General features: G+C 55.4%; 860 protein-coding genes, 15 tRNA genes, 4 rRNA genes, 2 other RNA genes, 15 pseudogenes and 4 riboswitches (2 of these 900 cut by a window edge). Of the genes and pseudogenes, 348 read left to right on the top strand and 548 right to left on the bottom strand.

Translation table 11 applies throughout. The features are described from left to right. Positions 1 to 362, top strand: the 3' end of a protein-coding gene (gene emrB, locus H7R76_RS05820; RefSeq protein WP_106928323.1) for a multidrug efflux MFS transporter permease subunit EmrB. Its footprint begins 1,177 nt before the window's first position; only the last 362 of its 1,539 coding nucleotides appear in the window; the start codon falls outside the window, past its left edge; its stop codon occupies positions 360 to 362. Positions 363 to 423: 61 nt separating this feature from the next. Here the strand turns inward: emrB and H7R76_RS05815 are convergent, their stop codons facing one another. The 20 genes from H7R76_RS05815 to mltB form a co-directional block, all read right to left on the bottom strand. Continuing rightward, complete coding sequence (locus H7R76_RS05815) at positions 424 to 1,788, bottom strand: glycoside-pentoside-hexuronide (GPH):cation symporter (RefSeq protein WP_182930145.1); 1,365 nt, start codon at positions 1,786 to 1,788, stop codon at positions 424 to 426. Between the two features lie 303 nt (positions 1,789 to 2,091). Beyond that, positions 2,092 to 2,607 (bottom strand): S-ribosylhomocysteine lyase, encoded by a 516-nt coding sequence (gene luxS / locus H7R76_RS05810; RefSeq protein ID WP_106928319.1) that lies wholly within the window; start codon positions 2,605 to 2,607, stop codon positions 2,092 to 2,094. A 258-nt stretch (positions 2,608 to 2,865) separates the two neighbouring features. Then, entirely contained in the window at positions 2,866 to 4,410 is a 1,545-nt protein-coding gene (gene gshA / locus H7R76_RS05805) for a glutamate--cysteine ligase (protein WP_106928317.1), read from the bottom strand. Between the two features lie 81 nt (positions 4,411 to 4,491). Next, positions 4,492 to 4,920 (bottom strand): YqaA family protein, encoded by a 429-nt coding sequence (locus H7R76_RS05800; RefSeq protein ID WP_106928315.1) that lies wholly within the window; start codon positions 4,918 to 4,920, stop codon positions 4,492 to 4,494. Then, positions 4,917 to 5,483 carry a fructose-1-phosphate/6-phosphogluconate phosphatase gene (gene yqaB, locus H7R76_RS05795; protein ID WP_106928313.1) on the bottom strand — a complete coding sequence of 189 codons (567 nt, stop codon included), beginning with the start codon at positions 5,481 to 5,483 and terminating at the stop codon, positions 4,917 to 4,919. The genes H7R76_RS05800 and yqaB overlap by 4 nt, the downstream gene beginning before the upstream one ends. Positions 5,484 to 5,604: 121 nt before the next feature. Then, positions 5,605 to 5,919: a BON domain-containing protein gene (locus H7R76_RS05790; protein WP_106928311.1), complete on the bottom strand. Its 315-nt coding sequence runs from the start codon at positions 5,917 to 5,919 to the stop codon at positions 5,605 to 5,607. Between the two features lie 272 nt (positions 5,920 to 6,191). Continuing rightward, positions 6,192 to 6,268: transfer RNA gene (locus tag H7R76_RS05785), tRNA-Arg, on the bottom strand. A gap of 32 nt (positions 6,269 to 6,300) precedes the next feature. Further along, positions 6,301 to 6,377: transfer RNA gene (locus H7R76_RS05780), tRNA-Arg, on the bottom strand. Positions 6,378 to 6,571: 194 nt separating this feature from the next. After that, a tRNA-Arg gene (locus H7R76_RS05775) sits at positions 6,572 to 6,648 on the bottom strand. Between the two features lie 91 nt (positions 6,649 to 6,739). Then, positions 6,740 to 6,816, bottom strand: a tRNA-Arg gene (locus tag H7R76_RS05770). A 3-nt stretch (positions 6,817 to 6,819) separates the two neighbouring features. Beyond that, a tRNA-Ser gene (locus H7R76_RS05765) sits at positions 6,820 to 6,912 on the bottom strand. 318 nt (positions 6,913 to 7,230) lie between these two features. Next, positions 7,231 to 7,416 (bottom strand): carbon storage regulator CsrA, encoded by a 186-nt coding sequence (gene csrA / locus H7R76_RS05760; protein WP_063660649.1) that lies wholly within the window; start codon positions 7,414 to 7,416, stop codon positions 7,231 to 7,233. 240 nt (positions 7,417 to 7,656) lie between these two features. Then, positions 7,657 to 10,284 (bottom strand): alanine--tRNA ligase, encoded by a 2,628-nt coding sequence (alaS, locus tag H7R76_RS05755; RefSeq protein ID WP_182967204.1) that lies wholly within the window; start codon positions 10,282 to 10,284, stop codon positions 7,657 to 7,659. A 255-nt stretch (positions 10,285 to 10,539) separates the two neighbouring features. Further along, complete coding sequence (gene recX / locus H7R76_RS05750) at positions 10,540 to 11,040, bottom strand: recombination regulator RecX (RefSeq protein ID WP_106928307.1); 501 nt, start codon at positions 11,038 to 11,040, stop codon at positions 10,540 to 10,542. A gap of 70 nt (positions 11,041 to 11,110) precedes the next feature. Continuing rightward, on the bottom strand, positions 11,111 to 12,169 hold the full coding sequence (gene recA / locus H7R76_RS05745) for a recombinase RecA (protein ID WP_182930144.1): 1,059 nt from the start codon (positions 12,167 to 12,169) through the stop codon (positions 11,111 to 11,113). 80 nt (positions 12,170 to 12,249) lie between these two features. Beyond that, entirely contained in the window at positions 12,250 to 12,747 is a 498-nt protein-coding gene (pncC, locus tag H7R76_RS05740) for a nicotinamide-nucleotide amidase (protein ID WP_106928303.1), read from the bottom strand. A 139-nt stretch (positions 12,748 to 12,886) separates the two neighbouring features. After that, positions 12,887 to 13,765 carry a metal ABC transporter substrate-binding protein gene (locus tag H7R76_RS05735; protein ID WP_106928301.1) on the bottom strand — a complete coding sequence of 293 codons (879 nt, stop codon included), beginning with the start codon at positions 13,763 to 13,765 and terminating at the stop codon, positions 12,887 to 12,889. An 18-nt stretch (positions 13,766 to 13,783) separates the two neighbouring features. Next, on the bottom strand, positions 13,784 to 14,638 hold the full coding sequence (locus tag H7R76_RS05730) for a metal ABC transporter permease (RefSeq protein WP_182967202.1): 855 nt from the start codon (positions 14,636 to 14,638) through the stop codon (positions 13,784 to 13,786). Further along, a complete protein-coding gene (locus H7R76_RS05725; protein ID WP_420258461.1) occupies positions 14,635 to 15,333 on the bottom strand; it encodes a metal ABC transporter ATP-binding protein in 699 nt (232 codons plus the stop codon). The genes H7R76_RS05730 and H7R76_RS05725 overlap by 4 nt, the downstream gene beginning before the upstream one ends. A gap of 207 nt (positions 15,334 to 15,540) precedes the next feature. Then, a complete protein-coding gene (mltB, locus tag H7R76_RS05720) occupies positions 15,541 to 16,611 on the bottom strand; it encodes a lytic murein transglycosylase B (RefSeq protein WP_106928295.1) in 1,071 nt (356 codons plus the stop codon). A gap of 201 nt (positions 16,612 to 16,812) precedes the next feature. Here mltB and gutQ point away from each other — a divergent pair, with 201 nt between their 5' ends. Next, a complete protein-coding gene (gene gutQ / locus H7R76_RS05715) occupies positions 16,813 to 17,778 on the top strand; it encodes an arabinose-5-phosphate isomerase GutQ (protein ID WP_106928293.1) in 966 nt (321 codons plus the stop codon). Here the strand turns inward: gutQ and norR are convergent. Further along, a complete protein-coding gene (gene norR / locus H7R76_RS05710) occupies positions 17,775 to 19,292 on the bottom strand; it encodes a nitric oxide reductase transcriptional regulator NorR (RefSeq protein WP_182930140.1) in 1,518 nt (505 codons plus the stop codon). The genes gutQ and norR overlap by 4 nt on opposite strands. A 187-nt stretch (positions 19,293 to 19,479) precedes the next feature. Here norR and norV point away from each other — a divergent pair, with 187 nt between their 5' ends. Together norV and norW are read left to right on the top strand one after the other, a co-directional pair. Next, positions 19,480 to 20,928, top strand: a complete 1,449-nt coding sequence (norV, locus tag H7R76_RS05705; protein WP_106928289.1) for an anaerobic nitric oxide reductase flavorubredoxin — start codon at positions 19,480 to 19,482, stop codon at positions 20,926 to 20,928. Beyond that, positions 20,925 to 22,058, top strand: a complete 1,134-nt coding sequence (gene norW, locus H7R76_RS05700) for an NADH:flavorubredoxin reductase NorW (RefSeq protein ID WP_182967199.1) — start codon at positions 20,925 to 20,927, stop codon at positions 22,056 to 22,058. The genes norV and norW overlap by 4 nt, the downstream gene beginning before the upstream one ends. A 212-nt stretch (positions 22,059 to 22,270) precedes the next feature. Here norW and H7R76_RS05695 read toward each other — a convergent pair whose 3' ends face one another. The 5 genes from H7R76_RS05695 to H7R76_RS05675 all read right to left on the bottom strand — a co-directional run bounded on the left by H7R76_RS05695 (position 22,271) and on the right by H7R76_RS05675 (position 29,422). Beyond that, complete coding sequence (locus tag H7R76_RS05695) at positions 22,271 to 23,287, bottom strand: HoxN/HupN/NixA family nickel/cobalt transporter (RefSeq protein ID WP_106928285.1); 1,017 nt, start codon at positions 23,285 to 23,287, stop codon at positions 22,271 to 22,273. Between the two features lie 11 nt (positions 23,288 to 23,298). Further along, the gene (gene hypF / locus H7R76_RS05690) at positions 23,299 to 25,524 is read right to left on the bottom strand and encodes a carbamoyltransferase HypF (protein WP_182967196.1); all 2,226 of its coding nucleotides are present in this window, start codon (positions 25,522 to 25,524) and stop codon (positions 23,299 to 23,301) included. Positions 25,525 to 25,530: 6 nt separating this feature from the next. Beyond that, a complete protein-coding gene (gene fdhF / locus H7R76_RS05685; protein ID WP_106928281.1) occupies positions 25,531 to 27,681 on the bottom strand; it encodes a formate dehydrogenase subunit alpha in 2,151 nt (716 codons plus the stop codon). A 37-nt stretch (positions 27,682 to 27,718) separates the two neighbouring features. Then, positions 27,719 to 28,264, bottom strand: coding sequence for an electron transport protein HydN (hydN, locus tag H7R76_RS05680; protein ID WP_106928279.1), 546 nt, complete (start codon positions 28,262 to 28,264; stop codon positions 27,719 to 27,721). 144 nt (positions 28,265 to 28,408) lie between these two features. Further along, entirely contained in the window at positions 28,409 to 29,422 is a 1,014-nt protein-coding gene (locus tag H7R76_RS05675; protein ID WP_106928277.1) for a LacI family DNA-binding transcriptional regulator, read from the bottom strand. 262 nt (positions 29,423 to 29,684) lie between these two features. Between H7R76_RS05675 and ascF the strand changes: the two genes are divergently transcribed. Further along, on the top strand, positions 29,685 to 31,136 hold the full coding sequence (gene ascF / locus H7R76_RS05670) for a PTS cellobiose/arbutin/salicin transporter subunit IIBC (protein WP_106928276.1): 1,452 nt from the start codon (positions 29,685 to 29,687) through the stop codon (positions 31,134 to 31,136). Between the two features lie 21 nt (positions 31,137 to 31,157). Then, complete coding sequence (locus H7R76_RS05665) at positions 31,158 to 32,582, top strand: 6-phospho-beta-glucosidase (protein ID WP_182967194.1); 1,425 nt, start codon at positions 31,158 to 31,160, stop codon at positions 32,580 to 32,582. Positions 32,583 to 32,681: 99 nt separating this feature from the next. Here the strand turns inward: H7R76_RS05665 and hycI are convergent, their stop codons facing one another. The 9 genes from hycI to hycA form a co-directional block, all read right to left on the bottom strand. After that, the gene (gene hycI, locus H7R76_RS05660) at positions 32,682 to 33,161 is read right to left on the bottom strand and encodes a hydrogenase maturation peptidase HycI (protein WP_106928272.1); all 480 of its coding nucleotides are present in this window, start codon (positions 33,159 to 33,161) and stop codon (positions 32,682 to 32,684) included. After that, complete coding sequence (locus H7R76_RS05655; RefSeq protein ID WP_106928271.1) at positions 33,154 to 33,564, bottom strand: formate hydrogenlyase maturation HycH family protein; 411 nt, start codon at positions 33,562 to 33,564, stop codon at positions 33,154 to 33,156. Before H7R76_RS05655 ends, hycI begins: the two co-directional genes overlap by 8 nt. Further along, on the bottom strand, positions 33,561 to 34,328 hold the full coding sequence (locus tag H7R76_RS05650) for an NADH-quinone oxidoreductase subunit B family protein (RefSeq protein WP_106928269.1): 768 nt from the start codon (positions 34,326 to 34,328) through the stop codon (positions 33,561 to 33,563). The genes H7R76_RS05655 and H7R76_RS05650 overlap by 4 nt, the downstream gene beginning before the upstream one ends. Next, positions 34,328 to 34,870, bottom strand: a complete 543-nt coding sequence (locus H7R76_RS05645) for a formate hydrogenlyase complex iron-sulfur subunit (RefSeq protein WP_106928267.1) — start codon at positions 34,868 to 34,870, stop codon at positions 34,328 to 34,330. Before H7R76_RS05645 ends, H7R76_RS05650 begins: the two co-directional genes overlap by 1 nt. 164 nt (positions 34,871 to 35,034) lie before the next feature. Next, positions 35,035 to 36,744: a formate hydrogenlyase subunit HycE gene (gene hycE, locus H7R76_RS05640; protein ID WP_182930134.1), complete on the bottom strand. Its 1,710-nt coding sequence runs from the start codon at positions 36,742 to 36,744 to the stop codon at positions 35,035 to 35,037. 16 nt (positions 36,745 to 36,760) lie between these two features. Continuing rightward, entirely contained in the window at positions 36,761 to 37,684 is a 924-nt protein-coding gene (locus H7R76_RS05635) for a respiratory chain complex I subunit 1 family protein (protein WP_106928263.1), read from the bottom strand. A 2-nt stretch (positions 37,685 to 37,686) separates the two neighbouring features. Further along, positions 37,687 to 39,513, bottom strand: a complete 1,827-nt coding sequence (gene hycC, locus H7R76_RS05630; protein ID WP_182967192.1) for a formate hydrogenlyase subunit 3 — start codon at positions 39,511 to 39,513, stop codon at positions 37,687 to 37,689. Continuing rightward, the gene (locus H7R76_RS05625; RefSeq protein WP_106928259.1) at positions 39,510 to 40,118 is read right to left on the bottom strand and encodes a 4Fe-4S dicluster domain-containing protein; all 609 of its coding nucleotides are present in this window, start codon (positions 40,116 to 40,118) and stop codon (positions 39,510 to 39,512) included. Before H7R76_RS05625 ends, hycC begins: the two co-directional genes overlap by 4 nt. A gap of 83 nt (positions 40,119 to 40,201) precedes the next feature. After that, complete coding sequence (gene hycA / locus H7R76_RS05620) at positions 40,202 to 40,669, bottom strand: formate hydrogenlyase regulator HycA (protein ID WP_182967190.1); 468 nt, start codon at positions 40,667 to 40,669, stop codon at positions 40,202 to 40,204. 215 nt (positions 40,670 to 40,884) lie between these two features. Here hycA and hypA point away from each other — a divergent pair, with 215 nt between their 5' ends. The 10 genes from hypA (at position 40,885) to H7R76_RS05570 (ending at position 51,653) form a co-directional block, all read left to right on the top strand. Then, a complete protein-coding gene (hypA, locus tag H7R76_RS05615; protein WP_106928255.1) occupies positions 40,885 to 41,235 on the top strand; it encodes a hydrogenase maturation nickel metallochaperone HypA in 351 nt (116 codons plus the stop codon). Positions 41,236 to 41,238: 3 nt separating this feature from the next. After that, the gene (hypB, locus tag H7R76_RS05610; protein ID WP_106928253.1) at positions 41,239 to 42,111 is read left to right on the top strand and encodes a hydrogenase nickel incorporation protein HypB; all 873 of its coding nucleotides are present in this window, start codon (positions 41,239 to 41,241) and stop codon (positions 42,109 to 42,111) included. Beyond that, entirely contained in the window at positions 42,102 to 42,374 is a 273-nt protein-coding gene (locus tag H7R76_RS05605) for a HypC/HybG/HupF family hydrogenase formation chaperone (RefSeq protein ID WP_106928251.1), read from the top strand. Before hypB ends, H7R76_RS05605 begins: the two co-directional genes overlap by 10 nt. Next, entirely contained in the window at positions 42,374 to 43,495 is a 1,122-nt protein-coding gene (gene hypD / locus H7R76_RS05600; protein WP_182930132.1) for a hydrogenase formation protein HypD, read from the top strand. Before H7R76_RS05605 ends, hypD begins: the two co-directional genes overlap by 1 nt. Next, complete coding sequence (gene hypE / locus H7R76_RS05595; RefSeq protein WP_106928246.1) at positions 43,492 to 44,502, top strand: hydrogenase expression/formation protein HypE; 1,011 nt, start codon at positions 43,492 to 43,494, stop codon at positions 44,500 to 44,502. Before hypD ends, hypE begins: the two co-directional genes overlap by 4 nt. A 70-nt stretch (positions 44,503 to 44,572) precedes the next feature. Then, entirely contained in the window at positions 44,573 to 46,654 is a 2,082-nt protein-coding gene (flhA, locus tag H7R76_RS05590; RefSeq protein ID WP_182967188.1) for a formate hydrogenlyase transcriptional activator FlhA, read from the top strand. A gap of 56 nt (positions 46,655 to 46,710) precedes the next feature. Next, positions 46,711 to 47,139 (top strand): TOBE domain-containing protein, encoded by a 429-nt coding sequence (locus H7R76_RS05585; protein WP_106928242.1) that lies wholly within the window; start codon positions 46,711 to 46,713, stop codon positions 47,137 to 47,139. A gap of 194 nt (positions 47,140 to 47,333) precedes the next feature. Then, complete coding sequence (locus tag H7R76_RS05580) at positions 47,334 to 48,266, top strand: alpha/beta hydrolase (protein WP_182930129.1); 933 nt, start codon at positions 47,334 to 47,336, stop codon at positions 48,264 to 48,266. A 248-nt stretch (positions 48,267 to 48,514) separates the two neighbouring features. Further along, complete coding sequence (locus H7R76_RS05575) at positions 48,515 to 50,812, top strand: formate C-acetyltransferase (RefSeq protein WP_182967186.1); 2,298 nt, start codon at positions 48,515 to 48,517, stop codon at positions 50,810 to 50,812. Then, a complete protein-coding gene (locus H7R76_RS05570) occupies positions 50,778 to 51,653 on the top strand; it encodes a [formate-C-acetyltransferase]-activating enzyme (RefSeq protein WP_182967184.1) in 876 nt (291 codons plus the stop codon). The genes H7R76_RS05575 and H7R76_RS05570 overlap by 35 nt, the downstream gene beginning before the upstream one ends. Before the next feature lie 116 nt (positions 51,654 to 51,769). Here H7R76_RS05570 and H7R76_RS05565 read toward each other — a convergent pair whose 3' ends face one another. Next, positions 51,770 to 52,537 carry a phytanoyl-CoA dioxygenase family protein gene (locus H7R76_RS05565; protein ID WP_106928234.1) on the bottom strand — a complete coding sequence of 256 codons (768 nt, stop codon included), beginning with the start codon at positions 52,535 to 52,537 and terminating at the stop codon, positions 51,770 to 51,772. Between the two features lie 160 nt (positions 52,538 to 52,697). Between H7R76_RS05565 and H7R76_RS05560 the strand changes: the two genes are divergently transcribed. Beyond that, positions 52,698 to 53,519 (top strand): helix-turn-helix transcriptional regulator, encoded by an 822-nt coding sequence (locus H7R76_RS05560; RefSeq protein WP_106928232.1) that lies wholly within the window; start codon positions 52,698 to 52,700, stop codon positions 53,517 to 53,519. 3 nt (positions 53,520 to 53,522) lie between these two features. Here the strand turns inward: H7R76_RS05560 and H7R76_RS05555 are convergent, their stop codons facing one another. Beyond that, positions 53,523 to 53,867, bottom strand: a complete 345-nt coding sequence (locus tag H7R76_RS05555) for a nitrous oxide-stimulated promoter family protein (RefSeq protein ID WP_106928230.1) — start codon at positions 53,865 to 53,867, stop codon at positions 53,523 to 53,525. Between the two features lie 64 nt (positions 53,868 to 53,931). Then, positions 53,932 to 54,219: an Rdx family protein gene (locus tag H7R76_RS05550; protein WP_106928228.1), complete on the bottom strand. Its 288-nt coding sequence runs from the start codon at positions 54,217 to 54,219 to the stop codon at positions 53,932 to 53,934. 205 nt (positions 54,220 to 54,424) lie between these two features. Between H7R76_RS05550 and H7R76_RS05545 the strand changes: the two genes are divergently transcribed. From H7R76_RS05545 to tnaB, 8 genes and pseudogenes are all read left to right on the top strand, one after another. Next, entirely contained in the window at positions 54,425 to 56,782 is a 2,358-nt protein-coding gene (locus H7R76_RS05545) for a TonB-dependent receptor domain-containing protein (protein ID WP_182967182.1), read from the top strand. A 62-nt stretch (positions 56,783 to 56,844) separates the two neighbouring features. Continuing rightward, positions 56,845 to 57,876 (top strand): hemin-degrading factor, encoded by a 1,032-nt coding sequence (locus tag H7R76_RS05540; protein ID WP_106928224.1) that lies wholly within the window; start codon positions 56,845 to 56,847, stop codon positions 57,874 to 57,876. Continuing rightward, complete coding sequence (locus tag H7R76_RS05535; protein WP_182967180.1) at positions 57,873 to 58,688, top strand: heme/hemin ABC transporter substrate-binding protein; 816 nt, start codon at positions 57,873 to 57,875, stop codon at positions 58,686 to 58,688. The genes H7R76_RS05540 and H7R76_RS05535 overlap by 4 nt, the downstream gene beginning before the upstream one ends. Then, positions 58,688 to 59,683 carry a FecCD family ABC transporter permease gene (locus H7R76_RS05530; protein ID WP_182930124.1) on the top strand — a complete coding sequence of 332 codons (996 nt, stop codon included), beginning with the start codon at positions 58,688 to 58,690 and terminating at the stop codon, positions 59,681 to 59,683. The genes H7R76_RS05535 and H7R76_RS05530 overlap by 1 nt, the downstream gene beginning before the upstream one ends. Further along, complete coding sequence (locus H7R76_RS05525; RefSeq protein WP_182967178.1) at positions 59,676 to 60,455, top strand: heme ABC transporter ATP-binding protein; 780 nt, start codon at positions 59,676 to 59,678, stop codon at positions 60,453 to 60,455. Before H7R76_RS05530 ends, H7R76_RS05525 begins: the two co-directional genes overlap by 8 nt. Before the next feature lie 119 nt (positions 60,456 to 60,574). Continuing rightward, complete coding sequence (gene tnaC / locus H7R76_RS25105) at positions 60,575 to 60,652, top strand: tryptophanase leader peptide (protein WP_106928434.1); 78 nt, start codon at positions 60,575 to 60,577, stop codon at positions 60,650 to 60,652. A 248-nt stretch (positions 60,653 to 60,900) separates the two neighbouring features. Next, the gene (gene tnaA / locus H7R76_RS05515; protein ID WP_106928216.1) at positions 60,901 to 62,316 is read left to right on the top strand and encodes a tryptophanase; all 1,416 of its coding nucleotides are present in this window, start codon (positions 60,901 to 60,903) and stop codon (positions 62,314 to 62,316) included. 117 nt (positions 62,317 to 62,433) lie between these two features. Beyond that, a pseudogene (gene tnaB / locus H7R76_RS05510) lies at positions 62,434 to 63,444 on the top strand (low affinity tryptophan permease TnaB); the annotation flags it as partial. Here the strand turns inward: tnaB and H7R76_RS05505 are convergent. Beyond that, a protein-coding gene (locus H7R76_RS05505) for an IS3-like element ISEc27 family transposase (protein WP_148116659.1) occupies positions 63,402 to 64,630 on the bottom strand; the annotation gives its coding sequence in 2 pieces (ribosomal slippage) (positions 63,402 to 64,315 and positions 64,315 to 64,630; 1,230 coding nt in all). The pseudogene tnaB and the gene H7R76_RS05505 overlap by 43 nt on opposite strands. A 90-nt stretch (positions 64,631 to 64,720) precedes the next feature. Here H7R76_RS05505 and H7R76_RS05500 point away from each other — a divergent pair. Both H7R76_RS05500 and mutS read left to right on the top strand, forming a co-directional pair. Further along, positions 64,721 to 65,017 (top strand): annotated as a pseudogene (locus H7R76_RS05500) (aromatic amino acid transport family protein); the annotation flags it as partial. A 200-nt stretch (positions 65,018 to 65,217) separates the two neighbouring features. Further along, positions 65,218 to 67,779, top strand: a complete 2,562-nt coding sequence (gene mutS / locus H7R76_RS05495) for a DNA mismatch repair protein MutS (RefSeq protein WP_182967175.1) — start codon at positions 65,218 to 65,220, stop codon at positions 67,777 to 67,779. Positions 67,780 to 67,898: 119 nt separating this feature from the next. Here the strand turns inward: mutS and H7R76_RS05490 are convergent, their stop codons facing one another. From H7R76_RS05490 to H7R76_RS05475, 4 genes are all read right to left on the bottom strand, one after another. After that, positions 67,899 to 68,051: a Hok/Gef family protein gene (locus H7R76_RS05490; protein WP_106926090.1), complete on the bottom strand. Its 153-nt coding sequence runs from the start codon at positions 68,049 to 68,051 to the stop codon at positions 67,899 to 67,901. Positions 68,052 to 68,358: 307 nt separating this feature from the next. Next, the gene (locus H7R76_RS05485; protein WP_106926088.1) at positions 68,359 to 68,595 is read right to left on the bottom strand and encodes a non-oxidative hydroxyarylic acid decarboxylases subunit D; all 237 of its coding nucleotides are present in this window, start codon (positions 68,593 to 68,595) and stop codon (positions 68,359 to 68,361) included. Between the two features lie 10 nt (positions 68,596 to 68,605). Next, positions 68,606 to 70,033: a non-oxidative hydroxyarylic acid decarboxylases subunit C gene (locus H7R76_RS05480; protein WP_182967172.1), complete on the bottom strand. Its 1,428-nt coding sequence runs from the start codon at positions 70,031 to 70,033 to the stop codon at positions 68,606 to 68,608. Then, entirely contained in the window at positions 70,033 to 70,626 is a 594-nt protein-coding gene (locus H7R76_RS05475; protein ID WP_106926084.1) for a non-oxidative hydroxyarylic acid decarboxylases subunit B, read from the bottom strand. Before H7R76_RS05475 ends, H7R76_RS05480 begins: the two co-directional genes overlap by 1 nt. 141 nt (positions 70,627 to 70,767) lie before the next feature. On the opposite strand from H7R76_RS05475, the gene H7R76_RS05470 reads away from it, so the two are divergent. After that, positions 70,768 to 71,172: a MarR family winged helix-turn-helix transcriptional regulator gene (locus tag H7R76_RS05470; protein ID WP_182967170.1), complete on the top strand. Its 405-nt coding sequence runs from the start codon at positions 70,768 to 70,770 to the stop codon at positions 71,170 to 71,172. Positions 71,173 to 71,233: 61 nt separating this feature from the next. Here the strand turns inward: H7R76_RS05470 and rpoS are convergent, their stop codons facing one another. The 12 genes from rpoS to cysD form a co-directional block, all read right to left on the bottom strand. Then, positions 71,234 to 72,226, bottom strand: a complete 993-nt coding sequence (gene rpoS / locus H7R76_RS05465; protein WP_106926080.1) for an RNA polymerase sigma factor RpoS — start codon at positions 72,224 to 72,226, stop codon at positions 71,234 to 71,236. Positions 72,227 to 72,343: 117 nt separating this feature from the next. Next, entirely contained in the window at positions 72,344 to 73,489 is a 1,146-nt protein-coding gene (gene nlpD / locus H7R76_RS05460) for a murein hydrolase activator NlpD (protein ID WP_106926078.1), read from the bottom strand. Between the two features lie 122 nt (positions 73,490 to 73,611). After that, complete coding sequence (locus H7R76_RS05455; RefSeq protein WP_106926076.1) at positions 73,612 to 74,241, bottom strand: protein-L-isoaspartate(D-aspartate) O-methyltransferase; 630 nt, start codon at positions 74,239 to 74,241, stop codon at positions 73,612 to 73,614. Then, positions 74,235 to 74,996 carry a 5'/3'-nucleotidase SurE gene (surE, locus tag H7R76_RS05450; RefSeq protein WP_182930115.1) on the bottom strand — a complete coding sequence of 254 codons (762 nt, stop codon included), beginning with the start codon at positions 74,994 to 74,996 and terminating at the stop codon, positions 74,235 to 74,237. The genes H7R76_RS05455 and surE overlap by 7 nt, the downstream gene beginning before the upstream one ends. Further along, positions 74,977 to 76,026, bottom strand: a complete 1,050-nt coding sequence (gene truD / locus H7R76_RS05445; protein WP_182930114.1) for a tRNA pseudouridine(13) synthase TruD — start codon at positions 76,024 to 76,026, stop codon at positions 74,977 to 74,979. The genes surE and truD overlap by 20 nt, the downstream gene beginning before the upstream one ends. After that, entirely contained in the window at positions 76,023 to 76,502 is a 480-nt protein-coding gene (gene ispF, locus H7R76_RS05440; protein WP_106926070.1) for a 2-C-methyl-D-erythritol 2,4-cyclodiphosphate synthase, read from the bottom strand. The genes truD and ispF overlap by 4 nt, the downstream gene beginning before the upstream one ends. Further along, positions 76,502 to 77,212: a 2-C-methyl-D-erythritol 4-phosphate cytidylyltransferase gene (ispD, locus tag H7R76_RS05435; protein ID WP_106926068.1), complete on the bottom strand. Its 711-nt coding sequence runs from the start codon at positions 77,210 to 77,212 to the stop codon at positions 76,502 to 76,504. Before ispD ends, ispF begins: the two co-directional genes overlap by 1 nt. 19 nt (positions 77,213 to 77,231) lie before the next feature. Beyond that, complete coding sequence (ftsB, locus tag H7R76_RS05430) at positions 77,232 to 77,549, bottom strand: cell division protein FtsB (RefSeq protein WP_106926066.1); 318 nt, start codon at positions 77,547 to 77,549, stop codon at positions 77,232 to 77,234. Between the two features lie 151 nt (positions 77,550 to 77,700). Beyond that, positions 77,701 to 78,027, bottom strand: a complete 327-nt coding sequence (locus H7R76_RS05425) for a DUF3561 family protein (protein WP_106926064.1) — start codon at positions 78,025 to 78,027, stop codon at positions 77,701 to 77,703. A gap of 43 nt (positions 78,028 to 78,070) precedes the next feature. Continuing rightward, on the bottom strand, positions 78,071 to 78,676 hold the full coding sequence (gene cysC / locus H7R76_RS05420; RefSeq protein ID WP_106926062.1) for an adenylyl-sulfate kinase: 606 nt from the start codon (positions 78,674 to 78,676) through the stop codon (positions 78,071 to 78,073). Continuing rightward, positions 78,676 to 80,103, bottom strand: a complete 1,428-nt coding sequence (gene cysN / locus H7R76_RS05415) for a sulfate adenylyltransferase subunit CysN (RefSeq protein ID WP_106926059.1) — start codon at positions 80,101 to 80,103, stop codon at positions 78,676 to 78,678. Before cysN ends, cysC begins: the two co-directional genes overlap by 1 nt. A 9-nt stretch (positions 80,104 to 80,112) precedes the next feature. Continuing rightward, entirely contained in the window at positions 80,113 to 81,021 is a 909-nt protein-coding gene (cysD, locus tag H7R76_RS05410; protein WP_106926057.1) for a sulfate adenylyltransferase subunit CysD, read from the bottom strand. 312 nt (positions 81,022 to 81,333) lie between these two features. Here cysD and H7R76_RS05405 point away from each other — a divergent pair, with 312 nt between their 5' ends. Beyond that, positions 81,334 to 82,380 carry an aminopeptidase gene (locus tag H7R76_RS05405; RefSeq protein ID WP_182930113.1) on the top strand — a complete coding sequence of 349 codons (1,047 nt, stop codon included), beginning with the start codon at positions 81,334 to 81,336 and terminating at the stop codon, positions 82,378 to 82,380. Between the two features lie 63 nt (positions 82,381 to 82,443). On the opposite strand, the gene cysH is transcribed toward H7R76_RS05405, so the two are convergent. The 3 genes from cysH to cysJ all read right to left on the bottom strand — a co-directional run bounded on the left by cysH (position 82,444) and on the right by cysJ (position 86,794). Next, positions 82,444 to 83,178: a phosphoadenosine phosphosulfate reductase gene (gene cysH / locus H7R76_RS05400; RefSeq protein WP_106926053.1), complete on the bottom strand. Its 735-nt coding sequence runs from the start codon at positions 83,176 to 83,178 to the stop codon at positions 82,444 to 82,446. A gap of 101 nt (positions 83,179 to 83,279) precedes the next feature. Further along, complete coding sequence (gene cysI, locus H7R76_RS05395) at positions 83,280 to 84,992, bottom strand: assimilatory sulfite reductase (NADPH) hemoprotein subunit (RefSeq protein WP_106926051.1); 1,713 nt, start codon at positions 84,990 to 84,992, stop codon at positions 83,280 to 83,282. After that, the gene (gene cysJ, locus H7R76_RS05390) at positions 84,992 to 86,794 is read right to left on the bottom strand and encodes an NADPH-dependent assimilatory sulfite reductase flavoprotein subunit (RefSeq protein WP_106926049.1); all 1,803 of its coding nucleotides are present in this window, start codon (positions 86,792 to 86,794) and stop codon (positions 84,992 to 84,994) included. The genes cysI and cysJ overlap by 1 nt, the downstream gene beginning before the upstream one ends. A gap of 304 nt (positions 86,795 to 87,098) precedes the next feature. Between cysJ and queD the strand changes: the two genes are divergently transcribed. Continuing rightward, positions 87,099 to 87,464 carry a 6-carboxytetrahydropterin synthase QueD gene (queD, locus tag H7R76_RS05385; protein WP_181357981.1) on the top strand — a complete coding sequence of 122 codons (366 nt, stop codon included), beginning with the start codon at positions 87,099 to 87,101 and terminating at the stop codon, positions 87,462 to 87,464. Positions 87,465 to 87,629: 165 nt separating this feature from the next. Beyond that, positions 87,630 to 88,871 carry a bifunctional glucose-1-phosphatase/inositol phosphatase gene (agp, locus tag H7R76_RS05380; RefSeq protein ID WP_182967168.1) on the top strand — a complete coding sequence of 414 codons (1,242 nt, stop codon included), beginning with the start codon at positions 87,630 to 87,632 and terminating at the stop codon, positions 88,869 to 88,871. A gap of 137 nt (positions 88,872 to 89,008) precedes the next feature. Here the strand turns inward: agp and queE are convergent, their stop codons facing one another. Further along, positions 89,009 to 89,680, bottom strand: a complete 672-nt coding sequence (gene queE / locus H7R76_RS05375; RefSeq protein WP_106926045.1) for a 7-carboxy-7-deazaguanine synthase QueE — start codon at positions 89,678 to 89,680, stop codon at positions 89,009 to 89,011. Between the two features lie 528 nt (positions 89,681 to 90,208). Between queE and H7R76_RS05370 the strand changes: the two genes are divergently transcribed. Further along, complete coding sequence (locus H7R76_RS05370) at positions 90,209 to 91,318, top strand: SDR family oxidoreductase (RefSeq protein WP_106926043.1); 1,110 nt, start codon at positions 90,209 to 90,211, stop codon at positions 91,316 to 91,318. A 50-nt stretch (positions 91,319 to 91,368) separates the two neighbouring features. Here the strand turns inward: H7R76_RS05370 and eno are convergent, their stop codons facing one another. From eno to rlmD, 5 genes are all read right to left on the bottom strand, one after another. Further along, a complete protein-coding gene (gene eno, locus H7R76_RS05365; protein ID WP_106926041.1) occupies positions 91,369 to 92,667 on the bottom strand; it encodes a phosphopyruvate hydratase in 1,299 nt (432 codons plus the stop codon). 79 nt (positions 92,668 to 92,746) lie between these two features. Further along, on the bottom strand, positions 92,747 to 94,384 hold the full coding sequence (pyrG, locus tag H7R76_RS05360; protein WP_106926039.1) for a glutamine hydrolyzing CTP synthase: 1,638 nt from the start codon (positions 94,382 to 94,384) through the stop codon (positions 92,747 to 92,749). Between the two features lie 223 nt (positions 94,385 to 94,607). Further along, entirely contained in the window at positions 94,608 to 95,399 is a 792-nt protein-coding gene (gene mazG / locus H7R76_RS05355) for a nucleoside triphosphate pyrophosphohydrolase (RefSeq protein WP_182930110.1), read from the bottom strand. Between the two features lie 111 nt (positions 95,400 to 95,510). Next, a complete protein-coding gene (gene relA / locus H7R76_RS05350; RefSeq protein ID WP_106926035.1) occupies positions 95,511 to 97,742 on the bottom strand; it encodes a GTP diphosphokinase in 2,232 nt (743 codons plus the stop codon). Between the two features lie 50 nt (positions 97,743 to 97,792). Continuing rightward, positions 97,793 to 99,091: a 23S rRNA (uracil(1939)-C(5))-methyltransferase RlmD gene (rlmD, locus tag H7R76_RS05345; protein WP_182967166.1), complete on the bottom strand. Its 1,299-nt coding sequence runs from the start codon at positions 99,089 to 99,091 to the stop codon at positions 97,793 to 97,795. 56 nt (positions 99,092 to 99,147) lie between these two features. Between rlmD and barA the strand changes: the two genes are divergently transcribed. Beyond that, positions 99,148 to 101,901, top strand: coding sequence for a two-component sensor histidine kinase BarA (gene barA / locus H7R76_RS05340; protein ID WP_182967164.1), 2,754 nt, complete (start codon positions 99,148 to 99,150; stop codon positions 101,899 to 101,901). Between the two features lie 82 nt (positions 101,902 to 101,983). On the opposite strand, the gene H7R76_RS05335 is transcribed toward barA, so the two are convergent. From H7R76_RS05335 to syd, 6 genes are all read right to left on the bottom strand, one after another. Next, a complete protein-coding gene (locus tag H7R76_RS05335) occupies positions 101,984 to 103,123 on the bottom strand; it encodes a glycerate kinase (RefSeq protein ID WP_106926029.1) in 1,140 nt (379 codons plus the stop codon). A gap of 33 nt (positions 103,124 to 103,156) precedes the next feature. Then, positions 103,157 to 104,497 carry a glucarate dehydratase gene (gudD, locus tag H7R76_RS05330; protein ID WP_106926027.1) on the bottom strand — a complete coding sequence of 447 codons (1,341 nt, stop codon included), beginning with the start codon at positions 104,495 to 104,497 and terminating at the stop codon, positions 103,157 to 103,159. A gap of 237 nt (positions 104,498 to 104,734) precedes the next feature. Beyond that, a complete protein-coding gene (locus H7R76_RS05325) occupies positions 104,735 to 105,178 on the bottom strand; it encodes a flavodoxin (protein ID WP_106926025.1) in 444 nt (147 codons plus the stop codon). A 15-nt stretch (positions 105,179 to 105,193) separates the two neighbouring features. Next, a complete protein-coding gene (gene truC, locus H7R76_RS05320) occupies positions 105,194 to 105,976 on the bottom strand; it encodes a tRNA pseudouridine(65) synthase TruC (RefSeq protein WP_106926023.1) in 783 nt (260 codons plus the stop codon). Then, positions 105,976 to 106,305, bottom strand: coding sequence for a YqcC family protein (locus H7R76_RS05315; protein ID WP_182967162.1), 330 nt, complete (start codon positions 106,303 to 106,305; stop codon positions 105,976 to 105,978). The genes truC and H7R76_RS05315 overlap by 1 nt, the downstream gene beginning before the upstream one ends. 634 nt (positions 106,306 to 106,939) lie before the next feature. After that, positions 106,940 to 107,485 (bottom strand): SecY-interacting protein, encoded by a 546-nt coding sequence (gene syd / locus H7R76_RS05310; protein WP_106926019.1) that lies wholly within the window; start codon positions 107,483 to 107,485, stop codon positions 106,940 to 106,942. A gap of 69 nt (positions 107,486 to 107,554) precedes the next feature. On the opposite strand from syd, the gene queF reads away from it, so the two are divergent. The 5 genes from queF (at position 107,555) to xni (ending at position 113,964) form a co-directional block, all read left to right on the top strand. Beyond that, positions 107,555 to 108,400, top strand: coding sequence for an NADPH-dependent 7-cyano-7-deazaguanine reductase QueF (queF, locus tag H7R76_RS05305; protein WP_182967160.1), 846 nt, complete (start codon positions 107,555 to 107,557; stop codon positions 108,398 to 108,400). A gap of 117 nt (positions 108,401 to 108,517) precedes the next feature. Continuing rightward, on the top strand, positions 108,518 to 109,882 hold the full coding sequence (gene ppnN / locus H7R76_RS05300) for a nucleotide 5'-monophosphate nucleosidase PpnN (protein ID WP_106926014.1): 1,365 nt from the start codon (positions 108,518 to 108,520) through the stop codon (positions 109,880 to 109,882). A gap of 501 nt (positions 109,883 to 110,383) precedes the next feature. Beyond that, on the top strand, positions 110,384 to 111,673 hold the full coding sequence (locus H7R76_RS05295; RefSeq protein WP_182967158.1) for an HAAAP family serine/threonine permease: 1,290 nt from the start codon (positions 110,384 to 110,386) through the stop codon (positions 111,671 to 111,673). A gap of 53 nt (positions 111,674 to 111,726) precedes the next feature. Further along, the gene (locus H7R76_RS05290; RefSeq protein ID WP_182967156.1) at positions 111,727 to 113,094 is read left to right on the top strand and encodes an L-serine ammonia-lyase; all 1,368 of its coding nucleotides are present in this window, start codon (positions 111,727 to 111,729) and stop codon (positions 113,092 to 113,094) included. Positions 113,095 to 113,208: 114 nt separating this feature from the next. Beyond that, a complete protein-coding gene (gene xni, locus H7R76_RS05285; protein WP_106926008.1) occupies positions 113,209 to 113,964 on the top strand; it encodes a flap endonuclease Xni in 756 nt (251 codons plus the stop codon). Positions 113,965 to 114,055: 91 nt separating this feature from the next. Here xni and fucO read toward each other — a convergent pair whose 3' ends face one another. Both fucO and fucA read right to left on the bottom strand, forming a co-directional pair. Continuing rightward, the gene (fucO, locus tag H7R76_RS05280; RefSeq protein WP_182967154.1) at positions 114,056 to 115,204 is read right to left on the bottom strand and encodes a lactaldehyde reductase; all 1,149 of its coding nucleotides are present in this window, start codon (positions 115,202 to 115,204) and stop codon (positions 114,056 to 114,058) included. Positions 115,205 to 115,231: 27 nt separating this feature from the next. Then, positions 115,232 to 115,879: an L-fuculose-phosphate aldolase gene (fucA, locus tag H7R76_RS05275; protein ID WP_106926004.1), complete on the bottom strand. Its 648-nt coding sequence runs from the start codon at positions 115,877 to 115,879 to the stop codon at positions 115,232 to 115,234. A 546-nt stretch (positions 115,880 to 116,425) separates the two neighbouring features. Between fucA and fucP the strand changes: the two genes are divergently transcribed. The 5 genes from fucP to fucR all read left to right on the top strand — a co-directional run bounded on the left by fucP (position 116,426) and on the right by fucR (position 122,285). After that, the gene (fucP, locus tag H7R76_RS05270) at positions 116,426 to 117,736 is read left to right on the top strand and encodes an L-fucose:H+ symporter permease (RefSeq protein ID WP_106926002.1); all 1,311 of its coding nucleotides are present in this window, start codon (positions 116,426 to 116,428) and stop codon (positions 117,734 to 117,736) included. A gap of 31 nt (positions 117,737 to 117,767) precedes the next feature. After that, positions 117,768 to 119,543 carry an L-fucose isomerase gene (gene fucI / locus H7R76_RS05265; RefSeq protein WP_182930102.1) on the top strand — a complete coding sequence of 592 codons (1,776 nt, stop codon included), beginning with the start codon at positions 117,768 to 117,770 and terminating at the stop codon, positions 119,541 to 119,543. 100 nt (positions 119,544 to 119,643) lie between these two features. Continuing rightward, positions 119,644 to 121,062, top strand: a complete 1,419-nt coding sequence (gene fucK, locus H7R76_RS05260) for an L-fuculokinase (protein WP_182967152.1) — start codon at positions 119,644 to 119,646, stop codon at positions 121,060 to 121,062. Between the two features lies 1 nt (position 121,063). Next, positions 121,064 to 121,486 (top strand): L-fucose mutarotase, encoded by a 423-nt coding sequence (gene fucU / locus H7R76_RS05255; protein WP_106925996.1) that lies wholly within the window; start codon positions 121,064 to 121,066, stop codon positions 121,484 to 121,486. 58 nt (positions 121,487 to 121,544) lie between these two features. Beyond that, positions 121,545 to 122,285: an L-fucose operon activator gene (fucR, locus tag H7R76_RS05250; RefSeq protein WP_106925994.1), complete on the top strand. Its 741-nt coding sequence runs from the start codon at positions 121,545 to 121,547 to the stop codon at positions 122,283 to 122,285. 63 nt (positions 122,286 to 122,348) lie between these two features. Here fucR and rlmM read toward each other — a convergent pair whose 3' ends face one another. The 4 genes from rlmM to H7R76_RS05230 form a co-directional block, all read right to left on the bottom strand. Next, entirely contained in the window at positions 122,349 to 123,449 is a 1,101-nt protein-coding gene (rlmM, locus tag H7R76_RS05245) for a 23S rRNA (cytidine(2498)-2'-O)-methyltransferase RlmM (protein ID WP_182967150.1), read from the bottom strand. After that, positions 123,442 to 123,837, bottom strand: a complete 396-nt coding sequence (locus tag H7R76_RS05240) for a DUF423 domain-containing protein (protein WP_049850475.1) — start codon at positions 123,835 to 123,837, stop codon at positions 123,442 to 123,444. The genes rlmM and H7R76_RS05240 overlap by 8 nt, the downstream gene beginning before the upstream one ends. Before the next feature lie 22 nt (positions 123,838 to 123,859). Continuing rightward, a complete protein-coding gene (gene gcvA / locus H7R76_RS05235; protein ID WP_106925990.1) occupies positions 123,860 to 124,777 on the bottom strand; it encodes a glycine cleavage system transcriptional regulator GcvA in 918 nt (305 codons plus the stop codon). A gap of 352 nt (positions 124,778 to 125,129) precedes the next feature. Next, positions 125,130 to 125,357, bottom strand: a complete 228-nt coding sequence (locus tag H7R76_RS05230; RefSeq protein WP_106925988.1) for a YgdI/YgdR family lipoprotein — start codon at positions 125,355 to 125,357, stop codon at positions 125,130 to 125,132. Between the two features lie 191 nt (positions 125,358 to 125,548). Here H7R76_RS05230 and csdA point away from each other — a divergent pair, with 191 nt between their 5' ends. Continuing rightward, positions 125,549 to 126,754, top strand: a complete 1,206-nt coding sequence (gene csdA, locus H7R76_RS05225) for a cysteine desulfurase CsdA (protein ID WP_182967148.1) — start codon at positions 125,549 to 125,551, stop codon at positions 126,752 to 126,754. Beyond that, positions 126,754 to 127,203, top strand: a complete 450-nt coding sequence (gene csdE / locus H7R76_RS05220; RefSeq protein ID WP_182930100.1) for a cysteine desulfurase sulfur acceptor subunit CsdE — start codon at positions 126,754 to 126,756, stop codon at positions 127,201 to 127,203. The genes csdA and csdE overlap by 1 nt, the downstream gene beginning before the upstream one ends. Here the strand turns inward: csdE and tcdA are convergent. Together tcdA and mltA are read right to left on the bottom strand one after the other, a co-directional pair. Continuing rightward, entirely contained in the window at positions 127,188 to 128,000 is an 813-nt protein-coding gene (gene tcdA / locus H7R76_RS05215; RefSeq protein ID WP_182967146.1) for a tRNA cyclic N6-threonylcarbamoyladenosine(37) synthase TcdA, read from the bottom strand. The two genes, csdE and tcdA, sit on opposite strands and share 16 nt — an antisense overlap. A gap of 107 nt (positions 128,001 to 128,107) precedes the next feature. After that, a complete protein-coding gene (gene mltA / locus H7R76_RS05210) occupies positions 128,108 to 129,205 on the bottom strand; it encodes a murein transglycosylase A (protein ID WP_106925980.1) in 1,098 nt (365 codons plus the stop codon). Positions 129,206 to 129,413: 208 nt separating this feature from the next. Between mltA and H7R76_RS05205 the strand changes: the two genes are divergently transcribed. The 3 genes from H7R76_RS05205 (at position 129,414) to H7R76_RS05195 (ending at position 129,736) form a co-directional block, all read left to right on the top strand. Further along, positions 129,414 to 129,490, top strand: a tRNA-Met gene (locus H7R76_RS05205). A gap of 48 nt (positions 129,491 to 129,538) precedes the next feature. Then, positions 129,539 to 129,615 (top strand) — tRNA-Met (locus H7R76_RS05200). Between the two features lie 44 nt (positions 129,616 to 129,659). Further along, positions 129,660 to 129,736, top strand: a tRNA-Met gene (locus H7R76_RS05195). A gap of 84 nt (positions 129,737 to 129,820) precedes the next feature. On the opposite strand, the gene H7R76_RS05190 is transcribed toward H7R76_RS05195, so the two are convergent. From H7R76_RS05190 to H7R76_RS05110, 17 genes are read right to left on the bottom strand one after another with little or no spacing between them, the layout of a single operon-like run. Continuing rightward, positions 129,821 to 131,338, bottom strand: coding sequence for a cobyric acid synthase (locus H7R76_RS05190; protein WP_182930099.1), 1,518 nt, complete (start codon positions 131,336 to 131,338; stop codon positions 129,821 to 129,823). After that, positions 131,335 to 132,141 (bottom strand): energy-coupling factor ABC transporter ATP-binding protein, encoded by an 807-nt coding sequence (locus H7R76_RS05185; protein WP_106925976.1) that lies wholly within the window; start codon positions 132,139 to 132,141, stop codon positions 131,335 to 131,337. The genes H7R76_RS05190 and H7R76_RS05185 overlap by 4 nt, the downstream gene beginning before the upstream one ends. 8 nt (positions 132,142 to 132,149) lie before the next feature. Next, entirely contained in the window at positions 132,150 to 132,827 is a 678-nt protein-coding gene (locus H7R76_RS05180; protein ID WP_106926119.1) for an energy-coupling factor ABC transporter transmembrane protein, read from the bottom strand. Continuing rightward, positions 132,814 to 133,095, bottom strand: coding sequence for an energy-coupling factor ABC transporter substrate-binding protein (locus H7R76_RS05175; RefSeq protein WP_106925974.1), 282 nt, complete (start codon positions 133,093 to 133,095; stop codon positions 132,814 to 132,816). The genes H7R76_RS05180 and H7R76_RS05175 overlap by 14 nt, the downstream gene beginning before the upstream one ends. 1 nt (position 133,096) lies before the next feature. Further along, a complete protein-coding gene (gene cbiM, locus H7R76_RS05170; RefSeq protein ID WP_106925972.1) occupies positions 133,097 to 133,834 on the bottom strand; it encodes a cobalt ECF transporter S component CbiM in 738 nt (245 codons plus the stop codon). Continuing rightward, on the bottom strand, positions 133,831 to 134,544 hold the full coding sequence (locus H7R76_RS05165) for a cobalt-factor II C(20)-methyltransferase (RefSeq protein WP_182967144.1): 714 nt from the start codon (positions 134,542 to 134,544) through the stop codon (positions 133,831 to 133,833). Before H7R76_RS05165 ends, cbiM begins: the two co-directional genes overlap by 4 nt. Then, a complete protein-coding gene (gene cbiK / locus H7R76_RS05160) occupies positions 134,541 to 135,320 on the bottom strand; it encodes a sirohydrochlorin cobaltochelatase (protein WP_106925968.1) in 780 nt (259 codons plus the stop codon). Before cbiK ends, H7R76_RS05165 begins: the two co-directional genes overlap by 4 nt. Then, positions 135,317 to 136,117: a cobalt-precorrin-6A reductase gene (locus H7R76_RS05155; protein WP_182967142.1), complete on the bottom strand. Its 801-nt coding sequence runs from the start codon at positions 136,115 to 136,117 to the stop codon at positions 135,317 to 135,319. The genes cbiK and H7R76_RS05155 overlap by 4 nt, the downstream gene beginning before the upstream one ends. Next, positions 136,114 to 136,839 (bottom strand): precorrin-3B C(17)-methyltransferase, encoded by a 726-nt coding sequence (locus tag H7R76_RS05150; RefSeq protein WP_182967140.1) that lies wholly within the window; start codon positions 136,837 to 136,839, stop codon positions 136,114 to 136,116. Before H7R76_RS05150 ends, H7R76_RS05155 begins: the two co-directional genes overlap by 4 nt. Beyond that, entirely contained in the window at positions 136,839 to 137,894 is a 1,056-nt protein-coding gene (gene cbiG, locus H7R76_RS05145) for a cobalt-precorrin 5A hydrolase (protein WP_106925964.1), read from the bottom strand. Before cbiG ends, H7R76_RS05150 begins: the two co-directional genes overlap by 1 nt. Next, positions 137,875 to 138,648, bottom strand: coding sequence for a cobalt-precorrin-4 methyltransferase (locus H7R76_RS05140; protein ID WP_182967138.1), 774 nt, complete (start codon positions 138,646 to 138,648; stop codon positions 137,875 to 137,877). The genes cbiG and H7R76_RS05140 overlap by 20 nt, the downstream gene beginning before the upstream one ends. Next, positions 138,641 to 139,210, bottom strand: a complete 570-nt coding sequence (locus H7R76_RS05135) for a decarboxylating cobalt-precorrin-6B (C(15))-methyltransferase (RefSeq protein ID WP_106925960.1) — start codon at positions 139,208 to 139,210, stop codon at positions 138,641 to 138,643. The genes H7R76_RS05140 and H7R76_RS05135 overlap by 8 nt, the downstream gene beginning before the upstream one ends. Continuing rightward, the gene (locus H7R76_RS05130; RefSeq protein WP_106925958.1) at positions 139,200 to 139,805 is read right to left on the bottom strand and encodes a cobalt-precorrin-7 (C(5))-methyltransferase; all 606 of its coding nucleotides are present in this window, start codon (positions 139,803 to 139,805) and stop codon (positions 139,200 to 139,202) included. Before H7R76_RS05130 ends, H7R76_RS05135 begins: the two co-directional genes overlap by 11 nt. Next, a complete protein-coding gene (gene cbiD, locus H7R76_RS05125; RefSeq protein WP_106925956.1) occupies positions 139,799 to 140,938 on the bottom strand; it encodes a cobalt-precorrin-5B (C(1))-methyltransferase CbiD in 1,140 nt (379 codons plus the stop codon). Before cbiD ends, H7R76_RS05130 begins: the two co-directional genes overlap by 7 nt. Next, a complete protein-coding gene (locus H7R76_RS05120; protein ID WP_182930093.1) occupies positions 140,935 to 141,570 on the bottom strand; it encodes a cobalt-precorrin-8 methylmutase in 636 nt (211 codons plus the stop codon). Before H7R76_RS05120 ends, cbiD begins: the two co-directional genes overlap by 4 nt. Positions 141,571 to 141,580: 10 nt before the next feature. Continuing rightward, positions 141,581 to 142,540 carry an adenosylcobinamide-phosphate synthase CbiB gene (gene cbiB, locus H7R76_RS05115; protein WP_182967136.1) on the bottom strand — a complete coding sequence of 320 codons (960 nt, stop codon included), beginning with the start codon at positions 142,538 to 142,540 and terminating at the stop codon, positions 141,581 to 141,583. Then, positions 142,537 to 143,910 (bottom strand): cobyrinic acid a,c-diamide synthase CobB, encoded by a 1,374-nt coding sequence (locus H7R76_RS05110; protein WP_106925950.1) that lies wholly within the window; start codon positions 143,908 to 143,910, stop codon positions 142,537 to 142,539. The genes cbiB and H7R76_RS05110 overlap by 4 nt, the downstream gene beginning before the upstream one ends. Positions 143,911 to 144,006: 96 nt before the next feature. After that, a riboswitch (cobalamin riboswitch) is annotated at positions 144,007 to 144,184 on the bottom strand. A 133-nt stretch (positions 144,185 to 144,317) separates the two neighbouring features. Between H7R76_RS05110 and H7R76_RS05105 the strand changes: the two genes are divergently transcribed. Then, entirely contained in the window at positions 144,318 to 145,187 is an 870-nt protein-coding gene (locus H7R76_RS05105; protein WP_182967134.1) for an L-threonine kinase, read from the top strand. Here the strand turns inward: H7R76_RS05105 and cobD are convergent. Both cobD and amiC read right to left on the bottom strand, forming a co-directional pair. Further along, a complete protein-coding gene (gene cobD / locus H7R76_RS05100; RefSeq protein ID WP_182967132.1) occupies positions 145,172 to 146,248 on the bottom strand; it encodes a threonine-phosphate decarboxylase CobD in 1,077 nt (358 codons plus the stop codon). The genes H7R76_RS05105 and cobD overlap by 16 nt on opposite strands. 6 nt (positions 146,249 to 146,254) lie before the next feature. Further along, positions 146,255 to 147,505 (bottom strand): N-acetylmuramoyl-L-alanine amidase AmiC, encoded by a 1,251-nt coding sequence (amiC, locus tag H7R76_RS05095; RefSeq protein ID WP_106925944.1) that lies wholly within the window; start codon positions 147,503 to 147,505, stop codon positions 146,255 to 146,257. Positions 147,506 to 147,734: 229 nt separating this feature from the next. Here amiC and argA point away from each other — a divergent pair, with 229 nt between their 5' ends. Next, positions 147,735 to 149,066 carry an amino-acid N-acetyltransferase gene (gene argA, locus H7R76_RS05090; protein ID WP_106925942.1) on the top strand — a complete coding sequence of 444 codons (1,332 nt, stop codon included), beginning with the start codon at positions 147,735 to 147,737 and terminating at the stop codon, positions 149,064 to 149,066. Positions 149,067 to 149,202: 136 nt separating this feature from the next. Here argA and recD read toward each other — a convergent pair whose 3' ends face one another. The 12 genes from recD to rppH form a co-directional block, all read right to left on the bottom strand. Next, positions 149,203 to 151,041, bottom strand: coding sequence for an exodeoxyribonuclease V subunit alpha (gene recD, locus H7R76_RS05085; RefSeq protein WP_106925940.1), 1,839 nt, complete (start codon positions 151,039 to 151,041; stop codon positions 149,203 to 149,205). Continuing rightward, complete coding sequence (gene recB, locus H7R76_RS05080) at positions 151,038 to 154,583, bottom strand: exodeoxyribonuclease V subunit beta (protein WP_106925938.1); 3,546 nt, start codon at positions 154,581 to 154,583, stop codon at positions 151,038 to 151,040. The genes recD and recB overlap by 4 nt, the downstream gene beginning before the upstream one ends. Continuing rightward, positions 154,580 to 157,462 carry a pitrilysin gene (ptrA, locus tag H7R76_RS05075; RefSeq protein ID WP_182967129.1) on the bottom strand — a complete coding sequence of 961 codons (2,883 nt, stop codon included), beginning with the start codon at positions 157,460 to 157,462 and terminating at the stop codon, positions 154,580 to 154,582. Before ptrA ends, recB begins: the two co-directional genes overlap by 4 nt. A gap of 154 nt (positions 157,463 to 157,616) precedes the next feature. Then, positions 157,617 to 160,988 carry an exodeoxyribonuclease V subunit gamma gene (gene recC, locus H7R76_RS05070; RefSeq protein WP_182967127.1) on the bottom strand — a complete coding sequence of 1,124 codons (3,372 nt, stop codon included), beginning with the start codon at positions 160,986 to 160,988 and terminating at the stop codon, positions 157,617 to 157,619. 12 nt (positions 160,989 to 161,000) lie between these two features. Next, entirely contained in the window at positions 161,001 to 161,321 is a 321-nt protein-coding gene (locus H7R76_RS05065) for a prepilin-type N-terminal cleavage/methylation domain-containing protein (protein ID WP_106925932.1), read from the bottom strand. Next, the gene (locus H7R76_RS05060) at positions 161,306 to 161,707 is read right to left on the bottom strand and encodes a DUF2509 family protein (protein ID WP_106925930.1); all 402 of its coding nucleotides are present in this window, start codon (positions 161,705 to 161,707) and stop codon (positions 161,306 to 161,308) included. Before H7R76_RS05060 ends, H7R76_RS05065 begins: the two co-directional genes overlap by 16 nt. Then, positions 161,704 to 162,258 carry a prepilin peptidase-dependent protein gene (locus tag H7R76_RS05055; RefSeq protein WP_106925928.1) on the bottom strand — a complete coding sequence of 185 codons (555 nt, stop codon included), beginning with the start codon at positions 162,256 to 162,258 and terminating at the stop codon, positions 161,704 to 161,706. Before H7R76_RS05055 ends, H7R76_RS05060 begins: the two co-directional genes overlap by 4 nt. Further along, complete coding sequence (locus H7R76_RS05050) at positions 162,252 to 162,710, bottom strand: prepilin peptidase-dependent protein (RefSeq protein ID WP_106926117.1); 459 nt, start codon at positions 162,708 to 162,710, stop codon at positions 162,252 to 162,254. Before H7R76_RS05050 ends, H7R76_RS05055 begins: the two co-directional genes overlap by 7 nt. Positions 162,711 to 162,882: 172 nt before the next feature. Next, complete coding sequence (gene thyA / locus H7R76_RS05045; RefSeq protein WP_106925926.1) at positions 162,883 to 163,677, bottom strand: thymidylate synthase; 795 nt, start codon at positions 163,675 to 163,677, stop codon at positions 162,883 to 162,885. Positions 163,678 to 163,683: 6 nt separating this feature from the next. Beyond that, entirely contained in the window at positions 163,684 to 164,556 is an 873-nt protein-coding gene (gene lgt, locus H7R76_RS05040) for a prolipoprotein diacylglyceryl transferase (protein ID WP_106925924.1), read from the bottom strand. Between the two features lie 267 nt (positions 164,557 to 164,823). Beyond that, positions 164,824 to 167,070 carry a phosphoenolpyruvate--protein phosphotransferase gene (ptsP, locus tag H7R76_RS05035; RefSeq protein WP_106925922.1) on the bottom strand — a complete coding sequence of 749 codons (2,247 nt, stop codon included), beginning with the start codon at positions 167,068 to 167,070 and terminating at the stop codon, positions 164,824 to 164,826. 12 nt (positions 167,071 to 167,082) lie between these two features. Then, positions 167,083 to 167,613, bottom strand: coding sequence for an RNA pyrophosphohydrolase (gene rppH / locus H7R76_RS05030; protein WP_035893962.1), 531 nt, complete (start codon positions 167,611 to 167,613; stop codon positions 167,083 to 167,085). A gap of 453 nt (positions 167,614 to 168,066) precedes the next feature. On the opposite strand from rppH, the gene H7R76_RS25225 reads away from it, so the two are divergent. From H7R76_RS25225 to H7R76_RS05010, 5 genes are all read left to right on the top strand, one after another. After that, positions 168,067 to 168,210: a hypothetical protein gene (locus H7R76_RS25225; RefSeq protein ID WP_420258416.1), complete on the top strand. Its 144-nt coding sequence runs from the start codon at positions 168,067 to 168,069 to the stop codon at positions 168,208 to 168,210. An 86-nt stretch (positions 168,211 to 168,296) separates the two neighbouring features. Next, entirely contained in the window at positions 168,297 to 168,992 is a 696-nt protein-coding gene (gene mutH / locus H7R76_RS05025) for a DNA mismatch repair endonuclease MutH (protein ID WP_182967125.1), read from the top strand. Between the two features lie 122 nt (positions 168,993 to 169,114). Further along, positions 169,115 to 169,828 carry a TerC family protein gene (locus H7R76_RS05020; RefSeq protein ID WP_106925916.1) on the top strand — a complete coding sequence of 238 codons (714 nt, stop codon included), beginning with the start codon at positions 169,115 to 169,117 and terminating at the stop codon, positions 169,826 to 169,828. A gap of 123 nt (positions 169,829 to 169,951) precedes the next feature. Continuing rightward, entirely contained in the window at positions 169,952 to 170,170 is a 219-nt protein-coding gene (locus H7R76_RS05015) for a YgdI/YgdR family lipoprotein (protein ID WP_035893968.1), read from the top strand. Between the two features lie 126 nt (positions 170,171 to 170,296). Then, the gene (locus H7R76_RS05010; protein WP_182967123.1) at positions 170,297 to 171,337 is read left to right on the top strand and encodes an NADP(H)-dependent aldo-keto reductase; all 1,041 of its coding nucleotides are present in this window, start codon (positions 170,297 to 170,299) and stop codon (positions 171,335 to 171,337) included. Positions 171,338 to 171,491: 154 nt separating this feature from the next. Here H7R76_RS05010 and lplT read toward each other — a convergent pair whose 3' ends face one another. Beyond that, positions 171,492 to 172,685, bottom strand: a complete 1,194-nt coding sequence (gene lplT, locus H7R76_RS05005) for a lysophospholipid transporter LplT (RefSeq protein WP_182967121.1) — start codon at positions 172,683 to 172,685, stop codon at positions 171,492 to 171,494. Then, entirely contained in the window at positions 172,678 to 174,837 is a 2,160-nt protein-coding gene (aas, locus tag H7R76_RS05000) for a bifunctional acyl-ACP--phospholipid O-acyltransferase/long-chain-fatty-acid--ACP ligase (protein ID WP_106925910.1), read from the bottom strand. The genes lplT and aas overlap by 8 nt, the downstream gene beginning before the upstream one ends. Before the next feature lie 413 nt (positions 174,838 to 175,250). Here aas and galR point away from each other — a divergent pair, with 413 nt between their 5' ends. Beyond that, positions 175,251 to 176,267, top strand: coding sequence for an HTH-type transcriptional regulator GalR (gene galR, locus H7R76_RS04995; protein WP_106925906.1), 1,017 nt, complete (start codon positions 175,251 to 175,253; stop codon positions 176,265 to 176,267). Here the strand turns inward: galR and H7R76_RS04990 are convergent. The 4 genes from H7R76_RS04990 to H7R76_RS04975 are packed head-to-tail and all read right to left on the bottom strand — an operon-like array spanning position 176,228 to position 180,297. Continuing rightward, the gene (locus tag H7R76_RS04990; RefSeq protein ID WP_182967119.1) at positions 176,228 to 176,707 is read right to left on the bottom strand and encodes a GNAT family N-acetyltransferase; all 480 of its coding nucleotides are present in this window, start codon (positions 176,705 to 176,707) and stop codon (positions 176,228 to 176,230) included. The genes galR and H7R76_RS04990 overlap by 40 nt on opposite strands. Next, on the bottom strand, positions 176,704 to 177,477 hold the full coding sequence (locus tag H7R76_RS04985) for a GntR family transcriptional regulator (RefSeq protein ID WP_106925902.1): 774 nt from the start codon (positions 177,475 to 177,477) through the stop codon (positions 176,704 to 176,706). The genes H7R76_RS04990 and H7R76_RS04985 overlap by 4 nt, the downstream gene beginning before the upstream one ends. Positions 177,478 to 177,524: 47 nt before the next feature. Next, positions 177,525 to 178,952: a glycoside hydrolase family 1 protein gene (locus H7R76_RS04980; RefSeq protein WP_182967117.1), complete on the bottom strand. Its 1,428-nt coding sequence runs from the start codon at positions 178,950 to 178,952 to the stop codon at positions 177,525 to 177,527. 7 nt (positions 178,953 to 178,959) lie between these two features. Continuing rightward, positions 178,960 to 180,297, bottom strand: coding sequence for a PTS sugar transporter subunit IIC (locus tag H7R76_RS04975; protein ID WP_106926115.1), 1,338 nt, complete (start codon positions 180,295 to 180,297; stop codon positions 178,960 to 178,962). A 310-nt stretch (positions 180,298 to 180,607) separates the two neighbouring features. Between H7R76_RS04975 and H7R76_RS04970 the strand changes: the two genes are divergently transcribed. Continuing rightward, a complete protein-coding gene (locus H7R76_RS04970; RefSeq protein ID WP_182967903.1) occupies positions 180,608 to 181,609 on the top strand; it encodes a LacI family DNA-binding transcriptional regulator in 1,002 nt (333 codons plus the stop codon). 152 nt (positions 181,610 to 181,761) lie between these two features. Here H7R76_RS04970 and lysA read toward each other — a convergent pair whose 3' ends face one another. After that, on the bottom strand, positions 181,762 to 183,024 hold the full coding sequence (gene lysA / locus H7R76_RS04965) for a diaminopimelate decarboxylase (protein ID WP_106925898.1): 1,263 nt from the start codon (positions 183,022 to 183,024) through the stop codon (positions 181,762 to 181,764). Between the two features lie 119 nt (positions 183,025 to 183,143). Between lysA and H7R76_RS04960 the strand changes: the two genes are divergently transcribed. Further along, the gene (locus H7R76_RS04960; protein ID WP_106925896.1) at positions 183,144 to 184,079 is read left to right on the top strand and encodes a LysR family transcriptional regulator; all 936 of its coding nucleotides are present in this window, start codon (positions 183,144 to 183,146) and stop codon (positions 184,077 to 184,079) included. On the opposite strand, the gene H7R76_RS04955 is transcribed toward H7R76_RS04960, so the two are convergent. Beyond that, positions 184,066 to 184,758, bottom strand: a complete 693-nt coding sequence (locus H7R76_RS04955) for an aspartate/glutamate racemase (RefSeq protein WP_182967115.1) — start codon at positions 184,756 to 184,758, stop codon at positions 184,066 to 184,068. The two genes, H7R76_RS04960 and H7R76_RS04955, sit on opposite strands and share 14 nt — an antisense overlap. Before the next feature lie 141 nt (positions 184,759 to 184,899). Here H7R76_RS04955 and H7R76_RS04950 point away from each other — a divergent pair, with 141 nt between their 5' ends. From H7R76_RS04950 to H7R76_RS04920, 7 genes are all read left to right on the top strand, one after another. Beyond that, the gene (locus H7R76_RS04950; RefSeq protein ID WP_106925892.1) at positions 184,900 to 185,226 is read left to right on the top strand and encodes a cupin domain-containing protein; all 327 of its coding nucleotides are present in this window, start codon (positions 184,900 to 184,902) and stop codon (positions 185,224 to 185,226) included. Positions 185,227 to 185,428: 202 nt separating this feature from the next. Continuing rightward, positions 185,429 to 186,337 (top strand): hypothetical protein, encoded by a 909-nt coding sequence (locus H7R76_RS04945; RefSeq protein ID WP_182967112.1) that lies wholly within the window; start codon positions 185,429 to 185,431, stop codon positions 186,335 to 186,337. A 536-nt stretch (positions 186,338 to 186,873) separates the two neighbouring features. Next, positions 186,874 to 187,764, top strand: a complete 891-nt coding sequence (locus H7R76_RS04940; RefSeq protein WP_035893990.1) for a carbohydrate ABC transporter permease — start codon at positions 186,874 to 186,876, stop codon at positions 187,762 to 187,764. Further along, the gene (locus H7R76_RS04935; RefSeq protein ID WP_106925888.1) at positions 187,757 to 188,659 is read left to right on the top strand and encodes a carbohydrate ABC transporter permease; all 903 of its coding nucleotides are present in this window, start codon (positions 187,757 to 187,759) and stop codon (positions 188,657 to 188,659) included. The genes H7R76_RS04940 and H7R76_RS04935 overlap by 8 nt, the downstream gene beginning before the upstream one ends. A 12-nt stretch (positions 188,660 to 188,671) precedes the next feature. Then, positions 188,672 to 189,799 carry an ABC transporter ATP-binding protein gene (locus H7R76_RS04930; protein ID WP_106925887.1) on the top strand — a complete coding sequence of 376 codons (1,128 nt, stop codon included), beginning with the start codon at positions 188,672 to 188,674 and terminating at the stop codon, positions 189,797 to 189,799. A gap of 14 nt (positions 189,800 to 189,813) precedes the next feature. Continuing rightward, positions 189,814 to 191,100 (top strand): ABC transporter substrate-binding protein, encoded by a 1,287-nt coding sequence (locus H7R76_RS04925; protein ID WP_106925885.1) that lies wholly within the window; start codon positions 189,814 to 189,816, stop codon positions 191,098 to 191,100. Between the two features lie 69 nt (positions 191,101 to 191,169). Then, positions 191,170 to 192,297, top strand: a complete 1,128-nt coding sequence (locus tag H7R76_RS04920) for an oligogalacturonate lyase family protein (protein WP_182967110.1) — start codon at positions 191,170 to 191,172, stop codon at positions 192,295 to 192,297. An 88-nt stretch (positions 192,298 to 192,385) separates the two neighbouring features. Here the strand turns inward: H7R76_RS04920 and araE are convergent, their stop codons facing one another. From araE to kduI, 3 genes are all read right to left on the bottom strand, one after another. Beyond that, positions 192,386 to 193,804, bottom strand: coding sequence for an arabinose-proton symporter AraE (gene araE / locus H7R76_RS04915; protein ID WP_182967108.1), 1,419 nt, complete (start codon positions 193,802 to 193,804; stop codon positions 192,386 to 192,388). A gap of 327 nt (positions 193,805 to 194,131) precedes the next feature. Beyond that, positions 194,132 to 194,893 carry a 2-dehydro-3-deoxy-D-gluconate 5-dehydrogenase KduD gene (gene kduD / locus H7R76_RS04910; RefSeq protein WP_052282041.1) on the bottom strand — a complete coding sequence of 254 codons (762 nt, stop codon included), beginning with the start codon at positions 194,891 to 194,893 and terminating at the stop codon, positions 194,132 to 194,134. Between the two features lie 113 nt (positions 194,894 to 195,006). Beyond that, complete coding sequence (gene kduI / locus H7R76_RS04905) at positions 195,007 to 195,843, bottom strand: 5-dehydro-4-deoxy-D-glucuronate isomerase (RefSeq protein ID WP_106925879.1); 837 nt, start codon at positions 195,841 to 195,843, stop codon at positions 195,007 to 195,009. A gap of 470 nt (positions 195,844 to 196,313) precedes the next feature. On the opposite strand from kduI, the gene H7R76_RS04900 reads away from it, so the two are divergent. Next, positions 196,314 to 197,489: an oligogalacturonate lyase family protein gene (locus H7R76_RS04900; RefSeq protein ID WP_182967106.1), complete on the top strand. Its 1,176-nt coding sequence runs from the start codon at positions 196,314 to 196,316 to the stop codon at positions 197,487 to 197,489. 200 nt (positions 197,490 to 197,689) lie between these two features. Here the strand turns inward: H7R76_RS04900 and H7R76_RS04895 are convergent, their stop codons facing one another. The 3 genes from H7R76_RS04895 to H7R76_RS04885 all read right to left on the bottom strand — a co-directional run bounded on the left by H7R76_RS04895 (position 197,690) and on the right by H7R76_RS04885 (position 201,049). Further along, the gene (locus H7R76_RS04895) at positions 197,690 to 198,403 is read right to left on the bottom strand and encodes an oligogalacturonate-specific porin KdgM family protein (RefSeq protein ID WP_106925875.1); all 714 of its coding nucleotides are present in this window, start codon (positions 198,401 to 198,403) and stop codon (positions 197,690 to 197,692) included. Between the two features lie 477 nt (positions 198,404 to 198,880). After that, positions 198,881 to 200,068, bottom strand: a complete 1,188-nt coding sequence (locus H7R76_RS04890; RefSeq protein WP_106925873.1) for an acetyl-CoA C-acetyltransferase — start codon at positions 200,066 to 200,068, stop codon at positions 198,881 to 198,883. A gap of 111 nt (positions 200,069 to 200,179) precedes the next feature. Then, positions 200,180 to 201,049 carry a LysR family transcriptional regulator gene (locus tag H7R76_RS04885; RefSeq protein WP_182967105.1) on the bottom strand — a complete coding sequence of 290 codons (870 nt, stop codon included), beginning with the start codon at positions 201,047 to 201,049 and terminating at the stop codon, positions 200,180 to 200,182. 94 nt (positions 201,050 to 201,143) lie between these two features. On the opposite strand from H7R76_RS04885, the gene H7R76_RS04880 reads away from it, so the two are divergent. Together H7R76_RS04880 and H7R76_RS04875 are read left to right on the top strand one after the other, a co-directional pair. Then, a complete protein-coding gene (locus tag H7R76_RS04880; RefSeq protein WP_106925869.1) occupies positions 201,144 to 201,605 on the top strand; it encodes a multidrug/biocide efflux PACE transporter in 462 nt (153 codons plus the stop codon). 111 nt (positions 201,606 to 201,716) lie between these two features. Next, positions 201,717 to 202,946 (top strand): amino acid permease, encoded by a 1,230-nt coding sequence (locus tag H7R76_RS04875; RefSeq protein WP_182930077.1) that lies wholly within the window; start codon positions 201,717 to 201,719, stop codon positions 202,944 to 202,946. 39 nt (positions 202,947 to 202,985) lie between these two features. On the opposite strand, the gene H7R76_RS04870 is transcribed toward H7R76_RS04875, so the two are convergent. From H7R76_RS04870 to H7R76_RS04830, 9 genes are all read right to left on the bottom strand, one after another. Next, positions 202,986 to 204,509: an alpha-N-arabinofuranosidase gene (locus tag H7R76_RS04870; RefSeq protein WP_182967103.1), complete on the bottom strand. Its 1,524-nt coding sequence runs from the start codon at positions 204,507 to 204,509 to the stop codon at positions 202,986 to 202,988. A gap of 11 nt (positions 204,510 to 204,520) precedes the next feature. Next, on the bottom strand, positions 204,521 to 205,876 hold the full coding sequence (locus H7R76_RS04865) for an MFS transporter (protein ID WP_182967101.1): 1,356 nt from the start codon (positions 205,874 to 205,876) through the stop codon (positions 204,521 to 204,523). Between the two features lie 295 nt (positions 205,877 to 206,171). Next, on the bottom strand, positions 206,172 to 207,827 hold the full coding sequence (mqo, locus tag H7R76_RS04860; RefSeq protein WP_106925865.1) for a malate dehydrogenase (quinone): 1,656 nt from the start codon (positions 207,825 to 207,827) through the stop codon (positions 206,172 to 206,174). Positions 207,828 to 208,019: 192 nt separating this feature from the next. After that, the gene (locus H7R76_RS04855; RefSeq protein ID WP_182967099.1) at positions 208,020 to 208,793 is read right to left on the bottom strand and encodes an ABC transporter ATP-binding protein; all 774 of its coding nucleotides are present in this window, start codon (positions 208,791 to 208,793) and stop codon (positions 208,020 to 208,022) included. After that, a complete protein-coding gene (locus tag H7R76_RS04850; protein WP_106925863.1) occupies positions 208,790 to 209,761 on the bottom strand; it encodes an ABC transporter substrate-binding protein in 972 nt (323 codons plus the stop codon). The genes H7R76_RS04855 and H7R76_RS04850 overlap by 4 nt, the downstream gene beginning before the upstream one ends. 51 nt (positions 209,762 to 209,812) lie before the next feature. Continuing rightward, positions 209,813 to 210,643 (bottom strand): ABC transporter permease, encoded by an 831-nt coding sequence (locus tag H7R76_RS04845; RefSeq protein WP_106925861.1) that lies wholly within the window; start codon positions 210,641 to 210,643, stop codon positions 209,813 to 209,815. A gap of 9 nt (positions 210,644 to 210,652) precedes the next feature. Beyond that, positions 210,653 to 211,999, bottom strand: coding sequence for an LLM class flavin-dependent oxidoreductase (locus tag H7R76_RS04840; protein ID WP_182928536.1), 1,347 nt, complete (start codon positions 211,997 to 211,999; stop codon positions 210,653 to 210,655). 142 nt (positions 212,000 to 212,141) lie between these two features. Next, positions 212,142 to 213,461, bottom strand: coding sequence for a voltage-gated chloride channel family protein (locus tag H7R76_RS04835; RefSeq protein WP_106925857.1), 1,320 nt, complete (start codon positions 213,459 to 213,461; stop codon positions 212,142 to 212,144). Positions 213,462 to 213,531: 70 nt separating this feature from the next. Next, a riboswitch (Fluoride riboswitch) is annotated at positions 213,532 to 213,593 on the bottom strand. Between the two features lie 45 nt (positions 213,594 to 213,638). Continuing rightward, on the bottom strand, positions 213,639 to 214,103 hold the full coding sequence (locus H7R76_RS04830) for an Lrp/AsnC family transcriptional regulator (RefSeq protein ID WP_106925855.1): 465 nt from the start codon (positions 214,101 to 214,103) through the stop codon (positions 213,639 to 213,641). 138 nt (positions 214,104 to 214,241) lie between these two features. On the opposite strand from H7R76_RS04830, the gene H7R76_RS04825 reads away from it, so the two are divergent. Beyond that, positions 214,242 to 214,853 (top strand): LysE family translocator, encoded by a 612-nt coding sequence (locus H7R76_RS04825; RefSeq protein ID WP_182967097.1) that lies wholly within the window; start codon positions 214,242 to 214,244, stop codon positions 214,851 to 214,853. A gap of 37 nt (positions 214,854 to 214,890) precedes the next feature. Here the strand turns inward: H7R76_RS04825 and H7R76_RS04820 are convergent, their stop codons facing one another. From H7R76_RS04820 to H7R76_RS04805, 4 genes are all read right to left on the bottom strand, one after another. Continuing rightward, entirely contained in the window at positions 214,891 to 215,163 is a 273-nt protein-coding gene (locus H7R76_RS04820; RefSeq protein ID WP_106925851.1) for a GNAT family N-acetyltransferase, read from the bottom strand. Between the two features lie 11 nt (positions 215,164 to 215,174). Continuing rightward, positions 215,175 to 215,408, bottom strand: coding sequence for a 4Fe-4S mono-cluster protein YjdI (gene yjdI, locus H7R76_RS04815; RefSeq protein ID WP_182930071.1), 234 nt, complete (start codon positions 215,406 to 215,408; stop codon positions 215,175 to 215,177). Positions 215,409 to 215,475: 67 nt separating this feature from the next. Then, positions 215,476 to 216,009, bottom strand: coding sequence for a hypothetical protein (locus tag H7R76_RS04810; RefSeq protein WP_182930070.1), 534 nt, complete (start codon positions 216,007 to 216,009; stop codon positions 215,476 to 215,478). Positions 216,010 to 216,177: 168 nt separating this feature from the next. Next, a complete protein-coding gene (locus H7R76_RS04805; protein WP_106925845.1) occupies positions 216,178 to 216,873 on the bottom strand; it encodes a porin in 696 nt (231 codons plus the stop codon). A gap of 713 nt (positions 216,874 to 217,586) precedes the next feature. Between H7R76_RS04805 and H7R76_RS04800 the strand changes: the two genes are divergently transcribed. Together H7R76_RS04800 and H7R76_RS04795 are read left to right on the top strand one after the other, a co-directional pair. Continuing rightward, entirely contained in the window at positions 217,587 to 218,339 is a 753-nt protein-coding gene (locus H7R76_RS04800) for a DeoR/GlpR family DNA-binding transcription regulator (protein ID WP_182967095.1), read from the top strand. A 210-nt stretch (positions 218,340 to 218,549) separates the two neighbouring features. Then, positions 218,550 to 219,122 (top strand): hypothetical protein, encoded by a 573-nt coding sequence (locus tag H7R76_RS04795; protein ID WP_182967093.1) that lies wholly within the window; start codon positions 218,550 to 218,552, stop codon positions 219,120 to 219,122. 251 nt (positions 219,123 to 219,373) lie between these two features. Here H7R76_RS04795 and puuE read toward each other — a convergent pair whose 3' ends face one another. The 5 genes from puuE to puuD form a co-directional block, all read right to left on the bottom strand. Next, positions 219,374 to 220,639, bottom strand: a complete 1,266-nt coding sequence (gene puuE / locus H7R76_RS04790) for a 4-aminobutyrate transaminase (protein WP_106925837.1) — start codon at positions 220,637 to 220,639, stop codon at positions 219,374 to 219,376. A gap of 40 nt (positions 220,640 to 220,679) precedes the next feature. Beyond that, positions 220,680 to 221,960 carry a gamma-glutamylputrescine oxidase gene (puuB, locus tag H7R76_RS04785; protein WP_182967091.1) on the bottom strand — a complete coding sequence of 427 codons (1,281 nt, stop codon included), beginning with the start codon at positions 221,958 to 221,960 and terminating at the stop codon, positions 220,680 to 220,682. A gap of 2 nt (positions 221,961 to 221,962) precedes the next feature. Then, positions 221,963 to 223,450, bottom strand: coding sequence for an aldehyde dehydrogenase PuuC (gene puuC / locus H7R76_RS04780; protein ID WP_182967089.1), 1,488 nt, complete (start codon positions 223,448 to 223,450; stop codon positions 221,963 to 221,965). A gap of 223 nt (positions 223,451 to 223,673) precedes the next feature. Next, positions 223,674 to 224,231: an HTH-type transcriptional regulator PuuR gene (gene puuR, locus H7R76_RS04775; RefSeq protein WP_106925831.1), complete on the bottom strand. Its 558-nt coding sequence runs from the start codon at positions 224,229 to 224,231 to the stop codon at positions 223,674 to 223,676. Between the two features lie 26 nt (positions 224,232 to 224,257). Then, positions 224,258 to 225,010, bottom strand: a complete 753-nt coding sequence (gene puuD, locus H7R76_RS04770) for a gamma-glutamyl-gamma-aminobutyrate hydrolase (RefSeq protein ID WP_182928676.1) — start codon at positions 225,008 to 225,010, stop codon at positions 224,258 to 224,260. A gap of 223 nt (positions 225,011 to 225,233) precedes the next feature. Between puuD and puuA the strand changes: the two genes are divergently transcribed. From puuA to puuP, 3 genes are all read left to right on the top strand, one after another. Further along, entirely contained in the window at positions 225,234 to 226,652 is a 1,419-nt protein-coding gene (puuA, locus tag H7R76_RS04765; protein WP_182967087.1) for a glutamate-putrescine ligase, read from the top strand. A gap of 145 nt (positions 226,653 to 226,797) precedes the next feature. Then, positions 226,798 to 226,974 carry a YmjE family protein gene (locus tag H7R76_RS25220; RefSeq protein ID WP_420259184.1) on the top strand — a complete coding sequence of 59 codons (177 nt, stop codon included), beginning with the start codon at positions 226,798 to 226,800 and terminating at the stop codon, positions 226,972 to 226,974. Further along, a complete protein-coding gene (gene puuP / locus H7R76_RS04760; RefSeq protein WP_182967085.1) occupies positions 226,964 to 228,355 on the top strand; it encodes a putrescine/proton symporter PuuP in 1,392 nt (463 codons plus the stop codon). The genes H7R76_RS25220 and puuP overlap by 11 nt, the downstream gene beginning before the upstream one ends. Positions 228,356 to 228,498: 143 nt before the next feature. Here puuP and uca read toward each other — a convergent pair whose 3' ends face one another. The 8 genes from uca to ompC form a co-directional block, all read right to left on the bottom strand. Further along, positions 228,499 to 232,101, bottom strand: coding sequence for an urea carboxylase (uca, locus tag H7R76_RS04755; protein ID WP_182967083.1), 3,603 nt, complete (start codon positions 232,099 to 232,101; stop codon positions 228,499 to 228,501). Between the two features lie 153 nt (positions 232,102 to 232,254). Next, the gene (locus tag H7R76_RS04750; RefSeq protein WP_106925821.1) at positions 232,255 to 232,887 is read right to left on the bottom strand and encodes an urea amidolyase associated protein UAAP2; all 633 of its coding nucleotides are present in this window, start codon (positions 232,885 to 232,887) and stop codon (positions 232,255 to 232,257) included. A gap of 12 nt (positions 232,888 to 232,899) precedes the next feature. Continuing rightward, entirely contained in the window at positions 232,900 to 233,607 is a 708-nt protein-coding gene (locus H7R76_RS04745; RefSeq protein WP_182967081.1) for an urea amidolyase associated protein UAAP1, read from the bottom strand. Between the two features lie 11 nt (positions 233,608 to 233,618). Continuing rightward, positions 233,619 to 234,395, bottom strand: a complete 777-nt coding sequence (locus H7R76_RS04740) for an ABC transporter ATP-binding protein (protein WP_182967079.1) — start codon at positions 234,393 to 234,395, stop codon at positions 233,619 to 233,621. After that, a complete protein-coding gene (locus H7R76_RS04735) occupies positions 234,392 to 235,207 on the bottom strand; it encodes an ABC transporter permease (protein WP_106925815.1) in 816 nt (271 codons plus the stop codon). The genes H7R76_RS04740 and H7R76_RS04735 overlap by 4 nt, the downstream gene beginning before the upstream one ends. A gap of 17 nt (positions 235,208 to 235,224) precedes the next feature. Then, a complete protein-coding gene (locus H7R76_RS04730) occupies positions 235,225 to 236,283 on the bottom strand; it encodes a putative urea ABC transporter substrate-binding protein (protein ID WP_182930063.1) in 1,059 nt (352 codons plus the stop codon). A gap of 55 nt (positions 236,284 to 236,338) precedes the next feature. Then, positions 236,339 to 236,437: riboswitch (guanidine-I (ykkC/yxkD leader) on the bottom strand. A gap of 227 nt (positions 236,438 to 236,664) precedes the next feature. Next, positions 236,665 to 237,111, bottom strand: a complete 447-nt coding sequence (locus H7R76_RS04725) for a hypothetical protein (protein WP_182967077.1) — start codon at positions 237,109 to 237,111, stop codon at positions 236,665 to 236,667. 76 nt (positions 237,112 to 237,187) lie between these two features. Beyond that, positions 237,188 to 238,279 carry a porin OmpC gene (gene ompC / locus H7R76_RS04720; protein WP_182930588.1) on the bottom strand — a complete coding sequence of 364 codons (1,092 nt, stop codon included), beginning with the start codon at positions 238,277 to 238,279 and terminating at the stop codon, positions 237,188 to 237,190. Between the two features lie 994 nt (positions 238,280 to 239,273). On the opposite strand from ompC, the gene H7R76_RS04715 reads away from it, so the two are divergent. Beyond that, positions 239,274 to 239,834: a hypothetical protein gene (locus H7R76_RS04715; protein ID WP_146145705.1), complete on the top strand. Its 561-nt coding sequence runs from the start codon at positions 239,274 to 239,276 to the stop codon at positions 239,832 to 239,834. Positions 239,835 to 239,993: 159 nt separating this feature from the next. Here H7R76_RS04715 and H7R76_RS04710 read toward each other — a convergent pair. The 3 genes from H7R76_RS04710 to H7R76_RS04700 all read right to left on the bottom strand — a co-directional run bounded on the left by H7R76_RS04710 (position 239,994) and on the right by H7R76_RS04700 (position 241,852). After that, a tRNA-Gly gene (locus H7R76_RS04710) sits at positions 239,994 to 240,067 on the bottom strand. A gap of 80 nt (positions 240,068 to 240,147) precedes the next feature. Next, positions 240,148 to 240,840, bottom strand: coding sequence for an amidase activator ActS (actS, locus tag H7R76_RS04705; protein ID WP_182967901.1), 693 nt, complete (start codon positions 240,838 to 240,840; stop codon positions 240,148 to 240,150). Between the two features lie 109 nt (positions 240,841 to 240,949). After that, positions 240,950 to 241,852, bottom strand: coding sequence for a LysR family transcriptional regulator (locus tag H7R76_RS04700; protein WP_106925804.1), 903 nt, complete (start codon positions 241,850 to 241,852; stop codon positions 240,950 to 240,952). Between the two features lie 169 nt (positions 241,853 to 242,021). Here H7R76_RS04700 and H7R76_RS04695 point away from each other — a divergent pair, with 169 nt between their 5' ends. From H7R76_RS04695 to idi, 4 genes are read left to right on the top strand one after another with little or no spacing between them, the layout of a single operon-like run. Then, on the top strand, positions 242,022 to 243,500 hold the full coding sequence (locus tag H7R76_RS04695; protein WP_106926109.1) for a UbiD family decarboxylase: 1,479 nt from the start codon (positions 242,022 to 242,024) through the stop codon (positions 243,498 to 243,500). Positions 243,501 to 243,512: 12 nt separating this feature from the next. Continuing rightward, positions 243,513 to 244,094, top strand: a complete 582-nt coding sequence (locus tag H7R76_RS04690; protein WP_182967075.1) for a UbiX family flavin prenyltransferase — start codon at positions 243,513 to 243,515, stop codon at positions 244,092 to 244,094. A gap of 22 nt (positions 244,095 to 244,116) precedes the next feature. Next, positions 244,117 to 244,833, top strand: a complete 717-nt coding sequence (locus H7R76_RS04685) for a DUF554 domain-containing protein (RefSeq protein ID WP_106925800.1) — start codon at positions 244,117 to 244,119, stop codon at positions 244,831 to 244,833. Positions 244,834 to 244,886: 53 nt separating this feature from the next. Beyond that, complete coding sequence (gene idi, locus H7R76_RS04680; protein ID WP_106925798.1) at positions 244,887 to 245,432, top strand: isopentenyl-diphosphate Delta-isomerase; 546 nt, start codon at positions 244,887 to 244,889, stop codon at positions 245,430 to 245,432. A gap of 161 nt (positions 245,433 to 245,593) precedes the next feature. On the opposite strand, the gene lysS is transcribed toward idi, so the two are convergent. The 5 genes from lysS to xerD form a co-directional block, all read right to left on the bottom strand. Continuing rightward, positions 245,594 to 247,111, bottom strand: a complete 1,518-nt coding sequence (gene lysS / locus H7R76_RS04675) for a lysine--tRNA ligase (protein WP_182930058.1) — start codon at positions 247,109 to 247,111, stop codon at positions 245,594 to 245,596. A 9-nt stretch (positions 247,112 to 247,120) separates the two neighbouring features. Further along, positions 247,121 to 248,219 (bottom strand): peptide chain release factor 2 gene (gene prfB, locus H7R76_RS04670; protein ID WP_106925794.1). Its coding sequence is split into 2 segments (ribosomal slippage): positions 247,121 to 248,143 and positions 248,145 to 248,219, totalling 1,098 coding nucleotides; the frame shifts between segments, so codons are not numbered across the junction. An 89-nt stretch (positions 248,220 to 248,308) separates the two neighbouring features. Then, the gene (gene recJ / locus H7R76_RS04665; RefSeq protein WP_182967073.1) at positions 248,309 to 250,042 is read right to left on the bottom strand and encodes a single-stranded-DNA-specific exonuclease RecJ; all 1,734 of its coding nucleotides are present in this window, start codon (positions 250,040 to 250,042) and stop codon (positions 248,309 to 248,311) included. A 5-nt stretch (positions 250,043 to 250,047) separates the two neighbouring features. Then, a complete protein-coding gene (gene dsbC / locus H7R76_RS04660) occupies positions 250,048 to 250,761 on the bottom strand; it encodes a bifunctional protein-disulfide isomerase/oxidoreductase DsbC (RefSeq protein WP_106925789.1) in 714 nt (237 codons plus the stop codon). 22 nt (positions 250,762 to 250,783) lie between these two features. Further along, positions 250,784 to 251,680, bottom strand: a complete 897-nt coding sequence (gene xerD / locus H7R76_RS04655) for a site-specific tyrosine recombinase XerD (RefSeq protein ID WP_106925787.1) — start codon at positions 251,678 to 251,680, stop codon at positions 250,784 to 250,786. 102 nt (positions 251,681 to 251,782) lie between these two features. Here xerD and fldB point away from each other — a divergent pair, with 102 nt between their 5' ends. Further along, complete coding sequence (gene fldB / locus H7R76_RS04650; RefSeq protein ID WP_106925785.1) at positions 251,783 to 252,304, top strand: flavodoxin FldB; 522 nt, start codon at positions 251,783 to 251,785, stop codon at positions 252,302 to 252,304. 2 nt (positions 252,305 to 252,306) lie between these two features. Here the strand turns inward: fldB and H7R76_RS04645 are convergent, their stop codons facing one another. Further along, a complete protein-coding gene (locus tag H7R76_RS04645; RefSeq protein WP_106925783.1) occupies positions 252,307 to 252,720 on the bottom strand; it encodes a protein YgfX in 414 nt (137 codons plus the stop codon). Then, on the bottom strand, positions 252,701 to 252,967 hold the full coding sequence (gene sdhE / locus H7R76_RS04640) for an FAD assembly factor SdhE (RefSeq protein WP_106925781.1): 267 nt from the start codon (positions 252,965 to 252,967) through the stop codon (positions 252,701 to 252,703). The genes H7R76_RS04645 and sdhE overlap by 20 nt, the downstream gene beginning before the upstream one ends. Before the next feature lie 244 nt (positions 252,968 to 253,211). Between sdhE and ygfZ the strand changes: the two genes are divergently transcribed. Further along, positions 253,212 to 254,195, top strand: coding sequence for a tRNA-modifying protein YgfZ (ygfZ, locus tag H7R76_RS04635; protein ID WP_182967071.1), 984 nt, complete (start codon positions 253,212 to 253,214; stop codon positions 254,193 to 254,195). 159 nt (positions 254,196 to 254,354) lie between these two features. On the opposite strand, the gene trhA is transcribed toward ygfZ, so the two are convergent. Further along, positions 254,355 to 255,017: a PAQR family membrane homeostasis protein TrhA gene (trhA, locus tag H7R76_RS04630; protein WP_182967070.1), complete on the bottom strand. Its 663-nt coding sequence runs from the start codon at positions 255,015 to 255,017 to the stop codon at positions 254,355 to 254,357. A 158-nt stretch (positions 255,018 to 255,175) separates the two neighbouring features. Beyond that, positions 255,176 to 255,490, bottom strand: coding sequence for a N(4)-acetylcytidine aminohydrolase (gene yqfB, locus H7R76_RS04625; protein ID WP_106925775.1), 315 nt, complete (start codon positions 255,488 to 255,490; stop codon positions 255,176 to 255,178). Between the two features lie 51 nt (positions 255,491 to 255,541). On the opposite strand from yqfB, the gene H7R76_RS04620 reads away from it, so the two are divergent. Then, the gene (locus H7R76_RS04620) at positions 255,542 to 256,270 is read left to right on the top strand and encodes a MurR/RpiR family transcriptional regulator (RefSeq protein WP_106925773.1); all 729 of its coding nucleotides are present in this window, start codon (positions 255,542 to 255,544) and stop codon (positions 256,268 to 256,270) included. 120 nt (positions 256,271 to 256,390) lie between these two features. Next, the gene (gene bglA, locus H7R76_RS04615) at positions 256,391 to 257,824 is read left to right on the top strand and encodes a 6-phospho-beta-glucosidase BglA (protein ID WP_106925771.1); all 1,434 of its coding nucleotides are present in this window, start codon (positions 256,391 to 256,393) and stop codon (positions 257,822 to 257,824) included. Positions 257,825 to 257,938: 114 nt separating this feature from the next. Here bglA and H7R76_RS04610 read toward each other — a convergent pair whose 3' ends face one another. From H7R76_RS04610 to H7R76_RS04575, 8 genes are all read right to left on the bottom strand, one after another. Beyond that, positions 257,939 to 258,682 (bottom strand): SDR family oxidoreductase, encoded by a 744-nt coding sequence (locus H7R76_RS04610; protein WP_182967068.1) that lies wholly within the window; start codon positions 258,680 to 258,682, stop codon positions 257,939 to 257,941. A gap of 60 nt (positions 258,683 to 258,742) precedes the next feature. Then, positions 258,743 to 261,616: an aminomethyl-transferring glycine dehydrogenase gene (gcvP, locus tag H7R76_RS04605; protein ID WP_182967066.1), complete on the bottom strand. Its 2,874-nt coding sequence runs from the start codon at positions 261,614 to 261,616 to the stop codon at positions 258,743 to 258,745. Between the two features lie 120 nt (positions 261,617 to 261,736). Beyond that, complete coding sequence (gcvH, locus tag H7R76_RS04600) at positions 261,737 to 262,126, bottom strand: glycine cleavage system protein GcvH (protein ID WP_052281990.1); 390 nt, start codon at positions 262,124 to 262,126, stop codon at positions 261,737 to 261,739. Between the two features lie 26 nt (positions 262,127 to 262,152). Then, a complete protein-coding gene (gene gcvT, locus H7R76_RS04595) occupies positions 262,153 to 263,247 on the bottom strand; it encodes a glycine cleavage system aminomethyltransferase GcvT (RefSeq protein ID WP_106925765.1) in 1,095 nt (364 codons plus the stop codon). A gap of 392 nt (positions 263,248 to 263,639) precedes the next feature. Beyond that, positions 263,640 to 264,842 (bottom strand): FAD-dependent 2-octaprenylphenol hydroxylase, encoded by a 1,203-nt coding sequence (gene ubiI / locus H7R76_RS04590; protein ID WP_182930053.1) that lies wholly within the window; start codon positions 264,840 to 264,842, stop codon positions 263,640 to 263,642. An 18-nt stretch (positions 264,843 to 264,860) separates the two neighbouring features. After that, on the bottom strand, positions 264,861 to 266,039 hold the full coding sequence (gene ubiH, locus H7R76_RS04585) for a 2-octaprenyl-6-methoxyphenyl hydroxylase (protein ID WP_182967064.1): 1,179 nt from the start codon (positions 266,037 to 266,039) through the stop codon (positions 264,861 to 264,863). After that, positions 266,036 to 267,352 (bottom strand): Xaa-Pro aminopeptidase, encoded by a 1,317-nt coding sequence (pepP, locus tag H7R76_RS04580; RefSeq protein ID WP_106925759.1) that lies wholly within the window; start codon positions 267,350 to 267,352, stop codon positions 266,036 to 266,038. The genes ubiH and pepP overlap by 4 nt, the downstream gene beginning before the upstream one ends. Positions 267,353 to 267,404: 52 nt before the next feature. Then, positions 267,405 to 267,983 (bottom strand): YecA/YgfB family protein, encoded by a 579-nt coding sequence (locus tag H7R76_RS04575; RefSeq protein WP_106925757.1) that lies wholly within the window; start codon positions 267,981 to 267,983, stop codon positions 267,405 to 267,407. 158 nt (positions 267,984 to 268,141) lie between these two features. Here H7R76_RS04575 and zapA point away from each other — a divergent pair, with 158 nt between their 5' ends. From zapA to H7R76_RS04560, 3 genes are all read left to right on the top strand, one after another. Next, positions 268,142 to 268,471: a cell division protein ZapA gene (gene zapA / locus H7R76_RS04570; protein ID WP_064542733.1), complete on the top strand. Its 330-nt coding sequence runs from the start codon at positions 268,142 to 268,144 to the stop codon at positions 268,469 to 268,471. A 41-nt stretch (positions 268,472 to 268,512) separates the two neighbouring features. Continuing rightward, a non-coding RNA gene (gene ssrS, locus H7R76_RS04565) (6S RNA) lies at positions 268,513 to 268,696 on the top strand. Positions 268,697 to 268,716: 20 nt separating this feature from the next. Beyond that, positions 268,717 to 269,313 (top strand): 5-formyltetrahydrofolate cyclo-ligase, encoded by a 597-nt coding sequence (locus tag H7R76_RS04560; protein ID WP_106925755.1) that lies wholly within the window; start codon positions 268,717 to 268,719, stop codon positions 269,311 to 269,313. Between the two features lie 91 nt (positions 269,314 to 269,404). Here H7R76_RS04560 and H7R76_RS25100 read toward each other — a convergent pair whose 3' ends face one another. The 3 genes from H7R76_RS25100 to rpiA form a co-directional block, all read right to left on the bottom strand. After that, the gene (locus tag H7R76_RS25100; protein WP_353654619.1) at positions 269,405 to 269,464 is read right to left on the bottom strand and encodes a type I toxin-antitoxin system Ibs family toxin; all 60 of its coding nucleotides are present in this window, start codon (positions 269,462 to 269,464) and stop codon (positions 269,405 to 269,407) included. A 220-nt stretch (positions 269,465 to 269,684) separates the two neighbouring features. After that, positions 269,685 to 270,917 (bottom strand): phosphoglycerate dehydrogenase, encoded by a 1,233-nt coding sequence (gene serA, locus H7R76_RS04550; RefSeq protein WP_182967062.1) that lies wholly within the window; start codon positions 270,915 to 270,917, stop codon positions 269,685 to 269,687. 264 nt (positions 270,918 to 271,181) lie between these two features. Beyond that, positions 271,182 to 271,841 carry a ribose-5-phosphate isomerase RpiA gene (gene rpiA / locus H7R76_RS04545; RefSeq protein ID WP_106926107.1) on the bottom strand — a complete coding sequence of 220 codons (660 nt, stop codon included), beginning with the start codon at positions 271,839 to 271,841 and terminating at the stop codon, positions 271,182 to 271,184. A 214-nt stretch (positions 271,842 to 272,055) separates the two neighbouring features. Here rpiA and argP point away from each other — a divergent pair, with 214 nt between their 5' ends. Further along, on the top strand, positions 272,056 to 272,949 hold the full coding sequence (gene argP / locus H7R76_RS04540; protein WP_106925749.1) for a DNA-binding transcriptional regulator ArgP: 894 nt from the start codon (positions 272,056 to 272,058) through the stop codon (positions 272,947 to 272,949). A 41-nt stretch (positions 272,950 to 272,990) separates the two neighbouring features. On the opposite strand, the gene H7R76_RS04535 is transcribed toward argP, so the two are convergent. The 6 genes from H7R76_RS04535 to epd all read right to left on the bottom strand — a co-directional run bounded on the left by H7R76_RS04535 (position 272,991) and on the right by epd (position 279,185). Next, positions 272,991 to 273,743: an oxidative stress defense protein gene (locus H7R76_RS04535; RefSeq protein ID WP_106925747.1), complete on the bottom strand. Its 753-nt coding sequence runs from the start codon at positions 273,741 to 273,743 to the stop codon at positions 272,991 to 272,993. Between the two features lie 85 nt (positions 273,744 to 273,828). Continuing rightward, positions 273,829 to 274,464 carry an arginine exporter ArgO gene (gene argO, locus H7R76_RS04530; protein WP_182967060.1) on the bottom strand — a complete coding sequence of 212 codons (636 nt, stop codon included), beginning with the start codon at positions 274,462 to 274,464 and terminating at the stop codon, positions 273,829 to 273,831. A 270-nt stretch (positions 274,465 to 274,734) separates the two neighbouring features. Beyond that, complete coding sequence (gene mscS, locus H7R76_RS04525; RefSeq protein ID WP_106925743.1) at positions 274,735 to 275,592, bottom strand: small-conductance mechanosensitive channel MscS; 858 nt, start codon at positions 275,590 to 275,592, stop codon at positions 274,735 to 274,737. Positions 275,593 to 275,781: 189 nt separating this feature from the next. Then, positions 275,782 to 276,861 carry a class II fructose-bisphosphate aldolase gene (gene fbaA / locus H7R76_RS04520; protein ID WP_106925741.1) on the bottom strand — a complete coding sequence of 360 codons (1,080 nt, stop codon included), beginning with the start codon at positions 276,859 to 276,861 and terminating at the stop codon, positions 275,782 to 275,784. Positions 276,862 to 276,953: 92 nt separating this feature from the next. After that, positions 276,954 to 278,117, bottom strand: a complete 1,164-nt coding sequence (gene pgk / locus H7R76_RS04515; protein WP_106925739.1) for a phosphoglycerate kinase — start codon at positions 278,115 to 278,117, stop codon at positions 276,954 to 276,956. A 39-nt stretch (positions 278,118 to 278,156) separates the two neighbouring features. Beyond that, on the bottom strand, positions 278,157 to 279,185 hold the full coding sequence (gene epd, locus H7R76_RS04510) for an erythrose-4-phosphate dehydrogenase (protein WP_106925737.1): 1,029 nt from the start codon (positions 279,183 to 279,185) through the stop codon (positions 278,157 to 278,159). Between the two features lie 556 nt (positions 279,186 to 279,741). Here epd and H7R76_RS04505 point away from each other — a divergent pair. From H7R76_RS04505 to H7R76_RS04490, 4 genes are read left to right on the top strand one after another with little or no spacing between them, the layout of a single operon-like run. Then, a complete protein-coding gene (locus H7R76_RS04505) occupies positions 279,742 to 281,379 on the top strand; it encodes a PTS transporter subunit EIIC (RefSeq protein WP_182967058.1) in 1,638 nt (545 codons plus the stop codon). Continuing rightward, complete coding sequence (locus H7R76_RS04500) at positions 281,379 to 282,593, top strand: CehA/McbA family metallohydrolase (protein WP_182967057.1); 1,215 nt, start codon at positions 281,379 to 281,381, stop codon at positions 282,591 to 282,593. Before H7R76_RS04505 ends, H7R76_RS04500 begins: the two co-directional genes overlap by 1 nt. Before the next feature lie 2 nt (positions 282,594 to 282,595). Further along, the gene (locus H7R76_RS04495; RefSeq protein WP_182967055.1) at positions 282,596 to 284,587 is read left to right on the top strand and encodes a DUF5054 domain-containing protein; all 1,992 of its coding nucleotides are present in this window, start codon (positions 282,596 to 282,598) and stop codon (positions 284,585 to 284,587) included. Beyond that, the gene (locus H7R76_RS04490; RefSeq protein WP_182967053.1) at positions 284,584 to 287,181 is read left to right on the top strand and encodes a glycoside hydrolase family 38 N-terminal domain-containing protein; all 2,598 of its coding nucleotides are present in this window, start codon (positions 284,584 to 284,586) and stop codon (positions 287,179 to 287,181) included. The genes H7R76_RS04495 and H7R76_RS04490 overlap by 4 nt, the downstream gene beginning before the upstream one ends. 58 nt (positions 287,182 to 287,239) lie before the next feature. Here the strand turns inward: H7R76_RS04490 and tkt are convergent, their stop codons facing one another. Then, on the bottom strand, positions 287,240 to 289,231 hold the full coding sequence (gene tkt / locus H7R76_RS04485; RefSeq protein WP_106925725.1) for a transketolase: 1,992 nt from the start codon (positions 289,229 to 289,231) through the stop codon (positions 287,240 to 287,242). A gap of 268 nt (positions 289,232 to 289,499) precedes the next feature. Here tkt and loiP point away from each other — a divergent pair, with 268 nt between their 5' ends. Together loiP and H7R76_RS04475 are read left to right on the top strand one after the other, a co-directional pair. Continuing rightward, positions 289,500 to 290,258: a metalloprotease LoiP gene (gene loiP / locus H7R76_RS04480; protein ID WP_182967051.1), complete on the top strand. Its 759-nt coding sequence runs from the start codon at positions 289,500 to 289,502 to the stop codon at positions 290,256 to 290,258. Between the two features lie 387 nt (positions 290,259 to 290,645). After that, the gene (locus tag H7R76_RS04475; RefSeq protein ID WP_106925721.1) at positions 290,646 to 291,914 is read left to right on the top strand and encodes an OprD family porin; all 1,269 of its coding nucleotides are present in this window, start codon (positions 290,646 to 290,648) and stop codon (positions 291,912 to 291,914) included. A gap of 104 nt (positions 291,915 to 292,018) precedes the next feature. Here the strand turns inward: H7R76_RS04475 and speB are convergent, their stop codons facing one another. The 4 genes from speB to yqgG all read right to left on the bottom strand — a co-directional run bounded on the left by speB (position 292,019) and on the right by yqgG (position 295,457). Next, complete coding sequence (speB, locus tag H7R76_RS04470) at positions 292,019 to 292,939, bottom strand: agmatinase (protein WP_062772945.1); 921 nt, start codon at positions 292,937 to 292,939, stop codon at positions 292,019 to 292,021. A gap of 215 nt (positions 292,940 to 293,154) precedes the next feature. Then, on the bottom strand, positions 293,155 to 295,131 hold the full coding sequence (gene speA, locus H7R76_RS04465; protein ID WP_106925719.1) for a biosynthetic arginine decarboxylase: 1,977 nt from the start codon (positions 295,129 to 295,131) through the stop codon (positions 293,155 to 293,157). An 8-nt stretch (positions 295,132 to 295,139) separates the two neighbouring features. Continuing rightward, complete coding sequence (gene yqgB, locus H7R76_RS04460; protein ID WP_146145709.1) at positions 295,140 to 295,271, bottom strand: acid stress response protein YqgB; 132 nt, start codon at positions 295,269 to 295,271, stop codon at positions 295,140 to 295,142. Between the two features lie 96 nt (positions 295,272 to 295,367). Next, positions 295,368 to 295,457: a small protein YqgG gene (gene yqgG / locus H7R76_RS25215; RefSeq protein WP_445624543.1), complete on the bottom strand. Its 90-nt coding sequence runs from the start codon at positions 295,455 to 295,457 to the stop codon at positions 295,368 to 295,370. Between the two features lie 464 nt (positions 295,458 to 295,921). Here yqgG and metK point away from each other — a divergent pair, with 464 nt between their 5' ends. From metK to ruvX, 8 genes are all read left to right on the top strand, one after another. Then, entirely contained in the window at positions 295,922 to 297,076 is a 1,155-nt protein-coding gene (gene metK / locus H7R76_RS04445) for a methionine adenosyltransferase (RefSeq protein ID WP_106925716.1), read from the top strand. A 379-nt stretch (positions 297,077 to 297,455) separates the two neighbouring features. Continuing rightward, positions 297,456 to 298,850 carry a sugar porter family MFS transporter gene (locus tag H7R76_RS04440; protein WP_106925714.1) on the top strand — a complete coding sequence of 465 codons (1,395 nt, stop codon included), beginning with the start codon at positions 297,456 to 297,458 and terminating at the stop codon, positions 298,848 to 298,850. Between the two features lie 77 nt (positions 298,851 to 298,927). Beyond that, positions 298,928 to 299,428 carry a SprT family zinc-dependent metalloprotease gene (locus H7R76_RS04435; RefSeq protein ID WP_106925712.1) on the top strand — a complete coding sequence of 167 codons (501 nt, stop codon included), beginning with the start codon at positions 298,928 to 298,930 and terminating at the stop codon, positions 299,426 to 299,428. A 94-nt stretch (positions 299,429 to 299,522) separates the two neighbouring features. Continuing rightward, complete coding sequence (gene endA, locus H7R76_RS04430) at positions 299,523 to 300,230, top strand: deoxyribonuclease I (protein WP_182930044.1); 708 nt, start codon at positions 299,523 to 299,525, stop codon at positions 300,228 to 300,230. 81 nt (positions 300,231 to 300,311) lie between these two features. Further along, the gene (gene rsmE / locus H7R76_RS04425) at positions 300,312 to 301,043 is read left to right on the top strand and encodes a 16S rRNA (uracil(1498)-N(3))-methyltransferase (RefSeq protein WP_182967049.1); all 732 of its coding nucleotides are present in this window, start codon (positions 300,312 to 300,314) and stop codon (positions 301,041 to 301,043) included. A 12-nt stretch (positions 301,044 to 301,055) separates the two neighbouring features. After that, complete coding sequence (gene gshB, locus H7R76_RS04420) at positions 301,056 to 302,003, top strand: glutathione synthase (protein ID WP_106925706.1); 948 nt, start codon at positions 301,056 to 301,058, stop codon at positions 302,001 to 302,003. 146 nt (positions 302,004 to 302,149) lie between these two features. Next, a complete protein-coding gene (locus H7R76_RS04415; RefSeq protein WP_106925704.1) occupies positions 302,150 to 302,713 on the top strand; it encodes a YqgE/AlgH family protein in 564 nt (187 codons plus the stop codon). Then, positions 302,713 to 303,129: a Holliday junction resolvase RuvX gene (ruvX, locus tag H7R76_RS04410; RefSeq protein WP_064542651.1), complete on the top strand. Its 417-nt coding sequence runs from the start codon at positions 302,713 to 302,715 to the stop codon at positions 303,127 to 303,129. Before H7R76_RS04415 ends, ruvX begins: the two co-directional genes overlap by 1 nt. 58 nt (positions 303,130 to 303,187) lie before the next feature. On the opposite strand, the gene H7R76_RS04405 is transcribed toward ruvX, so the two are convergent. Both H7R76_RS04405 and H7R76_RS04400 read right to left on the bottom strand, forming a co-directional pair. After that, positions 303,188 to 303,841, bottom strand: coding sequence for a LuxR C-terminal-related transcriptional regulator (locus tag H7R76_RS04405; RefSeq protein ID WP_106925702.1), 654 nt, complete (start codon positions 303,839 to 303,841; stop codon positions 303,188 to 303,190). Positions 303,842 to 304,371: 530 nt separating this feature from the next. After that, complete coding sequence (locus H7R76_RS04400; protein WP_182967047.1) at positions 304,372 to 305,355, bottom strand: type IV pilus twitching motility protein PilT; 984 nt, start codon at positions 305,353 to 305,355, stop codon at positions 304,372 to 304,374. A 16-nt stretch (positions 305,356 to 305,371) separates the two neighbouring features. Between H7R76_RS04400 and H7R76_RS04395 the strand changes: the two genes are divergently transcribed. The 8 genes from H7R76_RS04395 (at position 305,372) to H7R76_RS04360 (ending at position 311,823) form a co-directional block, all read left to right on the top strand. Further along, a complete protein-coding gene (locus H7R76_RS04395; protein WP_106925698.1) occupies positions 305,372 to 306,076 on the top strand; it encodes a YggS family pyridoxal phosphate-dependent enzyme in 705 nt (234 codons plus the stop codon). An 18-nt stretch (positions 306,077 to 306,094) separates the two neighbouring features. Further along, positions 306,095 to 306,661, top strand: coding sequence for a YggT family protein (locus H7R76_RS04390; protein WP_106925696.1), 567 nt, complete (start codon positions 306,095 to 306,097; stop codon positions 306,659 to 306,661). Continuing rightward, positions 306,658 to 306,948 (top strand): DUF167 family protein YggU, encoded by a 291-nt coding sequence (yggU, locus tag H7R76_RS04385; RefSeq protein ID WP_106925694.1) that lies wholly within the window; start codon positions 306,658 to 306,660, stop codon positions 306,946 to 306,948. The genes H7R76_RS04390 and yggU overlap by 4 nt, the downstream gene beginning before the upstream one ends. Positions 306,949 to 306,956: 8 nt before the next feature. Continuing rightward, the gene (locus tag H7R76_RS04380) at positions 306,957 to 307,550 is read left to right on the top strand and encodes an XTP/dITP diphosphatase (RefSeq protein WP_182967045.1); all 594 of its coding nucleotides are present in this window, start codon (positions 306,957 to 306,959) and stop codon (positions 307,548 to 307,550) included. Then, a complete protein-coding gene (gene hemW, locus H7R76_RS04375; protein WP_182967043.1) occupies positions 307,543 to 308,679 on the top strand; it encodes a radical SAM family heme chaperone HemW in 1,137 nt (378 codons plus the stop codon). The genes H7R76_RS04380 and hemW overlap by 8 nt, the downstream gene beginning before the upstream one ends. Before the next feature lie 304 nt (positions 308,680 to 308,983). After that, positions 308,984 to 309,970 (top strand): TRAP transporter substrate-binding protein, encoded by a 987-nt coding sequence (locus H7R76_RS04370; RefSeq protein ID WP_182967041.1) that lies wholly within the window; start codon positions 308,984 to 308,986, stop codon positions 309,968 to 309,970. Between the two features lie 48 nt (positions 309,971 to 310,018). After that, positions 310,019 to 310,522 carry a TRAP transporter small permease gene (locus H7R76_RS04365; protein ID WP_106925686.1) on the top strand — a complete coding sequence of 168 codons (504 nt, stop codon included), beginning with the start codon at positions 310,019 to 310,021 and terminating at the stop codon, positions 310,520 to 310,522. Beyond that, a complete protein-coding gene (locus H7R76_RS04360) occupies positions 310,522 to 311,823 on the top strand; it encodes a TRAP transporter large permease (protein ID WP_106925684.1) in 1,302 nt (433 codons plus the stop codon). The genes H7R76_RS04365 and H7R76_RS04360 overlap by 1 nt, the downstream gene beginning before the upstream one ends. Before the next feature lie 62 nt (positions 311,824 to 311,885). On the opposite strand, the gene H7R76_RS04355 is transcribed toward H7R76_RS04360, so the two are convergent. The 4 genes from H7R76_RS04355 to trmB form a co-directional block, all read right to left on the bottom strand. Further along, positions 311,886 to 312,890, bottom strand: a complete 1,005-nt coding sequence (locus H7R76_RS04355) for a DUF1202 family protein (RefSeq protein WP_182967039.1) — start codon at positions 312,888 to 312,890, stop codon at positions 311,886 to 311,888. Positions 312,891 to 313,002: 112 nt separating this feature from the next. Next, a complete protein-coding gene (locus H7R76_RS04350) occupies positions 313,003 to 313,722 on the bottom strand; it encodes a YggN family protein (protein WP_106925680.1) in 720 nt (239 codons plus the stop codon). A 110-nt stretch (positions 313,723 to 313,832) separates the two neighbouring features. Continuing rightward, the gene (locus H7R76_RS04345) at positions 313,833 to 314,159 is read right to left on the bottom strand and encodes a YggL family protein (RefSeq protein ID WP_065356020.1); all 327 of its coding nucleotides are present in this window, start codon (positions 314,157 to 314,159) and stop codon (positions 313,833 to 313,835) included. Next, positions 314,160 to 314,879, bottom strand: a complete 720-nt coding sequence (gene trmB, locus H7R76_RS04340; RefSeq protein ID WP_106925678.1) for a tRNA (guanosine(46)-N7)-methyltransferase TrmB — start codon at positions 314,877 to 314,879, stop codon at positions 314,160 to 314,162. It abuts the gene before it with no gap. Positions 314,880 to 315,034: 155 nt separating this feature from the next. Here trmB and mutY point away from each other — a divergent pair, with 155 nt between their 5' ends. The 4 genes from mutY to H7R76_RS04320 all read left to right on the top strand — a co-directional run bounded on the left by mutY (position 315,035) and on the right by H7R76_RS04320 (position 319,018). Then, complete coding sequence (mutY, locus tag H7R76_RS04335) at positions 315,035 to 316,087, top strand: A/G-specific adenine glycosylase (protein ID WP_182930039.1); 1,053 nt, start codon at positions 315,035 to 315,037, stop codon at positions 316,085 to 316,087. A gap of 26 nt (positions 316,088 to 316,113) precedes the next feature. Then, complete coding sequence (locus H7R76_RS04330; protein ID WP_106925674.1) at positions 316,114 to 316,389, top strand: oxidative damage protection protein; 276 nt, start codon at positions 316,114 to 316,116, stop codon at positions 316,387 to 316,389. 47 nt (positions 316,390 to 316,436) lie between these two features. Then, positions 316,437 to 317,519, top strand: a complete 1,083-nt coding sequence (mltC, locus tag H7R76_RS04325; protein ID WP_106925672.1) for a membrane-bound lytic murein transglycosylase MltC — start codon at positions 316,437 to 316,439, stop codon at positions 317,517 to 317,519. Positions 317,520 to 317,761: 242 nt separating this feature from the next. Next, complete coding sequence (locus tag H7R76_RS04320) at positions 317,762 to 319,018, top strand: nucleoside permease (protein WP_106925670.1); 1,257 nt, start codon at positions 317,762 to 317,764, stop codon at positions 319,016 to 319,018. Between the two features lie 118 nt (positions 319,019 to 319,136). On the opposite strand, the gene citG is transcribed toward H7R76_RS04320, so the two are convergent. Genes citG through H7R76_RS04280 form a run of 8 tightly spaced genes read right to left on the bottom strand, consistent with a single transcriptional unit; the run spans position 319,137 to position 326,449 of the window. After that, entirely contained in the window at positions 319,137 to 319,943 is an 807-nt protein-coding gene (gene citG, locus H7R76_RS04315; RefSeq protein WP_106925668.1) for a triphosphoribosyl-dephospho-CoA synthase CitG, read from the bottom strand. Continuing rightward, positions 319,921 to 320,460, bottom strand: a complete 540-nt coding sequence (gene citX, locus H7R76_RS04310) for a citrate lyase holo-[acyl-carrier protein] synthase (protein WP_182967899.1) — start codon at positions 320,458 to 320,460, stop codon at positions 319,921 to 319,923. Before citX ends, citG begins: the two co-directional genes overlap by 23 nt. Before the next feature lie 4 nt (positions 320,461 to 320,464). Further along, positions 320,465 to 321,982, bottom strand: a complete 1,518-nt coding sequence (gene citF / locus H7R76_RS04305) for a citrate lyase subunit alpha (RefSeq protein ID WP_182967037.1) — start codon at positions 321,980 to 321,982, stop codon at positions 320,465 to 320,467. Positions 321,983 to 321,992: 10 nt separating this feature from the next. Beyond that, positions 321,993 to 322,868 carry a citrate (pro-3S)-lyase subunit beta gene (gene citE, locus H7R76_RS04300; RefSeq protein ID WP_106925664.1) on the bottom strand — a complete coding sequence of 292 codons (876 nt, stop codon included), beginning with the start codon at positions 322,866 to 322,868 and terminating at the stop codon, positions 321,993 to 321,995. Beyond that, on the bottom strand, positions 322,865 to 323,158 hold the full coding sequence (citD, locus tag H7R76_RS04295) for a citrate lyase acyl carrier protein (RefSeq protein WP_106925662.1): 294 nt from the start codon (positions 323,156 to 323,158) through the stop codon (positions 322,865 to 322,867). The genes citE and citD overlap by 4 nt, the downstream gene beginning before the upstream one ends. A 16-nt stretch (positions 323,159 to 323,174) precedes the next feature. Further along, the gene (citC, locus tag H7R76_RS04290; protein ID WP_106925660.1) at positions 323,175 to 324,194 is read right to left on the bottom strand and encodes a [citrate (pro-3S)-lyase] ligase; all 1,020 of its coding nucleotides are present in this window, start codon (positions 324,192 to 324,194) and stop codon (positions 323,175 to 323,177) included. Positions 324,195 to 324,211: 17 nt separating this feature from the next. Then, positions 324,212 to 325,075, bottom strand: a complete 864-nt coding sequence (locus tag H7R76_RS04285) for a fumarylacetoacetate hydrolase family protein (RefSeq protein WP_106925658.1) — start codon at positions 325,073 to 325,075, stop codon at positions 324,212 to 324,214. 12 nt (positions 325,076 to 325,087) lie between these two features. Next, positions 325,088 to 326,449, bottom strand: a complete 1,362-nt coding sequence (locus H7R76_RS04280) for a 2-hydroxycarboxylate transporter family protein (protein ID WP_106925656.1) — start codon at positions 326,447 to 326,449, stop codon at positions 325,088 to 325,090. 348 nt (positions 326,450 to 326,797) lie between these two features. Here H7R76_RS04280 and H7R76_RS04275 point away from each other — a divergent pair, with 348 nt between their 5' ends. Both H7R76_RS04275 and H7R76_RS04270 read left to right on the top strand, forming a co-directional pair. Further along, on the top strand, positions 326,798 to 328,435 hold the full coding sequence (locus H7R76_RS04275) for an ATP-binding protein (RefSeq protein ID WP_182967035.1): 1,638 nt from the start codon (positions 326,798 to 326,800) through the stop codon (positions 328,433 to 328,435). Then, positions 328,425 to 329,117, top strand: coding sequence for a response regulator (locus H7R76_RS04270; RefSeq protein WP_106925652.1), 693 nt, complete (start codon positions 328,425 to 328,427; stop codon positions 329,115 to 329,117). Before H7R76_RS04275 ends, H7R76_RS04270 begins: the two co-directional genes overlap by 11 nt. 32 nt (positions 329,118 to 329,149) lie before the next feature. Here H7R76_RS04270 and H7R76_RS04265 read toward each other — a convergent pair whose 3' ends face one another. Further along, the gene (locus H7R76_RS04265) at positions 329,150 to 331,285 is read right to left on the bottom strand and encodes an ornithine decarboxylase (protein ID WP_106925650.1); all 2,136 of its coding nucleotides are present in this window, start codon (positions 331,283 to 331,285) and stop codon (positions 329,150 to 329,152) included. A 418-nt stretch (positions 331,286 to 331,703) separates the two neighbouring features. Between H7R76_RS04265 and H7R76_RS04260 the strand changes: the two genes are divergently transcribed. The 4 genes from H7R76_RS04260 (at position 331,704) to H7R76_RS04245 (ending at position 335,450) form a co-directional block, all read left to right on the top strand. Further along, positions 331,704 to 332,411, top strand: coding sequence for a DUF554 domain-containing protein (locus H7R76_RS04260; RefSeq protein WP_106925648.1), 708 nt, complete (start codon positions 331,704 to 331,706; stop codon positions 332,409 to 332,411). Between the two features lie 105 nt (positions 332,412 to 332,516). Beyond that, a tRNA-Phe gene (locus H7R76_RS04255) sits at positions 332,517 to 332,592 on the top strand. Positions 332,593 to 333,241: 649 nt separating this feature from the next. After that, a complete protein-coding gene (locus H7R76_RS04250; protein WP_130715227.1) occupies positions 333,242 to 333,700 on the top strand; it encodes a hypothetical protein in 459 nt (152 codons plus the stop codon). Positions 333,701 to 334,265: 565 nt separating this feature from the next. After that, positions 334,266 to 335,450 (top strand): tyrosine-type recombinase/integrase, encoded by a 1,185-nt coding sequence (locus tag H7R76_RS04245; RefSeq protein ID WP_017382944.1) that lies wholly within the window; start codon positions 334,266 to 334,268, stop codon positions 335,448 to 335,450. 55 nt (positions 335,451 to 335,505) lie between these two features. On the opposite strand, the gene H7R76_RS04240 is transcribed toward H7R76_RS04245, so the two are convergent. From H7R76_RS04240 to H7R76_RS04230, 3 genes are all read right to left on the bottom strand, one after another. Beyond that, positions 335,506 to 335,862 carry an Arm DNA-binding domain-containing protein gene (locus H7R76_RS04240; protein WP_032165636.1) on the bottom strand — a complete coding sequence of 119 codons (357 nt, stop codon included), beginning with the start codon at positions 335,860 to 335,862 and terminating at the stop codon, positions 335,506 to 335,508. 120 nt (positions 335,863 to 335,982) lie between these two features. Next, complete coding sequence (locus H7R76_RS04235; protein WP_182967033.1) at positions 335,983 to 337,824, bottom strand: DUF927 domain-containing protein; 1,842 nt, start codon at positions 337,822 to 337,824, stop codon at positions 335,983 to 335,985. Positions 337,825 to 337,908: 84 nt separating this feature from the next. Next, a complete protein-coding gene (locus H7R76_RS04230) occupies positions 337,909 to 339,219 on the bottom strand; it encodes a site-specific integrase (protein WP_053520774.1) in 1,311 nt (436 codons plus the stop codon). 518 nt (positions 339,220 to 339,737) lie between these two features. Here H7R76_RS04230 and H7R76_RS04225 point away from each other — a divergent pair. The 15 genes from H7R76_RS04225 to H7R76_RS04155 all read left to right on the top strand — a co-directional run bounded on the left by H7R76_RS04225 (position 339,738) and on the right by H7R76_RS04155 (position 353,855). Further along, positions 339,738 to 340,091: a hypothetical protein gene (locus H7R76_RS04225; protein WP_182966427.1), complete on the top strand. Its 354-nt coding sequence runs from the start codon at positions 339,738 to 339,740 to the stop codon at positions 340,089 to 340,091. Next, positions 340,084 to 340,515: a hypothetical protein gene (locus H7R76_RS04220; RefSeq protein WP_017382949.1), complete on the top strand. Its 432-nt coding sequence runs from the start codon at positions 340,084 to 340,086 to the stop codon at positions 340,513 to 340,515. The genes H7R76_RS04225 and H7R76_RS04220 overlap by 8 nt, the downstream gene beginning before the upstream one ends. Before the next feature lie 47 nt (positions 340,516 to 340,562). Then, positions 340,563 to 340,991, top strand: a complete 429-nt coding sequence (locus H7R76_RS04215; RefSeq protein ID WP_026080582.1) for a DUF2787 family protein — start codon at positions 340,563 to 340,565, stop codon at positions 340,989 to 340,991. A 58-nt stretch (positions 340,992 to 341,049) separates the two neighbouring features. Further along, on the top strand, positions 341,050 to 341,514 hold the full coding sequence (locus H7R76_RS04210; RefSeq protein ID WP_023293479.1) for a lecithin retinol acyltransferase family protein: 465 nt from the start codon (positions 341,050 to 341,052) through the stop codon (positions 341,512 to 341,514). Beyond that, on the top strand, positions 341,493 to 341,732 hold the full coding sequence (locus H7R76_RS25095) for a DeoR family transcriptional regulator (RefSeq protein ID WP_042080396.1): 240 nt from the start codon (positions 341,493 to 341,495) through the stop codon (positions 341,730 to 341,732). The genes H7R76_RS04210 and H7R76_RS25095 overlap by 22 nt, the downstream gene beginning before the upstream one ends. A 74-nt stretch (positions 341,733 to 341,806) precedes the next feature. Beyond that, positions 341,807 to 342,193 carry a hypothetical protein gene (locus tag H7R76_RS04200; RefSeq protein ID WP_225088728.1) on the top strand — a complete coding sequence of 129 codons (387 nt, stop codon included), beginning with the start codon at positions 341,807 to 341,809 and terminating at the stop codon, positions 342,191 to 342,193. A gap of 142 nt (positions 342,194 to 342,335) precedes the next feature. Next, positions 342,336 to 343,085: a YaaW family protein gene (locus tag H7R76_RS04195; protein ID WP_000257250.1), complete on the top strand. Its 750-nt coding sequence runs from the start codon at positions 342,336 to 342,338 to the stop codon at positions 343,083 to 343,085. A 102-nt stretch (positions 343,086 to 343,187) separates the two neighbouring features. After that, the gene (locus tag H7R76_RS04190) at positions 343,188 to 343,901 is read left to right on the top strand and encodes a helix-turn-helix transcriptional regulator (protein ID WP_182966429.1); all 714 of its coding nucleotides are present in this window, start codon (positions 343,188 to 343,190) and stop codon (positions 343,899 to 343,901) included. A gap of 58 nt (positions 343,902 to 343,959) precedes the next feature. Further along, positions 343,960 to 344,271: a hypothetical protein gene (locus H7R76_RS04185; RefSeq protein WP_000582609.1), complete on the top strand. Its 312-nt coding sequence runs from the start codon at positions 343,960 to 343,962 to the stop codon at positions 344,269 to 344,271. 70 nt (positions 344,272 to 344,341) lie between these two features. Next, a complete protein-coding gene (locus H7R76_RS04180) occupies positions 344,342 to 346,210 on the top strand; it encodes a DUF262 domain-containing protein (RefSeq protein WP_227673928.1) in 1,869 nt (622 codons plus the stop codon). A gap of 203 nt (positions 346,211 to 346,413) precedes the next feature. Further along, on the top strand, positions 346,414 to 347,970 hold the full coding sequence (locus tag H7R76_RS04175) for a type I restriction-modification system subunit M (RefSeq protein WP_182966431.1): 1,557 nt from the start codon (positions 346,414 to 346,416) through the stop codon (positions 347,968 to 347,970). Then, a complete protein-coding gene (locus tag H7R76_RS04170) occupies positions 347,967 to 349,148 on the top strand; it encodes a restriction endonuclease subunit S (protein WP_182967031.1) in 1,182 nt (393 codons plus the stop codon). The genes H7R76_RS04175 and H7R76_RS04170 overlap by 4 nt, the downstream gene beginning before the upstream one ends. Before the next feature lie 116 nt (positions 349,149 to 349,264). Then, the gene (locus tag H7R76_RS04165) at positions 349,265 to 352,381 is read left to right on the top strand and encodes an HsdR family type I site-specific deoxyribonuclease (RefSeq protein WP_182966433.1); all 3,117 of its coding nucleotides are present in this window, start codon (positions 349,265 to 349,267) and stop codon (positions 352,379 to 352,381) included. Positions 352,382 to 352,602: 221 nt separating this feature from the next. Further along, positions 352,603 to 352,869 (top strand): hypothetical protein, encoded by a 267-nt coding sequence (locus H7R76_RS04160; RefSeq protein WP_227673930.1) that lies wholly within the window; start codon positions 352,603 to 352,605, stop codon positions 352,867 to 352,869. A 17-nt stretch (positions 352,870 to 352,886) separates the two neighbouring features. Further along, a complete protein-coding gene (locus H7R76_RS04155; RefSeq protein WP_000654812.1) occupies positions 352,887 to 353,855 on the top strand; it encodes an IS5-like element IS903B family transposase in 969 nt (322 codons plus the stop codon). A gap of 335 nt (positions 353,856 to 354,190) precedes the next feature. Here the strand turns inward: H7R76_RS04155 and H7R76_RS04150 are convergent, their stop codons facing one another. The 11 genes and pseudogenes from H7R76_RS04150 to H7R76_RS04100 form a co-directional block, all read right to left on the bottom strand. Next, positions 354,191 to 355,168, bottom strand: coding sequence for a 5'-nucleotidase (locus tag H7R76_RS04150; RefSeq protein WP_021544648.1), 978 nt, complete (start codon positions 355,166 to 355,168; stop codon positions 354,191 to 354,193). Between the two features lie 56 nt (positions 355,169 to 355,224). Further along, on the bottom strand, positions 355,225 to 356,202 hold the full coding sequence (locus H7R76_RS04145) for a hypothetical protein (RefSeq protein ID WP_001033549.1): 978 nt from the start codon (positions 356,200 to 356,202) through the stop codon (positions 355,225 to 355,227). Between the two features lie 855 nt (positions 356,203 to 357,057). After that, positions 357,058 to 357,963 (bottom strand): annotated as a pseudogene (locus H7R76_RS04140) (fimbrial protein). A gap of 16 nt (positions 357,964 to 357,979) precedes the next feature. After that, positions 357,980 to 358,483, bottom strand: a complete 504-nt coding sequence (fimG, locus tag H7R76_RS04135) for a type 1 fimbrial minor subunit FimG (protein WP_106929749.1) — start codon at positions 358,481 to 358,483, stop codon at positions 357,980 to 357,982. Between the two features lie 12 nt (positions 358,484 to 358,495). Then, on the bottom strand, positions 358,496 to 359,023 hold the full coding sequence (gene fimF / locus H7R76_RS04130; RefSeq protein ID WP_182967029.1) for a type 1 fimbrial adaptor subunit FimF: 528 nt from the start codon (positions 359,021 to 359,023) through the stop codon (positions 358,496 to 358,498). Positions 359,024 to 359,033: 10 nt separating this feature from the next. Beyond that, the gene (locus tag H7R76_RS04125; protein WP_182930027.1) at positions 359,034 to 361,670 is read right to left on the bottom strand and encodes a fimbrial biogenesis usher protein; all 2,637 of its coding nucleotides are present in this window, start codon (positions 361,668 to 361,670) and stop codon (positions 359,034 to 359,036) included. A gap of 73 nt (positions 361,671 to 361,743) precedes the next feature. Then, the gene (locus tag H7R76_RS04120) at positions 361,744 to 362,445 is read right to left on the bottom strand and encodes a fimbria/pilus periplasmic chaperone (RefSeq protein WP_413774305.1); all 702 of its coding nucleotides are present in this window, start codon (positions 362,443 to 362,445) and stop codon (positions 361,744 to 361,746) included. 44 nt (positions 362,446 to 362,489) lie between these two features. Further along, positions 362,490 to 363,029, bottom strand: coding sequence for a type 1 fimbrial minor subunit FimI (gene fimI, locus H7R76_RS04115; RefSeq protein ID WP_106929743.1), 540 nt, complete (start codon positions 363,027 to 363,029; stop codon positions 362,490 to 362,492). A 68-nt stretch (positions 363,030 to 363,097) separates the two neighbouring features. After that, the gene (fimA, locus tag H7R76_RS04110) at positions 363,098 to 363,649 is read right to left on the bottom strand and encodes a type 1 fimbrial major subunit FimA (protein ID WP_106929741.1); all 552 of its coding nucleotides are present in this window, start codon (positions 363,647 to 363,649) and stop codon (positions 363,098 to 363,100) included. Between the two features lie 1,342 nt (positions 363,650 to 364,991). Then, a complete protein-coding gene (locus tag H7R76_RS04105) occupies positions 364,992 to 365,621 on the bottom strand; it encodes a deoxynucleoside kinase (protein WP_106929737.1) in 630 nt (209 codons plus the stop codon). A 48-nt stretch (positions 365,622 to 365,669) separates the two neighbouring features. Continuing rightward, on the bottom strand, positions 365,670 to 366,011 hold the full coding sequence (locus tag H7R76_RS04100; RefSeq protein WP_106929735.1) for a TehB family protein: 342 nt from the start codon (positions 366,009 to 366,011) through the stop codon (positions 365,670 to 365,672). Between the two features lie 191 nt (positions 366,012 to 366,202). On the opposite strand from H7R76_RS04100, the gene murQ reads away from it, so the two are divergent. Genes murQ through H7R76_RS04075 form a run of 5 tightly spaced genes read left to right on the top strand, consistent with a single transcriptional unit; the run spans position 366,203 to position 370,000 of the window. Continuing rightward, positions 366,203 to 367,117 (top strand): N-acetylmuramic acid 6-phosphate etherase, encoded by a 915-nt coding sequence (gene murQ / locus H7R76_RS04095; RefSeq protein WP_106929733.1) that lies wholly within the window; start codon positions 366,203 to 366,205, stop codon positions 367,115 to 367,117. Then, positions 367,107 to 368,462 carry a PTS transporter subunit EIIC gene (locus H7R76_RS04090; RefSeq protein ID WP_182967027.1) on the top strand — a complete coding sequence of 452 codons (1,356 nt, stop codon included), beginning with the start codon at positions 367,107 to 367,109 and terminating at the stop codon, positions 368,460 to 368,462. The genes murQ and H7R76_RS04090 overlap by 11 nt, the downstream gene beginning before the upstream one ends. A 58-nt stretch (positions 368,463 to 368,520) precedes the next feature. Then, entirely contained in the window at positions 368,521 to 369,381 is an 861-nt protein-coding gene (locus tag H7R76_RS04085; protein ID WP_182967025.1) for a MurR/RpiR family transcriptional regulator, read from the top strand. Further along, positions 369,378 to 369,713 carry a YidH family protein gene (locus H7R76_RS04080; RefSeq protein ID WP_106929727.1) on the top strand — a complete coding sequence of 112 codons (336 nt, stop codon included), beginning with the start codon at positions 369,378 to 369,380 and terminating at the stop codon, positions 369,711 to 369,713. Before H7R76_RS04085 ends, H7R76_RS04080 begins: the two co-directional genes overlap by 4 nt. Then, a complete protein-coding gene (locus H7R76_RS04075; RefSeq protein WP_106929725.1) occupies positions 369,710 to 370,000 on the top strand; it encodes a DUF202 domain-containing protein in 291 nt (96 codons plus the stop codon). The genes H7R76_RS04080 and H7R76_RS04075 overlap by 4 nt, the downstream gene beginning before the upstream one ends. Here H7R76_RS04075 and H7R76_RS04070 read toward each other — a convergent pair. From H7R76_RS04070 to gss, 3 genes are all read right to left on the bottom strand, one after another. After that, complete coding sequence (locus H7R76_RS04070; protein ID WP_182967023.1) at positions 369,997 to 372,294, bottom strand: FdhF/YdeP family oxidoreductase; 2,298 nt, start codon at positions 372,292 to 372,294, stop codon at positions 369,997 to 369,999. The genes H7R76_RS04075 and H7R76_RS04070 overlap by 4 nt on opposite strands. Before the next feature lie 464 nt (positions 372,295 to 372,758). Then, positions 372,759 to 373,940, bottom strand: a complete 1,182-nt coding sequence (locus H7R76_RS04065; RefSeq protein ID WP_182967021.1) for an aminotransferase-like domain-containing protein — start codon at positions 373,938 to 373,940, stop codon at positions 372,759 to 372,761. A gap of 134 nt (positions 373,941 to 374,074) precedes the next feature. Next, positions 374,075 to 375,940, bottom strand: coding sequence for a bifunctional glutathionylspermidine amidase/synthase (gss, locus tag H7R76_RS04060; protein WP_106929719.1), 1,866 nt, complete (start codon positions 375,938 to 375,940; stop codon positions 374,075 to 374,077). 252 nt (positions 375,941 to 376,192) lie between these two features. Here gss and yghU point away from each other — a divergent pair, with 252 nt between their 5' ends. Beyond that, positions 376,193 to 377,059 carry a glutathione-dependent disulfide-bond oxidoreductase gene (gene yghU, locus H7R76_RS04055; protein ID WP_106929717.1) on the top strand — a complete coding sequence of 289 codons (867 nt, stop codon included), beginning with the start codon at positions 376,193 to 376,195 and terminating at the stop codon, positions 377,057 to 377,059. Positions 377,060 to 377,089: 30 nt separating this feature from the next. On the opposite strand, the gene H7R76_RS04050 is transcribed toward yghU, so the two are convergent. Further along, complete coding sequence (locus H7R76_RS04050; RefSeq protein WP_106929715.1) at positions 377,090 to 377,380, bottom strand: DUF2623 family protein; 291 nt, start codon at positions 377,378 to 377,380, stop codon at positions 377,090 to 377,092. Positions 377,381 to 377,578: 198 nt separating this feature from the next. Here H7R76_RS04050 and H7R76_RS04045 point away from each other — a divergent pair, with 198 nt between their 5' ends. Then, positions 377,579 to 378,619 (top strand): aldo/keto reductase, encoded by a 1,041-nt coding sequence (locus H7R76_RS04045; RefSeq protein ID WP_182930021.1) that lies wholly within the window; start codon positions 377,579 to 377,581, stop codon positions 378,617 to 378,619. 217 nt (positions 378,620 to 378,836) lie between these two features. On the opposite strand, the gene H7R76_RS04040 is transcribed toward H7R76_RS04045, so the two are convergent. Together H7R76_RS04040 and H7R76_RS04035 are read right to left on the bottom strand one after the other, a co-directional pair. Beyond that, positions 378,837 to 379,334: a TIGR00645 family protein gene (locus H7R76_RS04040; RefSeq protein WP_106929711.1), complete on the bottom strand. Its 498-nt coding sequence runs from the start codon at positions 379,332 to 379,334 to the stop codon at positions 378,837 to 378,839. Positions 379,335 to 379,404: 70 nt separating this feature from the next. Further along, the gene (locus H7R76_RS04035; RefSeq protein WP_182928514.1) at positions 379,405 to 379,914 is read right to left on the bottom strand and encodes an ESA_00282 family adhesion-associated protein; all 510 of its coding nucleotides are present in this window, start codon (positions 379,912 to 379,914) and stop codon (positions 379,405 to 379,407) included. 103 nt (positions 379,915 to 380,017) lie between these two features. On the opposite strand from H7R76_RS04035, the gene H7R76_RS04030 reads away from it, so the two are divergent. After that, positions 380,018 to 380,413, top strand: coding sequence for a hypothetical protein (locus tag H7R76_RS04030; protein WP_106929707.1), 396 nt, complete (start codon positions 380,018 to 380,020; stop codon positions 380,411 to 380,413). 2 nt (positions 380,414 to 380,415) lie between these two features. Next, the gene (locus H7R76_RS04025) at positions 380,416 to 380,859 is read left to right on the top strand and encodes a cytoplasmic protein (protein WP_182930020.1); all 444 of its coding nucleotides are present in this window, start codon (positions 380,416 to 380,418) and stop codon (positions 380,857 to 380,859) included. Here the strand turns inward: H7R76_RS04025 and H7R76_RS04020 are convergent. From H7R76_RS04020 to exbB, 5 genes are all read right to left on the bottom strand, one after another. Beyond that, complete coding sequence (locus H7R76_RS04020; RefSeq protein ID WP_182967019.1) at positions 380,832 to 382,364, bottom strand: glycoside hydrolase family 43 protein; 1,533 nt, start codon at positions 382,362 to 382,364, stop codon at positions 380,832 to 380,834. The genes H7R76_RS04025 and H7R76_RS04020 overlap by 28 nt on opposite strands. 10 nt (positions 382,365 to 382,374) lie before the next feature. After that, complete coding sequence (locus tag H7R76_RS04015) at positions 382,375 to 383,793, bottom strand: glycoside-pentoside-hexuronide (GPH):cation symporter (protein ID WP_182930018.1); 1,419 nt, start codon at positions 383,791 to 383,793, stop codon at positions 382,375 to 382,377. A 153-nt stretch (positions 383,794 to 383,946) separates the two neighbouring features. Further along, positions 383,947 to 385,398, bottom strand: coding sequence for a methyl-accepting chemotaxis protein (locus tag H7R76_RS04010; protein WP_182930017.1), 1,452 nt, complete (start codon positions 385,396 to 385,398; stop codon positions 383,947 to 383,949). A 232-nt stretch (positions 385,399 to 385,630) separates the two neighbouring features. Continuing rightward, positions 385,631 to 386,056, bottom strand: coding sequence for a TonB system transport protein ExbD (gene exbD / locus H7R76_RS04005; RefSeq protein ID WP_106929701.1), 426 nt, complete (start codon positions 386,054 to 386,056; stop codon positions 385,631 to 385,633). A gap of 6 nt (positions 386,057 to 386,062) precedes the next feature. Then, positions 386,063 to 386,794 (bottom strand): tol-pal system-associated acyl-CoA thioesterase, encoded by a 732-nt coding sequence (gene exbB / locus H7R76_RS04000; protein WP_106929699.1) that lies wholly within the window; start codon positions 386,792 to 386,794, stop codon positions 386,063 to 386,065. A 251-nt stretch (positions 386,795 to 387,045) separates the two neighbouring features. On the opposite strand from exbB, the gene metC reads away from it, so the two are divergent. Next, positions 387,046 to 388,233, top strand: a complete 1,188-nt coding sequence (metC, locus tag H7R76_RS03995; protein ID WP_182928513.1) for a cystathionine beta-lyase — start codon at positions 387,046 to 387,048, stop codon at positions 388,231 to 388,233. Positions 388,234 to 388,476: 243 nt separating this feature from the next. Beyond that, entirely contained in the window at positions 388,477 to 389,136 is a 660-nt protein-coding gene (gene yghB / locus H7R76_RS03990; RefSeq protein WP_106929693.1) for a DedA family general envelope maintenance protein YghB, read from the top strand. 113 nt (positions 389,137 to 389,249) lie between these two features. On the opposite strand, the gene H7R76_RS03985 is transcribed toward yghB, so the two are convergent. Beyond that, on the bottom strand, positions 389,250 to 390,140 hold the full coding sequence (locus H7R76_RS03985) for an AraC family transcriptional regulator (RefSeq protein WP_106929691.1): 891 nt from the start codon (positions 390,138 to 390,140) through the stop codon (positions 389,250 to 389,252). Between the two features lie 196 nt (positions 390,141 to 390,336). On the opposite strand from H7R76_RS03985, the gene yqhD reads away from it, so the two are divergent. The 4 genes from yqhD (at position 390,337) to H7R76_RS03965 (ending at position 393,995) form a co-directional block, all read left to right on the top strand. Beyond that, positions 390,337 to 391,500, top strand: a complete 1,164-nt coding sequence (gene yqhD / locus H7R76_RS03980; RefSeq protein WP_182967017.1) for an alcohol dehydrogenase — start codon at positions 390,337 to 390,339, stop codon at positions 391,498 to 391,500. Positions 391,501 to 391,602: 102 nt separating this feature from the next. Further along, positions 391,603 to 392,430 carry a 2,5-didehydrogluconate reductase DkgA gene (gene dkgA, locus H7R76_RS03975; protein ID WP_182930014.1) on the top strand — a complete coding sequence of 276 codons (828 nt, stop codon included), beginning with the start codon at positions 391,603 to 391,605 and terminating at the stop codon, positions 392,428 to 392,430. Positions 392,431 to 392,511: 81 nt separating this feature from the next. Then, positions 392,512 to 392,988 carry an HIT family protein gene (locus H7R76_RS03970; protein ID WP_106929683.1) on the top strand — a complete coding sequence of 159 codons (477 nt, stop codon included), beginning with the start codon at positions 392,512 to 392,514 and terminating at the stop codon, positions 392,986 to 392,988. 47 nt (positions 392,989 to 393,035) lie between these two features. Then, entirely contained in the window at positions 393,036 to 393,995 is a 960-nt protein-coding gene (locus H7R76_RS03965; RefSeq protein WP_182967015.1) for a DUF3828 domain-containing protein, read from the top strand. Positions 393,996 to 394,019: 24 nt separating this feature from the next. Here H7R76_RS03965 and H7R76_RS03960 read toward each other — a convergent pair whose 3' ends face one another. The 6 genes from H7R76_RS03960 to H7R76_RS03935 all read right to left on the bottom strand — a co-directional run bounded on the left by H7R76_RS03960 (position 394,020) and on the right by H7R76_RS03935 (position 402,542). Then, positions 394,020 to 396,236: a YgiQ family radical SAM protein gene (locus H7R76_RS03960; protein WP_182967013.1), complete on the bottom strand. Its 2,217-nt coding sequence runs from the start codon at positions 396,234 to 396,236 to the stop codon at positions 394,020 to 394,022. 136 nt (positions 396,237 to 396,372) lie between these two features. Next, positions 396,373 to 397,785, bottom strand: a complete 1,413-nt coding sequence (gene ftsP, locus H7R76_RS03955) for a cell division protein FtsP (protein ID WP_106929677.1) — start codon at positions 397,783 to 397,785, stop codon at positions 396,373 to 396,375. Positions 397,786 to 397,882: 97 nt separating this feature from the next. Beyond that, the gene (locus tag H7R76_RS03950; RefSeq protein ID WP_106929675.1) at positions 397,883 to 398,620 is read right to left on the bottom strand and encodes a 1-acylglycerol-3-phosphate O-acyltransferase; all 738 of its coding nucleotides are present in this window, start codon (positions 398,618 to 398,620) and stop codon (positions 397,883 to 397,885) included. Between the two features lie 217 nt (positions 398,621 to 398,837). Further along, a complete protein-coding gene (gene parC, locus H7R76_RS03945; protein WP_106929673.1) occupies positions 398,838 to 401,096 on the bottom strand; it encodes a DNA topoisomerase IV subunit A in 2,259 nt (752 codons plus the stop codon). 110 nt (positions 401,097 to 401,206) lie between these two features. Further along, positions 401,207 to 402,073, bottom strand: coding sequence for an AraC family transcriptional regulator (locus H7R76_RS03940; protein WP_182967011.1), 867 nt, complete (start codon positions 402,071 to 402,073; stop codon positions 401,207 to 401,209). 73 nt (positions 402,074 to 402,146) lie between these two features. Next, positions 402,147 to 402,542: a YgiW/YdeI family stress tolerance OB fold protein gene (locus tag H7R76_RS03935; RefSeq protein WP_182967009.1), complete on the bottom strand. Its 396-nt coding sequence runs from the start codon at positions 402,540 to 402,542 to the stop codon at positions 402,147 to 402,149. A 149-nt stretch (positions 402,543 to 402,691) separates the two neighbouring features. On the opposite strand from H7R76_RS03935, the gene qseB reads away from it, so the two are divergent. The 4 genes from qseB (at position 402,692) to H7R76_RS03915 (ending at position 405,730) form a co-directional block, all read left to right on the top strand. Further along, the gene (gene qseB, locus H7R76_RS03930) at positions 402,692 to 403,351 is read left to right on the top strand and encodes a quorum sensing response regulator transcription factor QseB (RefSeq protein ID WP_106929669.1); all 660 of its coding nucleotides are present in this window, start codon (positions 402,692 to 402,694) and stop codon (positions 403,349 to 403,351) included. Next, the gene (gene qseC / locus H7R76_RS03925) at positions 403,348 to 404,697 is read left to right on the top strand and encodes a quorum sensing histidine kinase QseC (RefSeq protein ID WP_106929667.1); all 1,350 of its coding nucleotides are present in this window, start codon (positions 403,348 to 403,350) and stop codon (positions 404,695 to 404,697) included. The genes qseB and qseC overlap by 4 nt, the downstream gene beginning before the upstream one ends. A gap of 106 nt (positions 404,698 to 404,803) precedes the next feature. Next, complete coding sequence (locus H7R76_RS03920) at positions 404,804 to 405,385, top strand: NAD(P)H-dependent oxidoreductase (protein ID WP_106929666.1); 582 nt, start codon at positions 404,804 to 404,806, stop codon at positions 405,383 to 405,385. Between the two features lie 30 nt (positions 405,386 to 405,415). Continuing rightward, complete coding sequence (locus H7R76_RS03915; RefSeq protein WP_035896943.1) at positions 405,416 to 405,730, top strand: putative quinol monooxygenase; 315 nt, start codon at positions 405,416 to 405,418, stop codon at positions 405,728 to 405,730. A gap of 64 nt (positions 405,731 to 405,794) precedes the next feature. On the opposite strand, the gene H7R76_RS03910 is transcribed toward H7R76_RS03915, so the two are convergent. Then, entirely contained in the window at positions 405,795 to 406,487 is a 693-nt protein-coding gene (locus H7R76_RS03910; RefSeq protein ID WP_182930009.1) for an HAD family hydrolase, read from the bottom strand. Positions 406,488 to 406,617: 130 nt separating this feature from the next. Between H7R76_RS03910 and H7R76_RS03905 the strand changes: the two genes are divergently transcribed. Next, entirely contained in the window at positions 406,618 to 407,502 is an 885-nt protein-coding gene (locus H7R76_RS03905) for a LysR family transcriptional regulator (protein ID WP_182967007.1), read from the top strand. A 54-nt stretch (positions 407,503 to 407,556) separates the two neighbouring features. Here the strand turns inward: H7R76_RS03905 and H7R76_RS03900 are convergent, their stop codons facing one another. The 3 genes from H7R76_RS03900 to H7R76_RS03890 form a co-directional block, all read right to left on the bottom strand. Continuing rightward, positions 407,557 to 408,747, bottom strand: a complete 1,191-nt coding sequence (locus H7R76_RS03900; protein ID WP_182967005.1) for a glycoside hydrolase family 88 protein — start codon at positions 408,745 to 408,747, stop codon at positions 407,557 to 407,559. A gap of 25 nt (positions 408,748 to 408,772) precedes the next feature. After that, entirely contained in the window at positions 408,773 to 410,041 is a 1,269-nt protein-coding gene (locus tag H7R76_RS03895) for an oligosaccharide MFS transporter (RefSeq protein WP_106929661.1), read from the bottom strand. A gap of 96 nt (positions 410,042 to 410,137) precedes the next feature. Next, positions 410,138 to 411,976, bottom strand: coding sequence for a DUF2264 domain-containing protein (locus tag H7R76_RS03890; protein ID WP_182967003.1), 1,839 nt, complete (start codon positions 411,974 to 411,976; stop codon positions 410,138 to 410,140). A 152-nt stretch (positions 411,977 to 412,128) separates the two neighbouring features. Here H7R76_RS03890 and H7R76_RS03885 point away from each other — a divergent pair, with 152 nt between their 5' ends. Further along, positions 412,129 to 413,037: an AraC family transcriptional regulator gene (locus H7R76_RS03885; protein ID WP_182930006.1), complete on the top strand. Its 909-nt coding sequence runs from the start codon at positions 412,129 to 412,131 to the stop codon at positions 413,035 to 413,037. Here the strand turns inward: H7R76_RS03885 and H7R76_RS03880 are convergent. The 8 genes from H7R76_RS03880 to nudF all read right to left on the bottom strand — a co-directional run bounded on the left by H7R76_RS03880 (position 412,988) and on the right by nudF (position 420,637). Next, positions 412,988 to 414,277 (bottom strand): TRAP transporter large permease, encoded by a 1,290-nt coding sequence (locus tag H7R76_RS03880; protein ID WP_106929656.1) that lies wholly within the window; start codon positions 414,275 to 414,277, stop codon positions 412,988 to 412,990. The genes H7R76_RS03885 and H7R76_RS03880 overlap by 50 nt on opposite strands. A gap of 12 nt (positions 414,278 to 414,289) precedes the next feature. Next, positions 414,290 to 414,838: a TRAP transporter small permease gene (locus H7R76_RS03875; RefSeq protein WP_106929655.1), complete on the bottom strand. Its 549-nt coding sequence runs from the start codon at positions 414,836 to 414,838 to the stop codon at positions 414,290 to 414,292. 57 nt (positions 414,839 to 414,895) lie between these two features. Further along, positions 414,896 to 415,873: a TRAP transporter substrate-binding protein gene (locus H7R76_RS03870; protein WP_106929653.1), complete on the bottom strand. Its 978-nt coding sequence runs from the start codon at positions 415,871 to 415,873 to the stop codon at positions 414,896 to 414,898. 291 nt (positions 415,874 to 416,164) lie between these two features. Beyond that, on the bottom strand, positions 416,165 to 418,060 hold the full coding sequence (gene parE, locus H7R76_RS03865; protein ID WP_106929651.1) for a DNA topoisomerase IV subunit B: 1,896 nt from the start codon (positions 418,058 to 418,060) through the stop codon (positions 416,165 to 416,167). 27 nt (positions 418,061 to 418,087) lie between these two features. Further along, positions 418,088 to 418,663: an esterase YqiA gene (yqiA, locus tag H7R76_RS03860; protein WP_106929649.1), complete on the bottom strand. Its 576-nt coding sequence runs from the start codon at positions 418,661 to 418,663 to the stop codon at positions 418,088 to 418,090. After that, on the bottom strand, positions 418,663 to 419,490 hold the full coding sequence (gene cpdA / locus H7R76_RS03855) for a 3',5'-cyclic-AMP phosphodiesterase (RefSeq protein WP_182930005.1): 828 nt from the start codon (positions 419,488 to 419,490) through the stop codon (positions 418,663 to 418,665). The genes yqiA and cpdA overlap by 1 nt, the downstream gene beginning before the upstream one ends. A 92-nt stretch (positions 419,491 to 419,582) precedes the next feature. Further along, positions 419,583 to 420,008: a DUF1249 family protein gene (locus H7R76_RS03850; protein WP_106929646.1), complete on the bottom strand. Its 426-nt coding sequence runs from the start codon at positions 420,006 to 420,008 to the stop codon at positions 419,583 to 419,585. After that, positions 420,005 to 420,637 (bottom strand): ADP-ribose diphosphatase, encoded by a 633-nt coding sequence (gene nudF / locus H7R76_RS03845; protein ID WP_106929644.1) that lies wholly within the window; start codon positions 420,635 to 420,637, stop codon positions 420,005 to 420,007. The genes H7R76_RS03850 and nudF overlap by 4 nt, the downstream gene beginning before the upstream one ends. Positions 420,638 to 420,847: 210 nt before the next feature. On the opposite strand from nudF, the gene tolC reads away from it, so the two are divergent. The 3 genes from tolC (at position 420,848) to H7R76_RS03830 (ending at position 424,294) form a co-directional block, all read left to right on the top strand. Continuing rightward, entirely contained in the window at positions 420,848 to 422,272 is a 1,425-nt protein-coding gene (tolC, locus tag H7R76_RS03840) for an outer membrane channel protein TolC (RefSeq protein ID WP_106929759.1), read from the top strand. 172 nt (positions 422,273 to 422,444) lie between these two features. Next, on the top strand, positions 422,445 to 423,128 hold the full coding sequence (locus tag H7R76_RS03835; RefSeq protein ID WP_182930004.1) for a DUF1190 family protein: 684 nt from the start codon (positions 422,445 to 422,447) through the stop codon (positions 423,126 to 423,128). Between the two features lie 5 nt (positions 423,129 to 423,133). Then, a complete protein-coding gene (locus tag H7R76_RS03830; RefSeq protein WP_182967001.1) occupies positions 423,134 to 424,294 on the top strand; it encodes a glutathionylspermidine synthase family protein in 1,161 nt (386 codons plus the stop codon). A gap of 3 nt (positions 424,295 to 424,297) precedes the next feature. On the opposite strand, the gene ygiD is transcribed toward H7R76_RS03830, so the two are convergent. Further along, the gene (gene ygiD, locus H7R76_RS03825) at positions 424,298 to 425,086 is read right to left on the bottom strand and encodes a 4,5-DOPA-extradiol-dioxygenase (protein WP_106929639.1); all 789 of its coding nucleotides are present in this window, start codon (positions 425,084 to 425,086) and stop codon (positions 424,298 to 424,300) included. Positions 425,087 to 425,281: 195 nt separating this feature from the next. Here ygiD and zupT point away from each other — a divergent pair, with 195 nt between their 5' ends. From zupT to H7R76_RS03800, 5 genes are all read left to right on the top strand, one after another. Next, positions 425,282 to 426,055 carry a zinc transporter ZupT gene (gene zupT, locus H7R76_RS03820; RefSeq protein WP_106929637.1) on the top strand — a complete coding sequence of 258 codons (774 nt, stop codon included), beginning with the start codon at positions 425,282 to 425,284 and terminating at the stop codon, positions 426,053 to 426,055. A gap of 362 nt (positions 426,056 to 426,417) precedes the next feature. Beyond that, positions 426,418 to 426,990, top strand: a complete 573-nt coding sequence (locus tag H7R76_RS03815) for a fimbrial protein (protein ID WP_182930001.1) — start codon at positions 426,418 to 426,420, stop codon at positions 426,988 to 426,990. Between the two features lie 53 nt (positions 426,991 to 427,043). Beyond that, positions 427,044 to 429,488 (top strand): fimbria/pilus outer membrane usher protein, encoded by a 2,445-nt coding sequence (locus H7R76_RS03810; protein WP_182966999.1) that lies wholly within the window; start codon positions 427,044 to 427,046, stop codon positions 429,486 to 429,488. A 14-nt stretch (positions 429,489 to 429,502) separates the two neighbouring features. Then, positions 429,503 to 430,237 carry a fimbrial biogenesis chaperone gene (locus tag H7R76_RS03805; protein WP_182966997.1) on the top strand — a complete coding sequence of 245 codons (735 nt, stop codon included), beginning with the start codon at positions 429,503 to 429,505 and terminating at the stop codon, positions 430,235 to 430,237. Continuing rightward, positions 430,234 to 431,307, top strand: coding sequence for a fimbrial protein (locus H7R76_RS03800; RefSeq protein WP_182929999.1), 1,074 nt, complete (start codon positions 430,234 to 430,236; stop codon positions 431,305 to 431,307). The genes H7R76_RS03805 and H7R76_RS03800 overlap by 4 nt, the downstream gene beginning before the upstream one ends. Before the next feature lie 55 nt (positions 431,308 to 431,362). Here the strand turns inward: H7R76_RS03800 and ribB are convergent, their stop codons facing one another. Further along, complete coding sequence (ribB, locus tag H7R76_RS03795) at positions 431,363 to 432,016, bottom strand: 3,4-dihydroxy-2-butanone-4-phosphate synthase (RefSeq protein ID WP_035893704.1); 654 nt, start codon at positions 432,014 to 432,016, stop codon at positions 431,363 to 431,365. Between the two features lie 105 nt (positions 432,017 to 432,121). Beyond that, a riboswitch (FMN riboswitch) is annotated at positions 432,122 to 432,272 on the bottom strand. 121 nt (positions 432,273 to 432,393) lie between these two features. Here ribB and ubiK point away from each other — a divergent pair. Further along, positions 432,394 to 432,672 (top strand): ubiquinone biosynthesis accessory factor UbiK, encoded by a 279-nt coding sequence (ubiK, locus tag H7R76_RS03790; protein ID WP_106929629.1) that lies wholly within the window; start codon positions 432,394 to 432,396, stop codon positions 432,670 to 432,672. A gap of 199 nt (positions 432,673 to 432,871) precedes the next feature. Then, positions 432,872 to 432,988 (top strand): type I toxin-antitoxin system Ibs family toxin, encoded by a 117-nt coding sequence (locus H7R76_RS25090; RefSeq protein ID WP_353654618.1) that lies wholly within the window; start codon positions 432,872 to 432,874, stop codon positions 432,986 to 432,988. A 121-nt stretch (positions 432,989 to 433,109) separates the two neighbouring features. Here H7R76_RS25090 and hldE read toward each other — a convergent pair whose 3' ends face one another. From hldE to H7R76_RS03770, 3 genes are read right to left on the bottom strand one after another with little or no spacing between them, the layout of a single operon-like run. Next, entirely contained in the window at positions 433,110 to 434,546 is a 1,437-nt protein-coding gene (gene hldE, locus H7R76_RS03780) for a bifunctional D-glycero-beta-D-manno-heptose-7-phosphate kinase/D-glycero-beta-D-manno-heptose 1-phosphate adenylyltransferase HldE (RefSeq protein WP_106929625.1), read from the bottom strand. A gap of 47 nt (positions 434,547 to 434,593) precedes the next feature. Beyond that, positions 434,594 to 437,434 carry a bifunctional [glutamate--ammonia ligase]-adenylyl-L-tyrosine phosphorylase/[glutamate--ammonia-ligase] adenylyltransferase gene (gene glnE, locus H7R76_RS03775; protein WP_182966995.1) on the bottom strand — a complete coding sequence of 947 codons (2,841 nt, stop codon included), beginning with the start codon at positions 437,432 to 437,434 and terminating at the stop codon, positions 434,594 to 434,596. A gap of 21 nt (positions 437,435 to 437,455) precedes the next feature. After that, on the bottom strand, positions 437,456 to 438,757 hold the full coding sequence (locus H7R76_RS03770; RefSeq protein ID WP_182966993.1) for a CYTH domain-containing protein: 1,302 nt from the start codon (positions 438,755 to 438,757) through the stop codon (positions 437,456 to 437,458). Positions 438,758 to 438,991: 234 nt separating this feature from the next. On the opposite strand from H7R76_RS03770, the gene H7R76_RS03765 reads away from it, so the two are divergent. Then, positions 438,992 to 439,612, top strand: a complete 621-nt coding sequence (locus H7R76_RS03765) for a TIGR04211 family SH3 domain-containing protein (protein WP_182929997.1) — start codon at positions 438,992 to 438,994, stop codon at positions 439,610 to 439,612. Between the two features lie 65 nt (positions 439,613 to 439,677). Beyond that, a complete protein-coding gene (locus tag H7R76_RS03760; RefSeq protein WP_106929619.1) occupies positions 439,678 to 440,919 on the top strand; it encodes a multifunctional CCA addition/repair protein in 1,242 nt (413 codons plus the stop codon). A 10-nt stretch (positions 440,920 to 440,929) separates the two neighbouring features. On the opposite strand, the gene bacA is transcribed toward H7R76_RS03760, so the two are convergent. Together bacA and folB are read right to left on the bottom strand one after the other, a co-directional pair. Continuing rightward, positions 440,930 to 441,751 (bottom strand): undecaprenyl-diphosphate phosphatase, encoded by an 822-nt coding sequence (gene bacA / locus H7R76_RS03755; protein WP_106929617.1) that lies wholly within the window; start codon positions 441,749 to 441,751, stop codon positions 440,930 to 440,932. 93 nt (positions 441,752 to 441,844) lie between these two features. Next, a complete protein-coding gene (gene folB / locus H7R76_RS03750) occupies positions 441,845 to 442,204 on the bottom strand; it encodes a bifunctional dihydroneopterin aldolase/7,8-dihydroneopterin epimerase (protein ID WP_182966991.1) in 360 nt (119 codons plus the stop codon). Between the two features lie 107 nt (positions 442,205 to 442,311). Here folB and plsY point away from each other — a divergent pair, with 107 nt between their 5' ends. Next, entirely contained in the window at positions 442,312 to 442,929 is a 618-nt protein-coding gene (gene plsY / locus H7R76_RS03745; RefSeq protein WP_106929614.1) for a glycerol-3-phosphate 1-O-acyltransferase PlsY, read from the top strand. A 58-nt stretch (positions 442,930 to 442,987) separates the two neighbouring features. On the opposite strand, the gene tsaD is transcribed toward plsY, so the two are convergent. Continuing rightward, the gene (tsaD, locus tag H7R76_RS03740) at positions 442,988 to 444,001 is read right to left on the bottom strand and encodes a tRNA (adenosine(37)-N6)-threonylcarbamoyltransferase complex transferase subunit TsaD (RefSeq protein WP_106929612.1); all 1,014 of its coding nucleotides are present in this window, start codon (positions 443,999 to 444,001) and stop codon (positions 442,988 to 442,990) included. A 236-nt stretch (positions 444,002 to 444,237) separates the two neighbouring features. Between tsaD and rpsU the strand changes: the two genes are divergently transcribed. From rpsU to rpoD, 3 genes are all read left to right on the top strand, one after another. Further along, positions 444,238 to 444,453 carry a 30S ribosomal protein S21 gene (rpsU, locus tag H7R76_RS03735; protein WP_001144069.1) on the top strand — a complete coding sequence of 72 codons (216 nt, stop codon included), beginning with the start codon at positions 444,238 to 444,240 and terminating at the stop codon, positions 444,451 to 444,453. 114 nt (positions 444,454 to 444,567) lie between these two features. Next, the gene (gene dnaG, locus H7R76_RS03730) at positions 444,568 to 446,310 is read left to right on the top strand and encodes a DNA primase (protein ID WP_182966989.1); all 1,743 of its coding nucleotides are present in this window, start codon (positions 444,568 to 444,570) and stop codon (positions 446,308 to 446,310) included. A 153-nt stretch (positions 446,311 to 446,463) separates the two neighbouring features. Continuing rightward, complete coding sequence (gene rpoD, locus H7R76_RS03725) at positions 446,464 to 448,308, top strand: RNA polymerase sigma factor RpoD (RefSeq protein ID WP_106929608.1); 1,845 nt, start codon at positions 446,464 to 446,466, stop codon at positions 448,306 to 448,308. Positions 448,309 to 448,473: 165 nt separating this feature from the next. On the opposite strand, the gene mug is transcribed toward rpoD, so the two are convergent. Next, positions 448,474 to 448,980, bottom strand: a complete 507-nt coding sequence (gene mug / locus H7R76_RS03720) for a G/U mismatch-specific DNA glycosylase (protein ID WP_182966987.1) — start codon at positions 448,978 to 448,980, stop codon at positions 448,474 to 448,476. 126 nt (positions 448,981 to 449,106) lie between these two features. Here mug and H7R76_RS03715 point away from each other — a divergent pair. Next, positions 449,107 to 449,182: transfer RNA gene (locus H7R76_RS03715), tRNA-Ile, on the top strand. A 101-nt stretch (positions 449,183 to 449,283) separates the two neighbouring features. Here H7R76_RS03715 and H7R76_RS03710 read toward each other — a convergent pair. From H7R76_RS03710 to H7R76_RS03670, 9 genes and pseudogenes are all read right to left on the bottom strand, one after another. After that, positions 449,284 to 450,129 carry a DUF4942 domain-containing protein gene (locus H7R76_RS03710; protein WP_049016442.1) on the bottom strand — a complete coding sequence of 282 codons (846 nt, stop codon included), beginning with the start codon at positions 450,127 to 450,129 and terminating at the stop codon, positions 449,284 to 449,286. Between the two features lie 81 nt (positions 450,130 to 450,210). Then, positions 450,211 to 450,414, bottom strand: a complete 204-nt coding sequence (locus H7R76_RS03705; protein WP_025799007.1) for a DUF957 domain-containing protein — start codon at positions 450,412 to 450,414, stop codon at positions 450,211 to 450,213. Positions 450,415 to 450,442: 28 nt separating this feature from the next. Continuing rightward, positions 450,443 to 450,934: a DUF5983 family protein gene (locus H7R76_RS03700; RefSeq protein ID WP_045888216.1), complete on the bottom strand. Its 492-nt coding sequence runs from the start codon at positions 450,932 to 450,934 to the stop codon at positions 450,443 to 450,445. Further along, entirely contained in the window at positions 450,931 to 451,308 is a 378-nt protein-coding gene (locus H7R76_RS03695) for a TA system toxin CbtA family protein (RefSeq protein WP_025799003.1), read from the bottom strand. The genes H7R76_RS03700 and H7R76_RS03695 overlap by 4 nt, the downstream gene beginning before the upstream one ends. A 49-nt stretch (positions 451,309 to 451,357) precedes the next feature. Then, positions 451,358 to 451,717 carry a type IV toxin-antitoxin system YeeU family antitoxin gene (locus H7R76_RS03690; RefSeq protein WP_025799001.1) on the bottom strand — a complete coding sequence of 120 codons (360 nt, stop codon included), beginning with the start codon at positions 451,715 to 451,717 and terminating at the stop codon, positions 451,358 to 451,360. Positions 451,718 to 451,740: 23 nt separating this feature from the next. Then, on the bottom strand, positions 451,741 to 451,962 hold the full coding sequence (locus tag H7R76_RS03685) for a DUF987 domain-containing protein (RefSeq protein ID WP_045888217.1): 222 nt from the start codon (positions 451,960 to 451,962) through the stop codon (positions 451,741 to 451,743). Positions 451,963 to 451,975: 13 nt separating this feature from the next. After that, positions 451,976 to 452,455, bottom strand: a complete 480-nt coding sequence (gene radC, locus H7R76_RS03680) for a RadC family protein (RefSeq protein ID WP_025798999.1) — start codon at positions 452,453 to 452,455, stop codon at positions 451,976 to 451,978. A gap of 11 nt (positions 452,456 to 452,466) precedes the next feature. Next, positions 452,467 to 452,931, bottom strand: a complete 465-nt coding sequence (locus tag H7R76_RS03675; protein ID WP_025798997.1) for an antirestriction protein — start codon at positions 452,929 to 452,931, stop codon at positions 452,467 to 452,469. A 189-nt stretch (positions 452,932 to 453,120) separates the two neighbouring features. Beyond that, a pseudogene (locus H7R76_RS03670) lies at positions 453,121 to 454,545 on the bottom strand (autotransporter domain-containing protein); the annotation flags it as partial. A 74-nt stretch (positions 454,546 to 454,619) separates the two neighbouring features. Here H7R76_RS03670 and tnpA (H7R76_RS03665) point away from each other — a divergent pair. The 3 genes and pseudogenes from tnpA (H7R76_RS03665) (at position 454,620) to tnpC (H7R76_RS03655) (ending at position 456,992) form a co-directional block, all read left to right on the top strand. After that, positions 454,620 to 455,027: an IS66-like element accessory protein TnpA gene (gene tnpA / locus H7R76_RS03665; RefSeq protein ID WP_015632445.1), complete on the top strand. Its 408-nt coding sequence runs from the start codon at positions 454,620 to 454,622 to the stop codon at positions 455,025 to 455,027. Next, complete coding sequence (gene tnpB / locus H7R76_RS03660; RefSeq protein ID WP_032414478.1) at positions 455,024 to 455,374, top strand: IS66 family insertion sequence element accessory protein TnpB; 351 nt, start codon at positions 455,024 to 455,026, stop codon at positions 455,372 to 455,374. The genes tnpA (H7R76_RS03665) and tnpB (H7R76_RS03660) overlap by 4 nt, the downstream gene beginning before the upstream one ends. Before the next feature lie 29 nt (positions 455,375 to 455,403). After that, positions 455,404 to 456,992 (top strand): annotated as a pseudogene (tnpC, locus tag H7R76_RS03655) (IS66 family transposase). A gap of 32 nt (positions 456,993 to 457,024) precedes the next feature. Here the strand turns inward: tnpC (H7R76_RS03655) and H7R76_RS03650 are convergent. The 9 genes and pseudogenes from H7R76_RS03650 to zorA1 form a co-directional block, all read right to left on the bottom strand. Further along, a pseudogene (locus H7R76_RS03650) lies at positions 457,025 to 458,776 on the bottom strand (AIDA repeat-containing protein); the annotation flags it as partial. 67 nt (positions 458,777 to 458,843) lie between these two features. Next, entirely contained in the window at positions 458,844 to 459,527 is a 684-nt protein-coding gene (locus tag H7R76_RS03645) for a helix-turn-helix transcriptional regulator (protein ID WP_045888219.1), read from the bottom strand. A gap of 226 nt (positions 459,528 to 459,753) precedes the next feature. Continuing rightward, positions 459,754 to 460,581: a DUF932 domain-containing protein gene (locus H7R76_RS03640; protein ID WP_045888220.1), complete on the bottom strand. Its 828-nt coding sequence runs from the start codon at positions 460,579 to 460,581 to the stop codon at positions 459,754 to 459,756. A 92-nt stretch (positions 460,582 to 460,673) separates the two neighbouring features. Beyond that, on the bottom strand, positions 460,674 to 461,537 hold the full coding sequence (locus tag H7R76_RS03635; RefSeq protein ID WP_101742990.1) for a GTPase family protein: 864 nt from the start codon (positions 461,535 to 461,537) through the stop codon (positions 460,674 to 460,676). A gap of 165 nt (positions 461,538 to 461,702) precedes the next feature. Next, positions 461,703 to 462,650 (bottom strand): ankyrin repeat domain-containing protein, encoded by a 948-nt coding sequence (locus tag H7R76_RS03630; protein WP_052697492.1) that lies wholly within the window; start codon positions 462,648 to 462,650, stop codon positions 461,703 to 461,705. A gap of 475 nt (positions 462,651 to 463,125) precedes the next feature. Then, positions 463,126 to 466,365: a type I Zorya anti-phage system protein ZorD gene (gene zorD, locus H7R76_RS03625; RefSeq protein ID WP_045889233.1), complete on the bottom strand. Its 3,240-nt coding sequence runs from the start codon at positions 466,363 to 466,365 to the stop codon at positions 463,126 to 463,128. Next, the gene (gene zorC, locus H7R76_RS03620) at positions 466,365 to 468,158 is read right to left on the bottom strand and encodes a type I Zorya anti-phage system protein ZorC (protein WP_045889234.1); all 1,794 of its coding nucleotides are present in this window, start codon (positions 468,156 to 468,158) and stop codon (positions 466,365 to 466,367) included. Before zorC ends, zorD begins: the two co-directional genes overlap by 1 nt. Further along, positions 468,155 to 468,892: a type I Zorya anti-phage system protein ZorB1 gene (zorB1, locus tag H7R76_RS03615; protein WP_045889235.1), complete on the bottom strand. Its 738-nt coding sequence runs from the start codon at positions 468,890 to 468,892 to the stop codon at positions 468,155 to 468,157. Before zorB1 ends, zorC begins: the two co-directional genes overlap by 4 nt. Positions 468,893 to 468,903: 11 nt before the next feature. Further along, positions 468,904 to 471,459 carry a type I Zorya anti-phage system protein ZorA1 gene (zorA1, locus tag H7R76_RS03610; RefSeq protein ID WP_045889236.1) on the bottom strand — a complete coding sequence of 852 codons (2,556 nt, stop codon included), beginning with the start codon at positions 471,457 to 471,459 and terminating at the stop codon, positions 468,904 to 468,906. A gap of 237 nt (positions 471,460 to 471,696) precedes the next feature. Here zorA1 and H7R76_RS03605 point away from each other — a divergent pair, with 237 nt between their 5' ends. Then, positions 471,697 to 472,269 carry a restriction endonuclease subunit S domain-containing protein gene (locus tag H7R76_RS03605; protein WP_045889237.1) on the top strand — a complete coding sequence of 191 codons (573 nt, stop codon included), beginning with the start codon at positions 471,697 to 471,699 and terminating at the stop codon, positions 472,267 to 472,269. A gap of 47 nt (positions 472,270 to 472,316) precedes the next feature. After that, positions 472,317 to 473,924, top strand: a complete 1,608-nt coding sequence (locus H7R76_RS03600) for a type I restriction-modification system subunit M (RefSeq protein ID WP_045889238.1) — start codon at positions 472,317 to 472,319, stop codon at positions 473,922 to 473,924. A gap of 163 nt (positions 473,925 to 474,087) precedes the next feature. Here H7R76_RS03600 and H7R76_RS03595 read toward each other — a convergent pair whose 3' ends face one another. After that, entirely contained in the window at positions 474,088 to 475,068 is a 981-nt protein-coding gene (locus H7R76_RS03595) for an IS5-like element ISKpn26 family transposase (protein ID WP_182930037.1), read from the bottom strand. Between the two features lie 53 nt (positions 475,069 to 475,121). On the opposite strand from H7R76_RS03595, the gene H7R76_RS03590 reads away from it, so the two are divergent. The 3 genes from H7R76_RS03590 to H7R76_RS03580 all read left to right on the top strand — a co-directional run bounded on the left by H7R76_RS03590 (position 475,122) and on the right by H7R76_RS03580 (position 477,524). Next, the gene (locus tag H7R76_RS03590) at positions 475,122 to 476,291 is read left to right on the top strand and encodes a restriction endonuclease subunit S (protein ID WP_197975073.1); all 1,170 of its coding nucleotides are present in this window, start codon (positions 475,122 to 475,124) and stop codon (positions 476,289 to 476,291) included. Between the two features lie 58 nt (positions 476,292 to 476,349). Beyond that, positions 476,350 to 476,976: a type I restriction endonuclease gene (locus H7R76_RS03585; protein WP_227673943.1), complete on the top strand. Its 627-nt coding sequence runs from the start codon at positions 476,350 to 476,352 to the stop codon at positions 476,974 to 476,976. Between the two features lie 188 nt (positions 476,977 to 477,164). Then, complete coding sequence (locus H7R76_RS03580; RefSeq protein WP_021313899.1) at positions 477,165 to 477,524, top strand: hypothetical protein; 360 nt, start codon at positions 477,165 to 477,167, stop codon at positions 477,522 to 477,524. A 155-nt stretch (positions 477,525 to 477,679) separates the two neighbouring features. On the opposite strand, the gene H7R76_RS03575 is transcribed toward H7R76_RS03580, so the two are convergent. From H7R76_RS03575 to H7R76_RS03495, 17 genes are all read right to left on the bottom strand, one after another. Beyond that, positions 477,680 to 478,057 (bottom strand): hypothetical protein, encoded by a 378-nt coding sequence (locus H7R76_RS03575; protein ID WP_071600550.1) that lies wholly within the window; start codon positions 478,055 to 478,057, stop codon positions 477,680 to 477,682. Positions 478,058 to 478,459: 402 nt separating this feature from the next. Next, positions 478,460 to 478,810 carry a hypothetical protein gene (locus H7R76_RS03570; protein ID WP_182966985.1) on the bottom strand — a complete coding sequence of 117 codons (351 nt, stop codon included), beginning with the start codon at positions 478,808 to 478,810 and terminating at the stop codon, positions 478,460 to 478,462. Next, the gene (locus H7R76_RS03565) at positions 478,807 to 479,448 is read right to left on the bottom strand and encodes a hypothetical protein (protein ID WP_182966983.1); all 642 of its coding nucleotides are present in this window, start codon (positions 479,446 to 479,448) and stop codon (positions 478,807 to 478,809) included. The genes H7R76_RS03570 and H7R76_RS03565 overlap by 4 nt, the downstream gene beginning before the upstream one ends. Positions 479,449 to 479,458: 10 nt before the next feature. Further along, the gene (locus H7R76_RS03560; protein ID WP_016244018.1) at positions 479,459 to 479,920 is read right to left on the bottom strand and encodes a single-stranded DNA-binding protein; all 462 of its coding nucleotides are present in this window, start codon (positions 479,918 to 479,920) and stop codon (positions 479,459 to 479,461) included. Next, positions 479,920 to 480,129, bottom strand: a complete 210-nt coding sequence (locus H7R76_RS03555) for a hypothetical protein (RefSeq protein WP_020801608.1) — start codon at positions 480,127 to 480,129, stop codon at positions 479,920 to 479,922. Before H7R76_RS03555 ends, H7R76_RS03560 begins: the two co-directional genes overlap by 1 nt. Before the next feature lie 293 nt (positions 480,130 to 480,422). Beyond that, on the bottom strand, positions 480,423 to 482,867 hold the full coding sequence (locus H7R76_RS03550; protein WP_182966981.1) for a phage/plasmid primase, P4 family: 2,445 nt from the start codon (positions 482,865 to 482,867) through the stop codon (positions 480,423 to 480,425). 14 nt (positions 482,868 to 482,881) lie between these two features. Further along, positions 482,882 to 483,478: a ubiquitin family protein gene (locus tag H7R76_RS03545; RefSeq protein WP_182966979.1), complete on the bottom strand. Its 597-nt coding sequence runs from the start codon at positions 483,476 to 483,478 to the stop codon at positions 482,882 to 482,884. Beyond that, positions 483,475 to 483,669, bottom strand: a complete 195-nt coding sequence (locus tag H7R76_RS03540; protein WP_080917015.1) for a hypothetical protein — start codon at positions 483,667 to 483,669, stop codon at positions 483,475 to 483,477. Before H7R76_RS03540 ends, H7R76_RS03545 begins: the two co-directional genes overlap by 4 nt. After that, positions 483,666 to 483,980, bottom strand: coding sequence for a ubiquinol-cytochrome C reductase (locus H7R76_RS03535; RefSeq protein WP_137910544.1), 315 nt, complete (start codon positions 483,978 to 483,980; stop codon positions 483,666 to 483,668). The genes H7R76_RS03540 and H7R76_RS03535 overlap by 4 nt, the downstream gene beginning before the upstream one ends. Then, a complete protein-coding gene (locus H7R76_RS03530) occupies positions 483,977 to 484,156 on the bottom strand; it encodes a hypothetical protein (RefSeq protein ID WP_182966977.1) in 180 nt (59 codons plus the stop codon). The genes H7R76_RS03535 and H7R76_RS03530 overlap by 4 nt, the downstream gene beginning before the upstream one ends. Next, positions 484,149 to 484,862, bottom strand: a complete 714-nt coding sequence (locus H7R76_RS24815; protein ID WP_227673942.1) for a host cell division inhibitor Icd-like protein — start codon at positions 484,860 to 484,862, stop codon at positions 484,149 to 484,151. Before H7R76_RS24815 ends, H7R76_RS03530 begins: the two co-directional genes overlap by 8 nt. Next, a complete protein-coding gene (locus H7R76_RS03520; RefSeq protein WP_080901415.1) occupies positions 484,859 to 485,032 on the bottom strand; it encodes a DUF4222 domain-containing protein in 174 nt (57 codons plus the stop codon). The genes H7R76_RS24815 and H7R76_RS03520 overlap by 4 nt, the downstream gene beginning before the upstream one ends. Further along, positions 485,025 to 485,834: an antA/AntB antirepressor family protein gene (locus tag H7R76_RS03515; RefSeq protein ID WP_182966975.1), complete on the bottom strand. Its 810-nt coding sequence runs from the start codon at positions 485,832 to 485,834 to the stop codon at positions 485,025 to 485,027. The genes H7R76_RS03520 and H7R76_RS03515 overlap by 8 nt, the downstream gene beginning before the upstream one ends. Positions 485,835 to 485,847: 13 nt before the next feature. Next, positions 485,848 to 486,036 carry a hypothetical protein gene (locus tag H7R76_RS03510; protein ID WP_117250707.1) on the bottom strand — a complete coding sequence of 63 codons (189 nt, stop codon included), beginning with the start codon at positions 486,034 to 486,036 and terminating at the stop codon, positions 485,848 to 485,850. Continuing rightward, positions 486,036 to 486,254 (bottom strand): helix-turn-helix transcriptional regulator, encoded by a 219-nt coding sequence (locus H7R76_RS03505; RefSeq protein WP_060568610.1) that lies wholly within the window; start codon positions 486,252 to 486,254, stop codon positions 486,036 to 486,038. Before H7R76_RS03505 ends, H7R76_RS03510 begins: the two co-directional genes overlap by 1 nt. A gap of 115 nt (positions 486,255 to 486,369) precedes the next feature. Then, a complete protein-coding gene (locus tag H7R76_RS03500) occupies positions 486,370 to 487,014 on the bottom strand; it encodes a hypothetical protein (RefSeq protein ID WP_182966973.1) in 645 nt (214 codons plus the stop codon). Positions 487,015 to 487,127: 113 nt separating this feature from the next. After that, positions 487,128 to 488,447, bottom strand: coding sequence for a tyrosine-type recombinase/integrase (locus H7R76_RS03495; RefSeq protein WP_182966971.1), 1,320 nt, complete (start codon positions 488,445 to 488,447; stop codon positions 487,128 to 487,130). 116 nt (positions 488,448 to 488,563) lie between these two features. Between H7R76_RS03495 and H7R76_RS03490 the strand changes: the two genes are divergently transcribed. The 4 genes from H7R76_RS03490 to H7R76_RS03475 are packed head-to-tail and all read left to right on the top strand — an operon-like array spanning position 488,564 to position 494,227. Next, the gene (locus tag H7R76_RS03490; RefSeq protein ID WP_227673941.1) at positions 488,564 to 490,903 is read left to right on the top strand and encodes a type I restriction endonuclease subunit R; all 2,340 of its coding nucleotides are present in this window, start codon (positions 488,564 to 488,566) and stop codon (positions 490,901 to 490,903) included. Positions 490,904 to 490,938: 35 nt separating this feature from the next. Further along, complete coding sequence (locus H7R76_RS03485) at positions 490,939 to 492,786, top strand: hypothetical protein (protein WP_182289208.1); 1,848 nt, start codon at positions 490,939 to 490,941, stop codon at positions 492,784 to 492,786. Positions 492,787 to 492,817: 31 nt separating this feature from the next. Next, positions 492,818 to 493,573 (top strand): PDDEXK-like family protein, encoded by a 756-nt coding sequence (locus H7R76_RS03480; RefSeq protein ID WP_182289209.1) that lies wholly within the window; start codon positions 492,818 to 492,820, stop codon positions 493,571 to 493,573. A 15-nt stretch (positions 493,574 to 493,588) separates the two neighbouring features. After that, positions 493,589 to 494,227: a hypothetical protein gene (locus tag H7R76_RS03475; protein WP_182289210.1), complete on the top strand. Its 639-nt coding sequence runs from the start codon at positions 493,589 to 493,591 to the stop codon at positions 494,225 to 494,227. Between the two features lie 333 nt (positions 494,228 to 494,560). On the opposite strand, the gene H7R76_RS03470 is transcribed toward H7R76_RS03475, so the two are convergent. The 5 genes from H7R76_RS03470 to H7R76_RS03450 all read right to left on the bottom strand — a co-directional run bounded on the left by H7R76_RS03470 (position 494,561) and on the right by H7R76_RS03450 (position 499,767). Further along, positions 494,561 to 495,259, bottom strand: a complete 699-nt coding sequence (locus H7R76_RS03470; protein WP_181561953.1) for an inovirus Gp2 family protein — start codon at positions 495,257 to 495,259, stop codon at positions 494,561 to 494,563. Positions 495,260 to 495,507: 248 nt separating this feature from the next. Beyond that, a complete protein-coding gene (locus H7R76_RS03465; protein WP_182289211.1) occupies positions 495,508 to 497,022 on the bottom strand; it encodes a YfjI family protein in 1,515 nt (504 codons plus the stop codon). A 64-nt stretch (positions 497,023 to 497,086) separates the two neighbouring features. Further along, positions 497,087 to 497,323: a helix-turn-helix transcriptional regulator gene (locus H7R76_RS03460; RefSeq protein WP_181561951.1), complete on the bottom strand. Its 237-nt coding sequence runs from the start codon at positions 497,321 to 497,323 to the stop codon at positions 497,087 to 497,089. Between the two features lie 108 nt (positions 497,324 to 497,431). Then, positions 497,432 to 498,445, bottom strand: a complete 1,014-nt coding sequence (locus H7R76_RS03455) for a hypothetical protein (protein ID WP_181561950.1) — start codon at positions 498,443 to 498,445, stop codon at positions 497,432 to 497,434. Between the two features lie 290 nt (positions 498,446 to 498,735). Then, complete coding sequence (locus H7R76_RS03450) at positions 498,736 to 499,767, bottom strand: IS630-like element ISEc33 family transposase (RefSeq protein WP_003033020.1); 1,032 nt, start codon at positions 499,765 to 499,767, stop codon at positions 498,736 to 498,738. 152 nt (positions 499,768 to 499,919) lie between these two features. Between H7R76_RS03450 and H7R76_RS03445 the strand changes: the two genes are divergently transcribed. Beyond that, positions 499,920 to 500,078 carry a hypothetical protein gene (locus tag H7R76_RS03445; RefSeq protein WP_181212931.1) on the top strand — a complete coding sequence of 53 codons (159 nt, stop codon included), beginning with the start codon at positions 499,920 to 499,922 and terminating at the stop codon, positions 500,076 to 500,078. On the opposite strand, the gene H7R76_RS03440 is transcribed toward H7R76_RS03445, so the two are convergent. Beyond that, positions 500,075 to 500,689 carry a Fic/DOC family protein gene (locus tag H7R76_RS03440; RefSeq protein WP_181561949.1) on the bottom strand — a complete coding sequence of 205 codons (615 nt, stop codon included), beginning with the start codon at positions 500,687 to 500,689 and terminating at the stop codon, positions 500,075 to 500,077. The genes H7R76_RS03445 and H7R76_RS03440 overlap by 4 nt on opposite strands. Positions 500,690 to 500,693: 4 nt before the next feature. Continuing rightward, positions 500,694 to 502,010: a tyrosine-type recombinase/integrase gene (locus H7R76_RS03435; RefSeq protein ID WP_181561948.1), complete on the bottom strand. Its 1,317-nt coding sequence runs from the start codon at positions 502,008 to 502,010 to the stop codon at positions 500,694 to 500,696. 453 nt (positions 502,011 to 502,463) lie between these two features. Here H7R76_RS03435 and H7R76_RS03430 point away from each other — a divergent pair, with 453 nt between their 5' ends. The 5 genes from H7R76_RS03430 to H7R76_RS03410 all read left to right on the top strand — a co-directional run bounded on the left by H7R76_RS03430 (position 502,464) and on the right by H7R76_RS03410 (position 508,961). Beyond that, positions 502,464 to 504,116 (top strand): ATP-binding protein, encoded by a 1,653-nt coding sequence (locus H7R76_RS03430; protein ID WP_106927072.1) that lies wholly within the window; start codon positions 502,464 to 502,466, stop codon positions 504,114 to 504,116. Further along, the gene (locus tag H7R76_RS03425) at positions 504,109 to 504,810 is read left to right on the top strand and encodes a response regulator (protein WP_182929994.1); all 702 of its coding nucleotides are present in this window, start codon (positions 504,109 to 504,111) and stop codon (positions 504,808 to 504,810) included. The genes H7R76_RS03430 and H7R76_RS03425 overlap by 8 nt, the downstream gene beginning before the upstream one ends. Positions 504,811 to 505,006: 196 nt before the next feature. Further along, complete coding sequence (locus H7R76_RS03420; RefSeq protein ID WP_502711066.1) at positions 505,007 to 506,050, top strand: ABC transporter substrate-binding protein; 1,044 nt, start codon at positions 505,007 to 505,009, stop codon at positions 506,048 to 506,050. A 78-nt stretch (positions 506,051 to 506,128) separates the two neighbouring features. After that, positions 506,129 to 507,898, top strand: a complete 1,770-nt coding sequence (locus H7R76_RS03415) for an ABC transporter permease (protein WP_182929992.1) — start codon at positions 506,129 to 506,131, stop codon at positions 507,896 to 507,898. Next, positions 507,891 to 508,961 (top strand): ABC transporter ATP-binding protein, encoded by a 1,071-nt coding sequence (locus H7R76_RS03410; RefSeq protein WP_106927079.1) that lies wholly within the window; start codon positions 507,891 to 507,893, stop codon positions 508,959 to 508,961. The genes H7R76_RS03415 and H7R76_RS03410 overlap by 8 nt, the downstream gene beginning before the upstream one ends. A gap of 64 nt (positions 508,962 to 509,025) precedes the next feature. Here H7R76_RS03410 and H7R76_RS03405 read toward each other — a convergent pair whose 3' ends face one another. The 4 genes from H7R76_RS03405 to H7R76_RS03390 form a co-directional block, all read right to left on the bottom strand. Then, positions 509,026 to 509,412, bottom strand: coding sequence for a hypothetical protein (locus H7R76_RS03405; protein WP_106927081.1), 387 nt, complete (start codon positions 509,410 to 509,412; stop codon positions 509,026 to 509,028). Between the two features lie 784 nt (positions 509,413 to 510,196). Further along, positions 510,197 to 510,496 carry a DUF1889 family protein gene (locus tag H7R76_RS03400; RefSeq protein ID WP_106927083.1) on the bottom strand — a complete coding sequence of 100 codons (300 nt, stop codon included), beginning with the start codon at positions 510,494 to 510,496 and terminating at the stop codon, positions 510,197 to 510,199. 180 nt (positions 510,497 to 510,676) lie between these two features. After that, positions 510,677 to 512,230, bottom strand: coding sequence for a peptide MFS transporter (locus H7R76_RS03395; RefSeq protein WP_182929991.1), 1,554 nt, complete (start codon positions 512,228 to 512,230; stop codon positions 510,677 to 510,679). Between the two features lie 491 nt (positions 512,231 to 512,721). Beyond that, positions 512,722 to 513,486, bottom strand: a complete 765-nt coding sequence (locus tag H7R76_RS03390) for a siderophore-interacting protein (RefSeq protein WP_182929990.1) — start codon at positions 513,484 to 513,486, stop codon at positions 512,722 to 512,724. Positions 513,487 to 513,722: 236 nt separating this feature from the next. Here H7R76_RS03390 and H7R76_RS03385 point away from each other — a divergent pair, with 236 nt between their 5' ends. Next, positions 513,723 to 514,292: a PadR family transcriptional regulator gene (locus H7R76_RS03385; protein ID WP_106927089.1), complete on the top strand. Its 570-nt coding sequence runs from the start codon at positions 513,723 to 513,725 to the stop codon at positions 514,290 to 514,292. Here the strand turns inward: H7R76_RS03385 and H7R76_RS03380 are convergent. Beyond that, positions 514,289 to 515,809 (bottom strand): methyl-accepting chemotaxis protein, encoded by a 1,521-nt coding sequence (locus tag H7R76_RS03380; RefSeq protein WP_182966967.1) that lies wholly within the window; start codon positions 515,807 to 515,809, stop codon positions 514,289 to 514,291. The two genes, H7R76_RS03385 and H7R76_RS03380, sit on opposite strands and share 4 nt — an antisense overlap. Before the next feature lie 346 nt (positions 515,810 to 516,155). Between H7R76_RS03380 and ygjG the strand changes: the two genes are divergently transcribed. After that, positions 516,156 to 517,547 (top strand): putrescine aminotransferase, encoded by a 1,392-nt coding sequence (ygjG, locus tag H7R76_RS03375; protein WP_182929989.1) that lies wholly within the window; start codon positions 516,156 to 516,158, stop codon positions 517,545 to 517,547. 38 nt (positions 517,548 to 517,585) lie between these two features. Here ygjG and H7R76_RS03370 read toward each other — a convergent pair whose 3' ends face one another. The 6 genes from H7R76_RS03370 to H7R76_RS03345 are packed head-to-tail and all read right to left on the bottom strand — an operon-like array spanning position 517,586 to position 524,128. Next, positions 517,586 to 518,521 (bottom strand): DUF1861 family protein, encoded by a 936-nt coding sequence (locus H7R76_RS03370; RefSeq protein WP_227673940.1) that lies wholly within the window; start codon positions 518,519 to 518,521, stop codon positions 517,586 to 517,588. Next, positions 518,497 to 519,555, bottom strand: a complete 1,059-nt coding sequence (locus H7R76_RS03365; protein WP_182929988.1) for a glycoside hydrolase family 130 protein — start codon at positions 519,553 to 519,555, stop codon at positions 518,497 to 518,499. Before H7R76_RS03365 ends, H7R76_RS03370 begins: the two co-directional genes overlap by 25 nt. Next, the gene (locus tag H7R76_RS03360; protein ID WP_182929987.1) at positions 519,536 to 521,122 is read right to left on the bottom strand and encodes an alpha-amylase family glycosyl hydrolase; all 1,587 of its coding nucleotides are present in this window, start codon (positions 521,120 to 521,122) and stop codon (positions 519,536 to 519,538) included. The genes H7R76_RS03365 and H7R76_RS03360 overlap by 20 nt, the downstream gene beginning before the upstream one ends. Before the next feature lie 11 nt (positions 521,123 to 521,133). Further along, positions 521,134 to 521,961 (bottom strand): carbohydrate ABC transporter permease, encoded by an 828-nt coding sequence (locus H7R76_RS03355; protein WP_182929986.1) that lies wholly within the window; start codon positions 521,959 to 521,961, stop codon positions 521,134 to 521,136. Beyond that, positions 521,962 to 522,828 carry a carbohydrate ABC transporter permease gene (locus H7R76_RS03350; RefSeq protein ID WP_182929985.1) on the bottom strand — a complete coding sequence of 289 codons (867 nt, stop codon included), beginning with the start codon at positions 522,826 to 522,828 and terminating at the stop codon, positions 521,962 to 521,964. Between the two features lie 10 nt (positions 522,829 to 522,838). Beyond that, entirely contained in the window at positions 522,839 to 524,128 is a 1,290-nt protein-coding gene (locus tag H7R76_RS03345) for an ABC transporter substrate-binding protein (RefSeq protein WP_182929984.1), read from the bottom strand. Positions 524,129 to 524,394: 266 nt separating this feature from the next. Here H7R76_RS03345 and H7R76_RS03340 point away from each other — a divergent pair, with 266 nt between their 5' ends. From H7R76_RS03340 to H7R76_RS03325, 4 genes are all read left to right on the top strand, one after another. Then, positions 524,395 to 525,384, top strand: a complete 990-nt coding sequence (locus tag H7R76_RS03340) for a LacI family DNA-binding transcriptional regulator (protein WP_353654612.1) — start codon at positions 524,395 to 524,397, stop codon at positions 525,382 to 525,384. Between the two features lie 29 nt (positions 525,385 to 525,413). After that, positions 525,414 to 526,802 carry a phosphohexomutase domain-containing protein gene (locus H7R76_RS03335; protein WP_182966963.1) on the top strand — a complete coding sequence of 463 codons (1,389 nt, stop codon included), beginning with the start codon at positions 525,414 to 525,416 and terminating at the stop codon, positions 526,800 to 526,802. Next, positions 526,799 to 527,881 (top strand): ABC transporter ATP-binding protein, encoded by a 1,083-nt coding sequence (locus tag H7R76_RS03330; RefSeq protein ID WP_182966961.1) that lies wholly within the window; start codon positions 526,799 to 526,801, stop codon positions 527,879 to 527,881. The genes H7R76_RS03335 and H7R76_RS03330 overlap by 4 nt, the downstream gene beginning before the upstream one ends. A 137-nt stretch (positions 527,882 to 528,018) precedes the next feature. Beyond that, entirely contained in the window at positions 528,019 to 530,037 is a 2,019-nt protein-coding gene (locus H7R76_RS03325) for an NADPH-dependent 2,4-dienoyl-CoA reductase (RefSeq protein WP_182966959.1), read from the top strand. Positions 530,038 to 530,040: 3 nt separating this feature from the next. On the opposite strand, the gene H7R76_RS03320 is transcribed toward H7R76_RS03325, so the two are convergent. From H7R76_RS03320 to rlmG, 3 genes are all read right to left on the bottom strand, one after another. Continuing rightward, positions 530,041 to 530,457 carry a helix-turn-helix domain-containing protein gene (locus H7R76_RS03320; RefSeq protein ID WP_181358007.1) on the bottom strand — a complete coding sequence of 139 codons (417 nt, stop codon included), beginning with the start codon at positions 530,455 to 530,457 and terminating at the stop codon, positions 530,041 to 530,043. Between the two features lie 2 nt (positions 530,458 to 530,459). Beyond that, positions 530,460 to 530,777 (bottom strand): type II toxin-antitoxin system HigB family toxin, encoded by a 318-nt coding sequence (locus H7R76_RS03315; RefSeq protein ID WP_106927099.1) that lies wholly within the window; start codon positions 530,775 to 530,777, stop codon positions 530,460 to 530,462. 211 nt (positions 530,778 to 530,988) lie between these two features. Beyond that, positions 530,989 to 532,125, bottom strand: coding sequence for a 23S rRNA (guanine(1835)-N(2))-methyltransferase RlmG (rlmG, locus tag H7R76_RS03310; RefSeq protein ID WP_106927101.1), 1,137 nt, complete (start codon positions 532,123 to 532,125; stop codon positions 530,989 to 530,991). 83 nt (positions 532,126 to 532,208) lie between these two features. Between rlmG and H7R76_RS03305 the strand changes: the two genes are divergently transcribed. The 4 genes from H7R76_RS03305 to sstT all read left to right on the top strand — a co-directional run bounded on the left by H7R76_RS03305 (position 532,209) and on the right by sstT (position 536,539). Next, the gene (locus tag H7R76_RS03305) at positions 532,209 to 532,709 is read left to right on the top strand and encodes a M48 metallopeptidase family protein (RefSeq protein WP_106927103.1); all 501 of its coding nucleotides are present in this window, start codon (positions 532,209 to 532,211) and stop codon (positions 532,707 to 532,709) included. Between the two features lie 72 nt (positions 532,710 to 532,781). Further along, complete coding sequence (locus tag H7R76_RS03300) at positions 532,782 to 533,768, top strand: Gfo/Idh/MocA family protein (RefSeq protein WP_106927105.1); 987 nt, start codon at positions 532,782 to 532,784, stop codon at positions 533,766 to 533,768. A gap of 272 nt (positions 533,769 to 534,040) precedes the next feature. Then, positions 534,041 to 535,009 carry a TerC family protein gene (locus H7R76_RS03295; protein WP_106927107.1) on the top strand — a complete coding sequence of 323 codons (969 nt, stop codon included), beginning with the start codon at positions 534,041 to 534,043 and terminating at the stop codon, positions 535,007 to 535,009. Positions 535,010 to 535,291: 282 nt separating this feature from the next. Beyond that, positions 535,292 to 536,539 carry a serine/threonine transporter SstT gene (sstT, locus tag H7R76_RS03290; protein WP_106927109.1) on the top strand — a complete coding sequence of 416 codons (1,248 nt, stop codon included), beginning with the start codon at positions 535,292 to 535,294 and terminating at the stop codon, positions 536,537 to 536,539. 20 nt (positions 536,540 to 536,559) lie between these two features. Here sstT and H7R76_RS03285 read toward each other — a convergent pair whose 3' ends face one another. From H7R76_RS03285 to uxaC, 3 genes are all read right to left on the bottom strand, one after another. Then, the gene (locus tag H7R76_RS03285; RefSeq protein WP_106927111.1) at positions 536,560 to 537,111 is read right to left on the bottom strand and encodes a YgjV family protein; all 552 of its coding nucleotides are present in this window, start codon (positions 537,109 to 537,111) and stop codon (positions 536,560 to 536,562) included. A gap of 84 nt (positions 537,112 to 537,195) precedes the next feature. After that, a complete protein-coding gene (locus H7R76_RS03280) occupies positions 537,196 to 538,683 on the bottom strand; it encodes a UxaA family hydrolase (protein ID WP_182966957.1) in 1,488 nt (495 codons plus the stop codon). A gap of 15 nt (positions 538,684 to 538,698) precedes the next feature. Further along, positions 538,699 to 540,111: a glucuronate isomerase gene (gene uxaC, locus H7R76_RS03275; protein ID WP_106927115.1), complete on the bottom strand. Its 1,413-nt coding sequence runs from the start codon at positions 540,109 to 540,111 to the stop codon at positions 538,699 to 538,701. A 475-nt stretch (positions 540,112 to 540,586) separates the two neighbouring features. On the opposite strand from uxaC, the gene H7R76_RS03270 reads away from it, so the two are divergent. The 8 genes from H7R76_RS03270 (at position 540,587) to H7R76_RS03235 (ending at position 545,683) form a co-directional block, all read left to right on the top strand. After that, entirely contained in the window at positions 540,587 to 541,891 is a 1,305-nt protein-coding gene (locus tag H7R76_RS03270) for an MFS transporter (RefSeq protein WP_106927117.1), read from the top strand. A 130-nt stretch (positions 541,892 to 542,021) separates the two neighbouring features. Continuing rightward, on the top strand, positions 542,022 to 542,798 hold the full coding sequence (exuR, locus tag H7R76_RS03265) for a transcriptional regulator ExuR (RefSeq protein WP_182929973.1): 777 nt from the start codon (positions 542,022 to 542,024) through the stop codon (positions 542,796 to 542,798). 303 nt (positions 542,799 to 543,101) lie between these two features. Next, a complete protein-coding gene (gene yqjA / locus H7R76_RS03260) occupies positions 543,102 to 543,764 on the top strand; it encodes a DedA family general envelope maintenance protein YqjA (protein WP_106927121.1) in 663 nt (220 codons plus the stop codon). A gap of 2 nt (positions 543,765 to 543,766) precedes the next feature. Next, positions 543,767 to 544,147, top strand: a complete 381-nt coding sequence (gene mzrA, locus H7R76_RS03255) for an EnvZ/OmpR regulon moderator MzrA (RefSeq protein ID WP_182966955.1) — start codon at positions 543,767 to 543,769, stop codon at positions 544,145 to 544,147. 144 nt (positions 544,148 to 544,291) lie between these two features. Then, positions 544,292 to 544,660 carry a DUF1090 domain-containing protein gene (locus H7R76_RS03250; protein ID WP_106927125.1) on the top strand — a complete coding sequence of 123 codons (369 nt, stop codon included), beginning with the start codon at positions 544,292 to 544,294 and terminating at the stop codon, positions 544,658 to 544,660. Positions 544,661 to 544,689: 29 nt separating this feature from the next. Further along, positions 544,690 to 544,995 (top strand): ElaB/YgaM/YqjD family protein, encoded by a 306-nt coding sequence (locus H7R76_RS03245; protein ID WP_182966953.1) that lies wholly within the window; start codon positions 544,690 to 544,692, stop codon positions 544,993 to 544,995. A 2-nt stretch (positions 544,996 to 544,997) separates the two neighbouring features. Next, positions 544,998 to 545,396: a phage holin family protein gene (locus tag H7R76_RS03240; protein ID WP_106927129.1), complete on the top strand. Its 399-nt coding sequence runs from the start codon at positions 544,998 to 545,000 to the stop codon at positions 545,394 to 545,396. Beyond that, entirely contained in the window at positions 545,393 to 545,683 is a 291-nt protein-coding gene (locus H7R76_RS03235; RefSeq protein ID WP_182966951.1) for a YqjK-like family protein, read from the top strand. Before H7R76_RS03240 ends, H7R76_RS03235 begins: the two co-directional genes overlap by 4 nt. 6 nt (positions 545,684 to 545,689) lie before the next feature. Here the strand turns inward: H7R76_RS03235 and H7R76_RS03230 are convergent, their stop codons facing one another. After that, the gene (locus H7R76_RS03230; protein WP_182967896.1) at positions 545,690 to 546,589 is read right to left on the bottom strand and encodes an Rpn family recombination-promoting nuclease/putative transposase; all 900 of its coding nucleotides are present in this window, start codon (positions 546,587 to 546,589) and stop codon (positions 545,690 to 545,692) included. Between the two features lie 273 nt (positions 546,590 to 546,862). On the opposite strand from H7R76_RS03230, the gene H7R76_RS03225 reads away from it, so the two are divergent. The 3 genes from H7R76_RS03225 (at position 546,863) to H7R76_RS03215 (ending at position 548,805) form a co-directional block, all read left to right on the top strand. Next, complete coding sequence (locus H7R76_RS03225; protein ID WP_106927133.1) at positions 546,863 to 547,255, top strand: DoxX family protein; 393 nt, start codon at positions 546,863 to 546,865, stop codon at positions 547,253 to 547,255. Positions 547,256 to 547,322: 67 nt separating this feature from the next. Next, positions 547,323 to 548,309 (top strand): glutathione S-transferase family protein, encoded by a 987-nt coding sequence (locus H7R76_RS03220; RefSeq protein ID WP_106927134.1) that lies wholly within the window; start codon positions 547,323 to 547,325, stop codon positions 548,307 to 548,309. A 130-nt stretch (positions 548,310 to 548,439) separates the two neighbouring features. Beyond that, entirely contained in the window at positions 548,440 to 548,805 is a 366-nt protein-coding gene (locus H7R76_RS03215) for a DUF805 domain-containing protein (RefSeq protein WP_106927135.1), read from the top strand. Positions 548,806 to 548,914: 109 nt separating this feature from the next. On the opposite strand, the gene H7R76_RS03210 is transcribed toward H7R76_RS03215, so the two are convergent. After that, positions 548,915 to 549,811: a LysR family transcriptional regulator gene (locus H7R76_RS03210; RefSeq protein ID WP_106927136.1), complete on the bottom strand. Its 897-nt coding sequence runs from the start codon at positions 549,809 to 549,811 to the stop codon at positions 548,915 to 548,917. 104 nt (positions 549,812 to 549,915) lie between these two features. Between H7R76_RS03210 and H7R76_RS03205 the strand changes: the two genes are divergently transcribed. Both H7R76_RS03205 and H7R76_RS03200 read left to right on the top strand, forming a co-directional pair. Then, a complete protein-coding gene (locus tag H7R76_RS03205) occupies positions 549,916 to 550,617 on the top strand; it encodes a pirin family protein (protein WP_106927137.1) in 702 nt (233 codons plus the stop codon). Between the two features lie 26 nt (positions 550,618 to 550,643). Continuing rightward, positions 550,644 to 550,805, top strand: coding sequence for a protein YhaL (locus H7R76_RS03200; RefSeq protein ID WP_181358003.1), 162 nt, complete (start codon positions 550,644 to 550,646; stop codon positions 550,803 to 550,805). 115 nt (positions 550,806 to 550,920) lie between these two features. On the opposite strand, the gene rnpB is transcribed toward H7R76_RS03200, so the two are convergent. From rnpB to H7R76_RS03175, 5 genes are all read right to left on the bottom strand, one after another. Next, positions 550,921 to 551,301: RNase P RNA component class A (rnpB, locus tag H7R76_RS03195), an RNA gene on the bottom strand. A gap of 32 nt (positions 551,302 to 551,333) precedes the next feature. Continuing rightward, complete coding sequence (gene garK, locus H7R76_RS03190; RefSeq protein ID WP_106927138.1) at positions 551,334 to 552,479, bottom strand: glycerate 2-kinase; 1,146 nt, start codon at positions 552,477 to 552,479, stop codon at positions 551,334 to 551,336. Between the two features lie 94 nt (positions 552,480 to 552,573). Beyond that, a complete protein-coding gene (garR, locus tag H7R76_RS03185) occupies positions 552,574 to 553,464 on the bottom strand; it encodes a 2-hydroxy-3-oxopropionate reductase (RefSeq protein ID WP_182966949.1) in 891 nt (296 codons plus the stop codon). 29 nt (positions 553,465 to 553,493) lie between these two features. Beyond that, positions 553,494 to 554,264: a 2-dehydro-3-deoxyglucarate aldolase gene (gene garL, locus H7R76_RS03180; protein WP_182966947.1), complete on the bottom strand. Its 771-nt coding sequence runs from the start codon at positions 554,262 to 554,264 to the stop codon at positions 553,494 to 553,496. A gap of 27 nt (positions 554,265 to 554,291) precedes the next feature. After that, positions 554,292 to 555,632, bottom strand: coding sequence for an MFS transporter (locus H7R76_RS03175; RefSeq protein ID WP_182966945.1), 1,341 nt, complete (start codon positions 555,630 to 555,632; stop codon positions 554,292 to 554,294). A gap of 413 nt (positions 555,633 to 556,045) precedes the next feature. Here H7R76_RS03175 and garD point away from each other — a divergent pair, with 413 nt between their 5' ends. Next, positions 556,046 to 557,617, top strand: coding sequence for a galactarate dehydratase (gene garD / locus H7R76_RS03170; protein WP_106927146.1), 1,572 nt, complete (start codon positions 556,046 to 556,048; stop codon positions 557,615 to 557,617). Positions 557,618 to 557,734: 117 nt separating this feature from the next. Here garD and H7R76_RS03165 read toward each other — a convergent pair whose 3' ends face one another. Beyond that, positions 557,735 to 558,550: a DeoR family transcriptional regulator gene (locus H7R76_RS03165; RefSeq protein ID WP_106927148.1), complete on the bottom strand. Its 816-nt coding sequence runs from the start codon at positions 558,548 to 558,550 to the stop codon at positions 557,735 to 557,737. A 269-nt stretch (positions 558,551 to 558,819) separates the two neighbouring features. On the opposite strand from H7R76_RS03165, the gene kbaZ reads away from it, so the two are divergent. From kbaZ to H7R76_RS03110, 11 genes are all read left to right on the top strand, one after another. Then, positions 558,820 to 560,097 (top strand): tagatose-bisphosphate aldolase subunit KbaZ, encoded by a 1,278-nt coding sequence (gene kbaZ, locus H7R76_RS03160; RefSeq protein WP_286187644.1) that lies wholly within the window; start codon positions 558,820 to 558,822, stop codon positions 560,095 to 560,097. Between the two features lie 19 nt (positions 560,098 to 560,116). Beyond that, a complete protein-coding gene (gene agaV, locus H7R76_RS03155) occupies positions 560,117 to 560,590 on the top strand; it encodes a PTS N-acetylgalactosamine transporter subunit IIB (protein WP_106927152.1) in 474 nt (157 codons plus the stop codon). A gap of 10 nt (positions 560,591 to 560,600) precedes the next feature. Further along, the gene (gene agaW, locus H7R76_RS03150) at positions 560,601 to 561,380 is read left to right on the top strand and encodes a PTS N-acetylgalactosamine transporter subunit IIC (protein WP_106927154.1); all 780 of its coding nucleotides are present in this window, start codon (positions 560,601 to 560,603) and stop codon (positions 561,378 to 561,380) included. Then, a complete protein-coding gene (gene agaE / locus H7R76_RS03145) occupies positions 561,370 to 562,248 on the top strand; it encodes a PTS N-acetylgalactosamine transporter subunit IID (protein WP_182966941.1) in 879 nt (292 codons plus the stop codon). The genes agaW and agaE overlap by 11 nt, the downstream gene beginning before the upstream one ends. Positions 562,249 to 562,265: 17 nt before the next feature. Beyond that, on the top strand, positions 562,266 to 562,700 hold the full coding sequence (agaF, locus tag H7R76_RS03140) for a PTS galactosamine/N-acetylgalactosamine transporter subunit IIA (protein ID WP_182966939.1): 435 nt from the start codon (positions 562,266 to 562,268) through the stop codon (positions 562,698 to 562,700). Further along, positions 562,697 to 563,830: an N-acetylglucosamine-6-phosphate deacetylase gene (nagA, locus tag H7R76_RS03135; protein ID WP_182966937.1), complete on the top strand. Its 1,134-nt coding sequence runs from the start codon at positions 562,697 to 562,699 to the stop codon at positions 563,828 to 563,830. Before agaF ends, nagA begins: the two co-directional genes overlap by 4 nt. Positions 563,831 to 564,128: 298 nt before the next feature. Further along, positions 564,129 to 565,283, top strand: coding sequence for an AgaS family sugar isomerase (locus tag H7R76_RS03130; RefSeq protein WP_106927160.1), 1,155 nt, complete (start codon positions 564,129 to 564,131; stop codon positions 565,281 to 565,283). 12 nt (positions 565,284 to 565,295) lie between these two features. After that, entirely contained in the window at positions 565,296 to 566,168 is an 873-nt protein-coding gene (gene kbaY, locus H7R76_RS03125) for a tagatose-bisphosphate aldolase subunit KbaY (RefSeq protein WP_106927162.1), read from the top strand. A 114-nt stretch (positions 566,169 to 566,282) separates the two neighbouring features. Next, complete coding sequence (gene malX / locus H7R76_RS03120) at positions 566,283 to 567,854, top strand: maltose/glucose-specific PTS transporter subunit IIBC (RefSeq protein WP_106927164.1); 1,572 nt, start codon at positions 566,283 to 566,285, stop codon at positions 567,852 to 567,854. An 11-nt stretch (positions 567,855 to 567,865) separates the two neighbouring features. Beyond that, positions 567,866 to 569,041 carry a MalY/PatB family protein gene (locus H7R76_RS03115; RefSeq protein ID WP_182966935.1) on the top strand — a complete coding sequence of 392 codons (1,176 nt, stop codon included), beginning with the start codon at positions 567,866 to 567,868 and terminating at the stop codon, positions 569,039 to 569,041. A 14-nt stretch (positions 569,042 to 569,055) separates the two neighbouring features. Continuing rightward, positions 569,056 to 570,945 (top strand): alpha-galactosidase, encoded by a 1,890-nt coding sequence (locus H7R76_RS03110; RefSeq protein WP_182966933.1) that lies wholly within the window; start codon positions 569,056 to 569,058, stop codon positions 570,943 to 570,945. Positions 570,946 to 571,013: 68 nt separating this feature from the next. Here H7R76_RS03110 and rsmI read toward each other — a convergent pair whose 3' ends face one another. Beyond that, the gene (gene rsmI, locus H7R76_RS03105) at positions 571,014 to 571,877 is read right to left on the bottom strand and encodes a 16S rRNA (cytidine(1402)-2'-O)-methyltransferase (RefSeq protein ID WP_106927170.1); all 864 of its coding nucleotides are present in this window, start codon (positions 571,875 to 571,877) and stop codon (positions 571,014 to 571,016) included. Positions 571,878 to 571,939: 62 nt separating this feature from the next. On the opposite strand from rsmI, the gene H7R76_RS03100 reads away from it, so the two are divergent. The 4 genes from H7R76_RS03100 to dolP are packed head-to-tail and all read left to right on the top strand — an operon-like array spanning position 571,940 to position 575,569. Further along, positions 571,940 to 574,030, top strand: coding sequence for a penicillin-binding protein activator (locus H7R76_RS03100; RefSeq protein WP_182966930.1), 2,091 nt, complete (start codon positions 571,940 to 571,942; stop codon positions 574,028 to 574,030). Further along, a complete protein-coding gene (locus tag H7R76_RS03095; RefSeq protein WP_106927174.1) occupies positions 573,988 to 574,377 on the top strand; it encodes a YraN family protein in 390 nt (129 codons plus the stop codon). Before H7R76_RS03100 ends, H7R76_RS03095 begins: the two co-directional genes overlap by 43 nt. A 16-nt stretch (positions 574,378 to 574,393) precedes the next feature. Further along, the gene (gene diaA / locus H7R76_RS03090; protein WP_064542037.1) at positions 574,394 to 574,984 is read left to right on the top strand and encodes a DnaA initiator-associating protein DiaA; all 591 of its coding nucleotides are present in this window, start codon (positions 574,394 to 574,396) and stop codon (positions 574,982 to 574,984) included. A 9-nt stretch (positions 574,985 to 574,993) separates the two neighbouring features. Further along, positions 574,994 to 575,569 carry a division/outer membrane stress-associated lipid-binding lipoprotein gene (gene dolP, locus H7R76_RS03085; RefSeq protein ID WP_106927175.1) on the top strand — a complete coding sequence of 192 codons (576 nt, stop codon included), beginning with the start codon at positions 574,994 to 574,996 and terminating at the stop codon, positions 575,567 to 575,569. A 22-nt stretch (positions 575,570 to 575,591) separates the two neighbouring features. Here dolP and H7R76_RS03080 read toward each other — a convergent pair whose 3' ends face one another. The 5 genes from H7R76_RS03080 to H7R76_RS03060 form a co-directional block, all read right to left on the bottom strand. Next, complete coding sequence (locus H7R76_RS03080) at positions 575,592 to 576,230, bottom strand: NAD(P)H-binding protein (RefSeq protein ID WP_182966929.1); 639 nt, start codon at positions 576,228 to 576,230, stop codon at positions 575,592 to 575,594. A 125-nt stretch (positions 576,231 to 576,355) separates the two neighbouring features. Beyond that, entirely contained in the window at positions 576,356 to 579,499 is a 3,144-nt protein-coding gene (locus tag H7R76_RS03075; RefSeq protein ID WP_106927180.1) for a CusA/CzcA family heavy metal efflux RND transporter, read from the bottom strand. After that, positions 579,492 to 580,751 (bottom strand): efflux RND transporter periplasmic adaptor subunit, encoded by a 1,260-nt coding sequence (locus H7R76_RS03070; RefSeq protein WP_182966927.1) that lies wholly within the window; start codon positions 580,749 to 580,751, stop codon positions 579,492 to 579,494. Before H7R76_RS03070 ends, H7R76_RS03075 begins: the two co-directional genes overlap by 8 nt. A 5-nt stretch (positions 580,752 to 580,756) precedes the next feature. After that, positions 580,757 to 581,101 carry a copper-binding protein gene (locus H7R76_RS03065; protein ID WP_106927183.1) on the bottom strand — a complete coding sequence of 115 codons (345 nt, stop codon included), beginning with the start codon at positions 581,099 to 581,101 and terminating at the stop codon, positions 580,757 to 580,759. Positions 581,102 to 581,123: 22 nt separating this feature from the next. Beyond that, the gene (locus H7R76_RS03060) at positions 581,124 to 582,506 is read right to left on the bottom strand and encodes a Cu(I)/Ag(I) efflux RND transporter outer membrane protein (protein ID WP_182966925.1); all 1,383 of its coding nucleotides are present in this window, start codon (positions 582,504 to 582,506) and stop codon (positions 581,124 to 581,126) included. Between the two features lie 507 nt (positions 582,507 to 583,013). On the opposite strand from H7R76_RS03060, the gene H7R76_RS03055 reads away from it, so the two are divergent. The 3 genes from H7R76_RS03055 (at position 583,014) to H7R76_RS03045 (ending at position 586,585) form a co-directional block, all read left to right on the top strand. Beyond that, complete coding sequence (locus H7R76_RS03055) at positions 583,014 to 584,300, top strand: ABC transporter substrate-binding protein (RefSeq protein ID WP_106927187.1); 1,287 nt, start codon at positions 583,014 to 583,016, stop codon at positions 584,298 to 584,300. Positions 584,301 to 584,475: 175 nt separating this feature from the next. Then, positions 584,476 to 585,159 carry a copper/silver response regulator transcription factor gene (locus tag H7R76_RS03050; protein ID WP_106927189.1) on the top strand — a complete coding sequence of 228 codons (684 nt, stop codon included), beginning with the start codon at positions 584,476 to 584,478 and terminating at the stop codon, positions 585,157 to 585,159. Next, positions 585,149 to 586,585: a Cu(+)/Ag(+) sensor histidine kinase gene (locus H7R76_RS03045; RefSeq protein ID WP_106927191.1), complete on the top strand. Its 1,437-nt coding sequence runs from the start codon at positions 585,149 to 585,151 to the stop codon at positions 586,583 to 586,585. The genes H7R76_RS03050 and H7R76_RS03045 overlap by 11 nt, the downstream gene beginning before the upstream one ends. Here H7R76_RS03045 and H7R76_RS03040 read toward each other — a convergent pair. Continuing rightward, a complete protein-coding gene (locus tag H7R76_RS03040) occupies positions 586,582 to 587,007 on the bottom strand; it encodes a YhbP family protein (RefSeq protein ID WP_106927193.1) in 426 nt (141 codons plus the stop codon). The genes H7R76_RS03045 and H7R76_RS03040 overlap by 4 nt on opposite strands. Positions 587,008 to 587,061: 54 nt before the next feature. Between H7R76_RS03040 and H7R76_RS03035 the strand changes: the two genes are divergently transcribed. After that, positions 587,062 to 587,346 (top strand): GIY-YIG nuclease family protein, encoded by a 285-nt coding sequence (locus H7R76_RS03035; RefSeq protein ID WP_106927195.1) that lies wholly within the window; start codon positions 587,062 to 587,064, stop codon positions 587,344 to 587,346. On the opposite strand, the gene H7R76_RS03030 is transcribed toward H7R76_RS03035, so the two are convergent. Together H7R76_RS03030 and ubiT are read right to left on the bottom strand one after the other, a co-directional pair. Then, positions 587,333 to 587,836 carry a GNAT family N-acetyltransferase gene (locus tag H7R76_RS03030; protein ID WP_106927197.1) on the bottom strand — a complete coding sequence of 168 codons (504 nt, stop codon included), beginning with the start codon at positions 587,834 to 587,836 and terminating at the stop codon, positions 587,333 to 587,335. The two genes, H7R76_RS03035 and H7R76_RS03030, sit on opposite strands and share 14 nt — an antisense overlap. Continuing rightward, positions 587,830 to 588,354 carry a ubiquinone anaerobic biosynthesis accessory factor UbiT gene (gene ubiT / locus H7R76_RS03025; protein ID WP_106927200.1) on the bottom strand — a complete coding sequence of 175 codons (525 nt, stop codon included), beginning with the start codon at positions 588,352 to 588,354 and terminating at the stop codon, positions 587,830 to 587,832. Before ubiT ends, H7R76_RS03030 begins: the two co-directional genes overlap by 7 nt. A 219-nt stretch (positions 588,355 to 588,573) precedes the next feature. Here ubiT and ubiU point away from each other — a divergent pair, with 219 nt between their 5' ends. From ubiU to H7R76_RS03010, 3 genes are all read left to right on the top strand, one after another. Continuing rightward, entirely contained in the window at positions 588,574 to 589,569 is a 996-nt protein-coding gene (gene ubiU / locus H7R76_RS03020) for a ubiquinone anaerobic biosynthesis protein UbiU (protein ID WP_106927202.1), read from the top strand. An 8-nt stretch (positions 589,570 to 589,577) separates the two neighbouring features. Further along, complete coding sequence (locus H7R76_RS03015) at positions 589,578 to 590,456, top strand: U32 family peptidase (protein WP_106927204.1); 879 nt, start codon at positions 589,578 to 589,580, stop codon at positions 590,454 to 590,456. Positions 590,457 to 590,590: 134 nt separating this feature from the next. Then, a complete protein-coding gene (locus H7R76_RS03010; protein WP_106927206.1) occupies positions 590,591 to 591,598 on the top strand; it encodes a luciferase-like monooxygenase in 1,008 nt (335 codons plus the stop codon). An 87-nt stretch (positions 591,599 to 591,685) separates the two neighbouring features. Here H7R76_RS03010 and mtr read toward each other — a convergent pair whose 3' ends face one another. The 12 genes from mtr to H7R76_RS02950 all read right to left on the bottom strand — a co-directional run bounded on the left by mtr (position 591,686) and on the right by H7R76_RS02950 (position 605,548). Continuing rightward, the gene (gene mtr, locus H7R76_RS03005; protein ID WP_182966923.1) at positions 591,686 to 592,930 is read right to left on the bottom strand and encodes a tryptophan permease; all 1,245 of its coding nucleotides are present in this window, start codon (positions 592,928 to 592,930) and stop codon (positions 591,686 to 591,688) included. Positions 592,931 to 593,075: 145 nt separating this feature from the next. Continuing rightward, the gene (locus tag H7R76_RS03000) at positions 593,076 to 595,028 is read right to left on the bottom strand and encodes a DEAD/DEAH family ATP-dependent RNA helicase (protein ID WP_182928506.1); all 1,953 of its coding nucleotides are present in this window, start codon (positions 595,026 to 595,028) and stop codon (positions 593,076 to 593,078) included. Beyond that, positions 595,021 to 595,101 (bottom strand): protein YrbN, encoded by an 81-nt coding sequence (yrbN, locus tag H7R76_RS02995; protein ID WP_100249910.1) that lies wholly within the window; start codon positions 595,099 to 595,101, stop codon positions 595,021 to 595,023. Before yrbN ends, H7R76_RS03000 begins: the two co-directional genes overlap by 8 nt. 106 nt (positions 595,102 to 595,207) lie before the next feature. Next, positions 595,208 to 596,092: a lipoprotein NlpI gene (nlpI, locus tag H7R76_RS02990; protein WP_106927212.1), complete on the bottom strand. Its 885-nt coding sequence runs from the start codon at positions 596,090 to 596,092 to the stop codon at positions 595,208 to 595,210. A 111-nt stretch (positions 596,093 to 596,203) separates the two neighbouring features. Next, positions 596,204 to 598,339, bottom strand: coding sequence for a polyribonucleotide nucleotidyltransferase (gene pnp, locus H7R76_RS02985; protein WP_106927214.1), 2,136 nt, complete (start codon positions 598,337 to 598,339; stop codon positions 596,204 to 596,206). Positions 598,340 to 598,696: 357 nt separating this feature from the next. Further along, entirely contained in the window at positions 598,697 to 598,966 is a 270-nt protein-coding gene (gene rpsO, locus H7R76_RS02980; RefSeq protein ID WP_035891092.1) for a 30S ribosomal protein S15, read from the bottom strand. A gap of 152 nt (positions 598,967 to 599,118) precedes the next feature. Beyond that, the gene (gene truB, locus H7R76_RS02975) at positions 599,119 to 600,063 is read right to left on the bottom strand and encodes a tRNA pseudouridine(55) synthase TruB (protein ID WP_182966921.1); all 945 of its coding nucleotides are present in this window, start codon (positions 600,061 to 600,063) and stop codon (positions 599,119 to 599,121) included. Then, entirely contained in the window at positions 600,063 to 600,464 is a 402-nt protein-coding gene (gene rbfA / locus H7R76_RS02970) for a 30S ribosome-binding factor RbfA (RefSeq protein WP_106927218.1), read from the bottom strand. Before rbfA ends, truB begins: the two co-directional genes overlap by 1 nt. Positions 600,465 to 600,565: 101 nt before the next feature. After that, complete coding sequence (gene infB, locus H7R76_RS02965; protein WP_106927220.1) at positions 600,566 to 603,256, bottom strand: translation initiation factor IF-2; 2,691 nt, start codon at positions 603,254 to 603,256, stop codon at positions 600,566 to 600,568. Between the two features lie 24 nt (positions 603,257 to 603,280). Further along, positions 603,281 to 604,783, bottom strand: a complete 1,503-nt coding sequence (gene nusA / locus H7R76_RS02960) for a transcription termination factor NusA (protein WP_106927222.1) — start codon at positions 604,781 to 604,783, stop codon at positions 603,281 to 603,283. Between the two features lie 27 nt (positions 604,784 to 604,810). Beyond that, positions 604,811 to 605,263, bottom strand: a complete 453-nt coding sequence (rimP, locus tag H7R76_RS02955) for a ribosome maturation factor RimP (protein ID WP_064541967.1) — start codon at positions 605,261 to 605,263, stop codon at positions 604,811 to 604,813. Between the two features lie 208 nt (positions 605,264 to 605,471). Beyond that, a tRNA-Met gene (locus H7R76_RS02950) sits at positions 605,472 to 605,548 on the bottom strand. 335 nt (positions 605,549 to 605,883) lie between these two features. On the opposite strand from H7R76_RS02950, the gene argG reads away from it, so the two are divergent. After that, complete coding sequence (gene argG / locus H7R76_RS02945) at positions 605,884 to 607,227, top strand: argininosuccinate synthase (protein WP_106927224.1); 1,344 nt, start codon at positions 605,884 to 605,886, stop codon at positions 607,225 to 607,227. A 47-nt stretch (positions 607,228 to 607,274) separates the two neighbouring features. Here argG and H7R76_RS02940 read toward each other — a convergent pair whose 3' ends face one another. Continuing rightward, positions 607,275 to 608,180: an AraC family transcriptional regulator gene (locus tag H7R76_RS02940; protein WP_182929955.1), complete on the bottom strand. Its 906-nt coding sequence runs from the start codon at positions 608,178 to 608,180 to the stop codon at positions 607,275 to 607,277. Between the two features lie 116 nt (positions 608,181 to 608,296). On the opposite strand from H7R76_RS02940, the gene H7R76_RS02935 reads away from it, so the two are divergent. Further along, a complete protein-coding gene (locus H7R76_RS02935) occupies positions 608,297 to 608,833 on the top strand; it encodes a carboxymuconolactone decarboxylase family protein (RefSeq protein WP_182929954.1) in 537 nt (178 codons plus the stop codon). Between the two features lie 108 nt (positions 608,834 to 608,941). Here H7R76_RS02935 and H7R76_RS02930 read toward each other — a convergent pair. The 6 genes from H7R76_RS02930 to rlmE all read right to left on the bottom strand — a co-directional run bounded on the left by H7R76_RS02930 (position 608,942) and on the right by rlmE (position 614,534). After that, positions 608,942 to 609,028, bottom strand: a tRNA-Leu gene (locus H7R76_RS02930). Between the two features lie 9 nt (positions 609,029 to 609,037). Then, entirely contained in the window at positions 609,038 to 609,370 is a 333-nt protein-coding gene (gene secG, locus H7R76_RS02925) for a preprotein translocase subunit SecG (RefSeq protein ID WP_106927230.1), read from the bottom strand. A gap of 225 nt (positions 609,371 to 609,595) precedes the next feature. Beyond that, positions 609,596 to 610,933 carry a phosphoglucosamine mutase gene (gene glmM / locus H7R76_RS02920; protein WP_106927232.1) on the bottom strand — a complete coding sequence of 446 codons (1,338 nt, stop codon included), beginning with the start codon at positions 610,931 to 610,933 and terminating at the stop codon, positions 609,596 to 609,598. Continuing rightward, positions 610,926 to 611,774, bottom strand: coding sequence for a dihydropteroate synthase (gene folP / locus H7R76_RS02915; protein WP_106927234.1), 849 nt, complete (start codon positions 611,772 to 611,774; stop codon positions 610,926 to 610,928). Before folP ends, glmM begins: the two co-directional genes overlap by 8 nt. A gap of 94 nt (positions 611,775 to 611,868) precedes the next feature. Further along, on the bottom strand, positions 611,869 to 613,803 hold the full coding sequence (ftsH, locus tag H7R76_RS02910) for an ATP-dependent zinc metalloprotease FtsH (RefSeq protein ID WP_106927236.1): 1,935 nt from the start codon (positions 613,801 to 613,803) through the stop codon (positions 611,869 to 611,871). Positions 613,804 to 613,904: 101 nt separating this feature from the next. Then, positions 613,905 to 614,534, bottom strand: coding sequence for a 23S rRNA (uridine(2552)-2'-O)-methyltransferase RlmE (gene rlmE, locus H7R76_RS02905; RefSeq protein WP_064541917.1), 630 nt, complete (start codon positions 614,532 to 614,534; stop codon positions 613,905 to 613,907). A gap of 126 nt (positions 614,535 to 614,660) precedes the next feature. Here rlmE and yhbY point away from each other — a divergent pair, with 126 nt between their 5' ends. Further along, a complete protein-coding gene (gene yhbY / locus H7R76_RS02900; protein WP_024133059.1) occupies positions 614,661 to 614,954 on the top strand; it encodes a ribosome assembly RNA-binding protein YhbY in 294 nt (97 codons plus the stop codon). Positions 614,955 to 615,108: 154 nt separating this feature from the next. Here yhbY and greA read toward each other — a convergent pair whose 3' ends face one another. Continuing rightward, positions 615,109 to 615,585 carry a transcription elongation factor GreA gene (gene greA / locus H7R76_RS02895; RefSeq protein ID WP_106927240.1) on the bottom strand — a complete coding sequence of 159 codons (477 nt, stop codon included), beginning with the start codon at positions 615,583 to 615,585 and terminating at the stop codon, positions 615,109 to 615,111. Positions 615,586 to 615,831: 246 nt separating this feature from the next. On the opposite strand from greA, the gene dacB reads away from it, so the two are divergent. After that, positions 615,832 to 617,265, top strand: a complete 1,434-nt coding sequence (dacB, locus tag H7R76_RS02890) for a serine-type D-Ala-D-Ala carboxypeptidase (RefSeq protein ID WP_182966919.1) — start codon at positions 615,832 to 615,834, stop codon at positions 617,263 to 617,265. A gap of 132 nt (positions 617,266 to 617,397) precedes the next feature. Here the strand turns inward: dacB and cgtA are convergent, their stop codons facing one another. The 4 genes from cgtA to rplU form a co-directional block, all read right to left on the bottom strand. Beyond that, positions 617,398 to 618,573 carry an Obg family GTPase CgtA gene (gene cgtA, locus H7R76_RS02885; RefSeq protein ID WP_182966917.1) on the bottom strand — a complete coding sequence of 392 codons (1,176 nt, stop codon included), beginning with the start codon at positions 618,571 to 618,573 and terminating at the stop codon, positions 617,398 to 617,400. Between the two features lie 15 nt (positions 618,574 to 618,588). After that, entirely contained in the window at positions 618,589 to 619,554 is a 966-nt protein-coding gene (locus H7R76_RS02880; RefSeq protein WP_106927246.1) for a DMT family transporter, read from the bottom strand. A 103-nt stretch (positions 619,555 to 619,657) separates the two neighbouring features. Beyond that, a complete protein-coding gene (rpmA, locus tag H7R76_RS02875) occupies positions 619,658 to 619,915 on the bottom strand; it encodes a 50S ribosomal protein L27 (RefSeq protein WP_064541895.1) in 258 nt (85 codons plus the stop codon). A gap of 19 nt (positions 619,916 to 619,934) precedes the next feature. After that, positions 619,935 to 620,246, bottom strand: a complete 312-nt coding sequence (gene rplU / locus H7R76_RS02870; protein WP_106927248.1) for a 50S ribosomal protein L21 — start codon at positions 620,244 to 620,246, stop codon at positions 619,935 to 619,937. A gap of 256 nt (positions 620,247 to 620,502) precedes the next feature. Between rplU and ispB the strand changes: the two genes are divergently transcribed. Continuing rightward, a complete protein-coding gene (gene ispB, locus H7R76_RS02865) occupies positions 620,503 to 621,474 on the top strand; it encodes an octaprenyl diphosphate synthase (RefSeq protein ID WP_106927250.1) in 972 nt (323 codons plus the stop codon). A 186-nt stretch (positions 621,475 to 621,660) separates the two neighbouring features. Then, a complete protein-coding gene (gene sfsB / locus H7R76_RS02860; RefSeq protein ID WP_106927252.1) occupies positions 621,661 to 621,936 on the top strand; it encodes a DNA-binding transcriptional regulator SfsB in 276 nt (91 codons plus the stop codon). 50 nt (positions 621,937 to 621,986) lie between these two features. Here sfsB and murA read toward each other — a convergent pair whose 3' ends face one another. From murA to mlaF, 7 genes are all read right to left on the bottom strand, one after another. Further along, positions 621,987 to 623,246, bottom strand: a complete 1,260-nt coding sequence (gene murA, locus H7R76_RS02855) for a UDP-N-acetylglucosamine 1-carboxyvinyltransferase (RefSeq protein ID WP_182966915.1) — start codon at positions 623,244 to 623,246, stop codon at positions 621,987 to 621,989. Positions 623,247 to 623,311: 65 nt separating this feature from the next. Beyond that, a complete protein-coding gene (gene ibaG / locus H7R76_RS02850; protein WP_035891140.1) occupies positions 623,312 to 623,566 on the bottom strand; it encodes a BolA family iron metabolism protein IbaG in 255 nt (84 codons plus the stop codon). 137 nt (positions 623,567 to 623,703) lie between these two features. Beyond that, a complete protein-coding gene (mlaB, locus tag H7R76_RS02845; RefSeq protein WP_106927258.1) occupies positions 623,704 to 623,994 on the bottom strand; it encodes a lipid asymmetry maintenance protein MlaB in 291 nt (96 codons plus the stop codon). After that, positions 623,994 to 624,629 (bottom strand): phospholipid-binding protein MlaC, encoded by a 636-nt coding sequence (gene mlaC / locus H7R76_RS02840; protein WP_106927260.1) that lies wholly within the window; start codon positions 624,627 to 624,629, stop codon positions 623,994 to 623,996. Before mlaC ends, mlaB begins: the two co-directional genes overlap by 1 nt. A gap of 18 nt (positions 624,630 to 624,647) precedes the next feature. Next, on the bottom strand, positions 624,648 to 625,202 hold the full coding sequence (gene mlaD, locus H7R76_RS02835) for an outer membrane lipid asymmetry maintenance protein MlaD (RefSeq protein ID WP_182966913.1): 555 nt from the start codon (positions 625,200 to 625,202) through the stop codon (positions 624,648 to 624,650). 4 nt (positions 625,203 to 625,206) lie between these two features. Then, positions 625,207 to 625,989, bottom strand: coding sequence for a lipid asymmetry maintenance ABC transporter permease subunit MlaE (gene mlaE / locus H7R76_RS02830; protein ID WP_106927265.1), 783 nt, complete (start codon positions 625,987 to 625,989; stop codon positions 625,207 to 625,209). A 7-nt stretch (positions 625,990 to 625,996) separates the two neighbouring features. Beyond that, a complete protein-coding gene (mlaF, locus tag H7R76_RS02825) occupies positions 625,997 to 626,809 on the bottom strand; it encodes a phospholipid ABC transporter ATP-binding protein MlaF (protein WP_106927267.1) in 813 nt (270 codons plus the stop codon). Between the two features lie 188 nt (positions 626,810 to 626,997). On the opposite strand from mlaF, the gene H7R76_RS02820 reads away from it, so the two are divergent. Genes H7R76_RS02820 through npr form a run of 11 tightly spaced genes read left to right on the top strand, consistent with a single transcriptional unit; the run spans position 626,998 to position 634,873 of the window. Next, on the top strand, positions 626,998 to 627,972 hold the full coding sequence (locus tag H7R76_RS02820) for a calcium/sodium antiporter (protein ID WP_106927269.1): 975 nt from the start codon (positions 626,998 to 627,000) through the stop codon (positions 627,970 to 627,972). A 14-nt stretch (positions 627,973 to 627,986) separates the two neighbouring features. Further along, positions 627,987 to 628,973, top strand: a complete 987-nt coding sequence (gene kdsD / locus H7R76_RS02815; protein ID WP_182934588.1) for an arabinose-5-phosphate isomerase KdsD — start codon at positions 627,987 to 627,989, stop codon at positions 628,971 to 628,973. Between the two features lie 15 nt (positions 628,974 to 628,988). Then, entirely contained in the window at positions 628,989 to 629,555 is a 567-nt protein-coding gene (gene kdsC, locus H7R76_RS02810; RefSeq protein WP_106927273.1) for a 3-deoxy-manno-octulosonate-8-phosphatase KdsC, read from the top strand. After that, positions 629,552 to 630,127, top strand: coding sequence for an LPS export ABC transporter periplasmic protein LptC (lptC, locus tag H7R76_RS02805; RefSeq protein ID WP_106927275.1), 576 nt, complete (start codon positions 629,552 to 629,554; stop codon positions 630,125 to 630,127). The genes kdsC and lptC overlap by 4 nt, the downstream gene beginning before the upstream one ends. Then, positions 630,096 to 630,650 (top strand): lipopolysaccharide ABC transporter substrate-binding protein LptA, encoded by a 555-nt coding sequence (gene lptA, locus H7R76_RS02800; RefSeq protein ID WP_106927277.1) that lies wholly within the window; start codon positions 630,096 to 630,098, stop codon positions 630,648 to 630,650. Before lptC ends, lptA begins: the two co-directional genes overlap by 32 nt. 6 nt (positions 630,651 to 630,656) lie before the next feature. Then, a complete protein-coding gene (gene lptB / locus H7R76_RS02795) occupies positions 630,657 to 631,382 on the top strand; it encodes an LPS export ABC transporter ATP-binding protein (protein WP_035891167.1) in 726 nt (241 codons plus the stop codon). Between the two features lie 45 nt (positions 631,383 to 631,427). Beyond that, positions 631,428 to 632,861 (top strand): RNA polymerase factor sigma-54, encoded by a 1,434-nt coding sequence (gene rpoN / locus H7R76_RS02790; protein ID WP_106927279.1) that lies wholly within the window; start codon positions 631,428 to 631,430, stop codon positions 632,859 to 632,861. Positions 632,862 to 632,883: 22 nt separating this feature from the next. After that, positions 632,884 to 633,171: a ribosome hibernation promoting factor gene (gene hpf, locus H7R76_RS02785; RefSeq protein ID WP_106927280.1), complete on the top strand. Its 288-nt coding sequence runs from the start codon at positions 632,884 to 632,886 to the stop codon at positions 633,169 to 633,171. A gap of 56 nt (positions 633,172 to 633,227) precedes the next feature. After that, positions 633,228 to 633,716 carry a PTS IIA-like nitrogen regulatory protein PtsN gene (ptsN, locus tag H7R76_RS02780; RefSeq protein ID WP_035891171.1) on the top strand — a complete coding sequence of 163 codons (489 nt, stop codon included), beginning with the start codon at positions 633,228 to 633,230 and terminating at the stop codon, positions 633,714 to 633,716. 33 nt (positions 633,717 to 633,749) lie between these two features. After that, on the top strand, positions 633,750 to 634,604 hold the full coding sequence (gene rapZ, locus H7R76_RS02775; RefSeq protein WP_106927282.1) for an RNase adapter RapZ: 855 nt from the start codon (positions 633,750 to 633,752) through the stop codon (positions 634,602 to 634,604). Next, positions 634,601 to 634,873, top strand: coding sequence for a PTS phosphocarrier protein NPr (npr, locus tag H7R76_RS02770; RefSeq protein ID WP_052283608.1), 273 nt, complete (start codon positions 634,601 to 634,603; stop codon positions 634,871 to 634,873). Before rapZ ends, npr begins: the two co-directional genes overlap by 4 nt. Positions 634,874 to 634,986: 113 nt before the next feature. Here npr and mtgA read toward each other — a convergent pair whose 3' ends face one another. From mtgA to mnmL, 3 genes are all read right to left on the bottom strand, one after another. Then, positions 634,987 to 635,706: a monofunctional biosynthetic peptidoglycan transglycosylase gene (gene mtgA / locus H7R76_RS02765; protein ID WP_106927284.1), complete on the bottom strand. Its 720-nt coding sequence runs from the start codon at positions 635,704 to 635,706 to the stop codon at positions 634,987 to 634,989. A 224-nt stretch (positions 635,707 to 635,930) separates the two neighbouring features. Beyond that, positions 635,931 to 638,270, bottom strand: a complete 2,340-nt coding sequence (gene arcB / locus H7R76_RS02760; protein ID WP_106927286.1) for an aerobic respiration two-component sensor histidine kinase ArcB — start codon at positions 638,268 to 638,270, stop codon at positions 635,931 to 635,933. 198 nt (positions 638,271 to 638,468) lie between these two features. Then, positions 638,469 to 639,392 (bottom strand): tRNA modification radical SAM protein MnmL/YtqA, encoded by a 924-nt coding sequence (gene mnmL, locus H7R76_RS02755; protein WP_182929947.1) that lies wholly within the window; start codon positions 639,390 to 639,392, stop codon positions 638,469 to 638,471. 684 nt (positions 639,393 to 640,076) lie between these two features. Here mnmL and gltB point away from each other — a divergent pair. The 3 genes from gltB to H7R76_RS02740 all read left to right on the top strand — a co-directional run bounded on the left by gltB (position 640,077) and on the right by H7R76_RS02740 (position 647,250). Then, positions 640,077 to 644,537 carry a glutamate synthase large subunit gene (gene gltB, locus H7R76_RS02750; RefSeq protein WP_106927289.1) on the top strand — a complete coding sequence of 1,487 codons (4,461 nt, stop codon included), beginning with the start codon at positions 640,077 to 640,079 and terminating at the stop codon, positions 644,535 to 644,537. A 9-nt stretch (positions 644,538 to 644,546) separates the two neighbouring features. Further along, a complete protein-coding gene (locus tag H7R76_RS02745) occupies positions 644,547 to 645,965 on the top strand; it encodes a glutamate synthase small subunit (RefSeq protein ID WP_106927291.1) in 1,419 nt (472 codons plus the stop codon). 199 nt (positions 645,966 to 646,164) lie between these two features. Continuing rightward, positions 646,165 to 647,250, top strand: coding sequence for a PDDEXK nuclease domain-containing protein (locus tag H7R76_RS02740; RefSeq protein WP_182966910.1), 1,086 nt, complete (start codon positions 646,165 to 646,167; stop codon positions 647,248 to 647,250). Positions 647,251 to 647,282: 32 nt separating this feature from the next. Here H7R76_RS02740 and sspB read toward each other — a convergent pair whose 3' ends face one another. The 5 genes from sspB to zapE form a co-directional block, all read right to left on the bottom strand. Continuing rightward, entirely contained in the window at positions 647,283 to 647,783 is a 501-nt protein-coding gene (gene sspB, locus H7R76_RS02735; protein WP_106927295.1) for a ClpXP protease specificity-enhancing factor, read from the bottom strand. Positions 647,784 to 647,787: 4 nt separating this feature from the next. Continuing rightward, positions 647,788 to 648,426 carry a stringent starvation protein SspA gene (gene sspA / locus H7R76_RS02730; protein WP_106927297.1) on the bottom strand — a complete coding sequence of 213 codons (639 nt, stop codon included), beginning with the start codon at positions 648,424 to 648,426 and terminating at the stop codon, positions 647,788 to 647,790. Between the two features lie 295 nt (positions 648,427 to 648,721). After that, positions 648,722 to 649,114 (bottom strand): 30S ribosomal protein S9, encoded by a 393-nt coding sequence (gene rpsI / locus H7R76_RS02725; protein ID WP_000829815.1) that lies wholly within the window; start codon positions 649,112 to 649,114, stop codon positions 648,722 to 648,724. Positions 649,115 to 649,129: 15 nt separating this feature from the next. Further along, the gene (gene rplM, locus H7R76_RS02720; RefSeq protein ID WP_000847556.1) at positions 649,130 to 649,558 is read right to left on the bottom strand and encodes a 50S ribosomal protein L13; all 429 of its coding nucleotides are present in this window, start codon (positions 649,556 to 649,558) and stop codon (positions 649,130 to 649,132) included. A 290-nt stretch (positions 649,559 to 649,848) separates the two neighbouring features. Then, entirely contained in the window at positions 649,849 to 650,973 is a 1,125-nt protein-coding gene (gene zapE / locus H7R76_RS02715) for a cell division protein ZapE (RefSeq protein ID WP_106927299.1), read from the bottom strand. A 197-nt stretch (positions 650,974 to 651,170) separates the two neighbouring features. Here zapE and zapG point away from each other — a divergent pair, with 197 nt between their 5' ends. The 3 genes from zapG to degS all read left to right on the top strand — a co-directional run bounded on the left by zapG (position 651,171) and on the right by degS (position 654,339). Continuing rightward, positions 651,171 to 651,569, top strand: coding sequence for a Z-ring associated protein ZapG (zapG, locus tag H7R76_RS02710; protein ID WP_106927360.1), 399 nt, complete (start codon positions 651,171 to 651,173; stop codon positions 651,567 to 651,569). A gap of 138 nt (positions 651,570 to 651,707) precedes the next feature. Further along, positions 651,708 to 653,084 (top strand): serine endoprotease DegQ, encoded by a 1,377-nt coding sequence (degQ, locus tag H7R76_RS02705; protein ID WP_106927301.1) that lies wholly within the window; start codon positions 651,708 to 651,710, stop codon positions 653,082 to 653,084. Positions 653,085 to 653,271: 187 nt separating this feature from the next. Continuing rightward, on the top strand, positions 653,272 to 654,339 hold the full coding sequence (gene degS / locus H7R76_RS02700; RefSeq protein WP_182929944.1) for an outer membrane-stress sensor serine endopeptidase DegS: 1,068 nt from the start codon (positions 653,272 to 653,274) through the stop codon (positions 654,337 to 654,339). 60 nt (positions 654,340 to 654,399) lie between these two features. Here the strand turns inward: degS and mdh are convergent, their stop codons facing one another. Then, a complete protein-coding gene (mdh, locus tag H7R76_RS02695; RefSeq protein WP_182966908.1) occupies positions 654,400 to 655,338 on the bottom strand; it encodes a malate dehydrogenase in 939 nt (312 codons plus the stop codon). Positions 655,339 to 655,782: 444 nt separating this feature from the next. On the opposite strand from mdh, the gene argR reads away from it, so the two are divergent. The 3 genes from argR (at position 655,783) to yhcN-B (ending at position 657,275) form a co-directional block, all read left to right on the top strand. Further along, positions 655,783 to 656,253: a transcriptional regulator ArgR gene (gene argR / locus H7R76_RS02690; protein WP_035891195.1), complete on the top strand. Its 471-nt coding sequence runs from the start codon at positions 655,783 to 655,785 to the stop codon at positions 656,251 to 656,253. A gap of 375 nt (positions 656,254 to 656,628) precedes the next feature. Further along, positions 656,629 to 656,892, top strand: coding sequence for a peroxide/acid stress response protein YhcN (gene yhcN / locus H7R76_RS02685; RefSeq protein WP_106927309.1), 264 nt, complete (start codon positions 656,629 to 656,631; stop codon positions 656,890 to 656,892). A 116-nt stretch (positions 656,893 to 657,008) separates the two neighbouring features. Continuing rightward, positions 657,009 to 657,275 (top strand): DUF1471 family stress response protein YhcN-B, encoded by a 267-nt coding sequence (gene yhcN-B / locus H7R76_RS02680; RefSeq protein ID WP_106927311.1) that lies wholly within the window; start codon positions 657,009 to 657,011, stop codon positions 657,273 to 657,275. 53 nt (positions 657,276 to 657,328) lie between these two features. Here the strand turns inward: yhcN-B and H7R76_RS02675 are convergent, their stop codons facing one another. From H7R76_RS02675 to aaeX, 5 genes are all read right to left on the bottom strand, one after another. Then, on the bottom strand, positions 657,329 to 657,604 hold the full coding sequence (locus H7R76_RS02675) for a barstar family protein (RefSeq protein WP_106927313.1): 276 nt from the start codon (positions 657,602 to 657,604) through the stop codon (positions 657,329 to 657,331). Between the two features lie 27 nt (positions 657,605 to 657,631). Continuing rightward, entirely contained in the window at positions 657,632 to 659,086 is a 1,455-nt protein-coding gene (locus H7R76_RS02670; protein ID WP_106927315.1) for an NAD-dependent succinate-semialdehyde dehydrogenase, read from the bottom strand. A gap of 105 nt (positions 659,087 to 659,191) precedes the next feature. Beyond that, entirely contained in the window at positions 659,192 to 661,159 is a 1,968-nt protein-coding gene (gene aaeB / locus H7R76_RS02665; protein WP_106927318.1) for a p-hydroxybenzoic acid efflux pump subunit AaeB, read from the bottom strand. Positions 661,160 to 661,164: 5 nt separating this feature from the next. Beyond that, positions 661,165 to 662,097, bottom strand: a complete 933-nt coding sequence (gene aaeA, locus H7R76_RS02660; protein ID WP_106927321.1) for a p-hydroxybenzoic acid efflux pump subunit AaeA — start codon at positions 662,095 to 662,097, stop codon at positions 661,165 to 661,167. Between the two features lie 7 nt (positions 662,098 to 662,104). Then, on the bottom strand, positions 662,105 to 662,308 hold the full coding sequence (gene aaeX, locus H7R76_RS02655) for a p-hydroxybenzoic acid efflux pump operon protein AaeX (protein ID WP_035891204.1): 204 nt from the start codon (positions 662,306 to 662,308) through the stop codon (positions 662,105 to 662,107). A 129-nt stretch (positions 662,309 to 662,437) separates the two neighbouring features. Here aaeX and aaeR point away from each other — a divergent pair, with 129 nt between their 5' ends. After that, positions 662,438 to 663,364: an HTH-type transcriptional activator AaeR gene (gene aaeR / locus H7R76_RS02650; protein ID WP_182966906.1), complete on the top strand. Its 927-nt coding sequence runs from the start codon at positions 662,438 to 662,440 to the stop codon at positions 663,362 to 663,364. Between the two features lie 89 nt (positions 663,365 to 663,453). Here the strand turns inward: aaeR and tldD are convergent, their stop codons facing one another. From tldD to csrD, 8 genes are all read right to left on the bottom strand, one after another. After that, positions 663,454 to 664,899: a metalloprotease TldD gene (gene tldD, locus H7R76_RS02645; RefSeq protein WP_182966904.1), complete on the bottom strand. Its 1,446-nt coding sequence runs from the start codon at positions 664,897 to 664,899 to the stop codon at positions 663,454 to 663,456. A 100-nt stretch (positions 664,900 to 664,999) separates the two neighbouring features. After that, positions 665,000 to 668,806, bottom strand: a complete 3,807-nt coding sequence (yhdP, locus tag H7R76_RS02640) for an AsmA2 domain-containing protein YhdP (protein ID WP_182966902.1) — start codon at positions 668,804 to 668,806, stop codon at positions 665,000 to 665,002. A gap of 33 nt (positions 668,807 to 668,839) precedes the next feature. Continuing rightward, positions 668,840 to 670,309 carry a ribonuclease G gene (rng, locus tag H7R76_RS02635; RefSeq protein WP_106927329.1) on the bottom strand — a complete coding sequence of 490 codons (1,470 nt, stop codon included), beginning with the start codon at positions 670,307 to 670,309 and terminating at the stop codon, positions 668,840 to 668,842. Next, complete coding sequence (locus H7R76_RS02630; protein WP_106927362.1) at positions 670,299 to 670,892, bottom strand: Maf family protein; 594 nt, start codon at positions 670,890 to 670,892, stop codon at positions 670,299 to 670,301. The genes rng and H7R76_RS02630 overlap by 11 nt, the downstream gene beginning before the upstream one ends. A gap of 7 nt (positions 670,893 to 670,899) precedes the next feature. After that, a complete protein-coding gene (gene mreD / locus H7R76_RS02625) occupies positions 670,900 to 671,388 on the bottom strand; it encodes a rod shape-determining protein MreD (RefSeq protein ID WP_064541739.1) in 489 nt (162 codons plus the stop codon). Continuing rightward, positions 671,388 to 672,395, bottom strand: coding sequence for a rod shape-determining protein MreC (gene mreC / locus H7R76_RS02620; protein WP_182966900.1), 1,008 nt, complete (start codon positions 672,393 to 672,395; stop codon positions 671,388 to 671,390). Before mreC ends, mreD begins: the two co-directional genes overlap by 1 nt. A 68-nt stretch (positions 672,396 to 672,463) precedes the next feature. Further along, positions 672,464 to 673,507 carry a rod shape-determining protein MreB gene (mreB, locus tag H7R76_RS02615; RefSeq protein WP_000913396.1) on the bottom strand — a complete coding sequence of 348 codons (1,044 nt, stop codon included), beginning with the start codon at positions 673,505 to 673,507 and terminating at the stop codon, positions 672,464 to 672,466. Positions 673,508 to 673,811: 304 nt separating this feature from the next. Continuing rightward, positions 673,812 to 675,752: an RNase E specificity factor CsrD gene (csrD, locus tag H7R76_RS02610; RefSeq protein WP_106927333.1), complete on the bottom strand. Its 1,941-nt coding sequence runs from the start codon at positions 675,750 to 675,752 to the stop codon at positions 673,812 to 673,814. 223 nt (positions 675,753 to 675,975) lie between these two features. Between csrD and acuI the strand changes: the two genes are divergently transcribed. The 11 genes from acuI to fis all read left to right on the top strand — a co-directional run bounded on the left by acuI (position 675,976) and on the right by fis (position 685,488). After that, complete coding sequence (gene acuI, locus H7R76_RS02605) at positions 675,976 to 676,950, top strand: acrylyl-CoA reductase (NADPH) (protein ID WP_182966898.1); 975 nt, start codon at positions 675,976 to 675,978, stop codon at positions 676,948 to 676,950. A 78-nt stretch (positions 676,951 to 677,028) separates the two neighbouring features. Beyond that, positions 677,029 to 678,027, top strand: coding sequence for a protein-methionine-sulfoxide reductase catalytic subunit MsrP (msrP, locus tag H7R76_RS02600; RefSeq protein ID WP_106927337.1), 999 nt, complete (start codon positions 677,029 to 677,031; stop codon positions 678,025 to 678,027). Next, a complete protein-coding gene (msrQ, locus tag H7R76_RS02595) occupies positions 678,027 to 678,626 on the top strand; it encodes a protein-methionine-sulfoxide reductase heme-binding subunit MsrQ (RefSeq protein ID WP_106927339.1) in 600 nt (199 codons plus the stop codon). Before msrP ends, msrQ begins: the two co-directional genes overlap by 1 nt. 234 nt (positions 678,627 to 678,860) lie before the next feature. Further along, on the top strand, positions 678,861 to 679,313 hold the full coding sequence (aroQ, locus tag H7R76_RS02590; RefSeq protein ID WP_106927341.1) for a type II 3-dehydroquinate dehydratase: 453 nt from the start codon (positions 678,861 to 678,863) through the stop codon (positions 679,311 to 679,313). Positions 679,314 to 679,335: 22 nt separating this feature from the next. Next, positions 679,336 to 679,794 carry an acetyl-CoA carboxylase biotin carboxyl carrier protein gene (gene accB, locus H7R76_RS02585; protein ID WP_106927343.1) on the top strand — a complete coding sequence of 153 codons (459 nt, stop codon included), beginning with the start codon at positions 679,336 to 679,338 and terminating at the stop codon, positions 679,792 to 679,794. A gap of 10 nt (positions 679,795 to 679,804) precedes the next feature. Then, a complete protein-coding gene (gene accC, locus H7R76_RS02580) occupies positions 679,805 to 681,154 on the top strand; it encodes an acetyl-CoA carboxylase biotin carboxylase subunit (protein WP_106927345.1) in 1,350 nt (449 codons plus the stop codon). Positions 681,155 to 681,264: 110 nt separating this feature from the next. Further along, entirely contained in the window at positions 681,265 to 681,507 is a 243-nt protein-coding gene (locus H7R76_RS02575; RefSeq protein WP_106927347.1) for a YhdT family protein, read from the top strand. After that, complete coding sequence (panF, locus tag H7R76_RS02570; protein WP_106927349.1) at positions 681,497 to 682,948, top strand: sodium/pantothenate symporter; 1,452 nt, start codon at positions 681,497 to 681,499, stop codon at positions 682,946 to 682,948. Before H7R76_RS02575 ends, panF begins: the two co-directional genes overlap by 11 nt. An 11-nt stretch (positions 682,949 to 682,959) precedes the next feature. Beyond that, a complete protein-coding gene (gene prmA / locus H7R76_RS02565; RefSeq protein WP_106927351.1) occupies positions 682,960 to 683,841 on the top strand; it encodes a 50S ribosomal protein L11 methyltransferase in 882 nt (293 codons plus the stop codon). 360 nt (positions 683,842 to 684,201) lie between these two features. Next, a complete protein-coding gene (gene dusB / locus H7R76_RS02560; RefSeq protein WP_106927353.1) occupies positions 684,202 to 685,167 on the top strand; it encodes a tRNA dihydrouridine synthase DusB in 966 nt (321 codons plus the stop codon). Positions 685,168 to 685,191: 24 nt separating this feature from the next. Then, positions 685,192 to 685,488, top strand: a complete 297-nt coding sequence (gene fis, locus H7R76_RS02555; RefSeq protein ID WP_000462905.1) for a DNA-binding transcriptional regulator Fis — start codon at positions 685,192 to 685,194, stop codon at positions 685,486 to 685,488. Between the two features lie 70 nt (positions 685,489 to 685,558). On the opposite strand, the gene H7R76_RS02550 is transcribed toward fis, so the two are convergent. Then, the gene (locus H7R76_RS02550) at positions 685,559 to 686,392 is read right to left on the bottom strand and encodes an MBL fold metallo-hydrolase (protein WP_106931001.1); all 834 of its coding nucleotides are present in this window, start codon (positions 686,390 to 686,392) and stop codon (positions 685,559 to 685,561) included. A 114-nt stretch (positions 686,393 to 686,506) separates the two neighbouring features. Next, positions 686,507 to 687,160, bottom strand: a complete 654-nt coding sequence (envR, locus tag H7R76_RS02545; RefSeq protein WP_106931003.1) for an acrEF/envCD operon transcriptional regulator — start codon at positions 687,158 to 687,160, stop codon at positions 686,507 to 686,509. A gap of 351 nt (positions 687,161 to 687,511) precedes the next feature. Here envR and H7R76_RS02540 point away from each other — a divergent pair, with 351 nt between their 5' ends. From H7R76_RS02540 to H7R76_RS02530, 3 genes are all read left to right on the top strand, one after another. After that, positions 687,512 to 688,651, top strand: a complete 1,140-nt coding sequence (locus H7R76_RS02540; protein ID WP_182966896.1) for an efflux RND transporter periplasmic adaptor subunit — start codon at positions 687,512 to 687,514, stop codon at positions 688,649 to 688,651. A 12-nt stretch (positions 688,652 to 688,663) separates the two neighbouring features. Next, on the top strand, positions 688,664 to 691,774 hold the full coding sequence (locus H7R76_RS02535) for an efflux RND transporter permease subunit (protein ID WP_182929922.1): 3,111 nt from the start codon (positions 688,664 to 688,666) through the stop codon (positions 691,772 to 691,774). Between the two features lie 313 nt (positions 691,775 to 692,087). Then, positions 692,088 to 692,309: a lipoprotein gene (locus H7R76_RS02530; protein WP_035891258.1), complete on the top strand. Its 222-nt coding sequence runs from the start codon at positions 692,088 to 692,090 to the stop codon at positions 692,307 to 692,309. Positions 692,310 to 692,700: 391 nt separating this feature from the next. Here the strand turns inward: H7R76_RS02530 and rrf (H7R76_RS02525) are convergent. The 6 genes from rrf (H7R76_RS02525) to H7R76_RS02500 form a co-directional block, all read right to left on the bottom strand. Then, positions 692,701 to 692,816 (bottom strand): 5S ribosomal RNA (rrf, locus tag H7R76_RS02525). Between the two features lie 39 nt (positions 692,817 to 692,855). Continuing rightward, positions 692,856 to 692,931, bottom strand: a tRNA-Thr gene (locus H7R76_RS02520). Positions 692,932 to 692,945: 14 nt separating this feature from the next. Further along, positions 692,946 to 693,061, bottom strand: a 5S ribosomal RNA gene (gene rrf / locus H7R76_RS02515). A gap of 94 nt (positions 693,062 to 693,155) precedes the next feature. Continuing rightward, positions 693,156 to 696,062, bottom strand: a 23S ribosomal RNA gene (locus H7R76_RS02510). Positions 696,063 to 696,281: 219 nt separating this feature from the next. After that, positions 696,282 to 696,357: transfer RNA gene (locus tag H7R76_RS02505), tRNA-Glu, on the bottom strand. Positions 696,358 to 696,442: 85 nt separating this feature from the next. After that, positions 696,443 to 697,982: ribosomal RNA gene (locus H7R76_RS02500) — 16S ribosomal RNA — on the bottom strand. The 16S, 23S and 5S rRNA genes sit together here with 2 tRNA genes alongside, the layout of an rRNA operon. A gap of 469 nt (positions 697,983 to 698,451) precedes the next feature. Here H7R76_RS02500 and H7R76_RS02495 point away from each other — a divergent pair. Next, positions 698,452 to 699,006 (top strand): gamma carbonic anhydrase family protein, encoded by a 555-nt coding sequence (locus tag H7R76_RS02495; protein ID WP_106930870.1) that lies wholly within the window; start codon positions 698,452 to 698,454, stop codon positions 699,004 to 699,006. On the opposite strand, the gene H7R76_RS02490 is transcribed toward H7R76_RS02495, so the two are convergent. Genes H7R76_RS02490 through dprA form a run of 6 tightly spaced genes read right to left on the bottom strand, consistent with a single transcriptional unit; the run spans position 698,982 to position 702,773 of the window. Further along, positions 698,982 to 699,239: a DUF1488 family protein gene (locus tag H7R76_RS02490; RefSeq protein WP_106930868.1), complete on the bottom strand. Its 258-nt coding sequence runs from the start codon at positions 699,237 to 699,239 to the stop codon at positions 698,982 to 698,984. The genes H7R76_RS02495 and H7R76_RS02490 overlap by 25 nt on opposite strands. Beyond that, a complete protein-coding gene (gene aroE, locus H7R76_RS02485; RefSeq protein ID WP_182966894.1) occupies positions 699,236 to 700,054 on the bottom strand; it encodes a shikimate dehydrogenase in 819 nt (272 codons plus the stop codon). The genes H7R76_RS02490 and aroE overlap by 4 nt, the downstream gene beginning before the upstream one ends. A gap of 3 nt (positions 700,055 to 700,057) precedes the next feature. Next, entirely contained in the window at positions 700,058 to 700,630 is a 573-nt protein-coding gene (gene tsaC / locus H7R76_RS02480) for an L-threonylcarbamoyladenylate synthase type 1 TsaC (protein WP_106930864.1), read from the bottom strand. Continuing rightward, positions 700,623 to 701,177, bottom strand: a complete 555-nt coding sequence (locus H7R76_RS02475) for a DNA topoisomerase family protein (RefSeq protein WP_106930862.1) — start codon at positions 701,175 to 701,177, stop codon at positions 700,623 to 700,625. The genes tsaC and H7R76_RS02475 overlap by 8 nt, the downstream gene beginning before the upstream one ends. A gap of 26 nt (positions 701,178 to 701,203) precedes the next feature. After that, complete coding sequence (smg, locus tag H7R76_RS02470; RefSeq protein WP_106930860.1) at positions 701,204 to 701,677, bottom strand: DUF494 family protein Smg; 474 nt, start codon at positions 701,675 to 701,677, stop codon at positions 701,204 to 701,206. Then, positions 701,649 to 702,773: a DNA-protecting protein DprA gene (gene dprA, locus H7R76_RS02465; RefSeq protein ID WP_182929921.1), complete on the bottom strand. Its 1,125-nt coding sequence runs from the start codon at positions 702,771 to 702,773 to the stop codon at positions 701,649 to 701,651. The genes smg and dprA overlap by 29 nt, the downstream gene beginning before the upstream one ends. Before the next feature lie 129 nt (positions 702,774 to 702,902). On the opposite strand from dprA, the gene def reads away from it, so the two are divergent. The 5 genes from def to mscL all read left to right on the top strand — a co-directional run bounded on the left by def (position 702,903) and on the right by mscL (position 707,674). Beyond that, positions 702,903 to 703,412 (top strand): peptide deformylase, encoded by a 510-nt coding sequence (gene def / locus H7R76_RS02460; protein ID WP_106930856.1) that lies wholly within the window; start codon positions 702,903 to 702,905, stop codon positions 703,410 to 703,412. A gap of 14 nt (positions 703,413 to 703,426) precedes the next feature. Further along, positions 703,427 to 704,374: a methionyl-tRNA formyltransferase gene (gene fmt, locus H7R76_RS02455; RefSeq protein WP_106930854.1), complete on the top strand. Its 948-nt coding sequence runs from the start codon at positions 703,427 to 703,429 to the stop codon at positions 704,372 to 704,374. Between the two features lie 54 nt (positions 704,375 to 704,428). Continuing rightward, a complete protein-coding gene (rsmB, locus tag H7R76_RS02450; RefSeq protein WP_182929920.1) occupies positions 704,429 to 705,718 on the top strand; it encodes a 16S rRNA (cytosine(967)-C(5))-methyltransferase RsmB in 1,290 nt (429 codons plus the stop codon). A 21-nt stretch (positions 705,719 to 705,739) separates the two neighbouring features. Continuing rightward, positions 705,740 to 707,116 carry a Trk system potassium transporter TrkA gene (gene trkA, locus H7R76_RS02445; RefSeq protein WP_106930850.1) on the top strand — a complete coding sequence of 459 codons (1,377 nt, stop codon included), beginning with the start codon at positions 705,740 to 705,742 and terminating at the stop codon, positions 707,114 to 707,116. A gap of 147 nt (positions 707,117 to 707,263) precedes the next feature. Then, on the top strand, positions 707,264 to 707,674 hold the full coding sequence (gene mscL / locus H7R76_RS02440; RefSeq protein ID WP_064541658.1) for a large-conductance mechanosensitive channel protein MscL: 411 nt from the start codon (positions 707,264 to 707,266) through the stop codon (positions 707,672 to 707,674). Here the strand turns inward: mscL and H7R76_RS02435 are convergent, their stop codons facing one another. The 31 genes from H7R76_RS02435 to rpsJ all read right to left on the bottom strand — a co-directional run bounded on the left by H7R76_RS02435 (position 707,675) and on the right by rpsJ (position 722,508). Continuing rightward, positions 707,675 to 707,890, bottom strand: coding sequence for an alternative ribosome-rescue factor A (locus H7R76_RS02435; protein ID WP_106930846.1), 216 nt, complete (start codon positions 707,888 to 707,890; stop codon positions 707,675 to 707,677). It lies immediately after the preceding gene. Positions 707,891 to 707,962: 72 nt separating this feature from the next. Then, positions 707,963 to 708,376 carry a Zn(2+)-responsive transcriptional regulator gene (gene zntR / locus H7R76_RS02430; protein WP_182966892.1) on the bottom strand — a complete coding sequence of 138 codons (414 nt, stop codon included), beginning with the start codon at positions 708,374 to 708,376 and terminating at the stop codon, positions 707,963 to 707,965. A gap of 2 nt (positions 708,377 to 708,378) precedes the next feature. Further along, entirely contained in the window at positions 708,379 to 708,747 is a 369-nt protein-coding gene (locus H7R76_RS02425; RefSeq protein WP_182967894.1) for a DnaJ family domain-containing protein, read from the bottom strand. A 110-nt stretch (positions 708,748 to 708,857) separates the two neighbouring features. Further along, positions 708,858 to 709,244: a 50S ribosomal protein L17 gene (gene rplQ / locus H7R76_RS02420; RefSeq protein WP_064541646.1), complete on the bottom strand. Its 387-nt coding sequence runs from the start codon at positions 709,242 to 709,244 to the stop codon at positions 708,858 to 708,860. Between the two features lie 40 nt (positions 709,245 to 709,284). Then, positions 709,285 to 710,274 (bottom strand): DNA-directed RNA polymerase subunit alpha, encoded by a 990-nt coding sequence (locus H7R76_RS02415; protein ID WP_002919219.1) that lies wholly within the window; start codon positions 710,272 to 710,274, stop codon positions 709,285 to 709,287. Between the two features lie 25 nt (positions 710,275 to 710,299). After that, on the bottom strand, positions 710,300 to 710,920 hold the full coding sequence (gene rpsD, locus H7R76_RS02410; RefSeq protein WP_038158499.1) for a 30S ribosomal protein S4: 621 nt from the start codon (positions 710,918 to 710,920) through the stop codon (positions 710,300 to 710,302). A gap of 33 nt (positions 710,921 to 710,953) precedes the next feature. Further along, positions 710,954 to 711,343 (bottom strand): 30S ribosomal protein S11, encoded by a 390-nt coding sequence (rpsK, locus tag H7R76_RS02405; protein WP_001029684.1) that lies wholly within the window; start codon positions 711,341 to 711,343, stop codon positions 710,954 to 710,956. Between the two features lie 16 nt (positions 711,344 to 711,359). Continuing rightward, a complete protein-coding gene (gene rpsM / locus H7R76_RS02400; protein WP_013364454.1) occupies positions 711,360 to 711,716 on the bottom strand; it encodes a 30S ribosomal protein S13 in 357 nt (118 codons plus the stop codon). Between the two features lie 146 nt (positions 711,717 to 711,862). Beyond that, a complete protein-coding gene (gene rpmJ / locus H7R76_RS02395; protein WP_000868187.1) occupies positions 711,863 to 711,979 on the bottom strand; it encodes a 50S ribosomal protein L36 in 117 nt (38 codons plus the stop codon). 31 nt (positions 711,980 to 712,010) lie between these two features. Then, positions 712,011 to 713,342, bottom strand: coding sequence for a preprotein translocase subunit SecY (secY, locus tag H7R76_RS02390; RefSeq protein WP_015962746.1), 1,332 nt, complete (start codon positions 713,340 to 713,342; stop codon positions 712,011 to 712,013). Positions 713,343 to 713,349: 7 nt separating this feature from the next. Further along, positions 713,350 to 713,784 carry a 50S ribosomal protein L15 gene (gene rplO, locus H7R76_RS02385; RefSeq protein WP_106930840.1) on the bottom strand — a complete coding sequence of 145 codons (435 nt, stop codon included), beginning with the start codon at positions 713,782 to 713,784 and terminating at the stop codon, positions 713,350 to 713,352. A 3-nt stretch (positions 713,785 to 713,787) separates the two neighbouring features. Next, a complete protein-coding gene (gene rpmD / locus H7R76_RS02380; RefSeq protein WP_003863301.1) occupies positions 713,788 to 713,967 on the bottom strand; it encodes a 50S ribosomal protein L30 in 180 nt (59 codons plus the stop codon). Between the two features lie 3 nt (positions 713,968 to 713,970). Then, a complete protein-coding gene (rpsE, locus tag H7R76_RS02375) occupies positions 713,971 to 714,474 on the bottom strand; it encodes a 30S ribosomal protein S5 (protein WP_015962744.1) in 504 nt (167 codons plus the stop codon). Between the two features lie 14 nt (positions 714,475 to 714,488). Next, positions 714,489 to 714,842, bottom strand: coding sequence for a 50S ribosomal protein L18 (gene rplR / locus H7R76_RS02370; protein ID WP_000358960.1), 354 nt, complete (start codon positions 714,840 to 714,842; stop codon positions 714,489 to 714,491). 9 nt (positions 714,843 to 714,851) lie between these two features. Next, a complete protein-coding gene (gene rplF, locus H7R76_RS02365; RefSeq protein ID WP_182966890.1) occupies positions 714,852 to 715,385 on the bottom strand; it encodes a 50S ribosomal protein L6 in 534 nt (177 codons plus the stop codon). 12 nt (positions 715,386 to 715,397) lie between these two features. Beyond that, positions 715,398 to 715,790 carry a 30S ribosomal protein S8 gene (rpsH, locus tag H7R76_RS02360; RefSeq protein ID WP_003031127.1) on the bottom strand — a complete coding sequence of 131 codons (393 nt, stop codon included), beginning with the start codon at positions 715,788 to 715,790 and terminating at the stop codon, positions 715,398 to 715,400. Positions 715,791 to 715,820: 30 nt separating this feature from the next. After that, positions 715,821 to 716,126: a 30S ribosomal protein S14 gene (gene rpsN, locus H7R76_RS02355; RefSeq protein ID WP_064541637.1), complete on the bottom strand. Its 306-nt coding sequence runs from the start codon at positions 716,124 to 716,126 to the stop codon at positions 715,821 to 715,823. Positions 716,127 to 716,140: 14 nt separating this feature from the next. Then, positions 716,141 to 716,680 (bottom strand): 50S ribosomal protein L5, encoded by a 540-nt coding sequence (gene rplE, locus H7R76_RS02350; RefSeq protein WP_106930836.1) that lies wholly within the window; start codon positions 716,678 to 716,680, stop codon positions 716,141 to 716,143. 14 nt (positions 716,681 to 716,694) lie between these two features. After that, entirely contained in the window at positions 716,695 to 717,009 is a 315-nt protein-coding gene (gene rplX, locus H7R76_RS02345) for a 50S ribosomal protein L24 (RefSeq protein WP_003863287.1), read from the bottom strand. A 10-nt stretch (positions 717,010 to 717,019) separates the two neighbouring features. Further along, the gene (gene rplN, locus H7R76_RS02340; protein WP_000613954.1) at positions 717,020 to 717,391 is read right to left on the bottom strand and encodes a 50S ribosomal protein L14; all 372 of its coding nucleotides are present in this window, start codon (positions 717,389 to 717,391) and stop codon (positions 717,020 to 717,022) included. Between the two features lie 163 nt (positions 717,392 to 717,554). Then, positions 717,555 to 717,809 carry a 30S ribosomal protein S17 gene (gene rpsQ / locus H7R76_RS02335; protein ID WP_035894980.1) on the bottom strand — a complete coding sequence of 85 codons (255 nt, stop codon included), beginning with the start codon at positions 717,807 to 717,809 and terminating at the stop codon, positions 717,555 to 717,557. Further along, positions 717,809 to 718,000: a 50S ribosomal protein L29 gene (gene rpmC, locus H7R76_RS02330; RefSeq protein WP_002919754.1), complete on the bottom strand. Its 192-nt coding sequence runs from the start codon at positions 717,998 to 718,000 to the stop codon at positions 717,809 to 717,811. The genes rpsQ and rpmC overlap by 1 nt, the downstream gene beginning before the upstream one ends. Continuing rightward, on the bottom strand, positions 718,000 to 718,410 hold the full coding sequence (rplP, locus tag H7R76_RS02325) for a 50S ribosomal protein L16 (protein WP_035894979.1): 411 nt from the start codon (positions 718,408 to 718,410) through the stop codon (positions 718,000 to 718,002). Before rplP ends, rpmC begins: the two co-directional genes overlap by 1 nt. 12 nt (positions 718,411 to 718,422) lie before the next feature. Further along, on the bottom strand, positions 718,423 to 719,121 hold the full coding sequence (gene rpsC / locus H7R76_RS02320) for a 30S ribosomal protein S3 (protein WP_006817277.1): 699 nt from the start codon (positions 719,119 to 719,121) through the stop codon (positions 718,423 to 718,425). Between the two features lie 17 nt (positions 719,122 to 719,138). After that, positions 719,139 to 719,471 carry a 50S ribosomal protein L22 gene (rplV, locus tag H7R76_RS02315; RefSeq protein WP_035894978.1) on the bottom strand — a complete coding sequence of 111 codons (333 nt, stop codon included), beginning with the start codon at positions 719,469 to 719,471 and terminating at the stop codon, positions 719,139 to 719,141. Between the two features lie 14 nt (positions 719,472 to 719,485). Next, positions 719,486 to 719,764 carry a 30S ribosomal protein S19 gene (rpsS, locus tag H7R76_RS02310; protein ID WP_001138117.1) on the bottom strand — a complete coding sequence of 93 codons (279 nt, stop codon included), beginning with the start codon at positions 719,762 to 719,764 and terminating at the stop codon, positions 719,486 to 719,488. Between the two features lie 16 nt (positions 719,765 to 719,780). Then, entirely contained in the window at positions 719,781 to 720,602 is an 822-nt protein-coding gene (gene rplB, locus H7R76_RS02305; protein WP_008457150.1) for a 50S ribosomal protein L2, read from the bottom strand. Between the two features lie 17 nt (positions 720,603 to 720,619). Beyond that, the gene (gene rplW / locus H7R76_RS02300; RefSeq protein ID WP_000617546.1) at positions 720,620 to 720,922 is read right to left on the bottom strand and encodes a 50S ribosomal protein L23; all 303 of its coding nucleotides are present in this window, start codon (positions 720,920 to 720,922) and stop codon (positions 720,620 to 720,622) included. Beyond that, positions 720,919 to 721,524, bottom strand: coding sequence for a 50S ribosomal protein L4 (gene rplD, locus H7R76_RS02295; protein WP_000424395.1), 606 nt, complete (start codon positions 721,522 to 721,524; stop codon positions 720,919 to 720,921). The genes rplW and rplD overlap by 4 nt, the downstream gene beginning before the upstream one ends. A 10-nt stretch (positions 721,525 to 721,534) precedes the next feature. Beyond that, a complete protein-coding gene (rplC, locus tag H7R76_RS02290) occupies positions 721,535 to 722,164 on the bottom strand; it encodes a 50S ribosomal protein L3 (RefSeq protein WP_064541630.1) in 630 nt (209 codons plus the stop codon). Between the two features lie 32 nt (positions 722,165 to 722,196). Beyond that, on the bottom strand, positions 722,197 to 722,508 hold the full coding sequence (gene rpsJ / locus H7R76_RS02285; protein ID WP_001181005.1) for a 30S ribosomal protein S10: 312 nt from the start codon (positions 722,506 to 722,508) through the stop codon (positions 722,197 to 722,199). 377 nt (positions 722,509 to 722,885) lie between these two features. Here rpsJ and H7R76_RS02280 point away from each other — a divergent pair, with 377 nt between their 5' ends. Continuing rightward, positions 722,886 to 723,362 (top strand): prepilin peptidase, encoded by a 477-nt coding sequence (locus H7R76_RS02280; RefSeq protein ID WP_106930834.1) that lies wholly within the window; start codon positions 722,886 to 722,888, stop codon positions 723,360 to 723,362. Here the strand turns inward: H7R76_RS02280 and bfr are convergent. The 11 genes from bfr to fkpA all read right to left on the bottom strand — a co-directional run bounded on the left by bfr (position 723,346) and on the right by fkpA (position 731,551). Next, positions 723,346 to 723,822 carry a bacterioferritin gene (gene bfr, locus H7R76_RS02275; RefSeq protein WP_106930832.1) on the bottom strand — a complete coding sequence of 159 codons (477 nt, stop codon included), beginning with the start codon at positions 723,820 to 723,822 and terminating at the stop codon, positions 723,346 to 723,348. The two genes, H7R76_RS02280 and bfr, sit on opposite strands and share 17 nt — an antisense overlap. A gap of 72 nt (positions 723,823 to 723,894) precedes the next feature. Continuing rightward, positions 723,895 to 724,089 carry a bacterioferritin-associated ferredoxin gene (gene bfd, locus H7R76_RS02270; protein ID WP_035894970.1) on the bottom strand — a complete coding sequence of 65 codons (195 nt, stop codon included), beginning with the start codon at positions 724,087 to 724,089 and terminating at the stop codon, positions 723,895 to 723,897. Positions 724,090 to 724,272: 183 nt separating this feature from the next. After that, entirely contained in the window at positions 724,273 to 725,457 is a 1,185-nt protein-coding gene (gene tuf, locus H7R76_RS02265) for an elongation factor Tu (RefSeq protein ID WP_003031109.1), read from the bottom strand. A gap of 69 nt (positions 725,458 to 725,526) precedes the next feature. After that, positions 725,527 to 727,641 (bottom strand): elongation factor G, encoded by a 2,115-nt coding sequence (gene fusA / locus H7R76_RS02260; RefSeq protein WP_106925172.1) that lies wholly within the window; start codon positions 727,639 to 727,641, stop codon positions 725,527 to 725,529. Between the two features lie 96 nt (positions 727,642 to 727,737). Further along, entirely contained in the window at positions 727,738 to 728,208 is a 471-nt protein-coding gene (gene rpsG / locus H7R76_RS02255; protein WP_035894363.1) for a 30S ribosomal protein S7, read from the bottom strand. 95 nt (positions 728,209 to 728,303) lie between these two features. After that, a complete protein-coding gene (gene rpsL / locus H7R76_RS02250; RefSeq protein ID WP_000246815.1) occupies positions 728,304 to 728,678 on the bottom strand; it encodes a 30S ribosomal protein S12 in 375 nt (124 codons plus the stop codon). A gap of 123 nt (positions 728,679 to 728,801) precedes the next feature. Further along, on the bottom strand, positions 728,802 to 729,089 hold the full coding sequence (gene tusB, locus H7R76_RS02245) for a sulfurtransferase complex subunit TusB (protein WP_106925171.1): 288 nt from the start codon (positions 729,087 to 729,089) through the stop codon (positions 728,802 to 728,804). Positions 729,090 to 729,096: 7 nt separating this feature from the next. After that, entirely contained in the window at positions 729,097 to 729,456 is a 360-nt protein-coding gene (tusC, locus tag H7R76_RS02240) for a sulfurtransferase complex subunit TusC (protein ID WP_106925170.1), read from the bottom strand. Continuing rightward, positions 729,456 to 729,842 (bottom strand): sulfurtransferase complex subunit TusD, encoded by a 387-nt coding sequence (tusD, locus tag H7R76_RS02235; protein WP_182966888.1) that lies wholly within the window; start codon positions 729,840 to 729,842, stop codon positions 729,456 to 729,458. The genes tusC and tusD overlap by 1 nt, the downstream gene beginning before the upstream one ends. Then, positions 729,842 to 730,564 carry a helix-turn-helix transcriptional regulator gene (locus H7R76_RS02230; RefSeq protein WP_064541597.1) on the bottom strand — a complete coding sequence of 241 codons (723 nt, stop codon included), beginning with the start codon at positions 730,562 to 730,564 and terminating at the stop codon, positions 729,842 to 729,844. The genes tusD and H7R76_RS02230 overlap by 1 nt, the downstream gene beginning before the upstream one ends. Before the next feature lie 165 nt (positions 730,565 to 730,729). After that, positions 730,730 to 731,551 carry an FKBP-type peptidyl-prolyl cis-trans isomerase gene (gene fkpA / locus H7R76_RS02225; RefSeq protein WP_182966886.1) on the bottom strand — a complete coding sequence of 274 codons (822 nt, stop codon included), beginning with the start codon at positions 731,549 to 731,551 and terminating at the stop codon, positions 730,730 to 730,732. Positions 731,552 to 731,782: 231 nt separating this feature from the next. On the opposite strand from fkpA, the gene H7R76_RS02220 reads away from it, so the two are divergent. Then, positions 731,783 to 732,001, top strand: a complete 219-nt coding sequence (locus tag H7R76_RS02220) for a protein SlyX (RefSeq protein WP_106925167.1) — start codon at positions 731,783 to 731,785, stop codon at positions 731,999 to 732,001. Between the two features lie 112 nt (positions 732,002 to 732,113). Here the strand turns inward: H7R76_RS02220 and slyD are convergent, their stop codons facing one another. The 4 genes from slyD to kefG form a co-directional block, all read right to left on the bottom strand. Beyond that, positions 732,114 to 732,710, bottom strand: a complete 597-nt coding sequence (slyD, locus tag H7R76_RS02215) for a peptidylprolyl isomerase (RefSeq protein WP_106925166.1) — start codon at positions 732,708 to 732,710, stop codon at positions 732,114 to 732,116. 96 nt (positions 732,711 to 732,806) lie between these two features. Beyond that, entirely contained in the window at positions 732,807 to 733,007 is a 201-nt protein-coding gene (locus tag H7R76_RS02210) for a YheV family putative zinc ribbon protein (RefSeq protein WP_106925165.1), read from the bottom strand. Between the two features lie 10 nt (positions 733,008 to 733,017). Further along, positions 733,018 to 734,823 carry a glutathione-regulated potassium-efflux system protein KefB gene (kefB, locus tag H7R76_RS02205; protein WP_106925164.1) on the bottom strand — a complete coding sequence of 602 codons (1,806 nt, stop codon included), beginning with the start codon at positions 734,821 to 734,823 and terminating at the stop codon, positions 733,018 to 733,020. Then, on the bottom strand, positions 734,823 to 735,374 hold the full coding sequence (gene kefG / locus H7R76_RS02200; protein ID WP_146145698.1) for a glutathione-regulated potassium-efflux system ancillary protein KefG: 552 nt from the start codon (positions 735,372 to 735,374) through the stop codon (positions 734,823 to 734,825). Before kefG ends, kefB begins: the two co-directional genes overlap by 1 nt. Positions 735,375 to 735,546: 172 nt before the next feature. Here kefG and H7R76_RS02195 point away from each other — a divergent pair, with 172 nt between their 5' ends. Further along, a complete protein-coding gene (locus tag H7R76_RS02195) occupies positions 735,547 to 737,454 on the top strand; it encodes an ABC transporter ATP-binding protein (RefSeq protein ID WP_106925163.1) in 1,908 nt (635 codons plus the stop codon). 15 nt (positions 737,455 to 737,469) lie between these two features. After that, positions 737,470 to 738,402 (top strand): LysR family transcriptional regulator, encoded by a 933-nt coding sequence (locus H7R76_RS02190; protein WP_106925162.1) that lies wholly within the window; start codon positions 737,470 to 737,472, stop codon positions 738,400 to 738,402. Positions 738,403 to 738,481: 79 nt separating this feature from the next. Here H7R76_RS02190 and mdcH read toward each other — a convergent pair whose 3' ends face one another. The 8 genes from mdcH to mdcA all read right to left on the bottom strand — a co-directional run bounded on the left by mdcH (position 738,482) and on the right by mdcA (position 745,528). Then, positions 738,482 to 739,378, bottom strand: a complete 897-nt coding sequence (mdcH, locus tag H7R76_RS02185) for a malonate decarboxylase subunit epsilon (RefSeq protein WP_182929917.1) — start codon at positions 739,376 to 739,378, stop codon at positions 738,482 to 738,484. After that, positions 739,378 to 739,995: a malonate decarboxylase holo-ACP synthase gene (locus tag H7R76_RS02180; RefSeq protein WP_182966884.1), complete on the bottom strand. Its 618-nt coding sequence runs from the start codon at positions 739,993 to 739,995 to the stop codon at positions 739,378 to 739,380. The genes mdcH and H7R76_RS02180 overlap by 1 nt, the downstream gene beginning before the upstream one ends. Before the next feature lie 3 nt (positions 739,996 to 739,998). After that, positions 739,999 to 740,958, bottom strand: a complete 960-nt coding sequence (locus tag H7R76_RS02175; RefSeq protein ID WP_106925160.1) for an AEC family transporter — start codon at positions 740,956 to 740,958, stop codon at positions 739,999 to 740,001. A gap of 122 nt (positions 740,959 to 741,080) precedes the next feature. Beyond that, the gene (gene mdcE, locus H7R76_RS02170; RefSeq protein WP_106925159.1) at positions 741,081 to 741,881 is read right to left on the bottom strand and encodes a biotin-independent malonate decarboxylase subunit gamma; all 801 of its coding nucleotides are present in this window, start codon (positions 741,879 to 741,881) and stop codon (positions 741,081 to 741,083) included. After that, on the bottom strand, positions 741,881 to 742,714 hold the full coding sequence (locus H7R76_RS02165) for a biotin-independent malonate decarboxylase subunit beta (RefSeq protein WP_106925158.1): 834 nt from the start codon (positions 742,712 to 742,714) through the stop codon (positions 741,881 to 741,883). Before H7R76_RS02165 ends, mdcE begins: the two co-directional genes overlap by 1 nt. Beyond that, positions 742,707 to 743,006 (bottom strand): malonate decarboxylase acyl carrier protein, encoded by a 300-nt coding sequence (gene mdcC / locus H7R76_RS02160; protein WP_106925157.1) that lies wholly within the window; start codon positions 743,004 to 743,006, stop codon positions 742,707 to 742,709. The genes H7R76_RS02165 and mdcC overlap by 8 nt, the downstream gene beginning before the upstream one ends. Positions 743,007 to 743,015: 9 nt before the next feature. After that, the gene (locus H7R76_RS02155; protein ID WP_182966882.1) at positions 743,016 to 743,873 is read right to left on the bottom strand and encodes a triphosphoribosyl-dephospho-CoA synthase; all 858 of its coding nucleotides are present in this window, start codon (positions 743,871 to 743,873) and stop codon (positions 743,016 to 743,018) included. Next, positions 743,873 to 745,528 (bottom strand): malonate decarboxylase subunit alpha, encoded by a 1,656-nt coding sequence (mdcA, locus tag H7R76_RS02150; RefSeq protein ID WP_182929915.1) that lies wholly within the window; start codon positions 745,526 to 745,528, stop codon positions 743,873 to 743,875. Before mdcA ends, H7R76_RS02155 begins: the two co-directional genes overlap by 1 nt. 250 nt (positions 745,529 to 745,778) lie before the next feature. Between mdcA and H7R76_RS02145 the strand changes: the two genes are divergently transcribed. The 3 genes from H7R76_RS02145 to H7R76_RS02135 are packed head-to-tail and all read left to right on the top strand — an operon-like array spanning position 745,779 to position 747,937. Beyond that, positions 745,779 to 746,801 (top strand): hydrolase, encoded by a 1,023-nt coding sequence (locus tag H7R76_RS02145; protein WP_182966880.1) that lies wholly within the window; start codon positions 745,779 to 745,781, stop codon positions 746,799 to 746,801. Further along, the gene (locus H7R76_RS02140; protein ID WP_106925153.1) at positions 746,798 to 747,016 is read left to right on the top strand and encodes a YheU family protein; all 219 of its coding nucleotides are present in this window, start codon (positions 746,798 to 746,800) and stop codon (positions 747,014 to 747,016) included. Before H7R76_RS02145 ends, H7R76_RS02140 begins: the two co-directional genes overlap by 4 nt. Positions 747,017 to 747,073: 57 nt before the next feature. Beyond that, a complete protein-coding gene (locus tag H7R76_RS02135; protein WP_182966878.1) occupies positions 747,074 to 747,937 on the top strand; it encodes a phosphoribulokinase in 864 nt (287 codons plus the stop codon). A 116-nt stretch (positions 747,938 to 748,053) separates the two neighbouring features. Here the strand turns inward: H7R76_RS02135 and H7R76_RS02130 are convergent, their stop codons facing one another. Next, complete coding sequence (locus H7R76_RS02130) at positions 748,054 to 748,458, bottom strand: OsmC family protein (RefSeq protein ID WP_035894387.1); 405 nt, start codon at positions 748,456 to 748,458, stop codon at positions 748,054 to 748,056. Between the two features lie 304 nt (positions 748,459 to 748,762). Here H7R76_RS02130 and crp point away from each other — a divergent pair, with 304 nt between their 5' ends. Together crp and H7R76_RS02120 are read left to right on the top strand one after the other, a co-directional pair. Further along, positions 748,763 to 749,395, top strand: a complete 633-nt coding sequence (gene crp / locus H7R76_RS02125; RefSeq protein WP_000242758.1) for a cAMP-activated global transcriptional regulator CRP — start codon at positions 748,763 to 748,765, stop codon at positions 749,393 to 749,395. Positions 749,396 to 749,446: 51 nt separating this feature from the next. Continuing rightward, on the top strand, positions 749,447 to 751,522 hold the full coding sequence (locus H7R76_RS02120) for a YccS/YhfK family putative transporter (RefSeq protein WP_106925151.1): 2,076 nt from the start codon (positions 749,447 to 749,449) through the stop codon (positions 751,520 to 751,522). Here H7R76_RS02120 and argD read toward each other — a convergent pair. The 3 genes from argD to ppiA all read right to left on the bottom strand — a co-directional run bounded on the left by argD (position 751,515) and on the right by ppiA (position 754,048). Next, positions 751,515 to 752,732, bottom strand: coding sequence for a bifunctional acetylornithine/succinyldiaminopimelate transaminase (gene argD / locus H7R76_RS02115; RefSeq protein ID WP_106925150.1), 1,218 nt, complete (start codon positions 752,730 to 752,732; stop codon positions 751,515 to 751,517). The genes H7R76_RS02120 and argD overlap by 8 nt on opposite strands. 83 nt (positions 752,733 to 752,815) lie before the next feature. Then, the gene (gene pabA / locus H7R76_RS02110; RefSeq protein WP_182929914.1) at positions 752,816 to 753,379 is read right to left on the bottom strand and encodes an aminodeoxychorismate synthase component 2; all 564 of its coding nucleotides are present in this window, start codon (positions 753,377 to 753,379) and stop codon (positions 752,816 to 752,818) included. A 96-nt stretch (positions 753,380 to 753,475) separates the two neighbouring features. Further along, on the bottom strand, positions 753,476 to 754,048 hold the full coding sequence (gene ppiA / locus H7R76_RS02105) for a peptidylprolyl isomerase A (protein ID WP_182966876.1): 573 nt from the start codon (positions 754,046 to 754,048) through the stop codon (positions 753,476 to 753,478). Between the two features lie 278 nt (positions 754,049 to 754,326). Here ppiA and tsgA point away from each other — a divergent pair, with 278 nt between their 5' ends. From tsgA to cysG, 4 genes are all read left to right on the top strand, one after another. Continuing rightward, the gene (gene tsgA / locus H7R76_RS02100) at positions 754,327 to 755,508 is read left to right on the top strand and encodes an MFS transporter TsgA (RefSeq protein WP_182966874.1); all 1,182 of its coding nucleotides are present in this window, start codon (positions 754,327 to 754,329) and stop codon (positions 755,506 to 755,508) included. A 249-nt stretch (positions 755,509 to 755,757) separates the two neighbouring features. Continuing rightward, on the top strand, positions 755,758 to 758,301 hold the full coding sequence (gene nirB, locus H7R76_RS02095) for a nitrite reductase large subunit NirB (RefSeq protein WP_182929913.1): 2,544 nt from the start codon (positions 755,758 to 755,760) through the stop codon (positions 758,299 to 758,301). Continuing rightward, positions 758,298 to 758,624, top strand: a complete 327-nt coding sequence (gene nirD, locus H7R76_RS02090; protein ID WP_106925144.1) for a nitrite reductase small subunit NirD — start codon at positions 758,298 to 758,300, stop codon at positions 758,622 to 758,624. The genes nirB and nirD overlap by 4 nt, the downstream gene beginning before the upstream one ends. A gap of 147 nt (positions 758,625 to 758,771) precedes the next feature. Then, entirely contained in the window at positions 758,772 to 760,145 is a 1,374-nt protein-coding gene (gene cysG, locus H7R76_RS02085; protein ID WP_106925143.1) for a siroheme synthase CysG, read from the top strand. Positions 760,146 to 760,307: 162 nt separating this feature from the next. On the opposite strand, the gene trpS is transcribed toward cysG, so the two are convergent. From trpS to H7R76_RS02030, 12 genes are all read right to left on the bottom strand, one after another. Continuing rightward, a complete protein-coding gene (trpS, locus tag H7R76_RS02080) occupies positions 760,308 to 761,312 on the bottom strand; it encodes a tryptophan--tRNA ligase (RefSeq protein ID WP_106925142.1) in 1,005 nt (334 codons plus the stop codon). Further along, positions 761,305 to 762,066, bottom strand: coding sequence for a phosphoglycolate phosphatase (gene gph / locus H7R76_RS02075; RefSeq protein WP_182929912.1), 762 nt, complete (start codon positions 762,064 to 762,066; stop codon positions 761,305 to 761,307). Before gph ends, trpS begins: the two co-directional genes overlap by 8 nt. Further along, positions 762,059 to 762,736, bottom strand: coding sequence for a ribulose-phosphate 3-epimerase (gene rpe / locus H7R76_RS02070; protein ID WP_182966872.1), 678 nt, complete (start codon positions 762,734 to 762,736; stop codon positions 762,059 to 762,061). Before rpe ends, gph begins: the two co-directional genes overlap by 8 nt. A gap of 33 nt (positions 762,737 to 762,769) precedes the next feature. Beyond that, positions 762,770 to 763,603, bottom strand: coding sequence for an adenine-specific DNA-methyltransferase (gene dam, locus H7R76_RS02065; protein ID WP_106925139.1), 834 nt, complete (start codon positions 763,601 to 763,603; stop codon positions 762,770 to 762,772). A 117-nt stretch (positions 763,604 to 763,720) separates the two neighbouring features. Next, a complete protein-coding gene (gene damX / locus H7R76_RS02060; protein ID WP_182966869.1) occupies positions 763,721 to 765,019 on the bottom strand; it encodes a cell division protein DamX in 1,299 nt (432 codons plus the stop codon). Between the two features lie 84 nt (positions 765,020 to 765,103). Continuing rightward, on the bottom strand, positions 765,104 to 766,198 hold the full coding sequence (aroB, locus tag H7R76_RS02055) for a 3-dehydroquinate synthase (RefSeq protein WP_106925137.1): 1,095 nt from the start codon (positions 766,196 to 766,198) through the stop codon (positions 765,104 to 765,106). A gap of 58 nt (positions 766,199 to 766,256) precedes the next feature. Beyond that, positions 766,257 to 766,778: a shikimate kinase AroK gene (gene aroK, locus H7R76_RS02050; RefSeq protein WP_035892101.1), complete on the bottom strand. Its 522-nt coding sequence runs from the start codon at positions 766,776 to 766,778 to the stop codon at positions 766,257 to 766,259. A gap of 280 nt (positions 766,779 to 767,058) precedes the next feature. After that, positions 767,059 to 768,279: a DNA uptake porin HofQ gene (hofQ, locus tag H7R76_RS02045; RefSeq protein ID WP_227673968.1), complete on the bottom strand. Its 1,221-nt coding sequence runs from the start codon at positions 768,277 to 768,279 to the stop codon at positions 767,059 to 767,061. Then, positions 768,167 to 768,607 (bottom strand): HofP DNA utilization family protein, encoded by a 441-nt coding sequence (locus tag H7R76_RS24810; RefSeq protein WP_227673939.1) that lies wholly within the window; start codon positions 768,605 to 768,607, stop codon positions 768,167 to 768,169. Before H7R76_RS24810 ends, hofQ begins: the two co-directional genes overlap by 113 nt. Continuing rightward, entirely contained in the window at positions 768,597 to 769,055 is a 459-nt protein-coding gene (locus tag H7R76_RS02040) for a HofO family protein (RefSeq protein WP_182929908.1), read from the bottom strand. Before H7R76_RS02040 ends, H7R76_RS24810 begins: the two co-directional genes overlap by 11 nt. Next, positions 769,042 to 769,584, bottom strand: coding sequence for a PilN domain-containing protein (locus tag H7R76_RS02035; RefSeq protein ID WP_182929907.1), 543 nt, complete (start codon positions 769,582 to 769,584; stop codon positions 769,042 to 769,044). Before H7R76_RS02035 ends, H7R76_RS02040 begins: the two co-directional genes overlap by 14 nt. Beyond that, positions 769,575 to 770,363: a pilus assembly protein gene (locus tag H7R76_RS02030; RefSeq protein WP_106925132.1), complete on the bottom strand. Its 789-nt coding sequence runs from the start codon at positions 770,361 to 770,363 to the stop codon at positions 769,575 to 769,577. The genes H7R76_RS02035 and H7R76_RS02030 overlap by 10 nt, the downstream gene beginning before the upstream one ends. A 120-nt stretch (positions 770,364 to 770,483) precedes the next feature. Between H7R76_RS02030 and mrcA the strand changes: the two genes are divergently transcribed. Next, positions 770,484 to 773,036 carry a peptidoglycan glycosyltransferase/peptidoglycan DD-transpeptidase MrcA gene (gene mrcA, locus H7R76_RS02025; protein ID WP_182966867.1) on the top strand — a complete coding sequence of 851 codons (2,553 nt, stop codon included), beginning with the start codon at positions 770,484 to 770,486 and terminating at the stop codon, positions 773,034 to 773,036. A gap of 77 nt (positions 773,037 to 773,113) precedes the next feature. Here mrcA and nudE read toward each other — a convergent pair whose 3' ends face one another. Continuing rightward, positions 773,114 to 773,677, bottom strand: a complete 564-nt coding sequence (gene nudE, locus H7R76_RS02020; protein ID WP_106925130.1) for an ADP compounds hydrolase NudE — start codon at positions 773,675 to 773,677, stop codon at positions 773,114 to 773,116. A gap of 308 nt (positions 773,678 to 773,985) precedes the next feature. Here nudE and H7R76_RS02015 point away from each other — a divergent pair, with 308 nt between their 5' ends. The 4 genes from H7R76_RS02015 to hslO all read left to right on the top strand — a co-directional run bounded on the left by H7R76_RS02015 (position 773,986) and on the right by hslO (position 778,183). Beyond that, entirely contained in the window at positions 773,986 to 776,133 is a 2,148-nt protein-coding gene (locus tag H7R76_RS02015; protein WP_182929904.1) for an intracellular growth attenuator family protein, read from the top strand. Between the two features lie 66 nt (positions 776,134 to 776,199). After that, positions 776,200 to 776,877 carry a GMP/IMP nucleotidase gene (yrfG, locus tag H7R76_RS02010; protein WP_106925128.1) on the top strand — a complete coding sequence of 226 codons (678 nt, stop codon included), beginning with the start codon at positions 776,200 to 776,202 and terminating at the stop codon, positions 776,875 to 776,877. Positions 776,878 to 776,879: 2 nt separating this feature from the next. After that, positions 776,880 to 777,281 (top strand): ribosome-associated heat shock protein Hsp15, encoded by a 402-nt coding sequence (gene hslR, locus H7R76_RS02005; protein ID WP_106925127.1) that lies wholly within the window; start codon positions 776,880 to 776,882, stop codon positions 777,279 to 777,281. Between the two features lie 23 nt (positions 777,282 to 777,304). After that, complete coding sequence (gene hslO, locus H7R76_RS02000) at positions 777,305 to 778,183, top strand: Hsp33 family molecular chaperone HslO (RefSeq protein ID WP_182966865.1); 879 nt, start codon at positions 777,305 to 777,307, stop codon at positions 778,181 to 778,183. Between the two features lie 94 nt (positions 778,184 to 778,277). Here hslO and H7R76_RS01995 read toward each other — a convergent pair whose 3' ends face one another. Next, positions 778,278 to 779,993 (bottom strand): DUF4153 domain-containing protein, encoded by a 1,716-nt coding sequence (locus H7R76_RS01995; protein WP_182966863.1) that lies wholly within the window; start codon positions 779,991 to 779,993, stop codon positions 778,278 to 778,280. Positions 779,994 to 780,371: 378 nt separating this feature from the next. On the opposite strand from H7R76_RS01995, the gene pckA reads away from it, so the two are divergent. Continuing rightward, positions 780,372 to 781,988: a phosphoenolpyruvate carboxykinase (ATP) gene (gene pckA, locus H7R76_RS01990; RefSeq protein WP_106925125.1), complete on the top strand. Its 1,617-nt coding sequence runs from the start codon at positions 780,372 to 780,374 to the stop codon at positions 781,986 to 781,988. Positions 781,989 to 782,140: 152 nt separating this feature from the next. Here pckA and envZ read toward each other — a convergent pair whose 3' ends face one another. Both envZ and ompR read right to left on the bottom strand, forming a co-directional pair. After that, on the bottom strand, positions 782,141 to 783,493 hold the full coding sequence (gene envZ, locus H7R76_RS01985) for a two-component system sensor histidine kinase EnvZ (protein ID WP_106925124.1): 1,353 nt from the start codon (positions 783,491 to 783,493) through the stop codon (positions 782,141 to 782,143). Further along, positions 783,490 to 784,209, bottom strand: a complete 720-nt coding sequence (ompR, locus tag H7R76_RS01980) for an osmolarity response regulator transcription factor OmpR (protein WP_182966860.1) — start codon at positions 784,207 to 784,209, stop codon at positions 783,490 to 783,492. Before ompR ends, envZ begins: the two co-directional genes overlap by 4 nt. A 228-nt stretch (positions 784,210 to 784,437) precedes the next feature. Between ompR and greB the strand changes: the two genes are divergently transcribed. From greB to feoC, 5 genes are all read left to right on the top strand, one after another. After that, positions 784,438 to 784,911 (top strand): transcription elongation factor GreB, encoded by a 474-nt coding sequence (gene greB, locus H7R76_RS01975; RefSeq protein ID WP_106925123.1) that lies wholly within the window; start codon positions 784,438 to 784,440, stop codon positions 784,909 to 784,911. 99 nt (positions 784,912 to 785,010) lie between these two features. Beyond that, on the top strand, positions 785,011 to 787,341 hold the full coding sequence (locus H7R76_RS01970) for a Tex family protein (protein WP_182966858.1): 2,331 nt from the start codon (positions 785,011 to 785,013) through the stop codon (positions 787,339 to 787,341). Positions 787,342 to 787,800: 459 nt separating this feature from the next. After that, complete coding sequence (gene feoA / locus H7R76_RS01965; protein WP_106925193.1) at positions 787,801 to 788,025, top strand: ferrous iron transporter A; 225 nt, start codon at positions 787,801 to 787,803, stop codon at positions 788,023 to 788,025. A 31-nt stretch (positions 788,026 to 788,056) separates the two neighbouring features. Further along, on the top strand, positions 788,057 to 790,375 hold the full coding sequence (gene feoB, locus H7R76_RS01960) for a Fe(2+) transporter permease subunit FeoB (protein WP_182966856.1): 2,319 nt from the start codon (positions 788,057 to 788,059) through the stop codon (positions 790,373 to 790,375). A gap of 9 nt (positions 790,376 to 790,384) precedes the next feature. Beyond that, positions 790,385 to 790,621 carry a [Fe-S]-dependent transcriptional repressor FeoC gene (gene feoC, locus H7R76_RS01955; RefSeq protein WP_106925120.1) on the top strand — a complete coding sequence of 79 codons (237 nt, stop codon included), beginning with the start codon at positions 790,385 to 790,387 and terminating at the stop codon, positions 790,619 to 790,621. Between the two features lie 49 nt (positions 790,622 to 790,670). On the opposite strand, the gene H7R76_RS01950 is transcribed toward feoC, so the two are convergent. Continuing rightward, positions 790,671 to 790,940, bottom strand: a complete 270-nt coding sequence (locus H7R76_RS01950; RefSeq protein WP_106925119.1) for a YdgH/BhsA/McbA-like domain containing protein — start codon at positions 790,938 to 790,940, stop codon at positions 790,671 to 790,673. Positions 790,941 to 791,053: 113 nt separating this feature from the next. Further along, a complete protein-coding gene (bioH, locus tag H7R76_RS01945; RefSeq protein ID WP_182966854.1) occupies positions 791,054 to 791,830 on the bottom strand; it encodes a pimeloyl-ACP methyl ester esterase BioH in 777 nt (258 codons plus the stop codon). A gap of 38 nt (positions 791,831 to 791,868) precedes the next feature. On the opposite strand from bioH, the gene gntX reads away from it, so the two are divergent. From gntX to gntT, 3 genes are all read left to right on the top strand, one after another. Further along, positions 791,869 to 792,543, top strand: a complete 675-nt coding sequence (gene gntX / locus H7R76_RS01940; protein WP_182966852.1) for a DNA utilization protein GntX — start codon at positions 791,869 to 791,871, stop codon at positions 792,541 to 792,543. A gap of 58 nt (positions 792,544 to 792,601) precedes the next feature. Continuing rightward, complete coding sequence (gene nfuA, locus H7R76_RS01935; RefSeq protein ID WP_106925116.1) at positions 792,602 to 793,177, top strand: Fe-S biogenesis protein NfuA; 576 nt, start codon at positions 792,602 to 792,604, stop codon at positions 793,175 to 793,177. Between the two features lie 466 nt (positions 793,178 to 793,643). Beyond that, positions 793,644 to 794,960, top strand: coding sequence for a gluconate transporter (gntT, locus tag H7R76_RS01930; protein WP_106925114.1), 1,317 nt, complete (start codon positions 793,644 to 793,646; stop codon positions 794,958 to 794,960). 136 nt (positions 794,961 to 795,096) lie between these two features. Here gntT and malQ read toward each other — a convergent pair whose 3' ends face one another. Together malQ and malP are read right to left on the bottom strand one after the other, a co-directional pair. After that, the gene (gene malQ, locus H7R76_RS01925; RefSeq protein ID WP_182966850.1) at positions 795,097 to 797,178 is read right to left on the bottom strand and encodes a 4-alpha-glucanotransferase; all 2,082 of its coding nucleotides are present in this window, start codon (positions 797,176 to 797,178) and stop codon (positions 795,097 to 795,099) included. Positions 797,179 to 797,188: 10 nt separating this feature from the next. Beyond that, a complete protein-coding gene (gene malP, locus H7R76_RS01920) occupies positions 797,189 to 799,579 on the bottom strand; it encodes a maltodextrin phosphorylase (protein ID WP_182966848.1) in 2,391 nt (796 codons plus the stop codon). A gap of 498 nt (positions 799,580 to 800,077) precedes the next feature. Between malP and H7R76_RS01915 the strand changes: the two genes are divergently transcribed. From H7R76_RS01915 to H7R76_RS01905, 3 genes are all read left to right on the top strand, one after another. Beyond that, positions 800,078 to 801,058: an IS5-like element ISKpn26 family transposase gene (locus tag H7R76_RS01915; protein WP_182930037.1), complete on the top strand. Its 981-nt coding sequence runs from the start codon at positions 800,078 to 800,080 to the stop codon at positions 801,056 to 801,058. Positions 801,059 to 801,401: 343 nt separating this feature from the next. Continuing rightward, a complete protein-coding gene (gene malT, locus H7R76_RS01910; RefSeq protein ID WP_182966846.1) occupies positions 801,402 to 804,107 on the top strand; it encodes an HTH-type transcriptional regulator MalT in 2,706 nt (901 codons plus the stop codon). 248 nt (positions 804,108 to 804,355) lie between these two features. Next, the gene (locus H7R76_RS01905) at positions 804,356 to 805,723 is read left to right on the top strand and encodes a glycoside-pentoside-hexuronide (GPH):cation symporter (RefSeq protein WP_106925192.1); all 1,368 of its coding nucleotides are present in this window, start codon (positions 804,356 to 804,358) and stop codon (positions 805,721 to 805,723) included. 96 nt (positions 805,724 to 805,819) lie between these two features. Here the strand turns inward: H7R76_RS01905 and H7R76_RS01900 are convergent, their stop codons facing one another. From H7R76_RS01900 to glpE, 3 genes are all read right to left on the bottom strand, one after another. Then, entirely contained in the window at positions 805,820 to 806,578 is a 759-nt protein-coding gene (locus H7R76_RS01900; RefSeq protein WP_106925109.1) for a DeoR/GlpR family transcriptional regulator, read from the bottom strand. An 18-nt stretch (positions 806,579 to 806,596) separates the two neighbouring features. Further along, entirely contained in the window at positions 806,597 to 807,427 is an 831-nt protein-coding gene (gene glpG, locus H7R76_RS01895; protein WP_106925191.1) for a rhomboid family intramembrane serine protease GlpG, read from the bottom strand. 121 nt (positions 807,428 to 807,548) lie between these two features. Then, complete coding sequence (gene glpE / locus H7R76_RS01890; protein WP_106925108.1) at positions 807,549 to 807,878, bottom strand: thiosulfate sulfurtransferase GlpE; 330 nt, start codon at positions 807,876 to 807,878, stop codon at positions 807,549 to 807,551. A gap of 202 nt (positions 807,879 to 808,080) precedes the next feature. On the opposite strand from glpE, the gene glpD reads away from it, so the two are divergent. Then, positions 808,081 to 809,589, top strand: coding sequence for a glycerol-3-phosphate dehydrogenase (gene glpD / locus H7R76_RS01885; protein ID WP_182929894.1), 1,509 nt, complete (start codon positions 808,081 to 808,083; stop codon positions 809,587 to 809,589). A 93-nt stretch (positions 809,590 to 809,682) separates the two neighbouring features. Here the strand turns inward: glpD and glgP are convergent, their stop codons facing one another. The 6 genes from glgP to asd all read right to left on the bottom strand — a co-directional run bounded on the left by glgP (position 809,683) and on the right by asd (position 820,479). Next, positions 809,683 to 812,130, bottom strand: a complete 2,448-nt coding sequence (gene glgP / locus H7R76_RS01880) for a glycogen phosphorylase (protein ID WP_182934580.1) — start codon at positions 812,128 to 812,130, stop codon at positions 809,683 to 809,685. Positions 812,131 to 812,147: 17 nt separating this feature from the next. Then, positions 812,148 to 813,581 (bottom strand): glycogen synthase GlgA, encoded by a 1,434-nt coding sequence (glgA, locus tag H7R76_RS01875; protein ID WP_106925105.1) that lies wholly within the window; start codon positions 813,579 to 813,581, stop codon positions 812,148 to 812,150. Beyond that, positions 813,581 to 814,876 carry a glucose-1-phosphate adenylyltransferase gene (glgC, locus tag H7R76_RS01870; protein WP_182966844.1) on the bottom strand — a complete coding sequence of 432 codons (1,296 nt, stop codon included), beginning with the start codon at positions 814,874 to 814,876 and terminating at the stop codon, positions 813,581 to 813,583. The genes glgA and glgC overlap by 1 nt, the downstream gene beginning before the upstream one ends. Positions 814,877 to 814,955: 79 nt before the next feature. Next, on the bottom strand, positions 814,956 to 816,932 hold the full coding sequence (gene glgX / locus H7R76_RS01865; protein WP_182966842.1) for a glycogen debranching protein GlgX: 1,977 nt from the start codon (positions 816,930 to 816,932) through the stop codon (positions 814,956 to 814,958). A gap of 2 nt (positions 816,933 to 816,934) precedes the next feature. Beyond that, positions 816,935 to 819,121 (bottom strand): 1,4-alpha-glucan branching enzyme, encoded by a 2,187-nt coding sequence (glgB, locus tag H7R76_RS01860; protein WP_106925102.1) that lies wholly within the window; start codon positions 819,119 to 819,121, stop codon positions 816,935 to 816,937. 251 nt (positions 819,122 to 819,372) lie between these two features. Further along, positions 819,373 to 820,479: an aspartate-semialdehyde dehydrogenase gene (gene asd, locus H7R76_RS01855; RefSeq protein WP_106925101.1), complete on the bottom strand. Its 1,107-nt coding sequence runs from the start codon at positions 820,477 to 820,479 to the stop codon at positions 819,373 to 819,375. Between the two features lie 232 nt (positions 820,480 to 820,711). On the opposite strand from asd, the gene H7R76_RS01850 reads away from it, so the two are divergent. After that, on the top strand, positions 820,712 to 821,305 hold the full coding sequence (locus H7R76_RS01850; RefSeq protein ID WP_106925100.1) for a YhgN family NAAT transporter: 594 nt from the start codon (positions 820,712 to 820,714) through the stop codon (positions 821,303 to 821,305). Positions 821,306 to 821,434: 129 nt separating this feature from the next. Here H7R76_RS01850 and gntU read toward each other — a convergent pair whose 3' ends face one another. From gntU to H7R76_RS01825, 5 genes are all read right to left on the bottom strand, one after another. Continuing rightward, positions 821,435 to 822,775, bottom strand: coding sequence for a gluconate transporter (gene gntU / locus H7R76_RS01845; protein ID WP_106925099.1), 1,341 nt, complete (start codon positions 822,773 to 822,775; stop codon positions 821,435 to 821,437). Then, a complete protein-coding gene (gene gntK, locus H7R76_RS01840) occupies positions 822,772 to 823,305 on the bottom strand; it encodes a gluconokinase (RefSeq protein WP_106925098.1) in 534 nt (177 codons plus the stop codon). The genes gntU and gntK overlap by 4 nt, the downstream gene beginning before the upstream one ends. A 160-nt stretch (positions 823,306 to 823,465) precedes the next feature. Next, entirely contained in the window at positions 823,466 to 824,461 is a 996-nt protein-coding gene (gene gntR / locus H7R76_RS01835) for a gluconate operon transcriptional repressor GntR (RefSeq protein WP_106925097.1), read from the bottom strand. A gap of 102 nt (positions 824,462 to 824,563) precedes the next feature. Further along, a complete protein-coding gene (locus tag H7R76_RS01830) occupies positions 824,564 to 825,259 on the bottom strand; it encodes a pirin family protein (RefSeq protein WP_182966840.1) in 696 nt (231 codons plus the stop codon). A 126-nt stretch (positions 825,260 to 825,385) separates the two neighbouring features. Continuing rightward, positions 825,386 to 826,417, bottom strand: coding sequence for an oxidoreductase (locus H7R76_RS01825; protein WP_182966838.1), 1,032 nt, complete (start codon positions 826,415 to 826,417; stop codon positions 825,386 to 825,388). 266 nt (positions 826,418 to 826,683) lie between these two features. Here H7R76_RS01825 and yhhY point away from each other — a divergent pair, with 266 nt between their 5' ends. Beyond that, entirely contained in the window at positions 826,684 to 827,181 is a 498-nt protein-coding gene (gene yhhY / locus H7R76_RS01820) for an N-acetyltransferase (RefSeq protein ID WP_182929889.1), read from the top strand. Between the two features lie 45 nt (positions 827,182 to 827,226). On the opposite strand, the gene ggt is transcribed toward yhhY, so the two are convergent. Continuing rightward, complete coding sequence (gene ggt / locus H7R76_RS01815; protein WP_182967892.1) at positions 827,227 to 828,969, bottom strand: gamma-glutamyltransferase; 1,743 nt, start codon at positions 828,967 to 828,969, stop codon at positions 827,227 to 827,229. Between the two features lie 122 nt (positions 828,970 to 829,091). On the opposite strand from ggt, the pseudogene H7R76_RS01810 reads away from it, so the two are divergent. Continuing rightward, positions 829,092 to 829,403 (top strand): annotated as a pseudogene (locus H7R76_RS01810) (DUF2756 family protein); the annotation flags it as partial. A 2-nt stretch (positions 829,404 to 829,405) separates the two neighbouring features. Here H7R76_RS01810 and ugpQ read toward each other — a convergent pair. The 12 genes from ugpQ to livK all read right to left on the bottom strand — a co-directional run bounded on the left by ugpQ (position 829,406) and on the right by livK (position 840,126). After that, a complete protein-coding gene (ugpQ, locus tag H7R76_RS01805; protein ID WP_106925094.1) occupies positions 829,406 to 830,146 on the bottom strand; it encodes a glycerophosphodiester phosphodiesterase in 741 nt (246 codons plus the stop codon). Continuing rightward, a complete protein-coding gene (locus tag H7R76_RS01800) occupies positions 830,143 to 831,213 on the bottom strand; it encodes a sn-glycerol-3-phosphate import ATP-binding protein UgpC (protein WP_182929888.1) in 1,071 nt (356 codons plus the stop codon). Before H7R76_RS01800 ends, ugpQ begins: the two co-directional genes overlap by 4 nt. Before the next feature lie 2 nt (positions 831,214 to 831,215). Further along, positions 831,216 to 832,061, bottom strand: a complete 846-nt coding sequence (ugpE, locus tag H7R76_RS01795; RefSeq protein ID WP_106925092.1) for a sn-glycerol-3-phosphate ABC transporter permease UgpE — start codon at positions 832,059 to 832,061, stop codon at positions 831,216 to 831,218. Then, on the bottom strand, positions 832,058 to 832,945 hold the full coding sequence (gene ugpA / locus H7R76_RS01790) for a sn-glycerol-3-phosphate ABC transporter permease UgpA (protein WP_106925091.1): 888 nt from the start codon (positions 832,943 to 832,945) through the stop codon (positions 832,058 to 832,060). The genes ugpE and ugpA overlap by 4 nt, the downstream gene beginning before the upstream one ends. A gap of 100 nt (positions 832,946 to 833,045) precedes the next feature. Beyond that, positions 833,046 to 834,362: a sn-glycerol-3-phosphate ABC transporter substrate-binding protein UgpB gene (ugpB, locus tag H7R76_RS01785; protein ID WP_182966836.1), complete on the bottom strand. Its 1,317-nt coding sequence runs from the start codon at positions 834,360 to 834,362 to the stop codon at positions 833,046 to 833,048. Between the two features lie 232 nt (positions 834,363 to 834,594). Further along, positions 834,595 to 834,963: a type II toxin-antitoxin system death-on-curing family toxin gene (locus tag H7R76_RS01780; RefSeq protein WP_182966834.1), complete on the bottom strand. Its 369-nt coding sequence runs from the start codon at positions 834,961 to 834,963 to the stop codon at positions 834,595 to 834,597. Then, positions 834,960 to 835,181: a type II toxin-antitoxin system Phd/YefM family antitoxin gene (locus H7R76_RS01775; protein ID WP_181357971.1), complete on the bottom strand. Its 222-nt coding sequence runs from the start codon at positions 835,179 to 835,181 to the stop codon at positions 834,960 to 834,962. Before H7R76_RS01775 ends, H7R76_RS01780 begins: the two co-directional genes overlap by 4 nt. Positions 835,182 to 835,279: 98 nt before the next feature. Further along, a complete protein-coding gene (gene livF / locus H7R76_RS01770; protein ID WP_106925088.1) occupies positions 835,280 to 835,993 on the bottom strand; it encodes a high-affinity branched-chain amino acid ABC transporter ATP-binding protein LivF in 714 nt (237 codons plus the stop codon). Between the two features lies 1 nt (position 835,994). Continuing rightward, entirely contained in the window at positions 835,995 to 836,762 is a 768-nt protein-coding gene (gene livG, locus H7R76_RS01765; RefSeq protein ID WP_182929886.1) for a high-affinity branched-chain amino acid ABC transporter ATP-binding protein LivG, read from the bottom strand. Beyond that, positions 836,759 to 838,039 (bottom strand): branched chain amino acid ABC transporter permease LivM, encoded by a 1,281-nt coding sequence (livM, locus tag H7R76_RS01760; RefSeq protein ID WP_106925086.1) that lies wholly within the window; start codon positions 838,037 to 838,039, stop codon positions 836,759 to 836,761. Before livM ends, livG begins: the two co-directional genes overlap by 4 nt. Further along, on the bottom strand, positions 838,036 to 838,962 hold the full coding sequence (gene livH, locus H7R76_RS01755) for a high-affinity branched-chain amino acid ABC transporter permease LivH (RefSeq protein ID WP_106925085.1): 927 nt from the start codon (positions 838,960 to 838,962) through the stop codon (positions 838,036 to 838,038). The genes livM and livH overlap by 4 nt, the downstream gene beginning before the upstream one ends. A gap of 54 nt (positions 838,963 to 839,016) precedes the next feature. Next, positions 839,017 to 840,126 carry a high-affinity branched-chain amino acid ABC transporter substrate-binding protein LivK gene (gene livK / locus H7R76_RS01750; RefSeq protein WP_106925084.1) on the bottom strand — a complete coding sequence of 370 codons (1,110 nt, stop codon included), beginning with the start codon at positions 840,124 to 840,126 and terminating at the stop codon, positions 839,017 to 839,019. Between the two features lie 444 nt (positions 840,127 to 840,570). On the opposite strand from livK, the gene panM reads away from it, so the two are divergent. Then, positions 840,571 to 840,954 (top strand): aspartate 1-decarboxylase autocleavage activator PanM, encoded by a 384-nt coding sequence (gene panM, locus H7R76_RS01745; RefSeq protein ID WP_106925083.1) that lies wholly within the window; start codon positions 840,571 to 840,573, stop codon positions 840,952 to 840,954. A gap of 155 nt (positions 840,955 to 841,109) precedes the next feature. Here panM and livJ read toward each other — a convergent pair whose 3' ends face one another. The 6 genes from livJ to ftsY form a co-directional block, all read right to left on the bottom strand. Continuing rightward, complete coding sequence (gene livJ, locus H7R76_RS01740; protein ID WP_182929885.1) at positions 841,110 to 842,213, bottom strand: branched chain amino acid ABC transporter substrate-binding protein LivJ; 1,104 nt, start codon at positions 842,211 to 842,213, stop codon at positions 841,110 to 841,112. Between the two features lie 307 nt (positions 842,214 to 842,520). Next, entirely contained in the window at positions 842,521 to 843,786 is a 1,266-nt protein-coding gene (locus H7R76_RS01735) for a 4-aminobutyrate--2-oxoglutarate transaminase (RefSeq protein ID WP_106925081.1), read from the bottom strand. Between the two features lie 243 nt (positions 843,787 to 844,029). Beyond that, entirely contained in the window at positions 844,030 to 844,884 is an 855-nt protein-coding gene (gene rpoH / locus H7R76_RS01730; RefSeq protein ID WP_106925080.1) for an RNA polymerase sigma factor RpoH, read from the bottom strand. Positions 844,885 to 845,140: 256 nt separating this feature from the next. Then, on the bottom strand, positions 845,141 to 846,199 hold the full coding sequence (gene ftsX, locus H7R76_RS01725; RefSeq protein ID WP_106925079.1) for a permease-like cell division protein FtsX: 1,059 nt from the start codon (positions 846,197 to 846,199) through the stop codon (positions 845,141 to 845,143). After that, on the bottom strand, positions 846,192 to 846,860 hold the full coding sequence (gene ftsE, locus H7R76_RS01720) for a cell division ATP-binding protein FtsE (RefSeq protein ID WP_106925078.1): 669 nt from the start codon (positions 846,858 to 846,860) through the stop codon (positions 846,192 to 846,194). The genes ftsX and ftsE overlap by 8 nt, the downstream gene beginning before the upstream one ends. Positions 846,861 to 846,862: 2 nt before the next feature. Next, complete coding sequence (ftsY, locus tag H7R76_RS01715) at positions 846,863 to 848,452, bottom strand: signal recognition particle-docking protein FtsY (RefSeq protein ID WP_182966832.1); 1,590 nt, start codon at positions 848,450 to 848,452, stop codon at positions 846,863 to 846,865. 179 nt (positions 848,453 to 848,631) lie between these two features. Between ftsY and rsmD the strand changes: the two genes are divergently transcribed. Continuing rightward, the gene (gene rsmD / locus H7R76_RS01710) at positions 848,632 to 849,228 is read left to right on the top strand and encodes a 16S rRNA (guanine(966)-N(2))-methyltransferase (RefSeq protein WP_182929883.1); all 597 of its coding nucleotides are present in this window, start codon (positions 848,632 to 848,634) and stop codon (positions 849,226 to 849,228) included. Further along, positions 849,218 to 849,496, top strand: a complete 279-nt coding sequence (locus tag H7R76_RS01705) for a DUF1145 family protein (RefSeq protein WP_106925075.1) — start codon at positions 849,218 to 849,220, stop codon at positions 849,494 to 849,496. Before rsmD ends, H7R76_RS01705 begins: the two co-directional genes overlap by 11 nt. 35 nt (positions 849,497 to 849,531) lie before the next feature. Here H7R76_RS01705 and H7R76_RS01700 read toward each other — a convergent pair whose 3' ends face one another. Continuing rightward, the gene (locus H7R76_RS01700) at positions 849,532 to 849,879 is read right to left on the bottom strand and encodes a DUF2500 domain-containing protein (protein ID WP_182929882.1); all 348 of its coding nucleotides are present in this window, start codon (positions 849,877 to 849,879) and stop codon (positions 849,532 to 849,534) included. A gap of 144 nt (positions 849,880 to 850,023) precedes the next feature. On the opposite strand from H7R76_RS01700, the gene H7R76_RS01695 reads away from it, so the two are divergent. Both H7R76_RS01695 and zntA read left to right on the top strand, forming a co-directional pair. Next, on the top strand, positions 850,024 to 850,650 hold the full coding sequence (locus tag H7R76_RS01695; protein WP_106925073.1) for a lysoplasmalogenase: 627 nt from the start codon (positions 850,024 to 850,026) through the stop codon (positions 850,648 to 850,650). A 78-nt stretch (positions 850,651 to 850,728) separates the two neighbouring features. Next, the gene (gene zntA / locus H7R76_RS01690; RefSeq protein WP_106925072.1) at positions 850,729 to 852,924 is read left to right on the top strand and encodes a Zn(II)/Cd(II)/Pb(II) translocating P-type ATPase ZntA; all 2,196 of its coding nucleotides are present in this window, start codon (positions 850,729 to 850,731) and stop codon (positions 852,922 to 852,924) included. A 127-nt stretch (positions 852,925 to 853,051) separates the two neighbouring features. On the opposite strand, the gene H7R76_RS01685 is transcribed toward zntA, so the two are convergent. Together H7R76_RS01685 and tusA are read right to left on the bottom strand one after the other, a co-directional pair. Further along, the gene (locus H7R76_RS01685) at positions 853,052 to 854,947 is read right to left on the bottom strand and encodes a bifunctional metallophosphatase/5'-nucleotidase (RefSeq protein ID WP_182966830.1); all 1,896 of its coding nucleotides are present in this window, start codon (positions 854,945 to 854,947) and stop codon (positions 853,052 to 853,054) included. Positions 854,948 to 855,082: 135 nt separating this feature from the next. Beyond that, positions 855,083 to 855,328 carry a sulfurtransferase TusA gene (tusA, locus tag H7R76_RS01680; RefSeq protein ID WP_106925187.1) on the bottom strand — a complete coding sequence of 82 codons (246 nt, stop codon included), beginning with the start codon at positions 855,326 to 855,328 and terminating at the stop codon, positions 855,083 to 855,085. A gap of 181 nt (positions 855,329 to 855,509) precedes the next feature. Here tusA and H7R76_RS01675 point away from each other — a divergent pair, with 181 nt between their 5' ends. Together H7R76_RS01675 and H7R76_RS01670 are read left to right on the top strand one after the other, a co-directional pair. After that, positions 855,510 to 856,175 (top strand): 7-cyano-7-deazaguanine/7-aminomethyl-7-deazaguanine transporter, encoded by a 666-nt coding sequence (locus H7R76_RS01675; protein WP_182929880.1) that lies wholly within the window; start codon positions 855,510 to 855,512, stop codon positions 856,173 to 856,175. Positions 856,176 to 856,248: 73 nt separating this feature from the next. Then, entirely contained in the window at positions 856,249 to 856,806 is a 558-nt protein-coding gene (locus H7R76_RS01670) for a DcrB family lipoprotein (RefSeq protein ID WP_106925069.1), read from the top strand. A 33-nt stretch (positions 856,807 to 856,839) separates the two neighbouring features. On the opposite strand, the gene H7R76_RS01665 is transcribed toward H7R76_RS01670, so the two are convergent. From H7R76_RS01665 to H7R76_RS01625, 9 genes are all read right to left on the bottom strand, one after another. Then, complete coding sequence (locus H7R76_RS01665) at positions 856,840 to 858,030, bottom strand: MFS transporter (RefSeq protein ID WP_182929879.1); 1,191 nt, start codon at positions 858,028 to 858,030, stop codon at positions 856,840 to 856,842. Between the two features lie 146 nt (positions 858,031 to 858,176). After that, complete coding sequence (gene arnF, locus H7R76_RS01660) at positions 858,177 to 858,566, bottom strand: 4-amino-4-deoxy-L-arabinose-phosphoundecaprenol flippase subunit ArnF (RefSeq protein WP_106925067.1); 390 nt, start codon at positions 858,564 to 858,566, stop codon at positions 858,177 to 858,179. After that, entirely contained in the window at positions 858,566 to 858,904 is a 339-nt protein-coding gene (gene arnE / locus H7R76_RS01655) for a 4-amino-4-deoxy-L-arabinose-phosphoundecaprenol flippase subunit ArnE (protein WP_106925066.1), read from the bottom strand. Before arnE ends, arnF begins: the two co-directional genes overlap by 1 nt. Beyond that, the gene (arnT, locus tag H7R76_RS01650) at positions 858,901 to 860,556 is read right to left on the bottom strand and encodes a lipid IV(A) 4-amino-4-deoxy-L-arabinosyltransferase (protein WP_106925065.1); all 1,656 of its coding nucleotides are present in this window, start codon (positions 860,554 to 860,556) and stop codon (positions 858,901 to 858,903) included. The genes arnE and arnT overlap by 4 nt, the downstream gene beginning before the upstream one ends. Then, a complete protein-coding gene (arnD, locus tag H7R76_RS01645; protein ID WP_106925064.1) occupies positions 860,553 to 861,455 on the bottom strand; it encodes a 4-deoxy-4-formamido-L-arabinose-phosphoundecaprenol deformylase in 903 nt (300 codons plus the stop codon). The genes arnT and arnD overlap by 4 nt, the downstream gene beginning before the upstream one ends. Then, positions 861,452 to 863,437 (bottom strand): bifunctional UDP-4-amino-4-deoxy-L-arabinose formyltransferase/UDP-glucuronic acid oxidase ArnA, encoded by a 1,986-nt coding sequence (arnA, locus tag H7R76_RS01640; protein WP_182966828.1) that lies wholly within the window; start codon positions 863,435 to 863,437, stop codon positions 861,452 to 861,454. Before arnA ends, arnD begins: the two co-directional genes overlap by 4 nt. Next, positions 863,437 to 864,417: an undecaprenyl-phosphate 4-deoxy-4-formamido-L-arabinose transferase gene (arnC, locus tag H7R76_RS01635; RefSeq protein WP_106925062.1), complete on the bottom strand. Its 981-nt coding sequence runs from the start codon at positions 864,415 to 864,417 to the stop codon at positions 863,437 to 863,439. The genes arnA and arnC overlap by 1 nt, the downstream gene beginning before the upstream one ends. Position 864,418: 1 nt before the next feature. Continuing rightward, positions 864,419 to 865,558, bottom strand: coding sequence for a UDP-4-amino-4-deoxy-L-arabinose aminotransferase (gene arnB / locus H7R76_RS01630; RefSeq protein WP_106925061.1), 1,140 nt, complete (start codon positions 865,556 to 865,558; stop codon positions 864,419 to 864,421). 384 nt (positions 865,559 to 865,942) lie between these two features. Continuing rightward, positions 865,943 to 866,449 (bottom strand): phenolic acid decarboxylase, encoded by a 507-nt coding sequence (locus tag H7R76_RS01625; RefSeq protein ID WP_106925060.1) that lies wholly within the window; start codon positions 866,447 to 866,449, stop codon positions 865,943 to 865,945. A 99-nt stretch (positions 866,450 to 866,548) separates the two neighbouring features. Between H7R76_RS01625 and H7R76_RS01620 the strand changes: the two genes are divergently transcribed. Next, positions 866,549 to 867,415, top strand: coding sequence for a LysR family transcriptional regulator (locus H7R76_RS01620; protein ID WP_182966826.1), 867 nt, complete (start codon positions 866,549 to 866,551; stop codon positions 867,413 to 867,415). A 335-nt stretch (positions 867,416 to 867,750) separates the two neighbouring features. Here H7R76_RS01620 and pcoE read toward each other — a convergent pair whose 3' ends face one another. Together pcoE and H7R76_RS01610 are read right to left on the bottom strand one after the other, a co-directional pair. Further along, complete coding sequence (pcoE, locus tag H7R76_RS01615) at positions 867,751 to 868,185, bottom strand: copper resistance system metallochaperone PcoE (RefSeq protein WP_000723069.1); 435 nt, start codon at positions 868,183 to 868,185, stop codon at positions 867,751 to 867,753. A 217-nt stretch (positions 868,186 to 868,402) separates the two neighbouring features. Beyond that, complete coding sequence (locus H7R76_RS01610) at positions 868,403 to 868,753, bottom strand: ATP-binding protein (protein WP_286187641.1); 351 nt, start codon at positions 868,751 to 868,753, stop codon at positions 868,403 to 868,405. Between H7R76_RS01610 and H7R76_RS01605 the strand changes: the two genes are divergently transcribed. After that, a protein-coding gene (locus H7R76_RS01605; protein ID WP_148116659.1) for an IS3-like element ISEc27 family transposase occupies positions 868,752 to 869,980 on the top strand; the annotation gives its coding sequence in 2 pieces (ribosomal slippage) (positions 868,752 to 869,067 and positions 869,067 to 869,980; 1,230 coding nt in all). The two genes, H7R76_RS01610 and H7R76_RS01605, sit on opposite strands and share 2 nt — an antisense overlap. 10 nt (positions 869,981 to 869,990) lie before the next feature. On the opposite strand, the pseudogene pcoS (H7R76_RS01600) reads toward H7R76_RS01605, so the two are convergent. The 3 genes and pseudogenes from pcoS (H7R76_RS01600) to pcoS (H7R76_RS01590) form a co-directional block, all read right to left on the bottom strand. Next, positions 869,991 to 870,419, bottom strand: a pseudogene (gene pcoS / locus H7R76_RS01600) (copper resistance membrane spanning protein PcoS); the annotation flags it as partial. 19 nt (positions 870,420 to 870,438) lie between these two features. After that, complete coding sequence (locus H7R76_RS01595) at positions 870,439 to 871,470, bottom strand: IS630-like element ISEc33 family transposase (protein WP_003033020.1); 1,032 nt, start codon at positions 871,468 to 871,470, stop codon at positions 870,439 to 870,441. 101 nt (positions 871,471 to 871,571) lie between these two features. Continuing rightward, positions 871,572 to 872,009: pseudogene (gene pcoS, locus H7R76_RS01590) on the bottom strand (copper resistance membrane spanning protein PcoS); the annotation flags it as partial. Positions 872,010 to 872,095: 86 nt separating this feature from the next. Between pcoS (H7R76_RS01590) and tnpA (H7R76_RS01585) the strand changes: the two are divergent. The 3 genes and pseudogenes from tnpA (H7R76_RS01585) (at position 872,096) to tnpC (H7R76_RS01575) (ending at position 874,468) form a co-directional block, all read left to right on the top strand. Next, on the top strand, positions 872,096 to 872,503 hold the full coding sequence (tnpA, locus tag H7R76_RS01585) for an IS66-like element accessory protein TnpA (protein WP_015632445.1): 408 nt from the start codon (positions 872,096 to 872,098) through the stop codon (positions 872,501 to 872,503). Beyond that, positions 872,500 to 872,850 carry an IS66 family insertion sequence element accessory protein TnpB gene (gene tnpB / locus H7R76_RS01580; protein WP_032414478.1) on the top strand — a complete coding sequence of 117 codons (351 nt, stop codon included), beginning with the start codon at positions 872,500 to 872,502 and terminating at the stop codon, positions 872,848 to 872,850. Before tnpA (H7R76_RS01585) ends, tnpB (H7R76_RS01580) begins: the two co-directional genes overlap by 4 nt. A gap of 29 nt (positions 872,851 to 872,879) precedes the next feature. Next, positions 872,880 to 874,468: pseudogene (gene tnpC, locus H7R76_RS01575) on the top strand (IS66 family transposase). A gap of 32 nt (positions 874,469 to 874,500) precedes the next feature. Here the strand turns inward: tnpC (H7R76_RS01575) and H7R76_RS01570 are convergent. The 6 genes and pseudogenes from H7R76_RS01570 to pcoA all read right to left on the bottom strand — a co-directional run. Next, a pseudogene (locus tag H7R76_RS01570) lies at positions 874,501 to 874,794 on the bottom strand (hypothetical protein); the annotation flags it as partial. Next, on the bottom strand, positions 874,791 to 875,471 hold the full coding sequence (gene pcoR, locus H7R76_RS01565) for a copper response regulator transcription factor PcoR (protein ID WP_001188930.1): 681 nt from the start codon (positions 875,469 to 875,471) through the stop codon (positions 874,791 to 874,793). The pseudogene H7R76_RS01570 and the gene pcoR, both read right to left, overlap by 4 nt. A 54-nt stretch (positions 875,472 to 875,525) precedes the next feature. Next, on the bottom strand, positions 875,526 to 876,404 hold the full coding sequence (pcoD, locus tag H7R76_RS01560) for a copper resistance inner membrane protein PcoD (protein ID WP_229692861.1): 879 nt from the start codon (positions 876,402 to 876,404) through the stop codon (positions 875,526 to 875,528). 55 nt (positions 876,405 to 876,459) lie between these two features. Next, positions 876,460 to 876,840, bottom strand: a complete 381-nt coding sequence (gene pcoC / locus H7R76_RS01555) for a copper resistance system metallochaperone PcoC (protein ID WP_000025662.1) — start codon at positions 876,838 to 876,840, stop codon at positions 876,460 to 876,462. A 39-nt stretch (positions 876,841 to 876,879) separates the two neighbouring features. Further along, complete coding sequence (gene pcoB, locus H7R76_RS01550; RefSeq protein ID WP_001378118.1) at positions 876,880 to 877,770, bottom strand: copper resistance outer membrane transporter PcoB; 891 nt, start codon at positions 877,768 to 877,770, stop codon at positions 876,880 to 876,882. A 5-nt stretch (positions 877,771 to 877,775) separates the two neighbouring features. Continuing rightward, positions 877,776 to 879,215: pseudogene (gene pcoA, locus H7R76_RS01545) on the bottom strand (multicopper oxidase PcoA); the annotation flags it as partial. A gap of 69 nt (positions 879,216 to 879,284) precedes the next feature. Between pcoA and H7R76_RS01540 the strand changes: the two are divergent. Continuing rightward, the gene (locus tag H7R76_RS01540; protein ID WP_182918900.1) at positions 879,285 to 880,265 is read left to right on the top strand and encodes an IS5-like element ISKpn26 family transposase; all 981 of its coding nucleotides are present in this window, start codon (positions 879,285 to 879,287) and stop codon (positions 880,263 to 880,265) included. Positions 880,266 to 880,412: 147 nt separating this feature from the next. Here the strand turns inward: H7R76_RS01540 and H7R76_RS01535 are convergent. Beyond that, positions 880,413 to 880,778 (bottom strand): annotated as a pseudogene (locus H7R76_RS01535) (multicopper oxidase domain-containing protein); the annotation flags it as partial. 69 nt (positions 880,779 to 880,847) lie between these two features. Between H7R76_RS01535 and H7R76_RS01530 the strand changes: the two are divergent. Continuing rightward, positions 880,848 to 881,828, top strand: a complete 981-nt coding sequence (locus tag H7R76_RS01530; protein WP_182930037.1) for an IS5-like element ISKpn26 family transposase — start codon at positions 880,848 to 880,850, stop codon at positions 881,826 to 881,828. Positions 881,829 to 882,013: 185 nt separating this feature from the next. Here the strand turns inward: H7R76_RS01530 and H7R76_RS01525 are convergent, their stop codons facing one another. Then, on the bottom strand, positions 882,014 to 882,856 hold the full coding sequence (locus tag H7R76_RS01525) for a TnsA endonuclease N-terminal domain-containing protein (protein WP_182966824.1): 843 nt from the start codon (positions 882,854 to 882,856) through the stop codon (positions 882,014 to 882,016). Between the two features lie 142 nt (positions 882,857 to 882,998). Then, the gene (locus H7R76_RS01520) at positions 882,999 to 884,201 is read right to left on the bottom strand and encodes a BaiN/RdsA family NAD(P)/FAD-dependent oxidoreductase (protein WP_182966822.1); all 1,203 of its coding nucleotides are present in this window, start codon (positions 884,199 to 884,201) and stop codon (positions 882,999 to 883,001) included. A 230-nt stretch (positions 884,202 to 884,431) separates the two neighbouring features. Here H7R76_RS01520 and pitA point away from each other — a divergent pair, with 230 nt between their 5' ends. Beyond that, the gene (gene pitA, locus H7R76_RS01515; protein WP_106925058.1) at positions 884,432 to 885,919 is read left to right on the top strand and encodes an inorganic phosphate transporter PitA; all 1,488 of its coding nucleotides are present in this window, start codon (positions 884,432 to 884,434) and stop codon (positions 885,917 to 885,919) included. A gap of 61 nt (positions 885,920 to 885,980) precedes the next feature. Here pitA and uspB read toward each other — a convergent pair whose 3' ends face one another. Continuing rightward, positions 885,981 to 886,316, bottom strand: a complete 336-nt coding sequence (uspB, locus tag H7R76_RS01510; protein WP_035894834.1) for a universal stress protein UspB — start codon at positions 886,314 to 886,316, stop codon at positions 885,981 to 885,983. Positions 886,317 to 886,696: 380 nt separating this feature from the next. Between uspB and uspA the strand changes: the two genes are divergently transcribed. Beyond that, entirely contained in the window at positions 886,697 to 887,134 is a 438-nt protein-coding gene (uspA, locus tag H7R76_RS01505; protein WP_106925057.1) for a universal stress protein UspA, read from the top strand. 44 nt (positions 887,135 to 887,178) lie between these two features. On the opposite strand, the gene H7R76_RS01500 is transcribed toward uspA, so the two are convergent. After that, entirely contained in the window at positions 887,179 to 887,688 is a 510-nt protein-coding gene (locus H7R76_RS01500) for an RrF2 family transcriptional regulator (protein WP_106925056.1), read from the bottom strand. A 232-nt stretch (positions 887,689 to 887,920) separates the two neighbouring features. Here H7R76_RS01500 and H7R76_RS01495 point away from each other — a divergent pair, with 232 nt between their 5' ends. Next, on the top strand, positions 887,921 to 889,120 hold the full coding sequence (locus H7R76_RS01495; RefSeq protein ID WP_182966820.1) for an NAD(P)/FAD-dependent oxidoreductase: 1,200 nt from the start codon (positions 887,921 to 887,923) through the stop codon (positions 889,118 to 889,120). 106 nt (positions 889,121 to 889,226) lie between these two features. On the opposite strand, the gene rsmJ is transcribed toward H7R76_RS01495, so the two are convergent. Further along, positions 889,227 to 889,976 carry a 16S rRNA (guanine(1516)-N(2))-methyltransferase RsmJ gene (gene rsmJ, locus H7R76_RS01490; protein WP_106925054.1) on the bottom strand — a complete coding sequence of 250 codons (750 nt, stop codon included), beginning with the start codon at positions 889,974 to 889,976 and terminating at the stop codon, positions 889,227 to 889,229. 8 nt (positions 889,977 to 889,984) lie between these two features. Beyond that, positions 889,985 to 892,027 carry an oligopeptidase A gene (gene prlC / locus H7R76_RS01485; RefSeq protein ID WP_106925053.1) on the bottom strand — a complete coding sequence of 681 codons (2,043 nt, stop codon included), beginning with the start codon at positions 892,025 to 892,027 and terminating at the stop codon, positions 889,985 to 889,987. 193 nt (positions 892,028 to 892,220) lie between these two features. Between prlC and H7R76_RS01480 the strand changes: the two genes are divergently transcribed. Both H7R76_RS01480 and gorA read left to right on the top strand, forming a co-directional pair. After that, the gene (locus tag H7R76_RS01480; protein ID WP_106925052.1) at positions 892,221 to 893,063 is read left to right on the top strand and encodes a 23S rRNA (adenine(2030)-N(6))-methyltransferase RlmJ; all 843 of its coding nucleotides are present in this window, start codon (positions 892,221 to 892,223) and stop codon (positions 893,061 to 893,063) included. A 105-nt stretch (positions 893,064 to 893,168) separates the two neighbouring features. Beyond that, a complete protein-coding gene (gene gorA / locus H7R76_RS01475) occupies positions 893,169 to 894,521 on the top strand; it encodes a glutathione-disulfide reductase (protein ID WP_106925051.1) in 1,353 nt (450 codons plus the stop codon). A gap of 106 nt (positions 894,522 to 894,627) precedes the next feature. Here the strand turns inward: gorA and H7R76_RS01470 are convergent, their stop codons facing one another. After that, complete coding sequence (locus H7R76_RS01470; RefSeq protein WP_106925050.1) at positions 894,628 to 895,368, bottom strand: MipA/OmpV family protein; 741 nt, start codon at positions 895,366 to 895,368, stop codon at positions 894,628 to 894,630. Between the two features lie 118 nt (positions 895,369 to 895,486). On the opposite strand from H7R76_RS01470, the gene H7R76_RS01465 reads away from it, so the two are divergent. From H7R76_RS01465 to H7R76_RS01445, 5 genes are all read left to right on the top strand, one after another. Then, positions 895,487 to 896,431, top strand: coding sequence for a LysR family transcriptional regulator (locus H7R76_RS01465; RefSeq protein ID WP_106925049.1), 945 nt, complete (start codon positions 895,487 to 895,489; stop codon positions 896,429 to 896,431). Positions 896,432 to 896,564: 133 nt separating this feature from the next. Next, on the top strand, positions 896,565 to 897,650 hold the full coding sequence (locus H7R76_RS01460) for a YncE family protein (RefSeq protein ID WP_182966818.1): 1,086 nt from the start codon (positions 896,565 to 896,567) through the stop codon (positions 897,648 to 897,650). Between the two features lie 399 nt (positions 897,651 to 898,049). Then, positions 898,050 to 898,937, top strand: a complete 888-nt coding sequence (locus H7R76_RS01455; protein WP_182929866.1) for a LysR family transcriptional regulator — start codon at positions 898,050 to 898,052, stop codon at positions 898,935 to 898,937. A gap of 55 nt (positions 898,938 to 898,992) precedes the next feature. After that, the gene (locus tag H7R76_RS01450) at positions 898,993 to 899,412 is read left to right on the top strand and encodes a hypothetical protein (RefSeq protein WP_182966816.1); all 420 of its coding nucleotides are present in this window, start codon (positions 898,993 to 898,995) and stop codon (positions 899,410 to 899,412) included. Between the two features lie 4 nt (positions 899,413 to 899,416). Then, entirely contained in the window at positions 899,417 to 900,304 is an 888-nt protein-coding gene (locus H7R76_RS01445; protein ID WP_106925045.1) for a bestrophin family protein, read from the top strand. A gap of 32 nt (positions 900,305 to 900,336) precedes the next feature. Here H7R76_RS01445 and H7R76_RS01440 read toward each other — a convergent pair whose 3' ends face one another. Next, positions 900,337 to 901,929, bottom strand: a complete 1,593-nt coding sequence (locus H7R76_RS01440) for an STY4199 family HEPN domain-containing protein (RefSeq protein ID WP_182966814.1) — start codon at positions 901,927 to 901,929, stop codon at positions 900,337 to 900,339. A gap of 136 nt (positions 901,930 to 902,065) precedes the next feature. Between H7R76_RS01440 and H7R76_RS01435 the strand changes: the two genes are divergently transcribed. Both H7R76_RS01435 and H7R76_RS01430 read left to right on the top strand, forming a co-directional pair. After that, complete coding sequence (locus H7R76_RS01435; protein WP_106925043.1) at positions 902,066 to 902,611, top strand: GNAT family N-acetyltransferase; 546 nt, start codon at positions 902,066 to 902,068, stop codon at positions 902,609 to 902,611. A gap of 53 nt (positions 902,612 to 902,664) precedes the next feature. Further along, the gene (locus H7R76_RS01430; protein WP_106925042.1) at positions 902,665 to 903,108 is read left to right on the top strand and encodes a lysozyme; all 444 of its coding nucleotides are present in this window, start codon (positions 902,665 to 902,667) and stop codon (positions 903,106 to 903,108) included. On the opposite strand, the gene H7R76_RS01425 is transcribed toward H7R76_RS01430, so the two are convergent. Continuing rightward, complete coding sequence (locus H7R76_RS01425; RefSeq protein WP_227673938.1) at positions 903,085 to 903,555, bottom strand: response regulator transcription factor; 471 nt, start codon at positions 903,553 to 903,555, stop codon at positions 903,085 to 903,087. The two genes, H7R76_RS01430 and H7R76_RS01425, sit on opposite strands and share 24 nt — an antisense overlap. A gap of 53 nt (positions 903,556 to 903,608) precedes the next feature. Between H7R76_RS01425 and H7R76_RS01420 the strand changes: the two genes are divergently transcribed. Further along, the gene (locus H7R76_RS01420) at positions 903,609 to 904,589 is read left to right on the top strand and encodes an IS5-like element ISKpn26 family transposase (protein WP_068815383.1); all 981 of its coding nucleotides are present in this window, start codon (positions 903,609 to 903,611) and stop codon (positions 904,587 to 904,589) included. Between the two features lie 100 nt (positions 904,590 to 904,689). Here H7R76_RS01420 and H7R76_RS25210 read toward each other — a convergent pair. Together H7R76_RS25210 and H7R76_RS01415 are read right to left on the bottom strand one after the other, a co-directional pair. Continuing rightward, positions 904,690 to 904,791: pseudogene (locus H7R76_RS25210) on the bottom strand (DNA-binding response regulator); the annotation flags it as partial. A 348-nt stretch (positions 904,792 to 905,139) separates the two neighbouring features. After that, positions 905,140 to 905,898 carry an SDR family NAD(P)-dependent oxidoreductase gene (locus tag H7R76_RS01415; RefSeq protein ID WP_182966812.1) on the bottom strand — a complete coding sequence of 253 codons (759 nt, stop codon included), beginning with the start codon at positions 905,896 to 905,898 and terminating at the stop codon, positions 905,140 to 905,142. Between the two features lie 119 nt (positions 905,899 to 906,017). On the opposite strand from H7R76_RS01415, the gene H7R76_RS01410 reads away from it, so the two are divergent. From H7R76_RS01410 to H7R76_RS01400, 3 genes and pseudogenes are all read left to right on the top strand, one after another. Beyond that, entirely contained in the window at positions 906,018 to 906,917 is a 900-nt protein-coding gene (locus H7R76_RS01410; protein ID WP_106925039.1) for a LysR family transcriptional regulator, read from the top strand. 185 nt (positions 906,918 to 907,102) lie between these two features. Continuing rightward, positions 907,103 to 908,050: pseudogene (gene yhjD / locus H7R76_RS01405) on the top strand (inner membrane protein YhjD); the annotation flags it as partial. A gap of 257 nt (positions 908,051 to 908,307) precedes the next feature. Then, positions 908,308 to 909,630: an MFS transporter gene (locus tag H7R76_RS01400; protein ID WP_106925038.1), complete on the top strand. Its 1,323-nt coding sequence runs from the start codon at positions 908,308 to 908,310 to the stop codon at positions 909,628 to 909,630. 37 nt (positions 909,631 to 909,667) lie between these two features. Here the strand turns inward: H7R76_RS01400 and pdeH are convergent, their stop codons facing one another. Continuing rightward, positions 909,668 to 910,441 (bottom strand): cyclic-guanylate-specific phosphodiesterase, encoded by a 774-nt coding sequence (pdeH, locus tag H7R76_RS01395; RefSeq protein WP_182966810.1) that lies wholly within the window; start codon positions 910,439 to 910,441, stop codon positions 909,668 to 909,670. Between the two features lie 227 nt (positions 910,442 to 910,668). On the opposite strand from pdeH, the gene kdgK reads away from it, so the two are divergent. Next, positions 910,669 to 911,598, top strand: a complete 930-nt coding sequence (gene kdgK, locus H7R76_RS01390) for a 2-dehydro-3-deoxygluconokinase (RefSeq protein ID WP_106925036.1) — start codon at positions 910,669 to 910,671, stop codon at positions 911,596 to 911,598. A gap of 131 nt (positions 911,599 to 911,729) precedes the next feature. Here kdgK and H7R76_RS01385 read toward each other — a convergent pair whose 3' ends face one another. The 6 genes from H7R76_RS01385 to bcsB all read right to left on the bottom strand — a co-directional run. Beyond that, a complete protein-coding gene (locus H7R76_RS01385; RefSeq protein ID WP_106925035.1) occupies positions 911,730 to 913,220 on the bottom strand; it encodes a M16 family metallopeptidase in 1,491 nt (496 codons plus the stop codon). A 227-nt stretch (positions 913,221 to 913,447) separates the two neighbouring features. After that, a complete protein-coding gene (locus tag H7R76_RS01380; protein WP_106925034.1) occupies positions 913,448 to 914,734 on the bottom strand; it encodes a dicarboxylate/amino acid:cation symporter in 1,287 nt (428 codons plus the stop codon). Between the two features lie 151 nt (positions 914,735 to 914,885). After that, complete coding sequence (gene hmsP, locus H7R76_RS01375) at positions 914,886 to 916,895, bottom strand: biofilm formation regulator HmsP (RefSeq protein ID WP_182934575.1); 2,010 nt, start codon at positions 916,893 to 916,895, stop codon at positions 914,886 to 914,888. A gap of 146 nt (positions 916,896 to 917,041) precedes the next feature. Further along, entirely contained in the window at positions 917,042 to 920,338 is a 3,297-nt protein-coding gene (gene bcsC, locus H7R76_RS01370) for a cellulose synthase complex outer membrane protein BcsC (RefSeq protein ID WP_182966807.1), read from the bottom strand. Beyond that, positions 920,320 to 921,417 carry a cellulose synthase complex periplasmic endoglucanase BcsZ gene (gene bcsZ / locus H7R76_RS01365; protein WP_106925031.1) on the bottom strand — a complete coding sequence of 366 codons (1,098 nt, stop codon included), beginning with the start codon at positions 921,415 to 921,417 and terminating at the stop codon, positions 920,320 to 920,322. The genes bcsC and bcsZ overlap by 19 nt, the downstream gene beginning before the upstream one ends. A 6-nt stretch (positions 921,418 to 921,423) precedes the next feature. Beyond that, on the bottom strand, positions 921,424 to 922,746 hold the 3' portion of the coding sequence (bcsB, locus tag H7R76_RS01360; RefSeq protein ID WP_182966805.1) for a cellulose biosynthesis cyclic di-GMP-binding regulatory protein BcsB. The gene runs 981 nt beyond the window's last position; 1,323 of the gene's 2,304 nt are visible here — the last part of the coding sequence; its start codon lies off the right edge, out of view; it ends in the stop codon at positions 921,424 to 921,426.

The raw sequence follows: 922,746 nt of genomic DNA, 5'->3' as shown, positions 1-922,746 counted from the left end.
AGCGTCTGGCGGCCGCCTCGAGCCTGTCGAACTTCACGCGTACGCTGGCGGGCTCCATCGGGACGTCAATTACCACAACGCTTTGGACCAACCGCGAAGCCATGCACCATGCGCAGCTAACGGAGTCGGTAACGCCGTTTAACCCTAACGCCCAGCAGATGTACGATCAGCTACAGGGTATGGGGATGACGCAGCAGCAGGCTTCCGGCTGGATAGCCCAGCAGATCACCAACCAGGGGCTGATTGTTTCGGCCAACGAAATCTTCTGGATTTCAGCGGGGATCTTCCTCGTGCTCCTGGGGCTGGTGTGGTTTGCCAGGCCGCCGTTTGGCGCCGGGGGCGGGGGCGGAGGCGCTCACTAGTTAAAAAGCCAGCTCGGTTGAGCTGGCTTTTTTTTGCCCTGTCGCGTCAGGCGACGGAAGATTAATGCGATGAGTTCGCGAATGCCCCTTGTTTAAGGTCGTCCACAATATGATTCATTCGGCTTTCATTGAGCCCATAGAATTTAATGGAAAATGCCGTGAGGACATAAAAGAGAGCCGGTACCAGCGTAAATAGCAGCATGACACCTTGCGCCGCCGACGCCGACTGTACGGCAACGTTAGATTCATAATGGAAATAAGCCAGTACCCAACCTAATACCGCTCCGCCAACGGCGACGCCCAGCTTAATCACAAATATATTGGCTGCCACATTCATACCTGTAATTCGTCGCTGCGTTTTCCATTCACCATAATTATTTGCATCAGTAATCATTGACCACTGCAGCGCGCCGTTTCCGCCCTGAATCAGCATAATAATCAAATGAATTAACAGCACGACAATCCATAACTCCGGCGGCATAAAGAAGCATAGTACGCCGAATACCGCAATCAGCAGGTTGATCCAGAAAGACAGTTTTACCTTGCAGAAGCGGGTGCCAAAGGGTTTAGCAAGAACGGAGCCAGCCATTGATGCGAACATACCGCCCAGCATAAACAGCGTGATGATATCCGAGCCTTTATTCAGCACCGTATTAATGTAGTACACCACCGCGCCGCCGCGCAGCACCACGGCTACCAGCATCATGAAGTTGTAGACCGACAGAATCAGCCACTGATCGTTTTTGAACAGAATCTTCACGTCGCGCACGATGTTCAGGTTCTCCTCTTTCACCGGCTGCACGCGCTCTTTGGTTGTAAAGAAACAGACGATGAACATCAGGCAGCCTATCACCCCGAACAGCGCCATCGACACCTGAATACCGGTAGCGCGGTCACCCGGATAGAGGAAATCCGCCAGCGGTAGAATCAGCGCAGTCCCTAGCGCGCCGCCAATAGGCGTTATCGCAAAGCGCCACGACTGCAGCGACAGGTTTTCACGCGGATCGGCAGTAATCGCTGCGCCCAACGAGCAGTAAGGGATATTAATGGCGGTGTACATCAGCGTCATAAAGATATACGCCGCCACCGCATAAACCACCTTTCCGGTGTCGGAGAATGACGGAATGGAGTAAACCAGTACGCAGCTGACCGCAAACGGGATGCAGATAGCCAGCAGCCACGGGCGGAAGCGCCCCCAGCGCGTCGAGGTGGCATCGGCAATCGCCCCCATGATGGGATCGGTTATCGCATCCAGCAGGCGCACCAGCAGGAACATGGTGCCCATCACCGCCGGCGGCAGACCATAAATATCGGTGTAGAAATAAGCCAGAATAGCAACCGATGAGTCAAACACGATATGACTGGCGGCATCTCCCAGGCTATAGCCAATTTTTTCCTTAATAGAGATCCTATCCCCTGAAGACATATAAACTCCTGTATTTTTAGCGAATGCAACCGGTTTCAATAGGCGCTATTTTTTACGCATTCAGGGACAGGATCTATTATGTTTTTCGGCTAACTGATTATGTTTTTCATTTTATGTGATCGATAATTATCTTAACTCCCCTATTAAAGAGAGATTTTATTTTTCTGCGTGCGTCTTTCTCCTCAGATAAATACATAAAATAAATATATTCTATTTTTATTATTTTATTTATGAATATACTTTCGCGCATAAAAAAGCCCCTGCGCTCGCGCAGGGGCTCGATATTATCGATACCAACAGAAACTAGATGTGCAGTTCCTGCAGTTTTTCTTTCGGCAGCGCCAGTTCATCATTGCTGTTGATACGAACGTCGCGTTCGATAATATGACGAGCAATGTCCTGCGCTTCGCTCAGGGAGTGCATTTCGTAGGTACCGCACTGATACACGTTCAGCTCTGGGATCTGGTTTTGATCCTTCACCTTCAGCACGTCAGCCATCGCCGCTTTCCAGGCATCCGCAACGCGCTGCTCGTCCGGCGTACCGATCAGGCTCATGTAGAAACCGGTACGGCAGCCCATCGGAGAAATGTCGATAATCTCAACGCCGTTACCGTTCAGATGATCGCGCATAAAGCCCGCAAACAGGTGCTCCAGGGTATGGATCCCTCTTTCCGGCATCACTTCTTTGTTCGGCACACAAAAACGCAGATCAAAAACGGTGATCGCATCGCCGTGCGGCGTGTTCATTTTCTTCGCAACGCGAACGGCTGGGGCTTCCATACGGGTATGATCGACTGTGAAGCTATCTAACAACGGCATTTCGTAACCTCCGATATCACCTTCATGCTCCCGGGCGTGCAATTTTTTCTATCCGATTAACAACATAACCATTTGAATAGAATCAATTTTCTGTAATACGCCGCGTTCTGCTTCAGGTTAATGTGATTTTTTTTAAAATAAACTGAACTCTTTGTTCCCATGCCAGTCTTAGTATATGAAAGACGCGCATTTGTTATCATCATCCCTGATTCAGAGATGTATATTTTGGCCACAGTGATGTGGCCTTTTTCTTTTGTATCAGGCGTGTCTTGCCAGCAGCGCTTCAAACGATTCGTTATCCGCAGCTTCAATCTGACGCTGACGCGCTCTTGAAGCATCCCGCTCGTTGGCAAAATCCTCTTCGCTGAGAATCTCCAGCGGCTCTTCACGCAGCATCGTGCGGTACTGTTCCGCCAGAGCCTTACCGGTCCCCCCAATGCCCTGATCAAGCATAGAACGCAGAATGCGCGCCGAGAAGGTTAAATCCGGATTATCAAAGCAGGCCACCAGTTCATCGCATACTTTCTGATACGCCGTCCCGCCATTCATACCGTCCATAGTCTGGGCTACGCGTTTCAGATCGTGGAACAAATCTTTACCCACTTTGGTCAGCGGGAACTGCGCCGTTTCACAGCCAATCCCCAGCGTCAGCCCCGGCTTACGCCCTTCCAGAATCACGCGATTCCAGTTAGTGCGAGTGCACAGCAGCTCATCGCTGCTCATCTCCGGCGCATCGGCCAGCACGCACCAGACCATAAACAGGTCGAGGAAGCGAATCTGCTGCTCGTCCACGCCAATCGGTGAGAACGGGTTGATGTCCAGCGAGCGTACTTCGATATATTCGATACCGCCGCGCAGCAGCGCATCGGATGGGGTTTCGCCATCGCGGGTCACGCGTTTTGGGCGAATCGGTGCATACAGTTCGTTTTCAATCTGCAAAATGTTGCTGTTGATTTGCAGATGCTTGCCGTCTTTCTCCAGACCAATACGCGCATATTCTTCAGACGGTGTTTTAATCGCGCGCTTCAATCCTGCCACATACTCGTGCAATTCGTTAAACGTAATTCCGAGATTGCTTTGCGATTTATTGGTATAGCCAAGATCGCTCAGACGCAGCGAGGTTGCATACGGCAGGTAGTACATGCCGCAGTCGGTTTTCTCAAACGGCAGCGTCGTCGGCTTGCCCTGCAGGAAAGAGGAACAGATTGCCGGAGACGCCCCGAACAGGTACGGAATCACCCAGCCAAAACGGTAGTAGTTACGAATCAGACGGAAATAGCCGGCGGAAATGGCCTCTTTATCGTGTACGCCGCATTTCGCCTGCCAGAATGCCATCGGTAGCGAGAAATTGTAGTGTACCCCGGAGATGGTCTGCATCAGCGCGCCGTAGCGGTTTTTCAGCCCTTCACGGTACAGCGTTTTCAGACGGCCGATGTTAGACGTACCGTACTGTGCCAGCTCAATATCCTGACCCGGTGCGATGTAGCACGGCATGCTCAGCGGCCACATGCGCTCGTCGCCCAGCTGGCGTGCAGTATGACGATGCACGTCGCGCAGGAACGTCAGCATGTGATTGATATCGCCGTCGACCGGAGTAATAAACTCCAGCAGCGCTTCAGCGAAGTCGGTAGTGATCCATTTGTGGGTCAGCGTGGCGCCCAGCGCCTCCGGATGACCGGTTGTTGCCAGAGAACCGTCTGCATTAACGCGTAGGGTTTCGCGCTCAAGACCGCGCTGGATCCCTTCAAGAGCCTGAGGGTGTTTTTCCAGCCAGGTCAGCGCCTGTGATACGTCCGGGATCAAATTGACCTCCCGCCTGTCGAATTCATGTTATTAAGCATAATTGTCATCGTGGAGATGAGGACTGCTCCACAAGCCATCCAATTAGTGCCACCACGTCATGCCTTGCAGCGTCAGCGCCGCCACTGCGATATAGCGCAGCGCCTTACCCAGGCATAAAAAAAAGAGTACCGGTCCCCAGGATATGCGCATCCAGCCTGCGAGCAGGCACAGCAAATCACCGATAACGGGCATCCAGCTCAGCAGCAACGTAGCCGCGCCGTAGCGGCGCAGCCATCCCACTGCTTTTTCCTGCCAACGCGATGTTTTGCGTAATGGAAAAAAACGACCAAGAATAACGTTAGTAGCCCCGCCAAGGCTATTACCCATTGTTGCTATTACTACCAGAAGCCATGGTTTACTCGCGCCCGCAAGCAGCAGCCCGACCAACACGGCTTCAGAGTTCCCCGGCAGCAGCGTCGCGCTGAGGAAGCTGCTTGCCAGCAGCGATCCCAGCGCCAGAAGTTCATTCACAGCAGGCGTACGTCGACGGCGTCCATCCCCGCAGCGGCAGCAGCCTGAAGGCCAAAATCGGCGTCTTCAAACACAATGCAGCGTTCCGGCGCCACGCCCATCCGCTCCGCGCACAGTAAGAACGTGTCCGGTGCGGGCTTATGCAGCTTAACGTGATCGGCGGCGACAACGGCATCGAAATAGTGACGCAGCCCGAGGTGCGCGAGCAGCGCCTCGGCCACCGCGCTTTCGCTGCCGGTACCAACGGCCATAGGCCGACGGCCGTGCCACGCTTTCACGACTTCAATAAGCGGCAGCGGCGTCACAGAATCGAGCAGCATGGATTTCACCGCATCGGTTTTTTCGCGAGCGAGAAGATGGGGATCCAGATCGGCCTGATGACTGTCAATAATCGCCTGCGCAATCCGCCATGTTGGCGAACCGTTAAGCGCGACCATCGCCTGTTCGTCAAAACGCATTCCATAACGACCCAAAACCTCACGCCAGGCCTTACGATGCGTGGGCTCTGTATCCAGAATGGTGCCGTCCATATCAAAAATCAATCCAGCATAGCGTTCGTACATCGTCTTCTCACCCGTCGGATAATGTGACGTTACTTTATCGTAAATAGGGATGGTTGTCGCTGTTAGCCGCAGGAACAACAAAGGCGCCCTCCGGCGCCTTATCGCTACCGCTCGCTGCGGATTATTTAATTTGCATATCGTTTTCAACTACCCGTACGCCCTGAACCCGTCGGGTAACTTCGACCGCACGTTTGGCATCCGCAGAGGATGACACAAAGCCGCTTAGCTGTACGCGACCTTTAAAGGTCTGCACGTTGATCTCACTCGATTTGATGTTTTTATCGCTGAACAGCGCCGTTTTAACCTTTGTGGTGATCACCGTATCGTCAATATAGCCACCGGTGCTTTCTTTCGTTGACGAGCCAGCACAGCCGGACAACGAGATAGCCACCAAAAGCGCAGCGCAAAACGCTGACGTTGCCTTGAACCATTTCATGGATTTCTCTCCTTGCAGTCATGTCACCAGGATAAAGGCGTATACAAGGATAAATTATAGAGGAAAGAATGGGTTGCCAATGGGAAAAGCGTGAAGAAGATTTTACGATGAAAAAAAAGAGAGGGAACTACGGAGAAGATGGTGCATCCGGGAGGATTACTCGGCTGCGCCTTGCCCTAACGGGCCGTTGCTGAAGCAACGTTATTCTCCCTGGTGCTTGCGAAAAACTCACAGACCTTGAAGCAACAGCGTAGCTGTTATCTCGGAGAAGATGGTGCATCCGGGAGGATTCGAACCTCCGACCGCTCGGTTCGTAGCCGAGTACTCTATCCAGCTGAGCTACGGATGCATCGGTAAAACCAGATTGGAGAAAACAAGAGATGGTGCATCCGGGAGGATTCGAACCTCCGACCGCTCGGTTCGTAGCCGAGTACTCTATCCAGCTGAGCTACGGATGCATCGGGAAACTTGCTTTACTGCCGATATTGATACCGCTAAGAAAGCGACATCAAGTAAGAGATGGTGCATCCGGGAGGATTACTCGGCTGCGCCTCGCCCTACGGGTCGTTGCTAAAGCAACGCTATTCTCCCTGGTGCTGGCGATCATCTCGCAGACCTTGAAACAACAGCGTTGCTGCTATTCCGGAGAATATGGTGCATCCGGGAGGATTCGAACCTCCGACCGCTCGGTTCGTAGCCGAGTACTCTATCCAGCTGAGCTACGGATGCATCGGGAAACTTACTTTACTGCAGATTCGATACCGCTGCTAAAGCGCTATCTGTTTTCTGTTACAACACTAATGCGTTATCTCAGAGAAGATGGTGCATCCGGGAGGATTCGAACCTCCGACCGCTCGGTTCGTAGCCGAGTACTCTATCCAGCTGAGCTACGGATGCAAATGGCGGTGAGGCGGGGATTCGAACCCCGGATGCAGCTTTTGACCGCATACTCCCTTAGCAGGGGAGCGCCTTCAGCCTCTCGGCCACCTCACCAACAACACCTCTTGCGAGTGCTTCGAAGAACTTGTTTCTGCTCATCGTCGCTGTGTGGCGCACATATTACTTTCTGGGACTTATAAGTCAAACAATTTTCCGCAGATTTTTTTCGTTTGCACATTTCACAGACAATCAGGCGTTAAAAAAAGCAGAACGGGCGTTTTATCAACAGATAAAACGCGATTACGGCCGCAAAACGGCAATACGAAAAAATGGCGCTAAGGGAGAGAACAGAAGAAAAAAGGGCTGACGCAGAAGATAAAACGGGAAAAACGGCGGGAGTTGCGTCTCACCCGCTGGGTGAGACGCGAGAACTTAGTAACTGGACTGCTGGGATTTTTCAGCCTGGATACGCTGGTAGATCTCTTCACGGTGGACAGAGACTTCTTTCGGGGCATTTACGCCGATGCGCACCTGGTTACCCTTCACTCCTAAAACTGTCACAGTGACCTCATCTCCGATCTTGAGGGTCTCACCAACTCGACGAGTCAGAATCAGCATTCTTTGCTCCTTGAAAGATTAAATGAGTCGGGTCTCTCTGTATCCCGGCATTCTCCATCATATAACGCCAAAAGGTCAGCGATGACAAACACCTTATGTGTAAGCAGTCACGGCATCACATTCTGTTAAATGTAAGTCTAGCCGATTTACATGACTTCAACCTGACTTTATCGTTATCAGTACCGCATATGCAAGACGCCTGAACAGATAACGTTAGGCGTCTGCATGCGTTTATTGTTATTACAGTTTAGCGCTTACCCAGCCCTTCACGCTGGCCAGTGCAGCCGGGAGAGCCGCAGCGTCGGTACCGCCAGCTTGCGCCATATCCGGACGACCGCCCCCTTTGCCGCCCACCTGCTGAGCGACCATACCAATCAGTTCCCCTGCTTTCACACGGTCGGTCACGTCCTTAGACACGCCCGCAATCAGAGAAACCTTACCTTCTGCAACCGTCGCCAGCACGATAACCGCCGAACCCAGCTGGTTCTTCAGATCGTCGACCATGGTACGCAGCATTTTCGGCTCAACGCCGGCAAGTTCGCTCACCAGCAGATTAACGCCGTTAATCGTCTCAGCTTTGCTGGAAAGATTCGCGCTTTCCTGGGCTGCGGCCTGCTCTTTCAGCTGCTGCAGCTCTTTTTCCAGCTGGCGGGTACGTTCGATAACGGTACGTACTTTCTCCGTCAGGTTGTGGCTATCACCTTTCAGCAGCTGAGCAATGTCGTTTAAGCGATCGCTTTCAGCATGCAGAGAGGCTATTGCACCCTCACCGGTAACGGCTTCAATACGACGCACGCCTGCCGCTGTGCCAGATTCCGACACAATACGGAACAGACCGATATCACCGGTACGAGAAGCGTGGGTACCGCCACACAGTTCGGTAGAGAAGTCGCCCATGCTCAATACACGCACGTGGTCGTCATATTTCTCACCAAACAGCGCCATTGCGCCCTTCGCTTTCGCCGCATCCAGATCCATGATGTTGGTTTCGATCGGCAGGTTGCGACGAATCTGGGCATTGACCAGATCTTCAACCGCGCGGATCTCTTCCGGCTTCATGGCTTCAAAGTGGGAGAAGTCGAAACGCAGCACTTTATCGTTAACCAACGAGCCTTTCTGCGCCACATGCGTGCCCAGAACCTGACGCAGCGCCGCGTGCATCAGGTGCGTAGCAGAGTGGTTCAGACGGATGCGAGCACGACGTGCGTCATCCACGTCAGCCTGCACTGCATCGCCTACTTTCAGCGTGCCGGTCGCCAGCTTGCCAAGATGGCCAATAGCCTGACCGTATTTCTGGGTATCGCTAACGGCGAAGCTAAAGCCCGCGCCTTTCAGCTCACCCTTGTCGCCAACCTGGCCGCCGGATTCCGCATAGAACGGAGTCTGGTCCAGAACGACAACGGCTTCCTGGCCCGCAGCAATAGACTCTACCGCTTTACCGTCAACGAACAGGGCGGTGACTTTACCGTTCAGTTCCAGATGGTCGTAGCCTTTAAACTCAGATGCGCCGTCAACGCGGATCATGGCGTTGTAATCCGCGCCAAAACCGCTGGATTCACGGGCACGACGGCGCTGTTCTTCCATTGCGGCTTCAAAGCCAGCTTCGTCAACCTTGATATTACGTTCACGGCAAACGTCTGCCGTCAGGTCAACCGGGAAACCGTAGGTGTCGTACAGGCGGAAAGCGGTTTCGCCATCCAGCGTATCGCCGGTCAGCTTCGCCAGCTCTTCGTCGAGCAGGGCCAGGCCGCGCTCCAGCGTACGAGCAAACTGCTCTTCTTCGGTTTTCAGAACCTGTTCAACCTGCGCCTGCTGGCGTTTCAGCTCTTCGCCTGCGGCACCCATCACGTCCACCAGCGGGCCAACCAGCTTGTAGAAGAAGGTGTCTTTCGCGCCCAGCATGTTGCCGTGGCGGATTGCGCGACGAATGATACGACGCAGCACATAGCCACGGCTTTCGTTGGACGGCATCACGCCATCGGCAATCAGGAACGCACAGGAACGAATGTGGTCCGCGATGACGCGCAGCGACTTGTTGCTCAGGTCGGTTGCGCCAGTGACTTTAGCCACGGCATCAATCAAGGTGCGGAACAGGTCGATTTCGTAGTTGGAGTTCACGTGCTGCAGAACGGCAGTTATACGCTCCAGACCCATACCGGTGTCCACGGACGGCTTCGGCAGCGGTTCCATGGTGCCGTCAGCCTGACGGTTGAACTGCATGAAGACGATGTTCCAGATTTCGATATAGCGGTCGCCGTCTTCTTCTGCGGATCCCGGAGGCCCACCCCAGATGTGGTCACCGTGGTCGTAGAAAATCTCGGTGCACGGACCGCAAGGACCGGTGTCACCCATCTGCCAGAAGTTATCGGATGCATACGGCGCGCCTTTGTTGTCGCCGATGCGAATAATGCGCTCACGCGGAATACCGACTTCTTTTTCCCAGATTTCGTAAGCTTCGTCATCGCTCTCATACACGGTAACCCACAGGCGCTCTTTCGGCAGCGCAAACCAGTTTTCACCGGTCAGCAGCTCCCAGGCGTACTGGATAGCATCGTGTTTGAAGTAGTCGCCGAAGCTGAAGTTACCCAGCATTTCGAAGAAGGTGTGGTGACGTGCGGTGTAGCCGACGTTTTCCAGGTCATTATGTTTACCGCCCGCACGCACGCAACGCTGCGCGGTGGTCGCGCGCGAATAATTACGTTTGTCGAGACCGAGGAACACGTCCTTGAACTGGTTCATCCCGGCGTTGGTAAACAACAGAGTGGGGTCGTTATTCGGCACAAGGGAGCTGCTGGCAACTACCTGATGGCCTTTACTATGGAAAAAGTCGAGAAACGCCTGACGGATCTCAGCGGTGCTCTTGCTCATAATTATCCTGAAATCAAGCTACACTTCATCCTTCAAACCGCCTCTTCGTTGGCTGCGCTCGTTCACCCCAGTCACGTACTTATGTACGCTCCTGGGGATTCACTCACTTGCCGCCTTGATGCGGCTTGAATGATTTCGTGTATTTAAGGAATATTCGTCGCAGACGCGGGCCACCGTAAAAGCAACCCGCATCCAAACGGAAAAAGTGGGAATAAGATAAGTTTTCTTTAAAGGGAAGTAAAATCCCGAGTGCGGTCAATCAGCAAAATTTCGCCATATTTCCTGGATATCTTCCATAAGGTAGCCGCGGTAGAGCAAAAAACGCTGGATTTTAACCTTCTCGGCAAACAGCGTCGGCAACGGATCGCCGTATTTTCGCTGCGCCTGTTCGCGCGCAAGCATCCCCCAGTCGATCTCGCATTCCCGCATCGCCTGTTCGATATCGTGACGGTTTATCCCTTTTTGCCCCAGCTCCTGGCGAATGCGCGCCGGGCCATAGCCTTTACGGCTACGGCTGGCGAGAAACTGCCGCACAAACCGGAGATCGTCCAGATAGCGGTTTTCAAAGCACCAGGCAATCACCTTTTCAACATCTTCCGGCGGCGCGTCAACGGCTTCCGGGCCATTTTTGGTCATCACCGGAGCGGTCAGCTTGCGCCGCAGCTCCTGCTCACTGTGGTCACGCATCGCCAGAATGCGGATTGCGCGGTCCAGCAGACGGGCATAGGCGGAGCGGCGCGGTGAGTTTTCGGTCATCGTTTTTCTGCCATTGTGATAAATGCAAAAAGGGCTGCATCAGCAGCCCTTCGTCTTCGTTCTGAGGTTATCAGAAGTCTTCGTTGGTTTCTTCAACGTTGTTGTTATCAACAACGAAGTCAGGTTTATCGTCCTGGTTATTGAGCAGCAGTTCGCGTACCTTCTTCTCAATTTCTTTCGCCGCAGCCGGGTTTTCTTTCAGCCAGGAGATCGCGTTCGCTTTGCCCTGACCGATTTTATCGCCGTTGTAGCTATACCAGGCACCTGCTTTTTCAATCAGCTTCTCTTTCACGCCGAGATCGACCAGTTCGCCGAAGAAGTTGATGCCTTCGCCGTAGAGGATCTGGAATTCAGCCTGTTTGAACGGCGCCGCAATTTTGTTCTTCACAACCTTCACGCGGGTTTCGCTGCCGACAACGTTGTCGCCCTCTTTCACCGCGCCGATACGACGGATATCAAGACGTACGGAAGCGTAGAACTTCAGCGCGTTACCACCGGTGGTGGTTTCTGGGTTACCGAACATCACGCCGATTTTCATACGGATCTGGTTGATGAAGATAAGCAGGGTGTTGGACTGCTTCAGGTTACCCGCCAGCTTACGCATCGCCTGGCTCATCATACGTGCCGCGAGGCCCATGTGAGAGTCGCCGATTTCGCCTTCGATTTCCGCTTTCGGCGTCAGCGCCGCGACGGAGTCGACCACGATAACGTCTACTGCACCGGAACGTGCCAGCGCGTCACAGATCTCCAGCGCCTGTTCGCCGGTATCCGGCTGGGAGCACAGCAGGTTGTCGATATCGACGCCCAGCTTGCGCGCATAAACCGGGTCCAGCGCGTGTTCAGCATCGATGAACGCACAGGTTTTACCTTCACGCTGAGCTGCGGCGATAACCTGCAGCGTCAGGGTCGTTTTACCGGAGGATTCAGGACCGTAGATTTCGACGATACGGCCCATTGGCAGGCCGCCTGCGCCCAGCGCGATATCCAGTGACAGCGAACCGGTGGAGATGGTTTCCACATCCATGGTACGGTCTTCACCCAGACGCATGATGGAGCCTTTACCGAATTGCTTTTCGATCTGGCCCAGCGCTGCCGCCAACGCTTTCTGTTTGTTTTCGTCGATAGCCATTATTACTCCTGTCATACCGGATGAAACCGGATAGTGAATTCTGTTCTGTTGAGGCAATTATACTGTATGGTCATACAGTATCAAGTATTTTGTAGAAATTGTTGCCAGAGGAGTTTTAGCGCGAAAGCCGTCGCCTGTCGGCGCACTGATTCACGGTCGCCGGAGAAACATTCACACTGGGTCACCCCCTGCCCGCTGGCGCTGGCAACGCCAAACCACACGGTGCCTACCGGTTTTTCCGCGCTGCCGCCGTCCGGCCCGGCAATGCCGCTAACCGAGACCGCAAAGTCTGCTCGTGCCGCGCGCAGCGCGCCAATTGCCATTTCGACGACCACGGGCTCGCTAACCGCACCGTTCTGTTCCAGCGTCACTTCCCGCACGCCGATCATCTGCGATTTAGCCTCATTGCTGTAGGTGACAAAACCGCGTTCAAACCATGCGGAACTGCCCGCTACGTCGGTGATGGTTTTGGCAATCCAGCCGCCGGTGCAGGACTCGGCGGTGGTCATCGTCGCGCCGCGCGCTTTCAGCGCCAGGCCGACCTGCTCGCTCAGCTGCAGTAATTCTGAATCTGTCATTGTCGCTCCGCTTAAGCCAGATAAAGAGGCCATCAAAGATAGCACTTTCAGCACAGATATGGGGATGGGGTGGCGATTTTACGAGGGGCATTCCGAAATTGCATCGCCCCGACGACGTCGGGGCGAAACGGCGAGAAATTTAGCGCATGCTGGCGGCAATCAACTGGACATTATGACGCAACATTTTCACGTAGCTGTCTGCCACGCCGCCGGGCTTTGACAGCGCTTCGGGATAAAGTTCGCCACCCGGCTGCGACCCCGTGGCCGTGGCGATCTGTTGCACCAGACGCGGATCGAGCTGGTTTTCCATAAACCAGGTGTGCACGCCGTCGGCCTGAATCTGCTTAATCAGCGCCGCAACCTGCGCCGCGCTGGCCTCGCTTTCCGACGACAGCCCCTGCGGAGCCAGGAAGGTCACGCCGTAGGCGCGGGAGAAATAACCGAAAGCATCGTGGCTGGTTAAGACTTTACGTTTCGCCTGCGGAATGCCGTCGAACTGTTTTTTCGCCCAATCATGCACTTCGTTCAGTTGCCCGATATAACGCTCGCCGGAGGCTTTTAGCGCCGCGCTATCCTGGGGGTCGGCCTTGATCAACCCGTTCATGATGTTTTGCGCATACAGCGCGCCGTTAGCCGCGCTGTTCCAGGCATGCGGGTCGGTCACTATTTTTCCATCCTCATCCAGCGTGTGCGTCTTCACGCCGGTTGATGCAACCACCAGCTCCCCTTTAAAGCCAGAGGCTTTAATTAACCGGTCGATCCACCCCTCGAGCCCCAGCCCGTTCACCACCACCACATCCGCCTTGCTGAGCAGCGCGCTGTCTTTCGGCGACGGCTCAAAGGTATGCGGGTCGCCGTCCGGACCAACCAGCGTGTCGACATGTACGTGCTCGCCGCCAATTTGCTGCACCATATCACCCAGCACGGAAAAACTGCTGACCACGTTCAGCGTTTTCGCCATTACCCCCTGCGCCGTTAGCCCGAGCGCCAGCGCCAGAATCACCCCAATACGCTTCATGTTTTCCCCTTATCGTCTTCAATTTCGCCAGCTGACGGTCAGCCGACTACGCTTGCCAAAAAATACCGAAACCAAAAAAACGCCGCTGGCGGTCAGCACAATCGACGGTCCAGCGGGGAGATTAGCCGCCCACGACAGGCTCAATCCCATCCACGCACAGACGCTGCCCATCAGCGCCGCCAGCAGTAAAATCCCCGGCAGCGTTTGCGCCCAACAGCATGCAGCCACGGCAGGCAGCATCATCACGCCCACGGCCATCAGCGTACCGAGTACCTGAAAACCGGCGACCAGGTTAAGCACCAGCAGCGCCAGGAACAGCCCATGAAGCACAATCGGCAGCCAGCGTGCATTGACCTGTAGCCAGGCGCTGTCAAAGGCTTCGCTCACCAGCCCACGATAAAACAGCGCGATACAGATAAGCGTCAGGCTGGCAACGCCCGCCACAAACAGGGCTGCGTTGCTGTCCACCGCCAGTATTGAGCCAAAAAGCAGGTGCAGCAGGTCGACGTTAGAACCGCGCAGCGAGACCAGCGTGACGCCCAGCGCCAGCGAGCCAAGATAGAACCCGGCAAAACTGGCGTCCTCCTTTAACGGCGTTCGGCGGCTCGCCCAGCCGGCAATCAGCGCCACCGCTATTCCGGCGATAAAACCGCCGACGGTCATCGCCAGCAGCGACATGCCGTTCACCAAATACCCCACCGCCACGCCCGGCAGAATGGCATGCGACAGCGCATCGCCCATTAAGCTCATGCGCCTTAGCAGCAGAAAAACGCCGAGCACGGTGGTACTCAACGACAGCGCCAGGCAGACCACCAGCGCACGGCGCATAAAGCCAAACTCAATAAAGGGTTGAAAAAAGGTATGCCAGATCATGCGCGCCTCACCGATTCAAACGCGGGCAATACATCATGGGTATGCCCCCAGCAGGCGTTGTTTTCCGCCAGCAGCAGCGTTTGCGGGAAGTAATCAGCCACCCGCTGGTTATCGTGCAGCACCGCCAGCACGGTCTGCCCCTGCTGATGCATTTCCTCAATCACCCCCATCAAATCAAACGTGGTCGCTTCATCAATGCCGGTAAACGGCTCGTCCAGCATGACCAGCGGCGCGCGTTGCACCAGTACGCGGGCGAACAGCATGCGCTGAAACTGACCGCCGGAGAGGGACTCAATCGGTGCGGTGGCCATGGCCGCCAGCCCAACCCGCGCCAGCGCGGCCTGGATGCGGCGCCGTACGTCGCGGCCAATTCCGCGCAGCAGCGAAATCCGCGGCCAGGCTCCCTGGCTGACGACATCAATCACCGTCAGCGGGAACTGCGACTCCAGCGCGTGACGCTGCGCCAGCCAGCCGATCGTTGGCCGCGACGGCGTCCAGCGCATAACGCCGCTGACCGGCGGAATAAATCCGGCCAGCGTTTTTAACAGGGTAGATTTGCCGCAGCCGTTCAGACCGACAATGGCCGTCATGCTGCCCTTGTGAATCATGCCGCTGAGAGCAGGCGTCATCGCCCGCCCTTCATAGCCGACAACGAGGTTATCGAGTTCAATCATGGCAGCGCGACCGCCCACCATACCGCCAGCCACAGCGCAGCCAGCAGCATCCCCGCCAGCCAAAGCCGCGCGCCGGCGGAAGCCATAAAAACAGGAGTCAAAATCTTCGCCTCATAATTTGATGTTATAACATAACAATATAGAATGAGCGCTACGATGTAAACGGCTGGAAATGATGCAAGATGTAACTGACACCTCTCCGGACGGAGAGGTGCAGGAGAGGAAAGATTACTGCGCGCGAGCCTGAGACACCGCCAGGCCTAGCTGCCACACCGCCATAGCGTAGTGGGTGCTGTGGTTATAGCGCGTGATGGTGTAGAAGTTCGGTAAGCCGTACCAGTACTGATAGCCAGTACCGATATCCAACCGCAGCAGGCTGGCCTGCTGGTGGTTACCTAAAGGCTGCATCGGCGTCAGGCCAGCCGCCGCCAGCTGCGATACGCTGTATTTGGTTTTAAAGCCGTTGTCCAGGCCCGGCGCCTGACCCATCGCCTGTACGGCCACCGCATCGCCGCTCACCCAGCCATGCTGCTTGAAGTAGTTTGCCACGCTACCGATGGCATCTTCAGGGTCCCACAGGTTGATATGGCCATCACCGTTGAAGTCGACGGCGAACTCCTTATAGGACGACGGCATAAACTGTCCGTAGCCCATCGCACCAGCGAACGAGCCTTTCAGATCCAGCGGATCGTCTTGTTCATCACGCGCCATCAGCAGGAAGGTTTCCAGCTCGCCGGAGAAGTACGCCGCGCGGCGCGGGTAGTTGAAGGAGAGCGTCGCCAGCGCATCAAGAATGCGGGTTTTACCCATTACACGGCCCCAGCGGGTTTCAACGCCAATGATACCGACGATGATCTCAGGCGGCACGCCGTACACCTGCTGCGCGCGCTGTAACGCGCCTTGATACTGGTTCCAGAACGCCACGCCGTTCTGCACGTTATCCGGGGTAATAAACTGTTTGCGATAGCGCAACCACGCACCGTTCGGCCCGGTCGGCGGCAGACCGGTCGGCGCCTGTCGGTCCATCAGGCGCAGAACATAGTCCAGACGTTTCGCCTGAGAGAGAATTTCGTGCAGCTGCTGTCGGTCAAAGCCGTGCTTGCTCACCATCTTGTCGATGAACTGCTCCGCCGCCGGATTATTGGCAAAGTCGCCGCTCGGCATCATGGCATTATGCTGGGGTTCAAGAAGGAAACCGCCGGAGGTTTGTGCCGGTGATTCAGCCGTTTTCGGTTTGCTGCTACAGGCAGCGAGCAGGACACACAGGGGGAGTAAAGCCAGAACGCGACGCTTCAACATGGGACTTCCATTTAACAATATCAGCAAGAGTTAAATATGGTAAAGCATCCGCCGCGCTGCAAGGAAGCGCCTTCGCATCCGGCGGGGAAAAAAATCGCCGCCGTCGAACAATCATGATGCAATCGATGATCTCAACGGCCGGAATGTTTTATCATCGCCGCGCAAAACGGACCGTGTACGCGCTAATTATCGGAGAAAGTCATGAGTGATTTTTTGTTAGACGCCGGGCGTAAGGCCCTGTTACTGGAACTACAGGAAGCCAGCCGCCTGCCCGATCGCCTCGACGATACCTTTGTTCAGGCGGCAAAAGCCATTCTCGGCTGCCAGGGTAAACTGATCGTTTCCGGAATGGGCAAATCCGGCCATATTGGCAAAAAGCTGGCCGCCACCTTTGCCAGCACCGGCACCCCGGCTTTCTTCGTCCACCCTGCAGAAGCACTGCACGGCGACCTGGGTATGGTTGAAAGTCGCGACGTCATGCTGTTTATCTCCTACTCCGGCAGCGCCAAAGAACTCGACTACATTATTCCGCGCCTCAAAGAGAAAGCCGTTACGCTGCTGGCGATGACCGGCAAAGCCAATTCACCACTGGCGCTAGCCGCCGACGCGGTGCTGGATATCTCCGTCGAACGCGAAGCCTGTCCAATGCACCTGGCGCCGACGTCCAGCACCGTCAACACCCTGATGATGGGCGATGCGCTGGCGATTGCCGTTATGCAGGCGCGCGGCTTTAGTGAAGAAGATTTTGCCCGCTCGCATCCGGCCGGCGCGCTCGGCGCGCGTCTGCTTAATCGCGTGCACCACCTGATGCGCAAAGAGGCTGATATTCCCCAGGTCAACGTGCATGCCAGCGTGATGGACGCCATGCTTGAACTGAGCCGCACCGGTATGGGGATGGTGGCGGTGTGCGATGATGTTTTGCAGGTTCACGGCGTGTTTACCGACGGCGACCTGCGCCGCTGGCTGGTGGGCGGCGGTTCACTGGCCGATAGCGTCAACGAGGCGATGACCAAAGGCGGCGTAACGATTCACGACCAGGCGCGCGCGATCGACGCCAAAGAAAAGCTGATGAAACTGAAAATCAGCGCCGCCCCGGTGGTGGACGAAGAACACCGTCTGGTCGGCGCAATTAACCTGCAAAACTTCTATCAGGCCGGGATCCTTTAATCCTTCAGGCCCAGACGCTTCGCCAGCCGATGCAGGTTGGCGACGTCTGTCTCCAGCGCTCTGGCGCTGGCCGCCCAGTTATTCTGATGCGCCGACAGCGCCTGGCGAATCATCTGCCGCTGAAAATGCTCGGTCGCATCGCGCAGGTTTTGCACCGTTGGCGCAACCGGCATTGTTTCAACAACCGACGTATGCGCGCCTTCCTGTAAGGCAAAATGCGGCGCCTCCAGCACCACTTCACCGCTGCTGCGGGTCGCCCGCGCCAGCACCACCGCGCGATGTACCGCATGTTCCAGCTCGCGTACGTTTCCTGGCCAACCATAGTTTTGCAGATGCGCACGCGCTCCGTCGCTCAACACTACGCGGGAAAGGCCCAGCCGCAATCGGCACTGTTCGCAAAAATAGCCCGCCAGCAGCAGCACATCGTCGCCACGCTCGCGCAGCGGCGGTACGGAAAGCGGAAACACGCTCAAACGATGGAACAGGTCGGCGCGGAAGTGACCGGCCAGCACCTCTTCACGCAGATCGCGGTTGGTCGCCGCCAGCACGCGCACGTCAACCCGCAGGCTTCGGTCATCGCCCACTCGCTGAATATCGCCATACTGCAACACGCGCAGCAGCTTGGCCTGTAGCGCCAGCGACAGCTCGCCAATTTCATCTAAAAACAGCGTGCCGTTATCGGCCATTTCAAACTTGCCGCTGCGGTTGCTGATGGCGCCGGTAAACGCGCCTTTAACATGACCAAACAGCTCGCTTTCGGCCACGCTCTCCGGCAGCGCGGCGCAGTTGAGGTACACCAGTGGGCTGACCGCGCGCGGTGAACCTTCATGAATCGCTTTCGCTACCAGCTCCTTCCCGGTGCCGGTCTCACCGCTGATCAGCACGTTAAGATCAGAGGCAGCAACAATCTCAATCTCTTTTTTGAGCTGCATCATGCCCGGCGACAGGCCAATCATCTGCGTCTCTTTTACCTGCTCAAAATCGCCCGGCGTACCCGGTAACATGTTCTGGCTTTCGAGCTGTTCAATCAGCAGCGCGTTACTCAGCGCACCGGCCGCCAGCGCAGCAATCAGCCTGAGCTCTTCATCGCTGAAGATGTCGAACTGATCCGGTGACATACCGTCGAGCGTCAGCGCACCAATCAGGTTCTGCCCGGCAAATAGCGGCAGACCAACGCAGGCGTGCACTTTGAGGCTCTCCTGGCCGGGGATCAGCCCGTCGTAGGGATCGGGCAGCGAGCTGTCCGCCGGGAAACGCACGACGTCCCCCGCACGAGCAATCGCCTCTAACCGCGGGTGGCCCTCCAGCGTAAAGCGCCTGCCCAGCACATCTTTGGCCAGGCCATCAATGGCCAGAGGAATAAACTGCCGCGCTTCATAGCGCAGCAGCGCCGATGCATCGCACTCCAGCACCTGGCGCAGCGTGGTAATCAGCCGCTGGAAGCGATCCTGATGGCCAACACCGCGCTGCAGTTCAATGGCAATACCGGCCAGTACGTCAACGGAAAAACTCATCGCTACCTCACTGTCATTTTGACAATGCATCATGTCATATTGACAATTTAATGCATAGTCATTTTGACTAACAAAAAAGAGGTATAAATAAATTAAACCATAAAAATCAATAAATTAAAAAGTTGGCACGCAACCTGCAATTAGCAATACATCTTTTTTGAAAAACGCTGAATTAATTGAGGTTGCTATGTCTATTCTGGTTAAAAATAACATTCATTGGGTTGGCCAACGTGACTGGGAAGTGCGCGATTTCCACGGGACGGAATACAAAACGCTGCGCGGCAGCAGCTACAACAGCTACCTGATTCGCGAAGGCAAAAACGTCCTGATCGATACCGTTGACCATAAATTCAGCCGTGAATTCGTCCAGAACCTGCGCAGCGAAATCGACCTTGCCGATATCGACTACATCATTATTAACCACGCGGAAGAGGACCACGCCGGTGCGCTGACCGAGCTGATGTCGCAAATCCCGGACACCCCCATTTACTGCACCGCCAACGCCATTGACTCCATCAACGGTCACCACCATCATCCGGAATGGAACTTCAACGTGGTCAAAACCGGTGACAGCCTGGACATCGGCAACGGTAAACAGCTGATCTTCGTCGAAACCCCGATGCTGCACTGGCCGGACAGCATGATGACCTACATGACCGGCGACGCCGTGCTGTTCAGTAACGACGCCTTCGGCCAGCACTACTGCGACGAACGCCTGTTCAACGACGAAGTTGACCAGACCGAGCTGTTCGAACAGTGCCAGCGCTACTACGCCAATATCCTGACGCCGTTCAGCCGTCTGGTGACGCCAAAAATCACCGAGATCCTCGGCTTCAACCTGCCGGTCGATATGATTGCCACCTCCCACGGCGTGGTATGGCGCGACAACCCGACGCAGATCGTTGAGCTGTACCTGAAATGGGCGGCGGATTATCAGGAAGACCGCATCACCATCTTCTATGACACCATGTCCAATAACACCCGCATGATGGCGGATGCGATTGCCCAAGGGATCAACGAAGTCGACCCGAACGTGGCGGTAAAAATCTTTAACGTCGCCCGCAGTGATAAAAATGAAATTCTGACCAACGTTTTCCGTTCTAAAGGGGTTCTGGTCGGCACCTCCACCATGAACAACGTGATGATGCCGAAAATTGCCGGCCTGGTGGAAGAGATGACCGGTCTGCGCTTCCGTAACAAACGCGCCAGCGCCTTTGGGTCTCACGGCTGGAGCGGTGGTGCGGTCGACCGTCTGTCCACCCGTTTGCAGGATGCCGGTTTCGAGATGTCGCTGAGCCTGAAGGCGAAATGGCGACCGGACCTGGATGCGCTGGAGCTGTGCCGCCAGCACGGTCGTGAAATCGCCCGTCAATGGGCGCTGGGTCCGCTGCCGGAAATGACCGCCGCTTCCACCAGCGCAAAAGAAGCGTGCGCCTGTGCCGCAGCAGCAGCAGCCGACCTCGGCCCAAGCATGCAGTGCAGCGTGTGTCAGTGGATCTACGACCCAGCCAAAGGCGAACCGAATCAGGACGTCCAGCCTGGCACCCCGTGGAGCGACGTTCCGGATAACTTCCTGTGCCCGGAATGTTCATTAGGCAAAGACGTCTTCGACGTACTGGCAACGGAGGCAAAATGACTCATGGCATTGTGATCGTTGGCTCGGGCTTCGCCGCCCGCCAACTGGTGAAAAACATCCGTAAACAGGATGCGAGCGTCAGACTGACGCTCATCGCCGCCGACAGCATCGACGAGTACAACAAACCGGATCTGAGCCACGTGGTCAGCCGGGGGCAAACGGCCGCCGACCTCACGCTGCAAACCGCCGGCGAGTTTGCCGAGCAGTACAACCTGAATCTGTTTCCGCAGACCTGGGTGAGCGGAATTGATGCCGAGGCCCATACGGTGAAGAGCCAGAATCAGGTCTGGCAGTACGATAAACTGGTCCTCGCCACCGGCGCCTCGGCAATGGTACCGCCGGTACCGGGCAAAGAGCTGATGCTGACCCTTAACAGCCAGCAGGAGTTCGGGGCCGCACAGAGCACCCTGCGCGATGCACAGCGGGTGCTGATTATTGGCGGCGGTTTGATCGGCAGCGAGCTGGCGATGGATTTCTGCCGCGCCGGTAAAGCCGTTACCGTCGTCGACAGCTCAGCCAGCATTCTGGCGTCGCTGATGCCGCCGGAAGTCAGCAGCCGCCTGCAGCATCGCCTGACCGACATGGGGATCCATCTGCTGCTGAAAACCCAGCTACAGTCGCTGGAACAAACCGCCACCGGCATTCGTGCCAGCTTCGATCGCGATCGCCACATTGAAGTCGATGCCGTTGTGGCCGCCGCCGGCCTGCGCCCGGAAACGGCGCTGGCCCGCATGGCGGGTCTGGAGATTAACCGCGGCGTGAAGGTCGACGGTACGCTGCGCACCAGCAATCCGGATATCTACGCGCTGGGCGACTGCGCCGAGATTAACGGGGCGGTAATGCCATTCCTGCAGCCGATTTTAATGAGCGCCATGTGCCTGGCGAAAAACCTGCTCGGTCAGTCCGGGGAGCTGAAGCTGCCAAACATGTTGGTAAAGGTGAAAACGCCGGATCTGCCGCTGCATCTGGCCGGTGAAACCCGCCGTCAGGATTTGAACTGGCAGATCGAAACCCGCGCCGACGGTATGCTGGCGCAGGGCTACGATGCCGACCAAAAATTACGAGCGTTCGTGGTCAGTGAAGAGAGAATGAAGGAAGCGTTTGGGTTGTTGAAGCTGCTCGCCAGCTAAGCACGAGCAGCTTGCCGGATGACGGCGTAAACGCCTTATCCGGCCTACCAGCCCAGCACCTGTAGGCCTGATAAGCGTAGCGCCATCAGGCACCTCGCGGCAAATTGCCGGATGGCGGCGTAAACGCCTTATCCGGCCTACCAACCCCGCACCTGTAGGCCTGATAAGCGTAGCGCCATCAGGCACCACGTGGCAGATTGCCGGATGGCGCCCTACCGCACCACCAGCGCGTCATAGTTGCGCCAGCGATAGTTCACCATCGACACCAGCCAGCACAGGGCGAACAGCCCAATCACCACAAACCCCGCATTACCGAGGTTATCGCTCAGCACGGCAACGTCATTCCACAGGCCGCCGGTCAGCCCGAACTTATCCATAATCAGCCCCAGCGCTTCCAGCCCGCCAATAAACAGCGCCACCACCACAGAAGCACCGGTAATGGTCATATTGTAGTAAAGCTTACGCTGCGGCTTATTGAAGGCCCAACCATAGGCGCCGACCATCAGAATATTGTCCAGCGTATCCACCAGCGCCATACCGCTGGCAAACAGTGCCGGGAATACCATAATCGACCACATCGACATCCCGCTGGAGGCGCTGGCGGCAGAGATACCCAGTACGCCAATTTCGGTCGCTGTATCAAAGCCCAGGCCAAACAGGAAGCCGACCAGGTACATATGCCAGCTTTTGCCAATCAGCCGGAAGGTACGGCTGAATAGCGCGTTCATCAACCCACCGGAGATCGGCGCGTCAGCGGAAACCGATTCCCCTTTCTTCAGCGCCTGGAAGCTGCGCCACACGCCGCGCAAAATCACCAGGTTCACCAGCGCCATCGCCAGCAGGAACACGGCGGAGACGGCGGTACCAATAATGCTGCCGGTGTCGTGGAACCAGCCCATCTTATGCTGGAAGGCCGTCGCCGTCGCGGCAATCGCCACTGACGCTAACACCACAATCGAGGAGTGCCCCAGCGAGAACCAGGCGCCGACGCCAAACGGACGTTTGCCCTGCTGCATCATTTTGCGGGTGACGTTATCAATGGCCGCAATATGGTCTGCATCGACCGCATGGCGCAGGCCGTAGCCCCACGCCAGCAGGCTGGCGGCCATCAGCGCGCCGTTATGACCAAATGCTTGCCATGCCCAACCCCAGGCCAGTAAGTTCGCCATCACCAAAGCCAGCACCAGCAGCGACGCACGCGGCTGTTGACGAAGAACATTCCACAACATGAATTACTCCTTTAAATCAGATGACGAGCCGCCGCAATCACGGCCTGTCCGTATGAAATTGCTCCGTCCCCGGCGGGTAACCGCTTCGGAAAAAGCAAAGTGAAATCGTGTAAATAGTGCATCAGCCGCGCACGCAGCAGCGCGTTGTGCAGCACGCCGCCGCCGAAGGCCAGGGTGGAGACGCCTGCCTGCCGCGCGTGATGGCGCATCAGCTCGGCGATGCCCTGCGCCAGCGCGTCGTGAAAGGCCCACGCTTTTTGTGCAGGCGTCGCCTGCCAGCGCAGCCAGGTTTCCCAGAACGACGCAAGATCGAGATAGCGCTCGCGTACCGGCATCGTGACCGGGTGGCGAATACCGTCACAGACCGCGGCCAGCGCTTCAAGCCGGCATGCTGCTTCGCCTTCATAGCTCAGCGTCTGCGGCGCACAGCCCAGCGCGCAGGCCACGGCGTCAAACAGTCGACCACAGGAAGAGGCCTGCGGGCTATTGATCCCGCGCGCCATAGCCTGCTTCAGCAGCGGCCAGTTTTGTTGCTGTAAAGTCCGGGTTTCGCTGAAAGACAACCAGTCAGGCACAAACGCCAGGCATTGAGCCAGCAGGTTACGCCACGGCTGCTTCGCCGCCAGATCGCCCCCCGGCAGCGCTACCGGCGGCAGACCGCCGAGATGTTCGCATTCCCGGTAGCTCACGCGCAGGCACTCGCCGCCCCACAGCGCGCCGTTTTCCCCCATGCCGATGCCATCGAGCGCCATCGCAATCACTTCTCCGCCGTCAAGCGGCCAGTCGTGCTCCGCCAGGCAGGCGGCAATATGCGCGTGATGATGCAACACGCGCTGTACCGGTAGCGGGCTGTGTTCGGCCCAGTGTGACGAGCGGTAGCCATCATGCGCGTCAGCCACAACCGCCTGCGGCGTAAAATCATAGATGGCCTGCATCAGGCCCAGCGCCTGCCGCCACTGGCTTTCTACGCCGTCGTCTGTCAGATCGCCAAAGTGCTGGCTCACCACCGCCTGGTCACCGCGCACCAGGCAGAAAGTATTTTTCATGTCTGCGCCAAGACACAGCATGGGCGGCACGTCGCGAAAGCCCGGCGGCAGCGGCAGCGCGTCCGGCACAAAGCCACGTGAACGGCGCAGCATTTCGCCGCTCTGACGCACCACGGAGTCATCCATACGCTGCACGATATCGCGGTTGTGCAGCAGAAAACCGTCGGCAATGTCCGCCAGATCCGCCAGCGCCTGCGCGTTACTCAGCGCCGGTGGTTTGCCGCTCAGATTGCCGGAGGTCATCACCAGCGGGCGATCCGCGCCCTGTATCAGCAGGTGCTGAAGTGGGTTGGCGGGCAGCATCACACCCACCTCGGCAAGCGCTGGCGCAATGGCCTCGCAAAGCTGCGCCACGCGGGCTTTATCGACCAGCACAATCGGCGCGGCGGGCGTTTGCAGCAGCGAGCGGGCATCCATCGGCAGCGCATCGGCGTTTGCTAGCATCACCGCCAGCGGTTTCGCCGGGCGACGTTTTCGTTCGCGCAGTCGGGCTACGGCCTCGCCGTTTGTGGCATCACAGGCCAGATGAAAACCGCCAATGCCCTTTACCGCCACGATGCCGCCGGCCTTCAGCAGCGCGATGGCGGCGGTCAGCGCGGCCTCTTTCTGCTCGCGCTGGTTGCCGCTGTGCCACGTCAGCCAAGGCCCGCATTCCGCGCAGGCCACCGGCTGGGCGTGAAAGCGCCGATCGTAAGGGTTGCGATACTCCGCCGCGCACTGCGGGCAAAGCGGAAATGCCGCCATCACCGTGAAAGGTCGGTCATATGGCATGGCGTTGATAATGGTAAAGCGCGGCCCGCAGTGGGTGCAGTTAATAAACGGATAGCGGTAGCGCCGCTGCTGCGGGTCGTTCATTTCCGCCAGACAGGCTGGACAGGTTGCGGCATCCGGCACGATTTGCGTGCTCATCGCCCCCGCGCCGCTCTGACGGATAGTAAATTCGCTGGGTAAGGTCGGCCACGCAAAGGGCTCGACCTGGGTACTGTCGATGCGTGCAAGCGGCGGACAGTGCTGGTACAGCGCGGCGATAAAATCGACTTCATCGCCGTACAGGCGCAGCAGTACGCCCGCGCCGTCATTACAGACATCGCCCAGGCAGCCGCGCTGCTGCGCCAGCTGCCACACAAAGGGCCGGAAGCCCACGCCCTGTACTTTTCCGCAAATGCGGATCTGCACACCGTTCGCACGCATAGTGATTTACCCGTGTACCGCCGCTTTCAGACGCATTTTCATCGACTGATAGCTTTGTAACGCATGATTTTCAGCCCAGTGTTGATCCTCAATCGCTTCCACTTTTACCGCGCAGTACTTGGTTTCCGGCGTTTTGGAAATCGGGTCGAGATTGTCCTGGGTCAGTTCGTTGCAGGCGCCAATCCACCATTGGTAGGTCATGTATACGCTGCCTTGGTTGATACGTTCGCTGACGTTAGCGCGGGTGATAACTTTGCCACGGCGTGAAGAAACCCAGACCAGCTGTTTGTCCTGCACGTTCAGCAGTGCGGCATCCTGCGGGTTAATCTGCACGAAGCCAGGTTCATCGGCCAGCGACTGCAGCGCTGCGCAGTTACCGGTCATCGAGCGGCAAGAGTAGTGCCCCACCTCACGCACCGTACACAGCACCAGCGGGAATTCGGCGTCCGGGCTTTCCGCAGGCGCACGCCACGGCGCGGCAAACAGATGGCCCTTACCGTCCGGCGTGGCAAACGCGTTGCCTTCATAGAGGTATGGCGTACCGGGATGGTCCAGCGTCGGGCAAGGCCACTGCACGTGGCCCATGTCACCCATTTTTTCGTAGGTCACACCGTAGAACAGCGGGCACAGCTCGCGCATTTCGTCCCAAATCTGCTGGTTATTGTCATAGTGCATCGGATAGCCCATTTCGGTGGCGATCAGGCTGATAATGTCCCAGTCACGCTTCACGTTATAGGTCGGTTCGATGGCTTTTTCGAAACGCTGGAAGCCGCGGTCAGCACAGGTAAAGACGCCGCCGTGTTCGCCCCAGGAGGTCGCTGGCAGCAGCACGTCCGCCTGTTCGGCGGTTTTGGTCATAAAGATGTCCTGCACCACCACGAAATCGAGCGCCTCAAACCCTTTGCGCACCAGGCCCAGATCGGCCTCCGTTTGCAGCGGATCTTCGCCCATGATGTAGTAGGCTTTGACCTTCCCTTCGAGCGCCAGGTGCGGGACTTCGGTAATGCGTACGCCGACTTTGTCATCCATTACGCTGGCATCAATGCCCCACGCCTTGGCGAACTTCGCGCGTACCTGCGGGTCAACCACATCCTGATAGCCGGGGAACTGGTTTGGCAGCACGCCCATATCACAGGCGCCCTGTACGTTGTTCTGTCCACGCACCGGGCCCACGCCAACGGCTTCGCGCCCGAGGTTACCGGTCAGCAGCGCCAGGCTTGCCAGCCCTTTCACCACGTCAACCGCCTGACCAAACTGGGTCACGCCCATCCCCCACATAATGGTCGCCGACGGTGCCGCCGCATAGGTGCGCATCGCCTGACGTACCTGTGCAGCAGGAATGCCGGTCAGCGATTCCACCGCTTCCGGCGCGTAGTCTTTCACCACTTCACGCATCTCTTCCAACCCGGTGGTGTAGCGGGCGACGTATTCTTTGTCGTACAGCTCTTCTTCCAGCAGCACGTGGGCAAACGCGTTCACCAGCGCCATGTTGCTGCCGTTACGCATCTGTAAGTGCTGATCGGCAATGCGCGCGGTTTCAATTTTGCGCGGATCGCAGACGATAATTTTGGCCCCTTTCTCTTTGGCCTTAATAACCCGACGCGCCACGATCGGGTGCGAGTCAGCGCAGTTGTAGCCAAAGACCAGCAGGCAGCGGGAGTTTTCAATATCGCCGATGCTGTTACTCATCGCGCCGTTGCCCAGTACGTCCTGTAAACCTGCGACGGATGGGCCGTGGCACACGCGGGCGCAGCAGTCGACGTTATTGGTATGCAGCACGCCGCGGGCGAATTTTTGCATCACATAGTTGGTTTCATTGCCGGTACCGCGCGATGACCCGGTAGTCATAATGGCGCGCGGGCCGAATTCAGCTTTAATGTCGCCAAGGCGCTTCGCGGTGTAACGAATCGCTTCATCCCAGCTCACGGGGGTCAATTTGCCGCCCTTCTCATAGCGGATCATCGGCTGCGTTAAGCGAGGCGTCAGCAGCTGGGTGTCGTTAAGGAAGTCCCAGCCGTAGTAGCCTTTCAGGCACAGCTCGTTCTGGTTGGTTTGGCCGTTGGCGGCTTCGGCACGAATAATTTTACCGTTGTCGACAACCAGTTTCAGTTTGCAACCCGCGCCACAATAAGGGCATACGCTCGTGATTTTTTTCATCAGTAACAGACCTGTTAAAAGAGAAATCTAAGGATGATTAAAGAGAGATAGACGCGGCGCTTTCCAGCGCGGCGCGACGGCGTTTTTCCGCGCTCAGCTGTTCCAGCTTGTCGCGGTCAACGCAAAACAGCGCGTGTGTCGGGCACGCTTCCATACAGGCAGGGCCGGCTTCACGATGGAAACAGAGGTCGCATTTATTGGCTTCCGCTTTTTCCGCGCGTACCTTCAGGCCCGCGCCGCTGTCGCGAACGACCGGACGCACCACCACTTCCATGGCGCCGTACGGGCAGGCCACCACACAGGTTTTACAGCCGATGCAGCGCTCCTGCATGACGTGAATAAACCCTTTGTCGCGAATGATAGCGCCGTTCGGACAGACGTTGGCGCACGGCGCGTCTTCGCACTGACGGCAGGCGGTGGCGGTCGATACATCCACGCCTTTGATAACGTGAATACGGGGCAGGAAAGACTGTGGCGTCAGTGCGGCGCAGTCCTGGTCCTGCTGGTGAGAAACAACGCAGGCGACTTCGCACGTACGACAGCCAATACATTTACTCGCATCAGCGATGATGAAACGGTTCATCAACTTCTCCAGCTATGACAGTGATTGCGCGGGAGGATGCATTATTCGAGCCAACTTTTACAAAGTTGATTTTTAAGGATATTTTTTAGATTAACCGTGAAGATTCGCTGTCATCGTCACTAATGACGATGACAGCTGACGACGCTAGCGGTGGGGACCCGCCGCGATGGAGTCACGGGCGATCAGTTCACCGGGGAAGGTTTGCTGGTATTTAAAATCGCCGCCGTCGAGCATAAAAATAAGCCGGTGGATGGTCTCTTTAATCATCTCCGTCACCGGAATACGTACGCTTGAAAGTGACGGAACCATATAGGGTGCCAATGTGATATCGTCGAAGCCAATCACCGACACCTGCTGTGGCACCGCGATATCGCGATCGTGGAGGCGCTTGATTGCTCCCACAGCCATATCATCGTTACTTGCCACCAGCGCACTAAACGGCACCTGCCGCGTCAGCAGCGTGTCAACGCCCGCGGCACCGGTGGCCGGCGTCCATTTACCTTCAACAATCAGCGCGTCACGCACCGCAATGCCGTGCTGAGCCAACGCGTCTTTGTAACCCGAGAGGCGCTCAATGCCGGTTGGCGAATCGAGCGAGCCGGTAATAAACGCAATATCGCGATGGCCCAGCGCGATTAAGCGCTCCACCGCCATCTGGCTGGCATTTTTTTGATCGCAATAGACACAGTGGCTGCTGTTGCGCCGCAGCCGACGGTTAATCACCAGCACCGGCTGGGGCTGCTGCTCAATCATGTCGTCAATTTCGTCGACGCTTAAAAAACGCGGATAAATAATAATGCCGTCGCAGCGCAGGTCGAGCAGATACTGAATGGCCTCCCGCTCTTCCTCCGCGCTGTGCTTGCCGTCCGCCAGCACCAGCCGTCGCCCCTGATCTTCCGTCATGCTTGCCGCGTGGTACAACAGTTCACTGAAGTACACGCCGTGATAAAGGGTATTGGTGACCACCAGCCCCAGCGTCTGCGTCTTTTTCGTCGCCAGGTTACGCGCCAGCAGATTCGGCCGGTAGCCGCTCTCTTCAATGGCCAGAAACACCCGATCTTTTGTTTCCTGGCTGACGTAACCGTTGCCCGATAGCACCCGCGATACGGTGGCTTTCGATACGCCCGCCCGTCGTGCCACCTCTAGCATCGTCGTCATCGTTGTTCCTTTAAGAAATGATCTGTCAGCAGTGTACTTCACCGTCTGAGGATTTTCAGCAACGGCAAAACCGCGGCAAAAGGGGTCTTCGCGCTTTCATGTGATCGGTTTCACGAATTAATTAAAAACAAAAATTAGATCTTGCTGCAACAAAATAAACACAAGATGATTATGTGGAACCGGTTTCCTATACAACGTTTCATCGCCGACCAGCCTCGGCCGATGCGCGACAAGTACCCTACTGATAAAACAGGATTTTCCGATGGCTAAAAATTATGCGGCTCTGGCGCAATCCGTGGTGAACGCGCTGGGCGGCGTGGATAATATCGCCGCCGTCACGCACTGCATGACCCGTCTGCGCTTCGTGCTCAAAGACGATTCGCAGGTTGATAGCGCCACGCTTAAAGGCATCAGCGGCGTGATGGGCGTGGTACGTACCGACAGCCAGTGCCAGGTGATCATTGGCAACACCGTCTCGCAGGCCTACCGCGAAGTGGTCAGCCTGCTGCCCGGCGATCTTCAGCCAGCCGTTCCGGTCGGGAAGCCCAAACTCACCTTCAAGCGCGTCGGCGCGGGAATACTCGACGCGCTGATCGGCACCATGTCTCCGCTGATCCCGGCGATTATCGGTGGATCGATGGTCAAACTGCTGGCCATGATCCTCGAAATGACCGGCGTGCTGTCGAAAGGTGCGCCAACGCTGACCATTCTGACCGCGATCGGCGACGGCGCGTTCTTCTTCCTTCCGCTGATGGTCGCCGCCTCGGCGGCGGTAAAATTCAAAACCAATATGTCGCTGGCAATTGCTATCGCCGGGGTGCTGGTGCATCCCAGCTTTATTGAGCTGATGGCAAAGGCCGCCCAGGGCGAGCACGTTGAGTTCGCTTTTATTCCGGTGACGGCGGTGAAATACACCTACACAGTGATACCGGCGCTGGTGATGACCTGGTGCCTGTCTTATATCGAACGCTGGGTCGATCGGATCACACCGGCAGTCACCAAAAACTTCCTGAAACCCATGCTGATCGTGCTGATTGCCGCCCCGCTGGCGATCGTCCTGATCGGCCCGATTGGCATCTGGATCGGTAGCGCTATCTCCGCGCTGGTGTACACCATTCACGGCTATCTGGGCTGGCTGTCTGTCGCCATTATGGGCGCCCTGTGGCCGCTGCTGGTGATGACCGGGATGCACCGCGTGTTTACCCCCACCATAATTCAGACCATCGCCGAAACCGGCAAAGAAGGGATGGTGATGCCGTCAGAAATCGGCGCTAACCTGTCGCTCGGCGGCTCGTCACTGGCGGTCGCATGGAAAACAAAAAACCCGGAGCTGCGCCAGACCGCGCTGGCGGCAGCGGCTTCGGCGATTCTTGCCGGTATCTCTGAACCGGCGCTGTACGGGGTGGCGGTTCGCCTGAAACGCCCATTAATCGCCAGCCTGATTAGCGGCTTTATCTGCGGCGCCGTCGCCGGTATCGCCGGTCTGGCGAGCCATTCAATGGCCGCACCGGGTCTGTTCACCAGCGTACAGTTCTTCGATCCCGCCAATCCGATGACTATCGTATGGGTGTTTGGCGTCATGGCGCTGGCGGTGGTGCTGTCGTTCGTGCTGACGCTGATCCTCGGCTTTGAGGATATTCCGGTAGAGGATGCCGCCGCCGATGCGCGTCAACGCCAGGCAACCGCCCCGGCCGCCGCGGCCCGCGTGGCATAATTTTTAATAGCGAGGTAACGCATGTCGACATTTCCGCAAGGATTTCTCTGGGGCGGCGCCATTGCCGCCAACCAGGCCGAAGGGGCCTATCTGGAAGGCGGTAAAGGCCTGACAACCGTGGATATGATTCCGCACGGCGCCAACCGTCTGCCGGTCAAACTCGGCCAGGAAAAACGCTTTGCGTTGCGCGATGACGAGTTCTATCCAAGCCATCAGGCCATCGATTTCTATCATCGCTACAAAGAAGATATTGCCCTCATGGCAGAGATGGGCTTTGGCGTATTCCGTACCTCCATTGCCTGGAGCCGTCTGTACCCCAACGGCGATGAACTGACGCCAAATGAGGAAGGTATCGCCTTTTACCGCGACCTGTTCCGCGAGTGCAAAAAATACGGTATCGAGCCGCTGGTCACCCTGTGCCACTTTGATGTTCCGATGCATCTGGTGACCGAATACGGTTCGTGGCGTAATCGCAAAATGGTGGCGTTTTTCACCCGCTATGCGCGCACCTGCTTTGAGGCGTTCGACGGGCTGGTGAAATACTGGCTGACCTTCAATGAAATCAACATCATGCTCCACAGCCCGTTCTCCGGCGCCGGGCTGGTGTTTGAAGAGGGGGAAAACCAGGATCAGGTGAAATACCAGGCCGCGCATCACGAACTGGTGGCCAGCGCATTGGCCACCCAAATTGCCCACGAGGTCAACCCGCAAAACCAGGTCGGCTGTATGCTGGCGGGCGGTAACTTCTACCCGTACTCCTGTAAGCCTGAAGACGTGTGGGCAGCGCTGGAGAAAGATCGCGAGAACCTGTTCTTTATCGATGTACAGGCGCGCGGCGCGTACCCGGCCTATTCCGCCCGCGTTTTCCGCGAGAAAGGCGTCACCATCGCGAAAGAAGCGGGAGACGACGAGGCGCTGAAGCACACCGTCGATTTCGTGTCGTTTAGCTACTACGCCTCGCGCTGCGCCTCGGCGGAGATGAACGCCAACAACACCAACGCGGCAAACATAGTCAAGTCACTGAAAAACCCGTACGTCGAGGCCAGTGAATGGGGCTGGGGCATCGACCCGCTCGGCCTGCGAATTACCATGAACATGATGTATGACCGCTACCAGAAGCCGCTGTTCCTGGTGGAAAACGGCCTGGGCGCCAAGGACGTGGTCAACGCCGACGGGCAGATCGACGACGATTACCGCATCAGCTATCTGCGCGAACATATCCGCGCAATGGGTGACGCCATTGAAGACGGCGTACCGCTGATGGGCTACACCACCTGGGGCTGTATTGACCTGGTGGCAGCCTCTACGGGGGAGATGAGCAAGCGCTATGGGTTTGTCTACGTTGACCGCGACGATGCGGGGAACGGCACGCTGGCGCGGACGCGTAAAAAGTCGTTCTGGTGGTATAAGAAGGTGATTGCCAGCAACGGGGAAGATTTGGCGTAAAAATAGGGTGCCGGATGGCGGCGTTGCCTTATCCGGCCTACCAGAAACGTGCCGTACGTAGGCCGGATAAGCGAAGCGCCACCCGGCATCACAAACGGATCAACACGACTCGTCGTCCTCAGCCTCTAACTGCGCAAACCCGCCGTTCTCCTGCCAGTTTTCCAGCCGCTGATACACCACCTCAACCGCGTCTTTAATGGCCTGAGTCATTGGGTAATAAAAGCCCACGATATCCGGCTGAATGCCGAGGAAAATCACCTCGCCCACGTCGTCTTTCAGCTGATCGACCAGATAGTTCAGCGGCATATTGTGGGTGGTCATCATAAACATCTCGGCGATGTCGTCCGGATCGATAATACGTATTTCGCCCGGATTCAGCCCCATATCGGTAGCGTCAACAATCAGCAGACGTGCAGGGTTCAGCTCGCGAATCGCCACGATGTCATTTTCCGGCGCACTGCCGCCGTCAATCACGACCCACGCCCCTTTCGGCTGGGCGGCGCACATTTCAGCGAGCAGCGGACCGGCGCCGTCATCGCCCATCATGCTATTGCCAACACAGAGTAAAACGTCAGTCACGGAGCCTCCTGACCATCAGGTAGATGGCGCTTTCTTGATAAATGGCATGCAGCATATTGAGCATCGCTTCGCTCCACGCCTGCTGTTCCGGCGTCTGGCGTGCGCGCGCTTTGTCAAACGCGTTGGCCAGCATCGACACGTGGTTACTGTCGATAACAATTTCGCCGTATTTCGGCACCCCTTCCATTTTCCGCCGCGCCGTACTGCCCTCTTCCAGCGTAGCTATCCACGCCCGATAGTCATCCCACGGGCAGGTCAGCGCGGCTTCCAGGCAATCGATGACCCCAAGGTGGTGGCCAATCGCCAGGCTGTAATAGACAACCTGCTGCGCCTCGGAAGGCGTTGCATCGTTCTCATCAATGAATTTACGGCTCAGTTGACTGAACACCACCTGTTCGCTCATCGAATTCGCGCTCCTTCTACCACATGGCCCAGCTGCGTGACGATTTCCGTCAGACGCGGATCGTTTTCTGCCTCCAGCCACTGCTGAACCCGCTCGTCACCCTGCCCCAAATGCAGCATATAGTCGTCCGCAATCTGACGACCGTAGCGGTAGCCCGCCAGGCGACGCGCGGCGCGGTCAACCTGAACGCGCAGCGGCTGCACCATATCCGGATGGAGGATTTCGGCAGGCTGGGCATCCAGCTCGCCCGGCGCGCGGGCATGGATTTTCTGCTCCAGCAGACCCAGCGCCATGGCAAAGCCGTACAGCGTAGCGGCAGGCGTTGGCGGGCAGCCGGGGATGTACACGTCGACCGGCACGATTTTGTCGGTGCCGCCCCAGACGCAGTACAAGTCGTGGAAGATACCGCCGCTGTTACCGCAGGCTCCGTAAGAGATACAGATTTTCGGGTCCGGCGCAGACTGCCAGGCGCGCAGCGCCGGTGAGCGCATAGCGCGCGTCACCGCACCGGTAAACAGCAGAATGTCGGCGTGGCGCGGCGATGGCACCACTTTAATGCCAAAACGTTCAGCATCAAACAGCGGTGACAGCGTGGCGAAAATTTCGATTTCGCAGCCGTTGCAGCCGCCGCAGTCGACGCGGTAAACGTAGGCGGAACGCTTAATGTTTTTTAGCAGCGACGCTTTCATGCTGGCGATAGATTCGTCTACCGTCATCGGCACTGGCATGCCGTTATCGTCGCGTGGCCCGATTAAGTTGCTCATCAGATGGCCTCTTTCATGTGGCGAGTCAGGTCAATACGATCGGAGGGCACCAGACATTTCTGACGCTTACATTCCGGGCAGGTTTCAAAGCTTTCACGGTGGTGTTCCGCGCGGCTGTCACCGTTGTGCTTGAGAATTTCAATCGCGTAATCAATCTCTTTTTGCACCGCAAACGGACGCTGACACACGCGGCAGTTGCAGATATCGAAGCGAGACTGCTGGAGGAAATCTTCTTTTTTCCACACCGCCAGCTCATATTCCTGAGACAGCTTGATCGCCGCGGTCGGGCACACTTCCTCACAGCGACCGCAGAAAATGCAGCGACCGAGGTTGAACTGCCACGCCAGCTGATTGGCGGCGAGATCGGTTTCCACCGTCAGCGCGTTCGACGGGCAGGCGTTGACGCACGCCGCGCAGCCGACGCACTGCTGCGGGTTGTGTTCCGGTTTGCCGCGGAAGTTTTTATCCACCGGCATCGCTTCCAGCGGATAAGACGAGGTGGTCACGCCGGTTTTAATGGCTTTTTTAATAAAGGTAAACATAGTTGCTCCCGGATGCGTGCGGGGTTTTACCCTCACCCTAGCCCTCTCCCTGAAAGGGAGAGGGAACAGATCGGCGTTGTCAGTGAATACGCACGCGATCTGTCCTTCCCCCTCGCTCCTTTGGGGAGAGGGTCGGGGTGAGGGGCCCCCACGCAATGCCCCAATTATTTCAGCGGCGAGTTCTTACGCTCGATGCTGTAGCGCTCAAGCTCTTTATACGGCACGACCTTGCTTTTCTTCTTACGCACGTCGACCACGGTCATGCGGTCGGTACAGGAGTAGCAAGGATCGAGGCTACCGATAATCAGCGGCGCATCGGAAACGGTGTTACCACGCAGCATATAGCGCAGGGTCGGCCAGTTGGCGTAGGTCGCCGCACGGCAGCGCCAGCGGTACAGCTTCTGGTTGTCGCCGGTCATGCTCCAGTGGATATCATCGCCGCGCGGCGCTTCCGAGAAGCCCAGCGCAAAGCGATGCGGAATGTAGGTGAAACCTTCCACCGCCAGCGGGCCGCCCGGCAGGTTATCAAGGCCGTAGTCAATCATGTTCAGCGCGGTGAACACTTCGTTGATACGCACTTTCAGACGGGAAATCACGTCGCAGCCCTGTTCGCTGTGCACTTCCATCGGCAGCAGACCGTAACCGACAAACGGGTGATCGGCGCGGGTGTCGCGGGCGTGGCCGCTGGCGCGGACCATCGGGCCGACGTTACTGAAGTCACGGGCGATTTCCGGGTCCAGACGACCGATACCGACGGTACGCTGTTCCATGTTCGGCGTGCTCAGCAGAATATCCACCAGATCCTGCACGTCGCGGCGCATCTGCTGCGCCAGCTGACGGGTCTGGATCATGTCGTCTTTCAGGAAGTCACGACGAATACCGCCAATCAGGTTCAGGCCGTAGGTTTTACGCGCGCCGGTGAGGATTTCTGCCATTTTCATAGAGGCTTCACGCACGCGGAAGAACTGCATAAAGCCAGAGTCAAAGCCGGTGAAGTGACACGCCAGGCCGAGGTTCAGCAGGTGCGAGTGCAGGCGCTCAACTTCCAGCAGGATGGCGCGAATCATCTGTGCGCGTTCCGGTACCACGATGCCCATCGCATTCTCGACGGAGGTGGTGTAGGCGGTGCTGTGGGCAAAGCCACAGATGCCGCACACGCGGTCAGACAAGAAGGTGACTTCGTTGTAGCCCATACGGGTTTCCGCCAGTTTCTCCATGCCGCGGTGGACATAGAACAGACGGTAGTCGGCGTCGATAATGTTCTCGCCGTCAACGAACAGACGGAAGTGTCCCGGTTCGTCGGACGTCACGTGCAGCGGGCCAATCGGCACCACGTTGTTTTTCTTGGTGCCCAGCTCGTTGATGAACTCGTAGGTTTCCGCATCGGTGGTCGGTGCCGGGCGCTGGCGGTAGTCCATGCTGTCTTTACGCAACGGGTACAGCTCGTCCGGCCAATCGTCCGGCAGCACCAGACGACGCTCGTCCGGCAGGCCGACCGGGCGCAGACCGTACATGTCACGCACTTCGCGTTCGCCCCATACGGCGGCAGGTACGCGCGGCGTAACGGACGGATACTCCAGGGTGTTGGCGTCCACTTCGACGCGCACGGTGATCCAGCACTTAGTGCCCTTCTCCATCGACAACACGTAGTAAACGGCGTAATGACCGTTCAGCTTACGTTCATCGTTGCCAAACAGCACCGACAGCCAGCCGCCCTGCTGGTAGTAAAGAAACTCGACGACTTCCGGCAGGTAGTTCACCTTCACGGTAATCGTTAACTGGTCTTTGGTCTGCCAGGCTTCGTCCAGCACCACGCCCGGGTAGGCCTGGTGCAGCGCGGCGAGGTAGTGTTGACCCACTTTTTCTTCAGACATGCTCACAACTCTCTTATCACGCCACCAGCAAGGAGACGAAGGCTAAAAAGGCTAAACCGAACCCGGTCCAGGTAATGCGGCCGGTGATATCCAGACGCAGACGCGCCATGCTGTTTTCGAACAGGGCAATAATCAGCACCCCGACCACCAGCTTGACTATGGCGGCAATCACCGCAAGAACCAGGCCGCCGACGCTAAAGCTGGTCATCTGTCCCCACGGGATGAAGACGCCAACAAACATCTGCAGCACCACCAGCTGTTTGAGGCTGATGCCCCACTTCAGCACGCCAAAGCCGCTACCGCTGTACTCGGACAGCGGGCCTTCCTGCAACTCTTGCTCTGCTTCCGCGAGATCGAACGGCAGTTTGCCCATTTCGATAAAGGTGGCGAAGGCGCAGGCGCAGAAGGCCAGCACCAGCGGAATGCTGCGGCTGACCGGCCAGTGGTACAGGGTGTTGGTGATATTGCTGATATGAGTAGAGCCCGCAACCAGCGCGGCGACCCACAGTCCGAGCAGCAGGATAGGTTCCACCAGCACGCCGAGCATCGCTTCACGGCTGGCGCCGATGGCGGTGAACGGGCTACCGGTGTCCAGACCGGCAATGGCGAAGAAGAAACGCGCCACGGCGAACAGGTAAATAAGGGTGATAAGGTCGCCCAGACCCGGCATCGGGGAAGCTACCGTCACCACCGGCAGCGCGGTCGCGATCGTCAGCATCACGCCGACCATCACAAACGGCGTCAGGCGGAACACCCAGCCGGAGGCATCCGGGCCAACGCTCTGACGGCCCAGCAGTTTGATGATGTCGCGATACTCCTGCATCACGCCCGGGCCGCGACGGTTATGCAACCGTGCGCGCAGCACGCGGGTGATACCGGAAAGCAGCGGCGCGACGGCGAATAGCACCAGCGCCTGCAGTACAGCAAATAGGAACGTCATGTTCAGGCTCCTCGAGAGATGACAATCACGACCAGCACCGCCAGTTCAACCAGCGCCAGACGTTGCAGCAGCAGCGGCGCCGCCGCGTTCTGCCAGCCCGGAACCCACGACACCGGATTCAGCCATTGACGCAGCTTCAGCACCGGTGCAAACGCCTGTTTCACCGGCATCGCGAAGCCGTGTGCGGTAATGACCATTGATTTTTCATGGTCGTAGCCGCACACCCACGCCGCGCCGCGCGAACGGCTCGGCAGACGGTTGCCTTTAAGCAGCGCCAGAATAATGAACGGCAGCAGTGGGCAAGCAATCAGCAGCAGGGTAATCATCGGCTGGGAGACCACGGTATGTGCGGTTGCCATCGGCAGCGGCACGGCGGTACTCAGCATGGGCAACAGCCACGGTGCAGCAACACCGCCGACGATACACAGCAGCGCCATCGCGACGGTGCTCGCCGACATCAGCAGCGGCGCGCAGCAGGCGTTTTCCGCTTCTTGCGTCCGCGGCGCGCCCAGGAAGGTGACGCCGTAGACTTTCGCCATACACATCACCGCCAGCGCACCGGTGATCGCCAGGCCAACCGCCAGCAGCGGGCCAAGCAGACGGCCGATAAACGCGCCGCTGGTGCTCAGTTTGAAGAACGACTGATAGATAACCCACTCACCGGCAAAACCGTTCAGCGGCGGCAGCGCGGCCATCGCCATCAGCCCTACCAGCATCGCCAGCGAAATCATCGGCATACGCTTGCCGATGCCGCCCAGTTTTTCGATATCGCGGTGGCCGGTACGGAACCAGACCGCACCCGCGCCGAGGAACAGCGTGGTTTTAAACAGACTGTGATTGAGCAGATGGTACAGGCCACCGACCAGCCCCAGCGCCACCATCACCGGCTGTTGCAGCGCCAGGCCGGTGATGCCCACACCTAAACCGAGCAGAATAATGCCGATATTTTCCAGCGTGTGGTACGCCAGCAGACGCTGGATATTGTGTTCCATTAACGCGTACAGGCCGCCCACGAAGGCGGTGATCATCCCCAGCACCAGCAGGGCTATCCCCCACCACAACGGCTGTGCGTTACCCAGCAAAGACACGGTGAGAATGCCGAGCAGTCCCACTTTCATCACCACGGTAGAGAACAGCGCGGCGGCCGGTGCGCTGGCGTTGGCATGCGCCTGTGGCACCCAGCCGTGCAGCGGGATAATCCCGGCCAGCAGGCCAAAGCCGATAACGCACAGCAGCCAGATGTCGGAGCCAATGGGCAGCTGCTGCGCGCGTTCATTCAGCAACAGCAGGTCCAGCGTGCCGTAGCGCTGCCACAGCAGCAGGCAGGCAATCGCCAGCAGAATCGTGCCCAGTCGACCTAGCGCGAACCACAGCTTGCCGGATGAAGCACAGCCGGTAAGAAATGCGCCGCACAGCGCCATAATTTCGGCCATCACCACCAGTGAGCCTACGCTGCTGGCGACAATCGCGCACACGGCGGCGGCCAGCAGGACGTTAATCAGCAGGCCGTTATTACGCACCTTCGGATGACGATGCCAGTCAATGTTGTACAGGCTGACAAACAGACCACACAGGCCCAGCGCTATCAGCCAGACCGCATTCAGCGGGGTGACCAGTACGCTGTAGTGCACCAGCCGTAGGCTGCCCATCGCCGGGAAGCCACGAACCAGCACCTGCACGCCAGCCAGCAGCGCGCACAGGCTACCCAGTGCGCCACCGATACCGGCAATCACACCGCTCAGCGATTTTTTCAGCGACAGTAAAAAGGCGAATACCGCGGCAAAAGCAAACCACGCCACCGCGCTATTAATTAAGGTCATCACGCTCATTTCACCTCTCCTTGTTGCGCCTGAAACAGCGAAAGATCGCCCAAATCAGTGTGGAAGGTCAGCTCACGCTTGCGTTTGCTGGCGCGGGCGATGTCCATGTTATTGACCAGATGCAGCGCTTTCGTTGGGCAGGTGCGTACGCAGGCCGGGCCCTGTTCATCGAACTGGCACAGATCGCACTTCACCGCGATGGCGCGAACGCCCGGCACCCAGTCCAGTAACGTACTGACGCGAGCCGGCGCCGGCGGAGCCGGTAGCGCTTTTGGCGTATTGGCGTTGGCCGGGATATCCAGCGGACGGCTGCCGGAAAATTCAATGGCGCCAAACGGGCAGGCAATACCACACAGTTTGCAGCTCACGCAGAGGCTTTCATTCAGCTGAACGGCTCCGTCTACGCGGGTAATAGCATTCACCGGACAAACGCCAGCGCACGGCGCGTCTTCGCAGTGGTGACACATCTGCGGCGCGGATTCTTTTTCATTGAGCATGACTCTGAGCCGCGGCATGGATTGCAGGCCGTGCTGGCGGTGCGTTTCCGCACAGGCCGCTTCACAGGTGCGGCAACCAATACAAACGGTAGAGTCAGCAATTACAAAACGATTCACCAGGTCTTCCTCAGGTGACAGTCATTTTTGACGAAATCATGCAGAGCAGGTGTCATTTCGACACCCGTCGACACACCAAATATTCAGGCGATGGATGCCCGATGAGAGTCCTGCGCCAGTTTGTCGAAACTCACCGGGCTGTCGCTCTCCAGCGCGGCATACAGGGTGTCGTATACCGGCGAGATTTTGTCCAGATAGTGTTCCAGCACCTGCTCGCGATCGCGGATGTTGACCGTACCGTCGATAAAGCCGCTGTCGCTCAGCTCAGCGCGCGCAACGCATTCTTTATTCAGGCCATCTCGCGTTTCCACGTAGTACTCAACGGTGTGGCTGTTAAAGTTGTCAGCCAGCGTAACGGAGACGATGAAATGCTCGAACAGCACGAAGCTCAGCTCTTTATCCGGTGCGCAGTTCATTGCATGATGCAGACGCGCTTTTGACAACGTGATCCCTTGAACCAGAGCGTTACAGTACACACGCCATTGATCCTGATGGCGGCGGTGACGATCGGCGATGTAATCGGCCTTCTCGCTAATTTCCCAAATAGTCATGTCGGTTACCCGGTTAATAGAAACAAGCCTCCTAAGCAGATTTCATGCCATGTTTTTAACCAATTGATTTTTATTATATTTATATAAATGACATGCCGTAGACGACATGTCATTTCGTCAGCATGACATCGTCATCGACAGTCTTTTACGACGCCATTCCATCTCTGGCATCGTTATTGCATTACATCTGCGAGTCATCAAAAACGAGAGGCGATATGCACGAAATCACGCTCTGCCAGCGCGCGCTGGAAATTGTCGAACAGCAGGCGAGACAGAACGGCGCTAAGCGCGTGACTGGCGTTTGGATCAAGGTCGGGGCGTTTTCTTGCGTAGAGACCAGCGCGATGACCTTTTGTTTTGATCTGGTGTGCCGCGGCACGCTGGCTGAAGGCTGTACACTCCACGTCGAAGAGCAGGAGGCAGAATGCTGGTGTGAAGCCTGCCAGCAGTATGTCCAGCTCGTGTCGGTACACGTCCGCCGCTGCCCACAGTGCAACAGCGACAACCTGCGTATCGTCGCCGACGACGGTTTACAGATTCAGCGAATTGAAATTGATCAGGAGTAATGTATGTGTAGCACCTGTGGTTGTGCTGAAGGCAACCTCTATATAGAGGGCGATGAACGTAACCCGCATTCGCTGTTCCGCAGCGCCCCCTTCGCACCGGCAGGCCGTCCGGCTCTGTCGATTACCGGCGTCAGAACACAAGAATTTCAGCCGCAGGCCGCGGACAACGGCGACCTGCACTATGGCCACGGCGAGGCGGGCACCCACGCGCCGGGCATGAGCCAGCGCCGGATGCTGGAAGTGGAAATTGACGTGCTGGATAAAAACAATCAGATTGCCGCACGTAACCGCGCGCGTTTTGCCGCCCGCGAACAGCTGGTGCTGAATCTGGTTTCCAGCCCGGGATCCGGTAAAACCACCCTGCTCACCGAAACCCTAATGCGCCTGAAAGACCGCGTCTCCTGCGCCGTTATCGAAGGCGACCAGCAAACGGTTAACGATGCCGCGCGCATTCGCGCAACCGGTACGCCGGCCATTCAGGTCAACACCGGTAAAGGCTGTCACCTTGATGCGCAGATGATTGCCGATGCCGCCCCGCGCCTGCCGCTCGAGAGCAACGGGATTCTGTTTATCGAAAACGTCGGCAACCTGGTTTGCCCGGCGAGCTTTGATTTAGGCGAACGCCACAAAGTCGCCGTGCTGTCGGTCACCGAAGGTGAAGACAAGCCCCTCAAGTACCCGCATATGTTTGCCGCCGCGTCGGTCATGCTGCTCAACAAAGTTGACCTGCTGCCGTACCTCAATTTCGACGTTGAGAAGTGCCTCGCCTGCGCGCGTGAAGTGAACCCGAATATTGAAATCATCCTGCTCTCCGCTACCAGCGGTGAAGGCATGGAGACCTGGTTAAACTGGCTGGAGGCGCAGCGATGTGCATAGGCATTCCGGGACAAATTGCCGCCATTGACGGCGTGCAGGCGAAGGTTGACGTTTGTGGTATCAAGCGTGATGTCGACCTGACGCTGGTCGGCGCAACCGATGAACACGGCCAGCCGCGTATCGGTCAGTGGGTACTGGTGCACGTAGGCTTTGCTATGAGCATTATTAACGAAGACGAGGCTCGCGATACCCTCGCGGCGCTGGAAAACATGTTTGAAGTCGAGCCGGACGTCGGCGCCCTGCTCTTTGGCGAGGAACGGTAATGCGCTTTGTTGATGAGTACCGTGCGCCGGAACAGGTGATGCAGCTCATCGCCCACCTGAAAAACCGGGCACAGCGTCTGGCCTACACCGCCGAACGCCCACTGCGTATTATGGAAGTGTGCGGCGGCCACACGCACGCGATTTTTAAATTCGGTCTCGACCAACTCCTGCCAGAGAATATCGAATTTATTCACGGACCGGGCTGCCCGGTATGCGTGCTGCCTATGGGGCGAATTGACGCCTGCATCGAGATTGCCAGCCACCCCGACGTCATTTTCTGTACCTTCGGCGATGCCATGCGCGTGCCGGGGAAAAACGGCTCGCTGATGCAGGCGAAATCACGCGGCGCGGATATCCGCATCGTGTATTCGCCAATGGACGCCCTCAAACTGGCGCAGCACAATCCGGATCGTAAAGTGGTGTTTTTCGGCCTCGGTTTTGAAACCACCATGCCGACAACGGCAATTACCCTCCAGCAGGCCAAAGCGCAGAACGTGGGTAACTTCTTCTTTTTCTGTCAGCACATTACGCTGATTCCAACCCTGCGCAGCCTGCTCGATCAGCCGGACAACGGCATCGATGCTTTTCTCGCACCGGGCCACGTCAGCATGGTGATAGGCACTCACGCCTACGGTTTTATCGCCAGCGACTACCATCGCCCGCTGGTGGTCGCCGGGTTTGAACCGGTCGATCTGCTCCAGGGGGTGAACATGCTGGTGGAGCAGAAGATTGCCGAAGCGCCTTGCGTGGAAAATCAGTATCGCCGCGTGGTGCCGGACGACGGTAATCGGCTTGCGCAAGAGGCCATTGCTGCCGTGTTTGCCGTGAAAGGCGACAGCGAATGGCGCGGCCTGGGGTTAATTAACGACTCTGGCGTGCAGCTGACGCCCGACTATCAGCGCTTCGACGCCGAAGCCCACTTTAAGCCACAGCCGCAGCGCGTCTGCGACGACCCGCGCGCCCGCTGTGGCGACGTATTGACCGGCCGCTGTAAGCCGCATCAATGCCCGCTGTTCGGTGCCACCTGTAACCCACAGAGCGCGTTCGGCGCGCTGATGGTGTCATCCGAAGGGGCGTGTGCCGCCTGGTATCAATATCGCAGTCAGGAGTCCGAAGCATGAAGACAATCCAGTTAGCCCACGGCAGCGGCGGCCTGGCGATGCAGCAGCTGATCGACAGTCTGTTTATGAAGGCGTTCGCCAACCCCTGGCTGGCGGAGCAGGAGGACCAGGCGCGTCTGTCGCTGGCTTCTCTGACCGCCCACGGTGACCGTCTGGCCTTTTCTACCGACAGCTACGTGATAGACCCCCTGTTCTTCCCCGGAGGCAATATCGGCAAGCTGGCGGTCTGCGGCACGGCGAACGACGTGGCGGTCAGCGGTGCGGTACCGCGCTATCTTTCCTGCGGTTTTATTATTGAGGAAGGGCTAGCGATGGAGACGCTGGAGGCCGTGGTCAACAGCATGGCGGCGACCGCCCAGGCGGCGGAAATCGCCATCGTCACCGGCGACACCAAAGTGGTCGGTCGCGGCGCGGCGGACAAGCTTTTTATCAACACCGCCGGAATGGGCGCCATTCCGGCGGATATCCACTGGGGCGCGGCAACGCTGACGCCAGGTGACGTGCTCATCGTCAGCGGTACGCTAGGCGATCACGGTGCGACCATTCTCAACCTGCGTGAACAGCTCGGCCTCGACGGTGAACTGCAAAGCGACTGCGCGGTATTAACGCCGCTGATTCAAAGCCTGCGGCCCATCGACGGCGTCAAAGCGCTGCGTGATGCCACTCGCGGCGGGGTCAATGCGGTCGCCCACGAGTTTGCCGCGACCTGCGGCTACGGCGTTGAAATCCAGGAACAATACCTGCCGTTAAAAGATGCCGTACGCGGCGTGTGCGAATTATTGGGGCTGGACGCGCTTAACTTTGCTAATGAAGGTAAACTGGTTATCGGCGTCAGCCGGGAGGCCGCCGATACGGTACTCGCCGCACTGCGCGCGCACCCACTGGGCGCGGATGCCGCCATCATCGGCGAAGTGACCGAACGTCGAGGCGTTCGCGTGGCCGGGCTCTACGGCGTGAAGCGCACGCTGGATCTCCCCCACGCCGAACCGCTGCCGCGAATTTGTTAACCGGCCGCTCAAGGTCAGCATTTTATTATTATTTATCGCACCCAACGCGGTGCATTTATGGGCAAGTTACATGTCGTATACACCGATGGGCGATCTCGGGCAGCAAGGGCTGTTCGATATTACCCGGACTCTTCTTCAACAGCCGGATCTGGCTGCGCTAAGCGAAACGCTGGCGCATCTGGCTAAACAGGCGGCGCTGGCCGACAGCGCAGCAATTATCCTGCTCCAGCCGGGCAACCTGCGTGCGGGCTATCATACCTCGCGCGGCGCGGGCCAACCGCTGGCCTACGAGGACGATAATATCCTGGCCAACGGCCCGGTCAGACGTCTGCTCTCGCGCCCCGACGCGCTGCACTGCAGCTACAGCGAGTTCAACGAAGCCTGGCCACAGCTGGCCGCCAGCGAGCTGTATTCGCCTTTCGGTCACTACTGCCTGCTGCCGCTGGCGGCGGAAGGGCGCATTTTCGGCGGCTGCGAGTTTATCCGTAAAGACGATAGCCCGTGGACGGAAAAAGAGTACCAGCGTCTGCATACCTTTACGCAGATCGTCGCCGTGGTCACCGAGCAGATCCAAAGCCGGGTCACCAACAACGTTGATTACGATCTGCTGTGCCGCGAGCGCGATAACTTCCGTATTCTGGTGGCTATCACCAACGCCGTGCTATCGCGTCTGGATATGGATGAGTTAGTCAGCGCGGTCGCCAAAGAGATCCACTACTACTTCAATATTGACGCCATTAGCGTGGTGCTGCGCGGCAACCGCAAAGGCAAACTGAATATCTATTCGACGCACTACATCGACGTTAACGATCCGGTGCACGATCAAAGCGAAGTTAACGAATCCGGCACGCTGACGGAGCAGGTATTTAAGAGCAAGGAGATGCTCAAGCTCAACCTCGACGAGCGCGATAAGCTGGCGCCGTACGAGCGCCATCTGTTTGAAATGTGGGACGACAAAATCCAGACGCTGTGCCTGCTGCCGCTGATGTCGGGCGACAAAATGCTCGGCGTGCTTAAGCTTGCCCAGTGCGACGAAAAGGTCTTTTGTGCCGCCAACCTGAAGCTGCTCAAGCAGATAGCGGAGCGCGTCTCCATCGCCGTTGATAACGCCCTCGCCTATCAGGAAATCCACCGTCTGAAAGAGCGCCTGGTGGATGAAAACCTGGCGTTGACCGAACAGCTGAACAACGTCGACGGCGAATTTGGCGAAATCATCGGCCGCAGCGAAGCGATGTTCAACGTGCTTAAGCAGGTTGAGATGGTTGCCCCAAGCGACAGCACGGTGCTGATCCTCGGGGAAACCGGCACAGGGAAAGAGCTGATCGCCCGCGCCATCCATAATCTCAGCGGCCGCAACACCCGCCGAATGGTGAAAATGAACTGTGCCGCGATGCCAGCCGGCCTGCTGGAAAGCGACCTGTTTGGCCACGAGCGCGGCGCGTTTATCGGCGCCAGCACCCAGCGAATCGGCCGCTTTGAGCTGGCGGATAAAAGCTCGCTGTTCCTCGACGAAGTGGGCGATATGCCGCTGGAGCTACAGCCTAAGCTGCTGCGCGTACTACAAGAACAGGAGTTTGAACGCCTGGGCAGCAATAAGCTGATCCAGACCGACGTACGCCTGATCGCCGCCACCAACCGCGATCTCAAGCAAATGGTGCTCGATCGCGAGTTCCGTAGCGATCTTTACTATCGTCTTAATGTGTTCCCGATCCACCTGCCACCGCTGCGCGAACGCCCGGAAGACATTCCGCTACTGGTGAAGGCGTTTACCTTCAAAATCGCCCGTCGGCTGGGCCGCAATATCGACAGTATTCCGGCGGAAACGCTGCGCATCCTTAGCCAGATGGAATGGCCAGGCAACGTGCGCGAGCTGGAAAACGTGATTGAACGCGCGGTGCTGCTGACGCGCGGCAGCGTGCTGCAGCTGTCCATGCCGGAGCTGGCGTTTGCCTCAGATAACGCGGAGCCCGTTCCGGCCGCCGAAGCGCCGAAAGAAGGCGAAGACGAATATCAGCTGATCGTTCGGGTGCTGAAAGAGACGAACGGCGTGGTCGCCGGGGCGAAAGGCGCGGCGCAGCGTTTGGGGCTTAAGCGCACCACATTGCTCTCAAGAATGAAACGTCTGGGTATTGATAAAGATTCGTTAATGTAAAAACTGTGGCTATACTGACCTCTGATTCGATAACGAGTGAATGGAGGCAGTATCGTATGGCAGTTTCAGCACGTAACCAATTAACAGGCACCATCAGCGCAGTCTCAACCGGCGCGGTCAACGACGAAATCGAACTGACCCTGCCGGGCGGCGCAAAGCTGGTGGCTATCGTCACCCACAGCAGCAAAGAAGCGCTGGGCCTGGTCAATGGGAAGGAAGCCATTGCCCTGATTAAAGCCCCGTGGGTAACGCTGGCAACCGAAGACTGCGGTCTGAAGTTCTCTGCCCGCAACCAGTTTGCCGGTGAAGTGACCCAGGTCACCGAAGGCGCGGTAAACGCGACCGTGCATATCAAAACCGACGCAGGCTTTGAGATTGTTGCGGTCATCACCAACGAAAGTCAGAGCGAGATGAAGCTGGCGAAAGGCAGCCGCGCTATTGCGCTGATCAAGGCTTCTGCAATCCTTATCGCCACACGCGCGTAAGTTTTCCCCGGCGTCGCTGCGCTCGGCCGGGCTACACTCGTTTCGTAGCCTGGCCGAGCAACGCGACGCCGGGAATAACACCCACCTCACACCGTCTCGTTTCTCTATTTATGAAACACCATTTTGTGAATACATTCCCGTTCTCACAATTTAATGGATGATAAATAAGCGTTTTCCCCGTGGAGACGTTTACGATGCGCTTACCTCTGTCCGCTGCTCTTGTTCTGGCATTTTCCGCGCAGGCGGCTTTTGCTGCCCTGCCTGTCCTTTCCGTCTGGCCCAATGGCGAAGCGCCGGGGGCTAAAAACAGCCCGGTAACCTACGCGCTGGTGGAACGTAGCAAAGATCCCAAACTGCCGGATCGCGCCGTGACCGGCATCCGCGCGCCACAAATCACCGTCTACGCTCCGGCACATCCGAACGGCGTGGCGCTGCTGGTGACGCCGGGGGGCTCCTATCAGCGGGTGGTGCTGGATAAAGAAGGCAGCGATTTAGCCGCGCCGTTTAACGCCAAAGGCTACACGCTGTTTGTGATGACCTACCGCATGCCCGCCGACGGTCATGCCGAAGGGGCCAATGCGCCACTGGCTGACGCCCAGCGAGCGCTGCGCACCGTGCGCGCTAATGCCACAAAGTGGCATATTAACCCGCAAAAAATCGGCGTGATGGGCTTCTCTGCGGGCGGGCACGTGGCGGCAAGCCTTGAGACGCGCTACGACGAAGCGGTTTACTCGCCGCTCGACGATGTCGATAAACAGAGCGCACGTCCTGATTTTGTGGTGCTCGGCTACCCGGTTATTTCGATGGATAAAGCCATTGCTCACCCCGGTTCACGCACCGCATTAATTGGCGACACGCCATCCGCCGAGCAGATTAAGCGCTACTCTCCTGAGCTGAATATCACCGCTCAAACACCGCCAACCTTCCTGATGCACGCGGTGGATGACCCGTCAGTACCGGTCGAAAATTCGCTGGTGATGTTCAACGCCCTGCGCGCGCATAACGTGCCGACGGAGTTGCATCTGTTTGCCGAAGGTAAACACGGGTTTGGCATTCGCGGAACCAAAGGCCTGCCCGCCGCCGCATGGCCGGAGCTGGCGATGAATTGGGTTGCTTCGCTGCATTAGTCGCGCCTGATGGCGCTGCGCTTATCAGGCCTACAAACCCAATAACGGCACGGATCTGTAGGCCGGATAAGGCGAAGCCGCCATCCGGCAATCTGGTTTACCACCCAGACAAAATTGAGATCTCATTTTTCCCTTTCGATCACAATAATCCAGTAAATCACCTCATTCTCTTCTGTCTCCCCGCCCCGTATTTGCCTAACGTAGAAGCCATAAGGAATGTCAGGTTAATCTCCCGAGGAGCCCGCAAAATGACTAATCGTATCCAGCGCCTGAAAGACGCCCTCTTTGCCAACCCGCGCGAAATCTCCCTTGAGCGCGCCGTCCTCTACACTGAAAGTCACCGTCAGACCGACGGCGAGCCGGTCATCATTCGCCGCGCCAAAGCCACCGCTCATATTCTCGATAACGTCGCCATCAGCATTCGCGACGATGAACTGATTGCCGGCAACCGCACCATCAAACCGCGCGCCGGGATTATGTCGCCGGAGATGGACCCGTACTGGCTGCTAAAAGAGCTGGACCAGTTCCCAACCCGCCCGCAGGACCGTTTTAATATCAGCGACGACGACAAGCGCCTGTACCGCGACGAGCTGTTCCCGTACTGGGAAAAGCGCTCGATGAAGGACTTCATCAACGCGCAGATGACCGACGAAGTGAAAGCTGCCGTCAGCACGCAGATATTCAGCGTCAACCAGACCGACAAAGGCCAGGGCCATATCATCATCGACTATCCGCGCCTGCTGAATAACGGCCTGGACGCGCTGGTTAATGAGATGCACGCCCATCTGCGCGAACAGCCGGATAACGCCTTTTACCAGGCGGTGCTGATTCTGCTGGAAGCCTCCCAGCGCCACATCCTGCGCTACGCCGCGCTGGCCGATGAGATGGCGAGCCGTTGCCCTGACCCGCATCGTCGTCAGGAACTGGAGACCATTGCTAGCGTCTCGCGCCATAACGCCGGGAAGAAGCCGGAAAACTTCTGGCAGGCCTGCCAGCTGTTCTGGTACATGAACATCATTTTGCAGTATGAGTCGAACGCCAGCTCCATCTCGCTCGGCCGCTTTGACCAGTACATGCTGCCGTTCTGGCAGGCATCGCTGAACCACGGCGAGGACCCGGCGTTCATGCAGGAGCTGCTGGAGTCATTGTGGGTGAAATGCAACGACATCGTGCTGCTGCGATCCACCAGCAGTGCCCGCTATTTCGCCGGTTTCCCGACCGGCTACACCGCCCTGCTCGGCGGCCTGACCGAAAACGGCCGCAGCGCGGTGAATATCCTCTCCTTTACCTGCCTGGATGCCTACCAGAACGTGCGTCTGCCGCAGCCGAACCTCGGCGTGCGGGTCAACGAACTGATTGACCGCCCGTTCCTGCGCAAAACCGCCGAAACCGTGCGCCTCGGCACCGGCATTCCGCAAATCTTCAACGATGAGGTCGTGGTGCCCGCGTTCCTCAACCGTGGCGTGTCGCTGGAAGATGCCCGCGACTACGCGGTGGTGGGCTGCGTCGAGCTATCGATTCCTGGTCGCACCTACGGTTTGCACGACATCGCGATGTTCAACCTGCTGAAGGTCATGGAGATCGTTATGCTGGAGCACGAAGGCGATGAGCACCTTACCTACGACGGCCTGCTGGCCAGCATTCGCGATAAAATTCGCCACTACATCAAGCTGATGGTGGAAGGGAGCAATATTTGCGATATCGGCCACCGCGACTGGGCGCCGGTGCCGCTGCTCTCTTCGTTTGTTGAAGACTGTATCGCCAACGGCAAAGACATTACCGACGGCGGCGCGCGCTATAACTTCTCCGGCGTGCAGGGCATCGGTATCGCCAATCTGAGCGACTCGCTGCATGCGTTGAAAGGCATGGTGTTCGATCAGCAGCGCATGAGCTTCGATGAACTGCTGACGGTGCTGAAGGCCAACTTCGCCACGCCGGAGGGGGAAAAAGTCCGCGCGCGGCTGATTAACCGCTTTGAGAAGTACGGTAACGACATCGATGATGTTGATAACATCAGCGCCGATTTGCTGCGTTTTTACTGTAAAGAGGTCGAAAAATACAGTAACCCGCGCGGCGGTCAGTTTACCCCTGGATCTTATACCGTTTCCGCGCACGTGCCGCTTGGTTCGGTCGTCGGCGCGACGCCAGATGGTCGTCTGGCCGGCGAACAGTTGGCGGACGGCGGGCTGTCACCAATGGTCGGCCAGGACGGTCAGGGACCCACGGCGGTGCTGAAGTCGGTGAGCAAGCTGGATAACTATCTGCTTTCAAACGGTACGCTGCTGAACGTTAAGTTCACCCCGGCGACGCTGGAAGGGGAAAGCGGGCTCAACAAGCTGGCGGATTTCCTGCACGCCTTTACCAAGCTCAAGCTCCAGCATATTCAGTTCAACGTGGTAAACGCCGAGACCCTGCGCGAAGCCCAGCAACGACCGCAGGATTTCGCCGGTCTGGTGGTGCGCGTCGCGGGCTACAGCGCCTTCTTTGTTGAGCTGTCGAAGGAGATTCAGGATGACATTATCCGCCGCACCGCGCATCAGCTGTGAGGTGATTGGGACGCGCGCCGACACGGCGCGCATTTTCAATATCCAGCGCTATTCGTTAAACGATGGTCAGGGCATCCGCACCGTGGTGTTCTTCAAAGGCTGCCCACATACCTGCCCGTGGTGCGCCAACCCGGAGTCGATGTCGCCAAAAATTGAGACCGTCCGCCGGGAAAGCAAGTGTCTGCACTGCGCCACCTGTTTGCAGGATGCCGACGAATGTCCGTCAGGCGCGTGGGAGCATATTGGCCGCGACGTGACGCTGGAGTCTCTCGAACGGGAAGTGCTCAAAGATGAGGTGTTCTTCCGCGCGTCCGGCGGCGGCGTAACGCTCTCCGGCGGCGAAGTGCTGCTGCAGGCCGAGTTCGCCACCCGCTTTTTGCAGCGCCTCAAACAGTGGGGTATTCGCACCGCCATTGAAACTGCGGGCGATACCTCCCCTCGCCGCCTGCTGCCGCTGGCACAGGCCTGCGATGAAGTGCTGTTTGATCTCAAAATCATGGACTGCGCGCAGGCGCGCCAGGTGCTGAGCATGAACCAGCCGCGGGTGCTGGAGAACTTTCGCCTGCTGGTCGCGGAAGGTATTAAGGTGATTCCACGGCTGCCGCTGATCCCCGGTTACACCCTCAGCACCGATAACGTCGCACAGATTCTGGCGTTTCTGGCACCGCTACCGGTTGAGGAAGTGCATCTTCTGCCGTTCCATCAGTACGGCGAGCCGAAGTATTCCCTGCTGGCGCGTGAGTGGGCAATGGCGGGGATAAAAGCGCCGCAGGCCTACGAGATTGCGCCAATTCGGGCGAGGGTGGAACAGGCGGGGTATCGGGTGGTGATGGGGGGCTAGTCCTGCACAAAACCTGGAGGCCGGATACGGCGTTTACGCCGCCATCCGGCACGGCACAACAAATTGCCCGATGGCGCTACGCTTATCGGGCCTATAAAAAACGCTAATGCATGGCGTTATTCCACATCCAACAGCCACTTCTGCGCCGGGGTTAACCGGCTCGCCGTTTCCGGCGTTAACCAGCGGCGCTGATCCTGCTGCGCGGTATCCGCCCGGTCGATATACAGCCCGTGCAGCACGCGGCGGCGCGAGCCTTCGCGGTTCGTGGTGCCACCGTGCCACGCGTGGGCGTTGTAAATCATCACGCTGCCCGCTGGCGCAGCAAAAATCACCTCATCCGGATGCGGTGCTCCTACGTCTTTCAATACATCTTCCGGCAGCTCCGGGCGCAGGTGCGTAGCGGGGATGATACGCGGCGCGCCGTTGGCGGCGTACAGGTCATCAATCGCCCAGATAGTATTCACCAGATGCACCTTCGGGAAGTCGGGACGCGGTTTTTTCCAGTCGGCATGCAGCGGCTGATGACCGCCGTTATACAGCGCCTCACGGGCGTTGAGGCTGGACACTTTAAATCCTCCGTCAAAGATATAGCGACACGCTGACAGAATCAGCGGATGCGACCAGACCTTTTCCCAAACCACGCCCTTGTTAATCAGATTCGCCACGCGCGTCGCCGTCTCTTCCTGATGGTGTTCCACCGCCAGGTTCTCGCCTTCCAGCTCCACCAGATAGTCAATACGCTCGCGCATCGCATGTAGCCAGTCGGCATCCGCCACGCCGTGCACAATCGTATAGCCCTGGGTATCCAGCTCATGTTTCATCGTGGCCGACAGTTCGCCGTTGGCGCCCAGTGCATCCAGCCAGAATGCCGCTTGCTTGTCCATATCGCCTCTCTTTTGTTAACTATTTCACAACATGTATGAAAAGTTACTGCACGAGCGGTCGGCATTCTGTATGAGATAGCTACACAACGCTGGATTTTTGTGTACAGCAAAATAAAGTGTGATGAGATTCAAAATCCAGAATAATAACCAGGACATGAGCATGTCAGAGCAATCCCTCGTCCCCGTGCTGGAGCAGTTGCTTGCCCGCCAGGGTGAACTGGTCGTGCGTTTTCCGCAAACGTTGCAGCCCGCACCGGAGCTGGCCATGAGCGTATCATTCCCGCGGCTGGAGATCGTATTGGACGGTGAACTGGTAGACGGCTGCCTACAGGAACCGCTTGGCCCGATGCAGGCACTGTATATACCAGGCAATCGCTGGAATGCCCCGCGGTGGCACGGCCCTGCCACCACGCTGAGCGTTCTGTTCAGTAAGCAGAAGCTGGGCTTTAGCCTGCAACGCTTCGACGGCAAAAAATTCGTTGAGATTCGCAAACAGCACGTCGCCAGGCTAGGCCCGCGAGTGGGGTCGTACCTGCTACTGGCGTTAAACGAGCTGGCCATTCGGCCGGTGGTGCCAACGGCACAGATTGTCCTCAGCGGGCTGCTGAGCCACTGTATCGATCAGCTTACGCATCTGGCCGATACGGTCAGTAAAAGCAAAGAGCTGTTTCTGGCGATTCAGGAGTACATCGACGAACACGCCGCCGAAGCACTCAGCCGTGAAACCGTCGCGCGGAAGTTCCACATTACGCCAAACTACCTGTCGCACCTGTTCCAGAAATCCAGCACCGTTGGTTTTAATGAATACCTCACCGCCGTACGTCTGGAGCTGGCGAAGAAATTACTGCGCGGGTATGAACTGAAAATTAAAGAGATTGCCCACCACTGCGGCTTTGAGGACAGCAACTATTTCTGCCGGATTTTTCGCAAGCACACGGCGCGATCGCCGACGGAGTATCGCCGTCACTGCCGCACCCTGTGAGGGCTATTTTTTCGGCCGGTATTTCTCCGGCAGTTCGGGCACCGGACGCCGGTCATCAAGCAGATGAAGAATCGTGAGGATCGGATGGCGCCAGAGCATGCGCGGCCCGGCCCAGCGCATAATCTGCTTCATCTCTTCACGCTTGGCCGGCTGATAGCAGTGCACCGGACACTGTTTACAAGCCGGTTTCTCCTCGCCGAACACGCACTTATCCAGCCGCTTATCGGCATAATCGTTGAGCGCCTGATAGTGCCCGGCGTCATCCAGCGCCTGCGGGCAGCGGCGCTGATACAGCGTAATCATGCTGCTGATGGTCTGTTTTTCACGACGAATGCGATTGCCTGGCATAGTCCGTTCCTCACCATTAAAGATGCATTAATAATACACATTTAGTGATGCGTTGGCAGCCGCTTTATCCGTCGTGCTTGTCCACGTGGCCCAGCGGTTTCTCCGGGAAGCAGACGTCGCGTACCCGGCGCTTAAGCTCGGCGGCATCCGGGAAGCCCTCGTCCCGCTTGCGATCCCACACCAGCATCTCGTTCACGGTAATCGTAAAAATTCCGCCGGTTCCCGGCACCAGCGTAACGGCGGCGATATCGGTACTGAAGGTGTGCAGCAACTCCTGCGCCATCCAGCTGGCGCGCAGCATCCAGTTGCACTGAGAGCAGTAGGTAATCGTAATGGCGGCTTTCTGCGTCATAACGTTCTCACAAAAGATTAAAGCTTAAAGTGTAAATAAATTGTTGCATAGAGACAGAATTATTTGCAAACATTATTGCAAATGATAATACCTATCATTACTATTCGCGTTGATAAAAATAGGACAACGTCATAACGCTTAAGGAAAAGCCGACGCTGGGAGCGTCGCGTGAGCCAATACTAATAACGATGAAGGCATGGCAACTATGTACAAATCTATTCAATCAGAGGCGTGGCACAAGAAAAACCTACTGGTGACCTCATTGCTCGCAGCACTCTATCAGACGTCCGCGGGCGCGGCTGAAACACAGGATAAAACCGCCGCCGTAGATAGCGCGGAACAGATGACCGTTACCGCGCCCGCGCCGCTTCTCAAACCGGGTAGCCAACATGCGGTCAGCGCGCAGGAGCTGCAGGATAAAGGGGCCAACGATTTTGGTTCTATCATGCGTTACGAACCGCTGATCGGCGCAACCGGCGCCAGCGGCGGTTCAGGTAACGGCAAGAGCGGTTTCGACCGCGGCGGCTACACGGGTTATAACATCCGCGGTCTGGAGAGCAACCGCGTCGGCATCGATGTTGACGGTATCGCCCAACCGAACGCAACCGGACGCAGCTATGTCAGCCGCGCCGGGCTGAATACTTTTGGCATCGGTCGTGACTACATCGATCCGTATATGTACGGCAGCGTGGATATTCAGTCCGGCGCAACCGACACCGAAACCGCCAACACGTCCATCGGCGGTAACGTCTCCTTCAAGCCAAAATCGGCAGATGACTACCTGCATCCCGGCAAAACCAGCGCCTTCAGCTACCGCAGTGAGTATGACTCTTCGGACCGCAGCTGGCACAACGGCCTGACCGCCGCAGGCGGCGACGATACCCTGCGCGGGATTTTCGTCTACAGCCGTCGTGACGGCCAGCAGACAACCACCAACAGCACCCGTGTTGATGCTTATCCGGCAAACTGGCACTCCGACGCCTTTATGACTTCCGGGATCTGGCAACCGAACGATGAACACAAGCTGACCGGTACCCTCGACTACTACCATAAAACGAATCACACCCATTACGATGTGTGGAACGACAGCGGCAGCAAAACTATCGGCGATGCGCAGCAGACCAGCCAGACCCGCCGCTGGGGCCTGAGCCTCAAAGACGACTGGACGCCGATGAATGACGTTATCGACAGCGTCTCAACCAAAGTGTACTACCAGCACACCGAGGCACATGACCGCACCTGGATGCCAGACAGCAGCAGCGGAACGATGGAGACGGTGTACTCCAACTACGACACCGATACCTGGGGTATGCAGACGGCGCTGGCGAAAACCCTTGGCCGCCATGACCTGAGCGCGGGCTTCAATGCCAGCACCACGAAAACTCAGCGTCCGTTCAGCCAGTCGCCGATCCCGAGCGTCTACAGTGAGATCATGCAGCCGGAAGCGGACAGCCGCGATTACACGATCGCCGGTTTCTTACAGGATCAGATCAACTTCGATCTCGACAGTCACAACTTTGCGGTGATCCCCGGCATTCGCGTCGTGCATCAGTCAACCAAGCCGGAGAATCTCTCCAGCCTGACCACCAACAGCACGGTGCTGACCGAATCCTCGGTTGCCACGCTGTACGGGAAAAATGCGGATACCCAGGCGCTGCCGTCGCTGACCTTCCAGTACGACATCACGCCGCGCATGATGACCTACCTGCAGTACAAACGCGGCGCGGAATTCCCGAACACCAGCCAGTTGTACGGTTCATGGAATCTCGGTTCCAGCTATGCGGGCCGCGGCCAGTATGCGCTGATCGGCAATACCGATCTGAAAACCGAGACCAGCGACAACCTCGAATGGGGAATGAAGGGCGAAGTCACTGAAGGGATCACCCTGCGTACCGCCCTGTTCTACAACAGCTATAAAAACTTTATTGCCTACACCCGCTACACCCGCTCGAATAACCCGAGTCAGTTCACTAACGTACCGTCAAACATTTACACCATTTATCAGGCGGAAAACCGCGATAAAGCCTATATCTACGGCGGGGAGATCAGCACGAAGTTCAACTTCGGCACCTGGTTTGAACAGGTCGACGGGCTGAGCGCAACGCTGGCCTACGGCTACAGCGAAGGGAAATCGAAGTCCAGCTACTACGGCGATAAGTACGTTGATCTCGACAGCGTAGCGCCAATGAAGGCCATCGTTGGCGTCGCGTGGGATGACCCGGCGAAACGCTACGGTACTGCCCTGACCGCCACCTTTGTGAAGGGTAAGCGTGCGACTGCCACCAACCGCGAAACCTATACCAATACCGGCAGCGCAATCACCGATTCCACCAGCCAATACATGCGCGTACCGGGTTACGGCATGCTCGACTGGACGGCCTACTGGCGCGTGGCGAAGAACGTCCGTATCAACGGCGGCGTGTATAACCTGACCGACCGGAAATACTGGGACTATCTGAGCAGCCGCAATATTGAAACGTCAACAAATCAGGATGCCAACGATAAGTCGCTGGCGGTCATGCCGGGCCGCACCTGGCAGCTGGGCGTTAACGTCGACTTCTGATAACAACATTCCCTAAACCTGCACCCCGGCCGCTGGCCGGGGAAATTATAAGGAAGAGAGCCATGCAAAACACACCCGCCGAACTGTGGCAGCGCTATCAGGCCGTGAAAGCCAACGGCACCGCCAAATACGCCCGCGACATCGCCGCGGAAATGGGTATCAGCGAAGCCGAGCTAACCGCAGCCCGTGTCGGCCACGACGCCGTACGCCTGCACGATAACGCCCGCGCGCTCCTCGCCGCGCTGGAGAGCGTCGGCGAAACAAAATGCATCTGCCGTAATGAGTATGCGGTCCACGAGCAGGTGGGAGCCTTTACCCACCAGCATCTCGACGGCCACGCGGGCCTGGTGCTGAACCCGCGCGCGCTCGATCTGCGTCTGTTCCTGAGCCAATGGGCCAGCGCGTTTTACCTCAACGAGGCGGGACGAGAGAGCATCCAGTTCTTCGATCCGCACGGTGATGCCGTACTGAAGGTTTACACCACCGATGCCACGGACCACACAGCCTGGCAGGCGCTGATTGCCGAGCATACCCAGAATACCCCAACGCCGCTGGCTATCCGCCCTGCGGAAAGCGCCCGCTACGCCGACACAGCCGACGGCGCGGCGCTGGAAAAAGCGTGGCGCGCGATGACCGACGTTCATCAGTTCTTCGTGCTGCTGCGCAAATACAACCTCTCGCGCCAGCAGGCCTTCCGCCTGGTAAGTGACGATCTCGCCTGCCGTATTGATACGGATGCACTGCCCCGCCTGCTGGAGACCCTTCAACAGGACGGCAACGAATTTATGATCTTCGTCGGCAACCGCGGCTGCGTACAGATCTTCACCGGCACGCTGGAAAAGCTGACGCCAATGCGTGGCTGGATCAACATCTTCAACCGTACGTTTACGCTGCATCTGCGCGAAGAAACGATTGACGAAATCTGGGTGACACGTAAACCGACCGTCGACGGCCACGTCACCAGCGTGGAGCTGTTTGCTAAAGACGGCACACAGATTGCTCAACTGTACGGCCAGCGCAGCGAAGGTCATCCGGAACAGGCACAGTGGCGCGCGCAGGTCGACAGTCTGACCGCGGAAGGCCAGACCGTATGAAACGGCTAGTGATTCTGCTGGCGGCCCTGCCGCTGTTCGCCAACGCCGCCGAGCGCATTATCACCCTCGGCGGCGACGTCACGGAAATCGTCTATGCGCTGGATGCACAGCCTCAGTTGGTGGCGCGCGACAGCACCAGCACCTGGCCCACGGCAGCACAATCGCTGCCGGACGTAGGATACCTACGCCAGCTCAACGCGGAAGGTATTCTCTCGCAGCGCCCGACATTAGTTCTGGCAAGCAGCCAGGCGCAGCCGTCGCTGGTACTGCAAAAGGTAGAAGGCAGCAAGGTGAAGGTGGTTAACGTGCCTGGCGGCTACGACACCGCGGCGATGGAACGCAAAATCAGCGTTATCGCCGACGCGCTCGACAAACGGCCGCAGGGCGAGGCGCTGCGTAAAACGCTCGATGAGCAGATGGCAAAAATCCCGCCTCAGGCGCTGAACAAACGGGTGCTATTCATCCTCAGCCACGGTGGTTCCGGGGCGCTGGTCGCCGGCCAGCAAACGGCCGCAGACGGAGCGATAAAACTCGCCGGTTTGCAAAACGCCATGCAGGGCTTTGACCACTATCGCACGATGTCGCAGGAGGGGGTGATTGCCAGCCGTCCGGATCTGGTGGTGATTTCCGCCGACGGGCTGAAGGGCATGGGCGGCGAAGCCTCGTTGTGGAAGCTGCCGGGCCTGGCGCAAACGCCCGCCGGTCGTCATCAGCAGGTGCTGGTGATTGACGACATGGCGCTGCTGGGCTTCGGCCCCCGTACGCCGCAGGCGCTGCAACAGCTGCGGCAAAAAGCGGAGCAGCTGCCCTGATGCGCATCACCGTCTCCCGCCAGCTGTGGCTCATGGTACTGCTATTGCTGGCCCTGACGATGCTGGCTACCACGCTTGGTGCCATGCGGCTGCCGTTAACCAGCCTGTGGCCGTCCGGCGATGAAGTGCTGCGTCATATCTGGCTCACCATCCGTCTGCCGCGGGTGCTGCTGGCGCTGGTAGTGGGCAGCGCGCTGGCGCTCTCTGGCTGCGTGATGCAGGGCCTCTTTCGCAACCCGTTAGCCGACCCGGGGTTACTCGGTATCAGCAGCGGCGCGGCGCTAGCGGTTGCCTTCTGGCTGATACTGCCGATTTCAGTCCCGATGCTGGTGGCGCTGTATGCCCCGATGCTGGCAGCGTTTATCGGCAGCCTGGCGGTGATGGCGGTGATTTTTATCCTCAGTAAAACCGGCGGCGGTTCGCTCTCCCGGCTACTGTTGGTTGGCATTGCCATCAACGCGCTATGCGGCGCGCTGGTTGGCATGCTGTCGTGGATCAGCAACGACACGCAGCTGCGCCAGCTTTCACTCTGGGGAATGGGCAGCCTCGGGCAGGCCGAGTGGCCGACGCTGCTGGTCGCCGCGACGCTGATTATTCCGTCATCCCTCGCGGTGTGGTGGATGGCCTCGCGCCTCAACCTGCTGCAATTGGGTGATGAAGAGGCCCACTACCTCGGCGTTAACGTCCGCATGGTGCAGCGTCTGATGCTGCTGTGCAGCGCCGTGCTGGTCGCCGCCTCGGTCGCCATCAGCGGCGTGATTGGATTTATCGGTCTGGTGGTTCCGCACCTGATGCGTATGTGGCTGGGGCCAGATCACCGCGGTCTGGTGCCAGGCTCGCTGCTGGCGGGCGCTATCCTGCTGCTGATTGCCGATACGCTGGCCCGCACCGTCGCCGCGCCCGCCGAAATGCCGGTGGGGCTACTCACCAGCCTGCTTGGCGCGCCGTGGTTCCTATGGTTGATATTCCGCCAGGAGAGATCCGCTCATGGATAAACACTATATTGCCCGCGCGCTGTCGCTACGCCTGGGGAAACGGCGGGTGATTGATAGCGTTTCACTCACGCTGCGGCCCGGTGAAGTCACCGCGCTGATCGGCCCTAATGGCGCAGGAAAATCGACTCTGCTGCGGCTGCTGACCGGTTTTTTAGCCGCCGACAGCGGCGAACAGCGCATAGAAGGCAAGCCGCTTAGCGAATGGTCCGCTGCCGCCCTCTCCCGCCGTCGCGCGGTGATGTTGCAACGCACTCAGCTGAACGCCAACTGGCCGGTTGAAACGGTCATCGCCATGGGGCGCGCACCGTGGGGGGCGCAGGACGATCCCGCGCTCATTCAACGCGTCATGGCGGAAACAGGCTGCACTCATCTGGCGGGACGCCCTTACCCGGCGCTTTCCGGCGGCGAGCAGCAGCGCGTTCAGCTGGCACGCAGCCTGGCACAGCTGTGGCACGGCGATGGGCCAAAGGGCTGGCTGTTTCTCGACGAGCCCACCTCAGCGCTGGATCTCTTTTATCAACAGCATTTGCTGCGGCTGCTAAAAAGACTTACCCGTCGCAACGAGCTGCACGTCTGTGCTGTGCTTCACGACCTCAACCTTGCCGCACTGTGGGCCGATACCATTCTCTTACTGCATCAGGGTAAGCTGGTGGCGCAAGGCACGCCGCATGAGGTCATCCAGCAGTCGATCATCCATCGCTGGTACGGGGCGGATATCAGCATGAATACGCACCCGGACGCGGCGGTTCCGCAGGTTTATCTGGCGCCCTGACGGGCGTTAGATTCATCTACTGAATCAATCGTGACCAGATTCACAATTGAATAGGTTGGGAATAGACAAAAATATTAAATCTAATAATGTATGCCTGTGTCTAATGGAGAACATACATTATGAACATCCGCACGCTAACCTATAACACGTCAAAGTGGTTTAATATTGACAGCATTATTGTCAATCACCGCCCTTAACGCCTCTCACGCCTCCTGATAAATATTTCTGACAACAGATTTATCATTATCTGTTTCGGATACCTATACCTATTTCATGATTTCTGATTAAGGTCAGCAATATTGTTGCGCCGGTTATTATACGCGCCGTATTTATTGCAACCAAAATACAGAAAGCGGAAGCGGGCATGCTTATTACGTTAAAAATGACGTATTGATTTTTATCGACGTCAGCGGAATACGCTTGCCAAAAAATTGAGGATAACACCATGAATAACTTTAAACATCTGCCAGAGCCTTTCCGTATTCGCGTTATTGAGCCGGTAAAACGCACCACCCGTGAGCACCGCGACAACGCCATTATTCAGGCTGGAATGAACCCGTTCCTGCTCGATAGTGAAGACGTCTTTATTGACCTGCTGACCGACAGCGGCACCGGTGCGGTGACGCAAAATATGCAGGCGGCAATGTTACGCGGCGATGAAGCCTACAGCGGCAGCCGCAGCTACTATGCGTTATGCAACGCGGTAAAAGAGATTTTTGGTTACCAGCACACTATCCCCACCCACCAGGGGCGCGGCGCCGAGCAAATTTATATTCCGGTACTGATTAAAAAACGCGAGCAGGAAAAAGGCCTCGACCGCAGCAAAATGGTGGCGTTCTCCAACTATTTCTTCGACACCACCCAGGGCCACAGCCAGATTAACGGCTGTACCGTACGCAACGTGTATACCAAAGAAGCGTTCGACACCGCCGTACGTAATGATTTTAAAGGCGATTTTGACCTTCAGGGCTTAGAGCACGGCATTGAAACCGTTGGCCCGAATAACGTGCCGTATATTGTTGCCACCATTACCTGTAACTCTGCGGGCGGCCAGCCGGTTTCACTGGCAAACCTCAAGGCAATGTACGCGATTGCTAAAAAATACGATATTCCGGTGGTGATGGACTCCGCGCGCTTTGCGGAAAACGCCTACTTTATTCAACAGCGCGAGCCGGGCTATCAGGACTGGAGCATTGAAGAGATTACCCGCGAGACGTACAAATATGCGGATATGCTGGCCATGTCGGCGAAGAAAGACGCCATGGTGCCCATGGGCGGCCTGCTGTGTATTAAAGACGACAGCTTCTTCGATGTTTATACCGAATGCCGAACCCTTTGCGTCGTACAGGAAGGCTTCCCGACTTACGGCGGTCTGGAAGGCGGTGCGATGGAGCGTCTGGCCGTAGGCCTGTACGACGGTATGAATCAGGACTGGCTGGCCTATCGTATTGCGCAGATTCAGTACCTGGTCGACGGCCTGGAGGCGATTGGCGTGACCTGCCAGCAGGCGGGCGGCCACGCGGCGTTTGTCGATGCGGGCAAGCTGCTGCCGCACATCCCGGCCGAGCAGTTCCCGGCCCAGGCGCTGGCCTGCGAGCTGTATAAAGTGGCGGGGATTCGCGCCGTCGAAATCGGCTCTTTCCTGCTGGGCCGCGACCCGAAAACCGGCAAACAGCTGCCGTGTCCGGCTGAGCTGCTGCGCTTAACTATTCCGCGCGCCACCTACACCCAAACGCATATGGACTTTATTATCGAAGCGTTCGGCCACGTTAAAGAGAATGCGGCCAATATTAAAGGTTTAACCTTCACCTACGAGCCGAAAGTACTGCGTCACTTTACGGCAAAATTAAAAGAAGTCTAATTAACCACTGACCCGAATGGCCCTGCTGATAGCGGGTCATTCGGGTTCTTGTTACCTGGCGTCATAGTTTGTTCCTGACGAAAGCATTGACTTAAACGTTATCAACAAGGGAAAGCCATGGACGAAGATTCAAATACAAAACATTCCTCATTCTGGGGAATTATGGTCATTGCCGGCACCGTCATCGGCGGCGGAATGTTTGCTTTACCGGTTGACCTTGCCGGAGCCTGGTTTTTTTGGGGCGCATTTATTTTAATTATTGCCTGGTTTTCAATGCTTCATTCCGGCCTGCTTTTATTAGAAGCTAATCTTAATTACCCCGTTGGCTCAAGCTTTAATACCATAACGAAAGATCTGATTGGCAATAAATGGAATGTGCTTAGCGGTATTACCGTGGCCTTTGTGCTGTATATATTGACCTACGCCTATATTTCAGCCAACGGCGCGATTATCAGTGAAACCATCGCCATCAACGCCGGGACGCACGTCAACCCGCGTATTGTCGGCATCGGCAGCGCCATTTTTGTCGCGGCAGTACTGTGGTTCAGCTCGCTCGCCGCCAGCCGCATTACCTCTTTTTTCCTCGGCATCAAAATTATCGCCTTTATCGTGGTATTTGGTTCGTTTTTCTTCCAGGTCGACTACTCCATTCTGCGGGACATTGCCGCGCCGGAAGGCCATAGCAGCTACTTCCCGTACATACTCATGGCGGTGCCGGTTTGCCTTGCCTCGTTTGGCTTCCATGGCAACATTCCCAGCCTGATCATCTGTTACGGCAAGCGCAAAGATAAGCTAATCAAAAGTATCGTATTCGGTTCGCTGCTGGCGCTGGTGATTTATCTGTTCTGGCTATACTGCACCATGGGCAATATCCACCGCAGCAACTTTAAGGAAATTATTGCCTCGGGTGGCAACGTTGACTCGCTGGTGAAATCGTTTTTAGGCACCAATCAGCGCGGCGTCATCGAATTCTTCCTGCTGATATTCTCTAACCTGGCGGTTGCCAGCTCGTTCTTTGGCGTCACACTGGGGCTGTTTGACTATCTGGCAGACCTGTTCAAAATGGACAACACCTGGATTGGCCCCTATATTTCCATACACTTTTTATCACTTAACCCATTACTGGTTCGCCGCCGCAGATATTCCCGTGGCGAACGATACCCCAGTGCACTATGCGGATGCCATTCGTTGTAATGTTCGAAGGCCTCCGCAAGGTTCTTTACCGCTGTTAACCCGTCGGGTTTCGGCATGATGCTGATGTAATCGCGCTTCATCGTTTTCACGAAGCTCTCTGCCATCCCGTTGCTTTCCGGGCTACGTACCGCCGTATGTTTAGGCTCCAGTCCTACCATTCTGGCGAACTGACGCGTCTGATAAGAACGGTAGGCTGAACCGTTGTCTGTCAGCCACTCAACTGGGGATGTCGGCAGGCTGTTACCGAAACGACGCTCCACGGCACCCAGCATGACGTCCTGCACGGTTTCACTGTCATATCCACCGTTACTGGCCGCCCAGTAAAGTGCCTCGCGATCGCAACAGTCCAGAGCGAACGTGACCCGCAGTTTTTCACCGTTATCACAGCTGAACTCGAAGCCGTCAGAGCACCACCGCTGGTTACTTTCTCCAACGGCCACTTTCCCTGTATGCGCCCGCTTCGATGGCGGTATTTCCGGTTTACGCTCAAGCAGCAGCGCATTCTGACGCATGATGCGGTATACGCGTTTGGCATTGATCACCGCCATGTCGTCAGTTTCTGATTGTCTGCGCAGCAGTGCCCATACCCGACGATAACCATAGGTGGGCAGATCGCCGATAACGGTATGGATACGGGCCAGCGCGTCAGTATCATCAGGCTTGCGCTTGCACCGACGATCCTGCCAGTCCTTTGACCGACGGGCCATGGCATGCAGTTGCGCACGTGAGACCCGGAGGCAACGACTGACAAGGCTTATTCGCCATCCTCCGGCAACAAGGGCACGTGCGCTATCCACTTTTTTTGTCGGCCATATTCAACGGCTTCTTTTAGCAGCTCGTTTTCCATGGTTTTCTTGCCCAACAGGCGTTGCAGCTCTTTAATTTGCTTCATCGCAGATGCCAGCTCCGACGCGGGCACAACCTGTTCTCCTGCGGCAACGGCTGTAAGGCTGCCTTCCTGATACTGCTTACGCCACAGGAACAGCTGACTGGCAGCAACGCCATGCTGACGGGCGACCAGCGACACGGTCATTCCGGGCTCAAAACTCTGCTGAACAATGGCGATTTTTTCCTGAACACTTCGCCGTCTGCGCTTCTCTGGACCTAAAACATCAATCATTCGGACTCCAACGACTAGTCTAAAAACTAGTATTAAGACTATCACTAACTTAAGTGATACCAACTGTCTGGAGATTCAGGGGGCCAGTCTAACACCCCCGTCGGCCGCTTCAAAACGCTGCTACTGACCTTTTTACCGCCCGCCGCACTGTATCTGATTTTCCCCAACGGCTTTATTTACGCCATCGGCGGCGCCGGGCTGTGCGCGACAATCTGGGCAGTCATCGTCCCGGCCTTCCTCGCCCTGAAATCGCGCGAGCGTTTTCCGGATAAAATATTTACCGTCTGGGGCGGTAAAGCGATTCCTGCCGTGGTGATTCTGTTTGGTGTGACGGTCATTCTGTGCTGGTTTGGCAGCACTTTTAACCTGCTTCCGCGCTTTGGCTAACACCATCCGGCGGCGCGCCGTTTTGGCGCGTCGCCGGACATATGCCCAGGGGCGCATCCCCGTTAAACGGCGATCCCGACTTTCGATTTCGCCGCTTTCCCTGAAATAGCTATCTCCGTTATCATAGCCACCCCTTGCGACAAAAACGAAAATGAAAAAGTTCGCTTTACACTATTAATCAGGGATCTGGATAACACCCCATGAGTAAAATCGACAATCTCGACGCCCACACCCCCATGATGCAGCAGTATCTGAAGCTAAAAGCACAGCACCCGGAAATTCTGCTGTTCTACCGCATGGGCGACTTCTATGAACTGTTCTACGATGACGCAAAGCGCGCATCGCAGCTGCTGGACATCTCGCTGACCAAGCGCGGCGCCTCCGCCGGGGAGCCGATTCCAATGGCGGGTATTCCGCATCACGCGGTAGAAAACTACCTCGCCAAGCTGGTGAATCAGGGGGAGTCGGTCGCGATTTGTGAACAAATTGGCGACCCGGCCACCAGCAAAGGGCCGGTTGAACGTAAAGTGGTGCGTATCGTAACCCCCGGCACCATCAGCGATGAAGCGCTGTTGCAGGAGCGTCAGGACAATCTGCTGGCGGCTATCTGGCAGGATAACAAAGGCTACGGCTACGCGACGCTGGACATCAGCTCCGGGCGTTTCCGCCTGAGCGAACCCACCGACCGCGAAACCATGGCGGCAGAGCTGCAGCGTACCAATCCCGCCGAGCTGCTGTATGCCGAAGACTTCGCCGAGATGTCGCTGATTGAAGGCCGTCGCGGCCTGCGCCGCCGCCCGCTGTGGGAATTTGAAATCGACACCGCGCGCCAGCAGCTGAATATGCAGTTTGGCACTCGCGATCTGGTTGGCTTTGGCGTCGAAGGCGCCCCCCGGGGTCTGTGCGCCGCTGGCTGTCTGTTACAGTACGTAAAAGATACCCAGCGCACCTCGCTACCGCACATTCGATCCATCACCATGGACCGCCAGCAGGACAGCATTATTATGGACGCCGCCACCCGCCGGAATCTGGAAATTACCCAGAACCTGGCCGGGGGCGTAGAAAATACGCTGGCAGCCGTGCTGGACTGCACGGTAACCCCAATGGGCAGCCGCATGCTCAAACGCTGGCTGCATATGCCGGTGCGCGACACAAAAATCCTTACCGAGCGTCAACAAACCATCGGCGCCCTGCAGGATGCCACCGCCGAGCTGCAGCCGGTGCTGCGCCAGGTAGGCGATCTGGAACGTATTCTCGCCCGTCTGGCGCTGCGTACCGCGCGCCCGCGCGACCTTGCCCGTATGCGCCATGCTTTTCAGCAGTTGCCAGAGCTGCGCGCTCAGTTGGCTAGCGTCGACAGCGCGCCGGTGCAGATGCTGCGTGAAAAAATGGGTGAATTTCGCGAACTGCGCGAGCTGCTGGAACGGGCGATCGTTGATGCGCCGCCGGTGCTGGTCCGCGACGGCGGGGTTATTGCCCCCGGCTATCACGCCGAGCTGGACGAGTGGCGCGCGCTGGCCGATGGCGCGACCGACTACCTTGACCGCCTGGAAATTCGCGAGCGTGAACGTACCGGTCTGGACACGCTGAAGGTGGGCTATAACGCCGTCCACGGCTATTACATTCAGATCAGCCGCGGCCAAAGCCATCTGGCGCCCATCAACTACGTACGCCGCCAGACGCTGAAAAACGCCGAGCGCTATATCATCCCCGAGCTGAAAGAGTACGAGGACAAAGTGCTGACCTCAAAAGGCAAGGCGCTGGCGCTGGAAAAACAGCTGTATGACGAGCTGTTTGAGCTGCTGCTGCCGCATCTGGCCGATCTTCAGCAGAGTGCTAGCGCGTTAGCCGAGCTGGACGTGCTCATCAACCTCGCCGAGCGCGCATATACGCTGAACTACACCTGCCCTACCTTTACCGACAGGCCCGGCATTCGCATTACCGAAGGCCGCCATCCGGTAGTGGAACAGGTGCTTAACGAGCCGTTTATTGCCAACCCGCTAAACCTGTCGCCACAGCGCCGGATGTTAATCATCACCGGCCCCAATATGGGCGGTAAAAGTACCTATATGCGGCAAACGGCGCTGATTGCGCTGCTGGCCTATATCGGCAGCTACGTGCCGGCGCAAAGCGTCGAAATTGGCCCCATCGATCGTATTTTCACCCGCGTGGGCGCGGCGGACGATCTGGCATCCGGCCGCTCGACCTTTATGGTCGAGATGACTGAAACGGCCAACATTCTGCATAACGCCACCGAGCACAGCCTGGTCCTGATGGACGAAATTGGCCGCGGAACCTCAACCTATGACGGCCTGTCGCTGGCGTGGGCCTGCGCCGAGAGTCTGGCAAATAAAATCAAAGCGTTAACGCTGTTTGCCACCCATTACTTTGAGCTGACCCAACTGCCGGAAAAAATGGAAGGCGTAGCTAACGTGCACCTCGATGCGCTTGAGCACGGCGACACGATTGCCTTTATGCATAGCGTGCAGGACGGTGCGGCGAGTAAAAGCTACGGGCTGGCGGTCGCCCAGTTGGCTGGCGTGCCGAAAGACGTGATTAAGCGCGCGCGGCAGAAGCTGCGCGAGCTGGAAAGCCTCTCGCCAAATGCGGCTGCGACCCAGGTTGATGGTACGCAGATGTCGCTGCTGTCGGTACCAGAAGAGGTGTCGCCGGCGGTAGAAGCGCTGGAAGGTCTGGATCCGGATGCGTTAACCCCGCGGCAGGCGCTGGAGTGGATTTATCGGTTGAAAGGCATGGTGTAAATCGTTCCCGATCCCGCAGCGCGCGGCCGGGCTACGCCTGTAGCCCGGCAGGTGGAAATAAATGGGTGCTGGAGGGTAAACCCAGGCAGTCAATACGCGGGGTTGCCCCCGCGTCGTCGCTACTTCTTCGGTTCGTAAGCGAGAATAGCTTTAAACTCCATACCACGCTCCCGGATACTCAACTCACACAGCGAATCGCGCACCATTAGCGTGAACCCTAATGCTGTGGCACACAGCACGATGATTGCCACCAGGGCATACTTCGTCAGCATATCTTGCCTCCCTGCAAAGAAGAGACTAACATTCAAACTGTTCGGGTTTGTACGCTAGCCTCAGGTTGATAGAAATATCGTCTGGGGCTTTCGTCTTTCTGGAACCCTGAAAATGCTCAAAGCCCACAAAGCCTCAAGCACCCGCCGCTATTCTATGTCCGCTTGCCGCATCGCGAATAAATTCAGTCCGTTGCTACGAGGCTGCTCGCAAAATAAAAAAGCCCGGAGAGTCCGAGCTTTAGAGAGAGCGGGATGGCCTGATGGCGCTTCGCTTATCAGGCCTACCGACAGTTTGCCGACCCGTTTATCAGCGCTTATCTTCCGCCAGCAGCGGCGGAATGCTCGGCACCATCGGCGCGTCGTCGATATCCTTCTGCGTCATGCGGAACGCTTCCGGGTAATGTTCGCGATGGGTGCGGCGTAGCGGCTCGGTATCGCGCCAGGTGTACAGACAGTGCTGGCACTGGTATACGGTCCAGACATCTTTGACCGGCGATTTTGCCATGATTTCAATATGTTCATCGGCGCAACGTGGGCAAATCATCATTTTCTCCTTACTTGCGGTTAGCCAACATAGCGGTCAGTTTTTCAGCCCATGCTTTCGTTTCAGGCAGATCCTGTACGGGCTGGCTGTAATGACCGCGGTTGTCCGGCGCAACCGGGGTCGTCGCGTCGATAATCAGTTTGTCGGTAATTCCCGCCGGGCTTGATCCCGGATCGAGTTCCAGTACCGACATGTTCGGCAGTTGCACCAGATCGCCCGCCGGATTGACCTTCGAGGAGAGCGCCCACATCACCTGCGGCAGGTTGAACGGGTCAACGTCTTCGTCAACCATAATCACCATCTTCACGTACCCCAGGCCGTGCGGCGTCGTCATTGCACGCAGCCCGACCGCGCGGGCGAAGCCGCCGTAGCGTTTTTTAGTGGAGATAATCGCCAGCAGGCCGTGGGTGTACATCGCATTCACCGCCTGCACTTCCGGGAATTCAGCCTTCAGCTGCTGGTACAGCGGCACGCAGGTCGCCGGCCCCATCAGGTAGTCGATTTCGGTCCACGGCATGCCGAGGTAGAGCGATTCAAAAATCGGTTTTGTACGGTAGGAAACTTTGTCGATGCGCACCACGGTCATGTTGCGACCGCCGGAGTAGTGACCGGTGAATTCACCGAACGGACCTTCAATTTCACGCTTACGGCCTTCGATTACCCCTTCGATAATCACTTCCGAGCCCCACGGTACGTCGAAACCGGTCAGCGGCGCGGTGGCAATGGGGTACGGGCTTTCACGCAGCGCGCCGGCCATTTCATATTCGGACTGATCGTACTTCAGCGGCGTGGCGCCCATCAGGGTGATGATCGGGTCGTTGCCCAGGGTAATGGCGATCGGTAAATCCTCACCGCGCTCTTCCGCTTTATGCAGGTGCAGCGCAATGTCGTGCATCGGCACCGGCTGCAGGCCAAGCTTGCGCTTGCCCTTCACTTCCATACGGTAAATACCGACGTTCTGCTTGCCGAAGTTATCCGGGTCCAGCGGGTCACGCGAGACAACGCACGCTTTGTCGAGGTAGAAGCCCCCGTCGCCGTCATTCAGGCGGAACAGCGGCAGGATGTCGAACAGGTTAATGTCGTCACCGTCGACGGTGTTTTCCGCCCATGCCGGGTTAGCACGGCGTTCCGGGGCAATCGGGAAGTTGTCCCAGCGGCGAATAAATTCATCAATCTGCTTTTTAACCGGCGTGTTGATTGGCAATCCCAGCGAGATGGCATGGTTCTGCCATGAGCCAATCGTGTTCATCACCACACGCGCATCGGTAAAGCCGCGAATATTGTCAAACCACAGCGCAGGTGCGCCGTCGCCAATGCGCCCGGTCGCATTGGCCGCCGCCGCCAGATCCGGCTCGGCGTTAACCTCTTCGCTTATTTTGAGCAGCTGACCCTGGTCCTCCAGCGCCTGCAAGAACCCGCGTAAATCATCAAAAGCCATTATGCATTCTCCTGTGAAAGTGGTGTCGCCGTCGACAGCCCCTGCCAGCGGCGCGCCTTATCATGTTTGAGGCCGAACTGATCGAGCACGCGGGTCACCACGTGCTGCACGATGTCGTCCACCGTTTCCGGATGGTTATAAAACGCCGGCATAGGTGGCACCATGGCAACGCCCATGCGCGAGAGCGCCAGCATGTTTTCCAGATGAATGGTGCTAAGCGGCATTTCGCGCGGCACCAGCACCAGCTTGCGCCCTTCTTTCAATACGACGTCGGCCGCACGGCCAACGAGACCATCGGCATATCCCGCGCGAATACCGGCAAGCGTTTTCATACTGCAGGGGATCACAATCATGCCGTCGGTCTGGAATGAGCCGGAAGAGATGGTCGCAGCCTGATCGGCCGGGCTATGGCTGAAGTCGGCCATTGCCGCCACTTCGCGCACAGTCCACGGGGTTTCCAGTTCGATGGTGGTTTTGGCCCATTTCGACATCACCAGATGCGTTTCCACCTCCGGCATGTCGCGCAGCGCCTGCAGAAGCGCAACGCCCAACGGTGCGCCGGTTGCGCCGGTCATGCCAATAATCAGTCTCATCGTTCACCTCAAATTCGTTCGTGTACGAACAATGTACTTAACCTACTCCTGTCGACGGTATCTGACAAGGTCGTTCGCATTTTTTGTTCAATGACACGTGAGCGGCTATCATAGTCGCAGGGTTATCGTCGGAGAGCGTTCGTGGAAATTAAAAATGAAGCCTTTCACCTGCTTCGCCATCTTTTTCAGCAACATACATCACGCTGGCAGCAAGAGCTGCCCGAGCTGACGAAACCGCAATACGCGGTGATGCGCTCCATTGCCGAATGCCCCGGTATTGAGCAGGTGGCGTTGACCAGCGTGGCGGTCAGCACGAAAGCCACGCTGGCTGAGATGTTGAGCAGGATGGAAACGCGCGGATGGGTCAAACGCGAGCACGATCCCGACGATAAGCGCCGTCGGTTCGTCTTTTTAACGCCGGAAGGTGAAGCGCTGCTGGCGGCCAGTCAGCCGGTGGGGAATCGCGTCGATAATGAATTTTTACAGCGCTTAACCGCCGAAGAGCGACAGCAGTTTACGCAGTTAATTCGTAAAATGATGGACTAGCGCGAAAAAATGGCAAAGAAAAAGGCCAGTCTCTCGACTGACCTCTTTGAATAAAACAGGCTTATTCGCGGAACAGCGCTTCGATATTCAGCCCCTGCGTCTGCAGGATTTCACGCAGACGGCGCAGACCTTCAACCTGAATCTGACGCACGCGTTCGCGGGTCAGGCCAATCTCGCGGCCGACATCTTCCAGCGTCGCTGCTTCATACCCCAACAGACCAAAACGACGCGCCAGCACTTCTCGTTGTTTGGCGTTCAGTTCGAACAGCCATTTCACGATGCTTTGCTTCATGTCATCGTCCTGCGTGGTGTCTTCCGGACCGTTTTCATTTTCATCGGCCAGGATATCCAGCAGCGCTTTCTCAGAATCGCCCCCCAGAGGGGTATCAACTGAGGTAATGCGTTCATTGAGACGCAGCATACGGCTAACGTCATCAACCGGCTTATCCAGCTGTTCAGCTATCTCTTCTGCGCTCGGTTCATGGTCCAATTTATGGGACAGCTCGCGCGCGGTACGCAGATAGACGTTCAGCTCTTTAACGATATGGATAGGCAGACGGATGGTACGGGTTTGGTTCATGATAGCCCGTTCAATCGTCTGACGAATCCACCAGGTGGCATAGGTTGAGAAACGGAACCCACGCTCCGGGTCAAACTTCTCTACGGCACGAATCAGCCCCAGGTTGCCCTCTTCGATCAGATCCAGCAGCGCCAGACCACGATTGCCATAACGGCGGGCAATTTTCACCACCAGACGGAGGTTGCTTTCAATCATCCGACGGCGTGAGGCCACATCGCCACGCAGAGCACGGCGTGCAAAATAGACTTCTTCTTCAGCGGTCAATAACGGAGAATAGCCGATCTCGCCTAAGTACAGCTGGGTCGCATCGAGTACACGTTGAGTAGCACCCTGCGATAAGAGCTCTTCTTCTGCGAGTTCGTTGTCACTGGGTTCCTCTTCATTTAAGGCCTTCTCATCGAACGCCTCTACTCCATTCTCATCAAATTCCGCGTCTTCATTTAAATCATGAACTTTCAGCGTATTCTGACTCATTTTAAGGTGGCTCCTACCCGTGATCCCCAGGCAATGCACCTTATCATGTCACTCTTCAGGCGACCTCTGCGGCTGCCGATGCCGCCTGAAAGCGTTCATGTGAAGGACTTTGCCGACTTATCGCTGCGGTAAGTACTGCAGCGGGTTGACGGATTTCCCCTTGTAACGAATTTCAAAATGCAAACGTGTTGAACTGGTTCCGGTGCTACCCATGGTAGCGATTTTCTGCCCCGCCTTGACGTCCTGTTGTTCCCGGACCAGCATTGTATCGTTATGAGCGTAGGCACTCAGGTAATCATCGTTGTGTTTGATGATAATAAGATTACCGTAACCGCGCAGTGCGTTACCGGCATAGACGACGCGCCCATCGGCGGTTGCGACGATTGCCTGTCCTTTACTGCCCGCAATATCGATACCTTTATTGCCACCGTCGGTGCCGCTAAAGTTTTCGATGATCTTGCCGTCAGTCGGCCAGCGCCATGAAGAAATTGGCGAACTGGTTGAAGTACTGCTGGCAGTCGGTACGGTCGTGCTCGCAGTCGGTGCCGTTACAGGCGCTGTGACAGTCGTCGCAGGCTTGTTGTTAGGCAACATTTTGTTAGCACTTTGTTCACCTGAATCCTCAGAATACGTAATTGTCGGAGTCGACGCAACAACCGCGGTTGATTTTTGTGCAGGTTTTGAGACTAATCCGGTATTTCCACCGCTGGCCTGCGCGCTGGCCACAGCGACCGGGTTATTGCCGGTAATCGGCTGGCCGGAAGCGTTGCCGACCTGCAGTACCTGACCCACGTTCAACGCGTACGGGGCCGCCACGTTATTACGCTGCGCCAGGTCACGGAAGTCGTTGCCGGTCACCCAGGCAATGTAGAACAGCGTGTCGCCGTGTTTGACCGTATAGGTGCTGCCACCGGTGTAGCTGCCTTTTGGAATATCGCCGTATTTACGGTTGTAGACGATATGGCCGTTCTGCATCTGCACCGGCTGCTCGGCAACGGGCTGAGACACGCGAGGCTGGGTTTGAACGGGCTGGGTCTGCACCGGCTGTACCGGCTGAATCTGAGGCGTTGACTGCGCCGTGCTGCCCATTTTTGGCGGCGGCGTAATCAGCATGCCGGAGTTGGTGCTGCTGGTGCCACCGCTGTTCACGGAGCTCACTGGCGCTGGCGCATTATTTGAAGAAGAACAGCCGGCCAGCCAAAGTGAAACCAGTGATAATGCCACAACACGATTGACGGTAAATTTAGGGCTTCCCGCGCTCATTTATCCCCCAGGAATAGGTTAACTGCCAGTGACTTAATACCGTGCAACGCAGGTGATGAACACTGGAAAATATGCTCACCATACGCTGAATTGGGCTGAAAACCCTCAGAAAAATCCGGGTCTCAGGCCAGTTCCCCCTTAACAAGAGGAACGAAGCGAACGGCCTCAACGGTATCAATAATAAATTCGTCTCCCCGCCGATGAACGCGCTTTAGATACTGCTGATCATCGCCCACGGGTAAAACGAGAATTCCGCCTTCATCCAGCTGCGACATCAGCGCAACCGGGATCTCCAGCGGAGCTGCCGTCACGATGATGGCGTCAAACGGGGCACGTGCCTGCCACCCCTGCCAGCCATCGCCGTGGCGGGTAGATACATTATGCAAATCAAGCTGCTTCAGGCGACGCCTGGCGTGCCATTGCAGACTTTTGATGCGCTCAACCGAGCAGACGTGATGCACCAGATGCGCCAGAATGGCCGTCTGATAGCCTGAACCGGTGCCGATTTCCAGCACCCGGGACTCCGGCGTCAGCTCCAGCAGCTCGGTCATCCGCGCCACCATATACGGCTGCGAAATCGTCTGCCCCTGACCTATCGGTAGCGCAACGTTCTCCCACGCATTGTGTTCGAACGCTTCATCAATAAATTTATCGCGCGGCACCTGCGCCATTGCCTCAAGCACGCGCTCATCGCGTATGCCCAGCTGACGAAGCTGATTAAGCAGGCTCTGGATACGTTTACTGACTACCATTGTGTATCGACCCTCGCCTGCTCAAGCCAGCCGGTGACCACGTCGTGGGCGCTGTGTGCCGTGAGATCGACATGCAGCGGCGTAACCGACACGTAGCCGGCATCAACGGCAGCAAAATCGGTATCCGGGCCGGCATCGCATTTGTCGCCCGGCGGGCCAATCCAGTAGAGCGTATTACCGCGCGGATCCTGCTGCGGGATGACTTTATCCGCCGGATGGCGGCTGCCACAGCGGGTAACGCGAATCCCTTTGATTTGATCGAGCGGCAGATCCGGAACGTTCACGTTCAGGATACGCCCGGTACGCAGCGGTTCGCGAGAAAGCGCCCGCAGCAGCGAGCAGGTCACGGCGGCAGCAGTATCGTAGTGCTGATGACCGTTCAACGACACCGCCAGCGCGGGAAAGCCTAAATGGCGGCCTTCCATCGCGGCCGCCACCGTGCCGGAGTAAATGACGTCATCGCCCAGATTGGGCCCGGCATTGATGCCGGAGACCACGATATCAGGGCGCGGGCGCATCAGCGCATTGACGCCCAGATAGACGCAGTCCGTCGGTGTGCCCATTTGTACGGCGATGTCGCCATTATCGAAAGTGAAGGTACGAAGCGAGGATTCCAGCGTCAGTGAGTTCGATGCGCCGCTGCGGTTACGATCGGGTGCAACTACCTGAACCTCGGCAAACTCCCGCAAGGCTCTGGCCAGCGTCTGAATACCTGGCGCATGGATCCCGTCATCGTTACTCAGCAATATTCGCATAATCACCTGTTGTATTGATAAGTTCCCTTACCACGCTGGTTGCAAAGCTGCCCGCCGGAAGCCAGAAACGCAGTTCGACGGTAACGTCGTCCCACCAGTTCCAGCTTAGCTGCTGTGGATACAGCAGCATCGCGCGACGCGCGGCCTCGACTTTTTCGCGCAGCAGCAGCGACTGCAACGCCGTCTCGTCGGCCAGCACGGTCTGTTCAAATTCCAGGGCGCTACGCTGTGGCCCCCAGTCGCCGCTCCCGGGCAGCGCTGCGGTAATCATCAATTCACGCGCGTCGACGCGAGCCTGCAATTCGGCCCGCTCTTCTTCGCTGGCAACAAACCAGCTGCCGCGTCCCGCTAATTGTAGCGCATCGCCGTCAACAACTTGATTAAAGTCCAGTTTTTTTAGGCGCTCGCTCACTAGCTGATTAAACAACGCGCTGCGGGCCGCCGACAACCAAAAACTGCGTTTATTCCGATCGCGTACCGGCGCGCCGCTTTCTGCCCAGCGCAGTGCGCCCTGCAGGTTGCTGCCGCCGATGCCGAAACGCTGGGCCCCGAAGTAATTTGGCACGCCGCGCTCGGCGATGGCCTGCAGGCGCGCCTCAACGTCGTCACGCCCGCGAACCTCGCGTAGCACCAGCGTAAACTGGTTGCCCTTCAGCGCCCCTAAACGCAGCTTACGCTTATGGCGGGCATATTCCAGCACCTGACAACCTTCAAGCTGAAACTGGCTTAAATCCGGCATGGTATTGCCCGGCACGCGTGCGCATAGCCACTGTTCGGTCACCGCATGCTTATCTTTCTGCCCGGCAAAGCTCACTTCGCGGGCGTGGATTTTCAAAAACTTCGCCAGCGCGTCGGCCACAAATCGGGTGTTGCAGCCATTTTTCAGGATGCGTACCAGAATATGCTCGCCTTCGCCGTCAGGCTCAAAGCCTAAATCTTCGACCACCAGAAAATCTTCCGGATTGGCCTTTAACTGCCCCGTCCCCTGCGGTTTACCGTGCAGCCAGGTGAGTTCATCAAACTGAATCATGACGTTGCCTTATGCAGCAGTGCGACCGCCTCACAGGCGATACCCTCGCCGCGCCCGGTAAAGCCGAGCTTCTCGGTGGTGGTCGCTTTGACGTTAACATCGTCCATATGACAGCCGAGGTCTTCGGCAATAAAAACGCGCATCTGCGGAATGTGCGGCAGCATTTTCGGCGCCTGGGCGATAATCGTGACGTCGACGTTTCCCAGCGTGTAGCCTTTGGCCTGAACCCGTTTCCACGCTTCGCGCAGCAGCGCGCGGCTGTCGGCGCCTTTAAACGCCGGATCGGTGTCCGGGAACAGCTTGCCAATATCACCCAGCGCCGCAGCGCCCAGCAGCGCGTCGGTCAGCGCGTGCAGCGCAACGTCGCCATCAGAGTGCGCCAGCAGCCCTTTTTCGTAAGGGATACGCACGCCGCCAATGATAATCGGGCCAACGCCCCCAAAGGCGTGTACGTCAAAACCGTGTCCAATTCGCATTATGCATTCTCCGGGTTACCCGAGCGGGTGAGGTAAAATTCAGCGAGCGCCAGGTCTTCCGGGCGAGTCACTTTAATATTATCAGCGCGTCCGGCGATCAACTCGGGGTGAAAGCCACAATATTCTAATGCCGATGCTTCATCGGTGATCGACGCACCGTCGTTCAGCGCGCGGGTCAGGCACGCTAACAGCAGCTCGCGCGGGAAAAATTGCGGCGTCAATGCGTGCCACAGATCGTTACGATCGACGGTATGCGCAATGGCCACTTTCCCCGGTTCGGCGCGCTTCATGGTATCGCGCACCGGTGCGGCCAGAATGCCGCCCACGCGGCTACGTTCGCTGAGCGCGAGCAGACGAGCAAGGTCGTCCTGATGCAGACACGGGCGTGCGGCATCATGCACCAGCACCCATTCGGCATCATCAATCGCACGCAGGCCCGCCAGCACGGAATCGGCACGTTCGGCACCGCCTTCTACGACGGTAATCTGAGGATGTTGCGCAAGAGGAAGCTGCGCGAAGCGTTCGTCTCCGGCAGAGACGGCGATAATCACCCGCTGGACGCGGGCGTTAGCCAGCAGCGCATCCACCGAGTGTTCAAGAATCGTTTTGTTACCGATTGAGAGATATTGCTTTGGGCAGTCCGTTTGCATGCGGCGGCCAAATCCGGCTGCCGGCACCACGGCGCATACGCCCGGAAAAGTCACGGCCATGTCGTCATCCTGGGACTGGTTATCGATTAGTTTGCGTTTGCCCCGCGCTCTGCGTGCGCTTAGACGCATCCGGAACCAGACGATAAAACGTTTCGCCCGGACGGGTCATGCTGAGTTCGTTACGCGCGCGTTCCTCGATCGCTTCCTGACCGCCGTTGAGATCGTCAATTTCAGCGAAAAGCTGATCGTTACGCGCTTTTAATTTTGCGTTCGTTGATTGTTGTACGGATACATCATCACGGACCCTGCTAAAGTCATGCAGGCCGTTTTTTCCAAACCACAACGAATATTGTAGCCAGACCAGCAAAGCCAGTAATAGCAGCGTTAATTTACCCATCCTGCCCCCTGAAAAACGGCACTATCATCCCATAACTCGCCGTCATACTCCACTCCGGCCGCGGGCAATACCGTATATCGCCGGAAATGTACCACATTTCACCCGCACAGGGGACCGGCTAACGCGCTGGACCAGGCCGACTGCGCAAGGATTAACTCATAATCCACATAAATAACAAGCTGCACAGCACGGCAACGGTCAGCAGCGTGGCAACAATAGTGTAGGCAAGTTTGCCTTTCATCAGCGAATGAAAAGCCACGCCAACGACAACCGATACCGGCATCAGGGCAAGGAAAAAAGGCCAGGTGTAGAGGAAGAAGAACAGCGTGTTATTGCCGTAGTGCAGGTAGGGAATTCCCAGCGCCATCAACCACGCCGCAAAGCCAACAAAGGCCCCTGACAAAGACCAGGTGGTTTCGTCATAAGCAGGGGCGAGTGACTCGGGCGGGGCCACGTTGATGTTCTGAGTATTACGCATAAATAATCCTGTTAGGTCGGAGCAGGCACACGCCGACACGTTTTCAGGATCTGATAATATCGCTCTGCCTCAGTAGATCTAATAATTGAGCCACCAAATTTGTTACTAATTGTTCACCGTCGAGATGGATTGCTGGTCGCTCGGGAGATTCATATGATGAATCAATCCCGGTAAAATTACGCAGCTCGCCGGCGCGCGCTTTTTTGTACAACCCTTTTGGGTCGCGCGCTTCGCAAATGGCCAGCGGCGTATCAACGAACACTTCAAAAAAGCGTCCCTCGCCGACGCGTTCACGCACCATCTGACGCTCAGCGCGGTGTGGCGAGATAAAGGCCGTTAATACCACCAGCCCGGCATCCACCATCAGCTTTGCCACTTCGCCAACGCGACGGATGTTCTCTTTACGAGAGTCATCAGTAAAGCCCAGATCGTTGCACAAGCCGTGACGTACGTTATCGCCGTCCAGCAAATAGGTGCTGACGCCCAGCTCGTGCAATGCCTCTTCCAGCGCTCCGGCTACGGTTGATTTGCCCGATCCCGACAGACCGGTAAACCACAGCACAACGCCACGGTGACCGTGGAGTTGTTCGCGCTGCTGGGCGGTGACGGGATGCGCGTGCCAGACCACGTTCTCGTCGTGTGCCGCCATTATTTGCCTCCCAGCAAATCGCGCGCGCCCCAGTGCGGGAAGTGCTTACGCACCAGCGCATTCAGCTCCAGCTCAAAGGCACTGTAGTCAGTATTGACCACCGCCTGCTGGGTATTGGGCTCGCGAACCATACCGGCACCCACGGTAACGTTGCTTAACCGATCGATAAAGATAAGCCCGCCGGTCACCGGGTTTTCCTGGTATTTATCCAGCACCAACGGCTCGTCAAAGGTCAGATCCACCAGACCTATCCCGTTCAGCGGCAGCGCTTCCACTTCACGCTGGGTCAGGTTGTTGATGTCCACCTGGTACTGAATGCCGTCGACACGTGCGCGCGTCTTCTTGCCGGCAACCTTAATGTCATAGCTCTGCCCCGCCGCAAGCGGCTGTTCGGCCATCCACACCACATCAACGCTGGCGCGCTGTACCGACGGCAGCGCGTCCTTTGCGTCAAGCAGCAGGTCACCGCGGCTGATGTCGATTTCATCTTTCAGCACCAGCGTAATGGCTTCACCGGCGGCCGCTTCCTGCAGGTCACCGTCGAAGGTGACGATACGCGCAACGGTTGACTCAACGCCTGACGGCAGCACCTTGATGCGCTGGCCGACCTTCACGGTGCCGGAAGCCAGCGTGCCGGAGAAGCCGCGGAAGTCCAGGTTCGGGCGGTTAACATACTGTACGGGGAAACGCATCGGCTGGCTGTCGACCGTGCGGCGAATCGCTACAGTTTCCAGTACTTCCAGCAGCGTCGGGCCGCTGTACCACGGCAGCTTTTCGCTGCTGTTGGCCACGTTATCGCCTTCCAGCGCGGAGAGAGGCACAAAGCGAATATCCAGATTGCCCGGCAGCTGCTCAGCAAAGGTCAAATATTCTTCGCGAATGCGGTTAAAGGTCTCTTCGCTATAGTCGACGAGATCCATTTTGTTGACTGCCACGACCAGGTGTTTGATACCCAGCAGCGTTGAAATAAAGCTGTGACGACGAGTCTGATCGAGCACACCTTTACGCGCGTCAATCAGCAGGATCGCCAGGTCGCAGGTGGATGCACCGGTGGCCATATTTCGGGTGTACTGCTCGTGCCCCGGGGTGTCGGCGATGATGAATTTGCGCTTCTCAGTCGAAAAATAGCGGTAGGCCACGTCAATGGTGATGCCTTGCTCACGCTCGGCCTGCAGGCCATCCACCAGCAGCGCCAGATCAAGCTTCTCGCCCTGGGTACCGTGGCGTTTGCTGTCATTGTGCAGCGAGGACAGCTGGTCTTCGTAAATCTGGCGCGTGTCGTGCAGCAGGCGGCCAATCAGCGTACTTTTACCGTCATCCACGCTGCCGCAGGTCAGAAAGCGCAGCAGGCTTTTATGCTGCTGAGCGTGCAGGTATGCTTCCACGCCGCCTTCGTCGGCAATTTGTTGTGCAATAGTGGTGTTCATGGCGGCTCCTTAGAAATAACCCTGACGTTTTTTAAGCTCCATGGAGCCGGCCTGGTCGCGGTCAATCACGCGCCCCTGGCGTTCACTGGTGGTTGAGACCAGCATCTCTTCGATGATTTCCGGCAGCGACTGCGCGTCGGACTCTACCGCGCCGGTCAGCGGCCAGCATCCCAGGGTACGGAAACGCACCATGCGTTTTTTGATCACTTCGCCTGGCTGCAAATCAATCCTATCGTCGTCGATCATCATCAGCATGCCGTCACGCTCCAGCACCGGACGCTCGGCGGCCAGGTACAGCGGAACAATCTCGATGTTTTCCAGATAGATATACTGCCAGATATCCAGCTCGGTCCAGTTAGAGAGCGGGAACACGCGAATGCTTTCACCTTTGTTGATCTGGCCGTTGTAGTTGTGCCACAGCTCCGGGCGCTGGTTTTTCGGGTCCCAGCGGTGGAAGCGGTCGCGGAAGGAGTAAATGCGCTCTTTAGCGCGCGACTTTTCTTCATCGCGACGCGCGCCGCCGAATGCGGCATCAAAGCCGTATTTATTCAGCGCCTGCTTAAGGCCTTCGGTTTTCATAATGTCAGTATGCTTGGCGCTACCGTGGACAAACGGGTTAATGCCCATCGCCACCCCTTCCGGGTTTTTATGCACCAGCAGCTCGCAGCCGTAGGCCTTGGCGGTACGATCGCGAAACTCGTACATTTCACGGAATTTCCAGCCGGTATCGACGTGCAGCAGCGGGAACGGCAGCGTACCGGGGTAAAACGCCTTGCGCGCCAGATGCAGCATCACGCTGGAATCTTTACCGATGGAGTACATCATCACCGGATTGGAAAATTCGGCGGCCACCTCACGGATAATATGGATGCTTTCCGCCTCCAGTTGCCGCAGGTGAGTAAGTCGTTTTTGGTCCATAACCGTTCCTTAAGCCTGATTCATTGCACGTCTGTTGTGTTGAGGGCCGATCTTGTCGTTGGCGCTTATTGGGTCGTGCTACAACTCGCTAACAATCAGCAATAGAGGGACTATAGGGGTAGGTTTAGACCAAATGAAATTACGAAAAGGAATGAGTAGTTACTCAAAGGAATAACGCCCTGGAAAAGCAAATATCAAAAAGTGCTTAACATGCTATTTTTCGGGCATTTAAGCGTATTGGAAATTGTGTAATGAAAACCTTGGTTTCATACTAGGCGCGTCTATTTTTTTGCACTGTTGTAAGGACGTCCTATGTTCTCCGCACTGCGCCACTGCATGGCAGCCCTGGCGCTCGGCGTATGTCTTACCCTCCCGGCGCACGCGGCATCCGCTTCGCTGGGCGCTATCGCCAATACGCAGGCTCGCTATATCGCCACTTATTTTCCCGGCCGCATTACCGGCACACCGGCGGAAATGCTCTCCGCAGACTACATTCGCCAGCAGTTTGCGCAAATGGGCTACCAGAGCGATATCCGCACGTTTCACAGCCGCTATATCTACACCAGCAAAGATAACCGTAAGAACTGGCATAACGTGGTCGGCAGCACCGTCATTGCCGCGCATGAAGGTCAATCCAGTCAGCAAATTATCATCATGGCACATCTGGATACCTACGCCCCGCGCAGCGACAGCGACGTTGAGCAGAATTTTGGCGGCCTGACGCTACAGGGCATTGATGATAACGCGCTGGGCCTGGGCGTGATGCTGGAGCTGGCTGAGCGCTTTAAAGATATTCCCACCCAGTACGGTATTCGTTTTATTGCCACCAGCGGCGAAGAGGAAGGCAAACTCGGCGCAGAGAATTTACTTAAACGCATGAGCAGCGCGGAGAAGAAAAATACTCTGCTGGTCATTAACCTCGATAACCTCGTCGTTGGCGATAAACTCTATTTTAACAGCGGCGTAAAAACGCCTGCCTCGGTGCGCAAACTCACCCGCGATCGCGCGCTGACGCTGGCCCGCAGCCACGGCATTGCCGCCGCGACGAATCCGGGCCTTAATCCTCAGTATCCGCAGGGCACCGGCTGCTGTAACGACGCAGAAGTGTTTGATAAAGCAGGTATTCCTGTCCTGTCTATTGAGGCGACTAACTGGTCGCTCGGCAAAAAAGACGGTTACCAGCAGCGCGCCAAAAGCGCCAGCTTCCCGGACGGCACCAGCTGGCATAATGCGCAGCTCGATAACCAGCAGCATATTGATAAAGCGCTACCGGGGCGCATTGAGCACCGCAGCCGCGATGTGGTGAAAGTGATGATGCCGCTGATGAAAGAGCTGGCGAAGGCGGGAAAGCACAGCTAACCCGTCTCCCTTAAAAAAGCCCCCGGTACGGAGCCGGGGGCGTGAAATGTGCAGAAAAAGACCTTAGCCTTCGTGCAGCCCGCACTCGCGCTTGAGCCCAAAGAATCGCGTCTCTTCTTCCGCCATCCCAGGTTCCCACTTACGGGTGGTATGCGTATCGCCCACCGACAGATAGCCCTGATCCCACAGCGGATGGTATTTCAGGCCGTGCTTTTGCAGGTACTGATACACCGTGCGGTTATCCCAGTCGATGATCGGCAGCACCTTAAAGACCCCGCGCTGAATCGCCAGCACCGGTAGCGTGGCGCGGCTACCGGACTGTTCGCGGCGCAGACCGGCAAACCAGGTTTGCGCGTTGAGCTCTTTCAGCGCCCGGTTCATCGGCTCAACCTTGTTGATGTCATTGTATTTCTCAATGCCTTCGACGCCCTGCTCCCACAGCTTACCGTAGCGTGCTTCCTGCCAGGCCGCGCTCTCTTTCGCGCGATAAACCTGCAGATTCAGCTTGAGTTTGTCCGTTAACTCATCAATAAACTGGTAGGTTTCCGGGAACAGGTAGCCGGTATCGGTCAGGATCACCGGGATATCCGGGCGAATCTGATTCACCAGATGCAGGCTTACTGCGGCCTGAATACCGAAGCTTGATGACAGCACATATTCACCTGGCAGGTTTTCCAGCGCCCACGCCACGCGTTCCTCGGCGCTCAGCTTTTCCAGTTCGGCGTTGGTTTCAGCCAGCGCCAGCACGCGATCGACTTTTGGCAGGTCGTTCAGCGCGTTGAGATCGAGTTTGGACATAAGTTCCTCGCTGTTTGCCTTGCCTGATGGCGCTGCGCTTATCAGGCCTACGCGGTTGGTAGGCCGGATAAAGCATTTATGCCGCCATCCGGCAGTTCAGGTTATTCCCAGAAATCACGCGCGGGATCGAGCACCGGGCGAATGATGCCCGCACGCACCGTAAAGTCACCGAAGCCTTCACCCGCTTCGCGCTCTTTCGCCCAGCGCCCGACCAGTTCGTCAACGGCGTCGAGAATTTCCGATTCCGTAATATTTTCGCGATACATACGCGGGATGCGCGTGCCCATGCGGTTACCGCCCAGATGTACGTTGTAGCGACCCGGTGCTTTACCCACCAGCCCCAGTTCCGCCAGCATCGCGCGGCCACAGCCGTTCGGGCAGCCGGTGACGCGCATCACGATATGCTCGTCAGGAATGCCATGCTTTTCCAGGATCGCTTCCACTTTGTCAGTGAATGACGGCAGGAAACGTTCGGCTTCGGCCATCGCCAGCGGACAGGTCGGGAACGACACGCAGGCCATCGAGTTTTCACGCTGCGGCTTCACTGCATTCATCAGCCCATGATCGCGCGCCAGCTTCTCTACCTTCGCTTTCTGGCTTTCCGGTACACCGGCAATAATCAGGTTCTGGTTAGCGGTAATGCGGAAATCGCCTTTGTGGATCTTCGCGATCTCCAGCAGCCCGGTTTTCAGCGGACGGCCCGGATAATCCAGAATACGGCCGTTTTCAATAAACAGCGTCAGGTGCCAGTTATTGTCGATCCCTTTCACCCAACCAATGCGATCGCCACGACCGGTGAACTCGTACGGGCGGATCGGCTCAAACTTGATCCCCGCACGGCGCTCCACTTCCTCTTTGAACGTGTCGATACCAACGCGTTCAAGGGTGTATTTGGTTTTGGCATTTTTACGATCGGTACGGTTACCCCAGTCGCGCTGGGTCGTGACCACCGCTTCCGCCACCGCCAGGGTGTGCTCCAGCGGCAGGAAGCCGAATTCGCTCGCGGTACGGGCATAGGTTTTCTTGTTGCCGTGTTCGATTGAGAGACCGCCGCCGACCAGCAGGTTAAAACCGACCAGCTTGCCGTTTTCGGCAATCGCCACGAAGTTCATGTCGTTGGCGTGCAGATCGATATCGTTCTGCGGCGGGATCACCACCGTAGTTTTAAACTTACGCGGCAGATAAGTTGAACCGAGGATCGGCTCTTCGTCCGTCGTCGCGACTTTTTCCTGATCGAGCCAGATCTCTGCATAGGCGCGAGTACGCGGCAGCAGATGTTCGGAGATCTTTTTCGCCCACTCATAGGCTTGCGCGTGCAGCTCGGACTCATATGGGTTCGAGGTGCACAGCACGTTACGGTTCATGTCGTTGGCGGTCGCCAGTGCGTCCAGGCCAACGGAGTGCAGCATCTGGTGCACCGGCTTCACGTTCTTCTTCAGAATACCGTGGAACTGGAAGGTCTGACGGTTAGTCAGACGGATGCTGCCGTAAATGGTGTTATCCGCGGCAAATTTGTCGATGGCCTTCCACTGGGTTGGGGTGATCACCCCGCCCGGCAAACGGCAGCGCAGCAGCATGGCGTGACGCGGCTCCAGCTTCTGCTCTGCACGTTCGGCGCGGATATCGCGGTCGTCCTGCTGGTACATGCCGTGGAAACGGATCAGCAGGAAGTTATCGCCGTGGAAGCCGCCGGTCAGGCCGTCGTTCAGGTCTTCCGCGATGGTGCCACGCAGGAAATTACTTTCACGCTTCATGCGCTCGGCGTCAGTCAGTTTGCCTTCGACCACTAAAGGCCCTGGGTATTTTTCGCTCATTAGTAGACATCTCGCTGATAACGGCGCTCAATGCGCAGCTCACTTAAAAATTCATCCGCCGCTTCGATGTCCATTGCACCGAATTCAGCAATCACTTCCAGCAATGCCTGCTCAACGTCTTTCGCCATGCGATTAGCGTCGCCGCAGACATAAATGTGGGCACCGTCATTGATCCAGCGCCACAGCTCTGCGCCCTGTTCGCGCAGTTTGTCTTGGACGTAGATTTTTTCTTTTTGATCGCGAGACCAGGCCAGATCGATTCGGCTCAGCACGCCCTCTTTTACATAGCGCTGCCATTCCACCTGATACAGGAAATCTTCGGTGAAATGCGGGTTGCCGAAGAACAACCAGTTCTTGCCTTCGGCGCCATCGGCAGCACGCTGCTGCATAAAGGCGCGAAACGGGGCAATACCGGTGCCCGGGCCAATCATAATCACCGGCGTCTGCGGGTTTGCCGGCAGGCGGAAGTTATCGTTGTGTTCAATGAACACGCGAACTTCACCTTCTTCTTCCACGCGATCGGCGAGGAAGCTGGACGCGCCGCCTGCGCGGGCGCGCCCTTCAATGTCATAACGCACGACGCCGACGGTCACGTGCACTTCACTTTCGACTTCCGCCTGTGCCGAGGCGATGGAGTAAAGGCGCGGGGTCAGCGGACGCAGCAGGCCGATTAACGCTTCGGCGTCGAGCTGTGCCGGGGAGAAGCGCACCATATCGACGATTGGCGTGGTCGCCGCATATTGCTGAAGCTGGGCTTTATCACCGACCAGCGGCAGCAGCGATTCACTGCGCGTTAAGGTGGCATAGTTTTCCACGATATTGGCAGTGTTGACCGTCAGCTCAAAGTGCCACTGCAGGGCTTCCGCCAGCGGCAGCGTTTTGCCATTAACCGTGACCGGTTCATCGCCCTTCAGCCACAGCAGTTCAACCAGCTCTTTGACCAGCGAGGGATCGTTCTGATACCACACGCCCAGCGCGTCGCCCGGCTGATAGCGCAGGCCGGAGTCACCGAGATCGATTTCGATATGACGGACATCTTTTTGCGAATCACGGCCGGTGATTTTCTGGTTCACCGAGAGCGATGCCGATAGCGGCGCTTCTTTGGTGTACGGGCTGGAGTGAACCTCATTGACCGCACCGCTTGCCACGGCCGCGACGGAAGACGCTGCTGGCGCACGGGCTTTTAGCACCTCAACCAGACGCTCGCGCCACTGCGCAGCCGCGGTCTGGTATTCGACGTCGGCATCGACGCGATCGAGCAGACGCTCGCCGCCCAGTTCAGCCAGCTTGCTGTCGAAGTCTTTCCCCGCCTGGCAGAAGAACTCATAAGAGGTATCGCCCAGACCCAGCACCGCAAAGGCGGTATCGGTCAGCTTCGGCGCTTTTTTCGAGAACAGGAACTTATGCAGCGCAACGGCCTCTTCCGGCGTTTCCCCTTCACCCTGCGTAGAGGTCACTATCACCAACAGCTTTTCTGACGCGATTTGTTTGAATTTATAATCCCCGGCGTTCACCAGGTTCACGTTCAGTTTGGCGGCCAGCAGATCGTCACGCAGCGCTTCGGCAACACGGCGCGCGTTGCCGGTTTGCGAGGCGGAAATCAGCGTGATGCTCGGGACTTCAGCGGCTACCGGCGCGGCTGTTGCGACCGCTGCGCCTGGCTGCTGGTTAAGCACGCCCCAAAAATAGCCGGAAACCCAGGCAAGCTGGGTCGGTGTTAAATCGGTAGTGGCGGCCTGTAAGCGCGCCAACTGCTCCGGATTAAGCGGGAGCAAAGCTGAAGGGGGAGACTGTGTTGTCATGCGTCGTTATGTTCCAGTAGCAAAGCTGTTTCTAATCAGGAAAAACAAAACTGAATGTAAGGTTAACGACGACGATAATAACAATTAAAGAAGTGATAGAAATATCAAATAACCAAATGGACTAACCTGTTTTCCTGGTAGTTAATAGCGATAAAACAGATTTAATAACTAATTGATATGATTGAAAAATAATTATCACCATGACCAATATTTGCACGCATTGCCCGTTTAGCCGTTTTAGTTAATGCAGAAAAATGTGCATTCGGGTACTATGCGGCGTTTTTTTCCGCAAGACTGAGAGTTCATGATGTCCACCACACTGTTTAAAGATTTCACCTTCGAAGCCGCCCACCACCTGCCACATGTGCCAAAAGGGCATAAGTGCGGTCGCCTGCACGGCCATTCGTTTATGGTGCGTCTTGAGATTACCGGTGAAGTCGATCCCCATACTGGTTGGATCATGGATTTTGCCGAACTGAAAGCGGCGTTCAAACCGACCTACGATCGTCTGGATCACTACTATCTGAACGATATCCCTGGCCTGGAGAACCCGACCAGTGAAGTGCTGTCCCGCTGGATCTGGGAACAGGTTAAACCGGTTGTGCCGCTGCTGAGCGCGGTCATGGTTAAAGAAACCTGCACCGCTGGCTGCGTTTATCGCGGCGAGTAATTTCTCCCGCACGCGGGGAGCCGGTACACGACTCCCCCGCCTCGTTCACCATTTCCGCTATCGTCCTCATTTCACTGATTTTTCATTCTGCGGCCTGCCGCGCGGAAAAATTGCCCGCATCTGCCAGACTCATTAGGTTGGTAAATACATAATGAGGAAATAGGGATGAAGAAAACGTTTCTTGCGGTAGCGCTCTCTGCGCTGTGCATTGCCTCTGGCGCGAGCGCCGCGACAACGACCGAGGATGGGTATCAGCTTCAACAGGTGCTGGTGATGAGCCGTCACAACCTTCGTGCACCGCTTGCCACTAACGGCAGCGTGCTGCAACAGTCGACGCCAAACGCGTGGCCTACGTGGGAAGTTCCTGGCGGCCAGCTCACCACCAAGGGCGGCATTCTGGAAGTGTATATGGGGCACTATATGCGCGAGTGGCTGGCGCAGCAGGGTCTGGTCACCAGCGGAGAATGCCCGCCGCCGAACAGCGTTTACGCCTATGCCAATAGCCTGCAACGTACCGTCGCCACCGCTCAGTTCTTTATCAACGGCGCCTTCCCCGGCTGCGATATTGTGGTCCACCATCAAGAAAAAATGGGCACAATGGACCCTACGTTTAACCCGGTGATCACCAATGATTCTGACGCCTTCCGCGAAAAAGCGGTGCAGGCGATGGAAAAAGAGCGCCAGGGTAAACATCTGGACGAAAGCTTTAAACTGCTGTCGCAAATCATTCGCTATCAGGACTCTCCGTCCTGCAAAGAAAAACAGCAGTGCTCTCTGAGCGAAGCAAAAGACAGCTTTAGCGCTAACTACCAAAAAGAGCCGAGCGTGAAAGGCCCGCTGGCGGTGGGTAACTCGCTCGTCGATGCGTTTACGCTGCAATATTACGAAGGTTTCCCGCTGGATCAGGTGGCATGGGGTGAAATTAAAACGGATAAGCAGTGGCAACTGCTGTCGCAGCTGAAAAACGGCTACCAGGATAGCCTGTTTACCTCAACGGAAGTGGCGCAGAACGTCGCAAAACCGCTGGTAAAATATATCGATAATGCGCTGGTGACCGAGGCGGCAAAAGCGCCAAAAGTGACCATATTAGTCGGCCATGATTCCAACATTGCTTCGCTGTTAACCGCGCTCGATTTCGACGCCTACACGCTTCCTGGCCAATATGAGCGTACGCCCATTGGCGGAAAAATCGTTTTCCAGCGCTGGCATGACGCAAAAGAAAATCGGGACTTAATGAAAATTGAGTACGTTTATCAGAGCACCGAACAGTTGCGTAATGCCGATAAGCTGACGCTGGAAACACCGCCACAGCGCGTCACGCTGGCGTTGAAAGGCTGCCCGGTGGATGCCAACGGTTTCTGTCCGATGGACCGTTTCTCGAAGCTGATGAATGAGGCCGCCAGGTAATAATCAGCAGGCCTGCTAAGCGCAGCGCCATCAGGCACTACGGTGCAAATTGACCAGTGCCGGCGTCGCCTTATCCAGCCGACGAAAAAACCACGGGCGAGGCGGATTGCCCCTCGCCCTGGGTTAAGAACAGCGTCTTAGGCGATATTCAGATACTTATGCGTCTGCATCGATAAACGCCAGTTACGTGCGATACAGGTTTCAATGCACAGGCGCGTAGCGTCTTCTTTCTGGCTGATAGGCTGCAGGGCAATAATGCGGGGCTTATCGTCGGAGAGCGTCTCAAGCAGTTCGTCCAGCGCTTCGATGTCGCGCACGCGGCCTACCGGGTGCTTGATTTCATCGGCGCGGGCCAGCGCCTGCGACAGCACGTCGAAGCCGCCGCGCATATTCACTTTTGGTGAGACGGTAACCCAGGTACTGTGTGAACAGCGCACTTCATGCGTGCCGCTGGTTTCAATCTGGCAGCTGAAGCCATTCTGCTCGAGCATTGTGGTAAGCGGGGTCAGATCGTGAATACACGGTTCACCGCCGGTAATAACCACGTGGCGCGCCGTCCAGCCCTGGCGGCCAATAATCGCCAGCAGGTCTTCGCTACTTGCCGCGCCCCATTTATCGCTCTCTTTGGTTTTTGCCAGGATACTGAACAGAGAAACTTCCCGATCCTCGAGCTTCTCCCAGGTATGTTTAGTGTCACACCAGGCACAGCCTACCGGGCATCCCTGTAAACGAATAAAAATGGCGGGAACGCCAGTAAAATAACCTTCGCCCTGCAGGGTCTGGAACATCTCGTTAATCGGGTACTGCATCGTCAACTCTTCAATAGTGGTAAACCGTTATTATTGCATACTTCGCCCCAACGATCCCGCGCACTTCTTGCGCAACCGCGAGTACACGCCGCACGCCGCGCTTCTGATTAAAGATATCTTTTAAAACGACACGCCGCGAAAATGAATTAACTCCGTTGTCGAAACGTTGATTGTATTATTATTCAATTTAACCATACCAACCATTATAAAACTTAGCCTGCAAACATTTCGCCACTAAAACCGGATAATTCATTTATTTCACAAAGAAAAAATGCCACTTTTGATGTAACAAATAATGTTTTAATTTACAACTCAGAAATAAATAAAATTACAATAAAATCAACAATATATAATTATAATTAATTTTTATTGAATTTTTACAAAGCGCGACTTGTCGAATGTAATCCACATTAATGCCGAGTCTTAAAATAAGCTTAAGACACGCCATAAAGAGGCCATTCTTTATTTAATCACCGTTTACTTTTCTCATCCTAGAATCCGCAAACCAACCCTGATGAGACAGTACTCATGAATACATTATTAGTGACGGGCGTTACCGGTTTTTTGGGTGGAGCGGCGCTGGAAGCGATCCTCAATGGCAATAACCATCCTCAATTACTGCTTTTAGTACGTGCTGAAAACGGTGCAGAGGCTGTCGCACGGGTGAAAGCAAACCTGCGCAAGTTCAATCTCAGCGAGGAGCAGCTCGCGGGTTTAAGCGAACGCAATATCCTGCTGGGCGATTTAGCCACACCGGAAGGGTTTCTTAATGACCCACGTCTGGCGCAGGTTACCCACGTGCTGAACTGTGCCGCCGTAGCGTCATTCGGTAACAACCCGCTGATCTGGAAGGTCAACGTGGAAGGTACGCTGAAGTTTGCCCAGCGCATGGCACAGGTAGAAGGCCTGCAGCGTTTTCTCCACGTTGGCACAGCGATGTCCTGCTCGCCGGAACCAGACTCTCTGGTAGCCGAGAGCGCCGCATTTCGCGAGCGCGCGGAACACCTCGTCGAGTACACCCATTCTAAATCGACCATTGAACAGCTGATGCAACAACAGTGCCCTGCGCTGCCGTTAGTTATTGCTCGCCCCTCAATCGTGGTGGGTCATACTCACCACGGCTGCCAGCCGTCCAGCAGCATCTTCTGGGTGTTTAGCATGGGGCTGATGCTGCAAAAATTTATGTGTTCAATGGAAGACCGCATCGACGTGATTCCGGTGGACTATTGCGCCAGCGCGCTGCTGATGCTGCTTCATTCACCGCTCGCACAGGGGGAAGTGGTGCACATCTCCGCCGGGGAAGAGAACAGCGTTCGTTTTGCCGACATTGACAGTGCGATGGCGACAGCGCTGGAGCAGGCACCGGTTGGCGACCGCTATGCGCAGGTAAGCTATGAGACGCTGGTGAAAATGCGCCGCGAGCTTAAAGGCATCTTCGGGCCCTGTAACGAGCGGCTGATGTTGAAAGCCATGCGGCTGTACGGCGCGTTCGCCACGCTGAACGTGCGCTTCAGCAACGATAAGCTGCTGAGCATGGGCATGCCCAAACCCCCTCGTTTTACCGACTATATCGATCGCTGCGTGCAGACAACCCGCGGGCTATCGATCCCTCAGCAGATGGCGGTCGATTTCAAATAAAAAAAATGCCAGCCCGAAGGCTGGCATTTTTATATCAGATAAAGACAGGATTACGCCTGGCCTTTGATCTCTTTACGACCGTTGTACGGAGCCTGTGCACCCAGCGCTTCTTCGATGCGAATCAGCTGGTTGTATTTAGCAACGCGGTCAGAACGGCTCATAGAACCCGTTTTGATCTGGCCAGCAGCGGTACCAACAGCCAGGTCAGCGATGGTAGCGTCTTCAGTTTCGCCAGAACGGTGAGAGATGACAGCGGTGTAGCCAGCGTCTTTCGCCATTTTGATCGCAGCCAGAGTTTCGGTCAGAGAACCGATCTGGTTGAATTTGATCAGGATGGAGTTAACGATGCCTTTTTCGATGCCTTCTTTCAGGATCTTGGTGTTGGTTACGAACAGGTCGTCACCAACCAGCTGGATTTTGTCGCCCAGTACTTTAGTCTGGTATGCGAAACCATCCCAGTCAGACTCGTCCAGACCATCTTCGATGGACACGATCGGGTACTGTTTGGTCAGTTCTTCCAGGAAGTGAGTGAATTCTTCGGAGGTGAATGCTTTGTTGCCTTCGCCAGCCAGAACGTATTTACCGTCTTTGTAGAATTCAGACGCTGCACAGTCCATCGCCAGAGTGATGTCTTTGCCCAGCTCGTAGCCAGCTGCTTTAACCGCTTCAGCGATAACAGCCAGAGCTTCAGCGTTGGAGCCCAGGTTAGGAGCGTAGCCGCCTTCGTCACCAACAGCAGTGTTCATACCTTTAGCTTTCAGAACTTTAGCCAGGTTGTGGAACACTTCGGAACCCATACGTACGGCTTCTTTCAGGGATTTCGCGCCAACTGGCTGAATCATGAATTCCTGAATGTCGACGTTGTTGTCAGCGTGCTCGCCGCCGTTGATGATGTTCATCATCGGAACCGGCATGGAGTATTTGCCCGGAGTACCGTTCAGCTCAGCGATGTGAGCGTACAGCGGCAGGCCTTTAGCGGCAGCTGCTGCTTTGGCGTTTGCCAGAGAAACGGCCAGGATTGCGTTCGCGCCAAAGTTGGATTTGTTTTCAGTACCGTCCAGATCGATCATGATCTTGTCGATGCCAGCCTGATCTTTAGCATCTTTACCCAGCAGAGCCTGAGCAATCGGACCGTTAACAGCGGCAACCGCTTTCAGTACGCCTTTACCCATGAAACGGGATTTGTCGCCATCGCGCAGTTCCAGTGCTTCGCGGGAACCAGTAGAAGCACCTGACGGGGCAGCTGCCATACCGACGAAACCACCTTCCAGGTGTACTTCTGCTTCAACAGTCGGGTTACCACGGGAGTCGATGATTTCACGACCGATGATTTTAACGATTTTGGACATTAGGTTTTCCTCAGTACAAGTTAAACTAAAACTCCAGACAAACAACGCCCCTCGTGGGGCGCTGCCGTTCTAACTTTTTTTACTTCGCCTGGCGCTTCTGGTACTCGCCTGCGGCTTTCACAAAGCCAGCAAACAGCGGGTGCCCATCACGCGGCGTGGAAGTAAACTCCGGATGGAACTGACAAGCAACGAACCACGGGTGATTCGGTACTTCGATGATCTCGACCAACTGATCATCACCGGAACGGCCCGCAACGCGCAGACCTGCAGCTTCAATCTGTTTCAACAACATGTTGTTGACTTCATAGCGGTGACGGTGACGTTCAACGATAGTGGGTTCGCCGTACATCTGACGTACCAGGCTGTCATCGCTAAGCTGGCACTGCTGCGCGCCAAGGCGCATGGTGCCGCCGAGGTCGCTCTTTTCAGTACGAACTTCGACATTGCCTTCTTCATCACGCCATTCGGTAATGAGCGCCACAACCGGGTACTTACAGTCTGGCACAAATTCCGTGGAGTTGGCGTTGTCCATCCCCGCAACGTTGCGCGCAAACTCAATCAGCGCAACCTGCATACCCAGGCAGATGCCCAGATAAGGAATATTATTTTCACGCGCATAGCGCGCGGTCGCGATCTTACCTTCTACACCACGGTAGCCGAAGCCGCCAGGGATCAGGATAGCATCCAAATCTTTCAGAATTTCGACGCCGCGCGTTTCCACATCCTGCGAGTCAATCAGCTTGATGTTGACGCTAACGCGGTTTTTCAGACCACCGTGCTTCAGCGCTTCAATCACGGATTTGTAGGCGTCCGGCAGTTCAATGTACTTGCCGACCATACCAATCGTGACTTCGCCTGCCGGGTTCGCTTCTTCGTAGATAACCTGTTCCCATTCGGCCAGGTTTGCTTCCGGGCAGTTTAAGCTGAATCGTTTACAAATATAATCGTCCAGCCCCTGAGATTTCAACAGGCCTGGAATTTTATAAATGGAATCGACGTCTTTCATCGAAATAACCGCTTTTTCTGGCACATTACAGAACAATGCAATTTTTGCACGTTCGTTGGCCGGAACCGCGCGATCGGAGCGGCAGATCAGAATATCTGGCTGAATACCGATAGAAAGCAGTTCTTTGACGGAGTGCTGAGTCGGTTTAGTTTTCACTTCACCGGCAGCCGCCAGGTAAGGCACCAGAGTCAGGTGCATGAACAGCGCGTGTTCACGACCAATATCAACCGCCAGCTGACGAATCGCTTCCAGGAACGGCAGGGATTCGATATCACCTACGGTACCGCCGATTTCGACCAGTACCACGTCGTGACCTTCGCCACCGGCAAGGACACGCTCTTTAATGGCGTTGGTAATGTGAGGAATGACCTGTACGGTCGCGCCCAGATAGTCACCGCGGCGTTCTTTACGCAGAACGTCGGAGTAGATACGACCGGTCGTGAAGTTATTGCGGCGCGTCATTTTGGTGCGGATGAAACGCTCGTAGTGACCCAGGTCCAGGTCGGTTTCAGCGCCGTCTTCGGTAACGAACACTTCCCCGTGTTGGATCGGGCTCATGGTGCCTGGATCGACGTTGATGTACGGATCCAATTTCATCATGGTCACGTTGAGGCCACGGGCTTCAAGAATGGCTGCCAGGGAGGCTGCGGCAATGCCTTTACCCAGAGAGGATACGACCCCGCCGGTCACAAAAATATAGTTCGTTGTCATGCTGAACCTGAGAAGTTAGGGTGAAACGATGGAATAACCAAGACGGGAAAGTAGTATACCCGAACATGGCGAGCGCCACAAACTTTCATTCTCGCTCCTCAATCGCCGCAGAAACAAACATGGGGAGTGAGAAAATAGCCCCTTTTGGGTAAATGTTTTTGACGCAAATCAAGCGCTTGTCATTTAAGATTTCGCACTTTTCGCCCTTCCCCGCAAAAATTCTTTAGAGATCATGTTCCTGCTGCTTTACCTGCTGCCAAACTTCTTCCATCACATCGAGGTCTACGCCGGTCATTTCCAGGCCGCGCGCCGCGACAATTCGCTCCACTTCGCGGAAACGGCGTTCAAATTTTTCGTTGGCTTTTTGAAGCGCGGTCTCGGCTTTTACCCCTAAATGGCGAGACAGATTAACGGTCGCGAACAGCAGATCGCCCATCTCCTCTTCCAGTTTAGCCTCATCAACCACCGCCTGCCTGGCTTCGTCCATGACTTCGTCGATCTCTTCGTACACTTTGTCCAGCACCGGGCCCAGCGTCGTCCAGTCAAAGCCGACAGCCGAGCAGCGCTTCTGGATTTTGTGCGCTCGCATCAGGGCCGGGAAAGCGCGTGGAATGTCGTCCAGCGCAGAATGCTGCGCCTTTTCCGCGCGTTCGGCGGTTTTGATTTGCTCCCAGCGGGCCAGCACTTCCTGGCTGTTGCTGGCGCGCGCGTCGCCAAAAATATGCGGATGGCGGCGTTCCAGCTTGTCGCTGATGGCTGCGCAAATATCGTTGAAATCAAAGCGCCCTTCTTCCTGGGCCATCTGGGCGTAAAACACGACCTGGAATAGCAGGTCACCCAGCTCGCCGCGCAGGTCGTCAAAGTCTTCGCGCGCAATCGCATCGAGCACTTCGTATGTCTCTTCGAGGGTGTAAGGGGCAATAGAGCTGAACGTCTGCTCTTTGTCCCACGGGCAGCCGTTTTCCGGGTCGCGCAGGCGCTGCATGATGCCGAGCAGTCGGTCGATTTGAGTCATGTGACAATCCTGGAAATTTAAAAATAGCAGGCCGGATAAGGCATTTATGCCGCCATCCGGCGTGGTGAAATTGCCGGATGGCGGCTTCGCCTTATCCGGCCTACAGAAAGATTACCCGCCGTGCAGGCGGCGCGCGTCGATCACGTCCGGCACCTGATTGAGCTTGCCAAGCACGCGGCCCAACACCTGCAGGTTATAGATTTCAATCGTCATATCGATAGTTGCCATCTGCTGTTTGGTGTCACTGCGGCTGGCAACGCCCAGCACGTTAACCTTCTCGTTGGCGAGAATCGTGGTGATATCACGCAGCAGGCCGCTGCGATCGTTGGCCTGCACGCGAACCACCAGCGAGTAGCCCGCCGAGTAGCTTTCGCCCCAGACGGCATCAACGATACGCTCAGGGGCATGCGACTGCAGCTCCGCCAGCTGTTCACAGTCGGCGCGGTGTACGGAAATCCCGCGTCCCTGAGTAATAAAGCCAACAATCTCGTCGCCGGGAATCGGCTGGCAGCAGCGGGCAATGTGGTGCATCAGATTACCCACGCCTTCTACCACCACGCGGCCGTTATCTTTGCTGCGATTCTGCGGCGTATAGGTTTTCTGCTGCAGCTGCTTGAGCGCTGCCGCGTCCTGCTCGGCGGCGCTTGGTTTATTGAACTGCGCCTGCAGGAAGTTGACCATCTGGTTGAGGCGAATGTCGCCGCCGCCAATGGCCGCCAGCAGCTCTTCAACGTCGTTAAAGTTGTAGCGCGGCAGCAGGTGTTTTTCGGCTTCCTTGAGGCTGATCCCCAGCTGCGCCAGCTCGTCGTCGAGGATTTGTCGACCGGCCAGCACGTTCTTGTCTTTGTCCTGTTTGCGGAACCAGGCGTGGATTTTTGAACGCCCGCGGCTGGTCGTTACGTAGCCCAGGTTCGGGTTCAGCCAGTCGCGGCTCGGGTTCGGCTGCTTCTGGGTGATGATTTCAATCTGATCGCCCATCTGTAGCTGGTAGGTAAACGGCACAATACGCCCGCCAATTTTCGCGCCAATGCAGCGGTGACCGACGTCGCTGTGAATGTGGTAGGCAAAGTCCAGCGGCGTTGATCCCGCCGGCAGATCCACCACGTCACCTTTTGGCGTAAACACGTAAACGCGGTCATCAAAGACCTGGCTGCGCACTTCGTCGAGCATTTCGCCCGAGTCAGCCATTTCTTCCTGCCACGCAATCAGCTTACGCAGCCAGGCAATACGATCTTCATGGCCGGAGCGTGGCCCGCTGGCAGTACCTTCTTTGTACTTCCAGTGCGCGGCGACACCCAGCTCGGCATCTTCATGCATCTGTTTAGTACGAATCTGGATCTCAACCGTTTTGCCACCCGGCCCCAGTACTACGGTATGGATAGACTGATAACCGTTGGGTTTTGGGTTAGCCACGTAGTCGTCGAACTCATCAGGGAGGTGGCGATAGTGAGTGTGCACTATCCCCAACGCGGCGTAGCAGTCCTGTAAACGCTCGGCGACGATGCGCACCGCGCGCACGTCAAACAGCTCGTCGAAGGCGAGGTGTTTTTTCTGCATTTTGCGCCAGATGCTGTAGATATGCTTCGGACGGCCATAAACCTCGGCCTTCACCCCTTCGGTTTTCATTTCGCTGCGCAGGTGGCCGACAAACTCATTGATGTAATGTTCGCGGTCGATGCGGCGCTCGTGCAGCAGTTTGGCAATGCGCTTGTACTCGGCCGGGTGCAGGTAGCGGAAGCAGTAATCCTCCAGCTCCCATTTGAGCTGGCCAATGCCGAGACGGTTGGCGAGCGGAGCGTAGATGTTGGTACACTCTTTCGCCGCCAGCACGCGTTCATCTTCCGGCGCGTCTTTCACTTCGCGCAGGTGGGCAATGCGCTCGGCGAGCTTAATCACCACGCAGCGGAAATCATCGACCATGGCCAGCAGCATGCGGCGCACGTTGTCGACCTGTTCGGAGGATACCGCGTCGGTATGCGTCGCCTTCAGCTGACGAATCGCCGCCATATCGCGCACGCCGTGAATCAGGGTAACGACCGATTTTCCGGCGCTCTCGCTGAGCACTTCTTCACTCACCACGTTAGCGTCGACTAACGGGAACAGCAGCGCCGCACGCAGCGTGTCGTTATCCATACTCAGCGTGGAGAGGATCTCGACCATCTCAACCCCGCGCCAAAGCATCAGCTCGGCGTCATCGCGCCCTACGGTCTGTCGGCGACAATAATCCCAGGTCTCGGCTAAGCGTTCACACGACTGCTGGCTGGAAATTCCCAGACTTGCGATCCATTTCTGTGGGTCAAACTCACCAGCTTTATTGAGATGTGCACTTCTTACCGCAACCATTGTCCTCTCCTTTCAGGGACCGGCCTGTCGAAGTCGACAAGCCACCGTTATTACCGACGCTCAAACAGCACCATAGATTCCTGGTGCCCAGTGTGCGGGAACATATCAAGCATTGCCAGACGCTGAATTTGGTAACCCGCACTCAGCAACGCCTCGCTATCGCGCGCAAGCGTAGCCGGGTTGCAGGACACGTACACCACCCGCGTCGGCGCTAATTTTATAACATGCTGCATCACGCCCGGTGCGCCAGCACGGGCAGGATCGAGTAAAACTTTGTCAAAACCATGCTTCGCCCAGCTCTGACGGGTGACGTCGTCCTCCAGATTCTCATGGAAGAAAGTGACATTTTCGAGATGATTCTGCGCGGCGTTCTCACGCCCCTTCGCCACCAGCGCCGGAACGCCTTCTACCCCGACGACGCTCGCCGCACGCTTCGCCAGCGGCAGCGTAAAGTTACCCATACCGCAGAACAGATCCAGCACTCGGTCTGTGGGCTGTACATCCAGCCATGCTAATGCCGTGGCCACCATCTGCTGGTTTACGCCGTCGTTCACCTGAATAAAATCACGCGGGCTGAAGGTTAAGCGTAGACCGTCTGAAGAATACCAGGGGGCTTCACCGGTAACGCGTTCAAGTATCTCGCTTTCCGGCGCCAGATACAGCGCCACGCCGGAAGAATGCGAAAAGCGTTCCAGTTTTTCTTTATCGTCGTCGCTCAGCGCCGCGGTGTGGCGCAGCACCATCAACGGGCCGTTGTCAGCGCCCACCAGCTCCACATGTCCGAGCTGACGTTGCCCCTTCAGGCTACTCAGGCATTCACGCACCGCCGGCAGCAGCGCCTCAAGAGCGGGCACCAAAACGGGGCATTGCACCACATCGATAATATCGTTCGAATTCGCCTTGCGAAAACCCATCTGCAACTGTTGGGTCTTCGGCTGATAATTCAAGCTCAGACGCGCACGGCGGCGGTATCCCCAGGCGTCACCGGCGATAACCTCATCAACCTCATGCTTCATTAAACGATTAAGCGCCGCGCGCTTGCTGCGCTGTTGTAGTGCAACCGCAGCATGCTGCTGCTGGCAGCCGCCACAGACGCCAAAGTGCGGGCAGCGCGGCAAAACGCGCTCCGGGCTGTCGTTCAGACGACGTTTGACCTGGCCGCGCGCATACTGTTTTTTATCTTCCGTGAGGGTAATTTCAGCCCGTTCTTCTGGAAGTAAGCCATTGATGAATAATGCTTTACCGTTGTGGCGCGCCACACCTTGCCCAAAGGGATCAAGATCGCTGACTGTCACGGTTATGATCTGACGCGTCGTCACGCGCCGTTTTGCAGAGTAGAATTGCGCCATCGTAGAGATTTTTCTCAATCAAATATATTGCCCTGATTCTCCCACAACGGACCTCCATGACCAACTACAGCCTGCGTGCAAGAATGATGATTTTGATCCTGGCGCCGACCGTACTTATCGGTTTACTGCTCAGCATCTTCTTCGTCGTACACCGCTATAACGACCTGCAGCGTCAACTGGAAGACGCCGGCGCGAGTATTATCGAGCCGCTTGCCGTCTCCAGTGAATACGGTATGAACTTACAAAACCGTGAATCGATCGGTCAGTTGATAAGCGTACTTCACCGCCGCCATTCCGATATCGTGCGGGCCATTTCAGTTTATGATGAACACAACAAGCTGTTTGTCACCTCGAACTATCAGTTGGACCCCGGCGAGCTTCAGCTGCCGCGCGGTATGCCTTTCCCGCGAAGGCTAAGCGTGACGCGCCACGGCGATATCATGATTCTGCGAACGCCGATTATTTCCGAGCACTACTCGCCGGATGAGTCGCCGCAGTCAGATGCGAAAACCCCGGTCAATATGCTGGGCTACGTCGCGCTGGAGCTGGACCTCAAATCCGTGCGTCTCCAGCAGTACAAAGAGATCTTCATCTCCAGCGTGATGATGTTGTTCTGTATCGGCATTGCGTTAATCTTCGGCTGGCGATTGATGCAGGACGTGACCGGGCCGATTCGCAACATGGTGAATACCGTTGACCGTATCCGTCGTGGGCAGCTCGACAGCCGCGTTGAAGGCTTTATGCTCGGCGAACTGGATATGCTGAAAAACGGCATCAACTCGATGGCCATGTCGCTGGCGGCCTACCATGAGGAGATGCAGCACAACGTCGACCAGGCCACCTCGGACCTGCGCGAAACGCTGGAGCAGATGGAGATTCAGAACGTCGAGCTGGATCTGGCCAAGAAACGCGCCCAGGAAGCGGCGCGCATCAAGTCTGAATTCCTGGCGAACATGTCGCATGAGCTGCGCACGCCGCTGAACGGCGTGATTGGCTTTACTCGCCTGACGCTCAAAACCGAGCTGAACCCGACCCAGCGCGATCACCTCAATACCATTGAACGATCGGCCAACAACCTGCTGGCGATCATCAACGACGTGCTGGACTTCTCGAAGCTCGAGGCCGGTAAACTGCTGCTGGAAAGCATCCCGTTCCCGCTGCGCAATTCGCTGGATGAAGTGGTCACGCTGCTGGCGCACTCGGCGCACGATAAAGGTCTGGAGCTGACGCTAAACATTAAAAATGACGTGCCGGACAACGTCATCGGCGATCCGCTGCGTCTTCAGCAGGTGATCACCAACCTGGTCGGCAACGCCATCAAGTTCACCGAGAACGGCAATATTGACGTGCTGGTCGAACAGCGCGCCGTCAGCAATAACAAAGTGCAGATTGAAGTCCAAATCCGCGATACCGGCATCGGCATTCCGGAGCGCGATCAATCGCGGCTGTTCCAGGCCTTCCGCCAGGCCGATGCCAGCATCTCCCGCCGCCACGGCGGCACCGGGCTGGGGCTGGTTATCACCCAGAAGCTGGTGCGCGAGATGGGCGGTGATATCTCCTTCCACAGCCAGCCAAACCGCGGTTCGACCTTCTGGTTTAACATCAATCTCGATCTCAACCCGAACGTGATCGCCGACGGGCCCGATACCCGCAGCCTGGCAGGCAAACGTATCGCCTACGTCGAGGCTAACGCCGCCGCCGCGCAGGCGACGCTGGATATTCTGGCCTCAACGCCGCTGGAGGTGGTGTACGCGGTGAGCATTGCCGCCCTGCCCGCCGAGTTCTACGATATTCTGCTGGTTGCCGTACCGGTGTCGGTACGCGACCTCGCAATCCACCGCGATAAGCTGAACGCCGCGCTGGGGATGACCGATCATCTGGTGCTGGCGCTACCGTGCCACGCACAGGTCGACGCCGAGTCGCTTAAACAGAACGGTGCGGCGGCCTGCCTGCTGAAACCGCTGACCTCAACCCGCCTGCTGCCGGTGCTGCTGGAGTTCAACCACGTCACGTCGTCAACGATAGCGCTGCCAACCAGCGAACATCGCCTGCCAATGACGGTGATGGCCGTAGACGATAACCCGGCGAACCTGAAGCTCATCGGCGCGCTGCTTGACGATCAGGTGCAGCACGTCGAGCTGTGTGAAAGCGGTCAGCAGGCGGTTGAGTGCGCCAGACAGATGAAGTTCGATCTGATTCTGATGGATATTCAGATGCCGGATATCGACGGTATTCGCGCCTGTGAGCTGATTCGCCAGCTTCCGCACCAGCAGCAGACGCCGGTGATTGCCGTCACCGCCCACGCGCTGGCTGGGCAAAAAGAGAAGCTCATGGCCGCTGGCATGAATGACTATCTGGCCAAACCGATTGAAGAAAACCGGCTGCACGACCTGCTGCTACGCTACAAACCCGGCCTGAACACTCCGCCGCGCCCGCTGCAAATGGAGCCGATAGAACCGCCGGTGGATCTTAACGCCACGCTGGACTGGCAGCTGGCGCTGCGTCAGGCAGCCTACAAGCCAGACCTGGCGCGCGAAATGCTGCACATGCTGATCGCCTTCCTGCCGGAAGTCCGTAACAAAGTTGAGGAACAGCTGGTCGGTGAAGAGCCGGAAAATCTGGTCGATACCATTCATAAACTGCACGGCAGCTGCGGCTATAGCGGCGTGCCGCGTCTGAAGCATCTGTGTTATCTGATTGAAAGCCAGCTGCGCGGCGGCACCCCGGCAGAGGAGCTGGAGCCTGAACTGCTGGAGCTGCTTGATGAAATGGATAACGTCACGCGCGAGACAAAGAAAATGCTGGGTTAGCGCAAAAAGGGCGGCCTGATAAGCACCGCGCCATCAGGCCGCCCGGCGCACATTGCCGGATGGCGGCGTTGCCTTATCCGGCCTACAGAGACTGCCCAATCTTGATGACTGCGGCAATATTCCTCGCCGCCATCCGTACGTTTGCTCCCGCTTCCGCCAGCGCGTCGTCCAGCGAACAAATGCGATACAGCACGCTAAACACGGCATCAAGACCATGCTGATGTACCACGCCAACGTCTGCCGTCAGGCTGCCCGCAATACCAATCACCGGGATCCGGTGGCGCTTAGCCACCCGCGCAACCCCCACAGGGACTTTGCCGTGGATGGTCTGGCTGTCGATACGCCCTTCACCGGTAATGACCAGATCCGCATCCGCCAGCAGCGCATCAAGGTGCAGCGCTTCGGTGACAATATCAATCCCCGGACGCAGCTGTGCGCCGCAAAAAGCGTACAGCGCGGCGCCCATTCCCCCCGCGGCACCACCGCCTTCCAGAGTCAGCACGTCGAGCCCTAAGTCGTCGGCAATATGCCGGGCATAATGTGCCAGCGCGTGGTCAAGCTGGGCGACCATCTCCGGCGTGGCGCCCTTCTGTGGGCCAAAGATGGCCGATGCGCCCTCTTCACCAATCAGCGGGTTCGTCACATCACAGGCTACGTCAATCCGACAGCGCGCCAGGCGTTTATCCAGCCCGCTGATATCGATTTTCGCTAACGTCGCCAGCGCCGCGCCGCCGGGGGCGAGCGGCTGACCGTCGGCGGTCAACAGTTTCGCTCCCAGCGCCTGAACCATGCCAGCTCCACCGTCGTTGGTCGCGCTACCGCCGATGCCGATAATGATCCACGTCACGCCAAGATCCAGCGCATGGCGGATCAGCTCACCGGTTCCCCATGAGGTGGTCTTAAGCGGATTACGTGCTGCGGGCGGAAGCAGCGCCAGCCCGCTGGCGGCGGCCATCTCGATAAATGCACAGCGCTCATCGCCGGAGATACCGTAAAAGCCCGCCACCGGCTCGCCAAGCGGGCCGGTCACCGTCACCTGCACCACGCGGCCTTGGGTGGCAGCCACCATCGCTTCCACCGTGCCTTCACCGCCGTCGGCAACCGGCACCTTGATATACTCGGCATCGGGGTATATCGCCCGAAATCCGTCCTCAATGGCGCTGGCCACCTCAAGGGCGCTCAGGCTTTCCTTGTACGAATCAGGGGCAATCACAATCTTCATAAGCAGTCCTTGTACGAAGTAGCGGCTGTAAGCTTAGCGCACCATGCAGGGACGTTTATTATCAAACGTCCAGTTTGGGATCAGATACTGCATGCCTATCGCATCGTCGCGAGCCCCCAGGCCGTGCTTTTGATACAGCGCGTTGGCCTGCATCACCCGGTCCATGTCCAGCTCAACGCCCAGCCCTGGCTTATCGGGCACCTGCACTTTGCCGCCCGCAATGACCAGCGGCTGTTTCGTCAGACGCTGGTTGCCCTCTTGCCAGATCCAGTGAGTATCAATGGCGGTAATGTTTCCCGGCGCAGCGGCGGCCACGTGGGTGAACATCGCCAGAGAAATATCAAAGTGGTTGTTTGAGTGAGAACCCCAGGTAAGACCAAACTCATGGCACAGCTGCGCCACGCGCACCGAGCCCTGCATCGTCCAGAAGTGCGGGTCCGCCAGCGGGATATCGACCGACTGAAGTGCCAGCGTGTGCCCCATCTGCCGCCAGTCGGTGGCAATCATATTGGTGGCGGTCGGCAGGCCGGTTGCCCGACGGAACTCGGCCATCACCTCACGGCCGGAAAAACCCTGTTCAGCGCCGCACGGATCTTCCGCATACGCCAGCGTCCCCTTCAGATATTTGCCGATCCGAATCGCTTCATCCAGCGACCACGCGCCGTTCGGATCCAGCGTCACGCGCGCCTGCGGGAAACGCCTGGCCAGCGCCACGATAGACTCGGCCTCTTCCTCCCCGGCCATTACGCCACCCTTCAGCTTGAAGTCATTGAAACCGTATTTTTCATAGGCCGCTTCCGCCAGGCGCACCACCGCATCGGGAGTCATCGCCTCCTCATGACGCAGCCGGTACCACGCGCAGTCGTCGTCAGGTTGGCTCTGGTACGGCAGCGGCGTTGCCTTACGATCGCCGATAAAGAACAGGTAGCCCAACATCTGCACTTCGCTACGCTGCTGCCCGTCGCCCAATAGCGTCGCGACGTTCACGCCCAGATGCTGCCCAAGGAGGTCCAGCATGGCCGCTTCAATAGCGGTCACAACGTGGATCGTGGTGCGTAAATCAAAGGTTTGCAGGCCCCGACCGCTGGCATCACGGTCAGCAAAAACGGCGCGCACGCGGTTAAGGACGTTTTTGTATTCCCCGAGCGTCTTCCCGACCACCAGCGGCACGGCCTCTTCCAGCGTGGAGCGAATCTTCTCGCCGCCGGGAATTTCCCCCACGCCCGTATGCCCTGCGTTATCCTGAATAATCACAATATTGCGGGTAAAGAACGGCGCATGGGCGCCGCTCAGGTTCATCAGCATGCTGTCATGCCCGGCTACCGGAATGACCTGCATGGCCGTTACCACGGGCGTGGAAGAGTGAATCGTCATGGTTAAATCCTTGTCTACTGAAATGACGGCCGAAAGCAGGACATCGTCCGGCCCGACGCGTCGGAGCGAGAAATCTCGCGATCGTCAAAATGATGCTAAACGCAGTATAGGAACAGGCGAGCGACAGCTCATCGTGCATATGCACAATATTAGAGGGGAAATTTCTTCAATAGTGTGGCCGATCAACAAATAGCAACCGGTACGACGCCGTCGTACCGGTGTGGAAAGGAGAAAGGGCTATTTCAACAGCGCCGCCCACTGCGTGACCCACGGATTAGAGACACTTTCCGGCTCCGGGTCTTCCGAGGCATCAATCATCAACATCTCGCCAATGCGCTGCGCGCCCTGCTCCTGCAACAGCGCGTCGAATCGCTTGCCGCCGCCGCAGAAGTTCGCATAGGTGCTATCGCCGAGGGCGATAATGCCGTAACGCAAATGAGGCTGGTACATATCCTGGAGATCGTTAAACAACGGCACGATACTGTCAGGCAGATCGCCCTGGCCGGTCGTCGACGTGACGACCAGCGCATATTTCCCGGTGTAGCTTTCCCAATCCGCGACCGTCGGATCTTCAAAGACCGCCGCCTGATGGCCCAGCCCTTCGAGAATCGTCTGCGCTTCTTCCGCCACCAACAGCGAATTGCCGTACATGGTGCCGACAAAAATCCCTACTTCAGCCATGATTTAACTCCCTGTTTACTTCTGGATAGCTTCATCCTGACCGCAGTCGGCAACAAACTCAACCCTTTCATTATCGGGGAGAAGCCCGCGCCAGCCGAAATGTGATAAAGCCTGCATCCAGACCTCGTCCAGCCCGGCGCGAAGGGTCAGCGGCTCGCCGGTGAACGGGTGCGTCAACGACAGCTGGCTGGCGTGCAGCATCAGGCGGTGACAGCCGAAGTGTTCAGCGGCGCTGCGATTCTGGCGCAGATCGCCGTGCTTGCTGTCGCCAATGATCGGGTGACGCAGGTGTGCCAGGTGGCGGCGTAGCTGATGCTTACGGCCGGTCTGCGGGTCCAGCTCGACCAGCCCATAGCGGGTCGTTGGGTAGCGGCCGGTCGCGACCGGCATTTCCACCGTTGCCATACCGCGATAGTGCGTCACCGCAGGCTGCGGGTCTTTATTCTCGCGGGCAAACTTATCGGCGATTTTATCCAGCTCTTCTACCAGCGGGTAGTCCAGCGTCGCCTCATCGGTCAGCCAGCCGCGCACGATAGCGTGATAGCGCTTGCGAATTTGGTGCTGCTCAAACTGCTGGGACAGCAAACGCCCGGCTTCGCTGGAGAGCCCCATCAGCAATACGCCGGAGGTTGGGCGATCGAGGCGATGGGCGGTAAAGACGTGCTGGCCAATCTGGTCGCGTACCGTCTGCATCACCACCACCTTCTCGTCGCGATCGAGCCAGCTACGGTGCACCAGCCAGCCGGACGGTTTATTGACCGCCACCAGCCATTCATCCTGGTAGATAATTTCCAGCATCAGTGAGGGTCACTCGTAAAGAAGGCATCCAGCTGTTCAAGCGGCGGCAGAATGATGGCGCGCAACGGATGCGCGGCGTCAAGCGCCATCTCGTAGTAAGGCGCGATGGCGAAATCTTTTGGCAGCGGCATTCCGCTGTCCAGCAGCTGATGCATACGTGGAATCAACACCCATTGCAGCCACTCAAGCGGCTCCAGGGTATCCATGCAGAACGGCTGGTCGCTGGCAAAGGCGCTTTCGTGCGGCACATCATCCTGCCAGTGCTGATGCTGGCGAAGCAGCGTTTCAATAAGCAGGAGCTGGTCGCGAAGGCTATCGTGGCGTGTCATGGAAAACCTCTGAGGAAACAAAATCGCGCGCAGGATACCACTAGTTGGTGGGAAACAAAAAAAAGGGAGCACTGTAAAAACAGTGCTCCCGGTTCGTTTCGCAGCAATCCAGCTACTTTTAGTGCTCCCTGCTCATCCGTGACAACTTTTCCTGTGGTCTCCTGACCAGTTCATCCTTAAACGGTTGCTTCCTGCATCACACCACCCCGATGCGATTTCACCCAATCCTTGAGTGTGTCCCGATCTTCCTGATCCACCAGATATCCTGTCTGGCTCTCATTCTCCGTCCTGGAGGTGTCCTTTAACGCGCTCCTGCGCTATCCTCTTGCTTCTTCCTGAAGCCTTTCCTTGAATCACCTTCCCGGTGTGTCCTATGAAGCGTCATCATCCTGATGTTCACTTCATTGTGCGACTCCCTGTCGACGTAGATAGAATCCGCTATTTCCCTTCGTCTTACAAGCGTCTTACAGGCAAATCCTTAAGGCTTACAGACGTAAAAATTGCCTGACGAAATTAATAACATGTTGAAATAAAAAAGAATTACTAAAATGATGGGATAAGTGTCTTACTGATATTCTGGCGATCTCTCACAGAGCGTGTAAGAGATCTCTCACAAAGGGATGGGGACATTTTCCTACAGAATTGGCTCAAGTTGAGTCAGAAAGCTCGCAAGAGAGGAAGCAAGAGGCAGGCGATTGCGCGTTCCGAGCGTCTCTTTAACCACTTCACCGGTCACGTTGCAGACGGAAATCACGTCGAGCTCGCTGTCCAGCGTGGCAATAAATAGCGTCGGCGAAAGCTTCAGGCGCTTTTGCGTGACCAAGTGACCAATCAGGTTTTCCTGCACGCGCCGAAAGTCTTCGGGGCTCCACACCTGCAGCAGCATCAGGGGTTCCCCCATGAAAAGCGCTTGCATATCACCCGCATACTGAGTGGTATAATATGTGTGAATGGGTTGTTGTACCACAATATCCATAGCCCGTTCAACGCCATTTACATTCTGCTCGCCGTCAAACGCCTGCGGCTGCCAGTACACCGCCTCGCCGGTGGTAGACACCTGACACGGTGAGGGAATACCGTACAGCTCTTCGCTGCGCGGCAGGCTGCCATAGGTGCGCTGCCAGGCATCGCAATAGCGTTGGGTAAATGCGTGTAATGCGTCTGCGGTCTGCTGATCCACGAATTTCTCTCTTCAGGTTAGCCAGGGTACACTTAAAACCATAGTGTACCTGCTTTATAACGGTGAAACATGTCTTCTTATGATAACCATCAGGCGCTTGCCGGCCTGACGCTCGGTAAAACCACAGATTACCGTGATACCTACGACGCCACCCTGCTGCAGGGCGTCCCGCGTAGCCTGAACCGCGATCCGCTGGGGCTGCATGCCGATTCCCTGCCGTTTCATGGCGCGGACATCTGGACGTTGTACGAACTCTCCTGGCTCAATGCCAAAGGCTTGCCGCAGGTGGCCGTCGGCCACGTTGAGCTCAGTCATGAGACGGGGAATCTGGTCGAATCGAAAAGCTTTAAACTCTATTTGAACAGTTTTAACCAAACGCGTTTTGCCTGCTGGCAGGACGTGCAGGAAACGCTTGAGCGCGATCTGAGTGCCTGCGCGCAGGGTAAAGTCACCGTAGCCCTGTACCGCCTCGACGAAATCGAAGGTCAGCCTATCGCCCATTTCCACGGCAGCTGCATTGACGATCAGGATATTGAGATTGATAGCTACCAGTTCAACGCCGACTACCTCGACGGCGCCGCCGGTGAAAAGGTGGTGGAAGAAACGCTGGTCAGCCATCTGCTGAAATCAAACTGTCTGATTACCCATCAGCCAGACTGGGGCTCGGTGCAAATTCAGTATCGTGGCCCCAAAATCGACCGCGAAAAGCTACTGCGCTATCTGGTCTCTTTCCGTCACCATAATGAATTCCACGAGCAGTGCGTCGAGCGTATCTTCAACGATATTCTCCGCTTCTGCGCGCCGGAAAGCCTGAGCGTTTATGCCCGCTACACCCGTCGCGGCGGGCTGGATATCAACCCATGGCGCTCAAATGCGGAATTCGTGCCGGCTATTGGCCGCCTGGTACGTCAGTAACGTGAACAATGTCTCAATGTGTTGCACATTGTTCCGCATCTAAGGTTGTCGTTCCCGCGCCAGCAAGGCTATTGTAATCACTAAGGAAGACGATTTTCGTCCCGTTAAGGAGTTCACTTGATTACACATATTAGCCCGCTTGGCGCAATGGATATGTTGTCGCAGCTGGAAGTCGACATGCTTAAACGCACGGCCAGCACCGACCTGTATCAATTGTTTCGCAACTGCTCATTGGCCGTACTGAACTCAGGCAGCCTGACCGATAACAGTAAAGAACTGCTGTCCCGCTTCGAAAGCTTTGACATCAACGTACTGCGCCGCGAACGCGGCGTGAAGCTGGAGCTTATTAATCCGCCGGAAGAGGCGTTCGTTGACGGGCGTATTATCCGTTCGCTGCAGGCCAACCTGTTTGCAGTGCTGCGCGATATTCTGTTCGTCTACGGGCAGATCCATAACACCGTGCGTTTCCCGAATCTGGATCTGGAAAGCTCAACCCATATTACCAACCTGGTGTTCTCCATCCTGCGTAACGCGCGTGCGCTGCACGTCGGCGAAGCGCCAAGCATGGTGGTGTGCTGGGGCGGCCACTCTATCAATGAAAACGAGTACCTGTACGCGCGCCGCGTAGGTAACCAGCTTGGCCTGCGCGAGCTGAACATCTGCACCGGCTGTGGGCCAGGCGCGATGGAAGCGCCGATGAAAGGCGCCGCGGTCGGCCATGCGCAGCAGCGCTACAAAGAAGGCCGCTTTATCGGTATGACCGAACCGTCCATCATTGCCGCCGAGCCGCCTAACCCGCTGGTTAACGAGCTGATCATCATGCCCGATATCGAAAAACGCCTTGAGGCGTTTGTCCGTATCGCCCACGGCATCATTATCTTCCCGGGCGGCGTGGGAACGGCGGAAGAGCTGCTGTATCTGCTGGGTATTCTGATGAACCCGGCAAACAAAGACCAGGTGCTGCCGCTGATCCTGACCGGCCCGAAAGAGAGCGCTGACTACTTCCGCGTGCTCGACGAGTTCGTCGTGCACACGCTGGGTGAAGGCGCGCGTCGCCACTATAAGATCATCATTGACGATGAAGTCGAAGTGGCGCGTCAGATGAAAAAAGCGATGCCGCTGGTCAAAGAAAACCGCCGTGACACCGGCGATGCCTACAGCTTCAACTGGTCAATGCGCATTGCGCCCGATCTACAGATGCCGTTTGAGCCGTCGCACGAGAATATGGCTAACCTCAAGCTCTATCCGGACCAGCCGGTGGAAGTGCTGGCCGCCGACCTGCGCCGCGCCTTCTCTGGCATCGTTGCCGGAAACGTGAAGGAGGTGGGCATTCGGGCAATTGAAGAGTTCGGGCCGTACAAAATTCATGGCGATAAAGAAATGATGCGCCGTATGGACGAACTGCTACAGGGTTTTGTGGCGCAGCACCGTATGAAGCTTCCCGGCTCTGCCTATATTCCTTGCTACGAAATCTGCGCCTGACCGTCAGCCACAGCGCATTTCACTTCTCACCGGCGGATTTTCCGCCGGTTTTTTTTTCGCTAAAACATCGCTAAAACTGTGTTACAGCTCTCATGCCAATCGTTTGCGTACAAATGCCAACCGCATTTTATTAGCAATAATTATGATTGGGCGCTAAAAAACGCCATTTTCATCATTTTTATCAGCAAAAACATCGTATTTACCCCTCTCCCCATTTACCACACATACTGCCAATGCTAGCCTTCGCGCCCATAAATATCCGCTTAAAGAGTTATCACAGGAAAATTACCTGCCATATCCCGCACTAAAAGTGGATTATTACATTTGAGATCATGATCACTGATACATTCACCAGTTAAATGTACATTTGCGCTCGTCAAAACGGCGTTGGGTAAAAATCACAAAAACACCGACACTTATAAAATTTAATATTACTTTTATCTTTTTTTTCACTTTATTTGACTAAAAAATTAGCATTTTTCCTTCCTCCAGGAGATACAGATGGAAAACACTCAAACCAGCACTATCGTCACAGCAGAATCTGCTAGCGGATGGCGCAAAACAGATACAATGTGGATGCTGGGTCTTTACGGCACCGCAATCGGTGCAGGCGTACTGTTCCTGCCAATCAACGCCGGCGTAGGCGGTATGATTCCGCTGATCATCATGGCAATCCTCGCCTTCCCAATGACCTTCTTCGCACACCGCGGCCTGACCCGCTTCGTGCTCTCCGGTAAAAATCCGGGTGAAGACATTACGGAAGTGGTTGAAGAACACTTCGGTGTCGGCGCAGGTAAACTGATTACCCTGCTCTACTTCTTCGCCATCTACCCTATCCTGCTGGTTTACAGTGTGGCCATTACCAACACCGTAGAAAGCTTCCTGGCACACCAGCTGCACATCACGCCGCCGCCGCGCGCTATCCTGTCGCTGATTCTGATCGTCGGTATGATGACTATCGTTCGCTTCGGTGAGCAGATGATCGTTAAAGCGATGAGCATCCTGGTGTTCCCGTTCGTTGCGGCACTGATGGTGCTGGCTCTGTACCTGATTCCTCAGTGGAGCGGTGCGGCGCTGGAAACGCTGTCCTTTAGCAGCGCTGCCTCTACCGGTAACGGCCTGTGGATGACCCTGTGGCTGGCAATTCCGGTCATGGTGTTCTCCTTTAACCACTCACCGATCATCTCCTCCTTCGCGGTCGCGAAGCGTGAAGAGTACGGCCAGGGCGCAGAGAAAAAATGCTCCTCTATCCTGGCACGTGCCCACATCATGATGGTGCTGACCGTAATGTTCTTCGTCTTCAGCTGCGTACTGAGCCTGTCCCCGGCGGACCTGGCGGCGGCAAAAGAGCAGAACATCTCCATTCTGTCTTACCTGGCGAACCACTTTAACGCGCCGGTCATTGCCTGGATGGCGCCGATTATCGCGATTATCGCTATCACCAAATCTTTCCTGGGCCACTATCTGGGCGCACGTGAAGGTTTCAACGGGATGGTTATCAAGTCTCTGCGTAGCAAAGGCAAATCCATCGAAATCAACAAACTGAACAAAATCACTGCGCTGTTCATGCTGGTTACCACCTGGATCGTGGCAACCCTGAACCCGAGCATCCTGGGTATGATTGAAACCCTGGGCGGCCCAATCATCGCGATGATTCTGTTCCTGATGCCGATGTATGCGATTCAGAAAGTACCGGCAATGCGTAAATATAGCGGTCACATCAGCAACGTCTTCGTTGTCCTGATGGGTCTGATTGCTATCTCCGCCATTTCCTACTCTCTGTTTAGTTAATCCCCCTGCGCCGCCTCTCGGGGCGGCGCACCTCGATACACAATGGACGCCTCATGATTAGCGTATTCGATATTTTCAAAATCGGCATTGGTCCTTCCAGCTCGCACACCGTCGGGCCAATGAAAGCAGGCAAACAATTCACGGACGACTTGATTGCGCGTGGGATCCTGACTGATATCACTCGCGTGGTCGTCGATGTTTACGGTTCACTTTCTCTGACCGGTAAAGGTCACCATACGGATATCGCCATTATTATGGGTCTGGCAGGAAATCTGCCGGATACGGTTGATATCGACGCCATTCCGGCGTTTATTCAGGACGTGAATACTCACGGCCGACTGATGCTGGCTAACGGCCAACACGAAGTGGAGTTCCCGGTTGACCAGTGCATGAACTTCCATGCGGACAATCTCTCTCTGCACGAAAACGGCATGCGCATTACCGCACTGGCGGGCGACAAAGCCGTGTACAGCAAAACCTACTACTCCATCGGCGGCGGTTTTATCGTCGACGAAGAACACTTTGGCCAGCAGTCCGAAGCGCCGGTCGCGGTGCCATACCCGTACAGCAGCGCCGCCGACCTGCAGCGTCACTGCAGCGAAACCGGCCTGTCGCTGTCCGGCCTGATGATGCAGAACGAACTCGCGCTGCACAGCAAAGAAGAGCTGGAAAAGCACTTCGCCGACGTCTGGGCAGTGATGAAGGGCGGCATCGAGCACGGCACCACCACCGAAGGCGTACTGCCGGGCAAACTGCGCGTACCGCGCCGTGCCGCCGCGCTGCGCCGAATGCTGGTCAGCCAGGACAAAATCAGCAGCGACCCGATGGCGGTGGTTGACTGGATTAACATGTTCGCACTGGCGGTAAACGAAGAAAACGCCGCCGGTGGCCGCGTTGTCACCGCACCTACCAACGGCGCCTGCGGTATCGTTCCGGCGGTGCTGGCCTACTATGACAAGTTTATCCGCGAAGTGAACGCCAACTCGCTGGCCCGCTATATGCTGGTTGCCAGCGCCATTGGCTCGCTCTACAAGATGAATGCCTCTATCTCCGGCGCCGAAGTGGGTTGCCAGGGTGAAGTGGGCGTCGCCTGCTCCATGGCAGCGGCCGGTCTGGCTGAACTGCTGGGCGGCAGCCCGGCGCAGGTCTGCATCGCGGCGGAAATCGGTATGGAACACAACCTCGGTCTGACCTGCGATCCGGTCGCCGGACAGGTTCAGGTGCCGTGTATTGAGCGTAACGCCATTGCCTCAGTGAAGGCGGTCAACGCCGCGCGTATGGCTCTACGCCGTACCAGCGTACCGCGCGTGTGTCTCGATAAAGTGATCGAGACCATGTACGAAACCGGCAAAGACATGAACGCCAAATACCGCGAAACCTCACGCGGCGGCCTGGCGATGAAAGTGGTTGCCTGCGACTAACGCACTCCCCAGAGGCCTCGTTTTGCGAGGCCTCTTCCCGTTTTACCCCCCACCAATAGCCTCTCCTGCCCTTGAATGTTACCCTTAGCGCCCTGTCTGTTAGGGAGAACGCCCGTGGCCGTCCATTTGCTTATCGTTGACGCACTCAACTTAATTCGCCGTATTCATGCCGTTCAGGGTTCGCCCTGCGTCACGACCTGTCAGCACGCGCTGGACCAGCTGATTGCGCACAGCCAGCCCACTCATGCGGTGGCGGTATTTGACGATGAGGCCCGCAGCAGCGGCTGGCGGCACCAGCGCCTGCCGGATTACAAAGCCGGGCGCCCGCCAATGCCGGAAGATCTCCACGCCGAGATGCCCGCCCTGCGTGCCGCCTTTGAGCTGCGCGGCGTGCGCTGCTGGGAGTCGAGCGGCAACGAAGCCGACGATTTAGCGGCAACGCTGGCCGTTAAGGTCGCCGGTTCAGGGCATCAGGCCACTATCGTGTCGACCGATAAAGGCTACTGTCAGCTGCTCTCCCCGACGCTGCGCATCCGCGATTATTTCCAGAAGCGCTGGCTGGATGTCCCGTTTATCGAAAAGGAGTTTGGCGTCCAGCCGCAGCAGCTACCGGACTATTGGGGATTAGCCGGTATTAGCAGTTCGAAAGTCCCGGGCGTCGCCGGTATTGGTCCGAAGAGCGCCACGCAGCTGTTGACGCAGTTCCCTACCCTGGAGGCGCTGTATGCGCATCTCGATGAAGTGCCAGAGAAGTGGCGTAAGAAGTTGGTAGAGCACCAGGAAATGGCGTTTTTATGCCGCGATATCGCGCGGCTACACACGGATTTGCACATTGATGGCAATTTGCAGCAGCTGCGGCTGGCGCGTTAGTGGCGTTGCCGGATGACGGCGTGAACGCCTTATCCGGCCTACAGGATGGTGTAGCATGTAGGCCGGATAAGCGCAGCATCATCCGGCAAAATCACCATGCCGCCTGATACAACTCGACGATATCCGCAATACTCGCCTCGCGGGGGTTCCCTCCCGTACAGACATCGTCAAAGGCGGCTTGCGCCAGCGCCGGAATATCCTCTTTACGCACGCCAACATCGCGTAAATACAGCGGGATCCCAACATCGCGGTTAAGCGCAAATACCGCATCAACGGCAGCATTACGCGCCTGCGCCAGGTTCAGCGATTCAACCTTCTCCCCCATCGCTCGCGCAATATCACGAAACTTCTCGCCGGTATGCTCGGCGTTATAGCGCATGACATGGGGGAGCAAAATAGCATTGGCCACACCGTGCGGCGTGTTGTAGAAAGCCCCCAGCGGATGAGCCATCCCGTGAACCAGCCCCAGCCCCACGTTGGAAAACCCCATTCCGGCTACGTACTGCCCCAGCGCCATCGTTTCCCCGGCGCTGCGTTCACCGGCAACAGAGCCCCGCAGCGCGCCCGCAATCATCTCGATGGCTTTAATATGCAGTGCATCGGTTAACGCCCACGCGCCGCGGGTGATATACCCCTCAATGGCATGCGTCAACGCATCAACGCCGGTTGCTGCCTTCAGCGCTGGCGGCATGCCGTCCATCATATCGGCATCAATAAACGCAACCTGCGGAATATCGTGCGGATCGACACAGACAAATTTCCGCCGTTTCTCCTCATCGGTGATGACGTAGTTAATGGTCACTTCCGCCGCCGTGCCTGCCGTCGTTGGAATGGCCATCACCGGAACGCTGGGCTGACGCGTTGGTGACAATCCTTCAAGGCTGCGAACATCCGCAAACTCCGGGTTATTGCTGATGATACCGATGGCTTTACAGGTGTCCTGAGGTGAGCCCCCGCCAATCGCAACCAGATAATCAGCCCCACTCTGTTCAAAGGCCTTCAGCCCCTCCTTTACGACGCGGATCGTCGGGTTAGGGATCACGCCATCGTATATTTCCCACGCCAGCCCCGCTGCCGTCATTTTGCCCGTCACATTTGCCACCACGCCGCATTCCACCAGCGTTTTGTCAGTGACAATCAATGCCTTATGATAGCCGCGACGCGCCACCTCATCGGTTAACGCCGCTACCGCGCCACGACCAAACCAGGCCGTTTCGTTCAAAATCATTCTGTTTGCCATTGCCCTTCTCCTGTTCGCGCGCCACGATCACTCTTCAATACGCAAGCCATAGGTTTTGAATTTTTCCAGCACAATGGCGATGGCTTCATCATCCAGCACCGGCACCGGATCGGTAATAGCCAGCGTGCTGAGGTACAGCTGAGCCAGAACCTCAACCTCATGGGCCAGCCACAGCGCTTTTTCCAGATTCTCTTCGCAGGCGATCAGGCCATGATGCTGCAATAGCGTCGCTTTGCGATTTTTAAGCGCAACGGCCACATACTCGGACAGTTCACGCGTGCCAAACGTGGCATACGGCGCACAGGGAATAGAATTCCCCCCGGCAGCCGCAATCATGTAATGGATGGCCGGGATAGGACGGTTGAGGATAGAAACGGCGGTACAGTGCACCGCATGGTTATGGACCACCGCATGGGCATCCGGGCGCGTCTGATAGGCGGCCATATGAAAACGCCATTCGCTGGAGGGCAGTTTTCCCTGTTCATGCTGACCGTTGGCATCAATGTAAACAATGTGCGACTCGGTCAATTTTTCATAGGGAATTCCCGTTGGCGTAATCAGCATACCGCCCTGATAGCGGACGCTAACGTTGCCAGCCGTACCCTGATTCAACCCCAGGCGAGTCATTTCCAGGCAGGTATCAATAATCTGCCGTGCCAGTTTATTTCGTTCCATTTATTACCTCTCTTGATGATTCAAACCACCAACAGAACAATCATATTTATTCTGTTGCACTAACCGTGAATTTGTTCACCATCATCATATTGAAAAGCACCAATGGAATTTTCATGGCTTTATTTTGTGACCCCCATCAATTAACACCGTTAAAACCAGCCATTATTGATACAACATCAGCCATGTGAAATGACCGCAATTAATAATATTTATCAAAACGGGCATTTTATTTTTCCCGAAGGCAATAAATGCCCGTTTTTTGCGTAATAAAATAAATCGGTAATCCGCCCTGTGGTTTTTAAGATTTATTTTCTCAAACGGGCATTACTTTTAACAAATTAAAGTGACAACTATCACATAAAGACAGTGCATTATCATTAAATGTGACCATCATCATATTAAACAACCTTTTTTACTCGAAAATGAATTCATGAGTTCACTCCTGGCAACCGTTTTATACCGGCGAGCAAAAAGAACTCTTCAGTTTTTACGGTCTGATAAGCAAGAACGACCACACTCTGACGCTTCTGAACCAATGAGGATGTTATGGGAAACACAACAATACAAACGCAGAGTTTTCGTGCGGCTGATGCCGGACAAACTCAGCGCTACATTATTCCATTCGCTCTGCTTTGCTCACTCTTTTTTCTTTGGGCTGTCGCTAACAATCTGAATGACATTTTATTACCCCAGTTTCAGCAAGCCTTTACCCTAACCAATTTTCAAGCGGGGCTAATCCAATCCGCGTTCTATTTTGGCTATTTCGTCATTCCAATCCCGGCAGGGATACTGATGAAAAAACTGAGTTATAAAGCAGGTATTATTACCGGATTGTTCTTATATGCTTTCGGTGCCGCTTTATTCTGGCCTGCTGCTGAAATCATGAACTATACCTTATTCCTGATCGGTCTGTTTATTATTGCCGCTGGATTAGGTTGTCTTGAAACTGCGGCCAATCCATTTGTTACGGTATTAGGCCCGGAAAGCGGCGGTCATTTTCGCCTTAACCTGGCGCAAACATTTAACTCTTTCGGTGCCATTATTGCCGTTGTGTTTGGGCAAAGTCTTATTTTGTCTAACGTGCCACATCAATCTCAAGATGTGCTCGATAAAATGTCGCCCGAGCAGTTGAGCACCTACAAACACAGCCTGGTGTTATCCGTACAAACGCCTTACATGATCATCGTGGCCATTGTGTTACTGGTCGCCCTGCTGATCATGTTGACAAAATTTCCGGCCCTGCAGAGTGACGATCATACCGATACCACGCAGAGTTCATTCTCGGCCTCCCTTTCCCGTCTGGTACGCATTCGCCACTGGCGCTGGGCGGTGTTGGCGCAGTTCTGCTACGTCGGGGCGCAAACCGCCTGCTGGAGCTATTTGATTCGTTACGCTATTGAAGAAATCCCCGGTATGACGCCCGGTTTCGCCGCCAACTACCTGACCGGCACCATGGTGTGCTTCTTTATCGGCCGCTTTACCGGCACCTGGCTTATCAGCCGCATCGCGCCGCACAAAGTCCTGGCAGCCTATGCTCTGCTGGCGATGGTGCTGTGCCTGATATCCGCATTCAGCGGCGGTCATATTGGCCTGCTGGCGCTGACGCTGTGTAGCGCATTCATGTCCATTCAGTACCCAACCATCTTCTCTCTCGGGATCAAGAATCTGGGCCAGGACACAAAATACGGCTCGTCATTCATCGTCATGACCATTATTGGCGGCGGTATCGTCACCCCGGTCATGGGCTTCGTCAGCGATGCCGCAGGCAATATTCCGACAGCAGAGCTGGTTCCAGCGGTGTGCTTTGCCGTCATCTTTATCTTCGCTCGTTTCCGTTCACAAATGGCAACGCGCTGAGCATCTTTCCGAATAACGTGAGGAATCTGTCATGAAAAAAATCAGCTTACCGAAAATTGGTATCCGCCCAGTGATTGATGGTCGTCGCATGGGAGTGCGCGAGTCGCTGGAAGAACAAACCATGAATATGGCCCGCGCCACCGCCGCGCTGCTGACGGAAAAACTCCGCCACGCCTGCGGCGCGCAAATTGAATGCGTGATTGCCGACAGCTGTATTGCCGGAATGGCTGAATCAGCCGCCTGCGAAGAAAAATTCAGCAGCCAGAACGTGGGCGTCACCATTACCGTCACGCCGTGCTGGTGCTACGGCAGTGAAACCATCGATATGGACCCGATGCGTCCGAAGGCCATCTGGGGCTTTAACGGCACCGAACGCCCGGGGGCCGTTTATCTCGCCGCGGCGCTGGCCGCACACAGCCAGAAAGGCATTCCCGCCTTCTCCATTTACGGCCACGACGTGCAGGACGCCGACGATACGTCCATTCCTGCGGATGTCGAAGAAAAGCTGCTGCGCTTTACCCGCGCGGGCTTAGCGGTGGCCACCCTGAAAGGCAAAAGCTACCTCTCCGTCGGTGGCGTATCGATGGGGATTGCGGGTTCCATCGTCGACCATAACTTCTTCGAGTCCTGGCTGGGGATGAAAGTCCAGGCGGTCGACATGACCGAACTGCGTCGTCGCATTGATCAGAAAATTTATGATGAAACCGAGCTGGAAATGGCGCTGGCCTGGGCGGATAAAAACTTCCGCTATGGCGAAGATCAGAACGCCCAACAGTACAAGCGCAACGAAGAGCAAAGCCGCGCGGTGCTTAAAGAAAGTCTGCTGATGGCCATGTGCATCCGCGACATGATGCAGGGTAATGAAAAGCTGGCTGAAAAAGGGCTGGTTGAGGAGTCGCTCGGCTATAACGCCATTGCGGCGGGCTTCCAGGGGCAGCGCCACTGGACCGATCAATACCCGAACGGCGATACCGCCGAAGCGCTGCTCAACAGTTCCTTTGACTGGAACGGGGTGCGTGAACCCTTTGTTGTCGCCACCGAAAACGACAGCCTGAACGGCGTTGCGATGCTGATGGGGCATCAGCTAACCGGCACCGCTCAGGTGTTCGCCGACGTCCGTACCTACTGGTCCCCTGAGGCCGTAGAACGCGTGACCGGGCAAGCGCTTAGCGGGCTGGCCGAACACGGTATCATCCACCTGATTAACTCCGGCTCTGCGGCGCTGGACGGTTCGTGTAAACAGCGCGGCAGCGACGGAAAACCGACGATGAAGCCACACTGGGAAATCAGCCAACAGGAGGCCGATGCTTGCCTGGCCGCCACCGAGTGGTGCCCGGCGATCCACGAATATTTCCGTGGCGGCGGATTCTCTTCCCGTTTCCTGACCGAAGGCGGCGTACCGTTTACCATGACCCGCGTGAATATCATTAAAGGCCTTGGCCCGGTACTGCAAATCGCCGAAGGCTGGAGCGTCGAGCTGCCAAAAGAGATGCACGACCAGCTTGATGCACGCACCAACTCCACCTGGCCAACCACCTGGTTTGCCCCACGGTTAACCGGCAAGGGGCCATTTACCGATGTCTATTCCGTGATGGCTAACTGGGGCGCAAACCACGGCGTACTCACCATCGGTCACGTCGGTGCCGACTTTATTACCCTTGCATCCATGCTGCGTATTCCGGTCTGTATGCATAACGTGGAAGAGTCGGCTATCTATCGCCCTTCCTCCTGGGCCGCGCACGGCATGGACAGCGAAGGCCAGGATTATCGTGCCTGCCAGAACTACGGCCCGCTGTATAAACGTTAATGCGGCTTTGCCCGGTGGCGCAAGCTTACCGGGCCTGCGGGTGTGTGAGCCGTAGGCCGGATAAGCGCAGCGCCATCCGGCGACGTTTATGGAGTTATATATGAAACAAGACGTTATCCTGGTCCTCGACTGCGGTGCTACCAACGTCCGGGTGATTGCCGTCAACCGGCAGGGGAAAATTGTCGCCCGTGCCGCCACCGCAAACGCCAGCGAGATCGCCGTCGAGAATAGCGCCTGGCACCAGTGGTCGCTTGAGGCTATTTTGCAACGCTTTGCGGACTGCAGCCGAAAGCTGACGGCTGAGCTCTCATCCTGCCAGATTCGGGGAGTGACGGTGACGACCTTCGGCGTGGACGGTGCGCTGGTTGATGAACACGGTAAGCTGCTCTACCCGGTTATCAGTTGGAAATGCCCACGAACCGCAGCCGTCATGGAAAATATCAGCCGTTTAATACCCGAGCAGCGGCTTCAGGCCATCTCAGGCGTCGGCGCGTTTGCGTTCAACACGCTCTATAAAATGGTGTGGATAAAAGAGAATCATCCGCAGCTTCTTGAACAGGCGCACGCCTGGCTGTTTATTTCATCGTTGATAAATCATCGCCTGACGGGCGAGTTCACCACCGATATCACCATGGCGGGTACCAGCCAGATGCTGGATATCCACCAGCGAGATTTCAGTGCAGACATTATCCAGGCCACCGGCCTGCCGCGTCGTCTGTTCCCACGGCTGGTTGAAGCGGGAGAGTACATTGGCACGCTGCAATCCGATGCCGCAAACTTGCTCGGTCTTCCCGCCGGTATTCCGGTTATCTCTGCCGGCCACGACACCCAGTTTGCCCTCTTTGGTGCAGGTGCCGGCCAGGATGAACCGGTCCTCTCGTCCGGTACGTGGGAGATCCTGATGGTGCGTAGCGCCAGGGTTGATACGCCGCTGCTGAGCCACTACGCCGGCTCAACCTGCGAGCTCGATAGCCTGCCAGGGCTGTATAACCCCGGGATGCAGTGGCTGGCGTCGGGCGTACTGGAGTGGGTACGCAAACTGCTGTGGACGGAAGAGACGCCGTGGCAAACGCTGATTGAGGCCGCTCGCCTCGTTCCCGCGGGAGCAGAAGGGGTAAAAATGCACTGCGACCTCCTCGCCTGCCAGAACGCAGGCTGGCAGGGTGTCACCCTCAACACCACGCGCGGCCATTTTTACCGCGCAGCACTTGAGGGGCTAACCGAACAGCTGGCCCTGAACCTTCGGACGCTGGAAAAAATTGGTCATTTCAACGCCACTGAACTGCTGCTGGTCGGCGGTGGCAGCCGCAATGCGCTATGGAACCAGATCAAAGCCAATATGCTCGACATCCCTATCAAGGTGCTCGACGACGCAGAAACCACGGTGGCGGGCGCTGCAATGTTCGGCTGGTTCGGCGTCGGCGAATTTACCAGCCCCGAGCAGGCACGAGCGCAGGTGCACTATCAATACCGCTACTTCTATCCGCAAACTGAACCCGAACTTATTGACGGAGTGTGAGATGCTAAAAACGATTTCCCCTTTAATCTCGCCCGAACTGCTGAAAGTGCTGGCTGAAATGGGCCACGGCGATGAAATTATTTTTTCTGATGCCCATTTCCCCGCCCACAGCATGGGGCCACAGGTTATTCGTGCCGATGGGCTGAAGGTCAGCGACCTGCTGCAGGCTATTATTCCGCTGTTCGAACTCGACAGTTACGCGCCGCCGCTGGTGATGATGGCAGCGGTCGAGGGGGATGCGCTCGATCCCGCCGTCGAGACTCGCTATCGCGAGGCGCTATCCTGCCCGTCCCCTTGCCCGGAGATCAGCCGTATTGACCGCTATGCGTTTTATGAACGTGCGCAAAAAGCCTTTGCGATCGTTATCACAGGTGAGCGCGCTAAGTACGGGAATATTCTTTTAAAAAAAGGAGTAACGCCGTAATCTCTTGCCGGTGCGCCCGCCCAATGCGGGCGCGTATCGAATGATGGGGTGAGAAAAGATGAAAGCGGCACGCCAGCAAGCGATAGTAGATCTGTTAATTCAGCATCAAAGCCTGACGACGGAAGCGTTATCCGCTCAGCTTAACGTCAGCAAAGAGACTATTCGCCGCGATCTCAGCGAGCTCCAGGCGCAGGGCAAAGTGCTGCGCAATCACGGTCGCGCCAAATACCTCCACCGGGAAAACCAGGACAGCGGCGATCCTTTCCATATGCGCCTGAAGAGCCACTTCGCGCACAAAGCCGATATTGCCAGAGAGGCACTCAGCTGGATCGAGGCAGGCATGGTGATCGCACTGGACGCCAGCTCCACCTGTTGGTATCTGGCGCGGCAGCTTCCCGATATTGATATTCAGGTCTTTACCAACAGCCAGCCGATTTGTCTGGAGCTGGGCAAGCGCGAACAGATTCAGCTTATTAGCTCCGGCGGTAAGCTTGAGCGTAAGTACGGCTGCTACGTTAACCCTTCGCTTATTTCACAATTAAAGCCATTGGAAATCGACCTGTTTATCTTTTCCTGCGAAGGGATAGACGGCCACGGCGCGCTGTGGGATTCCAACGCCATCAACGCCGACTTTAAGTCCACGCTGCTCAAGCGCGCGTCACAGTCTTTACTGTTGATTGATAAGAGTAAATTTAATCGCTCGGGGGAAGCGCGGATTGGGCATCTGGATGACGTGACGCATATTGTGTCTGACGAAGTAGGCCTGATAAGCGCAGCGCCATCAGGCAATTCGCCATAACTTCACGGTATCGCTGCGCTTGTTATTGCCGGATGGCGGCTTCGCCTTATCCGGCCTACCTTATTAACGTTCGTCGCGACGCCCGCCAACCGCAGCCCACAGGCGGCGCACGTGGACGGTCACTTCTTCACGGTCATGGTACAGCTGTCGCGCCTGAATCTGCGCATTAATGCCGTGTTCGTCCAGTTTGGCCTGGATGTGCGCCAGGTTCTGCGACAGCTCCTCATAGCGCTTTTTCATCGGCAGCTTCAGGTTGAAGATGGTCTCGCGGCACCAGCCGTTGGCCAGCCATTCAGCCATCAGCGCGGCGACTTTCGCCGGCTTCTCTACCATGTCGCACACCATCCACGAGATGTTGTTGCGCGTCGGGCGGTAGCGGAAGCCATCTTCACGCAGCCAGGTCACCTGGCCGGTGTCCATCAGGCTTTGCGCCATCGGGCCGTTATCCACGGAGGAGACCCACATGTTGCGCTTCACCAGTTGATAGGTCCAACCGCCAGGGCAGGCACCCAGATCGACCGCGTACATGCCGTTTGCCAGACGTTCATCCCACTCATCGGCCGGGATAAAGACGTGGAACGCCTCTTCCAGCTTCAGGGTTGAGCGGCTTGGCGCATCGGCCGGGAACTTCAGGCGTGGAATACCCATGTAGAACGGCGAGTTATTGTTGCTATAGGAGTACCCGGTATAGCAGCAGCCCGGCGCGATAAAGAACACGTGCACCACCGGACGCTTAGTGGTTTCGTACGGCGCCAGCACGTTAGCTTCGCGTAGCGCAGCACGCAGCGGCACGGTGAATTTACGGCAGAACTTCATCAGCTCTTTGCTTTCGTTGGTGTCTGCCACTTCCACGCGCAGATCGCCACCTTTCTCCACCACGCCTTGCAGCATGCCGACAACCGGCGTTACGCGGTCTTCGGCAGGTAAATCTTTCAGCAGTTCGCCAACCACAATCATCTGGCGGGCAAACACCAGCGAGCTAAACGGCAGCTCTCGCGCCAGCTTGTCGGCGTCCCCTTCCTGATAACATTCGAAAATCACATAGCCGGAGTTATCTTTGACGCGCGCAAAGCCATATACCTCGCGGCGACCGGCTTTATCGGTAATTTCCGCAGCACACTCTTTCTCAAACCCAGGGCGGCAATACAGCACAACCTTATTCATGAACAACACCCTTACGCTTAAGTCGAATAGCACCAATTAACATCAAAACCCAGCCGGCAAGGAAACTGACGCCGCCGACCGGGGTAACAAACGCCCACAGGCGTAAATGCGAGAGCGCAAGGCAGTACAGGCTGCCGCTGAACAGCACGGTTCCCAGCGCCAGGAACACGCTGCTCCAGTAGAACCAGATACTGATCCGACGCTGCATGGCAACCGCCAGGCCAAAGATGGCCAGCGTGTGAAACGCCTGGTATTCCAGACCGGTCTGGATCCACCCCATTTCAACAACGCCGAGTGATTTACTCAGCACATGTGCGCCAAACGCGCCCAGTGCCACAAAGATGAAGCCGCTGATGGCGGCAAAAATCAGCATAAAACGGCTGGTCATGATGGTCTTACCCTAAATTCATTTATTGTTCGTAACGGAAACGAAAAGTTTCTTGCTCATGGGCCGCTTTCGCCAGAATCCACTGACGAAAGGCCGCTATTTTACCCAGTTCTGCCTGACTGTCATGACAAACCAGATAAAAAGCGTTCTTACTGACCAGAACATCATTAAACGGGCACACCAGACGGCCTGCCTCTATCTCTGACTGCGCCATGACGTTATTGGCCAGCGCAATCCCCTGTCCGTGGATAGCAGCCTGAAGCACCATGGCGCTGTGGCTGAAGATCGGTCCCTGTTGTACGTTAATATGGGTGAGCCCCAGCTGGCGCGTATACGTTTGCCAGTCGCGGCGGGAGGCGTCGTGCAGCAGCGTGTGCTTGGCCAGGTCGGCAGGCGTTTTTAACGCCTTTTCGCCGGTGAGCAGCAAAGGGGAACAAACCGGGAGCAGATACTCAGCGTACAGTTTTTCTACCCGCAGCCCCGGCCAGTTGCCGCGACCGTAAAAAATTGCCACGTCGACATCGTCCGCCAGCTTGTCTTCCTGACGGTCTACCGCCTGGATTCTGACGTCGATTCCCGGATAAGCTGAGTTAAAGCTTGAGAGGCGCGGCACCAGCCATTGAATGGCGAAACTGGGCAATAAACTCACGGTTAACGCCCCTTTAGCGCTTCGTGCCTGTAGTTTACGCGTTGCCTCTGTTAATTGCGAAAAGATCTCTTTGATATCCTGAAAATAGCTCTGTCCCTCTTCGGTCAACAGCAGTGAGCGATTGCGGCGGCGAAACAGTTTCAGCCCCAGAAAATCCTCGAGAGACTTGATTTGGTGGCTTACTGCGGCCTGCGTCACAAAAAGCTCATCGGCCGCGCGGGTGAAGCTTAAATGACGCGCGGCTGCATCAAATACACGTAATGCATTAAGAGGTGGCAAACGCTTTGACATGGTCCCAGAACCCAATTGTTAATTGAATTTAACAAATAGGAAACAACAGTTAACCTATTAGTTTTTTTTATCTGAGCCATTATAATTTGTCCGTTGAGCTTCTACCAGCAAATACCTATCATGGCGGCACTTCCTGAGCCGGAACGAGAAGCTTTTTTCGGAATGCGTGTTCTGAAGGGCTTTTGGCTTACGGTTGTGATGTTGTGTTGTTGTGTTTGCAATTGGTCTGCAATTCAGATCACGGTAGCAAAGCTACCCTTTTTCACTTCCTGTACATTTACCCTGTCTGTCCATAGTGATTAATGTAGCACCGCCTGATTGCGGTGCTTTTTTTTGCCCGGACGATCGCCCCTTATTTCTCCAGTGCGACCATCTCTTTCACTTCGCTGTGATTAATCTGCTGTTTCACACCGTTCGCATCTTTATACGAAATCAAACCGGTATCATTATCCGTCTGCGGTTTCCCTTCAGACACGATGCTTCGACCATCATTAGTGTGTATCACGTAGTTCGGCCCAGCGCAGGCGCTCAGCGCGAAAGTCAGCATACAGGCAGAGATAATGGCGGCAGTCTTTTTCATTTTTTCTCCTTACAGCGACTTATGCTATTCAATATTAGATTAACAACAGGGATTAATTTTTCCCCAACACTAAACAGCATAAGACACTGACGCGGCTGCGTATGCAGTTCCGGATAATTCCGACGATGAGCACAAGCCTTGTATCAACGCGCATTTTGCGCGACGATCTCCTTATTGATATGAGGAATTCCATGAACGCCTTCTCCCCAGCACAGTTTCGCTCCCAGTTTCCCGCCCTGCATGATGCCGGGGTGTACCTTGATAGCGCCGCCACCGCGTTAAAGCCACTGGCGGTGATCGAGGCGACACATCATTTTTATTCGCTCAGCGCGGGTAACGTGCACCGCAGCCAGTTTGCCGAAGCCCAGCGCTTAACCGCGCGCTATGAGGCTGCTCGCGAGCAGGTAGCCCGCTGGCTGAACGCCCCGAGCGGCAAAGACATTGTCTGGACGCGCGGCACCACCGAGGCCATCAATATGGTGGCCCAGTGCTACGCCCGCCCGCGTCTGCAGCCGGGCGATGAGATTATTGTGAGCGTGGCCGAGCACCACGCTAACCTGGTGCCATGGCTGATGGTTGCCGAGCAGACCGGCGCAAAGATTGTGCAGCTGCCTCTCGGCACCGATCGTCTGCCGGATGTCGAGCAACTGACGACGCTCATCACCCCGCGCAGCCGCATTCTGGCGCTGGGGCAAATGTCGAACGTGACCGGTGGCTGTCCGAATTTATCGCGCGCCATTGCCCTCGCCCATCGGGCAGGCATGGTGGTGATGGTGGACGGAGCCCAGGGGGCGGTGCACTTCCCCGCCGACGTTCAGGCGCTGGATATCGACTTCTACGCTTTTTCCGGCCATAAGCTCTACGGGCCCACCGGCATCGGCGTGCTATACGGTAAAAGCGAACTGCTGAATGCCATGAACCCATGGCTCGGCGGCGGCAAAATGATTAGCGAAGTGACCTTCGACGGTTTCACCACTCAGCCGGTGCCTTATCGTCTGGAGGCCGGTACGCCAAACGTTGCCGGAGTGATTGGTCTCAGCGCGGCGCTGGAGTGGCTGTCCGATATCGACATGGTACAGGCCGAATCCTGGAGCCGGGGTCTGGCGACGCTTGCGGAGGAAGAACTGGCAAAACGCCCGGGCTTCCGCGCTTTCCGCTGCCAGGACTCCAGCCTGCTGGCCTTTGATTTTGCTGGCGTTCACCACAGCGATATGGTGACGCTGCTGGCCGAATACGGCATCGCCCTGCGCGCCGGTCAGCACTGCGCTCAACCGCTGCTGGCGGCGCTGGGCGTGAGCGGTACGCTGCGCGCCTCGTTTGCCCCTTACAATACGCAGGACGACGTACAGGCGCTGGTCAGCGCCGTCGACCGTGCGCTCGAACTTCTGGTGGACTAATGACGACGTCTTCACTCGCCGGGCACCCGTTCGGCACCACCGTAACCCCAGATACGTTACGAAAACAGTTTGCGGCGCTTTCGCAGTGGGAAGAGAAATACCGCCAACTGATCCTATTAGGAAAACAGCTTCCAGCGCTGTCGGAAGATCTAAAAGCGCAAGCGCGCGAGATCCCCGGCTGCGAAAACCGCGTCTGGCTGGGTTATACCCAGGCGCCAGACGGCACGCTGCACTTCTTTGGCGATAGCGAAGGAAGGATTGTACGTGGGCTGCTGGCGGTGCTACTGACGGCGGCAGAAGGCAAACAGCCAGCGGAGATTCTGGCAGACGATCCGCTCAACCTGTTTGATGAACTGGGGCTACGTGGTCAACTGAGCGCCTCTCGCTCTCAGGGCCTGATGGCCCTGAGCGAGGCCATGATAGAAGCCGCGCGTCAGACGCTAGCCTGACGCTCCGCTTTCGCCAGCATCTTTTTCAGCGCATGGGACACCGCGACAAAACCAAAGGTTGCGGTCACCATGGTCGCCGCGCCAAAGCCCGAGGCGCAGTCCATGCGTTTAGGGCCCTCAGCGGTGCTTTTCATGGCACACACTGACCCGTCAGACTGCGGGTAGACCAGCGCTTCGGTGGAAAACACGCAGTCCACACCCAGCTTACCTTTGCTGTTCTTCACCACGCCAAATTCGCTTTTCAGCCGCTCACGCAGCTTGGCCGCCAGCGGGTCCTGAATGGTTTTCGCCAGATCGCTGACCTGAATCTGCGTCGGGTCGATTTGCCCGCCCGCCCCGCCGGTTGTGATCAGCGGCACTTTATAGCGACGGCAGTAAGCAATCAGCGCCGCCTTCGGCCGCACGCTGTCGATAGCGTCCACCACGTAGCTGTAGCCTGCGCCCATGTACTCGGCGACGTTATCCGGCGTGACGAAATCATCCACCACGGTGACGCGGCACTCAGGGTTTATCAGGCGAATACGCTCGGCCATCACTTCCGCTTTCGCCAGCCCGACGTTGCCACCAAGGGCGTGGATCTGACGGTTAGTGTTGGTAACGCACACGTCATCCATGTCGATAAGCGTGATCGCACCGATGCCGGTACGCGCCAGCGCTTCCGCCGCCCAGCTGCCTACGCCACCAATACCGACCACGCACACATGCGCGTCAGCAAAGACCTGTAGCGCTTTTTCACCGTACAAACGTGCCGTGCCGCCAAAACGCTGGCGCCAGGCGTCACTGATAACCACAGACATAAAACCTCAAATTCATAAATTTCGCGCGATATTACCGCCTGATGGCGGCTACGCCTTATCAGGCCTACTCAATCATGTAGGCCGGATAAGCGAAGCGCCATCCGGCACTAGCCGCTAAACACATTCCCGCCGTTAGACGCTGTCTTCAGCACCCACACGCGTCCGTAGTGATTATACCAGCCTGCGCGATGCCCGGCATCCGGGCCGATGCCCTGGTAGATATCGAAGTGCTGGCCTTTAATCGCGCCGCCGACGTCCAGCGCCACCATCAGACGCAGCTCATACTGGCCGTTAAACTTGCCGTTGTTATCCAGTTGCGGAACTTCAGCCAGCAGCGTCGTGCCCGGCGGAATCACGTTGCGGTCGGCGGCGACCGACGCTCGGCCCACCAGCGGTACGGCGCTGGCGCCTTTTACCGGCGCAAAGGACTGCGGTTTAAAGAAGACGAACGACGGGTTTTGCTCCAGCAGCTCGCGCACTTCCGCTTCGCTGTGGGTTTCACCCCAATGGCGAATCGCCTGCATCGACATGTCTTCGCGCTTCACTTCGCCGCGGTCGATCAGCACTTTGCCAATGCTTTTATATGCCCAGCCGTTTTTCCCTGCGTAGCTAAAGAAGTTCAGCGGCGAGCCGTCGCCGAAATCAATATAGCCGCTGCCCTGTACGTCCATGATGAAGTTATCCATCAGCGAGTTGCTGTAGGCAAGAATGTAGTCATCACTCAGCTGTCCGGCGTAAATGCCGGCGCGGGAAGGCAGCTTACCGCGCTTAGGCGGCATGCGGTAAATCGGGTACTGGAATTCGCCCTGTCGCGTATGGCGCGCCTCAACCACCGGCGTGTAGTAACCGGTAAACTGGACGTTACCGTAGTTATCTGTCCCTTCCATCTGCCAGGCATCAAGACCGTACTGGCGCAGGGTGCGGGTATCGCCGCCGGCGAGCAGCCACTGCTGCACGGCGCTATAAACGTTGCTCTGGTTGCCGTAAAGGCGCGGAGAGGCGTTTCGGATATGGCCGACCTGCTGCGCAAAGTCGCCGGCATTAATCGGCGCGCCCACGGCATCAGGCTGGTTGACTAAAGAGAAAGGCTGGGTGAATTTCCCGTCTTTATACTGTTGACCGCGATCGGTCGGTTTTGACGAACAGGCGGCCAGCATTGCCAGCATTGCGCCCGTTGCCACATATTTAACCCAACGTCCTTTCATGGTGTCTTGTATTCCGCATAATCGTAAGTGCCCGCTGAAGATAACAAACCGCCAGGGGTATTGAAATGCGATCGCGCATGCTTGTCATAATTACGTACAAAAAACAGGCAAATTGTGTCGTATACGTACAAGTCATAAAAAAATGAGTGATTTATCTCAAAAATGGGTTGCAACAAATGCTCAGCAGAGTATAGTGCGCATCCACGGACGCGGGGTGGAGCAGCCTGGTAGCTCGTCGGGCTCATAACCCGAAGGTCGTCAGTTCAAATCTGGCCCCCGCAACCAATTAAAATCAGAAGCAGTAACGTTACTCGATGGAAGAGTAATGACGGACGCGGGGTGGAGCAGCCTGGTAGCTCGTCGGGCTCATAACCCGAAGGTCGTCGGTTCAAATCCGGCCCCCGCAACCAATTAAAATCTGATGCAAGTTTACTCGATGAAGAGTAAAGACGGACGCGGGGTGGAGCAGCCTGGTAGCTCGTCGGGCTCATAACCCGAAGGTCGTCGGTTCAAATCCGGCCCCCGCAACCAATTAAAATGACACCCTTAAGGGTGTTTTTTTTTGCCCGTCGTTCAGCCAACGCAGCGCCACCCGGTTGAATGGCGCCCCCTTCCCTAGGCTTCTCGATACTCGCGCATAATCGTATAAATCTTTTCAATATCAATATGCTGACGCATCGATGCTGCCAGGATATCAAACTGCTGCGCCTTATATTCTGCATAGTGAAAATCGTGGTTGAGCGCCGCCAGCCCTTTGCGCTCACGTAAGCCGTTAACCAGCGCGCGGGTAAACGCATCGCTGTCGAACAGGCCGTGCAAATAGGTGCCAAAGACCAGCCCATCTTCGCTGACCGCGCCATCCGCGCTGTACTGACCGTTTTTACACAGCTGCATCAGCGCACGACCGTCTCCTGACGGCGTGGTTTCACCCATATGAATTTCATAGCCGCGCAGCGGCAGACCAGAGACCGGCGCCAGCCAGCCCGGCAGCGCATCGCCGAGTGTCGCGGTAGCCTGCGTGGTGGTTTTCGTCGGCGCAAAGCGCGTCACCACGTTTAGCAGCCCTAAGCCGGGCAGCGAGCCCAACCCTGACTCCACGTCATCGATGAGCGTATCGCCCAACATCTGATAACCGCCGCAAATACCCAGCACCGGCACGCCCTGACGCTGCGCCAGTAAAACGCCGTGCGCCAGCCCGTTATCCTGCAACCACAGCAAGTCGCCCAGCGTATTTTTACTGCCGGGCAGGATAATCAGGTCAGCGCCGGACAAATCTTCCGCATGCCGGACATAGCGCACCCGCACGTCCGGCTGCGCCGCCAGCGCGTTGAAGTCGGTAAAGTTAGAGATATGCGGCAGTTGCACCACCGCCACGTCAATCTCATACGCTGCCGCGTGACGGTATTTGCCCTTTTGCAGCGCCACGCCGTCTTCATCTTCCAGGTCAACTTCCAGCCACGGCATCACGCCCAGCACCGGCACATGAGTCAGCGCTTCAATCTGTTCAATACCAGAGTGCAGCAGCGCAACGTCGCCGCGAAACTTATTGATAATCACCCCTTTCACCCGCGCCCGTTCGTGCTCGCGCAGCAGCGCCAGGGTACCGTAGATAGCGGCAAACACGCCGCCCCGGTCTATATCGGCCACCAGAATCACCGGGCACTGCGCCATCTCGGCCATGCCCATATTGACGATATCGCGGTCACGCAGGTTAATCTCCGCCGGGCTGCCCGCCCCTTCCAGTACCAGCACCTCATACTCGCTCGCCAGACTCCGGTAGACGCTGAGAATCTGCTCGCGCAGGCGCGGCTTGTAGTCGTGATAGCTGACAGCGTCCATATCGCTCGCCACTTCGCCCATCAGTACAATCTGCGCTTTGCGGTCGCTGGTTGGCTTGAGCAGAATCGGGTTCATCCGCACATCCGGCGCAATGCCCGCCGCTTCCGCCTGAAAAATCTGTGCGCGCCCCATCTCTTTGCCATCTGGGGTAATGCCGGAATTGAGCGCCATATTCTGCGATTTAAACGGCGCGCAGCGCAGGCCATCCTGATAAAAAATCCGGCATAGCCCCGCCACCAGCATACTTTTCCCAACATCGGAGGCGGTGCCCTGCAACATAATGGCCTGTGTCATACGGTTCCTTTTTCACGCATCCGGCGGAAAAATTCCGCCTCGGTTTTACACAGCGGCAGCCCCAGCTCCGCATGCAGCTTCACCAGCCATGGCTGGCTCAACCCCGCTTGTTCAATCAGTGCTGTACGGGCAAACACCTCGCCCGGCTCGCCCTCAGCCAGCACTTCGCCGTGGCGCAGCACGTATACTGCGTCGCTAACTTCATAAATTAAATCAATATCGTGGCTGGAAATCACCACATGATTTCCCTGCGCCACGATGCGTTTGATGATATCGATCATCTGCGCGCGCCCGGAGGGGTCCAGCCCGGCGGTCGGTTCATCCAGCAGCAGGTAGCGCGCCTGTAATACCAGCGCACCGGCAATCGCCACCCGTTTTTTCTGCCCGTGGCTCAGGCATTGAATCGGCTGCTGACGGAAGTGCTGGGCATCAACCAGCGTCAGCGCGTCGTCTACCCGGCGGGCAATTTCCGTTTCCGGAACGCCCAGATTACGCAGGCTAAAGGCGATATCGCTATCAATATCGGTGTAGAAAATCTGCTGCTCCGGGTCCTGGAATACGGTCGCTACCTGCTGGCGCAGCGCCAGCAGCCCGCGCTTACTGTAGTCCAGCGGCTTGCCCTGCCACAGCACTGCCCCCTGCTGTGGGCGCAGCAGCCCGCTGAGGTTCATAAACAGCGTCGATTTTCCGCAGCCGTTCGCCCCAACGAGGCCGGTGACGGCCTGGCGCGAGAAGTCCAGCGTCAGCCCTTTGAGCGTCGGTTCCTGCTGGTAGCGAAACCAAAGGTCAGTGGTAGCCAGCATGGCGTTCCTTAGAGGTGAAAATCACCTTGATACAGTTTGATATCCAGTACGGTGCTCATCTGCTGATAGCGGATTAAAACACGCGTAAACAGCAGGCTGACCAGCATCGCCAGCGAGCGGTAGCCCAGACGAACGTTGCGATAACCAAAGCGCAGCGTCTGCGCCCGGTGGATCGCCATCGCCTCGTCCAGCAGGATAAAGATAAAGCGCCAGGTCAGCAGGATCTGCTCGATCAGCAGACGCGGCACTCGTCCGCGTTTGAGCAGCACGATAAGCTGCGGGAACGGCAGATTCAACACCAGCCAGAAGGTCGCGGACAATGCGGCCAGGCTGCGCCAGAAGGTCGCGTTGGCGGTGGCAAGCCCGGCGGTGGTGATGCCGAGCGAGAACGAACCCAGCGGCACGCTCACCAGCAGCGCGTGCGGGTCGCGGCTGACGCTAAAAACAATCGTCACCACGCCTACCAGCAGAAAGCCCAGCGGCAGCGCCATCCAGCGAAGCCAGCGCCACAGCGAGATACGCAGCAGCCAGCAGGTAAAACCCGCCGTCAGTGCCATCAGCAGCGCCTGTCCGAGCGGCGGCAGGCTAAAGGCCAGCACCATCATCAGCAGCCAGAGCAGAAACTTTCGCTCTGGCTGCACGTGAAACCAGCGGCTTTGGTAACTCAGCCTATCAAGCCCGGTCATCATGGCGCTGGCGGCCCTTGTAGTAGCCGAGAATGTAGAAAATCACCGCCGCGCCGAGGGAGCCCTGCAGGGTAAACAGCAGGCTCTCAATTTCGCCGCTTGCCGGTTCATAGAGCGGCTGGAACCACGGCTTATAGCCTGGATCAACGGCGCTAATCACGCCTTCAGCCTGATCGTCAGAACCACCGTATTCGCCGCCATGGTTGATAAAGAACGGCAGGATAACCAGCGCAATCACCATCGCCAGCAGGATTAATGTCTTTTTCATTTTAGCGCCCCTCAGTGGCGATCAGCTGTCGCTTGGTTAACTGGTCGTAGATCATCACCGTCAGCAAGCCTTCGGCAATGGCGATAGGAACCTGAGTCAGGCAAAAGATCCCCATAAACTTCAGGCTCGATCCAACAAAGCCCGCCTGCGGATCCGGAAAGGCCACGCCCAACTGGAGAGAGGTGACAAAGTAGGTCGCCAGGTCCGCCAGCATGGCGCACAGGAACACCGACACATCGCGGCGGAACCCGGCCTTACAGGCCATCTTCCACACCAGATAGCCGACGATTGGCCCAATTACCGCCATCGACATGCCGTTAGCGCCAAGCGTCGTCAGGCCGCCGTGAGCCAGCAGCAGCGCCTGGAACAACAGTACGATCGCCCCCAGAATAGCCACTACGCCCGGCCCGAACAAAATGACTGCCAGCCCCACGCCGGTCGGGTGCGAGCAGCTCCCGGTGACGGACGGGATCTTCAATGCCGAGAGGACAAAAATAAACGCCCCGCACAGCGCCAGCAGCACCTTCTGGTTGCTGTCTTCCTGCACGATGCGGCGCAGGCGAACCAGCCCGTACCACAGGCACGGCAGGAACAGCAGCCACCAGGCCAGCGCCCACATCGGCGGCAGGAAGCCTTCCATGATGTGCATCGCAAAGGCTTCTTGCGGTACCACCAGCAGCAGTATCGCCGCCGCGAATCCACTGAGCGATAACTGCTTCAGCTGTTGTTCCAGTTTCATTTTCCTTGCTCCCACTGTTTATTCACCAGAATGGTGGAGAAATACGGCAGCGGCAGGTCGTCAGCGACCTCGCCTAAATGCCGCCAGCACTGTTCACCCGGCAGCGTCGCCTCGGCCATCAGCAGTGCGTTATCCAGCAGTCCTGCTTTTGCCAGCAGCGCTTTAATACGCGGAAAACGGCCATAGACTTTCATCAGCACCAGGCTGTCGTGCTGCGCCAGCGCGCGTTCAATCTCGTCTTCCGGCGCGGTGCAGGCGACTACCGCCAGCGACTGCTGTTCCATTGCCAGCGGCGTTTTGCTGCGCGCGGCAATGGCAGCGAACGAGGTCACGCCGGGCACAATCTCCAGCCACTCAGGGCTGCCAATGCGCTGGAGTAAAAAGACCCAGGTGCTGAACAGCATCGCGTCACCGAGGGTGATAAAGCCCACGCGCTTCCCGGCTTCCACTTCGCGTACCAGCGCCGCCGAAACGTCATCCCAGACGGCCTCTTTTTCAGCGCTGTCGGCGCTCATCGGGAAGTGGCAGCAGCGTACTTCGGTCTGTTCGCCGAGGTATTCGCGCACGATGGAGAGCGCCAGGCTGTCGCCGCCTTTGCGGCCAGCCGGGGCGTAAAGAATATCCAGCGAGCCCAGAATGCGCGCCGCGCGAACGGTAATCAGGTCAGACGCACCCGGCCCGGTGCTCAGGGCATACAGTTTGCCGCTCATGCTGCCTCCAGAGACTGCTGCAAATGGTCAACAAACATGGCGCGCACCACCGGGTTTTCGCCCAGCCCGCACAGCCACGGCGTAGCCGGAATGCCCGCCGCGTTAAACAGCGTCTTCCACGAATCTTCTTCGTCGGAGGCCATGTCGTTGATAGCGTGGTCGCCCGCCACCAGCATCAGCGGCATCAGATGTACGGCGCTGACGCCCTCTCTGCTCATGCTCTCAATCAGCACCTCCACTTCCGGGTAGCTCTCCACCGCGCCAACCCGCGCCGGGAAGCGCTGGGCGGTCATCATATGGTCGAGGCAGGCGTAGGCAGCAAAGGCGTGGTGGCTGGCGCCGTGGCCCATAAACACCACCTTTTCGTTGGCGTTCAGCGCAGGCATTTGTTGGGTGAGCGCCTCCATCAGACGCACATAGTCGTCGTGGCCGCTCAGCAGCGGCGTGCCGAGGGTCAGGCGTTTAAACAGCGGGCGCAGGCTCTGTACTTCGCGGGCAATTTTCTCGTACTCGTCGCCATTGATAATGTGCAGCGACTGAACCGCCACATCGTCATAGCCGAGGTCCGCAAGCTTTTGCAGCGCCTCAAGCGGCGTATCGGTTTCAATGCCGTCGCGGGCTTTCAGCTTGCGGATAATCATGCCCGAGGTAAAGGCGCGGAACAGGTCACGATCGGGGCAACTGGCCGCCAGTTCGCGTTCGCAGGCGACAATATTCTTCTCGCAGGTATCGTGGTAGCTGGTGCCGAAGCTCACCACCAGTAGGGCTTTTTTCATGCTTGATTCCTTTTGTCGTCGGCCAACCAGCGCGCTAAGCGCTCGGCAAAGGCGGACTGACTTTGCAGTAGTTCATCGCCGGACACCAGCGGTGCCGGACGGGTAATCACGATGCAGGGAAGTCCGGCGTCCAGGCAGGGTTGTACCTTCTCCAGATAGCCGCCTTCCGCGCCGGAGGCTTTGGTCACCACCACGTCGGCGCGGCAGTGACGATAAAACGCGGCGTTAAATTCCGCGCTGAACGGCGCGCAGATAGCAAAAATCTCGCCCACGCCAAAGCCGAGGTCGGCGCACTGCTGCACCACGTTCGGCACCGGCAGCACGCGGGCCAGCAGCGTTTTTTCCGGCAGCCCGGCGCGCCACCGCGCCAGATCTTTGCTGCCGGTGGTCAGCAGCACGCGCTGGCCTAACGGTTTGATCCGTTCACAGGCTTCATCAATGCCGGTGACGTAGTGCAGCAGCGGGTGCGTCAGTTCATCCAGTTTGTCCGGGCGCTGGTAGCGGCTCAACAGGACACCCGCTTGCGCACAGGCGTCCAGCACGTTGCGGCTGACCGCTTCGGCATACGGGTGCGACGCATCAATCACCCAGCGCGTGTTGTGTTCACGAAGCCAGGCGACCATCTCTTCCCGCTCCAGACGACCGCAGCGCACCTGCCCCTGAATATCGCCCGCCAGCGCTTCGCCGGTGGGTGTCGCCACCGACACGGTGTAGCGCACCTGCGCGGCATCCAGCTGCAGGCAAAGCGCGCGCGCATCGCTGGTGCCGCCCACCACCAGCACGTCACCGAAACTCACAGCACGTAGCCTCTAGGCGTGATCATCAGGCCGTCCTGCACATAGGTGGTTTTATTGCCGACGATGACCAGGCTGGTCATGTCCACCGGTTCAAAGTCCATCGCGCCGAGCGTAGTGAGCCATTTTCCCTGCTTTTTGCGCCCGGCCGACTTCACCACGCCCACCGGCGTATCGGCGCTTTTAACCGCGGAAAGCAGTTCAAAGGCGCGCGCCAGATGCCCTTCGCGACCCCGGCTGCGCGGGTTGTAGAAGCAGATAACGAAGTCGGCTTCCCCGGCGGCGATAATACGTTTCTCGATCACCGGCCACGGGGTGAGCAGGTCGCTCAGGCTGATATGGCAGAAGTCGTGCATCAGCGGCGCGCCCAGCAGTGAGGCCGCCGCAATGCTGGCGGTCATGCCCGGGATCAGGCGCACTTCCACGTCCAGCTTCTGTTTGCTGACCAGTTCCAGCACCAGCCCCGCCATGCCGTAAATGCCCGCATCACCGCTGCTAATCAGCGCCACGTTGTGCCCGGCCTGCGCCAGTTCAATCGCCGCCTGACAGCGTTCAATCTCTTTGCACATCCCGGTTTTGATCACCTGCTTATCGCCGGTAAAGGCTTTCACCAGGTGGGTATAGGTTTTGTAGCCGACGACGATTTCCGCCGCCTGCAGCGCCTCGACGGCCTCCATGGTCATCATGGCCTGCGAGCCAGGGCCGATCCCAATTACGCTTAACATCAGTATGTGACTCCCAAAGTAATGGTGATCCCCTGTTCACGCAGGGTTCCACCGAGTAAGTGCCCATCGCTTAACAGCCATGCCGACGGGCCGGAAACGCTGCCAACGCCGACCGTTTGTTTGACAAACAGCGATGAGGGAAAACGGTGCTCATGCTCGCGCAGAGCGGACACGCTAAACACCTCAAACGGTACGTCGAGGTCGCTTGCCAACTGAATCAGCCCCAGTTCATCCTGCTTAAGGACAATGCTGCCGATAGCCTTCAGCGCCAGCGGGTCCAACTGCTGAAGTGCCAACTGGCGCATCAGCAGCGCGCTAATCAGCTCGCGCGGGGTGCCGCGACGGCAGCCAATGCCCGCAACGATGCGCCGCGGGACCAGCTTCCAATGGGGCACCGGCAGATCGGGTAACGTTTTACGCAAGGTGATACACACCAGCCCATCGAGGTCGGGCAGCGTATGAAGATCGGTAACCGGAATAAAACCGCGTAGGTCGCAGCGGCGAATATCAGCGCTAAAACGGTCGTCCCACCACAGCCCAACCCGCTGCTGGCTGACGAGCATTTGGTTAACCGCCTTTACCGCGGCGCGAAAGTCGTGCATCCGCGCGTTGAGCTGACAGGCCAGCGTATCCAGCGCCGCCACCTCATTCACGTCGGTGGCGGTGGTGATGACCGGCTCCACGTCGAGAATGCCCGCCAACCGTCGTGCCAGGTCGTTCGCGCCGCCTACGTGGCCGGAAAGCAGGCTAATCACGTGCTGGCCGCGTTCATCAATCACCACCACCGCCGGGTCGCGGAGCTTATCAACCAGCAGCGGCGCCAGCACGCGTACCGCGATGCCGGTCGCGCCGATAAACACCAGCGCTGAATAGTGCGTAAATGCCCGCTGCACGGTACGGGAAAAGCTGCCGTCAAAAGGCAGGAATCCCTCCACCACCAGCCCTTCGCGGGTAAAGCAGGTCATCGGCAGCGCCGAGTGTAGCCGCCTGGCCAGCGCGACGCCGCCGGGGGTCAGGCAGAACAGCGCAATGCGCTCAGGCTTTGCGGTATTCATGGCTAAAATCTGCGGCGTAGAGGCGCGAGTAGTGGTATTCCTCGCCGAGAAAATCCCCGACCAGGATCAGCGCCGTTTTACGGATGTCGGCATCGCGCACTTTATCGGCGATATCCAAAAGCGTACCGCGTACGGTCTGGCTCTCGGGCCAGGTAGCCTTGTAAATCACCGCCACCGGCGTGGTCGCCGGGTAGCCGCCGTCAATCAGCCGCTCGGCGACTTTGTTGATGCGCTGTACGGAGAGGTAAATCGCCATTGAGGTGCGATGCTGGGCAAAGGATTCCAGCTGTTCGCGCTCTGGCACCGGCGTACGCCCTTCCAGGCGAGTGATGATCAGGCTTTGCGAGACTTCCGGTACCGTGTACTCGACGCCCAGCTCCGCCGCCGCGCCGAGAAACGCGCTGACGCCCGGCACCACCTGCCAGTCAATGCCGCGACGGGTCAGCTCTTCGCCCTGCTCGCGCACCGAACCGTACAGCGACACGTCGCCGGTTTGCAGGCGCACCACCGTTTTTCCGGCCTTCACGCCCGCTTCCATCAGGTCGAGGATTTGCTCAAGATGCAGCTCGGCGCTGTCGTGGCACTCGGCTTCCGCCGGACAGTAGCTCAGCAGTTCGGGGTTAATCAGCGAACCGGCGTAAATCACCACCTGCGCCTGTTGCAGCAGGCGGTAGCCTTTCAGAGTAATCAGTTCGCGGTCGCCCGGCCCGGCGCCGACGAACCAAACGCAGCGTGTATCCAAAGCCTCAGCCATGGTGTCGCTCCTTGTGACAAGCAAGCACAAAAACGGGATTGTGCGGTTTAAAATAGTGACCGGTACCCAGCGCCGTCAGCGTTGAAACATTCAACTGCTGGCAGTCAACCGCCGGGACTCCGACGCGCTGGAGATGCTCGAGAGCACAGTGCAGGTTCTCCTGCAAAATAAAGGTCATCACCAGACGCCCGCCCGGGCGAAGCTGGCGCAGAGACCAGTCGATAAGCGCGCAGAGATGGCCGCCGCTGCCGCCCATAAAGACCGCGTCGGCGAGCGCATCAACCGTCAGCGGCGCTTCGCCTTCTACGATGTGAATATTCCGGCACTCAAAGCGCTGACAGTTTTCCGCCAGCAGATGCAGCGCCGCCGGATTGCGCTCAATCGCCGTCACCGTCAGCGCCGGATTTTGCAGCGCGGCTTCAATCGACACGCTGCCGGTGCCTGCGCCAATATCAATCAGGTGACTCGCACCGTGCAGCTCAAGTTTTGAGAGCGCCAGCGCGCGCACTGCCTCTTTGGTCATCGGCACCTTTTCGCCGCGTAAAAACAGCTCATCTTTCATCGAGGATCACCACCGTGTTCATCTCATAATCGCGCTCCACGGCGCTAACCGGCAGCCAGTGGATGCGTTCGTTGTCCTGCGCCAGGTTTTCGCCAATCACCATCCAGCGGTGTCCCTTACCGCGCGCCACCAGTTCAGCGGCGATGGCTTTCGGGCCGCAGCGTTTGTCGGTGACCATCGCCACCTTGCGGTGGCTCGCCAGCCTGTCGAAATCCACCTCGCGCCCGTGGCTGCTGGTCAGCCACATGTCGTTCATATCAATGCCCGCCTGCGCGCACAGGTATTGCACGGCGCTGACGCCGGGGATCACCCGCACGTTTTCACGGCCAAAATGGGCAATAAGCCGCGTGCCGATGCCGTAAAACAGCGGGTCGCCGGAGGCCAGCACCACCACGTTTTGCGCCTGTCGCGCCTCAATCCACGCCAGCACCTGGGGAATATTGGCGCCCAGCGGGCAGCGTTCACCATCAAACGCCGGAAACTGCGCCAGATGGCGCACGCCGCCAACCAGCGCATCAGCTTGTTTCACCGCCTCCACGGCCTGCGGCGTCATCAGCTGTACGCCCGCCGGGCCCATTCCGACGACGGTTAACATTGCATGTCCTTGACAATCTCGTTGACCGGGCGATTGCTGCCGAGGATCTGGTTATCAAAGGCAAACATGATGGCATCGCAGATGGGCGGATTTTGCGTGAAGCGCAGCCGCTCCAGCACGCGCTGGCAGATGCGCTTGGCCAGATGGTTGTAGATTTTCTGGAAGCCGTGAGCGTCAATGTGTTCCATTGCCGCTTCGGTGGTGTCGCACTCGCTCACCAGAGTGAGCAGTTCAAGGGGCGCGCCGAGCAGCGCCAGATGGGCCACCAACGTCTCCATGCGCCCGTCGGCGATATGGCTGTGGGTGTGGAAAATCCCGGCGGCGATTTTGACCAGCTTGCCGGGGTGGCCAATCAGCACAATCTGGCGGAAGCCAAGGCGCACCGACTCTTCAATCATGTAGCCGACAAAGTTGCTCATGGTGACCACCACCTGCGAGTCAATGCCCATCTGCTCGCGTACGAAGCGTTCGCCGTGGTTGCCCGGTACCAGCACCACGCGCGCCAACCCGGCGGCACGTTTCATCTCCAGTTCCAACGCCAGCGAGCGTTTCCAGCTCTCTTCCGACATCGGCGTCACGATACCGGTGGTGCCAATAATCGAAATGCCGCCCAGAATGCCCAGCCGCGCGTTATAGGTTTTCTTCGCCCGCTCTTCGCCCTCTGGGGCAAAAATCTCCACCTCTGCGCCGCGCGCCGGGCCGATGGCCTCACGAACGGCGGTCTCAATGGTGTGTCGTGGGGTGCGATTAATCGCCGCGCTGCCGATGGGCAGCCCGATGCCTTTGCGGGTAACGGTGCCAACACCTTCGCCGCCACGCAGGATAATCTCGCCGCTGTCGTTGACGGTGACGCGAGCAAAAATCAGCATCCCGTGGGTAGCGTCGATATCATCGCCGCCATCTTTGCGGATGGCGGCAATACCCTGCTGGCCTTCGACGTGCGGGGATTCGACATTCAGGTTTAGCGTCACGCCCGACGGCGTGACAATCGAGATCTGGTGAATCAGGTGCTGGCGCATCACCATCAGCGCGGCGACTTTCGCCGCCGCCGTGGCGCTGGAGCCGGTGGTGTAGCCTTTGCGCAGCGCTTTGCCGTTATGCCACACCGGGGCATCAAAGGCGGGCTCGCTCATCGCACCCCCTGCAGATGGTAGAGAATGGCGTTGACGATCGCCGCCGCAACGTTGCTGCCACCTTTACGCCCCAGCGCGGCAATGCCCGGCAGGCTGCTTTTGCTCAGCGCCTCTTTGGATTCCGCCGCGCCGACGAATCCGACCGGCACGCCAATCACCCCGCCGACTTCCAGCGCGTTATGCTCCATCAGGCGGAATAGCGCGGTTGGCGCATTGCCGAAGACAAACACTTTGTCGCCCTCTTCTTTGGCGGCAATGTCCACCGCCGCCATCGAGCGGGTAATGCCCTGCGCTTTGGCCTCGCGCACCACGCGCGGGTCGCTGATGTAGCAGCGGCACTCGCCGCCGAAGGTGGCCAGCAGGTTTTTGTTGATGCCGGAAAGCGCCATGGTGGTGTCGGTGTAGAGCGTGCACGGGCGGCTCAGCGCCTCGCACAGGCGGGTTAATGCATCCGGCGAGAACCACAAAATATCCAGCCACTCGAAGTCGGCGGTGGTGTGGATCACCCGTTTGATAATCGCTTCGTGCAAGGGGCTGGCGAAGCGATACTCCGGGCGCGTTTGCGCGATAATCTCGCTGATAATCTCGAAGCTTTTGCGCTCAATCGCTTGCGGTTGCTGGATATAGTTCATGCAGTGCTCCTCAGGCCACGCCGATAAGCCAGAACCTGACCGCCATAAACAGCAGCAGGGCCAGCGTTGACGCTACCCACATCAGTCGAATCGTTCGGGAAATATCATCAATGGCAATCGGGCGATGCGCGTCGCCAATCCACGGCTTGTTCACCCGCTCGCCAAAATAGTCGTTAGGGCCGCCAAGACGGATGCCCAGCGCCCCGGCGACGGTCGCTTCAGACCAGGCGCAGTTGGGGCTGCTGTGGTTTTTACGGTCGCGCCAGCCGATACGCAGCGCGCGCGCGCCATTATCGCGGCAGAGAAAGGCGGCAAGGCCAATCAGCAGCCAGCTCAGACGCGCGGGAATGAAGTTCGCCACGTCGTCGAGGCGTGCGCTGACCATGCCAATTGCCCGGTATTTTTCGTGCTTGTAACCCACCATCGAGTCGAGGGTGTTCACCGCTTTGTAGGCCATCGCCAGCGGCGCGCCGCCGAGCAACAGGAAGAAGAGCGGCGCGATAATGCCGTCGACGGTGTTTTCCGCCACCGTCTCCACCACCGCGCGGTTGATCTGTTCCGGCTGTAGCTGTGAGGTATCGCGCCCGACAATCCACGACAGCTTGATACGGCTTTCGGCAAGATCGCCTGCCCGCAGCGGACGTTCGACCGCCTGCGCCGACTGCGCCAGGCAGCGCCCGGCCAGCACCGTGAAAATCATCCACACCTCAACGCCAAAACCCAGCCACGGATGCACGCTCGCGGCGAGGTGCAGCACGCCCCAGGCAACGGCGTAACTCAGCCCCACTACCACCAACCACATCACCCCGCCGCCAATACGCAGCGCAAGGTCGGTATGACACATCCTGCGCACCGCGCGCTGCACGGCGTTAATCAGGTTGCCTATCCAGCGCACTGGATGCGGCCAGCTGTGCGGGTCGCCGATGATGAAATCAAGCCCCCAGGCCAGGCACCAGGCCAGCAGCGTCATTGGGCACTCCTTGCGGCGGCAAACCAGTGGTTCAGCATCGACGGGTTCTGAGCAAAATGGAGATGCAGGTAGCTGGCAAAAGTATTGCCACGTTGCCAGCCACCGGCCCACTGCTGGAGCACCGCGCCGTCGCGGGTTTTACGGCACGCCATCACCGCAGGCGTCTGGGCGGTAAAATCGGAATAGTGGAATTCGTGGCCGCGCAGCACGTCGCCGGGAGCAGCGAGCAGCGTTGGCTGCTGCGCCTGCGCTTCGCAGTAGCCAAAGCGGGTCAGCCGGGAGCCCATTTTGCTGTGGCCGGGCAGAATATCGGCCATTGCGTAGGTATCACCGTTCTTATCTTCCAGCGTGGTGCCAAGGTACATCAGGCCGCCGCATTCGGCGTAAATCGCCACGCCGCGCTCGTGCGCCGCGCGCAGCTGCGTCAGCATTGGCTGGTTATCTGCAAGGGCACGGGCGTGCAGTTCCGGGTAACCGCCGCCGAGCCAGATCATCTGGCAATCGGGCAGCACCGCGTCATGCAGCGGGCTAAAGCGCACAATCTTCACGCCAGCACGCAGCAGCAGTGCCAGATTGTCCGGGTAGTAGAAGTTGAAGGCTTCATCATCGGCAAGGGCGAGCGTCAGCCCCGCGCCGGAGTCCGGCATGGGCGGCCATTGGCCGGAAGGTAAAGTGCGCAATGCGCTCAGTTCAAGCAGACGATCGGCATCCAGCGTTCGCTCCAGCACGGTAGCAAAGTCTTGCCATGGCCCATTGTCGAGCGCCGATTCTCGGGCAGTGACCAGCCCAAGATGGCGCTCCGGCAACGATACGCCGTCCACGTGCGGCACATAGCCCAGCACAGGAAGGCCGCAGTAGCGTTCAATGGCGTGCTTAAGCAGCTGGAAGTGGCCCTCGCTGTTGACGCGATTCACGATGACGCCAGCGATATTCAAGCGGGGATCGAAGTGCTGAAACCCCATCACCGTCGCGGCAATAGAAGTCGAAACCGCCTTACCATCCACCAGCAGAATCACCGGACAGCCCAGCTGTTTCGCCATCGCCGCGCTGCTGCAATAATCAGGGTCGGTGCCGTAGCCATCGTAAAGGCCCATGACGCCTTCAATGACGGCAACATCGGCCTGCTGCATATGTTCGCAGAACAGCGCATTAAGCGTGGGGGCAGGCAGCATATAGCTGTCGAGATTATGGGAGGTAACGCCGCTAAGGGCGCTGTGCCAGCCGGTATCAAGGTAGTCCGGCCCGACTTTGTAAGGCTGAACCCGCAGGCCGCGTCGCTGTAACAGCGTAAGCAGACCCAGCGTTACCGTGGTTTTACCACAGCCGCTGCCGGTCCCGGCGAGAACAAATGCGTGCTGTCTGGCTGCCATACCCTGACCCTATGCAGGGTGGTCATCGGGTATAGCCGTGCGTGCGCCCGGTCCGGAGACCGTTCGACTCAAAGCAACCCACTTCCCACCGAAGTTGTTGTTAATGGCCAACAGGCAGGTCTTCTGGCTTAGCGTCATCCTCGCCCGTCCTTCCCGATCTGTCGATCAGTGGTGTGTACGGGGTTGTCAGCATCACAGCAGCGGGGGCTGCGGAGGGTTTACACCTCCTTCCCTGGCACATAATCTATGCCAAACCTGTTGGTTGCAGATTTATACCGGCACGTCGGCCCGCATAAAATAAAAACAGGTTACTCTAGCGCCGCAAAAGAAGGATTTCGTTGCGCTATGACAATACCGGCAGATTTATTTACGGTAGTTATATTTCGTTCGGCAAAGCAAGGAAAATCATGAGCGTGGCGCGCTGTCCCGCCTCCTGTGGGGAACTTATTCAGGGCTGGATTCTCGGCAGTGAGAAGCTGGTTTCTTGCCCGATTGACTGGTACAGCACGGTGGAAGTGCGCGACGGAACGCCGCTTGCCGACGAGCGCCCCCTGGCGCGGGCGATGCTCAACCGGCTGCTAGCCCAGTTGGGCTATCCACAGGCGCTAAGCCGTTCGCTGCGCATAGAGATTCACTCAACGATTCCGTTGGCTAAGGGAATGGCCAGCAGCACCGCCGATATCGCCGCTACCGCCGTTGCCGCCGCGCATCATCTGGGCCAGACGCTCAGCGAATCGGCGCTCGCCGCGCTATGCGTTTCGCTGGAGCCGACGGACAGCACGCTATTTTGTGCCCCCACCCTGTTCGATCATCATCACGCGCGCACGCAAATTGCCTGCCAGCCCGCGCCGCATTTCGACCTTCTGGTACTGGAAAGCCCGCTACGGCTTCGCACCGTCGACTATCACCGATTACCCCGCCAGGCGGTGCTGGAGGCAAACGCCGGGGTGCTCGATCTGGCATGGGAAAAAGTGCAAAGCGCCTGCAGACGTCAGGATGCTGGCCTGCTGGGCGAAGCGGCGACGCTCAGCGCCACCGCCAGCCAGACTCTGCTGCCCAAGCGGGGGTTTGCGGCGCTGCTGGCACTGGTTGAATCATGCGGCCTGTATGGCCTGAACGTAGCGCACAGCGGCAGCGTTGTCGGGTTGATGCTCGACCGCCGCCGTCACGATGTAGAGTATCTGCGCTGGGCGCTGGGGCAACGTTCGTTAGCGGCGCACTGGCCGCAGCTGCATCTGCGAAAGTCGGTATCGGGTGGCGTTCAGCTCAGTACCTGACTCAGCGCCGCCAGCAGCCGCTGGTTTTCTTCGGCGCTGCGGATGGCCACCCTGAAGTAGCGCCCGTCGAGCCCCGGGTAGTTAGCGCAGCTGCGAATTAAAATCTGCTGTTCCAGCAGCGCGTATTGCAGCTCAAGGTCGGGGCGCTCGCAGCGCAGAAACAGGTAATTGGCTCGCCCGGGGTAAACCGTGATCCCGTCAATCTTACTGAGCGCACGGTAAAAGCGCGCCCCTTCATCGGCCAACCAGCGGCGAGTGGCCTGCTGGTAGGCGCTATCGTTGAGAATCACCTCGCCGGCCAGCGCGGCGAACGCATTGATTGACCACGGCATCTGCCGCTGGCGCAGCCTTGCGACCGCCCGTTCATCGCCGTTGAGCAGGTAGCCAAGGCGCAGGCCGGGAATAGCATAGAATTTGGTCAGTGAACGCAGCACCCAGACGTGGGGATACTCCGCCAGTAGAGGAATAAATCCCGGCGCATCGGGGATAAAATCAAGGAAGGCTTCGTCGAGAATCAGCGCGATGTCCAGCGCTCGGCAGCGTTCAGCAATGGCCGTCAATAGCGTGTGCTCCGGCATCAGCCCGGTTGGATTGTTAGGCGTGCAGAGAAACAGGCAGTCGAGTTCAGCCGTCAGCGCCGGGAGAATCGCCTCGCTCAGCTGCCAGCCGTCCTCTTCGCGCAGGTAAAACGTGTCGATAACGCAACCCTGCGTTTCCAGCGCGCGACGATATTCGGCGAACCCAGGCGCAACCACCATCGCCCGGCGCGGCTGCAGACCGTTGACGAGGGTAAAAATAGATTCCGTCTCGCCGTTACCTGCGAGAATCCACGTTGCCGGAACCCCGTGATGTGCCGCTAGCGCCTGATGCAGCTGCTGATACTCAACGTCGGGATAGCGTTCCGTACAGCTTAGCTGAGCCACAATGGCCTGTTTTAAGCTCTCGGGCATACCCAGCGGATTAATGTTGGCACTGAAATCCAGCAGCTGGTCAGCGGCGACACCCATCAGCGCAGCCGCTTCACGCGTATTCCCGCCGTGGGCGCATTTCAGACGCGACATGGCAAGTTACCCGCGCCGCGCAAGGGTCGCGCCGTCGGCGAAGTAGGCTTTGATCCCGGCAAGGATGGATTCGGCCACTTCCTGCTGGAATTTGGCGGTCTTCAGCTTGCGCTCCTCTTCAACGTTACTGATAAATGCAGTTTCGACGAGGATCGATGGAATATCCGGTGCTTTCAGCACCGCAAAGCCTGCCTGCTCAACCTGGTTTTTATGCAGATTGTTAATCTGCCCCATCTTCTTGAGCACCGCTTTACCGAATTTCAGGCTGTCGGCAATGGTCAGCGACTGCACCATATCAAACATGGTGTGGTCAACGTAACGGTCGCCGCTCTTGCTCACCCCGCCGATCAAATCCGAGGCGTTCTGGGTCTGCGCGAGATATTTCGCCGCCGTACTGGTGGCCCCCTTAGTGGAGAGCGCAAACACCGACGAGCCGCTCGGCTGACGGCTGGTGAAGGCATCCGCATGAATCGACACGAACAGGTCGGCGCGCTGCTTTTGCGCCTTCGCCACCCGCACCCTCAGCGGAATAAAGATATCTTCATTGCGCGTCATGTAGGCTTTCATATTGCCTTCTTTCTCAATCAGCGCGCGCAGGCGACGGGCAATTTGCAGCACCACGTCCTTTTCCCGCGTTTTATACAGCCCCACCGCACCCGAGTCTTCGCCGCCGTGACCCGGGTCAAGCATGATAACGATTGGCCGGTCGCGTCCGGCTTTCCCCGGCTGAGGCCCGCTCTGCGCAGGCGGTACCTGCTTTTCGAGGCCGTCTTTATTGTACTCTTCCAGCAGCGCCAGCAGCGGATCCTGCACATCGTTGCTGTTGGCCGGGTAAAGATCCATCACCAGACGCTCTTTGAAGCTGGCGACCGGCGCCAGGGCAAACAGCTGCGGTTTGACGTCCTGCTTAAGCTCAAACACCATGCGCACCGTCTGCGGGTCAAACTGCCCCACGCGCGCGGATTTAATAAACGGATCGTCGCCGCGGATCTGCGCGGCCATCCCTTTCAGCACCGAGTTAAGATTCACCCCTTCGAGATCGACCACCAGGCGATCCGGGTTGCTTAACGCAAACTGCCGGTACTTGAGCACGCGGTTGGATTCCACCGTAACGCGCGTGTAGCTGGACGCAGGCCAGATGCGGACCGCCACCACCTGACTGACGGCAGCAAAACCAACCTGACTGACACTTAGCAACCACATGGCGCCCGCCCCTTTTAACAGGCGGCGACGACTCAAAGACTGACTTCCGGACATGCTCCATCCCAGGCAAAAAAAGACGATTGTAATTTACGCATAATACGATTGACCGAAAACTCTAACCAATGAGGGATAAACTGTCATCTATAAAAGGGTAAACATTCGTTGGTTAAGCGAAATTCGACGCGAATTTTTGCCATCCTGAGGTAAATTCCGGCTTGCGTTTAGCGGCAAAACAGAATAAAAATACACTTATTACGAATATTCATGCATTGAGGGTTGCGCCGTGGTGAAGGAACGTAGAACCGAACTGGTCGAGGGGTTTCGTCATTCAGTCCCCTATATTAACGCTCACCGAGGGAAGACGTTTGTCATCATGCTCGGCGGCGAAGCCATTGAGCATGAGAACTTTTCCAGCATTGTCAATGATATAGGTCTACTTCACAGTCTGGGTATTCGCCTGGTGTTGGTGTACGGCGCGCGCCCGCAGATTGATGCGAACCTGGAAGAGCATCACCATCAGCCCACGTATCATAAACATATTCGCGTGACGGATAGCAAAACCCTTGAACTGGTTAAGCAGGCGGCCGGTCAGCTGCAGCTGGATATCACCGCGCGTCTGTCGATGAGCCTGAATAACACCCCGCTGCAGGGGGCACACATCAACGTGGTGAGCGGTAACTTTATTATCGCGCAGCCGCTTGGCGTGGACGACGGCATTGATTACTGCCACAGCGGGCGTATTCGTCGTATTGATGAAGAAGCCATTCACCGCCAGCTCGATAGCGGCGCGATTGTGCTGATGGGGCCGGTGGCCGTCTCCGTGACCGGCGAAAGCTTTAACCTGACTTCGGAAGAAATTGCCACCCAGCTGGCGATTAAGCTGAAGGCTGAAAAAATGATCGGCTTCTGCTCGTCGCAGGGCGTGTATAACGAAGCGGGCGAAATTGTTCCCGAGCTGTTCCCGAACGAAGCGCAGGCGCGCATCGAAGAGCTGGAGCAGGAAGGCGATTACCTTTCCGGTACCGCGCGCTTCCTGCGCGGCGCGGTGAAAGCCTGCCGCAGCGGCGTACGCCGTAGCCACCTGATAAGCTATCAGGAAGACGGCGCCCTGCTGCAAGAGCTGTTCTCCCGCGACGGTATTGGTACGCAAATCGTGATGGAGAGCGCCGAGCAAATTCGCCGCGCCACCATTAACGACATCGGCGGTATTCTCGATCTTATCGCCCCGCTGGAGCAGCAGGGTATTCTGGTGCGCCGCTCCCGCGAACAGCTGGAAATGGAGATCGATAAATTCACGATCATTCAGCGTGATAACACCACCATTGCCTGCGCCGCGCTGTATCCGTTCCCGGAAGAAAAAATTGGCGAAATGGCCTGCGTGGCGGTACATCCGGACTACCGCAGTTCATCGCGTGGCGAGGTGCTGCTGGAGCGGATAGCCGCTCAGGCGAAGCAAATGGGGCTGAATCACCTGTTTGTACTGACCACGCGCAGCATTCACTGGTTCCAGGAGCGCGGGTTTAAGCCGGTAGACGTGGAATTGCTGCCGGAAAGTAAGAAACAGCTTTATAACTATCAGCGACGGTCGAAGGTGCTGATGACGGACTTAGCATAGCGGCGCCGAACTGTCCCCTCGCCCCTTTGGGGAGAAGGTTAGGGTGAGGGGAAATTCTGGATCGGCGTTAAACCCTCACCCCAGCCCTCTCCCTTAAAAAGAGAGAGGGGGCACGCCGCGCCCCCTCTTCACCACCCTATTCCATCTCTGCAAAAATCGCCGACAGGCCGCTACGCCGTTCCGTGCGCGTGGCAATCGCCTGCGCCAGCAGGTTTTCATCGGCATACATCGACAGCCGCGATTTTGCGCGGGTAATGGCGGTATACACCAGTTCGCGACTCACCACCGGAACCAGCTGTGTCGGCAGAACCAGCGCCGCGTGCGTGAATTCAGACCCCTGAGATTTATGCACCGTCATCGCCCACGCGGTGTCGTGCTCCGGCAGGCGGCTTGGCTGTACCGACTTAATCGTACCATCCGGCATCGGGAACCAGACGCGCATCCCCTGCCCGCGGTCCAGTGCGATACCTATATCACCGTTGAACAACCCCAGGGCGCTGTCGTTACGGCTGATCATGACCGGGCGACCTTCATACCAGCGCGAATGGCGCTGCGGCACGATCTGACGATGACGGGCCAGCAGTTGCTCAAACTGGGCGTTTAGCCCGCCCACGCCCCACGGCCCTTCGCGTAGCGCGCACAGCAGCTGGTACTCACCAAAGGCCGCCAGCACTTCTGCCGGGTCGGCCTGCTCGCGCAGTCGCTGTAAATAGTGACCGTAGCCGGCGCGTGCATCATCGAGCATCGCGGCATAATCATCCGTCGAGCGCAGCGGTTTCAGTTCGATATCGTGAAAACCACGGGCGAAGACTTCACCGACGGCGTTCTTGTCGCCTCGGTTCACCGCGCCGGCCAGTTGCCCGATACCTGAATCACTGCCAAAACGGTAGCTGGTTCGCAGCAGGCACAGGCTGTCACGCAGTGCGCCGGCGACCGGACCGTCGCCCGCCGGGACCGTCGCCCCCACCAGACGGCTCAGCTGTGCCGCTCGTTCGGCGGTATACCCCGCGCTGACCCAGCTACAGATATCGCCCAGCACGGCCCCCGCCTCAACCGATGCCAGCTGGTCGCGGTCGCCGAGGAAAATCACCCGCCCATGCGACGGCAGCGCGTCAATCAGCCGCGCCATCATCGGCAGGTCAATCATCGACGCTTCGTCGACAACCAGCACGTCAAGGTGCAGCGGGTTACCCGCGTGATAGCGCATCTTCTGGCTGCCGGGCTGCGCGCCCAGCAGACGGTGCAGCGTACTGGCTTCCGTCGGTAGCATCGCCTTTTGCGCCTCATTCAGGGCGAGCTTGCGCAGCGCCGCGCCAAGGGACTCGGTTAATCTTGCCGCCGCTTTACCGGTTGGCGCCGCTAAGCGGATACGGCATTTTTCGCCCCCAGCCATCTGCACCAGCGCCGCCAGCAATTTGGCTACCGTCGTGGTTTTACCGGTGCCCGGCCCGCCGGAAATCACCGAAATACGCCGCGTCAGCGCCACGGCGGCAGCGACTTTTTGCCAGTCGACGCTTTCGCTCGCGGGAAATAGCGCGTTCAGCGTTGCGTTAAGCTGCGCGTCGTCCACTGCGAACGGCAGTTGGGTATCGTTGAAGAAGCGCGCGACCGTCAGCTCATTACGCCACATGCGGTTAAGGTACAGGCGATCGCGGCTGAGGATCAGCGGCGACGGGCGTTCGCCAGCGCTCACCGCCGCCGAGGCCAGCAGCAGCGTGGCCCAATCGTCCGGCGCATCGGCTTCGGCAAACAGCCGTTGCCAGAGTTCGCGCACGCGGCCTTTCGGCTGCGCGACAGGCGTCAGGTGCGACAGCGGCAGGCAAACATGCCCTTCGCCGGTATCACGGCTGAGCATCGCCGCCGCCAGCATCACCGCCGGGTGTTCATCTTGTGCGACCATCAGCGCAAACTGTACGTCCAGCGGGCGAAGCAGCCGTAGTTCCACGGCTTCCAGCAAACGTTGTTCCAGCGTCATGCGTCCATCTCCTCGCCTTCTCCGGCGAACAGCGCATCCATTGCTGCGATCAGCGCCGGGTCAGGTCGGGTGGTAAAAATCCCCTGCTGCCCCGCGTCGCCGTTAACGCCGCGCAGGAACAGGTAAATAACGCCGCCAAAGTGGCGTTCATAGTCATAGTCGGCAAGGCGGTGGCGCAGATAGCGGTGCAGCGCCAGGCTATAGAGCTGATACTGCAAATCGTAGCGATGCGATTGCATGGCCTCCGCCATCGCCTGCTGGGTGTAGGCTTCGCCGCTTTCCCCGAGCCAGTTGGATTTGTAGTCCAGCAGGTAATAGCGCCCGTCGTGGCGGAAAACCAGGTCGATAAAGCCTTTCAGCATGCCGCGTACCTGGCGGAAGTCCAGCGTTGGGCAGCCTGCCGAGAGAGGATCATAGCGGCGGGTTAAGGCATCCAGCGCCAGCGGATCAAGCGGGCGGCTTATCGGCAGATAGAACTCCATTTCAACCTGTTTTTGCTTTGCACTCAATTGATTGAGCGCAATGCCCGTATCCGCCAGCGGAGCGGCCAGCACCTGAGAAATCCACGCCGTCAGTACCGGCTCCCACTCTTCGCCAAAACCGTTGCTTTGCAGTTTTTCCGCCATCCATTCCGCTGAAATGGGCTGAGTGAAGTCGAGGTCTTCAAACAGACTGTGCAGGAAGGTGCCCGGCGATGCACCCCGCGGGAAATTATGCGGCGTCAGCAGCTGCTCCGGCGGCGTTTCTGCCGTGCCCGCAGCATCAATATCCAGCCTCGGCAGCAGATCCTGCGCCACGCTGTGACCACGCTGCTGAAGGCCGGAATAGCTGGTCACCCGCCAGTCGTCCACGACGCGACGCAGCACCTGCCGCGCCGCCAGTTCAGGTGCGGGTGCTTGTGTCGCCTGCCAGCGCTCGCCGTTCGGCGGCGTCGCGAGCGTCAGCGCAATATGTTCATCGCACAGCGCGCGCAGACACGCCTCCAGGCCAGCGGCATCCCGCACTTCACCTTTCTGCATCAGCCTTCCCGGCGCGCTGTGGTGTAATTCGGAATCCGTGGGTTTATCGCTGCGTCGCGCGGTCAGCGGCGCGAGCCCCAGGCTGCAGTGCCAGACCGCTCGGGTTAAGGCGACGTACAGCAAACGCAGATCTTCAGCCAGACGCTCGGCCTCCGCCAGTTCAAGGCTTTCATCGCTTTCGTTGAGATCCAGCACCGCCGCGAACGATTCCCGGTCGTGATAAAACGCCTGCTTCTCTTTACGGAAGCGAGCGATAAACGGCAGCCACACCAGGGGATATTCCAGCCCTTTCGATTTGTGGATAGTGACTATCTGCACCAGGTGCTTGTCGCTCTCCAGACGCATCTGCTGACTGGACGCATTGGTATCCGGTTCCGCAATCTGCTGGTTCAGCCAGCGCACCAGCGCGTGCTCGCTCTCCAGTGCGCTCGCCGCCTCCTGCAGTAATTCACTCAGGTGCAGAATATCCGTTAAGCGCCGCTCACCGCCGTGGGTCGCCAGCAGATTTTCTGCCAGCGAACGCGCGCTCATCAACGCGCGAATCATCGGCATCACGCCGCGCCGCTGCCAGATAAGCCGGTAATCGCTGAACTCTTCAACCAGCGCATCCCAGGCCTGTTCATCCTGATTTAACCGTTCGATATCCCGCGCGTTGAGGCCAAACATTGCCGTCGCCAGCGCGCTGCGCAGCGTATTTTCACGCTCCGGCGTCAGCACCGCCTGCAGCACCCACAGCAGCTCCTGGGCTTCCGGGGTTTCAAACACGCTGTCGCGGTTGGAGAGATAGACCGACGGGATCGCCAGCGCGTTGAGCGCATCGCGAACCAGCGATGCCTCCTGGCGGTTACGCACCAGCACCGTAATATCCGAAGCCTGCACCGGGCGGGCGCTGTCACCGCGCCACAGCAGGGCCGTGCCGCGCTGGCCACCGTCCAGCCAGTCGCGAATCTGCGCCGCGCACTGCTGAGCCATAAAGTTCTGGTAGTCCCCCGCGCTAACGCCTTCGCCGGGCATCAGCCATAGGTTCATGGCCGGCTGATTTTCGCCGTCAAACTCAAAGCGCAGCGAGGCATTTTTCGCCGCCGACTTCACCGGCTGAAACGGAATATCACGGAACATGAAGGGGTTATCAACCAGCCCGAACAGGCGGTTGACGCTCGCCACCATGCCCGGCGCGGAACGCCAGTTGGTGTCGAGCGTGTAATGGGCGGCCACGTCGCTGCGTGCCCGCATGTAGGTAAAGATGTCCGCGCCGCGGAAGGCGTAAATCGCCTGCTTCGGGTCACCGATCAGCAGCAGCGCGGTGTCCGGCTGCTGACGCCAGATACGGCGAAAAATACGGTACTGCTGCGGGTCGGTATCCTGGAATTCATCGATCATTGCTACCGGGAAACGCTGACGGATAGCGGCAGCCAGCGCCTCGCCGCTTTCACTCTCCAGCGCTTCATCCAGGCGGCTTAGCATGTCGTCAAAGCCCAGTTCACCGCGGCGGCGTTTCTCACGAGCGACCGCTTCACGAATCTCTTTCATCGCCTGGGCGATGACCAAATCGTTCAGCGTCAGCGGCGACTCAAGCAGGCGCTCAATAGCACTGAACAGGGGGTGGACGGGAACCTTGCCGCCGGCTTTGGTGCGCTCGGCGAGGAACGACTGGCTGAATTTTTCCAGCGCGTCGGGCAATTGGTAGGTTTTGCTCTCTTCCTGCGCCCAGTTGCTGATCTTATCGATCCACTTTCCCTGGTTGCCACGGTTGAACTTGCGGCGATCGAGATCCGATCCTTCCAGCAGCGGCTCCAGCTCACCTACCGCCGCCAGCCACTGCTGTTTGATAGCGTTGATGTGCTCGAGGATCTGCTGATGCCGTGATGCCAGCGTTTCTGTCGTACTCAGCGGCATCTTCAGCTGCGGCGCTTCCCCTTGCAGGTAGCGGTCAATCGATTTCAGCAGATCCTGCGGCCCTTTCCACGACTCGACAATCACCTGTGCAATATCGCGGTTCAGCGGGTAGCAATGACGTCGCCAGAAGTCGGCGCAGGCCTGATAGCGTAGCTGGGATTCATCCTCAATCAGCTGCTGCTCGAACAGCATGCCCGATTCAAACGCGTTGAGACTGAGCATTCGCTGGCAGAAACCGTGGATGGTAAACACCGCTGCGTCGTCCATCTGCCGCTCGGCCAGCAGCAGCACGTTGGCCGCCTGCTGGCGGTCATCGATTTCCGCCAGCAGGCTGGCGTAGAGCGGGTTATCGGTGGCGTTGCGCAGGCAGGCGACGCGCAGCTCGTGAATATTGCTGCGAATGCGCCCACGCAGTTCTTCGGTTGCCGCTTCGGTAAAGGTGACGACCAGCAGCTCTTCGACGTTAACCTGCCGGGGAAAGGCGGCTTCTCCGCCCAGCCCCAGCAGCAGCCGCAGATAGAGTGCGGCGATGGTGAAGGTTTTTCCAGTGCCCGCTGAGGCTTCAATCAGGCGCTCACCGTAGAGGGGCAAACGCAGGGGATCAAGGGACTCGGCGGTTTCGGTCATTCGTTCTCTCGTATCGGTAAAGTTTGCTGCAACGCGCTGATGCTTTCCCATGCCTTCCAGCCCTTAGGACGCGCATAGTCCGCTTTGCCGTTCTGGCTACCGGAAACCTGCGAAAGTACCGTCATGCCCTGCGGCGCAACGACCGTCTGGTGGAAGAAATCGGCCAGCTTTTGCGGCGTTAACCGTTTAATCTGGGCCACTACTTTAGCACGTGAATCAAAGGCCATATTACCGCGATCGAAATCTTTGCTCAGTTGCGAGGCTTCATCGCCCAGCGTTTGCGGTGCCTGAAGCATGTCGGCAATCACTGCCTGCTGAATTTGCGCGAACTCTTCCGGCTTCATCACCCTCAGCTTTTGCTCAGCGGTCGGGAAGAAAGCCTTAAAGCGCTGCCATAAAAACGCAGGCTGCTTCTCGTTGCTTTGCAGCAGGAAGCCCATGCCCCACTGGCGACCTATGTTCATTGAGAAAGCAAAGACGGCGTAGCCAAGCTGCTCTTCAGTGCGCAGCTGGTTATAGAACCAGGGCTGAACAATCTGCGCCAGCATCGCGCTGGCAGCCGAGCTGGAGAACTCGTCGACGTTAGGCGGTACAAACACCGCCGCCAGCGCGGAGTCGGTGCTATTACCCGCTTTCTCGATGATAACGTTCTGCTTTTTATCAACCAGTACGTCTTTGTTGCGGCACCACTCGCTGCCGTTAGCACCAAGCTGAGACTGGACCGCACGCGCCAGCGTCGTCGACTGCTCGGCGCTGAGGTTGCCAATCACCATAAACTCCGGCCGGCCGCCGGTTTTCAGGCGATCGCGGTAGGCCACAATATCCTGCAGCGTAATCGACGGTAGCAGCGCTTTACGCTCTTCACGCTGGAAGTACGGCACCTGTGAAATCATCTGTACCGGCATAATCGCCTGTTCATAGGCTTTGCCTTTGTCAGCAGAGTCGAGCATCTGCTTATACCAGGACTTCGCCTGCTCAAGCTGCTCTTCTGTTGCTGCATAGCTGAAGTAGCCCTGCAACAGCGCTTCGAAAAGCTGCGGCAAGCGCTGGGTGTAACCATTGGCATTCAGCATCAGGCCATTATTCGCACCGGTAGAGAAGCTGATGCCGCCCACCGCCGCCTGGTTGCTTAACTGGTCAAGCGCAATGCCCGCCAGATAGTCGTTCAGGGCAAACATCACCTGATTTTTCGCGCTGTCCATCGCCTGCGGGTTACGCAGGATCATGGTGATATCAGCCTTCGGCTCGCTGGCAAAATAGCGGCTCGGCATATAGACCAGGCGCAGGTTGGGCTCATCGACAATAAGCGTTGGGTGCGTAGCGGTCTTTTCGTTTTTAATCAGCGCGAAATCATCCGGAATATACGGGTTCAGCTGCGGTAAATTGAGGGTAATGCCCTCGCCCGCCTTCTGCCATCTGGCAAACGTCTCCGGCGTAATTTTATCCACCTGATAAGGCGCATCAACAAAGTAGGCCACCTTGTTATGCGGCTCTTTCTGGCTGATGTACCAGACTCGCGCATTCTGCGGCGTCATCATCGCCAGACGATCTTTGATTGCCTGTGCGTCGTAGCGATCGGCAATATTGACCGCATCCAGCGTGTGCTGCACCGGCACGCGGATCATGGTATCCGCCAGCCATTCGACATAGTCCATGTCGCGGTTGATTGACGGGTAGCGGAAGTCGAGGTCCAGCACGTGCGCCAGCTCGTCGAAATAGCGTTTATCCACGCCCTTCTGGCGCAGCATCTCAAGGTAGCTAAAGATAGCCGCTACGACTTCATCGCGGTGGGCAAGGCCTTTGTCGGTTAAGGTGGCGGAAATTGCCAGTACGCCGCTGTTGCCGTTCACTACCGGGTCAGAGTCGGCGCGGATCCCTTCCACCAGCCCCTGTTTTTGCAGCCAGTCGGATAGCGTGCCCGGCGTGCGGTTGCCGATAAGATAGGTGATCAGTTCGTCGGTTTTGCTACGGAACTGCGCAGAGTTGTTATCAATACGAAACTCAACGCGCAGCACTTTTCGCGGCAGCGCCGGCACGTAGTGGATAACAATCCCTTTCTGCGCATCGGTGACGACCGGGACGGTAATTTCCGGACGCTCAATCGCTTTATCAGGGACGCGGCCATAGGTCTGCGCGGCGATCTGCGCCAGCTCCGGCAGCGGTTTGTTGCTGTAGATAACCGCCTTCATCAGATTGGCAGAATAGTATTTGTCGCGGAATGCCAGCAGCGATTCGTAAACCGGGCTGCCGGGCTTATCGCTCAGCGTTTCAAGGTTGCCGCCGGAGAAACGCGCCCCCGGATGCGCCGGGTTAATGGTTTCTGCGCTGACTTGCGCCATGCGCATCCCGTCTCGGGTACGCGCCATGGTCAACTCGGCATTCACCGCATTGCGTTCTCGATCGGCGTATTTTTTCTCCAGTAGCGGCGAGGCTATGGCGTCCGCCAGGCGGTCAACGGCTCCCTGGAGTGCATCATTTTCCACTTCAAGATAGAACGCCGTCCGGTACGGCGCGGTGCTGGCATTATGGCTGCCACCGTGCAGCTTGAGAAATTCCGAGAGGCTATCGGGCTGCGGGTAATGCTTTGAGCCCATCAACGTCATATGTTCAAGGAAATGCGCGAGGCCGGGGTGTGCGTCAGGATCTTCCAGCGAACCGACCGGCACCACCAGCGCCGAGAGCGATTTTACCGCCTGAGGATCGGACACCAGCAGCACCACCATGTGGTTATCCAGCGTAATCGCCTGATACTGACGGGTGTCTTTATCACTTTTGCGGATGGTTTCCTGAATCGGCTGCCATCCGGTGTCTGCCTGACCTACGGTCGCCCAAAGGGCGGTAACAAAAACAACGATACTCAACCAGATACTGCGGGGCATTCACGGACCTCACCATTAACAAATACAGCTGAATCTTAATGCTTATGCGGGCAGTTCCTGGCCTGGGCGCTGGCTTTGGCTGGCTGCCACTCATCGGTCCGTGACGCGTTATGCATACTAAATGAACAACTCAGATTGCGCAATTTTTATACAGTCACTGCGATTGATGAAACCGAAACAGCGGCAGCAGATACGGCGTCGTCTGTTCAACTATTGCCTCATACTGCGCGGGTTCCAGGGTACGCCACAGGCGTTGATACCAGACATCGGCCCCTTCGCCGCTCACCACCATATTGCCTTCATACGCCTGCATAAACTTGCTGCGCGCTTTTTGCTGCGTGTCCTCGTCCCTTAAGATGGCACCTTTTTCGGCATCGTAACAGGCTTTTATCCATGCCCCGCCGCTTTCGGGTAAGAACAGCAGCGGCTGGCACATTCCCTGTCGATAACCTTCCACCAGCTGCGAGAGATAGGTTTTCGCCTCATCAATCGCCAACGGTGGGAAGCACCATTCACCTTCTTTACGCAGCAGCAGCCGGCTTTCACCGTTGCCGCCGCTAGCACAGTAGACAAGGTGTTCCAGCCAAAGTTGCATTCCTTGTGCCACGCTAAGCAAAGATGGCCGCCAACGCAACAATCCATTCTCCTGAACCTGTGGTAACCATCCCGTTATGTTAACCCCGTCGCAATCAAGGTCTATTTCCATGCTTTTTCCCACCCGGCGATATTCAATAACCCGCGCAGCCAGTGCGGCCATCTCCTGGCGCTGAGCTTCCCAGGCAATTTCACCGAACGGCCCGTAGGGGAGCTCGCCCGCTGCGCGATAGCGGCGATACATCGGTTCTGCCTCCTGCTCTTCAATCAGGGTATTGAGCAGTTGCTGGTTAAGCTGGTAGCGCGTCAACCCTTCCAGCGTGAACGGCTCGGTATCCGGGATATCGTTCTCCTCGCTGCGGAAATTAACCTGCAGACGCAGTTGGAAGAAGGCGCGAACGGGGTGCTTCCAGAAGCGCTGGAGCTGCTCCAGCGGCAACGTGGTCAGTGCGAGAGGCTCCAGCGGCTGGATAAATTCACCGTGGGCTTCTCCCTGTCGGCCAGCTGCCGCCAGCCACTCACGGGCATAGCTTTGCCGCTCGTTAGCCTGGTAGTTTTCGGCATCAAACGGCATTCGGCTATGCAGGTGCATAATATGCTGCTTCACCCGCCGCTCGCTTTCGTCGCAGTTGAGCGCCTCGTCACCTTCCAGACAGTGGCTCTGGCCGACGTAGTCCAGCAGCTCCTGCACCAGCACCGACGGATAGCGCTCGCTGTTATCCTGAATAGAACGGCCGATATAGCTGATATAGAGCGCTTTTTCCGCCGACATCATCGCTTCAAGGAACAGATATCGGTCATCATCGCGGCGGCTACGGTCACCACGAACCGGTTTCTGACTCATGAGATCAAAGCCCAAAGGAGCCAGCGCGCGTGGATAGATACCGTCATTCATCCCCAGCAGACACACCACCTTGAACGGGATGGAGCGCATCGGCATAAGGGTACAAATATTAATAGGGCCCGCCAGGAATCGCTGGCTGATACGTTCCTGATCGAGGCGCTGCGCCAGTTCGTCTCGCAGCAGCGTCAGCGGCACATCGCCCGCATACTGTGACTGCACGCCTTGGGCAATAATCGCCTGCCACTGCTGTTCAATCAGGGTCAGCGCCGCTTCGGTATCCTGGTCCGGCAGGAAGAAATCATTAAGCATGTCGCGGCATACCGGCAGCCATTCCTCCAGCGAACGCGCCTGCGTCAGCACCTGACGCCAGCGGTTCAGTTGCATCAACAGCGAGGCCAGATGCCCCACCAGCTCGGCAATCAGCCCGCTGGATTCATCGTACGGCAGCACCTCCTGCCACTCCCCCTGGCTGCTCTCCATGGCATAGCCCAGCAGCATGCGCGTCAGACCAAATCGCCACGTGTGCTGCCCGGTTGCCGGCAGGTCCAGCTCGCGTACGTTGTCGTCGTCCATCCCCCAGCGCACGCCGGATTCACTCACCCATTGGCGCAGATGCTGTAGCCCCGCTTCATCAATATTAAAACGCGCCGCCAGCACCGGCACGTCGAGCAGCGCCAGCACGTCTTCGCTGGTAAAGCGGCTGTCCGGTAAGGAGAGCAGCGTAATAAACGCCTGCATCGCCGGATGCGCCTGACGGGCGCGGCGGTCGGAAATAGCGTACGGCAGAAAGCGTTCACCGGTTGCGCTGCCGAACACCGCCTGAATAAATGGGCTGTAGCTGTCGATGTCTGCCACCATCACGATAATGTCGCGCGGCGTCAGCGTCGGGTCGGCCTCAAGCATCGCCAGCAGACGGTCATGCAGCACTTCCACTTCGCGCTGCGGGCTGTGGCAGACGTGGACGGTCAGGCTGCGGTCATCATGGGCCAGCGCGCGCTTGTGACCACTCCACGCAAACTCTTCGGCGGTGCGCCCGGCTACGGCGCTATTTTTGAGTTCCAGCACATCGTACTGAAGGTTGTGCAGCAGGTTATCCGGCTCAATGTCAACGAAGGCGTCCAGCTCCTGATAACGCTCCAGCCCCGCCAGCAGATAAATATAGTCGCGCCCCAGCTTGCCCCAGGAGGCCAGCATCGGGTTGCCGACGTCCTGTTCCCCGTCATCGTTAAACAGCCCCGGTGCGCGGCTGGCATCCTGGAACAACGGCAGCTCGCGCTGTTCGCGGTAATGCCGACGCTGGCGCGCCATCAGGCGGGCAAGAAACGCGGGGTCTTTAATATCGCCCCAGTAGTAACGGCACGGGTTGGTAAACAGAACGTAGATATCAACATGTTTGCCCAACGCCTGTAGCGCATGCAGGTACACCGGCGGCAGCGCGGAGATACCACAGATAAACACCCGTGACGGCAGCCCGGCAGGTGCTTCAGCACTGTTTTCCAGCGTGTCGATAAAGCGCTGATAGAGATTGGCTCGATGCCACTGCGGCTGCCCCAGCGCAGCAGTATGTTCAACCAATGCTTTCCACAGCGGAGCCTGCCACTGCTGCGCCTCGCCGACGCCGTCAACGAATTCACCAGCCTCCCATTGGGTCAGCCACTGCGGTCGATACACCAGATACTGGTCGTAAAGGTCCGCCACGCGGGAAGCCAGCTGGAACAGCTTGCGTTTATCCGCGTCGTCGGTCAGATAGTGGCGCAGCGGCATAAAGGCTTCCTCATCCAGCATGCCCGGCAACAGCGTCATCAGCTTCCAGCTCATGCTCTGTTTGTTAAAGGCGCTTTCGCCTGGAATATCGGGCAACACGCGGGTAAACATGTCCCAGATAAAGCTCGCGGGCAGCGGGAAATCGATGTTGGCGGCAATGCCAAATCGCTGAGAAAGCGTCATCTGGAGCCACTGCGCCATACCGGTGCTCTGCACGAGGATCATTTCAGGCTCGAAGGGGTCAGCCAGCCGGTCCTGCTCAACGATAAATTCCATTAGCGCTTCCAGCACGTCCAGACGGTTGGAGTGGTAGACCCTTAACATATTCGCTCCTGACTACTGACTGACCGGGCAATGCAGACGCGTCATGCGTCCCTGCCTGCCCATGGGGGTGGTAATAGTAGCACTGATGCTGACACAACGTTGTGACGTTGTCTGTACCCGCTGGCTGCGCCAGCCTTCCGGCAGCACCGTAGGCTGCGGCTGCGTCTGCTCCCAGGCATAGCGCCACAGCTGGCGATACTGGCTAAGCTGAGCGCTAGCGGTAGCCAACGCCCGGTAATAACCGCCAAGGGCCGTGACGACCAGCACCATCAACGCCATCGCCAGTATGACCTCCGGCAGGCTAAAACCGCGTGTTCTCAGGGTATCTGACATAGCACCGCCTCTTTTAACGGGCAAAAATCACTCCAGCCGTGGGTCGAAAACTGCAGGCCGCTTGCGGCCCAGCGCCCGGATTGCCACAGCTGAAGATCGCCATTTTGCGCAATCAGCAACAGCCTGCCGTCGTTCTGCAGACGCGCGCAGACGCGGCTTTCGCCCAGCGACAGGCACTGGATGCCCGCCTCCACCCGCCAGGGTTGGCCTATTCCCCACTGCAACGCGGAATGCACCTGTGACGTGCGCTGCAATGCCCTGCTTTCGTCGGTGACCGTCGCCAGCTGGCGGCGCTGCGCCTGATTCAGCCCTTGTAGCATCAGGCTACCCAGTACCAATAGCATCAGTACCATGGCAAGCGCAGAGGCGCCGCGCTCGCGGTTCACAGGTTGTATCCCGTCACGCTGTACTGCGCGCTCACCGTATTGCCGCGCGTATCGCGAGCGGAAAGGACGATAGCAAGCTGTGGCATTAAGCTAACCCGCGCGCTACGCGTGACCTGAAAGTCGGTAACCGTGAGGGCCGCGGGGTCCGTCATTTTATCCCATCCGCCCCCTTCACAGGCGGTCGCACCGCGCCGCGTTTCCAGCACGCCGGTCTGTAAGCGAAAACCAATGCTGTCAGCCTCATCGGCGGGCGCGGTTTGCCAGGCACCGTTGCTGTCGCCATCCCAGCGAATAATCACGCACTGCCCCTGACGCGCAATGTACAGCGCATCATCACCGCAGCGCTCGCCGCCGCAGTACCCCGCTCGCTGTAAATGCTTCGCGAGGGTAAACAGCCGCTGCCAGACCTCCTCCTCCAGCGTTTGCTGCTGTATTTGCGCCAGCACGCCGCGCTGCAGGGCAGGCAAAAAGCGTGATGCGCCCAACAGCAGTATGCTGCTGATTGCCATCGCAACCAGCACTTCCAGCAGTGAGAACCCTCGCATCAGCATGCCCCCTCTTCACACAGACGTATTCGCCCCCAGTTTGAAACAACCACGGTCCAGCGTCCCGCCTCGCTGGCTATCGCAAGGCTACCGGCCCATGCGGTATTGCGCAGGCCAAAGAAGGCCAGATTTGGCGTCATTTTGCTGAGCGAGACTTCTTCCCACTCGGGCTGAAATACCGCAGGATTCCCCGCCGGGCAGCCTTCCAGCACCGCGTCATCTGCCGTAAGACACCAGCGCTGAGCGGTACGGTTTACCCGTAGCCGACGATCGCGGTTGTGCCAGTTGGCATCGTTACGCAGGTAAATCAGATAGTCCCGGAGCGCCGACGCCGTTTGCCATAGCCGTTGCTCCTGCTGCCAGCTGCGCCAGCCGTACAGGCCGGTAGCGCTGAGGATCAGCACCAGCGCCACGGCGGCTAAGGTTTCGATAAGGGTGTAGCCTCGTTCTCTGTTCATGCCGACAGTGTGCGGCGGTGCCAAGGGGATGACGAGAGGCGGTCGCGCATTTTTGCGGGGCGCGATGAGGTAAATATGAGGGCGTTACAACCCGCGACAAAAAAATCGGAAGCAGCCTTCAAAGAATAAAAAAACGGCGCTGAAATCAGCGCCGTTTGTCATGCCCGGAAGCTTAGATGGCAACCGGCGCTTTGATACCCGGATGCGGGTCGTAGCCTTCGATTTCAAAGTCTTCAAAGCGATAGTCGAAAATCGAGGCCGGTTTGCGTTTAATCACCAGCTTCGGCAACGCGCGCGGTTCGCGAGTGAGCTGCAGCGCAGTCTGTTCCATGTGATTGTTGTACAGGTGAGTGTCACCACCGGTCCAGACGAAATCACCCACTTCCAGGTCGCACTGCTGTGCCATCATATGCACCAGCAGCGCGTAGCTGGCGATGTTGAACGGCAGGCCGAGGAACACGTCGCAGGAGCGCTGGTACAGCTGGCAGGAGAGCTTGCCGTCCGCCACGTAGAACTGGAAGAACGCGTGGCACGGCGCCAGCGCCATTTTGTCCAGCTCGCCGACGTTCCAGGCCGAAACGATGATACGGCGCGAGTCCGGGTCGTTTTTCAGTTGGTTCATCACGGTGGTGATCTGGTCGATATGACGGCCGTCCGGCGTCGGCCAGGCGCGCCACTGTTTACCGTAGACCGGGCCAAGATCGCCGTTCTCATCGGCCCATTCGTCCCAGATGCTGACGTTGTTTTCATGCAGATAGGCCACGTTGGTGTCGCCCTGCAGGAACCACAGCAGCTCGTGGATAATCGAGCGCAGGTGGCAACGTTTGGTCGTCACCAGCGGGAAACCTTCTTGCAGGTTAAAGCGCATCTGGTGGCCAAAAATGGAGACGGTACCGGTGCCGGTGCGGTCATTTTTCGGGGTGCCCTCATCGAGCACCTTCTGCATCAGTTCAAGATACTGTTTCATGCTTCCTCAGGAGATCTGTTGCTGCGGACGGCGAAACGCCCAGACCATCATAATGATACCCGCAAGCACCATCGGAATCGAAAGAATCTGCCCCATGCTGATGTACTGCACCCACTCGCCGGTGAACTGCGCATCCGGCTGGCGGAAGAGTTCGCAGATGATACGGAACAGACCGTAGCCAATCAGGAACAGGCCTGAGACCGAGCCCGCCGGACGCGGTTTACGGATAAAGAAGTTCAGGATCAGGAACAGCACCACGCCTTCCAGCGCCATCTCGTACAGCTGTGACGCGTGACGCGGCAGCGAGCCGTAGGTATCAAACAGCGTTTGCCATTCCGGGTGCGACGGCAGCAGCGCCAGGTCTTCCGCACGGGAGCCAGGGAACAGCATGGTGTAGTGGAAGCTTGGGTCCACGCGGCCCCACAGCTCGCCGTTGATAAAGTTACCCAGACGACCGCAGCCCAGGCCAAATGGAATCAGCGGCGCAATGAAGTCGGAAACCTGGAAGAAGGTACGCTTGGTGCGGCGGGCGAAGATAATCATCACCACGATCACGCCAATCAGGCCGCCGTGGAAGGACATACCTCCGTCCCAGACGCGGAACAGATACAGCGGGTCCTGCAGGAAGGAATCGAAGTTGTAGAACATCACGTAGCCGATGCGCCCGCCGAGGAACACCCCGAGGAAGCCCGCATACAGCAGGTTTTCAACTTCGTTTTTTGTCCAGCCGCTGTTCGGGCGATTCGCGCGACGCGTCGCCAGCCACATCGCGAAGATAAAGCCCACCAGGTACATCATGCCGTACCAATGTAGGGAGACCGGTCCGATGGAGAAAATTACCGGATCGAAGTCCGGGAAACGCAGATAACCACTATTCATCTGTCACCACAAATGCTTGTTATTCCGCCGAAAGTGGACAGCGGTAGAGATGCGCGCCGTAGGCTTCAGGCGCTCCAAAGGTGCGAATGATAGCATAAGGCGGATGAGAGGTGATGCGCCGAAGATGTAAAAGATATGTATAAGCAAGCAGCTTCGCTCGACCAGGTGACGCAATGGTGCTGCATGTAGACCGGATAGAGCAACGCGCCATCCGGCAAAGGACGCAGGAGCAAGATGGCGCTGCGCTTATCAGGCCGACAAAGGCAATCAGAGACCGCCGCGAATCAGGCCGCCAAGGCCACGACGTTCCATAAAGGCCGCCACCTGATGACGCACTTCAGTCGCCATCTGCGCTTCGAGGCTGCGCTGGGCCAGAGTCTGGGCATCTTCGAGTTCGATATTGCGCAGCAGATACTTCACGCGCGGTACCGAGCGGCCGTTCATCGACAGGTGGCGGAAACCCAGGCCAATCAGGATAGTCACGCACATCGGATCGCCGGCCATTTCGCCGCACAGACGTAAATCGATACCGTAGCGTTCGGCTTCCTGCACGATCATCGACAGCACGCGGATCATGCCCGGATGCAGGCTATCGTAGATACTCGCCACGCGAGTGTTGTTGCGATCTACCGCCAGCACGTACTGGGTAAGATCGTTAGTGCCTACCGAGATAAAGTCGATACGGCTGGCCAGATGCGGCAGCATAAAGACCATCGACGGAACTTCCAGCATGATACCAATGCGCGGTTTCGGAATCGCGTAGCCGATCATCTCTTCCACTTCGCGACCGGCGCGGTCGATCAGACGACGCGCTTCGTCCACCTCTTCAAGACTGGTGACCATTGGCAACAGAATACTCAGGTTGCCGGTGGCGGCATTGGCGCGCAGCATGGCGCGAACCTGAACGAGGAAGATTTCCGGCTGATCGAGCGTAATGCGGATCCCGCGCCAGCCCAGGCATGGATTCTCTTCGCTAATCGGCATATAAGGCAGCTGCTTATCTGCGCCAACGTCCAGCGTACGCAGCGTCACCGGCTTGTCGTTGAACATTTGCAGCATCCCCTGATACTGCGCCACCTGCTCCTCTTCGGACGGGAAGCCGCTTTGCAGCATAAAGGGAATTTCAGTCCGGTACAGGCCAATACCGTCAATGCGACGGCCCAGCTTTTGTTCATGTTCCGGGCTCAGGCCGGCATTGAGCATCACCTTCACGCGTTCGCCGCTTTTCAGCTCCGCCGGGCGTTCAACGTCCCCTTCCGCCAGGCGGCTGAGCTCGTTCTCTTCGCTGATAAGGCGCTGGTATTCCTGTAACAGGATCGGTTCAGGATCGACCAACAGCTCGCCGCGGTAGCCGTCTACCACCAGCGTGCGGCCGTGCAGTACCGATGGCTGAATATCGGCGCCCATCACCGTTGGGATCCCCAGCGCACGCACCATGATCGCCGCGTGGGAGTTGGCTGCGCCGTCGCGAACGACCACCCCCGCCAAACGATCCTGCGGCACTTCCGCCAGCGTGGTGGCAGAAAGCTCATCCGCGACCAGCACAAAACGCTGCGGCCAGCCGTTGGCCCCTTGGGTTGTGTCATCGAGATGGAACAGCAGACGCTGCCCCAGCGCGCGCAGATCGCCCGCCCGTTCTTTCAGGTAGCCGTCGCTGAGCGCAGCAAACTGCTCGGCAAATTTTTCAACAACCGTTTTGACCGCCCATTCGGCTACCGAACCTTTATCTACCGCGGTAAACAGCGCGCGGCGCAGGCTGGCGTCGGACAACAGGTGAGAGTAAAGGTCAAAAATCGCCGCCGTCTCGGTTTGTGCCCCGGCGGCATAGCGCTTGCTGTAGCGACGAAATTCGTTGGCCGCCTCTTCCAGCGCGCCGGTCAAACGCTCACGCTCTAGCTGGACATCCAGCGATGAGGCTTCATAAACCTGCTCCATCAGCGGCAGGGTGGCATCCATCCAGCCTTCGGCAATCGCCACGCCCGGCGACGCGGGCAGCGCGCGAATACGCGTTTGTCGATACTGCCCGAACAGCGCCGTCAGCTGCGACTGCGACAGAATGGCCGCCATTTGAGTGGCCAGCGTCACCAGGAAGGATTCTTCGCTTTCGTCGAACTGCCTTAGCTCACGCTGCTGCACCACCAGCACGCCCAGCAGTTGGCGGCGCTGAATGATCGGCACGCCAAGAAACGCGCGGAAGCGTTCTTCTTTGACTGAGGGGATGTATTTATAGCTGGGGTGTTTTTGCGCATCGGCAAGGTTGATAGGTTCGGCCAGGCGGCCAACCAGCCCGACGATACCTTCATCGAAGGCGAGCGTAATGGTACGACCGCGCGGTTTTTTCAGGCCGCGGGTCGCCATCAGGTAGAAGCAGCGTCGATCGTTGTCGGCAAGATAGACGGAACAGACCTCGGTCTCCATGGCCAGGCAGACGTCGGTGACCAGAATATCCAGCGCCTCGTTCAGCCGAGGCGCGCTTGCGACCTTCTCAACAATTTCGCGTAAGCGCGTGAGCATAATATGCGTGGCTTAACCTCTTTTACGTCGATAAGCAGGCGCGCTTTGCGGTTTTGGCGCGCTCTCCGCAAGCGCCATCACAACGCTGGCGAACTCTTTCATTACCCGGCGGTAGACGTCGCGTTTAAACGACACGACCTGGCGCACCGGATACCAGTAACTCACCCAGCGCCAGCCGTCGAACTCCGGCGTGCTGCTGGTTTGCATATTGATATCCGCGTCATTGCCGATCAACTGCAAGAGAAACCACTTTTGTTTCTGGCCGATACAAACCGGCTTTGTGTCCCAACGCACCAAACGTTTAGGCAACTTGTAACGCAACCAGTTTCGGGTCGAAGCGAGGATCCGTACATCCTTACGGCTTAATCCTACTTCTTCGAACAGTTCCCGATACATCGCCTGTTCTGCTGTCTCACCGGGGTTTATGCCCCCTTGCGGGAATTGCCAGGAGTGCTGACCATAGCGCCGGGCCCACATAACCTGGCCCTGACGATTGCAAATTACAATACCAACATTTGGGCGGTAGCCATCGTCATCAATCACCGGACTACCTCAAAATAAGCTTCAATGTGAATGATTGTTTCACACTCGCTGGAAACGGTAAACCACTCTATTACAGCACGACCACCGAATAACATTTGAATAACTCACAGTAATCATCAGAGTTATAAACAGCGAACGCGGCTGACCGTCGATTTTATTCACTTTTTCTGTGGATAGAGTTGTGAAGAAGTATGGAATTACCCAGGGAAAACCCAGAGTACTCTGAATAATCGCACGCAACCACCGCACAGTAAAACGATATTTTTCATTATGTTACTATAGTTCATCTTGATGCATTAGCGCATAACGTGATGATCATCACATAGGCGATCCTCCAACTGATGAAAGATCGAGCAACGTTGGTTTTATCCACAGAATGTGCCAACAAGTTAGGCATCTTTTGTGCGAAAATTCGATTTTCATCGCACGTCAAGGCTGTAAATTGAAACAGTAGTGGGGCTTTTCCCCAGTTATCCCATTTTTCTGTGGATAACATGGTGTAAGATCCTGTTCATTGTCAGTGACCAGAATTGGAAAACCTTTTTTCACGCCGTTTTTTTAGCGTATGGCATTCATAAAAATGCAATACAATCATAGCGTTGTTATATTTACCCAGAAAAAGTTAAACTCTATCCACACCCGGTAAAACTGTCGTTCATTTTTTGACCAAAAGGCACATTGTCATGTCAACGCTCGCTCCACTTTGCGAATCACCGAAAACCCAGGCCGATCTGCTCGCGCAGGCACAGCGGCTGGCGGGCTATTCGCTGGGTGAGCTGGCGGCGATGGCCGGTATCGTGGCACCCAACGATTTAAAGCGGGATAAAGGCTGGATTGGAGTGCTGCTGGAAATCTGGCTTGGCGCCAGCGCGGGCAGCAAACCGGAGCAGGATTTCGCGGCGCTCGGGGTCGAGCTGAAAACCATCCCCATCGACCGCCTGGGGCGGCCGCTGGAGACCACCTTCGTTTGCGTTGCACCGCTGACCGGCAACTCCGGCGTGACCTGGGAAAACAGCCACGTGCGTCACAAGCTCAAACGAGTATTGTGGATCCCGGTCGAAGGCGAACGGACAATCCCGCTGGCGGAGCGCCGCGTCGGCGCGCCGCTGTTGTGGACGCCCAGTCCGGAAGAAGAACGCCAGCTGCAAATGGACTGGGAAGAACTGATGGACCTCATCGTATTGGGTCAGGTCGAACGCATTACCGCGCGCCACGGCGAAGTGCTACAGCTGCGGCCAAAAGCCGCCAACAGTAAAGCGCTGACCGAAGCCATCGGCGCCCACGGCGAGCCAATCATGACGCTACCGCGCGGCTTTTACCTCAAGAAAAACTTCACCGCCGCCCTGCTGGCGCGCCACTTTATGCTGCAACCGCATTAATCTTTTTGTCCTACCGCGCGGCGGGATTATACTCCTCATGCTGCTGGCAACGGAGTTGCCGAACGGCGGCACCTACAACGTACTTCAATTGAATCTTTCGTTTTTTTGGCAGGACTTACCTAATGTTATTTGCATGGATCACCGACCCCAACGCCTGGCTTGCGCTCGGAACGCTGACGCTGCTGGAGATCGTTCTGGGGATCGATAATATTATTTTTCTCTCTCTGGTTGTTGCCAAACTCCCCACCGCGCAACGAGCCCATGCCCGCCGCTTAGGCTTAATGGGGGCCATGATCATGCGCCTGGGGCTGCTGGCCTCGATCGCCTGGGTGGTCAAACTCACCAACCCGCTGTTTACGGTGTTCGATCAGGCGATTTCGCTGCGCGATCTTATCCTGCTGCTTGGCGGGCTGTTCCTTATCTGGAAGGCCAGTAAAGAGATCCACGAATCCATTGAGGGCGATGAAGAAAGCCTGAAAACCAACGTGCATTCGTTCCTCGGCGCCATCGTGCAGATTATGCTGTTGGATATCATCTTCAGCCTCGACTCGGTGATTACCGCCGTCGGTCTGTCCGATCATCTGTTTATCATGATGGCGGCCGTGGTCATCGCCGTAGGCGTGATGATGTTTGCCGCACGCAGCATCGGCGAGTTTGTCGATCGCCACCCATCGGTGAAGATGCTGGCGCTGTCGTTCCTGATTCTGGTTGGTTTTACGCTGATTCTCGAAAGCTTTGACGTGCACGTGCCGAAAGGCTACATCTATTTTGCGATGTTCTTCTCTATTGCGGTGGAAAGTCTCAATCTGCTGAGAAATAAAAAAAATCCGCTTTAATCTGTTGCCCATAGCCCTCTTTTGAGGGCTATGTCTGATTTTTTTAAGATTTTCCTGCTTTATGCTAACCCTAAGGTCGGTTATTACTAGACTGTTAAGAGTGCGGCGATGAAGGGGAAAACGATGACAAAATGGGCAGTTTTGATTTCCGCAGTAGGTTTAGCGTTTGCTGTTTCCGGCTGTAGCAGCGATTACGTCATGGCGACGAAAGATGGCCGGATGATCCTGACCGACGGTAAACCGGAAGTCGACGACGACACCGGGCTTATCAGCTATGAGGATCAGCAGGGCAATAAGATGCAGATCAACCGCGATGACGTATCGCAAATCATTAAACGATAACGACGAAGGTCAGCCGCCTGCTGGCCTTTTTTCATTTTCTGCTTTCCCTTTTTCTTCCCCTCTGCCATTTTTATATTCCTTTGTCGGGACTCTTTCCCGACGTTGTTGATAAAAGGAAGCCGGCTTATGCAGTACCACCGTATCCCCCACAGCTCGCTTGAGATAAGCACCCTTGGGCTTGGCACAATGACGTTTGGTGAACAGAACAGCGAAGCCGACGCCCATGCACAGCTCGATTATGCCGTCAGCCAGGGCATTAATCTGATCGATGTCGCCGAAATGTACCCCGTACCGCCGCGGCCGGAGACTCAGGGCCTGACCGAGACCTACGTCGGCAACTGGCTGGCGAAGCACGGCAACCGTGAAAAGCTGGTTATCGCCTCTAAGGTCAGCGGCCCGTCGCGCAATAACGACAGCGGCATTCGCCCGAATCAGGCGCTGGACCGCAAGAACATTCGCGATGCGCTGCATAATAGCCTGACGCGCCTGCAAACCGACTATCTTGATTTGTACCAGGTACACTGGCCGCAGCGCCCCACCAACTGCTTTGGCAAGCTCGGCTATACCTGGGCTGATTCCGCACCGGTGGTCACGCTATTGGAAACGCTGGAAGCGCTCACCGAATATCAGCGGGCCGGTAAAATTCGCTATATCGGCGTCTCTAACGAAACCGCGTTTGGCGTGATGCGCTATCTGCATCTGGCGGATAAACACGATCTGCCGCGCATTGTCACCATCCAGAACCCGTACAGTCTGGTTAACCGCAGCTATGAAGTGGCGCTCGCAGAAGTGGGCCAGTTTGAAGGCGTAGAGCTGCTGGCCTATTCCTGCCTGGCGTTCGGCACCCTCACCGGTAAGTATCTGAACGGCGCAAAACCGGCCGGCGCGCGCAACACGCTGTTTAGCCGCTTTACCCGCTACAGCGGCGAGCAAACGCAAAAAGCGGTAGCCGCCTACGTGGATATCGCCAAACGTCACGGCCTCGACCCGGCGCAGATGGCGCTGGCATTTGTTCGTCGTCAGCCGTTTGTCGCCAGCACGCTGCTCGGCGCAACCACGATGGAACAGTTGAAAACCAACGTTGAGAGCTTACATCTGGAATTGAGTGAAGAAGTGCTCGCGGAGATTGAGGCGGTGCATCAGGTTTATACCTACCCTGCACCGTAATTTATCGGCCGGATAAGTCGGTTACGCCGCTATCCGGCAATGTGCGCCGGGATGCCTGATGGCGTTACGCTTATCAGGCCTACAGAACGGGTGTAGGCCGGATAAGGCGGTCACGCCGCCATCCGGCAATTTGAGCGCTGCGCTTGCCGCTCTGTCAACGGTGCTTACCCCACAGCCACAGCGCGATAATCGCCAGCGCAAACAGCACGCCAAAGCCCACGCCCACGCCGACAACCGGCACGTCGACCGCCACCGCCAGCGAGTAAAGCCCCAGCATAATCAGCATCGCGCTGTTTTCACCGAGGTTCTGTACCGCAATGGCGTTGCCTGAGCCCACGGTATGTTTACCGCGATCCTGCAACAGCGCATTCAATGGCACGATAAAGAAGCCGCCGCAGATACCGATGATAAACAGCAACACGTAAGCGGGTAGAATGGCATGCTGAAGAGCGAAAATCGCCACCACGACGCCAATCAACACCCCGGCAGGCAAGCAACGAGCCACCGTTTCCAGCGTCACCATCTTCGCCGCTGCCGCCGCGCCCACCACGATACCCACTGCCACCATGGCGTTAAGATAGGTTGGCGTCGCGTTATCGGTCACGCCTAGCGCCACCGGCACCCACAGCACCAGCAGAAAACGCAGCGTCACACCCGCGCCCCAGAACATGCTGGTACCGAGCAGCGAGAAACGCGTTTCGCCGTTATGCCACAGAACGCGACAAGCGTTGAAAAAGCTGGCGGTCATCGAACGAAAACGCCAGGACTGGCCCGGGCGCGCCGCCGGCAGCTTCGGGATAAAGATATTCGCCACCACCGCGCCGCCGTAAACCATCGCGCACAGCGCCAGCGCCCCGACCACGCTCCAGTCGGCCACCACGCCGCCCGCCACGGAGCCGATAAGAATAGCCGCGATGGTGGAGGCTTCCATCAGACCGTTGGCTTTCACCAGCTTATCGCCGGTGGTCATTTCGCCCAGAATGCCGTACTTGGCAGGCGAGTAAGCCGCCGCACCGATGCCCACCAGCGTATAGCCAATAAATGGATTAAACCCGATGCAAATCATCGCCGCGCCCGCCAGTTTCAGACCGTTGGCGAACATCATCACCCGGCCTTTACCGTAGCTGTCCGCCACCTGGCCGACAAACGGTGCGAAGAGAATGTAAGCGCCCACAAACACCATCTGCAGCACCGGCTGGCTCCAGTCCGGATAGTACTGCTGTTTCATGAGTGCCAGCGTGGCAAACAGCAGCGCGTTGTCGCCAAAGGCCGAAAGGAACTGGGCGGCAATGACCGCCATCATGCCTTTTGACCAGATTGAGGTGTTAGTGTGTACTGACTCACTCATGCGGCTGTTCCGTTTCTGCAACCATGCTTTTAAGGGTGACGAAATCCGGTTTACCACTGCCCAGCAGCGGCAGCTGTTTCAGCCAGCGAATGTCGCGAGGGACCGCCAGCTCCGGCACGCCGTGAGCCCGCGCGTACTGTAAGAGACCGTCACGGGTCAGTTCATTATCGGTGGTAAACAGCACCAGCGCCTCGCCTTTGCTGGCGTCGGTTTTCACCGCGGTCGCGTGCATCTTATCGGGCGACACGGCCAGCGCCATCAGTTCGACCGTTTCCAGCGACACCATTTCGCCCGCAATTTTGGCGAAGCGTTTGGCACGCCCCTGAATCTGTACGTAGCCCTGGGCGTCGAAAGCAACAATATCGCCGGTGTCATACCAGCCGGTTTCCCGCTCACCATGCTGATTTTCCGCCGTTGGCGCTTCCAGTACGCCCGGATTTTCTACACGCAGATAGCCGCACATCACGTTCGGCCCTTTCACCTGCAGACGACCGCCCTGCTCAATGCCCGGAACGGCCAGCAGACGAGCGTCCATCCCCGGCAGAATTCGCCCTACCGTACCCGGCTTCGCCGCCATCGGCACGTTGATCGACACCACCGGCGCGCACTCGGTTACGCCGTAGCCTTCAAGAATGCGCAGGCCGAATTTGTCCTGCCATAAATCTTTGGTGCTTTGCTGAAGCTTTTCCGCCCCGGCTACGACATAGCGTAGACGATAGAAATCGTACGGGTTGGCGAAGCGCGCATAGTGACCTAAAAACGTCGAGGTGCCGAACAGCACGGTGCAGTTACGGTCGTATACCAGCTCCGGCACCATACGGTAGTGCAGCGGGCTCGGGTAAAGGAACACTTCCGCGCCGGTCAGCAGCGGCGTAAACAGACCCACCGTCAGGCCGAACGAGTGAAACAGCGGCAGCGCCGACATAAAGCGGTCGTTGGCGGTAAAGTCGGCGATGGTTTTAATTTGCTCGACGTTAGCCAGAATGCTTTTGTGGCTGTGCACCACGCCTTTAGGGTGACCTTCCGAGCCTGAGGTAAAGAGCACCATTGCCGGGTCTTCCGGCTTTTGCGGCACCTGCGCCAGATGCGGCATCAGCACGCGCGAGAAGATCCACAGCTTGTCGGCGGTGGTGACGTCGCCTTTTAAATCTTCCAGAAATACCCAGCGCACTTGGGTGAGCTGCTCGGTGAGATGCCAGAGCTTGCCTTTATCGAGGAACGTACGCGAAGTGAAAATAGTGCCGATTTGCGCCGCGGTAATGGCGCTGGACAGCCCTTTGACGCCCGCGGTGTAGTTCATCATCGCCGGAATGCGACCCCGCGCGATGGCGCCGAAAATCACCGCGGCGCTGATACCGGCATTGGGCAGCATCAGACCGATCTTTTCACCCTTCTGGCTGTATTTTTCGAGAATACGTGCCACAAACAGCGTTTTGGTGAGCAATTTGCGGTAGCTATCGGGCTGGAAGTTAATGTCTTCAACACAGTGCTTTTTCTCACCAAAGCGGTAGATTGCGCTCAACAGCGATTCATACAACGTTTCGCGCGGTCGCACCGCCATTCGAGCTTCCATCATGATCTGATGCAGCATTTCGCCAGCAATGCGGCGGCGGTCACGCGCGCGCGGCGCCTCAGGCATCGGCAAGGTGGTCGGTGGCAGCAGGTGCAGCTGAATGCGCGGGAACATCCGGCGCTTAACCAGCCCTTTCAGGCGGCTGAAGTAGCTCAGCTCGGCCCCTTCAATGCGCACCGGGATAATCGTCGCCCCTGATTTTGCCGCCACAAAGGCTGCGCCATCGTAAATTTTCATCAACGATCCCGACACCGAAATGCGCCCCTCCGGGAAAATCACCACCGGACGGCCCTGTTCAATCAGCCTGACCAGATGTTTGATAGACATCGGTTTTGTCGGGTCCAGCGGGACAAAATCGATGATCGGCGTCAGCCAACGCATGAACCATTTTTGCGAAATAGAGGTGTAGACGGCGAAAACCGGGCGAACGGGGAGAAACAGCGCCAGCAGAATGCCGTCGATAAACGAAACGTGGTTAGGCGTAATCAGCACCTTTGGCTGGCTGAGCGCCTCGGTGTTACCGGTCATCCGTACCCTGAATAACACCTTGAAAAGCTGTCGGAAGAAACAGAGAAGCATACCAACTCCTTTTGCCGTAGTTTTGTCTTTGCAAGGGTACACGAGAAAACCGGGGAAAAGCAGCAGACTGGCGGGTAGAGGCAAAAAAAAACCTGCGCATCTGCGCAGGTTGGTGTAATTAAGCGGTCAACCTTGTGGGCGACTTCACCTATCAATACCTCTGGGATAATCAGATTAGCAATTCCCGTAATGCGTTCTCCAGCGGACATTCGCAACAGCGTCTCGCAAAGTGTAAGCAAACGTTTGAAAGTTCCTGTTTGCTTGCACAAAGCCGGTGTAACTCTTCCACAAAACGCAATCTGGCCCTTATTATTGTGCAATCCACCACAGACTCAGCCTTGAATCACACCGGGATTTCCGTAAAACTGATAGGGTGTAAGCGTTTACCCACCGAATCTTCTTTAAGGCATATTATGGCGACAATTAAAGATGTGGCCCGGATGGCAGGCGTCTCTGTCGCCACCGTGTCCCGCGTCATCAACAACTCCCCTAAAGCCAGCGATGCCTCGCGTCAGGCCGTTCAATCCGCCATGGAGACGCTCAACTATCACCCGAACGCCAACGCGCGCGCGCTGGCGCAGCAGTCGACGGAGACCGTCGGCCTGGTCGTCGGCGACGTCTCCGATCCGTTCTTTGGCGCCATGGTGAAAGCCGTGGAACAGGTTGCCTATCACACCGGTAATTTCCTGCTGATTGGTAACGGCTACCACAATGAAATGAAAGAACGCCAGGCCATTGAGCAGCTGATTCGCCACCGCTGCGCTGCGCTAGTGGTGCACGCGAAGCTGATCCCCGATGCTGAACTGGCGGAACTCATGAAACAGATTCCCGGCATGGTGCTGATCAACCGCATTCTGCCCGGTTTTGAAAAGCGCTGCGTAGCGCTGGACGACCGCTACGGCGCATGGCTGGCCACCCGCCACCTCATTCAGCAGGGCCATACGCGAATTGGCTATATCTGTTCCAACCACGCCATTTCCGATGCGGAAGACCGCCTGCAGGGTTATTACGATGCGCTGAAAGAACACGGTCTGCCGTGCAACGACCGGCTGGTGACCTTCGCCGAGCCGGACGAAAGCGGCGGCGAGCAGGCGATGACCGAGCTGCTGGGTCGCGGTAAGCAGTTCACCGCCGTGGCCTGCTATAACGACTCCATGGCCGCAGGCGCGATGGGCGTACTAAACGATAACGGCATCGAGGTGCCGCAGGCGATTTCGCTGATTGGTTTCGATGACGTGCTGGTGTCGCGCTACGTGCGCCCGCGGCTGACAACCATCCGTTATCCCATCGTCACCATGGCGACCCAGGCCGCCGAGCTGGCGCTGGCGCTGGCAGAGAAGAAACCGCTGCCGGATATTACCCATCTGTTCAGCCCGACGCTGGTGCGCCGTCACTCGGTGATTGCGCCACCGGAAGAGCTTAAAGCGTAACGATAGAGATGCACGGCGGTGTCCGGGTAATCCAGGCCATCGCCGATATACTGCCAGCCAAAACGTTCGTAAAAATCCCGGCAGGCGGAATAGAGATACAGCTCGTCAAATCCCTGCTGCGCGGCATAGTCGATGACGTGCTGTTGCAACTGCCCGGCCAGGCCGCGCCCGCGCGCTTCTGGCGCAACGTACAGCGCCGCCATCCACGGCCACAGATCCTGACGACTAATGAGATCGCAGCGCCATAGCCCCACGGTACCGATAAGCCGATCGTCTTCGACGGCAATGAACGTGAGCGGCAGCGCATTCGGCCGCTGGCTATGCTCGACGATGCTGGCAAAAAACGCGCGCGGCAGGCCGTCGCCGCCGAAGGCCTGCCACAGCCAGTCGGTCACCGCTTCGGCATACTGCGGCCTGGCGTAAAGCGGTAAAATCGTCACATCAGTTTTCCCTGAAAAATAGGCACTGATTCAAACAGATAACCGTCAAAGTCCGGCGCGTCCTCGTCAGACAGCTCCATCAGGCTATTTTTGACGTTCTCAAGATGCTGCCACATCGCCTGCCACGCCCCCATCACATCGCGGCGGCGCAGCGCGGCCAGAATCGTTTGCCGATCGCCCAGCCACTTCAAGCGATAGGTACGGCTGGCAATGTGCGCGTTAAACTGCTGCCATAGCGGGCTGCTGTCCATTTGCAGCCATACCCGCTCAATGGTCGCCAGCAGCATCTGGTTTTGCGTCGCACCGGCTAGCACCAGGTGAAACAGTCGACTGTTATCCTGGCTGGTGTCGTTTAGCGCAATCGCCCGCTGTTCTTGTTCAATTATCTGCTTGAGGTTGTCGATATCTGCGCGGGTCGCCATTTTTGCGGCAAAGGCGGCAATATTGCTTTCCAGCAGCTGGCGCGCCTGGAGGATCTCAAACGGCCCCACGTCGCTACTCAGCATCTGCTCTTCCTCACCGTCGTCTTCGTGCGGAATGCGCATCACGTACACGCCGGAGCCCTGGCGAATATCCACCGTCCCCTGTAATTCCAGCATCAGCAGCGCCTCGCGCACAATGGTGCGGCTGACGCCGTAGGTTTCGGCAATATTGCGTTCAGGCGGCAGGCGCGAGCCAACGGCATAGCGGCCCTGCATAATCTGCGCACGCAAATCGTCGCCAATCTCCTGGTAGGGTTTCTTTTCCGGCGGCACGGTAGCCTTCTCCACAATATCACCTGTACGTTATGCCAACACCGGCGCTATCTTAGCAAAAATTAACGCCATTCATCATCGATATCCATCGTTAACACGCGGCTATCGCGCAGTTGACGAAACCAACTGGCCGAGGCTTTTGGCCGCCGCGCGCGGTCGGCTTCAAGATCGATTTCAATCAGGCCGTAGCGATTCTTAAAGGCGTTCATTGGCGAAACGTTGTCGGTGAACGCCCACAGCATATAGCCGTGGCAGTTGGCGCCGTCTTCACGCGCGCGCAGCGTTTGCCATAGATGATCGCGAATAAACCGGATCCGGTAATCGTCGGCAATCACGCCGTCGGCGTTACGGAACTGAGCCTCATTTTCCACGCCCATGCCGCTTTCAGCGACAAACCACGGAATATTGCGATAGTCGTTTTTGATGCGCATCGCCATGTCATAAACAATCTGCGGATAAATTTCCCAGCCGCGCGAGGGGTTCATCTTTCTGCCCGGCAGGTCGAATGGCTCGTAATACCAGGCCGGATGGAACGGCGTATCGGGATGCCAGGCGCGAGATGGGGCTTTGACCCGATGCGGGTAATAGAGGTTAATGCCCAGCTCATCAACGGTATTGTCACGGATCATCGCCAGCTCTTCGACACTGTAATCCCAGTTTACGCCGTGTTTTTCCAACAGCGCGAACAGCTCTGCCGGGTAAACGCCGTGCACCAGCGGATCGAGAAACACCCGATTGTAGAACAGGTCGTACACCTCGGCCGCACGCCTATCGTGGGCCGCGCTGGAGCGTGGATAGGTGACCTCCGGATTAAGAATGCAGCCAACCGTTCCCCGATAGCCTTTCTCACGGAACAGCTGCACCACTTTCGCCGTCGCCAGCACCTTATGGTGGTTCCACTGCATCCATTTGCCGGTGTTCTGCTCATACGGCCAGCGCAGCGCGTCCAGGTAGACGCGGGTCTGCACCACAATCGGCTCGTTAAAGGTGAACCAGCGCGCCACCTTATGGTGGTAGCGGGCGAACACCTGCTCAACGTAGCGCACGTACAGTTCGACTACCTTTTTCGCGCCCCAGCCGCCGTACTGCTCCAACAGGTATCCCGGCAGCTCGTAGTGCTCAAGGCAGATCATCGGTTCGATGCCGTTGGCCAGCAGTTCGTCAAATAGCTGGTCGTAATAGGCGGCATACTCTTCGTCTACCGTGACGGCCTCGTAGTCGGTCAAAAAACGCGACCAGTTGATCGAGGTGCGATAATGGGTGAGCCCCGCCAGCTTCATCAATTGGACATCTTCACGAAAGCGGTTGATAAAGTCAGTGGCGATTGCCGGACCATAGCCGTTGTGCCAGACATGGCGATCGTTCTTGTACCAGAGATCGGGCCAGGAATCCTGCCCCGCTTTCTTTCCACTCCAGCCTTCCGTCTGCCAGGCCGAAGCCGCGGCCCCGAGGATAAAATCATCGGGGATAGTCATCCGTTGTGTACTCATAGCGTCCTCAAAGGTTATCGGTAGCGGGCGTTTTGGTCGCCTGGCGCTCGGAGAGCTCTGCGCGGCGGGAAGCAATCTTGACGAACGGCAGGTAAATCAGCACCGCCACCACAATGCAAATAAGCTGGGTGACCACCGCGCCCATCGAACCGGCGGTAGAAAGCCAGGCGTTAATCAGCGGCGGCGTCGTCCAGGGCACCATCACCACCGCCTTCCCGGCAAACCCGGTGACGGTAGCGAAGTAGCCGATGCTGCCGGTGACCAGCGGCGTAATGATGAACGGAATCGCCAGGATCGGGTTCAGCATGATCGGCATACCGAAGATCACCGGCTCGTTGATGTTAAAGATCCCCGGGCCGATCGACAGCTTGGCGATCTCTTTCATCTCTTTGCGCTTGGTGGCAATCATCACCGCGATCAGCAGGCCGATCGTCAGCCCCGATCCGCCAATGCTCATATACACATCCCAGAACGGCATGGTGATGATATTCGGCACCTCTTTACCCTGCTCAAAGGCGCTCATATTGACGGTAATCGCCCCCAGCAGCAGCGGTTCGCGGATGGGCTTAATCATCTGGTTGCCGTGAATGCCAATCACCCAGAAAATCTGCGCAACGAACATCAGCAGCAGAATCCCCGGCAGGCTCTGCATCACCCGCTCCAGCGGCTGCTGTACCACTTGATAGACCGCGTCGTACAGATACATCCCGGTGAGTTGATGGAAGATAAACCCGAAGGTGGCGATCGCCGTGACGGTAATGATCGCCGGGATCAGCGCGGAAAACGAGGCGGCGACGTTCGGCGGCACGGTGTCCGGCATTTTGATCTTCAGCCCGTTGCGCGTTTCCAGCCAGCAGTAGATCTCGACCGACAGAATGGCGATAAACATGCCAAGGAACAGGCTACGGGTATCGGAGAACTGACGCAGCAGCACATCCTTGACCTCATGCATCTGGCCATCGACCATCATCTGTACGGTTGTCGGCGTGACGCAGATAAAGCAAATGACCGCCAGCAGGCCGGGAAACAGCGTCTTGATGCCGTTAATACGCCCCAGTTCGATACCTATCAGAAACACCGCGCCAATGTTGAGGAAGTTCAGCGTGGCGTAGTTGATAGCGCCGGTAATCGGCTTGAGCGCCGCCAGAAACGACAGCGACTGGAAGCTGGCGAGGCCGTTTTTAGGATCCAGCACCATGTTGGAGATCAGTACGGAGAAAGCGCCGACGATGATCACCGGCATCAGCGTAATAAAGGCGTGTTTGATCGCCATAATATAGCGATAGCTGTTGAATTTCGTGGCGAAACTCCCCAGCGAATCAATCAATTTTTCCTGCAATGCCATAGAAAGTACCTCAAGTTTAAGGGCTTTATCGCGCATCCGGTGTACAGCCAAACACCTTTTGGTATACCAAAAATAATCACCCTTGCTAAAAAGTTCTGTGATTGAGCTCGCAACCTCCATTTTGGTATTCCAAAACAAAAAATGTAGGGTTATTGGTATGCCGCATGTGGCCGGCGCATTTTTTGCCACGAATAACTACAAAAGCGTGATCGCGATGGGTTTTTTAGCCGCAGCGGAGTTCATATCACCGATGAATGTCTGTGATAAACTGCGTGCCATCACGGAGTTTCAGGGATTAACAATGGCAACAATGCTGGATGTCTCAATACGCGCGGGCGTGTCGAAAGCAACGGTCTCCCGCGTACTGAACGGTACGGGTCAGGTCAAAGAGAGCACGCGTAAGCAGGTGTTTAAAGCAATGGAGGAGCTAGGCTACCGGCCTAACTTTCTGGCGCGCTCGCTGGCCAACCGCACCAGCAACAGCATTGGCCTGGTGGTTTCAACCTTCGATGGCTTCTACTTTGGCCGCCTGTTACAGCAGGCGTCTCGCCAGACCGAGGCCTGGGGCAAGCAGCTGATCGTCACCGACGGCCACGATACGCCGGAGCGCGAAGAACAGGCGGTCCAGATGCTGGCCGATCGCCAGTGCGACGCCATCGTGCTCTATACCCGTCATATGAGCGAAAAAGCCATTATGGCTCTGGTGAACAGTACCCCGATGCCGCTCGTCGTGATTAACCGTGACGTAAGCCAGGCGCGCGAACGCTGCGTCTTCTTCGAACAGCAGGACGCCGCGTTTCAGGCGGTCGAGTATCTGATTTCCCAGGGGCACCGTGACATCGCCTGCATTACCGTACCGATTCACACCCCGACGGGCAAAGCGCGTTTGCAGGGCTACCGTCGCGCGCTGGAACAAAACGGCATCAAATGGGATCCGGCAAAGGTGAAGCACGGTGATTCCACCATGAACTGCGGCTATGACATGTGCAACGCGCTGCTGAATGAGAAAGTCACGTTTAGCGCCCTGTTCGCCTGTAACGACGATATGGCGCTGGGCGCATCGAAAGCGCTGCATCAGGCGGGGCTGCGGATCCCGCAGGATATTTCATTATTTGGTTTTGATGATGCCCCTAGCGCCAAATGGCTGGAGCCGGGGCTGTCGACGGTCTATCTGCCGATCGACAATATGATCGTCACCGCCATCGACCAGGCGATTAAGCTGGCCGCTGGCGAAGAGATTGAAACCATTCCACCGTTTACCGGCACGCTGGTATTACGTGATTCCGTCACCACCGGGCCCTATTTTAAGTAACCCGCCGAAACGAATTTACCGGTTCGGCGCAAGCGCCTGTAGGCCTGATAAGCGCAGCGCCATCAGGCATCCTGATACACATTGCCGGATGGCGGCACAAGCGCCTTATCCGGCCTACAGGGCCATGGCGCCATCGGGCGTTTTTCTCTGACTCAAATCAATTCCAGCGCCAGCAGTTCTTCTATCGTCTGTCGACGACGAATCAGCCGCGCCACGCCGTTATCAAACAGCACTTCCGGCAGCAGCGGACGGCTGTTGTAGTTTGACGACATTGACGCACCGTACGCGCCGGTATCATGCAGCACCAGGTAATCACCCGGAACCACCGCTGGCAGCAAACGGGTTTCGACTTTGCCACCTTCCTGCTGGGTAAAGACATCGCCGGATTCACACAGCGGCCCGGCCACAACGGTTTCGATCTGCGCGGCCCGCTCCAGCGAGCGTCCGTCGCCCGCCAGCGCTGAAATATGGTGATAGCTGCCGTACATTGCCGGACGCATAAGATCGTTAAAGCCCGCATCGATCAGCACGAAATGACGGCTGCCCATCGCTTTGACGCTGCGCACCTGTGCCACCAGCACGCCAGACTCGGCCACCAGGAAACGCCCCGGCTCAATCTCAAGCGCGACTGGGTGCCCCAGATGCTGTGCGATCTGCTGGCGCGCCGCGTTCCACAGACCAAAGTAATGATCGGTATTGATCGCCTCTTCCCCTTCACGATACGGGATAGACAGCCCGCCGCCCGCGGAGATCGCTTCAAGATCCTGACCAAATTCAATAACCTGACGCACCATCGCGCCGCAAACCTGCTCGAGGTGGCCGTAGTCTACGCCGGAGCCAATGTGCATATGAATGCCCACCAGCTTCAGCTGATAGCGCTGAATAACCGCCAGCGCAGCAGGCAGGTCGCTATACCAGATACCGTGCTTGCTGTTTTCACCACCGGTGTTGGTTTTCTGGCTATGGCCGTGGCCAAAGCCCGGGTTAACGCGCAGCCATACGCGATGGCCCGGGGAAACGCCGCCCAGCTGCTCCAGCATATCCACCGATCCGGCGTTCACCGGAATGTGCAGCTCGCGCACGCGGTCGAGCGTCGCCTCGTCAATCATGTCGGCGGTGAAGACAATGTCATCACGCCCTTCCCCCGGCACAAAGCCCGCCGCCAGCGCGCGCTCAATCTCGCCGAGTGACACGGAGTCCACCTTCACGCCCTGTTCGCGCATCAGGCGCAGAATGTGAATGTTTGAACATGCCTTCTGGGCAAAACGCACCACGTCAAACTGGTTGAGTTTGGCAATCTGCGTGCGAATGATTTGCGCATCGTAAACCCACACCGGACAGCCGAATTCGGCAGGCAGGCGCAGCAGGTTATCAGCGGTCAGGTCGGTGTCAGTGTTGTTGAGCGGGCGTGGCATAGCAAACTCCGGTATGGGTCTTTTTCATGATTACGCCACAGCCCGAAGAGAATAAAAAATATCGTTTTATCGCGAGTCTATGCAAAAATGATATGGACTATTGCCTGTGAGGATCGCCGATGCCCGCCGTAAACCTACGCCACATTGAAATTTTTCACGCCATCATGACGGCGGGGAATCTAACGGAAGCTGCGCGAATGCTACACACCTCTCAGCCAACGGTCAGCCGTGAACTGGCGCGCTTTGAACAGGTTCTCGGCCTGAAGCTGTTTGAACGCAGCCGCGGGCGCCTGCACCCTACGGTACAGGGGCTGCGGTTATTTGAAGAGGTCCAGCGCTCCTGGTACGGGCTGGACCGCATCGTCAGCGCCGCCGAGAGTCTGCGCGAATTTCGCCAGGGCGAGCTGTCGATTGTCTGCCTGCCGGTTTTCTCACAATCTTTTTTACCGCTGCTGCTGCAGCCGTTCCTGGCGCGCTATCCGCAGGTCAATATTCAGATCGTGCCCCAGGAGTCGCCGCTGCTGGAAGAGTGGCTGTCAGCGCAGCGCCACGACCTCGGTCTGACCGAGACGCTGCACACGCCAGCCGGTACCGAACGTACGCCGCTGCTGACGCTCAATGAAGTGTGCGTCCTGCCGCAAGGGCATGCGCTGGCAGCCAAAACGGTGTTGACGCCCGCAGATTTCCAGGGCGAGAACTACATCAGCCTGTCGCGCACCGACAGCTATCGCCAGCTGCTGGATGCCCTGTTTAATGAACATCAGGTGAAACGACGTATGGTTGTCGAGACCCACAGCGCCGCATCGATTTGCGCGATGGTCAGAGCGGGCGTGGGGATTTCGGTGGTTAACCCGCTGACGGCACTGGATTACGCTAACAGCGGCGTGGCGATTCGCCGTTTTAGCGTCGACGTACCGTTCACGGTCAGTCTGATTCGCCCGCTGCATCGCCCGGCATCAGCGCTGCTGGATACCTTTACCGCGCATCTTCAGGCCCATCTCTCGCGCATTACCGACCCGCTGGAGTCGGTGCTTAGCGAGACTAAGACAGCATAAACGCCACCGCATCTTGCGCATGGATCGCCGCCGTATCAAATACCGGCAGCGGGCTGAGCTCTGCGGGCACCAGCAGACCAATTTCGGTACAGCCGAAGATAACGCCTTCCGCGCCCTGCTTTGCCAGCGCGTCAATCACGCCGAGGTAATAGTCGCGCGATGTCGCGCTGAATTCTCCCAGGCACAGCTCGTCAAAAATAATCTGGTTAATTTTCTGCCTTTCATCCGCCTGCGGTATCAGCGTGCTGATGCCAAACGCCTGCTGCAAACGTCCGCGGTAAAAATCCTGCTCCATGGTGTAGCGCGTGCCCAACAGCGCAACGTGGCGCATCTGTCGTTGCTGAATGGCACGGCCCGTGGCATCCGCGATATGCAGGAAAGGTACATCGCAGGCGGTTTCAATCGCTTCAGCCACCTTATGCATCGTGTTCGTACACAGGACGATGCCTTCCGCTCCCGCCTGCTGGAGGCCGATCGCCGCCTGCGCGAGGATGTCGCCCGCGCGCTGCCAGTCGCCCTGTGACTGACAGCGTTCTATGTCGTGAAAATCTACGCTGTGCAGCAAAATCTGCGCCGAATGCAGGCCGCCAAGACGCTGCTTTACGCCTTCATTAATCAGGCGGTAGTAGGGAATCGTAGACTCCCAGCTCATGCCGCCCAACAAACCGATCGTTTTCATAGTGATTCCTTGTTCGTTACCGTCGCTCCAGTGAAGCAAAGTTGTGATCAACTTTCCACATCTGCGGCTCGCGTTTTCTTTTTGATCGTTTCTGATATAAATTTAATGAAACACAGTTTCAACATACAACAGGACTGCCGGATGTTTATTTTTCATAAAGAAACCACTCTTGAAGATCTGGGCAATGGAGTTACCCGCCGCATTCTCGCACACGATGGCAAGATGATGGCGGTTGAGGTGAACTTCGAACAGGGCGCTATCGGCCCGATGCACAACCACCCGCACGAGCAGCTAACCTACGTACTGTCCGGCGAGTTTGAGTTCACCATCGGCGACGAAAAACACGTCGTGGCCGCCGGCGATACGCTGTACAAACAGCCGAACATTATGCACGGCTGCGTGTGCCTGAAAGCCGGGACCCTGCTCGATACATTCACCCCTATGCGTCAGGATTTCCTGAAAGCATAATCCCCTGCACCTCGGCCGCTTTTTCTGACAAAAAGCGGCTGTTGTTGCCATCATGTTCTTTTCTCATCACTGAAGCCTCAGCCGAAAAATTCACCCTTTCATATGAGATCTAACGTCGATTTTCATCACAGCCCTCTGTAATTAAATCACGCTATTCTGGCAAGTCACTGCCGTACCAGCATATTTAATAAAAGGGACTGTTATGAAATTGCTAACGCTTGATGAGCTACATCCAGCGGACGTACTGCTTTTCTCTGCCGAAAAGAAAAGTTTTATTTCCTGGGCAATGACCTTTCTGACGGGCGCACCGGTGAGCCATACAGCGCTGTATTACGACACGCTGCCGCCCACCATTATTGAAAAAATGCCGCCGCAGGTGGCCACTACCCCTGCAGCACCTCGCTTTAGCGGGCGCACCGTTCATGTCTATCGCCATACCGGCCAAGGAGCGCTGACTCCGGTGATTGATGCCGCACGTCAGTACCTGAATAATCAGGAACCCTATGATCATGCCGGGTTGTATATGGTTGGCCTGTTACTGATGTATAAAAAATTCTCGATTACCCGCGCCAGGCAGCAGGTCGTGATTCGGATTTTGCAAAAGCTGACCGCCACCCTCACCCGCTTTATTCAACAACATCAGACTCCACACCAACACCCGATGGTCTGTTCACAGTTTGTTGCCCAGTGTTTTGACGATGCCGGCAGCACCTTTCGTCTGCAGTTCCGCCATGCTACGCAGGTCGATTCGGCGATTGGCGAAACGCTGCTTGATAAAGCCATAGAGTGGACAGCGCAGCGCCGGCGCGCCGTGGGTGCATATGATCTGACAGAAGAAGTAGAAAAGGCCAGCGATGAAGCACTGTGCGAAGCACTACACAATGCGTTTATGGAAAACGTGTCACGGCCAACACCACCGATGACCGACGCGTTAGCCGAATCCATTTACCACTTTGCGCAAGCGCATGCGGCGTTATTAAACCTCGATACGACGGCTAAGAAATATCATCCGCTTACAGCCCTGAGGGCGCATAACAATATGTTTATCGCTCCCGGCGATCTGATGCGGAGCTGTAATAATTTAATGCCAATGGGCATTGTGATGATTTAGCGATCATCATCACAAAAACCTCATTATATAAATTTCCACCGCTTACCCAAGATAAAGCCTCATCGGGTTTACTGAGGTTTTATTTTTAATTAACCAACACATTAGTTAGCGAATTAATGATTAAATCAGTAAATTATATCGTTTATTCCAATCTAAATACCCCCTGTCAACTTCCATACCAGAAGCCCCTAACGGTGCCGCCTGAGCGGTAAAAACGCCATCGCCGTCACTATAATGAAACATCGTTTCGACTCCGATCACATTTTCATGATTAATCGAATGACGTGGAAACAAATCGCAATAAAATAAATTTAAAACGGTGTTTTATAAAATGATTGTCGCAAAGCATGAGATTTTAAAACGCAACAACACCGACCAAAGGATTACGTTAAATTTTATTGAATTACATTCACTTACAGGGAAAGGCTGCATGACTGACACCAAGTTAACGCTTTAAACGCTCTGGCGCCAGAAGGCGCGAGGGATGTAACCAACACCCAATCCGTTTGACACACTTGTTCGCCAGGTAGGTATGTATGAATGAAAACAGAATGCTGGGTTTGGCCTGGATTTCACCCTATATAATCGGGTTGATAATCTTCACGGCCTTCCCGTTCGTTTCATCTTTCTTCCTCAGTTTTACTGAGTATGACTTGATGAGTCCACCGGTGTTTAATGGCATCGAAAACTATCGCTACATGTTTACCGAAGATACCCTCTTCTGGAAATCCATGGGCGTGACCTTTGCCTACGTATTTTTGACCATCCCCTTAAAACTCGCTTTTGCTTTAGGGATTGCGTTTGTTCTTAACTTTAAATTACGCGGTATCGGCTTCTTCCGTACGGCTTACTATATTCCGTCCATCCTCGGTAGCTCCGTGGCTATCGCCGTTCTGTGGCGCGCCCTGTTCGCCATCGACGGCCTGCTGAATAGCTTTATCGGCGTTCTCGGTTTCGATCCGGTCAACTGGCTGGGCGAGCCGTCTCTGGCGCTGATGTCCGTTACCCTGCTGCGCGTATGGCAGTTCGGCTCTGCGATGGTTATCTTCCTGGCCGCGCTGCAAAACGTCCCACAGTCTCAGTACGAAGCGGCGATGATCGACGGCGCCTCTAAATGGCAGATGTTCATGAAAGTGACCGTGCCACTGATTACGCCGGTTATCTTCTTCAACTTCATCATGCAGACCACCCAGGCGTTCCAGGAGTTCACCGGTCCGTACGTCATCACCGGCGGTGGCCCAACCTACTCAACGTACCTGTTCTCGCTGTACATCTACGACACGGCGTTCAAGTACTTCGATATGGGTTATGGCGCTGCGCTGGCATGGGTACTGTTCCTGGTCGTTGCGGTCTTCGCCGGCATCGCCTTTAAGTCTTCAAAATACTGGGTGTTCTACTCCGCCGATAAGGGAGGCAAAAATGGCTGATATCCAACAAATCTCCGACGCTCAAAGCATCGCTGAACGTGAGGTTGCCCGCACCCTTCGTCGTGAGAAGATCAACGCATGGGTTCGCTATACCATCCTGCTGATCGTCGGTTTGTTAATGCTTTACCCGCTGGCGTGGATGTTCTCGGCGTCGTTCAAACCGAACCACGAGATCTTTACCACCCTGAGCCTGTGGCCGGCACACGCGACCTGGGACGGCTTTATTAACGGCTGGAAAACCGGTACCGAGTACACCTTCGGTCATTACATGCTGAACACCTTCAAGTATGTCATTCCTAAGGTGATCCTGACCATTATCTCCTCCACCATCGTGGCGTACGGCTTTGCCCGCTTCGAGATTCCGTGGAAGAAATTCTGGTTCGCCACGCTCATCACCACCATGCTGCTGCCGAGCACCGTACTGCTGATTCCTCAGTACCTGATGTTCCGCGAAATGGGCATGCTGAACAGCTACATGCCGCTGTACCTGCCGCTGGCCTTCGCCACGCAAGGGTTCTTCGTCTTCATGCTGATTCAGTTCCTGCGCGGCGTACCGCGTGACATGGAAGAAGCAGCGCAGATTGACGGCTGTAACTCCATCCAGGTGCTGTGGTATGTGGTCGTACCGATTCTGAAGCCGGCGATTATCTCCGTCGCCCTGTTCCAGTTCATGTGGTCCATGAACGACTTTATCGGCCCGCTGATCTACGTCTACAGCGTTGATAAGTACCCGATTGCACTGGCACTGAAAATGTCCATCGACGTCACCGAAGGGGCGCCGTGGAACGAAATTCTGGCAATGGCGAGCATCTCCATTCTGCCATCCATCATTGTGTTCTTCCTGGCACAGCGCTACTTCGTACAGGGCGTGACCAGCAGCGGAATTAAAGGTTAAGAGGGATATATCATGGCTGAAGTTATTTTCAACAAACTGGAAAAAGTGTACTCCAACGGCTTCAAAGCGGTACATGGTATCGACCTGAAAATCGCAGAAGGTGAGTTTATGGTTATCGTCGGTCCGTCCGGCTGCGCCAAATCCACCACCCTGCGTATGCTGGCAGGACTTGAAACCATCAGCGGCGGCGAAGTCCGCATCGGCGAAAAAATCGTCAACAACCTCGCGCCGAAAGAGCGCGGGATTGCGATGGTGTTCCAGAACTATGCGCTGTACCCGCACATGACCGTGCGTGAAAACCTGGCGTTCGGCCTGAAGCTGAGCAAAATGCCGAAAGATCAGATCGACGCCCAGGTCAATGAAGCGGCGAAAATCCTCGAGCTGGAAGAGCTGCTGGACCGTCTGCCGCGTCAGCTCTCCGGTGGTCAGGCACAGCGTGTGGCCGTAGGCCGCGCGATTGTGAAAAAGCCGGACGTGTTCCTGTTCGATGAACCGCTGTCTAACCTTGACGCTAAGCTGCGTGCATCAATGCGTATCCGTATTTCCGACCTGCACAAGCAGCTGAAGAAATCCGGCAAGCCGGCGACCACCGTTTACGTTACCCACGATCAGACCGAAGCGATGACCATGGGCGACCGTATCTGCGTGATGAAGCTGGGCCACATCATGCAGGTCGATACCCCGGACAACCTGTACCACAAGCCGAAGAACATGTTCGTTGCTGGCTTTATCGGCGCGCCGGAAATGAACATTCGTTCCTGCAAACTGGTGAATAAAGAAGGCCGCCTGAACCTGAGCATCGGCGACGAGTTCATGCCGCTGAGCGAAGATCTGCACCAGAAATTGAGCGGCCACGATAACGAAGAAGTGTTCTACGGCATTCGCCCGGAGTTCGTTTCCCTTTCCGATGAGCCGTTCGCTGAAGGCGGCTGCAGCGGTGAGATGGTTCGCGTCGAAAACATGGGTCACGAGTTCTTCGTTTACCTGAAAGTCGCGAACTACGAGCTGACGGCACGCATCCCTTCAGATGAGGCTAAGCCAATGATTGATAAGGGGCTTCATCGTAAGGTGTACTTTAAGTTTGACATGAACAAATGTCATATCTTTGACGCTAAAACTGAACAGAACCTCTCTCTCTAATCTGGAGTATTACAATGAAAAAAGTGCTTTTAAGCGCAGCAATCTCCGCTACCCTGGGCCTCACGGCCCTCCCTTCTATGGCAAAGGATGTCGACCTTCGCATGTCCTGGTGGGGCGGTAACGGCCGCCACCAGGTCACCCTGAAGGCGCTGGAAGAGTTCCATAAGCAGAACCCGGACATTAACGTCAAAGCAGAATACACCGGTTGGGACGGCCACTTATCCCGTCTGACCACCCAGATCGCAGGCGGCACCGAGCCTGACGTCATGCAGACTAACTGGAACTGGCTGCCGATTTTCTCTAAAACCGGCGACGGCTTCTACGACCTGAACAAAATGAAGGATGTCATCGACTTAAGCCAGTTCGATGCCAAAGAGCTGCAGTCCACCACGGTGAACGGCAAGCTGAACGGGATCCCAATCTCCGTGACCGCGCGCGTGTTCTACTTCAACGATGAAACCTGGAAGCAAGCGGGCGTTGAATACCCGAAAACCTGGGATGATTTGATGGCGGCGGGCAAAACCTTCGAGAGCAAACTGGGTAAACAGTACTATCCAGTGGTTCTTGAGCACCAGGATACCCTGGCGCTGCTGAACTCGTACATGACGCAGAAATACAATATTCCAGCCATCGACCAGGAAGCGAAGAAATTCTCCTACAGCAAAGAGCAGTGGGTTGAATTCTTCCAGATGTACAAAAAACTGGTCGACAGCCACGTGATGCCGGACACCAAATACTATGCGTCATTTGGTAAGAGCAACATGTACGAAATGAAGCCGTGGATCCAGGGCGAATGGGGCGGTACTTACATGTGGAACTCCACCATTAACAAGTACTCCGATAACCTGAAGCCGCCAGCCAAGCTGGAACTGGGTAGCTACCCAATGCTGCCAGGCGCCACCGACGCGGGTCTGTTCTTCAAACCAGCGCAGATGCTGTCTATCGGCAAATCCACCAAGAACCCAGAAGCGGCAGCGAAAGTGATCAACTTCCTGCTGAACAGCAAAGAAGGCGTGGATACGCTGGGCCTGGAGCGCGGCGTGCCGCTGAGCAAGGTTGCGGTGAAATACCTGACCGAAGACGGCATTCTGAAAGAAGACGATCCGTCAGTATCCGGCCTGCGTCTGGCGCAGTCTCTGCCGGCTAAACTGAGCGTGTCTCCGTACTTTGACGATCCGCAGATCGTGGCGCAGTTCGGTACCACGCTGCAGTACATCGACTACGGCCAGAAAACCGTTGAAGAAGCCGCGGCCGACTTCCAGCGTCAGGGTGAACGTATCCTGAGACGCGCCATGCGTTAATTGCTGTTAATGCGTTAATACCCTGCAACTTCCGGTTGCGGGGTATTTTTTTATTCAAGGAGAAAGGACATGAAAGGCAAAATCATCCCGCTGAATTTCCGTCACCAGAAGGACAGCGAAACCGGTCACGAAGTGATCCGGATGACGCCACCGCATATCATTTGCCATCGTAACTACTTCTACCAAAAATGCTTCACCCGCGACGGCGGCAAGCTGATTTTTGGCGGTGCGTTCGAGGGGCACTGGAACTACTACTTGCTGGATATTGCCGCGCAACAGGCAACCCAACTGACCGACGGCGCCGGGGATAACACCTTCGGTGGTTTTCTTTCCGATGACGACCAATCGCTGTGGTATGTAAAAGATACGCGCCAGCTTAGACGCGTCGATCTGACCACGCTGGAAGAGTACGTGGTCTACGAGGTGGATGACGAGTGGGTTGCCTACGGCACCTGGGTAGCAAACTCAGACTGCACAAAGCTGGTTGGCATTGAGATTAAAAAAAGCGACTGGCAGCCGCTGACCGACTGGTCGAAATTCCGCGCGTTCTACTTTACCAACCCGGAATGCCGCTTAATCAATATCGATCTAAAAACCGGCGAGCAGCGCACCATTTTGCAGGAAAAACGCTGGCTGGGGCACCCGATCTACCGCCCGTTTGACGACGCGACGGTGGCGTTTTGCCATGAAGGTCCGCGTGATGCGATCGACGCGCGTATGTGGCTGGTGAACGAAGACGGCAGCAACGTTCGCTGCGTGCGTCAGCAGCAGCCAGGAGAAAGCTTTACCCATGAATTCTGGGTTCCGGACGGTTCGGCGCTGTATTACGTCGCCCATCAGGAGAATAACCCGCACCGCTATCTCTACAGCGCCGATCCCGCAACGCTGGAAAACCGCCAGTTGATGGAGATCCCGCCCTGCTCTCACCTGATGAGCAACCACGATGGCTCGCTGATTGTAGGCGACGGCGCACCGCATAACACCGGTGATATTAGCCTGAACGATCCGTTTATCTGGGTGTTCGATCTGCAAACCGGCGGCAAGAAAGCCATTTGCCAACACAACAGCAGCTGGAAAGTGCTGGACGGCGACCGCCAGGTGACGCACCCGCATCCGTCGTTCTCACCGGACGGTAAGTGGGTGCTGTATACGTCCGACGCGGAGGGGATGCCGGCGCTGTATTTAGCGAAGGTATAAAAAAAGCCGGGTGGCGGCTACGCCTTACCCGGCCTACGTTTGGCGCTACCTTGTAGGCCCGGTAAGCGTAGCGCCACCGGGCATTCCATCAGACGCCGATATTGCGCAATTTCTCGCCTTTCATCAGCTTGCGTTCAATGTGCTCCAGCGTAACCCCTTTGGTTTCCGGAATCAGCCAGAACGTCACGCCGATAAAGGCGATATTCAGCACGGTGTACAGCCAGAACGTCCCTGCCGCACCAATCGAATCCAGCAGCGTCAGGAAGGTCGCGCCGATAATCATATTCGATACCCAGTTCGTCGTGGTTGAACAGGTGATACCAAAGTCGCGACATTTCAGCGGCTGAATTTCGGAACACAGGATCCACACCACCGGCGCAGCGCTCATCGCATAGCCTGCAATGCACATCATGGTCATGCCCACCGACAGCCAGGACAGCCCGCTTGAGGCGGTGCCGTTATCAAACTGCATCAGGCAGTAGCCCAGCACCAGCGTACCGAGCGCCATCACGGTAAAGCCGATTTTCAGCGCCGGTTTACGCCCCGCTTTGTCCACGGTAAACACGGCAATAAAGGTGGCGAACATGAAGGTCAGCCCAACCACCAGCGTGGCAATCATCTGCTGTTCGGTGGTGGTGAAGCCCGCCATTTTAAAAATACGCGGCGCGTAGTACATGATGATATTCATGCCGGTGAATTGCTGCATCGCCTGCAGCAGCATGCCAAGAAATACGGCGCGGCGGACGTTGCGATTGATCTTAAACAGCGCCCAGCCGCCCTGCTTCAGCTTCAGGCTTTCACGAATTTCGTTCAGCTCATCGCGCGCTTTCTCAGAGGTGTCGCGCAGCATCCGCAGTACCTCTTCGGCCTCAATATGGCGGCCCTTTTCCGCCAGCCAGCGCGGGCTGTTAGGCAGGAAGACAACCAATACAATCAGGACAACCGCCGGTAGCGCCAGCACGGCAAGCATCGCACGCCAGTTGCCGCTGTAGCTGAACGCGGTATCGGACAGGAACGCCATCACGATCCCCAGCGTCACCATCAACTGGTACATACTGATCATCTTACCGCGAACGTTCTCGCTGGCCATTTCCGACAGATACAGCGGCGCGGTGTAGGAAGCGATCCCTACGGCCACGCCGAGAACCACCCTGGCAACCAGCAACATTTCCACATTGACGGCAAAACCCGATCCCAGCGACCCCGCCACAAAAAGCACGGCCCCCACCATCAGGCTGTATTTCCGTCCCAGGCGGAAAGAGAGCCAGCCGTTAAACAGGGCACCAATTGCTGCGCCCAGCATCATGCTGCTGACCACCCATTCCTGCAGACGATTAGACAAGACGAAGTGGTCGGTAATAAAGGGCAGCGCACCCGCAATCACCCCGATATCCAATCCAAAGAGCAGCCCGGCCACCGCGGCGGCGAATGAGACAAACCAATTCATGCGCCGGGTATCGCGCTGTGCGCTCGGCATTACCGTAGAGTCGTTACTGATTGAAGTCATTTTTTTCCTGCCAGACAGAGTAAGACATACGCATAAAGTACGGGGAGGACGCGTAACGTTGTCAGGTAAGAAAGGTCAAGGATATGGACTATATTGCTGGGTAGAGTGATTTTGTGATGGATATTTGACTTTCAATGATGCGCGACATTTGTTACATCACCTCTGCGCGTCAATAAAATTAGCCTTTATCCGATATGACAATCTGGGCAGCATGGATAATTCATGCATTTCGATATGGATAAATACAATACTACGCGGGAGGCCTTCCGCCGCCGTGCGGGAATAAAAAAACCTGCCGTAGCAGGTTTTTTTATCGCGAGCGAACGCTTAGCGCGCCAGCCAGCCGCCGTCTACCGCAACGGTATAGCCGTTGATGTAGTCAGATGCCGGAGAAGCCAGGAAGACGATCGGCCCCATCAGGTCGCTCGGCAGACCCCAACGCCCCGCCGGGATACGGTCAAGGATTGCAGCGCTACGCTCTTCGTCAGCACGCAGCTGCTGGGTGTTGTTGGTCGCCATATAGCCCGGAGCAATCGCGTTGACGTTGATGCCGTGCTTCGCCCACTCGTTCGCCATCAGGCGGGTTACGCCCATTACGCCGCTTTTAGACGCGGTGTAAGACGGAACGCGGATGCCGCCCTGGAAGGAGAGCATGGAAGCGATGTTGATGATTTTGCCGCCTTTGCCCTGCGCGATGAAGTGCTTCGCCGCAGCCTGGGACATGAAGAACACGCTCTTGATATTCAGGTTCATGACGTCGTCCCAGTCTTTTTCGCTGAAGTCGATCGCATCTTCACGGCGAATCAGACCCGCGTTGTTAACCAGAATATCGATATGGCCGAATTCAGCTACCGCGCGCTCCAGCAGTGCCGGGATGCCATCAATCTGACGCAGGTCAGCGGTCAGGCTCAGGAAGCGACGGCCCAGCGCGGTAACGCGCTCGATGGTTTCAGTCGGCTCAACGATGTTGATACCCACGATGTCGCAGCCCGCTTCCGCCAGACCCAGCGCCATACCTTGACCCAGACCCGTATCACAACCGGTGACAACGGCAACTTTGCCCTGCAGAGAGAATGAATCCAAAATCATTTTTTTATTCCTTGTCATTAGCGCCTGTACCGGACAGGCATTGTTAATCTATACACATCGTCATTCGGCGCTTGATGTCGCCCGAAAGGTTCTGTGTACAATGCTGTCCGCGACTAGCGCAGATCCTTAACGGCCACGTGATCCATGTCATCAAAGACCTGGTTCTCGCCCACCATCCCCCAGATGAAGGTATACGCCTTAGTACCTACGCCCGAGTGGATTGACCAGCTCGGTGAGATCACCGCCTGTTCGTTATGCATCACAATGTGACGCGTTTCCTGTGGCTGCCCCATCATGTGGAATACGCAGCTGTCTTCATCCATGTTGAAATAGAAATAGACTTCCATGCGGCGCTCGTGAGTGTGGCACGGCATGGTGTTCCACAGGTTGCCCGGCGCCAGTTCGGTCAGCCCCATGCTGAGCTGACAGGTTTCCAGCACATCCGGAACAAAGTATTTGTTGATGGTACGACGGTTGCTGGTGAGGTTATCGCCCAGCGTGACCGGCGCAACGTCGGCCGGAGTGACTTTTTTCGTCGGGTACGTGGTGTGTGCTGGCGCACAGTTGTAGTAAAACTTAGCCGGTTTCGCCGCGTCGACGCTGGCGAACACCACTTCTTTTGCCCCTTTACCCACGTAAAGCGCGTCGCGATGACCTATCTCGAAGCACTGGCCGTCAACGGTAATCGTGCCCGCGCCGCCAATGTTAATGACGCCCAGCTCGCGGCGTTCCAGGAAGTAGCTCACGCCAAGCTGCTTACCCACTTCACCGCCGACGGATACGGTTTTCGCTACCGGCATGATGCCGCCAACGATAATGCGATCGATGTGGCTGTACACCATGGTGTACTCATCAGCGACAAATACCTGCTCAACTAAAAACTCTTCGCGAAGACCCTGCGTATCCAGCGTTTTAGCATGAGCGCTATGAATGCTCTGTCGTACTTCCACCTGAACCTCCAGGAAAATGTGGTGTGATGCTCTTTATAAGAACGAAACTTCGTTCCGCTTTGTTAATGCTCGTATCTTATCTCTGATGAAATGGGTTTTCAATTGCAAATAAAACATCGTTTCATTTTTTCTGTGAATTAATATCAAAAATGCAAATGAGATCACGAATACGCCATGCAGCGGCATGCAGGAAAAATAAAAAACAATATTATTCATTTAGTTACATGTTTCTTTGAAAAATACTCTCTATGGAGTAAAGGAGGGTGCAAAAACAAAGATGCGCTTGACTGGGGGGCAAAAGCCTTACCAAAAAAGTCGCAGAAATGATGATTTTTCGTATAAACTGCGTCTGACATCACAAACATTGAAACAGTGTTTTGATAAATTAACACCTAATTTTTAAAATGACATCCATATCGGCTAGCGGGGTTGATAGCACCTCGTGACCGCATCAGTAAAAGGAGAGCATCATGGCTAAAGGCATGCGGGTAAAATTGAATTATGAGGTCAGCCGCGACCCGGACACCGGCGCGGAAATCACCCGCTTAACACCACCAGAAGTCACCTGTCATCGTAACTACTTCTATCAAAAGTGCTTCTTTAATGATGGCAGCCATCTGCTGTTTGCTGGTGAGTTCGACGGCCATTGGAACTACTACCTGCTGGATGTGGCGAACGCCGAAGCCGTACAGCTGACCGAAGGCGCAGGCGATAACACCTTCGGCGGCTTCCTGTCTCCGGATGACCAATCCCTTTATTATGTGAAGAACGACCGCACACTGCTGGAAGTGAACCTGAAAACGCTGGCCGAGCGCGAAGTGTACCGCGTGCCGGAAGAGTGGGTAGGTTACGGCACCTGGGTCTCTAACAGCGATTGCACCAAACTGGTCGGCATTGAAATCGCAAAAAGCGACTGGACGCCGCTGAACGACTGGCAGCTGTTCCACGATTTCTTCCACAAAGGCCCGCACTGCCGTCTGCTGCGCGTCGATCTGCAAACCGGCGAAAGCGCGGTGATCCACGAAGAGAAAAACTGGCTTGGCCACCCGATTTACCGCCCGTTTGACGACAATACCGTCGCGTTCTGCCACGAAGGTCCGCACGATCTGGTTGATGCACGTATGTGGCTGGTTAATGAAGACGGCAGCAACGTGCGTAAAGTGAAAGAGCATGCGGAAGGCGAAAGCTGCACGCACGAGTTCTGGGTACCCAACGGTTCGGCACTGGTTTACGTCTCCTACCTGAAAGGCAAGCAGGGTCGTACCATTTACCGCTTCAACCCGGATACCAACGTAAACGAAGCGCTGATGCAGATGCCGGCCTGCTCGCACCTGATGAGCAACTTCGACGGCACCATGCTGGTCGGCGATGGCTCCGGTACCCCGGTCGACGTTAAGGACACCAGCGGCTACACCATCGACAACGATCCGTATCTGTATGGCTTTGATGTCGCGAAAAAAGCCTACTTCCCGATTGCGCGCCACGACACCTCGTGGGCAACGGTACAAAACAGTCGTCAGGTGACTCACCCGCATCCGTCCTTTACCCCGGACGACAGCGCGGTGCTGTTCAGCTCTGACAAAGACGGCAAACCGGCGCTGTATATCGCCAAACTGCCGACCGAACGTAAGTTAGTACAAGCTTAAAATTCTGAGTTTAGTGTTTCTGTAACTGGCCTTGCCCTCCTTCTGGAGGGCCTTTTTTTGCCTGTCATATTATGCCCGATAAGCGAAGCGCCATCGGGCAAGACATTACGCGCACAATACTGGCGCACGGACACGAAAAACGAAAACCCCCGGCCAAATGCTCCGGGGGGAAAACGGATGAGGGTCCGATTTTGTTAATGTCAGAAGGAGTACGCTACCCCAACGCGCAGACGGGTCTGGCGTTCATCGGTAGATTTGACGCCCACGTTCCCCACTTCAAAATACGGTGACCAGTTTTTATCCCACTTGTAGGCCATCTTGGCGTTGTATTCGTTGCTGTACGGTTTGTTATTGTTGCGGTACAGGCTCTTATGCTGAGCATCAGCCTCAGTACTGCGCGCATAAACGTAGTTCAGCTCGACGCGCCAGTCACCCATCGCCCAACCCACCCAGGTATCGAGTTTGTTGACTTTATCATCCACGCCGCCGTTGCTTGACGTTGCCGGAACGCGCGTATATTCGTAGCGGTAACGCGCAGCGACATAGAAACCACTGTCGAAGCTGTACTGCGCATGCAGATAAGGTTTGTAGATAGAGAAGCTATCTTTACTTTCGATGTTAAAGCCCGGGTTCAGGGCAAAATTATTGGTCACTTTCCAGCGCCAGTTAATGGACTCTTCGTGACCATTACCCACGATTTCGTTGAACGGGCGGTCCTGTTTATCAGTATCACCACCGGTCTTCCACTTCGCTTCTACGCCAAAACCAAGACCGTTATCAAAGCGATGAGATACCGCAACGCGGTCGGCGTTGGAACCGCTGTCAATATATTCATGACGCAGGTCAACGGTGACCGCCGATGCGGCGAAAGACATACCGGATAATACAGCCAGGGCCAGAGTTTTCTTAAGCATTTGCCATCCCTCAATTGAAATTATGTTTCTTTTTTATGGAATTGGATTTTATTTTTTCCAAATATCTATTTTAGTGATCAAGATCGTAATTATTTGTTTCAGAAAAACTGGCACAAAGAGGACGTGATAAAGCTCAATAAAAAACCTACATAACCCTTAAAAAATAAAACTTAGATCACAAAGATTTATTTAAACTGAATTAAATTTTCAATATTTTACTTAAATAACAGATGGTTATCACAAAACAAATAACGTGAGTTATTTTTAGCAGGCGAAATATTCAATTTTCTACTTATATCCATGCTAAGGATGAACTGATTCACAATGCTTACATCTGAAACAAATATGAATAAAACGCCAAAGAAGAGAACTAGACAAAAACACGTTTATTGTCTGGCAGTTCGGCGGGAATAAACAAAAAAGACCTCAAATGAGGTCTTTCTGAAAAGAAAAAATATGAGGGAAACTAAAGATAACTTACTGAATATCGCGCTCAACGGCGAGCGCCACACCCTGACCGCCACCGATACACAGCGTCGCCAGCCCTTTACGGGCATCACGCTTAATCATCTCATGCACCAGAGAAACAAGAATACGGCAGCCAGATGCACCGATAGGATGCCCGAGCGCAATTGCCCCACCATTCACATTGACCTTCTGCGCGTTCCATTCCAGCATTTTACCCACCGAAATCGCCTGGGCGGCAAACGCCTCGTTAGCCTCAATCAGGTCGACATCATTCAACTGCCACCCGACGCGCTCCAGACAACGGCGCGTGGCATACACCGGAGCAATCCCCATCAGCGCCGGATCGACGCCCACGCTGGCAAAGGCGCGGATGCGCGCCAGAATCGGCAGCCCCAGTTCAAGCGCTTTGCTTTCGCTCATCATCAGCACTGCCGCCGCGCCGTCATTAATGGATGACGCGTTCCCCGCTGTAACCGAACCGGCGTGGTCGAAGGAAGGGCTTAAACGCGCCAACGCTTCGGCGCTGGCATCCGTTTGCGGCTGTTCATCGGTATCGACAACCTGCCTGCCGCCGTCCGGCAGCGGGTTAATCACCGGCACAATTTCATCACGAAAGCGGCCTGAATCAATGGCCTTACGCGCTTTGTGCTGCGAGCTAAGCGCCCATGCATCCTGCTGCTCGCGGCTAATACCGTATTCACGCGCCAGATTTTCCGCCGTGACCCCCATGTGGTAATCGTTAAAAGCGTCCCACAGGCCGTCGTGAACCAGGCTATCAATCAGTTGACTGTTGCCAAGCTGCGCGCCAGTGCGGCTGTCGGTCAGCACGTGCGGCGCGCGGCTCATGTTCTCCTGTCCGCCGGCAATCACCACATCCGCTTCACCGCACTGAATCGCCTGGGTCGCCAGATGCAGCGCCTTCAGCCCAGAACCGCAGACGTCGTTGATGGTAATGGCCGAGACGGTATTCGGCAGACCGCCTTTTATCGCAGACTGTCGCGCCGGATTTTGCCCGGTTCCTGCGGTCAAAACCTGACCAATAATCACCTCATCGATCGACGCGGCGGAAATACCGCTGCGTTCCACCAACGCGTTGATCACCAGGCTACCCAGTTCGACGGCAGAATGGCGAGCAAGCGCCCCCTGAAAACAGCCGATGGGCGTACGGACTGCACCTACGATAACGACATCTTTCATCTTGACCTCAGCGCAAAATAACCTGCGTATAGTAGATGATTGTTATCAAATATTTTCGCAATTGTTTAAAAAAAGTGAGTTTTATCACAAAGGAAATTCATCTCATCCGCGTTACGCCGACACCTGCTGTAGATACTGCCGCAGCCAGCTTCCGGCAGCGCCCAGCGGGGCTTCTTTATGCCACAGCAGATCGATAGAAACCGCCATCGGCCAGCCCGCAATATCCAGCATCTTCAGCTCCGCCGATCGAGAAAACTCCTCTACCAGCGCGCAGGGCAGCGCACACCAGCCTAACCCCTGTGCCGCCATGCTCAGCAGCATCAGGTAGTTTGGTGCCGACCACACCGGGCCGCGCGCGGGCGTGGCGCGATTTTCCAGATAAGTATTCAGCCGGAGCTCGCGCCAGGTTCGCAGCTGCTCCCATTCCACTTTCGACTGCGCGGCCAGCGGGTGCCCCGGCGCAACGTAAATCGCCATATGCGTGCGCATCGGCAGGCGAGTATGGCCAATGTCGGTGGGATAGTCGTCGCGCGCCTCAATCAGCCCCACCTGTGCGCGGCCTTTTTGCAACAGATCGACCACATCGTCGTCTTCACCCACCAGGCACTCAAACTCCGTATGCGGAAACCGCCGGTCGAACTGCGCCAGAAGATCTTCCAGCACGTCAGGATGCAGCGTATCGGAGAGCACAAACGCCAGCCGTGCCTCGGTTTCACCACTCAGCGACACGGCCAGCTCATCGAGCCGTTCGCTGGCAGCCAGAATGGCCTGAACATAGCTCAATACCCGCTGGCCTTCCGCCGTCAGTACCGGCTGACGCGCGGAGCGATCGAAAAGCGTGACGCCAAGATCCACCTCCAGGTGGGCGATGGCCGTACTGACCGTCGATTGGCTCTTGCGCAGTCGACGGGCTGCGGCCGAAAACGAGCCACAGGAAACGGTTTCAACAAACGCGGTCAGGGCTTCGGGGGAATAGCGCATGAAGTATCTACTTTATCGATGGATTCTATCTTTTACTTATCACATTTCCCCATAAAATGCGCACAACCGTATTCCATAAAACAAAGGTCATCACATGCAGCAAGATTTATTACATCGCAGAAAGCTCCCGGAGCGTATTTTTCATGCCGTTTGCTTTGAAGGCATCGCCACCGCGATCCTTGCGCCCACCGCCGCATGGCTGATGCAGCGTTCGGTGCTGGAAATGGGCGGGCTGACGATTATTCTCGCCACCACCGCCATGGTGTGGAACATCATTTATAACGCCGTCTTCGATCGCCTGTGGCCCGTCACCCGCGTGAAGCGCACGGCAAAAGTCCGAGCCCTGCACGCTTTAGGCTTCGAGTGTGGGTTTATTGTTATCGGCGTCAGCATTGTCTCGTTCGTGCTCGGCGTCACGCTGCTCCAGGCGCTGACGCTGGAGATCGGTTTCTTCCTGTTCTTCCTGCCCTACACCATGCTCTACAACTGGGCGTACGACACCCTGCGCGATCGCATCATGAAGCGTCGCCAGCAGAATCTCTACGCACAAAATTAATCCTCTTTTCAGGCCGATAGCCGTCGGCCTGGAAATGTTCAGCCACACGAAAAGCTAATTATGGTAAATTATCCGCCATTTTTTTGGTTTTATGGTTGATACATTCGAATAATGTCTAAAATCTGGTCTAAAGAAGAGACTCTATGGAGCTTTGCCTTATATGGCACTGCCGTCGGGGCGGGAACCCTTTTCCTGCCCATCCAGCTGGGCGCCGCCGGCGCGGTTGTGCTGTTCATCACCGCGCTGGTTGCCTGGCCATTAACGTACTGGCCGCATCGCGCTTTATGCCAGTTCATCCTCTCCGCTAACACGCCGGCTAGCGTGGGTATCACCGGTGCCGTCACCCATTACTATGGGAAAAAGATCGGCAGCCTGATCACCGCGCTCTACTTTATTGCGTTCTTCGTGGTGGTGTTGATCTATGCGGTTGCCATTACCAACTCACTAGCGGAACAGCTCTCCCGCTATCGGCCGGTTGATTTGCCGCTGCGCGCGCTCATCAGCCTGGGCGTGGTCGTGCTGCTGAACCTGATTTTCCTGACCGGTCGCCAGACCACCATCAAGGTGATGGGAATGCTGGTATTCCCGCTGATCGCCTACTTCCTGTTCCTGTCCGTATACCTGACCGGCAGCTGGCAGCCTTCGCTGCTGACGACGCAGATGGAGGTCAACACCCATACGTTACACCAGGTGTGGCTTTCCATTCCCGTGATGGTTTTCGCTTTTAGCCATACGCCGATTATTTCGACCTTCGCCATCGACAGGCGAGAGAAATACGGCGAGCAGGCCATGGGTAAATGCAAAAAAATCATGAAGGTGGCGTATCTGATTATCTGCCTGAGCGTGCTGTTCTTCGTCTTCAGCTGCCTGTTGTCGATTCCGCCGTCATACATTAATACAGCGAAAGAGGAAGGCGTGACCATCCTTTCTGCGCTGTCGATGATGCCCAACTCGCCTGGCTGGCTGTCGATTTCCGGCATTATTGTCGCGGTCGTGGCGATGTCGAAATCGTTCCTCGGCACCTACTTTGGCGTGATTGAAGGCGCAAGCGAGATGGTAAAATCGTCGCTCAACCAGGTGGGCGTACGCAAAAGCCGCTCGTTCAACCGCGGCCTGTCGATCCTGCTGGTGTCCACGGTGACGTTTATCGTCTGCTGCATCAATCCGAACGCGATATCCATGATTTATGCTATCAGCGGCCCGCTGATTGCCATGATTCTGTTTATCATGCCAACGCTGTCGACCTACCTGATTCCCACGCTGAAACCCTACCGCTCTATCGGCAGCCTGATTACGCTGATTGTCGGCGTGATGTGCGTGTCGGTGATGTTTTTGGGTTAAATCCCCAGCGGGCAGCCTGGGCTGCCCGCTGTTCTTCTGCTATATCAGCTCAAAAATCAACATATTCCACGAATGCCGTAGGACCACCAGCGTCAGTTGACCGTTATCCGGCGCCGCCAGCGTAAGCGACACCGGCACCACATTATCGGGTCGTTCAAAACTGTTCACCTGTCGATAATCGTCACTCTGCAACTGTGTGTGCGACACGGGCTTGAGCACCATAAAACCGTTCAGTTGGAGCCGCAGACAGTAATCATCATTAAGATCGTGATTGGCGATAAATACCGCCAGACGGCCGCTGTCAGCATCAAACGTCGCGGCGGTTTCCAGCGCAACATGCTGACCATGGTGCCCCGTCTCGCATAAATCAATCTCGCAAACCGCTTTTAACGCGACGCCTTTGGCGTGGTGGGCCACATCACGGAACGGGTAAAACGTGGTCTGACGAATCGCAGCTCCACCGGGCTGAGTCGAGATCATCCCGCCTTCGTTCACCAGTAGCGACTGACAGGCAATTTTCACCCGGTCGGCGTAATTGAGAAAGGTACACAGCACACCGCCATACACCACGGCGTCGAGCTGTGAAAAGCTGGCATAGCCATAATCTTGCTGCTGGCCGCCCGGTATCGCACCGGACTCGGTAACGACGCCCCATTCGTCGAAGCTGATCGCCATGCTTTTATCTGAACCGCGACGACCTTTCACAAAATCGCAGGCGGCAATCACCGTATCCAGGTAGCGACGCAGATCGCTGAACAACCAGGGGATATCGCGTTCATCTTCATGAGCCGCGTAGACCAGCTGTTTATCCGGGCGATAGTTCAGATAGCGGTGCAGGGAGAGATAGTCAATATCGTCGTAGCATGCTTCGAGTACGATACGATCCCACTCGCCAAATGTCAGATGCCCTGCTTCATTGGTGCAGGAGCCGCAGGCGATAGTCTGAGATTGGGGGTCCATCCATTTGATAATTTTGGCCGCCTCCCGCGCCTTGCGCGCATACTCCTCTGCGGTCAGCGCGCTAATCTGCCATTTTCCGTCCATCTCATTGCCCAGGCACCATAGACGAATATCGTGGGGCTCCTCAACGCCGTGCGCGCGGCGCAGCTCGGCCCATGCCGTTCCGGAATACGTATTGCAATAGTCCACCAGCTCACCGGCTTCCATCGGCGTCCCGGTCCCCAGATTACAGGCCATGATTAATTCAATGCCCGCATCGCGGGTAAAGGCGGCAAATTCGTTGGTCCCGACCGCATTGGTTTCCAGCGCTCGCCACGCCATCTCTTTTCTCACCGGACGCTGCGCCTGCGGCCCAACGCCGTCCAGCCAGCGGTAGCCTGACACAAAGTTTCCACCAGGATAACGTAGACCACTGATGCCCGCCTCCGCCATCAGGGCCTTAACGTCCTGGCGAAAGCCGTGAGCATCAGCCTGCGGGTGCTCCGGTTCATACAAACCGTTATATAAGCAGCGCCCCAGGTGCTCGACGAAAGAGCCCATCAGCCGGGGAGAAACGTCACCAATAACATAGTGCCTATCAAACAAAATATGGGCATTTTTCATCGTGTCTCTCCTTAGCGCGAAAACAGTTCATGTTCGATGCGTCCCATCGTCCGGCGATCGAGCTTGTAAAACAGCTGAAACAACAACCAGCTGGCGGCGTATCCGCCCGCCGGAATACCGGCCATCAGCAGGTAAATACCGGAAATCGCCGTATCGCTTTGCTGCGCCGCATCCGGAACATAACCGTAAAGGGAGAGAATTCCGCCCACCAGCGCTCCGCTAACCGCCAGCGAAACCTTCAGCGTAAAGAGATTGCTGGAAGCGCACAGCCCTGCCATTCTTTTTTTCAGCTTCCATGCACCGTAATCATCCGCATCGCCAACAAAACTCCATAAAATCGGCGCACTGGTCAGATGAACAACCGACAGCACAAAATAAAAGATAAACATCAGCGTCAAATTGTCAGGATCAATAAGATAGAACGCCAAAGACAATACCACGAGACACAGCTTGACATATTTATATACCGCCACTTTACAGAAATAGCGCGTAAACAAAGGCGTAATCAAACAGCCAATAATTCCAGCAACGATACCCAGACTCATAAATAAAGTACTCAACCAATCATTGAGATGCAGAATATATTTAGCAAAATAGATCGCTACCGCGCCGCGAACAAACGAAGGGAAGCAGTCCAGAAACATCCCTAATGAACAGACAATAAGCTGATCGTTCTTTAATGCGTGCCCAATATTCTTTAATACCCCGTCGCTGTTTTCACTCTCTGGCTCCACTCTTTCGGTGGTGGTACGGAAACAAAAAACAAACAGCGCCAGCGCCAGCACCGCATACAGCGTCACCACCCAGAAAAATCCGGTCTGCCGATTGCCGCCGCCGAAATACTGCACCAGAGGCAGCAGCGTAAACGTACAGAACAATCCGGCAACCGCGCCAGCAATGCAGCGATACTGCTGGCAGGAGACCCTTTCCGTCGCATTTCCCGTAATCACACAGCCAAGCGAGCAGAACGGAATATTTACTGCGGAATAGAGCAGCGAGAGCAGCAGATAGGTAAAAAAAGCGTAGATAATCTTGGCATTGGCCCCCAAGTCCGGCGTGTAGAACATCATCATACAGCTCAGGGTAAAGGGCACCGCGCACCAGAGCATCCAGGGACGATAGCGCCCCCAGCGGCTTTTCGTTTTATCAATCATGGCGCCATAAAAAGGATCAAAAAAAGCGTCCACAATACGTACCAGCAAAAAAATCGTGGCCACCACCCCGGCATCAATGCCATAAATATCGGTGTAAAAAAAGGCCAGAAACATGGTAATCGGATTAAACAATAAATTGCAGGCGGCATCGCCCGAACTAAACCCTATTTTTTCAAATACACTCAACTTCTCCACGGCCCTGTTAGGCGTCATATTTATATCCTTATGGCGAATAATTAATAGACATTTATTAATAAAGCAGCGGATGAAGTTTAATAAAAGCGGGTGACGGTTTCATGCTATGCACATGGACAATATAGCTGGTAAAATAAATATGTGAACTGCATTCCGTATATCGATAGGGAAATAAGAGAAACGTTAATATAGACATGTAATAGCAGGAAAATTATTCAATAGTCCAAATTAACGATTCATCGCTAAACGCAAGAATAATACCGGGGATATGTCCCGGGGAAGGCAGTAGCCGCCCCCGGGAAAGACGCGAGGCTTACAGCGCCATATCATGCTGCGGCGAGGCGGTCGCCGGCTGTTCTACCGGTTTAGCCTGCGCGACCGGTGCGGCGGGCATCTGAATAACCGGCGGTTTGGTCAGTTGCAAGGTGGCGGCCGTGTCATCCCATACCTGCTGGGTGAGCGCGGTATTACCATTCAGATTCTGGCCAAAGCTCGGCACGATGCTGCGGATTTTGCTCTGCCATTCCGGCGAGTTAAACTGCTCAGGGAACAGCTTTTTAATCACGTTCAGCGTAATCGGCGCAGCCGTTGACGCACCGGGCGATGCGCCCAGCAGTGCAGAAATCGTGCGCTGCTGGTCAACCACAACTTCAGTCCCCAGCTTCAGCACACCGCCTTTGTCGGCGTCTTTCTTAATAATCTGCACACGCTGACCGGCCTGGATCAGCGTCCAGTCTTCCTTACGTGCTGCAGGGTAATACTCTTTCAGTGCCGCAAAACGATCGTCGTCGCTTAACATCACCTGGCTGATAAGATATTTCACGAGATCAAAGTTATCCAGGCCAACGTGGGTCATCGGCATTACGTTGCTGGTCGTGGTGGTGCTTAGCAGATCGAAGAACGATCCCTGCTTCAGGAACTTGGTGGAGAAGGTCGCAAACGGCCCGAACAGCACCACGCGCTTACCGTCGATAAAGCGCGCATCAATATGCGGTACCGACATCGGCGGCGCACCCACGGACGCCTGCCCGTAGACTTTTTCCAGATGCTGGCGAGTGACATCCGGGTTCTCAGTCATCAGGAAGGAACCGCCCACCGGGAAGCCCGCGTAATTATCCGCTTCCGGAATACCGGTTTTCTGCAACAGCTTCAGCGCGCCGCCACCAGCGCCAATAAACACGTACTTCGCGTCAATCGCGTGCTGTTTACCGCTACTCACATCTTCAATGGTCACATGCCAGGAGTTATCGCCGTTGCGCTTAAATTCGGTCACTTCAGAGGAGGTTTGCAGCGTGAAGTGCGGGTTCTTTTGCAGGCTGCCGATCAGCTGGCGAGTAATTTCACCGTAGTTAACGTCCGTCCCCACCGGCGTCCAGGTCGCGGCCACCTTCTGCTGTGGGTCACGGCCAGCCATAACCAGCGGCGCCCATTCGGCAATTTGCTGATGATTGGTTGAGAATTTCATGCCCTGGAACAGCGTGGTTTTTTGCAGCGCATCGTAGCGTTTGCCGAGGTATTCCACGTTTTTATCGCCCCACACGAAACTCATGTGCGGCGTCGAGTTAATAAACGCATGCGGATTATTCAGCACGCCGCGCTTAACCTGTGCCGACCAGAACTGGCGGGAAATCATAAACTGTTCGTTAATTTCCAGCGCTTTGCTCACGTCGATAGTGCCGTCCGGGCGCTCCGGCGTGTAGTTTAATTCCATGTTGGCCGAGTGGCCGGTTCCGGCATTATTCCAACCGTTAGAAGATTCCAGGGCCACCTTGTCGAGTTTTTCGACCATGACCTGTTTCCAGTCAGGCTGTAATTCCTGCAGCCAGGTGCCCAGTGAGGCGCTCATGATGCCGCCGCCGATCAGCAGAACATCGGTTTTTTCCGGCGTATCGGTATTGGCGTAAGCGGTTGAATTCACCAGCAGCGCAAGCGCGGCCAGCGAGAATAGTTTTTTATTAATTGCAGGCATAATGATGATATTCGCATAGCAGAATGTATTGAGTGCGACAATAGTAGCGCACTTTTACATTATTTTAAAATATCACCCATATTTAATTAAAAACATTAACAATATGCCCCTACCCGCTTTTTTTAATTAAAAAAAGCAGCCGCATTCTTTGCAAGGAAATAAAGTTAATATTCTCCTTTATTCGAGTATCAATTAATGCAGGCCAAATTCTGCCATTAACTGTTGGCGAAGACGGACAAATTCGCTGCTGCTGCGCTCACGCGGACGCGGCAGCGTGACCTCAATGGTACGAATCGGATCGCCCTTGATTTTTGGTAATATCAACACCCGATCGGCCAGATAAATCGCCTCTTCGAGATCGTGCGTCACCAGCACCATCGTCATTTTTTCCGCGTCACGGATGCGCACCAGCTCTTCCTGCATGGTGATTTTAGTCATCGCATCCAGCGCCCCCAGCGGTTCATCCAGCAGCAGGATCTCTGGCTGAATCGTCAGCGCTCGCGCAATCCCCACGCGCTGCGCCATGCCGCCGGAAAGCTGGTTCGGCAAGGCCTGCTCACAGTGGCTCAGCCCCACCAGTTCAATCGCCTCTTTCGCCCGCGCCCTGGCCTGCTTGCGCGCAACGCCTTGCACATCCAGGCTGAAGCTGACGTTTTCCAGCACCGTCAGCCATGGCAACAGGCGCGGCTCTTGAAATATGACCGCCCGCTCGCGGCTCATACCGTGCACCGCCTGACCGTCGATAATCACATCGCCGGCGTCAGGTGTTTCCAGCCCCGCCAGAATACGCAGCAGCGTGGTTTTCCCGCAACCGCTCGGCCCGACGATAGCAATACTCTGGCCGCTTTCAATCTGTAAATTGAGGTCGCGGAAGACATCAAACGGCTTGCCTTCAAGGGAGAAGGTCTTACGCAAGCTGCGAATTGAGATATCGCCGCGCGGGGTTTGTATCGTCGCCGTCATCATACACCTTCCGTTTTGAGCAAAATGTTTGAGGCTTTTAACTGGCCTTTTTTCAGCACGCCGTCGCGCTCAAGAATATCCAGCCAGAACTGCACGTCGTGCGGCTCAGACTGCCCGCCCTTACGCACGCCGTAGCCGGTGAAGTACTTCGCCACTTCCGGGTTTTCACCGCGTTCTTTGAGGATGTTAGCCATAATTTCGCGCACTTTTTCCGGGTTATCACGGGCAAAGTCCAGCGCACGCGCAGATTCCACAACGAAGACGCGCGCTGCGTCAGGATGCTGCTTCACGAAATCCGCACGCAGCACCGTAAAGCCGCCGGCAATCGGGCCGAGCACATCAGCATCGTTGAAAATAGGACGCAGGCCGCCGTGGCTACGCGCCGCGCCTTCAAAGGTGGTTTGCCAGTAGCCAAACGCCGCCACGTCCACCTGCCCGGAACGCAAGGTCTGCTCGAGCTGTGGGCCCGGCACCGCAACCGGCTTCGCCGCGTTTTCCGGCAGGTTCGCCTGGTGCAACGCTTCACGCAGGGTGTAGTCCAGATGCGCACCCAGGGTATTCACAGCGACGCTTTTTCCGACTAAATCTTTGATGGACTTAATCGGGCTATCTTCCTTCACGTAGAAGATAGATTTGGTGGTCTCATTGATGCCGTTGGTCGGGTATGCCGCCACGAAGTCGTTGCCGTTGGCGATGGCGTTAATCACCGCAGGCGTCGCCGCCGAGCCAATATCAATGCTGTTAGAAGCCAGCGCAAATAACGACTCCGGGCCACCGCTGGCGTAGCCGGCATTTTTGATCGCTACGCCGGTGCCTTTAAAATACCCCAGCGCTTCCGCTAATTCGTGCGCGGAAATACCGCCGTAGCTCGCCATATAGCGCATCGTGACCTCTTCCTGCGCCCGTACGGAGGCACTCATGCCAACGAGAAAAAGGACCGCTACCCACACAAAATAGATCTGTTTTTTCATTATTTATATTCCCGTCAGGCTAGATGTAAAAACGCAAAATAACGTGCAAAATTAATGGTTACGAGAGTTCCAGCGACACAGTCGGCGTTGCAAAATGACCAGAATGGCATTCGCTAATAACCCGGCAAAAGCCAGCAGAAATATTGCCGCGAACATCATGGGAATTTGGAAGTTATATTGCGCATTCATCACCCGAAAACCGATGCCCTGATTAGCGCCAATCATCTCAGCGGCAATCAGCAACAGCAGCGCAGTGGTCGCTGACAGGCGCAGGCCGACAAAAATAGAAGGAACGGAAGCCGGGACAATCACCCGGTAAAACAGCGTCAGACGGCCTGCGCCGAAAGTGCGCGCCATTTCCAGCAGCTTACCGTCCACCTCTTTCACGCCGCTAATGGTCGACAGCAGAATCGGGAACAGCGCCGCCCAGAAGATGACGAATACTTTTGAGGTTTCCCCCAGCCCCAGCAGCAGGATAAAGATCGGGTACAGCGCCAGCGCAGAAGTCTGACGGAAGAGCTGTAAGATGGGGTCCAGCGCCTGTTCGAGCGGGCGAATTTGCCCCATAAACAGTCCCAGCGGAATGCCCACCACAATGGCAGCGGCAAAGGCCAGACCGGCTCGCTGCAGGCTAATGGTGATGTCCCCCAGCAGCGCCCCTTCGGTTATGCCGTTCCACAGCGCGACGAAGATTTTATCCAGCGGCGGGATCACCGCGGCGTTCAACCAGCCCGCGGTGCTGGCGATTTGCCAGCCGGCGAAAAACAGCGCCAGCAGGCCATAACGGGCAATCAGCGACAAACTGCGCTGATACCACAGACCGTAGGCCGGCGCGGCGGCGCGGCGGGCCTTCAGACGAATACGCGTAGCGGAATAAAACATAGCTCCTCCTCAGGCCACTTTGGCGTTGCGCGCAGCGCTGTAGCGGTTTTCGGCAAACGGCAGCCCCAGATTTTCGCGCAGCGTTGTGCCTTCATAGCGAGTGCGGAACACCCCGCGCTTTTGCAAAATAGGCACCACCAGCTCGATAAAGTCATCCAGCCCGCCCGGCAGCCAGGGCGGCAGCACGTTGAAACCGTCGGCCGCTTCGTTCTCAAACCATTCCTGCAGCGTATCGGCCACCTGCTCAGCGCTGCCGACCACGGTAAAGTGCCCGCGCGCGGTCGCCACCCATTGGTACAGCTGGCGGATAGTGAAATTGTTGTCATCGGCGATCTGGCGGATCAGCTCAGGACGCGACTTCATGCCTTCCGTCACCGGCAGCGGCGGCAGCGGGCCATCAGGATCGAATTTCCCCAGATCGATCCCGCCACCGGCCAGACCGTTCAGTAGCGCAATGCCATCGGCTTCGACGATAAGCGAAGTCAGCTTGTGGTATTTTTCTTTGGCTTCTTCCTCGGTACGCCCGATAAACGGCGCAACGCCGGGCATGATCAGCACGTGATCCGGATTACGGCCGACCGCCCTGGCGCGAGATTTGATGTCACGATAAAAAGCCTGCGCCGTCTCGAGATGTTGGTGGGAGGTAAAGATCACTTCCGCCGTGGCTGCCGCCAGCGCCCGACCGCTCTCCGATTGCCCGGCCTGTACGATAACCGGTTGACCTTGCGCCGAGCGCGCGACGTTCAGCGGGCCGCGTACTTTAAAGAATTTGCCGACGTGGTTGGTGTCGTGCACCTTTTGACGATCAAAGAACTGCCCGGAGGCCTTATCGCGCAGGAACGCATCATCTTCAAAGCTATCCCACAGTTTTTTCACCACCTCAACGTGCTCTTTCGCCCGCTGATAGCGGTATTCATGCGGATGCTGGGTATCGAGGTTGAAATTGTGCGCTGCCGCTTCCGTCGCCGTGGTCACCACGTTCCAACCCGCGCGGCCGCCGGAGATCAAATCCAGCGAGGCGAACTTTCGCGCCAGATTATAGGGTTCTTCATAGGTGGTGGATGCGGTGGCGATAAAGCCGATATTTTTGGTCAGCGGCGCCAGCGCGGAGAACAGCGTGAGCGGCTCAAAACCGGCTACCTTCGCCGTGCCGCCGTCGGTTACGCCAGAGGCCGGGATCGCCAGACCATCGGCCAGAAAGTAGGCATCAAACAAGCCGCGCTCGGCGGTCTGCGCCAGCTGCTTATGAAATTCGAAACTGGTTGCGCCGTCGGCAGGCTGATCCGGATGCCGCCACGCCGCAATGTGTTGACCGCCGCCGGGAAGAAAAGCGCCTAATTTGATTTGTCTGCTCATTCTGGTTTTCTCCTGATTCATTGCCGGGGAGTGGGCTGAAATCAAGATAGCCAGAATGAGCCGCCATTCTGAAATAACAAATATTGAGTTCGTTATTTACATTTTTGCAATAAGAAATCCATGCCGTTACAACAATACGTTATTAGCTATCCGCTTTTGCTTCTTCGGTCCGGGCATGTTCGCGAGCATTTTTACGCTGCCAGGCAGGCAGTTCCGACAGCGCAATCCCTTCCGGTACCACCTGATGCTTCAGGCAGGCAACCCGCTGAGCCCGATAAATGCCGGTATAGCCAGAGACCAGATAAGCCATCACGCAGGCCATCGCCGCGTACACGCCAACGTCGGCGCCGAACAGCTCAATAGCCATCAGGGTAGAAGCCAGCGGCGTGTTGGCGGCACCGGCAAAGACCGCGACAAAGCCCAGCCCTGCCAGGAAGGCAAACGGCAGATGCAACAGCGGCGCCAGCGCATTACCCAGCGTCGCGCCGACATAAAATAGCGGCGTCACCTCGCCGCCTTTAAAGCCGCTACCCAGCGACACGACGGTAAAGACCAGCTTGCCGAGAAAATCCCACGGTGCCAGCGGGTGCTGGAAGGCATCAACGATGGTCGGTATGCCAAGGCCGATATAACGATCCGCGTGCAGCAGGTAAACCGCCAGCGCTACCATTATCCCGCCAATAAACGGGCGCAGCGGCGCATAGGCCACGTATTTCTTCATGATGCCGCCAATCAGGTGCGTGGCATCCGCGAACGCGCGCGCCGCCAGGCCAAAACAGCCGCCGGCGATAATCACCGCACCCAGCGTCCAGAGCGACATCGGCGGGATCAGCGACATTGCATAGTGCGTATGGTGCACGCCCCACATCAGGCCAACCTGGTCGGCAATCACCGCCGCCAGCAGGCAGGGGAAGATGGCGGTGTAGTGCATCCGGCCAATCGCCATCACCTCCATCCCAAATATCGCCCCGGCCAGCGGCGTACCAAAGACGGAAGAAAAACCGGCGCTCACCCCGGCCATCAGCACCATTCGCCGCGCATCGTTATCAAGATTCAACAACGGCGTAAAACGGTCGGCGATAGAGGCGCCCATTTGCACGGCGGTGCCTTCGCGGCCGACCGAAGCACCAAACAGATGCGAAACCACGGTGCCGATAAACACCAGCGGTGCCATTCGCAGCGGGATCGTATTCGCCGGATTATGCACTTCTTCGAGGATCAGATTGTTTCCCGCCTCTACCGAACGGCCAAAGCGCAGGTACAGCCAACCGACGGCAAACCCGGCGAACGGCAACAGTCCGATCAGCCAACGATGGCCGATGCGTGTGGCGGTGGCCCAATCAAGCGAAAAGAGAAACAGTGCGGAAGCCGAGCCGACAAGCACGGCAATCACCGTAGCCACAAGCAGCCACTGCACAAGAAAGAAAAGCGTATTTTTACGTGCGAAACGTTCAGAGATCATTGACGCATCCTTAGATGAATTGATCATCCTGGACGCGGTAGAGGTGTGCCTGTTCATTCCCGGTCCAGGAATAAAAACAGGCATCATCAGCCACACGGCGGTTCAAGGGGGAATGCCATCCCCTGTCGCGCTATATTAGCACACGAATCGTTTCAGCCAAGCACTTTGCGCACGAAACTATTTCAGCGTTTCCAGCGGAAACGGCCGGTCCTGCACCACGGTTTTCATCACCAGCGTCGAACGCAGGTGCTGTACTCCCGGCATCGCCGAGAGCTTCTGATCGTAGAGCTGCTGGAACGAAGAGAGGTCGCGCGTCACGACCTGCATTAAATAGTCCGGGTCGCCAAATAAACGCTGCGCCAGCACAATCTGTGGGATATCTTCGACCGCTTCTTCAAAGGCGCTCACCGCGTTACGATCGCCCTCTCTCAGCGTGGCAAACACCAGCGCGACAAAATTAAAGCCCATCTTGCCCGGATCGAGATTGGCGCGATAGCCGGTAATCACCCCTTCCTGCTCCAGCGCACGCAGGCGCCGATGGCACGGCGACAGGCTCAGATTCACCCGTTCGGCGAGTTCGGTAATCGATAAACGACCATCGGCCTGGAGCTCAGCAAGAATTTTTCGATCGATACTGTCCATTTAGAAGATTCTCTCTCTTACCATCCATTTCAAGCATAACATTGAAAGCTCATTGCGCGGCAATACCGTTATTCTTTCTCGACCACGACTCAAGTGATTCGAGAATAACGCAATGACAAATCATGAAGGATGTCCACCATGGCAATGAGCTTCGTCGCCGGCTTCTGGCTGGTGTCGTTTCTGCTGATCGTGACGCCGGGGGCCGACTGGGCCTATACCATCAGCGCGGGTATTCACGGACAGCGCATCGTACCGGCCGTCGCGGGGCTTATCTCAGGGCATCTGCTGGCGACCCTCGTGGTGGTGGCCGGCGTGGGCGTACTGATTGCCGGGCACCCGATGGCGCTAACGGCAATAACCCTGCTGGGAGCAGCCTATCTGCTGTGGCTCGGCATCGCGCTACTGCGTCGCCCGGCAACGATATCCACCGCCCGCCAGCTAAGCGGCGGCTGGAATCAGTGGGCGCTGAAGGGACTGTGTATCAGCGGCCTGAATCCAAAGGTTTTTCTGCTGTTCCTTGCGCTGCTGCCGCAGTTTACCGACCCTCACGGCCAATGGCCGGTGGCGCTGCAGATGTCGGCGCTGGGGTTGATGCACCTGATCACCTGTACACTCATCTATTTACTGGTGGGCTACGGTTCGCGCGCGCTGTTGGCCAGCCGCCCGCAGGCGGCGCGGGTCGTCAGCCGGCTCTCCGGGGGATTGATGGTGATTATCGCGGCAATTCTGCTCGTTGAGCCGCTGCGCTAATGGGTGAGAGCTGCGCCAGCCGGGCTGGCGCAGGGGTTCAGGCGCGAATATCGTCGTATTCGCGAGTGTTATCAAATTCATGTTTCGCAAACGGGCACAGCGGAATCACTTTACGCTGCTCCTGGCGCATTTTCGCCACCACTTTTGCCACCAGCTGTTTGCCAACGCCCTGCCCTTTAAGGCTAGGATCAACGTCGGTATGCTCAATAATGCTCAGATGCTCGCCCGTTGGTACAAAGACGATTTCGGCGACCTGATTACCTTGCGCATCGTTCACATAAAACTTGTTATGCCCTTCCAGTATTTCCATCGCACCCTCGTTTAGTCATGATGACGGTATTTCAGCGCCCCGCTTGGGCAGGTATCAATCACCCGCACCACCGTAGCCACATCCACTTCGTCCGGGATAATCCACGGTTTACGCTTCAGGTTAAACAGTTTGCTGCTGCCCCTGACACAGTTACCGGAATGCTGACAAATGCCAGTATTGAAATAGACATCGATTTTTTCCCCGGTATAGACGCGATACCCCGCATCCAGTAGTTCCTTATCCATGACATTGCCTCTATTTATTTATATGGTTCGAGGCTAAGCATAGACCTGAGGCAATGGGGATCGCCACTCATTTCACCGTCACTTCATTGCGGATGCGGTTCTGGAACTCGGTCGACAGGGCGGCAAACTTCTGCATTTTGTCCGAGAGCTCGCGGATCACCCGCGCGCTGTCGTTAGATCGTCCGTAGACATAGTCAAAATAGACCGTGCAGTCTGCCAGTTTGCAGAGCTTGGCGTAATCATCCTGTAAATGAGGGAAGTAGATAAAGATCAGTGCCTTGATTCTGGAATGCAGCTGGGTGTTATCACCGTTAATGCTGGGGTGGGTACTACGGTATTCTGCATCCTGTTTTTTCTTTATTTTGGCGAGAAAAAAATGAATGCTTGCCAGCCGCTGAGTATGCCATTCGATTTCCATTGCCAGCAGCTCCTCATATTTTTGCAGCATCTTCTGCTGCTTTTCCTCTTCTCTTTTTAGTTCGAACTCATCTCGCATCTTTTGTTCAATTTTCAGTTCGGTGCGCATGATAAGAAACCATCCACCTCCTAAAACTAAAAAACTCACGATGAGCAGTAATACTACGGCAATAGCGTTGTCCATACACAAACCTCTTCGATGATGTGAATACGAAAGACGTGGGGTAAGAGCGACACAACGGCGTAGTAACATTAATTAATTTGTTCACGCGATACGCGGTGGACGTTTTGCGGCGAGGAAAAAGAGAACCCCGGCATGCTTCGCCGGGGGTTTCACTGATGCTGGTAAGCGTTAGAAGGAGTAAGCGACGCCTACGCGGAAGCGGGTCTGGCGGTCGCTACGGTCGTTAACGCCCACGTTGCCCACTTCACCGTATGGCGCCCAGTTTTTGTCAATTTTGTACGCCACTTTCACGTTGTATTCCTGGGAGTACGGCTTGTTGTTGTTACGCGCATTGCCTTCAGAGCTACGTGCATATACGTAGTTCAGCTCGGTACGCCAGTCGCCAAACACATAGCCAGCCCATGCGTCACCACGGTTTACCTTATCGTCGTCTTTATTCGCATTTGACGGGTAGCGGGTATAGTCATAACGGTAGCGTGCCGCTACATAGAAGCCGTTGTCAAAGCTGTATTGCACTCGCAGGTTTGGCTTATAAATAGAACGGCTGTCGTTACTTTCAATATTAAAGCCCGGCTGAATAGAGAAGTTTTTATTAAATTTGTATTGATAGCTAATAGACTCTTCATGACCATTACCGACAAAGTCGGCAAACGGCTGATTAGTATTATCACCACCCGATTTCCATTTTGCTTCTACCGAGAAACCAAAGCCATTTGCGAAACGATGAGAAACCGAAACACGGTCGGCGTTAGTTTTATCTGTTTTGCCACCATCAATAAACTCATGACGCAAATCGACCGTTACCGCAGAGGCTGCGAAGGATGCACCACATAATGCCATCAGGACCAGAGATTTTTTAAACATGCAATAACCCTCAATTGGAATTGTGTTTCATTTTTATGGAATTGCATTTTATTTTTTTGCGAAAGATATTTTAGTGATCGAGATCGTAAAGATTTATTTCATAACTGCACGAAATGAAAGGACGTGACAGGTGTCAAGAAAATAGGGATTGACGAACAAAAAACACCGCCACAGATCACACCAAAGATTAATTTACATTGAGCTTACATAACTTTAGATAAGATATTTATTCATTTATTTTCAATGGCTTAAATTACAATAATTTCATGCGTTATTTTTTTATTATCAATAATTCACCTTCCCAACAATATAAATATTAAGAATTAACCAAATAACATTGCAGCATTTGACACACTTTCAGGCGATATCTAACGGCATCGATTGAACTTTTCTGGATCACATTTCTCAGCTTCTCTCATTCTCACTTTTTCCATCTCTGCCATGTTTATTCGGTTATTCCTTATCATCTCACGCCGAGGCCTGCATGCTGGAGAATGTCATCATCAGATAATCAGCTTCCCGCTCTTTCAGACCAGGCTGGTTATCGCTGCGCTTAAACCCCTCTCCCGTTCGTTCTCTCTGTCGCGAGAGCGAACGCGACGCGCTTTCTTGCGTGCCAGCTGACTCACAATGTGAATGCCGTGGGTGAGAGATGACAGCATGCGCACCATTATGCATAATCGTGCAAATTCAACGATAAACAGGCAAAAGACATGTTAGCCAGCCAACGAAAACAGCAGATCCTGGCCATACTGGCACGAGATAAACAGGTGCAGTCGACCGGGCTTAGCCAGCACTTTAATGTTTCTGAAGATTCCATTCGCCGGGATTTACGTGAACTTGCCGCCGCCGGGTTACTCCAGCGCGTCCACGGCGGCGCACTGCCGGTTTCCGCCGCGATCGCGCCGTTCGAAACAAGAAAAAATGTGCAAATAAACGCGAAGAAAACCATTGCCCGGGAGGCCGTCGCGTTAATCAACCCAGGGCAAGTCGTCATTATCGACGGTGGCACCACCACCTCAGAGATGATCGCACTGCTGCCAAAGGCGCTGCCTCTCACCGTTGTGACCCATAGCCCACATATCGCCGTTGGATTGGTTGACTACCCGGAAGTAGAGGTCATTCTGCTCGGTGGTACGCTGTTTAAACACTCGGTGGTTACCACCGGAGCGGCAATGGCTGAAGCCGCCAGTAGAATCAACGCCGATCTGTTCTTTATGGGCGTGACGGGCGTGCACCACCGCGCGGGCTTTACCACCGGCAGTTTCGAAGAAGCGAGCGTAAAACGACTGCTTAGTGAGAGGGCTTCAGAGACGGTCGTGATGGCCTCCCACGAAAAAATCAACGCCGCCTCCGCCTTCGCCATTGGCGAACTTAGTCTGGCCAGCACGCTTATCGTCGACGGGGAGCTGGACGCATCGCTGTCCGAGGCGCTGGTTCGCAGCAACGTCGCGCTTATTAACTAACCAGGGCTAACCACGTCCTCTCCAGGCTTATCCTTAGAATGGCCTCTGCGCTGGCGAGCGGCGTTATGATCGACGCCACCTTTGCCACTCTGGCAGGCCGGTGACAAAACTATCCCTATATATGCTAGCCATGAGGCCATTGATAAATAACCTCTCGCATAGTTCAATGAATGCATAAGAACTTACGCATTGATTGTTTTAAGGAAGCTTATGTCCGTATCCCATTATTACCAGACTAAGCCGGATGGTTATGTTCGCTTCGAACAATCAGGAAAGTCTATGGAGGGCGAGTTCTACCGTTATGAGTCATTTGGTCAAGATAGTGATCCAACGTGGGGTTATATCAGGCCGTTTAATCGGGTCATCAGGCAACAGCTCATCGACAATTTACAGGCGCAACATGGCATCGACCTTCAGACGTTCACCTCTCAAGGTGACCTGATCACCTGTGATGCATTTGTGACCCACAAAGATTTGCAAGCAAGACACCAGGTGGTGCTTGATGCCTTCGAATTTATTGATCAATCGGAGCTGACAACTGAACAAGAACTCATTGCTCACTGCCGGGTCGATTTACTCCGACGCCAATACATTGTTGGTCGTCAGCTAAACGAGCCCAAAGAGACGTTAGATAACCTCAATGCCGAGTTTCTAAAATGGGTCACCCCTTTCTACACGCCGCTGCGCTATGAGCGGAAATGGCTAACCCGGCATCGTGAAGGACTGTTTCGTTTGGCGATAGTGGTTACTGCCGCTGTTCTCGCCTATTTTCACTTTAGCTAGCCAGGACATTCACAACATTAGCGCCACCATCGGCCATGGCGATATTCCCGGCGCTAGCCACGAGGGTATTTTGCCCCACAAACACCGAGACGACACCGCCATTGCTGCCGGTGACGTCATCGCGCTGATGCGCTTTTCGTATCGAAAAGCGCCATCCCTGAAGGCAGGTAAATATCTTTCGAAAAACAGCGGCCCGGCTTAAAGTGCCGGGCCGCTATCGACGGACAAACATCCCTATCAAAACACGAACATTACTCAGCCAACGTGCCCTGCAAAATAGCCAGCGCGGCGGTAAATTGTTTTTCCGTAATGGTCAGCGGATAAAGGAAACGAATGACGTTGCCATAAGTCCCGCAGGTCAGCAGCAGTAAGCCTTTTTCCAGCGCACGCTGCTGGACTTTTTGCGCCAGCGCGGCGGAAGGCTCGCCGCTTTTAGGGTCGACAAACTCTGCCGCCACCATCGACCCCAGGCCACGCACCGCGGCAATGCTCGGGTTACTTTCTTTTGCCGTAACCAGCGCCTGGGTCAGCCGTTCACCCAGCCGACGCGCGCGATCGCAGAGCGACTCTTTCTCAATGATATCCAGCACCGCGTGTGCGGCAGCGACCGCCAGCGGGTTACCTGCGTAGGTGCCGCCCAACCCGCCCGGCGCGGGCGCATCCATGATTTTTGCATTGCCCACTACGCCGGACAGCGGCATACCGCCCGCCAGGCTCTTGGCCATGGTCATCAAATCAGGTTTATCGGCATAATGATCCATGGCAAACAGTTTCCCGGTACGGGCAAAACCACTCTGCACTTCATCGGCGATCATCACGATCCCGTGCTCATCGCACAGACGACGAATCGCGCTGACCAGCTCTTTCGGCGCGACGTTAAAGCCACCTTCCCCCTGTACCGGCTCAAAAATAATCGCCGCGACTTGTTTAGCGTCGATATCCGCTTTAAACAGACGTTCGATGGCTTTCAGCGAATCTTCAACGGTGATGCCCTGCAGTTCAGAAGGATACGGTGCATGATAGACCGACCCCGGGAACGGGCCAAAGCCCAGCTTGTAAGGGGCCACTTTACCGGTCAGCGCCATGGTCATATAGGTGCGTCCGTGGAAACCGCCGCTAAACGCAATCACGCCGGGACGGCCCGTATAGGCGCGGGCGATTTTTACCGCGTTCTCTACCGCTTCGGCGCCGGTGGTGAAAAAGGCCGTTTTTGCCGGGCCGCTCACCGGTGCCAGCGTATTGAGCTTTTCGGCCAGGCTGACATAGCTTTCATAAGGCACGATCTGGTAGGCCGTATGGGTAAACTGCTGGAGCTGCTTTTCAACCGCCGCGACCAGATCCGGATGGCGATGTCCGGTGTTCAACACCGCGATACCGGCGGCGAAATCGATGTACTCTTTACCTTCGACGTCGGTGAGCGTCGCGTTTTCCGCCGACTGCGCGAAGAAGTTGCACATCACGCCAACGCCGCGCGGCGTGGCAGAAAGACGACGTTGATGAAGTTCGTTATTGCTCATGTTTTCAGACCTTTTGGTTATTCATCGTTAATCGAATTAATCACACGCCCAGACGATCGCGCAGGCTGTAATAGGCCGCGCCCATCGCGGTAAACGGTACGCGCAGCGTCCGCCCGCCCGGGAACGGGTAGTGCGGCAGATTGGCGAACGCATCAAAACGCTCCGCGTCCCCGCGCAGCAGTTCCGAAATCAGCCGTCCGGCCAGGTGGGTACAGGTCACACCATGGCCGCTGTAGCCCTGCATGTAATAAATATTTTTATCCAGTCGACCGAACTGCGGCATGCGCGAAAGCGTCAGCAGGAAGTTACCGGTCCAGCGATAGTCGATTTTGACCCCTTTCAACTGCGGGAAGGTTTTCAACAGTTTCGGGACCACCAGTCGCTCAACGTCATCAGGATCGCGCGCCCCGTAAACCACCCCGCCGCCGTAAAGCAGACGGTTGTCGGCGGTCAGGCGGTAGTAATCAAGCAGATAGTTACAGTCTTCGACGCAATAGTTATTCGGCAGCAATGAACGCGCCAGCTCATCGGACAGCGGCTCGGTGGTAATCACCTGGGTGCCGCAAGGCATGCTGCGTTTGGCTAGCTCAGGTTCCACTTTGTCACCCAGATACGCGTTACCCGCGACGATCACGAACTTCGCCGTCACCTGTCCTTTGGCGGTCGTGACCACCGCCGGCGAGGTGTGCTGAATGCCGGTGACTGCCGACTGTTCATAAACGCGGCCGCCGTTCAGGCGAATAGCGTCGGCTTCCCCGATGGCAAGATTCAGCGGATGAATATGCCCGCCGCTGTGATCCAGCAGCGCGCCGGTGTAGCGCTCGCTATCCACTTCACGGCGGATCGCCTTTTCATCCAGCAGCTCCAGCTGCGTATTACCGTAGCGCTCCCAGTTCTCTTTTTGCTCTTCCAGCGTCGCCAGCTGCTTGTGATTCATCGCCACAAACAGCCCGCCCGGACGGTAGTCGCAGTCGATCTGATAACGCTGAATGCGTTCACGGATAATCTCACCGCCTTCAAACATCATGCTGCCGAGCATTCTCGCCGTGTCCATACCGTAGCTTTTTTCGATAACATCAATATCGCGACTGTAGGAGTTAACCAGCTGCCCGCCGTTACGCCCGCTGGCGCCGAAGCCAATCCGCGCGGCCTCCAGCACAACCACGTCGTACCCCGCTTCGGCCAGATGCAGCGCCGACGACAGGCCGGTATAGCCGCCGCCCACCACGCAGACGTCGCAATGAATGGACTCATCAAGGGTCGGGAATGGCGCATATTTATTGGCGCTGGCGGCGTAATAACTGGTGGTATGTTCGGTCATGATTAAGCCTCCAGGCTGATCCAAATGGTTTTAAGTTCAGTGAATTTTTCAAGGGCGTGCAGCGATTTATCGCGACCATTACCGCTCTGCTTGTAGCCGCCGAACGGCACCGTCATATCGCCATCGTTATAGTTGTTCACGAAGACCGAGCCGGCCTTCAGGCGGCGGCTCATGCGGTGAGCGCGGGACAGGTCGCGCGTCCATACCGCCGCGCCCAGTCCGTATTGGCTATCGTTGGCCAGCGCAAGCGCCTGCGCTTCGGTTTTAAAGCGAGTGACCACCAGCACCGGGCCAAAAATTTCTTCCCGGCTGAGGGAATCTGTAGGGTCAACGTCAACGAAAATGGTCGGGCCGATTGCCGCAGGCCACGGCGTCTGACGACCGTCCACCAGCAGTTGTCCCTTGCGCTCGCCTTCACGAATAAAGGTGTGCACGGTGTCAGCATGGGCGCAATCGATCAGTGTCCCCATGGTGGTGGCCGGGTCGAGAGGATGGCCAGGCTGCCAGTTGCGCGCCTGCGCTTGTAAAAGGTCTAAAAACGCATCGGCAATGCTGTCTTCAAGCAGCAAGCGCGTACCGGCAATGCACACCTGCCCCTGGTTGTAGAAAATACCGCCCGCCGTGGCGTTGACGGCCTGCTGTAAATCAGGGCAGTCGGCGAAGACGATATTGGCGCTTTTACCGCCCGCTTCCAGCCAGACGCGTTTCATATTGCTGTCGCCGGCATCTTTCAGCAGCTGTTTGCCGGTGCGGGTGGAGCCGGTAAAGGCGATCGCATCGATATCCGCATGCAAGGACAGCGCCTGCCCGGCTTCATGCCCGAAGCCGCTTACCACGTTCAGCACGCCGTCAGGAATGCCCGCCTCTTTTGCCAGCCCGGCCAGGCGCAGTGCCGTCAGCGGGGATTTTTCCGACGGTTTCAGGATGACGCTGTTGCCCGCTGCCAGCGCGGGGCCTAATTTCCAGCAGGTCAGCAGCAGCGGGAAGTTCCACGGGACAATGGCAGCAATCACGCCAACCGGCTCGCGCACAATCATCGCCAGCTCATTACTGCTCGTGGTGGCGACTTCGCCATACACTTTATCCAGCGCCTCGGCGTACCAGCGAATCGCGCGCGCCGCGCCGGGAATATCATCGCGCAGGCTATGACGAATCGGCTTTCCGGTATCCAGCGTTTCCAGCAGCGCCAGCTCTTCCGCATGGGCTTCTATTAAGTCGGCGAGTTTGTTCAGCACCGCCTTACGTTTCGCCGACGCCGCCTGCGACCAGTCGCCGCGTTCAAATGCATCGCGAGCGCCTTGTACCGCGCGATCCACGTCGGCGTGTTGACCACGGGCAATGTTTGCCAGCGGAGCCTGGGTAAGCGGGTCAAGGGTTTCAAAGGTCGTATTGTCGGCGGCAGCACAATATTCGCCGTTAATAAATAACCGGTTTTCAATGGCGAGACTTAACGCTTTATCCTGCCAGTAAGCCAGATGATGGAAATTCATTTTGACTCCTGATTTTCGTATTCAAATACGCTTGATGGGTGAACGCCGGGCAACAGCAGGCCGCAAAGCGCCCCGGGTCAATAACCCGTATTTGCGCTTATGACGTTCTTTTTAATTACGTGTACTTTTTTACCCCGCCGGGAAATACATCCCGGCGGCGAAAAATAATCCGTTATGACGGCGATAGAACAGCCATTGCATCAGCCAGAGCGGCCAGGGGAGATTAAAACGTGGTGGGGGTATGGGCGCTGATAATCCGGCAAATTCCTGCCGATGTATTACTGAAGCTGTGCGGTATGCCGGTATTAATGGCATAGCTCTGCCCAGCGACCAGGTGATATGTCTGACCGTTAATCGTCAGAACCACTTCACCTTCCAGTACAGTGCCTATTTCCTCACCCTGATGCTTTATTCTTTCCCCGGTGGTGGTGCCCGGTTGATACGTTTCAAAAATCATTGCCAGCGTGCGATTAGGGTTACCGTTATGAACCAGCTTCATCGACACCCCCTGACTGCCCATTTCAATCAGGTCATCCTGATTAATAACGACCTGCGGCTCATCAGGTTTTTCCGGCTCGGAAAAGAATTCCGAGAGTGACAGACCATAAACTTTCAGCAGCTTTTGCAGCGTACTGATAGCAGGGCTGACTTTATCTTGCTCAATCGTGCTGATAGCACTGTGCGTCAGTCCAGAGAGTTCGGCGGCACGACGTTGTGAAAGTCCCTGCTTCTGGCGGATTTCCGACAAACGTTTTCCTGGCGCCAGTCCGTCATCACTCATAATATGCATTTCCTTAAGTGTAGGGGTCAGAGTCGCGGTTTTTCCGCGATATGGTTCTGACAAGCGGTGATAAAGCCCTCAAACAATATACGCGAAAGCGCGTACTCGCTACTGTTCCATTCCGGGTGCCACTGTACGCCCAGCGCGAAAGGATGGTCATTCACGCTGACCGCTTCCACCAGCCCATCCGGCGCACGCGCCTCAACACGCAGCCGAGGGCTGACCACTTTAGCTCCCTGACCGTGCAATGAATTGACCCAAAAGCTACTGCAATCCGGTAACAGGCGGGATAACAACCCGCCCGCCACCACCTGAACTTCATGCGACGGCGCGTATTGCTGCTCAATGGGCAGCTCCGGATCTTCCCGGTGCTCCAGCAGCTCCGGCTGTTCACACAGCTTGCGATGCAACGACCCACCGGTCGCCACCACCATTTCCTGGAGTCCACGGCAAATGGCGAAAATGGGGATGCGCCTTTCGAGCGCTGCGTTGATTAACGCCATGCTCAGAAGATCTCGCCCGGGATCGGCGTCAGGCTCATCGCCGTTTTCACCATAAAGGTGCGGCTGCACATTGCTGGGGCTTCCTGGCAGGTAGATACCGTCCAGTCTGGGAAGGAGTGCGTTCAGGTATTCAGGCTCTGCCAGCGCATGCGGCAGCGCAATGGGCAACCCGCCCGCACGAATAATGGCATTCAGGTACTTTTCTTGCAGGGTTTGGGTCTCATGACCCTTAAGCCTGTTCCTGCACATCACGATACCGATAACCGGCTTGTACATTATATTTTCCATGATCGCCCTCACAAAGTGGACTAAATTATAGCCATTACTGCCGTTAAATTGACCTTTATGTTCAATATTTTTTCAATCTAGCAGTGAGATTTCGTATTTGCAAACTTAATTTAACATTTGACAAACATTTCGTTTGCATACAAATTCGAGTAATGGTCATTATATTTTACACCTGAACGCAGGTGGGCAACAAAACCAAAGGCGAAGAATCATGGAAACTAATATCGTTGAAGTAGAGAGCTATGTTCAGCAGTCAGAAGAGAGGCGGGGCAGCGCGTTTGCGCAGGAAGTAAAACGCTACCTTGAACGCTATCCCAACACGCAGTCCGTCGATGTCTTACTGACCGATCTGAACGGCTGTTTCCGCGGTAAGCGCGTGCCGGTCTCCAGCCTGAAAAAACTCGAAAAAGGCTGCTATTTCCCGGCGTCCGTGTTTGCCATGGATATTCTGGGCAACGTGGTTGAAGAAGCGGGGCTCGGACAGGAGATGGGTGAGCCTGACCGCACGTGCGTGCCGGTGCTGGGGACCTTAACGCCTTCGGCGGCAGATCCTGAATACGTTGGGCAGATGTTACTGACCATGGTCGATGAAGATGGCGCTCCCTTTGACGTTGAGCCGCGGAACGTACTCAACCGCCTGTGGCAGCAGCTACGCCAGCGCGGACTGTTCCCGGTAGTAGCGGTAGAGCTGGAGTTCTATTTACTCGACCGTCAACGCGACGCCGAAGGTTATCTGCAGCCACCGTGCGCGCCGGGAACCGATGACCGCAACACCCAGAGCCAGGTCTACTCCGTCGATAACCTCAACCACTTTGCCGACGTACTCAACGACATCGATGAACTGGCACAGCTGCAGCTGATCCCCGCCGATGGCGCGGTCGCCGAAGCCTCTCCGGGCCAGTTTGAAATCAACCTTTATCACACCGATAACGTGCTCGACGCCTGCGATGATGCGCTCGCCCTGAAACGCCTGGTGCGCCTGATGGCGGAAAAGCATAAGATGCACGCCACTTTTATGGCCAAGCCTTATGAAGAGCACGCGGGCAGCGGTATGCACATCCATATCAGCCTGATGAATAACCGCGGTGAAAACGTGCTGGCCGATGCCGATGGCGAAGATTCTGTGCTGCTGAAAAAGGCGCTGGCGGGCATGATCGACCTGATGCCGTCTTCCATGGCGCTGCTGGCACCGAACGTGAACTCGTATCGTCGCTTCCAGCCGGGCATGTACGTGCCGACCCAGGCATCATGGGGCCACAACAACCGTACGGTTGCGCTGCGCATTCCGTGCGGCGATCGCCATAACCATCGCGTGGAGTATCGCGTGGCGGGGGCCGACGCCAACCCATATCTGGTGATGGCGACCATTTTTGCCGGTATTTTGCACGGCCTCGATAACGATCTGCCGTTGCAGGAAGAAGTGGAAGGTAACGGGCTGGAGCAGGAAGGGCTGCCTTTCCCCATCCGCCAGAGCGATGCGCTGTGGGAATTTATGCAAAACGCCCCGCTGCGTCACTATCTGGGCGAACGTTTTTGCCACGTTTACCACGCCTGTAAGAACGATGAACTGCTGCAATTTGAGCGGCTCATCACCGAAACAGAAATTGAGTGGATGTTGAAAAACGCATGACGCCCCTTCACGGGGCGGTAATACCGGCCTGAGTGGAACCTGGCCTGAATCTTCTGGTAATCCAGACATTTCCCGTATGTCGCGTTATGGAACGCAGGCGGCAACGGGCTTCCGTTAACGATTAAGACTGTGACGAGGAAATGAGATGATGCCGATGTTTACGTCCCCACAGGGGGAGGGAGGTTGCGAACATGAAACCGCCCTCACCGACTGCATGTTATCCCCACCGACGCCATTACTTCCCCTGCTAAACAGGTTTGATTTCAGGTCGACGCGACCGCAAACCCCGTTACGCAGTGGAGGTAACGCGCATGGCAACTAACACTTCGCTGAATATCCCTATGCAGCCGGGAAAAACCCGTCTGCGTAAATCGCTGAAGCTGTGGCAAGTGGTGATGATGGGCCTGGCCTATCTCACGCCGATGACCGTGTTCGATACCTTCGGTATTGTGTCCGGCATCAGTAATGGCCACGTGCCGGCGTCCTACCTGTTAGCGCTGGCCGGGGTGCTGTTTACCGCCATCAGCTACGGCAAACTGGTGCGTCAGTTTCCCGAGGCAGGCTCTGCCTATACCTACGCGCAAAAATCAATTAGCCCCCACGTGGGCTTTATGGTCGGCTGGTCATCGCTGCTGGATTACCTGTTCCTGCCGATGATTAACGTCCTGCTGGCGAAGATTTATCTTTCGGCCCTCTTTCCCGGCGTGCCGCCATGGGTGTGGGTGGTCACGTTCGTGGCAATCCTGACCGCCGCGAACCTGAAAAGCGTTAACCTGGTGGCGAACTTCAATACCCTGTTCGTGCTGGTACAGATAGCCATTATGGTGGTCTTTATCGTACTGGTTGTGCAGGGGCTGCACAAAGGCGAAGGCGTGGGGACCGTATGGTCACTACAGCCGTTTGTCAGTGAAAATGCGCACCTGATCCCTATCATTACCGGGGCGACGATAGTCTGCTTCTCGTTCCTCGGCTTTGATGCGGTGACCACGCTTTCAGAAGAGACGCCGGACGCCGCGCGCGTGATCCCCAAAGCCATCTTCCTGACCGCGGTGTACGGTGGGTTAATCTTCATTGCCGCGTCGTTCTTTATGCAGCTTTTCTTCCCGGATATCAGCCGCTTTAAAGACCCTGACGCCGCGCTGCCGGAGATTGCCCTGTACGTGGGCGGCAAGCTGTTCCAGTCCATCTTCCTGTGCACCACCTTCGTTAACACGCTGGCTTCAGGCCTGGCGTCGCACGCCAGCGTTTCGCGTTTGCTGTACGTGATGGGCCGTGACAACGTCTTTCCGGAACGCGTGTTTGGCTACGTGCATCCGAAATGGCGGACGCCAGCGCTGAACGTGATCATGGTCGGGGTTGTGGCGCTGTCGGCGCTGTTCTTCGACTTAGTCACCGCCACAGCGTTGATTAACTTCGGCGCGCTGGTGGCGTTTACCTTCGTCAACCTGTCGGTGTTCAACCATTTCTGGCGACGCAAAGGCTACAACAAAAGCTGGAAAGATCACTTCCATTACCTGCTGATGCCGCTTATTGGCGCGTTGACGGTCGGCGTGCTGTGGATCAACCTGGAAGTCACATCGTTAACGCTGGGTTTGGTCTGGGCAATGCTGGGGGGAATGTATCTTTGGTATCTGATCCGACGCTATCGCAAAGTACCGCTGTATGACGGCGAGCAGCGGATAAGCACTGTTGGGGAAAGCTAACCGAAATGCCCGATGGCGCTACGCTTATCGGGCCTACGGGGATTGAGATCGACATTCTTTGTAGGCCGGATAAGTCGCTTACGACGCCATCCGGCACTCCGCTATCTGAGCGGCGCAGCATCACTGCGCCGCTGTATTCAGGGCTACGCCGTTTTATCCAGCACCACCACACACTGCCCCGCGCGTACCGATGATCCCGGCTGTACGCGGACCTGGCTGACCACCCCGTCCTGCGAGGCCAGCAGCGGGATTTCCATTTTCATCGACTCCAGAATGACCAGCACATCGCCTTCACGAACGGTGCTGCCCACGTCGACGTTGACCTGCCAGAGGTTACCGGAGATCGGGCTTTCAATCCCCTCCTGCCCCGGCTTAAGCGGCGCATCCTCACCTTCCGCCTCCCGCGCATCGCTGCTGTCAAAATGTGCCTGGCCGTTGGCAATCCAGCGCTCGCGCTCTGCGTCGAATGCGCCTTGTTGATGATGACGGAACGCCTCAATGCCCGCCGCTTCCGTCGCGAGGAATTGCTGATACTCCGCGAGTTTCAGGGTGGTATGTTCAATACGCAGCGGATAACGACCTAAGGGAAAATCACGACGAATCGTCAGCAGTTCGTCGGCAGAAACCGGGTAGAAACGGATCTGGTCGAAGAAGCGCAGCAGCCACGGCTTACCGCCGAAATCGTCCACCGCATGATAGCGATTCCACATTTGTAGCGTGCGACCAACGAACTGATAGCCGCCCGGGCCCTCCATGCCGTAGACGCAAAGATACGCCCCGCCGATACCGACCGAGTTTTCCGCCGTCCAGGTTCGTGCCGGATTGTACTTGGTAGTGACCAGCCGATGGCGCGGATCGAGCGGCGTGGCCACCGGCGCGCCGAGGTAAACATCCCCCAGCCCCATCACCAGGTAGCTGGCATCGAATACCGTTTTATACACCGCATCGACGTTAGCCAGATCGTTGATACGGCGAATAAACTCCAGATTGCTCGGGCACCACGGCGCATCACGGCGCACCGTGGTCATGTACTTGTCGATAGCTTTCTGACACGCCGGATCGTCCCATGATAGCGGCAGCCAGACAACGCGCGACGGCACCTCCAGAGAGCCCTGTTCACAGACCGACTGCCATAGCCCGGTCACCACATCCAGCAACGTCGCCAGGCTCAGCGCCTCCGGCTGATAGTGAATCTGTAGCGAACGGATACCCGGCGTCAGATCGATAACCCCCGTTAACGCCCGCGCCTCCAACGCCTGCATCAGCGCATGCGCGCGAAAGCGCAGTACCAAATCCAGTTCCGGATCGCCAATCTCCAGCAGCAAATGGGTATCACCGGAGAGCCGCGCCACCAGCCGTTTATCGCGCTCGCCGCAGTCCAGCACCACCGGCGATGGCAGGCCCGCAGGCTGCCAGGGTGTAATCTGTGAGGTCAGGCTGGCGATTTCCCGCTCCTGGGCCTGCGCCAGCCGCCGGGCGGTGGCGATATCAACCGGCACAAAGCGCACTTTGTCACCGGCTTTAAGCTGCCCCATGGCGTGCAGATCGGCCTCAATAATCGTCGCCGGGCAGACAAAGCCGCCCAGGCTCGGCCCGTCTGGCCCGAGGATCACCGGCATATCGCCGGTAAAATCAATCGCCCCGATGGCGTACGGGTTGTCATGAATATTTGAAGGATGCAGCCCCGCCTCACCGCCGCTATCGCGAACCCATTCGGGTTTCGGGCCAATCAACCGCACGCCGGTACGGCTGGAGTTGAAGTGGACTTCCCAGTCGGTCGCAAAGAAGGTCGCCATATAGCGCAGTGTAAAATACTCCGGCGCCGCGTGCGGGCCATAAATCACCCGCAGTTCGCGCACAGGGGCCAGCGCGGTGCCAAGCGATGGCGGCAGCACCGCGTCCGGACACGGTGCGGTGAGCGGCGCCAGATGCAGCACGTCGCCGGTGCGCAACGCCCGCCCGCCGTGGCCGCCAAACTGACCCAGCGTAAAGGTACTTTTGCTGCCGAGATAATCCGGCACCTGAAAACCGCCGCGCAGGCACAGATAGCTGCGCACGCCACCACCCTGGATATCGCCCATCCGCAGCGTCATACCGGCGCGCACGAGGAAGGTGCGGTTGTTGGCCTGCGGGACGCCGTCCAGCGTCAACGCAATCGCCGCGCCGGTCACCACCACCTGCGCATCACAGTTAAATTTTAGCGTTGGGCCGCTGAGGGTAATTTCCAGCGCGGCCGCGTCGGCGGCATTTCCCAGCAGGCGGTTGCCAAGACGCAGCGCCCTGCTGTCCATCGGCCCGGACGGCGGCACGCCCACCGCCCAGTAGCCTACGCGGCCGGGGTAATCCTGTACCGTGGTTTGCGTACCGGCGCTCAACACTTCCAGCGTAGCGGCCTGATAATTCAGCCCTTCCAGGCAACGGGTCCACGGCTCGCCGCAGGCAAACGGCGTAAAGGTCAAAATTTGCTGCAAATAGCTGCGGTTAGTCTCCACGCCGTACAGACGGGTTTCGCCCAGCGCGGTATGCAGCGCGTGGATTGCCGCTTCACGCGTCGGCTGCCAGGCGATAATTTTCGCCAGCATCGGGTCAAAAAACGGCGGCACCTCGCAGCCAGATTCCACCCAGCTGTCGATGCGCAGCGTCACGCGGTCGTCGGTTGGGAACACCACTTCGGTGAGCAGACCGGGCGATGGCTGGAACTGACGGCCCGGATCTTCAGCGTAAACACGCGCCTGAATCGCATGCCCCTGAGGCTCAAGGCGGTCACGCAGCTCGCCCAGCGGCGGTAATTCACCGGCGGCAAGGGCAATCATCCAGCGCACCAGATCGACGCCCCACACCTGCTCCGTCACCCCGTGCTCGACCTGTAGCCGCGTGTTCACCTCGAGGAAGTAGAAGTGGGCGGCATCGCTGTCGTAGACAAATTCCACGGTACCAGCGCTACGGTAGTTTACCGCTTTACCCAGCTTGATTGCCGCCTCGCATAACGCTTGCGCCATGCCTGCGGGCAGGTTGGGCGCGGGCGTCTCTTCCAGTACTTTCTGGTTACGGCGCTGTACCGAGCAGTCGCGCACGCCCAGGGCAATAACCTCACCGTTGCCGTCGCCAAAGAGCTGTACTTCCAGGTGGCGCGCGCGTTCGATGTATTTCTCAATAAACACGCCCGCGTTGCTGAAGTTATTTTTCCCCAGCCGCACCACCGCGTCGAAGGCCTCGCTGAGCTCAGCAGCGCTATAGCAGACGCGCATCCCAATGCCGCCACCGCCCGCCGTGCTTTTGAGCATCACGGGGTAGCCTACGCGTTCGGCGGCCTGAAGCGCGTCGGTGACATCCGCCAGCAGTTCGGTGCCTTCGAGCATCGGCACGCCGTGCGCTTTTGCCAGCGCCCGGGCGGTATGCTTAAGGCCAAACAGGCGCAACTGTTCCGCCGTGGGGCCGACAAAGGCGATACCGGCCTGTTCACAGGCGTCGGCAAAGTCGGCGTTTTCCGAGAGAAAACCATAGCCCGGATGAATCGCCTGTGCGCCGTTGGCCTTCGCCGCCGCGATGATCTTGTCACTGACCAGATAGGTGTTGGCGGCCGGGCCATCGCCCAGGCTTATCGCCTCGTCGGCTTCACGAATATGCAGGCTGCTGATATCAGCGTCGGAATAAACCGCCACGCTGCCAATGTCCATAGCACGCAGCGTGCGAATAATGCGGCAGGCAATCGCCCCGCGATTCGCAATCAGGAGTTTCGTTAACATAGGTCAGACTCAATCGTGGCGGGTCGTCCCGCCCAAAAATCGGCTCACCGCATGGTCGTCCATGGGGAACAAGCGTTTAAGGCAGGAGGCGTCCGGCACGCACTTCAAACAGGCGATAGATCATTTTTCGCAGGCGCTGCCAGCGGGTTGGCGTCAGTTCCATACCAGCACCTCCGCTGGCGTGGGGTTCCAGCCGTTGCAGGGATTATTCAACTGCGGGCAGTTGGAAATCAGCACAATGACGTTGCACTCGGCGCGCAGCTCGACGTATTTCCCCGGTGCGGAAATACCGTCTTCAAAGGTCAGGCCACCCTGCGGCGTCACCGGGACGTTCATAAAGAAATTGATGTTCGCGCCAATATCGCGTTTTTGCAGGCGACCATCGTGCAGGCAGGCGCACAGGAAGTTATCGCGGCAGCTGTGCATATGACGCTTATCGAGCGCATAGCGCACGGTGTTGCTCTCCTGCGCGCAGGCGCCGCCGAGCGTATCGTGGCGACCGCAGGTATCGGCCACAATCGTCAGCAGCGGGTTGCCCAGATTGGAATAAAGCACGCTGTCGCAGGTCAGGTAGGCGTTGTTCTGGCGGCGCAGCGTGCGCTGGGCATCGTAGCGTTCACGAGGGTTATCGGCATTATAGAACAGCGTGTCGATAGCCTGATTACCTTCCAGATCGAGCAGACGCAGGGTTTGCCCTTTTTTCACCTCAAACAGGTAGGGTTCTCCCGCCGGGATCACGTGGCGGAAGGCGGCATACTGAGCATGTTTTTCGCTGGCAGCGGTCATTTTTTCGGCTCCTTACAGGGCAAAAAGTTGCGTATTGGTGAAGGCGCGCTGGTTTTCCGGGCGGGTTAAAAGCGCGTTAACCGCGGCCTCTTCATCCTCGGCCCGACGCCAGCTGAGCGCGACCGGGCGCGGCGTATATTCGCGCGAAGGGTCCATCGGGTGCGGCAGCGCGGTCATCACCATCAGGGCGTCCATGGGCGCATACAGTTCCACGTAGCTGCCCGGCTGCGAGTGGCCGCTGTGGAAGCTGAACTGCCCGTTTTCATCCACGGTCACTTTGCTAAAGAAGTTGACCACCATCAGCAGATCTTCAAGATTCAGATCCCATTTTCCCATCTCCACCAACAGGTTATCCGTGCCGTTGCGGTAGAAGGCATTGCGCAGTTCCTGATAGCGCCCCTGCCCGTATTTCTCCGCCGCTTCGGCGGCATTGAGTACGCCGCCAAACGGGTCGTGCCAGCCGCTGGTGTCGGCGGTAATGCCAGCGAGCACGCGGCCCATATCCGAGTAGAAGCAGTGCCCGGCGGTCAGGCGCGCGGTGTGCTGGCCTTTGAGCGTGTCCGGCAGATTCAAGCGTTCGCTTTTCTCATGCGGGTTTAACATCATCAGGCTGACGTTAGCGCCGCCGTCGATGTCGGTCATCCGCAGGATCTGCCCGCGCTTGAGAATAAAGGAGAGATGCCCACCGGCGGGGAGCGTCTCTTCGCGTAATGTTGTCATGGTATTCACTGTTAACCCCTTAATGCATAAACGTTATCGGGAGCCGTACCGCCGAGCGCGGAAAGCCGCGTCTCGTTGAGCGGGATATCGTAGGTAATACGCGCGCCGAAGGCGTTCGGCGCCTGTGGGTCAATGCGCACTTTGTCGAACACCAGCAGGCGGGTGCCGAGGTTGAAGCCTTCCGACAGATCGTGCGTCACCATAAAGACGGTCATGCGGGTTTCGCTCCACAGCTGCAACAGCAGCGCGTGCATGTCTTTACGGATCCCCGGGTCAAGCGCGCCAAACGGTTCGTCCAGCAACAGGACGCGCGGTTGCATAATAAATGCCTGGGCGATGGCTAAACGCTGCTGCATACCGCCCGAGAGCTGAGCCGGATATTTATCGAGCGCGTGGCTTAGCCCGACCTTTTCCAGCATTTCAGCGGCCCGCGCGCGCGCCGCGCGTTTTTTGCTGCCAAACAGCCGCCCGCACAGCGGCGATTGCGGCAGTTCCAGGCCAATCGTGACGTTGTCCAGCACGTTCAGGTGCGGGAAAACGGAGTAGCGCTGAAACACCACGCCACGGCTGCTGTCCGGCTCGGCGTTGAGCGGTTTTCCTTCCAGCGTAATGGAACCGCGGCTTGGCGCCTCCTGGCCGAGCAGCAGGCGCAAGAAGGTGGATTTTCCGCAGCCGGATGCGCCCACCATGGAGCAAAACTCCCCTTCTTTAACCTGCAAATTCAGGCGTTCCAGCACCACGTGGTCGCCGTATTCCTGCCAGATATTGTTGATACTGATAAAGCTCATGCCTTCCCTCCTTCCGCCCAGGGAAAACAGGTTTTGTGTAGCTGACGGAGCGCCAGATCCATCAGCCATGCCAGCAGCGTGATCCACAGGACGTAAGGAATAATGACGTCCATCGCCATGTAGCGGCGCACGAGGAAAATGCGGTAGCCCAGCCCGGCGGTTGAGGAGATAGCCTCGGCTGAAATCAGGAACAGCCACGCCGACCCCAGCAGCAGCCGCAGCGAGGTCAGAAGCCGCGACAGCAGCTGCGGCAGCACCACCCGTAGCACCAGCGTCCAGCTATTCGCGCCTAAGGTCTGCGCTTTAATCAGGATCTCCTGCGGAATGTCGCCCGCGCGCTGTTCCAGGTCGCGAGCCAGCATCGGGGTGATGCCAATGACAATCAGCATCACTTTCGACAGTTCATCCAGGCCGAAGACGATAAACAGCACCGGTAAAATCGCCAGCGGCGGGATCATCGACAGCACGGTCATCAGCGGCGACAACGACGCCCGCCACAGCGGGAATACGCCGGACATCACGCCGATGCATAGCCCCACCAGCGACGCAATAGCCAGACCGGTCAGCAAACGGGCCAGGCTGACCAGGGTATCAACCCATAGCAGGTACTCACCGCTGCGTTTATCCGGGGTAAACGCCATCCGCGATATGGCATCCAGCATCTGCTGGAAACCGGGCAGCAGTTTGTCGTGCGGGTTGGCGTCCAGCCGTACCGCCGAACCGAAGAAATAGGCCATCAGCAGCAGGATGAACGGCAACATCACAAGCATCAGACGCATGCCGGGTTTGGGATGACGATTAATGTGTCGCATGGAAACTCCGTCAGTCATCACAGCGTGCCGGCAGCGGCCATTTTCACGAAGCTGTCGTCAAAGCGCAGCTTCACGTTATTGGCATCGCCCCAGCTCACCTTGCCGGGGAAGGTCATACCGATAAAATCCGCGCTCTGGGCGCCCTCGCCCAACAGCCCTTTATCAAATGAGAACGAGGCCACGCGCTGCATGGTTTTCGCCAGCTCCGCCGAGGTGATAAACGCGATGTTGTCCTGCGGGGTGTAGAACAGGTGGGTGGTTTTTAACTGCGCCTGATAACCGGCCAGATCGGTGCCGGAGGCGGCGGCCATCGACGTTAACGCGTGGGTATCCTGCGCCTTCATCAGGCCCATCATCTCGTACCATGCGCCGGTCAGCGCTTTGCCAAGCGCAGGGTTATCCTTCAGGGTTTCGCTATTGACGACCATCATGTCAATAAGCTCGCCGGGGACCTGCGAGGAGCTAAAGACTTCGGTGGTTTTTGGCGTCCCTTTGATAACGGAGAGCTGCGGGTTCCAGGCCACGGCAGCCTGTACGTTTGCCGTGCCGAACGCCGACACGATATCCGCATCGGAGGTGTTCACGACGGTGACATCTTTTTCCGCCAGGCCCGCTTTTTCCAGCCCGCGCACCAGCAGGTAATGGGAAACAGAAAGCTCCGGCAGGTAGACTTTCATCCCTTTCAGATCGTTAAGGGTTTTGCCCTCACCTTTCATCACCACGCCGTCGTTGCCTTCCGAATAGCTGCCGAGGATCAGCGCAGTGGAGTCCACGCCGCCCGCTGCCGGGATCGTCAGCGCGTCCATGTTGGTCATGGTGCAGCCATCAAACTGACCGGCGGTGTACTGGTTAATCGACTCGATATAATCATTAAGCTGGACGACGTTGATTTTAATGCCGTATTTATCCGCCCATTTATCGATGATTTTGCTACTGCTGATGGTGCCCCAGGGCATCCATCCGGCGTAGATGGTCCAGCAGACGTTAAACTCTTTCTTTACGGCAGCAAAAGTGGGAAGACTGACCAGCATCGCCAGCGACAGGACAAGAGCGCGGTATAATGACGTTTTCTTCATGTCTAACCTCTGATAGGCAAAAATTAGGGGCAGCGCGACACCATCAGGTGCTGCTGTCTCCCGGGTTTTTGTCCCGCCGTGTAACCTCTCAGAGGTCGCCAGCTCTTGGACCAGCCGTTCACCGCGGTGAACCGGAACCCTAGCCAGCTATTTTTCAGATTGTGTGTTGCACTGCGAAGTGAGATTTGCAAAGGCTATGCCAGGTTTATTTTTGCTTATTATCAGTGCATTAGGCGTTGGTTCGTGAGCCACATCCCTTTTGTGGTGCGCGAAAAGAAGGCAGTGCTCCACAATGGTGCTGGTGGGGATGGGCGTGGTTTTATCAGCAAGGGGAAAGCATTCAATATGTTTACCGTGGCGTTATCAATATCGCAGCGTTTTCTATCCTTTTCGCTGCGCGCCAGAATAGTGCTGAGTAAACAGCAAATCGAACTGCTGCTTTTTTTTCTGTAGGCAAGGAAACATTTTACTGTAGCTGGTGATAAATTCCGGGGTGATCAGGCTATGCAGATCCTCATTCGCCAGCCACTGGCTGCGGATAAACTGCGCGGGCGTCACGTGCCACTCGGCTTTCGGCTCGCAATATGTATAGCAATGACCACGATGATTAAACTCAAAAAACTCCTGGCCATTATTCAACGAAAAATAGCAGTTCTGCAGGCCGTCAATCGTGAGATTCATAAAGTAAGCATCTTTGATAAAGCGGGCAATATCGTGAGAAATGACGAATACCGCCGTCGGTATGTCATGGCTAAGGAGATCGTTAAAGTCTTTCAGCGTGGTGATTTCAGGAGTCAGTTCATCAGACTCCAGGAATACACAAAACATGGTGGTAACCCTCTGCATACTGCTACCCGGGCGATGAAATCTGGAGAGGCCGTGAGAGCCTCTCCAGCAGAGTGGTTTAGAACTGATATACCGCACCGATACCGACGACGTTATCCGTGCTCAGACCCAGGTTCTTCACGGCCGCGTTGTCTTTATCCAATAGGTTGATTTTATAATCGACGTAGGTGGCCATATTTTTATTGAAGTAGTATGACGCGCCCACTTCCATGTATTTCACGACATCCGCGTTTCCTTTGATGCCCTGGTTGTCGTTGCTCGCTCGCGATTGCAGATAAGCAATGGATGGACGCAGGCCGAAATCGAACTGATACTGAGCAACCAGTTCAATATTTTTGGTTTTGTCGGTAACGAAATCCCCGACCTTTGTCATATTACGGGTTTCGGCGTAAGTCGCGGCCAGGTAGATATTGTTAGCATCGTATTTCAGGCCGCTGGCCCATGCTTCCGCATTTTCAGCATCGTTATAGGTCAGGCGCTGCTGATCGTCAGTACGCTTAGCGCCGGAATAGGCCGCCGTCGCGCTGACGCCCGCACCAATCTCATACGCCACGGAAGCGCCCCAGCCTTCACCATTCTGCGCGAAGGCATCGTCACGGCCGTTAACGTTTTCACTTCCCCCACCGTTTTTGCCCTGGTACTGAATCGCGAAGTCCAGACCATCCACCAGGCCAAAGAAACCGCTATTACGGTAGGTTGCCAGGCCGTTTGCACGGTTATTCATAAAGTTATCGGTGGTTGAATAAGAGTCCCCACCAAAGACAGGGAGCATATCCGTCCAGGCTTCAACGTCATAGATGACGCCATAGTTACGGCCATAATCAAACATACCGTAATCGCCCGCTTTTAATCCGGCATAGCCCAGACGGGTCGCGGTTTTCGCGCCATCTTCTGTACCGTTACCCTGAATGTTGTATTCCCACTGACCATAGCCGGTCAGCACATCATTAATTTGTGTCTCACCTTTAAAGCCCAGACGAATATACGTTGCATCACCATCGCTTCCCTTTGCATCAGAGAAGGTGCGACGGGCATCAACTTTCCCATATAAATCCAGCTTGTTACCGTCTTTATTATACATTTCGGCTGAATGCGCTGCACCCGCAGCCAGTAATGCTGGAATAATCACTGCAAGAATTTTTTTCATAATGGCTTCATCATTTGTTAGTTATGTTGAAATCAATAGACCGCCTGGCTATTACATGTAGACAGGCGCTCTCAAACACTGCCTGTAAACATTTAAGGAAAAGTTCATAAAACAAAACTAATAACATGTAATAATATGTAAAACACCCTGTCACATCTCTTTTTCTGAGATGCAAAATAAATTCATTCACAATAAAACTACATTTAAAGAAAAACCTCATAATACAAACAGACGATTTCTGATTTTTTTTGCAAATACATCAAAAAGACTAACCCATTACCATAAAAACTATTAGCCTGCGTGCATTTGTTATGTATAAAAAGAATCATTCCATCAAGTCATTTCCACACCGACAGCAGACTTTGACGCCATAAAAATCAATTATCATAGTCAAATAAATTGATAAATAGCTTATGTTTCAAATTATTATCTTGTGTAATGTTGCTTTGTCGGGATTGAAAGAATTCATCAATCTGCTATCAATAGAATGCCCCCTATAACTATCACCTTCATTGGTTATCGGGAACGGCAGCAAACGCGACTATGATGCCTTTATATTGCCTTAGTTGATTCTTATCGCTCTACAGGAAGCGTATTACTTCCCCCTTTTCCCTGATGCGCAAAGTGGCGCGCGGAGAAGATATTTATGCACCAACTCGGCGCACCATGCGTGGCGGTTAAGCTGAACGCCGGGGAAATATTAAACTAAATGAGATGCCTGACGGCAGACAAATATATTGAATGTAAACAAAAATGATAAAACAGGTAAAGATAAGGAACATTCACCCAACATATAGCACGTTACTTTCGTCAAACATCAACCAGACAAATAAATTGGAATCAATAACAAATAAATTGTTAATCACGACATGCGTGATTAATAAATAAAAGACTAATCACTCCAACATTAATTTTATATAGGTTTTTTATGCCGATAGCCCCTGGTAATAATGAAGTTCAGAGCGTAAAAAGACAGCGCCTCTCGCGCCTGCAAAAAATGCTGCTGGTAGAGACGGTAAAACAGCCGTCAGGAAAACCCCTCACGCGTGATATCGAGCGGGCATTACAGCTAAAGTCATCAATCAGGACATACAGCAGCAATGTCCGTAAGACCTTTCATCTGATGGAAAAAAAGGGCCTGGTGCGGATCTATCGCAGGAACGATCTCCAGCTTATGGTTCTGCTGACGGCGGAAGGCCAGAGTCTGGCGAATCAATTGATTAAAGAGGAAAACCGCACCGATTGTCTGAACGATGTCGCGGGTGAAGAGCATCTCCCGTATCGCAAAACGCCTAAGGATGGCACGAAACTGGTATCGATTTCGTTGCTAGGGCAGGAATACATCACCCGCCAGGCGGCGCTGGTGATCTACGCCCAGGGGAATACCGGTTTGAAACTGTGGCTCGAAGAAAATGAGACCGTGACGATTCATGGCAGCCTGTCGACCACCGTGGAACTGTACAGAATGTGCTATCAGACCGGCCTCCCCGTTCATACGGTTGCGCTCGTCGCGGATGACATGCCAACGACTGCGGCTGAGGAAGCGGGGCGAGCGTAAGCCCTGCATACGGAGTGGCTCATTCCTGGCCCCATTTCTATGCCACACAGGCTGTTGATTGGGGGTAAGGCAGGTTGAACTCGGTTGACAGGAAAATGCCAAAAAGCCGAATTAAATCATGGCGTCGTTGAATTCAGTGGAGAGATAGAGACTTAAGATTGGAGCGGGCGAAGGGAATCGAACCCTCGTATAGAGCTTGGGAAGCTCTCGTTCTACCATTGAACTACGCCCGCAAAGGTGTGCGAGGAGCATTATAAACGTTACTCCTCGTCTGGCAAGCTATCATGTTGCTAAGTGACGATAAAATAACCGCTTAGCACTTCGGCGGGCTGCCCTGTGGCGGCAAATAGCGTAGCGGATCGATAGCCGTCGCCCGGTAGCGAATCTGGAAATGCAGCCGCACCGAGTCCGCATCCGAACTGCCCATCGTGGCAATTTTCTGCCCTATCTTCACGCTCTGACCGTTATTCACCAGCAGCTTATCGTTGTGTGCGTAGGCGGTGATGTAATCCTCGTTATGCTTGATCATCACCAGGTTGCCGTAGCCGCGCAGCTGATTGCCAACGTACACGACCTTCCCGGCTCCGGCAGCATAGACCGGCTGACCGCGGCTGCCGGCGATATCAATACCTTTGTTTCCGCCTTCCGAAGTGGTATAGGTCATCACGACCTTACCGCTAGCAGGCCAGCGCCAGCAGCGTTGCCCCACCGGCGGCCATGAAGACTGGGGCACTGCGGAGGAGGGAACCACTTTCGCCGTTTTGCTGGCGGTCGATTTTTTCGCCGAGGAAGCCGCGCCGCTCACCTTCAGCTTTTGCCCGACTTCAATGGTGTACGGCGGAGAAATACCGTTCATTCGCGCCAAATCTCGCACGCTGGTGCCCGTCATACGCGAAATACGCGACAGCGTATCGCCGCGCTTTACGGTATAAACCGAACCGCTGTAGCTGCCTTCTGACGAGTTTCCGGCGCAGCCGGACAGCGCCAGGCCGATAGCCAGGCACATTGACAGTCGTAATGGGGAAGAGATTTGGCTTCCTGCTCGCAAAACGTATCCTCAGGTCATCAACGATCGGGACACCTATGATAGCAGGCTCACGCAGGATGCCAAACCATCAGGAAAGTGAATGATTGCCAAATGGGAAACCTTCCGCCACCAGCTCCATGACCTGTGGGCACCAGTTGGCTGCGGGTATTTTTACCATGGCCGGATAAAAAATCTGCGGCGCAGGGAAGACGTCTACCACGTAGCATTCATGCAGCTTCTCTGCACACACCTCGGACGACGGCAGCAGCGTCGCCGCCGCCAGCCCCGACTCCAGCCAGTCGATAATCACCCCCGGCTGGGTGATGTGCATAATCACCTTCGGGTTCACGCCCGCTTTGCGGAATAGGTCGATCAGCATCTCGTAAGTGCCAGAGTCTTTCGCGCGGTGCAGCAGTACCAACGGCAGCTCGCCCAGTGCATTGTAGTCAAACGGGTTAGCCGGCGCTTGCGGCAGGCATTTTTTGTTGATCACGGCCACCAGCTTCACCGGATCAAACGACACATAGTCGAAGCCTTCGCTGCGATAGGGGCGCTGGATAAATGCCAGATCGATCGCGCCCTCATTAAGCAACATCTCCAGGTGGCTGGAATCGGTGACGGAGATATTCACCTCGATTTCGGGGTAGCGCTGATACAGCGCCAGCAGCAGCGGTTTGAAATAGGACTGAAACAGATGGCTCATCCCAAAACGAAACTGCAGGCGATCTTTCTGAGCGATCTCCATGGTTTCACGGGCCGTATCTTCGACCTGCCGCAGAATCTCACAGGCCTTACGGTAAAGGAAAAAGCCCGCTTCCGTTGGCTCTATGCGGTTGCCGTGGCGCAAAAACAGCGGCGTTTGCAGCTCGTCTTCCAGCTCCTGAATACGTTTGCTCAGCGGCGGCTGAGCCATGTTCAGAACCTTTGCCGCCTGGCTTATTGATCCCTGTTCTACCACCCGACAGAAATAGCGTAACCGTTTTAAATCCATATCGCCCCCGCGCCTGAAATGACTTGCCCTAGTGTACGCACGATGCCGCGCCGGGTGTAGCCACATCTTTTTGATCTACCGAGACCAGGCTAAACGGTATTTGCCCCTTCCCGGTGTAGGGAATAGGGTGATCGCAGCAATTCTTACCGATGATAAACAGGAATACACCGTGAAAAATAACACGACCGTACGCGATCTGCGCTCCGCGCTCGCGCTACTAAAAACGCTGCCTGGTGAATACGTTGAAACCGACACCGAGGTTGATCCACACGCTGAACTGTCCGGCGTTTACCGTTACGTTGGGGCCGGCGGCACCTGCCAGCGCCCGACGCGTAAAAACGGCCCGGTAATGATGTTCAACAAAATTAAGGGATTCGATGATATCAGCGTCGCAATTGGTATCAACGGTTCTCGTAAACGCGTCAGCCACTTCCTGAACTGCCCGCCGGAAAAACTGGGCCACCTGCTGAAAGACTCCGTCCAGAGCCCGATTCCACCGGTGCTGACCACGCAGAAAGCGGTCGCTCAGGAAGTGGTTCACCTGGCCACCGATGCCGATTTCGACCTGCGCAAACTGCTGCCTGCACCGACCAACACCGAAGAAGATGCCGGTCCTTACATCACCATGGGCCTGTGCTACGCGTCCGATCCGGAAACGCACGAATCCGATATTACCATTCACCGCCTGTGCGTACAGAGCCGCGATGAGCTCTCCATGTGGCTGACCCCGGGCCGCCACATTGACGCATTCCGCATGAAGGCCGAAGAACTTGGTCAACCGTTGCCTATTTCAATTAGCATCGGCGTTGATCCGGCAATTGAAATTGCCGCCTGCTTTGAACCACCAACCACGCCGCTGGGTTTTGATGAGCTGAGCATTGCCGGTTCCCTGCGCGGCCAGGCCGTTGAAATGGTGAAATGCCTGACCATCAATGAAAAAGCCATCGCGCATGCCGAAATCATCATTGAAGGTGAGCTGCTGCCTGACGTCCGCGTCCGCGAAGACCAGAACACCAATACCGGCCGCGCGATGCCGGAATTCCCGGGCTATACCGGCGAATCAAAAGATGCGCTGCCGGTGATTAAAGTCAAAGCGGTCACCCATCGCCACAGCCCAATCTGGCGCACTACCGTAGGTCCAGGTGAGGAACACGTCAACATGGCGGGTATCCCAACGGAAGCCAGCATTCTGGATATGGTGGGCCGTGCAATGCCGGGCAAATTGCTGAACGTCTTTGCCCACTCTGCGGGCGGCGGCAAACTGCTGGCGGTGATGCAGTTCAAAAAATTCTCACCGGCTGATGAAGGCCGCCAGCGCCAGGCCGCGCTGCTGGCATTCTCCGCCTTCCCGGAACTGAAACACGTGATTCTGGTGGATGAGGACGTGGATATTTTCGATAGCGACGATGTGCTGTGGGCAATGCAGACCCGCTACCAGGGCGATGTCGATACCATTACTATCCCTGGCGTACGCTGCCACCCGCTGGACCCGTCTCAGGTACCGGAATACAGCCCAAGTATTCTGCAGCAGGGCATGTCCTGCAAAACGATTTTCGACTGCACCGTACCGTTCCACCTGAAACATCACTTTGAACGTTCTAAATTCAAAGAAGTTGACGTGAAACGCTTCCTGCCGGACTTCGAGTAAGAGGAACAGACAATGACACCACGCATCATCATCGGCATTAGCGGCGCTTCCGGTTTTCAGTATGGCGTGAAGGCGCTGGAACTGCTTCAGCCCCTTCCGCTGGAGGTTCATCTGGTCGTCTCTAAAGGCGCGGAAAAAACCTGCGAGCTGGAAACGGACTACCGTCTGGACGAGGTGATGGCGATGGCTGACGTCGTGCACCCAATTGGCAATCTGGGGGCGGCTATCTCCAGCGGCTCCTTCAAAACGCTGGGCATGCTGGTCGCGCCCTGCTCCATGCGCACACTGGGCGCGATAGCGCATTGTCTGACCGATAACCTGCTGACACGCGCGGCCGACGTGGTGCTCAAAGAGCGCCGCCGTCTGGTACTGCTGGCACGTGAAACACCGTTAAACCTCGGCCATATTCGCAATATGACCGCCGTGACGGAAATGGGCGGGATTATCTTCCCGCCGGTTCCGGCTCTCTATCAACGTCCGCAAACTGCGGACGACATTATTACGCATAGCGTCAACCGCGCGCTCGACCTGTTCGACATCGACGTGGATAACATCCCGCGCTGGGGCGAAGGTTCGCTGCGCCACGACGGCTAGAGCGACAAAGGAAATTCTCACCATGTTAATCGGTCCTTATGTAAACGGGTCCGCCGTGATTATCGGCGGGCTGATTGGTGCCCTTGCCGGCGGTAAGCTACCGGATCGGGTCAAAACGGCGCTGCCGATGACCTTCGGTCTGTGCTCCGTAGGCCTGGGTATTACGCTGGTACTGAAAGTGAAATACATGCCGGCGGTTGTGCTGGCCATGATCGTCGGCGCCCTCCTGGGCGAACTGATGCATCTGGAGAGCGGCATTGGTAAAGCCGCGGGGTCAACCCGAGGGCTTATCAATAAAGTCTTTCCCCCGGTTCAGGGCCTCAGCCATGAAGAGTTCACTGAGAAATTCGTCGCGATTCTGGTGCTGTTCTGCGCCAGCGGCACCGGCGTATTCGGGGCGATGACGGAGGGGATGAGCGGCGATCCGTCGATTCTGTACATCAAGACCATTCTCGATCTATTCACCGCCGGGATTTTTGCCACCCTGCTCGGCTTTGCGGTCATCACCATTGCGATTCCGCAGTTGATTATCCAGCTGGCGCTGGCGATGCTGGCGGTGTTCCTGATGCCAATGATTACGCCGTCGATGATGGCCGATTTTTCCTGCGCAGGCGGGCTGCTGATGGTTGCAACGGGGCTGCGTATTTGTAACATCAAGCTCTTCCCGGTTGCCAACATGTTACCAGGGCTTGTTTTGGTAATGCCTTTTTCCCATTTATGGGCTACGCTGGTTGCCTGAGTATATGACCCGGTGGGTTTATGCCGGGTCATCTTTTATTTTCAGGAGTTGTCATGGCAGGCGAACACGTCATTTTGCTCGATGAGCACGATAAACCTTCCGGTATTCTGGAGAAGTACGCCGCTCACACCCTTTCCACTCCGCTGCACCTTGCCTTCTCCTGCTGGTTATTCAACGAACGCGGCCAACTGCTGGTCACCCGCCGCTCTTTAAGCAAAGTCGCCTGGCCCGGCGTATGGACCAACTCGGTATGTGGCCATCCGCAGCAGGGCGAGACCTTTGAGCAGGCGATTATTCGCCGCTGCCGCTTTGAGGTGGGCGTTGACATTGCCGATATCACTGCTGTTGCTACCGAGTTTCGCTATCGCGCCGTCGCACCCAATGGCATCGTGGAAAACGAGGTGTGTCCGGTGTTCGCGGCGCGCGTCACCAGCCCCGTTCAGGCAAACCATGACGAAGTTATCGAATATCAGTGGGGCGAACTCGACGCTATTTTTGAGGCGCTGAAGCTGACGCCATGGGCCTTTAGCCCATGGATGGTGATGGAAGCGGCCGATGACAACGCGCGTCAGGCGCTTATTGCCTTCGCAGGCCGCTGAGTCGTTTCACAACCGTAGGCCGGACAACGCCATCCGGAAATCTGAGATGGTTCGCCTGATGGCGGCTTTGCCTTATCAGGCCTACGCAATACCGTTCATTTCGTTTCGCGCAGACATAAAAAAACCCGGCCAGGCCGGGTTTTTGCTTTTCGCTATTGCGATTATTTCACCGGACGCATCGCCGGGAACAGGATAACGTCGCGGATGGTGTGGCTGTTAGTAAACAGCATGACCATACGGTCGATACCAATACCTAAGCCCGCGGTCGGCGGCAGACCATGTTCCAGCGCGGTAACGTAGTCTTCGTCGTAGAACATCGCTTCGTCATCGCCCGCTTCTTTGGCGTTAACCTGATCCTGGAAGCGCTGCGCCTGGTCTTCGGCATCGTTCAGCTCGCTGAAACCGTTACCGATTTCGCGGCCGCCGATGAAGAATTCAAAGCGGTCGGTGATTTCCGGGTTCACGTCGTTACGGCGCGCCAGCGGAGAAACCTCTGCCGGATACTCGGTGATGAAGGTTGGCTGAATCAGGTGCGCTTCGGCAACTTCTTCGAAGATCTCGGTCACGATGCGGCCCAGGCCCCAGCTCTTCTCAACGTGAACGCCGATGCTTTCAGCAATGGCTTTCGCAGAGTCGAAGTTATCAAGATCAGCCATGTCAGTTTCCGGACGGTATTTCTTGATCGCTTCGCGCATGGTCAGTTTTTCAAACGGCTTGCCGAAGTCGAAGGTCTGATCGCCGTAAGGCACTTCAGTGTGGCCCAGAATATCCTGCGCCAGGGTGCGGAACAGCGATTCGGTCAGTTCGATCAGATCTTTGTAGTCCGCATACGCCATGTAGAGTTCCATCATAGTGAACTCAGGGTTATGACGAACGGAGATACCTTCGTTACGGAAGTTACGGTTGATTTCGAACACGCGTTCGAAGCCGCCAACCACCAGACGTTTCAGATACAGTTCCGGCGCAATACGCAGGTACATATCCAGATCCAGCGCATTGTGGTGGGTGATGAACGGACGGGCTGATGCGCCGCCAGGGATCACCTGCATCATTGGGGTTTCAACTTCCATAAAGCCGCGGCCAACCATGAACTGGCGAATACCGGCCAGGATACGGGAACGGACTTTAAAGGTATGGCGGGATTCATCGTTAGAGATGAGATCCAGGTAACGCTGACGATAGCGCGCTTCCTGATCCTGCAGACCGTGGAATTTGTCCGGCAGCGGGCGCAGCGCTTTGGTCAGCAGACGCAGCTCGGTGCAGTGAATAGACAGCTCGCCGGTTTTGGTTTTGAACAGCTTACCTTTAGCGCCCAGAATGTCGCCAAGGTCCCATTTTTTAAACTGTTCGTTGTACACGCCTTCCGGCAGATCGTCACGCGCAACGTACAGCTGAATGCGACCGCCGACGTCTTGCAGCGTAACAAAGGAGGCTTTACCCATAATACGGCGAGTCATCATACGACCCGCAACGGAGACTTCGATATTCAGCGCTTCGAGCTCTTCGCCTTCCTTACCATCGAATTCAGCGTGCAGTTGGTCAGAGGTACGGTCGCGACGGAAATCGTTCGGGAACGGGATGCCCTGCTGACGCAGTGCAGCCAGCTTCTCGCGGCGTGCCTTCATTTCGTTGTTAAGATCGACTACCTCGTCAGCGCCTTGTGCGTTTTGTTCAGACATGTTGGTTCCTCATAACCCTGCTTTCAAACTTGCTTCGATAAATTGATCCAGACTTCCGTCCAGTACCGCCTGCGTATTGCGGGTTTCAACCCCGGTGCGCAGGTCTTTAATGCGGGAATCGTCCAGGACATAAGAACGAATCTGGCTACCCCAGCCGATATCAGATTTGGTGTCTTCCATCGCCTGTTTTTCTGCGTTCTTTTTCTGCATTTCCAGTTCATAAAGCTTTGCTTTCATCTGCTTCATGGCCTGGTCTTTGTTTTTATGCTGGGAACGGTCGTTCTGGCACTGCGTCACAATCCCGGTCGGGATGTGGGTAATACGCACCGCAGATTCAGTACGGTTAACGTGCTGACCGCCCGCGCCGGAGGCACGGTAAACGTCGATACGCAGATCCGCCGGGTTGATGTCGATATCGATATCGTCATCCACTTCCGGGTAAACAAACGCGGAGCTAAAAGAGGTGTGGCGACGGCCGCCGGAATCGAACGGGCTCTTACGCACCAGACGGTGAACGCCGGTTTCGGTACGCAGCCAGCCGTAGGCGTAATCGCCGGAGATTTTAATGGTCACGGATTTAATCCCGGCCACTTCACCTTCGGACTCTTCGATAATTTCAGTTTTAAAGCCGCGCGCTTCTGCCCAACGCAGATACATGCGCTCAAGCATGCTTGCCCAGTCCTGCGCTTCAGTACCGCCGGAACCGGCCTGGATATCAAGGTAGCAATCGGCGTTGTCGTACTCGCCGGAGAACATACGACGGAATTCCAGCTGTGCCAGCTTATCTTCCAGCGTATCCAGCTCGGCAACGGCTTCGTTGAAGGTCTCTTCGTCGTCGGCTTCTACAGCCAGTTCCAGCAGGCCGGAAACGTCTTCCAGACCCTGCGTCATTTGATCGAGGGTATCGACAATCGCTTCAAGGGAGGAACGCTCTTTACCCAGCGCCTGCGCGCGTTCGGGTTCGTTCCAGACATCCGGCTGTTCCAGCTCGGCGTTTACTTCTTCCAGACGCTCTTTCTTAGCATCATAGTCAAAGATACCCCCTAAGAACGTTGGCACGCTCCGTGAGGTCCTGAATGCGATTATTTACCGGGTTTATTTCAAACATGGTCTATTTTCTTTTAATGGACGAGAAAAATGCGGTTATAAGAGCGGAATCTTAGCGGATTCCGGCCCTTAATTACAGTATAAGAGATGCTAAATTGGCCACAGATGTTCGATGATCAGCTGTAAGCTGCGGTTGCCACGAAACTCGTTGATGTCCAGCCTGTAGGCCAGCGTCACTTCGCGCACGCCGTTATCCGGCCAGGCGGCGGTGTCAACGTTAAAAGCAATACCGTCCAACAGCGGGCCGCCGCCGACCGGTTCAACCATTACCTTCAGGTGACGTTCACCCACCAGCCGCTGTTGCAGCAGGCGGAAACGGCCGTCAAACAGCGGTTCCGGGAACATTTGCCCCCATGGCCCAGCTTCGCGCAGCGCCTGCGCCGTCTCCAGCGTCATCTCTTGCGGGCTGAGTTCTCCGTCAGAAAGAATCTCGCCTTGCAGCAGCGCCGGATCCAGCCATTCGGTTACCAGCTCGCCAAAGCAGCGCTGAAACTCGTCAAATCGCGCTTCTTCCAGCGAGAGCCCGGCCGCCATCGCGTGACCGCCAAACTTCAGCATCAGCCCCGGGTATAGCGTATCCAGACGCTCCAGCGCATCGCGCATGTGCAGCCCCTGAATGGAACGCCCGGAGCCCTTAAGCTGGCCGTTGCCAGCCGGTGCAAAGGCGATCACCGGGCGGTGGAAACGTTCTTTAATGCGCGAGGCCAGAATACCCACAACCCCCTGATGCCACTCGGGATGATACATCGCCAGCCCGCCCGGCAACTCGGTGCGGCTGCGCTCAAGCTGCTCGCACAGGGTCAGCGCTTCCGCCTGCATCCCCTGTTCAATCTCTTTACGAGTCTGGTTTAAGGCGTCCAGTTCGTTCGCCAGTACGCGCGCTTCACCGAGGTTATCGCACAGCAGCAGCGCGACCCCAACCGACATATCGTCGAGGCGCCCGGCCGCGTTCAAACGCGGCCCAAGCGCAAAGCCCAGATCGCTGGCCACCAGCTTGGCCGCGTCGCGGTTGGCTATCTCCAGCAGCGCCTTAATGCCCGGGCGACACACGCCCGCCCGAATGCGGCTCAGGCCCTGCCAGGTCAGAATACGGTTATTGACGTCCAGTGGCACCACGTCGGCCACGGTGCCCAGCGCCACCAGATCGAGAAACTCAACGATTTTCGGTACAGCAATACCGCGAGACTCAAACCACCCTTTCTCTTTCAGATGGTTGCACAGCACCAGCATCAGATAAAAAGCAACGCCTACGCCCGCCAGCGATTTAGACGGGAACGGGCAGTCCACCAGATTTGGGTTAACCATCGCATCGGCGTTGGGTAATGTTTCACCCGGCAGGTGATGATCGGTAACCAGCACGGAGATCCCCAGCTCATGGGCACGATCGACCCCCGCATGGGAAGAGATCCCGTTATCGACCGTCATGATCATTTGCGCGCCGCGCGCGTGGGCCTGATCGACCACTTCCGGGCTCAGACCGTAGCCGTCTTCAAAACGGTTCGGCACCAGATACTCGACGGCGCGACAGCCCATGGCGCGCAGCGACAGCACGCTCAGCGCGGTGCTGGTGGCGCCATCGGCATCGAAGTCGCCCACGACCATAATGCGCAGGTTGTTCTCAAACGCATCATGCAGCATTTCGACGGCCTTCTCGACGCCGGTGAGCGTACGCCAGTGCAGCATACCCTTCAGCCCGCGTTCGAGTTCGTCCGGCGATTTTACGCCACGGCTGGCGTACAGCCGACGCAGCAGCGGCGAAAGCGCGTCGGGCAACGTGATGGCATCATCCACCACCCGACGGCGAAGTTGAGTCTGTTTTTTCACGCGAATTATTTACCGCTGGTCTGTTTCTGATGTTCGTCGAGGAACGCTTTCATCTCTTTCGGACCCTGATAGCCCGGCACCATGAAGCCATCGCTCAGCACGATTGCCGGGGTACCGGTTACGCCAAACTGCACGCCCAGCGCATAGTGGTTGGCGAGGTCGATATCACAGCTTGCCGCCTGGACGCCTTTGCCGTTCATCGCGTCATCGAACGCTTTATTCCGGTCTTTGGCGCACCAGATAGATTTCATGTCCTGCTCGGCCTGGCTTTGCACACCCTGGCGCGGGAAGGCCAGATAGCGCACGGTGATCCCCAGCGCATTGTAGTCTTTCATCTCTTCATGCAGCTTGTGACAGTAGCCGCAGGTGATGTCGGTAAAGACCGTAATGACATGTTTTTGCTGCGGCGCTTTGTACACAATCATCTCTTTTTCCAGCGCCTTCAGGTGAGTCATCAGTAGGGCATTGGTCACGTTAACCGGCTGGGCGCCGCTGACGTCGTACATCGGCCCCTGGATAATATGTTTGCCGTCATCGGTGACGTACAGCACGCCACTGTTGGTCAGCACGGTTTTCATTCCTGCCACCGGCGCAGGCTGAATGTCGGTGCTCTGCACGCCAAGCTTCGCCAGCGACTGCTTGATAGCGGCATCGTCAGCGTGCGCCAGACCGGAGAACGCCGCGGCCAGCAGGGTAAACATCATTAAACCTTTTTTCATATCCAATCCTTTTAAATCAGCATCATGCACGCGGATGGTGCTGTTGATGAAGTTGACGCAGCCGCTCGGTGGCGACGTGCGTATAAATTTGAGTGGTCGATAAATCGCTGTGCCCTAATAGCATTTGCACCACGCGCAGGTCCGCGCCGTGGTTGAGCAGATGCGTGGCAAATGCATGGCGTAACACGTGCGGCGAGAGCTTTTCGCTGTCGATTCCCGCCAGTTGAGCATAGTGCTTAATACGGTGCCAGAACGTCTGTCGGGTCATCTGCTGGGCCCGCTGGCTGGGAAACAACACGTCAATCGCCACGCCGTTCAGCAGCCACGGGCGGCCATGCTCCAGCCATTGTTCAACCCAGTAAATCGCCTCTTCGCCCAGCGGTACCAGCCGTTCTTTATTGCCCTTACCAATAACCCGCACCACGCCCTGACGTAGGCTGATATCGCTCATCGTCAGGCCTACCAGCTCCGACACGCGTAGCCCGGTGGCATACAGTACCTCAAGCATAGCTTTATCGCGCAGCTCCAGCGGCTGATCGACCAGCGGTGCCTGTAGCAGGCGCTCGACCTGTGCTTCGCTCAGATCTTTTGGCAGCCGCTGGGGTAGCTTGGGCGAGGCCAGCAGCGCGCTGGGGTCGTCCGGGCGAATTTTCTCACGGTAGAGATGCTGGAAGAAACGACGCATCGCGCTTAGCAAACGCGCTGAACTGGTCGCTTTGTAGCCGCCCTGCTGCCGCTCGGCGAGAAGGTTTTGCAGATCGTCGCTTTGTGCATTCTCCAGCGTCAGGCTGCGGTGCGCTAGCCATTCTACAACCATCGTCAGATCACGACGGTAGGCGCTAAGGGTGTTTTCCGCCAGATTTCGCTCCAGCCACAGCGCATCGAGAAACTGTTCGATTCGTGCAAGATCCTTATCCACTTCGAGCCCTCTGCGTGTTAAATCAGCACCATTATGCCTGAAACAAGCCCCTTTCTGGTACACTGACGGCATCGTCATCGCAAGAATCGAGAGCAGTACGTCATGAATATCGGTCTTTTTTATGGTTCCAGCACCTGCTACACCGAGATGGCCGCGGAAAAAATTCGCGACATTATCGGCCCGGAACTGATCACATTACACAATTTGAAAGATGACTCTCCGGCCTTAATGGAGCAGTACGACGTGCTCATTTTAGGCATCCCAACGTGGGATTTCGGTGAGATTCAGGAAGACTGGGAAGCGGTCTGGGCGCAGCTTGATACGCTGAATCTGACAGGCAAAATCGTCGCGCTTTACGGCATGGGCGACCAGCTTGGCTATGGCGAGTGGTTCCTCGATGCGCTGGGCATGCTGCACGACAAGCTGGCCACGAAAGGAGTGAAGTTCGTGGGCTACTGGCCGACCGAAGGCTATGAGTTTACCAGCCCGAAACCGGTTATCGCCGACGGCCAGCTGTTCGTAGGCCTCGCGCTGGACGAAACGAACCAGTACGATCTTAGCGACGAACGCATTCAAAGCTGGTGCGAGCAGATACTCGGCGAAATGGCCGAGCAGTTCTCCTGAAGCTAGTCTTTGGTGGCCGCGGGCTGCTGCATAAGTATCCGCCGCAGGTCGCGCCACTCTTCCGGATTCATGCTGTCCGCCGCGAGCCATAAATGCTGACGCCGCCCGCCAGGACGGCGAATCCGCAACATCATGCCGGAATTCAGCATCCACGGAGCCCCCTGAATATCCCACTCCTGATTACGCCAGCGCAGCCGGGAATCCATCAGTAGCTTAATTTCCCCCTGGTGGGAATGAATGCGCCGCTGGCTGCGAACGCAGTCAAACACCACCAGCGACAGCAAAATAAGCCACAGAGGGGTATAGCTCAACGGCCAGGGCATCAGCAGCACAAAAGCCGCCACCAGGCCGTGGAGCAATAAAGAGAGCCACTGTGAGCGCCAGGAGACGCGTAAATCAGATTGCCACAGGACCACGTTCCCGATTCCGTGTCTGAATAAGTTGCACCATGCGCTGGAGGTTAGCGTCAGCCGGTTTGCCGTGATTCATCAGCCAGTTAAAGAGATCAGGATCGTCGCATTCCAGCAGACGAATAAAGAGTGCTTTATCTTCGTCGCTCAGCGTGTCGTACTCGTGCTCAAAGAACGGCATGATGGAGATATCGAGTTCGCGCATACCGCGGCGGCATGCCCAGTGGATACGGGCTTTATTATTGATGTCCATAATTTCCTTCCAGCATTACGTTGAGTCTAGTTTAACGTGTTTTTTGCAGTTACTTTACTGGAATCTCACGTTCCGCGCGCCATATTCATAAAAAAAACCATGATAAATGAAAGGGATTCATATTATTACGAGCGGCTTCGCAGAACGCGCGGACGGCACAAAACGGCCATTAAAAGCGCTTGCAATGGCGGGCATCTCTTTTACCATGAGGCAATAAGCGCGTTACTCAATTCAGGATATCAATATGGCTTTTACTCCTTTTCCTCCGCGTCAGCCTGCCGCCTCCGCGCGTTTACCGCTGACGTTAATGACGCTTGATGATTGGGCGCTGGCGACCATTTCCGGCACCGACAGCGAAAAGTACCTGCAAGGCCAGGTGACGGCGGACGTCGCGCAAATGGATGCGCATCAGCACCTGTTGGTCGCCCACTGCGACGCCAAAGGTAAAATGTGGAGCAACCTGCGCCTGTTCTATTATCAGGACGGTTTTGCCTGGATTGAGCGCCGCAGCGTACGTGAAGCGCAGCTGACTCAGCTGAAGAAATACGCCGTTTTCTCGAAGGTGACCATCGCCGCCGCTGACGATCGGGTGCTGCTGGGCGTCGCCGGTTTCCAGGCGCGCGCCGCGCTGGCCAATCTTTTTGCCGAACTGCCGAGCGCCGAAAAGCCGTGTCTCCAGCAAAATGAAACTGCCCTGCTGTGGTTTGATCACCCGCAGGAACGTTTCCTTCTGGTCACCGATGCCGCCACCGCTGAGCGCGTAACCGATGCCCTGCGCGGCGAAGCTCAGCTCAATAACAGCCAGCAGTGGCTGGCGCTGGACATCGAAGCTGGTCTGCCGGTTATTGATGAAGCCAACAGCGCGCAGTTTATTCCGCAGGCCACTAACCTGCAGGCGCTGGGCGGCATCAGCTTTAAGAAAGGCTGTTATACCGGGCAGGAAATGGTCGCTCGTGCGAAATTCCGCGGTGCCAATAAGCGCGCGCTGTGGACGCTAACAGGAAAAGCCAGCCGCGTACCGCAGGCCGGTGAAGATTTAGAAATGCAGATGGGCGACAACTGGCGTCGTACCGGTACCGTGTTGGCCGCCGCACAGCTTGAAGACGGCCAGTTGCTGGTGCAGGTAGTGATGAATAACGATATGGAAGCCGATAGCGTGTTCCGCGTGCGCGACGATGCGTTTACGCTGAGCATCAAACCGCTGCCGTATTCGTTAGACGAAGAGTAACACAGGAATATGTCATAGGCCTGATAAGCATAGCGCCATCAGGCCATTCGGCGCAGGTTGCCGGATGGCGGCGTTGCCTTATCCGGCCTACACGACCCCGCGCGTCCGGATATCCCGTAGGCCAAGCGCAGCGCCATCAGGCAATTCGGCGCACATTGCCTATGCGTGTTGCCCCACATACAAATAAATCGCCAGGAAATGGCAGGCACTACCGCCCAGCACAAACGCGTGCCAGATGGCGTGGTTGTATGGAATGCGTTTGCAGACGTAGAAAATCACGCCCAGCGAGTACACCACCCCGCCTACCGCCAGCAGCGTGACGCCGCCAATCGCCAGCTTCACCGCCAACTGATACACCACAATCAGCGACAGCCAGCCCATCGTCAGGTAGGTCACCAAAGACAGCACCTTAAAGCGGTGCGCAATGGTCAGCTTAAACAGGATCCCCAGCAGCGCCAGGCTCCAGATAACAATCATCAAACCTCGCGCCAGCGGCGAGTCCAGGCCCACCAACAGGAACGGCGTATAGGTACCGGCAATCAGCAGATAAATGGCGCAGTGGTCAAATTTTTTGAGCCAGACTTTCGCCCGCTGCGAAGGAATGGCGTGATACAAGGTTGACGCCAGAAATAGCAGAATCATACTGCCGCCATACAGGCTATAGCTGGCTATCGCCGTGGCGCTGGCGTTGGCGTCAACCGCCTGAACCAACAGCAAAACCAGCCCGACGATCCCCAGGACCAGGCCGACACCATGACTAATGCTATTAGCAACTTCCTCAGCCAGAGAGTAACCCTGCTGAATGAGTGGTTTCTTATCCATTACGCGCTCCGGGCGAACGATAAATCAAGCAACGGCACTAGCGTAACTGAGAATAGTTCCAGTGAACACCTGTAAGCTAAAATAAAAAGATGATTTTTTGTAAATCCAATATAATCAATACGTTGTATATTTTATTCACCTAACAGATGTACATAATTTTACTCAATGCATTTAAATTCAATGACATAAAAAGTGTCTTCGCCGGGATAGATATCGGCAATAACCTGTTTCAGCTGCGGTAGCGTCATATTTTCCTGCTCAGCGTGGCGCTCGGTCAGCGTGTCCATGGTAACGGTCGACGTGGCCAGAACTTCAATCGTGCAGAAATAGCCGTCGTCTTCATAGCGCCCGACGCGCAAAATATCACCGGTTTTAAAATGAGATTCGGCCGCATCGCGCAGCGTGATGGTCTTGCGCCCGGCAACAATGTCATTCTGAAAGCGCTGAAAAAAAGTGATGTCGTTAGGCTGCATGGTATTATTCCCTATAGGTTTTCAAATTAACGAGTATCCGCCACCGTGAGCATGTTCTCCCACGCCGCTATTGCCAGCCTCAATAATCTTGAGATGATGGTCTACCAGTACGTGATCAAAAATCGCGACACGGTGATGTACATGACCATACGCGAACTGGCCGACGCAGCGGGCGTCTCCACCACCACGGTCATGCGCTTTTGCCGCAAGCTTCACTGTGAAGGCTACTCGGAGTTTCGCGTACGCTTCAAGCTCTATCTGGAGCAAGATGAGCCCCAGCAGGCTAATTTCGGTGCCAGTGAAATTATCAGTTTTTTCAAAGGCGTCAATAATGATGAGTTTGATAAACTGCTCGATCGCGCAGTCGAGGTTATTCTCGCCTCTGAACGTATTATATTCGTCGGAGCAGGCACTTCCGGTTCACTGGCAAAATATGGTGCACGTTTCTTTTCTAATATCGGGAAATTCAGCAACCATATCGACGATCCTTATTTTCCGGTGACTAACGACATGGCTAAAAACGCACTGGCGATCGTCCTTTCCGTTTCTGGTGAAACCGAAGAAATCCTGCGTTTCGCCAGCCAGTTCAGCCTGCATCGCTGCAAGGTTATGTCGATTACCAGCCATGAACACTCGCGCCTGGCGAAACTTGCTGACTTCAATATCTCCTGGCACGTACCGCAAACGCGTATTGGCGGTGTTTACGATATTACGACACAGATTCCGGTTATTTATATTCTGGAATCATTAGGCCGCAAACTGGCGAAGAAATTAGCATAAAAATACAGGGTGTTTTTTTGATGTAACATATACCCTACAGGGTAATTTGTTATATCGTGACATTTAATATTGCTTTGTTAGACTCAGATTTATTAAACACAATCAATGAGCATAGCAAAGATGAAAAAACTGACCTTACCGAAAGACTTTTTATGGGGCGGCGCAGTGGCAGCGCACCAGGTTGAAGGTGGCTGGAATAAAGGCGGCAAAGGCCCCAGCATCTGTGACGTGCTTACCGGCGGCGCTCACGGCGTTCCGCGCGAAATCACTCAGGAAGTGGTGCCGGGTAAATACTACCCTAACCATGAAGCCATCGACTTCCACGGTCATTACAAAGAAGACATCAAGCTGTTCGCGGAAATGGGTTTCAAGTGCTTCCGCACCTCTATCGCCTGGACGCGGATCTTCCCGAACGGCGATGAAACGCAGCCGAACGAAGAAGGGCTGAAGTTCTACGACGACATGTTCGATGAACTGCTGAAATACCATATCGAACCGGTTATCACCCTCTCCCACTTTGAAATGCCGCTGCATCTGGTTCAGCAATACGGCGGGTGGACCAACCGTAAAGTGGTCGATTTCTTTGTCCGTTTTGCCGAAGTCGTCTTCGAGCGCTATAAGCATAAGGTCAAATACTGGATGACCTTCAACGAAATCAACAACCAGCGCAACTGGCGAGCACCGCTGTTCGGCTACTGCTGCTCCGGCGTGGTTTATACCGAACATGAAAACCCGGAAGAAACGATGTACCAGGTGCTGCACCACCAGTTTGTGGCCAGCGCTCTGGCGGTTAAAGCCGCACGCCGTATTAATCCGGAAATGAAGGTGGGCTGCATGCTGGCGATGGTCGCGCTCTATCCGTTCTCCTGTAAACCGGAAGACGTAATGTTTGCCCAGGAATCCATGCGCGAACGCTATGTCTTCACTGACGTCCAGCTGCGCGGCTATTACCCAAGCTACGTGCTTAATGAGTGGGAGCGTCGCGGATTCAACATCAAAATGGAAGCGGGCGATGACGTTATTCTGCGTGAAGGTACCTGCGACTACCTCGGCTTTAGCTACTACATGACCAACGCCGTGAAGGCTGAAGGCGGCAGCGGCGATGCGATTTCCGGCTTTGAAGGCAGCGTACCGAACCCGCACGTCAAGGCGTCAGACTGGGGCTGGCAGATCGATCCGGTAGGTCTGCGCTACTCGCTGTGCGAACTGTATGAGCGCTATCAGAAGCCGCTGTTTATCGTGGAAAACGGCTTCGGTGCCTACGATAAAGTAGAAGAAGATGGCAGCATCAACGATGACTACCGCATCGACTACCTGCGCGCGCACGTTGAAGAGATGATCAAGGCGGTAACCTACGATGGCGTTGACCTGATGGGCTATACCCCGTGGGGCTGTATCGACTGCGTCTCGTTCACCACCGGGCAGTACAGCAAGCGTTATGGCTTTATCTATGTCAATAAGCATGATGACGGCACGGGCGATATGTCGCGTTCCCGGAAGAAGAGCTTTGAGTGGTATAAAGCAGTGATTGCCAGCAACGGCGAGAATCTGTAAGCAGGTTTCCCCTCACCCTAACCCTCTCCCCAAAGGGGAGAGGGGACCGATAGTGCAAATGCTGACGTTCGGTTTTCTCCCTCGCCCCTTTGGGGTGAGGGAAACGGCACCACACTACTTCCCGCCCGCCAGCTCAATAAAACTTCCCGTCACGTACGACGCCTTCTCACTCAACAGCCAGACAATCGCCTGCGCCACCTCTTCCGGCTGGCCACCGCGCTGCATTGGCAGCACCGACTTCACACGGTCAACGCGCCCCGGTTCCCCACCATCGGCATGCATTTCGGTGTAAATAAATCCAGGGCGCACACCGTTCACGCGGATTCCCTGCGCCGCCACCTCCAGTGATAACCCTGTGGTCAGCGTATCAATCGCGCCTTTCGACGCAGCATAATCCACGTACTCCCCCGGAGAACCAAGGCGCGCAGCCGCCGATGAGACGTTCACAATCGCCCCGCCCTTTCCGCCGTGGGGTATCGCCATGCGCTTTACCGCTTCCCGACAGAACAGGAAATAGCCGGTGACGTTGGTGGTTAACACCCGATTAATGCGTTCAGCGGTTAACGCCTCTACGCGGCTTTGCGTAAACAATATCCCGGCATTATTAACCAGTGCCGTCAGCGGCTCCGGCTGCGCGTCGAGCTGGGCAAACATCGCCTCCACCTGCGCTTCATCGCCAATATCCGCCTGAACGACAAAGGCCTTGCCACCCTGCGCAATAATCGCCGCCACCACCTCGCTGGCGGCGGCTTCGTTGCGATGATAATTCACCGCTACCGTATACCCTTCCTGCGCCAGCTGTAATGCCGTCGCCTTGCCGATTCCCCGGCTAGCGCCGGTGACCAATGCCAGTGCCATACGTTTCTCCCAAAAAATAAAGGCGCCGCAGCGCCTTTAAAAGATAGTGCAATCAAATGATTACTGGTATTCAGTCATGGGTACACAGGAGCAGAACAGGTTACGGTCGCCGTAAACGTCATCAAGGCGTTTCACCGTCGGCCAGTACTTGTTCGCCGCGCCCGCCGGGAAGACCGCCAGTTCACGGCTGTAGCCGTGGTTCCACTCCGCCACCAGCTCATTCTGCGTGTGCGGCGCGTTGACCAGCGGGTTATCTTCCAGCGTCCATTCACCCGCTTTTACGCGGTCAATTTCACCACGAATCGCCAGCATCGCGTCAATAAAGCGGTCGAGCTCGGCTTTGCTTTCCGATTCAGTCGGTTCGACCATCAGCGTGCCCGCTACCGGGAAGGACATGGTCGGCGCATGGAAACCGTAGTCAATCAGGCGCTTAGCAATATCCAGCTCGCTGATGCCGGTTTCTTCTTTCAGCGGGCGGATATCCAGAATACATTCGTGCGCCACGTGGCCCTGGCTGCCGGTATACAGCACCGGGTAGGCGTCTTTCAGGCGCGTAGCAATGTAGTTGGCGTTAAGGATCGCCACCTGGCTTGCCTGTTTCAGCCCTTCCGCACCCATCATGCGGATGTACATCCAACTGATGGGCAGAATGGACGCGCTGCCGAACGGTGCAGCGGATACCGCGCCCTGACGGGTCAACATACCTTCAATATGCACCACGCTGTGGCCCGGCACGAACGGCGCCAGATGCGCTTTCACGCCGATAGGGCCCATACCCGGGCCGCCGCCACCGTGCGGAATGCAGAAGGTTTTGTGCAGGTTGAGGTGCGAGACGTCCGCGCCAATAAAGCCCGGAGAGGTGATACCGACCTGGGCGTTCATGTTCGCCCCATCGAGATAAACCTGGCCGCCGAACTGGTGCACAATTTCGCACACTTCACGGATCGTTTCTTCATAGACGCCGTGGGTGGACGGATAGGTCACCATAATGCAGGACAGGTTTGCCGCGTGCTGCTCTGCTTTCGCGCGCAAATCCGCCAGATCGATGTTACCGTTTTTATCACAGGCCACGACCACCACCTGCATCCCCGCCATCTGCGCGGAGGCCGGGTTAGTACCATGCGCCGAACTTGGAATCAGGCAGATATCACGATGACCGTCGTTGCGGCTTTCGTGGTAGTGACGAATCGCCAGCAGGCCCGCATACTCGCCCTGAGCACCGGAGTTCGGCTGCATGCACAGCGCGTCGTAGCCGGTCAGTTTCACCAGCCACTCGGAAAGCTGACCGATCATCTGATGGTAACCTTCGGCCTGATCAATTGGGCAGAATGGGTGCAGCTCGGCAAATTCAGGCCAGGTGATCGGGATCATTTCCGCCGCGGCGTTCAGCTTCATCGTGCAGGAACCCAGCGGGATCATCGCCTGGTTCAGCGCCAGATCTTTACGCTCCAGAGAGTGCATATAGCGCATCATCTCAGTTTCGCTATGGTAGCGGTTAAAGACCGGGTGGCCGAGGATCGCATCGTCACGCAGCATCGCCTGCGGAATTGAGCGACTATCCAGCGCCACGTCTTTATCGAGGGTGTCGATATCCAGACCATGGTTGTCGCCAAGGATCACGCTAAACAGCGCCAGTACGTCTTCGCGGGTGGTCGTTTCATTCAGCGTGATGCCCACTGCGTTATGAATATCGCTACGCAGGTTGATTTCCGCAGCCTGCGCACGCGCCAGGACCGCGGCTTTGTCTGCCACTTCCACACACAGCGTGTCAAAGAAGTGCGCATAGCGCAGCTTCTGCCCTTTTTGCTGCAGGCCGGTGGCTAGAATATCGGTCAGACGATGAATACGGTTCGCGATACGCTTCAGGCCCACCGGGCCGTGATAGACCGCGTACAGGCTGGCAATGTTAGCCAGCAGTACCTGCGAGGTGCAGATGTTGGAGTTCGCTTTCTCGCGGCGAATATGCTGCTCACGGGTCTGCATCGCCATGCGCAGCGCGGTATTGCCCGCCGCATCTTTCGATACGCCGATAATACGGCCCGGCATGGCGCGTTTGAATTCATCTTTCGCGGCAAAGAATGCCGCGTGCGGGCCGCCGTAGCCCATCGGGACGCCGAAGCGCTGAGCAGAGCCGAAGACAATGTCTGCGCCCTGTTTGCCCGGTGCGGTTAACAGCACCAGCGCCATAAAGTCAGCCGCGACGCTGACCACCACCTTGCGGGATTTCAGTTCGGCAATCAGCGCGCTGTAATCATGCACTTCACCGGTCGTACCAACCTGTTGCAGCAGCACGCCGAAGACATCCTGATGTTCCAGCGCCTTGTCGGCATCGTCGACAATCACATCAAAACCGAAGGTTTCCGCACGGGTGCGCACCACGTCCAACGTTTGCGGATGAACGTCTGCCGCCACAAAGAAACGGTTGGCGTTTTTCAGCTTGCTCACACGTTTAGCCATTGCCATCGCTTCAGCTGCGGCGGTCGCTTCATCCAGCAGGGAGGCAGAAGCCATGTCCAGACCGGTGAGATCCAACGTTACCTGCTGGAAGTTCAGCAGCGCTTCCAGACGGCCCTGCGACACTTCCGGCTGATACGGCGTATAGGCGGTGTACCAGCCCGGGTTTTCCAGCATATTACGCAGGATCACCGGCGGCAGCTGTACAGGCGCATAGCCCATGCCAATGTACGACTTAAAGCGCTTGTTACGACCGGCAATCGCCTTCAGCTCCGCAAGCGCGGCAAATTCTGTGGTGGCGTCACCTACCTGAGGCGGCGTAGCAAGCTGGATATCTTTCGGCACGATCTGTCCAATCAGTGCGTTTAATGAATCCGCGCCAACCGTTTTGAGCATCTCTTGCTGCTGCTGGGCATCCGGCCCGATGTGACGTTCAATAAACGCGCCACGGTTTTCAAGCTGGCTTAAAGTCTGTGTCATGTGCGATGTTCCTGAAACGTGCGGTGAATCGTGATTGTCTAACTGACCTGCCCGGTGGCGCTTCGCTTACCGGGCCTACACGATGCAGGCCGGATAAACGCAGTGCCATCCGGCACAACCTTACTCGTCTTCTAATAATGCTTCGTATGCGGTCGCATCCAGCAGCGCGGCCACTTCCGCTTCGTCGCTGGCTTTGATCTTGAAGATCCAGCCGCCCGCATACGGTTCACTGTTGACCAGCTCCGGCGAGTCACCCAGTTCGTCGTTCACGGCAACGATCTCACCGCTGATTGGCGCATAGATGTCGGATGCCGCTTTAACGGACTCCGCTACCGCACAGTCGTCGCCCGCGCTAACGGTCGCGCCCACTTCCGGCAGGTCAACGAAGACCATATCGCCCAGTAATTCCTGCGCGTGCTCGGTAATGCCAACGGTATAGCTGCCGTCCGCTTCTTTGCGCAGCCACTCGTGTTCTTTACTGTATTTCAGTTCTGCTGGTACGTTGCTCATCAAAAAATCTCCAGAATAAAAAGGGCTTACGCGACGGCCTTGCCGTTACGCACAAAAATAGGTTTTGTCACTTTGACCGGCATTTCGCGGTTGCGGATCTGCACGATCGCCGTCTCGCCGATCCCTGCCGGGACGCGAGCCAACGCAATACTATGGCCTAAGGTTGGCGAGAAAGTCCCGCTGGTGATCACACCTTCGCGCGCATTGCCGTTCGCATCGGTAAAACGTACCGGCAGTTCGCCGCGCAGTACGCCTTTCTCGGTCATCACCAGACCAACCAGCTGCTCGGTGCCTTTTTCGCGCTCCAGTTCCAGCACGTCGCGACCAATAAAGTTGCGGTCAGCGGGCTCCCAGGCAATGGTCCAGCCCATGTTAGCCGCCAGCGGGGAAACGCTTTCATCCATTTCCTGACCGTAGAGGTTCATACCCGCTTCCAGACGCAGCGTATCGCGCGCGCCCAGCCCGCATGGCTTCACGCCCGCCTGAACCAGCTGCTGCCAGAAATCTGCCGCCTGTTCTTTCGGCAGCGCAATTTCATAGCCAGCTTCGCCGGTATAGCCGGTCGTCGCGATAAAGAAGTCACCGGCCTGCACGCCAAAGAACGGCTTCATGCCTTCAACCGCATGGCGCTGCGCGTCGCTAAACAGCGTGCCCGCTTTTTCCTGCGCGTGCGGCCCCTGCACCGCGATCAGCGACAGGTCGTCACGAACGGTGATATCAATGGCATAGGGTTCAGCGTGTTGGGTAATCCAGGAGAGGTCTTTTTCGCGAGTGGCAGAGTTAACAACAAGGCGGAAGAAATCATCGGTGAGGTAGTAAACGATAAGGTCATCTATCACGCCGCCTGACGCATTTAGCATGCCGCTGTAGAGCGCTTTGCCCGGCTTAGTCAGCTTCGCGACGTCGTTTGCCAACAGATAGCGAAGGAACTCGCGGGTGCGCGGGCCGTGTAGGTCAACGATGGTCATATGCGACACATCGAACATCCCGGCATCGGTACGCACCGCGTGATGCTCATCAATCTGCGATCCATAGTGCAGCGGCATCATCCAGCCGTGGAAATCTACCATGCGCGCGCCACATAACACGTGCTGGTCATACAAAGGCGTTTGTTGAGCCATCATGTCCTCGTTGAATATATCGCACCACAAAACCCAACGCCGACGCCTGTCCAGGCACCGACGCAAACGTTCTCTTTTCCCTGAACTTACCACCGAACACCGTGGTAAACCATCATGAAAAAAGGGGCATCACATTAGCTTATGGCTAAAAGGCGAGAAAAAGCATACAGAGGAATCAACTGGTAAAAAGCGAATTCCACCACATTTAATTAACAACAATGGTTAACAATTCAGCATAAGATAATATTTCCTGCGAAAAACAGGGCGACTTTCCCGTAACATAAAAAATGACGGATTAATAAATCTAATGCGAAAAAAGAGGTGAAATTAGAATTTTTCAAATGAGGGGAAAGGCTCCCGGTAGAACCACCGGGAGTAAAAGTGTGAGCGACTTAACGAAGCCACTCCGGCAGGTCATTCAGGCCCATCGCTTGACGAATAAGCTGCGGTTTGACGCCGGGTAGCGTATCCGCGAGCTTCAGGCCAATATCACGCAGCAGCTTCTTCGCGGGGTTTTCACCGGCAAACAGTTCGCGGAAGCCCTGCATTCCCGCCAGCATCAGCGCAGCGCTGTGCTTACGGCTGCGCTCATAGCGACGCAAATAGAAATGCTGGCCGATATCTTTCCCCTGCGTATGCAGGCGCTTGAGCTCGTCAATCAGCTCGGCGGCATCCATAAAGCCGAGGTTCACCCCCTGCCCGGCCAGCGGATGAATGGTGTGCGCGGCGTCACCCACCAGCGCCAGACGGTGCGCGGCAAACTGCCGCGCGTAGCGACCGGTAAGCGGATAGACCTGACGCTCGCTTTCCACGCGGCACAGCCCTAAACGGTTATCGAAGGCGATATTCAACGCTTTGTTAAACTCAGCTTCGTCAGCCTGCTGCATCCGCTGCGCCTCTTCCGGCGACAGCGACCAGACAATCGAGCAAAGATGGGGATCGCTGAGCGGTAAGAAGGCCAGAATACCATCACCGTGGAAGCTCTGGCGCGCAACGGCTTCATGGGGGGCATCTGTACGAACGGTGGCGACCAGCGCATGATGGCGATAATCCCAGAAGGTCAGCGGAATATCGGCTTTACTACGCAGCCAGGAGTTGGCGCCATCGGCTCCCACCACCAGACGCGCGGTCAACATTCCGCCGTCTTTCAACGTCAAAAACGCTTCGTTTTCGCCCCAGACCACTTGCTGCAGTTCCGCGGGGGCCATCAGCGTGATATCCGCGCTGCGCTCGGCTTTCTGCCACAGCGCGTGATGGATAACCGCATTTTCAACGATATGTCCCAGATGGCTGTAGCCCATGCTGCGATCGTCAAACGCAATGCGGCCAAAGCTGTCTTTGTCCCACACTTCCATGCCGTGATAACGGCTGGCACGCTGCGCGACAATCGCCTGCCAGACATCGAGCTTTGACAACAGCTTTTCGCTGCCGGCATTAATAGCGGACACGCGAAGCGCAGGCGGCGCATCGGCGGCGAGCGCCTGCGGCAGCGATTGCTCCAGCACCGCCACCCGCAGGCCGCTGCCCTGTAAACCGCAGGCTACCGCCAGCCCAACCATACCACCGCCTACGATGGCAACATCAACACTTTGCACATTAACTCCTTACAGCTCTTAACGGGCGACCCAGCCCAGCGTCCGCTGCGCCAGCACATCGCGTGCAGGGGTAAATAATTCCATCGCCATCAGCCCCGCATTGCGCCCCGCAACCAGCGGCGCCCAGCGGTTAGCAAACAGGTGCACCAGCCCATCGGTTACGCCAATGGTAGCGGCTTTATCTTCTGCCCGCTGGCGCTGATACTGGCAGAGCAGCGCATAATCGCCGATATCTGCGTGAGCAGCGTTGGCCTGCGCCAGATTCTCCGCCAGCGTCATCACATCGCGCAGACCAAGGTTAAAGCCCTGCCCGGCGATCGGATGCAGCGTCTGCGCGGCGTTCCCCACCAGCGCCAGACGATGGGACACCGTGCGTGTAGCGGTGGTCAACGATAGCGGATAAACGCTGCGTGCCCCCGCGTGGGTAATACGGCCTAAGCGCCAGCCAAACGCGCGCTGCAGCTCGTCGCAGAAGCGCGCGTCGGACCAGCCCAATACCTCATCATGTTTCGAGCGGGGGTGGCACCACACCAGCGAACAGCGGTTTTGCGACATCGGTAGCATCGCCAGCGGCCCGTATTCAGTAAAGCGTTCGAATGCGCGCCCCTGATGCGCAACAGCGGTGGTGACGTTAGCAATCACCGCCAGTTGGTTATACGGCTCTTGCTGCCAGTGAATGCCGCAACGTTCGCCCAGCATAGAGCGTGAACCGTCAGCGGCCACCAGCAGCTTACCGTGTAGCGTGTCACCATTATCGAGCGTAACGTTTACGCCGTCGGCCCGGCGCTCAACCTGCGTCACCCGCGAGGGGCAATGTAGCGTGACGCCGCGCGCCTTGCGTAGCAGGCTAAACAATCGCAGCCCGACTTCGTGCAACTCGACCACGTTGCCCAGCGCAGCCAGCCGATAATCGGCCGCGTCCAGCGTGACGAACCCGGCATGGCCACGGTCGCTCACATGAACGGTGGTTATCGGCGTGGCGCAGTCGGCAATCGCCTGCCAGAGATCGATCTTCGACAGTTGCTGGCAGGTTCCCGCCGCCAGCGCGATGGCCCGAGCGTCAAAGCCCGGATGCCGCGCGGCGTTGATATCTGCCGCTTCAATCACGTGCACCGGCAGACGGCCCGACGTCAGATGCGATACCGCCAGCGCCAGCGTCGCGCCGGTCATCCCGCCGCCGACAATAATCAGGCTCATGGCTGGCGCGCCGCCGCCATCAGCGCTTCGATAGCATCGGCGTCCTTCACCACGCTGGCCGTGAGGTTTTCATTGCCGTTTTCGGTAATCAGAATGTCGTCTTCGATACGAATACCAATGCCGCGATACTCCGCCGGGACGTCCGCATCCGGCGCGATATACAAACCCGGTTCAACGGTCAGTACCATGCCCGGCTCCAGCACGCGGGAACGCTCTGCGCCGTACGCACCTACATCATGCACATCCAGCCCCAGCCAATGGCTCAGACCGTGCATAAAGTACGGGCGGTGGGCATTGTCGGCAATCAGTTGGTCGACTTCACCGTGGAGAATCCCCAGTTTCTGCAGACCGGTAATCATGATACGTACCACTTCCGTGGTTACTTCCTGAATGGACGTACCGGGGCGATACAGCTCCAGCGATTTGTACAGCGATGCGAGCACGATATCGTAGATAGCGCGCTGGGCAGGCGTAAACTTACCGTTTACCGGGAAGGTCCGGGTGATATCGCCGGCATAGCCTTTGTACTCACAGCCAGCATCAATCAGCACCAGATCGCCATCACGCAGCTCCGATTCATTTTCGGTGTAGTGCAGAATGCAGCCGTTTTCACCGCCGCCCACGATAGTGTTGTAGGACGGATAGCGCGCGCCATGACGCGTAAACTCGTGCAGGATCTCGCCTTCGAGCTGGTATTCAAACATCCCTGGGCGACATTTTTCCATCGCGCGGGTATGCGCCAGCGCGCTGATTTCCCCGGCGCGACGCAGGATGTCAATTTCTTCGCCGTCTTTGAACAGGCGCATTTCATGCACCATCGGACGCCAGTCAATCATCGAGTCCGGCGCGGTCAGGTTCTGGCGCGAACCTTTGCGCAGCTTATCCAGCGCGGTGAAGACTATCTCATCCGCCCAGGCGTATTCGCCCTGCGCGTGATAAATCACGTCGAGGCCGTTCAACAGCTGGAACAGCTGCTGGTTGACTTCGCTGAACGCCAGCGCGCGGTCTACGCCCAGTTTTTCCGGCGCGGCATCCTGCCCAAGGCGACGGCCGAACCAGATTTCTGCCGTCAGATCGCGAACACGGTTGAACAACACGCTGTGATTGTGGGTGTCATCGCTTTTAATCAGCACCAGCAAGGCTTCCGGCTCATTGAAGCCCGTGAAGTACCAGAAATCGCTGTTCTGGCGATAAGGATACTCAGAATCCGCACTACGCGTGACTTCTGGCGCGGCAAAAATCAGCGCCGCGCTGCCAGGCTTCATTTGCGCCAGCAGTTGCTGACGGCGGCGGAGAAACGCTTGCTGTGTCATGACATCTCCTTTCAATCCCTTCGCGCTCCGACATGCAGAGCAGGTGTTGTGATTAGTGTAATGTTGGCTTCTGGACTTCCGGGGCCGTCGGCTGCGGATGCGTGAAGGTATCGTGGCACAGCAGCGCCGCTACGCGAACGTATTCGATAATTTCTTCCAGCGACATTTCCAGCTCTTCCTGATCTTCATCTTCTTCATAGCCAAGCTGTGCAATATTACGCAGATCGTCAATCGCTTCGCCCGTCTCACCTTTCACTTTATCCAGCTTCGGCTGCACCATGCCCAGCCCCAGAAGGAAGTGATTCACCCAGCCAGAGAGCGCATCGGCGCGGTCAAAGACGCTGACGTCATCGCCGTCAGGCAGATAAAGCTGAAAAAGGAAGCCATCATCTTCCAGCGAGTCGCTGGTCGCTGAATGCATGGAACGCAGCGATTCGGCCAGCTCGTGGCCAAACGCCAGTCCTTCGTTAGTCAGGTCGTGAACCAGCGGCTGCCATGAGCTATCTTTGTTTCCGCCGCAGAGCAGACCGCTGATCAGACCGTGCATTTCCGCAGGCGTCAGGCCTACCCCTTGTTGGTTTAACAGCTGGTTCAGTAGGGTGTAACCAGGCATTTCGTTCTGTATAGACATGCGCATTCGTCATTGTTGGGTGGAATTCATGGTATGCTACCACTTTGGACCCTGGAGACACCAGAAAAGGGCTTGTATCTTCTTACCAGGGTAGCTATAGTGTCGCCCCTTCACATCCTGAGAGTGAAGGACGCGCAGTCAATCAGCAGGAAGGTGGCATGTCTGCACAACCCGTCGATATCCAAATTTTTGGCCGTTCACTACGTGTGAATTGCCCGCCTGAACAAAGAGATGCTTTGAATCAGGCCGCGGACGATCTGAATCAGCGGTTGCAAGATCTGAAAGAACGCACTAGAGTCACAAATACTGAGCAGCTGGTTTTCATCGCCGCGTTGAACATCAGCTACGAGTTAACTCAGGAAAGGGCAAAGACGCGTGACTATGCTTCAAGCATGGAACAGCGCATTCGGATGCTTCAACAGACCATTGAACAGGCATTGCTTGACCAGGGTCGCATATCCGATAAGTCTGCACCCAACTTTGAATAACACTTTGCAGTTTACTGTGGTAGAGTGACTGTGAAGACAAAATTTCTCTGAGATGTTCGCAAGCGGGCCAGTCCCCTGAGCCGATATTTCATACCACAAGAATGTGGCGCTCCACGGTTGGTGAGCATGCTCGGTCCGTCCGAGAAGCCTTAAAACTGTGACGACGCATTCACCTTGAACCAAGGGTTCAAGGGTTACAGCCTGCGGCGGCATCTCGGAGATTCCCCTTCTACCTACCCGGTCTTATGACGCACTCATCTGAGCAACAAAACTCCCGACAACATATTCGCCAGGTCATCCGGCAACGTCGTCGTGCGCTCACGCTCCAGCAACAAATTTTGTACGGCGAACAGGCCGCCGATCGCATGATGGCATGGCCTCCCGTTGTGATGGCAAAAACCGTGGCGCTGTTTCTGTCTTTTGATGGCGAACTCGACACACAGCCGCTTATTGAGCAGCTGTGGCGCGCGGGTAAACGGGTCTACCTTCCAGTGCTTCATCCGTTCAGCCCCGGTAACCTGCTGTTTCTGCATTATCATCCGCACAGCGAACTGGTGGTCAACCGCCTGAAAATTCGGGAACCAAAGCTCGACGTGCGCGATGTGCTACCGCTCGATCAACTGAATGTGCTGATTACGCCGCTGGTCGCCTTTGATCAACAAGGACAGCGCCTGGGGATGGGCGGTGGCTTTTACGACCGTACGCTGCAAAACTGGCGTCAGCATGGTATCCAGCCCGTCGGCTATGCCCACGATTGTCAGTTAGTTGACGCATTGCCGATTGAAGAGTGGGATATTCCCCTACCCGCCGTGGTCACACCGTCGAAAGTGTGGCAGTGGTAAGCATTTTCTGCCGATTGACATCGATTCTTTTTTGACCTAAATTCCTCGGTAAAGGGTGAGGGAGGCGAACCTCCCTCCTGCGTTCATACTGTTAATATGCTGGGTGAGCGATGATTAACAGAATCAGCAGTATGATGACGAGTCTCATCATTGTCCCTTTCCTTTCAAGGCCCCTGCTTCGGTAGGGGCTTTGCCGTTTCAGCCCCATGCTGAGCCCCCATCGTAAATCCCTTTTTCCGGTACACAATATGAGGCAGGGCCTTTAATCACCGCTTGCGGCGAGGCTCGTAAATGGGATGTATACGTTGCAGGAAAGAGAAACGAAAACGGGCAGGCCAATGGCCTGCCCGTTTGGCTGGAAAAGATAAAAATTAGTACAGCAGACGCGCGCGAACGGTGCCCGGAATCGCCTTCATGCTCTGCAGCGCTTTCTGCGCCACGTCCTCTTCGGCTTCAATATCGATAACCACGTAACCCATCTGCGGAGTCGTTTGCAGGTACTGTGCCGCGATGTTAACCCCCTGCTCCGCGAAAATCTGGTTCAGCGCGGTCAGCACGCCCGGGCGGTTTTCGTGAATATGCAGCAGACGGCGACCACCGTGCAGCGGCAGCGACACCTCCGGGAAGTTAACGGCAGACAGCGTCGAGCCGTTATCGGAGTACTTAATCAGTTTACCCGCCACTTCCAGACCGATGTTCTCCTGCGCTTCCTGGGTTGAACCGCCAATGTGCGGAGTCAGGATAACGTTGTCGAACTCGCACAGCGGCGAGGTAAACGGCTCGCTGTTGGTCGCCGGCTCGGTCGGGAAGACGTCAATGGCCGCCCCAGCCAGGTGCTTACGCGCCAGCGCGTCACACAGCGCAGGGATCTCAACCACGGTTCCGCGAGAGGCGTTGATCAGCAGCGAACCCGGTTTCATCAGCGCCAGTTCTTCTGCGCCCATCATATTTTTAGTCGAGGCGTTTTCCGGCACGTGCAGGCTCACCACATCGCTCATGTTCAGCAGGTCAGAAAGGTGCTGCACCTGGGTGGCGTTGCCCAGCGGCAGTTTGCTTTCGATATCGTAAAAATAGACGTGCATCCCCAGCGATTCTGCCAGAATACCCAGCTGGGTGCCGATATGGCCGTAGCCGATGATCCCCAGCTTTTTACCGCGCGCTTCATAGGAGCCCGCAGCCAGTTTGTTCCATACGCCGCGATGCGCTTTGGCGTTCGCTTCCGGAATGCCGCGCAGCAGCAGCAGCAGCTCGCCGATGACCAGCTCCGCCACGGAACGGGTATTTGAGAACGGCGCGTTAAATACCGGCACGCCGCGCTGAGCGGCCGCCTTCAGGTCAACCTGGTTGGTGCCGATGCAGAAACACCCTACCGCCACCAGCTTCTCAGCGGCGGCAAAAATTTCTTCTGTCAGATGAGTACGGGATCGCAGACCAATGAAATGGGCATCACGGGCAGATTCCTTCAGCTGCTCGCTGTCCAGCGCGCCTTTGTGGAATTCGATATTGGTGTAACCTGCTACGCGAAGGCTATCCAGCGCTTTCTGGTGCACGCCTTCAACCAGCAGAAATTTAATTTTGTCTTTTTCCAGTGATACCTTAGCCATTTTCCCGTCCCGTCTTTGTTTTACTGATGTTGTGGTGAACGAAAGTTCACCTAAGCAACATATCAAAAAAAATTATTGCGGCAATATGAACGTTTGCGTCGGCGTCATGAAGAAGGCTCACGCAGAGGAAAAAGCCAGCATAAAATGCTGAACGACTGGATAAACGTGGGATGTTAATCAGGCAGGAGAGTGAAATGTGACACAAGTCACCGAATACAGCCTCAATAAAAAAAATAGGGGAATTTATGCTTCCCCTATATCAGATCATTTAGTAATGGTTTTCACACCATCAGCCGTACCAATCAGTGCCACATCCGCACCGCGGTTCGCAAACAACCCGACGGTCACGACGCCCGGGATACCGTTAATGGCATTTTCCAGCGCGATAGCGTCCAGAATTTCCAGACCGTGGACATCAAGGATCACGTTACCGTTATCGGTGACCACGCCCTGACGGTATTCCGGACGGCCACCAAGCTTCACCAGTTCGCGCGCGACGGCACTGCGCGCCATCGGAATCACTTCCACCGGCAGCGGGAAGTTACCCAGAATATCAACCTGCTTAGAGGCATCGGCAATACAGATAAATTTATCGGCTACTGATGCAATAATTTTCTCACGCGTAAGGGCCGCGCCGCCGCCTTTGATCATCTGCATGTGGCCGTTGATTTCGTCTGCGCCGTCCACATAGATGCCCAGACGGTCAACTTCGTTCAGGTCGAAAACGGTGATGCCGAGGCTTTTCAGCTTCTCGGTAGAGGCATCAGAGCTTGAGACCGCGCCCTCGATTTGTCCTTTCATCGTGCCCAGCGCGTCAATAAAGTGCGCCGCGGTAGATCCCGTGCCTACACCGACAATCGTACCCGGCTGTACGTATTGAAGTGCCGCCCAGCCTACTGCTTTTTTCAGTTCATCCTGCGTCATGATCGTTTTCGCCTGTGGTGTCATCAACTGCCGCGCATTATAGAACATATCTCAATCATAATTCGACCTGCGGGTAAACCTCTGCGTACGCCCGCCGGACAACAGCTCCAGCCTGTGACAGGTATCACAGCAAAGTGCAAAACAATTTCGTCTGTATCCAGGGTAAATTTATGTCATAGTGCAGGATATACCGACAGGGGGGTACCGCAGATCAATGAAACGTCCGGACTACAGAACACTACAGGCGCTGGATGCCGTTATCAGGGAACGAGGGTTTGAGCGCGCCGCGCAGAAACTGTGCATCACTCAGTCCGCCGTCTCTCAGCGCATTAAGCAGCTTGAGAATATGTTCGGACAGCCGCTGCTGGTGCGTACCGTACCGCCGCGCCCTACCGAGCAGGGGCAGAAACTGCTGGCGCTGCTGCGCCAGGTTGAGCTACTGGAAGAAGAGTGGCTGGGTGATGAGCAAACCGGCTCGACTCCGCTGCTGCTGTCGCTGGCGGTCAACGCCGACAGTCTGGCGACCTGGCTGCTGCCTGCGCTAGCCGATGTGCTGGCCAACTCCCCTATTCGCCTGAATCTTCAGGTTGAGGACGAAACCCGCACCCAGGAACGCCTGCGTCGTGGCGAAGTGGTCGGCGCGGTAAGTATTCAGCCACAGGCGCTGCCAAGCTGCCTGGTGGATCAGCTCGGCGCGCTGGACTACCTGTTTGTGGGCTCCAAAGCCTTTGCTGAACGCTACTTCCCTAATGGCGTGACCCGTTCAGCGCTGCTTAAAGCCCCCGCCGTTGCCTTCGACCATCTGGACGATATGCACCAGGCGTTTTTACAGCAAAACTTCGATCTGCCGCCGGGTAGCGTTCCCTGTCATATTGTGAACTCATCGGAAGCATTCGTGCAGTTGGCTCGCCAGGGCACGACCTGCTGTATGATTCCGCACCTGCAAATTGAAAAAGAGATTGCCAGCGGTGAGCTGATCGATCTGACCCCTGGCCTGTTCCAGCGGCGGATGCTCTACTGGCACCGCTTTGCGCCGGAAAGCCGCATGATGCGCAAAGTCACCGATGCCCTGCTCGCGTACGGGCATAAGGTACTGCGACAAGATTAAGCACAACGAAAAACCCCTCGCCGGGCGAGGGGTTAGGGAAATTACTTCGCGGCTGCGGGCGCTGCTGCCGGAGCCGGAGTGGAAGCCTGTTCAGGCTGAAGCTGGAATACCACATCTACCTGGTCGTCAAACTGAATGGTCGTTTGCTCGTAGGTTTCCTGAGCGGATACCGGTGCCGCATCGGCCTTCATCATGCGCACCATCGGGCTCGGCTGGTAGTTAGAGACGTGATAGCGCACGCTGTACACAGGCCCCAGCTTGCTGTGGAAGCCTGCTGCCAGCGACTGAGCCTGATGAATCGCATCATCAATCGCCGCTTTACGCGCCTTATCTTTATACGCATCCGGCTTCGCCACGCCCAGCGATACGGAGCGGATCTCGTTCAGACCCGCCTTCAGTGCGCCGTCCAGCAGCGAATTCAGCTTATCGAGCTGACGTAACGTGACTTCTACCGTGCGCACCGCGCGGTAGCCCTTAAGCACGCTTTTACCGTTTTGATAATCGTAATCCGGCTGAGTACGCAGGTTGGCGGAGCTAATGTCGTTTTTGGCGACGCCATTCTGCTCAAGGAAAGAGAGGTATTGCGCAACGCGCTGATCGGCCTGTTTCTTGGCGCTTGCTGCATCTTTAGCCGCAATATTAACTTCAATCGCCAGCGTCGCGATATCCGGTACTGCCGCCACGCTTGCTGTCCCCGACGTGACGATATGCGGGCCATCAGGCAACTCATTTGCCTGTACGGACATTGCGCTAAACCCGATTGCAGCGGCCAGAGCCATCACTTTAAACTTCACTGTTGTATCTCCTTGGTTATCACCCGACAACGGGGTCTTGCCTGCAAGCTTAGCCATTGCCGGGAGAAAGTCCATCAGATGAGGCCTAGTTCATAAGCGCGTGCAGGTGGCCAATCCCCTCTTTTGCCAGCTGAAAAGCGATAAACCACATCACGATCCCAACGACGAGGTTGATAATGCGCTGCGCCTTCGCGGTGCGCAAACGCGGTGCCAGCCAGGCCGCCAGTAGCGCAAGCGCGAAAAACCACAGGAACGAGGCGCTGATGGTGCCCAGAGCGAACCAGCGCTTAGGCACGGCCTCCAACTGGCCCCCCAGACTGCCCAGCACCACAAAGGTGTCAAGGTAGACGTGCGGGTTAAGCCAGGTCACCGCCAGCATAGTCACGATGATTTTCCAGCGCCCCTGCTTCATCACTTCCGCGGTGGCCAGTTCAATGTTGCTGCCCATCGCGGTTTTCAGCGCGCCGAAGCCGTACCACAACAGGAACGCAACGCCGCCCCAGGTGACCAGTGCCAACAGCCACGGAGAGGCCATAAGCAGCGCGCTACCGCCGAATACACCCGCGCAGATAAGTAACATGTCGCTGACGGCACACAGCAAGGCAATCATCAGATGATACTGGCGGCGAATACCCTGGTTCATCACAAAAGCATTCTGCGGGCCGAGCGGAAGTATCATGGCTGCACCAAGTGCAAGACCTTGAAAATAATAAGATATCACGATAGTTTTCTTTAAGTAGTTCAGGAATGGCGCTGACTATAACGCGATAGAATCATTAGCGGAAATTGATATTTTTAATCAATAATAAGTTTAGCTAATTATAAATTGAAAATACGCGCACCGATGCAGGCCGGATACGACGTTTACGCCGCATCCGGCATTAATGCGCTCGATCAGTGCCTGATGGCGCTACGCTTATCAGGCCTACCTTGGTTGGTCGCCCATAAAAAAACCGGGCATCAGCCCGGCCTTATTACTGCTTAGAAGCGGTTACTGCTGGGCAGAACTGCCAGGCTGCATATGCACGTCTAGCTGTGGATAAGGGAAGCTAATGCCGTTGGCATCGAACTCGCGCTTAATTTGCTCCAGCACGTCCCAGTAGACGTTTTGCAGGTCGCCGCTCAGGCTCCAGGCACGCACGACAAAATTTACTGACGACGGCGCCAGTTCATTTAAACGCACGGTAATATCGCGGTCTTTGAGAATACGGTTATCCGCTTCAAGAATACGGGTGAGGATCTGCTTAACTTTATCAATATCCGCATCGTAAGAAACGCCAATAATAAATTCATTACGGCGCGCAGGTTCGCGCGAGAAGTTAATGATATTGCCAGCGATAATTTTGCCGTTAGGGATAACGACAATTTTGCCATCAACGGTACGCATGGTAGTGGAGAAAATCTGCACGCTCAGCACGGTACCGGCCACGCCGCCCAGGTCAACGTATTCACCCGCACGGAACGGGCGGAACATCACCAGCAGCACGCCTGCGGCCAGGTTAGACAGCGAGCCTTGCAGCGCTAGACCTACGGCTAAACCCGCGGCACCCAATACGGCAATAACGGAGGCTGTTTGTACGCCCACGCGCCCCAGCGCAGCGATCAGCGTGAAGGCAATCACCGCATAGCGCACCAGCGCTGAGAGGAAATCAGCCACGGTGGCATCAATTTTACGCGCCAGCATCAGGCGGTTGACGGTGTTCGAAACGATGCGCGCCGCAATCATCCCCACAATGATTATCGCGATTGCCGCAACGATATTGACCGCGTAGCTCAGCAGCAATTCCTGGTTGCGCACCAGCCATGAACCGGCGTCATTTATGCTATCGACAACGTTTAAATCTTCCATTCAATATTCCTTATGGATACCCGGATGGGAAACGAAAAACGGCCTGCAACAGTACAGGCAGGTATAAAGGGTAACCAAAAAAGGCGACTTTTGCCAAGTTGATCACGTTTTTATACCGTTCCATCACTTTGAAAAGACAATAAAAAAAGCCCACCTTTCGGCGGGCTTTCAGGCAAAAATCAGGTTTTCTTACAGAACGTCTTTCGCGTTCAGTTCAGCAAAAGCCTGTTCCAGACGCGTAATCATAGACGTCTGAGCAGCACGCAGCCATACGCGCGGATCGTAGTATTTCTTGTTCGGCTGGTCTTCGCCTTTCGGGTTGCCCAACTGGCCCTGCAGGTAAGCTTCGTTAGTTTTGTAGTACTGCAGGATACCGTCCCAGGTTGCCCATTGGGTGTCGGTATCGATGTTCATTTTCACTACGCCGTAGCTAACGGAGTCTTTGATTTCCTGAGCAGAAGAACCGGAACCGCCGTGGAAGACGAAGTTCAGGCTGTTGTGCGGCAGGTTGTGTTTCTTAGAAACGTATTCCTGAGAATCACGCAGGATAGTCGGGGTCAGAACCACGTTACCTGGTTTGTACACGCCGTGTACGTTACCGAAGGAAGCTGCGATGGTGAAACGCGGGCTGATTTTGCTCAGTTCAGTGAACGCGTAATCAACGTCTTCTGGCTGAGTGTACAGTGCAGAAGCGTCCATGTGGCTGTTGTCCACGCCGTCTTCTTCACCGCCGGTGCAACCCAGTTCGATTTCCAGAGTCATGCCCATTTTGGACATACGCGCCAGGTATTTGGAGCAGATTTCGATGTTTTCGTGCAGGGACTCTTCGGACAGGTCGATCATGTGAGAAGAGAACAGCGGCTTACCGGTAGCAGCAAAGTGTTTTTCACCCGCGTCCAGCAGACCGTCGATCCACGGCAGCAGTTTTTTAGCGCAGTGGTCAGTGTGCAGGATAACCGGAACACCGTAGTGTTCAGCCATCTGGTGAACGTGATGCGCGCCAGAGATCGCACCCAGGATAGCCGCGCCCTGAGGAACGTCGGTTTTCACGCCTTTACCCGCGATGAACGCAGCGCCGCCGTTAGAGAACTGAACGATAACCGGAGCTTTAACTTTTGCAGCGGTTTCCAGTACGGCGTTGATGGAGTCAGTGCCCACGCAGTTAACTGCTGGCAGAGCGAAATTGTTTTCTTTTGCTACCTGGAAAACTTTCTGTACGTCATCACCGGTGATAACACCTGGTTTTACGAAATCAAAAATTTTAGACATGTTACGTAGTCCTGTATCTTCGGCCGTTAGAAAAGGTGCGAGCTCTATAAAGCGCGCTGAAAATTGGGCAGGTTTCCCTGCCCTTGAATGACTTACTTCTTAGCGCGCTCTTCGAGCATTGCTACTGCTGGCAGTACTTTACCTTCCACGAATTCGAGGAATGCGCCGCCACCAGTGGAGATGTAGGAAATTTTGTCAGCGATACCGAACAGGTCGATTGCAGCCAGGGTGTCGCCGCCGCCTGCGATGGAGAACGCGTCGCTGTCTGCGATTGCGTTAGCCACGATTTCAGTCCCTTTGCGGAAGTTCGGGAATTCGAACACGCCTACCGGGCCATTCCACAGGATAGTTTTCGCGTTTTTCAGGATTTCAGCCAGTTTCTCAGCGGACGCGTCGCCCAGGTCCAGAATCTGCTCGTCATCTTTGATGTCGTTGACAGATTTCAGGGTTGCGGTCGCGGTTTCAGAGAACTCGGTCGCTACGCGAACGTCGGTCGGAACCGGGATGTCACAGGTGGTCAGCAGACGCTTAGCTTCATCAACCAGGTCAGCTTCGTACAGGGATTTACCGACGTTGTGGCCTTGCGCAGCAACGAAGGTGTTCGCGATACCACCGCCCACGATCAGCTGGTCAGCGATTTTAGACAGAGAGTCCAGAACGGTCAGTTTGGTAGAAACTTTAGAACCACCAACGATAGCCACCATCGGGCGAGCTGGTTCTTTCAGTGCTTTACCCAGCGCGTCCAGTTCTGCTGCCAGCAGCGGGCCTGCGCACGCAACGTCAGCAAATTTGCCGATACCGTGGGTGGAAGCCTGTGCACGGTGTGCAGTACCGAATGCATCCATTACAAACACGTCGCACAGTGCAGCGTATTTTTTGGACAGCGCTTCGTCGTCTTTCTTCTCGCCTTTGTTGAAGCGAACGTTTTCCAGAACAACCAGCTCACCGGCAGCAACTTCAACGCCGTCCAGATAATCTTTAACCAGACGAACCGGAGCAGACAGTTTGTCTTTCAGGTAATTAACAACCGGCAGCAGAGAGAATTCTTCGTTGTACTCGCCTTCGGTCGGACGACCCAGGTGAGAAGTCACCATCACTTTCGCACCCTGTTTCAGCGCCAGCTCGATAGTTGGCAGTGAAGCACGGATACGTGCGTCGCTGGTTACTTTCCCTTCTTTAACTGGTACGTTCAGGTCCGCACGGATGAAAACGCGTTTACCAGCCAGATCCAGATCGGTCATCTTAATTACAGACATGGTGAATCCTCTCGTTGATACTTAAAGTTTTGTCGACGCTCAAGCGTCGAGCCTGAAACCAATAGCGGCCATTGCTAACGTGGTGTCGAGCATTCGGTTAGCAAAGCCCCATTCGTTATCACACCAGACCAGCGTTTTGATCAGATGCGCTCCACTCACCCGCGTCTGCGTGCCATCGACGATGGCGCTGTGCGGATCGTGGTTAAAATCAGTTGAGACCAACGGTAATTCCGTATAGTCAACTATACCATGAAATGCACCCTGTGCTGCTTTTTGCAGCAACTGGTTGACTTCACTTGCTTTTACAGGTTTTTTCACCGTCACGCTCAGGTCAATTGCCGTCACGTTAATGGTCGGTACGCGCACCGCAATCGCCTCAAATCGGTCACTGAACTGCGGAAAAATACGGGCGATGCCCGCTGCAAGTTTGGTATCAACCGGAATGATAGACTGGCTCGCCGCGCGCGTGCGACGGAGGTCGGGATGATAAGCATCAATCACCTGCTGGTCGTGCATCGCAGAATGAATGGTTGTCACCGTTCCGGACTCAATGCCGTAGGCATCATCCAGCAATTTGATGACGGGAATGATGCAGTTCGTGGTACAGGAGGCGTTGGACACAATACGATGTTCCGCACGCAGCTCATGCTGATTGACCCCATAGACGACGGTTGCGTCGAGATCGTTGCTGCCAGGATGTGAAAAGAGCACCTTCTTTGCGCCTGCGGCGATATGCGCTTCACCGTCTGCACGGCTACCGTATACGCCGGTACAGTCGAGCACCACATCAACCGACAGTTCACGCCAGGGGAGCGCGTCAATAGAGCGCTCGTGCAAAAGACGGATAGCATCATCGCCGACAAACAGCTGCTCGCGCTCCTGGCGAACATCCCAGGCGAAGCGCCCGTGGCTGGTGTCATATTTCAACAAATGCGCGATGCCAGCGGCATCGGCCAGTTCGTTGATGGCCACCACGGTGATTTCCGCACGGCGTCCGGATTCATACAAAGCACGAACCACATTACGTCCAATGCGGCCGAAGCCGTTAATCGCTACGCGTACGCTCATAGGTCTCCTGCAAGGTTGTCCCGACGCTAAGTGGCAAACAGAGTAATGCAGCCGCACGTTCAGGGAAACCTTACCCGCCACAAACCGTGACTGAATGGTTAAATGTCGAACAATTCATCGACTGAAACGCTTCAGCTAGAATAAGCGAAATATGGAATAAAAGGAATGTTTGTCCAGACAAACGCGCCAGTAATCTGACATACATCACATTTTTACAGGAATAATCTGCGGAGAAATTCCATGCCGCCCTTCGCTTATCCCCCTTCTCTGTAACCGGCGTCGGCAATCAACCTCAACCGCACCAGGCTAATATTATTAGCTAAAGATGACTTTATCGCTGTGCGAGTCACAGAATCCTCTTTTCGTAATGATACACTCACCAGCCAATATAAAAACGCCCGAAAAATAAGCATACGCTTTAATTAATAAATATCACAAAAATATATCAACCGAAAATATATGCATTAAAGAAATATTTCTGACGCTAATGACGAATTTCATTATTCACCCACAATTATCGCCATCATTCCGGTTTAAATATTCACAAGGATGATTTATGAAGCAGCAAATGCAAATGATTGGGCAAGCAATGCTGGTCCCCATATCAATTATTACTATTGGTTCCATGTTTATGGGATTCGGCAGTGCATTGACGAATAAAGAAACGCTGGAGGCATTACATCTCGGCGCTTTATTTAATCAAGAATCACTATGGTTTATCACGTTCAGCGTAATGAAGGCGACGGGGGACGTGGTATTTCGCAATTTACCGCTGTTCTTCTCGATCGGCGTCGCCTTTGGTCTGGCAAAAAAAGAGAAAGGCTGGGCCGCCTTTTCCGGCGCCGTTTGCTTTATGTCGATGCATTTCATCCTCAGCACATTACTTACGCTTCATGGTCTTAGTGAACAAACGACGACGGCCAGTTGGTTTATCAATCAGCGCCACCTCGACCCGGTCGCCGCGGTGCAAGAAGCCTCTATCTATACCACCGAATTAGGCATGTTCACCTACCGCATGAGCGTCTTTGGCGGCATGGCGGTCGGTCTTGTGACTGCCTGGCTGCATAACCGACTTTACAACGTAAAGCTACCGATGGTGCTCTCCTTCTTCGCCGGTACGCGCACCGTGCCTATCGTCACGCTCGTCGTCGGTGCGCTGATGGGGTCAGCGCTCTATCTCATCTGGCCGCCTATCGGCTGGATGCTGGCGCAGTTCAGTAAGCTCATCGGTGATTCCGGTTTATTTGGCACCTTCCTCTGGGCAGTGGCCGATAAATCGCTGCTGCCGGTAGGCCTGCACCACCTGATCACAACCCCCATTCGCCTGACCGAGCTCGGCGGTTCAATGGAAGTGTGCGGCAATCTGGTCAGCGGTACCACCAACATCTATATGGCCCAGTTGGGCTGTAGCGACACGCAAGAGCTGCTGGTGCGCGGCTTCCAGTCCGGACGCGTCGTCACCCACTTCGGCGCGTTGCCGGGAGCCGCGCTTGCCATGTACCACTGCTCCCGCTCTCAGCATAAAAAGGTCGTTGCGGGCCTTCTGCTGCCGGTGGTGGCAACGATGATACTATTTGGCGTAACGGAACCTATCGAATATACCTTCCTGTTTGTCGCCCCCTGGCTTTTTTATCTGGTCCACGTACCGCTCACTGGTTTAATTTTCGTTTTAACGGAAATGGCTAACGTTTCTGTCTACGGCGGCTGCCTGAAAGATATTCTGCCGGTATTGCTTCAGCCCAATAAATTAAACCTGTGGGGATATCTCTGGTTAACCCCTCTCTTTTTTGTCGTCTACTATGCGCTATTCCGTTATTTAATTACTCGTTTTAACGTGATGACCCCGGGCCGTGAAGAAGAAGTTACCAGCGGTGATAACGTGAAGCTTTTCAGCAAACAGGATTTTAAAAGTAAAAGCGCAGCATCCCCGGTTAAAGCACCGAGCGATGAATTTTCCATGCAAATTATTGCCGCTTTCGGCGGCAAAGAAAATATTGCTCAGTTCGATAACTGTATTTCCCGGCTACGCGTCGAGGTGATCGATCCTTCACGCGTCGCAGACGATGACGTGTGGAAGAAAACCCTGCGCGCCAAAGGCGTCGTGCGCGTCGGCGAAACCGGCTGGCAAATTATCTACGGCACCGAAGTGGTGATGATTGCCGGTGACTGTAAAGAACTGCTTGAGGAGGACTAATGGATAACCTCTCAACGGAGCATATTGAGTACGTCGCACATCCCTACGAACAAAAACGGCTTATCGCGCTGCCGTTCGATCCCGGGCTCGACGTTGAACGACTGGAAATCAGCTACCGCGTCAACGACGGTAACGTGGTCGATTTAGGACTAAAAATCGGTGAAGAAACCCTCGGCTGGAGTGGCGGAGCGCGGCAACACATTGCGGTCAGCGAAAACTTCGCCACGCCCGGCTACCGGCGAGGCGCGTTGCCCCGAGGTAAAGGATACGTGCTGCTGGGGCTGCATAAAATCACGACCGTGTGCCGCATTCAGGTCGAGATCGTGCGCTACAACAAGGCGCTACGCTGGCTGCGCGGGGATACACATATGCACTCCGAGCACAGCGACGGCAAGCTAAGCATAGCAGCGCTGATCGCCAGAGCTCGCTCACTTAATCACGATTTTCTCTGCTTTACCGACCATAACACCATGACGCAAAACCGGGAGATCGACGGCATCAACGTACCACAATGCCTGATTCCCGGTATGGAGCTCACCACCCAGCTCGGGCACGTCAACTTTCTCGGCGTTGCTCAGCCTGTGCACAGTTTTCTGCCCAGCTTCAGCGCAGCGGAGATCGCACAGAAGATGGCCGAAGCTCGCAGCAACGGCGCCTGGATTGGCATTAATCATCCGTTCTGCCAGCACTGCCCATGGCTGCTGCCCTTTATCAATTTCGACTGGCTTGAATTGTGGAACGGCCCCTGGGAGGCAACGACCCATAACGAAGCCACGTTTCAGTACTGGCTACAGCAGCTGCGCCTGGGGCAGAACATTGCCGTTACTGCCGGCAGCGATTTCCACAAAGAAAAATCGCTGACGCTGCCTACTCTTGCCGTGCACAGCCGCAGCGCTGAACGCCGCGACATTCTGCATGCCATCGCCAGCGGTCGCAGCTATATGCAGAGCCACGATGATATTCGGCTGCGGCGTTTTGCCGCCGGAGACGCCGGGGCCGGGGACACGACCGTAAGCCCGGCACTGCATGTCGATCTCAACGTGCCAGCCCACCACCAGGTGCTGCTCTATACCGAGAAGCAGGTGATTGAATTGCCGCACCGCAGCGGCGTAGTACAACGGGACATTCACTGGGCCAACAGCCGCTTTGCCTTTTTACGGGTGAACGATGGCTCCCGCGCCCAACTGATTAGCAACCCCATTTTCAGGGAGTGAACATGCAGCGCGTGCATATTATTTATAAAACGCATCTCGATATCGGCTTCACCGATTATGCCCAGACAATTGAAGATAAATACCTGACGGAGTTTATTCCGGCAGTGATAGCGCTTGCCCGCGAGGTGAACGTCGGAGCAGAGAAAAATTTTATCTGGACCTGCGGTTCCTGGCTTATCCACCGCTACCTGCAGCGCGCGGCTCCCGAGGATCAGGCCAGGCTTTGCGAGGCAATAGCGGCTGGCAACATCGTCTGGCACGGTCTGCCGTTTACCACCCACAGCGAGCTGTTGACGCCCACGCTGATGCGCCACGCGCTCTCCTATAGCCAGGCGCTGGACGCGCGTTTCCAGCGCCGGACGATTGCCGCGAAAATGACCGACGTCCCGGGTCACCCGCAGGCTATCGTGCCATGGCTAGCCGACGCCGGGCTGCGCTACCTGCATATTGGCGTGAATGCGGCCTCCTGCCCACCGGATGTCCCGTCGCTGTTTATCTGGAAATACGGCCAGCGCGACATCGTCGTCAACTACTCTTTCGGCGGCTACGGCAACGAAACCTGGTGTGAAGCGCTGGACGAGCTGCTGGTCTTTTGTCACGCCGAAGATAACTGTTCACCGCCGACGGCAGCCGACGTCATGCAGCTCATTGAACGCTACCGCCAGCGTTATCCCGAAGCACAGGTCAGTGCTTCAACGCTGGACGCGTTCGCCGCCCGCGTGGAAACCCTCCGCCCGACTCTGCCGATCATCGATGCTGAAATCGGCGATACCTGGAACCACGGGCTGGCCAGCGACCCGGGGAAAGTCAGCCGCTATCGCCGTTTAAGCCGCCGTCTGCAGCAGGAAATTGCCTGCCCGCCTGAGGCCCTTGATGCCCTTCTGATGGTGCCGGAACATACCTGGGGAATGGATCTCAAACTGCATCTTCCCGATTACTGTCATTACCTGCCAGAAGCGTTCAGCGCCGCGCGCGCCGCGGACAGCATTCACGCCCCGGTGCCGGAAAAATATGCATCGCTGAGTCAGTTTATTGCGCAGTCTCCCCACCAGGCCACCCGCAGCTATGGTCACTTTGCACGGTCGTGGGAAGAACAGCGACGCTATCTCGATAGCGCCTGCGCACATCTCCCCGCGCCGCTGTGTGACATCGCCGGAGCAGGCCCTATCGTCGCCAAAGGGATGGCAACCGAACTGCGTCAGTTCACCTTCGGTGACTACGACTTTGCCCTGGCGAATGACGGCAGCCTGTCGTCGCTCAACGTTGACGGCAAGCCGATGCTCGACGCCCCGTTTGCCCGCCTGATCTATCGGCAGGTCGGGCCGCAGGAGTATGACCATTTTCGCGACCGCTACCTGCAAAATCTCGATACCACCGCCCCATGGGCGCTCTCTGACTTCACCCGACCCGGTCTGGAGCTCACCCCACGTCCGGTCACCACTCAACAGGTCAACTTTGCACTTAAGCAGGTGCGCTTTCGCGGCGAGCTGAATGCCTGGTACGTGCAGGCCACCGTCCGGCCCGACGACGCGCCCGGCATTGAATTACGGCTGCCTGAAGAGATCGTTCTGGAATACGGCTTTAGCAAGGTCCGCCGCGCACTGTCGCTGCGGGTCAGCATCCGCGGGAAACAGGCCAACCGCCTGGCGGAGGAAATCTGGCTACAGCTGGGGCTGGCCAACGTGGGCCAGAGCATGTGCCAGAAACTGGGCTACCCCACCGACTGGTTTAACGTGGTCAGAAACGGCAACGCCAACCTGCACGCGGTAGAGTTTGCGCGCACCGAACAGTGGACGCTGGAGCCTCTCGACGCGCCGCTGCTGGCGCTATACCAGCCGAAGATTCTTTGCTTTGGCGAGCCGACCGCTTCACGCGTCAGCCTCTACGGGCAGCTCTATAACAACATCTGGGGCACCAACTTCCCGATGTGGTACGACGACGATATTCACGCGGAGTACCGCGTCTATTTTAAAGACAAAGGGGAGGCGCAATGAACGACGTCCGCACCATCCACGCCGTCTCGCATACCCATTGGGATCGCGAATGGTATTTCTCCACGCTCGACACCCAGCTTTTCGCGCTCAAAGCCTTCAGCGAGCTCATTGAAGCGCTGGAAAACAACCCCCGCTTCGTTTTCCATCTTGATGGCCAGAGCTCAATCTTTGATGATTTTATTCGCCTTAAACCCAAAATGGCCGAGCGAGCGGGCAGGCTCGTTCAGCAAAAACGGCTGCTGATCGGCCCGTGGTACACCCAGCCGGATCTGTTTAACATCGCCACGGAATCGATGTTTCGTAACCTGCGCATCGGCATCCACCACGCGCGTGAAGCAGGCTACTGCATGTCGGTGCTGTACCTGCCGGACACCTTTGGCAGCCACGCCCAGTTGCCGCAGATTGCCCGCGCGTTCGGGCTGCGGCATATCCTGCTGCGCCGCGGTTACGATCCGCAACTGATGGGGCCAACGGAGCTGTGCTGGGAGGCGCTGAACGGTGATTGCGCCACCACCGTGATAACGCCCTTTGGCTACTCGCTTGCCCACCCCGAACGCGGTGGCCGCTGGCGCAACTTCCGCCCCGCGCATTTCGACGAAGAAACGTTCCCACTCATTACCCGCATGAAGGCGCTGTCGGCGTCGCCGGATCTCCTCTGCCCGATCGGCGGCGATCAGGTCAGCTGCGATGCTGACTTCGACCGGCTTATCGCCGCCGTTAACGCGCTTAGCGAAGACCGCTGGGAGGTCAGCAGCTATGAACGTTACTTCGCCACGCTGGCCAGTCAGACGCTGCCACGCTGGCGCGGTGAGTTTCGTACGCCGCGCCTTTCCCGGGTACACAAAAGCATTGGTTCTTCGCGTTACGACATTAAAAAAGCCAATGCAGATGCGGAAAGGTGCCTCACCCGGCTGGCAGAGCCCATGCTGGCGCTGGCACGGCGTAACGGCTTTAGCGAAGGTGAAGAGATGCTGGAGCAGGCGTGGCGCTGGCTACTCGAGTCGCACGCCCACGACAGCATGGGCGGCTGCAACAGCGATGAAACCAACCGCGACGTGCTGCACCGTTGCCGTCAGGCACAGCAAATCGGCGAGGCAATATTCAGCCTCCACGCTCGTCAGCTTCTGGCGAATCTTGAGATCCAAACGCCCTATCGCTTTCTGGTACTCAACGGGACCAGCAGCCCCGCCATCGACGTCCGCCAACAGACGCTTATTACCCCCACGGCCCAATTTGCGCTCATCGGTGAGAATGGCGAACCGATACGCGTCGTGGTTCATCGACAGCGCCAGGTTCAACTACCGCGCCATGTTCTGCTGACGCCGGATGGCGAGGTCGAGACAGAACAACAGTGCTGGTACTACGAAAACATCGTCGACCTGCTCAACGTACCGGTGCCACCGCTGGGCTTCGCGCTCTTTTACGTCGCCCCCAGCCAGCGGCCGATGCTCTTTCCCCTCTCCTGCCCTGAAGCGCTGGCGATCGAAAATGCGCACTATCACCTGAGCCTGCGGGACAACCAGCTACAGCTGTTGGAGAAAAACACCGGCCGCAGGCTAACGCCGCTGCTGCAACTGCGCGATATCAGCGACGATGGCGATCTCTACGACTTTTCGCCCCTGCCCGGCGATAGCGGGCTGCTCTTCTCGCACTTCACCCTCAGCGAGGTTCAGCAGCATCCGTGGCAACAGTCTCTGCGCCTGCACGCCGCGCTGCGGCTGCCGGAAGGGATTAATGACGACCGACGGGCGCGTAGCGATCGCCTGCGCGTCGTTAACGTCGCACTGACGCTGACCCTTGAAGACGATATGCTGCACGGCGAGCTGACTATCGAAAACACGGTACGCGAGCACCGTATGCAGCTGCTGTTCAATACCGGGCAAACCATCGCCGCGGTGTGCGCCGACGTGCCGTTTGGCACGCTCACGCGCACCAATCAGCAGATTGCCGATAGCACAGGCTATGCGGAGCGCCCGGTTGATAGCGAACCCTTTATGCACCGGCTGAGCCCACACGCCGATTTTCACGTTTTCGCCCGCGGCCTGAAAGAGTACGCCTATCAGGGGCAACAGCTTCGCCTGACGCTGTTTCGCGGCGTCGGCCAGCTTGGTAAAGACGATCTGCTGTATCGCCCTGGGCGCGCCTCCGGGCAGCGCCAGGCTACACCGGAAGGTCATCTCCCCGGCGAGCTGAGCTTTCACTTTGCGCTGTGTCTCGGCACGCATTCCCCGGCGCAGCTGGCGGTACGCGAACAGCGCTTCAGCGCGCCGGGGCGACTGTGGCAATGGCAGCACGATCGAACGGGTCTTCAGCGCTTAGATAATTTTGATGTATTTATTCCCGAACGGGACATTGCCCACCGCCAGCTGCTGAGCCATTTGCCCCAGGGCTGGGTAATCAGCGGCGTTGACGTGCTGTACGGCAAAACGTTGGTGCGGCTGTATAACCCATCGTCAGAAGCCCTGACCATACCGGAAGACTGGCGCGGTTATGTCTGTAACGCGCTGGGAGAAAAAATAGAGAAAGCGGTTTTACGGGGCAACGATCATCTGACGCTTGACCTCAGCCAGCTGGCTCACGATAGGCCGGTCTGATATCCCCACGCCATAAAAAAAGGCCGCTTTCGCGGCCTTTTTACTCAGGAGCAACGGATTACAGCAGGCCTTTCGCCTTCGCAACCACGTTATCCACGGTGAAGCCAAACTCTTCGAACAGCTGCTCTGCTGGCGCAGACTCACCGAAGGTGGTCATGCCCACGATAGCGCCGTTCAGGCCCACGTATTTAAACCAGTAGTCGGCGATGCCCGCTTCGATAGCGACGCGTGCACTCACGGCTTTCGGCAGCACGGATTCACGGTAAGCCGCATCCTGCTTGTCGAACGCGTCGGTAGACGGCATGGAAACCACGCGCGCCTTCACGCCTTCAGCGGTCAGTTTTTCATACGCCGCAACCGCCAGCTCAACTTCAGAACCGGTCGCGATGAAGATCAGTTCAGGCTGACCGTCACAATCTTTCAGCACGTAGCCGCCGCGCGCCACGTTAGCCAGCTGCGCTTCAGTACGTTCCTGCTGCGCCAGGTTCTGACGGGAGAGGATCAGCGCGGTCGGGCCGTCATGACGCTCAACGCCGTATTTCCACGCAATCGCGGACTCAACCTGGTCACACGGACGCCATGTGCTCATGTTCGGCGTCACGCGCAGGGAAGCAATCTGCTCTACCGGCTGGTGCGTCGGGCCGTCTTCGCCCAGACCGATAGAGTCGTGGGTGTAGACCATAACCTGACGCTGTTTCATCAGCGCTGCCATACGCACGGCGTTACGCGCGTACTCAACGAACATCAGGAAGGTAGAGGTGTACGGCAGGAAACCACCGTGCAGCGCGATACCGTTCGCGATTGCGGTCATACCAAACTCACGCACGCCGTAGTGAATGTAGTTGCCTGCGGTATCTTCGTTGATCGCTTTTGAACCAGACCAGATGGTCAGGTTAGACGGTGCCAGGTCAGCAGAGCCGCCGAGGAATTCAGGCAGCAGATGGCCAAAGGCTTCGATTGCGTTCTGAGAAGCTTTACGGCTGGCGATTTTCGCCGGGTTAGCCTGCAGCTTAGCGATGAACTCATTCGCTTTCGCATCGAAATCAGACGGCATATCGCCTTTCATACGACGGGTGAACTCAGCCGCTTCCTGAGGGAATGCTTTCGCATAGGCAGCAAACTTGTCGTTCCAGGCGGCTTCTTTCGCTTTGCCTGCTTCTTTGGCATCCCACTGCGCGTAGATGTCAGCCGGGATTTCAAACGGCGCGTATTTCCAACCCAGCGCTTCACGGGTCAGCGCCACTTCGGCTTCGCCCAGCGGGGCACCGTGAGAGTCGTGCGTACCTGCTTTGTTCGGTGAACCGAAGCCGATAACGGTTTTGCACATCAGCAGCGACGGTTTGTCGGTGACTTTACGCGCTTCTTCTACCGCACGTTTAATCGCTTCAGCATCGTGACCGTCGATATCGCGGATCACGTGCCAGTGGTAGGCTTCGAAACGCTTCGCGGTGTCATCGGTGAACCAGCCTTCAACGTGGCCGTCGATGGAGATACCGTTGTCATCATAGAAGGCAATCAGTTTACCCAGCTTCAGGGTACCGGCCAGGGAGCACACTTCGTGAGAAATGCCTTCCATCATGCAGCCATCGCCCATGAATGCATAGGTGAAGTGGTCAACGATGTCGTGACCCGGGCGGTTGAACTGCGCCGCCAGCGTTTTTTCTGCAATAGCCATACCTACGGCGTTTGCAATACCCTGCCCCAGCGGACCGGTGGTGGTCTCAACGCCAGCGGTGTAGCCAACTTCCGGGTGACCCGGCGTTTTGGAGTGCAGCTGACGGAAGTTTTTCAGCTCTTCCATCGGCAGATCGTAACCGGTGAGGTGCAGCAGGCTGTAGATCAGCATGGAGCCGTGGCCGTTAGACAGCACAAAGCGGTCACGGTCAGCCCAGGACGGATTTTGTGGGTTATGGTTCATAAAATCACGCCACAGGACTTCGGCAATGTCAGCCATACCCATCGGGGCACCCGGGTGACCGGATTTGGCTTTCTGTACTGCGTCCATGCTCAGCGCACGAATAGCATTAGCAAGCTCTTTACGTGAGGACATTTTGACTCCAGTTCGGACTGTTGAAGGCCAACCCTAACGCCACGAGGCGCGCACGTTACGGGCTATGCCAGAAAAAAGTGCCAACAATGTAACCTATGCGACAAAGCATGTACATGGAGCATCCTTTTGCGTATTCAGAAATCTCTGGAAGCGGGGTTAAGAAGATGTAATCTCCTCGCCCACAACTCGCGATATTCTTTATACTTAGCCTCACTCTGGCGTCGCAATTCCAGGGCATTTTCCGATAAACGACTTTGGAAGCAATCTTATGAAAAAACGGGCGATGGTTCTGGCTTTTGGCGCAACCTTACTGCTTAGCGGCTGCCAGAATATGGATTCTAATGGCTTATTAAACTCCGGCTCCGGCGCACTGCAGGCGTTCACCCTGAGCGATCAACAGGTACAAGCCTTGAGTGACCAGGCCTGTAAAGATATGGACAGTAAAGCGACCATTGCCCCGGCCGATAGCGCTTATACCCAACGGTTGAATAAAATCGCCGCGGCGCTGGGCGATAACATTAACGGCCAGCCGGTGAACTACAAAGTCTACGTCGCGAAAGACGTCAACGCCTTTGCCATGGCTAACGGCTGTATTCGCGTCTATAGCGGCCTGATGGACTTAATGAACGACAACGAAGTCGAAGCGGTGATCGGCCATGAAATGGGCCACGTTGCGCTCGGCCACGTTAAGAAAGGCATGCAGGTTGCCATTGGCACCAACGCGCTACGCGCGGCGGCGGCCTCAGCGGGCGGTATCGTCGGCAGCCTGTCGCAATCGCAGCTGGGCGATCTCGGCGAGAAGCTGGTGAACTCGCAGTTCTCACAGCGTCAGGAGTCAGAGGCAGACGACTACTCCTATGATTTGCTGCGCAAACGCGGCATTAACCCCACCGGGCTAGCGACCAGCTTCGACAAGCTGTCTAAGCTGGAAGACGGCCGCCAAAGCTCGATGTTCGATGATCACCCGGCAACCCAGGAACGCGCGCAGCACATCCGCGACCGTCTCCAGGCTGACGGCATTAAATAATCATTTTTCCGGGGGGTAATTTTGCCTCCCGGAATAAATAAGATAAAAATAGAATAACTGACTTAACGGCACCAATTGATAACTTAAGCGCACAAACTGTTAAATATGTTCAGATGTCAACCAGGATGAATATATAACGCATCGCGCAACAGACCAAACATTTATACTAGAAACAAACACGGCGATATATTATTTATCTTTCACAAAGGCCATTTGCCGTATTTTTAATTAGTCTATACCTTGCCCACCAGCCCAGCCGCGACGGCTGCCGCTCAACAAAAAAGACCCAAAACCTATTAATACAATGATTGCTTTTGCGGCTTATTCAGGCGACTATAAAATTGTAACAATACAATTTGACAGTTTATAAACAGAGAAGTTCCCTCCGTGAAAAAGAAATTAACATTAGTTGCCTTAAGTATTATTGCCTCTGCGCCGGCTTTCGCTAGCCAGCAATCTGACAGCCAGGGTTTTATTGACGACAGTCATCTGGATATCTTTTTACGTAACGCCTATATCAAACGCGATTACCGCGATGGCCTGCACGATAAAAGCGAATGGGGTCAGGGCGTTATTGCGACCTTCCAGTCCGGCTTTACCCAGGGCCCAATCGGCTTTGGCGTAGACGGCATCGCCCAGTACGGCGTGCGTCTTGACGGCGGGCGTGGCAACAGCGGCGCGGGTGGTATTGACTTCTTTGCGCAGGATAACGACGGTCGCGCGAAATCCGATCTGGCCAAATTTGGCGCAACCGCCAAAATGCGTTTTTCTAACACCGTGCTGAGCTACGGTAACCAGCGCCCGACGCTGCCCATTCTCTACGCCGACGACTCGCGCCTGCTGTATGAAACCTACACCGGGACGATGCTGACCTCAAAAGAGATCGCCGGTCTGGAAGTTAACGCCGGTTACTTTACCGACGAACAGCGTAAAAGCGACGACAGCCACAACAGCGGTCTGAAAAGCATCACCTTCGGCGGTGCCAGCTATCAGTTCAACGACCAACTGAGCGGCGCGCTGTACGCGTCTCACGTGGAAGATGTCCTGAACAAGCAGTATCTCGGCCTGAACTACGCGCAGCCGTTGAGCGAAAAACAAAAACTGGTCTTCGACTTTAACGGCTATAACTCACGCCTGGAGCAGGAATACGCCGACTCGCTGAACACCGGACGCAGCAACAGCATCTGGAGCCTGGCGACCAGCTACATCTGGGATATTCATACCTTCAAGATCGCCTACCAGCAGAGCAGCGGCAGCACCGGCTATAACTACGGCGGCTATCAGAACCGTGGCGGCGTCGGCGATGGCGGCAACACCATCTGGCTGGCGAACTCCTACTGGTCTGATTTTAACGGCGAAGATGAGCGCTCATGGCAGGCATCCTACGGCCTGGACTTCGGCGGCCTCGGCCTGCCGGGTCTGAGCTGGACCACCGCTTACGTTCGCGGCGATAACATCAAGACGGCTGAGACCAATAACGGTAAAGAGCACGAGTGGTTTAACCAGGTGCAGTACCAGGTTCAGGACGGCCCGGCAAAAGATCTGAAGTTTAAAGTGCGCTACTCGGTGCTGCGTGTGTCCAGCAACGCCAGCGACTATAACGTCAGCGGGAATGAAGTGCGCGTGTACGTCGAGTATCCGTTTAACGCATTCTAACTATTGTAAGACCGCCGGATGGCGGCTAACGCCTTATCCGGCCTACCGTGAAGGGTTCCGTAGGCCGGATAAGGCGTTAGCCGCCATCCGGCACAAACACCGCCTTACTCGCCTTTTTTCGCCGCCTGGATATAGAGCATTTCCAGCGCCAGCGTCGCCGCGGCCAGCGCGGTAATCTCGGACTGGTCATAGGCCGGAGCCACTTCCACCACGTCCATGCCAACGATGTTCAGATCTTTCAGTCCGCGTACCAGTTTAATCGCACGATCGGAGGTCAGACCGCCGATAACCGGCGTGCCGGTACCCGGTGCAAACGCCGGATCCAGGCAGTCGATATCGAAGGTCAGGTAGACCGGCATATCGCCAACAATCTGCTTCACCTGCGCGATGATATCGTCCACGCTGCGATCGTTCACCTGGCCCGCATCCAGCACGGTGAAGCCGTTGTCTTTGTCGAACTCGGTACGAATACCAATCTGTACAGAGTGGTTCGGGTCGATCAGACCTTCGTTCGGCGCGGTGAAGAACATGGTGCCGTGGTCAAACTCGCAGCCGTTAGCGTAGGTGTCGGTGTGGGCATCAAAGTGCACCAACGCCATTTTGCCAAAGTGCTTCGCATGTGCGCGCAGCAGCGGCAACGTCACGAAGTGATCGCCGCCGAAGGAGAGCATACGCTTACCGGCCGCCAGCAGTTTTTCCGCGTGCGCCTGCAGCTTCTCACTCATTTCACGAGCGTCACCGAAGGCATAAACCAGGTCGCCGCAGTCCACCACGTTCAGGCGCTCGCGCATGTCGAAGTTCCACGGGAAGCGGTTATGCTCCCAAGCCAGGTTAGTCGAAACCTGACGAATCGCCGCCGGGCCGTGACGGCCGCCGGCACGACCCGACGTGGCCATATCAAACGGCACGCCGGTGATGACCCAATCCGCATCGCTGTCGTACGGCATGAAGTTCATCGGCAGGCGAAGAAAACCGAACGCGTTGGAAACCAGGGAGTTATCGTACTGATGCCCTAAGGTGCTCATGTGCTGACCTCTTTTAAAATCACTGTAAAAAAAATCCCCTCCGCGTCGTTAGGCCCGACGAGGAAGGGATTGATTTGGTATCTGCATATTTGCGGCAAATTATCGCCGTTATTTTGTACGGATTCAAGCTAGCATCGTCAATGCCGGATGGCGGCTTCGCCTTATCCGGCCTACATCGTAGGCCCGGTAAGCGCAGCGCCACCGGGCCATTACCGTTACTCGTCTTCCAGATAAGTATAGCCGTACAGCCCCGCTTCAAACTCTTCGAGGAACTGCTGTTGCAGCTCAGCGTCGAGATCGGTGTTTTTCACCTGATCGCGGAACTGGGTCAGCAGCGTGTTCGGATCCAGCTGCACGTACTGCAGCATATCCGCCACGGTATCGCCCTCATCGGACAGCTCAACTTCGACGCTGCCGTCAGGGAAGACGAACACGTCCACCGCTTCGGTATCGCCGAACAGGTTGTGCATGTTGCCGAGGATCTCCTGATACGCGCCAACCATGAAGAAGCCCAGCATCGGCGGGTTCTCCGGGTCGTATTCCGGCATCGGCATAGTAGTGGCAATCCCGTCGCCGTCGACGTAGTGGTCGATGGCACCGTCGGAGTCACAGGTAATATCCAGCAGCACCGCGCGGCGCTCCGGCGCCTGGTTCAGCCCTTCCAGCGGCAGCACCGGGAACAGCTGATCGATACCCCACGCATCCGGCATTGACTGGAACAGGGAGAAGTTGACGTAGATCTTATCCGCCATACGTTCCTGCAGCTCGTCGATAATCGGACGGTGCGCACGGTTGCTCGGGTCGAGCTGCTTCTGCACTTCATGACACATGTTCAGGTAAAGCTGTTCGGCCCAGGCACGTTCGTGCAGGCTGAAGGTGCCAGAAGAGTAACCGACGTGCACATCATGCAGATCCATCTGGCTGTCGTGCAGCCATTCACGCAGCGAGCGGCGGTTATCCGGCTCGTGCATCTCTTGCCAGGTTTCCCACATGCTTTGCAGCGCGCGCGGCGCATCGTCAGCCGGCGGCGTGGCTTCGGTGTGTTCGCTACGCTCAACGCCGATAATGTTCGACACCAGCACCGTGTGGTGCGCGGTCACCGCGCGGCCCGACTCGGTGATCACCGTCGGGTGCGGCAGCCCGTGCTCTTCACAGGCATCGCCAATCGCCCAGATGATATTGTTGGCGTATTCGTTCAGGCCGTAGTTCACGGAGCAATCTGACTGTGAGCGGGTCCCTTCGTAGTCCACGCCCAGGCCGCCGCCCACGTCGAAGCACTGAATGTTCACGCCCAACTTGTGCAGCTCAACGTAGAAACGGGCGGATTCACGCACGCCGGTGGCGATATCACGGATGTTCGCCATCTGCGAGCCCAGGTGGAAGTGTAACAGCTGGATGCTGTCCAGACGGCCACGCTCGCGCAGAATTTCCACCAGCTGTAGTACCTGGTTTGCCGCCAGGCCAAATTTAGATTTTTCGCCGCCGGAGGACTGCCATTTACCAGAGCCCTGAGAGGCCAGACGCGCACGCACGCCAAGGCGCGGCACCACGTTCAGACGCTCAGCTTCTTCCAGCACGATGGCAATTTCAGACATCTTCTCGATGACCAGATAGACTTTGTGGCCCATCTTCTCGCCCACCAGCGCCAGACGAATGTATTCACGGTCTTTATAGCCGTTACAGACGATCACGCTGCGGGTCATGCCAGCATGCGCCAGTACCGCCATCAGCTCGGCTTTTGAACCCGCTTCCAGACCCAGCGGCTCACCGGAGTGGATCAGCGACTCAATCACGCGGCGGTGCTGGTTCACCTTAATCGGGTAGACCAGGAAGTAGTCGCCGTTATAGCCGTAAGATTCGCGCGCGCGTTTGAACGCGGCGTTAATCGAACGCAGACGATGCTGCAGGATCTGCGGGAAGCAGAACAGTGCAGGCAGACGCTGCCCCTGCGCTTCACGGGCTTTTACCAACTCGGCGAGGTCAACGCGCGCTTCTGGTACATCCGGGTCCGGGCAGACGCTGATGTGCCCCAGTTCGTTGACGTCGTAGTAGTTATTGCCCCACCAGGCAATGTTGTATGTGCGTAGCATTTTGCTGGCTTCCTGGGAGCTCATCGCAACCTCCTGCATGGAACGTAGTACACCGCGTTCGCCTGCTGACGAAGGCGAATCCAATGAAATGTCGTCAGACATAGCGAACCTCAATTATTTATACCAAGTGTAAAACAGTTAACTACTATCGCAGCGTAACGTTGCGATAACAACCCATAAACAGCCCGCCGAGACAGCAGAACATGCTGACGCGCCGACTGTGCGACCGGTTTCTTATTCATATCATTGTAAAACACGCACCTGAACCCGGTATGACGGTTCAGCGAAACCACGAGAAAACCCTTGCCGTAACAAGAGCGCCCTTGTTCAGTCTTCCGTTACCTACCGGCTCTGGAGTCCTGAGAAGCGCCGAAATGGGTATAACATCGGCTGGTATGCAAAGTAGAAATGGGGGTTGCGGGGAACATGCTCGCGCCAGGACGGCACGATAGAATCAGCAGAATACAACGGTTCATTATCTCGTATCACCTCCACGGCCGCCTCGTAAGACGAACCTTTAAGCCAAAGCAGTGTTTTAGCCCGGCTGGAAGTGGCGACACGAGGAAAACGTCGTGTGCTTTTTGGTATGAGCCGCGCGCGGCGTTTTATACCGAGAACCCACCCAAAAAGCAAAATATAAATGTGGGCATTGCCAACACTGTCAGGAAAAATTTCCATCTCATTGAGCAGCAGAATGGGAGCCCAATCAAAAAAAACTGGCAAAGAGGTGAAGAAGTAACCTAGAATAGCCATCCAGATGTTAATCCATCTATACCGATTAACACTCAGACTGCCAGTGACAGTCATCTATTCGTCTGTGGTATAATCCGCCACCGTGACTATGCAGCACAACAGTTTGAGCTAACCAAATTCCTATTGGGTGAAATTTAATATGGCAAAACACCTTTTTACGTCCGAGTCTGTATCTGAAGGGCATCCTGACAAAATCGCAGACCAAATTTCCGACGCCGTGCTGGACGCCATCCTCGAGCAGGATCCGAAAGCCCGCGTAGCGTGTGAAACCTACGTCAAAACCGGTATGGTGCTGGTCGGCGGTGAAATCACCACCAGCGCATGGGTTGATATCGAAGAGATCACCCGTAACACCGTTCGCGAAATTGGCTATGTGCATTCTGATATGGGCTTTGATGCCAACTCTTGTGCCGTACTGAGCGCGATTGGCAAGCAGTCTCCAGACATCAACCAGGGCGTTGACCGTGCCGATCCGCTGGAACAGGGCGCGGGCGACCAGGGCCTGATGTTTGGCTATGCCACCAACGAAACCGACGTGCTGATGCCAGCGCCAATCACCTACGCCCACCGTCTGGTGCAGCGTCAGGCAGAAGTGCGTAAAAACGGCACCCTGCCGTGGCTGCGCCCGGACGCGAAAAGCCAGGTTACCTTCCAGTACGACGACGGTAAAGTGGTCGGTATTGATGCGGTAGTCCTGTCAACCCAGCACGCTGAAAGCATTGATCAAAAATCACTGCAGGAAGCGGTGATGGAAGAGATCATCAAGCCGGTTCTGCCGACCGAATGGCTGAATGCGTCAACCAAATTCTTTATCAACCCGACCGGCCGTTTTGTTATCGGTGGCCCAATGGGCGACTGCGGCCTGACCGGTCGTAAAATTATCGTTGATACCTACGGCGGCATGGCTCGCCACGGCGGCGGCGCGTTCTCCGGTAAAGATCCATCAAAAGTGGACCGTTCCGCAGCCTATGCCGCACGCTATGTGGCAAAAAACATCGTTGCGGCTGGCCTGGCTGATCGCTGTGAGATTCAGGTTTCTTACGCTATCGGCGTAGCAGAACCGACCTCCATTATGGTGGAAACCTTCGGTACCGAGAAAGTGCCTGCAGAACAGCTGATTGGGCTGGTACGCGAGTTCTTCGACCTGCGTCCATACGGCCTGATTCAGATGCTGGACCTGCTGCACCCGATCTACAAAGAGACGGCTGCGTACGGTCACTTCGGTCGCGAAACCTTCCCGTGGGAAAAAACCGACAAAGCCGCGCAGCTGCGCGAAGCAGCCGGTCTGAAATAATCCCAGCCCCCCTTTTCCAGAAGCCAGCCTCGCGCTGGCTTTTTTTATGTCTGTAACCTGCATACCGTACGCTCGGTTACATTCTCAGACAATTTAATGAAAGCGATTACACACACATACCCATGGCTAGCAAAGCCCTCAATACCCTCAATGAAACAGTCTTTCATTTTATTGTGCTGTGTTTCAGTAAAATCTTATTATCGTGATTTTCGCCTCAACCAAACCAAATATATCGTTATGATTTTATTTAAATTTAACCATTAAATAACACAAACACCAGTGTAACCGATTACACAGTCGTGATTGTTATCACATTTTTTTACCTCACAGTCTCCTACCCTAAGCATCGATAGAATCAATGACTCATTTGGAGAGCATCATGCCTAACAATAAAAAACAGGGTCGCTCGAACAAGACAATGACCTTCTTTGTCTGCTTCCTGGCGGCGCTGGCCGGACTGCTGTTCGGCCTTGATATCGGCGTTATTGCCGGTGCCCTACCGTTTATTACGACCGATTTTCAGCTGAGCTCGCATACGCAGGAATGGGTTGTCAGCTCCATGATGTTCGGCGCCGCCGTCGGCGCCGTCGGCAGCGGCTGGCTCTCCTTCAAGCTGGGCCGTAAAAAAAGCCTGATGATCGGGGCGATCCTGTTCGTTGCCGGTTCGCTATTCTCCGCCGCCGCGCCAAACGTTGAAGTACTGCTGATTTCCCGCGTTCTGCTGGGGCTGGCGGTGGGCGTGGCCTCTTACACCGCGCCGCTGTACCTGTCTGAAATTGCACCGGAAAAAATCCGCGGCAGCATGATTTCCATGTACCAACTGATGATCACCATCGGGATTCTCGGCGCGTACCTGTCGGATACCGCATTCAGCTACAGCGGCGCATGGCGCTGGATGCTAGGCGTTATCATCATTCCGGCGATTCTGCTGCTGATCGGCGTGATCTTCCTGCCGGACAGCCCGCGTTGGTTCGCCGCGAAACGACGCTTTAACGACGCTGAACGTGTGCTGATGCGTCTGCGTGATACCAGCGCCGAGGCCAAACGTGAGCTTGATGAAATTCGTGAAAGCCTGAAGGTAAAACAGAGCGGTTGGGCGTTATTCAAAGAAAACAGCAACTTCCGTCGCGCGGTGTTCCTCGGCGTACTGCTGCAGGTGATGCAGCAGTTCACCGGTATGAACGTCATCATGTACTACGCGCCGAAAATCTTTGAACTGGCGGGCTACACCAACACCACCGAACAGATGTGGGGGACGGTCATCGTCGGCCTGACCAACGTGCTGGCCACCTTTATCGCCATCGGTCTGGTTGATCGCTGGGGTCGTAAGCCAACCCTTATTCTGGGCTTTATCGTTATGGCCGTCGGTATGGGCGTACTGGGCTCAATGATGCACGTCGGCATCCACTCAGCAGTGGCGCAGTACGTCGCCGTCCTGATGCTGTTGATGTTCATCGTCGGCTTTGCGATGAGCGCCGGTCCGCTGATTTGGGTACTGTGTTCTGAAATCCAGCCGCTGAAAGGCCGTGATTTCGGTATCACCTGCTCTACCGCCACCAACTGGATTGCGAACATGATCGTCGGGGCCACCTTCCTGACCATGCTGAACTCACTCGGCAGCGCCAACACCTTCTGGGTTTACGGCGGTCTGAACGTGCTGTTCATCTTCCTGACCCTGTGGCTGATTCCGGAAACCAAAAACGTCTCTCTGGAACACATTGAACGTAACCTGATGCAGGGCCGTCCGCTGCGCGAAATTGGCGCTCGCGACTAACCTGAACAACGCTTCCTCCCGCCAGGGAGGAAGCTTCTTCTTGCGCCCCCCCGCTTCTCGCTCTATTCTCAGCCGTTATGAAAACCCCTCGAATTCCTATCGCAATCCAGCAAAACATCATGCGCAGCCTGCGAGAAAAACTCGCTCAGGCCAACCAGGCGCTGGGCCGCAATTACCCGGAGCCAAAGCTGGTTTACCAACAGCGCGGTACGTCGGCGGGCACCGCCTGGCTTCAGCAGTATGAAATTCGCCTCAATCCGGTGTTGTTACAGGAAAACCAGCAGGCGTTTATTGATGAAGTGGTGCCGCACGAGCTGGCGCACCTGCTGGTCTGGAAACACTTTGGCCGCGTCGCACCGCACGGCAAAGAGTGGAAGTGGATGATGGAAAGCGTGCTCGGCGTACCGGCGCGTCGTACCCATCAGTTCGAGCTGGAGTCCGTGCGCAAAAATACCTTCCCCTACCGCTGCCGCTGCCAGCAGCACCAGCTCACCGTGCGTCGGCATAACCGCGTGCTGCGTGGTGAAGCCACCTACCGCTGTGTACACTGCGGCGAGCCATTAGTTGCGGAAATGTAACCACCGGAAATAACAGGAAGTTTTCCGTTCTAACTGATTGCATCTGACAACCACATTCGTTACGTTGCGGGCTCGTTTTGAGATGGAGTTCGTGATGTACCGTAATGTATCTTTAGCCGCCGCGTTTCTGGCAGCGGCACTCTCCGGCCAGGCTATGGCCGAAGGGATCAACAGTTTCTCCCAGGCGAAAAGCGCCGGCGTTAAGATCAATAACGATGTCCCCGGCGACTTCTACTGCGGCTGCAAAATTAACTGGCAGGGGAAAAAAGGCGTTATCGATCTGGAATCGTGTGGCTACAAAGTGCGTAAAAATGAGAACCGCGCCAGCCGCGTCGAATGGGAGCACGTCGTTCCTGCATGGCAGTTTGGCCATCAGCGCCAGTGCTGGCAGGACGGCGGCAGAAAAAACTGCGCCAAAGATCCGGAATATCGCAAGATGGAAAGCGATATGCATAACCTGCAGCCCGCCGTGGGCGAGGTGAACGGCGACCGCGGTAACTTTATGTACGGACAGTGGAACGGCGGCGAGGGCCAGTACGGTCAGTGCGCGATGAAAGTCGATTTCAAAGAAAAAGTGGCCGAGCCGCCGGAGCGCTCACGCGGTGCGATTGCGCGTATCTACTTCTATATGCGCGATCAATATCATCTGACGCTTTCCCGTCAACAGACCCAGCTGTTCAACGCGTGGGATAAAATGTATCCGGTCAGCGCCTGGGAGTGCGAACGCGACCAGCGCATCGCCAAAGTACAGGGCAATCATAATCCTTATGTGCTGCAGGCTTGCCAGGCGCAAAAGAGCTAACCTACACTAGCGACAATCGTTAATTTGCTCCAGCCCTCTCCCGGCGGAGGGGGCATACAGCCACAGATGGAAGTCAGACTTATGCGTATCCCTCGCATCTACCACCCGGAACCTCTTACCATCGGCGCGCAGATTGCGCTTTGCGAAGATGCCGCCAACCACGTTGGCCGCGTCCTGCGGATGGGTAAAGGCCAGGCCGTACAGCTGTTTGACGGCAGTAACCAGCTGTTTGAGGCCGTCATTACCGACGCCAGCAAGAAAAATGTGATGGTGGATGTCCAGAGCGCGACGATGGACAATCGTGAATCACCTATCCATATTCACCTGGGCCAGGTGATGTCGCGAGGCGATAAAATGGAATTCACCATCCAGAAATCGATTGAACTGGGTGTAAGCCTCATTACGCCACTTTTTTCCGAGCGCTGCGGCGTTAAACTGGACGCCGAACGCCTGAATAAAAAAATTCAGCAGTGGCAGAAGATCGCCATCGCCGCCTGCGAGCAGTGCGGCCGTAACGTCGTGCCGGAAATTCGCCCGGCAATGGACGTTGAAGACTGGTGCGCCGAGCAGGATGATGCGCTGAAGCTCAACCTGCACCCGCGCGCGAGCGCCAGCATCAATACGCTGCCGCTGCCGGTGGAGCGCGTACGCCTGTTGATTGGCCCGGAAGGCGGCCTGTCCGCCGATGAAATTGCCATGACCGCTCGCTACCAGTTTACTGATATTCTGTTAGGGCCTCGCGTTCTGCGCACAGAGACTACCGCACTCACCGCCATTACCGCACTGCAGGTGCGCTTTGGCGACCTGGGTTAAAGGAGAACAATAATGATCAAGCTCGGCATCGTGATGGATCCCATCGCAAGCATTAACATCAAGAAAGACACCAGCTTCGCTATGCTGCTGGAGGCACAACGTCGCGGCTACGAACTCCACTATATGGAGATGAACGATCTGTATCTGATCAACGGCGAGTCGCACGCCCGTACGCGTCTGCTGAGCGTCGAGCAGAACTACGACAAATGGTACGAATTCGGTCATGAGCAGGAAATTAAGCTCGCCGATCTCGACGTGATTCTGATGCGTAAGGATCCGCCATTCGACACCGAATTCATCTATGCCACCTATATTCTTGAGCGCGCTGAAGAGAAAGGTACGCTGATCGTCAACAAGCCGCAGAGCCTGCGCGACTGTAACGAGAAGCTGTTCACCGCGTGGTTCGCCGACCTGACGCCGGAAACGCTGGTCACCCGTAATAAAGCCCAGCTGAAAGCGTTCTGGGAAAAACACGGTGACATCATCATGAAGCCGCTGGACGGCATGGGCGGCGCCTCAATCTTCCGCGTGAAGGAAGGCGATCCGAACATTGGCGTCATTGCCGAAACCCTGACCGAGCTTGGCAGCCGCTACTGCATGGCGCAGAACTACCTGCCGGCAATTAAAGACGGCGACAAACGCGTGCTGGTGATCGACGGTGAGCCGGTACCGTACTGCCTCGCACGTATTCCGCAGGGTGGCGAAACCCGCGGTAACCTGGCCGCCGGCGGCCGCGGCGAGCCGCGCCCGTTAAGCGAGAGCGACTGGGCTATCGCCCGTAAAGTCGGCCCGACGCTGAAGGAGAAAGGGCTTATCTTCGTTGGTCTGGATATTATCGGCGATCGTCTGACGGAAATTAACGTCACCAGCCCAACCTGCGTGCGGGAAATTGAAGCGGAATATCCGATTTCTATCACCGGTATGCTGATGGACGCCATCGAAAAACGTCTGCAAAAATAAGACGTTGTTTGAAGACGGCGGGAGGGATCCCGCCGCCAGCCGGGCGTTGTGCCCTGCGTATACGCAGGCTAGCCTGGTGACAGCGGTCCGCTTTCCCCTCATACTGGGCGCTGCTGCTTTTTGAAACAGGACAAGAACCTCTGATAATGAATTTACAGCATCATTTTCTTATTGCTATGCCATCCCTTCAGGATCCTATCTTCCGCCGTTCCGTAGTCTACATCTGCGAATACAACGACGACGGTGCGATGGGCATCATCATTAACAAGCCGCTGGAAAATTTACAGGTCGAAGGCATCCTCGAAAAGCTGAAGATCGCTCCGGAGCCCCGCGATCCGTCCATTCGTCTGGATAAGCCCGTTATGCTCGGAGGCCCGCTGGCGGAAGATCGTGGTTTTATCCTGCATACGCCGCCGGACTCGTTCTCATCCAGTATCCGTATTTCCGACAATACAATTGTCACCACCTCACGTGACGTACTGGAAACCCTTGGCACTGAACGCCAGCCGTCTGAAGTGCTGGTTGCCTTAGGCTACGCCTCGTGGGAAAAAGGCCAGCTGGAGCAGGAGATCCTCGATAACGCCTGGCTAACCGCTCCGGCCGATTTCAATATCCTGTTTAAAACTCCGATTAGCGAGCGCTGGAAAGAAGCAGCGAAGCTGATTGGCATTAATATCCTGACCATGTCAGGCGCTGCGGGGCACGCGTAATGAGTGGCACACTGCTGGCTTTTGATTTTGGTACGCGCAGCATCGGCGTGGCGATTGGCCAACGTATTACCGGCACGGCCCGTCCGCTCGCCGCCATCAAGGCGCAGGACGGTACGCCCGACTGGAATATCATTGCTCGCCTGCTTAAGGAATGGCAGCCTGAAACGGTTATCGTCGGACTGCCGCTGAATATGGACGGCACCGAACAGCCGCTGACCGCTCGCGCACGTAATTTTGCCAATAAAATTCACGGCCGCTTTGGCGTGCCAATTACGCTGCACGATGAACGTCTGAGCACCGTCGAGGCGCGTGCCGGGCTGTTTGAACACGGGGGATTTAGGGCGTTGAATAAAGGCAGCGTAGATTCCGCCTCCGCCGTGGTGATTCTGGAAAGTTATTTCGAGCAGGGTTACTAACAAACAGGCAGCCCCGGGAATGATTCCCGGGAGCACACCAGAATAGCTATCTCGCCAATCAGTGACGCAGATTTTCGTTCGCCCAGCTCACTGCCTGGGTTCTGTTCTTCACGCTTAATTTGCGGAAAACATTATACAGATGCGTACGTACTGTATTTTCACTAATAAACAATGCACGCGCGATATCCATATTGGTCGCACCGTGACGTAATTCATTAAGAATTTCACATTCACGCTCGGTCAGCGGTACGCTATCGTGATTTTCCGGAGTATGTTCAACGGCATACATTGCCGGATGCATCACGCTCAATTCAGCCGTCTGCTCGCCATTCAGCACCGCTTTGACGCCCTCAATTAAGCGCGATTCTTCGTCGTCATGACGGAATACGCCATACAGCGCTGGCCATTGTGCCATTTCGTACAATTCATACTTCTGCGCGCTATTAATAATCAACAGACGTGGGGCATCAAACTGGGTGCGGATAATATCGCGCCAGATGCCATTCAGCTTTTTGTTGGAAACAGCAATATCAAACAATACCACGGCACCTTTACTCAGGCGCTGAACCAGCGGCTTGTTGATATTATGAACATCAACAGAAACTGACAGTAATTCAGTAAGATAGTTTGCAAACGCGTTTGCTTGTACTGACGGGTGGGTGATTAAGATAATCTTGCGGGAATTAGATACACTCTCAGTTACTTCAAACATTTCGAAACTCTCCATAGTCTATATCCACCATCATGGTGATTTAATAAGTCAAAGCAAAGGCAAACCTAATACCATTAGCAATTAAAACCAACCAGTCCAGGAAAACCTATTTCATAAGATTAGTCCTAATTACATAAACAGGATAGAACGAAGACCTTAGAAGTGTCAAAAGAATATCAACCTTTTTTTGTAAGCCTACGCAACATAATGTAATCGACAAATTACAAACAAAACATACCGATGGCTTACGCGCAAAAATCGTATTAGAATAAATGTCGTAGGAAGTTTTTCTTCCGCCTTATAAAACATCACCCGATAATCACAAAAAAATACATTCCGGCAACAACGAAAAAAGTAATATTTACAAATTTAAAAAACTGACGGTTGAATAATTAATCAGTTAGCCAGAAATAAAACAGCCATCACATTATTTAATATTCCAATGTGATAGCTGAAAATAAATATTTCCGAATTCATCTGTACAAAAATAACCAGAAGATCGTGCTACGCAGGACTATACGCGCTTTCTCTCACGATAACATCCCCGCCTTAACTCGCTGTTGATAGCTTTGGCTGAAGGTCTGCATGCCGCTTTGCAACCCGGTCTGCATCACGCCTGCTATCTGGTGCGTTTTCCCTTCGCGAATGAGATTACCCACCGCCGGCGTGTTAATCAGCATTTCAAACAGCGCGACGCGCCCGCCGCGATTGTCCGGCTGCAGCTTTTGCGCCAGCACCGCGCAGAGGCTGCTGGCCAGCTGATTGCGCACGGGCTCTTTTTCCTGTGCGGGGAACACGTCCACCAGCCGCTCTATGGCCTGTGCCGCGCCGCGCGTATGCAGCGTTGCCAGCACCAGGTGCCCGGTTTCCGCCGCCGTCAGCGCCAGACGAATGGTTTCGCTATCGCGCAGCTCACCCAGCAGAATCACATCCGGATCCCGACGTAGTGCGACTCGCAGCGCATCGGCAAAAGACGCGGCGTGCTCACCGACCTCGCGCTGGTGAATCAGACACCCCTCGCTGGTATGCAGAAACTCAACCGGGTCTTCCAGCGTCAAAATATGCCCGGCCAGGTGATGATTAAGGTAATCCACCATCGCCGCCAGCGTGGTGGATTTTCCGCTGCCCGTCGCCCCGGTCACCAGAATCAGCCCGCTCTCCTCCTGTAGCATCTCCGCTAACGCCACCGGCGGATGCAGTTCGTCAAGCGTAGGGCAGCGCGTCGGCAGTATGCGCAGCACCAGCGAGACACCGCCGCTGTGGGCAAACGCACTGGCACGCAGGCGCGGGCAGCCGGTCAGCGACAGTGAAAAATCAAGCTGTCGCTGCCGCAGCCACGTCTGTTGCTGGCTTTCACTTAGCCAGCCGTCCATTAGCACGCCGAGATGCGGGGCGCTAAACGGCGCTATTTCCAGCTTACCCGCCCTACGCCAGCGCGCGTTTCCACTGCTACATAGGTGTAGATCGGACACGTTATGCTTTACACTAAGCGTCACGATTTCTTGTATATCCATAGACCCACCAGCCCATATGAACGATATTGCGCATAACCTGGCACAGGTCAGGGAGAAAATCTCAGCGGCAGCAGCGCGCTGCGGCCGGGATTCAGAAGAAGTAACGCTGCTTGCAGTCAGTAAAACGAAACCTGCGAGCGCCGTCGAAGAAGCCGTTGCCGCGGGCCAGACCGCGTTCGGCGAAAACTATGTTCAGGAAGGGGTAGAAAAAATCCTCCACTTCCGCGAGCAGGGAATCACCTCGCTGCAATGGCACTTTATCGGCCCGCTGCAGTCCAACAAAAGTCGCCTGGTTGCCGAGCACTTCGACTGGTGCCATACCGTGGACCGGCTGAAGATTGCCGTGCGTTTAAGCGAGCAGCGCCCGGCCGACCTGCCGCCGCTCAACGTGCTGATTCAAATCAACATCAGCGATGAGCAAAGTAAATCCGGTATTGCGCTGGAATCGCTGGACGCGCTGGCAGCCGACATCGCCGCGTTGCCGAATGTTCGTCTGCGCGGCCTGATGGCCATTCCCGCGCCGGAAAAAGAGTACGACCGGCAGTTTGCCGTCGCTCGCCAAATGGCGGTAGCATTTGCGCGACTGAAAGCAGACTACCCGACCGTAGACACCCTCTCTCTGGGCATGTCTGACGACATGGAAGCCGCTGTTGCGGCAGGTAGTACAATGGTACGCATTGGCACCGCGATTTTTGGTGCGCGTGATTACACAAAAAAATAAGGAACCCCAAGGAACGCCATGAAGACGTTGACCTTCCTGCTCTCTACAGTGATTGAACTGTACACAATGGTGCTGCTGCTCCGCGTCTGGATGCAGTGGGCGCGCTGTGACTTTTACAACCCGTTCTCGCAGTTCGTGGTGAAGATCACGCAGCCCATTGTTGGTCCGCTGCGCCGTATCATTCCGCCGATGGGGCCGCTGGACAGCGCCTCTGTGCTGCTGGCATTTATCCTGTGCGTAATAAAAGCTATCGTGCTGTTTATGGTCATCACCTTCCAGCCGATCATCTGGATCTCTGCGGTGCTCATTCTGCTCAAGACCATCGGTCTGCTGATCTTCTGGGTTCTGCTGCTGATGGCCATCATGAGCTGGGTCAGCCAGGGACGTAGCCCGGTTGAGTTCGTGCTGATGCAGCTTGCTGAACCGCTGCTGCGTCCGATTCGCCGTCTGCTGCCGTCGATGGGGGGCATTGATTTCTCGCCGATGGTGCTGGTGCTGCTGCTGTACGTTATCAATATGGGCATTGCTGAAGTCCTGCAAGCCACCGGCAACATGCTGCTGCCAGGACTGTGGATGGCGCTATGAGTGCCGTGACACTTTGCGATGACGGGCTGGTGCTGCGGCTGTACATTCAGCCAAAGGCCAGCCGAGACGCAATTGTTGGGGTTCATGGCGACGAATTAAAAGTCGCCATTACCGCCCCGCCCGTGGATGGGCAGGCCAATGCCCATCTGGTGAAGTACCTCGCCAAACAGTTTAAGGTCGCCAAAAGCCAGGTCATCATTGAGAAAGGTGAACTGGGGCGGCATAAACAGGTTAAAATTATTCATCCGCAACAAATCCCATCGGGCGTCGACGCCCTGACACATTAGGATATCCCATGCAAAAAGTTGTCCTCGCGACCGGTAACGCCGGTAAAGTGCGCGAGCTTGCCGCGCTGCTCGGCGATTTTGGTCTTGATATCGTCGCTCAGACCGAGCTTGGCGTGGAGTCCGCCGAGGAAACCGGGCTGACCTTTATTGAAAACGCCATTCTCAAGGCGCGTCACGCTGCGCAGGTGACCGGCTTACCGGCCATTGCCGATGATTCCGGGCTGGCGGTCGATGCGCTCGGCGGCGCACCGGGCATTTACTCCGCACGCTATTCCGGCATCGACGCCAGCGACCAGCAGAACCTGGAAAAGCTGCTGGAAACGCTCAAAGACGTGCCGGACGAGCAGCGTCAGGCGCAGTTCCACTGCGTGCTGGTGTATCTGCGCCACGCGGAAGATCCCACGCCGCTGGTGTGCCACGGCCGCTGGCCGGGCGTCATTACCCGTTCGCCGGCGGGTCAGGGTGGCTTCGGCTACGATCCGATTTTCTTCGTCCCGTCGGAAGGTAAAACCGCCGCCGAGCTCACCCGTGAAGAGAAAATCACCATCTCCCACCGCGGTCAGGCGCTGAAACAGTTACTGGAAGCGATGCGCAATGGTTAATCTGCCGCCGCTGAGTCTTTACATTCATATCCCGTGGTGCGTGCAGAAATGCCCGTACTGCGACTTCAATTCGCACGCGCTCAAGGGCGAAGTGCCGCACGATGACTATGTGCAGCATCTGCTCAACGATTTAGACGCTGACGTCGCCTATGCGCAGGGACGTGAAGTGAAGACCATTTTCATCGGCGGCGGGACGCCGAGCCTGCTCTCCGGCCCGGCGATGCAGGCCCTGCTGGACGGCGTTCGCGCACGTCTGCCGCTGGCCGCTGACGTGGAGATTACCATGGAAGCCAACCCGGGCACCGTCGAAGCCGACCGCTTTGTCGAATACCAACGGGCGGGCGTGAACCGTATCTCCATCGGCGTTCAAAGCTTTAGCGAAACCAAGCTCCAGCGTCTGGGCCGAATTCATGGGCCGGAAGAAGCCAAACGCGCCGCGCATCTGGCGAGCGGGCTTGGGCTACGCAGTTTTAACCTCGACCTGATGCACGGCTTGCCGGAGCAGTCGCTGGAAGAAGCGCTCAGCGACCTGCGCCAGGCCATCGAGCTGTCGCCACCGCACCTTTCCTGGTATCAGTTGACCATCGAGCCGAACACTCTGTTCGGTTCACGCCCGCCGGTGCTGCCGGACGATGACGACCTGTGGGATATCTTCGAGCAGGGGCATCGCCTGCTGACCGCCGCAGGTTATCAGCAGTATGAAACCTCGGCCTACGCGAAGCCGGGCTATCAGTGCCAGCACAATCTCAACTACTGGCGTTTTGGCGACTATCTGGGCATTGGCTGCGGCGCGCACGGCAAAGTGACATTCCCGGACGGCCGTATTCTGCGCACGGCGAAAACCCGCCATCCGCGCGGCTATATGGAAGGGCGCTACCTTGAACGCCAGCACGATGTTGAAAATGCCGATAAACCGTTCGAGTTCTTTATGAACCGCTTCCGTCTGCTGGAGCCGGCTCCGCGTGCAGAGTTCAAGGCCTACACGGGCCTTAACGAGCAGGTGATTCGCCCGCAGCTTGATGAGGCGCTCGCGCAAGGCTATCTGACCGAGTGCAACCAGTACTGGCAGATTACTGAACACGGCAAGCTCTTCCTCAACTCGCTGCTGGAACTGTTCCTCAACGAATAAGTTCAAATATATTTCGCCATTAATTCATAATGGCGAAATATATAACATCGTCTTTTCCGAGTAATAACCAAAATACTTCCCGAACAATTCTAACGCTAATATTTAATAGAAATATTAATAGCTAATCACACATACTCCATAAATATAATGCAGCGCACAAAAACCGCATTTAATGCGTAGATAATTTAAAAGTGTGAGAGGGATAGCGTAAAGATGTCTGACAACCAGGATAATATGTCATACAGAAAATACAGCTATACCCATAGATATAAACCACCATAATAAATGTGCATGGAGCCTATTAATGAAATCTCTTACCTTTCGCAAAACGCTGATCTGTGCCTCACTTTTTGCCTTACTCTCTGCCGGAGTCAGCGCCGCTGAAAAAGTCACGCTGAAGCTGGCGCATAACCTCGAGCGCAGCCACGTCGTTCACCAGGCATTTGAGGAAATGGCCAAAGATGTCAAGCAGTTATCAGACGGCAAAATGACCATTCGTATTTATCCCAGCAGCCAGATGGGCAGCGCTCGTGAAACCATGGAACTGCTACAAAACGGCGCACTCGATTTAACCAAGGGGTCAGCCAGCGATCTTGAATCCTTCGATAACGTCTATGCCATTTATAACCTGCCTTTCTTATTTAAAGACCAGGCGCATTTTAATAAAGTGGTATTTGGCGACGTTGGCAAAGAAATAATGGAGTCGACAAAAGATAAAGGATTCTTTGCGCTTTCCGCCTATGTTGCCGGCACCCGCAGCTTTTATGCGAAAAAACCGATTACCAAACCAGAAGATTTAAAAGGCTTAAAAATTCGCGTCCAGGCCAGCCCAACGACGCTGAAAATGATTGAATTAATGGGCGGCTCGCCGACGCCAATTTCTTTCGGTGAAGTCTATACCGCAATGCAGCAGGGGGTGGTTGACGGCGCGGAAAATAACGTCCCGTCCTGGGTGCAAACGCGTCATATTGAAATAGCCAAGGTCTTCTCTGAAGACGAGCACGCCTCTATTCCCGACTTCCTGGTCATCTCGACCAAAACGTGGGACAAGCTGACCCCGGAGCAACAGCAGATTCTGATGAAGGCCGCCAAAGCCTCAGAAACCTACCAGCAGAAGCTGTGGGACAAAATTGACGCCGATACCCGTGCACAGGCGAAAGCCATGGGCGGTGAAATCGTGAAGGTCGACAAAGCGCCGTTCCGCGCCGCCGTTCAGCCGCTGTTCGACGATTTCAAGAAAGATCCAAAACAGGCCGCGCTGCTGGCCAAATTTGAAGCCGCCGCAGAATAACCGCCCTGCGGGCCAGCCTCTGGCCCGCGTTCACCAGGATACTAAACGATGATTTTTACCCGCACTAAACAGGCGGTGGACCGCGCGATCGCCGCGTTTTCCATCGCGGTCATGGTGGCGCTGGTCGTCTGCGTCGTCTGGCAGGTGTTCAGCCGCTACGTGTTAAACCAGCCCAGTACCCTCACCGACGAGCTGGCGCGTTTTCTGATGATTTGGGTCGGCCTGCTCGGCGCAGCCTATACCGTTGGCGCCCAGCGCCATCTGGCCATCGACCTGCTGGCCATGACGCTCAAGCCGCGTAAGCAAACGCTGCTGGGCGTGGTGATTAACCTGCTGATTTTTATCTTCTCTGGTTCGGTGATCGTCACCGGCGGCCTGAAGCTAATCGCGAAAACGCTGGCCACCGCGCAGGTCTCTGCGGCGATGCAAATTCCGATGGGCTACGTCTATCTGATCCTGCCGCTGTCCGGCCTCATTATGATGTTCTACGCCCTTTGGTTTATCGCCAATGGCCTGCTTAGCCTGAAACAAACCGCGGAAGGAGCGTGTTAATGGACGGGTATATCGCACTCACGCTGTTCGGCGCCTTCTTCGTACTGGTGTTTATTGGCGTGCCTATTTCATTTTCTATCGGGATCGCGACCGTAGCCTCGATGCTGCTGATGTTCCCCTGGGATATCGCCGTCATCACCGTTTCCCAGCGCCTGGCCAACGGCCTGGACAACTTTGCCCTGCTGGCGATTCCATTCTTCATTTTTGCCGGTACACTGATGAACAGCGGGGGGATCGCCATACGCTTGATTAACCTCGCGCAGGTGATGGTCGGCCGCGTGCCCGGTTCGCTGGGCCACGTTAACGTGCTGGCCAATATGATGTTCGGCTCGATTTCAGGGTCTGCGGTTGCAGCGGCGGCGGCCGTCGGTGGCACCCTGCATCCTATCCAGACCAAGAAGGGCTATGACCCGGCGTTCTCCACTGCGGTGAACGTTTCATCGTGCATTACCGGGCTGCTTATCCCGCCCTCCAACGTGCTGATCGTCTTCTCCCTTACCGCAGGCGGCGTTTCGGTCGCATCGCTGTTTATGGCGGGCTACCTGCCGGGCATTCTGATGGGCCTGTCGATCATGGTGGTTTGCGCCATCATCGCCAAACGTCGCGGCTATCCCGTGTCGGAACGCCCGACCTGCGCCCAGGCGGCAAAAGCATTCCTTGATGCGCTGCCGAGCCTGCTGCTGGTGCTTATCGTAATGGGTGGCATTCTGGGGGGGATCTTTACCGCCACGGAAGCCTCGGCTATTGCCGTGGTCTACACCTTTATCCTGTCGGTCATCATCTACCGTGAGGTTAAATGGCGCGATCTGCCGAAGCTGATTTTAGAGTCGGTGGTCACAACCTCAATCGTGCTGCTGCTGATTGGTTTCTCCGTCGGCATGTCGTGGGCGATGACCAACGCGGATATTCCCTACATGATCAGCGACACGCTGATGGGGATCTCCGAGAATCCGCTGGTGATCCTTCTGCTTATTAATATCGTGCTGTTGATCGTCGGTATTTTTATGGACATGACGCCGGCGGTGCTGATCTTTACGCCGATCTTCCTGCCGATTGCCCAGGACCTGGGGATGGACCCGGTACATTTCGGCATCATGATGGTGGCTAACCTGTGTATCGGCCTGCTCACGCCGCCGGTCGGCAGCGCGCTGTTTGTCGGCTGCTCGATCTCCGGTGTGAAAATTCAGCAGCTGATTAAACCGCTGCTGCCGTTCTACGCCGCCCTGCTGGTTGCGCTGATGATGATTGCCTATATCCCGCAGATTTCGCTGTTCATTCCGCAGCTGCTGGGGCTGATGTAATTCCAGGAAATAACCCGGCCGAGCGCAGCGAAGCCGGGTTATTTCCGCTCGCGCAGGGCGCCTTATGGAATCACCCCCTTCTCACGCATTCTCTCGACCCCTTCCTGCCAGCGCTTTGCCTCATATTGCAATTCGTCATTACTCGACTCCAGCACCACCATTTGCCCGCGCAGCGCTTCACGTTTCTTGCGCAGCGGCTCAACCTTTTCCTCCATCACCGCCATGCGCGCATTGACCTTGTCGCCGATCGCCTTATGCTGGCGATAATATTCCTGCTTCTGTTCCTCCAGCGCCTTATCGCGGGCGGCACGAATGGGCTCTGCATCACACACCGCTTTCTTCTGGCAGGCCACCAGCGCGGGCTCATACACGTTGATATAGTATTGATTACTAAACTTCGCCATATCGTTTCGGCGGTCAACGGCGTAGATTTCGGCGTTCATCGCCTGCTGTACCGCGCTGCGGTCCAGCGGCTTGCCGTTGGCGTCCGTTCCCCACGAGCGCGCCATCTGTTCATCTAACTCGACCACCTGTGTTTTCAATACATCATACTGTTTTTTCTGCTTTTCTATCGTTGTGCGGCTGTCGGCAAACTGGGCGTCAAGCCTGGCGAACTGCGCCATAAAACCGCTATCGTTCACCACCAGCAATTTGCTTAAATCCTCTCTTTCACTGAACGGTCTTCCCGCATTTTTGGCGGCCATCTGCATCGAAAAGAAGGTCGTCGTCCAGCCGGAAGCCGGGGTTCCCACGGCGGTCATCATCGCCGAAAATTTGACCGGACGCCCTTTAGTCCAGGTTTTTTCATAGAAAAGATAATCCCCGGCCATGCCAACCGGCGTGTAGAGATTATCGTCAGAAGCCATATCGCCTTCGAGGGTGTATGTCGCCTGGTTTCCTGTCGCCTCCAGCTGGCGCAGGCTGATACTGACAAGGTGCATCATGCCGCCAGACTGTTTCGCGAACTGCTGTTTGATAACGTCGTCGGTGGGGGTATTGCTGTCGGCGATAACCGACGGGGAAAAACTACACAGCAGGAGCATCCCGCATTTCCAGGCGAGCTTCATCGGCAAATTCCTTTTAGGTATGAAAAGCGCATCATACGGAAATTGCGGCGGAGTGAAGGATAAACGAAATCTGATTCTGGCTACCCGTAGAACACAGGTAGCCGATAACCACTTACTTGAGGGTGCCCACCAGCGCCTTGCGGCTATCTTCCAGCGACACCACGCGGCTGCACACGTCTTTACCGAACGCCTGGAAATCAGCTTCCTGGTTTTTCCACTCGTTCTGAATCGCAGTTTGCAGGCCGCCCAGGCTGCCCAGCACGCCCTGCAGCGGGTTACCGCCGCCTTTCAGTACGGCTTTGGCGCCCATCTCGTTGATGCTGTCCTGCAGGATGCCGCCCATCGCCTGATTCACCAACTGCTGGCCGTCGGCACGCACCTGGTCAATCGCTTTGTAGTGGAAGGTCAGGCCGTCACTGCGGCGCTCAATAATGCGGTTCATCTGCGTTTTCAGCTGCGCGTCGAGTTTGGTCAGACGACCGCGCATATTGCTGTCCTCGCCGACTTCTTTGGCAATAATTTTGTCCAGCGCCACGCGGCCTTTTTCAACCCGGTTACGCGCGCCTTCGTCAATCCACGGCAGCGCGCTACGCAGTTCCGTTTGATAATCTTTGGCCTGCTCGCGCTGGGCCGCGGTGAGCGTGTACGCCTTGCCGTTGTAGGTGACGTCGCCGTTGGGGGTAATAATAAGATTGCCGTTTTCCCCTTTCACCTGCACGGTTTGCGGGTTGAGCACCACGTCATCACGCGGGGTGACGCTGCACTGGTAGTCAGCGTGGGCGGCGGTCGCCGTGAACGTAAGAACTGCCGTCAGCAGCGTTTTGCGCATCATAACTTTCCCTCAAGATAAATCGGGCCAGCAAATGCTGGCCCCGTACACGCGTCATCGTTCAAGCGGCCTCTGCGTTGGCTGCGTCTGAACGATGTTGTGTATATAAGATCTTAGTCCCACCAAACGTCAAAAAGTTCGCTGGTGCGCACCTCTTCAAACTTACGGTCTTCCAGCCACTTACGAACCAGCGCCTGATGTTCTTCAGTACACTTGCCCACTTCCTGGGTGCAAATCAGACCTTCCCAGGCCAGATAGCCGCTGCCGTCAAACGCCAGCTTGTTCGGCTCGATCACTTCATCGATAAACTGGTCGACGGTTTGATCGATCTGTTCTTCGCTGGTGCCTTCCGGGAAACGCCACGCGACGGAGAAGCCGATTTCCTGAAATTCATCGATATGCATTTTTTTACGCAAACGACGGCTACGATTCTTTGCCATTTATTTCACCCTCTCGAACATTAAGTCCCATACGCCGTGACCAAGACGATGGCCACGCTGTTCAAATTTGGTTACCGGGCGCGATTCCGGGCGCGGTACGTAATCTTTTGTTTCGGACAGGTTCTGGTATCCACCAATGGAGGACATCACTTCCAGCATATGCTCAGCATAGGCTTCCCAGTCGGTCGCCATGTGGAAAACGCCGCCCAGCTTTAATTTCGTCTTCACCAGCTCAGCGAACGGTACCTGCACGATACGGCGTTTATTATGACGCGCTTTGTGCCACGGGTCAGGGAAAAAGAGCTGAACCATGTTCAGAGAGTTGTCCGGGATCATCTTGTGCAGCACTTCGACCGCGTCGTGGCACATGACGCGCAGGTTATCAACGCCCTCTTCGTGCGCCGAAGCCAGACAGGCGCCAACGCCAGGTGAGTGTACCTCAATACCGAGGAAATTCTGGTGCGGACGTGCTTTCGCCATCGTCACCAGCGAGGCCCCCATGCCAAAACCAATTTCCAGCGTCACCGGCGCTTCGCGACCGAACAGCGCGGCGAAATCGACAGGCTCTTCGCTGAACTCAACGCCCATCACCGGCCAGTAGTTTTCCAGCGCGTGTTCCTGCCCTTTGGTCAGTCGCCCCTGGCGACGCACAAAACTACGAATGCGGCGCAGCGGGCGGCCGTTTTCATCAAAATCCGGTGAAATGACGTCGTTCTTCATAAAAATATGTCTGCTTGTGAGAGTGTTCGGGAAACGGGCATTATCCAAAGTTAGTTGCCGGATGCAAGCACCGGAAAGTTCCTGTTTACAGCATAGTACCGCTGTGCTGCAATCTGGCCCCCTAATCGCACGATAACGGAAGCACTGCTTTGACCATGCAAGCGTCTCAATTTTCAGCCCAGGTGCTGGACTGGTACGACAAATACGGGCGTAAAACCCTGCCCTGGCAAATCGAAAAAACGCCTTACAAAGTATGGCTGTCAGAGGTGATGTTGCAACAGACGCAGGTTGCCACCGTTATCCCCTATTTCGAACGCTTTATGTCGCGCTTCCCGACGGTCACCGATCTCGCGAATGCCCCCCTCGACGACGTGCTGCACCTGTGGACGGGGCTCGGTTACTATGCGCGCGCGCGCAATCTACACAAAGCGGCCCAGCAGGTGGCGACGCTGCACCACGGCCGTTTTCCGGAAACCTTCGATGAAGTCGCGGCGCTGCCCGGCGTAGGACGCTCAACCGCAGGCGCGATACTGTCGCTGTCGCTGGGCAAACATTTCGCGATTCTCGATGGCAACGTTAAGCGCGTGCTGGCCCGTTGCTATGCCGTCGGCGGCTGGCCGGGTAAAAAAGACGTTGAGAAGCGGCTGTGGGACATCAGCGAGCAGGTTACGCCCGCCGAAGGCGTTTCGCGCTTTAACCAGGCCATGATGGATCTTGGTGCGATGGTCTGCACCCGCTCGAAGCCCAAATGTTCGCTTTGTCCGTTGGAAAAGGGCTGTATCGCCACCGCCAACGGCAGTTGGGCACAGTATCCCGGTAAAAAACCGAAGCAGACGATCCCCGAACGTACCGGCTATTTCCTGATGATGCAGCACGAGCGCGACGTGTTTCTTCAGCAGCGCCCGCCCAGCGGTCTGTGGGGCGGTCTATACTGTTTCCCGCAGTTTGCAGATGAAACGGCGCTGCGCGAGTGGCTGGCCGAGCGGCATATTCCGGCCGAAAACCTGACCCAGCTTACCGCCTTCCGCCATACTTTCAGCCATTTCCATCTGGACATTGTGCCTATGTGGCTTAGTGTGTCCTCATTCGCCTCATGCATGGATGAAGGCAGCGCTCTCTGGTATAACTTAGCCCAGCCGCCCGTCGTCGGGTTGGCCGCACCGGTTGAGCGCCTGTTGCAGCAGTTACGCGCCGATTCACTCGTCTAGCGAGCGGCGAACTAAGAGGATTTATTATGAGCAGAACCATTTTTTGTACTTTCCTGCAGCGCGACGCCGAAGGACAGGATTTCCAGCTCTACCCTGGCGAGCTGGGAAAGCGCATCTATAACGAGATTTCGAAAGAGGCCTGGAAGCAGTGGCAGCAAAAGCAGACCATGCTCATCAATGAAAAGAAACTCAATATGATGAACGTGGAGCACCGTAAGCTTCTGGAAGAAGAAATGGTTAATTTCCTGTTTGAAGGCAAAGATGTGCACATTGAAGGCTACACGCCGCCAGAAAAACAGTAAGGGCCCTGCGGGCCTTTAAGACAACAACAACACGCGCTCCCGGAATGATGAAAAAAAGAATTTATGCACTGGCGTTGATAGCACCGCTGCTGGTTTCCTGTTCCTCAAATAAAAAGGGCGATGCCTACAATGAGGCGTGGGTCAAAGACACCAACGGCTTTGATATCCTGATGGGGCAATTCGCCCATAACATTGAAAACATCTGGGGTTTTAACGAAGTCCTGATCGCCGGACCGAAAGACTACGTAAAATACACCGACGGCTACCAGACCCGTAGCCATATCAACTTCGATGAAGGCACCATCACCGTCGAGACCATTGCCGGTACAGATCCCGCCGCCCGCCTGCGTCAGGCGATTATCACCACGCTGCTGATGGGCGACGATCCCGGTTCGGTCGATCTCTACTCCGACGCCGACGATATTCAAATTTCTAAAGAGCCGTTCCTGTACGGCCAGGTGGTAGACAACACCGGCGAGGCCATTCGCTGGGAATGGCGCGCGGCGCGCTTTGCCGACTATCTGCTGCAAACGCGGATGAAAAAACGCAGTAACGGCCTGCATATCATCTACAGCATCACCATTAACCTTGTTCCAAACCACCTCGACAAACGTGCGCATAAATACCTCGGCATGGTACGCCAGGCTTCGCGTAAATACGGCGTCGACGAATCGCTTATTCTGGCGATTATGCAGACCGAATCATCCTTTAACCCCTACGCCGTCAGCCGCTCCGATGCGCTGGGGCTGATGCAGGTGGTGCAGCATACCGCCGGTAAAGACGTGTTCCGTTCACAGGGTAAATCCGGTACGCCAAGCCGCAGCTTCCTGTTCGACCCGGCCAGCAACATTGATACCGGGACCGCCTATCTGGCAATTCTCAGCAATATTTATCTCGGCGGCATCGACAACCCAACCTCGCGCCGTTATGCGGTCATCACCGCCTATAACGGCGGTGCGGGCAGCGTGCTGCGCGTGTTCTCCAACGATAAAGTGCAGGCGGCGAATATTATCAACAGCATGACGCCGGGCGATGTCTACCAGACGCTGACCAGCCGCCATCCGTCCGCCGAGTCGCGGCGCTATCTCTACAAAGTGAATACCGCGCAGAAAGGCTATCGTCGTAAGTAACAATTCTCACAAATATGGCCGTCACAAGCGCTGATGTTCACCGCGCGTGGCGGCCTCTCCGCCTGAACCTCATACAAAAATGTTAGTTTTGTCACTATTTCGTTATGCAAAGTAAAAATAATTGCAATTTTTTGCGGCGCTTAACAATGTCACATCTATGCCGTTGATAGAATCAGCACAAATAATGCTTTCGGATGTTATTAAACGAACGCGTATCCGGCCATTTTTGTGAGGAAAATAACATGAATTTAAAGCTGCAGCTTAAGATACTGTCCTTCCTGCAGTTCTGCCTGTGGGGGAGTTGGCTGACCACACTCGGTTCCTACATGTTTGTGACGCTGAAATTTGACGGCGCGTCTATTGGCGCGGTGTACAGCTCGCTGGGTATTGCCGCCGTCTTTATGCCGACGCTGCTGGGCATCGTGGCAGATAAGTGGATTAGCGCCAAATGGGTCTACGCCTTCTGCCATCTGGTGGGCGCAGGCACGCTGTTTATGGCCGCCCAGGTCACCACGCCGGGAGAAATGTTCTTCGTTATCTTGCTCAACTCGCTGGCCTATATGCCAACGCTGGGTCTGATCAACACCATCTCCTACTATCGTCTCAAAACGGCAGGCATGGATATCGTGACCGACTTCCCGCCAATCCGTATCTGGGGCACCATCGGCTTTATTCTGGCGATGTGGGCGGTGAGCTTCTCCGGGTTCGAGCTGAGCCATATGCAGCTCTACATCGGCGCCGCGCTGTCAGTCGTCCTGGTGCTGTTTACCCTGACCCTGCCGCATATTCCGGTCTCTAACCAGCAGCAAAAGCAGAGCTGGAGCAGCATGCTGGGGCTGGACGCGTTTGCGCTGTTTAAAAACAAACGCATGGCGATCTTCTTTATTTTCTCCATGATGCTGGGCGCCGAGCTGCAGATCACCAACATGTTTGGCAACACCTTCCTGCACAGTTTCGATAAAGATCCGCTGTTTGCCAGCAGCTTTATCGTGCAGCACGCCTCGGTAATGATGTCGATTTCACAAATCTCCGAAACGCTGTTCATCCTCACCATTCCGTTCTTCTTAAGCCGCTACGGCATCAAGAACGTGATGCTGATTAGTATCTTCGCATGGATGCTGCGCTTTGGCCTGTTCGCCTACGGCGACCCAACGCCGTTCGGCACCGTGCTGCTGGTTCTGTCGATGATTGTTTACGGCTGCGCCTTCGACTTCTTTAACATCTCCGGCTCGGTATTTGTGGAAAAAGAAGTGAAGCCGGAAATCCGCGCCAGCGCGCAGGGGATGTTCCTGATGATGACCAACGGCTTTGGCTGCATTCTCGGCGGTATGGCCAGCGGCAAGGTTGTTGAGATGTACACCGTGGACGGCATTACCGACTGGCAGAGCGTGTGGCTGATTTTCGCCGCGTACTCTCTGGTTCTGGCGGTGGCATTTGTGGGGCTGTTTAAATACAAACATGAACGTACGCCAGCTGGCGTACAGACGGTTGCCCACTAAGTTTCCTACCCACGTAACCCGGCCGAGCAAAGCGACGCCGGGTTCAAAATAGTAGGCCGGATAAGGCTACGCCGCCATCCGGCAATCTGTTCCATTCTGCCTGATGGCACTGCGCTTATCAGGCCGACACCTTCGATAGCACCCATCCTACTGACAACAAATCTGCGCTGCCGCCGGGGCTTAAATTCCGCGTAATCAGCGCGTTATCCATTGCTATCAGCGCACCTTCATCCCAACCGTTTTCCAGTAAATCGTGGGCGTAATCCTGTACGTAGCGCAGACCGTTCATTCCGCCGCGCGAGACCAGATTACTGTCCGGGTTCACCGCCATTAAACGCAGCAGCAGCGCGTGCAGATGGCGACGATTCCAGCCTGAAAGCGCCTTGCGAACCGTGGCGAATCCGCTCTCTGCTTCCCCCCGCGCCCCGGTCAGGCCAAACTGATGAAACTGGCGCTCGCCCGCGGTCGCCAGCGATGAGCGGGAAGCCAGCTCCCGTTCAACCAGACCGCGGCAGATATCGCTCACTTCACGGCACAGCCGCTGCGGGTTTACCTCACCCAACCGGCCCGCGGCAAAGCAAAGCAGCCCCAGCGCGAAAATACCGCCTTTATGCGTATTCACGCCACCGGTTGCTGCATACATCGCCTGTTCGCAAGCGATACCCATCGGGCGAATCATTCGCAGCTGTTCGCCAGCAGGGCGATGCGCATGTTTATCGCCCAGTTCGGCAAACCGGGTGAACCACGGCGTAATGGCCGCAATGCTGCGAACAAACAGCGCATGGTCCATGTCCCGGTGCGCGCCGTTGTTGTATTTATCCACCAGCCCTGGCTTCGGCGTCAGATCCAGTTCCTGCCACAGCGCCTCTTCGGCCAGCGCCGGCACATCGACGTTGCGGGTATTAATCGCGAATAAACCAGCCATCGATCAGCGCCTCCACGCGGCCAATAACCTGCTCAAGCGGATGCTGGCGCGAACGAGAGCAGACGTGCGCTGGCTCATCGCAGATCAGACAGCGGCGCATATGGCGGCCTAATGCCAGCCGGCCAATATGCCCGGCGTGCGGACAGATGACGTCCAGATCCCAGAGCCTTCCCAGCGGATGGGACTGTTCCAGCGCCGCGCAGTGGGCTTTGATCTCCGGCGCCTGATGCCCCACGCACCAGAGGGCTTCCGGGCCGGTAGGCAGCCACAGCACCTGCCTGTCCAGAACCTGCCAGCCGTTTTGCCACAGCATCTGATCGCACATCTGTAGCGCTACACCCATGGTATTGCGATAGCGCAGATTATTTTTTACCGCGCCCGGCGTCACCAGCGTGAGCGAGATAACCGGTTGTCCATAATGGGTTAGCCAGTCAGCCTGACGCGCCGCGCGGCTCTCTTTTGCCGCCAACAGCGCTTCGAGGCTGACACCCGGGCTAACGGGTGTCACCGTCGTCATCATGCTACTCCTTAACCTGACGCACGGTATCAATCACGCTACCGTCGCGATAGCGAATCACACCGACAATTTTATCTGTGAACTCAATCGGTTTCGGCTGGCCGGTCAGCGAGATAGCCCGCGCATATAGCGCCTCAATCTCAACCACTTTCAGCCCTGCGGCGATAAGCCGTTCGCGAATTTCCGGACGCGCCGGGTTTACCGCAATACCGTGGTCGGTCACCAGCACATCGATGCTTTCCCCCGGGGTCAATCGGGTTGTCACCCGCTTGACGACCGTCGGAATACGGCTGCGCAGAAGCGGTGCCACGACGATAGTCAGGTTAGCCGCTGCCGCCACGTCGCAGTGGCCGCCCGATGCGCCGCGCATCACGCCGTCGGAACCGGTAATCACGTTGACGTTAAAATCAACGTCAATCTCCAGCGCGCTGAGGATGACCACATCAAGCCGATCGCAGCAGGCAGCCTTACTGCCCGGATTGGCGTAGACGTTGGTGGAAATCTCTACGTGATTGGGGTTACGCGCCAGCGACGTCGCCGCCTGCCCGTCAAAACACTGGGTATCGAGCAGCTTTTCAATCAGCCCTTTTTCATGCAGGTCGACCAGGCTGCCGGTAATGCCGCCCAGCGCAAAGCGCGCCTTCACGCCGCTGCGCTCCATCTTCTCTTCCATAAAGCGCGTGCAGGCGGTGGCGGCCGCGCCGGAACCGGTCTGCATCGAGAAGCCCGGCGTAAAGTAGCCCGAGTGTTCAATCACATCCGCCGCATAGCGGGCAATCATCAGTTCACGCGGGTTGCTGGTCACGCGCGCCGCACCGACGCTGATTTTCGCCGGGTCACCCACACTGTCCACCGGCACAATGAAGTCAACCTGGTCCTGCACAATGCTGGCGGGCATATTCGGGAACGGCACCAGCGCTTCGGTCAGCAGCACCACGTGGCGAGCAAATTGCGCATCAACCATGGCGTACCCCAGCGAACCGCAGCATGACTTACCGTGGGTGCCGTTAGCATTACCAAACTCATCGCTGCACGGCACGCCGAGAAACGCCACGTCGATTTTCAGCTCGCCGTCCTGCAGCAGCTTCACGCGCCCGCCGTGGGAGTGGATTTGTACCGGTTCATCCATCAAACCGTGAGAGATAGCGTCCGCCAGCTTACCTCGCATACCGGAGGTATAAATACGCGTAATCACGCCGCTTTCAATATGCTCGATCAGCGCATCGTTGCAGGTCATCAGCGAGCTTGAAGCCAGCGTCAGGTTCTTGAAGCCCATCTTCGCCAGCAGCGCGACGACGTGATTAATGACCCGATCGCCTTCGCGGAATGCGTGGTGGAACGAAATGGTCATGCCATCTTTTAAGCCGCTGCGCGCCACCGCGTCTTCAATCGAGGCGCACAGTTTTCGGGTGCGTTTCTCCTGCGGAGAGTTCAGCCACGGCGTTGTGCTGTGGGCCGAATCAAAGGGTTTTAGCGCCCGCAGGTGGGGGAAATGAAGGTGGAGAAGTTCTGTCTGATTCATTATCAAGTCCTTAACGACGCACGCCGGAGGCGGCTGCACGTTCCAGTACCATTTGCGCGTGGTTAATAATCGGGGCATCGACCATTTTGCCGTTGAGTGATACCACGCCCAGGCCGTTGCGTTCACCCTCTTCTGCCGCTTCAATCACCCGTCTGGCGTGATCCACTTCCTGCTGCGTTGGCGCATAGGCATTGTGGAGCAGGTCAATCTGACGCGGGTTAATCAGCGATTTACCGTTAAAGCCCATCTTGCGAATCAGTTCCACCTCACGCAGGAAGCCGGCTTCATCGTTGACGTCAGACCACACGACGTCAAAGGCATCAATACCGGCGGCACGCGCCGCGTGCAGTACCGCACAGCGGGCATAAAACAGCTCGGTGCCATCGCCGCGTTCGGTCTGCATATCCATGACATAGTCGAATGCCGCCAGCGCGATGCCGATCAGGCGCGGCGAGCTGCGCGCAATCGCCACGGCGTTAATCACGCCAACCGCTGATTCAATTGCCGCCATCACGCGGGTCGAGCCCACCTCACGCCCACAGGCGCGCTCAATACGTTCAAGATGGCCTTCCAGCTCAAAGATATCTTCAGGCGTGTCGGTTTTCGGCAGGCGAATCACGTCCACACCGGCATACACGGCGGCTTCCAGGTCAAGCAAGCCGAACGGCGTGCTAAGCGGGTTAATGCGTACGACGGTCTCAATATCCTGATACATCGGATGCTGAAGCGCGTGGAAGACCAGCAGGCGGGCGGTATCTTTCTCACGCAGCGCGACCGCGTCCTCCAGATCGAACATGATCGAGTCCGGGCGGTAAATAAAGGCGGTGGAGAGCATGGCGGCGTTGGCCCCGGGCAGGAACAGCATACTGCGACGAAGTTGACTCATTGCAGCGCCCCCCAGACGATCGTCTGCTCTTCTGCGGCACGCAGAATCGCGCTTTGCAAACGGGCGCGAATCACACAGTCCAGCGCCCCTTTATCTTCCACGATAATCAGCCCCTGCTGCACGTCCAGCGCGCGCAGTGTCTGCTCAACAACCTGGCGAATCTGTTCGCCAAACTGCTTCATCACCTCACTGTGGATGACAATCTCCAGCTCGCCGTCGGCGGGGGCGATTTTCACCATCAGGTCGCTGGACTCCTGCGTTCCGGCCAGCGCCTCCCTTATGATTTTCATGATAATGTCCTGATAGTTATGCAACTTCCGCGCTGTAATGCGCTTCGAGATGCGCGAAAGTGGATGCCGGAACAATGTCCCGGATACGAGAAAACTGCTGCAATGTTAATAAACGGCGGACTTCCGAAGCTGAAATCGCGCTCCCGGTGGCTTTCATGCGCGGCATCTCTACCACGGTCATGTTGTCGCCAAGCAGCATATGCAGCGTCTGGTTGTACTGGCGGGTCACGTCGCAGAACGGCTCCGAACCGATAAAGCGATGCGTGATCCCCAGCGCGGGCGCAATGTAGTTGCGGAACAACAGCACGTCGATTTCACTCCACGCCTGCTGCACCTTGCCGGTTTCCTTTAAGAAATAGGCCGGGAAGGTGGCGCGCGAGATGATGTACTGCGATCCCTCGTGCACCGTGACGTTCGCCAGATGCGCGACGCCGGCACGCACCATCTCCAGACGAGCGCGAAACGGAAAGAACGACGCATCTTCACGCACCACGAAAAGATGCAGCCAGCCGCACTGTGCCGCCGCCTGTTCCACCAGATAACGGTGTCCCAGGGTGAAGGGATTTGCATTCATCACAATGGCCCCAACCTGGGTAGCCGGTTGGCGCTGGAGGCTCAGCGTACGGCAGTAGCGTTCAATCCCCTGCGGCGTATTTTCCATCAGCACCGCATTGTTGCCGCTCTGGGCAATCGGCCAGAAGCCGCTGCGGGCGAAGCGCGCAATGTTGCAGGGGCGAGTACAAAGAAAAAGATGGAAATAACCCTGCGCTAACGCTACGTTCTCCACCTCGGCCAGCAGCCGAGCGCTCAGATTCGCGCCGCGCTGTTGTTCATCGACCGCCACGCACTTAATCACGTTTGCCGCCAGACCTGCGCAGCCCACCAGCTTTGTGCCGTCCCAGGCTTCAACGAACAGCGTAATATCGCTATCCAGCCCGAGGCCGCTGTCCACCAGCAGCGCACGAATAGGGCTTAAACGTTCCGGGTGTTTTGCCACCATGCTGACCCGAAAATCGAGAGTGGGTTGCGTGTACATCGTGCCGCCTGCCTTACTTAGTGCGCCGCCGTCAGCGTATTCGCTGGCGCTTCCATGATGATGTTGCTGAGATGGCCAATATGTTCAATCTCCACCTCGATACGGTCCCCCTCCTTCATAAACAGCGGCGGGTTGCGTTTCTTGCCGACGCCGCCCGGCGAGCCGGTGATGATGACGTCGCCAGGGCTTAAGCGGGTGAAGGTACTGATGTACTCAATCAGCTCGGCCACTTTATGAATCATGCTGCTGGTGTTGTCCTCCTGCACCATCCGCCCGTTCAACCAGGTACGGATAGCCAGGCTATGCGGGTCGGGGATCTCATCGGCGGTCGCCATCCACGGCCCAAAAGCGCCGGTCTGTCGCCAGTTTTTCCCGGCGGTAAACCAGGTGTGCTGCCAATCGCGAGCGGAGCCGTCCATATAGCAGCTGTAGCCGGCCACGTGGCGCAGCGCATCCTCACGCGAAATGTTCTCGCCGCCCTTGCCAATGATCACCGCCAGCTCGCCCTCATAGTCAAATTCGCGAGAGTGGCGCGGCTTCAGCACCGGTGCGTTGTGCGCGGTCTGCGAGTCGGGGAAGCGGACAAACAGCGTCGGTGCCGGGTTATGCTGGTCAAATTCTTTGCGTTTCTCGGCATAGTTCATGCCCACGCAGAGAATCTTTTCCGGATGCTCAATCACCGGTAAGAAGGTCACGGCCTCCATGGGCACATCGACGGCATCGTGAAGATAGCGGGTCGCATCGGCCAACCCGTTGCCATCAAGCAGCGCCTTGAGGTCGCCGTAGCGGTCGCCAAGACGGCGTCCCAGATCAATCATTCCTTCTGCATTCACGATGCCGTAGCTGCGAACGCCCTGATAGATAAAGCTTGCGAGTTTCATTGTTCTATTCCATTAAACGAGGAAGTTGCCCAGCACCAGCAGCGACACGGAGACGTTAATTGCACCGCCGATACGGGTCGCAATCTGCGCGAACGGCATCAGGCTCATGCGGTTACCGGCGGTCAGAATCGCGACGTCGCCGGTGCCGCCCTGGCCGCTCTGGCAGCAAGAGACGATGGCGACATCAATCGGGTGCATGCCGATTTTTTTGCCGACGAAGAAACCGGTCGCAACCAGCGCAGACACGGTGCTGACGATCACCAGCAGATTGCTGAGGGTGAAAGCGTTAACCAGCTCCTGCCACGGGGTGATAGCCACGCCGACGGCAAACAGCACCGGATACGTCACTGAGGTCTGGAAGAATTTATAAACCACCTGCGAACCTTCGAGCAGGCGTGGAGAGGCGCCGTGGCACAGCTTGACCAGCACCGCCATAAACAGCATGCCAACCGGTGCCGGCAAGCCAATCAGCTTGTGACCTAACATACCGAGCATGTACAGCAGCACCGCCAGCAGCGCGCCTGAAGCAATGGTGGTCACGTCAGTTTTGCCCGACAGCGCCGGCTGTGCGGATGCGGTATCGGCGTTGGCGCGGTTAGGCATCAACTGGCCCTCACCGGTCAGGTGCGGGTAGCGTTTGCCCAGTTGGTTCAGGCAACCGGAGATAATGATGGCCGTCAGCCCGCCCAGCATCACCATCGGCAGCACGCGGCCCAGCGCTACGCCCTGATCCATATGCAGCAGCGTGGCATAGCCGATGGACAACGGGATCGCTCCCTCGCCGACGCCGCCCGCCATGATCGGCAGAATGATAAAGAAGAAGATCTGGAACGGCTCAAGGCCCAGCGCCATGCCGACGCCCATCCCAACGATCATGCCGACGATTTCGCCACACAGCATGGGGAAGAAGATCCGCAGGAAGCCCTGAATCAGCACCGTACGGTTCATGCTCATGATGCTGCCGACGATGATGCAGCAGATATAGAGGTACAGAATATTGGTCGATTTGTAGAATTTCGTCGTCGACTCCACCACCACGTCCGGCAGCAGCCCGTAGTAGACCAGCGCGGAAGGGATAAAGGTGGCACAAATTGCCGCCGCCCCTAGCTTGCCGACGATCGGCAGACGCTTACCGAACTCACCGCAGGCAAAACCAAAAAATGCCAGCGTCGCAACCATCACCACGATATCGCTTGGTAGCTTACCGCCCAGGCAATCAATGGCGATAAGCGCCCCGGCCAACAGGAACAGGGGCAGCGGAATAATGCCGACTTTCCAGGTGTCCATAATATGCCACCAGCGCTCCTTGAGGGCCGGTCGCTGAATTTCTATCGGGTCGTGGGTAACAGAGAATGAATCATCAGTAGTGCTCATAATGAAGCCCTTTGGTTATTTTGTGAGGCTAGCTTAAGGGCCAAAAGGCTTACTTTATGTGAGTGATAGCATATTAAAACCGAAGTTTTAATGGCGCCTATGGTTTTAATGGTTTCTTTTATTTAATGTGATTAGCGCCTTATTTAAAGGCGTGGTTTTTATGGTTTCTATTCTGCGCTGAATGCCACAGGCGGATTTATTAATTTAGCCTTAATAAAGAGTACTTTTCAGATAACTCTCGTTCTGCGCCAGGCTGTGCAAGGGATCACAAGTTTCTGGCAAAGCCCGGCAGCGGCGATAAAAAAGATGATATATTGTCGGCTTCCGTCGCTGCCGTGCGTGAGTCTGATGAAAGTATCGTTCCAGATAAAACTGTTTATTTCCCTGGTTGCCTTTTTCTCGGTGCTGTTTGCGCTACTGGGTAGCTATTATTATATTGACGTCGGCCAGCAGCTATATCAGGAAATGAGCGGGCGGGCAAAAATACAGGCAGAAGAAATAGCTGTGATTCCCAGTTTGCGTAAACAGGTTACCGAGAAAAACGTTCCAGCCATCCGTGACTTTATGCAAAAAATAGCCGCCCGTAGTGACGCTAGTTTTATTGTCATTGGTGATAATAAAGGCCTGCATCTGTTCCACTCGGTATTTGCCGACAGGATAGGTAAAACTCTGGTCGGCGGCGATAATGAAGAAGTGCTCCAGGGCAAAAGCACCACCACCATTCGGCAGGGCGGTTTAGGCATTTCCCTGCGCAGCAAGGCGCCTATTTTCGACGACCACGGCAAGGTTATCGGTATTGTTTCCGTGGGCTACCTTACCAGCTACCTCGACAGCATTACCGTCAACAAAGTGGTCAATATCCTGATCGCCGCAGTGCTTCTGCTGATGGCGCTGTTTGTTTTCTCCTGGTTCTTTACCCGCAGCATCAAGAAACAAATCTTCTCTCTTGAACCGCGCGAGATTGGCCTGCTGGTTCGCCAGCAGAAAGCGATGATGGAGTCTATCTATGAAGGCGTTATCGCTATCGACGACAACCTGCGCATTGAGGTCATTAACCAAGCGGCGCGTAAGCTGCTTGGCCTGAGCCTGCCGGCGCGCCAGCTGCGCGGAAAGCCTATCGGCGACGTCATCGCCCTCGTGCCCTTTTTCGAGCGCAGCGCCATGCTCAGGCAGGATACGCACGACGAAATCTGTCACTTTAACGACCTGACGGTCATCGCCAGCCGCGTGCGAATCATGCTGGAAAATGCGCTTCAGGGCTGGGTGATTACCTTTCGCGATCGTAACGAGATCGATTCGCTTAGCGCTCAGCTAAGCCAGGTAAAACGCTACGCCGATAACCTGCGCATTATGCGCCATGAGCAGCTTAACCGTATGACCACCCTCTCCGGTCTGCTGCATATGGGGCGCTACGACGAAGCAATTGGCTATATTCAGGCCCAGTCGGAACACGCGCAGGAGCTACTGGATTTCATCTCCTCACGCTTCAGTTCCCCCACGTTATGCGGGCTGCTGCTGGGGAAAGCCGCGCGCGCCCGTGAAAAAGGCGTGGTGCTGGAGTTCGACCCGGCCTGCGAGATGCGACGTCCCTTCCCGCCGCTGAGCGAGTCGGAGACGATCTCGATTATTGGTAATCTGATTGATAACGCCATCGAAGCGACCCAGCGATCGCCGCTGCCGCACGCGCCGGTCGAGATCTTGATTAAGCTCAGCGAACAGGAGCTGATTATCGAAGTCGCAGATCGGGGAATTGGCATTACGCCGGCGATCCGCGAACATATTTTTGAGCGCGGCATTACCACCAAAACCCGAGGCGACCACGGTATCGGACTCTACCTTATCGACAGCTATGTCACCCAGGCGGGCGGCCTGATCGAAGTGTCTGATAACGCGCCCAACGGCACGATTTTCTCTTTATTCATTCCCGCCGCAGGGCCTGCCCGGCGTACCGCACAGCAACTGGAAGATACCGACTATGCAACATGAACTTATCGATGTACTGATTGTGGAAGATGAGAATGAGCTGGCGCAGCTGCACGCGGAGCTCATCGACAAGCACCCGCGTCTGCGGCTGGTCGGTATTGCCTCTTCGCTGGCCGACGCGCAACAACAGCTACAGAGCAAGCAGCCGCAGCTACTGCTGCTGGATAACTACCTGCCGGACGGTAAGGGCATTACGCTTATCAGCGACCCGATGCTGGCCCGCGCCAACTGCTCGGTTATCTTCATCACCGCCGCCAGCGATATGGACACCTGTAGTCAGGCCATTCGTAACGGCGCCTTTGACTACATCCTTAAGCCGGTATCGTGGAAACGTCTGAGCCAGTCGCTTGAACGCTTCGTGCAGTTTGCCGAACAGCAGCGGGTGTGGAAAATCGTCGACCAGCAAAACGTGGACTCACTCTATTTACTGCAGGCGAAAAACTACCGTCAGGACAACGGCAGCAAGGGCATTGAGGAAAATACGCTGGCCAGGGTACAAACGCTGTTTAACGCCCGGGAAAACCACTGTTTCTCGGTTGACGAAGTGGTCAGCGAAACCGGGCTCAGTAAAACCACTGCCCGTCGCTATCTTGAGCACTGCGTGGAATCCGGGTATTTAAGCGTTGAAATGCTGTATGGCAAGATTGGCCACCCGCGCCGCATGTACCGCCGCAGTGCGGCCTAGCCCCTCACCACGCGATGAGGGGCTAGCGCCCATTATTTCAACACGTAGCCGTACAGTCGGCTAATGCCGTCGGCGTCTTTCTCGCTGTACACCCCCTGAAGCTCCGGCGAGAAACCGGGCAGCAGGTTAACGCCCTCTTCCAGCGCCAGGAAATAGCGCTGCACCGCCCCGCCCCACACTTCTCCCGGCACCACGCACAGCACGCCCGGTGGGTATGGCAGCGCCCCTTCGGCGGCAATTCGCCCTTCCGCGTCACGAATGCGCACCAGCTCGACGTTGCCGCGAATAAACTCACCGTTAGCGTCCTGCGGGTTCATCACCACTTTCGGCAGGCTCTCCTTACGGAACATCGCTTTTTGCAGATCTTTCACCTCAAAGCTGACGTACAGATCGTGCATCTCCTGGCACAGTTCGCGCAGCGTATAGTCGCGGTAGCGCAGCGGATGCTTGCTGTAAACGCTCGGCAGTACCTCCGCCAGCGGCGTGTCATCTTCGATATGCTGCTCAAAGCGGGCCAGCATCGCCACCAGTTGGGCCATTTTCTCCGGCGTTTCCGCCGGGGTCAGCAAGAAGAGGATCGAGTTCAGATCGCACTTCTCCGGGACGATCCCGTTCTCGCGCAGGTAGTGGGCCAGAATGGTCGCCGGAATACCAAACTCGGTGTATTTTCCGGTTTCGGCATCGATCCCAGGCGTCGTCAGCAGCAGCTTGCACGGATCGACAAAGTACTGATCCTGGGCGTAGCCCTCAAAACCATGCCAGCGCGCGCCCGGCGCGAAGCTGAAGAAACGTCTATCGCTGGCGAGGGTTTGGGTGGAATGCTCTTGCCACGGGCGTCCGTCAACCATCGGCGGGATAAACGGCTGGATCAGCTTACAGCTGGCAATAATTGCTTTGCGCGCTTCAATACCCAGCTCGACGCACTCGGCCCACAGGCGGCGACCGCTCTCCCCTTCGTGAATTTTGGCATTAATGTCCAGCGCCGCGAACAGCGGATAAAACGGGCTGGTTGAGGCGTGCAGCATAAAGGCGTTGTTCAACCGCTTGTGCGGGCAAAAGCGCGCCTGACCACGAATATGGTTGTCTTTTTTGTGGATCTGCGAGGTTTGCGAGAAGCCCGCCTGCTGTTTATGCACCGACTGCGTCACAAAAATGCCCGGATCGTTTTCGTTTAACGCCAGCAGCAGCGGCGAGGTATCCGCCATCATATCGATAAACTGCTCATAGCCTACCCATGCGGAGTCAAACAGGATGTAGTCGCACAGATGGCCAATTTTATCCACTACCTGACGGGCGTTATAGATGGTGCCGTCGTAAGTGCCCAGTTGGATCACCGCCAGACGGAACGGACGCGGCGCGTCGGCCTTCTCCGGCGCCGCTTCACGAATCAGCTCGCGCAGGTAGCGTTCGTCAAAACAGTGCTCGTCAATACCGCCAATGAAACCAAACGGGTTACGCGCCGCTTCCAGGTAAACCGGCGTCGCCCCGGCCTGGATCAGCGCACCGTGGTGGTTTGATTTGTGGTTGTTACGGTCAAACAGCACCAGATCGCCACGCGTCAGCAGCGCATTAGTCACCACTTTGTTGGCCGCCGAAGTGCCGTTCAGCACGAAATAGGTTTTATCCGCGTGGAATACTTTAGCGGCAAATTTCTGCGCGTGCTTGGCGGATCCCTCATGGATTAAGAGATCGCCCAGCTTCACGTCAGCGTTGCACATGTCGGCGCGGAAAACATTTTCGCCGAAGAAGTCGTAGAACTGACGCCCCGCCGGATGCTTTTTAAAGAATGCGCCGTGCTGGTGCCCAGGACAGGCGAAGGTGCTATTGCCCATCTCAACGTACTGGGTCAGGGTGTTGAAGAACGGCGGCAGCAAATTCTCTTCATAGCGACAGGCGGCCGCTTCCAGCGCCAGCCACTCCTGCTCTTTGCCGCTGATGACCGCTTCCACGCCGTCCGGCGCGCGAAGGTCGTCCGTCGAGAACACAAACACCGGCAGATGAAAACCGGTGCGCTTGAGCAACGCAAGAATACCGCTATGGCTGTCGGCCACGGTAATGACGACTGCTGCCACATCGGTAAAGTCGGTACTATCCAGCGCCACCACGCCACGGGGGCTGGACAGGCGAGAGACCAGTTCACGACTGGCAGCAATGTTCATTGATTTCATAAGCGCAACGACCCACTCAGGGAGAGTAAAAGCCCCGGACAAAGCCACTGGCCTTGCCCCACAAAGCGTCTGGGTGCAACTGGGTTACAGCTCCGACCGCCAGACATCAGTAAAAGCAGACGGCGTCTAATCTTACTGTTGTCCTGCAGTGAGCATGCGTTGACCTCACCGCATGGTGAGCAAAACGGAACGGGCAGGCTTTCGCAAGCAAGCGAAGCGGCATTGGCGATGTAATGGCAATAATGTCATTGCAGGCTGCCCCCGTGGAGGAAAGGAGAAATTTCGCGCAATCATGGCACCATTGGCCAGAGGGCGCAAGACGAAATTTTTATGCACTAACCCTACGAAGAAACAAATACTGAACCGATTAATCGGTCCATAATAATGCAGGAGTTAGCGATAATTAACAGGAGTTAACGTGGTAATAGGTCCTTTTATTAACGCCAGCGCGGTGCTCGTCGGCGGGCTGATCGGCGCATTGCTCAGCCAGCGTCTGCCGGAACGCATTCGCGTTTCGATGACCTCTATTTTCGGCCTTGCTTCGCTGGGCATTGGGCTGCTGCTGGTCATCAAGTGCGTCAATATGCCGGTAATGGTGCTGGCGACGCTGATTGGCGCGCTGATCGGCGAGTTTTGTCATCTGGAAAAAGGCATTAACAACGCGGTGGCGCGGGCGCAAAAGCGGCTGATCAAACCGGGGAAAAACCCCGAACACGAGACGTTTATTCAGAGCTTCGTGGCGATCATCGTACTGTTTTGCGCCAGCGGTACCGGGATTTTTGGTTCGATGCACGAAGGGATGACCGGCGATCCCACCATTCTTATCGCCAAGTCGTTTCTCGACTTCTTCACCGCCATGATTTTCGCCTGCTCGCTGGGTTTTGCGGTCTGCATCATCAGCGTGCCGATGCTGGTCATTCAGCTGTCGCTGGCGTTTTGCGCGTTTATGATCCTGCCGCTGACCACTCCGGCGATGATGGCCGACTTTACCGCCGTCGGTGGCCTGCTGCTGCTGGCAACCGGCCTGCGCATCTGCGGCATTAAGATGTTTGCGGTGGTGAATATGCTGCCCGCACTGCTGCTGGCAATGCCGATTTCCGCCGCCTGGACGGCATTTTTTGCCTGATGCAGCGTGCAAAACAGGAAAAGCGGTGATATGTTGTGCAACTCGCCGCAAATTTTATAAATTTCATTGACGAGGCGCGGCGATTACGGTTTAATGCGCCCCGTTGCCCGGATAGCTCAGTCGGTAGAGCAGGGGATTGAAAATCCCCGTGTCCTTGGTTCGATTCCGAGTCCGGGCACCAATATTCATAAGGCCTCGCTGCAAAGCGGGGCTTTTTCCTTTCTTGGCTACGGTAGATTTCTGGTCGTTGCAACACGTTATTTGTTTGCTGGATTTCTCGCCATTTTCGCAGATGTTCGTTACTTTTAGACACCTCAACATCTTCTGATGTATTTTTTTCTTACCTCACAGCTACGGTCTCTCTACGGTCCTCTACGGTTCCTTTCTCTCAGATCATTCATAATGAAGTAGAAAACACGGGGGAAACGGGGAATTATCATTCTGCCTTAATCCGCTGTCCTTAACGTGATTTTGTCGCGGGGAATAAGGTGGGGAAATCCCCAATAGCAAGCGGGGAAACTTGGCAGCATACACTCTCCACCATTCTCATGGGGATCTTCACCAGTCCGTCCACCTGCAACAAGCTCTTTTTTCCCTTTCACTTCTTACCTTTTCAGAATCCCCCGTTCTCCACGCCATCATAAAATGATTTATCCGTAAGCTAAACGTACTGGACTGTTAAACCTGAGTGTCCGCTGTGAGCGAAGAGGGGAAATTTGACAAACGGATGTACGAATTGAGGAAAGATAAGGTTTTTACCACAACACTTTTGCCGAACGATGTTATGGTTGAGACTACTCACGCAACCTTAACCACGGTGGTGCCTATAAATGAGATGGCGTCTACTCAGTACAACTCTACTTCTATCCTGCGCCATCTATCCAGGCAAAGGTATCGCTGATCAGTGCGAAAAGCTGGATAAGGAGGGGCTTCTAATATATCAGCAGTTTAAGAAATCCAAGATGTGTAAGGATTCGACTATCAACGCTGGATGGACCGACTGTTTATTTAAAGCCTACGGCACTAATATTCTTCTTTCTGGTGCAATAGGAACAACCATCGACGAACGCACCACGGGAATGTTGGGTAGCGGATTCTATGTCCTCTCTGTTGATGAACGTGCCAAGGTTAGAACGTTTATTGATCGGAAATTGGGTCTTCTATTGAGGGTGGACGGGAAAGACAACGTTGAAAAGTCTGGATGCATTTACAACGAGGTGTTCATAACACTTGATGCTCGGGTATTGGCTCCAGGTGAATTTAATAAGTTGACCATGGGGATTGAGTAGCATTAAGAGGCATCAGGTAAGATTGGGGTGATGACTGCTATTTTGCACTCCATCATTTTCTTAATATCCGCTTCTGGCACGGAGCGGACAAGCTAACTGAGTCAAAGGTCAGCTGTGAGCGAACTGCGGACATCGACAATGCTCCCCACAACTAACGGAAGCATTACTAACATTACGATGTGTTCATTAGTGGGGGTAGGTTTGACTGTGGGCCAAATGACCTGCTCCCCGTTGACTAAGAAAAACTCCGGTAACAACTTCCGCTTCTGGCACATAGCCGACACCAAAACCAGCCACATATGGGCAACGGTCCTTGCCCTGATGACAGGTAATTGTATCCGACTTAAACACATATTATTTCTGTGAACTCTTCCCTAACGGCAATCTTTCCCCTTAAGACCAGAATCAGACCGTAAAGCCTGCTCTTCTGCATTTCCCGTCTTCATTCATACCATGTGGCACCAGCATTCCCTTCGCCACGCCAGAAAATCAACTCAGCCATTAGCAACGCCGTGCCGGGGATGGGTCAACCCTGACGTTCTTTACACCAGTCACAGGAGGTTATATGTCCACCCCCAAACGCTTCCGTTTTACTAATCAGCTCATTAAATCCCTGCCCCCTAACACATCCGATGCACGCAGTACCGATGCCGAATACAGCGACACCGAGATTTCCGGCCTCAAGTGTCTGGTCAGCAGAAGAGAAGGTCGTAAAAAGTTTTTGCTACGCTACCTTTATCATGGACGAAAACGCGCCATCGCCATTGGTCACTGGCCTGAAGTGGACGTCAATCTTGCTCGTCAGATTGCCATAGAACACAAACGTTCCCTTGCCACCGGCACTGACCCTAAGCAGGAGCGTGAAAACAAGAGAATGGAGCTGACGTTCGATGAACTCTTTAATCAGCATTATCTGCCATGGGCAAAATCCGCTAAACGCAGTTGGGGAAAGGATGTTCAGCGCTACCGCGATCATATCCGTCCCGCCATTGGTCAGAGGCTGCTGAGCGATATCACACCAGCGAGCATTCTGCGCCTTCAGCAGACGTTAAGTACTTCCCTGTCAGCGGCTACCTGTAACCGTGTCATCGTACTCATTAAAGCCGTCTTTACATGGGCCGGAAGGCAAAGCATGACCTCTGTTCATCCGGCAAGGGTGGTACAGCTACTCAGGGAGAACAACGCCCGACAGCGTTATTTTACCGAGGACGAAATTCGTCGTATTTTTCTCTCCGCCGATAACGATACCAGCCCCGTCGCGGCCCGCTATGTCAAACTGCTGTTACTGACCGGCCTTCGTCGTGATGAGCTGCGTCTGGCTAAGTGGGAGCATGTTGACCCGGTTAAACGCACCCTGTGGCTCCCTGAAACCAAGAATGGCTATGGACGGATTGTTCACCTTAACTCACTGGCGATGGACGTAATCAGAACGCTGCCAACGCAGCGGGGAAATCCGTGGTTGTTTATTGGTAAAAAACAGGGAATGCCGCTGAGTAACCCGGTTAAAGCCTTTCAGCGTATCGTGCGTCGGGCGGGAATTTTCGACAAGGAAGTGTGTATTCATACCTGCCGCCATTCGGTTGCCGCCCTCATCGTGTCCTACGGCGGAACACTGTATGACGTTCAGGCTCAACTGGGGCACCGCAGCAGTCAGTCTTCACAACGGTATGCGCATCTTCATCCTCAGCGCTTACAGAACACCAGTCAGTTACTGGCGGAAAGGATAACGGCTCAGCTACCGTCCTTGTGATAACAGAAAAGCAGAGGCAAGTGCCCCTGCTTTTTTTTTACTGTTCAGCCATCAGTCAGAACGGGATGGCCCCATATTCTTCATCCGGCACCCGGTTATCATCATATCTGTTATAGAGTTCACGAGCACACTCGCGCGCGTCTTTAATAGACATACGAGGGAACCTGCCGAGGGGTTCATAATAGCAGGCCCCTCTAAGCGTATAACGAGCCAGGAATTTAATCTGACCGTTGGCAATGACGGCCCGGAGCGCCGGCTCACTGCCATCGAAGATTTCACGAGAAATGTCGTGATACAGGCACTCCGCCAGTGTGTTAACCAGAGCGTAATCATTGAATGAGGTTTTTTCTTCATTTTCGCTGCTGATAGCGTGAGGAAAACCGTCATAGTACTGGTCTGATTCAAAAATCATACATCACCTTCTATTCGTTGTTATTCAGTCAAAATGGTTTTATTCAGGGTTAAAATTCGGTCATCACATTGCATTTCAGAAACGCTTTTTTGACCTGGTAGTAAGACTGCGCCATCGTCTTCAGCGCTCTTTTTTATAGTGTCCGGCACTTTCGCCAAGCAGATAACCGGAATGCTCTAACGGTCTGGCCACATCAACGGTCTTAAGTCCCTTTTCAGAACAGAGCTTTTCAAACACCGATTCATAAATCAGGAAGTCGCCGGTTTTGTAATGGACGAATCCCCACATATCTCCCGGGCATCGGGCATGTTCGTCACGCAGGGTGATAAAGTGCCTGCTGCTTTTTGTCACCAGCGTCAGCTGAAGCTCCTCCAGCATGTTACGCACCGGGTTATACTGATTCTGGTTATCATCCAGCCAGCGTCGTGCAGCGGACATAACGGATTCAGCCACCGCATCGCTTTCGAAAGGTAAAAGGCCATATTTCAGCGCCTTCTCTCCTGCCAGCCATACCAGCGCAAATCTTTTCAGTCCGCGCCGCTGAACGCGGGTAATATCACGCCCCTCATCCCTCAGGGCCTCTTCCAGTGCGTTACAGCAATCATCTGTCTGTTCCTGGAGCCAGGATGAAAACTCTGCGTAGGTGCGAAGACCGCCAGCCGTATTTTTCCCGGATAACAGTTTGCCGATAAATGCAGGCCCGGCATGACCATAAGCCTCTGCCAGCCCCGTCTTCAGTGCATCTGCACGGGCACGTGTTTCTGATACCGGTTCATCCGGTTTTTGAGCATCCTCAGGCAACAGTTCCATACTGATGGCCCTGTGCTCCTGCCCTCCCTGTAACACGGCTTTCTGTTCAGCCAGCTTTTCGGAGATTGACATCTCACCGGTGGAGAGAATAAACATGCGCCATTTAAACGGCTCATCTGCCGTCAGGCCACGGTTCAGGCGCTCTTTTGCCGTACCTGACGTAATGTTGTAAAGCAGTGAGGAAAGTTGCTTATGATTACTCGCACCCAGTTCATCGACGCAGGCGACCAGACCGGAATAGTCAGCGAGAAGGCGCTCCATCGCGTTAGGCGTGGTATTCCAGCGAATAATATTTACATTCCCCCCACTACCCGGCTCGCTGCCATCACCATGGACCGATGCAGCCAGCATCAGGAGAAGCGTTTTACCGGTGGTGGATACGCCGTGAAAATGAAACATGCCCACATCCATACCGGCAGGAACCAGAAGCATCGAAGCAAAGGACGCACTCAGCGCAAAGGTCTGCGCCCAGCCATGGACATTTTCCCGGATGAGGTTAATCCACTCCTCCAGAGCCCCACCTTTGTGCAGTCCGGGACGCACGCGGAATCCCGGCAGCAGATAATCAAACCCGGTCAGAGAGGTCACAACGGGCTCATAACCATGTAAAAAGGCCATATCCTCCGAAACGAATCCCATCGCATCTGCCATCAGATAGACAGGCAGCGGTAAACTCCGGCAGCGCTGAAGAAAACGGTCAAAAAGGGCAAACTGCTGTGGAGAGGAGCCAACACAAAATCCACGATCTGCCAGTTTGCCTACTACCTGAGCACCGCTCTGAACAATATCCTCAAAGCGTACCAGGGCCTTAACATACTTACCCAGCCCGTTACCGGTCATCAGGCTGATCCCAAGACCGGACTCCTTATCTTTTCCACAAAACAGGGCGACAGGCACAACTGGCGTGGTGCAAACCTGCACAGGTTTCTGTCCACCGATGTAGAAAAGGCCATTAGCCGTATTCACATAATGCCGTGGCAGCCCATCACCAATACCGAGTGAAGCGATATCATCTTCACCGACCTCAGTGTTTTCAGCACGCCTGATAATTGCTTCCGACATTTTGTTGAAATTTTTATCGCGGTCAGCAAAAGCGCGAATACGCTTAATCCCGGAAACCTTAGGAACATTAGTTGTCACTTTTTTATTCATGTGTATTACCATCAAATTACGCCACCGTCAGAAAACGGGTGCATCAGAACCATAGTTAAAAACCATACCGTTGAGTGAAGGTTGTTACCCCATCGCCCGATTAACGACTTCGTGATAACGCGCCGGGGAAGCGTGCAAGTAAAGTTCCGTTACTTTTATCGTGCTGTGACCCAGTAAGTCTTTGACGGTGTGAATGTCGGCCCCGCTCTCAATGAGCTTTGTCGCAAAGGTATGTCGCATCTCATGGATGGTGAACGGTGGAATACCCGCAGCCTCACAAAGCCGTTTTTGCAGGCGACGCGGCTCAGAAACCGGATTGTCGGTCCCCTTGCCCGGAAATACCCAGCCTTCATCACCCAGATGCTGACGCTGTTCTGTCAGAAGAACGAAAGCCTTATCACATACCGGTACACGGCGGAGTTTGCCGTTTTTGGTGTGGCGAAGGGTGATAACTTTGCGGCTCCAGTCCACATCTTCAAGACGAAGGTGACGGGTTTCCCCCAGACGCAGCCCCGTCAGGGCAAGGAACATGAGAAGAGCAAGGGCTTCATGATCGGGTTTACCATTACGCCAGCACTCACAGACTTCCATCCAGCGCTGAAGCTGGGAGTCATCCATGGCGCGGCGATCTGACGTCACTTCAGGCAGCGCTTTGATATAAAGCGCCGGAGAGCGGCTGATGTATCCCATGCGTATAGCCCAGGTAAACACCGCTTTAATGAGCGCCAGATGGCGGTTGCGGGTGGCAGGCTTGAGATCGAGATTATGCAGATAGCTCAGAATATCTGCCTCCGTCATACCTGCCAGCTTTTTGGCACCGAGAAGAGGGCGCAGGTATTTACGGATCTTAGAAAGATCGGTGTTAGCTGAACGCTTAACGCCCGTGCTGAGTACGCTTTTCTCATACTCATCCACAAGCTCATTAAACGTCATTTTACTGTGAGTAAGAAAACGCTCACCATAAGTCTCAACGGAAGCCTTAAGCTCCTGAATTATTTTAAAGGCATGCTCCCTTGCGTTATTAATGGAAAATTCAGGGTAACTTCCTACGGAAACGTAAACATTCTTTCCGCGAATACTTTTGCGGACAATAAACTTAATGCGTCCGGATGAGTGGAATATAGCCTTAAGCCCGGTACATTTTGTATCGCTGGCTTCGATAGTCCGGCCAGTTTGTATTGCACGGGTTTTACACTCATCAAAAAAAGCTTTAGTGAATGCCTCTCTTTGATTCTTTGGGCTGCGATGTCGGGCCATTGGTTCAACACAGCAATCATCAACGTCAACGCTGGTTTTGATGTTTTGCGCTGACTTACAAAAGCGACCATCCACAGAATCAACATCATTCTGTTTCATTGTCAGCGTTATTAGGTTTAAAGAACTATCGGGTTTCATAATGCATACATCTCGCTCAATTAATACAAATTAAGGGTATTGAGTTAGATGCTGGCCAGCACATGAAGCGAATAGTATTGGCAGAAATACTGAAGTGCAAATCACCGACTCTGACATTTTGGTGAGAAAAGCACGCGTTAAAGAGGCCTGTTTGCCCCCTTAATCTCCTGAAAGTGCCACTCCCCCACTTTCAGGCCTGAACGTCGTTTCTCCCCATAAATAATATCGATTATGGGGTGTTGCTTGTTTTTTGAACTATTTAAGGCGTTTTGTGATTGAGAAAATAAGTAAGAAAATCAATAGCAATTGTGCGCAAGCGTTCTCTCATTTTCAGTTAAAACAGCTCATGCTAATTTGCTTACAAAATGCTGCAAATCGGAAAAAAACGGGATTTAACGCCAGCCCACCACTAAATTTAAGGACATAATCCAAAATAAGCAAACAACGTAAAAAAAATGTAACTAAAAGTCATTTGAAAACATATTATCAATATGAATCAATTACTTATGGAGATAATCATGTTTAAACTCACGACCCCCACCAGTCTTCCCCTTCTCAACCTGCCCGCCTCCGCACTGGCGTCCCTCAGCAATGAAATTCTTGGACCCGTCGATGATATCGACCTGTTTACCGCCTTCTGGAACGAAACGGAAACCCTGCTCTGGCATCTCAACCATGATGACACGCTGCCCGAAGACCCGCTGCTGGCAGTTGCACTGGCTAACCCGGAATACGTCACCGCACTTGATGATGGCTGGTATCTGCTTCTCGGTATCGTCTGTGATAACGGACAGGGTATCTATCTGGTATTCCCGGACACAACCGTTATCACTCAACTCCAGAACCTGATTGAGGCGCTGAACCATGAGTAAGAAAAAAATCGCTACCGAAGCCGCCGTCATCGAAAGCTATACCGTGTTCTACAGCGGGGAAGCAGAGAAAATCAGCCCCCATAGCAAGGGACTGCTGACGTATGAGCTGGGTAAAGAGGGTGAAACCGGAAGCCTTGCCCTGCGCTTAACCGCCAATGGCGAAGGAGGCCTGTTCTCCCGTGAATGGGTAGCGCTTGATGCGATTCACGCCATTCTGGAACAGCAGCAGGACAGCTTTCCGTCCCGTGTATTTCGCCCACTGTTTGGTCAGGGCAGCACCAATAACGCAGGTTTTCTTGCTGCTGTGCTCAGAAGTCCGGATATCTGCCTTATCGAAGCGGACAGCAGCAGACTCTTTATGCACCGCTGCTACGCCGACTGGCAGCACCGTCTGACGCAGCTTGCCGCAATCAGCCAGGACTAATCCCCCGCTTTTTCTGTGTTCCATACCCCTTAAAAAGGAAATTCACTATGTCATCACCCGCTATATTGCAGGGCGGCTATGTGCTGCCACTCTCCCGGTCGTTCACTCAACTGCTTCTGGGTATCGTTGCGCAAAAACCGCCTCATCGTCACCCCATCACCGGATTAACCATTAACTTCCGTGACCCTGAATACTCACCGGAAAAGGGCGGCTGGCATCCGGTCGAAATACGCCTCATCCCTGCCGGAGAAGACTGGCAGCTCGATTACGTCACCGATTTTCACTATGCAGGACATCCATGGCCTGAGCTTGAAAAAGATGTCGATGTGAGCTGGACGCAACAATACACGTGGCTTTCCCGTTGTGGCGATATCTCTCATGTCGACGCCCGTGAGTTCTGGTCGCTATGGGAAAGTAACTTTATGGCTTACCACGATATGGGGGTTTTCACGGTCCGTACGTTGTGGGAAAGCTGAGTGTTCACTACGTTTCCCCCGCATCCCCCCTCTCCCCCATAGTAAGGAACTGAATGTTATGTACCGGCTTCTGCTGCTTAACTTCGTGGATTCATTTATCGATAACTGCATTCTGTCCTGCGTCGATGAACCGGCTTACGGCGGTATCGTGCAGTGCGAACTGCTTTTTGGCCTTGCCGCACACAGCGGTATCTATGTGGGTAACGGCGATATTGTTCATCTTGATGGCGATGGAACCGTTATCAAAAGTAAGGCTAAAGGTTTTCTTGACCGGCTCGATGGCTGGAACTCCGCTATCTCGGTGTATACCGACTGTATGGATTTGACGCCTCAGGGTTGTGCGCAGGCCGCTGAACGGGCAAAGGCGGCAGTGGGTCAGCGCTATCCTTATAGCCTGCTCGACTTTAACTGCCACCGGTTTACTGCCCGCTGCGTTACCGGCGATTCGTGCCCTGATATCTGGCTTGCCAGACACCTTGATTCTTTTCAGAAAGGGGACCGATGGCGCGTATGGCAACGATGAAAGCCAGCCGTTGCAGGCAACGTGTCACCGGACAGGGAGAACGGCTTATCCGGCTGACCATGGTGCTGTTTTACGGTCAGACAATATCTGTTCGCTACATCATCCGGCAGTTTGACGTGTCTCCCCGCACAGCAAGACGGGACCTCGCTCAACTGGCCTTTGTGCTGGAATCCGCTGGCCCTCACCGCTGGCGACTGGCTCCCTCGCTGAAACCCTGACTTTTTTCTCTGTCGGACATCTCCTGACCACTCCGTATGGCAGGCTGTCTCCGCTTTTCAATCCATAAGGGAACATGATGAAAATTTTAAAACTGTTAACCGCCGCAATTCTGCTTTCCGCCTTCAGCCACAGCGCGTTCGCCGACGAGCAGGCTGACGCTCAGATGATAACCAACTCGACCTTCTGCGCGATGTACTCCACCCGCCTGACCCAGACCAGTGACAGCGGCCTTCAGGTAAAAGGCGTTAATCTCAATGCCCGCTTCAACGGACCGGTATTCAACCGGGTACTTCAGGTGATGAACAAAACCTATGGCAGAACCTGGCTCGAATCAAATGCCCGTAACGGCAGCATGACCGCCATGCAACTTTCGCAGTCGGAGCTTCTGTATAACCCGGAATATGCCCGGCAGTGCGATGCCTTTGCGGATAAAGTGGAAAAGGAATGGCGCGGAAAGTAATCCCGACGCGTTATACCTCTATCCGGTGAACAGAAACCTGCTTTCGGGCAGGTTTTTTTTACTTTTTTGTTTTTCAGGCGGACAAGCCCTGTCCGGTGGCTTCCTTAAACTGTCAGGTCCAATATCTGCAATGAGGTGAAATATGGCTACCTACCGACACGACCCCGACCTTGAGTTTCTGCGCCACTGCCATCGTGACGATCTGGATTTACTGGTTTCTGTGCTTATCTGCGATCCGAAAGACGGACTGGCACGCATCACGGAAACGCTGACCTATGATCCTCAGTATAAAAAACACAAGCCCAACCACCCGCGCTACTGGGATGCCATTGCCGCCGAGGTTCAGACGTTTGGGGCGAACAGCTTTGCCACGCTGCTCCGCTGGGGTAAAGGGGTGCTGTACCGGGAAATTCTCACCGATGCCTGCGATAAAATGAAGGTGAACTACAACAACAAATCCAGTGTTGAAACCATTGAAATGAATCTGCTGATGAAGATCCTGGAGAAAAGTCTTGAGAAGATGACGCCTGACCAGCTAAAGACCGTGGCGGAAGAATTGCAGACAGGCTACAGCAACCCCACGCCGGAGTTGCTGACCATGGCAATCCAGGCGGGGATAAAAACATCCGGGTTTGCGGCCTATCAGATGGCACTTGTTGTCACAAATGGTGTGGCGAAAGCCCTGTTAGGCAGAGGGCTGACCGTTGCAGGAAATGCCATGCTGACGCGTACCATGGGCGCTTTTGCCGGTCCCGTGGGCTGGGTGCTCAGTTCTCTCTGGCTGCTGATTGATTTAGCCGGTCCCGCATACCGGGTGACGCTACCATCCTGCATTTTTATTGCCTACATGCGCCAGAAGCATCTTTATTCACCTGAGAATACTGACGTTTAGCACTTACATTTAAGGTATTCAGACTTTAAAAAACTTCAGAGGGCGGACAAATCCTGTCCGCTACTGCTGGCATTATTTCCCGGCTAAATTCGGAAATGATGTATGACGCTGATAACACAAGAAAACGAACATGACAGACTGGCAACCCGCCTTTCCATCATCCTGAGCCGTTTGTTTCAGGGTGAAAAGCTGCATATCGGGACGCTGGCAGAAGAATTTGGAGTGACGACGCGAACGCTGCGACGGGATTTCAACGTCCGTCTGACGTACCTTGATATTGAACAGAGCAACGGCGTGTATCAGCTTGCTTCGCATTACTTTCGTCGCCGCACGGAACGGGATATGAAGATACTGGCGAGACTGCTGCATCTTGACCGTCTGTTACCCGCGATGGACGCCAAACTGCTGAGCCTGATGCTTGACGGGGAACGCCCCTCGCCCTACAGGATTATGCTACCGGAGCCGCGCCAGAAACCCACGCTGTTCGGTGATTTCAGCAGACTGACGCTCGCCATACTTAACCAGACCCGGGTGCGTATCAGAACCGACGAAAACGTCAGCCATACCGTTCATCCCTACCGTCTGCTTTGCAGCCATGCGGAGTGGTTTCTTGCCGGATGTACGTCATCGGGCGTGTTCGTTATTTCCCTGTCCCGAATCAGGCTGGTTGAGGTATTACCGGATACAACGTTTGAGATCGATAACACACTCATTTCGCTGATTGAACAGTCTGACTTTATGGAAGCCTTACCCCACATGAACATTATTCATCAGATAATGCATTACGGGAGTAAACAGACGAATAATCGTAATTAAAATCACAACATATTATTAGTGATGATTAAATCACATTAACATGATAAGTGAGAAAGTTATGATTATCGATAAAGAATACGCACTTGTAGATGCGACCGCAAGACTTAACACTGACCTGAGGGATTATGAACATGAAATAAACAACGCCGCCATTATAACATTTGGCAATGACCTCATTGAGGTAATCGTATATCAGTTCAGCTTTATCATCAGCATCAGGGCAGAGGGTGAAAAAATAAAGCACGGCCTTCTTGTTAACTTCGGTAAAAATATAGCAAGACAGGTTTCATCACTTTGTGCATCCGCAATGCGAGTCTACCCGAATGAAAAACACAAACCGAGCCGTCAGCTTTTCCACTGCATAAATTAGTTTGTGCAAAGACTGTACTACCGACACGCTTTAAATTAAAATAGGCCAGCTAATATAACATATGAGGTTTATGATGGCTGGCCAGTATGAAAAAGCAATAACGATAAAACAAGCGATAGATTCAATTAATTTACGCCACTATCTTCTGCCTGCAATTCAGAGGAAGTTCGTCTGGAGCAGCAGGCAGATATGTCTGCTGTTTGATTCCATCATGCGAGACTACCCGATAAACTCTTTCATGATGTGGGATATCCGTAGTGCCAGTATTAAAAATGATTACAAATTCTATGAATTCCTGAAAGAATACTGTCAGCGATTTAATGAAGAAAACCCCTGCGTAGCAACAAATGCTGGATTTCATGATTTCAAGGCGGTGATTGATGGTCAGCAGCGTCTCACATCATTATATATTGGATTGTGTGGAACGTATGCGTATAAACAGCCCCGGGTGTGGTGGCCTTCGGCACAGGATGATCGCATCCTGCCGCCAAGAAAGCTTTACGTCGATTTAACAGCGCCACTTAATTCAGACGATGAGCTCATGATGAAGTATAACTTCAGGTTCCTGACCGACAAGCAATACGCTGATTCACTTACAGACAACAAGCATCACTGGTTCTGCCTGCACGAAATATTCAAATACGAGCAACATGATTCGCCTGATGATATTTTATTTAACGTTGTCGTACCAGAACTCGAAAAAAGAGGACTCATTTCCAGTGAATTTTCCAGAAAAACATTACTGAGACTTTATACAAAAATAAGAACTGAGAACATCATCCACTACTTCAATGAGAGCAGTCAGGACATTGATCATGTGCTGGATGTTTTCATCCGCACGAACAGCGGGGGGACAAAACTTGAGTTCTCCGACTTACTGATGTCAATAGCGGTAGCGCACTGGCAGGGGGATTTCAGAAGAGAACTGGATGAACTGACAAAAAATATTTATCAGAATAATGAAATGGGTTTTTATATTGAAAGAGACTGGTTCTTAAAAACCAGCCTGATGCTTATTGACTCTGACGTCCGGTTCAAAGTAAAAAACTTCACTTCAGAGGAGGTCGGTAAGATACAACAACAATGGTCTGAAATAAAATCCTGTATCAAGGAGACTTTTATTCTTATCAGGCGATTCGGCATCAATCCACAGTCTTTGATATCTAAAAATGCAGTCATTCCTGTGGTCTACTGGCTTTACAAAAAGCAAACCAGTGGACATCCATTATATACAACGATTAACCTCCTGAATAAAAACCACAATGAACGCTCAGTAATTAGCCAGTGGTTTTACATGGTACTTCTGAAAGGGATCTTTGGAAGCCAGGCCGATGCGCTACTCACGAGCATCAGAGATGTAATGAAAAATAGTCTTTCAGATATTCACTTTCCTCTTGAGAAGATTATTGACAGATATAAAGGCTCGAATAAGGACCTCAGATTTGACGACGAATACATCGAAAGCCTTCTCGATATCAGATATGGCGAAGGTCGTTGCCGCGCACTATTGCATCTTCTGTTCCCTGAAATGAATCCGACCGAGGTGTTTCATATTGATCACCTTCACCCAAGAAATCATTTTTCAAAGAAATATCTTGAAAAACTAGATTATATTGCGAATTCACCGGAGAAGCTCAGCTTTTATGAAAATCCGGAACACTGGGACACCATACCGAATCTTCATTTACTGAATCACTCTCAGAATATAAGTAAACAGGATACATCCCTGAAACAATGGCTATCTCATTCATCAAACAACTATACGCCATCAATGCTGTTAGTTTCAGATGACAATATTGAGTTCAGTCGCTTCCCGGAGTTCTACAATGAGCGAAGAAACGCCCTGAAGCAAAGACTACTGAATCGGGTATTTCTTACAACAAAAATAGATTCATCACCATCCACAATGGATACGGATGAAGAAATTCTCACCGACTGAACGTTCAGCCCCGATAGTATTGGGGCTTCAGTATTTATCGTCAGCACGACGTTTCTACTGGCCTGACTGAAAGAGTGTTGGCTACACAACCGGGCAAACGAACTCTCAGTGCAACGTATGACATACAAAGCCTGTCATCCATATGAAATTGCGATAAAATCGGGCCAATAGCAGTACTTAAGAATCATACAACAGGATACAAAATGACAAGCCTTCAGCAGCGTGCAGAGCTACACCGTCAAATCTGGGCCATTGCCAATGATGTCAGAGGCTCCGTAGATGGATGGGATTTTAAACAGTATGTACTCGGTGCACTTTTCTACCGCTTCATCAGTGAGAATTTTTCCAGCTACATGGAAGCAGGGGATGAGAGCATACATTATGCAGCGCTTGATGACAGCATCATTACCGATGACATCAAAGACGATGCCATCAGGACTAAAGGCTATTTCATTTACCCGAGCCAGCTGTTCTGCAACGTTGCCGCTAAAGCGAACACCAACGACAGGCTGAATGCTGATTTAAACAGTATCTTCGTCGCTATTGAAAGCTCTGCCTACGGCTATCCGTCCGAGGCCGACATCAAAGGCCTCTTTGCCGATTTCGATACGACCAGCAATCGACTGGGTAACACCGTCAAAGACAAAAACAGCCGTCTTGCTGCCGTTCTGAAAGGCGTTGAAGGGCTTAACCTGGGGAATTTTAACGAGCACCAGATTGACCTGTTTGGTGATGCCTACGAGTTCCTGATTTCTAACTATGCGGCAAATGCCGGTAAGTCTGGAGGGGAGTTCTTCACACCTCAGCACGTCTCTAAGCTGATTGCTCAGCTTGCGATGCACGGTCAGACTCACGTCAACAAAATCTATGACCCTGCCGCAGGTTCTGGCTCACTACTGCTTCAGGCGAAGAAGCACTTTGATAACCATATCATTGAAGAAGGTTTTTATGGTCAGGAGATAAATCATACAACCTTTAACCTGGCGCGTATGAACATGTTCCTGCACAACATCAACTACGACAAATTTGATATCAGACTGGGAAATACTCTGACTGAGCCTCACTTTGGCGATGAAAAACCGTTTGACGCGATCGTCTCTAACCCACCGTACTCAGTTAAGTGGATTGGCAGCGATGACCCTACACTGATTAACGATGAACGTTTTGCTCCTGCTGGCGTACTGGCCCCGAAATCAAAAGCTGACTTTGCGTTTGTGCTACATGCACTAAACTACCTTTCTGCAAAAGGTCGTGCAGCGATTGTCTGTTTCCCTGGCATTTTTTACCGTGGCGGTGCGGAGCAGAAAATCCGTAAATATCTGGTTGACAGTAATTATGTTGAAACGGTGATTTCACTCGCTCCAAACCTGTTCTTTGGCACCACCATTGCCGTTAACATTCTGGTGCTGTCCAAGCACAAAACAGATACCCGCGTTCAGTTTATTGACGCCAGCGGGTTGTTTAAGAAAGAAACCAATAACAATATCCTGACTGATGCGCACATTAAACAGGTTATGCAAGTATTCGACAGCAAGGCAGACACTGACCATCTGGCGAAAACGGTGCCGCTTGAGGCCGTTGCCGCCAATGACTACAACCTGTCTGTCAGCAGCTATGTCGAAGCGAAAGATACCCGTGAAATAGTTGATATCACCGAACTGAATGCTCAGCTGAAAACTACCGTCAGCAAAATCGACCAGTTGCGTCAGGATATTGATGCGATTGTGGCAGAAATCGAAGGCAGAGAGGCGAAGGCATGAGCGAACTGAGATATCTGGAAAAGCTGCTGGATGGGGCCGAGGTTGAGTGGAGGGCGCTGGGGGATATTGCTGAGTACTCAACGACAAGAATTGATGCGGATAAACTTGATGCAACGTCGTTCACAGGTGTTGATAATCTAGTTGCTGATAAAGGGGGCCGTATTGATGCAAGCTATCTACCCAATACAACTCGTTTAACAGGGTACAAACAAGGAGATATTCTTCTTGGGAACATCCGTCCATACCTAAAGAAAGTATGGCTGGCTACCAATTCTGGTGGGTGTAGTGGTGATGTTCTAGCCGTTTGTATTGCTGAGGACTATAGAAAGCGTATTTGTTCAGAATATCTGTACTATCTGTTGTCGTCGAATTCATTTTTCTCTTACAACATGCAACATGCCAAAGGTGCAAAAATGCCTCGGGGCAGTAAGTCCGCTATTCTGGATTTTCAAGTTCCCATTCCCTGCCCATCCAACCCAGAAAAGTCTCTTGCCATCCAGTCTGAAATCGTCCGGATTCTGGATAAGTTTACTGCACTTACAGCTGAGCTTACAGCTGAGCTTACCATGCGAAAAAAACAGTACAACTACTATCGTGATAAATTGCTGAGTTTTGAAGAGGGTGGGGTTGAGTGGAAGACATTGGGTGAGATTGTGAAGATGCGTGCAGGGCAGCATATTTCGGCGAGAAATATAGTAGATGGGAAAGAAGGAGATTTTGTATATCCTTGTTTTGGCGGAAACGGTATTCGTGGTTACGTTAAAGAAAAAAGTCATGATGGGGAACATCTATTAATAGGGCGACAAGGTGCTCTGTGTGGCAATGTCCAAAGAATGAAAGGTCAGTTCTACGCTACAGAACATGCAGTTGTAGTCTCAGCCATGCAGGGGATTGATATTGACTGGGCATTTCATATGTTAACAACAATGAATCTAAATCAATATGCGTCGAAATCTGCACAGCCGGGTCTTGCTGTGGGGAAATTGCAGGAATTGAAATTATTAGTGCCTTCCATAGAGCGTCAGAAATATATTGCTAAAATGCTGGACAAATTTGACACATTGACGGGTTCAATCACAGAAGGCCTCCCGCGCGAAATCGAGCTGCGCCAGAAACAGTACGAGTACTATCGTGATTTACTGTTTAGCTTCCCGAAACCAGAAACCGCCAGCAACTGACGGACCATTGATACCGGCAGGGTTTGTTCTCACCCGCCCGGTATCAGGCTTTACGAATGCCGGAAGACGCTTCTGATATCCTTCCGGACTTTGCCAGATGACGCACAGGATGCACCATGATACAACAGACACACACCATTGCTGAATCAAATAACTTTATCGTCCTTGATAAATACTCCAAAGTTCAGAATGCTGGCGACAGCTACCAGAGCGAATCGGACCTTGAGCGGGAACTGATTCAGAACCTTCTTAATCAGGGCTATGAGTTTATATCCGTTAAGTCACCGACTGCGATGCTGGCGAATGTGCGGGACCAGCTTCAGCGTCTTAATGGTGTGGTGTTTAACGAAAGTGAATGGCGGCGTTTCGCAGAGCAGTATCTCGACAGCCCCATTGACAGTAGCCTGGACAAAACCCGTAAAATTCATATCGACTATATCTGTGATTTTACGTTTGATGATGGTCGTCTGGAAAACATCTATCTGATAGATAAAAAGAACCTGCTGCGCAATAAGGTGCAGGTCATTCAGCAGTTTGAACAGACCGGCTCACACGCTAACCGTTATGACGTCACCATTCTGGTTAACGGCCTTCCGCTGGTGCAAATCGAACTCAAAAAGCGTGGCGTGGCGATTCGTGAAGCCTTTAACCAGATACACCGTTACAGCAAGGAAAGCTTTAACAGCGATAACTCCCTGTTTAAATACCTGCAACTCTTCGTGATTTCCAACGGGACTGATACCCGGTACTTTGCCAGTACCACTAAACGGGATAAAAATAGCTTTGATTTCACCATGAACTGGGCAAAATCGGATAACACTCTGATTAAGGACCTGAAGGACTTTACCGCCACTTTCTTCCAGAAGCATACTCTGCTGAATGTTCTGTTTAATTACAGCGTGTTTGACAGCAGCCAGACGCTGCTCGTCATGCGCCCCTATCAGATTGCCGCCACCGAGCGCATTCTCTGGAAAATCAACAGCTCTTTTAAAGCGAAGAACTGGTCAAAACCCGAAAGCGGTGGATTTATCTGGCATACCACAGGGTCAGGAAAAACCCTGACCAGCTTTAAGGCCGCACGTCTGGCTACTGAGCTGGACTTTATCGATAAAGTCTTCTTCGTGGTCGACAGGAAAGACCTCGATTACCAGACCATGAAGGAGTATCAGCGCTTCTCTCCGGACAGTGTGAATGGTTCGGATAATACAGCTGGCCTCAGAAGAAACCTGGATAAGGACGATAACAAAATTATCGTCACAACCATTCAGAAACTCAATAACCTGATGAAATCTGAAGCTGACCTGCCCGTCTACCAACAGCAGGTGGTGTTTATCTTTGATGAGTGTCACCGCAGCCAGTTTGGTGAGGCCCAGAAAAACCTCAAAAAGAAATTCAGACGCTTTTATCAGTTTGGTTTTACCGGTACGCCTATTTTCCCCGAAAACGCACTGGGAGCAGAAACCACAACCAGCGTGTTCGGGCGTGAGTTACATTCTTACGTCATTACTGATGCGATTCGTGATGAAAAAGTGCTGAAGTTTAAGGTGGACTATAACGATGTCCGCCCACAGTTTAAGTCTCTTGAAACGGAAACTGATGAGAAAAAACTCAGCGCGGCTGAAAACCACCAGGCCTTTCTGCACCCACTACGTATCCAGGAAATAACGCAATACATTATCAATAACTTCCGTCAGAAAACACACCGAACCTTCCCGGGAGCTAAGGGCTTTAACGCCATGTTAGCAGTTAGCAGCGTGGAAGCGGCAAAAGCTTATTACACGACGTTTAAAATGCTACAGGAAGAAGCGGAGAAGAAATCTGGCAGCTATAAACGCCTTCGGGTTGCAACCATCTTCTCCTTTGCTGCAAATGAAGAGCAAAGCGCCATTGGTGATATTACTGACGAAAGCTTTGATACCAGCGCAATGAACAGCAGCGCAAAGGAATTCCTGGATTCAGCCATTGATGACTATAACAACCACTTTAAAACCAATTTCAGTACCGACAGTAACGGCTTCCAGAACTACTACCGCGATTTAGCTCAACGAGTGAAAAATCAGGATATCGACCTTCTCATCGTGGTGGGAATGTTCTTAACCGGCTTTGATGCCCCGACGCTTAACACTCTTTTCGTTGACAAAAACCTCCGTTATCACGGCCTGATGCAGGCATTTTCCCGCACAAACCGTATCTATGATGCCACCAAAACCTTCGGCAATATCGTGACTTTCAGGGACCTGGAGCGTCCGACCATTGATGCCATCACACTATTTGGCGACAAAAACACCAAGAATGTGGTGCTGGAAAAAAGCTACGAAGAGTACATGCAGGGCTTTACCGATGCGGCAACCGGTGAGGCTAAACGAGGTTTTATGGCTGTTGTTTCGGAGCTGGAGCAGCGCTTCCCTGACCCTGCCAGTATCGACAGTGAAAAAGAGAAAAAAGCCTTCGTCAAACTGTTTGGTGAATATTTGCGGGCAGAAAACATCCTGCAAAACTATGATGAATTTGCCACGCTGAAAGCCCTGCAGAAGGTTGATATTAGTGACCCGGAAGCGGTAGAAACCTTTAAAGCAGAGCACTATGTGGATGATGAAAAATTTGCTGAATTACAAACCATTCGTCTCCCGGCAGAACGTAAAGTTCAGGACTATCGCTCAGCATACAATGATATCCGGGACTGGCAGCGACGCGAAAAAGCAGCAAACGACAGGGATACATCAACCACAGACTGGGATGACGTGGTGTTTGAAATTGACCTGCTTAAGTCGCAGGAGATTAACCTGGACTACATCCTTGGTCTGATTTTCGACCACAATCGTCAGAAAAAAGGTAAAGAAGCCCTGACTGAAGAGGTCAGACGCTTAATCCGCTCAAGTCTGGGCAACCGTGCCAAAGAAGGTCTGATTGTTGACTTTATTCAGCAAACTAACCTTGATGACATGCCGGACAAGGCCAGTATCATTGATGCATTCTTTACCTATGCTCAGCGTGAACAGCAGCGGGAAGCGGAAGCGTTGATTAAGGAAGAAAACCTCAATGAAGAGGCTGCAAGGCGTTACATCCGCACATCACTCAAACGGGAGTATGCTACCGAAAATGGCACTGAGCTAAATGAGACGCTACCAAAGCTCAGTCCGCTGAATCCTCAGTACAAAACGAAAAAGCAGACTGTATTCCAGAAAATTGGGGCGTTTATCGAAAAATTTAAAGGGGTTGGAGGACACCTCTAGTTGCCAGATAAAAGAACAATGCGCCACCGCAATTTATAGGTAAGATTGTATCCTTTAAACTGCGTCAGACCTGTTATGATCGATGAAGCGCTGGTTAATGTTAATGCTAACTGGATGAATTTTTAACGCACATTCAGACAATTAGCGTCCAGAACTTACAGAAACCAGTGCTTGATTTTGGATGGTAAAGTACTGAATGGATGTATCACAGGAGAATACTTATGAGCGTAACTATAAAAGACGATCGACTCAGGACTATCGCGACCTTTGATGGCAAGACCTTGAAAGATGATCGACTGAGGACCATCGCGACGTTTGATGGTAAAGCCCTGAAAGACGACCGACTCCGCACCATCGCTACCTTTGACGGTAAAACCCTTAAAGACGACCGACTCCGCACCATCGCAACATTTGATGGGAAGACCTTGAAAGACGATCGACTCCGCACCATCGCAACTTTTGATGGTAAAACAGGCTTTGTTGAATAAATCGAACTTTTGCTGAGTTGAAGGATCAGATCACGTATCTTCCCGACAACGCAGACCGTTCCGTGGCAAAGCAAAAGTTCAAAATCACCAACTGGCCCACCTACAATAAAGCCCTCATCAACCGTGGCTCCATAACTTTCTGGCTGGATGATGAAGCTATTCAGGCCTGGTATGAGTCAGCAACACCTTCTTCACGAGGCAGACCTCAGCGCTATTCTGACCTTGCCATCACGACTGTGCTGGTCATTAAACGCGTATTCAGGCTGACCCTGCGGGCTGCGCAGGGCTTTATTGATTCCATTTTTTCTCTGATGAACGTTCCGCTACGCTGCCCGGATTACAGCTGTGTCAGCAGGCGGGCAAAGTCGGTTAATGTCAGTTTCAAAACGCCCACCCGGGGTGAAATCGCACACCTGGTAATTGATTCCACCGGGCTGAAGGTCTTCGGTGAAGGCGAGTGGAAAGTCAAAAAGCATGGCCAGGAACGCCGCCGTATCTGGCGTAAGCTGCATCTGGCCGTTGACAGTAAAACACATGAAATCATCTGCGCTGACCTGTCGCTGAACAACGTTACGGACTCAGAGGCCTTCCCCGGGTTAATCCGGCAAACCCACCGGAAAATCAGGTCAGCCGCCGCCGATGGCGCTTACGATACCCGGCTATGTCACGATGAACTGCGGCGTAAGAAAATCAGCGCGCTTATCCCTCCCCGAAAAGGTGCGGGTTACTGGCCCGGTGAATATGCAGACCGTAACCGTGCAGTGGCTAATCAGCGAATGACCGGGAGTAATGCGCGGTGGAAATGGACAACAGATTACAACCGTCGCTCGATAGCGGAAACGGCGATGTACCGGGTAAAACAGCTGTTCGGGGGTTCACTGACACTGCGTGACTACGATGGTCAGGTTGCAGAGGCTATGGCCCTGGTACGAGCGCTGAACAAAATGACGAAAGCAGGTATGCCTGAAAGCGTGCGTATTGCCTGAAAACACAACCCGCTACGGGGGAGACTTACCCGAAATCTGATTTATTCAACAAAGCCGGTAAAACACTTAAAGACGACCGACTCAGAACCATCGCGACAGTTAATGGTAATGTCAGTATTATTGTTTTGGCGTTTGCTGCTCGGCTATTTTGAGGTTTAACATTTATGATATTGTCTTTTTATTTTTACATCAAAAAAATACCGAAGCCCATAGTTTATTTAAACGATAGATTTTATTGCAAGACTATCTTCGGCAGATAACTGTCATCTGAGAAAAATTCGTGACCATGATGATAGTTCCGCCCCGACTCATCGGGGCAATGACATTGACATAAATTAAGCTGGCTTGATTGACAATATTTGCTGATATAATGGTGAGCGAGAAGCATAAGGTACTCGGCCTGAAGGGACATATACTGATGCTGGCTCAAGGTGGACATCTTGATCATCAAAAAATATATGAGGATTGAAAGCTTTAAGTATTTTTGTTTTCTCGACCCCACCTAGAAAGAATGCCTCATCAACATTTATCCCCCAAGCTCTTAATGTTTTTATAACTCGTAGCTCGGATGGGCTATTTCTTGCTGTAACAAGAGCAATTCTTATCGGTGAATAATCAACTCTTGCAGGTAATCGGTCTTGTAATCTCGCTATTTTTTTTAGCAGCATTGCATAAGGACCTTCCGCCAAAGGTTCATTTTGCTTGGCATTTTCTTGTGCATGGAAACTGTTAATTCCTTTCGTTTTATAGACAATCTCACTCGACTCATCGAATAAGACAGCATCACCATCAAAGGCAATTCTTACCTGATCTTGCGGATATTTTATAGATTCTTTTGGCGGTTCCTTTAAAATAGCAACTGCACAGGCATTAGAGTCGATAACGCGCTGTGCATCATCAATACTGGTTGTAAGAAAGAGATCCACATTGAAAGCCTCGAGATAGTCAACCACCGTTTCACCACCTGTGAATACTGACCTTGTTATATCTACTCCTTTTTTTCTTATATTGTTCAGTATCATAAGTCCTGTATCAGGACTATTTCTTGACATAACCACTACTTCAACAAGAGGAGATTTATCAGCTTCTTTTTTATACTTATTTAGCCCCAGCAAAGCCTCTACCAAGGGAAATCCAGTTCCAGGAAGCAACTCATCATTCTCATGCAAAAGCATGTAGTCTCTGTATTGCTCAATTGCTTTTTCTGGATTGCTGGAACAGAATTCCTTAAAAAGATTATCTGATTCCTGCATATTGAAAAGTGCTGTTGAACTTATACCAATGACCAGAGTATTAGTCAAATCATAAGCCATAACTATCTCCTAAGACCTTTATTAGTTAACGTTTACAATTGATTAAGAGAAAAAACCTATTCATATTCAATACCCCATTCGTTTATTTTAAGTTTTTTATTTAACGAGAATTGGTTTATCAAATCAATATATTCTTTAAAGTCTGGATTCAATTCAATAAGACGATTAATAGTTTGCCAATCTAAACTTATTTTTTCTTTTGCTTGAAGAAGAATCTGACTTTCAGACGGATTATGTACATCGAGGAGGATAACGCCAATACCATGTGCCGCATTCAGAACAGTTAACTCATCAATACAGTTATTCTCAATGCTTGCAGCTACAAGATAGCCATAGTGAGACCATGATGAGTTAGAAACGGTCTGAAAGTATGCCTCTCTAACGTTCGAAATAACTAAAGATTTTTTTACTTCAAAAGACCAAAGAAAAGCACGTTTACCACCAAGAATTGAAACCGCATCCTTAGTCAAGGACGACCAATTATGACCAATATCCTGGACCCCTATAACATCTGGATGTACCCACTTATTACTCTTGAAGGCTCCCTTTTTGGATTTCTTTTCATCTACACGACGAACAAGCACATTTAATGAACTCGAAGTATACTCGCTTAGAAGAGGATATAATTCATGCTCAGAATAAAATTCGCCATGGGGATCAGAAACGTCAGCATCATCCGTGACAAAGATATCTTTATTTAATTGTATGCCCTTTGCCTCATCATCTGACCAAAGATACTTTCTAGGTTTTCCTGCCGTCACATTAATATGAGCATTTCTCTTAACCAGCGAAGGTCTTTGGGCGCCTATCTCTGCCGCTACCTGGGAGATTAGGTCTTCAACACTCGAAAGATGTTCTGATGAAGCAAGTTTCTTTTCTGCGTATTCAGGAAAGCTTTCGCAAACTTTGATTGCCAATTGCCTGGCGGTAAACGGAACATTAGGGCTTGCCTTAAGTACGAACAAAGTCATACCAATCAATGTTTTAGTTTTATGACTAACAAGAAAATCTGAGTCAGCTTTTATTTTGTTCACACCCTATCCTTTTGTGCTTCAACGAGACCAAGAGCCTGGAACAACAGAACTCTTCTTTATTCTCTCCAACTATATCAAAATTGCTCCACGTAGTAGTAACCTTAGTTACTGTAATTGCTTTAAGTGAGGTTTACCGTGACTATCTCGAACTTTCAATATGTTCACGATCTAGCCAATGTCATGAAACATCAAGAGCTTTCGAAGAAAACAAACTTATCTTAGTAAACCTTAACCTGAGGACGTCAGCTGTTGCAGCTCATAACAACCAGAATCAGCCCAGAAATCTCTGAAGAGCTAATTGCTTTAGCTTGCTCATTATGAAGTTCTCTCACCTAATGCAATATAGTTGAGAACTGGGATACGAAGATGGGCCATCTTAAACCAAGGCAATTTGATGGTAGGATTATGGTAGCTTCGAAACGCCGTATTTAAGCAATACTTAAGTCATGAAGAACCAAACTTAAACATTTTTCTCAAGGTAAACCAGTAAAAAACTGTTAGTGCTGATGGATCGTTTGGTCTTTTTTGAAGGGATTGAAAATCCCCGTGTCCTTGGTTCGATTCCGAGTCCGGGCACCACTATTTAAAGAACCCAGCCTATGGCTGGGTTTTTGCTTTTCAGGGTTTAATCCCCCAAATGACCTGCACAATAACGGCACTATTTGAGGTCGTCTGAACGCTGGCTTTCGCCCAGCAACCGCGCATGGGCATACTCACCGCTCGCAAACGCACGGTATTCATCTTTCTTTACAGGCACAAACAGCGCGTATATCAAAAAGGGAACACGATCCCATCACGATCGTGTTCCCTCGCCGCCCAAACCTTCCCGCCCCTTGCCAGGGAAGTTACCCTAATCTACTGATAAACAAACGTCACCCCAATAATTGACTGCACGTTGCCCGCCGTCACCTGGCCGCTGGTTCGCGCGTAGTTAGCCGTCAGGCCCAGGCTGACCGCCGACGTGCTGACCGTACCAAGCGACACCGTGCTATTGGTTGGAACAATGTTACCGTTGCGGGTGAGCTGCACGCCAATGCCCTGCGCCGGAGAGGCGGTCGCGGTATTGGTAAAAATCGAGTTGGCGGAGTCCGCCGTTGTCCCCGTGAGGTAATAGGCCAGCTTCTGGCTCTGCGCACAGTACACCGTCAGCGGAATCGCCGTTGAGCCCGGGTAGTCGGGCAGCGTAACCGTCACGTTACGCGCAGAAACGTCGCAGCCGCCCGTGGGCACCACCACATTATTTTTGGCGTAAATGTTCTAGACGAACTGGAAGTCATCGCCGTTTTTGTTGTTGGTCTGACGCAGGATCAGAATCGCGATCAGCGTCCCGGAGGTGATCGCCACGCCGCCCGCAGAGCTAATCGGCGTCAGGTACAGAACGGTTGGCCACGGCTGATCGGTTCTCGAGTTGTAGATAATGCGCGAGGTTTCACTGGTGGTCGGAAACGGATAGTTGCTGCCGTTGTACTTCACGGTGCCAGAGAAGCTCGACAACACGCCGCCGTAGGCCGATCCGCGCTGGAGGGTGACGTAGTCAGTGATGGTCTCCGGGTAGTCGTTATGGCAAAAGATCTGCGTGGAGAGATCGACCACCAGGTTTTGCCCGACGTTCACCGCGGGCGCAAGGTCGACGTAAACGTCAGCGCTGCCGCCACCGATAGGGATCGTCGCCCCGCTGGCGGTCTTACAGGCAAACGACCAGGCATTCACAGACCAAACGGCCAGCAGCAGCGTCGTCAGCAGGGTTATCGCTTTTTTCATGACTCTCTTCTCCTGGTCAGGCGTAGGTATAGGTAACGTTAATCACCGCCTGGATAGTTCCCTGGGTGGCACCGCCGTTTACCGACAGCGCCCTCACCTGCAGCGGAAAACGCGCGGACTGTGATGACTCATCCACCTGCACTGCCGTACTGGTCCCGGTATTCAACGTATTGCCTCCGTTATCCTGTAGCTCAAGCTGGATGTTACGGGCGGTACCCTGATTCTGGTAATAGCCGGTGGCATCAGCGGTGCCGCTGAAACTGGCGGTTACCCGCGACGTTCCCACCGGACAGTTGCTCAGCTCCAGCGCGACGCTGTGCCAGGCGGAGGACGATCCCGCCGACATTAAACTGAAGGTATACAAATCGCCGAGCTCAACGGCCGCATTGCTGGTTGAAACCGTACACGGTTTCGCCACCACTTTACCGTTGACGGTAATGGTCACATCGGCGGCCAACAGCGTTGGAGAAGCCGTCACCAGCGATACCGCCAGCAGCCAGCTGTAACAGGTGCGTTTCATCAGCGCCTCCGCTTACTGAAATTCAAGAGTGAACGTCGCCGTGGCATTCACGTGGCCCGGCGTAATCGGGAGCTGCGTGGCCATCAGGCGGGCATAAAAGTTCAGCGTATTGGTCTGGCCGGGGGTCAGCGTGGTCCAGGCAATCGCAGAAGACGCCGCATTAAGCGGCAGCGTGGTCTGCTGCCCATCGAGGATTTCAATCCCCATCCCCGCCGCGGCTGATGTTCCACCATCCACCTTCAACAACCGGGTGTTTTCAGCGTCGGCTACCCCAACAAAACCCACCTTCACCGCGCTCACCGCGCCGCCGCAGGGGGAAAGCACAATGCGAAACGGAACGGCTGGCGTGGTCGCACCTAGCGTGCTGAACTGCTTAGCCGCGTTGTTCATCAGGTCGACGGTAAAGTCTTTGGATTCACCGGCGACGGCGCAGCCGTTATCCCTGACGTTGCCGCTGATGGTGATCGTGCTATCGGCGGCATACGCGTTCGCAGCGGCCAGCGCGAAAATGGCGCTCAGCCAGTACTGGGGTTTCCTCATCTTCCTTTCCTTAGCGGCACACGGCCGATAGCTGAACCAACGGCTGCTGCTGACTATCGGCCGGCAGGCGGTAGTCCGCCGTGCAGCTGCCGTTCGCACCGTCACCCCATTTGACCCGTACCTTTCCGGCAAGCGGCATCCCGCTCAGGTACACAAGGCCGTTATCGGCGACGATGCTACCGTTCTGGTTGCTGTCTGAAGTCACCATCGCGCCAAACGGCACGGCTTTACCGTCGTAGGTGAGCGTCATCAGCAGCTTCATACCGACATGGGTTTTAAATTCCGCGCGGACAATCGCGCCATGAGTCGGCACAACGCTGACCACCGCATCGTCCAGATCGACGTTATCCGCCAGCGAGTTGGTATCCAGCGCCACGCGGTTTTCCCGGTATTCAGTGGCGTACGGCAGCACCGCATAGCCACGCCAGTCGGTACGTACCCCGGTCTGATTTTCCACTTTTGTGCCTTCCGCACCCGGGGCGCGAATCAGCACGACGGTGTCGTTCAGCGGCTGGCTCAGCGTAATCCCATTGGCGTGAGCCAGTACGCCGCCACTCATGCCGTAATAGAGCTGTTTGATGCCGTCGCTGCGGCTGTAGCCGACGTTGGCGTTGCCGTAGCCGCCGCGATAGTTCAACGAGGCGTAGCCGGTGCTGCCGCTGCTGCTATCCCCGCCGCCCGCATAGCCGGTCTGCACGCTGTAGCTCAGGTTATTCCCCTCCAGCATCGTGCCGTACAGCCCAGCGAGGTTGCTCATTCGCCCATTAAGATCGTCCGACATGCTGTAGCTAGCGCTGGCGTGCCGCCAGGCGGACTGGCTGTCTGAACGCAGCCAGTGGCTGAACGGAATATTGACGTTAATCGCCAGCATCTGATCCCGGCCTTCCTGCCAGGCGTTTTTAGTGAGGCTGTAGCTCAGCGTCCAGTTGATGTCGTTAACCGCCGTGTTCAGGCCAACCTGAAACTGTTCATCCGCATTGCCGGTTCCCCAGTAGGTCTGGTGGCTGCCGCTCACATAAAGCGTGGAGGTACGCCCCAACTGCTGGGTGATGCTCGCCTGTAACCTGCCGCGTTTGCTGTAGGCCAGGTTGTAATAGTCGGTGAATTTTGGCTTCACGTAGACCGGACCATCTTCGGTTTCAACGCTGTGGCCGCTCATCCGCTGATAGGTGGTATCCGCGAAGCTATAGTAGCCACGGGTGGAATAACGGTAGCCCACCAGCTGGATATTGGTGCCCAGATCGCTGAGCGATTTGTTGTACAGAAAACGAATCGATTGACCCTGCTGTCGGCTGTCGTCGGGCAGCGTGGCGTTCGCCTGGGTGATATCCACCGACAGCGCGCCCAGATCGCCCATGTTTTTACCGACCCCGACGTTAACGGCGCGATAGCGGTCCGCCAGCTGGGTGCCGCCATACAGCGTCCATCCTGCCGCCATCCCGTGCAGTATCGTGCTTTGAAAAAACGTCGGCTCTTCCTGCTGATCGTTGCCGCTGCGATATTCCCCGGCGGTCAGGGCATAGCGCGTGTGGCCTTCACGCTGTAGCACCGGCACCGAAGAGTACGGCACGCTGAAATTCTGGCTGCTGCCATCCGCTTCCTTAATGGTGACCTGCAGGTCACCGCCGTTGCCTGCGGCATAGAGATCGTTAATGGTGAAAGGGCCAGGCGGCACCGTGCTGTGGTAAATCTCATAGCCGTTTTGTTTGATAGACACCTGCGCCGTGCCGCGGGCAATACCGTGGATAACCGGCGCAAAGCCTTTCTGGCTATCCGGCAGCATATTGTCATCAGAAGCCAGCTGTGCACCGCGGAAGTTAATGCCGTCGAAAATGTCGCCGTTGGTATAGCTGTCGCCAAGCGTCAAACGCGAGCGCAGCGCTCGAATATCGCGCTCAACCCAGGTGTTAATGTGCTGCCATTTGTTCTGGTTGCTCGAACCGCTGCCGCCGCTGCTGTAGCTCCAGGTACTGTTGTCGCGCAGCCGCCACGCGCCCGCGTTAAGCCCGCTTTGCAGGTTTAAATAGGCGTACTGGCTGCTGCCACCAACCGTGTTATGCACGTTATTGCCGGTAAAGTTGTAGTTCAACAACCCGGCGGTAATCCCGTCATCCCACTGCTCCGGCGGAATATAGCCGCGCGCACGGTTGCCCATAAAGGCCTGCGGAATGGTCAGATACAGCCGCTGCTGGCCTACGTCCAGGCGCTGAGTCGCATCTTTAATCGTTTCGGCCAGCGGCACGCAGGCATCGGGCGCCAGCGCGCTCATGCCGCCGACCGCCGCGGTATTCAGCCCCATAGCGGCCAGTTGGCTGCGCGTCAGGCAGGCAAGCAGCCCCTGGCCGTGTTCGCCGGCGTTGAACGTCACATCACGGGTCGTAATGTAGCCATCGTTCAGGTAGATATCGACGCGGTAGGTCCCCGGCGGCAGTTCCTGCCCCTTCTCAAAACCGGAGAGATCCGCTACTGCGGCAGGATCGTCGGCCAGAAAACGGGGGTTAAAATACAGCTCCGCCTGGGCGAAAAAAGTCGGTGACGCCAGCATAATAGCCACCGGAAGCCGCGCAAGCGCGCTGACCGAGCGTGACGCCAGCTGTCGCAAGCGACGGGCCTCCAAATGGTCGAGGCCAAATTTCAGATATGGCATAGTCCCTCCGGTTCGACATCGCCCGGCCGTCAGTTATTATTCTGTTCTGGGAAAACGAAGACGCTCTCGCGGCTTATCGCATCGCGCCGATCATGCGCGGCGTCAGTGCGCCATAGTCATTAATAGTTCGGTAGGTAATCTCACCACCTGCATCTGCCGGTATTTTGACCCGTGTTTCCCCCATTGGCGGCACCAGCGCATTTTCCAGCACCCGCGTTCCGGCATTCAAATCGGTCACCGTCAGGTAGTAAGGCGTGGGGTTGATAAGCGTCAGCGTGCCGGCATCGCGGCGAAACGTCAGTTTTTCCGCAGCCTGCTCCGGCGGCATAGCCAGTTTGGCCGGTCGGTAATAGAGCTTTATACGGCTGATAATCGCCAGCTGCAGCGTGTTATCGCTGAGTTTTGATTTATCCATCGCCGGAATGGCCTTCACGTTCATCCAGAACAGGCTCTCACGGTCCTGCGGTAGCTGATTATTCGTGGCATCAAGAATGCGCAGGGTGTTCTCTTTTTTACCCTGCATGGCAAACAGCGGCGGCGTAACGACAAAGCGTCCGTCTTTCGCGCCAGCGGCGTTTTCCACCCATGACTGGATCAGATACGTGCTGCTATCGTCGGTGTTGGTTACCGCCAGCGGCACCTGCTTCTGCCCCGCCGGGTAGATGACCCGAGTGGCGCCCAGCGCAACGCCGGCCTGCGCACGGGAAACCAGCCCGTTTGCGGCCATCAGCAGCGCCGCCACCAGCAGGCCACGCATCATCAACGTTATTTTCATGTTTACCCTTGTTGTACTCACCGTCATATCCTGTATTCGGTTAATTACTCGTAGGTCAGAGCGAACCAGGCCTGTGCGTTGGCCGTGCCCCCCACAACCTGACGATCGGTCGAGCGATATTTCGCCACAAAATGCAGCGTCGTCGGTCCGTCGTTGAGTTTGGTCCAGCGAACCGGAGCCTGATTGAGCGGGATGGAGCCGCCCTGGTCATCAAACAGCGCAATGCCAATACCGGTGGCGATCCCCGCGCCCTCACCTACCGAGAGAATGTTGGGATCTTTACCGTCGGCGACGCCCTGAAACGACACGCCCACGCGCTGGCTGACTTCCGTACTGCAATCTTCCAGATGAATATCAAACGCAATCGGCCTGGATTCTTCACCTACGGCGTGAAAACGATGACTGCTGATTTGCCCCATGGTCACCGTCATCATGCGGTCACTTGCCGCGACGCTACAGGCTTCGGCGATAACAACGCCCTGAAACCGCATACTTCCGCCAGGCAGCGTGACGTTCCAGCGATTCCCGGCCAGGGTGACGGTAGGCAGCAGAAAAATCAGCAGTCCCCATTTCATCCATTGCATGGTTATCACCTCTGTTCCTTTACCAATAGCGAGCCATCCTGGCCCGGTCAGCATCCCTGCTTTAGGGATTACTCGTACTGCACTTTGAAGGTTGCGTCGGCGTTCGCGGTACCGGCCGTTGCCGCACCGGTCGCGTAGTAGCGCGCCTGGAACGGAATGACGTTGGTGCCGTCGTTCAGCGTGGTCGCGTTGCTGAAGGTTGCGCCATCCAGCGCCAGCGGCGTACCTTTGTTATCCAGGATCTGCACGCCTACGTTGGTCGCGCCGCCGGAAGCGGAGCCCTGCAGAGCCAGCACGGTGGTATTGGTGGTATCAATCGCCGTACCGGAGAAGGCAACGGACGCCTTGGTCGATACGTTGGTATCACAGTCGTTCAACTGGATGTTGAAACCGACCGCCGAGCTGGTGCTGCCCGCCGTTGCCAGTTTTGCTGAACGCACCTGACCCATCTGTACGGTCTGATCAACAGAGCCCGCATCGACGGCGCAGGCCGCGTTAACCACTTCCCCTTTAAAATGAACGGTGCCGCCGTTAACGGTGGTAGTATCTGCCGCCAGCGCAGCCGCTGAACTCAGAGACAGCGCAGAAATAATTACCAGCGCAACTTTATGAAAGCCCATAAAACCTACTCCTTATTAATTGAGAATATTATTCTCAGCGTGTTACAAACAACGATGAAGGCGGGCACCAAAGGCTCCACCTGACGTACTAAATTTATTTATGTAAAAACGACTCGTTCCCAACAATAGGCATGATTATCCGGATGGCTGCAATAGCGCTACCATCGAGGGTTTAGCTTTGATATATCCAGATAAAACGAGATTGTCGCGGCACTATTCCCACGCAGACCAAACATCTTTTTGGTCTTCTGCCTCAAATAATAAATATGCTTTTCGCTGAGCCCTGCCAGTTTATTTATTTGTGAGACGGAATACCCTTCGCAGAGATAGCGAAAGACAATCATCTCTTGTTCAGAGAAACCTCTCTGGTCAAAAATAGTTTTACTCGCCTTATACAGACATGAGTAAAGCTATGAAAAGCTAATCTTTTCAGAGACTAGCCAAGGAAACGGCCCCTGAAAAGCATAGCTGGAGGAAACATCCATCTTGTATAACAGTATAATTCGGCAATGAGACGTAGACGAAGCCAATAAGCCGAGTATCCGATGTCGCTCAACGATATCAGAAATATAAACAATAAAAATGTCGCTGATCGAGGTGCGTAAATAGCACTTCGACCGCAGCTGCCAGGAGTGGATTGTCGAAACGTTACCATCCTGAATAACTTCGTCGTCTTGCAATGCCAAAAGAAAAAAACTGTTATCCGAGATAATACACTGCCTCATATATTACCCCAACGACCATGTCCGAATTTTTTATTTAGTATCCATAATTCCTGATTCTAAAACTGAGTTACCTAAACTTCGGTTTAATTATATACACAGCCAATATATATCGTCAAAAACGATCAATTCATTATTATTGATAGATATCATCAATTGATTTTATGAATATAGATCGCCCTAATCGATCAATTGCTTAATAAAAACAAGAAGATCAATGAAATAGAGAATTTGTTTTTAGGATTTTTCTAAGAATAAGAAGTTATACGTATTGATATACGCCACGCACAAATTGTAATTTTATGTAAAATTTATATCCTGATGCGCAATTTAACTTAATTTTTACAAACATATAAATTGATCTAGATCAATTAACGCCATTTAAACAAAAATACCATAATTGATTCGCAAGGGATTCGCGCTGCAGAATTTACCCCTGAAAGCGTATCTATTACGACAGCTAACTACCTGATAAAGAGTATAGACGTCGTTTTACGACCTGGATAAACGCGTGCAGGCTCGCGTGGCGATGCGGGAATAACAAAGAGGGGGGTTACAATCTAATAACAGAAATGACCAGGCATAGCGTCCCATGATAAACGCCACGCCTGAAGAAACGATTAGCGCAGTTGTTGCAGCACCTCGCCGGCCAGCGATTCCGGGTTGGCAAATCCTGCGCCTACCCGATGCGTCAGCAGTTTCGAACCGTACTGGCGGGTGATTTGCGGCAGACAGGCATCATGAAACGCCTTAAGATCGGCAAAGTAGTCCAGCGAATACTGGCTTTCTCCGGGTCGACCTCTTGCCCGGCAGGCATCAAAGCAGGCCCTTGCATCACGGTCGATGTACACCACCAGATCGATCGGCGGGTAACACTTAAGATAATGCTTAATTTGATAAAAGTAGGACATATAGCGGGCCGACGGTTGCTCGGTGGTCAGAAAATTCGCGTGGCAGAACACAATATCGCTAAATAGCGAACGCTCAATCACATAATTTCCCTCCGCAATATTGCTCAACAGCGCCTGGCGGCTGCGAGTGATATATAGCTGAAAAGCCACCCGGGCATCCGCATCATTGGGGCTTTCCACAAAAAGCTGAAGCAGTTCCAGAAATACCGGGTCTTCATCGACAGGCTCCCGAACAACCGTCCAGACGCTACCCGTCTGTTTCGACAGCGCCTGGGCCAGCGGTTCAAGCAGCGTGGTTTTTCCTGCGGCGATATTCGCCTCAATGGCAACAATCTGCATTGCACTATCCTTAGGCAGGCTCCCCCTCTTTACAGGGGGAGCGTCGGGCTATGATTTTTTCGCGCTGTATACGTCTTCGCCGGAGAATGTCGGCTCGGCCCAGAAGTTGATATTAAACTGCGCATCGTCGGTCATCTCGATACGGTGCCAGTACTGCGGAGGACTGGTTGCGAAGCTGCCAGCGTTGATGACCACTTTCACTTCCGGCTCGGTTGCCTGCTCGTCGGCGAAACCATAGTAGGTCACGGTCCCTTCCATCACGCACAGCTGACCAAAAATGCCGGCGGCAGTATTGTGGTGGCTCAGCAGCGCCGCAGGAACATTATCTTTGGTAAAAAACGGGGTTGAACGTTTGATGGTCCAGTTTTTCGGGATTCTGCGATGGCTCATATTCACCTCCAGCTCTATAAGATGCATTTAAAATACATCTTATAATTTTACCTGTAAAGCCATTTTGATAATAAATCTCATTATCAAATGAACAACATTCTTCGTCAGCCATCACACTTTTGCACATCGCCATTTGTCGACAATCGACATTTATATACAATTTAAATGTCGAAAAACAACAGAGGCTACGCATGAATCCGCTCGCTTTTACCATCTCGCAAGAACAGAACGTCGATACCTGCCACCTGGCTGACCTGCCGCTGGCCGAAATGCTGTCGCTGCTGAACGAACACGACGCTCGCGTACCGCAGGCCATTAGCCGCGTGCTCCCGCAGGTTGAACAGGCTGTACGGCTGATTGTCGCGCAGATGAAAAGCGGTGGCCGGCTGTTTTACGTCGGCGCCGGTACCAGCGGTCGCCTGGGCGTACTGGACTCCGCCGAATGCCCGCCAACCTTTGGCACCGACCCGGATCGGGTACAGTCGGTCATTGCCGGTGGGCTGGACGCCATGCTGCGCGCCGTGGAAAACGTCGAAGATGACACCGAAGCATCGGTAGCCGAACTACGCGCTCGCGGGCTGAACGCGCAGGATGTTGTTCTCGGTATTGCCGCCAGCGGGCGCACGCCGTTCGTGATGTCGGCGCTCGACTACGCGCGCCAGATTGGCGCAAAAACCATTGCCCTCACTACCCGTGGCCCAGGTCTCATCTCGCAGCAGGCAGATGTCGCGGTAGCCCCGGACGTCGGAGCCGAAGCGCTGGCCGGTTCAACACGGATGAAAAGCGGTTCCGCGCAAAAAATGCTGCTCGGAATGATCAGCACCGCCACCATGATTCAGCTGGGACGCGTTCACGGCAACCTGATGATTGACGTTAAAGCCTCCAACGAAAAGCTGCTGCGCCGGGCTGAACATATGGTGGCGCAGATTTGCGATGTCGATAATGCCGAGGCGCAATCGCTACTACGCCCGGTGAACTACAACGTACGTGCGGCGGTGCTGAGCAACCTGCTGAATCTCTCCCCGCAGGCAGCGCTGGCGTTAGCCGCTCAACCCTTTGTCGCCCTAAAAGATCAGCTATTATCAGGAGCCGCTCATGGCCAATAAAATAGAACATCTGGAGCATATCGCTGACGCCATTGAGGAACATATTGGCGGCTTCGACAACGTCGTCACGCTGACCCACTGTATGACCCGCGTGCGCGTGGTGCTGCGCGATCGCGGCCGGTTTAACGCCGAAGCGCTGCGTAAAACCGACGGCGTGAAGGGCGTGGTAGACGCCGGGGAGCAATTCCAGATTATTGTCGGTGCGGGTACCGCCTCGAAAGTGACCGGCATCCTGACCAAACGCCTGAATCACGCCGGCGTCACGCCAGCGGTAGACGACAATGTGCGTAAACCCTTCTCCATTCGCCGCAGCCTGAATATCCTGGCCGCCATTTTTGTCCCCACGATCCCCGCGCTGATCGGCTGCGGGCTGATCCTTGGGCTGGTCAACGTCTGCCGCTTGATTGGCCCCGAGTTTGTCGCCAGCCATCAGGATCTGTTTGCGCTACTGACGGTGATGGGTAAAGCGGTCTTTACCGTACTGGCGGTGATGATCGGCATGAATACGGCGAAAGAATTGCAGGCCTCCCCCGCTATCGGCGCGGTGATGGCGGCAGTGCTTGCCGCGCCGGATCTGGCCAATATTAAACTCTTCGGCAGTGCGTTGACGCCGGGCGGCGGCGGGATTTTCGCCGTGCTGCTGGTCTGCGTCTTTGCGGCAAAATTTGAGCTGTGGTTCCGTCGTTACTGCAAAGAGAGTCTCGATCTGATTTTAACGCCGATGGTCACGATCCTTGTGTCATCGCTCGCCGCGCTGTTGATTCTCCAGCCGCTGGCGCACGCGGTAAACCAGTGGCTGGGCGATCTGGTGGCGCTGTCTTTGCTGAATAACTCCGCGGGCTCGGTCGCCGTTGGCGCGCTGCTCGGCGGCGGCTTCCTGTTCCTGCTGTTGACCGGCTTACACCAGGGGCTGATTCCGATTCATGCGCAGATCCTCGACACGTTCGGGCTCAACTATCTGTTCCCGATTCTGGCGATGGGCGGCATGGGTCAGGTTGGCGCAGCGGCCTACGTTTATTTGAAAACGAAAAATCCGCGCCTGAAAAAAACCATCTCCGGCGCGTTACCGGTCGGCATCATCGGCGTCGGCGAGCCGCTGCTGTTCGGCGTCTCTCTGCCGCTGGGTAAACCGTTTATCGCCGGCTGCATCGGCGGCGCGGCGGGCGGCGCAGTGATGGCGGCCTGCAAAGTGGGCATTATCATTCCCTTCGGCACCGCCGGGCTGTCGCTGCTGCCGCTGGTTGGCGCCGGACAAATTCTGCCTTTCCTGCTGGCGGTACTCAGCGCATGGATTGTAGGTTTCATCGCCGCCATGATCCTGGGCTTTACCGATCCGCAAGAATAGTCATAATCAGGCACTGGGCGCACCGCGCCCTTTCCCACGACGAGAGATAAGGTACGTAATGGAATCGATCATCAGCAAAATTCAGGCCCTGGCAAATGCCAAAACCAGCGGCGATCGTCGTATCTCGACATTCCTGATTGCACGAAATTTTGATATTTCCGATCTCAGCGCTACCCGTATGGGGCAAGAATTGGGCATCAGCGACTCGTCGGTTATTCGCTATGCCAAGGCGCTGGGCTGTAGCGGTTTCCCCGAGCTGAAGCTGCGGCTTGCCGCCGCCAGCCGCCCCCAGCAAACCGCTGGCCGGCAGGAAATCTATGAGGGTATTGAGGCGGACGATCCCACCGATCTGATGATTGAGAAGGCCAGAGTACTGTTCGCCAGTAAGATCGAACGGTCGCTGGATCTTCTCGACGCGCCCATTATCGACACCTGCGCCCGGAGACTGATCGACAGCCGTAAGATCGTGCTGGTCGGTATTGGCACCTCGGCGCTGATCGCACTGGATATCAACCACAAGCTGATCCGCTGCGGTCTGAACGTCCAGTTCAACTACGATTACCATACGCAGATTGTGCAGGCTTCTCTGCTACAGCCCGGCGACGTCCTGCTGGCGGTATCCGCGCGCGGCGAAACGGCGGAAGTGGTTGAGGCGCTAAGCCTGGCCCGCGAGCGCGGGGCGCACACGATGGCGATTACCCGCTACGGTAAAAACAAAGTTAGCCAGCTTGCTGAATATGTGATCCCCTATTGCTATAGCGAGGCGCACGAGAAGCTCGGTATGGTCACGCCGCAAATCTTACAGATGATCGCCTTCGATATTCTGTTCTTCCGCATCAACAGCCTGGTCTCGCCGGACAGCATGTCCACCGCGCTGCGCACCATCGATCGACGCCAGCAAAAAGGCGGCACGTCATGAAAATGGGCAAAGATCCCGACTACCGATTTTCGCTCGCCAATGAGCGCACGTTCCTCGCATGGATACGGACAGCGCTGGCGTTTCTCGCCACCGCAATCGGCGTCGATATCTTGCTGCGCGAGCATCATCTGGGGGTCATGCGTCACGGCCAGTGGCTGGTTATTCTGCTCGCGCTGGTCGCCATTTTCGCCGGTGGCTGGGCGTTTTTGCGCTGGTATCAAAACGAAAAAGCAATGCGGCTGGAACAGGCTTTTTGCTATAGCCGCAGCCTATCGCTATTGACTGGCGTACTGATGCTGCTGGGCGCGCTGGTGATTGGCCTGGCGCTATGATCTCGCGCGACCCAGGGTTACAAAAAGAGCGCACCCAGCTTTCCTGGGGGCGCAGCTCGTTGGTACTGGCGGCGATGGTGATGATGCTGGTCAAGCTCGGCGCGTTTTCTGCCTTTCAACTGGCGCTGGTCCTGATAGGGCTACGGCTGATTCTGGGTGCCGTCAGCGCCCGCAAAAAGGAGCTGGCCCAACCGGAAATCTGCGTCAACGCGCGAGTGATTGGCCGACATTTATGGCTGTCCCTGAGCGTGGTACTCGCCGGTATCTGGTTCCTGTTGCACCGCTAGCGAGCCGACGCTTTAGCAATCACCACCGGTACGCTTTTATACGCTGGCGTCAGGCTTTGGCTGTCTACCGCGTCCAGCGAGAGCAATACATTGGCTTCCGGCAGATAGGCGCCGAGCGATCCCGCTGCCATACTGTAAATCACCACGGTCAGACCGTACATCGCGCGATCGACGCTCGGCGTTCCGCTCTCATCCAGCGCCTGGATGTTAATCACGTCGCCTTCCGCCAGCCCGCGCGCGTCGGCTTCCTGCTGGCTTAAAAACGCCACATCGCGGCGGCCGCTAATACCCCGATAGCGATCGTTCATACCATAAATGGTGGTGTTGTACTGATCGTGGCTGCGCAGCGTTGCCAGCACTAAGGCTTCGGCGGGCTGCTGCTCGCGCTCGACGGCGCGCCGCTGGCTGACCACAAAATTGGCCTTGCCCGTCGACGTATGCCATTCGCGGCGCGATGCCGGCGTATCCATACGGAAACCACCCGGCGCGACAATGCGGGCATTGTAATCGGCGAACGCCGGAATCACGTCGGCAATCGCTTCGCGAATCAGGTCGTAGTTGCCCACCAGCGCTTCCCAGTTGACCGGCGAGTCCGGCAGCGTGGCCCGCGCCAGCCCGGCGACAATGGCCGGTTCCGACTTCAACCAGCGCGAGGCCGGTTTGAGCGCACCGCAAGAGGCGTGCACCATCGACATGGCGTCCTCCACGGTGACAGACTGAATGCCGCCTGCCTGTATATCGCGCTCGGTGCGGCCCAGCGCCGGTAGCAGATAGTTGTGCTGTGCCATCAGCAGATGCGAGCGGTTCAGCTTGGTCGCCACATGAACCTGGAGATCCAGCTTTTTCATCGCCTCAAAAGTACGCTGCGGCTGCGGCATCGCCACCGCCAGGTTACCGCCCAAGCAGATCAGCGCCTTCGCCTCGCCGCGTTCAATCGCGCGAATGCTCTCTACGCTGGCGCGCCCGTGCTCACGCGATACCTGAATACCAAAGCGTGCTTCCAGACGCTGAAGGAAATCCTCTGAGGCGGCTTCGTTGATGCCTACCGAACGATCGCCCTGCACGTTTGAGTGGCCGCGCAGCGGGCAAATTCCCGCGCCGGGTTTGCCAATATTTCCCTTCAGCAGCAGCAGATTGATCAGCTGCTGAACGTTTTCGGTGCCGTTCTTATGCTGCGTGATCCCTAAGCCATAGCAAATGATGGTGGCGTTAGATTTATCATAGCGGTAGGCAAGATCCTCCATCTGGCTGCGGGTCAGGCCGGAATCCTGCTCCAGATCCGCCCACTGGCAGCGGTGCAGATCATCATACAGCGCCTGATAGCCGTGGGTATGCTCAACCAGAAACGCGCGGTCGAGGCACGGTTCCTGGCCAAGCAAAATACGGGCTTCATCCATTTCAATCAGCGCTTTCATCACCCCTTTTAGCAGCGAGGCATCGCCGCCCATTTTGACCTGATAATAGTCATGGCTGAGCGCCGTGAAATGGCCTTTGAACATGTCGGTCGGGCTTTGCGGGAAACTAAAGCGTTCCAGGCCACGCTCTGCCAGCGGGTTGATCGCGATGATGCGTGCGCCGCGCTGCGCAACTTCCCGTAAGGTGCTCAGCATACGCGGGTGGTTAGTCCCCGGGTTATGACCAATACAAATGACCAGCTCGCAATGTTCAAAATCCGCCAGCTCAACGGTGCCTTTGCCCAGGCCAATCGCCTGCGTCAGCCCGACGCTGGTCGGCCCATGGCACATGTTGGAGCAGTCAGGGAAGTTGCTGCTGCCGTATTCCCGGGCAAAAAGCTGGTACAGAAACGCCGCTTCGTTGGAGGTACGACCGGAGGTATAAAACTCGACCTGCTGCGCAGAGGCATAGCTGCGCAGGCGCGCGCCGATTTCCGCGAAGGCCACCTGCCAGTCAACCGGCTGCCAGGTATCGCTTTCACGATCGTACTTCATCGGATGGGTTAACCGGCCGCTGTTTTCCAGCTCATAGTCACTGTATTGCCACAGTTCAGCGACGGTATGCTGGCGAAAAAATTCCGCCGAGGCTTTCTTGCTGGTCGTTTCCCAGGAAACGGCTTTTACGCCGTTCTCGCACAGCTCCATCGGCGAACGATGGCCCGGGTCAGGCCAGGCGCAGCCGGGGCAATCAAAGCCCTTCACCTGGTTCATGCGGAACATGGCGATAATATCGCGCGCAACGGCCTTTTGTGAAAATACCGAAGCGGCGACCGCTTTCACCGCCCCCCATCCCCCTGCCGGCCCTTGATAACCGCTTACACCCGGAACGCCGTTGTTCATTTTTACCGCTTATTTTGTACGCCCTTTCAATAGCGAATACGGTAGCAAGTTCCCTTGCCTAATGATTTCCTCTTCACGGGGTACGGTGGGCGTACGCTCAACGGGTTAGTGCGCTGCCCCCAACGGGTGGCATAGCGCGCGCGTTTTTGCCTGGTCATGACGTAAAACACGCACGGACTCCACATGAAAAAAGGGGTTGATCTGATACGAACAACCTCTTATTTTCTTGTCTCTTTTTTCACTGGGCCCTGTGATGTCGACGATGACAAAATCGAACGCGTTGGTAAGCAGCAGAATAATAATAAAAATAAGCTGAGGAATTTCTTATGTTGTTATTTATTGGCACCGCCGCCGTCGCCTTTCTGGCATCGCTGATGCTGATCTGGCTTGACGACAGAATTGCCGAACCGGAATAAATTCGGGGAGGGGGTTCCGCGCCAGCCATTGGCGCGGAATATCAAATACTACAGTGACTTAGCCAGACGTTCTACGGCGGTCATCAGCCCGTCTTGCGACACCGTTGAGTAGGATAAACGCAGCGTGCGGGTATCCGGATTGTCGTTATAGAACGCTTCACCCGGCACATACACCACGCCATTTTCCAGCGTTTTTTCCAGCCATTTCATGGTATCAAACGGATAGCGAAAACGCGCCCACAGGAACATCCCGCCTTTCGGACGACTGAATTCCAGATGCTCGCCCAGACGACTTTCCAGCGCGTCGGCCAGCGCATCGCACTTCTTACGGTAATCTTCACGAATCAGCGCGATCTGGCTTTCCAGGCGATTCATGGTGAGATACTCCGCGGTAATCACCTGTGACAGCATGTTGGTATGCAGATCCGCCGCCTGCTTCACGATCACCGTTTGCTGTGCCAGCCAGTCCGGCATCACGATCCAGCCGATACGCATTCCTGGCGCAAGAATTTTCGAGAAGGTTGAGGTGTAAACCACGCTATCTTCACAGCCCAATTCCAGCGCGTGCTGGTACAACGGGCGTTGCACTTCGTCCGTAAAGCTGATTTCACCGTACGGATCGTCTTCAATAATGACAAAGTCATACTGCTTCGCCAGCTCAACCAGACGGCGGCGGCGATCGTCACTCAGGGTTTTGCCGCCCGGGTTGCCGAAAGTGGGCACCAGGTACACGGCTTTAACCCGCGTGGCCGCCAGCCGTTCGGCGAGCTGTTCTACCAGCATTCCGTTGTCGTCGGTATCAACGCTCAGAATATTGGCCTGCGCCAGCTGGAACACCTGTAGCGCCGCCAGATAGGTCGGGCGTTCAACAACAATCGTGTCGCCCGGATCGAGCAGGGTGCGCGCCACGATATCGAGCGACTGCTGCGAACCGGAAGTGATGTAAACATGGCTTGCCTGACAGGCCACGCCGCGCGCCTGACACAGTTCGCTGACGGCCTGACGCAGCGGCGGATAGCCTTCGGTCAGCCCATACTGGAACGCATCGTTGAAGCGTTCGCGCATCACCTTCTGCACCGCCAGCTCCAGCCCTTCGGTATCAAAAAGCTCCGGTGCCGGAATGCCGCCGCCGAGCGAAATAACGCCGGGCAGTTTACTGTGTTTGAGGAGTTCGCGGACGGCGGAGGGTTTAAGCTCCCGCGCGCGGGCGGCGAGTCGCCTGTCGTGCATACTATGTTCCTTTTCTGTCTTGTTGTTGTGTTGATTGCAGGCTTTCTTTACGTCGGCCTGATAAGCGAAGCGCCATCAGGCAACCCAACACAGATTGCCGGATGGCGGCTCCGCCTTATCCGGCCTGCTTGCCTTTATTCGTTATCTTTAATGACCACCAGCGGTTCGATATCACTCTCTTTTTTTATCACCAGAGAATCATCGCCGCGCAGGCAGGTGCCGCCGTAGTTACCGCCGACGGTAAAGGTACATACCTGAATATATTTTCCGGCCACGTTTGGCAAGCACCAAAGTTGCTGGTAAATATTTTTCCGATCGACGAATTTCCCGCTGGTCTGATCCAGCAGCTGGTCGTGGCCGCTGACCAGATCGATATTGCTGCCGCAGCGCCCGGAAATCGGCTTAATGGCGTAGCCCGTTTTCGCCAGATGCTCGCTGACTTCAAAGTCGGTATCCAGCAGGTATGGGTGGTTCGGGAACAGTGACCACAGCACCGGGAGGATCGCTTTGTTGCCGGGGATCACCGTCCATAGCGGTTCAAAGACCATCACTTCCGGGCGTAGCAGCACGTCGATCAGGCGGACTTCGCCATCAGGGCTGCCGGTACGAATCGGCACCGCCGCGTACTCGTCTTCGCTGACCTCGCGCACCTGCTCAATGGCCGTTTCCCATGCCCAGGTTTTCCACACGCAGTTCACCAGCCGTCCGTCGCCGTCAATCAGTTGGCCGGCAGCATCCCAGTGCAGTTCATCAAGACCGTGAAGAATTTTGCTCTCAAAGCCCGCCTGCTCCAGCGCACGCTGCATAAACTGCGCGTGGTAGTTCTCTTCCAGATCCTTGTCCTGCATGATGTGCACGAACGGTCGTGCCAGGCTGTGCTTCCACGCGCCGACCAGCTCACCCAGCAGATCTTCCGCTGGGTTATGACCGTTGCCGCGATAGCCGGTTTTCAGCCACTGTTCGAGGATCAGCCCGCCTTCGGTATGACAAGAGGCGGAGTCGGCGTTGTACTCGTACACCTTCAACCCGCGCTCATCCATGCAGAAGTCCATGCGCCCGGTAATCATGTCGTGGCGGCGGCGCTGCCACGAAAGGCGCAGACGCGGCCAAAGAATTTTCGGAATATCAAACAGCGCCAGCAGGTTATCGTCGCGCATGACTTTATCGGTGGCGTGGAGATACATCAGATGCATCTCATTAGTCGCCTTGATGAGCTCCTGCTCCGCGCTCTCGGTCATGGTGAAGTACTGGTACGGATCGCGGTTAATCACGTGGCCGTTTGCCGCGATATAGGCCTGCTGGAGCGAGTCTTTTTCGTTCAACCATTCACCGTCGAACTGACCGTGGTTGTCGAGGCGTGCGCCGCCCAGCTTCAGCGCTTCACCGGCAATGGCCGGCTGGGGCAGGCTGTAACGCGCATCGTCGGTCTGGATCATCCAGCCCAGAATCGTCGTGTCGTCGAAGGTATCATGCAGCGTGTAGTGCCCGTCTTTTACTTCCAGCGTCAGCTCGCGCGTCCACTGCTGCCCTGCCGGCAGCGGCGAATGCAGCACGTTCTGTTCGGCGATACGCACCTTATTTCCCAGCAACTGGGTAATCACCGCCACGTGGCCGGTTTCGTTAAACTCGCCGCCTTTCTGCCAGATAAGCAGCGAGCCGACGAGCGGCGGGCGACGGGAGCCGTTGGCAAAAGCCTGTAGCGGCAGGATGGCGTCGTTCACCACCTGGCGCAGATAGCGCAGGGAGAAGATTTCATAGGCCATGCTGACGTCGGTGAAGACAAAACCGTAGGTGATAAACAGGAAGCGGCGGGCAAACTCAACGCACTGCCATTTGTGGCCCATGTATTCGTTATCAATGTAGCTACGAAACGAGGCGTCGTCAGGCATGTCGCCCGGTTTTAAGCTGCTGTAATTCGAAGAGTAAATCGCTACGCCACCCGGCGCATACCCCAACAACGTGCCAAATGGGGCGTCACTATTGGTACTTCCCGTGCTCATGAACCTTCCTCAAACGCGCGTCGCGATTTTTATCGCCCCGCACGTTGAAATTAATCCAACAAAAGTGGATTAATCATACACCCGTGCAGGCGAGGATGGCCGCTACGGAGGAAAAATATTCATCTGAAAAATGGGCATCCACAATACCTGGCGGTTTCAGTACGCGGGATGCGCGGCAGGTTAGCGCGGATTTTTGCCTGAGGCTGCTAAACTTGATTGTCCAAACACATCATCAATATAAGGCGAGCGATTATGTCAGAGAACACCTATCAGCCACCCAAAGTCTGGGAGTGGACGCAAAACAGCGGCGGCGCATTCGCCAATATTAACCGCCCCGTCTCCGGCGCAACGCATGAACAGACGCTGCCGGTTGGCCATCATCCGTTACAGCTATACTCCCTCGGCACGCCGAACGGTCAGAAAGTCACTATTATGCTTGAGGAACTGCTGGCACTGGGCGTTACGGAGGCTGAGTACGATGCGTGGTTAATCCGTATTGGTGAGGGCGACCAGTTCTCCAGCGGTTTTGTCGAGGTGAACCCGAACTCGAAAATCCCGGCGCTGCGCGACCACTCGACCACCCCGCCAACCCGCGTGTTTGAGTCCGGCAATATTCTGTTGTATCTGGCGGAAAAGTTTGGCCACTTCCTGCCAAAAGATCCGGCAGGGCGTACTGAAACCCTTAACTGGCTGTTCTGGCTTCAGGGCTCTGCGCCGTTCCTCGGCGGCGGCTTTGGCCACTTCTACAACTATGCGCCGGTGAAAATTGAGTACGCAATCAACCGCTTCACGATGGAAGCCAAACGCCAGCTCGACGTGCTGGATAAACAGCTGGCACGCGGTCGCTACGTGGCGGGCGAAGAGTACACGATCGCCGACATCGCCATCTGGCCATGGTACGGTAACGTGGTGCTGGGCAACGTGTACGGCGCGGCGGAGTTCCTCGATGCCGAAAGCTACAAGAACGTAATGCGCTGGGCGAAAGATATCGCCAGCCGCCCGGGCGTGCAGCGCGGCCGCATGGTGAACCGCACCAGCGGCCCGTTGAATGAACAGCTGCACGAGCGGCATGACGCTAGCGATTTTGACACCAACACGGAAGATAAGCGTCAGCAGTAGCGGCGTTAATCGGGCGCTCTGCGCCCGGTTTTATTGCCCTTCCAGACGGTATCCCGCCATAAAATAACGCACGGTAGTACTGGAATCGTGCTCTCTGAAAAAATCCATGACCATCTCTTTGTCGAGGCCATAGCGCCGCGTCAGAATTCCCGCTTCCCAGGCGCTCAGCTGGCGGTCCCCCGTCTTCTCAAACATCCGGTGCGAAAATCCCAGCACAAACCCGCGTTTATAATCGGTGCAAAAACCAATCACTTTTTGCGCGCTGTCGGCATAAGGCGCCTTCAGACCCGCGATCAACCCTTTGCCAAAATGGTTATCCATCGACGTCTCCTCAATCGTTATATATAAAATTATATAGCGATTTTTTAAGCGATGCCTAGCGCTATTTCGGCGCTACCCCCAAAGGGGAAAGCCGCGCCTTTTCGTGCGCCAATTCGCGGCAGTGTGATCGCGACGACGGGCGGCCTGGCGTAAAGCCAGTATTCTGGAAACAGCGTTTCAAAAAAAGAAGGAGAAACTATGGCCTGGCAAGCAAACCCAGCCCGTTATGAAGACATGCAGTATCGCTACTGCGGCCGCAGCGGTTTACAGCTCCCTGCACTGTCCCTTGGCCTATGGCACAGTTTTGGCCACATCCACGCGTTAGAAGGCCAGCGCGCGCTGCTGCGTAAAGCCTTTGACTGCGGGATCACCCATTTCGATCTGGCGAATAACTATGGCCCGCCGCCGGGCAGCGCCGAAGAGAACTTTGGCCGCCTGCTGAAGGAGGACTTCGCCAGCTACCGCGACGAGCTGATCGTCTCCACCAAAGCCGGATACGATATGTGGCCGGGGCCTTATGGTTCCGGCGGCTCGCGCAAGTATCTGCTGGCAAGCCTCGACCAGAGCCTCCAGCGGATGGGGCTGGACTACGTCGATATTTTCTATTCTCATCGCGTTGATGAGAAAACGCCGATGGAAGAGACCGCCAGCGCGCTGGCTCAGGCGGTACAGAGCGGTAAGGCGCTGTACGTCGGCATATCCTCTTACTCATCTGAGCGTACGCAGGCGATGGTCGCGCTGCTGCGCGAGTGGAAAATCCCCCTGTTGATTCACCAACCTTCTTATAACCTGCTCAACCGCTGGGTCGATAAGAGCGGTCTGCTGGATACGCTAGCGGACAACGGCGTCGGCTGCATCGCGTTTACCCCGCTAGCGCAGGGGCTATTGACCGGCAAATACCTTAACGGCATTCCGGACGGTTCGCGCATGCAAACGGAAGGCAAAAAGGCGCGCGGCCTGACGGAAAATATGCTGAGCGAAAGCAACCTCAGCAGCCTGCGCCTGCTCAACGAAATGGCGCAACGGCGCGGGCAGTCGATGGCGCAGATGGCTCTAAGTTGGCTGCTGAAGGACAGCCGCGTGACATCCGTGCTGATTGGTGCCAGCCGGCCGGAACAAATCGAAGAGAACGTGAAGGCGCTGGCGAACCTGAGCTTCTCAGCAGAGGAACTGGCGCAGATTGACAAGCATGTCGCCGATGGGCAGTTGAATTTGTGGCAGGCGTCGTCGGATAAGTAAGCGCGCCCGGGAGTATCTGTAGGCCTGATAAGCATAGCGCCATCAGGCATTTCGGCGCACGCTGCCGGATGGCGGCGTGAACGCCTTATCCGGCCTACATGTCGTGCATATCGCCACAGCCGCACCGGGAGTATCTGTAGGCCTGATAAGCGTAGCGCCATCAGGCATTTCGGCGCACATTGCCGGATGGCGGCGTGAACGCCTTATCCGGCCTACATCACGACTTTTTCCCGCGGGTCAGGCTATCGAGATAGCCCATCACAAAGGCCGACAGAACAAAGGTCAGGTGAATAATCACGTACCACATCAGTTTGTTATCCGGTACGTTTTTAGCGTCCATAAACACCCGCAGCAGGTGAATAGACGAGATAGCAACAATCGACGCCGCCACTTTATTCTTCAGCGAAGTGGCATCCATTTTGCCCAGCCAGCTCAGCTTCTCTTTGTGCTCGCTGATATCCAGCTGCGAGACAAAGTTTTCATAGCCAGAAAACATCACCATCACCAGCAGGCCACCCACCAGCGTCATATCCACCAGCGACAGCAGCGTCAGGATCAGATCGGCTTCCGCCATGCTGAAAATGTTCGGCAGTACATGCAGAATCTCCTGAAAGAACTTCAGGGTCAGGGCCAGCAGCGCCAGAGAAAGACCGAAATAAACCGGGGCCAGAAGCCAGCGCGATGCGTACATCGCATTTTCCAGAAAGCGTTCCATAATGTCCTGTTTTTGAGTCAGATTCGCCCTAGTATATCTCAATCAGGCAACATCACATCAACACTTCAGATCACACATCATGTGTGCGGACAAACGGTCGCTGTAAGTCCGGCCACACCAGCGCCACCAGCTCGGGATAGGCCTCCTCGGCAAACTCCTCGTAGCACTGCTGCAGGCCAAGCACCACCGGGTCAACGTCGGTGACCCGCTCGCCTTTCAGGCAGCGGCGCTTAATCTCATCGTAATATTCATAAACTGCGCCGTTGAGATTGCGACAGCGTTCCTGCGCTTCAAACAGGCCAGGGGTCTCTTTCAACCGTTCGGTGGACATACGCTTAATCGTCGACTGGACAAAATCGATATATTCATGATTAATACGCCAGTACCAGGCAGGCGTGATCCGACTCATCAGCGCGGCAAAATGGTTTTCGCCTTCGTCTTTGTCCAGCGGTGCCGCCGCCGGGGAGGGAACGGTTTCATTATTGGTTTCAGATGTTTCGTTATTTTGGCCATACATAAAAATTAAAATAACGACGGTAAGTAACAGCAACAGCATCACAAAATAAATAATACCGCTCATGGCTTTCTCCACTTTTTTTGATTTTAAAAGTGCACCATGTTAATGTCAACGAACCTCACTATAATAAAAAACACGCCCCAGCCATTCGACAAACGACGCCTATATGATTGCTGAAACCCTTATCCCAGCCCGTTTCTGCATACCGGCATTGGACGCAGAAAACAAGGATGCACAGGCCAGCCAGGGGGGCGAGCCTGAGAAAGTCTCGCTCGCGTTCTGGCAGGACGACGTCTTGATTGGCGGCGGCCAGTCACGTAACCCGCTGCTGGAAGAGCGCGATCGTCATATAAAAGACAGGTTATATCGTATTGCAAAAATTGAAGCTTTTGCACTTATGCTAAATAACCTGGTGGTTCAGGGGGAGATCTCCGCGCTGGAGCTAAGCCAAATTATGGAGATAAAAACCCAGGAGATAAATGAAGACGGTAATAAAATCTGGCTTAATTTAATGACCCAGGAAAGAACCGTTCCCTTATTTTATAATCTGACGGATAAGTGAACATGAAACTTGTCGATGTTAGTGCGGCTAATATACCGTTAAGCCCACAGATCAGTGATGAGACTATCCTTCAGCGTAATCTCCAGACGTTACGCGAGGAAAAAAACTCCGAAGGACGGCGTATTTCCGGCCTCTCTGAGCCTATCCCCGCGGCGCTGGTCAAGATGAAGTGGCAGCATCGCCACGAAATATACGCCTACCAGGTAAAAGAAGAGATTCTGGGCGCCGCGCTGTGTGAAGTGATGGCCCGCTACCCGCACCTGCGCGACAAAATTCTGGCACATACCGAATCCTGCTATCAGCACGTGCTGAACCGCGAGGCCGCGACCCTTGAGATCAGCCGCGGCCTTGCAGATGGTGATTACCGCACTTCAAACGTGATCCTGAAGACCGAAAAAGAGGGCGAAAAACGCCCGGATCAGCCGATTATCTCCATGGCGAAGTGATCGAACGCGCAGTGACCCCGACGCTCGTGTTCCTCCAGCGACACCGCCAGCAGCCCCACTTTTGCCCCCACCCATTTGCCCTTACCGGCGGCGAAAGGCTGAGACAGCGTCTGCCACGGGGAGCTTTCCTCACGCCAGGCAAAGCGACAAATGCCGCCGTAAGATACGTCGACTTTTAGCGCGCAGGCCGCAACCTCAAGCTGGGCCACCGTCTGACGATGCTCACGGACAACGCCCGCATCGCTCATCCAGCCCGTCACCCATAGCAACTGATACGCTGCACCGCGTTTTTCCAGCAGCAGCGCGGCATAGCGCTCACCGTAAACGATCAATCCACCGGCATCACCGCTGGCACCATCGCACAGCTTCAGCGAGGTTTCAGCGCTGAACCGCCAGGCCGGGAACTTTTGCAGCAGCAAATTGGGCTGCCAGTAGATGCTGCGTTTCGTTTCCGGCTGCGGCAGCGAGACGCAGCGGAGATTCAGCGTATTCGTCCCCGGCAGCAGCCAATGCGAGTTTGGGTTCGCCTGCCACTGCCACTGTAACCCGGGTAAACCAGCGGTAAAGTTATCGCTGGTTTGCGGCCTTATCGTCGGCGACGGCGACAGGCTGGCCGGGCGCGGCCAGCGTAGTACCGGCTGCCCTTCTCCATCGTCCCCCAGCGGTTCTCCCAGACGCGGCCAACCGTCAGCCGCCCAGCGCATCGGCTGTAAATGCACAACACGGCCATAAAGATGCGCGTCCTGGAAATGAACAAACCAGCACTCGCCGTCGTCGAGTTCAACCCAACCGCCCTGGTGCGGACCGTTAACCGACGTATTGCCCTGGAACAGCACATTCTTCACCACCCAGGGACCGGTCATACTGCGAGCGCGCAGCACCGTCTGCCAGCCGGTTTCCACGCTGCCCGCCGGAGCGAAAATATAGTACCACTCGCCGCGCTTGTAGACCTTTGGCCCTTCCAGCGTCGGCTGGTCGCAGCAACCGTCGTAGATAATTTGCCCTTCGCCGCGCAGCGTTGTGCCGTCTGGCGCCATGGCAAAAAGTTGAAGCTGATGCTTGATTCCGCTGCGGCTATGGGCGAAAGCATGCACCAGCCAGGCGTCGCCGTTGTCGTCCCAGAACGGACAGGGGTCAATCCAGCCTTTGGCGGGCTGCACGCAGTGCGGCGCGCTCCACTGGCCCCACGGGTCATCGGTGTGACACATAAAAATGCCTTCATCCGGCGTGCTGAAAAAGACCCACAGCTTATGGTCATGCCAGCGAAGAGAAGGGGCCCATACCCCTTTTCCCGGCTGGTATTCATCATATCCGGCCAGCGGTAACGCCTGGAAAACGTGGTTGATAATCTGCCAGTTGATCAGGTCAGTCGAGTGCAGTATCGGCAGCGCAGGCATATGGTTAAAGCTGGATGAGACCATAAAGAAGTCATCGCCAACCCGTACAATGTCCGGGTCTGAATAATCAGCGCAGAGAATGGGGTTCTGGTAGTCATTCGGTATCATTTCATCTTCCTCAGGCTTTATGCAAAACGCCGCTGACGGTTTCAGGCTCAGCGACGGTCGCCGCCTGTTGGCGCGCGGAAAGATCGCGCTGGATGGTCGCCATTGCGCGGTCGTCCAGCGTATAGAAGCGCGACAGCCACCACAGCACCAGATAGGAAAGCGATGGCCCCAGCGTTAGCAGGCCAACAATGCCCATGGTCGCCATCGGCGTTTGTTCAGCCACGCCAGCCTGATAGCCAAACAGCCCCAGCGAAAAGCCGACCACCGCGCCCGCGACCGCCATGCCCATTTTGAGCGCAAACAGGTTGCCCGAGTACGAAAGGCCGGTGATGCGACGACCAAACTTCCACTCGCCGTAGTCGGCGGCGTTGGCCATCATGTTCCACTTAAACGGTTGATACATTTGATGGAAGAAGCCCACCAGGAAATACAGCGGGAACACCACCGGCAGCCAGGTCGGCGGCACAAAGAACATCACGACGCCCACCGCCACCAGCAGCAGGTTGATGTTTTTAAACAGCGACACCGCACGATAGCGCTTCGCCAGCCAGCCCGCCGCGAGGCTGCCGACAATGGTGCCGACCACGCTGGTTGACACAAACGCCGATTTCATCGCCGTACCGGCGGCAGACTCAACGCCGCCCATCATCAGGTAGGTGGCGTAATACAGCGTCGCCGCGCTGCGCATCACCCCAGCCATACTGGAAAAGAAGGTAATGATTGCCACGATCCGCCACTGATCGTTCGCCAACAGCGAGCGCAGATCTTCACGAATACTCCCCTGCTGTTCCACCGCAGGCGCCACGCGCTCGTTGGTGGAAAAGAAACAGAACGCCAGCATCACAATGGCGATCGCCCCCATAATGCCCATGGTGGCCTGAAAGCCGAACTGTTTGTCTTCTTTGCCCAGATAGTCCACCAGGAACAGCGTGGCGACTGAAACCATCAGCCCGGCGATCGACGAAATGGTAAAGCGGTAGGACTGCGCCGACAGGCGATCTTTTTCATCGCGGGTGATAACACCGCCTAACGCGCAGTACGGAATATTGATAAAGGTGTAACACAGCATGAGTAAGGTGTAAGTCAGGTAGGCGTAAACCAGCTTACCCGATGCGCCAAAGGCGGGGGTGGTGAAGGTCATCACCGCCAGCACGGCGTAGGGAATAGCGAACCAGATAAGCCAAGGGCGGAAGTGGCCCCAGCGGGTTTTCACCCGGTCGGCAACGATGCCGGTGAGCGGGTCGGTAATCGCGTCCAGCACGCGCGTTACCAGGAACATCACCCCCACCGCCGCCGCGGAGAGGCCGTAAATATCGGTGTAAAACCAGGTTAAAAACATCGTGACCGATGAATAGACGATGCCGCAAGCAGCATCGCCCATGCCGTATCCCAGCTTTTCGGTGAAAGACAATTTCCTCTCGTTTACCATGCGTAATTCCTCCTGAATTGAAGAGGCTTCAATGTAGGAGGATGAAAATGGCAATCCTATTGTCATTTTTCATACTGGCATTACGTTTTCTGGCAACTGCGAAAGTTGTCACATAACTGGACGATTTGTCATACACCTTTCGATTTTGTGAGCCTACACCAGCCTGAATACCGAAATCGCCGACTTCAGTTCCCCGGTTTGCTGCTGCTGCTGATGCGCCACCTGAATAGTTTGCGCCACGTGCTGTGCGTTCTCCTGCACGCTGGCATCAATGTGGGCAATACTGCCCTTCATCTGGAGAACGCTGGCGCGCTGCTGGTCGCTCATGGATGAAAGCACGTCGACGCAGGATTGCAGACTATCAATGTTGCTGATGATCGCCGCCATGGTTTTCCCGGCCCGCTCAACCTGCTCACTCCCCTGATGCGTACGCTCGACTGAGGCGGAAATGAGCTGGCGGATATCGCGTGCAGCGCCTTCACAGCGGAGCGCCAGCGTGCGCACTTCGGCAGCCACGACGGCAAACCCTTTGCCGTGCGCGCCGGCTCTGGCCGCTTCAACGGAAGCATTGAGCGACAGAATATTCGTCTGGAAGGCGATGCCGTCAATCATCTCCAGAATGCCGCTGATCTTTTGCGATTCATCACGGATGTGCGTCATGGACGCCATCGCCGCGCGGATATTCTCTCCCCCTTCTCGCGCTACGCCGCTGGCCTGCTCTGCCAGCGATCGCGCTTCGCTGGCCTTCTCGCTGGTGAGCGAGGCGGCGGCGGCGAGCTGTTCCATGGCGCTGGCGGTGACTGCCAACGAACGCGCCTGGCTGTCCGTACGTTCAGACAGCGCCGTATTGCGCTGCAGCAGCGTTTGCGATGCATCCAGCAGTTGAGAAACGTTGCCGCTGACCTGCTCCAGCGTCGTTCGCATGGCGTCGAGCGTCAGGCTAAAGGTACGGGCAAAAGGCGAACGGCTGGTTTTGCTGTCGCGCTCAAGCGTCAGGTAACCCGACTCGCGGTTAATCACCGCCGCCAGCTTCGCCACCTCGCTAGCCGAGCGAGCATCCTGCTCCATGCGTACTGCCAGAAAGACCAGGAATACCGTCTGCACGACCACAAACAGGCCGTGCATAATCACCATATGCAGGCCGGGGTGCATAAAGACGGCAATATGAAATAAGCCATATTGCTGTAAATAATTAAACACCAGATGATGCAGCGCAATCACCGCCGCGCCCATAATTAACGGCCGCCAATCACGCCAGGCCAGCAGCGCAGAGAGCAGTACAAATACCGAAAAATGATATTCAGTTTCCCCTTCACCAAGCTGAATAAGTAGCGCAGAGTAGGCCATCAAAATAACAGCATAAACCAGCCGGGCGATCAGTCTGCCGGAGAAAAGCAGCGTCATGATGGTGCCAAGGACAGTCAGACAGCTTGCCACCAGCAACGCCAGAGCAGGATTATCATGGCGCCATCCCACCGCGAGCGAAATAAACCACATAACCCAAACCAGCACCAACAGCAGGCGGTCCGCCCTCTGACGAATTGTCGATAACGAGATGAGGTCACGATGCGTACCTTCAGCTTGTCGCAAAGATATTATGGCCATGATAATGTCCGTCCGCTGCAGGTTTATATATTATTGTTAGCGTTCAGAATTAAGCGTAGAAAGGTTATTTCAGGCTAGCCACTCTAACGTTAAAAATATATAACGCGAATGAAGCACTGCTAAATAACATTTAAATATCAGCAGAAATGCCGTGCAGAAAATAAGACTTAAGATAAATATGATATTACCAGGGAGATATAACGGATGGCGCAGAGCGCGCCATCCGGTGTGATTATTTTTTCGCGACGGTCTCTTCGCCAACCAGGCCAATCTTCAGATAGCCCGCCTGATGAAGCGTATCCATAACCTTCATCATCGTTTCATAGTCCACCGTTTTATCGGCGCGGAAGAAGATGGTGGTGTCTTTCTTGCCTTCCGTCAGCGCTTCCAGCGCCGTGACCATGTTGTCATCGGTGATGGGATCATTACCGAGGAACATCGATTTATCCGCTTTCACCGACAGGTAGACCGGTTTTTCCGGGCGTGGCTGCGGTTGGCTAGAAGACGCCGGCAGATTCACTTTGACATCGACGGTCGCCAGCGGTGCGGCAACCATGAAGATAATCAAGAGCACCAGCATGACGTCGATAAACGGCGTCACGTTGATTTCATGCATTTCGCCGGTGTCGTCCAGATTTTCATTAAGACGCATTGCCATGGGGCATTAACCTACTCGTAATTTCTGGGCGGTACGGACCGGATGCACGCCGCTGGCGCTGAGATCCAGATCGCGACTCTGCAGCAGCAGAACCTGGGCGGCCACATCGCTAAGGTTGGCCTTGAAGCCGCCGATGAGACGCGCGAAGACGTTATAAATCACCACCGCCGGAATCGCGGCAAACAGGCCAATCGCAGTCGCCAGCAGGGCTTCTGCGATACCCGGTGCCACCACCGCCAGGTTAGTGGTTTGGGTCTGGGCGATACCGATAAAGCTGTTCATGATGCCCCATACGGTGCCGAACAGGCCGACGAACGGAGAGATAGCACCGATGGTCGCGAGGAAGCCGTTACCGCGTCCCATGTGACGGCCTACCGCCGCAACGCGACGTTCAAGGCGGAAACCGGTACGTTCTTTAATGCCTTCGTTGTCTTGCGAACCGGCCGAAAGCTCGAGTTCGTTCTGCGCTTCATTAATCAGCTGGCTGCTCAGGCTGCGGGCGTCGAATGCGGCGGCCGTTTCGTGCGCCTGATTGAGTGAACGCGCATCGGCTAACAGCTTCTGTTCGCGCTTGAGGCGGCGCTTATGAGAAATGAGCTCGGCGCCCTTGCTGAAGAAAATAGCCCAGGTGACGACGGATGCCAGTATCAAGCCAATCATGACCACTTTAACCACGATGTCGGCATGATGATACATACCCCAAACGGAGAGATCCGCCTGCATCAAATTATTACCCACTGTGTATCTCCAGGACATAAATCACAAAATCTGAGACCAATAATATCAAAACAACGTCGAATTGATAGTAGTTCTCATTAGTATTTACATATTGACTCAAATCACACTTATTTTCCTTGCGCTTACGCAGTAAAAAAGTTTTCTGCGCGCTTTTTGGCAAAATTTTCTCCTGTATGCGTTTGCAACGCGCCATCGCATGAACAATCGTGATAGTTTAGACGTCCAGACGTATAAAAACAGGTAGACCCAAGATGGCAGACAAGCACCTTGATACCGCGCTGGTTAACGCCGGACGCAGCAAAAAATACACCCAGGGATCGGTAAACAGCGTGATTCAGCGCGCCTCTTCGCTGGTTTTCGAGACCGTTGCCGCCAAGAAACAGGCAACCCGTAACCGCGCCAACGGCGAGCTGTTTTATGGCCGTCGCGGGACGCTCACGCATTTCTCACTCCAGGAGGCCATGTGCGAGCTGGAAGGCGGCGCCGGCTGCGCGCTCTTCCCCTGCGGTGCGGCGGCGGTCGCCAACACCATTCTGGCCTTCGTCGAGCAGGGCGATCACGTCCTGCTGACCAACACCGCCTATGAGCCGACGCAGGATTTTTGCACCAAAATTCTTGGCAAGCTGGGCGTAAGCACCGGCTGGTTCGACCCGTTGATTGGCGCCGACATTGCTGGCCTGATCCAGCCCAACACCAAAGTGGTGTTCCTGGAATCACCGGGTTCGATCACCATGGAAGTGCATGACGTACCGGCGATTGTTGCCGCCGTGCGCAGCGTTGCGCCCGAGGCGATCATCATGATCGACAACACCTGGGCGGCGGGGATTCTGTTCAAAGCGCTCGATTTCGATATCGATATTTCCATTCAGGCCGGCACCAAATATTTAATTGGTCACTCAGACGCCATGGTCGGTACGGCGGTAGCCAATGAACGCTGCTGGGCGCAGCTGCGCGAAAATGCCTACCTGATGGGTCAGATGCTCGACGCGGATACCGCCTATATGACCAGCCGCGGCCTGCGCACGCTGGGCGTGCGCCTGCGCCAGCACCATGAAAGCAGCCTGAAAATTGCCGAATGGCTGGCACAGCAGCCGCAGGTGGCGCGCGTTAACCACCCGGCGCTGCCGGGCAGCAAAGGCCATGAGTTCTGGCAGCGCGACTTCACCGGCAGCAGCGGCCTGTTCTCCTTCGTTTTGAATAAACGTCTGAATAACGATGAGCTGGCGCAGTATCTCGATAACTTTTCGCTGTTCAGCATGGCGTACTCGTGGGGCGGCTTTGAATCGCTCATTCTGGCCAACCAACCGGAAGAGCTCGCCAGCATCCGCCCTGAAGGTAAGATTGATTTTGAGGGCACGCTCATCCGCGTTCACATCGGCCTGGAGAACGTTGACGATCTGATTGAGGATTTAGCGGCAGGATTCGCCCGCATCGTGTAACATAGCCGGGCCCGGCATGGTCAGTGCCGGGCGGGTTAGCAATGTTTTTGGCGCAGCCTACGGCGGCGTCACCGATGTTGAGAACAGTCGGTTCCCGAGTGCCCTCGTCGCCAGGCGTAAACAAATTTCACGTGATTGTCAGCCAGGCTGAACAATACGGCTTCATTTGTTGCGTCCGGGATCAAGGTGTTCTTAAGAATTCGGGCGTACAATAAGTGAAAACGCTGTTCCACAGGAATGTCCATGGTCGTTATTCAAGATATAGTCGCCGCGCTTTGGCAGCACGATTTTGCTGCCCTGGCGAATCCGCACGTCGTGGGGGTTGTTTATCTGGTCATGTTTGCCACTCTGTTTCTGGAAAACGGCCTGCTCCCCGCCTCCTTCCTCCCCGGCGATAGCCTATTGCTATTGGCGGGCGCGCTCATCGCCAAGGGCGTGATGGGCTACGTCCCTACCCTCGTCATCCTGACCACCGCCGCCAGCCTCGGCTGCTGGCTGAGCTATATTCAGGGCCGCTGGCTGGGCAACACCCGAGTGGTAAAAGGCTGGCTCGCACAGCTGCCGGAAAAATACCATCAGCGCGCAACCTGTATGTTCGACCGCCACGGCCTGCTGGCGCTGCTCGCCGGGCGCTTCCTGGCATTCGTGCGCACCCTGCTGCCAACAATGGCGGGCATTTCCGGCCTGCCGAATCGTCGCTTCCAGCTGTTTAACTGGCTAAGCGCGCTGCTGTGGGTGGGCGTGGTCACCAGTCTGGGCTATGCCATCAGCATGATTCCGTTCGTGAAGCGCCATGAAGATCAGGTGATGACCTTCCTGATGATTCTGCCGATTTTCCTGCTGGTTGTCGGGCTGCTCGGCACGGTGATTGTGGTTATCAAGAAAAAGTATTGCGACGCCTGATCGCATAGCACACATAGGCCGGATAAGGCATTTACGCCGCCATCCGGCAACGTGCGCCGGGTTTGCCTGATGGCGCTGCGCTTATCAGGCAAACCTCTTTATCCGGCTCCTGATTACATGCCACGCAGTCGTGCCGCATCCTCCCCCGGCGTGAGCCCGAAGTACCGCTTAAACTCCCTGCTAAACTGCGATGCGCTTTCGTAACCCACCTGCATGGCCGCTGCGCTGGCCTTCAGCCCATCGTGCGCCATCATCATCCGTGCTTTATGCAGCCGATAGGTTTTCAGATATTGCAGCGGCGAAGTGCTGGTGACTGACTTAAAATTATGGTGGAACGCTGACAGGCTCATGTTTGCTTCGGCGGCCAGCTGATCGACGCTCAGCGATTCGGTGTACTGGCTTTCAATGCGCTTCAGTACCCGGCCTATCTGGCTAAAGTGCGTCTGGCGGCTGACCAGCGCCATCAGCGCGCCGCCGCGCGGCCCGGTCAGCACGTGGTACAGCATCTCACGAATAATCTGTTTGCCGAGAATACGAGCGTCCAGCGGGCGTTCCATCACGTCCAGCAGGCGCTCAGCGGCGCAGAGGATCTCCTCAGACAGCGTCGCCGAGTTGATGCCGCTTTCCGCCACCGAGGGGCGAAACAGTGGGTCTTCGCCAATGTCCATCAGCAGCGCCTGAAGCTGAAACAGATCGACATCAAGCCGCAGACCGGCCAGCGGCGCATCTTCAGTCGCAAAAGTTTCACATTCGAAGGGTAAAGGTACCGTCAGCAGCAGGTATTCGTTCGCATCGTAGCGGAAGGTACGGTCGTTGATATAACCGATTTTATAGCCGGAAAAGAGAAAAACGATGCCCGGCCGGTACATCACCGGCGTGCGCCCGTTTGGCCGGGTGCCGTAGATAAGCTGAATCTCCGGCAGCAGCGCCTGAAGATTTTGTTCGTTATTTTTCAGCTGCTTAATTTTCTCTGTTAGCAGCGCACAGATTTCGTCACGGTTCATCAGCGGGGGCTCCAGATGCCTTTTCCAACGCAATCATTGTGACCATCATTAACGTAATTCTCCAGCCATATGGAGAAATGGGCAAGACAAACGCAGAAATGTGCATTGAGAGGTACGGCGACGAGGACCACAATGATGTCATTCGGCGGCGACCTTTCGCCACCTTGTTTTTCACCCACCAAGAAGGGAACGAGCAATGTTTAATTTTGATCTTCACACCCCGACCCGCATCCTGTTCGGTAAAGGCGCTATCGAAAATCTGCGCGCTCAGATCCCAGCAGACGCCCGCGTACTGATTACCTACGGCGGCGGCAGCGTGAAAAAAACCGGCGTCCTGGATCAGGTTCTGGCCGCGCTGAAAGGCCTGGATGTGCTGGAATTCGGCGGCATCGAGCCAAACCCGTCCTATGAAACGCTTATGAACGCGGTGAAGATTGCCCGCGAGCAAAAGGTGACTTTCCTGCTGGCAGTCGGCGGCGGTTCCGTACTCGACGGCACTAAATTTATCGCCGCTGCGGCGCACTACGATGAAAGCATCGATCCGTGGGAAATTCTCGAAACCTACGGCAGCAATGTAAAAAGCGCTATCCCGATGGGCTCCGTCCTGACCCTGCCGGCGACCGGTTCTGAGTCAAATAAAGGCGCGGTCATCTCCCGTAAAACCACCGGCGACAAACGTGCCTTTATGTCTGCGCACGTCCAGCCGCAGTTCGCCATTCTGGACCCGGTTTACACCTACACCCTGCCGCCGCGCCAGGTCGCTAACGGTGTTGTCGACGCCTTCGTTCACACCGTTGAACAGTACGTGACCTACCCGGTTGACGGTAAAATTCAGGACCGCTTTGCCGAAGGCATTCTGCTGACCCTGGTCGAAGATGGCCCGAAAGCGCTTCAGGAACCGGAAAACTACGCCGTGCGCGCCAACATTATGTGGGCCGCCACCCAGGCGCTTAACGGTCTGATCGGCGCGGGTGTGCCGCAGGACTGGGCAACCCATATGCTGGGGCATGAGCTGACCGCAATGCACGGTCTGGATCACGCGCAGACGCTGGCTATCGTGCTGCCGGCACTGTGGAATGAAAAACGCGACACCAAGCGCGCTAAGCTGCTGCAATATGCCGAACGCGTATGGAACATTACCGAAGGCACAGACGATGCGCGTATCGATGCCGCCATCGCCGCAACCCGCAGCTTCTTTGAAAAAATGGGCGTACCAACCCGCCTGTCTGACTACGGTCTGGACGGCAGCTCCATCCCGGCACTGCTGAAAAAACTCGAAGAGCACGGTATGACTAAACTGGGTGAAAATCAGGATATTACCCTCGACGTGAGCCGTCGTATTTACGAAGCCGCTCGCTAATCCATCCTCGCTTTACCTTTCGTTTTGGCATATTTAGACCAGACTTAATCCTACAAACCTTATCGGGGCACGCCCCGATAAGCTGATGAAAAGGAGAAATGCATGACACAACCAACCGTGATTAAACTGCACGATGGCAATGTAATGCCGCAGCTGGGCCTGGGCGTATGGCAGGCCAGTAATGAAGAAGTCGTGACCGCAATCCACAAAGCGATTGAGGTCGGTTACCGTTCCATTGATACTGCCGCCGCCTACAAAAATGAGTCAGGCGTGGGTAAAGCGATTAAGAGCGCAGGCATTGCGCGTGAAGATCTGTTTATCACCACCAAGCTGTGGAATGACTCCCATCTGCGCGCCGCCGACGCGCTGCAGGAAAGCCTGGAACATTTGCAGCTCGACTATCTCGATCTGTACCTGATCCACTGGCCAGTGCCCGCATCGGATCACTATATCGACGCATGGAAAGCGTTGATTGCGCTGCAACAACAGGGGCTGGTCAAGAGCATTGGCGTGTGTAACTTCCAGGTTCCGCATCTGCAGCGGCTGATTGACGAAACCGGCGTTGCGCCGGTGATTAACCAGATTGAACTGCATCCGCTGATGCAGCAACGCCAGCTGAATGCGTGGAACGCCACCCACAAAATTCAGACCGAATCGTGGAGCCCGCTGGCACAGGGGGGCGAAGGCGTGTTCGATCAGAAAGTGATTCGTCATCTTGCCGACAAGTACGGTAAAACCCCGGCGCAGATCGTCATTCGCTGGCATCTCGACAGCGGTCTGGTGGTGATTCCAAAATCAGTGACGCCGTCGCGCATCGCCGAAAACTTCGACGTCTGGGACTTCCGCCTGGATAAAGACGAGCTCACCGCTATCGCCGCGCTGGATCAACGCAAGCGTTTAGGGCCGGATCCTGACCAGTTCGGCGGTTAATCTCTCAAGCCCGGCTCACGCCGGGTTTTTTATTGTCTGCGTCTGCTACAGTAACGATTCTACGTTAACGGAGAGGATGCCATGAGCTGCATTTTTTGCCAGATAGTTGAAGGTAAAGCCCCCTGCCATAAGGTCTGGGAAGACGAACATCATCTCGCCTTTTTATCGATTTTCCCCAATACCGAAGGCTTCACCGTCGTGATCCCTAAAAAACACTACCCCAGCTACGCATTCGATATGCCGCCGCAGGCGCTGGCAGATTTAGTGCTGGCGACGCAGAAGGTCGCCAAATTACTGGATAACACCTTCGATGACGTAGGGCGCACGGGGATGTTCTTTGAAGGCTTCGGCGTCGATCATGTGCACAGTAAGCTCAGCCCGATGCACGGCACCGGCGATATGCGCCAGTGGCGGCCGATCGAAAACCGGCAGACAAAATTCTTCACGCAGTATGAAGGGTATTTATCCTCACACGATCATGAACGCGCGGATGACGAACAGCTGGCGGCGCTGGCAAAAAGAATCAGAGATATGCAGGAAAAATCGGAGAGCCGGTAACATTAAGGCGCGTCGGGATAACATGCATCATGCAAAGGAAATGCAGAATGGGAAAAATGATCCGTGGGTTGTTTTTACTGCCGCTCTTGTGGCTGAGCACCAGCGCCATGGCGCAGCCGACGCTTTCACCACAACAAACCGTTGAACAGCTTTACCACGCCTATCTGAACGATGAGCAGTTCGTCTACTTTGGTGAAACGGGCGAAACGCGAATTATCTCTCAGCGCCTGGTCGAAGAATTAAACGAAAACGATCGCTATATCCTGCCGGGTGATGAAGGCTTTCTGGATTACGACCCGATGTGCGGCTGCCAGGATTTTGAATCCCCCTTTGTGGAAAGCATCCAGGCCACGCAAAGTGATGCCACGCACGCCGAGGTCACGGTGCGCTTTCATCCGCTAAAAAGCGATAGCGCGGTCCTCACGCTCATTACGCTGACGCTGATTGCCGAAGGCGATCGCTGGAGGATTGATGACGTAATCGATAGCGACAGCAATGGCGTTACGCTCTACCAAAGACTCCATGCCGAAAACCAACGGATGCGCGCCAGTCTCGTGGGATTACAGCATCCGCAGCCGCAGATTTTTGTCCAGCGCGTCTATGCGCAGCTTGCTCATTCTCCCGTCCCCTGGACGGCGATGGCGACTCCAACGCTGCTTCAGGCGCTCATCGATTATGAACATGCGGAAGGCAATAGCGGTAAAACGTTTGAAGATCCCCACACGCTGGAATATATCAATAGCAACCCATTATGCGGATGCAGCGAGGGCGACTTTCAAAAAATCATCGCCATGAACGTGGTGGAGCAAAATACCGGGCAGGCCAAAATTCACGTTGCGTATTGGCTCAACGAAAATACACCCGGCGAGCGCGATATCGTGCTAAGCAAAATAGAGAATAATTGGGTGATAGAAGATGTGATTCTTCCCGGGGAAGGCAGCCTTTTACAGCGGCTGCGCAGCGTGGCCGCTGAGGACAGAGCAACCCGCGGCACGCCATCAACCTGATGACACACCGCGGGTCTCAGCGCATTAACGCGCCGGTTTGGCCCGTTTTTTCATCGCGTCGGCCGATGGCCTACGCGGCTGTGCGGCAGGAGCTCTTTTCGCCGCTGTCGGCGTCTGGCGCTGATGTGCCACCGGCGTATGCTTGGTCAGCGCCGGGCGCGTATTGCGATTCTGGCGGCGCGCTTCGCGCATCTCATCCAGCGTTGGCGCCGGGACCAGGCAATCGCGACGGCTGCCGATCAGATGCTTTTTCCCCATCGCCTCTAGCGCGGTACGGATCAGCGGCCAGTTAGCCGGATCGTGATAGCGCAGCAACGCTTTATGCAGACGGCGCTGTTTATCGCCCTTCGGCACCACCACGTCTTCACTCTTATAGCCAATTTTACCCAGCGGGTTCTTGCCGGTGTAATACATGGTGGTCGAGTTCGCCAGCGGCGACGGATAGAAGTTTTGTACCTGATCGAGGCGGAAACGGTGCTGCTTGAGCCACAGCGCCAGGTTCACCATATCTTCATCACGCGTGCCTGGGTGCGCGGAGATAAAGTAAGGGATCAGATACTGTTCTTTGCCCGCCTGCTTCGAATAGGTGTCAAACAGCTCTTTAAAGCGGTGATAGCTGCCCATCCCCGGCTTCATCATTTTCGACAACGGCCCTTCTTCAGTGTGCTCCGGCGCAATCTTCAGGTAGCCGCCGACGTGGTGCGTCGCCAGCTCTTTAATGTAGCGCGGGTCTTCCACGGCCAGGTCATAACGCACGCCGGAAGCGATCAGGATCTTTTTGATGCCTTTCAGGTCGCGGGCGCGGCGATACAGGTTGATGGTCGGCGTATGGTCGGTATCCATATGCGGGCAAATTTCCGGGTACACGCAGGAGAGACGACGGCAGGTCTGCTCGGCGCGCGGCGACTTACAGCGCAGCATGTACATGTTGGCCGTCGGGCCACCAAGGTCGGAGATAATGCCGGTAAAACCGGGCACCGTGTCGCGAATGGCTTCGATTTCGTTGATGATCGAATCTTCAGAACGGCTTTGAATAATGCGCCCTTCGTGCTCGGTAATCGAGCAGAACGAGCATCCGCCAAAGCAGCCGCGCATGATGTTGATAGAGAAGCGAATCATCTCATACGCCGGAATACGCGCCTTGCCGTATGCAGGATGCGGCACACGCTTATACGGCAGCGCAAATACGCTGTCCATCTCTTCGGTCGACAGCGGGATAGCCGGCGGGTTAATCCAGATATAGCGGTCGCCCTGCTTCTGCATCAGCGCACGGGCGCTGCCCGGGTTGGTTTCATGGTGCAGAATGCGCGAAGCGTGAGCGTACAGCACCTTATCGTTTTTCACTTTTTCAAACGACGGCAGCAGCACGTAGGTTTTTTCCCACGGTTTCGGACGCGGCGGCTGTACGGTAACCACTTTTGCTTCCTGCTTTTTCGGCGCTACCGGCTTGTTGTCGGCGCACGGCAGGTCTTCCCCGTACGGGTGCGGAATGGGGTCGATTTTCCCCGGGGTGTCGATACGGGTGGAGTCGACGCCGGACCAGCCCGGCAGCGCTTCTTTAACGATAATCGCGGTGTTGCGCACATCGCGAATTTCAGTGATTTTTTCGCCCAGCGCCAGGCGGTGAGCCACTTCCACCAGCGGGCGTTCGCCGTTGCCGAACATCAGCATATCGGCCTTGGCGTCGATCAGCACCGAGCGGCGCACGGTATCAGACCAGTAGTCATAGTGCGCGGTACGACGCAGGCTGGCTTCAATACCGCCGAGGATCACCGGCACATCTTTCCACGCTTCTTTACAGCGTTGGGTATACACCAGCGTCGCGCGGTCCGGGCGCTTGCCCGCCACGTTGTCCGGGGTGTAGGCGTCGTCATGACGCAGCTTCCGGTCGGCGGTGTAGCGGTTGATCATCGAGTCCATGTTACCGGCGGTAACCCCGAAGAACAGATTGGGTTTGCCCAGACGCATAAAGTCGTCTTTGCTGTTCCAGTCCGGCTGGGCGATGATCCCCACACGGAAGCCCTGCGCTTCCAGCATACGGCCGCAAATTGCCATCCCGAAGCTCGGGTGGTCGACGTAGGCGTCGCCGGTTACCAGAATGATGTCGCAGCTATCCCAGCCAAGTTGATCCATCTCTTCACGTGACATCGGCAAAAACGGCGCCGGCCCAAAGCAGGCGGCCCAGTACTGCGGCCAGGAGAAAAGGTCGCGATCCGGTTGGATCAGGGAGATAGCGCTCATGTTGCTTCCAAAAAATGGTAAAAAAATAATCAAAGGTCGGGGATTATAAGCCCGATTGACGTTCTATGAAACGGGATTTTTTAACGCGTTGATAACCCCGGCGTCGCGACGCTCGGCCGGGTTGTTTAGCGATGTCTTACGGCGCGGGGTTCACCAGAATCTGGCCAATGGAGCCGCGATCGGCCAGCTCTAGCGTCTGGCTGGCGAACTGGAACGGGAAGTGCGGCCACGACGGCTGACCGTAGTAGACCAGCAGCTCGACCTGGCCGTCAATCCAGACGGTGTCTTTCCAGCCGCGATCTTCCGGCAACGGCATCGCGCCGTTGACGTTACGAATCTGGAACATCACACCTTCAATATGGAACGACTGCGGCGCGTCCGCGCGCACCGTCCAGCGCTCCCAGGTGCCCTGCTGCGCGGTAATATCAATACGCTGCGGGTCCCACAGCTGACCGTTGATACCAGGATCGTCGCCCAGTCGAATATCACGGCTGCGCAGCGGCGTACCGCTGAGTATTTCCGTCGGCAGGATACGCATCGGTAAGTTATCGGTCACTAACGGCAACAGGCCCGTCGGGCGTAGGGTTAGCACCAGCGTGGAAACCAGTATGCTCGATGGCTCAAAGAAGCCGCGGATGCGATCCATAATGCTGGCAGACTCGCCGCAGGTGATGGACACTTCATCACCGTTGGTCATATCGACCAGCACTTCGCGGCGCTCGCCCGGCGCCAGCGACAGCTGGGTCGTCGAAACCGGTGCCGGCAGGAAGCCCTGATCGCTGGAAATCACGTGCAGCGCGCGCCCGTCGCTCATACGCAGCATATAGCGGCGTGAGTTTGAAGCGTTGAGCAGGCGCAGGCGCACCCAGCCGCGAGAAACCTCGACGTAGGGGCCCTGCACGCCGTTCACCAGCAGCGTGTCACCCACAAAACCGCCGCTGCCCGGTTCGCTATAAACGGGCGTACCGAAGTTATCCAGCCGTTTGTCCTGAATGATGATCGGAAAGTCGTCCACGCCGTAGTGGCTGGGGAATGGTAAGGACTTACTTACTTCATCTTCCACGAGCCACATGCCCGCCAGGCCGTTATAGACCTGCTGCGCCATATGGTTCGGCGTGTTGGCCTGATACCACAGGGTCGCCGCACTTTGGCGGATCGGCAGCACCGGCGCCCAGTCGGCATTAGGCGTCATCATGCGCGCCGCGCCGCCAATCAGCGGCCCCGGCACCTGCAGGCCGCGCACGGTCATGGCGACATTTTCGGTGAGGCGGTTACTGTAAATGAGCTTAACGTCATCGCCGTTCCAGACGCGGATAGTCGGCCCAAGGTAGCGGCCGTTGACGCCCCATACCTGCGCGCGGGTGCCCTGGCTAAAAGACCAGTGCGCACGCTGTAGCGTTAAGAAAAGGGGCTGTCCGCGACGAGACTCCAGCAGCGGAGGTACCGGCAGCGCGGGCTGCTGCCCTGCGGCCTGCGCCTTCAGCGGCACCGCGCCTGCGCAAAGCGCAACGCCCGAAGCCTGAATAAACTGACGCCGACTGAGTGACATATAAGCTCCATCAAAACTGACAAATCAAACGTGGGAAATCACTTTCCCAACAGCAAAACGGCATACGGCAAGCGCGTTTGCGCGCCGCCGACGGTCATTATTTTTTAGCGGCAGACTCGCGCGCGGCCACTTCCTGGTCCAGCTCGTCAATTTTCGCCTTCATCACTTCGCGGCAGTGTTTCGCCAGCTCGCGTACCTGATCTTTGCCCCACGCGCTGGTGTCGATCGGGTCCAGCATTTCCACAATCACCAGGCCATTGTTCCAGCGGTTGAGCTTGATTTTGTTCGAGGTGTTCGACACGCAGACCGGAATAATCGGTACGCCGGAGGCGATAGCCGCGTGGAACGCGCCGGTTTTAAACGGCAGCAGGCCACGGCCGCGGCTGCGGGTGCCTTCCGGGAACATCCAGAAGGAGATTTTGCGTGTCTGAAAACTGTTCACCACTTCAGAGATCGTACCGTGCGCTTTCGCGCGGTTGTTACGGTCAATCAGCAGGTTACCCGTTAGCCAGTACAGCAGGCCGAAGAACGGAACCCATACCAGACTTTTCTTCCCAACCGTAACGGTAGGCGGCAGCACGATATTGGCCGCAGTCACCATGTCGTAGTTGTTCTGGTGGTTAGCGATGTAGATAGCGTTGCCAAAGCTGTCGGCATTGGCCGGCTTGCGGGTTTCCACTTTTAAACCGAAGACCGGTGCCAGTCGGCCGAACATGTGGCCAAAGGTGGCAACGTGTTTTGGGTTACGCGGGCTGAACAGACAGTAGATACAGCCAAAGATGCATACCAGAATGCAGTAAATGACAACAATAATGACACGTAAAATAAATAGCATAGCGTCCTCTGAACCCTGAACCGCTTAGAATTATACCCGTCGATGCACCGCTGATATGTACGTAAAACGCACATTTTCAGCCCGCCTGACGGGGCACGTATACCGGACAGGGCTTGGTTACTTGCAGACCCCTGCAAAGGGGTATTGTTAATCGCAATGGTTGAATTAACAACGGTTTTGCAGCAATTTTTCCCCCGCCCGATGACGGGGGAAACGCTTACTCTTCGCTGTCGGCCGCCTGCGCGCGCTGCGGCGAATCAATGTCGACACGGTCGATTTTCTGCAGGCCGCGCATCAGCGTCCCACGGCGGCCGCGCTCGCCGGTCACTTTTTGCAGCTCTTCCGGGCGCAGTTTGATCTTACGCTTGCCGACGTGGAAGGTCAGCGTGCTCTGCGGCGGCAGGATGTACAGGTGCGCCAGACTATCGGTACCGCTGGCGGCTTCCGCCGACGGAATATTGATAATCTTGTTGCCCTTACCTTTCGACAGCTGCGGCAGATCGCTCAGCGGGAACATCAGCATACGGCCCGCGGCGGTAATGGCCAGCAGCATATCCGACTCGTCTTCAATCACCAGTGGCGGCATCACGTGCGCGTTATCCGGCAGTGAAATCAGCGCCTTACCGGCACGGTTACGCGCGACAAGGTCATTGAAGGTGCAGATGAAACCGTAGCCCGCGTCGGAAGCCATCAGCAGCTTCGTGTCGTCGCCTTCCATCAGCATATGCTCAACGGTCGCTCCCGGCGGCAGCGTTAGCTTGCCGGTGAGCGGCTCGCCCTGCCCGCGCGCGGACGGCAGCGTGATCGGGTCGATGGCGTAGCTGCGCCCGGTAGTATCAACAAACACTACCGGCTGGTTGCTCTTGCCTTTCACCGACGCCTTCCAGCTGTCGCCGGATTTGTAGCTCAGGCCCTGCGCGTCGATATCGTGGCCTTTGGCGCTGCGCACCCAGCCCATTTGCGACAGCACGATGGTGACCGGCTCAGACGGCAGCATGTCGTGCTCACTCATCGCCTTCGCCTCTTCACGCTCGCGCAGCGGTGAACGACGGTCGTCGCCGAAGGCTTCGGCGTCGGCCTGCAGCTCTTTCTTCAGCAGATTGCTCATCTTACGCTCGGAGGCAAGGATGGCCTGCAGATGATCGCGCTCTTTAGCCAGTTCGTCCTGCTCGCCGCGAATCTTGATCTCTTCGAGTTTGGCGAGATGGCGCAGCTTCAGCTCAAGGATCGCTTCCGCCTGGGTTTCGCTGATGCCAAAGCGCGACATCAGCGCGGGCTTCGGCTCATCTTCGTGGCGGATAATCTCGATAACTTCATCGATGTTGAGAAACGCCACCAGCAAGCCTTCGAGGATATGCAGGCGCTTGAGCACTTTCTCCAGACGGTAGTTCAGACGACGGCGCACCGTGTCGCGGCGGAACGCCAGCCACTCGGTGAGGATTTCCAGCAGATTTTTCACCGCTGGGCGGCCGTCAAGGCCGATCATGTTCAGGTTAATGCGGTAGCTTTTTTCCAGATCGGTGGTGGCGAACAGGTGATGCATCACCGGCTCCATGTCCACGCGGTTGGAGCGCGGTACGATCACCAGACGGGTCGGGTTCTCGTGGTCAGATTCATCGCGCAGGTCATCTACCATCGGCAGCTTTTTATTGCGCATCTGGGCGGCAATTTGCTCCAGCACCTTCGCGCCGGACACCTGGTGCGGCAGCGCGGTAATCACCACCGCGCCGTCTTCTTTCGTCCACACCGCGCGCATACGCACGGAGCCGCGACCGTTCTGGTAAATTTTGCGGATTTCCGCACGGGAGGTGATGATTTCCGCTTCAGTCGGGTAGTCCGGCCCCTGGACGATATCCAGCACCTCGTCGAGGGTGGTTTGCGGTTTTTCAATCAACGTAATCGCCGCTTTCGCCACTTCACGCAGGTTGTGCGGCGGGATATCCGTCGCCATGCCCACGGCAATACCGGTGGTGCCGTTCAGCAGGATGTTTGGCAGACGCGCAGGCAGCATTTTCGGCTCCTGCATCGTGCCGTCAAAGTTCGGCACCCAGTCCGCCGTGCCCTGGCCCAGCTCGCTGAGCAGCAGTTCGGAGTACTTCGACAGGCGCGATTCGGTGTAACGCATCGCGGCGAAGGATTTCGGGTCATCCGGCGCCCCCCAGTTCCCCTGACCATCAACCAGCGGGTAACGGTAGGAGAACGGCTGCGCCATCAGCACCATCGCTTCATAGCACGCGCTGTCGCCGTGCGGGTGATATTTACCCAGCACGTCGCCGACGGTACGGGCGGATTTTTTGAATTTGGCGCTGGCGTTCAGGCCCAGCTCCGACATCGCGTAAACGATGCGGCGCTGAACCGGCTTCAGGCCGTCGCCAATAAACGGCAACGCGCGGTCCATGATGACGTACATGGAGTAATTTAAGTAGGCGTTTTCCGTAAATTCATGTAGCGCAAGGCGCTCTGCCATATCGCTCATTAACAGTGGATCCTCAATCTGCATGCTGACCGTTCGGACGGCAATATTGCCGCAGATAATACCCTATCTCACGGTCTGAGTCACAAACCGTGAGATAGGTTGCGAGGAAGTTAACGCAGCGGCAGATAGATGTCCGTTATCAGCGCGTGCTCGGGGACTTCATGGACGAAATTGCGGTACTGGAAGAAGACCGGGAAATCGCGCGGCGTTTCACCGCTGCCCGGTAGCCATTCGCGGAACAAGTACCAGACGCTGTCAGACAGTGAATCCAGCGAGCCCTGATGACGCACCACCGCGCAGCGCCCGCCGGGGATTTCAGCGTTAACCACGCCAAACGCGTTCTCCGGTATCGGTGCTGCGACGCTGCCGCAGATATCAAAGCGAAACTGCTCCGGCGGCGTCGTTTGTGGGTCGTGCCAGGCAATGCCGTAAGTTTGGCTACTTTTCACCGGAGAAAACCCGGTGCTGCGTCGCCATTCAATAAAGGTTGCCGCGCTGTCGTTTACCCGATCCGGATGCCCTTGATGGATCAACATGGCGACGTTGGTATGCGGAAATTCAACGATTTTCACGTCCATTACGTTCTGCTCCTGTAATGCCAGTTTAGGTACGCGTTGGTGCCAGGCCGCCCAGTTCGGTTTTTGACGGAACTGGCGCGGGCTCTGGCCAAACGCGGTTTTAAAGGCACGAGTGAACGACTCCGGATTCTGAAACCCGGCATCCAGCGCAATATCGATAACCTTATCCTGCGGGTTAAACGCCAGCCGCCAGGAAGCGCGGCGCAGACGTAACCACTGGATATAGCGATACAGCGGCAGGCCGCACCAGGCGGTAAACTGCCGGTGGAAATGAAACGGCGAGCTGTGCGCCATCCGACTTAACGCCTCAATCGATAGAGGCTCATCCAGATGACGCTCAATGTGGTCGCAAACGCGCCGCAGGCGTTTGGCATAAGCCGCGCTAATCAGGTCATTCATCACTGCCTCCATGTGGCCCATTTTGCCCTCCGGGCGGCAGCGAATCCTGACCGATCTTGCGCAGTATTGTCGATTATGGATTCACTTTACGAATCTGCTTCACATCAATTTCCACGGAGTTCCAGTCTTTGTCCACTTCACCCTGGATTTCAACAAGATCCTGAGGAGAGATGGTCTGGCCGTTCCAGCGCTTGTGGTCGATATCCACGTTGATGGTGCCGCTGGCATCTTTAAAAATATACAGGTCGTCGGAAATACGCTCGGTAATATTGCCGCGCAGCGTTACCCAGGTATCGTCACGCATTGATTTGGCGTTTGCCGCCGTGGTTACCGTCCCGGTAGGCCCGGTAAAACCGCCGGTTTGCGCGCTAGAAGTGCTGGTGGGGCCGGAAAAACCACCCTGGTTGGCCGCGAAGGCCGGTGCGGATGCCAGTGCCAGAATGGCAGCGAAAGCAGCAAGTTTCTTCATGATGATGTCTCCTTTTTATTGTCTGTGCTCGCTATTACACCGTGCAATTCTTAACAACTTCTTAAGCGAAAAAAAGAATTATTTTTGCTGTACAGCAGCAGCAAAGGCGCGGTTTACTTGGCATTCACGGTGTCGGCAAGGAGCAAAAGATGCGCATTTTGTTGGTAGAAGATGACAAGCTTATCGGCGATGGTATCAAAGCCGGGTTGGGGAAAATGGGCTTTACGCTCGACTGGTTTACCCGCGGTGAAGAAGGGAAAATTGCGCTCTATAACGCCCCCTATGACGCGGTCATCCTCGACCTGACGCTCCCCGGCATCGACGGGCTGGATATCCTGCGCGAATGGCGCGAAAAAACCCGCCGTGAGCCGGTGCTAATCCTCACCGCCCGCGATGCGCTCAGCCAGCGCGTAGAGGGGCTGCGCCTCGGGGCTGATGATTACCTGTGCAAACCGTTCGCCCTGATCGAGCTGGCCGCCAGGCTGGAAGCGCTGATTCGCCGCGCCCACGGCCAGCCCAGCAGCACGCTGCGTCACGGCGATGTCGAACTGGACCCCGGTAGCCTCACCGCGACGTTAAACGGTGAACCGCTGGCCCTCAAACCTAAAGAGTTCGCCCTGCTGGAGCTGCTGCTGCGTAACGTCGGGCGCGTACTGCCGCGTAAGCTTATCGAAGAGAAGCTCTATAGCTGGGATGAAGACGTTTCCAGTAACGCCATTGAAGTGCATGTCCATCATCTGCGCCGCAAGCTCGGCAGCACGTTTATACGCACCGTTCACGGTATCGGCTACACCCTGGGTGACCAATGAATCTATTCCGCCGCCTCAGTCTGCGCGTTCGTCTGACGCTCCTGTTTATGCTGCTTTCCGCCATCACCTGGTGTTTTGCCAGCGCGATTGCCTGGAAGCAAACCACCCATAAGCTGGATAAACTCTTCGATACCCAGCAGATGCTGTTTGCCAAGCGCATCAGCGCCATGGATTTTGCCGATTTAACCACCTCACGCCAGTGGGTACGCGCGCCGAAAAAGGTCAAGCACGGCCATCTCGACGAAGATGCCATCGCCTTCGCCATCTACACGACCGATGGGAAAATGGTGCTGCACGACGGCGAGAACGGGCCGTATATTCCTTATCACTACCGGCGCGAAGGCTTTGACGACGGCCAGCTTAGCAATGATGACGACAGCTGGCGCTTTCTGTGGCTGACGACCGCCGATAAAAAGTACCGTATCGTGGTCGGCCAGGAGTGGGATTATCGCCGGGAGATGGCGCTGGATATCATCACCGGTCAGCTGACGCCATGGCTTATCGCCCTACCGATCATGTTTTTGCTGCTGATTGTCCTGCTCAGCCGCGAGCTGGCACCGCTGAAAAAATTGACCCGGACGCTGCGCCAGCGCGACCCGGACGCCGGTGAAGCGCTCAGCACCGACGGCGTGCCTAGCGAAGTTCGTCCGCTGCTGGACGCGCTTAATCAGCTGTTCCGCCGCACCCATGACATGATGACCCGCGAGCGACGCTTTACCTCTGACGCCGCGCACGAGCTACGTAGCCCACTGACCGCGCTGCGGGTACAGGCCGAAGTGGCAGAACTCTCGCAGGGCGATCCGTCGGGCCAGCGTCGGGCGCTGGCACAGCTGCACGCGGGCATCGACCGGGCGACCCGCTTAGTCGAACAGCTGTTGACCCTTTCACGCCTGGATTCGCTGGAACAGCTGGCGGACGTGCAGACCGTGGTGCTCGACGATCTGCTGCAATCTTCGGTCATGGACATCTACCACACCGCACAAAAAGCGGGCATTGAAGTCCGCCTGCATACCGGCGAGCCACCGGTATCGCGCACCGCGCAGCCGCTGCTGCTTGGGCTGCTGGTGCGTAATCTACTCGATAACGCGGTGCGCTACAGCCCGGCCGGCAGCGTGGTCGACGTCACGCTGACGCCTGAGGGTTTTAGCGTGCGCGACAACGGCCCCGGCATCAGCCCGGAGGCGCTGGCGCGCGTCGGTGAACGGTTCTATCGCCCACCGGGACAGGATGAAACCGGCAGCGGCCTGGGGCTGTCTATCGTGCAGCGCATCGCCGCGCTGCATCAGATGTCGGCCACATTTCACAATGCCCCCGGAGGCGGATTCCAGGCTGATATTCGCTGGTAGACCGATTATTGCTCTTTTAGCAAAAGACTTTGCACATTTTGCACATTTAACCTCTTCGGCACGCCGAGTATCATGGCTGACAAAAGCATTTTATTGAGGATAAATAATGAGCAACATTCTGATTGTTAACGGCGCGAAAAAATTCGGCCACTCCAACGGCCAGCTGAATGACACCCTGACCGAAGTCGCGGAAACCTTCCTGCGCGACCTCGGGCATGATGTTAGAGTGGTTCGCGCCGACGGCGACTACGATGTCAAAGCCGAAGTGCAGAACTTCCTGTGGGCCGATTCCGTTATCTGGCAGATGCCGGGCTGGTGGATGGGCGCACCGTGGACCGTCAAAAAATATATCGATGATGTCTTCACCGAAGGTCACGGCACGCTGTATGCCAGCGATGGCCGTACCCGTTCCGATGCCAGCAAAAAATACGGCTCCGGCGGTCTGATTCAGGGCAAGACCTATATGCTGTCTCTGACCTGGAATGCCCCAATGGAAGCCTTTACCGATAAAGACCAGTTCTTCCACGGCGTGGGCGTTGACGGCGTTTACCTGCCGTTCCACAAAGCCAACCAGTTCCTGGGAATGGAAGCGCTGCCGACCTTTATTGCCAACGACGTGATTAAAATGCCTGACATTCCACGTTATGTTGCAGAATACCGCGAGCATCTTGCGAAGATTTTTGGTTAACTGGTCACCTGGAATTAGAAGGAGTTAATCATGTTGACAGTTATTGCTGAAATCCGTACTCGTCCGGGCCAACATCATCGTCAGGCGGTACTGGAACAGTTCACCAAAATTATCCCAACCGTACTGAAAGAAGACGGCTGCCACGGCTACGCGCCGATGGTGGACCACGCCGCAGGCGTTAGCTTCCAGACCACCGCGCCGGACTCTATCGTGATGGTTGAAGTGTGGGAAAGCGTCGCGCACCTTGAAGCGCACCTGCAAACCCCGCACATGAAAGCCTGGAGCGAAGCGGTGAAAGGCGACGTGCTGGATACGACCATTCGTATTCTGGAAGCGGGCGTTTAAACGCACAGCTTTTGAGCCGGGTGCTTTACTTGCCCGGCTCTGCCTCAGGCCTTGTGCATGATGCTCATGGCCTGCTGGTCGCTATACTCAGCGCATATTCAGCGCCAAATGACATCACCACCTCATCCTCCCCTCTTGCGGCTACCGCCACGCCGGTAAAGTCAGCGATGGCGATCGTGGTGCCAAATTCTGTTAATGCTTTCCCGCCAATACCAATGCAACACGCCCCTGCGGAAACGGCTGCGCTAATACCGCTCGGCGAATCCTCAAAGACCACGGTTTGTTCGGCAGGCACCGCCAGCCGCCGTGCCGCCAGCAGATAAGGGTCCGGATGCGGTTTGCCACGCGCCACATCATCGCGTTCAACAATAACCGAGATACAGTGCGCTACCTGTAGCATGGCGGTGACGCGATCGATTTTCTGCCGCCAGCCGCTGGTGACAATGCCCACGGGCACGCCGGCGGCGTGTAACGCGCTAATCAGTTTCCCCACGCCGGGAATGGGATCGTAGTCAGCCGTATTTTCAGCATCAATAATATATTGCTGAACCCGTTGCCGATCGGCCAACGGCAGATCGCCGAACAGCGCCTTAATCGTATGCGGGCCGGGCTGACCGTGAATATGCTTCGCCATCTCGTCATCGGAAATGGTCTTGCCATACAGGCCCGCCGCCTCGCGCCACGCTCGCTCAATCACCGCATTTGAATCAATAAGCACACCGTCCATATCAAACAGTACCGCGACAGCCTTTACCATAGAGATTCCCTCACTGAATGTGTCTTGCGCTGCGGCCTGAAAAGGCTGGCTCAGCGCTCTTTTAGCCGTTACAGTGATCGTGGCCTTGTTGGCGGGGAATGTATAATTCCATTGTGTTCAGGTGCGATAAATGAAAGGAATCGATGTCAAGCTGCTGCGCGCGTTCGTCGTGCTTGCGGAAAAGGGAAGCTATCACCAGGCGGCGGATGCGTTGTACCTCACGCAACCCGCATTATCCAAGCAAATAAAAGCGTTAGAGTCTCTTGTTGGCAACCCGCTATTTCACCGTGGTCGCCACGGGGCGCAGTTAACCGAGACCGGAAATAAACTGCTCGACAGAGCCCATCAGCTCTTACACTCACACGCTGATTTTATTCATTACGCGAAAAGTATTAATAAAGAAGCCGAAAACACATTAACGCTGGGCGTTGGCATATCCTCATTCCAGTGCGTTCCCCGGTGGATAAATGCGTTCCGGCAAAAACACCCTGACTGCCATGTGACGCTGCGCCACCTTCCTTCGAGTACCCAGATAAACATGCTGCATGAGGGCCAACTGGACGCGGGCTTTCTGCGGCTACCGGTACCTGATACGCTCGCGTTCACGCTTATCGATGAGGAGCAACTCATTCTGGCGCTGCCGGATGACAGGTCTCAGGATGATCTTCAGCGGCTTCTTTCGTCATCGCCGCTGTTACAAATTCATCCCGATGCCAGCCAATGCCTGGCACAGCAAACCCGTGACGTTTTGCAAAACATATATCCAGAGGCCAGCCCCATATCTGCGGCCGATGATATCCCGTCGCTGCTGGCGCTGATTGCCGGAGGGAACGGCGTGGCGATTCTGCCCGCCAGCGTCCGGCACTTTCTTCCTGCCGGGGTCACGACGCGCAGCCTGCCAGGGACTCAGACAAATTGGCAGATTGGAACGGCATGGAACCCACGCCGTGATAATACGTTTAGAGATGCCTTCTTGCAGATAGTCGCCCTGAATCCATACGACAAGGGCGTTTAAAACAGCAGACCGGATAGCGTTTTTCAGCGCTATCCGGTGGGATCTCACCCTGAACTACCAGTACAGCTTCCAGCTCTGCGTCATGCGCACCAGCGCTTCCACATAGAAGTAATCCCCCCAGCTACAGCATTCATCCACGCCCTTATCGCTGGCGAAGTGATAGACCGAATGCTTCAGCACGCCGGTACCCGGCTCATCAATGCCCATCAGATAATGTTTCGACAGCGAGGACATAATGCCCATCGCCCACTGCTGATAGCGCTCACGATCCGGATCGGTGGTCGGCAGATGCTTCACCAGCTCCAGCAAGCCGCACACCGCAATCGCCGCCGAGGATGAATCCCGCAGCGCGTCGGTGCCCACCAGCGCCAGATCCCAGTGGCATACGTGGTCTTCCGGCAGGCGGTTGAGGAAGTAGTTGGCCAGTTTTTTCGACAGGCTAATCAGTTCTTTATCGCCGGTATAGAGGAAGCTCAACATAAAGCCGTAAATGCCCCACGCCTGCCCGCGCGACCAGCAGGAATCATCCGCATAGCCCTGCTGCGTTTTGCCAAAGCGCGGCGCACCGGTCTGCACGTCCATGTAGTAGGTGTGGTAGGTCGAGGCGTCTTCACGCACCAGATACTTCGCCGACTGGCGTACGTGAGCGCGTGCGGCGTCGGCGAATCTTGGATCGCCGGTTTGTTCAGTCGCCCAGTAGAGCAACGGCAGGTTCATGGTGCAGTCGATAATCATGCGCCCCGCCTGCTCCGGGTCGGTCAGTACGCCCCAGGCCTGGATAATTTCCGCTTTACGATGGAAGCGCTCCAGCAGCGCTTCCGCTGCCTGCAAAGAGAAGCCGCGCGCATCGCGATTGCCGGTCAAGCGCCACGCTGACACGCAGGAAAGCGTGTACAGGAAGCCCAGGTCATGCGTGTTGGTGTCGCAGCGGCCCGCAATACGCAGGCCGAACGAGCGCACGTGTTTTTCCGCCAGCGCCCGGTATTTCTCCTCACCGGTCATCTCCCAGGCCAGCCACAGTTGACCGGTCCAGAAGCTGGTGGTCCACTCAACGTTTTCGGTGAGCGGATAGTAGCCGTTCACGCAGGCCTCGCCCGGGAATTTATCACCGAAATCCGTTAAATGACGGCTAATCAGCTTAAGGACATGGCTACGCGCCGAGCACAGCTCATCGTCAAACGTCTGAAGATTAACGGGTGCACCCGGAAATTCGCGCAGGGTTTCCTCAACGATAGGGTTTAACATATTCGGTTCCTTCATTCAGTCATACTTATTTAGAAATACCATTCTCAGCAACATCAAGCGCAGGCTGACGATGATTCTGACGTTTACAGGCAGATAAGGTAAATGCGGATATCAACGTAAAGAACAGCGCAATACCCCCCATGATCATATAAGTCTTTTCAAAGCCGATGCGGTCGTACAATAATCCTGCCGGAGAAGACACCACCACGTTGCCGATATACAACATGGCCTGATAACCCAATAAATACATGGTCGCATTGACGCGTTTATCGAAATGCTCGGCAATATATTTAAAGACCGATACCAGCAGCAGGCAAATTTCCAGACCGTACAGCGGTTTAATCACCGAAATAAGCAGATGCGAGTCGCACAGGCCGGAAATCACCAGGCGAGCACCAACGAGCGCCCCGACAATGATCAGGCCGCGTTTTGCGCCAATATAGTTAACGAACATCGGCATAAAGATGTACATCACAAACTCGGTGCCGGACTGTACGGTTCCCAGTAAACCAAAGATAGTGTTGCCTTCGTGCACATCGCTAAAGAAGGTGACGAAGTAGCGGGAGAACTGCTGCTCAGCCACAAACATCATCCACGCTACGCCTGCCACATACAGGCAGAAAGCCCAGAACTTGCCGCTTTTCAGCAGGTCGAATACGTCTTTCAGGACAATCTTATCCTTCGAGATAACCGCGCTGGCGTTGCTGGTTTCAGTATCCACTTTCAGGCTGATTAACACCGCCAGCATGACCAGCGATGCCACGCTGCCGAGAATAAAGTTGTAGGCCGGAGAGATATTAAACAGCAGGCCGGAGAACGACGACGCCACCGCCCAGCCGAGCGAGCCCCACATACGAATCTGGCCAAACTCCATGTTGTTCAGACGGCTGTAGCGATCGGCATAGGATTCACAGGCTGCCACGCCGGCATACCACGCAAAGCTCAGATAAATAGCACCAACAATAATCCCCACGGTGGTGTAGGAGAGCAGCAGCGGTTGGTAGACATAAATAAAGAACGGCGCCATCAGGGCGGACATCACGACCACAAAATAGAGCAGATATTTACTCATCCCTATTTTATCGAGAATGTAGCCGTAAATCGGTTTAAGGATAACGGAGAAGATGCCGTTTACGGCAAACACGGTACCAATTACCGCACCGCTGAGTTCTGCTTTTTGCCCAAGCCAGATAGCAAATAAACCAATACTGGCAGACCAGGTAAAGAAATATAAAAAGATAAATGAGCTTATTTTGTAATATTCCAGCCTGTTTGTTGACGATAGTTTTTCCATACGGTCCTCGACAAGACGATGTAGGGGTACAAACTCTGCATCATGGTGAGGCAGAGTTTGTCAGGAGGTATTCCGGTTTAATTTTTATCCGGGTATTTAAAAATTCAGCGTTGTTATTTTTCCGCTGATGTTATCCGTCACGTTCAGCGTATTATTTTGAATATGCAGCGTGGGCAATGCGGGCAACAGCATATTGTGGTTAGCGCTTGCCACCACGGCGCAGCATAGCCAGTGTTCACCGGGTGCTATCTCACCCGTTAACGTTGGGATCGCCGCGCACTCAGCAAACATCACGCTGCTGTTCGGCGGGGTAATGACGCTATCGGCAACGCGAACGGCCAACGGCGAGAGATCCACCACCGCGCTCACGCCGTTGGCCGCGTTCACCAGGCTCTGGCACACGGTCAGCTCCGCCTCGGCTTTCATCACCGCAAAACCCCCTTCCACCGTCTGCAGGCGACGCGCCGTATTCAGGCGGTGAACGCGCACGTGCCAGTCGCCGCATGGAATAAGCCAGGTATCCACCTGCACGTCGTGCCACGGCAGCCAGCGTGAGTAAATCGCGCCGTCCAGCATCTCAACGCTCTCGCATTCGCGGCGGCCGCGCCAGTAGTTGTCGTTATCCGACAGCAGCAGCATCGAGTCACAGGCCGCGTGCTTAATACCGTAACGCCCCCGCTCGATGGTGAAGCCAAAGCGCGTGGAGTAGGCAAATTTAGTGTACTTGGCCTCGGTGTTGACGTAGTTGTTCAGCTCGAGCTGACCGGAAGTGAGCATCACCACATGCTGCGAGTTGTCGCTGTGCTGCAAAATTTGCTGGGCAGGTACAATCGCATGCACCGGCGCCAGGCTCGGCAGCGGCAGCGCTTCCGCCTGCCAGAAAGCATGGGTTTCCGGCAGCGCCATGATCAGGAATACCTTCAGCGCCCAGTACGGCGAGCCCGGCGAGTTGTAGTCTTCGCACATCGCCAGATTCGGGTAGGCAAAGCCCAGCGTCAGGATGCCGTCGCGGTCGAAAATCGGCTGTTCAAGCCACCAGCGCAGGTGACGCAAGATAATGCCTTTCACCACACCAGGCGAGAACACGTCGAGCCCGGCGAAGGCCACGCCGCTCCAGAAAGCGACCATCGCAAAGCGGTAGGTCAGGCTGCGGCCAAACGGTACAGATGCCCCGTCGGCGGCGGAAAAATAGATAAAATCTTTGGCAAACAGGCAGGCACGTTCACGCAGCGTCGCGGCGCGCGTTGGGTCATCTTCCGCGTTCAGCGTGGCGTAAATCAGGCCGTAAAAGTGGAACGCCATCGAGATGTAATAATCCTTCGGACGCCCCGGGCCATCGGAGTACCAGCCACCGCCAAGATAGTAGGCTTCCATCATCGTAAAGCGGCGGTCGATAGCGGCCTGGTCATACGGTAGCCCGGCACGCTTAAAGCCCAGCTGCACGATAATCGCGAAGTAGTTCCAGTTGCTGTCCGGCATCTGGGCATCGGTGATTTGGTTCAACCAACGGTGCAGGTTTTCAAGCTCGGTGGCGCTAAAGTGACGGGTCAGCTTGTCCTGCAACAGCGCCAGACCGAGTCCGTAGGCCGCCATCTCAACCAGACGCTGGTCGTACGGCCCGGTTTCGCCCCAGTAAGCTGGGCTGTGCGGGTCGGTGCCGAGCTTAATGGCGGTGATGTACTTCTCGCTGAATGGTACCTGCGCGCCGCCCGCCAGCAGCGGGAACAGCCCCCAAAGCGCTCTCGATAAGCCCTCCATCTCCGCGATATCCTGGGTGTAGTGCGCGCAGGTATTACCCAGCGAGAACTGCGCCGCATGGGCGGGAAATTGTTTATCGAGAGCGCTCAGCATCGTCACCAGCGTCGCCGTAACGTCTTCACGTGATGACAATATTTTTGATATTTCAGTCACTGTCCTGACCCCTAATTTAACCATCCTCGAAAGTGGCTAAAGCATAGAGAATCCGGGTAATGCAGAAATGTTAACCAGGTCACAACTGATTGTATTATCTGAACCCACGCTTGATAAAATTTAAAACAGTGGTTTAGTAGTAAGATTAAACCGGTAAAAATTTAAAAATATTGCACATGTCGTCGTCCTGGAATGCCGAACATCTGGAGCTCATCACGCTGAATGACGCCGTAGCGTCATTCAGTCGTCTGTTTGCTAACACCGTGCGCTATCACCACTGGCACCAGTGTCTGGAGATCCTCTACGTTGAGGAAGGTTTTGGCGTGGTCATTGTCGATAATCGGCAGTACACCATGCGCCCCGGCCGGCTGTTTTTCTTCCCACCGTTTACGCTGCATAAAGTCATGGTCGATGAGAAAGCCCAGGACCGTTATCGCCGGACGATTATTCATGTCGATCAGCACGCAATTGCTAAACTTCTCCGCCATTTCCCGGAAAATTACCGCCGTTTGCTGGCGCTTTCTGCCCGTGGCCGCCCGGCATTTGTTGCCGATCTGGCCGAAATACACCCGCATATCGATCATCTGTTCAGCCTGTACGCACGCGCGGCGCAGGTTTCAGCATTGAGCAGCGAGCAGATTGCCTGCATGTTGATGACCTTATTCAATATGCTGCCGCCGGTGCAGGAGGAGATGACCGATACATCACGCGGCATTGCCAGCCCGGTGATGTTCTGGATTGAAGAAAACTATCAACACAAATTCAGCCTCGATGCGCTGGCGGCCGAGCTGGGAAAATCGCGCAGCTACCTGTCGCGCCGCTTTCGCGCCGAGACCGGTGAACATATTCACGACTACCTGAATACCCTGCGCCTGCGCCGCGCCTGTGAACTGTTGCTGCACAGCACGCTGCCGGTGAATGAGATTGCCGGACAGGTCGGGTTTGCCGAAGTGACCTACTTTATTAGTTCATTTAAAAAGGGGATCGGCGAGACCCCCTTGCAGTATCGAAAAAATCACGCCTCGCGTCGGCAGGCTAGCGGAAATGCGCCGGCAGCCACAGCGAAATCATCGGAATATAGGTGATGATCACCAGCACGAGGAACAGCACGCAGTAGAACGGGACCATCGCTTTCACCACGGTTTCGATCTTCTGCCCGCTGACGGCGCTGGCCACGAACAGCACCGATCCCACCGGCGGAGTAATAAGACCAATCCCTAAGTTCATCATCATAATGATGCCAAAATGCACCGGATCGATGCCCAGTTCCACCACCACCGGCAGTAGAATAGGCGTCAGGATCAGGATCAGCGGCGCCATGTCCATCAGGCAGCCCAATAGCAGCAGCATAATGTTGATAATCAACAAGATGACGTACTTGTTGTCCGACAACGACAGCAGTGCAGCGGAGATCTCCTGCGGCAGCCCCACCAGCGTCATCACCGAGCCAAACGCAGCGGCGAACGCGATCAGCACCATCACCATGGTGACGGTTTTGATAGTACGGTGAATCAGCTTCGGGAAATCCTTCAGCTTGTATTCGCGATAGATAAAGAACGTGACGAACATCGCCCAGATGCAGGCAATTGCCCCCGACTCGGTTGGCGTAAAGAAGCCGGAAAGGATACCGCCGGAGATGATCACAATGGTAATCAGCCCCCAGATGGCGTCCGAGGCAATCTTGATCTTGCGCTTAAGTTCAACTCGCTCTTCTTTGGGATAGTTGTTTTTACGCGCGGCAATCAGACACATCACGATAAGCGTCAGACATAGCACCAGCGTTGGAATGATCCCTGCGAGGAACATCGCTGGGATGGTCACCGCCGCGGTGTTGGCCACGATCGCAAACAGCACCGAGTTATGGCTTGGCGGCACGAGGATCGCCTGCACCGAGGCGCTGGCGGTGAGCACCGCACCAAACGAACGTGGATACCCCTTGCGCTCCATCTCCGGGATCAGCACCGATCCGATCGACGCGGTATCGGCGACCGACGATCCGGAAATGGCCCCGAACAGCGTAGACGCCAGAATGTTAACCAGCGACAGCCCACCGCGGATCCATCCCACGAACAGCCCGGCAAAATCCACCAATCTTCGCGCCATTCCCCCTTCGGCCATAATGGCCCCCGCAAACACAAAAAACGGGATGGTCAGCAGGTTGACGTTATCGGTACTGTGGAAAATGGTGATGATCAGCCCGTCGAGAGAAAAGTCGGCAAATGCCGTCACCACCACCGCAGTCAGACCCACGGCGTAGGCAACCGGCATACCGATAGCCATCAGCACCACGAAGGTCGTCACAAAAATAATCAGCGTTAAATCCATTGCGTTCGCTCCTCAGTGACCGACTTTCGGCGAGCCAAACTGCACCAGCTCGCGGTGCGTTTGCGGGCCGCACAGCAGTTTTTCCACCACAAACAGCAGCGTAAAGAACGAGCCCAGCGGAATAGGCAGATGGGTGATCCCTGACGTCAGGAACGGCAGCGACGGCACCACGTCTTCCCAGGCATCCATGCAGCCAACGATCCCCCAGTGGATGATAAACAGGCAGGTCGCGAGCATCGCCAGATCGACAAACACCGCCAGCCCTTTTTTCATCACCGGGTTGATGCGATCCACCAGCATCGTGATAGCAATGTGGCTGCCCGCACGATAGGCCGCTGCCGCTCCCACGAATGAGAAGGTGATCATACAGATCTGCGACAGCGGCTCCGGCCAGCTGGTTGACGCATGCGGCAGAAAGCCAAGCCATTCGGGAAAATCAGGGCGAAAACGCGCGTAAATCCCCACCAGATAAATAAACGTCATAAATAACAGGCTGATCCCTGACAGCCAGATGCAGATCCGATACACGCCATCCATGACCAGGACATAGATATTTTTCATTGTGATCTCCAGATCAAAACGGACAGGCCAGCCCGTGCCAGCCTGCCGCTATGCGTCTTACTTGGTGTCCTGAATTTCCTGCATTAACTCGCTGAACTGCTTACCGTATTTCTCACGGACCGGCGCGGTAGCATCAACAAACGGTTTCTTGTCGACCGGAAGGAATTTCACGCCCTGGCTTTGCAGGCGCTGTTTGGATTTCTCGACATATTCAGCCCACAGTACGCGCTCTTCGGCCTGAGCTTCCTGCGCCAATTTCGTAATCAGCGCCTGATCTTCGGCAGACAGCTTGCTCCATTTGCGCTTTGAGAAAGCGAGCACTTCCGGGATCATAAAGTGTTCGGTGAGATCAAAATACTTCGTACCTGCCACGACGTAGTTTTCGGTGTCAAAGGTCGGCTCGTTGTTTTCCGCGGCATCGATCACCCCAGTTTGCAGACTGGCAAAAACGTCGCCAACCGGCAGCACGATGGGGTTCGCGCCCAGCGCTTTGAAGGTATCAAGGCCAATCGGGTTATTTTGCAGTCGGATCTTCACCCCTTTCAGATCCTCAAGCGTGGTAATCGGTTTTTTGGTGATCAAGCTGCGCGAGCCCGCATCCATCCAGCCAAGGAAGACCAGCCCGAGCTTACTGTCGGTGATCTCTTTCGCCAGCTTGCTGCCAACATCGCCATCCAGCACCTTATGCTGATGATCGGTATCGCGGAATACGAACGGCATGTTAAAGACGCTCACCTGCGGCAGGATGCCGCCAACCGGTGACATAGAGACGCGAAGAATATCAATAGCGCCCGCGCGGGTCTTTTCCAGCGTGGTGCTTTCATCCCCCATCTGGCCGCTCGGGAACATACGAATGGACAGCCGCCCGTCGGTCTGTTGACTGAGCTTTTCCCCCATATGAATAACCGCTGCGGTAGTCGGGTAATCCGCCGGATGCACATCTGAAGCAATAAACACCGTTTTGGCCATTGCCGCCGCGGACCCCATCAGTAACGAGAAAGTTAAAGCGCTTACTGCCAGTTTTCTTCTTAACATAGACGATTCTCTTTTGATTAAAGATAAATTTCCCTATGCGAATCACTTGCCAGCATAGATTGACGTCCATGTTCAAAAGTGTGTGTTATATCCAGCGGAAGAATATGGTAGAAGTCATACAACTAAAGTGTGACCTGTCATACCAAATTTTAAAATGGCATTTCAGAAAGTGCAGAAGTTAGAATTGAATCGATTAATTGACCCATTCAAAGGGTCGGTGAGGCGCGCGGCGGGTCATAAAAAAAGAGACGCAAGCGTCTCTTTTTTATTATCGCGGGTAGAGGCTGAGCATCAGGCTTCCAGATCGGCCATGTCACCTTTTTCCTGCAGCCAGTTACGACGATCTTCCGAACGCTTCTTGGCCAGCAGCATATCCATAGTGGCATCGGTTTGCTGTTCATCTTCATCGTTGATGATCAGCTGCACCAGGCGACGGGTGTTGGGATCCAGCGTAGTTTCGCGCAGCTGCATCGGGTTCATTTCCCCCAAACCTTTAAAGCGTTGCACGTTTGGCTTGCCCTTCTTACGCTTCAGCTGTTCCAGCACGCCCGCTTTTTCCTCTTCGGTCAGGGCGTAGTAAACCTCTTTCCCCAGATCGATACGGTACAGCGGCGGCAGCGCCACGTACACGTGGCCTTCTTTGACCAGCGCGCGGAAGTGCTTCACAAACAGCGCGCACAGCAGCGTGGCGATGTGCAGACCATCGGAGTCCGCATCCGCGAGGATACAGATTTTGCCATAGCGCAGCTGGCTGAGATCCGAACTGTCCGGGTCGATGCCAATGGCCACGGAAATATCGTGCACTTCCTGCGAAGCCAGCACTTCATCGGATGACACTTCCCAGGTGTTGAGGATCTTACCCTTCAGCGGCATGATCGCCTGATATTCGCGGTCACGAGCCTGTTTAGCAGAGCCGCCCGCCGAGTCACCTTCCACAAGGAACAGTTCGGTGCGGGCCAGATCCTGCGCGGTACAGTCAGCCAGTTTACCCGGCAGCGCCGGGCCGCTGGTGAGCTTTTTACGCACGACTTTTTTCGCCGCGCGCAGACGACGCTGGGCGCTGGAAATGGCCATTTCGGCCAGCAGCTCGGCGGCCTGCACGTTCTGGTTCAGCCACAGGCTGAAGGCATCTTTCACCACGCCGGACACGAAGGCCGCGCACTGACGTGAGGAAAGGCGTTCTTTCGTCTGCCCCGCAAACTGCGGATCCTGCATTTTTACCGACAGCACGTAGGCGCAGCGATCCCAGATATCTTCCGCCGACAGCTTCACGCCGCGCGGCAGAATATTGCGGTATTCGCAGAACTCACGCATCGCATCCAGCAGTCCCTGACGCAGGCCGTTTACATGAGTACCGCCCTGCATGGTCGGAATCAGGTTGACGTAGCTTTCGGTCAGCAGCTCGCCGCCTTCCGGCAGCCACAGCAGCGCCCAGTCGACCGCTTCGCTGTCGCCGGAGAAGTTACCGACAAACGGTTTTTCCGGCAGCAGCGGCAGGCCGTTTACGGCCTCGCACAGATAGTCGTTCAGGCCGTCGGCGTAGCACCAGGTCTGTTCGGTGTCGTTAACCTTGTCTTTAAACACAATTTCAACGCCCGGGCACAGCACCGCTTTCGCCTTCAGCAGATGGCTGAGGCGGGAGACGGAAAAGCGCGGGCTGTCGAAGAAGCTTTCGTCCGGCCAGAAGTGGACGCTGGTCCCGGTATTGCGTTTACCGCAGGTGCCGGAAACGTGCAGCTCTTCAACCTTGTCGCCATTTTCAAAAGCGATAGTGTAGATCTGACCATCGCGGCGAACGTTTACCTCAACGCGCTTCGACAGGGCGTTAACCACCGAGATCCCCACGCCGTGCAGGCCGCCGGAGAACTGGTAGTTTTTGTTGGAGAACTTGCCGCCCGCGTGCAGGCGACAAAGGATCAGTTCTACCGCCGGTACGCCCTCTTCCGGGTGAATGTCGACGGGCATGCCGCGACCGTCGTCGATAACTTCCAGCGACTGATCGGCATGAAGGATAACCTCAACACGCTTTGCGTGCCCGGCCAGCGCTTCATCCACACTGTTATCAATAACTTCCTGACCCAGGTGGTTTGGACGTGTGGTATCTGTGTACATCCCCGGACGGCGGCGAACCGGCTCAAGCCCGGTGAGTACCTCAATGGCATCAGCGTTATAAGAAGATTGCGTCATGATCTATTCGTAGGTAGTTGGCGCTGCTTAATGCAACCCCAGAAAATCGATAATCTGTGTGAAGTGATCTTCAAAGCCGGTAAATGCGTGATTACCGCCCTCCTCTACCGTTTGCCGGCAGGAGGCGAAATAGTCCACGGCCTGGCGGTAATCAAGCACTTCGTCGCCGGTTTGCTGAAGCAGCCAGATGAGATCGGGCGCCTCAAGGGGGTCGACTTGCATCACTTTGAGATCGTAAATATGGCGAGACTCTAGCACATATTGCTGCCCGGTGTAGGGATTCTCGTTCGGGCCGAGGAAATTCACCAGCAGCTCAAACGGGCGTACCGCCGGGTTCACCACCACTGCGGGCAGCATAAAGCACTGCGACAGCCAGGTGGCGTAATAGCCCCCTAGCGATGAGCCCACAATGCCGAGCGTCTCGCCGCCATGCTCAAGCACCAGCGCTTCGAGCATTTCCGCCGCTTCCGCCGGGTAGGCCGGCAGCTGCGGGATCAGCATGTTGACGTCAGGATAGTGCTCTGCCAGCCACTGCTTAAGCGCCGTGGCCTTAGCCGACCACGGTGAGCTGTTAAACCCATGCAGATAAAGAAGCGTCGACATCAATAGCCTTCAGATGCGGTATCAGGGTGGAATTTCACCCCGGCAAGACGGCACACGTCGGTGGTTAATGAACCATCGGCATGTAGCTCAAGCCAGCGCCAGCCGGGAGAAACGGTGTCCAGCGTAAAGTTAGCGCAGTGCGGTTTAAACTGCACGCAGGTTGACGGTGTCGCCATAATGCGGCGGCCGTTCCACTCGACGTCCAGCTCCTGATGAATATGGCCGCAGAGCAGATGTTTCACCCGCGGATAGCGCACCAGCACGGTATCAAGCGACGCGGCGTTACGCAGGCTGTGCTGATCGAGCCAGCTACAGCCAGCCGGCAGAGGATGATGGTGCAGTAGCAGCAGCGTATGACGCTCCGGTGCTTCCGCCAGCCGTTTTTCTAACCATTCCAGCTGAAAGTCGCTCAGCTCGCCGTGCGGCACGCCAAAAACCTGGCTGTCGAGCAGCAGGATCTGCCAGTGTTCGCCGACCAGTACGCGCTTCGCCGGCGAGATACCCGCATCCTGCAAGGTGCTGTACATGGAGGGCTGGAAATCGTGATTACCCGGAAGCCAGACGCAGGGCGCAGTAAAGCTCGCGATGCCCTCAGCGAAGTGCTGATAGGCCGCGGCGGAGTGATCCTGTGCTAAATCGCCCGTCGCAACGACAAGGTCAACGTCACGCGCCGAGGCATGGATGGCCTGCAGTACAGCGTGGTAGCTTTCCCAGGTATTGACGCCCAACAGCGTTTCATTTTTTTCAGCAAACAGGTGAGTATCAGTAATTTGCAGTACCCTGACACTGGCCCCACCAGCCAGAGGAAGGTTTAAAAGGCTTTCCAAATGGTGTCCTTAGGTTTCACGATGCAAACATACACATCATCCTTTCAGGCAGCATCGTCGCTGGCAGCGCCTCAGTGGCAGCCTGAACGGTTCTATGTACAAACCGGAATCGCCATCGCTCCATGTGCTAAACAGAATCTAAGCCAGTCGGCCAGAAACTGATTAATTTGATGCTTTTCGTCGCGTTGATGCAACTTTTTATTTGGATAATCATATCGTGCTTTGAAGCGAAAGATCTGCTGAGTCGAACACACTTCAGCCACCATCGCGTCATGATACAGCCGCACGGTCATCGTTGGCAGGCTCCAGTAGCTCACCGCCGGGTGCGTTTGCTCAACCGTTACCAGCGTAGTGTAACGAGTCGATTCAACTATCGTTAAGCGATATTGCGCGTTGGCCACCTGATAGTTCACCGTTTCGCCGGCTTCGTCTACGCGCGGTAGCAAGCGGCGTAATTGTGCGAAGTTGGTTTCGCACAGACGCATCATTTCTGGGAAGTCAGGTGTATAGCGCTTCATTTTGCCCACTCTTTTCGTAAGTCCTGATAATGCAGCTGTAGCCATTGCAAAGCGATGACAGAAGCGGCGTTGTCAATTTTTCCCTCTTCTACACATTGATAAGCGTACTCCCGGCTTACCACATGAACGCGAATGTCTTCGTGTTCTTCCGCCAGGCCATGAATCCCCGTGGCCGTTGTTGCATCCACTTCGCCCACCATAATGGTCAGACGCTCGCTGGTGCCACCGGGGCTTGCCAGATAGCTCAGGCACGGTTTGATGCGGCCCACGGAGAGGCCCGCCTCTTCCTGCGATTCGCGACGGGCGACGTCTTCCACGCTTTCGCCCTCTTCAATCATGCCAGCGACCATTTCCAGTAAATAGGGTGTCTCACTGGTGTCGTAAGCCGCAATGCGAATTTGCTCAATGAGCACAACTTCATCACGCACTGGGTCAAAGGGTAGCAAGACTGCGGCGTGACCGCGCTCAAAAATTTCGCGACGAACTTCGCCGCTCATCTCACCGTTGAAAAGGCGATGGCGAAAACGATACACATCAAGCGAAAAAAAACCGCGATATACCGTTTCTCGTGCAATAATTTCTACATCGTTTTTCGCAAGTGTGACCACTGGGTTATGTGATTGAGTCATGGACTGGCCTATGCAGTGATGGTGGTGAAATTGTCGATTTAAACTCTGTTTACCTTAGGATTCACTAACTCTATGGTAGATTGGTGCAAATTAACGCCGGATGGCACGTTACGCCAACTTTTTAACGTGGCGGACTCTGGTACAATCGGTGAATATTTTTTCTGTGAATGAGATCAGCGCTAAGCTTCACAACAAGGAATGCAAATGCAAATGAAGAAATTGCTCCCTATTCTTATTGGCCTGAGCCTTACCGGTTTCAGTACAATGAGCCAGGCAGAGAACCTGTTACAGGTTTATCAGCAGGCACGTACCAGTAACCCGGACCTCCGTAAATCGGCAGCAGACCGTGATGCGGCATTCGAGAAGATCAACGAAGCGCGTAGCCCACTGTTACCGCAGCTTGGTCTGGGGGCCGATTATACCTATACCAACGGCTTCCGCGACAGTAACGGCGTGAACTCCAACGTCACCAGCGGCTCTTTGCAATTAACGCAAACGCTGTTCGATATGTCCAAATGGCGTGCGCTGACTCTGCAAGAAAAAGCGGCAGGCATCCAGGATGTGACCTACCAGACCGACCAGCAAACGCTGATCCTCAACACCGCGACCGCTTACTTTAACGTGCTGAGCGCCATCGATTCGCTTTCCTACACCGAAGCGCAAAAACAGGCGATTTATCGTCAGTTAGACCAAACCACCCAGCGCTTTAACGTGGGCCTGGTTGCGATTACCGACGTGCAGAACGCCCGTTCTCAGTACGATACCGTGCTGGCAAACGAAGTCACCGCGCGTAACAATCTTGACAACGCCGTCGAAGCGCTGCGTCAGGTGACCGGTAACTACTACCCAGAGCTGGCGTCGCTGAACGTCGACAGCTTTAAAACCGACAAGCCGCTGGGCGTTAACGCGCTGCTGAAAGAAGCGGAAAACCGTAACCTCTCCCTGCTGCAGGCTCGCCTGAACCAGGACCTGGCGCGTGAACAAATTCGTCAGGCGCAGGACGGCCACCTGCCAACGCTGGATTTAACCGCGTCTACCGGGGTGTCTAATACGTCTTACAGCGGTTCTAAAACCAACGGTTCCCAGTACAACGACAACGACGCCGGCCAGAACAAAGTGGGCCTGAGCTTCTCCCTGCCGCTGTACCAGGGCGGGATGGTGAACTCGCAGGTGAAACAGGCGCAGTACAACTTCGTCGGCGCCAGCGAGCAGCTGGAAAGCGCGCACCGTTCCGTAGTGCAGACCGTGCGTTCCTCCTTCAACAACGTCAACGCGTCTATCAGCAGCATCAACGCCTACAAACAGGCCGTTGTCTCTGCGCAGAGTTCGTTAGACGCCATGGAAGCGGGCTACTCCGTCGGTACGCGTACGATCGTTGACGTACTGGACGCCACCACCACGCTGTACAACGCCAAACAGCAGCTCTCCAGCGCGCGTTACAACTACCTGATCAACCAGCTGAATATCAAAAATGCGCTGGGCACGCTGAACGAACAGGATCTGCTGGCGCTGAACAACACCCTGGGCAAGCCGGTTTCGACCGCCAATGCCACCATCGCGCCTGAAAATGCGCAGCAGGATGCCAGCGCCGACGGCTACACCTCTCCGGCCACCAGCAAAGCACGTCTCCGCTAAGATTCGCCTTTGCCGATCGTAGGGCCCGCCACGTGCGGGCCTTTTTATTGTGCCAACGTAAGGCAACGTAAAGATCGCCCGCTTTATCCCCTTCTTCGCTTCATTTTCAACCACTCATCCACTATCCTGAGCGCTAATGCAATACCATTCCACTGGGTCCAGGAAGAATAAAATGAAACGGACAAACAACATTCAGCACGCCGCTTTTCGTAAAAGCTGGGGCGCGCGCCACTTAACGCCGGTAGCCCTGGCCGTGACGGCCGTCTTTATGCTCGCGGGCTGTGAGAAAACCGACGAAACCGTCACCCTGTACCAGAACGCGGACGACTGCTCTGCCGCTAACCCGGGCAAGAGCGCCGAGTGTACAACCACCTTTAATAACGCGCTCAAAGAAGCCGAGCGCACCGCGCCGAAATATGCCAGCCGTGAAGACTGCGTAGCCGAGTTTGGCGAAGGCCAGTGTCAGCAGGCACCGGCTCAGGCGGGCATGGCGCCAACTGGCGAAGGTCAGGCACAGGCACAAAATCAGAGCAGCGGCAGCTTCTGGATGCCGCTGATGGCAGGCTACATGATGGGCCGCATGATGAGCGGCGGCATGGGCGGCTATCAACAGCAGCCGGTCTTCACCTCGAAGAACCCGTCCAGCCCGGCCTATGGTCAATACACCGATGCCAGCGGCAAAAACTATGGCGCCGCGCAGCCGGGCCGCTCGATGAACGTACCCAAAACCGCGATGGCGCCGAAGCCGGCCACCACCAGCACCGTCACCCGCGGCGGCTTTGGTGAGTCGGTGGCGAAGCAGTCCACCATGCAGCGTAGCGCAACGGGGACCACCTCCCGTTCAATGGGCGGCTAACGATCATGGAAAGAGTCAGTATCGTTGAACGCCCGGACTGGCGTGAAAAGGCGACCGAGTACGGTTTTAACTTCCACACCATGTACGGCGAGCCGTACTGGAGCGAAGAGGCTTATTACAAGCTCTCGCTCGCGCAGGTGGAAAAACTGGAGGACGTCACCGCCGAGATTCACCAGATGTGCCTGAAGGTGGTCGAGCGCGTTATCGCCAGCGATGAGCTGATGACGAAATTCCGTATACCCAAGCATACCTGGGGCTTTGTGCGCCAGTCGTGGCAGACCCATCAACCCTCGCTGTACTCGCGCCTCGATCTGGCCTGGGACGGTACCGGTGAGCCGAAGCTACTCGAAAATAACGCCGACACGCCGACCTCGCTGTATGAAGCAGCCTTCTTCCAGTGGATCTGGCTGGAAGATCAACTCAACGCGGGCAATCTGCCTGCGGGTAGCGATCAGTTCAACAGCCTGCAGGAAAAGCTCATTGAGCGCTTTAACGAGCTGCGCGAGCAGCACGGCTTCCAGCTGCTGCACATGACCTGCTGTCGCGATACCGTTGAAGATCGCGGCACGGTGCAATATTTGCAGGACTGCGCCACAGAAGCTGGCGTCGCAACCGAATTCCTCTATATCGACGATATCGGGCTCGGTGAAAAAGGCCAGTTTACCGATCTTCAGGATCAGGTTATCGGCAACCTGTTTAAGCTTTATCCGTGGGAGTATATGCTGCGCGAGATGTTCTCTACCAAGCTTGAGGATGCCGGCGTACGCTGGCTGGAACCTGCCTGGAAGAGCATTATTTCGAACAAAGCGCTGCTGCCGCTGCTGTGGGAAATGTTCCCGGATCACCCTAACCTGCTGCCAGCCTACTTTGCCGAAGACGATCATCCGCAGATGGACAAGTTTGTGGTGAAACCGATCTTCTCCCGCGAAGGGGCAAATATCTCGATCGTAGAAAATGGCAAAACCATTGAGCAGGTAGAAGGGCCTTACGGCGAAGAGGGTATGATCGTCCAGCAGTTCCATCCGCTGCCGAAATTTGACGATAGCTATATGCTGATTGGCAGCTGGCTGATTAACGATCAGCCAGCCGGAATCGGTATTCGTGAGGATAGAGCGCTGATCACTCAGGATCTGTCACGCTTCTATCCGCACATTTTCGTCGAGTAACCGTCAGCCTATCTGTACCGACAGCATGCTCAGGGAGCCCATTTCGATGCCATCAACCGGGATCGTGATGGGCTCTTCACCGTCCCACGCGCCCAGAACGTACAGCAGCGGCAGGTAGTGATCCGGCGTCGGGTTAGACAGCGAGCCGCCCTCATGCGCCAGATAGTTCACCAGCGGATGCTGCTCCGTTGGCCCTTTCCAGCCCAGGTTGGCTTTCACGTAGTCGTTAAACGACGTCGCCCACGGATAAGGCGCGGAATCGCCATGCCATTTCGCCGTACGCAGGTTGTGCACCACGTTACCGCTCGCCACCAGCATAATGCCTTCGTCGCGCAGGCTGGCCAGCTTTCGGCCCATCTCAAAATGCCAGGCCGCCGGTTTGGTGCTGTCAATGCTTAGCTGCACCATCGGAATATCGGCATTCGGGTACATTTTAATCAGCACGCCCCATGAACCGTGGTCAAAACCCCACGCTTCTTTATCCAGCGTCACCGGAACCGGGGCCAGCAGCTCAAGCAGCTGCTGCGCCAGCGCCGGAGAGCCCGGAGCCGGATAGTGCGTATCATAAAGCGCCTGCGGGAAACCGCCGAAATCATGAATGGTTTTTGGCGCTTCCATTGCCGTCACGCCCGTACCGCGGGTGAACCAGTGTGCGGACACCACGACGATCGCTTTCGGGCGCGGCAGCGTTTCGCCAAGGTGCTGCCAGGCGCGCGTATAAAGGTTATCTTCGAGCACGTTCATCGGGCTACCGTGACCTAAAAACAGTGCTGGCATTCGGCTACGAGACATGGTGTTATCCTTCCAGAGGTGTTGATTTAATAACACCACATTAACCTGTTTTCAGTGAGGATAAACTCAGATAAGCGTGATGATGATCTTCAGAAAATTTGAATGTAAGGATGACGTAAAGAATGCGTTCAGCCCTCGCAAGGGAAAACGATTTTCAATATCATGAATGATAATCATTATCATAAGGAGTGAGCGATGTCGGTACCCCTGATTCTGACATTATTGGCCGGCGCAGCGACGTTTATTGGCGCTTTTCTCGGGGTGATTGGTCAGAAACCGTCTAACCGCGTGCTGGCGTTTTCCCTCGGCTTTGCCGCCGGGATTATGCTGCTGATCTCCCTGATGGAGATGCTGCCCGCAGCGCTTGATGCGCCGGGCATGTCACCGGTGCTGGGCTACGGCATGTTTGTCTTCGGGCTGCTCGGCTACTTCGCGCTGGACCGCGTATTGCCGCACGCCCATCCGCAGGACCTGGTGCAAAAAAATACTCCACCGCTGCCGCGTAATATTCGCCGTACCGCCGTTTTGCTGACCCTGGGCATCAGCCTGCACAACTTCCCGGAAGGTATCGCCACCTTTGTGACTGCCAGCAATAATCTTGAACTCGGTTTTGGTATCGCGCTGGCCGTTGCGCTACACAATATTCCTGAAGGGCTGGCGGTCGCCGGGCCGGTGTACGCCGCGACGGGATCGAAACGCAAGGCCGTATTCTGGGCCGGTATTTCCGGTATGGCAGAGATCCTGGGCGGCGTGCTGGCATGGGCAATTCTCGGCAGCATGGTATCACCGGTGGTGATGGCATCAATCATGGCAGCGGTGGCCGGTATTATGGTCGCACTGTCCGTCGATGAGCTTATGCCGCTGGCAAAAGAGATCGACCCCAACAACAATCCAAGCTACGGCGTGCTGTGCGGAATGTCGGTAATGGGGTTAAGCCTGGTGATACTGCAATCCATGGGAATCGGCTAACCTGCTGATATCTCCCTTAAATAAGCCAAAATATTTAACAGGAGCGCACGCTGCGCTCCTATTCATTTATTGAATATATTTATATAAATAATTTATTATTCAAAAAGCGCGCACAATAATTATATAAATAAATTCCCATTTTCTCTGTTTACATTCCTTCATAGCGATAAAATCCTTTATTATCCGCAACAACGTTTATTTAATATGAAATTAGTTACTACCGTAACGCGTTCAATTAACGATAAAACACGCTTAAACAATAAACGGAAATTATCATTTTGATTTCGAATTTTATTTCCCAGAAATAAAATATGAGAAATAAATGAATTAACCTGGCAATACTACAAATGAAGGATCTTGATATGAATATGGGAAAAACAGCGCTGTTTGCACTGATTACGGCAGCCTTATCATCAACCGCAGCGCTGGCTGACGTGGACGGCGGCTCCGGCAAAATCACCTTTACCGGTGACGTTATCGCCGCACCTTGCGCCATCAAAGCGGAAGACGTCGACAAGCAGGTTGACCTCGGCGAAGTCCCGGCTAGCTATATCAACTCAAAGGGCCACTCTGACGCCGTGGATTCCAGCATTCATCTGGTCGATTGCGACCTGCCGAGCTCAGACAACGGCCAGGGCTCCCCGATCACGAAAGTGGATGTGACCTTCACCAGCACCGCGGTGACGACTGAAGGCGAAAGCCTGCTGTCCAACACCATGACCGGTGGCGCAACCGGCGTGGGCGTACGTCTGCTGGACGGCACCGGCCAGAATATCACCCTTGGCACCGCCAAAGAGATCACGCTGGTTCAGGCCTCTTCAGAACAAACGCTGCCGTTCCAGGCCTATATGGAGCTGGTTGACGGTACGAAAGCCACCCCTGCCACCCCTGGCGCGGTGAATGCGAACGCCACCTACGTCCTGTCTTACAAATAAGATACCGGGCGGCCGCCAGGCCGCCTTTTTCCAGATAATCAGGTAGGGACACCGTGAATATCGACAAAATTACTGCATCAGGCTGCGGTTTATTATTCGCCTGCTCGGCTAGCGCGACGGAATTCAACCTTAACGTGCTGGATAAATCTATGCGTAATAGCGTTGATGTCTCCCTTTTAAAAGATAAACCAGCGGTGCTGCCCGGCGATTATTTCGTCTCGATTGCCGTGAATAAAAATAAAATATCCTCTGGCCGGTTACTCACCTGGCGACAAGAAGAACAAAACGTAGAACCCTGTATTCCGGTCGATTTGGCCGACAGTTTAGGGTTGAAAGACGAATTTCTCCGCACGCTGCCGGTCGATAAGGGCTGCGTCAGTTTTCGCTCACATCCGGAAATGACGCTGAAGCTCGACTTAGCGCAACAGCAGCTCGATATTGCTATTCCACAGGCCTGGATGAACCGGAAGGTCAATGGCTGGATGCCGCCCGCAACGTGGAACGATGGCGTCGCCGGTTTTCTGCTCGACTATAATCTTTTCGCCAGCCGCTATCGTCCGCACGACGGCGGCCACAGCGAAAACCTTAATGCCTACGGCACCAGCGGCATAAACGCTGGCGCGTGGCGGCTGCGCAGCGACTATCAGCTTAGCCAGACCCGCAGCGACGATAGCAGCGAAAGCGCACACACCATTTCCAGAACCTACTTATTCCGCCCGCTCACCGCATTAGGCGCGAAATTAACGCTTGGCGAAACGGACTTTAGCTCCGATATTTTCGACGGTTTCTCCTATGCGGGCGCATCGCTGGTTAGCGACGATCGTATGCTCCCCTGGGAACTGCGCGGCTATGCGCCGCAAATCAGCGGGGTCGCGCAAACCAACGCCACCGTCGCGGTAAAACACGATGGCAGGATCATTTATCAAACCAAAGTCGCGCCGGGGCCGTTTATCATCAGCGACCTCAACCAGTCGGTACAAGGTACGCTGGACGTCGAAGTCACCGAAGAGGACGGCCGCGTCAATACCTTTCAGGTTTCTGCCGCTTCCACGCCATTCTTAACCCGTCAGGGCCAGATTCGTTATAAAGTCACCACCGGGCGTATGCGCCCCGACCTTTCACACAGCGTGGTAGACGACACCTTTATCAGCGGGGAGGCGTCCTGGGGGGCGCTCTCAAATACGTCGCTGTATGGCGGCCTGCTGGCAGCTGGCAGCGACTATCGTTCCGCCGCGCTTGGCGTGGGGCAAAATATGCTCTGGCTGGGCGCGGTTTCCTTTGATGTCACGCACGCCGTCAGCCAGTTTGATAACGGCCAGCAAGATAAAGGCTCCAGCTACCGGCTGAACTACAGTAAACGCTTCGACGCCACCGACAGCCAGGTTTCGCTGGCCGCCTATCGGTTTTCCGAACGGACGTTTCACAGCTACGCCAATTTTGTCGACCACCAGATCGATAGCGACAATACGCAGGACGAAAAGCAAACCATCAGTATTTCCGCCAGCCAGCCTATTGATGCAGTGAACATGAATCTCTACGTCACCGCGCTGCGCCAGCTGTGGTGGGACGGCGATGCCTCCACGTCAGCCAGCGTGACCGCCGGTTTTAATTTCGATGCCGGTAGCTGGAAGAATATCTCACTGACCACCACGTTCAGCACCACGCACTATGAAGAGAGTGACAACGATAATCAGATCTACGTCTCTGTTTCCGTGCCATTCGGTTTCGCCCAGCGCTTAAGCTACGATATGCGCAACGGCGACAATACCAGCCATACGGTCTCATGGAACGATTCGTCCGATGCGCACAATACCTGGGGCGTTTCCGCCGGCGCGGCAACCGATAGGCCGGATAATGGCGCCCAGTTCCGCGGTAATTATCAGCATCGCTCTACCGTCGGCGACCTACAGCTTTCCGGCAGCTATGCCGCCAGCGATTACACCTCCGCCAGCGCCAGCTGGAACGGCTCTTTCACCGCCACTCGCCACGGGGCGGCGTTCCACCGTCGCAGTATCAGTAATGAACCACGGCTGATGGTCAGCACCGACGGGGTTGCCGATATTCCGGTACAGGGCGATTTTAATGCCACCAACCTGTTCGGCTACGCCGTCGTTCCAATGATCGCCAGCTACCAACCGACCACCGTCGCCGTCAATATGGACGCCCTGCCGGACGGCGTGACGGTAAGTGAAAACGCGCTGAGAGAAACATGGACCGAAGGCGCGATTGGCTATAAAACGCTGGCTTCACGCGCGGGGATGGACGTTAACGCGCTCATTCGCGCCGTCGACGGTAGCTACCCGCCGCTGGGGGCCGTCGTTCACGGCGAGGAAGGGAAAAGCGATGTCGGCATGGTCAGCGAAGAAGGCCACGTCTGGCTAAGCGGCGTCAACGCTGGCCAGCAATTTACCGTTCAATGGGCCGAGACTCGCTGTCGTATTACGCTGCCTGACTCACTCACCGCTATTCCGCAGCCATTAATGCTGCCCTGTCATTGATTAAGGATGAAGAAATGACGCCCATCGTAAAAAATCTGTTTTGTCTGGCGCTTGTCGCGCCGCTCATCGCTCAGGCGGCGGTGTCTCCCGATCGCACCAGAGTGATTTTTAATGGTGCCAACAAAGCCGCCAGCCTGAAGTTGACCAACGCCAGCCAGGAGCTCCCCTATCTGGCGTACTCGTGGATTGAAGATGATAAGGGAAAGAAGAGCGACGCTTTTTTTGCCGCCCTGCCGCCGATGCAGCGGCTGGAACCCGGTGCGATTAGCCAGGTACGCATCGTCAAGCAGGGCCGCGCCGCCGAGCTGCCGACGGATCGTGAATCGTTGTTTTACTACAACATTCGCGAAATCCCACCCACCCCAGAGAATGCTGATAACCACGCCGTCGTTCAGGTGGCGATGCAGTCCAGAATCAAGCTGTTCTGGCGGCCCGCTTCGCTGAAGAAAAAACCGGGCGACGCCACAGAGCAGCGCATGACATATCGCCTGAATGGCAAAACGTTGCAGGTGAACAACCCCACGCCTTACTACATTACGCTGGCCTATTTTGGTAAAGATCTCAACGGCGTGTTCCCCAGTTTTAAAACCACCATGCTGGCGCCGTTCACCGCCGCCAGCCTGAACGCGGGAGCGAACAGCGGGTCAGGATTCTATCTTGGCTATATGGATGATTATGGCGCCTTACGTATGCTGCGCCTGAACTGCCAGGGTAGCTGCAGCGCCACCGTGCCAGAGGCCAAAAAATGATCCGCCGATTAGCTTCGCTGCTGTTCTTGATGCTACTGCTGGCTCCCTTTGAGAACGCATGGGCCGTTCACTGCTACCTTGGCGCCTCCGGCGGTCCCACCGACAAATATCAAACCCTGGAAGAATTCGCCGTGCCGAATAACGCCCAGGTGGGGGATAAAATCTGGGAAAGCGGTGATATCAAAGTGCCGGTCTACTGCGACAACGGCGACCGGGAGGAGAGCGGTAAGCGCGTCGGAGAAAACGTGTTTGCCTGGGTAAACCCCTATTCCAGCGTGGATGACCCCCATTATCAATTGGGTGTGACCTATGCGGGCGTCGATTATGACGCGACACAGGGCGCGGTCGGCATTGATACCAACACCTGCATCGATAACGCTTATTATCAAAAATTCACCGCCGATCAAATCAGAGCATCGGGATGGGAAGATCGTCTCTGCAGCAAAAACGCTGACGATCCGCACTACTCGCGCACCTTTATGGCCCGCATGCGGCTGTACGTGAAAATAAAAACCATGCCGCCACACGGCTATCAAAGTACGCTTGGCGACTTCACGCTGGTACAGTTTGACGGCGCCAACGGCTGGAACCAAAGCCCGGACGCCTATAACCTCAAATATCACGTTAACGGCCTGGAAAACATCCGCGTGCTCGACTGTAACGTCAACTTCAACATCGAGCCGGCCAACCAGGTGATTGATTTCGGTACGTTCAACCCCTACGACATCGACAGCGGCACGATGAACCGCACCTTTTCCATCACCACCACCAAAACCCAGGACGGCATGTGCAACGACGGGTTTAAGGTTTCGTCATCCTTCTATACCACCGAAACGCTCGTCGATGAGGATACCGCGCTGCTGATAGGCAACGGCCTGCGGCTGCAAATCCGCAACAGCGCGGATGATACGCTCAACACCTTTAACCAGTACGCGGAATATGCCGATTTCACCGGCTCGCTGCTGACGGTCACGCAGGACTATCAGGCTGAACTGTCAAAGGTCGCAGGGGAAGAGGTCAAGGTGGGCCACTTTGAATCCGTGGTGATCTTTAAGATTAACTACAATTAGAGACACAAAGGCCGGGATAACCCCGGCCTTCACGTTGACGGCACAAACCACGAAATTAGCTGGCTTTACGCTCGTGCTCGCGACGGTACGCCACCAGATCTTCAATGGTCACCAGCGCCATATTGTGTTCTTTCGCAAACTTGATGCACTCCGGCGCGCGCGCCATGGTGCCGTCGTCGTTGGTCAGTTCGCACAGTACGCCAGCCGGTTTAAAGCCCGCCAGGCTCACCAGATCGATGGTCGCTTCAGTGTGGCCGCCGCGGGTCAGAACGCCGCCCGGCTGCGCGCGCAGCGGGAAGACGTGGCCCGGACGGTTCAGGTCTGACGGCTTCGCGTTATCGGCAATCGCCGCACGCACGGTAGTCAGACGGTCAGCGGCAGAAACGCCGGTGGTCACGCCGTGTGCCGCTTCGATGGTGACGGTAAAACCGGTACCGTAGGCGCTGGTATTATTTTCGACCATCATCGGCAGATCGAGCTGTTTACGACGTTCGTCGGTCAGGCACAGACAAACGATGCCGCTACCGTGACGGATAGTCAGCGCCATTTGTTCAACGGTCATGTTTTCGGCGGCAAAGATCATGTCGCCTTCGTTCTCACGATCTTCGTCGTCCAGCACCATCGCGCCACGGCCTTCGCGCAGAGCAATCAGTGCGTTTTCAACGCGTTCAAACGGAGTACCAAAAGAGGAAAGTAGCGTCTGATTCATGGTAAAAAAACCTCATTAAAATTATGGTTACCAGAATCAGGGCAGTCTTAGGAGTGCCGACCAGCGGCAAATGGATAACGCGAGCGGGGTTTAACCCGACTGAATCGTTACTCTCTCCCATCCGGACTTTAACCGTCGGCCCCGGAATTACACCGGATCTGCTGACCCTCCCATTGGACATGGGAAGCGCTCGCGGGCTTTCAGCCGTAGCTGATTTACCGCCGGTGGGGAATTTCGCCCCGCCCTGAGAATAAGCGTACTTACTATAACGCTATTGATTATCTTCGGCAATGCATAAGCTTCGCACAATTCTGGTTTATCGCATCGGGAGAAGACACTACAATAACCGCAATGCCGACAGAATCAGGGAAACAGAGATGATCGACCCGAAAAAAATTGAACAAATCGCCCGCCAGGTCCACGAGTCCATGCCGAAAGGCCTGCGTGAATTCGGGGATGACGTAGAAAAGAAAGTTCGCCAGGTGATCCAGTCACAGCTGACGCGCCTTGACGTGGTAAGCCGCGAAGAGTTTGACGTGCAAACGCAGGTTCTGCTGCGCACCCGCGAAAAGCTGGCGCTGCTGGAACAGCGGATTAGCGAGCTGGAAGCCCGCCAGACCCCGGCGACCAAAGACGAATCGGCCGCCGAACAGTAACAGCGTCGGCTTCGCCTCTTCGCGCGAGCAGCACAGAAACACCGCATCCCTGGCAGATAACGCCGGGGATTTTTTTAGCCAAAATTCGTCGGTCTGGAGCCACGCAAACCGTTTTTGCGTGCACGATTCCGCATTGAGAACGTGGAGAGAGAAAGGGCTTGTCGCTGGCAGTGCGTTCACCAACAATCGCGTTGTCAGCATGGGGCTGAAACGGGAAAGCCCCTACCGAAGAAGGGGCTTTGATAAGGAAAGGGTTATGATGAAGCAACTCATCATACTGGTTGTTCTGTTACTGATAAGTTTCGCCGCTTACTAACAGTCAATCAGAGGGGGGAGAAATCCCCTCTCACCCTTATTCCTTTAATCTAGGTCGAAAAGAGAACAGCGTCAACCGCAAGAGACGCAGCGCAGCAAAATGTTCGATGCGTCTCGCGCAATCACGACTTATCGCTGTCTTTTTGGATCTTCTTGATAATATTGGTGGTGGAACAGCCGTCTTCAAAGTTCAGCACCAGCACTTCACCGCCGTTGGCCCACACTTCTTCGCTGCCGGCAATCTGCTCTGGCTTATAGTCGCCGCCTTTAACCAGGCGATCCGGCAAGATCCCGGCAATCAGGCGCTGTGGCGTGTCTTCTTCAAAAGAGACCACCCAGTCGACGGATTCCAGCGCGCCCAGCACGATCATACGTTGATCCAGCGGGTTCACCGGGCGAGTCGGGCCTTTCAGACGTGCGGTCGACGCATCGCTATTAACTGCCACGATCAAACGATCGCCAAGCTTGCGGGCGTTCGCCAGGTAAGAAACGTGGCCCGCGTGCAGAATGTCGAAAACGCCGTTGGTCATCACCACTTTTTCACCACGACGGCGCGCGGCAGCGACGGCCAGCTTCAGCTCTTCTTCGCTCATCACGCCAAAACCGGTATCGGCGCGACCACGCACGGCGTTTTCCAGCTCAATAGGCGAAACGGTCGAGGTGCCCAGTTTACCGACCACCACGCCCGCCGCCGCGTTGGCGAAGAAGCAGGCTTCTTCCAGCGTTTTGCCCGACGCCAGCGTGGCCGCCAGTACGCCGATCACCGTATCACCGGCGCCGGTTACATCGTACACCTCCTGCGCCTGAGTCGGCTGATGCAGCGGCGCTTTGCCCGGCTGTAGCAGCGTCATCCCCTGCTCGGAGCGGGTCACCAGCAGCGCAGCCAAATCAAAATCGGCAATCAGCTTCATACCGCGCTCGACGATCTCTTCTTCAGTTTTGCACTTGCCAACCACCGCTTCGAACTCAGAGAGATTCGGCGTCAGCAGCGTTGCGCCGCGATAGCGTTCAAAATCGGTGCCTTTCGGGTCAATCAGTACCGGTACTTTCGCCTGACGCGCCAGCGAAATCATCTGCTGCACGCTTTCCAGCGCGCCCTTGGCATAGTCGGACAGCACCAGCGCACCGACGGTCGGCAGCGCGCTCTGAATGCGATCGTGCAGCGGCTGCGGATCGACGCCCGCGAAGCCCTCTTCAAAATCGAGACGAATCAGCTGCTGGTTACGCGACAGTACACGCAGCTTGGTGATCGTCGGGTGCGTCGGCACGGAGACGAAATCACATTTGACGTTCACGTCAGCCAGCGCCTTATTCAGCGCGCGTGCCGCATCGTCGATGCCGGTCAGGCCCACGAGGCGCGAATTCGCCCCCAGAGACGCAATGTTCATCGCCACGTTCGCCGCGCCGCCGGGACGTTCTTCGATCGTTTCAACTTTGACCACGGGCACCGGGGCTTCCGGGGAAATTCGGCTGGTTGGGCCATACCAGTAGCGATCCAGCATCACATCGCCAACCACCATCACTCCTGCACGTTCAAATTCCGGCAGCGTCACTTTCATTCGTGTCTCCTGAGAGAATCAAAATTTTCGCGCGATAATAGCATACTTCACGGTTGGACCAGCCACTTCTGCCAGCTGGCGCTAACCAGCTCGCGCTCATGAGCGAAGCTCGCCAGATCGACATTGCTCGGCAGCTCTTGCAGCGCCAGGTGATGCAGCGCATCACGCAGCGTGGTGTAAGCGCGGGTCAACGCCAGCGCTTCCTGCTCGTCCATAATGTCATTTTGCGCCAGCAGTTCGAGAATGCGCACGTTATCCGACCAGCGCGTCAGCTTCGGTTTCTCGTGCGCGTAGCGCAGCACCAGATACTGGGTAATAAATTCAATATCGGTGATCCCGCCCGCGTCAGTTTTGATGTCGAAACGGTCGCGCTGTTTGCCCCCGAGGTGGGCGCGCATTTTTTCCCGCATCTCGCGCACTTCGGTTTGCAGCGCCCCGCCGTCGCGCACGTTGGTCAGGATCTGGCGACGGATGGCATCAAACTGCTGCTGAAGCTGCGGATCGCCGTAGACCACGCGGGCGCGCACCAGCGCCTGATGCTCCCAGGTCCACGCTTCGTTTTGCTGATAGTCGGCAAACGCTTCGGCGGTGGTCACCAGCATTCCCGCCGCACCGGAAGGGCGCAAGCGCGCATCCACTTCATACAGAATACCGGACGACGTTCGGGTGCTGAACAGATGCATAATGCGCTGCGCCAGACGCAGATAGAACTGACGACCGTCGATTTCGCGCTCGCCGTCGGTCATCGCATCCATCGGGCAATCGTGCAGGAACACCAGATCCAGATCCGAGCTGTAGCCCAGTTCCCATCCCCCCAGCTTGCCGTAGCCGATGACCGCAAAACCGCGCCCGTGACGCTCGCGCAGATGCGTCGGCTGGCCGTAGCGAGCCACCATCTGCACCCACGCCTGCTGTACGACCGCATCGATCATCGCTTCCGCCAGCCAGGTTAAGTGGTCGCTCACCTTCATGACCGGCAGCGTACCGGCGATATCAGCCGCCGCAATGTGCAGCAGCTGTGCCTGTTTAAATTGCCGCAGCGCTTCCAGCTGCTGCTCTTCGTCCTCTTCCGGCACGCGCAGAAGATACTGGCGCAGCTCGTCACGGTAGGCATCGGTCGCCGTCGGCTGGTACAGCGTGTTCGGATCCAACAGCTCGTCCAGCAGCAGCGGGTAGCGCGCCAGCTGGCTGGCCACCATCGGTGACGCGGCGCATAGACGAATCAGGTGTTTTAGGGTTCCGGGGTATTCGCTTAACAGCTCAAGATAGGTGGTTCGGGTGACGATACCGCTCAGCAACGGCGTAATACGCGACAGCAGCACCAGCGCATCTTCACGGGCGCATACTTCGCTGAGCAGGTGCGGCATCAACGAGTCCAGCACCTGGCGCCCGCGCGGGCCAATGGTGCGCTTATCCAGCTCTTTACGGAAATCGGTAATTTGCGCCAGCACGCGTTGGCCATCATCATGACTGAGGTGCATCAATACCGCTGGCGAATCTTCTTCCTGTAGCGCATCTTGCCACAGCTCGCGCCAGGCTTCTGACAGCTGTTCTTCCTGCGAGTTTTCTTCGTCATCGCCGATAAGTTCATTAAACACACGGCGTACCTGCGCCATCAGCGCATCCAGCCGTTCGGTGAGCGTCTGCCACTCGGCAAAGCCCATCCCCCACGCCAGTCGGGCGCGATTGAGCTCATCGCCCGGCAGCGTTTGCGTCTGCTCGTCGTTGATGCTTTGCAGCAGGTTTTCCAGGCGGCGTAAAAACAGGTATGCCTCGCGCAGCGCGCGCGCATCATCTTCCGAGAGCAGGTGTAATGCCTCAATCGCCGTCAGGGTCGGCAGCAATGAGCGACTTTGCAGCGAAGGTTCGCGGCCACCGCGAATCAGCTGAAAGACCTGCACGATAAACTCAATTTCGCGGATCCCGCCTGCGCCGAGCTTGATGTTGTCTTTCAGGCCGCGGCGGCGGACTTCGCGGGTGATCATGCCTTTCATATTGCGTAAAGACTGGATCACGCTGAAATCAATATAGCGGCGGAAAACGAACGGGCGCAGCATCGCACGCAGCTCGCTGGTATACACGCCGTCATCATCGCCCATGATGCGGGCTTTAACCATCGCATAGCGCTCCCAGTCGCGCCCCTGCTCCTGGTAATAATCTTCCAGCGCCGCAAAGCTCAGCACCAGCGGACCGCTATCGCCGAACGGGCGCAGACGCATATCAACGCGGTAGACAAAACCGTCCTGCGTTGGTTGGTCGAGGACTTTAATCAGGCGCTGGCCCAGGCGGGTAAAGAACTGGGCGTTATCCAGCTCACGACGACCGCCCTGGGTGCTGCCGTGCTCCGGCCAGGCAAAAATCAGATCGATATCAGAAGAGAAATTCAGCTCGCCGCCGCCCAGCTTACCCATCCCGAGGATCAGCAGCGGCTGCGGAACACCGTCGGCGCTGCACGGCGTCCCCCAATCGCGGCAGCAGGCGTCATACAGCCAGTCGCGGGCGCTGACAATCAGCGTTTCCGCCAGATGGCTGAGCTGCTGAAGCGTCTCTTCTTCAGAAACCTGCGACAGCGCCTGCGCCCAGGCGATGCGTACCATCATCCGACGGCGGAACAGACGCAGCGCGCGCATCAGCGCCGCCTCGTCGTACACCTCTGCCAACTCGGCCTGCAGCCAGCCCGCGTATTGCCGCCATTCGTCCGCCTGTGGCGGTTCGCTTTCCAGCGACGCCAGCCACGCTGGGTACGCCGTTAAACTTTGCTGAACAAAATCACTGAAGGTGAAAACAGCCTGCGCCTCAGAACTCAACGACCGGATGGGAAAATCGTCCGGAGCGCGATCCACAAGCGTTTGCCAGTGCTGCTGTAACTGCGAAGAAAGCGGCGTCATACGCGGGTTCCCTGAAGTTAATTAACGTTTTCCGCTGTGTAGCCAGAACGGCTCAACCGACAGTGCCTCATTGCGGAAATGTTCAATTTCAATATGCTGGCGCGTTTCGATAGCGTGACGCAGGCCCTGCCAGTTTGCCAGCCAGTTAGCCGCCTGTTCGAGGGGATAATACCCAGCCAGCAGTTGAACGGTGTTGATGCCGCGCGTCAGACGCGGCAGCTGGTCGCCATAGGCATCACCCAGCGGGTAAGCGAAGGTGGTGCGCAACTCGGCGGCCTGACGTGAAAGGTGGATATCGGCAAAACGTTTAAAGGAGTCGGCCAGTTTGGCTTCGGCTTTTGCGTCGAGGAACGCCTGCCAGCCACGGGTCACCAACCACTCGGTGTAGGCCAGCTTGGTCAACGCAGTTTCACAGCTGAAAGCGACATCCTTCGCGGAGGCATTGCTTGCCATCAGCGCATCAACTTGGGTCAGCCCGTCGCGCAGGCTCGCGCTGGCTTTGCGCGGCACGATGCCGCCAAACAGCGTCAGAATATGACGCACCAGCCCTAAAGCGTTAACCACCTCGATCTTCGCTTTCTTATTGCCCCGCAGCCACAGCTCTTCGTGGTACTGCCAGTGGGCCAGCGCATTTTCCAGCGCGGCCTCCATCGCCTGCCCTACCGTCGATTTCGGCGGCAGGGTTAAAATCGCCAGCGGCTGAATCGGACGCTCCAGGTTGCCCTGCGCCAGGTGGTAGCCACGCGCGGCTTTGCTCAGGCTGCCCTGACGCAGCAGGCCGGTCTCAGCCAGCTGTTTCGCCAGCGCCAGCACGTCGGCAGTTTCACCGCTCAGCAGTTCCAGCTCCAGCTCGCAAATCGCTTCCTGGTGCTCGCCCGCTTTCACTTCCCCCTGATCCAGCGCGATCTCAATCCGGCTTCCGCCCTGCATAACCACCCACTTTTCACGATAAAAATCTGTGCTAAACAGCGGGTTAACCTGCGCGGCCAGCCCTTCAGGCATTTCACCGTTCGGCCAGACTTCCGCCGGCAGCTTATCAAGCGCCAGCTCAGGGGTGTCGATAGCGATATTGTATTCCGGACGCTGATGCAGCCCGCCGACGGTACGCCCGGCGATTTTCAGCGTCATTTCATAACGGCCGTTATCGCCGCGAATGCGCAGCCCCATATCATGGCGACGCAGCCAGTTATCCGCAGTTTCGTAATAAATATTCAGCAGTTGCCCCGGCGGGGTGTGCTCTGCGTTAAGGGTATGAAGGTGGTTGCGCAGCGTTTCAACGCCAGCGTCATCGACGATAAATTTGAGTTCGATTTCTTGAGCCATGACTGAATTCTTATGGTTTCGTTGCCGGAAAATACCTTTAGGGCGAACTTACAGGTATTCTTTTTGTCAGTAGATAGTATTTTGCGACAAATTGCCATGCAATGCGCAATTTGTCAGGCCAGCTGCTGATGACATTTTTTCCTCCTGGAGGATTCTGATTGCCGCAGAATGCTTTGCGTCGTCAGACTGTTGCCACTACTATCGTTCCACTTTTATGACAAAAACGATGATCTGATGCCAAAATTACGCTTAATTGCCATTACTTTACTTGCACTTACCGCTTCAACCGTCGCTCACGCCGATGAAAAGCGTTACGTTTCTGATGAACTGAACACCTGGGTTCGCAGCGGCCCGGGCGATAACTATCGCCTGGCGGGGACCGTCAACGCGGGTGAAGAAGTGACCCTGCTACAGACCAACGAAAACACCCAATATGGCCAGGTGCGCGACAGCAACGGCCGCACCGCATGGATTCCCCTCAAAGAGCTGACCGCGACGCCGAGCCTGCGCACCCGCGTGCCGGATCTGGAAAATCAGGTAAAAACCCTGACCGACAAGCTGAACAACATCGACACCACCTGGAACCAGCGTACGGCAGAAATGCAGAAAAAGGTCGCTGAGAGCGATGGTGTGATTAACGGCCTGAAAAACGAAAATCAGAAGCTGAAAAACGAGCTTATCGTGGCGCAGAAAAAAGTGAATGCCGCCAATCTGCAGCTTGACGATAAGCAGCGCACCATCATCATGCAGTGGTTTATGTATGGCGGCGGCGTGCTAGGTATCGGCCTGCTTCTTGGCCTGGTGCTGCCGCACATCATTCCAAGCCGCAAGCGTAAAGATCGCTGGATGAACTAAGCCAACTCGCCTTAAGTCGACTTCTTTCGTATTATCAGAAGGAAATTGACGAGGAGAAGCGTGGCGTGAAGAGTTATCTGGTCGGCGGAGCGGTTCGGGATGGGTTATTAGGCCTACCGATCAAAGATAAAGATTGGGTCGTGGTCGGTGCCACGCCGCAGCAAATGCTGGATGCAGGCTATCAACAGGTAGGCCGTGATTTCCCTGTTTTCTTGCATCCCGAAAGCCACGAAGAGTATGCGCTGGCGCGCACCGAGCGTAAATCCGGCTCCGGCTATACGGGTTTTACCTGCTACGCTGCACCGGACGTTACGCTTGAACAGGATCTGCTGCGTCGCGACCTCACCGTTAACGCACTCGCTCAGGATGCCGACGGCACGATCATCGATCCGTACGGCGGCCAGCGCGATCTTCAGCAGCGCATTCTGCGCCACGTTTCACCCGCCTTCTCTGAAGACCCGCTGCGCGTCCTGCGCGTGGCGCGTTTTGCCGCACGCTATGCACATCTGAGCTTCCGTATTGCCGACGAAACCCTCGCGCTGATGCGTGCGATGGCCGACGCCGGCGAGCTGGCGCACCTGACGCCGGAGCGCGTCTGGAAAGAGACCGAGAGCGCACTCTCCACCCGCAACCCGCAGGTGTTCTTCCAGACGCTGCGCGACTGCGGCGCGTTAAAGGTGCTGTTCCCGGAAATTGACGCGCTGTTTGGCGTCCCGGCACCGGAGAAATGGCACCCGGAAATTGACACCGGCGTCCACACGCTGATGACCGTCTCTATGGCAGCCATGCTGAGCCCGGATATCGACGTCCGTTTCGCCACCCTGTGCCACGATTTAGGCAAAGGGCTGACGCCTAAAGAATTCTGGCCTCGCCATCACGGCCACGGCCCGGCGGGCGTCAAGCTGGTCGAACAGCTGTGCCAGCGTCTGAAAGTGCCGAATGACATGCGCGAGCTGGCGAAGCTGGTTGCCGAGTTCCACGATTTAATTCACACCCTACCCATCCTCCAACCGAAAACGCTGGTGAAACTGTTTGATGCCATCGACGCCTGGCGTAAACCGCAGCGCGTAGAGCAAATCGCGCTGACCAGCGAGGCGGACGTGCGCGGGCGCACCCGCTTTGAGGCCTGTGATTACCCGCAGGGGCGCCTGCTGCGCGAGGCCTGGGCCGTTGCCAAAAGCGTAGGGAACAAAGAGGTGATTGAGGCCGGATTTAAAGGCCCGGCAATCCGCGAGGAGCTGACGCGACGCCGCATTCAGGCGGTCGCAAACTGGAAGGAAAAGCGTTGCCCCCAGCCGAAAGACTGAGGGCGCGTCTTCAGAAGAAGACCACGTACACGGCGGCCGCCACAATAAAGCGGTAGATGGCGAACGGAATAAACGAAATACGTTTAATCAGCTGCAGGAAGGTCTTGATGGCCACCAGCGCCACCAGGAACGCCATCACAAAACCGACGGCGAACATCGGAATATCGCCTGCGGTCAGGAAGTGCCAGCTCTTGTAGAGATCCAGCACGGTGGCGCCCATCATCATGGGCACCGCCAGCAGGAACGAGAACTCGGACGCCGCGTAGCGGCTCACGCCGACCAGCATACCGCCGGAAATGGTCGCTCCGGAGCGAGAGAAGCCCGGCCACAGCGCCAGACACTGGAAGCAGCCAATCATAAACGCCTGGCGATAGGTCATGTCGTCAACGCCAACCGCGCGCGGATTTTTCGGCTTCAGGCATTCGGCAGCAATCAACAGCAGGCCGCCAACCACCAGCGCATACATCACGTTAATGGGGTTAAACAGCGATTTAATAGCGTCGTGGAACACCAGTCCCAGCACCACTGCCGGCACCATCCCCAGCAGAATATGAATGAGCGACAGGCGACCTGTACCATTACCCTCGTGCACCGGAGGGCGACCGAAGTGGATGCCAATCAGACCAAACAGGCGGCGCCAGAACATGACCACCACCGCGAGGATCGACCCCAACTGGATCACCACCTCAAACGTCTTTGCCGTATCCCCTTCAAAGCCCAGCAGGTGGCCAACGATAATCATATGGCCGGTGCTGGAAACGGGCAGAAATTCCGTCAATCCTTCGACCACACCCAGAATGGCCGCTACCAGCAGCGAGTGTATATCGCTCATTAAATAAACCCTTAAAAAGTAACCAATAAAATAAACCCGGCACTAAGACCGGTATAAATCACTTTGGTTTAAGTTATATGACGAATAATAAGATTAATTAGGATTATGGCCACGCTGGATGATAACGCCAACGTTAGCCGCGCGCGCCACCGCGCCCGGCTTGCTGACCTTAATACGCACCCACGGTGAGCAGAAACGCGCCATCAGCAGGTCGGCGACCTCCTCAGCCACGCGCTCCACCAGCGCAAAACGGCTGCCTTCCACGTGTTTCACTACCGCCTCGCTGATATCAGCATAGCTCAGGCAATCTTCCACGTTATCGCTGGCGGCGGCTTTACGGTTATCCCAGCCTAATTCGATATCGAACACCAGCTTCTGTTCAATGGTTTGTTCCCAGTCATAAACACCGATAGTGGTGATTACCGAAAGTTGCTCTATAAATACAATATCCATCACGACCTGCTTGGTTTTAGGCTAAACCGGATACCACTTCCGGCGAATTATGCGTATTATCCACAGATGCAGAGAATACTTCGACATTTTCACAATGGAACAGCGTTATGAGTGCAATCGAGCCTGGAATGATCCTCCTTGCCTACCTTTGCGGCTCAATTTCCAGCGCCATTTTGGTCTGCCGCATTGCGGGGTTACCTGACCCGCGCACCAGTGGTTCCGGCAATCCCGGAGCCACAAATGTGCTGCGCGTCGGCGGTAAAGGTGCTGCCGTAGCCGTCCTGGTTTTCGACATCCTGAAAGGGATGCTGCCCGTCTGGGGTGCCTATGCCCTGGGCTTATCCCCCTTCTGGCTTGGGCTGGTGGCGATTGCCGCCTGTCTGGGCCATATCTGGCCGGTATTCTTCCACTTTCAGGGTGGAAAGGGCGTCGCTACCGCGTTTGGTGCCATTGCGCCTATCGGCTGGGATCTCACCGGCGTGATGGCCGGCACCTGGTTACTGACGATTTTATTAAGCGGCTACTCATCGCTGGGCGCCATCGTCAGCGCGCTGGTTGCGCCGTTCTACGTCTGGTGGTTTAAGCCCCAGTACACTTTCCCTGTCTCTATGCTTTCCTGCCTGATCTTGCTGCGTCACCATGACAACATTCAGCGTTTATGGCGACGCCAGGAAACCAAAGTCTGGGCGCGATTTAAAAAAAGTAAGCCAAAAGACGCCGAATAGCCGACATAAAAAAGCCCTCCTGTTACAGAGGGCTTTTTTTCATCGTGATGACCATGACTCAGGCCGCAGGCAGCTCAGCCAGCGGCCAGCGCGGACGGACGGTCACGCCCAGCGACGCGTTCACGCCGGTTTTCAAGCGCACCATTCCGGCATAGGCAATCATCGCGCCGTTGTCGGTACAAAATTCAGGGCGCGCATAAAACACTTCGCCACCGCGTTTGTGCATCATTTCCGCCAGCTTCGCGCGCAGCGTGCGGTTGGCGCTCACGCCGCCAGCCATCACCAGGCGCTTGAAGCCGGTTTGATCCAGCGCGCGTCGGCATTTGATCATCAGCGTATCCACCACCGCATCTTCAAATGCACGGGCAATATCGGCTCGCGTTTGATCGTCGTTACCGTTATTACGAATGGTATTGGCCGCAAAGGTTTTCAGACCAGAGAAGCTAAAATCCAGCCCCGGACGGTCGGTCATCGGGCGCGGGAAGACAAAGCGCCCTTCTGTTCCCTGTGAGGCCAGCTTCGACAGCATTGGGCCACCGGGATAATCCAGGCCGAGCAGCTTGGCGGTTTTGTCAAAGGCTTCCCCTGCCGCATCGTCAATCGACTCGCCCAGCAGCGCGTACTGACCGATGCCGGTCACGCTAATCAGCTGCGTGTGTCCGCCAGAGACCAGCAGCGCAACGAACGGGTATTCCGGCGGGTTGTCTTCCAGCATCGGCGCCAGCAGATGCCCTTCCATATGGTGTACCGGAATCGCCGGCACGTTCCAGGCGAACGCCAGCGAACGGCCAACCGTTGCGCCAACCAGCAACGCGCCAACCAGACCCGGACCGGCGGTATAGGCCACCGCATCGATATCTTTGGCCGTCAGATTCGCTTCTTGTAATGCCGCCTGAATCAGGGGAACCGTTTTACGCACGTGGTCGCGCGAGGCCAGCTCAGGCACCACGCCACCGTAGTCAGCGTGCAATTTCACCTGACTATACAGCTGGTTGGCTAAGAGACCTTTTTCGTCGTCATAAATCGCGATGCCGGTTTCATCGCAGGATGTTTCAATACCCAGTACACGCATGGCTAAATTTACCTCGTTTCAATACCGCGCAGTGTAGGGCCAATGCCGGTTGATGTAAAACTTTGTTCGCCCCTGGAGTTCCGCTCGTGTATACTCCCTGTCCTTATAAAAGTCCCTCTCAAAATCGCGTCGGTGCTTTACAAAGCAGCAGCAATTGCAGTAAAATTCCGCACCATTTTGAAATAAGCTGGCGTTGATGCCAGCGGCAAACCGAATTTATTAAAGGTGAGAGTTACATGCCGGTAATTAAAGTACGTGAAAACGAGCCGTTCGACGTAGCACTGCGTCGCTTCAAGCGTTCCTGTGAAAAAGCGGGTGTTCTGGCGGAAGTTCGTCGTCGTGAGTTCTATGAAAAACCGACTACCGAACGTAAGCGCGCTAAAGCTTCTGCAGTGAAACGTCACGCGAAGAAACTGGCTCGCGAAAACGCACGCCGTACTCGTCTGTACTAATCTGTTGAGAGCATCGGCTCTCAGGTTGCAGACCGAGTTGTAGTTGCAAGGCCGTGCTTCCGAAAGGAATGCGCGGCTTGTTTTCGTTTATAAGTCTTCAAATAAACGGGGCCTATGGCTGGACGAATCCCACGCGTATTTATTAATGATCTGCTGGCTCGCACCGACATCATCGATCTGATCGATGCACGGGTGAAGCTAAAAAAGCAGGGCAAAAATTACCATGCGTGCTGTCCGTTCCATAACGAGAAAACCCCCTCTTTCACCGTCAACGGTGATAAGCAGTTTTACCACTGCTTTGGCTGCGGCGCGCACGGCAATGCCATCGACTTTTTAATGAACTACGACAAGCTCGAGTTCGTTGAAACCGTTGAAGAACTGGCGGCCATGCACAATCTTGAAGTGCCGTATGAAGCCGGAACAGGCCTTAGCCAGATAGAGCGTCATCAGCGCCAGAATCTCTATCAGCTAATGGAAGGGTTAAATGATTTTTATCAGCAATCCTTCGCCCAACCCATTGCCGAGCCAGCACGCCAGTATCTGGAGCAACGCGGCCTGAGTGCCGAGATTGTCCAGCAGTTTGCTATTGGTTTTGCACCGCCGGGCTGGGATAACGCCTTAAAACGTTTCGGGGGTAATGTCGACAACAGAAAGCTGTTGCTCGATGCCGGAATGCTGGTCAATAACGACCAGGGAAGAACCTACGACCGTTTCCGCAATCGCGTGATGTTCCCGATTCGCGACAAACGAGGCCGGGTAATAGGTTTTGGTGGCCGCGTACTCGGTAACGATACGCCGAAATACCTGAACTCCCCGGAAACCGATATTTTCCATAAGGGTCGCCAGCTGTATGGCCTTTATGAAGCCCAGCAGCATAACGCTGAACCACCGCGGCTGCTGGTTGTCGAAGGATATATGGATGCCGTCGCGCTGGCGCAATACGGTATTAACTACGCCGTGGCCTCGCTGGGTACGTCGACCACTGCTGACCACATCCATATGTTATTCCGTGCGACAAACAACGTGATTTGCTGCTACGACGGCGACCGTGCCGGCCGCGACGCCGCCTGGCGCGCGCTGGAAACCGCCATGCCGTACATGACCGACGGTCGTCAGCTACGCTTTATGTTTCTACCCGAAGGTGAAGACCCGGATACGCTGGTACGCAAAGAAGGTAAAGAGGCTTTTGAAGCACGGATGGAGCACGCACAGCCGCTCTCCGTCTTCTTATTTAACAACCTCTTACCACAGGTTGACCTGAGTACGCCGGACGGCAGTACCCAGCTCGCCGCGCTGGCGCTGCCGTTGATAAGCCAGGTCCCGGGCGACGCGCACCGTATTCAGCTGCGCCAGACGCTGGGCCTGAAGCTCGGCATCTTCGACGATGCGGCGCTTGATCGTTTAATGCCAAAACAGGCAGAAAGTGGCGTGGTACGCCCGCCTCAGCAGATAAAACAGACGCCTATGCGTATACTTATAGGGCTACTGGTGCAAAACCCGAATCTTGCACCGCTCGTCCCTCCTATGCATGGGCTCGCGCAGGCAAAGCTGCCGGGGCTCAACCTGTTCACCGAGCTGGTGAACCTGTGTGTTGCGCAACCGGGCCTGACGACCGGCCAGCTGTTGGAGAACTATCGCGGAGCAAGTGAATACGCAACACTTGAAAAACTCTCAACCTGGAACGATATAAAGGATGAGAACGTTGAAAAAATGTTCACCGACACGCTAAACCGAATTTTTGATTCAATGCTTGAACAGCGACAGGAAGAGTTGATAGCTCGCGATCGCACGCACGGTTTGAGCAGTGAAGAGCGCAGGGAATTCTGGGAAATCAGACAGGCCCTGGAAAAAAAGTGAATTTAACGGCTTAACTGCCGAATACCTATCGGGAAGCCCCCGACAGCCGCCCGAGGCGCAGCGGCACGAATATAAGTACGCCCTCGCTTTAAATGTCGGCGGTTCGTTCGCCGACCGACACCAATCAAATGAATTAAGTGTGGATACCGTCTTATGGAGCAAAACCCGCAGTCACAGCTCAAGCTTCTTGTCCAACGTGGTAAGGAGCAAGGCTATCTGACCTATGCCGAGGTCAATGACCATCTGCCGGAAGATATCGTCGATTCAGATCAGATCGAAGACATCATCCAAATGATCAACGACATGGGTATTCAGGTGATGGAAGAAGCACCGGATGCCGATGATCTGTTGCTGGCTGAAACCTCCAACAACACTGATGAAGACGCTGAAGAAGCGGCTGCACAGGTTCTGTCCAGCGTGGAATCTGAAATCGGGCGTACGACCGACCCGGTGCGCATGTACATGCGCGAAATGGGTACCGTAGAGCTGCTGACCCGCGAAGGCGAAATCGACATCGCCAAACGTATTGAAGACGGGATCAACCAGGTACAGTGCTCCGTTGCCGAATACCCGGAAGCGATCACCTATCTGCTGGAACAGTACGATCGCGTTGAAGCGGAAGAAGCCCGTCTGTCCGACCTGATCACCGGTTTCGTCGATCCGAATGCCGAAGAAGATATGGCACCGACCGCTACGCACGTTGGCTCCGAGCTGTCTCAGGAAGAGATGGACGACGACGATGAAGACGAAGACGAAGACAGCGACGACAACAGCGACGACGACAACAGCATCGACCCCGAGCTGGCGCGTGAGAAATTCGCCGAGCTGCGTACTCAGTACGAAGTGACGCGCGACACGATCAAAGCCAAAGGCCGCAGCCACGCTGCCGCTCAGGAAGAGATCCTGAAGCTGTCCGAAGTGTTCAAGCAGTTCCGTCTGGTACCGAAACAGTTCGACTACCTGGTCAACAGCATGCGTACCATGATGGACCGCGTGCGTACCCAGGAACGTATCATCATGAAGATGTGCGTTGAACAGTGCAAAATGCCGAAGAAAAACTTCATCACGCTGTTCACCGGCAACGAAACCAGCGAAACCTGGTTCAACGCGGCTATCGCAATGAACAAACCGTGGTCTGAAAAGCTGCACGACGTAAAAGAAGACGTTATGCGCAGCCTGCAGAAACTGCAGCAGATTGAAGAAGAAACCGGCCTGACCATCGAGCAGGTTAAAGATATCAACCGTCGTATGTCCATCGGTGAAGCGAAAGCCCGCCGTGCGAAAAAAGAGATGGTTGAAGCGAACTTACGTCTGGTTATCTCTATCGCCAAAAAATACACCAACCGTGGCCTGCAGTTCCTGGATCTGATTCAGGAAGGTAACATCGGTCTGATGAAAGCGGTTGATAAGTTTGAATACCGTCGTGGTTACAAGTTCTCCACCTATGCAACCTGGTGGATCCGTCAGGCGATCACCCGTTCTATCGCGGATCAGGCGCGTACCATCCGTATCCCGGTACATATGATTGAGACCATCAACAAGCTCAACCGTATCTCCCGCCAGATGCTGCAAGAGATGGGCCGCGAGCCGACGCCGGAAGAGCTGGCTGAACGCATGCTGATGCCGGAAGATAAGATCCGTAAAGTGCTGAAGATCGCTAAAGAGCCTATCTCCATGGAAACGCCGATCGGCGACGATGAAGATTCGCATCTGGGTGATTTCATCGAGGATACCACCCTCGAGCTGCCGCTGGACTCTGCGACCACCGAGAGCCTGCGTGCCGCCACGCACGACGTTCTGGCCGGCCTGACCGCCCGTGAAGCGAAAGTCCTGCGTATGCGTTTCGGTATCGATATGAACACCGACCACACGCTGGAAGAAGTGGGTAAACAGTTCGACGTGACCCGCGAACGTATCCGTCAGATCGAAGCGAAAGCGCTGCGTAAGCTGCGCCACCCGAGCCGCTCTGAAGTGCTGCGTAGCTTCCTGGACGATTAATCGCCCGGGTAAAATGCAAAAAAGCTCCCTTTTGGGAGCTTTTTTTTGCCTGTTAAGCGCGGAACATTCCCCGGCGGCGCTGCGCCTGGCCGGGCGACTCTGGCCTGTACGCCGCCATCCGGCAATCTGCACAGGCTCTGCCGGATGGCGCTTCGCTTATCCAGCCTACAAGCCTCGCACCTTCAACGCCACGTCCAGTTCCTGATACGCCTCTACCAATTTATCCAGCGTAATCCGGCTCAATCCACTCGGATTTGGTAATACCCACACTTCGGTATCGCCAATCATGTACGTCTGCTTGCCCCACGTCGCCCCGCGCTGCCCTAAGCCGCGTTCAAAGGCCTGCTTACCCAGAACGGCTAATGCAGCAGGTTTGTAGTGCTCAACTTTCTCAATCAGCGCCAGCCCGCCGCTGCGTAACTCCTGCACGCTGACCTCACTCGCCTGCACCGTCGGGCGTTCAACCAGCTTGGTCACGCCACAGCGAAATTCCAGCATCTGCTCCGCCTCTTCCGGCTTTAGCTGGCGTTCGGTAAACCCCGCCAGATGTAGCACCTTCCAGAAACGGTTTGCCGGGTGCGCAAAGGGGTAGCCCAGTGAGGAAGACGACAGCCCCGGGTTAATACCGCAGAACAGCACCCGCAGCCCCGAATCAATAATGTCCTTAACCATAATATCCTCGACTAATACATCGTGAGACGAGTATAACGAATTGAAAATGCATTGTTTATAAAAACAGCATGTGCGCGCTTAACGCTGGATTGGTGGCCGCTGTTACATTATAATCGTCGGCTACCTGGCCCCTTAGCTCAGTGGTTAGAGCAGGCGACTCATAATCGCTTGGTCACTGGTTCAAGTCCAGTAGGGGCCACCAATAAAACAAGGAGTTAGATGAGAAATCGTCTGACTCCTTTTTCGTTTTATACGAATCGGGTCAGGTAATGGGTCAGGTAAGGAATTACCTCCCTGCCCTCTTCATCTCGCTGCCAGCATCCCCGGATAGTGCTTCGCCACGATATCATTCATCTTTTCTGTCAGGTCGATCCGTTTAAAAGTGATGTGTACTGTTCCCTTCTGAAAGTAACGGATACTGAAGAAATCATCTTCGTAAATATCCTTCGAAGGGTTGTCCCGAATATGCTCCATCAATCGAGTAGTAACATCGCCACGGTTGTCGGGTATCGGTTTACCATCAATCAGAAACAGCATTCGTTCCAGGTCCGCTAATTGATCCCGCCGCCAGCCCCAGTTTAAGCTAAAGCCCCAGCGGCTATGCGCCACCAGATTGTTGACGATGATCTTTTTACCAAAGCTGCAGGGACTATTGGTTTTGTAATCCCACGATAGCCCTTTGAAGACGTTGATGACCCCACGTTCGAAGACATCTATTTTGTTGAGATGCAGTTGCTCAAACGTGCTCAGGATATTCGCTTCGCTGACCACCGGAATATCCTCCTTTTCCAGGCTGTTGTACCACTGATCACGGGCCTGTGCGTCCATGATGGAAAGCATGCCCGACTTTTTCATTAAATCCCGCCATATACCGCGATCAAGATTGCGTGTAATGGCTTTCATCGCCGTTTCTCTTTTTTCTATCAACCAGCAGCCACAGCGGAAGTCCTGCTTCATAGCCCAGTCCAGAGCGGTTTTTCCCCCGATACTGCGGGTCAGTATTGAGATATCGTCGAGTTGCTGAATGAGCGCTTCAATCTGCGCCAGTGCGGCATTACGTCCGGTGATGATGCGCTCAATGCTGGTGGAGCAAATTATGTCGGTGTGGCCGGTTAACACTTCGGGTCCGGTGAGAGTAAGTTCTGACATCAGTCATTTCCTTTATATAAAGCAAAACGCCAGCCGGTGAGGGCTGGCGCTTATGAGTAAGTGATGAGTACGGTTCGGTGGTTAATCTGTACTGGCCTGTTGCAAAAGCTGAAGATGGTGGAGATCGCGAACGTCCTGAAGCGTACGTTCAATCCAGGGTAACAGCACTGCTGAATCGGTATTGTCTTCGTCGTTATCGAAGATAATTTCGCTGCCACAATCGATGTTGTCCTGCAGCCAGCCAATCAGAATGTTGAGAGCCGCTTCGGTGGTTAATTCCGGCATGTGAAACCTTGTGGTGATTGAGGTTGGATTACCAGTCGAAAATGTCAAAGCCCGGCAATACCTCACCAAAGGCATCAAGGTGAACAATACCAACAGAGTAGTGACGCATAAGGGTCACCACCAGGCGACGACAGGCTTTCGACAGACCGAGATGTTTAAGCCGTAATACCGGAAACGACCACGCATCCAGACGCAACAAATAGCCGGAGCCGGTGTACGTAATCCATTCGCTTTCGCCAAAGTCTTCATGCTGATGCGAAAGAGTGAACAGCAGGTTGTTGTCAGCTTCGGAGATATGGGCGGTACTGCACTGAATGCCGTTCAGCCGGGCGGCAGACGGGAGTGGATCTTCCACAACCAGCCTCCCAGGTTCGTCAGCAACGCGAAGCGAATAACCGTTATCACAGACCACATCAATCAGGTCGGCCAGTTCAATACCGTCGATATCAACAGCGATCCGCCCCATGTTGAGGGCCTGCATAGTGACGGCATCGGCTTCCACGGTCATGGAGAGTTTCATCGAGTCACCTCGCTGTATTTGCCGGTGGTGATATCGGTCACCAGTCTGTAGCCATTGCGTGCCATCAGTCCACAGGCCTTACGGGCGCGAAGGATATCAATACTGCTGATGAGTGGGGACTGTGTTTCTGCGCTGAAACCGTGACGATCGGTGCGTATCAGGGCGTATTTCTCCACGATAAAATTCACCGCGTCGCACAGTGAGATACCGGCGTCGATATGCTCCTGGATCACACCATCATTGCAAAATGGCGTGTCGTTTAACGTCAGACCGTAGTGACGGTCCAGCAGGTGACTCAAAAGGCGGAGCCAGATCTCCACTGGTGACGGGCGTGGTGAAGCCTCCTGTGTCGGGGGAACAGGTTGTGTTTGCATAATGGAAACCTTTATTGGTTAGTTAAATGAAGCAAAAATGCCGGGAGGTTTATTCTGTTGTTGCAGGTGTCGGGTAAATCGCTATATAGACATATCCGCAACTGCCGAGTGTATCCGCGTTGCAGGTCAGCCCTTTTGCGTAGAGCGTGACGCCGTGCTGATGGCGGGGATTGAGTTCACCGCTGGTGAGCATCAGTTCAAGCTGTTTGAGCAGCAGCGGAAATGCCTGGTCCAGATGGCGTAAATCCGCGTCGCTGAACTGCCCGGTGATACTGGCGCGGTCGGCGAGATAGTGCAGCCGGTTGCCCTCCTGCACCAGGCGAGCGCCAAAACAGGGTGTGATATCGCGTTTAAGCCCCCACCAGGGTTCGGCGATATTGTGGTTTACAGGCGGTATTTTATTCGACAATTTTAGCCTTCCTTAAATGTGAATTAATTCAGGGTAACGCTGCGCAATACGACATAGGGACCGTTACGGTCCTGACGGCGTTCAGCAAATACGGCCAGCACACCGTTGATGTCCTGTACCTCCCGACCGGCATAGTGGCAGATACTGCCGGACCACTTATATTTGCCGGTACAGAAGCGAAACAACCTGGACTGAGGATGCTGGCGGTATATCGCCATCGCCTGACGCTTGCTGATGATTTTCACTGACCCTTCCCCCTCACAGCAGACCATGTTCGGCGAAGGAGAATATCTGCCTGCCGCCGACAATCAGGTGGTCGGGCACCCGGATCTCCACCAGCATCAACGCCTGTACCAGTCGCTGGGTAATGGCTTTGTCTGCCTGACTTGGATTCACCTCCCCGGATGGGTGGTTATGGGCAAATATCACTGCTGCCGCGTTAAAGTACAGGGCGCGTTTCACCACCTCGCGGGGATGAACTTCAGTGTGACTGAGGGTGCCGGTAAAAAGCATTTCGTGGGCAAGCAGCTGGTTCTGGTTATTGAGGTACAGCACGACAAACTCTTCGCGCTCAAGGGTTCCCATCTTCAGCCTGAGCCAGTCGCGAGCAGCCTGCGTGGAAGTAAACGCCACACCCGGTTCGCGCAGGTGCTGGTCAAGCAGACTCAGGGCTCGTTTGATGGTGCGCAGCGAGGTCAATGGCAGTTCCGGTGTAAAGAGAGTCAGTTGTTTCTCCATAGCAAAACTCCTTAATCAATGATGGCAAAAATGGCATGGGATTCAGGGTGCTGTAGGGCGTAATCACGCAGTCGGAAATAATGCTCTGTCATGGCATCGCACTCCGTACGACAGGCGTGATGGCTGTACTCAATCAGACACACGGCAATGCCTGCGGCTTCCGCACTCATTTCTGCGCCATTGCCATTCATGTTGTTGAGCAGCCTCCATTTCTCATCAATGTCAGCTTCGGGGGCCATAAACGCGCCACCGTTGCTGAGTATGTGGAAATGCCAGATACCGCCGCTGTAGTCTTCACAGAAGCGGTCCATCCAGCCAAAGATACGGGTCTCGATAAAAATCCACTGCGGGATACGCCCGAAGTGCAGCGGCCAGAAACCCAGGCGCTGTTCATCGGGTACCAGGCTGGCCGTAATGAGGGTAGACATGTGTGAATCACTCATCGGCGAGTGGGCTGTATCAGTTTGTGTGGTCATGGAGTTGCTCCGTAATAGAAAAGCCAGCCGCTAGGGGCTGGCGTGATGTAGTTGATAAAAATCGGGATAAAGCGGGTGAGTCTAAAGAGAGAAAACGGTGTTGCGATTGAATGCAAAAGGCCCCTGCTGCGAGAACAACAGGGGCCTAGAGTGGTTATGTGATGCCCCGTAAATGGGACAGATGCGTTATCAGAAAGCGACTTTCAGCGTTGCCTGACTGTTGTAGCCAGCAGTACTGTTGCCGCTGACGCTGCGGGTATAACCGCCCTGTACACCCAGCGTCACGTTCTGGCGGACACGCGCTTCAATACCCGCCTGCAGGTCAAGCGAGGTACCATCCTGAGACGGGGTGAAGCTGACATTGCTGCCTGCAGTCGCAGTGCCCATGCTCATATCGCCGTCTGAACTGAAAGTGCGGATAACCGACGGACGCACCCACCAGTTCATCGGCATTTCGCTTGTGCTGTGCTTCATGCTGTCAGTCAAACCCGCAACCGTGGAGGTACCCTGACCGAAGTCCATTTCAGACGAACTGCCGAAACGAAGCCCGGCGCGGACATGCTGCGCACTACCGTCACCAAAGTTCACGTAACCGCCGTTGTCATGCCCGTTATCCAGAGACAGGCCCTGCCAGACGTACTGCAGCTGTGGCTCCAGCACCAGTCCCTGACTGATGTTAAACGGCAGACCGGTTTCCACAGAGGCCAGCCAGCCGGTGCCGTCAGTTTCAAAACGGTTATCCGCTGAGCTTGCCTTCAGGCTGTGACGGGAGCCCTGTGCCACCACATCGGCCCACAGCCCGCTGGCATCCTGAACGGCTGTCAGATACCCGCCGAGGCTGTACACCGTGTCACGCACGGAGCCTGCCGCAGAGCGGTCATCGTTTTTCACATCCACCGACGACTGGCCTGCCGCGCCATAGAGTCCACTGGTCAGCGAAAGCGTACCGGTGTCGTGTTTGAACAGGTCTCCGCCGAGCTGAATAAAGCCATAGCTGCCACTGCTTTCCGGGGTGTCGCCCCGGGCAATGCCGCCGTTACCGTCATGCCCGGTATGCCCGCCCTGAATACGCCCCCAGAATCCCTGGTCATTCACCGCACTGCTGCGCTGGCTGTATGTCCCGGCCAGCGCACGGTCATAATCCATGCTCTGGGCAAACAAAGATGAGTACAGTGCCACTTCGGCACGGTAGCCGGCTTCGCTGGAGAGATACCAGTTTTCATCGGCACTGCCGTGACTCAGGGTGTAGTTGTATGCCCCGGCCTGCAGTTTGCGGCCCAGCGCAAAAGCCCCGGCTTCGGTGGTGGCCCCGTTAATCGCCTCCACCACTTTGATACCGTTACCGGTTGTCGCCAGGCCCAGCCCTGCATCACCGGTATTGGTGAAATTCAGCCAGGTTTTACCGGTTGCCTGCCCGCCGTCAATGACCAGCCTGTCGGTCGGGAAGGTCGGGTCATCAAGACGAATGGACAGATTAATGGTGCCGTTGCGTCCTGTCAGATTCGTCACCGTCAGGGTTTCAGGGACAAACGGACTGTTTGCCTGTGCGGGTGCAAAACTGATGGTTCCGGCATTGTCCAGGTTGTCGAGCACCGATTTCACGTAAGCGTCATCTCAGTACCGTCTGTTGAAATTTCCGGTGATTGACGATGATAGAGTCCTCTTATAAACGTTAATGGACTCTATCAATGTCAGATTCTCTTCGTCCCCGCAGGGTTCGTGCGTCTTACTCCATGGACTTTAAACTGGAACTTGTCGAAAAATCTTATCAGCCTGGAGCCTGCGTGGCCCAACTGGCCAGAGAACACGGGATTAATGACAATCTGTTGTTTACATGGCGCCAGCGCTACAGCCACCTTTTGCCCGATGAAATACAACGTTCAGTCAGTAAACCTGATGCTGTCATCCCTGTTGTGGTATCTGACATGTCCCTGTCACATCATGCAGAACCACACTATGAACCATCCGGTTCCGCTTACGGTGAGGTGATGACCTGCGAAGTGGCTGTCGGGAGCGCCAGTCTGCGCCTGACAGGGAACTTATCTCCCGCTATCCTGAAAACACTGCTTCGCGAACTGACCGGGAGGGGACGATGATCTCCCTCCCGTCTGGCACCCGTATCTGGCTGGTCGCCGGCGCCACCGACATGCGTAAATCCTTCAACGGTCTGGGCGAGCAGATACAGCACGTACTGGATGAGAACCCCTTCTCCGGCCACCTGTTCATCTTCCGTGGCCGCCGGGGTGATACCGTCAAAATTCTCTGGGCAGATGCGGATGGACTGTGCCTCTTCACCAAACGCCTTGAGGAAGGGCAGTTCATCTGGCCCGCCGTGCGCGACGGCAAGGTGGCCATTAGTCGCTCGCAACTGGCCATGCTCCTCGATAAGCTGGACTGGCGTCAGCCCAAAACACCCCGTCTTAACTCACTGACAATGTTGTAAAAAAAGCATGGCCGCATTATAAATGGGTCATGAGTCAGGACTATCTCGCCCGTATCACCGCGCTGGAAGAAGAACTTCGCCGGAAAGACAGCCAGCTCAGTCTCGTTGCCGAGACTGAGGCCTTCCTGCGCTCTGCGCTGACCCGCGCTGAAGAAAAGATCGAGGAAGACGAACGGGAGATAGAACACCTGAGGTCTCAGATAGAAAAACTGCGCCGTATGATGTTCGGCACCCGTTCTGAAAAACTGCGCCGCGAGGTGGCACAGGCCGAAGCGCTGCTGAAACAGCGCGAACAGGCGAGCGATCGTTACAGTGGGCGGGAAGACGACCCGCAGGTTCCCCGCCAGCTCCGTCAGTCCCGGCACCGTCGTCCGCTTCCGGAACATCTTCCCCGTGAGATACTCCGGCTGGAGCCGGAAGAAACCTGCTGCCCGGCATGTGGCGGTGAAATGGCGTACCTCAGCGAAGTCAGCGCGGAGCAGCTGGAGCTGGTTGCCAGCGCCCTGAAAGTGATCCGCACAGTGCGGGTAAAAAAGCCTGCACAAAATGTGACGGTATCGTGGAAGCTCCCGCGCCGTCACGTCCTGTCGAGCGGGGTATCGCCGGACCGGGTCTGCTGGCCCGTGTGTTAACAGCCAAATACTGTGAACATCTGCCGCTGTACCGCCAGACGGAAATCCTTGCCCGCCAGGGGGTGGAGCTGAGCCGCGCACTGCTCTCCAACTGGGTGGATACGTGCTGCCGTTTAATGGCGCCGCTGGACGAAGCCCTTTATCACTACGTGATGAACTGCCGCAAACTGCATACAGATGATACTCCAGTGCCGGTGCTGGCGCCGGGCAGGAAAAAGACGAAAACCGGGCGTATCTGGACGTATGTCCGGGATGACCGGAATGCCGGTTCGTCAGATCCTCCGGCAGCGTGGTTCGCGTACTCACCGGACCGGCAGGGAAAACACCCGGAGCTGCACCTTCGCTCCTTCCGTGGCGTCCTGCAGGCAGATGCCTTCGCGGGGTATGACCGGCTGTTCAGTACATCGCGAGAAGGCGGCGTGCTGACAGAGGCGGCATGCTGGGCGCATGCCCGCCGAAAAATCCACGACGTGTACATCAGCAGCCAGAGCGCCACGGCGGAGGAAGCGCTGAAACGCATCGGCGAACTGTACGCCATCGAAGCGGAAATACGCGGCATGCCGGAGACAGAGCGTCTGGCGGCCAGACAGTCGCGGAGTGCGCCGCTGCTGGCGTCACTGCATGAGTGGATGGTGGAGAAAAGTGCGACACTGTCGAAAAAATCCCGGCTGGGAGAGGCGTTCACGTATGCCCTGAACCAGTGGGATGCCCTGTGTTACTACTGCCGTGACGGTCTGGCGGAACCCGACAATAACGCCGCGGAGCGGGCGCTTCGCGCCGTCTGCCTGGGAAAGAAAAACTACATCTTCTTCGGGAGCGATCATGGTGGCGAACGTGGTGCACTGCTGTACGGACTGATCGGAACGTGCCGTCTGAACGGTATCGATCCAGAAGCGTATCTGCGCCACATCCTGAGCGTTCTGCCTGAGTGGCCTTCCAACAGGGTTGGTGAACTTCTGCCGTGGAACGTGGCTATACCTGCCTGACCAGTGTCAATACGGCGTCCGGTTAACGCTTACGATTTCACCGCTGCACCACGCTGAATATTCCAGCTGGCACCGCTGTCGAGGGTGACGTCAGTCGGGTCAATCGCCCCGTTCAGCACCGAGTTGCCGGTCAGGCGGACCTGCGTACCGGACTGCGCAATGATGTCGCTGTTGATGATGGCATTGTTCAGCGCCAGCGTACCCTGATTCAGGTTTACCTGTGACTGGGACAGCGTGCCGTTGCTGACCGTCAGGGTGCCGTCACCGTCCTTGAGTAGCTGCCCCTCACCGCTTACCGAACCGCTGATGGCCGCACCCTGTCCGTTACCCGTGCTGAAATGCAGTTGTCCGCTGTTGGTGGCGCTCCCCGTCAGCGATGCACCGTCGCCAAATGAGGTGGTGCCGGTGAGCGTTCCACCCTGTGCCACGTTCAGCGTACTGCCAGCCCCGACGGTGGTGTTATCCGCACTGCCATTACCCAGTACAGTGAACTGACTGCCGTTATCAAGACGCAGGTTACTGGCCTTACCGGTTGCACCGTCAATGCCGAATGCGCCGGAGGTGTTCGTTCCACTGACCGTTGCGCCGGTATCGGCAATTAGCACACCGCCGTCATGCATCACGATGTTCTGCGCCTTACCACCGGTCGCTACAGCCAGAATACCGCCCTGATTGACCGTAGTGGTATCGGCGCTGCCGTTGCCCAGTACATCAAGACGCCCGCCATTTTCCAGTAGCACATTAGTGGCACTGGCATTCGCGGCATCAACACTGAAGTTACCCAGACTGTTGGTCCCGGAGACGGTGGCACTGGTGTTCGTCACCAGCGCGCCCCCGGCATTCTGGGTAACGTTCGTGGCGTTGCCTCCGGCACCCACCTGCAGTTTACCGTCCGCATTAACTGTGGTGTTGTCGGCTGTCGCACCGCTTTTCACCACCTGCCAGCCGCCCGCATTGATTACCGTGTCACTTGCAGATGCACCGGCATGCACGTACTGATAACCGCCATCCAGGCGGGTCGTATTTGCCGAACCGTGCACACTCTGGTCGCCGCCCGCTTTAATCACTGTGCCGGTGGCAAGGCCTCCTGTCGCAATAGTCTGCCGACCATCGTTATTAATGGTGGTATCAGTTGCGGTACCGGCAACCCACTGCCCGTCGTTGTTCTCTGCATCGGGACCACCCTGTGCTCCGGTATTCACCACACTACCGGTAGCCTGCGCTCCAGCTTTTACCAGCTGAGCCCCGTCTTTATTAATGATCGTGCCGGAGGTAATACCGCCGCTGTGTACCCACTGTGTACCACCGTCAAGCGTGGTATCTGAAGCTTGACCATGCACGCTCTGACCACCACCGCTGTTGACTGTGGTGTCTGTGGCGCTGCCGCCAGCCAGTACACCCTGCAGCCCGCTATTATTAATGGTGGTCTGGTTTGCCACGCCCCCCGTCTGTACCCACTGACCACCGCTGTTGTCATCATTATCAGCACCGAACTCCAGGCCTGTGTTGATGACTGTGTTGTTTGTCTTACCGAAAACGATCTGTGAGTCGTGATTGCCGATCACCGCACCATTGACTACCTCACCGGCCGCTACCGTACGGGTGTTTCCCGGCGCATCGTCAGCCAGTGCGGCAGGACTTGCCACCAGTCCGGCAACCGCCAGCGCCAGAACGGCAGTACTGCGCTTTCCTTTGGCTTTTGCCAGCTCTGAGACAACAACAAATGCTCCCAGAACCTCGTTCCATACCAGCCGGTAGCTGGTGTTCAGGTTTCGCTTCATCATTAGTACCTTGTTGTGTGTAAATAATAAAAAGGCCCGCACCCGCCAGACGGATGCAGACCAGTAAAACTCAGGGTGAAGACAGGCTGTTAAGCGACTGCAGGACAACACCAAAATGCGGCAGTGCCCGGATAAAACTTAAATCTTCCGTCAGACGGTAAAGGCGCTCGTTACGTCTGAAACTCTCGGTAAGGGGCTGCACAAGGTGAATATCACCGAGCGCAAATACCGCCGGATGGTCGTTGTGCTCCGCAATCAGGTACCAGTGGCCCTGCTGCGCAATCAGCCGATAAGGGGACAATCTTTCGCATCGTTTTCCGTCAGCCAGCAGCGTGACACGCTGGCAAGTGGTAATGGCCTGTACCAGCCGGTAAAAGGACAGCGGGGTCGCGGGCGAGCCCGCAGAAACAGCATCTCCGGTCAGGCAGGGAGCACCCTCGCAGTTTAACAGCAAGTTCACCAGCCGACGGTCCAGCCCCGGAAAGAGACCGGCGATGCCGGTACGGTGGGCAAAAGTCAGGACATCCAGCTCGCCCTGCGGCCCGGCCCCTGACCGCAGGCGATAGCAGCCCTGATGACATTCGAGGTCCAGATAAATCAGCCGCTCACGAAAATCCCTGTAAAGGGTGCGGACTGACACATCAAACTCGGTCGCGAGCTTTTGCATGTTCAGCGTTTCACCCGCCACGAGGCGGCTGATAATCAGCGACAGCCTGACCGCCAGTCTGTCGTAGCGGCGCTCTGCCAGTGGCATGATGTATTCTCCGTGAAGGTTAACCGGTTGAAAGGCATGCGATTTTAAAGGAGGGGGTTGACAGGATATGTCTGCGGGAGCGGCTATTTTGAGGAAGGCCTGAAGCCTGTATCTGTCAGGCCTGCGCCATTTTCCGGTGAATTAACCAGCAAAAATCCCCGCCAGAAATGACAGGAAGTGTCATTTATTAACATTGCTGTAATGTTATTTGATGCAAAGTGTGAACTCACGCAGGCTGAAAACCACTGAGCAGGGCTTCCGCCATCACCCATAGTGCCCGGTTAAGTTTCACGTCCCCGTCAATACCACGAACGGCACGGGTATGTGACCGTCCTCCTTTGGCGTTACGCCCACTGAGACCGCCCTTAATCAGGTTCTCCTGAATACGCTGGTACGTGGTCCACAGGTCATTGCTCTCATCCTGCCAGCGACGTGGGGAGAGGATCTGCGATTCAGTCACCGGCTGGTGGTCTTCACCGAACCGGTACGTGAGGGCGGCTTTTGCCAGTGCCTGCTGTGCCGGGGGTGGCAACAGCAACGACTGCATGGCATCCCGTTTCTCCTCCACCCGGTCAAAAATCCCCAGCACCTCATACGCGCCTTCAATCACCTGACTCACCACGTCCCCCTTGTGTGGCACCCGCACCTCGCCAAACGACTCACCGCAGACGAGCCCGTTCTGACAAACCGCACGAAATAGTCCCGGCAGCATCTGGTACGAACTGCTGCCATCGTGAGAGTTGAGCAGGATTATTTCCGGCACCTGCTTACCGGTTATCTGTCCCTCACGCCGTAGACGCAGCATATGCTTGGTGTGTTCGCGACGCTCCGGATCACGCACACGGGTCTGACAGGCAAAGAATGGCTGGAAGCCTTCTCGCTGTAGGCTGTCGAGCAAGGAGATGGTGGGTATATAGGTGTAGCGTTCACTACGGGACTCGTGTTTGTCCTCACTGAATACACTGGGCACCACGCGAAACAGCTCCTCGCGGGTTAACGGACGGTCACGACGAATAAGGTTTGCTGCGCCAAAGCGCGAAGCCAGACGGGTCATAAGCAGACTCCTCAATATGGGTAAAACAAATAAAAGAAAGCCCCATCGCATAGGCGACGGGGCTCGGGAAAGAACAGGCAGGCGTTAAACATTCAGAAGAAGAAATTCCAGACAGCCCGGGCAACGGACACCACGGTGTTACGGACAGCCTGTATTACGGCCCGTACCGGAGCCGGTATCAGTGGGAAAGCACTTACCGTGTCCAGTACCGCGCCGACCGTTTCACCAAAATCGTCACGCGCTTTTTCCTGGACTGTCGTTGTGCGAAAGGGATGCTGCAGTTGCGACACCACCGGACTGCTGGCCTCACGCGGCAGACACTTAATCATCCGCTCTGCCATCACCCGTAATCCCCATTGAAGCCGGACCGACACGGCACACACCGGATGTACGGGCTGGAACAGCTCATGCAGCAGGCAGATTTTGCGGCTGATGTTTTGCTTCTGCTCTGTGGATAATCGCTCTCCACCGCTGGTGGGTTCAGCTTTGTCTGACTGGCTGATAACAAACAGCACCTTATGCCGGTATGCTTCACCAATCACCTGGCGGTAAAAATGCTCATCCACCGCCAGTGCCCGATCATCAGCCTTAATCAGCCACAGTACCAGGTCGAGCCGGGGAAGTTGTTCACGGTACAGCCCGGCATACTCAGTATCGCGTGCACCACTTTCCCCGACACCAGGCAAATCCACCAGTGTCATAAAGCGCTCCCCAACCTGAAATCGAAAGCGCAGTGGTTCACGGGTACAGGCCGCCACATCGCTGACCGGCGATACCTCTCCAGCAAACAGGGCATTGCAAAGGCTACTCTTTCCCGCCCCGGTTTTACCCATCATGCCGATCACCGGCTCGTAATGCGTAAGCTGGTTTATCTGCTGCAGAATACGCTCTGATGCCCACTGTGGCAGGCCAGAAAGCGACCGCTGCAGCGACTGCAAGCCTTCAGATTTTTTCATCATTACTCCTCTGAAAATGGATATAAAAACAGCAGAACCGTGAGATTCCGCCGTTAATTAGGTATGTTCAGGAGAATGATATATATCTGAAAATTTTTATAAGTTGCCAACACAGATTAGCAAGCGATTTAGAACAGTAATTAACCTAAAAATTTTGGCGTAAAACTAATATCGCCATGACTCTCTAAGCCATTCAGCACGTTGTAAAATGCCCGGAATTGCATTTGTGGTCCAGAATTCAAACGATATCCAGCCACTACTCATTCCACCGTGGCTAAAGCGCTTTACAAACACCCCATGCTCGGTTGAAAAGGTCGCATTCATTATAGACTGGGCTGAGTTGAGTAAAATCGATTCGAGCTCAGTTCGGTTTTCGGGAACGGGAACTCGCGACAAAGTCTGGCGCATTTCCCGCCACAGTGAAGGATCACCTCGATAGCCCCAGCCTTCCGCATCGGGAAACATTAAGTCAGCAACGGTGATCCAGCTTTTCTCCAGTGGGATAGTGTATTTTTGTGCCGCAAGCTTCTGGAGAACAGGCATAAATTGATTGAACCAAAATCTTAAATCCAACCCAGCCCTTTGTACTTCTTGATTATTATCAGCAATAATTTCACCTAACTGAATACCTGTCAGCGCAGAAAATGCAAACAGGAATCGATTTCTATCGTCTTGCCCCTGCTCAAATACATCATATTCATTGAATAAGAAAAGTAGTCGCTCATAAAGCACCATATTTTCATCATAAGTTTGAAAATGAATAAGCTGGTCCTCAATCATTTTTCGCATCAACTGTGAAAGTGTTCTGGGTTGAGGGTGCAGCAAATAAAGGAGATCTTTTCGGGACGGATTTTTTTCGAGAGCAATATCTAAGGGGGTCTGCAGCTTGTTATACGTTGCGAGAGTTTTGTCAGCCCCCATCCTGAGAAGTTTGCCAATAACCTGACGTTTAGCACCATGCCACGCCGCCTGATGCAAAGGTGTATAGCCTTTTTCCGAGGCAGCATTGATGAGAGAGGGGTATCTTTCTAGTACGTTTAACAGGGGCTCCCATTGGCCCTTGTATGCTAATTCACTGATCTGTTTGGACAGAACATCATTGGCTTGTGTCATACAATCACTCGTACAGTTAACATGGAAAACTCCCGCTCATCTGAATTACCGCTTGTTGCCATCATGACCAGAATGATTCAGCAACCTAATTACACCTGGTCGTGCCAAACGTATCTGTCCGGCATGTCGTAGTACCTCCTTGAGCATCCGTTATTCGCGTAGTCCCAAAGCTATCAGTGCGTGATACCGTCCCATCGCTTCCTCGAGTGGTACCAAATGAATCGGTACGGTAGGTTGTATTCTCGCCATTAGCGTTAGTTACCCTCGTTGTTCCAAAGGAGTCAGTACGTGATACGCTTCCATTACTGCCACGGGTAGTTCCAAAACTATCTGTCCGCCAGCTATTACCTTTATCATCGCGAGTCGTACCGAAGCTATCAGTGCGATAAGTCGTCGCAGTTGCACTGAAGCTGAACAGCAAAGTAGCAATTACAATCCAGTAGTTTCTCATCATTGAGATCAGCCTTATTTGCAATTAATTAGTGTTAGCCCGGGTAAGTACCGCTTCAAAATCAGCAGCAGTGAGATCGGTTGAAGCTTTGAGCATATCTCTTGCCAGAGCTCTGCGACGGTTCAGTAATTCATCCAGGGTCTCTTCGAAAGTCATTAACTGACTATCACGCACAGTTGGATAGTAAACGTAGACATCTTTTTGCTGCCCTATGCGGTAAGCCCGGTCAGTTGCCTGATCTTCTTTGGCAGGGTTCCAACAGCGAGTAAAATGGATGACATGATTTGCTTTTTGTACATTGACACCAAACCCAACGGCTATCGTTGACAGGATGATGACGTTAAACCCCGGCGATGACTGAAAGTTATCAATCAAGCTCTGACGGTTTTGGTCACTTCCGGATTTCGTGCTGGTATCACCATTAATGATAAAAGGCTTGAATCCAAAATGCTGCGAGACCAGATGCTGCAATTCACGTTGAATATCGCGCAGTTCAGTAAAGACAATGACCTTATCATCTGATGACTGGCGAATATTATTTAATGTATTCAAAAGCCATTTCACTTTCGGGGCATCGTTACGTAAGCGTAAATCAGCACTCACGGAATAAGGCCATGCACAAATCAGTTTCAGGCGGTGGAGTAGTCCGAGCATACCTGAACCACGTTGATCAAGACCTTCGCTGATTTCCTGTTGATTCTGCCAGCTCACTACCGAGTGAGTGTAGAGGTCCCGTTGCAACGGCAGCATACTGAGCTGCTTACAGGATTTATCTTCAATTTTTTCCGGAAGATCTTTCGCCACTTCTTCCTTTGTTCGACGCAGAGTCTGGGGTTCAATCAATTTTCGTAGCGATTCAAGCATCTTATCATCACTCTGCTGCTCGATCGGCCGCAGGAAATCTTTGCCAAAATTATTCAGTGCTCCCAAAAGACCTGGCTGCACAAAGTCAAACAAGCACCATAGATCGACAAGCGTATTTTCAACAGGTGTTCCAGTACACGCAACTTTGAATTGCGCCTGAATTGCCTTAGCAGACTGGGTAATTAGGGCTGCTGGATTTTTAATTTTCTGTGCCTCATCGCAAACCATGATGGACCAAGGTTGGCGAGCCAAAGAAAATTCCTGATCGCGTAACGTTTCGTATGTGGTCAATACTATCTGAGCCTCTCCAACCCAGTCATTTTGCAGCAGGTTTTTAATCCCCTTATTCTTTAACGCCAAAGGGATACTCTCCTTAGCGCACTTTTTCTCTCTGAGTTCATTGCCGTAAAGCTTTAAAATCGACACCTGCTCGCGCAGGAAAAAATTACCGACTTCACGCTCCCAGTTGTCGAGTAACGACACCGGAGCAACAATCAGAGAGGGAGGAGCATCCGGGAAACGCTCACGATGCCAAATGAGGAAGGTTAAAATCTGTAACGTTTTCCCCAGCCCCATATCGTCTGCCAGTAAACATCCCGCCGTCTCGGTTGGGGATTTAAGGTACAACTGCTGGAGCCAGGCAACGCCTTTACACTGATGCTCACGTAGCTGAATAGAGTCCTTGAGAATCATCGGAAGCTCGGCGTCAGCCAAATGTGCTTCCAGCAAGGAGGTTCTCCGCTGTTTGACATACAGTGCCTGCTCAATATTTTGTTCGATCAGCAGGACAGCCCGACTTACCGGCTCAGCATTCGCGGTATCTTTTGTTTCGGCATCGATTTTCTTTTTCCACTTTTCGTGGAAAACCTCTGCTTCTTCTCGTGGTAGAAGGTTATCGTTCCAGGGCATAGCGACTTCTGGAGCATCAGAGGCTTTTGCATCTTCCAGACGCGTTTCTAGCTCCTGAAAATGCTGATGATTATCCAGGTCCCAGCCCGAGAACATGACTTCACACATCTCCTTAGCGAGATTGTCTGGAAGCCAATTTTCACTTTCACTTTTGACCAGATACGGTGAACTGATTTTCTCAAACTCACCTATCCCTATGACCCTATCGCTGTACTTGTTGAGATCGAGTACGTGAGAAAAATTCAATCCCGCAGCCTGTTGCTGCCAGCCTTCCAGCAATGCCTGATACTCTTGCAATTCATTCTGAGTGAATCTGGACAGCTCGAGGTCATAGCCCTGCCAGACACCAGCAGGAAGATGCGCCGCTAACTTTTGTTCCAGCTCAGTAATCAACGCTGCCAATTCAATTGGTCGGTTAAACACGTATGTTTCATCTGGCACGGGCTGTTCAGTCCTGGGGCTCAGGATCAGCGAGACAGACTCAATATGCATTGAGTCATCAAACTGAGGCTCCAGACGAAAATCATAAAAGTAGATCCCTGCATCCTGTAGATTCTGCTCATATACATCGGGATCAAGAACCTGGCTGGCTTCTTCGCCAATCCAGGTGTACGGGTTGCGAACAAACGAGAGCGCATCATCACCGGCAACTCGGCGACCGGTGATGGCATGAACAGAGGTAAGCACATCTTTGACTTCAGGTGAAAGAATGACGTGGCTTAATTCACCGTCATCACCCAAAATGCGATACCGATCTTGTACCTGTTGCGTGCGATCGAAACTCTGCAGCCACTTTGCAGGCTGCTCGTCAAAAACCGGCTCAATTTCCAGTACCCGGGTATCCGCCACCAGTGATTTCCGCAACTTTAACTGCAGTGACTCGGGCCTGATAACTATCGTTTTAGACAGGTAATCATCCAGTTTTGCTCCTGCCTTTTTTGCCTGTCGACGTATTTTTGCCCACCCGGTTTGGTTTACCGTTTCACCCGACGTCTGTCGCTGCTGTAATCTGAGCTGCTGTAGTGAGTCCAGAAGCTGCCAGTTCTCTTCGCTGAGCACAAAAGTGCCTTCCTGGGAGGAAAAGCTGGCCCCCTGGATAGTGATCTCAACGGGGCGATAATCGTCAGGCTGGGTCCATTTATCAATGAAAACTCGAAAGGTGTCATCGCTGATGCTCCCTGTCGCAGCAAGATGGGCGGTCAGATTACGCTGTTGAGGGAAGCTGAAAATTGCCAGACTGCTGGCATAATCTTCATTATTCAGAATACGATAGAAGTCATCCCAACTGATAAACCAGCAATCCGACCAGTGTGATACATAATCCTCTTCATGGAGTTGTTCCAGGCATGAAGTGATAAGCCAGTTATCCTGAGTGTCGGCAAGACTAAAGGGGAAAGCGAAGCCCTCCGCCTTAATTGCATAAAGCGGCACAAGTGAAGCAGGAACTGCTTTATTATCATTAATAAATTTACCTAACAATTTTTTGAACACTATTTGCTCCAGTAAGTAAATTTACCCAGCACAGGCTTAAATCCGAGGCTTAACAATTTTTTGGCAGCCTCATGATCTGGTTCGTTGAACTGGATATGAATTGCGCCACCCATGCCACGTTTATCCATCACTTTACAATCGACAGACCGAATCACTTCCCTGATTTGCTGTTCTCGAGTCGTAAAATTTTGGTCTTCTTTTTTGGCTTTTAAAGAAGCTGCAATAATTTTGATCTGCTCTTCTCTGTTTGACCTTGATTCATTGACTTCTGATTTAGCCGGAGAAGATACGGACCTGCCTCCGCTTTGATCTGCATTAAAACGGGAGATATCGATAGTGGCTGATGGCTGATTGGAATCTTCCGCAACGTAGCTAATGCCTAGTCTACGAAGTTCTTCATCATAGCGGCTCATCCACCCTTCAATACGGTTAAGCGAATAGTGCGTTACTGGAGACAAATGCGGTAAACGCAGACGTACTTTACGCCGGTTATTACGCTTATCTTTAAGATCATAATCAATGTCGAGAATACCTGTTTCCGGATTAAAAGGTGCATTATCGATATGATAAGAGTACATGGCTCCTACTTTCGAAAACTCGACAAAAAGATAATTCCCAATCCTCATGATCATGGCATTGTTGTCGCGAGAACCGGGACCTTGTAGACGACTTAACCGACCGGCATTTTTTGCCCGAAACTCAACATAATCGGTATCTTTCGAACGCTGAGCATCTTCACCCAACACAATTCGCGTATAACTCATCTGATTAGCATATCGTAGCCAGTAGAACAGACGCGCCTGATCGACATCCCGGTTACCTTTAAGCAACTCAAAGAACAGTTTCAGATCATCTTTAGCGAACCACCCCTGTACCATAAGCAGCACCGCGTTATCGACATGAACCTGCCAGCCTTTATTGCGGCTGGTTAACTGAGGGTTTCCCCAATACTCCAGGGCTAACAGCTTAAGTTCAAGGTGAGTCCGGTGTTTAAAAATTGACTGGTAATAACGGGTAAGTGTAGCGGCCAGGATATTATCTTTAAAACGAGAAAGTTGACGGCTCAACGCGATCAGTTCATTAATTTTTTGTTCAAACTCATCGTCAGTCTGACGAAAAATCTCGCTCACCAGATGGTTAACAATTTTGCGCCATAGCCAACTGGTCTGGGGGATCTGTGCCACTTTTTCCAGCACGGAGATATCGGTTATTTCCCCACGCCCGAGCTGTTGCCCGAGAAGAAAACCCGCCTTATCGGTAAAAATATCCCCATACGTGTCGATTACCGTCATCCATGACAACAGACGAGGCGAACTCTCTTTTAACTGTTTAAACCCGCTCACAATCTGCATGCGTAACTGAAGCCACTGCGGATTTTCTTCGGGCGTATCGCTGACATGCCCAAAGTAGCTGGTACATAACGCCAGCCATTCCCTACGCGTTAATCGTTTCTGTGCAATTTTGCTCTGAATTTCAGCCGAGATTTTGGCAAAGTTTGCCGCATCATCAATGAGTGCTGTATCAAACAGATCATCTTCTGCAACGTCATTGAGGCCAAAAAAGATCATCTTCCATTCAGATGGCTGTGGCGTTTCTCCCGAACGCAATCGGGAAATTGCCTGTCTGCGTTTCTCCTTAGGGGGAACCATCTGGACTGCGCGAGCATCTACCTTCTTTTCGAGTTGGCTGATGACACGCTGTAGATAGGTAAACGGGTGACCCACAACCGGAACCGCACTCTTTTCTCGGTAAGGAAGAAGGTGTGATTTCAGCTTCTCAATCGCGGACGTCATTGCACTACACCCAGTTGGCAGGTTTCCTGACTAATACCAGGGACGACGTCCATACTCTCGTCCTGTTTTTTATCTTTCAGGCCAAAGAACTGCATACGTAACTCGACACGACGGCTGGCTTCTTTACTCTCTTTCGCATTGTTGAACGACACGCCACCCGCCAAAAATAATTTTCGAATCTGTATTTGTTGATCTGCAGTAATTCTTTGCTGTAACGCACTTCTGCTATCCAGCAGACTGCACATCACCCATTCCGAGCGCTGAAGAGAGAGATGCAAGTTGTAGAGATACGAACCGTCCGTGTCAGTAAACCCCTCAATAACGATCTGTTTAAACCATTTCTTACCTTCGTCGCTATTTGCCGCATCCAGGACCAGCGGCACCACATCCTGTAGAGCCTGCTGCCCTTCTGGGGTGAGCGAAAAGCGGTTATGCTCAAAACGCCCTGCTTCGCCAAAACTAATACGATTATCGTGGCAATCGACATGTATCGTTTTATTCAGGTTCTTTGCCTGAAGTTCAAGTTTTTCACACAGTCGGGCGATATCATGCCCACGGGACTTTTCGCCTGCTTCTGCCTGCTGGATCCTCTGCGTGACGGAGCTAAGCGATGCCACCATGACGACCAAAAATAGCACCATCATGGCTGTCATCAGGTCGGCATAGGAAATCCAGAACGGTTTTTCTGCTTCATCACTACGACGCTGCCTGCCATTGAATGCCCGGTTAAACATCAGCCTGTTCCTTACGCGCGACGACTACGGAGCACGGTTTCCAGCGTATCCACGCTTTCACCGATGATTTCAACAGAAGAACTTAAGGCACCCGCCGCTTTTGTCAGTTGCGTATCCATCTCCTGGAGCGAACGGTTCAGGCCGCTTTCCACCCCGGAGGTGAAGGACTCAAAGCTGGTGCCCATCACGTCAGCAACGTTGTGGAGGAACTCCTGGGCTTCACGGTTATATTGTTGCAGACGCTCGGAATACGACTTCAGATCCTCAACAAACCGGCTGCGGGATGTTTGCTCATCATGGCTGCTATTGATCAGCGTTTCTAATGCGCTGATGGCGTTCGCCACCACCTCACGGGTGTTGCGGTAATCGGCGATCAATGCGCCCAGCTCAGAGCTGGCACTGGAAAGGGTTTTGCCTGCTTGCTGGGTACCATTCAGAACTTCTGCAGTCAGATGATTAGCTTCGGCGACACGATTACCAGCTGTTTCAAAGCGATCGGCAGCCACCCGCATTTTATCGGCTCCAGTCTGAATTTCTTCCAGGTGACGCGTTGTGTTTTGCGCCACCCGTTGCAGTAAATCGCCTGATGCGGATTGCTGCTCACGCAGCATCTGCATTAACGCCTGAACCTGGCTCTCAAGCTGACCGATGATTCGCTGAGCCTCCTGTTGCAAAGCACTCTGAGCCGATTGCTGCTGCTGGCTAAGGGATTTCTGACCTTCCTCCAGTTGCCCAAACAGAGTTCCCAATTGGCTACCCAATTGATCGATGCCGCTGGTCATTTTCTCACGCAGGGCATCCTGACCGGAGTGCATAGTTTGTTGCAGAGCAGCCATAAAATCTTGCTGTTGTTCGGCGGCCGCCTGTTCACGAGCTTCGCTACGGGCTAAGAGCTGTTGAGTCTCTTCGTGCAGAGCGCGCTGTCCCTCTTCCTGAGTCTGGCTCATCTGTTTTTGTCCGGACTCAAGTTGACTGAATACACCGGCCAGGTTTTGCGTCAGATCTTCAACACCTTTGCTCATATTGCTCATCAACAGATTTTGCGCCTGGTTTTGCTGCTGATTGAGCTGCTGCTGGCCATTTTCCAGCTGTGCGAACAAGGTTGCCATATGGCTGCCAAGTGTATCCACAGAGGCAGCCATTTTCTCCATGGTTTCATTTTGTCCCTGCTGAACACTGGACTGGATGGCTTCAATAAAGGCACGCATCTGTTCCGCCATCGCTTTTTCACGCGCTTCACTGTCGGCAAAGATTTTTTCCAGCTGTTGGGCCATGCGTTCGCCAGCGCCTTCACCTTCTGCGCCAATGCGAGCTACAGACTCCTGCAGGCTACGCAGCATGTCATTCATACCTGCCTGCATCTCTTGCTGGCCGCTTTTCATTTCGCTGAGTAACTGAGAGATCAGTTGGGCGCTGCCCTGGCGTGAATCATCCCCAGCCTGACGCATATCCTGCAGCAGGGTAGAGAAACCGCTTTGCATGCTCTGGATCGCCTCCACGGAACGGCCCATCATCTCCTGCATCGTGGTGAACTGCTGACCAAACGTGTTATCCATTTTGTTCATAAAAGCAGTAAGGACGTTCTCAAGCATCGACTGCACTCGATGGCTCTGATCGCCGGAGGCGGTTTGCACCACGCCCGCAATTTTGTCCAACGGGCTTTTCAGACTGGTTTCAATAGCGCCGCTAACCTGCTCCGCAATCTGCTGGCCTGATTCCCGATAGGTGGAAGACAACGTCTCTGCCAGTTTCTGATTTTCTCGTACCTGGCTGTCCACCAGGTTCTGCAGCATCTCTCTTAAATCGCTGACCAGACCATCTTTCAGTTGTTTGGCATGTGTGGTGTTTTCTTTGGTGCTGGATAGGAGCTGCGAAAGGTAATCTTCACCGACGCCACCTTCAAAAAGCTGGTCGATGCTGGCTGTCAACGACTCAAGATTTTTATAGCATCTCGCCAGCCGCCATTTTTCAAACATGGTGACCAGGATGGAGAAAGCAATGGCAAAGGCGGAACCTAAAAACGCGTAAAGGACATCACGCAAAAGGTTAGCTACGCTGGCGCTAACTTGTTCTGGCGTGCTGGGGTCAAAGTGGTGCAAACCGATCATCAGTCCTGAGAAGGTCCCGATTATCCCAATCCCAGTCAGGATACCGGGCAAATGCTTAAACGCTTCCGTGTAGAGTGGAATCTCTACCAGCAAGGGTTCAGAGAACCAGGCTGAAGCAGGAGCGGTAGAACGAATACTGTGGATCCGCTTCTGACCGCTGTCATCGTCTAACTCAAACTGCCGATGCAGCGACTCTTTAAATTCACTCCAGGGATGCGCAAAAAACTTTCCGGAAAATAAAGCATCCAGCTTTTCGAGTTGCTGAGCCGGTTTATCTTTTGCAATCAGTTGAATTTCTTTCGCTTTCTTCTTAAAGCGGGCTGAAATCACAAAAGAAGGAATGGCATAGCGGGCAATGAAGCACACCAACAGAACCGCGACAACAAGAGCGACATATTTCGGCACATTTTCTGGATTAACAGAGGTTAACGTGTCGAGGAACGAGGTCAGCGAAAACATCTACACACCTTGAGTGAAGAAAAAGACATTTGCAGGGGGAAAATCACCAGCAACGAAAAACCGCCCGCTCATTATAGGAAAAACCTTAACTTTAGCTTCTATAAAACGTTATCTGAGTCACAAAAACATTGATCGCCCGCATGAGTAATAAATTTAAATTCCTTGATATAAATGATTCATCAAGTTTATGATTGCCAATACAATGACAATGTAATTTAAATTTATTCGGATTACAGGATGACGCGAAGCTATAAAGATATCGCCCAATTTACGGCAGGCTCGCACATCAGCCGTATCCAGGAAAGCGCAGATGGGTCCGCATTTCGTTTCTATGCGACCGAACAGTTTCTTGTAGATGACTGGCAGTCAGCTATTGTGTCAGCCGAGAAAGAACAGTGGGTGAAAACGCATCAGGATGTTGTGCTGGCGCAGAAAGGAGATGTTGTCATCAGCCTGATTCATGGCAAGGCGGTTCGCGTGAGCACCGAAAATGCCGGACGTATTTTAGGTAATAACTACGTCAAAGTGGATGTTGATACCAGTCGGATTGATGCCGCGTGGTTCCTCTGGCATTTCAATGAAAGCCCGGAGGGACGACGTCAGCGGATTCAGACCACCCAGGGTTCTACCGTCGTACAGCGTATCGCGGTTAATGAACTGAAAAATTTTACCGTTACCCTCCCGCCACTCGCACAGCAAAAAACGATGGGGGGGCTCTATCTGGCGGCGCGAGAAAAACGCTTTTATCAGCAGCGGATTGCCGCCCTGAGTGAACAACAGATCCTGAGCCTGCTCAGTGGTATGATTTGACTTATTACGTCACCTCTTTGTGACGAAGAAAAACAACAGGAACAACTATGTCTCCCCAGATTGAAGCGCAAAATTTAAGTGAACTGCAAGGCCGCCTGTGGAATATCGCCGATACCCTGCGCGGTAAGATGAATGCCGATGAATTCCGCGACTACTGCTTAGGCTTTATTTTCTACAAATATCTTTCTGAAAAATTCGTTGCTTACGCGAACAAAATTCTGGCGGAAGATGGCATTCAGTATAACGAGCTGACTGCGGAGCATCCGGCATATCAGGACATCGTTGATGCGGTAAAAGAAGACAGTATCAAGACCTTAGGCTATTTCCTGCCACCAACGGATTTGTTCCACACGATGGCGGAACGTGTGGCTAAAGACCCGAAAGGCACAGGCACCGGCTTTATTCTGGAAGACCTCGCTACTACCCTGCGCAGTATTGAACAGAGCACGCTGGGCACTGATTCTGCGGATGACTTCAGCAACCTTTTTGAAGATCTCGATTTAGGTTCCAGCAAGCTTGGCAACACTGCGAAAGCGAAAAATGAGTTGATCGGCAAAGTCGTCACGGAACTCGATAAACTGAGCTTTAACCTGAGTGAAGCGAGTTCCGACATTCTGGGTGATGCCTACGAGTACCTGATCGGCCAGTTCGCCTCAGGCGCAGGTAAGAAAGCCGGTGAATTTTATACCCCGCAGCCGGTTTCCACCCTGTTGGCTAAAATCGTCACCACCCACAAGTTGAAGCTGAAAAACGTCTATGACCCGACCTGTGGCTCTGGCTCTTTGTTATTGCGCGTGAAGCGTGAAGCCTCGTCGGTGGGTAAAATCTACGGTCAGGAGATGAACCGTACCACCTACAACCTGGCGCGTATGAACATGATCCTACACGGGGTTCACTATGCGGATTTTGAGATCATTCAGGAAGATACGCTGGAGCATCCGCAGCATACGCATCTGAAATTTGACGCCATCGTTGCTAACCCACCTTTTTCCGCTAAGTGGAGCGCCAGCCCGCTGTTTATGAATGATGACCGCTTTGCCCAGTACGGCAAACTGGCACCGTCCAGCAAAGCAGATATGGCGTTTGTACAGCATATGTTCCATCACCTGGAAGATGACGGCACTATGGCGGTGGTGTTACCCCACGGCGTACTGTTCCGTGGTGCAGCGGAAGGCCATATTCGTCAGTTTATGATTGAGAAGCTGAACTGCATTGATGCGGTGATCGGCCTGCCAGCCAATATCTTCTACGGCACCAGTATTCCGACCTGCGTGCTGGTATTGCGCAAGTGCCGCAAGCACAACGACACTATTCTGTTTATCGACGCCAGCAATGACTTTGAGAAGGTGAAAACACAGAACCGCCTGCTGCCGGAGCATATCGACAAAATCGCCGATACCTATAACGACTGGAAAGCGGCTGAGAAGTACAGCCATATCGCGACGCTGGAAGAAATCCGTAGCAACGATTACAACCTCAATATTCCGCGCTATGTTGATACTTTTGAAGCGGAAGAAGAGATTGACCTCAACGCCGTGGCGCAGGAGATTCGCGATCTGGAAGGGAAAGTGGCGGAGATTGATAAGACCATTGCTGGGTTCTGTAAGGAGCTGGGGATTGATGCGCCGTTTACTCTGACGGAGGGGGGGAAGTGATGGTGCCGAAGCTTAGGGAAGGTGCGAATAAGCAGGTCATTTCTTCCAAAGCTGACTCGCTGATTAAAATTTCGCGGATCTGGGCCGATTTTTTTCCCGCAAACACATCGAATCAGCCTATTTAGGCTATTTTTTCCGCCATTTCTGGCGTTATTTCCGGTTTTTAGTGAGATCTCTCCCACTGACGTATCATTTGGTCCACCCGAAACAGGTTGGCCAGGGTGAATAACATCGCCAGTTGGTTATCATTTTTCAGCAGCCCCTTGTATCTGGCTTTCACGAAGCCGAACTGCCGCTTGATGATGCGAAACGGGTGCTCCACCTTGGCACGGATGCTGGCTTTCATGTATTCGATGTTGATGGCCGTTTTGTTCTTGCGCGGATGCTGCTTCAAGGTTTTTACCTTGCCGGGACGCTCGGCGATCAGCCAGTCCACATCCACCTCGGCCAGCTCCTCGCGCTGTGGCGCTCCTTGGTAGCCGGCATCGGCTGAGACAAATTGCTCCTCTCCATGAAGCAGATTACTCAGCTGATTGAGGTCATGCTCGTTGGCCGCGGTGGTGACTAGGCTGTGGGTCAGGCCACTCTTGGCATCGACACCAATGTGGGCCTTCATGCCAAAGTGCCACTGATTGCCTTTCTTGGTCTGATGCATCTCCGGATCGCGTTGCTGCTCTTTGTTCTTGGTAGAGCTGGGTGCCTCAATGATGGTGGCATCCACCAAAGTGCCTTGGGTCATCATGACGCCTGCTTCGGCCAGCCAGCGATTGATGGTCTTGAACAATTGACGGGCCAGTTGATGCTGCTCGAGCAGGTGGCGGAAATTCATGATGGTGGTGCGATCCGGCAGGGCGCTATCCAGGGATAATCGGGCAAACAGGCGCATGGAGGCGATTTCGTACAGGGCATCTTCCATGGCACCGTCGCTCAGGTTGTACCAATGCTGCATGCAGTGAATACGCAGCATGGTCTCCAGCGGATAGGGCCGTCGGCCATTGCCCGCCTTGGGATAAAACGGCTCGATGACAGCGGTCATATTCTGCCATGGCAGAATATGCTCCATGCGGGAGAGGAAAATCTCTTTTCGGGTCTGACGGCGCTTAGTGCTGAATTCACTATCGGCGAAGGTGAGTTGATGGCTCATGATGTCCCTCTGGGATGCGCTCCGGATGAACATGATGATCTCATATCAGGAACTTGTTCGCACCTTCCCTTAGATTTGCGGGGTTCAATGAGCCATGGAGTGAAACCTCGCTCGGTAAAATATCTTCATTTATTACCAGCGGTTCTCGTGATTGGGCACAGTACTATGCTGACGGCGGAGATAAATTTATTCGCATGACAAATCTCGTAAGAGATGGAATTACATTAAACTTGTCAGATTTAAAATTTGTTCGTTTGCCTGAAAATTCGAATGAAGGTAAACGCACAGCCTTACAGCATCATGATATTTTGATTTCTATTACCGCGGAACTGGGTAAACTGGGATGGGTTCCAGATGATTTGGGAACTGCGTATATTAATCAACATACTGCTTTAGTTAGACCTAATTTATCTATAGTTTCGTCCAAGTTCATCGCAAATCTTTTGTCGACGAAAAAATATAATAATATATTAAATCAGCAGAATGATTCTGGAGCTAAGTCTGGGCTTAATTTAAGCACAATTAAAAATTTTGGATTTTATGCAACCAATAAAATAGAACAAACCAAAATCGCCGATTTTTTGTCCTCTGTTGACGAAAAAATCGTGCTACTGAGCAAGCAGCACGACCTGCTGTGTCGGTACAAAAAAGGGATGATGCAGAAGATTTTCAGTCAGGAATTGCGGTTTAAGGATGAATGCGGCGAAGATTTCCCAGTATGGCATCATAAAAACCTAGGTGATATCTGTAGAATAAGAACTGGAAAACTAGATGCTAATGCAATGGTTGTTGGTGGAAAATATAGATTTTATACATGCGCGAGAGAATTTTATCAAATTGATGAGTATGCATTTGACACTGAAGCCCTATTAATATCAGGTAACGGTGCGAATGTTGGGTACATACATTATTACTCAGGAAAGTTTAATGCTTACCAGAGAACGTATGTACTGGACGGTTTCATTCATAATATTGAGTATGTGAAATATTTTCTTGATATGTATTTGAATGAAAGAATTTATGGGGAAAAGAAAGAAGGAAATACCCCTTATATCGTTATGGGGACTTTGGCTGATATGCAGATCAAATTGCCAATCATTAAAGAACAAACCAAAATCGCCAACTTCCTCTCCTCTCTCGACGATAAAATTACCGTCAAAAAAGCAGAACTGGACAAGCTAATAACCTGGAAGCATGGCCTGCTCCAGCAAATGTTTGTATAAAAATAATCCGGCCCGACCAACTTCGGGCCTGCAAAATAATAAAAGGCACTATGTACTGATGGCAACGCAAAGCGAATACGAGTTAGAAGCGCAACTGGTGGAACAGCTGGTTGGCATGCACTACGAACGGGTGAATGTCACCGACGAAACCAGTATGAAAGCCAACCTGCGAAAGCAGATTGAAATACATAACCGGCTGGAATCTTCTCCGCTAACGGACGGCGAATTTAACCGTATTTTCTTGCACCTGACAAAAGGTAATGAAGTCATCGATCGCGCCAAAATTCTGCGCGATCGCTACCAGTTATTGCGTGATGACGGCACCGAGAAGTGGCTCAGCTTTATCAATAAAGAGGAGTGGTGCCAGAACGAGTTTCAGGTGGCGAGCCAGGTGACGCAGTTCAACGCCGAGCAAAACACGCGTAAAACCCGCTTCGATGTCACGCTGCTGATTAACGGCCTGCCGCTGGTGCAAATTGAACTTAAGCGTCGCGGTCTGGGGCTGAAGGAAGCCTTCAACCAGATCGATCGCTACCATCGGGATGCGTTCTGGGTAGGCAGCGGCCTGTTCCAGTATGTGCAGATCTTTATTATCAGCAACGGCGTGGACACCAAATACTACGCCAACAACCGCGCCAACCATTTCGAGCAGACCTTCTTCTGGATCTGTTTATTGAGTAGGTGACTTAAAGCTGCGTGGTTACTGTGTTTTTGATAATGCCTTTTTTCAATGGGTACACCCTTGTGTACACGGAATTTTAGAGCGCTCTGGGTTTTTGGCTATTTTATGCTCTTGCCCACCTTTCCCATGCCTTCATCGTCTACCACCTTATTGTATGATACCTCTATCCCACAATAAGGACTCAGCCAGCCATGAGAATGACCAGCCGCAAAAAAGAGATACTCAGCTACTTTGAGCCGGATAACCTCGAATGGGTGACAGGTGAGATTGGTGCGCCGCCGTTCGATGTATCGGGCGTGGCCTACCTTCTTCATGGCATGGCGTCGTTCGATAAGCGCCACCCGCTCGAATCCACCCGGCGAACTCTTGAAAGCATGGTTGCTGGTGGATTGCTTGAGCGGGTGACAGTGTACGAATCCCGGCAGGTAAAGCGTGGCGGTGAAACTAGCGCAACGGTCGTGCGCTACGGTTTACCCGGACAGTGTGCCGTTGTGCGCGATAATGGCGGCGCTGATAAAGCGATTGATGGGGAATGCGAGCGGGTTGGCTGAGTCGAACGGGGCAGGGCGGAATAGATAAAAAAACATATGACGGGTTAATCTGCGTACTGGATTCAAGCCCTTATCTGGCGCGGGTCTCGCCTCACATGGGCTTTGAGTCCGTCCAGTACAGTCCAGTATTTCAATATCAGTGACCATATGGATTGCTAACATGCGCCGCTTTTTTTAACCCTTCGCAGATCCCGCCTTGCTTGCATTGAAACGGATCTCGCTAATCTCAGCTCAAGCCGTGCGATTCTGTCGGCATGTAGCCCCATGAGTCCGTTAATCAATGTCATCTCGCGCCATTCTTCTGTTCCCGGCGTCGGATAATTCGCCAGTAATAGCCCGTATCTCTCGGCCAGCATGAGGTTTCTTGCACGATTTCGCACCAGCGGAGAAAGCGCCTCTCCCCCCTCAAATGGGAAGAATGCCCGCCGACTGCGTTCGCCATGTTTGACGGCATTAGTATTGCCCAACGGTGCGCCTGCGCCTTTCCGCTTGCCACCCCATCCCGATCTTGATTGTTGGCTATTTTTTTTCATTTAACGGCTCACTGTGCGCATTTTTGTGCGCAAAAACCTTAACAAACCCTAACAATACCTTAATAAAACTGTATATCTAACTTCCGCCATCTACTGCGAACGGATAGCGCCCAAGCCAGCAATAACAGGCATCTCCGCTATTTTTCGAATGAGCAATTCGCGCTTAGAAATTACTGCGAATTCGCAGTTAGCATTCGTCAGGTAGTACGCACGTTGAATACGCAGTTTTGCTGCGCACCTGACTGCGTACTGCGTACTGCGTACCAGTGGAACTAACCAGATATTTAGGACGTCCTGAATCAGGATTTGGCTTCCAGCCCACTACTGGCGCGGGTCTGGCGCTGCTAGGGTTTTAAATCCGTCCTAAACAGTACTAAATTTTCCGCCGTTTGGGTGCGAACCTCACGGCACAGACGAGTACCAGTAAAAGCCTGTTAGCCCGGCATCGCAGCGCTCACGATTAAGCACGCGTGGCGGTTGCTCTCTGGTCATCAACTCAAGCAAGGCATTGCCTCCCTGCGTCTCCAGTCGGTATTGCCTATCGGTAGTGGTAATGGCATCCGGCAATAACTTTATGGCGGCCTGGCTAAAGTCTCGCGGTGCGCCGTAAAATTGCGCATCAACAATATGAATCACATCGCCGTTAATCGTTGTCCGATAACGGTCTGGCTGTATGGTAAAGCCCCCACAATGGATAGCAGATAGTGCCGGTGCCGATGAGATCAGGCAGGCTGCCAGAATGTATGGCTTCATTCTTCACCCACCAATTCATCCAGTTCAGCCAGCGCCATAGGCTTTGGTACAGGCTTGTCAATATCACCCATAATGCGCTGGAAGTTGCTGGCAGGCATATGGTTACGGTTCTCCAGTATTTTCGCCAGCGCGATAACATCCCACCATTTCAGGGCAATCAGCGCCTCAGCACGGGAAAGGGATATTCTCTGTATATCAGCATCCTCTCCACCAGCCACCCGGTATACCTCTGATAAATCACGAACATTTTTCATGTCTGCTTTCCCGGACGTTTCCATCAGTGCGTTAATATCATCCCCCGTATAGCGTGATTGCGCGACGATACCAGCCAGAGAGATAACCATAGCCCGGCATACCTGGTCTATCAGACGTAACCTGGTGTCATCATTCGAGAGGGTGTAAGGCTTAACCTCAGCCACATTCCGTGGATAGTTGGCGTGCCATACCGCGACGGCTCCACATTCATCAACATCGCCGCTAAGGTAGGTTTTTGCCACTCGGTTATTACCCGATAAAGCAATTTCTACCCCCTGTATGCCGAAAAACCATGCGGCTATCGCATGACCTGCTTCATGTATTGCAAGATGTCTGGGCCAGCGATAGCTGCCGAACTCAATAATGATGGGTTGCGTACTCATATCTTCCCTCTCAGAATGGCGTTTCATCGTCGAATGGTGGGCGCTGGTCAAAATCATCAGGGGTGTTATATAGCTCCCATCCCGGCGCGGATTGCGTTTCGTGGCCCCTGCTGGCTCCGCTTGCTTTGACTGACTCGGCCCGCTTCCCGCCGGGGCGTACCGTTCTGGCGCTGATCACGCTGTCGGCTACTACCTGATAACCTTGCTGTGTACCGCCATCCTTGCCCGCCCACTGATTGACCTGCATCGCTCCGGCAACACTGACTAAATCGCCTTTAACGTGTCCTGCCAGTGCGTCGGCCTGTTTGCCGAATGCCACCACACCCAGCCAGAAAGTAACCTCTCCGCCCTCTGCTGCATGGCATGGCAGTGCCACCGCTAAACGCCCCATTGTCATGCTGCCGCCGCTGTTTGTCGTTCTGGTCTGGGGATCTGCCACCAGCCGCCCGTAGGCTGATATCTGTGCTGTCATTAAGCGCCCTCCATTCTTGATAACGTGTTGTCAATATTCCCGGCGGCTCGTTTCAGGTAGTCCATGCTGTCATTTAGCCGGGATAATTCGCCAGCCAGTAACAAGGCCGCCGCCTCCTGCGCGGTGAACCCCTGCGCTTCAATCTCTCTAATAACTTCGATCTGCTTTTTATGATGTTCGTTCATTTTTTCGCCCTTTAGCTGAATCATACCCCCCCCTGTAAATCTTTTTTGGGGTGTAATATCCCTACCAAACCCTACTAATCGATGAAACCCAGATATGGCGCGGCTTTCAGGCTAGTAGGGAATTGTTTTTCTTACCCTACATAACCCTACTTATCCCTACTAAATCACTTCAACGGCATTTTACTGCCTGTTTTATTTGGTAGAGATATGTAGGGATAAGTAGGGATAAGTATATATATCCCTACCAGTCTACAAACCCCGTCATTACTGGCCTTAAATGACTTTGTAGGGATAGGTAGGGATAAATCAGGGGTAAACTATTCTTCGCCCCCTTCGGCGGTGCTGCTGCCATATGCTCGCGGTATAAACTCCTCAGCCATCTCGTTATAGCCCACGTTGGTTTGCGCTCTGCCGTTAATGCTTCGCGTCAGGTAGCTGGCTCGGTACTCTTTTGCTGCTGATTTTATGGCGCGTGAAAACTTATTGACGGAAAGCGGTTTACCCAGCCCGTGATACTCCATAAACGCCAGGTAAAGATGATAAAGATACGCCCTCGGCTCTGGCTGGCCTGCCCATGTACCTCCGCCCATCATCATGCCTTTGGGTTCGTTCATGAAAAAAAGTGCCGCACACATATCGATAACCGGATCTGTGCCGCGTTTAACGTCTAGCGCCTCCTGAGAATCGCGCTGCTCAAGTAACAGTGCCTTTGCTTTGTTCTGGTCGGAAAAGGTGGTTAGCAGGTGGCGGATAATCACCGGGATTTCTCGCCTGATTTTTGCGGTTAAATCCGGGTCTTTGTCTGCGTCTGATACCGGGTTATTAAACGGGAATATCACGCGGCGGCGGGCAATGCCCCCGTTTCGCTCCGTGAATGTCATCGGCTCGTTATTGGTTGCCATAACAACGGCATTTATCACGGTTGTGAACTGCTTTTCATATTTCCCATCAATCTCTACCGGATCGCCGCCCGTAATGGCTTTAATCCCCGCACCCTCTCCAACATAGCGGGTCTGGTCTGGCATGATAATCAGGCTTTTTCCCACAAGCTGCGCCCGCCCTCTGGCTGTGTCTAGCGTTCCCATGCTGGCGCTGGCTGTGTTGTGCTCACCTGCCAGTGATACGGCTATGCTGCTAAATACAGATTTCCCGCTGCCGCCTTCCCCGGTTACTTCTATAAATAGCTGCCAGTCATGACGGCGAGCCAGAACCATAAACAACGCCGCCTTAATCCGCGCGGCTCTGTCGCCATTCCCCCCGGCGGCGTGATTAATCCAGCGGGTGAAATTCGGCGCATGGGTTGCAAGGGTCTCCCCGCGCTCCGCTGGCGTGTATTCAATGCCGTTGTGATTCATCAGCCAGTTATCAGGCGCGTGCGGTCTGAACTCCTGCGCTTTCAGGTCATAAATTCCGTTACTGAATCCGATACAATCCGCTGGCTGCTCTCCTGTGGGCGGGATCTGTAGCTTCATGGTGGCTACAACCGACTTAACGCCTTTCTCCGTGTAATGCGCCTCGTGTTCGTCGAATATTGCCACCATCTCCCGTTCAAGCTCTGCCTCTGGCAGCCTCTCCCACACCCCGCAAGCGTACCGATAAACCGCCTGACTGTCGGTGTTTACTGCCAGACGCTCCCACCGGGCAGACAGTAGCCGCGCCTTCTGGCTCGCCGCCATCTGCGAAATGTCCCCGATCTCTTTTGTTCGGCTCTTTTTGCCGCCCTCAATCGCTTTCAGTTGTACGGTCACACTTTCCCCCTGTGGCTGGTACGTCGAATCGTTAAATGCCACTGCGGCGGCCTCCAGCCCGTTTTGCTGGTGGTGGTCGTTCCAGTCGGCTTTGTAGTCTGTCGGTGGCATTGATACCCAGCCAGCCACGGATAAGGCGGCTTTCTCTGCGGCCTCCCTGCCTGTATTGGCTTCTCCGTTTTGGTGGTGGTCGTTGTCTGCGGCGATAATAATTTGCGCCTTCGGGTGTTTACGGCGCATCACTTCGGCAACGGGTAGCAGGTTGCCCGCGTCAATTGCTGCCACTGTCAGCGCGTCCGGGCGCATCAGGTGAACTGAAAGGGCCGTTGCCAGCCCCTCGGCAATTAAAACGCTCTGCGGCGATTCTGGCGCGTTTACGGCGTGATATGCCCCGCGCTTTGCCGAACCAGTCAGAAGTCGCTTTTCTCCCTGCGGTGTAATGGTCTGCGCTGCTGCCACTGCGCCGGATTCATCCACCAGCTCCAGCAATAACGAACCATCCGGCATTAGTGGGTAATTAAACCCGGCCAGCCCTTTTGATTGTAGGTAATCAGGTTCGCCCTGTATGACGCTCTGGCGCATTCCGGCATACAGACGGGAAAACGTAGCCCGGCGCTGCTCTGCGTCCTCTGCGGCCTGTTTCTGGCGCTCCTGCTCATGCTGCTGGCGCTCAGACTCCATTTGCTCCCGCCTCTGGCTGGCTGCTGTCGGATCGGTTTCCGCTGCCCGGTAATCAATACCCAGCACATCAGCGGCAAGGTGTGCCGCCTCCGTGGTGTCGCAGTTGTTCACTTTCTTAATCAGGTCTAAGCCGTCGCCAGCGCCGCACTGGTTGCAGATAAAGCTACCGCGCCCGTTGTCGTCGAACCGGAAGCGATCCGTACCGCCACATGCAGGGCAGGGGGCATGGCGGCGCGATGAATCAGGAACGTCGATAGACAGGCCAGCCAGCACATAAGGCCATTTACCAGCGGCGGCGCTGGTCACTTCGCGGATAATGTCGATATTACGCATTCGTGTTACCTCCCTCAGTGCGCCGCTGGCATTTCAGGCAAGCCGTTTTCATTCAGGTCAGCAATGAATCCATCATGCAGCTCTGCCAGCGTTTCACGTCCGAACGGGGTCAGCTCGCCGCGCTCCGTATCGAGCATGGCCTGATAAAACACAATGGCTTTTTCCGTACCCTGTTCGACGCCGTATCGCTCAATCATTGCGCCCTCGATGTTATTCGCCATCGCCAGACGTTCCGCGAACGGGTAAACCACAATCCCCGCCGTGCCATTGGAGTAAATCGCCACCTGCGATGATGTGCCGTCAGGTTCAGTAACCGTGATGGTGCCGTTCTCGCGCTTCATCTCAGAAATGAACGTGGCAGCAATCAGCCAGCGCCACATAGTGACGTTATGATGCGCGGTGAAGTCGAACCAGCCACGCGCCCCGCCATCAGCAACGGCAAAATGTATGGCGTATCCGATATCTGGCTTGTCGTCGTACTCTCCGGCGTCAAGGCCGTTCACGGCGCTCTCGTAGCTGATAAGAGCAAACTGCTCATATCCCCCGGCATCATTGCGGGTCATGATATTGACGCCGTTCGGTGTGGCCTCTGCGCGGTGTAATATGTTCATGCTGATAACTTCTGTTGTTTGTCACGCTGCTGAATAGCGGTGACTGCTCCCATACTCCATCCGTTGCCATGCGCTTCGTCTCTCATACACTGAACGGCAATATCGGGCATCTCGGCCTCTCCGTACCATATGACCGGGATCGGCGCTCCTGAACCATCAAAACAGGTTGCGGTAATTCGGAACTGTTTCATTTGCCCGCGCTCCCTTTGTTTTTTTTCTCGCCGTCTAATCTCAAAAACGCTGCGTTTTGCGCTGTATCATCCAGCGCCCGCGCCACCTCGCCAACCGTACCCAGCATTGCGCCTAATCTGTACATATCAGCTTTAGCGCTTTCCTCCGGGTAGTCATCGCTATCAGCCGCCCAGAACATGAGGCTACCAATGGCACTGACGCCCAGCATTAAATTACTCACGGCATCACTGGCGCGGCTCTCAATTCCTTTCAGATCATCAGGTGTACAACCATCAAAGTTGCCGGACACTAAATCGTTATACAGGCTCATGCTGCCACCTCACGAATGCGGGTAATCTGGATGTGGGAAAGGCGTTCATATCTGGCCTGATTTAGCGCCTCAGCTTTGGCGCTGATCGCGCTGCGGGCGTCAACGATATAAACGAACTCGACTAATTCGCCGCTCCGGGCGGTGGCGCATCCTGCAACACGGAAGTAATTAAGCATGTGCGCCCCCTGTGCGAATACGTCCGGCGAAAAAGCAAACGTGATCCCGCGCCAGAATGCGGCGGGCTTCCTGCTCAGTCTCTGCGGCGATATGGTGAATTTTGGCGGTAATTGTCGGCATATCGCGGCGAACTGCTGCGATTAACCATATAAATTGTGGATTTTGGGTAGGGGTAGTAGCCATTATGGCAGCCTCCTTTGTGTTTAAGGAGTCACCGCCTGACGTGCAAATGTCATGATTGGCGGTGACGTTAGCAGGGTTTGCACTACCGGACACAAAGGAAACCGGCCTACGCGAACGTAGCCCCACTAACGCCACCATTGATTCATTACGGGCAAGGCCGCTGATTAGGTGTGCATAGTGATTGGACACAAAAAAAGACGCTTTCGGCGTCTGTGTCGCCCTGTGTGTGTTCGGGGTGCAAATCCCGGTCGCTGATTTTGCAGCAACGTGAGGACTATAGCACTGATTTTCCTGCTGGTGGTCTGACCTGTAGGCGCTGCCCTTTTTTATGGACTCCAGAAACTCACCTTCGCGCGTGCGCGTACTGGTCGCTAAAGTCGATGTGGCAAAACCCGCCACGGTAGTATCCCGTTTCACTACATAAGAAAAAGATGGAAATTTATTATACATAACTGAGCTATTACAGCTTATATCTACTGACAGGCCAGCCAGTGATAGGGGCTTTCTCTGGACGGAAATCATTGTTCCACCTCCGCGAACTCCTTCATGAATCGCTCAATAGGCTGTACGCACGGGTGCTGATATCCGTCGCGGTAGAACGTCACGCGGTTATGCTCGACGCGCTCAACGGTCACTACAGCCCCGTGCGAATCCTTGTAACGGCTTCCCGGCTGGGGGTTTTGGTTACGCATGGCTTACCCCCATACGCTTCGCCAGCCAGCGCTGAGACAGTCGTATTAATTCAGCTTTGCGCTGGTCGTAGTCCTGCCCCAGCTCAATTAGCGTGATATTGGTGCTTTCCAGATAGGAGAGGTGTTCAAGCTGTGCGGCGTTCATGCTGTCCCGTGGTTCGCCAGCAATGCCGTTGGTCTGCGCCCACTGCTTCGCCGTCATGCCACCCAGCACGATACGGGCGATCATGTTGCTCTCGTTGCTGTAGTGGCGCTGCTGTGTCTGTTTGCCCTGTTCTGCGCGGGCGCTTTCAAGTGCTGCGCACATCGGCTTAAACAGGTTGGCGGCACTGATACGGGCTTTTAGCTGGCGGCGATACTGAGCGGCAATCTCCGGGGCGCTGCGCTGTAGTGCCTCTTCACACTGAATGAAGTAACGTCGAACGGCGCGGCCCTGCTCGTTGCGTTCAACCATTGCCACTTCTTTAGCCATATCCAGCGATAGCAGGTAATCATGCTCTATTTGCTGGCGAGTTTTTGCGCTCCCCGAAACGGGTGAGCGCAAATTTTCAACGGTGATGTAATCCACACCAGCGGCAAAACCATACTGACTAATGCGCCCTTTAATCCAAGTGGTGAAGTCTCGCCCCACCCCCAGCGCCTTGCGCAAGGCTCTGGCGCTCACAATATTGGCTTCACGCCCGCCAATCTGCCCGGTAATGACCGGGACAATAGCGGCGAAGTCGTTGCCGTTAATTACTCCCGTGTTAACGTTGGATTGTGGGGCGGCCTCCGAATTGAATCGGCTTTTTTCGATAGTCATATTTTCGGCTCCGTTATGCGGCGGTGAAGCTGTCCGGGTATAGGTTCATAATGTCGGAAATTTCAGGCTGAGAAAGCCCCTGATAGCCACCAGCGTCGGCGTTATGGTTCACTTGTGTGGTGGGCGCTGGTGGCGTAACATCAGATCCGCGAATATCTATGTTGTTAGCCGCCTGCTGTCCGGGGCGGTTTTCTTTTTTCATCAGGCCACCTTTCCCCGACGCTCTGCCAGCCAGTTGTTAATCTCTACCGCATCAAAGGCGGTAATCTTCTCGCCCAGCTTTACCGGGCGCGGTAGTGAGCCGCTGCGAACTTTGCGATCAATGGTTGAAACGCTAACGCCCAGCAATTCAGCAAGGCGGAAGCGTCGGATATAACCAGATTGGGGGATTGTGTGAGTTGCTGCGTTTTGTGTTGCCATGTGTCCCATAACTCCGTTTTGCGTCGTTATGGGCATTTTCTCGCCGTACTGCCTGTAATTTAAACAGTTAAAAAGGGGTAAATATTCAAAACGGATAAAAACCCCTTTTTATTCATTATTGGGCTGATCTCTTCGGTGCTATCCCTGCGTTATTGAGCCATTTCTTTATTGCTGCGACGCTCGGCGCGTCTGTGTATTTCTTCTCTAACTGGTGTTTTACGGTTGTTGCCACGACGTTCACGGAAGCGTATTCCATTTGCTCCCATTTAGATTTAGCTATGTCGCAAGCCTCTGCTTTGTGTCTGTTGGCGGGCCGTCCTCCACGCGCTCCAAGAGTGGCTGGAGAATTATTAATTATGGCAGCAAGATCCCCTGACGAGTAAGAGAAAAAGCGATACGCAGCGGCTGCGGATTCTAAATCCCCATAACTAGCCATAGAAACGATAATACAGGCCATCCGGCGGCAATATGGTTCCTCGGCGCGGTGTTTAAAACACAAAATATCAGCAAATCGCTTTAGGATATCAACAATGCCTGCATGAGGCCCATCGTAGGAGTAAAACAAATCATCTACAGAAAAAGACTCCCCACAGCTTAATTTGGCGGCATCGGCAACAATTTCGCTAACCAGTGCGCGGTGCTTTTTGTCTGCTTCCATTGCGTAATGAAAGGAATTTATCGAGGAATACTTATCTTCTTGAATGCTTTTTATTCTGGATTTTGTGTATTTTTCAAATACACCCCCACAACTTTGAATCATCACGCCACCTTTCACGCTGCCTTGAAGAGTGACCGGAACAGGCGGTAAGGCTTCCCGCTTTTCGCCCCGTCGGGCTAGTTCCGGTCTGTTCGTTGATTCTTTACATATCTTGGTTATTTCGCCTTTCTCAGCGGTGTAACGTTGTATTCTTCGCCGCGCTCCAGTGCCACCAGCAAGCCCGCCCACTGTGTTAACGCGGCCCGGCGTTCATCAAAATACTGGTGACGGTTATAGATACCCTCCACGCCTTTAATTTTGTGGTTAAGGCATCTTTCTGCGACTACAGGATCAACGCCCAGCGCGGCTAAATGGGTGCGGGCCGTGCGCCGGAAGTCGTGAATAGTGAAGTTCGGCACGTCCGGCATTTCAGCGCGAACCTTCGCCAGCGCAACGGGCAGGGTGCTTTCCTGAATATGGGGGATCATGCGGTTTTGCATCTTTCTGGCTGGCAGTACCCATGCGCTATTGCATGAGAACGTTTTAAGCTCTCTCAGCCATTCGACGGCTGGCGGTGCTAATGGGATGTCTATAGCGTCGCCGTTTTTGCTGCGTTCCTCTGGCAAGCGCCAGACGGCTTGATCAAGGTCGAACTCCTCCCAGCGGGCGGCGCATAACTCCATTTTTCGGACGCATAACGCTAACAGTAATTTGAACGTGATTTCATTCTGGCGACTGAAACCCTTAGCCGTGCGCATGGCTTTGAATAGCTGGATTAACTCATCGCGGGTTAGCCAGCGGTCGCGGCTAACCTCCTTCCCTCCAGCGTCTGCCACCTCAAAGGCTGAACAGGGGTTAATCTCCAGCGCGTGCCGTTTGATTCCGTAGTCGAATATGCGGCGCGTCCATCTCAGCACGTCCGTTGCTATGGTCGGCGCTCCACGGTCAACAATACCTTTCAGCATGTCGTCGATATGGCGCGGCTTCACGTCCTCTACCTTCATGCTGCCAATGCAGGGGTTTATATCTTTGTCGATACGGCGGCGGAGTATATCGGGGTGCTTCCAGCGCGGCAGGATCTGGCGCTCAAAGTATTCAGCGGCAAGCTCTGAAACGCGCATGGCATTTTTTTCGGCTTCAATCTTCGCCAGCGCTTCGGATTTCCGCTCCTGCTTCTCCCCGGCAACGTCATAACCCAGCGCAACGCGAGCCGATAGCTCTTTAGCGGTCTCTCTGGCCTTTGATAGCGATAGCTCGGCATAAGAGCCAATTAGCATGGCGCGGGACTTCCCTGCGAGTTTATAGCGGAATCTCCATGTGGGGGTTTTGTCGGCTTCACGGTAACGTAGGTATAAACCGTTACCGTCTGCCCGCCCCTCGAATCGCTCTCCGCTCTTAATCCATGCGCGGATCTGCATGTCTGTTAGTTTTGGCATTTTGCGAATATCCAAACTTTGAATAGGGGGTGTACCCAAAGCAATGTACACAAACCTCATTGGGTACACCTTTGTGTACACCATAATCATGCGCTTTGTTGCGTCTTTATGATAGCCGATGATAACAAAAAAGCCCGCTGGATTGCGGGCTTGGTGTGATTTATGCGTCGTCCTGAATGTTGCTAATAGCTTACTCGATATTCTGGACCGATGAAAAGAATAACCCGCTAAAAGCGCTGGAGAAATTCACCGACGCATTTCTGAAAGTGTGTCACATCGCCAAAATGATCACCCACTACACGGTGCTGAACGAAACCCGTAAGTGCCTGATGGTGATGCGGCCCTATCAGTTTTACGCCTGTGAGGCGATGATCCACCATGTGAAGGACAATCTCCACAAGCAGGAACGGCCGGAGAACGGCTATATCTGGCACACCACCGGCTCCGGTAAAACGCTGACCTCGTTCAAAGCCAGTCAGGTGATCATGGAAATGCCAGAAGTGGATCGGGTCATTTTTGTGGTCGATCGCCGGGATCTGGATTATCAGACGGCGAAAGAGTTCAACGGCTTTGCGAAAGACAGCGTGGATACCACCAACAACACCAGCACGCTGATAAAACATCTCAAGCAAAGCAGCACCAAACTGACGTTGACCACCATTCAGAAGCTGAATAACGCCATCACCCATGAAGGGTATAAAGCGCAGCTCGCACACCTGCGCAAAGAGCGCATCGTCTTTATCTTCGATGAATGCCACCGCAGCCAGTTCGGTGACACGCATAAAGCGATCGTGAACTTCTTCGAGAATGCTCAGCTGTTTGGTTTTACCGGGACACCAATCTTTGCCGATAACGTCAATATCACCAATGGTGTCAAACAGACCACCGAACTGTTGTTTGATAAATGCCTGCATAAATACGTTATTGTCGACGCCATCCGGGATGAAAACGTTCTGCGCTTTGCCGTGGAGTATGTCGGCACTTACAAGCGCAAAGAGAGCAGCAATGAGATCGATATTGATGTGGAAGATATCGACACTAAAGAGGTGATGGAAAGCGACATCCGGTTGGGCAAAGTGACCGACTACATCCTTGCCCACCATAACGCCAAGACACGCAATCGCGAGTTCACCGCGATGTTCTGCGTCGGGTCAGTCGATATGCTGATCGCCTACTACAAACTCTTTAAAGAGAAGCAGGCCGCACTACAGGCGGCGGATGCCAACTACAAGCCGTTAAAGATTGCCACTATCTTCACTTATGCCGCCAACGAAGCGGACAAAAGTGATAAAGAGGCGGTAAATGGCCTGCTGGATGAAGAAGATATCAGCCTGCCGCAGGGAGCGAAAGTTGACACCTCAAGTCGCGATCATCTAGATAGCTTTATCGAGGATTATAACGAGCTGTATGGCACCAGCTACTCGGCCAATGACTCAAAGAGCTTTTACAATTACTACAAAAATATCGCCCAGCGCACCAAAGAGAAAGGCATCGATATTCTGCTGGTGGTGAATATGTTCCTCACCGGTTTCGACAGCCCGGCACTGAACACGCTCTACGTCGATAAAAACCTGCGTTTCCACGGTCTGGTGCAAGCGTTTTCCCGTACCAACCGCATTCTCAACGAGAAGAAAAGCCACGGGAATATCGTCTGCTTCCGTAATCTGAAGAAAGCGACCGACGATGCTATTGCCCTTTTCTCGAACAAAGATGCCTCTTCTGTGGTGCTGGTCAAACCCTTTGACGAGTACTTCGGAGATTATCAGGACGCCGTCGATCGCTTGTTAACGCTGACGCCAACGGTGGAAAGCGTGGACGATTTACCGGATGAAGAGGCTCAACTGGCGTTTGTAACGGCGTTCCGTGATGTAATGCGTCTGAAAAATATCCTCGAAAGCTTTGCCGATTTTGACGATGCGGCAAAACCGCTCTCGGACCAGACGCTGGCAGATTTCACCAGTAAGTACCTCGATATTCACGACAAGGTGAAAAAGCACTCCAGCAAAGAGAAAGTCTCGATTCTTGAAGACGTGGATTTTGAAGTCTCGCTGATTCATCGCGACGACATTAACGTCGGCTACATTCTGCGTCTGCTGGCGGGCATTCAGGCGATGCCACCAAAAGAGCAGCAGGAGCAGAAGAAAAAGATCATGGATATTGTCGACAGCGACGTTACTCTGCGCAGTAAACGTGAGCTTATTGATAACTTTATCGAAAAAAGCCTGCTGCATGCCTCGCATGACGAAGATATCACTCAGGTGTTTGAAGCTTATGTCAAACAGGAAAAAGGTAAGGCGCTGGCAGCCTTGTGTAGCGAAGAGCGACTCGATTCGATCAAACTGACCGGCTTACTGGATAACTACCTCTTTACCGACGTGATGCCGCGAGAGGATGAAGTGGCAGAAACGCTAACCTGGACGCCGAAGATTCTGGAACGCAAGAACGTGCGGGCACGTGTCTACGACCGTGTGCGTGATGTGATTGAAACGTTTATCAATGGGATGCGCGGGTTTTAATAGATTTTAGTGACGAATATGGCCGAGGTATTTTCATGAGTGAGATAGATATCCAGGGTGATGACGCGTTGGTTCAACTGCTGTTGAACGCAGACAAAGGCGATATAGATCTGCTGATCGATTATGTCACTAACACCGGGAAGTTTGGTTTTTCCATGTCAGACAACGTGAAGGCTGTATTACAGGATGCCAAACACCAGGATATACCTGATGAAGAAACTCTGCGCCTGCTTGTACGGGAGTTACAGCATTTCGGTGGTAATACGTTCGTGAATCTGTTTCGTCGCAACGGCGTTAGCTATAGCGAAATTGTAGATGACGTTGCCAGCCATCTGAAGATGAAGGTCCAGGCCGCTGCATCGGTAGAAGAAAAAGAAGCGCTGATTATTGACTGTGTCTTTACCTCATCATGGAAAAAAATGTCGGATGATGAGCGCCGCCAGATTCTGCGTGGTATGGGCATTAGCGCCTCTGTCAGTCTGGACATCCCCGTCTGGCAGAAAGCGGCATTAGTTGCCAATGGCCTTGCTCAAACGACAGCAGGCAAAGTGCTACCTTTAATTGCAGGGCTTGGCATCGGGCGTGTGTTGGGTGTATTAACAGGGCCAGTTGGCCTGGCTATTACCGGCTTGTATACGGCCTATGATATCTCAAACCCCGCGTTTCGAGTGACATTGCCTTGCGTGGTGCAAATTGCCTGGATTCGCTTAAAAAACTCCCGCCAGTTCCGGCTTGCCACCCGGCCATCACCCGCCACGATGCCTGCTCTCATATACGATCAACGCTGGGGTTTTGGGCATGATATTCACCAACCTGCGCTTACGGTTGCTACAATTCCACCTTCGGAAAGTATCAACACCGGTGCGATGCAGGAGCAGGATATTACCGGTATTTCACGGCTGAGCCCGCTGTTGCAAACATTACCCTCTCTGGCGGCCTCTACACATATTGCCAGCCATCAATATATGGAGGTCATTATTAATGGTCCTCTGGCGAGTGTAAAAGATGGCCCAGGTTTCCGAGGCTTCAGCTTGGGAGAAAAAGGGATTAAAGAACATGCCGTTCTGCTGAATCCTGACAAACTCAGTCAGCTTGTTAACGCCGGTATGTTGTTGAATGTTGCTTCTGCCGTGCTAGCGCAAAAGCACCTGGCTGATATCAGCAAGAAATTGACGGAAATTGTTGAGGCGGTACGTGAAGTTTCTGCATTCCAGAATAACGCGCGCAAGTCAGAGATCATTGGGGCCATACAGTATTTGCAGCAAATTACTCCCGTGGTTATTGAGGAGCAATGTTCGCCAGCAATACGCCAAAAACTGGAGGATATTGAAGTCCAGTTCTCCGCCCTGCAGGCACACTTATTGACTGATATTACTGCTGCTGGTGACAAAGTGTCAGCACTTAAAGACCGTGGGCTCTTTGGCAGTTCGGAAATTACGAATAAGATCCAGACCCACCAAAAGATCCTTGATGAGCGAATCCATGAATGGGACCTGGCGATGAAGGTTCGTGCGCAAGCGTTGCATCTTCTGACTCATGCCGAAGGTAACACAACACTCGTCAGGCACCGCCAACAAACCATTGTTCATAACTATCAGGAGTTCGGAAGCGTTGTTGACAAAGTTGAGCGTCAGCTTCACCAGCGGATACAAGGCATCAGCGCATTGACAGAACAGAGCAATACCACCAATGCCAATAAAGTATTACTGCGGAAATGGACGAAAACGACATTAATGCATCAAAAGATGGCTATTGAAGAGGCCCATTCGTCGTTCGGGAAATTCCAACAAGGATTGTTGGCTGAGCAGCCGCAATCTGCGCGATTACTGGTAGAAATGCAGGACGGGAAACCGGTGAAGTGTTTTGAATTGCCGCTAGTATGAACAATTCGTCTTTTTTTTGAGTGGGCATCGAATGGAATATGACAATTCTTCACTGGTTGAGTTGCTACCGGAATTTTTTCACCAATGGCCAAAAAACCTGGAGTGGGCCAGAGAAAAAGATAAAAAAACAAATATTGATGCATCTCAGCTAACTGAATTCTTCAGCCTTCTCTCTGAACCACTGAAAGTTGTTCAGCATCGCTCTTTATCTTTTGATCCCTGGGAAGTAGCAGGCCTTGGGCGTAAAGAGGTTCGCAATACTGCAGTCCTTTCATGGCTTCTTGATCCCGAGGGAACCCATGGTTTCGGTAGACTACCTTTACAGGCTTTCTTGCGGGCAATACGACACAGCAGGAATGATATCCCTGAAGATTATCTTCACTACTGCCGGGTACAAGTTGAAACGAATCCTACTGGCGAAAATAGCAATCGTGTTGATATAGAAATCGATGCGGATAACTTTTTTCTGCTTATCGAGGTGAAAATTGATGCCTATGAGCAGCCGGAACAAGTTGCCCGATACTGTTCTGATGCCAAATTACGCGCAATGTCACGTCCCTGGGCCGTTATCTTTTTAACGCCTCGTGGCGGAAAACCGCTGACCTGTGGCTTAGATTTCAAACCAGAGTATGTTCCCTGTATTTCCTGGCGACATCTCGCCTCAGCTTTAGAGTCTTCGTTGCAACCGCATTACAAAGAATTCATTTCTGCCAATGAAAACTCTCCTTCACGCCAAATGGCTGCCCATGCCGCATTTTGCTTTCTTAATCGAGTTCGTACATTTTAATTTAAGGGATTAGACATGAATCCACACAGCGATGCAGAACGTCAGGCCGGTATACTGATTCTTTCGCAACTAAAGATGTTTAACGAAGCTGTTGTTTATTTTGAACAGCATTTAAGCCCTGCCTTCTGGAAAAGCTTTGATCAGTGTGTTGAACGATTTATGAAAGACAACAACTGGGTAGGTAAAGCAAATTATGAACATCAGGACTATTGCTGGCTAGCCCATCCAGCCTGGGTCATTGAAGGCGTTAACTGTAAATATTGGTTTGAAAACAGTTCGACAGTTACTGATGGAAATGATTATATTTTAGCCGTTCTGACTGGTACAGGAACCGAGCAGGGGCAGTTTGGTTTTGAGTTTAAATTGAATGCAGGATTTTTTGGTGGGGCCAGAAAGCTTACGAGCTATACCAGTACTATTCAACAGCAATACCGTGAGCAACTTAGGGAGTTAGGGCTATTGGATAAGGGGAAAGGTAACTATTTTCTTCCTGTTATCATTAATCCAAAATTACTTACTGATTGCTGGAAGGAGTATGGTGAATTTCCAGTGGAACATGAAGTATTTTCTCCACTGAGAACTGCACTAGAGACGTTATTGCAATCAACCAAAGTTCTGAATGCTATTTTTTCGTCCGAAACGCAGATTATTTAAATAATGATTATCGTTGATTCAGATTGGCCTCTCCTATAAGAAAGGCCATACATGTAAAAAAGATTATTTCAAACTGGCTACAGTCAACATCTCGTGTGCCATCAATGACACTTTTGTATCATAATCGATCGGTTAATTGCAGGTGTCGTTGACTACATCATACCAGTAACTCTTAGACCCAAAATGTATGTGCTGCTTCTTGGGAACTGCTACAGCTGCTACATGTAGCAGGTTGTAGCAGGGTACCGAGACACTGTATCGAATTTTTTACCTAGAAATGTATCAATTATGTTAATTGACTGGGTGAGGTATTTATCCTCACCCAGAGTGCTATTAGCAGGCTAATCCGCCTAAGCGTGGATACTGGCTTGTGCCAAAGTTGCGGTAACCGCAGTGGACATCCTTAGTCCTGGTTTTCGCCAGATACGCCAGTCGAATCAGGAAATCCCAGTAGATTTGGGTGCGATTCAAGGCATCAGCTCTGCTAAACCAGTACTCAGGGTTAAAGGGAAATTCAGTTAACGTTGGGTAATCTTGGTGAGAAAGCCCTACAGCACTGCACCAAGCTTTCTGTATACGTGTTGCCATGTTATCAGCATCGAGGTTCTGGTAATTACCCAAATACCCATAAACATCCCTATTGAACAACAACATCAGGTGGTAATGGAGGTGTACGCTTGTATCCCGTTCTCTGCACCACCCATAAGATGGTAACGATGGTATTCCCGGTCTCTTGGACCGGTTATGATCCGCACGTAGCTGGCTTTTCAGTGAGTCGAAGAAGCGAGTGATTGCCTGCGCATCATCGCGTTGGAAGCATATTGGTAGATCTGGCTCTCCCGGTACATGAGACTGGGCGAATCTCAGGTCAGTACGAATAGCCAGTATCCGGTTATATTGATCCAGTGTGCCGTATACCATGCCAAGCAGTGAGTTGAGAATATTGAGGTCAATATGTGAATTATATATTTTGGAGGCTTTCATCACCAGCATGGTATTTTCTTCACTGGTAAGAGAATATTGTGATTTCATAATAATCCTTCATTTTGTAAATATTGATTTTTGGATAATGGGTAGCCTTCACGCTACCCATGTGATATTGGATATAACTCCTATAGGGGGATGTACAGGTATAAGAGTAAATCACTGACGAAGGTATATTACATATACCAGTTAAAACCCATAGGTTACTCTCCTCAATAATTTAAACCGAAGCCTCAGTGTTACTAGCCTTAAGAACAAAAAATATTAACCAGAAAAAATTAATTACTCTGAAGTTATTAAAATCGTGGTAATTTATTAAAAGCAACTGACCCAGATGAAAGTGTCGGTATATTTAATGCATTTGCAAGATTTTCAGGCTTCATTTCTGAACCTATAAACTTCACGTAATCAACGCCACCCTCCTTGAATAACTGAACCTTCCCCTCACTTTCAAGCTTATTTAAAACAGATATCAGGCGCTCGATATTCCTAAGACAATTTGGACCATCTCTACGAATACTATGCCTCCTGAAATCGTAAGATTGATTACTGATAACATGTTCCTCGAGCCAAAATAGCAATATTTCAGAATCACTAGGCTTTCTGGTAGAGTCTATTTTTACAATTAAATGATTAAGGCACCACTCAGTTATTTTAAAGGCTGACGCTAATGTCTCCTTAGTAATTATTGGTAAATCAGGTGTAATAAACATTTGCATTACTGCTGCAATTCTTGAAGCATGCTCCATAAATCGGGCACCAAAATCATCGTAATGGTGCAGCTCCTCTCCTAGTTTCATTAGTTCCCGAATTCGTTGACTTTGTGTATCCCATAACGTTTTCGCCTCTTCAGATAAAGTAATACAGATTCTTTCTTCATTTTTCCCTCTACGTCTCATTCCATCTTGCAGATGCTTAGTGAGAATAGAGAAAAATTCTTCAAGCTCTGGCTCATCAGACCATGAACAGGCATCATCAGGGATGTTGCATAGTTCAGGTATTTGTTCCATGTCAATTGGTAATAAACGAGCTAACCATCCTGAGTCTTTTGCAATTTTGCCCTGTTTTCCAAGATAGTAATCAAACAAACCAGGTTGCATCATTAGCAACATGCTTAGCCGTGCATCCTCAACATCGTAGCTGTCGCGTGAAGCCCTGCTGTCTGCTATTTTCCCTTCTCCCCAAAGAGAGTTGAGTACTGGTGTATTACGGAAAAGATTACCGTCGAATAACCCTCCGGCCTCATCAGACCCGAGCATCAACGACGGAGAGCCCTGCGCTAATACCTTTCTAAGCCCCTCACTTGTTGAATCGTTTTTAGTAAGAAACTTTCTTGTCGGGGCAACCGGTTTTCTTGCATGGCATTCCTCCAGTGCTTCAAGCGTTTCAGTTACACCGTTCTTCTGACGAATAGCTTTACTGTATTGTTTTTTATACTCTTTTAATTCTACTTCCCAGGATGCGAATTTCTGCTCATAAACTTTCTCCTTTAACAGGAAATCATCTTTCAGTTCTTTTTCCAGACGATAGATTTCCTCCATCAACAACCTGAAGACGGTTGATTTCCTGCTACCTGATCTTGCTAAAAATAGGAGGTAAAGCGATGTAAAGGTTTTCCCATTTTTAAGCTGAACATCAAATTTATCCTGACAGGCATACGCCATTACACCAAGCAACACTATTAAAATAAGCTCAGCTGCGGCGCCTGTTTTATAATGTATATAGCGTATCAATCGTTGTGCAAAAGTGGGGAGCGTCAGAAACTCCAAGCAAAGTTCTCTATTCTGCTTACTCTTAGTTCTTTTAAACATGCATGGTATCTACCCTCTATTTTTGGCAAAAAAAATAAATGATGAATTAGGATGTGTATAGCCACTACTTTTCATTTATCCAGTAGAGTAGATCACTAAGCAACCAACCACACGACTTAGCCCCAAGCATTTTACGTTGGGGGAACAGGCCTGAGCGTTCGAGCTTCCAAGCAGTTGAACGTGATACAGAAGTAATATATTGACGTTCTTTCTCTCTAACGAGTCGGTCACAAGGCTCACCGTAATCTTTCAAGACCTGTAGCCGCTGTTGAGATGTGGGTTTGATAAATACTGTATCCATTTTGACTCCTTCGTTTTGGCAGAAGAAGAATGACCTATGGATGAGCTTAAAAAAAGCGGCATACCACTTGCTAAGGCTTAGCAAGTGCTTAGCAAGTGGTGGTGGTGATTATTTTTTATTTAATTTCAGCCAGTTACATACATCTTCGCAAGTAAAGTTAACATCAAAATTGTAAGTATTTGACTGTGCTATTTCTGTTAGCACTTCAGTTACAGCAGAAGGATTTCTCAAAAATTTTTTATCTTTAAAATGCTCACGCAGTAGGATATAGATCATCTCACTGTCTCTTGTTTTTTCTCGAAACTGTACATTACGTTCGACTGGTGGATTATCCATCCACACTTTCACCGTTGATGGGTTTATCGGAATACCTTTTTTTTGAAAAAACCAAGCAACTTTACCTGGAGGGACCTTCCCATTTCGAGAAAAAATCTCATTGATTAGAATGTATAATGCAAACCTACTATTCGGTGGGTAGTAAGATACTATTACATCTTCATATTCCTCAGGAAAATTAATACTACTATCAACATTTTTAATAGTAGATTCAGATATCAAATCATTATAAAATGACTCAATCGCTTCTCTTTCAATATAAAGATTTTTTATTTCCGATGTTAAAGACTTACGGAAAACCAAATAGTCATAATCAGTATTATGAAAAGGAGAAACAAAAACAACTCCAGCTTTGTTTTTCAAATCATTATATTTTTCTTTATCAGACAATACATACTGTTCACGGCTAAAATGCGTAGTCTTTGTCGGTTTTATATGCCAATAACCATACGCCATTCCATCATATCTGTACTCGTTATATCCTTTAAAGAAGCGAATAGACCACTCATGTTTAAATTTCCATTGAAAGTGTTTTTCTAAGTTCTGTTCAGGTGTAAACGATAAATATTCATGAAGCGGGTTACTTTCGTGCTGAAATAAGTCCATTCCATTACGGACATCATATTCAAAATCATCCTTATTTTCGCGACAATGCCTTAACGTACATGGTTCACCATCAAAATGAATAAAAATATAAAACTTTCCTTTTATCCACTCGCTAATAATAAACTCAATATCTAGACCAAACTTATCAACAACTTCGGATAAAGAATAGAAGAACTTCATTATCAACTCCCATCACATAATACTTTAATTCATTTGTATTTTTTAATGCATTGCTATCATTGTAATTGATAACTAATTAGTACAATACTAAAAAACCTAACTTACATGGGAGTTTTTTACATATCACTTTTAACAAACTACAAATTGATAATGAGATATACTGAAAAAGTAATCCGAGCAGGCTCAATAAATATTGATAAATTGTTAAATTTTTTTCTAATCGAATATGCTGTAGTTGAAAGCCTTATAACACATTCAGCAACCTTGCTAAATAGCTGCGCCTAATACCGCTACACTTTTGCCTGACCATGTTTTCCTCCGGGGAATGGGCTGGCGGTTTCCATAAAATGGCGGACCTTTTTCAGTAACTGCCACATTGAGCGGCACTGATGATTACGGGTTATCGTGTCATGAAGTGCCTGCCATAGCCGTTCCACATGATTCACCCACGGCGAGTAAACCGGCTGGTAAATTACCCTGAACTTGGGATTTGCTTTCAACCAGCGCTGTGTTTCGCGGCTTTTATGGATAATGTAGTTATCAACGATCAGCGTGATTGTTTTCGCCCGCCGGTAAGTGGCTTTCAGGTGCTTCAGCAGAGCGATAAACAGCGCTGAACTTTTGCTGTTGCCGCCCACGTAGCTGACTTTACCCGTGCCACTGTGCAGTGCGCCGGCCAGATAGTATTTTTCGTTCTGCCCCGGCGTCACTACCCGTTTCTGCTGTCCGCGCAACTGCCAGTCCGCACCGATTTTAGGATTAAGGTGAATATCCACTTCATCTTCATAAAATACCGGATGCTCTGCGTTGCATTCATCCAGCGCTTTGTGGATTACCGCCATCTTTTCATCTTTATGTGGGTCACGGATGCGCAGAGTTGGCGCGGCCCTGCGCCATACAAGCCCCGCAGATGGCAACCAGCGGCGAACGGTTCCTGCATGTAACTGGCAACCGGTTATCTCATTGATTTTTATTGCCAGTAATTCGGTGCTCCAGCGTGAACGTTGATAACCAAAATCGCCGGGAGAATGCTTTATCAGCTCACGTAACAGGGTGCAGATATGTTCAAAAGGCCAGCGTCGGGAGCGCCCTGCGGGTAAGGATTTCAGGCCTTCAATACCTGAGTGCGTAAACCAGTTAATCCAGCGACCAACGGATGAACGGGCACAACAGAGAGTTCTGGCAACATCGCTGACCCGTTCACCCCGATGAAGCATCAGCATGGCCGTGAGTCTGCGGGCATGATTTTTATCGCGCGTTTTATGAATAGCTTTCTGCATCAGGCGTCGTTCGCCACGGGGTATTGGTGCTATGATCGGCATCGCTCAGTCCGGTTGGTGGTTTTGGTTGGTTTGGCGAATGATCAGATCGCGCAATCCGGGCTGAGTTCCCTTTCAGTGATCTACTATTCCGCGCAGCTATTTAGACTTAGCCTGTACCACTATTATAGCCAGATAGCATAAGGAGTCCTCAGATGAGTAGCCAATCGACATTACCGCAAGTTACAAAAGCACAGATTTATCGCGCCGTTGCCAGCTCAACCGCGATCGAAACCGGTGCTTCAGTGCAAAAAATTGAGCAGCAACTCAAAAAAAATCAGGCACAAGCGAAAGCCGTTGGACTCGCTCGCTAGTCTGGCAAGATATCACTCACCAGCTGTTTCATAGGGTTGTAGTTCCCAGAAACACCCGCCTGTATTGCCTTGAAGTAAAATGCCTTGTGCTCATCCCACAGGCTGTAGTCTAGTAAGCCCTTCCCCGCCAGAACCGACAGCACATCGCAAAGTAGCCGCGACAGACGCCCGTTACCTTCTCTGAATGGGTGGATCAAAATAAACTCCACATGGCATTCAGCCAGATAACTAACCAGCTCCGGACGAGCCAGGGATTTCAGTTCACCAGACTGGGAGAGAAACAGCCTCTCAAAACCATCTAGAAGCAGCGGAATCCTGTCAGCAGCGGCAAACTGAAAGCCATCCTTAGTCAAGTTGGCATTACGCAACCTCCCCGCCCAGTCGTACACATTCCCCAGCCATTGGCGATGCCACCCGCTGATATGCTCAAAAGCCAGAGCCGCTGGCAGTTGGCCTTCGATAAATAGCTGTTCATAAAGCATCAGCAGCAGGCCAGATTCCAGAGCCTCCATTTCCTCTTCATCAGTGATCCCTAACTTATTAGCCAGCACCAGGTCTCCAGAACCCGGTTGATACCGCTCTTCTGCTGAATTAAGCTCATATCTTGCCAAGCTCTTACCTCCGTCCAAACAAGTTCACAACGTTGTTTTCCTGCTGTCGCTGATAGTTGTTGACCCTATCTTCCCAAATCTCAAGCGCCCTGCGCTTTTCAGGCAAGTAATCATAACGATCATAGTGTTTCGAGCTGACGTCATTCAAAGCGTGATTCTGGATACGGTCGCGGATCTCTTTGCTGATCCCCGCCTCTCCCATCAGCGTTTTACAGGTGCGACGTAAATCTCGTGCCGTAAAAACTTTAAACTCCGGATTAAAAGCCCGAAAATACATGATGGAACGCGCCAGACTATCGGTGCGCACTGGGCGCTCACCGTTTGTTGATAGCGGGAAAATATAGGGGCTGTTACTTTCCTTAGTGAGTTCTTTAACAGAGGCTAGTTCACTTAATGCCGATTCAGTCAGTGGGATCAAATGCTCACGCTTGTTTTTCGATACATCGGCAATGACCAGCAACGTCTTTTGCTGCCAATCAATCGCGCTCCACTGGCTGGCTATCATTTCGAACGGGCGCTGCCCGCCAGCATAAACACAGAAGCGGATTAGGTGCTGCATCAGCGGCCCAACGTTGGTAGCCTGAGCGAACTGCTCCATGACAAAACGAAGCTCTTCCAGCGTTAACCATGTATCACCCACTTTTTCTGCCGAGGACTGTTTCGGTATGGCCGATACCGGATTAACTTCAAGCCCGAACGTAATGCCCACGCTGGTATTCATCGGATCGTTATCGGCCTTCAGACCGTAGTTAAATGCCGCCATAAGGTAGGAACGAATTCGGTTCGCATGGACTACAGCATCACGCTGGATAATACCTGAGAGAATGGTCTTGATCTGCAGAGGTGTTACATCCTTCGCTTTGGTTTCGCGAGGAATAACCGTATAGCACTCTCTTTCCATGCGCTTCAATACATCAGCCCACGTCCGCTTGTTGTCGAGCTTCATCTTATTGACGTAACCATGCACCAGTTCTTCAAACGATCCCTGAGAACGATGCAACTGCATAATGTGCTGTTCGGCCAGGCGCTGTTGCTCAAGCTCTTGCTGGGGCTCTTTTCCTTCAACAAGCCAGGCACCATACTTTTTCGCCAGCTCATTGGCCGTCACCAGTTTCATCTCAGGCCAGATGCCCAACTGGATGAACTTCTCTTTCTTCCCTTTCTCAACGTAGTAACGGAAATAAAAAACTTTGCTGCCAGAAGGCTGAACCTTAACGCCAAGCCTGCCAGTACCACGTTGAGCACTGTTGCTCCACACGTAGTACGCCGTGCTTTTTGTCTTCAATCCACGTATAGCAGTCTCAGTAAGATTAGCGGCCATGAGTTTACCTTTCTAAGATAAGCGTTACCTGACCCGATGCCCATTTCGGGTCAGGTAATGGGTCAGGTAAGGATAGTACAATGAGGAAATAAGAGAACCAATCAGAAACAAAAATAATTTCATAACCAATTGATTATAGACAATTAAAAATACAAACAGAGACAATGGCGAACAATTAAAAACATGCCGATTTTATGACTCATAATCGCTTGGTCGTTGGTTCAAACCCAACAGGGGCCACCAAATTTTAGCTTTAACGTCATATCATTAAGCCACTTCCAGCGAAGTGGCTTTTTTGTTGGTTTTCCTACCCGGCTCCTTTTTGTCCCCACCGCGGCCCATCATCACAGAACGTAGGCAGTTCACAACTCTGCAGTCCCTCAATTACGCTGCGGATTTTCGCATGATAGGCTTTCCGAACGACCCTTTTCAGCTCAGGCCGCTGCGGATCCTATGAAACTCAAATTATCCTTCCAGGTGAAGCTCTTTCTCGCACTGGTGGTTTTTTCCTGTCTGCTGCTGGCGCTATTGGGCACGCTGCTCTTCCACTTTATTGACCGCCAGTTGCACCATGATTTAGGTCAGCGCGCCCGCGTACAGGCTAGCGAGATAGCATTAATGCCCGGGCTTGCGGAAAAGGTGCTGCAGCGCGATATTCCCGGCATTGCGCGGCTTATTCAGCCGCTGCGCGCCGAAAGCGATGCCAGCTATATTGTGATTGGCGACGTTCACGAACAGCATCTGTACCACTCGGAATCACCGGAGCGCCTTAATCTGCCGATGATCGGCGGGGATAACCGCGACGTACTCAACGGCAAAACCATTATCTCGGTGCGTAAAGGAGGGATTGGCGTGTCGCTGCGCAGCAAAGCCCCCATTTTCGATAGCCAACATCGGGTTATCGGTATCGTCTCCGTTGGCTACCTCACCTCTTATATCGCCAATATTAACGCCCGTTTGCTATGGCGAACCGCGCTGTATGGCTTCGCCCTGCTCCTGATGCTGTTTATCTTTTCCTGGCTGCTGGCTCGCACGCTGAAAAAGCAGATGTTCGGCCTGGAGCCCAAAGATATTGCCCAACTGGTATTGCAGCAAAAAGCGCTGCTTGAGGCCATGTATGAGGGGGTGTTTGCGGTCAACGTCGATAAACAATTAATCCTGATCAACCGCGCCGCGAGGGAAATGCTCAATATTCCCCACAGCGAGCAAGCGCTGCTGGGCAAGCCGCTTGATGAGGTTATTCAGCTGCCGCCGTCGTTTTTTGCGCCGGGTAATACCGCTTATGATAGCCGCCATCACGATCACATCACCGTCCTGAATCAACGGGAAACCATCGTCAACCGGGTCGCCATTGAAGTCGAGCCCGGGGTTCCCAGCGGCTGGGTATTCAGTTTTCGCGATAAAAACGATATCAATACGCTCAGTAGCCAGCTGAGTCAGGTAACCCGCTACGCCGATAATCTGCGCATCATGCGCCATGAGCAGCTTAACTGGACCGCCACGCTGGTCGGCCTGCTGCAAATGCAGCGCTATGACGATGCGCTACGCTACATTCAGGTACAGGCGGAAGGTGCCCAGCAGGTGCTGGATTTTCTCTCCACGCAGTTTGTCTCTCCTGCCCTGTGCGGCCTGCTGCTGGGGAAATATGTCAGCGCCCGCGAAAAGGGCGTAGAGCTACTTTTCGACCCGGCCTGCCAGCTTTCTCGTCTGCCGGAAGGGCTGAGCGAAACCGAGCTGATGTCAGTCATCGGCAACCTGGTGGATAACGCCGTCGATGCCACGCTAAAAACATCCGCACGCGCCACGCCGGTTGACGTCTACATTTCAGATAGAAACCACGAGCTGGTTATCGAGGTCGCCGACCAGGGCTGCGGCGTCGATGAAAGCATGAAGCCGTATATCTTCGAGCAAGGCTTCACCAGCAAGACGTCCACAGGATGCGAACTCACCGGTGCAGAACATGGCATCGGCCTCTACCTCGTGGCGGGCTACGTCCGGCGTGCCGGCGGCAGCATCGAAATGAGCGATAACGCTCCGCAGGGAACCGTGTTTACGGTTTTCCTCCCATTCAATGCCCCTCCTTGTGCAGGATTTTCCTATGACTGATATCCGTCCTCTTGAGGTTGTGATTGTTGAAGATGAGCCGCATCTGGCGCAGCTGCATCGGGAGTATATTGAGCAAAATTTTCATCTGCGAGTGGTCGGCATCGCCGGTTCGCTGGAACAGGCCCGCGAGCTGATTTCCCGCCACCAGCCGCGTCTGGTACTACTGGACAACTATTTACCGGATGGTCAGGGCGTTGAACTCATCGACAGCCCGTTGCTCAAGCAGTTTGGCTGTGCCGTCATTTTTATAACCGCCGCCAGCGATATGCAAACCTGTAGCCATGCCATGCGCAGCGGCGCGTTTGACTATCTCATTAAGCCGGTTTTTTCCCATCGTCTGCGCGCTTCGCTTGAACGCTTTATGCTGTTGGAGCACACGCTGCGCCAGGTGAAGGTTGTCGACCAGCGCGCGCTGGACAAACTGTTTAATTTACCCGCAGGCGATGCCTCAGCAGCACCGTCGACAAAGGGGATCGAGCCCGCCACGCTGGCACGCGTCAAACGTCTTTTCAGCGAGCGCCCGGAGTTTAGCTGGTCCGTCGAACAGATCGTAGAAGAAGCCGGGATAAGCAAAACGACAGGACGTCGCTATCTGGAATACTGCGTGGAAATCGGCTTTATTACCATCGAAATTCAGTACGGCAATATTGGTCATCCACGCCGTTTATACCGTAAAAAAAACGACGCTAATTAACTTCGCGCACGCGGTTTCTATGGTGTTAATTGCTGAAAAAACGCCAACTATCACATTTCGGCCAGCCCGCGCTGGCCCCCCTCTTGTCACCTTTGCCGCGTCAGCTATGTTGGCTTTTAGTTCTTCAAACGTAACTAAAAGGTTAATAATAATGTCGAACGTATTCCGTATTTCTCTGCTCTCTGCTGCTGTGTTCATGTCATCCTCCGCGCTGTCCGCTCTGCCGCAGGGCTATCCGGCCGACTATCAGAAGGTCGTTGATGCCGCCACGAAAGAAGGCAAAGTGGTGATTTACTCTACCACCGACACCAAAGCGGCCGGGCCGCTTATTCAGGGTTTTGAAGCCCTCTATCCCGGCATCAAAGTCGAATACAACGATATGAACAGCACCGAGCTGTACAATCGCTTTATCAGTGAACAGGCCGCCGGTGGCGGCAGCGGCGACGTCGTCTGGAGCTCCTCGATGGACACCGCGCTGAAGCTGGCGACCGACTACGCCCAGCAGTACGTTTCGCCGGAACAAAGCCAACTGCCAAAATGGGCGGTCTGGAGCAATAAAGCCTATGGCACCACCTACGAGCCGGTGGTGTTTATCTACAATAAGCGCCTCATCCCGGCGAATGAAGTGCCGGATTCTCACGCCGCGCTGGCCAAGCTGATCGCCAGCCAGGTCGACAAATTTAAAAGTAAGGTCACCACTTACGATATCGAAAAATCCGGGCTCGGCTTCATGTTGTCGGTACAGGATTACAAGGCCGATCCGCACTACTTCAAAACGCTGGCCGATGTCGCTAAAGGCGGCTTAGCCGTGCAGTCATCTACCGGCACGATGATGGAGCGGGTATCCTCCGGCGAAAACTTAATTGGCTTCAATATCCTGGGGTCCTACGCTGAAGCGCGAGCCAAAACCGATCCGTCGCTGGGCATTGCCTATCCGAAGGACTACACCCTGGTGCTGTCGCGCGTCTCCTTCATCAGCCAGCAGGCAGAACATGCTAACGCCGCAAAACTGTGGCTGGACTACGTTCTGTCTGAAAAAGGGCAAAACATTCTGGCCAACCAGGCGGATATCCCCTCCATCCGTAACGACATCGATGGCAAAAATGACATCGACGGCATGACCAAAATGCTGGGCAACGCGCTGAAACCGATCCCGGTTGATGAGTCGCTGCTTGAATACCTGCAGCCGAAAAAACGTCTGGACTACATCAAACAGTGGCGTGAAGCCGCGGCCAAATAAACGCGTAACCTAAGCGCGCCGTTCGCCGGCGCGCTTGCTGCTCGCTACCTGAATTCGTGTTATCGGATCTCTTCGCTTATGAATGCATTACGCAGAAAGTGGCAAAGCCTGCCGCGCGGCGTCGTCGTGCTGCTCACCGCGCTGGTTATCTACACGCCGCTGTCCTTTATTGTGATCCAAAGCTTCCTGTCCGCGCCCTTCTTTTCACCGGCAAAGACCTGGAGCCTGGAATCCTTCGGCTTCATTTTTACCGACCCTGACTTCTACAAGGCGCTGAAAAGCGGGTTTATTCTGGCTTTCGGCCTCGTCATCATCGCCATCCCTCTCGGCGGCGTGCTGGCGTTTCTGATGGTGCGCACCGATCTCCCCGGCAGACGGTTAATTGAACCGCTGATCCTGGTCCCCATTTTTGTCTCGCCGATGGTGCTGGCATTTGGCTACGTGGTCGCCGCCGGTCCCGTGGGTTTCCTGTCGCTGTGGGCGCAGTCGCTGATCGGCTTCGTCCCGTGGAACATTTACGACATGTCGAGCATCGTGGTCATCGCCGGGCTGACCCACGTTCCGCACGCCTATCTGTACATCTCTTCGGCGCTGCGCAGCGTGAGTTCGGACGTCGAAGAAGCCGCGCGGATCGCCGGTGCGTCTCCGCTACAGGTCATGACCTCGGTCAGCCTGCCGATGGTCCGGCCGTCCATTCTGTATGCCATTGTGCTGCTGTTTTTCCTCGGCCTGGAAGTCTTCGGCCTGATGCTGGTGCTGGGCGATCCGGAAGGCAACATGGTACTGGCGACTTACCTGTATCAGCTCACCAATAAGCTTGGTACGCCGTCTTACCATCTGATGGCCGCGGTGGCGGTGGTGCTTATCTGCCTGACTATTCCGCTGGTCATGCTGCAACGCCGCCTGATGCGTACGGCGAACCGCTTTGTCACCATGAAGGGAAAGGCCTCACAGGCGCGCGCGCTGCCGCTGGGGAAATGGCGCTGGGTGGCAGGGGCGGTAGTCGCCTTCTGGCTCACCGTGACCATCGGCGTCCCGCTGATGGGCGTGGTGCTCCGCGCTTTTATCTCCAACTGGGGCGTTGGCGTGTCGCTCTGGGACGAGCTCTCGCTCAATACGTTCCGCACCATCTGGGCGCAGCCGAACCTGCTGCGGGCCATCGTCAACTCCATGGCCATTGGCGTGATCGGCGGCGCGCTGGCGGTGGGCTGCTATCTGTTTATTGGCATCGCGATGCACCGTAAACCGGATAACACCACGCGCTTCCTCGACTACAGCGTGCTGGTCCCCCGTGCGGTACCAGGCCTGCTCGCCGGTCTGGCATTTCTGTGGGTCTTCCTGTTTTTGCCGATGTGGCTCGATAACGCGCTGAAATCCGGCTGGCTTTCGGGCATGCCGTGGTCACAGTGGCTGCGCGATACCCTGATAGTCTGGCTGCGCTCGTTACGTAGCACCATTTTCAGCGTTTGGCTGGCCTACACGGTAGTGTGGATGGCCTACGGCCTGCGGCTGATTTCCTCAACGCTCCTGCAGGTCGGGCCGGAGCTGGAAGAAGCGGCGCGCAGTACCGGCGCGACGCGTGGACAAATCACCCGCCACGTCACCATTCCGCTTTCACGCTACGGCCTGATTGGTTCATGGCTGCTGATGTTCCTGATCTTCGAACGGGAATACTCAACGGGCGTTTACCTGCTGTCGCCGGGGACGGAAACCATCGGCTCGATGCTGGTGTCCCTGTGGGCGGCTGGCGCAATTGATATCGTTGCTGCGCTCTCGTTTATTAACATTCTGTTGGTGGTGGTCGGTCTGGGTGTGGCCCTTCGTTTTGGAGTGAAATTACATGATTGAATTATCGGTCGAAAACCTGCACTTAACCTACGGCGATAACCCGGTGTTAAAGGGCGTGACCATGAACCTTAAACGCGGCGAAGTGGTTTCTCTGCTGGGCCCCTCGGGCAGCGGGAAAACCACGCTGCTACGGGCGGTGGCCGGGCTGGAAAAGCCCACGCAGGGCGCAATTACCATCGGCAATCGCAAAGTCTACGACGGCACGCCGCGCAGCGAAATTCCGGCCGAAGAGCGCAATCTGGGGCTGGTGTTCCAGTCTTACGCCCTGTGGCCGCACAAAACCGTTTCTGAGAACGTGGCCTATCCGCTGAAGCTGCGCAAGGTTCCCGGTCCGGAGATCAACAAACGCGTGCAGGACGTGCTGGATCAACTGGGTCTGGGGCACCTGGGCAAGCGCCACCCGCACCAGCTCTCCGGCGGCCAACAGCAGCGCGTTGCCATTGGCCGCGCGCTGGTCTACAACCCGCCCGTGATTCTGCTCGATGAACCGCTGTCCAACCTTGATGCGAAGCTGCGCGAAGAGGCGCGCGTGTTCCTGCGCGAGCTGATCATCAAACTGGGGCTTTCTGCGCTGATGGTGACCCACGATCAGAACGAAGCGATGTCAATTTCCGATCGTATTCTGCTGCTCAACAACGGCAAAATTGAGCAACAGGGCACGCCGCAGGAGATGTACGGGTCACCGAAAACGCTCTTCACGGCCGAGTTTATGGGCAGCAACAACCGGCTGCACGGCAAAGTGACCGAGATTCGGGACGGCAAAGCGCGTATTGAAGGCCAGGGCTGGACGCTGTGGGGCCAGGCGGGTGAAGGGATACAGGTGGGTCATGAAGGCACCGCGGTGATCCGCGTCGAGCGCGTGGCGCTGGTCGAGGGACCGGGGGAGAATCAGCTGGCGCTGCCGCTGCTCACCAGCATGTATCTTGGTGACCGCTGGGAGTACCTGTTCCGCACGCCGGGCGATAACTTTGTTATCCGCGCTTACGGTAACGATGTACGCGGTTCACAGCACTGTCATCTGGCACTGCCGGAACAGCACGTCTGGGTGTTTCCAAAATCCTGACGACAAACAGGGGCGGCGATTGCCGCCCCGAAGCCCGATCATAAGCGGCATCCCGCCATCGCGCTTAGCGGGCCCCGCCATCGTTACCGATTTCGTAACCGTCCAGATATGCCTGCGCCATCGCTTCGTGGTTGACTAAAAAACGCGACTGCTCCAGGCTCGGATGCAGTCTGTGGGACTCGGTTTCGACATTTTCAAATAACATAGTGAGTTTGCCCGTGTCGTGGTGATGGCCTTGCGTCATACCGTCCATACAAGCCTCCATCAGCATGCCGGACGTTTCATTCGTACGAACGGGGGAATATGCCAGTTCGGGCTTCTCTTTTAGCGCTTGTTCAATAAAGGCATAGGCCTGGCCCACGACCTGCAGACAATCATCGGCGTGCTGTTTTGCCCAAGCGGTATGTGACGCGGTAGTTATGACTATGGCAGCCAGAATGTGAAATCTCATTAGTAATATCTTGTTAAACTTATAATAAAGTAAAACCGGCGCCAGAAATGCGCTGGTTTTTTAGCCTGTCGCTGTGAATGTTGAAATGGGTAACGCTAACCACATCATGCGTGAAATCAGGGGTTAAAACTGCTCGCATTAATATTGGAATGTTTCATCGGCATCACGCTCAAACAACATTAATAAATAAACACATGAACATGTATAAAATAAGATCATAACGCTAAAAAAACGCCATGTTATTTATACTTTGTTATTCAATGGAAATAATATTGTTAAAAAATAACAAATGATTAAACACAATGGATTTCGAATGAAATCCATTTAATAGAAATGCCCCTTTACTGTTTCGTGAATAATATTGCCACGTTACGCACCGGATAAGGCATTATTTTTCAGAAGAACATTGAAATAATTAACTGACTAATGAATCTTTCACAGTGCGCTTGCCGCCTGCACCTTCTTGCCTTCCTGACAATCAAAGCAGGAGAAGATGAAAATAAGGTTTTGAATAATTCATATTTTAATCAATACATCTGAAATCATAATAAAAACCAATTCAGGATAATTCCGCTGTTCACCACAAAATATATCCACAATACAGTTCACGGCAACTGAATCACATTTATGGCATAGCTTAACCGCCGTAGAGATTAAATAACCGCCATCATCATACTCGCTGTCCGGGCTATTTATCGGTATTTGAGGCAACAAAAAGCCACTACAATGAGTGGCTTCGGCAGGCGGATGCTTTCACATCCGCCTTATCGGCATACAGGACGGTTTATACCAGAGCGCGCAGCTCTTCACGTATGTAATCGGAAAAATATTCCGGGTTTTTAATCAGCATATGATCGCCAGAGCCGACCTTCTCGGCCCAGCCCACAACCTTCTGGGTAAACCCGGCGTTCCAGCCATCGCGATCGCCTCGTGCCGTAATGTCGGCAGCGCTCACCGGCGTACCCAGTTCGTTCAAATACTTGAGAATTCCCTTCGCTGTACTTTCGTCCATAGACTGTGGCACCGGCTCAGACGTATTCATACCACCAATAAAATCCAATGCTTTATCAATGACTGCTGGCATATTCATGTCCTTAAATTAACCACGTAGTAAACAAGTCTATACTATTGCCCGGAATCAGCAGCGATTACAAAGAAACAGCTCACGTTATTGCACTTTTTCGTGAAGTATCCCCCGTTTTATCGTTTTACGGACAAAAAAAAGCCGGCACCCAAGCGCCGGCTGATACCGCAGAAAGAACAATCAGGCGTGAGTGGTCGGGCTCTGCTCCGCGCTGGATTTGCTGTTTTCCAGCATCCGGCGTACCGGCACAATCAGCACGCACAGCACTGCCGCGCAAATCAGCAGCGCGATAGAGCAGCGGGCAAACAGATCCGGCAGCATGTCCAACTGGTCAGCCTTAACGTGGCCACCAATCAGGCCCGCTGCCAGGTTACCCAACGCGCTGGCGCAGAACCACAGGCCCATCATCTGGCCGCGCATTCTTTCCGGCGCCAGCAGCGTCATGGTCGCCAGGCCAATCGGGCTCAGGCACAGTTCACCGAGCGTCAGCATCAGGATGCTGCCCACCAGCCATAGCGGCGATACGCCAGCCCCGCCGTTGCTCAACACGTTCTGTGCCGCCAGCATCATCAGGCCAAAGCCCGCCGCCGCACACAGAATACCGATAACAAACTTGGTGATACTGCCTGGACGCACGTTCCGACGCGCCAGCGCAGGCCAGGCCCAGCTAAACACCGGAGCCAGCAGAATGATAAACAGCGCGTTAATCGACTGGAACCACACCGCCGGGATCTCGAAATCACCGATCATGCGGTTAGTGTAGTCGTTAGCAAACAGGTTGAAGGAGGTGGGCTTCTGCTCGAACGCCGACCAGAAAAACGCGGCGGACACCAGCAGGATAAAACACACCAGCAGGCGCGCGCGTTCTTTACGGCTCAGGCCCGCAAAGGCAAACAGATAAACGAAGTACAACGCGACCGACGCGGCGATCACGTACACCAGCACGCTCGCCACCGCGACCGGGTTAATCACGATGATACCCAGGGCAATCAGAGTGATAATGACCGCTACGCCAACCGCCAGCGCCAGCAGCCAGGCCCCCACGCCGTTCTTCTTAGCGACCGGGCTATTCCAGGTGGAATCCAGCCCAACTTCGCTGTCGTAACGTTTCATCGCCGGCACAGCGAACACGCGGAAGATAACCAACGCCACCAGCATCCCGATACCGCCGATACCGAAGCCCCAATGCCAGCCGTGTGACTTGATCAGCCAGCCGGAAATCAACGGCGCGATAAACGAGCCCATGTTGATGCCCATGTAAAACAGCGAGAAACCGCCGTCGCGGCGGGCGTCGCCTTTTTTATACAGCGTACCGACCATCACGGAGATACAGGTTTTAAACAACCCCGATCCCAGAACGATAAACATCAGGCCGATAAAGAACAGGTTGTCGCCCATAAAGGCGGAGAGCGCAATCGACAGGTGACCCAGCGCAATCAGAATTGAGCCGTACCATACGGCTTTTTGCTGACCAAGCCAGTTATCTGCCAGCCAACCGCCCGGCAGCGCCGCCAGGTACATCGTGCCGGCAAAGATACCCACAATGGCCGACGCATTCTCACGCGCTAACCCCATGCCGCCGTCATACACGGTCGCGGCCATAAACAGGATCAGGAGCGGGCGAATGCCGTAAAACGAAAAGCGCTCCCACATTTCGGTAAAGAACAGCGACCCGAGCGGATACGGGTGACCGAAAAAGGTACGGCTTTCGTGTTTGTTAACAGAGGAATGCATAGTTTCTCCAGAGAAGGTGCGTTGTAACGCAGGTAAGTCGTGTAAGCAGGCTAGTCATTTTCTAATTTTGTCGAAATTTCACATTAAGCTCGGTGTTTTTTAACCATTTGATAACCATAATATGGTCATGTCTAGCCCCTTCACCGCTATTTTTAGATGAAAACTCGACAAACATCTAGTTTTATAGATTTTGCATTGGCAAAACGCTTAAGGTGATTGACATCACAATATCATGCAAACATTGTTTTATTTACCATATAAAACAAACAATTATCAAATCAAAACTCGACAATAATTGCGTCAAAGACGGGGAAAATAAAAGTATAAAAAGTAGGGAAAAGAGCCTCTTCAACGGTACATAACCGATAAGTGGCAATAATGATCGCAGCAAGATTGCTGCTGTCGGGAGGCCTTGAAAATGGCGCAAGAACGCGCCATTGATATCGGCAGCCGCAGCAAAATCATCGGCGGCCGCAGGAGGAAAAATAGCGTTATTTTGCGTGCCAGTAGGCGCTGGAACGCACCAACTGAGGGTCGAGGTCGTCGGTCACAAAATCGTCGGTCAGTTTTTTGACCACCTTACCCTCGCCGGTCAGCCAGATAAAGTAATCTGACTCAGGAACCTTAAGCTGCGCCAACCGCGCGGCCACGGCGGCGCTATCATATCCACTAATCCACTCGATGTTCACGTCATCAAATCCGGCCAGATAGGCTTTGTCCGCCGTATTCCCCACCATCACCAGCGCAGTCACCTGCGGACGCTTTGCTAGCGCACTCAGCGCTATCAAGCGGCGACGCAGCGCCGGCAGACCGGTTTCATCGCAAACGTAAAGCTGCCATGCATAATCTTCTGGCACAATCAGCGAGCCGCGCGGCCCGCCGAGGGTTAACGTATCGCCCACTTTGGCATTCATCGCCCAGCGGCTGGCGACGCCCCCTTCGTGAATAAAGAAATCGTAGGCCAGTTCATGACGCTCAGCGTTGTACAGCGGCGTGTAGTCTCGCGACTGTGGGCGAACGCCTTCGGCCCACACAATCCCTTCATCAGTCACCGTCGGCGGCGTGATGTTCATCCCGGCCTCAGGGAAAAACAGCTTGGTGTGGTCATCAAAACCGCGCGAGCTAAAGCCATCAAGCGCTTCACCGCCCAGCACAACGCGCTGAAAAGCGTCGCTGATACGCTCGACGCGCAGCACCGTCAGTTCGCGAAAGCGAAGTTCATTACGTACGCGCTGTGGGTACTTTTTTTCTTTCATCTGGCGTCTCTCTCACAAATAGATATATCTAAACAATTTGCAAATGATAATGATTGCTAGTTAAACAGAAAGCAAGCAGTTTTTATGATATAGCGATAAATGAGTAACAAAAAACCGACACAACAAAAAATAACAAATATTATCAATCAATTAAAAAAATTACTTATTTCTGCATTGCTAAATTATCATTATTAGATATAAATTAGATATATCTAAATAACGATAAGGAAAAAACAATGAAACCTTTCTCTGATACTGAACATCGTGGCCGTGGTCATCGCGGCGGGCATCGCGAGTGCGAACACCGCGGCGGGCATGGTGAGGGCCACGGCGGCGGACGTCGCCAGCGTTTCTTCGGCCACGGTGAGCTTCGTCTGGTCATTCTCAACATCGTGAAGGATAACGCCAGCCACGGTTACGAGCTGATTAAGGCCGTTGAAGCCTTGACCCAGGGCCACTATAGCCCGAGCCCGGGAGTGATCTATCCGACGCTTGATCTGTTGCAAGATCAGGGGCTGATTACCGTGCACGAAGAGGATGGCGGCCGCAAAAAGATCGCCATTACCGCCGAAGGAACGCAGGCGCTGGCGGAGAGCGAAGAACAGCTGGCGCAGATTCAGGTGCGTCTGAAGGCCAGAATGGTCGGTCACGAACTGCGTAAGCACCCACAAATGAAGCGCGCCCTGGATAACTTCAAGGCCGTACTCGACCTGAAAGTTAACCAGGAAGAAATCAGCGACGCGCAGCTCAAGCAGATTGTCGGCGTCATCGACCGCGCGGCGCTGGAGATTTCACAGCTGGATTAGTGCAGTACGGTGACGGCATCCTGAAGTCGGCTGGCGCGGTGCTTAACCATCGCCGATACGTTGGCGCTTTCCGCCACCAGCCCGGCATTCATCTGGGTGATTTCATCGAGCTTCGATACCGCACGGGTTAACTCAGAAAGCCCGGTCGCCTGCTCGGAGGTTGACTGGCTAATCTGTGCAATCAGTTGGGTGACATTCTGTACCTGCGAGACAATGTCATCCATCGTTTGCCCTGCCGCATGCACCTGCTCGGATCCCGACCGTACCTTGCTGGCGCTGGCTTCTATCAGTTGACGAATTTCGTTGGCCGCCGTTGCGCTTCGACTGGCCAAATGTCTCACCTCGCCGGCCACAACCGCAAACCCTTTCCCCTGCTCTCCCGCCCGCGCGGCTTCTACTGCCGCATTTAGCGCCAGGATATTGGTCTGGAAGGCAATATCGTTAATCAACGTCGTAATCGAGCCGATACGCTGGGTGCTGTCGGCAATCTCTTCCATCGTCTGTACCACCCGGTGCATCGCCTGGCCGCCCTGCGCCGCCGCGCCGCTGGCGGCCAGCGAGAGCTGGTCGGCCTCCGCTGCGGTCTGCGAGTTATTCTGCACCGACGTGGCCATCTGGCTCATGGTGGCCACGGTCTGCTGGACGTTAACCACCGTTTCCTGCGTGCGCTGATTCAGGTCTTCGTTACCGCGCGCCAGCACATCACTGCCGTTGCTCACGCTATTGACCTGGCTTGAGACATCGTTAATCAGCCAGCGGCACATCAGGCCCAGCTGGCCTACGGCGCGCAGCATCAACCCCAGTTCATCGCTACGCTGCAGATGCTCTACGCTATTACGCTCGCCGGTCGCAACGCTCAGCGCCTGACGCGCAACGTTTTCAATCGGGCGAACGATCTGCCATTCAAACACCGCCGTTGTCAGCAGCAGAATCAGCGCTGACACCAGTACCGCCGACACCGGCGTGCTCAGCGCCAGCAGACTCGCCGCCAGCAGCAGATAAAATCCCAGCATTACGCTTCTGGCGCGCCAGCGCAGCGGGAGCGCAGACAGACGGCCCCACCAGCGTTTGCTTACGACCAGACCTTTATCGAGGCGTTTATGGCTGCGCGCTTCACGCAGCGCCTGATACAGCGGCTCGACGGCGGCCACCTCTTCGGCCGTCGCACGCGTCCGAATCGACATATAGCCGATCGTTTTACCATTACGCACCTGCGGGATAGCGTTCGCGCGCACCCAATAATGGCCGCCGTTTTTTGGCTGATTTTTGACAATGCCGCTCCACGGTTCCCCCTGCTTGAGCGTGCGCCACATATCGGCAAACGCCGCCTTGGGCATATCCGGGTGGCGCACCAGGTTGTGCGGTTTGCCGTGCATCTCTTCGCGGCTGTAGCCGCTGACCTTCACAAAGTCATCGTTGACGTGGGTAATGTAGCTATTGAGGTCAGTGGTCGACATAAGCGTGGTGTGTTCGTCCAGCAGGGAGGCGGACGCGTTCAGATCGGACAGGGTAGACATACGGACATCCTTTTCAGGTGCAGAAAGAAAATGTATTACAATTGTTATATCGGAGGGATTTTAATTAATCTTAATTGTTAATTTTGCGTTAGATCGCAAAATGAGCAAAAGCCCTACTTTTTTTATGCCGCGCTATCCTGGCGCAAAACCTGCCCTCTCATGGCGCAGCGTGCCCTCTTCCGATACCGCCCCCAAATGCCCCTCCGCTGCGCTGGACGATTAAATCTTGTACACCCCCGTTCTTCACAGGCGTTTATCCCGATTTTCATTGCCGCCACTGAAGTGGCGTAATCCCTGCAATACTTAATCTCAGTATCGTGTGATACGTGACCCCCAGGAGCATATTTTGAACAGGTTACCTTCCAGCGCATCGGCTTTAGCCTGCAGCGCACACGCACTGAATCTCATTGAAAAGCGCACGCTTGACCATGAGGAGATGAAAGCACTTAACCAGGAGGTCAGGGAATACTTTAAAGAGCATGTGAATCCGGGGTTTTTAGAGTACCGAAAATCTGTAACTGCCGGTGGGGATTACGGAGCCGTAGAGTGGCAGGCGGGAGGATTAAATACGCTTGTCGACACCCAGGGCCAGGAGTTTCTGGATTGCCTGGGCGGTTTTGGTATTTTCAACGTGGGGCACCGTAATCCAACTGTGGTTTCCGCCGTACAGAATCAGCTCGCCAAACAGCCGCTTCACAGCCAGGAACTGCTTGATCCGCTGCGCGCCATGCTCGCCAAAACGCTGGCCGCACTGGCACCGGGCAAACTGAAATACAGCTTCTTTAGCAACAGCGGCACCGAGTCCGTCGAAGCCGCCCTGAAGCTGGCGAAGGCGTATCAATCGCCGCGCGGCAAATTTACCTTTATCGCCACCAGCGGCGCGTTTCACGGTAAATCGCTTGGCGCGCTTTCCGCCACCGCCAAGTCAACCTTCCGCAAGCCCTTTATGCCGTTGCTGCCAGGCTTCCGCCACGTACCGTTCGGCAATATTGACGCGATGCGCACGATGCTCAGCGAGTGCCAGAAAACGGGCGACGACGTCGCGGCGGTAATTCTGGAGCCTATTCAGGGTGAAGGCGGTGTGATCCTGCCGCCGCAGGGATATCTGCCCGCGGTGCGTAAGCTGTGCGACGAGTTCGGCGCGCTGCTGATTTTTGATGAAGTGCAAACCGGCATGGGCCGTACCGGTAAAATGTTCGCCTGTGAGCATGAAAACGTGCAGCCGGACATTCTGTGCCTGGCGAAAGCCCTTGGCGGTGGCGTCATGCCGATCGGTGCCACAATCGCCACCGAAGAGGTGTTCTCCGTGCTGTTCGACAACCCGTTCCTGCACACAACCACCTTTGGCGGCAATCCGCTGGCCTGCGCGGCAGCGCTGGCAACCATCAACGTACTGCTGACTGAAAATCTGCCTGCCCAGGCGGAACAGAAGGGCGATATGTTGCTGGACGGCTTCCGCTCAATGGCGCGTGAATATCCAGACCTGGTGCGGGAAGCGCGCGGTAAGGGGATGCTGATGGCTATCGAGTTTGTCGATAACGAAATCGGCTACAACTTTGCCAGCGAGATGTTCCGCCAGCGCGTTCTGGTGGCCGGCACGCTCAACAACGCGAAAACTATCCGCGTTGAGCCGCCGTTAACGCTGACGATGGAACAGTGTGACCAGGTGCTGAAAGCGGCACGTAAAGCGCTGGCAGCTCTGCGCGTTAGCCAGGATCAGCTTACCACCGAGCAGTAAACTCACGCCCCCTACGACAGCGTAGGGGGGCGTTATTTTTATTCGCCGCTAAACGGTGAAGCGATGTCCAGCCACTGCACCTCGCAATCGCTAGTGCCGCAAAACAGACGCGTTTCGCCCGTTTCACTTTCCAGTAAACCGCCTGGAAATACCACGTCCCGTAAATCATCACGTTTGCTCTCGCCGGGCAAAAAATCGTCCCGACAGGCGATAATGGCCATCGGGCTGCTCACCCCCTGCTGATAGTCAAAGAGAAAGCGGGCCGCGTAGTAATGCCGGTTGCCCTGCTCGTCATATCGCGCCACGTGCGCCAGCGCGCCGACCCGCCCATCCGGCAACACCCGCGCTTCGTTCACCCCGCACCAGCACAACGGATCAACGTGATCGATGAGCGTAGCGTTAGCGAGAGTCTGCGCGTTGAGATCCTCCAGCCGCGATAAGAGTACCCAGCCGATGGTGCCGCGTCCGCCGGGCTCTCCCTGTGGACGGGTAAAGACCAGAAGACGCCCATCGGGCAGCTCAACCGGGCGGATATCCTTCATCCCCCACGGGCCGGTTGCCACCGGACGCAGTGCCGAAATGCAGGGGCCCGCGAAGAACTGCGTCCGCCAGCAAACCTCGCCTTCCGGCATAAAGGCAACCTCTACGCCGCCGAACAGCAGATGTCCGCCAATCCGACCCACGAAAGGATCCTGCAACGCATACGTCGGCATATCGTCCAGCAGCGCGGCAGCATTAAGGCCGTCCCAGGCGAAAAAGCGTACCTGAGATGCCTCGCTGTCGCGCGCCTCCGTCCGCGCGGCAATACACCATCGCTCGCCATCGCTGAACGGTGCGGTGGGGTTATAGACGTCAAGCCCATCAACGCCTGAGAAGCGTATTTTGCCACGGCGTCCCGTTTGCGGCCGCGCCCGGTAGTGCTGGTAGAGGTCGTCAACGTTGTCGCGCATCACGCCAGCCCGAGATGCTGCCACAGGGCATCCATCGGCAGCGTCGCCAGCGCGGTGCATTCATCCGCCGCGCCGTACCAGACGTGCAGCGTATCATCGCGGACCAGCGCCCCACAGGTGAACACCACGTTGCCAAAGAAACCTTCGCGTTCGTACGGGGCGGTGGGCTCCAGCAGCGGTACCGGCGATTTGGCCAGAATCTTCAGCGGATCGTGAAGATCGAGCAACAGCGCCCCCAGGCAATAACGCTGATCGGCATCAACGCCGTGGTAGATCTCCAGCCAGCCGCGATCGGTTTTAATCAGCGGCGCGCCGCCGCCGGACTTACGTGAGTCCCACTCGTCGCCAGAGCGACCCAGCAGATGCTGATGGTTCCCCCAGTGCAGCATATCGGGAGACTCGCAGATCCAAATCTCCGGATGGCCAAAGTGGCACGGCGCGGGACGGGTAAGCGCCATATAACGGCCACCGACTTTTTCCGGAAAGAAGCACACGTCGCGGTTATCCGGGCACAGAATCAGCCCGCGCTTTTCTACCGAAATAAAGTCGCGGGTGGTCGCCAGCGCCGTAGAGATCCCCAGCGACGAAACGGCGGAGTAGTTGATGTACCAGAGATCGTCGATCCGGGTAATACGCGCATCTTCGCAGCCAAACTCTTCATAGCGGCTATCGGCGATGATAAAAGGCTGGGTATCAATGGTGAAATTTACGCCGTCCTTGCTGCGCGCCAGACGCAGATGGGACATCGAGGTCAGCCAGACCACCGCCGGATCGCTTTTCAGTACGATGGTGCGGGGATCGCTAAAGTCGAAGCGGTCGTCGCCGCGATCGAAGGTTTTCGTCGCCTGCTGCCAGCCTTGCGCCTGCCGTTCCAGCAGCGGCACGACGATCTGCTGCGGGTTATCGCTCAGCACGCTTTCCGCCACGCGCAGGAGCAGAATAATTTCGCCGTTGTATTCGGTCACGCCGGTATTAAAGACACACTCAACTTTGCGCCCCGGCAGAGAAGGCACCACGTCTTTTGGGGTGATAAGTGGATTACCGCTGTGTCTGTTCATGAACGCTCCTTTTCATCAGAATTTGATTTTTGCCCAACCGCTGGGCGTCTGTGCCGTACAGCACGTCGGCGGCGATATCCCGTAAGGGGTTCGGCACCGGCGAGCCAAAATTGATGGCGACCCAGACGCACTCGCTGGCCGTCTGGCGCGTAAAGCAGATACAGTCGTCCGTCAGCGACAGCGGGCTGCTCTCTCCCTCGCGGAGCGCTGCCGTAGCGGCGCGCAGCGCAATCAGCGACTGGTACTGCCGCCAGAGGGAGCCCGGCGTCTCCTGCTGCCATTGCGCATTGAGTTCGGGGTAGTCGGCGCACACGGGCATCCAGGGTTCAACGGTTGAGAACCCCGCATACGGCGCATCGCACCACAGCAGCGGCGCCCGCGAAGCATCGCGCGAATGCGCAATGGCCTGCGCCAGCGCGTCGTCTGCCTTAGCCCCCTGCTGCCTGGCGGTGTGATAGTGGGTTTTTCCCTGAATATCAAAGATCTGCTCCACGGTCTGCGCACGGTAGTCCGGCATACCCAACTCTTCGCCCTGGAAGATGAACGGTACGCCACGCACCGTCAGCTGCAGCGCCAGCACCGCCAGCGCGCGTTCGGTATCACGCGGGCCTTCGCCAAAGCGGCTAATCATTCGCGGCATGTCGTGGCTGGAGAAAAACAGCGTCGGCAGCCCGCTCTGCTGGACCCGCGTGGCGTTAATCTGCTCGCACAGCCGCGCAATATCGAAGGTCTTCTGGCTGCCGATATTGAAATTGAACACCACGTCCATCAGATCGCGGCGCTGGTAGCGCGCCAGAACATCCAGTTCATCGCTGCCGATTTCGCCAATCAGAAACGTCTCGCCCTGCTGGCGCACGTAGCGGCACAAGCGCCCCAGCGTGGCGATGATATCGGGCTGGTTGACATCGAACGCATGGCGCTGTTCGTTGTGCTCATCCGGGTTGTCCGGGCCGATGCCGTTGGTGGTCAGAAAGTTAATCACATCAAAACGGAAGCCGTCGACGCCCAGCGCTTTCCAGAAATCAACCACTCGGTAGATTTCCTGCTCGACCTTGGGATTCGCCCAGTTCAGGTCAACTTGTTCCGGTGCGAACTTATGGTAGTAGTACTCGCCGGTGTCCGGCTCAGCCTGCCAGGCGCTGCCGGAAAAAAACGACTGCCAGTTGTTCGGCTGCTTGCTGAACAGGAAGTAATTACGATAGCGGCTGTCAGGGTTATTCCAGGCATCGCGAAACCACGGATGCGCCGAAGAGACGTGGTTTACCACCAGATCGATAATCACGCGAATGCCGCAGGCGTGGCAGCGCGCCACGACCTCACGGAAATCGGCCAGCGTGCCAAAGCGCGGGTCGACGGCGCAGTAGTCGCTGATGTCGTAGCCGTTATCCACCAGCGGCGAAGGGTAAAACGGCGTTATCCAGATAGCGCCGACGCCCAGCGCTTTCAGGTAGCCCACTTTGGACAGCAGACCGGGAAAATCACCCAGCCCGTCGCCGTTGCCGTCGCAAAACGACGGCAGATAGATTTGGTAGCAGGTGCACGCCTGCCACCAGGGTTGATGACTCACCGGTTAATTCCTTATTTCAATGATAACGACATGCCCTGCAGGAAATATTTGCGGAAGAGGATAAACAGCACCACTACCGGCAGCATTTGCACGACTGCGCCCGCCATCACCGGGCCAAGATAGACGCCGTAGGATTTACTGAACGTCGCCAGCAGCACCGAGAACGGCATCTTGTCGACGTCACGCATCACGATAAGCGGCCACAGAAAGTTGTCCCACGAGCTGGAGAAAGTGAAGAGTGCAACGATGGCCAGAATGGATTTGTTCAGCGGCATCATCACATGGCGCAGAATGCCCCACAGGCTGGCGTGGTCAAGGCGTGCGGCGTACAGGTAATCGTTCGGCGTGCCCTTAAAGCTCTGCGACACCATGAAAATCCCCCATGCGCTCATGGCGTAGGGCAGAATCATCGCGCTATAGCCATTCACCAGCCCCAGCTCACGCATCAGCACAAACTGCGGAATAATGAACATAAATACCGGGAAAACCATCTGCACAATCAGCAGGTTACGGAAAGCACTTTTCCCACGAAACTCAGTTTTCGCCAGCGCATAGCCCACCAGCATCGAGGTCACGGTCACGCAGACGGTAATGGTCATGGAGACAAACAGCGAGTTAACCAACGTGCGCAGGAAGGGTTTATCCGCCCGGTTACTGTTATCAAACAAGAAGGTGTAGTTCTCCAGCGTCAGATGGCCGGAAAACAGCCCGGTGGTGTAAATCTCCGCCGTCGGCTTCAGCGAAGAAATCGTCATCCAGATAAACGGATAGAGCCAGCTTAGCGCCAGTAAAAACATCACCGCATGAATTACCAGGCTCAGGGGAGTGAGTTTTTTCATTCACACAATCTCGATATTCTTCTCAAACAGTTTACGGAAAACCCAAATGGCCAGGAAACTGCAGCCCGCGACAATAATGGACATCGTTGCCGCCCAGGTGGGTTTCATATTCTGGAAGGCCGCTTCGTACATCACGACCATCGGGCTGGTGGTGCTGTTCAGCGGGCCGCCGCCGGTAATTAAATACGGCTCGGTAAAAATGCTGAACGCCACGGTTATCGCCAGCACCATGACCATCACAATCTGCGGATTCATCATCGGCAGCGTAATGGCCCAGCCTTGTTTAAAACGCCCGGTTTTATCGAGCATTGCCGCACTGTAAATATCATTAGGAATAGCCTGCATGCCGGAATAAAGAATAAGCCCGTAATAGCCGACAAATTTCCACGTAACGATCAGCGCAATCGATAACATGGCGCAGTCGGGGTTGGTAAACCACGGCACCGAGACGCCAATAGATTCACGAAGAAATTGATTCACTGGCCCATATTCACTAAACAGCTTCGAGAAAACGATGGAATAGGCGACGCCAGACGAAATATTGGCTAATAAAAAACTGAGCGCAATAAAGCTTTTGCCGTATTTAATTCGCCGCAACCCGGCGGCAAACAGCAGCGAAGCGATAAAGACAATCGGGATATACCACATCAGAAAGCGACAGATATTCCACATCGACGTCCAGAAAAGCGCATCATTGACCACGCCAAGCAGGTTTTGTAGCCCCGAAAAACGGGGCGTACCGATAAACTGCCATTGGGTCACGCTCAGCACCGCCAGCCAGGCCAGCGGATAAAACCAGAACAGCAATGAATAACCGATCCATGTGGAGGCCAGCAGGCCTCCGGTACGGGAATCATATCCAGCCATGACGCGCCCCTTATTTCGCCAGCAGCTTATCAATTTCCTGCTGCGACTGTTCCAGCGCCTTCGCTGGGGCATCATTGTTGAAAATGACGCGCTCCAGCATCTGCGTCATGCTGCGCTGGATCTCCGTAGTTTGCGTGGTGGCAACCGGCGGCAGCGCAACGTCAACGTAGGAAGCGATGTCTTTTTCCAGCGGGTTCTGTGCGAAATAGTCGGTAAACAGCGGGTTGCTCATCAGATCGGCTCGCGCAGGCGGCATACCGGTCAGCTCAAGCCAGGTGCGGTCGTGCTCGGCATCGCCGAAGACCCACTGAATAAAGGCCCAGGCCTGCGTTTTATGCTTGCTGGAGCTGAATACAACCATCCCTTTACTGTCGCCAAAGGTGTGCGGATGGTCGACGCCGCTTTCGGTTAACATCGGGCCAATCTGGATGGTTTTCAGCACCTCAGGGTACTGCTTACGATAGCGCGCCAGGTCCCACGGCCCGCGAGCGGACGCCAGCACCTGGCCGGTCGCCAGCGGGTCATCGGCGGAAGTGAAGTCATAGCTGCTCCACTTGCTGTTAAATACTTTGCCCATAAACGTCAGCACGGCCTGACCCGCAGGGTTATTAAACTGTGCTTTCTGGTCCGCAATGTACGCTTTGCCGCCGTTCTGCGCGTAGTACAGCGGGATAAAGTCAAACCAACGTTCCCACCAGTTTTTACCCGCGGTCAGTTGCATAACGTAGCCGTTGTTATCCGCCGCCCGGCGTTCTGCCAGCTGATACAGCTCCTCATAGCGGGTCGGCGCATGGTCAAAGCCGTACTTTTTCAACAGGTCGCCGCGCCACCACCAGACTATCGGGTTAACATAAATCGGCAGCACGTTTTGCTGACCGTTGAGCTGCCAGGCCGGAATAATCGACGACATCTGCCGCGTTTTCACCAGTTCATCGAAGCCCGGCATTTTGGCTAAATCTTCAATTTGCCCGACATCAACCAGTTGACTGGCAAAGCCAATAAAAATATTACTGGAAATATCCGGCTCCGTTCCGGAAGCCAGGGCATTCATAATCGCTTCTTCAGAACTATTAGCCGCAGGAATAGTTGTAAATTCAACGGGCGTATGGGACGGGTCTTTATTCCATTCCGCCACCATTTTATTCCAGAAGGCTTCTTCATTTTCATTGGGCGCCACCCACATTTTAATCGGCGTTTTGGCATTATCCTGCGCATCTTGTTTATCATCCGGACCACATCCGGAAATACATAGACTCAGTAATATTGACGCCGTTAATTTAGCAACCGCTGCGACTTTCACGATATTTCTCCCTAACTCTCAATAAGTGTTATTGGCTTACCGCTACCCTGCTTTGAATGCTGCGTAAGCTAACATCCCTTTTTTATGTTTAACGTTAAACAAATCACAAAACTATTTTTGTTTAACGATAAACTCAGCCACCTATATCGAATAAGAGAAAATATAAATATATAAAACCAATGAATATAAAAAATAAAAATATAATTCATAATAATAACCCAAAGCCAAAGACAGAAAGAATAACCATTAAATCATTGGCGAAAGATATGGGTATTTCTCATACTACAATTTCAAATGCATGGAATAATCCTGAGAAACTCTCCGCCGAGCTGCGCGACCGTATTTTAAATTATGCGCAGACGATTGGCTTTCAGGGGCCGGATAAGCTTGCCCGCGCGCTGCGAACCGGAAAATCAGACACCATCGGCGTCATCTTTAACGATTCGATGAGCTACGTCTTTATCGACCCCCACGATATTAAACTGATGCGCGGGATCGCCGTGCGCTGCGAAGCGCAGAGTATAAATCTGGTGCTCATTCCGCTGCGTAAAGGCGCAGAAAACCAGACGCCCTCTCTGACCACGCTGGTCGACGGCTATATCCTGAACGCCACCCACAATAACGCGGCCGTTATTCAGCAAACCCTCGCGCGCCAATTGCCGGTGGTCACGCTCGATTTTCAGCTGCCGCAATACAGCAGCGTGTCGATAAATAACGCCGCCGCAATGCGCGATATCGCCACCTATCTGATCGGCAAAGGGCACCGCCGCTTTGGCATTATCGCCTTCGCCTCGCGCCCCGGCGCGCAGGGTATGCGACACCTCAGCCGCGCCGTCGCCGGCGATAATACGTTGATGCTGACGCGCGTTAACGCCTGTCGCGACGCCTTTCGCCAGCACGGCATTCCGCTGACCCACTGCTGGCTGTTTGAAACCCAGCACGACGAGCAGCACGGCGAGCTGGCCGCCGAGGCGCTGCTGAGCGAACACCCGGAAATCAGCGCGCTGATTTGCCTCTCTGACCGCTTCGCGCTCGGCGCGGTGCGCTACTGCCAGCAGCACCATCTTGCCATTCCGCAGCGGGTCGCCGTCACCGGCTTCGACAACATCATGCCCGTCGTTGGCGGCCTTGGCCTCACCACCATCGCTCAGGACGCCGAACATAAAGGCGAAATTGCGGTGGAATTGCTCCTGAAAAACGGGCCTGTCACCCACTATGCGCTGGAATATCAGCTCATCGCGCGGGAGACGGCCTGAGTGCCTATTGCTTAACAGAAGAGTGGATTATGGATGAACTAACCTGTTTTAAAGCCTACGACATTCGCGGTGAAGTCGGTATTAACCTTACGCCGGAGATCGCCTTTCGCATTGGCCGCGCCTACGCGACCTGGCTGCGCCCGCGGCGAGTCGTCGTCGGCGGCGACGTGCGCCTGAGCTCAGCATCGCTGAAGGCGGCGCTTGCGGAAGGTCTGACCGCCAGCGGCGTTGACGTCATTGATATTGGTCTTTCCGGTACCGAGGAGATCTATTTCGCCACCCGCGAGCTACGGGCTGACGGTGGCATTCAGGTCACCGCCAGCCATAATCCCGCCCAGTACAACGGCATGAAGCTGGTGCGTGAAGAGGCGCGGCCCATCAGTAATGACAATGGCCTGCTAGAGATTAAAGCGCTCGCCGAGCGGAACGCTTTTTCTCCCGTTGTACATCGCGGTAGCCTGATAGATTTTGATAATCGCCCGTCCTGGGTTAACTGCCTGCTGCGTTTCCTGCAACGCCCGCCGGTCCGCCCGCTGCGCATCGTGACTAATGCCGGGCACGGCACCGCGGGGCCTGCGCTGGATGCAATTGCTGAAGGGCTGGCCCACGCGGGCGTGCAGGTGGAGTTTATACGTCTTCACCATCACCCGGATGGCCACTTCCCTGCGGGGGTACCCAACCCGATGCTGGCGGAAAACCGTCTGGTTACCCAGCAGGCCGTTATCGACCATCAGGCCGATTTCGGCATCGCCTGGGACGGCGACTTCGACCGCTGTTTTTTCTTTGACGAGCGCGGCAGTTTTATCGAGAGCTACTATCTGGTCGGACTGTTCGCCGAGCATTTCCTGCGCACGTATCCCGACAGCCGCATTATTCTCGACCCACGCCTGACGTGGAACACGCTGGATATCGTCACCCGCTGCGGCGGTACGCCCGTCGTCAGTAAAACCGGCCATGCGTTTATCAAGGCCCGAATGCGCGAGGAAGATGCCGTGTACGGTGGCGAAATGAGCGGCCATCACTACTTCCGCGACTTCGGCTATTGCGATAGCGGCATGATCCCACTGATGCTAATGCTACAAATCCTCGGCGGCGACCCTCAGCCGCTTTCTTCCCGCATTACCGCCGCGCAGGCGCGTTACCCGGTTTCCGGCGAGATCAATCTGCAGGTGAAGGATCCGCTGGCGATGGTCCGCAACATTACCGAGCACTATCAGTCGGCAGCACCGCAGCGCGATGATTGCGATGGCATCAGCCTGGCCTTTGCCGACTGGCGCTTTAATTTACGCGCCTCCAACACCGAACCGTTGCTGCGGCTTAACGTCGAAACGCGCGGCGATACTGCTCTGCTGGCCACCAAAACCGATGAGATTTTAACGTTTATTGCCGCTCAGCGCGGCGCGGAGGAGACGCTATGACCGCCCTTTCCCTCAGCAACATCCATAAAAAATACGATAAAACCACCATCATCGAGAACCTCTCGCTGGAGATCGCATCGGGGGAATTTATCGTTCTGGTCGGCCCTTCAGGCTGCGGCAAGTCGACGCTGCTGCGCATGGTGGCAGGGCTGGAAATGCCCGATAGCGGCAAGCTGATGATGGGCGACCAGGACGTCACCCATCTGCCTGCTGGCAAACGCAGCCTGTCGATGGTCTTTCAATCCTACGCCCTTTACCCGCACATGACGGTGCGGGAAAACCTGACCTTTGGGCTACGCAATATTCGCACCCCGCCGGCGGAAATTACCCGCCGCGTCGCCCATGTGGCCACCATGCTCAAGCTTGATGAAATGCTCGACCGGCTGCCACAGAATCTCTCAGGCGGCCAGCGTCAGCGCGTGGCCATCGGGCGCTCTATCGTTCAGCAACCGGCGCTGTTTTTGTTCGACGAACCGCTGTCAAACCTGGACGCCGCCCTGCGCGTGGAGATGCGCCAGGAAATCCAGCAGCTGCACAACACGCTGAAAAACACCATGATTTACGTGACGCACGATCAGGTTGAAGCGATGACCCTCGCGGACCGTATCGTCGTGCTGTATAAGGGAAAAATTGAGCAGGTCGGCACGCCGCTGGAGCTGTACAACACCCCGGCCAACCTGTTTGTCGCCGAGTTTATCGGTACGCCTAAAATCAACATTCTGCCCGCCGTCTGGCGGCAGGGCGCGCTGCATATTGCCGAGAACATTATCTTCCCGCTCTCTCGTCAGCCGCTCGGCGTGCGTGAAAACGATAAGATGTTTGTCGCCATCCGCCCGGAGCACATGCAGCTCCAGCAGCCCGGCGACTTTAGCCTCAGCGGACACACCCGCCTGTGCGAGCTGCAGGGAGATTCCACGCTGGTATGGCTGGACGTTGCCGGGCATTCGATTTGCCTGAAGTCCTTCCAGCAGCTCAGCTTCCCGGCGCAAAGCGCGCTGACCCTGACCGTGCAGGAATCGCACCTTCATCTTTTTGATTCCATTGGAAAACGTGTCACCTTTAGCGATCCTACGGCCTGAGTCACGCCCCCGGCTGCGGGGGCATTCTTTGAATCCCATCACAATCATCGCAATCCCCTTTTCCCTTTTCCCCGCCGACGGCTAAATTAGTAACTCATCCGACCACATAACAATAATTTCACATACTGGACATTCTTATGAGCTATCCGTCGCTGTTCGCCCCGCTCGATCTGGGTTTTACCCAGCTGAAAAACCGTGTGCTGATGGGGTCTATGCATACCGGGCTGGAGGAGTACCCTGACGGCGCTGAGCGCCTGGCCGCCTTTTACGCCGAGCGCGCGCGCCACGGCGTGGCGCTGATCGTCAGCGGCGGGATAGCCCCCGATCCCACCGGCGTAGGCATGGCGGGCGGCGCGATGCTTAACGATGTCAGCCAGTTGCCGCATCACCGCACGATTACCGATGCGGTACACCAGGAAGGCGGTAAAATTGCCCTGCAAATTCTGCACACCGGCCGCTACAGCTATCAGCCAAACCTGGTGGCACCCTCGGCCCTTCAGGCGCCGATCAACCGCTTCACCCCACACGCGCTCACCCACCAGGAAATCCTGATGCTGATCGACGATTTTGCCCGCTGCGCTCAGCTGGCCCGGGAGGCAGGCTATGACGGCGTGGAGGTGATGGGATCGGAAGGCTACCTGATCAACGAATTTCTCGCCGCCCGCACCAACCTGCGCGACGATCAATGGGGCGGCGACTACGCCAACCGCATGCGCTTTGCCGTCGAAGTCGTTCGCGCGGTACGCCAGCGGGTAGGTAACGATTTTATTATCATCTATCGCCTGTCGATGCTCGATCTGGTCGATAAGGGCAGCATCTTTGATGAAACCGTCCAACTGGCACAGGCGATTGAAGTGGCAGGCGCAACGCTCATCAATACCGGTATTGGCTGGCACGAAGCGCGGATCCCCACCATTGCGACGCCGGTGCCGCGCGGTGCGTTTAGCTGGGTGACGCGCAAGCTGAAAGGCCGGGTGACGATCCCGCTGGTCACCACCAACCGTATTAACGATCCGCAGGTCGCTGATGACATTCTGTCGCGCGGCGACGCCGATATGGTGTCGATGGCACGCCCGTTCCTCGCCGACGCCGAGCTGCTGTCCAAAGCACAGTCCGGGCGCGCCGACGAGATCAACACCTGTATCGGTTGTAATCAGGCCTGCCTGGATCAGATCTTCGTCGGTAAAGTGACCTCGTGCCTGGTGAACCCGCGCGCCTGTCATGAAACCAAAATGCCGATCGTCCCTGCCGTCGTGCGTAAAAACCTGGCGGTGGTCGGCGCGGGTCCCGCGGGCCTTGCCTTTGCGATCAACGCCGCTGCACGCGGCCATCACGTCACGCTGTTCGACGGCAGCGCCGAGATCGGCGGGCAGTTTAATATCGCCAAACAGATCCCCGGTAAAGAGGAGTTTTACGAGACGCTGCGCTACTACCGCCGCATGATCGACGTCACCGGCGTGACCCTGGAGCTAAACCGGCGCGTTAACGCCGACGACTTACTCGGCTTTGATGAAGTGATCCTGTCCACCGGGATCGCGCCACGCACGCCGCCGATCGAGGGGATCGACCATCCGAAGGTGCTGAGCTATCTGGACGTGCTGCGTGACAAAGCGCCGGTTGGGCAACGTGTGGCCATTATTGGCTGCGGCGGCATCGGTTTTGATACGGCCATGTATCTCAGCCAGCCGGGCAACCCCACCAGCCAGAATATTGCCGAATTCTGCGTGGAATGGGGGATCGATACTAGCCTGCAGCAGGCGGGCGGCCTGCGCCCGGAAGGTCCGCATTTGGCCCGCAGCCCGCGACAGATTGTGATGCTACAGCGTAAAGCCAGCAAGCCGGGCGAGGGGCTAGGCAAAACCACCGGCTGGATCCACCGCACCACCCTGCTTTCACGCGGCGTGAAGATGATCCCGGCAGTCAGCTATCAGAAGATCGACGATGCGGGATTACACGTGGAAATCGGCGGCGAAAGTCAGCTGCTGGCGGTAGATAACGTCATTATCTGCGCCGGGCAGGAACCGAACCGCGCGCTGCAAGAACCGCTGCTGGCGGCTGGCAAGATTGTGCATTTGATTGGCGGCAGCGATGTGGCCGGTGAACTGGACGCACGACGGGCTATTGCGCAGGGAACGAAGCTGGCGCTGGGGATTTAGCGGTTAATCAATAAATAACGCGGGTGAAATGCCAAATCGAGCGGCCAGCTTTTTGACATGATCCAGCGTTAATTTTCTTTGACCGCTGAGTACGCGTGAAACCATCGACTTGCTGCCAATCTCATCGGCAAAATCGGAAAGCGTCAGTTTATGCTGCTCCATCAGGGTTCGTAAAATCGCGATGCCCGTGGGAATAGCCTCAATCTCTTCACGTAACGCACGTAATTTCGGCTGGTTGTCCTCATACGCACGGATGCGAACGCACAGTAGATCAACCAACGGATTTGTTGGGTCGTCCATCAGCAGTTCAGCCAGCAGTTCCAGTGCGTCACGATGATCGGCCTCTGTGGGGTTATCTCCCAGAAGAGGAATTTCAGCAACCAGCGTTTTTGTGGCTTTCAGGGCTTTTGCCGTCATCATAATCATGATTTATTCCCCTTCGTTCTGTGTTTATCTGTGAACCTATCGTACTCAGCGTGGTTAAAAATGTGCCGGATATAAAACTTCTGGCTTTCGAAAAAAATCAACGCAATCACCCTGATATTGTTGTTAGCAATGTTCACAACATAGTGTTTATCAAGATATTTGAAGTTATCCAATGAGGGATAAAATGCCCTCAACGCTTCTGGCGTTGGACAGTTTGCTTTCGCAATCACCTTACCTAACAGCTTAATTTCTTTCGCAAACTGGGGAAATCTGCCACATCCCTCGTCAATTGCAGCCATTGATATCAGATGCATTCTTTATCACGTCCGTTGACAAATTGGCAACATAATAACATGAATTGCCAATTTGGCAACTCATGACCTTGTAGGAATCAACGTGACGATACGCCAGAGATAACAAGAGAAGGAGGGGGGATAACGGGGAGAATTTATCGTTTGCGAACACGATTCCAGAACCAGGCCGGATAAGACGTTCATGTCTTGTCCGGCACCGATATTTAGCTATTTAACGACGACGGCCCAGCTTCACCGCCTTCAGAATCACAAACTTATTGTTCGTGGCGATGGTTTCGCAGTTACCGAAGATCTTCTTCAGCTTGTGGAAATAATCGAGATGGCGGTTGGCCACGATATACAGCTCGCCGTTAATCTTCAGGCAGCGACGGGCGTGATGGAACATCTCCCAGGCGATGTTATCAGTCAGCGCGTGCTTCTGGTGGAACGGCGGGTTACAGAACACGGCGTTGAAGCGGAACGGCTCGACGCCGGAGAGCGCGTTGTTGATCATAAACTCACTGCGGTCCAGCGCGTCCGGCAGGTTGGTTTCCACGTTCAGACGGCTTGACGCCACCGCCATCGGTGATTCGTCAACGAATACCACGCTAGCCTCCGGGTTCTTCGCCAGCAGCGTCATGCCCAGCACGCCGTTGCCGCAGCCCAGGTCAACAATCTCCCCTTCGAGGTTTTCCGGCAGATGCTCGATAAAGAAGCGCGCACCAATATCCAGCCCGGTACGGGAGAAAACGTTAGCGTGGTTGTGAATGGTCCAATCGGTGCCTTCCAGCTTCCAGCTCAGCGTTTGCGCGGTTTCAGCCAGTTCAGGCCTGGTGAAAGTACCGTTAATCAGACGCGCCTTTTTCCACGCCAGCGTGGTCGTCGTCGGGCCAAGCACTTTTTCAAACAGCTCCAGCGTGGAAGTGTGAATATCACGGGCTTTAGCCCCGGCGATAATCCGCGTTTGTGGCGTCACCACGTCGCGCAGCGCGCGCAGCTGCTGTTCCAGCAGCGCCATGGTTTTCGGAATTTTAATCAGTACGACGCCCGGTGCCTGCGGGTACTCCGCGGTGCTATCGAGGAATTTCACGCTCGATTCGGCGATATCGTTATGGCGCAGGTTTTCACGCGTTGCCAGTTCGCTCAGGTAGGAGTCGCCAATGCTGTATGGCGTGTGCTCCGCCAGCGCACAGGCCAGCGCGCCAAAAGTATCATTCAGGAGAAGCACTGGGCCGCTAATCTCGGTATCGTCCAGCTGTTGCAGCAGATATTCATCTGCCGCTTCCCACGCCAGCAGCGGGTTAACGTCGTCCGTCTCCGGGAAACGTTTAAGTGTCAGTGAACGGAAACCGTTGTCTGTGTGGCTCATCGGCCCTCCTGAATGGTAAAATTTCGGCGTATCCCTGAAAAGGGTGCGTGAGTATACACTTTTTATGATTGGCATGGGCAAAGATGAACCAACTAACTTACCTCCAGGGCTATCCCGAGCATCTGCTTTCTCAGGTACGTACGCTGATTGCGGAGCAGCGCCTGGGGGCGGTGCTGGAAAAGCGCTACCCGGGCACGCATGATTTCGCCACCGACAAAGCCCTCTGGCAGTACACACAGGATCTCAAAAGCCAATATCTGCGCAACGCACCGCCGATCAATAAAGTGATGTACGACAATAAGATCCACGTGCTGAAGAACGCGCTCGGGCTGCATACCGCCGTGTCGCGCGTGCAGGGCGGCAAACTGAAAGCGAAAGCGGAAATTCGCGTCGCGACCGTGTTCCGCAACGCCCCGGAAGCCTTTTTGAAGATGATCGTGGTGCACGAGCTGGCGCACCTGAAAGAGAAGGATCACAACAAGGCCTTCTATCAGCTGTGCTGTCATATGGAGCCGCAGTACCATCAGTTGGAGTTTGATACTCGTCTGTGGCTGACGCACCTTTCGCTAAAGGAAACTGCGTAGTCGGGCACTGGCATTGTCATAAAGGCATGGTACATTGACCAAAGAATCCCTTTATGGAGCCTGAAGGCGTTTATGATACGTTTCGCTGTGATTGGAACAAACTGGATCACCCGCCAGTTTGTCGATGCCGCCCATGAGACCGGCAAGTATAAGTTGACCGCCGTTTATTCCCGCAGCCTTGAGCAGGCGCAAAGCTTCGCCAATGATTATCCCGTTGAGCACCTTTTCACCTCGCTGGAGTCTATGGCGCAGAGCGACGATATTGATGCGGTGTACATTGCCAGCCCAAACTCGCTCCACGCTCCACAGACCGAGCTATTCTTGCGACATAAAAAGCACGTTATCTGCGAGAAGCCTCTGGCCTCCAATATTGACGAAGCTGAGCGGGTCATTGCCGCTGCGCGCGAAAACCAGGTGGTGCTGTTCGAAGCGTTTAAAACCGCCAGTCTGCCAAACTTCCAGCAGCTTCAGCAGGCGCTGCCGAAGCTGGGGCAGATTCGTAAAGCGTTCATCAACTACTGCCAGTACTCTTCACGCTACCAGCGCTACCTTGATGGCGAAAACCCAAATACCTTTAACCCGGCCTTCTCGAACGGCTCGATTATGGATATCGGCTTTTATTGCCTGGCCTCGGCCATTGCGCTGTGGGGCGAGCCAAAGCAGATTCAGGCTTCAGCAAGCCTGCTGGACAGCGGCGTAGACGCCCACGGCGTGGTGGTGATGGACTACGGCGACTTCAGCGTGACGTTACAGCACTCGAAAGTCAGCGATTCCACGTTGCCGAGCGAAATCCAGGGGGAAGCGGGCGCGCTGGTGATTGAGAAAATCTCCGAGTGCCAGAAGGTTTCCTTCGTGCCGCGCGGCAGCAAAGCGCAGGATCTTAGCCAGCCGCAGCATATTAATACTATGCTGTATGAAGCCGAGGCGTTTGCACGGCTGGTCGAAAACAACGAAGTGGACCACCCGGGGCTTGAAGTCAGCCGTATTACCGCCAAAGTTCAGACCGAAATTCGTCGCCAGACCGGCGTCGTGTTCCCGGCGGATGCGCCTGCTGCGTAAAGCAACGTAAACGGATATTGTCGGCCATTGACGAAATCAATGGCCTGTCATATTTTGTTACGTGCAAAGGGGAGTAACTTCCTTGTCGGTGGATCGTCATTACGATACGTGCAAAACCGTATCCGGTCGCCGGGCAACGAAAAAGGAATGCGTCAGCGCATTCTTTTTTTGTTGTAAGTGAGACCTCGCCGGAAGGCGAGGTCTATGCATAAAAAAGCAGCGGCTATCGTCTTCTGACGTTAGCCGTTTTTTTTATGCGTAAGGAAATTTCTATGAATACTGTCGGCACACCGTTGCTCTGGGGCGGATTCGCTGTCGTCGTGGTGATCATGCTTGCCATCGATCTGTTATTACAGGGGCGCCGTGGCGCTCACACCATGTCAATGAAGCAGGCGGCAAGCTGGTCGCTGGTCTGGGTTACCCTCTCGCTGCTGTTTAACGCCGCATTCTGGTGGTATCTGGTGCAAACCCAGGGGCGCGCGGTCGCCGATCCACAGGCGCTGGCGTTTCTCACCGGCTATCTGATCGAAAAATCGCTGGCAGTGGACAACGTCTTCGTCTGGCTGATGCTGTTTAGCTACTTCTCGGTGCCTGCGGCGCTGCAGCGTCGGGTGCTGGTCTACGGGGTGCTTGGCGCGATTGTGCTGCGTACCATCATGATCTTCGCCGGAAGCTGGCTGATTTCCCAGTTTGAATGGCTGCTGTACGTGTTCGGCGCGTTTCTGCTGTTCACCGGCATCAAGATGGCGCTGGCAAAAGAAGACGAAGGCGGCATCGGCGACAAACCGCTGGTACGCTGGCTGCGCGGGCATCTGCGCATGACCGACAAAATCGAAAACGAGCACTTCTTCACGCGTAAGAACGGCGTACTGTTTGCCACGCCGCTGCTGCTGGTGCTGATTCTGGTCGAACTGAGCGATGTGATCTTCGCGGTCGACAGCATCCCGGCCATCTTTGCCGTCACCACCGATCCGTTTATCGTACTGACTTCGAACCTGTTCGCTATCCTCGGCCTGCGTGCGATGTACTTCCTGCTGGCGGGCGTAGCAGAGCGCTTCTCGATGCTGAAGTACGGTCTGGCGGTGATCCTGGTGTTTATCGGCATCAAGATGCTGATCGTCGAGTTCTACCATATCCCTATCGCCATCTCACTCGGCGTCGTGGGTGGGATCCTGGTCGTTACGCTCCTGATCAATGCGTGGGTTAACCATCGCCATGATATAAAAAATAAAGCCCTGTAATGGCGTCCCCGGCAGAGCACTGCGATGCCGGGGATATCTCCTACCACATCCCCCGGCGTGAACGCCTCGCCCTGCCCCTCTTTTGTACGCGATTGGCGTCACGAAATGTGAATTATTGGTTAAAAAATATGACGCATGGCGTAAATTCCAGCATTTTGTACTTCCCCAAACGACGACTTTCCTTATACTCGATCTGGCAAACATTTTTTTACATCCAGACATAAACGTAACAAATAATACGTCACTGGAAAGACACGACACATCACATTAAGGAATGCATAAATGACAACAAAATCCTCGCTTCCCGGATTTTTGCGTGTACTGATGGCTGGTAGCCTGGTGAAACAAATTCTGGTGGGTTTGATCCTGGGCGTACTTCTCGCTGTCGTTTCCAAGCCTGCCGCCGAGGCCGCTGGGCTGCTGGGCACGCTGTTCGTTGGCGCGCTGAAGGCGGTTGCGCCGGTGCTGGTACTGATGCTGGTTATGGCCTCTATTGCTAACCATCAGCAGGGGCAAAAAACCAATATCCGCCCCATTCTGTTTCTCTATCTGCTGGGGACGTTTGCCGCGGCATTAACGGCCGTTTTGTTCAGCTTCCTTTTCCCGTCTACGCTACACCTCAGCGCGGCAGCAGAAGATATTGCACCGCCTTCCGGCATCGTTGAGGTGCTGCGCGGCCTGCTGATGAGCATGGTATCTAACCCGATTGCCGCCCTGCTTAACGCCAACTACATCGGTATTCTGGTATGGGCGGTCGGCCTTGGCTTCGCCCTGCGCCATGGGAATGAAACCACGAAGAATTTAATCAACGACATCTCTCATGCCGTGACCTTTATCGTGAAGGTGGTGATTCGCTTTGCGCCGCTGGGGATCTTCGGTCTCGTGGCCTCGACGCTGGCCACGACCGGGTTTAGCACGTTGTGGGGCTACGCACAGCTGCTGCTGGTACTGATTGGCTGTATGTTCCTGGTTGCGCTGGTCATTAACCCGCTGCTGGTGTTCTGGAAGATTCGCCGCAACCCTTACCCGCTGGTGATGACCTGCCTGCGTGAAAGCGGCGTCTACGCCTTCTTTACCCGTAGCTCAGCGGCCAATATTCCGGTCAATATGAGCCTGTGCGAAAAACTGAACCTCGACCGCGACACCTACTCCGTGTCCATCCCGCTGGGTGCAACCATCAATATGGCCGGTGCCGCTATCACCATTACCGTGTTGACGCTGGCGGCCGTGCATACCCTCGGTATTCCGGTCGATCTGCCGACCGCGCTGCTGCTGAGCGTCGTGGCCTCACTGTGCGCCTGCGGCGCTTCCGGCGTAGCGGGCGGTTCCCTGCTGCTGATCCCGCTGGCTTGTAACATGTTCGGTATTCCGAACGATGTGGCCATGCAGGTCGTTGCCGTGGGCTTTATCATCGGCGTCCTGCAGGATTCCTGTGAAACCGCGCTGAACTCGTCAACCGACGTACTGTTTACCGCGGCCGCCTGTCAGGCGGAAGACGAGCGTCTGGCGAAAAACGCGCTGCGCAGCTAATCACACCAGCCCCTTTGCCGTCAGGCGGAGGGGTTTTCTTCCTGCACTTTCTTCTCGACGTTAAACGGATCGATGCCTTTGCGCTGCATGCGCCAGAAGCGAATGATGTTCAGCCCGTTCATCACCAGGAAACTCCCCTCAATCAGCGTGCCGCCAATCGAACCAAGCCAGAAGTTGTGGATTACCCAGCAGGCGGTAGAGCACCACATCACGCTGCGTACCGTGAGCCCCTTACAGCGGAACAGCGCCCAGGTGCTGGCAACGGTACCGGCAATCGGCAGCAGCTCCATGGCGTGTTGAAGTTTGCCCAGCCCCAGGATCAACGTCAGCGCGATAAACACAAACATCACCCAGATACGACGCGTATAGACCGAAATAATGGTACGAATGACGTTCAGCTCGGCGCTCATTCCGGCGGGAAATGCCCCCATCAAAAAGAAGTGCACGCCAATCGTAGCGCTGTAGAGAGACAGCTGAAATTTAAAGCGTCGTTCATCGCGGTTGATAAAGGTGGTAATACCAATCAAAAACGCCAGAACGCCTACGCCCTGGGCAAGCCAATACGCAGTCATGGAGGGGGTCCTTGTTAAACAAGCATAAAAAAACGGCGCTTCAAAAGATGAAACGCCGTTTTATCGTATCAGATCACACTTTGATTACAATGTGACGCCGCTCTTAAAGATAGCCAGCTCGCGGAAGTCGTTGCGCTCGTTGCAGGTCTGCTTGCCGTTGGCGAAGTCGACGATAACGTCAACGAACTCTTCCAGCAGTTGAGGCATCGCTTTACCGTGAATCAGCTGGCCGGCGTTGAAGTCGATCCAGTGTTTCTTCTTCTCGGCCAGCTCGCTGTTGGTGGCGATTTTCACCGTAGGCACAAAGCCGCCGTAAGGCGTGCCGCGGCCGGTGCTGAACAGCACCATATGGCAGCCCGCGCCCGCCAGCGCGCTGGTGGCAACCGCATCGTTGCCCGGTGCGCTCAGCAGGTTCAGGCCGTGGGTTTTCAGACGCTCGCCGTAGCGCAGCACGTCAACCACCTGGCTGGAGCCCGCTTTTTGCGTACAGCCCAGCGATTTATCTTCAAGCGTGGTGATCCCGCCTGCTTTGTTACCCGGCGATGGGTTCTCGTAGATGGGCTGGTCATGAGCAATGAAGTACTGCTTGAAGTCATTGACCATGGTCACCAGCTTCTCGAAGGTCGCCTCATCGCGGCAGTGATCCATCAGCAGTTGCTCGGCACCGAACATTTCCGGCACTTCGGTCAGCACGGTGGTGCCACCATTGGCAATCACGTAGTCAGAGAAACGGCCCAGCATCGGGTTGGCGGTAATACCGGACAAGCCGTCAGACCCGCCGCATTCCAGACCAAACTTCAGCTCGCTCAGTTTGCCCGGCTCGCGCTTATCATTGCGCATCACGCTGTACAGCTGATGGAGATGTTCGATCCCGGCTTCCACTTCGTCTTCCTGGTGTTGGCAGACCATGAAGTGAACGCGCTCAGGATCGAACTCGCCAAGGGTTTCGCGGAACGCATCTACCTGGTTATTTTCGCAGCCCAGGCCCACCACCAGCACCGCACCCGCGTTCGGATGACGCACCATATTTTGCAGCATGGTACGGGTGTTGATATGGTCGTCGCCCAGTTGCGAACAGCCGTAAGTGTGGCTGAAGAGATGCACGCCATCGATACCTTCGGCGTCATTGGTCTCTTTCAGGAAACGGTTCTGCATCTGGCGCGCCATCGCATTAACGCAGCCGACGGTCGGCAGGATCCACAGTTCGTTACGTACCCCAACCTCACCGTTTGCGCGGCGATAAATCTGCACGTCGCGATCGGCTGGCTGGGCGACTTCGGCCTGGAAATCCGGTTGGTAGCGATACGTGTCCAGGTCGCTCAGATTGGTGCGCGTGTTATGGGCATGAATATGCTCACCCGCCGCGACGTCCACCAGCGTATGACCAATTGGCAAACCGTATTTAATGACGTTTTCACCTTTCGCAATATTGCATAAGGCGAATTTATGGCCACGGGACACCGCCTGGTGCAAGGTGACCACTTGACCGTCAACGGTGACTTCGGTTCCTTCAGCCAAATCAGCGAGCGCTACCGCGACGTTATCCAGCGCATGGATCTTGATGTATTGCATACCTTCACCCAGACCTTAGTTCAATTCAATGGCGAAATAGTCACGCGCATTGTTAAAGCAAATGTTTTTCACCATCTCACCCAGCAGTTGGATGTCGGCAGGCGCTTCGCCCGCAGCAACCCAACGGCCGATCATCTGGCACAGAATACGGCGGAAGTATTCGTGACGGGTGTAAGACAGGAAGCTACGGCTATCGGTCAGCATACCGACGAATCGGCTCAGCAGGCCGAGCTGTGCCAGCTGCGTCATCTGACGTTCCATACCGTCTTTCTGATCGTTGAACCACCAGCCGGAACCGAACTGCATTTTGCCCGGCATACCTTCGCCCTGGAAGTTACCGATCATCGTGCCCAGCACTTCGTTATCGCGCGGGTTCAGGCAGTAAAGAATGGTTTTCGGCAGCAGGTTCTGTTCGTTCTGTTTGCTCAGCAGCTTAGACAGTTCTTCCGCCATCGGACGGTCGTTAATGGAGTCAAAGCCAACGTCCGCGCCCAGCAGTTTGAACTGGCGCAGGTTGTTGTTACGCAGCGCGCCGATGTGGTACTGCTGTACCCATTCACGACGAGCATATTCCGCACCCAGGAACACCAGCACGGCAGTTTTGAACTGCGCCACTTCATGCTCGCTCAGCGTTTCGCCGCCCAGGCGACGGGCCAGAATGCTGTCCAGCTCGGCTTCGTTAGATTCCGCGAACAGGACAACGTCCAGCGCATGGTCAGAAACTTTACAGCCGTGAGCCGCGAAGTGATCCAGACGCTTGGTCAGTGCAGTTTGCAGGTCAGCAAAACGGCGGATGTCGGTGTCAGACACTTCACCCAGCTTCGCCATGTAGTCGTTGAAGGTCGCTTGTTCAATGTTGAAGGCTTTATCCGGGCGCCAGCTCGGCAGCACTTTCACGTCGAAGGAACCGTCTTTCGCGACGGTCGCGTGATGCTCCAGAGAATCGATCGGATCATCGGTAGTGCCGACCATTTTCACGTTCATCTGCTTCATGATGCCGCGCGCGGAGAATTTGTCCTGCGCCAGCAGCTCATTACATTCGTCCCAGATTTCACCTGCGGTTGCCGGAGACAGCAGTTTACCGGTGATGCCGAACGGACGGCGCAGCTCCAGGTGAGTCCAGTGGTATAACGGGTTACCGATAGTGTGCGGAACGGTCGCCGCCCACGCGTCAAACTTCTCGCGGTCAGACGCATCGCCGGTACACAGACGTTCTGCTACGCCGTTGGTACGCATCGCGCGCCACTTGTAGTGGTCGCCCTTCAGCCAGATGTCATACAGGTTTTTAAAACGATAGTCTTCAGCAACCTGCTGCGGCGGCAGGTGGCAGTGATAGTCGAAAATCGGCTGGTCTTTTGCGTAGTCGTGGTACAGACGGCGAGCAAATTCGGTATCTAACAGGAAATCTTCAGTCATAAACGGGGTCATTATCGTCTTCCTCTCAGCGAGTGGGTCAGATGTTTATCTGTAATGCAGACAAAGTTATCACACCAATTTCGCCAGACCGAAGATTTTTTCGTGAGTTAGATCAATAAACCTTGACAAAAAATGACATAAAAATCGCCAAAACAACGCTGCAAGCCGCGCCACGCCTGGTGTGCCCTATCTACCCCTTAAACTCTATGGAAAATACCTCTTTTGTGACGGTATTCACCTTTTAAAGTTGTATGACAAGTTATCTTGCCCTCCGTCGAAACACATTGAGCGACAGAATACATTAGCGGTGGTCGATACAGACACTTGATTGAGCGGTACGGATACCGAATTAAGCACGCTGATTTACTGGCAAGTTCGGGCCGTACCGGGGATCATTTCCACGGTAAGCCCTTCGAGAATGACATCTTCCGAGCAAACGGGAAGATGGCTGCAGGACCCGCAGTTATAACAACACGATGAGGTTTACATGCGAAAAATTAAAGGATTACGTTGGTACATGATCGCACTGGTGACGATGGGCACCGTGCTGGGCTACCTGACACGTAATACCGTGGCAGCAGCGGCGCCAACGCTGATGGCAGAGCTGCACATTTCCACACAGCAATATTCATACATCATCGCTGCTTATTCCGCAGCGTACACCGTGATGCAGCCGGTTGCCGGCTATGTTCTGGATATCCTCGGTACCAAAATTGGCTACGCCTTCTTCGCCGTTGCCTGGGCTATTTTCTGCGGCGCAACCGCGCTGGCAGGCAGCTGGGGTGGACTGGCTATCGCACGTGGTGCGGTAGGTGCCGCTGAAGCCGCAATGATCCCTGCGGGCCTGAAAGCCAGCTCCGAGTGGTTCCCGGCAAAAGAGCGTTCTATCGCTGTCGGCTACTTCAACGTCGGTTCTTCTATCGGCGGCATGATTGCTCCGCCGCTGGTGGTCTGGGCTATCGTGATGCACAGCTGGCAGATGGCGTTCATCATCTCCGGTGCGCTGAGCTTCATCTGGGCAATGTGCTGGCTGGTATTCTACAAACACCCACGCGATCAGAAAAAACTAACCGACGAAGAACGTGAATACATCATTGGCGGTCAGGAAGCAGCACACCAGACCAACAACGCGAAGAAAATGTCTCCGTGGCAGATTATTCAGACCCGTCGTTTCTGGGGTATCGCCCTTCCGCGCTTCCTGGCAGAACCAGCATGGGGTACCTTCAACGCCTGGATCCCGCTGTTCATGTTTAAAGTGTACGGCTTCGACCTGAAAGAAATCGCGATGTTTGCGTGGATGCCGATGCTGTTTGCTGACCTCGGCTGCGTTATCGGTGGTTACCTGCCGCCGCTGTTCCAGCGCTGGTTCGGCGTTAACCTGATTGTGTCCCGTAAAATGGTTGTAACCATGGGTGCGCTGCTGATGATTGGCCCAGGCCTGATCGGTCTGTTCACCAGCCCTTACATTGCCATCGCCCTGCTGTGCCTCGGTGGCTTTGCTCACCAGTCCCTGTCCGGCGCGCTGATTACGCTCTCTTCTGACGTCTTCGGTCGTAACGAAGTGGCAACTGCAAACGGCCTGACCGGGATGGCGGCGTGGATGGCAAGCACCATGTTTGCCCTGGTCGTTGGCGCCCTGGCCGACACCATTGGCTTCAGCCCGCTGTTCGCCGTACTGGCTATCTTCGACCTGTTAGGCGCAGTGGTTATCTGGACCGTCCTGCAAAATAAACAGGCTGACGACGGTCAATCCGGCGCTAACCGTCCGGCTCAGCAGGCGACGCAAAACTAAGTCTGCGAGCGAAGTAGGTTTTCTCTTAAGCCGCCTTGATCAAGGCGGCTTTTTTCATGTCAAATTGTGGTTAGCTGCTCGTAAAAGTGGTATAACAAATTCATTCTGCCGTACCCTGCCTGGAGAGCATATGGAAATCGCCGACGCACGTCGCTTGTATCAGCAACTGGCCGCTGAGCTAAAAGAACGCATTGAGCAAGGCGTTTACCTTGTGGGCGACAAGCTTCCCGCTGAGCGTTTTATTGCTGATGAAAAAAGCGTCAGCCGCACCGTCGTGCGTGAAGCCATCATCATGCTCGAAGTGGAAGGGTACGTTGAGGTTCGTAAAGGCTCCGGCATCCACGTTATTTCTAATCAGCCGAAGCACCACCAGGTGCCGGACGAAAATCTGGAGTTTGCCAACTACGGTCCTTTCGAACTGCTGCAGGCGCGTCAGCTCATTGAGAGCAATATCGCCGAATTTGCCGCCACCCAGGTCACCAAGCAGGACATCATGAAGCTAATGGAGATCCAGGAGAAGGCGCGCAAAGAGAAATGCTTCCGCGACTCCGAGTGGGATCTCCAGTTCCACGTGCAGGTTGCGCTGGCAACTCAGAACACCGCGCTGGCCGCCATCGTTGAAAAAATGTGGACCCAGCGAGTACATAACCCGTACTGGAAAAAACTGCACGACCATATCGATGCCCGCACCGTCGATAACTGGTGTGATGACCACGATCAGATCCTCAAGGCACTGATTCGCAAAGACCCGCACGCGGCGAAGCTGGCCATGTGGCAGCATCTGGAAAATACCAAGCTGATGCTGTTCAACGAAACCAGCGATGATTTTGAATTCAACGCCGACCGCTATCTGTTCGCTGAGAACCCGGTCGTCCACCTTGATACCGTCGCCCTCGGCGGTAAATAAGTCTCTCAGTTGTTCAACGAGGCTTGCCCGACATTCTGTGTGGGTAAGCCTTTGTAAATCCCCTAGCCTCTCCCCGCGCTAAACCGCAAAATCAAACGGCAACACATTGCAATTTCTATGACGGAAAACTGCACCGTTTGTTACAATTGAATGCATTTTGTCGCTTCGACAATCCGTTTGAGATTATTTCGCCAAAACAAGGACTGTTCAGCGCGTATTTACCGCGATGCTATTAAAATAGAAATAGAGAAGATATCGCAGCGCATTCAGGCATGACCTTAATCGAAGTACCAGGAATCGTGAATGGAACTACTAACCCAACTCTTAAATGCCTTATGGAGCCAGGATTTCGAGACGCTCGCGAATCCCTCCATGATCGGCATGCTGTATTTCGTCTTATTTATGATCCTGTTTCTGGAAAACGGGCTGCTGCCGGCCGCCTTCCTGCCGGGCGACAGCCTGCTGGTGCTGGTCGGCGTTCTCATTGCTAAAGGTGCAATGGGCTTCCCGCAGACGATTATACTGCTGACGGTTGCCGCCAGCCTCGGCAGCTGGGTGGGCTACATCCAGGGCAACTGGCTAGGTAATACCCGTGTCGTCCAGAACTGGCTGTCACACCTCCCCGCTCATTATCATCAGCGGTCGCATCATCTTTTCCACAAACACGGCCTCTCTGCACTGCTGGTAGGGCGCTTCATTGCCTTTGTTCGCACATTGCTTCCTACCATCGCGGGCCTGTCCGGCCTGAGCAACGCACGCTTCCAGTTCTTTAACTGGATGAGCGGCCTGCTGTGGGTGTTGATTCTGACCACCCTGGGCTTCCTGCTGGGCAAAACGCCGGTGTTCCAGAAGTATGAAGACGCACTGATGTCCTGCCTGATGCTGCTGCCAGTGGCGCTGCTGATTTTTGGCCTGTGCGGTTCGTTGGTCGTGGTGTGGAAGAAAAAATACGGTAACCGAGGCTAACTATGGTGCCGAGCCGCATTCATCTTCGCCGGTTTGCATTCAGCATGAGCGTGCTGCTGTTGTTATGCGCGCTTCTCTGGATGTGGGCCGCGCTGCAGCGTGAAGAGTCTACGCTGGCGATTCGCCCGATGAGCCAGTCCAGCATGCCCGATGGTTTTTCTATCTCACACCATCTGGATGCCAACGGTATTCGTTTTAAGAGCATCACTCCGCACAATGATTCGCTGCTGATCACCTTTGAATCCAGCGAACAAAGCGCTGCGGCGAAGCGCGTGCTGGATAGCACGCTGCCGCACGTCTACGTCGTTTCGCTACAGGAAGAAGAAAACGACCCCGCGGGCTGGCTATCACTGCTGCGCGATACGTCACACCGATTTGGCTAAAAACTTCCAGGAATCTGAATAGTTTCACTTACTTTGGTCATTTCGCCTTTTACTTACTATGCTTAGTAATGTGAGCGCCATCGCGGTGCTCACTTACTGGGAAAGTACATTCCAGATGTACTACGCAAAATGGAAGATTCATACATGAAATACCGCATCGTCTTTGCGCTCGCCCTCGCGTCTCTTAGCGCGAGTGCAGCAGCAACATCACTCTGTCAGGAAAAAGAGCAAGACATTCAGCGTGAAATTGGTTATGCCGAAAAGCATAACAATCAGAACCGCATTAGCGGCCTGAAAAAGGCGTTAAGCGAAGTCAAAGCTAACTGTACTGACAGCAAGCTTCGCGCCGACCATCAGGAAAAAATTGCCGAACAGAAAGACGAAATTCGCGAGCGCGAACACGATCTGCGTGAAGCAAAACAGAGCGGTGATGCGGAAAAAGTGGCTAAACGCGAGCACAAGCTTCAGGAAGCCAAAAAAGAACTTAACGCGCTGGAATCCCGCGCGTATTGAGTAAGTGGAACCTAAACAGGAGAGAGACGATGGCGAAAGATTCAACCTCAGATCAGTTACGTGCAGAGCTGAAGGCCCTGTCAGATACCCTGGAAGAAGTCCTGAACGCTTCCACCGATAAATCGAAAGAAGAGATGAGTAAGCTGCGCAGCAAAGCGGAAAGCGCGCTGAAAGAGAGCCGTGACCGTCTGGGCGAAACGGGGGATGCTATTGCGAAGCAAACCCGCGAAGCGGCGGCTAAAGCCGATGGCTATGTGCGTGAAAACCCGTGGACCGGCATGGGCATCGGTGCCGCAGTCGGTCTGGTGCTGGGCGTACTGCTGACGCGTCGCTAAGCATGAGTGATTCTCAGCACGCGCCGGGGCCGGGGAAAAACGTTCTCGGCATTGGCCAGCGCATCGTCACCCTGCTGGTTCAGATGGTTGAAACGCGGCTGCGCCTGGTCGTCGTTGAGCTGGAAGAGGAGAAAGCGAACCTTATTCAGCTGCTGTTGATGGCCGGGTTAACCCTGCTGTTTACTGCCTTCGGCCTGATGAGCCTGCTGGTACTGATAATGTGGGCCGTTGACCCGCAATATCGGCTTCACGTGATGATTGCCACCACCGTTACGCTGCTGCTGCTGGCGTTGATTGGCGGCATCTGGACGCTGCGTAAAGCGCGCCGCTCCACGCTGCTGCGCCATACGCGCCACGAGCTCGCTAACGATCGCACCCTGCTGGAGAACGACGAACCATGAGCCCACGCCAGGAGCGCGAACAGCGCAAGGCCGCGCTGCTGCGCCAGATTCAGCAGCAGCGGCTGGATCTCAGCGCCAGCCGTCGCGACTGGCTGAACGCAACGCAGATCTATGACCGTGGCTGGAGCCGGCTGGTCAGCCTGCGCTCGTGGGCGATGGTCGCCAGCAGCGCCATGGCCGTAGTGTCACTGCGCCACCCACGTTTTCTGGTTCGCTGGGCGCGTCGTGGCCTTGGCGTCTGGAGCACATGGCGGATGGTTAAAAACCTGCTGCATAAGCCAGTCTGACGGCGTCTAGCGGTTTATTTCAGCCAGTTCTTCTATCGACAGCCCGGTCGTCTGCGCGATGGTTTTCAGCGCAACGCCGTGGCTGATTAGGGCGCGGGCAATTTTCAGCGTTGTTTGCTGCTCACCTTCATTTCTACCCTCGTCATGCTGTATTTCAGCCCACTCCATTAGCGTCAGTTTCTTTTTCATCATCTTCTCCTCACGGGGCGTCATCCCCCCCGCCAGCTGTCGAAAGAACGCCTCCGGCTGCGTGGTTCTTCCCGTCTCGGCCAGATAGTGAATTAGCGCACGGAACTGGCTGTCGGTGGTGTACCCCGCGCGCAGCAACCTAAGCAGGTTTTCCGTCATCTCCATCAGATCGCGACGGCGAATATTTTTCTGTAAAAACTCCAGCAGCGCGATACGCCGATGCCCCATGATGTCATCATCCGACAGCACGGTGAGATCGACCAGCGGAAGCACGCCGTCATAGAGTACCCGCGCAACCTCGGGTTCAGCAAACGCATCCAGCCAACGCATGGAGAACGGATACGGACTTTTTTCTCCGTGGTAAAACAGCATGGGAATCACCAGTGGAAGCGTATCGTGCCCAGCCTCCAGATGCCGCTGCATGGCGGCAAAGGCATAGCGCATTAAGCGAAAAGCCATATGCTTATCCGGCGAACTCTGATGCTCAATCAGCGCATAGACATAGCCCACGCCGTCGCAGGTTTGCAGCGACCACAGCACATCGGAATAGCTTGCCCTGAGAGACTCATCAATAAAACTCCCCGACGCCAGCTTCAGCGTTTTCAGGTCGCAAAGGGCCAGCAGCTCTGCCGGTAGGTGTATTCCCAGAAAATCGCCCACCGTCTCGGGATGCGACATAAAGGTCTTAAAGAGTGCATCATGCGGGGTGTTCACCATCGCGTTTCGTCCCTGATAACCAGCCTGCCGCGAGTATCCTCCAGGGTCAGAAAGGCGCAATCGCACAAGTGCTTCTTTGCGTAGCGGCTCGGGAAAAATCGCGGAGTCGTACATCATTACTCAGATTCTTTGAAGGAGTTCAACAGTTTTCCTTGCTAACAATTGTCATACACCGCAGTTATATTGCTCTTCATCGACAGCAGCTACGCGCTATCGACGTGTAAATGCTCAATAAAATGGTTTAACTGCCCGCAAGGTTCTCTGGAGTGTAAGATGAAAAAATTAGAAGATACTGGTTTCCTGGTTGCTCGTATTCTGATGCCAATTCTGTTTATCACGGCTGGCTGGGGCAAAATAACCGGGTATGCGGGTACACAGCAATATATGGAAGCCATGGGCGTCCCGGGGTTCCTGCTGCCGCTGACCATTCTGCTTGAGTTTGGCGGCGGTCTGGCCATTCTGTTCGGTTTCCTGACCCGTACCACCGCGCTGTTCACCGCGGCGTTCACGGTACTGACCGCGTTTATCTTCCACAGCAACTTTGCGGAAGGCATGAACTCGCTGATGTTTATGAAAAACCTGACCATCGCTGGCGGCTACCTGCTGCTGGGCATCACCGGTCCGGGCGCCTTCAGCATCGACCGCGTGCTGAATAAAAAGTGGTAAGCACACTATACTGAATACACAAAGCGAGGAGATATCTCCTCGCTTTTGCTATCTAAAGGAGAACATGATGGGACAACTTATTGACGGCGTCTGGCAGGATACCTGGTACGACACCAAATCCACCGGCGGACGTTTCCAGCGTTCAGTCTCCGCCTTTCGCAACTGGCTGACCGCCGACGGCGAGCCAGGCCCAACCGGCAGCGGTGGCTTTGCCGCCGAAAAAGATCGCTATCATCTGTACGTTTCCCTCGCCTGCCCGTGGGCGCACCGCACGCTGATTTTACGCAAACTGAAAGGGCTGGAGCCGTTTATCTCCGTGTCCGTCGTTAACCCACTGATGCTGGAAAACGGCTGGACCTTCGACGCGGACTTCCCGGCGGCGACCGGTGATGCGCTCTATCAGCATCAGTTTTTGTATCAGCTCTACCAGCACGCCGACCCGACCTACTCCGGGCGCGTAACCGTGCCGGTGCTGTGGGACAAGAAAAATCAAACCATCGTCAGCAACGAATCTGCCGAAATTATTCGCATGTTTAACACCGCGTTTGATGCCCTGGGTGCCAAAGCGGGGGATTACTATCCACTGGCGCTACGCGAACAAATCGACGAGCTGAACGGCTGGATCTACGACACGGTCAATAACGGTGTCTACAAGGCCGGTTTCGCCACCAGCCAGGCAGCCTACGATGAGGCGGTGGAAAAGGTCTTTATCTCGCTCGATCGTCTGGAAAATATTCTCGGCACGCAGCGTTACCTGACCGGCAATCAGCTTACCGAAGCCGATATCCGCCTGTGGACGACGCTTATCCGTTTCGATCCGGTGTACGTAACCCACTTTAAGTGCGACAAGCACCGCATCAGCGATTACCCCAATCTGCATGGCTTCCTGCGCGATATCTACCAGATGCCGGGCATTGCGGAAACCGTCGATTTTGGCCACATCCGCAATCACTATTTCCGCAGCCACAAGACCATTAACCCGACCGGGATTATTTCGGTTGGCCCGTGGCAGGATCTGGACCAGCCGCACGGTCGCGACGTTCGTTTTCGCTAAACCTTCAGGGTGCCGTCCATCGGCGCCCTAATTTATTCGCCTCATCAATATTTACCTCATTTTCATTCGCGACTATCCTTAGCTTGATCGCTTTAAAAACAAGTGATTAATGATCAACTGAGGCAAAAAAATGGATTGGTATCTCAAGGTTATACGTAACTACATTGGCTTTGGCGGCCGCGCCCGCCGCAAAGAGTACTGGATGTTCGTCCTGGTGAACGTGATTTTTACGCTCGTGCTGGGCGTAGTCGATAAGATGCTTGGCTGGCAGCGCGCCGGCGGTGAAGGGATCCTCACCACTATTTATGGGGTGCTGGTTTTCCTGCCGTGGTGGGCCGTGCAGTTCCGTCGTCTGCATGACACCGACCGCTCGGCATGGTGGCTACTGCTGCTGATTATTCCGGTGATCGGCTGGATCGTAATTTTGATCTTCAACTGTCAGAGCGGCACGCCGGGCAATAACCGTTTCGGGCCCGATCCGAAGGGGATTTCCTGATCCCAACCAGGCACAACGCGGGTCTGGTAGGCCTGATAAGCGCAGCGCCATCAGGCTATTCGGCACAAATCGCCGGATGGCGGCGTAAACGCCTATCCGGCCTACTGCTTTATTTTGCGGTTAACAGTTTCTGAATTTCGCGCAGACACCACGATTTCGCTTCGCCCATGCTGTCGCGGCGCCACGCCATAATAATGTCAATCTCTTTGCTGTACTCCGGGCTCACCACCCGCAGACGCCCTTGCGCAATATCCTCTTCAACCAGCTGATACGGCATGGTCGCCACGCCGAGCCCGGCGAGCAGCGCCTGACGCTTCTCTTCCATCGATGTCACCGTCAGACGCGGCTGTTTGTCCAGCAGCTGCACCGTCAGTACCGGGCGCTCCCGCGCGGTATCCGCAATCGCTACCCCACGATATTTCACGCGCGTCACTTCAGACAGCGGTTCCGCCTCCTGATGAATCGGATGATCCGGCGCCGCCACGTAAACGCTCATCAGCGAGTAGAGCTTGCGCGAGTTAATTTCCGTCGAAGAACGGAAGTGCATATCCGGTGCGATCACGATGTCCGCTCGCCCCTGTTCCAGACGCTCCCAGGCGCCCGCCAGCACTTCGGTGATAATCGACAGCTGGGTGTTAGACTTCGCCGCCAGCTTTTCCACCAGCGGGAACAGCGTTGCCGTTGGGATCAGCGCTTCCGCCACAATGGTGAGGTGCGTTTCCCAGCCGCGCGCCAGCGCTTCGGCATCGGTGGTCAGCTTATCTGCCGCCTCCAGCAGGACGCGACCACGTTCGAGGAGCATACGCCCGACGTTAGTGAATTTTGTTCGATGACCTGAACGGTCAAAAAGCACAACGTCCAGCTCTTCTTCCAGCTTTTGCATGGTATAGCTCAACGCCGAGGGCACGCGCCCAAGCTCATCCGCCGCGGCGGCGAAGCTGCCGCGTCGGTCAATGGCGTCCATTACTCGTAGTGCTTCCAGCGTCAGTGCCCTCTCTTTAGCCATAGCTTGCTCATTCAGGAAATTTGAACATACCGGGCAGAATATCTGGCTAACAATGCAGCGTCCATACCTTTACCATTGATTTAATGTAAAGGAGGGTCAAGAAGATGATTACCACAAGAACAGCGAAACAGTGCGGACAGGCGGACTTCGGTTGGCTTCAGGCCCGCTATACCTTCTCTTTTGGACACTACTTCGATCCGAAACTGCTGGGCTATGCGTCTCTGCGCGTGCTGAATCAGGAAGTCCTTGCTCCCGGCGCGGCCTTCCAGCCGCGGACCTATCCGAAGGTCGATATTCTGAATCTGATTCTGGAAGGTGAGGCCGAGTACCGCGACAGCGAAGGCCACCATATTCAGGCGAAGGCCGGTGAAGCGCTGCTGATTGCAACCCAGCAGGGTGTCAGCTATAGCGAACATAACCTGAGCAAAGACAAGCCGTTAACCCGGATACAAATCTGGCTGGACGCCTGCCCGGAACGCGATAATTCGCGGGTACAGAAACTGAAGCTGAAAGATACCGCGCACCAGTTGCTGGCCTCGCCGGACGGCAGTCAGCATAGTCTGCAGCTGCGTCAGCAGGTGTGGCTACACCATATTGAGCTGGCAAAAGGCGAGCAGGTTTCTCTGTCACTGCACGGGCCGCGCGCCTATTTACAGTCGATTCACGGCACCGTACATGCGCTGGCTAACGACGCAGAAAACAAATCGCTCACCTGCGGCGATGGGGCATTTATTCGCGATGAAGCCAATATCACACTCGTTGCTGATACCCCACTGCGCGCTTTGCTGATAGATTTACCTGTGTAGGTCTATTCAGGATAGCGGAAGCAAAAATGAGTAAGAGAAACAATAAAAAGCAGCAGACGATGAAGGTGGCCAACGCCCCTCAACCCACCAACGCGGCACCGGAGTTTGGTCTGGAAGACATGCTGAGCGAACTGGAAGCCATCGTGGCCCAGGCTGAGAGCAGCCAGGCGGAAGAACAGACCGCCTGAACAAATGCCCTGGTTTGGTAACCGGGGCTGACCGCCTCGCCATCCTCGCTCTGTCGGTGCGCGGCAGGGTACGTCAGAAAGCAAAAACCCCGCCATCAAGGCGGGGTTTTTTAAGAAGTGAAACTGACCGATAAGCCGGGTTCTGTCGTGGACAGTCATTCATCTAGGCCAGCAATCGCTCACTGGCTCAAGCAGCCTACCCGGGTTCAGTACGGGCCGTACCTTATGAACCCCTATTTGGCCTTGCTCCGGGTGGAGTTTACCGTGCCACGGACTGTTACCAGCCGCGCGGTGCGCTCTTACCGCACCCTTTCACCCTTACCTGATCCCGCTTGCGCGGGCCATCGGCGGTTTGCTCTCTGTTGCACTGGTCGTGGGCTGTGACACCCCCCAGGCGTTACCTGGCACCTTGCCCTATGGAGCCCGGACTTTCCTCCCCTCCGCCCGTCTCCCCCGAAGAGGACGACGACGAAGCGGCGACTGTCTGGTCAGCTTCGGCGCGAAGTATAGAGGGTTTACGAGCCAATGTCACCTTTCCGTCTGCATTCCCACCTGAAGGGTGGCAGCGATATTACGGGAAGTGAGATAAATATTGTCCGCCGCCTCACGGAACGCCTCTTCCAGCGAGCCAATACGGTTCAGCACGCTGAACACAGAATCAATACCGTACTGGTGTACAACGCCGACATCGCGGGTCAGGCTACCGGCAATACCGATCACCGGCTTATGGTATTTCTTTGCCACGCTGGCCACCCCAACGGGCACCTTACCGTGAATGCTCTGGCTGTCCAGCCGCCCTTCACCGGTCACCACCAGCGTGCAGTCGTGAATATGCTCTTCGAGATTTAACGCCTGAGTGACTATCTCAATGCCGCTGCGCAGCTCTGCGCCGAGAAACGCCATCAGCGCGCCGCCCATTCCCCCCGCCGCGCCAGAGCCCGGCACCTCTTTAACATCCACCCGTAGCGATTTTTTAATCACCTCGGCATAGTGCGCGAGGTTGCGGTCCAGCTCGGCGATCATCGCCGCGGTAGCGCCTTTCTGCGGCCCAAAAATACAGGACGCGCCAGACGGCCCGGTTAACGGGTTGGTCACATCGCAGGCTACGCGAATTGTGCACGCCTGCAGGCGCGCATCGAGTCCGGAAATATCAATATGATTAAGGCTCATCAGGCTACCGCCGCCGAAACCAATCGGCGAACCGTTGGCGTCGCATAACTTTGCGCCCAGCGCCTGTACCATCCCCGCCCCGCCGTCGTTCGTGGCGCTGCCGCCGATACCGATAATAATGCTCTTCACTCCACTTTCCAGCGCCTGGAGGATCAGCTCACCGGTACCATAGGACGTGGTGATCAGCGGGTTACGACGTTCAGGCGGTACCAGCGCCAGGCCGCTGGCGGCGGCCATTTCGATAAATGCCGTACCGCCGTCGCCGGAGATGCCCCACTGAGCCTGCACGGGGTCGCCAAGCGGGCCGGTTACCGTCGACATCACCGCGCGCCCCTGAGTGGCCGCAATCATCGCCTCAACCGTACCTTCGCCGCCGTCGGCAACCGGTACAGACACAAACTGCGCTTGCGGAAAGATTTCCCGAAATCCTTTTTCTATCGCCTGTGCTACCTCGGTGGCAGAAAGGCTTTCTTTATAAGAGTCTGGGGCGATTACGATTTTCATATCTGAGCCTATTAGCGCGCGACGCCGGATGGCGCATAACTTATCCGGCCTACCTTGCCGGCCCGGCAGGCTAACGCCGCCGGGCGCAACGTCCTTAACGAGTCACTTCAACTTTCGCCAGTTTTTCGTAGTAGCACGCCAGGGCACTATGGTCGGCCGTGCCCAACCCATCGGCACGCAGCGCCTGCATCATTTCCATCACCGCTGCGGTCAGCGGCAGCTGCGCCCCAACGCCGTGGGACGTATCCAGCGCGTTGGCCAGATCTTTAATATGCAGATCGATACGGAAGCCCGGCTTGAAGTTACGATCCATAACCATCGGCGCCTTGGCATCCAGCACGGTGCTGCCCGCCAGACCGCCGCGGATGGCCTGATAAACCAGGTCAGGATTCACACCCGCTTTGGTCGCCAGGGTCAACGCTTCCGACATTGCAGCGATGTTCAGCGCGACAATCACCTGATTCGCCAGCTTGGTGATGTTACCCGCGCCAATCTCCCCGGTATGCACCACGGAGCCGGCCATCGCTTTCATCAGGTCATAATACTTGTCGAAAATCGCTTTATCTCCACCAACCATCACCGACAGCGTGCCATCAATGGCTTTCGGTTCGCCGCCGCTTACCGGCGCATCAAGCATATCTACGCCTTTTGCTTTCAGCGCCTCACTAATTTCGCGGCTCGCCAGCGGCGCAATTGAGCTCATATCGATCAGTACAGTGCCCGGTTTGGCACCTTCGATAATGCCATTTTCCCCCAGCGCCACTTCTTTTACGTGCGGCGAGTTTGGCAGCATCGTGATGATGACATCGCACTGCTCGGCAATGGCTTTCGCCGTGGTCGCCGTTTCCGCTCCGGCGGCAATCACTTCGGCAATCGTTTCAGGATTACGGTCCGACACCACCAGCGAGTAACCCGCTTTCAGCAGGTTTTTACTCATCGGTTTACCCATGATACCCAGGCCAATAAAACCAACTTTCATCGTCATTTCCTCAATATTGCGTTAATCGGTGGTGGTTACTTTTTAAAAGCATCAGCCAGTTTTTGAGTACCGGCGCGGAAGACGCCCAGGTCGCTGCCAACGGCCACAAAGGTGGCTCCCCACTCGAGGTAGCGGCGCGCGTCGGCTTCAACCGGTGCCAGGATGCCGCTTGGCTTGCCGTGGGCTTTCGCACGGGCAAAAATATGCTGAATGGCTTTCTGAACCTCCGGGTGCGAAGCATTACCCAGATGCCCCAGCGCGGCGGCCAGGTCGCTTGGCCCGACAAAGATGCCATCCACACCTTCCGTTGCCGCGATAGCATCCACGTTATCGACGCCCTGCTGGCTTTCAATCTGCACCAGGATGGTGATGTTTTTGTTGGACTGCGCGAAGTAGTCCGGTACGGTGCCAAACATATTGCCGCGATGCGAAACGGATACGCCGCGAATCCCCTCCGGCGGATAGCGCGTGGAAGAGACCGCCTGCGCCGCCTGCTCCTGCGTTTCCACAAACGGAATCAGGAAGTTATAGAAGCCGATATCCAGCATGCGCTTGATAATGACCGGCTCATTGGTCGGAATACGTACGACCGGCGCGCTCTGACTGCCTTTCAGTGCCATCAGCTGTGGGATTAACGTCGTCACATCGTTCGGCGCATGTTCACCGTCCAGCACCAGCCAGTCGAAACCGGCCAGGCCTAACACTTCAGTACTGATCGGGCTGGAGAGGGCTGACCAGCAGCCAATCTGAACCCGTTGAGCAGCCAGCGCCGCTTTGAATTTGTTAGGAAAAATCGCGTTATCCATTTTTTATTACCTTACGTTAATCGCGGCTTACTTCCGCAGTTCCAGACGTTTGATGTCGCCGACCACGAAGAGGTAGCAAACCATCATCATCAGCGCGGAACAGCCGACAAAAATCAGTGCGCCATTAAAGGAGTGCAGTTCACTTACGATATAACCAATCACCAGCGGCGTAACGATAGAGGCGACGTTACCAAAGACGTTAAACACCCCACCGCACAGCCCAACAATCTCTTTTGGCGCCACGTCGGAGATAACCGGCCACCCCAGTGCGCCAAAGCCTTTGCCGAAGAACGCCAGCGCCATTAATCCTACGACCAGCGCCGTGTTGTCGGTGTAGTTACACAGAATAATCGTCGACGCCAACAGCATGCCCAGCACAATAGGCAGTTTACGTGCAAAGGTCAGCGTACAACCGCGGCGAATCAGGTAGTCGGAGAACAGCCCGCCCAGCACACCGCCGGCAAAACCACACAGCGCAGGGATAGACGCCACCATACCCACTTTCAGAATCGACATACCTTTGTCCTGCACCAGGTAAATCGGGAACCAGGTGAGGAAGAACCAGGTGATGGTGTTTAAGAAGTACTGGCCGAAGAAGATACCTAACATCATACGGCTGCTAAGCAACTGTTTGATGTAATCCAGTTTCGGACCTTTTGCCGCGTCGCTGCCCGGCTTTTTGTGGTCCATATCAACCACTGCGCCGTTATCCGCAATAAACTTCAGCTCTTCTTTGGTCATTCGTGGATGATCGGTTGGGTTGTGTACGAACTTCACCCACAGCCCGGTCAACACAAAGCCAATCACCCCCATCACGGTAAAGACGTGCTCCCAGCCCCAGGCGAAGGTCAGCCAGCCCAGCAGCGGCGAGAACAGCGCTAAAGAGAAATACTGCGCGGAGTTAAAAATAGCCGAGGCGGTACCGCGTTCTTTGGTTGGGAACCAGGCCGCAACAATACGCGCGTTTGCCGGGAAGGAAGGCGCTTCGGAGAAGCCCAGCATAAAACGCATGAAGAACATAGAAACGCCGGCCCATGCTAGCGGGAAGAAACCGACAAAGCCCTGCAGGAAGGTAAACAGAGACCAGAAGAACAAGCTATAGGTATAAACTTTCTTCGAGCCGAATTTATCCAGTAACCAACCACCGGGGATCTGCATGAGCAGGTACGCCCAACCGAATGCAGAGAAGATATACCCCATAGAAATCGCACTAAGTTCCAGTTCCTTAGCGACAGACGTACCGGCAATGGAAAGCGTTGCGCGGTCTGCGTAGTTAACGGCCGTAACAATAAAAATAATGAATAGAATTAAATAACGGGTAGGCATACCCTTTTTTGCTTCAACAACATCAGCAGTATCGTGTATCATTTTATTATCCTCGGGTACAGGATGCTTTAATTTTATTGTTTTTATTAAAGCGAATTTCGCTGATTATTTAATTACCAATGAATCTCGTAATAAAAAATCAGACGCCATGAATTCGAGGTTCAGTATAATCAGGATATCTCGCTCGCACATTGTGCAAATCACCAATTTAAACGCGCAATAAATTCATTTTATTGACCATATGCACACAGCACTGGGCGCTGATGCACAATTTCAGCCATTGACTCCCTTGTCTCCCGCGGCATGAAGGCGATAGGTGATCTTCATCACATTTTTATGGTTCAACTCCTGACATTCTTTATTTCATGTAGCAATGGGTATTTTATTTTCCATTACCAGAAACAAACCATAAATAACCCTAATTCTTTTACCCCCTGGCTGGAGAATGCTGGACAATGGCTAACATTGAAATCAGACAAGAATCGCCGACGGCTTTTTATATAAAAGTACATGAAACAGATAATGTCGCGATCGTTGTTAACGATAACGGATTAAAAGCAGGAACGCGTTTTCCTGACGGTCTGGAATTAATTGAACATATTCCCCAGGGGCATAAAGTCGCGCTGGTGGATATTCCTCAGAACGGTGAAATCATCCGCTACGGCGAAGTCATCGGTTACGCGGTGCGCGATATTGCTAAAGGTAGCTGGATTGACGAATCTACGGTTGTGCTACCGGAAGCGCCGCCGCTCAACACCTTGCCGCTGGCGACCAAAGTCCCGGAGCCGCTGCCGCCGCTCGAAGGCTATACCTTCGAAGGTTATCGCAACGCCGACGGCAGCGTCGGCACCAAAAACCTGCTGGGCATTACCACCAGCGTGCACTGCGTAGCGGGCGTGGTGGACTATGTGGTGAAAATCATTGAGCGCGATCTGCTGGCAAAATACCCCAACGTCGATGGCGTGGTTGGTCTGAACCACCTGTACGGCTGCGGCGTGGCAATTAACGCGCCGGCGGCGGTGGTCCCCATTCGCACCATCCATAACCTCGCGCTAAACCCCAACTTTGGCGGTGAAGTGATGGTCGTGGGACTGGGCTGTGAAAAGCTACAGCCAGAACGCCTGCTCGAAGGCACGGAGGATGTACAAAGCATCGCGGTCGACAGCGCCAGCATCGTGCGCCTGCAGGATGAGCAGCACGTCGGCTTTCAATCGATGGTCGACGATATCTTACAGGTTGCCGAACGCCACCTGCAAAAGCTCAACCAACGTCAGCGCGAAACCTGCCCAGCTTCCGAGCTGGTGGTTGGCATGCAGTGCGGCGGCAGCGATGCGTTCTCCGGCGTGACCGCCAACCCGGCGGTCGGCTACGCTTCCGATCTGCTAGTGCGCTGCGGCGCCACGGTTATGTTCTCTGAAGTCACCGAAGTGCGCGATGCCATCCATCTGTTAACACCACGCGCGGTGAATGAAGAGGTGGGCAAACGTCTGCTTGAAGAGATGGCCTGGTATGATAACTACCTCAACATGGGGCAAACCGATCGCAGCGCCAACCCATCTCCAGGCAACAAGAAAGGCGGCCTTGCCAACGTAGTGGAAAAAGCGCTGGGCTCAATCGCCAAGTCTGGCAAAAGCGCCATCGTCGAAGTGCTGTCACCGGGCCAACGTCCGACCAAGCGCGGCCTGATTTACGCCGCGACGCCGGCCAGCGATTTCGTTTGCGGCACTCAACAGGTTGCTTCCGGCATCACCGTACAGGTGTTTACTACCGGGCGCGGTACGCCGTACGGCCTGGTTGCGGTACCGGTCATCAAGATGGCCACCCGCACCGCGCTGGCGAACCGCTGGTATGACCTAATGGATATTAACGCGGGCACCATCGCCACCGGCGAAGAGACCATTGAAGAGGTGGGGACGAAGCTATTCCACTTTATTCTCGATGTGGCCAGCGGGCGTAAAAAAACCTTCTCGGATCAATGGGGGCTGCACAACCAGCTGGCGGTGTTCAACCCGGCGCCGGTAACCTGACGGCAGACGGCCAATCGAAAATACGTAGGCCGGATAAGCAAAGCGACATCCGGCCTACCGTTCCTGCCCTGACTTCAACGCCTTAACGGACCAGCATTACGCCAGGGCGCCCCTTTTTTATTCCGACAGCGCCACCAGAATCACGTCGATACCGCTCTTACGTAATCCGTCGAGGCTCTCCTGCGGGATCCCCTCATCCACGATGATCATATCCACACGCTGCATATCAATAATCTTATGCAGGCTTGAGCGATTAAATTTGCTGGAGTCGGTCACCACGATGATCTTCTCAGCCACTTCGCTCATGCGCCGGTTCAGCCGCGCTTCATCTTCATTATGCGTGCTGATTCCACGCTCCAGATCGATAGCATCAACGCCGAGAAACAGCATGTCAAAGTGGTAGTTTTGCAGCGATTGCTCAGCCTGATCGCCATAGAACGACTGCGATTGGCGGCGCAGATGCCCACCGGTCATCAACAGCTCAACGCCTTCTGCTTCCAGCAACGCATTGGCGACATTCATACCGTTAGTCATAGCAATCACATCGCTGTGATGACGCATCAGCCGCGCGATTTCATAGGTTGTAGTGCCCGAATCCAGAATCACCCGATGCCCCGGCTTAATAAACTCAACGGCGGCCCTGGCGATACGCCGTTTCACCGCCGTATTCAGCGAACTTTTATCTTCAACGGAGGGTTCTGCGCCCGGCGTATTACCGTCGCAAATCAGCGCACCGCCGTAGGCCCGCACGGCAATACCCTGCTTTTCAAGAAAGGCCAGATCGTTGCGGATCGTCACGGTCGAAACGCCAAACAGCACGGAAAGATCGTTGACCTGCACGCTTCCCTGCTGTCGCAACCGCTGGATGATCTGCTCACGCCTTTCGCTGGTTCCAGGCACCCGCTTATCCGCAGAAGAGTCGGTGTTGCTCATAAGTAATCCTTTGATCAATTTCTTTCGTTTCATTTCGTTTGGCTTATTAACGCCTTTCTTTTATCGGAATGCAAGCCTTAAAAAGCCGAAAGAATGGCCGCAATACCGGGCACAAACCTTTCATTATGTTTCTTTTGTGAAACAGATCGGAAAACTATTATCTTTCGTTTTATTTTTAACACACCATGATGCAGTATCAAATGAAACAAAACGAAAGAACGATGTCACCATCATCTGACCTGGAGAGGAAAGTGAAACATCTGACTAACATGGTGGAACAGCATAAACGGGGGAAGGCAAACGGGATTTATGCCGTTTGTTCCGCGCATCCACTGGTACTGGAATCTGCCATACGCTACGCCCACGCCAACCAGGCGCCGCTGCTGATCGAAGCAACCTCAAACCAGGTTGACCAGTTTGGCGGCTACACCGGCATGACGCCAGCCGATTTTCGCGGCTTTGTCTGCGGGCTGGCCGACGCGCTGCATTTTCCCCAAACGCAGCTGATCCTCGGCGGCGATCATCTCGGTCCCAACCGTTGGCAGAATCTGCCAGCAGAGATCGCGATGGCTCACGCTGACGATCTGATCAAAAGCTATGTGTCCGCTGGATTTAAAAAGATCCACCTCGATTGCAGCATGTCCTGTCAGGGCGATCCGGTTCCACTCACCGACGAGATCGTCGCCGAACGCGCCGCGCGTCTGGCAAAAATCGCCGAAGAAACCCACGCCGCGCTGTTTGGCGAATCGGATCTGGTCTACGTGATCGGGACCGAGGTGCCGGTACCCGGCGGTGCCCATGAAACCTTAACCGAACTGGCGGTCACCACGCCTGAAGCAGCACGGGCCACGCTGGAAGCCCATCGCCACGCGTTTGAAAAGCAGGGGCTGAACGCCGTGTGGCCACGCATTATTGCGCTGGTTGTACAGCCCGGCGTCGAATTCGATCATACCCATATCATTGATTATCAGCCGCAAAAAGCCGTCGCGCTGAGCAAGATGGTGGAAGCCTATGACACGCTGGTGTTCGAGGCGCATTCCACCGATTACCAGACGCCACAATCGCTGCGCCAGCTGGTGGTCGATCACTTCGCCATCCTGAAAGTGGGTCCGGCGCTGACCTTCGCCCTGCGCGAAGCGCTGTTTTCACTGGCGGCGATCGAAGAAGAACTGCTGCCCGCTAAAGCCTGTTCTGGCCTGCGTAACGTTCTGGAGAGCGTCATGCTCGATCGCCCGGAATACTGGCAGAGCCATTATCACGGTGACGGCAACGCGCGGCGACTGGCGCGCGGCTATAGCTATTCCGACCGCGTGCGCTACTACTGGCCTGATGGGCAAATTGATGATGCCTTCGCGCGGCTGGTGCGCAATCTGGCGGACGAACCTATTCCGCTACCGCTCATCAGCCAGTATTTACCGTTGCAGTACGTCAAAGTCCGCGAGGGAGATCTCAACGCAACGCCGCGAGAACTCATCATCAGCCACATTCAGGACATACTGCAGCAGTACCATGCCGCCTGTCAGGGCGTTACCCCCCATAACGGATAACAACAAAGAGGAAAACGCGATGCCAAATATTGTATTAAGCCGCATAGATGAACGCCTGATCCACGGCCAGGTTGGCGTGCAGTGGGTAGGATTTGCGGGGGCAAATCTGGTGCTGGTCGCCAACGATGAAGTCGCAGAAGACACCGTTCAACAGAACCTGATGGAAATGGTGCTGGCTGAAGGGATCGCCGTGCGCTTCTGGTCGCTGCAAAAAACGATCGACAACATCCACCGCGCCGCCGACCGGCAGAAAATTTTACTGGTGTGCAGAACGCCGGGAGATTTCCTTACGCTGGTTGAGGGCGGTGTCCCCATCACGCGCATCAACGTAGGCAACATGCACTACGCCGAAGGAAAAACACAAATTGCCAAAACGGTTTCTGTCGATGCCAACGATGTCCACGCGTTCAACGGCCTGAAGGCTGCCGGCGTGGAATGTTTCGTTCAGGGCGTGCCCACAGAACCTGCTTTGGATCTCTTTAAACTACTTTGAGGGATTCACAATGGAAATTAGTCTGTTGCAGGCTTTTGCATTAGGCATTCTTGCCTTTATTGCGGGTCTGGATATGTTCAACGGCTTAACCCACATGCACCGCCCGGTGGTGCTTGGGCCGCTGGTCGGCCTGATCCTCGGCGATCTGCATACCGGTATTTTAACCGGCGGTACGCTGGAGTTGGTGTGGATGGGCCTGGCCCCGCTGGCGGGCGCTCAGCCGCCAAACGTGATTATCGGCACCATCGTCGGTACCACATTCGCCATCACTACCGGCGTGAAACCTGACGTCGCCGTCGGGGTCGCGGTACCGTTCGCCGTAGCGGTACAGATGGGGATTACTTTCCTGTTCTCGGTCATGTCCGGCGTGATGTCTCGCTGCGACCGTATGGCGGCAAACGCCGACACCGACGGTATTGAACGGGTTAACTATCTGGCGCTGCTGGCGTTAGGCACGTTCTACTTCCTGTGCGCTTTTTTACCGATTTACTTCGGGGCTGAACACGCCAAAACCGCCATTGACGTGCTGCCGGAACGCCTGATTGACGGTCTGGGCGTCGCGGGCGGCATCATGCCAGCCATCGGCTTTGCCGTCCTGCTGAAAATCATGATGAAAAACGTCTACATTCCGTACTTCATTATCGGTTTCGTTGCCGCGGCCTGGCTCAAGCTTCCCGTGCTGGCTATCGCCGCTGCGGCGCTGGCGATGGCGCTGATTGACCTGCTGCGTAAATCCCCTGAACCGACCCAACCTGCGGCACAGAAAGAGGAATTCGAAGATGGCATCTAATCAACAGACTCTGCCGAATGTTTCCGAGAATGAAGAAACGCTGCTGACCGGCGTAAACGAAAACATTTATGAAGATCAAACCATTGGCGCTGAGCTGACCAAAAAAGATATCAACCGCATCGCCTGGCGTTCCATGCTGCTACAGGCGTCCTTTAACTATGAACGTATGCAGGCCTCCGGCTGGCTTTACGGTCTGCTGCCTGCGCTGAAAAAAATTCATACCAACAAGCGCGATCTGGCGAGAGCCATGAAAGGCCACATGGGATTCTTCAACACCCACCCTTTCCTGGTGACCTTTGTCATCGGCATCATTCTGGCGATGGAGCGCTCCAAACAGGACGTTAACAGTATTCAAAGCACCAAAATTGCCGTCGGCGCGCCGCTGGGCGGGATTGGCGATGCCATGTTCTGGTTAACGCTGCTGCCTATTTGCGGCGGGATTGGCGCCAGCCTCGCGTTACAGGGATCCATTCTTGGCGCCGTGGTGTTTATCGTGCTGTTTAACGTGGTGCATCTCGGCCTGCGCTTCGGCCTGGCTCACTATGCCTACCGAATGGGCGTGGCGGCGATTCCGCTTATCAAGGCCAACACCAAAAAAGTCGGCCACGCCGCCTCTATCGTCGGGATGACGGTGATTGGTGCACTGGTGGCAACCTACGTTCGCCTGAACACCACGCTCGAAATTAAAGCCGGCGATGCGGTCGTCAAACTGCAGGCCGACGTTATCGACAAGCTCATGCCCGCCTTTTTACCGCTGGTCTACACCCTGACGATGTTCTGGCTGGTACGCCGCGGCTGGAGTCCGCTGCGCCTGATCGCCATCACCGTGGTGCTGGGCGTCGTCGGTAAATTCTGCCACTTCCTGTAAAGCAAAAGAGGTCCTCGATGTTAGGTATTATTTTGACCGGTCACGGCGGCTTCGCCAGCGGAATGGAAAAAGCCATGCGGCAGATCCTCGGTGAGCAAACGCAGTTTATCGCGATTGATTTTCCGGAAACCTCAACCACCGCGCGGCTTACCGAACAGCTGGAACAGGCGGTGGCTACGCTGGATGCTGAAGAAGATATCGTGTTTCTGACCGACCTGCTCGGCGGCACGCCATTTCGCGTGGCATCAACCCTGGCAATGCAAAAGGCCGGGCGCGAAGTGATCGCCGGCACCAACCTCCAACTGCTGCTGGAAATGGTGCTGGACCGCGTTGGATTAAGCGGCGAGGCCTTCCGACTACAGGCGCTGGAGTGCGGGCATCGCGGCTTAACCAGCCTGGTCGACGAGCTGGGACGCTGTCGCGAGGCGTCCCCCGTAGAGGAAGGCATATGACGCAAATTCTCCGCGCTCGCCGCCTGTTAACGGAGTACGGTTGGCAGGATGATTGTCAGTTGCGTATTGAAGCGGGCACGATCGCCGCAATAGAACCGATACCGGCGGGTATTGTCTGGCGTGATGCTGAGCTGCTTTGCCCCGCGTATATCGATGTTCACGTTCACGGCGGCGCGGGCGTTGATGTGATGGACGATGCGCCAGGTACGCTGGATAAACTCGCCCACCATAAGGCGCAAGAGGGCGTCGCCGCCTGGCTGCCCACGACGGTGACTGCGCCGCTGGCGTCGATTCACCGGACGCTGGCGCGCATTGCCGAGCGCTATCATTCAGGCGGGCCGGGCGCCCAGGTACTGGGGAGCTATCTGGAAGGGCCTTACTTTACGCCACAGAACAAAGGCGCCCATCCCCCCGAGCTATTTCGCGAGCTGGACGCGGATGAACTGGATACGTTGATAGCCGTATCCCAACATACCCTTCGCGTGGTGGCGTTAGCGCCGGAAAAACCCGGTGCGCTGCGGGCTATCCAGCATCTCAAACAGCAGGGCGTGCGGGTTATGTTAGGGCATAGCGCGGCAACCTGGGCGCAAACCCGCGCCGCGTTTGACGCAGGGGCGGACGGGTTAGTGCACTGCTACAACGGCATGACCGGGCTGCATCATCGCGAACCGGGAATGGTGGGCGCGGGTCTCACCGATCCGCGCGCATGGCTTGAGCTCATCGCCGACGGCCATCATGTCCATCCGGCGGCGATGCGGCTCTGCGGCATCTGTGCAAAAGAGAGAATTGTGCTGATTACCGATGCCATGCAGGCGGCCGGAATGCCCGACGGCCGCTACACGCTCTGCGGCGAACAGGTCGACATGCGCGGCGGGATCGTTCGCACCGCCTCGGGTGGCCTGGCCGGAAGTACCCTGTCGGTTGACGCTGCCGTACGTCATATGGTCGAACTCGCGGGAATGACGGCGGAAGACGCGATCCACATGGCTTCGCTGCATCCGGCTCGCCTGCTCGGTATCGATAGTCAGTTGGGGTCGCTCAAACCAGGCAAGCGCGCCAACATCATTGCGCTCGACGGCGGCCTGCATCTGCAGCATCTCTGGATCCAGGGCCAGCCTTATACCCATTAATCCTTTCGTTTTTTCCTGCCAGGCCTTCGCTTTATCCGCGCAAGGCCTTTCTTTTCCTTTCCATCAGTAACAGCGCCATTTAGCGAAAATCTATATTAATCGTTATATATCAAATATATAAATACATCTTTCATTTTGCGATCACAGTTTTCGTTTTATTTCGACGCACGCCATTGACCTTTCGATTTCTTTTATATAGATTTTAATCAACCGCTAAAGTTAACAAGTGAAACAAAACGAAAGATAACAGCTTTTGCCAGCGTCTGATGTGGAATTAACAAGACTAAGGACCTACGTTATGCCAGAAACCTATACCCCCGCTGCCGCGACCACCGGCACCTGGACCGAAAAAGAGATCCGCCAACAGCCCGCTAGCTGGATCCGCTCACTCAAAAATATTGATGCAAACCGCTCGGCGATCGACGGTTTTCTTGCGCCGCTGCTGCGCAAACCAAACCTGCGGATCGTCCTGACGGGCGCCGGAACGTCGGCCTTTATCGGCGAGACGATTGCCCCCTGGCTTTGCCACCAGACGGGGAAAAATATCAGCGCCGTACCCACCACCGATCTCGTCACCAATCCAATGGACTATCTGAACCCGGCACATCCGCTGCTGCTGGTTTCATTTGCCCGCTCGGGCAACAGCCCGGAGAGCGTGGCTGCCGTTGAGCTGGCCAACCAGTTCGTTCCTGAGTGCTACCACCTGTCAATTACCTGTAACGAAGCGGGCAGCCTGTACCAAAATCTGGTCGACAGCGATAACGCTTTCGCCCTGCTGATGCCGGCCGAAACGCACGATCGCGGCTTTGCCATGACCAGCAGCATCACCACCATGATGGCAAGCTGTCTGGCGGTATTCGCGCCGGAGATCATTAACAGCCAGACCTTCCGGGACGTGGCCGATCGCAGCCAGGCGATCCTCGACTCACTCGGTGATTTTAGCCTGGGTGTCTTTGGCGACGGCGCCTGGAAACGCGTCGTCTATCTGGGCAGCGGCGGATTACAAGGTATCGCGCGTGAGTCTGCGCTGAAGGTGCTGGAGCTAACCGCCGGCAAACTGGCGGCCTTCTACGACTCGCCAACCGGTTTCCGCCACGGACCAAAATCGCTGGTCGATAACGAAACGCTTATCGTGGTGTTCATCTCCAGCCACTCTTACACGCGCCAGTACGACCTGGATCTGCTGGCGGAACTGCGCCGCGATCGTCAGGCAATGCGCGTGGTCGCGATTGCCGCGGAAACGGATGCCATCATCGAAGCTGGCCCGCATATTCTGCTGCCTCCTTCCCGTTCGTTTATCGACATGGAACAGGCGTTCTGCTTCCTGATGTACGCCCAGATCTTTGCGCTGACTCAGTCAATTCGTGTTGGCAATACCCCAGATACCCCCTCTGCCAGCGGCACGGTCAATCGTGTTGTGCAAGGCGTGATTATTCATCCGTGGCAGGCTTAAGAGGATCTCCATATGAGCATTATCTCAACGAAATACCTTCTGCAGGATGCGCAGGCCAACGGCTACGCCGTGCCGGCGTTTAACATCCACAACGCCGAAACGATCCAGGCGATCCTCGAGGTGTGCAGCGAAATGCGCTCGCCCGTGATCCTCGCGGGGACTCCCGGCACGTTCAAACACATTGCCCTGGAAGAGATCTACGCCCTGTGCAGCGCGTATTCGCTCACTTACGACATGCCGCTGGCGCTGCATCTCGATCATCACGAATCGTTGGATGACATTCGCCGTAAGGTTCATGCCGGTGTACGCAGCGCGATGATCGATGGCAGCCACTATCCGTTTGAACAAAACGTGAAGCTGGTGAAATCGGTGGTTGACTTCTGCCACCTCAACGATTGCAGCGTTGAGGCCGAACTGGGCCGTCTGGGCGGGGTAGAAGACGACATGAGCGTCGACGCGGAAAGCGCCTTTCTCACCGACCCGCAGGAGGCGAAACGCTTTGTTGAGTTGACCGGTGTTGACAGCCTTGCCGTGGCTATCGGCACGGCACATGGCCTCTATACCAAACGACCAAAAATCGACTTCCAGCGGCTGGCAGAAATCCGGGAAGTGGTGACGGTGCCGCTGGTGCTGCATGGCGCAAGTGATGTGCCGGATGAATATGTTCGCCGCACCATCGAGCTGGGCATCTGCAAAGTCAACGTCGCAACCGAGTTGAAGATCGCCTTCTCTGACGCCGTCAAAGCCTGGTTTGCTGAAAATCCGCAGGGCAATGACCCGCGCTTTTACATGCGGGTTGGCATGGACGCCATGAAAGAAGTGGTCAGAAGCAAAATCGCCGTCTGCGGCTCAGCGAATCGGTTACGGCTACCGGCGGAGGCCTGATCTTACAGCGTATTACAGCAATATCTCAAAATAACTATAAGCCTCGCAAATATGAAGGCGCGCCCTTAAACCGGGTAGCGCCTTCCATTATCCTAAAAATCCGAGGGTCCCTACATGACACAGAAAAAATCTTTTAAGTCAAAATCATGGGAGTTTTTCCAAAGTCTGGGAAAAACCTTTATGTTCCCGGTTTCACTTCTTGCCTTTATGGGATTGCTGCTGGGTATCGGTAGTTCAGTGACCAGCCCTTCCACCATTACGAGTTTTCCCTTTCTGGGCGGCGAATTTACGCAGTTGACCTTTGGCTTTATCGCCATGGTCGGTGGCTTTGCATTTACCTATCTGCCGCTGATGTTTGCCATGGCGATCCCCATGGGGCTTGCCAACCGCAACAAGGCGGTCGCCGCCTTTGCCGGGTTCGTTGGCTACATGCTGATGAATATGAGCATTAACTATTACCTGACGGCTACCCACCAGCTTGCCGACCCCGCCACCATGAAACAGGTGGGACAATCGATCGTGCTGGGCATTCAAACCCTGGAGATGGGTGTACTGGGCGGCATCGTGGTTGGGGTTATCACCTATTTTCTGCACGAACGTTTTCAGGACACGGTTCTGCACGACGCCTTCGCGTTCTTTAGCGGCATTCGTTTTGTGCCGATTATGACCGCTCTTACCCTGTCGCTGGTGGGTCTGTTCATTCCTCTTCTGTGGGAATACGTCGCGCTGGGTATCGCGGGTATTGGGCATATCATCCAGAGCACCAGCGTTTTCGGCCCCTTCCTCTACGGCGTGGGCGTGCTGCTGCTGAAACCTTTTGGTCTGCACCACATCCTGCTGGCGATGGTGCGTTTTACCCCAGCAGGCGGCATTGAAATGGTGAATGGCCATGAGGTCGCCGGGGCGCTGAATATCTTCTACGCAGAGCTTAAAGCCGGCCTGCCGTTTAGCCCGCACGTTACCGCGTTTCTGTCACAAGGGTTTATGCCGACCTTTATCTTCGGTTTGCCCGCTGTGGCTTACGCCATCTACCGCACCGCGCGTCCGGAAAATCGGCCAGTCATTAAGGGGTTGCTGCTTTCCGGCGTGCTGGTTTCCGTCGTCACCGGTATTTCAGAGCCGATTGAGTTCCTGTTCCTGTTTATCGCCCCCGCGCTTTACGCCTTCCATATCGTCATGTCTGGCCTGGCGCTGATGGTAATGGCCCTGTTGGGGGTGACCATTGGCAATACCGATGGCGGCATTCTGGATCTGCTGATTTTCGGCGTGATGCAGGGAATGTCGACCAAATGGTATCTGCTGTTCCCGGTCGGTATTGCCTGGTTTGCCATCTACTTCTTTGTCTTCCGCTGGTACATCCTCAAACACGACATCAAAACGCCGGGCCGCGAGGTGGATGCTCAGGGGGCGCAGCAAGCCGTCGAGGCTAACACCCGCGCGCGTGGAAAATCAAAATACGATCATGGTCTTATCCTGCGTGCGCTCGGCGGTAAAGAGAACATTGAGTCGCTTGATAACTGCATTACCCGCTTGCGTCTGGTGGTGAAAGATATGGGCCTTATCGATCAACAGGCGCTGAAAGCGGCCGGCGCGTTGTCGGTGGTGGTGCTTGATGCTCACAGCGTACAGGTGATCATCGGCCCGCAGGTACAGAGCGTCAAAACCGGCATTGAAGCCTTAATTTAACAGGGGGAGTGATGTTTGATTTCGACAAAATCATCGAGCGCCAAAGTGATAAGTGCCGTAAATGGGACCATGCCTTTGTGTGCTCACGTTTCGGTGACGTCCCGCAGTCCTTTATCCCCCTGTGGATAGCCGATATGGATTTCACCTCGCCGCCTGCGGTGATTGACGGCTTCCGGCGCATCGTGGAGCACGGCACCTTTGGCTATACCTGGTGCTTTGATGAATTCTACGACGCGGTTATCGCTTTCCAGCGTAAACGTCATCAGGTTGAGGTAGAAAAGTCGTGGATCACGCTAACCTACGGCACCGTCTCCACGTTGCACTACACGGTTCAGGCGTTCTGCAAACCGGGTGACAGCGTGATGATGAACACGCCGGTCTACGATCCTTTTGCGATGGCGGCACAGCGCCAGGGCGTGCAAGTACTTGCTAACCCGCTTCGCGTGGAGGACAACCGCTATCAGCTTGATTTTAATCTGATAGAAGAACAGCTCAAAACCCACCGTCCAACGCTGTGGTTCTTCTGCTCGCCGCATAACCCGTCCGGCAGGATCTGGCGCGCGGAAGAGATACGTCAGGTGTCCGATCTCTGTCAACGCTACGGTACGATTCTGGTGGTCGATGAGGTTCACGCCGAGCACATTCTGGATGGCAAATTCGTCAGTTGCCTCACCTCTGGCTGTGCCGCACAGGACAACCTGATCGTGCTCACGTCACCCAACAAGGCGTTCAATCAGGGCGGGCTGAAAACCTCCTACTCCATGATTCCGAACGACTCGCTGCGCCAGCGCTTCCGCCAACAGCTTGAGAAGAACTCCATTACCTCGCCCAATATGTTCGGGGTATGGGGAATTATTCTGGCCTATCAGCAGGGTCTGCCATGGCTCGACGCGCTGAACGGTTATCTGCAAGGCAACGCCCGTTATCTGGCGGAGGCCATTACGACCCACTTCCCGGCGTGGAAGATGATGAATCCGGAATCGTCGTATCTGGCGTGGATAGACGTGAGCGCGGATGACCATAGCGCAACGCAGCTAACCCAACATTTCGCACAGCAGGCGGGCGTAGTCATAGAAGACGGCAGCCACTACGTACAAAACGGCGAAAACTACCTGCGGATTAATTTTGGCACCCAGCGCTACTGGCTGGAGCAGGCCATTAACCGAATGCTGAAAAATGACAAATAAGGATCTTACCCACAATGAAAAAGGTGCTCACTCTCTCACTGCTGGCTCTCTGTGTTTCTCATGGCGCAGTGGCGGCAAACTACGCGCTCAATAACGACAATATTGCTCTCTCATTCGATGATACCAACTCAACGGTCGTGGTGAAGGACAACAGGGCTAACCATCCGCTCACGCCGCAGGAGTTGTTCTTTCTGACGCTACCGGATGAGAGCAAAATCCACACCGCGGATTTCAAAATCAAGCACGTTGAAAAACAGGGCAACGCGATTGTCATCGACTTTACGCATCCGGATTTTAACGTCACGGTGAAGCTGAACCTGGTGAAGGGAAAATACGCCAACATCGGCTACACCATTGCCGCCGTTGGGCAGCCGCGAGACGTGGCTAAAATCACCTTCTTCCCAACCAAAAAGCAGTCTCAGGCTCCTTACGTAGATGGCGCAATCAATAGCTCACCGATCGTTGCCGACTCGTTCTTTATCCTGCCGGATAAACCGATCGTCAATACCTACGCCTATGAAGCCACAACCAATCTCAACGTAGAACTGAAAACGCCGATTCAACCAGAGGCCCCGGTCAGTTTTACCACCTGGTTCGGCACTTTCCCGGAGACCAGTCAGCTGCGCCGCAGCGTGAACCAGTTTATTAATGACGTACGTCCACGGCCCTACAAGCCTTATCTGCACTACAACAGCTGGATGGATATCGGCTTTTTCACTCCCTACACCGAACAGGATGTGCTGGGGCGTATGGGCGAATGGAACAAGGAGTTCATTACGGGCCGCGGCGTGACCTTAGACGCTTTCTTGTTGGACGATGGCTGGGACGATCTGACCGGACGCTGGCTATTTGGCCCGGCATTCAGCAACGGTTTTAGCAAAGTCAGGGAGAAAGCCGACAGCCTGCACAGCTCCGTTGGGCTATGGCTTTCTCCGTGGGGCGGCTACAACAAACCGCGCGATGTTCGCGTTTCGCATGCAAAAGAGTATGGGTTCGAAACCGTGGACGGCAAGCTGGCGCTGTCGGGAGCGAACTACTTTAAAAACTTCAATGAGCAGATCATCAAGCTTATCAAAAACGAGCACATCACCTCGTTTAAGCTCGACGGGATGGGTAACGCCAGTTCACATATCAAAGGCAGCTCGTTCGCCTCAGATTTCGATGCGTCAATCGCCCTGCTGCACAATATGCGTAGCGCAAACCCGAATCTGTTTATCAACCTGACCACCGGCACCGACGCCAGCCCGTCCTGGCTGTTCTACGCTGATTCAATCTGGCGTCAGGGGGATGACATCAACCTGTATGGTCCTGGCACGCCGGTACAGCAGTGGATGACCTACCGCGATGCCGAGACGTACCGCTCCATTGTCCGTAAAGGCCCACTGTTCCCGCTGAACTCGCTGATGTACCACGGGATAGTCAGCGCCGCGAATGCCTATTACGGGCTGGAGAAGGTGCAAACGGACAGCGATTTTGCCGATCAGGTCTGGAGCTACTTCGCGACCGGCACCCAGCTGCAGGAGCTGTATATTACCCCGTCCATGCTGAACAAGGTGAAGTGGGATACGCTGGCGAAGGCAGCAAAATGGTCGAAGGAAAACGCCAGCGTGCTGGTTGATACCCACTGGATTGGCGGCGACCCGACGGCGCTTGCCGTGTACGGCTGGGCCTCCTGGAGCAAAGACAAGGCCATTCTCGGTTTGCGCAACCCGTCGGATAAGCCACAAACCTACTATCTGGATTTAGCGAAAGATTTCGAAATACCAACAGGAGACGCGGCGCAGTTTAGGCTGAAAGCGGTATACGGCAGTAACAAAACCGTGCCCGTTGAGTATAAAAACGCGACGGTAATTACGTTACAGCCGCTGGAAACGCTGGTGTTTGAGGCGGTGCCCGTTAACTAAAGGCCTGCACCAATGAGTCGCCGGGTAAAGCGCAACCGCCACCCGGCAAAACCGGCAGCAGGGGTTACTTACTCCCCCTGCTGCTCCAGCGCATACTTATACAACGCATTCTTCTTCACGCCGTGGATCTCCGCCGCCAGCGCCGCCGCTTTCTTCAACGGCAGCTCCGCCTGCAACAGCGCCAGCGTACGCAGCGCATCGGCGGGCAGTTCGTCGTCCTGAGCTTTATGGCCCTCAACAATCAGCACCATCTCACCTTTGCGGCGATTTTCATCCTCTTTCACCCACGCCAGCAGTTCGCCAACCGGCGCGCCGTGAATGGTTTCCCAGGTTTTGGTCAGCTCACGCGCCAGCACCACATAGCGCGCTTCGCCCCACACCGCCACCATGTCTTCCAGGCTATCGAGCAGACGGTGGGTTGATTCATAAAAAATCAGCGTGCGCGGCTCGTCTTCAATCGCCTTCAGCGCGTCGCGACGGCCTTTTGACTTGGCCGGCAGGAAACCTTCATAGCAAAAACGGTCCGATGGCAGACCGGCGGCGCTCAGCGCGGCGATCGCAGCGCACGGGCCCGGCAGCGGCACGACCCGGATACCCGCTTCGCGGCAGGTACGCACCAGATGATAGCCAGGATCGTTAATCAGCGGCGTGCCCGCGTCGGACACCAGCGCAATGTTTTGCCCTTCTTTCAGTTTTGCCACCAGCGTTTCGGCCTTTTGCTGCTCGTTATGATCGTGCAGCGCAAACAAACGGGCGTTAATGGCGAAGTGTTGCAGCAATAAACCTGTGTGTCGGGTGTCTTCAGCCGCAATTAAATCAACAGCTTGCAATACTTCGAGCGCTCGTTGGGTAATATCAGCCAAATTTCCGATAGGAGTAGGTACAATAAAGAGCTGGCCTTGAGAATTATCCGCCGATTCGTGTTGTTTCATTGTTTCGTCCGTATTGCCGATTTAATATTGAGCATTGCGTAAAAAATATCACTGGATACAGTATGGTACCCTCAACATTTTCTCGTATGAAAGCCGCGCGTTGTCTGCCGGTTATCCTGGCTGCGCTGATTTTCGCAGGCTGTGGAACCCAGCAGGCTTCCGATCAGAGTGCCACCCAGCTTCAGGGTGCGTCGCAGGCTGATTCCGGCTTTTACCTGCAGCAGATGCAGCAAAGTTCGAATGATAGCAAGACCAACTGGCAATTACTCGCCATTCGTGCACTGCTGAAAGAAGGCAAAAGCCAGCGGGCGCTGGAGCTGTACAATCAGTTGCCTAAAGAACTCAATGCTGCCCAGCGTCAGGAGCAGTCTCTGCTGGCCGTCGAAATTAAGCTGGCGCTGAAGGATTTTGCGGGCGCAAAAGCGCTGCTGCAGCCGCTGAAGGCGAGTGATTTCGACAGTGCATTACAGGCGCGATTCTGGCAAGACACTATTTCGGCAGAACAGGGAAAACCCTCACTCACGCTGCTGCGCGCCCTGATTGCACAGGCCCCGTTGCTCGCGTCACAGCAGGAAAAACAGCAAAACAGCGACGCAACCTGGCAGACGCTGTCCTCAATGACCCAACCGCAGGCTAACGCGCTGGTGATCAATGCCGATGAAAACGACCTGCAGGGCTGGCTCGACCTGCAGCGCATGTGGTTTGACAATCGCAACGATCCCACCATGCTGAAGGCCGGTATTAAAGACTGGCAGACCCGCTACCCGCAAAACCCGGGCGCGAAAGTGCTGCCGTCGCAGCTGGCTAACGTGCAGAATTTTAAACCGGCTTCGGTCAATAAAATTGCCCTGCTGCTGCCGCTGAGCGGCCAGGCGTCGGTCTTTGGCCGCACCATCCAGCAAGGCTTTGAAGCGGCGAAAAACGGTACGACGCCGGTCACCGGAAGCGCTGTCCCGCAGCAGGTTGCCCAGGCGGCTAACGCCGCGGTCGTCAGCCCGTCACAGGCGGAAGTCACCGATCTGACCAGCCCGCAAACTCAGGCACCGGTTCAGGCACCTGCCGCCGCAGCCCCGGTCGAAGCCGCCGCACAGCCGCAAGCCGACGCGGAGCAGACTAATCCGGCCCCCGTTCCAGCATCTACTGCCCCCTCATCGCCGCAGCCGGTCGCCAGCGTAGCGGCCAATCCGTCTGCGGAGCTGAAAATCTATGACACCTCATCCCAGCCGCTAAACCAGATTCTGGCGCAGGCGCAGCAGGACGGCGTCAGCCTGGTGGTCGGCCCGCTGTTAAAAAATAACGTTGATGAGCTGCTCAAAAGCAATACCACGCTGAACGTGCTGGCGCTTAACCAGCCGGAGTCGGTCACCAGCCGCGCCAACGTGTGCTATTTTGCCCTTTCGCCAGAAGATGAGGCCCGCGATGCCGCGCGCCATATCCATGACCAGGGTAAACAGTCGCCGCTGCTGCTGATTCCGCGTAACGCCCTCGGCGATCGCGTCACCAAAGCCTTTGCCGACGAATGGCACAAGCTGGGCGGCGGTACCGTGCTGCAGCAGAAATTTGGTTCGCTCTCTGAGCTGCGCGGCGGCGTCAACGGCGGTTCCGGTATTTCGCTGTCAGGTACGCCGGTTGCCGCTTCTCAGGCGCAGGGTGTAACCATCGGCGGCTTAACGATTCCGGCAGCGCCAACCGATGCGCAGATTACCGGCAGTAGTAAAGTTGATGCGGCCTACATTGTGGCAACGCCGGAAGAAATCGCCTTTATCAAGCCAATGATTGCGATGCGTAACGGCAGCCAGAGCGGCGCGCTTTTGTATGCCAGTTCCCGCAGCGCACAGGGCACTGCGGGCCCGGACTTCCGTCTGGAAATGGAAGGTTTGCAGTACAGTGAAATCCCGATGCTGGCCGGCAGCAATCCGGCGCTGATGCAGCAGGCGCTACGCGCGGTCAACAACGACTACTCGCTGGCGCGCCTGTACGCAATGGGCGTCGATGCCTGGGCGCTGGCGAATCATTTCTCTCAGATGCGCGGTGTACCGGGCTTTGAACTGAACGGCAACACCGGCGATCTGAGCGCGAATCAGGACTGCGTGATTAACAGGAAGTTATCATGGCTCAAATACCAACAGGGGCAAGTCGTCCCGGCAAACTGACCGCCAGGCAGACCGGCGACGCCGCCGAACAACGCGCGCGTCGCTGGCTGGAACACCAGGGACTGGTGTTTATCGCCGCCAACGTGCATGAGCGCGGCGGCGAAATCGATCTGATTATGCGTGAAGGAGCGGTAACGGTTTTCGTCGAAGTCCGTTATCGTTCTTCCGGTGCCTACGGCGGCGCAGCCGCAAGCGTGACCCGGAGCAAACAAAACAAACTGTTACAAACTGCCCGCTTGTGGCTTGCACGTCACAATGGGAGTTTTGACACTGTGGATTGCCGTTTCGATGTGATAGCCTTCACGGGCCATGAGATCGAATGGTTTCAAAACGCTTTTAGCTCATAGAATGTAAAGGGATATCGTGCTCGAAAGAATCAAAGTGTGCTTCACTGAAAGCATCCAGACCCAAATTGCGGCGGCGGAAGCGCTCCCGGACGCTATCTCCCGAGCAGCGATGACCCTGGTACAATCGCTGCTGAACGGCAACAAAATTCTCTGTTGTGGTAACGGTTCATCCGCGGCCAACGCACAGCATTTTGCGGCCTGCATGATTAACCGTTATGAAACCGAGCGTCCCGGTTTACCCGCGATTGCACTTAATACTGATAACGTGGTCTTAACGGCAATCGCCAACGATCGTCTGCATGATGAAATTTATGCCAAGCAGGTACGCGCGCTGGGCCACGCCGGGGACGTTCTGCTGGCGATTTCCACGCGCGGTAACAGTCGAGATATTGTGAAAGCGGTCGAAGCCGCGGTGACCCGCGATATGACCATCGTGGCCCTGACCGGCTACGACGGCGGCGAGCTGGCGGGCCTGCTGGGCCAGCAGGATGTGGAAATTCGCATCCCGTCGCATCGCAGCGCGCGCATCCAGGAGATGCACATGCTCACGGTTAACTGCCTGTGCGATTTAATTGATAACACCCTTTTCCCACACCAGGACGACTAAGGAGAACACATGAAGGTAATTTCGACCCTCGCGGTCCTTATTTCCGCACTGCTGCTCCAGGGATGCATTGCAGCCGCCGTTGTCGGCACCGCTGCAGTGGGGACCAAAGCCGCAACTGACCCGCGAACGGTGGGGACTCAGGTCGATGACAGCACGCTGGAGCTTCGCGTGAACAGCGCTCTGTCAAAAGACGAGCAGATTAAAAAAGAAGCGCGCATTAACGTGACGGCTTATCAGGGCAAAGTCCTGCTGACCGGCCAGGCGCCGGACCTCAGCCTCGCCACCCGGGCGAAGCAGATTGCGGTGGGCGTCGATGGCGCGACCGAGGTGTTTAACGAAGTGCGCCAGGGCCAGCCGATTAGCCTGGGGACCTCGTCGTCCGATACCTGGATCACCACTAAAGTACGTTCGCAGCTGTTAACCAGCGATCAGGTCAAATCGTCCAACGTGAAGGCCACCACCGAGAATGGAGAAGTGTTCCTGATGGGCCTGGTGACCGACCGCGAAGGGAAAGCAGCGGCTGACATCGCCAGCCGCGTGAGCGGCGTGAAGCGCGTCACCACCGCATTTACCTACATTCAGTAATCCGTACGTTCGCCCGGTAGGTTCACTGCCGGGCAGTTTCTCTGAGCTGGCGTGACGTCAGAATCGTTACCGGTGATGTCCCCGGATTCTTCGCCATTTTCAGCATCGCTTTCGCCACATCCTGAGCAGCAATGGATTTCCAGTTCCCCGGTAGCAGGCTGAACAACGGTGCCAGCAGGCGCTCGTTTAAGCGCGGCGCGCGGCGTTCGCCCAGCAGCATCGAAGGACGCACAATCGTCAATCGCGGCCAGCCTTGTTCAATTAAGGCCGACTCCATTTCACCCTTCACGCGATTGTAGAAAAACGGTGAATGGGCGTTAGCCCCCATCGCGCTCACCACCAGCATTTGCTTTGCGCCCAAGCGTAAACCGGTTTGTGCGGTCTCCAGCACCAGATCGTAGTCAACGTGGGTGAACGCGGCTTTTGAACCTGCGTCGCGTATCGTCGTGCCAAGACAGCAAAAGACGGTATCGATCGGTGAGTCTATCTGCGCCAGCGCGGCGCTGAGATCCGGATGATGCGGATTATCGATGCCGAAGACATCCTCCAGCGGATGGCGCGTAGGTGCGACGATGGATTCAACCTGCGACGCCCGGCGAAGTAAGTTAAGTAAGTGCCCACCAACAAGGCCGGTGGCACCGGTAATGAGGACGTGGTGCATGAGGGTCTCCCTATTTCCCTGGAATCGAATAGTTCACCGTTTGTAGTTTGTAGGCATGATAAGCGCAGCGCCATCAGGCAATACGGTGCACATTGCCGGATGGCGGCGTAACCGCCTTATCCGGCCTACAAACTACGCCTGTGCCGATGTAACCATATCAATTTATAGGCTGCCGGAATGATAAACAACGACAGCAGCGGCGCAGTGATCATCCCCCCTATCATCGGCGCGGCGATGCGGCTCATCACCTCAGATCCTGCGCCTGTCCCCCATAGTATGGGCAATAACCCGGCAATAATCACGGCAACCGTCATCGCCTTTGGCCGCACGCGCAGCACCGCCCCATGGTACAACGCGTCGTCCAGCCCTTGCTCGGTAAAAGTTTGCGGGCGCTGCAGTTTAGGGTCGGCCTCGACGGCGTGGCGCAGATACATCAACATCACCACGCCAAACTCTGCCGCCACCCCTGCCAGGGCGATAAACCCGGTGCCGGTCGCTACCGACATATGGAACCCTTGCCAGTACAAGAACCAGATACCGCCCACCAGCGCAAACGGCAGGCTCATCAGGATCAGCATCGCCTCTTCTACCCGCCGGAATGCCAGATAGAGCAGAATGAAGATAATCATTACCGTCATCGGCACCATCAGCTTAAGCTTTTTATTCGCGTGCTCCAGCAGTTCAAACTGGCCGGAAAACGCCACGCTGGTCCCCGGTTTGAGGGTGACCTGCTGGCTAATCGCCGTTTGCAGGTCATGCACCACAGACACCATATCGCGGCCGCGGGCGTCGATGTAAATCCAACTGGTGGGACGCGCATTTTCCGTTTTCAGCATCGTTGGCCCGGAAACCACCTTCACCTGCGCCACATCACCCAGCGTAATCTGCTGCTTTGCCGGCGTCAGAATCGGCAGCTGGCGCAGCGCCGTTGGGCCATCGCGGAAGCCCTGCGGATAACGAATATTAATCGGGTAGCGTGCCACGCCCTCCACGGTCTCCCCCACCGTCGTGCCGCCGATCGCCGATGAGACGAACAGCTGTACATCGCCAACGGTCATGCCGTAACGGGCCGCTTTCTGCCGGTCGATATCCACATCAATATAGCGCCCACCTTCCAGCCGCTCTGCCAGCGCAGAGACGACCCCGGGCACGGTTTTCGCCACGGTTTCAATACGCTGCGCCACGTCATCGATATCCGCCAGCGACGTGCCCGACACTTTGATACCAATGGGACTTTTAATGCCGGTAGAGAGCATATCGATACGGTTACGAATCGGTGGCACCCACAGGTTCGCCAGGCCCGGCAGGCGCACGGTGGCGTCCAGTTCATCAATGATTTTGTCGAGCGTCATCCCCGGGCGCCATTGATCCTGCGGCTTGAGCTGGATGGTGGTTTCAATCATCTCCAGCGGCGCGGAGTCGGTCGCCGTTTCCGCTTTTCCCGACTTGCCAAACACCGATGCCACCTCCGGTACCGTCTTTATCAGCTTATCAGTCTGCTGTAGCAGCACCGCCGCCTGGCCCGGAGAAATGCCCGGCAGCGTGGAGGGCATGTAGAGCAGATCGCCTTCGTTAATTTTCGGCAGAAACTCGCCGCCCACCTTGCTAAGCGGCCAGAGCACGGTCAACATCGACAGCAGCGCGACCACCAGCGTCAGCTTTGGCCAGCGCAATACATTCAGCAGCAGCGGATGATACAAGGCTATCAGCACGCGGTTCAGCGGATTGCGCGACTCTGCCGGGATCCGGCCTTTGATCCAGAACCCCATCAGGATAGGGATCACCACGATCGCCAGCGCCGCAGCCCCGCCCATGGCGTAGGTTTTGGTAAACGCCAGCGGGCCAAACAGCCGCCCCTCCTGCCCTTCGAGGGTAAAGATCGGGATAAACGACAGAGTGATGATCAGCAGGCTGATAAACAGCGCCGGCCCGACTTCGACCGCCGCGTCGGTAATCTCTTTCCAGCGCGTGGCGTTATCCATCTGCACGTTGGGATGCGCTTCCTGCCAGTGCTCCAGCCGCTTGTGGGCGTTTTCGATCATCACGATCGCCGCGTCCACCATCGCCCCAACCGCAATCGCAATACCGCCGAGCGACATGATATTGGCATTCAGCCCCTGGAAGTGCATGACGATAAAGGCAATGCACAGCCCCAGCGGCAACGAGACAATGGCCACCAGCGCCGAACGGACGTGCCAGAGGAATAGCGCACACACGACCGCCACAACGATAAATTCCTCAATCAGCTTGCCGCGCAGATTGTCAATTGCCCGGTCAATCAGCTGGCTACGGTCGTAGGTGGTCACCACCTCAACGCCATCAGGCAGGCTTTTTTGCAGCGCGGCCAGCTTGTCTTTCACCGCCGTAATCACTTCTCGGGCGTTCTTGCCCGAACGCAGCAGGACAACGCCGCCCGCCACTTCGCCTTCACCATTTAGTTCGGCAATACCACGACGCATTTCCGGACCGATCTGCACGCGCGCCACATCCTGCAGATACACCGGTACGCCGTCGGTACCCGCCTTCAAAACGATATGGTTAAAGTCTGCCAGGCTCTTCAGGTATCCGGTTGCGCGTACCATGTATTCGGCTTCGGCAATCTCTACTGATGAACCGCCCGCCTCCTGGTTAGACGTGCTGAGCGCCTGTTTGACGTCGCTGAGGCTGATGCCGTATTGGGCGAGCTTCATCGGGTCGACCTGCACCTGATACTGTTTTACCACGCCGCCGATTGACGCCACTTCGGCAACGTTAGGGATCGTTTTCAGCTCGTACTTCAGGAACCAGTCCTGTAACGATCGCAGCGCGGCCAGATCGTGCTTACCGCTTTTGTCCACCAGCGCGTACTCAAAGATCCAACCGACGCCGGTCGCATCAGGGCCAATCTCCGAGCTGACGCCCTGCGGCAGTTTCCCCTGCACCTGGTTGAGGTACTCCAGCACGCGCGAGCGCGCCCAGTACAAATCCGTCCCGTCTTCAAAGATGACGTACACGTAAGAGGCCCCAAACTGCGAGAAGCCGCGGACAGTCTTCGCCCCCGGGACCGAAAGCATGGTGGTCGTCAGCGGATAAGTCACCTGGTTTTCCACAATCTGCGGCGCCTGCCCTGGATAGTTAGTTTTAACGATAACCTGTACATCCGAGAGGTCCGGCAGCGCATCCACTGGCGTATTCAGTATGGTCCAGCCTCCCCAGAGGCTTAAAAACAGCACACCCATCATGACCAGGAAACGGTTTGCCACCGAGCGCCGGATTATCCATTCAATCATTACCGCCTCCTGAGTGCCCGGCGTGGGCGTCAGCGGCGCGGCGCATACGGTCTAACGCGCCGCTGATGTTCGCTTCAGAGTCAATCAGGAACAGGCCGTTGAGGACCACCGACTCCCCCTCGACCAGACCACCGGCAATCCCCGTCTGCTGCCGGGATTCGTGCAGCACCTGGATTGTCTTCGGGATAAATTCACCGTCCGGGCCAACGGTAATGACCCGCTGCTCGTCACCGGTATCAATCACCGCCTGCGAGGGGATGAGCAGCATCTCATCGCTTTGGCTTTGCAGTTTCAGCGAGGCATTCATGCCGGGCTTAAGCAGCCCATCGCGGTTATTGACCTGCAAACGTACCTGTACGGTACGCGTCGTCGGATCGACGCTCGGCAGTACCGACCACGTCTGGATAGGGAAAGTTTTATCCGGATAAGCAGGGATCGCGATGCGGAATTGGGCGGCATTCTTCAGTTGCCAGGCCATCGACTCCGGTACGGCGGCGCTGATCCAGACCGGGTCCATGCCCTGGATTTGTGCCACCACGTTGTCTTTGGCGATATTCATGCCGCTTTTCAGGCTAAAGGCGGTCAGCACGCCATCAATTGGTGCGGTGAGCGTAAAGCGCGTCTGCACCCGGCGAGTGGCACGCATACGCTGGATGTCTGCCTCCGGCATCCCCGCCAGCCGCAGGCGCTCGAGCACGCCATCCAGCTGAGTTAGCGTTCCGCCCGAGTTCGCCAGCAGCAGGTATTCACTCTGCGCCTCGACCCACGATGGGATAGTGACCTCGACTAAGGGCGCGCCCTTGTGGACCGTATCCCCCACCGTCAGCGGATAAACCTTTTCGATAAAGCCTTCCGCACGCGCCTGTACAATCACAAACTGGTACTCGTTATAGCTGACGTTAGCCGGGAGCGTCTGGCTGTCGCTCAGCCGCCCCTTGCTGACCGCCACGGTGCGTAGCCCTAAGTTGTGCACCTGAGTAGGGTCGATGCGTACGCCATTCGCGGAGGCCTCACCGCCCTCGTCGGCGTACTTTGCCACCAGATCCATATCCATGAACGGCGACTTACCCGGTTTATCAAAGCGGACATCCGGCTTCATCGGATCGTACCAGTAGAGCACCTTACGCTCGGCTGGCTGCGCATGGGCATGTTCCGCCGGGGTCGACAGGTGGCCCATCATCACCGCGGCTATTCCGCCGACTATCAGGCTACAGACGATCGTCACGGCGTATTTGAATTGTGCGTTGGTCATAGCGTTCAGCGCGTCTTAATGTCCTGAAGAAGGGAAATATTTCCCTGTTGGATAAAGCTGAAATCCACCTGGCTACCCGCTTTAAGCTGCTCGATTGCCGCCGTCGGTTCAGCGTAGGTAAAACGCATGGTCATCGCCGGCCAGCCGATTGCCGCAATCGCATCGTGCGCAATGGTGATTTTCTTCGCCTGTCGATCAATTAACTTCACAATCCCGGTTCCCTGAATAACCGTGGGTTGCGCATTCATCGTCGTCATGGATCCATGACCGTCATGCTGCATTTCTGTCGCCTGAACGTTCATCGTCATAACCATAAAAATACCGCCAAGCAGAGTGGTAAAGTGACGCATATTTAAGACTCCTGAATAAGTTTTATGCTTTCCAGCCGCCGCCAAGGGCGGTGAATAAATTGATTTCGTTAACCTGTTGGGAATAAATTAAATCGAGAATGGCTTGCTGCGTGGTGAATATTGAGCGCTCAGCATCGAGCACCTCGATATAGCTCACCGCACCGCTGGCATATAAACCACGTGCGCGTTGTAGGGTGATTTGCAGCGAGGATAAATAACGCCGCTGGGCCGCCAGCTGCCCCTGAATACTGTCGCGCAGCGAGAGTGCGTCGGCCACATCCTTAAACGCCGCCTGAATTTTTTGCTCATAGGCCACCACGGCCTGACGCTGCTTCACGTTTGCCAGCGCCAGATTGGCTTCATTACGCCCGGCGTTGAAAATGGGCAGATCAACCTTCGGCACAAAGCTCCACATACCGCTTGCTGCGTTAAACAGGCTGGAGAGCGCCGAGCTGCTGGTTGAGACACCGCTGGTTAGGGTGATGGAGGGGAAAAATGCCGCACGCGCCACGCCAATATTGGCATCAGCGGCACGCAGCTGGTGCTCCGCCACCATGATGTCCGGGCGCTGAAGCAGAATCGCTGACGGCAGGTTTGCTGGCAGCACCAGCGGGTTCACCGCCTCACTTTGCGCACTATCGCTTAGCGGCGTGCTGTAGGTACCCAGCAGTTGCTGCAGTAAATGGCCGGCCTGCGCCAGCTCGCCTTCACGCTTAGCGATGTCCGCACGGGTGCTTTCTATCACGCCGCGCGCCTGTTCCAGAGCCAGCACATTGGTACTGCCGGTGACCAACTGCTGTTCAACAAAACCGTACGACTGCTGATAGTTACGCAGCGTCTCTTTGGCGATCGCCAGCTGTGCGGCCAGCCGACGCTGGTTGAAATAGGCCTGCGAAACGCTGGTCACCAGGGTAATTTGCGCGGCGCGCTGGGCCGCCTGACTGGCGAAGAGGTTCTGCCTGTCAGCTTCGCTCATGTTTTTCAGCTTGCCGAAAAAGTCGAGCTCATAGCTCAGGTTCAACCCGGTCGCGTAGCCTTTATCGGTGGGGTTATTGCCCTGCAGGTCGCCTTTATAGCTGGCGTCCGCAGTGCCATCCAGCTGCGGATAACGCCCGGCGTCGGTGACCTGATACTGCGCGCGCGCGGCCTCAACGTTGAGTACCGCCATACGTAAGTCACGGTTGTTACGCAGCGCAATGTCAATCAGCCGCTTTGCCTGCGGATCGGCGAAAAACGATTGCCAGCCGGTCTCCTGCCAGCGGGTGCCGGTTGGCACCAGCGCTCCCGAAGACAGCGAGAATTGCTCGGGCACGATATTTTCCGGCTGTTGATAGTCCGGCGCCAGCGAGACGCACCCGGCCAGAAACAACGCCATCAGCAGCGTCAGCGGTTTTACTTTCAACATGTCACGTCCTGTATGGCCAAGGAAAAGGGCTGGCCTGGCAATTACCTTACGGGAGCGACTCTGTTTGCAGCCTGACAGGATAATGACAAAGTTGTCATTTAAGGCCTGAGATAACGTGATCCGTACAGCGAAAAGTCGTGCAGAAAAAATAAATTAGCTTTTACGAACATAAAAAAAGGGAATATCAGCGGAAAGAAATTAACCGCGATCACATTTATTCAATAATATGCCAGATTGCTCACAAATTAACGTCTGAATGACAAATAAGTATTTTTATTAGAAAAAAAGCAAGATAACTTTTTCAAGAGGTTATATTTCCCCGAAAGAATTCTCTGCATTTTCTCTGTGAGACGCACCGCATAACGATACGATATTTACCGGTTAGCCATAATAGAACATTGTTTCATACAAATAGCGCTCCTATCATCACTTTCGTTTTCCTTTTCAGCAATCCTTACCTCTGTTCAGGGATGAAAATAATACCTATCGCAAAACCGGAGTCTCTCTATGAAATTCAGAACAAAAGCGCTTGGTTTAGCCTTGTTATGTGCCCTTTCACAAAATGCCTTCAGCGAACAACTCGACGTCTGGATACGCGCCAGCAATGATTCAAAAGTGATTTACCAAAAACTCGCCGACCAGTTCCAGAAAGAGACAGGGATATCCATCAAGTACTTCAATGCCGTCACCGACTTTGACCAGCGACTGGCGCGCGCGGCAACCGGCAACGCGCTGCCGGACGTGGTTTTCAACGACGCCATTATTGTCGGCCAGATGGTGCAGCTAGGTATCGTCGATGAAATCAAACCCGGCGAACTGAAAGGCGGCGGCGATGTTTACGAGACGGCGTGGAAATCCGCACAGCTCCCGGACGGTAAGTACTACGGCGTCCCAACGTCGGCGCATACCTATGCGCTGTTTATCCGCCAGGATTGGCTCAACAAGCTTAACCTCAAGGCCCCCACCAATTGGGATGAACTGAAAAACGTGGCGCAGGCGTTCACCCGCAACGATCCTGACGGTAACGGTAAGAATGATACCTACGGCTTTACCATGCCGCTATCGACCACCCGCGGCTATGCCAGCTCATTTTCATCTTCCTATCTGTGGCAGGCGGGCGGTAATTATCTGGTTGCCACCCAGCCGGGAAAATTTAAGGCCGCGCTCAACGGCCAGGAAGCGGTCGCCGCCATGACATTTATGCGAAGCATGGTTTGCGAAGGGCTTGCACAGCCGGGCGCGATTAATCACACCACTGCCGATGCGAACACGGCCTTCCGTTCCGGACAAAGCGGGATGTACTCCTCCGGCCCGTACCATATTGCCCTGTTTGATAAAGATCCGGGTAAAGCGACCTATACCGTAGTCCCCCCGCCGGCGGGCCCCGGCGGCGCAGCGTCGATGGCCGAAGGCACCACGGCATTCCTGATGAAAACCAGCCAGCGCAAAGCGGCGGCTAAAAAATTCCTCGAGTTTTTAATTTCACCAGAAGGCCAGAAGATCGGTATGGCGACCGACAGTACCTCGATGCCGATCGTCCGCCTGCCGATCAATAAAACGCTGAACATCAAGGATTACCATGACGATCCGCGCTGGGAAGTGTTTGCGGAAACCTACGCGAAGGAAGGGCGCTACATGCCGCAGATCCCAAACTGGATCCCGGTAAGGCAGATCACCGCCGACGGTTTTAACAAAATTTATGCCGATTGCGAGGGCGATATTCCGGCGGTACTCAAGACGCTCAACGACAAGGTCAACGAGGAGCTGAAACGGCAGAACGCGTGGGCGGAGTAATACCAACGCTTGTAGGCCTGATAAGCGTAGCGCCATCGGGCTGCCTGGCTCAGGCTGCCCGATGGCGGCGTCACTGCTCTGCGGACTACAGGTAACATCAGGACGGGCTTTTTTCTTCCGTCACTCCTTACACCTCATTAGAATGGCCCCATCACACAGCAGCGACGGAGGACGCGTGAAAATTCTGGTGGTAGAAGACGAAGTCAAAACCGGGCAGTACCTGTGCAAGGGGCTGACGGAAGCAGGCTTCGTGGTGGATCACGCCGACAATGGCCTCAACGGCTATCATCTGGCCATGACCGCCGATTACGATCTGATTGTGCTGGATATCATGCTGCCGGACGTTAACGGCTGGGATATCGTGCGCATGCTGCGCGCCGCCAATAAAGGGATGCCGATTCTGCTGCTCACCGCGCTGGGCACAATTGAGCAACGGGTGAAGGGGCTGGAACTGGGTGCCGACGATTATCTGGTCAAGCCGTTCGCCTTTGCCGAACTGCTGGCGCGCGTGCGCACTCTGCTGCGGCGCGGCGCGGCCGCCATTGTCGAAAGTCAGTTTCAGGTGGCCGACCTTACGCTCGATCTGGTCTCGCGCAAAGTCACCCGCGGCGATACCCGCATCACGCTAACCAGTAAAGAGTTTACGCTCCTGGAGTTCTTTCTCCGCCATCAGGGAGAAGTGCTGCCCCGCTCGCTCATTGCTTCACAGGTCTGGGATATGAACTTCGACAGCGACACCAACGTTATCGACGTCGCCGTCAAACGTCTGCGTGCCAGAATTGATAACGACTTCTCGCCCAAACTGATTCAGACCGTACGCGGCGTGGGCTACGTGCTTGAGGTTAGGGATGAAGGCTAGCCTGCGCCGCCCGTTCTCGCTGGCAACGCGTCTGACCTTTTTTATCAGCCTGGCCACCGTCATCGCCTTTGCCGCCTTCACCGGCATCATGCTGCACTCGGTGGAGCAACACTTCGCTGAGCAGGATGTCAGCGACCTGAAGCAAGTCAACGCGACGCTGAACGCGCTGCTGACCGCACCTGATACCTCAGAAGCGGAGAAGCTCGCGAATATTAACAATGTGCTGGCGGGCTATCGCAACACCGCCGTGCTGCTCGCCACGCCGGATAACGCCCATCTCTACCACTCACCGGGCGGGCCGGATCTGTCGCCGATTCTCACCAGCGATCGTTTCACTCGTGAACGTCAGTCCGGGCAAATGTTCCGCTGGACCGGCAGCGCGATGCGTCCGATGGCAGAACATGCCGTGAGCGCTCAGCACCCCACAACCTATCGGGTCATCGCCTCCACCCTCCAGGCAAAGGATCGGACCTACACCCTGCTGACCGCGCTGTCGATCGACTTTCATCTGCATTATCTCGATGCGCTAAAACGCAACCTGATGATGATTGCTGCCGTCATCAGCCTGTTGATTATCGTGATCGTGCTGATCGCCGTGCGCAAGGGCCACCAGCCGCTGCGCGACGTCAGCCATGAGATTAAAAGTATTACCTCAGAAAATCTCGACGTGCGGCTGGATCCGTCCAGGGTGCCGATCGAACTGGAACAGCTGGTGATGTCGTTCAACCAGATGATCGGCCGGATCGAAGATGTATTCCGTCGACAGGCCAACTTCTCGGCCGATATCGCCCATGAAATCCGCACGCCGATTACCAATCTGCTGACTCAAACCGAAATAGCGCTCAGCCAGCCGCGAACGGTCAAGGAGCTGGAAGACGTGCTGTACTCCAGCCTCGAAGAGTACAACCGGATGGCGAAGATGGTCAGCGATATGCTATTTCTGGCGCAGGCCGATGAAAATCTGCTGATCCCCGAGCGTGTACCGCTGGATCTGCAAAGTGAAACGATGAAGGTATTTGAGTTCTTTGAAGCCTGGGCGGAAGAACGTGAAGTGACGCTGAGGTTTGCAGGGCAGCCGTCGTTGATATCGGGCGATCCGCTTATGATTCGCCGGGTGATCAACAACTTGCTCTCCAATGCTATCCGTTACACTCCGCGTGGAATGTCGGTCACTGTACAGGTCAGCGAGAAAGGCGGCTGGGTGGAGTACTGTGTCGAGAATCCCGGTACGCCGATTGCGGCAGAGCATCTGCCGCGTTTGTTCGATCGTTTTTACCGGGTCGATCCGTCGCGCCAGCGGAAAGGGGAAAACAGCGGGATTGGTCTGGCGATCGTAAAATCGATCGTACTGGCGCATCGCGGGAAAATTGGCGTGACCTCCGATACCGTCGCCACGCGCTTTACGCTGGAGCTGCCGCGGCTTTAGTCGCGCAGCCAGTGTAGTTTTTTGCCGAAGCCAAGGGTATTGTCGGTAAACTTTAGCTCGTCGAGACGTAGCTCCCATACCGGGGCAGAGAGCATGCGGGCCACCGGGAAGCGACGGACGTATAGCGCGCGCTTCTCATCGGCCTCTTCGCCCTCAAGCAGACGAATTTGCCCTTTAAACTGCACGCCGCGAATCAGCGCCACCGTTTTCGGCTGGCCGTTGACCGTCCCGGCCACCGAGGCCTGTTTGCCGGTCATCTGGCCATGGCGGGTGGTTTCTTCGCTCAGCAGATAAAACGCCACCCTCTGCGGGTCGTAGACGTAGAACGCATTGGCACACCACAGCTCGCCCTCATTCGCTACGCACCAGCCTACGACATGTTGTTTCGACAGCCAGCGGCTGATGGTTGCCAGCGTTTCCATCTGTTCTCTCCGATATGCTATGGTGCGCTCACCTACACAGACAGGTTGGCACACGTGCGTTGGTTTCTTTATCTTGTCCGCACCGAGGACGACAAATTGTACACCGGTATCACCACCGATGTTGAACGGCGATTTCACCAGCATCAGAGCGGTAAAGGCGCGAAGGCGCTGCGCGGCAAAGGCGCGCTGCGGCTGGCATTTTCCGGTGAAGTGGGCGAGCACTCGCTGGCACTACGCCTGGAGTACCGCATTAAACAGCTAACGAAGCGCCAGAAAGAGCGCCTCGTCGCAGGTGACGGTTCGTTTGAAACGTTACTGGACAGCCTTAGAAACGGTTAAAGTGGTCAGAGTATTCCACCAGGCCGTGCACGCCGTTTAACGCATCGTCGGCCAGACGGTGCACCATAAACGCTTCTTCGGTCCCCGGCCAACGACAACGCAGATCGTACTGGGACGCCCGTTCGAAGCCGAAGCGCCCGTACAGCGCCGGATCGCCAAGCGTGACGACCGCCGCATAGCCGAACTCGTTGAGTGAATCCAGACCTTCATAGACCATCTGACGCGCCAGCCCCTGGCCGCGATAGGCTTCATCGACCGCCAGCGGAGCCAGACCGACCCACTGTAGCTCTTCGCCTTCAATGCTGACCGGGCTAAATGCCACATAGCCCACCACATGGCCTTCATCATCCGTAGCCACCAGGCCCAGCGTGATCAGACCGTCTTCGCGCAGCTCGCGTACCAGATTGGCTTCGCCGTCACGGTTGAAGGTCCGACGCAGCAGCGCGTCGATGCCCGGGGCATCAATTCCAATTTCTACTCGAATCAGCATGGCTCACCTACCGATGTATGTTTAGTTTCTGATGGTGATTTTAGGCCAGCTTCAACGAAATCAGCCAGCTGCATCAGCATCACGCGCAGCGCTTTTGGCATCTGCTCAAGCTCGATAGCATCCATCAGATTTTTGACATAAAGACCCAGCTCCGTGTCGCCTTCAATCACCAGCCGACGCTGGAAAAAGAGCGTATCCGGGTCCTGTTTACGCGCGGCGATCATCAGCAAATCGCTGGCGTCCGCGCTAAAGCTCACGTCTGCCTGGGCAGCATCGCTCACGATAAGACGTTCATTCTCAACGGAGGTGAACCATTTCAGGCCAATATCACGCACCTCAATGCTTAACCAGCGGCCGTCGAGAAAATCCAGTTCGCCATCGTTTAGCGCCTGGCGGAACTGCCAGCTTAACACCTGTTGTAGCACCTGACGCTTAAGCGCGAACGGCGTCAATTTTACCGGAACGCTCATTAAAGTCGGAGCAACATGAACCAGACGTGAACGCAGTTTATCCAACACAAGCTTTACTCCCTGAATGCAATAGTTCCGTTATTTTGCCATATCAGATAAACGACATAGCGGCGTAAATCAACAATTATGTCGTGAGACAGAGGGATTATTGGCGCAATCAATACGCTTTTGTCTGCCTCAAATCAAAAATGATTAGCGATAGGTTAACTAAAATCCCCATTCATTAACAATAATGCGCCCTGCTGGGCCGCTAACTCAGGAAGAATTATGGAGTTGCTCTGCCCTGCCGGAAACCTCCCGGCGCTAAAAGCGGCTATCGAAAACGGCGCGGATGCGGTGTACATCGGGCTGAAAGACGATACCAACGCCCGCCATTTCGCTGGTCTGAACTTTACCGAAAAGAAATTGCAGGAAGCCGTCAGCTTCGTGCATCAACACGGCCGTAAGCTGCATATCGCCATCAACACCTTCGCGCACCCGGACGGCTACGTGCGCTGGCAGCGCGCCGTAGACATGGCCGCCCAGTTGGGTGCCGATGCGCTGATCCTTGCCGACCTCGCCATGCTTGAGTATGCCGCAGAGCGCTACCCGCATATTGAGCGCCATGTCTCCGTTCAGGCATCCGCGACGAACGAAGAGGCGATTCAGTTCTATCATCGCAACTTTGACGTTGCCCGCGTAGTGCTGCCGCGCGTGCTGTCGATTCACCAGGTGAAACAGCTGGCTCGCGTCACGCCGGTGCCGCTGGAAGTGTTCGCCTTCGGCAGTCTGTGCATTATGGCCGAAGGCCGCTGCTACCTCTCGTCTTATTTAACCGGCGAGTCGCCGAACACCGTGGGTGCCTGTTCACCGGCCCGCTACGTACGCTGGCAGCAAACGCCGCAGGGGCTGGAGTCACGGCTTAACGAAGTGTTGATTGACCGCTATCAGGACGGCGAAAACGCCGGATACCCAACGTTGTGCAAAGGCCGCTATCTGGTAGACGGCGAGCGCTATCACGCGTTGGAAGAGCCCACCAGCCTTAACACGCTGGAGCTGCTGCCGGAACTGCTGGCCGCGAACATCGCCTCGGTGAAAATTGAAGGCCGCCAGCGCAGCCCGGCGTACGTTAGCCAGGTGGCCAAAGTCTGGCGTCAGGCGATCGACCGCTGTATGGCCGATCCGCAGAACTTCGTTCCGCAGGCCGCGTGGATGGAAACCCTCGGCTCGATGTCCGAAGGCACCCAGACCACGCTCGGCGCGTATCACCGTAAATGGCAGTAGGAATTCCCATGAAATATTCATTAGGGCCGGTGCTTTACTACTGGTCAAAAGAGACGCTGGAAGATTTCTACCAGCAGGCCGCCATCAGCAACGCCGACACCATTTATCTGGGTGAAGCCGTATGCAGCAAACGCCGCGCCACCAAAGTGGGCGACTGGCTGGATATGGCCAAATCGCTGGCCGGTAGCGGTAAACAGGTGGTGCTCTCCACCCTCGCGCTGGTCCAGGCATCGTCCGAGCTGGGCGAGCTCAAGCGCTATGTTGAGAACGGTGACTTCCTCGTTGAAGCCAGCGATTTGGGCGTGGTTAACCTGTGCGCTGAGCGTAAGCTACCGTTCGTCGCCGGCCATGCGCTGAACTGCTATAACGCGGTCACCCTGCGCCTGTTGCAAAAGCAGGGCATGGTTCGCTGGTGCATGCCGGTTGAGCTCTCGCGCGATTGGCTGGTAAACCTGCTCAATCAGTGTGAAGAGCTGGGCATCCGCGATAAGTTTGAAGTGGAAGTGCTGAGCTACGGTCACCTGCCGCTGGCCTATTCCGCCCGCTGCTTTACCGCGCGCTCAGAAGATAAGCCAAAAGATGAGTGCGAGACCTGCTGCATCAAGTACCCTAACGGGCGCAGCATGCTGTCGCAGGAGAATCAGCAGGTGTTCGTGCTGAACGGTATTCAGACTATGAGCGGCTACGTTTACAACCTCGGCAACGAACTGACATCGATGCACGGACTGGTTGATATGGTGCGTCTGTCGCCGATGGGCAATGAGACCTTCGCCATGCTTGACGCCTTCCGCGCTAACGAAAATGGCGCAGCCCCGCTGCCGCTGACCGCCAACAGCGACTGCAACGGCTACTGGAAGCGTCTGGCCGGGCTGGAGCTACAGGCCTGATAAAACCGCTCACTTTGTTAACAACTGTCGTCAGATTTTAATGCATTATTAAAGATGCAGCTTTTCTGGCCGGGTGACCCCGGTGGGAACAAGACCTTCAATCTGATGACTATGCTGTAGCAAAGTGAGCCTTTATGACTGACAAAACCGTTGCCTTCTCGGTGCTCGACCTCGCGCCGATCCCTCAGGGCTCCTCCGCGCGAGAAGCCTTCTCCCATTCTCTCGATCTCGCACAGCTCGCTGAAAAGCGCGGCTATCACCGCTATTGGCTGGCAGAACACCACAATATGGTCGGTATCGCCAGTGCGGCAACTTCGGTACTGATTGGCTATCTCGCCGCCCACACGACTACGCTACATCTGGGTTCAGGCGGCGTGATGCTACCTAACCACTCACCGCTGGTGATTGCCGAACAGTTCGGGACGCTGAATACGCTGTATCCGGGACGTATCGATCTCGGCCTTGGCCGCGCGCCGGGTAGCGACCAGCCGACGATGCGCGCGCTGCGTCGTCATATGAGCGGGGATATCGATAACTTCCCGCGCGACGTGGCGGAACTGGTGGACTGGTTTGATGCGGCCGATCCTAACCCGCAGGTGCGCCCGGTACCGGGCTATGGCGAGAAAATACCGGTGTGGCTGTTAGGCTCAAGCCTGTACGGTGCGCAGCTGGCGGCACAGCTTGGCCTACCGTTTGCCTTCGCCTCGCACTTTGCACCGGATATGCTGTTCCAGGCCTTGCACCTCTACCGCACTCACTTCCAGCCGTCAGCGCGGCTCGAGAAACCGTATGCAATGGTGTGCATTAATATTATCGCCGCCGACAGCAACCGCGATGCCGAATTCCTCTTCACCTCGATGCAACAGGCATTTACCAAACTGCGCCGTGGTGAAACCGGGCAGTTGCCACCGCCGGTGCAGCAAATGGAACATTTCTGGACGCCGTCGGAAAAATACGGTGTCGATCAGGCGCTGCGGATGTCACTGGTAGGCGATAAAGCGAAGGTGCGCCACGGGCTGGAGTCGATTCTGCGGGAAACGCAGGCGGATGAGATTATGGTTAACGGCCAGATTTTCGATCACCAGGCGCGGCTGCATTCGTTTGGGTTGGCGATGGATGTGAAGCGGGAACTGTTGGGGTAGTGTGGTTTGTGCCGGATGGCGGCTGCGCCTTATCCGGCCTACACAAGAATGTAGGCCCGGTAAGCGTAGCGCCACCGGGCGAATGCCTTACTGATAAACCGGCAGCAGGTTAAAGCTCGACAGCACATGCACCAGCGCGTTACCCACGCCAAACACCAGAATCAGCGCTATCATCGGCTTGCCGCCCCAGACGCGGAATTTCGGGCTACCGAAGCGTTTACGGGATTTGCGCGCCAGCAGCGCCGGAACAATTGCCGCCCAGATCGTTGCCGCCAACCCTGCGTAACCAATGGCGTACAGGAAACCGTTCGGCCACAACAGGCCGCCGATAATCGGTGGCAGGAAGGTCAGCAGCGCCGTTTTGAAGCGACCCAGCGCAGAATCATCAAATTTGAACAGATCCGCCAGATAGTCAAACAGGCCTAGCGTCACCCCAAGGAATGAACTCGCCACCGCAAAGTTGGAGAACACCACCAGCAGCAGATCCAGGCCACGGCTATTGAGCACGCCGCTCAGCGCCTGTACCAGCACATCAATGTTACCGCCCTTCTGCGCAATACCGATAAATTCCGGACGCGGGATGTTGCCCATCGTCCCCAGCAGCCATACGGTGTAGAGCACCAGCGCCAGCAGCGTGCCGTACACCAGGCATTTCACGATGGTCTTCGGATCTTTGCCGTAGTACTTCATCAGGCTCGGCACGTTGCCGTGATAGCCAAAGGAGGCCAGACAGAACGGCAGCGTCATCAGCAGATAAGGCGTATAGCTGGCGTCGCTCTCAGCAACGTTAAACAGCGTCGCGGGCGTAACGTGCCCCATCAGGCTACCGAAGGTCAGGAAGAAGGTGATCACCTTCGCGCCCAGCACAATCGCGGTCATACGGCTCACCGCTTTGGTGCTCAGCCACACCACAAAGGCCACCAGCAGCGCGAAGCCAAAGCCCGCCGCACGCGCCGGGACGTTTAGCGACATCTCAGAGAACGTGTGGTGCAGAATCGACCCGCTCGCTGAAATATAGGCGTAGGTCAGAATATAGAGCACGAAGGCGATGGAGATACCGTTCACCACGTTCCAGCCTTTACCCAGCAGATCCCTGGTGATGGTGTCGAAGCTGGAGCCAATGCGATAGTTCAGGTTAGCTTCCAGAATCATCAGCCCGGAATGCAGCATGCAGAACCAGGTAAACACCAGCGCCGCCATTGACCAGAAGAACCACGCACCGGACATCACCACCGGCAGAGAAAACATCCCCGCACCAATGATTGTGCCGCCGATGATCACCACGCCGCCAAGCAGCGAAGGTGACGTTTGGGTGGTGGTTAGTGTCGCCATACAGCCTTTTCTCCAGTGTATTATTTTGCTACTGCATTTTAATGTGTTGCACTGTACCAGTACACGAGTACAAAGGGAATAAAAAAAGCCCCAATCGTCACGATCGGGGCTGTATATTTTACTTTACGCTTTTAAGCCGTTGGGCTTATGCGTCACCGCCGAAACGACGACGGCCTGCGGAGTCATCACGACGCGGCGCAGCAGCATCATCACGACGCGGAGCACGGCTGCCTTCACGACGTTCGCCGCTGAAACGACGACCATCACCACGACCGCCTTCACGACGCTCGCCGCCGAAGCCACGACCGCCTTCACGACGTTCGCCACCGAAGCTACGACCGCCTTCGCGACGTTCGCCGCCGAAGCTACGACCGCTGCGCTCTGGACGAGGCTGCGCGTCGCCGATCAGCTGCATGTTCATCGGTTTGTTCAGGATGCGGGTACGAGTAAAGTGCTGCAGTACTTCGCCCGGCATGCCTTTTGGCAGTTCGATAGTAGAGTGGGTACCGAACAGCTTGATGTTACCGATGTAACGGCTGCTGATGTCGCCTTCGTTCGCGATAGCGCCAACGATGTGACGAACTTCAACGCCATCATCACGACCCACTTCAATGCGATACAGTTCCATATCGCCAACGTCACGACGTTCGCGTTTAGGACGATCTTCGCCACCACGCTCATTACGATCGCGCGGACCACGGTCGTTGCGGTCACGACGTTCGAAACGATCGTCACGGTCACGGAACTCACGCTTAGGACGCATTGGCGCATCGGGTGGAACGATCAGAGAACGTTCGCCCTGTGCCATTTTCAGCAGCGCAGCGGCCAGCGTTTCAACGTCCAGCTCTTCGCCTTCCGCGGTCGGCTGGATTTGCGCCAGCAGTGCACGGTACTGATCCAGATCGCTGCTTTCCAGCTGCTGCTGTACTTTCGCGGCGAATTTTTCCAGACGGCGTTTGCCCAGCAGTTCTGCGTTCGGCAGCTCAACTTCTGGAATGGTCAGCTTCATCGTGCGTTCGATGTTGCGCAGCAGACGACGTTCGCGGTTCTCAACGAACAGCAGCGCACGGCCAGCACGACCCGCACGACCGGTACGACCGATACGGTGAACGTAAGACTCGGAGTCCATCGGGATGTCGTAGTTAACGACCAGGCTGATACGCTCAACGTCCAGGCCACGGGCCGCAACGTCGGTCGCGATCAGGATGTCCAGACGACCGTCTTTCAGACGATCCAGAGTCTGTTCACGCAGAGACTGGTTCATGTCGCCGTTCAGCGCGGCGCTGTTATAGCCGCTGCGTTCCAGCGCTTCAGCCACTTCCAGGGTCGCGTTTTTGGTACGTACGAAGATAATCGCCGCATCAAAATCTTCCGCTTCCAGGAAACGTACCAGCGCTTCGTTTTTGCGCATGCCGTACACGGACCAGTAGCTCTGGCTGATGTCCGGACGCGTAGTGACGCTGGACTGAATGCGCACTTCCTGCGGCTCTTTCATAAAGCGACGGGTAATACGACGGATAGCTTCCGGCATGGTTGCAGAGAACAGCGCGGTCTGATGACCTTCTGGAATCTGCGCCATAATGGTTTCAACGTCTTCGATAAAGCCCATGCGCAGCATTTCATCTGCTTCGTCCAGCACCAGGCCGCTCAGTTTGGAGAGGTCCAGGGTGCCGCGCTTCAGGTGGTCCAGCAGACGACCCGGGGTACCGACAACGATTTGCGGCCCTTGACGCAGGGCGCGCAGCTGCACGTCATAACGCTGGCCGCCGTACAGGGCAACCACGTTTACGCCGCGCATATGTTTAGAGAAGTCCGTCATGGCTTCAGCCACCTGAACCGCCAGTTCGCGGGTCGGGGCCAGCACCAGAATCTGCGGTGCTTTCAGCTCAGGATCGATATTGTTCAGCAGCGGCAGAGAGAACGCTGCGGTTTTACCGCTACCAGTCTGGGCCATGCCCAGCACGTCACGACCAGAAAGCAGGTGCGGGATACACTCTGCCTGGATCGGAGATGGTTTTTCGTAACCCAGATCGTTAAGGGCTTCAAGGATAGGAGCCTTCAGGCCCAGATCTGCAAAAGTGGTTTCGAATTCAGCCATGTAGTACAAGTGCCTCGATATTAATGGCGGCCAGTCTACATAACTCATCATGAAATTGATCTGCAATTTTCATTGAAAAGTGTGAACCGGCTCAAAGTAGGTGTATTAACGAACAACAACGCCCTCACCCGCGAAGGTGATGGCAATCAAAAAAGATTACGGGCTGATGTAGTCGTCAGCTATTGCTGGTCCGATTCTGCCAGGTCATCTTGGTCCTGGCCCAGGAGCGATAATTCCAACAATGCGTATCGGTGCTCAACGTAGTTATGTACGTTGTTGGCAACCGCCAGTTTGAACAGTGCCGTAGCGCTGTCCCTGTCCCCAAGACTTAGGTAATACTTACCTAAATAGAAGTTGGTTTCACTGAGATGCTCAGCGAGCGAGGTGTTATCCGTTGCGTCCGCCTTCAGGCGCTCCATTAACGTTTTTTCGTCAATGTTGCCTAAGTAGAACTCGACAATGTTCCATCCCCATTGCTCTTTATCCGATTTATCGAAGCGTTGCTTCAACGCGACTTTTGCCTGCTTCTCATCGAGCTTCTGCTCGGCAAGATAAAGCCACAGGCTGCGGAAAGGATCATTGGGATCGTCTTGATAAAACGCCAGCAGATCATCTTGCGCTAACTTCGCACGGCCACCGTAATAAAGCGCGATGCCGCGATTCAAGTGCGCATAATTGTAAGTTGGATCAAGCTCAAGTACAGAATCAAACGCTTCATAGGCAGCATCAAAATTGCCTGCCTGCGTTAAATAAATGCCTAAGTAATTGAATACTTCAGGCATATCGGGTCGGATTGCCAGCGCTTGCGAGAAATCGTTGCGCGCTAATGCCCTCAGACCGAGACTATCATACAACACTCCGCGCTCATATAAAAGCTGTGCGCGTTCGTCATCGGTTAAAGCCCGACTGGCAAGTATTTGTTCCATGCGCGCCAGGATTACTTCCTGCTGTAAAGTCGGTTGCAATGGCACCGCGAGGACTTCACTCTTACGCCAGGCAGAGTTGCTGCATCCTGCCAGCGTGAGTGCTGTCGCAACGAAACACCAGCGCAAAAAAGGCTTCATTTCCCACTCCCGAAGACAACAATTGGATGAACGTCCTGTCCCCCGCCTGCAAACAAGGCATCCCGCCAGCGAAATGTGCCCTCCGCAAGCGCGGAGGGCAAAAGGCAAACCTTACTCGCCCTGTTCCGCTGCCGGAGCTTCCGGTGCGGCGGCAGGCTGAGACTGCTCGGTTGCTTCTTTAATGCTCAGACGGATACGGCCCTGACGGTCAACTTCCAGAACTTTAACCGGCACTTCCTGATTCATCTGCAGGTAGTCAGTCACTTTCTCAACGCGCTTGTCGGCGATCTGGGAAATGTGGACCAGACCTTCTTTACCGCCACCGATGGCAACGAATGCGCCAAAGTCAACGATACGGGTCACTTTACCATTGTAGATACGACCGACTTCGATTTCAGCAGTGATTTCTTCGATACGACGGATAGCGTGTTTTGCTTTCTCGCCGTCGGTTGCTGCGATCTTCACGGTACCGTCATCTTCGATTTCGATGGTGGTGCCGGTTTCTTCGGTCAGTGCACGGATAACAGAACCGCCTTTACCGATAACGTCTTTGATCTTGTCCGGATTGATCTTGATGGTGTGGATACGCGGAGCGAACTGAGAAATATCGCCACGCGGTGCGTTGATCGCCTGTTCCATCACGCCCAGGATGTGCAGACGCGCACCTTTAGCCTGGTTCAGAGCAACCTGCATGATCTCTTTGGTGATACCTTCAATTTTGATATCCATCTGCAGCGCAGAGATACCGTCGCGGGAACCCGCTACTTTGAAGTCCATATCGCCCAGGTGATCTTCGTCGCCCAGGATGTCAGACAGAACAACAAAGTTGTCGCCTTCTTTCACCAGACCCATCGCGATGCCCGCTACGGCCGCTTTAATCGGCACGCCTGCGTCCATCAGCGCCAGGGAAGCGCCACATACGGAAGCCATAGAAGAAGAACCGTTAGATTCGGTGATTTCAGAAACCACACGAACGGTGTACGGGAACTTGTCGCCTTCCGGCATCACTGCCAGCACGCCGCGCTTCGCCAGACGACCGTGACCAATTTCACGACGCTTCGGAGAACCGACCATGCCGGTTTCCCCTACGGAGTACGGAGGGAAGTTGTAGTGGAACAGGAAATTGTCGGTGCGCTCGCCCATCAGTTCATCAAGAACCTGTGCATCACGTGCGGTACCCAGGGTCGCGGTAACCAGCGCCTGAGTTTCGCCACGGGTGAACAGTGCGGAGCCGTGAGTACGCGGCAGTACGCCAGTGCGCACGTCCAGACCACGGATCATGTCTTTTTCGCGGCCATCGATACGCGGTTCGCCAGCCAGTACGCGGCTACGCACAACGTTTTTCTCGATAGCGTGCAGGATTTCACCCAGTTCGTTCGCGTCCAGGGTTTCGTCTTCAGCCACCAGCGTCGCGATGGTTTCAGATTTGATCACGTCAACCTGAGCGTAACGCTCTTGTTTGTCGGTGATGCGGTAAGCGTCGCTCAGGCGAGATTCAGCCAGTGCAGCAACGCGCGCGTTCAGCGCTTCGTTAACGGCTTCCGGCTGCCAATCCCAACGCGGTTTACCGGCTTCTTTCACCAGGTCGTTGATGTTCTGAATAACGATCTGCTGCTGCTCGTGGCCGAATACGACCGCGCCCAGCATGGTGTCTTCGCTCAGCAGTTCTGCTTCGGACTCAACCATCAGTACAGCGGCTTCAGTACCGGCAACCACCAGGTCCAGCTTGCTCTCTTTCAGTTCGTCCTGAGTCGGGTTCAGCACGTACTGGTCGTTGATGTAACCGACGCGTGCGGCACCGATCGGGCCGTTGAACGGAATACCGGACAGAGACAGCGCAGCGGATGCACCGATCATTGCCACGATATCCGGGTTAACCTGCGGGTTAACGGAAACGACGGTCGCGATGACCTGAACTTCGTTGACGAAGCCTTCCGGGAACAGCGGACGAACCGGGCGGTCAATCAGACGCGCGATCAGGGTTTCGCCTTCGCTCGGACGGCCTTCACGGCGGAAGAAGCTACCCGGGATACGGCCAGCAGCGTAGGTACGCTCCTGATAGTTAACGGTCAGCGGGAAGAAGTCCTGGCCTGGTTTCGCTTTTTTCTGACCCACAACGGTAACGAATACCGCAGTGTCATCCATGCTAACCATAACAGCGGCAGTCGCCTGACGTGCCATCATGCCGGTTTCCAGCGTAACGGTATGCTGACCGTACTGGAACTTACGAACGATCGGATTAAGCAAAATTCTATCCTTTCTTAATGAACGGCGGCACACCCTGTGGCGTGCCGGCCAATGAAACCGATCTTCTTTGCATCCTCGCGACTAATGACAACCCTAACCCGATGCGGGTAAAGCCTCTCATTAGCCGCGCGAACCTCTGCAATGAAGAATATGTACAACAACAATACATTATACCCGCTATCTTTCAAAATACTGCTGTGTTGGTAATTTCAGCTCAATTTTGTCTAAACGCATTGCAGACAAACGAGATTACCACAACACCAGGCAGCGTTTTGACGGGTACTCTTTCTGATAAATAGCGGTCGTCCGGTGGAAAAAAGGGGCCATAAAGGCCCCTCTTTCTGAAACTCGCTAGAGTTAGCGACGCAGACCCAGACGCTCGATCAGCGCGGTGTAGCGTGCAACATCTTTACGTTTCAGGTAGTCCAGCAGCTTACGACGCTGAGAAACCATGCGCAGCAGACCACGACGGCTGTGGTGATCTTTTTTGTGCTCTGCAAAGTGACCCTGCAGGTGGTTGATCTGTGCAGTCAGCAGTGCAACCTGAACTTCGGTGGAACCGCTGTCGTTCGCGCCACGACCGAACTCAGAAACGATTTGTGCTTTAGCTTCAACGCTTAGAGACATTTTGAACTCCAAATTTAAAAGAAAGAAAGGGTGCCGATCTCTAATTCAGCAGCCCCTGAGATAACGCTTGCCAATTGTTAAACAATTAAGCAGACGTTAAGCCGCGACATTCTACCCGCAGCGCTCTGTTATCGCAAGCCACACAATCTGACTTACTCGGTGTATTCGACCACCAGACGGCGCGGAGCCACGCGGCCTTCATCATCGATTTCACCCATTCCGAGGAATTTGCCTTCTTCGCCTTCCGTCACGCGCACCAGCCCTTCCAGCGGTGCACCGGAGGTCCGTACCGGGTTACCATTTTTAAAGTAAACCGATGACGTTAAAGGAATATTCACAATCGGATAGTCCGAAGCGGGACTGTCCATCGGCATCAGTAACGGATCGAGTAGCTCCGCAGCCGGGATCCCCGGCTGCTCGGCCTGTTCAACCAGCTCGCGCAAATGCTCCAGCGTCACCATACGTTCGACCGGGTATTTGCTGACCGCCAGGCGACGCAGGAAAATCACGTGCGCGCCGCAGCCGAGCTTCTCACCCAGATCGTCAATAATGGTACGAATATAGGTGCCTTTAGAGCAGTGAATTTCCAGCTCCAGCTCGTGACCTTCATGGCGAATAAACAGCAGTTCGTAGACGGTAATCGGGCGCGCTTCGCGCGGCACTTCGATACCCTGACGCGCGTATTCGTAGAGCTTTTTGCCCTGGTACTTCAGCGCCGAGTACATCGACGGCACCTGCTGCGTATCGCCACGGAAGCTTTCCAGCGCATCGGCCAGCTGCGCCTCGCTAAAGGTCACCGGACGCTCTTCCACGATCTGCCCATCGGCATCCGAGGTATCGGTACGCTGGCCTAAACGCGCAATCACCCGATAGCGTTTATCGGAGTCCAGCAGATACTGGGAAAACTTGGTGGCTTCACCGAGGCAAATCGGCAGCATACCGGTTGCCAGCGGATCCAGCGCGCCGGTATGCCCGGCGCGGTTGGCGTTATAAATACGCTTCACCTTTTGCAGCACATCATTGCTGGACGCACCCTGCGGTTTATCCAGCAACAGCACGCCGTGAATGTCACGGCCGCGACGACGAGGACGACTCATCAGTCCTCCTTGCTGTCGTCCGGGTTAACACGACGCTCTTCGTCATGCTTCACCACGTTGGTCACCAGGTTGGACATGCGCATACCTTCAACCAACGAGTTGTCGTAGAAGAAGGTCAGTTCCGGCACGATACGCAGGCGCATGGCTTTGCCCAGCAGCGAGCGAATAAAGCCAGATGCTTCCTGCAGCGCTTTGATGCCCGCTTTCACCGCGGCTTCATCCTGATCGTTCAGGAAGGTGACAAATACTTTGGCATAGGCCAGGTCGCGGGACATTTCAACGCCAGAAACGGTGGTCATCATGCCCAGACGCGGGTCTTTAATTTCGCGCTGCAGGATGATTGCGATCTCTTTTTGCATCTCCTGGGCCACGCGCTGCGGGCGACCAAATTCTTTCGCCATAATAAATTCTCCAGACAAAAAAGGGGCTATCAGCCCCTTTTGAAATTCATGCCGGGTGGCGCTTCGCTTACCCGGCCTACAATCGGCAATCTTAACGAAGATTAAGCGATGGTACGTTGGATCTCGATGATTTCGAACACTTCGATCATATCGCCAACGCGAACGTCGTTGTAGTTCTTCACGCCGATACCACATTCCATGCCGTTACGGACTTCGTTGACGTCATCTTTGAAGCGGCGCAGGGATTCCAGCTCGCCTTCGTAGATAACCACGTTGTCACGCAGAACGCGGATCGGGTTGTGACGTTTGATGGTGCCTTCGGTAACCATACAGCCCGCGATCGCACCGAATTTCGGTGATTTAAACACATCACGAACTTCAGCCAGACCGATGATCTGCTGTTTCAGTTCCGGAGACAGCATGCCGCTCATCGCCGCTTTCACTTCGTCGATCAGGTTATAGATGACGGAGTAGTAGCGCAGATCCAGGCTTTCCGCTTCGATCACTTTACGTGCAGAGGCATCAGCACGGACGTTGAAGCCAACCAGAATCGCGTTGGATGCCGCCGCCAGGGTTGCGTCGGTTTCGGTGATACCACCTACGCCAGAACCGATGATCTTCACTTTCACTTCGTCGGTAGACAGTTTCAGCAAGGAGTCGGAGATCGCTTCCACAGAACCCTGAACGTCGGCCTTCAGGACGATGTTCACTTCGTGAACTTCGCCTTCGGTCATGTTGGCGAACATGTTCTCGAGTTTAGATTTCTGCTGACGAGCCAGTTTAACTTCACGGAATTTGCCCTGACGATACAGCGCAACTTCACGGGCTTTCTTCTCGTCACGAACGACGGTCACTTCGTCACCCGCAGCCGGAACGCCGGACAGGCCGAGGATTTCCACCGGGATAGACGGACCTGCTTCCAGGACTTCCTGACCCAGTTCGTTACGCATTGCACGAACGCGACCGTATTCGAAGCCACACAGAACGATATCGCCCTTGTGCAGCGTACCTTCACGAACCAGTACGGTAGCAACCGGACCACGACCTTTATCCAGGAAGGATTCGATAACCGCGCCGCTCGCCATGCCTTTACGGACCGCTTTCAGCTCCAGAACTTCAGCCTGCAGCAGGATAGCGTCCAGCAGCTCGTCGATACCGGTACCGGCTTTCGCAGATACGTGAACGAACTGGCTTTCACCGCCCCACTCTTCCGGCAGGATGCCGTACTGGGACAGTTCGTTTTTAACGCGATCCGGATCCGCTTCTGGTTTGTCGATTTTGTTTACCGCAACCACAACCGGCACACCTGCCGCTTTCGCGTGCTGGATAGCTTCGATAGTCTGCGGCATCACGCCATCGTCTGCTGCAACAACCAGAACAACGATATCCGTTGCCTGCGCACCACGAGCACGCATAGAGGTAAACGCGGCGTGCCCCGGGGTGTCCAGGAAGGTGATCATACCGTTGTCGGTTTCAACGTGGTATGCACCGATGTGCTGGGTAATGCCGCCCGCTTCGCCAGAGGCTACTTTCGTGGAACGAATGTAGTCCAGCAGAGAGGTTTTACCGTGGTCAACGTGACCCATAATGGTCACAACCGGTGCGCGCGGTTCAGCCGCAGCGCCGGTGTCACGGTCGCTCATTACCGCTTCTTCCAGCTCGTTTTCACGACGCAGGATAACTTTGTGGCCCATCTCTTCGGCAACCAGCTGTGCGGTTTCCTGGTCGATGACCTGGTTAATGGTGGCCATGGCGCCCAGCTTCATCATCGCTTTGATGACCTGAGAACCTTTCACCGCCATCTTGTTAGCCAGTTCGCCAACGGTGATGGTTTCGCCAATCACAACGTCACGGTTAACGGCCTGAGCCGGCTTCTGGAAGCCCTGCTGCAGCGCGGAACCTTTACGCTGTTTGCCGCCTTTACCCCCGCGAACAGCGGCACGCGCTTCTTCACGATCGGCTTTAGATTCGGCGTGTTTGTTGCCTTTTTTCGCCGGGCGGGCGGCTTTCGTATTACGGCCACGACCACGACCACCTTCGACTTCACGGTCGTTTTCGTCTTCAGCCTGGCGTGCGTGCTGAGAAGTGGTGACGTGATAATCGCTGGTGTCTTCAGTTGGCTCAGCGGTATTCACACCGTTCTTCTCGTTTTCTTCTGCCATGCGGCGCGCTTCTTCAGCCACGCGGCGAGCTTCTTCTTCCAGCTTACGGCGGGCTTCTTCTTCCGCTTTACGCTTCAGCTCGGCAGCTTCATTTTCACGGCGGGCTTTTTCAGCCTGGGCGGTTTTGGTCATATCGTCGGTCTGTTGATTGCTCACTTTGTCTTTTTCCGCAGCTTCACGTTTCGCTTTATCAGCGGCTTCACGATTAGCTTTTTCTGCGGCCTCACGTTCAGCTTTTTGTTGCGCCTCGCGTTTAGCTGCTTCTTCAGCTTCACGACGGGCTTGCTCTTCCGCTTCACGCTGCGCCTGCTCTTCCGCGGCCAGGCGTTCAGCCTCTTGCGGATCGCGTTTCACAAAGGTGCGTGTCTTGCGGACTTCGATTTGTACCGATTTGCTTTTTCCACCGGTACCTGGAATGTTGAGAGTACTGCGCGTTTTGCGCTGCAAAGTCAACTTATCCGGCGCAGAACCGTTTTCGCGGTTCAGGTGCGCCAGTAAGGTTTGCTTCTCTTGCGCGGACACAGAGTCATCTGCAGACTTCGGGATACCCGCATCAGCAAATTGCTGTACCAGGCGATCCACCGAGGTCTGTATCTCTGCGGCCAGCGTTTTTACGGTTACATCTGTCATGCTGTTCCTTCCTGCTACAGTTTATTACGCTTCGTCGCCGAACCAGCAAATATTACGCGCAGCCATAATCAGCTCACCCGCTTTCTCGTCGGTTAACCCTTCGATGTCAGACAGGTCGTCAACGCCTTGTTCAGCGAGGTCTTCCAGCGTACAAACGCCACGAGCGGCCAGTTTGAAAGCCAGTGCGCGATCTAACCCTTCCAGGTTCAGCAGATCGTCAGCCGGTTTGTTATCACCGAGGCTTTCTTCCTGGGCAAGTGCCAGAGTGGTCAGGGCGTTTTTCGCACGTTCGCGCAGCGCCTCAACGGTCGCTTCGTCCAGACCATCAATTTCCAGCAGTTCTTTCATTGGCACATAGGCCAGTTCTTCAAGCGTGGAGAAGCCTTCTTCTACCAGCACGGTCGCGAACTCTTCATCAATATCGAGATATTTGGTGAAGGTATCGATCGCCGCGTGCGCTTCCGCCTGATGCTTCGCCTGCAGGTCGTCAACGGTCATCACGTTGAGTTCCCAGCCGCTCAGCTGAGAAGCCAGACGCACGTTCTGGCCGTTACGGCCGATCGCCTGCGCCAGGTTACCTGCTTCTACCGCGATATCCATGGTGTGCTTGTCTTCATCAACCACGATGGATGCCACATCAGCAGGTGCCATAGCATTGATCACGAACTGCGCCGGGTTGTCGTCCCACAGCACGATATCGATACGCTCGCCGCCCAGTTCGGTAGAAACCGCCTGCACGCGCGCGCCGCGCATACCTACGCAAGCGCCGACCGGGTCGATACGTTTGTCGTTGGTTTTTACCGCGATTTTGGCACGAGAGCCCGGATCGCGAGCGGCCGCTTTAATTTCAATCACTTCTTCACCGATTTCCGGCACTTCGATGCGGAACAGTTCGATCAGCATCTCCGGCTTAGAACGGGTGACGAACAGCTGTGCGCCGCGCGCTTCTGGGCGAACGGCGTACAGTACGCCGCGGATGCGGTCGCCCGGACGGAAGTTTTCACGCGGCAGCATGTCTTCACGCAGGATTACGGCTTCAGCGTTCCCGGCCATCCCTTCGGATTTCACTTCCAGAGAGATGTTGTCGCGGTTCACTTTCTTCACTACGCCAGTGACGATTTCGCCTTCCTGATCGCGGAACTGATCGACAACCATCGCGCGCTCGGCTTCACGGACCTTCTGCACGATAACCTGTTTTGCCGTCTGAGTCGTAATACGGTCAAAGGTGACGGATTCAATCTGATCTTCAACGTAATCGCCTACGTTCAGGCTTTCGTCTTCGAAGCGTGCCGCTTCGAGCGTAATTTCTTTGGTTGGCTGGGTAACTTCTTCAACAATGACCCAGCGACGGAAAGTATCGAAGTCGCCGCTGCGGCGATCGATTTCAACGCGTACGTCGATTTCCTGTTCGTATTTTTTCTTTGTCGCCGTTGCCAGCGCACTTTCCAGCGCTTCGAAAATCTTCTCACGCGGCAGCGCTTTCTCGTTGGAGACGGCTTCAACAACAGCCAAAATTTCTTTGTTCATCGGGGCCTTTCACCTCAATCCAGACTGTTAAAAGTGGGGAACCAGGTTCGCCTTCTGGATGTTACTCAGCGCGAACACTTCATCTTTGCCTTCGACTGTCACAGTGATCATCTCACCGTCTACCGCTTTGATAATGCCCTGCCATTTACGACGGTTCTGTACCGCCATGCGCAGGACCAGCGTCACCTCTTCACCCAGGAAACGCACATAGTGTTCCGCGGTGAACATCGGACGATCGAGGCCCGGAGAGGAAACTTCCAGGTTGTAAGCGACGGTAATCGGATCTTCAACGTCCATCACCGCGCTTACCTGGTGGCTCACATCAGCACAATCATCAACATTGATGCCATCTTCACTATCAATATAGATGCGCAGTGTGGATGTGCGACCGCGAATAAATTCGATGCCGACCAGTTCGTAGCCCAGGGCTTCAACCGGCGCTGTAATCATCTCTGTTAATTTTTGCTCTAATGTGGACAAACCCACCCCCAAGACATAAAAAAAGGGCCTAAAGCCCAGTTATTCTGTAGTCAGATAACAAAAAACCCCGATAAATCGGGGCTTTAGATAACTGAACCCTATAGCCGCAACTGCGGCCTGGAGAACCTTCCGAAAGAATTTTTTTTCAAATCCAGCTACGAAGGCCTAAGTCTTCACAGTATATTTGAAAATGAACTCTAAGGGAAAGTGGTTGCGGGGGCCGGATTTGAACCGACGACCTTCGGGTTATGAGCCCGACGAGCTACCAGGCTGCTCCACCCCGCGCCTGAAACGTGGCAAATTTTACGCGTTTTGAGTAAAAAATGCAAATAATGCTGGGATTTGGTACCGAGGACGGGACGTAAAACCGGCCTCCAGTATAGTGAGCATTATCACAACTTGTCAACCTCACATTCTATGCAGAAGAAATGCGCCGGCCATCGCGCTAAGGTACGCCTGACAACCTTCGCTGGCAGTGCGGATTTTTTGAATAAAAATGCATGAATGTCTTCCTGTCACAGATAAAACGTGATTAAATGAAAACTCATTTATTTTGCATAAAAATTCACTGACAGCGGAACGTAATTTCTCCTTCAGTCAATCAAGCAGGGTTTTACTTTATGACGACGATTCTCAAGCATCTTCCGGTAGGTCAACGTATTGGTATCGCCTTCTCTGGCGGTCTTGACACCAGCGCAGCGCTGCTGTGGATGCGACAAAAAGGCGCTGTCCCTTATGCATATACTGCAAACCTGGGTCAGCCGGACGAAGATGATTATGATGCAATTCCTCGTCGTGCTATGGAATATGGCGCAGAGAACGCTCGCCTGATCGACTGTCGTAAACAGCTGGTTGCCGAAGGCATCGCCGCTATCCAATGCGGTGCTTTCCACAATACTACCGGCGGCCTGACCTACTTCAACACCACTCCACTGGGCCGTGCGGTTACCGGCACCATGCTGGTCGCCGCCATGAAAGAAGACGGCGTTAACATCTGGGGCGACGGCAGCACCTACAAAGGTAACGATATTGAGCGTTTCTATCGCTACGGCCTGCTGACCAACGCCGAGCTACAGATTTACAAACCGTGGCTGGATAGCGATTTTATCGATGAACTGGGCGGCCGTCATGAAATGTCAGAGTTTATGATCTCCTGCGGTTTCGACTACAAAATGTCCGTGGAGAAAGCCTACTCAACCGACTCCAATATGCTTGGCGCAACGCACGAAGCAAAAGATCTGGAATTCCTGAACTCCAGCCTCAAAATCGTTAACCCGATTATGGGTGTGAAGTTCTGGGACGAAAACGTAAAAGTGCCGGCAGAAGAAGTGACCGTGCGTTTTGAGCAGGGCCATCCGGTTGCGCTTAACGGTAAAACCTTCAGCGACGACGTAGAGATGATGCTGGAAGCCAACCGCATCGGCGGGCGTCATGGTCTGGGCATGAGTGACCAGATTGAAAACCGTATTATCGAAGCGAAGAGCCGTGGTATCTACGAAGCGCCGGGGATGGCACTTCTGCACATCGCTTACGAGCGTCTGCTGACCGGTATTCACAACGAAGATACCATCGAGCAGTATCACGCTCACGGTCGCCAACTGGGCCGCTTGCTGTATCAGGGCCGTTGGTTTGACTCCCAGGCGCTGATGCTGCGTGACTCTCTGCAGCGTTGGGTGGCCAGCCAGATTACGGGTGAAGTCACGCTGGAACTGCGCCGCGGTAACGACTACTCCATCATGAATACCGTGTCTGACAACCTGACCTATAAAGCAGAACGTCTGACCATGGAAAAAGGTGACTCTATGTTTAGCGCTGAAGACCGTATCGGCCAGCTGACTATGCGTAACCTGGACATTACCGATACCCGCGAGAAGCTGTTCGGCTACGCCCAGAGCGGGCTGCTGACCGCCTCTTCTGCAACCGGCCTGCCGCAGGTTGAGAATCTGGAAAACAAAGGCAAATAAGCCTGTGTAAACGCCATCAAGGGCCGCCTGTGCGGCCTTTTTTATTGCTATCGCCGCCGCCACTCTCCCGGCGTCAGGCCGTAGTACTTTTTAAAGCTTTTTGAGAATGAGGCCAGCGATTGAAATCCGCAGCGTTCGGCGATCGCCTCCACCCGCGCCTGTCGGTCCTGGTGAAGTAACCGCGCGGCCATCACCATACGCAGCTGCGTCAGCCAGGCCTGAGGTGTCAGGTGGTAGACGCGAGCAAAGTGGCGGGCAAACGTGGCACGTGATAAAAACGCCCGGGAAGCCATTGTCTCCATGGTCCACGGTTGTTCTGGTGCCGCGAGTACCGCAAGCACCGCGGGCATCAGTCGCTCATCGCTCATTAACCGTAGCAGTCCGCCCGGTGGTGCTTTCGCCGCCAGCAACGTGCGCATCAGTAGTACCAGCAGCGTATCGCCCAGGCTGCGTACGATAGCGGCAGCGCCCGGCCGCTCGGCCAGACTCTCACGAACCAATACGTTCAGCATCGTCTCCAGTTCAGGGCAGTCTTCCCGTTCGTGGGTATGCAGATGGATGAGTTCACTGTCTTCGCTGAACAGCCAGTTTACGTGCGGCCCGAAGTAGAACTCTCCGCACAGCATCTCCAGCGCATTGCTGTCTGATGCTGTGCGCATCTCGGTCAGCGTACCGTTAAAGCGATGGGCGACCGGCAGCACCTGCCCCCACTCGACCAGGCTTTCCATCAGATGTGGTGAACCGTGCGGCAGCAGGATAACGTCTCCCGTACGCATCTGACGCGTTTCCTTCCCCACGGTGAGTCGCCCCTCTCCGCGCAGTACAAAGTGCCAGGGAACGACGCCCGTCCGCATCTGGCTATGCCCCGCCTGCCAGCGTCCGCCAAAGCGGCAGTGCAGATTCACTTCACAGCGCGGTGCCAGCAGCGTTAAGAGATGGCTAAGACTGTCCATACAGCTCCTGAGACGATAAGACAAAAAGATGAGACGAATCGCGCCAGTCTATCACGTCAACCTGTCCTATGATGTTTCCATTGCCACAACAAACCCTCGAACGACAGGAGAAGATGATGAGCCGTTTAACAGACATTCGCGAACAAGATGCAACGGGCAAAGCCGCAGAACTTTTCAGCGGGATCAAAAAAGCAGTGGGTAAAGTACCGAACGCCTATCTGACCATTGGTGGGCATTCACCGGAGGCGCTGCAGCAGGCGCTGGCGCACAACGCCATGCTACATAAAGGCAGCCTGAACGCTAAAATGCTGGAAGCAATTAACCTGTCCGTGAGCGAAGCGACGCAGTGCGATTACTGCCTGGCGGCCCATACGCTGATGGCAAAAAAGGCGGGCTTTAGTAGCGAGCAGATCCACGCGCTACGTCGTGGAGAATACGCCGAAGATGCACAGCTTGATGCGCTGGTGAAATTTGCACAAACGCTGGTCACCACCACCGGTACGCTGCCGGAAGCCAACGTGACCGCGCTGAAACATGCTGGCTTCAGCGATCGTCAGATCGTTGAGATTATCAGCGCAATCAGCGCCATTCTGTTTACCAATATGGTGAACCGGGTGAACGACACGGTGGTAGATTTTCCTAAGGCGGATTAACCGTGTTTTGCGGGTAAGGGAGCTGCGGCCCGTATACCCCGAGGAAAGAAGGGATAAAAGATACGGACGAAAAAAAAGACGCTTTTCAGCGTCTTTTTTTCGGAATATTGGTACCGAGGATGGGACTCGAACCCACAAGCCCGTTAGGGCACTACCACCTCAAGGTAGCGTGTCTACCAATTCCACCACCTCGGTACAGAATACTTAGTGCGGGATATCGCTGGTCGGCTGAGCCGGTGCCGCTGGCTGAGTCGTTTGCTCAGTCTTCGGTGCAGTCAGGTTATCCCACTCACTTCCTTTATTGGTCTTGTTGCTGTTGATGTTACCCAGCACCAAACTGATAATGAAGAACAGCGTCGCGAACACAGCGGTCATGCGGGTCATGAAGTTACCTGAACCACTTGAACCAAACAATGTGCCGGAAGCGCCTGCTCCAAAGGAGGCTCCCATATCAGCGCCTTTACCTTGTTGCAGCATAACGAGGACCACAAGGCCAATCGCTACAATAAGGAAAACAACTAAAAGAGCTTCGTACATAATCAACCTGTTCCTTGCGGGAATGCCGCGTACCAAGTGCTTCGACCAATAAAGCGGGACATTTAAGTTTCCCACTGAAGCGGGTGTGAATACTAACCAAAGCGAATGACCTTCGCAAGGGCAATTTCCACACATTGTATCAACTGCGGAAAAAAACAGCAAAACTGTCTCAGTTAATGAGAAAAAGGCGGCAAGCGCCGCCTTTTTAATCACTTAGCCTGTCTGTCAGGCCGCTTTAACCGCGTCGGCGATGCGATGCGCAAGCTCGGTTACCTGCGCTTCATCTTCCCCTTCAACCATCACCCGAATCAGCGGCTCGGTGCCTGATTTACGCAGCAGTACGCGGCCACGATTACCCATCGCTGCTTCTGCCGCCAGGGCCGCCGCCTTCACCGCCTCGTTGTCCAGCGGGTTCGATTTGCCGTCGGTGTAGCGCACATTCACCAGCACCTGCGGGAACATCTTCATGCCGCTGCTCAGATCGTGCAGGCTCATGTGGTTACGCACCATGGCCGCCACCACCTGCAGGCCCGCCACAATACCGTCGCCGGTCGTGGTTTTGTCCAGCAGGATCACGTGGCCGGAGTTTTCCGCACCGATGCGCCAGCCTTTCTCCTGCATTTTTTCCAGCACGTAGCGGTCGCCCACTTTCGCGCGGGTAAACGGAATGCCGAGCTGCTTGAGCGCCACTTCCAGCCCCATATTGCTCATCAGCGTACCAACAACGCCGCCGCGCAGCTGGCCCTGGCGCAGCGCTTCGCGGGCGATGATATACATAATCTGATCACCATCGATTTTATTACCCTGGTGATCAACCATGATGACGCGGTCGCCGTCACCGTCCAGCGCGATGCCCACATCGGCTTTCTCAGCCAATACGCGCGCCTGCAAAGCGCGGACGTCGGTGGCCCCCACTTCTTCGTTAATGTTGACGCCGTTCGGTTCGCAGCCGATGGCGATCACGGTGGCGCCCAGTTCGCGCAGCACATTCGGCGCAATGTGGTAGGTTGCGCCGTTGGCGCAGTCAACGACCACTTTCAGCCCGTTCAGGCTCAGCTCGTTCGGGAAGGTGCCTTTGCAGAACTCAATATAGCGGCCCGCCGCATCAACGATGCGGCTAGCTTTACCCAGCTCGGCGGAATCAACGCAGGTGATCTCTTTTTCCATCTCGGCTTCAATGGCCTCTTCCACTTCGTCGGGCAGCTTGGTGCCGTCGATGGAGAAGAATTTGATGCCATTGTCATAAAACGGGTTATGCGATGCGGAGATAACGATACCGGCTTCCGCGCGGAACGTGCGGGTCAGGTAAGCCACCGCCGGCGTCGGCATCGGCCCGGTGAAAGAGGCCGACAGCCCCGCGGCAGCCAGACCGGCTTCCAGCGCGGACTCCAGCATATAGCCTGAGATACGGGTATCTTTACCAATAATAATTTTACGCGATCCGTGGCTTGCCAGTACCTTGCCTGCCGCCCAGCCGAGCTTCAGAACAAAATCAGGGGTAATCGGCGCATCACCTACGCGACCACGAATCCCATCGGTACCAAAATACTTGCGATTACTCATAACGTTTATTTCCCTTCGCAGACAAGGTGGCCTCAACCACACGCATCGCTTCAACAGTTTCTTTGACGTCGTGGACGCGAACAATATGCGCGCCCTGCATGGCAGCAATCACCGCGCACGCCAGGCTGCCGCTAAGGCGCTCCGACGGCCCCACGTTCAGCAGTTGACCAATCATTGATTTACGCGACATGCCGACAAACAGCGGCAGGCCGAAATGATGGAACTCTGACAAACGCGCCAGTAATGCATAGTTATGGGACAGATTTTTACCGAAACCGAACCCCGGGTCGAGCAACAATTTATCTTTTGAGATTCCTGCCCGTTCGCAGCGGGCAATCTGTTCAATAAAATACTGATTTACCTCAGCAAAGACATCGTCATACTTCGGCGCATCCTGCATGGTTTTTGGGTTGCCCTGCATATGCATCAGCGAAACGGGCAGTCCGGTTTCGGCCGCAGCTTCGAGCGCGCCCGGCTCGCTGAGCGAGCGGATATCGTTAATGATGTGCGCTCCGGCACGGGCAGACTCACGAATCACTTCAGGCTTAGACGTATCGACAGAGATCCACACTTCAAAGCGCTGGGCGATCGCTTCCACCACTGGGATAACGCGATCAAGCTCTTCTTCCACGCTCACGTCCAGCGCGCCCGGGCGAGTGGACTCGCCGCCTACGTCAACGATGGTCGCGCCCGCGTTAATCATCAGGTTCGCATGTTTCACCGCCTCAACCAGCGTATTGTGCGTGCCACCGTCGGAGAAAGAGTCCGGCGTGACGTTGAGGATCCCCATCACGTGTGGATGGGAGAGATCCAGGATGGAGCCCTGGGCGGTGAGTTTCATATCGAATCCTTTTAATTATTGATTTCTGAATATAAAAAACCCCGGGGCAAGCCCCAGGGTTTCAGGTACAACGCAGTCTTCCACGGGGGAGAACTTATTTGTCGCCCAGCTGCTCTGACATGGTGCCAGAGTCCGGCGCACGTGGTTCATCAACCGGACGCGGCGCACTTGGTTTACCGGTGCTGCCCGAGTTGTTGTTGGATGAACCCGGTTCTTCCCAACCTGCTGGCGGACGCACGTCGCGGCGAGCCATCAGGTCGTCAATCTGCGGTGCATCGATGGTCTCATATTTCATGAGCGCATCTTTCATGGCATGCAGAATGTCCATGTTGTCGTTCAGAAGCTGGCGCGCGCGGTTGTAGTTACGTTCCACGAGCGACTTCACTTCCTGGTCGATGATACGCGCGGTTTCATCGGACATATGTTTCGCTTTCGCGACGCTACGGCCCAGGAATACTTCGCCCTCTTCTTCTGCATACAGCAACGGACCGAGTTTGTCGGAGAAGCCCCACTGGGTGACCATGTTACGCGCCAGGTTGGTCGCGACTTTAATGTCGTTCGACGCACCGGTGGATACATGCTCAACGCCGTAGATGATCTCTTCCGCCAGACGACCGCCGTACAGGGTCGAGATCTGGCTTTCCAGCTTCTGACGGCTGGCGCTGATCGCATCGCCTTCAGGCAGGAAGAAGGTTACACCCAGCGCACGGCCGCGCGGGATAATCGTTACTTTGTGCACCGGATCGTGTTCCGGCACCAGGCGACCGATAATCGCGTGGCCCGCTTCGTGATACGCGGTAGATTCTTTCTGCGCTTCCGTCATCACCATGGAGCGACGTTCCGCACCCATCATGATTTTGTCTTTCGCTTTCTCGAACTCAACCATCGACACAACGCGTTTGTTGCCACGAGCAGCAAACAGCGCCGCTTCGTTCACCAGGTTCGCCAGGTCTGCACCGGAGAAGCCCGGAGTACCGCGAGCAATGATTGCCGCATCGATATCCGGCGCCAGCGGTACGCGACGCATATGCACTTTCAGAATCTGTTCACGACCGCGAACGTCTGGCAGACCGACCACAACCTGACGGTCGAAACGGCCTGGACGCAGCAGCGCCGGGTCAAGTACGTCTGGACGGTTAGTTGCCGCGATAACGATGATACCTTCGTTACCTTCGAAGCCATCCATCTCAACCAGCATCTGGTTCAGCGTTTGCTCACGTTCATCGTGACCACCGCCCAGCCCTGCGCCACGCTGGCGACCGACGGCGTCGATTTCATCGATGAAGATGATGCACGGTGCTGCTTTCTTGGCCTGTTCGAACATGTCACGCACACGAGATGCGCCGACGCCCACGAACATTTCCACGAAGTCAGAACCGGAAATGGTAAAGAACGGCACCTTGGCTTCGCCGGCAATGGCTTTCGCCAGCAGCGTTTTACCGGTACCCGGAGGACCGACCATCAGGACGCCTTTCGGAATCTTACCGCCCAACTTCTGGAAACGGCTCGGCTCACGCAGGTATTCAACCAGTTCGCCCACTTCCTCTTTCGCTTCGTCGCAGCCCGCAACATCGGCAAAAGTGGTTTTGATCTGATCTTCCGTCAGCATGCGCGCTTTGCTCTTACCGAACGACATGGCACCTTTGCCACCGCCGCCCTGCATTTGACGCATGAAGAAGATCCAGACGCCGATAAGCAGCAGCATCGGGAACCAGGAAATGAAGATCGACGCCAGCAGGCTCGGCTCTTCTGGCGGCTCGCCAACCACTTTGACGTTTTTCGTCAGCAGGTTATCAAGCAGCTTCGGATCGTTAACCGGGATGTAGGTCGTGTAACGGTTACTATCTTTCTTGGTAACGTTGATCTCACGTCCGTTGATACGCGCTTCGCGAACCTGGTCGTTATTGACCTCTTGCAGGAAGGTAGAATAATCCACCTTATGGCTGTTCGATTCGCTGGGCCCAAAGCTCTGGAATACTGACATCAGCACAACGGCAATGACCAGCCAGAGTATTAGGTTTTTCGCCATGTCACTCAAGGGATTAACCTCTTATTACAACTGTGTTAAAAACAGCGTCAGGATACTCTATATCCAGTTTCTTTCAAAACTTTCGTTTGAAAAACCACCGTCTATGATTTTCGCCCGGTCGCTACAATGTACACTTCGCGTGAACGCGCACGCGAAGAGTCCGGCTTACGAACTTTAACCTTCGTAAACAGGGAGCGAATTTCCCTTAGATACTCATCGAAGCCTTCGCCCTGGAACACCTTCACTACAAAACTTCCGCCTGGCGCAAGCACATCACGCGCCATTTCAAGCGCCAGCTCCACCAGATACATGGCCCGGGGAATGTCTACCGCCGGCGTTCCGCTCATGTTTGGTGCCATATCTGACATGACAACTTGTACTTTACTGTCACCCACGCGTTCGAGTAATGCCTGCATGACGAGTTCATCACGAAAATCGCCCTGAAGGAAGTCCACACCAACGATTGGATCCATAGGTAAAAGATCGCAAGCGATGATGCGGCCTTTGCCGCCAATCTGCGTGACCACGTACTGTGACCAGCCTCCTGGCGCAGCACCGAGATCGACAACCGTCATCCCCGGCTTAAAAAGTTTGTCACTTTGCTGTATTTCATCAAGTTTAAACCAGGCACGGGAACGTAACCCCTTTTTCTGTGCCTCTTGAACATATTTATCGCTAAAGTGTTCCTGAAGCCAGCGGCTTGAGCTGGCAGAACGCTTTTTACCTGTCATTTAACATTCCCATCGGGACAGTTCATCGTAACCTTTTGGCGTAAATTTCTACGCGCCATTTGGCGATATATGGGAGATGGCGGTAGAATGACCCGTTTTCAATCCCAACGTAAGCAAAAATATACGATGAATCTGAGTACTAAACAAAAACAGCACCTGAAAGGTCTGGCACATCCGCTCAAGCCGGTAGTTATGCTTGGCAACAATGGTTTGACCGAAGGGGTACTGGCCGAGATTGAACAAGCGTTAGAGCACCATGAACTTATCAAGGTGAAAATCGCCTCGGAAGATCGCGAGACCAAAACCTTGATCGTGGACGCTATCGTGCGCGAAACCGGCGCCTGTAACGTACAGGTCATCGGCAAAATGCTGGTGCTTTATCGCCCTGGTAAAGAACGCAAAATCTCGCTGCCACGTTAAGAATATCCTAATTTCTGACACAACATTGTGTTAAATGAGGGTTTTCCTTTACGAGGGCTAGCAACATGCCACGCTCTTATGCTTGATAAAAGGCCGCTATGCGGCCTTTTTCTTATCTTTACACTCAGTCAACATTTTCAGTGTTGAACAAAATTTACAGATAATCCACTTTGATGATTTCGTACTCAACTTCACCACCCGGCGTACGGATAGTCACGACATCGTCCTGTTCTTTGCCGATCAGGCCGCGGGCGATAGGTGAGTTCACAGAAATCAGATTCTGTTTGAAGTCAGCCTCATCGTCACCGACGATGCGATAGGTCTGCTCTTCATCGTTGTCCAGATTCAGTACCTTCACGGTAGAACCGAAAATGACGCGGCCGTTATTCGGCATTTTGGTGATGTCGATAACCTGCGCGTTGGACAGCTTCGCTTCGATATCTTTGATACGACCTTCGCAGAAGCCCTGCTGCTCACGAGCAGCATGATACTCCGCGTTCTCTTTCAGGTCGCCGTGCTCGCGCGCTTCGGCGATGGCCGCAATAATCTCTGGGCGACGTACGGACTTCAGAAAATCCAGTTCTTCACGCAGTTTTTCTGCACCACGAAGGGTCATCGGAATAGCTTGCATTGTTATACCTCTTGAACATTCCTGTTGGGAGCGGTTAGCTCCGCTCCGGCTACTCAGCCCGCCTGGGTTGCTATCAACGCCAGGCCAGAAGCAAAAGAAAACCGACCCGGGTACAAAGCCCCAGGTCAGCAGTAATTTTTAATTTGATACGCATTTTACCCTGAAGTTCACTACGGGTCATCGTTTACTTTACAGGGCGTTGCGCCGTAGTATGACGGCTTGTTTCCAGGTTGTTAGCGCGAGAATATGCGATTTTCCAGATTTATCATCGGATTGACCACCAGTATAGCGTTTAGCGTTCAGGCCGCGAATGTTGATGAGTATATCAATCAACTTCCTGCCGGGGCCAACCTCGCGCTGTTGGTGCAGAAAGTGGGCGCCCCTGCGCCACTGATTGACTACCATGGCCAGCAGATGGCGCTACCGGCCAGTACCCAAAAGGTGCTCACCGCGCTGGCAGCGCTGTTGCAGCTCGGGCCTGATTTTCGTTTTACCACCACGCTGGAGAGCAAAGGCAGCATTGATAACGGGACGCTTAAAGGTGACCTGATTGCGCGATTTGGTGGTGATCCTACGCTAAGACGCCAGGATCTTCGCAATATGGTCGCAGCGCTGAAAAAGGCCGGCGTGCAGACCATTGAGGGCAACGTACTGATCGACACCTCGATTTTTGCCAGCCACGATAAAGCGCCCGGCTGGCCATGGAACGACATGACCCAGTGCTTCAGCGCACCGCCAGCCGCCGCCATCGTTGACCTCAACTGCTTCTCGATCTCGCTTTACAGCGCGCAAAAAGCCAACGATCTGGCGTTCATTCGCATCGCCTCTTACTACCCGGTGACCATGTTCAGCCAGGTGCGAACGCTGGCGAAAGGCTCACCGGAGGCACAATACTGCGAGCTGGACGTGGTGCCGGGCGATCTCAACCGCTATACGCTCACCGGCTGTCTGCCACAGCGTGCCGAACCGTTGCCGCTGGCGTTCGCCATTCAGGATGGCGCAAGCTATGCCGGGGCGATTATCAAAGATGAGCTTAAGCAAGCGGGTATCACCTATAGCGGCACCCTGCTGCGCCAGACGCTGGTCAACGAGCCGGGAACGGTGATTGCCAGCAAACAGTCCGCGCCGCTGCACGATCTGCTGAAGATTATGCTGAAGAAATCCGACAACATGATTGCCGACACGGTATTCCGCATGATTGGCCATGCACGCTTTGGTGTGCCCGGTACCTGGCGTGCGGGTTCCGATGCGGTACGGCAGATTCTGCGCCAGCAGGCAGGGGTTGATCTCGGTAATACGATTATCGCCGACGGCTCCGGGCTTTCACGTCATAACCTGATTGCCCCCGCCACTATGATGCAAGCGCTTCAGTACATCGCCCAGCATGATAATGAGCTGAACTTTATCTCGATGCTGCCTCTCGCCGGCCACGACGGTTCACTGCAGTACCGCGCTGGCCTACACCAGGCAGGCGTTGACGGCAAAGTATCGGCAAAAACCGGTTCATTGCAGGGCGTATACAACCTGGCGGGCTTTATCACCACCGCCAGCGGGCAGCGGATGGCCTTCGTGCAGTATCTCTCGGGCTATGCCGTGTCGCCGGCCGATCAGCGTAACCGCCGTATTCCGCTGGTGCGCTTTGAAAGCCGATTGTACAAAGATATTTATCAGAATAACTGAGTGCGCGCTTGCCGGATGGCGACGCTAACGCGTCTTATCCGGCCTACAAGCACATAACAAAACGGGCCGCATTTGCGGCCCGTTGCATATTGTAGGCCGGATAAGCGCAAGCGCCATCCGGCTACGAGGAGATTAACGCTTGTAGATGAACTCAACGCCTTCTTCGTCGTCTTCATCCCAGTCGTCATCCCACTCTTCGTCTTCCGCTTCTGCGGCGACTTCGTCAAGCTGCTGGCGGTGATAGTCATCCCACATGAACTCGACTTTCTCAGGCTGTTTAGCTTCTTCAGCCTGAGTAATTGGGTTTTCAATGATAAAGTTCATCACATCCCAGCACAGGTCTTTTACGCCAACCTGGCTTGCTGCTGAGATCAGATAGTACTTATCTTCCCAACCCATCGCTTCGGCAAGCGCTTTAGCTTTCGCTTCGGCTTCTGCTTTGTCCATGGTGTCGATCTTGTTGAACAGCAGCCAGCGTGGCTTATTCGCCAGCTTCTCGCTGTATTTCTCCAGCTCGCCAATGATAATTTTTGCGTTCTCAGCCGGATCGGAACCGTCAATCGGATCGATATCGATAATGTGCAGCAGCACGCGGCAGCGCTCAAGGTGCTTCAGGAAGCGGATACCGAGGCCAGCGCCTTCGGACGCACCTTCAATCAGCCCCGGGATATCGGCGATCACAAAGCTCTTCTCGTTGTCGACACGCACCACGCCAAGGCTTGGTACCAGCGTGGTAAACGGGTAGTCCGCCACTTTCGGCTTGGCCGCAGACACGGCGCGGATAAAGGTGGATTTACCGGCGTTCGGCATCCCCAGCATCCCCACGTCCGCCAGCAGCATCAGTTCGAGCTGCAGGTCACGTTTATCGCCCGGCGTACCCATGGTCTTTTGACGCGGCGTACGGTTCACGGAAGATTTGAAACGGGTGTTACCCAGACCGTGCCAGCCGCCTTTAGCGACCATCAGACGTTGACCGTGTTTGGTCATATCGCCCATGGTTTCGCCGGTGCCCTGATCGATAACGCGGGTACCCACCGGCACCTTGATGGTGACGTCTTTACCACGTTTACCGGTACAGTCACGGCTCGCGCCGTTCTGACCGCGCTCGGCACGGAAGGATTTTTCGAAACGGTAGTCGATCAGGGTGTTCAGGTTCTCGTCGGCTTCCATCCAGACGTCACCGCCGTCGCCGCCGTCACCGCCGTCCGGGCCACCTTTCGGAATATATTTTTCACGGCGGAAGCTTACGCAACCATTACCGCCATCACCTGCTACGACCAGGATCGTTGCTTCATCAACAAACTTCATTTTACTCTCCGTAAATCATTCGCCTGCGCGGGGTAACGGAACAACCGCTTCACGCTTACGCCACCGCCCCCATAGACGATGACCAATGGCGGAATACATCGCGCCCGCAACCACGACAAACGCACCGAGGTAACCTAAAAGGTTCAACATCGGTCTGGCGAAGAAATCGGGCCAGGCCATTGATAATAAATCTGAAAATAACAGGGTGAACAGGGGAGTCAGCGTAACTAACGCGCTCACCTGCGCCGCCTGCCAGCGCGCCATGGCTTCCGCCAGCGCCCCATAGCCGACCAGTGTGTTCAGACCACAAAAGATCAGACAGGCTAGCTGCCAGTCGCTCAGTTGCCCGATGACACCGGGTTTTGCTAACGGCAGCAGTGCAATTGTACATAAAGTGTACAATAAAAAGAGAATCTGCTGTGAGGCCATCCGTCGCAATAACACCTTTTGCGCGACGCCGTAGCTCACCCAGACCATCGCCGCACCGACACCGAAGATAACGCCCCAGGTGTAATCGGTCAGACGGGTAAAAATTTCAATCAGGCTGGTGTTAAAGAACATCACCAGCCCGCAGATCAGCATGGTCGCGCCGATAATCTGCGTGCCGCGCATCTTTTCTTTGAGGATAAAGACGCTCGCCACCATCATGCCGACGGGCGAGAGCTGGCCAATCACCTGCGACGCCGTCGGGCTGACGTACTGTAGCGAAGAGCTAAACAGCACGAAGTTGCCAAACAGACCGCCGGTGGCAATCAGCAGCAGCACCAGCCAACGCGGGTTGCGAAAAAGCTGCAGAGAGGGCAGCTTGCGCTTCCAGGTCAAAATCAGGCCCAGACCACAGCTGGCCATCAAAAAACGGTAGAACACGACGGTAGGCGGTTCCATGACCTCCAGAACCTGCTTCATCGCAATCGGCAGTGCACCCCAGCATATCGCCGTGGTGAGCGCCAACAGAATACCTATACCCGCCTGTTGCTTCATACCGGATTCTCTAGCGCGACAAACTATCATTTTCCTGGCGTCGAATGTAAAAAGCCCCGCAACGTGTTGCGGGGCTTTTATCCGTTACCGGGACGCGAATAACTTATTCAGCAACGATGCTGATATATTTACGGTTATTCGGACCTTTAACTTCAAATTTCACTTTACCGTCTGCTTTAGCAAACAGAGTGTGGTCTTTGCCGCAACCAACGTTGGAGCCAGCGTGGAATTTGGTACCACGTTGACGAACGATGATGCTACCAGCCAGAACTGTTTCACCGCCGAAGCGTTTTACGCCCAGACGTTTAGCTTCTGAATCGCGACCGTTACGAGTCGAGCCGCCAGCCTTTTTATGTGCCATTTAATCTGCTCCCCTTAACTTAAGCGCTGATGCCAGTGATTTTCACATCAGTGAACCACTGACGATGGCCCTGCTGCTTACGGTAGTGTTTACGACGACGAAACTTAACAATTTTAACTTTCTCGCCACGACCGTGAGCAACAACTTCAGCTTTGATAACGCCGCCATCAACGAAAGGAACGCCGATTTTGACTTCTTCACCGTTTGCGATCATCAGAACTTCAGTGAAATCAACAGATTCACCAGTTGCGATGTCCAGCTTTTCCAGGCGAACGGTCTGACCTTCGCTTACTCGGTGTTGTTTACCACCACTTTGGAAAACCGCGTACATATAAACTCCGCTTCCGCGCACATCTTCGTGTGATTCAGAGTGCGCTATAAATATTCACAATAGGGCGCGAATATTACGCAAAACGCGAGCCTTTGACAAGTGCTACCATCAATAGATGCAGAAAAAAAACACAACGCACACGGCAACGTTTATCTGGCGCGTTTTTTCAGTACAATCGTACTTACAACTCTAACGTAAAACCTTCGTTATCCCGTATGGATAAGTGGTAAACAGGACATTAAGCCCGGCTTTTGCGATGAATTTACAAAAAATCAATGAGTTAACCGCGCAGGATATGGCGGGAGTCAATGCGACGATTCTTGAGCAGCTCAACTCGGACGTCCAGTTGATCAACCAGCTAGGCTATTACATCGTGAGCGGCGGTGGAAAACGGATTCGTCCGATGATCGCCGTGCTGGCCGCCCGCGCCGTTGGCTATCAGGGAAATGCCCATGTCAAAATCGCCGCGCTGATCGAATTTATTCATACCGCAACGCTGCTGCATGACGATGTGGTTGATGAGTCCGATATGCGCCGCGGCAAGGCCACGGCCAATGCCGCCTTTGGCAACGCGGCCAGCGTGCTGGTTGGCGACTTTATCTACACCCGCGCCTTCCAGATGATGACCAGCCTCGGTTCACTGAAGGTGCTGGAAGTCATGTCCGAAGCGGTCAACGTCATTGCCGAAGGCGAAGTCCTTCAGTTGATGAACGTTAACGATCCGGACATCACCGAAGAAAATTACATGCGCGTGATTTATAGCAAAACTGCGCGCCTGTTCGAAGCTGCCGCTCAGTGTTCCGGACTGCTCGCAGGCTGTACGCCAGAGCAGGAAAAAGGTCTGCAGGACTATGGCCGCTACCTGGGCACCGCCTTCCAACTGATCGACGATCTGCTCGACTACAGCGCCGATGGTGAGACGCTGGGTAAAAACGTTGGCGACGACCTGAATGAAGGCAAACCGACGCTGCCGCTACTGCACGCCATGCGTAACGGTACGCCGGAACAGGCGCAGCTGATTCGCGGTGCCATTGAGCAAGGTAACGGCCGCCATCTGCTGGAGCCGGTGCTGGAAGCTATGGCCGCCAGCGGTTCACTGGAGTGGACCCGCCAGCGCGCCGAAGAAGAAGCCGATAAAGCGATTGCTGCCCTGGCACCGCTGCCTGACTCCCCATGGCGCGACGCGCTCATTGGGCTCGCCCATATTGCCGTTCAGCGCGATCGTTAATCCTTTCCCGCGCATCGCGCGGGAAAGTTCTTAAAAGCATCCAATAACGTCTATTCACGCCTGAAAATTAACGTTTTCCTAATTTCCCATAACTTATACGAACTTTTTAGAATTTTCATGAAAAGCGCGATAAAGTACATTCTTCGCCCAATCTGGCGATTTAAACAGCGCTCTCAGGGAGGAAGTATGGATAAATTTATCGACTGGCATCCGGCGGACATCATCGCCGGGCTACGCAAAAAAGGCACCTCAATGGCCGCAGAATCGCGCAAAAACGGCCTGAGCTCATCAACGTTGGCTAACGTGCTCTCACGCCCCTGGCCAAAGGGAGAAGTGATTATTGCGAAGGTTCTGGAGACGGAACCGTGGGTCATCTGGCCGTCGAGATATCACGACCCGGTGACGCATGAGTTTATCGACAGAACGCAGGCGATGCGCCAGCCAAAGAAGGACACCGCATAAAAAAGCGCCCTCCGGGGTTCCGGAGGGCGCTTCACAACGGCGGGCAGAGATTACTCGCCTTTAACGCGTTCGATGTTTGCGCCTAACGCACGCAGCTTATCTTCAATGCGTTCATAGCCGCGATCGATGTGATAGATACGGTCAACAACGGTGGTGCCCTGAGCAATACAGCCCGCCAGCACGAGGCTTGCGGAAGCACGCAGGTCGGTTGCCATCACCTGAGCGCCGGAGAGCTGCTCAACGCCGTGGCAAATCGCGGTGTTGCTTTCGATTTCCGCGCGTGCGCCCATACGGATCAGTTCCGGAATGTGCATGAAACGGTTTTCGAAGACGGTTTCCGTGATCACGCCGGTCCCTTCCGCCACCATATTCAACAGCGTGAACTGCGCCTGCATGTCGGTCGGAAACGCCGGGTGCGGCGCAGTACGCACGTTCACCGCTTTCGGGCGCTTGCCGTGCATATCAAGGCTAATCCAGTCGTCACCCACTTCAATGTCGGCACCGGCTTCACGCAGCTTGGCCAGCACCGCGTCCAGCGTATCCGGCTGTGCGTTACGGCAGACAATTTTACTGCCGGAGATCGCCGCCGCCACCAGGAAGGTGCCGGTTTCGATACGGTCAGGCAGGACGCGATAAACGCCGCCGCCCAGACGTTTCACGCCTTCGATGGTGATACGGTCGGTACCCTGACCAGATACCTTGGCGCCCATCGCGTTCAGGAAGTTCGCCGTATCGACGATTTCCGGCTCGCGCGCGGCATTTTCAATAATGGTGGTGCCTTCCGCCAGCGTCGCTGCAGTCATGATGGTGACGGTCGCGCCTACGCTGACCATATCCATAACGATATGCGCGCCTTTCAGACGACCGTTGACGGACGCTTTGACGTAGCCCTCTTCCAGCTTAATTTCCGCGCCCAGCTGTTCAAGACCAGAGATGTGCAGATCGACCGGACGCGCGCCGATGGTGCAACCGCCCGGCAGCGAAACCTGACCCTGACCGAAACGCGCCACCAGCGGGCCCAGCGCCCAGATAGACGCACGCATGGTTTTAACCAGCTCGTAAGGGGCACAGAACACGTTAACCGAGCTGGCGTCAATCCATACGGAACCGTTGCGTTCAACCTTCGCACCCAGCTGCGTCAGCAGCTTCATGGAGGTATCCACGTCTTTCAGCTTCGGTACGTTCTGGATCTCTACCGGGTCTTCAGCCAGCAGTGCGGCAAAAAGAATCGGCAGGGCAGCATTTTTGGCACCGCTAATGGTGACCTCACCCTGAAGGCGAGTTGGCCCCTGCACACGAAATTTATCCATCAAATCTTATCTCTGTTAAGTATTCACGTTCGCCACCGGAAAAGTGTTCACACTTTTCCCATGGCTCAAAAGCCGTTGAGTTTGCGATCGCGCGCCCATTCTTGCGGGGTATACGCTTTGATCGACAGGGCATGAATGCGGTTGTCCGCAAGGTACTCCATCAGCGGGCCATAGATAGTCTGCTGCTTCTTAACCCGGCTCATGCCATCAAACATCTCACCCACGGCAATCACCTGGAAGTGGCTACCGTCGCCAGAAACGAGAACTTCCTGAAGGGAGAGTGCATTCATCAGCACGGTCTGAATTTCATTATTTTCCATAGGTTCACATTTCATTTGAGAGTGAAAACAGCCCCACATCTTAGAGGAAAGTGGCGCAGTCTTAAACAAGCAAAAAGCCCCATCGTTAAGATTGATGGGGCTTTAGGAGTATTGGAAACAATAACGTGCTGAAATTTTTAAGGGATCATATCTTCAGGTAGATTATACAACCCTTTCAGCGTCGCCACTTTTTCGCTTACGCCCTCCAGCGTCACCTTGCGTCCCTGAGAGCGAATCAGATCGACCAGGTGCACCAACAGGGCCAGACCGGCGGTATCGACGCGGCGAAGATCGCTGAGGTCTATCACCGACACGCCCTGCGTCGCCTCGTTTCTGGCCTCCCATAGCGGCACCAGAAAGTCCTGATCCAGTTCGCCGTGCAGCGCAAGGCGTTCACCTTCGCGCGTCCAGCTCAGCGATTCGGCCATTATTTTTTCTGTTCCAGGGTAATCGGCTGCGCAGAGATGGATTTCAGCTGCGCGGTCAGGCCGTCAATGCCTTTAGTACGCAGCAGGTCGCTCCATTCGTTCTGCTTGGTGGTGATCATGCTCACCCCTTCCGCAATCATATCAAACGCCTGCCAGTTACCCGTCTGGGTATTTTTACGCCACTGGAAGTCCAGTCGTACCGGCGGGCGGCCGTTCGGATCGATGATGGTAACGCGGATAGGCAAAATGCTCGCATCGCCCAGAGGCTGTTCCGGCGCAATCTGGTAGGTCTGACCGTGGTACATCGCCAGCGCCTGACCGTACGCCTGTTTCAGGTATTCACGGAAAGCAGCGAAGTAGGCTTCGCGCTGCGCCGGGGTCGCATCTTTGTAGTAACGGCCCAGCACCAGCGCACCGGCATATTTTACCTGCACATACGGCAACAGTTCCTGATCGACTACCTCACGCAGGTAGTTCGGATTAGCGCGAATTTTAGGCTGCTCATTCTTCAGGCGATCGAATGTTTTCTGCGCCGCTTCGTTCATCAGCTTGTAAGGGTTAGATTGGTCCGCCGCCGTCGCCGCCGTTAACGGTGCAATCACCAGCATGGCGACCATCAGTAAACGTTTAAACATATCGAGTATCTCCTGAGATTAATTCGTCGCGCCAGTTGCCGGCGCCGCCGTATCAGTATGTCCATCTGTGGATGCCGGCGCATCGCCTGAATTCTTATTGTCGCCACCTTTGCTGTTGTAAAGGAACTGCCCAATAAGATCTTCCAGCACCATCGCTGATTTGGTGTCCTGAATGACGCCGCCGTCTTTAAGAATAGACGTTCCCAGCTCTGGGTCTTCAAAACCCACGTTCAGCGCCAGATACTGCTCGCCCAGCAGGCCCGAAGTTCGAATCGCCAGCGAACTGGTATCGGGGATGTGGTTGTAGCGTTCTTCAATATCAATAGCCACGCGGGGTAAGTAGGTTTTCGGGTCCAGACTAATATCGGCCACCCGGCCAATGACCACGCCGCCAATCCGCACCGGCGAACGTGCCTTCAGGCCGCCGATGTTATCGAAGGTGGCGTAAATGCGGTAGGTTGGCTCTGATTTTATGGACGACACGTCCGCCGCCTTCAGGCAGACAAACAGCGCCGCCAGCAGGGCCACCAGCAGAAAAATACCGACCCAGATTTCACTCTTTTTCGTTTGCATTCACTCAATTCCCAAACATCAGTGCCGTCAGCACAAAGTCCAGCCCAAGAACCGCCAGCGACGCATGCACCACGGTACGGGTGGTCGCCCGGCTGATTCCGGCAGAAGTGGGGATCGCATCGTAACCGTTAAATAACGCAATCCATGTCACCGTAATGGCGAAAACCAGGCTCTTAATCAGGCAGTTCACCAGATCGAGACGCCAGTCCACCGCATTTTGCATTGCCGACCAGAAGAACCCGGCATCAATGCCTTTCCAGCTTACGCCCACCAGCGAACCGCCCCAGATGCCCACCGCCACAAAGATAATCGTCAGCAGCGGCAGCGAGATCACCCCCGCCCAGAAGCGCGGCGAGATGACCCGACGCAGCGGATCCACCGCCATCATCTCCATACTGGAGAGCTGTTCGGTGGCACGCATCAGGCCAATTTCCGCCGTTAGCGCTGAACCGGCACGGCCGGCAAACAGCAGCGCGGCGACAACCGGCCCCAGCTCGCGCAGCAGCGACAGTGCGACCAGCATACCGAGACTGGTCTCTGCGCTGTAGGTGGTCAGCACCAGATAGCCCTGCAGGCCCAGCACCATGCCGATAAATACGCCCGACACAATGATGATAACCATAGACAGCACGCCGACGTTATACAGCTGGCGCACCAGCAACGGCGCGTGCTTGCGGAACTCCGGCTTGCCAACGATGGCATTGAACAACATTAACCCGGCTCGCCCGAACGTCGCGATGGTCTTGATCCCGCGATGTCCAAGCGCTGCCAGTGCATTTAACAGCATGAGTCGATTAACTCCCTGTGCCGATGAGGTCGCGGCGATAGTCGCCCGCAGGGAAACGGAACGGCACCGGGCCGTCGGCGATCCCGTCGAGGAACTGACGCACTCGAGGATCGTCGTTTTCCTGCAACGAAGTGGCGCTGCCGTGAGCGATGATTTTGCGATCCGCCATGATATAGGCAAAATCAGCAATACTCAGCACTTCCGGCACGTCGTGGGAAACCACAATACAGGTGACACCCAATGCGCTGTTGAGTTCAGAAATCAGCTTCACCAGCACGCCCATGGTGATCGGATCCTGGCCGACGAAAGGCTCATCGAACATGATCAGATCCGGCTCCAGGGCAATCGCCCTGGCCAGCGCAGCGCGCCTGGCCATCCCGCCGGAAAGCTCGGATGGCATCAGTTTCGCCGCCCCGCGCAGGCCAACGGCCTCCAGCTTCATCATCACCGTACTTTTTAATAACGGCGCGGGCAGCTGGGTATGCTCGCGGATCGGGTACGCCACGTTGTCAAACACGTTCATGTCGGTAAACAGCGCACCGGACTGAAACAGCATACTCATCCGTTTACGGACAGTATAAAGACGGGAACGCGACATGTGCGGCACGTTCTCGCCATCAAAGAGGATCTCTCCGCTGTCCGGGGGAATTTGCCCGCCGATCAGGCGCAGCAGCGTGGTCTTGCCAATCCCCGACGGCCCCATAATCGCGGTAATTTTTCCGCGCGGCACCGACAGCGAGATATTGTCGAAGATCACCCGACTGCCACGGCTGAACGTGACGTCGCGCATATCGACCAAATTCTCGATAGTGTGGCTCATAGGCTTACCTTTCCAGGTCCTTAAGGGGAATCATTTCCCACTCGATTGCGCATTCTTACAGAATCCTAGCCGCACGGGTTAACGAAATCTGGCATTTGTTTTACTTTTACGGCTCATAAAGTCAAAATTAAGAATTCGTTACGTCCAGACGTGCGGACCGACGATTATACCTGAAGAAAGGACTTTAGATGCTCTTAGCCACGGCTCTGTTAATTATTGGTTTACTTCTGGTGGTCTACAGCGCCGATCGCCTTGTGTACTCCGCCTCCATTCTGTGCCGTGCTCTGGGCGTTCCTCCGCTGATTATCGGTATGACCGTGGTCAGCATCGGTACTTCGCTGCCGGAAATCATCGTCTCCGCCGCCGCCTCGTTGCATGGCCAGGTTGACGTCGCCGTTGGCACCGCCATCGGATCCAATATCGTCAATATCCTGCTGATCCTCGGCCTGACCGCGTTGTTCCACCCTTTTACCGTGCATTCTGATATCCTGCGCCGCGAAATACCGCTAATGTTGGTCGTGAGCCTGCTGGCCGGGTATGTTCTCTATGATGGCGAACTCTCGCGGTTTGACGGTATCTTTCTCATCGTTCTGGCGGCGCTATGGCTGCTGTTTATCATTAAGATAGCGCGCCTGGCCGAACGTCAGGGCAATGATAAATTTACGCAGGAGCAGTTGGCCGAGCTGCCGCGCGACGGTTCGCTCCCCGTCGCCTGCTTATGGCTTGGCGTTGCGCTGATTATTATGCCGATGGCAACCCGAATGGTGATTGATAACGCCACGGTGCTGGCGAACTTTTTTGCCATGAGCGAACTGACCATTGGTCTGACGATCATTGCACTCGGCACCAGCCTGCCGGAGCTGGCAACCGCCATCGCCGGCGTGCGCAAAGGTGAAAATGATATTGCGGTCGGTAATATCATCGGCTCGAATTTCTTTAATATCGCTATCGTTCTGGGCATCCCCGCCCTTATCGCACCGGGGTCGTTTAACCCGCTCGCGTTTACCCGGGACTATGGCGTAATGGTTGTGGTGAGCGTGGTCTTCGCCCTCCTGTGCTGGCGTCGACGCCAGATAGGCCGCGGCGCGGGCTTACTGTTGATCGGCGGGTTTGTTGCGTGGCTGGCGCTGCTCTATGGGGCAATGCCGCTCTTCATCGAATGAATCGGGATAACACTATGTCGCAAATAGATTTGCAGCCAAATTTCGACTTCCAGCAGGCCGGAAGAGACGTTCTGGCGATTGAACGGGAAGGGCTGGAACAGCTCGATCAATACATTAACCAGGATTTCAGCGACGCCTGCGAGAAGATCTTCTACTGCACCGGCAAAGTTGTGGTCATGGGGATGGGGAAATCAGGCCACATCGGCCGCAAAATGGCGGCCACCTTCGCCAGCACCGGCACCTCTGCCTTCTTCGTCCATCCCGGCGAAGCGGCGCACGGCGATTTGGGCATGGTCACGCCGCAGGATGTGGTTATCGCGCTGTCTAACTCCGGAGAATCAAACGAAATTCTGGCGCTCATTCCGGTACTTAAACGCCTGCGTGTGCCGCTGATTTGCCTCACCAGCCGCCCGGATAGCAGCATGGGCCGCGCGGCGGATATTCACCTGTGCGTGAAGGTGCCGCGAGAAGCCTGTCCGCTCGGGCTGGCGCCGACGTCCAGCACCACCGCTGCGCTGGTGATGGGCGATGCGCTGGCCGTCGCGTTGCTCAAGGCCCGCGGGTTTACCGCCGAAGATTTTGCTCTCTCGCACCCCGGCGGCGCACTGGGTCGCAAGCTTCTCCTGCGCGTTAACGATATTATGCATACTGGCGATGAAATTCCGCACGTCAGTCCGGACGCATCGCTGCGCGATGCGCTGCTGGAAATTACCCGCAAGAATCTGGGGATGACGGCCATCTGCGACGACAATATGCAGATTAAAGGTATTTTCACCGACGGCGACCTGCGACGCATTTTCGACAATGGCGTCGACGTGCGCAGCCTCGGCATTGCCGACGTCATGACGCCGGGCGGTATCCGCATTCGTCCGGGTATCCTGGCGGTCGACGCGCTGAACCTGATGCAATCACGTCATATCACCTGCGTGCTGGTTGCCGATGGCGACCATCTGCTAGGTGTGATACATATGCACGACCTACTGCGCGCAGGCGTAGTGTAATCAAGGATATAAAGAATGAGTAATGCTGTCGCATCGGTCGCTACCTGCTACGGGCCGGTGAGTCCACAATTTATCGCGAAGGCGGAGAAAATCCGCCTGCTGATCCTCGACGTCGATGGAGTGCTGTCCGATGGCCTTATCTACATGGGCAACAACGGCGAAGAGTTGAAGGCCTTCAACGTTCGCGATGGTTACGGCGTACGCTGTGCCCTTACCTCCGACATCGAAGTGGCGATTATTACCGGGCGAAAAGCTAAACTGTTAGAAGACCGCTGCGCGACGCTCGGCATCACGCATCTCTATCAGGGTCAGTCGGATAAGCTCATTGCCTACCGTGAACTGCTGGCGAAGCTTGACCTTCAGCCAGAGGAAGTGGCCTACGTGGGCGACGATCTGATCGACTGGCCGGTCATGGCAGAAGTCGGTCTCAGCGTCGCGGTAGCGGACGCGCACCCGCTGCTGCCACCGCGCGCTGATTACGTCACGCGTATTGCGGGAGGCCGCGGCGCGGTTCGTGAAGTCTGCGATCTGCTGCTGCTGGCGCAAGGGAAGCTGGACGAAGCCAAAGGGCAATCCATATGAGTAAAACCAGACGTTGGGTTATCATTCTGCTATCGCTGGTGGCGCTTGTCCTGATCGGCCTTAATCTTGCCGATAAAGAAGACAGCGGCCCGGTGACAACAAACGCTGGCGATCCAACTTATAAAAGCGAGCATACCGATACGGTGGTGTACAGCCCCGAAGGCGCGCTCTCCTACCGGTTAATTGCCGAACACGTGGAGTATTTTTCCGATCAGAGTCTGTCGTGGTTTACTCGCCCCGTACTGACAACATTTGACGCCGCCAAGGTGCCAACCTGGTCGATTAAAGCCGATAAAGCGAAGCTGACCAACGACCGCATGCTGTACCTCTACGGGCACGTTGAAATCAACGCGCTGACAGAAGACGCACAACTGCGTAAGATTACGACGGATAATGCCCAGGTAAACCTGATAACTCAGGATGTTTCCTCTGACGATCTGGTGACGTTATACGGCACAACATTTAATTCCAGCGGCCTGAAAATGCGCGGCAATTTACGCAGCAAAAACGCCGAGCTGATTGAAAAGGTTAGAACCTCTTATGAAATTCAGAACAAACAAACTCAGCCTTAAGCTGGCGCTCGTCGCTTCTCTGCTGGCCGCTAGCCTGCCGGCCATGGCGGTGACCGGCGATACCAATCAACCGATTCACATTGAATCCGATCAGCAGTCGTTGGATATGCAGGGCAACGTCGTGACCTTTACCGGCAACGTCGTCGTCACCCAGGGCACAATCAAAATTAACGCTGACAAAGTGGTCGTTACCCGCCCTGCGAATCAGCAGGGTAAAGAAGTTATTGAAGGCTACGGCAATCCGGCCACCTTCTACCAGATGCAGGACAACGGCAAACCGGTGAAAGGCCATGCGTCGAAAATGCGCTATGAGCTGGCGAACGACTTCGTGGTGCTGACCGGCAACGCTTACCTTGAGCAGCTCGACAGCAACATCAAGGGCGACAAGATCACGTACCTGGTCAAGGAACAGAAAATGCAGGCGTTTAGCGATAAAGGCAAACGCGTGACCACCGTTCTGGTGCCATCCCAGCTGCAGGACAAGTCCAAAGATCAGGCTCCGGCACAGAAAAAGAGTAACTAATCCGTTATGGCGACATTAACTGCAAAAAATCTGGCGAAGGCCTACAAAGGCCGCCGCGTAGTGGAAGATGTCAGTCTGACCGTGAATTCCGGTGAGATTGTGGGTCTGCTTGGGCCAAACGGCGCGGGTAAAACCACCACCTTCTACATGGTGGTTGGGATCGTGCCGCGCGACGCGGGCAATATCATCATTGATGACGAAGACATCAGCCTGCTGCCGCTGCACGCGCGCGCGCGCCGGGGTATCGGCTATCTGCCGCAGGAAGCCTCTATTTTCCGCCGTCTGAGCGTTTACGATAACCTGATGGCCGTGCTGCAAATCCGCGACGATCTGAGCAACGAACAGCGTGAAGACCGTGCTAAAGAGCTGATGGAAGAGTTCCACATCGAGCATCTGCGCGACAGTCTGGGCCAGGCGCTATCCGGCGGGGAACGCCGCCGCGTCGAAATCGCCCGCGCGCTGGCGGCAAACCCGAAATTTATCCTGCTGGATGAACCGTTTGCCGGCGTAGACCCGATTTCGGTTATCGACATTAAACGTATTATCGAACACCTGCGCGACAGCGGCCTTGGCGTACTGATTACCGACCACAACGTCCGTGAAACGCTGGCGGTGTGTGAACGCGCTTATATCGTCAGCCAGGGGCATCTGATTGCCCACGGTACCCCTCAGGAGATCCTACAAGACGAACATGTTAAACGCGTGTATCTTGGGGAAGACTTCAGACTCTGATAGGGTAGTGGTTAACGACGTTAGCGGGAGATATTCGTTCTGAACATGAAGCAAGGTTTGCAATTAAGGCTCAGCCAACAGCTTGCCATGACGCCACAGCTGCAGCAGGCTATTCGTCTGCTGCAGCTGTCTACGCTGGAACTTCAGCAGGAACTCCAGCAGGCTCTGGAGAGCAACCCCCTGCTCGAGCAAACCGATCTTCACGAAGAAGTAGAAACTCAGGAAGCCACCGATCACGAAACGCTGGACAGCGTTGACGCGCTGGAAAAGCCCGATATGCCCGAAGAGCTGCCGCTTGACGCCAGCTGGGACGAGATCTATACCGCCGGGACGCCTTCCGGCACCGGGGCCGACTACCAGGACGACGAGCTGCCGGTTTACCAGGGCGAAACAACCCAGTCGCTGCAGGATTACCTGATGTGGCAGGTTGAACTGACGCCGTTTACCGATACCGATCGCGCCATCGCCACCTCCATCGTCGACGCGGTGGACGACACCGGCTACCTCACCGTTTCCGTGGAAGATATTCGCGAAAGCATCGGCGACGACGAGATTGGCCTCGATGAAGTGGAAGCGGTGTTGAAGCGCATCCAGCGCTTCGATCCGGTAGGCGTCGCCGCCAAAGATCTCCGCGACTGTTTGCTGATCCAGCTTTCCCAGTTCTCACCTACGACGCCGCGTCTTGATGAAGCTCGCCTGATCATCAGTGAGCATCTGGATCTGCTCGCCAACCATGACTTCCGTTCGCTGATGCGCGTCACGCGGCTGAAAGAAGACGTGCTGAAAGAAGCGGTCGATCTGATCCAGTCATTAGATCCGCGCCCCGGCCAATCGATCCAGACCGGTGAACCTGAATACGTCATTCCTGACGTGCTGGTGCGTAAGGTGAACGATCGCTGGGTGGTTGAACTGAACGCCGACAGCATCCCGCGTCTGCAGATTAACCAGCACTATGCGGGCATGTGCAATAACGCCCGCAACGACGCCGACAGCCAGTTTATCCGCAGCAACCTGCAGGAAGCGAAGTGGCTGATTAAGAGTCTGGAAAGCCGCAACGACACACTGCTGCGCGTCAGCCGCTGCATCGTTGAACAGCAGCAGGCCTTTTTCGATCTTGGCGAAGAGTATATGAAACCGATGGTGCTGGCGGACATCGCCCAGACCGTCGAAATGCACGAGTCCACGATTTCGCGTGTTACCACGCAGAAGTATTTGCATAGCCCACGGGGCATTTTCGAGCTTAAGTATTTCTTCTCCAGCCACGTCAGCACCGAGGGCGGCGGCGAAGCCTCGTCCACGGCGATTCGTGCACTGGTGAAGAAATTGATTGCCGCGGAGAATCCCGCAAAACCACTGAGCGACAGTAAACTGACCACCATGCTCTCTGAACAGGGTATCATGGTGGCACGGCGCACCGTTGCAAAGTACCGAGAGTCTTTATCCATTCCGCCGTCTAACCAGCGTAAACAGCTGGTCTGACACTACTGATAAGGAAGACACTATGCAGCTCAACATCACTGGACACAACGTCGAAATTACCGAGCCAATGCGCGAATTCGTGAATGCGAAATTCAGCAAGCTGGAACAATTCTTCGAGAGGATCAATCAGGTCCATATTGTGTTAAAAGTGGAGAAATTGACGCACATCTCGGATGCTACACTGCACGTTAACGGGGGCGAACTTCATGCCAGCGCGGAAGGGCAGGATATGTACGCCGCTATCGACGGTTTAATCGATAAACTGGCGAGACAGTTAAACAAGCACAAAGATAAACTAAAACAACATTGATTGTCCGAGCAGCCGCCCGATATGCCCGGCATATCGGGCGGCGCTTAGGTGAAATTATGACAAATAACGATTCGGCTCTACAACTGAGCAATGTCCTTAACCAGGAATGTACCCGCAGTGCAGTACACTGCCAGAGTAAAAAACGCGCGCTTGAGATCATCAGCGAGCTGGCGGCTAAACAACTTAGCCTGCCGCCGCAGGTGGTGTTTGAAGCCATTCTGACCCGTGAAAAAATGGGCAGTACCGGCATCGGTAACGGTATCGCGATCCCGCACGGCAAGCTGGAAGAAGATACGCTGCGCGCCGTCGGCGTGTTTGTGCAGTTGGAAACGCCAATCGCCTTCGACGCCATCGACAACCAGCCGGTCGATTTACTCTTTGCGCTACTGGTGCCGGCAGACCAGACCAAAACCCACCTGCATACGCTTTCCCTGGTGGCAAAACGTCTGGCGGATAAAACCATTTGTCGCCGCCTGCGCGCCGCGCAGAGCGACGAAGAGCTGTATCAAATCATCACCGATACGGAAACCCACGATGATGCATAATGGACATCACATCGTACTGAGGAGAAACGGTACATGGTACTGATGATCGTCAGCGGCCGCTCTGGCTCGGGAAAATCAGTCGCCCTGAGGGCGCTGGAAGATATGGGCTTCTACTGCGTGGATAACCTGCCGGTGGTGCTGCTGCCGGAACTGGCGAAAACGCTGGCTGACCGCGAGATATCGGCCGCCGTCAGCATTGACGTGCGTAACATGCCCGAAACGCCGGAAATCTTCGAACGTGCAATGGAGAACCTGCCGGACAACTTCTCCCCGCAGCTTCTGTTCCTCGATGCCGATCGCAATACGCTGATTCGTCGCTACAGCGACACCCGTCGTCTGCACCCCCTCTCAAGTAAGAATCTGTCGCTGGAAAGCGCCATTGATGAAGAGAGCAACCTGCTGGAGCCGCTGCGCTCTCGCGCCGATCTGATCGTCGATACCTCCGAGATGTCCGTTCACGAGCTGGCGGAAATGCTGCGTACCCGTCTTCTGGGTAAACGCGAGCGTGAGCTGACGATGGTATTTGAATCCTTCGGCTTCAAGCACGGTATCCCTATCGACGCCGATTACGTTTTCGACGTGCGCTTCCTGCCGAACCCGCACTGGGATCCGAAGCTGCGTCCGATGACCGGCCTCGACAAACCGGTCGCCGCGTTCCTCGACAGGCACACCGAGGTTCACAACTTTATTTACCAGACCCGCAGCTATCTTGAGCTATGGTTACCTATGCTGGAAACCAACAACCGTAGCTATCTGACGGTGGCCATTGGTTGTACCGGCGGTAAACACCGTTCGGTTTACGTTGCCGAACAGCTGGCTGACTACTTCCGCTCACGCGGTAAGAACGTGCAGTCTCGTCATCGGACGCTGGAAAAACGCAAATCATGACCGTAAAACAGACCGTTGAAATCACTAATAAGCTGGGCATGCACGCTCGCCCGGCGATGAAGCTGTTTGAGCTGATGCAGGATTTTGACGCGGAAGTCTTGCTGCGTAATGACGAAGGCACCGAAGCGGAAGCCAACAGCGTGATTGCGCTGCTGATGCTCGACTCCGCCAAGGGTCGCCAGATTGAGGTTGAAGCCACCGGCCCACAGGAAGTGGAAGCGCTGGCGGCGGTGATTGCGCTGTTTAACGCCGGGTTTGACGAAGACTAGCCTCGTAGGCCGGATAAGGCGTTTACGCCGCCATCCGGCAATACAGCGGTGCCTTACGAATGCCAGATGGCGCTACGCTTATCAGCGCCTACAAAACTCACCGCAACCTGCCGCTAATACAGCTTATTTTCCCGCATAAACCCTTCCCCGCCCAGCTGACGCATCTGGCGTAAAATCCACGCCTGACGGCTGCGTACATACCCTGACGGCGCGCTGGCCTTAAAGCGAATGGGGTTTGGCAACACGGCCGCCAGCAGCGCAGCCTCCGCCATCGTCAACTTACTGGCCGGTTTATGGAAAAAGCGCTGCGACGCAGCCTCCACGCCAAAAACGCCGTCGCCAAACTCAGCGATATTCAGGTAGACGGTCAGAATGCGCTTCTTGCTCCACACCGTCTCAATTCCCAGCGTGAGACCCGCCTCCAGCCCTTTACGCAGCCAGCTGCGCCCGTCCCACAGGAACAGGTTCTTGGCCGTCTGCTGCGACAGCGTTGATGCGCCGCGGATGCGGTTTTCGTTGCGCTCATTGTGCGCCAGCGCTTTCTCAATTGCCGTGACGTCAAAGCCCCAGTGATCGGGGAACTTTTGGTCCTCGGCGGCAATCACCGCGAGCCCCATCCACGGCGAAATGTCATCCATGCTGACCCAGTCCGAATGGGCAACATAGCCGAAGTCTCCCGACAGCCATGCCCCCACCTGGCGCTCAATCATCACGGCAGAAAATGGCACTGGCAGAATACTGAACGCGGCAATGCCGCCGCCCCATGCCAGCACCAATAGCAGCAGCAGCCGCAAGACCAGACGTTTTAGCCCAGCTACACTCCTCAAAGCCATCTCGTTCTCGCTAACTCTCTGACGCTGATTAATATTTCTGATTAAGCGTTACGCTTCACACATTTTACTGATTCACGTAACAAACATTTTAAGTTTTGCTATCTTATTGAGCGTGCAATCGTATTTCAGGTTGTGTCAAACAAACAAAATCAAGCCAATCATCTGACGCAGCCACCAGTTCCCTGGTGTTGGCGCAGTATTCGCGCACCCCGGCTAGACCGGGGTCATTTTTTATCAACGTTGGCTACCCACGCTTTCAATACCGCCACATCGTGCTGCCATTCCGACTTCATTTCTTCAACCCATTCACCTACGTTATCCCACCATGCCGGCAGGTCCGGTGACTGGATCTGTTGCCCTAGTTGCTGAAGGTGACGAAGCCCTACGGAACCGGCAGCCCCCTTAATCTTGTGTCCTTCCTCGACAATGCCTTTTTGGTCACGGGCGGTCAGGTTTGACTCCAGCACCGCCAGGTAGCCCGGCATCATTTTTTCAAACACGGCCAGGCCATCGGTAATCAGCTTCGGCCCTACAAGTTCGATATACTGCTCCAGCATCGGTATATCGAGCAGCTGCTGCGACTTGCCGTTATCACTCTGGCTCACGGTACTCTCCTCTTCGTCTTCAGCGGTATCCCAGAACTTCTTGATCATCGCCGTCAAGGCCGGTACCGAGAGCGGTTTACTCAGCACATCGTCCATGCCAGCATCCAGATATTCTTTCTTATCCTTCAGTACGTTGGCCGTCAGTGCCACCAGCGGCGGCAGATCGTCGGCATGATATTTACGCGTCAACTCGCGGGAAATATCCAGACCGGTCATGTCCGGCAGTTGGATATCCAGCAGCACCAGGTCATATTCACCCGGCGTAAACATCTCCAGCGCGGCTTTACCGGTCATGGCGACGTCTACGCTATTCCCCAGTTTTTCCAGCACGGAGCGGGCAACAATCACGTTCAGCTCAATGTCTTCCACCAGCAGCACGTGCAGTGCGGGCAGCGGCATATCGTCTTCTTCCAGCGTATCTTCGACTTCCTCAGCCACCGCCGGCGCATGCACCGTCAGGGTAAAGACAGAGCCGTGGCCCGGCTGGCTGGAGACGTCGATATCCCCGCCCATGCTTTTCGCCAGACGCTTCGACACGGCAAGACCGATCCCGGTACCGGTGGCCGGTTTACCGCCCTGGCTATCTTTCACCTGATAATACATGGCAAAGATTTTATCCTGCTCCTCCTGCGGGATACCGATACCGGAATCCTCCACCTCGAAGTGCAGCATATCGCCCTCGTCATAGCGCACGCGGACCACCACGTTGCCCTGCTGGGTAAACTTCACGGCGTTGCTGATCAGATTCCACAGAATCTGCCGCAGGCGGGTACCGTCGGTAATCACTTTATGCGGCAGCGGCAACGTTGGCTCCATAATGAAGCGCAGCCCCTTTTGCTGGGCCTGCAAACCGGAAAGGTTTTCGAGATCCGCCAGGAAGCCGGTGAAATCAACCTCCTGGTTATCCAGTTGCACCTTGCGGCGCTCCATCTTATCCATATCAATAATATCGTTGAAGATATTGCCCAGCGTGACCGCCGACACGTGAATGGTTTTCAGGTATTTCTCCTGTTCTGCCGTCAGGTTAGTGTCGAGCAGGATTCGGCTAAGCCCCACGATGCCGTTAAGCGGCGTGCGCAGTTCATGGCTGATGGTGGAGATAAAGGTCGTTTTGTCGCGGCTGGCGCGTTCCAGTGCGTCCTGGTAGCGCTTGCGTTCGGTAATATCGCGACCAAAGCCCATCAGGCCGTGGCGTTTCCCCACGCGGTCGTAGTACGGCACTTTACGGATCTCAAAACACGCTTTGCGTCCGTCCGGGTAATCGAGCCATTGTTCGTAGGTGAGCGAGACATTATGACGGAAGACTTTTTCATCGGTTTCAATGACTTTTGCCGCCGCCTCTGCGCTATACACCTCTTCAGGATGCAGGTGAATCAGCTGCTTTTCACTTTTACCCGTCAGTAGCTCCATCGCCCGGTTACAGCCGGAAAATTCTTTATCTTCATTGCGATAGAAAACCAAATCCGGCGATGCGTCGAGGAACGAACGCAGAAAGGAGGACTGCTGCTCAAGGCGGATCTGCGTCTCTTCGCGCTCCTGTACCTCAATACGCAGCTGTTCAAGGGTAGCCAGACGTTCCGCTTCCGCTTTTTCACGGTCGCTGATCTCCTGGTTAAGCTGGGAAATATTGTCTTTCAGCTGAACGTTGAGCTTAAGGTCGCGTTCGCGCATCTCTTCAAGCTTTTCAACCAGCCGGGACAGACGCTGCCGCGACTCTTCAAGCTGCTCAACCACCACCGACAGAAAATACACTGCCCATGGGGTAATCAGCAGGCCGAAGAAGATGGAGCGAATAACATCGATACTCTCCACCTGGCCATGCAGCACCATGGTGACGGCCATCTGTACCACAATCGCCAGTACCACCAGCGCCAGCGCGAGCAACAGAGAGAAACGTACCAGACCCAGCTTCATCATCAGGTCGACGTAATACTGCGCCAGCATACGGATTTGCTTCATAAGGGATTCCTTAACGACAACGTCGTTCAATCATACCCAATTCTGAGCGCAGCGCGGTAGGTTGTGTAAAAAATGCGAGGATTATCTGTGAAGTCGGTGTTGTAGGCCTGATAAGCGCAGCGCCATCAGGCTGTCAGGATCACATTGCCTGATGGCGCTGCGCTTATCAGGCCTACACGGCGGCGAGGCGTGACGACACTACGGCTGCACCCAAGGCGTGCCCAGCGCCGAGCCCTGCACACCGTGTTCATTCAGGTATTTATCCAGCTCGACCATCCCGGTCCAGCGGTTCTCACACCATAGCGGCGCCAGCAGCGTTGGCCGACGAGCGCTGGCGGAAATACGGTGATAAATCACCTCCGGCGGCGTATGACGAATCATCTCGCCCGCGGTCACCGTATAGTCGTCCAGCGCAATGCCGTTCAGACGACCGGCCTCCCAGGCCTTCGCCATAATGCTACCGGTGACAATATGCAGCGGATGCAGCTTAATGCCGTCAACGCCCGTCTCAACCACCTGCTGGAGCGTCTCCAGGCATTCGCTCTGCCCTTCCCCGGGCAGGCCGACAATCAGGTGACTGCACACCTTCAGGCCGCGTTCACGTGCCAGACGCGTCGTATTCTGGTAACAGGCAAAGTCGTGGCCGCGGTTAATCCGGTGCAGCGTTTTATCGTGCGCGGTTTGCAGCCCCAGCTCCAGCCACACTTCATAGCCCTGCTCGTGGTACTCACTCAACAGGTCTAGTACCGCCTCCGGCACGCAGTCCGGGCGCGTACCCACGCACAGCCCGACGATATTGGCCTGGCTTACCGCCTGCTGGTACATCGAACGCAGCACCTGCACTTCGGCAAAGGTGCTGGTATAGGCCTGGAAATAGGCCAGATAGCGCTTTGCGCGGTTCACCAGCTGCGCCTGATGGGCAAGCTGCTCGGCAATCGACTTATGCTGCTGCGCTTCATCGGCAAACGAGGCGACATTACAGAACGTACAACCGCCCCGGCCAATGGTGCCATCGCGGTTTGGGCAGCTGAATCCACCATGCAGCGTCAGTTTATGAACCTTTTCGCCGTAACGACGCGTAAGATCCCCACCAAACATATTGACTAATTTTTGTAACTGCATAATCTGATAGACCGGCCTGAAGAAAGGGCCCAAGCCTGCCACTTTTAGTCTCGATCGGCGATGACCTGGATCAATCGCCATGTAGACCCTTTACCTTATTGCATAACAAATCAAAATTACTGCAATTTCATTCAGAAGAAGCGTGATTATTTTTGCTTATGTCAGTACCGTTATTTGCAATAATCCAGCGCCCGTTGAAAAACAGAGCGATCATATACCCCCACTGTCAATACCAGCATTAAATGCTACTTTTAATATCCAAAACAGCACATGAAGATTAAAAGCGCGCTTACAGATAGTGAGACAGATCACACTCATTGCGGCATCCCCATCAGGTCCTTAACCGAGAAAAATGCATTATTTTTTATATTAATCATTATGTTAACTGCTCTATAGCACATTTCTGTATAAATAAGATTGCCATTTGACCTATGTAGCGATTCCCGATAAGTTGGGAATCCGCTGGAAGCTTTCTGGATGAGCAGCCTGCTCATCATATTTATGCAGTAATTGAGATTCCCTCTTAAGCAAGTCCTCAAACTTGTGTGACCTACGCGAAAAGGATAAAAGAGGGCGAATGCGAGGTTAGGCAAAGAGTGCCTCACCCCGTCGCCATGCTCTTGCTGTGCCTTGCGCGCAATCGATTAAGGGGGCGTCCCGTAGAGCCTGGGGAGGTTCACTGATATGTTGTACGATAAATCCCTTGAGAGGGATAACTGTGGTTTCGGCCTGATCGCCCACATAGAAGGCGAACCTAGCCACAAGGTAGTGCGTACCGCGATACACGCACTGGCCCGAATGCAGCACCGCGGCGCAATACTCGCCGACGGTAAAACCGGTGACGGTTGTGGCCTGCTGCTGCAAAAACCTGACCGTTTCTTTCGCATCGTCGCCGAAGAGCGCGGCTGGCGCTTAGCGAAAAACTATGCCGTTGGGATGCTGTTCCTGAATAAGGATCCTGAACTGGCAGCGGCGTCTCGCCGTGTTGTAGAAGAAGAACTACAGCGTGAAACCCTGTCTATCGTCGGCTGGCGCGATGTGCCAACCAATGAAGGCGTACTGGGTGAAATCGCCCTCTCCTCTCTGCCTCGCATTGAACAAATTTTCGTTAACGCCCCTGCGGGCTGGCGTCCGCGCGATATGGAACGCCGTCTGTTTATCGCCCGTCGCCGTATCGAAAAACGCCTCCAGGAAGATAAAGACTTCTACGTTTGTAGCCTGTCGAACCTGGTCAACATCTATAAAGGTCTGTGTATGCCGGCGGATTTGCCGCGCTTCTACCTGGACCTCGCGGACCTGCGTCTGGAGTCGGCCATCTGCCTGTTCCACCAGCGCTTCTCCACCAACACCGTTCCACGCTGGCCGCTGGCTCAGCCGTTCCGCTATCTGGCGCACAACGGCGAGATCAACACCATCACCGGTAACCGCCAGTGGGCACGCGCGCGTACCTATAAGTTCCAGACCCCGCTGATCCCGGATCTGCACGACGCTGCGCCTTTCGTTAACGAAACCGGCTCCGACTCCAGCTCCATGGATAACATGCTTGAGCTGCTGCTGGCAGGCGGGATGGACATCATTCGCGCCATGCGTCTGCTGGTACCACCGGCCTGGCAGAACAACCCGGATATGGACCCGGACCTGCGTTCGTTCTTCGACTTTAACTCCATGCACATGGAGCCGTGGGACGGCCCGGCAGGTATCGTCATGTCTGACGGTCGCTATGCCGCCTGTAACCTCGACCGTAACGGTCTGCGCCCGGCGCGCTACGTCATCACCAAAGACAAGCTCATCACCTGCGCTTCTGAAGTCGGTATCTGGGATTACCAGCCTGACGAAGTGGTTGAAAAAGGCCGCGTAGGCCCAGGCGAGCTGATGGTTATCGACACCCGCAGCGGCCGCATCCTGCACTCTGCTGAAACCGACAACGATCTGAAAAGCCGCCACCCGTACAAAGAGTGGATGGAGAAGAACGTTCGCCGCCTGGTGCCGTTTGAAGATCTGGCCGATGACCGCGTTGGCAGCCGTGAGCTGGACGACGATACGCTTGCCAGCTATCAGAAACAGTTTAACTACAGCGCTGAAGAGCTGGATTCCGTTATCCGCGTGCTCGGCGAAAACGGCCAGGAAGCGGTCGGCTCAATGGGTGACGATACCCCGTTTGCCGTGCTCTCCAGCCAGCCGCGTATTATTTACGACTACTTCCGTCAGCAGTTTGCGCAGGTGACTAACCCGCCAATCGACCCGCTGCGTGAAGCGCACGTGATGTCGCTGGCGACCAGCATCGGCCGTGAAATGAACGTCTTCTGCGAAGCGGAAGGTCAGGCGCACCGTCTGAGCTTCAAATCACCGATTCTGCTGTACTCCGATTTCAATCAGCTCACCACGATGAAAGAGGAGCACTACCGCGCCGATACGCTGGATATCACCTTCGACGTGACGGAAACCGATCTCGAAACGACGGTAAAAGCGCTGTGCGATAAAGCCGAAGAGATGGTGCGCAGCGGTACCGTACTGCTGGTGCTGTCCGATCGTAACATCGGCAAAAATCGTCTGCCGGTACCGGCCCCGATGGCGGTAGGCGCTATCCAGACCCGTCTGGTTGATAAGAGCCTGCGCTGCGACGCTAACATCATCGTAGAAACCGCCAGCGCCCGCGACCCGCACCACTTTGCGGTACTGCTCGGCTTCGGCGCAACGGCTATCTACCCGTATCTGGCTTATGAAACCCTGGGACGTCTGATTGATACGCATGCTATCGAGAAAGACTACCGCACGGTGATGCTGAATTACCGTAACGGCATCAACAAAGGCCTGTACAAGATCATGTCCAAAATGGGCATCTCGACCATTGCCTCCTACCGCTGCTCCAAGCTGTTTGAAGCGGTTGGCCTGCACGACGATGTGGTCGCTAACTGCTTCCAGGGCGTGGTCAGCCGCATTGGCGGCGCGTCGTTCGACGACTTCCAGCAGGATCTGCTGAACCTGTCGAAACGTGCCTGGCTGGCGCGTAAACCGCTGGATCAGGGCGGGCTGCTCAAATACGTTCACGGCGGCGAATATCACGCTTATAACCCGGACGTGGTGCGCACCCTGCAACAGGCAGTACAGAGCGGTGAGTACAGCGATTACAAAGAATATGCCGAGCTGGTGAACAACCGTCCGGCGGCGACGCTGCGCGACCTGCTGGCGATAACCCCGAACGGGGAAACCGTCAACCTGGCCGACGTTGAACCAGCAAGCGACCTGTTCAAACGTTTCGACACCGCCGCGATGTCTATCGGCGCACTGAGCCCGGAAGCACACGAAGCGCTGGCGGAAGCGATGAACAGCATCGGCGGTAACTCCAACTCCGGCGAAGGCGGCGAAGACCCGGCGCGTTACGGTACCAACAAAGTATCGCGCATTAAGCAGGTGGCTTCCGGTCGCTTTGGCGTGACGCCAGCGTATCTCGTTAACGCCGACGTGATTCAGATTAAAGTTGCCCAGGGCGCGAAGCCAGGCGAAGGCGGTCAGTTGCCGGGTGATAAAGTCACCCCGTACATCGCCAAACTGCGCTATTCCGTACCGGGCGTGACGCTGATTTCACCGCCACCGCACCACGATATTTACTCTATCGAGGATCTGGCGCAGCTGATTTTCGACCTGAAACAGGTCAACCCGAAGGCGATGATCTCCGTGAAGCTGGTTTCCGAACCGGGCGTCGGCACTATCGCCACGGGCGTAGCGAAAGCTTACGCTGACCTGATTACCATCGCTGGCTATGACGGCGGCACCGGCGCAAGCCCGCTGTCTTCCGTCAAATACGCGGGCTGCCCGTGGGAGCTGGGCCTGGTGGAGACCCAGCAGGCGCTGGTTGCCAACGGCCTGCGTCACAAGATTCGTCTGCAGGTAGACGGCGGTCTGAAAACCGGCGTCGACATCATTAAAGCGGCGATCCTCGGCGCGGAAAGCTTCGGCTTCGGCACCGGTCCAATGGTCGCGCTGGGCTGTAAATACTTGCGTATTTGCCACCTGAACAACTGCGCAACGGGTGTGGCAACTCAGGATGAAAAACTGCGTAAGAACCACTATCACGGCCTGCCGTTCAAAGTGACTAACTACTTTGAATTTATCGCCCGTGAAGTGCGCGAGCTGATGGCCTCGCTGGGCGTAACCCGCCTCGTAGACCTGATTGGCCGCACCGACCTGCTCAAAGAGCTGGATGGCTTCACCGCCAAGCAGCAGAAGCTGGAGCTGTCTCGTCTGCTGGAAACCGCCGAGCCGCATCCTGGCAAAGCGCTGTACTGCACCGAGAACAACCCGCCGTTTGATAACGGCGTGCTGAACGCGCAGCTGCTGCAGCAGGCAAAACCGTTTGTTGATGAGCGCCAGAGCAAAACCTTCTGGTTCGACATCCGCAACACCGATCGTTCCGTGGGCGCATCGCTATCGGGCTACATCGCCCAGACGCATGGTGACCAGGGGCTGGCGGCAGACCCGATTAAGGCGCACTTCAACGGTACCGCGGGCCAGAGCTTCGGCGTGTGGAACGCCGGCGGCGTTGAGCTGTACCTGACCGGCGATGCCAACGACTACGTCGGTAAAGGCATGGCGGGTGGTCTGCTGGCGATCCGTCCTCCGGTGGGTTCTTCCTTCCGCAGCCACGAAGCGAGCATTATCGGCAACACCTGCCTGTACGGCGCAACCGGTGGTCGTCTGTACGCCGCAGGGCGTGCAGGTGAACGTTTCGGCGTCCGTAACTCCGGGGCGATTACCGTGGTGGAAGGTATTGGCGACAACGGCTGTGAATACATGACCGGCGGCATCGTCTGCGTGCTGGGCAAAACGGGCGTTAACTTCGGCGCCGGTATGACGGGCGGCTTTGCTTACGTACTGGATGAAGACGGTGATTTCCGTAAACGCGTTAACCCGGAACTGGTGGAAGTGCTGGATGTCGACTCGCTGGCGATTCACGAAGAGCACCTGCGCGGTCTGATTACCGAACACGTGCAGTTAACCGGTTCTTCCCGCGGCGAAGAGATCCTGGCGCACTGGCCGTCTTACTCCGCGAAGTTCGCGCTGGTTAAGCCGAAGTCCAGTGATGTGAAAGCCCTGTTGGGTCACCGTAGTCGTAGCGCAGCTGAGCTGCGTGTGCAGGCGCAGTAAGAGGTCATCATGAGTCAGAACGTTTATCAATTTATCGACCTGCAGCGCGTTGATCCGCCGAAGAAACCGCTGAAGATCCGCAAGATCGAATTTATTGAGATCTACGAGCCGTTTTCCGAAGGCCAGGCCAAAGCACAGGCAGACCGCTGCCTGTCCTGCGGTAACCCGTACTGTGAGTGGAAATGTCCGGTACATAACTACATCCCGAACTGGCTGAAGCTCGCCAACGAAGGACGTATTTTTGAGGCAGCCGAGCTGTCGCACCAGACCAACACCCTGCCGGAAGTCTGCGGGCGCGTTTGCCCGCAGGACCGCCTGTGTGAAGGTTCCTGTACGCTGAACGACGAGTTCGGCGCAGTGACCATCGGCAACATCGAGCGCTATATCAACGATAAAGCATTTGAGATGGGTTGGCGTCCGGATCTGACCGGCGTGAAGCAAACCGGCAAGAAAGTCGCCATCATCGGTGCGGGCCCAGCGGGCCTGGCATGCGCCGACGTACTGACCCGTAACGGCGTGAAAGCGGTGGTCTTTGACCGTCACCCTGAAATCGGCGGTCTGCTGACCTTCGGTATCCCGGCCTTCAAGCTGGAAAAAGAGGTGATGACCCGCCGCCGTGAAATCTTCACCGGGATGGGCATTGAGTTCAAACTGAATGTCGAAGTGGGACGCGACGTGCAGCTCGACGATCTGCTGAAAGATTACGACGCCGTCTTCCTCGGCGTGGGCACCTATCAGTCCATGCGCGGCGGCCTGGAGAACGAAGACGCGTCTGGCGTATTCGACGCTCTGCCGTTCCTGATTGCCAACACCAAGCAGATCATGGGCTTCGGCGAAACCGCCGAAGAACCGTACGTCAGCATGGAAGGCAAGCGCGTGGTGGTACTGGGCGGTGGTGATACTGCGATGGACTGCGTGCGCACCTCCATTCGTCAAAATGCGGCTCACGTTATCTGTGCTTATCGCCGTGACGAAGAGAACATGCCGGGTTCGAAACGCGAAGTGAAAAACGCGCGTGAAGAAGGCGTGGAATTCCAGTTCAACATCCAGCCGCTGGGCATTGAAGTGAATGCTAATGGCAAAGTAAGCGGCGTGAAGATGGCGCGCACCGAAATGGGACAGCCGGATGCGAAAGGCCGCCGTCGCGCGGAGATCGTCGCCGGTTCCGAGCATGTCATCCCGGCCGATGCCGTCGTGATGGCGTTTGGCTTCCGTCCACACAGCATGGAATGGCTGGCGAAACACAGCGTTGAGCTGGACTCTCAGGGCCGCATCATTGCGCCTGAAGGTCACGAAAATGCCTTCCAGACCAGCAACCCGAAAATCTTCGCCGGGGGTGACATCGTGCGTGGTTCGGATCTGGTGGTGACAGCGATTGCCGAAGGCCGTAAGGCGGCTGACGGGATTATGAACTACCTGGAAGTGTAAGAAGGCTCTTCTCTGGCCCCTGTCCACATTTGCGGACAGGGGCTTTTTTCTTCGTATATCCCCGCCATTCTTTGAAAGCTACTCGCAATTCAGACTGCAAGTCTTTGTAATTAGTAGAACGCGGATTGATCACTTCAGCGCCCGGGCGTATTGATAGCGGCAAAATTTCACATTGCGACTATCACTACAGGGATGAAATATGAACACGCCGGCGGCACCTCAAAACGCAGATGATTATCAGCAGATCCATGACGGTATTATCCATCTGGTCGATTGCGCACGAACTGAAATAGTTCGCAGCGTTAACGCACTCATGACCGCGACATACTGGGAAATTGGCCGACGCATTGTCGAATTTGAGCAAGGTGGTGAAACCAGAGCGGCTTATGGTGAACAGCTCATTGATCGTTTATCGCAGGATTTAAGCCAAAGGTATAAACGCGGTTTTTCTACAAGAATCCTGTGGCAAATACGCACTTTTTACATTTATTTTCAACATATTGAAATTCCGCAGACGGTGTCTGCAGAATCTAAATATCTCATACAACTGGCCAAGTTTTTCCCGCTTCCCTGGTCTGCATACGTCCGCCTTCTGTCGGTAAAAAGTCCCGATGCGCGCAGCTTTTACGAGAAAGAGACGCTCCGCTGCGGATGGTCAGTACGGCAGCTCGATAGGCAAATCGCCACACAATTTTACGAGCGGACGCTGCTGTCTCGCGATAAAACGGCCATGCTACAACAGGCTGCGCCCGCCGCCGCCGAGGTTACGCCAGAGCAGGCAATACGCGACCCGTTCATTCTGGAATTTCTGGACCTGAAAGACGAGTATTCAGAGTCCGATCTTGAAGAGGCCCTACTCAACCACCTGATGGACTTTATGCTGGAACTCGGTGATGACTTTGCATTTGTAGGCCGTCAGCGTCGCTTGCGGATTGACGACAGCTGGTTTCGCATCGACCTGCTATTTTTCCACCGGAAATTACGCTGTCTGTTGGTTATCGACCTGAAAGTAGGCAAATTCAGCTATGCCGATGCGGGACAAATGAATATGTACCTGAACTATGCCAAAGAGCACTGGACTATGCCGGGAGAAAATCCGCCCGTGGGGCTCATTCTGTGTGCGGAGAAAGGGGCTGGGGAAGCGTACTACTCACTGAACGGTCTGCCCAATACCGTGATGGCAAGCGAATACAGAGTACAGCTGCCTGATGAAAAGCGGCTGGCAGATGAGCTGATTCGCTCACAAAAGGCATTGGCCGCGCAGGGTAACTTATTATCAAACTGACATAACAAAACAGGCCCCAAAGGGCCTGTTTTTTATTTCACAACGCGCAGCGCCGGTCGCCCGCCGCGAGGCGGCGGTGGCGTGTCGTCCGGCTCGTCGCCGTCATCGCTATCCGGTTTGTTGCCGTCAATGACCGACATCACCGTTTCGCTTCCAGCGTTGTCCACGTTCTCATCATCGTTGAAGCTTTCGGCATCTTCATCGTAAGCTGCTTCGGGTTCAAACATGGTTCCAGCACCGTTTTCGCGAGCATAGATAGCCAGCACGGCCGCCAGCGGGACGGAAACCTGACGCGGCACGCCGCCGAAGCGCGCGTTAAAGCGCACTTCATCATTGGCCAGCTCAAGGTTGCCCACCGCGCGCGGCGCGATGTTCAACACGATCTGCCCGTCACGCGCGTACTCCATCGGCACGTTCACGCCCGGCAGCATAACGTCTACCACCAGGTGCGGCGTCAGCTGGTTATCCAGCAGCCACTCATAGAACGCGCGCAGCAGGTACGGACGACGCGGAGAAAGCTGTGATACTTCCATTCAATTAACCCCGGCCAAGGCGCATTTCGCGCTCGGCTTCCGTTAAGGAGGCGAGGAAAGAGTCACGTTCGAAGACACGGGTCATATAGCCTTTCAGCTCTTTCGCACCCGCGCCGCTCAGCTCGATACCCATTACCGGCAGACGCCACAGCAGCGGAGCCAGGTAGCAATCAACGATGCTGAATTCGTCGCTCAGGAAGAACGGCTTCTGAGTGAAGACCGGCGCAATCGCCAGCAGCTCTTCACGCAGTTGTTTACGCGCGGCGTCTGCCTGCGCGGCGGAACCGGTCATCACGACGTTCATCAGTGAGTACCAGTCTTTCTCAATACGGTGCATATACAGGCGGCTTTCGCCACGTGCAACCGGGTAAACTGGCATCAGCGGCGGGTGCGGGAAACGCTCATCAAGATATTCCATAATGATGCGTGATTCCCACAGCGTTAGCTCACGATCTACGAGTGTCGGAACGCTTTGATTCGGGTTGAGGTCAATCAGATCCTGCGGTGGATTGTCCTTTTCCACGTGCTCTATCTCAAAGCTGACACCTTTCTCAGCCAGCACGATGCGGACCTGATGGCTATAGATGTCAGTAGGACCAGAAAACAGCGTCATTACCGAACGTTTGTTGGCAGCGACAGCCATGAAAACCTCCAGGTATAATCAGAATTTGTACTGCTGCCAGCCACAACGGCGGCCAGCCAGACGATAAGCCTCATCTGCACGCTGGCGACATTCTCGTTCACGTTCTAAACAAAAAATGAACAATCGCGCGCATTTGGGCAGAAAATTGGAAGATAGTCTACCAGATTTTGAACGACTTGTGGTGAGGGGATTCCGGAAAAGCGGAAAAAGAGCCCGGCAGCCCTGCTTTACGGGCATAAAAAAACCCGCCGAAGCGGGTTTTTCGCCAATGATTGTCTGCCGAAGCAGAAACCAATTAACGTTTGGAGAACTGCGGACGACGACGTGCTTTACGCAGGCCGACTTTCTTACGTTCAACCTGACGAGCATCACGAGTAACGAAGCCAGCTTTACGCAGTTCGCCACGCAGGGACTCGTCGTACTCCATCAGAGCGCGGGTGATACCGTGACGGATCGCACCAGCCTGACCAGAGATACCACCACCTTTAACGGTGATGTACAGATCCAGTTTCTCAACCATGTCGACCAGTTCCAGCGGCTGACGAACTACCATGCGGGCAGTTTCACGACCGAAGTACTGTTCCAGAGAACGTTGGTTGATAACGATTTTGCCGTTGCCCGGTTTGATGAACACGCGAGCTGCGGAACTTTTGCGGCGACCAGTGCCGTAGTATTGATTTTCAGCCATTGCCTATAATCCCGATTAGATGTCAAGAACTTGCGGTTGCTGTGCCGCGTGGTTGTGCTCGTTGCCAGCGTAAACTTTCAGTTTACGGAACATAGCACGACCCAGCGGGCCTTTTGGCAGCATGCCTTTAACCGCGATTTCAATCACACGCTCAGGACGGCGAGCAATCATCTCTTCAAAGGTCGCTTGTTTGATACCACCGATGTGGCCGGTGTGATGATAGTACACTTTGTCAGTACGCTTGTTGCCGGTTACAGCAACTTTGTCAGCGTTCAGAACGATGATGTAATCACCGGTATCTACGTGCGGAGTGTATTCCGCTTTATGCTTACCGCGCAGGCGCAGAGCCAGTTCAGTAGCCAGACGGCCCAGAGTTTTACCGGTCGCGTCAACAACATACCAGTCGCGTTTTACGGTTTCTGGTTTAGCTGTAAAAGTTTTCATTAAAAGCTTACCCAAATAAATAAGTTACACGTTGGTGAACACCCAAACGTTTAGTCAGTTGAGGTTCACACGACATTGTCCAGCAAACCTACCCCTTCGAATAGCCTATGCCGGCGCAGAGAAAGTTTCGGGAAAAAAACTCTCTTGTAACGTGGGGTCGCAAGATTATAGAGAAGTCGGGGTCAAAGATCGACCCCTTTATGTGATTTGCTGCGGGTTTTTCAAGGTTTGGAGCGGTGTGGCCCGCTGGCCACATCCTCAGCCCCTCTCCCACGGGGAGAGGGTGGCATTCAGGGCATATGCGCGCGCTTCAGGTACTCTTCGCTCTGCATTTCCTGCAGACGCGACAGGCAGCGCTGGAACTCAAATTTCAGCCGCTCGCCCTGGTAGATGTTGTACAGCTCAACCTCAGCGCTGACCACCAGCTTGACGTGACGCTCGTAAAACTCGTCCACCAGTGCGATAAAGCGCCGAGCCTCGCTCTCCAGCAGCGGCGTCATCACCGGTACGTCGTACAGCATGACGGTGTGGAACAGGCGGGAGAGCGCAATGTAGTCGTGCTGGCTGCGCGCATCAACGCACAGCGTGGTAAACGAGACCGCCAGCGTTTGGTTCTCTACGCCGAGCGTCGGCAGCGGACGGTGGTTAATTTCCAGCGTCGTGTGGTTCTGCTGCGGCGTACCTGCCAGCGCCAGCCACAGTTTATTCATCTGCGCGCGCGTCGCCTCGTTTAACGGCGACAGCCACAGGTGAGCCTGGGTGAGCGTGCGCAGACGATAGTCAATGCCAGCGTCCACGTTCATGATATCGCAGTGCGTTTTGATCGCCTCAATCGCTGGCAGGAAGCGCGCGCGCTGGAGGCCATTACGGTACAGCTCATCCGGCGGAATGTTGGACGTTGCGACCAGCGTAATACCGCGCGCAAACAGCGCTTTCATCAGGCCGCCGAGCAGCATGGCGTCGGTGATATCCGAGACAAAAAATTCGTCGAAGCAGAGCACGTCGGTTTCTGCTTTAAAGCGCTCGGCGACAATTTCCAACGGGTCACTGTGCCCCTGCAACGCCGACAGCTCCTCATGCACCCGCAGCATAAAGCGGTGGAAGTGCAGGCGCTGCTTCCGCTCGCCGGGCAAGCTTTGATAGAACATGTCCATCAGCCAGGTTTTGCCGCGCCCCACGCCGCCCCACATATAAAGGCCACGCACTGCCTGTGGTGCATCGGGTTCTTTTTTGCCCAACAGCTTACCAAAGCGCGCGCGCAGGCCGCCGCCGGGGGCCGCCGCGGGCATTTTGTGCTGGAGTTCCTGGTAAATGGTGTCGAGGCGATTAACCGCCTCACGCTGGACATCGTCGGGTTGATGACTGCCCTCTTCAAGGGCCTGAAGATAGCGCGATGTGGGGGACTGGCTTTGCATGATCTAATTGTTATTCCTTTGAAAACCGGTATGTCTTACTTCACGATTGACTAAAAAAAGTCCGTTCTACACTACGCGATGATGCGTCAGGATTCCACTTCTACAGGATTAGCGGTTATAGTGGCACTATCGGGCGCAGGCACGGAGTTGCCTTATAGCCAATACCCTACGGAACAACAAAACAACGGGAGATGTTCATGACCTGGGAATACGCGCTAATTGGGTTAGTTGTCGGTATCATCATCGGTGCCGTGGCCATGCGTTTTGGTAATCGCAAACTACGCCAGCAGCAGGCGCTGCAATACGAGCTCGAAAAAAACAAAGCCGAGCTGGAAGAGTATCGCGAAGAGCTGGTCAGCCATTTTGCCCGCAGCGCCGAGCTGCTGGATAACATGGCCGATGATTACCGCCAGATTTACCAGCACATGGCGAAAAGCTCCAGCAACCTGCTGCCGGGCATGTCAGCGGAAGCCAACCCGTTCCGCAACCGTCTCGCGGAATCCGAAGCCGGTAACGATCAGGCGCCGGTGCAGATGCCGCGCGACTATTCAGAGGGCGCATCCGGCCTGCTGCGCAGCGGTGCCAAACGCGATTAATCTGCATTCCACAAATATTTTACGGGCGCATGACCTGCGCCCGTCCTCTTCTGCTCACGCCGTCTATATTTACTTCAATAACATCAGTCTTTTCGGGAAGTCATATTCTTGCATCCAGGGTCATGAGGGCCAGCATCAATGAATAAATCAACGTTACTGTTAAGTGCATTGGCATTCAGCGTGGGGTTATCCGTTGCCGCACCGTCGCCGGTGTTCGCGTCACTGCCGACGCAGGTTCCGGGCCAGGGCGCACTGCCTAGCCTCGCGCCGATGCTGGAGAAAGTGCTGCCTGCGGTAGTGAGCGTACAGGTAGAAGGCACGGCCCCGGTGAACCAGCAGGTCCCGGATGAGCTGAAAAAATTCTTTGGCGATGACGGCGGCAATGCAACCAACGAGCCGGGCCAGCAGTTTGAAGGGCTTGGCTCTGGCGTGATCATTGATGCGATTAAAGGCTACGTGCTAACCAACAACCACGTCATCAGCGACGCACAGAAAATCAGCGTGCAGCTGAACGATGGCCGCGAGTTTGAAGCGAAGCTTATCGGCAGTGACGATCAAAGCGATATCGCGCTGCTGCAAATTCAAAAAGCCAGCCATCTGACGCAAATCGCCATCGCCGACTCCGACAAACTGCGCGTAGGCGACTTTGCCGTCGCCGTCGGCAACCCGTTCGGCCTGGGGCAGACCGTCACCTCCGGCATTGTTTCCGCGCTGGGCCGCAGCGGCCTGAATCTGGAAGGGCTCGAGAACTTTATTCAGACCGACGCCGCCATTAACCGCGGTAACTCCGGCGGTGCGCTGCTCAATCTCAATGGCGAACTGATCGGCATTAACACCGCCATTCTGGCGCCCGGCGGCGGCAGCATCGGCATCGGGTTTGCCATCCCCAGCAACATGGCGCAGACCCTGGCCCAGCAGTTGATCCAGTTCGGCGAGATCAAGCGTGGCCTGCTTGGCATTCGCGGCATGGAGATGAATGCCGACATTGCCAAAGCGTTTAACCTCGACGTACAGCGCGGCGCTTTCGTGAGCGAAGTGCTGCCAGGCTCTGGCTCCGCAAAAGCAGGCATTAAATCCGGCGACGTGATTACCAGCCTCAACGGCAAGCCGCTGAGCAGCTTCGCCGAGCTGCGCTCGCGCATTGCGACAACGGCGCCAGGTTCAAAAGTGAAGCTGGGGCTGTTACGCGACGGTAAACCGCTGGAAGTCGAAGTCACGCTGGATAAAAGCACCTCCGCAACCGCCAGCGCGCAACTGATTATTCCGGCGCTGGAAGGGGCATCGCTGAGCGACGGCCAGGCGAAAAATGGCACCAAAGGGGTGGTTATCTCTAACGTTGAGAAAGGCAGCCCGGCCGCGCAGATTGGCCTGCATAAAGACGACGTTATCATCGGTATTAACCGCCAGACCACGCAGTCTATTGCTGAACTGCGTAAAGTGCTGGAGGCCAAACCGGCGGTTATCGCGCTGAACGTGATGCGCGGCGGCGAAAGTATTTATCTGCTTCTGCGGTAATGACCTGAGCCGGTCATCCGTTACCCTGCGTCAGCCAATACTGGCGCAAGCTGTCGCGTTTTGACGCTCCAGGCTCAAGGATGAGCCTTCGACAGCCAGCTCACGGGTCGGATGCAGCGTATACGCTGTATGTCCGCTTAACTCGTGGTATGCTTCGTCCAGTTTCCTTATCAACGATGCCTGTATCATGCTTGTAAAGCTCTTACGTTCGGTTGCAATTGGTTTACTGGTCGGCGGCATATTGATTGTCTCCGTCCCCTCGTTACGTCAATGGAACCCTATTTCCGCTCCGCGCTTTAGCAGCACGGATGAAACGCCCGCCAGCTACAATGCCGCGGTGCGCCGTGCCGCGCCGGCGGTGGTGAACGTCTATAACCGTAGCCTGAACAGCAGCAGTAATAATCAGCTGGAGATCAAAACGCTCGGCTCCGGCGTCATTATGGACGAACGTGGCTACATTATTACCAACAAGCATGTCATCAACGATGCGGATCAGATCATCGTCGCCTTACAAGACGGCCGCGTATTTGAGGCCCTGCTGGTTGGTTCTGATAGCCTGACCGACCTGGCGGTGCTGAAAATCAACGCCACCGGCGGCCTGCCGGTCATTCCTATCAACCCGGCGCGTACGCCGCACATCGGCGACGTCGTGCTGGCGATCGGCAACCCGTATAACCTGGGGCAGACCATTACCCAGGGGATTATCAGCGCCACCGGGCGTATCGGCCTCAACCCAAGCGGACGACAAAACTTCTTACAGACCGATGCCTCAATCAACCACGGTAACTCCGGCGGCGCGCTGGTGAACTCGCTGGGCGAGCTGATGGGGATCAACACCCTCTCCTTCGATAAGAGCAACGACGGCGAAACGCCAGAAGGTCTGAGCTTTGCCATTCCGTTCCAGCTGGCAACTAAAATCATGGATAAGCTGATTCGCGACGGACGCGTTATTCGTGGCTTTATCGGCATCAGCGGGCGGGAGATCGCGCCGCTGCATTCGCAGGGCGGCGGTATCGACCAGATTCAGGGCATTGTGGTTAATGAAATTGCGCCAGACGGCCCGGCGGCGCAGGCGGGCATTCAAAATAATGACGTGATTATCTCGGTGAACGGTAAACCGGCGGTGTCTGCGCTGGAGACAATGGACCAGGTGGCAGAGATTCGCCCGGGGTCCGTTATCCCGGTCGTCGTGATGCGTGACGATAAAAAGCTGACGATGCAGGTGACTATCCAGGAATACCCGGCGTCAAACTAAACGCTCACCGAAAAAGCAAAGGGGCCATTGGCCCCTTTGTGACATCTCAGGCTTCACGACTTACTTATTAATAATGTCTTCACCCAGCTGAATATCTTTTCTCAGCGTCTCCAGCATACCTTCCAGCGCCTGCTGCTCGTAAGCGCTGAGCTTGCCGATAGACTGACGCTCTTCCACCCCGTTTTTACCCAGCAGCAGCGGCTGCGAGAAGAAGCGCGCATATTGACCGTCGCCTTCCACATAGGCGCATTCCACCACGCCCTTCTCGCCCTGCAGCGCACGAACCAGAGACAGACCGAAACGCGCCGCCGCCTGCCCCATAGAGAGCGTTGCCGACCCGCCGCCCGCCTTCGCTTCCACCACTTCAGTGCCCGCGTTCTGGATGCGTTTGGTCAGATCGTTTACTTCCTGATCGGAGAAGCTCACGCCGGAAATTTGCGACAATAAAGGCAGAATGGTGACGCCGGAGTGGCCGCCAATTACCGGAACTTCCACCTCACCGGCGCTTTTATCTTTGAGCTCCGCCACAAAGGTATTGGAGCGGATGATATCCAGCGTGGTCACGCCGAACAGTTTATTCTTATCGTACACGCCCGCTTTTTTTAGCACTTCCGCAGCAATAGCGACGGTGGTGTTGACCGGGTTGGTAATAATACCAATGCAGGCTTTCGGCGCGGTTTTTGCAATTTGCTGCACCAGGTTTTTCACAATCCCGGCGTTAACATTAAACAGATCGGAGCGATCCATACCGGGCTTACGAGCAACCCCGGCAGAAATCAGGACAACATCCGCCCCAACCAGCGCAGGCGTCGCATCTTCGCCGGAGAATCCTTTGATTTTGACATCAGTAGGAATATGGCTGAGATCGACCGCCACGCCCGGTGTGACGGGGGCAATATCATAGAGGGAGAGTTCTGAACCTGAAGGCAGTTGGGTCTTTAGTAGTAGGGCAAGCGCCTGGCCAATACCGCCGGCGGCACCAAGGACTGCGACTTTCATCCTAAACTCCTTATTATGGTTAATGACATTCAGGCAACAACCTGTCGTGGACCGCATAACCAACGCAGGAGCTACCTGTTGTTACTCCGTTGCGGCGACCTTAATTCACAAGGTAAATAATTACAATATAATTGCTTACAGAATGCGGGCTATCCAACAGCATCCGCACTACTCCCAGAAAAAGGCCTTTCTACGAAACCAAACTTTCATCAACTATCGATTACAATATACTCAGCGAATTGGGTAAAACAACAGCAATTTAATAACATTTCATTTACTTTTAACTTATTTGGATCCCGTGATATAGGCATGTTTCTTAGGCCTGAATTTTGCTAAAATCCCGCCTTTCTGTATTTGCCCGGGTCTCCTGGAGCAAATTATTTTGCATAAATATTCGCCTATATGCATAATAATGTTAATTTCACCACCATAATCGGGTGACTTATGCGAAGTTCAACGAAACAAGAAGAATTAGTTAAAGCCTTTAAAGCATTACTGAAGGAAGAAAAATTTAGCTCTCAGGGCGAAATTGTTCAGGCCTTGCAGGAAGAAGGCTTCGATAATATTAACCAATCCAAAGTTTCTCGCATGCTGACCAAGTTTGGCGCCGTGCGTACCCGCAACGCCAAAATGGAAATGGTTTACTGTCTGCCGGCCGAACTGGGCGTGCCGACCACCACCAGCCCGCTGAAGAATCTGGTACTGGATATCGATTACAACGATGCCGTGGTGGTTATCCATACCAGCCCAGGCGCAGCGCAGCTGATTGCTCGTCTGCTGGACTCATTGGGCAAAGCAGAGGGCATTCTCGGCAGCATCGCCGGTGATGACACCATCTTCACGACGCCGGCCCGTGGCTTTACCGTAAAAGACCTCTATGAAGCCATCCAGGTTCTGTTCGAGCAGGAACTGTAAATCCTCCGCCGTTCTCCTCTGGACCACCAGAGGAGCTGCTTTTCCCGCCCTTCTCCACAGGTTCCACTGCCGTTTCGTTAGCATTTAGTGCGATTCTTCGACCTAACGCATAGATTCAGTGAATATATCCTTTACTCACCGCACGAAAAATCAAAAAACGATATCTTTTTGATTTTACGCATTATTTTAACAAGACTTTGCCAGAATTTGGCTTTTTTTATACAAATCTGTTCTAAAAATGACGATTCCTGACGTCTAGTTACAGACGAAACAATTAGCGGGGTATTAATATTTCATGTGATTAGTGTATACTTAATTTCGTGATGAGGGTCACAAAACAAAGACCTTCCAAAAAAATTCGACGAGGTGAGTATCATGAAAATCAAATCAACTGTTGCCGCTCTGAGCATCCTTTCCGTTATCTCATTTGGCGCGTTTGCCGCTGATTCTATCAACAGCGATCAGGCGCAAAATCGCCAGCCAATCGGCACCGTTTCTATCGGTTCCGTCGGTTCATCCCCGATGGATATGCACGAAATGCTGAACAAAAAAGCGGAAGAACAAGGTGCGTCATCCTATCGCATCATTGAAGCCCGTACCGGCGCTCACTGGCACGCAACAGCAGAACTGTACAAATAAGACAGCGCGCAGTTAAACGTCGGCAGTTTTAAAAGTTAACGACCCAGCGGTCCAGGAATCTGAAGTATGTCCTCTCACCGCTGAAGAATGAAAAATAAGGTGAGGAGTAAAGAATTATGAAAAGCGCAATGATCATCGCATCTCTTGGTCTGGCATCCGTACTGTCCTTTGGCGCCAGCGCAGCAGTGCATCAGGTAAACGCTGAACAAGCGCAAAACCTGCAATCCATGGGCACCGTATCTGTCTCTCAGGTTGGCAGTGACCCAATGGATATGCGCAGCGCATTAGCCGCTAAAGCAGAAAAAGAAGGTGCCAGCAGCTACCGCGTAATTGAAGCCCGTACCGGCGACCATTGGCACGCTACGGCTGAGCTGTACAAATAAACCCTCGTCGTCTTGTCCGACGACTTGCCCTCGCCCTTATGCGAGGGCTTTTTTTATCCGCGCTGAACGTTAAAGCGCAGCATCCCTTCCAGCTCTTCTTCCGCTTCATCAAACAGCAGAATCAGCGCACCGTAGCGGCGGCGCTGCTTTTCGCTCAGATGGCTAAACTCGATCTCCAGCGGCAGCGGCATGTGTGGCCCCGTGACCACACTCCACAGCGCGTCTAAATCGCGAATAGACTCACGATCGAGGGCAAAGAGTCGGGCGAACTCTCGATAAAAATCGCCCTGATCCTCTATCTCGTCAAAATCAAAAGTATAGATTTTCATCTCACGCCCCCTTCCCAGCCAACAAGCTTAAAGTCCCCCGATGTGCAGCGTTTTCACCTCAAGGTACTCTTCCAGACCCAGCACCGAACCTTCACGTCCCAATCCGGACTCTTTCACACCGCCGAACGGCCCCAGTTCGGTGGATACCGCACATTCGTTAATGCCAATCATCCCGCTCTCCAGCGCCTGCGCGACGCGGAAGACGCGTGGCAGGTTCTGGGTATAGAAGTAGGCGGCCAGGCCATAAGGGGTATTATTCGCCCGCTGAATGACCTCTTCTTCATCCTGAAAACGGAAACAGGCCGCCAGCGGTCCAAAGGTTTCTTCCTGCGCCAGCAGCATGTGTTCGTTGCAGTCTCCGAGCACCGTCGGCTGCCAGAAATTCCCTCCCAGCGCATGCGACTGCCCGCCGACCAGCACCTGTGCGCCTTTCGCAACGGCATCTTCCACGTGTTCACGTACCTTCCTGACCGCCGCAGGCTCGATGAGTGGGCCAACCACCACGCCATCATCCAGGCCATTGCCCACCTTCAGCGCCTTCACGGCGTCAGCAAGCTGGCGGGTGAAGCGGTCATAGACGCTGTCATGAATATAAAAACGGTTCACGCTGACGCACACCTGCCCGGCGTTACGGAACTTATTCGCTACCGCCCCCTGAACGGCTGCGTCGATATCGGCATCCTCAAACACGATATAAGGCGCGTTGCCGCCCAGTTCCATCGATACCTTCTTCATCGTTTCCGCCGCGTTGCGGACCAACGTTTTCCCAACCGACGTCGAGCCGGTGAACGAGATTTTGCGTACCTCATGGCTGGCCATAATCGCGTCGCTGATTTCCTGCGTATTACCCGCAACGGCGTTCAGTACGCCATCGGGAATACCGGCCTTTTTCGCCAGCGTCAGCAGCGCAAATGCACAAAGCGGTGTGTTATTCGCCGGCTTTATCACGCCAGTACAGCCCGCGGCCAGCGCGGGTCCTAGCTTACGCGTGAGCATCGCCATCGGGAAATTCCACGGTGTAATCGCCGCGACGACGCCAATTGGCTCCCGCGTAGCCAGAATTCGCGAACCGGGTTTTGCCGGAGGAATGATTTCACCGTTCGCCCGTTTTCCCTGTTCGGCAAACCACTGAATGAAGCTTGCCGCATAGTCCACTTCGCCTTCCGCCTCTTTCAGCGGCTTCCCCTGTTCAATGGTCATGAGCTGCGCCAACCAGCTTTTATGCTCAACGATCAGCTGATACCAGCGGTAAAGCAACTCTGAACGCGCTTTCGCCGTTTTGGCCCGCCAGAGCGGGAAGGCGTTTGCCGCTGCTGCAATCGCCTGCTCGGTTTCTGTTTTCCCAGCCTTCGCCACCTTTGCCACCACATCGCCCGTTGCCGGGTTCAGCACATCAAAGGTCGCATCAAGACGGCGCCATTCACCGTTGACCAGGTAACCGGTTTGAAAAAGCTCGTTGTCCTGTAGCGCTTGCGTGGTCATTACACCCTCCTGAAAAGTGTTTCCAGTTAAGTATAGACAGCGCTTTTGCGGGGATAGGAAGTGAAAGGGAAAGATCCCGACCTCGTATCGACGTCGGGAGTCCGATTAATGAATGGTTAACGCACTTTGATACTTGTGCAGCATCGCCACCAGCCGCTCAACCGGCTGTGTCACCTGGACTGGTGCTTCCCACACCCGCAGCTTTTGCTGGTACACCTCAAGCTCTTCAAGCAGACGCGAGAAGTAGTAGCGGCGCTTATCATCGCTGCTCGCCGAAATCACCCGATCGGCGGTACGGCGCAGCTGGCGGTGGAACGCCGACAGGTCATCGTTGATAGGGATCGGCGCATCGCGCAGGCGCTGGTGCGCAATAATGAGCGTCAGCGCAAGACGGAACTTGGCAATATCACCCGGGAACTTGTTGAGCAGCAAAAAGAGCTGCTGATAGAGCGCCGGCAGGTGATTCTCTTTACGCCGCGCCATATTGGTGGTCATCGCCGAGACGGCGGCAAACACAAACTGGTTCAGCAGCACCCGACCGGTACGCAGACGCGAGTTATCGCGGATCAACAGGATCACAATCAGCGCCATAAAGCAGCCAACAATTTGCCCCAGCGCGCTGTCGAGAAACTGGCTGAAGTGGAAGGTCATCGGATTATCGAGCACCAGAATGTTGATGGTACTGGCCAACGCGCCGAGCGACCCCAGCCGACGCTTCTGTACTTCAATGCCGATAAAGAAGCACATCACCGCCAGACTCAGGCACAGCAGCAGCATACTTTGCTGTGTGGCGGGCATAATGACCAGGAAGTAGAGCGACCCGATCGGTAACGCGGCAATCGTGCCGTAAAGAAAGTCAATCGCCACCATGCGCGGGTTGGGCAGACGCATCGCCAGCGAGGTCACTACCGCGATCATCACCATCGCCCCGCTGCCGGAGGTCCAGCCGGTCCACAGCCAGAACAGGATCCCCAGCGCGCAGGAGACGGTGGTACGCCAGAAGTTAACCATCGCGTGATGGCGTTCGGCCGACTCGGGACGCACCACCACTTCGCTTTGCAGAATTTCTTCTTCCCGGGCGCTGATTTTCGCGTTGCCAATCACCCCGCGCTTCAGCAACAGATAGCGCGTGGCGGCGCCCACCCAGCTGTAAATCGTCACCGGCGTATCGTGCTCACCGGTCCACGCCAGCACCCGGCGCATACGTTTAAGCTGACGGTGTACGTCCTGCACCGTTTCGACCGGTTCAGCAAACAGTTCGCGATAGGCATCCGTCACCAGCTCCGGCCGCGAGTTTTGCATAATAAACGTTTCACAGGCCTGGGTGATCATCGTCAGCGATACGGTATTCAATGCCTTCAGACGACGGTTGGCGCGCACCCAGCGTGAGGATTCCATATTGAGGTTGCTGCGCATGCCCTCCATCGCGGTGGCGCGACGCACCAGCGCGTGCCAGGCGCGGTCCATTTCATCGCTGTCGCCGTGCTTGATGCACAACTGCATCAGGCGATACTGATCGACGAGCATGGCATCCAGTTCGTGATCGATCTCTTTTTTGATCGAGCGCGGTGAAAACAGCAGATCCGCAACGATCGCACAAACGATACCGATCACGATCTCGCTGCAGCGTTCGACGGCAAACTGCGGCGTGAGCAGCGGCTCGGACTGAATAGTGATGACAATAATGAGCGCGGTATAGCCGGAAAGCCCCCAGGCATAGGAGTTCTCGACGCGTACCAGCGATGAGATCCAGGTACAGAACCCGGCCCAGATACTGCACACCAGCAGCATCAGCAGCGGTGCGCGGATCATGGTGATAATGATCGCCAGCGCGGCGATACAGCCGATAAAGGTGCCGACGATACGCAGCATCCCGCGATAGCGAATGGCCCCCGCATAAGGTTCCCCACCGGCTGCAAACGCGGGGCCAGCGGCGACAATCGCCGCCGTCAGTACCGCCCAGCGGGGCGTTTCAAGCTGAAAATGAAAGCCGACAAACAGCGCCAGCACCACCGCGCAGGCCAGCTTGATGGCAAAGCGGATGTGCTGGTTGGCAATACTGAAGATGCCCATGACGATTAACCGAATTCACGCAGGCGCAGCGCCAGTTTCTGGAAGAAGGTCATCTGGCGCGCATCGCGATCCTTCGCACCGGTGATCACCACCGTCGCGGTTGTCCCCGCGGGCCATAGGTTGCCCGGCTCGTCATCAAGATGGATACGTACCGGCACGCGCTGCGCCAGACGCACCCATTCCAGGTTAGAGTCAATGGTGGCCATCCCCTTGCTGTCAACGCTGCTGCTGGCGTTGGTCACACCCGCCGCCACGCTATCAACGGTGCCTTTCAGTACTCGGTTGCTGCCCAGCGGGGTAATTTCCGCACGATAACCGGGACGTACGTGCTCGAGCTTGGTTTCTTCCAGGTAGGCCATCACGTAGAAAGAGTGCTGTTTAACGAGCGCTACCGCCGTCGAGCCACGGGTAATAAATTCACCGGCATACACGTTCAGGTTGGTCACCCAGCCGTCGGCCGGGGCGCGGATCACGGTACGATCGAGGTCAAGACGCGCCAGGTCACGCGTGGCCTGTGCTTTCGCCAACTGGTGCAGAACGGTTTGCAGCACGTTATTCGACTGATCGATTTCTTCGCGCGACATGGCGCTGACACCCAGCTGGTTACGACGGCTGGCTTCACGCCCTTTTTCAGCGGCCAGCGCCTGATAATAGGCCACATCCGCTTCCGCTTCCGCGAGCGCCTTCTGATAACGCGGCTGGTCGATAACAAACAGCACCTGATTTTTGCTAACCAGTTGGTTATCCTTAACCTGTACCCCGGTAATCAGGCCCGAAACGTCAGGGGCAATCGCCACGACGTCCGCGCTAAAGCGAGCGTCACGCGTCCAGGGTGATTCGGTGTAATAGACCCAGGCGCGAAAGATTGCGATGAACGCCAGGATGACCAGTATCACCGTAATGGCGGTACGGGATAGATTTCTTGTTAGTGTTTTCACATCCACCTCAAACGAACAAACGTGATATCAAATAAAACAGGCAGCAATAAAGCGCGGTGTTGAACAACGCAGGATGCCAGACAAAATCGTAGATCCCGGTTGGCGTCAGCACGCGACGCACCAGCCAAAAAATGGCGAGCGATAAGAGCAGCTCAAAGAAGATCGGCGGAAAAGAGAGACCGAAAATCACGATGACAGGAAACAGGCTCATGTTGACCTTACTAGACTAGCGTGCAGGTGAGATTGGAACTTTAGTTATTCAACTAACAGTATATTAACGTAACTGTTATAGCCTTATCTACATAGTGTGATGCAAATCACTTTTAAGCCAGAGTGAACAATGGAACGACTAAAACGGATGTCGGTATTTGCCAAGGTTGTCGAGCAAGGCTCCTTTACCGCCGCGGCCCGGCAGCTACAAATGAGCGTATCTTCCATCAGCCAGACTGTCTCTAAACTGGAAGATGAGCTCCAGGTCAAGCTGCTTAACCGCAGCACGCGGAGCATTGGCCTCACCGAAGCCGGTAAAATTTACTACCAGGGCTGCCGGCGTATGCTGTTCGAAGTCCAGGACGTTCACGAGCAGCTTTACGCTTTTAACAATACGCCGATCGGTACGCTGCGCGTCGGCTGCTCTTCAACTATGGCACAAAATGTTCTCGCCAGGATCACCGCCGATATGTTGAAAGAGTACCCTGGCCTGACCGTGAACCTGGTGACAGGGATCCCCGCACCGGACCTGATTGCCGATGGCCTGGACGTGGTGATCCGCGTGGGGGCGCTGCAGGATTCCAGCCTCTTCTCGCGCCGCCTCGGCGCGATGCCGATGGTGGTCTGTGCGTCAAAAAAATACCTCGCACAGTATGGCGTGCCCGAAAAACCGGCCGACCTGAGCAACCATTCATGGCTGGAATATAGCGTCCGTCCGGATAACGAATTTGAGCTGATAGCGCCCGAAGGGATATCCACCAAGCTGCTGCCACAAGGTCGGTTTGTCACCAACGATCCGATGACCATCTCACGCTGGCTGGTTGCCGGTGCCGGCATTGCCTACGTGCCGCTGATGTGGGCGATCAATGAGATCAACAGCGGCGAGCTGGAGATCTTGTTCCCGTGCTACCAGTCCGATCCTCGCCCGGTATACGCGCTGTATACCGAAAAGGACAAGCTGCCGCTGAAGGTGCAGGTCTGTATTAACTATCTGACCGACTATTTTGTGGAAGTGGCGAGACTGTTCCAGGGAATGCGGGGGAGAAGTAAAGAATAGCGGTAGGCCCGATAAGCGTTGCGCCATCGGGCATTTCGGACGTTGTCATCCGTCTCAATGCACCTCACAAGGAGGTGCATTTTTTCAGATCAGGCGGTACCGCCCACCGTTAAATTATCGACCTTCAGCGTCGGCTGGCCGACGCCCACCGGCAGACTCTGGCCTTCTTTACCGCAGACGCCCACGCCGTTATCCAGCTTCAGATCGTTACCGACCATCGACACCTGCTGCATGGTTTCAATGCCGGAGCCAATCAGCGTTGCCCCTTTCACCGGCTTGGTCACCTTACCGTTTTCAATCAGGTAGGCTTCCGAGGTCGAGAACACAAACTTACCGGAGGTGATATCGACCTGGCCGCCGCCAAAGTTAGGCGCATACAGGCCGTACTCCACGGATTCAATAATTTCCTGCGGCGTCGATTTTCCGGCCAGCATGTAGGTATTGGTCATGCGCGGCATTGGCAGGTGCGCATAGGATTCACGACGGCCGTTACCGGTTGGCGCGACGCCCATCAGGCGCGCATTGAGCTTATCCTGCATATAGCCTTTCAGAATACCGTTTTCGATCAGCACGTTGTACTGACCCGGCGTACCTTCATCATCGATTGCTACAGAACCACGGCGATCGCCAAGGGTGCCGTCATCAACGATAGTACACAGCTCGGAAGCCACCAGTTGACCCATCTGACCGCTGAAGACCGACGTTCCGCGACGGTTAAAGTCGCCTTCCAGCCCGTGCCCTACCGCTTCGTGCAGCAGCACGCCCGGCCAGCCCGCCCCCAGAACAACCGGCAGGGTTCCCGCAGGCGCAGCCACCGCAGACAGGTTGACCAGCGCCATACGTACGGCTTCTTTCGCCCACGCATCGGCGCGCACCTCACCGTCGAGATCGGCAAGGAAGTAGTCATAGCCAAAACGACCGCCGCCGCCGCTGGCACCGCGCTCGCGCTTACCCTCTTCTTCGACCTGCACGCTAACAGACAGACGCACCAGCGGGCGCACATCCGCCGCCAGCGTGCCGTCGGTGGCGGCCACCAGAATCAGCTCATAGACGCCGGTCAGGCTGGCTGTCACTTCCTGCACGCGCGAATCCGCCGCACGCGCAACGCTGTCCACGCGGCGCAAAATATCCAGCTTCTCTTCACGGGTCATACTCTGCAGCGGATCGAGAGAGGTATAGAGCGCAGGATGTTCTACCGCGCCGAGCGTCTGCACTTTGCCATCGCCCGCATCGCGCACAATAGTCCGCGCGGCCTGTGCGCTCTGTTCCAGCGCCAGCAGGCTTATCTGGTCGGCATAGGCAAAGCCCGTTTTCTCGCCGCTAACGGCACGGACGCCGACGCCCTGATCGATATTATAAGAGCCGTCTTTGATGATGCGGTCTTCTAAAACCCAGGATTCGTGATAGCTGGACTGAAAATAGAGATCGCCATAGTCCAGCCGACGCTCCGTGAGTTGACCAAGAATGGCAAACAGATCCTGATGATTCAGGCCGTTCGCCGCCAGCAATTGTTCACTTACCAGGTTTAGACTCATTATTTCGCTACTCGTTAATGCCCGCTTGCCTGACGCACGGCGGGCCTGTATTCCGGGTGTTTGTCGTATGAGATTGAGGCAATTTGAGGCTTGCGTCAAATCATGGCTTTTTATCGCTGCGCGCCTGGCGCAGCACTTCGTTAATTTGCGGCTTGTCGATTGGACCGGTGATGCGGTAGCGCAGGATCGACACCTTGTTCCACAGCGGTCCCAGCACTTTCGTCGCGGCAAACACCGCTGCGCCGATAATCGGGTTCACCGCGAAGGCGGTCGCAACGCCGACCGTCGCCGAGATTTCCGGCGCGACGATCGCTTCCATATTCAGCTCGCGGCGCACCAGGTTAACCGAACCTTTCATGGCGATATCGGCCTCCAGACCGTCCACCAGCGTATCGTCGGTGTTCAGCACCCCGTCTTTAATCCAGGCGGTGCTGCGGATGGAGTCAAAGTAAAAACCTTCGCTGAAGGTGTCGCTAAAGTCAAAGCGCAGCTTGCGCAGCAGCGCATCTACGCTCAGCAGGCGCAGCAGCTGCCCGGCATGGCCGGTAGAAATATCGGTAAACTGGCCCTTGCTGACGTGTGTCTTAAGAATGCCATTCAGCGAAGCGACATCAGGCTGCCACGGTTTATCGCGCCAATGTAAATCGTAGTCGACATCAACGGCGGCGTCGCGAATTGGCGTAGACACGCCGAAGAAAGCGACGGCATCATCAACGTTTTTGCCATGGATTTTCCCCTTCAGCGAGGTACGCTGCTCGGCGGGCGCATTCACCCATAAGCCGTCGGCGGTCAGGCGCCCGAAGCCGGTATCGATCAGGCCGTTTGCCAGCGATAGCGTATCGCCTTTTATGCTGAAATCACCGTCGATGCGCCCGTATTTCTGCCCCCACAGCCAGCATTCCGCACAGCGCAGCTGGAGATCCGGCCAGCCGTGGAAATCAATCTGGCTCGCGGCGCTTGCGCTACCCGTGGTAGATACGCCAGCCGTCTGCGCCAGCGGGTTAGCCGATGGGTTGTAGTAGAGATAGCGCACCGCGGCCTGCCACGGCGCGCCGTTTTTCATGGTCAGGCTGGCGTTAATTTCACGCCCCTGCGCTTCAACCTGTTTGCCTTCAGCCGTTGGCCTGGAGACCAGGCTCAGGTTATTCCACTGCTGGCCAGCAAAGGTGAGCGACGGCGTACGCAGCGTCACGCTTTCCGGGAAAGCAGCGGCCGAACTCACGCTGTCCGCCGCGCCGTGCTGGAACAGCGCCAGCCACTGCGCGCCGTCCATCGGCGGCAGGTTCAGCTCAATCCCCGGAGTTTGCGGCAACGGCGGCACCGTACGGCTATCCGACGTCAGAATGGCGCTCTCCAGCGCCAGCTTATTGCCCAACCGCCAGCGGCTGTTGATATGATTGCCAGGGCCAACGCTGCCGGTCAGATCGAAACTGCGTAGATTCCCGTCGACGTTAATCTTCAGCGGCAGCGCCTGACCCGCCGCTTTATCCGCCGGAGGCGGTAAGCTACTGCTCATATTTTGCAGGTCGCCGGTGATACCCACCTTGTAGGTGGCACCACTATGATACGGTAGCTCAATGGCAACGTTGCCTTTCCACGGTACGCTGCCCTTCAGCGCATCGTTAAGCTGCCGCGGCAGTACCCCGGTTTTTGCCGGCTGCCAGTCGGCCTGCATATTGACGCCCACCTGATAGGCTTTGGCGCCTTCGGTGGTCGTAAAATCAACTTTAAGCGGCTGATTAAACCAGGTTGCGGTCAACGGCTCGCTGGTGAGGTTACCGTTCTCAAAGCTGAACGCGCCTTTCAGGTTGTGCAGCGTGCTGTCCAGCGGCTTGATAAACAGACTGTTGTTATTGAGCGCGACTTTGCCTTTCGCGGTGACCAGCTCGCCGTCGAGCGGGATATCAAGATGTAAGCGAGCGCTTACATCACCATCTATCTGCAGCTCCTCAAGCGCCGCCGCCAGCGAATCGTGCAGCGGGGTATCCTGGAAATACGGGCCAACCGCCTTACCCGGACCATTGATATCAGCATCAATCAGCAGCTTTTCTTTCTCATAGTCCGGAATGGCCGCCTCAAGATTGCTGGCCATCACGCCGCCGAGCGCCGCTTTGTCGGCCTTCATCCACAGGCCATCGTTGATAAAGTTGAGCTCAATATTGAGGTTGGTCAACGCCGGCCAGTCAGGCTGGAAGGCAAAGGTCGCGTCATGCAGCGGAACGTAGACCTGGAACTGGCCCTCGTTGTGCTTATAGGGGAACAGATGCGGATTACCGCCGTACACCAGCGTCGCGTTTTCCGCCTTTCCGGCTTTAATGGCGCCGCTCAGGTAGTCGACCAGCTTGGTACCCATCAGGTTTTCCGGGAAATAGCGCCATGCCTGGCCACCGTCGTCGGTGCTGATACCGGCAAGAATCCCCAGCCAGGGCTGATCGTCTTTCGGCTGCAGGTAGCGGAAGCCGCCCGCCGCGCGCACGCCGGTCGCCTGCACGTCGATATTGCGCCCGTCCAGCATAAAGCCGCGATCGTCATTGACCCAGTTCAGGGTCGCCGTACCGTCCGCAATTTCCAGCGGCGCACGGAAAACGTGCTCGTAGGGCATCAGCGCTTTTTGCATCGCCACGCGCAGCGTGCCGTTCTCGACGCTCCCGGCCACGCTGCCGGAGACATGTTCAGCGCCGGGCAGAAGTTTCCATTGCTTCCACGCCAGCCCATCCCAGCTCGCGTTAAAGCGCGTTTTTCCGGCGTCCTGAAGCGGGATATCGACAGCCAGCGCATCAATCATCCCCGTCGGCTGCGCGGTGTGCCAGATATCGGCGACGTCCGGCGAGATCCTGGCGGCGATCGGCAACAGGCCATTAAGCCCGGCCAACGACAAATGGCTGGCACGAATGCGCAGTTCATCGCTACGCTGATGATCTTTGCCGCCCACTTCCTGCGCGGGAATCCACGCCAGCGCCAGCGCGCCGCGCGGCCACGGCGTATCGTCGATGGTGATGCGAGTATCAAGGATCCGCAGCTCCCAGCCTTCCTTTTCCCGCGACAGATGCGCGGTGAGGTTATCCACCGACAGCCGATGCGTCTGCGCGTCGCCCTGCCAGCTGGCGCCGCCCTTTTTCAGCCACACGTCGCCGCTGGCGATCTCGCCCTTGTCCACCGACGCCCAGCCCTCAAGGCTAAAGCGGGCGCTGGTCAGCGCGATATTGTCCTGCATCCACTGGCCCAGCCACGGCTTCACGTCGATATCGTCGGCCTGCAGCCACAGCCGCCCTTTGTTCAGCAGGCCATTTTCGTCGCGCAGATCCATGCGAACCTTCATCACCCCGTGCTGGCCGGTGAGGCTGGACAGGCTCAGTTCGCCTTCGGCACGGTGACGATTTTTATCGTTCACCCACGTCAGCTGCGGAACCGCCAGCTCGGCGCGCTGGCCGGAGAGAGTCAGGAAGCTAAGGTGGCTATCGCGCAGGGTAAAATGATCAAACTGGCGCAGAAACAGATCGCTGATACGGTCGCCCTTAAGGCCACCGTCGCCGTCGTTATTCTGCAGCGGGGTATTGGTGCGGACCTGCAGCTGCCAGAAGGTCAGCTCGCGAAATTGCCAGCGCAGGTGCAGCAGGCTCTGCCAGACATCCAGCGCCATCGAGGCACGTTTAATGGAGAGTTCGCCGCCGTCGTTCAGCCCGGCCTTGATGTCACGAACCTCAAGCGTCGGACCGAAGGTCTGCCAGTTGGCCTGAATTTGTGAAGCAGAGACGGGCAGCCCGGTGGCGGCTTCAATTTTCGCCAGCAGCGTCGGGCGCCATTGGTCCAGATGCGGCAAGGCAAGACGCAGGCCGCTCACCAGCAGCGCGACAATGACAATCAGTGTAGCAACGGTGAGCAGTAGTATCCCCGGCAATCGCCTCACGCATCTCTCCTTGGGTTGCAGCAGGCTGCGTTATTACATCATGACCACATCGAACTGCTCCGGGTTATAGAGCGGTTCAATCTGTACTTTTACCTGCTTGCCGACAAATATTTCGACTTCCGCCAGCGCATGGGACTCTTCGCCCTTCAGCGTTTCCGCCACAGATGGAGAAGCATAGACCAGGAAACGATCAGAGTCGTAGGCATGATGCACGCGCACAATTTCACGCATGATTTCGTAGCACACCGTTTCGACCGTCTTCACCGTACCGCGACCGTGACAGGTCGGGCATTCCGTGCACAGCACATGCTCAACGCTTTCGCGGGTGCGCTTGCGGGTCATCTCAACCAATCCGAGCGGCGAGAAACCGTTGACGCTGGTTTTGACGCGGTCTTTGCTCAGCGCCTGCTCCAGCGAATGCAGCACGCGACGACGGTGGTCTTCGTTATTCATATCGATAAAATCGATGATGATAATCCCGCCGAGGTTACGCAGGCGCAGCTGGCGAGCAATCGCCTGGGTCGCTTCAATGTTGGTATTGAAGATGGTGTCATCGAGATTACGGTGGCCAACGAAGGCTCCGGTATTAATGTCGACGGTGGTCATGGCCTCGGTCTGGTCGATAACCAGATAGCCACCTGACTTGAGTTCTACTTTACGCTCCAGCGCACGCTGGATTTCATTCTCAACATCGAAGAGATCAAAGATAGGCTGGCGACCGCTGTAGTGCTCAAGCTTATTGGTCATTTCAGGCATATATTCAGCCGTAAATTCCATTAACGCTTCGTAGGTCAAACGCGAGTCAACGCGAATTTTATCCAGTTGGGCGTCAGCAAAGTCGCGCAGCACACGCTGCGCCAGCGCCAGTTCACCGTACATCTGGTAGCGGGTCTGCGGGCGCTTTTTGCGCTCCATCACTTTGGTCCAGACGCGTTTAAGGTAGGCGGCATCTGAGGCTAAGTCCTCTTCACACACGCCTTCTGCCGCCGTACGAATAATAAAGCCGCCCTGCTCATCGCAGTATTCGGCCACCACCTTCTTTAGGCGGTCGCGTTCGGCTTCGCTTTCAATACGCTGCGACACGCCGACGTGCGAGGCACCCGGCATAAACACCAGATAGCGGGAGGGTAAGGTAATGTCAGTGGTCAGACGCGCGCCTTTGGTGCCCAGCGGATCTTTTACCACCTGCACCATCAGATCCTGGCCCTGGCGTACCAGTTCGGAGATGTCGCGCACGGTGAATTGTTTTTGTTCTTCGCCGGCGACACATTCGGTGTGCGGCATGATATCGGAGGCGTGAAGGAACGCCGCCTTATCCAGACCAATATCTACAAAAGCCGCCTGCATACCCGGCAAGACCCGACTGACACGACCTTTGTAGATATTGCCTACTATTCCGCGTCGCGCTTCACGCTCAATATGAATTTCCTGCAAAATGCCGCCGTCGATATACGCCACCCGCGTCTCCGATGGCGTCACGTTAACTAATAATTCAGCCGTCATGTTTATCCCTTTTTTCACGTAGCGAGTTAAAGTTACTCAGCAACTCATACGTTTCCACCAGCGGTAAGCCGACTACGGCGTGATAGCTGCCATTGATCTTCCTGACGAAACAGCCACCCAACCCTTGAATACCGTATGCACCTGCTTTATCTAAAGGTTCTCCGCTCGCAACATACGCTGCGATATCATCATCAGAGAGCGTCCGGAAGGTCACCTCGGTGACCACCAGACAGTCGAGCGTGTGCTGGCGGTCAGCCAGCGCAACGGCGGTCATCACCTGATGGGTATTCCCTGAGAGCATACGCAGCATAGCGGCTGCATGTGCTTCATCGCGCGGTTTCTCCAGCACTTCACCGTTAAGGATAACAATGGTATCCGCCCCCAGAACCGGGCGATCCTCACACACGAGGGCAACGCCCGCCTGCGCTTTTTCTCGCGCCAGCCGCGCCACGTAGTGCTGAGCCTCCTCATGAGGACGGCGCACTTCTTCAATACCCGGAACCACTTTCTCAAACGAGATGCCAAGCTGAGTAAGCAGTTCCTGGCGACGCGGGGAACCTGAAGCAAGATAGAGAGATACCATAACGACCTTATTGAACGGCAAATTGCTGACGAACTTTACGCATCAGTAGAAATATCCATGGCCAAAGCACGCCGTTTACTACACTACTCCAGAACACTTCAGGTCGGAAAGAGACGTTGATCACTAAAAACTCTGCCCAGAAAACAATAATATCCGTCGCGAGCGAGAGTAGCATAACGACCAGCGCCTGCTGCCAGAGCGCCAGGTTGCGGAACAGCTGATACTTTAGCGCCACCAGATACGCCACAATGCTCAACGACAGCGCGCGCACGCCGAGCGTTGAACCACTGATCAGATCCAGTATGGCACCCATCACGAAGCCCGTGCCCACATTCACCCGGTGCGGTAGCGCCAGCGACCAGTAAAGCAGAATAAGCAGGACCCAGTTCGGCCGGAAAACCGTGAGGTCATCCGGCCAGGGCATAACTTGTAGCAACAGTGCGATAAGAAACGAGAGCCAGATTACCCAGCGTCCCTGGCTACGGTAACTTGCCACTATTGCCCTCCTGAGGGGAGCTGAGGTGGCGGCGTATCCGCAGAGGGGGCGGTCATGCCGGTTGCTGGCGCAGGCAGCTGTGGCCCCATCGCTTCCGGCGACGGCAGCACCTGCGGCATCATCTGCATCAGGCGTTCGTTAGCAACGCGATGTACCTCTTCCGGGGTCATCGGGTTAGTGCCATTCCGATCGGCGCCCCACAGCAGCAGCAGATAGCGCAGACGCTGCAGGCCCGCCGTTGGGCGCGCCTGAATAACGGTATAGGCACGCTGAGTGTCCAGCTTAACCGACGAGACAACGCCGACCGGATACCCTTCCGGGAATCGGCCGCCCAGACCGGAGGTAACCAGCACATCGCCGACGCGAATGTCGGTGTTGGCCGGCAGATGCTCCAGCTGTAAATCGTCGGTGCAGCCGTTACCGGCGGCAATCACGCGGATATCGTTACGCAGCACCTGAATCGGCAACGCGTGGGTTGCATCGCAAATCAGCAGGACGCGGCTGGTCAGTTTTGCCACCGCGACAACCTGACCCACAACGCCTTTGTCGCTGATGACCGGCTGGCCTTCATAGACGCCGTTGACGGTGCCTTTATCGATAACAACCTGATCGCTGTACGGATCGTTAACCGTTGAGATCACCTGCGTCACCATTTTTTGTTCGTCCTGGCGCAGCGGTGAACCTAACAGTTCGCGTAAACGGGCATTTTCCTGTTTGTACTGACCCAGCATCAGCAGGTCGCTGTTTTTCAGCAGCAGCTCCTGACGTAATGCGCGGTTTTCAAGCTCGAGCTGGTCGTGTGATGCCAGCGTTTGCGAGACGCTATCGAGCAGTTCACGGGGACCATTAGAAACAAAATAGAAAGGACTGACGGCAGTATCCATGTATGTTCGGATTTGACTGAACATACCCAGGCGGCTGTCGGCGATAATGACACCCAGCGCCACCAGCACCGCCAGAATAAGGCGAATCTGCAGCGACGGGCCACGGCTAAAAATGGGCTTCATAGGCTATGCGTATTCTCGTGTCAGTGAAATTAAGGGTAGCCTGCTGGCTACCCTGAACCTCATGCTGACTACTCTTCGCTAAACAAATCGCCGCCGTGCATGTCGATCATTTCCAGCGCCTTGCCGCCGCCGCGCGCTACGCAGGTCAGCGGATCTTCAGCAACGACAACTGGAATACCGGTTTCTTCCATCAGCAGGCGATCGAGGTTGCGCAGCAGCGCGCCGCCGCCGGTCAGCACCATACCGCGTTCGGAGATGTCGGAAGCCAGTTCTGGCGGGCACTGTTCCAGTGCAACCATCACGGCGCTTACGATACCGGTCAGCGGTTCCTGCAGCGCTTCAAGAATTTCATTGGAGTTCAGCGTGAAGCCACGCGGAACACCTTCTGCCAGGTTACGGCCACGGACTTCGATTTCACGCACTTCGTCACCCGGGTAAGCGGAGCCGATTTCGTGCTTGATACGTTCTGCGGTCGCTTCACCGATCAGAGAGCCATAGTTACGACGAACGTAGTTGATGATCGCTTCGTCGAAGCGGTCGCCGCCGATACGGACAGAGGAAGAGTAAACCACGCCGTTCAGAGAGATAACGGCGACTTCGGTAGTACCACCACCGATATCCACAACCATAGAACCGGTTGCTTCAGAAACCGGCAGACCCGCACCGATTGCCGCAGCCATCGGTTCTTCAATCAGGAAGACTTCACGGGCGCCAGCGCCCTGAGCGGATTCACGGATTGCGCGGCGTTCAACCTGGGTTGCGCCAACCGGCACACAAACCAGCACGCGCGGGCTCGGGCGCATAAAGCTGTTGCTGTGAACCTGTTTGATGAAGTGCTGGAGCATTTTCTCGGTCACGAAGAAGTCAGCGATAACGCCGTCTTTCATCGGACGAATGGCCGCGATGTTGCCCGGCGTACGGCCCAGCATCTGTTTAGCGTCATGACCTACGGCGGCCACGCTTTTCGGTGAACCGGCACGATCCTGACGAATGGCGACCACGGAAGGCTCATTCAATACGATGCCTTGTCCTTTTACGTAAATCAGGGTATTCGCGGTACCCAGGTCAATGGACAGGTCATTGGAAAACATGCCACGAAATTTTTTCAACATACTAAGGGATAATCCTGAAAGCTGGGGCGGAAAACAAAATCCGCTTACTTTACCAACCACACGCAGCAGCGACAAGGCGCAAAAATCATCTGCAACGGTGAAAATTAGTGCAGTTCGTTACCTTTGTTACAAATCCAACCTGACTCCTTCAGTGCAGGGAGACTCACTGCCGCTCCTTCCTGGATTTGTACCTGTCAAAGGACCTCACATGCATGGTGCGTCTTTTTTTCCGGCGAGCAGACATGCACACCCCCAGAAAAAACCGCGCGCGTTATTCTACGTGATAAACACGTTAAACAGCAGGTCAAACCGAATATCTTTGCGAATATTTTTTCACATTTGCGTCAAGTGGCTGTGAAGCAGCAAAAAAATCGCCCTGGCCGCCGAAAACTCCGCATTCCGTTAAAACCTGCCACTCGCCGCGGCTGCGGACGCCGGCGGCAAACACCTGGATAGAAGTGCCCTTGCAGGCCTCGACCAGGCTTTGTACCAGCAGCTGATTTTGGCTGCGCTTTTCAATATTCCGCACCAGCACCGGATCGAGCTTAATCAGTTCAATCTCAAGCTGTTTAATCCAGGTGGTGCTGACAAGCGCTAAACCCGCTTGGGTAACGGCAACCCGAACGCCTAAAGCATGCAATAAACGGACGACGGGCTGAAGACGCGTCATATGTTGACAGACATCTACCTCAGCAAGTTCAAAAATAATCCGTCGGCGATGCGATTTTTCGCACTGCATTAATACATCACGGAGCCAGCGTTGAAAGCGCGGGCGAATCAGCGACTCAACCGTGACCTGAATGGCCAGATTTTCTTCAGGCCAGAATCCCAGGAAAGGAACCAGACGGGTGATCTGTTGGCGGTCGTACTCTTCACCTAAGCCAAACTCCAGCACCATCGGCATATACTCGGCGGCAATCACTTCCTCTTTGCCGTCAAAAATGCGACACATCAGCTCACGGTGATGCACGCTACCGTCGCGCATGACGGCCGGTTTTTGATAAATACGCGGGCCGCCGCGGCTGAGCATCTGCTCGATGAGCGTACGCCAGCGCACGTTGCCACGGCCTTTTTCCGGCAGCGAATCATCATAGATAGCCCAGCTGTTGCTGCCTTGCAGCACCGCATTACGCACCGCGGCTTCAGCGTGCTCCATCACCTGTTCGGTGGTTTGTCCGCTGCGCCAGGCGCAAATACCGATATGCATCATATCGTCACGGTCGAGAATTTTGGCCAACGGCAGACCGTCTATCGCCTTCAGCAACTGCCCGGCGATGCTGTCCGCCTCTTTCAACGTGCGATGCGGCAACAGCACCGTAAAGTCGCTGCGGCGGTAGCGCGCCAGCAACGCGCCAGGGTAGCGCATAATAAAGGTAGAAAGCAGATTGATGAGCGTAAAGACATGCTCTTCCGCTGCTGCGCGGCCCCAGTTATCACGCAGGAAATCAAAATCTGGCAGGCGAATCATCATCACGATGCCATGCGAGCCGACGTTTTCCTGGTCATCCAGCAGCGTGGCCAGTTGGTTATCAAAGAACAGGCGATTGCTTAGACCGGTTTTCGCATCCTGCGCAGCGTAGGAGCGGATCAGCGTATCCAGGCGGCTGCGCTGATCGCTGGCGAACTGCAGATCCGACAGCAGCATATCCAGCGCCGAACTGGTGCGCGCTGGCCATTCATGAATGCTGCCTTTTACCTTCGCGCCGCGTTCGCCGTTGAGGATGCGCGTCGCTCGCTGTTCCAGCAGCTCTTCGCCGGCCAGCTGGCGACGCAGCCAGCGCACGGCGATAAACACCACCAGCACCATAAAGGCAATGGTGATCGTCAGCGGTGCGGTCGTCATCAGCGAACGGAAATAGTTGGCCATCGGGTCCTGATAGACCAGATGAATCGTCATTCCCGGATGTTTAAGCGATGGCACGGACATTTCGCGGAACTGATAATGGCTGCCCATCGGCAAATAGCTACTGCTGCGCGTATGGCTGAACAGCGATTTACCGTTGAGAGTAAAGTCGATATGCACGATGTCGAGCGGCACCATGATTTCATCAAGCTGATTATCCAGCTTATCAAATGAGGTGCTGACCAGACGGTTATCCAGAACCGTCGCGACAGCCTGCACGCGGCTGGCTATCTTATACTGTATGCCGTTATAGAAACTCAGCGAGGAGCCGATTAACGTCACAAAGATGGTAAGCCCGGTTAAGAGCGTAAAAAAGGCTGAGAACTTCGTCGTTAATCGCATCCCTGAGTTAACTCCGCGGGTTATTCGTCTCCCGACAGCAGGTCGGGTGCCAGCATCCGTGTCTTACAAGAAGTAAGCACTAACATATCAAACCAGGTCGGCATACTACCAAACCTGGCGGATCTGGCAATTTATTGCGCCAAATCGGCATCAAATTATGATAAGCGAGTATAGTCCCGGGTTAATTTTTTCACTATCAGTCCATGTAAGTAAGGAAAGGGTTATGCAGGCACTCATCTTAGATCAGCAGGATGGCAAAACCATCGCCGCAGTGAAGGCCGTTGACGACAGTCTGCTGCCGCAGGGTAACGTCACCGTGGATATCCAGTGGTCCAGCCTGAACTACAAAGACGCGCTGGCCATTACCGGCAAAGGAAAGATTATCCGTAACTTCCCGATGGTGCCGGGTATCGACTTCGCCGGTACGGTGCACGCCAGCGACGACGCGCGCTATACCCCGGGTCAGCCGGTTCTGCTGACCGGTTGGGGCGTGGGCGAAAACCACTGGGGCGGGCTGTCCGAGCGCGCACGCGTCAACGGCGACTGGCTGGTGCCGCTGCCGGCAGGTCTTGATGGGCGTAAGGCGATGATCATCGGTACTGCGGGCTTTACCGCCATGCTCTGCGTCATGGCGTTAGAAGACGCGGGCGTGCGTCCTGACGACGGGGAAATCGTGGTGACCGGCGCCAGCGGCGGCGTGGGCAGCACCGCGATCGCCCTGCTGCACAAGCTGGGTTACCAGGTGGCGGCGGTTTCCGGGCGAGAAAGCACTCACGACTATCTGCGCGCGCTCGGCGCAAACCGTATTCTGAGCCGCGATGAATTTGCCGAAACCCGTCCGCTGGAAAAACAGATTTGGGCCGGTGCCGTGGATACGGTTGGCGACAAAGTGCTGGCGAAAGTGCTGGCGCAGATGAACTACGGTGGCTGCGTTGCGGCCTGCGGCCTGGCGGGCGGTTTTGCCCTGCCGACTACCGTCATGCCGTTTATTCTGCGCAACGTCCGTCTTCAGGGCGTCGACTCGGTCATGACGCCAGCGGCGCGGCGCGCTGAAGCCTGGAAGCGTCTGGTTGTCGACCTGCCGGAATCGTTCTTTGCGCAGAGTGCGACGGAGATAGCGCTGGAAGACGCACCGCGCTTCGCCGACAAAATCATTAACAACCAGATTCAGGGCCGTACGCTGGTCAAAATCGCCTAATCTGCAATTTTTCGTGACATATTCGCATTAACCCGTTGCCTCCGTCATGCTTAGAAAAAAAGCATGACGGAGTGCATCATGAGCTACAAAAAACTGACCGAAGCAGACGTCACGGCCGAGTCCGTGTTTATGCTCAAGCGCCGCCAGGTGCTGAAAATGCTAGGCCTCGGCGCCGCCACGGCCTCGTTTCCGCTTCACGCCTCCAGCCTCACCGACTGGTTTAAAGGTAATGACCGTCCCGCCGCCCCCTCCGGTGCGCCGCTGACCTTCACGCAGCCCACGCAATGGCAAAATAAGCTGACGTTAACGCCGGAAAATAAAGTCACCGGCTACAACAACTTCTATGAGTTTGGCCTTGATAAAGCCGACCCGGCGGCCAACGCCGGAAGCTTGCCGACCAACCCGTGGACGTTGACCATCGGCGGTGAAGTCGCGAAACCCTTAACGCTTGACCATGACTCCCTGACGAAACGTTTTCCGCTGGAAGAGCGAATTTACCGTATGCGCTGCGTTGAAGCCTGGTCGATGGTGGTTCCGTGGATTGGCTTCCCGCTGCATAAGCTGCTGGCTGCCGTCGAGCCCACCAGCAACGCCAAATATGTCGCCTTCAAAACGCTCTACTCGCCGGAAACCATGCCCGGACAGAAAGACCGCTTTATCGGCGGCGGCCTCGCGTATCCTTATATAGAAGGGTTACGCCTCGACGAGGCGATGCACCCCCTGACGCTGCTGACCGTAGGCGTCTACGGCAAAGCGCTGCCGCCGCAAAACGGCGCACCGATCCGCCTGACCGTGCCGTGGAAATACGGTTTTAAAGGCATTAAATCGATCGTCAGCATTATGCTCACCCGCGAGCGGCCTCATTCTACGTGGAACCTGGCGGCGCCGGATGAATACGGGTTTTATGCCAACGTTAACCCACACGTCGATCATCCGCGCTGGTCACAGGCCAGCGAGCGTTTTATTGGCGCAGGCGGCATCCTCGACGTCCAACGCCAGCCGACGCTGCTGTTTAACGGCTATGCCGATGAAGTGGCATCGTTGTATCGCGGCATGAACCTGCGGGAGAACTTTTAATGCGTTTAACGGCTAAACAGGTTATCTGGCTGAAAGTTTTCCTGCATCTGGCGGCATTTTTGCCCTTTGTCTGGCTGTTCTGGGCGGTTTCTCACGGCCAGCTTAGCGCCGACCCGGTGAAGGATATTCAGCATTTTACCGGTAGGATGGCTCTGAAATTACTGCTGGCGACCTTGTTAGTCGCTCCGCTGGCGCGCTACGCTAAACAGCCGCTGCTGATTCGTACGCGCCGATTACTGGGGCTGTGGTGCTTTGCGTGGGCGACGATCCACCTGACCAGCTACAGTTTACTGGAGCTCGGCATCCGCAATGTGTCGCTATTAGGGCAGGAGATTGTTACCCGGCCGTATTTGTTGCTGGGTTTCGCCTGCTGGTTAATCCTGCTCGCGCTGGCGGTGACCTCTACTCAGGCTATGCAGCGAAAATTAGGTCGGCGCTGGCAGCTTTTGCACAATTTCGTCTATCTTGTCGCGATCCTCGCGCCGATACATTACCTATGGTCGGTGAAGATAATCTCACCCCAGCCGCTTCTCTACGCTGGGTGCGCCATCGTGCTGTTGGCCTGCCGATACAAGAAGTTTCGCCAATGGTGGCGATGATGTCGCGATATGTGCGGTTTACCACAATTCACTTATAGTCAGACGTTCTTTACACGATAGCGGTTGATAATCTTCCCTGATAAGACCAGTATTTAGCTGCCAAATGCTACGAAATAGTTATAATGTGCGACCTTGGTTTTCCTGGAGGGGGTTTTAAGCCTCTGAAAAGGTGACAATCGCGCATCGAAGGTATATTTTGTTTTTTACCCGAGAATTGCAGGAGATAGCAGCACAATGACTGACAAGTTTCGCATTTTGCTTTTGAACGGCCCGAACCTGAATATGTTAGGCACCCGTGAGCCAGAGAAGTACGGCACGCTGACGCTTTCCCAGATCGTAAGCCGCTTAAACGCGGAAGCCGAAGCCTTGAACGTCACGCTCGATAGCCTGCAATCCAACGCCGAGTACGTCCTCATCGACCGTATTCATCAGGCTAAAGACAATATTGACTATATCCTGATCAATCCGGCCGCGTTCACGCACACGAGCGTTGCCCTTCGCGATGCGTTGCTGGCGGTGAGCATCCCGTTTATCGAGATTCACCTGAGCAACGTTCATGCGCGCGAACCATTCCGCCATCACTCGTATCTGTCTGATATCGCTTCCGGCGTTATCTGCGGACTCGGGGCTGACGGCTATTCATACGCTTTACAGACGGCGGTAAAACGCCTGTCACAATCAAACTAAACAAAGAGTACGGAACCCACTCATGGATATTCGTAAGATTAAAAAACTGATCGAGCTGGTCGAAGAGTCTGGCATCAACGAACTGGAAATTTCTGAAGGCGAAGAGTCTGTACGCATCAGCCGTTCAGCACCGAACACCGGCATTCCAGTGATGCAGCAGGCTTATGCAGCGCCTGTAATGCAACAGCAGGCACCTGTCGCGGCAGCACCAGCTGCAGCTGAAGCTCCGGCTAAAGCTGAAATCAGTGGTCACATCGTACGTTCCCCGATGGTTGGTACTTTCTATCGCACCCCAGGCCCGGATGCTAAAGCATTCGTGGAAATTGGTCAGAAAGTTAACGTGGGCGACACCCTGTGCATCGTTGAAGCGATGAAAATGATGAACCAGATCGAAGCTGACAAAGCAGGGACTGTGAAAGCAATCCTGGTAGAAAGCGGTCAGCCGGTTGAATTTGACGAGCCTCTGGTCGTCATCGAGTAACGAGGCGAAGATGCTGGATAAAATTGTCATCGCGAACCGCGGCGAGATCGCACTGCGTATTCTGCGTGCCTGTAAAGAACTGGGCATTAAGACCGTCGCTGTACACTCCACTGCGGACCGCGATTTAAAACACGTACTGCTGGCGGATGAGACGGTTTGTATCGGCCCGGCTCCGTCCGTAAAAAGCTATCTGAACATCCCGGCTATCATCAGCGCCGCTGAGATCACCGGGGCCGTTGCGATTCACCCAGGCTATGGCTTCCTCTCTGAGAACGCCAACTTTGCCGAGCAGGTTGAACGTTCTGGCTTTATCTTCATCGGCCCGAAAGCCGACACCATTCGCCTGATGGGCGACAAAGTGTCTGCAATCACCGCGATGAAGAAAGCCGGCGTACCAACCGTTCCGGGCTCTGACGGCCCGCTGGGCGACGACATGGACGCTAACCGCGCACATGCGAAACGCATCGGCTACCCGGTCATTATCAAAGCCTCCGGCGGCGGCGGCGGTCGCGGTATGCGCGTGGTGCGCAGCGATGCCGATCTGGCGCAGTCCATTGCCATGACCAAAGCGGAAGCGAAGTCTGCTTTCAACAACGACATGGTGTACATGGAGAAATACCTGGAAAATCCTCGCCACGTCGAGATCCAGGTGCTGGCTGATGGTCAGGGCAACGCTATCTATCTGGCTGAACGCGACTGCTCTATGCAGCGTCGTCACCAGAAAGTCGTCGAAGAAGCGCCAGCGCCGGGCATTACCCCGGAACTGCGTCGCTACATCGGCGAACGCTGCGCGAAAGCGTGCGTGGATATCGGCTACCGTGGTGCAGGTACTTTCGAGTTCCTGTTCGAAAACGGCGAGTTCTACTTCATTGAAATGAACACCCGTATCCAGGTAGAGCACCCGGTTACCGAGATGATCACCGGCGTTGACCTGATCAAAGAGCAGCTGCGTATCGCTGCCGGTCAGCCGCTGTCCATCAAGCAAGAAGAAGTTCAGGTTCGCGGCCACGCGGTGGAATGCCGTATCAACGCCGAAGACCCGGATACCTTCCTGCCAAGCCCGGGTAAAATTACCCGCTTCCACGCGCCGGGCGGTTTTGGCGTTCGTTGGGAATCTCATATCTACGCCGGCTACACCGTACCGCCGTATTATGACTCAATGATCGGCAAGCTCATCTGCTTCGGTGAGACCCGTGACGTGGCGATTGCTCGCATGAAGAATGCGCTGCAGGAGCTGATCATCGACGGTATCAAAACCAACGTTGATCTGCAGATGCGTATTATGAGCGACGAGAACTTCCAGCATGGTGGTACTAACATCCACTATCTGGAGAAAAAACTCGGATTGCAGGAAAAATAATCCTGTTCTCGCAGCAAAAGGCCGGATTTTCCGGCCTTTTTTGTTTTTCTCTCCCCTCATCTTTTCCTTGCGGTACAATCCCCGCTTTCTTCATCCACAAGGGACAAAAAATGGACAAGCGTTTTGTTCAGGCCCATAAAGAGGCGCGCTGGGCGCTGGGGCTAACCCTTCTTTATCTTGCAGCATGGTTAGCAAGCGCTTACATACCAAGCTCAATGCAGGGCTTCACCGGCCTGCCGCGCTGGTTTGAAATGGCCTGCCTGCTGATGCCGCTGGTGTTTATCCTTCTTTGCTGGCTGATGGTGCGCTTTATCTTCCGTGATATTCCTTTGGAGGATAACGATGCAAACTGAGATTATCGTTGTCCTGGTGCTGTACCTGTTCGTGGTGTTCGGCCTGTCGCTGTACGCCATGCGTAAACGCAGCACCGGCTCCTTCCTCAGCGAGTATTTTCTCGGTAGCCGTTCGATGGGCGGTTTTGTGCTGGCAATGACGCTGACCACCACCTATATCAGCGCCAGCTCGTTTATCGGCGGGCCAGGCGCCGCCTATAAATACGGGCTAGGCTGGGTACTACTGGCGCTGATTCAGGTGCCGACTATCTGGCTATCGCTGGGGGTATTGGGCAAGAAATTCGCCATTCTGGCGCGCCGTTATAATGCCATTACCCTTAACGACATGCTGCAGGCTCGCTACCAGAATCGTGCTGTCGTCTGGATCGCCAGTATCAGCCTGCTGATTGCGTTTGTGGGGGCGATTGCCGTCCAGTTTATCGGCGGCGCGCGGCTGCTGGAAACCGCAGCGGGGATTAAGTACGAAACCGGGCTACTGATCTTTGGTATCACCATCGCACTGTACACCGCCTTTGGCGGCTTCCGCGCCAGCGTGCTCAACGACACCATGCAAGGGATGGTGATGCTGATTGGCACCATCGTGCTGCTGGTTGGCGTGGTTCATGCCGCCGGTGGTCTGCATAACGCGGTCAATACGCTGGAACAGATCAACCCGCAGCTGGTCTCTCCACACGGTGCGGACGATATCCTGACGCCAACCTTTATGACCTCGTTCTGGGTACTGGTCTGCTTTGGCGTGATTGGCCTGCCGCATACTGCCGTTCGCTGCATCTCCTATAAAGACAGTAAGGCGGTGCACCGCGGGATTATTATCGGCACTATCGTCGTCGCAATTTTGATGCTGGGGATGCACCTGGCGGGCGCGCTCGGGCGTGCGGTGCTACCGCACCTCACCGTACCGGATCTGGTGATCCCGACGCTGATGGTACAGGTTCTACCGCCGTGGGCCGCCGGCCTGTTTCTTGCCGCACCGATGGCGGCGATTATGTCGAACGTAAACGCCCACCTCTTGCAGGCGTCGGCGACGATCGTTAAAGATCTGTGGCTCAGTTCGCAGCCGACTAAAATACATAACGAACACCGCCTGAAACGCATCTCAACCTGGACCACGTTGGTACTGGGCATTCTGATGATGCTGGCCGCCTGGCGACCGCCGGAGATGATCATCTGGCTGAACCTGCTGGCCTTTGGCGGGCTGGAAGCCGTATTCCTGTGGCCGCTGGTGCTTGGCCTCTACTGGGAGCGCGCGAACGCCGCCGGTGCATTAAGCGCGATGATCGTCGGCGGCGTACTTTACGCCGTGCTGGCGACGTTTAAGATTCAGTACCTGGGCTTCCATCCGATTGTGCCCTCGTTACTGCTAAGTTTGCTGGCGTTTGTGGTCGGGAACCGTTTTGGTCACCCAGCACCGCAGGCTGCCGTAATTTCTACTGATAAATAAAGAGTTTTGCCATGCCGTGGATCCAACTGAAACTGAACACAACCGGCGAGAATGCCGAAGATCTTAGCGATGCGCTGATGGAAGCCGGTTCGGTCTCCATCACCTTCCAGGATACGCATGACACGCCGGTCTTCGAGCCGCTGCCGGGTGAAACTCGCCTGTGGGGCGATACCGACGTTATCGGCCTGTTCGACGCAGAAACCGACATGAAAGAGGTCGTTGCCCTCCTGGAACAGCATCCGCTGCTGGGCACAGGCTTTGCGCATAAAATCGAACAGCTGGAAGACAAAGACTGGGAACGCGAGTGGATGGATAACTTCCACCCCATGCGTTTTGGCGAACGTCTGTGGATCTGCCCAAGCTGGCGCGACGTGCCGGACGAGAACGCGGTCAACGTCATGCTCGATCCGGGTCTGGCGTTTGGCACCGGCACCCATCCAACAACCTCTCTGTGCCTGCAGTGGCTGGACGGTCTGGATCTGGCGGGTAAAACCGTGATCGACTTCGGCTGCGGTTCAGGGATCCTTGCGATCGCCGCACTGAAGCTGGGTGCCGCGCGCGCAATCGGGATCGATATCGATCCGCAGGCTATTCAGGCGAGCCGCGATAACGCCCAGCGTAACGGCGTTTCTGAGCGTCTGGAGCTGTATCTGCCGCAGGACCAGCCAGAAGCCATGAAAGCCGACGTGGTGGTCGCTAACATCCTGGCCGGCCCGTTACGCGAGCTGGCGCCATTAATCAGCGTACTGCCGGTTACAGGCGGCCTGCTGGGCCTTTCCGGTATTCTCGCCAGCCAGGCGGAAAGCGTGTGCGAAGCGTACGCCGACCTTTTCGACCTCGATGCTGTAGTCGAAAAAGAAGAGTGGTGCCGGATTACCGGACGCAAAAAATAATCTTCTCTCAATGCGGCCTGCGGGCCGCATTTTCCCCTACCTGCTCTCTTTTCCCCGCCATAAATGCGAGACAGATCTCATTTAGCTCTTCAATATTGTTCATAATATCATCGTTTTATCGTTCAGACGTTGGCCATTACGTAAGAATGCGAGAGAAGTTTGATGATTTTATCAATGCGCACAAATCATCCACTTTTATTTAATTTTATGATTAATATAGAAATTTATCTTCGAATCGCTTTCAGGACTGAGATTCATTGATCTACAACATCTGATTGCTCAAAGTTTGGCCTTTCATCTCGTGCAAAAAATGCGTAATATACGCCGCCTTGCAGTCACAGTATGGTCATTTCTTAACTCATGCGCATCGGACAACACCAGCTCAGAAATCGCCTGATCGCAGCGCCCATGGCTGGCATTACTGACAGACCATTCCGGACGTTGTGCTACGAGATGGGGGCAGGCCTAACCGTATCAGAGATGATGTCCTCCAACCCACAGGTGTGGGAGAGCGACAAGTCCCGGCTACGGATGGTGCACGTGGATGAGCCAGGTATTCGCACGGTGCAAATCGCCGGTAGCGATCCTGAAGAAATGGCCGGAGCCGCCCGCATTAATGTGGAAAGCGGCGCCCAGATTATTGATATCAATATGGGCTGTCCGGCAAAAAAGGTGAATCGCAAGCTCGCAGGCTCAGCCCTACTGCAATACCCGGATCAGGTGAAGGCTATCCTGAACGCGGTTGTAAAGGCGGTGGACGTTCCTGTCACACTCAAGATTCGCACTGGCTGGGCTCCTGAACACCGTAACTGTGTAGAGATTGCCCAACTGGCTGAAGATTGTGGCATTCAGGCTCTGACTATTCACGGACGCACTCGCGCCTGCTTGTTTAACGGAGAAGCTGAATACGACAGCATTCGGACAGTTAAGCAGAACGTTTCCATTCCGATTATCGCGAATGGTGACATTACTGACCCGCTTAAAGCCAGAGCTGTACTCGACTATACGGGGGCTGATGCCCTGATGATAGGCCGTGCGGCTCAGGGAAGACCCTGGATCTTTCGGGAAATCCAGCATTATCTGGACACTGGGGAGCTGCTGCCCCCGCTGCCTTTGGCAGAGGTTAAGCGCTTGCTTTGTGCGCACGTTCGGGAACTGCACGACTTTTATGGTCAAGCAAAAGGCTACCGAATCGCGCGGAAACACGTCTCCTGGTATCTCCAGGAGCACGCTCCAAATGACCAGTTTCGGCGCACATTCAACGCCATTGAGGATGCCAGCGAACAGCTGGAGGCGTTGGAGGCATACTTCGAAAATTTTGCGTAATAGAAATAAAGAGCTGACAGAACTATGTTCGAACAACGCGTAAATTCTGACGTACTGACCGTTTCTACCGTTAACTCTCAGGATCAGGTAACCCAAAAACCCCTGCGTGACTCGGTTAAACAGGCACTGAAGAACTATTTTGCTCAACTGAACGGTCAGGACGTTAATGACCTGTATGAGCTGGTACTGGCTGAAGTAGAACAGCCCCTGTTGGACATGGTGATGCAATACACCCGTGGTAACCAGACCCGCGCAGCCCTGATGATGGGCATCAACCGCGGTACTCTGCGTAAGAAACTGAAAAAATACGGCATGAACTGATACTAATCAGTTATGTTGTTGATAGAAAAGGCGCTACTCGGCATGGGGATGCGCCTTTTTTATTGCCTGCTTATGCTTCGCAATACACCATACGATAGCCCTGACCTTCAGGGATGACCCGCGCGAAGCCAGACCCGCCAAAGTGCATTCCCGCCACCAGCAGCTTTTCCTGCACCGCCTGAGCCAGAATCCGTTTACGTGATGCCTTCGCCTGCTCAGGATCGATATCAAACGCAATAGACACATCCGGCTGCGCGGTCTGAATATAGGGGAAATGTACGATGTCCCCCCAGATAATCAGGCTTTCCTGCGGCGAGTCAATCCGATAGCCCGTATGCCCCGGCGTATGGCCCGGTAGTGCAACAGGCCGAATGCCTTCTACGATCGGCTTGTCGTCCAGCAGATGGACCCTTTCGCCGTATACCGCCAGCGTCCGCCTTGCCCGGGTGAAATTGCGCTGCGCCCGCTCGTTCGCCTGCGCCAGACGTTCATCATCTTGCCAGAAAGCGACTTCATTCGGATGGAGGTACAGCTGTGCATTGGGATACACCGCATCGCCCGCCTCGTTCAGCAGACCGCCGATATGGTCCGGATGCGCATGCGTCAACAGCAACGTGTCTACCGCCTGCGGCACAACCCCAAAGTCCTGTAAATGCCCAGCGAGCTGGCCACCGACGTTGTTTGCTCCTCCCGTACCAGAATCAACCAGAATCGTTCGCCCGCGCCCGCGAATCAGATAGCCATAAATGTGCAGGTTGCCGGGATCCGTTACGCCAGCGCTGCGCTGAATCTCGCCGGCATCCGTTGTCGTAATGCCTGAGAGCAAATCCAGACTGGCGGACATGTTTCCGTCGCTCAATGCAATGACTTCAAAATCGCCAATCTGGCGAGACACACATTTCATAAGCACCTCATGATAAGCACGGTAAGTTATCGATAAGATGACAGATTGCGCATGGCCGCAACAGGGAAAGCGTAACGAGATGAAATCTTTTCAGCCCCGTTCGCGAGGCCAAAATCAACCCTTCGCCGCCCGTACCGGCGAGGCAGCCCAAAGATGTGAGTCGCAGAGAACAGACATAATATTATCCACCAGCAGCGGAGCCTGCTGATAGAGATCAAATTGCCGTGGTTCCATAAGCCAGTTTTTAATGATGCCGATAAATGCGCTATGCAAGACAATCAATATAATCTCAATATTTGTATCTACAGGTAATAATCGGTTACGTACGCATGTCTGTAAAATACCCCGCACGGTATTATAGTCAAACCCGATTTTCTGCCTGATATCCTGCTCCGACATCATATCGCTGGTAAATTCACACTTGTGATACAAAATTTGCATCAGCGCTTTCTGCCTCGGCGTTTCGGCTATATATTGCAGCCCCGCCACGAATTTATTCCTCAGCGCCAGCAACGGATTTTCATGCTCTATTGGTATCAATTTATGATGAATAAGATCGCGCAGCGGGAGCTGCGCTTGCCACATGGCATTAAACAGCTCACTCTTACTGACGAAATGCCAATATACGGCACCGCGCGTCACGCCGGCAGCCGCGGCGATATCGGTCAGCGTCGTGTTACTGACTCCGCGTAACGCGAACTGCTCAATTGCCACGTCCAGCAGCAGCTGGCGCGTTTTGAGCGCCTCTTCCCGTGTTTTTCTGGCCATATCATCGGTCGCCTGCCGCTGAATAAGCGGTGAATGGAATACTCCAGCTAATTTACCACCGCGTGACAGATAAATTTTACCAAAAAGTTTGATGGTTATTGAAAATTAATAAATCAAAAATACATATATTTCACGCAATCATATTCACCACGCAAATAATAACCACCTCTATTTTATCTGGAGAATTCTCCATTCCTGCTATTTTTGTGTTTCCGTGCCCTGGCATTCTGTTAAAAATAACTATCGCTTACATCCACCGATATTTATTTGTAGGATATCGAACTGTTTCTATTCTCCCTTTCTTTCTCGGATTCATGGTCAAAAATGGCTATCAATCTATAAGGAACCGCAATGACGAGCCACGCCAGGATTACACTCTTATCCAGCTTAATTATCTCTGCGACATTACTGAGCGGCTGCGATAATTCTGGAGATCAGCAGGCGCATGCGCCCACACCTCAGGTCATCGTTCACATCGTGAACAACGCACCGCTCTCTATCACCACGGAACTGCCGGGCCGTACTTCCGCGTTTCGCGTCGCGGAGGTGCGACCGCAGGTCAGCGGCATTATTCTGAAGCGCAACTTTGTAGAAGGGAGCGATATTGAAGCCGGGCAATCGCTTTATCAGATAGACCCTGCAACCTACCAGGCTGCGTATGACAGCGCCAAAGGCGATGCATCTAAAGCGGAAGCCGCCGCCGCCATCGCACATCTGACGGTCAAACGCTACGTCCCGCTGCTGGGAACGAAATATATCAGCCAGCAGGATTACGATCAGGCCGTGGCTACCGCGCGCCAGGCTGACGCCGATGTTATGGCCGCGAAAGCCGCCGTTGAGAGTGCGCGTATTAATCTGGCCTACACCAAAGTGACCTCTCCCATTACCGGCCGTATCGGTAAATCCAGCGTAACGGAAGGCGCGCTGGTTACCAACGGCCAGGCGGAAGCCATGGCCACGGTGCAGCAGCTCGATCCCATCTACGTCGATGTGACTCAGTCCAGCAGTGATTTTATGCGTCTGAAACAAGAAAGCCTGCAACAGGGCGAAGGTGCCAAAAGCGTTCAATTGCTAATGGAAAACGGTCAACCCTACGCGCTGAAAGGTTCTCTGCAGTTTTCTGACGTCACCGTTGATGAGAGCACCGGCTCCATTACGCTACGCGCACTATTCCCTAACCCTCAGCATACGCTGCTGCCGGGCATGTTTGTACGCGCGCGCATCGATGAGGGAGTCAACCCGAGCGCAATACTGGTACCACAGCAGGGCGTCACCCGTACGCCGCGCAGCGATGCCACCGTACTGCTGGTGAACGACAAAAATCAGGTAGAAATCCGCAACGTGGTGGCGGCGCAAGCCGTAGGCGACCAGTGGCTGGTCACCAGCGGCCTGAAGGCCGGTGAGAAGGTTATCGTCAGCGGGCTGCAGAAAGTACATCCGGGCGTCACCGTCAAAGCAGAAGAGGACACCGCGGCTCCGGCTGCGCAATAAGGTAGCTATCCTATGTCTAAGTTTTTTATCCATCGCCCGGTATTCGCCTGGGTTCTGGCGATCATTATGATGATTGCGGGTGGGCTAGCTATTTTACAGCTGCCTATCGCCCAGTATCCGACCATTGCGCCGCCTGCCGTGGCGATTTCTGCCAACTACCCCGGAGCAGACGCGCAGACCGTGCAGGATACCGTGACGCAGGTTATCGAACAGAATATGAACGGTATCGATAACCTGATGTATATGTCCTCAACCAGCGACTCCGCGGGATCGGTGACCATTACCTTGACCTTTAATTCAGGGACCGATCCGGACATCGCACAGGTGCAGGTGCAGAACAAGCTGCAGCTGGCTACCCCTCTCTTGCCGCAGGAAGTACAGCAGCAGGGAATCAGCGTTGAGAAATCAAGCAGCAGCTTCCTGCTGGTTGCCGGGTTTATCTCCGATAACCCGAAGACCATTCAGGACGATATTTCTGACTATATAGCTTCCAATGTAAAAGACCCCATCAGCCGACTGAACGGCGTGGGCGACGTGCAGCTGTTCGGTGCTCAGTACGCAATGCGTATCTGGCTCGACAACAATCAGCTCAACAAGTACAACCTGACGCCGGTTGACGTGATCAATCAGTTGAAGGTGCAGAATAACCAGATTGCCGCGGGCCAGTTAGGCGGTACGCCTGCCGTGAAGGGGCAGCAGCTCAACGCCTCAATCATTGCCCAAACGCGGCTGAAAGATCCGGCGGAGTTTGGCAATATTACCCTCCGCGTCAACGCCGACGGTTCTGTCGTTCACTTGAGCGATGTTGCAAAAATTGAGCTGGGCGGCGAGAACTACAACGTGGTTGCCCGCATCAACGGAAAGCCAGCTTCGGGGCTCGGTATTAAGCTTGCCACCGGCGCGAACGCGCTGGATACCGCCAATGCCATTAAGGCGAAGCTGGCGGAGCTGCAGCCGTTCTTTCCGCAGGGAATGAAGGTCGTCTATCCCTATGACACCACGCCTTTCGTCACTATTTCGATTCATGAAGTGATCAAGACGCTGTTTGAGGCCATCATTCTCGTCTTTCTCGTGATGTATCTGTTCCTGCAAAATATGCGCGCCACGCTGATTCCGACCATTGCCGTGCCGGTGGTGCTGCTGGGCACCTTCGCCGTGCTGGCGATGTTCGGCTATTCGATAAATACCCTGACGATGTTCGGTATGGTGCTTGCAATAGGCCTGTTGGTCGACGATGCCATTGTGGTGGTCGAAAACGTCGAGCGCGTGATGGTGGAAGAGCGGCTCTCTCCGGTCGAAGCGACGGAAAAATCGATGTCGCAGATCCAGGGGGCGCTGGTTGGTATTGCCATGGTGCTGTCGGCGGTCTTTGTACCGATGGCCTTCTTCGGTGGCTCTACTGGTGCCATTTATCGACAGTTCTCCATTACCATCGTGTCGGCAATGGCGCTGTCGGTGCTGGTTGCGTTGATTCTGACACCTGCGCTGTGCGCGACGTTACTGAAGCCCAGCGCGGCCGGGCATCACGAAAAGAAAGGGTTCTTCGCGTGGTTCAACAATAAATTTGATCGTAGCGTAAACCATTACACCCACAGCGTAAGCGGCATTCTGCGCAATACCGGGCGCTATCTGGTTATCTACGTTCTGATCGTGGTCGGGATGGCGCTGCTGTTTGTCCGTCTGCCCACCTCGTTCTTACCGGATGAAGATCAGGGCGTATTCCTGACGATGGTCCAACTGCCCGCCGGTGCGACGCAAGAACGTACGCAGAAGGTGCTGGATACGGTCACTCAGTATTACCTGAACAACGAGAAGGCCAACGTTGAAAGCGTCTTTACCGTCAACGGTTTTAGCTTCAGCGGCCAGGGTCAGAACGCAGGCATGGCCTTCGTTAGCCTCAAGCCCTGGGAGACGCGCAGCGGTGATGAAAACGGCGTAGGGGCTATTATCAAGCGGGCGACGATGGCCTTTAGCCAGATAAAAGACGCCATGGTGTTCCCTTTCAACATGCCGGCGATTATCGAGCTGGGCACGGCAACCGGGTTTGACTTCGAGCTCATCGATCAGGGCAACCTTGGCCACACGGCGCTCACTCAGGCACGCAATCAGCTGCTGGGTATGGTGCAGCAGCATCCGGACCAGTTAGTGCGCGTACGCCCTAATGGTCTGGAAGATACCGCACAGTTCAAACTTGAAGTCGATCAGGAAAAAGCGCAGGCGTTGGGCGTTTCGTTGTCGGATATTAACCAGACTATCTCGGCGGCGCTAGGTGGCGCCTACGTTAACGACTTTATCGATCGCGGTCGTGTGAAGAAGGTGTATGTTCAGGCAGATGCCAAATTCCGCATGCTGCCGGGCGATGTCAACAATATGTATGTGCGCAGCAGCAATGGCGAAATGGTGCCATTCTCCGCTTTCGTCAGCTCACGTTGGGTTTACGGCTCTCCACGCCTGGAACGCTACAACGGCCTGCCTTCCATGGAAATTATGGGGGAAGCGGCACCGGGTAAAAGTACCGGCGAGGCGATGGCGCTGATGGAACAACTGGCCAGCAGGCTGCCGTCTGGCATCGGTTTCGATTGGACAGGAATGTCGTACCAGGAACGCTTATCCGGAAACCAGGCACCAGCGCTTTATGCTATTTCACTGATTGTGGTCTTTTTGTGCCTGGCCGCGCTCTATGAGAGCTGGTCAATCCCGTTTTCGGTCATGCTGGTTGTTCCGCTGGGCGTTGTGGGAGCGCTGCTGGCAGCCTCATTGCGCGGTCTGAATAACGACGTTTACTTCCAGGTGGGTCTGCTGACGACGATAGGCCTATCGGCGAAGAACGCCATTTTGATCGTCGAGTTCGCCAAGGATCTCATGGAGAAAGAGGGCAAAGGGGTTATTGAAGCTACGCTTGAAGCGTCACGCATGCGCCTGCGCCCCATTCTGATGACCTCGCTCGCCTTTATTCTCGGCGTTATGCCGTTGGTCATCAGTCGAGGTGCAGGGAGCGGCGCGCAGAATGCGGTCGGCACCGGTGTTATGGGTGGGATGTTGACGGCTACCTTGCTTGCCATCTTCTTCGTACCAGTGTTCTTCGTCGTTGTCAGACGACGCTTCAGTCGACACCGTGAGTAATCGACAAAATGCTTCATGACAGGGCGCCTTCGGGCGCCTTTTTTATATCCAAAGTTTCGCAATCGCAGTAAACTCAATACATTAGCAATCACATCCACCGACAGTGCTAACCAATACACCATTCCGTTATTTTCTTCTGCATTATTTCTGCATAATCCGGCTGCTAATCTCTCGTCTTCTCCATGATATTTACGTAACACATAAATTGAGATTATTTCCCCTATCAGAAAGCCCGTGTACAGGTGATAAAATAAGCCATTCCGTAATACGTTCCTGACGGGCGTAATGAAACGGATTATTCAGAGGCTATATCATGAAAAAATTTATTCTGGTGACGCTGCTGGCAACGCTGCTGGCAGGCTGTGCGCACGACTCCCCTTGCGTACCGGTCTATGACGACCAGGGACGACTGGTTCACACCAATACCTGCATGAAAGGCACCACGCAAGATAACTGGGAAACAGCTGGCGCGATCGCCGGCGGCGCAGCGGCGCTGGCAGGGTTGACGTTGGGCATTGTAGCGCTGACGAAATAACCGAATGGTGGGAGGATGCAGTTCCTCCAGACCTCCTCTCGCGCTGGCTATTATTGTGAAGATAATACCAGCGCGTTTTTTATGCGTAATAGATCTGTATTGTTTATTCTGTTCAGAATAAATAACGTCATAAAGAATAAAGAGATAACACATCTCTTTATTTCCCATCTAGCGTTAACATTCTATTAAATATTTAACGGGTAATACCCTGCAGGTTAATCTGTAAGCCGGATAACGCACGACGGTCAGCACGTCGAGGAGGTCAGCATTACGTAAATGATAATTCAGTCAGACACTTGAGCTAGGTAGACAACCGGAAACAGTGGCTTTTTTATTTTTTGCGCCAACGCAAAAAGGCCATCCTTTCGGATGGCCTTCTGCTTTATTTGATGCCTGGCAGTTCCCTACTCTCGCATGGGGAGACCCCACACTACCATCGGCGCTACGGCGTTTCACTTCTGAGTTCGGCATGGGGTCAGGTGGGACCACCGCGCTACGGCCGCCAGGCAAATTCTTTACTAAGCGCCGAACTTTAACCTAAAAAAGTGGTGCTGATACCCAGAGTCGAACTGGGGACCTCACCCTTACCAAGGGTGCGCTCTACCAACTGAGCCATATCAGCACGCTAAATTTGATGCCTGGCAGTTCCCTACTCTCGCATGGGGAGACCCCACACTACCATCGGCGCTACGGCGTTTCACTTCTGAGTTCGGCATGGGGTCAGGTGGGACCACCGCGCTACGGCCGCCAGGCAAATTCTGTTATCAGACCGCTTCTGCGTTCTGATGTAATCTGTAATCAATGCTGAAAATCGTCTCAATTTCGCCAAAACATCTTCGGCGTTGTAAGGTTAAGCCTCACGGTTCATTAGTATCGGTTAGCTCAATGTATCGCTACACTTACACACCCGACCTATCAACGTCGTCGTCTTCAACGTTCCTTCAGGACTCTCAAGGAGTCAGGGAGAACTCATCTCGGGGCAAGTTTCGTGCTTAGATGCTTTCAGCACTTATCTCTTCCGCATTTAGCTACCGGGCAATGCCATTGGCATGACAACCCGAACACCAGTGATGCGTCCACTCCGGTCCTCTCGTACTAGGAGCAGCCCCCCTCAATTCTCCAGCGCCCACGGCAGATAGGGACCGAACTGTCTCACGACGTTCTAAACCCAGCTCGCGTACCACTTTAAATGGCGAACAGCCATACCCTTGGGACCTACTTCAGCCCCAGGATGTGATGAGCCGACATCGAGGTGCCAAACACCGCCGTCGATATGAACTCTTGGGCGGTATCAGCCTGTTATCCCCGGAGTACCTTTTATCCGTTGAGCGATGGCCCTTCCATTCAGAACCACCGGATCACTAAGACCTGCTTTCGCACCTGCTCGAGCCGTCACTCTCGCAGTCAAGCTAGCTTATGCCTTTGCACTAACCTCCTGATGTCCGACCAGGATTAGCTAACCTTCGTGCTCCTCCGTTACTCTTTAGGAGGAGACCGCCCCAGTCAAACTACCCACCAGACACTGTCCGCAACCCGGATTACGGGTCTACGTTAGAACACCAGCCATTAAAGGGTGGTATTTCAAGGTTGGCTCCACACGAACTGGCGTCCGCGCTTCAAAGCCTCCCACCTATCCTACACATCAAGGACCAGTGTTCAGTGTCAAGCTATAGTAAAGGTTCACGGGGTCTTTCCGTCTTGCCGCGGGTACACTGCATCTTCACAGCGAGTTCAATTTCACTGAGTCTCGGGTGGAGACAGCCTGGCCATCATTACGCCATTCGTGCAGGTCGGAACTTACCCGACAAGGAATTTCGCTACCTTAGGACCGTTATAGTTACGGCCGCCGTTTACCGGGGCTTCGATCAAGAGCTTCGCGTTGCCGCTAACCCCATCAATTAACCTTCCGGCACCGGGCAGGCGTCACACCGTATACGTCCACTTTCGTGTTTGCACAGTGCTGTGTTTTTAATAAACAGTTGCAGCCAGCTGGTATCTTCGACTGATTTCAGCTCCATGGGTAAACCACTTCACCTACATATCAGCGTGCCTTCTCCCGAAGTTACGGCACCATTTTGCCTAGTTCCTTCACCCGAGTTCTCTCAAGCGCCTTGGTATTCTCTACCTGACCACCTGTGTCGGTTTGGGGTACGATTTGATGTTACCTGATGCTTAGAGGCTTTTCCTGGAAGCAGGGCATTTGTTACTTCAGCACCGTAGTGCCTCGTCATCACACCTCAGCGTTAAAAAGAGTCCGGATTTACCTAAACTCTCCGCCTACATGCTTAAACCGGGACAACCGTCGCCCGGCTAACATAGCCTTCTCCGTCCCCCCTTCGCAGTAACACCAAGTACAGGAATATTAACCTGTTTCCCATCGACTACGCCTTTCGGCCTCGCCTTAGGGGTCGACTCACCCTGCCCCGATTAACGTTGGACAGGAACCCTTGGTCTTCCGGCGTGCGGGTTTTTCACCCGCATTATCGTTACTTATGTCAGCATTCGCACTTCTGATACCTCCAGCACCCCTCACAGGACACCTTCAACGGCTTACAGAACGCTCCCCTACCCAACAACACAGAGTGTCGCTGCCGCAGCTTCGGTGCACAGTTTAGCCCCGTTACATCTTCCGCGCAGGCCGACTCGACCAGTGAGCTATTACGCTTTCTTTAAATGATGGCTGCTTCTAAGCCAACATCCTGGCTGTCTGAGCCTTCCCACATCGTTTCCCACTTAACTGTGACTTTGGGACCTTAGCTGGCGGTCTGGGTTGTTTCCCTCTTCACGACGGACGTTAGCACCCGCCGTGTGTCTCCCGTGATAACATTCTTCGGTATTCGCAGTTTGCATCGGGTTGGTAAGTCGGGATGACCCCCTAGCCGAAACAGTGCTCTACCCCCGAAGATGAATTCACGAGGCGCTACCTAAATAGCTTTCGGGGAGAACCAGCTATCTCCCGGTTTGATTGGCCTTTCACCCCCAGCCACAAGTCATCCGCTAATTTTTCAACATTAGTCGGTTCGGTCCTCCAGTTAGTGTTACCCAACCTTCAACCTGCCCATGGCTAGATCACCGGGTTTCGGGTCTATACCCTGCAACTTAACGCCCAGTTAAGACTCGGTTTCCCTTCGGCTCCCCTATTCGGTTAACCTTGCTACAGAATATAAGTCGCTGACCCATTATACAAAAGGTACGCAGTCACCCCATAAAGAGGCTCCCACTGCTTGTACGTACACGGTTTCAGGTTCTTTTTCACTCCCCTCGCCGGGGTTCTTTTCGCCTTTCCCTCACGGTACTGGTTCACTATCGGTCAGTCAGGAGTATTTAGCCTTGGAGGATGGTCCCCCCATATTCAGACAGGATACCACGTGTCCCGCCCTACTCTTCGAGTTCACAACCTGTGCATTTTGGTGTACGGGACTATCACCCTGTACCGTCGGACTTTCCAGACCGTTCCACTAACACACAAGCTGATTCAGACTCTGGGCTGTTCCCCGTTCGCTCGCCGCTACTGGGGGAATCTCGGTTGATTTCTTTTCCTCGGGGTACTTAGATGTTTCAGTTCCCCCGGTTCGCTTCATTACGCTATGTATTCACGTAATGATAGTGTGACGAATCACACTGGGTTTCCCCATTCGGAAATCGCCGGTTATAACGGTTCATATCACCTTACCGACGCTTATCGCAGATTAGCACGTCCTTCATCGCCTCTGACTGCCAGGGCATCCACCGTGTACGCTTAGTCGCTTAACCTCACAACCCGAAGATGTTTCGTAAAACACCACCGTGTTGCGAAAATTTGAGAGACTCGAACACACCGCTTATCTGTTCTTATTACGGAGAACAGACACAGTGTGTCGTTTCAATTTTCAGCTTGATCCAGATTTTTAAAGAGCAAATATCTCAAACGTCACCCGAAGGTAAGTTTTGAGATATTGGGGTCGGCGACTTTCACTCACACTAACCAGCAAGTGGCGTCCCCTAGGGGATTCGAACCCCTGTTACCGCCGTGAAAGGGCGGTGTCCTGGGCCTCTAGACGAAGGGGACACTGAAGTCTCAATCGCAAGACGCCTTGCTATTTACTTTTCATCAGACAATCTGTGTGAGCACTTCAAAGAACGTTTCTTTAAGGTAAGGAGGTGATCCAACCGCAGGTTCCCCTACGGTTACCTTGTTACGACTTCACCCCAGTCATGAATCACAAAGTGGTAAGCGCCCTCCCGAAGGTTAAGCTACCTACTTCTTTTGCAACCCACTCCCATGGTGTGACGGGCGGTGTGTACAAGGCCCGGGAACGTATTCACCGTAGCATTCTGATCTACGATTACTAGCGATTCCGACTTCATGGAGTCGAGTTGCAGACTCCAATCCGGACTACGACATACTTTATGAGGTCCGCTTGCTCTCGCGAGGTCGCTTCTCTTTGTATATGCCATTGTAGCACGTGTGTAGCCCTACTCGTAAGGGCCATGATGACTTGACGTCATCCCCACCTTCCTCCAGTTTATCACTGGCAGTCTCCTTTGAGTTCCCGGCCGGACCGCTGGCAACAAAGGATAAGGGTTGCGCTCGTTGCGGGACTTAACCCAACATTTCACAACACGAGCTGACGACAGCCATGCAGCACCTGTCTCAGAGTTCCCGAAGGCACCAAAGCATCTCTGCTAAGTTCTCTGGATGTCAAGAGTAGGTAAGGTTCTTCGCGTTGCATCGAATTAAACCACATGCTCCACCGCTTGTGCGGGCCCCCGTCAATTCATTTGAGTTTTAACCTTGCGGCCGTACTCCCCAGGCGGTCTATTTAACGCGTTAGCTCCGGAAGCCACTCCTCAAGGGAACAACCTCCAAATAGACATCGTTTACGGCGTGGACTACCAGGGTATCTAATCCTGTTTGCTCCCCACGCTTTCGCACCTGAGCGTCAGTCTTCGTCCAGGGGGCCGCCTTCGCCACCGGTATTCCTCCAGATCTCTACGCATTTCACCGCTACACCTGGAATTCTACCCCCCTCTACGAGACTCAAGCTTGCCAGTTTCAAATGCAGTTCCCAGGTTGAGCCCGGGAATTTCACATCTGACTTAACAAACCGCCTGCGTGCGCTTTACGCCCAGTAATTCCGATTAACGCTTGCACCCTCCGTATTACCGCGGCTGCTGGCACGGAGTTAGCCGGTGCTTCTTCTGCGAGTAACGTCAATCGCTAAGGTTATTAACCTTAACGCCTTCCTCCTCGCTGAAAGTACTTTACAACCCGAAGGCCTTCTTCATACACGCGGCATGGCTGCATCAGGCTTGCGCCCATTGTGCAATATTCCCCACTGCTGCCTCCCGTAGGAGTCTGGACCGTGTCTCAGTTCCAGTGTGGCTGGTCATCCTCTCAGACCAGCTAGGGATCGTCGCCTAGGTGAGCCGTTACCCCACCTACTAGCTAATCCCATCTGGGCACATCCGATGGTGTGAGGCCCTAAGGTCCCCCACTTTGGTCTTGCGACGTTATGCGGTATTAGCTACCGTTTCCAGTAGTTATCCCCCTCCATCGGGCAGTTTCCCAGACATTACTCACCCGTCCGCCACTCGTCACCCAAGAGCAAGCTCTCTGTGCTACCGTTCGACTTGCATGTGTTAGGCCTGCCGCCAGCGTTCAATCTGAGCCATGATCAAACTCTTCAATTTAAGTTTGATGCTCGTGAATTAAACTTCGTAATGAATTACGTGTTCACTCAGAGACTTGGTATTCATTTTTCGTCTTGCGACGTTAAGAATCCGTATCTTCGAGTGCCCACACAGATTGTCTGATAAATTGTTAAAGAGCAGTGCAACACGGCTTTCGCTCACTGTTGCGAGGTGGCGTATATTACGCTTTCCTCTTTCAGAGTCAACCCTGATTTTCAGGATTTTTTCTCTTCAACCGAACCGGCTAGTTAGTGTGAAGTGATTCACGTTTGCCGTCTCAGTGGGTGCGCATTATAGGGAACTTTGCTTTTTGCACAACCCCTTTTCTCAACTTTTTTTCTAAGTGTCGTTTTTTCACACTTTTCGCGCTGTAAGTGTTCAATTTGCTTAATTTTTGAGATGAGAAACCGACAAATTGAGCTGATAATGAACAGCTATTCCACCATGACACCGTTTTAATGAGGTAAACATGTCAGCCGTTTTACGCCGCTATAAAGATTTATTCCCCGTCATCGGCGATCGCGTGATGATTGATCCTACCTGCGCGATCGTAGGTGACGTCCGCCTGGCCGACGATGTCAGCATCTGGCCACTGGTTGTCGCACGCGGCGACGTTAACTACATCCAGATCGGCGCGCGCAGCAATATTCAGGACGGCAGCGTGCTCCATGTGACGCATAAGTCAGAAAAGAACCCGGTAGGCAATCCGCTGATCGTCGGCGAAGACGTTACCGTCGGTCATAAAGTGATGCTGCACGGCTGCACCATTGGTAATCGGGTATTGGTCGGTATGGGTTCTATTCTACTGGACGGCGTAATCGTTGAAGACGACGTCATGATTGGTGCTGGTAGCCTGGTGCCTCAGCATAAACGTCTGGAAAGCGGTTATCTTTATCTGGGAAGCCCGGTCAAACAGATTCGACCGTTGAAAGAGGCCGAACTGGAAGGATTGCGCTATTCGGCCAATAACTATGTGAAGTGGAAAGACGACTATCTGGATCAGGAAAGCCAGACCCAGCCCTGATCGTCCTCCTGTTGGTCGCGAATAAGATCGCTGGCTTCTTCTTCCAGATCCCAGCGATTCTCGCTAAACAGCGCCAGCCACTGCCGAGGTTCGTCCCCGCCAAAGCGACGAACCATGGTTTCCGCACTTAAAGCACACATTAACTGCATACCATTCACCAGCGCTGGAAAACAAACCGCCTGGAGGTCAGCACGCCACTCTTCGCGGTCAGGAAACTGGATCGCCTGATTCATGCGCCCAGCTCACGTTTGAGAGATGCAATGACCGGTTCAACATCTGGTAAAACGCCATGCCACAGCAGAACCGCATGCGCCGCCTGGCCCACCAGCATCCCTAATCCATCTGCATAACGTTTTGCGCCATGCTGAATGCACCAGGCCAGAAAGGCCGTATTACCCTTTTGATAAAACATGTCGTAACAGCAAACCTGCGGGCCCACCAACGACGCCGGAATTGATGGTATCTCACCTGAAATTCCGCTGGATGTCGCATTAATGATCAGATCAAATGCATGCTCAGCTAGCTCAGACATCGGCTGCGCGCTCACGCTGCCGGTATGACGAAACAGTTCAGCGAGCGTTTGCGCTCTCGCATATGTACGGTTAGTGATGGTGACATGGCAGTCGAGCGAGAGCAGCGGCAACAGCACGCCGCGCGCCGCGCCACCAGCACCAATCAGTAAAACACGACAGCCCGGTTTAATCAGATGAAGCCGTTCCAGATCGCTCAACAGGCCGATGCCGTCGGTGTTATCACCGAGAATACGCCCATCATCGAGACGCTTGAGCGTATTGACTGCGCCTGCCAGAGCGGCGCGCTCAGTCAGCTCGTCGGCACGAGCGAATGCTTCTTCTTTAAAAGGAACCGTAACGTTCGCCCCTTTACCGCCCTGCTGGAAAAAGGCTTCCAGCGTCGGAACAAAACAATCTAACGGCGCCAGCATGCGGCCATACGGGTGCGCAATCTTGAGCTGTTCGGCGAACAGCTGATGAATAAACGGCGATTTGCTGTGTGCAATCGGGTTACCAAAAACGACGTAGCTTTCCATACGTTACCCCTGGCGAAAACGTTCACCCGTCAGGGCATCAAGAATTTCTGACGGATTCATCCGCCCCCCGGTTGGCGCATCAACAACGGGGAAGTCATCGCCAAATTGCGTGAGCACTTCCGCCGTAGTGCGGCACGGAGGCAGACCCGTCAGGTTAGCACTGGTCGACACCAGCGGTTTACCATAGGCCTTGCAGAGCGCAATCACGACAGGGTGATCGGTAACACGCACGGCCAGAGAGTTAAAGCGGCCGGTCAGCCAGGCAGGCGTCGTTGGCTTCGCCGGGAAGACAAACGTCACCGGCCCCGGCCAGCGAGCGAAGACCGTTGCGCGCTGCGCTTCGGTTAGCAGGCTGTCGTCAATATACGGTTGGAGCTGTTCAAAGCTAGCGGCAATGAGGATTAATCCTTTTTCAACCGGGCGCTGCTTCAGCGCCAGCAGACGCATAACCGCTTCTTCACTATCAGGATCGCAGCCGACGCCGAACACGGCTTCGGTCGGATAAGCGATGACTTCTTTATTATTCAGAGCAACAACCGCACGCTGTACGGCCTCTGAGGGCAGGTTTTTATTCACTGATTTGTTTCGCCGGAACCGGCTTTCCACATTGTTTACTGGCACAAAAACGTTTTACGCCCTGCGCCGTTTTCTTTTCGATAAGCAGCGGGTAGTGGCACTCAGGGCACTCTCCCGCAACCGGAGTGAAGTTAATGACGAACTGACATTCCGGATAGCGATCGCAAGAATGAAAGGTTTTGCCATAGCGGGAACGACGCTGCACCAGCTTGCCTTGCTGACAGGCCGGACAGGAAATTGCCGTTTCATCTGGCTTATCAATAACTTCAGTATGCTCACATTCCGGATACTGGCTACATCCGATGAACATACCAAAACGCCCTTGACGCAGCACCAGCACGGCACCACACGCGGGACACAGCTGCCCCTCCAGAATCTTCACGATATGTCCGTCCGCCTGGCTTTTCAGGGGACGGACATAATCGCATTCCGGATAATGAGAGCAGCCCAGGAACGGCCCATGCTTGCCGGACCGTATGACCAGTTCGGCCCCGCACTGTGGGCAGGGCTCGTGTTTAGGCACCGAAAACAGTGCTGATTTGACCATAACAACTCTTGATGCCGCATAATGAATTAATGCAGCATACCTTCATTCGTCTCGAAGAGTAATTCTTCCATTTGTTGATACGCGTTTTCACAGCCTGGAAGATTGAATAGCACCATTAAAATGACCCATTTCAGCTCTTCCAGCTCAAACTCTGCGGTATCCAGAGCCATCACGCGCTCAATAACCATTTCCCGCGTTTCGAGGTTTAGCACCTGAATCTGCTCGAGAAATAACAGGAACCCGCGACAGCTGGCATCCAGACGTTGGCTCTCTTCCTGAGTAAAAATACGCACGGAGAGAGGATCGGACGCAAGTTGCATCGGTTCGGCGAGGCCTTCCTGATAGTCGGCGAGCTTTTCCAGCCATATCAGCGCGTTGAAGATATCTTCACGTTCGAACCCTGCATCGGTGAGATCCCGAGTCAGTTTGTCCTGATCTACGCGCATGTCTGTTTCGTTATGGATGTAGGTCTCAAACAAATACATTAGTACGTCGAACATGGCCTGCCCTCCTTAATCGGACATAGCCGCCGGGTACAGCTGCGATCCATCCTGCTAACTCCAGTTCAAGTAGCTGGGCCACGGTCACTGGCACAGGTTGGCCGGCACGTTCAGCGACGACGTCAACAGGTGTTACCTCATCTCCTACGTTAGCCAGGAGCTCAGGAAATGGCAATGCTACGGATTCCTTATCTGCACAATAATTTGTCATTTCGGCACAATCAGGCAACTGTTTGTTTAGGCCCTGAAAAAATGCCAGAACATCTTCAGGCTCCGTCACCATCACGGCGCCCTGTTTAATCAGCCAATGTGGCCCTTCCATTCCCGGGTGGCCGATCGGGCCTGGAATGGCGAAAACCTCTCTGCCTTGCTCAAGCGCACAGCGTGCAGTCACTAACGAACCACTGCGCAGCGCCGCCTCCACAACCAGCACGCCACGGCTTAGCCCGCTGATGATGCGATTTCGTCGTGGGAAATGGTACGGCGCAGGCGTAGCCGCCAGAGGGAATTCAGACACCAGCGCGCCGCCGCACGCAACAATATCGTCAGCCAGAGCACGATGCCGACGAGGATAAATATGGTTCAGCCCGCTGCCAAGGACGGCGATCGTACCGCCTCCCGCCCGCAGCGCACCACGATGAGCCACGCCGTCAATACCCAGAGCCAGCCCGCTGGTAATCGTCATGCCGCGTTTTACCAACGCTTCGCAAAGATAGCGCCCCCAACGTTCACCATAGAGTGAATGCTGCCGGCTGCCGACAACGGCAAGCTGCGGCGACGACAGCAGCGGCAAATTGCCGCGCACGCACAACACCGCCGGATAATCAGCAATCGATCGCAGCGCCTCTGGATAGCGTGGCGAATCCGCATAGAGAAGATGGTTGCCTGGTTCTGCGAGCCAGCGGTTGGCCTCAACCATCTCAGTTGAGGAAAAAGCGAAAAAGCGCTCAGCCTGTTTCACGGTAAAGCCCAGCGAACAAAGCGTCTGGCGGGTAATAGCGGCCTGCTGGCGCAGCGCGCACAGCACATGCAGCATACCGTCGCCGTATAAATCATTTACCTTCAACAAACGAAAGGCCAATTCCTCGGGTGACATCCTTTCCCCCTTGCCACATGCGGCATGAGCAATCTTTGCGATTGGTCAGTGACTCTGTCAATTAGAGGGGGTTTTGTCTAGAATAGAGGTAATAATGTTTCCTACTCCTGAACAGAACTCTGGATATTTATGGCAGTTTTGCAAGTATTACATATCCCGGACGAGCGTCTTCGCAAAGTCGCCGCCCCGGTAAAAGAAGTAAATGACGAAATTCAGCGTATTGTCGACGATATGTTCGAAACCATGTACGCCGAAGAAGGTATTGGCCTGGCCGCGACCCAGGTCGATATTCATCAGCGTATTATCGTTATCGATGTTTCTGAGAATCGTGACGAGCAGCTGGTGCTGATCAACCCGGAGCTGCTGGAAAAAGACGGCGATACCGGTATTGAAGAAGGCTGTCTGTCTATTCCCGAGCAGCGTGCACTCGTACCGCGCGCCGAGCGTGTTAAAATTCGTGCTATCGGCCGTGACGGTAAGCCGTTTGAACTGGAAGCCGATGGCCTGCTGGCTATCTGTATTCAGCACGAGATGGACCACCTGGTCGGTAAGCTGTTTATCGATTATCTGTCGCCGTTAAAACAGCAGCGTATTCGTCAGAAAGTTGAAAAACTGGATCGCCTGAACGCGCGTGCCTAAGGATAAGGATTAACGTGTCAGACTCCCTACGTATTATTTTCGCGGGTACGCCCGATTTTGCAGCGCGTCATCTTGACGCGCTGCTGTCGTCTGAGCATCAGGTCGTTGGCGTGTTTACCCAGCCCGATCGCCCTGCCGGTCGCGGCAAGAAGCTGATGCCGAGCCCGGTCAAAGTCCTGGCAGAAGAGAAAGGGATCCCCGTCTTCCAGCCGGTTTCCCTGCGCCCAGAAGAAAACCAGAAGCTGGTTGCTGACCTGCAGGCCGACGTCATGGTCGTGGTCGCCTACGGGCTCATCCTGCCGAAAGCCGTGCTGGCGATGCCACGCCTCGGCTGCATCAATGTTCACGGTTCCCTGCTGCCGCGCTGGCGCGGCGCGGCGCCGATTCAGCGCTCGCTATGGGCCGGTGACAGCGAAACAGGCGTCACCATCATGCAGATGGACGTAGGTCTGGACACTGGCGACATGCTGCACAAGCTTTCCTGCCCGATTACCGCTGACGATACTAGCGCCAGTCTGTATGACAAGCTGGCTGAACTCGGCCCACAGGGTCTGCTGCATACGTTGCATCTGCTGGCCACCGGTACGGCGAAGCCTGAAGTTCAGGATGAAGCGCTGGTGAGCTATGCCGAAAAGCTCAGCAAAGAAGAAGCCCGGGTAGACTGGACGCTGGGCGCTGCTCAGCTAGAACGCTGCATCCGCGCCTTTAACCCATGGCCGATGAGCTATATCGTCATTGACGAACAGCCGGTCAAAATCTGGCAAGCAACGGTAATTGATAAGCCTGCAAACGCCGAGCCAGGGACCATTCTTGAAGCCAGCCGCCAGGGGATACAGGTCGCCACAGGTGACGGCATCCTGAATCTTCTCTCGCTGCAGCCAGCAGGTAAGAAAGCCATGAGCGCCCAGGATCTGCTGAATTCACGCCGGGAGTGGTTCGAGCCCGGAAACCGTCTGCTCTGACGGTTCGTACCTTTTTAAAGCCCGGAGTCTCCGGGCATTTTTATTTTTACGGTTATGAAAAAATATCTTAATTTACGCAGTATGGCGGCCCAGGCCGTTGAACAGGTTGTCGAAAAAGGGCAGTCTCTAAGCAACGTGCTACCGGCATTACAGCAAAAAGTGGCCGATAAAGATAAAGCGCTGCTGCAGGAACTGTGCTTCGGCGTGCTGCGCACGCTTTCGCAGCTTGAGTGGATGATCCAACAGCTGATGGAACGCCCGATGACGGGCAAACAGCGCACGGTTCACTACCTGATCATGGTTGGTTTTTACCAGCTGCTGCATACCCGTATTCCCCCACACGCCGCGCTGGCCGAAACCGTTGAGGGTGCGGTCGTCATTAAGCGTCCTCAGTTGAAAGGGCTAATCAACGGCGTGCTGCGTCAGTTCCAGCGCCGCCAGGAAGAGCTACTGGCCGAATTCGCGCAAAGCGATTTGCGTTTCCTTCATCCTTCCTGGCTGGTGAAGCGTATTAAGTCTGCCTATCCCCAGCAGTGGGAAGCCATTCTCGAGGCCAATAATCAGCGCCCGCCAATGTGGTTGCGCGTCAACCGCAACCATCATACGCGTGACGCCTGGCTTGGCCTGCTCGCGGAAGCCGGCATGACGGGTTACCCCCATCCAGAGTATCCGGATGCCGTGCGTCTGGAAACGCCAGCACCCGTGCACGCCTTGCCGGGGTTTGACGAAGGCTGGGTGACCGTACAGGATGCGTCCGCTCAAGGGTGTATAAACTATCTGCTGCCGGAAAACGGCGAACAGATCCTCGATCTGTGCTGTGCGCCAGGCGGTAAAACAACTCATATTCTGGAAGTCGCACCACAGGCCGATGTTATGGCGGTGGACGTCGATGAAAAGCGGCTTTCACGCGTTTATGACAACCTGAAGCGCCTGGGAATGAAAGCGACGGTAAAACAAGGCGATGGTCGTTATCCTGAGCAATGGTGCGGCGAGCAGCAGTTCGATCGTATTCTGCTGGATGCGCCGTGTTCTGCGACCGGCGTCATTCGCCGCCACCCTGATATTAAATGGCTGCGCCGGGATCGAGACATCGCCGAGCTGGCCCAGCTACAGGCCGAAATACTCAATGCCACCTGGGCGCATCTGAAACCAGGCGGTACGCTGGTGTACGCCACCTGCTCCATTCTGCCGGAAGAAAACCAACAGCAAATTGCCGCATTCCTGGCCCGTACGCCGGATGCCGTACTCTGCGAGACCGGCACGCCCGAGCAGCCAGGCCGCCAGAATTTACCCGGTGCCGAAGAAGGTGATGGCTTCTTCTACGCTAAGCTAATCAAAAAGTAATGAGATAACGGGTCGCAACTGATGAAAATTATCATTCTGGGCGCCGGACAAGTCGGCGGCACGCTGGCGGAAAACCTGGTCGGGGAAAACAACGACATCACCATCGTTGACACCAACGGCGAGCGCCTGCGCAGCCTGCAGGACAAATTCGACCTCCGCGTTGTGCAAGGCCATGCCTCACATCCTCGCGTGCTGCGCGAGGCGGGTGCTGACGATGCCGATATGCTGGTTGCTGTGACCAGTTCGGATGAAACGAATATGGTCGCCTGCCAGGTCGCCTACTCATTATTCAATACGCCTAACCGCATCGCACGAATCCGCTCACCGGACTATGTGCGCGACGCCGATAAGCTGTTCCAGAGCGACGCCGTACCGATCGACCATCTCATCGCACCTGAACAGCTGGTCATTGACAACATCTACCGCCTGATCGAATACCCAGGTGCGCTGCAGGTCGTCAATTTCGCCGAAGGCAAGGTCAGCCTGGCAGTAGTGAAGGCGTATTACGGTGGCCCGCTAGTGGGTAATGCCCTGTCGACCATGCGCGAGCATATGCCCCACATTGATACCCGCGTGGCGGCCATCTTCCGTCATGATCGCCCTATTCGTCCGCAAGGTTCCACTATTGTGGAAGCCGGGGATGAAGTGTTCTTTATTGCCGCATCACAGCATATTCGCGCGGTCATGAGCGAGCTTCAGCGGCTGGAAAAACCGTATAAGCGCATCATGCTGGTTGGCGGCGGCAATATCGGCGCCGGCCTGGCACGCCGTCTGGAAAAAGATTACAGCGTGAAGCTGATTGAACGTAATCAGCAGCGCGCGGCCGAACTGGCAGAGAAGCTGCAAAATACCATCGTCTTCTTTGGTGATGCATCGGATCAAGAGCTGCTGGCGGAAGAGCATATCGATCAAGTTGATCTGTTCATCGCCGTCACCAACGACGATGAAGCGAATATCATGTCCGCAATGCTGGCCAAGCGGATGGGCGCCAAAAAAGTGATGGTGTTGATCCAACGCCGCGCCTATGTCGATCTGGTTCAGGGCAGCGTTATCGATATTGCGATCTCGCCACAGCAGGCCACGATCTCTGCGCTGCTGAGCCACGTGCGCAAAGCGGATATTGTTGGCGTCTCGTCACTGCGTCGTGGCGTTGCCGAGGCAATTGAAGCCGTTGCTCACGGTGATGAAAGCACATCGCGGGTGGTTGGGCGCGTGATTGACGAAATCAAACTGCCGCCGGGTACGATTATCGGCGCAGTGGTCCGCGGGAATGACGTTATGATTGCCAATGATAATTTGCGCATTGAACAAGGCGATCACGTCATTATGTTCCTGACCGACAAAAAATATATTTCCGACGTAGAGCGATTGTTCCAGCCCAGCCCCTTCTTCCTTTAATTTTCCAAAGGCGCTCAAAAGGGCGCCTTTTTATTAACCCTCTCATATTTCAGGGTTAATTAATGCCGTCATATTTATTATCACCAATGGAAATTAGATAAACATTTGTTAAACTTATAAACGTCAGCTAGCACAAGGGAGAATAAAATGAGCATTATTAAAGAGTTTCGCGAATTCGCGATGCGGGGAAATGTTGTTGATTTGGCAGTGGGTGTCATTATTGGTGCGGCGTTTGGCAAGATTGTGTCATCTCTCGTTGCAGACATCATCATGCCGCCGCTGGGTCTTTTAATCGGTGGGATTGATTTCAAACAGTTTGCAGTGACGCTGCGTGACGCACAGGGTGATATTCCTGCCGTGGTCATGCATTACGGCGTATTCATCCAGAACGTATTTGATTTTATTATTGTCGCTTTCGCTATCTTTATGGCCATTAAGCTGATGAACAAGCTTAACCGTAAGAAAGAAGAACCGGCTGCCGCTCCGGCGCCAACAAAAGAAGAAGTGCTGCTGTCCGAAATTCGCGATCTGCTGAAAGAACAGAATAACCGTTCTTAATCAGGCCGCAGAAAGCAGAAAGCCAGTGGTAAAAAAGCACATTGCTTGTTTGCCACTGGCCTCCCGACCATATTGTTTACCGTGTTTTTCCTTACGTAAGTAGCTCCCTTTCCCTTTTTTGTTTTTCTCAACGCGCTGACGAAACAGCGGGTCATGCAACAGCGCTTCAAGCGCATTATCTTTAATCTGCCCCTTCGTATGCTGATAGCGGCTCATAAAATATCTCCAGTTGGGGTTATTGATACGCGGCGAGTGTAGATCTCATGGTTCAAAAATTCAACAATGATTTCACGACGCCCCAGCGCCCTGTTCAAGAATACTGAGAATGGAGCAAAATTCACTGCTGTGCGCGCTTCCACAGCAGGCATCATTCAGCTGTTTGAGCGCGTGCTGCATCGACTGCAGCTCTTCAATACGCAACTCCACTTCGCTGAGTCTGGCCTGGACAATGCTCTTAGATTCCTGGCAGGTATGGTGTTCCGGATCCACACGGATCGACAACAATTCGCGGATCGATTCGAGTGTAAAACCAAGCTGCCGCGCATAACGAATGAACTTCAGACGTTGAAGATCGTCGGCAGTATAGAGCCTGAACCCGCCTTCGGTGCGTACATCATGGCTCATCATCTGCTGCTTTTCATAATAACGGACGGTGTCTGGGGTGACGCCTGCGTGTTTTGCCAGCTCGCCAATTCGGTACATTGCTACTCCTCATTAATTTTTTGCATGAGTTTATCGGCATAATCACCGCGCAAAAACTCGGTGCTCAGTCCCGCCTGCTGGAGCTTTAGCTCCATCAGCGCCAGCCTACGGCTCAGCTCATGGTAACGCTCGTCCTCACGACGAATGCCTTTCAGCAGGTCGGCCAGCGCCATCGCTTCTTTACGTTGTTCAAGCTCAGGAGGTAAACAGCCTGCATTCTTCAACAGCCGGTAGCCGGAACGCAGTTCTGCCGGTACGGCGGAATCATCATCTAGGCTCAGCGGTTCACCCTGACCAGGAAGGTTATCAAATTCGCCTTTACGCTGGGCATCGCTGATATGACGTTCAGCCCATTGGTCCAGTAGCCACATCATTCGACTCCGTTGAATTGAACAAAAACAATACGGCTATTGTAGATAGGATGGGGGAAGAGGGGATATAAAAAAACCCGCCGAGGCGGGTTTTTTTACTTTACTGCAAATTACTCTGCAGCTGCTTCTGCTTTCGGCTCAGCACGATCAACCAGCTCGATGTATGCCATCGGCGCGTTGTCGCCTGCACGGAAGCCACACTTCAGAATGCGAGTGTAACCACCGGTACGGCTCGCGAAACGCGGGCCCAGCTCGTTAAACAGTTTTGCCACGATCTCGTTATCACGAGTACGGGCGAATGCCAGACGACGATTAGCAACGCTATCAGTCTTGGCAAGAGTAATCAGCGGCTCAACTACGCGACGCAGTTCTTTCGCTTTAGGCAGGGTCGTCTTGATGATTTCATGACGAACCAGAGAACCTGCCATGTTGCGGAACATAGCCTGGCGATGGCTGCTGTTGCGGTTCAGTTGACGACCACTCTTACGATGGCGCATGACCTTATCCTTCTCAGTAAAACCTTAACCTGTGATCCGGTTACTCGTCAGCAATGCTTGCCGGCGGCCAGTTTTCCAGGCGCATGCCCAGAGACAGACCACGTGAAGCCAGCACGTCTTTAATCTCGGTAAGAGATTTTTTACCCAGGTTCGGCGTTTTCAGCAACTCAACCTCGGTACGCTGTACCAGATCACCGATATAGTGGATAGCTTCTGCCTTGAGGCAGTTAGCAGAGCGGACAGTCAATTCCAGATCGTCAACAGGGCGCAGCAGGATCGGATCGAATTCTGGTTTCTCTTCTTTCACTTCCGGCTGACGTACATCACGTAAATCAACGAAAGCTTCCAGTTGTTCTGCCAGGATGGTTGCCGCACGACGAATCGCCTCTTCAGGATCGATTGTGCCGTTGGTTTCCATTTCGATGACCAGCTTGTCCAGGTCGGTACGCTGTTCTACACGCGCTGCTTCAACATTGTAGGCAATACGCTCTACAGGGCTGTAGCAGGCGTCGACCAACAGACGGCCGATCGGGCGCTCATCTTCTTCCGAATGAATTCGGGCAGAAGCCGGCACATAACCGCGACCGCGCTGAACTTTGATACGCATGCTAATAGCGGCGTTCTCATCGGTCAGGTGGCAGATCACGTGCTGCGGCTTGACGATTTCGACATCCCCATCATGGGTGATATCGGCTGCGGTCACAGGGCCAATGCCAGATTTATTCAAGGTAAGAATAACTTCATCTTTACCCTGAACTCTCACCGCCAGCCCTTTCAGGTTGAGCAGGATTTCAAGGATATCTTCCTGAACGCCTTCTTTGGTGCTGTACTCATGAAGTACACCATCAATCTCAACCTCGGTCACCGCGCAACCCGGCATCGATGAGAGCAGAATACGGCGCAGTGCGTTACCCAGAGTATGGCCAAAGCCACGCTCTAAAGGCTCAAGGGTCACCTTGGCGTGCGTCGAACTCACTTGCTCGATATCTACCAGGCGCGGTTTTAGAAACTCTGTCACAGAACCCTGCATTGTGTCCTCTCTTTGGTACTAAGCTTTACTTGGAGTAAAGCTCGACGATCAGGTGTTCGTTAATGTCCGCAGACAGATCAGAACGCTCAGGCTGACGCTTGAACGTGCCTTCCATCTTGCCAGCATCAACTTCCAGCCAGGTTGGCTTTTCACGCTGTTCAGCCAGCTCCAGAGCGGCTTTAACGCGAGATTGCTTTTTCGCTTTCTCACGGATGCTAACAACGTCATTCGCTTTAACCTGATAAGAAGCGATGTTAACAACACGACCGTTTACCATGATTGCTTTATGGCTAACCAGCTGACGTGCTTCTGCACGAGTGGCGCCGAAGCCCATACGGTATACTACGTTGTCCAGACGACCTTCCAGCAGAGCCAACAGGTTTTCACCGGTGTTGCCTTTCAGACGTGCTGCTTCTTTGTAATAGTTACGGAACTGACGCTCCAGCACGCCGTAGATACGACGAACTTTCTGCTTTTCACGCAACTGCACACCATAGTCAGACAGACGCGGTTTACGCGCACCGTGCTGGCCAGGAGCTTGTTCAATTTTACACTTGGTATCGATCGCGCGAACGCCAGACTTAAGGAATAAGTCGGTGCCCTCACGACGGCTCAGCTTGAGCTTAGGACCCAAATATCTTGCCATTTTCTTTCTCCAACAAACCTGGAAAACGAAGCGTTATACGCGACGTTTCTTCGGCGGACGACAACCGTTATGAGGGATCGGAGTCACATCAGTAATATTAGTGATGCGGAAACCAGCGGCGTTCAGAGCACGAATAGTAGATTCGCGGCCTGGACCCGGACCTTTAACCATAACTTCCAGATTCTTGATGCCGTATTCTTTAACGGCGTCAGCGCAACGCTCTGCTGCAACCTGAGCTGCAAACGGAGTGGATTTACGCGAACCACGGAAACCGGAACCACCGGCTGTTGCCCAACCCAGCGCGTTACCCTGACGATCAGTAATGGTAACGATGGTGTTGTTGAAAGAAGCATGGATATGAGCCACGCCGTCAGAGACTTGCTTTCTTACACGTTTACGTGCACGAATTGGTGCCTTTGCCATTATTCAATCACCCCGATTATTTCTTGATCGGTTTGCGCGGACCCTTACGGGTACGTGCGTTGGTCTTGGTACGCTGACCGCGAACCGGGAGACCACGACGATGACGCAAACCGCGATAGCAACCAAGATCCATCAGGCGCTTGATGCTCATGCTAATTTCACGGCGCAGATCACCTTCAACGACAAATTTGGCAACTTCGTCACGCAGCGTGTCGATTTGTCCTTCAGACAGCTCACTGATCTTAACATTTTCAGCGATACCCGCAGCAGCCAGAATGGCTTTAGAACGGGTCTTACCGACGCCGTAGATCGAGGTTAACGCGATCACAGCATGTTTCTGATCAGGAATGTTAATGCCTGCTATACGGGCCACTATGCACTCCTACTATTTAATATGTACGCACCATGCTGAAAAGCCCGTTTTCAGGATACTCAAATGGAAACGTACAGACATACAAAAGATTGGCTGGCTAATCTAGCCAGCTCAACCCAACTTTGCAAGAAAAATATGCGAAAAAATCAGCCTTGGCGCTGTTTATGCTTCGGCTCGGCACTGCAAATCACACGGATGACACCATCACGCTTAACGATTTTGCAGTTACGGCATAATTTCTTGACGGAAGCACGAACTTTCATTTTTACTCTCCGTAACTTCTCGGGCGACCAATTAACGGCCGTAGCCTTTCAGGTTCGCCTTCTTCAATGCAGACTCGTACTGACTTGACATCATCAGAGTTTGCACTTGAGCCATAAAGTCCATAATCACGACAACAACGATCAGTAGCGATGTCCCACCGAAGTAGAACGGCACTTTCATTGCATCACGCATGAACTCCGGGATCAGGCAGATAAAAGTAATATACAATGCACCAACGAGTGTCAGGCGAGTCATTACTTTATCGATATACTTCGCCGTTTGCTCTCCCGGACGAATTCCTGGTACAAATGCACCGGACTTCTTCAGGTTATCTGCTGTTTCACGCGGGTTGAAGACCAACGCCGTGTAGAAGAAACAGAAGAAGATGATTGCAGACGCATAGAGTAACACATAAAGCGGTTGCCCAGGCTGCAAATACAGCGAAATTGTTGTCAGCCAGTTCCAACCGGTACCGCCCCCGAACCATGACGCGATGGTCGCAGGGAACAGAATAATACTGGAAGCGAAGATTGCCGGGATTACCCCTGCCATATTCACTTTCAGCGGTAAATGTGTGCTCTGTGCAGCATAGACACGACGACCCTGCTGACGTTTCGCGTAGTTTACCACAATGCGGCGTTGACCACGTTCAACAAATACAACAAAGAACGTCACTGCAAACACTAATACTGCAACCAACAGCAACAGGAGGAAGTGCAGGTCGCCTTGACGCGCTTGCTCGATAGTATGGGCAATGGCTGGCGGGAGTCCCGCAACGATACCAGCGAAGATAATGATCGAGATACCGTTACCGATACCGCGTTCAGTGATCTGTTCGCCGAGCCACATCAGGAACATGGTCCCTGTAACCAGACTTACAACAGCGGTGAAATAGAATGCAAAGCCTGGATTGATTACCAGGCCCTGCATACCAGGCATATTCGGCAGACCGGTAGCAATACCGATCGACTGGAATATCGCCAGCACCAGAGTACCGTAGCGGGTGTACTGGCTGATCTTACGACGACCAGACTCCCCTTCTTTCTTGATTTCAGCCAGCGTTGGATGAACCACCGTCAGCAGCTGGATAATGATCGACGCCGAAATATACGGCATGATCCCCAGAGCAAAAATAGAAGCACGGCTGAGAGCACCACCAGAGAACATGTTGAACATTTCAATGATGGTGCCTCGCTGTTGCTCAAGCAGTTTGGCAAGTACAGCGGCATCAATACCAGGGATCGGAATAAAAGAGCCAATACGGAACACAATAAGCGCACCGATTACAAACAACAGTCTGCGTTTCAGCTCGCCTAAGCCACCTTTGGCACTTTGAAAATCTAATCCCGGTTGTTTAGCCATCTGCTACTTATTCCTCGATTTTACCGCCAGCAGCTTCGATAGCAGCACGAGCGCCTTTAGTAACACGCAGGCCACGAACAGTTACCGGAGTAGAAACTTCACCAGCCAGGATCACTTTCGCGAACTCGATCTGGACACCGATAATGTTAGCTGCTTTCAGCGTGTTCAGGTCAACAATACCGCCTTCCACTTTCGCCAGGTCAGACAGACGGATTTCCGCTGTGATCGCTGCTTTGCGAGAAGTGAAGCCGAATTTCGGCAGACGACGGTACAGAGGCATCTGACCACCCTCGAAACCACGACGTACGCCACCGCCAGAACGAGACTTCTGACCTTTGTGACCACGACCGCCGGTTTTACCGAGGCCAGAACCGATACCACGACCCAGACGGCGACCCGCCTTTTTAGAGCCTTCGGCCGGAGACAGAGTATTTAAACGCATCTCTTACTCCTCAACTTTAACCATGAAGTAAACCGCGTTGACCATACCGCGAACAGCAGGAGTATCCTCGCGCTCTACGGTGTGACCAATACGACGCAGACCCAGGCCAAGCAGCGTTGCCTTGTGTTTCGGCAGACGACCGATTGCACTGCGGGTTTGAGTAATTTTAATAGTCTTTGCCATGGTTTATTTCCCCAGAATTTCTTCAACGGATTTACCACGCTTGGCAGCGACCATTTCCGGAGATTTCATATTTTCCAGACCGTCGATAGTTGCACGAACCACGTTAATCGGGTTAGTGGAACCATACGCTTTAGCCAGAACGTTACGAACTCCAGCGACTTCCAGAACGGCGCGCATTGCACCACCGGCGATGATACCGGTACCTTCGGAAGCCGGCTGCATGAATACACGAGAACCCGTGTGAGTACCCTTAACCGGGTGCTGCAGGGTGCCAGTATTCAGCGCGACGTTAATCATATTGCGACGGGCTTTTTCCATCGCTTTCTGGATCGCTGCTGGAACTTCACGCGCTTTACCGTAACCAAAACCAACGCGACCGTTACCATCGCCTACTACAGTCAGAGCTGTGAAGGAGAAAATACGACCACCTTTAACGGTTTTAGATACGCGGTTTACCGCGATCAGCTTTTCCTGCAGTTCGCCAGCTTGTTTTTCGATGTGAGCCATCTTACACCTCTACCTTAGAACTGAAGGCCAGCTTCACGGGCAGCATCTGCCAGTGCCTGGACACGACCATGATATTGGAACCCGGAACGGTCAAAGGACACATCTTTGATGCCTTTTTCCAGAGCGCGTTCGGCGACAGCTTTACCCACAGCTGCAGCAGCGTCTTTGTTACCGGTGTACTTCAGTTGTTCAGCGATAGCTTTTTCTACAGTAGAAGCAGCTACCAGAACTTCGGAACCGTTCGGTGCAATTACCTGTGCGTAAATATGACGCGGGGTACGATGTACCACCAGGCGAGTTGCGCCCAGCTCCTGGAGCTTGCGGCGTGCGCGGGTCGCACGACGGATACGAGCAGATTTCTTATCCATAGTGTTACCTTACTTCTTCTTAGCCTCTTTGGTACGCACGACTTCGTCGGCGTAACGAACACCCTTGCCTTTGTAAGGCTCAGGACGACGGTAGGCGCGCAGATCCGCTGCAACCTGACCGATCACCTGCTTATCAGCGCCTTTCAGCACGATTTCAGTTTGAGTCGGACATTCAGCAGTAATACCTGCCGGCAGCTGATGTTCAACCGGGTGAGAGAAACCTAAAGACAGGTTTACTACGTTCCCTTTGACCGCTGCACGATAACCTACACCAACCAGCTGCAGCTTCTTAGTGAAGCCTTCGGTAACACCGATAACCATTGAGTTCAGCAGGGCACGCGCGGTACCAGCCTGAGCCCAACCGTCTACGTAACCATCACGCGGACCGAAGGTCAGAGCATTATCTGCATGTTTAACTTCAACAGCATCGTTGAGAGTACGAGTCAGCTCGCCGTTTTTACCTTTGATCGCAATAACCTGACCGTTGATTTTTACATCAACGCCGGCAGGAACAACGACCGGTGCTTTAGCAACACGAGACATTTTTTCCTCCGATTAGGCTACGTAGCAGATAATTTCGCCACCAAGACCAGCCTGGCGCGCTGCACGATCAGTCATAACACCTTTAGAGGTAGAAACAACTGCGATACCCATGCCTGCCATAACTTTCGGCAGCTCGTCTTTACGCTTATAAATGCGCAGACCTGGGCGACTGACACGCTGAATGCTTTCTACAACAGCTTTACCCTGGAAATACTTAAGAGTCAGTTCCAGTTCCGGCTTGGTGTCGCCTTCAACTTTAAAATCTTCAATAAAACCTTCTTCCTTCAGCACGTTGGCAATTGCCACTTTCAGCTTGGAGGAAGGCATGGTGACCGCAGCTTTATTCGCGGCCTGACCGTTACGGATACGGGTCAGCATATCCGCGATCGGATCTTGCATGCTCATCTGTCTTTACTCCCGTGATTCAATTGGTAATTACCAGCTAGCCTTTTTCAAGCCCGGTACTTCACCGCGCATAGCGGCTTCACGAAGCTTAATACGGCTCAACCCGAACTTGCCCACATAGCCATGCGGACGACCTGTTTGACGGCAGCGTTTACGCTGACGAGACGGGCTGGAATCACGCGGCAGAGACTGCAGCTTGAGAACTGCGTTCCAACGATCTTCGTCGGTCGCGTTCACATCAGAGATAATAGCTTTCAGTTCAGCGCGTTTTGCGAAGTACTTATCAGCTAAAGCTACGCGCTTTACTTCGCGTGCTTTCATTGATTGCTTAGCCATTCAGTAACCCTACCTTACTTGCGGAACGGGAAGTCAAAGGCAGCCAGCAGAGCACGGCCTTCTTCGTCAGATTTCGCAGTAGTGGTAATGGTAATATCCAAACCACGCACGCGGTCGACTTTATCGTAGTCGATTTCTGGGAAGATGATCTGCTCACGGACACCCATGCTGTAGTTACCACGACCGTCGAAAGACTTAGAGGACAAGCCACGGAAGTCACGGATACGCGGTACAGCAATAGTGATCAGGCGCTCAAAGAACTCCCACATGCGTTCGCCACGCAGAGTTACTTTACAGCCGATCGGATAGCCCTGACGGATTTTGAAGCCTGCAACTGATTTGCGTGCTTTGGTGATCAGCGGTTTTTGACCGGAGATTGCTGTCAGATCAGCTGCTGCATTATCCAGCAGTTTCTTGTCAGCGATCGCTTCACCAACACCCATGTTCAGGGTGATCTTCTCGACCCGAGGGACTTGCATGACAGAATTGTAGTTAAACTCAGACATGAGTTTAGCGACTACTTCGTCTTTGTAGTAATCATGCAGTTTCGCCATCGTACTACTCCAAATTACTTGATAGTTTCGCTGTTAGACTTGAAGAAACGGACTTTTTTGCCGTCTTCGAATCTAAAGCCTACACGGTCAGCCTTGCCGGTAGCCGCATTGAAGATTGCAACGTTGGAAACCTGAATAGCGGCTTCTTTTTCAACGATGCCACCCGGTTGGTTCAGGGCCGGAACCGGCTTCTGATGTTTCTTAACCAGGTTGATACCTTCAACGACAAGTTTGCCGGAAGACAGAACATTTTTTACTTTACCGCGCTTACCTTTATCTTTACCGGTTAACACGATAACTTCGTCATCACGACGGATTTTAGCTGCCATGATTCGCTCCTTAGAGTACTTCTGGTGCCAGAGAGATAATTTTCATGAACTTCTCGTTACGAAGTTCACGAGTTACCGGCCCAAAAATACGCGTACCGATAGGCTGCTCGCTGTTATTGTTTAAAATAACGCATGCATTACCATCGAAGCGAATGACAGAACCGTCCGGGCGACGAACACCCTTCTTGGTGCGCACCACTACCGCCTTCAGCACATCACCTTTTTTGACCTTACCACGCGGAATTGCTTCTTTGATGGTGATCTTGATGATGTCGCCTACGCCTGCGTAGCGACGGTGCGAGCCACCCAGAACCTTGATACACATTACGCGACGTGCACCGGAGTTGTCGGCGACGTTCAGCATAGTCTGTTCTTGGATCATTTTAGTGCTCCGCTAATGTCAACTACTACTGAGACCCGAATTCAGGTCGTTAAAAAGCCCCATATCGAGGGCGCGGCATTATAACACCGCTTCAACGATAAGGGTAGAAAAAATAAACGGCTCATCGCTGAGCCGTTTATTCGTATCGAGAACGAGTACTGTATTACAGAACCGCTTTCTCTACAACGCGAACCAGCGTCCAGGATTTAGTCTTGGACAGCGGACGGCATTCGCGGATTTCAACCACGTCGCCCATGCCGCATTCGTTGTTCTCGTCATGTACGTGCAGTTTGGTCGTACGTTTGATGAATTTGCCGTATACCGGGTGTTTCACCATACGTTCGATAGCAACAACAATGGATTTCTCCATTTTTGCGCTAACTACGCGACCTTGCAGAGTACGGATTTTATCGGTCATTACGCACCCGCCTTCTGAGTCAGTAAAGTCTTAACGCGTGCAACATCACGACGAACCTGCTTCAGCAGGTGAGTCTGTTGCAGCTGGCCACTTGCAGCCTGCATGCGCAGGTTGAACTGCTCACGCAGCAGGTTCAGCAGCTCAGCGTTCAGCTCTTCAACGCTTTTTTCACGCAGCTCTTTTGCTTTCATTACATCACCGTCTTAGTTACAAAGGTGGTTTTGATCGGCAGTTTCGCTGCAGCGAGGCCGAATGCTTCACGGGCCAGCTCTTCCGGAACACCGTCCATTTCATACAGGACTTTGCCCGGTTGGATCAAGGCAACCCAATACTCCACGTTACCTTTACCTTTACCCATACGCACTGCCAGCGGTTTTTCGGTGATCGGTTTGTCCGGGAATACACGGATCCAGATCTTACCTTGACGCTTAACTGCACGGGTCATTGCACGACGTGCTGCTTCGATCTGACGGGCAGTCAGACGACCACGGCCAACAGCTTTCAGGCCGAAGCTGCCGAAGCTAACATCCGTACCCTGCGCCAGACCGCGGTTACGGCCTTTGTGCACTTTACGGAATTTTGTACGCTTTGGTTGTAACATCAGCGACGCTCCTTATTTACGGCCTTTACGCTGCTGCTTTTTAGGTTGAGCAGCCGGTTCCGGTTGTTCAACAGCAGCCATACCACCCAGGATCTCACCTTTGAAGATCCATACCTTAACGCCGATTACACCATAAGTGGTGTGCGCTTCAGAGGTGTTGTAGTCGATGTCAGCACGCAGAGTGTGCAGCGGTACGCGACCTTCGCGGTACCATTCGGTACGTGCGATTTCCGCGCCGCCCAGACGGCCGCTAACTTCAACTTTGATACCTTTAGCGCCCAGACGCATTGCGTTCTGTACAGCACGCTTCATAGCACGACGGAACATAACGCGACGTTCCAGCTGAGAAGTGATGCTGTCAGCAACCAGTTTTGCGTCCAGTTCAGGCTTACGCACTTCGGCGATATTGATCTGGGCAGGAACGCCAGCAATATCAGCTACGACTTTGCGCAGTTTTTCTACGTCTTCACCTTTCTTACCGATCACGATACCCGGGCGAGCAGTGTGAATGGTCACACGGATGCTCTTAGCCGGACGTTCGATAACGATACGAGATACGGACGCCTTCGCCAGTTCCTTAGTCAGGTACTGACGTACTTTAAAGTCGCTGTCCAGGTTGTCAGCGAATTCTTTGGTGTTCGCAAACCAGGTTGAGTTCCATGGTTTTACAATACCCAGGCGAATACCATTAGGATGTACTTTCTGACCCATTGCTAGTCTCCAGAGTCTCAGCGATCGGACACAACCACAGTGATGTGGCTGGTGCGCTTCAGGATGCGATCTGCACGACCTTTCGCACGCGGCATAATGCGCTTCATGCTCGGGCCTTCGTCTACGAAAATTTTCGTAACTTTCAGATCGTCAATGTCAGCGCCATCGTTGTGTTCAGCGTTAGCAATGGCAGATTCCAGAACTTTCTTGACCAGTACAGCCGCTTTCTTATTGGTGTAGGTCAGAATTTCCAGTGCCTGCGACACTTTCTTACCGCGAATCAGGTCAGCAACAAGGCGAACCTTCTGAGCAGAAGAACGAGCATGGCGATGTTGAGCTAAAGTTTCCATCTCTTCCTCCTACCTTATTTCTTCTTCGCTTTTTTATCAGCAGCGTGGCCGCGATAAGTACGAGTCGGTGCGAATTCACCCAGTTTGTGACCAACCATTTCGTCGGTAACAAAGACTGGAACGTGCTGACGACCATTATGGACAGCGATGGTCAAACCGATCATGTTAGGAAAGATCGTTGAACGACGGGACCAAGTGCGCAGGGGCTTCTTGTCTCCGCTTTCCACCGCTTTCTCTACCTTCTTCAGCAAGTGCAGGTCAATAAAAGGACCTTTCTTGAGAGAACGTGGCATGGCTTATCCTCTAAAATTATTTGCTACGGCGACGTACGATGAATTTATCAGTACGCTTGTTGCTGCGGGTCTTTTTACCTTTGGTCTGAACGCCCCACGGGGATACCGGGTGCTTACCAAAGTTACGACCTTCACCACCACCATGTGGGTGATCGACTGGGTTCATCGCGGTACCGCGAACGGTCGGACGAACACCACGCCAGCGTGCAGCACCGGCTTTACCCAGAACGCGCAGCATATGCTCAGCATTGCCAACTTCGCCCAGAGTTGCACGGCAGTCTGCTTCGACTTTACGCATTTCACCAGAACGCAGACGCAGGGTGACATAAGCACCATCACGAGCAACGATCTGAACGTAAGTACCAGCGGAACGTGCCAGCTGACCGCCTTTACCTGGTTTCATTTCTACGTTATGAACGGTAGAACCAACCGGGATATTGCGCATCGGCAGGGTGTTACCTGCTTTGATTGCAGCATCAACGCCAGACTGAATCTGGTCGCCAGCTTTCAGGCCTTTCGGGGCCAGGATGTAACGGCGCTCGCCGTCTTTGTACAGAACCAGCGCGATGTTCGCGGAGCGGTTCGGATCGTACTCAAGACGTTCAACAACTGCCGGGATACCATCTTTGTTGCGTTTGAAGTCAACAATACGGTAAGCCTGCTTGTGACCACCACCAATGTGACGAGTGGTGATACGGCCATTGTTGTTACGACCACCGGATTTGCTGTTTTTTTCCAGCAGCGGAGCAAAAGGTTTGCCCTTGTGCAGCTCAGGGTTAACCACTTTAACAACGTGGCGACGACCCGGAGATGTCGGTTTACATTTAACAACTGCCATTGTATTACTCCTCCGACTTACTCAGCGCCGCCAACGAAGTCCAGATTCTGGCCTTCCTTCAGGGTGACGTAAGCTTTTTTCCAGTCGCTACGACGACCGATACGCTGTCCGTGACGTTTAACTTTCCCTTTAACAACCAGGGTGTTAACGACTTCGACTTCGACTTCAAACAGTTTCTGCACAGCAGCTTTGATTTCTGCTTTGGTCGCGTCTTTAGCAACTTTGAGAACGATGGTGTTAGTTTTTTCCATCGCAGTAGACGCTTTTTCAGAAACGTGCGGTGCGCGCAGCACCTTCAGCAGACGTTCTTCACGAATCATGCCAGCATCTCCTCAACTTGCTTAACAGCATCAGCAGTCATTACGACTTTGTCGAAGGCGATCAGGCTAACCGGGTCGATACCAGTTGCATCGCGTACGTCAACCTTGTGCAGGTTGCGCGCAGCCAGGAACAGGTTTTCGTCCAGCTCACCGGTGATGATCAGCACATCTTCCAGAGCCATGTCTTTCAGTTTCTGTGCCAGCAGCTTAGTTTTAGGCGCTTCAACAGAGAACTTCTCGACAACGATCAGACGATCCTGACGTACCAGTTCGGACAGGATGCTTTTCAGCGCGCCGCGGTACATCTTTTTGTTAACTTTTTGACTGTGGTCCTGCGGACGAGCAGCGAAGGTCACGCCACCAGAACGCCAGATCGGGCTCTTGATAGAACCTGAACGCGCACGGCCGGTACCTTTCTGGCGCCATGGTTTTTTACCAGAACCAGTTACTTCAGCACGAGTCTTCTGAGCACGAGTACCCTGACGAGCACCAGCTGCATAAGCAACAACAACCTGGTGAACCAGCGCTTCGTTGAAATCACGACCGAAGGTAGTTTCGGAAACAGTCAGCGCGCTCTGCGCGTCTTTCAATACTAATTCCATTGCTATCCCCTTACGCCTTCACAGCTGGTTTAACGATCAGGTCGCAACCGGTCGCACCCGGAACACCACCTTTAACCAGCAGCAGGTTGCGCTCAGCGTCAACACGTACTACGTCCAGGCTCTGAACAGTGACGCGTTCGTTGCCCAGCTGACCTGCCATTTTCTTGCCTTTGAACACTTTGCCCGGAGTCTGGTTCTGACCGATAGAACCCGGAACGCGGTGGGACAAGGAGTTACCGTGAGTAGCGTCCTGGGTACGGAAGTTCCAGCGCTTAACGGTACCAGCGAAACCTTTACCTTTAGAGGTACCGGTTACGTCAACTTTTTTAACGTCAGCAAACAGTTCTACGCTGATGCTCTGACCTACGGTGTATTCTTCACCATCAGCCAGACGGAATTCCCACAGGCCGCGACCGGCTTCTACGCCAGCTTTAGCGAAGTGGCCAGCTTCCGGCTTAGTTACACGGTTAGCTTTTTTAGCACCAGTGGTAACCTGAACAGCGCGATAGCCATCGTTAGCCAGATCTTTGATCTGAGTAACGCGGTTTGCTTCAACTTCGATAACGGTTACTGGGATAGATACGCCATCTTCAGTGAAGATGCGGGTCATACCCACTTTTTTACCGACTAAACCAATCATTGTATCAACCTCTCAATCGCTCGATGACCTGATTAACCCAGGCTGATCTGCACGTCTACACCGGCAGCCAGGTCCAGACGCATCAGAGCATCAACGGTTTTTTCAGTTGGCTCAACGATGTCAACCAGACGCTTGTGAGTACGAATCTCGTACTGATCACGCGCGTCTTTGTTAACGTGCGGAGAGATCAGAACGGTGAAACGCTCTTTGCGGGTCGGCAGCGGGATCGGACCACGGACTTGCGCACCAGTGCGCTTAGCAGTCTCGACGATTTCCGCGGTTGATTGATCGATCAGACGATGATCAAACGCTTTCAGGCGGATACGGATTCTTTGGTTCTGCATGAGACCAGAGCTCCAATTATTTTATAGACGAAATAGTTACTCCTCAAACCCATTACGATTGATGGGAGAGTGTAACCGTTCTTACAGAGTTCCCCAATTGGGAACATTGTCTGGTATCGCTTTCGCAGTACCTGGTTCAGATTGAACCGCCTGTCAATATTAGACAAGCCCGCGCATTATACACAAATGCCCATGCGAAGCAAGTCGTGTTTATTAAATAGTCACCTTATTCTGCGGAAAGAGGCGCAAAGCAGCCTGCAAAACGGCAAGCCGCGCAATTTTTCTGGATAACGCCTCGCACAGCGTGATGTTGCCGTTTGCCACCCTTCTCCCCTCCCGCCACACTCGCCCAATATTTCCAGACCGGTATCCAAACAATGACGCTTATCGCCTTTCCTTTCTTTATTGCCTACGTGCTGTTGAGCAGCGCCCTGTGCTGGCATGACGCTCGCACGGGGTTGCTGCCCGACCGTCTCACCTGCCCTCTCCTGTGGGCGGGGCTGCTCTTTCAGCTGAGCCTGCGGCCGGCTAACGTTAATGATGCACTATGGGGAATTTTTGCCGGCTATGGTGCCATGGCCATGATTTATTGGGGATACCGGGGGCTTCGCGGGCGTGAGGGATTAGGCTACGGCGACGTAAAATATCTGGCGGCGTTGGGAGCGTGGCATGGCTGGCCATCGCTGCCGGTTTTAGTGCTAACGGCCAGCACGATGGCTGCGATATACGTATTCAGCACAGCCTGCTGGCAACGCTCGTTGGCGGGCATAAAAAACCCGCTGCCGTTCGGTCCATTTCTGGGGGCTGCGGGTTTTATTGTTGCCGGCGTGTCGGGGTTTAATCTTCGACTTTGATCTGCGACTGAAGGTAGTTCTGCAGGCCAATTTTACTAATCAAATCCAGCTCGGTTTCCAGCCAGTCGATGTGATGTTCTTCCTCAGTCAGGATATTGATCAGCATATCGCGACTGACATAATCATGAACACTATCGGCATAGGCTATCGCTTCACGGAGATCTTTCGCGCCGTCCAGCTCAAGCTTAAGGTCAGACTGCAGCATCTCCTCGACGTCCTCGCCGATATGCAGCTTGCCCAGGTCCTGCAGATTGGGGATCCCTTCAAGAAACAGAATACGCTCGATGTAGCGATCGGCGTGTTTCATTTCATCGATGGATTCGTGATACTCAATATCGTTGAGGCGCATCAGGCCCCAGTTTTTGAACATTCTCGCGTGGAGAAAGTATTGGTTTATTGCGACAAGCTCGTTTCCCAATAATTTATTGAGATAATTTATTATCTTAACATCACCTTTCATTTTATAGACCCTCCGCTTCCACATATTGAAGCGTAGAACGGACTACAGGGATGTCAAAAAAGAAATCCGGGCTCAGGCAATCTCTTTGAACTCTGGCATTTGCATTAATTCGTCTTCCATCACCTCACGGGCCGCACGAACGCATTTACCGCATTGATTTCCAATAGGAATACATTTTCTTAACTGCTGGAAAGACTGCGGATGAAACTGGCGTACTGCCTGGCGAATTTTTTTATCGCTGACGCCATTACATAAACAAACGTACATACCCACTCCCGTTCAATTTCTGAACAAAGTGTAAGTGAGAATAATTATGATTACAATAGCGACATGCAAATTGCAGCACGAAAGAGATAAAGAGTGCGGTTAAAAATGCGCAGTAATAAACATCAGAAAAGCAAAAAGGGCGCCGAAGCGCCCTTTTTAAGCTCAAAGCTAATTAAGCAATAATTAGCTCATTACTTTAGCAACAACGCCCGCACCTACAGTACGGCCGCCTTCACGGATTGCGAAACGCAGACCGTCGTCCATCGCGATCGGGTGGATCAGGGTAACAACCATTTTGATGTTGTCGCCCGGCATGACCATCTCAACGCCTTCCGGCAGTTCGATGGTACCAGTCACGTCAGTAGTACGGAAGTAGAACTGCGGACGGTAGCCTTTGAAGAACGGAGTATGACGGCCGCCTTCGTCTTTGGACAGGATGTACACTTCAGATTCGAACTTGGTGTGCGGCTTGATAGAACCCGGCTTAGCCAGTACCTGACCACGTTCGATTTCTTCACGTTTGATACCACGCAGCAGAACACCAACGTTCTCACCAGCACGGCCTTCGTCCAGCAGTTTGCGGAACATTTCAACGCCAGTACAGGTAGACTTAGCAGTCTCTTTGATACCAACGATTTCAACTTCTTCGCCAACTTTGATGATACCGCGTTCTACACGACCGGTAACAACGGTACCACGACCGGAGATGGAGAATACGTCTTCGATCGGCAGCAGGAACGGCTTATCGATAGCACGTTCTGGTTCCGGGATGTAAGAATCCAGGAAGCCAGCCAGTTCGATGATTTTCGCTTCCCACTCTGCTTCGCCTTCCAGCGCTTTCAGAGCAGAACCACGAACGATCGGAGTGTCGTCGCCCGGGAAATCGTACTGAGACAGAAGTTCACGAACTTCCATTTCAACCAGTTCCAGCAGCTCTTCGTCATCAACCATGTCGCATTTGTTCAGGAACACGATGATGTACGGAACGCCTACCTGACGACCCAGCAGGATGTGCTCACGAGTCTGCGGCATCGGGCCGTCAGTCGCAGCAACAACCAGGATCGCGCCGTCCATCTGCGCAGCACCGGTGATCATGTTTTTAACATAGTCGGCGTGGCCCGGGCAGTCTACGTGTGCGTAGTGGCGAGTCGGGGTGTCATATTCAACGTGAGAAGTGTTGATGGTGATACCACGAGCTTTTTCTTCCGGCGCGTTATCGATCTGGTCGAAAGCACGAGCAGCACCGCCGTAGGTTTTAGCCAGTACGGTGGTGATTGCAGCGGTCAGGGTAGTTTTACCGTGGTCAACGTGGCCGATGGTGCCGACGTTAACGTGCGGTTTTGTACGTTCAAATTTTTCTTTAGACACGGCTATATTCCTTACTATAGTGCTCTCCCCTTTGGAGAGAGCACGGGACTTAGGTTTTAATCCTGTGGATTATTTACCACGGGCTTCAATAACGGCCTGAGCAACGTTGTTCGGCGCATCGTCGTACTTCAGGAACTCCATGGAGTAAGAAGCACGACCTTTGGTCAGTGAACGCAGCTGAGTTGCATAACCGAACATTTCGGACAGCGGAACTTCAGCGTGGATCACAACGCCAGTCACGTTGGATTCCTGACCTTTGAGCATACCACGACGGCGGCTCAAGTCACCGATAACGTCACCAGTGTTCTCTTCCGGAGTCTCTACTTCAACCTTCATGATTGGTTCAAGCAGAACTGGTTTTGCTTTCTTAAAGCCATCTTTGAAGGCGATAGAAGCGGCCAGTTTAAACGCCAGTTCAGAGGAGTCAACGTCATGGTAAGAACCGAAGTGCAGACGAACACCCATGTCAACAACCGGGTAACCAGCCAGCGGGCCAGATTTCAGCTGTTCCTGGATACCTTTATCAACGGCCGGGATGTATTCGCCAGGGATTACACCACCTTTAATGTCGTTGATGAACTCGTAGCCTTTCGGGTTGGAACCCGGCTCCAGCGGGTACATGTCGATAACAACATGACCGTACTGACCGCGACCACCAGACTGCTTAGCGTGTTTACCTTCGATATCGGTAACTTTCGCGCGAATCGCTTCACGGTAAGCAACCTGAGGTTTACCGACGTTCGCTTCAACGTTGAATTCACGTTTCATACGGTCAACGATGATGTCGAGGTGCAGCTCACCCATACCGGCGATAATGGTCTGGTTAGATTCTTCGTCGGTCCATACGCGGAATGACGGGTCTTCTTTAGCCAGACGGCCCAGAGCCAGACCCATTTTTTCCTGGTCAGCTTTGGTTTTCGGTTCTACTGCGATGGAGATTACCGGCTCAGGGAATTCCATACGTTCCAGAATGATCGGCGCATCCGGGTCACACAGGGTGTCACCAGTGGTTACGTCTTTCAGACCGATTGCAGCAGCGATGTCGCCCGCGCGAACTTCTTTGATCTCTTCACGTTTGTTAGCGTGCATCTGAACGATACGACCGAAACGCTCACGTGCAGTTTTCACGGAGTTCAGTACGGTATCACCAGAGTTAACCACACCGGAGTACACACGGAAGAAGGTCAGGTTGCCCACGAACGGGTCGGTAGCAATTTTGAACGCCAGTGCAGAGAACGGCTCGTCGTCGCTTGCGTGACGCTCAGCCGGGGTATCTTTACCGTCGTCCAGGATGCCGTTGATCGCAGGTACGTCAACCGGGGATGGCAGGTAATCAATTACCGCATCCAGCATCGCCTGAACACCTTTGTTCTTGAACGCAGAACCACAGGTTACCAGGATGATTTCGTTGTTCAGAACGCGCTGACGCAGAGCTTTTTTGATCTCTTCTTCAGTCAGTTCTTCACCACCCAGGTATTTCTCCATCAGCTCTTCAGAAGCTTCAGCAGCGGATTCGATCAGGTTCTGGTGCCATTCGTCAGCCAGTTCCTGCATGTCAGCCGGGATATCTTCGTATTCGAAGGTAACGCCCTGGTCTGCATCGTTCCAGTTGATGGCTTTCATTTTCACCAGGTCAACAACACCGGTGAAACCTTCTTCAGCACCAATTGCCAGCTGCAGCGGAACCGGGTTCGCGCCCAGACGGGTTTTGATCTGACCAACAACTTTCAGGAAGTTAGCACCCATACGGTCCATTTTGTTAACGAACGCGATGCGTGGAACTTTATATTTGTTAGCCTGACGCCATACGGTTTCAGACTGTGGCTGAACACCACCAACTGCGCAGTAAACCATTACTGCACCATCAAGAACACGCATGGAACGTTCTACTTCGATAGTGAAGTCAACGTGCCCCGGGGTGTCGATGATGTTTACGCGGTGCGGTTCATACTGCTTAGCCATACCAGACCAGAATGCAGTAGTCGCTGCGGAAGTGATGGTAATACCACGTTCCTGCTCCTGCTCCATCCAGTCCATGGTAGCGGCGCCGTCGTGAACTTCACCGATTTTGTGGTTTACACCGGTGTAGAACAGAATACGTTCGGTAGTAGTGGTTTTACCGGCGTCGATGTGCGCACTGATACCGATGTTACGGTAGCGTGCGATGGGTGTTGTACGAGCCATTTGATTCCTCGTTTATCTTTTTAGGCGTTCAGTTAAGTAACCCAAAGCGGGCTGCTTCGCTGAAGCGCCCGCCTGGTGACTAATACTCCGAAGGGATTACCAACGGTAGTGTGCGAACGCCTTGTTGGCTTCTGCCATACGGTGAACGTCTTCACGTTTCTTAACTGCAGTACCTTTGTTGTCTGCAGCGTCAGAAAGTTCGTTCGCCAGGCGCAGAGCCATGGATTTATCACCGCGTTTACGAGCAGCTTCTACGATCCAACGCATTGCCAGGGCATTACGACGAACCGGACGAACTTCAACTGGAACCTGATAAGTAGAACCACCTACGCGGCGGGACTTAACTTCGACAGTCGGGCGCACGTTTTCGAGCGCAACTTCGAATGCTTCCAGTTCATTTTTACCAGAACGCTGAGCCAGGGTCTCCAGCGCGCTGTATACGATTGATTCTGCAGTAGATTTTTTACCATCTACCATCAGGATGTTAACAAATTTAGCCAGCAGTTCTGATCCGAACTTAGGATCCGGCAGGATTTTACGCTGACCAATGACGCGACGACGTGGCATGGAAATACTCCGTTGTTAATTCAGGATTGTCCAAAACTCAAAGAGTTTAGTTTGACATTAATATAAAACGTTTGGCCTTACTTAACGGAGAACCATTAAGCCTTAGGACGCTTCACGCCATACTTGGAGCGAGCTTGCTTACGGTCTTTAACGCCGGAGCAGTCAAGCGCACCACGAACGGTGTGGTAACGAACACCCGGAAGGTCTTTTACACGACCGCCACGGATCAGGATCACGGAGTGCTCCTGCAGGTTGTGACCTTCACCACCGATGTAGGAAGTCACTTCAAAACCGTTAGTCAGACGAACACGGCAAACTTTACGCAGTGCGGAGTTCGGTTTTTTAGGAGTGGTAGTATATACACGAGTACATACGCCACGTTTCTGCGGGCAGGCTTCCAGTGCAGGCACGTTGCTTTTTGCAACTTTGCGAGCACGTGGTTTGCGAACCAGCTGGTTAACTGTTGCCATTAAATAGCTCCTGGTTTTAGCTTTTGCTTCGTAAACACGTAATAAATCGCCTCATATAATATGAGGACGCGAAATTTTAGGGCCATGCCGAAAGGGTGTCAAGAAATATACAACGGTATGGCATTACCAGGACATCTGAACCGGGTGTTTTACCGTTAACCTGACGAAGTCAGTATAGCTGACCATGATGACATCGCTCGAAATTTGAGCACAAAGACCGCGCGCTTGCACATCTACATTCAACACGTGGATGGATATGGGGGCAGCGCGCAGAATTTCAAGGAAGTGGCTGTTTTCAACCGCCGCCAACACACCGTCGGCGATCAGCAGCAGGTCGTCGCCTTCAGCCATCATGCGGATCATGCCCGCGATGTCTGAATGCCAGGGAGAAGTACTGAGCGTATGCAGCATAAGGGCCTCAGAAGCGCAGAATCACATCGTAACCGTTAAGCCGGTCGCGCAGGGCATCCGGTTCTAACGGCTCAACGTCGGCGACAAACGTCGTCTCTGCCGCCAGACCACGCTCACGCATCGAGGCGGCGCAAATCCAGCAGTTTTCAATATCGTAGAGCGCCAGCAGTTTGAACGTGGCGATGTAGTCTCGGGCCAGAATAACGCCAGGCGTCTGCTGGCTGAGCAGTTGAAACACGCCGTCGCCGATGAAAAAGACGCCTAAGTCTTCGCTCAAGGCCGACGTCGCCAGCAGCGCATCCAGCCCTTCACGGCCCGCAGCGCTGCCGTGCGGCGCGCTGGAAAAAACAAACGCAACGCGTTTCATCAGAACTGCACCATTCGATCGCAGGTCAGCGTAGCTTCAGCCAGCGAACCCAATCCGCTTAGCAAGAAACCCGGCTGTAGGTTAAACATGGGCAGGCCAAGCTGGGCGGCTTGTGTTTCATCGGACACGCCGCGACGCAGTGCCGCCGCCACGCAAATATGCAGCGCCACGCCATGCGTATCATGCAGCGACTGCCACGCGCGAACTAAATCAAACTCATCGCTGGCAGGAGACGTCAGCTGATTGGCGTTATACACCCCTTCACGATAGAAAAAGACGCAGGCTATCTCATGACCTTCCGCCAGCGCCGCCTGCGCGAACTGCAGCGCGCTGCTGGCCTGCTGCGTGCCGTAGGCCGGGCCGGTCACCATCAGGGCAAAACGCATTACTTATCCTGTCCCAGGAAATCGCCGTTCTTAAACTGGCGAATGTAGAGGTAGACGGTGTGTTTGGAGATGTTCAGACGATCGGCGACCTGGTTGATGGCGTCTTTGATATCAAAGATACCCTTCTCGTAAAGATTGAGCACAATCTGGCGATTTTTGGCGTTATTGGAAACGTTGCGATCGGCATTCACCTCTTCAATGGTGAATTCCAGCGTCTGGGTGACCAGATCCTCAACCGAGGAAGCAAAGTTAACCGCAGAGCCTACTTCCGGTGTTTCAGGCGGAATAAAGGTATTCATGATCTGCGAGAACGGTACATCAAGATTCATATTGATGCACAGCAGGCCAATCACGCGCTGATCGCGATTGCGAATAGCGATGGTAACCGACTTCATCAGCACGCCGCTTTTGGCGCGAGTAAAGTAGCATTTGGAAACGCTGCTATCCGCCCCGGTCATATCATGCAGCATCCGCAGCGCGAGGTCGGTAATGGGCGAGCCAATTTTACGCCCGGTATGTTCGCCGTTAGCGATACGAATAGCCGAACATTTGAGATCCTGAAGTGAATGCAGCACGATTTCGCAGTGGGAACCAATGAGCATCGCCAACCCGTCCACTACCGCTTCATAGGATTTCAGGATATCGAAGTCGGTTTGATCGAAAGGACGTTGATCCAGTAAATCAAGCTCACTGGTTTCGTTGGTTAAAAGCGACCTGGACATGAAAAAAAGCACTCCTTTTCAGGAGCCTGTCGTTATGTTGTCAGGGCAGGCTCATCACTATTAGGGGCATCTAAAGTAATACAGCGCATAAGGCGCTTTCCAGCATTAATTATACCCTGCCGATAATAAAAAGCCGCCGCCCAGTGGGCGGCGGCAATCTGACTATTATTTTTGGCTCGCGGCAGCGGCCTTGTCTGCCGGTGCAGCTTCAGGCTGCGCTTCGGCTTTCGGTGCCGGTTTCACGTCTAACAGCTCAACGTCGAAGACCAGCGTTGAGTTAGCCGGAATACCCGGAACACCGGTTTTACCGTAGGCCAGATCTGGTGGGATAACCAGCTGGATTTTACCGCCTTTCTTGATGTTTTTCAGGCCTTCAGTCCAGCCAGGGATAACACCATCAAGACGGAAGGACAGCGGCTCACCGCGGGTGTAGGAGTTATCGAACTCTTTACCGTCGATCAACGTACCTTTGTAGTTTACCACCACGGTATCGCTGTCTTTCGGCGCTTCGCCGGTGCCTTCTTTCTCTACTTTGAACAGCAGACCGGTTTTAGAGGTCTTCACGCCTTTTTCTTTGGCAAACTTCTCACGGAAGGCTTTGCCTTTCGCTTCGTTGTCAGCGGCGTCTTTTTCCATCTTCGCCTGAGCGGAGGCCTTCACGCGAGTCTCAAAGGCCTGCAGAGTTTGTTCGATTTCCTGATCGGACAGTTTGCTCTTGTCAGCAAACGCGTCCTGAACGCCGGCGATCAGCTGGTCTTTATCCAGTTTGATACCCAGTTTTTCCTGTTCTTTCAGGGAATTTTCCATGTAACGACCCAGCGATGCGCCCAGCGCATAAGCAGATTTCTGGTCGTCATTTTTGAATGACGCTTTGCTCTCTGCTGCCGGTGCTGCTTTCGCCGCCGCGTCAGCCGCGAAGGTCATCGGCGCATTCAGTGCAACGGCCATTGTGGTTGCCAGAAGCGTTACTTTAAACAGTGATTTCATCCATCTCTCCAGGGCCGGGGCCTCTCGCCCCATGTTAACAAAATGAGAAGCGTACTATAGAACGTTGTAGAGGAAATCTACATACGAACGCGCCTTATATCGACCCTTTTCAGACTCTTTTTGTTTAAATAAGTTTCCGCTCACGTACGGCAGTGCTGCACGGGTGGATAAAGTTGCGTAGAATCCGCCGCGGCGGTAACGCTTTTGCCGATAACAGGGGAGAGAGACATCATGCAGGAAACGACAATCGAGGCGCGTCTGGCTGAGCTGGAAAGCCGACTGGCCTTCCAGGAAATCACCATTGATGACCTCAACCAGACGGTCACTGCCCATGAAATGGAAATGGCCAAACTGCGCGAGCATCTGCGCCTGCTGACGGAAAAGCTGAAAGCCAGCCAGCCGTCAAATATCGCGTCTCAGTCCGAAGAGACGCCGCCGCCCCACTATTGAGGCGTAAAAAAAGCGGGTTTCCCCGCTTTTTTTGTGCCGGATAATGACGTCAACGTCTTATCCGGCCTGCCGTAGGCCTGATAAGCGCAGCGCCATCAGGCAAACAGACGGCTTAGTGGCAACCGCAGCCGCCGTTGCCTTTACCGCCACCGCCGCAGCAGCCTTCGCCGCCGTGGTCGTGACCGTGGTCATGGCCGTGACCGCCACAGCAGCCATCTTCACCGTGATCGTGGTGATGATCGTGCGCACCGTGTACGTGGCCGTGAGCCAGTTCTTCTTCGGTTGCTTCGCGGATAGCGACAACTTCCACGTTGAACTTCAGGTTCTGGCCAGCCAGCATGTGGTTGCCGTCAACCACAACGTGATCGTCTTCCACTTCGGTGATTTCAACCGGAACCGGACCTTGGTCGGTTTCTGCCAGGAAGCGCATGCCAACCTGCAGTTCGTCAACGCCCATGAACACGTCTTTAGGAACGCGCTGCACCAGGTTTTCATCATACTGACCGTAAGCGTCGTTAGCTTGAACAGCAACGTCGAATTTATCACCCACTTCGTGACCGTCCAGCGCGTTTTCCAGGCCGGAGATCAGGGAACCGTGACCATGCAGGTAGTCCAGCGGAGCACTTACCGGAGACTCATCAACCAACACACCGTCTTCTGTACGTACCTGATAGGCCAGGCTGACCACCAGGTCTTTTGCTACTTTCATGATATCTCCTGAGCATGGGAATATTTTAGTGGCGCAGATTGTAGCGGAATTCTACACCCGTGTACCCATAAGCTTAAAAAAAGACAGCACGGATCGCTACTCCGGATGAAAAATACCGATCACTTGTTCCTCTTTGCGCACATGATCGCGCGCCTCTTTATCGGCCTCGCGCATCTGATGCCCGCACTTAACACATTCAACTACATCAATATTATTTTCGCGCCACATCGCCATCGAGTCCTGCGCCTGACACGACGGGCATTTTGCGCCCGCGATAAAACGTTTACGTACCGCCATGCTTCACCTTCTATTCAAATTCATCCCAGCCGTCCAGCTGCCGTCGCTCTTGCTGCATTTCACGCTGGAAGATCTCCTCCAGCTCGCGCCGCGCTTCCCGCACGCGCGAAATTTGTTGGGTGTCGCTGTGTACCGGCATGAGTTCACGCAACATACGCATATCCAGCCGCTTAAAATGCAGCTGCGCGCGCTGTGCCTGATGCGGATGCATACCGGTCGAGATAAGTGCCTTACGCCCCAGCTCAAGCGCGCTGGAGAAGGTCTCGCGGGAAAACTGTACCACGCCCGCCTGCAACAGTTCGTGCGCCTCCACACGTCCTCGCGCACGGGCCATAATTTTCAGGTGCGGGAAGTGCTGCTGGCAGATCTCCACCAGCTTCATGGTATCTTCCGGCTCGTTGCAGGTGATAACGATCGACTGCGCCTGCTCGGCCCCAGCCGAACGCAGCAGCTCAACCTGAGTCGCATCGCCGTAATACACCTTGTAGCCGTATTTACGCATCAACTTAACGGCGCTGATATCGCGCTCAAGTACGGTAATGCGCAGCTTGTTAGCCATCAGCAGGCGCCCTATTACCTGACCAAAACGACCAAAACCTACGACGATCACCTGCGGTTTATCGTCATCCACCCACGGCGCTTCATCCTCTTCTTCCGGCCCGTTAAAGCGGCGCGCCAGCACCCGGTCAACCACCTTCATCAACAGCGGTGTCGTCATCATTGATAGGGTGACGGTCACCAGCAGCAGCGACATCTGGTCGCCCTTAAAGACCTTAAACGACGATGCCGCGGAGAACAGCACAAAGGCAAACTCCCCGCCCTGGCTCAGCACGCCGGCAAACTGCATCCGCTCCGCGCTGCGCATCCCGTTAAGATGGGCCAATAGATACAGCACCATCGTTTTCACCGCTACCAGCAGCGTCACGCAGCCAATGACCAACAGCAGGTGGCTGTAAAGCACGCCGAGATTGAGCGACATGCCCACCGAAATAAAGAACAGGCCCAACAGCAGCCCTTTAAACGGCTCAATGGCGATTTCCAGCTCGTGACGGTATTCGCTTTCCGCCAGCAGCACGCCCGCAATAAAGGTCCCCAGGGCCATCGACAGCCCCAGCGCATCCATAAACAGCGCCGAGCCCAGCACCAACAGCAGCGTGGCGGCGGTAAACACCTCGCGCACGCCTGAGCTGGCAATAAAGCGGAATACCGGACGCAGCAGGTAGCGCCCACCGATCAGCATGCCGGCAAAAGCCAGCACCTTCAGCCCCACGGTCTGCCAGTTAAAATGCTCGTCACCGGCCCCCGCCAGCAACGGCACCAGCGCCAGCGCCGGAATCACCGCCAAATCCTGAAACAGCAGCACCGAGAAGCCGAGCTGCCCCGCTTCGCTGCGATTCATGCCCTTTTCACGCATCAGCTGCAGGGCCATCGCCGTTGACGACATCGCCAGACCAATCCCGCCAATTGCCGCCGCCTGCCACGAGAAGTTAGTTAGCATCAGCAGACCGCCGAGGATTGCCGCGCTGAAAATAACCTGAGCGGCCCCGATGCCAAAAATGGGCCGCCGCAGCTGCCACAGCTTGGCCGGGTTCAGCTCCAGGCCGATGATAAACATCAGGAACACCACGCCCAGTTCAGAGAAATGGAGAATTTCGTCAACGTCGCTAATAAACCCGAGCCCCCAGGGGCCAATTGCTATCCCCGCCAGCAGGTAACCTAACACCGCACCGATCCCAAGCCGCGCTGCCAACGGCACCGCGGCGACCGCCGCAAAGAGGAACAGTACGCCCGCAAGCAATAAATCAGAGCCTTCCATCATCGCCCTCCTGCCGTTATCGGCGCCGCCAGCCAGTCGGCGTAGGCTTTCGCCTGGCTTGCCAGTTCATTAGGCGGCTGACGTCGCGCCCAATAAACAATTATCGGACTCATCCAGTGCATATGGCACATAGCGGCGGTGAGTTCAAACGGGCGCAGAATATCGCTCATCGGATAACGGTTGAGCCCGTCATGACGATAGGCGCTTTCCGGTTCACCGGTTGTGATAACGCTGCGCCAATACTTTCCTGCCAGCTGATTGCCACCAATACCGCTGGCAAAGCCGCGGCTGAGTACGCGGTCAAGCCACTCTTTGAGCAGCGCCGGGCAGCTGTAGGTATAAAGCGGGTGCTGGAAGACAATGACATCATGCTCGCGCAGCAGCGCCTGCTCGCGCGGGATATCAATAAAAAAATCAGGATAGTGCGCGTACAGATCGTGCACGGTCACGTTACTTAACTGCAAAGCCGGCTTGAGCAAAACCCGGTTAGCGACCGAGTCCTGTGATTCCGGATGGGCATAGATCAGCAATACTTTCGCCGTCTGCGTCATTATTCCCCTCCCGGGCGTCAATCACATCCTCTTTCGGGTCGCTAAACGCAACCTGAATGATTTTGTGTATAGTCATCGTTTTGGGCTACCATTGCGGCCCGGTCTAGCGATTCGCTTACCACATTACATTACCACAATGACAATTTAACATATTCAGAACATACGGCGCCTTATGATTGTTTTCTCCTCGTTACAAATTCGTCGCGGCGTGCGTGTCCTGCTGGATAACGCATCGGCCACCATCAACCCAGGGCAGAAAGTCGGCCTGGTGGGGAAAAACGGCTGTGGCAAATCCACGCTGCTCGCGCTGCTGAAAAACGAGATAAGCGCCGACGGCGGCAACTTTACCTATCCCAGCAGCTGGCAACTGGCGTGGGTAAACCAGGAAACCCCTGCGCTGCCTCAGCCCGCTCTGGACTATGTCATTGACGGTGACCGCGAATATCGCCAGCTTGAAGCTCAGCTCAACGATGCTAACGAACGCGATGATGGCCACGCCATTGCCACCGTTCACGGCAAGCTGGACGCGATTGACGCGTGGACTATCCGCTCTCGTGCTTCCAGCCTGCTGCACGGTCTGGGCTTCAGCAACGAACAGCTCGACCGCCCGGTCAGCGACTTCTCGGGCGGCTGGCGTATGCGCCTTAACCTGGCGCAGGCGCTGATTTGCCGCTCCGACCTGCTGCTGCTCGATGAACCGACTAACCACCTCGACCTTGATGCGGTGATCTGGCTGGAGAGATGGCTGAAGAGCTACCAGGGCACGCTGATTCTGATTTCCCACGACCGCGACTTCCTCGACCCGGTGGTGGACAAAATTATTCATATCGAACAAGAAACGATGTTCGAGTACACCGGCAACTACAGCTCGTTTGAAGTACAGCGCGCGACGCGCCTGGCGCAGCAACAGGCGATGTACGAAAGCCAGCAGGAGCGCGTGGCGCATCTGCAAAGCTATATCGACCGTTTCCGTGCGAAGGCTACGAAGGCCAAGCAGGCACAGAGCCGTATCAAGATGCTTGAGCGTATGGAGCTAATTGCCCCGGCCCACGTCGATAACCCGTTCCACTTCAGCTTCCGCGCGCCGGAAAGCCTGCCGAACCCATTGCTGAAAATGGAAAAGGTCAGCGCGGGTTACGGCGATCGCACGATCCTCGAATCCATCAAGCTGAACCTGGTGCCGGGCTCGCGTATCGGCCTGCTGGGCCGCAACGGCGCGGGTAAATCGACGCTGATTAAGCTGCTGGCGGGCGAACTGGAGCCGCTGCACGGCGAAATCGGCCTCGCCAAAGGCATTAAGCTCGGTTACTTCGCCCAGCATCAGCTGGAATTCCTGCGCGCGGACGAATCGCCGTTGCAGCATCTGGCGCGTATGGCGCCACAGGAGCTGGAGCAGAAGCTACGCGACTACCTCGGCGGCTTCGGCTTCCAGGGCGACAAAGTGACCGAACACACCGCCCGTTTCTCTGGCGGCGAGAAAGCCCGTCTGGTGCTGGCGCTGATCGTCTGGCAGCGCCCGAACCTGCTGCTGCTCGATGAACCGACTAACCACCTGGATCTCGATATGCGCCAGGCGCTGACCGAAGCGCTGATCGATTTCGAAGGCGCGCTGGTCGTGGTCTCGCACGATCGCCACCTGATCCGCTCCACCACTGACGATCTGTATCTGGTGCACGACAAAAAGGTCGAGCCATTCGACGGCGACCTGGAAGATTATCAGCAGTGGCTGAGCGACGTGCAAAAACAGGAAAACCAGGCCGACGAAGCGCCAAAAGAAAACAACGCCAACAGCGCTCAATCGCGTAAAGACCAGAAGCGCCGTGAAGCCGAGCTACGCACGCTGACCCAGCCGCTGCGCAAAGAGATTACCCGCCTGGAAAAAGAGATGGAGAAACTCAATGCCCAGTTGGCGCAGGCGGAAGAAAAGCTGGGTGACAGCAGCCTTTACGATCCGAGCCGCAAAGCCGAAATGACCGAATGCCTGCAGCTTCAGGCCAGCGCCAAATCCGGGCTGGAGGAGTGCGAAATGGCGTGGCTCGAGGCGCAGGAGCAGCTCGAACAAATGATGCAAAACGACTGACAAGAAGGGCGGACGATGAACCTGTCAATCACCGACGACATTACCTTCCGCAAGCTCACCATCTTCATGACCTTTATGGAGAAGGGCAACATCGCCCGTACCGCTGAGGCGCTGAATATCAGCGGCGTCAGCGTGCACCGGGCGCTGCATACGCTGGAAGAGAACGTGCGTTGTCCGCTGTTCGTGCACAAAGGGCGTAATCTGCTTGCCCAACCGGCGGCGTGGACGCTGCTGGAATACTGTCAGGAAGTGACGCAACTGATGGAACGCGGGCTGGAAGAAGCTCGCAAAACGGCAGGCGTCGGACAGGGCCGTCTGCGCGTTGGCACGCTGTATTCGCTGACGCTGGAGACGGTGCCACGGCTGATTATGGGGATGAAACTGCGTCGCCCGGATCTCGAGATGGATCTCACGATGGGTTCAAATGAAGCCCTGCTGAAGATGCTGGAAGACGGCACCCTCGATGCGATTCTGATCTCCATTTCAGAAAGCGAAATCGATCGTAACAGCCTGGAAGTACTGCCGCTGTTTCACGATGATATTTACCTTGCTGCGCCGATCACTTCGACATTGGATACGCATAAAACGGCGGATCTGCGCGATTATCGCAACGAGAAGTTTGTCTCACTGGCCGAAGGGTTCGCCACCTATGCCGGATTCCAGGAAGCGTTTCATATCGCCGGGTTCGAACCGGAAATTGTGACCCGCGTAAACGATATTTTCTCAATGCTGAGTCTGGTGCAGGCAGGCGTCGGGTTTACCCTGATGCCGGGGCGAATGAAAAAGATGTATGAAAATACGGTGCATCTGCAAAAACTGGCGGACCCGTATCAAATGCGGCAGCTGATTGCGATTGTCTTTGCCCGTAACCGCGAACGCGACCCTAGCTTGCTGGCGCTGGCCGCCGAAGGCCGCATGTATGCGCGTAGCCTCAACCCCAACGCCTGATTGCCGAATGGCGATGCTACCGGCCTACAAACGACACAGCCTGTAGGCCCGATAAGCGCAGCGCCATCGGGCAATCATATCACGCACGAAGACGCTTCGCCAGGTGCACAGCCACATCCACGCCGCTGCGCTCCAGAGAAATCGACTCCCCTTCCCACGCCGCCTGACGCGTTAAGCAGGTCAGTATGCCACCGGGCGGCATTTCAATCGCCAGCCGTGCTTCACGTTCGTTGGCGGAAATCACCGCCTCCTGCCAACGCACCGTGCGCGCCATATTCATCGCCAGATCGTCAGCAATACGTTCCGGCTGCCACAGCACGCGACCGGTGCTACCGCTCAGGTAGGCGTAGCGCGGACGGGAAAGCGTTACATGGCTGAACGCCTCAACCAGCTTGTGCGCGGGCTCGGCCAACAGTGCACAATGCGACGGCACGCTCACCGCCAGGCGAGGTGCCTTACTGGCCCCTTTGGCCATCGCGCGTTTCGCCACGTCGGCCATCGCGTCATCAGGACCGGCAATCACAATCTGCGTTTCAGCGTTCAGGTTAGCGATATAAGTGCCGCTGCCTTCTACCAGGCTTTCCACCTGACTCAGCGTCAGCCCCATAATTGCCGTCAGGCCGTAGCCGTGCGGGTAGGCCAGCTCCATTAAGTCACCGCGCAGCGCGACCAGCGTCAGCGCGTCGGCGAAGTCGAGCGCACCGGCAACCACCGCCGCCGGGTACGCGCCAATGGAGAGTCCACTGACGATATCAGGCGCTACACCACGACGCTCTAGCTCGCGCGCCCATGCAACGCCAGCAATCAGCAGAGACAGTTGAACGGCTCGGGTATGTTTGAGCGCCTCAGGGGTATCCAGCGTATCAACCTCAGCGCCAAGCACCTCACGCGCCTGGGCCAGTTCCGTCCCCGGAAGGTTTTGCAGCATTCCTGCGTGCTGCGTTCCCTGCCCCGGGAAGGTAAACAGAATTTTCATCACTCCTCCCTGCCCCACGGGTCGCGAACCAACTGCGGCCCCTGCGAGGTTTTTAATAGTGCTTTTCCATCGCGCAGCCATTCATTGAGGGCAAAGCCGCCGCGTGGCGTATCCACCTGGGTATCCGCCCGGCAAAGTCCGGCGGTGAGCTGCTGCTGCCACGTTTCCAGCGCTTCACGGGAGAGCGGCTGCGGCGCGCGGATCAACAGATCCAGATCGCTTGCCGCATGGATAACCGGGATCCCGGTCGCCAGCGCATAGCCAGTACTGCCGGTAATCCCCCACGTCCACGGCCATGCCTGCTGCGCCAATAACAAAGCCACCTGAACCGGTGGCTGAGAGATAAAGGGCGAGCGCAGCAGCGACATCGGGTCCACCAGCGATTCCGGCGAGCAGACGCGGACGACCGCCTCTGCTTTCACCCAACCGGCGGCGCGCTGGTCGCGCTTCATCCCGCGGACGCCCACCGGAATGCGCCCCTGCGCATCAACATCACGTCGCACCACTACCGGCAAGCCGCTATGCCAGACGGTATCCACCCAGGATTCCGTGACATCTTCAAGCGCGTCGCGCGCATTCAGCCAGATAAGGTCGTGTGGACGTAATGTTGTGCTCATGATTTAGATTCCTGAAGTCAGCGAGATAAACAGCGGCAGCGACAGGATACACAGTACGGAGCTCAACAGCAGCACGGCTTCTGCATCCGGCGACTGCACGCCAAAGCGGTTACCGAATACCACGCCGAAGAAACCGGCAGACAGCGCAATCATCAGGATCGCGGTAATCGCCACCGAGCCATGCAGGCCGAGAACAAGAACGATAGCCCAGGCAATCGCCGGTTGAATCAGCAGCTTAGCGAGGGTTGAGGTAATCACGACGGTGTTGATCTGCAATTTACGTGCAGACAGAATCACCCCGGTCAGGAACAGCGCAGCCGCGGTCGCAGACAGGCCCAGCGGTTTGATCGCCGCCAGCACCAGGTCCGGCATTTTGATGCCAATTGCGGAGAGAATAACCCCCAGCAGCGGGCCCATTACGATCGGTTTTTTAATTGAACGCCACATCAGTACCGGCAGCATAGACAGCGTAGAACCGGAGTTGCCACCTTCCGCACGCGCTTTTTCACGTTCCAGAATCAGCAGGCAGAACGGCGTCATCAACACAGAACCACAAGCGATGGAAACGGCAACGGAAAGCGATGTAGACGAGGTTTCACCCAGCACGCTCCCCAGAATCGGCAGGCCCAGCGCAGCGTAGTTTGGCAGCGCCACGGTCAGGGTCAGCACGGCGGCATCCTGCGGTGATTTATTGAACAACTTGGTCGCCATAAAGTAGATAGCGGCATAGGTAATCCACATTGCCAGCGTCAGCACCACAATCAGCGGTGACTGCGCCACGATGCCGGCCCACGGCGTTTGTACGGTAGCGCTAAACAGCGCGGCGGGCAGCGCGAAGTCCATCACGAAGATATTGAGCAGGGAGACATTTTTGTTATCGACCATTTTGGCCTTCCCGGCCCAGAATCCCAGCAGCATGATGACGAAAATCGGAGCAAGAGCATGAACAATTACGTAAGTCATATTTCACCTGTAATGAAAAAAAGTTAGCACTGGCGCGATGATTATTATTTTTCAGATGCAAGTGCCCGCATGGGCGCTGGGAAGCGCCCATGGAGCCGTACATCCGGCAGGTCTCTTTTTTCTTACCAGCTTGCCCGCATGCGTTCGCGTACGAGGGCAGAGCTGCGGCGATTGTCAGCGCCCAGACGGCTTTTCAGCGTCGGGTCCTGACGAGCGTCTTTGATGGCCTGTTGCAAGGTGTTCACCACCAGCGTCAGATCGTTTGCAGATGGCGCATCCGGATTGCTGATATCCAGCAGATTTTCCAGCAGCCCCAGCGTGGCGTAGTTGCTGATGTCATACGCCATTGGCGGAATCGTCGCCGCCAGTTTTTCCAGCGCGTCAACGGTACGCAGGGTGATACGCGCCGCCGACTCTTTACCCATGGCGTGAATCAGCACGCCTTTGTCGTTGAAGGCGATCAGGCGATTCGCCTGGTAGCCGTGCGCCAGAAACGCACCGGACATCGCTTTACCGACAATCAGGCCAATCACCGGGTGACCTGCCAGGCGCGCGTTGGCATACGCCGCTGCGGCACCGGCCAGCGCCTGGTGAATACCGAAAGCTTCTTCACGGCGACCGTAGGCCTGGCTTGGTACATCAATCACCGCCACAATCGGACGTTTCACCGCTTTATCAGCGTCTGCGGCGATGGTTTCACTGACCACTTTTGCCAGCGTCCAGCCTTCCAGCAGACCGACTTCCCCTTTCGCTGCGCGCGGGAAGTGGTTATTGGCATCCGGCACCACGGCAACAAAACGCACCGTTTCACCGTTAAGTTCGCCGTCAGCAGCCTGCACAGACGGGCACAGCCCTTCGATTCGTTTGGCGTTCGGAACCAGCGTTTCCAGCCATAATTCGCCACGGCTCATTGCGTTACTCATCATTTCACCTCCCGGGCGAAGAGCGCATGAATCTGTTCGGTATCCGCCTGTTTGCGGGTATCGAAATTCGTCAGACGGTCGAGATACCAGGCATAGTTATCGGTGCGATGTTTCGCCGGAACGCCTTTCGCCAGCGCCTCATGCATCGCCGCTTTGACTGCGTTGACGCCGTCGCCAACCAGTGCTTCCACCAGGCCGCTTTGGTAGCGAATTTCGCCACCGGTCATGCTCCAGATAAACGGACGATCGCGGGAGTCATACTCTTCAATACCGGCTTCCTGTTCGATAACCTGCGGGCCGTTCAGGCCGAGACGCGCTTCGCGGGTCACAATCAGATAGCTACACAGCGCCGCCGCGATGGACATCCCACCGAAGCAGCCCACGGTACCGGCCACAATGCCGACCACCGGGGTATAACGACGCAGGTCAACAATCGCCGCGTGGATATCGGCAATCGCCGCCAGGCCCAGGTTCGCTTCTTGTAAACGTACGCCGCCGGTTTCCAGACTCAGAACGGCCTGCGTTGGGATGCCGTTGCGGTTATCTTCCGCCGCCAGCTCCAGCGCCGCCGCCATTTTGGCACCGGACACTTCGCCCATGCTGCCGCCCTGGAATGCGCCTTCAATCGCCACCACCACGGCCGGTTTGCCATTGATGGTGCCTTTTGCCACGACCATGCCGTCATCGGCCTGCGGAACGATGCCCTGCGCGCCCAGCCACGGCGACATCACGCCTTCAAACGGGTCGAGCAGTTCACGGTAGCTGCCTTCATCCAGCAGCGCATGCGCACGCTGGCGCGCTTTTAATTCGATAAAACTGCGGTCATCACGCATAGCTCACCTCTTCAAAAACCTGTTCGATACGGATGCGCGCCACGCCCGGCGTCGCGCCGAAGTCGTGGATGGTCAGCGTGCCAGCCGGCAGGCTGCTGACGGTTTGCAGACGGTTAATCAGCGCTTCCCAGCGGCTGCGGCTGTTATCGACAGAAGTGGTGATATCGACGGTTAACGTCTGGCCCTGGTCGGCGGTGAATAACACCTCCATATCCCCGGAGCCCACAACGCCTGCCAGCGCTTTACCGCGTAAGGTGCGGCTGGCCGGTACGGTTAACGTAATGTGTTCCATAACATCCTCTTAATGCTTTAAATAAGGCGATTCGATGCGATCGAGAAACAGGGTCGCGGCCAGCAGATCCGCCGCGCCGCCCGGCGAGGCGTTCAGCGCCAGCATCTGGCGATCGAGCGCGGCCAAGGCTTGTTGCCCTGCCGGATGGGCGCTGCCGCCGGCGCTGAGCACCGCACGTGCGCCGTCCTGCATAGCGTCCAGCCCTTCCAGACCCGCGCGCGACAAAACGCAGGTGTCGGTCAGCGAAGTCATGATCGCCATCAGCGCGTCGAGCCGGGCGTGCGTTTCGCTGCTGCCGTTAAGGCGGCTCAGCCGTAGCTGGGGCAGCGCACGCTGCATCACGTGTGGAAACGCCTGCTGCGCTTCTTCGCGCGCGCCGGGCACCTGATAACGATGCGTAGCGCGCAGCCCTTTACTGAAGACCTTCGGTGCGGCAGCATCGGGCAGCTTCGCCAGCTCGGCGGCGGTGGCCGCAACCTGCTGCGCACTGCCGGTACCGCCGTGCATGGCCACCGCGCTCACCAGCAGCCCCAGCGCCCAGATCGCGCCGCGGTGGGTGTTTACGCCGTCGGTAGCGGCCATCATCTGTTTCTCACCCGCACGGCCGAGTCGCCCTACGGTTTGTCTCAGCGCAATATCCGCCGGACGCTGCCAGCTTTGTTGCGCTAGCGCCTGAAACGTGGGGGTCAGGCTGTGCGCCGAACGCTCCATCAGCGCGAGCGATAAATCGTGGTGCGCGCCGTTCCCCCGACTGTCCACCAGACCGGGTTTCGGGCTTAATCGTGCTTCGTCAATCAGACACTGCGTGGCGGTTCGCGCCAGCCATTCGGCACCGCCTTCAACCTGAATCTGGGGCAGAAGTTTCATTACCAGCTCCGGAATTTCGCAGGTGGGTTGTACAGACCGCCAGACCATTCAACCAGGTCAGCAACGCTGCTGGCCGCCAGCAGAGAACGAGTCGCGTCGGTACGACGGATACCCATATCTTCCGGATAGACCACTTTGCCGCTCTGACGCAGTTCAGCCACGCGTTTAGCATCAACGCCCAGACCGATGTCGGTGATACCGGCAACCGCCGCCACCATCGCACGGCGTTCTTCGAGATCTTTCGCACGATAGAGGTAAGCGATACCTTCTTCGGTCAGGACGTGGGTCACGTCGTCGCCGTAGATCATGACCGGCGCTAACGGCATGCCGGAGGCTTTCGCCACGTCAACCGCGTCCAGTTTTTCGACGAAGGTCGGTTTCGCGCCGGCCTGGAAGGTTTCGACCATCTGCACAACCAGTTTTTTACCGCGCTGCATGGGGTCTGGCTCAGTGATCATATTCAGCCACGCCGGTGTCGCATGACGACGACCGTGCGGGTCATGACCCATATTTGGCGCACCGCCGAATCCGGACAGACGACCGCGGGTCACGGTAGAGGAGTTGGCCAGGCCATCAACCTGAAGGGTTGAGCCGATGAACATATCGACCGCGTACTGCCCCGCCAGCTGACAGAAGGCGCGGTTAGAGCGCATAGAGCCGTCGGCACCGGTGAAGAACACGTCAGGACGGGCGCGGATGTATTCTTCCATCCCGAGCTCGCCGCCGAAGCAGTGCACGCTTTCTACCCAGCCGCTTTCAATCGCTGGGATTAGCGTCGGATGCGGGTTGAGCGTCCAGTGTTTACAGATTTTGCCGCGCAGGCCCAGCTGTTCGCCGTAGGTCGGCAGCAGCAGCTCGATGGCGGCGGTGTTAAAACCGATACCGTGGTTCAGGGACTGCACCTGGTGTTCGGCATAGATACCTTTGATGGCCATCATCGCCATCAGGATATGTTCCTGTTTGATCAGGCGCGGGTCACGGGTAAACAGCGGTTCGATAAAGAACGGCTTGTCGGCAACCACAACGTAGTCAATCCACGACCCAGGAATGTCGACGCGCGGCAGGTCGCACTCGTCGTCCACCAGCTCGTTAACCTGTGCGATAACGATGCCGTCGTGGAATGCGGCAGCTTCCACCAGCGCCGGGGTATCTTCGGTACTCGGCCCGGTGTAGAGGTTACCTTTACGGTCGGCTTTGTAACCAGCGATCAGCGCCACGTTCGGGGCGAGGTCAACATACAGGCGGGAGTAAAGTTCGATGTAGGTATGGATGGCGCCGATTTCCAGCTGGCCATCCTCCAGCAGCTGCGAAATACGCAGGCTCTGGGTACCGGAGAAAGAGAAGTCGAGTTTACGCGCGATGCCCTTCTCGAAAATATCCAGATGCTCGCTGCGCCCGACGCTTGGCATAATCATGTGCAGGTCGTGCACAATCTGCGGGTTAACCTCAGCCAGCATGCGGGACAGGAAATCTGCCTGCTTCTGGTTATTGCCTTCTAATACCACGCGGTCACCCGGCGCGATCAGTTTTTCCAGCATCGCGGTCAGGTCTGCGGTCGGCAGAACCTTACCCTGCACCGGAACGGAAGCCAGACGGCGCTGTTTTTCCGTGCGGCGCGTGTTCCAGACGCGTGCTGGCGTTTGCCCAGATAACATTATTAACCTCCTGATTCAGCTAATCATTTTGATTGCTTAACACAGATAAGAGTGTGCACTCTGGTGAGAAAGTCATCAATTAAGCGTAGGAAAGAATCATTAGCTTGAGAGTAATAATTGAAGTAACAATTTGTGAGGAGGATCAGACTCCAAAGGGATAAAAAGCGCTACGCATGCCTCATTTTCATAAACACAAGGGCAAAGTGACGGTATAGTAGGCGGCAGATTAACGAGTAAACATCGCGTAGCCATGACTGAAACCACCCACCACGACCTCAACATCGACACCCGCAGCAGCGCCACCTTCGTGCCGATGCGCGGCGTCAGCAATCGCCATCTGCAAACGATGCTGCCGCGCCTTATTCGCCGTAAGCTGCAGTTCACGCCGCACTGGCAGCGTCTTGAGCTGCCGGACGGCGATTTTGTCGATCTGGCGTGGAGTGAAGACCCGCAGGCCGCGCGCCATAAACCGCGCCTGGTGGTGTTCCATGGGCTGGAGGGCAGCCTGTACAGCCCGTATGCTCACGGTTTAATTAATGCGGCAAAAGAACAGGGCTGGCTGGGTGTCGTGATGCACTTTCGCGGCTGCAGCGGCGAGCCCAACCGCCTGAACCGTATCTATCACTCCGGTGAAACGGAAGATGGCACCTGGTTCCTGCACTGGCTGGCGCGCGAATACGGCCATGTGCCGACCGCAGCGGTGGGCTATTCGCTGGGCGGCAATATGCTCGCCTGCCTGCTGGCGAAAGAAGGTGATAACGTCCCGGTGGATGCCGCAGCGATCGTCTCAGCGCCGTTTATGCTGGAAGCCTGTAGTTATCATATGGATAAGGGCTTTTCCCGCGTCTACCAGCGCTACCTGCTCAATCTGCTCAAGGGCAACGCGGCCCGCAAGCTCAAGGCCTATCCCGGCTCGCTGCCGGTAGATTTACGCCAGCTGAAAAGCATGCGTCGCATCCGCGAGTTTGACGACTCGATTACCTCAAAAATTCACGGCTTCGCCGATGCCATTGACTACTATCGTCAATGCAGCGCGATGCCTATCTTAAGCAAAATCACCAAGCCGACGCTGATCATCCACGCTAAGGACGATCCGTTTATGGATCATCATTCTATTCCCGCCCAGGAAGAGCTGCCGGATAACGTCGAGTATCAGTTGACCGAGCACGGCGGGCACGTGGGCTTTATCGGTGGGACTCTCCGCCACCCGGAAATGTGGCTGGAGAAACGCATCCCCACCTGGCTGATGCGCTGGCTGGGGACGAAAGGATGATCATTCCATGGCAGGACCTCGACCCGCAAACGCTGGATAACCTGATTGAAAGCTTTGTCTTGCGCGAAGGCACTGATTATGGTGAATATGAGCGTTCACTTGCGCAAAAGGTCGCCGACGTCAAACAGCAGCTACAAACAGGCGAAGCGGTGCTGGTCTGGTCAGAACTTCACGAGACCGTCAATATCATGCCCCGTAACCAATTCCGCGGTTAACTATACTAGTGACAGGAAGCACGCTGCTTGCTGTCACGTATTCAGGGAGTTATTCGCATGTCTGCCAAACACCCGGTTATTGCCGTTACCGGCTCCAGCGGAGCGGGTACGACCACCACCAGCCTCGCATTCCGTAAAATCTTCGCCCAGCTTAACCTGCGATCCGCCGAGGTCGAAGGTGACAGCTTCCACCGCTATACGCGCCCGGAAATGGACATGGCGATCCGCAAGGCCCGCGATCTGGGCCGCCATATCAGCTACTTCGGTCCGGATGCCAATGACTTTGGTCTGCTGGAACAGACTTTTCGCGATTACGGCCTGACCGGTAAAGGGCAGTCGCGCAAATACCTGCACACCTACGACGAAGCGGTACCGTGGAACCAGGTGCCCGGCACGTTCACACCCTGGCAGCCCCTGCCGGAGCCTACCGACGTGCTATTCTACGAAGGGCTCCACGGCGGCGTGGTGACGCCGCAGCACGACGTGGCCCGCCATGTGGATCTGCTGGTCGGCGTGGTGCCGATCGTAAACCTTGAGTGGATCCAGAAGATGATTCGCGACACCAGCGAACGCGGCCACTCGCGCGAAGCGGTCATGGACTCGGTGGTGCGCTCAATGGAAGACTACATCAACTACATCACCCCGCAGTTTTCACGCACGCACATCAACTTCCAGCGCGTGCCCACGGTCGACACGTCTAACCCCTTCGCCGCGAAAAGTATTCCATCGCTGGACGAGAGCTTTGTGGTGATTCACTTCCGTAATCTTAAAAACATCGACTATCCGTGGCTGCTGGCCATGCTTCAGGGATCGTTTATTTCGCATATGAATACGCTGGTCGTTCCCGGCGGGAAGATGGGGCTGGCAATGGAATTGATTATGACGCCGCTGGTGCAGCGTTTAATGGAAGGCCGCAACTAAACCTTAAGCCTGATGGTGCTTCGCTTATCAGGCCTACAGGATATTGCGAAACGAGTAGGTCGGGTAAGGCGTAGCCGCCACCCGACAGTCGCACGGCATACGCCCTTGTTAAGGGTTTACCCCTCAATCACTTCGTAAGAGTGGGTGATATTCACCGCTTTTTCGAGCATCAACGCAACCGAACAGTATTTCTCCGCCGACAGATCGACCGCACGAGATACCGCCGCATCCTTCAGCGCTTTACCGGTGACAATGAAGTGCAGATTAATATGGGTAAACAGTCGCGGCGCTTCTTCACGGCGCTCGGACGTCAGCTTCACTTCACAATCGGTGACGTCATTACGGCCCTTTTGCAGAATAGACACCACGTCGATAGCACTACAGCCACCAGCGGCCATCAGCACGACTTCCATCGGGCTTGGCGCTTTATCGCCAGAGTTGCCGTCCATCAGAATCTGGTGGCCGGAAGCGGACTCGCCAAGGAAGGTTAACCCTTCAACCCATTTCACACGCGCTTGCATAATTTTTAACTCCGAGGTTGCAATATTCTTCTCAGATTACGCGCACATAACAATTCTCGCAATGGAAGGCGATCGCCGTCATGCTGAAGCGAGACACCAGGAGACACACGGCGAAAGCTATGCTAAAACAGTCAGGATGCTACGGTAATACATAAACGTACTGCATGTATGCAGAGGACATCACATTACAGGCTGCGGCGTAACTCGACAGCCGACTTCCCAGGTAACGGGAAGGATACTATTGCAACCGGTGGCCGTCAGGTTTTTGCCGCCGGGAAGAGCTTATAACAGAGGATAACCGCGCATGGTGCTTGGCAAACCGCAAACAGACCCGACTCTCGAATGGTTCTTGTCTCATTGCCATATTCATAAGTACCCCTCGAAGAGCACGCTGATTCACCAGGGTGAAAAAGCAGAGACGCTGTATTACATCGTAAAAGGCTCAGTGGCAGTTCTCATCAAGGACGAAGAAGGCAAAGAGATGATCCTCTCTTACCTCAACCAGGGCGATTTTATCGGCGAGTTAGGCCTGTTTGAAGAAGGCCAGGAACGCAGCGCGTGGGTACGGGCAAAAACCGCTTGTGAAGTGGCTGAAATCTCTTATAAAAAATTCCGTCAGCTGATCCAGGTTAACCCGGACATTCTGATGCGTCTCTCTTCGCAAATGGCGCGTCGTCTGCAGGTTACCTCTGAGAAAGTCGGCAACCTGGCGTTCCTCGATGTGACGGGTCGTATCGCGCAGACTCTGCTGAACCTGGCCAAACAGCCGGATGCGATGACCCACCCGGACGGCATGCAGATCAAAATTACCCGTCAGGAAATCGGTCAAATCGTGGGCTGCTCCCGTGAAACCGTGGGCCGTATCCTGAAGATGCTGGAAGATCAAAACCTGATCTCCGCACACGGCAAAACCATTGTCGTTTACGGTACCCGCTAATCCAGCCTAAACGGCGTATTGCCAGGCAATACGCCGCTTTTGTTTTCCCCTATGTGGCGCAGGCTGATTTACCACCCAGAAATCAACTATGCACTACGGCAAACGCTGGTGCTGTGTTTGCCCGTGGCTATTGGCCTGCTTTTCGGCCATCTTCAGCAGGGCCTGCTATTCTCGCTGGTGCCCGCCTGCTGCAACATCGCCGGTCTCGACACCCCACATAAGCGCTTTTTCAAACGCCTGATTATCGGCGGCAGCCTGTTTGCCGGGTGCAGCCTTGCCGTGCAGCTGCTGCTGGCGCGCGACGTTCCCCTGCCGCTGATCCTGAGCGGGCTAGCGCTGCTGCTGGGCGTAACGGCGGAGATCAGCGCGCTGCACGGGCGGCTACTGCCCGCCTCGCTGATCGCCGCCATTTTTACGCTCAGCCTGGCCGGCAATATGCCCATCTGGCAGCCGCTGCTCATCTACGCGCTGGGCACCCTGTGGTACGGATTATTCAACTGGTGGTGGTTCTGGATATGGCGCGAACAGCCGCTGCGTGAATCGTTAAGCCTGCTCTACCGTCAGTTGGCCGACTATTGCGAAGCAAAATATAGTCTGCTGACGCAGCATACCGACCCCAGCAGCGCACTCCCGCCACTGCTCACTCGCCAGCAAAAGGTGGTGGATCTCATTTCCCAGTGCTACCAGCAGCTGCATATGCTGGCGGCTAACCAACATAACGACTACAAGCGGCTGCTGCGTGCTTTCCAGATGGGGCTGGATTTGCAGGAACATATCTCCGTTAGCCTGCACCAGCCGGAAGAGGTCCAGAAGCTGGTTGAACAAAGCCACGCCGAAGCGGTGATCCGCTGGAACGCGCAGACCGTTTCCGCGCGCCTGCGCGTGCTGGCGGACGATCTTCTCTATCATCGCTACCCCACGCGCTTCACGATGGACAAACAGATTGGCGCGCTGGATAAAATTGCCCGCCAGCATCCGGATAACCCGGTCGGCCAGTTTTGCGCCTGGCACTTCAGCCGTATTGCCCGCGTACTGCGTAGCCAGCGCCCGCTTTACCCACGTAATCTGATGGCCGACAAAGAGCGCCGCCTGCCGCTCATCCCGGCGTTAAAAAGCTATCTGTCGCTGAAGTCGCCCGCGCTGCGCAACGCCGCACGCCTCAGCGTCATGTTAAGCATTGCCAGCCTGATGGGGATGGCGCTGCATCTGCCGAAACCCTACTGGATCCTGATGACGGTCCTGCTGGTCACGCAAAACGGCTACGGCGCTACGCGCGTAAGGATTTTCCATCGTGCGGCAGGGACTCTGGCCGGGCTGGTCATCGCCGCTATCGCCCTACACTTCCACACGCCACAAGGGTGGGCGCTGGCTGGGATGCTGATCGTGACGCTGGTAAGCTACTTGATTATTCGCCGCAGCTACGGCTGGGCCACCGTGGGCTTCACGATTACGGCGGTGTATACCTTGCAGCTTCTGACGCTCAACGGCGAAGAGTTTATTATCGCCCGCTTTATCGACACCCTGATCGGCTGCCTGATTGCCTTTGGTGGGATGATCTGGCTGTGGCCGCAGTGGCAGAGCGGCCAGTTGCGTCAGAACGCTCAGGCGGCGCTGGAGGCTGACCAGGAGGCCATTCGTCTGATCCTCAGCCCCGACCCGCAGGCGCCTAAGCTTGCCTATCAGCGCATGCGCGTCAACCAGGCGCACAATACGCTGTACAACACCCTCAACCAGGCCATGCAGGAACCGGGATTTAACTCTCGCTATCTCGAAGACATGAAGCTGTGGGTCACCCACAGCCAGTTTATCGTCGAGCACATCAACGCCATGACGACCCTGGCACGCGAGCACAACATGCTGACGCCGGATCTGGCCCAACGCTATCTGGAGTCGTGTGAAATCGCGCTCCAGCGCTGTCAGCAGCGTCTGGAATACGATGAGGCGGGAAGCAGCGGCGAGGTGAACATTATGGAAGCGCCGGACGCGCTGTCCCACGGGCCGTTGAGCACCATGGAACAGCATCTCCAGCGTATTTTAGGGCACTTAAGCACCATGCACACCATCTCGTCGGTGGCCTGGCGCCAGCGCCCGCGGCACGGCGGCTGGTTGAAACGGCAGTCTAGCTGATCAATGCTGCCACGGCTTGTGCAAAGCGCTGCATACCGTCGTCGATATCCTGTTCTTCCACCACCAGAGATGGCGCAAAGCGCATCACGTCCGGGCCCGCATTCAGCACCATCACGCCAGCATCCGCCGCAGCATACAGGAAGTCGCGCGCGCGGCCTTTATACTTCGCGTTCAGTTCTGCACCTATCAGCAGACCCATGCCGCGCACATCGCTGAAGACATCGTACTTCGCGTTAATGTGCTGCAGATGCTGAACAAAGCGCTCACGTTTAGCATTCACGCCGTTAAGGACTTCGGGGGTGTTAATGATATCGAAGGCCGCCCCGGCCACGGCACAGGCCAGCGGGTTACCGCCGTAGGTGGAACCGTGTGACCCCACGTGGAAGGCACTGGCAATCTCTTCGGTGGTGAGCATAGCGCTGACCGGGAAACCGCCGCCCAACGCCTTGGCGCTGGTCAGAATATCCGGCGTCACGCCGTAGTGCATGTAAGCGAACAGCGAGCCGGTACGGCCCATGCCGCTCTGCACTTCATCAAACACCAACAGCGCCTGGTGCTTATCGCACAGCGCGCGCAGGCCTTTGAGGAATTCTGGCGTTGCCGCCAGTACGCCGCCTTCACCCTGAATAGGCTCGACCACGACCGCGCAGGTATGATCGTCCATTACCGCTTCTACCGCATGCAGATCGTTAAACGGTACGTGGACAATATCGGCCGGTTTCGGGCCAAAGCCGTCGGAATACTTCGGCTGACCGCCCACGGAAACGGTGAACAACGAACGTCCGTGGAACGCGTTATGGAAGGCAATAATTTTGGTTTTGTACGGGCTATGGCGGGTAGACGCATAGTAACGCGCCAGCTTAAAGGCGGTTTCGTTGGCTTCCGTTCCGGAATTCATGAATACCACACGTTCCGCGAAGGTAGCATCCACCAGCTTCTGCCCCAGGCGCAGCGCCGGTTCGTTAGTAAACACGTTGCTGGTATGCCACAGGGTTTCACCCTGGGTTTTCAGCGCGTCCACCAGTGCCGGATGACAGTGGCCCAGCGCCGTCACCGCAATACCGCCTGCAAAATCAACGTACTCTTTGCCTTGCTGATCCCAGACGCGGCTGCCCTTGCCCTTCACCGGAATAAACTCGGCCGGTGCATAAATTGGCAAAATGACCTGATCGAAGGTCGCGCGGGTGATCGCAGGTTGTTTGGTTACCATGTCATGCCCTTCTTCAACGATGCAGCAATGATTGTGAGAATCTATCCACAAAATATGCATAAAAAATCACATCATGGCAACTACTATCGATGGAGAAAGTTGGCCAGCAGCGCGTGTCCTTGCTCGCTAAGAATGCTTTCCGGGTGGAACTGTACGCCTTCGAGATCCCACTCGCGGTGACGAATCCCCATGATTTCACCGGCTTCGCTAAGCGCGGTAACCTCAAAGCAGTCCGCCAGGGTATCCGGCTGAATCAGCAGCGAATGATAGCGGGTAACCGTCAGCGGGTTATTCAGCCCGCGAAAGACGCCCTGCTGCTGATGGAAAATCGGCGAGGTTTTGCCGTGCATGACCTGAGCGGCGCGAACGATACGCGCGCCAAAGGCCTGAGCGATAGCCTGATGACCTAAGCAGACGCCAAGAATGGGAATTTTGCCGGCGTAGCGGCGAATAACGTCAAGTGAAATACCGGCATCATCCGGCGTGCAGGGGCCTGGAGAGATAACGATTTTCTCCGGTGCCAGCAGGGCGATTTCCTCGAGAGTGATGTCATCGTTACGTCTGACCGTTACGCTGGCGCCCAGCTCACAGAAATACTGGTAAAGGTTCCAGGTAAAGGAATCGTAATTATCAATCAGCAGGATCATGGCGGCTCCGGTTATCTTTCTGCCGCCATTCTACCGGGTGACATCCACTTTAGCGATACGGGCGACGGCCTCATGCCTGACGCCGCCCGATATGGCTTACGGCAGGACTTTCGCGGAAAGGATCACGACCGGCTTGGTCGGCACATTCTGGTACGGCCCGACGTTATGGCTCGGCACCTGGGAGATTTTATCCGCCACGTCCATGCCCTTCACAACCTTGCCGAATACCGCATAGCCGAAATCACGCTGACCGTGATCAAGGAAGGCGTTATCGGCCACGTTGATGAAGAACTGGCTGGTTGCGCTATCTTTATCAGCAGTACGCGCCATCGCGATAGTGCCGCGAGTATTACGCAGGCCATTGTCAGCTTCGTTTTTAATCGGCGGGTTCGGCTGCTTCTGCTGCATCTGCTCGTTAAAACCGCCGCCCTGAACCATAAAGCCCGGGATCACGCGGTGGAACGTCGTGTTGTTGTAAAAGCCGCTATTAACGTATTTCAGGAAGTTTTCAACGGAAACCGGCGCTTTCTGGCTATCCAGCTGCAGCTCGATATTACCCGCGGAGGTCGTCAGCAGTACGTGCGGATTCTGGGTTGCTGCTAAAGCCGCAGGAGCCATCACCGAGAGAGCAAAAACAGCCGCCACGGCCGCCAGAGTTGATTTGAGCATGAGAATTCCTTTAACAGGTGCAGTAGAGAAAGCAAGTGGCTTGATTCTAAAGAGGGACAGCCCCTCAGGCCAGTGCTTTACCAAAGTTTACCTGGGCTCAACGCTTATAATGAGCGTGGTAAGCATTGCCACATTTGATTTTGTGATCCAGATCACAATGAAAAGTGTAATACGCCAACGTTTGCGTAATAAAACTATGAATACGTCACTTCAGTGACTAAAATCTGCCCGCTCAGCGCAGTGTCAACGCGCTTTACACAACTATTCACAGGCCAGTCATGACTAACAGCAACCGTATCAAGCTCACATGGATTAGCTTCTTCTCCTACGCCCTTACCGGTGCGTTGGTGATCGTCACCGGGATGGTGATGGGGAACATCGCCGATTACTTCAATCTGCCCGTTTCCAGCATGAGTAATACCTTTACCTTCCTGAACGCCGGTATTCTGATCTCGATTTTCCTCAATGCATGGCTGATGGAAATTGTTCCCCTGAAGACGCAGCTGCGTTTTGGCTTCATTCTGATGGTACTGGCGGTGGCCGGCCTGATGACCAGCCACAGCCTGGCGCTGTTCTCGGCGGCCATGTTCGTGCTCGGTCTGGTCAGCGGGATCACCATGTCGATCGGTACCTTCCTGATTACCCATATGTATGAAGGCCGTCAGCGCGGCGCGCGCCTGCTGTTTACCGACTCCTTCTTCAGCATGGCGGGGATGATTTTCCCGATGCTCGCCGCCTGGCTACTGGCTCGTACCATCGAGTGGTACTGGGTCTATGCCTGCATTGGCCTGATCTACGTCGCGATTTTCGTGCTGACCTTCGGCTGCGAGTTCCCACTGCTGGGTAAAAAAGCCCAACACAACGACCAGCCAGTGGTCAAAGAGAAGTGGGGCATTGGCGTGCTGTTCCTGTCCATCGCCGCCCTGTGCTACATCCTCGGCCAGCTGGGCTTTATCTCCTGGGTGCCGGAATATGCTAAAGGCCTGGGCATGAGCCTTGGTGACGCGGGTAAACTGGTCAGCGACTTCTGGATGTCTTACATGTTCGGCATGTGGGCCTTCAGCTTCATCCTACGCTTCTTCGACCTGCAGCGTATCCTGACCGTGCTGGCTGGCATCGCGACCGTGATGATGTACCTGTTCAACCACGGCGAACCGCAGCATCTGGCATGGTTTATTCTGACCCTGGGCTTCTTCTCCAGCGCCATTTATACCTCAATTATCACCCTGGGTTCGCTACAGACCAAAGTCGCCTCCCCAAAACTGGTTAACTTCGTGCTGACCTGTGGCACCATCGGCACCATGCTGACCTTCGTGGTAACCGGCCCGATCGTTGCCAGCAGCGGCCCGCTGGCTGCGCTCACCACGGCGAACGGACTCTACGCTGTCGTGTTTGTGATGTGTCTGATCCTCGGCTTCGTTAGCCGCCACCGTCAGCATGCTACGGTTGCCGGACACTAATCCTTACCGCCCCTTTTCAACCTGAAAAGGGGCACCTTTCTCCAGCTCTGCCCCCCGCCGCTTATTTGCTCATTTTGAACAAAAAACAAACACCAAAGAAAGTTGTGTATTATCCGCAACTTACAAAACCACTTTAAAATCATAGCCATACCCATTAAGTGGTAGGTAAAGGCTAAATTGATTTGAATCAATAATCCCCCTAGCTGAATCGTTAAGGTAGGCAGTATTAGAATAGAAATCGAGGCAAAAATGAGCAAAGTCAGACTCGCAATTATCGGTAACGGCATGGTCGGCCACCGTTTTATCGAGGATCTTCTCGATAAATCCGATGCCAGCCACTTCGACATTACCGTCTTCTGTGAAGAACCCCGCATCGCCTACGACCGCGTCCACCTCTCCTCCTACTTCTCACACCACACGGCGGAAGAGCTGTCGTTGGTCCGTGAGGGCTTCTATGAGAAGCATGGTGTGAAGGTACTGGTCGGCGAACGCGCCATCACCATTAACCGTAAAGAGAAGGTGATCCACTCCAGCGCGGGTCGTACCGTCTTTTACGACAAGTTGATTATGGCGACCGGTTCTTACCCGTGGATCCCACCGATTAAAGGGTCTGAAACTCAGGATTGCTTCGTTTACCGTACCATTGAAGATCTGAACGCCATTGAATCCTGCGCCCGCCGTAGCAAACGCGGTGCGGTGGTCGGCGGCGGCCTGCTCGGCCTCGAAGCAGCCGGCGCGCTGAAAAACCTCGGCGTTGAAACCCACGTGATCGAATTCGCCCCGATGCTAATGGCGGAACAGCTCGATCAGATGGGCGGCGAGCAGCTCAAGCGCAAAATCGAAAGCATGGGTGTGAAGGTTCACACCAGCAAAAACACCAAAGAGATCGTGCAGGAAGGCGAGAACGCCCGTAAAACCATGCGCTTTGCCGACGGCAGCCAGCTGGAAGTCGACTTTATCGTCTTCTCTACCGGCATTCGCCCGCGCGACAAGCTGGCCACCCAGTGTGGTCTGGAAGTCGCCCAGCGCGGCGGCATCATGATTAATGACCGCTGCCAGACCTCCGATCCGGATATCTACGCCATCGGCGAATGCGCCAGCTGGAAGAACCGCGTCTACGGCCTGGTGGCGCCGGGCTACAAAATGGCTCAGGTTGCCGTTGACCACATCCTCGGCAGCGAAAACAGCTTCCAGGGTGCCGATATGAGCGCCAAGCTGAAGCTGCTTGGCGTTGACGTAGGCGGTATCGGCGATGCGCATGGCCGTACGCCGGGTGCGCGCAGCTACGTCTACCTCGACGAAAGCAAAGAAGTCTACAAACGCCTTATCGTCAGCGCAGATAACAAAACGCTGCTCGGCGCGGTGCTGGTCGGCGACACCAGCGACTACGGCAACCTGCTGCAGCTGGCGCTGAACGCCATCGAACTGCCGGAAAACCCGGATTCGCTGATTCTGCCGGCGCACGCCAGCAGCGGTAAACCGTCTATCGGCGTCGATAAGCTGCCGGACAGCGCGCAAATTTGCTCCTGCTTCGACGTCTCGAAAGGCGATCTGATCGCCGCGATTAACAAAGGTTGCCACACCGTGGCGGCGCTGAAAGCCGAAACCAAAGCCGGTACCGGCTGCGGCGGCTGTATTCCGCTGGTCACCCAGGTCCTCAACGCCGAGCTGGCGAAACAGGGTATTGAAGTCAACCACAGCCTGTGTGAACACTTTGCGTTCACCCGCCAGGAGCTGTATCACCTGATTCGCGTGGAAGGCATCAAAACCTTCGACGAGCTGCTGGCAAAATACGGCAAAGGCTACGGCTGTGAAGTCTGCAAACCGACCGTGGGGTCCCTGCTGGCTTCCTGCTGGAACGAATATATCCTCAAGCCGCAGCATACGCCGCTTCAGGACACCAACGACAACTTCCTGGCCAATATCCAGAAAGACGGTACCTACTCGGTGATCCCACGCTCCGCCGGCGGTGAAATCACCCCAGAAGGCCTGGTGGCCGTTGGCCGTATCGCGCGAGAATTCAATCTGTACACCAAAATCACCGGCTCCCAGCGTATCGGCCTGTTCGGTGCGCAGAAAGACGATCTGCCGGAAATCTGGCGTCAGCTGATTGAAGCAGGCTTCGAAACCGGTCACGCCTATGCGAAAGCGCTGCGTATGGCCAAAACCTGCGTCGGTAGCACCTGGTGTCGTTACGGCGTGGGCGACAGCGTGGGCTTCGGCGTGGAGTTAGAAAACCGCTACAAAGGCATTCGTACGCCGCACAAAATGAAGTTTGGCGTCTCCGGCTGTACACGCGAGTGTGCAGAAGCGCAGGGCAAAGACGTTGGCATCATCGCCACCGAGAAAGGCTGGAACCTGTACGTCTGCGGTAACGGCGGCATGAAGCCACGTCACGCGGATCTGCTGGCGGCTGACCTCGATCGCGAAACGCTGATCAAATACCTCGATCGCTTCATGATGTTCTACATCCGTACCGCCGATAAGCTGACGCGTACCGCGCCGTGGCTGGATAACCTGGAAGGCGGTATCGACTACCTGCGTTCCGTGATCATCGACGACAAGCTGGGCCTGAACGAACATCTGGAAGCTGAAATCGCCCGTCTGCGTGAAGCGTTTGCCTGCGAATGGACCGAGACCGTAAACGACCCGGCCGCTCAGGTACGCTTCAAACACTTTATCAACAGCGAACAACGTGACCCGAACGTCCAGGTGGTTGCCGAGCGTGCCCAGCACCGCCCTGCTACGCCGTATGAACGTATTCCGGTCACTCTGGTGGAGGAAAACGCATGAGCCAGTGGGTAAATATCTGCAAAATTGACGCGATTGTCCCAGCGACCGGCGTCTGCGCCTTGCTGGGAGACCAGCAGGTGGCGATCTTCCGCCCGTATGCCGATGATCGGGTCTTTGCCATCAGCAACATCGACCCGTTCTTCGAATCGAGCGTGCTGTCTCGCGGCCTGATTGCCGAACATCAGGGCGAGCTGTGGGTAGCAAGCCCGCTGAAAAAACAGCGCTTCCGTCTGCGTGATGGGCTGTGCATGGAAGATGAGAGCCATTCCGTCGCCCATTACGAAGCGCGCGTTAAAGACGGCCAGGTGCAGCTCAAGGCCTGAACGTTCAGGCATAAGTAATACCAAAAACTTATGACCTTAAAGGGGTAACAGCAGGAAAAATCGTGTATTCCGTACGATGTCTGCTGTTATCCTTACCCGCATTATTCATTCCCCGCATTTCTATTGCTAATTCCGTGAGGTTGCCCCGTGGATCACTTACCCATCTTTTGCCAACTGCGCGATCGCGAATGTTTGCTGGTCGGCGGCGGTGATGTTGCCGAACGCAAGGCGCGTCTACTGCTGGACGCGGGCGCTCGCCTCACGGTAAATGCGCGGGATTACGTCCCGCAGTTCCACGTCTGGGCCGAGGCGGGAATGCTGACGCTGGTCGCGGGCGACTTCCAGCCCGCTCTGCTCGACCCCTGCTGGCTGGCCATTGCCGCCACCGACGACGATGCGGTCAATCAGCAGGTCAGCGATGAGGCGGAAGCCCGACGCATTTTCTGCAACGTGGTGGATGCGCCGAAAGCCGCAAGCTTTATCATGCCATCAATTATCGACCGCTCGCCGCTCATGGTAGCGGTCTCCTCCGGCGGCACCTCACCGGTGCTGGCACGCCTGCTGCGCGAGAAGCTGGAAGCGATGCTGCCACAGCATCTGGGCCAGGTTGCGGCCTATGCCGGAAAGCTACGCGAACGGGTGAAAAAACAGTTCTCCACGATGGGCGAACGCCGCCGCTTCTGGGAAAAAATGTTCATGAACGATCGCCTGGCGCAGTCGCTGGCTAACCAGGACCGCCAGGCCATTGAAGAAACGACCGAACAGCTGCTGACCGCCCCGCTCGACCACCGTGGTGAAGTGGTGCTGGTCGGCGCCGGGCCGGGCGATGCCGGGCTCCTGACGCTCAAAGGGCTACAGCAGATCCAGCAGGCTGACGTCGTGGTATACGACCGACTGGTCTCTGATGACATCATGAATCTGGTTCGCCGCGACGCAGACCGCGTATTCGTCGGTAAACGCGCGGGCTACCACTGCGTACCGCAGGATGAAATTAACCAGATTCTGCTGCGTGAAGCACAGCAGGGTAAACGCGTGGTGCGCCTGAAAGGCGGCGACCCCTTTATTTTTGGTCGCGGCGGTGAAGAACTGGAAACCCTGTGCGATGCGGGTATTCCTTTCTCGGTGGTGCCGGGGATCACGGCCGCTTCAGGCTGCTCGGCTTACTCCGGCATTCCGCTGACCCATCGCGACTACGCACAAAGCGTACGCCTGGTCACCGGCCACCTGAAGACCGGCGGCGAACTGGACTGGGAAAACCTGGCGGCAGAAAAGCAAACGCTGGTGTTCTACATGGGGTTGAACCAGGCAGCCACTATTCAACAGAAGCTGATTGAGCACGGAATGCAGGGCGATATGCCGGTCGCCATCGTCGAGAACGGTACGGCGGTGAACCAGCGCGTGGTCGATGGTCAGTTGACGCAGCTCGGCGAGCTGGCGCAGCAGATGGCGAGCCCGGCGCTGATTATCGTTGGGCGCGTGGTTGGGCTTCGCGACCGGTTGAACTGGTTCTCCAACCATTAAACGTAAAAAAACCGGGATTATCCCGGTTTGAAGTTGGTGACAAAATAGCTGCCTGATGGCGCTTCGCTTATCAGGCCTACATAAACCCACACAACCCACTGATATTGCAGAGCATGTAGGCCGGGTATGGCGCAGCCGCCACCCGGCAATTTGCGCTAATGCTTACGGTTTGGCCACAAAGCCAATCGCTTCGTACACCGCCTTCAGCGTCTGAGATGCACGCGCACTGGCCTTCTCTGCGCCTTCTTTCATGATCTTCTGCAGGAAAGCTTCGTCGTTACGGAAGCGATGATAACGCTCCTGCAGTTCGCTCAGCATACCGGAAACGGCTTCCGCCACTTCCCCTTTCAGGTGGCCGTACATCTTGCCTTCGAAGTGTTTTTCCAGCTCAGGAATGCTCTGGCCGGTTACGCCGGAGAGAATATCCAGCAGGTTAGAAACGCCCGCTTTCTCTTTCTGATCGTAGCGAATAACCGGCGGCTCTTCAGAGTCGGTCATCGCACGTTTGATCTTTTTCACTACCGATTTCGGGTCTTCCAGCAGGCCAATCACGTTGTTGCGGTTGTCATCGGACTTGGACATCTTCTTGGTCGGCTCAAGCAGCGACATTACGCGCGCGCCGGACTTCGGAATAAACGGCTCAGGCACTTTGAAGATATCGCCGTAGATGGCGTTAAAGCGCTGGGCGACATCGCGGCTCAGCTCCAGGTGCTGCTTCTGGTCTTCACCAACCGGCACCTGATTGGTCTGGTACAGCAGGATGTCTGCCGCCATCAGCACCGGGTAGTCAAACAGGCCGGCGTTGATGTTTTCCGCGTAGCGGGCAGATTTATCTTTGAACTGAGTCATACGGCTCAGCTCGCCGAAATAGGTGTAGCAGTTCAGCGCCCAGCCCAGCTGTGCGTGTTCCGGCACGTGAGACTGTACGAAGATGGTGCTTTTTTCCGGGTCGATTCCGCAGGCCAGATACAGCGCCAGCGTGTCGAGCGTCGCCTTACGCAGCGCCTGCGGGTCCTGACGTACGGTAATCGCGTGCTGGTCAACGATGCAGTAGATGCAGTGATAGTCATCCTGCATGTTGACCCACTGACGCAGTGCACCCATGTAGTTACCGATGGTCAGTTCACCTGACGGCTGTGCGCCGCTGAATACGATGGGCTTAGTCATGTTCTGATTCCTGATTTTCACTGTTTGCAAGCCCGAGAGCGGGCAAAAGTTCATTGAAGTGGTCAAAGACGACGTCCGGCTCGCTCAGCGCGATGGCTTCGCCATAGTTGTAGCCGTAGGTCAGACCAACGGAGGTGCAGCCCGCAGCCTTAGCGGCCTGAATATCATTGCGCGAGTCACCGACAAACAACAGCGCTTCCGGGGCCAAAGAAAGCTTCTCCGCCACCTTCAGCAACGCCTCGGGATGCGGCTTCTTGTTCTGCACGTCATCCCCGCCAATCACCACGGAGAAATAGCTGTCGATGCCCAGCGACGCCAGTATCGGTGCCACGAACGGCGTTGGCTTGTTGGTCACCAGCGCCAGCGGTAAGCCGCTGGCGTGCAGCGCGGCCAGCGTTTGCTCAACGTGCGGGAACAGGAAGCTACCCTCTTCGGCAAACTCGGCATAATAACGATCGAACAGACGTCGCAGCACGCGAAGCTGCTCGTCTTGCGGAATATCGTGGCTATCGACGGAGGGTTTCCCCTGCGCCGCGCGCTGGGAAGCGCGTTCCTGGCGGGCCCAGTTCAGCGCCCGTTCCATCAGAACATCGGCACCGTTGCCAATCCAGGTAACGACGCGGTCTTCGCCCGCGACCGGAAGCTCCAGCGCATACAGGGCGCTATCCACCGCCGCCGTCAGCCCCGGCGCGCTGTCGACCAGCGTACCGTCGAGGTCAAACGCGACGCCGCGAATGGTTTGCAATTTATCCATGACTTACCTTTGCCAGCTCACTGCGCATTTCATCAATGACTTTGTTGTAGTCTGGTTGGCCAAAAATCGCCGACCCGGCGACAAACATATCCGCCCCGGCCGCCGCGATTTCGCGAATATTATTCACCTTCACGCCGCCGTCGACTTCCAGACGGATGTCATAGCCGGACGCATCAATGCGGCGACGCACTTCCTGCAGCTTGTCCAGCGTATGTGGAATAAAGGACTGACCGCCGAAGCCTGGGTTAACCGACATCAGCAGGATGACGTCCAGCTTGTCCATCACGTAGTCGAGGTAGCTTAGCGGCGTAGCCGGGTTCAGCACCAGACCGGCTTTACAGCCATGCTCTTTGATCAGCTGCAGCGTACGGTCAACGTGTTCAGAGGCTTCCGGATGGAAAGTGATGATGCTGGCGCCTGCGGCGGCAAAGTCCGGCACCAGACGGTCAACCGGTTTCACCATCAGGTGCACATCAATAGGGGCGGTAATGCCGTAATCACGCAGCGCTTTCAGCACCATCGGTCCGATGGTCAGGTTAGGCACGTAATGGTTATCCATAACATCGAAATGAACCACGTCCGCCCCGGCGGCCAGCGCACGGGCCGTGTCTTCCCCCAGGCGGGCAAAATCGGCCGACAAAATTGAAGGGGCAATCAGGTACTGTTTCATCCGCATCTCCTCAGAGCCTATCCATTAGGGTCTTTAACGTTGTTTTTTGCCTGGCGGGCGATACAGCGCCAGCAGTTCGTCCACCTTTTTACGCGTGCCGCCGTTGCGGCTAATACTGCGTCGAACCTTGACGACGTGCGTATCCGTCGCGTTTTTATACCATTCCAGCGTCAGCGGCGTACGATGGTTCGAAATCAGTACCGGGATCCGCTTCGCCATCAGCTCCTCCGCCTTTCGCGCCAGAATCTCCTGCTGCTCCAGGCTGAAGCTATTGGTGTGATAAGCCGTAAAATTGGCCGTAGCTGACAGCGGCGCATAGGGCGGATCGCAGTAGACTACGGCATTTTTACCGGCGCGCTTCATGCAGTCTTCATAAGACTCGCAGTAGAATTCGGCGTTTTGCGCCTTCTCAGCGAAATGGCGCAGCTCGGCTTCCGGGAAATAGGGCTTCTTATAACGGCCAAACGGGACGTTAAACTCACCGCGCAGATTATAACGGCACAGGCCGTTGTAGCCGTGGCGGTTGAGGTACAAAAACAGCACCGCGCGACGGAACAGGTCGGTACTGGCGTTAAACTCTTCGCGGAATTGATAGTAGCGCTCGGCGTTATTGGTTTCGGGAACAAACAGCGTCCTCGCCTGCTCAACGTACTCATCGGCGCGCGTTTTAACGATTTTATAGAGCTCAATGAGATCGCTGTTGATATCAGCCAGAATATAACGCGAAAAATCGGTATTCAGGAATACCGATCCAGCACCAACGAAGGGTTCCACCAGACAATCGCCCTCGGGCAGATGGCCTTGAATTTCATCGAGCAGCGGGTACTTTCCCCCTGCCCATTTCAAAAAAGCGCGATTTTTTTTCATGCGGCCTGACTACTTACACTCTCTCCGGCTGTGGAGAAAGCTCCGACAGCATCCTGCGCTTCTACGCCCCGCCTATACCATGCGATATAGACGGGGCGGTCGACAACGAAACGACGGTTACTTCAGGTCAGACTGTACCTGATGCAGCGGTTTCGCCCACGGGTTTTTGGCCTGTACGTCGGCTGGCAGCGTGGTCACGGCGCGTTTGGCATCATCTTTCGATGCGTAGATGCCGCTGACCAGGACATACCACGGCTGGCCATTGCGAGAGGTTTCATACACCACGTAGTTTTTCAGGTTCTCTTTCTTCGCCCAACCGTTGAGGTTGTCGTAGTTAGAAGAAGAGCTGAGCTGCAGCGTGTAATGTGAGCCAGAAGCTGATTTCAGCGAGCCCACGTCGCCCGCCGACTTGCCGGTTGCCGTCGCGGCAGGCGCTGCGGTTGCCGCGGCCGTAGCCGTCGTGGCGGTAGCCGCAGGCGCAGCGGTGGTTGCCGCCGGTTTTGCCGCTTCAGCCGCAGGCGCTTTTGCCGGCGTTGAGGTGGCCGCCGTTACGGTCTGTTTCGGCGCAGTGGTCACCGGCTTCGTTTCAACCGGTTTGCTCTGCGCGGCCGGAGCCTGCGTTTTCACCGTGGCCATCGGCTGCGGTTTGGTTTCGATAACCGTATGCTTACGTTCCGGACGCGGAGCCGTCGCGGTCTGACGCGGCGTTTCCACCGGCGCAGTGACCGCAGGGCGCGCACCGTTACGAATCGGTGCCACGGTAGCCGGTTCCGTCGGCAGCGTAGAGTTCACGACCGTGTCGTCGCTCTGGCCCTGCGGCTGCGTCAGCGCATTGTTCAGGTCACCCTGAACTTCGACGCGCTGCTGACCGTCCGGCGCAGCGGTCTGCTGGCCCTGGGTCGGCGTAGAGGAGATTGGCGGCAGCGTGACGTCCTGCTGCGGGTTGTTTTCCTGTGCAGGCTGAGGCTGAGAAGCATTGGCCTGATCGGTATTATCGCCCGACAGAGAGATGCTCTTCTCCGACGATGCGCTTTGATCGTTTGAAGAAGGTGCTTTCAGTGCCGAACCGATGCCGACAATCAGCACCAGCAGCACAACCACGCCCAGCCCCATCATAATGTACTGGCGGGAAGCCGGTTTACGCGGCGCGGCATTTTTACGTTTACGCGGGCGGCGCTCTACCACTTCCTCTGCGTCAGCGTCATCGGCTTCTTCAGATTCGTAGTATTCGTCTTCCGGCTCGGCTTCTTCACGTGCTTTGCGACTACGGGACGGACGACGCTCATCCGCATCGAGTTCCACATCATCAAAGTTGATCTGTGGCTCGCTGTCACGATCGGAAGATTGACGAGAGCGACCAGTACGACGATCGCTGGGATCGGGTTTCAGCTCGTCTTCTGGTTTAAATTCATCCATTTAACACCCCACTAAAAGGCTTATGCCACGACAATTGCACATCACCTGAAGTTAAAACACCGCGCGAACGCGGCTAGACCTTTCTTATAGTTGCGCCTGCTGGGTATCAGCAATAGCGCCAAGAACCACATCGTGGGATACGCCACCGCGTACCTCACTTTTCCCGATAGCCAGCGGCAGCACTAAGCGCATTTCGCCAGCCAGGACTTTTTTATCTCGCAGCATGTGCGGCAGATAGGCTTGCGCCGTCATCTCCTGCGGACCCGCAACCGGCAGCCCTGCGCGCTTAAGCAGTGCGATGATGCGCTGAGTATCCTGAGCGTCAAACTGGCCCAGGCGCTCGGAGGCGTGAGCCGCCATCACCATACCCGCCGCCACGGCTTCACCGTGCAGCCAGTTGCCATAACCCATCTCGGCTTCAATGGCGTGGCCAAACGTATGCCCAAGATTGAGTAAAGCACGTAACCCGGTTTCGCGCTCGTCGGCAGCCACAACATCGGCTTTCAGCTCACAACAACGGCGAATACAGTACGCCATCGCTTTTTCATCCAGCGCCATCAGCGCGTCGATGTTCGCTTCCAGCCAGTCGAAGAACGGCGCATCCAGGATGATGCCGTACTTAATGACTTCGGCAAGGCCAGAGGAGAGCTCGCGTTTCGGTAGCGTTTTCAGGCAGTTCAGGTCAACCACAACGGAGGCCGGCTGCCAGAATGCGCCAATCATATTCTTACCAAGGGGATGGTTGACCGCGGTTTTGCCGCCAACCGAAGAATCCACCTGCGACAGCAGAGTGGTAGGCACCTGGATAAAGCGTACGCCGCGCTGATAGCTCGCCGCCGCAAAACCGGTTAAGTCACCGATCACACCGCCGCCCAGCGCCACCAGCGTAGTATCACGACCGTGTGGTTTCTGCAAAAGCGCGGTGAAAACGGTATCCATGACGGCCAGGCTTTTATACTGTTCGCCGTCCGGCAGAATGACGCTATCAACCTTCACGCCAGCCTGCTCGAGCACGGAGCGAACCTGGTCCAGATAAAGCGGTGCCAGCGTTTCGTTGGTGACCAGCATAACCTGATCGCCGGACTTGAGCGGTAAGAAGGAAGCTGGGTCGTTAAACAAACCAGCCGCGATGGTAATCGGGTAACTACGTTCCCCGAGAGTTACTGTAAGCCTCTCCATAACGCGACGTCCACCTTAGTGACTGTTATTCGCTGGCATTCTACTTTTCAGGCCAGTATTAGTTGCTTTCCAGCATATGGATGATCTGGTTAGCGACAACTTTTGCGCTCTGATCGTCAGTACGAATAGTGACGTCAGCAATCTCTTCATACAGCGGATTACGTTCGTCGGCCAGCGCTTCGAGCACTTCGCGCGGCGGCGTTTCAACCTGCAGCAGCGGGCGCTTTTTATCGCGCTGAGTGCGAGCGAGCTGTTTTTCAATGGTGGTTTCCAGATAGACAACCACGCCACGAGCGGAGAGACGATTGCGCGTTTCGCGTGATTTTACAGAGCCACCGCCTGTTGCCAGAACAATACCCTGCTTTTCCGTTAACTCATTGATGATTTTTTCTTCGCGGTCACGGAAACCTTCTTCGCCTTCGACATCAAAGACCCAGCCCACGTCAGCGCCTGTTCGTTTCTCAATCTCTTGATCAGAATCGTAAAATTCCATATTGAGCTGTTGAGCCAGCTGGCGCCCAATAGTGCTTTTGCCGGCACCCATGGGCCCAACCAGAAAGATATTGCGTTTCTCTGCCATTTTTTTGGTACTACTAAGACTATTCGTTAATGATAAACCCGCGCCGCAGAACATCACGCGTCGCAGGACATGAACTGAAACCTCTTATGCAATAGAGCGAGAGTCAGACTGAAAATTATCTCAATACTCCGGCTGGTTTGGCAACAGATTAAATCAGCAGACTACAGGAGTACGAGCGGCATACGTTGACACTCAAATCGGTACTCCTTGTATGCTAAATCTGCTCCCACGTCAAACCCACGGCGCACCTTCGCTGCTAAATTCGCATGATTACTCGCTGCTATTGCACAGAAATAATACGTGGCGTGATAAACACCACCAGTTCACGTCGTTCATTGTCTTTCCCATCACGGCGAAAAAGATGACCCAACAAAGGGATATCGCCTAAAAAAGGCACACTGTCGCTGGCGTTTTTATTCTTCTGCGAAAAAATGCCGCCTAGCGCCAGCGTTTCGCCACTTTTAACCTCAACCTGGGTTTCAATCTCCTGCTTGTCGATGGCCAGCACTTCGCCATCCGCCTGCTGTAGCACCTGGCCCGGCATATTTTCGCTGATATGCAGCTTCAACCGAACCCGACCATTCTGTAGCACCGTCGGCGTCACCTCCATGCCCAGCACCGCTTCTTTAAATTCGACCGAAGTGGCCCCGCTCTCTCCGCTCGAGACCTGATAGGGAATCTCGCTACCCTGCTTAATGCTCGCGGGCTGCAAATGTGAAGCCAGAAGCCGCGGGCTGGCGATAATATCCACCTTTTGCTTTTGTTCCAGCGCGGACAGCTCCAGCTCAAGCAGGCGACCATTGATGCGGCCAATATTAAAACCACCGCGCGTCGTGGCATCGGCTACCGACAAATCGCTACTCAGCGAGGTGATTTTACCAGCCCCTATTGCCCCTTCAGCCTCGGCGAGGCTCCATTTCACACCCAGCTCACGTAGGCTGGTTTCATTGATAGTGACGATATGTGCAGCCAGCTCAACCTGGCCGACGGGAATATCCATCTCCGTTGCCCACGCGCTAAACGCCTGAAGATGTTCACCGTCATCGCGAACGATGAGCCGGTTGGTGCGCTTGTCAACGGTCAGCGTGCCGCGCGCGCTGAGAAGTTTGCCTCCGGACTTTGCCAGTTCGCTGGCATCAGCGTACTGCAGCACAATACTGGCGTGTTTCAACGGCAACGTCTGCTGACGGCGCACCTGTTCCGCCAGCGCTCGCGCCTGCTTCTCTTCACGCCAGCGCTGCGAATAGACGAAGAGCACGCTTCCCTCCTGATGCATAACCAGCCCGGTGCTGGTCATCACCGTCTGTAACGCCTGCTTCCACGGTAAATTACGCAGCTGCAGCGAGAGCGAGCCCTGCACATCGGGTGCAATCACCAGATTCTTCTGTTCAAGGTCGGCCAGGCTTTGCAACACCTGGGCCACCGGCACGTCGTCCACCACCAGCGTGACGTTTTTCGCCGGGCTCAGCGGCGCCAGAAGCAGCAGTATTAGCAGGCTTATCCTGTTCATTTTTTGTCGTTCCTTCTCTTGTCCATTGCCAGCGCTGCGGCTCGCAGCCCGTACCCGTCTCGACCATCAGATTTTCCGGCGTTACCTGCAATACGCGCCAGCCGGTATGCAGCACGGCATCTTTTTCTACCCTCTGCCATTTATCGTCACCGCGCTGAACGATACCGATCAGACGATCGCCCGACGCCGCCGCCCCGCGATAGCGCCACAGGCTGAGCTGTGCGTGATGACACGGGTCTTCAATGGGAACAAAAGGATCGCGCATGCCGCACAGCAGCGGCACCGCAACGATCACAGCCAGCGGAAGCTTAAGGTTCATCGTTGCGCACCAGCCCTAACGTCAAGCGCAGCGTACCGTTCTCCCCGGTAAGCGCGAATGCCGTGACCTGCATACCGCACGCTGCCAGCCGCAGGAAGGTCGGGGCCACCTGTGCCCACGGAGTGTCCAGCACCAGCTCGCCGCCCTTGTCTGAAGGAAGCCAGCTCACCAGCCGGGCCCCGGACTGTTGGAAGGTCGTTGGCGAAAAGCGAACATAAGGATCTGAGCGTGCCGGTGAGAGGACTCGCGCCGCACGCAACGGCATGAGCCGACGCCAGCTTGCCGCGTACTGCGCGTGCTGACGCTGTCGGGCCTCAGATTCGGTCGTCTGTAACGCCGATGCCCCGAGGCGATAGCAAACACTCGCCCCCGCCAGCGCAGCGGCTAGCGCCGTCAGGCGCAGCGCATTCAGCCGCGAGAGCGGCCACCAGCCGTCAGGGAGCCGCATCGTCAGTCTCCTCCTGCAACTGATAGTGAACCTGCCAACGGCCAGCGTTATCGCGCTGAATTTTTCCCGCCGTTGCGGGCTGGAAACCGGGTAGCGCTGTCAGCACCTGCTCGACCCCCGCCAGAGCCGCAAACTGTATGAGCGTCCCCGATAACAGCAGCGTGCGCTCGCGGTAAACCAGCTCGTTAAGCCACGCCTGGGGAGGAAGTTGCTCAGCCAGCGTGCTCAACCGCGCCGCCCAGGCTTCCGTGGTACGTCGGTGTGCTAACCGCTGTGCGTGCAGAGCCTGCTGCTGCGCCCGCGCCGCCCATTCACGTTCGCGCGCCGCCAGTTGCTGCGTTATCTGCTGCTCCGCGTCGGCGTGAATGTCGTCTCCAGCCCGCCTCGCCTTGCCGCTGAGCTGGCAGGAAAATGCCACCGCCATACTCAGCAGCCAGCATGCCGCCACGCCGGCCACCCAGCGCCGTAGATGCCGATAGAATCGGGCTCGCCGCCACGGCAGAAAATTAACCGTATGAACTATCGCCATACCGCCCCCATCGCCAGTGCAATTGCCACGGCAAAGGCATCACCACAGGTGGGTAGCGGCGGCTGCTTTTGCGCGATGGCGCTCCAGGGGTCGAAACAGGGGCCGCCGAGATCATTGGCGCCAATGTGCACCAGCCGTGCCGGGTCAACGTCCAGCCGCTCAGCCAGCAGCAACGGTGATGCAGTGTCGCTTAACGCACCGCTTCCCCAGCCTTCCCTGTGCGCCCACAGCCAGTGCGATGCGTCTCGCCAGACCAGTACGGCTCGCGGGTCTACCATTAGCGGGAGGAAAACCTGGAGCGCGCAGGCATCCGGCGTAATCGCCGCGGTGTGTAAGCGCAGGCGGCGCAGCAGCTGCTGTAGACTGGCCACCTCGCGCTGCTGCGCGGCGGTGACGTTCCACTGCCCCGCGGGCTCCGCCAGATGATAGTCAAAACACAGTGCATCGACAGGCATCTCAAGCTGCTGCGACATCGCGCTGGCAATCCATTGACGCTGCTCGTGCTCCTGCAGGGTGATGGCCGCGCCCGGCAGACTTTTTTGCAGCGTGCGCCGGGCGGGAAAGGCTACGCTCACTGTATGCTGCCAGGGCAGCTCGTGACGCCACGGCGCCAGCGCGGCCAGCAGGCGTTCATCTTGTTCATGGGGTGACGCCGAGGAAGACAGCGGTAGCTGCCACCAACGGCGCAGAGACCAGCCGCTGCGCGCGCGCTGGAGTGCGATGATAAAGATATTATCTTGCTGAATATGAAGCCCGACCTGCCAGCAGTTGAAAGCCATTTCACGATTCTCCTTACGCCACCAACAGCGTGACGGCTATATCAATGAATCAGGCTTGCCTTTATACTACCGCGCGTTTGTTTATAAACTGCCCAAATGCCACTCAATGGGAAATCTCCGGTGAAGTTCGTAAAGTATTTATTCATCCTTGCAGTCTGTTGCATTCTGCTGGGAGCAGGCTCGATTTATGGCCTCTACAAATATATTGAGCCGCAGCTGCCAGACGTCGCTACGCTGAAAGACGTGCGCCTGCAGGTACCTATGCAGGTCTATAGCGCAGACGGTGAGCTCATTGCGCAGTACGGCGAGAAGCGTCGTATTCCAATGACCCTTAGCCAGATCCCACCCGAAATGGTGAAAGCGTTCATTGCCACCGAAGATAGCCGCTTCTATGAGCACCACGGGATTGACCCGATTGGTATCTTCCGTGCCGCCAGCGTCGCGCTGGTCAACGGGCACGCCTCTCAAGGGGCCAGTACCATTACCCAGCAGCTTGCGCGTAACTTCTTCCTCAGCCCTGAAAAAACGCTGATGCGCAAAATCAAGGAAGCCTTCCTGGCCATCCGTATTGAGCAGTTGCTGAGTAAAGATGAAATTCTTGAGCTGTACCTGAACAAGATCTATCTCGGCTACCGCGCTTACGGCGTGGGGGCTGCGGCACAGGTGTACTTTGGCAAGCCGGCCGACCAGCTGAGTCTGAGCGAAATGGCGGTGATTGCAGGCCTGCCGAAGGCGCCGTCTACCTTCAACCCGCTCTACTCGCTTGACCGCGCCACCGCTCGCCGCAACGTGGTGCTGTCGCGTATGTTGAGCGAAGGCTATATCACCCAGGCACAGTACGACCAGGCGCGTAACGAAGCCATTGACGCCAACTACCATGCGCCGGAAATCGCCTTCTCTTCACCGTATCTGACGGAGATGGTGCGCCAGGATATGGTCAAGCAGTACGGTGAACAGGCCTACGAAGACGGCTACCGCGTTTACACCACGATTACGCGTAAGAACCAGCAGGCAGCCCAGCAGGCGCTGCGCAATAACGTGATGGATTACGACATGCGTCACGGCTACCGCGGTCCGGCCAACGTGCTGTGGAAAGCAGGTGAAACGCCGTGGGACAGCAAGAAAATTCGCGCCTCGTTGCGCCCTCTGCCTTCTTATGGCCCGCTGCTACCGGCTGCGGTGACCGCCGCTAACCCGCAGGAAGCTACCGTCATGTTAGCCGACGGCACATCGGTCTCGTTAACGATGGAAGGGATGCGCTGGGCGCGGCCTTACCGCTCCGATACTGCGCAGGGACCCACCCCGCGTAAAGTGACCGATGTCGTGCAGGCCGGGCAGCAGATTTGGGTGCGTCAGAATGGCGACAGCTGGTGGCTGGCGCAGGTGCCGGACGTTAACTCCGCGCTGGTGTCAATTAACCCGAAAAACGGTGCAATCATCGCGCTGGTCGGCGGCTTCGACTTCAACCAGAGTAAGTTTAACCGCGCCACCCAGGCGCTGCGTCAGGTCGGCTCTAACATCAAACCGTTCCTCTATACCGCGGCGATGGATAAGGGCTTAACTCTCGCCAGCATGCTCAATGACGTGCCTATTTCCCGCTGGGATGCTGGCGCCGGTTCCGACTGGCAGCCCAAAAACTCCCCGGCACAATACGCGGGCCCGATCCGCTTGCGCCAGGGGCTGGGCCAGTCTAAAAACGTGGTGATGGTACGCGCCATGCGCGCCATGGGCGTGGACTATGCCGCAGAGTATTTGCAGCGTTTCGGCTTCCCGGCTGAAAATATTGTGCATACGGAATCGCTGGCGCTGGGATCTGCGTCCTTTACCCCGCTGCAGGTCGCGCGCGGCTATGCGGTGATGGCCAACGGCGGCTTCCTGGTGGAGCCGTACTACATCAGTAAAATTGAAAACGACCAGGGCGGCGTGCTGTTTGAAGCGAAACCGAAAATCGCCTGCCCTGAGTGCAATCTGCCGGTGATCTACGGCGACACGCCGAAATCGAACGTTCTGGAAAATCAGGATGTTGAAGATGTTGCCATATCACAAACGCCGCAGAATGCCGTCGTTCCCATGCCGCAGATTGAGCAGCCGAATCAGCCGCTGGTTGCTCAGAACGGTGCCCAGGAGTACGCCCCGCACGTGATCAACACGCCGCTGTCGTTCCTGATTAAGAGCGCGCTGAATACCAACATCTTCGGCGAACCAGGCTGGCAGGGTACGGGCTGGCGTGCCGGTCGCGATCTTGGCCGCCACGACATCGGCGGCAAAACCGGGACCACCAACAGCTCAAAAGACGCATGGTTCTCCGGTTACGGTCCGGGCGTGGTGACCTCCGTATGGATTGGCTTCGACGATCACCGCCGTGACCTGGGGCGCACCACGGCTTCAGGCGCAATTAAGGATCAGATTTCAGGCTATGAAGGCGGAGCCAAGAGCGCTCAGCCTGCCTGGGATGCCTTTATGAAGGCCGTGCTGGCCGGGGTGCCTGAAGAACCGCTGACCCCGCCGCCGGGGATTGTGACGGTCAATATTGACCGCAACACCGGGCAGCTCGCCAATGGCGGCAGCAGTCGTCAGGAATACTTCATTGAAGGAACGCAGCCTACACAGCAGGCGGTTCACGAGGTCGGTACTGAAGTGATTGATAACGGGGAAACCCACGAGCTGTTCTGACCCGTAACGCGGGCAACTGACCCCGACGGCACGCTGCTGCGCGGGGTCATAAAAAAAGGCGCCGTTGGCGCCTTTTTTTATGACAATCTGCCCTGTGCCCTCAGCCACTCGCGTAGCAGGAACAGCGCGCTCACGTTGCGCGCCTCGCTAAAATCAGGATCGTCGAGCAGATCCATCAGGTTAGCCAGCGGCCAGCGCACCTGCGGCAGCGGTTCTGGCTCATCGCCCGGCAGGGATTCCGGGTAGAGGTTTTCCGCCACAACGATATTCATTTTGCTGGAAAAATAGGATGGCGCCATGCTGAGCTTTTTCAGGAACGTCAGCTCATGCGCGCCAAAGCCCACTTCTTCTTTTAGTTCACGGTTAGCCGCCTGCATGACCGTTTCGCCAGGATCAATCAGCCCCTTCGAAAAACCCAGCTCGTAAGATTCTGTTCCCACCGCGTATTCGCGAATCAAAATGACGTGTTCATCGACAATAGGCACAATCATTACCGCTTCGCGCGAGGAGGGTTTCATCCGCTCATAAACGCGACGGACGCCGTTGCTGAACTCGAGATCGACGCTTTCCACATTAAACAGGCGCGACTTTGCGACGGTTTCAACATGGAGGATGGTAGGTTTTTGTAATGATTTGCTCATTGGGCCGGGGTCTTTGCTGTGGTGACTTTTATCATTGTGCGATAGGTACGAGGTTCCAGCAATGTATAAAGCGTTTTATTTACATCGTTGCAACGTTCATGTTCTTCCATCTCTCATTTCTGGATAAATGTCAAGAGGTTGAATTACAATTGGGAATTTACTGATACTCGTTGGCAAAGGGGTTTGTTATGCTTACGTTTTGCGAGAGTCTATAAACTCTTTTTATCACCTCTGTAATATGTGCCGATGATGTATAAAAAAAGCAGGCAACTTAAGAGACCTCTAAGAAAAAGTATGATGGGAAAAGCATGGGCACATTGATGATCTTTACCGTAGCGATACTGATCTGCGCCGTGCTGGTCGGTTGGTTCTTCCGTAAAAGGGCAAAACGCCTTCATCTGCCGTGGCTGCACTTGTTTCCTGGCGCGACCACGCGCAAGCTCACCGACGAAGAGCGCCAGGGCGTTGAAAACTATCTCGACGATCTGAACCGCGACCTGCAGCTTCCGCCGTCCGGTTCGACGATCGCGCCAACCGCGCTGACGCTCAATGCGCAAAGCGGTACCGTATTCACGCTGACCCGCGCCATCACTCGCTATGGCATTACCACCGACGATCCCAACAAATGGCGTTATTTTCTCGACTCTGTGGAAGTGCACCTGCCGCCGTTCTGGGAGCAGCACATTACTGATGAAAACAGCATCGATCTTATCGTGACCGACGATATGCCGCTGGTCATCGCCCTGAACGGCCACTCGCTGAAGACCTACTCACGCGAGAAGCAACGGCTGGCGCTGGAGTCGACAAGCTCAACGCAGGCGTCGATCCGTGGCGAGGAAAGCGAACAAATCGAGCTGCTCAATATTCGCCAGGAAACGCATGAAGAGCACGCGCTCGGCCGGCCGGACGGGCTGCGCGAGGCGCTGCTGATCGTCGCGGCGTTTGTCCTGTTTTATTGCAGCCTGATTGCCCCTGCGGTGTTCACGCCCTGGGTACTCGGCGGTGCGCTGCTGCTGCTCGGCGGCGGGCTATGGGGGCTCTTCGCCCCGCCAACAAAATCGTCCCTGCGCGAGATCCACTGCCTGCGCGGCACGCCGAAGCGCTGGGGGCTGTTTGGCGAAAACGATCAGGAGCAGATTAACAACATTTCGCTTGGCATCATCGATCTCATCTATCCGCGCCACTGGCAGCCCTTTGTCGCGCAGGATTTGGGGCAGAAAACCGATATTGATATCTACCTTGACCGTCACGTCGTCCGTCAGGGTCGCTTCCTTTCTCTGCATGATGAAGTGAAAAACTTCCCGCTACAGCACTGGCTGCGCAGCGCCGTTATTGGTGGCGGTGCGCTGCTGGTGGCCGTGATGATGTGGATAAGCGTGCCGTTAAACATGCCGTTTAAGTTTACGATTTCATGGCTGAAAGGCGCGCAAACCGTAGAAGCAAAAGACGTGCGCCAGTTGGAAAAGGCGGGCGTTCGCGTCGGCGATACGCTGCATCTCAGCGGCATCGGGATGTGTAACATTCATTCGCCCGGCACCTGGACGGCCCAGGAGAGCTCGCCGTTCCTGCCGTTCGACTGTTCGCAAATTATCTGGAACGATGCGCCGCGCCTGCCGCTGCCGGAATCGGAAACCGTGAACAAAGCCACGGCGCTGGTACAGGCGGTGAATCGTCAGCTGCACCCAGCCGAAGGCGACGACTCGCGCGTCAGCCCGGCGCTGCGCTCGGCGATTCAGAAGTCCGGCATGGTGCTGCTGGATGATTTTGCCGATATCGTGCTGAAAACCAAAGATCTCTGCTCCGCCGCCGACGACTGCGTGCGGCTGAAGAACGCGCTGGTTAACCTGGGTAATACCCGCGACTGGGATGCGCTGGTCAAACGCGCCAATTCCGGCAAGCTGGACGGCGTGAATGTCCTGCTGCGCCCGGTTAGCGCCGAGTCGCTGGATAACCTGGTCGATACCTCCACCGCGCCGTTTATCCTGCGCGAAACGGCCCGCGCAGCACAGGCGTTAAACAGCCCGGCGCCGGGTGGTTTCCTTATCACCAGCGATGAAGGCAGCGATTTCGTCAGCCAACCGTACCCCACCGCCAGCCTGTACGACTACCCCGCCCACGAGCAGTGGAACGAATTCCAGCGCCTGGCGGGGATGTTGATGCATACGCCGTTCCACGCTGAAGGGATTGTCACCAATCTCTATACCGACGCCAACGGCACGCAGCATATCAATCTGCACCGGATGCCCGACAGCAGCGGGCTGTGGCATTATCTGGCCACCACGCTGCTGATGCTGGCGATGGTTATCTGCGCCGTTTATAACGGGGTGCAGGCGCTGCGCCGCTATCACCGTCATCGCGAGCGTCTGGCGCAAATTCAGAAATATTACGAAAGCTGCACTACCCCGGCACTGCTCTCATCGCCGGACGATTTTACGTCCGACTTCCCGACCCGCTAGCCGCCTCCCCCGCCGCGGCAGAGTTATGTTACTCTGTCGCGCATTTCTTCCGTCTGGAGATTTACCATGCATTTTGATATCGCCTGGCAGGAGGTAGATACCGTCCTTCTGGACATGGATGGCACGCTTCTCGACCTCGCCTTCGACAACTATTTCTGGCAAAAGCTGGTGCCGGAAACCTACGGCGCGAAGCTGGGGATCAGCCCGCAGGCAGCACAGGACGCTATTCGCCAGGAGTACCACGCGGTGCAACATACGCTAAACTGGTACTGTCTGGACTACTGGAGCGAACGGCTGGGTCTCGATATTTGCGCGATGACCAGTGAACAGGGCCCGCGCGCGGCGCTGCGCGATGACACCGTTCCCTTCCTCAATGCGCTGAAGGCCAGCGGTAAACGCCGCATTTTGCTGACCAACGCCCATCCGCACAACCTGGCGGTGAAGCTGAAACACACGGGCCTCGACGCACACCTTGATTTATTACTTTCCACCCATACATTTGGTTATCCGAAAGAGGATCAGCGGTTATGGCAAGCGGTGACAGAACGGACGGGCCTGGAGGCCGAACGCACGCTGTTTATCGATGACAGCGAGCCGATTCTGGATGCCGCCGCACGCTTTGGTATCCGCTACTGCCTCGGCGTCACCAACCCCGACTCGGGTATGGCGGATAAAGCGTATCTGCGTCATCCCGCACTTAACGATTATCGTCATCTGATCCCCTCACTGCACGTGAAGGAGTGACAATGAAAGAGAAATCCACCGACGGCGTCAGGCTGGATAAGTGGCTGTGGGCTGCGCGTTTTTACAAAACCCGCGCGCTGGCACGAGAGATGATTGAAGGCGGTAAGGTTCACTATAACGGGCAGCGCTCCAAGCCCAGTAAAGTTGTCGAACTGAACGCCCAGCTGACGCTGCGCCAGGGAAATGACGAACGCACCGTGGTCGTGAAAGCCATCACCGAGCAGCGACGTCCGGCGACGGAAGCCGTCAACCTGTACGAAGAGACGGCAGAGAGTATTGAGAAGCGCGAAAAAGTCGCGCTGGCGCGCAAGCTCAACGCGCTGACGATGCCGCATCCGGACCGACGCCCGGATAAAAAAGAGCGGCGCGACCTGATGAGATTTAAATACGGTGACAGCGAATGACTGCCGCCTCAAGAGAGAAAATTATGACTCAACACGATCAATTACATCGCTATCTGTTTGAAAACTATGCCGTACGTGGCGAACTGGTCACCGTATCCGAGACGCTCGAACAGATCCTGGCAGGCCACAGCTATCCGCAGCCGGTCAAAAACGTGCTGGCGGAACTGCTGGTGGCAACCAGCCTGCTGACCGCAACGCTGAAGTTTGAAGGCGACATTACCGTGCAGCTGCAGGGCGACGGTCCGATGACGCTGGCGGTGATCAACGGTAATAACCACCAGCAGCTGCGCGGCGTCGCGCGCGTGCAGGGCGAGATTCCGGCGGATGCTGACCTGAAAACGCTGATCGGCAACGGCTACCTGGTGATTACCATCACCCCGGCCGAAGGCGAACGTTATCAGGGCGTGGTGGGTCTGGAAGGCGATACGCTGGCGGCGTGTCTGGAAGATTACTTCCAGCGTTCCGAGCAGCTGCCGACACGCCTGATCATCCGTACCGGCGAGTCTGAAGGTAAGCCGGCCGCAGGCGGTATGCTGCTGCAGGTGATGCCAGCGCAGAACGCGCAGGCGGAAGATTTTGAACACCTGGCGGCGCTGACCGACACCATTAAAGCCGAAGAGCTGTTCACGCTGCCGGCGAACGATGTGCTGTGGCGTTTGTACCACGAAGAAGAAGTCACGCTGTACGATCCGCAGGGCGTCGAGTTCAAGTGCACCTGTTCTCGCGAACGCTGTGCTGGCGCGCTGAAAACGCTGCCGGATGAAGAGATCAACAGCATTCTGGAAGAAGAAGGCGAGATCGATATGCACTGCGACTACTGTGGTAGCCACTACGTCTTCAACGCGATGGATATCGCCGAAATCCGTAATGACGCCTCTCCGGCAGATCCGCAGGTGCATTAAAAACAGCGCCGGATGGCGGCTTCGCCTTATCCGGCCTACTGGGGATCTGTAGGCCTGATAAGCGTAGCGCCATCAGGCGTTGCCAGGTGGCAATTTAGCGAGTTTCCAGCGTTTGATCGCCAATAACCAGATCCCGCCACACTTTTGGCTTCGACGACAGCTTACCCTCCTCTACGGCACGCATAACCGTCTGCGGCGTTAGCGTTTGAGGTAACCGAATATACCCCTGACGCTCCCATCCTTTCTTCGCAGGATCGTAGGTATAGATCGCGCCAGAATTGTCCTCAAACACCAAAAAGATCCGCTCCTTGAGACCATCGTTATTCAGATCCTGCGCGACCAGCATGCAGGCATTTTTCTCCGCACAGCTTGCCAGAATGTAGCGTTCCTTAAGAACAACCTGCCAGAAGGCAATATCCGGTTTATCCGTGCCGGGCGCGATCCACGCCTTCTCCGCCAGCGTTTCTGCAGTGAGTGAATCCGTATTTTTCCGCTCGCCTTCTAAAAGATTATTCAGGTAGCGCTTATGGTTCCTGTCTTTCATAAATTCCGCATCGTCTTTCAGCGACGTCAGGGCCTCCCGTCCATAACGACCGCTGTTCACCAGCATGTGCAACGTCAGATCGTCAGGCTTAATTTTACCGCTGTGATAACGCGCCATCTGGCTATTCACGCTGATTCGCCAGCTATCCAGTACCGGCGAATTCAGTAGCATAAGCACGACGAGCACCAGCAGCGACAGCGCCTGATTCACTTTCCCCTGAAGCAACAAAGGGTTTATCGCCTTGCGCCGAACGATACTCAGCAGATAACCAACAGACCATACCAGCAGCACCACAACCACCAGCACGCCGTGCAGACGCTCCGCCGTCCAGCCATGCTGCGCCACGCGCACCCACAGCGCCCATCCGGCAATCAGGACATAAACGGGTGCCACCAGCAGCGAGGTTTTAATCAAACAGCGCAGCACGCCCGCATAGGGCAACGATGCTTTTTGCGGATCGCGGACAATCGCCATCAGCAGCAGGAGAATCAGCGTCAATGAAGAGAGTAAACCGGCAGCGGAGACGTGGCGGGAAATCGACGCTACCCCGGTAAACGGCAGCGTAACGATAAACAGCAGCGTCAGCAGCGATACCAACGGCAGCAAGCCGGTGGCAATCAGCGTCAGCAGCTTTTGGATAGCGGCAATCAAGCGGAACTGCGTACGCGCCAGGATCACCGACAGGGCGGTAATCAGCCCGATAGTGAGATAAATAAACCAGTCGGTATCAAAAAAGAGCGTATGGAAAAAAGCGATCCCCACCAGCCTGAACAGCTCACTCCAGAGCAGTAGCACCAGCCACACCAGGCCGTTGGCGATAACAATCACTAACAGCGTTAACGCGTTATGCCACATCAGATGGTAAAACCGCGCGTAACGCCCCCCTTCCTGCCGCGGATTAAGCTGCTGCTGCATCCACGGCAACAGCATCAGCACCATCAGCAACAGGTAGCAGCTAAAAGCCCAGAGCACGCTGCTGGCTTTCCAGCCTTCCATTCCGGCCATCAGCCACTTTTGCCAGCCGCTCATCGCCAACACGGCGATAAAAATAATCGCCAGCCAGCACCATAAGCGCGCCTGTTTAAACGAGGTGACGGAAAAAAGCAGTGCCGAAGAGAAGGCAAGGGTCGCGGGCATCCCATAAAACATCCAGCCGCTGTTTATTGGCGCAAGCCAGGTCATCAGCAGATAGCACACCAGCCCCTGAACCAGGCCGGTTGCCACCATTCCCCATCGGGTGGGACGAGAGAGTTCAACGTTATCCATGTTGCTATCCGATATCAGTAGAGTGCGTCATTATCGCATCACATCTTAGAAATCGATTCAAAAGGCAAAAAATTCGGAAAACAGCTCAGCGAGGTGAATCGATTTTTGTCCTGAAAGCATTACGTAATTTTCTTTCATAAATGCGATTCGATTCACATTTACACCGTCATTTAAACCATTTTGTAACCATTTGAGAACATTCGCGCCAAATATGCGGTGTTTCCTGTCATAATCCCTGACGCTTCGTGACAGGAGTCACAATGTTTTCGTAAGTAAGACGTTTGTCGGGATACGTAAATCTATGAGCCTGGTCGCGGTCAACCCCCCTAAAATACCCATAGAATTTATGGTAGTACATATTGGCTAAGGAGCAGTGAAATGCGCAACGGTATAACCCCGCAGGACCTCAAGGCTTATGGTATTAACGACGTACAGGATATCGTCTACAACCCCGATTACGATACATTGTATCGAGAAGAACTCGATCCTAACCTGGAAGGTTATGAGCGTGGTGTACTGACGAACCTGGGAGCCATTTCTGTCGACACCGGTATCTTTACCGGCCGTTCCCCGAAGGACAAATATATCGTCCGCGATGACACCACCCGCGATACGGTATGGTGGTCTGATAAGGGCAACGGGAAAAATGACAATAAACCTCTCTCTCCTGAAATTTGGCAACACCTGAAAGGTTTAGTTTCCAATCAGCTATCCGGCAAGCGCCTGTTTATCGTTGACGCGTTCTGCGGCGCGAACGAAGACACCCGCCTGTCCGTGCGTTTCATCACCGAAGTGGCCTGGCAGGCGCACTTCGTCAAGAACATGTTTATTCGCCCAACCGACGAAGAGCTGAAGACGTTTAAGCCCGACTTTATCGTCATGAACGGCGCTAAATGCACTAACCCACAGTGGAAAGAGCAGGGCCTCAACTCGGAAAACTTTGTCGCATTTAACCTGACAGAGCGTATCCAGCTGATTGGCGGCACCTGGTATGGCGGCGAAATGAAGAAAGGGATGTTCTCGATCATGAACTACCTGCTGCCGCTGCAGGGCATCGCCTCCATGCACTGTTCCGCTAACGTCGGCGAAAAAGGTGACGTAGCGGTGTTCTTCGGCCTGTCCGGCACCGGTAAAACCACCCTCTCTACCGATCCGAAACGTCGCCTGATTGGCGATGACGAACACGGCTGGGACGATGACGGCGTGTTTAACTTTGAGGGCGGCTGCTACGCCAAGACCATTAAGCTGTCGGAAGCGGCGGAGCCGGATATCTATCACGCCATTCGTCGTGATGCGCTGCTGGAAAACGTGGTGGTACGCGCCGATGGCAGCATTGATTTCGATGACGGCTCAAAAACCGAAAACACCCGCGTGTCGTACCCGATTTACCACATCGACAATATCGTGAAGCCGGTGTCAAAAGCGGGCCATGCGACCAAGGTTATCTTCCTGACCGCTGATGCTTTCGGCGTGCTGCCGCCAGTATCACGCCTCACCGCGGACCAGACGCAGTATCACTTCCTTTCCGGCTTTACGGCCAAGCTGGCAGGCACTGAGCGCGGCGTTACCGAGCCCACCCCAACCTTCTCTGCCTGCTTCGGCGCAGCATTCCTGTCGCTGCACCCGACGCAGTACGCTGAAGTGCTGGTGAAACGTATGCAGGCTGCAGGCGCTCAGGCTTACCTGGTGAATACCGGCTGGAACGGCACCGGCAAACGTATTTCTATTCAGAATACGCGCGCCATTATCGACGCCATCCTCGACGGCTCGCTGGACGAAGCGGAAACCTTCACTCTGCCGCTGTTTAACCTGCAGATCCCAACCGCGCTGCCGGGCGTGGATACTCACATCCTCGATCCGCGCAACACCTACGGTTCGCCGGAGCAATGGCAGGAAAAAGCCGAAACGCTGGCTAAGCTGTTCAAAGAGAACTTTGAGAAGTACACCGACACTCCTGCAGGCGCAGCGCTGGTGAGCGCAGGGCCAAAGCTGTAGTTCAGGCTAATGCCCGGTGCCGTTTGTGGCCGGATAAGGTGTTTACACCGCTATCCGGCACCAAGCCACACCGTGCCTGATGGGCTGCGCTTATCAGGCCTACAATATGGGGTCGCGAAACAAAAACCGCCGGGTTTCCCCCAGCGTTTTTTTTAGCTCTCTTTCGTCGGCCCCGGCATGCGGTTTGCCGGTATCGGCAGCCACGCGCGTATCAGCAACCCACCGCGTTCGCTGGTATCCAGCTCCAGCAGCCCGTTGTGGTTATCGATAATACGCTGCACGATAGCCAATCCTAGCCCCGTTCCGCTGATGGTTCGCGCGCTGTCGCCACGCACGAACGGCTGGAACAGATGCTTACGCTGCTCAGGCTTGATACCCGGGCCGTCGTCCTCCACCTGGAACCAGGCGCGATGCGCTTCACGGCCGCTGCTGACTTTAATCCAGCCGTTGCCGTAGCGCGCGGCGTTCACCACCATATTGGCCAGCGCGCGCTTGATGGACAGCGGGTGCACGCGTACCGGAATATCCCCTTCCAGCAGGTTGGTCTCTATTTCACGCTCGTAGCCGCTTTCTGCGGCGATCACCTCACCGAGCACGGTATTGAGATCGATACACTCCAACGGCATTTCCTGACCGGTGCGCAAATAATCAATAAACTGCTCAATGATGGCATTGCACTCTTCAATGTCTTTATTAATCGATTCCGCCAGATAGCCGTCCTGCTCGCCCATCATCTCTGTCGCCAGACGAATACGCGTCAGCGGCGTACGCAGGTCGTGGCTGACCCCGGCCATCAGCAGCGTGCGGTCGTCCGAAAGCTGCTTGACGCCCGCCGCCATGTGGTTGAAGGCTCGGGTCACCGAACGCACCTCCGACGCGCCATACTCGCGCAACGGTGGTGGAATAATCCCTTTACCGACCTGAAGCGCCGCGTGCTCCAGGTCGACCAGCGGTCGGTTCTGGATACGGATAAACAGCCACGCGCCGCCTATCGCCAGCAGCATAATCGCCAGGGTATAACGGAAGAGCGGGGAGAAGTCCCCCTGATGGATTTCGGTCAGCGGTACGCGCACCCAGATGTTGGGTGACAGCCAGGTCTTCAGCCAGACAACAGGCGAACTTTTATTCACTTCCACGCGCACTTCGGTCGGCCCGCCGAGCTGCTGGGCCATCTGCTGGCTCAGAAACTCGTAGTGCTGCGCCCAGCGCAGGCCTGCCTCTTCTGCGGCTTCATCGGAATAGAGCGAAATGCCCAACTCACGATAAATCTCGCGGCGAAACGCCGGCGGCACAACGAGCTGCGTGCCGTCCTCCAGCTGCAGCTTATCGGTCATCAGCATACGGACTTCGTAGGCTAAAACCTTATTAAACTGCTGCAAACTGGGCAGAATCGCGAAGTTCAGCACCACAAGATAGGTTGTCACCAGGCTGACAAACAGCAGGGTGACAATCAGCAATAACGTGCGGGCAAATGAACTTCGTGGCGAGAAGCGCAGTCGCCTCATGCTTTAGAACCGTCCGGGACGAAGACGTAGCCCAGACCCCACACGGTCTGAATATAGCGCGGGTGCGCTGGATCCTCTTCCACCATGCGGCGCAGGCGAGAAATCAGCACGTCGATGGAACGTTCCATCGCAGAGTATTCGCGACCACGGGCCAGGTTCATCAGCTTATCGCGTGACAGCGGTTCACGCGGGTGGCTCACCAGCGCTTTCAACACCGCAAACTCACCGCTGGTCAGCGGCATCGGTTCATCTTCACGGAACATTTCACGGGTGCCAAGGTTTAGCTTGAATTTGCCAAAGGCAATCACCGCCTCTTCCTGAGAAGGAGCGCCCGGCAGCTCGTTCGCCTGACGACGCAGTACCGCACGAATACGGGCCAGCAGCTCACGCGGGTTGAACGGCTTCGGAATGTAGTCGTCGGCGCCGATTTCCAGCCCTACAATACGGTCAACCTCTTCCCCTTTCGCCGTCACCATAATGATCGGCATCGGGTTGCTCTGGCTACGCAGACGGCGGCAGATGGAAAGACCATCTTCGCCTGGCAACATGAGATCCAACACCATCAGGTGGAACGACTCACGGGTCAGCAGTCGGTCCATCTGTTCGGCGTTAGCGACGCTTCGAACCTGGAAACCCTGCTCGGTCAGATAACGCTCCAGCAGCGCGCGCAGGCGCATATCGTCATCCACAACCAGAATCTTATAATTCTCTTGCATTGTTTTTACTCCCAAAGGTTCGCAACAATTATCCGCATGTATTCTCAAAAAAGCCTGCGCTGGCGACCAGCTAAATCTGGTATAAATTCCAGGCTAAATTGTTACAAAGCATATTTAACAGCGAGTTAAGTATACAATGAATCTTAATACACATTATTTATTCTGTCGGTATGCTCACGTAATACGTATTGTGCGCAATGGTTCCTCGGCAGCAGGTAAGCACTTAAGATGAAAACACCGTTGATCACCCGCGAAGGGTACGAAAAGCTCAAACAAGAGATGGATTATCTCTGGCGTGAAGAACGTCCGGAGGTAACGAAAAAAGTGACCTGGGCCGCGAGCCTTGGCGATCGCAGTGAAAATGCTGACTATCAGTATAATAAAAAACGCTTAAGGGAAATTGACCGCCGCGTTCGTTATTTAACCAAATGTCTGGAGAATCTGCGGATTGTCGATTATTCGCCGCAGCAGGAAGGCAAAGTCTTTTTTGGCGCCTGGGTCGAGATTGAAAACGACGACGGCGACATCAAGCGTTTTCGTATCGTTGGCTACGATGAAATATTTGGTCGCAAGGACTATATCTCCATCGATTCGCCGATGGCCCGCGCGCTGCTGAAAAAAGAGGTGGGTGACCTGGCGGTGGTGAACACCCCGGCGGGTGAAGCCAGCTGGTACGTGAATGCGATCGACTACGTAAAATAGCGCCGGAACAATCCGAAGCCCCCGCTGATGACTGGCATTTTTGCCAGTCAATCCGTATAACTGTCCCCTGATTTTATGACCTAACAGTGAAACCAAGCCATGATGAATGATTCGCTCTGCCGCATTATTGCGGGTGAACTTCAGGCCAGAGCCGAACAGGTGGTTGCCGCCGTTCGCCTGCTTGATGAAGGGAACACCGTGCCGTTTATTGCACGTTATCGTAAGGAAGTCACCGGCGGTCTGGATGATACGCAGCTGCGTAATCTGGAAACCCGACTGGGGTATTTGCGCGAGCTGGAAGACCGCCGTCAGGCCATTCTGAAATCCATCGGCGAACAGGGCAAACTCACCGAGTCGCTGGAAAAAGCGATCAACGGCACGCTCAACAAGACCGAGCTGGAAGACCTCTACTTACCGTACAAACAAAAGCGCCGCACCCGTGGGCAGATTGCCATTGAAGCGGGCCTTGAGCCGCTGGCGGACCTGCTGTGGAGCGAGCCGTCCCACGACCCGGAAACCGAAGCAGCCAAATTTATCGATGCCGATAAGGGCGTTGCGGACACCAAAGCGGCCCTTGATGGCGCACGCTATATCCTGATGGAGCGCTTCGCCGAAGACGCAGGCCTGCTGGCCAAAGTGCGTGACTACCTATGGAAGAACGCCCATCTGGTTGCCAAAGTCGTCAGCGGCAAGGAAGAGGAAGGCGCGAAATTTCGCGATTATTTCGACCATCACGAACCCATTTCCACCACCCCTTCTCACCGTGCACTGGCCATGTTCCGCGGGCGTAACGAAGGCGTGCTGCAGCTTTCGCTCAACGCAGACCCACAGTTTGATGAGCCGCCGAAAGAGAGCTACTGCGAACAAATTATTATCGATCACCTCGGTCTGCGCCTGAACAACGCTCCGGCGGACAGCTGGCGCAAGGGCGTGGTGAGCTGGACCTGGCGCATCAAAGTGCTGATGCACCTCGAAACCGAGCTGATGAGCACTGTGCGCGAGCGCGCCGAAGACGAAGCCATTAACGTTTTCGCCCGTAACCTGCACGATCTGCTGATGGCCGCTCCGGCGGGGCTGCGCGCCACCATGGGCCTCGATCCCGGGCTGCGTACCGGCGTGAAGGTAGCGGTGGTTGACGGCACCGGCAAACTGGTCGCCACCGACACCATCTACCCGCACACCGGCCAGGCGGCGAAAGCGGCCGTTGCCGTTGCGGCGCTGTGTGAAAAACACAACGTTGAACTGGCAGCTATCGGCAACGGTACTGCCTCACGAGAAACCGAGCGCTTCTTCCTTGATGTGCAGAAACAGTTCCCGCAAGTCACCGCTCAGAAAGTGATCGTCAGCGAAGCGGGCGCGTCCGTCTACTCCGCCTCCGAGCTGGCGGCGCAGGAGTTCCCGGATCTCGACGTTTCCCTGCGCGGCGCGGTCTCTATCGCCCGTCGTTTACAGGACCCGCTGGCCGAGCTGGTGAAAATCGACCCGAAATCGATCGGCGTCGGCCAGTACCAGCACGACGTCAGCCAAACGCAGCTGGCGCGTAAGCTGGATGCGGTGGTAGAAGACTGTGTGAACGCCGTCGGCGTTGACCTGAACACCGCGTCCGTGCCGCTGCTGACCCGCGTAGCGGGCCTGACGCGCATGATGGCGCAGAACATCGTCGCCTGGCGTGACGAAAACGGTCAGTTCCAGAACCGCCAGCAGCTGCTGAAGGTAAGCCGTCTGGGGCCAAAAGCGTTCGAACAGTGCGCGGGCTTCCTGCGCATCAACCACGGTGATAACCCGCTGGACGCCTCTACCGTTCACCCGGAAGCGTATCCGGTGGTTGAGCGTATTCTGGCGGCAACCCAGCAGGCGCTGAAGGATCTGATGGGCAACAGCAGCGAGCTGCGCGGCCTGAAGGCCTCAGAGTTTACCGACGAGCGTTTCGGCGTACCGACCGTCACCGACATCATCAAAGAGCTGGAAAAACCGGGCCGCGACCCGCGTCCGGAGTTCAAGACCGCGAAGTTCGCCGATGGTGTCGAAACCATGAACGACCTGCTGCCGGGTATGATCCTCGAAGGCGCCGTGACCAACGTCACCAACTTTGGTGCGTTTGTTGATATCGGTGTACACCAGGACGGCCTGGTGCATATCTCTTCGCTGGCGGATAAGTTTGTCGAAGATCCGCACACCGTTGTGAAAGCGGGCGACATCGTGAAGGTGAAGGTGCTGGAAGTCGATCTGCAGCGTAAGCGTATCGCCCTGACCATGCGTCTGGACGAGCAGCCGGGTGAAACCAACGCCCGTCGCGGCGGTAACGAACGCCCTCAGGGTAACGCGCGCCCGGCGGCAAAAGCCGCGAAGCCGCGCGGTCGTGACGCTCAGCCAGCCGGTAACAGCGCCATGATGGACGCCTTAGCCGCAGCCATGGGTAAAAAACGCTAACCGATAAACGCCTTATCCGTTTGTAGGCCGGATAAGGCGTGTACGCCGCCATCTGGCAACGTGCTCGCATTGTGCCTGATGGCGCTACGCTTATCAGGCCTACCTTTCCTTCCTCGATATATGACGAGCCTTAGCCATTATTACTTTCATATCGGTTTTTAATAATAAGCCTCATCATGTTTTATTTTCTTAACTAATGAAACCTTAATTAAACATTAAGAACAGAAAATAATATTTAATACATTTGTCGCTACAATGCATTGCTTGAGTCATATCAAAAAAAGTGCAAATAATGCGCGAAATTATCGCCAATCGCATATTATGTATTGATGATAAAAACCATTCTCATTATCATCATTTACAGTACTTTTAGACCTTAATTCGTTGACGATGCCCTTGCAGCCAGCAGACCGCATGCGGCACCCCCTCGTCCAGCTAGCGATACTACAAGTAGGTTCTATGCAATTTACACCGGATACTGCGTGGAAGATTGTTGGTTTTTCCCGCGAAATTAGCCCCGCTTATCGTCAGAAACTGCTCTCCCTGGGCATGTTGCCAGGCTCATCATTTAATGTGGTTCGCGTTGCGCCGTTAGGTGACCCCATTCACATTGAAACGCGCCGCGTTAGCCTGGTACTGCGTAAAAAAGATCTCGCGTTAATAGAATTAGAGTCCGTCGCATAATAACTTCAGCCCGGCACTAAGAGTCTGAAAAATGAAAAAATTAACCATCGGTTTAATTGGTAATCCTAATTCCGGCAAGACAACATTATTCAATCAGTTAACCGGCGCACGTCAGCGCGTGGGCAACTGGGCAGGGGTCACGGTAGAACGTAAAGAAGGGGCCTTCGCCACCACCGATCATCAGGTCACGCTGGTTGACCTGCCGGGCACCTACTCGCTAACCACCATCTCTTCGCAAACCTCACTGGATGAACAGATTGCCTGCCACTATATTCTCAGCGGCGATGCCGATCTGCTGATTAACGTGGTCGACGCCTCCAACCTGGAGCGTAATCTGTACCTGACCTTACAGCTGCTCGAATTGGGTATTCCGTGCGTGGTTGCGCTGAACATGCTCGATATCGCTGAGAAACAGCAGATTCGTATCGACGTTGATGCCCTTTCCGCCCGCCTCGGCTGCCCGGTGGTTCCGCTGGTATCTACCCGCGCCCGCGGCATTGAAGCGTTGAAAATGGCCATCGACCGTCACCAGGGCAATCAGCCGCTGGAGCTGGTGCATTACCCGCAGCCGCTGCTGCGTGAGGCCAGCAATCTGGCGAAAGAAATGGCGCAGGATATTCCTGAACGCCAGCGCAACTGGCTGGGCATGCAGATGCTGGAGGGCGATATCTATAGCCGCGCCTACGCCGGTGACGCCGCGCATAAGCTGGACGTTTCGCTGGCCCACCTGAGCGAAGAGCTCGATGACCCGGCGTTGCACATCGCCGATGCGCGTTACCAGAGCATTGCCGCTATCTGCGATGCCGTCAGCAACACGCTGACCGCTGAGCCAAGCCGCTTCACCGCCGCGATGGATAGAATCGTCCTCAACCGCGTGCTGGGTCTGCCGATTTTCCTGTTTGTGATGTACCTGATGTTCTTGCTGGCGATTAACATCGGCGGCGCGTTGCAGCCCATCTTTGACGGCGGTTCCGTTGCTATCTTTATCCACGGTATTCAGTGGGTTGGGTACCAGCTGCACTTCCCGGACTGGCTGACCGTTTTCCTGGCTCAAGGGATTGGTGGCGGTATCAACACCGTGCTGCCGCTCGTGCCGCAAATCGGCATGATGTACCTGTTCCTCTCCTTCCTTGAAGATTCCGGCTACATGGCCCGTGCCGCATTCGTCATGGACCGCCTGATGCAGGCGCTGGGCCTGCCGGGTAAATCGTTCGTGCCGCTGATCGTCGGCTTCGGCTGTAACGTGCCATCGGTTATGGGCGCGCGGACCCTCGATGCCCCGCGTGAACGCCTGATGACCATCATGATGGCGCCGTTTATGTCCTGCGGCGCGCGTCTGGCTATCTTCGCCGTCTTCGCCGCCGCCTTCTTTGGCCAGGGCGGCGCGCTGGTGGTCTTCTCCCTGTACGTGCTCGGTATTGTTATCGCCATTCTGACCGGTCTGATGCTCAAATACACCATCATGCGCGGCGAAGCGTCTCCGTTCGTGATGGAACTGCCGGTGTACCACGTACCGCACATTAAGAGCCTGATTATCCAGACCTGGCAGCGCCTGAAAGGCTTCGTACTGCGTGCAGGTAAAGTTATCGTTATCGTCAGTATCTTCCTGAGCGCGCTGAACAGCTTCTCCTTCAGCGGTAAAATCGTCGACAACATCAACGATTCCGCACTGGCCTCCGTCAGCCGCGCGATCACCCCGGTGTTTAAACCGATTGGCGTGCATGATGATAACTGGCAGGCCACCGTGGGTCTGTTTACCGGTGCAATGGCGAAAGAAGTGGTGGTCGGTACGCTGAACACCCTCTACACCGCCGAAAACATTCAGAACGAAGAATTTAACCCACAGGAGTTCAGTCTGGGTGAAGAGCTGCTCGCCGCAGCAGATGAAACCTGGCAAGGACTGAAAGACACCTTTAGTCTGAGCGTACTGGCTAACCCAATCGAAGCCAGTAAAGGCGACGGCGTGATGGAAACCGGCGCGATGGGCGTGATGAGCAGTAAATTCGGCAGCGCGGCAGCAGCCTACAGCTACCTGATTTTCGTTCTGCTCTATGTTCCGTGCATCTCGGTGATGGGGGCGATTGCCCGTGAGTCGAGCCGCGGCTGGATGACCTTCTCCATTCTGTGGGGTCTGAACATCGCCTACTCACTGTCTACGCTGTACTACCAGGCGGTGAGCTTCAGCCAGCACCCACGCTACAGCCTGGTGTGCATCCTGGCGGTGATTCTGTTCAACGTGGTGGTGATTGGTCTGCTGCGCCGTGCCCGTAGCCGTGTGGACGTTTCCCTGCTGGCAACGCGTAAAACGCCGACCTCATGCTGCTCAAGCCCGACCGGCGATTGCCACTAAGGAGCGATGATGGCGTCATTGATTGAAGTACGCGATATGCTGGCGCTGCAAGGACGCATGGAGGCCACACAGCTCAGCGCCCAACTGCACACGCCGCAAGCGCTGATCGACGCCATGCTAAGCCGATTAGAAGCCATGGGTAAAGTGGTGAAAATCAACGAAGAGCCCGACGGTTGTCTGACCGGCAGCTGCAAAAGCTGCCCGGAAGGGAAAGCCTGCTTACGAGAGTGGTGGGCGCTTCGTTAGCACAGAACTCCGGCGCGACGCGTCGCGCCGGAGCGAAATGACCCCGAACTTATTTATACACGTCCGCATTCGCGTGAACGGTTTTCTCGTTTTTCTCTCCCGCAATCACCACGAAGTATTTCCCGCCCATTTCATCCGCTTTCTTCGACAGATCGCGTTTTGCGTCCATCGGCGAGGTGGTACGCGAGGTGGTGATATTGCCAACTTTGGTCAAATTCATCTTCGCGACATCATCCTTTTGAATCTCTTTTGCTGCAAACGCGCCAAAAGACAGGGAACCAATCACCAGAGATGCAACAATACCTGTAACAAGTTTCATCGTTCTACTCTCCTTAAGGTTGTTATTTGCGCTGCGCTCGTCGAGTGAAACTTTCACCTGCGCAACAGCTTAAGTATTGCTACGAAAATCTTTTTTACCACGTGGCGACATAATTAATTCTGCAATTGCGTTTTCAGCGCGAGCAGCGGCGCGCAGAACGCCTGCGGGTGCGAGATAAACGGCGCATGGGCTGCCTTATCAAACACCTGCGATTGGCTCTGCGGCCACAGGGCGTCCAGCTGCGGGATGATCCTGCGCGGCACCAGGCCGTCGAGCCGGCCGTACAGGCGCAGGAACGGCACGGTCAGCGCGGCCAGCGGCTCGCGCAGATCGGCGGTTTTGAGGATCTCAAGGCCGCCGTTGAGCACCTCTGATGACGGCATCGGCAGCGACAGCACCGTTTGCTTGAGCGCCCGCGCATCCTGACGTGCGCTTTCGGTGCCCAACGTTTGCAGCGCCAGGAAACGTTCCACGGTCCGCTGGAAATCTTCGCTCAACTGCTGCTGGAAGCCGCTCAGGACCTCCGGCTTGATGCCCGGCCAGTCGCCATGAGCGCTAAAGCACGGGGACGAGGCCACGGTGACCAGCGCCTGCACGCGCTGCGGATGGCGCAACGCCACCTGGCTTGCGACCAGCCCGCCCAGACTCCAGCCCAGCCAGATAGCGCGTTCTGGTGCGCTTTCCAGCACCTTTTCAGCCATATCCTCCAGGCTCAGCGCGCCGAATCCGCCGCTGCGTCCGTAGCCCGGTAGATCGACCCGGTGTAGCGTAAAGTGCGCGTTTAATTCCGGCGCAATGCAATCCCAGACCTGCGCATTCAGCCCCCATCCGTGCAGCAGCACAAGATGACAATTTCCTTCGCCCGTGGTTTGCCACCAGATGTCGTTCATCAGCTATCGTTCTCATTTCTTCGCCTTAAGGAGGGATTATGCTAACAGTCCACAGCGCGTGCTGGCTATGCCAAATGCCGCTGGCGCGGCCGGCATGGGGCATCTGCTCACGCTGCACCCGGGCGCTGTTTGCCCGTCAGGGGCGTTGCCCGCAGTGTGGTTTACCCTCGGCAACGGCGCATACGCCGTGCGGCCGTTGTGTACAAAAACCGCCGCCGTGGCAGCGTCTGGTGGCAATTAGCGATTACCACCCGCCGCTGAGCACGCTGATTCATCGTTTTAAATTCAGCGGCACGGCCGAGCTGGCGCCGGCCCTCGCGCGGCTACTGCTGCTTGCCGTACGCCAGCGCAGCGATTTGCCCGCCCCACAGCAGCTCATCAGCGTGCCGCTGTGGCAGCGCCGCCACTGGCGGCGAGGTTATAATCAAAGTGAACTACTGTGCCGCCCGCTGGCGCGCTGGCTGAGCCTCCGCTATCAGTCGCGGGCGATGACGCGCGTTCGCCCCACTGCCACGCAGCATCAGCTCAGCGCCAGGCTGCGTAAACACAACCTGAAGCACGCCTTCCAGCTTGAATTACCGGTGCAGGGTCGCCATATGGTTATTGTGGATGATGTCGTCACCACGGGCAGTACCGTTGCCGAGATTTCCCGCCTGCTTTTGCAAAACGGCGCGGCGAGCGTTCAGGTATGGTGTCTGTGCCGCACCTTGTAGACCCCCAGCGATGGGCGTATTATAACCAACTAAAGTAGTCAACTATTAGGTCAAAGCTATGATCCGTATTTCCGATACTGCGCAAGCGCACTTTGCCAAACTTCTGCAAAATCAGGAAGAAGGGACACAAATCCGCGTATTTGTGATTAACCCTGGTACGCCTAACGCAGAATGCGGCGTTTCTTACTGCCCGCCGGATGCGGTGGAAGCAAGTGATACAGCCCTGAAATTTGAACAGCTCACCGCCTATGTCGACGAGCTGAGCGCTCCGTATCTGGAAGATGCGGAAATTGATTTCGTTACCGATCAGTTGGGCTCCCAGCTGACGCTGAAAGCGCCAAACGCCAAAATGCGTAAAGTGTCCGACGACGCCCCGCTGATGGAGCGCGTGGAATACATGCTGCAGTCGCAGGTTAACCCGCAGCTGGCAGGCCATGGCGGCCGCGTGTCGCTGATGGAAATCACCGACGACGGTTACGCCATTCTGCAGTTTGGCGGCGGCTGTAACGGCTGCTCGATGATCGATGTCACGCTGAAAGACGGCATTGAGAAACAGCTGCTGGCCGAGTTCCCTGACCTGAAAGGCGTGCGCGATCTCACCGAGCACCAGCGCGGCGAGCACTCCTACTACTAAGCTATCGGCCAGACGCCGTCATGTGCCGGAGCGATATCACGTCGGCTCCGGATGGCGGTCAATGCGGCCTGGGTGAGGCGTTTTCGTCGCTCCCGGGCCTTTTTTTGCTAACGATAATCATTCTCCACTTCGGCATTTCTACCTGATTTTTAACGCCTTCCTCGATGTTACCGCGCAACATTCCGCGCAAATGCCACCTCGCAACGCTGCAAAAATCCCGTGAATAGTTTGACTAAGGTCGCATATTTCACATTTCCAGGCCTGGGGATATTCTCAACCCCACTATGTTACCCGTATCATCCATTCCAGCATCATCACGTTAAATAATAGCCAGCTATTCTTAAAGTCAGGCCCACAACATAACGATGATGTGAAGAAACGAGTACCTATTCCCTCTGTAGGGACAATTGGACGTTGTCGCAACAACAGTGAAGTTACCCATAACAAATTAAAGGCTGGATAAGTTATGCCATTAATCATCGTAGCTATCGGGGTTATCCTCTTATTACTGCTGATGATCCGTTTCAAAATGAACGGGTTCATCGCTCTGGTGCTGGTCGCGCTCGCGGTCGGTTTAATGCAGGGTATGCCGCTGGACAAAGTGATCGTCTCCATTAAAAATGGCGTCGGCGGCACCCTCGGCAGCCTGGCGCTGATTATGGGCTTCGGCGCTATGCTCGGCAAAATGCTCGCCGACTGCGGCGGCGCACAGCGTATTGCCACCACCCTTATTGATAAATTTGGTCGCAAGCACATCCAGTGGGCGGTCGTACTGACCGGCTTCACCGTGGGCTTCGCGCTGTTCTATGAAGTGGGCTTCGTGCTGCTGCTGCCGCTGGTGTTCACCATCGCCGCTAACGCGCGTATTCCGCTGCTGTACGTCGGTGTCCCGATGGCTGCCGCACTGTCCGTGACTCACGGCTTCCTGCCGCCGCACCCGGGTCCGACCGCTATCGCCACCATCTTCCATGCCGATATGGGTAAAACCCTGCTGTACGGTACCCTGCTGGCTATCCCAACGGTGATTCTGGCTGGCCCGGTTTACGCCCGCTGCCTGAAAAGCATCGACAAGCCGATTCCGGAAGGTCTGCACAACCCAAAAACCTTTACCGAAGAAGAGATGCCGTCCTTTGGCGTCAGCGTCTGGACATCCCTGGTTCCGGTTATTCTGATGGCCATGCGCGCCATTGCTGAAATGGTGCTGCCAAAAGGCCACGCCCTGTTGCCTGCCGCTGAGTTCTTCGGCGATCCGGTGATGGCGACGCTGATCGCGGTGCTGATTGCTATCTTCACCTTTGGCCTGAACCGTGGCCGCTCGATGGACAGCATCAACGATACGCTGATCTCCTCGATTAAAATCATTGCCATGATGTTGCTGATCATCGGCGGCGGCGGCGCCTTCAAGCAGGTGCTGGTCGACAGTGGCGTTGATAAATACATCGCCTCCATCATGAACGAATCCAACGTTTCACCGCTGTTTATGGCGTGGTCTATCGCCGCCGTACTGCGTATCGCACTGGGTTCTGCCACCGTTGCCGCAATTACCGCAGGCGGCATCGCGGCTCCGCTGATTGCCACCACCGGCGTAAGCCCGGAGCTGATGGTTATCGCGGTCGGTTCCGGTTCCGTTATCTTCTCGCACGTGAACGATCCGGGCTTCTGGCTGTTCAAAGAGTACTTTAACCTGACCATCGGCGAGACCATCAAGTCCTGGTCAATGCTGGAAACCATTATTTCGGTATGCGGTCTGGTAGGCTGCCTGCTGCTGGGGATGGTGGTGTAATACCACAAACTCTGGATACAACAATGCCGGGCTTGCCCGGCATTTTTATTGGTAGGCCTGATCAGCGTAGCGCCATCAGGCAACGACAGCACGCAGCATTGCCGGATGGCGGCGTTGCCTTATCCGGCCTACGTTACTACTTCTTGCTTGCCGCTTTCCGGCGCTTATCCAAATCTTTAATCAGCTTATTTACACCCTCATCGGCAAACATCGCTTCCAGCAAGGTTGAGAGCTTGCGACGCCAGTTCGGATACTCGGTGCTGGTGCCGGGAATGTTGACCGGCGCGGACATCTGCAGCCAGTCTTCCGGCTGCAGGCCCAACAGCGCGCTGTTGCTGTCGGCAATATAACGCTGCATGCCGCGGCTCAGGGTTGACGTCATCGACATCAGCGATGCCTTATGCCCTGTGCGCTTAGGCAGCGCACCGTATTTATGCAGCGCGTCCAGCAGCCCCTGCTTCGCCCGCTCACGGTCCTGATACAACCCGCGCAGCACGTCGGCATCCGGATAGAGACCCAGTTCATTACCGAGCGTCAGATCGCCGCTTTCCCAGTAGCCGCGCAGCGTTGGCAGGTCGTGGGTCGTGGCTACAGCCATTGACTGTTCCGGATAGGCTTTCGGCGCACGGAAGGTTTTCTCGCTGTCGTTCTCAAAATAGAGCACTTTGTACGAGTAGACGCCGCTCTTACGCAGTTTGCCAACAATTTCAACCGGCACCGTCCCCAGATCTTCACCAATCACCATACAGCGGTGACGCTTACTTTCCAGTGCCAGAATCGACAGCAACGCATCCACCGGATACTGCACATAAGCCCCGTGATCGGCGGTTTCACCGTACGGGATCCACCACAGGCGCAGCACGGACATCACGTGGTCGATACGCAGCGCGCCGCAGTTCTTCATGTTGGCACGCAGCAGCTCAATAAACGGTTCGTAGGCGCGCGCAGCAATGATATGCGGATCCATCGGCGGCAGGCCCCAGTTCTGCCCCAGCGGGCCAAGGATGTCCGGCGGCGCGCCGACGGAGGCCTTCAGGCAGTATAGCTCGCGATCGCACCAGGTTTCCGCGCCGCCTTCGGCCACGCCCACCGCCAGATCGCGGTAGAGGCCAATGGGCATCGCGTCGCGCTGGCTGGTCTCCCAGCACTCGGCAAACTGGGTGTAGGCCAGCCACTGCAGCCAGAGGTAAAAATCGACCTCATCGGCGTGCTTTTTACAGAACGCGTGGACCTCCGGGCTTTCGATATTCTGATACGCCTTCGGCCAGGCCGGCCAGCCCCAGCGCAGCTTATCTTCCTTCACCTGCTGAGCGTGCAGCGCGTCAAACGCCGCCTGCCAGTACAGGCTTTCGCCCTCTTTGTCGACAAAGTAGCGGAAGGCGGTCATCTGCTCATCACTACGCAGTGCAAAACGTTTCCACGCCATGCGCAGCGCGGTCATTTTCAGTTCGGTTACGGCGGTGTAATCCACCTGTTCAACGTCACGGGCGGCTTTCAGTTTCTGCTGAGTGGCGGGCAGCTTCCACCACGCCTGCGCCTCTTCGCTCAGGCGGAAATCCTCGACCGCATTCACGTCAATGTAGATAACGTTCATCCAGCGGCGCGATGACGGGCTGTACGGGCTGGCGCTTTCCGGGTTTGCCGGGTACAGCGCGTGAATCGGGTTGAGGCCGATAAACGCCCCGCCGCGCTTCGCCACTTCCGGCAGCATCGCCTTCAGGTCGCCGAAGTCGCCGATGCCCCAGTTCTTTTCCGAACGCAGGGTGTACAGCTGCACGCAGGCGCCCCACAGCTTTTTCGCTTCTTTCAGCGGCTGTGGTTCATAGCAGCGCTCGGGCGCAATAATCACCCGGCAGTGCCAGCGCTGGTCATCCTGGGTCAGCGTTAAGGAGTGATACCCCTCCGGCAGGCGCGTCGGCAGGCTAAGATTCTTGCCGCCCTCCGCCTTACCGTGGTGCTGATTGCCCTCTTCGGTGGTGAGGATCCAGTTGAATTCGCCGCTGCCGGAAACCGGCAGCGCCATTTTCTTACCGTGCGTCCAGACCATCACGTTCGGTATCGGCGTCGCCGCGACCGCATCGGTCGCGGGACGGTGCATCGCGTCAAGCAAGCGCCGTTTCGTGTCCGCGCCGATAGACTGCGGCTTGCCGTGCGCATTGATATAGTCAGGGCTAATACCCGCCGCCAGCGCGGCATTATCGAGGCGTTTGCTTTCCATAGGCCAGTCCTTAGCGTTTTGCCTGCCAGATACGTTTTTGGTAATCGCGAATCGAGCGATCGGAGCTAAACATGCCGCAGCGCGCGGTGTTCAGGATGGCGGCGCGGGTCCAGGCTTCCTGGTCGCGGTAGAGCACGTCAACCTGCTTCTGCGCTTCAACATAGGCGGCGAAGTCGGCCATCACCAGATACGGGTCACCGCCTTCCTTGCCGATGCTGTGCAGCATCTGGTCAAACGTATGCTTGTCGCCATCGCTGTACTTGCCGCTCTCCAGCTCTTTGAGCACTGCATCCAGCAGTTTGTCGGCTTTACGCCATTTCAGCGGATCGTAGCCTTTGGCCTTGAGCGCTTTCACCTGCTCGACGGTATGACCGAAGATGAAGATGTTCTCGTCGCCCACTTTCTCGGCGATTTCCACGTTTGCGCCGTCCAGGGTACCGACGGTCAGCGCGCCGTTGAGCGCCAGCTTCATGTTGCCGGTGCCGGAGGCTTCTTTACCGGCAGTAGAGATCTGCTCGGACACGTCCGCCGCCGGGATCAGCATCTCGGCCGCCGATACGCAGTAATCCGGCAGGAATACCACTTTGAGCTTGTCGCCCACTTTCGGATCGTTGTTTACGGCCTCAGCGACCTTGTTAATCGCCAGGATAATGTTCTTCGCCAGATAGTAGCCCGGCGCCGCCTTCGCCCCGAACAGGAACACGCGCGGTACGCGGTCGATCTGCGGGTTTTCGCGAATCTCTTTGTACAGCGCGAGGATGTGCAGCAGGTTCAGGTGCTGGCGTTTGTACTCGTGCAGACGTTTGATTTGAATATCAAAAATGGCGTTGCTGGAAATCTCAATGCCGGTACGCGCCTTAATAAACTTCACAAGACGCTCTTTGTTTGCCAGCTTGATGTCGCGATACTGCTGACGGAATTTCGCGTCGTCGGCGTATTTTTCGAGGTTGATCAGCTGATCGAGATCGTTCGCCCACTCTTTCTTCAGCGTTTTATCCAGCAGCGCGGCGAGCTGCGGGTTGCACTGTTTAATCCAGCGACGCGGCGTAATGCCGTTGGTCACGTTGTGGAAGCGGTTCGGCCACAGCTGATGGTATTCCGGGAACAGGTCCTTCACGACCAGGTCAGAGTGCAGCGCCGCGACGCCGTTAACCGCAAAGCCGCTCACGACGCACATGTTGGCCATACGCACCTGTTTATTGTGCACCACGGCAAGCTTCGCCCAGACGGCTTCATCGCCCGGCCAGGTTTTATCTACCAGCTTCTTAAAGCGGTCGTTGATCTCTTTGATAATCTGCATATGACGCGGCAGCAGCGCCTTCACCAGCTTCTCATCCCAGCACTCCAGCGCTTCCGGCATCAGGGTGTGGTTGGTGTAGGCGAACGTTTTGCTGGTAATCGCCCAGGCGTCATCCCAGCTCATCTGGTGCTCGTCAATCAGCACGCGCAGCAGTTCGGGAATAGCAATCGTCGGGTGGGTGTCGTTAAGCTGAATCACTTCAAAATCTGCCAGCTCGTGCAGCTTGCGGCCCGCCAGATGATGGCGACGCAGAATGTCGGCTACCGAGCAGGCGCACTGGAAGTACTGCTGCATCAGACGCAGTTTTTTACCCGCGGTGTGGTTGTCGTTCGGGTACAGCACCTTCGTCAGTTTTTCCGCATCAATGCCCTGCTGCTCAGCGCGCAGGAAATCGCCGTCATTGAATTTAGTCAGGTTAAACGGGTGCGCGTGTTTGGCCTGCCACAAACGCAGCGGCTGCGCTACGCCATTTCGGTAGCCCAGTACCGGCAGATCCCACGCTTCACCGGTGAGGGTGAACGCTGGCTGCCATTCGCCTTTGACAACTTTACCGCCAATCCCGACCTGCACGTCGAGCGCCGCGTTGTGGCGGAACCACGGATAGCTGCCGCGCTGCCAGTCGTCCGGCGCTTCCATCTGGTGGCCGTCATCGAAGGACTGGCGGAACAGACCGTACTGGTAGTTCAGACCATAACCGGTGGCCGATTGGCCTACGGTCGCCATTGAGTCAAGGAAGCAGGCAGCCAGACGTCCCAGGCCGCCGTTGCCGAGCGCCGGGTCCGTTTCTTCTTCCAGCAGGTCGGTCAGGTTGATGTTGTAGGCTTTCAGCGCCTCGCTCACGCCTTCATACCAGCCCAGGTTAAGCAGGTTGTTGCCGGTCAGGCGCCCAATCAGAAACTCCATCGAAATGTAGTTCACGTGGCGCTGATCCTTCGCGGGCTTCGCTGCCGGTTGCGCCGACAGCTGTTCTGCCAGCGCGCCGCTCACAGCCTGCCACCATTGATGAGACGTCATTTCGGAAGCGGCCTGCAGGCCAAAACGCTGCCACTGACGCGTCAGGGCAGCCTGGAATGAATCGTGATTGAAAGTAGGCTGTGACATAGCGAAATCGAATCCTTTTTACATAAACATTAGCGGTAGTGTGCCTGGCTGAATGCATGACTTCCTCCTCCTGTCCTGGATTAGGCGGGGAGGAGTCGCAGGGATGAGCGAAAAGTGTGATCGCCGCCACTATAACGTTAGCCGCTGACGGCGAATTCGCGCATTTTTCAACCAGCATGAGACGGTCCTTTTGCTGTCCACAGTCTCGAGGATGATGGCCGCCGATTCTCCGCGCCAGGTCAAAAAATGAAATCATGTTCCGCGATAAATATGTAAATAGGGAAACAATTACCCTTCGAAAATAAGCAACAAATTAATACGTATTGTTTCTATGGAAAATGACCATGCAAGAAATTTCTTAAATGCGATTAATGACGTAAAACTGCGTAAATTTATTTCGTTCGTAAGCGGATGCCCCTGCGAAACCTAGGGAAGGTGCGAACAAGTTCCTGATATGAGATCATCATGTTCATCCGGAGCGCATCCCAGAGGGACATCATGAGCCATCAACTCACCTTCGCCGATAGTGAATTCAGCACTAAGCGCCGTCAGACCCGAAAAGAGATTTTCCTCTCCCGCATGGAGCATATTCTGCCATGGCAGAATATGACCGCTGTCATCGAGCCGTTTTATCCCAAGGCGGGCAATGGCCGACGGCCCTATCCGCTGGAGACCATGCTGCGTATTCACTGCATGCAGCATTGGTACAACCTGAGCGACGGTGCCATGGAAGATGCCCTGTACGAAATCGCCTCCATGCGCCTGTTTGCCCGATTATCCCTGGATAGCGCCCTGCCGGATCGCACCACCATCATGAATTTCCGCCACCTGCTCGAGCAGCATCAACTGGCCCGTCAATTGTTCAAGACCATCAATCGCTGGCTGGCCGAAGCAGGCGTCATGATGACCCAAGGCACTTTGGTGGATGCCACCATCATTGAGGCACCCAGCTCTACCAAGAACAAAGAGCAGCAACGCGATCCGGAGATGCATCAGACCAAGAAAGGCAATCAGTGGCACTTTGGCATGAAGGCCCACATTGGTGTCGATGCCAAGAGTGGCCTGACCCACAGCCTAGTCACCACCGCGGCCAACGAGCATGACCTCAATCAGCTGAGTAATCTGCTTCATGGAGAGGAGCAATTTGTCTCAGCCGATGCCGGCTACCAAGGAGCGCCACAGCGCGAGGAGCTGGCCGAGGTGGATGTGGACTGGCTGATCGCCGAGCGTCCCGGCAAGGTAAAAACCTTGAAGCAGCATCCGCGCAAGAACAAAACGGCCATCAACATCGAATACATGAAAGCCAGCATCCGTGCCAAGGTGGAGCACCCGTTTCGCATCATCAAGCGGCAGTTCGGCTTCGTGAAAGCCAGATACAAGGGGCTGCTGAAAAATGATAACCAACTGGCGATGTTATTCACCCTGGCCAACCTGTTTCGGGTGGACCAAATGATACGTCAGTGGGAGAGATCTCACTAAAAACCGGAAATAACGCCAGAAATGGCGGAAAAAATAGCCTAAATAGGCTGATTCGATGTGTTTGCGGGAAAAAAATCGGCCCAGATCCGCGAAATTTTAATCAGCGAGTCAGCTTTGGAAGAAATGACCTGCTTATTCGCACCTTCCCTAGATTTTACGCACCCTACGGGGCCTAATACGTAGTGGGGAGGGAATATGAGAAATTGTGACATATAGCAAATTCGCAAGCATCAAAACAGGACATAACTTGCAATACATAGCTATTTGACCGACCTTTGTAAGGATTAATTACGAAGCGCAAAAAAAATCTCGTTTTCCAATCCTCACAGTGAAGTGATTAGCTATGTTGATTCCGTCAAAATTAAGTCGACCCGTCCGTCTCGAACACACCGTGGTTCGCGAGCGGCTGCTGGCGAAACTTTCAGGCGCGAACAATTATCGTCTGGCGCTGATAACCAGTCCGGCTGGCTATGGAAAGACAACGCTCGTGTCGCAATGGGCTGCAGGGATGAGTGACCTTGGCTGGTATTCGCTTGATGAAGGCGATAACCAGCAGGAACGCTTTGCCAGCTACCTGATCACCGCTATCCAGCAGGCGACGGGCGGCCATTGCGAGGCGAGCGAAAACATGGTGCAAAAGCGCCAGTATGCGAGCCTGAGCTCCCTTTTCTCGCAACTTTTCATTGAACTCAGCGAATGGCAGCGTCCGCTCTATCTGGTCATTGATGACTACCACCTGATTACCAACCCGGTGATCCACGATGCGATGCGCTTCTTCCTGCGCCATCAGCCGGAAAATCTGACGCTGGTGGTGCTATCGCGCAACCTGCCGCAGTTGGGCATCGCTAACCTGCGCGTGCGCGATCAGCTACTGGAAATTGGCAGCCAGCAGCTCTCCTTTACGCACGCCGAAACCAAACAATTCTTCGACTGCCGTCTGGCCGCGCCGATTGAAGCGGCAGAAAGCAGTCGCCTGTGCGATGACGTCGCCGGCTGGGCTACCGCGCTGCAGCTGATCGCGCTATCCGCGCGCCAGCGTAATAACGCGACCCAGCACTCTGCGCGCCGTCTGGCGGGCATTAACGCCAGCCATCTTTCCGATTATCTGGTTGATGAAGTGCTGGACAACGTCGACGCGCAAACGCGTAATTTCCTGCTGAAAAGTTCGCTGCTACGTTCCATGAACGACTCGCTCATCGCCCGCGTAACCGGCGAAGAGAACGGGCAAATGCGCCTGGAAGAGATCGAGCGTCAGGGGCTGTTTATTCAGCGCATGGACAACTCCGGCGAGTGGTTTAACTACCATCCGCTGTTCTGCAGTTTCCTGCGCCAGCGCTGCCAGTGGGAGCTGGCGACCGAACTGCCGGAAATCCACCGCGCGGCGGCGGAAAGCTGGATGGCGCAAGGTTTTCCGAGCGAAGCCATCCACCACGCGCTGGCGGCGGGCGATCCGAAAATGCTGCGCGATATTCTGCTTAACCACGCCTGGGGTCTGTTCCATCATAGCGAACTGGCGCTGCTCGAAGAGTCACTCTCCGCGCTACCGTGGGAAAGCCTGCTGGAAAATCCGCGCCTGGTCCTGCTGCAGGCCTGGCTGATGCAAAGCCAGCACCGTTACAGTGAAGTCAACACCCTGCTGGCTCGCGCCGAGCAGGAGATGACGTTTGAGATGGACACTTCGCTGCACGGTGATTTCAACGCGCTGCGGGCGCAGGTTGCCATCAACGACGGCGATCAGGATGAAGCCGAGCGCCTGTCCACCGTGGCGCTCGAAGAGCTGCCGCTGGCAAACTTCTACAGCCGCATCGTCGCCACCTCGGTGCACGGTGAGGTCCTGCACTGCAAAGGGCTGCTGAGCCAGTCGATTGCCGTCATGCAGCAGACTGAACAAATGGCGCGCCGCCACGATATCTGGCACTACGCCCTGTGGAGCCTTATCCAGCAGAGTGAAATTCTGTTTGCTCAGGGTTTCCTGCAGGCCGCCTGGGAGTGCCAGGAGAAAGGCTTCCAGCTGATTCACGAGCAACACCTTGAACAACTGCCGATGCATGAATTCCTGCTGCGCATTCGCGCACAGCTGCTGTGGGCGTGGGCGCGTCTCGACGAAGCGGAAACCGCCGCCCGCACCGGGATTGAAGTCCTGAGCGGCTTCCAGCCGCAACAGCAGCTGCAGTGCCTGACCTTACAGGTGCAGTGCTCGCTGGCGCGCGGCGATCTGGATAACGCCCGCAATCACCTGAACCGTCTGGAAAACCTGCTGGGCAACGGAGCCTATCACAGCGACTGGGTTTCTAACGCTGATAAGGTACGGGTGATTTACTGGCAGATGGTCGGCGACAAAAAAGCGGCGGCCAACTGGCTGCGCCACACGCCGAAGCCGGAGTTCGCCAATAACCACTTCCTGCAGGGACAGTGGCGCAACATCGCTCGCGCGCAGATTCTGCTGGGCGAGTTCAACTCGGCCGAAATGGTGCTCGAAGAGCTCAACGAGAACGCCCGAAGCCTGCGTCTGATGAGCGATCTCAACCGTAACCTGCTGCTGCTTAATCAGCTGCACTGGCAGGCAGGCAATAAGAACGAAGCTCAGCGCGTACTGCTGGAAGCGCTCCAGCTGGCGAACCGCACCGGGTTTATTAGCCACTTCGTGATTGAAGGTGAAGCCATGGCGCAGCAGCTGCGCCAGCTGATTCAATTGAATACGCTGCCGGAGCTGGACCAGCACCGCGCCCAGCGCATTCTGCGTGAAATTAACCAGCACCATCGTCATAAATTTGCCCACTTCGACGAGAGCTTCGTTGAACGCTTGCTCAACCACCCGGAAGTGCCGGAGCTCATCCGCACCAGCCCACTCACCCAGCGCGAGTGGCAGGTACTGGGGTTGATTTACTCGGGCTACAGCAACGAGCAAATTGCCGGCGAGCTGGACGTTGCGGCTACGACCATCAAAACCCATATTCGTAACCTTTATCAGAAGCTCGGCGTGGCACACCGTCAGGATGCGGTGCAGCACGCACAGCAGCTGCTGAAGATGATGGGGTATGGCGTGTAGTTTGTGCCGGACGGCGGCTGCGCCTTATCCGGCCTATACCAAGCGCGGGTTCGATATTAAACATCCCCTTTTGGCAGGCCGGATAAACGAAGCGCTATCCGGCGTTGCACGCGCCAGAGAGCAAAGAGATAGCCACGTCACATTAAAGAATTAACATAACCGCAAAGTGAAAAATTAGAATACTCAGGTTCATAGCCACCTTTTATAAAGGATGTCGTATGTTGGCACATATTATAAAAGGTGACCCTATGTCGGCATTAACCGCAAAAATCAGTAACAAGGAAAAGTTTGGATTTGGTCTGGGCGACGCCGCCAGCCATATCGTATTTGACTCCTCTGTCGCTATTCTCGCTTATTTCTATACCAATATTTATGGATTACCACCGGCAGTCATGGGGACATTATTTCTCGTCGTCAGGGTGCTGGATGCCATTACCGATCCAATAATGGGCGCTATTGCCGATCAAACCAAAAGTCGCTGGGGTCGCTTCCGCCCGTGGCTATTAATTATTTGTGTACCGTTTGCCGTAAGCTGCGTGCTGGTTTATTCCACGCCTAACTTTGAGCAAACGGGTAAAATTGTCTACGCCGTCGTGGCCTATATTTTTATGACCCTGATGTACACGGCGATTAATATTCCTTACTGCTCGCTTGGCGCGGCGATAACCGCCGATCCGAAAGAGAACCTGTCGCTGCAATCCTGGCGTTTTGCCGTCGCCCCTATTGGCGGCGCAATGGGTACCGCCCTGATTCTGCCGCTGGCAGACCTGCTTGCGCCGGGAGACCGGGCAAGCGGCATGCAGTGGGCGATGGGGATATTCGGCGCCATCGGCTGCGTGATGTTCCTGATCTGCTTTGCCACCACCAAAGAGCGTATTACGCCGGTGAAAGAAGAGAACCTGAACATTTTGCGCGACGTGCGTATTCTGATGAAAAACGACCAGTGGTGCGTACTGTCGATATATAACCTGGCGATGCTATGCGGCGTGGTGGTTCGCGGCGGCCTGCTGGTGTATTTCGTACAGTATATTCTGCAACAGGGCAGCAGCGTTATTTCTCTGTTTATGCTGGCGACGACCGTTGCTGCCGTGATCGGCAGCCTGGCGGCAAAACATGTGGGCTCATGGTTCTGTAAAATTCGCGCCTCGGTGTGGGTGAATATTCTCAGTGCACTATTCGGATTGCTGTTCCTGGTGCTGCCAACTGATTATTGGATGCCCGCGTTTATCGTCCACGTGATACTGAATATTTTGCAGGGGATTAACGCCCCGCTGCAGTGGTCGATGATTACCGACGCCAATAACTACGGCGAGTGGAAAACCCAGCGCCGTATTACCGGCATGAACGTCGCGGCAAACATCTTTATTATCAAACTCGGCGTTGCAATCGGCGGCGCGCTGACCGGTTGGGGGCTGGCATTTTACGGTTATCAGGCGGGGGTTGAGCAGCAGTCCGCAGAAGCCATTCGCGGCGTGCTCATACTGTTTACGGTGCTGCCGGCCATCTTCTATCTGATTACGGCCATTTCTATCCGCTACTATCGGCTGACCGAAGACCGCATGAACGTCATCGTCTCCGATCTGAGTCAGGGTAAATTCCAGCAGCAGATGTCATAACCCCCGGAACAGCAGTATTCGCGCGGAATGCCCCTCTCCCTTTTGAAGGCTGAGGGGCATTGCTTTTTCCCGCCAGTAAAATTGGCCGGCTCCCCCTTAACAGAGTTCCAGCTGCACTTCATTTTCGGCAATCACCTGCATCACGCCCGGCGGCGGCAGAACGTCGGTAAACACCGCATCTACCATGCTGATGCTGCCCATATTGACCATGGCGTTCCGGCCAAACTTCGAATGGTCGACGACCAGAATCACGTGACGAGAGTTATCGATAATCGCGCGCTTGGTGCGCACCTCATGGTAGTCAAACTCCAGCAGCGAGCCGTCGCTGTCGATGCCGCTGATGCCCAGAATGCCGAAATCGAGGCGGAACTGAGAAATGAAGTCCAGCGTGGCCTCACCAATGATGCCGCCATCGCGGCTTCGCAGCTCACCACCGGCGAGAATAATGCGAAAATCTTCTTTCACCATCAGCGTGTTGGCCACGTTGAGGTTATTGGTCACGATGCGCAGGTCGCTGTGATTGAGCAGCGCGTGAGCCACCGCCTCCGGCGTAGTGCCAATATCGATAAACAGCGCTGAGCCGTTGGGAATCTGGCTGGCGACCTTTTGGGCGATGCGCTCTTTTTCCGCCGTCTGCGTCGCCTTACGGTCGTGCCAGGAGGCGTTTACCGAGCTCGACGGCAGCGCCGCGCCACCGTGATGGCGCAGGATCTTTTTCTGCTCCGCAAGGTCATTCAAATCACGACGAATGGTCTGCGGGCTAACGGAAAAGTGTTCCACCAGCTCTTCGGTACTGACATAGCCCTGAAGTTTTACCAGCTCGATTATCGCGTCATGACGTTGTGTTTGTTTCATGATGAATCCCTGGAAAAATTATGCTCGCTTTCGCACATTTAGCGTATCGACGAAGGCCATAGCCAGACCAATCACCAAACCGGTGACGTGAGCGCCGTTCGCAATCGACATTCCAAAAACGTTGAACCACCCGGCAACAAGCCAGATCAGAGAAAATATAATCAGCCCACGCGGCAGATAAATGCCGCTCTGCGGATCGCGTTCGCCGCGCAGCCAGGCATAGCCCATTAGGGCGTAAACCACGCCGGAGAGGCCGCCGAACCACGGACCGCTAAACTGGTGCTGAATAAAGCCGCTGAGCAGCGCGCTGATGATGGTAATCACCACCAGTTTACCGCTACCGATGCGTTTCTCGATTGCCCCGCCCAGGTACCACCACCATAGCAGGTTAAAGAGGATATGGACGAATGAGAAATGCATGAAAGCATGAGTAAAATAGCGCCAGGCCTCAAATTTCAGCGAATCATCGTACGGCCAGGCAAGCCAGATCATCACTGGCTGATCGCCCACGATGTTCATCAGAATAAAGACCAGCACGCAGACTGCCATGATAACCATCGTCACCGGCCCTGCGCCCGCTTTTAGCGTGGCGAGAAACGGGAAATGACGGTAGTGCAAACCGCTGTTGGTCTGCCCGGATTGCCAGCTCGCCGCCAGATAACGCGGGTCGGCAGGATTGGCGAGAAAGCGTTCCAGCTCGCTACGGACGCGCGCTTCCTGCGCTTCATCAGAAAGCCAGACATCGCTGCGCGTATGCTGCTGGATAGTCAGAATAACGCCCTGCGTCGCCATGTAGTCAACAAAGGCCTGGGCCACGCGCGGGTTAGTAAAAGAGGTGATCATCAACATCAGCAGGTCGCTTCTATTCCACACAAAAGGGGACAGTATATACCCAAACCCTGACAGATGCGTTGCAGCGCGCATTGCCGCCTGACGACAGGCGGCATCGGGAACGGGTGCTGGCGCTGTCTTAGAAAGCGGCGTGTTCCACTTCTGCCGGGAAATGGCGGTGCCAGGCATCAAAGCCGCCGTCCACGCTGTAAACCTGGTCATAGCCCTGCTGGAGCAGGTACTGCGCGGCACCTTTACTGCTGTTACCGTGATAGCACATCACCATAACTGGCGTTTCAAAATCGTTATCGCGCATAAACGCGCCCAGCGTGTCGTTCGTCAGATGAAACGCGCCCGGGGTGTGGCCCATCGCGAAGCTTTGCGGATCGCGAATATCCACCAGCACAGCGGCACTCTGCTGCAGCTTTTGGTGTGCCTGTTCTACGTTAATGCATTCAAACTGTTCCATGGTGCTCTCTTATCTTTATGGCAGGTATTGTGGCTCACGACATTTTACCGCCAAGTGTACGTCCTCAGGCCACGTAAACGCCAATATGTTATGCACATCACTCTAAAATGTTTTTTCTATGTTACCAAAAGCGCGTTTACTTGCTATTATGAGCGATATCGAACATTAATGAGCTATAACGAAAGTCCCTGAGGTAGCAATAATGGAAACCAAAGATCTGATTGTGATAGGTGGCGGCATTAACGGTGCAGGCATTGCGGCTGACGCAGCAGGGCGCGGGCTATCCGTGCTGATGCTGGAAGCCAGGGACCTGGCCTGCGCCACGTCCAGCGCCAGCTCGAAACTGATCCACGGCGGTCTGCGCTACCTTGAACATTACGAATTCCGCCTGGTCAGCGAAGCGCTGGCCGAACGCGAAGTACTGCTGAAAATGGCCCCCCATATCGCCATCCCGATGCGCTTCAGGCTGCCGCACCGCCCGCATTTGCGCCCGGCGTGGATGATTCGTACTGGCCTGTTTATGTACGATCACCTCGGTAAACGCACCAGCCTTCCCGCCTCTACCGGCTTGCGTTTTGGCGCAGAATCAGTCCTGAAGCCGGAAATTGTGCGCGGTTTCGAATATTCAGACTGCTGGGTCGACGACGCGCGGCTGGTGCTGGCTAACGCGCAGATGGTGGTGCAGAAAGGCGGTGAAGTCCGGACCCGCACTCGTGCTATCTCGGCAAAACGTGAAAATGGCCTTTGGGTTGTGGAAGCGGAAGATATCGACAGCGGTGAAAAATTCCGCTGGCAGGCGCGCGGTCTGGTCAACGCTACCGGCCCGTGGGTAAAACAGTTCTTCGACGACGGCATGCATCTGCCTTCGCCGTATGGCATTCGCCTGATCAAAGGCAGCCATATTGTCGTGCCACGCGTGCATACACAAAAGCAGGCCTACATTCTGCAAAACGAAGATAAGCGCATCGTGTTCGTGATCCCGTGGATGGATGAATTCTCAATCATCGGTACCACCGACGTGGAATACCACGGCGACCCGAAAAACGTTGAGATCGACGAAAGCGAGATTAACTATCTGCTGAAGGTGTACAACGGTCACTTTAAAAAGCAGCTGGCCCGCGAAGACATCGTCTGGACATACTCCGGCGTACGCCCGCTGTGCGACGACGAGTCTGATTCACCGCAGGCGATTACCCGCGACTACACGCTGGATATCCACGACGACCACGGTAAAGCCCCCCTGCTTTCCGTCTTTGGCGGTAAGCTCACCACCTACCGCAAGCTGGCGGAGCACGCACTGGAAAAACTGTCCCCATACTATCAGGGCATCGGCCCGGCGTGGACCAAAGGCGCGGTGCTGCCGGGTGGCGAGATCGGCGGCGATCGCGATGACTACGCAGCGAAACTGCGCCGCCGCTATCCGTTTATCAGCGAATCGCTGGCCCGCCACTACGCCCGAACCTACGGCAGCAATAGCGAGCTGATTATTGGCGATGCTCGCGACGTTACCGGGCTGGGCGACGATTTCGGCCATGAGTTTTACGAAGCCGAGCTGCGGTATCTGGTCGAACATGAGTGGGTACGCAGGCTCGATGACGCCATCTGGCGCCGTACCAAACAGGGGATGTGGCTGAATGCGGAGCAGCAGTCGCGGATAAGTGAATGGCTGGTGAAAACGCTGGGAAAGCCTGAGCTGGCGCAGGCGTCGTAATACGATCGCGCCGCGTCATGCCTGATAGCGCTGTGCTTATCAGGCATGCACGGGCGAAGGAAAAAAATGGGGCCATCCGGCCCCATTGTTGTTTTACAGCCTGACCGGCTCGATATACCAGATATGCTCGGCATACTCTTTGATCGTACGGTCGGAAGAGAAGTAGCCCATGTTGGCGATGTTGTGCATCGCTTTGGTGGACCACTCATCCGGCTCCTGGTACAGCTCATCAACCTTATCCTGGCAATCGACGTAGCTACGATAGTCAGCCAGCACCTGGTAATGGTCGCCAAAGTTGATCAGCGAATCCACCAGATCGCGGTAGCGACCCGGCTCGCCCGGACTGAATACACCGGTGGCGATTTGCGTCAGCACCTGACGCAGCTCGGCGTCCTGCTCGTAGTAGTCGCGCGGGCTATAGCCCTTGCGGCGCAGCGCCTCCACTTCTTCTGCGGTGTTGCCGAAAATAAAGAAGTTATCCGCGCCCACGTGCTCCTGCATTTCAACGTTCGCGCCATCCAGCGTACCGATAGTGAGCGCACCGTTAAGCGCAAACTTCATGTTACTGGTGCCGGAAGCTTCGGTCCCCGCCAGTGAGATCTGCTCGGAGAGATCCGCCGCAGGAATGATCATCTGCGCCAGGCTCACGCTGTAGTTGGGGATAAACACCACTTTGAGCTTATCGCCAATTTGCGGATCGTTGTTGATCACGTCCGCCACATCGTTGATCAGGTGAATGATGTGCTTCGCCATGTAGTAGGCCGAAGCCGCCTTCCCGGCGAAGATATTCACGCGCGGCACCCACTTCACGTCCGGATCGGCTTTGATGCGGTTATAGCGGGTGATGACGTGCAGCACGTTCATCAGCTGACGCTTGTACTCGTGAATACGCTTAATCTGCACGTCAAACAGCGCGTGCGGGTTGACCACCACGTTAAGATTCTGACCAATAAAGGCCGCAAGACGCTTTTTATTCTCCAGCTTGGCGCGCTGTACCGCCTGATTCACCTTCGGATAATCAATGTGCTGCTCCAGCTCGCTCAGCTGACTGAGGTCGGAGCGCCAGGTCTTGCCAATGTTGTCATCCAGCACCTCAGAGAGCGCCGGGTTCGCCAGCGCCAGCCAACGACGCGGCGTTACGCCGTTGGTGACGTTGATAAAGCGCATCGGGAAGATGTTGGCAAAGTCGGCAAACAGCGACTGCACCATCAGGTTAGAGTGCAGTTCAGAAACGCCGTTCACCTTCTTGCTCACCACCACTGCCAGCCACGCCATACGCACGCGGCGACCGTTGGACTCGTCAATAATGGAAGTGCGGCTCAGCAGGCCGGTATCGTTCGGATACTGCTCCTGTAATGTCTTCAGGAAGTAGTCGTTAATCTCGAAGATAATCTGCAGGTGACGCGGCAAGATTTTGCCCAGCATATCGACCGGCCAGGTTTCCAGCGCTTCGCTCATCAACGTGTGGTTGGTATAAGAGAAGACCTGGCAAGTCACGGTAAACGCTTCATCCCAGCTGAACTTATGCTCGTCAATCAGCAGGCGCATCAGCTCGGGAATGGACAGCACCGGGTGGGTGTCGTTCAGGTGAATAGCGATTTTGTCCGCCAGGTTGTCATAGGTTTTATGCAACATGTAGTGGCGGTTTAAAATATCCTGCACCGTCGCGGAAACCAGGAAGTACTCCTGACGCAGGCGCAGCTCGCGCCCGGAATAGGTGGAGTCATCCGGATACAGCACGCGGGATACGTTCTCAGAGTGGTTTTTATCTTCTACCGCAGCGAAGTAATCGCCCTGGTTAAATTTACCCAGGTTGATTTCGCTACTGGCCTGCGCATTCCACAGGCGCAGCGTGTTTGTGGCATCGGTGTCATAGCCAGGAATAATTTGATCGTAAGCAACCGCGAGGATCTCCTCGGTTTCCAGCCAGCGGCTGGTTTTGCCTTCCATCTGGACGCGGCCGCCGAAGCGCACCTTGTAGCGCGTGTTGTGGCGCGGGAATTCCCACGGGTTGCCATACTCCAGCCAGTAGTCCGGCGACTCTTTCTGGCGGCCGTCGACAATGTTCTGCTTGAACATGCCGTAGTCGTAGCGAATGCCGTAGCCACGGCCCGGCAGCGCCAGCGTCGCCAGCGAATCCAGGAAGCAGGCCGCCAGACGGCCTAAGCCGCCGTTGCCCAGCCCGGGGTCATTCTCTTCGTCAATCAACTCTTCGAGGTCCAGCCCCATCTCTTCCAGCGCGTTTTTTACGTCGTCATACAGACCCAACGACAACAGCGCATTGGAAAGGGTGCGGCCAATCAGAAACTCCATCGACAGGTAGTACACCTGCCGCGTTTCCTGGGAAAGCTGGGCGCGGTTAGAACGCAGCCAACGCTCGACCAGACGATCGCGAATGGCAAACAGCGTGGCGTTCAGCCACTCGTGTTTGTTGGCGATAGCGGGATCTTTCCCGATGATGAACATCAGCTTATAGGCAATAGAGTGCTTCAGTGCCTCAACGCTGAGGGTCGGTGATGCATACGTAAAGGGTGCATTCATAACTAAGATCCCCGTAGTTAAATCAGGCGTTGATAAAGCTCACGATAAGCGTGCGCAGCGACCTGCCAGCTAAAATCCATATTCATCGCCTGGCGCTGAACGTAGCGCCAGAGCGAAGGACGAGACCATAATACGAAGGCACGGCGGATAGCTCTGAGCAGCGACCAGGCGTTGCTGTCCTCAAAAACAAAACCGCTGGCGATACCGTCGGCCAGATTTTCCAGCGAACTGTCGGCAACGGTATCCGCCAGGCCGCCGGTGCGGCGAACCAGCGGCAGCGTGCCGTACTTCAGGCCGTAGAGCTGCGTTAAGCCACACGGCTCAAAGCGGCTCGGCACCAGGATGACGTCAGCGCCGCCGATAATGCGGTGCGAAAACGCTTCATGGTAGCCAATTTGTACCCCAACCTGCCCCGGATGCTCGGCGGCGGCGGCAAGGAAACCTTCCTGCAGCACCGGGTCACCTGCACCCAGCAGCGCCAACTGACCGCCCTGCTCCAGCAGGCCTGGCAGAGCTTCCAGCACCAGGTCCAGCCCTTTCTGGCTCGTCAGGCGGCTCACCACGGCAAACAATGGTGCGCTCTCGTCCACCTTCAGACCCATGGCGATTTGCAGCTGCCGTTTGTTCTCCGCCTTCTTCTCTAGCGTATCGCGAGAATAGCTCGCTGGCAGCAGCATGTCCTTTTCCGGACTCCAGACGTTATCATCCACGCCGTTGAGAATACCCGACAGACGGCCCTCTTTATGCCGCTGACGCAGCAGGCCTTCCATGCCGTAGGCATACTGCGGCTCGGTTATCTCACGCGCGTAGGTCGGGCTGACGGCGGTGATGTGATCCGCGTAGAACAACCCGGCCTTCAGGAATGAAATCTGCCCGTGGAACTCCAACCCGTGCATGTTGAAAAACTCGCCCGGCAGCTGAATTTCACTCATATGATGGGCATAAAACAGGCCCTGATACGCCAGGTTATGCACCGTAAATACCGACTTCGCCGGACGGCCGCGGGCCGCCAGATACGCCGGTACCAGGCCCGCATGCCAGTCATGGGCATGCACAACCTCCGGACGCCAGAACGGATCCAGCCCGCTGGCCATTTCACTGCCCACCCAACCCAGCAGCGCGAAACGCTTCACGTTATCGGCATAGGCGTTCATGTTGGTGTCGTGGTACGGGCTCCCTGGACGATCGTAGAGATGCGGCGCATCAATCAGGTAAATGCCAACGCCGTTATAATGGCCGAACAGCAGCGTCATGCGCCCGGCAAAAGTCTCGCGACGGGTAACGACTTTGGCATCGGTAATCCCACGGCGAATGTCCGGAAACGCAGGCAACAGCACGCGTGCGTCGGTCCCTTCTGCAATCTGTGCCGCCGGCAGCGCGCCGATAACATCCGCAAGGCCGCCCGTTTTTAATAACGGGAACATCTCAGAACAAACATGTAAAACCTGCATTATCGCTCCTGTTTGTACCCCAACTGCCGCAACATCTCGCGCGTAACCAGCACGATTCCCTCTTCTGAGCGGTGGAAACGACGCGCATCCTCTTCCGCATCCTCACCAATCACCATGCCTTCCGGAATCACACAGGCCCGGTCAATCACGCAGCGACGCAGACGCGAGGAACGCCCGACCCAGACGTCCGGCAATAAGACTGCCGAATCAATGTTACAGAACGAGTTCACGCGTACGCGGGGGAACAGCACCGATTGCACGACCACCGAGCCGGAAATAATACAGCCGCCGGACACCAGCGAGTTCAGGGTCATACCGTGGCTGCCGGAGCGGTCCTGAACGAACTTCGCCGGCGGTAGCGACTCCATGTGAGTACGGATAGGCCAGTGCTGGTCATACATATCCAGCTCAGGAGTGACCGACGCCAGGTCAAGGTTCGCCTTCCAGTACGCTTCCAGGGTACCCACGTCACGCCAGTACGGCTCGGCATCCGGGTCAGACTGCACGCAGGACAGTGGGAAAGGATGTGCATAAGCCGCGCCAGCTTTGGTGATTTTTGGAATTAAATCTTTGCCGAAATCGTGACTGGAGTTTTCGTCGCGGTCGTCCTGCTCCAGCAGCTCATAAAGGTAATCTGCATCAAAGACATAGATACCCATGCTCGCCAGAGACTTGCTCGGGTCGCTCGGCATCGCCGGCGGGTTAGCCGGTTTTTCCACGAAATCGATAATCTTATCGTTCGCATCGACCGCCATCACGCCGAACGCCGTTGCCTCTTCAATGGGCACCGGGATGCACGCAACGGTGCAGCGCGCGCCTTTTTCGACGTGGTCGATCAGCATGCGCGAGTAATCTTGTTTGTAGATGTGGTCACCGGCGAGGATCACCACATACTCCGCCTTGTAGCGGCGAATAATGTCGAGGTTCTGCGTGACCGCATCGGCGGTGCCGCGATACCAGTTTTCACCGTGCATCCGCTGCTGAGCCGGCAGCAGATCCACAAATTCGTTCATCTCTTTGCTGAAGAATGACCAGCCGCGCTGGATATGCTGCACCAGCGTATGGGACTGGTACTGCGTAATCACGCCGATACGACGGATCCCGGAGTTCAGACAGTTAGACAACGCAAAATCGATAATGCGGAATTTACCGCCAAAGTGGACGGCGGGTTTTGCCCGTTTATTGGTGAGATCCTTCAGCCGCGTGCCGCGTCCGCCCGCCAGAATCAGCGCGACGGATTTAATCGGTAACTGGCAAGCCAGCATTAAGGGATCGTTCTTTTCTAGCCTAACCATGATTAACTCCTTTTGATGCTCGTCCTTCCGGGTTATTAGGTTTCCTCGCCCGAGGGCGGGGTTCCGGGTAATTCAGAGACTATGACCTTTGAAATACGCAAACTCCGTGCGCGGGCCCATGCCAGACAGCCATGACCACCGGCTCCTCATTGCCGGTGAAAGGAGGAACAGCGCGCCATTCCCCCACGGGTAACTGCAAGTTTGCCGCGTCCTGCGTTGCATTAAGCGTAATCAGCCAACGATCGGAGAGCAGAATCTGCATCCGTCGCGCGCCGTGCTGCCATTCCTCGGCAGACAGCGGCTGTGCGTTCTGATTGAGCCACTGAACGTTGCCGTCTCCCTCCTGCCACCAGCGGTCGTCCGTTAAGGCCGGAATTTGCTGGCGCAGATGAATTAAGGCGGCGGTAAAGTCGGTCAGCGCATCATCCGCATTTTTCCAATCGAGCCAGGTCAACGAATTGTCCTGGCAGTAGGCATTATTATTACCTTGCTGACTGTGACCGTGTTCGTCACCGGCCAGCAACATTGGCGTTCCTTGCGATAACAGCAGCGTTGTCAACAGCGCCTGAACGCTCGTTCGCCGACGCGCCATGACGTCAAGGTTTGCTTCCAATCCTTCGATACCATGATTATTGCTATGGTTATTGCTTGTTCCGTCACGATTTTCTTCACCATTAGCGTCGTTATGCTTGTTATTGAAGCTAACGCAATCGCGCAGGGTGAACCCATCATGCGCAGTCACCAGATTGACGGCCGCGCGCGGGCGACGATCCTGATGCGCAAAGACGTCGCTCGACGCCGCGAAACGCTGGGCAAAATCCCCCAGCGATAACGACTCTTCAAGCCAGAATCGACGCATCGCATCGCGGAAGTGGTCGTTCCACTCGCTAAATGCCGGCGGGAAATTCCCCACCTGATAACCGCCTTCGCCGATATCCCACGGTTCGGCAATCAGCTTGACCGTAGACAGCACGGGATCGTCGTGGATAGCGTTAAACAACGGCGCATCCTGGCGATAGCCCGGCGTTCGGCCAATCACCGGGGCTAAATCAAAGCGAAAACCATCGACGTGGCAAACGTCTACCCAGAAGCGCAGACACTGGCGGGCGTACTCAACAACGCCCGGGTGGCTGAGGTTTAGCGTGTTGCCGCAGCCCGTCCAGTTTTGGTAATCGCCGTCTTCTCTCAACCAATAATAGCTGCGGTTATCAATCCCCCGCAGCGAGAAGGTCTGACAGTGAAGATCCAGCTCGGCGCTGTGGTTAAGCACCACATCGAGAATCACTTCGATGCCGGCCTTATGCAGCGCTTTTACCGCATCGCGAAATTCATCCAGCGCGCGCTCGGGCGCGCTGGCGTAACGCGGCGCCAGCGCAAACATCGCCAGCGGGTTATAGCCCCAGTAGTTGCTTAACCCCATACGCAGCAGGCGCTGCTCGTTAGCGAAATGCGCCACCGGCTGCAGCTCCAGCGCGGTGATGCCAAGCCGCTTGAAATAGGCAATCATCACCGGGTGGCCGAGCGCACGATAGGTGCCGCGAATCACTTCCGGTAAACCCGGATGACGCAGGGTCAGACCTTTCACATGCGCCTCGTAGATAACCGTTTTGCCCCACGCGGTGCGCGGGGCGACGTCATCCTGCCAGTCGTAGCTCAGATCGACGACCACCGACTTTGGCGCCACCGGGGCACTGTCGCGGGTATCCGGTGCATCGTAACCGTCGTGAAAGCGCGGATCGTCGACCGGGTCGCCCTCAACGCGATAACAGCACGGGTCAAGCAGCAGCTTCGCCGGATTAAACCGGTAACCCTGCTGCGGTTCCCACGGACCATGGACCCGATAGCCGTAGCGCAGCCCGGGGCGCGCATCGGGCAAATAGCCGTGCCAGATGTCGCCGCTGCGGGCGGGAAGGTCATAACGCGTCTCATTGCCCTGCGCATCAAACACGCACAGTTCCACCCGCTGCGCATGCGCCGAGAACAGCGTGAAGTTCACGCCGTTGTCATCGGCGTGCGCGCCTAACGGCGCGGGTTTGCCTACAGCGAGTGGCCCCATGCTTAATCTCCTTCCCGAACCAGCCAAATCGTCGACAGCGGCGGCAGCGTCAGACTCAGCGACTGCGCGCGGCCGTGGCTGGCAATCTCATCGCTATGGACCACGCCGCCGTTACCGGCGTTGCTGCCATGGTAATGGGCCGAGTCGGTGTTCAGCACTTCGCGCCAGCGGCCGGGCTGGTTGATGCCGAAGCGGTAATCGTGACGCGGCACCGGCGTAAAGTTGCTGGCGACAATCACTTCGTTGCCGGCTTTATCGCGGCGCACGAAGACGAACACCGAGCGGGCATGATCGTCCACCACCAGCCATTCAAATCCGTAGGGGTCGAAGTCCAGCTCGTGCATCGCTTTGTGGTGGCGATAGGTATGGTTGAGGTCGCGTACCAGACGCTGCACCCCGTTGTGCCAGTTATCCTCGCCTTCCAGCAGATGCCAGTCGAGGCTGCCGTCAAAGTTCCATTCCCGCCCTTGAGCGAACTCATCGCCCATAAACAGCAGCTTTTTACCCGGGAAGGCGAACATCCAGCCGTAATAGGCGCGCAGGTTGGCAAACTTCTGCCACGCGTCGCCTGGCATACGGTCAAGAATCGATTTTTTCCCGTGGACCACTTCGTCATGCGACAGCGGCAACACGAAGTTTTCCGTGTAGTTGTACAGCATGCCGAAGGTCATTTTGTCGTGGTGATACTGACGGTGCACCGGGTCGAGCTTCATGTAGTCGAGGGTGTCGTGCATCCAGCCGAGGTTCCACTTAAACCAGAAGCCCAGGCCGCCCATATCAGACGGACGCGAAACCCCGGCAAAGTCGGTTGACTCCTCCGCCATGCTGACGGCGCCCGGCACCTGCTCACCCAGCACGCGGTTGGTGCTGCGCAGAAACTCAATCGCTTCAAGATTTTCACGGCCGCCAAACTCGTTAGGGATCCACTCACCCTCTTTACGACTGTAGTCGCGATAAATCATGGACGCCACGGCGTCGACGCGAAGCGCATCAATACCAAAACGTTCAACCCAGTACAGCGCGTTGCCGGTCAGGAAATTGCTGACCTCGCGGCGGCCGTAGTTGTAGATCAGGGTATTCCAGTCCTGATGGTAGCCTTCACGCGGGTCGCTGTGCTCGTACAGGTTGGTGCCGTCGAACTCGGCTAAGGCAAAATCATCGGACGGGAAGTGGCCCGGCACCCAGTCAAGAATCACGTTCAGACCGGCGGCGTGCGCGGCGTTGATAAAGTAACGGAAGTCTTCGCGGGTGCCGAAGCGGCGGGTCGGCGCGTACAGCCCGGTCGGCTGATAGCCCCAGCTACCGTCGAAAGGGTGTTCATTAATCGGCAGCAGCTCCAGGTGGGTGAACCCCATCCATTTCGCGTAGGGCACCAGCTGCTCGGCCAGTTCGCGGTAGCTGAGCCAGTAGTTGTTATCGGTATGACGACGCCAGGAGCCCAGGTGCACTTCGTAGATAGAGATCGCCGCGTCGAACTGGTTCGCTTTTTTCCGCGCTTCGCTCTGCTCCACCTTTGGCGGCAGCCCGCAAATCAGCGAAGCCGTTTCCGGACGCATTTGCGCTTCGAAGGCGTACGGATCGGCCTTGATGCGCAGCGCGCCGCGAGCGTCGATCATCTCGAATTTATACAGCTGGCCGTTATGCGCGCCGGGGATAAACAGCTCCCAAATGCCCGTTTCCCGGCGCAGTCGCATCGGGTGACGACGGCCGTCCCAGTGGTTAAACTGCCCCACCACGGAAACGCGCTGAGCGTTAGGCGCCCAAACGGCAAAGCGTGTCCCGGTGACGCCGTCCATAGTATCCGCATGCGCACCCAGCTTTTCATACGGGCGCAAATGGGTTCCTTCGGACAGCAGCCATGCGTCCATCTCCTGGAGCAACGGGCCAAAGCTATAGGGATCGTCAATAAGGTTCTGTTGGCCATGCCAGACGACGGCCAACTGATAGCGAAACGCATTTTTACGGCGCGGCAGAATGCCGCTAAAGAAGCCACGTGAATCCACGCACTCCAGCTTGCCGACTTTACGGCCGGTTTTCGGTTCAATCACCCAAACATCAGTCGCGTCGGGCAACAGCGCCCGAACTTCCAATCCAGCTTCCGTTTTGTGCATTCCCAGAACGGAAAAAGGGTCTGCAAAATGGCCTGCAATCAGCGCATTAATCACGTCTCTATCAACACGATCGGACATGCTTCATCATCCTTTGTTTTGTCTCGCCTTAATCCAATTTTCATGGCGACATATGTGACCTGAACGGCACGGCACGAAGTTGTGTGCCTCTTTCAGCCCCGTCCAACCTTCAGTCAAGGTGACAGACCTTGATTAAAGCATAGTCAACGCTTTACCTGACTCCTGAGAGAAAAATAGACATCACTGCGTTTACTCCTTGTATTACGCAAAAAAAAGGGGTGGTTTGCCACCCCTCATCAATAACCAAATGTTTACGCCAGCTGGCGCAGCATACGGCGCAGCGGCTCTGCCGCGCCCCACAGGAGCTGGTCGCCAACGGTAAACGCTGACAAATATTCCGGCCCCATATTCAGTTTGCGCAGACGCCCAACCGGTGTGGTCAACGTACCGGTAACGGCGGCCGGGGTGAGTTCGCGCATCGTAATTTCACGATCGTTCGGCACGACTTTCGCCCACGGGTTATGCGCCGCCAGTAATTCCTCTACGGAACTAATGGAAATATCTTTTTTCAATTTCAGAGTGAATGCCTGGCTGTGGCAGCGTAGCGCGCCGACGCGCACGCAGAGGCCATCAACCGGGATGACGGAAGAGGTTGCAAGGATTTTGTTGGTCTCGGCCTGGCCTTTCCACTCTTCACGGCTCTGACCGTTGTCGAGCTGTTTGTCGATCCACGGGATCAGGCTGCCTGCAAGCGGTACGCCGAAGTTATCAACCGCCAGATCGCCGCTGCGGGTCAGGGTGGTGACTTTGCGTTCGATCTCGAGGATGGCGGAGGCCGGATCGGCCAGCTCGCTGGCAACATGGTGGTGCAGTTGGCCCATCTGGGTCAGCAGTTCGCGCATATGGCGCGCGCCGCCGCCTGACGCCGCCTGGTAAGTCGCCACGGAGGCCCACTCAACCAGATCGTTGGCAAACAGGCCGCCTAATGACATCAGCATCAGGCTGACGGTGCAGTTGCCGCCGACGAAGGTTTTAATACCGTTGTTCAGACCGTCGGTGATGACCTGCTGGTTCACCGGGTCGAGAATAATGATGGCGTCATCTTTCATGCGCAGCGAAGAAGCCGCGTCAATCCAGTAGCCCTGCCAGCCGCTTTCACGCAGCTTCGGATAGATTTCGTTGGTATAATCGCCGCCCTGGCAGGTGACAATAATGTCGAGCGCCTTCAGCGCTTCAAGATCGTAGGCGTCCTGAAGCTTACCACCGGTGGTACCGCCGAACGACGGCGCAGCTTGACCTAACTGAGAGGTGGAGAAGAAGACCGGGCGAATGGCGTCAAAGTCGCGCTCTTCAACCATGCGTTGCATGAGTACAGAGCCGACCATCCCGCGCCAGCCGATAAAACCAACATTTTTCATAACGTGTTTTCCTGCGAATATGTGCTGTTAATGCGTACCAGTTCCACTGGGCATCCCTTCACATTACAAAAAGCAGCTAAAGTCGCAAGTGAAATTAATCAATGATTGCAAAGCAATCAGAAATGCAACTTATTCCCCCTACCCTGGGGGCCACATCTCTCCGCGTTGAACTCCGCAACAAAGAGGATGTGTAGAGCAGAAATTCCACAACAATTATCAGGGAATTTGAGTCATGAGTGAAATCTTTTCCGCCGCCGTTTTATTGATCTTGATTATGGATCCATTGGGAAATTTACCCATTTTCATGTCGGTGCTAAAGCACACCGAACCCAAGCGCCGCAAGGCGATCATGATTCGTGAGCTTTTAATCGCACTTCTACTCATGCTGATTTTTCTCTTCGCGGGCGAGAAGATTCTGGCCTTTTTAAACCTGCGCGCCGAAACGGTTTCCATCTCCGGCGGCATCATTTTATTCCTGATTGCCATTAAGATGATTTTCCCCAGCGCGACCGGCAGTAGCTCAGGGCTGCCGGCGGGCGAAGAGCCGTTTATCGTGCCGCTCGCGATTCCGCTGGTTGCCGGGCCGACGCTGCTGGCCACGCTGATGCTGTTGTCGCATCAGTATCCGAATAACCTGTCACACCTAGTCATTGCGCTGCTGATTGCCTGGGGCGGTACGGTGGTGATTTTGCTGCAGTCGTCGCTGTTCCTGCGTCTGCTGGGGGAAAAAGGCGTGAACGCGCTTGAGCGCCTGATGGGGCTGATTCTGGTGATGATGGCGACCCAGATGTTCCTGGACGGCATTCGGATGTGGATGAAGGGATAAAACAATTTGGCCGGGCAAGTACCCGGCCAAATACCCTCTGTAGGCCGGATAAGGCGTTTACGCCGCCATCCGGCAATGTGCGCTGAGCTGCCTGATGGCGCTGCGCTTATCAGGCCGACAACTGGGGCATTAACTTAATAACGTAAACGCGATCATACCGATAATCGCCCCAACCGTACCGAGGATGGTTTCCATCATGGTCCAGGTTTTCAGCGTCTGGGCTTCAGTCGCGCCGGTAAATTTACCAAACAGCCAGAAGCCCGCATCATTGACGTGGCTCACCACGATAGAACCGCCGCCGATACAGATAGACAGTGCAGCCAGCTGCGCGCCATTGTAGTTCAGCTGTTCAATAACCGGCATCACCAGACCCACAGCCGTCAGACAGGCGACCGTTGCCGAACCCTGAATAATACGTACCGCAGCGGCCAGAATGAAGCAGGTCAGCGCAATCGGCAGGCCCATACCGGTGAGGGCTTCGCCCAGCGCCGGACCGACGCCAGAATCCACCAGCACCTGTTTGAACACGCCGCCCGCACCGATCACCAGCAGAATAATCCCCGCCGGCTGCAGCGCTGCGCCACAAATCGCCATCACTTTATCTTTCGCCATGCCCTGACGGAACGCCAGGCCATAAATCGCCACCAGGCAGGCAATCAGAATCGCGGTGAAAGGGTGACCAATAAATTCAAACCACTGATAGGTTTCTGACTCCACCGGCACAAAGCGCGCGGCGACGGTTTTCAGCCCCACCAGAACCAGCGGCAGCAGAATCAGCGCCAGGCTAAAGCCGAAGGACGGCATTTTGCCTTCGCCAAGATGCGGCTCGGTGATGTCATCAGGAATATTCAGCTCGACGTAGCGGCTGATAAAGTTGCCCCACAGCGGCCCGGCGATAATCATCCCAGGAATGGCTGCGCACAGGCCAATCAGAATCATCCAGCCAAAGTCGGCATGCATCTGAGATGCCAGCAGCATCGGCGCAGGCCCCGGCAGCAGGAACGCCGCAGCGGCGGCAACGCCCGCAAACAGCGGGATCACCAGTCTCACCAGGTTGGTCCCGGTGTGGCGCGCCATTGAGAAGGCGACGCTGATCAGCAGCACGATGGCCACTTCAAAGAACAGCGGCAGTGCGCAGATAAGGCCAGCAATACCGATCGCATAATGCGCACGGCTGTTGCCGAACGATTTCAGCATTTTGACGGCAATCTGATCGACCGCGCCGGTTTCGTGCAGCACTTTGCCGAACATCGCCCCCAGCGCAACAACGATAGCCAGGAAGCCCAGCGTACCGCCCATCCCTTTCTCCATGGTTTGCGCGATTTTAATCAGCGGCATACCGGAGAAAAGCCCGGCACCAATGGAAACCACCATCAAAGCCAGGAAGGCGTGCATACGCGCCTTCATGACTAAAAACAGCAGCAGCAAAACGGAGCCCACTGCGGTTAACACTAACGATAAAGTTGTCACGCTTTGCGGCCTTTGTTAATCACTTCAATCGTGCTGTCGATAACGCCGTCCAGCGGCTGATCGATATCAACCACCAGCACATCGCGTTCGTCAGCGCTCGGTTCCTGCAGCGTTTCAAACTGCGTCACCAGCATCTGCGTTTTGAAGAAGTGGCCTTTACGCGCCTTCAGGCGGCTCTCGATCAGGTCGAAATCCCCTTTCAGGTAAACGAAGGAGAGGTTCGGGTTACCTTCACGCAAAATATCGCGGTACGCTTTTTTCAGCGCGGAGCAGACAATCAGCGAAACCTTGTTGGTACGCTGCATGGCGAAGGCAGCATCGTTCAGCGCCTGCAGCCACGGTTTGCGGTCGTCGTCGTTCAGCGGCTCGCCGGAGGACATTTTGACGATATTGCTGCGCGGGTGCAGGAAATCGCCGTCCAGAAATGCGGCGTTCAGGCGATGCGCGACTTCGCTCGCAACGGCGGATTTGCCGCTGCCGGATACGCCCATCAGTACATAGACGTGGTGATCGTGGTTAGTCGTGCTCAAGGCGTCCTCCTGTTGGGCACTAGCAATGTGATTCGGGTAATTGTTACGGGTAACTGTTATCGGTAACATTGTCCCGCCGGGCAACTGGATAAGCAATAACCATTCGTGCCGGAAGTGAATTCTGAGTGAATATGTGTGATCTAGTTCAAATTTGTTAGGGCTAAATAGAACCGCCCGGTGACAAAGTGAAACCTAAATCTAACATTTTTGGCGTAACTGCTTCACCACGAATGCGCGCTAACAGGCGCTCTGCCCCGATACGCCCCATACGCTCACGCGGCGTCAGTACGCTGGCGAGGCGCGGCTCCATCACCTGGCCGATATCGTGACCGTGGAAACCGGCAATCGCGATGTCATCCGGGATCTTCAGCCCCAGACGCTGGCATTCAAATGCGGCGCCGACGGCCAGGTCATCGTTGGTGCAGAAAATACCGTCAAGCTGCGAGAATTCACGTCGCGCCTGGCGCATCAGCTCAATGCCCGAGGTGTACGACGACGACTGCTCAACCATCACGCTGTACGGCGTGAGGCCAGCGTCAAGCATGGCCTGCTCGTAGCCCTTTTGTTTGATGATAGTACGTTCATCAAGACGCGCGCCTAAATAGGCGATGTGCCGATGGCCGCGGGCGATAATCGCCGCCGTCATCTGCCGTGCGGCTTCAAAGTTATCAAAACCAACGGCAATATCGAGGCATGGCGACTGGCTGTCCATCAGCTCGACGACCGGAATACCGGCCACCTCAATCATCTTGAGCGTGCGGGGCGTGTGGGTGCGTTCGGTGAGAATCAGACCGTCGATGTTCCAGGAGAGCATGGATTCCAGACGCTCCTGCTCCATCTCCGGCTTATAGCCGTAGTGAGCCAGCATCGTCTGGTAGCCGTGGGCGTCGGTAACGCTTTCCACGCCGCGCAGCACTTCAGCGAAAACCTGGTTTGTTAATGAGGGTAATAGCACGCCGATGGCGCGACTGGTCGCATTGGAGAGAATATCGGGGGCCCGGTTGGGGATGTAGCCCAGATCGTCCAGCGCCGCTGCAATTTTGCCGCGTAACGCTTCAGACACTTGCTCCGGATTACGTAAAAAACGGCTAACCGTCATTTTGGTGACGCCCACGCGGTCGGCAACATCCTGCAGTACGGGTCTTTTCTTTTTCATCGTCCAAAGGCAAACAAATGTGAAGTATTTTTGAAGTTTACCACGGAGATGACGCAACCTCCCCGCTAGATTGGGGAGGTTGCGCTAATTATTTAAGCCTGATCAAACTGGCGGCAGATCGAAGAGCAAAATTTCGCTTTCGCTATCGGCATGGACCGAAATGGCCTGTTCATCCCAAATAGCCAGACCATCGCTGGTGGTGGCTTTGGTGCCATTAATGCTCACTTCGCCTTTCACGACCTGAATCCATACGCGGCGGTCGGCGGCAATCTGATGAACCGACTGTTCACCCTTTGCCAGCGCCCAGCGGTACAGCTCCATATCCTGATAAACCTTCAGCGAGCCTTCACGGGCGTCCGGCGACAGCACCAGTTGTTTACCCTGCGCAGCGTCGAAGCGGCGCTGTTCATAGCGCGGCGTGATGCCGGTTTTTTCTGGAATAATCCAGATCTGGTACAAGTGCAGCTTATCGGTAGCGCTCGTGTTGTACTCGGAGTGACGCACGCCGGTGCCCGCACTCATAATCTGGAACTCACCCGCCGGCACCTGTTCTTTGTTGCCCATGCTGTCCTGATGCTCTACCGCGCCTTCCAGCACGTAGGTCAGAATTTCCATGTCTTTATGCGGGTGGGTCCCGAAGCCCTGACCGGCGTCAATCACGTCATCGTTAATGACGCGCAGCGCGGAGAAGCCCATGTAATTTGGATCGTAGTAGTCGGCAAAAGAGAAGGTATGCCAGGAGTCCAGCCAACCATGATTCGCGTGACCACGTTCATTTGCTTTGCGTAAGAAAATCATTTGTTACCCCCTCATGTTTTCGATGAAACCAGTTTGGACGTAAATCGTGCAGGATGATAGTGGGTGAAAATTGACGCCTCTAGTCAAAAAATATGAATAAGATTAGAGACGCCAACGGTGCTGATGTTAGAGGGTTATCGTAGCCGGAGAAGGCTGCGCAAAGCCGCGTTCGAGTATCTCCATATTCGTCAGAGCATCAGATTCACTGACGAAGTTCTCGCGACCGTTGACGAGGGTGTCATACAGCGCATCGTATACGCGCCCGTAGTCGCCGGTTTCAATCATGACCTCTTCGCGTACGGTATTGCCGTCATCATCGACGTATTCCAGCAGGCCTACGCTATTGTCAGCGCCAAAACCCGGTTCTCCCGGCATGATATTCGCCTTCAGGCTGGTTTCCTGCTGATCGATACCGTATTTGATAAATGACCCTTTATGACCGTGGACGATAAATTTCGGGTAGGCCAGCTTCACCAGATGGCTGCTTTTGACGATGGCTTTCAGGTCGCCATAGAACAGCTGCGCTTCGAAGGTATCATCCGGGTTAGCTTTGTTACGCAGGTGGCGGATGTCATAAGAAACCTGCTGCGGGCGGCCGAACAGCGCAATGATTTGGTCCAGCGTATGCACGCCAAGGCCATAAAACACGCCATCCTGCGGCAGCCCCGGTTGACCCGCGTCTACGGGGCGATAGTTGTCAAAGTGGCTCTCAATTTCCACAATCTGCCCAAGCTTGCCGCTTTCGATGACTTTTTTCGTGGTCAGGAAACAGGAATCAAAGCGGCGATTTTGGTAAGGCGAAATCGTCAGGCCTTTATTTTTCGCCAGTGCAAACAGTTCTTTAGCTTCGGCCAGCGTCGGGGTGAACGGTTTTTCAACCAGAACATTTTTACCCGCTTCCAGCACTTTTTTCGCGTACTCAAAGTGGCTGTCGGCGTGGGTACACACCACCACCAGCTTCACCTGCGGATCGTTCAGGATGTCGTCGAGCTCACTGGTAAAGTGGATGTGCGCATACTGCGGCGCCTGTTCGTCCGGCTTTGGGCTACGGCGATAGATGTGCGCCACGTGCCAATCGGCTTTACGGTGCAGAACGTAGGGAAGATGGTAGCGAGTGGTGCTTTTGCCAAAGCCAATGAAGGCACAGTGTAGAGTCATGGTTCAGTCCTTTTGAAGTGTTTACTGAACACCATAGCGCAACGACAGGCAAAAAAAAGCCAGCGTTAAGCTGGCTAAAGTAATACTGGAAGCAATGTGAGCAATGTCGTGCTTTCAGGTACTCCGCAAGGACGCCCTGAATGCAGGACAATAATAATCATTCTCATTCGCACTTGTCCAACACTTTTTTGCAAAAAAAGCGCATTGACGCACATTTTAAAATCAATGATGGTAAAGATGACTATCAACCACAGAGGATAAGATGAATGAGCGATATTGTGATACGCCACGCCGAAGCCAGAGATGCTGAACCTTTACGCCGCATCACCGCACATCCGGGGGTTTATCATGACACGCTACAAATTCCTCATCCGGCCATGGAAATGTGGGAAGAACGACTAAAACCGCGTCCAGGCCGTCGACATCTGGTGGCCTGCATCGACGAGCAGGTGGTCGGCCATCTGGTGCTGGATGTGGCGGATAACCCGCGCCGCAGCCACGTCGCCACCTTCGGCACCAGTATTTCCGCCGATTTTCAGGGGCGCGGGGTGGGCAGCGCGCTGATGCGTGAAATGATCAACCTGTGCGACAACTGGCTGCGCGTCGAGCGCATCGAACTGACGGTCTTCGTCGATAACCCCGTGGCGCTGGCGCTGTACCGTAAGTTCGGTTTTGACATTGAAGGCACCGGTAAGCGCTACGCGCTGCGTAACGGTGAGTATGTCGATGCCTACTTTATGGCGCGGCTGAAGACGGCGCACTGAACGGCTCCCTCTCCCTTACGGGGAGAGGGTTAACGTTAGGGTCAACTAGAACCCTGCGGTTAAGTCATCCGGCGAACGCGGGTCGGACGCACCGTACAGCGTACCGTCCGGGTCGACCATAATGCTCTGCGTGCTGCCCATGGCCTCTTTCACCGCCACCTTCTGCCCTTTCGTTTCCAGCAGTTTAAGCGTATCCGGGCTGAACCCCTTCTCAACCCGCAGCTCGTCCGGCAACCACTGGTGGTGGAAGCGCGGCGCATTGGTCGCCTCAGCGACGTTCATCCCAAAATCAATGCTGTTCACGATCATTTGCAGCACCGTAGTAATAATGCGACTCCCACCCGGGCTACCGGTGACCAGCCAGGTTTTACCGTCTTTCACCACGATGGTCGGCGACATCGACGACAGCGGGCGTTTTCTTGCCTCTACCGCGTTGGCATCACCGCCCACCAGACCATACACGTTCGGCACGCCGGGCTTGGCGGAGAAGTCATCCATTTCATTATTCAGCAGAATGCCGGTGTTCCCCGCCACAATGCCGGTACCGAAGGTGGTATTGAGGGTATAGGTTACCGCCACCGCATTGCCGTCTTTATCCACTACCGAGAAATGGGTGGTCTGGTTACTTTCATATGGCGCCAGCTTGCCGGGTTTTATCTGGCTGGAGGGTTTGGCTTTGTGGATGTCAATCTGGTCGGCTATCGATTTAGCGTAGGCTTTGTTGGTCAGCGCCTGCCACGGCACCTTCACAAAATCCGGGTCACCAAGATATTCGGAGCGGTCGGCATAGGCGCGTTTTTCCGCTTCCGCCATCAGTTGCATCGCGTCGGCGCTGCCGAAGCCGTATTGATGCAGGTCGAAGTTCTCAAGGATATTCAGGATCTGCACGATATGGATCCCGCCGGAGGACGGCGGCGGCATAGAGAAGATTTCATAGCCCCGATAGGTACCGCTAATCGGCGTGCGTTCGATGGCCTTATAACGAGCCAGATCCGCCTTGCTCATCAGCCCGCCGTTTTTGTGCATTTCATCGGCAATCTGATCGGCAATCGACCCTTTGTAGAAGGCATCCGGACCGTGTTCGGCAATCAACGCCAGGCTTTGCGCCAGATTTGCCTGCACCAGCTTGTCGCCTTTTTTCAGCGGCTCACCGTTTTTCCAGAAAATAGCTTTGCTATTGGCGTGATTCGGCAGCACTTCACTACCGTAAGTCTTGAGATCGTCGGCCAGCGCATCGTTCACGATAAAGCCGTCTTTCGCCAGCTTCATCGCCGGGTGGATCACTTTATTGAGCGGCATCGTGCCGTATTTTTCCAGCGCCAGTGAAAAGCCCGCAACGGTACCCGGCGTGCCTGAAGCCAAATGCGATGTCAGCGATTTTTTACTGTCCGGGTTGCCGTGCTCATCAAGGAACATATCGCGAGAAGCCTGCTCCGGGGCCATTTCACGAAAGTCGATCGCCGTAGTTTTACCGTCTTTGGTACGCAACAGCATAAACCCGCCGCCGCCGAGATTACCGGCCTGCGGGTGCGTGACCGCCAGCGCGTAGCCCACCGCCACCGCCGCATCGACGGCATTACCGCCCTGACGCAGAATATCCACGCCCACGCGGGTGGCTGCTGCATCGACGGATGCCACCATCCCCTTTTGGGCCCGTACGGGATGAAACACATCTTCTTCCACGCCGTAAGATACCGGGGGCGGAGGCGGGGCCGCCAGCGCGCTAAAACAGCTTCCTGAGAGCAGGGCGGCAAGCGCAACCCGGCGTAAAAACATCAGCGTTATCATCATCATTATTCTCCAGACATGCAGGTATGGTCCGCACTAAGCCTGGTTCATAATGCTGAAATAATCCTCGTGACGGTGGGAAAGGAGTAAACTTAGAGTATCCCCTACAAGGAGGAAAGATGATGAAACGATTACTGATTGTCGCGGCGCTCTTGCCGTTCGCCGCGCTGGCCGCACCGCTGAACGTTGACAACAACCCAAACCAGCCGGGCTACGAAATTCCCAGCCAGCAGCGGATGCAGTCACGCATGCTCAACCAACAGCAGCAGCAGAAAGGCATGCTGAACCAGCAGCGGCAGGTGCAGACGCAGCAACAGCAGCAGCATCTGCAAAACCAGCTCAAAGCTAACCAGCAGCGCGTCCAGCAGGCGCAGCCCGGGATGCTCAATCAGCAGCAGCCGTTGCCCAATAACAACGGCGGCATGCTCAAATCCTATTAAGGCTGGAAGTCGGGTCCTATCACGTCAATCGCATCGGTACAGATGCAGTTTACGCCCCAGCGCAGCAGCTCCCGTGCGCGCTGGGGATTGTTTACCGTATACACCAGAATCTTCAGCCCGGCAGCGCGCAGCGCGTCCACCCGCGCTTCATCCAGCACACGGTGATTAAGGTGAATGGAGACGCAGCCCAGGCGTGAGGTCAGCGTCTGCCAGTCATCCCGCCACTCATCCAGCAGCAAACCGCGCGGCAGCTCGGGGGCCGCGAGCTGCGCGGCCTCAAGCGCATCGATTTCAAACGACGACAGCAGCGGCGGCGTCATATCGTTCCACAGCTCACGGGCGGCCAGCGCGATCGTTTTACCGGTCAGCGGCCCACAGCCGGTCGTCGGTTTAATTTCAATATTAGCCATCATGCCATGCCGACGGCAGCGTTCCGCCACCTCAGACAGCAGCGGCAGCGGCTCGCCCTTAAAAGCGCTGCTGAACCAGCTTCCCGCATCCACACGCAGCAGATCCTGCCAACTGAGATCGCCCGCTACGCCCCAGCCGTTGCTGGTGCGCTCAAGGTTATCATCATGCAGTAAAAAAATCTGACCGTCCTGAGATAGCTTGGCGTCAAACTCAATCATGGTGTGGCCGTAGCGCGCGCCCACGTCGATCGCCGCCAGGGTGTTTTCCGGGGCTAATTTACCGCCGCCGCGGTGGGCGACGATGTGAGGATAAGGCCAGTTGCTCATACACGCATTCCTGTTTCACCTTCGAAGAGGTGCAGATGATCGTCCGGCAGATGCAGCCACAGCGTAGTGCCTGCGTGCGGGCGTAACTGATGCGGTAAACGCACCACCATTTTCTGTTCGCCAAAGCGCCCATGCGCCAGGTTATCTGCACCCAAAATTTCCAGCGTATCGACCATCATCGGCACGCCGTTTTCCGCCTGTGAGCTTAACGCAATATGTTCCGGACGAATACCCAGCGTCATGGCGCGTCCGGCATATTCACGCCGCGTCTCCGGCAGCGACAGCTGCATACCGTTTGCCAGCGCAAAGCGCGTGCCGGACGCGTCCAGCCGCCCGTCCAGCAGGTTCATCGCCGGGCTGCCGATAAAGCTCGCCACAAAGCGGCTGGCCGGCTTCTCGTACACTTCCACCGGCGTGCCGATTTGCTCGGCGATACCTTTGTTCATCACCATGACGCGCTGGGCGAGGGTCATCGCTTCAACCTGATCGTGGGTGACGTACAGCGAGGTGGTGTTCAGGCGGCGGTGAAGCTGCTGCAATTCAAGACGCATCTGCACGCGCAGTTTCGCATCAAGGTTGGAAAGCGGTTCATCAAACAGGAACACCGCCGGGTCGCGCACGATGGCGCGGCCCATGGCCACACGCTGACGCTGGCCGCCGGACAGCTCGCGCGGGCGGCGTTTCAATAGCCCATCCAGCTCAAGAATGCGCGCCGCTTCCCGGACCTTCTCAGCAATGTGCGCCTTGCCCAGACCGCGAATTTTCAGCCCCCAGGCCATGTTTTCTTCCACGCTCATGTGCGGATAGAGCGCATAGTTCTGGAACACCATTGCGATGCCGCGATCCTTCGGCTCCATCTCGGTGACGCGTTTACGGTCAATCCAGATATCGCCGCTGGTGACGCGCTCAAGCCCCGCCACCATGCGCAGCAGCGTCGATTTCCCGCAGCCCGACGGGCCAACCATCACAATAAACTCCCCGTCCGCCACGTCCAGCGTCAGCGGTTGAATGACCTGGGTTTTACCGTCCCAGCTTTTGCTTACTGCCTGTAGTTTTAAACCAGCCATTTTTATTTCTCACTGTCCACTAAACCACGCACAAATGCCCTCTGCATGGCTAAAACGATAACGACGGGGGGAATCAGGGTCAGCAGCATCGCCGCCATCACCTGGTTCCACTGCGTGGTGCCTTCACCGGTGGCGATCATCCCTTTGATGCCCGCTACGGCGGTGCCGAGATTGACGTCGGTAATAATCAGCAGTGGCCAGAGATACTGGTTCCAGCCGTAAATAAAGGTAATCACGAACAGCGCCGCCAGATTGGTTTTCGACAGCGGCAGCACGATGTCGCGAAAGAAACGCATCGGCGAGGCACCATCGATTCGCGCCGCCTCAATCAACTCGTCCGGCAGGGTCATAAAGAACTGACGGAACAGGAAAGTTGCGGTTGCCGAGGCCATCAGCGGCAGCGTCAGCCCCGCGTAGCTGTCGAGCATCTTCAGGTTGGCAATCACTTCAACCGTCGGGAAAATACGCACCTCAACCGGTAACATCAGCGTGATAAAGATCATCCAGAAGAACAGGTTACGCAGCGGAAAGCGGAACCAGACGATGGCGAAGGCGGAGAGCATCGACACCGCGATTTTGCCGACGGTAATGGCAAACGCCATGATGAAGCTGTTAAGCATCATCAGCCAGAACGGCGCGCTGTTGGCACCCACGCCGTTGACCCAAATCGCCTGCATATTTTCCAGCAGATGCGTGCCAGGAATGAGCGTCATCGGCGTTTCAAACACGGCCTGGTTATCCAGCGTGGCCGCCGTAAACGCCACGTACAGCGGGAAAAGAATCACGATAATCCCGAGGATCAGCATGGTGTGGCTGAATATCGTCAGCCCGCGACGGTTCTCAATCATTGGTAGCGCACCTTTCTTTCCACGTAGCGGAACTGCACCACGGTCAGGATGATGACGAGGAACATCAGCACCACCGACTGGGCGGCAGAGGCCGAGAGGTCCAGCCCGGCAAACCCTTCGCGGTAAATCTTGTAAATCAGCGTGGTGGTGGCCTGCACCGGGCCGCCGGCGGTAGCCGCATCAATCACCGGGAAGGTGTCGAAGAAGGCGTACACTAGGTTCACCACCAGCAGGAAGAAACTCACCGGCGCAATCAGCGGCAGCGCCAGCTTGAAGAAGCGGCGAATCGGGCCCGCGCCGTCGATGGCAGCGGCCTCCACTAAGGAGCGCGGAATAGATTGCAGCGCGGCGAAGAAGAACAGGAAGTTGTAGCTGATTTGCTTCCATACCGAGGCGAAGACCACCAGGAACATGGCCTGACCGCTGTTTTGCGCATGGTTCCAGTCATAGCCGAACTCGCCGAGGAAATGGGTAATCAGGCCACGACCGGGGTTGAACAGGAAGATCCACAGCACGGCGGCCACGGCAGGCGCGACGGCGTAAGGCAGCAGCATCAGCGTCTGATAGAGACGGCTGCCGCGCACCACGTAATCCACCAGCGCGGCGAAAAACAGCGACACCAGCAGGCCGCTGACGGTGACCAGGGTGCTGAACTTCATCGTCGTCCAGAAGGAGTCGAGATAGTACGGATCGTGGAACAGCGTGACGAAGTTATCCAGGCCGACAAACTGGCTGGAGAGGCCAAACGGGTCGACGTTTTGCAGCGAGTACCACAGCGCTTCACCGGCGGGCCAGATAAAGAAAATAACGGTGATAATCAGCTGCGGGGCGACCAATGCGTAGGGCAGCCAGCGGGATTTAAACACCGGACGGGATGATGACATGAAGGTTTTATTCCTGAGCAGTGCCGGATGGCGCGATGCTTATCCGGCCTACATCAACGCGTAGGCCGGGTAAGGCGAAGCCGCCACCCGGCATTTCACATTAAGACTTGGTCGATTGCTCGAAGCGGCGCAGCAACTGATTCCCGCGATCTACCGCAGAATCCAGCGCCTGCTGAGGCGTTTTCTTACCGGTCCACACGCTTTCCAGTTCTTCATCCACGATGGTGCGAATCTGCGGCATGTTGCCCAGACGCAGGCCTTTGGTGAACGGCAACGGCGGCTTGTTCAGCATTTGACGCGTGGCGATATCGGCGCCCGGATTCTTGTCATAGAAGCCCTGCTGACGCGTTAAATCGTACGCTGCGGTGGTGATCGGCAGATAGCCGGTTTTCTGATGCCATTCCGCGGCATTTTCCGGCTTCGCCAGGAACTCAAGGAACTTCGCCACGCCGGTGTAGGTTTCTTTGTCTTTACCCTGCATCACCCACAGGCTCGCCCCGCCGATGATGGCGTTTTGCGGCGCGCCCTTCACGTCGGCGTCGTACGGCATCATGCCCACGCCGTAGTTGAATTTGGCGTAATGACGGATGTCTGCCAACGAGCCGGAAGAAGCGGTGGTGATAGCGCAATCGCCGTTGTAGAACTTCTCGGTCGATTCGTCTTTACGGCCAAAGTAACTGAAATCGCCCTTCTTATTCAGCGCTTCCAGCAAGGCAATGTGTTTGACCTGCTCCGGCTTGTTGAACTCCAGTACCGCATCGGTACCGTCGAAGCCGTTGTTTTTAGTCGCGACCGGCAGACCGTGCCAGGCGCTGAAGTTTTCAATCTGGATCCAGCCCTGCCAGCCGCTGGCGTAGCCGCACTTCATACCCGCCGCTTTTAGCTTCGCGGTATACTCGGCCAGATCCTGCCAGGTTTTTGGCGGCTGCTCCGGGTCTAACCCGGCTTTCTTGAAGGCGTCTTTGTTGTAGTACAGCACCGGGGTAGAGCTGTTAAACGGCTGGGAGAGCAGGTGCCCGGTTTTCGCATCGGTGTAGTAACCGGAAACCGTCGGCACAAACTGAGATTCGTCAAACTTGATACCGGCATCGCTGAATACCTGATATACCGGCTTAATCGCCTTAGAGGCCATCATGGTGGCGGTGCCCACTTCATACACCTGCAGCAGCGCCGGGGCGTTGCCGGTACGGAAGGCGGCGATGCCTGCGCTCAGGCTCTGCTCGTAGTTGCCTTTGTACACCGGGGTAATTTTGTAGTCCGGGTTGGCGGCGTTAAAACGCTGCGCCAGGGAGTCAACTTCTTTGCCCAGCTCACCTTCCATTGAGTGCCAGAACGGAATCGTGGTAACCGCCATAGCCTGACCTGCGAATGCCAGACTCATTGCCAATCCTAAAGCTGTATGTCGTAACGATATCATCGGTTATCTCTCTTTTTGTGCCGGGATGCGCGATATCACGCGTTTTATGTTCGCGGGGGTAACATGACATGCTCGAATGACAGAAAAATAACTTTTTTATTACAAAAAAAAGATAGTAACGCGACAAAGGGATGGCAAGGCGGTGACGGTTGTGAGAAGGGAAAGTGGGAGCTGAGACACGTATAGGTGTCGTGTCAGTACCCGGGTCGGCGCTGGCACAGCACTATCGGGCTCATCCACGGAGCCGGGCTGCTATCTGCTCCAGCGTGAGTTGCCCAGCGGCAGCCTCAACCGTCATCGCAACAAAATCAGGATTAGTCGGTAATGAAATGCCGTTACGCTTTAAAAACAGTAAGGTAATAAATAATGCCGTCCGTTTATTTCCGTCATTAAAAATATGCCCACGCGAAATCGCCAGCAGATGCATTGCCGCAAGCAGCCAGACATCTGTCACGCCTTGATATTCGATTTGATTGAGCACCCGGTACATCAGCGCTTCTGCGCGGCCAGGATCGGGCATTCCCTCTACGCCAGGCGTTACGCGGAGCAACCTGTCGTGAAACTGTATTATCTCTTCCGCTGAGATAATCTGAAGGGTCATTTATCTGCCAGCTCCCTGATTTCATTACCATGTATCGCCATGATTGCCGCGAATTCATCATCCATTCTGGCCGCCTGATAACGCTCAAATTCTTCCGCGCTGATAATCACCGCAGGCTTATGCCCTCGGCGCGTAATGGTGACAGGCCCCCCGCTGACGGCACTTTCCAGTACCTCCGCCAGATTCTGCCGCGCTTCACTGTAGTTAATCGTACGCATATTCACCTCCAAATATGTACAATACAATTGTACAGCCATATTGTACAAAAAGAGAGCCATGAGGCTCTCTTTTTGTTTGGCCCGGGCGCTGCTGAAAACTAACCGCCGAGGTACGCGCTGCGCACCGCTTCGTTAGCCAGCAGCGCATCACCGGTATCTTCCAGCACCACGTGGCCGTTTTCCAGCACGTAGCCGCGGTCGGCAAGCTTCAGCGCCTGGTTGGCGTTCTGCTCGACGAGGAAGATGGTCATGCCCTGCTCGCGCAGTTGTTCGATGGTGTCGAAGATCTGCTGGATGATAATCGGCGCTAATCCCAGCGACGGCTCATCCAGCAGCAACAGGCGCGGCTGGCTCATCAGCGCACGGCCAATCGCCAGCATCTGCTGCTCACCGCCGGACATGGTGCCCGCTCGTTGGATACGGCGCTCAAGCAGGCGTGGGAACAGCTCGTAGACCCACTTGATGCGATCCTGGAACTGGTCACGCTCGGCAAAAAAGCCGCCCATCGCCAGGTTCTCTTCCACCGTCATGCGCGAGAAGACGCGGCGCCCTTCCGGGACAATCGCCACCGCTTCGCGCATGATTTTTGCCGTCTGCCAGTCGGTAATGTCTTTATCATCAAAGACAATGCGCCCGCTGGTGGCGCGCGGATCGCCGCACAAGGTGCCGAGCAGCGTGGTTTTGCCCGCGCCGTTGGCGCCGATAAGCGTTACGATCTCACCCTGATTAATGTGCAGACTCACGTCGTGCAGCGCCTGAATCTTACCGTAGTGGGCGCTGACTTTATCAAACGATAACATCACTTTATCCATATTATGCCTCACCCAGATACGCGCGGATCACATCCGGGTTGTTGCGAATCTCTTCCGGTGTGCCGTTGGCTAACGGCGTACCCTGGTTCACCACGTAGATACGGTCGGAAATACCCATCACCAGCTTCATATCGTGTTCAATCAACAAGATAGAGGTGTTGTGATGATTACGCAGTTCGGCAATCAGCTCGTCCAGCTCTTTGGTCTCTTTTGGGTTAAGACCGGCAGCCGGTTCATCGAGCATCAGGATTTCCGGCTGGGTCACCATGCAGCGGGCAATCTCCAGGCGACGCTGGTCTCCATAGGCCAGGTTCGACGCCTGGCGGTTGGCGTGCTCAAGCAGGCCGATACGCTCAAGCCAGACGGCGGCGCGGTCCAGCGCTTCGCTCTGCGCACGCCTGAACGATGGCGTTTTCAACAGCCCGGAGAAGACACCGGTTTTCAGCTGCTGATGCTGCGCCACCAGCAGGTTTTCAATCACCGTCATCTCGCGGAACAGGCGCACATGCTGGAAGGTACGTACCACGCCCATACGCGCAATCTGCTGGCCTGGCAGCCCTTCCAGATGCTTATCGCGCAGCATAATGGTGCCGCCAGTCGGCTTGTAGAAGCCGGTCAGGCAGTTAAAGACCGTGGTTTTTCCCGCGCCGTTCGGGCCAATCAGGGAGACGATCTCCTGAGGATGCAGCTCCAGCGCCACGTTGTTGACCGCCAGCAGGCCGCCAAAACGCATCATCAGGCCGTTAACGGATAATAATGGCTGACTCATACCTGCTCTCCTTCTTTCGCTTGCCCGTTTTTCAACTTCATCTGTACACGGGTCATCGGCAGAAGGCCCTGCGGACGCCAGATCATCATCAGCACCATCAGGCCGCCGAGCATCAGCATGCTGTATTCGTTAAAGTCACGCATCAGCTCGCGTGACACCACCAGCAGAATTGCCGCGAGGATGACCGCAAACTGCGAGCCCATCCCGCCCAGTACCACAATCGCCAGTACGAAGGCTGACTCGGCAAAGGTGAACGATTCCGGGCTAACAAAGCCCTGGCGCGCGGCAAACAGCGTACCGGCAAAACCGGCAAACGCGGCGCTGATGGTAAAAGCGGTCAGCTTGATGCGCGTTGGGCTCAGGCCCAGCGAGCGGCAGGCGATTTCATCTTCACGCAGCGCTTCCCACGCGCGGCCCAGCGGCATACGCAGCAGGCGGTTAATCACGAACAGGCTCAGCACCACCAGCAGCAGCGCCACCAGGTAAAGGAAGATAACGCGGTCGGACGGGTCGTACTTGACGTTAAAGAAGTTGCTGAAGGTATCCCAGCCGCCTTCACGCGCACTGCGGCTGAACTCAAGGCCGAAGAAGGTTGGCTTTGGAATCTGGCTAATGCCGTTCGGGCCGCCGGTGATTTCGGTGTTGTTAAGCAGCAGGATACGGACGATTTCACCGAAGCCCAGGGTCACAATCGCCAGATAGTCACCGCGCAGACGCAGTACCGGGAAGCCGAGCAGGAAGCCCGCCGCCGCCGAGACCAGCCCCGCGATGGGCAGACAGGTCCAGAAGCCGAGACCGTAATAATGGTTCAGCAACGCGAAGGTATAGGCGCCGATGGCATAGAAGCCACCATAGCCCAGCACCAGCAGGCCAGAAAGACCCACCACCACGTTCAGACCTAACCCGAGAATGATGTAAATCATGGTCAGGGTGGCGATATCCACCGTGCCGCGCGACACCATAAACGGCCACGCCACGGCAATCACCAGCAGCGCAATCAGGAACAGCTTTTGTTTCACCGTCGAGCCGTCAATCGCCGGCAGGATAAACTTCGGCCCGGAGACGCTTTTCAGCCCTTTCTGGAACAGCGGGCGCAGCATCTGGAAGAAAAACACCACCGCCGTGCCGATAAAGATCCACTGCCAGCGGATATCCGCCGCGCTGCCGACCACCAGTTTGGTGCCGTCAAGCTGCAGCTGCACGCCCATAAAGACGCCTGCCAGCACAAAGAACATGGCGGCAGAGAGCAGCGCCATCGCAAATTGCATCGGTTTCATACTTTCTCTACCTCCGGGCGGCCCAGGATACCGGTTGGCATCACCAGCAGGACCACGATCAGCAGCGCGAACGACACCACGTCTTTATATTCGGTGCTCAGGTAGGCCGACGACAGCGCTTCCGCAATGCCGAGGATCAGTCCGCCGATCATCGCGCCTGGAATGCTGCCGATACCGCCGAGTACCGCCGCAGTGAAGGCTTTCATCCCGGCCATAAAGCCGATGTACGGGTTGATAACACCGTAGAACTGGCCAAGCAGTACGCCCGCCACCGCCGCCATCGCCGCACCGATAACGAAGGTCAGCGCAATCACACGGTCGGTGTTGATGCCCAGCAGGCTGGCCATCTTCAGATCTTCGGCACAAGCACGGCAGGCGCGGCCCATCCGCGAGTAGCGAATAAACAGCGTCAGCGCCAGCATCGCGATAAAGGTCACAATCCAGATGACCAGCTGCATGGTAGTAATTGAAGCGGAGAAGTTATCGCTGCTGCCAACAATCCACTGACCGTTAAACAGGCTCGGCAATGCGACATCGCGCGAACCTTCGGTCAGGCTGACGTAGTTTTGCAGGAAGATAGACATCCCGATAGCGGAGATCAGCGCAATCAGACGCTTGGAGTTACGTACCGGGCGATAGGCTACCCGTTCGATACTCCAGCCGTAGGCGCTGGCAATGACGATCGCCCCGATAAAGCCAGCCGCCACCAGCAGCCAGCCGGTGTCGATGCCCATCATCATCAGCGCGGCGATGATCATAAAGGAGACATAACTACCGATCATGTACACCTCGCCGTGGGCGAAGTTGATCATGCCGATAATCCCGTACACCATGGTGTAACCGATGGCGATCAGTGCATAGGTGCTTCCCAGCGTTACGCCGTTAAACATCTGCTGCACAAAGTAGAGAACCTGCTCTGACATAAATTAGCCTTTTGCTACCCCTGCGGATCTTCGCCCGCCAGGGGGAAATGAAGGTTACTTCACCGCGCTGGATGAGCCGTCGGCGTGCCACTGGAATACGCCAAATTCAAAGCCTTTCAGGTCGCCTTTTTCATCCCAGGACAGCGGCCCAATCACGGTTTTCGCCCCGTTGGCTTTTAAATCCTTAATCAGCGCCTGCGGCTCATCGCTGCCGGTACGTTCCATGGCGGTAGCCAGAGACTGCACGGCGGCGTAGGTGATCCACACGTACGGGCCGCTCGGATCTTTCTTCTGCGCTTTCAGGGCATCGACGATAGCGCTATTTGCCGGATCCTGGTCATAGCGTTTTGGCATGGTCACCAGCATACCTTCCGCCGCAGCGCCCGCGATGTTCGACAGCGACGCGTTACCCACCCCTTCCGGGCCCATAAACTGGGTTTTCAGACCCACGGCGCGCGCCTGACGCAGCATCTGGCCCATTTCCGGGTAGTAGCCGCCGTAGTAAACGAAGTCGATATTCTCTTTTTGCAAGCGGGCAATCAGCGCGGAGAAGTCTTTCTCCCCGGCGGTAATGCCGTCGAAGAAGACGATGTTGGCGCCGCCTTTTTTCAGCCCATCCTGTACGGAACGCGCCAGGCCTTCGCCATACTGCTGTTTGTCATGAATGATGGCGATACGCTGCGGTTTGACCTTATTCAGAATGTAGTTTGCCGCCGTCGGCCCCTGCGAAGAGTCCAGGCCTGCGGTTCGCATAATGTACTGATAGCCGCGTTGGGTCAGCTCCGGGTTGGTGGCCCCTGGGGAGATCATCAGAATGCCTTCATCTTCATAAATGTCAGACGCAGGCTGCGTTGAAGAGGAGCAGAGGTGGCCGATGACGTATTTAATACCGTCATTGACGATTTTGTTGGCGACCGCCACCGCTTGTTTCGGGTCACAGGCGTCGTCGTACTCCACGCCCACCAGTTTATCGCCCTTAATACCGCCTTTGGCGTTGATATCTTTAATGGCCTGGCGCGCGCCGTTGAACTCCATGTCGCCCCACTGCGCAACCGGGCCGGACATCGCACCAACGACCGCAACCTTGATATCGTCAGCCAAAGCCCCTTGAGACATAGCCAGCGCGATCATCCCTGCGATTACTGTTTTTGTATTCCTTTTCATACTTCGGGATCCCCATTCGTGATGTCGTGTTTACACGTCGTGGCGTGTAGATATTTTGTAATGTTGTGGTTAAAAAGCATTCTGTACTTTTACTATACAACGCTATTTTTGCCATTATCTTTAATGGGTTAGCGCAGCTTTTTGAACGAAAACAGACTAAATTCTCTATTTTTCAGTCTATTAAGAAAAGATAATATTCTGATTTTTGCCATAGATAAACAAAAAAAAGTCCGCTATGCAGCATAAAATAACGGTACAAAGAGCCGAATAAAACGCTGGATTTTAGGTTAAAATTCTGTCGATTTTTCGATCCATGCTGTTTCGGACTGCCGCCGGAGTTATCGAAAAACGAATCACCTGGCTGCCAGGGTAAAAAAGAGAGAGCCTGCAGCAGAATAAATTGAGTACACTGACCGTCATTTCCGTGATTTGAGCCCATTGCCCATGAAGCTGACCATCATCCGTTTAGAGACCTTTAGCGACCAGGACCACATTTGCCTTGGCAAGATCTGGCCCGCCGGTACTGCCACAGAACGTGCGCTCGACGACGCTCACCGTCTGTATGCCGCCCGCTTTAATGAACGCCTGCTTGCCGCCGTGAAGGTGACGTTGAACGGTGCCCATGGCCAGCTTGATGATCTTTGCGTACGCGAAGTCACCCGCCGCCGCGGCGTAGGACAGTATCTGGTGGAAGAGGTGATGCGCGATAACCCGCAGGTCAACCGCTGGACGCTGAGCAAGTCAGGTGTTGAAGAGAGCCTGGAAATGGCGGCGTTTGCGAAAGCACTGGGGTTTAAATCGCAGACAGACGGCTGGGTTCGCGGGTAGTGACGATCCCGGCGTCGGCTAACGCCTCGGCCGGGTGACATCTCGTGCAGGCCTGATAAGCGCAGCGCCATCAGGCAGCGCTACGCACATTGCCGGATGGCGGCATACGCCTTATCCGGCCTCCATTTGATGCGGTTCCGTAGCGCAATAAAGTCTTACTTCGCGTCGGTCGCCGTACCGTTCGCGTGCCAGTTGAAGATACCGAATTCGAAGCCCTTCAGGTCACCTTTCTCATCCCAGGACAGCGGCCCCATGACGGTATCGACGGTGTTGGCCTTCAGGAATTTAGCAATCTCAGCCGGATCGTCAGAGTGGTTCAGGCCCGCCTGCAGCGACTGCAGCGCCGCGTAGGTGGTCCACACGAACGCACCGCTCGGATCCTGTTTCTTCGCCTTAATCGCATCAACGATCGGTTTGTTCGCTGGAACCTGGTCGTAGTTCTTAGGTTTCGTCACCAGCAGACCTTCCGCAGAATCGCCCGCGATATTAGACAGCGACACGTTCGCCACGCCTTCCGGCCCCATGAACTGGGTTTTCAGACCAGCAGCCCGAGCCTGACGCAGGATCTGGCCCATCTCAGGGTGGTAACCGCCGAAGTAAACAAAGTCGATGTTCTCTTTCTTCAGTCGCGCAACCAGCGTAGAGAAGTCTTTCTCACCAGCGGTAATACCGTCAAAGAAGACCACATTCGCGCCGCCCTTCTTCAGGCCGTCCTGCACCGCGCGCGCCAGGCCTTCACCGTACTGCTGCTTATCGTGAACGACTGCGATGCGCTGTGGCTTCACTTTCTCGAGGATGTATTTCGCGGCGGTCGGGCCCTGGTCGGAGTCCAGACCGGTGGTGCGCAGAATCAGCTTATAGCCGCGAGCGGTCAGTTCCGGCGCCGTCGCTGCCGGAGTAATCATCAAGATACCTTCGTCTTCATAGATATCAGACGCAGGCTGTGTAGAGGAGGAGCAGAGGTGACCGATAACGTATTTGATCCCGTCATTCACCACTTTGTTTGCCACCGCAACCGCCTGTTTCGGGTCGCAGGCGTCATCATATTTGACGATTTCCAGCTTATTACCTTTGATACCGCCTTTGGCGTTAATATCGGCAACCGCCTGAGTCGCGCCGCTGAACTCCTGGTCACCGTACTGCGCCACCGGGCCGGACATTGCGCCAACAACAGCAACTTTAATATTTTCTGCTAATGCCATATTGCTGAATGCCAGTGCAATACATCCTGCCAGTAACGCTTTACCCTTCATTTTCATCCTGAGGTTCCCCATTGTTATGGTTATTGCATTTGTTGTGATGTTGTTATTTAGCACATTATTCTTATATCCGACGCATGGTAAGTATAAGATATTAATATTAAGGGACGCTGCCTGTGCTTTTGCAGCATACTCCGCTAAAACATACCCCATTTTTATGAATTTGAAACGTTAATTTTGACGGATTTGTAACGCGAAAATGACAAAAAAAAGCCACTCATCGGAGTGGCTTAAATGTTCGGGTGACAACATAAAGTAGGCCGGATAAGGCAACGCCGCCATCCGGCAATGCACATGGCGGCTGCGCTTATTCCGCCAGCGCCCGGCGAATCACCTCCAGCGCCTGCTGGAACTGTTTCTCTGGAATGGTGAGCGGATAAAGGAAGCGGATGACGTTGCCGTAGACGCCGCAGCTCAGCAGCAGCACCCCTTCCGCCAGCGCACGCTCCTGCACTAATTTGGTGAATTCCGGCGACGGCTCGCGGGTTTGCGGGTCGACAAACTCGACGGCCACCATCGATCCCACTCCGCGCACGTCGGCAATCGCCGGGCAGCTTTCTCGGGTCTTGTTCAGCACTTCAATGAGATGCTGGCCCAGGTGATTCGCCCGCGTGCACAGCGCCTCTGCGTCAATCACGTCCAGCACCGCATGGGCGGCAGCAATCGCCAGCGGGTTACCGGCGTAGGTACCGCCAAGGCCGCCCGGCGCAGGCGCATCCATCACTTCGGCACGCCCGACCACGCCAGAAAGCGGGAAACCGCCGGCCAGGCTTTTGGCCATCGTGATCAAATCCGGCTTCACGCTGTGGTGTTCCATCGCAAAGAGCTTGCCGGTACGGGCAAAACCGGTTTGCACCTCATCGGCAATCAGCAGAATACCGTGGGTATCGCACAGCGTACGCAGCGCCTGCATAAAGTCAGGCGGCGCAACGTTAAAGCCCCCCTCTCCCTGCACCGGCTCAAGAATAATGGCCGCAACCTGATCCGCTGCGATGTCGGCTTTGAAAATGTGGTTCAGGCTTTTCAGGGCCATATCGGTCGTCACACCGTGTGCAGCGTTTGGATAGAGCGCATGGTAGACCGAACCGGGGAACGGGCCAAAACCGATTTTGTAGGGCGCCACTTTGCCTGTCAGGGCCATCGTCATAAAGGTACGGCCGTGGAAACCACCGCCGAAGGTAATCAACCCCGGACGCCGGGTGTAGGCGCGGGCAATTTTTACCGCATTCTCTACGGCTTCAGCCCCGGTGCTGAAGAACGCCGTTTTGGCATTTCCAGCAATCGGCGCCGCTGCATTAATACGTTCTGCTAATGATACATAGCTTTCGTAGGGGACAATCTGATAGGCGGTATGGGTGAAAGCCTGAAGCTGTTTCTCCACCGCAGCCATCACCTGCGGGTGACGATGGCCGGTATTCAGCACCGCAATCCCGGCGGCAAAATCGATATACTCATTCCCTTCAATATCCCACAGCGTGGCGTTCTCAGCGCGATCCGCATAGAATCCGCACATCACGCCAACCCCGCGCGGCGTCGCCTGCAAACGCCGATGATTCAGTGACTCGTTACTCACGGTAAACCCCCTGCCGTTAAAAGACGGAAAAATTCGTAGCGCTTATTGAGTTTTTGCCATTGGCTGAATTAACGCCAGCGGCAAACGCGAAATAAGCAGAGGAAAGCGTGATGACGGTGAGATTATCTGGAGGACGAGCCCGTAGCGGGGTCGATTGCCGGATGGCGGATGCACCTTATCCAGCCTACAAAACAAAAACCCCCGAATTCACATTCGAGGGTTCATTGGGTACGACGCCAAAAATCAGGCTTCGATAGCCGCACGCAGTTTTTTCATCGCGTTCTTTTCAAGCTGGCGCACGCGTTCGGCGGAAACGCCGTAACGATCGGCCAGTTCCTGCAGCGTAGACTTATTGTCTTCATCCAGCCAGCGGGCACGGATGATGTCCTGACTACGTTCGTCCAGGCCCTGCATCGCGTCGGTCAGCTTGTTGGCCGCCTGCTCTTCCCAGTTATCGTCTTCAATGCCGTCAGCAAAGTTGGACGATTTGTCCTGCAGATAGAGCACCGGGGCAACCGTCTGGCTGTCGGATTCATCATCCGAGGACATATCAAACGCCATGTCCTGCGCCGCCATACGTGATTCCATTTCACGCACGTCTTTGCTGGATACGCCCAGTTCGCGGGCCACCATTTCCACTTCGTCCTGATTGAACCAGCCCAGACGCTGCTTGGTTTTACGCAGGTTGAAGAACAGCTTACGCTGTGCCTTAGTGGTCGCAACTTTGACGATACGCCAGTTACGCAGCACATATTCGTGGATTTCTGCTTTGATCCAGTGCACCGCAAAGGAGACAAGGCGTACGCCCACTTCTGGGTTAAAACGACGCACCGCTTTCATCAGGCCAATGTTACCTTCCTGAATCAGGTCCGCCTGCGGCAGGCCATAGCCCGAGTAGTTACGAGCAATATGAACAACAAAGCGCAGGTGAGACAGGATCAGCGTTTTAGCTGCTTCCAGATCGCCCTGGTAATGCAGCCGTTCAGCAAGCGCCTTTTCTTCATCAGCCGTCAACATCGGCCATGCGTTCGCAGCCCGGATATAGGATTCCAGGTTACCAACAGGGGCTAACGCTAAATTTTGCATTTCTTTGGTCATTCAAATCCTCTCAATTCACTTCATACTGACGTGGTTTGTTCCCGAGGGCAACAAACATGCCAGGCTCGATGAGCAACGAGAATATCATCCGCTCTTTTATCAGACAGTGAGTTTATCCACAAGTTCCATGCAACAGTGTGAATAAATTGCGCACAAAATGTGACACGCGATAGCCGCGAGGGCAGAAAGATGGGGTTTAAAACGGCATCCCCTGCGGACGGAAGTCGTCGCAGGGGAAGAGTATAACAGAACTTTTTTAGTCGGGGGTAAAGTGGCGTAAATGTTGTACCGTGGCAAGCCAGGCTGCCACCCAACCAATCATCGAACACAGCAGCAGCAGCAGCAAACATTCATCGAAGGACAGGCCGCTCAACTCGAACTGCGTACCGAACACCCGCGCCACTTCGGTCACCGCTGACGACAGGCGCATCACCAGAATCTCCGACAAAATCAGCGACAGGAACGCGCCGGCAAAACCGAGCAGCGCGCCGCCGTACAGAAACGGACGCAGAATAAAGCCATCGGTCGCGCCAATCAGCTTCTGCACGTTAATGGTATCGCGACGAGCAAAGATGCTCAGACGCACGCTGTTACCAATGACGAGAAACACCGCTGCCACCATCAGCACGCCGATCATCGCCGCCACGCGCCCTACCAGCCCGGTAATCGAAGCCAGACGCGCAAACCAGCTGTCATCCATGCGCACTTCGTTGACGCCCTGAATCTGCGCCACGCGGTCGCGCAGCGTATTCAGCGCTTCCGTCGTCTGGAAGTCGATTTTCGGAATAACGACCGCTACCGCGGGCAGCGGGTTCTCTTCCAGCATATCCAACGCGCCGCCAAAACCCGACCAGTTGCGGAATTCGCCCAGCGCCTCGTCGCGGGAAAGATAGTTCACCTTATCCACGCCCTGCTCGGCCTGAAGCTGGCCCACGACTTTCGCCGCCGCGTCGTCATCCAGCGTTTTTTCCAGATAGACGGTAATCTGCGGGGACGGATAGTACTGGGACGCCGCGGTGTTCACGTTCTTGTACACCATGTAGCAAACGCTTGGCAGCGTCAGGGAGATAGCGATAACCATCACCGTCAGGAAGGTGGCGAACGGTTTGCTTTTCAGATCCTGCAGCGCGCCCTGCCACGCATAGCGCACCTGCTCATTGAACACGTTGGTTTTGCGTGAATTCGGCTTCGGCGCGGGCTTGCTGCGCTTCGGCGCATTGCGCCCGCCGTCCCCCCCCGAGGTCACAGACTGACGGAAACGATCGAGGCGTCCGCCAAACTGGCGAATCTGGTTGATTGCATCGCGCTTATTCACTTGTCAGGCCTCCGTGCAAGTGGCCGTCGCTCAGCGTTAGCATGCGATACGAACGGCTGGAGATCAGTCCAATATCGTGGGTTGCCATCAGTACCGTTACGCCCACGCGGTTAAACTCTTCAAACAGCCGCAGGATGCCTTCCGACAGCGCGTTATCCAGGTTACCGGTAGGTTCATCCGCCAGCAGTACCGCGGGTTTATTCACCACCGCGCGCGCGATGCCCACGCGCTGCTGCTCACCGCCGGAAAGCTGGATCGGGAAGTTTTTCGCCTTGTCCAGCAGCCCGACTTTATCCAGCGCGGCCGACACGCGGCGACGGATATCGTCGGCGCTGGCACCCGCAATAATCAAAGGGATCGCGACGTTGTCAAAAACAGTACGGTCCATCAGCAAATGGTGATCCTGGAAAATCATGCCGATCTGACGGCGCAGAAACGGCACCTCGCGGTTCTTCAGGCGGCTGATATCGTGGCCGCTGAAGAAGATTTTGCCAGCACTCGGCCGTTCAATCCCACAGATAAGCTTCAGCAGGGTACTCTTACCCGCGCCGGAGTGGCCGGTCAGAAATGCCATCTCGCCCGGCTGCAGGTGGAAAGTGACGCCCTGCAGCGCTTGTCTCCCGCCGAGATAGGCTTTGCTGACGTGTTCAAAGCGAATCATTGTTAGTCCTCTCGGGCAAAAAGTGCCTCAATAAAATCGCCCGCTTTAAACGGACGCAAGTCCTCTATACGTTCGCCGACGCCGATATAACGAATCGGGATACCGAACTGGTCCGCCACGGAGAAGATCACCCCACCTTTGGCGGTACCGTCGAGTTTAGTCAACGTAATGCCGGTCAGGCCCACAGCCTCATGGAACAGTTTGGCCTGGCTGATAGCGTTCTGCCCGGTGCTGGCATCAATAGTCAGCATCACTTCATGCGGCGCATCCACGTCGAGTTTCTTCATCACGCGGACAATTTTCTTCAGTTCTTCCATCAGGTGCGATTTGTTCTGCAGGCGCCCGGCGGTATCGGCAATCAGCACATCGACGTTACGCGCTTTCGCAGCCTGAATAGCGTCAAAGATGACCGAAGCCGAGTCTGCGCCGGTGTGCTGCGCAATCACCGGAATGTTGTTGCGCTGGCCCCAGACCTGCAGCTGCTCAACCGCCGCGGCGCGGAAGGTGTCGCCTGCCGCCAGCATGACGGATTTACCCTGCTGCTCAAACTGGCGTGCCAGCTTGCCGATGGTGGTGGTTTTACCCACGCCGTTGACGCCGACCATCAGAATGACGAATGGCGTTTTGCCTTCAATATTAAGCGGTTCATCAACTTTTGCGAGAATTTCACCCATTTCTTCTTTCAGCAGACCGTACAGCGCTTCGGCATCGCGCAGCTGTTTACGGCTGGCGGTGTCGGTCAGGCTACTGATAATTTTACGGGTGGTCTCCACGCCAACGTCGGCAATCAACAGCTGTTCTTCGAGCTCTTCAAACAGATCGTCGTCGATTTTCTTGCCGCGGAACAGACTGATAAATCCGGAACCGAGATTTTCTTTTGTTTTCAGCAAACTGCGCTTCAGGCGCGCAAAGAAACCTTCTTTGGTTGGCTTTTCCTGCTCCTGCTGGGCATCGTCGGACGGCGCATCATCTTGTGCTTCGATGTCGTCTTCGGACTGTGTCGCCAGCGCCTGTGCTTCCAGTTCTTCGTCAGTTAGCGCAGGCTCAACGTCGTCAATCGCCTCTGGCTGGATTTCCTCGACCGCTTCCGGCTGCGCTTCAACAACCGGCTGGATTTCTTCAACCGCTTCCGGCTGCGCTTCAACAACCGGCTGGATTTCTTCAACCACTTCCGGCTGCACTTCAACAACCGGCTGGATCTCTTCAACCGCTTCCGGCTGCGCTTCGGCAACCGGCTGGATTTCTTCAACCGCTTCCGGCTGCGCTTCAGCAACCGGTTGGATCTCTTCAACCGCTTCCGGCTGCGCTTCGGCAACCGGCTGGATTTCTTCAACCACTTCCGGCTGCGCTTTTTCGCTTTCCGCGACCTGCTCGGTCACTTCCACGACTTCAGCAGCAAAAGCTTCGCTCTCGGCAACCGTATGGCCGTCTTCAGCGGCAGGTGTCGGTTCGGCAACGACTTCCGGCTCGGCAGCAGGCGTATCTTCTACCGGCTGCGATTCGATTTTTTCTTCTGATTCAACAACCTGTTCCTGTTCTTTTTGCCCAAAGCCCAGCCAGGAAAAAAAGCCACGTTTTTTTTCTTTTGCCATTTGCTACCACACTCCCCGCTGTTTTTGATGGCGCCACTTCGCCACAATCGACGCGAAGGCTAAAATTAAGGATGAAATTAGTGGCTTAGTCTACCACTTAACTTCCCTGTCTTCACCGCTTTCACCCAGCAGAGCAGATCGCTAGAATAGCAGGCCGAAAGAGCGACCAGAGCAAGCAAATGAAAAAACCAACTTCCGGCGGCAGTGGCCAGATTCGCATTATTGGCGGTCAGTGGCGCGGCCGTAAACTCCCCGTTCCTGATAGCCCAGGATTGCGCCCCACCACCGACCGGGTGCGCGAAACGCTATTCAACTGGCTGGCCCCGTCGATGGTCGACGCCCGTTGCCTGGACTGCTTCGCGGGCAGCGGCGCGCTGGGGCTGGAAGCGCTCTCTCGCTACGCCGCCAGCGCGACGCTGCTGGAGATGGAGCGTCATGTCGCCCAACAGCTGCAAAAAAACCTTGCGACGCTGAAGGCCGGGCATGGCAAAGTGGTCAATACTAACGCCCTTACCTTCCTCAACCAGGCCGGTACGCCGCACGATATCGTGTTTGTCGATCCGCCGTTTCGTAAGGGGTTACTGGAAGAGACGCTACGCCTGCTTGAGAGCAACGGCTGGCTGGCCGACGGCGCGTTAATCTACGTCGAAAGCGAAGTCGAAAACGGACTGCCGCCGGTGCCCGCAGGCTGGGATCTGCACAGAGAAAAAATAGCGGGTCAGGTGGCCTACCGCCTCTATCATCGTGAAGAACAGGGAGAAAAGGATGCTGATTAATCTGGGTCGCTTATTGATGCTGTGCGTGTGGGCGTTTCTGGCGCTCAACCTGTTCCATCCGTTCCCGCGTCCGCTGAATATTTTCGTCAACGTCGCGCTGGTCTTTATGGTCCTGATGCACGGTATGCAGATGGCGCTGCTGCAATCGACGCTGCCAAAAGATGGACCGCAGATGACGCGCGGTGAAAAGGTCCGTATTTTCCTTTTCGGCGTCTTCGAACTGCTGGTGTGGCAGAAGAAAATTGGCGCCAGCCTGAAGAAGAAATAATCGGCCGGCCTGGCGCTACGCCAGGCCGCGTTACCTTAGTCGGCGTGAAACGCCACGAAGCGCGAGCCTTTGTAGCTCAGGGTCCCTTTGTCCCCCACCGTCAGTTGATGATACTGCGCGGCATCGACCCGAAAACTCACCTCCAGGCCCCCCTGCTCCGGCTTAAAGCCGACGTCATAGCGCATTTCACTGCCCGCAGGCGTTACCGTCTGCTGACGAGAGCGACGATCGTTAAGCACCTTCTCGCGTTTATTGCTAACGACCACCCGCTTTTGCATCAGCGGCGCGGCATCGTTGTCCATCTTTTCCCGCCGCTGCTGCACATAGCGAAAAGACGCCGCCACCACGATAACGGCTACGACCACGATGAAAAAAAGGGGCATTTTGCTCATTTCAGGTTCTCTTAAGAATTTACGCAAATGATAGTAAAGGGCGCGGTCAGCCATTGTCATCAGGTCGCCAGCCCGACTACACTGAATATTCAGGACTGGCTATACAGTACCCATCAATGATAACAGGGACTTAATATGCTTTGGTCGTTCATCGCCGTTTTCTTCTCAGGCTGGCTCTATGTCGATGCCGCCTACCGTGGCCCTACCTGGCAGCGCTGGGTCTTTAAACCCATCACGCTTATCTTATTGCTGTTTCTCGCCTGGCAGGCGCCCATGTTTAACGCCATCAGCTACCTGGTGCTGGCGGGCCTGTGCGCCGCATTGGTCGGCGATACCCTCACACAGCTACCGCGTCAGCGGATGCTGTACGCCGTAGGGGCATTTTTCCTCTCGCACCTGCTGTATACCATCTGGTTCGCCAGCCAGCTGACCTTCACCTTCTTCTGGCCGCTGCCGGTAGTGCTGTTGGTGATTGGCGCGCTGTGGCTGGCGGTCATCTGGACGCGGCTTGAAGAGATGCGCCTGCCGGTACTGGCCTTTATCGGCATGACGCTGGTGATGGTGTGGGTAGCGGGTGAACAGTGGTTCCTGCGGCCAACGGACACCGCGATGTCCGGTTTCCTCGGCGCCTCGCTGCTGCTTATTGGTAACATTGTGTGGCTGTTCAGCCAGTATCGCCGCCGCTTCCGCGCCGATACCGCAATTTATGCCGCCTGCTACTTTGCCGGACATTTCTTTATCGTTCGCGCGCTGTATCTGTAATTTCCTGCTTGACTCTGGAGTCGACTCCAGAGTGTATGCTGCGCTTAATGAATCAACGATCATTAACCGGAGGATACCATGTCGACTCCAGAGACACAGGGCAAGAAGCCCCCTCAGTTCACCTCATTCAAGCCCGCGCTCGTACCGCAGGATGATTGCTGCTGCGACAGCCAGTGCGCGAGCACAGTAGCGCCGGCCGACGCCGTGCTCGACGCCCGCTACAGCTGGGTCGTCAACGGTATGGACTGCGCCGCCTGCGCCCGTAAAGTAGAGACGGCGGCCGCCCAGGTGGCCGGCGTGAAAAAAGCGAAGGTGGTCTTTGCCACCGAAAAACTGCTGGTTGAAGCCGATGAAGACGTACGCACACAGGTGGAAAAGGCGGTCAGCGCCGCTGGCTACACGCTGCGTGGCGAAGATACCCCTCAGGCCAACGCCGCGGACTCCCGCTGGAAAGAAAACCTGCCGCTGATAGTGCTGATCGTCATGATGGCGATCAGCTGGGGGCTGGAACAGTTTAATCATCCGTTCGGCAACCTTGCGTTTATCGCCACTACGCTGGTCGGCCTGTACCCTATCGCCCGCCAGGCGCTGCGCTTAATCAAGAGCGGTAGCTGGTTTGCCATTGAAACGCTGATGAGCGTCGCAGCCCTCGGCGCGCTGTTTATCGGCGCAACGGCCGAAGCAGCCATGGTGCTGTTGCTGTTTTTAATCGGGGAACGGCTAGAGGGCTGGGCGGCAAACCGCGCGCGTCAGGGCGTGAGCGCACTGATGGCGCTGAAGCCAGATACCGCCGTGCGCGTGCGCGACGGCCAGCGTGAAACCGTAGCCCAAAAGGACCTGCAGCCGGGAGACGTGATTGAAGTCGCTGCCGGCGGCCGTCTGCCTGCTGACGGTAAATTGTTAACGCCTTTCGCCAGCTTTGATGAAAGTGCTTTAACCGGCGAGTCGATTCCCGTTGAGCGTAGCGCCGGAGAAAGCGTACCGGCAGGCGCGACCAGCGCTGACCGTCTGGTGCAGCTGAGCGTCATCTCGAAGCCGGGCGATAGCGCCATTGACCGCATCCTGCGCCTGATTGAAGAGGCCGAAGAGCGCCGCGCGCCTATCGAGCGCTTTATCGACCGCTTCAGCCGTATCTACACCCCGGCCATTATGGCGGTTGCGCTGCTGGTCACCCTGGTGCCGCCGCTGCTGTTTGCCGCGTCATGGGAAGAATGGATTTACAAAGGGCTGACTCTGCTGTTGATTGGCTGCCCGTGCGCGCTGGTCATTTCTACACCTGCAGCAATAACCTCTGGCCTCGCCACTGCGGCGCGTCAAGGCGCGTTGATAAAAGGCGGCGCGGCGCTCGAGCAGCTCGGCCTGATTCGCCAGATGGCGTTTGATAAAACCGGTACCCTGACCCTCGGGAAACCGCAGGTCACCCGTATTATCCCTGCCGCCGAACTGGCTGAAGATGCGCTGTTGGCGCTGGCGGCCTCCGTTGAGCAAGGCTCCACGCATCCGCTGGCGCAGGCGATTGTTCGCGAAGCGCAGCAGCGTCAGTTGGCTATCCCACAGGCCAAAGCGCAGCGTACGCTGGTCGGTTCAGGGATTGAAGCGGAGGTCGATGGCCAGTCCATCGTGATTTGCGCAGCAGGAAAAATCCCGGCAGATGCGCAGCAGGCGCAGATTCAGCAGCTGGAAAATGAAGGTAATACCGTGGTGTTGGTCACCCGCGACGAGACGCTGTTGGGCATTCTGGCGCTGCGCGATACGGTACGTCAGGAAGCGCGACAGGCAGTGGACGGCCTGCGTGAACTGGGGATTCAGGGTATCATCCTCACCGGCGATAACCCACGGGCCGCGAAGGCGATTGCCGACGAGCTGGGGATGACGTACCGCGCGAATCTGCTGCCTGCCGACAAGGTCAAAGAGGTCACTGCGTTGAACGCACAAGGGCCGCTGGCCATGGTTGGCGACGGCATCAACGACGCTCCGGCAATGAAAGCAGCGGCAATGGGGATTGCGATGGGCAGCGGTACCGACGTCGCGCTGGAAACCGCCGACGCGGCGCTGACCCACAACCGCCTGACCGGGCTGGTGCAAATGATCCGTCTGGCGCGCGCGACCCATGCCAACGTACGGCAGAACATCGCCATTGCGCTGGGGCTGAAGGGCATATTCCTGGTCACCACCCTGCTCGGTATGACCGGATTATGGCTGGCGGTGCTGGCCGATACCGGCGCAACGGTACTGGTGACGCTGAACGCGCTGCGGCTACTGCGAAGGAAATAACCGCGCAGTCCTGTCTGCCGGGTGGCGGCTACGCCTTACCCGGCCTACGGGTTACCTACCCTGTAGGCCTGATAAGCATAGCGCCATCAGGCAGTTCGGCACAGAGCGCGGATGGTGCACTGCACGCTTATTCGTTGATCGCCTCAAGCATCACCAGCCGATCGCTCACCCGCTTTTTCGCCGACGGCGAGGTAGCAGCTGCGAGCTCAGCCTGTAACGCTGCCTGTTTTTGCTTCTTCGCCTGCGGGTCGCTAAACAGCAGCGTTTTCACATTCAGCGACGCGACGTTGCTATAGCGGCCATCATCGCTGGTCGGCACGCTGATTTTGCCTTCATTCAGCAGATTTTCGACAATTTTACGTTCACGATCGTAGCCTTCTAGCCCTGCCAGCTTCCAGCGCTGCACCGTTTGTCCCTGATATTTACCGTGCTTCACTTCGCTCAGATAGCGAATCGTTAAATTGCGGATAGTCCCCGCCTCTTCGCCATACTCAGCTTTGCTGTCCGACAATACCGGGAACTGCATCCCTTCCAGCGCGCCGCCCTTTTGCGTCAGGTGGCCCATGCGATAGCTGTTCATACCAAGACGAATCGGCGTGCTGTCCGTTACCGGCGTGCCATCGGCCATTTTCAGATCGCGAATGCGCTGCCCGGCGGGCTGGCGCAGATCGATAGTGTAGGTGACGCCATCAAAGAAATCGTTGGTGGAATATTTAGAGGCCCGTCGCTGCGGATTAAAACTGTAAGTGACGTCGCCGTCATGCACTTGGTTAAAGTAGCCCGCCGACCACTCCATGTACTTTTTCAGCTCTTTGCCGGTCAACTGATACACGGTGATTTCGCCGCCCGCATACTGATAGTTAAAGGCAATATCTTTCGCCTTAATGGTTCCAACGTTGAGCTTAGGCTGGTCATTATCGATCTGCAGTGCGATAACCTGCGCTTTTGGCGCGAAGTGGCGGCTGGCATCCTGATACAGCTTGCTGATACCGGTATCCTGAATATGTACCTGTGGAATCCCCTTCACCGCATCCGGCGGGACCAGGTCCTGGCCGCTCAGTTCGGCAATGGGTCGATTAGCGTTGGCGCGCAGAATTTTATGATAAGGCTGATATACCGTTTCCAGCGCTTTATCCGATGCCATCCCTTTAATGCTATAGGTGTAACTGTCTTTGTTGATCAGCACATATTTGCCGTCGTGCAGCTCAAACTGCAGATCGATTCGCGACAGCGCGCGGCCGTATTTATCCGGTTCGGTGATAATCACGCCGTTAATCACTTCTTTGTCGACCTTCACGTGCATGTGTCCGGCGACGATAGCCGCCAGTTCAGGGTTAGCGCGCGCAATATCGCCCACCCCGGTGCCCGGCCGCTGGTTCTCGTTATCAATCCCCATGTGTGCCACCAGCACAATAGCGTCTACCTGGCCCTGAATCTTCTGGATGGCCTGTTTTACCGCATCAACCGGATCGGTAAAGTTCAACCCTTTTACCCGGTCAGTGCCTTTGGCAAATTCGGCGGTCATCGGCGTATCCATGCCGATCACGCCAATTTTTACGCCCTGGCGTTCAATAATCTTATAAGCAGGAAGGTAAGGCTTGCCGCTGTCCCACAGGATATTCCCGGCCAGCGCCGTGCCCTTAAACTGGTTGAGCGAAGTCGACAGCGATTTCAGGCCAAAATCGAATTCGTGGTTGCCCATCACCCACACGTCATAGTCCATGGCGTTAAAGCCGAGGATCATCGGGCTGGTTTTGTCGTTCTTAAAGGTTTCAACAAAATTGCCCTGTATGGTATCGCCCGCGTCGACCAGGATGACGTTTGGCTGCTGGCTACGCACCTGGCGAACCTGGGTGGCAATCTGACTCAGGCTTCCGGCCAGGTTTTCCGTATCCGTCGAATAATCCCACGGGACGAAGGTGCCGTGGAGATCGGAAGTCCCGAGAATCGTGATATTGACGGGTTCAGCCATCGCCGCAGAAGTACCCAAGCAGAGTAAGAGCGCAAGAAGTGATTTTTTCATTTTTTATTGATGTGCCCAAAGGGGAATGAGGCAAAATTATGCGATTCACATCAATAAGTTTACTAGCAGCTTTACAGGGTAAACATGAAAAGTGAGAGACAGCTCAAGCTTGTTAAGCTGTCGAGACGGCGGTAATTAGTGGCTTTTGCGTAACAGATAACGGTACGGCAGCGCGTCGATCTGCTGGGCAATCAGCTCATGTTCCATAAAGCGACAAAAGCCCGGAATATCGCGCGTCGTGGCGGGATCGTCAGCGATAATCAGCAGCGTTTCGCCCACCGGCATCGTGCGCACGGTTTTACGCACCATCATTACCGGCTCGGGACAGCGCAGCCCTTGCGCGTCCAGGGTGTGGTCGGGGCTGGAGAACAAATCGGTCATTATCTTCTCGTCATTATCAAAAAACGCGCTTAGTTTACGCTGACCGCGTGATGAAGCAACCAGGTTAACGATTGCGCGAAAAACAACCATTGCAATGACGCACGAAAGCAGTATCATTCCGGCCCTGCAATAGGTTTGCAGATTATTGGGTTCCCTCACCCCACCGCTAAAAAGGTACAATATGACTCTCTTTACCGCGACACAGCGCCGTCACGCGCTGGTCTGGCTATCGCTATTTCATCTGCTGGTGATCACCTCCAGTAACTATCTGGTGCAGCTGCCGGTCAGCATTTTCGGCTTCCACACCACCTGGGGCGCATTTAGCTTCCCGTTTATCTTCCTCGCCACCGATCTGACCGTGCGCATTTTTGGCGCGCCGCTCGCGCGACGCATCGTGTTTGCGGTGATGATCCCGGCGTTGATGATCTCATACGTCATTTCATCGCTGTTCTACATGGGCGAATGGCAGGGCTTTGGCGCACTGGCGCACTTCAACCTGTTCGTCGCTCGTATTGCCGCCGCGAGCTTTATGGCCTACGCGCTGGGGCAGATCCTCGACGTTCACGTGTTTAATCGCCTGCGCCAGAACCGCCGATGGTGGCTTGCGCCGACGGCCTCGACGCTGTTCGGCAACATCAGCGACACGCTGGCCTTCTTCTTCATCGCGTTCTGGCGCAGTACCGACCCGTTCATGGCCGATCACTGGGTTGAAATCGCCCTCGTCGACTACAGCTTTAAAGTACTTATCAGCATTGTTTTCTTCCTGCCGATGTATGGCGTACTGCTGAATATGCTATTGAAAAAGCTGGCAGATAAATCTGATTTGTCGGCAATGCAGCCAGGTTAAGGGTTCATCTGACGGGTTGTGTTAAGATAGGCGCAAGAGCCGTTCATGGCTATTTATCGAAAGGAAGAAGTCAATGCGCAAATTGGTGAAATATGCTGGTATTGGCCTGCTGGTGATGGGGCTTGCTGCCTGCGACAACAGCGATACCAACGCCCCAGCCCAGGGTTCAGCTGCGGCAAGCGATGCCGCGGGCCAGTCGATTAACCTGCTCGACGGCAAGCTGAGCTTCACGCTGCCAGCCGGGATGACCGACCAAAGCGGTAAGCTGGGTACCCAGAGCAACAACATGCACGTTTACTCTGACGCCACCGGCCAAAAAGCGGTCATCGTTATCATCGGTGATAGCGCCAATGAAGAGCTGTCGGTCCTGGCAAACCGCCTGGAAGAACAGCAGCGCAGCCGCGACCCGCAGCTGCAGGTGGTGACCAACAAATCCATCGAGCTGAAAGGTCATACCCTACAGCAGTTGGACAGCATCATCTCTGCCAAAGGGCAAACCGCCTATTCTTCCATTGTTCTGGGCAAAATTGACAACAAACTGCTGACCCTGCAGGTTACGCTGCCGGCGGACAACCAGCAGCAGGCGCAGGCCGATGCTGAGAAAATCATCAATACGCTGGTTATCAACTAAGCCAGTCTGATGCCAATGCGGCCTCTTGCGAACCTACGCCAGAGGCCGTTTTTTTAGCCGCCATCCAAGCAGCAGCGCCACCGCCACCAGCCCTGCGGCAGCCAGATAGATTGTCGATACCCCCATCCACGCCATCATCAGCCCGGCCAGCGGCCCGGTAATGCCCAATGATAAATCCATAAACACGGTATACGTCGCCAACGCCGCCCCCTGATTCTGCTGCGGCACCGCCTTGACCGCCACCACGCCCAGCGCGGGAAACACCAACGAGAAGCCAGCCCCGGCAAGGAAAGTGCCCAGCTTGGCCATCAGCGGCGTCGCCGCAACACCAACCAGCAGTAGGCCAGCAACCTCCACGGCAAAGCAGATCATCGCCACGTTCAGGCCACCAAGCCGGTTGATGCCGTTAGGGAACAACAGCCGCGTGCCCACGAAGGCGCAGCTGAACAAAGTAAGCGCAAAGGCAGCGCCGTCCCAGCCTTTAGCGTCGTAGAACAGCGTGATAAAGGTCGCGATCACGCCAAACCCTGCAGAGGCCAGCGCCAGCGCCATGCCGTAGGGCCAGACGCGACCCAACACCGCGCGAAAGGACATGGCTTTGCCCTTTTTCGCCTTAACTTCATCACGGGGCAGCGCCGCCAGAATTGCCACGGCGGCGACCGCCATAATCGCCAGCGCCAGCCCATGCAGGCCGATGTAGCGGTAGCACAGAACGCCGAGCGGCGCGCCCATCGCCATTGCACCGTAGGTAACAATGCCGTTCCACGAAATCACTCGCCCGATGTGCGGCGAACCCACCACGCCAACGCCCCACAGCGTGGATCCGGTGCCGGCAAAGCTCTGGCCAATCCCCAAAATGACGCGCCCCACGCACAGCAGGACAAGGCTGAGCAGCGGCCAGCCGCCGCCGAATGCCGCCAGCAGGTAGCTCAGTCCACTGAGAAAGCAGCCGCATAAACCAAAAACGACGATTTTTTTCGGCCCCAACTGGTCAGCATAGCGCCCGGCATGGGGGCGGCTGAGCAGCGTAGCAAAATATTGCAGGCTAATGACCAACCCGGCCCAGAAGGCGCTAAACCCCATAACATCATGGACATAGCCTGGCAGCACCGCCAACGGCAGGCCGATGGTGAGATAGCTGGCAAAGTTGAATATAACGACGGAGACAATACGCAGATTGAGGCGCAGACCGCTTAGCTGCTCCTCCGCGTCGGCCACAGGCATGGCTAATCCCTTATAGACGCAACAAAAATGGCATTATTGCATATTTTGTCGCCGGGGCGAGGCTTATAGGATGCACGGCCTGATAGGCGCAGCGCCATCAGGCAGAATGGCGCAAATTGCCGGATGGCGACATCGCCTTATCCGGCTTATGCGGTATGAGAGGGTTTGTTTGGCCAGAAGATAGTGAGCACGCCAGCGATAATCACGACAACGCCCAGCAGGCCTCGCCACGAAAAAGGCTCATGCCAGCCCGGCAGCAGAATTGCGGCCAGCCACACCACCATATAGCTAAGGCTGAGCAGCGCATAGGCTTTTGCCAGCGGCAGGCGCTTGAGGGCGAAGTACCAGCAAGCCATCGAGGCGACATAACCCAGCAGCCCCAGGAAGAGCCCCAGCGTCCCCGATTCAAAATGCAAAAGATGACCCAACAGCAGCAGCGGCTGCTCCGCCGACGGCAGCGTTGTCATTGCCGCGCGTAACGTCAGCTGGGCGGCGCTGACCAGCGCCACGCTCATTAACGCCCAGATAAGCCCCATCAGGCGCTGCTCCCCAGTAACATAATGCCAACGATAATCAACGTGACTCCCGCCCAGTGACGGCGGCTCACCGGCTCGTGCCAGATAGCGCGGGCCGCCAGCGTGACCCAGACAAAGTTAAGGCTGAGCATCGGATAAGCCACGCTGACCGGAATTTGCTGTAGCACCAGCAGCCACAGCAGCATCCCCAGACCGAGCATCGCCAGCGCCAGGCCAAGCCAGATCAGCAGATGCCTCCCGCGCTGCCCTTGAGGGGCAGGACGGGTCGCCTGTTTCTGGCACAGCTGCCCGCCGCAGCTTAGCAGGCTGGCGAGCAGCAGGCAGGCCCACGTGATCATTGCGGACGATACTGAATAAAGACGGTGCGACCCATGGCATATACCTCATCCGGTTTTGGCAGCGGCAGTTCCGCTAACTGTACGTCACGAGACAGCAGCAATACCAGTGAGATCGGCCCTTCCTGGCGATGTGCCGCCAGCCACTGCGGGAACGCTTCATACGAGACAAAGCTGCCCTTCGCGTCAGGATAAGAAAGACCATACTTCAGCTCACCCTGCTGACCGTACAGTATCACGTCGCTACGCTTCAGCTCCCAGGCCAGCCCCGCGGCCACGCCGACGCTGTTGCTCAGCACGTAGCGGCTCGGTGCCAGCGACTCGTTGACGATATCGACCAGGAACTGCGGCTGTTTGCTGTCGGTGACGCGATCGGGTATCGCCATGCCGACCAGCAGCGCCAGCGCCAGCGGGCACAGCGCAGCCAGCGTCCAGCGACGTGCATCGTGCTTGATAGACAGCCAGCCCATCAGCGCCCAGAAGAAGAACGCCACCGCCGCCAGCACGCATTTGTACAGCTCTATCTGCATCCAGACCGGGTGTTTCATCGGCCCCCATGGCGACACGACCGCCACCGCCACCAGGCCAACCACGCCAAAGACGATGTTGATGATCCCGTTGATTCGCAGCGCCCGAGAGCCGACTTTGGCGGCATCGACCGCATAGCGCGCCATCAGTATCGCCAGCGGCGCGAAGCACGGCAGGATATAAGTCGGCAGCTTACCTTTGGCGATGCTAAAGAACAGGAACGGCATCACCACCCAACCCAGCAGATAAAATGCCCCTCGCAGGCCTTCTCGTTCTTGCCAGCCGCGCTTGAACGCGCCGGGCAACAGCGCCAGCCACGGCAGGCTGCCAGCCACCAGGAACGGCAGGTAGTACCAGAACGGCGCTTTATGCTGCGCGTCACTCTGGGCGAAGCGTTGAATATGCTCAACCCAGAAGAAGTAGCGCCAGAAGTCGCCCTCGCGCGCAGCGATCGCCAGCCCCCACGGCAGCACCGTCAGCACACACACCAGCACCGACAGCCAGCCCCAGACCAGCACTTCCCGCCAGCGCTTTTGCACAATAACCCACGGCAGTACGCCAATCACCGGCACCGCCAGCGCCAGAAAACCTTTGGTCATCACGCCCATGCCGCAGGCGATACCCAGCAGCACGTAGCCCCAGGCGCGTTCAGCGGTGGTTTTCGCCTGCGCGGCCAGCCAGAAGCTGCACATCGCCAGCGTCATCCACAGGGTGATCATCGGATCGAGCACCGCGTAAGTGCCAATGCCGTAAACCAGGAAAGCGGTCAGGAAGATCGCGCCCGAGAGCACGGCCACCTTTTTGTCCTGCCAGATTTTCCACGCCAGCCAGGCAACCAGCAGCGCCGAGACGGTAATGGAAAACACGGCGCCAAAGCGCACGGCAAAGTTATTGTGGCCGAAAAGCCACTGGCCAATGCTGTTAATCCAATAACCGGCAATAGGCTTTTCAAAATAGCGCAGCCCCAGGAAGTGCGGCACCACCCAATCGCCGGTTGCCAGCATTTCGCGGCTGATTTCCGCATAGCGGGTTTCGTCCGGCTGCCACAGCAGCCGGAAGTTAAGCGGAACCAGATAGTACAGAACAAACAGTGCGGCTAACGAAATACCGTAGCGAAGGGATTTCATACATCAGAGCTCATCAGTTGTTGGCAGCCCAGCCAGCCTTCACGACCGGCGATTTCTCCGCGCACCACCTTCCCGACCGGCAGCTGACGGAAGTCATCCGGGAGAAGCTGGCCCAGCGGGCAAAAACGAATTTCCTGCTGCGCCGCAAGGGTCAGCAGATAGTCAAACTGCTCGGCGTAGGCGCCGCCTTCCACTTCAGCGTGGATGGTGTAAACCGGCGTCCCCGTGTCCTTGCGAATTTGTTCCAGCAGCCAGCGGTTAAAACCTTCTGCGCTCACCACGCTACCGACAACTTCGTCCCAAGTGGGCAGCGTAACGGGGATCTGCACGGTAGCCAGATCGCCGTTGCTGAGCTGAGGAAGGAACGGCTGCGTGCCGCGACAGTCGCTGTTGTAGAGAAAATCGAACGACTCTTTCGCTTTCACCACGCGCTGGTCGGCGCGCCAGCCTGCAACAGCCGAACAGGAGACCGGGCGGCCAAGAATGGCCTCCAGCTCGCTCAGCCCACGGCCGATTTCATCCACCAGCTGCTGTTCATTCCACATGCCGCTCCACTGCTGCCAGCGGTGGTGATCCCAGGCATGCAGGCCGACCTCATGCGCCTGCGCGACGCTGCGGATGATCTCCGCGTTAGCCGAACCAATGCGCCGCCCTGGCCACGCCGTTCCGGCCAGCAGAATATCCCAGCCATACAGCGATGCTGCGCGCGAGCGCAGCATCTTCCACAAGAACTTCGGTTTTACCAGGCGCCACAAGTGGCGCCCCATGTTGTCCGGCCCGACGCTGAAGAAAAAGCTGGCCTGCACGCGGTGCTTTTTGAGCACCGCCATCAGCCGTGGCACGCCTTCGCGCGTTCCGCGAAAGGTGTCGACATCAACGCGCAAACCTACTTTTTTCATGATGGTTTTTCGTCCGTCAGTTCAACTGTGCGCAGGAAGAAGTCCAGCGTCTCTTCTACCGTTTGCTGCATCTCTACCGTCGGCTGCCAGTCGAGGTAGCGTTTAGCGTTGCGAATGCTCGGCTTACGGTGCTCAACGTCCTGGTAACCTTTGCCATAGTAGTCGCTGCTTTCCACTTCACGGAAGCCAGCAAACGGCGGGAAGCGGTCGCGCAGCGGGTGACGTTCGAAGCAGTCGAGCAGCATTTCGGCCAGCTCTTTGATGCTCGCTTCGTTGTCCGGGTTACCAATGTTGATGATCTGCCCATCGCAGCGACCGTCTTTGTTTTCAATAATGCGGAACAGCGCTTCGATGCCGTCGCTGATGTCAGTGAAGCAGCGCTTCTGCTTGCCGCCTTCGATCAGCTTGATCGGCGAACCTTCTACCAGGTTAAGAATCAGCTGAGTGATAGCACGAGAGCTACCGATACGCGCAGCGTTCAGGTTATCAAGGCGCGGCCCCATCCAGTTAAACGGACGGAACAGCGTAAACTTGAGGCCCGTTTTGTCGCCATAGGCCCAAATAACGCGGTCCAGAAGCTGTTTGGAAACCGAGTAGATCCAGCGCTGTTTGTTGATAGGACCGACCACCAGGTTGGAAGTATCTTCATCAAAGTTGGCATCCGTACACATGCCGTACACTTCGGAAGTCGACGGGAAGATGATGCGTTTGTTGTACTTCACGCAGTCGCGAATAATCTTCAGGTTCTCTTCGAAGTCCAGCTCGAACACGCGCAGCGGGTTACGGGTGTACTCAATCGGCGTGGCGATCGCAACCAGCGGCAGCACCACGTCGCATTTCTTAATGTGATACTCAATCCATTCTGAGTGAATGCTGATATCACCTTCCACAAAGTGGAAACGCGGGCAGTCGAGGAAGCGGCTGATGGCGTCAGAGCCAATATCCAGACCGTAGATTTCGTAGTTGTCGTCCGCCAGCAGACGCTCGGTGAGGTGGTTACCGATAAACCCGTTAACGCCGAGGATCAGTACGCGGGTACGGCGCTTCACGGCCGTGAACGGACGGCTGGAGAGCAGTGCGCCCGCCACCAGGCCCAGCGCAGGTGCCAGCTGTGCGCCCTGCATGTAAACGCCGTTGGCGCTTTGACCGGTAACGATTTCCAGCGCGCCTTCACCGCAGGCAATCACCAGCGGAGAGACCGACAGCACGGTACCCGGCTTCGCCGCCGGCATGTCGGTGCGCACGCGTGATTTCCAGACGATAAATTTATTGGTGCCGACAAAACCAAACGCGCCCGGCCACGGATCGCTCACCGCGCGGACCAGGTTATGCAGCGTCTGCGCCGGTTTTTCCCATTCCAGGCGGCCATCTTCCGGAGTACGGCGCCCAACGTAGGTCGCCTGTGAGTCATCCTGCGCACGTGCATCGACCTGGCCGCTGCGAATTTTCGCCAGCGCATCGCCGAGCAGCGTCTGCGACGCCGCGCACAGCTTGCGGTGCAGCGTCAGCGCCACGTCGGAATCGGCAATCGCCACGCTCTGCTGAGCCACGATATCGCCTGCGTCGGCGCGGTGGGTCATGCGATGCAGCGTAACGCCCGTCTCTTTCTCGCCGTTCACCAGTACCCAGTTCAGCGGCGCGCGGCCACGATATTTCGGCAGCAGCGAACCGTGCAGGTTGAATGCGCCTTTTGGTGCCAGATTCAGGATTTCGTCGCTGAGCAGGTTGCGGTAGTAGAAGGAGAAAATCACTTCAGGTGCCATCGCACGGATACGGTCCACCCACAGCGGATGGTTAACGTCTTCCGGCGCATAAACGGTGATTCCCTGCTCGGCCGCCAGACGGGCTACAGAGCCAAAGAAGTTGTTTTCACCGGCGTTGTCCGGATGAGTAAAGATCGCCTCGATGTCGTATCCGGCGTCCAGCAGTGCCTGAATACCAGTGCAACCCATGTCGTGATAGGCAAATACAACAGCTTTCATTAACGATTTTCCTCTTCAGAAACCAGGCTTTCCTGGCGTACAACACGTTGAATAAAGTAACGGGGACGGGCACGCACGTCGTTGTAAATGCGGCCGATATACTCCCCGAGCAGGCCCATACCGATAAACTGGGCACCGATAAACATGAACAGAATAGCGAACAGCATGAACACACCGTCGCCCGCCCATTCCGGACCCAGCGCCAGACGCAGGACCACTAACAGAATGGAGAAGGCAAAACCGAGTACGGCGATAACGCTGCCGACCACGCTTAACAGACGCAGCGGCGTGGTGGTTAAACAGGTCACCAGGTCGTACATCAGGTTAATCAGGCGCATAAAGCTGTATTTTGAGTCACCGAACTCGCGCTCGGCGTGCAGCACCGGGATCTCCACGGCGCGGCGGGCGAAGGTATTCGCCAGGATTGGAATAAAGGTGCTGCGCTCGTGGCAGTTGAGCATGGCATCGACAATATGCCGACGATAGGCGCGCAGCATGCAACCGTAGTCGCCCATCGCTTTGCCGGTGGTGCGTTGAATCAGGCGGTTAATCATCTTCGATGCGGTTTTGCGGAAGATGCTGTCCTGGCGATTCTGCCGTACGGTGCCGACAACGTCGTAGCCTTCGTCTGCTTTTTCCACCAGCCGCGGGATCTCTTCCGGTGGATTTTGCAGGTCGGCATCCAGGGTAATAATCAGGTCGCCGGTGACGTGGCTGAAGCCCGCCATAATCGCCGAGTGTTGGCCGTAGTTACGGTTAAGCAGCACCGCCACAATATGGCTTTCCGGCGCCTCTGCAGCCTCAACCAGCATGCGCGCGGAGTCATCGCTGCTGCCATCGTCGACCAGCAGAATTTCATAGTCGCGGTTTAAGGTTGCGCAGGCCGCATCGGTGCGACGGATAAGCTCGGGCAGGCTGTCCTGCTCGTTGTAGACCGGTATCACTACCGAGACTTTTTTGACTAATGGGTACTCAAACATATTAGCGCTCCGCTAACTGACGGAGCGCCGTAATAACGCGCGTTGTGTCGTCATCGGTCATATCCGGGAAAAGAGGGAGTGAACAAATGCGCGCGCTGTTCCATTCGGTATTCGGCAATGACACCTCAGGGAAACGCTCGCGATAGTATTTCTGCGTATGGGCAGCGCGGAAATGCAGCCCGGTGCCTATGCCCTGGGCCTTAAGCTGTTCCATCAGCGCATCGCGGCTGATGCCGCAGCGCTGTTCGTCAACGCGGATGATAAACAGATGCCAGGCATGCAGATGCGGCCAGCTCGGCACGGCCAGCGGCTGGAACGGGGTATCTGCCAGCTCACGCACGTAGCGCTGAGCAATCTCGCTGCGGCGCTGGTTGGCCTGGCCCAGCTTACCTAGCTGCACCAGCGCCAGCGCGGCGTTAATGTCGGCGAGGTTATATTTGAAGCCGGGGCTTATCACCTCTGCCTGCGGCGCGCGGCCGTGGGTCTGGCGATCGTAGGCGTCAACGCCCAGGCCGTGAAATTTCAGGCTGCGAATGCGGTTCGCCAGCGGCTCGTCGTCGGTGACGATAAGCCCCCCCTCGGCACAGGTCATGTTCTTGATGGCATGGAAGGAGAAAATCGCCGTTCCCTGTGCACCGATATGCTGCCCTTTATAGTACGTACCCGCCGCGTGCGCCGCGTCTTCAATCACCGGAATGCCGTGACGTTCAGCAACCGCACGAATACCGTCGATATCGGCCGGTGCGCCCGCGTAGTGCACAGGGATAATGGCTTTGGTACGCGGCGTAATGGCGGCTTCGATAGCCTCTGGGGTCACCATCAGGTTGTCACGATCGACATCGATCATCACCGGGGTCGCCCCCAGCAGGACAATCATATTCAGCGTAGAAACCCAGGTCTGGGAGGGGGTGATGACTTCATCGCCGGGGCCAATGCCCAGCGCCATGAGCGTGACGTGCATACCGCCGGTTGCCGAGCTGACGGCGATAGCAAAACGGTTACCCGTTAGCGCACAGAACGCCTCTTCCAGCGCCTGGTTTTTGGGCCCGGTGGTGATCCAACCGGATTGCAGCACTTCCTTGAGCGCCGCGAACTCCGCCTCGCCCATCGAAGGGCGGGAAAACGGCAGAAAATCACTCATGAATGTTCCTTACCCTATTACTCAAATGAGCAAACCTGCCTCATCAATAAATGATTCGAGCGTTGTTTTTGTTTAAAACAGGAATAGATAAACGTGATATTCAAACCGACAACATTTGATGGCGGTAAAAGTACCAATGTTATCTTAGGATAAGATTAAGAAAGTAACAGCGGCGGACGCAATAAATGATTGGTAAACGAAATCAATAGTTTATGAGGATATATCCAGACACGGATTTAATGTAAAAAAACGCCCAGATTACATCGTAACTGGGCGTTTGCTCACATGATTCAACACACGTTAAACAAGGGCTTTATACTCTCGACGATTTAACGTTCGTTGCATATTAGTGTAATAAACACGGTGTTGTGACCGTATTAATACTCAACGTAAATTTGCCGGGAAATCTTTTGGCAATTCGCTGGCCGCACGGTCGATCACGCTATCATTATTTGCGCCACAGTCGCGAATGAAGGTAATTGTCGCAAATTCGTCAATGACTTCAGTTGGATACGCTGGGCCTTCATCACGATACGCGTTCATCAGCGGGATGTGGTCGTTCTGGAAGCAGACGGTTTTTTCCGGATTATTCATCACCCAGCGCGGGAAGAAGATGGTTCCATGGAACAGTTTGTCGCCGAGGTTCGCAATCAGGCTAACGTCCGTCCCGGTCGGTTCGGTCCAGGAAATTTTGTAGACGCTCTCGGCCACGCGGACGATGTAGGCGCGCTGATCTTTCACCCAACGGTTCGCCACGAGGCCGCTATGGATGCGGTAATCAAGGGTCTGCTCGTTTTTCACGTAAATTTCGTAGTTCCAGCCGTTGTCATAGGTGTAGACCAGATGTTTGCCAACGAAGCCGCTCAAATCATGTTTATCAAAGTTGCTCATCTTTAAATCTCCTTGTTTCGATGCAGAGATCATATTGCTTTAAAAAATAAATGAATAACGCTATCTTTGGATTAAATTCATCTAAATTTTAAATCAATTATGCATAAAACGACCCTTGAACAGTGGGCAATACTTGAAAAGGTAGTTGAACTGGGGAGCTTTGCGCGAGCAGCTGAAGAAACGCATCGTAGCCAGTCCTCGGTCAGCTACAACCTGTCGCTACTGCAAGAGCGCCTCGGCGTGGCGCTGCTGGTGCCTGAGGGGCGTCGCGCGGTGCTTACCCCGGCAGGTGAACTGCTGCTGGGCCAGGTGAAGCCGCTGCTTAAGGCTTTCGCCTGGGTAGAAAGCCGCGCCTTAACGCTGCGCGACGGGATGCGCACCCGGCTGGATCTGGTGGTCGACAGTATTTTTCCCCGCGAGCGGCTGTTCGCCATCCTGCGCCAGTTCCAGCAACGCTATCCGCAAACCCAGGTCCGCCTGACTGAAGTGCTGGAGAACGCCGGCGATAGCGACCTCGTACTGACCGAGGCCGATGTCATGGTCCTCACCCGCCATCAGGACATAACCGGGCGCGGCGAGTGGCTAATGAATATTGACTTTATCGCGGTCGCCCACCGCGATCACCCCCTCGCCCAGCAGGAAGGGCCACTGAGCGAAGAGCAGCTGCGCCCGTGGCCGCTCATCCGTATGGCCGATAGCGACGGCAGCCGCCAGGACACGCGCGATGCATGGACCTTCTCGACGATTGACGCGGCGATTGACGCCGTGATGTATCAGGTAGGGTACGGCTGGCTGCCGGAAGAGCGAATTCAGACGGCGCTGGCGCAGGGGCTATTAAAACCGCTGCCGCTCAGCCACGGCGGGCGTCGCGCGACGCCGCTGCACCTGATCGTCAAACGCGATTTAGCGCCGCTCGACGAACAGGTGGAAACGCTGCTGGCGCTGTTTAACCAGCAGGAGAAGTAGTTTATTCGGCTGTGTAGAGACATTAAAGTTGTATCCTTTAACCTGAAAAAGACTTTAAAGTTGTAAAGTTTTAAAAAAAACACATACAAAACATGATGCTAAGTGTGTATCACACGCTGTTCCAACATTATGCCTTGATGTTCTTGCAAGAACTGCAATTTACAGGAGGAAAAAGGTGTTTTTGTAGTTATCTGGCGTTACGTGACAGTGTTGGTCAGATACTTCCACCTCTTCAGAGTTAAAGTTTGATATATGGGAAAAAAAAACGCTCCCGGACGGGAGCGTAAGCCAGTGACTTCGGCGTCAAATGAGGGTCTAACAAGTGGAGCTGCGGGTTAATTCTGGGTGATCTGACTGCGATGCTTATCAGCCTGCTGCTGGTGAACAACGGAAGACTGACCATTATTCGCCTTCTCATGTACAGCTGCGGCCTTCTCATGCTCGCTCATTTCAGAAAATGACTTTGCTGTTTCGTTGGTAGCTCCGGGTTTAGCTTTCATCATTTTTTTATGCATTTCAGCCATGTCCTGGTGGGCAGCAGAATTGCTGTTTTGCATCATGTCATGGGACATTGCGGCCTGATCGTGACTGCTCATATCCATCATTGTCATGCTGTCTCCCTGAATTGCACTTTTTTCAGCAGATGACTGCATCTGGTGGGCAGGTGCCTGTGCATTATTTACCTGGTCATGCATGTTCATTGTCTCTGCAGCCATGGCAGATGAAGCGGCAGCCATAATGGCAACAAATGATACGAGAATCTTTTTCATGGTTGGGTCTCCGGTGTTTACATACCCAAACAATCAATGGCTTATAACAGAGAAAGCAGTTGATCTCAGGGCGGGTTAATCATCACTCCAGGAACCAGGTGATTGTGTTATCACGCTGCTCCTGATTTATGAATAATTATAAAAAACCGCCTCTGTTTATCGCGTGACTGAATGATGACAATTTTGTCACCTTCCAGGTTTCTCCTGAACAACGGGATTAATCCATTAACAGGCGCACTTTGAACACAATTTCACGCCCCTGCTGTTCTGCTGACAGCTCGCCGCCGTGAGCATGAATGATCGACCTTGTAATTGATAATCCCAGCCCCGCGCCTTCCGTGTTGTAGAACCTTGATGAGTCTGCGCGATAGAACCGGTCAAACAAACGTTCCAGATTAGCGGGAACCTGGCCGGACATCGTATTCGTAATCATCACGTTCACACAGTCACTGTCACGCTCAAGGTGTATCGCTGTTAGACTGGCCCCCTGAATCTCCAGACAGTTGGTATCACTTAAGTTAGTGATAGTCTTAATACTAGTTTTTAGACTAGTCGTTGGAGTCCGAATGATTGATGTTTTAGGTCCAGAGAAGCGCAGACGGCGAAGTGTTCAGGAAAAAATCGCCATTGTTCAGCAGAGTTTTGAGCCCGGAATGACCGTGTCGCTGGTCGCCCGTCAGCATGGCGTTGCTGCCAGTCAGCTGTTCCTGTGGCGTAAGCAGTATCAGGAAGGCAGCCTTACAGCCGTTGCCGCAGGAGAACAGGTTGTGCCCGCGTCGGAGCTGGCATCTGCGATGAAGCAAATTAAAGAGCTGCAACGCCTGTTGGGCAAGAAAACCATGGAAAACGAGCTGCTAAAAGAAGCCGTTGAATATGGCCGACAAAAAAAGTGGATAGCGCACGTGCCCTTGTTGCCGGAGGATGGCGAATAAGCCTTGTCAGTCGTTGCCTCCGGGTCTCACGTGCGCAACTGCATGCCATGGCCCGTCGGTCAAAGGACTGGCAGGATCGTCGGTGCAAGCGCAAGCCTGATGATACTGACGCGCTGGCCCGTATCCATACCGTTATCGGCGATCTGCCCACCTATGGTTATCGTCGGGTATGGGCACTGCTGCGCAGACAATCAGAAACTGACGACATGGCGGTGATCAATGCCAAACGCGTATACCGCATCATGCGTCAGAATGCGCTGCTGCTTGAGCGTAAACCGGAAATACCGCCATCGAAGCGGGCGCATACAGGGAAAGTGGCCGTTGGAGAAAGTAACCAGCGGTGGTGCTCTGACGGCTTCGAGTTCAGCTGTGATAACGGTGAAAAACTGCGGGTCACGTTCGCTCTGGACTGTTGCGATCGCGAGGCACTTTACTGGGCGGCCAGTAACGGTGGATATGACAGTGAAACCGTGCAGGACGTCATGCTGGGTGCCGTGGAGCGTCGTTTCGGTAACAGCCTGCCGACATCCCCAGTTGAGTGGCTGACAGACAACGGTTCAGCCTACCGTTCTTATCAGACGCGTCAGTTCGCCAGAATGGTAGGACTGGAGCCTAAACATACGGCGGTACGTAGCCCGGAAAGCAACGGGATGGCAGAGAGCTTCGTGAAAACGATGAAGCGCGATTACATCAGCATCATGCCGAAACCCGACGGGTTAACAGCGGTAAAGAACCTTGCGGAGGCCTTCGAACATTACAACGAATGGCATCCGCATAGTGCACTGGGGTATCGTTCGCCACGGGAATATCTGCGGCGGCGAACCAGTAATGGGTTAAGTGATAAAAAGTGTATGGAAATATAGGGGCCAATCCAGCTGTACAGGTGTTATCGGGAGAATACTTGATTGCATTGGAAAGCAGGTTACTGAAAGCACGTCGGAGCATATCGCTGTCTCCGGCAACAACGCCCTCTCCTTCAACCGTGATTGTCTTTCCTGTTTCGTCTGCCAGGGGCTCGAACAACTCACGTAATTCATTCAGTTCGGCTGCCAGATCCACATCATGTTTATCCAGCCGCAGCAGACCATGCTCTGAACGTGCCAGAAAAAGCATGTCACTGGTCATTCGTGACAACCTTTTCAGTTCTTCCAGGTTAGCGAATAAAATTTCGCGGTAATGCGAAACATCCCTTTCCTTAGCCAGTGCAAACTGCGTCTGCATCATCAGATTACTGACTGGTGTGCGCAGCTCATGCGCGATGTCAGACGAGAAATCTGACAGTTTCCGGAATGCCCCCTCTAAATAGCTGCGCCTAATACCGCTACACTTTTGCCTGACCATGTTTTCCTCCGGGGAATGGGCTGGCGGTTTCCATAAAATGGCGGACCTTTTTCAGTAACTGCCACATTGAGCGGCACTGATGATTACGGGTTATCGTGTCATGAAGTGCCTGCCATAGCCGTTCCACATGATTCACCCACGGCGAGTAAACCGGCTGGTAAATTACCCTGAACTTGGGATTTGCTTTCAACCAGCGCTGTGTTTCGCGGCTTTTATGGATAATGTAGTTATCAACGATCAGCGTGATTGTTTTCGCCCGCCGGTAAGTGGCTTTCAGGTGCTTCAGCAGAGCGATAAACAGCGCTGAACTTTTGCTGTTGCCGCCCACGTAGCTGACTTTACCCGTGCCACTGTGCAGTGCGCCGGCCAGATAGTATTTTTCGTTCTGCCCCGGCGTCACTACCCGTTTCTGCTGTCCGCGCAACTGCCAGTCCGCACCGATTTTAGGATTAAGGTGAATATCCACTTCATCTTCATAAAATACCGGATGCTCTGCGTTGCATTCATCCAGCGCTTTGTGGATTACCGCCATCTTTTCATCTTTATGTGGGTCACGGATGCGCAGAGTTGGCGCGGCCCTGCGCCATACAAGCCCCGCAGATGGCAACCAGCGGCGAACGGTTCCTGCATGTAACTGGCAACCGGTTATCTCATTGATTTTTATTGCCAGTAATTCGGTGCTCCAGCGTGAACGTTGATAACCAAAATCGCCGGGAGAATGCTTTATCAGCTCACGTAACAGGGTGCAGATATGTTCAAAAGGCCAGCGTCGGGAGCGCCCTGCGGGTAAGGATTTCAGGCCTTCAATACCTGAGTGCGTAAACCAGTTAATCCAGCGACCAACGGATGAACGGGCACAACAGAGAGTTCTGGCAACATCGCTGACCCGTTCACCCCGATGAAGCATCAGCATGGCCGTGAGTCTGCGGGCATGATTTTTATCGCGCGTTTTATGAATAGCTTTCTGCATCAGGCGTCGTTCGCCACGGGGTATTGGTGCTATGATCGGCATCGCTCAGTCCGGTTGGTGGTTTTGGTTGGTTTGGCGAATGATCAGATCGCGCAATCCGGGCTGAGTTCCCTTTCAGTGATCTACTATTCCGCGCAGCTATTTAGGCGATCAAACATATTATTGAACTCCTGCATGGTCTCAGAGATTTCCGGCGGAGCCAGATCGGGATTTAGACGCTGATCCAGGCTGTGTACGGTCATGGAGGAAGCCAGACTGGTCATTTCCCGTAGCGGTTTCAGACCAATACGTGTGGTCAGCCAGCCCAGAAAAACAGAAATAAAGACCAGACCGATATTGAACCAGAACAGCCAGGTACTGAGTTTGTCCATAAACAGGGTGTGATACCCAGTATCCGTGGCAACCGTAATGATGACATATTTGCTTTTACCCTGTTCCGGCGTCACGGCAACCCGCCGCGAGATACTGCGATACACGGTGTTATTTTCTTCCGTCTGGATCATATAGTCGAGAATATCACCCGACTTATTAAGCAGGACCGCTGGAACAACAGAATTTTTGGCATAGAGTTCAACAATTTTGTAAGCGTCATCTCAGTACCGTCTGTTGAAATTTCCGGTGATTGACGATGATAGAGTCCTCTTATAAACGTTAATGGACTCTATCAATGTCAGATTCTCTTCGTCCCCGCAGGGTTCGTGCGTCTTACTCCATGGACTTTAAACTGGAACTTGTCGAAAAATCTTATCAGCCTGGAGCCTGCGTGGCCCAACTGGCCAGAGAACACGGGATTAATGACAATCTGTTGTTTACATGGCGCCAGCGCTACAGCCACCTTTTGCCCGATGAAATACAACGTTCAGTCAGTAAACCTGATGCTGTCATCCCTGTTGTGGTATCTGACATGTCCCTGTCACATCATGCAGAACCACACTATGAACCATCCGGTTCCGCTTACGGTGAGGTGATGACCTGCGAAGTGGCTGTCGGGAGCGCCAGTCTGCGCCTGACAGGGAACTTATCTCCCGCTATCCTGAAAACACTGCTTCGCGAACTGACCGGGAGGGGACGATGATCTCCCTCCCGTCTGGCACCCGTATCTGGCTGGTCGCCGGCGCCACCGACATGCGTAAATCCTTCAACGGTCTGGGCGAGCAGATACAGCACGTACTGGATGAGAACCCCTTCTCCGGCCACCTGTTCATCTTCCGTGGCCGCCGGGGTGATACCGTCAAAATTCTCTGGGCAGATGCGGATGGACTGTGCCTCTTCACCAAACGCCTTGAGGAAGGGCAGTTCATCTGGCCCGCCGTGCGCGACGGCAAGGTGGCCATTAGTCGCTCGCAACTGGCCATGCTCCTCGATAAGCTGGACTGGCGTCAGCCCAAAACACCCCGTCTTAACTCACTGACAATGTTGTAAAAAAAGCATGGCCGCATTATAAATGGGTCATGAGTCAGGACTATCTCGCCCGTATCACCGCGCTGGAAGAAGAACTTCGCCGGAAAGACAGCCAGCTCAGTCTCGTTGCCGAGACTGAGGCCTTCCTGCGCTCTGCGCTGACCCGCGCTGAAGAAAAGATCGAGGAAGACGAACGGGAGATAGAACACCTGAGGTCTCAGATAGAAAAACTGCGCCGTATGATGTTCGGCACCCGTTCTGAAAAACTGCGCCGCGAGGTGGCACAGGCCGAAGCGCTGCTGAAACAGCGCGAACAGGCGAGCGATCGTTACAGTGGGCGGGAAGACGACCCGCAGGTTCCCCGCCAGCTCCGTCAGTCCCGGCACCGTCGTCCGCTTCCGGAACATCTTCCCCGTGAGATACTCCGGCTGGAGCCGGAAGAAACCTGCTGCCCGGCATGTGGCGGTGAAATGGCGTACCTCAGCGAAGTCAGCGCGGAGCAGCTGGAGCTGGTTGCCAGCGCCCTGAAAGTGATCCGCACAGTGCGGGTAAAAAAGCCTGCACAAAATGTGACGGTATCGTGGAAGCTCCCGCGCCGTCACGTCCTGTCGAGCGGGGTATCGCCGGACCGGGTCTGCTGGCCCGTGTGTTAACAGCCAAATACTGTGAACATCTGCCGCTGTACCGCCAGACGGAAATCCTTGCCCGCCAGGGGGTGGAGCTGAGCCGCGCACTGCTCTCCAACTGGGTGGATACGTGCTGCCGTTTAATGGCGCCGCTGGACGAAGCCCTTTATCACTACGTGATGAACTGCCGCAAACTGCATACAGATGATACTCCAGTGCCGGTGCTGGCGCCGGGCAGGAAAAAGACGAAAACCGGGCGTATCTGGACGTATGTCCGGGATGACCGGAATGCCGGTTCGTCAGATCCTCCGGCAGCGTGGTTCGCGTACTCACCGGACCGGCAGGGAAAACACCCGGAGCTGCACCTTCGCTCCTTCCGTGGCGTCCTGCAGGCAGATGCCTTCGCGGGGTATGACCGGCTGTTCAGTACATCGCGAGAAGGCGGCGTGCTGACAGAGGCGGCATGCTGGGCGCATGCCCGCCGAAAAATCCACGACGTGTACATCAGCAGCCAGAGCGCCACGGCGGAGGAAGCGCTGAAACGCATCGGCGAACTGTACGCCATCGAAGCGGAAATACGCGGCATGCCGGAGACAGAGCGTCTGGCGGCCAGACAGTCGCGGAGTGCGCCGCTGCTGGCGTCACTGCATGAGTGGATGGTGGAGAAAAGTGCGACACTGTCGAAAAAATCCCGGCTGGGAGAGGCGTTCACGTATGCCCTGAACCAGTGGGATGCCCTGTGTTACTACTGCCGTGACGGTCTGGCGGAACCCGACAATAACGCCGCGGAGCGGGCGCTTCGCGCCGTCTGCCTGGGAAAGAAAAACTACATCTTCTTCGGGAGCGATCATGGTGGCGAACGTGGTGCACTGCTGTACGGACTGATCGGAACGTGCCGTCTGAACGGTATCGATCCAGAAGCGTATCTGCGCCACATCCTGAGCGTTCTGCCTGAGTGGCCTTCCAACAGGGTTGGTGAACTTCTGCCGTGGAACGTGGCTATACCTGCCTGACCAGTGTCAATACGGCGTCCGGTTAACGCTTACACAATTTTTTCATTTTCCATGTTTTTTATAGAAATGAATAAGCCATTGTGCCCCACCATCGCATCGTTTATTTTTTCTGATAATGACTTAATATCCGTTTTGTTCCTGAACGTCTCTGTTTTAAGAAACTCTTCGGTGAGCTGAAGTTTACCTGTCAGAAAATCGCGGTCCTGATTATCGAAATAGCCATTAAGGGTGCTAATCAGGATAAAACTTGATAACCACCATACCGTAAGCATCACCGCAGAAAAAATCAGGCTCAGGCGTGTGGTCAGGGAAATTTTGAACCTCACTCTTCTCTGATCTCCAGGACATATCCGGCACCGCGAACGGTATGGATCAGTTTTGGCTCAAAGTCATCATCAATTTTACTTCTCAGACGTCTCACGGCGACATCAATCACATTCGTATCACTGTCAAAATTCATGTTCCAGACCAGGGACGAGATAAGACTCCTGGGTAACACTTCTCCGGTGCGTTGCAGCAGCAACTCAAGCAGAACGTATTCTTTACCGGTGAGATGGATCTTCTTCCCCGAACGGATCACGGTCCGGCGCACCATATCAACGGTCATATCGGCGATGGTGCAGACTGTTGCGGCCTGCGAGCGTGCCCGGCGCAGTAGGGTTCTTACACGTGCAACCAGCTCCGTAAAATCAAAGGGCTTAATCAGGTAGTCATCTGCGCCAAGCTCCAGTCCTTTCACTTTGTCCCGCACGTTGTCCTTTGCGGTTAAAAACAGGACCGGTTCTTCGTGCCCGGACTCCCTCAGTGCGCTGATGATTTGCCACCCGTCGAGGAAAGGCAGCATCACGTCCAGTATTATCAAATCATACTGTCCCTTCGACGCGGCCCCGAGACCATCGCGGCCATTATTAAAGAGATCGGCCTGATAGCCTTCCTCAACCAGTCCCTGCTGCAGGTAACGACCTGTTTTTTGTTCGTCTTCAACGATTAAAATACGCTGCATGGTCAACTCGCTGATATGAAAGTAAAAATCTCACGCATGAGCTTTGGCTGTCCCCTAGCTGACCTGAGATGGAGCAAGCATTCCGAGCCACGCTACGGCGCCCAGAATGATAATCGCAACAACGAATTCTGTCAGGATGCTGTTTCGCATCAGGGCAACGCTGCGATCATAATTCCCTTCCCTGACCATAACTTCAAGCCGGGGACCCAGGTGAAACCGGTTTGCTGCAGCCAGAAGAAGCATCAGAACAAACAGAGCCGTCTTGGCAAGCAATATCCTCCCCCAGGAACTGTTGAATAAGGGAGTTAAGTTACCCTCAGCAATATACAGATAGTTGACCAGCGCACTCAGGATCAGGGCTACAACAATCACCGTTCCTGCCGTGGCAAATTTTGCCAGGGAGTCAGATATCACAATGACGCTCTGTGCATTATGCTCGTTTCTGCGCATCAGCAGGATAGCAAATGCAACCAGAGCACCTGTCCAGGCACCTGCAGCGCCGAGATGGGTCAGATCGCTCAGTAAATGGAGATAGTAATGCAGACCGTCATGCATAACGGCGTGTCCTCCCCAGGCAAGTGTAGCCAGCGCCACGCCCCCACTCATCGTCATCAGCAGGCAGGACAATACTCTCTTATTAGTGTAAAGGAACAAAGCACCGAGTGTGGTAAACAGGGCACAGAGCCTGACAATCCAGCTAATACCCACATCAGTTTCTTCTATCACCATCTCGATAACATGGATGGATAATTCTCTGAGGTCAGTTACTCCACTCATGGCATTAGATACCAGGAGCATATTAATGCCAGTAAGAATGATGCCTGTAACAACAGCAAAGGTTATAAACGACCTGAAATTAGTCAGGTTATAGGTTTCATGTCTGACACCGCTTATTCCATATATCTGAAAAAATGGCAATCCAAATATTACCATCAAATCCAGATAAAGAAGAAAACGAATAACAATCATAATCAGGTCGTTCATAATATTACTTCACTGTAAAGGTGTAATTACCGGTAATAGGGTGCGTATCTGAAGAAACCGCGCGCCAGTCAACACGATAAGTGCCAGCGGGTAAAGGCTCTCGCGGAATAATGACCATCGATTTAGGGTCAGCGCCTGGCGCCACTTTTGCCGCGACCGGCATCGGAGAATGTGATGACATGCCTTTCATACCCGTCATCGTTAATTTTGCACCTGAGAATTTCACGGTCAGATTTTCCGAGAAATTAAGCTGAATCTTTTCCGGGGCCGCTACGGCTGAATCAGCCTGTGGCACAGAGCTTTTTAATTCCGGATGGGCCATAGCAGAGAAAGCAACGCCCATAACGAGGCCACCTGTAAGAATGGCTTTATTTAAAATCGACATTTTATTTACCTGTTTAGTTGAGTGTTTTATATCAGTGCGTTAAAACCAGATTCTGGCTCCCGCCAGGAATACTACCTGATGGTCTTTCTCACCTTCTCTTTTCGCCATATCGGATGTTTTCCCGTAAAGTTGATTCCAGGAAACGCCTATATAGGGTGCAAACTCACGGCGTATTTCATAGCGCAGCCGGAGCCCCAGCTCTGTGTCAGTCAGTCCCCTGCCGCGACCCCGCGATTCATCATCCTGACTGTAGAAATTCACCTCATAGGATGGCTGGAGTATGAGCCGGTTAGTCAGTAAAACGTCGTATTCTCCTCCCAGACGAAGGGCTGCTTTTCCGCCATTACTGACAAAACCCGTAATTTCAGACTCAAAATTATAGAGTGCCAGCCCCTGAAAACCGACAGCAGCCCAGGTCCGGGCAGAAGCAGGTCTGAAATCCTGCCTGACACCCGCAACCAAATCCCACCATGGGCCAACCGCATGTCCCCAGAGTAACTGCGCTTCAGCCGCCTCCGTTTCCCCATTGCTTCGTTCACCTTCACTCTTTAGCCAAATCCGATCTGTGTCGCCTCCAATCCAGCTGTTAACACTCCAGCTGAAATTGTTGGTGTTATCCGACCGTTGCCATTCCAGTTGATCCAGCAGAACCAGATAATTAATCGCACTGTCGTGAATCGCATGCCCCTGTAAATTGCCGAATGCAGCCTTCCGGTCGGCATCGGTAACAGGCGGAATTGGCGTTCTGCTCTCAGTTACAATGGGCTCCATTGACGTCATCTCAGTGAAATTCTCATCTGCTGGCATCTGCATGGCAGACATGTCGTGCCCGGCGTGGGGATCTGCAGAGACGGAGCCCGCCGCAATAGAAAGCTGTGAGGTAAACAAACCGGCGACCAGAACAGGTATGGCCTTCAAATTTCTCTTCATTCGCATCATTCCTCCACCCGGACTTCACGAAACATTCCCATTTCCATGTGATAGAGCAAATGGCAGTGATACGCCCAGCGGCCAAGCGCATCTGCTGTCACTCTGTAACTGCGTTTTGTACCAGGGGGAACATCTATTGTGTGTTTACGAACCATGAAATTACCGTTTTCATCTTCCAGATCGCTCCACATACCATGCAGGTGAATGGGGTGAGTCATCATGGTATCGTTGATCAGCGTGATCCTGAGCCGCTCACCGTATTTCAGCAGCACCGGTGCGGCATCTGAAAACTTGATTCCGTTAAATGACCAGGCAAACTTTTCCATGTGGCCGGTTAAATGCAGTTCTATGGTACGGCCAGGTTCACGTCCGTCAGGATCCTCAAAGCGGCTTTTCAAATCCGCGTACGTGAGAACCTTTCTTCCGTTATTTCGAAGACCAATACCCGGATCATTTAATTTCGGAGAGACGCTCATCGCCTGCATATCAACCAGTGGGTTATCCGTTTCTGACGCAGGATGACTTTGCATACCCGGCATTCCGGCCATCCGGGAATGATCCATACCGGCCATGCTGCTGTGATCCATGGGCGCGGAGGATGTCCCGCTATCCGGAAGGTCAGCACCGTCCATAGACATCATCTCTCCGCTGTTATCCATGCCTCCCATCTGGCTGTGGTCCATTCCTGCCATATCATGTCCCATTCCCCCCATACCCATATCTTCCATGGTCAACAGAGGACGGGGATCGAGGGGGGGAACGGCAGCACTTAACCCCTCTCTCGTGGCCAGTGTCCCTCGAGCGTAACCGGTCCTGTCCATGGATTGTGCGAAGATGGTATAGGCCTCACCCTGAGGCTCCACAATGACATCATAGGTTTCGGCAACGGCAATCCTGAATTCGTCAACGGTAACCGGGTTTACATACTGGCCATCTGCAGCCACGACCGTCATTTTCAGCCCAGGGATACGGATATCGAAATAGGTCATTGCCGAGCCGTTGATAAACCGTAAGCGTATCTTTTCACCGGGACGGAACAGTCCGGTCCAGTTTTTCAGCGGGGCCTGCCCGTTCATGAGATAGGTGTAGGTGTAGCCACTGACATCCGCGAGGTCAGTCGGATTCATTTTCATTTCAGCCCACATTTTCCGATCGGCAATGGTGGCTGACAGCCCCCTGGTATTCACGTCGCGGAAAAAAGAGCCAACGGTTGGTTTATTGAAATTGTAGTAATCCGACTGTTTTTTTAATTTTTTCAGCAGGCTGTGAGGATTTTCATCGGTCCAGTCAGACAACATGACCACATGCTCACGATCGTAAGCAAACGGTTCTGGCTCCCTGGCATCGATGATAATGGCACCGTATACCCCCTCCTGTTCCTGCAGACCGGAATGGCTGTGGTACCAGTAAGTCCCGTTCTGCTTAACCTTAAAGGTGTAAACGTAGGGAAGGTGCGAACAAGTTCCTGATATGAGATCATCATGTTCATCCGGAGCGCATCCCAGAGGGACATCATGAGCCATCAACTCACCTTCGCCGATAGTGAATTCAGCACTAAGCGCCGTCAGACCCGAAAAGAGATTTTCCTCTCCCGCATGGAGCATATTCTGCCATGGCAGAATATGACCGCTGTCATCGAGCCGTTTTATCCCAAGGCGGGCAATGGCCGACGGCCCTATCCGCTGGAGACCATGCTGCGTATTCACTGCATGCAGCATTGGTACAACCTGAGCGACGGTGCCATGGAAGATGCCCTGTACGAAATCGCCTCCATGCGCCTGTTTGCCCGATTATCCCTGGATAGCGCCCTGCCGGATCGCACCACCATCATGAATTTCCGCCACCTGCTCGAGCAGCATCAACTGGCCCGTCAATTGTTCAAGACCATCAATCGCTGGCTGGCCGAAGCAGGCGTCATGATGACCCAAGGCACTTTGGTGGATGCCACCATCATTGAGGCACCCAGCTCTACCAAGAACAAAGAGCAGCAACGCGATCCGGAGATGCATCAGACCAAGAAAGGCAATCAGTGGCACTTTGGCATGAAGGCCCACATTGGTGTCGATGCCAAGAGTGGCCTGACCCACAGCCTAGTCACCACCGCGGCCAACGAGCATGACCTCAATCAGCTGAGTAATCTGCTTCATGGAGAGGAGCAATTTGTCTCAGCCGATGCCGGCTACCAAGGAGCGCCACAGCGCGAGGAGCTGGCCGAGGTGGATGTGGACTGGCTGATCGCCGAGCGTCCCGGCAAGGTAAAAACCTTGAAGCAGCATCCGCGCAAGAACAAAACGGCCATCAACATCGAATACATGAAAGCCAGCATCCGTGCCAGGGTGGAGCACCCGTTTCGCATCATCAAGCGGCAGTTCGGCTTCGTGAAAGCCAGATACAAGGGGCTGCTGAAAAATGATAACCAACTGGCGATGTTATTCACCCTGGCCAACCTGTTTCGGGTGGACCAAATGATACGTCAGTGGGAGAGATCTCACTAAAAACCGGAAATAACGCCAGAAATGGCGGAAAAAATAGCCTAAATAGGCTGATTCGATGTGTTTGCGGGAAAAAAATCGGCCCAGATCCGCGAAATTTTAATCAGCGAGTCAGCTTTGGAAGAAATGACCTGCTTATTCGCACCTTCCATAGGTGTAGGTGTAGCCACTGACATCCGCGAGGTCAGTCGGATTCATTTTCATTTCAGCCCACATTTTCCGATCGGCAATGGTGGCTGACAGCCCCCTGGTATTCACGTCGCGGAAAAAAGAGCCAACGGTTGGTTTATTGAAATTGTAGTAATCCGACTGTTTTTTTAATTTTTTCAGCAGGCTGTGAGGATTTTCATCGGTCCAGTCAGACAACATGACCACATGCTCACGATCGTAAGCAAACGGTTCTGGCTCCCTGGCATCGATGATAATGGCACCGTATACCCCCTCCTGTTCCTGCAGACCGGAATGGCTGTGGTACCAGTAAGTCCCGTTCTGCTTAACCTTAAAGGTGTAAACGTAGGGAAGGTGCGAACAAGTTCCTGATATGAGATCATCATGTTCATCCGGAGCGCATCCCAGAGGGACATCATGAGCCATCAACTCACCTTCGCCGATAGTGAATTCAGCACTAAGCGCCGTCAGACCCGAAAAGAGATTTTCCTCTCCCGCATGGAGCATATTCTGCCATGGCAGAATATGACCGCTGTCATCGAGCCGTTTTATCCCAAGGCGGGCAATGGCCGACGGCCCTATCCGCTGGAGACCATGCTGCGTATTCACTGCATGCAGCATTGGTACAACCTGAGCGACGGTGCCATGGAAGATGCCCTGTACGAAATCGCCTCCATGCGCCTGTTTGCCCGATTATCCCTGGATAGCGCCCTGCCGGATCGCACCACCATCATGAATTTCCGCCACCTGCTCGAGCAGCATCAACTGGCCCGTCAATTGTTCAAGACCATCAATCGCTGGCTGGCCGAAGCAGGCGTCATGATGACCCAAGGCACTTTGGTGGATGCCACCATCATTGAGGCACCCAGCTCTACCAAGAACAAAGAGCAGCAACGCGATCCGGAGATGCATCAGACCAAGAAAGGCAATCAGTGGCACTTTGGCATGAAGGCCCACATTGGTGTCGATGCCAAGAGTGGCCTGACCCACAGCCTAGTCACCACCGCGGCCAACGAGCATGACCTCAATCAGCTGAGTAATCTGCTTCATGGAGAGGAGCAATTTGTCTCAGCCGATGCCGGCTACCAAGGAGCGCCACAGCGCGAGGAGCTGGCCGAGGTGGATGTGGACTGGCTGATCGCCGAGCGTCCCGGCAAGGTAAAAACCTTGAAGCAGCATCCGCGCAAGAACAAAACGGCCATCAACATCGAATACATGAAAGCCAGCATCCGTGCCAAGGTGGAGCACCCGTTTCGCATCATCAAGCGGCAGTTCGGCTTCGTGAAAGCCAGATACAAGGGGCTGCTGAAAAATGATAACCAACTGGCGATGTTATTCACCCTGGCCAACCTGTTTCGGGTGGACCAAATGATACGTCAGTGGGAGAGATCTCACTAAAAACCGGAAATAACGCCAGAAATGGCGGAAAAAATAGCCTAAATAGGCTGATTCGATGTGTTTGCGGGAAAAAAATCGGCCCAGATCCGCGAAATTTTAATCAGCGAGTCAGCTTTGGAAGAAATGACCTGCTTATTCGCACCTTCCCAAGCAAATCAGTGCCTTGAGAGAGCCAGACTGAATTCCTAATAATATCCATTTGCGTTCAGTCCTATATAGTGGTCATTGGAAATTATCTTTATCAGACCGGTTTCGAGTATTGGATATGATAAATCAACATTTATCATTTTTAATCCAATCATTGCCTGCAATAACATCATCGCTTCTTGTGCATCTACCCCAAAGATTGATGAAATCATTGCACGTAGTCCTACTATGGGATAAACATCTGGTTTAAGCTTCCATAGGATTTTATCAAGAGGATATTTATCATAAAATTCAGAACCATCTCTTAATACAGAAGTAGCCCAGCAAATGTTTTTACCGACGACGTTATTGAGTTCCGAGCCAACATAAATTTGAAACTCAACATCAATCAACTGCCAAAACATCCTCTCTATTTCAAGTTTTTGGGCTTCGCGTTCAGGTATGCTCTCGTTATGTTTTACTGCTATAGCTTTGTATCGAAGTCCGCCTTCAGGAGTTCTCAAGGTCAGTAAAAAATCGGTTGTCATAACATTCAGAACTTCGACAGGTACTCCTCTTACTCCCCTCACCATAGGATGTTGAAAATGTAGATGATTTGCTATTTGTTGGGTAAGCCGGAGAGGAAAGAGTGGGAATTGTTCCCGGATATCAATCACCGAGTCATTAAACTCAGCCAGATAGAAAAAGTTACTTTCGACAGAAGAAAGGAGATGATGGTTTCGAAACGTCTTAAGGCCAAAGACTATCGAACGGTTTCCACGGGATTTAACGTCCCGAGCTCTAAGCCAGGGCTGATAACTTTGGCCATAGCCCACTCCTATGCCGTCACCTAGCGCATTTTCATAATCCAAATAGGATTTGAGACGCCTACCCCTAGCCATGATCGTACCCTAAAAACGACATTGATACGTACCTATATGTGCATTTTATAGTCTCCAACCCTATAACCACACATTCAGTAAGTATACAACATTAGCGTCGTTTTTTGAGAATGGTTACAACTTTAGTGCTTTGTGTACAACTTTATTGTCCTCGGACATCGGCCAGCGCCTGCGCGCACGCCCAGGCGCTGGACCACGCCCACTGGAAGTTATAGCCGCCCAGCCAGCCGGTCACATCCATCACTTCGCCAATAAAATACAGGCCCGGTGCTTTCTTCGCCTCCATGGTGCGCGACGACAATTCGTGAGTATCAACGCCGCCAAGGGTCACCTCCGCCGTACGATAGCCTTCGGTGCCGTTAGGCTGCACGCGCCAGCAGGTCAGGGTATCTACCAGCGTCTGCTGCTCACGCACGTTCAGCTGTTTAAGCGTAACGTCCGGAATTTGCCCAAGCTGTTGCAGGCACTCAACCAGACGCTTCGGCAACAGTATCGCCAGCGTATTTTTCAGACTTTGGTTCGGGTGCGCCGCGCGCTGTTCATCAATAAAGGTGCTCAGATCCACGTCCGGAAGCAGATTAATGCTGACAAACTCGCCGGCCTGCCAATAGCTGGAGATTTGCAGCACTGCCGGGCCGGACAGGCCGCGGTGGGTGAAAAGCAGGCTTTCGCGGAATACCGTACCGTCCTCAGCGGTTATCACCGACGGTACGGAGACGCCGGACAGAACCTGGAACTGTTCCAGCATTGGCTTATGCAGGGTGAACGGTACCAGTCCGGCGCGGGTCGGCAGGACCTTCAGACCAAACTGCTCGGCAATTTTATAGCCGAAAGGCGATGCCCCGAGGCCCGGCATCGATAGGCCGCCGCTGGCGATCACCAGCTTATCTGCCGCCACCGTGTCGCCATTCAGCGTTAGCGTGTAACCGGCATCATCACGGGCCACGCTGAGAATTTCACTGCGCAGGCGCGTCGTCACGTTACCCTTTGCACATTCAGCCACCAGCATCGCAACAATCTGTTCCGCGGAATCATCGCAAAACAGCTGCCCGAGGGTCTTCTCATGCCAGGCAATACCGTGCTTGCCGACCAAATCGATAAAGTCCCATTGGGTGTAGCGCGCGAGAGCAGATTTGCAAAAATGCGGGTTTTGACTGAGATAGGCCGCGGGCTCGACATAAAGGTTAGTAAAATTACAGCGACCACCGCCGGACATCAGGATTTTACGCCCCGGTTTTTTGCCGTTATCCAACAGCAAAACGCGGCGGCCAGCCTGCCCCGCCATGGCTGCACAAAACATTCCCGCCGCTCCGGCACCCACTACAATGGCATCAAACCTTTCCACGCACTATCCTCAACATAGGTATTGTCGGGAAGTGTAAATTTTTCATTGTTGTCATACCAGTGGAATCTCGACAAACCCGACTTATCTGATTGATACATCAGAAATAATTATTTTCAACCTTTTAACGAATACGGATAAATATCAAAAAAAGTAGAGATTTCACTTTGCCCGCGCCGCCAATGTCCCTGATAATGCCGCGCGTTCATGTCCTCAAAATGGCGTAACGTCCTATGTTACATTTGTTTGCAGGCCTGGATTTACACACCGGGCTGTTGTTAGTTCTGGCACTGATGTTCGTTCTGTTCTACGAAGCGATTAACGGCTTCCACGATACCGCGAATGCAGTTGCTACCGTAATTTATACCCGCGCTATGCGTTCGCAGCTTGCTGTTGCGATGGCGGCGATCTTTAACTTCCTCGGCGTCCTGTTGGGCGGTCTGAGCGTTGCCTATGCGATTGTGCATATGCTGCCAACGGACCTGCTGCTTAATATGGGCTCCGCACACGGCCTGGCCATGGTCTTCTCCATGCTGCTGGCGGCCATTATATGGAACCTTGGCACCTGGTATTTCGGTCTGCCAGCTTCCAGCTCCCACACGCTGATTGGCGCGATTATCGGTATTGGTTTAACCAATGCGCTGATGACCGGCACATCGGTGGTCGATGCGCTCAACATCCCGAAAGTCATAAATATTTTCGGCTCGTTGATCATTTCGCCCATTGTGGGTCTGGTCGTGGCCGGTGGCCTGATTTTCCTGCTGCGTCGCTACTGGAGCGGAACCAAAAAACGCGCCCGTATCCACCTGACGCCTGCCGAGCGTGAAAAGAAAGACGGTAAGAAAAAGCCGCCGTTCTGGACGCGTATTGCCCTGATTCTTTCCGCGATTGGCGTGGCATTCTCCCATGGCGCAAACGACGGTCAGAAAGGCATTGGCCTGGTCATGCTGGTACTGATTGGCGTCGCACCGGCGGGTTTCGTGGTTAACATGAACGCGTCCGGCTACGAAATCACCCGTACCCGCGATGCGGTCAACAACGTTGAAACCTTCTTCCAGCAGCGCCCAGAGCTGTTGCTGAAAGTGGCGAACAGCGCTGAGCCGCTAACCCCGGAAGCCGAGGCCGCCGTGGAATTCCACTGCCATCCGGCGAACACCATCAACGCGCTTGACCGTGCGAAAGCCATGCTGACCAACGTTGAGAGCTATGACACTCTTTCCGTGGAACAGCGCGGCCAGCTGCGTCGTATCATGCTCTGCATCTCTGACACCACGGATAAAGTGGCGAAGATGCCGGACGTGAACGCTGACGACCAGCGTCTGCTGAAGAAACTGAAAACGGACATGCTGAGCACCATCGAGTACGCGCCTATCTGGATTATTATGGCCGTCGCGCTGGCGCTGGGTGTGGGTACGATGATCGGCTGGCGTCGCGTCGCGACCACCATCGGCGAGAAAATCGGTAAGAAAGGCATGACCTATGCCCAAGGCATGGCGGCACAGATGACATCTGCGGTCTCCATCGGTCTGGCAAGCTATACCGGCATGCCGGTATCCACCACCCACGTGCTGTCCTCCTCCGTGGCGGGTACCATGGTGGTTGACGGTGGCGGTCTGCAAAGAAAAACCGTGACGAACATCCTGATGGCCTGGGTCTTTACGCTGCCAGCTTCTATCCTGCTGTCCGGCGTGCTCTACTGGCTGTCGCTCAAGCTTATCTAAACGCTACGCACAGTCGCAGTAAACAGAAAACGGGTCAGGAAACTGGCCCGTTTTTTTTTACTTAGTGCCAAATCATCAGGGCAATCAAGCTAATCACCACCAGCCCGCATAGCGAACTGGTTAAAATAAACTGGCGACGAACCCGTTCACAGCGGCGAATAAACTCATCATCATGATGATCGCGGTATCGCTGCCCGTAGATATACCAGACCAGGCGCATTTGTTTACCCGGTTGACCGTGCGAAGTAAAAAAGCCACCGCCGTCAACATACTGATAAAGCAAGGGATCACAACCGCGTAGCACAACCAATAACGCACGCAACGATGAGAAGTAACGTGCCATATTAACTACACATACGACACACAGGGCCCAAAACAGCGCAATCGTGCTGATCATAACGCCTCCCCGGCGACCAGTCCTCGGAGACTCCGCAGGACATACCGCTCCCCAATAACCCACCCACACCAATAGAAAAAGAATGAGATTCGGATCACGTTAATTAATCCGATCGGCTCATTAAATAGTGTAGGAGATCAGTTAAATTTTTTACCACAAGGTTAATCGTTATCAATACGTAAGCAGGAAAAATTTGTTTAACTAATTGGCGAACCGGATGCATTGACGGCGCCCCAAGGCCGCTATAAGGTAGAAATATCTTCTACAATTAGGTCTTTAAGGGCAAATCCCGCGCGTTTAGCACGCAGGACGCGGGCAAGGGACAGCGCATGGGCTGTCTGGTCCACAGTCATCGACAACTTTATGAAAGGAGTAACACTATGGCTTACAAACACATTCTGATCGCGGTCGACCTTTCACCGGAAAGCAAAGTGCTGGTGGAAAAAGCGGTTTCAATGGCTCGCCCCTACAATGCAAAAGTCTCGTTGATCCACGTTGACGTGAACTATTCCGATCTCTATACCGGGCTTATCGACGTCAATCTGGGCGATATGCAGAAACGCATCTCCGAAGAGACCCACCACGCGCTGAGTGAGCTGTCCACCAACGCTGGCTATCCTATCACCGAGACCCTGAGCGGCAGCGGCGATCTGGGCCAGGTGCTGGTTGATGCGATTAAGAAATACGACATGGACCTGGTGGTGTGCGGCCATCATCAGGACTTCTGGAGCAAGCTGATGTCGTCCGCACGTCAGCTGATCAACACCGTCCACGTCGATATGCTGATCGTTCCGCTGCGCGACGACGAAGAAGAATAAATCTCGCGTTGAGCATCGTGAAACGCCTGCGCAAGCAGGCGTTTTTATTTCTCGCCTTTCCGCCCGGCAATCCACTCCTGCACTTCTACCACGAAGGTGTCCGGCGCTTTGCGGTACATCTTACGCGCCAGATCGAGAATCGTATGCTGGCCTAGCGCCTCTTCCATCCGCTGCTGCGCCATATCCATCACCGAACGTACGCCGCAAATGCCTTCGCATGCCCACTCCGGCGGCTGCTCATCAAACACCGCCAGCCGCTGACGGATCTCACGGCATTCAAAAATGCGTTTATCGCCGTCAATGGCGTTGGCCACGTCTAGCACGGTAATGTCTTCAGCCGGTTTTGCCAGCTGGAAGCCACCGCCCTTCCCTTCGCTGCTGCGCACCAGCCCAGCCTTCGACAGGCGGGTAAAGATTTTAGCCAGGTAGTCGTAGGGCACTCGCTGCAGTTCGGCGATTTCGCGCACGCTCATATCACGGGCGTCGCCTTTGCCATCCACCATACACATCAGACTATGAATGCCGTACTCAACCCCGGAACTGTAGAATGCCATGCTCTTATCTCAGCCAAAATGAATCTGAGTTGATTGTATCTTTTTCACGCCATGCAATCCAGACACCGCGCTTAATCTCTCGAACACAAATAATTTAATTATCTACTTATCATATACATATACCCAAATAACTCGTCAGGCTCGAGAAAAGAATCCAAATCCGATTGCTTTTCTAAACTACGACAAATAAAATCCTAGTCAATAAATCAACGTGACCCGTGAGATAACCGTAATGCAAAAACAAATTCTGATCGTCGGCGCTGGCTTTGCCGGTATGTGGGCAGCACTCAGCGCCGCACGTCTGACGGATAAAAACCAGCAACCTATTGATATCACGGTCATTGCGCCGCAGCCGGAGCTGCGCGTACGCCCGCGCTTTTACGAAAATGCGGTCCAGACGCTGGTCGCGCCGCTGCAGCCTCTGTTCGATGTCACCGGCGTACGCTTCCTGCAAGGGCACGTCGAGCAGATCCTGCCAGGATCCAAAGAAGTGAGCTGGAAAGACGTCAGCGGTGAAAACCACCTGCATCATTACGATCGTCTGGTTCTCGCCAGCGGCAGCCAGGTCAACCGTGATATCGTCGCCGGTGCCGCCGAGCACGCGTTCGATCTTGACCAGTTGGAGAGCGCAACCGTTCTGGAGCAACACATTAACGATCTGGCGCAGCAGCCAGAGAGCGATGCCCGCAATACCGTGGTCGTTTGCGGCGGCGGCTTTACCGGCATTGAAATGGCGCTGGAGCTACCGGGCCGTCTGCGTAAGATTCTGGGTGCCGATGCTAAGACTAGAGTAGTCGTAGTTGAACGCGGCGCACAGCCGGGCGGGCGCTGGAGTAAAGCACTGCGCGATGTGATCATCGAAGCCTCCGCCGAACTGGGCGTAGAATGGAAGGTCAACGCTGAAATCGAGCGCGTGGACGCCTCAGGCGTGACGCTGAAAGATGGCCAGGTAATTGCGTCCCAGACGGTTATCTGGACCGTCGGCGTACAGGCTAACGGCCTGACCGCGCAGATTGATGCTCCGCGCGATCGTCAGGGCCGTCTGCATGTCAATGCCAATCTGCAGGTGGTGGGCCATGAGGATATCTACGCCACCGGCGACGTGGCTTACGCCGCCACCGATGACAAAGGCAACCATGCGCTGATGACCTGCCAGCACGCCATTCTGCTGGGTAAATTCGCCGGTAACAACGCTGCCGCCAGCCTGCTGAACGTGGCACCGCTGCCGTATCGTCAGGAGATGTACGTCACCTGTCTGGATCTCGGCGCGTGGGGCGCGGTATATACCGAAGGATGGGATCAGCAGGTGAAACTGACGCGCGCAGAAGCGAAGAAGCTGAAGGTATCCATTGTGAGCGAACTGATTTATCCGCCGAAGGCGGAGCGTGCGGCAGCGTTTGAGGTTGCCGACCCTTATGCTCCGTTTGTTTAACCCGTGATGCCGGATGGCGGCTAACGCCTTATCCGGCCTACTGGCGGCACCGAACTGTAGGCCCGATAAGCGTAGCGCCATCGGGCACTATAGCTCACCATCTGGCCTAGGCCGTCCCCGCATAAATATCAAACCGATGCCCTTTGGTCACCACCGCATTCGGCGTTGCCACGTCGGCCAGCGGCGGCGCGTAGTCCGGACGCTTCACCACCACGCGTTTAGTGGCCAATTGACGTGCGGGTTCCAGCAGCCCATCGGCGTCGAGATCCGGCCCCACCAGCGACTGAAACACGCGCATCTCTTTCTTCACCAGCGCGCTTTTCTGCTTATGCGGGAACATCGGATCGAGATACACCACCTGCGGGCGTGGCGTGATATCGGTTAACGCCGTCAGGCTTGAGGCGTGAATTAACTGCAAACGTTCCTGTAACCAAGAGCCAATTTCCGCATCGGCGTAACCGCGCGCCAGACCATCGTCGAGCAGGGCGGCAACCACCGGGTTGCGTTCCAGCATCCGCACGCGACAGCCCACCGAGGCCAGCACGAACGCATCGCGTCCCAGCCCGGCGGTCGCATCGACCACGTCCGGCAGGTAATCGCCTTTAATACCGACCGCCTTCGCCACCGCTTCGCCACGCCCCCCGCCAAATTTGCGCCGGTGCGCCATCGCGCCGCCAACGAAATCGACGAAAATGCCGCCGAGCTTAGGTTCATCGCGTTTGCGCAGCTCAAGGTGTTCCGGCGTCATCACCAGCGCCATCAGGTTGTCTTCGTCATGTTCCAGACCCCAGCGGGCAGCCAGAACAGATAAGGCGCCGTCTCCGGCGCCCGTTTCATCAAGTAAACAGATTTTCACGCGAACGATCAGCCCTTGATACCGTAATGCGCCAGCATGGCGTCGAGCTGAGGTTCACGACCGCGGAAGCGTTTGAACAACGCCATCGGTTCTTCAGAACCACCGCGGGTCAGAATGTTATCGAGGAACGACTGACCGGTTTCACGGTTGAAAATCCCCTCTTCTTCGAAGCGGGAGAACGCATCCGCCGCCAGCACGTCGGCCCACAGGTAACTGTAGTAACCCGCGGCATAGCCACCGGCAAAGATGTGGCTGAAGGCGTGTGGGAAACGACCCCAGGTAGGGCCAGGCACCACGGCGACCTGTTTCTTAATTTCAGCCAGCGTTTCAAGGACTTTCGCCCCCTGCTCCGGGTTGTACTCCGCATGCAGGCGGAAGTCGAACAGACCAAACTCCAGCTGACGCAGAATAAACAGCGCCGCCTGATAGTTTTTCGCCGCCAGCATTTTATCCAGCAGCGCCTTCGGCAGCGGTTCGCCGGTTTCATAGTGACCGGAGATAAACGCCAGCGCCTCCGGCTCCCAGCACCAGTTTTCCATAAACTGGCTCGGCAGTTCGACCGCATCCCACGGTACCCCATTAATACCGGAAACACCGGCAGTTTCGATACGGGTCAGCATATGGTGCAGACCATGACCGAACTCGTGGAACAGGGTAATCACTTCATCGTGGGTAAACAGCGCGGGTTTGCCGTTCACCGGACGGTTAAAGTTGCAGGTGAGATAGGCAACCGGCTTTTGCAGCGTGCCGTCGGTTTTACGCATTTGGCCGACGCAGTCATCCATCCACGCCCCGCCGCGTTTATGTTCACGGGCATACAGGTCGAGGTAGAAGCTGCCGCGCAGCGCGTTGTTTTCGTCATACAGCTCGAAGAAACGGACTTCCGGGTTCCAGACGTCCACGTCGGTACGTTCTTTCGCGGTAATGCCATAAATTCGTTTAACCACTTCAAACAGGCCGTTAACGGCTTTGTTTTCCGGGAAGTACGGGCGCAGCTGCTCGTCGCTGATGCTGTAGAGGTGCTGTTTCTGTTTTTCGCTGTAGTAGGCGATGTCCCACGGCTGAAGCTCATCAACGCCAAACTCGGCTTTCGCGAAGGCACGCAGCTGAGCCAGCTCTTTTTCACCCTGCGGGCGGGCGCGTTTCGCCAGATCGGTTAAGAAATCGAGCACCTGCTGCGGATTCTCTGCCATTTTGGTGGCCAGTGATTTAAAGGCGTAGCTTTCAAAGCCCAGCAGTTGCGCCAGTTCGTGACGCAGGGCGAGGATCTCTTCCATCACCGGCGTGTTATCCCACTTACCGGCGTTCGGCCCCTGGTCAGAGGCGCGGGTGGAATAGGCGCGATACAGCTCTTCACGCAACGCCTGGTTGTCGCAGTAGGTCATCACCGGCAGATAGCTCGGGATATCGAGCGTCAGCAGGTAGCCCTGCTGCTCTTTGGCTTCCGCCTGAGCCTTCGCCGCCGCCAGCGCGCTTTCCGGCATACCTGCCAGCTCGGCTTCATCGGTGACTAGCTTCGTCCAGCCCATCGTGGCATCCAGCACGTTATTGCTATACAGGTTCCCCAGCTCGGACAGGCGGGTGGCGATTTCGCCATAGCGCTGCTGCTTCTCTTTCGGCAGGCCGATACCGGACAGCTCAAAATCGCGCAGCGCGTTGTCGACCGCTTTTTTCTGCGCCACGCTCAGGGTGGCATAGGTGTCGCCGTCCCGCAGGTCGCGGTAGGCCTTATACAGGCCTTCATGTTGGCCAACCCAGGTGCTGTATTCAGACAGCAGCGGCAGCGTTTGTTCGTAGGCTTCGCGCAGTTCCGGGCTGTTTTTCACCGAATTCAGGTGGCTGACCGGCGAAAAAATACGTCCCAGCACGTCGTCCACTTCGGCCAGCGGCTGGCAGAGATTTTCCCAGGTGTACGGCGCACCCTGCGCCACGACGCGTTCCACGTTTTCACGGCAATCGTTCAACGCTTTGGTCACGGCGGGAACAACATGCTCAGGCTGAATTTGGGAAAACGGCGGCAGTTCGAAGGGCGTCAGTAATGGATTGGTCATATGCGCAGTCCTGGTCTAAGAAAGAAATGAAGCGCTCAACGGCGCTTTAGCTATGGATCTAGAATGGGGGATAGTTGGCTGAATTTCAACGTCAGGGCAGGATGTTCCGCTCTCGATGGACGAGGGCGGCAATCCTGGCGGATCTGCGGTAAACTATCGGCTATCTTGTTTACTTCCCGGAATATCCGTATCCATGCTCAGTTATCGCCATAGCTTTCACGCAGGCAACCACGCCGACGTCCTAAAACACACCGTTCAGAGTCTGATCATCGAGTCGCTGAAAGAGAAAGAAAAACCGTTTCTCTATCTGGATACTCACGCCGGTGCCGGCCGCTATCAGCTGAGCGGCGAGCACGCCGAAAAGACCGGTGAATATCTGGAAGGGATCGCCCGCATCTGGCAGCAGGATGACCTGCCAACCGAGCTGGAGCCCTATATTTCCGTGGTTGAGCATTTCAACCGCAGCGGCCAGCTGCGCTACTACCCGGGTTCACCGCTGATTGCCCGCCAGCTGCTGCGCGAGCAGGACAGCCTGCAAATGACCGAGCTGCACCCAAGCGACTTCCCGCTGCTGCGCTCAGAATTCCAGAAAGACAGCCGCGCGCGCGTTGAGCGGGCGGACGGCTATCAGCAACTGAAAGCGAAGCTGCCGCCGGTTTCCCGTCGTGGTCTGGTTCTTATCGACCCGCCGTACGAAATCAAAAACGACTATCAGGCGGTCGTGAGCGGCATCGTTGAAGGGCACAAGCGCTTTGCGACCGGCACCTACGCGCTGTGGTATCCGGTGGTGCTGCGCCAGCAGATTAAGCGCATGATCCACGATCTGGAAGAAACCGGCATTCGCAAGATCCTGCAAATTGAGCTGGCGGTGCGCCCTGACAGCGACCAGCGTGGTATGACCGCTTCCGGCATGATCGTCATCAACCCGCCGTGGAAGCTGGAAGCGCAGATGAACAACGTGCTGCCGTGGCTGCACGCTAAGCTGGTGCCTGCGGGCATCGGCCACACGCTGGTGAACTGGATTGTGCCGGAGTAATCACAGGCATCGGTGGAACCTATCAGTTTCAGGTATACAATCGCGAGTATTTTGGCGGGGAGCATGACGCTCACCCGCTCGACATTGAACGTTTGAGGAGCGGCCATGACCAAACATTACGATTACATCGCCATCGGCGGTGGCAGCGGCGGTATCGCCTCGATTAACCGTGCGGCCATGTACGGCCAGAAGTGCGCGCTGATTGAAGCCAAAGATCTGGGCGGTACCTGCGTGAACGTCGGCTGCGTACCGAAAAAAGTGATGTGGCATGCCGCGCAGATTCGCGAAGCGATTCATCTGTATGGCCCGGACTATGGTTTCGATACCACCATTAATCATTTCGGCTGGGATAAGCTGATTGCCAGCCGCACCGCGTACATTGACCGTATCCATACCTCCTATGACAACGTGCTGGGCAAAAATAAGGTCGATGTCATTAAAGGCTTTGCGCGCTTCGTCGATGCGAAAACCATTGAAGTGAACGGCGAAACGATCACCGCCGATCATATCCTGATCGCAACCGGCGGCCGTCCGAGCCACCCGGATATTCCCGGCGTTGAGTACGGTATCGACTCCAACGGGTTCTTCGAACTGCCAGCGCTGCCGAAACGCGTCGCGGTAGTCGGTGCCGGCTACATCGCCGTTGAACTGGCTGGCGTGATTAATGGCCTGGGCGCAGAAACCCACCTGTTCGTGCGTAAACACGCGCCGCTGCGCAGCTTCGACCCGTTGATTGTCGATACGCTGGTGGAAGTGATGAACGCCGAAGGCCCGCAGCTGCACACCCACGCCGTTCCAAAGGCCGTGGTCAAAAATGCCGACGGCAGCCTGACGCTGGAACTGGAAGATGGCCGTAGCCAGACCGTTGATTGCCTGATCTGGGCGATTGGCCGCGAACCGGCGACCGACGATTTCAATCTGGCAGCAACCGGCGTAAAAACCAACGATAAAGGCTACATCGTCGTTGATAAGTTCCAGAATACCAACGTACCTGGCATTTATGCTGTGGGCGATAACACCGGCGCGGTTGAGCTAACGCCGGTGGCGGTCGCCGCAGGCCGTCGTCTGTCAGAGCGCTTGTTCAACAACAAGCCGGACGAGCATCTCGACTACAGCAACATTCCGACCGTGGTCTTCAGCCATCCGCCTATCGGCACCGTCGGTCTGACCGAGCCGCAGGCGCGTGAACAGTACGGCGACGACGCCGTGAAGGTGTACAAATCCTCCTTCACCGCCATGTATACCGCTGTAACGTCGCATCGCCAGCCTTGCCGTATGAAGCTGGTCTGCGTGGGCCCGGAAGAGAAAATTGTCGGTATTCACGGCATTGGTTTCGGGATGGATGAAATGCTGCAAGGCTTCGCGGTTGCACTGAAGATGGGCGCAACCAAGAAAGACTTCGACAACACCGTTGCTATTCACCCAACGGCTGCGGAAGAGTTCGTGACCATGCGTTAACGCGGGCCGCCTAGATGAAAAAGAGCCAGACTTCGGTCTGGCTTTTTTATGCCGGTGATCCGGTGAGCGGTAGGCCGAATAAGGCGTTTACGCCGCCATCCGGCAATCAGAACCGCCAGTTGATGCCGGTCAACAGAGTAAAGCTGTCATCGCGGTCGACCATCGGGCTGTTTTTAATTTCATTGGGCAGCACGCTATAGGTCGCATTCGCCATCAGAATCAGGCTACGGGTCAGCGGATATTTCACCGTCAGGCCTACGTACGGCATCCAGCTCTCCGCTGGCGACCACGTCGCTAAGCCGCTACGCCGGGACTCTGCGCCCGACACGCCATAGTAGTAGCGGTTAAAGCGGTCATCGTAATAATAGACACCCGCCGCGGGAATCACCGACAGCTTGCCCACCGGCAATACGCGGAACCAGGACAGCTCGCCAACCCAGCCATCGCTGTTGTCCAGAACATCCGCCGCCGCCGACAGCTTCAGGCTGCCCCACTTTTCATGGTGATACCATGCCATGCCCGCCATGGCGGTACTGTGACGCTTATCCAGCTGCTTCATGGCGCTATCGTCGTTATCCGACGGGTCAAAGGTAAGCGGCATCCAGGAAGCGGTCAGGCTGACTTCATCACGTGGGGTTTTAAAGAGCGCGTAGCCTAATGTGGTCTGCCGAATATAAAAAGAATCACCTTCATAATTTACGATAGGCACCGCATGGGTATTTTCATTATATCCACGCCAGGGTGATTCATTATAAATAACTCCGGCACCAACGGATAATTCTGATGCCACAACATTGGACATAAATGGCGCTAACAAAAGTAGCAGCGCGCTGTGCTTAATTGACATTCCCGTTCTTCCAACCTACTATCATATCCTGATAGAAAATATGATAATATTTGTATTTATATTGCTGCAATCGCAATATTTATATAGAACTATATCAATTTATATATAGAGCCAGGCAATGAAGAAACTCCAGATTAAGCCGCAAGAATTAAAAATAATATCGGTGATTGCTGCCAGCGAGAACGTCAGCCACGCCGCCACTGCGCTGGGCATGGCCCAGGGCAACGTAAGCAAGTATCTCGCTGATGTAGAATCTAAAATTGGCCTGAAGATTTTTGAACGCAGTTCCCGTAAACTGTCGCTAACCCGTTTTGGCGAGGCGCTGATCCCCTATGTCAACGAACTGCTGGAAAAAGAAACCCAGCTAAATAATTTCATCGCTGACTATAAGCATGAAAAAAAAGGTCGGGTCACGGTTTATGCACCGACGATGATTAACGCTTACCTGGCTCGTAACGTTGTCAATAAAATAAAAGATATCGGCAATATTAATTTATATTTAAAAACATTTAACCTGGAACGAAAGTCTTTATATGAGGGCTCTGATTTTCCTGATGATTGTGATATTTTGATTTCCTGCGTACAGCCTAAAAATGAATCGCTGGTCGCCAACTATATCACCAAATATGTCCTCAGCGCGTATGCCAGCCCTCGCTATCTGGCACAACATCCAATGAGTTCGCCGGACGAGTTGGCACAGCACTCCTGTATTCTGATGGATTCCATGATGATCGACGAGGCCAATATCTGGCGCTTTGGGCTAGCCGGCAGCGAGGCATACCGTGATTTTCGCGTTGAGGGTAACTACATTTGCGACAATACCCAGTCAGCGCTTGAATTGGCGCGTAACGATCTGGGGATCGTCTTTGCGCCAAAGAGTAGCGTACAGGCCGATATCGAATCCGGTCGTCTCGCACCCTGCTTTGCCCAACAGTATGAATGGTGGCTGGACCTGGTGGTCATCTACCGCAAGCGTGAGTACCAGCCCTGGCGAGTACAGTACATCCTGGATGAGGTGTTGGCTGAGCTTCGCCGTCAGGTGGCGCAAACCCAGCAGCCCTAGCGTCAGCAAAAAAACACCTCGGCAAACGCAGCAAAAGTTTGCTCATTTCATATAAATGATTACTATTCTCATTCTTATTAAAACTATCCCGACCTCAGTTTCGGGAAACGCTTATCTTATGATGGAGTTGAGAATGGTATCGTTCAGTCTGCGTAAAACGGTGCTCTGCGCCGCGCTCATCACCGCTTTTACCGTGCCCGCCCTGCCCGTAGCCGCCGAAAATACGCAGCCTGGCAACACTGCTGGCACGCTAAAAACGACGTCTTCTGTCACACAGCGTGAACTGGGCGATGGCCTGTATGAAATGGCGCTATTCCCGGCAGACCACGCGCTTTACGTAGCCAGCGCCCAGAGCTTTAAAGAGACCAACGGCGGCGTGATTTATCGTCTGGACCCGACCACCCTCGCAACCACCGGCACAACTCACACCGACCTCAAGAATTTCGGCATGGCGGTCGATGATGACGGCAAAACGTTCTACGTAACCAATTCACTGGACGGGGGTGTGTCAAAAGTGGACGCTAAAAGCGGTAAAGTGCTCCAGCGTCTGATCCTCGGCGGCAAAGGGAAAGAGGGTCATCCGGCCGGGGCACGTGAAGTTCTGTTCCATAAGGGTATGTTGTTCATTGGCCGCGTGGCCGATCCGGGTTCTATTTCGGTCGTCGATGCCAAAACCATGACCCTGAAAGCCACTATTGATAATGCAGGTAAATGGGTTACCGGTATTATTTTCTCACCGGTCACCCAGCGCATTTATGCAACCAACGGCAGCGGCGAAGTGCTGGTTATTAACCCGCAAAACAACAAGATTGAACAGCGCTGGACGCCGGGCGATGGCAAAGATTACCTGCTGCTGAATATGGCGGAAGACCCCAAAACCGGCCGTTTGTTCGTGACCGACGATTCGCAGGGTAAAACGACGCTGGTCTTTGATGAGCGCACAGGCAAAGTCATTAAGCGTATTGCCGGCGATGCGCTCGGTATTAAGTTCGATGCGAAACGCAACGCGATTTTCATCAGCCAGCGCGAGGCGAAAAAGGTGCTGCGTCTGGATGCTACCGACTATAGCGTGAAGCAGAACTGGGATTTCGCTACGCGCCCGAATAGCCTGCTGCTTTCAGACGACGGCAGCGCGCTGTACGTGACGCTTAAGCAGGATTTCAACAAAGATCACTCAACGAAAGGGCCGGATAGCATCGTGCGGATCGCTCTGGATTAACCCTAACCTGCACGTCATCAGGCGTGCAGGTTTTCCGCCCTCGGTATCCTCACCGCCGTTTATCACCGCTGTCCCCACCTAACCCTGAGAATAATGCAGTTTTTTACCCGCAGGACAATTAACCACTTTATTTTTATACTATTTTCTTATTCCTACCGCTGCGATTAATCATAAATTTAAAAAAATATAACCACCAATGATTATATTTATAACCCATAATGAGCACTCATCTACTACTTTATTTTTTATGCTACATACCCACCCTATCCATATCCGAAGTATGTTATTTTGTGAGCGCAGAAAATTAAACAATTCAACTTTCTGAATTAAACAATACGGTATATACAGGGATATTACCCCTACGTATAATTTCGCGCTGTCATACATTAAGGTCAGGTTATGCTCAAGCACGTTCAGGATATGGCGCTTTTTGCGCTGCTGGTAAAAAACGGTTCATTTACCAAGACCGCCGCTGAACTGGGCATGACCAAATCACGTATCAGCCAGAGAATCAGCGCCCTTGAGGAGTATCTCAATCTGCGTCTGCTCAATCGCACCACTCGTAAGATTTCACTCACCGCGGACGGCGAGCGCTATCTGGCCTACTGCCATGAGGTTGTAGATGCCAGCATCCGCGGTGATAAAACGGTACAGGCGCTGCAAAAGCGAACGGGCGGGAAGCTGAAAATCATTGCGCCACCTGGATTTATGGCCAGCATTTTACCCGCAGTACACCATCAGTTTTTGCAGACGCACTCGGATATTGAGCTTCAGCTGATTACCGCCGACTCCTTTTACGGCTCGGTTGGGGGTGAATTTGACGTTGCCTACCGAATCGGTAAGCCATCGGATGATACCTGTATTGGGCGCCACCTTGGGACCTTTAGCCGCTTCATTGTCTGTACGCCAGCGTATCTGGCGCAGCGCGATATCTCGCGTCCGGAAGCGCTTCAACGCGGCGATCTCATTACCCATCGTACCTGGAAAAGCATCTCGCTGTTCCGGAACGATGAATCCTATGAGCTCATCATGCCGCTACGGCATACCAGCGACAACCTGACCTACATTCTGCAGCAGGCGCTTCAGGGAACCGGCATCGCTATCCTCCCGGAGTATATTATTAAGCCTTATTTGCAAAGTGGCCAACTGGTCACGTTATTGCCACAATGGGCTGTGCAAAAAATAGATCTGTGGATGATTTATCAGAGCAAAACGCATAATCCCGCAGTACTACGCGACTATATTAACTTTATCACCCAATATGACGTTATTCATAACGTCATATAAAAATCGATGCCACTGCATCACATATTCCACCCATCAATTTGAATAAGTAACAAAAATGACAACAACCTCTCTCTCTTTGGAAGAAAAATCGCTACTGATTTTCAACCAGCAAATTAAAATGGATAAATACTGGAATACCTATTCCATGGAGCTTATCACTCAAATCACCGCAACCGGCCGGGTATACCATCATCATATTCAGCCCAGCGAAAAAGGCCGCCTGTGCGTAAATGTCTTTAACGGCGTGAACATCAATATCATTCGTTCACGCGTTTTTGGTGAAATTCAGATTCGGTTCGAAGTGGAATCCGAGGAGCTGGGACGCATCGATTTGCAGTCGGCCTGCATTGACGTCCACGGTCATCTCGATCGGCATATCCCGGTACAGGATAAAGTGAAGGTCTTCGAGCACTATCTGGAACGCCTTCAGGTAGTGTACGACACCATTTTAGCGCTATCACCCGAGAAGGCATAAAACCATGATCGTCAGGCCGGAGCAAAGCTGGTTGCGCAAACTGTTCTCATGGCGCGGTTCCATCATGAGAAAAATCGCTCCGCAGCTTTGTTTCTTTATCGTACTCAATATTGCCTATCTGTACTTACTGCCGCTGCTGCATCTGCACGGCATTATTGCCAAAGAAAGCTCGTTCTATTTTATCGGCATCTCAATATCCATCTCAGTGTTTCTTGGATTTCGCAACAACACCGCGTGGCTGCGTTACTGGGAAGCCCGTAAACTGTGGGGCGACCTGCTGATCGTCAGCCGCTCGCTGATGCGGGAAGCAATCAATACCACGACGGCAAGTACGAAGGATAAGAAAGAACTGCTGGATTTGGTCGTGACTTACTGCATCACGCTAAAGTCCAGGCTGCGCCACGGCCCGGTGCCGGTTTCCCGCATGCTGGGCTATCAGCAGCTCACCACCCCCTGCAACGCGCTACTGCAAAATATCGGGCTATGGCTTTATCAGCACCGGCCAAACGAACTGGTGTACCGCAACTTTAACCACTATCTCAATCAGATGGGGACCATTCAGGGCGGCTGCGAGCGCATTAGCAACACGCCAATCCCCTACGCGTATTCGCTGCTTCTGCATCGTACGATAGGCATCTTCTGCGCGATCTATCCGCTGCTGCTGATTCATGACTTCGGTTTTTTGACGCTGCTATTCTCCATCTTCACTACCTACGCGCTGCTGGCGCTCGACGCAATTGCCACCGAGCTGGAGGACCCTTTCGGTACCGAAGATAACGATCTGCCGCTCAGCGCCATTTGTAATGCCATCGAGATAGATCTGCGGGAGATGCTGCATGACGGACTCATCCCGCCGAAAATGAAACCGGACGCAAACTATCGCCTGCTGTAAGTGCGTTACGCGACGACGTCGCGTAACTCCGGTTAACGAATGACCTCGTAAATCGCCTTCTGTATCCTCAGCCATTTTTTACTCTCGGCATCGCCCGTCGCCTTGCTACGTCGCTGCGCGTTATCCACTGCCAGCCGCTGGCGGGCCACTACCGCCGGCGTGGTGCAAAAAGCCTGCAGATAGGATTTTCGTACCGTATTCAGCGGCGCGCCCTGAGACAGCTCGTGGGTCAGCGTGTTGATAAAGCGTCGACACGGCTTCGGCTCATTCATCTGGCGCCGATAACGCAGCAGCAAATTCAGCACTGTCTCGTGCCCTGCGGACATGGCCAGCTCGGTCCATGACACCTGCCAGTTCATGCCGCCGCGTAAAAACAGTTCGGCCACTTCGATATTGTTGCTATCGATAGCCGAACGCAGGGCGTTGCTGTCCCAGAGAATACCGCGGCGGGCCAGTATTTCCCGAGGAGAGACCGCTGCGAGCGGCTCGGCGACGATCGCTGCGCTGGCGACCGCTAGCGGCTGCGTTGGCTCCGGTTCCGGCAACGCCGTCAGCAACCCAATCGCCCCCAGCGTCATTCCCAGCACCGTGACCCCTACTGCACACCACAGCGTCACCGCGATCATCCGTTCACGCACATCAGAATGCCGTCGCGGCTGGTGTAACTCGCGCTCAATACTGTCTGGGATCGGCCGCGTATCCGGCCCATAAGCGTGTACGTAGTCCTGCGCCCGAGCCCAGAATTGCTGAACCTCACCGCCACCGGCAGCCATTAAACTTGTCGGGTTAACGCGGATGCGCCCCTGTTCATAGGCTCGCTGCACCGGCGCGGTGATCTGCTGGGCATAAAGATCCAACAGCAGGCATTCCATTTCACTCAGCGAATGACGGGCCAGCGCAGAATTGCGCATGCGGCGGATATCATCAAGAAACAGATGCAGCGTTACGCGCTGCTCAACCAGAAAAGTCAGCGCCGTCGCATAGTTAAACAGCGCGGCGTAATGGCGAGAGAACACCTTTTTATCGACAATCAGCAGCGCCACCTCACCGAAAGTCATGCCGCCCAGGCTCTCGCCCGACGGGCTACGAGAGGACCAGCGGGCGCAGGCCTGCGGGCCAAACAGCGACTTTAACGCATTGTGCAAATGCGCTTCGTCGGGCCAGGCCTGAACCACCAGGCCGCGCAGCGTCAGCTCGATAGTACGAATCTGGCGCAGCGCATGTTCCTGAAGCTGTTCGGCATCGTCGTCATAGCCCGTGTTATACATCAGCAGCGGCTGCTGCCGTTTGATGTGCTCTAACGTCACGACAAAACGCAGCGCGGCAATCAGCTGATTTTCCGTGGCCCCCTGCCCGTGTTCGTAGGAGGGAATGCCCTGTTGCAGATGGCGAAGTTGCAGCATAAATTCGCTCAGCTGGCTGTCGTTAATACGCAGCTGTCGGGCCACCACGCCCCAGCCGCCAAGGTTCATCCGTGCCTGGTCTAACTGTTCCAGAAACCAGCGGGGATCTTTGCCTTCCGTCACGCGAAGCTTAAGCAGTGTGAGTATTTCAATGGAGGCCTGACGAATGATGCTCAAGCAATGTTCGAAGTGCTGAGCAACCTGACGCGATGACGTCGACATCTTCACGTTCCTTAACCAACAGCAAGGCCATTTCGCCTTTGGATTAATATGTTGTTTTTTTGTTATTTTTGTCGTTACACCATAGACCAAATCAGGCAAATTAGCAGTCCTGCCCCCTCCATGAGAATGTGAAATTATGACCGCGCTCACCACGAAACGATTAGTCTGCACTCCGCTTGTCGACAGCGACTGGCCTTTCTTCCTCTCTCTGCAGCAGGACCGTCAGGTGATGCGCTTCGTGGCAGACGATCGCCGCGAGCAGGAGATCCGCGCCGCCTTTGACGCCCGACTGCCCCACTGGTCCCCCGGCGATACGCACTGGCTGTGTCTGCTGGTGCGCGACGCGCAGAACGTGCCGCTGGGCATTACCGGCTATATCCATCGCGACGTCGACTGCGCAGAAGTCGGCTTTTTATTTGCACCGGTCGCGCAGGGCAAAGGCTACGGCAGCGAATCGCTGCGCGCGGTGTGCGATTTCGCTTTCAGTACGGGCGGTATACGCCGCCTGACCGCCACGGTGACGGCGGGCAATATCGCCTCCCGCCGCACGCTGGAAAGGCTTGGTTTCCGTCTGGAGGGCGAGCTACGAGAAAGCTATTTCCTTGCCGGTGAGTGGCGCAACGACTGGCTGTTTGGCCTACTCAGTCACGAATATGATAGTTCACCGTCATCCGGCCAATAGTCGGGGGCGCACGACTCTTTTACACTCCTTTCTTCACCAGAAGAGAGGGCTTCATGTTCACAGGCATCACCACGCCCAGCGCACAGGGGCTGGCATTGATTAAGCGCTTTCAGGGGCTTTCGCTGGAAAAGTATCGGGACGCGGAAGGGATGTGGCTGATCGGCTACGGGCATCTTATTCGCGACCAGGAGCGTTTCGACACACGCTTAACCTGCTCGCAGGCCGAAGCGCTGTTCCTGCAGGATGTGGAAGCCTATCGGCAGCGGCTTTGCCAGTGCATCGACGCGCCGCTGGCGCAGCATCAGTTCGATGCGCTGCTGTCGCTGGCCTTCAGCCTCGGGCCAGAAGGCATCGTGCGTTCGGCCATCGTACAGGCTATCCAGCGACGGGATTTTCACGCGGCGCGGGTAGCCTGGCAGCAAGAAGGCGAGCGGAAAACCAGCCTGGCTGTACAGCGCCAGGCTGAAGCTGTGTTATTCCAGACAGCCCGGTGGTAAATCCTGACAATGGTTGAGCATCATCGCCGCCTGGGTGCGGTTTTTCACATCCAGCCGGCGGTATAGCGACTCAAGATGCGCTTTTACCGTACCGGCGCTGATATTCAGGGTTCGGCTAATCTGTTTATTGGTTTCACCGTTCGCCAGCAAAATTAATATTTCCCGCTGGCGCTGGCTTAAATGATATAGCCCCTGCCGGGTTTGTTCTTCATTCACCTGCCAGTCGCCCGGCAGGCAAATTAAGCCGCGCAGCACGCTTTTTATCGTCTGCACAAACACTTCCACGCTGGCGTCGCGCGGAATAATAGCCTGCACATTCAACGCCAGCATATTGCTGAGCCATGCCTGGCGGTATTCATTAACAATGATGATGCCTTTCGATTCCGGAAACTGCTGGAACTTCTCTTTTAACAGCCACTGACAGAAATCTTGGGAAGGTGCGAACAAGTTCCTGATATGAGATCATCATATTCATCCGGAGCGCATCCCAGAGGGACATCATGAGCCATCAACTCACCTTCGCCGATAGTGAATTCAGCACTAAGCGCCGTCAGACCCGAAAAGAGATTTTCCTCTCCCGCATGGAGCATATTCTGCCATGGCAGAATATGACCGCTGTCATCGAGCCGTTTTATCCCAAGGCGGGCAATGGCCGACGGCCCTATCCGCTGGAGACCATGCTGCGTATTCACTGCATGCAGCATTGGTACAACCTGAGCGACGGTGCCATGGAAGATGCCCTGTACGAAATCGCCTCCATGCGCCTGTTTGCCCGATTATCCCTGGATAGCGCCCTGCCGGATCGCACCACCATCATGAATTTCCGCCACCTGCTCGAGCAGCATCAACTGGCCCGTCAATTGTTCAAGACCATCAATCGCTGGCTGGCCGAAGCAGGCGTCATGATGACCCAAGGCACTTTGGTGGATGCCACCATCATTGAGGCACCCAGCTCTACCAAGAACAAAGAGCAGCAACGCGATCCGGAGATGCATCAGACCAAGAAAGGCAATCAGTGGCACTTTGGCATGAAGGCCCACATTGGTGTCGATGCCAAGAGTGGCCTGACCCACAGCCTAGTCACCACCGCGGCCAACGAGCATGACCTCAATCAGCTGGGTAATCTGCTTCATGGAGAGGAGCAATTTGTCTCAGCCGATGCCGGCTACCAAGGAGCGCCACAGCGCGAGGAGCTGGCCGAGGTGGATGTGGACTGGCTGATCGCCGAGCGTCCCGGCAGGGTAAAAACCTTGAAGCAGCATCCGCGCAAGAACAAAACGGCCATCAACATCGAATACATGAAAGCCAGCATCCGTGCCAAGGTGGAGCACCCGTTTCGCATCATCAAGCGGCAGTTCGGCTTCGTGAAAGCCAGATACAAGGGGCTGCTGAAAAACGATAACCAACTGGCGATGTTATTCACCCTGGCCAACCTGTTTCGGGTGGACCAAATGATACGTCAGTGGGAGAGATCTCAGTAAAAACCGGAAATAACGCCAGAAATGGTGGAAAAAATAGCCTAAATAGGCTGATTCGATTGTTTGCGGGAAAAAAATCGGCCCAGATCCGCGAAATTTTAATCAGCGAGTCAGCTTGGGAAGAAATGACCTGCTTATTCGCACCTTCCCTAACTTTCATTCCATGAATAAATATTGACTGCCTGTCAAACATGACTACCTGCATAACGCTTTCCCCATAGAAAAATCAACGCGTCTTATTGGCCGAAAGAGTAATCCTCGCGGTATAAAATAAGAACTCGCCGTTTGGCCTGGGGCATTCTACGTAGATATTGAGTAATCTAAACATTACGATTATGAATGCTTACAACCCTTGCTTTGCAAGCATACATTCATATAGCTCATTACATCTGAATTAAGGAAAAGATTAAGGCAAGGGCAAGGAATGAATATTAATTTTGAGGAATATAGCGAGTAGCCGGGCAAATAAAAGCCGGAGGCTGAAATAAATCCGGTTTCAGACTTATTTCAGCACAATTCGTTCAGCTAGCCCGATAACAGGGCCTGTGACCGTTTACAGGAACATGCCGCCCGAAACTTCAATCCGCTGCGCGGTCATCCAGCGTAGGTTATCGCTCAACAGCGCGGCAATTGCACCACCAATATCATCCGGCAAACCGGCGCGTCCCAGCGCCGTTTGCGAGGCGACGTATTTGTTGAGTTCTTCGTTATCACGCAGACGCCCGCCGCCGAAGTCGGTTTCAATCGCGCCCGGCGCGATACTGTTCACCGAGATTCCGCGCGCGCCCAACTCTTTCGCCTGATAGCGGGTCAGTACCTCCATCGCCCCTTTCATCGACGCATAGGCCGCATACCCCGGCAGAGCAAAGCGCGCCAGGCCGGTCGAAACGTTAAGAATTCGCCCACCGTCGGCCATCAGCGGTAGCAGCTGCTGAGTCAGGAAAAACGGCCCCTTAAAGTGGATGTTCATCAACTCATCAAACATGGCTTCCGACGTCTCGGCAAACGGGGCGTACAGGCCGATACCGGCGTTGTTCACTAAATAATCAAACGTCTCGCGTCCCCATACCTGCCGGAGCTGTTCTTTAACCTGTTGGGCAAAGCGAGAAAAGTCTGCGGTATCGCTGACGTTCAGCTGTAATGCCGCCGCTTTCGCGCCCATTTGCTCCACTTCAGCGACGACCTGTAGCGCAGCATCGCGCTGGCTGTGGTAGGTAAAAATAATATCCGTGCCCTGTGCGGCGAGCTTCAGCACCGCATTTTTTCCCAATCCGCGGCTGCCGCCGGTCACAATCGCAATACGCTGGTTCATAGGAAACCTCATTTCAGGTGGTGTGTACGTTGAGAACAAGCTTATTAGGTGATAAAAAAACAATAAATGCCCAAAATTGCGCTTCACTGTCTCAATTACGACAACAATAGGTCATCCTGATGGATAAAATTCACGCAATGCAGCTGTTCATCCGCGTGGCAGAGCTGGAGAGTTTTTCACGCGCGGCAGAGACCCTGGGCCTTCCTAAAGGTAGCGTATCGCGGCAGATTCAGGCGCTGGAAAACCATCTGGGCAGCCGCCTGCTGCACCGCACCACCCGGCGCGTGCTGCTGACCCAGGACGGTATGGTCTACTTTGAGCGCGCCAAAGATCTGTTGAGCAACCTGGAGGAGCTGGACAGCCTGTTCCAGACCGACCCCAGCAGCGTTAGCGGACGTCTGCGGGTGGATATGCCGGTTGCCATTGCGCGCAACGTCGTCATCCCCCGGCTGCCAGATTTTTTACAGCACTATCCGGGCATTGAGCTGGAGCTCAGCAGCAGCGATCGCCTGGTGGATGTCATCCGTGAAGGTTTTGACTGCGTGGTGCGCGTCGGAGCGCTGAAAGACTCCGGGCTTATCGCCCGCCCGCTGGGAAAACTCACCGTCATTAACTGCGCCAGCCCGTCGTACCTTGCCCGCTTCGGGTATCCTGAATCACTGGAAGATCTCAGTAGCCATGCGCTGGTACACTATGCGGTAAATCTCGGCGTGCGGCCGCAGGGCTTTGAAGTGGCAAGAGATAACGGCAGCCAGTGGGTCAAAACCGGCGGCGTACTGACGGTGAACAGCACCGAGACCTATCATGCCGCCTGCCTGGCGGGGCTGGGGATTATCCAGGTACCGCGCGTCGGCGTACGCGAGGCGCTGCACGGCGGTAAGCTGATCGAGATACTGCCGCAGTATCGGGCAGAGCCAATGCCCGTATCGCTGCTCTACCCGCACCGCCGCAATTTGTCGCGCCGGGTACATCTGTTAATGGAATGGTTAACCGAGGTGCTGCGAGACTATGTTGATTGAGCTTTTCCGGATGGCGGCGTAAACGCCTTATCCGGTCTACAACCCCGTAATGCGCCAGCGTAGGCATGATAAGCGAAGCGCCACCAGGCGAGCCGAACGAGCCGTGCACGCACTGACGTCGGGGAACCCTCTATACTTAAGTAAACGCAATAAAAAGGACATTCTTCCTGATGACGTCGGAAAACAACGACAAACGTCTACAGCAAAAGGCCAGCAAAGCGCTGGATACCGTCACCAGCACGGCGCAAAAAGTTCAGCGCAACCCGGTTATCGCCCACCTGCTCCGCGCCGCCGAACGCTTTAATGACCGCATGGGCAACCAGTTTGGCGCGGCAATCACCTACTTCTCGTTCCTATCGATGATTCCGATTCTGATGGTGTCGTTTGCCGCTGCCGGTTTTATCCTCGCCTCGCACCCGACGCTGTTGCAGGATATCTTCGATAAGATCCTCAACAACGTGAGCGATCCGACGATGGCGGCTACGTTAAAAAGCACGATCAACACCGCCGTACAGCAGCGCACAACCGTCGGGCTGGTCGGGCTGGGCATTGCCCTTTATTCGGGCATTAACTGGATGGGCAACCTGCGCGAAGCTATCCGCGCGCAGTCGCGCGACGTCTGGGAGCGTACGCCGCAGGATCAGGAAGCGATTTGGCTTAAATACGTGCGCGACTTTATTTCGCTGATTGGTCTGCTGATTGCGCTGATCGTCACGCTGTCGATTACCTCCGTCGCCGGATCCGCCCAGCAGATGATTATCTCTGCGCTGTATCTCGACAGCATCGAGTGGCTTAAGCCTGCCTGGCGACTGATTGGCCTGGCCATCTCTATTTTCGCCAACTACCTGCTGTTCTTCTGGATTTTCTGGCGTCTGCCGCGCCATCGGCCGCGAAAAAAAGCACTGCTTCGCGGCACCTTTATCGCCGCCATCGGCTTTGAGGTGATTAAAATCATCATGACCTGGACGCTGCCGACGCTGGTGAAATCCCCCTCCGGCGCGGCGTTTGGCTCGGTACTGGGGCTGATGGCCTTCTTCTACTTCTTCGCCCGCCTGACCTTATTCTGCGCCGCATGGATTGCCACCGCCGAATACAAAGACGACCCGCGCATGCCGGGAAAACCCCAGCGTTAACGGCGCCGCTGGGCTGAAAATTTCAGTCCAGCGCTTCGTTTTAGCATATAAATCCAGTTAGTAACTTTTATTTAACCAAAAACCAGTTTTATCATCCAAGTTATAAAAAATGTGAAGCATTTCATGGATGCTAAATTCCCGGTATAAAAATTATCCACTTTTTCGCCCGTTATACGCCATTTTACAATCCTGTTACAGATTGAAATGTCGCTTTTGCTATGTCTAATATGGCCTTTCGTTCGCTATAAATATTAGAAATCACTATGACCAGCACAACACTCGACAACGAACAGGCCACCGTACCGGTTAACTCGCGTAATAAGGTCGTCGTCGCTTCACTCATCGGCACTGCCATTGAGTTCTTCGACTTCTATATCTACGCTACCGCAGCGGTAATCGTATTCCCCCATATCTTCTTCCCGCAGGGCGATCCGACGGCGGCAACGCTGCAATCGCTGGCAACGTTCGCTATCGCCTTCGTCGCTCGCCCTATTGGCTCCGCGCTATTCGGCCATTTCGGCGATCGCGTGGGGCGTAAAGTCACGCTGGTTGCCTCGCTGCTGACCATGGGCATTTCAACCGTGGCGATCGGCCTGCTGCCGAGTTATGAAACCATCGGCATCCTGGCACCGGTACTGCTGGCGCTGGCGCGTTTTGGTCAGGGCCTGGGGCTGGGCGGTGAATGGGGCGGCGCGGCGCTGCTGGCCACCGAAAATGCCCCGGCGCGTAAGCGCGCACTATACGGCTCATTCCCTCAACTGGGTGCGCCAATCGGCTTCTTCTTCGCCAACGGGACCTTCCTGCTGCTTTCATGGCTGCTGACCGACGAGCAGTTCATGTCCTGGGGCTGGCGCGTGCCGTTTATCTTCTCTGCGGTGCTGGTGCTCATCGGCCTTTACGTACGCGTATCGCTGCACGAAACGCCGGTGTTTGCCAAAGTGGCCGCCGCCGGGAAACAGGTCAAAGTGCCGATGGGCACGCTGCTCAGCAAACATGTCCGCGTGACCGTACTCGGCACCTTCATCATGCTGGCGACCTATACGCTGTTCTATATTATGACCGTCTATTCAATGACCTACAGTACGGCTGCCGCACCGAACGGTCTGGGGCTGCCGCGTAACGAAGTTCTGTGGATGCTGATGCTGGCGGTGATTGGTTTTGGCGTGATGGTGCCGATTGCAGGCTTGCTGGCGGACCGATTTGGCCGTCGCCCAAGCATGATCGTCATCACCAGCCTGATCATCCTCTTTGCCCTGTGCCTCTTCCAGCCGCTGCTGGGCTCCGGTAATCCGGCGCTGATTATGCTGTATCTGCTGGTGGGCTTGAGCCTGATGGGTCTGACCTTTGGTCCTATGGGGGCGCTGCTGCCGGAGCTGTTCCCGACAGAAGTCCGTTATACCGGAGCCTCCTTCTCCTACAACGTGTCGTCTATTCTGGGCGCATCCGTGGCACCGTATATCGCGGCCTGGCTGCAAAGCAACTACGGATTGTTCTACGTGGGTGTGTATCTGGCCGCCATGGCGGCACTGACCTTAATCGCACTGCTGTTGACGCACGAAACGCGTCACGAATCCCTGTAAGCACCTCTCCGCTGGCCTACGACGGCGTGGGCCAGCGTCATCCTAAATCAATCATCAGCGTGTCCAGTGTCGACATCGGCACCGGCCGGGACAGAAAATAGCCCTGTGCCGCATGCGCCGGCGATTGCTGAACTTCTCGCCACTCCTCCAGTGTTTCAACGCCTTCAACGATAACGCCTTCGCAGTAGCGGTTCATCAGCTCCAGCAGCAGGATAAACAACTTGCGACCTTCCGGGGTTTTGCGCAGCATGATGAACAGATCGCGCGCCACCTTGATATAGTCGTAGCGCACCTCATTGAGCGCCGAGAAGTTCGCCATCCCGGTACCAAAGTCATCCAGCCACAGCGGGCCGAATTCGCACAGCGACGCAACCGTTGAGTCCTGCGGCAGCGGCATATGTTCAACCAGCTCAAAACGCAGCCACGGCAGCGTTTCAATCATCGTTCTCAGGATCCTGTCCTGCCGCATTTCCAACAGCGTCGGCGCGTCGACGTTAACCGACGCCAGCACCTTGTTCTGCACAAAAAAGTGTTTCTTTTTTGCCAGCATCGCCACCTGTTCTTTGATGACGTGGATCCGCTGGCCGATAGAGACGGCGGCAAAGTAACGATCCGGGGCAATACGCTTTTGCGGTTGAGAGGGATGGGTCACTATCGTTAGCACTTCGATCGCCATCAGGCGGCCTTGGGTGGTGTAGATAGGCTGGTAGGTATAGACGCGCTCACACTCTTGCCAATAACGCAGCTGCTCGAGGTTTTCTCGCTCCGCATCAGGAACTCTCGCCCGCTGGCTCACCTGCTTTAACGTCATTTAAGCTTCCTGTGAATAGAGGGTCAGAGGGTCTGGTGTTTAGGTTATCGGCGTGCCGATTGAGAACTTTATGTTCAATGTCGCCATTTTATTTTTCGTAGACGATGACAAATACGTCGTAATACGCGCTAGCTCAAAAAAAATAATGGAACGTTGTTTTAATATAGTTGACCACCGATTAGCCACAGCGCACACTACGAAAAATTTACCGAATCAGGTTGATGACTATGTCTAAAAAAATTGCCGTGATTGGCGAATGCATGATTGAACTGTCCGAGAAGGGCGCACAAGTTAACCGCGGCTTTGGCGGCGACACCTTAAATACGTCCGTCTATATTGCGCGTCAGGTCTCCCCTGCAGAACTCAGCGTCAGCTACGTCACCGCGCTGGGTACCGACACTTTCAGCCAGCAGATGATGGACGCCTGGCAGGCAGAAAACGTTAAAACTGACCTGATTCAACGCATGAATGACCGTATGCCGGGCCTGTACTACATCGAGACCGATGACACCGGCGAGCGCACCTTCTACTACTGGCGTAACGAAGCAGCCGCCAAATTCTGGCTGGAGAGCGAGCAGTCTGCCGCTATCTGCGAGCAGCTGGCGAACTTTGACTACCTGTATCTGAGCGGCATCAGCCTGGCGATCCTCAGCCCGTCCAGCCGTGACAAGCTGCTGGCGCTGTTGAAACAGTGCCGCGCCAACGGCGGTAAGGTTATCTTCGACAACAACTACCGTCCGCGTCTGTGGGCTAGCAAAGAAGAGACCCAGCAGGTTTACCAGCAGATGCTGCAATGCACCGATATCGCTTTCCTGACCCTCGACGACGAAGACGCGCTGTGGGGCGAGAAGCCGGTTGAAGAAGTGATTGCCCGCACGCACGCCGCTGGGGTGAGTGAAGTCGTCGTGAAACGCGGTGCAGATTCATGCCTGGTCGCCATCAAGGGCGAAGCGCTGGTCGATGTTCCGGCAGTTAAGCTGCCGAAAGAGAAAGTCGTCGACACCACCGCCGCTGGCGACTCCTTCAGTGCGGGCTACCTGTCCGTGCGTCTGACCGGCGGCGATGCCGCTGCGGCGGCAAAACGCGGTCACCTGACGGCGAGTACCGTGATCCAGCACCGCGGAGCGATTATTCCACGCGACGCGATGCCTGCTTAAGGTTTCGGGTATAAAAAAACCTCTTCCGGTTGGGAGAGGTTTTTTTTCGTCTGGAGGGAGTGCCAGGAATTTGCACGCTCGGTTCCCTCTCCCCTTTGGGGAGAGGGTTAGGGTGAGGGGATACCGCGTGCTCACTGCGCCGGCGGAATATCCGTCACATCCAGGTGGCTATCCTCCGTCACCGCCCCGCCTTCCGGTTTGGTGGCCAGCATGATCTTGTTCCAGGTGCTCTGTAGATCCTTCATATTGAACTCGGGCTCACCCGTCGGCTGCTGTAAAATCAGCGCCATATCCTGCGACAGCTGCTGGCGAAGATCCTGATTCAGCATCTCCAGCGTCAGCGAGTCAAGGAAGCTCTGACGCAGCTTCTGGTACTGCTCCGGCGCGATATCCACCACCTGATTTTGCAGCGAACGCATACGCTGGCTAATCAGCACGTCGGTATCCATACGCGCGTAGGTCGTAAACAGCTTTTGCAGCTCCAGCTTTTTCTGCGCCACCAGCGCATCAAACTCATCTTCCGGCAGGCCGTTCTCACGGACCTCAGCCAGCTCGCGCGCCACCAGCCCCAGATTGCCTTCCAGTTTTTCACCCGGAGAATCGAGATTAATACCGCACTGCGCACGCAGGTACAGCACGCGGCAGTCAAAGCCGAGGCCGATATCCTTCATGTTAGTGCGGCTCAGCTTCTGCTGAACGTGCCAGAACAGCGCCTCGCGGGCCAGGTCTGCGCGCCAGTAGCGCAGCAGCGCTGCCGACTCACGAATCGGTTGCCACGGCGCATCCCACATAATCGAGAGACGGTCCTGGCGCACGGCATTGGTCATAATGCTGACCGCTTCCGGGCGCAGCGGTGACAGCGTCGGCACGGCCGCCGGCGTTTCGCGTTTGCCCTTCAGCCCGCCGAAGGCTTTGCTGATTTGCTCGATGGTTGCACGGCTGTCGACGTTACCCACCACGATCAGCGTCATCGCGTCCGGGGTGTACCATTTCTGGTAAAACTCCGCGACCTGTTTGGCATCCACCGGCATTTTCAGCGGCTCAGCCGGATCGTGCCCCAGCATGGTGGAGCCTTTCAGGCGATAGCGCCACCAGCCTTCTTTGGTATCCTGCGGCCAGGTTGCCACCATATCCTGCACGCCCAGCGCGTAGCTGACGGTTTTCTGGTCGATCTCGAGCTTACCCAGCGAACTGGACAGCCAGTTCAGCGCCTCTTTTTGCAGGTCGCTGCGGCTGTTAGGCAAGCTCAGGTTAAAACGGGTGTAATCATACGAAACAATCGCCGGCGGCAGCGGGCGCTTTGGGTCAATGCTCTGCTGCCACAGAGAACGCGCCTGCATGGTTGGCAAACCGCCGCTTTGCGTCAGCGCGATACGAGGAATAAGGTGGCTGTAGCCAATTTGCTGCGCGCTTTCATTAAGCGAGCCAATATCAACCGAGAGCCGGATTTCGACACGGTCACTCGGGCGCTGCGGCGTGGCCAGAACCTGCCACTGGAAGCCGTTAGGCAGCGTACCTTGTTGCCAGGCCGGGTCCGGCTGGAGCGTTTCTGCCTGCACATAGCTGGCTGCTGCCATCATCAGCAAACCACCGGCTAAAAGTCGAATTTTTGTGCCCTGCATGTGAACCCCTGATGAACGTTCCTGGTTACAAAGGCAACCGCACGCGGCGATTGCCTAAAATAATGAAGTAAATACGTCAGTTAGACCACACGATCGCGAAAACGTCACATGGCTGATAAAAATAAAATGCGCGACAGCCCCAGGCTATCACGGCCAATCAATGACGCCGCCTAATTATGCGCAGGAGCCCGCACTCCAGCAAGGGAGTACGGGCGTAACAGGAGGGATTAAGAGGATAATTCGTGCGATTTGTTCGCGGTCGGACGGTTATTGAGCACGTCGTCCATCTGTTTCGCATCAAGCTGCTTCACGCGCTTGGCAACGACGATGGTCGCCACGCCGTTACCAATCAGGTTGGTCAGCGCACGCGCTTCAGACATAAAGCGGTCAATCCCCAGAATCAGCGCCAGACCCGCCACCGGCAAATGCCCTACCGCCGAAATGGTGGCCGCCAGCACGATAAAGCCGCTGCCGGTAACACCCGCCGCGCCTTTTGAAGACAACAGCAGCACCACCAGCAGCGTCACCTGGTGGAAGATATCCATGTGGCTGTTGGTCGCCTGGGCGATAAACACCGCCGCCATCGTCAGATAAATCGAAGTGCCATCGAGGTTAAACGAATAGCCGGTTGGAATAACCAGCCCCACCACCGACTTGCGGCAGCCCAGCTTCTCCATTTTATCAAGCATACGCGGCAGCGCCGATTCCGAAGACGAGGTCCCCAGCACAATCAGCAGCTCTTCTTTGATGTAGCGGATAAATTTGAAAATGCTGAAGCCCGTCGCCCGGGCAATAGAGCCCAGTACCACGACCACAAACAGGATACAGGTGATGTAGAAACAGATAATCAGCTGCCCCAGTTGCACCAGCGTACCCACCCCGTACTTCCCGATGGTGAAGGCCATGGCGCCGAAGGCACCAATCGGCGCAAGGCGCATAATCATGTTGATAATGCCGAAGATCACCTGTGAGAAGCTTTCAATCACGTTGAAAATCAGCTGACCTTTATTGCCCAGACGGTGCAGCGCAAAACCAAACATCACCGCGAACAGCAGCACCTGCAGGATGTTACCGCTGGCAAACGCGCCGATGACGCTTGACGGGATAACGTCCATCAGGAAAGCGATAATTCCCTGATCTTTCGCCTGTTCCGCGTACATTGCCACCGCTTTTGCATCCAACGTCGACGGATCAACATTCATGCCTGCGCCGGGCTGAATCACGTTAACAATCACCAGGCCAATAATCAGGGCAATAGTACTGACCACTTCAAAATACAGCAGCGCCACCGCACCGGTACGGCCCACCGCCTTCATGCTTTCCATGCCAGCGATCCCGGTCACCACGGTACAAAAGATAACCGGCGCGATAATCATTTTAATCAGTTTGACGAAGGCATCGCCGAGCGGTTTCATTTGCGCGCCAATTTCCGGGTAGTAGTGACCGAGCAGCACACCGATCACTATCGCGGTCAGCACCTGGAAATAGAGGCTTTTGAAGAAAGAGGTTTTCATAGGATGTCCTTAAGCTATAGACACAGGAAAAGTAGGGTTTATTTTCGCCTGTGCGCACAAAATAACATCCAAGAAACATAATCGAAATATTTGTACGTTTATTTGATACTTAATTGTTAAATCTTTGAGCTGACACGCACAATCACAATCTTCAGTCGCTCGGCAGCAGTGATTTCTCCTGGCCCAGATAATCCTGCTCAAACACCTCCATCGGCACCGCGCGGGCAAATAAGAATCCCTGTAGGACATCGACATCTGCGGCACGCAGCCAGGCATATTGTTCTTCGTTTTCAACGCCTTCAGCAACCATTCTCAGGTTAAGGCTGCGCCCCAGCTGGATGATGGCCGCGACCATGCTGGCGTCCTCCGGCAGCGTATCAATAAAGATTTTATCAATTTTCAGGATGTCGACCGGAACCGACTTCATATGCTGGAGCTGACGCAGCCCGGCATAACCCATGCCGAAATCATCCAACGCAATGCGTACTCCGGCATTGCGTAACGGACGCAGAATAGCGACCGCTGCTTTCGGATCGTCAATGCGGCGGCTCTCGGTCACTTCCAGTACCAGAGTGCCCGGCGCGATGCGGTAGCGGTTAAGCAGCGCCAGCATGTCGGACACCATATCGTGATGCAGCAGCTGCAAAGCAGAAATATTCACCGACAGCGGCAGCATAATCCCGCGCGATTGCCATACCGCCAGCTGACGACAGGCTTCTTCCAGCACCCAGTGACCAACGGTAACCATCAGCCCGCAGGATTCAATGCTATCAATCAAATCGTTCGGCAGCGCCCAGCTGCCGTCCGGCTGGCGCTGGCGCAGCAGCACCTCGGCGCTACAGACTTTACCGGTGGCCGTTTCAACCTGCGGCTGAAGCCAGAGAGAAAACCGCTGGTTATCGAGCGCCGTCAGAATATCGCTCTCTTCGGTGAGCCGTTTCTGCGCATTGGCCATCTGTTCCGGGTCGAAGAATTCAATCTGATTCTTCCCCTTGCGCCGCGCGGTAAAGGCGGCGGAAAGCGAGCGGCGATAGAGTTGCTCCGCCGTCAGGCCGTCGTTGTACATGGCAATACCAATGCTGGCGCTCGGGCGTAGCTGAATGCCCTGCAGCGGCAACCGTTCATTTATGGTAGTGAGCACTTGCTGACCTAACGTAATTGCATGCCACGGTTCTTTGATGCCGTAGGCCAGAATCGCAAAATCGTAGCCGCTGACCTGTGCCAACACCATACGTGGGGTGATCACCTGCTTAATTTTCTCAGCCAGCGTCAGCAGCAGCATCTCGCGCTGCGCCTCTTTCAACACGCCAGCGGTGTCCTGCAACGTTTCGCAGGCGATGGCCAGCAGCGCAACCGGTGATTTGCGTGCCAGACTCTGCTCCAGCAGCCCCAGCAAGAAGGCTTTATTCGGCAGATCCGAGATCGGGAATCGCGTTGACTGACTGCTCAGCTCGTCATACTGGCGCAACAGCGCCTGCTGGTTGCGGTTATAGCTGCGTACCAGCGTACCGATCTCATCGTCATGGTGCAGGCGCGGCAGCGCGAGCTGGTGCCCGATACGATCGGCCCCCGGCAAATCGTGAATTTCATAGGCAATGCTGCGCAGCGGCCTGACGATCAGCCTGTTGATGCACCAGGTCAGCGCAACGGTGAGGATCAGAACTAAAAGGAAGTAAGCAGTCACTATCGTTGCCAGGGCGCTCATCACAAACTTATACATGCGCCAGGAGTCAGCCTGAAGCACCAGATACGCCAAGGGCTGCGGATTTGCCGGGCGTTCCAGCGAATAGAGCGGCAGCGAAATCTGCACCGGCAGCTCGAAAATTCGCGTGATGTTCACCGGCACGGGACGCTCCGGAATAAAGCTCATGCGCAGCGCCTGAAACTGGTTGGGCAGGACGACATCCGCCCGGCTGACAATACCCGACGGCTGAATACGGCCAAGAATGGCTTCGGCTTCGGGAATATCAGCCTTAAGAATGGCAGCCGACAGGGGCTGGCGTACGGAGCGCGCGATACTCTCTAACTGCGTGGCCGTGTTATAGCGATCCTGCTGCACAAAGTGGAACAGTAAAATGAAGCAAAAGATAAATAAAAACAACATGGTAACCACAGCTACCATGGCCATTTGTTTTATAGTAAGTGAACGGCTGACGCGCAAAAGAGCTCTCCACAGGTACGAACGTATTGCTCAGGCATTGAGAATAACGAGGCTGGCGCCAAAGTCAAAATGGACTCCGGCGCAATAATTATAACCCGGCGTGATGCCGGGTTATATAAGACGAATACCTAATCCGGGTAGACGAATTACCAGTCGGCGTAAGGCACAAGCGGCTGGGGCGGCATATCGAGGTCACCCTGCCAGCCTGCGGCAGAGTAACGGACGTACAGCAACGCATGGCTTGGGGTGTAGTCTTTCGCCTGCTGAATATCCACGCCGGCGCCGATAAACCAGTTGGACGTCACGCGACGTTCGATAATCGCCCGCGCGGTATAGCCATAGCCCTGGCTGCTGCCGCCGTGGTTGACGTCATCGCTGGCATCTTCCTGCCACTGCGAAGGTATCAGATTCATCAGCGGATAACGCGGTTCAGTACGGGTACGCGAATGCGACCAGGAGACGGAACCGCCCAGCTCCCACGACCAGTTTTCCGTACGCTGACGCCAGTTTATCGGCACGGCGAAGGAAACGTACTCCTGCGGACTGTAGTAACCGCCCTGACCTAACGTATAACCGCTCAGATCCTTCTGGTAGTGCCAAATCATATTGTTCAGCCCAACGGTCACCCGACGGTTATTCTCATTAATGACCTTGTAGTAATAGCCGGTCATCCAGCGCACGCGCCAGTTGTCGGCAACGTTCTTGCCGGTTAACTGGTCGCCGCTTAGCGAGGCCCACACGCCGTTGGCTTCGCCTTTATCGTAGCTCAGACTGACGCCACCGCCGTTAGCGCGTACCCCGCCCCAGGTGGTGCCGGGATGGTCGCCGCTGCTGTTATCTTTTTGCCCGCCGAAGGCCAGCAGCGAGCTGGAGACCGGGCGACGATGCGCGTTCAGCGTATAGCCAAACGGGCCCAGATCGTTGCTGTAACTCAGGCTACCGACGATATCCACCACGTTAAAGCCAATCGGCGTGGTGCCAATGTCGGCGTTCCAGGTGTCATTTTTCCAGCCCACGGCCACGCTGGCCCCGCTGTCGCTCTGATTGGCCGAGCCATTACAGCGGGCCAAATCACAGGTCCCCCACTGTTCTTTGTGGTAGCCATTTTTGTCGGTCGAGAAGCTGCCGGCATCCATATTCACCAGATCGGAACGGAAGAACATGCGGCCATCGGCCAACGGCGCATCGACCTGAAGCATGGTGGTGTGCGCTTTCAGGTCCGAATAGCCGCCGGTGCCCTTGGAGCCCCAGTAATCGTGCTCCAGAGTCACGTTGAGATCCTGCTGACGGTACAGATCGGCGGCGTCGCTACGCACGCCGCGCTTGAGCCAGTCATCTTTCTCATCGTTGCGCGTCAGACGCGTAAAAGTGTCGTTATCCTGCGGGCGCGTTGGCGTAATGCCCGTTGCTACCATCGCATCTTTATACGTTTCCAGCGCCTGCTGCGGGTTACCGTCCTGCGCCTGATAGCGTGCCGCATCGCGCAGCACCATAGCGCTTTCCATCGACGGCGGCTGTGCTTTGGCCTGCGGCACTATCGCCGTCAGCATTTTCTGCGCTGTAGCGGTGTCACCCAGTTGCGCGTTCACCAGCGCGATACGCCGCTGGGTATTGAGCGAACGCTGCCCTTCCGCGGGGACTTCCGCAAGCTGTTGACGCGCCGCCAGACGGTTGCCATCGGCGGCATAGACTTCGGCCAGCCCCAGATGCGCATCTTCATCATGCGGATCTTTTGCCAGCACCGCGTTGTATTCAGCAAGCGCGGTGGCGCGGTCGCCCCGCTGCTGCGCCCAGTCGGCCAACGTCGAATGAATGCGCGCAGATTCCGGCTGTTGTTTCAGCAGCGCAATCGCCTGCGCCTCCTGTCCACCGTCACGCAGGCGGTTCGCCTGCGCCAGCATCTGGTCGCTGCGCAAGCGCTGATCCAGCTCGCGAATGTTGTCGGTCCACTGCGATGACGGCAGCGCGGCCAGATGCGTTAGCGCTGCCTGGTCCTGACCGTTTCCGGAAAGATACAGTCCGTTGGCGTAGACCTGATCGGCATCGGTCGGTTTTTTACGCGCCAGGTTGAGCATCAGACGGTCGGCTTCGCCGCGCTGCCCCGCGCTCACCAAATCGCGTGAGAGACGATAGGTGATCCACACATCGTCAGGCGACAGCGCCAGACGCTGACGCTGTAGCGCCGCCGCCTGCGCCCACTGCCCGCTGTTTTCCAGCGCTTCCGCCTGCTGCGAAAGGCGATCGTTGGTCAGGCTGCGTTCAATATCATCAATACTACGACGCTGGCTGGCCGAGAGTCCGTTGATAAAGGCAGTGGCTTTCTCCGGTGACTGGGCGCGATAGATATTAGCCAGACCACGTACCGCGCTGCTGTTGCCGCGATCGAGACGCAGCGCCTGCTGGTAGTAGCGCTCCGCGCTGGCGCTGTCCTTACGCGCCATCGCCACATCGCCCAGCCCCAGCACCGCATAGCTGTCGGTCGCATCCAGCTTACGCGCCTGCTGATAGAAGCCCTCTGCCTGCGCCAGGTTGTTGGCCTTCAACGCCGCATCGCCTTTACGAATCAGCGGCCAGTACAGTTGCCAGGTTTGCGGTTTGTTCGCCTCGGCTTCGGCCTCTTTGGCTTTCGCGAGGAAAACCGGGTCCGCCAGCTGTTTTTGCTGCTCCGCCAGCAGCGCCCGTGCGCTGTCCGCCGATTCGCCGCTGGTAAAAATCAACAGATAGCGCTGAAGCGCCTGTACGCTTGACGGGCTGGCGGGCTGAGCTTTGATAGCTTTAAACCAGATATCGCCTGCCGGCCCGCGGCCGCCCGCCGATTTCGCCATCTGTTCCAGCACCGCAAACGCCGCGTCGCGCTGGTTATCGCCCAGCAGTGTATTTGCCAGCGTCATTTGCAGGCCAACATTTCCCGGGTTTTTCTGGTTCAGCGTCTGCAGATGTTTGAGCGCCTCATTGTGGCGCGCGGGCAGCTTCACCACCGCGGTCCAGTACTCAACGGCATAGTCGCCGTCCGGCGGCGGGCCGTTGAATGCTTTCTCATATTCGGCCAGCGCTTCCGGCACGTGGCCGGTGGTCGCCAACAAACGCGCCTGCTGTAGCGCCTGGCGCCCGGCATCCGTATTGAGGCCAATTTCTGCGCGCGAAGCGTTATATTCAGCCGAATCTGGCGCCACCTGCCCCAGTTTTTTCAGCTGCTGCTGCGCGCCAGCGGTATCGCCCTGACGCAGCATGTAGCGCAGGCGAGCCGCCAGCACCTTCGGATTATTGGGGTTAATCAGCTCCAGACGATACAGCGACTGCTGGACCAAATCGTCGCGCTTACTGGCTTCCCCCAGGCGCACCTGGTTGAGCAACTGCTCTTCTGCCGACGTATCCGCGAAGGCCGGCTGCACCAGCGACAGACCCAGAGAAAGTGTGAGTAAACTTAGTGTGAATTTGCGCATTCCTGGCCCCAATCAGGTAGGAGTTCGCCGCGGGCGCTGAAGCGAAAACGATGTTGATCCCAGCCCTGACCAAAGAGGGTCAGAACATAACTGTAATAAGCATCCGCGCTGGGAAAATGGTCGGCAACGCGCTGGCGCTGAGCGGCCTGGACGTCACGATCTTGTAAGAACGGCAGAAGGGAAGCCGAAAAGCCCACCGGGCCATCGCCGGTCACTTTGCCCGTGGCGATCGCCACTTTTTCCGGCGGGAGCCCCTGTCTGGCGGTCTGCGCCGCCATGGCGTTAAAGCGTTTAAGCAGGCGCGCTTTTTGCGGATCGGCATCGTGCATCATGCCCACCCACAGGTAGACGCGAATGGCATCATAGCTGCCGATAATATTCGCGTCTTTCAGCTGCCAGCCCTTCCCTTTTTCGTAGCTCACCCAATCCGGGGAAAAGCCTTTCGGCGCGGTGTCGAGCAGCAGTTTGAGGTTAGTATCGCGCAGCGTCGTCCACGGCGCGCCGAAGCGGCTGAAGTACTGCGCCAGCTGCGGCGGGAGGTAGCTTGGGTTAAAGCGCCAGCGCGTCTCTTCGGCAAAGCCGACGCGGCCGGGCAGCAGCATCAGCCCCAGCCCAGGCACCTTCACCACTTCGTCGTCGGCAATCTTCGCCAGCAGCGCTTTGCCGGTAGCCGTATAGTCGTCGTTTTTCCACAGCCGACCGGCTTCCAGCAGCGTCCAGGCAATCCAGACATCAGAGTCAGAGGCAGAGTTGCTGTCCAGCACCGTCCATTCCTCATTGCTCTTTTTACCCCACAGCCAGGCCGGAAGTCGCTCGCGCAGCGAACCCTGCGCGAGGTTATTCTGCGTCCAGCTCAGCAGGGTGGCGAACATCTGCCGATCGTTCGCCGCCAGCGCAAAGAACAGCGCGTAGCTTTGCCCTTCCGAGGTCGTGATTTTGCGCGCATCGCTGGGATCGATCACGCGCCCTTCCGCGCTAACGTAATCCTTTTTAAACTGCTCCCAGGCAGGCCAACCGCAGGCGGCCTGCGCCTGGCCGCCCAGGGCGCACAGCAGAACGATCCAGCTCAGTATTTTCATTGTGGCTTACTCGTCTTCTGGATCCAGACGACGACGGCTGATGATACGCAGCAGACGCCACAGTACCCATGCCAGCAGCACAATGCTGATCGCCGCAAAGATAGCCAGCAGCACCGGATGGTTGGAGAGCGCGAACCAAACGCGTTCAAACCACGGCAGGTGCCCTACATAGTAAATATCGCCCACGCGCAGGCTGCTGACGCCCGATTCACGAATCACCGACACCGAACCGAACATCGCCGCTCGTTTGCCGCTGTCGTTGAGCGCGCTGTTCAGCAGGCTGTAGCCGCTGCTGCTGTCGGCCAGCAGCGCGACGACGCTGCGCTGTTTGTAATACGGAGATTCAAAGCCGACGATGGCCGCCATTGGGCCGTCGGATGTAATCCCCGTCTTCACGCTTGGCTGGCGGTCATCCGCATCCAGGTAGATGCTCGGCAGATCGTTGTGGCGCACCGGCGTTTTCACCCAGCTCTGGGTGGCGTTCACCAGCAGGTCAACGTGTTTGTCATCCTTCAGCTGCTGCGGAATAGAGCCAATCAGCAGCAGGTCGGCGTCTTTATCCTTAATCTGGCTGCCGTCATCCACGATGGTCATGCCGGTCCCGGCGAGACCGGTCTGGCCGCCAATCACGCCAACGGTATTCAGCAAGGTGCTAACCTGCGCTTCAGACGGCGTCTTCGGCATCACAATCACCGTATCAGACAGGTCAGCCATACGAGTGAACGGGAAGCCCGCGTTAGCAAAAGTACGCAGATCCGGCATCGGCAGGAAGTGATAGTACTGGGAGAAGTCAATGGTGGAGTCGTCGCCGATAACCACATGATTCAGCACCGGCTGGAAGGTCACGCAGTTATCGACCGAGCCGCCAGGCATCGGGTTCATATACTGGAAGTCAAAGCGCAGCTGGTTCATGGCCCCCAGACGCAGCGCCGGAATGCTGACGTCGTTTTTACCGTCCAGCAAACCCTGCAGAATAGGCAGACGCAGCAACAGTTTGTTGACGTCCTGAGTGCTGTCCAGGTTAAACGACTGTAAGAACTGGTTGTTGAGGCTGATATCCATGCGCGAGCTGTCTTTGACCGGCGGCATGGTGTAACGGTACTTCAGATCCATATCGATGCCGGTGCTGCGCAGCAGATACAGATCCGGCGGCAGATTCAGCGACAGGTTGATAGATGCAGGCTCCAGACCGCTGGACTGAAGCTGCTGTTCGTAGGTTTTCAGCTCGCCAAAGGTCACCGGACGGTCGGTGCGCACCCAGTTCGGCGCATCGTAAGGCACGCGCGGCTGCAGCGGCTTCACATCGTCCACCGTCACGCTATTGCCACG

The sequence above is a fragment of the Klebsiella sp. WP8-S18-ESBL-06 genome (assembly GCF_014169755.1).
GTDB lineage: Bacteria > Pseudomonadota > Gammaproteobacteria > Enterobacterales > Enterobacteriaceae > Kluyvera > Kluyvera ascorbata_B.
The sequence above is the reverse complement of the archived record's forward strand: the minus strand, read 5'-3'. Positions and strand labels throughout refer to the sequence as shown.

Bases quoted from the DNA above. Each gene is read 5' to 3' on its own strand.
- H7R76_RS05815 (WP_182930145.1), bottom strand. From the start codon at position 1,788: ATGTCTTCAGGGGATAGGATCTCTATTAAGGAAAAAATTGGCTATAGC.
- luxS (WP_106928319.1), bottom strand. From the start codon at position 2,607: ATGCCGTTGTTAGATAGCTTCACAGTCGATCATACCCGTATGGAAGCC.
- yqaB (WP_106928313.1), bottom strand. From the start codon at position 5,483: ATGTACGAACGCTATGCTGGATTGATTTTTGATATGGACGGCACCATT.
- H7R76_RS05790 (WP_106928311.1), bottom strand. From the start codon at position 5,919: ATGAAATGGTTCAAGGCAACGTCAGCGTTTTGCGCTGCGCTTTTGGTG.
- csrA (WP_063660649.1), bottom strand. From the start codon at position 7,416: ATGCTGATTCTGACTCGTCGAGTTGGTGAGACCCTCAAGATCGGAGAT.
- alaS (WP_182967204.1), bottom strand. From the start codon at position 10,284: ATGAGCAAGAGCACCGCTGAGATCCGTCAGGCGTTTCTCGACTTTTTC.
- recX (WP_106928307.1), bottom strand. From the start codon at position 11,040: ATGACCGAAAACTCACCGCGCCGCTCCGCCTATGCCCGTCTGCTGGAC.
- recA (WP_182930144.1), bottom strand. From the start codon at position 12,169: ATGGCTATCGACGAAAACAAACAGAAAGCGTTGGCGGCAGCGCTGGGC.
- pncC (WP_106928303.1), bottom strand. From the start codon at position 12,747: ATGACAGATTCAGAATTACTGCAGCTGAGCGAGCAGGTCGGCCTGGCG.
- H7R76_RS05735 (WP_106928301.1), bottom strand. From the start codon at position 13,765: ATGAAGCGTATTGGGGTGATTCTGGCGCTGGCGCTCGGGCTAACGGCG.
- H7R76_RS05730 (WP_182967202.1), bottom strand. From the start codon at position 14,638: ATGATCTGGCATACCTTTTTTCAACCCTTTATTGAGTTTGGCTTTATG.
- H7R76_RS05725 (WP_420258461.1), bottom strand. From the start codon at position 15,333: ATGGTGGGCGGTCGCGCTGCCATGATTGAACTCGATAACCTCGTTGTC.
- mltB (WP_106928295.1), bottom strand. From the start codon at position 16,611: ATGTTGAAGCGTCGCGTTCTGGCTTTACTCCCCCTGTGTGTCCTGCTC.
- gutQ (WP_106928293.1), top strand. From the start codon at position 16,813: ATGAGTGATTTTTTGTTAGACGCCGGGCGTAAGGCCCTGTTACTGGAA.
- norR (WP_182930140.1), bottom strand. From the start codon at position 19,292: ATGAGTTTTTCCGTTGACGTACTGGCCGGTATTGCCATTGAACTGCAG.
- norV (WP_106928289.1), top strand. From the start codon at position 19,480: ATGTCTATTCTGGTTAAAAATAACATTCATTGGGTTGGCCAACGTGAC.
- norW (WP_182967199.1), top strand. From the start codon at position 20,925: ATGACTCATGGCATTGTGATCGTTGGCTCGGGCTTCGCCGCCCGCCAA.
- H7R76_RS05695 (WP_106928285.1), bottom strand. From the start codon at position 23,287: ATGTTGTGGAATGTTCTTCGTCAACAGCCGCGTGCGTCGCTGCTGGTG.
- hypF (WP_182967196.1), bottom strand. From the start codon at position 25,524: ATGCGTGCGAACGGTGTGCAGATCCGCATTTGCGGAAAAGTACAGGGC.
- fdhF (WP_106928281.1), bottom strand. From the start codon at position 27,681: ATGAAAAAAATCACGAGCGTATGCCCTTATTGTGGCGCGGGTTGCAAA.
- hydN (WP_106928279.1), bottom strand. From the start codon at position 28,264: ATGAACCGTTTCATCATCGCTGATGCGAGTAAATGTATTGGCTGTCGT.
- H7R76_RS05675 (WP_106928277.1), bottom strand. From the start codon at position 29,422: ATGACGACGATGCTAGAGGTGGCACGACGGGCGGGCGTATCGAAAGCC.
- ascF (WP_106928276.1), top strand. From the start codon at position 29,685: ATGGCTAAAAATTATGCGGCTCTGGCGCAATCCGTGGTGAACGCGCTG.
- H7R76_RS05665 (WP_182967194.1), top strand. From the start codon at position 31,158: ATGTCGACATTTCCGCAAGGATTTCTCTGGGGCGGCGCCATTGCCGCC.
- H7R76_RS05655 (WP_106928271.1), bottom strand. From the start codon at position 33,564: ATGAGCGAACAGGTGGTGTTCAGTCAACTGAGCCGTAAATTCATTGAT.
- H7R76_RS05650 (WP_106928269.1), bottom strand. From the start codon at position 34,328: ATGAGCAACTTAATCGGGCCACGCGACGATAACGGCATGCCAGTGCCG.
- H7R76_RS05645 (WP_106928267.1), bottom strand. From the start codon at position 34,870: ATGTTTACCTTTATTAAAAAAGCCATTAAAACCGGCGTGACCACCTCG.
- hycE (WP_182930134.1), bottom strand. From the start codon at position 36,744: ATGTCTGAAGAAAAAGTGGGTCAACACTACCTCGCCGCGCTGCACCAG.
- H7R76_RS05635 (WP_106928263.1), bottom strand. From the start codon at position 37,684: ATGACGTTCCTATTTGCTGTACTGCAGGCGCTGGTGCTATTCGCCGTC.
- hycC (WP_182967192.1), bottom strand. From the start codon at position 39,513: ATGAGCGTGATGACCTTAATTAATAGCGCGGTGGCGTGGTTTGCTTTT.
- hycA (WP_182967190.1), bottom strand. From the start codon at position 40,669: ATGACTATTTGGGAAATTAGCGAGAAGGCCGATTACATCGCCGATCGT.
- hypA (WP_106928255.1), top strand. From the start codon at position 40,885: ATGCACGAAATCACGCTCTGCCAGCGCGCGCTGGAAATTGTCGAACAG.
- hypB (WP_106928253.1), top strand. From the start codon at position 41,239: ATGTGTAGCACCTGTGGTTGTGCTGAAGGCAACCTCTATATAGAGGGC.
- H7R76_RS05605 (WP_106928251.1), top strand. From the start codon at position 42,102: ATGTGCATAGGCATTCCGGGACAAATTGCCGCCATTGACGGCGTGCAG.
- hypD (WP_182930132.1), top strand. From the start codon at position 42,374: ATGCGCTTTGTTGATGAGTACCGTGCGCCGGAACAGGTGATGCAGCTC.
- hypE (WP_106928246.1), top strand. From the start codon at position 43,492: ATGAAGACAATCCAGTTAGCCCACGGCAGCGGCGGCCTGGCGATGCAG.
- flhA (WP_182967188.1), top strand. From the start codon at position 44,573: ATGTCGTATACACCGATGGGCGATCTCGGGCAGCAAGGGCTGTTCGAT.
- H7R76_RS05585 (WP_106928242.1), top strand. From the start codon at position 46,711: ATGGCAGTTTCAGCACGTAACCAATTAACAGGCACCATCAGCGCAGTC.
- H7R76_RS05580 (WP_182930129.1), top strand. From the start codon at position 47,334: ATGCGCTTACCTCTGTCCGCTGCTCTTGTTCTGGCATTTTCCGCGCAG.
- H7R76_RS05575 (WP_182967186.1), top strand. From the start codon at position 48,515: ATGACTAATCGTATCCAGCGCCTGAAAGACGCCCTCTTTGCCAACCCG.
- H7R76_RS05570 (WP_182967184.1), top strand. From the start codon at position 50,778: ATGACATTATCCGCCGCACCGCGCATCAGCTGTGAGGTGATTGGGACG.
- H7R76_RS05565 (WP_106928234.1), bottom strand. From the start codon at position 52,537: ATGGACAAGCAAGCGGCATTCTGGCTGGATGCACTGGGCGCCAACGGC.
- H7R76_RS05560 (WP_106928232.1), top strand. From the start codon at position 52,698: ATGTCAGAGCAATCCCTCGTCCCCGTGCTGGAGCAGTTGCTTGCCCGC.
- H7R76_RS05555 (WP_106928230.1), bottom strand. From the start codon at position 53,867: ATGCCAGGCAATCGCATTCGTCGTGAAAAACAGACCATCAGCAGCATG.
- H7R76_RS05550 (WP_106928228.1), bottom strand. From the start codon at position 54,219: ATGACGCAGAAAGCCGCCATTACGATTACCTACTGCTCTCAGTGCAAC.
- H7R76_RS05545 (WP_182967182.1), top strand. From the start codon at position 54,425: ATGTACAAATCTATTCAATCAGAGGCGTGGCACAAGAAAAACCTACTG.
- H7R76_RS05540 (WP_106928224.1), top strand. From the start codon at position 56,845: ATGCAAAACACACCCGCCGAACTGTGGCAGCGCTATCAGGCCGTGAAA.
- H7R76_RS05535 (WP_182967180.1), top strand. From the start codon at position 57,873: ATGAAACGGCTAGTGATTCTGCTGGCGGCCCTGCCGCTGTTCGCCAAC.
- H7R76_RS05530 (WP_182930124.1), top strand. From the start codon at position 58,688: ATGCGCATCACCGTCTCCCGCCAGCTGTGGCTCATGGTACTGCTATTG.
- H7R76_RS05525 (WP_182967178.1), top strand. From the start codon at position 59,676: ATGGATAAACACTATATTGCCCGCGCGCTGTCGCTACGCCTGGGGAAA.
- tnaC (WP_106928434.1), top strand. From the start codon at position 60,575: ATGAACATCCGCACGCTAACCTATAACACGTCAAAGTGGTTTAATATT.
- tnaA (WP_106928216.1), top strand. From the start codon at position 60,901: ATGAATAACTTTAAACATCTGCCAGAGCCTTTCCGTATTCGCGTTATT.
- mutS (WP_182967175.1), top strand. From the start codon at position 65,218: ATGAGTAAAATCGACAATCTCGACGCCCACACCCCCATGATGCAGCAG.
- H7R76_RS05490 (WP_106926090.1), bottom strand. From the start codon at position 68,051: ATGCTGACGAAGTATGCCCTGGTGGCAATCATCGTGCTGTGTGCCACA.
- H7R76_RS05485 (WP_106926088.1), bottom strand. From the start codon at position 68,595: ATGATTTGCCCACGTTGCGCCGATGAACATATTGAAATCATGGCAAAA.
- H7R76_RS05480 (WP_182967172.1), bottom strand. From the start codon at position 70,033: ATGGCTTTTGATGATTTACGCGGGTTCTTGCAGGCGCTGGAGGACCAG.
- H7R76_RS05475 (WP_106926084.1), bottom strand. From the start codon at position 70,626: ATGAGACTGATTATTGGCATGACCGGCGCAACCGGCGCACCGTTGGGC.
- rpoS (WP_106926080.1), bottom strand. From the start codon at position 72,226: ATGAGTCAGAATACGCTGAAAGTTCATGATTTAAATGAAGACGCGGAA.
- nlpD (WP_106926078.1), bottom strand. From the start codon at position 73,489: ATGAGCGCGGGAAGCCCTAAATTTACCGTCAATCGTGTTGTGGCATTA.
- H7R76_RS05455 (WP_106926076.1), bottom strand. From the start codon at position 74,241: ATGGTAGTCAGTAAACGTATCCAGAGCCTGCTTAATCAGCTTCGTCAG.
- surE (WP_182930115.1), bottom strand. From the start codon at position 74,996: ATGCGAATATTGCTGAGTAACGATGACGGGATCCATGCGCCAGGTATT.
- truD (WP_182930114.1), bottom strand. From the start codon at position 76,026: ATGATTCAGTTTGATGAACTCACCTGGCTGCACGGTAAACCGCAGGGG.
- ispF (WP_106926070.1), bottom strand. From the start codon at position 76,502: ATGCGAATTGGACACGGTTTTGACGTACACGCCTTTGGGGGCGTTGGC.
- ispD (WP_106926068.1), bottom strand. From the start codon at position 77,212: ATGGCCGTGACTTTTCCGGGCGTATGCGCCGTGGTGCCGGCAGCCGGA.
- ftsB (WP_106926066.1), bottom strand. From the start codon at position 77,549: ATGGGTAAATTAACGCTGCTATTACTGGCTTTGCTGGTCTGGCTACAA.
- H7R76_RS05425 (WP_106926064.1), bottom strand. From the start codon at position 78,027: ATGCGTAATACTCAGAACATCAACGTGGCCCCGCCCGAGTCACTCGCC.
- cysC (WP_106926062.1), bottom strand. From the start codon at position 78,676: ATGGCGGCACACGACGAGAACGTGGTCTGGCACGCGCATCCCGTCACC.
- cysN (WP_106926059.1), bottom strand. From the start codon at position 80,103: ATGAACACCACTATTGCACAACAAATTGCCGACGAAGGCGGCGTGGAA.
- cysD (WP_106926057.1), bottom strand. From the start codon at position 81,021: ATGGACCAAAAACGACTTACTCACCTGCGGCAACTGGAGGCGGAAAGC.
- H7R76_RS05405 (WP_182930113.1), top strand. From the start codon at position 81,334: ATGTTCTCCGCACTGCGCCACTGCATGGCAGCCCTGGCGCTCGGCGTA.
- cysH (WP_106926053.1), bottom strand. From the start codon at position 83,178: ATGTCCAAACTCGATCTCAACGCGCTGAACGACCTGCCAAAAGTCGAT.
- cysI (WP_106926051.1), bottom strand. From the start codon at position 84,992: ATGAGCGAAAAATACCCAGGGCCTTTAGTGGTCGAAGGCAAACTGACT.
- cysJ (WP_106926049.1), bottom strand. From the start codon at position 86,794: ATGACAACACAGTCTCCCCCTTCAGCTTTGCTCCCGCTTAATCCGGAG.
- queD (WP_181357981.1), top strand. From the start codon at position 87,099: ATGATGTCCACCACACTGTTTAAAGATTTCACCTTCGAAGCCGCCCAC.
- agp (WP_182967168.1), top strand. From the start codon at position 87,630: ATGAAGAAAACGTTTCTTGCGGTAGCGCTCTCTGCGCTGTGCATTGCC.
- queE (WP_106926045.1), bottom strand. From the start codon at position 89,680: ATGCAGTACCCGATTAACGAGATGTTCCAGACCCTGCAGGGCGAAGGT.
- H7R76_RS05370 (WP_106926043.1), top strand. From the start codon at position 90,209: ATGAATACATTATTAGTGACGGGCGTTACCGGTTTTTTGGGTGGAGCG.
- eno (WP_106926041.1), bottom strand. From the start codon at position 92,667: ATGTCCAAAATCGTTAAAATCATCGGTCGTGAAATCATCGACTCCCGT.
- pyrG (WP_106926039.1), bottom strand. From the start codon at position 94,384: ATGACAACGAACTATATTTTTGTGACCGGCGGGGTCGTATCCTCTCTG.
- mazG (WP_182930110.1), bottom strand. From the start codon at position 95,399: ATGACTCAAATCGACCGACTGCTCGGCATCATGCAGCGCCTGCGCGAC.
- relA (WP_106926035.1), bottom strand. From the start codon at position 97,742: ATGGTTGCGGTAAGAAGTGCACATCTCAATAAAGCTGGTGAGTTTGAC.
- rlmD (WP_182967166.1), bottom strand. From the start codon at position 99,091: ATGGCGCAATTCTACTCTGCAAAACGGCGCGTGACGACGCGTCAGATC.
- barA (WP_182967164.1), top strand. From the start codon at position 99,148: ATGACCAACTACAGCCTGCGTGCAAGAATGATGATTTTGATCCTGGCG.
- H7R76_RS05335 (WP_106926029.1), bottom strand. From the start codon at position 103,123: ATGAAGATTGTGATTGCCCCTGATTCGTACAAGGAAAGCCTGAGCGCC.
- gudD (WP_106926027.1), bottom strand. From the start codon at position 104,497: ATGACGATTCACTCTTCCACGCCCGTGGTAACGGCCATGCAGGTCATT.
- H7R76_RS05325 (WP_106926025.1), bottom strand. From the start codon at position 105,178: ATGGCTGAAGTAGGGATTTTTGTCGGCACCATGTACGGCAATTCGCTG.
- truC (WP_106926023.1), bottom strand. From the start codon at position 105,976: ATGCTGGAAATTATCTACCAGGATGAATGGCTGGTGGCGGTCAATAAA.
- H7R76_RS05315 (WP_182967162.1), bottom strand. From the start codon at position 106,305: ATGACACGCCACGATAGCCTTCGCGACCAGCTCCTGCTTATTGAAACG.
- queF (WP_182967160.1), top strand. From the start codon at position 107,555: ATGTCTTCTTATGATAACCATCAGGCGCTTGCCGGCCTGACGCTCGGT.
- H7R76_RS05295 (WP_182967158.1), top strand. From the start codon at position 110,384: ATGGAAAACACTCAAACCAGCACTATCGTCACAGCAGAATCTGCTAGC.
- H7R76_RS05290 (WP_182967156.1), top strand. From the start codon at position 111,727: ATGATTAGCGTATTCGATATTTTCAAAATCGGCATTGGTCCTTCCAGC.
- fucO (WP_182967154.1), bottom strand. From the start codon at position 115,204: ATGGCAAACAGAATGATTTTGAACGAAACGGCCTGGTTTGGTCGTGGC.
- fucA (WP_106926004.1), bottom strand. From the start codon at position 115,879: ATGGAACGAAATAAACTGGCACGGCAGATTATTGATACCTGCCTGGAA.
- fucP (WP_106926002.1), top strand. From the start codon at position 116,426: ATGGGAAACACAACAATACAAACGCAGAGTTTTCGTGCGGCTGATGCC.
- fucI (WP_182930102.1), top strand. From the start codon at position 117,768: ATGAAAAAAATCAGCTTACCGAAAATTGGTATCCGCCCAGTGATTGAT.
- fucK (WP_182967152.1), top strand. From the start codon at position 119,644: ATGAAACAAGACGTTATCCTGGTCCTCGACTGCGGTGCTACCAACGTC.
- fucU (WP_106925996.1), top strand. From the start codon at position 121,064: ATGCTAAAAACGATTTCCCCTTTAATCTCGCCCGAACTGCTGAAAGTG.
- fucR (WP_106925994.1), top strand. From the start codon at position 121,545: ATGAAAGCGGCACGCCAGCAAGCGATAGTAGATCTGTTAATTCAGCAT.
- rlmM (WP_182967150.1), bottom strand. From the start codon at position 123,449: ATGAATAAGGTTGTGCTGTATTGCCGCCCTGGGTTTGAGAAAGAGTGT.
- H7R76_RS05240 (WP_049850475.1), bottom strand. From the start codon at position 123,837: ATGACCAGCCGTTTTATGCTGATTTTTGCCGCCATCAGCGGCTTCATC.
- gcvA (WP_106925990.1), bottom strand. From the start codon at position 124,777: ATGTCAAAGCGTTTGCCACCTCTTAATGCATTACGTGTATTTGATGCA.
- H7R76_RS05230 (WP_106925988.1), bottom strand. From the start codon at position 125,357: ATGAAAAAGACTGCCGCCATTATCTCTGCCTGTATGCTGACTTTCGCG.
- csdA (WP_182967148.1), top strand. From the start codon at position 125,549: ATGAACGCCTTCTCCCCAGCACAGTTTCGCTCCCAGTTTCCCGCCCTG.
- csdE (WP_182930100.1), top strand. From the start codon at position 126,754: ATGACGACGTCTTCACTCGCCGGGCACCCGTTCGGCACCACCGTAACC.
- tcdA (WP_182967146.1), bottom strand. From the start codon at position 128,000: ATGTCTGTGGTTATCAGTGACGCCTGGCGCCAGCGTTTTGGCGGCACG.
- mltA (WP_106925980.1), bottom strand. From the start codon at position 129,205: ATGAAAGGACGTTGGGTTAAATATGTGGCAACGGGCGCAATGCTGGCA.
- H7R76_RS05190 (WP_182930099.1), bottom strand. From the start codon at position 131,338: ATGACACAGGCCATTATGTTGCAGGGCACCGCCTCCGATGTTGGGAAA.
- H7R76_RS05185 (WP_106925976.1), bottom strand. From the start codon at position 132,141: ATGCTGGCTACCACTGACCTTTGGTTTCGCTACCAGCAGGAACCGACG.
- H7R76_RS05180 (WP_106926119.1), bottom strand. From the start codon at position 132,827: ATGACCGGGCTTGATAGGCTGAGTTACCAAAGCCGCTGGTTTCACGTG.
- H7R76_RS05175 (WP_106925974.1), bottom strand. From the start codon at position 133,095: ATGAAAAAGACATTAATCCTGCTGGCGATGGTGATTGCGCTGGTTATC.
- cbiM (WP_106925972.1), bottom strand. From the start codon at position 133,834: ATGAAACTGGAACAACAGCTGAAGCAGTTATCGCTCAGTGGATTCGCG.
- H7R76_RS05165 (WP_182967144.1), bottom strand. From the start codon at position 134,544: ATGAGCGGCAAACTGTATGCCCTGAGCACCGGGCCGGGTGCGTCTGAC.
- cbiK (WP_106925968.1), bottom strand. From the start codon at position 135,320: ATGAAAAAAGCCCTACTGGTGGTGAGCTTCGGCACCAGCTACCACGAT.
- H7R76_RS05150 (WP_182967140.1), bottom strand. From the start codon at position 136,839: ATGTTAAGCGTAATTGGGATCGGCCCTGGCTCGCAGGCCATGATGACC.
- cbiG (WP_106925964.1), bottom strand. From the start codon at position 137,894: ATGAATACCGCAAAGCCTGAGCGCATTGCGCTGTTCTGCCTGACCCCC.
- H7R76_RS05140 (WP_182967138.1), bottom strand. From the start codon at position 138,648: ATGGCTGAGGCTTTGGATACACGCTGCGTTTGGTTCGTCGGCGCCGGG.
- H7R76_RS05135 (WP_106925960.1), bottom strand. From the start codon at position 139,210: ATGAAAGATGAGCTGTTTTTACGCGGCGAAAAGGTGCCGATGACCAAA.
- H7R76_RS05130 (WP_106925958.1), bottom strand. From the start codon at position 139,805: ATGTTAACCGTCGTCGGAATGGGCCCGGCGGGCGTACAGCTGATGACG.
- cbiD (WP_106925956.1), bottom strand. From the start codon at position 140,938: ATGAGCGAGCCCGCCTTTGATGCCCCGGTGTGGCATAACGGCAAAGCG.
- H7R76_RS05120 (WP_182930093.1), bottom strand. From the start codon at position 141,570: ATGAACTATATCCAGCAACCGCAAGCGATTGAGCGCAAAAGCTTCGAG.
- cbiB (WP_182967136.1), bottom strand. From the start codon at position 142,540: ATGACGCTGCTGGCCTGGTGCCTGGCCTGGGGGCTTGATTTCATCATC.
- H7R76_RS05110 (WP_106925950.1), bottom strand. From the start codon at position 143,910: ATGGCAGCCAGACAGCACGCATTTGTTCTCGCCGGGACCGGCAGCGGC.
- H7R76_RS05105 (WP_182967134.1), top strand. From the start codon at position 144,318: ATGAGCGTGGCGCGCTGTCCCGCCTCCTGTGGGGAACTTATTCAGGGC.
- cobD (WP_182967132.1), bottom strand. From the start codon at position 146,248: ATGTCGCGTCTGAAATGCGCCCACGGCGGGAATACGCGTGAAGCGGCT.
- amiC (WP_106925944.1), bottom strand. From the start codon at position 147,505: ATGTCCGGAAGTCAGTCTTTGAGTCGTCGCCGCCTGTTAAAAGGGGCG.
- recD (WP_106925940.1), bottom strand. From the start codon at position 151,041: ATGACGCTGGAACAACGTTTGCTGGAAGCCGTGGAACTACGGCTGCTT.
- recB (WP_106925938.1), bottom strand. From the start codon at position 154,583: ATGACCGAAACCGCCGAGTCCCTTGATCCCCTGCGTTTGCCCCTCTAC.
- ptrA (WP_182967129.1), bottom strand. From the start codon at position 157,462: ATGCCCCGCAGTATCTGGTTGAGTATCGTTGTTTTTGTTACCGCCCTT.
- recC (WP_182967127.1), bottom strand. From the start codon at position 160,988: ATGTTAAGGGTCTACCACTCCAACCGTCTGGACGTGCTGGAAGCGCTA.
- H7R76_RS05065 (WP_106925932.1), bottom strand. From the start codon at position 161,321: ATGTCAGATACCCTGAGAACACGCGGTTTTAGCCTGCCGGAGGTCATA.
- H7R76_RS05055 (WP_106925928.1), bottom strand. From the start codon at position 162,258: ATGCTGATGCGAGGGTTCTCACTGCTGGAAGTGCTGGTTGCGATGGCA.
- H7R76_RS05050 (WP_106926117.1), bottom strand. From the start codon at position 162,710: ATGAACAGAGAACGAGGCTACACCCTTATCGAAACCTTAGCCGCCGTG.
- thyA (WP_106925926.1), bottom strand. From the start codon at position 163,677: ATGAAACAGTATCTTGAACTGATGCAGAAGGTGCTCGATGAGGGCACC.
- lgt (WP_106925924.1), bottom strand. From the start codon at position 164,556: ATGAATAGTGGTTATCTGCGTTTCCCGGACTTCGATCCGGTAATTTTC.
- ptsP (WP_106925922.1), bottom strand. From the start codon at position 167,070: ATGCTCACGCGCTTACGCGAAATTGTTGAGAAGGTCGCAAGCGCGCCT.
- mutH (WP_182967125.1), top strand. From the start codon at position 168,297: ATGTCAACGCTCGCTCCACTTTGCGAATCACCGAAAACCCAGGCCGAT.
- H7R76_RS05020 (WP_106925916.1), top strand. From the start codon at position 169,115: ATGTTATTTGCATGGATCACCGACCCCAACGCCTGGCTTGCGCTCGGA.
- H7R76_RS05015 (WP_035893968.1), top strand. From the start codon at position 169,952: ATGACAAAATGGGCAGTTTTGATTTCCGCAGTAGGTTTAGCGTTTGCT.
- H7R76_RS05010 (WP_182967123.1), top strand. From the start codon at position 170,297: ATGCAGTACCACCGTATCCCCCACAGCTCGCTTGAGATAAGCACCCTT.
- lplT (WP_182967121.1), bottom strand. From the start codon at position 172,685: ATGAGTGAGTCAGTACACACTAACACCTCAATCTGGTCAAAAGGCATG.
- aas (WP_106925910.1), bottom strand. From the start codon at position 174,837: ATGCTTCTCTGTTTCTTCCGACAGCTTTTCAAGGTGTTATTCAGGGTA.
- galR (WP_106925906.1), top strand. From the start codon at position 175,251: ATGGCGACAATTAAAGATGTGGCCCGGATGGCAGGCGTCTCTGTCGCC.
- H7R76_RS04980 (WP_182967117.1), bottom strand. From the start codon at position 178,952: ATGAGTACACAACGGATGACTATCCCCGATGATTTTATCCTCGGGGCC.
- H7R76_RS04975 (WP_106926115.1), bottom strand. From the start codon at position 180,297: ATGGCATTGCAGGAAAAATTGATTGATTCGCTGGGGAGTTTCGCCACG.
- H7R76_RS04970 (WP_182967903.1), top strand. From the start codon at position 180,608: ATGCTGGATGTCTCAATACGCGCGGGCGTGTCGAAAGCAACGGTCTCC.
- lysA (WP_106925898.1), bottom strand. From the start codon at position 183,024: ATGCCACGCCCGCTCAACAACACTGACACCGACCTGACCGCTGATAAC.
- H7R76_RS04960 (WP_106925896.1), top strand. From the start codon at position 183,144: ATGCCCGCCGTAAACCTACGCCACATTGAAATTTTTCACGCCATCATG.
- H7R76_RS04955 (WP_182967115.1), bottom strand. From the start codon at position 184,758: ATGAAAACGATCGGTTTGTTGGGCGGCATGAGCTGGGAGTCTACGATT.
- H7R76_RS04950 (WP_106925892.1), top strand. From the start codon at position 184,900: ATGTTTATTTTTCATAAAGAAACCACTCTTGAAGATCTGGGCAATGGA.
- H7R76_RS04945 (WP_182967112.1), top strand. From the start codon at position 185,429: ATGAAATTGCTAACGCTTGATGAGCTACATCCAGCGGACGTACTGCTT.
- H7R76_RS04940 (WP_035893990.1), top strand. From the start codon at position 186,874: ATGAATGAAAACAGAATGCTGGGTTTGGCCTGGATTTCACCCTATATA.
- H7R76_RS04935 (WP_106925888.1), top strand. From the start codon at position 187,757: ATGGCTGATATCCAACAAATCTCCGACGCTCAAAGCATCGCTGAACGT.
- H7R76_RS04930 (WP_106925887.1), top strand. From the start codon at position 188,672: ATGGCTGAAGTTATTTTCAACAAACTGGAAAAAGTGTACTCCAACGGC.
- H7R76_RS04925 (WP_106925885.1), top strand. From the start codon at position 189,814: ATGAAAAAAGTGCTTTTAAGCGCAGCAATCTCCGCTACCCTGGGCCTC.
- H7R76_RS04920 (WP_182967110.1), top strand. From the start codon at position 191,170: ATGAAAGGCAAAATCATCCCGCTGAATTTCCGTCACCAGAAGGACAGC.
- araE (WP_182967108.1), bottom strand. From the start codon at position 193,804: ATGACTTCAATCAGTAACGACTCTACGGTAATGCCGAGCGCACAGCGC.
- kduD (WP_052282041.1), bottom strand. From the start codon at position 194,893: ATGATTTTGGATTCATTCTCTCTGCAGGGCAAAGTTGCCGTTGTCACC.
- H7R76_RS04900 (WP_182967106.1), top strand. From the start codon at position 196,314: ATGGCTAAAGGCATGCGGGTAAAATTGAATTATGAGGTCAGCCGCGAC.
- H7R76_RS04895 (WP_106925875.1), bottom strand. From the start codon at position 198,403: ATGCTTAAGAAAACTCTGGCCCTGGCTGTATTATCCGGTATGTCTTTC.
- H7R76_RS04890 (WP_106925873.1), bottom strand. From the start codon at position 200,068: ATGAAAGATGTCGTTATCGTAGGTGCAGTCCGTACGCCCATCGGCTGT.
- H7R76_RS04885 (WP_182967105.1), bottom strand. From the start codon at position 201,049: ATGCGCTATTCCCCCGAAGCCCTGACCGCGTTTGTTGAAACCGTTTCC.
- H7R76_RS04880 (WP_106925869.1), top strand. From the start codon at position 201,144: ATGCAGCAAGATTTATTACATCGCAGAAAGCTCCCGGAGCGTATTTTT.
- H7R76_RS04875 (WP_182930077.1), top strand. From the start codon at position 201,717: ATGTCTAAAATCTGGTCTAAAGAAGAGACTCTATGGAGCTTTGCCTTA.
- H7R76_RS04870 (WP_182967103.1), bottom strand. From the start codon at position 204,509: ATGAAAAATGCCCATATTTTGTTTGATAGGCACTATGTTATTGGTGAC.
- H7R76_RS04865 (WP_182967101.1), bottom strand. From the start codon at position 205,876: ATGACGCCTAACAGGGCCGTGGAGAAGTTGAGTGTATTTGAAAAAATA.
- mqo (WP_106925865.1), bottom strand. From the start codon at position 207,827: ATGCCTGCAATTAATAAAAAACTATTCTCGCTGGCCGCGCTTGCGCTG.
- H7R76_RS04855 (WP_182967099.1), bottom strand. From the start codon at position 208,793: ATGATGACGGCGACGATACAAACCCCGCGCGGCGATATCTCAATTCGC.
- H7R76_RS04850 (WP_106925863.1), bottom strand. From the start codon at position 209,761: ATGAAAAAACAGATCTATTTTGTGTGGGTAGCGGTCCTTTTTCTCGTT.
- H7R76_RS04845 (WP_106925861.1), bottom strand. From the start codon at position 210,643: ATGTTTTATTCCGCTACGCGTATTCGTCTGAAGGCCCGCCGCGCCGCC.
- H7R76_RS04840 (WP_182928536.1), bottom strand. From the start codon at position 211,999: ATGAGCAGACAAATCAAATTAGGCGCTTTTCTTCCCGGCGGCGGTCAA.
- H7R76_RS04835 (WP_106925857.1), bottom strand. From the start codon at position 213,461: ATGATCTCTGAACGTTTCGCACGTAAAAATACGCTTTTCTTTCTTGTG.
- H7R76_RS04830 (WP_106925855.1), bottom strand. From the start codon at position 214,103: ATGGACAGTATCGATCGAAAAATTCTTGCTGAGCTCCAGGCCGATGGT.
- H7R76_RS04825 (WP_182967097.1), top strand. From the start codon at position 214,242: ATGGCAATGAGCTTCGTCGCCGGCTTCTGGCTGGTGTCGTTTCTGCTG.
- H7R76_RS04820 (WP_106925851.1), bottom strand. From the start codon at position 215,163: ATGGAAATACTGGAAGGGCATAACAAGTTTTATGTGAACGATGCGCAA.
- yjdI (WP_182930071.1), bottom strand. From the start codon at position 215,408: ATGGATAAGGAACTACTGGATGCGGGGTATCGCGTCTATACCGGGGAA.
- H7R76_RS04810 (WP_182930070.1), bottom strand. From the start codon at position 216,009: ATGGACAACGCTATTGCCGTAGTATTACTGCTCATCGTGAGTTTTTTA.
- H7R76_RS04805 (WP_106925845.1), bottom strand. From the start codon at position 216,873: ATGTTTAAAAAATCTCTGGTCCTGATGGCATTATGTGGTGCATCCTTC.
- H7R76_RS04800 (WP_182967095.1), top strand. From the start codon at position 217,587: ATGTTAGCCAGCCAACGAAAACAGCAGATCCTGGCCATACTGGCACGA.
- H7R76_RS04795 (WP_182967093.1), top strand. From the start codon at position 218,550: ATGTCCGTATCCCATTATTACCAGACTAAGCCGGATGGTTATGTTCGC.
- puuE (WP_106925837.1), bottom strand. From the start codon at position 220,639: ATGAGCAATAACGAACTTCATCAACGTCGTCTTTCTGCCACGCCGCGC.
- puuB (WP_182967091.1), bottom strand. From the start codon at position 221,960: ATGACCGAACATACCACCAGTTATTACGCCGCCAGCGCCAATAAATAT.
- puuC (WP_182967089.1), bottom strand. From the start codon at position 223,450: ATGAATTTCCATCATCTGGCTTACTGGCAGGATAAAGCGTTAAGTCTC.
- puuR (WP_106925831.1), bottom strand. From the start codon at position 224,231: ATGAGTGATGACGGACTGGCGCCAGGAAAACGTTTGTCGGAAATCCGC.
- puuD (WP_182928676.1), bottom strand. From the start codon at position 225,010: ATGTACAAGCCGGTTATCGGTATCGTGATGTGCAGGAACAGGCTTAAG.
- puuA (WP_182967087.1), top strand. From the start codon at position 225,234: ATGGAAACTAATATCGTTGAAGTAGAGAGCTATGTTCAGCAGTCAGAA.
- H7R76_RS25220 (WP_420259184.1), top strand. From the start codon at position 226,798: ATGATGCCGATGTTTACGTCCCCACAGGGGGAGGGAGGTTGCGAACAT.
- puuP (WP_182967085.1), top strand. From the start codon at position 226,964: ATGGCAACTAACACTTCGCTGAATATCCCTATGCAGCCGGGAAAAACC.
- uca (WP_182967083.1), bottom strand. From the start codon at position 232,101: ATGTTAACGAAACTCCTGATTGCGAATCGCGGGGCGATTGCCTGCCGC.
- H7R76_RS04750 (WP_106925821.1), bottom strand. From the start codon at position 232,887: ATGACCGCTGCCAGCGAAAAACATGCTCAGTATGCCGCCTTCCGCCAC.
- H7R76_RS04745 (WP_182967081.1), bottom strand. From the start codon at position 233,607: ATGACAACATTACGCGAAGAGACGCTCCCCGCCGGTGGGCATCTCTCC.
- H7R76_RS04740 (WP_182967079.1), bottom strand. From the start codon at position 234,395: ATGAGCTTTATCAGTATCAACAATATCTGGCAGGAATACGGCGACCAC.
- H7R76_RS04735 (WP_106925815.1), bottom strand. From the start codon at position 235,207: ATGCGACACATTAATCGTCATCCCAAACCCGGCATGCGTCTGATGCTT.
- H7R76_RS04730 (WP_182930063.1), bottom strand. From the start codon at position 236,283: ATGAAGAAAACGTCATTATACCGCGCTCTTGTCCTGTCGCTGGCGATG.
- H7R76_RS04725 (WP_182967077.1), bottom strand. From the start codon at position 237,111: ATGTTTTGTGTATTCCTGGAGTCTGATGAACTGACTCCTGAAATCACC.
- H7R76_RS04715 (WP_146145705.1), top strand. From the start codon at position 239,274: ATGCTGCTGGTAGAGACGGTAAAACAGCCGTCAGGAAAACCCCTCACG.
- actS (WP_182967901.1), bottom strand. From the start codon at position 240,840: ATGTGCCTGGCTATCGGCCTGGCGCTGTCCGGCTGCGCCGGAAACTCG.
- H7R76_RS04700 (WP_106925804.1), bottom strand. From the start codon at position 241,852: ATGGATTTAAAACGGTTACGCTATTTCTGTCGGGTGGTAGAACAGGGA.
- H7R76_RS04690 (WP_182967075.1), top strand. From the start codon at position 243,513: ATGACACCACGCATCATCATCGGCATTAGCGGCGCTTCCGGTTTTCAG.
- H7R76_RS04685 (WP_106925800.1), top strand. From the start codon at position 244,117: ATGTTAATCGGTCCTTATGTAAACGGGTCCGCCGTGATTATCGGCGGG.
- idi (WP_106925798.1), top strand. From the start codon at position 244,887: ATGGCAGGCGAACACGTCATTTTGCTCGATGAGCACGATAAACCTTCC.
- lysS (WP_182930058.1), bottom strand. From the start codon at position 247,111: ATGTCTGAACAAAACGCACAAGGCGCTGACGAGGTAGTCGATCTTAAC.
- dsbC (WP_106925789.1), bottom strand. From the start codon at position 250,761: ATGAAAAAAGGTTTAATGATGTTTACCCTGCTGGCCGCGGCGTTCTCC.
- fldB (WP_106925785.1), top strand. From the start codon at position 251,783: ATGAATATCGGTCTTTTTTATGGTTCCAGCACCTGCTACACCGAGATG.
- sdhE (WP_106925781.1), bottom strand. From the start codon at position 252,967: ATGGACATCAATAATAAAGCCCGTATCCACTGGGCATGCCGCCGCGGT.
- ygfZ (WP_182967071.1), top strand. From the start codon at position 253,212: ATGGCTTTTACTCCTTTTCCTCCGCGTCAGCCTGCCGCCTCCGCGCGT.
- trhA (WP_182967070.1), bottom strand. From the start codon at position 255,017: ATGGATAAGAAACCACTCATTCAGCAGGGTTACTCTCTGGCTGAGGAA.
- yqfB (WP_106925775.1), bottom strand. From the start codon at position 255,490: ATGCAGCCTAACGACATCACTTTTTTTCAGCGCTTTCAGAATGACATT.
- H7R76_RS04620 (WP_106925773.1), top strand. From the start codon at position 255,542: ATGTTCTCCCACGCCGCTATTGCCAGCCTCAATAATCTTGAGATGATG.
- bglA (WP_106925771.1), top strand. From the start codon at position 256,391: ATGAAAAAACTGACCTTACCGAAAGACTTTTTATGGGGCGGCGCAGTG.
- H7R76_RS04610 (WP_182967068.1), bottom strand. From the start codon at position 258,682: ATGGCACTGGCATTGGTCACCGGCGCTAGCCGGGGAATCGGCAAGGCG.
- gcvP (WP_182967066.1), bottom strand. From the start codon at position 261,616: ATGACACAGACTTTAAGCCAGCTTGAAAACCGTGGCGCGTTTATTGAA.
- gcvH (WP_052281990.1), bottom strand. From the start codon at position 262,126: ATGAGCAACGTACCAGCAGAACTGAAATACAGTAAAGAACACGAGTGG.
- gcvT (WP_106925765.1), bottom strand. From the start codon at position 263,247: ATGGCTCAACAAACGCCTTTGTATGACCAGCACGTGTTATGTGGCGCG.
- ubiH (WP_182967064.1), bottom strand. From the start codon at position 266,039: ATGAGCCTGATTATTGTCGGCGGCGGGATGACCGGCGCGACGCTGGCG.
- pepP (WP_106925759.1), bottom strand. From the start codon at position 267,352: ATGACACAGCAAGCGTTTCTCCGCCGCCGTCAGCAACTGCTGGCGCAA.
- H7R76_RS04575 (WP_106925757.1), bottom strand. From the start codon at position 267,983: ATGTCTATACAGAACGAAATGCCTGGTTACACCCTACTGAACCAGCTG.
- zapA (WP_064542733.1), top strand. From the start codon at position 268,142: ATGTCTGCACAACCCGTCGATATCCAAATTTTTGGCCGTTCACTACGT.
- H7R76_RS04560 (WP_106925755.1), top strand. From the start codon at position 268,717: ATGACGCACTCATCTGAGCAACAAAACTCCCGACAACATATTCGCCAG.
- serA (WP_182967062.1), bottom strand. From the start codon at position 270,917: ATGGCTAAGGTATCACTGGAAAAAGACAAAATTAAATTTCTGCTGGTT.
- rpiA (WP_106926107.1), bottom strand. From the start codon at position 271,841: ATGACGCAGGATGAACTGAAAAAAGCAGTAGGCTGGGCGGCACTTCAA.
- argP (WP_106925749.1), top strand. From the start codon at position 272,056: ATGAAACGTCCGGACTACAGAACACTACAGGCGCTGGATGCCGTTATC.
- mscS (WP_106925743.1), bottom strand. From the start codon at position 275,592: ATGGAAGATTTAAACGTTGTCGATAGCATAAATGACGCCGGTTCATGG.
- fbaA (WP_106925741.1), bottom strand. From the start codon at position 276,861: ATGTCTAAAATTTTTGATTTCGTAAAACCAGGTGTTATCACCGGTGAT.
- pgk (WP_106925739.1), bottom strand. From the start codon at position 278,117: ATGTCTGTAATTAAGATGACCGATCTGGATCTGGCTGGTAAACGCGTT.
- epd (WP_106925737.1), bottom strand. From the start codon at position 279,185: ATGAGCGTACGCGTAGCGATTAACGGCTTCGGCCGCATTGGACGTAAT.
- H7R76_RS04505 (WP_182967058.1), top strand. From the start codon at position 279,742: ATGAAGCAGCAAATGCAAATGATTGGGCAAGCAATGCTGGTCCCCATA.
- H7R76_RS04500 (WP_182967057.1), top strand. From the start codon at position 281,379: ATGGATAACCTCTCAACGGAGCATATTGAGTACGTCGCACATCCCTAC.
- H7R76_RS04495 (WP_182967055.1), top strand. From the start codon at position 282,596: ATGCAGCGCGTGCATATTATTTATAAAACGCATCTCGATATCGGCTTC.
- H7R76_RS04490 (WP_182967053.1), top strand. From the start codon at position 284,584: ATGAACGACGTCCGCACCATCCACGCCGTCTCGCATACCCATTGGGAT.
- tkt (WP_106925725.1), bottom strand. From the start codon at position 289,231: ATGTCCTCACGTAAAGAGCTTGCTAATGCTATTCGTGCGCTGAGCATG.
- loiP (WP_182967051.1), top strand. From the start codon at position 289,500: ATGAAAAAACGGGCGATGGTTCTGGCTTTTGGCGCAACCTTACTGCTT.
- speB (WP_062772945.1), bottom strand. From the start codon at position 292,939: ATGAGCACCTTAGGGCATCAGTACGATAACTCCCTGGTTTCCAACGCG.
- speA (WP_106925719.1), bottom strand. From the start codon at position 295,131: ATGTCTGACGACATTTCATTGGATTCGCCTTCGTCAGCAGGCGAACGC.
- yqgB (WP_146145709.1), bottom strand. From the start codon at position 295,271: ATGAATAAGAAACCGGTCGCACAGTCGGCGCGTCAGCATGTTCTGCTG.
- yqgG (WP_445624543.1), bottom strand. From the start codon at position 295,457: ATGTTCCCCGCAACCCCCATTTCTACTTTGCATACCAGCCGATGTTAT.
- metK (WP_106925716.1), top strand. From the start codon at position 295,922: ATGGCAAAACACCTTTTTACGTCCGAGTCTGTATCTGAAGGGCATCCT.
- H7R76_RS04440 (WP_106925714.1), top strand. From the start codon at position 297,456: ATGCCTAACAATAAAAAACAGGGTCGCTCGAACAAGACAATGACCTTC.
- H7R76_RS04435 (WP_106925712.1), top strand. From the start codon at position 298,928: ATGAAAACCCCTCGAATTCCTATCGCAATCCAGCAAAACATCATGCGC.
- endA (WP_182930044.1), top strand. From the start codon at position 299,523: ATGTACCGTAATGTATCTTTAGCCGCCGCGTTTCTGGCAGCGGCACTC.
- rsmE (WP_182967049.1), top strand. From the start codon at position 300,312: ATGCGTATCCCTCGCATCTACCACCCGGAACCTCTTACCATCGGCGCG.
- gshB (WP_106925706.1), top strand. From the start codon at position 301,056: ATGATCAAGCTCGGCATCGTGATGGATCCCATCGCAAGCATTAACATC.
- H7R76_RS04415 (WP_106925704.1), top strand. From the start codon at position 302,150: ATGAATTTACAGCATCATTTTCTTATTGCTATGCCATCCCTTCAGGAT.
- ruvX (WP_064542651.1), top strand. From the start codon at position 302,713: ATGAGTGGCACACTGCTGGCTTTTGATTTTGGTACGCGCAGCATCGGC.
- H7R76_RS04405 (WP_106925702.1), bottom strand. From the start codon at position 303,841: ATGTTTGAAGTAACTGAGAGTGTATCTAATTCCCGCAAGATTATCTTA.
- H7R76_RS04400 (WP_182967047.1), bottom strand. From the start codon at position 305,355: ATGGATATACAAGAAATCGTGACGCTTAGTGTAAAGCATAACGTGTCC.
- H7R76_RS04395 (WP_106925698.1), top strand. From the start codon at position 305,372: ATGAACGATATTGCGCATAACCTGGCACAGGTCAGGGAGAAAATCTCA.
- H7R76_RS04390 (WP_106925696.1), top strand. From the start codon at position 306,095: ATGAAGACGTTGACCTTCCTGCTCTCTACAGTGATTGAACTGTACACA.
- yggU (WP_106925694.1), top strand. From the start codon at position 306,658: ATGAGTGCCGTGACACTTTGCGATGACGGGCTGGTGCTGCGGCTGTAC.
- H7R76_RS04380 (WP_182967045.1), top strand. From the start codon at position 306,957: ATGCAAAAAGTTGTCCTCGCGACCGGTAACGCCGGTAAAGTGCGCGAG.
- hemW (WP_182967043.1), top strand. From the start codon at position 307,543: ATGGTTAATCTGCCGCCGCTGAGTCTTTACATTCATATCCCGTGGTGC.
- H7R76_RS04370 (WP_182967041.1), top strand. From the start codon at position 308,984: ATGAAATCTCTTACCTTTCGCAAAACGCTGATCTGTGCCTCACTTTTT.
- H7R76_RS04365 (WP_106925686.1), top strand. From the start codon at position 310,019: ATGATTTTTACCCGCACTAAACAGGCGGTGGACCGCGCGATCGCCGCG.
- H7R76_RS04360 (WP_106925684.1), top strand. From the start codon at position 310,522: ATGGACGGGTATATCGCACTCACGCTGTTCGGCGCCTTCTTCGTACTG.
- H7R76_RS04355 (WP_182967039.1), bottom strand. From the start codon at position 312,890: ATGAAGCTCGCCTGGAAATGCGGGATGCTCCTGCTGTGTAGTTTTTCC.
- H7R76_RS04350 (WP_106925680.1), bottom strand. From the start codon at position 313,722: ATGATGCGCAAAACGCTGCTGACGGCAGTTCTTACGTTCACGGCGACC.
- H7R76_RS04345 (WP_065356020.1), bottom strand. From the start codon at position 314,159: ATGGCAAAGAATCGTAGCCGTCGTTTGCGTAAAAAAATGCATATCGAT.
- trmB (WP_106925678.1), bottom strand. From the start codon at position 314,879: ATGAAGAACGACGTCATTTCACCGGATTTTGATGAAAACGGCCGCCCG.
- mutY (WP_182930039.1), top strand. From the start codon at position 315,035: ATGCAAGCGTCTCAATTTTCAGCCCAGGTGCTGGACTGGTACGACAAA.
- H7R76_RS04330 (WP_106925674.1), top strand. From the start codon at position 316,114: ATGAGCAGAACCATTTTTTGTACTTTCCTGCAGCGCGACGCCGAAGGA.
- mltC (WP_106925672.1), top strand. From the start codon at position 316,437: ATGAAAAAAAGAATTTATGCACTGGCGTTGATAGCACCGCTGCTGGTT.
- H7R76_RS04320 (WP_106925670.1), top strand. From the start codon at position 317,762: ATGAATTTAAAGCTGCAGCTTAAGATACTGTCCTTCCTGCAGTTCTGC.
- citG (WP_106925668.1), bottom strand. From the start codon at position 319,943: ATGGCTGGTTTATTCGCGATTAATACCCGCAACGTCGATGTGCCGGCG.
- citX (WP_182967899.1), bottom strand. From the start codon at position 320,460: ATGACGACGGTGACACCCGTTAGCCCGGGTGTCAGCCTCGAAGCGCTG.
- citF (WP_182967037.1), bottom strand. From the start codon at position 321,982: ATGAATCAGACAGAACTTCTCCACCTTCATTTCCCCCACCTGCGGGCG.
- citE (WP_106925664.1), bottom strand. From the start codon at position 322,868: ATGAGTCAACTTCGTCGCAGTATGCTGTTCCTGCCCGGGGCCAACGCC.
- citD (WP_106925662.1), bottom strand. From the start codon at position 323,158: ATGAAAATCATAAGGGAGGCGCTGGCCGGAACGCAGGAGTCCAGCGAC.
- citC (WP_106925660.1), bottom strand. From the start codon at position 324,194: ATGTACACGCAACCCACTCTCGATTTTCGGGTCAGCATGGTGGCAAAA.
- H7R76_RS04285 (WP_106925658.1), bottom strand. From the start codon at position 325,075: ATGAAACTCGCAAGCTTTATCTATCAGGGCGTTCGCAGCTACGGCATC.
- H7R76_RS04280 (WP_106925656.1), bottom strand. From the start codon at position 326,449: ATGAGCACTACTGATGATTCATTCTCTGTTACCCACGACCCGATAGAA.
- H7R76_RS04275 (WP_182967035.1), top strand. From the start codon at position 326,798: ATGAAAGTATCGTTCCAGATAAAACTGTTTATTTCCCTGGTTGCCTTT.
- H7R76_RS04270 (WP_106925652.1), top strand. From the start codon at position 328,425: ATGCAACATGAACTTATCGATGTACTGATTGTGGAAGATGAGAATGAG.
- H7R76_RS04265 (WP_106925650.1), bottom strand. From the start codon at position 331,285: ATGAAATCAATGAACATTGCTGCCAGTCGTGAACTGGTCTCTCGCCTG.
- H7R76_RS04250 (WP_130715227.1), top strand. From the start codon at position 333,242: ATGAGATGGCGTCTACTCAGTACAACTCTACTTCTATCCTGCGCCATC.
- H7R76_RS04245 (WP_017382944.1), top strand. From the start codon at position 334,266: ATGTCCACCCCCAAACGCTTCCGTTTTACTAATCAGCTCATTAAATCC.
- H7R76_RS04240 (WP_032165636.1), bottom strand. From the start codon at position 335,862: ATGATTTTTGAATCAGACCAGTACTATGACGGTTTTCCTCACGCTATC.
- H7R76_RS04235 (WP_182967033.1), bottom strand. From the start codon at position 337,824: ATGAATAAAAAAGTGACAACTAATGTTCCTAAGGTTTCCGGGATTAAG.
- H7R76_RS04230 (WP_053520774.1), bottom strand. From the start codon at position 339,219: ATGAAACCCGATAGTTCTTTAAACCTAATAACGCTGACAATGAAACAG.
- H7R76_RS04225 (WP_182966427.1), top strand. From the start codon at position 339,738: ATGTTTAAACTCACGACCCCCACCAGTCTTCCCCTTCTCAACCTGCCC.
- H7R76_RS04220 (WP_017382949.1), top strand. From the start codon at position 340,084: ATGAGTAAGAAAAAAATCGCTACCGAAGCCGCCGTCATCGAAAGCTAT.
- H7R76_RS04215 (WP_026080582.1), top strand. From the start codon at position 340,563: ATGTCATCACCCGCTATATTGCAGGGCGGCTATGTGCTGCCACTCTCC.
- H7R76_RS04210 (WP_023293479.1), top strand. From the start codon at position 341,050: ATGTACCGGCTTCTGCTGCTTAACTTCGTGGATTCATTTATCGATAAC.
- H7R76_RS25095 (WP_042080396.1), top strand. From the start codon at position 341,493: ATGGCGCGTATGGCAACGATGAAAGCCAGCCGTTGCAGGCAACGTGTC.
- H7R76_RS04200 (WP_225088728.1), top strand. From the start codon at position 341,807: ATGATGAAAATTTTAAAACTGTTAACCGCCGCAATTCTGCTTTCCGCC.
- H7R76_RS04195 (WP_000257250.1), top strand. From the start codon at position 342,336: ATGGCTACCTACCGACACGACCCCGACCTTGAGTTTCTGCGCCACTGC.
- H7R76_RS04190 (WP_182966429.1), top strand. From the start codon at position 343,188: ATGACGCTGATAACACAAGAAAACGAACATGACAGACTGGCAACCCGC.
- H7R76_RS04185 (WP_000582609.1), top strand. From the start codon at position 343,960: ATGATTATCGATAAAGAATACGCACTTGTAGATGCGACCGCAAGACTT.
- H7R76_RS04180 (WP_227673928.1), top strand. From the start codon at position 344,342: ATGATGGCTGGCCAGTATGAAAAAGCAATAACGATAAAACAAGCGATA.
- H7R76_RS04175 (WP_182966431.1), top strand. From the start codon at position 346,414: ATGACAAGCCTTCAGCAGCGTGCAGAGCTACACCGTCAAATCTGGGCC.
- H7R76_RS04170 (WP_182967031.1), top strand. From the start codon at position 347,967: ATGAGCGAACTGAGATATCTGGAAAAGCTGCTGGATGGGGCCGAGGTT.
- H7R76_RS04165 (WP_182966433.1), top strand. From the start codon at position 349,265: ATGATACAACAGACACACACCATTGCTGAATCAAATAACTTTATCGTC.
- H7R76_RS04160 (WP_227673930.1), top strand. From the start codon at position 352,603: ATGAGCGTAACTATAAAAGACGATCGACTCAGGACTATCGCGACCTTT.
- H7R76_RS04150 (WP_021544648.1), bottom strand. From the start codon at position 355,168: ATGGCTTATGATTTGACTAATACTCTGGTCATTGGTATAAGTTCAACA.
- fimG (WP_106929749.1), bottom strand. From the start codon at position 358,483: ATGAAACGCACCTGTTACAGCTGGCTGCTGGCGGTATCGCTGGTGACG.
- fimF (WP_182967029.1), bottom strand. From the start codon at position 359,023: ATGAGGAAACCCCAGTACTGGCTGAGCGCCATTTTCGCGCTGGCCGCT.
- H7R76_RS04125 (WP_182930027.1), bottom strand. From the start codon at position 361,670: ATGCCATATCTGAAATTTGGCCTCGACCATTTGGAGGCCCGTCGCTTG.
- H7R76_RS04120 (WP_413774305.1), bottom strand. From the start codon at position 362,445: ATGAAAATAACGTTGATGATGCGTGGCCTGCTGGTGGCGGCGCTGCTG.
- fimI (WP_106929743.1), bottom strand. From the start codon at position 363,029: ATGCAATGGATGAAATGGGGACTGCTGATTTTTCTGCTGCCTACCGTC.
- fimA (WP_106929741.1), bottom strand. From the start codon at position 363,649: ATGGGCTTTCATAAAGTTGCGCTGGTAATTATTTCTGCGCTGTCTCTG.
- H7R76_RS04105 (WP_106929737.1), bottom strand. From the start codon at position 365,621: ATGCAGATTGTTGCCATTGAGGCGAATATCGCCGCAGGAAAAACCACG.
- H7R76_RS04100 (WP_106929735.1), bottom strand. From the start codon at position 366,011: ATGAGCCATCGCAGAATCCCGAAAAACTGGACCATCAAACGTTCAACC.
- murQ (WP_106929733.1), top strand. From the start codon at position 366,203: ATGAATCCGCTCGCTTTTACCATCTCGCAAGAACAGAACGTCGATACC.
- H7R76_RS04090 (WP_182967027.1), top strand. From the start codon at position 367,107: ATGGCCAATAAAATAGAACATCTGGAGCATATCGCTGACGCCATTGAG.
- H7R76_RS04085 (WP_182967025.1), top strand. From the start codon at position 368,521: ATGGAATCGATCATCAGCAAAATTCAGGCCCTGGCAAATGCCAAAACC.
- H7R76_RS04080 (WP_106929727.1), top strand. From the start codon at position 369,378: ATGAAAATGGGCAAAGATCCCGACTACCGATTTTCGCTCGCCAATGAG.
- H7R76_RS04075 (WP_106929725.1), top strand. From the start codon at position 369,710: ATGATCTCGCGCGACCCAGGGTTACAAAAAGAGCGCACCCAGCTTTCC.
- H7R76_RS04070 (WP_182967023.1), bottom strand. From the start codon at position 372,294: ATGAACAACGGCGTTCCGGGTGTAAGCGGTTATCAAGGGCCGGCAGGG.
- H7R76_RS04065 (WP_182967021.1), bottom strand. From the start codon at position 373,940: ATGCACGACAGGCGACTCGCCGCCCGCGCGCGGGAGCTTAAACCCTCC.
- gss (WP_106929719.1), bottom strand. From the start codon at position 375,940: ATGAGCACGGGAAGTACCAATAGTGACGCCCCATTTGGCACGTTGTTG.
- yghU (WP_106929717.1), top strand. From the start codon at position 376,193: ATGTCAGAGAACACCTATCAGCCACCCAAAGTCTGGGAGTGGACGCAA.
- H7R76_RS04050 (WP_106929715.1), bottom strand. From the start codon at position 377,380: ATGGATAACCATTTTGGCAAAGGGTTGATCGCGGGTCTGAAGGCGCCT.
- H7R76_RS04045 (WP_182930021.1), top strand. From the start codon at position 377,579: ATGGCCTGGCAAGCAAACCCAGCCCGTTATGAAGACATGCAGTATCGC.
- H7R76_RS04040 (WP_106929711.1), bottom strand. From the start codon at position 379,334: ATGGAACGCTTTCTGGAAAATGCGATGTACGCATCGCGCTGGCTTCTG.
- H7R76_RS04035 (WP_182928514.1), bottom strand. From the start codon at position 379,914: ATGAGCGGTATTATTTATTTTGTGATGCTGTTGCTGTTACTTACCGTC.
- H7R76_RS04030 (WP_106929707.1), top strand. From the start codon at position 380,018: ATGATTGCTGAAACCCTTATCCCAGCCCGTTTCTGCATACCGGCATTG.
- H7R76_RS04025 (WP_182930020.1), top strand. From the start codon at position 380,416: ATGAAACTTGTCGATGTTAGTGCGGCTAATATACCGTTAAGCCCACAG.
- H7R76_RS04020 (WP_182967019.1), bottom strand. From the start codon at position 382,364: ATGATACCGAATGACTACCAGAACCCCATTCTCTGCGCTGATTATTCA.
- H7R76_RS04015 (WP_182930018.1), bottom strand. From the start codon at position 383,793: ATGGTAAACGAGAGGAAATTGTCTTTCACCGAAAAGCTGGGATACGGC.
- H7R76_RS04010 (WP_182930017.1), bottom strand. From the start codon at position 385,398: ATGGCCATAATATCTTTGCGACAAGCTGAAGGTACGCATCGTGACCTC.
- exbD (WP_106929701.1), bottom strand. From the start codon at position 386,056: ATGGCAATGCGTCTTAATGAAAATCTGGACGACACCGGCGAAATGCAT.
- metC (WP_182928513.1), top strand. From the start codon at position 387,046: ATGGCAGACAAGCACCTTGATACCGCGCTGGTTAACGCCGGACGCAGC.
- yghB (WP_106929693.1), top strand. From the start codon at position 388,477: ATGGTCGTTATTCAAGATATAGTCGCCGCGCTTTGGCAGCACGATTTT.
- H7R76_RS03985 (WP_106929691.1), bottom strand. From the start codon at position 390,140: ATGAACCGTGACGAAATCTGTGCGCTGCTAACAGAGAAAATTAAGCAG.
- yqhD (WP_182967017.1), top strand. From the start codon at position 390,337: ATGTTTAATTTTGATCTTCACACCCCGACCCGCATCCTGTTCGGTAAA.
- dkgA (WP_182930014.1), top strand. From the start codon at position 391,603: ATGACACAACCAACCGTGATTAAACTGCACGATGGCAATGTAATGCCG.
- H7R76_RS03970 (WP_106929683.1), top strand. From the start codon at position 392,512: ATGAGCTGCATTTTTTGCCAGATAGTTGAAGGTAAAGCCCCCTGCCAT.
- H7R76_RS03965 (WP_182967015.1), top strand. From the start codon at position 393,036: ATGGGAAAAATGATCCGTGGGTTGTTTTTACTGCCGCTCTTGTGGCTG.
- H7R76_RS03960 (WP_182967013.1), bottom strand. From the start codon at position 396,236: ATGAGCGCTATCTCCCTGATCCAACCGGATCGCGACCTTTTCTCCTGG.
- ftsP (WP_106929677.1), bottom strand. From the start codon at position 397,785: ATGTCACTCAGTCGGCGTCAGTTTATTCAGGCTTCGGGCGTTGCGCTT.
- H7R76_RS03950 (WP_106929675.1), bottom strand. From the start codon at position 398,620: ATGCTATTTATTTTACGTGTCATTATTGTTGTCATTTACTGCATTCTG.
- parC (WP_106929673.1), bottom strand. From the start codon at position 401,096: ATGAGCGATATGGCAGAGCGCCTTGCGCTACATGAATTTACGGAAAAC.
- H7R76_RS03940 (WP_182967011.1), bottom strand. From the start codon at position 402,073: ATGAATGACCTGATTAGCGCGGCTTATGCCAAACGCCTGCGGCGCGTT.
- H7R76_RS03935 (WP_182967009.1), bottom strand. From the start codon at position 402,542: ATGAAGAAACTTGCTGCTTTCGCTGCCATTCTGGCACTGGCATCCGCA.
- qseB (WP_106929669.1), top strand. From the start codon at position 402,692: ATGCGCATTTTGTTGGTAGAAGATGACAAGCTTATCGGCGATGGTATC.
- qseC (WP_106929667.1), top strand. From the start codon at position 403,348: ATGAATCTATTCCGCCGCCTCAGTCTGCGCGTTCGTCTGACGCTCCTG.
- H7R76_RS03920 (WP_106929666.1), top strand. From the start codon at position 404,804: ATGAGCAACATTCTGATTGTTAACGGCGCGAAAAAATTCGGCCACTCC.
- H7R76_RS03915 (WP_035896943.1), top strand. From the start codon at position 405,416: ATGTTGACAGTTATTGCTGAAATCCGTACTCGTCCGGGCCAACATCAT.
- H7R76_RS03910 (WP_182930009.1), bottom strand. From the start codon at position 406,487: ATGGTAAAGGCTGTCGCGGTACTGTTTGATATGGACGGTGTGCTTATT.
- H7R76_RS03905 (WP_182967007.1), top strand. From the start codon at position 406,618: ATGAAAGGAATCGATGTCAAGCTGCTGCGCGCGTTCGTCGTGCTTGCG.
- H7R76_RS03900 (WP_182967005.1), bottom strand. From the start codon at position 408,747: ATGTTAAACCCTATCGTTGAGGAAACCCTGCGCGAATTTCCGGGTGCA.
- H7R76_RS03895 (WP_106929661.1), bottom strand. From the start codon at position 410,041: ATGGAAAAACTATCGTCAACAAACAGGCTGGAATATTACAAAATAAGC.
- H7R76_RS03890 (WP_182967003.1), bottom strand. From the start codon at position 411,976: ATGGTTAAATTAGGGGTCAGGACAGTGACTGAAATATCAAAAATATTG.
- H7R76_RS03885 (WP_182930006.1), top strand. From the start codon at position 412,129: ATGTCGTCGTCCTGGAATGCCGAACATCTGGAGCTCATCACGCTGAAT.
- H7R76_RS03880 (WP_106929656.1), bottom strand. From the start codon at position 414,277: ATGGATTTAACGCTGATTATTTTTGTGACGACCTTCGTGGTGCTGATG.
- H7R76_RS03875 (WP_106929655.1), bottom strand. From the start codon at position 414,838: ATGAAAAATATCTATGTCCTGGTCATGGATGGCGTGTATCGGATCTGC.
- H7R76_RS03870 (WP_106929653.1), bottom strand. From the start codon at position 415,873: ATGTTAAGAAGAAAACTGGCAGTAAGCGCTTTAACTTTCTCGTTACTG.
- parE (WP_106929651.1), bottom strand. From the start codon at position 418,060: ATGACGCAATCTTCTTATAACGCTGATGCCATTGAGGTACTCACCGGG.
- yqiA (WP_106929649.1), bottom strand. From the start codon at position 418,663: ATGTCGACGCTTCTTTATCTGCATGGGTTTAACAGCTCACCGTGGTCG.
- H7R76_RS03850 (WP_106929646.1), bottom strand. From the start codon at position 420,008: ATGAAGCGCTATACACCTGACTTCCCAGAAATGATGCGTCTGTGCGAA.
- nudF (WP_106929644.1), bottom strand. From the start codon at position 420,637: ATGACTCAATCACATAACCCAGTGGTCACACTTGCGAAAAACGATGTA.
- tolC (WP_106929759.1), top strand. From the start codon at position 420,848: ATGAAGAAATTGCTCCCTATTCTTATTGGCCTGAGCCTTACCGGTTTC.
- H7R76_RS03835 (WP_182930004.1), top strand. From the start codon at position 422,445: ATGAAACGGACAAACAACATTCAGCACGCCGCTTTTCGTAAAAGCTGG.
- H7R76_RS03830 (WP_182967001.1), top strand. From the start codon at position 423,134: ATGGAAAGAGTCAGTATCGTTGAACGCCCGGACTGGCGTGAAAAGGCG.
- ygiD (WP_106929639.1), bottom strand. From the start codon at position 425,086: ATGTCTCGTAGCCGAATGCCAGCACTGTTTTTAGGTCACGGTAGCCCG.
- zupT (WP_106929637.1), top strand. From the start codon at position 425,282: ATGTCGGTACCCCTGATTCTGACATTATTGGCCGGCGCAGCGACGTTT.
- H7R76_RS03815 (WP_182930001.1), top strand. From the start codon at position 426,418: ATGAATATGGGAAAAACAGCGCTGTTTGCACTGATTACGGCAGCCTTA.
- H7R76_RS03805 (WP_182966997.1), top strand. From the start codon at position 429,503: ATGACGCCCATCGTAAAAAATCTGTTTTGTCTGGCGCTTGTCGCGCCG.
- H7R76_RS03800 (WP_182929999.1), top strand. From the start codon at position 430,234: ATGATCCGCCGATTAGCTTCGCTGCTGTTCTTGATGCTACTGCTGGCT.
- ribB (WP_035893704.1), bottom strand. From the start codon at position 432,016: ATGAATCAGACGCTACTTTCCTCTTTTGGTACTCCGTTTGAACGCGTT.
- ubiK (WP_106929629.1), top strand. From the start codon at position 432,394: ATGATCGACCCGAAAAAAATTGAACAAATCGCCCGCCAGGTCCACGAG.
- H7R76_RS25090 (WP_353654618.1), top strand. From the start codon at position 432,872: ATGGGGCTGAAACGGGAAAGCCCCTACCGAAGAAGGGGCTTTGATAAG.
- hldE (WP_106929625.1), bottom strand. From the start codon at position 434,546: ATGAAAGTGACGCTGCCGGAATTTGAACGTGCAGGAGTGATGGTGGTT.
- glnE (WP_182966995.1), bottom strand. From the start codon at position 437,434: ATGACGCCGCTTTCTTCGCAGTTACAGCAGCACTGGCAAACGCTTGTG.
- H7R76_RS03770 (WP_182966993.1), bottom strand. From the start codon at position 438,757: ATGGCTCAAGAAATCGAACTCAAATTTATCGTCGATGACGCTGGCGTT.
- H7R76_RS03765 (WP_182929997.1), top strand. From the start codon at position 438,992: ATGCCAAAATTACGCTTAATTGCCATTACTTTACTTGCACTTACCGCT.
- bacA (WP_106929617.1), bottom strand. From the start codon at position 441,751: ATGAGCGATATACACTCGCTGCTGGTAGCGGCCATTCTGGGTGTGGTC.
- folB (WP_182966991.1), bottom strand. From the start codon at position 442,204: ATGGATATTGTATTTATAGAGCAACTTTCGGTAATCACCACTATCGGT.
- plsY (WP_106929614.1), top strand. From the start codon at position 442,312: ATGAGTGCAATCGAGCCTGGAATGATCCTCCTTGCCTACCTTTGCGGC.
- tsaD (WP_106929612.1), bottom strand. From the start codon at position 444,001: ATGCGTGTACTGGGTATTGAAACATCCTGCGATGAAACCGGCATCGCG.
- rpsU (WP_001144069.1), top strand. From the start codon at position 444,238: ATGCCGGTAATTAAAGTACGTGAAAACGAGCCGTTCGACGTAGCACTG.
- dnaG (WP_182966989.1), top strand. From the start codon at position 444,568: ATGGCTGGACGAATCCCACGCGTATTTATTAATGATCTGCTGGCTCGC.
- rpoD (WP_106929608.1), top strand. From the start codon at position 446,464: ATGGAGCAAAACCCGCAGTCACAGCTCAAGCTTCTTGTCCAACGTGGT.
- mug (WP_182966987.1), bottom strand. From the start codon at position 448,980: ATGGTTAAGGACATTATTGATTCGGGGCTGCGGGTGCTGTTCTGCGGT.
- H7R76_RS03710 (WP_049016442.1), bottom strand. From the start codon at position 450,129: ATGTCAGAACTTACTCTCACCGGACCCGAAGTGTTAACCGGCCACACC.
- H7R76_RS03705 (WP_025799007.1), bottom strand. From the start codon at position 450,414: ATGCCGGAATTAACCACCGAAGCGGCTCTCAACATTCTGATTGGCTGG.
- H7R76_RS03700 (WP_045888216.1), bottom strand. From the start codon at position 450,934: ATGAAACTCTCCATGACCGTGGAAGCCGATGCCGTCACTATGCAGGCC.
- H7R76_RS03695 (WP_025799003.1), bottom strand. From the start codon at position 451,308: ATGCAAACACAACCTGTTCCCCCGACACAGGAGGCTTCACCACGCCCG.
- radC (WP_025798999.1), bottom strand. From the start codon at position 452,455: ATGGAGAAACAACTGACTCTCTTTACACCGGAACTGCCATTGACCTCG.
- H7R76_RS03675 (WP_025798997.1), bottom strand. From the start codon at position 452,931: ATGACCACACAAACTGATACAGCCCACTCGCCGATGAGTGATTCACAC.
- tnpA (WP_015632445.1), top strand. From the start codon at position 454,620: ATGTCAGATTCTCTTCGTCCCCGCAGGGTTCGTGCGTCTTACTCCATG.
- tnpB (WP_032414478.1), top strand. From the start codon at position 455,024: ATGATCTCCCTCCCGTCTGGCACCCGTATCTGGCTGGTCGCCGGCGCC.
- H7R76_RS03645 (WP_045888219.1), bottom strand. From the start codon at position 459,527: ATGCCACTGGCAGAGCGCCGCTACGACAGACTGGCGGTCAGGCTGTCG.
- H7R76_RS03640 (WP_045888220.1), bottom strand. From the start codon at position 460,581: ATGACCCGTCTGGCTTCGCGCTTTGGCGCAGCAAACCTTATTCGTCGT.
- H7R76_RS03635 (WP_101742990.1), bottom strand. From the start codon at position 461,537: ATGAAAAAATCTGAAGGCTTGCAGTCGCTGCAGCGGTCGCTTTCTGGC.
- H7R76_RS03630 (WP_052697492.1), bottom strand. From the start codon at position 462,650: ATGACACAAGCCAATGATGTTCTGTCCAAACAGATCAGTGAATTAGCA.
- zorC (WP_045889234.1), bottom strand. From the start codon at position 468,158: ATGACGTCCGCGATTGAGAAGCTGAAATCACACCTTCTTCCTTACCGA.
- zorB1 (WP_045889235.1), bottom strand. From the start codon at position 468,892: ATGTTTAACCGGGCATTCAATGGCAGGCAGCGTCGTAGTGATGAAGCA.
- zorA1 (WP_045889236.1), bottom strand. From the start codon at position 471,459: ATGTTTTCGCTGACCTCGTTCCTCGACACGTTAACCTCTGTTAATCCA.
- H7R76_RS03605 (WP_045889237.1), top strand. From the start codon at position 471,697: ATGACGCGAAGCTATAAAGATATCGCCCAATTTACGGCAGGCTCGCAC.
- H7R76_RS03600 (WP_045889238.1), top strand. From the start codon at position 472,317: ATGTCTCCCCAGATTGAAGCGCAAAATTTAAGTGAACTGCAAGGCCGC.
- H7R76_RS03595 (WP_182930037.1), bottom strand. From the start codon at position 475,068: ATGAGCCATCAACTCACCTTCGCCGATAGTGAATTCAGCACTAAGCGC.
- H7R76_RS03585 (WP_227673943.1), top strand. From the start codon at position 476,350: ATGGCAACGCAAAGCGAATACGAGTTAGAAGCGCAACTGGTGGAACAG.
- H7R76_RS03580 (WP_021313899.1), top strand. From the start codon at position 477,165: ATGAGAATGACCAGCCGCAAAAAAGAGATACTCAGCTACTTTGAGCCG.
- H7R76_RS03575 (WP_071600550.1), bottom strand. From the start codon at position 478,057: ATGAAAAAAAATAGCCAACAATCAAGATCGGGATGGGGTGGCAAGCGG.
- H7R76_RS03570 (WP_182966985.1), bottom strand. From the start codon at position 478,810: ATGAAGCCATACATTCTGGCAGCCTGCCTGATCTCATCGGCACCGGCA.
- H7R76_RS03565 (WP_182966983.1), bottom strand. From the start codon at position 479,448: ATGAGTACGCAACCCATCATTATTGAGTTCGGCAGCTATCGCTGGCCC.
- H7R76_RS03560 (WP_016244018.1), bottom strand. From the start codon at position 479,920: ATGACAGCACAGATATCAGCCTACGGGCGGCTGGTGGCAGATCCCCAG.
- H7R76_RS03555 (WP_020801608.1), bottom strand. From the start codon at position 480,129: ATGATTCAGCTAAAGGGCGAAAAAATGAACGAACATCATAAAAAGCAG.
- H7R76_RS03550 (WP_182966981.1), bottom strand. From the start codon at position 482,867: ATGCGTAATATCGACATTATCCGCGAAGTGACCAGCGCCGCCGCTGGT.
- H7R76_RS03545 (WP_182966979.1), bottom strand. From the start codon at position 483,478: ATGAACATATTACACCGCGCAGAGGCCACACCGAACGGCGTCAATATC.
- H7R76_RS03540 (WP_080917015.1), bottom strand. From the start codon at position 483,669: ATGAAACAGTTCCGAATTACCGCAACCTGTTTTGATGGTTCAGGAGCG.
- H7R76_RS03535 (WP_137910544.1), bottom strand. From the start codon at position 483,980: ATGAGCCTGTATAACGATTTAGTGTCCGGCAACTTTGATGGTTGTACA.
- H7R76_RS03530 (WP_182966977.1), bottom strand. From the start codon at position 484,156: ATGCTTAATTACTTCCGTGTTGCAGGATGCGCCACCGCCCGGAGCGGC.
- H7R76_RS24815 (WP_227673942.1), bottom strand. From the start codon at position 484,862: ATGATTTCCGTCCAGAGAAAGCCCCTATCACTGGCTGGCCTGTCAGTA.
- H7R76_RS03520 (WP_080901415.1), bottom strand. From the start codon at position 485,032: ATGCGTAACCAAAACCCCCAGCCGGGAAGCCGTTACAAGGATTCGCAC.
- H7R76_RS03515 (WP_182966975.1), bottom strand. From the start codon at position 485,834: ATGACTATCGAAAAAAGCCGATTCAATTCGGAGGCCGCCCCACAATCC.
- H7R76_RS03510 (WP_117250707.1), bottom strand. From the start codon at position 486,036: ATGAAAAAAGAAAACCGCCCCGGACAGCAGGCGGCTAACAACATAGAT.
- H7R76_RS03505 (WP_060568610.1), bottom strand. From the start codon at position 486,254: ATGGCAACACAAAACGCAGCAACTCACACAATCCCCCAATCTGGTTAT.
- H7R76_RS03500 (WP_182966973.1), bottom strand. From the start codon at position 487,014: ATGATTCAAAGTTGTGGGGGTGTATTTGAAAAATACACAAAATCCAGA.
- H7R76_RS03495 (WP_182966971.1), bottom strand. From the start codon at position 488,447: ATGAGGTTTGTGTACATTGCTTTGGGTACACCCCCTATTCAAAGTTTG.
- H7R76_RS03490 (WP_227673941.1), top strand. From the start codon at position 488,564: ATGTTGCTAATAGCTTACTCGATATTCTGGACCGATGAAAAGAATAAC.
- H7R76_RS03485 (WP_182289208.1), top strand. From the start codon at position 490,939: ATGAGTGAGATAGATATCCAGGGTGATGACGCGTTGGTTCAACTGCTG.
- H7R76_RS03480 (WP_182289209.1), top strand. From the start codon at position 492,818: ATGGAATATGACAATTCTTCACTGGTTGAGTTGCTACCGGAATTTTTT.
- H7R76_RS03475 (WP_182289210.1), top strand. From the start codon at position 493,589: ATGAATCCACACAGCGATGCAGAACGTCAGGCCGGTATACTGATTCTT.
- H7R76_RS03470 (WP_181561953.1), bottom strand. From the start codon at position 495,259: ATGAAATCACAATATTCTCTTACCAGTGAAGAAAATACCATGCTGGTG.
- H7R76_RS03465 (WP_182289211.1), bottom strand. From the start codon at position 497,022: ATGTTTAAAAGAACTAAGAGTAAGCAGAATAGAGAACTTTGCTTGGAG.
- H7R76_RS03460 (WP_181561951.1), bottom strand. From the start codon at position 497,323: ATGGATACAGTATTTATCAAACCCACATCTCAACAGCGGCTACAGGTC.
- H7R76_RS03455 (WP_181561950.1), bottom strand. From the start codon at position 498,445: ATGAAGTTCTTCTATTCTTTATCCGAAGTTGTTGATAAGTTTGGTCTA.
- H7R76_RS03450 (WP_003033020.1), bottom strand. From the start codon at position 499,767: ATGCCGATCATAGCACCAATACCCCGTGGCGAACGACGCCTGATGCAG.
- H7R76_RS03445 (WP_181212931.1), top strand. From the start codon at position 499,920: ATGAGTAGCCAATCGACATTACCGCAAGTTACAAAAGCACAGATTTAT.
- H7R76_RS03435 (WP_181561948.1), bottom strand. From the start codon at position 502,010: ATGGCCGCTAATCTTACTGAGACTGCTATACGTGGATTGAAGACAAAA.
- H7R76_RS03430 (WP_106927072.1), top strand. From the start codon at position 502,464: ATGAAACTCAAATTATCCTTCCAGGTGAAGCTCTTTCTCGCACTGGTG.
- H7R76_RS03425 (WP_182929994.1), top strand. From the start codon at position 504,109: ATGACTGATATCCGTCCTCTTGAGGTTGTGATTGTTGAAGATGAGCCG.
- H7R76_RS03420 (WP_502711066.1), top strand. From the start codon at position 505,007: ATGTCATCCTCCGCGCTGTCCGCTCTGCCGCAGGGCTATCCGGCCGAC.
- H7R76_RS03415 (WP_182929992.1), top strand. From the start codon at position 506,129: ATGAATGCATTACGCAGAAAGTGGCAAAGCCTGCCGCGCGGCGTCGTC.
- H7R76_RS03410 (WP_106927079.1), top strand. From the start codon at position 507,891: ATGATTGAATTATCGGTCGAAAACCTGCACTTAACCTACGGCGATAAC.
- H7R76_RS03405 (WP_106927081.1), bottom strand. From the start codon at position 509,412: ATGAGATTTCACATTCTGGCTGCCATAGTCATAACTACCGCGTCACAT.
- H7R76_RS03400 (WP_106927083.1), bottom strand. From the start codon at position 510,496: ATGCCAGCAGTCATTGATAAAGCATTGGATTTTATTGGTGGTATGAAT.
- H7R76_RS03395 (WP_182929991.1), bottom strand. From the start codon at position 512,230: ATGCATTCCTCTGTTAACAAACACGAAAGCCGTACCTTTTTCGGTCAC.
- H7R76_RS03390 (WP_182929990.1), bottom strand. From the start codon at position 513,486: ATGAAAGAAAAAAAGTACCCACAGCGCGTACGTAATGAACTTCGCTTT.
- H7R76_RS03385 (WP_106927089.1), top strand. From the start codon at position 513,723: ATGAAACCTTTCTCTGATACTGAACATCGTGGCCGTGGTCATCGCGGC.
- H7R76_RS03380 (WP_182966967.1), bottom strand. From the start codon at position 515,809: ATGTCTACCCTGTCCGATCTGAACGCGTCCGCCTCCCTGCTGGACGAA.
- H7R76_RS03365 (WP_182929988.1), bottom strand. From the start codon at position 519,555: ATGAACAGACACAGCGGTAATCCACTTATCACCCCAAAAGACGTGGTG.
- H7R76_RS03355 (WP_182929986.1), bottom strand. From the start codon at position 521,961: ATGAAAAAACTCACTCCCCTGAGCCTGGTAATTCATGCGGTGATGTTT.
- H7R76_RS03350 (WP_182929985.1), bottom strand. From the start codon at position 522,828: ATGGCTGGATATGATTCCCGTACCGGAGGCCTGCTGGCCTCCACATGG.
- H7R76_RS03340 (WP_353654612.1), top strand. From the start codon at position 524,395: ATGGGTATTTCTCATACTACAATTTCAAATGCATGGAATAATCCTGAG.
- H7R76_RS03335 (WP_182966963.1), top strand. From the start codon at position 525,414: ATGGATGAACTAACCTGTTTTAAAGCCTACGACATTCGCGGTGAAGTC.
- H7R76_RS03330 (WP_182966961.1), top strand. From the start codon at position 526,799: ATGACCGCCCTTTCCCTCAGCAACATCCATAAAAAATACGATAAAACC.
- H7R76_RS03325 (WP_182966959.1), top strand. From the start codon at position 528,019: ATGAGCTATCCGTCGCTGTTCGCCCCGCTCGATCTGGGTTTTACCCAG.
- H7R76_RS03320 (WP_181358007.1), bottom strand. From the start codon at position 530,457: ATGATGACGGCAAAAGCCCTGAAAGCCACAAAAACGCTGGTTGCTGAA.
- H7R76_RS03315 (WP_106927099.1), bottom strand. From the start codon at position 530,777: ATGCATCTGATATCAATGGCTGCAATTGACGAGGGATGTGGCAGATTT.
- rlmG (WP_106927101.1), bottom strand. From the start codon at position 532,125: ATGAGCCACACAGACAACGGTTTCCGTTCACTGACACTTAAACGTTTC.
- H7R76_RS03305 (WP_106927103.1), top strand. From the start codon at position 532,209: ATGAACCAACTAACTTACCTCCAGGGCTATCCCGAGCATCTGCTTTCT.
- H7R76_RS03300 (WP_106927105.1), top strand. From the start codon at position 532,782: ATGATACGTTTCGCTGTGATTGGAACAAACTGGATCACCCGCCAGTTT.
- H7R76_RS03295 (WP_106927107.1), top strand. From the start codon at position 534,041: ATGAATACTGTCGGCACACCGTTGCTCTGGGGCGGATTCGCTGTCGTC.
- sstT (WP_106927109.1), top strand. From the start codon at position 535,292: ATGACAACAAAATCCTCGCTTCCCGGATTTTTGCGTGTACTGATGGCT.
- H7R76_RS03285 (WP_106927111.1), bottom strand. From the start codon at position 537,111: ATGACTGCGTATTGGCTTGCCCAGGGCGTAGGCGTTCTGGCGTTTTTG.
- H7R76_RS03280 (WP_182966957.1), bottom strand. From the start codon at position 538,683: ATGCAATACATCAAGATCCATGCGCTGGATAACGTCGCGGTAGCGCTC.
- uxaC (WP_106927115.1), bottom strand. From the start codon at position 540,111: ATGACCCCGTTTATGACTGAAGATTTCCTGTTAGATACCGAATTTGCT.
- H7R76_RS03270 (WP_106927117.1), top strand. From the start codon at position 540,587: ATGCGAAAAATTAAAGGATTACGTTGGTACATGATCGCACTGGTGACG.
- exuR (WP_182929973.1), top strand. From the start codon at position 542,022: ATGGAAATCGCCGACGCACGTCGCTTGTATCAGCAACTGGCCGCTGAG.
- yqjA (WP_106927121.1), top strand. From the start codon at position 543,102: ATGGAACTACTAACCCAACTCTTAAATGCCTTATGGAGCCAGGATTTC.
- mzrA (WP_182966955.1), top strand. From the start codon at position 543,767: ATGGTGCCGAGCCGCATTCATCTTCGCCGGTTTGCATTCAGCATGAGC.
- H7R76_RS03250 (WP_106927125.1), top strand. From the start codon at position 544,292: ATGAAATACCGCATCGTCTTTGCGCTCGCCCTCGCGTCTCTTAGCGCG.
- H7R76_RS03245 (WP_182966953.1), top strand. From the start codon at position 544,690: ATGGCGAAAGATTCAACCTCAGATCAGTTACGTGCAGAGCTGAAGGCC.
- H7R76_RS03240 (WP_106927129.1), top strand. From the start codon at position 544,998: ATGAGTGATTCTCAGCACGCGCCGGGGCCGGGGAAAAACGTTCTCGGC.
- H7R76_RS03235 (WP_182966951.1), top strand. From the start codon at position 545,393: ATGAGCCCACGCCAGGAGCGCGAACAGCGCAAGGCCGCGCTGCTGCGC.
- H7R76_RS03230 (WP_182967896.1), bottom strand. From the start codon at position 546,589: ATGGTGAACACCCCGCATGATGCACTCTTTAAGACCTTTATGTCGCAT.
- H7R76_RS03225 (WP_106927133.1), top strand. From the start codon at position 546,863: ATGAAAAAATTAGAAGATACTGGTTTCCTGGTTGCTCGTATTCTGATG.
- H7R76_RS03220 (WP_106927134.1), top strand. From the start codon at position 547,323: ATGGGACAACTTATTGACGGCGTCTGGCAGGATACCTGGTACGACACC.
- H7R76_RS03215 (WP_106927135.1), top strand. From the start codon at position 548,440: ATGGATTGGTATCTCAAGGTTATACGTAACTACATTGGCTTTGGCGGC.
- H7R76_RS03210 (WP_106927136.1), bottom strand. From the start codon at position 549,811: ATGGCTAAAGAGAGGGCACTGACGCTGGAAGCACTACGAGTAATGGAC.
- H7R76_RS03205 (WP_106927137.1), top strand. From the start codon at position 549,916: ATGATTACCACAAGAACAGCGAAACAGTGCGGACAGGCGGACTTCGGT.
- H7R76_RS03200 (WP_181358003.1), top strand. From the start codon at position 550,644: ATGAGTAAGAGAAACAATAAAAAGCAGCAGACGATGAAGGTGGCCAAC.
- garK (WP_106927138.1), bottom strand. From the start codon at position 552,479: ATGAAAATCGTAATCGCCCCAGACTCTTATAAAGAAAGCCTTTCTGCC.
- garR (WP_182966949.1), bottom strand. From the start codon at position 553,464: ATGACGATGAAAGTTGGTTTTATTGGCCTGGGTATCATGGGTAAACCG.
- garL (WP_182966947.1), bottom strand. From the start codon at position 554,264: ATGGATAACGCGATTTTTCCTAACAAATTCAAAGCGGCGCTGGCTGCT.
- H7R76_RS03175 (WP_182966945.1), bottom strand. From the start codon at position 555,632: ATGATACACGATACTGCTGATGTTGTTGAAGCAAAAAAGGGTATGCCT.
- garD (WP_106927146.1), top strand. From the start codon at position 556,046: ATGGCTAACATTGAAATCAGACAAGAATCGCCGACGGCTTTTTATATA.
- H7R76_RS03165 (WP_106927148.1), bottom strand. From the start codon at position 558,550: ATGAGCAACACCGACTCTTCTGCGGATAAGCGGGTGCCTGGAACCAGC.
- kbaZ (WP_286187644.1), top strand. From the start codon at position 558,820: ATGGTGGAACAGCATAAACGGGGGAAGGCAAACGGGATTTATGCCGTT.
- agaV (WP_106927152.1), top strand. From the start codon at position 560,117: ATGCCAAATATTGTATTAAGCCGCATAGATGAACGCCTGATCCACGGC.
- agaW (WP_106927154.1), top strand. From the start codon at position 560,601: ATGGAAATTAGTCTGTTGCAGGCTTTTGCATTAGGCATTCTTGCCTTT.
- agaE (WP_182966941.1), top strand. From the start codon at position 561,370: ATGGCATCTAATCAACAGACTCTGCCGAATGTTTCCGAGAATGAAGAA.
- agaF (WP_182966939.1), top strand. From the start codon at position 562,266: ATGTTAGGTATTATTTTGACCGGTCACGGCGGCTTCGCCAGCGGAATG.
- nagA (WP_182966937.1), top strand. From the start codon at position 562,697: ATGACGCAAATTCTCCGCGCTCGCCGCCTGTTAACGGAGTACGGTTGG.
- H7R76_RS03130 (WP_106927160.1), top strand. From the start codon at position 564,129: ATGCCAGAAACCTATACCCCCGCTGCCGCGACCACCGGCACCTGGACC.
- kbaY (WP_106927162.1), top strand. From the start codon at position 565,296: ATGAGCATTATCTCAACGAAATACCTTCTGCAGGATGCGCAGGCCAAC.
- malX (WP_106927164.1), top strand. From the start codon at position 566,283: ATGACACAGAAAAAATCTTTTAAGTCAAAATCATGGGAGTTTTTCCAA.
- H7R76_RS03115 (WP_182966935.1), top strand. From the start codon at position 567,866: ATGTTTGATTTCGACAAAATCATCGAGCGCCAAAGTGATAAGTGCCGT.
- H7R76_RS03110 (WP_182966933.1), top strand. From the start codon at position 569,056: ATGAAAAAGGTGCTCACTCTCTCACTGCTGGCTCTCTGTGTTTCTCAT.
- rsmI (WP_106927170.1), bottom strand. From the start codon at position 571,877: ATGAAACAACACGAATCGGCGGATAATTCTCAAGGCCAGCTCTTTATT.
- H7R76_RS03100 (WP_182966930.1), top strand. From the start codon at position 571,940: ATGGTACCCTCAACATTTTCTCGTATGAAAGCCGCGCGTTGTCTGCCG.
- H7R76_RS03095 (WP_106927174.1), top strand. From the start codon at position 573,988: ATGGCTCAAATACCAACAGGGGCAAGTCGTCCCGGCAAACTGACCGCC.
- dolP (WP_106927175.1), top strand. From the start codon at position 574,994: ATGAAGGTAATTTCGACCCTCGCGGTCCTTATTTCCGCACTGCTGCTC.
- H7R76_RS03080 (WP_182966929.1), bottom strand. From the start codon at position 576,230: ATGCACCACGTCCTCATTACCGGTGCCACCGGCCTTGTTGGTGGGCAC.
- H7R76_RS03075 (WP_106927180.1), bottom strand. From the start codon at position 579,499: ATGATTGAATGGATAATCCGGCGCTCGGTGGCAAACCGTTTCCTGGTC.
- H7R76_RS03070 (WP_182966927.1), bottom strand. From the start codon at position 580,751: ATGACCAACGCACAATTCAAATACGCCGTGACGATCGTCTGTAGCCTG.
- H7R76_RS03065 (WP_106927183.1), bottom strand. From the start codon at position 581,101: ATGCGTCACTTTACCACTCTGCTTGGCGGTATTTTTATGGTTATGACG.
- H7R76_RS03060 (WP_182966925.1), bottom strand. From the start codon at position 582,506: ATGTTGAAAGTAAAACCGCTGACGCTGCTGATGGCGTTGTTTCTGGCC.
- H7R76_RS03055 (WP_106927187.1), top strand. From the start codon at position 583,014: ATGAAATTCAGAACAAAAGCGCTTGGTTTAGCCTTGTTATGTGCCCTT.
- H7R76_RS03045 (WP_106927191.1), top strand. From the start codon at position 585,149: ATGAAGGCTAGCCTGCGCCGCCCGTTCTCGCTGGCAACGCGTCTGACC.
- H7R76_RS03040 (WP_106927193.1), bottom strand. From the start codon at position 587,007: ATGGAAACGCTGGCAACCATCAGCCGCTGGCTGTCGAAACAACATGTC.
- H7R76_RS03030 (WP_106927197.1), bottom strand. From the start codon at position 587,836: ATGCTGATTCGAGTAGAAATTGGAATTGATGCCCCGGGCATCGACGCG.
- ubiU (WP_106927202.1), top strand. From the start codon at position 588,574: ATGGAGTTGCTCTGCCCTGCCGGAAACCTCCCGGCGCTAAAAGCGGCT.
- H7R76_RS03015 (WP_106927204.1), top strand. From the start codon at position 589,578: ATGAAATATTCATTAGGGCCGGTGCTTTACTACTGGTCAAAAGAGACG.
- H7R76_RS03010 (WP_106927206.1), top strand. From the start codon at position 590,591: ATGACTGACAAAACCGTTGCCTTCTCGGTGCTCGACCTCGCGCCGATC.
- mtr (WP_182966923.1), bottom strand. From the start codon at position 592,930: ATGGCGACACTAACCACCACCCAAACGTCACCTTCGCTGCTTGGCGGC.
- H7R76_RS03000 (WP_182928506.1), bottom strand. From the start codon at position 595,028: ATGGCTGAATTCGAAACCACTTTTGCAGATCTGGGCCTGAAGGCTCCT.
- yrbN (WP_100249910.1), bottom strand. From the start codon at position 595,101: ATGAAAATTGCAGATCAATTTCATGATGAGTTATGTAGACTGGCCGCC.
- nlpI (WP_106927212.1), bottom strand. From the start codon at position 596,092: ATGAAGCCTTTTTTGCGCTGGTGTTTCGTTGCGACAGCACTCACGCTG.
- rpsO (WP_035891092.1), bottom strand. From the start codon at position 598,966: ATGTCTCTAAGCGTTGAAGCTAAAGCACAAATCGTTTCTGAGTTCGGT.
- truB (WP_182966921.1), bottom strand. From the start codon at position 600,063: ATGAGTCGTCCTCGTCGTCGCGGCCGTGACATTCACGGCGTGCTGTTG.
- rbfA (WP_106927218.1), bottom strand. From the start codon at position 600,464: ATGGCGAAAGAATTTGGTCGCCCGCAGCGCGTGGCCCAGGAGATGCAA.
- infB (WP_106927220.1), bottom strand. From the start codon at position 603,256: ATGACAGATGTAACCGTAAAAACGCTGGCCGCAGAGATACAGACCTCG.
- nusA (WP_106927222.1), bottom strand. From the start codon at position 604,783: ATGAACAAAGAAATTTTGGCTGTTGTTGAAGCCGTCTCCAACGAGAAA.
- argG (WP_106927224.1), top strand. From the start codon at position 605,884: ATGACGACGATTCTCAAGCATCTTCCGGTAGGTCAACGTATTGGTATC.
- H7R76_RS02940 (WP_182929955.1), bottom strand. From the start codon at position 608,180: ATGGACAGTCTTAGCCATCTCTTAACGCTGCTGGCACCGCGCTGTGAA.
- H7R76_RS02935 (WP_182929954.1), top strand. From the start codon at position 608,297: ATGAGCCGTTTAACAGACATTCGCGAACAAGATGCAACGGGCAAAGCC.
- secG (WP_106927230.1), bottom strand. From the start codon at position 609,370: ATGTACGAAGCTCTTTTAGTTGTTTTCCTTATTGTAGCGATTGGCCTT.
- glmM (WP_106927232.1), bottom strand. From the start codon at position 610,933: ATGAGTAATCGCAAGTATTTTGGTACCGATGGGATTCGTGGTCGCGTA.
- folP (WP_106927234.1), bottom strand. From the start codon at position 611,774: ATGAAACTCACCGCCCAGGGCTCCATCCTGGATCTCTCCCATCCACAC.
- ftsH (WP_106927236.1), bottom strand. From the start codon at position 613,803: ATGGCGAAAAACCTAATACTCTGGCTGGTCATTGCCGTTGTGCTGATG.
- rlmE (WP_064541917.1), bottom strand. From the start codon at position 614,534: ATGACAGGTAAAAAGCGTTCTGCCAGCTCAAGCCGCTGGCTTCAGGAA.
- yhbY (WP_024133059.1), top strand. From the start codon at position 614,661: ATGAATCTGAGTACTAAACAAAAACAGCACCTGAAAGGTCTGGCACAT.
- greA (WP_106927240.1), bottom strand. From the start codon at position 615,585: ATGCAAGCTATTCCGATGACCCTTCGTGGTGCAGAAAAACTGCGTGAA.
- dacB (WP_182966919.1), top strand. From the start codon at position 615,832: ATGCGATTTTCCAGATTTATCATCGGATTGACCACCAGTATAGCGTTT.
- cgtA (WP_182966917.1), bottom strand. From the start codon at position 618,573: ATGAAGTTTGTTGATGAAGCAACGATCCTGGTCGTAGCAGGTGATGGC.
- H7R76_RS02880 (WP_106927246.1), bottom strand. From the start codon at position 619,554: ATGAAGCAACAGGCGGGTATAGGTATTCTGTTGGCGCTCACCACGGCG.
- rpmA (WP_064541895.1), bottom strand. From the start codon at position 619,915: ATGGCACATAAAAAGGCTGGCGGCTCGACTCGTAACGGTCGCGATTCA.
- rplU (WP_106927248.1), bottom strand. From the start codon at position 620,246: ATGTACGCGGTTTTCCAAAGTGGTGGTAAACAACACCGAGTAAGCGAA.
- ispB (WP_106927250.1), top strand. From the start codon at position 620,503: ATGAATTTACAAAAAATCAATGAGTTAACCGCGCAGGATATGGCGGGA.
- sfsB (WP_106927252.1), top strand. From the start codon at position 621,661: ATGGATAAATTTATCGACTGGCATCCGGCGGACATCATCGCCGGGCTA.
- murA (WP_182966915.1), bottom strand. From the start codon at position 623,246: ATGGATAAATTTCGTGTGCAGGGGCCAACTCGCCTTCAGGGTGAGGTC.
- ibaG (WP_035891140.1), bottom strand. From the start codon at position 623,566: ATGGAAAATAATGAAATTCAGACCGTGCTGATGAATGCACTCTCCCTT.
- mlaB (WP_106927258.1), bottom strand. From the start codon at position 623,994: ATGGCCGAATCGCTGAGCTGGACGCGCGAAGGTGAACGCCTTGCGCTG.
- mlaC (WP_106927260.1), bottom strand. From the start codon at position 624,629: ATGTTTAAACGTTTACTGATGGTCGCCATGCTGGTGATTGCACCGTTA.
- mlaD (WP_182966913.1), bottom strand. From the start codon at position 625,202: ATGCAAACGAAAAAGAGTGAAATCTGGGTCGGTATTTTTCTGCTGGTG.
- mlaE (WP_106927265.1), bottom strand. From the start codon at position 625,989: ATGCTGTTAAATGCACTGGCAGCGCTTGGACATCGCGGGATCAAGACC.
- mlaF (WP_106927267.1), bottom strand. From the start codon at position 626,809: ATGAGCCACACTATCGAGAATTTGGTCGATATGCGCGACGTCACGTTC.
- H7R76_RS02820 (WP_106927269.1), top strand. From the start codon at position 626,998: ATGCTCTTAGCCACGGCTCTGTTAATTATTGGTTTACTTCTGGTGGTC.
- kdsD (WP_182934588.1), top strand. From the start codon at position 627,987: ATGTCGCAAATAGATTTGCAGCCAAATTTCGACTTCCAGCAGGCCGGA.
- kdsC (WP_106927273.1), top strand. From the start codon at position 628,989: ATGAGTAATGCTGTCGCATCGGTCGCTACCTGCTACGGGCCGGTGAGT.
- lptC (WP_106927275.1), top strand. From the start codon at position 629,552: ATGAGTAAAACCAGACGTTGGGTTATCATTCTGCTATCGCTGGTGGCG.
- lptA (WP_106927277.1), top strand. From the start codon at position 630,096: ATGAAATTCAGAACAAACAAACTCAGCCTTAAGCTGGCGCTCGTCGCT.
- lptB (WP_035891167.1), top strand. From the start codon at position 630,657: ATGGCGACATTAACTGCAAAAAATCTGGCGAAGGCCTACAAAGGCCGC.
- rpoN (WP_106927279.1), top strand. From the start codon at position 631,428: ATGAAGCAAGGTTTGCAATTAAGGCTCAGCCAACAGCTTGCCATGACG.
- hpf (WP_106927280.1), top strand. From the start codon at position 632,884: ATGCAGCTCAACATCACTGGACACAACGTCGAAATTACCGAGCCAATG.
- ptsN (WP_035891171.1), top strand. From the start codon at position 633,228: ATGACAAATAACGATTCGGCTCTACAACTGAGCAATGTCCTTAACCAG.
- rapZ (WP_106927282.1), top strand. From the start codon at position 633,750: ATGGTACTGATGATCGTCAGCGGCCGCTCTGGCTCGGGAAAATCAGTC.
- npr (WP_052283608.1), top strand. From the start codon at position 634,601: ATGACCGTAAAACAGACCGTTGAAATCACTAATAAGCTGGGCATGCAC.
- mtgA (WP_106927284.1), bottom strand. From the start codon at position 635,706: ATGGCTTTGAGGAGTGTAGCTGGGCTAAAACGTCTGGTCTTGCGGCTG.
- arcB (WP_106927286.1), bottom strand. From the start codon at position 638,270: ATGAAGCAAATCCGTATGCTGGCGCAGTATTACGTCGACCTGATGATG.
- mnmL (WP_182929947.1), bottom strand. From the start codon at position 639,392: ATGCAGTTACAAAAATTAGTCAATATGTTTGGTGGGGATCTTACGCGT.
- gltB (WP_106927289.1), top strand. From the start codon at position 640,077: ATGTTGTACGATAAATCCCTTGAGAGGGATAACTGTGGTTTCGGCCTG.
- H7R76_RS02745 (WP_106927291.1), top strand. From the start codon at position 644,547: ATGAGTCAGAACGTTTATCAATTTATCGACCTGCAGCGCGTTGATCCG.
- H7R76_RS02740 (WP_182966910.1), top strand. From the start codon at position 646,165: ATGAACACGCCGGCGGCACCTCAAAACGCAGATGATTATCAGCAGATC.
- sspB (WP_106927295.1), bottom strand. From the start codon at position 647,783: ATGGAAGTATCACAGCTTTCTCCGCGTCGTCCGTACCTGCTGCGCGCG.
- sspA (WP_106927297.1), bottom strand. From the start codon at position 648,426: ATGGCTGTCGCTGCCAACAAACGTTCGGTAATGACGCTGTTTTCTGGT.
- rpsI (WP_000829815.1), bottom strand. From the start codon at position 649,114: ATGGCTGAAAATCAATACTACGGCACTGGTCGCCGCAAAAGTTCCGCA.
- rplM (WP_000847556.1), bottom strand. From the start codon at position 649,558: ATGAAAACTTTTACAGCTAAACCAGAAACCGTAAAACGCGACTGGTAT.
- zapE (WP_106927299.1), bottom strand. From the start codon at position 650,973: ATGCAAAGCCAGTCCCCCACATCGCGCTATCTTCAGGCCCTTGAAGAG.
- zapG (WP_106927360.1), top strand. From the start codon at position 651,171: ATGACCTGGGAATACGCGCTAATTGGGTTAGTTGTCGGTATCATCATC.
- degQ (WP_106927301.1), top strand. From the start codon at position 651,708: ATGAATAAATCAACGTTACTGTTAAGTGCATTGGCATTCAGCGTGGGG.
- degS (WP_182929944.1), top strand. From the start codon at position 653,272: ATGCTTGTAAAGCTCTTACGTTCGGTTGCAATTGGTTTACTGGTCGGC.
- mdh (WP_182966908.1), bottom strand. From the start codon at position 655,338: ATGAAAGTCGCAGTCCTTGGTGCCGCCGGCGGTATTGGCCAGGCGCTT.
- argR (WP_035891195.1), top strand. From the start codon at position 655,783: ATGCGAAGTTCAACGAAACAAGAAGAATTAGTTAAAGCCTTTAAAGCA.
- yhcN (WP_106927309.1), top strand. From the start codon at position 656,629: ATGAAAATCAAATCAACTGTTGCCGCTCTGAGCATCCTTTCCGTTATC.
- yhcN-B (WP_106927311.1), top strand. From the start codon at position 657,009: ATGAAAAGCGCAATGATCATCGCATCTCTTGGTCTGGCATCCGTACTG.
- H7R76_RS02675 (WP_106927313.1), bottom strand. From the start codon at position 657,604: ATGAAAATCTATACTTTTGATTTTGACGAGATAGAGGATCAGGGCGAT.
- H7R76_RS02670 (WP_106927315.1), bottom strand. From the start codon at position 659,086: ATGACCACGCAAGCGCTACAGGACAACGAGCTTTTTCAAACCGGTTAC.
- aaeB (WP_106927318.1), bottom strand. From the start codon at position 661,159: ATGGGCATCTTCAGTATTGCCAACCAGCACATCCGCTTTGCCATCAAG.
- aaeX (WP_035891204.1), bottom strand. From the start codon at position 662,308: ATGAGCCTGTTTCCTGTCATCGTGATTTTCGGTCTCTCTTTTCCGCCG.
- aaeR (WP_182966906.1), top strand. From the start codon at position 662,438: ATGGAACGACTAAAACGGATGTCGGTATTTGCCAAGGTTGTCGAGCAA.
- tldD (WP_182966904.1), bottom strand. From the start codon at position 664,899: ATGAGTCTAAACCTGGTAAGTGAACAATTGCTGGCGGCGAACGGCCTG.
- rng (WP_106927329.1), bottom strand. From the start codon at position 670,309: ATGACGGCTGAATTATTAGTTAACGTGACGCCATCGGAGACGCGGGTG.
- H7R76_RS02630 (WP_106927362.1), bottom strand. From the start codon at position 670,892: ATGGTATCTCTCTATCTTGCTTCAGGTTCCCCGCGTCGCCAGGAACTG.
- mreC (WP_182966900.1), bottom strand. From the start codon at position 672,395: ATGAAGCCCATTTTTAGCCGTGGCCCGTCGCTGCAGATTCGCCTTATT.
- mreB (WP_000913396.1), bottom strand. From the start codon at position 673,507: ATGTTGAAAAAATTTCGTGGCATGTTTTCCAATGACCTGTCCATTGAC.
- csrD (WP_106927333.1), bottom strand. From the start codon at position 675,752: ATGCGATTAACGACGAAGTTCTCAGCCTTTTTTACGCTCTTAACCGGG.
- acuI (WP_182966898.1), top strand. From the start codon at position 675,976: ATGCAGGCACTCATCTTAGATCAGCAGGATGGCAAAACCATCGCCGCA.
- msrP (WP_106927337.1), top strand. From the start codon at position 677,029: ATGAGCTACAAAAAACTGACCGAAGCAGACGTCACGGCCGAGTCCGTG.
- msrQ (WP_106927339.1), top strand. From the start codon at position 678,027: ATGCGTTTAACGGCTAAACAGGTTATCTGGCTGAAAGTTTTCCTGCAT.
- aroQ (WP_106927341.1), top strand. From the start codon at position 678,861: ATGACTGACAAGTTTCGCATTTTGCTTTTGAACGGCCCGAACCTGAAT.
- accB (WP_106927343.1), top strand. From the start codon at position 679,336: ATGGATATTCGTAAGATTAAAAAACTGATCGAGCTGGTCGAAGAGTCT.
- accC (WP_106927345.1), top strand. From the start codon at position 679,805: ATGCTGGATAAAATTGTCATCGCGAACCGCGGCGAGATCGCACTGCGT.
- H7R76_RS02575 (WP_106927347.1), top strand. From the start codon at position 681,265: ATGGACAAGCGTTTTGTTCAGGCCCATAAAGAGGCGCGCTGGGCGCTG.
- panF (WP_106927349.1), top strand. From the start codon at position 681,497: ATGCAAACTGAGATTATCGTTGTCCTGGTGCTGTACCTGTTCGTGGTG.
- prmA (WP_106927351.1), top strand. From the start codon at position 682,960: ATGCCGTGGATCCAACTGAAACTGAACACAACCGGCGAGAATGCCGAA.
- dusB (WP_106927353.1), top strand. From the start codon at position 684,202: ATGCGCATCGGACAACACCAGCTCAGAAATCGCCTGATCGCAGCGCCC.
- fis (WP_000462905.1), top strand. From the start codon at position 685,192: ATGTTCGAACAACGCGTAAATTCTGACGTACTGACCGTTTCTACCGTT.
- H7R76_RS02550 (WP_106931001.1), bottom strand. From the start codon at position 686,392: ATGAAATGTGTGTCTCGCCAGATTGGCGATTTTGAAGTCATTGCATTG.
- envR (WP_106931003.1), bottom strand. From the start codon at position 687,160: ATGGCCAGAAAAACACGGGAAGAGGCGCTCAAAACGCGCCAGCTGCTG.
- H7R76_RS02540 (WP_182966896.1), top strand. From the start codon at position 687,512: ATGACGAGCCACGCCAGGATTACACTCTTATCCAGCTTAATTATCTCT.
- H7R76_RS02535 (WP_182929922.1), top strand. From the start codon at position 688,664: ATGTCTAAGTTTTTTATCCATCGCCCGGTATTCGCCTGGGTTCTGGCG.
- H7R76_RS02530 (WP_035891258.1), top strand. From the start codon at position 692,088: ATGAAAAAATTTATTCTGGTGACGCTGCTGGCAACGCTGCTGGCAGGC.
- H7R76_RS02495 (WP_106930870.1), top strand. From the start codon at position 698,452: ATGTCAGCCGTTTTACGCCGCTATAAAGATTTATTCCCCGTCATCGGC.
- H7R76_RS02490 (WP_106930868.1), bottom strand. From the start codon at position 699,239: ATGAATCAGGCGATCCAGTTTCCTGACCGCGAAGAGTGGCGTGCTGAC.
- aroE (WP_182966894.1), bottom strand. From the start codon at position 700,054: ATGGAAAGCTACGTCGTTTTTGGTAACCCGATTGCACACAGCAAATCG.
- H7R76_RS02475 (WP_106930862.1), bottom strand. From the start codon at position 701,177: ATGGTCAAATCAGCACTGTTTTCGGTGCCTAAACACGAGCCCTGCCCA.
- smg (WP_106930860.1), bottom strand. From the start codon at position 701,677: ATGTTCGACGTACTAATGTATTTGTTTGAGACCTACATCCATAACGAA.
- dprA (WP_182929921.1), bottom strand. From the start codon at position 702,773: ATGTCACCCGAGGAATTGGCCTTTCGTTTGTTGAAGGTAAATGATTTA.
- def (WP_106930856.1), top strand. From the start codon at position 702,903: ATGGCAGTTTTGCAAGTATTACATATCCCGGACGAGCGTCTTCGCAAA.
- rsmB (WP_182929920.1), top strand. From the start codon at position 704,429: ATGAAAAAATATCTTAATTTACGCAGTATGGCGGCCCAGGCCGTTGAA.
- trkA (WP_106930850.1), top strand. From the start codon at position 705,740: ATGAAAATTATCATTCTGGGCGCCGGACAAGTCGGCGGCACGCTGGCG.
- mscL (WP_064541658.1), top strand. From the start codon at position 707,264: ATGAGCATTATTAAAGAGTTTCGCGAATTCGCGATGCGGGGAAATGTT.
- H7R76_RS02435 (WP_106930846.1), bottom strand. From the start codon at position 707,890: ATGAGCCGCTATCAGCATACGAAGGGGCAGATTAAAGATAATGCGCTT.
- zntR (WP_182966892.1), bottom strand. From the start codon at position 708,376: ATGTACCGAATTGGCGAGCTGGCAAAACACGCAGGCGTCACCCCAGAC.
- H7R76_RS02425 (WP_182967894.1), bottom strand. From the start codon at position 708,747: ATGTGGCTACTGGACCAATGGGCTGAACGTCATATCAGCGATGCCCAG.
- rplQ (WP_064541646.1), bottom strand. From the start codon at position 709,244: ATGCGCCATCGTAAGAGTGGTCGTCAACTGAACCGCAACAGCAGCCAT.
- H7R76_RS02415 (WP_002919219.1), bottom strand. From the start codon at position 710,274: ATGCAGGGTTCTGTGACAGAGTTTCTAAAACCGCGCCTGGTAGATATC.
- rpsD (WP_038158499.1), bottom strand. From the start codon at position 710,920: ATGGCAAGATATTTGGGTCCTAAGCTCAAGCTGAGCCGTCGTGAGGGC.
- rpsK (WP_001029684.1), bottom strand. From the start codon at position 711,343: ATGGCAAAGGCACCAATTCGTGCACGTAAACGTGTAAGAAAGCAAGTC.
- rpmJ (WP_000868187.1), bottom strand. From the start codon at position 711,979: ATGAAAGTTCGTGCTTCCGTCAAGAAATTATGCCGTAACTGCAAAATC.
- secY (WP_015962746.1), bottom strand. From the start codon at position 713,342: ATGGCTAAACAACCGGGATTAGATTTTCAAAGTGCCAAAGGTGGCTTA.
- rplO (WP_106930840.1), bottom strand. From the start codon at position 713,784: ATGCGTTTAAATACTCTGTCTCCGGCCGAAGGCTCTAAAAAGGCGGGT.
- rpmD (WP_003863301.1), bottom strand. From the start codon at position 713,967: ATGGCAAAGACTATTAAAATTACTCAAACCCGCAGTGCAATCGGTCGT.
- rpsE (WP_015962744.1), bottom strand. From the start codon at position 714,474: ATGGCTCACATCGAAAAACAAGCTGGCGAACTGCAGGAAAAGCTGATC.
- rplR (WP_000358960.1), bottom strand. From the start codon at position 714,842: ATGGATAAGAAATCTGCTCGTATCCGTCGTGCGACCCGCGCACGCCGC.
- rplF (WP_182966890.1), bottom strand. From the start codon at position 715,385: ATGTCTCGTGTTGCTAAAGCACCGGTCGTTGTTCCTGCCGGCGTTGAT.
- rpsH (WP_003031127.1), bottom strand. From the start codon at position 715,790: ATGAGCATGCAAGATCCGATCGCGGATATGCTGACCCGTATCCGTAAC.
- rpsN (WP_064541637.1), bottom strand. From the start codon at position 716,126: ATGGCTAAGCAATCAATGAAAGCACGCGAAGTAAAGCGCGTAGCTTTA.
- rplE (WP_106930836.1), bottom strand. From the start codon at position 716,680: ATGGCGAAACTGCATGATTACTACAAAGACGAAGTAGTCGCTAAACTC.
- rplX (WP_003863287.1), bottom strand. From the start codon at position 717,009: ATGGCAGCTAAAATCCGTCGTGATGACGAAGTTATCGTGTTAACCGGT.
- rplN (WP_000613954.1), bottom strand. From the start codon at position 717,391: ATGATCCAAGAACAGACTATGCTGAACGTCGCCGACAACTCCGGTGCA.
- rpsQ (WP_035894980.1), bottom strand. From the start codon at position 717,809: ATGACCGATAAAATCCGTACTCTGCAAGGTCGCGTAGTTAGCGCAAAA.
- rpmC (WP_002919754.1), bottom strand. From the start codon at position 718,000: ATGAAAGCAAAAGAGCTGCGTGAAAAAAGCGTTGAAGAGCTGAACGCT.
- rplP (WP_035894979.1), bottom strand. From the start codon at position 718,410: ATGTTACAACCAAAGCGTACAAAATTCCGTAAAGTGCACAAAGGCCGT.
- rpsC (WP_006817277.1), bottom strand. From the start codon at position 719,121: ATGGGTCAGAAAGTACATCCTAATGGTATTCGCCTGGGTATTGTAAAA.
- rplV (WP_035894978.1), bottom strand. From the start codon at position 719,471: ATGGAAACTTTAGCTCAACATCGCCATGCTCGTTCTTCTGCTCAGAAG.
- rpsS (WP_001138117.1), bottom strand. From the start codon at position 719,764: ATGCCACGTTCTCTCAAGAAAGGTCCTTTTATTGACCTGCACTTGCTG.
- rplB (WP_008457150.1), bottom strand. From the start codon at position 720,602: ATGGCAGTTGTTAAATGTAAACCGACATCTCCGGGTCGTCGCCACGTT.
- rplW (WP_000617546.1), bottom strand. From the start codon at position 720,922: ATGATTCGTGAAGAACGTCTGCTGAAGGTGCTGCGCGCACCGCACGTT.
- rplD (WP_000424395.1), bottom strand. From the start codon at position 721,524: ATGGAATTAGTATTGAAAGACGCGCAGAGCGCGCTGACTGTTTCCGAA.
- rplC (WP_064541630.1), bottom strand. From the start codon at position 722,164: ATGATTGGTTTAGTCGGTAAAAAAGTGGGTATGACCCGCATCTTCACT.
- rpsJ (WP_001181005.1), bottom strand. From the start codon at position 722,508: ATGCAGAACCAAAGAATCCGTATCCGCCTGAAAGCGTTTGATCATCGT.
- H7R76_RS02280 (WP_106930834.1), top strand. From the start codon at position 722,886: ATGACGCTTATCGCCTTTCCTTTCTTTATTGCCTACGTGCTGTTGAGC.
- bfr (WP_106930832.1), bottom strand. From the start codon at position 723,822: ATGAAAGGTGATGTTAAGATAATAAATTATCTCAATAAATTATTGGGA.
- bfd (WP_035894970.1), bottom strand. From the start codon at position 724,089: ATGTACGTTTGTTTATGTAATGGCGTCAGCGATAAAAAAATTCGCCAG.
- fusA (WP_106925172.1), bottom strand. From the start codon at position 727,641: ATGGCTCGTACAACACCCATCGCACGCTACCGTAACATCGGTATCAGT.
- rpsG (WP_035894363.1), bottom strand. From the start codon at position 728,208: ATGCCACGTCGTCGCGTCATTGGTCAGCGTAAAATCCTGCCGGATCCT.
- rpsL (WP_000246815.1), bottom strand. From the start codon at position 728,678: ATGGCAACAGTTAACCAGCTGGTTCGCAAACCACGTGCTCGCAAAGTT.
- tusB (WP_106925171.1), bottom strand. From the start codon at position 729,089: ATGCTGCATACGCTCAGTACTTCTCCCTGGCATTCAGACATCGCGGGC.
- tusC (WP_106925170.1), bottom strand. From the start codon at position 729,456: ATGAAACGCGTTGCGTTTGTTTTTTCCAGCGCGCCGCACGGCAGCGCT.
- tusD (WP_182966888.1), bottom strand. From the start codon at position 729,842: ATGCGTTTTGCCCTGATGGTGACCGGCCCGGCCTACGGCACGCAGCAG.
- H7R76_RS02230 (WP_064541597.1), bottom strand. From the start codon at position 730,564: ATGTCCAGGTCGCTTTTAACCAACGAAACCAGTGAGCTTGATTTACTG.
- fkpA (WP_182966886.1), bottom strand. From the start codon at position 731,551: ATGAAATCACTGTTTAAAGTAACGCTTCTGGCAACCACAATGGCCGTT.
- H7R76_RS02220 (WP_106925167.1), top strand. From the start codon at position 731,783: ATGCAGGAAACGACAATCGAGGCGCGTCTGGCTGAGCTGGAAAGCCGA.
- slyD (WP_106925166.1), bottom strand. From the start codon at position 732,710: ATGAAAGTAGCAAAAGACCTGGTGGTCAGCCTGGCCTATCAGGTACGT.
- H7R76_RS02210 (WP_106925165.1), bottom strand. From the start codon at position 733,007: ATGGCGGTACGTAAACGTTTTATCGCGGGCGCAAAATGCCCGTCGTGT.
- kefB (WP_106925164.1), bottom strand. From the start codon at position 734,823: ATGGAAGGCTCTGATTTATTGCTTGCGGGCGTACTGTTCCTCTTTGCG.
- kefG (WP_146145698.1), bottom strand. From the start codon at position 735,374: ATGACGCAGACGGCGAAAGTATTGCTGATCTATGCCCATCCGGAATCA.
- H7R76_RS02195 (WP_106925163.1), top strand. From the start codon at position 735,547: ATGATTGTTTTCTCCTCGTTACAAATTCGTCGCGGCGTGCGTGTCCTG.
- H7R76_RS02190 (WP_106925162.1), top strand. From the start codon at position 737,470: ATGAACCTGTCAATCACCGACGACATTACCTTCCGCAAGCTCACCATC.
- mdcH (WP_182929917.1), bottom strand. From the start codon at position 739,378: ATGAAAATTCTGTTTACCTTCCCGGGGCAGGGAACGCAGCACGCAGGA.
- H7R76_RS02180 (WP_182966884.1), bottom strand. From the start codon at position 739,995: ATGAGCACAACATTACGTCCACACGACCTTATCTGGCTGAATGCGCGC.
- H7R76_RS02175 (WP_106925160.1), bottom strand. From the start codon at position 740,958: ATGACTTACGTAATTGTTCATGCTCTTGCTCCGATTTTCGTCATCATG.
- mdcE (WP_106925159.1), bottom strand. From the start codon at position 741,881: ATGAGTAACGCAATGAGCCGTGGCGAATTATGGCTGGAAACGCTGGTT.
- H7R76_RS02165 (WP_106925158.1), bottom strand. From the start codon at position 742,714: ATGCGTGATGACCGCAGTTTTATCGAATTAAAAGCGCGCCAGCGTGCG.
- mdcC (WP_106925157.1), bottom strand. From the start codon at position 743,006: ATGGAACACATTACGTTAACCGTACCGGCCAGCCGCACCTTACGCGGT.
- H7R76_RS02155 (WP_182966882.1), bottom strand. From the start codon at position 743,873: ATGAAACTTCTGCCCCAGATTCAGGTTGAAGGCGGTGCCGAATGGCTG.
- mdcA (WP_182929915.1), bottom strand. From the start codon at position 745,528: ATGTTATCTGGGCAAACGCCAGCACGCGTCTGGAACACGCGCCGCACG.
- H7R76_RS02145 (WP_182966880.1), top strand. From the start codon at position 745,779: ATGACTGAAACCACCCACCACGACCTCAACATCGACACCCGCAGCAGC.
- H7R76_RS02140 (WP_106925153.1), top strand. From the start codon at position 746,798: ATGATCATTCCATGGCAGGACCTCGACCCGCAAACGCTGGATAACCTG.
- H7R76_RS02135 (WP_182966878.1), top strand. From the start codon at position 747,074: ATGTCTGCCAAACACCCGGTTATTGCCGTTACCGGCTCCAGCGGAGCG.
- H7R76_RS02130 (WP_035894387.1), bottom strand. From the start codon at position 748,458: ATGCAAGCGCGTGTGAAATGGGTTGAAGGGTTAACCTTCCTTGGCGAG.
- crp (WP_000242758.1), top strand. From the start codon at position 748,763: ATGGTGCTTGGCAAACCGCAAACAGACCCGACTCTCGAATGGTTCTTG.
- H7R76_RS02120 (WP_106925151.1), top strand. From the start codon at position 749,447: ATGTGGCGCAGGCTGATTTACCACCCAGAAATCAACTATGCACTACGG.
- argD (WP_106925150.1), bottom strand. From the start codon at position 752,732: ATGGTAACCAAACAACCTGCGATCACCCGCGCGACCTTCGATCAGGTC.
- pabA (WP_182929914.1), bottom strand. From the start codon at position 753,379: ATGATCCTGCTGATTGATAATTACGATTCCTTTACCTGGAACCTTTAC.
- ppiA (WP_182966876.1), bottom strand. From the start codon at position 754,048: ATGCTCAAATCAACTCTGGCGGCCGTGGCGGCTGTTTTTGCTCTCTCG.
- tsgA (WP_182966874.1), top strand. From the start codon at position 754,327: ATGACTAACAGCAACCGTATCAAGCTCACATGGATTAGCTTCTTCTCC.
- nirB (WP_182929913.1), top strand. From the start codon at position 755,758: ATGAGCAAAGTCAGACTCGCAATTATCGGTAACGGCATGGTCGGCCAC.
- nirD (WP_106925144.1), top strand. From the start codon at position 758,298: ATGAGCCAGTGGGTAAATATCTGCAAAATTGACGCGATTGTCCCAGCG.
- trpS (WP_106925142.1), bottom strand. From the start codon at position 761,312: ATGACTAAGCCCATCGTATTCAGCGGCGCACAGCCGTCAGGTGAACTG.
- gph (WP_182929912.1), bottom strand. From the start codon at position 762,066: ATGGATAAATTGCAAACCATTCGCGGCGTCGCGTTTGACCTCGACGGT.
- rpe (WP_182966872.1), bottom strand. From the start codon at position 762,736: ATGAAACAGTACCTGATTGCCCCTTCAATTTTGTCGGCCGATTTTGCC.
- dam (WP_106925139.1), bottom strand. From the start codon at position 763,603: ATGAAAAAAAATCGCGCTTTTTTGAAATGGGCAGGGGGAAAGTACCCG.
- damX (WP_182966869.1), bottom strand. From the start codon at position 765,019: ATGGATGAATTTAAACCAGAAGACGAGCTGAAACCCGATCCCAGCGAT.
- aroB (WP_106925137.1), bottom strand. From the start codon at position 766,198: ATGGAGAGGCTTACAGTAACTCTCGGGGAACGTAGTTACCCGATTACC.
- aroK (WP_035892101.1), bottom strand. From the start codon at position 766,778: ATGGCAGAGAAACGCAATATCTTTCTGGTTGGGCCCATGGGTGCCGGC.
- H7R76_RS24810 (WP_227673939.1), bottom strand. From the start codon at position 768,607: ATGAACCTTAAGCTTCCGCTGGCTGTGATCGTTGCGGTGCCGCTGCTG.
- H7R76_RS02040 (WP_182929908.1), bottom strand. From the start codon at position 769,055: ATGCGGCTCCCTGACGGCTGGTGGCCGCTCTCGCGGCTGAATGCGCTG.
- H7R76_RS02035 (WP_182929907.1), bottom strand. From the start codon at position 769,584: ATGGCGATAGTTCATACGGTTAATTTTCTGCCGTGGCGGCGAGCCCGA.
- H7R76_RS02030 (WP_106925132.1), bottom strand. From the start codon at position 770,363: ATGGCTTTCAACTGCTGGCAGGTCGGGCTTCATATTCAGCAAGATAAT.
- nudE (WP_106925130.1), bottom strand. From the start codon at position 773,677: ATGAGCAAATCATTACAAAAACCTACCATCCTCCATGTTGAAACCGTC.
- H7R76_RS02015 (WP_182929904.1), top strand. From the start codon at position 773,986: ATGGGCACATTGATGATCTTTACCGTAGCGATACTGATCTGCGCCGTG.
- yrfG (WP_106925128.1), top strand. From the start codon at position 776,200: ATGCATTTTGATATCGCCTGGCAGGAGGTAGATACCGTCCTTCTGGAC.
- hslR (WP_106925127.1), top strand. From the start codon at position 776,880: ATGAAAGAGAAATCCACCGACGGCGTCAGGCTGGATAAGTGGCTGTGG.
- hslO (WP_182966865.1), top strand. From the start codon at position 777,305: ATGACTCAACACGATCAATTACATCGCTATCTGTTTGAAAACTATGCC.
- H7R76_RS01995 (WP_182966863.1), bottom strand. From the start codon at position 779,993: ATGGATAACGTTGAACTCTCTCGTCCCACCCGATGGGGAATGGTGGCA.
- pckA (WP_106925125.1), top strand. From the start codon at position 780,372: ATGCGCAACGGTATAACCCCGCAGGACCTCAAGGCTTATGGTATTAAC.
- envZ (WP_106925124.1), bottom strand. From the start codon at position 783,493: ATGAGGCGACTGCGCTTCTCGCCACGAAGTTCATTTGCCCGCACGTTA.
- ompR (WP_182966860.1), bottom strand. From the start codon at position 784,209: ATGCAAGAGAATTATAAGATTCTGGTTGTGGATGACGATATGCGCCTG.
- greB (WP_106925123.1), top strand. From the start codon at position 784,438: ATGAAAACACCGTTGATCACCCGCGAAGGGTACGAAAAGCTCAAACAA.
- H7R76_RS01970 (WP_182966858.1), top strand. From the start codon at position 785,011: ATGATGAATGATTCGCTCTGCCGCATTATTGCGGGTGAACTTCAGGCC.
- feoA (WP_106925193.1), top strand. From the start codon at position 787,801: ATGCAATTTACACCGGATACTGCGTGGAAGATTGTTGGTTTTTCCCGC.
- feoB (WP_182966856.1), top strand. From the start codon at position 788,057: ATGAAAAAATTAACCATCGGTTTAATTGGTAATCCTAATTCCGGCAAG.
- feoC (WP_106925120.1), top strand. From the start codon at position 790,385: ATGGCGTCATTGATTGAAGTACGCGATATGCTGGCGCTGCAAGGACGC.
- H7R76_RS01950 (WP_106925119.1), bottom strand. From the start codon at position 790,940: ATGAAACTTGTTACAGGTATTGTTGCATCTCTGGTGATTGGTTCCCTG.
- bioH (WP_182966854.1), bottom strand. From the start codon at position 791,830: ATGAACGACATCTGGTGGCAAACCACGGGCGAAGGAAATTGTCATCTT.
- gntX (WP_182966852.1), top strand. From the start codon at position 791,869: ATGCTAACAGTCCACAGCGCGTGCTGGCTATGCCAAATGCCGCTGGCG.
- nfuA (WP_106925116.1), top strand. From the start codon at position 792,602: ATGATCCGTATTTCCGATACTGCGCAAGCGCACTTTGCCAAACTTCTG.
- gntT (WP_106925114.1), top strand. From the start codon at position 793,644: ATGCCATTAATCATCGTAGCTATCGGGGTTATCCTCTTATTACTGCTG.
- malQ (WP_182966850.1), bottom strand. From the start codon at position 797,178: ATGGAAAGCAAACGCCTCGATAATGCCGCGCTGGCGGCGGGTATTAGC.
- malP (WP_182966848.1), bottom strand. From the start codon at position 799,579: ATGTCACAGCCTACTTTCAATCACGATTCATTCCAGGCTGCCCTGACG.
- H7R76_RS01915 (WP_182930037.1), top strand. From the start codon at position 800,078: ATGAGCCATCAACTCACCTTCGCCGATAGTGAATTCAGCACTAAGCGC.
- malT (WP_182966846.1), top strand. From the start codon at position 801,402: ATGTTGATTCCGTCAAAATTAAGTCGACCCGTCCGTCTCGAACACACC.
- H7R76_RS01905 (WP_106925192.1), top strand. From the start codon at position 804,356: ATGTCGGCATTAACCGCAAAAATCAGTAACAAGGAAAAGTTTGGATTT.
- H7R76_RS01900 (WP_106925109.1), bottom strand. From the start codon at position 806,578: ATGAAACAAACACAACGTCATGACGCGATAATCGAGCTGGTAAAACTT.
- glpG (WP_106925191.1), bottom strand. From the start codon at position 807,427: ATGTTGATGATCACCTCTTTTACTAACCCGCGCGTGGCCCAGGCCTTT.
- glpE (WP_106925108.1), bottom strand. From the start codon at position 807,878: ATGGAACAGTTTGAATGCATTAACGTAGAACAGGCACACCAAAAGCTG.
- glpD (WP_182929894.1), top strand. From the start codon at position 808,081: ATGGAAACCAAAGATCTGATTGTGATAGGTGGCGGCATTAACGGTGCA.
- glgP (WP_182934580.1), bottom strand. From the start codon at position 812,130: ATGAATGCACCCTTTACGTATGCATCACCGACCCTCAGCGTTGAGGCA.
- glgA (WP_106925105.1), bottom strand. From the start codon at position 813,581: ATGCAGGTTTTACATGTTTGTTCTGAGATGTTCCCGTTATTAAAAACG.
- glgC (WP_182966844.1), bottom strand. From the start codon at position 814,876: ATGGTTAGGCTAGAAAAGAACGATCCCTTAATGCTGGCTTGCCAGTTA.
- glgX (WP_182966842.1), bottom strand. From the start codon at position 816,932: ATGGGGCCACTCGCTGTAGGCAAACCCGCGCCGTTAGGCGCGCACGCC.
- glgB (WP_106925102.1), bottom strand. From the start codon at position 819,121: ATGTCCGATCGTGTTGATAGAGACGTGATTAATGCGCTGATTGCAGGC.
- asd (WP_106925101.1), bottom strand. From the start codon at position 820,479: ATGAAAAATGTTGGTTTTATCGGCTGGCGCGGGATGGTCGGCTCTGTA.
- H7R76_RS01850 (WP_106925100.1), top strand. From the start codon at position 820,712: ATGAGTGAAATCTTTTCCGCCGCCGTTTTATTGATCTTGATTATGGAT.
- gntR (WP_106925097.1), bottom strand. From the start codon at position 824,461: ATGAAAAAGAAAAGACCCGTACTGCAGGATGTTGCCGACCGCGTGGGC.
- H7R76_RS01830 (WP_182966840.1), bottom strand. From the start codon at position 825,259: ATGATTTTCTTACGCAAAGCAAATGAACGTGGTCACGCGAATCATGGT.
- H7R76_RS01825 (WP_182966838.1), bottom strand. From the start codon at position 826,417: ATGACTCTACACTGTGCCTTCATTGGCTTTGGCAAAAGCACCACTCGC.
- yhhY (WP_182929889.1), top strand. From the start codon at position 826,684: ATGAGCGATATTGTGATACGCCACGCCGAAGCCAGAGATGCTGAACCT.
- ggt (WP_182967892.1), bottom strand. From the start codon at position 828,969: ATGATAACGCTGATGTTTTTACGCCGGGTTGCGCTTGCCGCCCTGCTC.
- ugpQ (WP_106925094.1), bottom strand. From the start codon at position 830,146: ATGAGCAACTGGCCTTATCCTCACATCGTCGCCCACCGCGGCGGCGGT.
- H7R76_RS01800 (WP_182929888.1), bottom strand. From the start codon at position 831,213: ATGGCTGGTTTAAAACTACAGGCAGTAAGCAAAAGCTGGGACGGTAAA.
- ugpE (WP_106925092.1), bottom strand. From the start codon at position 832,061: ATGATTGAGAACCGTCGCGGGCTGACGATATTCAGCCACACCATGCTG.
- ugpA (WP_106925091.1), bottom strand. From the start codon at position 832,945: ATGTCATCATCCCGTCCGGTGTTTAAATCCCGCTGGCTGCCCTACGCA.
- ugpB (WP_182966836.1), bottom strand. From the start codon at position 834,362: ATGATATCGTTACGACATACAGCTTTAGGATTGGCAATGAGTCTGGCA.
- H7R76_RS01780 (WP_182966834.1), bottom strand. From the start codon at position 834,963: ATGACCCTTCAGATTATCTCAGCGGAAGAGATAATACAGTTTCACGAC.
- H7R76_RS01775 (WP_181357971.1), bottom strand. From the start codon at position 835,181: ATGCGTACGATTAACTACAGTGAAGCGCGGCAGAATCTGGCGGAGGTA.
- livF (WP_106925088.1), bottom strand. From the start codon at position 835,993: ATGGATAAAGTGATGTTATCGTTTGATAAAGTCAGCGCCCACTACGGT.
- livG (WP_182929886.1), bottom strand. From the start codon at position 836,762: ATGAGTCAGCCATTATTATCCGTTAACGGCCTGATGATGCGTTTTGGC.
- livM (WP_106925086.1), bottom strand. From the start codon at position 838,039: ATGAAACCGATGCAATTTGCGATGGCGCTGCTCTCTGCCGCCATGTTC.
- livH (WP_106925085.1), bottom strand. From the start codon at position 838,962: ATGTCAGAGCAGGTTCTCTACTTTGTGCAGCAGATGTTTAACGGCGTA.
- livK (WP_106925084.1), bottom strand. From the start codon at position 840,126: ATGAAAAGGAATACAAAAACAGTAATCGCAGGGATGATCGCGCTGGCT.
- panM (WP_106925083.1), top strand. From the start codon at position 840,571: ATGAAGCTGACCATCATCCGTTTAGAGACCTTTAGCGACCAGGACCAC.
- livJ (WP_182929885.1), bottom strand. From the start codon at position 842,213: ATGAAAATGAAGGGTAAAGCGTTACTGGCAGGATGTATTGCACTGGCA.
- rpoH (WP_106925080.1), bottom strand. From the start codon at position 844,884: ATGACCAAAGAAATGCAAAATTTAGCGTTAGCCCCTGTTGGTAACCTG.
- ftsE (WP_106925078.1), bottom strand. From the start codon at position 846,860: ATGATTCGCTTTGAACACGTCAGCAAAGCCTATCTCGGCGGGAGACAA.
- ftsY (WP_182966832.1), bottom strand. From the start codon at position 848,452: ATGGCAAAAGAAAAAAAACGTGGCTTTTTTTCCTGGCTGGGCTTTGGG.
- rsmD (WP_182929883.1), top strand. From the start codon at position 848,632: ATGAAAAAACCAACTTCCGGCGGCAGTGGCCAGATTCGCATTATTGGC.
- H7R76_RS01705 (WP_106925075.1), top strand. From the start codon at position 849,218: ATGCTGATTAATCTGGGTCGCTTATTGATGCTGTGCGTGTGGGCGTTT.
- H7R76_RS01700 (WP_182929882.1), bottom strand. From the start codon at position 849,879: ATGCCCCTTTTTTTCATCGTGGTCGTAGCCGTTATCGTGGTGGCGGCG.
- H7R76_RS01695 (WP_106925073.1), top strand. From the start codon at position 850,024: ATGCTTTGGTCGTTCATCGCCGTTTTCTTCTCAGGCTGGCTCTATGTC.
- zntA (WP_106925072.1), top strand. From the start codon at position 850,729: ATGTCGACTCCAGAGACACAGGGCAAGAAGCCCCCTCAGTTCACCTCA.
- H7R76_RS01685 (WP_182966830.1), bottom strand. From the start codon at position 854,947: ATGAAAAAATCACTTCTTGCGCTCTTACTCTGCTTGGGTACTTCTGCG.
- tusA (WP_106925187.1), bottom strand. From the start codon at position 855,328: ATGACCGATTTGTTCTCCAGCCCCGACCACACCCTGGACGCGCAAGGG.
- H7R76_RS01675 (WP_182929880.1), top strand. From the start codon at position 855,510: ATGACTCTCTTTACCGCGACACAGCGCCGTCACGCGCTGGTCTGGCTA.
- H7R76_RS01670 (WP_106925069.1), top strand. From the start codon at position 856,249: ATGCGCAAATTGGTGAAATATGCTGGTATTGGCCTGCTGGTGATGGGG.
- H7R76_RS01665 (WP_182929879.1), bottom strand. From the start codon at position 858,030: ATGCCTGTGGCCGACGCGGAGGAGCAGCTAAGCGGTCTGCGCCTCAAT.
- arnF (WP_106925067.1), bottom strand. From the start codon at position 858,566: ATGGGGCTTATCTGGGCGTTAATGAGCGTGGCGCTGGTCAGCGCCGCC.
- arnE (WP_106925066.1), bottom strand. From the start codon at position 858,904: ATGATCACGTGGGCCTGCCTGCTGCTCGCCAGCCTGCTAAGCTGCGGC.
- arnT (WP_106925065.1), bottom strand. From the start codon at position 860,556: ATGAAATCCCTTCGCTACGGTATTTCGTTAGCCGCACTGTTTGTTCTG.
- arnD (WP_106925064.1), bottom strand. From the start codon at position 861,455: ATGAAAAAAGTAGGTTTGCGCGTTGATGTCGACACCTTTCGCGGAACG.
- arnA (WP_182966828.1), bottom strand. From the start codon at position 863,437: ATGAAAGCTGTTGTATTTGCCTATCACGACATGGGTTGCACTGGTATT.
- arnC (WP_106925062.1), bottom strand. From the start codon at position 864,417: ATGTTTGAGTACCCATTAGTCAAAAAAGTCTCGGTAGTGATACCGGTC.
- arnB (WP_106925061.1), bottom strand. From the start codon at position 865,558: ATGAGTGATTTTCTGCCGTTTTCCCGCCCTTCGATGGGCGAGGCGGAG.
- H7R76_RS01625 (WP_106925060.1), bottom strand. From the start codon at position 866,449: ATGAGCAACTTTGATAAACATGATTTGAGCGGCTTCGTTGGCAAACAT.
- H7R76_RS01620 (WP_182966826.1), top strand. From the start codon at position 866,549: ATGCATAAAACGACCCTTGAACAGTGGGCAATACTTGAAAAGGTAGTT.
- pcoE (WP_000723069.1), bottom strand. From the start codon at position 868,185: ATGAAAAAGATTCTCGTATCATTTGTTGCCATTATGGCTGCCGCTTCA.
- H7R76_RS01595 (WP_003033020.1), bottom strand. From the start codon at position 871,470: ATGCCGATCATAGCACCAATACCCCGTGGCGAACGACGCCTGATGCAG.
- tnpA (WP_015632445.1), top strand. From the start codon at position 872,096: ATGTCAGATTCTCTTCGTCCCCGCAGGGTTCGTGCGTCTTACTCCATG.
- tnpB (WP_032414478.1), top strand. From the start codon at position 872,500: ATGATCTCCCTCCCGTCTGGCACCCGTATCTGGCTGGTCGCCGGCGCC.
- pcoR (WP_001188930.1), bottom strand. From the start codon at position 875,471: ATGCAGCGTATTTTAATCGTTGAAGACGAACAAAAAACAGGTCGTTAC.
- pcoD (WP_229692861.1), bottom strand. From the start codon at position 876,404: ATGGTAATATTTGGATTGCCATTTTTTCAGATATATGGAATAAGCGGT.
- pcoC (WP_000025662.1), bottom strand. From the start codon at position 876,840: ATGTCGATTTTAAATAAAGCCATTCTTACAGGTGGCCTCGTTATGGGC.
- pcoB (WP_001378118.1), bottom strand. From the start codon at position 877,770: ATGAAGAGAAATTTGAAGGCCATACCTGTTCTGGTCGCCGGTTTGTTT.
- H7R76_RS01540 (WP_182918900.1), top strand. From the start codon at position 879,285: ATGAGCCATCAACTCACCTTCGCCGATAGTGAATTCAGCACTAAGCGC.
- H7R76_RS01530 (WP_182930037.1), top strand. From the start codon at position 880,848: ATGAGCCATCAACTCACCTTCGCCGATAGTGAATTCAGCACTAAGCGC.
- H7R76_RS01525 (WP_182966824.1), bottom strand. From the start codon at position 882,856: ATGGCTAGGGGTAGGCGTCTCAAATCCTATTTGGATTATGAAAATGCG.
- pitA (WP_106925058.1), top strand. From the start codon at position 884,432: ATGTTACATTTGTTTGCAGGCCTGGATTTACACACCGGGCTGTTGTTA.
- uspB (WP_035894834.1), bottom strand. From the start codon at position 886,316: ATGATCAGCACGATTGCGCTGTTTTGGGCCCTGTGTGTCGTATGTGTA.
- uspA (WP_106925057.1), top strand. From the start codon at position 886,697: ATGGCTTACAAACACATTCTGATCGCGGTCGACCTTTCACCGGAAAGC.
- H7R76_RS01500 (WP_106925056.1), bottom strand. From the start codon at position 887,688: ATGGCATTCTACAGTTCCGGGGTTGAGTACGGCATTCATAGTCTGATG.
- H7R76_RS01495 (WP_182966820.1), top strand. From the start codon at position 887,921: ATGCAAAAACAAATTCTGATCGTCGGCGCTGGCTTTGCCGGTATGTGG.
- prlC (WP_106925053.1), bottom strand. From the start codon at position 892,027: ATGACCAATCCATTACTGACGCCCTTCGAACTGCCGCCGTTTTCCCAA.
- H7R76_RS01480 (WP_106925052.1), top strand. From the start codon at position 892,221: ATGCTCAGTTATCGCCATAGCTTTCACGCAGGCAACCACGCCGACGTC.
- gorA (WP_106925051.1), top strand. From the start codon at position 893,169: ATGACCAAACATTACGATTACATCGCCATCGGCGGTGGCAGCGGCGGT.
- H7R76_RS01470 (WP_106925050.1), bottom strand. From the start codon at position 895,368: ATGTCAATTAAGCACAGCGCGCTGCTACTTTTGTTAGCGCCATTTATG.
- H7R76_RS01465 (WP_106925049.1), top strand. From the start codon at position 895,487: ATGAAGAAACTCCAGATTAAGCCGCAAGAATTAAAAATAATATCGGTG.
- H7R76_RS01460 (WP_182966818.1), top strand. From the start codon at position 896,565: ATGGTATCGTTCAGTCTGCGTAAAACGGTGCTCTGCGCCGCGCTCATC.
- H7R76_RS01455 (WP_182929866.1), top strand. From the start codon at position 898,050: ATGCTCAAGCACGTTCAGGATATGGCGCTTTTTGCGCTGCTGGTAAAA.
- H7R76_RS01450 (WP_182966816.1), top strand. From the start codon at position 898,993: ATGACAACAACCTCTCTCTCTTTGGAAGAAAAATCGCTACTGATTTTC.
- H7R76_RS01445 (WP_106925045.1), top strand. From the start codon at position 899,417: ATGATCGTCAGGCCGGAGCAAAGCTGGTTGCGCAAACTGTTCTCATGG.
- H7R76_RS01440 (WP_182966814.1), bottom strand. From the start codon at position 901,929: ATGTCGACGTCATCGCGTCAGGTTGCTCAGCACTTCGAACATTGCTTG.
- H7R76_RS01435 (WP_106925043.1), top strand. From the start codon at position 902,066: ATGACCGCGCTCACCACGAAACGATTAGTCTGCACTCCGCTTGTCGAC.
- H7R76_RS01430 (WP_106925042.1), top strand. From the start codon at position 902,665: ATGTTCACAGGCATCACCACGCCCAGCGCACAGGGGCTGGCATTGATT.
- H7R76_RS01420 (WP_068815383.1), top strand. From the start codon at position 903,609: ATGAGCCATCAACTCACCTTCGCCGATAGTGAATTCAGCACTAAGCGC.
- H7R76_RS01415 (WP_182966812.1), bottom strand. From the start codon at position 905,898: ATGAACCAGCGTATTGCGATTGTGACCGGCGGCAGCCGCGGATTGGGA.
- H7R76_RS01410 (WP_106925039.1), top strand. From the start codon at position 906,018: ATGGATAAAATTCACGCAATGCAGCTGTTCATCCGCGTGGCAGAGCTG.
- pdeH (WP_182966810.1), bottom strand. From the start codon at position 910,441: ATGACGTTAAAGCAGGTGAGCCAGCGGGCGAGAGTTCCTGATGCGGAG.
- kdgK (WP_106925036.1), top strand. From the start codon at position 910,669: ATGTCTAAAAAAATTGCCGTGATTGGCGAATGCATGATTGAACTGTCC.
- H7R76_RS01385 (WP_106925035.1), bottom strand. From the start codon at position 913,220: ATGCAGGGCACAAAAATTCGACTTTTAGCCGGTGGTTTGCTGATGATG.
- H7R76_RS01380 (WP_106925034.1), bottom strand. From the start codon at position 914,734: ATGAAAACCTCTTTCTTCAAAAGCCTCTATTTCCAGGTGCTGACCGCG.
- bcsC (WP_182966807.1), bottom strand. From the start codon at position 920,338: ATGCGCAAATTCACACTAAGTTTACTCACACTTTCTCTGGGTCTGTCG.
- bcsZ (WP_106925031.1), bottom strand. From the start codon at position 921,417: ATGAAAATACTGAGCTGGATCGTTCTGCTGTGCGCCCTGGGCGGCCAG.